Consider the following 898477-nt stretch of genomic DNA (forward strand, 5'->3'; position numbering starts at 1 on the left):
CAGCACCGCCGGCACCGTCGAGCAGATCGCGATGCCGTGGATGCCGTCGCCCAGTTCGTTGCCGAGCATCGGGTGCATGCCCATCAGGCCCTGCATCAGCACGGCCATCTCGTCGGCCGTGCGGCGCGGGTCGGTCGAGACGCGCCAGTGCTCGACGATCTCGTCACCGTCGAACAGGCCAAGGACCGTATGGGAGTTGCCCACGTCGATGGTGAGGAGCATCGGTTACACCGCCTCGCGCAGATCGAGGCCGATGTCCAGGATCGGGGAGGAGTGGGTGAGCCCGCCGACGGCGAGGTAGTCGACGCCGGTCTCGGCGTAGGCGCGGGCGTTGTGCATGGTGAGACGGCCCGAGGACTCCAGGACGGCGCGGCCGTGGACCAGCGCCACCGCTTCCTCGGTCTCGATGGGCGTGAAGTTGTCGAGCAGGATCAGGTCCGCGCCCGCGTCCAGGGCCTCGCGGACCTGCTGGAGGGTGTCCACCTCGACCTCGATGGGGAGGTCGGGGAACTGCTCGCGGACGGCCTTGAACGCCTCGCGGACGCCGCCCGCCGCGATCACGTGGTTGTCCTTCACCAGCGCCGCGTCGGACAGGGACATCCGGTGGTTGACGCCGCCGCCGCAGCGGACCGCGTACTTCTCCAGGCAGCGCAGGCCGGGGGTGGTCTTGCGGGTGTCGCGGACCTTGGCCTTGGTGCCCTCCAGCTCGTCGGCCCAGGTGCGGGTGGCCGTGGCGATGCCCGACATCAGGCAGAGCAGGTTCAGCGCGCTGCGCTCGCCGGTGAGCAGGTCCCGGGTGCGGGCCCGTACGGACAGCAGCACCTGGCCGGCCTCGACCCGCTCGCCGTCCTCGACGTGCCGCTCCACCTCGAAGGTGTCGGTGCACACGACGGAGAGCACGGCCTCGGCGACGCGCAGGCCGGCGACCGTGCCGGCCTCGCGGGCGGTGAAGTCGGCCGTGGCGACGGCATCCTCGGGGACGGTGGCGACGGTGGTGACGTCGACCCCGCCGTCGAGGTCCTCGGAGATCGCCATGTGCGCGATGTCCTCGACCTCGATGGGGTCCAGGCCCGCGTCCACCAGGAGCTGGGCGAGCGCCGGGTCCAGGCCGGTCTCCTCGCCCTCGCCGCAGGCGCAGTCGTCGCCGCAGCCGCCGGCCTCGCTCTGATCGAGGAGCGGGAGCTCCTCGTGCGGGTGGGTGTGGTCGTGCTCGTGGGAGTCCTGCTCGTGCGTGCTCACGGTTACCGCTCCAGGCTGTCGGTGCTGCGGGTGCTGTCGCTGCTGGTGGTGCTGGTGGTGCTGGTGGTGCTCTTGCTGTTGCTGCTCAAGGGGATCCGTACGGACGGGAAGTCCGCCGAGTCCGTGGTGGTGACGACCAGGGCCCGCCGCTCGGTCTCCGACAGGCGCACGACCAGGTGGCGCCGCCAGTCGGTGTCGTCCCGGTCCGGGTGGTCCTCGCGCCAGTGGCAGCCGCGGGTCTCCGCACGCCGCTGGGCGGCGGCGACCAGCACCCGGGCCACGCACAGGAGGTTGGTGGCCTCCCAGGTCTCGGTGCCGGGGACGGCCGTCTTGCCCCGGGTCTCCAGCTCCGTCAGCGCCGTCGCGTACAGGGCTTCGAGCGCGGCGGCGGCCCGGCGCAGCGACTCGGCGGAGCGGAGCACGCCCGCGCCGTCGGTCATGATGCGCTGGATCTCGTAGCGCGCCTCGGCGGGCTGGAGGGGGCCGGTGGCCGGGACGGGGATGCCGGGGCCGGTGCCCACGGGCGGGTTCCCGATGATGTCGTCGGCGATGCGCTCGGCGAAGACCAGGCCCTCCAGCAGGGAGTTGGAGGCCAGCCGGTTCGCGCCGTGCACTCCGGTGCAGGCGACCTCGCCGCAGGCGTACAGCCCGGGGACGGTGGTGCGGCCGTGCAGGTCGGTCCGTACGCCGCCGGAGGCGTAGTGCGCGGCCGGGGCGACCGGGATGGGCTCGGTGACCGGGTCGATGCCGTGCGAGCGGCAGGCGGCGAGGATGGTGGGGAAGCGCTGCTCCCACATCTCGGCGCCGAAGTGCCGGGCGTCCAGGTACATGTGCTGCGTGCCCTGCTCCTGCATGCGGCGCATGATTCCCTTGGCGACGATGTCGCGGGGGGCGAGCTCGGCGAGCTCGTGCTGGCCGGTCATGAAGCGGACCCCGTCGGCGTCGACGAGGTACGCGCCCTCGCCGCGGACGGCCTCCGACACCAGGGGCTGCTGGCCCTCGGCGTCGGCGCCGAGGAAGAGCACGGTGGGGTGGAACTGGACGAATTCGAGGTCGGAGACCTCGGCGCCGGCGCGCAGCGCGAGGGCCACCCCGTCGCCGGTGGAGACCGACGGGTTGGTGGTCGCGGAGAAGACCTGGCCCATGCCGCCGGTCGCGAGGATCACGGCGGGCGCGTGGACTGCGCCGACCCCGTCGTGCTGGCCCTCGCCCATGACGTGCAGGGTGACGCCCGCGGTACGGCCCTGCGCGTCCAGGAGCAGGTCCAGGACCAGGGCGTTCTCGACGGTCTCGATGCCGGCGGCCTGGACGGCCTCGACGAGCGCGCGGGAGATCTCGGCGCCCGTGGCGTCCCCGCCGGCGTGCGCGATGCGGCGGCGGTGGTGGCCGCCCTCGCGGGTCAGCTCGATCTCGCCGGTCTCGGCGGAGGTGTCGAAGACGGCGCCGGTCGCGATGAGGCGGCGTACGGCGTCGGGGCCCTCGGTGACCAGGAGCCGGACGGCGGCCTCGTCGCACAGGCCGGCGCCGGCGACGAGGGTGTCGTCGAGGTGCTGCTCGGGGGTGTCCCCGTCGCCCAGGGCGGCGGCGATGCCGCCCTGGGCCCAGCGGGTGGAGCCGTCGTCGAGGCGGGCCTTGGTGACCACGACGGTACGGCGGCCCGCGGCCGCGCAGCGCAGTGCGGCGGTCAGTCCGGCGACTCCGGACCCGACGACCACGACATCGGCGTCTACGGACCAGCCGGGCGCCGGGGCGTGGAGCCGTATGCCGGTGCTGGTGCCCGCGGTTGCGGGGCCTCTGCCTGGGGTGCTCACGGTTGTGCTCCGAACTCCAATGGGATGTTGTCGATCAGCCGGGTCGCGCCCACCTTCGCGGCGACGGCCAGCACGGCCTGACCGGTGAAGCCGTGGCCGGCCTCGGTGAAGTCCTGGGGGTCCACCAGCGCCAGGTAGTCCAGGACGAGCGGCGGATCGTGGCGGCCCGCCTCCTCCAGGACGTGCCGCGCTGCGGCCCGTACGGCCTCCGGCAGCCCGGCGCCCGCCGCGGCGACGGCGTGCGCGTCGGCGGAGGCGCGGATCTCGCCGAGCCGGGCCAGGCCGGTGGCCCGCTCGTCGCCGGCCGGGGGCGCCTGCGCCTCGGCGCGGGCGCGCAGCGCGGACTGCGCGGCGAGGCGGTCGCGGCCGGCGAACAGGGCGCGGGACAGCGCGAGGGCGGTGCCGCGCTCCTTGGCGGAGAGGTAGCGGTTGCGGGAGGACAGCGCGAGCCCGTCCGGCTCGCGGACGGTCGGTACGCCGACCACCTCCACGGGGAAGTTCAGGTCGGTCACCATCCGCCGGATCAGCGCCAGTTGCTGCGCGTCCTTCTGACCGAAGAAGGCCAGGTCGGGGCGGGTGAGGTGGAGCAGCTTGGCGACGACGGTCAGCATGCCGTCGAAGTGGCCCGGGCGCGTGGCGCCTTCGAGACGGCCGCCCATCGGGCCGGCGGTGATCCGGACCTGGGGGTCGCCGCCGGGGTAGACCTCGTCGACGGCCGGGGCGAACACGGCGTCGGCGCCGGCCTCTTCGGCGATGAGGAGGTCGGCGTCGAGGGTGCGGGGGTAGCGGTCGAGGTCCTCGTTCGCCCCGAACTGGAGGGGGTTGACGAAGACCGTGACCACGACCTGGCCGGTGGGGCCGACGTGCTCGCGGGCGGTGCGGACCAGGGTGGCGTGGCCCTCGTGGAGGGCGCCCATGGTCATGACGACGGCGCGGCGGCCGGCGGCCTCGGCGGTGGCGCGGGGCAGGCGGTGCAGGGCCTCTGCGGTGTCGAGGAGGATCACAGTTCGCCGCCGCCTTCGGTTCCTTCGTGGCCGGGTCCGGGGCCGGGGTCGATCCCTGGTGCCGCCCCGTCGGCGAGCACACCGAGGAGGTCTTCGGCCAGTTCGGGCTTGAGCAGACCGTGCGCGAGGGCGCGGTCGGCGGTCGTACGGGCCATCGCGAGGTACCCGGCGACGGTGCCCGGGGCGTGCTTGCGCAGCTCCGCGACGTGCGCGGCGACGGTACCGGCGTCACCGCGGGCCACCGGGCCGGTCAGGGCGGCGTCACCGGAGCGCAGGGCGTTGTCGAGGGCCGCGCCGAGGAGCGGGCCGAGCATCCGGTTCGGGTGTTCGACGCCCGCCTTGGCCAGCAGTTCCATCGACTGGGCGACCAGGGTGACCAGGTGGTTCGCGCCGAGCGCGAGGGCCGCGTGGTAGAGCGGGCGGTTCACCTCGGCGATCCACTCGGGCTCCCCGCCCATCTCGATGACCAGGGCCTCGGCGGCGAGCCGCAGCTCGTCCGGGGCGGTGACCCCGAAGGAACAGCCCGCGAGGCGCTGCACGTCGACCTCGGTGCCGGTGAAGGTCATCGCGGGGTGCAGGGCCAGCGGAAGCGCGCCCGCACGGCGCGCGGGGTCCAGCACGGAGACCCCGTACCGCCCGGAGGTGTGGACGAGGAGCTGTCCGGGACGGACCGCACCGGTCTCGGCGAGTCCCTCCACCAGGGAGGGCAGGGCGTCGTCGGGGACGGTCAGCAGCACGAGGTCGGAGACCTCCAGCACCTGCGCGGGAGACACGACGGGCACACCGGGCAGCATCCGCTCGGCCCGGCGCCGCGAGGCGTCGGAGACGCCGGACACGGCGACGGGACGGTGCCCGGTCTGCTGCAGGGCACAAGCCAGCGCGGGGCCGACCCGGCCGGCTCCGACGACACCGACGGAGAGCCGGGCGGGGCGCTCCGCCTGGGGGGCTGTGTTCACGCGGGGGAGGCCTTCCGTTCCGTTCCGGTCCGCGGGGGGTACCGGACGATACGCCGCCATGCTAGCTGCTGGCGTGTGGGCCGGTCGGCGATGATCGGGGGATGAACCAGGACACGGAGCGGACGGTGGCGGGGCCCGGCTCGGAGCCGGGCGGGTGCGGGGGGCCGGGGGCGGGCTCCGGGGCAGGGACGGCCCCGGCCCCGGGTGCGCAGCGGATCGCGGAACCGGACGCGGCAGCCGAACGTGCCGCAGGCGCGAACCAGGACCCGGAGCGGGTCCCGGACGCGGCCGGGGAGCAGGCGGCCGGTCGGGTGACGAGCACGCACGCGGAGGGCGGCCCGGACGGGACTGCGGACGACTCGGCTGCGGACGACGTGGCTGCGCGGATGGTGGTTGCCGGGCGAGGGGCGCGGCGGAAGCTTTCGGACAGTCTGCGGGAGGCCACGGTCGGCGAGCTGCTGGCGGAGTTGGGCGGGCTGGCCCCGGACTCCGACGAGCCGGGTGACATCTACGGCAACGGCGTCGTGGAGCGGCTGGAGCGGCGGGTCGCGGAGGTGCTCGGCACCGAGGACGCGGCGTTCTTCCCGACCGGGACCATGGCCCAGCAGATCGCCTTGCGCTGCTGGGCCGCCCGGACCGGGAACCCGGTGGTCGCCCTGCACCCGATGAGCCATCCGGAGCGGTGGGAGGGCGGCGCGCTGTCGGTCGTCTCGGGGCTGCGGACCGTCCACCCGACGGGTGAACCGCGCCAGCCGACCGCGTCCGAGGTCGCCGAACTGCCCGAGCCGTTCGGGACGCTGATGCTGGAGCTTCCGCTGCGGGACGCGGGCTTCCTGCTCCCGACCTGGGAGGAGCTGTCCGCCCTGGTGGACGCCGCCCGCGATCGGGACGCGGTGGTGCACTTCGACGGCGCCCGGCTCTGGGAGTCGACGGTCCACTTCGGCCGGTCCCTGCCGGAGATCGCGGCGCTGGCGGACTCGGTGTACGTCTCCTTCTACAAGTCCCTCGGCGGCCTCAGCGGGGCCGCCCTCGCCGGATCGGCGTCGCTCGTCGCCGAGTCGAAGGTCTGGCGGCACCGGTACGGGGGCCAGGTCTTCCGCCAGTTCCCGGCCGCGCTGTCCGCCCTGGCCGGGCTGGAACGGGAGCTGCCGGCGCTTCCCTCCTACGTGGCCAAGGCGCGGACGGTGGCGTCCGCCCTGTCCTCGGCGCTCGCCGCGGCTCCGGAGGTGCCCTGGTTCCGGGTCCACCCGGAGGTGCCGCACACCCATCAGTTCCAGGTGTGGCTCCCGTACGACGCGGACCGCCTCACCGAGGCGGGCCTCCGCCTGGCGGAGGAGACGGGCACGATCCTGTTCCGCCGCTGGTCCCCCGACGGACCGCCGGGCCTCGCGGTGACGGAGATCGAGGTCACCCGCCCGGGCCTGACCTGGACGGAGTCCGACGTGGCAACGGCGGTGGCGGACTTCATGTCCCGCCTGTAGCCGGGACCGCCGGGGCGGGGGCCGCCTGTAACCCGGGCGGGCAGCGCCGGGGCCCACCGGCAGCCGGGGTCGCCAGGGCTGGGAGCCCCCCGTAGCCCGGGCCGGCAGGGCCGGGGGCCACCCGTAAGCCCGGGCCGGCAAGGCCGGGAGCCGCTCGCCGGGGCGCCGGGGCCCGGAGGCCGGGCCGGGGGTCAGGTCAGGTGGCGGCGGGTCAGCCGGCGGTGGAGGGCCGAGCGCCAGGGGTGGCGGCCCGGGGCGCCGTCGAGGACGGCCCGGAATTGTTCGTAGGTGCGGGCCTCGCGCAGGACGGCCACGTCGTCGTGGCCCGGTGGCGGGGGCATCGGGGTGCCGTGCTGCGAGGCCCGGTAGGTGTCGAGGAGGTACTGCTCGATCGCGGTCATGTATCCACCCTGAACCTGCGGGGGTGCGGGGCGCGCGCTGGTTGACCGATGGCGTCAATCGGCCCCGCGGGGTCGGCTGCGCCGACTGGTTCCCCGGGCCTCCGCGCCCGCCGGGCGGCGGTGGAGCGGCCGCTGCGCGGGGCGAAGTCCCCGACCCGCCCTTCCACCGTTCCCAGGGCCGGCCCTGACCCGGTCCTCAAACGCCGGACGGCTGAACTTGCTGCGGCGGCCCGGGTCGGGGACGGGGACGGGGTGGGGTGTCGGCCTGGACGTAGAGCGTGATTTGTGGCGCGAGAACACCCTTCGCCCTGTCGGAGTAGAGCAGGGGGCGCCTAAATCATGCAGTCCAGGCCGACACCCCACCCCGGCCCCGGCCCCGGCCCACCCGACGCAGCCCGCCCGGCGCCACCACAACCCAGCCCCGCCGGCGATTGAGGCGCAGGGGTCCGGGGACTGGTCCCCGGCAACGGCGCCGCACGGCGGCCGGGGATGCGCCGGGTGGGCGAAGGGCGCGTGGCCTGGCGGTCGGGCGGGCCGCGCGACGGCAGAATGATCCGATGAGCGTCACCATCGACATCACCGGGCTCCCCGCGCAGCGGATCGGCTTCGCGCCGTCCCCCCTCGCAGAGCTCTGCATGGCGTTGCACGCGCTCTCCCAGCCCGGCCACCACCCCGGCCTCGCCTCCTGGACCTCCACCACCGCCGCCGCACTCGATCCGGACCTCGCGGACCGGCTGCTGGAGGGCGATTTCATGTGGCGCAGTTCCTTCGCCGACCTGTTCATGGCCTTCGCCGGGATTCCCGGCGGGTCCGGGCTGCCCGCCGCCACCCTGGCCGCCGAGCTCGACGTACTCGACCGGCTGGACGACGAGCGGTTCGTGACGGCCGCCCTGGAGCACTGCCGGCTGGCCCTCTACAACGAAGGCGGCGGGCCGTCCCCGCTCGCCGATCCGCTCGCCCGGGCGAAGGCCCTGGAGACGGCCTCCGCCCGCGGGCCGCAGCAGCTGGCCTTCGCCGTGCGGGTGCTCGACGACACCGCAGGTGTCCGGGTCTGGCTGCGCCGCCTGATCGAGGACTGCGACGAGGCCTTCTTCGCGGAGACCTGGCGCCGCATCGAGCCCCGCCAGAGCGCGGACGTCCGGCACAAGACGGAGTTGCTGCGCCGCAAGGGGCTGCCCAGCGCCCTCAAGGAGGTCTCCTCGGCGCTGAGCGTCGACGAGGGGCTGACCACCGTCACGGTGGACAAGATGGTCCACGGGTCCACGACCGCGACCGATCCCCGAATAGGCGACGGCCTGCTGTTCGTGCCCACGAACTTCGGCTGGCCCCACCTGCTGGTGCTGCACGCCCCCGGCTGGCGTCCGGTGATCCACTACCCGCTCGGCTCTCCCGAACTGGCCTCCTCCCCGGGGTCGGTGGAGCTGTTGCAGCGGCGCATGGAGGCACTGGCCCATCCGATGCGGATGATGCTGTGCCGCAATCTGGCGCGCGCCCCGTACACGACCGGCGAGTTGGCGGCCGCGCACGGGATCACCGCCCCGGAGGTGTCCCGTCATCTGACGGTGCTGAAGAAGGCCGGGCTGATCCAGACCCGCCGCCAAGGGCGGTACGTCCAGCACCAGCTGGACCTGGCGGCGGTCGCGCGGATCGGATCCGACTTCATCGAGGGCATCCTGCGCTAGCCCAGCGGCCCCGCGTCGGCCCCGCGCCGGCCGGCCCTGCGGCGACTCCGCGGCAGTCTTGCGGCAGTTCGGCGGGCCGCGCCCTGCCCGGACCACGGGCAAAAGCGGGCACTGGCCTGAATTCGACGGCTCAGATGCTCCGATATACGGATTTCACAAACCGGAATCAGTGAAAAGTCTGGCCATGGCCGCCACTTGATGTCTAACGTGCGTCCACCGCTCCCGCACCCCGCTCCCCCACTCGGCGCAACGCACCTGACCTGCGTCTGCATCCGCGTCCGCTTCTCCGCACCCTCGTACGCCCCATGCCATACGCCGAAACGCCATACCCATGCGCTCGCGCATCTGCCGTGGAAGGACTTTCATGCCCTCACGCCGTATAGCCGCAGCCACCGCCGCCCTGGCGGCCGCGGCCCTCGTCTCCCCGCTGCTCCTCGCCGGGCCTGCCGGAGCCACCGGCAGTCCGCAGAGCGACGCCGCCCGGGCCGACGCGCTGGCCCGAAAGCTGGTCAAGGACTCCACCGGCAAGGGTGCCAACAACCACCTGAAGGTCTTCCAGGCCATCGCCGACTACAACGAGGGCACCCGCGTGGCGGGTTCCAAGGGTCACGTCCAGTCGGCCCAGTACGTCGAGCTCGTCATGCGCGCGGCCGGATACAAGGTCACCAAGAACGAGTTCGAGTTCGTGTACGTCGAGACGGTCGCCGAGACCCTGAAGGTCAACGGCCCGGCCGGCCGCGACGTCCCGATCAAGCTGATGACGTACACCGCCAGCGGCCCGGCGAACGGCGTGACGGCACAGATCGCCGTCGCCCCCGTCGACGCCGACGGCACCAACGGCTGCGAGCCCGCCGACTTCGCCGCGGGCGCCTTCACGGGCAAGGTCGCGCTGATCAAGCGCGGCGGCTGCGCCTTCGCGGTCAAGCAGCAGAACGCGGCGGCGGCCGGTGCGGTCGGCGCGGTGATCTACAACAACGCCGAGGGCGCCCTGAACGGCACCATCGGCTCGGCCGACGCGGGCAAGATCCCGACCGGTGGCGTCACGCTGGCCGAGGGCCAGCGGCTCGCCGCCGACGCGGCCGCGGGACCGGTCGAGGTCACCCTCGACATCCGCGAGTTCCGGGAGAACCGCAAGACGTACAACGTCGTCGCGGAGACGCGCGGCGGCGACGAGAACAACACCGTCTTCCTCGGCGCGCACCTCGACTCCGTCGTGAAGGGCCCGGGCATCAACGACAACGGCTCCGGCTCGGCGGGCATCCTCCAGGTCGCGCAGAAGCTCGCGAGCAGCCAGACGAAGATCAAGAACAAGGTCAAGTTCGCCTGGTGGTCGGCGGAGGAGTTCGGCCTGCTCGGCTCCGAGGCGTACGTCGGCGGCCTGACGGAGGAGCAGAAGAAGAAGATCAAGCTCTACTTGAACTTCGACATGATCGCCTCGCCGAACGCCGCGTACTTCGTCTACGACGGCGACGACTCGGACAAGGTCGGCTCGGGCCCCGGCCCCGAGGGCTCGGCGCAGCTGGAGAAGGGGATCAACGACTTCCTCGACTCCAAGAGCATCCCGCGCGAGGGCACCGACTTCTCGGGCCGCTCGGACTACGGCCCGTTCATCGCGGTCGGCATCCCCTCGGGCGGTACGTTCACGGGTGCCGAGGGCATCAAGACGCCGGCGCAGGCGGCGAAGTTCGGCGGGCAGGCCGGGGTCGCGTACGACGTGAACTACCACGGCGCGGGCGACACTCTGGCGAACATCGACCAGAAGGCGCTCGACATCAACGTCGACGTCATCGCGGACGCGGTCGGTCACTACGCGTACGACCTGGCGCCGCTGTCGAAGCCGGTGCCGGCGCAGCCGACCGACGGCTCGGGCAGCGGTGGTGGCCTCCACGAGGGCCACGACCACGCGTCGGAGTAGCCGGTAAGAGGGGCGGGTCGGGGCCGGTGCAGCCGCTGCGCGGCATCGAGTCCCCGACCCGCCCTTCGCCCGTTCCCCGGGCTCCGCCCGGACCCGTTGCCGCGCGCGGCGCCGTTCCCAGGGGCCAGCCCCCGGACCCCCGCTCCTCAAACGCCGGCGGGGCTGGATTGTGGCCAGCCGGCCACCCCGACCGGCTGGACCAGCCAGCCGAAGTCGCCCAGACCGCCCCGCGCGGTGAGTTCCGCGGCCTCCCCCGCGCCCGACAGGGCCCGGACGTACGCCGCCGGGTCGGTGGAGGCCAGGGCCAGCGGGGGCCGGGCCCCCGAGACGCCGAGGGCCGCCAGCGCGTCCCGCTGGGTCAGCAGCACCGCGCCCGGTCCCGCGCACGCGTCGAGCGCGACGTGCGCGGTGACGTCGCAGCTCCCGTCCGGCACGGGGGCCGTCTCCCGCCCGGCGCGGAACCCGGTCAGCGTCCCGAAGGGCGGCCGGGCCTCCCGGGTGTGGGCGTAGTCCACCGCGACCGCGAGCCCGCGCTCCACGGTCGCGACGGCCGCCGCCCAGGCCTCGTCGCGCGGCCGGCCGATCTCCGCCCGGCCCGCGCCCCCACCCACCTCGGCGCCCCCGCCCGCGCCCGCCCCCGGCCACCACCGCTCCAGCCAGGCCCGGTCCGGCCCGTCCAAGGGGCCGCCCAGGCTCTCCGTACCGTCCCGCGCGACCTCCACGTAGCGCCCGTCCTCGGCGAGGTCCAGCGGTACGTTGTCGAGCCACTCGTTGGCGAAGAGCAGCCCCCGGGTCCCCCGGGGCGGCTCGCCCACCCACCGGATCCGCCCATCGAGCCCGGCGGGCCTCTCCGCGCGTTCCACCCCGTACGGACGCACCCGCGCGGCCGTCTCCGGCGGCAGCGCCGCCAGCACCCCGGCCAGCAGTTCCCCGCGCCCGGCCCCTACGTCGACCAGGTACAGCTCCTCCGGGCGGCCGAGCTCCCCGTCCACCCACAGGAGCAGCCGGGCCACGGCCTGCGCGTAGAGCGGCGAGGCATGCACGGACGTGCGGAAATGCCCTGCGGGGCCGGGGCCGCCGGGACGCACGTAGAAGCCGTCGGGGCCGTACAGCGCCCGCTCCATCGCCGTCCGCCAGCGGACCGGACCCGCCTGTACCGCGCCTTCACCCTGAGTGCTCATCGCTGAAAGGTTATGGTCGCCTCCACCTCCGGTAGTACTCGCGTCTCGCACGGATCGCCCCTCTGGTTGACTCCAGCACCTATCGGCTGTCCCTACTCTGGGTTACGTGCAGCGCCTCTACGATTTCCTCCGCAGACACCCGACGGGCGTCGACAGCTTCTGGGCTGTCCTCTTCTTCGGGTTCTCGATGGCCGTCGTCGCCTCGATGCACGAGGGCACCACCGCCGCGCTGCTCGCCACCCCCTGTGTGGTGGCGCTGAGCAGCGCCGTAGCGCTGCGCCGCAAGTGGACCGTCCCGGTCTTCTGGCTCACCGTCGCCACCGGCCTCTACCAACTGGTCATCGGCGCGGACGCGAACTTCTACGACTTCGCGATGCTCGTCGTCCTCTTCACGGTCGCCGCCTCCGACGTCCCCCGCTGGGTCTCGCGCACGGCCCTCGGCTGGGGGCTGAGCGCCTCTGCGCTGTACTTCCTGCGCAACGGCGTGGACAAGTCGAACTCCGCCACCGACAACCTGCTCTTCGTCGTGTTCATGATGATCCCGTTCGCCCTCGCCTGGGTGATGGGCGACTCCCTGCGCACCCGCCGGGCCTATTACGCCCAGCTCGTCGAACGCAACCAGCGCCTGGAGAAGGAGCGCGCGGCCCAGGCCAAGGTGGCCGTCGCCGCCGAGCGGGCCCGGATCGCCCGCGAGCTGCACGACGTCGTCGCGCACAACGTCTCGGTGATGGTGGTCCAGGCCGACGGCGCCGCCTACGTGATGGACGCGGCCCCCGAGCAGGCCAAGGAGGCCCTGCAGACCATCTCCGGCACCGGGCGCCTGGCCCTCGCCGAGATGCGCCGGCTGCTCGGCGTCCTGCGCACCGGCGAGCCGCAGGAGTCCGAGGACTACGTGCCGCAGCCCGACGTGGAGCAGATCGAGGTGCTGGTCGAGCAGGTACGGGCGGCCGGGCTCGCGGTGGACTTCGAGGTCGAGGGCGCCCCGCGCAAGCTGCCCAGCGGCGTGGAGCTGACGGCGTACCGGATCGTCCAGGAAGCGCTGACGAACACCCGCAAGCACGGCGGCCCGGCCGCGAAGGCCAGCGTCCGGCTCGTCTACTTCGACGACGGGCTCGGCCTGCTCGTCGAGGACGACGGTCGGGGCGCGGCCCACGAGTTGTACACGGACGGCGGCGTGGACGGCGCCGGACACGGGCTGATCGGCATGCGCGAACGCATCGGTATGGTCGGAGGCACCCTCGACGCGGGCCCCCGGCCCGGTGGCGGCTTCCGGATCAGCGCCCTGCTCCCCCTGAAGAAAAGGTGACCATGTCCTTCCCCACCGGCCCCTCCTCCGGCTCCTCCATCCGCGTGATGCTGGTCGACGACCAAGTTCTGCTGCGCACCGGTTTCCGGATGGTGCTCGCCGCACAGCCCGACATGGAGGTCGTCGCCGAGGCCGGCGACGGCCTGGAGGCGCTGGAGGTGCTGCGGGCCACCAAGGTGGACGTGGTGCTGATGGACGTCCGCATGCCCCGGCTCGACGGGGTCGAGGCGACGCGCCGCATCTGCGAGCCCGAGGAACACCCCAAGGTCATCATCCTGACCACCTTCGACCTCGACGAGTACGCCTTCTCGGGCCTGAAGGCGGGCGCGAGCGGGTTCATGCTCAAGGACGTCCCGCCGGGCGAGCTGCTGGCCGCGATCCGCTCGGTGCACAGCGGCGACGCGGTCGTCGCCCCGTCCACGACGCGCCGGCTGCTGGACCGGTTCGCACCGATGCTGCCGTCGACGTCGGCGGAGCCCCGGAACAAGGACGTCGAGCGGCTGACGGAGCGTGAGCGCGAGGTCATGATGCTGGTCGCCCAGGGCCTGTCGAACGGCGAGATCGCCGCCCGCCTGGTCCTGTCGGAGGCCACGGTCAAGACCCACGTGGGCCGCATCCTGACCAAGCTGAACCTGCGCGACCGCGTACAGGTCGTGGTCCTGGCGTACGAGACCGGGCTGGTCCGCGCGGGCGGCGGGGCGGGATAGTCCCACCCCCGCCGGCGGCGGAGCGGGCTCGCCCCACCGCCGCCCGGCGGGGTCCGCCGACGCGGGGCCGGCCAGGGCCAGGGTCCCCGTGCGGGTCCCGCGGACCGCATGCCCGACCGGACCGCGTCCCCCGACCGGACCTCAGGTCATCCAGCGGTCCGGGCGGGCCGTCGCGCGGGAGGTGCGGGAGCGGGCCGCCTGGGCGTGGAGCAGTTCGGCGGCCTCGGCCGCCCCGCGCAGGCGGGCCGTGACCGTGCCGTTCGCGCCGGTGTCCACGTGGACGTCGGCCACCCCGCGGGCACGCGCCCAGGGCCCCTGGGACAGCCGCACGCTCTGCACCTTGGCGTGCGGGACGATCTCCGTACGCCGGCACAGGCGGCCGCGGCGGGCCGCGAACACGTCCGGGGAGACGGCCAGGCCGTACCCCTTCCACCACACCGGCACCACCCAGCGCGATCCGCTCCGGGGCGACGGCTCGAAGACGAGCCCCCCGAGGTCGACGCCGGGCAGCACCCGCGCGACGACGGCGTGGGCGGCGGCCCGGGTGGCCACCGGGACCAGCACGTTGTTCTTCGAGCCGGCCACCGCCAGCTCCACCCGGACCCAGCCGCGCCGGCGCCACAGCAGCGGCTCGACGATCCGTACGGTCTGCACCCGTCCCGGCGGCACCGTCTCGTGGGCGCGGTCGAGCATTCCGTGGTCCAGCCGGAGCCCGTCGGGGGACTCGGCGACCCGCCAGTCGTACTCGGCGAGGAAGCGGCCGGCGCTCGCCGCCCACATCGCGCCCAGCACCGGGAGCAGGGTGGCCATGGCCACCCAGGGGCTGGAGCTGAACCACCCCACGAGCAAGGGGCCGATGATCCCGCCGGCGAGGATCGCCCAGGTGGTCAGGGTGAGCAGCAGGGATATCGCCAGATCGCGCGGCCCCACGCGGAGCAGTTCGCGCTCGGGTGCCTCGCCCAGGAGCGGGGCCTCGGCCGGGGCGAAACCGGCCGCGCGGGCCAGCAGCTCGGCGCGGAGCGAGACGGCGTCCTTCTCCGCGAGGAAGGCCAGCTCGTCCTTGGCCTCGGTGCCGATGACGTCGAGCCGCAGCTTGGCGACGCCCGCGAGGCGGGCCAGCAGCGGGCGGGTGACGTCCACCGCCTGGATCCGGTCCAGGCGGATGTGCGCGGTGCGGCGGAAGAGGAGGCCGCTGCGGATGCGCAGTTCGGTGTCGGTGACGGCGTAGTGCGTGAACCACCAGCTGAGGAAGCCGTACGCGCCGAAGACGACGACCAGCGCGGCCAGCGCGAGGACCCGCAGGGCGGTGGAGACGGCCGTCACCCACTCGGTGACGTTCTCGCCCTGCTGGGCGACGATGCCGATGGTCGCGGCGATCGGCACCCAGGCCCGGCGCAGCGGGGTGAGGAAATGCAGCCGCCGCTCCTGCCCGAGCCCCCCGGCATCCGGCTCGAAGGACACCACCCCGCCCACGGCGACGCCGCTCTCGGCAGCGGCCCCGGCTCCGGCCCCGGCTCCGATTCCGGCCTCGCCGGCGGCCCCGGCTCCGGGATCGCGCTCGGGTCCGGGATCGCGCTCGGGTCCGGACGTCGCCCCCGGCCCCGCTCCCACCACCGGCGTCACAGTCCCGCCGACCTTGCCTCGCCGAGCTCCGTCAGCCGGTCGCGCAGCCGTTCCGCCTCCTCGGGCGCGAGTCCGGGGATCCGTGCGTCGGTGGCCGCCGCGGCCGTGTGGAGCTGTACGGAGGCCAGCCCGAAGCGGCGCTCCAGCGGGCCCGAGGTGACCTCCACCAGCTGCATCCGCCCGTACGGGACCACGGTCTGCTCCCGCCACATCACGCCCCGGCTGATCAGCAGGTCGTCCGCGCGCTCCGCGTACCGCCAGGACCGCCAGTTCCGTCCGAGCATCACCCAGCCCCAGGCCAGGACCGCGAGCCACACCCCGCCGAGCGCCGCCCACCCCGGCCCGGCGGTCAGCCCCAGCACGACGGCCGTCACCACCGCGAAGAGGGACATCCACAGCGCCAGCACCAGCCTGCGCAGCGTCAGCAGCCCACCCGGCAGCCCCACCCACTCGGGCAGACCCGCCCGTCCCTCTGTCCCCGTGTCCATACCCCCACCCTAGGGGGGTGCCTTTCGGATCGGACCGGGCTTGCCGCGCCCGTCGGCCGCCACTCCCCGATCCGGAATCCGGACCGAGCGACGAGCCGCCCCCACCGGCTGAGACAATGCCGCCATGACGGAGACCACGGTCGGCATCGGCGGCGCGGCGGAGAGCACCGACATGGTGCTCAACATCGGCCCCCAGCACCCTTCCACGCACGGCGTGCTGCGCCTGCGCCTCGTCCTGGACGGCGAGCGCATCGTCAGCGCCGAGCCCGTGGTCGGCTACATGCACCGCGGCGCCGAGAAGCTCTTCGAGGCCCGCGACTACCGCCAGATCGTGATGCTCGCGAACCGCCACGACTGGCTGTCCGCGTTCTCCAACGAGCTGGGCGTGGTCATGGCCGTCGAGCGGATGCTCGGCATGGAGGTGCCCGAGCGGGCCGTGTGGATGCGGACCCTGCTCGCCGAGCTGAACCGGGTCCTGAACCACCTGATGTTCCTCGGCTCGTACCCCCTGGAGCTGGGCGGGATCACCCCGATCTTCCACGCGTTCCGCGAGCGCGAGGAGCTCCAGGCCGTCATGGAGGAGATCTCCGGCGGCCGCATGCACTACATGTTCAACCGCGTCGGCGGCCTCAAGGAGGACCTGCCCGCCGGCTGGCTGGGCCGGGCCCGCGCCGCGATCGCCGACGTCAACACGCGCATGCACGTCTACGACGACCTGGTGCGCGGCAACGAGATCTTCCGCGCCCGCACCCGCGGCGTCGGCGTCCTGTCCGCCGAGGCCGTGCACGCGTACGGGGTCTCCGGCCCGATCGCCCGCGCCTCCGGCGTCGACTTCGACCTGCGCCGCGACGAGCCGTACCTCGCCTACGGCGAGCTCCAGGACGTCCTGAAGGTCGTCACCCGCACCGAGGGCGACTGCCTGGCCCGCTTCGAGGTCCTGCTGGAGCAGACCCACAACGCGCTGGACCTCGCGGTCGCCTGCCTGGACCGGATGGCGGAGCTGGCGCCCGGACCGATCAACCAGCGGCTGCCGAAGGTGCTGAAGGCGCCCGAGGGCGAGACGTACGCGTGGACCGAGAACCCCCTCGGCATCAACGGCTACTACCTGGTCTCCAAGGGCGAGAAGACCCCGTACCGGCTCAAGCTGCGCTCGGCCTCGTACAACAACATCCAGGCGCTCGCGGTGCTGCTCCCCGGGCAGCTGGTCGCGGACATGGTCTCGATCCTCGGCTCACTGTTCTTCGTCGTCGGCGACATCGACAAGTGACCGGGCCCGGGCCCGGGACCGCTGTCCTACCCTCCGCCTAGGCTGCCCCCATGACCTCCGGCACAGCAGCAGGCCCGCACTCCGGCAAGGACGCCATATACGCCGCCTACCTGCGGCGGCTCGGCATCGAGGAGCCCGGTGCTCCCTCCGTCGAGGGGCTGTTCGCCCTCCAGCGGGCGCACCTGGAGCGCGTCCCGTACGAGAACGTCGACATCCAGCTCGGCCGCGCCCCCGGCATCGACCCCGAGCTGTCGGCACGCCGCTTCGCCGCCGGACGCGGCGGCTACTGCTTCCACCTCAACGGGGCCCTCGCCGCGCTCCTGGACCACCTCGGCTACGAGGTCACCCGCCACGTGGGCGGCGTGTACAAGGAGTCCCAGTCCGAAGACGCCCTGCGGGGCGTGAGCGGAGACCACCTGGCGCTCACCGTCCGCGTGCCGGGCACCGGGACCGCGTTCTACGTGGACGCCGGGCTCGGAGACGGCCCGTACGAGCCGCTGCCGCTGCGCGAAGGCCCGTACCGCCAGGGCTCCTTCTCCTACTCCCTGGAGCGGCTGCCCGGAACGGGCTGGCTCTACCGCCACCCGGGCAGCTCCGCCCCGCTCGTGAACTTCCGCGCGGAGCCCGCCGGGACGGCGGGAGCGGCCGGCTTCGAGGCCGAGCACGTCCGGCTGTCGACCTCCGCGGACTCCGGTTTCGTACGGACCTTCGCGGCCCTGCGGCGCGACGCCGACGGCATCGACGCCCTGCGCGGACGGGTGCTGAGCCGGATCGACCCGGTGAAGGGGAACACGGAGCGGGTGCTCGACGGCCCGGAGGAGTTCTACGCCGCGCTGGAGGGCGTCTTCGGCCGCGCGCTCGACGACCTGAGCCCGACGGACCGCACGGCCCTGTGGACCCGGGTGAGCCGGGCCCATGAGAGTTGGGCGGCCGCCCGCGAGGCCGCCCCCGAGACCGCCGGAGAGGGCTGACCCCGGGGCGGCCGGGCGGGCCGATGTCCGTGGGGCAGGGCAGACTTGGGGGATGTCCCTCTCACCCCGCCGGGCCTGCCCCTCCTGCGGCCGCGACTGCGCCGTCACCGCCGGCCGGATCGCCCGCCACGACCCGCCCGCCGGGCGGGGCCGCGGGGACCTCGTCTCCTGCCCCGGCTCCCGCGCCCGCGTGACCCTCGGCGCCTCCGCCCCCACCCTGGACGGCTTCGCCCTGTCCCCGCTCCCGGGTCAACTCCCGCTGTTCTAGCCGCCCGCGGATCCCGTCACCGATGGCGCGCGCGGGCCCGCATCCTCTCCGCGGCGAGGATCAGCCCGTCCGGCGAACCGTCCAGGGTGTCCACCAGCAATTCCGCGATCAGCCGCTCCTCGTGGTGGACGAGGACCACGTCCTGGTCGGCCGTCAGGCGCAGGGACCCCCAGGGGTGGTTCCAGAGCTGCTCGGCCTGTTCCCAGAGCTGGAGCCCCCGGGTGGTCACCCGCAGCTCGAAGCGTTCGGTGTCGTAGTGCCCGGTGGGGCGGCCCTCCCACAGGAGCGGCCGGACGGCGAAGGCACTCAGCACGGTCTCCCCGGGCTCCAGCGCCACCTCACGGACCCCGTCCACCCGTCCCAGCCGGGCACCGGCCCACGCCCCGCCCGCCCCGAACACGGCGGCGAGCAGCGCCGTGACCTCCCAGGAGAACGCGGCGGCGAACGCCGCGACCGAGATCTTCACGGCGAACAGCCCGCCCGTGGCACAGGACCCGAAGATCACGGAACGGCGGATGCGCCGCCCCCGTACGGCCGCCTCGTCCACGGCCCCGGTGTGGGCTTCTTCCACGTCGCATCCCCCCGGATGGTCGACCGCCCCGGCTTATGCACAGACTGTGGAAAGCCTGTTCGACGGGAACCGCGGGACCGAGGACATCGCGGCCACGCTCCCCGCATCACCGCGGGTCCTGCGGTTACTGCGGCGGGCTAGGAGATCGCGGTGCGCAGCTGGACCACGTCGATCGGCTCGGTCTCGTCGTGGGCGGTCAGGTCGATGACCTGGCCCACGGCGCGGGTCTCGGCGGTGGCCGGCTTGAACTCCGGCTCCGCACCGTCCTGGGCGGACTCCGCCTTGTGGACGGCGAGGGCCTCCGCGCCGACGACGTCGGCGAGGTCCTCGTTCTGCACGGACTCGATGACCGCGCGGGCCTGCGCCGCGGTCTTCGTACCGAAGAAGTCGAAGCCGCCCTCGACGCGCGAGGCCGGCCGGCGCTGAGCGGCGTACGGGGCCACCGCGGCCGCGAGACGGCGCGCGGGGACGGCTGCCGCCGGGCCCGCGGGGACCGGGCCGGTGAGCGCGGGGCGGGCGTGCGCCTCCAGCTCGGCGGGCTTCGCCGGGGAGGCGGGCACCGCCTGACCGGCGGGCGCCGCCTGACCGGCGGGCGCCGCCTGACCGGCCGGAGCGGCCTGGCCGGCGGGGAGCGCGGGAGCGGCGGGGGCCGCGGGCAGGGCGGCAGGGCCGGTCGGGGCGGACGCCGCGGCCTTGGCCTGCTCGGCGGCCCTGGCCTGCGCGGCAGTCTTGTCGGCCAGCGCCACCAGGGCGGCGTGGGCGCGGGCGAAGCCCACCGAGGTGGCCGCGCCGGCGCTGGTGCGCTCCTCGGAGACGGCGGGAAGTTCCTTGGGACCCGGGGCGGCGGGAGCGGCCGGGGCCGCGGCCTCGATGGCCAGCAGCCGGCGCCCCTCCAGGGCGCTCGCCCGCTCGGTCTCGGCGGTGGCGTACCGGCGCAGCAGCGACGCGTGCTCCCCGCGCAGGCCCGCGAGTTCGACCCGCTTGGCGCGCAGTTTGGCATCGAGCTTGGCGCGCAGCACCCGGGCCTCTTCGAGGTCGGATTCGAGCTCGGCTATCCGCTCGTCCGTGCGCCACTCGTCCTTGACCCGCTCGCGCCCGAGCTCGGTGACCCGGCGGCCGGCCGCCAGGTCCCACGAGCGCATGACGACGGCGCCGGCCAGCCCGGCGGCCGCGGTGAGCGCCACGAGCAGGCGCAGCGCCATCGGTTCCGCGAGCAGCCAGGCGGCGCCGGCGCCGGCAACGGACACACCGGCGACGGCCGTCGGCGTGAGCAGCCGGTGAAGAGGTTCGGGATTGCGGTGGCGTCCACGGGGCATGGCCAGAAATTTACAGGGCGTGGACAGGGTGTGGGGTAGCCGCCCGGGAATCTGTTTCCGAGCAGTTACCGCACGTGCCGCGCGAAAGGCGCAACTCCTACTTCTTCAGCAGCCCCTTGGACTCCAGATAGGCCTTCGCGACATCTGCCGGCTTGGCGCGCTCGGCGTCGACCTTGCGGTTCAGCTCGACCAGGTCGGCCGTGGTGAGCGCCTTGGTGATCTTGTCGAGGGCAGCCGCGATCTCGGGGGCGCCGGCGTCCTTGGAGTTGACGACCGGGAGCACGTTGTCGGCGTTCTGGAGCTTCTTGTCGTCCTCCAGCAGGACCAGCCCGAAGCTGTCGAGGGTGGCGTCCGTGGTGGTGGTGAGGACGAGCTGGTCGGCGCCGTCCTTGACCGCCTGCTTGGCCTGCGGGGTTCCGACGCCCTTGGGATCGATACCGGAAACATCGATTCCGTATGTCGTCTTCAATCCGGGTGCGCAGAAGGGCCGCACCGCGCATTCGTCACCGGCCGCGATCTTCACCTTCAGACCGGACTTGCCCAGATCGGAAAGGGTCTTGAGATTGTTCTTCGCGGCGAATTCCTTGCTCACCGCGAAGGCGTTCTGGTCGACCGCCGAGCCCGCGGGCAGCGCCTTCAGACCCAGCGGGCCCGCCAGCTTCTCCAGGGCCGCCACCGTCGCCGTCACATCGCTCGACGCGACGGGCTTCTCCGTCGGCGCCTTGGAACCGTTCACCTTGGCGTTGAGGAACTCCGCGAGGGTCGCCGCGTACTCCGGGACGACGTCGATCTCGCCCTTCTCCAGCGAGGGTTCGTACAGCTCGCGGTTGTTGACCGTGGTGATCGACGTGTCGTAGCCGGCGTCCTTGAGGACCTGCGCGTACAGCTCGGCCAGCACGTTGGACTCGGTGAAGCCGGCGGCGCCGATCACCAGCTTGCCGCCCTTGCCGCCCTCGGAGGACCCGGAGGCGGCGGCCGAGGAGCCCCCGCCGTTGGTCTTCTCCAGGCTGTCGCCGCCGCACGCGGCGAGCGAGGCGGTCAGGGCGACGGCGCCCAGGGCCGCGCCGAGGGCGCGCGTGGACTTGCTCATCTGAATCTCCTTCAAGGGGTGGGCGAAAGAAAAGAAGTGTCGGGGCCCGCTCAGCGGGTGGCCGCGCCCGGCAGCAGCCGGTCGGCCGCCACCAGCGCGCCCTCCACGAGCAGGGCCAGCGCGGCGACCAGCAGGGCGCCCGCGACGACCTGCGGGGTGTTGTACGTGTTGAAGCCGGCGGTGATGATCCGGCCGAGGCCGCCCTGGCCGACCATGGCGGCGATGGTGGCCGTGGCGATGACCTGGACGGCTCCCGAGCGCAGTCCCGTCATCACCAGGCCGCGCGCGAGCGGCAGTTCCACCCGCCAGAACAGCTGGCGGCCGGACATGCCCATGCCCCGCGCGGCCTCCACCACCGAGCGGTCGACCTCGCGCATGCCGACGTAGGCGTTGGTCAGTAGCGGAGGGATGGCGAAGAGGACCAGCGCGGCGATGGTGGGCACGTACCCGGCGTTGCGCAGCGGGGAGACCATGAACAGCGCCAGCACCGCGAAGACCGGTACGGCCCGCCCGATGTTGGAGACGTTGACGGCGAGGCCGCCGCCCTTGCCGAGGTGGCCCAGCCACAGTCCGACCGGGAGGGCCACCGCGCAGGCCAGGGCCAGGGCGATCCCGCTGACGTACACGTGCTCGCCGAGCCGGTGCCAGACCCCGCTCTCCCCGGACCAGTTGGCCCCGTCGGCCAGCCAGTCCCAGGCCTGTCCCAGCACTCCCATCAGACCGCTCCCCCGCTGACGTCGGCGGTGCGCGCGGCGCGCTCGGCCCGGGTCGGGCGGCTCCCCCGGGTCGCGCGGGTCCAGGGCGTCAGCAGCCGCTGGAGGCCGAGCAGGGCCAGGTCCGCCACGAGCGCGAGGAGCACGCACAGCACCGAGGCGGTGAGCACCTGGGCCTTGAAGGAGCTGTTCACGGCGGGTGCGATGAGATTGCCGAGGCCGCCCTTGCCCACGATGGAGCCCACGGTCGTCAGCGCCACCGTGGAGACGGTCGCGATCCGTACGCCGGCCAGCAGGGCGGGCAGCGCCAGCGGCAGCTCGACCTGCCACAGCAGCCGGCCCGGGCCGTACCCCATCCCGCGCGCGGCTTCCCGTACGTCCTCGGGCACGGCTTCGAGACCGGCCAGCACGTTGCGCACGAGGATGGTCAGCGAATACAGCACCAGCCCGGTCACCACCAGCGCCGCCGAGAGTCCGAAGACCGGCAGCAGCAGGGAGAACATGGCGAGCGAGGGGACCGTGTAGAGCAGCGTGGTGATGCCCAGGACGGGCGCCGCCCAGTGGCGGCCGCGGCGGGCCAGCAGGGCGAGCGGGACGGACACGGCGATGCCGATCAGCACCGACACGCCCGTGATCCAGACGTGTTCGAGGGTGGCGTCGGTGAGCTCCTGGGAGCGGGAGGTGACGTACTCCCAGCAGATCCAGTCGTTCGCCACCAGGCAGCTCTGCCCGGCCATCACCCTCACCCCCCGTCACCGACCGTACGTAGGAGCGACCCTAACCCCCGGCGCGGACGATGGCCGAAATCCTTCGCACGCGGGCAACACGCCCTTCACAAACGGACCCCGCGGGTAAGGAAAGATGGTCGGGTGATCCGATTCGAGCAAGTGACCAAGCGCTACCCCGACGGGACCACGGCCGTCGCCGACCTGTCCTTCGAGGTCGCCGAGGGAGAACTGGTCACCCTGGTGGGCCCGTCCGGCTGCGGAAAAACGACCACCATGAAGATGGTCAACCGGCTCATCGAGCCGACCTCCGGCCGGATCCTGCTGAACGGCGAGGACATCGCCGCCGCCGACCCGGTCGAACTGCGGCGGCGCATCGGCTACGTCATCCAGCAGGTCGGGCTGTTCCCGCACAAGACGGTGCTGGAGAACACGGCGACCGTGCCGCAGCTCATCGGCACCCCGAAGGCCAAGGCCCGCGCGCGGGCCGCGGAACTCCTCGACCTGGTCGGGCTGGACCCGGCCGTCTACGGGGGCCGCTACCCGGAGCAGCTCTCCGGCGGCCAGCGCCAGCGCGTCGGCGTGGCCCGGGCGCTCGCCGCCGACCCGCCGGTGCTGCTGATGGACGAGCCGTTCGGCGCGGTGGACCCGGTGGTGCGCGAGCGGCTGCAGAACGAGTTCCTGGCGCTCCAGCGGACCGTGCGCAAAACGATCCTGCTGGTCACCCACGACCTGGAGGAGGCCGTCCGGCTCGGGGACCGCATCGCGGTCTACGGAGCGGGCACCATCGAGCAGTTCGCCCGCCCGGCGCAGGTGCTGGGCGCCCCGGCGACCGACTACGTGGCCGGTTTCGTCGGCGCCGACCGCGGGCTGAAGCGGCTCGCGGTCACCGCCGTGGCGCAGGCCGACCTGGCCGACCTCGCCCCCGCCGACGGAAAGGCCCCCACCGCCGAAGTGGCGCTGGGGGCCAGTCTGCGCGAGGCGCTCGCGCTGCTGCTCCAGGAGGATTCGGGCCGGATCGGGGTCACGGATCCCGACTCCGGCGCGCTGGTCGGCGTACTCACCCCGGAAGGGGTGCACCGGGCGCTGCGCCGGGCCCGGCTGCAGGAGGCCTGAGCCCCCCGCTCGTCCCGCCCGGATCCCGTCCCGCTACGCCTGGATCCCGACTCGCTACGCCTGGATCCTGCCGCTCATCCACACCAGCATCGGCGGGATCTCGCGGCGCCAGGTGTTGAAGTTGTGGCCGCCGCTGTCGAGGATGATCGAGGAGACCCGGTCCGGGCCCTTGACCAGCTTGATGAACTTCTTCGTGCCGGCGAGGTTCGGCTCGCCCTTCTCGCTGCTGGTGACGAGGAAGGACGTACCGGTCGGCTGCTTCGCCTTGATGGCCTCCAGCACGTTCGCGCGCGCCTTCAGCTTCTCGTCCCCGTGGAAGAGGTCACCGGTCGTCGGGTCGTCCGCGGCCTCGTAGTACGCGGACAGCCCCGCGGCGGCGCCGAAGGTCTGCGGGTAGTGCGCGCCGATCTTCAGGGCGCAGTAACCACCGGTGGAGTTCCCGATGAAGCCCATGTTCTCGGGCTTCTTGCCGACCCGGAAGGTGTTCTGGATGGCCTGCGGGAGGTCCTGGCCGTAGAAGGTCTCGGTCTGCGGGCCACCGGGTATGTCCACGCACTCGGTGTCGCGCGAACCGGGGGTCGGACGGAGCATGACCAGGATCATCGGCTTCATCTTGCCCGTCTTGGCCTGCCTGAAGGCCGTCATCGGGTAGTCCAGCCCTTTGACCAGGTTCTCCGCCATGCCCGGGTAACCCGTCAGGACGACGGAGGCCGGAAAGTTCTGCTCCTTGTGCTGCGGCTGGAAGTACTCCGGCGGCAGCCACACGAAGCCGGTCGTCGTTATCTTCGACTTCTCGCCGGTTATGGACACTTTCAGGATCTGCCCGCCGACGGGCGGCTTGGCGCCGCCGGGCACGTCGAGGTGCTGCTTGTCGATCACCTTGATGTCGTCGCTGCTCATCGAGTGGTCGACGACCTTGCCGATCGACGTCTCCTGCCCGAAGAGGTCGGCCCAGGAGCCGTAGAAGAGGAACGACTTGTTCGCGGCGAGACCGATCGCGGCGAACAACGCCACCTGCGTCGCCAGGAGGAGGCCGATCCGGCCGAGGACCGAGCGCCAGGAGCGGCCCGAGAGCTTCGGCCAGAACCAGACCGTGGCCGCGAACAGCAGCACACCGGCGAGGATGGCCAGCGCCAGAACCGTATTACTGGTGAGACCCATGAGCAGTCAGTCGACTTTCTATGGCAGGACTAGTTTTTTTCTCGACGGAAGAGTGAACCCGCTCCCCCTCGATGTCGTCCTAGTGGACGCACCACCCAGCGAAGGGCCCCAGCGGCCTTCGGCCACATGATCTCTCGCGGAGCAACGGGAAGCGATGTCTAGCAGGATAGATGGCGATAAGTCGGGACAGGTTCCGAAGCCTGTCAGCCGAATCCTCCGAGGCCCCCGACCGGAGTCCGTCCCCGGAGTCGTGGGCACCGCCGTCACGGTCGTCGGCCTGCTGGACATCGCCGCAGGAGTCTTCCCGCGCTTCCGGCACAGCCGCATCCACGCGGTCACCGAGGTGCTGCCCGGCTCCGTCGGCCCCTTCGCCGCCGCCCTGGCCATCAGCGCCGGCGTCCTGCTCCTGCTGCTCGCCCACGGGCTCAAGCGCCGCAAGCGCCGCGCCTGGCGGGCGGCCGTGGTGCTGCTGCCGGCCGGCGCCGTCGCGCAGTTCACGTACCGCCACTCGGTCATCGGCGTGGTCATCGCGGCGGTGCTGCTGGCCCTCCTGCTGCGCCATCAGAGTGAATTCAAGGCGCTGCCCGACCCGCGCAGCCGCTGGAAGGCGCTCGCCAACTTCGTGCTGATGAGCGCGGGCTCCATCGGCCTCGGTCTGGTCATCGTCAACTCGCACCCCGGCCGCGTTGTAGGCAATCCGGGTGTTTATGAACAGATCAGCCACGTCGTCTACGGGCTCTTCGGCTTCGAGGGCCCCGTCGACTACGCCGGCCGGGTGTCCTGGACCGTCGGCTACTCGCTGGGCGCCCTCGGCATGCTGACCGCCGTCACCACCATCTACCTGGCCTTCCGCCCCGAGCACCCGGCCGCCCGGCTCACCGCCGACGACGAGGTCAAGCTCCGCGAGCTGCTCGCCCGGCACGGCGGCCGCGACTCGCTGGGGCACTTCGCGCTCCGCCGCGACAAGGCCGTCGTCTTCTCCCCCAGTGGCAAGGCCGCCGTCACCTACCGCGTCGTCTCCGGCGTGATGCTCGCCTCCGGCGACCCGGTCGGCGACGTCGAGGCCTGGCCCGGCGCCATCGAACGGTTCATGGAGGAGGCCAAGACCCACTCCTGGACCCCCGCCGTCATGGGCTGCAGCGAGACCGGCGGCGAGGTCTGGACCCGCGAGACCGGCCTCGACGCCCTGGAGCTCGGGGACGAGGCGATCGTCGACGTCAAAGACTTCTCCCTCTCCGGGCGGGCGATGCGCAACGTCCGCCAGATGGTGAAGCGCATCGAGCGCAACGGCTACACCACCAAGGTCCGCCGGGTCAGCGAGCTGACCGACACCGAGCTGGAGCAGGTGCGCGGCGCTGCCGAGGCCTGGCGCGGCACCGACACCGAACGCGGCTTCTCCATGGCGCTGGGCCGCGTCGGCGACCCCGGCGACGGCGACTGCTACATCGCCACCGCACACCGCGTCGAGGAGGGCGACACCTCCCCCTTCGGCGACCTCAAGGCCGTCCTGCACTTCGTCCCCTGGGGCAAGGACGGCATGTCGCTGGAGCTGATGCGCCGCGACCGCGCCGCCGACCCCGGCATGAACGAACTGCTGATCGTCGCCTCCCTGGAGGCCGCCCCGGCGCTCGGCATCGAGAAGGTCTCCCTGAACTTCGCGATGTTCCGCTCGGCCCTGGCCCGCGGCGAGAAGATCGGCGCCGGCCCGGTCCTGCGGATGTGGCGCAGCCTGCTGGTGTTCCTCTCGCGCTGGTTCCAGATCGAGTCGCTGTACAAGTTCAACGCGAAGTTCCGCCCCCGCTGGGAGCCCCGCTTCGTGGTCTTCCGCACCACCCGGGACCTGCCCCGCATCGGCTTCGCCGCGATGCAGGCCGAGGGCTTCGTCACGCTCGCCCTGCCCCGCCTGTTCGCCGGCCGCCGGCGTCCCAAGCCGGTCCGCACCTGCGCCCACCACCACGTGCAGACCGTCCCCGCCCAGGCGGAGCGCGAGGTCCGGGCCGCCTGAAGGGCTCGGGCCCTACCCTGGGAACCATGAACACGAACAGCGGTCCCGCCCCCAGGGGCCTGGTGACAGGCCTCCCCGACTGGGACCGCTGCGCGGTCATGGGCGTCGTCAACGTCACCCCCGACTCCTTCTCCGACGGCGGCCGCTGGTTCGACACCACCGCCGCCGTCAAGCGCGGGCTCGACCTCGTCGCCCAGGGCGCCGACCTCGTGGACGTCGGCGGCGAGTCCACCCGCCCCGGCGCCTCCCGCGTCGACGAGGAGGAAGAGCTGCGCCGGGTCGTCCCCGTCGTCCGCGGCCTCGCCTCCGAAGGCGTCGTCGTCTCCGTCGACACCATGCGCGCCTCCGTGGCCGCGCAGGCCGTCGCCGCCGGCGCCACGCTCGTCAACGACGTCAGCGGCGGCCTCGCCGACCCGGAGATGATCCCGGCCGTCGCCGCCGCCGAGGTGCCCTTCGTCGTCATGCACTGGCGCGGCTTCAGCGACGGCATGAACCGCCTCGCCGTCTACGAGGACGTCCTCGCCGAGGTCACCGCCGAACTCCGGACCCGCATCGACGCCGTCGTCACCGGCGGCATCGCCCCCGAACGGCTCCTGGTCGACCCGGGCCTGGGCTTCGCCAAGAACGCCGAGCACGACCTCGCCCTGGTCGCCCACCTCTCCGAGCTGCGCGCGCTGGGCTTCCCGCTGCTGGTGGCCGCCTCGCGGAAGCGTTTCCTCGGCCGGGTGCTGGCCGGCGCCGACGACGCCTCCCCGCCGCCCGCCCGCGAACGCGACGCCGCCACCGCCGCCGTCACCGCCATCGCCGCCGCCCGGGGCGCCTGGGCCGTACGCGTCCACGAGGTACGGGCGAGCGCCGACGCGGTTCGGGTGGCCCGTGCCGTGGAAGGGGCACTGCGTACGACCCGTAGCAACGAGGAAGGGGCACGGTGAGCCGTACCGACATCGAATCCGTCGAAGAGGTCAACACGGCCTTCTACGAGGCCATGGAGCGGGGGGACTTCGACGCGCTGTCGGCGCTCTGGCTCGAAGACGAGATCTCCTGCGTGCACCCGGGCTGGCCGGTGCTGTCCGGACGCGGCGAAGTGCTGCGCTCCTACGCCCTGATCATGTCGCACACCGAGTACATCCAGTTCTTCCTGACCGACACCAAGGTCACCGTCATGGGCGACACCGCCCTGGTGACCTGTACCGAGAACATCCTCAGCGGCGGACCCGCCGAGGACGGCGGGGAACTGGGCCCGCTCGTCGGCCAGCTCGTCGTCGCGACGAATGTGTTCCGACGCACACCGGAGGGCTGGCTCCTCTGGTCGCACCACGGTTCTCCCGTCCTCACCGACTCCGACGAGGACGACGAGGAGGAGTCCTCCTAGCCCCTTGGTCGGGGGGCTGTCGGGGTCCGAGGTATTTCGCAGGTAAATTCGAAGATGGACGACGCCGACCGCACTCGGCTCCGGCCATGGATCCGGGGAGTCCCGGACCGGAAGCACCTACGAAAAGCAGGAGTGATTCGCGTGGATCGTGTCGCGCTGCGCGGCCTCAAGGCTCGCGGGCACCATGGCGTCTTCCCCCGGGAACGCGAAGAAGGCCAGACCTTCATCGTCGACCTGGTGCTCCACCTCGACACCCGCCCCGCGGCGGCGGGCGACGACCTGGCTAAGACGGTGCACTACGGGGTAGTCGCGGAAGAAGTCGTCGACGTGGTCCAGGGCGAGCCCGTGGACCTGATCGAGACCCTCGCCGAGCGGATCGCCCAGCAGTGCCTCAAGCACGAAGCGGTCGCCCAGGTGGAGGTCGTCGTCCACAAACCGGACGCGCCGATCACCGTCCCCTTCGACGACGTGACCATCACGATCACACGGAGCCGCGCGTGAACAACGGAATGAACGCCCAGAGCGACCCCACCGTCCAGCCGGTACCCGCCTCCGTGGTCGAAGCCGTCGACGCGGCAGACGTCACCCTGTCCAACCCCAAGTGGGCCGTCGTCGCGCTGGGCGCGAACCTGGGCAACCGCCTGGAGACCCTCCAGGGCGCCATCGACGCCCTCGGGGACACCCCGGGCCTTCGGGTCAAGGCCGTCTCCCCCGTCTACGAGACGGAGCCGTGGGGGGTGGACGCGGGCTCGCAGCCCTCGTACCTCAACGCCGTCATCTCGGTGAAGACCACGCTGCCCCCCAGCTCCCTGCTGGAGCGCGGCCACGCCATCGAGGAAGCCTTCGACCGCGTCCGCGAGGAGCGCTGGGGGCCCCGCACGATCGACGTCGACATCATCACCTACGCCGACGTGGTCTCCGGCGATCCCGTCCTCACCCTCCCGCACCCGCGCGCCCACCAGCGCGCCTTCGTGCTGGCCCCCTGGAACGACATCGACCCCGAGGCGCAGATCCCGGGCCAGGGGCCCGTCGCCGCGCTCCTGGCCGCGGTCGGCCTCGCCGGGCTCACCCGGCGCGAGGACCTGGAACTGCGCCTCCCCGAGTGAGCCGCGCCCGCGGGGCGGGTCCGTCGACCACTTAGGATCACCGGGTACGCACGCACGGACAGCGGGCGCTGCGGGAATGGCGGGAGAGGCGCACGTGAAGCAACTGAGGCCGGCGGTCCTGGCGGGCATTTTCGCGATCGCCGCGGTGCTGTCCTGGGCCGGAGCCCGGCTGTGGAACGCGTACGGCACGCTCCCCGGCGTCCCGGTGGCCGCGCCCATCGTGCTCGGCGCCATCGCCGTGGTGCTGCTGGCGACGGCCCTGTCACTGCGCTCCCGCCTGAAGGCCCAGCGCGAGCGCGTACCCGGCGCCAAGGGCGTGGAGCCGCTCATGGCGGCCCGCGCGGTCGTCTTCGGCCAGGCCAGCGCCCTGGTGGCGGCCCTGGTCGCGGGCGCCTACGGCGGCGTCGGCGTCTTCCTGCTCACCACCGCGATGGACGTCCCCGCCCGCCGCGACCAGACCTGGTACGCCGGCTTCTCGGTCCTGGCGGGCGCGGCGGTCATCGCAGCGGCCCTCTTCCTGGAACACGTCCTGAAACTCCCGGACGACGAGGACCCCGGCAAGGCCACCGCCACCGCCACCTAGGCCTCCCAAGGCATCCTGACAAGATGCCCGTTCACCAGGAAGTCCGGGTGAGGGGTCAGCCGGAAGCCGTACAGCGTGGACGGCTTGGTGCTCGGCGCCCGTTGCGTGACCGCGCCGACCTCGACCCAGGCCGACTCATCGAGCTCGACGTCGTGCTCTTCCGCCCGGAACGTACCGCGCTTCGGCCAGCTGTCCGCGACCACGAGGTGCGATGACAAGCCATCGGTGCGTGGCGTGAACCGTGCACCGATGATCTCCGCAATATCGGCGAGAAACGGCACGTTCGAGCTGACGAAGACCCTCGCCGGCCATCGAGTGATCCTGTACCCGTCGCCGTCCTCGTAGCCGTCGAGGAATCCACCGAAGGTCTCCTCATCCCTGAGTACCACCCGGGGGAAGCTCTGGCGCATGTGGTGGGCGTCACCGCCCATGTACTGCCGCATGAGGTCGGCGAGGTACGAGGAGACGACACGGACCCGAAAGCCGGGTACGTCCCGCCCGAGGTAGCCGGAAGGCCTTGTCACGGCTTCCAGCTGCGCGGGAAGGCCCGTGGCGCTGGTCAATGATCGCGCGTACTTCGCGGCGAACGCCTCGTCGTTGACCACCAGGGAGACGTAGTTCTTACCTACCGTGCCGTCCGAGCACGTCGCCCCGATCAGGTAGCCGAGTCGGTATCCCGGCTGGATCGAAAGCCGTTCCCGGCGCAGCTTGCGCGCGTGAGCCCAGGCCACCACCGTCCCCGCGGCATCACGTGCGTGCGTCCAACCGTCGGGCGTCCGGAGAAGCTGGTCCGGGGTCACGGCGAAGGTCGCGTGGTCCGTGCTCACGTCGACGAGGGCACGCGTTTGCGCCACGACCACGTCGACGACCTCTGTCTGCTCGGTGCGTCCGTCCCGGAGCGTCCATAACCGGGTTCCCAGTCGAACATCACATGCTCGAAGGCGTCCGCCCACTGCATTGACCGTCTGCCTGCTTGGTAGGCCCCAATGCATCGGTCCCCCTCCACAAAGTCGTGGAGGGGGACCGTAGCGGACAGCACTGACAATCCGGCTAGCGTGCCAGGATCAGACTCATCGCCTCGGCTCGTGTGGCCGTGGCACGGAGCTGACCGCGGACCGCGGATGTGGTGGTCTTGGCTCCTGGCTTGCGGATGCCGCGGACCGACATGCACATGTGCTCGGCTTCGACCACCACGATGGCGCCGCGCGCATCGAGGATCTCCATCAGCGAGTCGGCTATCTGCGTCGTGAGACGTTCCTGCACCTGCGGGCGGCGAGCGTAGACATCCACGAGCCGGGCCAGCTTCGACAGGCCCGTGATCTTGCCGTTCTCCGCCGGAATGTAGCCGACGTGAGCGACACCGTGGAACGGCAGCAAATGGTGCTCGCACAAAGATACGATTTCGATGTCCTTTACCAGGACCAGCTCGTCGTGTCCCAGGTCGAACACCGTTGTCAGCACGTCCTCGGGCTTCTGCCACAGACCAGCCAGAATCTCCCTGTACGCCCGTGCCACGCGACCCGGGGTCTCCATGAGCCCCTCGCGGTCCGGGTCCTCGCCGACCGCGAACAGGAGCTCGCGGACCGCCGCCTCGGCGCGCTTCTCGTCGAACTCGCCGATCGTGCCCTCGCCACCGGTCAGGGTCACTGGGTCGGTCATGTTTTCCTCGTTCCTGTCTGTGCAGTCGCGGCCAAACAAGTATGACCAGATGAAAGTGCCGCGCCCCCCAGGCTAGAACCTGGGGGGCGCGGCATCCATTCCGGGAGGGTCAGGCCTCCGGGCGCTCCTCCGGGGAGGGCTCCGGGGTCTTCTCCACCGACACGGCGGTCGCGGAAGCCGCCGACGTGCCGTTCGCCGCGTTCGTCAGCTGGAGCTCCTTGGGAGAGAGCACCGGCGGACGGGTGGACGGCGTGCGGTGCGAGGAGCCGGTCCACGCCGGGCGGGCCGGGCGCTTCACGATCGTCGAGAAGACCTCGGCGATCTGCTCCTTGTTGAGCGTCTCCTTCTCCAGGAGGGCGAGGACCAGGTTGTCGAGGACGTCGCGGTTCTCGACCAGGATCTCCCAGGCCTCGTTGTGCGCGGTCTCGATGAGCTTCTTGACCTCTTCGTCGACCAGCGCGGCAACCTCCTCCGAGTAGTCCCTCGGGTGCGACATCTCGCGGCCCAGGAACGGCTCGGTGTTGTCGCCACCGAACTTGATCGCGCCGAGACGCTCGGTCATGCCGTACTGGGTGACCATCGCGCGGGCCGTTGCCGTGGCCTTCTCGATGTCGTTCGCGGCGCCCGTGGTCGGGTCGTGGAAGACCAGCTCCTCGGCCGCGCGCCCGCCCAGCATGTACGCCAGCTGGTCGAGCATCTCGTTGCGCGTGGTCGAGTACTTGTCCTCGTCGGGCAGGACCATGGTGTAGCCCAGGGCCCGGCCGCGGGACAGGATCGTGATCTTGTGGACCGGGTCGGAGTTCGGGGAAGCCGCCGCGACCAGGGCGTGTCCGCCCTCGTGGTACGCGGTGATCTTCTTTTCCCGGTCCGACATGATCCGGGTCCGCTTCTGCGGACCCGCCACGACGCGGTCGATCGCCTCGTCCAGCGCGTGGTTGTCGATCAGCTTCTGGTCCGAGCGGGCCGTGAGCAGCGCGGCCTCGTTCAGGACGTTGGCGAGATCGGCACCCGTGAAGCCGGGCGTACGGCGGGCGACGGCGCCCAGGTCCACGTCCGGGGCGACCGGCTTGCCCTTCTGGTGGACCTTGAGGATCTCCAGACGGCCCTGCATGTCCGGACGGTCGACCGCGATCTGGCGGTCGAAGCGGCCGGGGCGCAGGAGGGCCGGGTCGAGGATGTCGGGACGGTTCGTGGCGGCGATCAGGATGACCCCGCCCTTCACGTCGAAGCCGTCCATCTCGACGAGCAGCTGGTTGAGGGTCTGCTCGCGCTCGTCGTGACCGCCGCCGAGGCCCGCACCGCGGTGCCGGCCGACGGCGTCGATCTCGTCGACGAAGACGATCGCCGGGGCGTTGGCCTTGGCCTGTTCGAACAGGTCACGGACACGCGAGGCACCGACACCGACGAACATCTCGACGAAGTCGGAACCGGAGATCGAGTAGAAGGGGACACCGGCCTCGCCCGCGACGGCACGCGCGAGCAGGGTCTTTCCGGTGCCGGGCGGGCCGTAGAGCAGCACGCCCTTGGGGATCTTGGCGCCGACGGCCTGGAACTTCGCCGGCTCCTGGAGGAACTCCTTGATCTCGTGGAGTTCCTCGACGGCCTCGTCGGAGCCCGCGACATCGGCGAACGTCGTCTTCGGGGTGTCCTTGGTGATGAGCTTGGCCTTGGACTTCCCGAAGTTCATGACTCGGGAGCCGCCGCCCTGCATCTGGTTCATCAGGAACAGGAAGACCACGACGATGAGGACGAACGGCAGCAGCGAGAGCAGCACGCTCAGGAACGGGCTGGTCTTGTCCGGCGTGACGGAGTATCCGTCAGGGATCTGACCGGCTTCGTACTTGGTCTGGAGGTTCTGGGCGAGCTGTACGCCCTGGTCCCCGATGTAGTTGGCCTGGAACTTGGTGCCGTCGTTGTCGCCGAGCTTCTGGTCCTTCTTCAGCTCGATCTTGATCATCTGGCTGTCACCGGTGGTGAGCTTGGCGCTGTCCACCTGGCCACTGTTGATCGCCTTGATGACCTCGCTGGTCTCCACCGACTTGTAGCCGCCGCCGGAGCCGACGACGTTCATCAACACGACCACGGCGAGGACGGCCAGCACGATCCACATAACCGGCCCACGGAAGTATCGCTTCACGTCCATCCATACGGGGCGCTAGGCACCCCGTCCCTCCTGCCCGTAGGTAAATGCTGCTGTGAGTAAAGACTGTTCTTCGGAATGTACCCCTGCATTGTCACCCGCGGCCTCATGGGACGGCTGACAGACCCGCCTTTCCATGCTCCAACGGCGGGAAACGCTCCAGGGTTCCCCTGTCGGGCGCTGGATCAGCCGCCGTAGACGTGGGGAGCGAGGGTGCCGACGAACGGCAGGTTGCGGTACTTCTCCGCGTAGTCGAGGCCGTAGCCGACGACGAACTCGTTCGGGATGTCGAAGCCGACCCACTTCACGTCGATCGCGACCTTGGCGGCGTCGGGCTTGCGCAGCAGCGTGACGACCTCCAGGGAGGCCGGCTGGCGGGAGCCGAGGTTCGACAGCAGCCACGACAGGGTCAGGCCCGAGTCGATGATGTCCTCGACGATCAGGACGTGCTTGTCCTTGATGTCGGTGTCCAGGTCCTTGAGGATCCGCACCACGCCCGAGGACTGGGTTCCGGCGCCGTACGAGGACACCGCCATCCAGTCCATGGTGAGCGGGGTGGACAAGGCGCGCGCCAGGTCCGCCATCACCATCACCGCGCCCTTGAGGACGCCGACGATGAGCAGGTCCTTGCCCGCGTACTCCGCGTCGATCTTCGCGGCCAGCTCGGCCAGCTTCGCGTCGATCTCTTCCTTGGTGATGAGCACCGACTGGAGGTCGTTGCCCATGTCCTTCTCGTCCACCCGCATCACTTTCGTTGTCGGCTGGGGCTCCGGGGGTGACCCCGGAGGACTCAGCCGTGTTTCAGCACCAATCAGCCCTGCCGGATGACCAGTCTGCCACCCTGCCGCTGGGCCTCCACCCGGCCGGGCAGGTTGATGGCTCCCTGACCGCGCCATCCGGTGATGAGCCGGTCGACTTCCTCGATGTGGCGGGCGAAGAGGGAGCCGGCGGGGGAACCGGCGGCGACGACCGCCCGGCGCAGTACGCGGCGGCGGACCGCGGGGGGAAGCGCGTACAGCTTGGCGCACTCCAGGCGGCCGTCTTCGTCGCGTACGCCGCTCTCGGCCTCGGCGGCCCAGGCGTCCAGGGCGTCGGCGTCGTCGCGGGAGAGCTGGGCGGTGCGGGCGAGCGCCTCCACGACCCCCTTGCCGAGCGCCTTCTCCAGGGCGGGCAATCCCTCGTGGCGCAGCCGGGAGCGGGTGTAGGCGGGGTCGAGGTTGTGCGGGTCGTCCCAGACCGACAGGGACTGGACCATGCAGGCCTTGCGGGCGGTCTGCCGGTCGACCTGGAGGAAGGGCCGGCGGTAGCGGTGGTTGCGGCCCCGGGCGCCGGGGTCTCCGGGGCCTCCGGAGACTTCCGCCATGCCGGAGAGCGAGCGGATGCCGGAACCGCGGGCGAGGCCCAGCAGGACGGTTTCGGCTTGGTCGTCGCGGGTGTGGCCGAGCAGCACGGCGACGGCGCCCAGCCGGTCGGCGGCCTCGTCCAGGGCCGCGTAGCGGGCGTCGCGGGCGGCGGCTTCGGGGCCTCCGTCGCGGCCGACGCGCACGGCGACGGACTCGACGGGGTCGAGGCGCAGCGCGGTCATGCGGGAGACGACCTCGGCGGCGCGCAGGGCGGAGCCGTCCTGGAGGCCGTGGTCGACGGTGATGCCGCCGGCCCGGATTCCGAGTTTGGGGGCCTCGAAGGCGAGGGCGGAGGCGAGCGCCATGGAGTCCGCGCCGCCGGAGCAGGCGACGAGGACGAGCGGAGCGGTGTCGGGGAGGGGGTCGTGCGGGGCGGCACCGGCCGAGGAGCCGACGGTGCGGCCGGGGCGGCCGACCCGGGGTGCGGGGGCGGGAGCGGGACGGCAGCCCTGTTCGGTGAGGTCGGTGAGGACGTCGTGGAGTACGCGGCGGACCGCCAGGCGTATCGCCGCGACCGCAGGATGGGGACCCATGTCCGGTGCCCTTCGGTGGAGTTCGGATGCCTCGGAGGCGCTGGGAGGCGTTGCGGGAGGTGGTGTGCCGGTGTGCTGCCCGGCTCCCCCGCGAGTGGGGGTTGTCACTCAGAGTGCGTCGATGGTGACAGAGCCGAGCCGTTCTCCGAGCATCGCACGCCCTTCCACGCCCCACGGTCCCTCGGACGGGTGACGCTGCTTCCCCCAGAGGGACATCTTCACGCCTCTTGGGTCACACCTCTTCGCTCGCCTCGCTCTGCTCGCTCCCCTTGCGGTGGACGCGGGCAACCCAGTCCGCGGGCCTGGCGATCTCGGACTTGGTCGGCAGGGTGTTCGGGGAGGTCCAGACCCGGTTGAAGCCGTCCATGCCGACCTGGCCGACGACGGCGCGCACGAAGCGTTCCCCGTCGCGGTACTGGCGCAGCTTGGCGTCGAGGCCGAGGAGCTTGCGCAGGGCGGCGTCGAGCCGGCCGGCGCCGCTGGCCCTGCGCTGCTGGAACTTCTCGCGGATCTCGGCGACCGAGGGCACGACCTCGGGGCCGACCCCGTCCATGACGAAGTCGGCGTGGCCCTCCAGGAGGGACATGACGGCGGTGAGCCGGGCCAGCACCTCGCGCTGCTCGGGGGTCTGGACGAGCTCGACGAGGGAGCGGCCCTCGTCCCCGCGTTCCGCGTCGGGGCGGGCTCCGGCGAAGGACTGGGCGGCCTCGCGCAGGCGCTCCAGCACGGTCATCGGGTCCATTTCGGTGGCTCCGAGGAACGTCTGGATTTCGCCCTCCAGGTGTTCGCGGAGCCACGGGACGGCCGTGAACTGGGTACGGTGCGTCTCCTCGTGCAGGCAGACCCAGAGCCGGAAGTCGTGCGGGTCCACCTCCAGCTCCCGTTCCACGTGGACGATGTTCGGCGCGACGAGCAGCAGCCGGCCGCCGGTGGCGGAGCCCGGGAGGTCGAGTCCCGCGGGCGCGAAGGTCTCGTACTGGCCGAGCACGCGGGAGGCCAGGAAGCTGAGCAGCATGCCCAGCTCGACGCCGGTGACCTTGCCGCCGACCGCGCCGAGCACGGCGCCGCCGGGGGTGCCGGCGCGGCGGTCCTGCATCTTGCCGAGGAGGGGCGACAGGAGCTCGCGGAAGCCCGCCACGTTGGCCTTGACCCAGCCGGCCCGGTCCACGACGAGGACGGGCGTGTCGGCCGGGGTCATGCCTTCGGGCATCATCCGCGTGAACTCGCGCACGTGCCGTTCGGAGGTCTTGGCGTGCCTGCGCAGCTCCGCGACGACGGCCCGCGCCTCGTCCCGGCTCACCTCCGGACCGGGCCGCACGAGCCTGGTCGCGGTCGCCACCGCGAGGTTCCAGTCGACCATCTCCGCACCACCGAAGCTCGTCATGCGTCAACCGTACGTGGACCTGCGCGCGGGCGGGATCCCCAAGGGCGGGCGGGATCCTCAGGAAGCCTTGGCCACGGCTGCCGCGAGCTTGTCGAGGCCCTTCTCCGCGGGGCCGGGATCCGGGGTGTTCGCGGTCAGGAACGCGAAGGCGAGCAGTCGGCCGGTGGGGTCGACGACGGTGCCGGCGAGGGAGTTCACGCCGCTCAGGGTTCCCGTCTTGGCCCGCAGCAGGCCTGCCGCCGGGGACTCGCCGGAGTTGCGGGTGCGCAGGGTGCCGGTGAATCCGGCGACGGGCAGTCCGGTGAGGACGGGTCGCAGTTCGGGCCGCTGCGGGTCGGCGGCCTTGGCGAGGAGGGCGGTGAGCAGGCCGGCGCTGACCTTGTCGGCGCGGTTGAGGCCGCTGCCGTCGGCGAAGCGGGAGCCGGCGGTGTCGACGCCGAGGGCGGCGAGTTTCGCGCCGGTGGCCTGGGCGACGCCGTCGAAGCTCGCGGGTGCTCCGGAGGCGAGGGCGGTCTGACGGGCGAGGGCTTCGGCGATGTCGTTGTCGCTGTGGGTCAGCATCCGCTCGACGAGCCCGGCGAGCGGCGGCGAGAGGGTGGCGGCGAGCGGGACGGCCCCGGTGGCGGCCTTGGCCCTGGCGGGCTCGCCGGTGACCTTGACCCCGCGTTCCTTGAGCAGGGCGGCGAAGGCGCGGGCGGTGTCGCGGGAGGGGTCCTGGCTGCGCTTGACGGGGCCGGAGAAGGACTCGTCGGGGCGTCCTTCGTCGGCGGTCAGGGCCGTGACGGGCGCGAGGTTGGGGTTCTCGCCGATCGGATGGAGGACGGGGCCGGTGTAGAGCGAGTCGTCGTAGCCGAGGGCCACGGAGTCGGTGCCGGCGGCCTTGAGGGCCTGGGCGGTGTCCGCGGCGAGGGCGACGAGGCTGCCGCCGGAGCCGGCCGGGGCCTTCTTCTTGGCGGTGAGCGAGGGGTCGCCGCCGCCGACCAGGATGATCTGGCCGGGCCCGGCGCCGGGGGTGACGGTGGTGCGGATCCGGTGCTCGGGACCGAGGGCCGCGAGGGAGGCCGCCGCGGTGGCGATCTTGACGGTGGAGGCGGGGGTCATGGCGTCCCGGGCCCCGGCTTCGAAGAGGACCTTCCCGGTGGCGGTGTCGATCACGGAAGCGCCGCGGGCGGTTCCGAGGGCGGGGTCGGCGAGCAGCGGCCGCAGGGCGGCGGCGAGGGCCCCGGAGTCCACGGCTCCGGCCTGGTCGCCCGTGCCCGAGCCGGAACCCGAGCCGTCTCCTGCGAGGCGGACGCCGACGAGCACGCCGGGGGCGCTGGGGGCCGCCTGCGGCAGCGCGGCAGCGGTGCCGCCACCGTGATCTGCGCCACCCGTACGGCCCCAAGAGGCGGCCTTGTCCCGCTCGGCCTTACGCTGGCCGGAGTCCCAGGGACCCGCGGCGGCCACCGTCGCGGCCGACAGGGCGAGGCCGGCAACGGCCGACACCGCGATGAGCTGCCAGGTCTTGACCAATGGCACCTCGGACCAGCCCCTTTCGCGATCACACATATGCGTGAGGGACACTTAACCATTGCGTCTTGCCGCGAGCATGGCACCCCACCCGGCAGGGCCGGGTAGGCCGCGCACGCAGGTGAACGGCGCATCCCCGAAGCAATGAAGCTGATCATGGAGGAGCAGGACGTGGAGTTCGACGTCACCATCGAGATCCCCAAGGGTTCGCGGAACAAGTACGAGGTGGACCACGAGACCGGCCGGATCCGCCTGGACCGTCGCCTCTTCACCTCGACCAGCTACCCGGCCGACTACGGCTTCGTCGAGAACACCCTCGGCGAGGACGGCGACCCGCTGGACGCGCTGGTCATCCTTGACGAGCCGACCTTCCCGGGCTGCCTGATCAAGTGCCGCGCGATCGGCATGTTCAACATGACGGACGAGGCGGGCGGCGACGCCAAGCTGCTGTGCGTGCCGGCGTCCGACCCGCGTGTGGAGCACCTGCGCGACATCCACCACGTGTCCGAGTTCGACCGCCTGGAGATCCAGCACTTCTTCGAGGTCTACAAGGACCTGGAGCCGGGCAAGTCGGTCGAGGGCGCGAACTGGGTCGGCCGCACCGAGGCCGAGGCCGAGATCGAGGCCTCGTACAAGCGCCTCGAGGCCCAGGGCGGCCAGCACTGAGCTCCGGCTCGGTGAGTCGGGCGGGCGGGACGTCCCGTCGGCCCTCGTGACACCGCGGGCGGTACCCCTTCGGGGGTGCCGCCCGCCGTCATGTCCGGGGCATCGTGTCCGGGGCCGTCGTGTCCGGGGTCGGACCGGCCGATGCCGCTTTCGCCGCGGATCAAGGTGTTCCGCATACTGATACGGGCTGGGTCGGGGACTGGAGGACGCGTGGCGGAAGGCGAAGGATCCGGGACCGAGGACCGGAAGCCGAAGTCGGACGAGGCGCGCAGCGCGTTCTCCGTGCCGGACGGGGTCGGGGTGGAGCCCGAGGCGGCCGAGGAGGACCAGCCGACGTCGGAGTTCGCCGTCCCCGACGGGCTCGCGTCGGTGCCCGCGGACCCCGACGGCCCGGCGTCCGCGTTCGCCCCGCCGCACACCTACAGCGCCGCCCACTCCCCGCCGGCCTACACCGGCACTCCGGGCTTCCCCGTCACCCGGATGAAGGAGTCCCCCTGGCAGGACCGGATGCGCACGGTACTGCGCATGCCGGTCGACGTCCGGCCGGTGCCGGAGCCCTCGCAGCGGCTGGCCGTGGAGACCGGGCCCGCCGTGGGGCGCGTGCTCGACCTGACGCTGCGCATCGGCGAGCTGCTGCTCTCGGGCGGCGAGGGCGCCGAGGACGTCGAGGCCGCGATGTTCGCCGTGGCCCGCAGCTACGGCCTGGACCGCTGCGAGCCCACCGTCACCTTCACCCTGCTGTCGATCACCCACCAGCCCTCCCTGGTGGACGATCCGGTGTCGGCGAACCGCACCGTGCGCCGCCGCGGCACGGACTACACCCGGCTCTCGGCCGTGTTCAGGCTCGTCAACGACATCACCGCGCACGAGGTCGAGATCTCGCTGGAGGACGCCTACCGGCGGCTCGCCGAGATCCGCCGCAACCGGCACCCGTACCCCGGCTGGGTGCTCACCGCCGCGGCCGGCCTGCTCGCCGGCGCGGCCTCCACGCTGGTCGGCGGTGGTGTGCTGGTGTTCTTCGCAGCCGCACTCGGGGCGGTGCTCGGCGACCGGCTGGCCTGGCTGTGCGCCGGGCGCGGGCTGCCGGAGTTCTACCAGTTCGTGGTCGCGGCGATGCCGCCGGCCGCGATGGGCGTGGCCCTGAAGATGACCGACCTCGACGTGCGCTCCTCCGCCGTGATCACGGGCGGGCTGTTCGCGCTGCTGCCGGGGCGGGCCCTGGTCGCAGCCGTGCAGGACGGTCTGACCGGCTACTACATCACCGCCTCCGCCCGACTGCTGGAGGTGATGTACCTCTTCATCGGCATCATCATGGGCGTGCTGGTGGTGCTCTTCGTCGGCGTCCAGTTCGGCTCCAATCCGCAGCCGGAGGACGTCCTCCAGATCGAGCAGCGGCCGCTGCTCCAGATCGTGGCCTCGATGGTTCTGGTGTTCACGTTCGCGATCCTGCTCCAGCAGGAACGTTCCACCGTGTGGTTCGTGACGCTGAACGGCGGGATCGCCTGGGTGATCTACGGGGCCCTGCACTACGCCGCCAAGATGCCGCCGGTGCCGTCCACCGCGATCGCCGCCGGGCTCGTCGGCCTCTTCGGGCAGCTCCTCGCCCGGCACCGGTTCTCCTCGGCCCTCCCCTTCGTCACGGCCGCCATCGGCCCGCTGCTGCCCGGCTCGGCCACGTACTACGGGCTCCTGCTCATCGCCGAGGACCGGCTGAACGAGGGGCTGGGCTCGCTGACGAACGCCGCGGCCATCGCCCTCGCCATCGCGATCGGCGTCAACCTCGGCTCCGAGACCTCCCGCCTGTTCATGCGCATCCCCGGCGCGGCCAGTGCGGCCAAGCGCGGCGCGGCGAAGCGCACCCGCGGGTTCTAGCGCGGTTCACGCCCCCCGGATACGCCGATGCCCCGCCGACCGGGATCGCCGGTCGGCGGGGCATCGTACGGGGCTTCGAGCAGCCGCTAGCGCTTCGCGTGGCGGCCGCTGCGCTGCTGGCCGGGGGCCTGCGGGTCCTCGCCGGCGCCGGGCTCCGTGCCGCCGGCCTCCGCCGCCGCCTTCTTCTGCTTGCGGGACTTGAGCACCTCGAAGATCACCGGGATGACGGAGATCAGGACGATGCCGATGAAGATCGGCTCGACGTTGTTCTTGATGACCTCGAACTGGCCGAGCTGGTAGCCCAGGATCGTGACGCCCGCGCCCCACAGGACGCCGCCGATGATGTTGAACGTCAGGAAGGTGCGGTACTTCATCGCGGTCGCGCCCGCGACCATCGGCGCGAACGTGCGGATGATCGGCACGAACCGCGCGAGCACGATGGCCTTGGGGCCATGCTTCTCCATGAACTCGTGCGCCGCGTCGAGGTTCTCGCGCTTGAAGAGCTTGGAGTTCGGCTTGTTGAAGATCTTCGGGCCGAAGACCTTGCCGATCATGTATCCGACCTGGTCACCGAGGATCGCGGCGATCACGATCAGGGTGCACACCAGCCACAGCGGCTGGCTGACGGTGCCGCTCGCGACGAACAGGCCCATCGTGAAGAGCAGGGAGTCGCCGGGCAGGAAGGCGAAGAGCCCCGATTCGGCGAACACGATGACCAGGGTGCCGACCAGGCCGAATTGCCCGATCAGATACTCCGGGGAGATCCACTCGGGGCCGAGCGCAAGCGTATTCACGGGTTCCGGGCTCTCCTGGATCAGGTGGGGGGTGTCCGTCCAATTATGAACGCACACCACACCCCCCTGGTTCCAGGGAACGGCGGCTAGACCTTGCGGACGGCGTTGGCCAGGATCGCGTCGCGCACGAAGACCGCCAGTCCGGGCCGCACGGCCTCGTAGTACGCCGTGAACCGCTCGTCCGCCACGTACATCTCGCCGAGGCCGGTGTGGATCTCGTACGTGCAGAAGTAGTAGCTGCCGTTGATCCAGCCGCGGTGCTCCTCGGCCAGGTCCATGGCCTCCTCGGACTCCGCGGGCGTCCCGGAGTCCAGCAGGGCGGCGAACCGCCGGTTGATGTCCTCGGCCAGGGCCTGGATCCGCAGCCAGTCCTCCTTGGTGTACGGGGCGGTCCGGCGGGCGGACTCCCGGGACGTGTCGCCCCAGCGGCGCTCGGCCTCCTCGGCGTGCTCTTCGGGATCGAAGTCCCCGAACACCTCGAACTTCTCCTCGGGGGTGAGGTTGATGCCCATCTTCTTCGCCTCCATGGCGTGCTCGACGGCCGCGGCCATCTGCTGGAGCCGGGCGATCCGCTCGGACAGGAGGGCGTGCTGCCGGCGCAGGTGCTCCCTCGGATCCGATTCCGGGTCGTCCAGCAGGACCGCGACCTCTTCGAGCGGAAAGCCGAGCTCCCGGTAGAACAGGATCCGCTGCAGCCGGTCGAGGTCGGCGTCGTCGTACCGCCGGTGTCCCGCCCCGCTGCGGCCGCTCGGGGAGAGCAGCCCGATCTCGTCGTAGTGGTGCAGCGTGCGCACCGTCACTCCGGCGAATCCGGCGACCTGGCCCACGGAGTAGCCCATCGCTTCCGCTCCTCTTCTCGGGTACGCGTCCAGCCTGGTCCCTCACGTCGCGTGAGGTGCAAGCCCGCGAGCGGGGCAGGGCTCGGGAGGCGGATCTCAGGGTGGACGGGCTCAGGGGGACGGGGCGAGGACCCCCGCGAAGGCGTCGCCCGGGTCGTCGGCGAAGGAGTAGGCGCCGCCCTCGATGCGGGCGACCAGGCCCCGGGTCCAGTCCGCCTCGGCGTCCGCCGAGTGGATCCAGCGGTGCATGATCTCGCCGATGTGGCCCAGCGGCTCGGGGCCCTCCTCGGGGACGTAGTGGTCCGTGACGGCGGAGCGCCAGGCGGCCAGCCGGCCCAGGCGCTCGCGGAGCAGGGCCAGGGCCTCGGCGCGGGGCAGGTCGACCATGAAGCCGAGGGCCGAGGCGAGGACGTCGGCCTTCTGGTCGGCGGAGGACAGCGCCTCGCGGAGCAGCTTGAAGTACTCCGCGCGGCCCGCCTCCGTCAGCTCGTACTCGGTCCGCGGCGGGCCGCCCGCCGCGGACGGGGCCACCTCGTGGGCCAGCAGGACGCCCTGCTTCGCCATCTGCTTGAGCGCGTGGTAGATCGACCCGGGTTTGGTGTTCGACCACTCGTGGGCGCCCCAGAACTCCAGATCGGCCCGGACCTGGTAGCCGTGGGCCCGCCCGTGCTGGCGGACTGCGCCGAGGACGAGGAGGCGGATCGCTGACATGGGGCCAGGCTACTGACCCGGCCCCGGCGTGCTGTGGCTAGCCCATGGCGCGGGTGCCGTCGATGGTTTCGCGGATGATGTCCGCGTGGCCCGCGTGCCGGGCGAACTCCTCCACCAGGTGCAGGAGCACCCAGCGCATCGAGACCTTGGCGTCCTGCGGGAACCACGGGGCCGGGGGCAGCGGGAAGCTGTCGTCGAGGCTGGGGACGGCGGCGATGAACGCCTCCGTCTCCTGCCTGATCCCGTCCCAGTAGGCCAGCACCGACGGCATGGTCTCGTCCCCGACCAGCCGGAAGCCGTCGGCCCAGTCGCCCCCCGGGTACTCGGTCTCGCCCTGGGCCATCCGCAGCCAGCCCAGCTCGCAGTTGGCCGCGTGCTTGAGCAGTCCGGACAGGGAGAGCTCGCTGGCGCTGGGCTTGCTCGCCGCCTGCTCCTCGGTCAGTCCCTGCGCCGCCTCGCGCAGCGCCGTGCGCTGGGCCTCGACGAAGGCGAGGAGCGTGCCGCGCTCGTCACCGGGGACCTCCATGGAAATCTGAGCCATGACCTGACCGCCTTCTGTCTGTTCCGTGTGTCCTGCGTGCGTGTCCTGCGGGTCTCCCCTGCTGACAAGAACCACGTTACGAACCCTTGCGGTCAGGTTCCGTCCGCAATCGCGGGGATCCCGGAAATCGAGTCCCCGGAATCACTGATTCTCCTGCCGGGCCGGCGGGAGTTCCTTCTGCGGCTTGGGGAGCAGGGCCTTCTTCAGGTCCTGGGCACCCTTCTCGTCCAGGCCGTACATCGCCTCGTAGATCTTGCGGACGGCCGGTCCCGAAGCTCCGGAGCCGGTGCCGCCCTGGGAGATCGTCATCACGATCGCGTAGTCCTCGGTGTAGGACGCGAACCACGAGGTGGTCTGCTTGCCCTGGACCTCGGCCGTACCGGTCTTCGCGTGCATCGGGATCTGCTTCTGCGGCCAGCCGCCGAACCGCCAGGCCGCGCTGCCGGTGGTGGCCACGTCCGCGAGGGCCCCGTCGATGTCGTTGCGGAGCTTGGCGTTCATCGGGAGCTTGCCCTGTTCCTTCGGGGCGATCTCCTGGACCGAGGAGCCGTCGGCGCTGACCACGGCCTTGCCGATGCTGGGCTGGTGGAGGGTGCCGCCGTTGGCGATGGCGGCGTAGACGGAGGCCATCTGGATCGGGGTGACGAGGGTGTCGCCCTGCCCGATGGAGTAGTTGATCGCGTCGCCCTCGCGGAGCTGGTTGCCCTGGCGGCAGTTCTCGTAGGCGATCTTCTCGGCGTACGAGCCGTCCTTCTTGCCGTCGCGGCACCAGGCGGCCTTGTTCGCCTCGAAGAAGTCCTTCTTCCACTGGCGGTCGGGGACCCGGCCCGGGACCTCGCTGGGCAGGTCGATGCCGGTGCGCTTGCCGAGGCCGAACTCGTGGGCGGTCTTGAAGAACCAGTCGCCGGGCTGTGCCTTGGGCTTGATGCCGCCGTCCTTCTTCCACTCCTTGTCGGCGATGGCGTAGTAGACGGTGTCGCAGGAGACTTCGAGGGCCTTGCCGATGGTGATGTCGCCGTAGCCCTGGGACTCGAAGTTGGTGAAGACCTGGCTGCCGACCGAGTAGGAGCTCGGGCAGCCGTAGAGCTTGTTGAAGGGGTAGCCGGCGTTGACCGCGGCCGTCGAGGAGACCACCTTGAAGATCGAGCCGGGGGCTGCCTGGCCCTGGATGGCGCGGTTCAGCAGCGGGTAGTTCGATTCCTTGTCGGTGAGGGAGGCGTAGTCCTTCGCGGAGATCCCGCCGACCCAGGCGTTCGGGTCGTAGGTCGGGTTGGAGGCCATCGCGACGACGCGGCCGGTCTTGGCCTCCATGACCACGACGGCGCCCGAGTCGGCCTCGTAGTGGCGGCCCGTGTTGTTCTTGTCGATGCCCTTGCGGGCCTCGATCATCGCGTTGTTCAGCTCGCGCTCGGCCACGGCCTGCACGCGCGAGTCGATCGAGGTCACGATGTTCGCGCCGGCCTGCGGCTTGTCGCTCACGCCCTCGCCGATGATCCGGCCGAGGTTGTCCACCTCGTAGCGGGTGATGCCCGCCTTGCCGCGGAGCTCCTTGTCGTAGGTGCGCTCCAGGCCGCTGCGGCCCACCTGGTCGGAGCGCAGGTACGGGGAGTCGGAGCCCTTCGCCTTGGTGATCTCCTCGTCGGTGACCGGGGAGAGGTAGCCGAGCACCTGGGAGGTGTTGGCGCCGTCGGGGCCTGCGTAGCGGCGCAGGGCGGTGGGCTCGGCGGTGATGCCGGGGAACTGCTCGGCGTGCTCCCGTATCTCCAGGACCTGGTCGGTCGTCGCCTCGTCGGTGATGGGGATCGGCTGGTACGGGGAGCCGTTCCAGCAGGGCTTGGGGGTCTTGGCGTCGCACAGCCGGACGCCGTTGACCACGTCGTCGGGGTTCAGGCCCAGGACCCCGGCGAGGTGGGTCAGGACGCCCTTGCCGCGGTCCTTCATCTTGGAGAGGTCGGTGCGGCTGGCGGAGACCACCATGCGGGTCTCGTTGTCGGCGAGCGGGACCCCGCGGGCATCGAGGATCGAGCCGCGCACGGCGGGCTGGACCACCTGCTGGGTGTGGTTGTTCTTCGCCTCGTCCGTGTACTCCTGGCCGTTGCGTATCTGGAGGTACCACAGACGCCCGCCGAGGGTCAGCAGCAGCGAGAACACCACGATCTGGATCATGACGAGCCGGTTCTGGACCCGGGGTGTGCGCCCGGTCTCCGGTATGTTGCTCAACTCGGCTCTCCCCCGGACTGGTCCTCGCCTGACCCGCCCGAGTCTAGATCCCCCGCGGTACTAGAACGGGAACTGCGTCCGGCCGTGCTGGACCGAGATCCATTTCTGGGTGGTGAAGGCCTCGATGGTGGCCTCGCCGTTGAGGCGGCCCATCCCGGAGGCCTTCTCCCCGCCGAACGCCGCGAGCGGCTCGTCGCCGATGGTGGAGTCGTTGACGTGGATCATGCCGGTCTCGATGCGCCGGGCGAAGCGGACCCCGCGCTCCACGTCCCGCGTGTGGACGGCGCCGCTGAGTCCGTACGGGGTCGCGTTGGTGAGGCGGACGGCCTCGTCCTCGCCGTCGAAGACCACGAGGAGGGCGACGGGGCCGAAGATCTCCTGGCCGAGCAGCGGGGAGTCCTCGGGGAGCCCGGCGAGCACGGTGGGCTCGACCAGGTTGCCGCGCGTGGAGCCCCGTACGAGCGCCTGCGCGCCGGAGTCGACGGCGCGGTCGACGAGGGCGGTGAGGGCGTCGGCCTGGAAGGAGTTGATCAGCGGGCCGATGTGGGTGTCGGCCTCATGCGGGTCGCCGGTCTTCAGGGCGCGCACGCGGGTGGTGAACTTCTCGGTGAACTCCTCGGCGACCGAGGCGTCGACCAGGATCCGATTGGCGGCCATGCAGACCTGGCCCTGGTAGACGAAGCGGCTGAAGACGGCCGCGTCCACCGCGTAGTCGAGGTCGGCGTCGTCGAGGACGACGAGCGCGCTGTTGCCGCTGAGCTCCAGGACGGTCCGCTTGAAGTGGCGGGCGGCGACCGCGCCGACGTGCCGGCCGACCCGGTCGGAGCCGGCGAAGGAGATGACCTTGGGGACGGGGTGGGTCAGGAGCGCGTCGCCTATCTCGGCGATGTCGGTGACCAGGACGTTGAGCAGGCCGGCCGGGAGGCCCGCCTCCTCGAAGATCTTGGCGATGACCCCGCCGCCGACGACGGGCGCGTTCTGGTTCGGCTTGATGACGACGGCGTTGCCGAGGGCCAGCGCCGGGGCGACCGACTTCAGGGTGACCAGGAAGGGGAAGTTGAAGGGGCTGATCACGGCGACGACCCCGACGGGCAGGCGCTGGATCCGGTTCTCCTTGCCCTCGACCGGCGAGGGAAGGATGCGGCCCTCGGGGCGGACGGCCAGCTGCATGGCCTCGCGGATGAACTCCATGGCGAGGCAGACCTCGTACTCGGCCTTGGGACGGGTCCCGCCGAGCTCGTCGATCATCGCCTCGACGATCTCCTTCTCGCGCTCCTCGGTGATCCGCAGGGCGCGTTCCAGGACGGCACGTCTGGCGTAGGGGCTGGTCGCGGCCCAATCCTTCTGGGCCCGCTCGGCCGCCCGGTACGCCTGGTCGACCTGCTCGACGGTGGCCACGGTGATGGCCGCGAGCTTCTCCCCGTTGTACGGGTTGACGTCGATGATGTCCCACGAACCGTTTCCGGCCAGCCATGCGCCGTCGATGTACTGGTGAGCCAGGTCCTCGAATATGGACATGCCATCCCTTACGTCGAACGCGCTTCCTTGCGCTGCACCGGAGACCCAGTGGTCATCTGGGTCATCGTCATGCTCTGATCAGGCGTCATAGTACGTGCGAATCAAGACAGTTGGAGCAGACCACGCAGGAGATCGCGGGTCTGGCCGGGGTCCGGGCAGTCGCTCTGGAGGCGCAGCATCGCCCGCTCGTACTGACCCACTTCCTCGTCTTTGTCGAGGTAGAGGGCGCTGGTGAGCTGTTCCAGATAGACCACGTCCTGGAGGTCCGACTCGGGGAAGCGCAGCAGGGTGAACGCGCCGCTCTCGCCGGCGTGACCGCCGAAGGAGAAGGGCATGACCTGCAGGTGCACGTTCGGCCGCTGCGAGATCTCGATGAGGTGCTCCAGCTGACCGCGCATCACGTCCCGGTCGCCGTACGGGCGGCGCAGCGCGGCCTCGTCGAGGACGGCGTGGAAGACGGGGGCGTTCTCGGAGACCAGCACCTTCTGGCGCTCCAGGCGCAGCGCGACCCGGCGGTCGACCTCGGCGCGGCCGGCGCCGGGCATGCCGCGGCTGACGACGGCCTGGGCGTAGGCCTCGGTCTGCAACAGGCCGTGCACGAACTGCACTTCGTAGATGCGGATGAGGGAGGCGGCGCCTTCCAGGCCCACGTACGTCTGGAACCAGCCCGGCAGGACATCGCCGTAGCTGTGCCACCAGCCGGCCACGTTGGCCTCGCGGACGAGCCCCAGGAGGGACTCCCGCTCCGCGCCGTCCGTGACTCCGTAGAGCGTGAGGAGGTCCTCGACGTCCCTTGCCTTGAAGCTCACCCTTCCCAACTCCAAGCGGCTGATCTTCGATTCGGATGCGCGGATCGAGTAACCGGCCGCCTCACGGGTGATGCCGCGGGATTCTCGGAGTCGCCTGAGCTGGGAGCCCAGGAGGATGCGGCGCACCACAGAACCACTGGCTTCTGCGGTCACGAGTCCTGCCCCTCCCCATGCGGTGGATGGATACGTACGGCTGCGTCGCAGGGGCCCCCGTGCCCCTCAAGGCCCGCAGTCTGCCACCAAAACGCATCTGTCCGTACTCGTTCTGTAACGGATTTGGCCGCGCTGTAAAAGAAGTCCGTAAGTCTGCGTAGGAAGAAATGAGCAAGAACCGTCACGGGACCGGACAGGTCCGGCGCGTGCACGTGCATCTGCCCTTGCATCCGGCTCCGGCATTCGGAACCATGGTCCCGCGCACCTGCGTGCCCCGCAGTTCTTTCGAATCCCGGGAGTGCCTCGCATGGGGACGAATGGATCGACCATGCTCGAGCCGTTACGGCAGGGGCTTCCCCCGGTCGACCCCACGGCTGTCTCCGGGTCCGCGTCCTGCGCCCTCCCCGCCCGCCTCGAAGCGGTGCGCGGTGCACGCACCTTCACGCGTTCCACCCTTGCCCAATGGGGCCTCGACGACCGGTTCGACGACGTGTCGCTGGTCGTCTCCGAACTCGTCACCAACGCGCTGCGCCACGCCCTCCCGGACGACTCCCGGCCGGCCCCGGGCGAGAGCGAGCCGCCGGTGCGCCTCCACCTGATGCGGTGGAGCACCCGGCTGGTGTGCGCGGTGCGGGACCCCAGCGAGGACCGGCCCGGCGGGTGCTTCGCACCGGAGGCGACGGAGCGCAACAGCGACCTGGAGTCGGGGCGCGGGCTCTTCCTCGTCGACGCCTACAGCGACAGCTGGGGCTGGCACCCGCTCGCGGGGCGGCTGACCGGCAAGGTGGTCTGGGCGCTGTTCGCGCTCCAGGACTGAACCACCGCGCAATCAACCGCCAGACGGCACGACGACAAACGGCCGGGATTGATCATGACGATCAATCCCGGCCGCTGCACGTGCATGGCTGATCTTCGGCTGGTCTTCAGCCGATCAGGTGGTCGAACTCGCCGTCCTTGACACCCAGCAGCAGCGCTTCTATCTCGGCCGGCGTGTACACGAGTGCCGGTCCGTCCGGAAACCGCGAGTTGCGCATGGCAACGTCGCCTCCGGGCAGTTTCGCGAACTCCACACAGGAACCTTGCGAGTTGCTGTGTCTGCTCTTCTGCCAGGTCACCCCGTCAAGCTCTGCAGCTGCCATCCCGTTGTACGCGTGGTCCACAGGAAGCCCCCGATAGTGCAGATGTCAACTGCACCGGATCATAGCTCTGTTCATGAACGCCTGCATGGGCAGATGCACGTGCACGAACGGAGGGCAAGGCACCACTAAGCGTGACGCCCGTCCCCGGAGTCCGGACGGGGCGGGGTGCGCAGGGCCTCGGAGACCTCCTCCAGGGAGTCCAGCAGCTGCCGCGCCGCCCCGCGCAGCACGCCCGGGTCAGGGGTGCCCCCGTCGGCCAGCGCCGTGCGGACCCCCTCCCAGTCGGGCACCCGCCGCTCCCGCACCGCCTTCGCGCCCGCCTCCGTCGCCTCGCGCAGCGCCCGGGCCAGCTCCGCCGCGCCCGGCACCGGGGGCCGGGACCGGTCCGGGAAGTGCGCCTCCAGCAGCATCACGTGGCGGCCCATCGCGGCCAGGGCCCGGCCCGCGTCCTCGGCGGCCGCCCCGGAGATCCCGCGGTGGCGCACCGGTTCCCCGGCGGCCCGGTCCACGGCCTCCTGCCAGGCGACCCGGGCGTCGCGCACCGCCAGCAGGGCGCTGCGCACCTCGTCGCGGCGTGCTCCGGCCGGGTCCGCGTACTGCCCGAGCACGGCCGCCGCGTACCGGCCGTTGGCCGCCACCCAGTCGGCCAGCCGGGTCCGCAGTCGCGGGGTCTCCCAGGCCGGGTAGACGGCGTAGGAGATCATCGCGAGGACTCCGCCGACCAGGGTGAGCATGACGCGGTCCGGCACGGTCTGGTCCCAGCGCAGGCCGCCCATGCCGAGCAGGAAGACCACGTAGGCGGAGACGAAGACCATCGAGACGGCGTACCCGGTGCGCATGAACGTGTACATCAGGCCCGCGCTGACGACGGCGAGCAGCCCGGACACGTACATCCCCGGGTGCGCGAGCTGGACGACGGCCGTCGCGAGGGCGACCCCGACCAGGGTGCCGCCGAAGCGGGCGACGGCGCGGGTGTAGGTCTGCGTGAAATCGGGCCGCATGACCATGACGGAGGCCATCGGGGCCCAGTAGGCGTGGCCGAACGGCAGCGCGTGGCCGATGCCGTAGCCCGCGCAGGCGACGGCGGTGACCCGCACGGCGTGCCGCAGGATCGGCGACCCGGGACGCAGCTCGGCCCGTACGGCGGCCAGCACCATCGGCGCGAGCGCCGGCAGGGTGGGCCGCAGCATCGACTCCCCGGGATCGGCGGTGCGCCCCGAGCCCGGCTCGGCGGTGTCGAGTACGTCGTCCAGCAGGGCGGCGAGCCGGCGCGCGGCGCGCAGCGCGGGGCCCTGGAACAGGTCGGCGGTGTCGGGGGCCTTGAGCACCGCGAGGGCCGGCGCGGGCAGCCGCACCGCTTCCCCGTGCCGGATCGCGGACGCGGCGGCGTCCAGCACCGACCCGGCCGCGGCGAGCAGTTCCCGGACCCGGTCCCGCGCCGGGCCCTCGGCCGGGGCCCCGACCGCCGGGTCGGCCAGCAGGGCCAGCACCGGCCGGATCCGCTCCGCGAGCCCCCGCGCGCCGTGCAGCTCGGCGGGGCGGCGGCGGGCCTGGCGCACCGTCACGGCCGCGGCGTCGCGCGCCTTCATCAGAGGCTCCGGGTCGAAGGAGGCGACCGGGTCCTGGCGCAGGCGGCGCGCGTAGTCGGCCTCGGCGGCGAGGGCGTCGGCCAGGGCGTCGCGCTGGGCGCCCCACCGCCGGATCGGGAAGAGCACGATCAGCAGGGCCTGCACCACCCCGCCTGCGGCGATCATCGCGGCGTGCCCGGCGGCCTGGGGCACGGAGGTGGGCAGGGTGACGGTGACCAGCATGATCGCGACGTTGCCGGAGGCGATGATGCCCGCGGTGGGGCCGGCTGCCCACATCAGGCCCGCCGCGAAGCTCCACACGGCGAGCAGCAGCATGAAGGCCAGGGTGTGCGAGGACCCGACGAGGTAGCCGATGAAGGTGGACACGGCCAGGGTCAGCCCGGCGGAGAGCGCCAGCACGGGCCGGGGCCGCCAGCTCTTCTGGAAGGTGGCGATGGCCGCCATGTAGGCGCCGAACGCGGAACTGGCGGCGGAGCCGGGCCCGAGGAAGGCCAGGCCCGCGCCGATCACGATGGCCAGGCCGACGGCGGCGCGGAGCGCGATGAGGGGTTGGAGCCGGGTCCGCTCGACCCGCAATCCGGATCGGGCGGTGTCCTTCAGCGCCCGGACCCAGCTCATGATCCCGAGCGTAGCCCCGCCGGGGGCGGAACCCGGGAGCCCCGGCGGCACGCGGGCCCGCGCGTCGGGGGCCCCGGACCCCGCGCCCCAAACGCCGGCGAGGCTGGATTCTGCCGCGCAGCGGCAAAACCAGCCCGCCCGGCGTTTGAGGGCACGGGCGCGCAGCGCACGTACGGGTCCGGGCGCAGCCCGGGGAACGGGCGAAGGGCGGGTAGGGGACAGCCCCGCAGGGCAGCGGGGGCGCCCCCGGCTTCAGGTGTTCTTCAGGCTTGGCCTGATCTATGGCGCCACCGCCCGCCAAGCGCCGATCATCGGCCCGACGGGCCGGTTCCGGCACCGTCCCGGCAGGCTGCCGGCACCCACCGGAAGGCGGATACACCCATGCTCAGGAACGGCCTGGAACCGTGGCACGTCGCCATCGTCGTGCTCGTCTGCCTGATGCTGTTCGGCTCGAAGAAGCTTCCCGAGATGGCCCGCGGCCTGGGCAGGTCCGCCCGCATCCTGAAAGCGGAGGCCCGTGCCCTGCGCGAGGAGCACCCGGCGCCCCAGGCCCCGACTCCGGCACAGGCACAGGCCCCGACTGCGACTCCGGCCCCGACTCCGGCACCGGCACCGGCCGAGCACTGATCCGGTCCCGGGGCTACCGCCGCAGGGAGCGCCGGCTCGCGTCCGCCATGTGGGCCCGGTCGGCCGCCGCCGTGCCGTCCTCCCAGCCCGCGAGGTCCGTCGCTCCGCGCAGCCGGGTCGTCGTGGTCCGGGGGAACATCTCCTCCGCCCGCGAGGTGACCGCCACGTCCCGGGCGACCAGGGCCGGCAGGTTGCCGGGGGCCTCGGCCACGGTGTCGGCCACCGTGTGCTCGGCCGTCTCCGCGAGGCGCTGGCCGAGCCGGCTCGCGTAGGCCAGGAGGAAGGACTGCCGGAAGGTCTTGGTGCGCTTGCGCCCGCCCGCCCGCTGACCGGCCTCCGCACGGGTCATCGCGGCGGTGCCCTGGACGAGCAGGGAGGTGTACAGCAGCTCCACCGCCTCCAGGTCGCTCTCGAAGCCGACGACGGTGGAGAACTCGTAGGCGCTGTTCCACACGGACCGGCACCGGTTCGCGCTCGCCACCGCGTCGAGCAGCACCGCCTTGGCCTCCTCGTACGGGGCCTCGACGCCGATCCGACAGGCTCCGGGTATCTGCGCCGTGCCGGACTTCACCGCGAGCAGGGCCGCGTCCACGGTGTGCCGGGCCATGAGCTCCTGCGCCTTGGCGCTGAGCGCCTCCGCCTCCTCCGGGAAGGTGGTCGCCTCGGCCTTCGCGAGCAGCGCCCGGATCCGGCCGAGCATGCGGGGCTCGATGTGCGCGTGCTCGAGCAGGTCGCCCGCAGGGTCTCCCGGCACGGGCCCCACCGGCTCGATCGACGGCAGCCGGATCAGCAGCCGGAACACCTCCAGGACGGTCCCGGCCAGGCTGAAGCGGTCGGTGCGCTCCCGCTGGACCAGCCGTTCCCCGTACGCGGTGTCGTCCCCCCACCACACCTCGGCGTCGGTCCACCGCTCGGGCAGCCGCGCGTACCGCCGCGCCTCGGCGGCGATCAGGTCCTCGGCGATCCGCAGGTGCGCCTGCTCCAGGTCCCGGCGCACGAGCCGCAGCACGTCGGCCGGCCGCCATCCACGCTCCCAGGCCTGGCGCAGGTACTCCTCACCGCGCGCGAGCAGCGCCTGCCCGACCCCGGCCCACCGGTCCCCCTCGGCGACGAGCACCGACGCCCCGGCGTCCAGCCCGGCGTCGTCCTGGTTGTACAGCGCGGCCTCGCAGGCCCGGTCGACGATGTCTCTCACCCCTTCAGCTTGGCATGCCCGCCTGCTGCGCCTTCTCCTCGTCCCACTCCGCCCGGGCGGCCGCGATCTGCGGCCGGTTGGCCAGGGACCAGTCGGCGAGGCCCTTCACGAGGTGGGTCAGGCTGTGGCCGAGCGCGGTCAGCTCGTACTCGACCTGCGGCGGCACGGTCGGATACACGGTCCGCCGGACGAGTCCGTCGCGCTCCAGGCGACGGACGGTGAGGGTCAGCATCCGCTGGGAGACGCCCTCCAGGGACCGCTGCAGGGCGTTGAAGCGCAGGGCTCCGGCGGCGAGCTGGACGACGACGAGCACCGACCACCTGTCACCGAGCCGGTCGAGGACGTCGCGGATCCCGCAGTCGTCGTCGCAGCTCACCACCGGTTCGGGGGCGGTTACTTCGGTGTGCCCTGCTGACATGAATGTGCCTCCTTATGCGCCGCGCACTGATCGAACACGATAGGCGTGACGCGAAAGCGCACCCCCTGAACGATGACTCGGAGGCCCTCCCATGCTCTTGATCACCGGCGCTTCGGGCGGCCTCGGCTCCCTGGTCGCACAGCGGCTGGCGGACCGTCCGGACGTCCGCATCGGCACCCGCCGCCCCACCGGCCCCTCCGGCCCCTCCCAGGTCCGGGTCGACTTCGACGCACCGCAGACCCTGGACTTCCGGGGCGTGGACGCCCTCCTGCTGATCTCGGCGGGCTACGGGGAGGACGACGAGGTGATCAGCCGTCACGAGGCGGCGATCGCCGCGGCGGAGCGGGACGGGGTCCGCCACGTCGTCTACACGAGCCTCACGGCGGAGGGCGACCACCTCCCGTACGCACTGGCCCACCGCTGGACGGAACGCCGCCTCGCCGCCTCCCCCTCCCTCGCCTGGACCGTCCTGCGCAACGGCCTGTACGCGGAACTCCTGGCCGCCCTGGCAGCGCCGGGCCCCGACGGGCGGATCACCGCCCCGCTGGGCCGGGGCCGGCTGGCCGCGGTGGCCCGCGAGGACCTGGCGGACGTGGCGGTACGGGTCGCCCTCGACCCCGCCGCACACGCGGGCCGGGTGTACGAGCTGGTGGGCGACCGGCCCCTGTCGGGCGCCGACCTGGCCGCCGCGACGGGCTCCGTCTACGCCCCGGCCACCCTCGCCGAGGCCCGCGCGGCCCTCTCCGCCCCCGGAACGGCCCCCTTCCAGCCCCCGATGCTGGTCGGCACCTACTCCGCGATCGCCGCCGGTTTCCTCGCCACCCCGGACCAGGGCACGCTCCGCACCCTCCTGGCCGGCCCCCCGCGCCCCGCCCTGGAGACGTACAAGGCCTCCCTCCCGCAGCAACTCCAGCAAACCCAGCCGTCCGGCGCTTGAGGACCGGGGTCGGCCAAATCCAGCCCGTCCGGCGTTTGAGGACCGGGGTCTGGGGCGGAGCCCCAGGGGGGTCCGGGCGCAGCCCGGGGAACGGGCGAAGGGCGGGTCGGGGACCCACCGCCCCGCCCAGCGGCGCACACCTGTGCCAGCGCGCCGCGCACCGGCACTGTCAGACCCCGGTGGGACACTCGCACTCATGAGCGACCGCATCCCCCGGTGGGCCCTCGCCGAGGACGGCGACGGCCGGTGGCACGCCACGCCGCTGGACGACCCCACCGGCGGCCGCCGCCTCACCACCACCGACCCCGCGGAAGCGATCCGCGCAGCCCCCACCGGCACCCGCTGGGTCTGGCGCTCCACGCAAGCCGTCTACCCCCGACTCCTCGCCGCCGGCACCCGCGTCGAGCGCTGCCACGACATCGAGGACGCCGAGCTGCTCCTGCTCGCCCACGAGGGCCGCCTCGGCGAACCCCGCTCGGCGGCCGCCGCATGGGCCCGCCTGACGAACGCACCCGTACCGCCCGATCCCCCGCAGCGCGCGGCCGAGCCCGGCAGCCAGCACTCCCTGTTCGACCCCCAGCCCGCCCCCGTCCCGCTCGACGCCCTCGTCGCCGTCCACGCCGACCAGGTGAAACGGCAGGGCGCCACCGCCCACCCCGACCGGATGCGGCTGCTCGTGGCCTCCGAGTCGGCGGCCTTCCTCGTAGCCGCCGAGATGAACCGCGCGGGCCTGCCCTGGCGGGCCGACGTCCACCGGGCCCTGCTCACCGAGCTGCTCGGCGAGCGGTACGCGGGGCGCGGCCAGCCCCGCCGGCTCGCGGAGCTGGCCGACGAGGTCTCGGCGGCGTTCGGGAGGCGCGTACGGCCCGAGCTGGCCGCCGACGTCATCAAGGCCTTCGCCGAGGCCGGGATCAAGCTCAAGTCCACCCGGCGCTGGGAGATCCAGGAACTGGAACACCCGGCCGTGGAGCCCCTGATCGCGTTCAAGAAGCTGTACCGGATCTACACCGCCCACGGCTGGTCCTGGCTCGCGGACTGGGTCCACGACGGCCGTTTCCGCCCCGAGTTCATCCCCGGCGGCACCTACACCGGCCGCTGGGTCACCAACGGCGGCGGGGCCCTGCAGATCCCCAAGGTGATCCGCCGGGCCGTCGTCGCCGACCCCGGCTGGCGGCTCGTCGTGGCCGACGCCGACCAGATGGAGCCCCGGGTGCTCGCCGCGATCTCCCGCGACCCCGCCTTCATGGAGGTGGCCGGCCGCCCCGAGGACCTGTACACCTCCATCTCCCGCCAGGGCTTCTCCGGCGACCGCGACATGGCGAAGATCGCCGTGCTCGGCGCGGTGTACGGGCAGACCTCCGGGGACGGCCTGAAGAACCTGGCCGCGCTGCGCCGCCGGTTCCCCCGGGCCGTGGCCTACGTGGACGACGCCGCGAAGGCGGGCGAGGAGGGGCGGCTCGTACGGACCTGGCTGGGCCGCACCTGCCCGCCGCCGACCGATCCGGAGGACGCCGAGGAGCTCCCCGACGGCTACGTCCCGAGCTACGCCTCGACCGACGCCCGGGCCCGCGGCCGCTTCACCCGCAACTTCGTCGTGCAGGGCAGCGCCGCGGACTGGGCGCTGCTCCTGCTCGCGGCCCTGCGCCGGTCCCTCGCGGAGGCGGGGATGCGGGCCGAGCTGGTCTTCTTCCAGCACGACGAGGTCATCGTCCACTGCCCCGAGGAGGAGGCGCCCGCCGTGGTCGCGGCGATCCGCGCGGCGGGCGACCTGGCCGGCCGGATCACCTTCGGCGAGACCCCGGTCCGCTTCCCCTTCACCACGGCCGTCGTGGAGTGCTACGCGGACGCGAAGTGACGTAGGGGAAGCGGCCGGGGGTGGGGCTCCTCCTACTGCCCGTACTCCGAGGACCACTTCGGGCTCGTCACGAGCTCCTTCATCCGCTCCACGCTCAGCACCGGCTCCTTGCGGGTCACCGCCGACCCCTGGGTCGCGGCGTTGAACGAGGACAGGATCAGCCGGGTCCCGTTCGGCCGCAGCGCCTCGGCACTCCACCAGAGCATGCCGGGCACGTCCTTGTCCCCGTCCCGCTTCCGGGTGAGGACCTTCGTTCCGTCCGGCAGCGTCTCGGCGTCCTTGAACAGGTCGGCCCACGTTCCCGGGTGCTTCGGGTTGTCCGGCTGGATCTGGAGGCTGACGAGGGATTTGCCCTTGCCCTCGTCGAGCACCAGGTAGCCCAGATCGGCCCCCTCCTCGTCGCGGCTCACGACCGGGATCCCGTCCGTGCGCAGCAGCTCCTCCAGGATGACCACCGCCTTCGCCCCCGAGCGGCCGGCCGGACGCGCCTCCTCCTGACCGGCGGCCGGCAGGTCGTTCAGCGCCGGATGCCACAGCGGGGAGGTCACGAGCGCCTTCATCTGCGCGAGCGTGAGCGGCGGTGTCGGACGGCTGACGGGCGCGCCCTTCTCCTGCTCCGAGTTCTCCTCGTGGGCGTCCACCATGAACCCCTGGGGGGTCACCACGATGGCGCGCCAGGACTTCACGTCGGCCCGGTGGTCGGGGTACACGTAGCCCTTGTAGAGGAAAAGCCGCGAGCCGTCCTCGAGCGTCTCCGAGGTGCAACTGTCGTACTTCGTGGTGGTCTTGGAGGGGCACTTGAGCATGTCCTCGGCCATCTCGCCCTTCGGGTCGATCCGGTGGAGGCCGAAGCCGACCATGCTCTTGCCCTCGCCGTCATCGAAGACCGCGCTCACCGCCGGGCCCAGCTCGTGGCCCGTTCCGCGCGCCTCGACGGCGCTGAGCGTGCCCTGCGGCAGGAGCTGCTTGAGCACCCCGGTCAGCTGTTCGGCGGTGACGGCTCCGGTTCCGACGCGGCTGTTGTTGCGCTGCGTCTGCCCCTCCCGGACCAACGGCCCCAGCGCGGGCGGCTCCTGCGAGGACGCCACGTTCGCCCGGCCCCCGCCCGTCCCCCAGAGCATCCCGTTCGCGTACGCCCCGGCGGTACCGATCAGCGCCAGGGCGAGCACCGAGCCGCCGGCGATGGCGGCCCTGCGACGGGCCACCATCCGCCGCCCGCGCCGCTCCCCGGCGTCCACGAGGTCGCGGCCTTCGGAGGTGAAGCCGTCACCCGTGTGACGGAGGGCCTCGCCGAGCTCATCTTCAAAGGGCATGCGGAATCGGACCTTCCGTCCAAGGGGATCACGGGATGAGAGAAGTGGAATCGATGTGCCCGCGTACGGGCGGTGGGCTCAGCGCCCAGCGAACTCGGCGAGCGAGCCGCCCAGTTGCTCCCGCAGCCGGGTCAGCGCACGCGAGCTGCGGGTCCGTACGGCCGCCGAGCTGACGTTCATCGCGTCGGCGGTCTCCTCGACGCTGCGGTCCTCCCAGTACCGCAGCACCAGGACCGCCCGGTCCTTCGGCGCCAGCCGCCCCAGCGCCTCCAGCAGCGTCAGCCTCAGCACGGGATCGCCGCCGGCCGGCGCGCCCGCATCGGGGAACTCCCCGACCGGACGCTCCCCCGCCGACCGGCGGCGCTGGTGCGTCAGGAAGGCACGCACCAGCACGGTTTGCGCGTACGCCGCCGGATTGTCGATCCGGGCGATGCGGGACCACAGGAGGTACATCCGCCCGAGGGTCTCCTGTACGAGATCCTCCGCAAGGTGGGTGTCACCGCTGGTCAGCAGACAGGCCGACCGGTACAAATGCGCCGATCTTCCCGTCGCGAACTCACGGAACCCATCTCTGCGTCCGTACCCCATCGGCTCCCCCTCGCGTCCGTCTCACCCCAATGACGCGACGGGGAGCGGGAATGTTTCAGCCGGTCTCAGACCGATGCGGAAACAGCCCCGGGACCCGTCTCGGAGCCCGCACCGGAGCCCGTCTCGGAGCCCGCACCGGAGAGGTCGTGGAAGTACATGTGGAACTCCTCGCGGACGAACCCCTCCGCCTCGTACAGCCCCTGCGCGACGAGGTTGTCGTACGCCGTCTCCAGCTGCACGCCCGAAACCCCGGCCTCCCGCGCCCGGCGCAGCACCTCGCGCAGCAGCGCGCGGCCCGCGCCCGTACGGCGGCCGGCGGGCGCCACGTACAGGTCGCCCAGCAGCCATGCGGGCTTCATGGCCAGCGAGGAGAACATCGGGTAGACCTGCGTGAAGCCGACCGCGCCCGCACCCGGGACCTCGGCGAGCAGGATGAAGGAGTCGCCGCCCGCCAGCCGCTCCGCCAGGAAGGCGCGCGGGCGCTCCGGGTCCTCGACCTCCACCTCGTAGAACTCCAGGTAGCCGCGGAAGAGCTCGGCGGCGGTGTCCAGATCCGCCTCGCCCGCCTGGCGCAGGACCACCTTGCCCCCGCCGTCGGCGGCCTCCGGGGTGCGGGCCTCGTCGTGCGTCGTCCGACCGTTCATATCGCTCTCCCTCGTGGCGTCCCTGTCGCGCTCCCCAATTCTGCAACCGCGCGCGCCGGTCGCGACGCCCGCACCGGCCGTGGCTGCGGCGCGGGAACCGCCGAATCGCGACGAAACGGCAGACCGTCGATACTTCGTGAAACGGGCCCGGGCAGGAGACGGAATGCGGTGGAAGAGCCGGCTGGAAGGCCTGCGTTCCGGTGCGGAGCTGCGCTTCCCCTTCCTCTCCGAGCTCACGAGCAGGCTGCTGTCCGCGAACCTCCTGGATTCGGGGACCCGCCTCGCGGCCCAGGCCTTCCTGGGCTCGGTGCCCCTGCTCTTCGCCTTCGCGGCCTTCGCCCCGACGGGCGTGCGCGACCAGCTCCGCGATTCCCTGCGCGCCATGTTCGGGCTCAGCGGCGCATCCGACCAGGAGCTGCAACAGGTCCTGTACGGAACGGCCGACGACGGCCTGCGGGAGACCACCGGCATCGTCGGCGTGCTGGTCACACTGGTGTCGGCCACCAGCCTCAGCCGGGCGATGGCCCGGGTCTGCGAGCGGGCCTGGCTGCTGCCCAAGGCCGGGACCCGGATCGCGGCCTGGCGCTGGGTGGTGTGGCTCCTGGTGATGGTGCTGGTGCTCGTGCTGCAGGGCCCGATCCGCGACGGCTTCGGCGCCGGCCCCCTCGTCGGAACACCGCTCTTCTTCCTGGTGAGCACGGGCGTCTGGCTGTGGACGCAGCACCTCCTGCTCGCCAACCGCGTCACCTGGTCGGCGCTGCTGCCCGGCGCCCTGCTGGCGGGGGCCGCCACCAGCGTGCTCGGGCTGACGGCACGCGTCTACATACCGCCGGCGCTCGATCGGGCCATGGGGGAATACGGCTCCCTCGGCCTCGTGCTCGTCGTGCTCTCGTGGCTGATCGCCGTCTGCGCCTCGGTCGCCTTCGCGGTGACCATCGGCGCGGTACTGGCGGAGGAGCCGCCCCTGAACAGGTACGTGAGAACGCCCGGCAGCGGGCCGCCCCCCGCATCCCCCGGACGGCCCAACCCCGGTCGCCCGGGGGACCCCGTCGGTCGAGGCTGACGAGGACGCGCCGCGATCACCGCGGATGAGGAGGCACGGTGTCGGACGAAGGATCGGCCGCGCAGGAGCTCGCGGAACTCCGCGCCCGTGTCGCGACGCTCGAAGCGGAACGGCTGTCGCGGCCGCCCCGGCACCGCGCGAAGTCCTTCCTGGCCGCCCTGCTGATCGTCCTCGGCTGTGTGCTCGCGCCCCTAGGGATCGTCGCGGCCTGGGCGGCGGACGAGGTGGGCGACACCGACCGCTACGTGGCGACCGTCGCCCCGCTGGCTTCGGACCCGGCCGTCCAGGACGCCGTCGCCGACCGGGTCACCGACGCCCTCATGACCCGGATCGACCTGGCGTCCCTGCTGTCCGACACGGCGCCGGAGGACCGGCCGCTCCTGGAGAAGGCTCTGGGGAAGCTGGGCGACTCCCTCGAAGGGGCGGTCCGCAGCTTCGTGCACGACAAGGCGCGGGCCGTCACCGGCTCGGACGCCTTCGCCACCCTCTGGACCGAGGCCAACCGCAAGATCCACACCTCCGTGGACAAGGCGCTCACCGGGAGCGGCGGCGGCGCGGTGAGCCTGGAGGGCGACACGGTCACGCTCGACCTCGGTCCCGTCGTCGACCTCGTGAAACAGCGCCTCGTGGACGAGGGCATGCAGGCCGCCGGACGCATCCCGGAGATCCACACCGACTTCACGCTCGTCCGCTCCGACGAGATCGGCAAGGTCAAGACCTACGTCCGGCTCCTGCAGATCACCGGGAACTGGCTGCCCGTCCTCGCCGTACTCCTGGTGGCCGGCGGCGTCCTGCTCTCGCGGCGACGGCGCCGGGCCCTGGTCGCGGGGGCCCTGGGCGTGGCCGCCGCCACCGCGCTGCTCGGCATCGGGCTCCGGGTCTTCCGCGTGGTCTACCTCGACGCGCTGCCCGCGGGGGTCTCCCCGGAAGCCGCCGGAGCCGTCTACGACACCCTGACCCACCTGATCCACACCATGATCAGAATGGTCGTGGCCCTGGGACTCGTCCTCGCCCTGTCCGCCTGGCTCACCGGCCCCGGCCGCCGCGCCGGCCTGCTCAGGGGCCTGTGGACCTCGGGGATCGGCGCGGCGCGCACCACGGCCGACCGCGCCGGCCTGCGCACGGGCCCGGTGGGGCCGTTCGTCCGCCGCCACCGCTCCTGGATCGTCTGGGCCCTGACCGCGGCAGCACTCGCCGCCTACCTCCTCTGGTCCTACCCCACCGGCTGGGTGGTCGTCGGCCTGGCGCTCGCCCTGCTCTTCGCCCTGGCGGTGGTCGAGTTCCTGGGCGCGGAAGCCTCCGGCGGAACGCCGCCGACGACGAGGGCCGCCCCCAGGTCGTGGCTGTGACGCCTTCACCGCAGGGCGAGCTGTTCCCTGCGGGGCACGTGGTCAGTCCTTCCCCGTGACGGGCTGGGCCGGCAGCGTGTAGACGTGCTGCGGGGTCACGATCTTGGTGATCGCCTCGCCGAACAGCGTGCTCGGCTCCTCGCCCTCGGCGGAGATGTCGGTGTTGAGCAGCACGACCAGGGTGGCACCGGACTGCTGCGGGTTGTAGACGGTCAGCGACTGGTAGCCGGGCAGCGAGCCGTTGTGCCCGATCCACCCCTGGACGTTGAAGATCCCCAGTCCGTAGCCGGTGCCCGGCAGGGCCGGTACGACGTCGAGGCGCTCGGCCTGGGTGGCGGGGGTGAGCAGCTCACCGGTGGCCAGCACCTTGGCCCACTGCCGCAGGTCCGTGAGGTCGGAGATCATCGCTCCGGCGGCCCAGCCCCAGGAGGGGTTCCAGTCGGCCGCGTCCTCGGTCTTCCCCGAGGCCGTCTGGTCCGTGTAGCCCTGCGCGTGCGGGGTCGGGAACTCGGCGCCGGTCGGGAAGAGGGTGTGCTTCAGCCCGGCGGGCTCGACGACCTCCTCGGTGATGTAGTCGGCGAGCGTCTGCCCGCTGATCTTCTCCACGACGAGCCCGATCAGGATCAGGTTGGTGTTGCAGTAGTAGAACTTCGCGTTCGGCTCGAAGAGCACCGGGTGCTTGAAGGAGTAGGCGAGCAGCTCCTGCGGGGTGAAGGGCCTCCGGGGATCGCTGGTCAGCGCCTTGAAGAAGTCCTCGTCGGCCGAGTAGTTGAACAGTCCGCTGCGCATGCCCGCCAGCTCGCGCAGCGTGATCCGGTCGCCGTTGGGCACGCCGTCGACGTACTTGCCGATGGGGTCGTCCAGCCCGATCTTGCCCTCGTCGACCAGCTTCAGCATCGCGGTCACGGTGAAGGTCTTGGTCTCGCTGCCGATCCGCATGTTGAGGCCGTCGGTCATGGGCGCACCGGTGGCCTTGTCGGCCACGCCGAAGGCCCGTACGTACGTTCCCTTGCCCGGCGCCGACAGGGCCACTTGGACCCCGGGGATCTTGGCCTCGTCCATCACCTTCCGGATGGCGTCGTCCAACTGCCGCGCCACGGCGGGGGTGAGCTGCGGAAACTCATCGGATACGGCCGGACTGCTCGCCGCCGGTGGTGTCGGCACGTCCACGGCGTACCCGGCACCGGCCCCCACGGGCACCATCAGGAGCCCCACTGCGGCCGCTCCCACAGCCGCCCTGCGCAACCGTGTCGTGCTCACCCGTCCAACGTAGCCCCGGCCCGGGGGCCGGGCGACCGGAGCCGTTCAGCCCACCCGGTAGGCCCGGAGGAAGGCGGCGACGCCGCCCGCGATCAGGTGGTCGGTCCGGTCCTTGGGAAGGGGCACGACTCCGTAGTGCGAGAGCTGCACGATGGAGTGCGAGGTCAGCGCCATGAAGTGGGCGCCCGCCAGCATCGCGTCGCCGCGTACGTCGATCAGCCCGGCGGCGTCGAGTCCCGCCATCGCGTCCGCGAGCGCGCGGGACACCGGGCCGGGGCCGGCGTTCGACCAGGCTTCCATGACCTCCGGGGGCACGTGGTCGGCTTCGGCGTGGATGTGGCGGACCAGCGCGAAGTGGTCGGCGTAGTCGGTCATGAGCCCGATGACCCGGTGGGCGAAGGCGACGAGGTCCCGCTCCAGATCCTCCGGGCGGGGCGGGCGTTCGGGGTTCAGGACGGCCTCGATCTGCGCGATCTGGGCGTCGCGCACCTGCCCCGAGGTCCAGGTGACGACGGTGGCGAAGAGCATGGCCTTGCCGCCCGGGAAGTGGTTGTAGAGCGTGCGGGTCGAGACGCCGGCCGCGGCGGCGAGCGCGTCGACCGAGGCGCGGGCGTAGCCCTCGCGGCCGAAGACCCCGCAGGAGGCGCTCGCGATGGCGATCTGCTTCTCCAGCTTCTTGGCATTGGTGCCGGTGCCCGCGCCGGTGCCGGTGCTCATTTCGCCTCCACACAAGAAGTACAACGACCGTTGCACTTTTTACAACGGTCGTTGTAGTTTACCGGAGGAGCGGCCGCACGGGCGGCCGCACCGCCAACGAGGGGGATCCGCCATGTCCGTCGCCACTTCCGTTCCCACCGCTCCCCAGGCGGACGCGCCGCTGCGCGTCGCCGTCATCCTCGGCAGCGTCCGCGAGGGCCGCCAGGGCCCCGCCGTCGCCGACTGGTTCCTCGGCGCCGCGGGCGCCGTCGGCGGCCTGGACCTCGACCTCATCGACCTCGCCGACGTCGACCTGCCGCTGGCCATGCCCGGCTGGGGCGGTTCTCCGAGCCCGCAGGCGGCCGCCGCCCTCGCGGAGGTCAGCCCGCGGCTGGCCGCCGCCGACGCCTTCGTCATCGTCACCCCCGAGTACAACCACAGCTTCCCCGCCGTACTGAAGAACCTCATCGACTGGCACCGCGAGGAATGGCAGGCCAAGCCGGCCGGCTTCGTCTCCTACGGCGGCCTCGGCGGCGGCCTGCGCGCCGTCGAGCAGCTCCGGCTGGTCTTCGCCGAGCTGCACGCCGTGACCGTGCGCGACTCCGTCAGCCTGCACGGCTCCTGGTCCGGACTGGGCCCGGACGGCGTTCCGCGCGACACCGCCGTGACCGAGGGCGCGGTCAAGGGCATGCTCGGCCAGCTGACCTGGTGGGGACGCGCGCTGCGCGCCGCCCGCGCGAGCCACCCGTACCAGGGCTGAGGGGCGGCACGAGGATGCGTACGACACGGGAACCCGACGGGCCCGCATCGGCGGCAACGCCCGCGGACCGCGTGATCGGCGCCGACACCACGACCGACACCACCGGCTCCCCCGCCCCGGCATCCGCAGCGCTGCTGCGGCGCACCGCGGGCGTCGTCATCGTCGGCTCGGTCATGTCGGTGCTCGACATGACGATCGTCAACGTCGCCCTGCACCGCCTCTCCGAGGCCTTCCACGCCCCCCTGGCGACCATCCAGTGGGCCGCCAGCGCGTACACGCTCGCGCTCGCCGCCGTCATCCCGGCCTCGGCCTGGGCGATGGGCCGCTTCGGCGCCAAGCGCACCTACCTGGGCGCCCTCACCCTGTTCTCGCTCGGATCGCTGCTCGCCGCGTGTGCCTGGAGCGCCGGGAGCCTGATCGCCTTCCGCGCGGTACAGGGCCTCGGCGGCGGGCTGCTCATGCCCGTCGGCATGGCCATGGTGATGCGCGCGGCGGACCCCGCCCGGCTCGGGCGGGTGATGGCCCTGCTCGGGCTGCCCATCATCGTCGGGCCGGTGGCCGGTCCGGTGCTGGGCGGCTGGCTGGTCGACTCGGCGTCCTGGCAGTGGATCTTCCTGGTCAACCTGCCCGTCGGGGCGGTCGCCCTGTTCCTCGCCGCGAAGCTGCTGCGCTCCGACGCGCCGGGCTCCTCGGCCTCCCCGCCCCGGCTGGACGTACCCGGCCTGCTGATGCTCTCCCCTGGCCTCGCCCTGCTCCTCTACGGCCTGGCCCGCGGCGGGGAAGGCGGCACCTTCACCGCACCCGACGCCCTGCTCCCCACCCTGGCCGGCACCGCACTCGTGGCCGCCTTCGCCCGCCGGTCTTTGACCGCCCGCGAGCCCCTCCTCGACCTGAAACTCCTCCGCGACCGCACCTTCCGGGCGGGCATCGTCACACTCACCCTCTTCACCTGCGGCTACTTCGGATCCATGCTGCTCGGACCGATGTACTGGCAGCAGGGCCGCGGCATGACCGCGACGGCGGCCGGCCTGCTGGGCGCGCCGGCCGGACTCACCGTCGGGCTGGTCATGCAGATCGCCTCGCGCCGCGTGGACAAGGTCTCCCCGCGCCGGCTGATCCGGGCCGGGATCGCGGTGGGCGCACTGGGCATGGCCCTGACCGCGCTCCAGGCCGGATCCGCGGAGGCGGCGCCCTGGCGGTTCGTCACCGCTTCGGTCGTCATGGGCATCGGCGCCGGGATGGTCATGATGCCGACGATGACCACCGCGAGCCGGGACCTGCCAAGGGCCCGCATGACCGCCGCGAGCACCCTCCTCAGCATCAACTCCCAGATCGGCGCCTCGGTGGGCACGGCCCTCCTCTCGGTCACCCTGACCGAAGCGGGCACGACCCCGACGGGCTTCCGCACCACCTACGCAATAGCGGCCCTCCTCCTCACCCTGGCCCTGCTCCCGGCATCCCAACTCCCCACCCGCCGCCCCTGACCCACCCGCCCCGATGCCGTCCGCGAGCATCATCAGCAGGTACTCGCACACTTCCAGCCCGGACTCCTCGACTGCGACCAGGAGTCCGGGCTCTGTCGTGCCCACCCCCACCCCCACCCCGACCCCGACCCCGGCTCCGACGGAGCGCGAGCGGGCTGTCAGGGCGTGGCCAAATAGGTCCTGGCCGGTGCGTGCCAACGTCACGAAAGCGCTGGTCGGGCGCGTTCTCAGGGGCCTGCGACCGGCACCAAGCGGCCCGGGCGTTTCATGCCAGCCGCAAGTCCTTACGCGCGGGGTGCACGGAGGGAGAAGCTCTCTCCAACGCCACCGGGAAACGGTCTCCGAACAGACCGCTTGCCGGGCCGTCGACCACCCACACCCCCACGCGTCGAGGAACACCGCCACCGAGCAGCAGGAGCCCAGTACCCCATGAGAGTCCTCATATCCAGTGTCTCCTCGGATTCACACACCTGGAATCTCGTCTATCTCCAGCTCCTGCTGGAGGAACTCGGTCATCAGACCGTCAATCTCGGTGCCTGTGTGCCGGAATCACTGCTTGTGCAGGAAGCCCTCAGCGAGCGTCCCGACCTGGTCGTCATCAGCAGCGTCAACGGTCACGGCCACCAGCAGGGCGGATCGTACGTCCGCGCCGTGCACGAGCACCTTCCCGGACTTCCGGTCGTCATCGGCGGCAAGCTGGGCACTCGGGGAGACGGCAACGCCGACTACATCGCCGACCTGCTCGACCAGGGCTTCTCCGGGGTCTTCGTCGGTGAGGACGCGATCCCGGAGTTCGTCCGGCACCTCGAGCACCTCGACGCCCTGGTCGCGGCGTGATGACGTCACCGGCGCCCATCGCCTTCTCCTCCTACGTGGCCGAGCACCACGCGCAGGGCCGGCTCGTGGTCCAGCCCCGGATGGGCTTCGGCACCATCCCCCGCATGCGTGACGGCCTGCGGGCCGTCGCCGGAGCGCGGGCCGACACCGTCGGCACCCTCACCCTGGACAGCTACACCAGGGTCGGCGATCACGCGGCCGCCGACCTCGCCCTCCGCGACGGCCACGACCTGAACGGCTATCCCCTCGTACTGCACGGGGCCGCCGACACCCGCGGCATGGTCGCCGAGGCCGTCGGCACCCGCGTACCCGTCCAGGTACGGCACGGCTCCGCCCAGCCCCTGAAGATCTTCAGGACCCTGCTGGACGCGGGACTGGACGCCACCGAAGGCGGCCCCGTCTCCTACTGCCTGCCCTACAGCCGAGTTCCGCTCGCCAAGGCCGTCGAGGCCTGGGCCGAGTGCTGCGAGGTCCTCGCGCCGGGCCCCGGCGACGGCAGGCCCGGACACCTGGAGAGCTTCGCCGGCTGCATGCTGGGCCAGTTGTGCCCGCCCTCGCTGACGGTCGCGCTCAGCATCCTGGAGGGTCTCTTCTTCCGGCAGCACGGGCTGCGCAGCATCTCGCTGAGCTACGCCCAGCAGGTGCACGCCGGGCAGGACCTCGAGGCCATCCGGGCACTTCGCCGGCTCATCGGCGAGTTCCTGCCCGACCTGGACACCCACATCGTCGTCTACACGTTCATGGGGCTCTTCCCCAACACCCCCGAGGGCGCTGCGGCGATCTCCCGCGACAGCGTGGAACTGGCCATGTCGGCCGGCGCGCACCGGCTGATCGTCAAGACCGCCGTCGAATCCTCGCGCATCCCCACGGTCGCGGAGAACGTCGAGGCGCTGGAACTCGCGGCCGCGCACGCGGCCCGCTTCGCGCCGCAGGTCGCTCTCGCCCGCACGGAGCACCGCGACGAGCACGACGCGGACAGCGAGACCTACCTGGAGGCTCGCGCCCTGATCGATGCGGTGCGCGGGCTGCGTCATGACATCGGTGACTCCCTGGTCACCGCATTCCGTACCGGTGTGCTGGACCTGCCGTACTGCCTCCACCCGGACAACGCCGGGCGGACACGGACCGCCTTCACCCCCGAGGGGCGGCTCACCTGGGCCGATACCGGTCGGATGCCCCTGCCTCCGCGGAGCGCGCGCACGGCCCCCCGCGCGGGCGGCTCGGCCGAGCTGCTCCGGATGCTCGGCGAGAACCAGAGGCGCTACGACCTCCGGCCCGCACCCCCCGTCCTTCGATAGAAGAGGTTCACCATGAGCGCAGCACCGACCGGAGCGGCCCTGGAACGCAAGGGCACCCTCCAGCTGTCACTGGCGATGGTCCTCTCGGGCACGATCGGCGTCTTCGTGGTCGAGTCCGGAGCCGCTCCGTTCAACGTGGTGTTCTTCCGCTGCGTGTTCGGCGCGGTCGCACTCGGCCTGTACTGCCTGGCCCGCGGGTTCTTCCGTGACCACGGCTTCACCCGGCACAAGGTCCTCCTGACCTGCCTGGGCGGTGTGTTCATCGTCTTCAACTGGGTGCTGCTCTTCGAGTCGTACCGGTCCACGTCCATCTCCGTAGCCACGGTCGTCTACCACACGCAGCCGTTCTACGTGGTCCTGCTCGGCGCGCTCTTCTTCCGCGACAAGCTGACGGTTTCGAAGTTCGCCTGGCTGGCCGTCGCCTTCGGTGGACTCGTCCTGGTCGCGGGGGTGTCCCCCGCCGACCTCGTCGGAGGCGGCAGCTACCTGCTCGGACTGGGCGAGGCGCTGCTCGCGGCCCTCTTCTACGCGCTGTCCACCATCTTCACCAAGCGCGTGACGGGCGTGCGGCCGCATCTGGTCGCCCTGATGCAGGTCCTCGTGGGCATCCCGCTGCTGCTTCCGTTCACCCGCCTGGCGGAGACCGCGGGTCTGGGCGCCGGCTGGGCCTGGCTCGTCGGCCTCGGAGTCATCCACACCTGTGTGATGTACGCCCTCATGTACTCCTCGTACCAGAAGCTGCCCACGTCCAAGATCGCCGTACTGGCCTTCATCTATCCGGCAGTTGCGATGTTCTGCGACTGGGCCGTGTACGGCCACCGTGTGAGCCTCCTCCAGGCCCTGGGCATTCCGCTGATCGCCGCCGCGACCCTGGGCATCAACCTCGGCTGGCGCTTCGGGCCCAGCCGCCCGGCCGCCCCGGTTCCCGCGGCCACCCCCCTTGCTCCTGTCGTCACCCCCGTCGCCACCCCTGTCCTCACTCCTGTCGCCCCTGTGGCAGTCCAAGCCGCCGGTCCCGTACCGGCCCTCCCTTCCCGGAGCACCACGTGAGCCGTTCGCGTCCACCCCGCATCGCCGTCGTCGGCGGCACCGGAGCCGTAGGCCAGACCCTGCTCGGCCTGATCGAGCAGCGCGGATTCGCCCACGACTCCGTGCGGCTGATCGCTTCCGAGCGGTCCGCCGGCCGCACCGTGCCCGTCCTCGGCAAGACCGTCGTCGTCGAGGACCTGCGCACCGCGGACTTCTCCGACGTCGACATCGCGTTCTTCTCCGCGGGTACGCCCGTCAGCGCCGAATGGGCGGGGAAGGCCGCCGGGGCCGGTGCCCTGGTGATCGACAACACCAACGCCTTCCGGATGGACCCCGCATCGCAGCTCGTCGTTCCGCAGGTCAACGGCGCACTGCTGGCCGAGCGCCCGATCTCCGGAATCGTCGCCAACCCCAACTGCTCGACCATTCCGCTGGTTCGTCTGCTGCGCCCGGTACACGAGGCCTACGGGCTGCGGAGCGTCTACGTCTCCACCTACCAGGCCGCCTCCGGCGGCGGTCAGAACGGCATCGACGAGCTGTACGACGGCGCGCGCAGCATCCTGGCGGGCGACACCGCCGAGGCCCGGCGGTTCAGCCAGCCGCTGGCCTTCGACGTCCTGCCGGCCATCGACGTCCTGCAGGCCGACGGATTCACCCTCGAAGAGCGCAAGATGCGGCAGGAGTCCCGCCGCATCCTCGATCTGCCCGGACTGGACCTCGTCGCGACGTGCGTACGGGTCCCCGTGGAGAACGGGCACAGCGAGGCCGTCACCCTCGAGTGCGACCGCCCGGTGGACGCCGCCGAACTGGCCCGACTCCTGGACGCCCAGGACGAGGTCAAGGTGTGGCGCGAGGGCTGGCCCACGCCCCGCACCATCGTCGACGCACCCGATCTGGTCCACGTCGGCCGCATCCGGGTCGACCCCGAGCGCCCGAACCGCGCCCTGCTGTGGCTCGTCGCGGACAACCTGAGGATCGGCGCCGCACTCAACGCGCTGCAGATCGCCGAACGAGCCGTCCAGGAGGGCATCGCATGAGCAGCACCACCATCGACCACCGTCCCACGGGCGTCCTGAAGTTCGGCGGGTCCAGCTTCGCCTCCGCCGCCCACTACCGTGATGTCGCCGCGCACATCAGCGCCCGCGTCGAAGCCGGGGAACGGCTCGTCGTGGTCGTCAGCGGCATGCCGGGCGCGACCGAGGGCCTGCGCGAGATCGCCCGGTCCATCGACCCCGGTGTGTCCGTGGAAGCGCTCCACGGAGTGCTGCCCCTCGCGGACACCATCGGCGCGGGTCTGCTGCGGATAGCCCTGAGGAGCAAGGGCGTCGACGCGGTGATGCTGCACGGCGACCGCACCGGCCTGCGCTCCGACGGCACCCGGCACAAGGCGGCCACGCTCACCGGCTTCGACCCGGGCCCGCTGCAGGAGGCGTTCACGCGCGCTCCCGTCGTGGTGCTTCCCGGCGGCCAGGCCGACGACGGCGGCGGGACCCCGGCCTGGCTCGGAAAGAACAGTTCCGACCTCAGCGCCACGGCGCTGGCCGGTGCTCTGGGCCTGAAGACCTGTGAGATCTACTCCGACGTCAACGGGGTGTACGACGCCGACCCCCGCCTGGTCCCGGAGGCGCGGCGCATCCCCGCCCTCTCGTACGAGGACGTCGTACTGCTCGGTCGCCACGGCGCGAAGGTCCTGCACCCGGAGGCGGTGCGGACCGCCCAGCGCCACTCGGTGCAGATCGTCTGCCGGCTCAACACGGGCGAGTTCGAAGCGGGTTCGGTGATCGACGGTGTGGGCGACGGCATCGGCGTGGACGCCGTGATCATCGACGCCCGCTCGGTCGTCGCCGAGTTCGGCACCTCGTCCGAGGCGGAGCTCGCCCTCGCGGCACTCGAATCCGCCGGGGTGTCCGTGAGCGTCCCGGACTGGCCCGGCCGCCACCTGGTGGTGGTGAACGGCGGCTTCTTCGACGTACGACGCTGCCTCGACGAGAACGGGCTCACCGGCGAGATCACCGAGGAACGCATGGTGACCGAAGTCCGTTCCGGACACCCCGTGCTCCATGTGGCCCCCACCGAGGCTTCCGCCCTGGACTGGGGCCACCGCCTGCACGCCGATCTCCGCGACAGGGCATCCGTACCGGCCTGACCCCGGGAAAAGCAAAACCCCCAGGTCACGGCGAGTGAGTCCTGGGGGTTCTACAGAGCCGCCTTCGGGATTCGAACCCGAGACCTACGCATTACGAGTGCGTTGCTCTGGCCAGCTGAGCTAAGGCGGCACCGCTGGGAAGACAAGAATTTCCCTGGTGGGAGGCTCTCATCAGCAGCGGCGCCAAGTCTACAGGGTTAAACGGGGTGCCTCGAACAGGGTCCTTCGACGGCGCCGACGGCGGGGGTCAGCACTTCTTTCCGTCCTGCGGAGCGGCGCCTTCCAGGAGGTAGCGGTTGATCGCCGAGTCGATGCAGTCGCTGCCCCGGCCGTACGCCGTGTGGCCGTCGCCGTCGTAGGTCAGCAGGACGCCCGAGTCGAGCTGGCCCGCCAGGGCCCGGGCCCACTTGTACGGGGTCGCCGGGTCGCGGGTGGTGCCGACCACCACGATCGGCGGGGCACCCTTCGCATGCAGCGCCTGGGCCGTGCCGCTGGCCTTCGTCGGCCAGTACGCGCAGTTCAGCGAGGCCCAGGCCAGGCCCGGGCCGAAGACCGGAGAGGCCTTCGCGAAGGAGGGCAGCGCCTTCTCGACCGCCTCGGGCCCGGCGAAGGCCGGGGGCTGGTCGAGGCAGTTGACGGCGGCGTTCGCCGACATGAGGTTGGCGTACTTGCCGTCCTGCTCGCGCTCGTAGTAGCTGTCGGCGAGCGCCAGCAGCCCGTTGCCGTCGTCTTCGTTGATGGCGGCCCCGAGCGCCTCGCGCAGCTGCGGCCAGGCGTTCTCGTCGTACAGGGCCGCGATCACCCCGGTCGTCGCCAGCGCCTCGCCGAGCGCGCCGCGCGACCGGTCCGTCGTGGGGACCGGCTGGGCGTCGACCTTGCGGAAGAACTCCTTCAGGCGCTCCGCGATCTGCTCCGGGCTGCCCTTGCCGAGCGGGCAGTCGGTCTGCTTCGCGCAGTCCGCCGCGAAGGCCCGGAAGGCTGTTTCGAAGCCCTCCGTCTGGTCCCGGTTCAGGTCGATCGCGGGCCGGGAGGGATCCATCGCCCCGTCCAGCACCAGCCGGCCGGTCCGGCCCGGGAAGAGGTCCGCGTACGTCGCCCCGAGGAAGGTGCCGTACGAGGCTCCGACGTAGTTCAGCTTCTCGTCGCCCAGCGCCGCCCGCAGGACGTCCATGTCGCGGGCGGCGTCGACCGTGGAGACGTGCGGCAGGACCCGCTGCGAGTGCGTCTGACAGGCGGCCGCGAACTCCTTGAAGGCGGCCACCAGCAGGGCCTGCTCCGCCGGCGTGTCCGGCGTCTGGTCCACCTGGGTGTACTTGTCCATGGCCGGGCCGTTCAGGCATTCCACGGGGCTGCTGCGGTCCACGCCGCGCGGGTCGAAGGAGACCATGTCGTACGCGGCACGCACCGGGGCCGGGTAGCCGATGCCCGCGTACGCCTGGAGGTAGCCGATGCCGGATCCGCCCGGGCCGCCCGGGTTCACCACGAGCGAGCCGAGCCGCTTGGCGGGGTCCGTGGCCTTGCGGCGGGACACCGCGATGTCGATGTCCCCGGCCCCGGGGTTCTCGTAGTCCAGCGGAACCTTCATGGTGGTGCACTCGAAGCCGGGCACACCGCACTCGCGCCAGGTCAGCTTCTGGTCGTAGTACGGGCGCAGCGCGGCCGGGACGGCGGTCGGCTCGGCCGACGAAGCCTCCGAGGCCCCGCCGGACGACGCGGCGGCACGGGGTGTTCCCGAACCGCCCGAGGTGCACCCGGAGAGTAGTAGCCCCGCAGCGGCGATCACGGTCCCGGTGGTGCGCAGCAGGCGACTGGTGTCCATTCCCGGAGCCTACGGCCTGCGGGCCTGCCCGGGGCGGTCGTGCCCGCGCCGGGCGGCGGGCGGCCGCCCGGGCGCGGGGCGCCGCCCCGCACGGACCGGGGGCGTCTGCGGCCCGCCCCGCGGACCCCTCGAACGGGTGAGGCCGTCAACCGGAGTCGCGGGAGCAGCCGCAGCCGCGCGCCCGGAGGCGCGTGTCAGCCCGCGCGCAGCGACATCGTCATCGCCTCGACGGCGAGCAGCGGGGCGACGTTGCGGTCCAGCGCCTGCCGGCACGCGATGATCGCCTCGATCCGCCGCAAGGTGCGCTCCGGGCCCGACTCCCGGGCGATCCGGTCCAGGTCCGGCCGTATCTCCTCGTTCGCGATGGCCAGCGCGGAGCCGAGCTGGAGGGCCAGCACGTCCCGGTAGAAGCCGGTGAGGTCGGTCAGGGCCAGGTCGAGGCTGTCGCGCTGCGTACGCGTGCGCCGGCGCTTCTGCCGGTCCTCCAGCTCCTTCATCACGCCCGCCGTACCGCGCGGCATCCGCCCGCCCGTACCCGCTCCGGCGCCGAGCGCGGCCCGCAGCTCCTCGGTCTCCTTGGTGTCGACCTCTTCCGCGACCTGCTTGGCGTCCTCCGCGGCGGCGTCCACCAGCTCCTGCGCCGCCTTCAGGCAGTCGCCGACGTCGGCTACGCGCATCGGCAGCCGCAGGACGGTGGCGCGCCGCGAGCGGGCCGCCTCGTCGGTGGCGAGCCGGCGGGCCCGGCCGATGTGCCCCTGGGTCGCGCGGGCGGCGGCCTGCGCCACGGCCGGCTCGATGCCGTCGCGCCGCACGAGCACCTCGGCGACGGCGGACACCGGCGGGGTGCGCAGCGAAAGGTGCCGGCAGCGGGAGCGGATGGTGGGCAGCACGTCCTCCAGCGAGGGGGCGCACAGCAGCCACACGGTCCGCGGAGCGGGCTCCTCCACGGCCTTGAGCAGGACGTTGCCCGCGCCTTCCGTCAGCCGGTCGGCGTCCTCCAGGACGATGACCTGCCAGCGTCCGACGGCCGGGGAGAGCTGCGCCCGGCGCACCAGCGCCCGGGTGTCCTTCACGCCGATGGACAGCTGATCGGTACGGACGATCTCCACATCGGCGTGCGTACCGATCACGGTGGTGTGGCAGCCGTCGCAGAACCCGCAGCCCGGCTCGCCGCCGAGGGCGCGGTCCGGGCTGGTGCACTGGAGCGCGGCCGCGAAGGCGCGGGCGGCGGTGGACCGCCCCGATCCGGGCGGGCCGGTGAACAACCAGGCGTGCGTCATCTTGGAGCCGGGCGGCGGCGGGTTCCCCGACTCGATGGCGGTGACCAGGGCGTCGGCGTCGACCGCGGCGGCGGCCAGCTGGGTCTGGATCCGCTCCTGTCCCACCAGGTCGTCCCATACGGGCATCCCGCCCACCGCCTTTCCCTCGCGTACCGTCCGTGCCGTCTGCTCACCCAGTGTGGCGGCTCCCACTGACAATCCCGGTCAGCCGGTCCCCACGACGACCACAGCCGTCAACGCTTCCGCTCCCGTCACCGCCGCGGTCAGCGGCGGCGCGGCCCCCGGCCCTGGTCGTCCTCGTCGTCCCGGCGCGGTCCCAGCAGCTCGTCCGCCAGCGTCGGCAGATCGTCCAGCGGAGTCTCCTCCGCCCAGTCCGAGCGGGGCCTGCGCGGCCGGCCGTCCTCGGTGACGTCGGTGAGCAGCGGCAGTTCACGGGTCGCGTCGTTGCCCGAGTCGCGGAAGATGCCCGGCGGGACCCGGTCGGCCGGGTTCTCCTCGGGGCGCTGGGCCGTCGGCCGCGACGCGGAGTACGAGGCCCTGGGCGCTGCCGGCCGCGTCGGCGCCGCCTCGCCCGTGCCCGTTCCCGTGGGGCGTACGGGTGGCAGGACCGCCGTCTCGTCCGCCGGACCCGTCGCGCGGACGGGCGGCAGCACTGCCGTCTCGTCCGCCGGACCCGCCGCCGGATCGGCCTTCGGCACCGGGACCGTCTGGGTGACGTCGTCCGGCTGCACGACCCGCTTGACGACCGGAGTCTCGATCGTGACGGCCTCGTCGTGGTGCGGTTCCTTGCGCAGGTCGGCCTTGGGAGCAGGAGCCGCCGGGGCCGGGGCCGGGGCCGGGGCAGCAGGCGCAGCCGCCGGCACGGACGCCGAAGCAGCCGCGGCAGCGGCGGACTTCGCCGCCGCCTCCGCCGCCGAGGCCTCGGCCAGCCGCCGCGCCTCCTCGGCCTTCAGCAGGGCCTCCTCGGCCCGCCGCTGCTTCTCCAGCCGGCGCTCTTCGGCCTCGGCGTGCAGCCGGGCCTCTTCCTCCGCCTGCTTGCGCAGCCTCTCCTGCTCGACCGCGCGGGCCTTCTCCTCGGCCTCCAGCCGCAGCCGCTCGGCCTCGGCCCTCTGGCGGGCCTCCTCCTCGGCGCGCAGCCGGGCTTCCTCCGCCTTGCGGGCGGCCTCGGCCTCGGCCGCGATCCGGGCCTCCTCGGCCTCGCGGGCCTGGCGGGCCTCTTCCTCGGCGCGCAGCCGGGCTTCCTCCGCCTTGCGCGCGGCCTCTTCCTCGGCCTTGCGCTTGGCCTCCTCGATGGCGAGCCGGCGGGCCTCCGCCTGCGCGGCCACCTCGGCCTCCGACAGCGGGAGCATCCGGTCCAGGCGGTGGCGCACGACGGTGCTGACCGACTCCGGGTCCTGGCCCGCGTCGACCACCAGGTAGCGACCGGGGTCGGCCGCGGCCAGGGTCAGGAATCCGGCCCGCACCCGCTGGTGGAACTCCGCCGGCTCCGATTCCAGCCGGTCCGGCGCCTCCGTGAACCGCTCCCGGGCCGTCTCCGGCGACACGTCGAGCAGCACGGTCAGATTCGGTACGAGTCCGTCCGTGGCCCAGCGCGAGATACGGGCGATCTCGGTCGGGGACAGGTCCCGGCCGGCGCCCTGGTAGGCCACCGAGGAGTCGACGTAGCGGTCGGTGATGACCACCGCGCCGCGCTCCAGGGCGGGACGGACGACGGTGTCCACGTGCTCGGCGCGGTCGGCCGCGTACAGCAGGGCCTCGGCGCGGTTCGACAGACCGGCGGAGGACACGTCGAGCAGGATCGACCGCAGCCGCTTGCCCACCGGGGTGGCCCCGGGCTCGCGCGTGACGACGACCTCGTGGCCCTTCGCCCGTATCCAGTCGGCCATGGCCTGCACCTGGGTGGACTTGCCGGCGCCGTCGCCGCCCTCCAGGGCGATGAAGAACCCGGCGTCGGAAGCGGCCTGGACCGGCTCCCCGCCGCGCAGCGCCTCGCGCAGGTCGCGGCGCAGCGGTACGCCGCTGCGGTCGTCGGCCTTGGCCAGGACGATGACGGCGACCGGCAGCAGCAGGGCGCCGACCAGCATCAGCGTGAAGGCCGCGCCGCCGTGGGCGAAGACGACCTCGCCGGCGGCCAGCCGGTGCGGTCCGATCAGGGCGGCCAGCAGCGGGGCGGCCACGGCTCCGACGGCCACGGCGACCCGGACGACGGCCTGCAGGTGCTCGGTGACCCGGGCCCGGCGGAACTCCTCGGTCTCCTGGTCGAGCAGCGTGTGCCCGGTGTTCGCGGCGACGCCCGCGGCGGTGCCGGCGAGCAGCGAGAGGAACACCACCGTCGAGGTGTCCGGAACCAGCCCGGTCAGCAGCAGCGCCAGCCCGGCCACCCCGACGGCCAGCGCCAGCAGGCGGCGCCGGGACAGGGAGGGGAGCACCTTGCCGGCCTGGGTGGCGCGGATGCCGAGGGCGGTGCCGCCCAGCAGGGCCAGTACGAACAGCGAGAACGCGGCCGCTCCGCCCCCCAGGTCGGCGGCGTGCAGGACGGCCACGGCGGCGGCGGAGGCGACGGCTCCGGCGACGGCGGCGCAGACGAGGACGAACAGTGGGATGGACCCGGTCCGCCCCTTCTCGGGCCGGTCCCCCGCCTTGGGGGCGCGCAGGCCCTCCAGCGGGGAGCGCGGACGCGGGGTCTTCGTCGCGGGCAGCACCAGCGGGAGCAGCAGCGATACGGAGGCCGCGAAGAGCCCGGAGGCCACGTAGGAGCCGAGGGCGGCCTGGTTCTCGGTGAACCAGCCGATGCCGAGGCCGAGGGCCTTGCCGATCAGCGTCGAGGCGAGCAGTGCGGCCGCGGCGACCGGCAGGGCGGCGAAGGCGGTGCGCAGGTTCAGCCGGCGCAGTGCGTCGAGGTGGTCGGGCAGCGGCCGTACGGTCGCCCCCTCCGGCGGCGGCGCCGGCAGCAGGCCGGGCGCGGCGCTGTCCTTGGCCAGCCCCCACATCCGCTCGGCGGCGCCGGAGACGAAGACGGTGGCGAGCAGGGCGGTCAGCGCGTGCGGGCCGATCCAGTCGAGCCACAGCGGGGCGACGACGAAGAGGCCGAGCCGGAGCCCGTCGGCGCCGATCATCGTCCAGCGGCGGTCCAGCTTGCCGCCGGGGGCGGTGAGCTTGGCCAGGGGCCCGAGGAGGACCGCGCCGAAGAGGACGGTGGACACCACGCGGACGCCGAAGACGGCGGCCACGGCGAGGGCCCAGCCGGCGTAACCACCGCCGAAGGGCTCCTGGTCCACGGCCGCCTGGAAGACCAGCAGCACCAGGACCAGCAGGGCGAGGGCATCGCCGATGCCGCTCACCAACTGCGCGCTCCACAGACGGCGCAGCCCGGGGGTGCGCAGCAGGGCGCGCACCGCGCGCTCGCGGGAGTCCGCGGCGAGGGCTTCGTCGTAGGTGGGGGCGGTGTCGGCGGTGGCGGTCACGACCGTTGGCTGCTCGGCTCGCGTCATCCGCCCAGCCTATCCGCTGTGCTTGGCGGGTGCGGAGGCCTGTGGACAAGGTCAGGGTGTGACCCCGGACCCACCGCAAAAACCGGACCCACCGCAAAAAGCGGGGCCCGCGCGCAGTGCGCGGGCCCCGCTCGTGCGACTGCTCGTCCGGACTACTCGTCCGCAGGAGCGGCCGCCGCCGTCTTCTTGGCGGTCGTCTTCTTGGCGACCGTCTTCTTGGCCGTCGCCTTCTTGGCCGTCGTCGTCTTCTTGGCGGCAGCGGTCTTCGTCGCCGTCGCCTTCTTCGCCGGGGCCTTCTTCGCGGGAGCCTTCTTGGCCGTCTTCTTCACCGGACCCTTGGCGCGCTTCTCGGCGAGCAGCTCGTAGCCCCGCTCCGGCGTGATCGTCTCGACGTCGTCGTCCCGCCGCAGCGTCGCGTTCGTCTCGCCGTCCGTCACGTACGGACCGAACCGGCCGTCCTTGACGACCACCGGCTTCTCGCTGACCGGGTCCGTCCCCAGCTCCTTCAGCGGCGGCTTCGCGGCCGCGCGCCCCCGCTGCTTCGGCTGCGCGTAGATCGCGAGCGCCTGCTCCAGGGTGATGGCGAACAGCTGGTCCTCGGTCTCCAGCGACCGCGAGTCCGTGCCCTTCTTCAGGTACGGGCCGTAGCGGCCGTTCTGCGCGGTGATCTCCGCACCCTCCGCGTCCACGCCGACGACCCGGGGAAGGGACATCAGACGCAGGGCGTCCTCGAGGGTGACCGTGTCCAGGCTCATCGACTGGAACAGCGAGGCCGTCCGCGGCTTGACCGCGTTCTTGCCCGTCTTCGGCGTGCCCTCGGGCAGGATCTCCGTCACGTACGGCCCGTAGCGACCGTCCTTCGCGACGATGTCGTTCCCGCTGATCGGGTCCTTGCCGAGCTGGAACTCGCCGCTCGGCTTCGCGAAGAGCTCCTCCGCGTACTCGACCGTCAGCTCGTCGGGGGCCAGCTCCTCCGGGACGTCCGCCCGCTGGTGGCCCTCGGCGTCCTTCTCGCCGCGCTCCACGTACGGCCCGTAGCGGCCGACGCGCAGCACGATGTTCTCGCCGACGGGGAAGGAGGAGATCTCCCGGGCGTCGATCGCGCCCAGGTCGGTCACCAGCTCCTTCAGGCCGCCGAGCGCGTCGCCGTCGGCCGGCACGACCTCGGTCGCGTCCTCCGCGCCGAAGTAGAAGCGCTTGAGCCACGGCACGGACTGGGCCTCGCCCCGCGCGATGCGGTCGAGGTCGTCCTCCATCTTGGCGGTGAAGTCGTAGTCGACCAGCCGGCCGAAGTGCGTCTCCAGCAGGTTCACCACGGCGAACGACAGGAAGGACGGCACGAGCGCCGTGCCCTTCTTGAAGACGTACCCGCGGTCCAGGATCGTGCCGATGATCGACGCGTACGTCGACGGGCGGCCGATCTCCCGCTCTTCCAGCTCCTTGACCAGCGAGGCCTCGGTGTAGCGGGCCGGCGGCTTGGTCGAGTGGCCGTCGACCGTGATCTCCTCGGCCGACAGCGCGTCGCCCTCGGCGACCTGCGGGAGGCGCTTCTCACGGTCGTCGAGCTCGGCGTTCGGGTCGTCCGCGCCCTCGACGTAGGCCTTCATGAAGCCGTGGAAGGTGATCGTCTTGCCGGACGCGCTGAACTCGGCGTCACGGCCGTCCGCCGACCGGCCGCCGATCTTCACGGTGACCGAGTTGCCGACCGCGTCCTTCATCTGGGAGGCGACGGTGCGCTTCCAGATGAGCTCGTACAGGCGGAACTGGTCGCCGGTCAGACCGGTCTCGGCCGGGGTGCGGAAACGATCACCCGAAGGACGGATCGCCTCGTGCGCCTCCTGCGCGTTCTTGACCTTGCCCGCGTAGACGCGCGGCTTCTCCGGCAGGTACTCGGCGCCGTAGAGCTGCGTGACCTGTGCCCGCGCCGCCGACACCGCGGTGTCGGAGAGCGTCGTGGAGTCGGTACGCATATAGGTGATGAAGCCGTTCTCGTACAGCTTCTGCGCCACCTGCATCGTCGCCTTCGCACCGAAGCCGAGCTTGCGCGAGGCCTCCTGCTGGAGCGTCGTCGTACGGAACGGGGCGTACGGGGAGCGGCGGTACGGCTTGGACTCGACGGACCTGACGGCGAACGAGGTCTCCGCCAGCGCGGCGGCCAGCGCCCGCGCGTTCGTCTCGTCGAGGTGCAGCACCTCGCTCTTGAGCTGCCCGGTCGACCCGAAGTCGCGGCCCTGCGCGACGCGCTTGCCGTCCACCGTGTTCAGGCGGGCGACCAGCGTGGAGGGGTCGGAGGCGTCACCGGCGCGGCCGGTGGCGAAGGTGCCGGTCAGGTCCCAGTACTCGGCCGAGCGGAAGGCGATGCGCTCGCGCTCCTTCTCGACCACCATGCGGGTGGCCACCGACTGGACGCGGCCCGCCGACAGCTTCGGCATGACCTTCTTCCACAGGACCGGCGAGACCTCGTAGCCGTAGAGGCGGTCGAGGATGCGGCGGGTCTCCTGTGCGTCGACCATGCGCTGGTTGAGCTCGCGCGGGTTGGCGACGGCGTCGCGGATCGCGTCCTTGGTGATCTCGTGGAAGACCATCCGGTGGACGGGGACCTTGGGCTTGAGGACTTCCTGCAGGTGCCACGCGATGGCTTCGCCCTCGCGGTCCTCATCGGTGGCGAGGAAGAGTTCGTCGGACTCGGCCAGCAGCTCCTTGAGCTTCCTGACCTGGGCCTTCTTATCGGCGTTGACGACGTAGATCGGCGCGAAGTCGTGCTCGACGTCCACACCGAGACGGCGGACCTCACCGGTGTACTTGTCGGGAACCTCGGCCGCGCCACTCGGGAGGTCGCGGATGTGCCCGACGCTCGCCTCGACGACGTATCCCGGGCCGAGATAGCCCTTGATCGTCTTCGCCTTGGCAGGGGACTCGACGATGACGAGTCGGCGGCCGCCCTTTGCGGTCTCGCTAGTCGGGGACAACTTGGCTCTTCTCTCCGGTCGGCACTCGGTCGCAGTACGGCGACGCTGCGGAGTGTGACGGTACAACCCGCCCCCGTGTCAAACGGCAGAAGCCCGCAACGGCCACTCGAACGGTAACCCGACAAGTGCCATTTCTGCCGCCCGGATGCCGCGCCGGGCCCTGCGCACTCACCGGGCAGAGTGGCCGAAGGGCCGTCTGGCCCCGCCCCCGGACCCCTCCTCACGTCGGTGTTTCTCCGATGAGTACGGTCCTGCGCGCATTCCGGACGAGCGGACGAAACCCGGCGCGCCACCGGAACCCGGGCGACATCCGGCCGATTCGGCGCCCCGAGCCGGGCCCCCGTCTCCGCCGGACCGAAGCGGCCACCACCACCGGCGGCGCCACCGCCCCGGCATCACGGGCCCGAGTGCCGCGGGCCGAACCTCACCGAGTCGGGTGCCGCCGGCCGAACGTCACGGGGCCGGGACCGCCGGCCGCATGGCGTGGAGCCGAATGTCACACGGTCCGAGCCCCGCCCGCCCAGCCCCGCACCGCCGGCTCAGAGCCGTCCGAGGCACCAGACCCCGAGGACCAGCGAGGCCCCGCCGGCGAGCAGGGCCAGTGGAACGGCCACGACGGGGCGCACGCCCTCGGCCACCGGCGCGCCGCGCGGGGCGCGCGCCCCCGTCCAGGCCAGCAGAGCGGCCCCGAACAGCAGGAACACGGCCGCCGCGAAGATCGCCGGACCGTGTTCCATGCCGTTCACCTCATCCCCCGGACCGCTCTCGGGATCCCCCCGGATCCCGCTGACGGGAGGATTTCAGCCGGGGGGAGACTGCAGGCGAACCTGGGGTTACATCCCGGCTCCGACTGCGCGGCTTCCCGACTGCGCGGCGGCACGGCGGCACGGCCGCTCGGCCGTGCAGTCGGCCCTACTCCCCGGCGGCTTCCGCTTCCGCCGCGGTCACCGGCTCCAGGAACCCCTGCTCCACCAGCATCCGGATCGCCTCGGGCGTCCGGTCCCGCAGGACCACCGGGTCCTCCTCCACCAGCTGGGCGATGGCGTCCAGAATCCGCCCCGCGCTCAGTGATCCGTCACACACCCCGGCGAAGCCCGCCCCGACCGTGTCGACCTTGGTGGCGCGCCGCATGCCCCGGTTCTGCCGGAGCACGACGTGTTCCGGATCCTCCGCGCCGGGCGCACCGACCTGCTCCTGCACGACCTCCTCGGTCAGCCGGAAATAGCCCGCGAGCAGGGCCGCGTCATCGTGGTCGCGCAGGTAGTCCTGGCGCGCGAAGTGCGCCAGGACGGCTTCCCCGAGCGGCTGTTCCACCGAGTGCGGCCACTCCTCGACCACGATCGACGGCTCGGCCGCGTCGCTGCGCCGCAGCGTGATCCAGCCGAAGCCGACCGCCTTGGTCTTGCGGGCTTCGAACTCGTCCAGCCAGTCCTCGTACCGCTGTTCGTACTCGGCGGGGTCGGTGCGGTGATCGCCCGCGTCGCGCAGCCACAGCTCCGCGTACTGCGTCACGTCCTGCACGTCGCGCTGCACGATCCAGGCATCGCAGCCGCGCGGCACCCAGGCCCGTACCCGGTCGTGCCAGTCCTCGCCGTCCACGTGCTGCCAGTTGCCCAGGAACTGCGCGAATCCGCCCGGGTTGAGCCGGGCTCCGGCCTCCTGGACCAGGGTCCGGCACAGGTCGTCGCCGCCCATCCCGCCGTCCCGGTACGTCAGCCGGGCTCCGGGGGAGATCACGAAGGGCGGATTCGACACGATCAGGTCGTACGTGGCCCCGCCGACCGGCTCGAACAGCGACCCGGCGAGCAGCTCCGCCTCGGGGGCCCCCGACAGCGCCAGCGTCAACCGGGTGAATTCCAGGGCCCGCGGGTTGACATCGGTCGCCGTGACCCGGGTCGCGTGCTGGGCGGCGTGCAGTGCCTGGATCCCGGATCCGGTGCCGACGTCGAGCGCCGAGCCGACCGGCGTGCGGATGGTGATCCCGGCCAGGGTCGTGGAGGCACCGCCGACACCGAGCACCACGCCCTCCTCGCGGCTGCCGATCCCGCCGGCCCCGCCGACGGCGCAGCCGAGGTCCGAGACGATGAACCAGTCCTCGCCGTCCGGACCGCCGTACGGGCGCACGTCCACGGTGGCGTGCACCTCGTCGCCCTCGCGCCGCAGCCAGCCGTCGGCCAGCGCCGCGTCGACGGGCAGGGCCGTTACGGCGTGCACGTAGGGCACCGGCTGCCGCAGCAGGAACAGCCGGGTCAGGCTCGCGAGCGGCCCGTCGCCGCGGCTCCGCGTGGCGCGCAGGGCGGGGACCGTCTCGCTGCGGGCCAGCGCGGCGTACGCCGGGGCACCGAGCAGGTCGAGCAGGCCGTCGGCGGTGAAGCCCGCGGCGAGCAACGCGGCGCGGAGCTCGGCCGCGCGGGCCGACGAGGGGAGGCGGGCGGGCAGACCGGGGGGAAGGCTGGTGGTACTCACCCGCCCATTGTGGCCGCTGCCGCCGCCATTGCCCGCGCCACACGGCCTTCGGCGCGGGCACCCGTCGCCTTCGGGAGCTCCCGCCCGGGGGCCGCACCCCGCAATAGGCCCCGACCGGGCGCAGCTCCGTACGGCCCGGCCCCTCCCCGGACATGCGCCGGGGCGGCCGGGGTCCCGAAGGATCCCGGCCGCCCCGGTGGTTGCGGCGCCGCCGGCAAGGCGGCGGCCCGCGCTGGAACTTCGAGAAGCTCCAGCGATTCTCGAACTTCTCGAAATCCTCTCGAACTTCTAGGACTTCTAGGACTTCGCCGGCGACGGAGTCGTCACCTGGCAGCCCTTCTGGCTGTTCATCGCCTTGTCCAGCCCGCCCGCCTTGAGCTGGTCGAGGGCTTCCTTGCCGCCCTTGGTCGCTTCCTCCAGGCCGCCCGCGACCTCCTTGAGGCCCTCCGCGAACTTGCCCTGGTCCTTGGCGTCGAGGGCGTCCATCTTCGTCTTCAGCGCGGTGTAGCCCGCAGACGTCGACTCGAAGCCCATGACCGCCGCGGCCTGGGTCTTCTCCCCGTCCTTGACGGGCGGAACTCCCGCGTTCGTCAGGGCCGTACCCATCGCCTTGTACGACTCGGACATGGTCCCGAAGGCCGTCGAGTCGGTCGACTGGACCTCCTCGGGCTTGCTGCTCTCGGTCGCCACCCGCTTGATGTCGGCGTTCGCCTTCTCGATCTTTTCGAGCTCGGGCTGCCAGCTGTCGCAGACCTTCTTGGCCCAGGCGTCGGTCTTCTTGTCGCCGTCGTCCCCGCCGCAGCCGGACAGGACGAGCATCAGCACCGCAGCGCCCGATACCGCGGCCGCAAGCTTCTTGTTCACCGGATTGGTCCCTTCGAAGGCTCTCGGCCCGGAAGATACACGCCCACCATCCGGGAAACGCAAAGGCGGACGGACGGCGCGTCAGTCCGCGCCCCCCGTCCGCCATTCGGGCGTACGGTCGAGTCGGGCCGGGTCAGGCCCGCGAGAGCCGTGTCAGGCCCGTGCCGGCCGTCTCAGGAGGAGACCGCCGCCGCCGGGTCGCCCTGCTGGCCCACCCGTTCCGCGGTCGCGCCCTCGCCCGCCCCGTCGTCGCCCACGGCGATGCCGCGGCGCTTGGAGACGTACACCGCGCCGACGATGACGCCGATCGCGAGGACCGCGACGATCGCCCGTACGGTCGGGCTGGCGTCCGCGCCGTAGCTGAACTGCACGATCGCGGGGGCGATCAGCAGCGCCACCAGGTTCATGACCTTGAGCAGCGGGTTGATGGCGGGACCGGCGGTGTCCTTGAACGGGTCGCCGACGGTGTCGCCGATGACGACCGCCTCGTGGGCCGCACTGCCCTTGCCGCCGTGGTGCCCGTCCTCGACGAGCTTCTTCGCGTTGTCCCACGCGCCACCGGAGTTGGCGAGGAAGACCGCCATCAGGGTGCCGGTGCCGATCGCGCCGGCGAGGAAGGAACCGAGTGCTCCGACGCCGAGCGTGAACCGACGGCGATGGGGGTGAGGACGGCGAGCAGCCCCGGCGTGGCGAGTTCGCGCAGCGCGTCCTTGGTGCAGATGTCCACGACGCGCCCGTACTCGGGCTTCTCCGTGTAGTCCATGATCCCGGGGTGCTCCCGGAACTGGCGGCGCACCTCGTAGACCACCGCGCCCGCCGAACGGGACACGGCGTTGATGGCCAGGCCCGAGAACAGGAACACGACGGCCGCGCCCAGGATCAGCCCGACCAGGTTGTTGGGCTGGGCGATGTCCAGGCTGAGGTTCATCTCCCCGGCCGTCTTGGCGCCGACCTCCTTGACCGCGTTCGCGATGGCGTCGTTGTACGAGCCGAAGAGCGCGGCCGCGGCGAGCACGGCGGTGGCGATGGCGATGCCCTTGGTGATGGCCTTGGTGGTGTTGCCCACCGCGTCCAGGTCGGTCAGCACCTGCGCGCCGGCGCCCTCGACGTCCCCGGACATCTCCGCGATGCCCTGGGCGTTGTCGGAGACCGGGCCGAAGGTGTCCATGGCGACGATGACGCCGACCGTGGTGAGCAGGCCGGTGCCGGCCAGTGCCACGGCGAAGAGCGCCAGCATGATCGAGGTGCCGCCGAGCAGGAACGCCCCGTACACGCCGAGGCCGATGAGCAGCGCCGTGTAGACGGCGGACTCCAGGCCGACCGAGATGCCGGCGAGCACGACCGTGGCGGCGCCCGTCAGGGAGGACTTGCCGATGTCCCGGACGGGACGGCGGTTGGTCTCGGTGAAGTAGCCGGTGAGCTGCTGGATCAGGGCCGCGAGCACGATGCCGATGGCGACGGCGACCAGCGCCAGGATCCGCGGGTCGCCGGAGTGCCCGGAGATCGCGGCGTCGTCGACGCCGACGAGCTCCTTGTAGGTGCCCGGCAGGTACGCGTAGACGGCGATCGCGACGAGGACCAGCGAGATGGCGGCGGAGATGAAGAAGCCGCGGTTGATGGCGGTCATTCCGCTGCGGTCACTGCGGCGCGGGGAGACCGCGAAGATGCCGATCATCGCGGTGACGACCCCGATGGCGGGGACGATCAGCGGGAAGGCCAGGCCCAGGTCGCCGAAGGCGGCCTTGCCGAGGATGAGGGCCGCCACGAGGGTGACGGCGTACGACTCGAAGAGGTCGGCGGCCATTCCCGCGCAGTCTCCGACGTTGTCGCCCACATTGTCGGCGATGGTCGCGGCATTGCGCGGGTCGTCCTCCGGAATGCCCTGCTCGACCTTGCCGACCAGGTCGGCGCCGACGTCGGCGGCCTTGGTGAAGATGCCGCCTCCGACACGCATGAACATCGCGATGAGCGCGGCACCGAGGCCGAAGCCCTCCAGGACCTTGGGCGCGTCGGCGGCGTAGACGAGCACGACGCAGGACGCGCCGAGCAGGCCGAGGCCGACGGTGAACATGCCCACCACGCCGCCGGTGCGGAACGCGATCCGCATGGCCTTGTGGGATACCTCGGTCAGGTCCTTGGCGGGCTCGCCCTCTCTGGGGGTGGCCTCGCGCGCGGCGGCGGCGACGCGGACGTTGGCACGGACCGCGAGGCGCATGCCGATGTAGCCGGTGGCGGCCGAGAAGATGGCGCCGACGAGGAAGAAGGCGGAACGTCCCGCCCGCTGCGTCCAGTCGTCGGCGGGGAGCAGGAACAGCAGGAAGAACACGACGACGGCGAAGATGCCGAGCGTGCGGAGCTGCCGGCCGAGGTAGGCGTTGGCGCCTTCCTGGACGGCGGCGGCGATCTCCTTCATGGAGTCGGTTCCCTCGTCGGCGGCGAGGACCTGGCGGACCAGGATCTGCGCGACGACGAGCGCGGCGATGGCCACGGCCGCAATGATGATCACGATGAGCCGATTGTCATCCGTGAGTACTGCGGATGCCAGGTCTGTGGTGCGACCCGGCGCGATAGGGGTGAAGAGCCCCGTCATTCGTCCTCCTTGACGTGATGAGCTCAAGATGTGGACGGATTGTAGGGAGCGGGACCAGATCAAAACAGTACGCAGGAAACGGAATTGGCCCGCACTTGCTCCTCACCAATAGATCTGGTCACTCCATTACCCTCGAAAGTGGTAACGGGGCAAAAGCATTGACGCTTGATCACCGATCGGGAAATCCACCGGAGAACGATCACGGAATTGATCTACGGGCACACAAAAGGCCCTGCTCGGCAGGGCCTTGAATAAGATCAGAAGATACGTCGGCACGCGCGGCGGAACATCATCGGCGCCCACCCCAAGGCGCCTCCGACGCCTTACCGGCACCCGCCCGGTCCCCCGTCGCCAGACGACCGGACGCCGAAAACCGCCCGCGACCAAGCCCGACCGGGACACGAAACAGACGGGAAAGCACCAAACCCACGGGGCGGGACGAGAACCCGCCGAGCCCCACGAGAACCCGCCAGCCCCACGGGAACCCGCCGAGCCCCAGCAGACGCCCGCCGGGGACACGAGGGCCGGGGCAGCACGAAAACCCCCCGGTCGGCACAGGGCCACCCGGCGGGTACGTAGCGGTCGGGCAGCGCCCTGTGACCGGCGGCGGTCGAGCCGGAGCCAACCGGCCGGCCCGCCATCCGGGCAACCGCCGGCTACGGCAGTTCGGAGGTCCCCGACACGGGCCAGCTCATCCGGATGGTCCCGCCGGTTTCCCCGCTGATGACCTCGACGTCGTCGACCAGGCCGCTGATCACGGCAAGGCCCATCTCGTCCTCACCCTCGGTATCGGGGTCCAGGGCGGCGTCTATTCCGGGCACGGCGGCAGCCGGACCGCCGGCCGGTCCGGGCACTTCGTCGCTGACCTCGATGGAGAACACCTTCTCCTCCTCGGTCAGCACCACCCGGACTGGCGCGGTCAGCCCGTTGGTGCGGTGCAGTCCGACGGCACGCGAGCAGGCCTCGCCCACGGCGAGGCGGACCTCGTCGAGGACGGCTTCCTCCACACCGGCCCGCCGCGCCACGGCGGCCGCGACCAGGCGGGCCGTCCGGACGTGTTCGGGCTGGGCGCTGAAGCGCAGTTCAACGGTGGCCATGCGCGTCCCCCTCGGACTACGGGCGTGCCTTACAGGGGCCCGGACCGCTTGTGGCCCGGTACCCCCCGCTCCATCATCGGCCGTTTCGCCGCCGAGCGCCGTCAGTCGGTGGCGTTGACGGCGTCTTCCACCGAGTTGTGGATCGGAAACACCTTGGTCAGGCCGGTGATTCGGAAGATCTTCAGGATGCGCTCCTGGTTGCACACCAGACGCAGCGAGCCCTCGTGCGCGCGGACGCGCTTGAGGCCTCCCACGAGCACACCAAGTCCGGTGGAGTCGAGGAAGTCCACTCGCTCCATGTCGACAACCAGGTGGTAGCTGCCGTCGTTCACCAACTCGACCAACTGCTCGCGCAGCTTGGGCGCGGTATACACATCAATCTCGCCACCGACCTCCACGACCGTACGGTCGCCGACAGTGCGAGTCGACAGGGACAGGTCCACGGATCCTCCAGCACCTTGCTATCGAGCGGCGCCCCCCAGGGGCCTCCCCACCCGGAGGTAGGAGAGGGATTGGCTGCCGCGATGGCATTCAATCACTTACCGGCAGGCGCGCACGACGCCTTCGGACCATTGTCCCGCACGCCGGTGACACACTCGGTTCCAATGGCCAACACTCACCGTCCCGGTCCGCCCACGGCACCCGAGGACGTCAGACCCACCCCCGGCACGGTCCTGGACCGGCTGTCACGGGGGCCTTCCCGGGCTGCGCGCATCACCCATACGGAGCACTTGCCCCCTCGGGAGGGTCGTCATGCGGTCTGGCCCGATCGCATCCGAACTGATGTCGTAGCCGCAATTCAGGCCGCCGGGATCGACCATCCGTGGGAACACCAGGCCGCGGCCGCCGAGCACGCCCTCGACGGGGAGTCCGTGGTCGTCGCCACGGGCACCGCCTCGGGCAAATCGCTGGCCTACCTCGCGCCCGTGCTCTCCGCCCTCGCCGACGGGGCCGAGGCGCCCAACGGCCGGGGCGCGACCGCCCTGTACCTGGCCCCGACCAAGGCCCTGGCCGCGGACCAGCGCCGCGCCGTACGGGAACTGGCCGGCCCGCTCGGAAACGCCGTCCGGCCCGCCGTCTACGACGGAGACACCCCGTTCGAGGAACGCGAGTGGGTGCGCCAGTACGCGAACTACGTCCTCACCAACCCCGACATGCTGCACCGCGGGATCCTCCCGGCCCACCCGCGCTGGTCCTCCTTCCTGCGGGCACTGCGCTACGTGGTCATCGACGAGTGCCACACCTACCGGGGCGTCTTCGGCTCCCACGTCGCCCAGGTCCTGCGGCGGCTGCGCCGACTGTGTGCCCGATACGGCTCCGATCCCGTGTTCCTGCTGGCCTCCGCCACCGCGAGCGACCCGGCGACCGCCGCGTCCCGGCTGACGGGCCTGCCGGTGGTGGAGGTGTCCGACGACGCCTCCCCGCGCGGCGAGGTCGTCTTCGCCCTGTGGGAGCCGCCCCTGACCGACCTCAAGGGCGAGCGGGGCGCCCCCGTACGCCGTACGGCCACCGCCGAGACCGCCGATCTGCTCACCGACCTGGTCGTCCAGGGCGTGCGCACGGTCGCCTTCGTCCGCTCCCGGCGCGGCGCCGAGCTGATCGCGGTGATCGCCCAGGAGAAGCTCGCGGCCGTGGACCGCTCCCTGCCCCGGCGGGTCGCGGCCTACCGCGGCGGCTACCTGCCCGAGGAGCGCCGGGCCCTGGAGCGGGCCCTGCACTCCGGCGACCTGCTCGGCCTGGCCGCGACGACCGCCCTGGAGCTGGGCGTGGACGTCTCCGGCCTGGACGCCGTCCTGATCACCGGCTACCCGGGCACCCGCGCCTCCCTGTGGCAGCAGGCCGGCCGGGCCGGGCGCTCGGGCCAGGGCGCCCTGGCCGTCCTGGTCGCCCGCGACGACCCGCTGGACACCTACCTGGTCCACCACCCCGAGGCCCTGTTCCGGCAGCCCGTGGAGGCCACGGTCCTGGACCCCGACAACCCGTACGTCCTGGCTCCGCACCTGTGCGCGGCCGCGGCCGAGCTCCCCCTCACGGAGCCCGACCTCGACCTCTTCGGCCCGGCGGCACGCGACCTCCTCCCCCAGCTCGAAGCGGCGAAACTGCTGCGCCGCCGGGCCACGGCCTGGCACTGGACCCGCCGGGAACGGGCCTCGGACCTCACCGACATCCGGGGCGGCGGCGGACGCCCGGTCCAGATCGTCGAGGCCGCCACGGGCCGCCTCCTGGGCACGGTCGACGAAGAGGCCTCCCACACCGCCGTCCACGACGGGGCGGTCCACCTCCACCAGGGCCGCACGTACCTGGTGAAGCACCTGGACCTGGAGGACTCGGTCGCGCTGGTCGAGGAAGCGAACCCGCCGTTCTCCACGACGGCCCGCGACACGACCGCCATCTCCGTCCTGGAGACCGAAACGGAGATCGCCTGGGGCCGGGGCCGGCTCTGCTTCGGGTCCGTGGAGGTCACCAACCAGGTGGTCTCCTACCTGCGCCGCAAGCTGATCACCGGCGAGGTGCTCGGCGAAGCCAAGCTGGACCTGCCGCCCCGCACCCTGCGGACCCGGGCCGTGTGGTGGACGGTCACCGAGGACCAGCTCGACGAGGCCCGGATCAACCCGGAGATCCTCGGCGGCGCCCTGCACGCCGCCGAGCACGCCTCCATCGGCCTGCTCCCGCTCTTCGCCACCTGCGACCGCTGGGACATCGGCGGGGTCTCCGTCCCGCTGCATCCCGACACCCTCCTTCCGACGGTCTTCGTCTACGACGGCCACCCGGGCGGAGCAGGCTTCGCCGAGCGCGCCTTCCACACGGCCCGCGCCTGGCTGACGGCGACCCGTGACGCGATCGCCGCCTGCGAGTGCGAGGCCGGCTGCCCTTCCTGCATCCAGTCCCCCAAGTGCGGCAACGGCAACGACCCCCTGCACAAGCGCGGCGCCGTCCGCCTCCTCACCCACCTCCTCTCGGAATCCCCACCCCCCACCCCACCGGCAACCCCCTGAGCCCTCCGAACCCCCTGAGCCCTCCGAACCCCCGGGACCGCGCCGGCGGGGGGATGGGCCGACGGGCCGACGGGGAGGAACCAAGGCTTCCCGGGCTCACCGCCGATTGGCTGAATATCGCCCCTGACGCCACCCAAACCGGGACAGCCGCCCCGGAACCACTCCAGCACCCCCCAACCCCTCCCAGGCGGGCCTCCAGGCCGCCCTCAGCCCCTCCCGGACGGCGCGGGCACCATCGGGCCCCACCCAGACGGCGCGGACACCCTCGGGCCCCACCAAACGGCGCGGCACCATCGGGCCCCACCCAGAGGGGACGGGCCCCTCATCGGGACTCCCCGGGTAGCGGTGGGCCCGCGCGGGAGCGCAGCTCCGGTCGGAAGGGGCCCGTCGGGGTGCGGGCGGTGACCTCCGCGACCTCGCCCGTCACCACGCACCCGGTGACCTGCGCGCCCTGCGCCACCGCCACCCGTACCGCCGTGGCGCAGGCGGCCTCCGGGCCGTGGGCCCAGCTCGCGGCCGCGGCGAGAACGGCCAGGTCGGCGGCGGCCGCGGCACGGTGCCGGGAGACCACCGCCTGCCCGAGCAGGAGCACCCCGCCGAACACCGCCATCAGCACGGTCACCACCACGACCCCCCACACCGTGGCCGACCCCCGGTCCCGGTCCCGGGGCCGCAGCCGGCGCTCCCCCGGGCGGCCCCCGCGGCGGCTCACGGCGGCGGCCCGACGGTGTCCTCCGCCAGGGCGACGGCCAGGGCGGTGAGGCGGACCGACAGCGCGGCCGGGCCCGGGGCCGGAGCCGAGACGCGGACCCGCCACAGGTCACCCGTCCGCGAAAGCTCCACCCGTGCCCCGGGCGGGGCCGCCGCCTCGGCCGCCGCCACCGCCGCGCCCGCCGGCTCCGACCGGGCCGCCGCCCGGGCACCGGCCCGAGCGGCGTCCACACACCGGATCTGCGCGGCGGCCGCCATCAGGGCCCACACCAGCAGCCCCGCGAACAGCACCAGCGCCGGAATCACCAGGGCTGCCTCCGCCGTCACGAATCCGCTGTCAGAACGGCGCATCGAGTGCCTTCCCGATGGTCGACTGAAGTGCCGTCGAAACCAGTTCACTCGTCACCACCTTGTACAGAACGGCCGCGAACGCACACGCCGCGATCGTGCCCATGGCGTATTCGGACGTGGACATCCCCGCGTCGCCTCCACGGCCCTTCAGTCGCGCGCGTCCCACCAGTCCCGCCATTGCCGCCCGCATGCGAATCCAGATGATCGACATGACAACCTCCCGTTGATTCAGCTTTTTGACGTGTTCTCAGATCTCGGATGTCGGATGGTCATTCCAGGCGGCCCATTCAGGCGGCCATTTCAGACGGATCTTCAGATGCCCCGCCGGCTGCCCTCAGCTGCCGGAGAGGAGGCCGGAGGCCATTCCGATCACCACCGGTGCCACTCCCAGCACAAGGAAGGCGGGGAGGAAGCACAGGCCCACCGGTGCGGTGACGAGGACCGCCGCCCGCTGCGCCCGGGCCCCCGCCCGGCGCGCGCGGTCCGCCCGGAGCGTCGAGGCGAGCCGGGATACCGGTTCCGCGGCGGGCGCCCCCGTACGCGCGGAGCGCTCCAGGCATTCGGCCAGGGCGCGGGCTCCCGATATCTCCGCCAACCTCCCCCACGCGGCGCCCGGTTCGCCGCCGAGCCGCAGCTCCGCCCCGGCCATCGCCAGCCGTTCGCCCACCGGGCCGCCGAGCGACTCCCCCACCACCTCGGCGGCGTCCACCGGCCCGGCTCCGGCTGCCAGGCAGGCGGCCAACAGGTCGGCGGCGAACGGGAGCTGGCGCTCGGCCTCCCTGAGGTCCGCCCCCGCGGCCGGCCGTCGCCGCGCGAGCCACCCGCGGACCGCGAAGCCCGCCGCGCAGCCGGCCGCCACGCCCGCGAGCCCGCCGATCAGCACCCAGGCCGCCGCCAGCGCTCCGGCCGGCCCGGCCCAGGTCGTCAGCGCCGCCCGCAGCCGGGGCCCGGACAGCGGTCGCCTGCGCGCCGCCTCCACCGCGAGCAGGCGGGTGAGCCGGCGCCTGGCCGCCCGCGCCCTGATCCGCGCCGCCACCAGCGACGCCGCGCACAGCGCCGCCGCCGCGAGGCACAGGGCCGTCCCCAGCCTGTGGATGGCGAAGCCGTCCATCACCGCTCCCCCGCCCGTACGATCCGCCGGCACCACAGCAGCCCCAGTGCTTCCAGCACCGCGCCCGCCAGCAGGCAGCCCCATCCCACCGGCGTGTGCAGGAGCACGCGCAGCGGGTCGGCGCCCAGAGCAGTACCGATCAGCAGGCCGACCACCGGGAGCAGGGCCAGTACCGCTGTCGTCGATCTCGCTCCCGTGAGCTGGGCGCGCAGTGATTCCTCCCGGTCCCGCTCCGCCCGCAGGGCCCCTTCCAGCCGGTCCAGTCCGGCGGCCAGCCCGGCTCCGCCGTCCACCGAGACGCGCCAGCAGGCCGCCATCGCCGCCAGCCCCTCCGCGCCGGGCTCCCGTGCCGCCTGCCGCAGTGCTGCGACAACGTCCCCGCCGAAGGCCGCGGCCGCCAGGACCCCGGTCTCCGCGGCTCCCGGCCCGCCGGGGCCCGACACCGTGCGGCGCATCGCCTCGCTCAGGGCCCGGCCCGGCTGCGCCCCGGCGCGCAGTTCGCCCACCACCGCGCCGCACAGGGCCACCACTTCGGCGGCCCGCGCCGTCCTGGCCCGCGCCCGCTGCCCGGCCCGCAGCCACCGGCGCACCAGCGGTACCGCCGCGGCCCCCGCGAGCAGCGGGATCACCGACCCGCCCAGCAGCGCGAGCACCAGCCCGGCCCCGAGGCAGGCCCACTCCCGGCTCCGTGCGGCCCGGACCCGGACTCCGGCCGCCAGGCGCTCCCACGGCGCCGGCCCCGCCGCTGCCGGCCGCCCCGGCCCGGCCAGCACCGTCCTGGCCCGCCGGGACACCCCGTCGGCCCCGGCCAGCGCCCAGGCCGCCGCTCCCGCGCACAGCACTCCGGCGAGCACCGGCAGCGGCGCCACCGCCGCGGCGCTCACCGGGCACCTGCGAGCAGCGGGCGCAGCCGCTCCCAGCCCCGGTCACGTACGAACCCGCGGGCGCCCCAGCGCAGCGCCGGCACGGTGACCACGAGCCCGGCGGGGTCCCGCTCCAGGACGTGCACCTCGGCGACCCGGCGCCGGCCGGTCCGGTCCCGTACGAGGTGGACCACCAGGGTCAGGGCCGCCGCCAACTGGCTGTGCAGGGCGGCCCGGTCCAGCCCGGCGGCCGTCCCGAGGGCCTCCAGCCGGGCCGGCACATGGGCGGCGGCATTCGCGTGGACGGTGCCGCAGCCGCCTTCGTGACCCGTGTTGAGGGCGGCCAGCAGGTCCGCGACCTCGGCGCCCCGGACTTCGCCGACGACGAGCCGGTCCGGCCGCATCCGCAGCGCCTGGCGGACCAGGTCGGCGAGGGTGACCTGACGACTTTTAGGAACAGTTCGACTGTCTCAGTGGCATCTATGTCTCAGTCGAACCCGCCATACTGCCTGGCCGCCCTCTGGAACCCCGACGCTCGTGGTGTCTCACAGGCTTTACCCGGACTTGACCCGTGGTGAACGGGGGAGCCGGAGATGACAGATTCGAACTGACATGCGATGATGACCATGGTTTCAAAAAACACACCTCGAATGAGGTATGGTTTTTGAAACCACGGTTGTCTGGAGGGGATGTGCAGAACCTGGATCCCGAGCGGTGCGTGCAGCGACTCGCGCAGCTCGATTTCTCGACTGACCTGTTCCACAACGCGCTCGACCTCGCCGCTGCGGACATCCGCAGTTGCACCGACTTCGACGCGCCGGCCATGCGCGGCTTCATGTTCTGGAGCCGTACCAATCGGTACCTCGCCGAGGCTCTCGATCCGGACGGGTGGAAGCACACGTCGCGGGACAGCATCCTCCGGATGATCCACCCCAGCACGAGTCACGCGGTCACGGCGATCAGCGCCCAGGGAGGCGTTGGTGACCTGAACGCCCGCGTGAAGTCGAAGAACCCGAAGGGTCCGGCCATGGCTCGCCTGGTCGAGAGGAACGGTCAGTTCTCGTTCCTCTCGCACGACGAGGCTCTCTACGGTCGCGAGCTCGACCAGATCCCAACCTGGTGCCTGCTCTACAAGTGGGACGAAGGAGTGATCTCAGCCGAGCTGTCGCTGCCGATCAAGATGAACGGGAAGTTCGTCGATGAGTGGCTGGAGCGCATCCCGCTCGCGCTGCCCGACCTCGGCGATCCCGGTGCGGACATCGCGCTTCTGGACGATCCGGGCGACGACAGCGGCCCGGAGGTCGTCGTGGAGCTGCTGGGGGGCTGACCGAAGAGTGAGAAGTGCGGACGTGGGAGTTGAGGAAAGTGTTCACCCCTGAGCGGTTGGTGCTGGCCCGTAAGAGGCGCCGGATGACGTTGGCTGAGCTGGCCCGTAGGTCGGGGTTCTCGGCGCAGAGCATCACTGCCTTCGAGAACCACCGCAAGACGCCGTCCCCGGAGACGCTTTCCTCCCTTGCAGCCGCTCTTCACTATCCCGTCGCGTTCTTCGAGGCATCGCCGGCGTCACAGTTGCAGCTGGACGCGGTCAGCTTCCGTGCACCGTCCAAGATGACGGCCGCAGAGCGTGACAGCGCTTTGAGTTCAGGGGCTGTAGCGATCGCGCTCAACAGCTGGCTGGCGGGGCTGTTCAAACTACCGAAGCCCAACCTGCCCACCTACCCGCACCTTGCCCCGGAGGCCGCTGCCGAGCAGGTAAGGGCCGCGTGGGGTCTCGGAGAGGCGCCACTCCCGAACACGGTTCATCTGCTGGAGGCCAACGGCGTACGTGTGTTCTCTCTCCCGTCGGACTGCCTGGACATCGACGCTTTCTCGACCATCAACGCAGGCACCCCCTATGTCTTCCTGAACACCCGCAAGACCGGGGAACGAGGACGCTTCGATGCCGCCCACGAGCTTGGCCACCTCGTGCTGCACTGCGAGCACCGCATCCCGCATGGGCGGGACTCTGAGGGTGAGGCCAACGACTTCGCATCTGCGTTCCTCATGCCACGTGCCGGCATCCTCGCCCAGAGACTTCATAACGCGTCTCTCGACCGGATACTGAGCGCCAAGCGCAAGTGGGGCGTCTCAGCTATGGCGTTGACCTATCGACTGCACAAGCTTGGGTTGCTCTCGGAGTGGCGCTACACACAGACCGTCAAGGAGCTTGCACATCGTGGGTACCGCCGCGACGAGCCTGACTCCTCTGTGGTCCGCGAAAGCAGTCAGCTGCTCGCAAAAGTGTTCGAGACGTTGCGCCAGCCACTGGATATGTCCCCGGCAGATGTCGCGGCGGAGTTGAGCATCTACCCTGAGGAACTCAACGAGTACGTCTTCGGCCTGGTACCCATTGGCGTCGATGGAGGCGGCGAGCAGTCGGCACCTGTACGGCCCGACCTGCGCCTGGTCAAGGGGTAGCCGGCGCGGCTGGCCACCGCAGAGCTAAGCAACGACCCGCTCTCGACTCAGCACGCGAACATCGGCACAGGCTGAGCCTTCCCGGAAAGACGTGACACATGAAGCTCCTGGGTGTGGTTGTCTCATCAGGCGCGATCTACTACGGGGCGCTCGCTGTTCCCGATGCGGCCCAGGGCATCTCCCACATCGCTGGTACTCCTGAACGGCTACTTCCGGCAGCCGGGTTGACTGGAGCTCAACGGCTGGCTGACACGCACCAGCGGCTCGCCCAGGACATACGGGTACTACAGCCCGATGCCGTGACGGTAGTAGCTACCCGCAAGAACAACCAGTGGGTCTACCGCGACGCCTTCGAGCGCATCTCCATGATCTCGGCACTCATGCTCACCTGTGTCGAGCAGGGGATCCCGGTCGAGGAGTGGACCACCGAGCGGATCGGAAAGCTCGTCAACACTCCCGCGCTCAAGCTCGCCTCCTTCGACCACAAGGCTGTCGGGTTCGAGCGGATCCCCACCTACTGGAATGTTGGGCGTGGACCGGCATTTGCCGCGGCCATGGCATACGCCACTGAGACCCGCAGCACGAGTGGCGAGGGACAGGGTTCTTGAACGAGCAGCGCGAAAGGCCGCTCGTTCTGGACTACGAGTGCCTCCACAGCATGCCCAACGGCCTGCGCGAGGTTCGGGTGTGGCTGGACCCTGTGCTGGAAACGTGGCTGGTCGGTAAGCGCATCGACCTGTCCGAAGTCCAGGGCGCGGACTTGGTGGAGCCCCGAGTCATGGAAATGATCAGCCACCCGAACGTGGTGCCGGTGCGTTCTGTCGCCACGATCCCCAGCTACAGGCCCCCCATGCAAGTAGTGGAGGTGTTCATGCCCTACTACGAGTTGGGCAGCATCACCGACGCCCTACTGAGAGGCGAGCGCTTCACTGCGGCGGTGTCCCTGCGGATCATGCGAGCGGCCCTGCAGGGTCTGACGGAGATGCATGAGCGCCACGGAATCCTGCATCGTGACCTTAAGAGCCCGAACCTATTCCTTACCGGGGACGCCAACACGGTCAAGATCGGCGACCTTGGCCTTGCCGGCACAATGGATTCCATGGGCAAGGCGCCCTACGTGAACGCACCGCACCTGTACGCCCCGCCCGAGCTGCTGATCGGGGACGGACTCACCCGCTCCTCCGATCTGTACTCACTCGGTGTGGTCCTTCTCGAACTGCTCAGGGGCAGATTCGACTACGACGCATACACGACCACGGACGTCGTGGATGCCCTCCTTGCTGGCCGGCCGCCCCTACGCCCGGAGGACTCAGCCTTGCCTGCATGGGTGTGCAAGTCATTGCGCAAGCTGGTCCTGAAGGCCACAGACCCTGATCCGGCGCGTCGCTTTCAGACCGCCCGGGAGATGAGCGACCAGATTGCCAAGATCCGCATCGCGGACTGGCAGGAGGCCGACGGGCAGATTTGGGAGGCTCCGTTCCTCCGAAACCCAAAGAACCGTGTACGAATTACGGCGACGCCCTCCAAGGGGGGCGGGATCACCCTGAGCACACAGCGCCACAAGACAAGGTCATGGCGGCGAATCGGACAGGACGTGACGGTGCCAAGCCTGGATCACCGTGACGCGCGTGCGGTGTTCGAGAGCGCCAATAGTCTGGCCGTCAGCTGACGGACGGCGAAGTCGACGGCCTGTCCCTCCTGCCGTGACAGGCCGTTGGTGGCTGCGGTCTCCGCAAGTTCCGCAGCCTCATACTCTGCATCGCTGCCCGCGCCTACCGGCACCAAGGCGCCCAGCCGGGCGAGCTCCCACATCTCGGCCCGCACCCGCCCCGCGTCGACGCCGCCTCGCCGGATCATGGGAGCGAGTACCGCGCGCCAGCTGCCTACATCCTCGCGAACCACGCCTTCCCAGAGCTGCTCCACAAGCACTTCGGCCGCCCATGCATGCCGCGGCACGCGCCCCCTGGGCAGACGGGAAATGCAAGACACCAACAGAGCGCCCTGAGGCGAGAGCGCCTCCATAGTCGGCTCCTCCTCGGTGCGGGGTCATAACAGATTTAACAGTCTTGAGAGAAGTCGTCTTTTCAGCGTGCCGGACAGGCCGTACGCCCGCAAGACTCACACCCATGACTTATTGCACACTTGTTCTAATTGGCGAGGTTGTGACGGCAGAGGGTGTGGCTCCCTCCTGTGACTGAGCGCTAGAACTGTCCAATGAGCACTGGACTTGTCGTGCTGAGCATTTGAGTTGGCGGGCAGGGCAGCCCCCACCCGGGCTGGGCGAGGCCTGGACCTGATGGAAAATCGATCCACGGCCCTGCGTTCGAAGGGCGAGCATGCGGGGCTGCGCCACGCTGAGCGGAGGTTCCGTGGGTTCCAGAGACGCCGACATCGACTTCACGTTCACCCACCCGACCACCGCGCGGGCGATCGTGGATGCCCTCGCCGCGGTGGGCTGGTCGGTGGACGACCCTGCCGGGGGTGTCACCCACATGATCAACGACGCGGACGACATGTACGAGTGGTACGCCAGCTCCCCCGGAGACATCGACGAGGTGCTGGCACGCCTGGACGCGCCCGGCAACCTGCCGTACACCGTGGCCATCAACGTCTACCACCCGGAAGCCGGGACCGGCGGGATGTTCATGCTGATGCCCGGCCGCAAGGAAGTCCTGTTCTCGCCCAGCATCGACCGCCGGCACATCCCGGCGGCGCCTGCGTTCACCGACCTCGCCTGGTACCTGCACGCGCTCGTGCCGGCCCTCGTCACGACGGGGCTCGAAGGGTACGAAGCCAAAGAGATGAAGCACTGAGTTGGTGTTCTCTGGGCTGCGATGGTCTGCGGCATGCAGCGGTCTGACTGGCTGAGTGGCTTCGCGTCGTCTGAATCGCGCATGATCGAATCTCTTTGGATTGATCGTGGGATGGTGTGATGTGGAGGACTGGCGGACCGATCCGACGTTCGCGATGTGTCGGGCGCTGGTGGACGGGGCGGATCTGGCCTCGTTCGCGGGAGGCCCGTTCGACGTCCGGGCTGTCGTGGCGACCATCCGGCCCGGGACCTTCGAGGGAGCCGCTCTCGACGACCTTCCCTGGGGAAACTTCCCTCACGGGGAGAAGGCCCGGGAGGCCGTTCGCCTGCTGCACGCCGGGGACGAACCGGCACGTAACTTGATGGGTGTCCTGATCGGCATGTGCGCCGACGACAGCCGGGCCGCCGCCGCTCTCGCCGTCCCGTTCCTGATCCGGATCGCCACCGACCCCCACCATCGACACCGCGCCGATGCCCTCGGTGGTCTCGCCGCCCCGGCCCGCGCCCGCTACTTCGGTGTCGCCTTCCGCGACGAACTTCTCCTCCATCGCTCCGGCCCCCAGCACGATGGCTACGACGACTACGGCGTCGAGGTGACCGGCTACCCGGCGGGCTGGTCGGTGGCCGCCGCCCGAGCGGCGATCACCACCGGAGCCCCCACGCTCCTGCCTCTCCTCGATGACTCAGACCCCGCCATGCGCATCGACGCCTCCTACGCGCTCGCCACCGCGGCCGACCCCGGGCATACGGTTCGAGGCGCCTTCGCTACCCGGTTCGCCATGGAGCAGGACCCCATGGTCCGGGCTGCCTTGGTTCTCGCCACGGCAGAGAGCACACGTACCCACCCGTACGAGCCGGCCACCGCCTGGATCCGTGAGCTGTGGCAGGACCAGGCGCAGGCACCTGAAGTCCGCCTTGCCGCCGCTATCGGCTGGCTCTGCCTCACCGCCGAACCCGTCCCCGATGCCCTGCACGCCGCCGTCGAAGCCCTCGCCACCGAAGAACGCGCCCGTGCCATGGACGCCCTGCCCTGGATGGCCGCCGCTGGACGCGGCGTGCCGGGACTCCTGGACTGCGTCCGCCGCATGCTCCATCCCGAAGCGCCCGAACCCTCCGATGACCCCTGGGCCTGACTGCCCTGAGCGACGAATGCCCAGCGTGTGCCGCCGAACCTTGATGGGCGCGACTTCGTGACATCGAAGGTTGGGCGCGGCAGGGCATCTCCCCTGGAATCTTGGTCGCTGGCGTATGCCCTGAACTGCAACGATGGCTGAATGAATGCCAATGACTCGTGGGAATCGGTGCCAACTGTCAACGTCCGCCTGTGGCGCTCCGACGCCGTTGTGCTGTTCGACTGGCTGATGAGCACCGATCTGAACGCCGTGCCGATCACGCATCCGGCACAGAAGCAGGCGCTCGTAGACCTGCTGGGCCGCTTCGAGTGGGCATGCGACGTCGACATCACAGGCTCCACCTCCGAGGAGATCGCCGCTGCGCAGGAAGAAGTGGCCAAGGACATGGGCTGGTAGGACACCCCGACCAAACTGGGATGGCACACGCTCAAGGCTCGGTGTCATAGGACAGTTGTGACCGAGCGTGATACCTGGCCCGGATAAACAACTCCGATGCTCGGCTGCCAGGGCGTCGCCTAACGTCGCGGCATGACGATGATCTACGTACTGGATGGCAAGCGGATCCACACGCTGGAGGACTTCTGGCTGGTCATAGGCGAGGCGGTCGATGGCCCGGGCGGTTACTTCGGGCGGAACCTCGATGCCTTCAATGACTGCCTGACGGGTGGATACATGGACTTGGAGGACGGGGAAGACTTCGTCTTCGAGTGGCATGACCACGCTCACTCCCAGCAGGCCCTCGGATACGCGGAGACAGCCCGCCAACTGGAGATTCGTCTTGAGCGCTGCCACCACACGAACCGCCCCAGGGTGGCCAAGGAGCTCGCCGCGGCGCGTGCCGGCGAGGGGCCGACTGTGTTCGATTGGCTCGTCGAGATCTTCGACCGGCAGGTGCCCAGCGCTCTGGCGCTGCGCTGATCCCCTCGGGGTGACCCACGGCTAAGGCGCGGTCGCACTGCTCGGCAGGTGCGGGCGGCGCAGCTTGCCCGTGGGGCCGCCATCGGGCCGATTCTGAGCATCGGAGTTGTCCATCCAGGCCAGGTGCCGCGCTCGGTCACACCTCCGCCTGAGGTAGCTTCCCGTCTTTCGGCATGTTCGTGATCATCAATGCCCTCTTGCGGATCAGGCCCGCGCCGGCTTGCAGCGAGCACGGCCGCGGGCCCGCGCCAATCGGGAGAGGTTTCTCGGAAATCTGTCCCTGTCGGTCCCTTCAGGCTCGTGGCAGGGTGCGCCAAAGGTCCGTGACCAGGCAATTCACCTGATCACGGACCTGGGCGAGTTGCGGGGCTCAGGGGCGGCCCAGGGCCCGAGCGAGCCAGCCAGCTTCGCGCCACTGGTCGGTGTTGAGGGTGCCGCGGGCGTCGATGACCTTGGGGCTGGTGGTGCGGTTGGCGAGCCGCTTGGGGTCGATGTTGGAGTACTGGTGCCACTCGGTGAGGTGCAGCAGCAGGTCCGCGTCGTCGACGGCGGCGATGGGGTCTTCGACGTAGTCGAGCTCGGGGTGGAGCTTGCGGGCGTTGTCGAGGGCCTTGGGGTCGGTGATGGTGACGGTGGCGCCGAGGTCGTGGAGGGCCTGGGCGACGGCGAGGGCGGGCGAGTCGCGGATGTCGTCGGTGTCGGGCTTGAAGGCGGCGCCCCAGATGGTGATCCGCTTGCCGCTCAGGTCGCCTCCGAGTTCCTCGCGGGCGAGGTCGACGACGCGCTGGCGTCGGCGGCCGTTGACCGCGGCGGCTTCGCGGAGCATGTCGACGGCGGGGCCGGCTTCGAGTTCGTCGGCGCGGGTGATGAAGCCTGCGAGGTCCTTGGGGAGGCAGCCACCGCCGAACCCGAGGCCGGGCCGCATGCCGTGGCGGCCGATGCGGTGGTCGTGGCCGAGGATGTCGGCGAGCTCGGCGACGTTGGCACCGGACTTCTCGCAGACCTCGGCCATCGCGTTGACGAAGGAGATCTTCGTGGCGAGGAAGGAGTTCGCGGCGCCCTTGGCGAGCTCAGCGGTCGCCCAGTCCGTCACGATCGTCGGCGTCCCCGACTCGATGATCTTCGCGAACGCCTGCCGCAGCACAGTCTCGGCCCAGGAGTGGTCGCGTTTGAAGCCGAGGACGAGCCGGTCGGGGCGGAGGGTGTCGTCGACTGCAAAGGATTCGCGGAGGAACTCGGGGTTCCAGGCGACCTCGATGAGGTCCTTGGCGGGGGCGTACTCACGCAGGATCTCCGCGACCTGCGGTGCGGTGCCGACCGGGACGGTGGACTTGACCGCGATCACGGCCGGGCCGGTCAGGCCGGGGGCCAGGCGGCGGGCAGCGTCGAAGAGGTGGGTGAGGTCGTAGGCGTCGGTGCCGGGCTGGTTCGGGGTGCCGACCCCAATGAAGTGCAGGTCGGCGAAGTCGGCGGCCTCGCCGTAGGAGGCGGTGAAGCGGAGCCTGCCACTCGCAGTGTGTTTGGCGAGGAGGTCGTCCAGGTCGCGTTCGAAGAACGGGGCCTTGCCGGAGTTGAGGGTGTGGACCTTGTCGATGTCGGAGTCCATGCCGAGGACTTCGTGGCCGAGCTCGGCCATGCAGGCGGCGTGGGTGGCGCCGAGGTAGCCGCATCCGATGACGGTCATCTTCATGAGCGTGGGTGTCCCTTCGGGTGGGGCCGCCGCTGGCGGCCCCACCCTGCCCCGCCCGCAAGGGCGGGGTGATCAGGAGGGCCTGGCGGCCAGAGAGCGGTAGATCCCGTCCCGGATGAACGGCGGGATCGTGAGGATGTCGAGGTAATCGGGGGCGAAGAACTGCAGCTTGACGCCCTCGGCGAGAAGGAGGTCCGACTCGTCGCCGTCCCAGGAGGCGGCGAAGAAGGTGATGATCTGCCCGGAGCCGCGATAGTCGGTGATCTCGAACAGTTCGGTCAGGTTCTCGGGGATCAGACCCGCTTCTTCATCGAGCTCGCGAACGATCGCGTCGGCGGGGGATTCCCCGGGGTCGCAGCCGCCACCCAGGACGGACCAGTGGGCGGGCCAGGCGATCTCGGGGAGGTCGTCCCGGAGGTGGAGGAGGACTTCGCCGCGGCGGTTGGTGATGATCGCGACGGCTCCACGGGCGGCGGCCGGCTCCTCGGTGGCAGATGTCTCGGAGTGCATCCCCTCACCGTAGTAACCGAGTTGAGGATCATGCCGCCGCCCTCACCGTCTGGTCAGAAAACCAGGCGGCTGCCATGAGGGCCTGCATGCGGGTCCGGTCGAAGCGTCCGCCGGGCTGCAAACCCCCCTCGAGGAGGGGGCGGAACGCGGGCGGGGCATCGGTCAGGGCCATGCGGATCTGAGTGTCGGCCCAGGTGGAGAGGTTGCCGTTGAGCCATGAGGGGACCGGGGAGGCGAAGCCGAGCTTGTCCCGGCTGGCCCAGACCTCCTTCGGCAGCCCCAGCGCCTTCGCGGCGTCCCGCAGGATCCGCTTGCCCTGGGCCGGGTCGGTGATCTTGTAGTCGACGGGCAGTCGGTAGGAGAACTCGACCAGGTCGCGGGCGAGGTAGGGGGACCGGCGTTCGAGCGCGTAGGCGGAGGCGAGCTTGTCGCTGGTCATCACCAGCGGTCTCCAGGCCGTCGCCAGGTCCGCCAGTGTCAGGCCGCGGGCCAGGTCCCCGCCCGCGCGGGCCATCGCGTCCGCGACGAGCTCGCGGAGCCGCCCGTCAGGGTCGGGGCCGCGAAGGATCAGCCGGGTGACGGCCTCCGACGGGTCCAGGGGCTCCCCGGCGGCGTGCATGAGCTTGGCGGCCAGCGGCCGGTAAGCCTCCAGCCCGGCGCCGAGGACGGCGTCGGGGCCGAAGAGGATCAGGGCCTGGCGGACGTAGCCCATCAGGAACTCGTCCGGTCCCAGCCCGCCGATCGCGACCCGCAGGCCGAGGTCGGAGATCTCCCGGTAGGCCATGTGCTCCGAGAAGGTGGAGGCGTTGCCCATGGGGTAGTCCAGGGCCCGCATCATGTGCGGCAGCGCGGTCGTGAAGTCGACGTGGTCGGGCTCGACCACCACCAGTTCGGCCTTGATGTCCCGGGCGATGATCGCGGCGGTGGAGGACTCGTCGAGCCGGTCCTGGCCCGGGTAGCGGACGGTGACGCAGACCGGCGGCCGCATCAGGTAGGCCAGCACCGCCGAGTCCAGCCCGCCCGAGAGAAGGAGGGCGAAGTCGCAGGCCGGAGACCTGAGCGGGATCTGATCGGCCAAGATCGTCGAGAACCTGGCCAGGGCCTCTTTGTAGGTGCCGGTGAACGGGGCCCGGTCCTCCAGGTGCCACCAGGTCATCTGGTCGAGGGAGCCGGTGGTGACGTCGAAGGACAGCAGCGCGGCCGGCGCCAGCAGCTGGATCCCCTGGAACGGGGTGTCCACCCCGGTCGGGGTCTCGATCGCGGTGACCTCCGGCCGTAACACCAGCGGCGCCGCCCCATAGCCGGTCAGGGTGGTCACCTCGGAGGCGAACGCGAGCCGGCCCCCGTCGAGCCGCCAGTAGAGCGGCTTCTCCCCGAGCCGGTCCCGGGCCAGGAACAGCTTCGCGACCCGCGGGTCATAGACCGCGAGGGCGAACATGCCGTCCAGGCCGTCCAGGCAGGACGGGCCGATCTTGACCCAGGCCCGCAGCAGGAAGTGGGCATCCGACTCCCGGTCACGGACCTCGATGCCCCAGGCGGTCGCCTGGGACCGCCAGTTGTAGATCTCTCCGTTGAAGGCCAACACCAGCCCGGTGTCCCGGTCCAGGTAGGGGCCGGGCATGGCCTGCGGGTCCACGATCAGCAGCGTGTTCATGGCCAGCACCGCCCGCCCGTCGCTGCTGGCAGCGTGCATGGTGCCGTCCGGGCCGCGGTAGTGCTGCGAGGCGCCCATCGCGGCGACGGTCTTCTCGTGCCGGATGGCATCGCCTCCGGCCAGTCCTGCGATTCCGCACATCTGGTTCACCCCCGAGCGTGAAGTCGTGGTGCCTGGCGGCGGCCACCACCGGGAGCCCGTCCCGGCGGTGGCCTGAGCCCTCATCACACCGGCCAGGGGATCAGGCGGGGAGGGCTCGCAAGGGGGCTCACAACTCGCGAACCAGGTTCACCCAGGGTCCGCAGGGCAATACCCTCAGTGCCTCACGGTTCGGGAAGCCGTACGACTTTCCGTGCCCAGCCGGAATCGGTACGACTGAAAATGCTCCAGTCGCCGCCGATCCGGCCCCATAGCGTTTCCTCGTCAGCAGCCACCGTGCCGCTGACCTGGTGGAAAAGGGGACTGAAGGTGGCGTCGACCAGCCGTCGGAAGCGTCCGCCGAACGCGGAGCTCGCCCGGCTCATCGAGACCTGCGGCGCGAGCCACAAGTCCCTGGCCCTGCGGATCAACCAGCTCGCCAAGCAGGCCGGAGTCGAGACCGACTACTCGCATACCTCCATCGCGAACTGGTGCCAGCGGGGCATGATCCCCAAGTGGCCGGTCCCCACCTTCCTCACCCAGGCGATCGGGGAACGGCTGGGACGCCCGGTGGCACTTGGCGAAATCGGTATGGGCGAGGCTGAGACACCGGATACGAGTGTGGGGTTGGATTTCCCCAGGGACCGTGCAGAGGCGGTCCGTGTGGCCACCTCGTTCTGGAGCTTCGTGAACCGCCGCGACTTCCTGGCCGGATCCGGCTTCGCCGTATCCGCGTTCACCACCCCCGTGACCCGCTGGCTGGTCACCCCCGCCGACGACGGCGCCGACCACAACGGCGGCAAACAGGTCGGCCGCGCCGACCTCGACGAACTCCGCGACGCTGCCGACGAGGCCCGCCGCTGGGACTCCAAATACGGAGGCGGGAACTGGAAAGCCAACTCCGTCACCGTCTGCCTCCAGGAACGGGCCGCCCCGCTCCTGCGTGGCTCCTTCACCGACGACGTCGGCCGGTACCTGTTCTCCGTCACCTCCGAGCTGTCGCGCCTGGCCGGCTGGACCGCCTTCGACGTCGGCCAGCACGACGTTGCCCAACGCCACTTCATCCAGGCCCTCCGCCTCGCCCGGGCGGGCGGCGACGTCCAGCTCGGCTGCTATGTCCTGACGACCATGGCGATGCAGTCGCTGCTGCGGGGCTTCCCCTCCGAGGCCGTCGATATGGCCCAAGGCGCCTTCGAACGCGCCAAGGGCCAGGCTGCCCCGCGTGTCCTGGCCTTCACCAAGCTCATCGAAGCCCGTGCTCACGCCCGCGAGAACAACGCCAGGGCCGCCTCACGGGCCCTGGCAGCGTCCGAGGACCTCATCAGCCAGGCAGACCAGACCGTCGGGGACGAGCCGGCCTGGATCGACTTCTATCACCACGCCCGCCTGTCCGCGGACGCGGCTGAAGTCTTCCGCGACCTGAAGAACCCCAAGGCTTCCCTGGCCTGGAACCAGCGGGCCGCCGCCATGCCCTCAGGGGTGTTCACCCGCTCGGTCGGGATGCGGCTGGCGATCGTGGGGACGGCCCATCTCCAGGCCCGCCAGCTCGACCAGGGCCTCGAGCTGGGCCACCGCTCCGTCGACATCCTCGCCCGCGTCCAGTCCAGCCGGGCCAAGGACTACGTCCGCGAGTTCAACACCGCTCTCGCCCCCTGGCGCCGCGAGCCGGCCGTCCGCGAATTCATTCACCGCGCCCGCACCGAACTCGGCGTCGCCGCCTGAAGTCAGTGCCGCGATGGCGTGGCGTCATCAGTCCCAACCCGACTGGATTGGAAACCCCTGAACGATGTATCTACTGAACAGCGTCCACGACCACCGCAACATCGGCGAAGTCTCCAAAGAGCAACTCAACCTCCTCATCGCCTTCCTCTCAGATGAGGATGACCCGGAACCAGGCATGTATGTCGACTACGACGTACTCAAAGACCTCACCGCCATCGGAGCCGACCGAATGCTCATCGGCATGCTGGAAAATGCCCTCGGCCACCACTCCTGGATGAGGTTCACCTGGTCCACCAAGCCCCCATTCGAGCCGTTGATCCAGGTGGTGCCTGCCACTCCTGGCCGTAGGCGTGGCAGGGCCTGACGCGGATCCGCAAGTTCATCAACCGCACCCGCACCGAACTCGGCATCGCCGCCTGAGCTGCCGTTCACCTCTTGGGCGGCTTCTTGGCCAGTGAGGGATGAAGGCCCAGCAGCAGGCGCGGTCGCTCGTCCCACTTCGGCATTGGCTGGCCCACATACTCGGCGGCGGCTTCGGCCGTGACCCTGACCACCGAGGTGAAGAAGTTCCGGCAGTCGATCGCATCGGTCAGCCGGAGTGTCGGGTCGGCCTTCAGCTTGGCGGATGCCTTCGGATCACGGACCGCGGTCAGGATCGGGAGGGCGTGAACGGTCGCATGGCCATGGGCGACGTCGTGGCGGATCCGCAGCCACATCCCGATCACATCAACCACGTGCTGGGGATTCACCTGAACCGGACCGCTGCCCTGCCCACCTCGCTGTTGCCACGCCCAACTCGGTTGGGGATCGAACCCTGCCCTCTTCAGCAGTGAAATCGTCTGAGCGGCATCTGGTGTGGAGAACCTTTCCACCGCGCCATCGAAGTCGGACCTCCACTGCCTCATCGCCGCTGCCAGGAGGGGCCGTTCAGAATCCTCGCCCATGTCGGTGAAGGTCGCGTCCCGCAAGGCCGTGGCCAAGTCCTGAACGAACGCCTGCCAGGCAGCGACGGTCATGACTATGGCGCCACGGTTGATCGAGGTCTCAGCATCGCGCCGTCCGCGTCCACCGTTCCCTGCGGCCCGGTGAGCCTTTTCAAGGTTCTTGCAGTGCTTGATCGCGTTTGCGTAGTTGCCCACCGCGGTCTGAACGTCCACCTTCTGCCCCCTCTGCAACCGTTGGGGACCCATCGTCGCGGACCTCTGCGGATTGAGCCCCGCGTTCGAAGCCACCCCTTGATCCGGTTGCCGCGTGCTTCCCCCCTCCCTCCTCGAGGGGGGAAGCACGGACGAGCGTCCCCGGTGGCGGACGGACCTATGTGCTCAGCCGTCCGTTCGAACGGGATCCGGCTCCGTGGCCGGGGCAGGGAGGGAGGCCAGACGGCGGCTGCTGCCGAGCTTCTTCTTCAGCGCCAGGTTCTCGTGGTAGAGGTTGGCGGTGACCGCGGCCAGCGCATCGAGCTTGCCGAGGGCTTCGGTGACCTGGGCCTTCGCCTCTCGCAGTTGGCGGCGGAGGTCGGCGATCGTCTCGTCCCGCTGCACTTCGCCGGGGCTGCGGAGGACCGGCCGGGCGACCTTGGCGTCCCACTCGGCCAGGATCTCCTCGGCGCGGTGGACCGTCGCATGGCTGACCTGGGCCTCGCGCGCGAGGGCCTCCTTGGTCAGGGCGCCGTTGGTGTGCAGGGGCTCGCCGGCCAGCAGCCGAGCCATGGCCTCACGAAGCTTCGTTGCGGTCGCGGCGGATACCGGCATCAGCGGTCACCTTCCAGGGTGGCGAAGTGTGCGGTGACCGACTGGACCTCGGCGAGACGGATCTCGATGGATTCGCGCCGTGGCGGGGACAGCCGTTCGCGTCGCAGGGTGTCTTGCAAGTCGCCCTCTTCGGCGATCCAGTAGGGGGCGTTCTTCAAGGTCAGTACCGAGTTACGGCACTTTCCGGGCTGGCAGGCACCGAGCAACGGCTGCTTGCCCCGTTGCTCGGCCGGCAGCTGGTTTTGGCACTCGGCGGTCGATGCCTGCCACATGCAGTGGTTGATCGTGCCGAAGTGGAGCTGGGCGAACTCGTCCCGCAGCAAGCTCACCTGCATGCGTTCGTCCGCGATCTGTGCTTGGAGGTGCGGGTCGCTGTCCATGGTCTTGAGGACCTTGTCCAGGCCGGCGTGGAACTTGGCGGCGCCGGGGCCGACGGCGACCGGGCCGCCCTGCCGGCGGGCTTTGAGGAGGTCGACGAGCTTGCGGGCAGCGGCCAGCTCGAGCTGGTTGTCGAACTCCCTGCTCCAGTTCTTGTCCATCCTGCCGTAGCCGGCAGTGACCCGGTTGGCGAGGGCTCGGCGGGCGGCGTGCTTGAGCTGGATTCCGAGCGCGATCTCCCCGTCGGGCTGCTGGGCGGTGATGATCGCCATGGTCTTGCGGAACATGTGCGGCCGCACCAGCCCTTCAGGGATGGGCTCCAGTCCTGTCCGGTCCAGCGTCTTGTTGATGTTCTCGATGAAGAAGTCGATGTCGCGGAAGGCGTCGAAGCCCGCGCGGCCGCGTGTTCCCTCCGGCAGGAACCCGCTGGGTGGGGCCAGGGTGGCGAAGATGTGGCTGTCGTGCCAGGAAAGGCGTTCGGCGACTGCCACGGCCTGCGCGACCGGCTCGATGATCCACCACTTCAGGCGGGGGCGGGATGCGTCGTGCTTGGTCTTTCTCGAGGCGATCGCGGGAGATCCGTAGTGCTGGACGATGGACTTCCTCTCGATCTCCTGCAGTTCACTGTCTCGCATCAGCGAGAAAGCGGCGATGAAGACGTAGCAGGCCGCTCTGACCATCCGCAGGGCGTGCTCGAGGTCGCCTTCCTCGATGAAGTCGGTGCGGTCTTCGGTGATCGCCTCACGCACCCACTGCTGGCGCTGCCGGGTGCGGGCGGTGCCGCTCGTGAAGACGTTCGCCCTGGTCACGGTGCCGAATACGCGGCCTTCCAGGGTCAGCCAGACCGGCTCCCCGGCCGGCCCGTGGACGCTGGTCTCCCTGCGGACCGGGATGAGGTTGTCCGGGTCGGCCAGCCACTTCTTGACCTCTGCATCGAGGTCATCGGGCCGCCGGTTGCGGCCGCGGACGGGCCGGTCAACGATGCCCATCGCCCTCCGGCCGTCCTTGGCCGTGACGGGCCGGACCCGGCCCGCATCGACCATCTGCTGCACCATCCTCCGCCTCATCTGGTGGCGGTCTGATTCCCGGCCGGCCTTGAACACGCCCTGGCTGACGCCGCCCGTCAGCCACAGGCTCAGCGTTGACCACATCACCGCGCCAGCCGGGTATCCGCGGAAGGCCCTGGCGTGGACCGGCACCAGGGAGGCAGGGTCCTGCACCCAGGTGGCGAGTTTCACGTCGGTGTCCTGAGCACGATGGGTCTGGCGCCGTTTCCCCTCAAAGGCCGCCCAGGCTGCGGCCTGCTGGTCGCGGCGTTCAAGGATCTGCGGGGCCATCTCGTCGATGTAGAACCAGGCGGCCCGCAGGAGCGGCCACCAGATGGCCGGGGGAATGGAGGGCGTGGACACCTCGCCGGTAAATGTCCGGTCGGCTACCTCCGCGGCTGTCTTCCCAGGCCACGGGTCCTCCAGCAGGCCGCCTCCGGTCAGCAGCGGGGCGAAGTCCAACAGGCGGCGAATGGTCAGGACATCGTTGGCCAGGGTGGACGTTCCGGACGTCTCGGCGTGATGGTCGAGGTAGTCCTGCCAGTCCTCCGCCGCCCAGGCCGCCAGATCGTGGGGCATCTCCTGCTCGACCGCCCATTTGGCGATGAGCCGCATCTTGTTGCACGTCTCCTTGACCGAGGACAGGCCCCAGTTCTCGGCCCGGAAGAACAGACCGGCATCCCGAAGGATCTTGTGGCTGGAGTTGAGCATCCCGAAGGCGAGCTCGCGGGTCCGCAGGTTCCAGAGCGGATCGGCCGGGAACGACACCTGCCAGGCGCTCTTCACCCGGTTCGCCGGCCGTCGAAGGCAGTCACCGGGCCAGAACCCGGCCTGCCCGAAGAGCGGGACCTCCACTCCAGGTATGAGGTTGCGGCGGCCGCCGAGGACGGGGGTGTCGTCGGGGATGGTCTGCGAGGGCAGGGCCTGGAAAGCGGCGGCGGTGGTCATCGGTCGTACTCCGTTCGCATTCCGAGCGGCAGGTCGAGTCGGAACTTGCCGTCCTCGATCTGCTGGCGGGCATCGGGAAGCTGGTCCGCGCACTCGGCGAACACTTCCTTCAGCGCGGCCGCCTGAACGGCCCAGGTGGCCTGCCAGACCGGTGGGGCTAGCACGTTACGCATGTGGGCGATGTGGTCGTCGAGCATCAGGAGCCGGGGCAGCTGCGAGGTGAACACCACCGCGTTCGGGCAGATCATGCACATCGCCGGCGCGACGTGGCAGAGCCTGCCCTTGGGCGTGTGCGGGGAATCGTGGGGATCACGGCAGTTGACGACACCCATGTCGAGTTCTCCGTGCTGCAAGGCTTTCCCCTGCTCAGGCGAGATGCCCAGCTCCGCGGCCGCCTCCGGCTCCGCGAGCATGGCCTCGGCTCCCTCGGTGACCAGCACTGGCTTTCCAGGCTTGATCTTGCTGAAGACTCCCCGCTGGGCCCGGTTGACCGCTCGGCCTGCCAGGACGTGCGCCGTCGTGCCGTGCGCGTAGTGGCCTCGGAACACCTCGATGTGGTGGTCGTCCCCGGCCAGGTCGCTCAGGCTGCCGCCCAGAGCGGCGACGCGTGTGGTCTTCGACGTCTTCCGCAGCCGACGCACGTCGTGCGGCTCGGAGATCTTCACCGGGTCGCCTTCCATGTCCGGATGGGTGGCGATCCAGTCAGTGAACCGGCGCCCGGAGCGCTTGAACAGCGCCCGCCCCACGGCCATGCGCTGGCGGTAGTCGGCGGACTCGACGGCGGTGAACAGCCACGGCTCGGTCTCGAATGTCTCCCGGGTCAGGGTGTTCACCGCGATCAGGCGACGCAGCAGTCCGGGAACGTCCCAGTTGCCTGTGCCGGGGTAGGCGGACTCGCCGGGGGCCTCGTCCTCGTCCAGGGGCCGATCGCTCTCCCGCGGCCCGTCGTTGCCGTGCAGATGCGGGCGGACCCGCTGAGCCCGCAGCTTGGTCTGCAGCACTCGGACTCCCTCGTCGCTGAACTCCAGGTCGTCCAGCCGGAGATCGTGAACCTCTTCGGATGTGGCGTCACCCATAGTCAGCAGGAGCAGTATCCGAAACGGCTGCAGATCGAGTTCGCTGGGGAACAGCAGTCCACTGACGGTGGTCATCACGCCGTACTTCCCGCCGAAGCGGGCCATGTAGAGGGGGTCGGCCACTGCCTCCCTCAACGGCTCCGGCCACCATTTGAACTGTGCCGGAAGGTTCGTCAGCAGCGCGGGCATGTCGAGTACGCCGTGGCGGGCCGCCCAGACCAGATTGGGCAGAGACCGCCAGCCTCCGCTGCGCGGGTCCTGGCCCTCGGCCAGAAGCCTCCGGCCAACGGCGAGCCTCTTCTCCAGAGCCCGGACGTCAGCCTGGGCGGCATCCCGGATGAGCAGACGTTCGTGGTTGGCGAACTCGTCCAGCGGCTCGTTCGTGCCACCCCGGTATGTCGGCGGTCCTTCGGCCCGCCGCCGCAGACGCTCGGGGACCTTCGCGTCCCGGACCGCTCTGTGCTCCACCAGGGTCAGCAGTGCACCGGCCAGCGTATTCGGCTGATTCGAGGTCGGCTTGTAGCGGGTGACAAGATCTTCTTCCCACTGGCAGATGGCCTCGGCCACGTCGATGGGGCCGCCATCCAGCCGGGCTTCATCCGGGTCGACGTCGGCGGCCGCCAGATGCGTACCGGCGAACGTCAGAAAGCTGCGGATCGCGGCGACGTAGTTGCCACTTGAGGCCAGTGCTGCCTTGCGGTGATAGTCCAGCCAGGCATCAGCCAGCTGGCCCGCCAGCACCGAGCACTGGAACTCCGCCGGATCGATCCGGTGGTTCATCTGCTGGTGCCGGTAGACATAGGCGAGTTCCCGGATGCCGATCCGCCCAGGCGGCGCGGCTGGCTCGGCGGCAACGGTGGGACGCGGTCGGCTCTTGCGCTCTCCCCGGCGGGGCATCAGGCGGCCCTCCCCTGCGTCAGCCGGGCCGCGTAGTCGGCGTAGGTGGTGTCCTGGGCATTCCAGTCCGCGATCGCCCGGGCGACCAGCAGGTTCGTCTTGCGGATGTAGCGCAGGTAACGCATGGTCGACGTCGCCTGACGATGGCCGAGCAAACGCTGAACCGTCAGCTGCGGCGACTTGCTGATGTGATCGGCGAGGTAGGCGGTGTGCCCGCCCAGCCGCCGCAATTCCGACTCCTGCTCGGCCACCAGCTCAGTCAGCAGCTGAAGCATGAAGATCGCGAATGTGTGACGTAGATCGTGGATCTTGAAGGCCCGCGGCACCACCGTTTCGAGCTTGTGTTCCTTGCTGATCCGCAGGGCCCGCACGTGAGCGCCTTCGAATATCTGATGCCAACGCTGTGCGGAGAGCATGCGCCCGCCGCGGCCGACGAACAGCGCCATCGGCTCCAGACCCCGGTCGCCTTCCATGACCGCGATCCGGCGTGTGGCCACGTCCATGTCCTTGATCGTGAAGGTCCGTCGGCGGCCGTGCAGGACCCCGCTGACCTTGCCCTGTCGGGAGTTGATGTCGTCGACGACAAACAGCTCCGCCCGGCGGCGGTGCAGTGTGCGGGCGGCGGCATCCACGATCTTGGCCCGCTCAGTGCGCCGGTAGAAGTCGATCTCCCTCAACGTGGCGTGCTGGATTTCCACCGTGCGGGGCAGCTTGTACTTGGCCATCGCCCTCAGGTCCACCAGCGCGGCCGAGCCGTCCCGGCGCGGCGTCCCGACCTCGATGTCGAGGAGGGTACTGAACTCCCGCAGGCGCATCCCGGTCGTCACTGCCAGCTCCGCCGCCGCGCTGTTGCGCAACGGCGCCGCCCCGCGGAACGACCGGTCCGCCCGCTCGTCCGGCAACAAGCCACGGAGCCCGACCTGCTTCAGGAACCGCCACTGCGAATAGGTCAGATGGCGGACGTCGAGATCGTTGACGACGCTCACGGACAGCACATCCCTGCCGTTCCTGCGGCGGTGATACGGGCGTCGGTCCAGCAGCTTCGCGTCCTCGACAGCCCAGTCGTAGAAGTTGTTGATCGCAGCCCGCCGGCGCATCCACGTGGCCGCCGACACCGGTTCGTCCCGGTACTCCATGAGCTCGTCCCTGTACGCGACGAGGTCGTCCTCCGTCGCTGAGAGCAGGTCCGTCGGCGGATCCAACTGCTCGAGGAAGTCGACCAGGTCCATCAGGTCGTAGGTGTAGTCCTGGAGCGACCCCGCATCCAGGCGCTTGGCCAGATCGAAGAAGAACGAGGTCAACGGCTCCAGCGGGCGCATGTCCGCCCCCAGGAAGAACGGCGTGCCCTCTTTGAGCGCCCCCTTGCGGGTCACGTACTCGACCCCGTTCAGATCCACGCCATCCACGGCACCCGCGTACCGGCGCACCTTGGCGTGCGACACGAAGAAGTACTCCACGAAGCCTCCAACCCTGAGACATCAGCCGTCACTTGAACCTAACAGCCGCCCGTGGTGTACCGCTGAGACAGAGAGACATCCATCAACTATTGATCTAACCTGCGCCCTCCTGGTTGGCCGGCCGGGTCTCCAGCCGCACCACGTGCGGATGGTCGGGCCGCAGCTCGGCCGAGTCCTCGGCGAGCACGATCCGCTCCCCGGGGCCGACGAGCCCGAGCAGGGCGCTGAGCAGCGTGGTCTTGCCGGTGCCCGTCCCTCCCGAGACCAGGAAGGACAGCCGGGCCCGCACCATGTCCCGGAGCAGCCGCTGCCCGCCGGGCGGAAGCGTCCCCGCCGCGACCAGCTCCTCCAGCGTGAAGGCGCGCGGCCGCACCACCCGCAGGGACAGGCACGCCGATCCGACGGCCACCGGGGGCAGTACGGCGTGCAAGCGGGTGCCGTCGGGCATCCGGGCGTCCACCCAGGGCCGGGCGTCGTCGAGGCGGCGCCCGGCGACGGCGGCGAGCCGCTGGGCGAGCCTGCGCACGGCGGCCGCGTCGGTGAAGGTCACGCCGGTCAGCTCCAGCCCGCCGCCGCGGTCCACCCACACCCGGTCGGGGGCCGCCACCAGGACGTCGGTGACCTCGGGGTCGGCGAGCAGTGCTTCCAGCGGGCCCGCGCCGACCAGTTCGGACCTCAGCTCGGCGGCGACGCCGAGCACCTCGGCGTCGCCCAGCAGCCGGCCTTGGGCCCGCAGGGCCGCGGCCACCCGCGCCGGGGTGGGCTCCGCCCCGCTCTCGGCGAGCCGCTGGCGCACCGCGTCGAGGAGTACGGCGCTCATACCGCCACCCCCTGGGCGGAGCCGAGCGCACGCTGCCAGAAGCCGTCGCAGAAGCGGGCGAGGGCGCCCCGCCCGTGCGATCCCGGGGGCTCGCCCTCGGCCACCCGGCCCGGGAGTCCCACCTCGACCGGTACTTCGCCGGCCAGGGGCACCCCCAGGAGTCCGGCGACGGCTTCCGCGTCGAGTCCGCCGGGCGCGGGGCCCCGTACGACCACGCGGACATCGCGGGCCACCATCCGGACTCCCGCGGCCACCCGGCCGGCCGCGGCCACCGCCCGCAGCTCGCCCCGCACCACCATGAGCACAAGGTCCAGCTGCGCGAGCACCTCGGCGACGGCTTCGTCGACCCGGCGAGGCAGGTCGACCACGACGACCCCGCCCCGGCGCCGCGCGGCGGCCACCACCGAGCGCATTGCGGCGGGCGGCACCACCACGCGGTCCCCGCGGTCCCAGCTGAGCACCCGCAGGGCGTGCAGTTCGGGCAGGGATTCCGCCAGGGCTCCGGCGCCGACGCGGCCGCGCGAGGCGGCGAAGTCGGGCCAGCGCAGTCCTTCGGCGGCTTCGCCTCCGAGGAGGACGTCCATGCCGCCGCCGAGGGGGTCGCCGTCGATGAGGATGGTCCGCTCCCCGGCCCGGGCGGCCCGCAGGGCCAGCGCGCAGGCGAGGGTGGAGGCTCCGGCTCCGCCGCTGCCCCCGATCACCCCGACCGTGAGGGCGGGCCGTCCGGCCCCCTCCACGACGTCGGCGATCCGGTCGACGAGCCGGCTTTCGGCGTCGGGGAGGGTCAGCACCTCCTCGGCGCCGATCTCCAGGGCCCGCTGCCATACGTGGGGGTCGTCCAGATCCCGGCCGACGAGGAAGACCCCGTCCCGCCGGGGTGCGCCGCGAACCCGCCGCGCGGCATCGTCGCCGACCAGGACGAGCGGTGCCGATTCCCAGCCGACCGCCGTGCCCCCGACGACCCCGGCGGCGCCCCCGCCGCCCCCTCCGCTCCCGTCGCCCCTCTCGTCACCACCGGCTCCGCTTTGCTCCGGCATCGCGTGGTGCACATGCGGCTCGGCCCCCGCGGCGGCGCACAGCCGCAGCAGGTCGTCGAGCAGCAGGGGGTCCTCGGTGATGATCAGCGGCCGTCCGCCGGCGGCCACAGGCCCTCCGGCCCCGGGATTCGGCCCGTCCCCGCCCGCCATCGCGAGATCCCGGACTTCACACGACTTCGATCCAGCCACGATCTCCGCCTCCTTCTCACAGCAAATCCAGCGCCGCGGACTTCGCGGCCGGAATCACCGTGACGGGATCGGGGAAAAGAAGTGGATCTTGCTCTAAAACCGTGGACGGACACCCCATTGTGAATAACTCGCTCACCCCAACAGGTGAGTTCCGGAGCGCGCCGGAACGACTACGCACGGTGACGAGTTCGAGGGGGTGGGGGCCTTCACCGCGCAGGCCCCTCGAAGACGAGGAGGCCCGAGGAGTGATCACTTGGGGTCGAAGGCAGGGACGCAAACCGCGTCCGGACATGCGACGACCCCCGCCGGGGGGGAGAGCGGGGGTCGTCCCCACGGTCCGACTCGGGGGGGGAGGAGCCAGACCGGGTTAGCACGGTCGCGAACGATCCGTGACTTCCATGGTGTACCCGAGAGGCTTCTCAGGCAAACCCACGCGCCGCACTTTACGCCGAATGGTGGGCGCATATGCTCGGGTCGTGGAAAATCAGCCCTTGCCGCACTCCTTGCCTCGCACCGCAGCCTTCTTCGACCTGGACAAGACGGTCATTGCGAAGTCGAGCACTCTGACGTTCAGCAAGTCCTTCTACCAGGGCGGCCTGATCAACCGAAGGGCCGTGCTGCGCACCGCCTACACGCAGTTCATCTATCTGGCCGGCGGCGCCGACCACGATCAGATGGAGCGGATGCGGGAGTACCTGTCCGCCCTCTGCAAGGGGTGGAACGTGCAGCAGGTCCGGGAGATCGTCGCCGAGACCCTGCACGACCTCATCGACCCGCTGATCTACGACGAGGCCGCCTCCCTCATCGAGGCCCACCACACCGCGGGCCGCGACGTGGTGATCGTGTCCACCTCCGGAGCCGAGGTCGTCGAACCCATCGGCGAGATGCTGGGCGCCGACCGGGTCGTCGCCACCCGGATGGTCGTGGGCGATGACGGCTGCTTCACCGGCGAGATCGAGTACTACGCCTACGGCCCGACCAAGGCGGAGGCCGTGCGCGAACTCGCGGAGTCCGAGGGGTACGACCTCTCGCGCTGCTACGCGTACAGCGACTCGGCCACCGACATCCCGATGCTGGAGGCGGTCGGGCACCCGCACGCGGTCAACCCCGACCGGGCACTGCGACGGGAAGCCGTGGCGCGCGAGTGGCCGGTGCTGGTGTTCAACCGTCCGGTACGGCTGAAGCAGCGGCTGCCCGGACTGTCGATGCCCGCGCGGCCGGCGCTGGTCGCCGCCGCCGCGGTGGGCGCGGCCGCGGCCACCGCCGGACTGGTCTGGTACGCGAGCCGGCGGCGCGCCCTGGCCGCCGCCGCGCCCCGCTGACCTGCGCGAACACCGGGTGTCCGATACACCCTGATTCGCACCGTAAAGCAAAGAAATGCGGCGAGGGGTTTCGCTCCACTCCGAAGCGGAGTACAAAGGAGTCAAGGCCCGCGAGACCAAAGAACATCCGAGAGGATCATCTTTAAAACGCAGTATGGCCCACGGACCGAAGCAAGATCGCATGAACGCCGAGCACCCACGCGACGTCGACCCGTCGATTACGGGCCAGCCGCACCAGGTGACGGGCAAAGCTCCCGACCTGATGGGCAATCATCGAGGACGCTTGGTAACTGGGCGTAAATGCCAGCGGCGACACCAGAGCAGTACGGTGTCGCCGCAACCCATGTCCGGACCCGTCAGGCCCCACCGGTCGCCACCGGCCCCCGTCAGGCCGCGCCGCGCTGGAGCGCCTCGCAGACCGCGGTCGACTCGCGGACACCGAGCTCGATCGCGCGGCCGCAGTGCGCGATCCAGGCCGACATCCCCTCCGCGGTCCCGGAGACGTAGCCCTTGAAGGCCTCCACGTAGGCATCCCGGCCCTGTTCCGCGTGCCCGACCTCCGCCGGGCAGATCGCCTTCGGGTCCAGGCCGCTGTTGATCAGCACGATCCGCTCCGCGGTCCGCGCCACCAGGCCGTTGTACGAACCGAACGGACACAGCGCGAGCAGCTCGCCGTGCACCACCGCCGCCGTGATCAGCGCCGGAGCGGAGCCGCCCGCGATGATCAGGCCGGAGAGCCCCTCCAGCCGGCCCGCCACTTCCTGCGCGTCGGGCAGGGGCAGGTCGATCAGCGGCTCGTCCACCGGCTCACCGGCCAGGCGGGGCCGGCCGACCACGTCGCCGTCGGCCGTGGAGCCCGAGGCCACCAGGTGGAGCCGCGCCAGGACCCGTAGCGGCGACTGGCGCCAGATGCTCAGCAACTGGCCCGCCTCGGCCGTCAGACGCAGGGCGGCGCCCACCGTCCGTGCCTCCGGCTCCGAGCCGAAGTCGCTCCGGCGGCGGACCTCCTCCAGCGCCCAGTCGGCCCCCGACAGCGCCGCGCTCCCGCGCGCTCCGCGCAGCGCGGCCTCCGAGGCGACCGCCACGGCGCGGCGGCGCATGACGCGGTGTCCGTAGACCCGGTCCACGGCCTTGCGTACGGATTCCACGGACTCGGAGACGCCCGGCAGAGCGGCCAGCGGGGCGAGCGGATCGGCGGAGGCGGGGGCGGAACCGGAAGCGGCGGCCGAAGAGGCGGCGGAAGCAGAGGCGCTACTCATAAGTAAGGAGCCTACGCACTGCTCCCCCATAGCACCGACCCCTCCTTGGAGTGGTCTTCTTCACTCAGGCATACAACACAAAGCCACCGACCCACTACCCTTCGTGAACATGAAGATCGCTTTCGTGGGGAAGGGCGGCAGCGGCAAGACCACGCTGTCCTCCCTTTTCATCCGCCACCTCGCCTCCAATGAAGCCCGTGTCGTCGCGGTGGACGCCGACATCAACCAGCACCTGGGCACCGCGCTCGGACTCAGCGAGGACGACGCGGCCTCGCTGCCCGCGCTGGGCGCGCACCTGCCCCTCATCAAGGAGTACCTGCGGGGCTCCAACCCGCGCATCGCCTCCGCCGACACGATGATCAAGACCACTCCGCCCGGCACCGGCTCCCGGCTGCTGCGCGTCGACGAGGACAACCCCGTCTACGACGCATGCGCGCGCACCGTGACGCTCGACGGCGAGCCCGTACGGCTGATGGCGACGGGGCCGTTCACCGAGTCCGATCTGGGCGTGGCCTGCTACCACTCCAAGGTCGGCGCGGTCGAGCTCTGCCTCAACCACCTCGCCGACGGCCCGGACGAGTACGTCGTCGTCGACATGACGGCCGGTTCGGACTCCTTCGCCTCCGGCATGTTCACCCGCTTCGACGTGACCTTCCTGGTCGCCGAACCGACCCGCAAGGGCATCTCCGTCTACCGCCAGTACAAGGAGTACGCGCGGGACTTCGGGATCACGCTCAAGGTCGTCGGCAACAAGGTGCAGGGCCCGGAGGACATCGAGTTCCTCCAGGACGAGGCCGGCGAGGACCTGCTGGTCACCGTCGGGCAGTCGGACTGGGTACGGGCGATGGAGAAGGGCCGCCCGGCCGCCTTCGAGCTGCTGGAGGCCACCAACCGGCTGGCCCTGCAGGCGCTGCAGGACGCGGCGGACGACTCCTACGCGCACCGCGACTGGGAGCGGTACACCGAGCAGATGGTCCACTTCCACCTGCGCAACGCGGAGAGCTGGGGCAACGCGAAGACCGGGATCGACCTGGCGGACCAGATCGACCCCGGTTTCGTCCTACGGGAACTGCTCACTCCTCGTTCTGACTCGCGCCTGCCGGCTCCGCAGCCGGCTTGACCCCGGCGGGGGCGGCCGGCTTGGCCGGCGGCCCCGCCGTCAGGAACTTGTTCCAGCCCTCCTTCGGCGCCTCGCCGACGTCGAGGGTGCGCATCCACTCCAGGGCCTTCGGGTCCTGGGCGTCCAGCCAGTCCACCAGCTCGCGGAACGGCACGCAGCGGACCTCCTTCTGCGTGCACATGGTCTTGATGGAGTCCTCGACGGCACGCATGTAGGTGCCGCCGTTCCAGGACTCGAAGTGGTTGCCGATGATCAGCGGCGCGCGGTTGCCCTGATAGGTCCGCTCGAAGGCCTTGGCCAGGCCGTCGCGCATCTGCTCACCCCAGTACGCGTGCTGCGAGGGGTCGCCCTGCGTGGTCGTACCGGACTGGTTGACCAGGTAGTTGTAGTCCATGCTGAGCGTTTCGAAGGCGCGGCCGGGCATGGGGACCAGCTGGAGCGGGATGTCCCAGAGGCCGTCCGTCTTCTTCGGCCAGATCTGCTTGCTGATGCCGCTGGAGTCGTATCGGAAGCCGCCCATCTCCTTCGCGGCCAGCATGAAGTTCTTCTGGCCTTCGAGGCAGGGGGTGCGGGCCCCGATCATCTCCTTGTCGTAGTCGAACGGGAGCGCCTCCATGCCCTTGAGGGCCGGCGAGTTCGTCTTCCAGTTCTTGACGAACGACTTCGCCTGGTTGATCTCGCTCTTCCACTCGTCCACGGACCAGGTCCCGACGCCGCCCTCGGGTCCGCAGAAGTGGCCGTTGAAGTGGGTGCCGATCTCGTTGCCCTCCAGCCAGGCCTCGCGCACCTGGAGAGCGGTGTCCTTGATGCCCTGGGGGTCGCCGAAGCCGATGTCGGAGCGGCCCGGGGAGTGCTGGGGCGCGGTGTAGAGGGAACGCTTCTCCTCCGGGAGCATGTACACGCCGCTGAGGAAGTACGTCATACGGGCGTTGTACTTCTTGCCCACCTCACGGAAATGCGAGAAGAGCTTCTGGCTGTCTTCTCCCGCCCCGTCCCACGAATAGACGACGAACTGCGGCGGCTTTTCGCCGGGCTTCAGCTTCTCCGCCTTCTGTACGTTCGGCTGCAGACCCGTGTACGAGGTCGAACCGTCGCCGATGAGCCGCTTGACGCTGCCCGGAGCCGGGCCTTCCGGCGCGGGCGCGCCCTTCTTGGCCGCCTGACCTTCCGGGGCCGGACGGCCGGCGGGCTCCGAGGTGCTGCACCCGGCCACACCCAGGACCAGCGCCGTGGCGACCAGGCCGCCGGCGATCCTCTTGGTCGCGCCCTTCTTCGTGGTGGCAGTCATCCGCCGCACCTCTTCCCTCGCAGTTCCGTCGCAGGACTTCCGCGCCGCAACGTCCCATGCGGTCCGTTTTTAGGAAGGTGTGACAAGCCGGACTAAATGCCTATTCACTCGTGCGCGCTAATTTCTAGGCCATTTGCCCGTATTACCTACCACTGGCCTTTACTCTCCATTACCGTTCGTTTACCGAGTGTTGAGAATCCCGCCGCTTCACCCCTCCCCCCGAGGAGACGGGACTTATGAAAAGCACCCCCACCACCACTTCCCCTCCACCCGTCGGGAGAGCCTCCGGCGACCTCTCCGCCGACCTCTCCGCCTCCATCGCCGTCTTCCTGATCGCCCTGCCGCTCTCCCTCGGCATCGCCCTGGCCACGGGAGCCCCGCTCCAGGCGGGGCTCGTCGCCGCGGCGGTCGGCGGGATCGTGGCCGGACGTCTCGGCGGAGCACCCCTCCAGGTGAGCGGCCCCGCGGCCGGACTCACCGTCGTCACCGCCGAGTTGATCCAGCACTACGGCTGGCGCACCACCTGCGCCATCACGGTCCTCGCGGGCTGCTGCCAACTCGGCCTCGCCGCGCTGCGGACCGCCCGTTCCGCGCTGATGGTCAGCCCGGCCATCGTCCACGGCATGCTCGCGGGCATCGGCGTGACGATCGCCCTGGCGCAGCTCCACATCGTGCTCGGCGGCACCCCGCAGAGCTCTGCAGTGGCCAATGTCCTGGGGCTGCCCGACCAGTTGGCCGACCTGCACCCCGTCGCCCTCGGCATCAGCGTGCTCACACTGGTCGTGCTGCTCGGCTGGCCCCGGCTGCCCGGCCGGATCGGGCAGGCCCTGCGCAAGGTGCCGGCCGCGCTCGCCGCCGTCGCCACCGCGACGGCCTTCGCGGCCCTCGCCGGGTTGTCCCTGCCCCGCGTGGACCTGCCGTCCTGGCGCAGTCACGCACTGCCGGAGGTGCCCGAGGGGCCGGTGCTCGGCCTCATCGCCGCAGTGCTGACCATCACCCTGGTCGGCAGCGTGGAGTCGCTGCTCTCGGCGGTGGCCACCGACAAGCTGATCACCGCCGAACGGACCACGGACAAGCGCCCCGCCCGGGCCGACCTCAACCGCGAACTGCGGGGCCAGGGCGCGGCGAACATCGTCTCGGGCGCACTGGGCGGACTGCCCATCACGGGCGTGGCGGTCCGCAGCGTGGCCAACGTCAAGTCCGGTGCGATGAGCCGGCGGTCGTCCATGATGCACGGCTTCTGGGTGCTGCTCGCCGCCGGCCTGCTCGTGCCGCTCCTCGACCTGATCCCGCTCGCCGCGCTCGCCGCACTGGTGATGGCGGTCGGCGTGCAGATGGTGAACATCACACACCTGCGCACCGTCACCCGGCACCGCGAGTCCCTCGTCTACGCCACGACCATCGTGGCCGTGGTGCTCGGCGGAGTCCTGGAAGGCGTCGCCATCGGCATCGCCGTGGCCGTCGCCCTGGCCCTGCACCGTCTGGCCCGGACCCGGATCACCGTCGAGCGCCTCGACAGCGGAGTCCACCGGGTCTGGGCGCGGGGGCAGTTGACCTTCCTCGCCGTACCGCGACTGAGCCGGGTGCTCAACCAGATCCCGGGCAACGGGCACGCCGTCATCGAACTGGACGGCTCGTTCATGGACCACGCCGCCTACGAGACCCTCCAGGACTGGCGGAACTCCCATCTGGCACACGGGGGCTCGCTGGAGGTCACCGGCCGGTCGGGGGCCAGGATCGCCGAAACCGAGCAGGCGCAGCGGACCGAGCGCGCCGAGCGGGGTGCGCAGCGCGGGGACCACCAGTGCTGCCGGCCCTGGACCCCGTGGCAGAACCATTGCGACCACCGCGGCACGGTGGCCCGTACGGCCCCCGAGGCGGCCGGGAGCCCGGACGCCTCACCCGCCCCGGCCCCCGACCCGCCGGCCGGGCCCCGCGGGCGCGGCGCCGGTCAACTGGCCAACGGGATCAGCGCCTTCCAGCGCGACACGGCTCCGCACGTGCGCGAGGAGCTGGCCCGGCTGGCCCGGGAGGGGCAGCGGCCCTCGCAGCTCTTCCTCACCTGTGCGGACTCCCGTCTGGTGACGAGCATGATCACGGCGAGCGGCCCCGGGGACCTGTTCACGGTCCGCAACGTCGGCAACCTCGTCCCGCTCCCGGGGGCGGAGTCCACGGACGATTCGGTCGCGGCGGCCATCGAGTACGCCGTGGACGTCCTCCAGGTGGACAGCATCACGGTGTGCGGGCATTCGGGGTGCGGGGCCATGCAGGCCCTGCTCAACTCCGCGCCGGGGATGCCGATGACCCCGTTGCGGCGGTGGCTGCGGCACGGGCTGCCGAGCCTGGAGCGGATGGGCAGCCGCCATCACGCCTGGGCGCGGATCTCCGGAAGGCTGCCGGCGGACGCCGTGGAGCAGCTGTGCCTGACCAATGTGGTGCAGCAGCTGGAGCACCTGAAGGCCCACGAATCGGTGGCCCGGCGGCTCGCCGAGGGCACGCTGGAGCTGCACGGGATGTACTTCCACGTCGGCGAGGCGCAGGCGTACCTGCTGTCGGAGGGGCAGGACTTCTTCGACTGCCGGGTCTTCGACACCGTCGGCGCGGGGTCGCTGCGCGGCTGAACGAGCAGGGCCCGGCGGGCGGCCGGTACGGTCGCGCTCCCGGGCCTGGGGAGCTTTGAACCGATACTCTCCGTTATCCGTGCCACTGAGTGGCCCCTTCCCGCACCTGCAGCGGGAGGGGGCCACTCGCGCGTGGGCCCGGCCGGGAAATAGGTCTACACCAATTCCCGACAACCTCTTGTCACCCGGGCCATTGACTGATGAGCTATGCCCGGGGACACAACCGGGGACACAACGGACACCCCGGGAAAGGGAGATGCGTCGTGAGCAATGAAAGCCTGGCCAATCTGCTCAAGGAGGAGCGGCGGTTCGCACCGCCTGCCGATCTGGCCGCCGCCGCCAATGTGACTCAGGCTGCGTACGCACAGGCCGACGCGGACCGGCTGGGCTTCTGGGCCGAGCAGGCGCGCCGTCTGACCTGGGACACCGAGCCGACGGAGACGCTCGACTGGAGCAACCCGCCCTTCGCGAAGTGGTTCGCGGACGGCAAGCTGAACGTCGCGTACAACTGCGTGGACCGCCACGTCGAGGCCGGCAACGGCGACCGCGTCGCCATCCACTTCGAGGGCGAGCCCGGCGACAGCCGCTCGATCACCTACGCCGAGCTCAAGGACGAGGTCTCCAAGGCCGCGAACGCCTTGACCGAGCTGGGCGTACAGGCCGGCGACCGGGTCGCCGTCTACCTGCCGATGATCCCCGAGGCGGTCGTCGCGATGCTCGCGTGCGCCCGCGTCGGCGCCGCGCACTCCGTGGTCTTCGGCGGTTTCTCCGCCGACGCCGTCGCCTCCCGCATCCAGGACGCCGACGCGAAGCTGGTCATCACCTCCGACGGCGGCTACCGCCGCGGCAAGCCCACCGCCCTGAAGCCCGCCATCGACGAGGCCGTCGCCAAGTGCCCGCAGGTCGAGCACGTCCTCGTGGTGCGCCGCACCGGCCAGGACACCGCCTTCACCGAGGGCCGGGACGTCTGGTGGCACGAGGTCGTCGAGCGGCAGAGCACCGAGCACGCTCCGCAGGCCTTCGACGCCGAGCACCCGCTCTTCATCCTCTACACCTCGGGGACCACGGGTAAGCCCAAGGGCATCCTGCACACCTCCGGCGGCTACCTCACGCAGGCCTCGTACACCCACCACGCGGTGTTCGACCTGAAGCCGGAGAGCGACGTCTACTGGTGCACCGCCGACATCGGCTGGGTGACCGGGCACTCCTACATCGTCTACGGGCCGCTCGCCAACGGCGCCACCCAGGTGATGTACGAGGGCACGCCGGACACCCCGCACCAGGGCCGGTTCTGGGAGGTCGTGCAGAAGTACGGCGTCACCATCCTCTACACCGCGCCGACCGCGATCCGGACGTTCATGAAGTGGGGCGACGACATCCCCGCGAAGTTCGACCTGTCGAGCCTGCGCGTCCTGGGCTCGGTCGGCGAGCCGATCAACCCCGAGGCCTGGATCTGGTACCGCAAGCACATCGGCGGCGACCGCTGCCCGATCGTGGACACGTGGTGGCAGACCGAGACCGGCGCGATGATGATCTCCCCGCTGCCCGGCGTCACCGAGACCAAGCCCGGTTCGGCGCAGCGCGCGCTGCCCGGAATCGCCGCCACCGTCGTGGACGACGAGGCGAACGAGGTCCCGAACGGCGGAGGCGGCTACCTGGTCCTCACCGAGCCGTGGCCGTCGATGCTGCGCACCATCTGGGGCGACGACCAGCGGTACGTCGACACGTACTGGTCCCGCTTCGAGGGCAAGTACTTCGCGGGCGACGGTGCCAAGAAGGACGAGGACGGCGACATCTGGCTGCTCGGCCGGGTGGACGACGTCATGCTGGTCTCCGGCCACAACATCTCGACCACCGAGGTGGAGTCGGCGCTCGTCTCGCACCCCTCGGTCGCCGAGGCGGCGGTCGTCGGTGCGAACGACGAGACCACCGGCCAGGCCATCGTGGCCTTCGTGATCCTGCGCGGCAGCGCCTCCGAGACGGACACGCTGGTCGCCGAGCTGCGCAACCACGTGGGTGCCACGCTCGGACCGATCGCCAAGCCGAAGCGGATCCTGCCCGTGCAGGAGCTGCCGAAGACCCGCTCGGGCAAGATCATGCGCCGTCTGCTGCGCGACGTGGCCGAGAACCGCGCGGTCGGTGACGTCACCACGCTCGCGGACTCCTCGGTCATGGACCTGATCCAGAGCAAGCTGCCGGCCGCCGGCAGCGAGGACTGAGACACCGGCCGAGATCGGCCGGGACACCGGCTGACACCGGCCGGGACACCCGTACGACACGACGGAAGGGGCATTCGGCGCGCCGCGCCGGATGCCCTTTTCGCACATAAAGTGACGATCACCGGATACGCCCACGCGTACACCCTGTAAAGTATTAGATGGTTAAAGAACTACTCCACAGGGTGCGCCGGGAAGTCTGGTCGGCAACATGCTTCGCCATGCCGTCCAACCCACCCCGGAGGTGCCCCCCGTGGCCGCGCCCAGCCCCACCGACAACCCGAGCCGCAAGCTCCTCGGCCGCCTCTCGCTGCCGGAGCGCCGCTTCGTGGCCGACGCCCTGCGCGCCGAGACGGTCGGCGGCGTCCTGCTCCTCGTGGCCGCGATCGCCGCCCTCATCTGGGCGAACGTGCCCGCCATCTCGGCGAGCTACGACAGCGTCCGCTCCTTCCACATCGGCCCCGCCTCCCTCGGCCTGGACCTTTCACTCCAGCACTGGGCGGCCGACGGCCTGCTCGCCATCTTCTTCTTCGTCGCCGGCATCGAGCTCAAGCGCGAGCTCGTCGCGGGCGACCTGCGCGACGCCAAGGCGGCCGCGCTCCCGGTGATCGCCGCGCTCTGCGGCATGGCCGTGCCCGCGCTGGTCTACGTACTGACCAACGTGCTCGGCAACGGCTCGACGGACGGCTGGGCGGTCCCGACCGCCACCGACATCGCCTTCGCCCTGGCCGTCCTCGCCGTCATCGGCACCTCGCTGCCGTCCGCCCTGCGCGCGTTCCTGCTGACCCTGGCCGTCGTCGACGACCTGTTCGCCATCATGATCATCGCGGTGTTCTTCACCAGCGAGATCAACTTCCTGGCGCTCGGCGGGGCGGTCGCGGGCCTGGTCCTCTTCTGGTTCCTGCTCCGCGTGAACGTGCGCGGCTGGTACGTGTACGTCCCGCTCGCCCTGGTCATCTGGGGCCTGATGTACAACAGCGGCGTCCACGCCACCATCGCCGGTGTCGCCATGGGCCTGATGCTGCGCTGCCACCGCAAGGAGGGCGAGCACCACTCCCCCGGCGAGCACATCGAGCACATGGTCCGGCCCGTCTCGGCCGGTCTGGCCGTCCCGCTCTTCGCCCTGTTCTCGGCCGGCGTCTCCCTCTCCGACGAGTCCATCGGACAGGTCTTCACCCGGCCGGAGCCGCTCGGCGTGGTGCTCGGCCTCGTCGTCGGCAAGACGCTCGGCATCTTCGGCGGCACCTGGCTCGCCGCCCGCTTCACCAAGGCGGAGCTCAATGACGACCTCGCCTGGCCGGACGTGTTCGCCGTCGCCTCGCTCGCCGGAATCGGCTTCACCGTCTCGCTCCTGATCGGCGAGCTCGCCTTCACCGACGACCCCGTCCTCACCGACGAGATCAAGGCCTCCGTCCTGATCGGCTCGCTCATCGCCGCGGTCGTCGCCTGCGTCCTGCTGAAGATGCGCAACCGGAAGTACAAGAAGCTCATCGAGGACGAGGAGCGCGACGAGGACCTCGACGGCATCCCCGACATCTACGAGCAGGACAAGCCGGACTACCACCTGCGGATGGCGAAGATCTACGAGGCCAAGGCGGCGGAGCACCTGCGCAGGGCCGACGAGGTCGCGGCCGGCGTGCGGGAACCGGCGGCCGAGCCGGCGGCCGACGCAGGGGCCGAAGCAGCGGGCGGGTCCAGCGCCGACGGCGGCCGTCCGGCATGATCTGACCTGACGACAGGACAGCCGTCGCAGTCGGACGACAGAGGGAGAGAGCGATGAGCGCAGTGGACCAAGGGGCCCCAGGAGCCGAGCGCACACTCGGCCAGCTGGTCGCCTCGGCCACCGCCGAGATGTCCGCCCTGGTGCACGACGAGATCGCCCTCGCCAAGGTGGAGATCAAGCAGGACGTCAAGCGCGCGGGCATCGGCAGCGGCGCCGCGATCGTCGCCGGCGTGCTCCTCCTCTTCTCGCTGCCGGTGCTGAGCTTCGCGGCGGCGTACGGGATCCACAACCTCGGGCTCGGGCTGGCCTGGTCCTTCCTGATCGTCGGCGTGGCGTTCTGGCTGCTCGCGGCCGTGATCGGGCTGATCGCCATGGCGAAGTTCAAGAAGATCAAGCCGCCGGTGAAGACCATCGCCTCGGTCAAGGAGACGGCGGCCCTCGTCGGCACCGTCAAGCCCCACGCCCGGTCGGTCAGTGACAACGCCGTGGGTGTGGCACGCTCGTCCTCATGACCTCCCCCTCGTCGGATTCCGGCACGTCCGGTACGCCCCCCACCGCCGCCACGGCGGTCCGGATCGCCATCCCCGGCGGGCGAGAAGTGACGCACCGGGACGTGGCGGCCAACGGGGCGCGGTTCCACGTCGCCGAGCTGGGCGACGGACCGTTGGTGCTGCTCCTGCACGGCTTCCCGCAGTTCTGGTGGACGTGGCGGCACCAGATGACCGCGCTGGCCGACGCGGGCTACCGTGCGGTCGCGATGGACCTGCGCGGGGTGGGCGGCAGCGACCGCACCCCGCGGGGCTACGACCCGGCCAACCTCGCGCTCGACATCACCGGGGTCGTACGGTCCCTCGGCGAGCCCGACGCCGCCCTCGTCGGGCACGACCTGGGCGGTTACCTCGCCTGGACGGCGGCGGTGATGCGGCCGAAGCTGGTGCGCCGGCTGGTGGTGTCCTCGATGCCGCACCCGCGGCGCTGGCGGTCCGCGATGCTGTCCGACTTCGGGCAGACCCGCGCCAGCTCGCACATCTGGGGCTTCCAGCGGCCGTTCGTGCCCGAGCGGCAGCTCGTCGCCGACGACGGGGCGCTCGTCGGCGAACTGATCCGCGACTGGTCGGGCCCGCGGCTCCCCGAGGAGGACGACATCGCGGTGTACCAGCGCGCGATGTGCATCCCCTCCACGGCGCACTGCTCGGTCGAGCCGTACCGCTGGATGATGCGGTCCATGGCCCGTCCGGACGGCCTGCAGTTCAACCGGCGCATGAAGCGGCCGGTGCGGGTGCCGACGCTGCACCTGCACGGCTCGCTCGATCCGGTGATGCGCACGCGGAGTGCGGCGGGATCCGGGCAGTACGTCGAAGCCCCGTACCGCTGGCGGCTCTTCGACGGGCTCGGGCACTTCCCCCACGAAGAGGACCCTGCGGCGTTCTCCACCGAGCTGGTCAACTGGCTGAAGGATCCCGAGCCCGACCGCTGAGCCGCACCGCTGAGCCGCACCGCTGAGCCGGACCAGCCGGACCACTGAGTCGACAGCCGCTTATATGACAAGCATTCAATTGCCTGGCGCATAGGCCAATTGGCCGCCCTCAACGCGATTACCGACCTTGGGCCCCGGGCACAGCTCGGAGTATGGGCTGGACGCACGACTACGGTGACACCGCACACGAACGCCGCTCGACGGTCACGCCGGGCACGCACAGGGGGCAGGGCCGCGAAGGCCACGACGACCCCCGACTCGGGATTCCGCGCATCCTGCGCCGGCGGGCCCGCTGGGTCTCCGCCCGGCTCAGGCACCAGCGTACGTAGGCAGGGGCCCCGCAAGGGCTCTGGAAGCCGATGGGGCCACGGGTCCCGGCAGTGCTACGGGAGCCCCTCAAGGCTCCCGTAGGGCTCGAACACTCCCGCAGGGCTCAGAGGGCGCAGCCCTGGCTGCCGACCCGCCGGTCCGCCGTCGCTCCGGTCCGGATGTCGTCGCGGATCTCGTCCACGGTCAGGGCGTAACCGGTGTTGGGGTCGTCGAGGGACTTCGCGAAGACGACCCCGTACACCTTGCCCTCGGGCGTCAGCAGCGGGCCGCCGGAGTTGCCCTGGCGGACCGTCGCGTAGAGGGAGTAGACGTCCCGTCGCACGGTTCCGCGGTGGTAGATGTCCGGGCCCTTGGCGTTGATCCGGCCGCGGACGCGCGCCGCGCGGACGTCGTACGAGCCGTTCTCCGGGAAGCCCGCGACGATGGCGTCGGTGCCGCTCGCCGCGCCCTTGTCGGTGAACTCCAGTGCCGGCGCCTTCAGCTTGGGCACGTCCAGGACGGCGATGTCGCGCTCCCAGTCGTAGAGCACGACCTTGCCGTCGTAGAGCTTGCCCTCGCCGCCGACCTGCACGGTCGGTTCGGCGACCCCGCCGACGACGTGCGCGTTGGTCATCACCTTGCCCGGCGCGAAGACGAAGCCGGTGCCCTCCAGCACCTTGCTGCACGAGGGCGCCGTGCCGACCACCTTCACGATCGACCGCTTGGCGTCCTCGGCCACGGGGCTGCTCGCGAGCAGCGGGTCCGGCGGCTTGACCTCGGTGATCGGCTCGTTGGAGAACGGGCTGAAGACCTGCGGGAAGCCGTTGCGGGCCAAGGTGGAGCTGAAGTCCGAGAACCAGGTGTCCGCCTGCGCCGGGAGCACCCGGTCGATGCCGAGGAGCACCTTGGAGTTGCGGACTTCCTTGCCCAGCGTGGGAAGTGACGTACCGGCGAGCAACGACCCGATCATCCAGGCCACCAGCAGCATCGCCACCACGTTCACCAGGGCGCCGCCCGTGGCGTCGAGTGCGCGGGCCGGGGACCATGTGATGTAGCGCCGGAGCTTGTTGCCCAGGTGGGTGGTCAACGCCTGGCCGATCGAGGCACAGATGATGATGACGACCACGGCGATGACGACGACCGTGGTGGACACCTGGGTGCCGTTGTCGGTGACCCGGTCCCAGATCAGGGGCAGCAGGGACACGGCGACGAGACCACCGCCGAGGAAGCCGATCACCGACAGGATGCCGACGACGAACCCCTGGCGGTAGCCGACGATCGCGAACCATACGGCGGCGAGCAGCAACAGGATGTCCAGCACGTTCACAGGGCCCACCGTCTCATGCGCGCCAGTCGAGCGGGACTTCCCGGGACCGGTCCCAGGGACGCTCCCAGCCGGCGAAGTGCAGGATCCGGTCGATCACTCCGGCCGTGAAACCCCAGACCAGAGCCGATTCCACGGTGAAGGCCGGGCCGTGGAAGCCGCTGGGGTGGACGACGGTGACGCGGTGCTCGGGGTCCGTGAGATCGGCCACGGGCACCGTGAAGACGCGGGCGGTCTCGGCCGGGTCGACCACGCCGACCGGGCTGGGGGCGCGCCACCAGCCGAGCACCGGGGTCACGACGAACTTGCTGACGGGGATGTAGAGCGGCGGCAGCACCCCGAAGAGCTGGACCCCGGCCGGATCCAGACCCGTCTCCTCCTCGGCCTCGCGCAGCGCGGCGCGCAGCGGGCCGGTGGTGCCCGGGTCGCCGTCCTCGGGGTCGAGGGCGCCGCCGGGGAAGGAGGGCTGGCCGGGATGCGAGCGCAGGGTGCCGGCGCGCTCCATCAGCAGCAGCTCGGGGCCGCGGGGGCCCTCGCCGAAGAGGATCAGTACGGCCGACTGGCGGCCGCGGCCGTCCTCCGGCGGCAGGAACCGGCTGAGCTGGGTGGGCCGGACCGTCCGGGCCGCCTCGACGACGGGGTCCAGCCAGTCGGGCAGGCCGTGGGTGTGTAGGTCGATGCTTCCGCGCCGGCCGCCCTGGTCGTACGGGCCCCCGTGCGCGGTGGCTGCGCCGGGCCCGGCGGTGCCCGCCCGGCGGTTCTGCGTGGCCTCTGTCATAGGCACCCCTGTCCGTGCTTCTGCGTTCCCCACGCACCGCAAAACGCGGGGCGGGTACCGATTCGTTCCTTGCGGGTGCGGCTCCGCTGCCGGATACGGCCGGGCTCAGGCGCGGGCGGGCGCCGGGAGGCCCGGGTAGTCCGGGGGCGGGCTCAGGCGCTGGCCGGGCTGGCCGCCCTTCTCGTACTTCAGGAGCTTCGCCGCCTTCTCCGGGTCGGTCTCGCCCTCCCCGTAGGCCGGGCAGAGCGGTGCGATCGGGCAGGCCCCGCAGGCGGGCTTGCGGGAATGGCAGATCCGGCGGCCGTGGAAGACGACGCGGTGCGAGAGCATCGTCCACTCGCTCTTCGGGAAGATCGCGCAGATCTCCGCCTCGACCTTCTCCGGATCCTCCTGCTCGGTCCACTTCCAGCGCCGCACCAGCCGGCCGAAGTGGGTGTCGACGGTGATCCCGGGGACTCCGAAGGCATTGCCGAGGACCACGTTGGCCGTCTTGCGGCCGACGCCGGGCAGCGTCACCAGGTCCTCGATCCGGCCCGGCACCTCGCCGCCGAAGTTGTCGCGCAGCGCGGCGGAGAGGCCGAGCAGGGACTTGGCCTTGGCCCGGAAGAACCCGGTCGGCCGGATGATCTCCTCCAGCGCCTCCGGATCGGCTCCGGCCATGTCCTCGGGGGTCGGGTACGCGGCGAAGAGGGCCGGGGTCGTCTGGTTCACCCGCAGGTCGGTGGTCTGCGCCGACAGGACGGTGGCGACCAGCAGCTCGAAGGGGTTGCGGAAGTCGAGCTCCGGGTGCGCGTACGGGTAGACCTCCGCCAGCTCACGGTTGATCCTGCGCGCCCGCCGCACCATCGCCAGATGGCTCTCCGGCTTCGCCCCGGCCTTCTTGACCTTGCTCTCTGCCATCCCCGAAGGCTACGCCGCACAGCCCTCCGCCCGTGGCCGGACGTGACCTCCGCCCGGCCGGGGTTTCTTGGCCCAAGTTTTGCCCTGAAACGGGGGTGACTGCTCCGGGAGGGCTCCCACCGGGGCATGTTCGCCCACGGCTGAATTTGCTATGGCCGTCACTCCCCCGGACCCCTTGGCCTGTGCTCTCACCGGCCTGTTGGACACCCGGCCGGTCCGGGACACGGCGGCGACGACGGCCCCGGACCTCAGGTAACACCACCCCGATCGGCCTCTCGCCGCACAGCACACCCGTACGTCCGGCATCCTTGTGATGAACGTGATTGATCGCACTGTTTGAGCCGTCCGGCAAAATGGGGGAGCGATCCCCCGGCTGGTCGACATAGGAGAGAGACTCGTGGACGACGTACTGCGGCGTGCCCCGCTCTTCGCGGCGCTCGATGACGAGCAGGCCGCGGAGCTCCGCGCCTCCATGGGCGAGGTGACCCTCGCACGTGGTGACGCCCTGTTCCACGAGGGCGACCCCGGTGACCGGCTCTACGTCGTCACCGAGGGCAAGGTGAAGCTGCACCGCACCTCCCCCGACGGCCGCGAGAACATGCTGGCCGTCCTCGGCCCCGGAGAGCTGATCGGCGAGCTGTCGCTGTTCGACCCGGGTCCGCGCACCGCCACCGCCACCGCGCTGACCGAGGTCAAGCTGCTGGGTCTGGGTCACGGAGACCTCCAGCCCTGGCTGAACGCCCGGCCCGAGGTGGCGACCGCGCTGCTGCGCGCCGTCGCGCGGCGCCTGCGCAAGACCAACGACCAGATGTCCGACCTGGTCTTCTCCGACGTTCCGGGCCGCGTGGCCCGTGCGCTCCTCGACCTGTCGCGCCGCTTCGGCGTGCAGTCGGAGGAGGGCATCCACGTCGTGCACGACCTCACGCAGGAAGAGCTGGCCCAGCTCGTCGGTGCGTCGCGCGAGACCGTGAACAAGGCCCTGGCCGACTTCGCGGGACGCGGATGGCTCCGCCTGGAGGCGCGTGCGGTGATCCTCCTGGACGTGGAGCGCCTCGCGAAGCGGTCCCGCTGACGCTCGTAGTCTCCGTTGAGGGGTCCTGCCCGGTCGGGCGGGGCCCCTTTTCGCGTTTCAACCAGAGGCGTGCGGCCGCAGTGGAGGCACAGTGGACCCATGGAACACAGAGGCCTCGACGCGTACGGGTACTTCGAGCGCGAAGGCGCGCTCGGGCACGTGCAGGCCGAGTTCCGGGGGCTCGTCGCCGCCGCGCGGGAGCGGATCGCGGAGGCGTACGGACGACGGCTGCACAGCGCCTACCTGTACGGGTCCGTGCCGCGCGGCACGGCCCGGCCCGGGCGGTCCGACCTCGACCTGCTCATCGCCCTGCACCACGCACCCGGCGAGGAGGACCGCGACACCACCGGGGCACTGGCACACGGCCTCGACGAGGAGTTCCCGGAGATCGACGGCGTCGGGATCCTGCTGTACGGCAAGGACCGGCTGCTGAGCGAGCAGGAACGATACGACCTGGGCTGGCTCCTCGCCTGCCTGTGCACCCCGCTGCTCGGGGCGGACCTGGCCGAGCACCTGCCCCGCTACCGGCCGGACGGCCTGCTCGCCCGCGAGACCAACGGCGACCTCGCCGGGCTGCTGCCCGGGGTGCGCGAGCGGATCCGGGAGGCGACCACCCCGGAGGAGTACCGCAAGCTGTGCCGGGGCGTCTCCCGGCACCTCGTGCGGACCGGGTTCACCCTCGTCATGCCGCGGTGGGGCGGCTGGACCAGCGACCTCACCGAGTCGGCGGAGGTGTTCGCGCAGTACTACCCCGAGCGCGCCGACCAGATGCGCGCCGCGGCCGCCGCCGCGCTGGACCCGGTCGCCGACCCGGCCGTGCTGCGCGCCTACGTCGAGGACCTCGGGCCGTGGCTCGCGGACGAGTACGCGGCCCGGCACGGGACGAAGACGCCCCGTCCGGCGGGGTAGGCCGTCCCTTTCGGATGAGGCCGCGGCCCGCTCACTCGGGGTTCCCGGGGATCAGCCCGTGCTCCGTCAGGTACTCCAGCTGCGCCCGTACGGACCATTCCGCCGCCGGCCACAGGGACCGGTCCACATCCGCGTAGACGTGGGCGACGACCGCCTCGGGGGTGGTCAGGCCGTTCTCGACCGCCGTCTCGATCTGCGCGAGCCGGTGCGCCCGGTGGGCGAGGTAGAACTCCACCGCGCCCTGCGCGTCGTCCAGGACCGGGCCGTGCCCCGGGAGCACCGTGTGGACCCCGTCGTCGACCGTCAGCGAGCGCAGCCGGCGCAGGGAGTCCAGGTAGTCGCCGAGCCGCCCGTCGGGATGCGCGACCACGGTGGTGCCGCGCCCCAGGATCGTGTCGCCGGTCAGGACCGCCCGGTCGGCGGGCAGGTGGAAGCAGAGCGAGTCCGCGGTGTGCCCGGGCGTCGGAACCACCCGCAGTTCCAGACCGCCCGTGCGGATGACGTCCCCGGCGGCCAGGCCCTCGTCGCCCAGGCGCAGGGCCGGGTCCAGGGCGCGCACCTTCGTCCGGGTCAGCTCGGCGAAGCGGGCCGCGCCCTCCGCATGGTCGGGGTGTCCGTGGGTGAGGAGGGTCAGCGCGACCCGCTTGCCCTCCTTCTCGGCGGCGTCGATCACCGCGCGCAGGTGTACGTCGTCCAGCGGGCCCGGGTCGATCACCACGGCCAGGTCGGAGCCGGGCTCGGAGACCAGCCAGGTGTTGGTGCCGTCGAGGGTCATCGCGGAGGCGTTCGGCGCCAGGATGTTCACCGCGCGGGCGGTGGCGGGCCCGGAGACGACCATTCCGCGGGGCTGGCCGGGCAGGGCGGCGGCGTCGGTCATGCGGAGGCTCCTCCCGGGTGCTCGGGGCCCGGGCTCGCGGCGCCCCGGTCCGCGAGGCGGACGCGCTTGGTGAACTCGTCGTGGCCCGGCCAGCTGAGCACGAGCTCCCCGCCCTCCAGGGTGGCCCGGGCGAGCACCGGGGTCAGGTCCTGGGCCCCGGCAGCGGCGAGGGCCTCGGCGGGGCTCCCGTACGGCTCCAGGGAGCGCAGGGTGGTGATGGTGGGCGGCATCATCAGCAGCTCGCCCTTGTCGTAGCCGGCGGCGGCGTCGGCGGGGCGGATCCAGACCGTGCGGTCGGCCTCGGTGGAGGCGTTGCGGGTGCGCTGGCCTTCGGGGAGGGCCGCGACGAAGAACCAGGTGTCGTACCGGCGCGGCTCGAACTCCGGAGTGATCCAGCGGGCCCACGCGCCGAGCAGGTCGGAACGCAGGACGAGGCCCCGGCGGTCGAGGAACTCGGCGAAGGACAGCTCACGGGCGACCAGGGCCGCGCGGGCGGCCTCCCAGTCCTCGCCGGTGGTGTCGCCGACGACGGTGTCCGCGGACTCGCCCGCGAGCAGGACCCCGGCCTCCTCGAAGGTCTCCCGGACGGCTCCGCAGACGATCGCCTGGGCGGTGGCGGGGTCGGTGCCCATCCGCTCGGCCCACTCGGCACGGCTCGGGCCGGCCCAGCCGATGCGGTGGTCCTCGTCGCGGGGGTCCACGCCGCCGCCGGGGTACGCGTAGGCGCCTCCGGCGAAGGCCATCTCGACCCGGCGGCGCAGCATGTGCACGGCGGGGCCGTCGGGGGTGTCGCGCAGCAGCATCACGGTGGCGGCGCGCCTGGGTTCCGTCGGGGTGAGGGCGCCGTCCGCGAGGGCGCGGATCCGGTCGGGCCACTCCGGCGGGTACCACTGACCTCCGGCGGAGGTCTCTTGCTGACCGTACTGACCATTCGGCATGGCGGGATGCTACGGCCATCCGGGCCGATGTTCGAGGGTTGACCTTGGAGCACCGTTGTACGGGGGCTCGGTCTCGGCCGCGGATGTGCCGCTGCGCGGAGCGGAGTCCCCTACCCGCCCTTCCACCGTTCCCCGGGCTGTGCCCGGACCCCCTGGGGCTCAGCCCCAGACCCCGGTCCACAAACGCCGGACGGCTGGAAGGACGCCGGAGGGCCCGGATCCTGCCCGGCAGGGCGGATCCGGCCCCTCCGGGGCAGACACTGAGCTCAGGCTCCGGGGACCAGTTCGACCTGGATCTCGATCTCGACCGGGGCGTCCAGCGGGAGGACCGCCACGCCGACCGCGCTGCGGGCATGGACGCCCTTGTCGCCGAGGACGGCGCCCAGCAGCTCGCTCGCGCCGTTCAACACGCCCGGCTGGGCGGTGAAGTCGGGGGCGGAGGCGATGAAGCCCACCACCTTCACGACGCGCGCGATCTTGTCGAGGTCGCCGACGACGGACTTCACCGCGGCGAGCGCGTTCAGCGCGCAGGTCGCGGCCAGTTCCTTGGCCTGCTCCGCCGAGACCTCGGCGCCGACCTTGCCGGTGACCGGCAGGTTGCCCTTGACCATCGGGAGCTGGCCCGCGGTGTACACGTAGGCACCCGACCGCACGGCCGGCTGGTACGTGGCCAGCGGCGGGACGACCTCGGGCAGGGTCAGGCCGAGTTCGGCCAGCCTCGCCTCGACGACTCCGCTCATGCCGCCTTCTCCCGCTTCAGGTAGGCCACGAGCTGCTCGGGGTTGTTCGGCCCGGGGACGACCTGGACGAGCTCCCAGCCGTCCTCGCCCCAGGTGTCCAGGATCTGCTTGGTGGCGTGGACCAGCAGCGGGACGGTCGCGTATTCGAACTTCTTGGTCATGGGAGCGAGCGTAGTGCCTGCCGTGCGGGGCCCCGCCACCACCGCCGCCACCCGGGAGGAATTAGGCTCGGGCCCTGTGAGCAGGCTCCAGGTGGTCAGCGGCAAGGGCGGCACCGGCAAGACCACGGTCGCCGCGGCACTCGCGCTCGCCCTCGCACGCGAGGGCAAGCGGACTCTTCTGGTGGAGGTCGAGGGCAGGCAGGGCCTCGCCCAGGTCTTCGGGGCGGAGGCGCTCCCCTACGAGGACCGGAAGATCGCCGTCGCCTCGGGCGGCGGGGAGGTCTACGCGCTCGCCATCGACGCGGAGCGGGCGCTCCTGGACTACCTCCAGATGTTCTACAAGCTCGGCTCGGCCGGCCGCGCCCTCAAGAAGCTCGGCGCCATCGACTTCGCGACGACCATCGCGCCGGGCCTGCGGGACGTGCTCCTGACGGGCAAGGCCTGCGAGGCGGTCCGGCGCAAGGACAAGGCCGGCCGGTTCGTCTACGACCACGTGATCATGGACGCTCCGCCGACCGGGCGGATCACCCGCTTCCTGAACGTCAACGACGAGGTGGCGGGCCTGGCCCGGTTCGGGCCGATCCACAACCAGGCACAGGCCGTCATGAAGGTGCTCAAGTCCCCCGAGACGGCCGTGCACCTGGTGACCCTGCTGGAGGAGATGCCCGTCCAGGAGACCGCCGACGGGATCGCCGAACTCCGGGAGGCGGGCCTGCCGGTGGGACGGGTGATCGTGAACATGGTCCGGCCGCACCACCTCGACGAGGCCGCCCTGCGCGCCGCCTCCGGCGAGCGGCGCTCCGATGTCTCCCGGGCGCTGTCCCGGGCGGGCCTCGGCAGCGCCCGGCGCGGCGGGCTGGCCGAGCGGCTGGTGGACCCGCTGCTCGCGCAGGCCTCGGAGCACGCGAGCCGGGTGGAGCTGGAGCGCACCCAGCGCACCGTACTGGCGGGGCTGGACGTGCCGACGTACGAACTCCCCCTGCTCGGCGCGGGGATGGACCTGGCCGGGCTCTACGGGCTCGCCGCGGAGCTCCGGAAGCAGGTGGGCGAGGAATGAGCGAGGCCCGGACCATGGAGGCGACGATGGACGCTCCCCCGCGGCTGGACGTCGACCGGCTGCTGGACGACCGGCAGACCCGGATCATCGTGTGCTGCGGGGCGGGCGGGGTCGGCAAGACCACCACCGCCGCGGCCCTCGGGGTACGGGCGGCCGAGCGCGGGCGCAAGGTGGTCGTCCTGACCATCGACCCGGCACGCAGGCTGGCCCAGTCGATGGGGATCGACTCGCTCGACAACACCCCGCGCCGGGTTCACGGGGTGGAGGGCGCGAAGGGCTCCGGGGGCGGCGCGGAGGGCTCCGGGGGCGGCGAACTCCACGCCATGATGCTCGACATGAAGCGGACCTTCGACGAGATCGTCGAGGGCCACTCCGACCCCGAGCGGGCGCAGGCCATCCTCGCCAACCCCTTCTACCAGTCCCTGTCGGCCGGCTTCGCGGGCACGCAGGAGTACATGGCGATGGAGAAGCTGGGGCAGCTGCGGGCCCGGGACGACTGGGACCTGATCGTGGTGGACACCCCGCCGAGCCGGTCCGCGCTGGACTTCCTGGACGCACCGGGGCGCCTGGGGTCCTTCCTGGACGGAAAGTTCATCCGGGTGCTGATGGCTCCGGCGAAGGTGGGCGGCCGGGCGGGGATGAAGTTCCTCAATGTCGGCATGTCGATGATGACGGGCACGCTGAGCAAGCTGATGGGTGCCTCGCTGCTGAAGGACGTGCAGACCTTCGTGGCCGCCATGGACACGATGTTCGGCGGCTTCCGCACCCGCGCGGACGCGACCTTCCAGCTCCTCCAGGCTCCCGGTACGGCCTTCCTCGTGGTCTCCGCGCCCGAACCGGACGCGCTGCGCGAGGCCGCGTACTTCGTGGAACGACTGGCCGCGGAGCGGATGCCGCTGGCCGGGCTCGTACTGAACCGGGTGCACGGCAGTGACGCCGAACAGCTCTCCGCGGAGCGGGCGTTGGCCGCTGCGGAGAATCTTGAAGAAGGCCGCATTGTGGATCAGGAGTCCGGGAAAGCTGGACTTCGTGACTCCACGGAGACCGACCCGGAGACCGACCTCGACACGGAGACCGACCCCGATGCCAGGATCGAGCGAGAGACCGGCGCCGACACCGTAGACGCCGTTGGCGCGGACGCCGACGTGGACGCCGATGTGGACGTGATCACTGCAGGACTGCTGCGCCTGCACGCGGAGCGCATGCAGGTCATCGCGCGCGAACAGCGCACGCGTGACCGCTTCACCTCGCTGCACCCCGAGGTGGCGGTGGCCGAAGTGGCCGCCCTGCCCGGCGACGTACACGACCTCGCCGGGCTGCGGGCCATCGGAGAGCGACTCGCGGCCGGGGTTCCGGCCGGAGCGTAGGCGTTCCTACGACGGGTGCCCAGGTGGTCTACCCGGCTGCCGCGTACGTCTCGTACGGAACACCGATCTCCTCATCGTCATCCATGGTGAGGATGCCCGTACTGCGCTCGTACTCCGTGCGTGCGGTTTCGAGCAGTCGCCTCCACGAGGTGACGGTGGGACGCCGGCGCAGCAGCGCACGTCGTTCCCGCTCGGTCATTCCGCCCCACACTCCGAACTCGACACGATTGTCGAGCGCGTCGGCCAGGCACTCGGTCCGCACCGGACATCCGGTGCACACCGCCTTGGCCCTGTTCTGTGCCGCTCCTTGAACGAACAGTTCATCCGGATCGGTAGTGCGGCAGGCTGCCTGCGCACTCCAGTCGGTAACCCAGCCCATCCCGGCGCCGTCCTCTCCCGAATCGAGGCTCCCCCACGGCGGTAGCGGCATATTCACCGCTGCCAGTTGAGGACGTTACGGAAGGTGGGCACAGTGCAACACCCCCGACGGGCCCAATCTTGAATGGTCCGAACGGACTATGGGTAAGCGGCAGATCACCCGACGGAGTGATCCTGCGACATGCCCGACCATTCCGGCGATTTGGGTGAAATCGACGGGGCATGCTGATCACAGGAGGCGAGATTCGGACATGCGTCCACCCCATTCGGGAAGGGTGAAAAACAAGCCGAGGGGTTGATGTCCCACCGCACTGCTGTGACAGTTGGGGACAGCTTAGGCCAAGGCATTCGCGCGTGTCCGGCGAATGAGAACGTAGGCTGCCCTCTATGGGAAAGAAGCGCTCGGGCGGCGGGCTCACGGGGCCACAGCAGGCCGCCAAGTTCCTCGGTGTGTCCGTTCTCTCCGGAGTTGTGCTCGCAGGCATCGCGATCCCGGGCGCCGGCGCCCTGGGGCTCGCGGCCAAGGGCACGGTCGAGGGGTTCGATGAGATCCCGGCCAATCTCAAGACACCTCCGTTGAGCCAGCGCACCACGATTCTGGACTCAGAGGGTGGCTTGATCGCCACGGTCTATTCGCGTGACCGGCAGGTGGTCCCGATCACGGCCATCTCCCCGTACATGCAGAAGGCCATCGTCGCGATCGAGGACTCCCGTTTCTACGAGCACGGCGCGATCGACCTCAAGGGCATCCTGCGTGCGGTCAACCGCAATGCCCAGGAGGGCGGCGCGGCGCAGGGCGCCTCGACGCTGACGCAGCAGTACGTGAAGAACGTCTTCGTCGAGGAAGCCGGCGACGACGAGACGAAGGTGCGCGAGGCACAGGAGAAGAGCCTCGGGCGCAAGATCCGCGAGCTGAAGTACTCGATCCAGGTCGAGGAGGAGCTCGGGAAGCAGAAGATCCTCGAGAACTACCTCAACATCACGTACTTCGGGCAGCAGGCGTACGGCATCGAATCCGCGGCCCAGCGCTACTTCAGCAAGCCCGCCAAGGACCTGACCCTGGACGAGGCGGCGATGCTGGCGGGCGTGGTGCAGTCGCCGAGCCGGTACGACCCGGTGAACGACTCGCAGGAGGCGACGAAGCGCCGCAACATCGTCCTCCAGCGCATGGCCGACGTGAAGAACATCTCGCAGGCCGAGGCGGACGCGGCGAAGGCGAAGCCGCTCCAGCTGAAGGTGACCAAGCCGAAGAACGGCTGCATCACCGCGGTCAAGGGCGCGGGCTTCTTCTGCGACTTCGTGCGCAACACCTTCCTCGACGACACCGCCTTCGGAAAGACCCGCGAGGAGCGGGCGAAGGTCTGGAACCAGGGCGGCCTCACGGTCCGCACGACCCTGGACCCGCAGTCGCAGGACTCCGTCAACGAGTCCATCAAGGACCACGTGGACCAGGACGACAAGGTCGCGACGGCCGTCACCCTCGTCCAGCCCGGCACCGGGCGGGTCCTCGCCATGGGCCAGTCCAAGCCGTACGGCTTCGGCAAGAACGAGACCCAGATCAACTTCTCGGTGGACAAGAAGATGGGCGGCTCGAACTTCGGCTTCCCGACCGGCTCCACCTTCAAGGCGTTCGTCGCGGCCGCCGCCCTCGAAGGCGGGCTGCCGCCGACGAAGATGTACCAGTCCCCGTACGACATGGACTACCCGAGCCCGGTGAGGACCTGCGGCGACAAGCCCTGGGTCAACACCGACCGCGCCAAGGTGGAGAACGAGACCGAGTCCGAGGTCGGCCCTTACGGGATGAAGGAGGCGATGGCTAAGTCGGTCAACACCTACTTCGTGGAGATGATCTCCGAGGTGGGCCTGTGCCCCGTCACCGAGATGACCACCAAGCTCGGCGTGATCCCGGCCAACGGCGCCAAGCTCCCCGAGGTCCCGGCCATCGCCCTCGGCAGTGAGGGCATGTCCCCGCTGACCATGGCCAACGCCTACGCCACCTTCGCCAACCGCGGCGTGTACTGCACCCCGGTCACCATCGAGTCGATCACCGACGCGCACGGCAAGGCCCTGACGGTCCCGAAGTCCAAGTGCGGCCGCGCGATGACCGAGCGGACCGCCGACACCATCAACACGCTGCTGCTCGGCGTGGTCGACTCCGGTACGGGCCAGCAGTCGGGTCTGACCGACCGGCAGAGCGCGGGCAAGACGGGTACCACCGACAGCCGTTACAACGCCTGGTTCGTCGGCTACACCCCGAACATGTCCGGCGCGACCTGGGTCGGCTCCGGCGGCGCCAAGCAGGTGTCGATGGAGAACATCACCATCGGCGGCCAGTACTACGACAAGGTCTTCGGCGGTGGCCTGCCCGGCCCGATCTGGAAGCAGGCGGTCTCCGGCGCGCTCTCCGGCCGCGAGGCCCCGAGCTTCACCACGGTGAACATCCCCGACACCCCGAGCCCGACCCCCGGCGCCAAGCCCAGCGGCAAGCCCAACAAGCCCGGCAAGCCCGGCCGCGACGGCAAGCCCGGCGACGGGCGGCCCGGCGGTGGGACCGCAGCCGGCCCCACCGGCGGGAACACCGGCGGCACGGGCGGCACGGGCGGGGACGACCCGCTCGGCGGGATCACGATCCCGCCGGGGATCATCGGCGGCCGCGACTAGGCGCCGTAGGGTCCGTAGCGAAAAGCAGAAGAGGGCCCCCACCAGATCCGCATCCGGATCGGTGGGGGCCCTCCCTGCTTCCCGTGCGGGAAGCGCGTACTAGGACAGGTGCTTCTTGACGGCGGCGGCGACGCGCCCGCCCTCCGCCAGACCCGCGACCTTCGGGTTCACGATCTTCATCACGGCGCCCATGGCCCGCGGCCCCTCGGCGCCCGCCGCCCTGGCCTCCTCGACGGCCTGCGCCACGATCGCGTCGAGCTCGGCCTCGCCGAGCTGCTTCGGGAGGTAGGTGTCGAGGAACTCGCCCTCGGCGGTCTCCCGCGCGGCCTGCTCGGGACGGCCACCCTGCGCGAAGGCATCAGCGGCCTCGCGGCGCTTCTTCGCCTCCTTGGCGATCACCTTGAGGACTTCCTCGTCGGAGAGCACCCGGGCTTCCTTGCCCGCGACTTCCTGGTTGGTGATGGCGGAGAGGGTCAGGCGCAGCGTGGACGAGGCGAGCTCGTTGCGCGCGCGGATGGCGGTGGTGAGGTCTTCCTGGAGCTTGGCCTTGAGCGTGGTCATGCCCCGAGTCTGCCAGGTACGGGGCCTTTGGCGCCCGCCGGTTTCCCGGCGTGCTTGCCGGGTCTGCGAACATGAGGGCATGCGTGCGCGTTACGGAGTACCCCTGAAGGTCACCGCCGGCATCGCCGCGGCCGGGGCCGCCGGTCTGGCCTATGCCGCCGGTTTCGAAGCGCGGTCCTTCCGCCTGCGCCGGGTCACGGTCCCCGTGCTCCCGCAAGGAATGCGCCCGTTGCGCATCCTGCAGGTCTCGGACATCCACATGGTCGGCGGGCAGCGCAAGAAGCGCGCCTGGCTGCAGTCGCTCGCCGGGCTGCGCCCCGACCTCGTGGTGAACACGGGCGACAACCTCTCCGACACGGAGGGCGTGCCGGAAGTGCTCGACGCGCTCGGCCCTTTGATGGACTTCCCCGGCGTGTACGTCTTCGGCTCGAACGACTACTACGGGCCCCGGATGCGCAATCCCGGGCGCTACCTGATCGAGAAGACCCAGGGCCGGCACGGGCTGAACGGCAACGCACCGGTCGTCGGGGCCGTCCACAACCCGTGGGAGGGCATGCGCGACGCCTTCGACGCGGCCGGCTGGCTCAACCTCACCAACACCCGGGGCCGGCTCAAGCTCGACGGTCTGGAGCTGGCCTTCACCGGCCTGGACGACCCGCACATCAAGCGCGACCGGTACGCGAAGGTCGCGGGCGGGCCGGAGGCGGACGCGGACTTCTCGATGGCGGTCGTCCACGCCCCGTACCTGCGCGTCCTCGAATCCTTCACCGCCGACCGGTACCCGCTGATCCTGGCCGGCCACACGCACGGCGGGCAGCTGTGCATCCCCTTCTACGGGGCGCTCGTCACCAACTGCGACCTGGACACCAAGCGGGTGAAGGGCCTCTCGACGCACGAGGCGCAGGGGCAGCGCGCGTACCTCCACGTATCGGCGGGCTGCGGAACCAACCGCTTCACCCCGGTGCGCTTCGCGTGCCCGCCCGAGGCGACACTGCTGACACTGACCCCGAAGGCCTAATCCGGGCGGTCGCGCCGGGTACGTTGACAGGATGATCACACCCGGCGCACCTGCCGCACCCGGCGCACTCCGCCTCCCGACCGTCGCCTTCCGCGCGCTGATCGCGGCCGCGGCCGTCACCGGCCTGGTCATCGAGTGCGTGTACGGCAGCGTGCCCGTCGTCCTGAGCTTCTTCACGATCTGGACGAACATCCTGGTCGCGGTCGTCTTCGGGCTCTCCGCCTACCGGGTCCACCGCCGCGAGCCGGACGTGGCCCCCTTCTGGCGGGGCGGTGTCCTCCTCTTCATCCTGATCACCGGGCTGGTCTTCCACCTGGTCCTGGCCAACCCGTCGAGCCCCTTCAACGTGCTCGAGGACCTCGACAAGCTCTCCGGGGCGAAGGCCGTCTCCAACCAGCTCCTCCACACGGTCACCCCCGTCGGCGCGGTCCTGGACTTCCTCTTCCTGACCGCCCCCCGCACCCTGCGCCCGCGCTACGCCGCACAGTGGCTGGCGTACCCCCTGCTCTACGTGGCCTTCGCCCTCACCCGCGGCGCCCTGCTCTCCCCCGGCGTCCCGAGCCGGTACACGTACCCCTTCATCGACGCCGCCCAGTACGGCTACGCCAGGGTCGCCCTGAACGCGGCGGTCCTGGGCCTCGCCTTCTACGCCATCGGCCTGGCCCTGGTCGCGGCGGACCGCTACCGCCCGCCGCGCGAAAACCGGATTTCGTCTCCGGCCGAGGGTCCGCTAAAGTAATCGATGTCGCCAGGGCAGCAAGCGCTGCAAGGGTGGACATCGGGGTGTAGCGCAGCTTGGCAGCGCGCTTCGTTCGGGACGAAGAGGTCGTGGGTTCAAATCCCGCCACCCCGACTTCGTAAGACCAGGTCAGGCACCTACTAATCTAGTAGGTGCCTGACCTGTTTCTGTCTGCGTGTCGAACTGAGTGACTACGGGTTCTGCGCGGCCCCGAAGATGCCGTCCATGGCCGTGGCCCCCGTCTGGATCACCGGCCGGATCTGCTTCCGGTAGACCTCCTCCGTGACCGCCGTACCGGAGTGCCCGACCAGCCGCGAGATCTCTTCGAGCGGGACCCCGCTGTCGGAGAGCAGCGACACGAAGCTGTGCCGCAGCTCCCTCGGCGTCCACTCGGCCGCATCGACTCCTTCGGTGCCGGTGATGGCCTGCCTGAAGGCGCGCCGGACGTTGGTGGAGTCCAGCTCGGTGCCCACGGCCGAGGAGAAGACGAGCCCGTGTTCCTGCCACTCCTGCCCCGCTGCCAGCCGATCCCAGCCCTGATCTTCGAACTGCTGCCAGAGCGCGTCGATGCAGCGAGCCGGGAGCGCGATCGTGCGCCGGGACTTCTTCGTCTTGGTGTCCCCACCCGTCCGGACCGATCGCCACACGGCGATGTGGGGAGGTACTGGCGGGATGGCACCCGGGTCTCCCTTCAGGAAGACGTGGTCCCAGGTGAGGGCCCGCAGCTCCTCTGTCCGGGCGCCGGTGAGCAGAGCGAGCACGATGTAGGCGTGCGCGGACGTGCCCGCGGCTGACCTGAGTACGGACTCGGCCTGGGCCAGCGTGAGCGCCTTCGACGGCCGGCCGGGCTGACCGGTCGGAATGGCGCACAGCTCCACGATGTTCCGCTTCACCTTGTCCCGGACCATGGCCCGCTTCACCGCGCGGTTCAGGCAGGAGTGGACCGCCTGAAGTGTCCGCGTACTGAGCAACTGAGCCTTCTGCATCAGCCACTTGTCGATGTCCTCGCCACTCAGCTCGCGGAGCTTGCGGGCGCCGAGGGCGGGAATCACGTGATTCCGAGCGAGGGACGTGCAGGTTTCCAGGGTGTTTTGGTCCCGGCCGGCCAACCCGTACAACAGCCAGTCGTTCACGGCGTCCGCCACGGTGTAGTTGGTCGGTGCGATGGCGAGCCCATCTTCGTGATCTCGCAGCACCTCCTTGAGCTTGGCCTTCGCTTCGGTCTTCGTCCGGCCGCTGCCACGCTTCACGATGCGTTTGCCGCTCGGGTCGAATCCGAGACTCACGCTGGCGATCCAGCGCTGCCGCCGCTCATCCCAGTGGAGGCCGCCGTCCCCTCGACTTCTGCGCTTGGTCACGACTGACCTCCCGCTTCGTGCTCCAACAGCGCGACGTAGTCGGCAATCGCGGAAGCCGGGACCAGGCGCGTACGCCCTTCCTTGACCGTCCGCAGACGGCCCGTGCGGATCAGTTCGTAGATGACGGTCCGACTGATCCCCAGCACCTGGACGGCATCGACTACGCGGTACAGGACCGGCGCAGCGTCGAACCTGCGGAAGGTCATCGTGGTCATCGCTCCCCCTCGAAGTCGTCGTTCAGGTCAGCGAGCGCTTCACGGGCCGACTCGCGGTTCGTACGGATGCCGCTGGCGATCGTCGCGGCGAGCCAGGATTCACCGGGGGTGTGTCCGTGTCCGGCATAGGTCCAGTGCGCGAGGACGAGCGTGGAGCCCTCCGGGGAGTCGTCCGGGTCGGGCAGGCCGCGTTCACGGCGCTCTTGATCGGCGCGGTAGTCCGCGCGGACCTGGCGGAGGGCCCCGAGGGTGGTGGAGTAGGCGCGGGACTTGGTGGAGAAGTGACCTCGGAAGCCGAGCATGTGCGACCAGCGCGCGAGCAGCCGGTCCGGGTAAACGGCGTCGAGTGCCCAGCAGGCTTCGATCAGGCGCCGCGTGTGGCCAGGCAGGTGGAGTTTCTCAACCTCGGCGAGTTCCCCGATCCGGCGGTCGGACGTGCCGGTGGTCTCGGCGGCCTTGGTCGCGTACTTCGCGACGTACGAAGCAACCGCGGCTTCGGTCAGGTCCTCATGCCCAAGCCCGCCGATCGGCTGGACATCGATCTGCGTCCCCCATCGGAGGCTGCGGGCGGCGAAGTCTCCGGAGGCGGGGACGTTCACGGCGACTCGGCCGGCGGCGGCCCGGATCGCGTCATCGAGCAGGGCGACCGAGGCCCACGAAGGCGGGGCGGTCTCGGGTCCGTCCGGTCCGTCGAGGCGGACGACCATGTGGAAGTGGACGGCGCCGCGCTTCTGGAACTCGGCGACCTTCCCGAACGAGACACGGCAGCAGTCGGCCAGGGCCCGCTGTGACAGTCCGGAGCGAGCAGCGATCTCCCGGCGGAGGTAGATCGTGAAGCGCTGCCAGAGCTGCCCGGCGAAGTTGTTCCACAGGACCGCGCCCGCGTAGTCGTACCTCTCAGGGTTCAGCGCCGTACCGAGCATCGCGTCTGTCTCGGCGTGGGCGACGCCGCAACGGCAGCGACCGGAGGACGGGCGGTTGTGGACCGGGCCGAACGACGGGGCTGTCAGGGTGGCGAAGACCCGAGGGTGTGAACGGACGGTCACCGGGATGTCCCTACGCTCGTCACCCGTGATCCCGGCCCGGATCAGGTGGTAGGTATCTCCCGCGTACGTCCAGGCGCAGGAAGGGCAGCGGGAGGCTCGCCGGTTGCCGCATGCGATCCGCAACCGTCCACCGGGCTCAGCAGCAGTCGAGTAGGAGTACAGGACGTCCCCGGTCCGGCGATCCCGCGTCACGGTCTGCCCGGACAGGTGGATCGGGTCCGAGCAGCCACCGGTGCGGCGGATCTGATCCTGCCAGCGATCGAATCCCGGGTCGGAGGCGACGCGCAGGAGATCAGCGAGGGTCAGAGGGTCGGTGCCCACAGCCGCCGCCACATCAGCAACGGCGGCCGGGGAAACAGGCAGGTGGGTCACCGGCGCCGCCTGCCCGCGTTCCAGATCTTCAAGTCCTTGCAGGTGGCGGTGCCATCCACGATGCGACCGTGCAGAGCCTGGCTGAACTCGCCTGCCTGGCGCTTGGCTTCCTCGTACGCGTCCAGGTCGGCGTTGACGTCGTCCTCGCGGTCCTTGCGGCTGAAGATCCCCATCACGCCACCGCCCCAACGGTGTGGGAGAGCGGGGCACCGGTCGTCCAGTCGAAGGCCAGGAAGCGCGGGCACAGGGTGTCGCCGTCGTGCGTGAGGATCATGCAGTCGTCTACTCGGACGTAGTGCCACCCCCTGATGTCGGCGCCGCAGCCGATGCACGGCGACGGGATCACCTCCGCGTCATCCCTGCGGGACAGCGGCGCGGATAACGGAGCGGGACGCGAAACAACCAGCTTCACGGGCATGATGGAAGCTCCCTCTTGCAGGGACGAAGGGGAGCGGCGTATCTGCTTGGCGGTAGGGCGCCGCTCACCCGGGGACGTGACCAACTTGGCTAGCCTTGTTGCTCACATCTCTAAGTTAGGGAGCGTGGCTAGCCATGTCAACAGCCTGACCGACTTGACTAGCTATCTGGGTGGCGTAGCCAATACCCTCAAGTCATGACCTTCGTTCCCGAGCCCCTGGACCCAGACGACGACCGCCCGCCCTACGAGCAGGTCGCGAGCAGCCTGGGCGCGGCCATCCGAACCAGGAGGCTCGCGCCCGGGGAGAAGCTCCCTTCCCACAAGGAACTGACCGAGCTGTACGGCTTCGCGCGGGCGACCATCCAGCGCGCGCTTCGTGACCTCGAAGACGAAGGGCTCGTGGTGTCCCGCAAGGGCAGCGGGGTCTACGTCCGCAACCGGACCGAACGGCCGGCGGGGCTGCGCCCGTACGTCGAGCAGGCCTTCGCCAAGAGCCACGTCACCATCGACTTCGCGGGCTTCTCCAGCGAGACCCTGCACGGTGCGCTGCAAGAGCCGCTCGACAAGATCCGCGTCGGCAGGCTGACCCCGTCGAGCATCACCATGCGGATACTCGTCCCCGACATGTCGGTGCCGCAGGCCGCTCCGGTGCGCTTGGAGGACGGCGCGGACGACAAGCGGCTCCGCGACCGCATGCACGACATCATGCTCAGCTACACCCGCAGCATCAGGGACGCCTTCGCCGAGCTGGGGCACCTTGGACTGGTCCCCGACACCCGGGTCGAGGTCCGCGTCCACAGCGGAACGCAGTTCTTCAAGCTGTACGTGATCAACAACGAGGACGCGTTCTTCGGGTACTACCCGATCAAGCCGAACAAGGTCGTCGCCCAGGGCGAGACCATCGAGATCTACGACCTGGTCGGCAAGGACACCACGCTCTTCCACCACTCCATCAACGATGGTGAATCGTCGGGCGGAGCCCAGCAGGTACAGCAGGCCCGTATGTGGTTCGACAGCGTGTGGGACACCATCGGAAGGGACTTCGATCTCGATGCGCACTGACGCCCTGGCCACGACTCTGGCAGGCGCCCGCGTTCTGCTCTTCGACTTCGACGGACCCGTCTGCGACGTGTTCGCCGGACTCCCCGCTCCTCGAGTGGCAGCGGAACTGGCCCAGCTCGTAGCCTCCAAGGACGAAGCCCTCGGCGCCAAGGCGGCCGGGACGGACGACCCCATCGAGGTTCTCCGCATCTCATACGAGGCGAACTCGGCACTCGGGCAGGAAGTCGAGCAGGCACTTACCGCGGCTGAGGTGCGCGCGGTCGCGGTGGCCGGTCAGCCGACACCCGGGTCCCGGGGGGCCCTCGAAGCCGCGAAGTCGGCTGGGCGGCCCGTGGCGGTGGTGAGCAACAACTCCGCCGAGTGCGTGAGGGCGTTCCTGGAACTACATGGGCTGAGCGAGTACGTGTTGGAGATCGTGGGTCGGCCGGCCGAACAGCCACACCTGATGAAGCCGAACCCGCACCCGCTGCTCATGGCCGCCGAGTTGCTCCATGTCGACGTGACGGCCTGCGTCCTGATCGGCGATGCCGTGACGGACATCCAGGCGGCCCATGCTGCTGGAGCCACGGTCATCGGCTACGCCAACAAGTCGCACAAGCCGGAGGCGTTCGCGGACCTTGGAGCAGAAGCGATCACGGAAGACATGCAGGCCATCGCGGACGCACTGCTCGATGGCGTGAGCGACTAACGCCCAGACCGAGGAGACCTGTTACAGGTTTCTCTACTTCATCAAGGGCGCTTCCGCCGCCAAGGCGGCGTCGCGCGCCCGTCACCCCGGGCCTGCGCTCCTGTCTGCGCCCCGCTCCAGCCCGGGGCGCCGGCCGCGCGCCAATGGCTAAGGACTTGATGGGCTGGACAGCCCTGCCTGATCGGTGAGCTGTCCGTCAGGACTGATGCCTCCGGCGGGGGCGCTCTGACTCTGGGATGCGGGGGCCAGTCGTGCGGCCGCGGCTCCGTTGTGGTTCAGGGTGGGGGCTGTCATCCCGCCTGCCGTCGCCCCAGGGCAAGCCGTAGCAGACCAGCCGCCAGGGGCCCAGGTCGTTCGTCCAGCGGGGCGCTCCACCTGGGCCCCTGACGACTGCCCTGCTACCACTACGTGTGGGACGACGGCAGACGGGATGACAGCGGGGCGCGTTGCGGGAGGCGCACGACCGACTCGGTTAAGACGCCTCCCGCCTCTCTACCTTGCCGATCACGCACTTCGAGGGCATAACCAGGAAGTTCTCAAGGGTAGTTGCATGCTCCTACCGACCGAATCCCTTTACCACACCACCAGATACATCAGCCGCGGTTCATCAAAGTACAGCCGCGGGCTTGACCGAAGGAGCCCGCGGCTGCAACTCTTAAAGCCGCGGGTCGCCCTTGCCGATCCGCTCTCAACTGGAGGGGATTCATGGAGACTTACGCGACCCTGCCGCCCGGGCTCCCGGGGCAGACGCTGGCCTGCCTGGTGATCGACGAGAACCGTGTGGTGATCAAGCCGTCGCTCAATCAGATGGAGGCCTTCGTCGTCGATCCGACGCTCACCGAGGACCCGAAGCGCGTGGCAGCTGATCACCGAGTCCGCGAGGCCTTCGAGGTCCGGCAGAGGGTTCAGCGTCTGCTCTCGGGCAACAAGGCCAAGCGTGACAACGTTCCCGCCTACAGCCGCTACCTCACTCAGGGCATGGTCAAGGGAGAGACGCACGTGACGCCCCCGCAGAGCCTGGTCTTCACATCCAAGCTCCGGGTCTACCAGGCGAGCGCGGACGCTGGGGCGCAGACCTACCTGCACGTCCCGCCCGGCGTGAAGGGCGTCCACGACGACGGTGAGACGCAGTACCTCGCTCGCCTCGCCGTCCGTAACGAGCACCCGGAGACCGGCGACTCCCCCATGGCTGTCGTGGTCGATCACGGACGTTCGATCGACTGGGGTGGGCAGGCGTTCCACGATCTGAACCTGCTGGGTGTTCCGATGTCCGCCGCGGTGGCCATCGCTGCCGACGGCCGCGACCCCGCAACGAAGATCGCCAAGAAGCTTGCGGAGGAGGTACCGGCCCTGGTGGGGCTCGTCTCCTTCGACGCCCGCCAGGTGAGCGCCAAGAGCGGCTCGGTCCTGACGATCACCACGCTCCGGCGCGCTGTGGTCGGCAGCCTGGCCGGACGAAAGGTCTTCGCGCTCGGCAACAAGACCTACACCGACGACATCCCGGAGCACGACCAGAACGACATCCCGCTGGTCTGGCGCCAGGTGTTCGTCCGGCTGCAGCCCCACCTGAACCACTCGACGGCGGTAGGCCTGCCCGTCGTTCTGACCGCCATCGGCATCGGCGTCTACGAGGCCCGGAATTCCGGCACCCTCGACAGCTTCATGCGCAGCCTGGACACCATTCTCTGGGACAAGTCCACCGAGGAGGGGGCCCAGCGCTGGGCGGGCATCGCGGGCAAGCTCACCGAAACCGGCAACTTCTCCTCCGCCGGCGGCGTCAAGGATCTGGGTCACCGGACCCTGGTCGCCCTGACCGACCACACCTCCGATGACTACAAGCGCATCCGCGGGCTCATGCCCCACCCCTCCGAGGAAGCGAGTGTCTAACTGAGTGACAACCGGCGCGAATGCTGACGGACGTCCACGGACGGTAACGGGCCTCCATCGCAGGTCAGCCCGGTAGAGTCGGCAGCTCGCCCGTCGGCCCGGATTGCTTCGGGACGAAGAGGTCGTGGGTTCAAATCCCGCCACCCCGACTTCGTAAGACCAGGTCAAGGGCTTGATCCGCATCGCGGGTCAGGCCCTTTCTGTGTTTCTGGAGGGGGCTCGGAAGGGTCAGGGCGTGGGCTGGTGGGGCCAGGGGTCCGGGCCGGGGTTGGTGCCTTCGGAGCTGAGGGCCAGGCGGTCGATGTAGTGCTGCCAGGTCTCCGCGTGGGACTCGCATGCCGCCGCAGTGGGCAGGCCGCTGTGGATCAGGTGGAGCACGGTGCCCTGGTCGGTGGGGTCCAGGGTGATCTCCACCCTCGTGGAGCCGGCCTCGACGGCGCCCTGTTCCCAGCCCCAGGTGAAGACGAGGCGCTCGGGCGGGTCGACCGTCAGGAAGCGGCCGGAGGCGACGTCCTCCCCCGTGACCCGGGTGCGGTACGAGCCGCCGGGCTCGAAGGAGAACGTGCCGTCGGCGCCCATCCAGGACAGCCACTTCTCCCGGTCGGTGAAGAAGGCGAAGACGGTTTCGGGGCGGGCTTTGATGCGGCGCTCCAGCGTGACGGTGTCCATCGGCGTCGCGGGGGTCGCGGGGGTCGTCATGAGCGACATTGTCCCGTGAGGGGGTGGCTCCCGCCCGGCCGCGGGCGCGGTGTCGCCAGTTAGGCGGTCGTGAGGGGTGCCGCGCCGAAGGAGACGTCGAAGCGGTCGCACCAGATGGTGACGCTGGTGTACGCGGAGGGGTTCACGCCGGCCGGGATCGCGTAGTTCTGGTCGCCCTTGTTGCCCTTGAGCTTGCCCAGGCTGACGTACTTGCCGTCGTCGAAGACCCGCCAGCCCGCCGTGCCCTCCTTCACCGGGGCGTCCGTCAGCCAGACCCGCAGGTCCGGGCCGTTGCTGGTGTCCAGGTTCTCCAGGCGGATCGTGTGGGAGCCGTCCGGGAGCCGGATGAGCTTCGCGGTCCCCGTGGTGGTGTGCTCGTGGCTGACGAGGGTGCCCTGGGCGAGGGTCTGGGGGAGGGTCTGCGCGGTCGCCTGAGTGGTGGGCGAGAGGGTGGGCGAGGAGGAGGACGCCGTGGGGAGGGACTCGTGGACCGTTGCGTTCTGCCAGAGCTTCCACGGCTGGAACCAGTACAGGCCCAGGCCCAGGAGGAGGGCCGCGGGGAGGGCCAGCACGGTCAGGAGCCTGCGTACGTTCCGCTTCTGCGGCTGGGTCTGTGTCACTTGGCGGGCCTTCCTCGCGTTCGGCCGTTCGGCCGTCTTGGGCATTCAACGCGCGGGGGCGGGGTGGGGCCAGGGCCGGCCGGATGACGAAAGGCTTACGGCATCCGGCCGGGAGGGGCTCAGAGGGTGCGGAGCTTGGTGGTGAAGACCTGGTTCGCGACCTTGTCGCCGAGGGCGAGGCCGTCCGTGGCGTCCCACGGGTAGTGGACGCCGAGCCAGATGCGGCTGTCGGCGTCCTCCCTGCCGGCCGCGCTGAAGCTGGTGAAGTGGCGGGTCTTGACCGGGGCCTGCGGTTCGTCGGTGGTGAGGTCGAAGGAGATGTTGTCGCTGCCGAAGTAGCGCTTCATGACCCCGGCCCAGGCGCCGCCGAAGGAGGCGTGGCCGGAGACGTACGCGGGGAAGCAGGGGCTGACGTTGACGCCCGTCGGGCTCTTCAGCAGCGGCTTCCACTGGGGGTCGAGGCCGCCTTCGCGGACCGCCGAGACGGGTCGCCACAGATCGATGGGGGTGGCGAACTTGGCGTCGCGGACCGCGATCCCGGTGTCGGCCATGGCGAGGGAGACGAGGGCGAAGAGGCGGGCGTTGGCGTAGACCCCGAGGCCACGGGCCTTGGCCACCTCGCGGGTGGCCTGGAGCATGTGGCCCGGCGGCTTGTAGGTGCCGTTGTTGTCGTTGGCCCAGAACCAGGCGGCGGCGAGCTGGTCCGGGGTCCGGTTGATCACCGGGGTGGCCGCGGTGGGCTTGTCGGCGCCGGCCGTGCGGACCGCCTCGACCTGCTGCTTGTACGCGTCGCTCGCCACCAGGGCCTCGTACGAGCCGTACTGGGTCAGGGCGGTGGGGCGGAACTGGGAGCCGGAGGCCAGGGAGAAGGGCTTGACCTGGCCGTAGAACGGGCTGATCGCGTCGCTGTCCTCGTCGCAGGAGGCGTCGGGCATGTCCGGGTAGCTCGTCGGCCGCCAGGCGCCCGGCTTGTTGTCCCCCACGTAGACCTGGGGGTTGTCGGAGCCGTCGCCGGTGCGGGCGTCGGTCATCTGCTTGACCATCGGGCCGACCACGGTGAGGTCGAGGAAGTCGCCGGCGGTGGGCTCGGTGCCGAATCGCTCGCGGAAGCGCGAGTCGAGGTACTGCGTCTGGTCCGCGTAGCGGCTCTGCTTGTTGCCGTAGAGGCCGAGGAGGATGTTGTAGGCCGTCCGGCCGATGACGCGCTCCTCCTCGTCCGGGCCCTCGGCCCAGCCCAGGTAGTTCTCCGCCTTGATGTACGGCTCCGAGGTGATCTTGCCCTTCCACTTCAACTGGTACGAGGACTCCGCGTCGTAGATCGCGGCGTTCATCATCGCGGCCGAGCGGGCCATCGGGACGGGCCCGCCGCCGACCCGGCGGAAGACGTTCTGCAGCACGTCGTTCCAGTAGTGCACCGGGTCGGCTATCGACTGCGCCGGCAGCGCGGCCCGGGCCTGCTGGGGGGCGGCGGCGAGGACGGTTCCGGTCGCCGCCAGGACGACCGCGGTCGCCAGGGCGCGGCGCCGGAGGGCGACCCGGCGGGGGGAGCTGCGCAGGGCGCTGCGCAGGATTCGGCGAGGGGTTCGGCGAGAGGTGAGGGCGTTCTCGGGCATGGCTCGACTCCCTTTGATCACAACCGTGTTGATCACCACGGGAGGTGGCGGCGCGATCATGGCCCCGGAGCCGGCCCGGGCGCTTGTAGAAAGCGGAACGCCCGTACGGAATGGCCGGTCCCGCCCGGCTGGACGGCGCGAACCCCCCACCGCATCCGCCCCCTCCGCCGGCAGATCGCCGATCGCCGGAACCGCGGGGGCCTTCCGGCCGACCACCTCCATGCGGAGAGACGGCCGGTGACAGCGGAGGGGCGTGGGATGGGCGGGCTGGACGTGCGGATGGAGGGGGTGGGGTGCCGGCACGGGCGGGTCGAGGCCGTGGTCGGGGTCGATCTCGAGATCGCGGCCGGTGAGCGCGTCGCGCTGACCGGGACCAACGGGTCGGGCAAGACCACCCTGCTGCGCGCCGTCCTCGGACTGCACCCGCAGGTGAGCGGGAAGATCCTGGTCGGCGGCCGTGCGGGCGACCCGGCCTGGCGGCGACGGGCCTGCGCGTGGATCCCGCAGAAGCCCGCCGCCGGACGCTTCCCGCTCCTGGGCGGCGAACTCCTCGCCAGCAGCGGGGACTCCCGCGCGGCCGCCGAGGCCGCCGACCGGCTGGGGGTGGGACCGCTGACCGGGAGGCCGCTGCACACCCTGTCCGGCGGGCAGTTGCAGCGGATGTACCTGGCCCGGGCGATCGGCTGCGTGGCCGCCGGGGCCGGCGTACTGCTCGCCGACGAGCCGACCGCCGCCCTGGACTTCGCCGGGCAGGACGAGGCCGCCGACGTACTGGCCGCGCTGCCGGTGACGCTGGTCGTCGTCACGCACGACCGGGCGCTCGCGGAACGCTGCGACCGGGTCCTGGAGATGGCCGCCGGACGGCTGAGGGAGGTCGCGTGAGCATCACCCTCGCTGCCGCCGACCTCGGGACCCTGTTGCAACTGGCCCCCGTACAGCGGGCGGGCTTCGCCCTGCTGCTGGCCGCCGTCGGGCTGCCCGTGATCGGTGTGGTCATCGTCGGGCTGGACATCATGCCGGTGCGCTTCGCGATGATGCACGTCGCACTGCTGGGCATCGCCGTCGGACTGCTCACCGGACTGGATCCCATGCTGTGCGCGCTGGTGGCCTGCGCGCTGGCCGGAGCCGGAGTCGCGCCGCTGGCCCGGACCCCGGACGGGCTGTCCGGGGCGATGGGGCTGCTGATGAGCCTGGCGATCGCCGCCGCGCTGCTGCTCCTCGCGGTCTCGGGGGTGAACGCCTCGGGCGCGTTCGCGCTGCTGTGGGGCTCGATCCTGTCCGTCGGCGGCGCCGATCTCGTGGTGCTCGGCGTGCTGGCCGTGGTCGTGCCCGGCCTGTTCTGGTGGCGGCGGCGCGAGGTGGCGCTGCTGCTGTACGACCGTGAGCTCGCCCAGTGTTCCGGCGTGCCGGTGCGGGCGCTGACCACCGTCCTGCTGGTGCTCGTCGCGGTCGCGGTCGCCGGGGCCATCAAACTCACCGGCGCCCTGCTGGTCGACGCGCTGACCCTGCTGCCCGCCCTGGCCGCGCGCCGGCTGGGCACCTCGCTGAAATCGATCACCGGGTGGGCGGTGGGCATCGGCGTCTTCGTGAACCTGACCGGTTTCCTCATCGCCCTCCGGCTGGACTGGCCCCCCGGGCCCGTCCTCGTCCTGACCGCGGGGGCGCTCGTCCTCGCGGTGCACCTCGTACCCGAACGGAGAATCAGCTCATGGCGCCGCGAACCCGCGTCCGCAGCACTTCCCTCCTCGCACTGAGCACGGCGCTGGGCCTGGCACTGGTCCTGGTGACCGGCTGCGGCGACGGCGACGGCAGCACCGACGACAGTGGGCGCAGTGGTGACACCGTCAAGGAGGGCCCTCCGGTCGTCGTCGTGACGACCACCTGGGAGGGCGCCTTCGCCAAGGCCGCGGGCGCGCAGAAGGTCAAGGTGATCGTGCCGCAGTCCGTGCACCACGCTCCGGACTACGACCCCAAGCCCTCCGACCTCGCCGCCGTCGCCGGGGCCGACTTCGTGCTCTACGCGCCCTTCGAGCCGTACGCCGCGAAGATCAAGGAGGCCGCCGGGTCGAAGGCGAAGCTGGTGGAGGTGAACCTCGACAACGACGCCGACAAGGTCAAGGCCGAAGTAGCCCGGCTGGGCGCGCTGTTCGGCACGCCGGGCACCGCCGCGAAGTGGGCGGCGGACTTCGACGCCGAGTACGGGCGGGTCGCGAAGGACGTCCAGGCCGCCTGGCCCGGCGGCAAGAGCCCGGCGGTCGTGAGCCAGGTGTTCACCGCCTGGTCGGCGAAGCTGGCGGGCGCCACCACGGTGGGCACCTACGGCCCCGAGGCGGTGACCCCGGCGCAGCTGGCCGGGCTGTCGGCGAAGAAGCCGGCCCTGGTCCTGGACAACGCGCACATGTCGACCGGCACCGTCCTGCCCGACTCCGGCGCGCACCAGGTGGAGATCGTCAACTACCCGGGGAACGACCTGGACCTGCTGCCGGTCTACCGCAACGCGGGGGCCGAGCTGAAGAAGGCCATGGCCAAGGCGGGCGGCTCCGCCGGGTAGCCCGGAGCGGGGCGTCGGCGGACGGGGCCGGTGCCCCGGTACGCCGGGAGTGCGGGGCGGTCCCGCCGGGGGCCGCCCCGCACTCGTCTACGCGCCCACCCCGGCGGGCGCCGCACCGACCGGCTCGGGGCGGGCAGGGGTGGCCTCCGGGCCGGGCGCGCCGTTCGCGAGGCGGGCGCGCAGGGCCGCGCGGTCGGGCTTGCCGGCCGGGGTGAGCGGGAGCTCCGTCAGCAGCAGCAGGCGTTCGGGGTGCTTGCGGCGGTCGAGGCCGCGGAGCTCGAGGTGTCCGGCCAGGGAGTCGAGGGTGGGGGGCTGCGCGCCGCGGGGGACGACGCAGGCGGCGAGGCGTTCGCCCATCACCTCGTCCGGGACCCCGACGCAGACGACGTCGCGGACGAGGGGGTGGGAGGAGAGCTCCCGTTCCACCTCGGCGGGGCTGATGTTGGCGCCGCCGCGGATGACGATGTCCTTGAGGCGTCCGACGACGTGGAGGATCCCGTCCTCGTCGATGAAGCCGAGGTCGCCGGTACGGACCCAGCCCTCGGGCGTGCGGTACAGGGCGTCCAGGTCCGGGGAGGCGACGTAGCACATGGGGGTCATGGGGCCGCAGGCGATGATCTCCCCGATCGCGCCGTCGGGGAGCCGTTCGTGGGTCTCGGTGTCGGTGATCCGGATCTCGGCGACCCGGGGGTCGGGGCGGCCGGCGGCGATGCCCGTGCCCTCGGACTCCGGTGCCGTCGCGCCCAGTCCGGTGTGGCAGTTGACCCCGTCGGCCGAGCCGTAGAGGTTGACGACCGGGCAGCCGAAGGCGCGGCTCGCGCTCTCGGCCGTGGTCTCGTCGAGGGGGGCGCCGCCGAGGATCAGGGCGGTGGGTGCGGGCAGCGGCGGGGAGTCGCCCGCGGATGCCTCGGCCTCCAGGCGGTCGAGCATCATGCGGATCATCGTGGGCACCCCGAGGACGTGCGTGGGCCGGTGCTCGCGCACCGCCGCGAGGGCCGCCTCCGGCGTGAAGTGGTCGAGGACGATCAGGGTTCCGCCGTGCCGGGCGAGGGTGACCGCGGTGCCGCTGGAGCCGAAGGCGGACGCGAGCGGTACGAGGAACAGGCAGCGCGGGGGCGTCCCGTCGGGCATCAGCGAGGCGAGGAAGTTGCCGCGGCCGCCGGCGAGGGCGTTGTGGGAGTACGCGATCATCTTCGGCTCCGCCTCGGAACCGGAGGACACCAGGATGCGGGCGGCTCTGTCGGGGTCGGGCCGGGCGGGAACGAAGGCGGCCGGGTCGGAGCGCAGCAGCGCCGCGAGCCGAATCGTTCCTTCAGGCTCCGTGCCCGCCGCTCCGCCCGCCGCGATGACATGGCGCAGCGCGGGCAGTTCGGGGGCCAGGTCGCGCAGGTCGGCGGCGTGCCGGTGGCCCCGGTGCTCCACGGCGGCGATCACCGCGACGGCCTCGGCGCGGCGCAGCAGGCCGCGGGCCTCCTGGCCGCCCCGGCCCACGGGGAAGGGCAAGGCCACCGCTCCGAGGGCGGCCAGGGCCAGGTCGGCGATGACCGCGTTGCGGCCGTTGGGGAGTTGGACGCCGACCACGTCGCCGGGCCGTACGCCGAGCTCCGCGAGGCCGGTGGCCAGACATCGCACCTTGCGGTCGAGCGCGGTGTAGCAGAGCGTGCCCTTGGCGTCGACGACCGCGGTGCGGTGCAGGTCGGAGATCTGGCGGGCCCGGAAGAGGCTGTAGAGGTCGAGGTCGGGGCAGGTTCCGTCGACCGCCCAGGAGCGGCGCAGGCCCACGGGCAGCAGATCGTGCAGTGCGACGGTCATACGAAGCTCCAGGGGTCGGGAACGGCAGGGGCACCGTGCGCGTCCCGGCTGATCGAGCCGGCGAAGCGCGGGTCGTGGTGCAGGTCGGCGAGGTCGGTGGTGACGGCGGTCGCGCCGAGACCGCGCGCCCGCAGGGCTCGCAGGGCGTCCTCGGTGGACAGGTCCGCGAGCCCGTGCGTGAGGGCCGCGGCGCGGGCGTCCGCGTCGGCCGGGGCGATCCAGCCGTCGGCGGTGCGCAGGGGCGTACGGAATCCCGCGGGCCGGCGGCCGCGCTCCCCGCGCCGGGCGCGGAGCAGGGCCGGGGCGGTGAGCAGGTCGGCGGCGCCGAGCAGCGAGGAGTCCACGCGGACCCCGCGTCCGGTGCGCTCGCGCAGCAGCAGGCCCGCGAGGACGGCTTCGGCGCCGAGCAGCCCGCCCAGTACGTCGAGCAGGGTCATCAGGGAGGGCGCGGGGACCTCGCCCTCGGGTCGGGCGGCCTCGCCGACGCCGGTGCGGGCCTGGACCATGAAGTCCGTGCCCATCGGCGGGTCGGCGATCCGGCCCGTGCCCCAGCCGCCGGTGTACGCGTACACGAGCGCCGGGTTCGCCCGCGCGAGGTCGGCGGAGTCCAGGCCCAGCTCGGCGGCCTTCCCCGGGGCCCAGTTGTGCAGGAACACGTCGGCTCCGGCCGCCAGCTCGGCCAGCCGCAGCCGGTCGCCGGGCGACTTGATGTCGATCTCCACGGCACGCTTGCCCCGGTTCAGGGCCAGCCAGCGTGCGGAGATCCCCGAACAGGCGGGCGGCATGCCGCGCAGCGGGTCGCCGCCCGGCGGCTCGATCCGGACGACCTCGGCGCCGAGCAGCCCCAGCAGATGGGCGGCGAGCGGCGCCTGCACGCGACGGCCCGCCTCCAGGACGGTCATCCCGGCGAGCGGGCCCGGCGCGGAGGGCGCCGCATGCGGGCGGACCCGGCCGCCGGGGCCGTACGGGGCCAGGGTCCAGGGGGCGGCTCCGTCGTCCTCGGCGGCGCGCTCCTCCAGGCTCCGCAGCCGGCAGACCTCGGCGCCCGAAGCGGCCGCCGCCTCGCGGATCCGCTGCCAGCCGTGCGCCCGGGTGGTGGCGTGCAGGGCTCCGGGGAAGGGTGCGCACGCGGTGGCGTACCGGAACTGGAAGGGCCGCCAGCCGGCCCGTACCGCGTCGGCGGGGGCGTCCAGGGCCCGCCAGAACCCCGCCCAGGCGCCCGGATCCAGGGTCTCCAGCTCGAAGAGCGTGCCGTCAGCCGCGGTGAAGGGCGGCCCGCCGGGAGCGAGTTCGGCGGCTTCGCCCTCGTCGGCGCCGCTCGCGGCGAGGTACTGGGACACGACCAGCAGCCCGGCCCGGTCCACGTACGTGTGCGGCTGCGCGGCGGCGCCGTGGCACCCCCTGGCCCGGGCCAGCAGGGAGGCGAGCAGCCCCTGCGTGGTGAGGACGGCCGTCGCGGCGGTGGCGTAGTCGACGGCGAGCCCCCGCGGCAGGCCGTCGCGGCGGCCGTGCACGGCCATGATCCCGGTCGCGGCCTGCGCGGTCGCCTCGTCGGCGACGCCCCTCAGGGCCGCCTCCGGCGAAGCCCAGGCGACGGTGGCGGTCGCACGGGCGGGGAGGCCTGGGCCGGAGTCGGCGTCGGACTCCGCCAAGGTGACGCGGGCCGCCTCGGGGTCGCCCCCCGCGGCGGGCCCTGCGTCCTCGGCGACCGCTCCGAGCAGCCTCAGGTGCTCGGCCACCGGGCCCGCGAGCGCGGGCGGTCCCGAGGCGGTGAAGCGCAGCCCGTCGAGCGGCCGAGCGGTCTGGGTGACGGCGGGTGACGCCATGCCTCTCCTCTTCTCCCGGCCCGGCGATCGGCCGGCGCCGCAGGTGGTCCCGTACAGGCGGTCCCGTACAGGCGGTCCCGTACGCGGGAACCAAGGGGCGGGCCCGCCCGACCAGTTCCACGGGAAGGCAGTCGGACTGCCGTTCCCACGGGTTCCCGGCGCGCTGGAGGAAAGTGATGGAGAGCCAAGTGGCGGACGAAGAAGGGGCCGCGATGCGCGCACCGAACGAACAGGCATGCAAAGAGAAGGAGTTGACCGAACGGGTCTCGGCCTTCGTCCGCACGCACGTCATGCCCCACGAGCCCGTCCTCGACGCGGGCGGACCCGCCGCGGCAGCGGCCCTGCGGAAGCTCCAGGCCGGGGCGAAGGAGGCGGGCCTCTGGGCCCTCCCGCTCCCCGAGGAACTGGGCGGCCAAGGCCTCGATCTGGCGCGCTACGCACGCCTCGCCGAGGCCGAGGGGGCCAGCGACCACGGACCGGCGGCGCTGGGATCGGCGCCGCTGCTGGACGCGACGATGCTGTGGCGGCACGGCGCCGACCGGGTGCGCACCCTGTACCCGCACCGGCTGACGTCCGGCGAACTGCGCGCCTGCTACGCCATGACCGACCCGGAAACCCCGGGCACCGACCCGTACCTCACCGCCACGCGCGCGGTGGAACGGGCGGACGGCGGCTGGACCGTCAGCGGCCGCAAGTGGTTCACCTCGCACGCCGCCGAAGCCGATCTGGTCACCGTCCTGGCCCGCACCGACGGGCAGCCGGGAGACCGTACGGGGCTGTCCCTGCTCGTCGTTCCCACCTCGGCGCCGGGCTTCCGGGTGGTACGGGAGCTACCGGTGCTGGGCGGGGCCGGCCAGTGGGAGATCGAGTTCGACCGGGTGCACGTGGACGCCGACCACCTCCTCGGCGAACGCGGCCGGGCCCTCGCCATCGCCGCGGAACGGCTCCAACTGGGCCGCACCCTGCGCTGTCTGCGCTGGCTCGGCCAGGCACAGCGCGCGTTCGACCTCATGTGCGAGCGCGTGAACTCCCGTACCGGGTCGCGCGGTCCGCTCGGCAGCCACCAGCTGGTGCAGAGCCACGTCTTCGAGTCGCTCCTGGCGCTGCGCACCACCCGGCCGCTCGTCCACGAGGCGGTGGCCGCGATCGGCGCCGGGCGGGACGCGCACGTGGAGGTGGGCCTGGCCAAGGTGGCGGCCGCCCGCATGCTCCAGCAGGTGACGGACGCGGCCATCCAGATCCACGGCGCGGCCGGCCTGGGCCCCGACACCCCTCTCCCCGCCCTCTACCGCACGGGCCGCACGGCCCGCATCCTGGACGGCCCGGACGAACTGCACATCACGGGGGTGGCACGGAGGGTGTTGAGGGGATACGGGACGTAGGCGTCACATGAAGGGGGCCGCCACCATGAACACTCCCATGGCGAGGAACCCGAGCGAGAAGAGCGAGCCGAAGAAGTACATCAGCAGCACCTCGGGGAGAGGCCGTCTGGCGATGTTGTCCGTGGGCCGACGCGGGTCGTAGACGACCTGGATGGTTGCCGCCGAGCGTCCGAACATGGGTTGATGGGTGTGCTCGTTGCCGTCGACGTCGGTGAACCGGTAGGAGCTGAGCTTCACGCCGTTCACGTGGTAGGCCGCGGAGGCGAGGACGGTGATGCCACGCCGGGCGAGAACCACCCGGTCTTTCGTCTTCCACAGAACGACAACGGTGCAGGGCAGGCCCACGCCCAGGGGAACCACCGCGAAGAGCACGAGGGGCCAGCTCTCCGGATCCGGGGCGGAGTGGCCCACCCAGACGACGAAGCCGAGGTAGCCGGCCACGAACACCAGGATCCCCACCCACACCTGCCAGGCCTTGATCACGGAGGGCTCCGTCTCCGTGATGACCAGGGAACTGCCCGCCGGGTTCCGTTCCGCGGGCAGGGCTTCGTCGAGAGCGATGCGGAACGCCTCGGTGGCTGTCGCGTTGCCGCCGTCGAGCCGGTGCACGGCTCCATCGGTCAGGACCACGCGCAGGACCGTGTCGCCGCCCGCGCGGACTTCCTGAACGGCTTCGAGGGGGATCTCCGTGCGCTGCCGGCCCTGCTTGATGACCAGGCGGTCGGGGCCGAGGGTCGCGGAGGAGTTCCCCTTGCTGAGGACTTGGGAAGAGGCCATGCCCTGATCGACCCCCGGCCCGGCCGTTGGGTTGCACGCACGACGATCACGAATGCGTCTCCGTGTGCGTGTCTTGTCCTTCAGACGGCGCGGAGGTCCGCGAGCCCGGCCAGTCCGGCCAGTCCGGCCAGCCCCAGCGCCAAGAAGAAGTCGCCCCACACCAGTTGGTGTCGGACGGCGAGTGCCTTGTTCGCGTCGTAGCAACCGTTCAGCAGTCGGCCCCGGACGACATGACGGTCGACCAGGTGCTCCAGGATCTCCTCCGCGCGGCGCGCGTACGCCTCGGCACGGGGACCGGGGAGCAGGGACAGCTTCAGCAGCGCTACGGCCGTAATGGCGGCGGCCGAGGTGTCCACGGGCCCGTCCGGCCGGGCCGCGTCCGCAGCCGGTACGAAAGGCACACCCGGCCCCGTCCACGCGTCGGCGAGCCGCTCCGCCAGCACCCGCGGATCCCCCGGCAGGCACGCGGCGACGGCGGGCCGGTGCAGTACGTCGGCCAGCGCGAGCAGCAGCCAGCCCGGTCCCCGGCTCCAGCCCGGAGCCGGCTCCGCACACGCCAGCCAGCCCGCCTGCCCCTCGTGGGACCAGGCCGGTACGAGGTCACGGGCCCGGCAGGCCTCCGTCCCGGAGCCGGGGAGGCACAGGGCTAGGTGCTGCTGGAGGTGCGAGGCTGCGGCCGCCGGGCCGGCCAGGGCGAGCAGCGGGACCGTGCCCGGCAGCCCGTCCACCCGGGCCAGCAGCCGGGGCCCCCCGAACGCCGATCCCCAGGGCAGCAGCCCCAGTTCCCCGTCCACCGCGGCCGAACAGGCCTCCGCCGCCCGCGCACGCAGCTCCTGCGCCCCGGCATCCTCGACGGCCAGGGCGGTCCCGTACCAGAGGATCAGCCCGCGCGTGGAGGTGTCGGCGTCCGCCCAGCCGGCCAGCCGGGCGGTACAGGCGGAGGCGGCGGCCCGGTCGCCTGCGTCGCCCGTGCTGCGGGCCCTCAGCCACAACAACCCCGCCCAGCACCCACCGGCCCAGGAACCCCGGCCGGTCGTCGTCCACTCCCCCGTGTCCGGGTCCGCGTACAGCGGGAACCGCCCCTCACCGACGGCGTCCGCGGTGCGGGCGACCTGCTCGAGCACCTCCGCCAACGCCCGCTCCGCCCACTCGGCCACCGGAACCGTCAATGCCCCCGCCTCCGTTCCCGCACCGCCCACGTCACCCCGACCGCGCACGCCGCGCCGAACTCGGCCGCCACCAGCAGCCAGCCCGTCCCGTAACGGCCGGCGTTCGCGAGGGGGCCGAAGAGGAGGGGGCCGACGGCGAAGCCGGTGAAGAAGCCTGCGGCCACGAGGGCGGATTCCTGCCCGGCCCGGCCGGGGGCACCGCGCTGCATGACCAGGACCATCGAGACGGCGTTGGCCGCCACCGCGAACACCCCGACGGCCACCGCCGCCACCCACACCAGCGGACCCGCGCTCGGCGCCGCGACCAGCAGGACGGCCGCCCCCACGGCGCCGGCCGCGAGGCCGCCCGGCAGCCACTCGGCCCGCCCCGGACGGGCCGCCTTGGACCAGCCGACCCGCCCGGCGATGCCCGCGACGCCGAGCACCGCGACCAGCGCACCCGCCGAGGTGGGACCCATGCCGAGCCGCTGCGCGCCGAAGAGGGCCACATACGTGTTGACCGAGGCGATCCCGCAGCCCAGGAACAGGGAGAACACCGCCAACCAGGCGATGGCACCCCGCGGGACGAGCGAGGCGCGGGGCCCGGCCGGGGCCGCCTGCGGGTCGGCGGGCAGGGCGCGCAGCGCCCACACCGCCGCCAGCGCGGCCGTGGCGGCGGCCGTCCACACCGCCCCGCGCCAGCCGACCCCGCCGGCCAGTGCCGTGAGCGGCAGCCCGGCGGCGAAGGCTCCCAGCTGGACGCCCGACTGCTTCATGCCGGTCACCGGCCCCCGGCGGCCGGGAGGCACCGCGGCGAGGATCGCCTTGTTGGTGGCGGGATTGGCCAGGGCCTGGGGCAGCCCGCCCAGGCCGACGGCAGCGAGCAGGAAGCCGGGGCCGGGCGCGGCACCGATCAGCGCGAGCGCCGCTGCGGACACCGACAGCAGGAGCACGAGGGAGCGGCGCGGCCCGATCCTGTCCACGAGCCTCCCGCCGAGCGGGGACAGCACGGCCGCCGTCCCGAACCCGACCGTGGTGGTCCAGCCGAGCACGGCGGGCGATACCCCCAACTCCCCGACCAGGCGCGGACCTAGCGCACCGAGCAGGAAGAGCTGGAGCATCGAGAAGGCCATGGCACCGGTGAGCAGGGCGGTGAGCCCGCCCTTCGGCCCCTCGACCGTCCCTGCCGCTCCTGCCGCTCCGGGCGCCTTCACCGCCCCGGCCCTCTCCGCCACCGCTCACCCACCCCGTTCCCGCCGCGCGCCCCGGGCCTCGGCGCTCGGCCCTCAGCGCTCGGCCCTACGTCCGGGACAGGAGTCGGACGCGTGAACGCCCCAGTTCCCAGGGCCTGTTGTGGCGTGCACCACACCACACCGGGACTCGGTTTCCGGCCGATGAGAAAACCTGATGCCCTCTGTCGTCCCCGCCTGGCCGGTGCAACGATGGCCCCGCCATGACACCCGGTCGATGTTGCCGAGCCGTACGGGCCGCGATGTTCGCGGCCACCTGCGTGCTGCTCTCGTCTCTCGGGCACATCCTCATGTCGGGGACCTCCGTCCCCTGGTGGGGGATGACCGCGGCGTTCGCCGGAACCTCGGCGACCGGCTGGATCCTCGCCGGGCGGGAGCGCGGCCTCGCCGCCGTCGTCTCCGCGACCGTCGGCACCCAAGCGGCCCTGCACGGCGGGTTCTCGCTCGCCCAGGCCGCCGCAGCCCGACCGCAGGGACCCGGCACCTCCTCAACCTCCTTAGCCTCGCTGGGCCGGCGCTGGACCCAGTACCTGCTCTGCGACGCCCCCTCCCTGCTCCGCCCGCAGGCAACTCCGCTGCCGGGCACCGGCGCCACCGTCCGAGACGTCATGCAGAACGACGTGCACGGGATGGCCGGGACCCACGGCATGCACGGCATGGCCGACAGCTCCGCGCCCATCGCGGCGGCCCTCCCGATACCCACCTGGCACGCGATGGGCTCCATGTCACCGACGGGCATGCTCGCGGGCCACCTCCTGGCCGCCCTGATCTGCGGCCTCTGGCTCGCACACGGCGAACGCGGCGCCTTCCGCGTCCTGCGCGCCGTCGCCACCCGCTTCCTCGTACCGCTGCGCCTGATCTTCCGGCTCCCCGCGCCCGCGCACCGGCCCCGCGTCCGCCGCGCCCGGAACCACCGGGTCCGTACGCCCCGCAGGCTGCTGCTCGCCGACGCCCTCACCTCACGGGGTCCACCTCACGGGATCGCTGTCGTCTGACAGCCGGCTCCCCGACGCGCCACGGGCGGATCGCCCGTACCCGTACCGCGCCTCGGGCATCGGTCATGCCGTCCGGCAGGCCGTACCACCCGTTCCCCGGCCTCACGATGCCGCGCTCCAGGGTTTCCGGGCGCACTCGGGTCACTGCCGGCACCCCTGGCACTCCTGTCACCGCCGGCACTCCTGGCACCGAAGGCACAGCGCTGCCCGCGCTCCCGTGACCGCCGCGGCCCCCTCGCCGCGGCATCGAATCCGGCCGGATTCCCCCGAAGGAGACCAGTCGATGACCACTGCCCTGCTCACGCGCCCGGCCACCGCCCCCGCCACTCTCCCCACCCCCGCCCCCACCCGCCGCGCCGCCGGCCCCGACGAGGCCGTCACGCTCCTCGCGCTGGCCGCCCGCGACGGCGATCCCGTCGCGGTGGACCAGTTCGTACGCGCCCTGCACCGCGACGTACGCCGCTACGTCGCCTACCTCAGCGCGGACCCGCAGTCCGCCGAGGACCTGACCCAGGAGACCTTCCTGCGCGCCCTCGGCAGCCTCCACCGCTTCGAGGGCCGCTCCTCCGCCCGTACCTGGCTGCTCTCCATCGCGCGGCGCACCGTGGTGGACAGCCTGCGCCACAAGGCGGCCCGCCCCAAGATCGCCGACAGAGACGACTGGCAGACCGCGGCCGAGCAGAGCCAGCCCCGCGACGTGCCCGGCTTCGAGGACGGTGTCGCGCTCGCGGAGCTCCTGGCGGCGATCCCCGCCGAGCGCCGCGAGGTCTTCGTCCTCACCCAGCTCATGGGCCTCCCGTACGCGGAGGCGGCGCTCATGCTCGGCTGCCCGATAGGCACGGTCCGCTCCCGCGTGGCCCGGGCCCGCTCCTCCCTGATCGACCTGCTGGAGGACACGGACCCCGCCGCGGCCTGACCCGGAACGCCCGAACGGGGACCCGCCCGCGAGATCGCGGTCGGGCCCCCGTTCGGCGGGCGGGAAAGGCTAGGGAGGACAGGAGGGCGGCCCTCAGGCCAGGAGCTTCTCCTTGGCCTTGTCGAACTCCTGCTGGGTCAGGTGGCCCTGCTCCTTGAGGGAGGACAGCTTCGCGAGTTCCTCGGCCGGACTGCTGCGGGGGCCCGCGGCCTTCTGGACGTAGTCCTGGAAGGCCTTCTCGTTCGCCTGCGCCTGCTTCACGTCGCGCTGGCTCATGCTCTTGCCGCGGACGATCAGGTAGACGAGGACGCCGATGTAGGGCAGCAGGAGGACCAGGATCAGCCAGCCCGCCTTGCCCCAGCCGTGCAGCTCGTGGTCCCTGAAGATGTCAGTGATCACCTTGAACAGCAGGAAGAACCACATGACCCACAGGAAGAGCCACAGCATGGTCCAGAACAGGTTGAGCAGTGGATAGTCGTCCACGCTTCACTCCGATCACATAAGGGACAGATCAATTCATACCGCCCGCTACGGTGATCCGCACGCGGAGTAGCCGGTCCGCCCTCGTCGCGGGACCATGAGCCCATGGAGGAGCGCCCCCTCACCGGGATCGGCCCCCCTGGCCGGATCGCCGCCCCCGGAGAGGGCATCGGCCACGACGAGCTGGCGCTCGCCGCGCGCAACCACGGGCTCCCGCTGGAGGCCATGCGGTACGAGGTCACCCCGGCCGGTCTGCACTACGTACTCGTGCACTACGACATCCCGGAGACGGCCCCCGACCCCGACACCTGGCGCCTCACCCTCCGCGGCCGCCTCGGCACCCCCCTGGAGCTGGGCCTGCGCGACCTCCGAGCCCTCCCCTCCGTGACCCACCGGGTCACCATGGAGTGCGCCGGAAACGGGCGCGCCCGGCTGTCCCCGCGGCCGGTCAGCCAGCCCTGGCTGGTGGAGGCGGTCGGGACGGCCGAGTGGACGGGAGTGCCGCTGCGCGCGGTGCTCGCGGAGGCCGGGGTGGCGCCGGACGCCGTGGAGGCGGTGTTCACGGGCGCCGACCACGGCGTGGAGCGGGGCGTCGAGCAGGACTACCGGCGCAGCCTGCCGCTGCCCGTCGGCGAGGACGTCCTGCTCGCCCACACGATGAACGGCGGGCCCCTGCCGCCGCAGCACGGGCATCCGCTCCGGCTGGTCGTACCGGGCTGGTACGGCATGGCCCACGTGAAGTGGCTGCGCGACATCGAGCTCGTCGACACCGCGTTCGGCGGATACCAGCAGGCCACGGCCTACCGGTACAAGCAGAGCGCCGAGGAACCGGGCGAGCCCGTCACCCGGATCGCCCCGCGCGCCCTGCTGATCCCGCCCGGATTCCCCGATTTCATGTCCCGCACCCGGGTCGTCCGCCCCGGTCCCGTGCGGCTCGCCGGGCGCGCCTGGTCGGGCTACGGGCCGGTCGTGCGCGTGGAGTTGAGCACCGACGGCGGAAACGGATGGGCCGACGCCGAGGTGCTGCCGCAGGGCGGCCACCCGTACGCCTGGCAGGGCTGGCACGCCGACTGGACGGCGCTTCCGGGCAGCCACACCCTCCTGGTCCGCGCCACGGACGCCTCGGGACGCACCCAGCCGCTCGAACAGCCGTGGAACCGCGGGGGCTTCGGCAACAACCAGGTCCAGGCCGTCTCCGTCGTGTGCCGCTGAACCCTGTCGGCCAACCCCTTGCCACACCCCTCCCCTTCCCTCGAAACTGACACATCGTCAGATCATTGCGAGGGAACGAGGAAGGGAACCGAGGATGCAGACCATCTGGCTCGGCGGGCCCGAATGGGTCGCCGTTCTGCGGATCGGGCTCGGGCTGTGGTGGCTGGAGAGCTGGCGGCACAAGGACAAGAAGGACTGGTTCGGCGGAGGCGGCATCCGCTGGGCGGCCGGCGTCGCCGAGAAGCACCGCTGGGGGTTCGTCACGCGCGGCTTCGACCTCGTCGTGAAGCCCTACCCGCGCTTCATGGCCTACCTCGTCGCCTACGCCGAACTGGCCCTGGGCCTCGGCCTCATCGTCGGGTTCCTGACCCCGATAGCCCTGCTCGCGGGGCTGCTGCTCAACCTGGTCTACCTGATCCTGATGATCCACGACTGGGGCGAGCAGGGGCAGAACCTGATGATGGCCCTGATCTCCGGGGTCGCCTTCTTCGCCATGGGCTGGCAGGTCTGGTCCCTGGACAACGCACTCGGGCTCTTCTAGACCGAACGGATCGACCTGATCTACCGGATCGACCCGATCGACGGCCTAGCCCCGCCGGTCGAGCGGGTTCGCCGCGATGCGCTCCTTCGCGCCGCTCGCCACGTAGGCCGCCGCCGCGCACTGCGGCTTGCGCGCGGCCTGGTCGCTGACCAGCGCGAAGAAGGCGTCGCCGAAGCCGAGGCGCGGGTACTCCGTGAGCAGCGCGGCCGTGAAGACGGGGTCGGCGTCGCCGACGCCGACCCCGGAGACGTCCGCGGTCGTACCGATCTGGAGCAGGTGGCTCTCCACGTCCTCGGCGGCCGTGACGTCCTCGCGCATGTGCCGCACGATGATCTCCTCGGCCCGCGCCCGCCGGGCCACCGGCCAGCCCAGCCCCGCCGTCAGCACGCGTGCGACGTGGCCGCCCGCCTCCTCGAAGGGCAGGGTGTGGCTGTCGAAGGGCGCGGTCAGCCCGAGATCGTGCACCAGCGCGCTGACGTAGAACAGTTCGCGGTCGTACGAGAGCCCGTGCCGGTCCGCGTACTCGGCCCCGAAGGCGTACGACCGGACGGAGTGGTTCAGCAGTGCCGCGTCCGTGTATTCGGAGGCGATCTCCAGTGCCGCGCGGGCCGACGGAGTGTCAAGGGTCCATGTCACGAAGCTCATGGCAGGTCAGCGTAGGCGGGGGCGGAAGTCCACCTCCGAGGGCCCCTCCTCCCCCGGCCAGGCCAGCAGCCGGGGCGGAGCCGCCGGGGTCTCGGCGAGCACGGTGCCGCGCGAGACGACGTAGCGGGGGCGGACCTGGCGGCGGACCGCCTCGGTGGGCGATTCGGCCGGCAGCAGCACGAAGGAGGCCGGGTTGCCCTGGCGGACCCCGTACTCCGAGGGCGAGAGGCCGAGGACGCGCGCCGCGCGCTCGGTCACCATCTCGAAGGCCACCGGGATCTCGTCCGCTCCCGTGAGCTGGGCGGCGTAGATCCCGACGAGGGCGGTCTGCAGCGGGTTGCCGGTGCCGAGCGCGTTCCAGGGGTCCATCACGTCGTCGTGGCCGAAGGCCACGTTCACCCCCGCCGCCAGCATCTCCTTGACCTGGGTGAGGCCGCGGCGCTTCGGGTACGTGTCGAAGCGGCCCTGGAGGTTCAGGTTGGCGAAGGGGTTCGAGACGAGGTTGATCCCGGAGCGCGACAGCAGGCGCTGGAGTTTGAAGCTGTACGCGCCGCCGTAGGAGCCCATCGCCGTCGTGTGCGAGGCGGTCACGTGCCCGCGCAGCCCCGAGCGCAGGGCGTGCGCGGCCAGTACCTCCACGAAACGGGACTGCTCGTCGTCGATCTCGTCGCAGTGCGCGTCCACCCGCAGTCCCTGCTCCTCGGCGAGCCGGAAGGCGACGGCCAGCGAGGCCACCCCGTCCTCCCGGGTGTCCTCGAAGTGCGGGATCGCTCCGACCACGTCGGCCCCGCGCCGGACGGCCTCGCGCAGCAGCTTCTCGCCGCCGGGGAAGGACACGATGCCCTCCTGCGGGAAGGCGACGATCTGCAGGGTCATCACGTCCCGGACCCGGTCGCGCACCTCCAGCAGCGCGTCGAGCGCCGTCAGCGCCGGGTCGGTGACATCGCAGTGGGTGCGCACGTGCAGGACGCCCTGCGCCGCCTGCCAGCGGAGCACCTCGGTGGCCCGCGCGATCACGTCCTCGCGGGTCAGGGTCTTCTTGCGCTCGCTCCAGCAGGCGATGCCCTCCCAGAGGGTCCCGGAGACGTTGGGGCGCGGGTCTCCGGCCGTCAGGGCCGTGTCGAGGTGGATGTGCGGCTCGACGAAGGGCGCGCTGAGCAGCCCGCCGTGCGCCTCGATCAGCACCCCCGTCGCCGGAGGCTCCTTCTGGTCGTCGTACGGGAGCACGCGCGCGATCCGCCCGTCCTCCGCGACCTCGACGTCGTGCAGGCCTTCGCCGTGCAGCAGCCGGGCGCCCCGGACGATCATCCGCATCGCGTCAGCCTACGGCTCGACCCGGCTCAACCCCGCTTGGCCTGAGCCTTCTGCTGCATGCCCCGGGTCTTCGCGGCCACCGACTGCACATCGCGGACGGCGGCCTTCGCGCGCGCCTCGGCCGCGGTGTTCTTCGCCATCGCACGCTCGGAGTCCTGGTGGGCGTGCTGCCCCTTGTGCGCCTTCTTCGCCATGACCGCCACTCCTCCGCGCAGCCTCGTACGCGGGACCGCGTACGCACACCACCCTGCGCCCGTTCGGCCCCGTCGGCATCTCGGGGGACGGGCCGCGGCCGATCCGGTTACATGGGGTGCATGACTGACGCCAGCGCCGACACCACCGCCACCACCGACCCCGTGCCCGACTGGGAGAAGCGCTTCCGGGCCCCGCGCGTGGGACTGCCCGAATGGGCCGAGGACGCACCCGACCGCTCGCTCTTCGTCTCCAACGCCACCGGGACCTACGAGCTCTACGCCTGGGACCGCGCCACCGGCGTCCAGCGGCAGGCCACCGACCGGCCCAACGGGACCACCGACGGCACCCTCTCCCCCGACGGCGAGTGGGTCTGGTGGTTCTCCGACACCGACGGCGACGAGTTCGGCACCTGGGTCCGCCAGCCCTTCGCGGGCGGCCCCGACGAGCCGGCCACCCCCGGGCTGGAGGCCTCCTACCCCGCCGGGCTGGCCATCGGGCGGGACGGGACGGCCGTCGTGGGGCGCTCCACCGACGAGGACGGGACCACGATCCACGTGGTCCGGCCCGACGGGACGCAGCCGGCCGTCGTCTACCGGCACCGCGAGTCGGCCGGCGTCGGCGACCTGTCCCGGGACGGGACCCTGCTCGCCGTCGAGCACACCGAGCACGGCGACGCGATGCACTCGGCCCTGCGGGTGATCACCCTGGACGGCGAAACGGTCGCCGAGCTGGACGACTCCGAGGGCGGCACCGAGGAGCTGGGCCTCATGGTGCTCGGCTTCGCGCCCGTCGCGGGAGACACCCGGCTGCTGGTCGGCCACCAGCGGCGCGGCCGGTGGGAGCCGATGGTGTGGGACGTGGCAGCGGGCACCGAGGAGGGGCTGGCCGTCGACCTCCCGGGCGACGTCGGCGCCGAGTGGTACCCCGACGGGTCCGCGCTGCTGATCGAGCACGGCTACGAGGCGCGCAGCGAGCTCTTCCGCTACGACCTGGCCGCACGGGAGCTCGTACGGCTGGACACGCCGCCGGGCACGGTGTCGGGTGCGACGGCGCGGCCCGACGGGTCGGTGGAGTACCAGTGGTCCTCCGCGGCCGAGCCCTCCGTCATCCGGTCGACCGCGGGCGGGGTCGTGCTCGACCCTCCCGGTTTCCGGCCGCCCGGCTCCGTGCCGGTCGAGGACGTGTGGGTCGAGGGCCCCGGCGGGCGGATCCACGCCCTCGCCCAGCGGCCCGTCGGCCACGGCGAGGGGCCCTTCCCCACCGTCTTCGAGATCCACGGCGGCCCCACCTGGCACGACAGCGACGCCTTCGCCGCGACCCCGGCGGCCTGGCTCGACCACGGTTTCGCGGTCGTCCGGGTCAACTACCGCGGTTCGACCGGCTACGGACGCGAGTGGACCGACGCCCTCAAGCACCGGGTCGGGCTGATCGAGCTGGAGGACGTCGAAGCCGTACGGGAATGGGCGGTGGGCTCCGGCCTCGCGGACCCGGCGCGCCTGGTGCTGTCCGGCGGCTCCTGGGGCGGCTACCTGACGCTGCTGGGCCTCGGCATGCACCCGGACGCCTGGGCGGTGGGGCTGGCGGCCGTACCGGTCGCCGACTACGTGACGGCGTACCACGACGAGATGGAGGCGCTGAAGTCTCTGGACCGCACCCTCTTCGGCGGTACCCCGGAGGAGGTCCCGGAACGCTTCGAGGCCTCCTCGCCGCTGACGTACGTGGACGCGGTGAAGGCGCCCGTGCACATCGCGGCGGGGCTCAACGACCCGCGCTGCCCCATCAAGCAGATCGAGAACTACGTGGACCGGCTGGCGGCGCGCGGGGCGGAGCACGAGGTGTACCGCTACGACGCCGGGCACGGCTCGCTCGTCGTGGAGGAGCGGATCAAGCAGGTCCGGATGGAGATCGACTTCGCGCTGAAGCACCTGCCGCGCTAGCCCCGGCAACGGCGATCCCGTGCGCCCCCCGTACGGTGGTGGGGTGCACCGGTTTCTCCTGACCCCGCGCTGGTGGGGGATCAACGTCTTCGTCGCGCTCGGCGTTCCCTTCTGCCTGTTCATGGGGACCTGGCAGCTCGGCCGGTTCGAGGACCGCGTCGACACCCACAAGGAGGCGACCAGCGCACGCCCCGCCGAACAGGGGGCCGCGCCGCTGGACTCGCTGCTCCCGGTGGACAAGCGCACGTCCGGACGGCTCGCCTCGGTCTCCGGGGAGTACGCCGACCAGCTGCTCGTCCCCGAGCGGCGGCTCGACGGGAAGTCCGGCTTCTACGTCCTGACCCTGCTCAAGACCGACACCGGCAAGGCCGTGCCCGTGGTCCGGGGCTGGCTGCCCGGAGCCGCCGACGCGGGCCGGGCCCCGGCCCCGCCGACCGGGCGGGTCGAGGTGACGGGGGCGCTCCAGGCCTCGGAGAACTCCACCAGCAAGGGCGTGTACTCCGCGGGCGGGCTGCCGGCCGGGCAGCTCGGCGTGATCGGGGCCGCCTCGCTCGTCAACATCGTGCCGTACGGCCTGTACGACGCCTGGCTGACCGTGCAGACGCCCGCCGACGGGATGACTCCGGTGCCGGCGCGGGCTCCGGCCAACACCGGGCTGGATCTGAAGGCCTTCCAGAACCTCGGCTACACCGGCGAGTGGTTCGTCTTCGCCGCGTTCGTGCTCTTCATGTGGTTCCGGCTGTACCGGCGCGAGGTGGAGACCCTGCGCGACACGGAGGCGGGCCTCCTCACCGAGACCCCGGCGGAGCAGGACCCGGCGGAGCCCGCCCCTGCCGGGGCCGGCTCCGCGTAACGTCCGTCCGTCTGTCCGTCCGGGTCTACTTGAGCGGGATGACGCCCGTCCGGTAGACGGTTCCGCCGCACGCATCCGCGATGGTCAGCTGCGTCGTCGGGCCGTCGGGACCGTCCGGATTGGGCGTGTGGGCCACCAGGGCACCGAGCGGCGGGAGCGCCGCCTGCCCCTGGCCCGTGTCGGTCCCCGAGGTGTCCCCGGAGCCACCCTCGGGCGGGTTGCCCCCGCCGCCGTTCGCGCTGGGGCAGCCGCCCTCCGGCGGCACCCACGCGAACCGGACCTCGTACTGCGCGTTCGGCGCGAGCACCAGCCGCAGGGTCTCCACCGACGGGTCGGGCAGCAGCCCGGTCGCCGCATCGCCCGTGACGTGGTTGACGACCGTCACCGGGGCACCGCCCTGGTACGCCGGGCCCGCCACCAGCGACTCCGGGCCGCGGACGGTACAGCTGCTCGACGACACGTTGGTGACCTTGAAGCTGCCGGCGACCTTGCCGCCGGACGACGGGGCCCGGGTACTGCCCGCCACGGAGATCTGGCTCTGGGCGCAGTTGGGCACGACCACGGAGGCGGGCGGCAGACCGCCGCCGACGGAGCCGGTGGTGCCGGGGATGGGCGAGGGGGCGCGGGGCGGGGTGACGTTCGGCCCGCCGATGCTCGGGTAGCCGCCGTCGGGCAGGGGCGGCAGGGTACTGGCGTCCCCGTCGTCCGTCTTGTCCTTGCCGTCCTTGTCCTTGTCCTTGCCGGAGGTCTTCTTGGGCTTCGGACGGGAGCCGGAGCCGTTCTGGTGCAGGCCGGACCCGTCCTTCGAGTCCCCGCCCTTCTGGCCGTGGCCCGCCATGGTGGAACGGTCGGAGCTTCCGCCCGTCCCGGAGGCCAGGAGCAGGCTCACCGGGATCCCTCCGCCCAGCACCACGACGGCCGCAGCGGCGGCGACGAGGATCCGCCGGTTGCGGACCCGGCGCGCGGGGACCGCGTACCGCAGCCGCTCCAGCGCGTTGCCGGAGGGTTCGATCCCGCCGACGACTCCGTGCAGCAGATCGCGCAGCACGTCCTCCTCGGCCACGGGCGCGGAGGCGGCGGGCTCGACGACGGCGGGCTTGACGAGGGCGAGCTTGGGGACGGCGGGCTCGGCGACGACGGGTTCGGCAGCGGACTCCTCGGCGCCGGCCTGCTCGGAACCGGCGGCCTCCGCCGTGTCGGGGGCCTCAGCCGTGTCCTGAGCCTCAGCCGTCTCGGGAGCCTCAGCAGCGCTCGCCGTGTCCGGCGTGCTCGCCTTGCCGAGCACGAGCGCCCGCAGGGCCTCCGGGCCGCCGGAGGCGGACGCGCCGGACAGGCCGGGCAGCTCCCGGGCCTGGTCCTGGGCCTGGGCCTCGTTCTTCTTCCGGTCCTCACTCATGACTGCGCAGCCTCCATCGCCACCCGCAGCGCGGCAATGCCCCGCGATCCGTACGCCTTGACCGACCCGAGCGATATGCCGAGGGTCTCGGCGACCTGAGCTTCCGTCATGTCAGAGAAGTAGCGCAGCGACAGCACTTCGCGCTGGCGTCGCTGGAGCCCGCGCATCGCTTTGATGAGATCGTCCCGTTCCAGCAGGTCGTACGCGCCTTCCTCGGCGCTCGCCATGTCCGGCATCGGCTTCGACAGAAGCTTCAGGCCGAGGATGCGGCGGCGCAGGGTGGAGCGCGAAAGGTTGACGACGGTCTGGCGCAGGTAGGCCAGGGTCTTGTCCCGGTCCCGGACCCTGTTGCGGGCCGAGTGGACGCGGATGAAGGCCTCCTGGACGACGTCCTCGCAGGAGGCGGTGTCGTCGAGGAGCAGCGCGGCGAGGCCCAGCAGCGAGCGGTAGTGGGCCTGGTAGGTCTCCGTGAGGTAGTCGACGGTGGTACCCGCGATCACCTCGACGACCTCGGCCACCTCGTGCGTGCTTGCGGTGCCCTCCGCGCTGCTGCGCGGTCCGGGCACACGGCCGTCCTCGGCCGGTCCGGACGGACGGACGGCGGGCGCAGCGGGCACCCCTGGCAGCAGGGGGGCTCCGGACGCCGTATCGGCGGGCGGAACGGGAACGATCACCGGGAACCCACCGGGCGTGCGTGAGCGCCGGCGCGACGGGATCGGGATCGTCCCGGTGCGCGCCGGTACGACGGGGAGTTCGAGCAATGCTTCTGCCACGCCAGTTGGACTCGCATCCCCCCGTGAAGGTTGTACGCGCACGGCAGATTCATCGGCGGGATTCTCATCGTCTTCTTGCGTAGCCGCTCACCCGGACGCGCAGCGTCGTACGACGGCAGCGTCGGGCCATCCACTCGATCAAGGGATTAACGATGATCCTACAAAGTGAAGGAGCCAAAATCAGCCGCGATGAGCTCCGCAGTTTGTGTGGCATTGAGCGCAGCACCCTGACGGAGGTTGTCCGCGCAGACGAAGAACTCCAGCGACCGCGGGTCGTCGAGCGAGCGCCGCAGCCGTCCCACCCAGGCCGGATCCGTTCCCGCGGCGTCCGACGGGGTCGGGAACTCCCCCGCGGCCGGGTCGTCCACGAGGACCACCCCCGGCGCCGATTCCAGGATCTCCCGGGCGCGCACCGCCTCGACGGCGCCCTCGAACCGGGCCCGTACGGTCAGCGAGTGCCCGGTCAGCACGGGTACCTGTACGCAGGTCACGGACACCGGCAGCTCCGCCAGGTCCAGGATCCGGCGCACTTGCGCCCGTACGGCCAGCTCGTGCGAGGACCAGCCGTCCTCGCGGAGCTCACCGGACCACGGCACCACGTTGAGCGCGAGCGGACCCGCGAAGGGCCCGGTGTCCTCGCCCACGGCCCGGCGCACGTCCCCGGGATGCTCCCCGAGGGAGGTGCCGGCGACGAGGGACAGCTGGCGGCGCAGCGCCTCCGAGCCGGCCCGGCCGGCCGCGCTCGCGGCCTGGTACGTGGAGACGGCCAGCTCGGCCAGCGCGTATTCGGCGTGCAGCGCGCCCAGGGCCGCGATCATCGCCGCGGTCACGCAGTCGGGCCCGGAGACGATCCCGCGCGGCCGGAGCCGGGCCGCGTGCCCGTTCACCTCGGGCAGCACCATCGGTACGTCGGGGTCCTCGCGGAAGGCCGAGGACTGGTCCACCACGACGGCTCCGCGCGCGGTGACGACGGGAGCCCACCGGGCGGACACCTCGGCCGGGGTCAGGAAGAGCGCGATGTCGCCCACCCCGAGGCCGTCGAAGGCGTCTTCGGTGAGTGCGAGCACCTCGGCCTCCGTACCGCGCACGGTCAGCCTGCGGCCGGCCGAGCGCGAGGAGGCGATCAGGCGTACGTCGCCCCAGACGTCGGCCCGCTGGGACAACATCTGGAGCAGGACGGAGCCGACGGCTCCGGTCGCCCCGACCACGGCGAGTGCCGGAGCCGGGGCAGACCGGGCGCCGCCCGTGCTCAACGTCCCGTGCCTCCGTAGACGACGGCTTCGTCGCCGCTGTCGGAGTCGAGCCCGAAGGCCGTGTGCACGGCGCGGACGGCCTCGTTGACGTCGTCCTGGCGGGTCACGACCGAGATGCGGATCTCCGAGGTGGAGATCAGCTCGATGTTGACGCCCGCGTCGGACAGCGCCTGGAAGAACGAGGCGGTGACGCCCGGGTTGGTCTTCATGCCCGCGCCGACCAGGGAGATCTTGCCGATCTGGTCGTCGTAGCGCAGGGACTCGAAGCCGATCGTGCCCTTCGCCTTCTCCAGGGCGTCGATGGCCTTGTGGCCCTCGGCCTTGGGGAGGGTGAAGGAGATGTCCGTCAGGCCCGTGGAGGCGGCGGACACGTTCTGCACGATCATGTCGATGTTGATCTCGGCGTCCGCGATGGCGCGGAAGATGGCCGCGGCCTCACCCGGCTTGTCCGGGACGCCGACGACCGTGATCTTGGCTTCGGAGACGTCATGAGCGACTCCGGAGATGATGGCGTGCTCCACCGGCTCGTCCCCTTGCGGATTCTCGTTGCTGACCCAGGTGCCCGGCAGTCCCGAGAAGGACGAGCGGACGTGGATCGGGATGTTGTAGCGGCGCGCGTACTCGACGCAGCGGTGCAGCAGCACCTTGGAGCCGGAGGCCGCGAGCTCCAGCATGTCCTCGGAGTTGATCCAGTCGATCTTCTTGGCCTTCTTCACGACGCGGGGGTCCGCGGTGAAGACGCCGTCGACGTCGGTGTAGATCTCGCAGACCTCGGCGTCCAGCGCCGCGGCGAGCGCGACGGCGGTCGTGTCCGAGCCGCCCCGGCCGAGGGTGGTGATGTCCTTGCTGTCCGCCGACACGCCCTGGAAGCCGGCGACGATGGCGATGTTGCCCTCGTCCAGCGCGGTGCGGATTCGGCCCGGCGTGACATCGATGATGCGCGCTTTGTTGTGGACCGAGTCGGTGATGACGCCTGCCTGGCTACCGGTGAACGACTGGGCCTCGTGGCCCAGGTTTTTGATCGCCATGGCCAGCAGGGCCATGGAGATCCGCTCTCCGGCGGTCAGCAGCATGTCGAATTCGCGCCCGGCAGGCATCGGGGACACCTGCTCGGCGAGATCGATCAGCTCGTCCGTCGTGTCGCCCATCGCGGAAACCACGACGACCACTTGGTGGCCGTTCTTCTTGGCATCCACGATCCGCTTGGCAACACGCTTGATGCCTTCGGCATCGGCTACGGAGGAGCCTCCGTACTTCTGCACGACAAGGCCCACGTGCGCTCCTCGCTCAGTCCGTCTCATTGCTGGTGCAGTCTAACGAGCGGCCGCAATACGACCGCCTCGTACCACATCATGAGACGAAAGGATCAGTGGACGGGTTCCCCCGCCGGTGGGGTTTCGTGAACGTCACCGTCGGCCGAGTCCGCCGAGCTCCTCGGCCATGACCTGTCCGGCCTGCTCCGCGAGTTCGTCCTCGGCGAGGTCCTCGTCCGTGTCCAGCCCGTCCAGCGCGGCCAGCGGCTGGTCGAGGCGGACGTGCGCGATCAGCGACTGGAGGGCGCGCAGCGTGGCCGACGCCGTGGGGCCCCAGTTGGTGAAGTACGAGAACTGCCACCACCACAGCGCCTCGGTGACCCGGCCCGCCTGGTGGTGGATGAGCCCGTGCCGCAGGTCGGCGACCACGTCGGCCAGGTCGTCGGAGATCCGGTGCGGGACCGGGGCCTTGCGCGGCTCGTAGGGGTCGAAGACCTCCGAGTAGACGTCGACCGGCTCCAGCATCACGGCGAACCGCTCGCGCAGGTCGTCCACGTCCGGCTCCGGGCCCAGGTCGGGCTCGTAGCGCTCGTCGGGCAGGACGTCCTGGTACGCGCCTAGCCGGCCGCCCGCCAGCAGCAGCTGGGACACCTCCAGGAGGAGGAAGGGCACGGCGCTGTCCGGGTCCTCGCCCTTGGCCACCTCGGTGACCGCGACGATGAAGGACTCGATCTGGTCCGCGATCGAAGCCGCGAAATCGTCCGGATCCAGTCCCAGGGCGTGCAGCGTTGCGTCAGACATCGAGAAGTCGCCTTCCTTCAAAGGCCCGCCCGAGCGTGACCTCGTCCGCGTACTCCAGATCTCCCCCGACGGGGAGCCCGCTGGCCAGGCGGGTGACCTTCAGGCCCATGGGCTTCATCATGCGGGCGAGGTAGGTGGCGGTCGCCTCGCCTTCCAGATTCGGGTCGGTCGCGATGATCAGCTCGGTGACCGAGCCGTCCGCGAGCCGCGCCAGCAGCTCCCGGATGCGCAGATCGTCCGGGCCGACGCCCTCGATCGGGCTGATCGCGCCGCCGAGGACGTGGTACCGGCCCCGGAACTCGCGCGTCCGCTCGATCGCGACGACGTCCTTCGACTCCTCGACCACACAGATGACCGTCAGGTCGCGGCGCGGATCGCGGCAGATGTTGCACCGCTCCTCCTGCGCCACGTTCCCGCACACCGCGCAGAACCGGACCTTGTCCTTGACCTCGAGCAGCGCGTGCGCGAGGCGGCGGACGTCGGTGGGCTCGGCCTGCAGGATGTGGAAGGCGATCCGCTGCGCGCTCTTGGGCCCGACGCCGGGCAGCCTGCCCAGTTCGTCGATCAGGTCCTGGACCACGCCTTCGTACAACGGACTGCCTTCTTTCGGTACGGGAGGGGTACCGAGCCGGGGAGGCTCGGGAAGGGACTAGAACGGAAGGCCGGGGATACCGCTGCCGCCGCCCAGCCCCTGCGCCAGCGGGCCCAGCTTCTGCTGCTGGAGCGCCTGCGCATTCTCGTTGGCCGCCTGGACCGCCGCGACCACCAGGTCAGCGAGCGTCTCGGTGTCCTCGGGGTCCACGGCCTTCGGGTCGATCACCAGCGCACGCAGTTCACCGGAACCGGTGACGGTCGCCTTCACCAGGCCGCCGCCGGCCTGACCCTCGACCTCGGTGCGCGCCAGCTCGTCCTGCGCCACGGCGAGGTCCTGCTGCATCTTCTGGGCCTGCTGGAGCAGCTGCTGCATGTCGGGCATGCCACCACCGGGAATCACAGGTCACTCACTCCGTAGCGTCGGGCCAAGCGCCGGCGGCTTGGTCAATCCGAGCCTACGTGCTCCCCGGGCGCCGCGCCCTACGCCGTGAGGACCAACTCTTTCGAGTGAGAGACGAGGCGTGCGCGTACCTGATGACGCCCCCCTTGCGGGCGGAAATCCCGGGAATCGTTGCCCATCGCGTCTCATTCGAAGGTAGGAAGAGCATGCGCACCATTGCGCACACGCGCACCACCACACGTTCAGCGCAGGCAGAGGGAGTGCCCGGGTGAGTCAGCCGGAGATGCAGCCCGAGGGGCCACCCCGGGATCCCGCTGAGGACGGCGACCTTACCGGCCGGCCGTTCCCTCTCGGGGACTGGGGCGAGCCCGCGGAGCGGCTCGACGAGCTCTACCGACGGGTCGAGGCCGACGCGCTGCGCACCGCCGAGTGGTACCTGTCGGACCGGGCGTGGAAGCGCCGCGGGGCCCGGATCCTGCGGATCGGGGCCGCCGCCGGAGCGGTCACGGGCGCCTCGATGCCGCTGCTGGAGCTGACCGGCTCGGTGCCCGGAGCGGCCTCGTACGGCTATCTCGCACTGCTCCTGGGCGCGGCCTGCCTGGCCTGCGACCGGTTCTTCGGCCTGACCTCGGGCTGGATGCGGGACGTGGCGACGGCGCAGGCCGTGCAGCGGCGACTGCAGACCCTGCAGTTCGACTGGGCCACGGAGAACGTGCGCGAGATCCTGGGCCCGACCGAGGGCACCGCGAGCGAAGCCGCGGAGCGATGTCTGACCGTGCTGCGCCGCTTCTCGGAGGACGTGACCGAGCTCGTGCGGTCCGAGACCGCGGAGTGGATGGTCGAGTTCAGTTCCGGCCCCGCCCCGCTGGTCATGCAGTCCCTGGGCGCGGGCGGATCCCGCTCGGAGGCGTACGTCCCGCCGGCCCGCTTCCCGCTCCCCCCGGGCACCCGCCCGAACATGCCGCGCCAGAGACCGCCGGAGCAGCCGCGCTGAACGGGGTGGGGCCGGCTCCGCCGTGCGGAGCCGGCCCCACGCCATACCTGCGAACGCTCGTACGGGTACGGACCGCGTCAGCTGAAGATGATCATCGAGCCCTGGCCGAGGCTCCTGGTCGCCGCCGCGTGCAGGCCCAGCCACACGTGCCGCTCCCGCGCGAAGGGGCTGTCGTCGTACGGGATCGGCCCGGCCGGCTCCTCCAGCGACGTCGGCCGCCCCGGAGGCGCCGGGGCCAGCGGCGGGTTCCGGGGGTCTATCCCGATCGCGGGCGCCACCAGGGACAGCTCGCGCAGCAGGCCCTGCGCGGAGCCCAGCGGCCCGCCCCCGGCCAGCAGCTCCTCGTTGGCCAGCGGGTACGCGAAGTCCACGGGGACGTAGGCCCCCGCGTGGTCGTAGTGCCACACCAAGTGCGACTGCTGGGCCGTCGGCTCGAACATCTCCAGCAGTTGCTCGTAGTCCCCGCCCAGCTCGTCCACCGGGGTCACCGGCAGCCCGCAGATCTGGAGCAGGTACGCCCGCCGCAGGAAGTGCAGGGCGTCGTAGTCGAAACCGGCCACCGGGGCGACGTCCCCGGACAGCCCCGGCATGTACGCGAACACCGGCACGGACGGCAGTCCGGCCTCACCCAGCGCCTTGTCGTACGAGGCGATCTCTTCCGCGAAGGGGTTGTCGGGGCTGTGGCACAGCACGTCGACAAGGGGGACCAGCCACAGGTCACAGGCCACTCGGCCTCCGATCAGTCGTTGTCGCCGATCGGGCCAGCGTAGTGCGCCGGACACGCTCAGCGAAGGGGTGAGCAGAACCTTGCGACGCGGATCCGGGCGGGACGCGCACCGGATCGCCGCCTACGGCTCCCCCGGGCCCACCCTCCAGACCCACACGTCGCGCACCTGCTCCGGATCCCGGCCCAGCAGCCCGGTGAGCAGGTCCCGCAGCTCGGTGTCCCGGTCCTGGAAGGGCAGGACGACCGCGCCGGCCTTCCAGTACTCCAGGTCCTGGCGGGCCTGCATCCGCCAGCCGGCGTCGATCTCGGGCGGCTGCGCGCCGTAGCGGACGTCGCGCAGGAGGTTCGAGAGGTGCCGCGGGGTGGCCCCGTAGATGCCGATCCGGTCGGGGCCCCACGGGCCGTTGAAGTAGCCGCCGGCCAGCCGGAAGCCGAAGTCCGCCTCCACCTGCCAGTGCAGCGCGTCCGCCTGGCCCGGGTCCGGCAGCGGTACCGGAACGAGTGCCTCGCCGTCCTTGACGTAGCCCTTCCAGTCCCCGGAGGTGATGAACGCGGGCACCGGCGCGCGGTCCCGTACGGTCAGCGGCAGCGGCAGGACCGGGATCAGCGCGGCCGCCGCCCCCAGCAGGCCCAGGGTGCGCAGCTCGCGGGTGCGCAGCCGGAGGATCCGGTCGAGCGCGAGGGCGAGCAGGATGCCCAGGATCGGCGCGCACACCATCGCCACGCGTCCCTCGATCACCGACTCGAAGAGCGGCAGCTTGATCATCAGGCGCCAGGGTCCCGGCAGCACGATCTCCGTGCGGGGTACGGGCACCCACGGCCCGAGGGACAGCAGGAGCGCGGCGAAGCCGGTGAGCGCGAGGGCCCGTACGGCCTTGCTCCGCCACAGCCACACGCACACGGCGACGCCGAAGGCGAGCAGGGGCCAGCCGTAGAAGGCGTTCTGCTCGGTGGTGTTCAGGGAGAGCTTGCCGGCCGTCTCGGGGTCGCCGAAGAGGGAGCGGGAGGCGTACTCGATCAGGGCGCGCGGGCTGTTCCCGGCGTTGTCCCCGTGCAGGACCGAGTGGTAGCTCTGCGGGCCGAAGAACTGCCAGTACAGCGGTACGGCCACCAGCGGCAGGCACACGGCGAGCGCGACGAGCAGACCGGAGCCCAGCGGCCGCGCGGCCGCGAGGGCGCGGCGGTGGTCGACGAGGAGGTAGGCCACGCAGAAGACCAGCATGCCGAGCGCGGCGATGAGCAGCGGCTCTTCGCCGATGAAGATCTGGTACGTCGCGAAGAGCCCGAGCAGTACCCCGTCACGCGTCACACTGCGACCTTCGCGGTGGCCCTCGCACAGGCGCAGGGCCCGGTCGACGATCAGCGGGATCATGAAGAGGACGACGAAGTTCGGATGGCCGTTGGCGTGCGAGACCATCGGCGGCGCGAAGGCCGCGAGCGCCCCGCCCGCGGCGGCCGCCCAGCGGCTGCGCACGAACCGGCGGCGGATCAGCCAGTACCAGGTCCAGGCGCTCGCGGCCATGCCGAGCGTGAGGACCAGCGCGAAGGTGACGGTCTCGCCGAAGAGCAGCGTGACCGGGATCAGCGGGACGTTCAGGCCGAGCATCGTGGCGTTGGCCATCAGGTTCACGCCGTCGGGCATGCCCTGGGAGAGGGTGAAGAGCGGGTTGCGGAGGTGGGTGATGTTGTCGGTGGTGACACCGACGAACCACTCCCACTGGTTCTGGTCCTGGAGCGCGTCCGCGAGGTAGGCGCCGTCGAGGTCCGTCCACAGGCCCTGGAAGACGTAGAGGGAGAGCAGGAGGAAGACGCCCGCCACGGCGAGGCCGCCGGCGTTGAGGCGGAACAGGTCGCCGAGGGCCTGGCGGCGGTCGGGGCGCGGGGCCGGGGCCGGAGTGTGCGGGGCGTCGGCTCGGCCGACCGGGAGCTCGACTTCTGCCACGTGCCAGCCCTGGCGGCGTACCCAGCGCAGGACCTCGGCGTCGATGGCCGGTCCGTCGAGGGTGGAGGCACCGAAGGCGGCGCGGGCGCGGTCGCCGTCGAAGAGGGCGAAGGCGCAGGTGTCCGCGCGGAATCCCGGTATGCCGGGGATGCCGAGGGTGCGGACCAGGCGGCTCCGGGAGCGGCCGAGGACCACGGCGGGGGGTGCGTCGTCCGCCTGCGGCGTGCCCGGGTCCAGGAGTTCTTCGAGGCGGGCCAGCTCGTCGAGCGGGGTGCTGAGGGCGGCGTCGGTGAGCAGCACCCGGTCGCCGGCGGAGGCGAGCACTCCGGCGCGGAGGGCGGCGCCCTTGCCGCTGCCGTCCCGGCTGTCGGCGTCGCCGTCGGCGTCGGCGTCGGCGAGGCGGATCAGCCGGATCCGGGGTTCCTCGGCGGCGGCCGTCGTCGAGGCGGTCGAGGCGTTGGCGTTGGCGTTGGCGTTGGCGTTGGCGTTGGCGTTGGCGTTGGCGTTGGCGTTGGCGACCAGGATGAGTTCCCAGGCGCCGGGACCCGTGCCGCAGTGCGCGTCGAGGTGCTCGCGCAGGACGGTGAGGGTGTGCTCCGGGACCGGAGCGGGGATGACGACGGACAGGCCGACGGCGCCGAGCCAGCGCGTACCGGCGGGGGCCCGCTTTCCTTGGTCGGCGCCCACGGCGCTCTCGCCGGTCACGCGCCGGCCGCCTTCAGGCCCGCGGCCCAGTCGAGACCGTGCTGGTTGTACGCGTGCACGAGGCGTCGTACCTCCTCTGCGTCCGCGCGGGTCACCGCGTCCATCAGTTCGTTGTGGCCGGCCCACAGGCCGGCGCGCAGGTCCGGCTCCGACTTCAGGTAGGGCACGGCGAACACCCAGCACTGCACCCGGATCCGGTGCAGGAACTCGGAGATGTAGATGTTGCCGACCAGCCCGCTCAGCTCCCTCCAGAAGCGCAGGTCGTAGCCGATCAGCACTTCGAGCGAGCCGTTCAGCGCTGCCCGCCGCGCCTCTTCCGCCCGGCGGCGCACCGAGACCAGCCGTTCCCCGGAGCCGGGGGCGGTGCCGCGTTCCACGAGCCTGCGGAAGATGCCTTCCACGATCAACGTACGAGCCTCGATCATGCCCCGGAAATCATCCACGGAAAAGACTCGGACGCGGAAGCCGCGGTGCTGGATCGAGTCGAGCAGGCCCTGCGCGGAGAGATCGACGAGGGCCTCGCGGACGGGGGTCGCTGAGACTTCGTACTTCTCGGCGATCTGTTTGACGGTGAACTCGCTCCCGGCCGCCAGGCGCCCCGCGAGCACCTCGTCACGCAGCGCGTCCGCGATCTGCTGGCGAAGTGTGTTGCGGGTGACAGCGCCGCTGCCTGGCATAGGGGTCCGTCTCCATCTGTGGGCTTCGGACACCTTAGGCCAGGCAGCACGGCCGAAACCGATCGCTTGGTGGCCGCTATATGGATTTAGCGCCCGTTATCCGGACGGTCCACGCTTCTCTTCTTGATCGTTCGACCCTGCGCGGGGCCCTCTCGGGGCACCCGCGCAGGGTCGTCCTTACTGCTCGAAGCCTGGTCGGAGCCGGTTCGGAGGCCGTTCGCGGCCCGTCCGGGACTCCCCTCCTGCCTCGGTCCCGGGGGTGCGCGCCAGACTCGCCCACGCCTCGTCAGGCGTCGACGCGCCCTCGGTCAGGCCGAAACGTGACGGTCGGCGACGGTCAGCGCGTCGTCCAGCAGGGCCAGGCCCTCCTTCGCGTCCGCTTCCGTGATGTTGCACGGCGGGACGACGTGGGTGCGGTTCATGTTGACGAACGGCCACAGCCCGGACGCCTTGCAGGCCGCGGCGAACTCGGCCATCGGCGCGTTGTCGGCGCCCGCGGCGTTGTAGGGAACGAGCGGCTCGCGCGTCTCCTTGTCCCGTACGAGTTCCAGGGCCCAGAAGGTTCCCAGACCGCGCACCTCCCCGACCGAGGGGTGGCGCTCCGCGAGCTCGGCGAGGGCCGGGCCGATCACGTTCTCGCCGAGGTGGGCGGAGTGCTCGACGATGCCCTCCTCCTCCATCGCGTTCATCGTCGCGACGGCGGCGGCACAGGCGAGGGGGTGACCGGAGTAGGTCAGCCCGCCCGGGTAGGGGCGCGTGGCGAAGGTCTCGGCGATCGCGCCGGAGATCGCGACGCCGCCGAGCGGGACGTAGCCGCTGTTGACGCCCTTGGCGAAGGTGATCAGGTCGGGGGTGACGTCGAAGTGCTCGGCGGCGAACCACTTGCCGGTCCGGCCGAAGCCCGACATGACCTCGTCGAGGATGAAGACGATGCCGTAGCGGTCGCAGAGCTCGCGCACGCCGGCCAGGTAGCCGGGGGGCGGGGTCATGATCCCGGCCGTGCCGGGGACCGACTCCAGGATGATCGCGGCGATCGTCGCCGGGCCCTCGAAGGCGATGGTGTCGGCGAGGTGGGTGAGGGCGCGCGCGCACTCCTCGGCCTCGGTGGTCGCATGGAAGGGCGAGCGGTAGAGGAACGGTCCCCAGAAGTGCACGACGCCGGCGGCGGCCGTGTCGGAGGGCCAGCGGCGCGGGTCGCCGGTCAGGTTGATCGCGGCGGCGGTGGCGCCGTGGTACGAGCGGTAGGTGGACATCACCTTCTGCCGGCCGGTGTGGAGCCGGGCCATGCGGACGGCGTTCTCCACGGCCTCGGCGCCGCCGTTGGTGAAGAAGATCTTGTCGAGGTCGCCGGGGGTCCGCTGCGCGATGAGGCGTGCGGCCTCGGAGCGGACGTCCACGGCGAAACCGGGGGCCAGGGTGCAGAGCCTGGCCGCCTGCTCCTGAATGGCGGCGACGACCTTGGGGTGCTGGTGACCGATGTTGGTGTTGACCAGCTGGGAGGCGAAGTCGAGGTAGCGCTTGCCGTCGTAGTCCCAGAAGTGCGACCCCTCGGCTTTGGCCACGGCGAGCGGGTCGATCAGGGCCTGGGCGGACCAGGAGTGGAAGACGTGGGCGCGGTCGGCGGCCTTGACGGAGGCGCCCGAGGTGACGTGAGGGGTCATGGCCGCAACCGTAGAAGTGTGCAGGTGGGGAGGGATATCGGCGGTCTGTATGCGGGTGGGGGGCGGGTCTCGGCAGTCTGTCTGGGGAACGATTGACAGCACGCTGTCATGATGGCAGCATACTGTCGTAGAAGGCAGCGGCCGACGGCGACACTGGAGGCGAGCACGATGAGCGAGACCCAGACGAAGACGCAGGCGGAGACCGAGGCGGAGATGCAGGGCCGGACCGGGACGGAGACCGGCGCGGAGGCGCAGTCCGCGGGCGCCGCGGTGCGCACGGTCCACGTGGCGGTCTACGACACCTACGCCGACTGGGAGACGGGCCACACCACCGCGCACCTGACCCAGCACGGCTACGAGGTCCGCACGGTCGGCGTCGCCGCCGGCCGGTCCGTCACCACGATGGGCGGCCTCCGCATCCAGCCCGACCTGGCCCTGGGCGACCTGCGCCCCGAGGAATCCGCGCTCCTCATCCTGACCGGCGCCGGACTGTGGGACGCGGGCGACGAGCTGGCGCCCTTCGCGGCGAAGGCCGAGGAGTTCCTCGCGGCGGGCGTCCCGGTCGCGGCGATCTGCGGAGCCACGGCCGGCCTGGCCCGCGCCGGAGTCCTGGACGGACGTACGCACACCAGCGCGGCCCCCTTCTACCTCGGCGGCCAGCCGGGCTACGCGGGCACGGACCGCTACGTCGAGGCCGACGCGGTCACCGACGGGGACCTGATCACGGCCGGCCCCACGGAACCGGTGGCCTTCGCGCGCGAGGTCTTCGCCCGCCTCGGGGTGTACGAGCCGCACGTGCTCGACGCCTGGTACCGCCTGTTCCACGACTCCGACGCGAGTGCGTACCCGGTCCTGATGGCGGCGGCGCAGCCCGAGACGGAGCAGGAGCGGGAGCCCAGCGATGCGTAACCAGCCCGCGCCGCGGCCCATCGGGCAGCCCTCCCCGATGGACCCGGCGGCCGCGGCGGCCGTGGCGGCCCCGGCACCGTCCGGAGCCGCTGCCTCCGCGCCGCCGGAACCGCCCGCGGCCGCCACGGCCGCCGCGGCCCCCGTGCCCTCGCGCGCCAAGGGTCCGCGGGAGGACGCCCTCCGCGCCCGGCAGGACCTGCTGAGCCGCACGGCCCTCGGGGTGTTCCGGCTCAACGGCCAGTTCCTCTCCGTATCGGAGGAGCTGGCCCGCCCGGCGGGGCTGACCGCAGCCTGGTGGCAGGTGATCGGGGCCGTACTCCGCGAGCCGCTGCCCGTCGCCGGGATCGCCCGGGCCATGGGCATCACCCGTCAGAGCGTGCAGCGCATCGCCGACCTGCTGGCCGCCAAGGGCCTCGCCGAGTACGTCCCGAACCCGGCCCACCGCCGAGCGAAGCTGCTGCGCCCCACGGAGGCGGGCCGCGCCGCCGTCGCCAGGATCGGCCCGGGCCACGCGGCCCTGGCCACCCGGCTCGCGGAGGCCCTCGGCGAGGACGGCTTCGCCGAAACGGTCCGCGTCCTGGAACGCCTGTCGGCCGCCCTGGACACCCTGCCGCCCCCACCCGACGCCCCGGCTTAGGCCGTCCCTTTCGGATCTTGCGGGCCCGGCAAGATCCGAAAGGGACGGCCCAGTCCGGCCCCGCCGGGAGCGGCCAACACGCCCCGCCCGTATGCCCGGTGGAACCTCCGCACCGGCTGTGTCCCGGCCCCCGGCAGCCCCGCCCAGGCGGCCCACCTGCGGCAACCCCACCCCCGCAACCCGCAGCGCGCCCGGCCGCACTATTGTCGGGCTCCGGCGAGTCCCAGGGGGAGGACCACCTGTCATGGAACAACTGCACCCGCGCGACGCAGAGCACATCGGCCCGTACCGCCTGCTCGCCCGCCTCGGAACCGGCGGCATGGGCCAGGTCTATCTCGGCCGCGCCGAGCACCCCGACCCCGCCACGGGCACCGGAAGCGGAACGGGAACCGGCGCCCCCACCGGCACCCGGATCCGTACGGGCACCCGCACCGCCGCCGTGAAGCTGATCCACCCCCACCTCGCCGCCCACCCCGACTTCCGCACCCGCTTCCGCCGCGAGGCCGACGCCGCCCGCCTCGTCGGCGGGGACTGGACCGTCGCCGTCCTCGACGCCGACCCCGACGCGGAGATGCCCTGGCTGGCCACCGCCTACATCGCCGGGCCGAGCCTGCGCCAAGCCGTCGGCCGCGACTTCGGCCCGCTGCCGGCCGCCTCCGTACGGATCCTGGGCGAAGGGCTCTCGTACGCCCTCCAGGACATCCACCGTGCCGGCCTCGTCCACCGGGACCTGAAGCCCGGCAACATCCTGCTCACCGCCGACGGCCCCCGCGTCATCGACTTCGGCATCGCCCGGGCCCTGGGCGCCACCGCCGACCCCGCCCTCACGCAGACCGGCGAACTCCTCGGTTCCCCCGGCTTCCTCGCCCCCGAGCAGATCAACGGCACTCCCGTGACCCCGGCCTGCGACGTGTTCGGCCTCGGCGCGGTACTCGCCTACGCCGCCACCGGCCGGCTGCCCTTCGGGGACCCGGACCAGCCCGGAGGCATCGCCGCACTCCTGATGCGCGTCACGGAAGCGGAACCCGACCTGGCCGGCGTACCGGCCGAACTGCGTGACGTCGTACGCGACTGCCTGCGCAAGGACCCGGCCGCCCGGCCCACCCCCGCCGAGCTCCTCGAACGGCTCGCCGCGAACCGGGAGGACGCCGCCCCGGAGCCCTGGCTGCCCGCGCCCCTCGTCGCGCGGCTCGGGCAGCACGCCATAGCCCTGCTGGACCGCGTGGACGCGGGCCCGGACCGGCCCGAACCGGTGACCGTGCCCGCCCAGCGCACATCGGCACAGCCGGACGCGAACCCGCCCGCCCCTGCCCCTGCCCCTGCCCCTGCCCCTGCCCCTGCGCCCACGCTCACCGCCGTGCCCGGGGCGGACGACGGCTCCGGCTCCCTCTCCGGGCCCGGGTCGGGCCACGGCCCCGCCGCCGGCCCCTGGTCCGACTCCCGGCGCGGCTCCCGCTCCCGGTCCGTCTCCACGGCCCTGCTCGTCGCCATCGCCGTGGTCGTCGCCGTGGCGGCGGGCGGCAGCGTGTACACCGTCATGAGCGGGGCCGGCGACGGTGCGCCCCGCGCCGGTTCCGGCGCCTCCCCGTCCGCCGCCTCCTCCGGCACCTCGTCCGGCGCGCAGACCACCGGGGACGCGACGGCATCCGGCACTGTCGCCACTCCCTCCCCTTCCGCCCCTCCCGCCACGCTCCCCGAGGCCTACGCCGGCACCTGGCGCACCGTCTACGGCGGGCAGAGCTGGCAGCTCACCCTCACCCCCGGCACGACCGGTGCCAACGTCATGTCCCTGACCCTCCAGGCCCCCGGACTCAGCTGCGCCTGGACCGCGCCGCTGCGCTCCGCCACCGCCGACAGCGTCGGGCTCGACCCCTCCACGGTGATCTCCGGTACGCCGCCCTCGTGTTCGCCCGGCGGCCGGAGCACGCTGCGGCTGCTCTCCAACGGGTCCCTGGTGCGGGAGCTCGACGGCAGCACCGCAGCTCCGCTCACGTACCGACGCCGCTGATTATTTCGAAGTCAATAAGCCTGCAAGCAAAGCTTGTTGCCATCACGGGCGCCCCCGCACACTGCGGCACATGGAGCCGTTGAAGGTAGTGGCACGACTGTGGGAGCGGATCGAGGCACGCGACTGGGACGGAGTGGCCCTGCTGATCGCCGAGGACGCGGTGATCGAGTGGCCCGTGAGCAGCGAACGCATCGTCGGTCGCGACAACTTCATCGCCGTCATCAGCGATGACGACTACGCGGACGAGAGATCCGTCGAGGTGCTCCGGATCCTCGCGGACGGCGATCTCGTCGTGACCGAGGTGGAGATACCCCAGGACCACGTCGTCTACCGTGCCGTCTCCCTGTGGACCGTACGGGACGGGCAGATCGCCGGGGCGCGGGAGTACTGGACCAGCCCGGGCCAGGACCCGGCCCCGCGCTGGCGCGCCGGGTTCGTCGAACCGCTCGCGGAGACGTTCCCCGAATCGATGACGGCCGACTGAGCGGGGCCGGCCGCGCGGGCCCCGTGGGGGTCAACTCGCCCGGCCTGACCCCTGAGTAGCCCCTGTCATACCTGAGAGCTACCTGGGAAGTGGGCTCTCCAGTGGGACGCCGACGAGGGCTCCCGATTCCTAACTTCGTGACCAGAGAACAACGCAGCACCGCCCCTCTGGCACGAACGAAGGAACGGACCCATGAGCCGCCGACCCACCGCACGTCCCGACGGCCGCCGCAGCGGCCGTCTGCGCCGCACGCTGCTGGCCGGGCTCGTGGCCGCGGCCGTGGTCCTGCCCGTTTCCGCCGCCGCCTCGCCGAACGTCCCGGCGCCGGCTCCGGCCGTCCTCCCCGAGGGCGCCGCCCTCCCCGACCGGTTCGCCGCCAACCTCGCCAACCTCTCCGAGGCGGCCCGTGTGGCCGAGAACGCCGGCCGCACGGGCCGTGCGGCGAAGCTCCGGGCGATGGAGGCGGGCGGCGGTGCGCGGTTCCTCGTCTTCGACGGGCGCGGCAAGGGCCGGGCGATAGAGGTGTTCGGCGATCTGGAGAGCGCCGACCGGGTCGCGGTCCTGGTCCCCGGGTCGGACACGACGCTGGACACCTACCAGCGGTTCCGCGCCGGAGCCGTCGCCCTCGAGCAGCGGCTCCGGGCCGAGCATCCCCGCTCCGCCGTGGTCGCCTGGCTCGGGTACGACACCCCCGGCACGGTCAGCCCGGCCGTCCTGACCACGGGCCGCGCCGACGAGGCCGCCGCCGAACTGGGCTCCTTCTTGCCCCGGTTGGCCCGGATGGCCGCCCCGCAGGCCCGCCTCTCGCTGCTCTGCCACTCCTACGGGTCCGTCGCCTGCGCCCGCACCGGGACCGGCCCCGAGGTCACCGACATGGCGCTGTTCGGCAGCCCGGGCACGGGGGCCGGTTCCGTCGCGCACCTGCCGACCCGGGCCCGGGTCTGGGCCGGCCGGGGCGGCGCCGACTGGATCTCCGGCGTCCCGCACGTCAGCGTCGGCGGGATCGGGTTCGGCACCGATCCCGTGGACCCCGCCTTCGGAGCCCTGCCCTTCGCGGCCGGCTCCGGCGGCCACAGCGACTACCTCAAGCCGGGCACCGAGTCCCTGAACAGCCTGGCCGGGATCGTGCTCGGCGCCTCCCCGACGGCGCGGACCGGCTCGTCTCCCACCGCACTCCCCGCCCCGTCCGCCCTCGCCGTCCCGGAGGTCTCCCATGCGCGTGCGTGAACCGCTTGCCCGCTGGTCCGTTCTCGCGGACCGCATCGACGCCGGAACCCCCGCCCACCGCGACCGGGCCGTGGACGCGCTCCGCGCCTTCGCCATCCTCGGCGTGGTGCTGGGCCACTGGCTGGTCACCGCGCTCACCAGTACCGACGGCGGCCTCAGCACCACCAGCCCGCTGGCCCACATGAGCGGACTGGCCCCGGTCTCCTGGGTGTTCCAGACCCTGGCGGTCTTCTTCCTGGTCGGCGGCCACGTCGCGGCCCAGGGGTACGAGTCGGCGCGCGGCCGCGGAGTTCCGTACGGGCAGTGGGTCGGGCAGCGGCTCGGCAGGCTGTTCCGGCCGGTCGCCGCGGTCCTGGCCCTCTGGAGCGTGGCGTCCGTCGCCATGCTGCTCGGCGGCGCCGGGACGGACACGGTCCGGACCCTGCTCAAGCTCGTCCTCTCCCCCTTGTGGTTCCTCCTCGTCTTCGCCGCGCTCACCGCCGCGACCCCGCTCGTCGCCCGGCTGAGTCCGCTGTGGCCACTGGCCGTGGTGGCCTCGGTCGATGTCTGGCGCTTCGGGTTCGGCGGGCCCGCATGGATCGGCTGGGTCAATGTGGCCGCCGGCTGGCTGGTGCCCTACACCCTGGGCGCCGCCTGGTCCCGGGGCGCCTTCGCCCGGCGCACCCCGGCCGCCCTGTTGCTGGGCGGCGGGATCGCCGCCACGGCCGCACTGATCCTCTGGGGCGGGTACCCCGCTTCCATGGTCGGCGTTCCCGGAGCCGCGGTCTCGAATCTGAACCCGCCGACGCTGGCGGCCGTCGCGTTCGGCCTGGCCCAGTGCGGGCTGGCGCTGCTGCTGCGGGAGCCGCTGGCCCGGGCGATGAGCCGGCCGCGGGCCTGGGCGAAGGTGGCGCTGGTCAATCTGTCCGCCATGACGATCTTCCTGTGGCACCAGACCGCGATGATGGCCGTCACCGCTGTGGGACTGCTGTTCTCCACCGATCTGCCCGGCCTGCACACCGTGCCCGCCTCCGCGGAGTGGATAGTCGTCCGGCTGCTCTGGCTGCCCGTGTTCGCGGCCGCGCTGGCGGTCTGCTGGGCCGCCTTCCACACCTACGAGCAGGCCGGCGGCCGCCCCCGGGGCCGGGCCCGGCGCGGATCCTCCGCGATGCCGGTCACCCCCTCCCGGATCGTCGCCTCCTCCGCCCCGACCGGGGGAAACCCCTCCCTCGCTGCCCGCACTGCCCCAACTCCGGTCGGCGAAAGCGCAGTCACCGGCCCGGCGGCCCGCTCCAAGGAGACCCTCCGTGCCTAGGCTGGACGACGTGAACGAGCAGAGCGAGCCCCCGAGTCCGGCCACGGTCCCCGCCCCGGCACAGCACGCAACCGTGGCTGCGACTGCGGTCGGCGGGCAGCCGGAAGGCTCTCCCGGCAGGGCTTCGGCCGTGCTGCGGAGCGTGACCCTGGGGCTCCTGGACCTGAAGGCCGATCCCCTCCCGAGGATGTCGAGGCCGCGCTGGCTGGCCTGGCTCCCGCACGTGGTGCTGCTGTATCTGGCGGTGGCCTTCTTCGCCGTCACCACGGAGCAGCTCAGCAACCACTACCAGGTCCACGGTTCCATCCGGCCGTTGCTGGCGACCCTGGTCGGCGGGTCCATCGTGATCGCGATGCGGTGGCCCATGGCCGGGTATTGGCTCGGCCTGATCGGGGCCGGCCTGATCGCCGGAGAGATCCACGGCCACGTCGGCCAAGGCCAGAGCTGGCCGTGGCTGCCCGCCGGGATATTCGCCTTCGCCCCGGTGCTGCTGCTGGTGGCCCTGCGGGTGCCGCCCCGTGTGACCGTCGGGGCGGTCACCGTCGCCGTCGCGTGCACCGGGCTGGCGGAGGCGCTGTTCAGGCCCGAGAACAGCGGTACCGGCACCCCCGGGGCCATCCTCCTGTTCGCCTTCACCGGTCTCCTCGGCCACGCCCTGCGCACGACCCGGCTGACCCGGACCCAGCTCGTCGAGCAGGAGACCCTCACCGAGGAGGAGCGCGCCCGTCGCACCCTGCTGGAGGAACGCAGCCGGATCGCCCGCGAACTGCACGACGTCGTCGCGCACCACATGTCGGTGATCTCCATCCAGGCGCAGGTTGCCCCATACCTCGTGGAGAACCCGTCGGAGGAGCTCAAGGAGAACCTGGCCGGGATCCGTGCGAATGCCGTGGAGGCCCTGACGGAGCTGCGCCGCGTCCTGGGGGTGCTGCGTTCCGAGCACCCGGACGAGGAGGCGGAACTGCACCATCCGCAGCCCACGCTGGCCGAGTTGGGCGGCCTCGTGGACAACGTGCGGGCCGCCGGGCTGGAGGTCACCACCGAGATCGCGGGCATCCGCCGGCCGCTGTCCCCGGGGGTGGAGCTCACCGCGTACCGGATCGTGCAGGAAGCGCTGAGCAACTGCCTGCGGCACGCGCCCGGCTCCCGCGTGGAGGTCGGAATCGCCTACGGGCCCCGCGATGTGCACCTGTGCGTCGCCAACACGGCGCCCACCCGGCCGGCCCCGCCGACCATGGGAGCGGGGCACGGGCTGCTGGGGATGCGGGAGCGAGCGGGCATGCTGGGGGGCGAGCTGGCCGCCGGCCACCGCCCCGACGGGGGGTACGAGGTGAGCGCCGTGCTCCCGATGGATCCCGCGCCCCCGGGCGGCGTGACCTCCGCCGGACCCGAGAGGAACGAGAAGGACTCATGACTGCTGCCCCGATCAAGGTGATGATCGCCGACGACCAGATGATGGTCCGCCAGGGCTTCACCGTGCTCCTCGACGCCCAGCCCGACATCGAGGTCGTCGGTCAGGCCGTCGACGGCGCCGAGGCCGTGGCCAAGGTCGCGGAACTGGCGCCGGACGTGGTGCTGATGGACATCCGGATGCCCGGGATGGGCGGCATCGAGGCCACCTCCCTCATCACCGGCGTCCCGGGCTCCGCGGTGAAGGTGCTGGTGCTGACCACCTTCGACCTCGACGAGTACGTGTACGAGGCGCTGCGCGCCGGCGCCTCGGGCTTCCTCCTCAAGGACGCCTCCGCCGATCAGCTGGCGGAGGCGGTCCGCGTGATCGCGGCCGGGGAAGCGCTCCTCGCTCCGAACATCACGAAGCGGCTGATCACCGAGTTCTCCCGGCTGGGGGCTCCTCGGGCGCCGTCGAAGGCGCGGATCGACGAGCTGACGGAGCGGGAGACGGAGGTCCTGTCGCTGGTCGCCCAGGGCATGTCGAACGCGGAGATCGCAGAGCACCTGATCCTCGCCGAGCAGACGGTCAAAACGCACGTGGGCCGGATCCTGGTGAAGCTGGGTCTGCGGGACCGGACCCAGGCCGCGGTGTTCGCCTACGAAACGGGCCTGATCCGTCCGGCGGGCTACTGAAGCAGCCCCGGTAGTACTTGAGGGGGACCCCGGGAAATCCCCTTCAGCGGCGACGCGGACCAGGCCGGGGCCCGCCTACCGTGGGGAACATGACCGAGACGACCCCCGGGGCTACCCCCCGGACCCCAGAGATCCGGCTGGCTTCGGGCTTCATCCAGAGCCTGCGCGAGGCTCTGATCACCGACGCCTTCGCCTACCGTCCCCTGCTCCCGATGCGCACGGACGGGCCGCTGACCCGGCGGCTCCCGAAGCGGATACGGACCGAGGCCGCGCACCTGCCGCACGCGGCCGTCTGCGTGGTGGCGTTCCTCGTGGTGGTCTTCACCTCGATCACCACCGGCCTGCCCCAGGCCGCTTCCCTGGTGATGGGGCTGCTGGCCGCCACTCCGATCGTGATGACGCTGGTGCGTCCGCTGGGGGCGTTCTGGGCCGCGGTGGCGGTCACTCTTGTCTTCTCGGTCGTCAGCGGCTCCGATCCCAACTGGCCCTGGATCCCCGCCACCTTCTTTTCGTACCTCGCGACGGTGACCCTGGTGGGGATGCGGACCACTCCCCGGACGGCCGGCTGGATGTGGGTGATCACCCTGGCGATCGGCATCGGGACGTCCGTCGTGCTCGGTCACGGTCAGACCATCAACGTCGGCCCGATGGCCTTTGCCTCGGCGCTCGCCCTGCTGGCGGTGAGCATCCGCAACATCCGCAAGCAGGCGGAGCAGGAGGTCACCGCGCAACAGGAGGTCACCGCCGTCGAGCGGGACCGGCGCACCCTCCTGGAGGAGCGGACCACGATCGCGCGGGAACTCCACGACGTGGTCGCCCACCACATGTCGGTGGTGGCCATCCAGGCGGAGGCCGCGCCCTACCGGGTGAAGAATCCGCCGCCGGAGCTGGAGGCCGCGTTCGTCACCATCCGGGAGAACGCGGTGGCGGCCCTGACCGAGCTGCGCCGGGTGCTGGGCGTCGTCCGCTCCGCGGACTACGAGGCTCCGGACGCCCCGCAGCCGACGCTGGCCTCGCTGGACGGGCTGTTGGCCAATGTGCGGGAGGCCGGGCTGAGCGTGGAAAAGACCGTGACGGGCGCGGTGCGCGAACTGCCTCCGGGCGTGGAGCTGTCGGCCTACCGGATCATCCAGGAGGCCCTGAGCAACACCCTGCGGCACGCGCCGGGCGCCGGCGCAGCGGTCGAGGTCTCGTACGTGCTGGGCGGGCTGGGCCTGCGCATCGTCAACGAGGCGGGCACCGGGGACGTGCGGCCCTCTCCGGGGGCGGGGCAGGGGGTGACCGGGATGCGCGAGCGGGTGGCCATGCTGGAAGGCGAGATGACCGCCGGGGAGCTGGCCTCCGGCGGGTTCGAGGTGGCGGTGTTCATACCCGTGGCCGGCAGCCGTCCGGATCTGGCGAAGGATCCGGTGTGACGATCAGAGTGCTCATCGTCGACGACCAGATGATGGTTCGTGAGGGATTCTCCGTCCTGCTGAACGCGATGGACGGCATCGAAGTCGTCGGGGAGGCGGTGAACGGGCGGGAGGCCATCGCCCAGGTGGCGGCGCTGAAGCCGGATGTGGTGCTGATGGACATCCGGATGCCGGAGATGAACGGCCTGGAGGCGACGCGGGAGATCGTGGCCGCCGACACGGACGCGAAGGTGCTGGTCCTGACGACCTTCGACCTCGACGAGTACGTGTACCAGGCGCTGCGGGCCGGTGCGTCCGGGTTCCTCCTCAAGGACGCCTCCGCCCGCCAACTGGCCGACGGGGTTCGGGTGGTGGCCGCCGGGGAGGCGCTGCTGGCGCCTTCCGTGACCAAGCGGCTGATCACGGAGTTCTCGAAGTTGTCGGAGACCCGGTCGCAGGTGGGCTCGGCGGCGGTGACGGAGCTGACGGAGCGGGAGACCGAGGTGCTGGTGCTGATCGCCCAGGGGTTGTCCAACGCGGAGATAGCGGACCGGCTGATCATCGCCGAGTCCACCATCAAGACGCATGTGAGCCGGATCCTGGTCAAGCTGGGATTGCGGGACCGCACGCAGGCGGCGGTGTTCGCGTACGAGACCCGGCTGGTGACCCCCGCTTAGGCCGCTCCGAAAAGTTGTCCACAGCTGTGGACAACTTTTCGGACGGGCGTGGATCAAGGAGTGCCGGGGCTCAGGCCACCAGGTCCCGGCGGCGCAGGGCGGTCAGGGCGGCGGTCAGGAGAGCCGCCGCCAGCGCGGTCAGCGTCAGGAGAGGTGCCCAGGTCAGGGCCTCGGAGCCGGGGATCCGGGGCAGGTGGGCGAAGGGGGACAGGTCGAGGACCGCCCCGGGGAGATTCAGCGCGGGGCCGATCCAGCCGAGGGCGAGCGCAGCCCCGGCCACCGCCCAGCCGGCCGACGCGAAGCCGGGGACCGCGCCGTACAGGAGGGCCGCGACGGCCCCGATCACCCACACTGCGGGGAGCTGCGCGAGAGCGCCCCCGACGGTCTGCGCGAGATCCGCGCCATGGCCGAGGCCCAGGCCGAGCCCACCCAGCAGCAGGATCAGCGCCGAGCCGCCGAAGGCGACGGCCAGATGACCGGCGGCCCAGCGCAGGCGGCCGACGGCGTGCGCGAGTACGGGCTCCGCGCGCTGCCCCGACTCCTCGGCGCCCAGGCGCAGTACCGCCGACACGATGAAGAGGGCGGCCACCAGCCCCAGCATCCCGGCCATCGTCGCCAGGAAGGCGTCGGTGAGGCCCGCCGCACCGCCCGCGCCTCCGCCCGCACCGCCCATCCGCTCGATGATCTCCCGGGTCTTGGCGTTGTCGCCGACCAGCTCCGTGGCCCCGTCCGCCATGCCCCCGAACACCACACCGGCCACCAGGAATCCGAGGCTCCAGCCGAGCAGCCCGCCCCGCTGCAGCCGCCATGCCAGCGCCCCGGCACTGCCGAGCCGCCCCTCGGCCGGGCCCGGGCGGACCGCCAGGAAGCTCATGCCGAGGTCGCGGCGACCGGCGAGCAGGTAGGCCGCGGCCGTCTGGACGGCGAAGGCCGCCGCGAACAGGGCGAGCACCCACCAGCGTTCGGCCGCGAAGGCCCGTACGTGCTCCAGCCAGCCCAGGGGTGAGATCCAGGTCAGCGCCGACGAACCGTCCGCGGAGCCCGCGTCGCCCGCGGCGCGCAGGACGAAGGCCGCGCCGAGCAAGGACCCGGCGAGCCCCTTGGCGAGCCGCGCGCTCTCGGTGAGCTGCGCCGTGACGGCGGCCGCCGCAGCGAACAGCATGCCGGTGGCGCCGATCCCGAGCCCGAGGGCGAACGCTCCGCCCGCGCCCCGCCCGGCAAGGCCGATCGTGACCAGGAGGGCGACCAGAGCGTTGGCGGCGAGGGCCGCCAGCAGGGCCGCCGTCAGCGGGGCCCGGCGCCCCACCATCGCCGCCGACAACAGCTCCTGACGGCCCGCCTCCTCTTCCTCGCGGGTGTGCCGGATCACGATGATCAGACTCATGAACCCGGCGAGCAGCCCGGCGAAGACCCCGCCCCGCCAGGCGGTCAGTGCGCCGATCGAGTCGCCGAACGCGGGGCCGTAGAGGGCGCGGAGCGAGCCGTTCGCGCTCATGGTGGAGAGCAGGCGGGCCCGTTCGGCCGGCGTTTCGTACACCGATGCGAGGGAGGCGGGCAGGCTGAGCACCAGGCCGGCCACGGCCAGGATCCAGACCGGCATCATGACGCGGTCGCGGCGCAGGGCGAGGCGCAGCAGCACGCCGGTCCCGGCCAGTTGACGGTGCTTCATCGCAGCGCCTCCGTCTCCTCGGCCCGGGCGTAGTGCCGCAGGAAGAGCTCTTCGAGGGTCGGCGGGGTCGCCGTCAGGGACCGCACGCCCGAGGCGGCCAGCGACCGCAGTACGGCGTCCAGCTTGTCCGTGTCGGCCTGGAGCCGGATCTTCTGCCCCTGCACCTGTACGTCGTGGACGCCCGGCAGGTGCGCGAGCCCGTTGGGCGGGGCGGCGAGCTCGGCGCTGATCGACGTACGGGTCAGGTGGCGCAGTTCGGCGAGGCTGCCGGTCTCGACCGTACGGCCCTTGCGGATGATGCTGACCCGGTCGCAGAGGGCCTCGACCTCGCTGAGGACGTGCGAGCTGAGCAGGATGGTGCGGCCGGCGGCCCGGGCCTCGCAGACGCAGCTGCGGAAGACCTCCTCCATCAGCGGGTCGAGGCCGGAGGTGGGCTCGTCGAGGATGAGCAGCTCCACGTCGGCGGCGAAGGCGGCGACGAGGGCGACCTTCTGCCGGTTGCCCTTGGAGTACGTACGGCCCTTCTTGGTCGGGTCGAGTTCGAACCGCTCGATCAGCTCGGCGCGGCGCGCCCGGTCGAGGCCGCCTCCGCCTGCGCGGCCGCCACGGCCGCCGCGCAGGCGCCCGTAGAGGTCGATGACCTCGCCGCCCGAGAGGTTGCGCCAGAGGGTGACGTCGCCGGGCACATAGGCGATGCGGCGGTGCAGCTCGACGGCATCGGCCCACGGATCGCCGCCGAGCAGTTCGACGCCGCCGGAGTCGGCGCGCAGCAGGCCGAGCAGGACCCGGATCGTGGTGGACTTTCCGGCGCCGTTGGGGCCGAGGAATCCGTGCACCTCGCCGGTGGCGACCGCGAGGTCGAGGCCGTCCAGTGCGCGGGTACGACCGAACGCCTTGTGGAGTCCGGCGGCGTTGATTGCCTTCGTCATGCTTCCGAACGTACGCTTCTTTCACAATTTTGTGGAGGTAGGGAATCACGTAAAGTCGGAGGGTGGCGAACGACGTGAACGACGTGAACGACGACGTGATGGACGATGCGGACTCCCGGGACCGGCGGGACCCCCGGGACGCCGAAGCGGTCTCACGCTTCGTCGAGCGGTTCGCCGCGCAGCTGACCGAGGCGGGGATGCAGCGGATGGCGGCGCGCGTCTTCGCCCAGCTGCTCGCGAGCGACGGCGGCGCGATGACCTCGGCGGAACTGGGCGAGGCCCTTCGGATCAGCCCCGCGGCGGTATCGGGAGCCGTCTCCTACCTGTCCCAGGTCAACATGGTCAGCCGGGAGCGCGAGCCGGGTTCGCGGCGCGATCGCTACGTGCTGCACAACGAGCTCTGGTACGAGACCTTCACCCGCCGGGACCAGATCCTGACCCACTGGGAGAAGACCCTGCGCGACGGCGCGGCCAGTCTCGGCCCCGACTCCCCCGCGGGCACCCGGATCGCCGAGACGGCGGCGTTCTTCGAGTTCATGCAGGCGGAACTCCTGGGCCTGATGGACCGCTGGCGCACCCACCGCGCCACCCTGAACCTGCCGTAGCCCCGTCCGGCACCGACAGCGCCACCGGCCGTGGCTCCATGGCGGCCGGCGGAGCGTCCGCCTAGACGACGCGGAGCGGACCCGCAAGATGGTCCGGCAGATCGACGGGCCGGTGCTGCTCGTCGGTCACTCGTACGGCGGAGCCGTCATCACCGAGGCGGGCGACCTGCCCAACGTCACCGGACCCCCGAGGAAGCCCTGGTCATGGCCGTGACCCAGAAGGCTCCCCTCGCCTCCGCCTTCGGCGACGCCGTCACCGCGCCCGTCTGGCGCGCGAAGCCGTCCTGGTACCAGGTCTCCACCGCCGACCGCATGATCCACCCCGACAACGAGCGGCGCACGGCCGCCCGCATGAACCCCCGCAAGACCGTCGAGCTCGACGCGAGCCACGCCTCCCTCGCCTCCCTCCCCGGCCCGGTCTGCGACCTCATCGAGGCGGCCGCGTCCGCCTGATCGCGCCCCGCCGCCACAGCCCGCGGGCCCGGCCCAGCTCCCGGGCGCGCGGGGCCCACACCACCGCCCCGGGCCCCGGGTCCCCGGCCAGCCACACGAACGGTTCCGGCGGCGGATCCGGGGCCTCGGACTCCGACGGTGACGGCGGCAGGGCCGACTGCGTGAGGGCCGACGGCGGCAGGGCCGGATCGGTACGCGGCCACGCGCGCGGCGGCAGCACCCGCCGCCCCAGCGGCCCCAGGGTCAGCACCCACGGCCCGCGGCGGCCTCGGCCTCCGGAGCCACCGCTCAGCACCAGCAGCGGTGGCAGCCCGCGCCCCGGCAGCACCCGGACGTCGTACGGGGTCCAGCGCAGCTCAGGGTCCCGCAGGGCAAGGCGCACGCGCCGGGCGACGCAGAGCTCCCGGACGGCGACGAACACGGGCACGCACAGCAGCCCCAGCAGGACCGCTTGCAAGGGCGCCGGGCGGGTGACCAGCGCCCCGATCAGCGCGGGCCAGCACAGCAGCGGCAGCAGCAGGATCAGCAGCGCGTCCTGCCGCCAGTCGCTCAGCGCGTCGCGGACGGCCGCTTCATCGGGCGGTCCCGGCGCCCGGTGCGCCTCCGGCCCCGGATCCCCGGTCACCGCAGGACGTTCCGGAAGAGGCGGCCCCGCCAGGGCCGGTACGTCACCGCTTTCGCTTCCTCGGCCGGAACACCCATCCACCAGGGAACGCCCACGATCCCGGCCATCCACCCCGCCCCCGCCCCCTCGTCAGCGTTGCAGCGGCAGTGTCAGCCCCCAGGCGCCCGGGTGCAAGGTCCACGTGCGGCGCCGGACCGGGCCGGTGATGCCGACGTCCGACCGGTAGCGGAAATCCTCCCCGGACACGGTCACGGCCGAGGCCCGCACCCGCACCACCCGGCCAGAGCCGGAGCCGGAACCCGAGCCGGAACCCGAGCCGGAGCCGGAGCCCGGGCGCGCCCCGGAAGCCGCTCCCGATCCGGAGCCGGAGCCCGAGCCGGAGCCCGCCCCGGAAGCCGACCCCGAGCCCGATGCCGCGACCGCCCCCGCCATCCGGACCAGCACGTCCGCCAGCCCGTCGCCCTCCCGGGCCGACACGGCGACGTCCTCGACCAATCCGTCCACGTCCGCCAGCACCACCCCGTCGGCCTCCACCCGCAGCCGGTGGCCGCCACCGGATCCGGTGGCGGCGGACGCCCCGGCCGGCGGGCGGCCGAACGTACGGACCAGGGAGCGGTACGCGTTCCACACCGACGGCCCGGCCGGCCGCGGCACGCCCCCGGACCCGGCCCGGGACCCCGACCGGGGCCCGGATCCGGCCCCCACGGGCGGCGGCGGGATGCCGATCCCGCCCAGCACCACCCCGTCGCTGTCGTCGACCAGCAGGTCCCGCATGCCGACGGCCCCGTCCAGGACCGCCCGCGCGGCCGACACGGCCGACAGCGGCACGCCGAGCTGCAGCGCCAGGACGAGCGACCCCGCCGGCCCCACCGGAATCAGCGAAACGGCCCCCGCGGACAGCGCCCGCTCACGGTGCAGCAGCCCGACGGCCCGTACGAGTGCGCGATCGTCGCCCACGATCACCGGCTGCCGATGACCCCGGCGGGCAAGGGCCCGCGCAAACTCCTCCTGTGAGTCCGGGAGGCAAATTTTCGCCGCCGCTCCCGCTGACAACACATCTTTCGCGATTCGCACGGACTCGCCGTCAAGACGGCGGGCGACCGGGTCGACGAGCACGAGCAGGCCGCCTACCGGCGCGCCCGCATGGCTCATGGTGGGCTCTGGAGCCGACACCTCGGTCCTTCCTCGGGTAGCATCTTTGTGCAAGAGGCCCTTGCGCTATTGCGCCAGGGCCTTCGTCTATTCCGGGGTACCGGTCCGACGGCTCAGCCTGCGGTGTACATCGTCGTACGCCCCCTGACCTTGGACATGCCCCATCCGGAAGAGGTGTACGCCTGTGCCCGCTCTTGTGCTGCTCGGAGCTCAGTGGGGTGACGAGGGCAAGGGAAAGGCCACCGACCTGCTCGGTGGATCCGTTGACTATGTAGTGCGCTACCAGGGTGGCAACAACGCCGGCCACACGGTCGTCGTAGGCGACCAGAAGTACGCGCTGCACCTTCTCCCTTCCGGCATCCTCTCCCCCGGATGCACCCCGGTCATCGGCAACGGTGTCGTCGTCGACCCGGCCGTCCTGCTCTCCGAGCTGCGCGGCCTGAACGAGCGCGGCATCGACACCTCAAAGCTGCTGCTCAGCGGCAACGCGCACCTGATCACGCCGTACAACGTCACCCTCGACAAGGTCGGCGAGCGCTTCCTCGGCAAGCGCAAGATCGGTACGACCGGCCGCGGCATCGGACCGACCTACGCGGACAAGATCAACCGCATCGGCATCCGCGTCCAGGACCTCTACGACGAGTCGATCCTCACCCAGAAGGTCGAAGCGGCGCTGGAGGGCAAGAACCAGCTCCTCGCGAAGCTGTACAACCGCCGCGCGATCGACCCGGCCCAGATCGTCGAAGAGATGCTCCAGTACGCGGAGCAGATCAAGCCGTACGTCGCCGACACCACCCTGATCATCAACAACGCGCTCGACGAGGACAAGGTCGTGCTCTTCGAGGGCGGCCAGGGCACGCTGCTCGACGTCGACCACGGCACGTACCCCTTCGTCACCTCCTCGAACCCGACCGCCGGTGGCGCCTGCACCGGTGCGGGCGTCGGCCCGACGAAGATCAGCCGCGTCATCGGCATCCTGAAGGCCTACACGACCCGTGTCGGCTCCGGCCCGTTCCCGACCGAGCTGTTCGACGCGGACGGCGAGGCCCTGCGCCGCATCGGCGGCGAGCGCGGCGTGACCACCGGCCGTGACCGTCGCTGCGGCTGGTTCGACGCCCCGATCGCCCGCTACGCGACCCGCGTCAACGGCCTGACGGACTTCTTCCTCACCAAGCTGGACGTGCTGACCGGCTGGGAAGAGATCCCGGTCTGCGTCGCGTACGAGATCGACGGCAAGCGCGTCGAGGAGCTCCCGTACTCGCAGTCGGACTTCCACCACGCGAAGCCGATCTACGAAAACCTCCCCGGCTGGTCCGAGGACATCACCAAGGCCAAGACCTTCGCGGACCTCCCGAAGAACGCCCAGGCGTACGTCAAGGCCCTCGAGGAGATGTCGGGCGCCCCGATCTCCGCGATCGGCGTCGGCCCCGGCCGCACCGAGACGATCGAGATCAACTCGTTCCTCTAGGACGCACGCAGGAACGCACGCAGGAACGCACGGAGGGGCGGGGTGCCGGTATGGCGCCCCGCCCCTCGCGCTGTGCTCAGGCTCCGGGAGTTTCGTAGAAGCCGGTCAGGTCGACGACCAGGTCGACGGACGACCAGCCCTGGTTCCAGAAGTCCACGATGCCGCCCTTGCCGCCGGGCGTCTGCACCAGATTCGGCACGGTCGCGCCCGCCGTCCAGTTCAGGGCCGAGGACACCGGCCGCTGCGGCTTCACGTTCTTGCCGCGCACGTAGTCGGACCAGAAGTTCGGGTCCGGGGCCACCGACAGGAAGCCGTCACCGCGGGTGTTGGTGACCGTGGTGTTCAGGGCCCACGCGTCGACCTCGGCGGCCGACGTGTCGCCTTCGAGGCCCAGCCACTCGTAGCTGCGGGGGGCCAGCGGGAACGCCGGGCGGTCGTTCCAGCTGCCGTTCTCGCGCGTGTCCAGGATCCGGAAGGGCACCGGGGGAACCACGAGGGCGGACCGGCTCTGCGGGGAGTAGTAGCCGACGACGTCCACGACCACGTCGGCCGGGTTCCAGCCGCCGTTGCGGACGGTGATCTTCCCGTCGGCGCCGACCGGCACGATCACCGCGTTGGCGACGGTCTGGCCCGCCGCGAAGTTCACGTTCGACGTGGTCGGCACCGCCTTCCCCGCGGGGTAGGCCGTCAGGTGTCCGGCCGACCGCGGGTTGGTGACGGTCAGGTTCAGCGCAACCGCGGTGGCGCCGGCCGGCACGCCCGCGCGCCCGGCGATCCCGATGTCGAAGGACCCGTACCCGGGCACCTGGCCCTTCGCCGTGCCCTGGCCCTCCCGGGTGTCCACGATCCGGGTCGGGGCCAGCGCGCCGTAGCCGGCAGCCTTCGACGCGGTGAAGTAGCCGGTGACGTCGGCCAGCAGATCGACCGGCGCCCAGCCCGCGTTGAACAGGTGCACGTACCCGTCCTCGCCGACCGGCACGATCACCAGGTTCGGCACGGACTGGCCCGCGACGTAGTTCAGGACCGAGGTCTGGGCGTTCTCCGCCAGCCCCTTCTCCTGGGCCGCCGAGACGTGGCCCGGCGCCGTGGTGTTGGTGACGGTGAGGTTGAGAACCACCGAGCGGACCCCGGCGGGCACCTTCCCCGCGCCCGCCACCTTCAGCGCGACCGAACTGCGCGCGCCGACCTTGGCCCGCGCGGCGCCGATGCCCTCACGGGTGTCCAGCAGCCGCTTCGGCTCGTGTGCGGTGAACTCGGTGCCCTCGGTGGCGACGGTCAGGCTGTTCTCCGCCACCCCGCCCGTCGCGGAGTCCTTCACCGTGACCTTGATCTCGTACGAGCCGATCGCGGCGTACTGGTGCGTGGTGCGGTGCAGATCGAAGTCGCGCGGCATGACACTGGCGTCGTACGTATCCGTCGTGCCGTCGCCCCAGGCGATGACGACGTCGACAAGGGCGTACTCCTGGCTGGAGACGATGGTCTCCAGGGTGAACGTGTCCACGCCCTCGGCGTACGCGTTCAGAGCGACCCCGAGCCGCTGGTCGGCCGCGGTGGCCGCGTCCGGCGCCTGCTGCGCCCGGGCGCTCCCCTTGGCGGCAGGGCCCGAAGGCACCGTCGTGACCGTGCGTTCGGCCGGGCTGCTGAAGGTCCTCCCCTTGGCCTTCCGCACCGCGTCCCGGTCGGCCCCGGACGCCTTCGCACCGGACGTGGTGGCTCCGGACGTGATGGCTCCGGACACGGACACCGCCGAGGCGGTCCCCGGTACGAGCCCCACGGCAGCCGCCACGAGGGCAGCGGAAATTACGAGTCGGCGATTACGCACCGGCCCCCCACTTCTGTTTGAACGTGATCAGATCTGATCACGCGAGCAGCGTACATAACCGCTTTCCAGCCGGGTCCGGCAAGGGGATATGCTCCGCCTGCCCGCGAACCCCGTGCTGATCACGGAAGCGGGCCTGCTTGAACTGGGGGGTTCATGAGCTTGCTGCCACGGGGCAGAGGTACGTCCGCGCTGCCCGCGACCAGGGGGAGGGGCCGTACGGCCCTCGCCTCCGGCGCCCTTCTGCTCGCCGTGCTGACGGCGTTCACCGGCCAGAGCGGGTCCGCCCTCGCGGCCCCGTCACCCGGCACCACCGCGTCCGATCCGGCCACGGCCGCCGGTCCGGCCGCCGCGAGCCCGCGGGCTTCCGGCCCGCAGGCCGCGCCGAAGCCGGACCCGAAGGCGGACCGCGAGGCCGCCGTACGGTCGCTCGAAGAGGCGGACCCGTCCGGCCCTTGCCCGACGACGCTGAAACCGCACGAGATCGTCGACTGCACCGTCCCGTCGGGCACGACGGCCCGGATCGCGCTGACCCTGCCGCAGCAGAAGGACCTGGTCCTCATCCAGGCCGTCGCCGCCCAGGGATCGCTCTATCCGCGCCTCCTCGCACCCGACGGCTCGCCCGTCACCTGCGAGTTGGTCCGCCCGTCCACCGAAGGCGCCCTGCGCTGCCCCACCACCACCGCGGGCACGTACACGCTGACGGTGATGAACAACAGCGGCAACGAGACCGGCGTCTCCGTCGCGTACACCCCGCTGCTCTCCAGCACCGCCTGCATTCCGATCGGCGCCGCCGACTCCAAGCTCGGCGCCCCGACCGTGTTCCAGCGCTCCCTGCCCGCCGGCTCCGCCGGTGACTGCTACACGCTGGGCCTCGCCGCGAACGACGTGGTGCGCAGCCACGCCACCTCCTACCGGGTGCTGGAGAGCGTCTTCGACGCCTCCGGCAAGGAGATCTGCACCTCCCTCAACCGCGAGGGCGACGCGCTCGACTGCACGCTCACCGGCCCCACCCCGTACCGGGTTTCGGTCCTGCAGTCCTACGGCGCGGCCGAGCCCTACGCCTTCACCGCCGCCCGGTTCTCGAAGCCCGAGGGCTGCCCGGTCGTCGAGCCCCAGGCCTACGGAGTCTCCCCGGACCTGGCCTCCGCCGTGCGCTGCCGCGTGCTGCGCGTGCCGTCGGCGGGCCCGTACACCTACGCCCCGGTCTCCACCGGCTCCGCGCCCTACGGCCTGCTCTACACGGCCGCGGGCACCCAGGTCAGCGGCTGCGCCACGGGCTGCACCCTGGCCGCCGGCGACTACACCTGGGCGGTCGACCCCCGCACCGCCGACACCGGCGCCTTCGGGATGGCCTTCCACTCCGCGAAGGAGACCCGGGGCTGCACCGCGACCCGGGACGACGGCCTGGTGTCCGGCCCGGCGACCGGCACCTTCGGCGGTCCCGGGGAGCAGCGCTGCCTGACCCTGCCGACCGCCGGCGGCAAGGGCGTCTACCTGCTCGGCCGACCCCCGGCCGACGGCGATCACGCCCGCACGGCCGTCTACGACGCCTCCGGCGCCCAGCAGTGCGAAGGTAGCGCGGAGGTCGTCTGCAAGCTGACCGGTACCGCCCCGTTCCGCGTGGTGCTGAGCGGCGAGGCCGCCAAGGCGTACGGCCTGGTGGTCCACCGCACCGGTGACGCCACCGGCTGCGCCCTGTGGCCGCAGACCGTCTTCGGCGCCTCCACCGGCGCGCGGGTCGACCTGCCCGCCGAGGTCCGCCAGGCCTGCCTGAGCCTGCCCGCCGACAAGCACGCGGCCGCCGAGCTGCTCGACTACACCAACAACCAGAACAAGCTGAACGCCACGGTCCGGATCGTCGATCCCCAGGGCAACGTGGCGTGCGAGACGACCTACGCCAGCACCACCACCAGCTGCCTCCTCACCCCCGGCACCGCCTACACGGCCCTGCTGGTCGGCTGGGGCGGAGCGGACACGTACACGCTGGTGCGCCGTGACGTCTCGCCGACGGCGAACTGCGCCGCGCCCGGCTCGACGAAGGTGGGCGGTCCCTCCACCCCCTTCGACCTGACCTCGGCCCTGGACGCCCGCTGCCTGCGCGTTCCCGCTGCCGCCACGGACAAGATGTGGCTCAGCGCGCGGACGCTCGGGGGCCGGTACGACCCCACCACCACGGCGATCGTCCTCGACCCCACCGGCAAGATCGTCTGCTGGCAGCACGGGGTGTCCTGCCAGGTGACCGGCTCGACCTCGTACCTCGTGGTCATGACCGCCACCGGCTACGCGGACAAGCCGATCCACACCAACGTGGACACCTGGAAGGTGGGCACGGCGGCCGGATGGGCTCCGGAGTGCACGGCGAACCGGGTCTCCCCCGAGGGCTTCCCCGCCCGCAGCGGGGTGCTCACGGAATCCTCCACGGCCTACTGCGCCGTGCTCGACATGAAGGGCGGCCAGGCCTTCAACGTCGTCGGGACCAGCAGTGCCACCAACGGTGAGCACCCCTGGACGGACGTGCTCGCCGCCTCCGAGTGGAACAACGAGATCCACAAGTTCGACTGCATGGGCTCCGTGGGCCAGTTCAACGTGCGTTGCTCGGCCGGTTACGGCACCCCGGCCAGCCCGGCCGTCCTGCTGGTGAGCCCCCGCAAGGCGTCCACCCCCGTCGAGTTCACGATGGCGGGCGTCTGCGACAGCGGCTGCACTCCCGCCTCGGCCCAGCTCCCGACCGGCATCAGCCCCGCCGCCAGCCCCACCGGCACGCGGTCCCAGGCCGTCGTCAGCGGTACGGGCCTCACCCTGGGCACGAAGCTCAAGCTGATGGGCGGCGGCCACGAGCGGCCGCTGATCCCGGTCTCCGTCAACGCCGAGGGCACCGCCCTGAGCGTCCAGGTGGACACCGCCGATCTGCCGTCGGCCGTCTACGACCTGCTCCGCGAGGGCGCCGCCTACACCAGTGGCGTGCCCTCCCCGGGCTACCTCCCGAAGGCGTACACGGTCACGACCGCCTCGACCCCGGGCAAGTCCCGCTACGTGCCGCTGACCCCGTCCCGGTTCCTGGACACCCGTGACGGCACCGGCGCGAAGAAGCAGCGCGTCGGCGCGGGCGGCGTGGTCACCCTCCAGGTCGCGGGCGTCAAGGGCGTCCCGGCCACCGGAGTCACCGCCGTCGTCATGAACGTCACCGCCGTCCAGCCGACCCAGCCGGGCCACGTCACCGTCTACCCCAACAGCCGCCCGCTGCCCGGGGTATCGAACATCAACTACGCGGCCGGGCAGATCGTGCCCAACCTCGTGACGGTGCCGGTGGTCAACGGGAAGGTGGACCTGCGCAACAGCGCCGGCACCGTCGACCTGATCGCCGACGTCACCGGCTACTACACCGACAAGGCCGGGACGGGCTCCTCGTTCGCCCCGATCACCCCGTCCCGGTTCCTGGACACCCGTGACGGCACCGGCGCGAAGAAGCAGCGCGTCGGAACGGGCGGCGTGGTCACCCTCCAGGTCGCGGGCGTCAAGGGCGTCCCGGCCACCGGAGTCACCGCCGTCGTCATGAACGTCACCGCCGTCCAGCCCACCGAGGCGGGCCACGTCACGGTCTACCCGAACGGTCAGCCCGTGCCCGGGGTCTCGAACCTCAACTTCACGCCCGGGCAGATCGTGCCCAACCTCGTGGTCGTCCCGGTGGTCAACGGAAAAGTGGACCTGCGCAACAACTCCGGCTCGGTCGACCTGATCGCCGACGTCACCGGGTACTACTCGGCGACCGGTTCGACGTTCTCCTCGGGTACCCCGGTCCGCCTCCTGGACACCCGCGACGGCACCGGCGCCCGCCCCGGCCCCGTCGGCTCCGGCGGGCTGGTCAGCCTGCAGGTGGCCGGGGTGGAAGGCATACCGGCGCAGGGGGTGACCGCGGTCGTCCTGAACGTCACGGTCACCAACCCCACGTCCGACAGCCACCTCATCGTCCACCCGCACGGGGCGGCCCGCCCCAACGTGTCGAACCTCAACTTCACGTCCGGGAAGACCGTCTCCAACCTGGTGGTGGTCCCGGTGGTGGACGGCCGGGTGACGTTCTTCAACAACTCCGGCTCGGTGGACGTGATCGCCGACTTGAACGGCTACTTCACCTCGTAAGGCTGAGCGTGCCGCAACGCAGAAGGTCCCGTCCGGTCTCACGACCGGGCGGGACCTTCTGCTTCGGAGGAGACCGGGCGCGGCGCGAAGGCCTTCGGGCGGGACGAGCTGGACGCCATGCTGCGCGACGCGCGCAGGCCCAAGGTGCACGACTGGCTCGTGAACTACGTGGTGAAGAAGAGCCCGCACGCGGAAGAGCTGCGTCTCGCCTGGATCACCGAAATGGTGCGCCGGAAGAACGACGAGACGGTGGCCTGACGGGCGGGCGATAAAGCGGTGGACAGCCCCCGCCCGCTGGGTGAGCATCTCCGCGATGAGTACTGAACTTCTCCCCAAGCGCGTCCGCTTCGTCAAGCTCAACGCGAAGGCCCTGCGGGCGCTTGCCGACGGTGACCTCGCAGGTGGCAGCGCCGAGGCCGGGGTGGCCCTCGACGAATACTTCGTATCCGACCGTGCCCGCTGGATCTTCGGCTACCGTGCCGACCAGCTCGCCAAGGACCCCTCCGCCGCCCCCTGGACCACCCGGGCCGCGGTGTCGGAGCCGGACGGGGTGGTCATCGGCGACGCCGGGTTCCACGGCCCGCCGAGCGAGGACGGCGTGGTCGAGGTCGGCTACAGCGTCGTGTCCGCCTACCGCCGCCAGGGCTACGCCCGCGCCATGCTGACCGCACTCCTGGCCAGGGCCGCCGAAGAACCCGACGTCAGAACCGTCCGTGCCACGATCCGGTCCGACAACACCGCTTCCCTCGCCACCATCGCGGGCTTCGGCTTCACCCGCGTCGCCGAGCGGGGAAACGAGACCGACGGAATCGAGCTCGTCTTCGAACTCCCGGCCAACCCGCCCCAGCCCCAGCCCCAGCCCCCCTCAGGATCCGGGAGCTGATCGTCCGGCCTTGCAGACGGGCCACGGACGGTGGTTGGTGTCCGCCCCCCGACCGTTCCCCGGGGGGATCCCGGAACCCCCCGGAGCCAAAGGCCGAAAGAAAGTCCCCGAACCCGTCACAACCACACCCCCGCATCCGTCAGTGCTGTGAGACGCCGACACCGGCCCCGCCCTGAAGGAGCACAGCACCCATGGACACGACCCCCACCACCCACATCTCCCGGATGCCCAACCCCACCGACTTCGTCCCCGAGCTGGCCGACGTCAGCGCGGCCCTCTTCCGGGCCACCGGGAACCGTTCCGTCCCCCGCACCACGATGAGCCTCGTCCACCTCCGGGCCGGGCAGATCGTCGGGAACACCTACCTGACCGTCCTGAACACCGCCTTCCTCCGCAAGGCCGGGGAGACCGAGGAGCGGATCACCGCCGTCTCCTCCTGGCAGGACGCCCCCTACTTCACCCCCGCCGAGCGCGCCGCCCTCGCACTGGTCGAGGCGACCCTCCAGCCGGCCCCGTACGGCCGGGAGCGCGTCACCGACGACCTGTACGCGGAAGTGGCCGGGCACTACGACGAGAAGGCGCTCGCCACCCTCACCATCGCGATCGGCCAGATCAACTTCTTCATCGCCCTGGCCGTCATCGGCAAGCCCGCCCCGGTGAGCTCCCTGGCGGACGAGCAGTGGGACTAGCAGGGGGACCAGCCGGGCCGAACGCCGAAGGGGCGGCACGCCGTCGCGTGCCGCCCCCGCGGGCTCAGTTCGTCTGGTAGACGCCGAAGACGTCGACGATCAGGTCGGCGTCCTTCCAGCCCTGGTTCCAGAAGTGGATGATGCCGTGCTCGCCGTCACTGGCCTGCGCCATGTTCGCGACGGTCTTGCCCGCCGTCCAGTTCAGGTTCGAGGAGATGGGACGCGGCGGCACGGGAGCACCGGGCTGGTCGTTGACCAGCCACGGGAACGGGCTCGGGGCCACCGACAGGAAACCGGTGTCCGTGGTGTTGGTGACGGTCGTGTTCAGGACGTACGCCTCGAAGCCCTCCGGGCCGTCGACGACCGAGAGGCCTTGCGCGATGTACCCGCGGGCCGGGAACTTCCCGCCGCCGTACCAGCTGTCGGGCACCCGGGTGTCGAGGTACCGGTGCGCCCCGAAGGCCACGTACGCGGCCTTGCTGTCCTTGCTGTAGTAGCCGACCACGTCCACCACCACGTCGGCCGGGGCCCACCCGCCGTTGAAGACGTTGATCGTGCCGTCCGGGCCGACCGGCACGATCACCGAGTTCGCCACCGTCTCACCGGCCGCGAAGTTCAGGCTGGACGCCGTGGGGACCTTGCCGCCGCCCGGGTACACGGACAGGTGGCCGGCGTCCTTCGGGTTGGTCACCGTCACGTTCAGCGCCACCGCCGTGATGCCGGCGGGCACGCCGTTCAGGCCGCCGATCCGGGTGCCGAACGAGGTCCGCCCGGCGACCTGGCCCTTGGTCGTGCCGAGGCCCTCTCGGGTGTCCACGAAGCGGGTCGGCTTCAGCCCGGTGTAGCCGCTGGCCGGCCTGTGGCTGAAGTAGCCCGTGATGTCGACGACCAGGTCCGCGGGGCTCCAGCCGCCGTTGAAGAGCTCCACGTAGCCGTCGGAGCCGACGCGCGCGATGACCGTGTTCGAGACGGACTGGCCGGTCGCGTAGTTCAGGTTCGACGTTTCGGGTGCCGCGGTGTCTCCGTCCCACACCGTCACGTGCCCCGGGGCGACCGTGTTGGTGACCGTGACGTTGAGCGCCACCGCCTCGACGAAACCGTCGGCGGGAATGCTGCCGGTGCCGGTCACCTTCACCCGGGTCGTGCCGCGCCCGGCGACCTTGCCCGCCTTCGTGCCCGTGCCGTTGCGGGTGTCCAGCAGCCGGGTCGGGGCGTACGGGGTGAACTCCGTGCCCTGGGTGACGTGCGCGACCTCGTTGACGGCCCGGTTGACGCCGTCGGTCACCGTCACCTTCGTCACGTAGCTGCCGACCTCGGCATACGTGTGCGGGTGCGACTGCTCGCCGGCGCCCTTGGTGGTGAACTTCTCCGTCGTGCCGTCGCCCCAGTCGACGGTGACCTCGAGCGCGACGTCCTCGCTCGTGATCGCCGTCTCGAGGTCGACTCCCAGCGCGCTGCGGTACGAGACACCGATGCCGACGGCGAGGTTCTTGTTCCCGTACGCGACCGCGCCCGCGGGCGGCGCCGTGCGCACCGAGCGCTCGGCCGGGCTGTCGTACGTCTGCTGCGCGGCGGGCACGCTCGCCGCGGCCGGCGGCGCGGTGGTGGCCGAGGCCATGCCCGGGATGAGTCCGAGTCCGGCCGCCATCAGGGCAGCGGATATTACGAGTCGGCGATTGCGCACCGGCCCCCCCATTTTTGTGTTTTTGAACGCGATCAGAGCCAAACAGTCAAACTCGATCAGCGTATACAGCAGGGCTACCAGGCTAGTTGTGAGATTTCTTCGGCGACGACGGCACAACCATCCGCCGCCGGGTCGATCAGCGGGAAGTGGCCGACCCCGTCCAGCAGGGTCAGTCCGACCATCTCCCCCGCCAGTGCGGCCGCCGCGACGTACGCCTCCGACACCGACTCCGGGACCACGATGTCGCTCCGCCCCTGGACCACCGCCGTCGCGATGCCGGTCGGGAGCAGCGCCGCCGGGTCGGCGTACGGGCGCCGTGCGGCGAAGGCCGCCTTCCCGCCCAGGAGTTGCGCCGAAGCGCCCCCGCACACCCCGAGCTCCTCCGCGACCGTGAAGTCCGCGATCGGGGCCAGCGCCACCACTCCGCGCAGCAGCGGCGGCGAGGGCAGCCTCCAGCCGGCCGGGGCGTCCTGCGGGAGGACGTGCCGGGCCGCGGCCCACAACGCGAGGTGGCCTCCGGCCGAGTGGCCGGTCAGCACCGTGCGGCGGGGGTCGGCCTCCGGCAGGCAGCCGGCGGCGAGCTCCGGGAGGGCGTCCATGGCGGCGGCCACATCGTCGAAGGTCTCGGGCCAGCGGCCGGCCACCGGGCCCTCGGTGTCCTGGTGGGGCAGGGGCAGCGATGCCCGGGACTGGCCCCGCCGGTACTCGATGTTGGCGACGGCGAAGCCCTGCCGGGCCAGGAAGTCCGCGAAGGGGGTGATGTGTTGCCGGTCGTACGGGGCGCGCCACGCCCCGCCGTGCAGGACGACGACCAGTGGTGCGGAACGCGCGACGCCCGGCTGCGCCCGTTCTCCGCGGGGTGCGTGGAAGTCGACGATCTGGTCGGGGTGTTCACCGTAGGCGGCCGTCGCGTCGGGGGCTACGGGCGGATGGGAGAAGGCCGAGGCGGCCTCGGCGGCGTCCCGTTCGACTGCGGGGTCCGTCATCGGCTCAACCTCCGGTAACGCGAGGGACAAGGGGGACTGGTGTTCCGGTGTTCCGGCAGAGCGGGACCGTATCAGGCCGGAACGGTCCCCTCCGTGGCGGGCCGGGGAGATACCGGCGCGGGCGGGGCCGTAGCCCCGCCCGCGCGGTGATGTGACGTTTCGCTACCGGTTCACCCGAAAATGTGACCCAGTGCGCGCGCCGCACGCTCCGCGTCCGCGAAGCCGACGTACAGCGGGGTGAATCCGAACCGCAGGACGTCGGGGGCGCGGAAGTCCCCGATCACCCCCCGGGAGATGAGCTCGCGCATGACCTCGTCCGCGTTCTCCGTGCGCAGCGACACCTGGCTGGCGCGCTGGTCGTGCCCGGTCGGGGTGACCAGCTCGACCTTGCCCGCCGGGACGTACGCCGCCACGCAGTCGAGGAAGAAGTCGGTCAGCGCGAGGGACTTCGCGCGGACGTCATCGACCGCGACCCCGTCCCAGGCGTCCAGGGCGGCCTCCAGCGCGAGCATGGACAGGATGTCCGGGGTGCCGACGCGGGCCCGCGCCACGCCCTGCGCGGCCTCGTAGGAGGGGGTCATCGCGAACGGGTCCGCATGGCCGTTCCAGCCCGGCAGCGGGGAGTCGAAGGCGGCCTGGTGGCGGGCGGCGACGTACAGGTACGCGGGGGCGCCGGGGCCGCCGTTGAGGTACTTGTAGGTGCAGCCGACCGCGAGGTCCACCGCGTGCGCGTCGAGGCCGACGGGGAGCGCCCCGGCGGTGTGGCACAGGTCCCAGACGACCAGCGCCCCGGCGGCGTGCGCGGCCGCGGTGAGGGCGGGGAGGTCGTGCAGCCGGCCGGTGCGGTAGTCGGCGTGGTTGAGGAGGACCACGGCGGTGTCCGGGCCCATCGCCCCCGCGGCGGCGGCCGGGTCGACCGGGACGACGCGCAGGCCCGTCATCCGGGCCGCCGACTCGGCGATGTAGCCGTCGGTGGGGAAGGTGGCGGCGTCCACGAGCAGCTCGGTCCGGCCGGGCGCGGCCAGCCGGGCGGCGCCGACCAGGGCCTTGAAGAGGTTGACGCTGGTGGAGTCGCCGACGACCACCTGGCCGGCTGCGGCGCCGACCAGCGGGGCTATCCGGTCGCCGATGCGTTCGGGGGCGTTCCACCAGTTGGCTTCGCCCTCGGTCCAGGAGCGGATCAGGCGGGTGCCCCACTGCTCCGTGACGACCTCGGCGAGGCGGGCGGCCACCCCTGCGGGGAGCGCGCCGAGGCTGTTGCCGTCGAGGTAGACCACGCCCTCGGGGAGGGTGAAGCGATCGCGGAGCTTGCCGAGGGGGTCGGCCGCGTCGAGGGCTTCGGCGCGGGCCGCGAGCTCGGAGCCCGGGTTCGTGTCAGACATGGCTGCGCGCCGTCCACAGTTCCGGGAAGACGTTCTTCTGCGCCCGCTTCTCCAGCCAGGTCACGCCGGCCGAGCCGCCGGTGCCCGTCTTCGCGCCCATCGCGCGCCGGGTGGCGACCAGGTGGTCGTTGCGCCAGCGCCAGACCAGCTCGGCGACGTCGGTGAGGACCTCGCCGAGGCGGTGCAGGTCCAGGTGGGCGTCCGGGGTCGCGTACAGGGCCGTCCAGACGGCTTCGACCTCGGGCGAGGGCTCGTAGCGCTGCGAGAGGTCCCGGTCGAGGACGGAGGCCGGGACGGGGAGGCCGCGGCGGGCGAGGAGGCGCAGCACCTCGTCGTAGAGGCTGGGCTCCTGGAGGGCCTTCTCCAGCTCCGCGTGGACGCGCGGGGCGCCGCGGTGCGGGACCAGCATGGAGGCGGCCTTGTCGCCGAGCAGGAACTCCATCCGGCGGTACATCGCCGACTGGAAGCCGGAGCCCTCGCCGAGGGCGGCGCGGTACGCGTTGAACTGGCCCGGGGTCAGCTGGGCGAGGGGGCGCCAGGAGGCGTTGAGGGCCTCCAGCTCGCGGAGGGATCGTTTCAGCGCGTCCATCGCGACGGGGAGCTCGTCCTCGCGGAGCGCCTTCGCGGCGGTCTCCCACTCGTGGACGATGACCGTGAACCACAGCTCCATGACCTGGGTGGTGACCAGGAAGACCATCTCGCCCGGGTCGTCCGAGCGCAGGTGCTGGAGGTGGGTGAGGACGTCCGCCTGGACGTAGTCCTCGTAGGGGGTCGTGCCGGCGAAGTCGAGGTTCGGGGTGTCCGAACCGCCGTCTCCGGAGGCATCAAGGGCGTGCGACATCGCTGTCTCCTCGATACGTGCTTCCGGGTAGCGGTCCGCTCCTTCCGGTGAGGTGAGTGGAGCTCCGGTCCCCTGTCCGCATCATAAGACCGTCGTGCCGCAGGGCTTCAATAGTCAGTGGCGCACGTCACTTCCCGCGACCGGGCGGACCCGCGAGGGGCCCACCCGGTGCGGGAGCGTTCGCGTCAGGCGCCGAGGACGTCCGCGGCCGTCTCGGAGGAGTCGCGCAGGAAGGTCGAGCAGCGCTCGTACTCCTCCTTCTCGTCGATCGCGCCGGCCGCGCGGGCCAGGGCGTTCAGGGCGCGCAGGAAGCCGCGGTTCGGCTCGTGCTCCCACGGCACCGGGCCGTGGCCCTTCCAGCCCGCGCGGCGCAGCGCGTCCAGGCCGCGGTGGTAGCCCGTACGGGCGTACGCGTACGACTCGACCGTGCGGCCGGCCGCGAAGGCCTCGTCGGCGAGGAGGGCCCAGGCGAGGGAGGAGGTCGGGTGCGCGGCGGCCACCTCGACGGCCGGGGTGCCCGCGGCGATGGCCGCGATGCCCGGCTCGTCCGGGAGGTGGGTGGGGGCGGGGCCCCCGAGGAGGTTCTGGTGAAGAGACATGCGCCCCAGTCTGGCGGATGGGGGGCACCGGCATGCGCGAAGGGCCCGGCCCCGCCGTCCGTGGACGGTGGAACCGGGCCCTTCCCAGCCGGGAGGTGCTCTCGGCTACTTGAGCTTCGTGCCCGTGGAACGCAGGTTCGCGCAGGCCTCGGTGACGCGCGCGGCCATGCCGGCCTCGGCGGCCTTGCCCCACGTGCGGGGGTCGTACTTCGACTTGGTGCCGACCTCGCCGTCGACCTTCAGGACCGCGTCGTAGTTGCGGAACATGTGGTCCACGACCGGGCGGGTGAAGGCGTACTGGGTGTCGGTGTCGAGGTTCATCTTCACGACGCCGTTCTCCAGCGCGGTGGCGATCTCCTCGGCCGTGGAGCCCGAGCCGCCGTGGAAGACGAAGTCGAACGGGGAGGACTTGCCGTACTTCTCGCCGACGCCGGCCTGGAGGTCCTTGAGGAGCTCGGGGCGCAGGACGACGTTGCCCGGCTTGTAGACGCCGTGCACGTTGCCGAAGGAGGCGGCCAGCAGGTAGCGGCCCTTCTCGCCCAGGCCCAGGGCCTCGGCGGTGCGCAGCGCGTCGTCGACGGTGGTGTACAGCTCGTCGTTGATCTCGTGGCTGACGCCGTCTTCCTCGCCACCGGTCGGGGTGATCTCGACCTCGAGGATGATCTTCGCGGCGGCGGCCTTGGCGAGCAGCTCCTGGCCGATGGCCAGGTTGTCGGACAGGGTCTCGGCGGAGCCGTCCCACATGTGCGACTGGAAGAGCGGGTTGAGGCCGCGGGCCACGCGCTCGGCGGAGATCTCGAGCAGCGGGCGGACGTAGCCGTCCAGCTTGTCCTTGGGGCAGTGGTCCGTGTGCAGCGCGACGGTGATGTCGTACTTGGCGGCCACGATGTGCGCGAACTCGGCCAGGGCGGCGGCGCCGGTGACCATGTCCTTGTTGTACTGGCCACCCAGGAACTCCGCACCACCGGTGGAGATCTGGATGATGCCGTCGCTCTCGGCCTCCGCGAAGCCGCGCAGTGCAGCGTGCAGGGTCTGGGTCGAGGTCACGTTGATCGCCGGGTAGGCAAACTTGCCTGCCTTCGCCCGGTCGAGCATCTCGTTGTAGACCTCGGGGGTTGCGATGGGCATCTGTCCGCTCCTTGGATGTGCGGGGAGTGTGCTTATGGCGGGCCCTGACCTGGGGGCGACGTTGCCGTCGTCCCCATCTTTCCAGACTCGCGCCCCCACTCCACCTCCGCGACGGCGCCGTGCTGCCCGATCCGGGGGGAGCGTTTCACGTGAAACACACCCCCCGACCGAAAAGACGCAGGTCAGGGCCTACATCCGGACTTTCGGGGACCTAAGTCACCAGTTGTGCGGAAGCACGACCCACCGTCCAAGGGTTAGGACAAACCGAGGTCCTCGAGCTGGTAGCCCGTGAGGTAAGGCAGACCGGCGGCCGCGATGGCGTCGGCCGCGCCGCGGTCGACGATCGTCGCGACGGCGACGACCTCGCCGCCGGCCTCGCGGACCGCCTCGACGGCGGTCAGCGGGGAACCGCCGGTGGTCGAGGTGTCCTCGACCACCAGGCAGCGCTTGCCCTTCACGTCGGTGCCCTCGATGCGGCGCTGCATGCCGTGCGCCTTCTGCGCCTTGCGGACGACGAAGGCGTCCAGGCGCGCGCCGCGCGCGGCGGAGGCGTGCAGCATCGAGGTGGCGACCGGGTCGGCGCCCAGCGTCAGGCCGCCGACGCAGTCGAACTCCAGGTCGGCGGTGAGGTCGAGCATGACCTGACCGACCAGCGGGGCGGCTTCGCCGTCCAGGGTGATCCGGCGGAGGTCGATGTAGTAGTCGGCCTCGCGGCCGGAGGAGAGGATCACCTTGCCGTGCACGACGGCCTTGTCCTTGATCTGCTGCAGAAGCGCATCGCGTGTGGCTGTCGCCATTACTTCGTTGACGTCACTCATGGCCCCGAGCTTAATTGGGCACTACCCGAGCCGCCGCCACGTCCACGTCGTGGAGATCTCCAGCGGGTCCACGGGGGTGACCAGCTGGGGGAGGCTGTTCAGCCCGTTCGGCGGGCCCGACTGCGGTTCCACGCAGACGGCCTCGGGCTCCTCGTCGTAGACGACCACCCATTCGGAGCGGCTGGTGACCTTCAGCTCCAGGGCGTCGGGCCACGTGAGGGTGACGTCGACCCCGTACGGCATGCCGAAGCAGTCGTCCCAGGGGCCGGGCTTGGGGTCTACGCGGTTGCCGGTGGGCAGGTGGTCGGCTCCGCGCTCCTCCTGCCATGCGGCCTCGAAGTCGATGCGCACGTCGGACCCGCCGTCGGTGAGGTTGCGCCGGAACCAGGGGTGCCAGCCGGCCTGCGCCGGGAAGGAGTCCCCGTAGGTCTCGATGCCCATCGTCAGGGTCAGGGCGTTCTCGCCGAGCTCGAAGATCTGGGTGACCAGGCCCTCGTAGGGCCACGGATCGGCGAGCGGGTACGTGAAGGCGGCCTCGGTGGCGGTGGCCCGGGCGCGGCGCCAGGCGGCGTCGCGGCCGAAGCCGTGGATGGCGTGCGGCGGGTGGTTGAGCGGGAGCTGGTGCAGGGTCGCACCGTCCTGGAACTGCCCGTCCCTGGTCCGGCCGCACCACGGCACCATGGGGAAGGACCCGTAGTGGTCCCCTTGCCTCAGCAGCTCCGTCCCGTCGATGCGCAGACTGCTGATCCGGCAGCCGTTCTCCTGGTCGATGGTCACCTCGGCGCCGCCGGCGCGCAGTTGCGTACTCATGCCATGACCTTAGTCAGCCCGACGGGGTGATCAGGGCCGTGCGGACGAGCGGGCGGGTTCCCCGGGTCAGCGGCGGCGGCGCAGGGCGCGGCCCAGGAGGACCGCCGAGGCCACGGCCACGGCGGCGGCCGGGGCGATCCAGCGGAGGCCGGCGCCGGCCGAGGCGGAGGTGGGGGCCGGGACCGGGGCGTAGCGGCCGCGCGGGGGCGCGTGGTCGACCTCCTCCGCGCTGCGGCCGATCATCGTGCGGCGGGCGTGCGCGGCCTCGGCCGGCGGGCGCGGGGGGCCGCCGAGGTCCCCGAGGTCGGCCATGCCCTCGAAGGTGCCCTCCAGGAACGGGTCCAGGGACGGGGGCGGGACCTCGGTGTCGAACACGGACGCGGTGACCTCGGTGAACCCCGGGCCGGGGTCCTCCCGGTCCGAGTCGGAGTCGGAGTCCAGGTCAGAGCCCAGGTCCGAGTCCGCCTCTGCGGCCGAGTCGGCGTCCACGTCGGCGTCCACGCCCAGGTCCGCCACCGCGTCCGCGGGCCCGGTGGCGCCGTCGGACCCGTCGGACCCGAGGGCCGCGAGGTGCCCGGCGGCCCGGTCCAGGAGGCGGTGCGCGGCCGTGGCGGCCGCGTCGGGGGCGAAGGCGGCGGCGCGGCCGTCGGCGGCGGACTCGGCGGTGAACTCCAGCAAGGTGCCGCCGTCCGCCCCGGTCAGGAGCAGCGTGAGGGAGAGCTTCACGGTCCCGCTCCCCCGCACCTCGGCGCCCTCCCCGGCGAGGGTGAAGCGGTCCGGGTCCTGCTCGGTGACGGAGAGGGTGCCGCGGTAGGTGACGGTGTGTCCGCCGACCCGCACCTTCAGCCGGCCGGACAGCGGCCCGGCCTCCGTATCGGCGTCCTGCTGGAGCCCCGGCACGCATCGCGCCAGCCGGGCGGGGTCGCGCAGCACGGCGCGGACGTCGGCGGAGGGGACCGGTACGAACACCTGATGCTCCATGCGAACGAGCCTACCGACGCGGCAGCCCGGCCACGAGTACCCCGGCCACCTCGGCCACGAGGAGCCCGGCCGCCTCGGCCACGCCTCCCGGGGCCGCGACCGCCCCGGGCTACGAGTACCTCGGGTGCGGCAGCGTCGACGGCGGGAGCCCCGCGACCCGGGTGCGCTCCGTGTCCCGGGCCGCGTCGGCCAGGGACTGCGTGGACAGGGAGCGCAGGGCGGGCGTCTCGCGGTCCACCCGCAGCGGGGGCGCGCCCTCGCGGGCCGCCAGGACGAAGCCCCAGTCCTGCGGGAGCTTCGCCGCGGGGACGGTGGCCGCGCCGAGCACCCGGTCGGGGCCGGCGGCGAAGCCCGAGAGGCGGCCGCCCGCGCTGTAGGGGGCGGTGCGCAGGCCGGCCGCGCGCAGGGTGGCCTCGACGGTCCAGTAGGTACGGGGCCTGGTGCCCGGCGGCCCCGCGTGGACGGCGAGCCGCCCGCCGGGGCGCAGGGCCCGCGCGGCCAGCCCGTAGAACTCCTGCGAGTACAGCTTCGTGCTGGGGGTGATCCCGGGGTCGGGCAGGTCGGAGACGATGACGTCGAAGCGGGCCCGGGCGGCGGGTGCGCGCAGCCAGCGGAAGGCGTCCGCGGTGACGACGCCGAGGCGCGGGTCCTCGTACGCCCGCCCGTTCAGCTCGGAGAGCTTCGGGTCGGTCCGGGCGAGCCGCACGACTCCGGGGTCGAGCTCGACGACGGTGACGGAGGCGACGTCGCGGTAGCGCAGCACCTCGCGGGCGGCGAGGCCGTCGCCGCCGCCGAGGACGAGGACGCTGGTGTGCGCGCCGGTCATCGCGGGGTGCACGAGGGCCTCGTGGTAGCGGTACTCGTCGTAGCCGCTGACCCGCAGGCGGCCGTCGAGGAAAAGGTCGAGGGAGCGCGGTGAGCCGTTCGGGGGACCGGTGAGGACGAGTTCCTGCACTCCGGTCTGGACGGCGACGCGCACCTCGCCGCCGTAGACGGCGCGGCGGGCGACGCGTTCGAAGTCGTCGGCGAGGACGGTGGCGCAGCCCAGGACGGTGAGGACGGTGATGTTGACGGCGACGAGCAGCCAGCGGGCGCGGCGGCTCAGGTCCCGGCGGAACAGCCACAGGACGAGGCCGCCGCCGGCGACGACGTTGACGGTTCCGGTGAGCATGGCACCCGTGAGCTGGCCGAGGACGGGCAGCAGCAGGAAGGGGAAGGCGAGGCCGCCGACGAGGGCGCCGACGTAGTCGGCGGCGAACAGGTCGGCGACGGCGCCGCCCGCGTCCTGTCTGCGGATGCGCTGGATGAGGACCATCAGGAGCGGGATCTCGGCGCCGATGAGGACGCCGATGGCGAAGGAGAAGGCGACCAGTGCGGGCCGGGACTCCCCCAGCCAGGCGAAGCTGGCGTAGAGCGCTATGGCGGAGAGCCCGCCGAGCAGGGCGAGGCCGGCTTCCACGAGGGCGAAGCCGAAGGCGGGGCGGGCGCGCAGGGCCTTGGCCAGCAGGGATCCGACGCCCATGGCGAAGACCATGACGGACAGCACGACCGACGCCTGGGTGACGGAGTCGCCGATGAGGTACGAGCCGAGGGCGAGCAGTTCCAGTTCGTATACGAGCCCGCAGGCGGCGCAGACGAACACGGTGGCCAGGACGAGGAGTCGGCCGGTCCTGGGCCGTACGGGCAGGGCGGCCGGGACGCGCGCCACACCGCGCGGCTCCGGAGCCGGGGGGCGGCGCCACCGGGTGCGGAGCACCCCGCGCGGGGCGGAACGGTCGATCATGAAGCGAACCGTACGTCACCGCCTGCTCGCATCCGGTCACCCACATGGGTGTAAGTGGCGCACTGGTTGGGGCAGTTGGCGTAACCGCCCGGCAACTCCGCGACCCCGCGACCTCCGGATCCGCGCCGGCGCCCGGGACGCTAGATCAGCACGGGCGACTCCACGGCCGCCTCCGCGGCGGGCGCGGCGGCTGCAGCACCGGCGCCCCCGCCCGGCGCTGCCGCCGGACCGGCCGTCCGTACGCCGACCCGGGTGCGCGTCGCCACCAACTGCCCTTCCTGCGGGTACGCGTGCCAGGTCCGCCACCGCACCTGACCCTCGTAACGCTGCGCGAGCATGGCGGTGAAGGCGTGCGGGCTGCCGGGGAAGGTGCCGGCGAGCCCGTTCGGGTGGTCCGCGACCAGCGCGAGCAGTTCCTGCGCCCGCCCGGCGAAGGAGCCGCGCGAGAGGTTCTCGACCCGCGCGGCGAACTCGTACTCCCAGTCGCCGACGCGCTTGGCCACGCCGAGCGGAAGCGGGGTGCTGCTGCCGGGCATGCAGGCGACGGTCTCGGAGCAGAGCACGTCGCCCTCCTCCAGGAGCACCTGGTGGGAGGCCCCGAGCAGGCGCAACTCCACTTTCGCGCCACCCAGTTCGAGGTTCAGTACGGCCAAGGCGGGCAGCCGCTCCCGACCCAGGGCCCAGGCGAGATCGGCGGCACGCGTGTCGGTATAGGTGGTCTGGAGGGTCGTGAGCATGAGTCGGCTCCGCAAACGCGCGAGGGAGATGGGCCGGGGCCCGCCAGCGGTAGTCAACGGGTGGGGGGACACCGGCACGGGTCCACAGGAAGTCCAGGGAGGTCCGAGGACTGGTCTACTCAACCGAGGGAATCATGAAAGGCACGGCACTCACAGCGTTTTTACCCAAGTTGCAGGGGTTTACATCCCCTCGGGGGCTACCCAGTTCACGTGTTCAACAACATGCCGCCCGTACGCCGTAATGCGCGGCCGTGACGTCCGAACAAGAAGACGCCCGACGGAAGTTGTGCCCGGCGGGCGCCTTACATATGCGGGACACGGTACGAAGGTGGTCCGACGTCGGAAGCCATGGATCCATGCTGCCCCGTGTCAGCTGGAACCGCATCCTCCGCCGCCGCCGCAGGACGACGAGGAGCCACAGCTGGACGAGGAGGAACCGCAGCTGGACGAGGACCCGGAGTCGCCCCCGACCCACCAGGCCCCGCCGCCACTGCTGCCACTGCTGCTGCCGCCCCCGCCGCCACGGCCGGCCTTGACCGCCACCACGACGATCGCCACGACCACCGCCACGAAGATCACGATTCCGAGGATCATCCCCCGACCCCTCTCTGCCCCCCGGTTCCCCGGGGTGCGGGATCCCCTTCGTCCCGCGTGCTGGGGGGATGCCCGCGCCCTACGCGGCCCAAAGCACACTTGAGCAAGTCCAGAGCTTCCCCGCAGGATTGCGCCCATGAGCGATCCCGAGCACCCCGCCCTCCCCGCCCGCCCCTTCCTCAACCGCAAGCTGGCGGCCTTCGGCACCACGATCTTCGCGGAGATGTCCGCCCTGGCCACCGCCACGGGAGCGATCAACCTCGGCCAGGGCTTCCCCGACACCGACGGCCCCGCCGAGATCGCCGAGGCGGCGGCGCGCGCGATCCGCGACGGCCGGGGCAACCAGTACCCGCCGGGCCCCGGCGTTCCGGAGCTGCGTACGGCGATCGCCTCCCACCAGCAGCGCTTCTACGGCCTGGCCTACGACCCGGACACCGAGGTGCTCGTCACCGCCGGGGCCACCGAGGCCATCGCGGCCTCGCTCCTCGCCCTCCTCGAACCGGGCGACGAGGTCATCGCCCTGGAGCCCTTCTACGACTCCTACGCCGCCTGCATCGCGATGGCCGGAGCCGTCCGGGTGCCGCTGACGCTGCGCGCCCCCGACTTCCGCCTCGACGTGGACGCCCTGCGCGCGGCGGTCACCCCGCGCACCCGCCTCCTGCTCCTGAACACCCCGCACAACCCCACCGGCACGGTCCTGACCCCCGCCGAGCTGGCCGCGGTCGCCGAGCTGGCCGTCTCCCGGGACCTCCTCGTCATCACGGACGAGGTCTACGAGCACCTGGTCTTCGAGGGCGCCCACACCCCGCTGGCGAGCCTGCCGGGCATGCGCGAGCGCACCGTCACGATCTCCTCCGCCGGCAAGACCTTCTCCTTCACCGGCTGGAAGGTCGGCTGGGTGACGGGGACGCCCGAGCTGGTCACGGCGGTCCGCTCGGCGAAGCAGTTCCTGACGTACGTGTCCTCGGGCCCCTTCCAGTACGCGATCGCCGAGGCCCTCGCCCTGCCCGACGCGTACTACGACTCCTTCCGCGCGGACCTGGCCGCCAAGCGCGACCTCCTCTCCGACGGCCTCGCGGCGGCCGGCTTCGAGGTGTTCCGCCCGCAGGGCACCTACTTCGTCACCACCGACATCACCCCCCTCGGCGAGCGCGACGGCCTCGCCTTCTGCCGGGCCCTGCCGGAACGCTGCGGGGTGGTGGCCATCCCGAACCAGGTCTTCTACGACGACAAGGCCGCCGGAGCCGCCCACGTCCGCTGGGCCTTCTGCAAGCGGACGGTTGTATTGCAGGAGGCGGTTGAGCGCCTCGGTCGGCTGGCCCGCTGAGAGCGGGCCAGATGGACGTGCGGGCGTGGGGCAGGCCTTTCCAGCCGGCCCCGTGCCGCACGGGAGAGACGAGCTATTCAGTGTCCTTCGGGTGCCGAGTAGATGCGTAGACCAGAACGACGGTCGATGTCTCAGGGCTGACCAGATAGCGCACGCGGCCGCCGCTTGTGACCTCGAACTCCCACTGGTCCAGAAGCGATCCCTTCCACTCCTTCGTGGCGAGTCTTCCACGGAGCTGATGCTGCCGGTTCCAGCTGTCACGCGACAACGGATCAGTGCGCAGCGCCTCAAGGCAGCGGTGGGCACTGGGCAGCGCCACGCGGCACAACTCCTCCCACCCCGTCACCGCATCGGTTGTCCCGAAGACGACGTTCCATCCGCTCAGCGGCGGAACGCTGACACGATCGCCCTTCTTCGGGCTCACCCGCCCACCTCGACCGGACCCAGGTCCTCCCCGTCGAGCGGGCGCAGCGCTTCCTTGAGCTGCTCCGGATCGGCGTTGATCCGAGCCGTCGCCCTCCAGGAGACGAGCGCCCGGTGCACAGCATCCCTGGCACCCAGTTCTGCCGCATCGGAAAGCGCTTCCAGGAGTTCCACCGTGAAAGCGCGCATCTCCTCGCCGTCCAGGTGTCGCACCCACGGAAAGACTTCCGGCAATACCAGCAGGAGTGAGCGGGCTCCGTCGTCGTGCTTCATGAGCGCGAGGAAGAGGCGGGATGCCGTCGTGAGGTTCTCCTCGGTGCGCTCCGCGTGCACGGCAGTCGTCAGCACCATGTCGGGCGCGTCCCGATGGGTGACGCGCAGAGCACCAAGGGCTGCAGCCCGGGCGGCCACAGCCTTCGGGTTTCTTGACAGGTCAGTGAACGACACCGACTCGGGCTCGGCTCCCAGGTAAGCAAGGCTCATACTCAGACTGTACTCAGATTATGCTCTGAGCGCCAAGGGTGTGTGCTGCATTCCGATGCTCACGCCTTGCCCTTCTGCAAGCGGACCGACGTCCTGGCGGAGGCGGTGCAACGACTGCGCCGCCTCTGAGCCGGTGCGGGCCCGCCGGAACCGGGCTCGCCCTCGTTAGGGTTCCTCTCGTGGCGGCTCCGACCGGGAGCGCCCCAGGAAGTCGGGACGCGGGACGCATGGCGACGGAAACGCTGACGAACGGCGCACGGCCCGGTCGGCTCACCGGCCGGGGCGGCCGGGTCCCCGGCGCCCTCCTCGCGCTCGGGGTGTACGCCGCCGTGCGCGGGGCCGGGGTGGTGGCGGTTGCCGTGGCGGCCTGGTGGAGCGGGCGCAGCCCCCTGCGGGTGCTCGGGGAGTCCTGGGACTCCGTCTGGTACCTGCGGATCGCCGAGCACGGCTACGGGCGGACCCAGATCTATCCCGGCATCGGGTCCGTGCAGAGCGACTCCGCGTTCTTCCCGCTCTACCCCGTCCTGATCCGCTGCGCCTCCGCCGTGCTGCCCGGCTCGCTGACCGTCGCCGCGCTGGCCGTCGCCTGGATCGCGGCGGGCGCGGCCGCCGTGGGGGTGTACCGGGTCGGGGAGCACCTGCTCGGGGCCCGCGCCGGGCTGCTGCTCGTCGCGCTGTGGGCGGCGCTGCCGCACGCCCTCATGCTGACCCTCGCCTACACCGAGCCCCTGCTGGCCGCCTTCGCCGCCTGGGCCCTGTACGCCCTGCTGCGGGGCCGCTGGGGGTGGGCGGCGGGGCTCGCCGTGCTCGCGGGGCTGACCCGGCCCACCGGGATCGCGGTCGCCGCAGCCGTGACGGCGGCGGCCGCGTACGAGATCTGGCGGCGGCGGGGCCGTGCGCCCGCGGCGGTGTGGGCCGCCGGGCTGACGGCTCCCGCGGGCTGGGGCTCGTACGTCCTGCTCGTCGGCGTGCGCCGGGGGGATCCGCTCGGCGGCTACTTCGCCGTCCAGAGCGGCTGGGGCTCGCGCTTCGACTTCGGCGCGGGGGCGCTGCGCTCCGCGCGGCACGCGCTGGGCTCGCCCGGGAGCGTGGAGCTCGCCACGATCGTGACGGTGGTCCTGCTGGCGGCCGCACTGGTGCTCGCCGGGCTGCTGGCGGCCGACCGCAGGATCCCGCTGCCGCTGCTCGTGTACACGGGCGTGCTGCTGGTGATGACCTACGGCGGTGCGGGCTTCTTCGAATCGAAGCCGCGCTTCCTGCTGCCCGCGTTCCCGCTGCTGCTGCCGGCGGCGGCCCTCATGGCGAAAGCCCGGCCGCGCACCGCGGTCGTGGTGACCGGGGTGCTGGCCGGGCTCTCGTACGCATACGGGCCGTACCTGCTGCTCGCATCCGGGGTGGCGCCGTAAGGCGGGCACCACGAGGGGTCGGACGCGGATCGCCGGACCCGGACCGCGAAGACCTAGTTGGTCTCGCTGTCGCCGCCCTCTTCGTCGTCCTTCTTGTCGGCGGAGTCGACTTCCTTCTCCAGTCCGAACTGCTCGACGAGCCACTTGTCGAACTCGATCGACGCGCGGACCCAGCTGACCGTGGAGGACACGAAGTGCTCCAGGTTCACGCCGGTGCCGATCAGCATCTGCGCCTCGCCGATCAGACGGACGGAGCCGTCGTCGTGCGTGTGGCTGTAGACCTTGGGCCACAGGGTGCGGCGGTTCCAGTCGTCGATGGACTCGAGGAGCTGAGCCTTCTCTTCGATCTTGTGCGGGCGGTCGTAGAACGTCCGCACGGAGAAGACCTGCTGCTCGTCCTCGCCGCGGAACATGAAGTACGTGCGGAAGTCCTCCCACGGCGCCGCGAGGTCACCCTCGTCGTCGACGACGTACTTGAGCTCCATCTGCTCCAGGAGCTGCTTGACCAGATCCTGGTCGGGGACGACGGGGCCCGCCGGTCCAGTGGCCTGCGGGTCGGGCTGCTGCCCTCCGAAGTTCGGAATCGAGGCCGGGTCGATGCTCACCGTGTGACTTCCCTTCGTGCGGATGCGGCCATCCTCCCCCATCGCGCCCACCCCGTGTCCACCCCGGAAGGGCCCGATCCGCGCAGGGCGGACAGGAGTATGGCCCGGGTAAGCCGGGCCCCGGGGATTCCGGGGCCCGGCTGAGGCGGTATTCCGCCGGATTGCGGCCATACGGGGCCGTACGGCCCGGGCACGGAGCCCGGGCCCTACAACCCGGGCTACAGCGCCTTGCCCACCAGCAGGTCGTCGCCCGCCACGGACACCCGGACGGTGTCGCCGTCGCGGACCTCGCCCGCGAGGATCTCCTTGGCCAGGCGGTCGCCGATGGCCGTCTGGATCAGGCGGCGCAGGGGGCGGGCGCCGTACGCCGGGTCGTTGCCCTTGTCCGCCAGCCAGGCCAGGGCCTCGGGCGTGACGTCCAGGGTCAGGCGGCGTTCGGCGAGCCGCTTGGCGAGCCGGCCGATCTGGAGCTCGGCGATGTGGGCGAGCTCGGCCCCGCTCAGGGCGGAGAAGACCACCAGGTCGTCGAGGCGGTTGAGGAACTCCGGCTTGAAGGTGGCCCGCACCACGTCCAGGACCCGGGCCTTCTTCTCGTCCACAGGTGTGGACGGATCCATCAGGAACTGGGACCCCAGGTTCGAGGTCAGGATCAGGATGGTGTTGCGGAAGTCCACGGTGCGGCCCTGGCCGTCCGTGAGGCGGCCGTCGTCGAGGACCTGGAGCAGGACGTCGAAGACCTCGGGGTGGGCCTTCTCCACCTCGTCCAGGAGCACGACGCTGTACGGGCGGCGGCGGACGGCCTCCGTCAGCTGGCCGCCCTCCTCGTAGCCCACGTAGCCGGGCGGGGCGCCGACGAGCCGGGCCACGCTGTGCTTCTCGCCGTACTCCGACATGTCGATGCGGATCATGGCCCGCTCGTCGTCGAAGAGGAAGTCCGCGAGGGCCTTGGCCAGCTCCGTCTTGCCCACGCCCGTCGGCCCGAGGAAGAGGAACGAGCCGGTCGGCCGGTCCGGGTCCGCGATGCCCGCACGGGTGCGGCGCACGGCGTCGGAGACGGCGCGCACGGCCTCGCCCTGGCCGATCAGGCGGCGGCCCAGCTCCTCCTCCATGCGGAGCAGCTTCTGGGTCTCGCCCTCCAGGAGGCGGCCGGCCGGGATGCCCGTCCAGGCGCCGACCACGTCGGCGATGTCGTCGGGGCCGACCTCGTCCTTGACCATCGTGTCCCGGGAGACTTCGGCCTCGGCCTCGGTGGCCTCCGCGAGCTCGTGCTCCAGGGCCGGGATCTCCCCGTAGAGCAGCTTGGAGGCGGTGTCGAAGTCCCCGTCGCGCTGGGCGCGCTCGGCCTGGCCGCGCAGGTCGTCCAGGCGCTCCTTGAGCTCGCCGACCCGGTTGAGGGACTGCTTCTCCTTCTCCCAGCGGGCGGTGAGGCCCCGCAGGTCCTCCTCCTTGTCCGCGAGGTCCTTGCGGATCTTGTCGAGGCGTTCGCGGGAGGCCGGGTCGGACTCGTTGTTCAGGGCCAGCTCCTCCATGCGCAGGCGGTCGACCGAGCGCTGGAGCTCGTCGATCTCCAGCGGGGAGGAGTCGATCTCCATGCGGAGCCGGGACATGGACTCGTCGACGAGGTCGATGGCCTTGTCGGGGAGGAAGCGGGAGGTGATGTAGCGGTCGGAGAGGGTGGCCGCGGCGACGAGCGCGCTGTCGTTGATGACGACCTTGTGGTGGGCCTCGTAGCGGCCCTTGAGCCCGCGCAGGATCGCGATGGTGTCCTCGACGCTCGGTTCCGCCACCAGCACCTGCTGGAAGCGCCGCTCCAGCGCCGGGTCCTTCTCGATCCGCTCGCGGTACTCGTCGAGGGTGGTCGCGCCGACCATGCGCAGCTCGCCGCGGGCCAGCATGGGCTTGAGCATGTTGCCCGCGTCCATGGAGGAGTCCCCGCCGGCGCCCGCGCCGACGACGGTGTGCAGCTCGTCGATGAAGGTGATGATCTGGCCGTCGCTGGACTTGATCTCCGCGAGGACCGTCTTGAGGCGCTCCTCGAACTCGCCGCGGTACTTGGCTCCGGCCACCATCGCACCGAGGTCCAGGGAGACCAGCCGCTTGTTCTTCAGGGACTCGGGGACGTCGCCCTTGACGATGCGCTGGGCCAGGCCCTCGACGACGGCGGTCTTGCCGACGCCGGGCTCGCCGATGAGCACCGGGTTGTTCTTCGTACGGCGCGAGAGCACCTGGACGACGCGGCGGATCTCGTGGTCGCGGCCGATGACCGGGTCGAGCTTGCCCTCGCGGGCGGCCGCCGTGAAATCGGTGCCGAACTTCTCCAGGGCCTTGTACTGGCCCTCGGGGTCGGGGGTGGTCACCCGCCGCCCTCCTCTTGCGTTCTCGAAGGCCTCGCGCAGCTTCTTCGCGGTCGCGCCCTGTCCGGAAAGGAGCTCACCGGCCGCGCCGCCCTTGGCGGCGATGGCGATGAGCAGGTGTTCGGTGGAGAGGTACTCGTCGCCGAGCTTCCCGGCCTGCGCGTCGGCCTCGGCCAGTACGGCGAGCAGCTCGCGGCTGGGCTGCGGGGGCGCGACCGTGGAGCCCGTGACGCTGGGCAGGGCGGCGAGCAGCCGTTCCGCCCCGGCGCGCACGGCGGCCTGGTCGGCGTCGGTCGCGGCGAGCAGGTCGGTGATGTTCTCGTTGTCCTCGCCGGCGAGCAGCGCCAGCAGCAGGTGCGCGGGCGTCAGGTCCGCGTGCCCGTCCTTGACGGCCCTGGTCGTGGCCGCGTTCAGCGCGTCCCGGCTCCTGTTGGTCAGCTCCGCATCCACGGGCGGCTCTCCCTTCCTGCTTCGATTCCCCACGGCATGGGCACTGCATGTGCTTTACATGAGTAACCTGCACAAAGTTGAGTCTATTCCACTCAAGGTGGAGGGACGTACCCTTCGCGCATGTCGACTCCCAGCCCGGCCGGCACGGCCCGCCCCGCCCAAGACGTACTCAACCCGACGCCGGAGTACCTCGCCTTCTGGCGGGAGCGGCACATCTGCACGCTGACCACCCACCGCCCCGACGGCAGCCCGCACGTGGTCCCGGTGGGCGTGACCTACGACCCGGAGGCCGGGCTGGCGCGGGTGATCAGCAACAAGAACAGCAAGAAGGTCCGCAACGTGCTGGCGTCGCAGGGCGGCCCGGAGGGCGGGGCCCGGGTGGCGGTGTGCCAGCTGGAGGGACGGCGCTGGGCGACCCTGGAGGGCCGCGCGGTGGTCCGTGACGACGAGGCCTCGGTCGCGGAGGCGGTCCGGCGCTACGCGGAGCGGTACGGGCGGATGCCCTCGCCGAATCCGGACCGGGTGGTCGTGGAGATCAGCCTGGACCGGGCCATGGGGCGCGCGTAGCCGGCCGTACCCGGTTCAACGATGTCCGGTTCAACCACTGGACACGGACATCACAGCGACGCCATCGTGGTCAGGTCCACGATGGCGTCGCTGTGTGGGGGTAGTGCCTGAGCGATCTGCGACGACAGGGGAATCGCTTCAGGCACTGCGGGGGGTGGCGGCGGATTCGGGCTCGAAAAGTTGGTGATCACGCTGGTCCAGATTGACGAAGACCATGCCGTACCGGATCTCGCAGCGGACGGGCTGCGGTGCGCCTCGGGGGCGGCGCAGACAGCGGTAGGCGCGGACGTCCTCGTCCTCTTCCCGCACCACGATGATCGGCTGGCCGAACAAGGTGACCTTCAGCGAGTCACCGACGTAAGGAATGGCGCTGGTGAGATCGATGAACTGCCAGCCGGAGCGGTATGCCGATGCCATTTCACGGCGGAAGCCGTGATCGTCGGGCGTCATCAGTCCCAGCCGAGGTCGTCGGTCGACGCGGTGGTCGAGTCCCAGCCCAAGTCGTTGGGTGCCGAGTCCCAGCCCAGATCGGGCTTGCCTATCGACACGGCGGGCGCGTCGGTACCCCCCACGTCCCCACCGAAGGCGTTGACTGCCCCAATGACCGCAGCGGCGGAGAACCCAATGGCAAGTACCGAGCGAAGCATTCTCTTGTACATGGTCGGCTTCGTCCTCACTTGATGGAAATCTTCTCCCCCGCGTGTCAGACGATGGCTTATTCGGGCACGTCGCTGCCACAGGGACGATGCATCATGTTCTTGCATGTTCAGGACCCTGGGGGGTGGAGATTTGCCCAGAAACAACACAAAGCCGACACATCCCCACCCCGTCACGTCCATGTGCGCCGAGGGGACGCGTCTCTACACGGCGGCGCTGAGCACCGGCCGGGTGACCCGCAGCGAGGTCGAGAACGCCCCCTGCCTGCTCGAATTCGCTCTCCTGAGGCCCGACCCCGATGACGCGAACCAGCTCCGCGCGGTTCCCCCGTCCGTCGCGCTCGCCCAGCGGCTCCATCCGCTCGAACGGGAGATTCAGGACCGGCGCCGGGACACCATAGATCTCACCGACGCATTCGAGCCGTTTCTGACCATCAGCGCCCAGAGCCCCGCGAACACCCACGCCATCACCGTGCTGGAGGGCTTCGACCAGATCCACACCGCCCTCGACCAGGCCACCGCGGAGTGCCGGACCGAGGTGCTGACCGTACAGCCGGGCGGCGCACGGTCCACATCGGTCCTCACCGAGGCGCTGGAGCGCGCCGCTCCCCTCGTCAACCGCGGGGTGCGCATAAGGACGCTCTACCAGCACACCGTGCGGCACAGTCAGGGCACGCTCGCCTACGTGGACCGGATCTCCGCGGGGAAGGTCGAGATCCGCACGCTCGAAGAGCTCATGGAGCGTCTCATGATCTTCGACCGCACGGTGGCCTTCATCCCCACGAGCGACGACCGCAGGACAGCCCTGGAACTGCGCCACCCCGGGCTGGTCGACTACCTCATCAAGGTCTTCGAGCAGCTGTGGCACCGCGCCGTGCCGCTGTCGGCGGAGGTGACGTACCAGCACACCCCCGGCGGCATCTCCGGCGTGCAGCGCTCCATCGCCCAGCTCCTCATCGAGGGACACGTGGACGAGGCCATCGCGCGCCGGCTGGGGATGAACGTACGGACCTGCCGCGCCCACATCGCCAAGCTGGCGGCCTCCCTGGGCAGCGGCAGCCGGGCGCAGCTCGGCTTCCTCATCGCCCGGTCGGGGATCCTGGAGGACCCCGAGCGACGGCTCTGAGGGCCGCGCAGGGGCCCTCAGAGCGCCGGTGACAGATGCGGAAGGCCCCGCCCGGTAAACCGGGCGGGGCCTTCGCTTCGCGTCCGTACGGGCGCGCTCAGTCCATCGGGCGCTTGGGCGCCGGCCGCCAGACGACCAGGGCACTGCCCGGCTGCGGAGCCTGGTACGGGACCAGGTCGCGCCGGTACGAGGCGTGCACCTGGGCCTCGCGCTGCTGGAGCACCGCTGCGGCGCCGTCGACGGCGCTCGAGAGCTCGGCCACGCGCTGCTGGAGCGCGGCGACCTGGTTCTCCAGCTCGATGATCCGCTTGATGCCGGCCAGGTTGATGCCCTCTTCCTGGGACAGCGCCTGCACCGTGCGGAGCAGTTCGATGTCACGGGCCGAGTAGCGCCGGCCACGCCCGGCCGTACGGCCCGGGGAGACCAGGCCGAGACGGTCGTACTGGCGCAGGGTCTGCGGATGCAGGCCCGAGAGCTGGGCGGCCACCGAGATCACGTAGACCGGGGTCTCATCGGTGAGCTGGTAGTGGCTCCTACGGCGGCCGTCCATGTCATGCTCCCTTCGCGGACTCGAACAGCGCGGAGCGCGGGTCCTCGGACTCCGTCGCCTCGCGGTACAGCTCCATGGCCTCGCGGGCCTTGTCGTTCAGCTCGGTCGGGACGGCGACCTCCACCGTCACGAGCAGGTCGCCGCGGGTGCCGTCCTTGCGGACCGCCCCCTTGCCGCGGGCCCGCATCGTGCGGCCGCCCGGGGTGCCCGGGGGCAGCTTCAGCGTCACCGAGGGGCCGTTCAAGGTCGGGACCTTGATGTCGGCTCCGAGCGCCGCCTCCGCGAAGGTCACCGGAACGGTCACCGTGAGGTTGTCGTCCTTGCGGCCGAAGACCGGGTGCGCGTCCACGTGCACGACCACGTACAGGTCGCCGGCCGGGCCGCCGCGCTCGCCCGGAGCCCCCTTGCCGCGCAGCCGGATCCGCTGGGAGTCGGAGACTCCCGCCGGGATCCGGACCTGCATGGTCCGGGAACTGCGGGCCCGCCCGCTGCCCTTGCAGATGTCGCAGGGGGTCTCGGCGATGAGGCCGCGGCCCTTGCAGTCCGCGCAGGGGTCGGTCAGCGAGAAGCCGCCGCCGCTGCCGCGGGACACCTGGCCGGTGCCGACGCAGGTCGGGCACACGCGGGGCGTCCCGTTCTTGTCGCCGGTGCCCGAACAGGCCTTGCAGGGCGCCTGCGAGGACATCCGGAGCGGGACCGTGGCCCCGTCCACCGCCTCCGTGAAGGAGAGGGTGACCTCCGACTCGATGTCCTGGCCGCGGCGCGGCTGGGTACGGGTCCCCGCACCCGCGCCGGCGCCGCCGCGGTTGAACAGGCCGCCGAAGACGTCGCCCAGACCGCCGCCGCCGAAACCGCCGCCCGCGCCGCCCTGCTGCTGGCCTCCGAAGAGGTCGCCGAGGTCGAAGTTGAACGAGCCGCCGCCCCCGCCGGGACCGGGGCGGAAGCCGCCGTTCCCGAACAGGGCGCGGGCCTCGTCGTACTCCTTGCGCTTCTTGGCGTCACCGAGGATGTCGTTCGCCTCGGAGATCTCCTTGAAGCGCTCCTCGGCCGAGGCGTCGCCCTTGTTGGCGTCCGGGTGGAACTCGCGGGCGAGCTTCCGGTACGCCTTCTTGATCTCGGCCTCGGTGGCGTCCTTCGGGACACCGAGGACCTTGTAGTAGTCCTTCTCGACGAAGTCCTTCGTGCTCATCCCCGGTGTCCCTCCTCTCGTGCCTCTACGTGGTCAACCTCAGCCGTTGTCGGCTGCATCCGCGTCCTTGTCGGACGGGTCCGACGAAGATTCGGCCTCCGCCGCCTCGGACTTCGGCGCCGCGCCCGGCTGGGGCTCGGCCACCGCGACCCGCGCGGGACGGATCGTACGCTCGCCGATCCGGTAGCCCGGCTGCAAGATCGCCACGCAGGTGTCCTCGGTGACGTCCGGCGCGTACGAGTGCATCAGGGCCTCGTGGATCGTCGGGTCGAAGGGCTCGCCCTCCTTGCCGAACTGCTGCAGGCCCATCTTGGCCGCGGCGGTCTCGAGCGATTCGGCCACCGACTTGAAGCCGCCGACCAGCTCGCCATGTTCCCGCGCCCGGCCGATGTCGTCCAGGGTCGGGAGCAGCTCCGTCAGGAGGGACGCGACCGCGATCTCCTTGACGGCGATCCGGTCCCGCTCCACCCGGCGGCGGTAGTTCTGGTACTCCGCCTGGAGCCGCTGGAGGTCCGCGGTGCGCTCGCCGAGCGCGGTGCGGGTCTGGTCCAGCTGGGCCAGGAGGGCGGTCTCCTGGCCGGACTGTGCTGCTGCGGAGTCCCCGGCCGGGGCCGCGGCCTCCTCCTTGGAGGAAGCTGCGGCCTTCGGCTCGGCGGCGTCGTCAGGCGTGCCGTCGGCGGGGACTTCGGGCTTCTCGTCGAAGCCCGGGGTCTCCTCCGACATCAGGCAGCGCCACCCTTCGGCTTCTCGTCGTCGACGATCTCGGCGTCGACGACGTCGTCGTTGGCGTCGGCGGCCTGGTGCGCACCCTCGGCGCCGGCGGCACCCTGGGCGGCCTGGGCGTCGGCGTAGATCGCCTGGCCCAGCTTCTGGCTGACGGCACCGAGCTTCTCGGTCGCGGTGCGGATCTCGGCGGCGTCCTCGCCCTTGAGCTTTTCCTTCAGCTCGGCGATGGAGGCCTCGACCTCGTCCTTGACGTCGGCCGGAACCTTGTCCTCGTTGTCCTTGACGAACTTCTCCGTCTGGTACACGAGGCTCTCGCCCTGGTTGCGGGACTCGGCTGCTTCCTTGCGGCGCAGGTCCTCGTCCGCGTACTGCTCCGCCTCCTGGCGCATGCGGTCGACCTCGTCCTTGCCGAGCGAAGAGCCGCCGGTGACGGTCATCTTCTGCTCCTTGCCAGTGCCCAGGTCCTTGGCAGTGACGTGCATGATGCCGTTCGCGTCGATGTCGAAGGAGACCTCGATCTGCGGGACGCCACGCGGGGCCGGCGGCAGGCCGGTCAGCTCGAACATGCCGAGCTTCTTGTTGTACGCCGCGATCTCGCGCTCGCCCTGGTAGACCTGGATCTGCACGGACGGCTGGTTGTCCTCGGCCGTCGTGAAGATCTCGGACCGCTTGGTCGGGATCGTGGTGTTGCGCTCGATGAGCTTGGTCATGATGCCGCCCTTGGTTTCGATACCCAGGGACAGCGGGGTCACGTCGAGGAGCAGGACGTCCTTGACCTCACCCTTGAGAACGCCCGCCTGGAGGGTCGCGCCGATGGCGACGACCTCGTCCGGGTTGACGCCCTTGTTGGCGTCCTGACCGCCGGTGAGCTCCTTGACGAGCTCGGCGACGGCCGGCATGCGGGTGGAGCCGCCGACCAGGACCACGTGGTCGATCTCGGACAGGTTGATGCCCGCGTCCTTGATGACGTTGTGGAACGGGGTCTTGCAGCGGTCGAGCAGGTCCGCGGTCAGCTGCTGGAACTGGGAGCGCGTGAGCTTCTCGTCCAGGTGCAGCGGGCCCTCGGCGGAAGCCGTGATGTAGGGCAGGTTGATCGAGGTCTCCGTGGAGGAGGACAGCTCGATCTTCGCCTTCTCGGCGGCCTCGCGCAGGCGCTGGAGCGCCATCTTGTCCTTGGCCAGGTCGACGCCGTGACCGTTCTGGAACTGCTTCACCAGGTAGTCGACGACGCGCTGGTCCCAGTCGTCGCCACCGAGGTGGTTGTCACCGTTGGTGGCCTTCACCTCGACGACGCCGTCGCCGATCTCCAGGAGGGACACGTCGAAGGTGCCGCCACCGAGGTCGAAGACGAGAATGGTCTGGTCGTCCTTGTCGAGACCGTAGGCCAGGGCGGCGGCCGTCGGCTCGTTCACGATGCGCAGGACGTTCAGGCCCGCGATCTCGCCGGCCTCCTTCGTCGCCTGACGCTCGGAGTCGTTGAAGTAGGCCGGGACGGTGATGACCGCGTCCGTGACCTTCTCACCCAGGTAGGCCTCGGCGTCGCGCTTCAGCTTCTGCAGGATGAAGGCGCTCATCTGCTGCGGGTTGAAGTCCTTGCCATCCAGGTTGATCTTCCAGTCAGTGCCCATGTGGCGCTTGACGGAGCGGATGGTCCGGTCCACGTTCGTGACCGCCTGGCGCTTGGCCACCTCGCCGACGAGGACCTCGCCGTTCTTGGCGAAGGCGACGACGGACGGCGTGGTCCTGGCGCCCTCGGCGTTGGTGATGACGGTGGGCTCGCCGCCTTCCAGAACGCTGACGACGGAGTTAGTGGTGCCCAGGTCGATGCCGACCGCACGTGCCATTTTGATTCCTCCAGCTGACTTGAGTGGAACAGACTCAAGAGTGCATCACGAGCTCCGCCGGTGTCAACAGAGGTGAGTCGAGGCGACTCAACCTTTAGGCCACCCTTACGCTCAGGACGCCATTCGGGGCACCACGGCCGCGCGGCACCGCACCACCGCCGGAGGCGTACGGCACGGTGCAGACATGCCTCTGCTGCTACGCCTCCCCGCCCTGCCGGGGCCCCGGCCCCGGCCCCGGCCGGCCCGGCCGTCGGCCAAGCGGGTGCTCGACCTCGCCGGAGCGGCGCTCCTGCTCGGGGTGCTCCTCGTCCCGCTGCTGCTGGCCGCAGGACTGCTGTACGCGACCCAGGGCGCGGGCGTCCTCGTGCGCGAGCCGGCGGCGGGCCTGGCCGGGCGGCCCTACCGGGCATGGCGCTTCCGCGTCGGCAAGGGCCGGGCCGGGGCGGCGCTGGAGCGGTGCGCGCTGGACGGACTGCCGCAGCTGCTCAACGTGGTGCGGGGCGAGATGTCGCTGGTCGGGCCGCGCCCGGGGAACGGCCTGTCGGACCGGCCCGAGCGGCTCCTCGTACGGCCCGGGATGACCGGGCTGTGGCAGGTGAGCGCACGTTCGGACCTGCCGTGGGAGGAGATGGACCTGCTGGACCGGCACTATGTGGAGAACCACTGGCTGGGGATGGACCTGGCGATCCTCGCGCAGACCCCGCGGGCCGCCTGGCGGCACGGACGGCCCTGAGGCGGAGCCCGGGCGGGGCGAGGCGGGGGCGAGGCGGGGGCGACGCAGGGGCGGCGCAGGGGCGAGCGACGCAGATCACCGCGCGCTCGGCTACATTGCGGCGTCGGGACTGGGTAACCTCAAGCCTTGACTGGATAAGTTACCGCTTAGTAAGTGCCGCCCGAGGAGCCCTCCCATGCAACTCGCCGCGATCATCGTGTCGCTGGTCCTGACCGTGGTCGGCGTCGCGCTGCTCGCCCGAGCCGTGGCGCAGATCTACCGCTTCGTGAAGCTCGGACAGCCCGTACCGGCGGGCAGCCGTACGGACGACCCGAAGTCCCGAACGCTCACCCTTGCCCGGGAGTTCCTCGGCCACAGCCGGATGAACCGCTGGGGCCTCGTCGGCTTCGCGCACTGGTTCGTCGCGATCGGCTTCCTGACGCTGCCGCCCACACTGGTGCAGGCGTACGGGCAGCTCTTCCAGGCCGACTGGGTGCTGCCGATCATCGGCGGCTTCCTGCCGTTCGAGCTCTACATCGAGTTCATCGGCCTGATGACCGTGCTCGGCATCCTCGTCCTGATGGGGATCCGCCTCGCGTCGCTGCCCTCGCGGGCCGGCCGCAAGTCGCGCTTCGCCGGCTCGAAGGCCTGGCAGGCGTACTTCGTCGAGTACATCATCCTGACGATCGGCCTCGCGATCCTGTGCCTGCGCGGCCTCGAAGGCGCGATCCACCACGTGGACTCGTACGAGCCGGCGTACTTCGTCTCGTACCCGCTGGTGCTGGCGTTCAAGGGCATGTCGCTCGGCGCGCTGCAGAACGCCATCTACTTCACCGCGATGATCAAGATCGGCACCTCGCTGATCTGGATGATCGTGGTCTCGCTCAACACCAACATGGGTGTCGCCTGGCACCGGTTCCTCGGCTTCCCGAACATCTGGTTCAAGCGGAACGCCGATGGTGCGACGGCGCTCGGCGCGCTCCAGCCCATGACCTCGGGCGGCAAGGTCATCGACTTCGAAGACCCGGGCGAGGACGACGTCTTCGGCGTCTCGCAGGTCGAGCAGTTCTCGTGGAAGGGCATCCTCGACTTCTCCACGTGCACGGAGTGCGGTCGCTGCCAGTCGCAGTGCCCGGCCTGGAACACGGGCAAGCCCCTCTCCCCCAAGCTCCTGATCATGTCGCTGCGCGACCACGCGCACGCCAAGGCCCCGTACCTGCTGGCCGGTGGCGGCAAGGACATGGAGGGCAACGAGAAGGCGACGCCGGAGCAGCTCGCGAACGTCCCCGCCGCGGCCCTGGCCGAGGCCGAGCGCCCGCTGATCGGCACCGCCGAGGAGAACGGGGTCATCGACCCCAACGTCCTGTGGTCCTGCACCAGCTGCGGCGCGTGCGTCGAGCAGTGCCCGGTGGACATCGAGCACATCGACCACATCGTCGACATGCGGCGCTACCAGGTGATGATCGAGAGCGCGTTCCCGTCGGAGGCGGGCACGATGCTCAAGAACCTGGAGAAGAAGGGCAACCCCTGGGGCCTCGCGAAGAAGCAGCGCGTCGAGTGGACCAAGGAGGTGGACTTCGAGGTCCCGATCATCGGCAAGGACGCGGAGGACCTCTCCGAGTTCGACTACCTGTACTGGGTCGGCTGCGCGGGCGCGCTCGAGGACCGGGCGAAGAAGACCACGAAGGCCTTCGCCGAGCTGCTGAACATCGCGGGCGTCAAGTTCGCGATCATGGGCGGCGACGAGAAGTGCACCGGTGACTCCCCGCGCCGCCTGGGCAACGAGCCGCTCTTCCAGCAGCTCGCGCAGGAGAACGTCGCGATGCTGAACATGGCGTTCGGCGAGGATGACGAGGACCCGGAGACGAAGAAGCCGAAGTCGGCGAAGCGCATCGTCTCCACCTGCCCGCACTGCTTCAACACCATCGCGAACGAGTACCCGCAGCTGGGCGGCGAGTACGAGGTCATCCACCACACGCAGCTGCTCCAGCACCTGATCGACGAGGGCCGCCTCACGCCGGTGACCCCGGTCGACGGGCTGATCACGTACCACGACCCCTGCTACCTGGGCCGGCACAACAAGGTCTACACGCCGCCGCGCGAGATCATGTCGGCCGTGCCGGGCCTGCGCCAGCAGGAGATGCACCGCCACAAGGAGCGGGGCTTCTGCTGTGGCGCCGGTGGCGCGCGCATGTGGATGGAGGAGCGGATCGGCAAGCGCATCAACAACGAGCGCGTCGACGAGGCCCTGTCCCTGAACCCGGACATCGTCTCCACCGCCTGCCCCTTCTGCCTCGTCATGCTCACCGACTCGGTGAACGGCAAGAAGAACGAAGGCCAGGCGAAGGAACACGTCACGGTGGTCGACGTGGCGCAGCTGCTGCTGGAGTCGGTGAAGACGCCGGAGCCGGTGGTCGAGCCGGAGCCCGAGCCGGAGCCTGCGGCGGAGGTCGTGGCGCACGTCGCGGAGCCCGTCGCGGAGCCGAAGGCGGAGGCGCCTGCGGAGGCCAAGGCGGAGGCTCCGGCCGAAGCCAAGGCCGGGGCGGAGGCTCCGGCCAAGGCCGAGGAGCCCGCGCCGAAGGTGGCGGAAGCCCCGGCCGAGCCGGAGACCGACGCCGAGGCGAAGTAGCCCGCGCAGCACCGAACGCCGGAACGGCCCGTCCCCAGTGGGGGCGGGCCGTTCCGCTGTTCCGGGGTCCGGTCAGGCCCGGTCGGACCGGCTGCGGCGGAGCATCGCGAAGCCGAGGCCCGCGGCGCCCACCGCCGCCATGCCCCCGCCGGCGGCCAGCATCAGCGTGCCGTCGCCTCCCTCGGCGGACACCGGCGCGACACCCTCCGCACCGGCCTTCACGCCGCCCTTCGGCACGACCCGCTCGACGGCCTTCTTCTCGACCGGCTTGGCGAGGGGCTTCGCGTTCTTCGCCGAGCCCTTGTCCACCTCGTACTTGTCGATCAGCTTGCCGCTGGTGAAGTCGTAGACCCAGCTGTTCCCGCCGTTCCTGCCGTCGATGACGACGAACTTCACGCGCTTCCCGTCCTGGACGAGCTTGTACGTCCAGCCGTCGTTGGTCGTGGTCGGGTGCTTCAGGTCGATCGTCCCGAGGAGGTTCCCGTTCGGCATGGAGATCTCGACGCGCTTGCCGTTCGGGCCGTCGATCAGCTTCGCGTTGCGCCCGTCGGGCATGGCGACCTGGACGACGTTCTCCTTCTTCTCCACCGGCTTCGGCTTCTCCACCGGCTTCGGCTTCTCGACCGGCTTGGTCGCGCCCTCGATCCACGAGGTGACGGTGCCGTTCGGCTGGAGGACCACGTGCAGGCCGTTGTTCTGGCCGCTGGCGGGCTTGCCGCCCTTGCTGACCAGGGTGTCCAGCTTGACGTCGCCAGCGAAGATCTCGGCCTCGAAGTGCCCCTCACCGATCTTGTAGACCTTGGCGACCGATCCGTCGGCCAGCTTCACGGTCGTGACGTAGGCACGGACCGAAGGCTTCACGGGCGGGGTGGTCGGAGGCGTGGTGGGCGGGGTCGTCGGCGGCGTGGTGGGGGGCGTGGTCGGCGGGACGCTCGGGTCCACCTGCGGCTGCTGCGGGTCGACGGACGGCTGCTCGACGCCGGGCAGGACCTGCGGGTCCGGTACCGCCGGGGAATCCGCGAAGGCGGAGCCCACCGGAAGGGCGAGGACGGCGGCCGCACCGGCCACGACGGCGGCGGTACGGAGGGTGGTGCGACGGTGCGGGCTACGCATGACGGGGCTCTTCTCGTGCTCGTTCGGCTTCGTGGCGGTGGCTACGTCTACGAAGCTACGGAGCCGGTATGTCCGTATTCCATCGGAGATGTAACGGACATCGGCAGACTGCCGCGCAGCCACGTAACCCACCCCGAACCGACCTCGAACCCACCCCTCCCCCACCCTGAGAAGGCCCCCCAGGTACCCCCTAGGGGATGTCACAGCTCAGCCGCAAAGGGGGCTTCTTCCCCCGGCCCGGCCACTCGCCCGCCCGGGAGCGGGTACTTTCGATCACGTGGCTGGATTCAGGATCGGACGCGGCCGGGACAACAACCGCACCCCGCAACAACCCCCGCGGCAGCAGCCGTACGGCTCGCAGCAGGCGCCCCAGGCGCCCGCGCCGTACGGCCAGCAGCCCTACGCACCCCAGCAGTGGCCGCAGCAGGCCGCTCCCGGGGGCCACGGCGAGCCCGAATACTTCGACCCGCACGGCGGTCACGCCGGTCAGGGCCAAGGTCAGGGCCAGGGATACGGCTACGGCCATCCCCCCGTCCAGGGAGCCGGCGGCCCGAGCGACTCACCCGGGTACACCCAGGCCTTCGCCATCGGAGAGGACCCGTACCCGTACAACCAGGGCGCGACCTACCAGGCGGGCGCGGCCCAGGCCGCCGCCCCCACCGGTCCGCGGCTGCCGTGGAAGGAGCTGATCCGGGGCATCGTGACCCGCCCGGGCCCGACCTTCCTGCAGATGCGCGACTACGCCGTCTGGGGGCCGGCGCTGATCGTGACCTTCCTCTACGGACTGCTCGCGGTCTTCGGCCTCGACGACACCCGCAAGGACGTCATCAACGCCACCCTCTCCAAGGCCGTCCCGATCGTGCTCTCGGCGGGCGTGGCCTTCGTGATCTGCGGCCTGGTCCTCGGCGCCGTCACCCACACGCTGGCCCGCCAGCTGGGCGGCGACGGGTCGTGGCAGCCCACGGTGGGCCTGTCGATGCTGGTCATGAGCCTGACCGACGTCCCGCGCCTGCTGTTCGCCATGTTCCTGGGCGGCGACAACATGCTCGTCCAGATCCTCGGCTGGGCCACATGGGTGGCGGCCGGCGCGCTCTTCACCTCCCTGATCAGCAAATCGCACGACCTGCCGTGGCCGAAGGCCCTCGGCGCGTCGGCGATCCAGCTGATCGCCCTGCTGTCGATCATCAAGCTGGGCACGATCTGACACCCACGCACACACGGAGGGGCCCGCCGCGCACCGCGCGCCGGGCCCCTCCGCACACTCACTCGTTCTCCCCGCCTCAGGCGTCGAGAACCTGTCCCTCACGCTTCACGACGGGCGGTTCGACCGACCAGGGGAAGTTGACCCACTCGTCGGTCTTCTTCCACACGTACTCGCACTTCACGAGCGAGTGGGACTTCTCGTAGATCACGGCGGACCGGACCTCGGCGACGTGCCCGAGGCAGAAGTCGTGCACCAGCTTGAGCGTCTTGCCGGTATCGGCGACGTCGTCGGCGATCAGCACCTTCTTGTCGGTGAAGTCGATCGCCTCGGGCACGGGTGCCAGCATGACCGGCATCTCCAAGGTGGTCCCCACCCCGGTGTAGAACTCCACGTTCACCAGGTGGATGTTCTTGCAGTCGAGGGCGTACGCCAGACCACCGGCGACGAAGACGCCGCCGCGGGCGATGCTCAGGATGATGTCGGGCTCGTAGCCGTCGTCGGCGATCGTCTGCGCCAGCTCCCGCACGGCCCGCCCGAACCCCTCGTAGTCGAGGTTCTCGCGCACTCCGCCGCTCACTCCGTCACTCGCTCCGTCACTCATGCCTCGTGCCTCACCTGGGTCCGGTGGAAGTTCTGGAAGGACCGCGAGGCCGTCGGGCCGCGCTGGCCCTGGTACCGCGATCCGTACCGCTCGCTCCCGTACGGGAACTCCGCGGGCGAGCTGAGCCGGAACAGGCACAGCTGCCCGATCTTCATACCCGGCCAGAGCTTGATCGGCAGCGTGGCGAGGTTCGACAGCTCCAGCGTCACGTGCCCGGAGAACCCCGGGTCGATGAACCCGGCGGTCGAATGGGTCACCAGCCCCAGCCGGCCGAGACTGGACTTCCCCTCCAGTCTGGAGGCGATGTCGTCGGGCAGCGAGATGACCTCGTAGGTCGACGCGAGGACGAACTCACCCGGGTGGAGGATGAACGCCTCGTCCCCCTCGGGCTCGACCATCCGGGTCAGGTCGCTCTGCTCGACAGCGGGGTCGATGTGGGCGTAGCGGTGATTCTCGAAGACCCGGAAGAACCGGTCGAGACGTACATCGATGCTGGAGGGCTGCACCATCGACTCGTCGAAGGGGTCGATGCGAACCCGTCCGCTGTCGATCTCGGCCCGGATGTCTTTATCAGAGAGAAGCACGTCCCGAGGATACGCAGAGCGCGCGGGCCGCCCCAATCGAGGCGGGTCCCCGCGCGCCGGTGTCTACCGCTTCGGCGCCGCTCCCACGGGCACGGCGTGCCGCAGCCGCGCACAGCGCGGGCACCGCAACAGCCGCCCCGGCCCGATCCGGCCGGCACCGAGGTGCTGCAGCGGGAACGAAGCGGTGCTGAACACGTGCCCTTCGGCACAACGGACGACGGTGTGCTCCATCGAGTCCCTTTCCCCAACCAGCCGTACTGCGATGAATCGCCACATTAGGGGATGAACAAGACCCACTCCAGCCGCCGCTCCGCACGCACACGGTACGCCCCAACTCCCGCCCCCACGACCCTCCGTACACCCCGTACGCGACACCACCCCCGGGACGAATTCACCAGGGGAAGATCATGGGGTAGGGTGAGAAACGATAGCGCTCCAGGCAACTGGGCCACTATGCGGATGTAGTTTAATGGTAGAACATGAGCTTCCCAAGCTTATAGCGCGGGTTCGATTCCCGTCATCCGCTCTTGCAAGAAGGCCCAGGTCACCGACCTGAGCCTTCTTCGTTGTCTAGACCTCTCACCCCTCGCCGTGCCCTCCGCGTGCCCCAACTCGCAGGAACGCCCTGCTCGGAGGGCTTTCCACGCACCGCCTGCACCACTCGGACGCGGAACCGTCTCGGATCGCGAGACGCATTTAATGTGACCTGCACCACATGGGCGCTCGGATTCGCCCGTTCGCAACCCTGAAGGCAGCCCTCAACAAGCACACTTCCGCCGCCAAGGCGGCGTCGCGCGCCCGTCGCCCCGGGCCTGCGCTCCTGTCTGAGCCCCGCTCCAGCCCGGGGCGCCGGCCGCGCGCCAACGTGGCTAAGGGCTTGATGGGGGGCAGCTGGGCCAGGCAGTCATCCGCAGGCAAGAACAGATGCCTCCGGCGGGGGCGCTCAGGCTCCGGGATGGCGGGGGCTCAGTGGGCGAGTGCCGGCCGGTGGGGTGTAACCGGTGGGGACTCCCATCCCCGTCTACCGTCGACACAAGCAGAGCCGAGCAGACACGGCACCGGGCGTCCAGGTCGTTCGTACAGTGGCGCGCTCCACCCGGACGCCGAGCACCGCGCCGGCTCCACGGTGAGTGGGTCGACGGCAGACGGGATGGGAGTTGAGGTGATCCTGTGCGTCAGACGAGGGGGCCAACCCTCATGGCTTCTAGTCGAATCGGAAACCGAAGAGTCCTCCCTCATCGCCTTCGTCGGTCAGCCGAGTATCCAAGATATACGGATCGGCATCGAAGGCCCCATCGCTTTGCGTTTCCACAGTTGCAAGGAAGTCTGAGTTGAGCGTCACAATATACTGAAATCCATGCTGTTCAGCCAGCCTCGCGCCGATATTGAGGCATGAGGCGACCTGCCGCCCATCGATAGCATCGAATAGGTGACTGTCATGAACCAGCACCCGCGGCGCCCTCTCAGCATTAATCGCTGCAATTTCACAGACAACGTCAAGCATGAAAGTCTCAACACTCCGGACGCCGACACTTGCATCGCCTGAAATCCTTGTCTCAATACCGAGAAGGCCTTTCGGGGTAAGCGAAACCAAAAGCGATGCTTCACGATCTGTATAGATCTCTGCACCAAGCTCGCTGAAGAGCAAGATAGATTCGTCGAGCTTCTCTTCGCGTTCGTTCATTTCGATTCGAACGGAAGTAATAAGCTCGGCTGTCCGAAGTTTGACAGTGTCATTAATCGTGCTGATCGAATTAGCGTCCTCGAGTCGCCTCTCCAAATCGGCAATAGCCGCTTCCTGCTTAGCGAGATCGCGCTGCACGCTCATAAAGGTATCGAGCGCCACGGTCTCTTCGAGTATCTGCATAACCTGCGACCTCGAATTGTCGAGCGATCGACGTTCAGTGTCAATATTGCTCAGGCGGGTTTTAACCGCTTGAAGTTCTTGCTCCAAGAATGAGCGGCGATTTCTCACCACAGACTCATGGAAAGCCGCGACTTCGTCGTACCTCCTACTTACCGTGTCTGGCAATACGAGACCGATCTCGGAATAAACGCGAGCGAGTTTTGCTACCAGATCGCTGCTTTCAGACGCCCCTATTTCGTCACGCAAGGTGTCGTCAATCTCGCGCGACCTACGCTGGAGAGCCAGGGCTTCATCGTTGAGCCTCTGAATTGAAGCGCTCAGATGGTCAGCTTCTTGTTGATGGCTGGCATACTGCTCGTCAACTTTGAACGATCGAATGCTAGATTGCATCCGATCCCTCTGGCGGCGTGCTGTCGCGAGCTGAGCACGGAGGGCTGGCTCATCAAGCGAGAGATGTGCAATTGCGCCATCCTTAACTGCCTTACGGATGGCTTTGCCCTGTTTGGTGAGGCGGTCTAGGTCGCCAGCCTTCCCCAAAATCTCCGGAGATAGCCCCAACATAAATCCGATCCTAACACCGGATTCCCAGTCAGCTTCGGCCTGGTGGCCTTTAATTGGATTTCCGAAATAGGTGCGAATAAGCTGGCCCCAAAGCTGACCAGCGGTCGGGCGATTCACATCCGCAGGAATATGGAAGACGTGGCGAGCCAGCAGGCGCCGCCATTCGTCAACGTGAAGATCGTGAGACCCATCAGTCGCCGACCAGCCGGACACGGCTACTCGCGTGGTCGGAGAAATGGAGCGAGTGACAGTCACTGTTTCGCACGGTCCGCCGCCTCTCGGGGGGAGGCTGAGATTGGCCGTGAATTTGTGACTAGACAATTCGGGCGCCTTGAAATCAGATGGCAAATCGCCACCCAAGACGTACCGCAAAATCTTGACGAAGCTCGTCTTTCCGATACTGTTGCGGCTGTCGCCCTGCTCCGATGCTTCTGTTCGATCCGCAACGAGGATATTCAACCCATTGCGAAATGTGAGGGTTCTGAACCGGGCGTCAGATGAAGTGAGACTGCTAATAAACACGGGCGGTCCTGATGTATCCGTCATCCGACACGTCCACAACCTTCATGGCGTAAAGGGCTGCAAGTGCGAGAGAGAACCAGTCGAATGTGATTCGATGGGCTCGATTTTCGGCGGCCTGGCGCGTATTATATCTCTCCCACAAGGCCGATACTGACATTGGGTCGCGGAGGTCCTCAAGAATCTCCGAACCGATCGTCATTAGGGCGCGTCCGGAGGACACCCCCTTAGTTGGCAAGAGCATCAGAGGTTTCCCCTCCGGGCGCAGTGCCTCCCGGCGGAGGCATTTCGAAAATGTGGCACGAATCAAAGAAGTATGAAACCACCGCGAAAGCGGCGTTGGCACGCTTTCCGTCCATTCGGAAATTGGCGCCTGCCACGGACACGTAGAGCCGCTCAAGAATCTCCGCAGGCTCTCCCGTAACGGCCCTTGCATCCCTGTACAGGGAACGGAACCTCTCGCCCTGCGCATCGTAGAGACCGGGATCCGAAGAATCTGCGTACCAGCGATCTATACGCGGGGCCAATAGGCGCCCTGAATTAAACTCCAGGCGGCTCGCTTCGGGGAGCTCGTTGAATTCCATTTTGGTGGGAGGAACCGGCAAGACGCTGCCGCCGATCTCGGTGGTCGAATCGGCGGTTCCGAGAGATTCGAGGAGCGGAAGAAGATCCGCTAGTTCCACGTTCTCGATCCCGGGTGCACCAGGGAAGAGGGAGTCGAGTACCTCGACATCGAGTGTGCCGACTACGTCGGTCCAAAGCCTTTCCGAGTTAACGGCTCGGATGGTCAGTGGCCTCTCGCTACTGGGACCATGTGCCTGCTGAAGCTTGGTAATGCACCTCAGCGCCTCCGGGCCCATCGGTGCATTTGTGATGAATTTCCACGTGTGGAAAGTATCCCACTGGTCTGTTCCACGCTCGAAATCCGAGTCAATCTTGTTAGCTAGTTCGCGCTCGGCATTGCGCTTTGGCCTCTGTCCATAGCAGGCGTAGAAGATCGTCCCAGACTCGGCAAGGCCATCGCAGCCACCATCTCCGAGGGATCCCGACGGGGCCGGGTTCAAGAAGTCGTCATGGAATCGAGCCAAGACTGAGGAAACATATGTTTCGAAGGCAGTTCCAGATTGAAAACATGCCTGCTGATGACGGAAGTGATACCAGTCGCGCCAGTTCGGCGTAAGTAGCACCATCGCCTCCGTCGTTGTCATAGCGCCCCATCGCGGGTCGCGTCCATCCAGGCTACCGCCGCACGCCTCGGGTTCGACCTGCTATTTGGTGAACCCTGCAGTCCGCACCCACCATGTAGCTCGTCTGAGCGTGCAGGCGAAGTAAGGGCCGACAGCTAGCCAAGTATCGGCTCCTCCGGCGGTTCGATACCAGGTCTGCGGCTGGTGAAGCTGAGCGGTCGGGAGGCCCCATGTGCAGGAAGCCGTAGCGCCGCGGGGCCTTGTCGGACAGTGCGGCCTATATGTGGACGCAAGCGACTGCGCAGCGCGCCATCAACGCTCTGATCTGTGAAAACACCCCAAGATCACGGGGCCTCCGGAACCGTGTGTTGAACCCGTCGTAGGTCGCGGCCGGGACAGGTCTGGGCCGTCTATGGGCCGTCGGAGGGCGGCCGAGGGCGACTCGCAATGACCAATGACGGTTCCTCAGATGCTGGCTGGGGCAGGAGCTGTAGAAGGTCTCCCTGGCAGGCTGAGGCGGGCATGACTTCCACACTGCTCGCGGGGCCAAGTTGGCAACGGCGCGGCACTCCCCCCTACGAGCTCGTAACACGATCATGAATCGTGTTTCTTGAGGCGTCTCCAGCAGATGAGACTGCAGGCGAGGGAGACGAACGCGTCGTGGAGTTCGGTGCGGCGTTCCCAGCGGACGGCGAGGCGTTTGAACTGATGGAGCAGGGCGAAGGTCTGCTCCACGACGTAGCGGAGCTTGCCCATGCCCTTGATGTTCGGTGCTCCCTTGCGGGAGATGACCGGCAGGATCCGGCGTTTACGCAGCTCTTCCCGGTTGGGGTTGGAGTCGTAGCCCTTGTCGCCGAGCAGAGCGTCCGGGCGCCTTCGGGGACGGCCGGGGCGGCCCGCCACTGGCGGGATGCCGTCGACCAGGGCGAGGGTCTGGGTGACGTCGTTGACGTTCGCCGCGGTCGTGATGACCTTGAGCGGGGTGCCGCGTCCGTCGCAGATCAGATGGTGCTTGCTGCCCGTCTTCCGCCGGTCGACCGGCGACGGACCGGTGTCGGCTCCCCCTTTTTCGCGCGAATGTGAGAGCCGTCCACGCAAGCCCTGGACCAGTCGAGCCGGCCGGCCCCGTTCAGCTCGGCGAGCAGGATCCGGTGCAGCTGGTCGAAGACCCCGGCCTGCTGCCACCGCTCCAGGCGCCGCCAGCAGGTCTGTCCCGAGCCGAACCCCAGCTCAGATGGCAGGAGTTGCCAGGCAATGTCGTTGGAGAGGACGTACAGGATGCCCTGCAGACACAACCGGTCTGCCACCGGCCGCGGCCCTGGCGACCTCGTCGGCCAGGGCGGCAGCAGCGGCTCGATCAGTGCCCACAAGTCGTCGTCCACGATCCACGGCCGAGTACTCACACACTCACGAACGGCCGAATCATCACACCGGTTACGCCCGACCAGGGCATCTCACCAAGATCCTGTTACGAGCTCTACGCCCCTGAATGCCACCGAAGCCACTCCCCGCCGAAGTGCAGGCGAACCTACCCCGACTCAGCAGATGATCACGAGTGGTGACAAGTAGGTGACGCGTTGTCAGTGGCGGGTGCTTTCATGGATCCGGTGCGCAGGGAGGCGCATCACGACTGGTGGGGGGATGCAGCTGTGCCCTGGATCAATGAGTACTTCCGGGCAGACGGCACTCGGGTCAAAGGCCATGGCCGGCTCCCTGCCGGGGCACGGCGGGAGACCGCGCTGCTCGGCCTGATCGTCGCCGGAGTGATTGTCTTCGGGAACGGAACAACATCTGCGGGGGCCGGTGCAGGCTCGGGTCAGGAGTTACCCAGGCCGCAGTCGACGGTGGTCTATCCGATCAAGTGGCCGGCCTGGCGGAACCAGCAGGCACCGCTGCCGCAGCCGACAGTCTCGTATCCGATTATCTTCCCCAGCGCAGGGAGCGGCCGGTGACCCGCCGCCCCGCTCGACGCCGGCCGAACCGAGGCAGTCGGCCGCGTAAGCAGAAGGGCTCCGACTTCCAGTTCTTCTTGATGATCGGCCTGGTCGGCGTTTGGGCATCCGGCTTCCTCATGTCGGTGCAGTCCTGGTTGGCCGACCACCTTTGGGTCCTCGCTCTCCCGGTCGCAGCTCTAGCGGGCGCGATCGCCGTGGGGATGCACCTGCAAAAGGAGCGAGCCCGCCAGGAGGCCACCCGAGCCCAGGGACTCCGGTACCTGGTGGAGCACCTGGACGGCCTGCACTACACCCAGTTCGAATACGCCGTGCGAGACCTACTCCGTCGAGACGGCTGCCAGGACGCAGAGCAAGTCGGTAGAGGTGGCGACCAGGGAGCCGACGTAAAGGCCACGGACCCCTTCGGTCGACGTTGGGTGATCCAATGCAAGCACCGCAAGGACGGCTGGTCCGGGTCCGCGGTCGGCACCCCCGACCTCCAGCGCCTCAACGGCACCGGCCGCCAGATCCACAACGGCGACGTGATCGTCATGCTCACCAACGGCCGCTTCTCCAAGAAGGCCCCCGGCTTCGCCAAGTCCCAGCGCCTCCACCTGGTCGACCGCCACCTCCTCGCCCAGTGGGCCAGCGGGTCCCGCCCTCTCTGGGAACTCCTCCGCGCCGTCCCGCCGCCCCGAAGGCCAACCTCGCCCCCTTGATGCTCCTGTCGAGCTTTAGGAACACGTTGGAGCTGGCCTCGTTCTGTCGGTTCGGCGCAGCGTGAGCGGGGCGAGATGGCACCAATGCTGCATCCCGAGGGTGAAGGGCCAGGTCCGTGAGCCAGACAGGTGCGTCGCCGCCGGGGCGTGAACTGGCTCTCGCTGTCAGTGCGATAAGCAAGACTTCCCACGTGAAAGGAATAGCTGTCCTTGCCGTGCTGGGTGCCGTCTGGTTTTGCTGGGTCAATCCCAGGGTCCGCACGTGGCTCCGTAGCCGAGTCGTCGCGCCCACCTACGGTCGAATACTCGCCGATGTACGCAGGCGACGCCGCGCGCTTGCGCGTGAAGAGGCCGTGCCGCTGCTGGCTGATGCGCGCACGTTGCTGCCAGCCGCCGTCGGGGACCGCGTCCCTGAGCACCGGGGGCTGACACCGTCATGGATCGTCAGATGGTGGTACGCCCAGCAGGTCGCCGTACCGGCCACCATTGCCGCAGCTCTCGTGCTGATCTTGCTTGCCTGGAACACAGACCGAGCCTCTGCCGTTTCTTCTACCTCCGAGTTCTACGTTGGCCTGGCCCATCGGGTGATCAACCTGCGTGAACAGGTTCCGGAAATGGTCCGGTCGTGGCGTACCCCCGGTGACGTGGTCGCCGATCTCCGCTGGCCTGCAGTGATAGTGCTCCTGCTGCCCGTTATCCCGGTGATCCTGCGATCCACTCACTCGCTCTCCGAAGGTAGGGAACAGCGCGAGGCTCGCGAGAAGAAGGCAAGGAGCCGTCCAGGTGGGGCAGCTGACTACATCGCGTGCTGGCCGGTCGTAGCCCTCACGGTGATGGCCGTACGGTGCGCTAGGGCCCACCAGCGATGGCTGGAGGGCACTGGTGGTGATGCCAATGCCCGGGTCTCCTTGCGGTCGATCGAGCGGGTGATCTGGCAGGCGCACCGGGTTCGCCACGGCAAGATCCGTAACCATCACAAGCGAGCGGTCCAGAATCACGCGGCTCGCGTCGTAGGTGCGCTACGCCGAGTTGAAGCCGAGCAGGATGTTGATCCCGTAAGGGCACTGTCGGAACTCACTGTCATGCTGGTCACGATCGCTGAGCGCTATGCCGAGGGACGCGTGGGCTGTCTCCTGGATGAATCGCAGATCGGCGAGGTCGAGCACGTCATGCCACGCGAGCGTCTCCGGATGCTCGTGATCGGCCCTGTGCTCGTTGCCGCAATGACGGCCGGGGCGCTGGCGGGCATCCCCGACGGCGCCCTCGTTGCACTCCTGCCGGTCGTGATGGTCACCCTGGTAGTCGGCATCTACAGGGGCAAGGCCCCCGGACCGTCAGACTTGGCCGACCTCTACATCCCCCGGTAGGCATCGGGCTGCGGTCAGAGTCTTTGGACATGGCGTTGATGGCCCAGTCGGGGCCGTGGCGGCATTGTGCCCCCACGGCCCCTAATCGTCAGGCCCCTCGAGCCTGCCTTGATTGGACTTTCGGCTTCTCACGGGCCGCTCGGACCCGTGCGTCGATGCCGCCGGCGACCTCCTGCTGACGTTCGTCGTCGGAGTGCTGATAGATCATCGCGGCCTTCTCCGAGGACTGGCCGGCGCGGACCATCGTGTCCTTCAGCGTGGCGCCGGACTGCGTGGAGAGGGTGTGGCCCGTGTGGCGCAGGTCGTAAAAGCGGAAGTCCTTCGGCAGGCCGACCTTGGCGCGAGCCTTGGCCCACTTGCGGCCGAATGACGTGCGCCGGAACGGCGCTCCCTTCTCCCCTACGAACAGCAGCCCGTCAGGCTCCTTCTCCGCGAACCAGTCCAGGTGCCGCTTGACCTCCATATAGAGGAAGGCCGGCAGGTGGATGGTGCGGACGCCCGCCGCCGACTTGGTGTCGCCCTCGACGCGGCGGCCGGTGTTCAGCTCCGGGGCCGCCTCCGTGATCCGTACGGCGAGGGGATCCAGGCTGACCGAGGTCCGGCGCAGGGCCGCCTGTTCCTCCGGCCGCATCGGCCCGTAGGCGCAGAAGTAGACCATCAGCCGCCAGCGCGGGCCCATGGCCTCGGCCAGCGCGTCGACCTGGGCGACGGTCGCGGTCGAGCGCTCCTTCGCCTGCTCGCTGCCCGCGCCCCTGATGCGGCACGGGTTGCGGCGGATCAGCTCATCGTCGGTCGCCGTCTCCATGATGGCCTTCAGCAGCCGGTAGGACTTGGCGACCGTCGTGGCGCCGGTGGCGGAAAGCCGCTCGGCCCGCCAGGTCCGCACGGCCGGCGGGGTGATCTCGTCCAAGTCGAGGTCGCCGAAGCCGGGGAGGACGTGCAGGCGAAGGAGGCGGCGATACAGCTCGTCCGTGGTGGCGGCCAGGCCCCGCTCGTCGACCCACTTATGCGCGTATGCCTCGAAGTTGACCTTGCCCACGTCGGGGTCGGTCCAGTGGTTGCGCTGGATGTCCGCCTTGGTGAGGGTGAGCCAGTCCTGCGCGTCGGTCTTCGTCGCGAAGGTCTCCGGGGCAGTACGACGGCTGCCGTCGGGCGCCCAGTAGCCTGCCAACGACCGGACGGGAGCTGGCGGGTGCTGCCGAATTCACGCCGTCGCTGCGGCTTGCGGGGCGCCATCAGGCCGCCTTCCCGAAGCGGGAGCGCGCTTCGCGGAGGGTCGGGACGGTGCTCGCGTCGATGTACGCGGCCAGGACGCTGTCGGCGATGCGGACGTGCTTGCCGAACTTGGCGTAGCCGATGCGGCGTTCCTGGATGAGGCGCCGGATGAAGCGGACGCCGGTACCGAGGCGCTCGGCGGCTTGCTCCACGGTGAGGAAGGTGTCGGGGGTGGTCACCTCCTTCGCGGTGCGGGGCCGCTGGGCGGAGGCGTGGGGTATCGCCGTGTGGCGCAAGCAGTGCTCCGTATCTGGCCGCGGCTGAAAGAACTTGGGTGCGGGGGCGGCAACCCCCTGAGAGCCGGACCGGTTCGTCGTTCAGGGATGGGATGGGCCATACGGGCCGATGGCCTGGGGGTTTGCGGGCCCAGGCCGGGCCGGTGGAGCGGTCGGCGGCTACGAGGCCGGCGGCTGACGCGTTCGCGGCCGAGTTCCTGACACCTCAGTCCAGCATCCTGCCCCTGTTGCCCAGGCGGATGGATATCGCTCGGCTGGCGGAGCTGCGAGGGGTCTGGGGGGTCTCCCTCCAGTCGCTCGTCTACCGATGCCGTGAGCTGGGACTGATTTCCGACGCCACCGCCAGCAGGACATACCAGCGTCTGCGCGCGCTCGATGGCCAGCCCGGCTTCACGCCGGAATCGGTCTCGAACTTCTCCGGTGAGCAGCCCTCGCTGCTCGGTCAGGCCTTCGACTTGGCGGCCAAGGAAACGAATCTCTCGGTGTCCGAGCTGGCACATGAACTGGCCTGGGCCAACAGGCGCGTTCGAGATCTGCTCGGCGTCCAGGAGCAACGGCCCGTACTCCACCTCGTTCAGTAGCCCGAAACCTCAGAGCATCGGCACGGTGTTCTCCGACTGCGCCGCGCCTCAAGGACGTTCGGCCTCGGTACGGATGTCTGGGGCCAGGAGTTCGACCGCCTCCAGCCAGGGGAAGCGGTCGGCGCCTCCGCCGGACTTGGGAGGGTGGGGCTGGTAGCTGCTGACCAGGACTCCCATCTCGCGGAGCTCGGCCAGGCTTCTCTGGTACGCCCGGTGAGCGGCGAGGGCGCTGTTCACGTACGGAAGGACCACGGTCGGGACTCCCATGCCGGTGGCCTCGCACAGGATGCCGAGGGCGAGGTTGTCCGCGAACCCGGCCGCCCACTTGTTGACCGTGTTGAAGGTGGCCGGTGCGACGGCGATGGCGTCGGCCGGCGGGAACGGCCTTGCCTCGCCGGGTGAACGCCACGCCGAGCGGATCGGGTACCCGGTCTGGGCCTCGACAGCCGCGGCGTCCAGGAAGCCGAGCCCCTGAGGTGTGGCGACCACACCCACGTCCCAGCCCCGCTCCTGTGCGGCGCTGATCAGTCTGCCGACATCGTCAGCCACCCCGGCCGCGCAAACGACGACGTACAGGAAGGGCTTGCGCTGCGGCTCGGTCACGCGGGTACTCCCAGTCGGCGGCTGAAGTGGTGGAGCTCTGGCAGCGTACGACGGCGGTCCCGGGCGGCCATGTCGGCGACCAGTTCGCGGACGGCAGGACGGCGTACGTCCTGGGCGGCGCAGGTCTCGGCGATCCGCAGGGCCTGATAGCCGTCGGCGAGACGACCCTGCTGGGCGTAGGCCCGGGCGGTCTCGATCCAGAGGGCGGCTCGGCGCTCGGGTACCGGGATGTGGCGGCGCATAAGCGGGCGGGCCGCGTCGAGGGCGATGCCGGCGTCACCGAAGGACACGGCGGCGCTGATTTGGTGCAGCGTGACGTTGGTCGGGCTGAAGTTGGCCCAGACGTCCGGCTGGTCCAGAGTGATGTACTGCGCGACCTCTTTCGCTTCGGCGACGAACTCGCTGGTCGCGGCTCGGTCGCCGGCGCGGCTCGCGGCCGTGACTCCGCGAAGCAGGAGCAGGCCGAGGACGGCGAGATGGTGCGGAGAGCGGCGGTCGTACGAGCCGGTGAGCTGGGAAGCGGTGTGCTGGATCAGCGTGACCGCCTGGCGAGCGTGCTGCTCACGCACCAGGACGTGCGCCTGGAGCCGAACGCTGGCGGCGAGGACGAGCGGGTCACCGAAGCGCTCCGCCTCGGCCATGGCCCGGCCGACGGCGAGCCACGCCGTACCCGCGTCTCCCCGCTTGAGGAAGAGGCTGGCCGAGGTCTGGTAGGCAGTGGCCAGGAAGCGGGACACCTCCTCCGGCTGCCCTGAACTGCGGGCCGCTTGGCGCAGATCCGTGATCAGGCCGGGAAGCGTTCGCTCCAGCTCCGCGTAGTCGCATGTGGTCAGAAGCCGCCGCACGTTCATGGCTCGCTGCCGAAGCTGTTCCGCGGAGGGTGACTCGGTCGTCGAAGCCGGCGGTGCGCCGGGAAGCAGAGCCTGGACCAGGGCCGGATGCGCCGCCGCCACGGGTACGGGGGTAGCGAGCATGGTGACACTGGCGGCAAGCAGGGTACGGCGGCGCAGCATGTCCTCGGTCTCCGGATCGTCGGGCTCGGCTTCCAGGGCGGTCTCCGCCAGCCCGAGGTGGGCCGGCGGGATCCGCAGGACGCGGGCTACTTCTCGGAGGACTCGGATGTCCTCGGTTCCGCGCCCGCCCTCCAGGCGGCTGATCTTCGACTGGTGGTAGCCCAGATCGGCGGCCACGTCCGCTTGTGAGCGGCCCCGTAAGACCCGCGCTTGGCGGAGCAGCTCACCGATGCGGTGTGCCTCGCCCTGTGTGTCGGCCATCTGCGCCACGGCCCCTTCTGCCGAGACCGATCCTGCCTGCTCAACCGAGCCTAGCGGCAGGGAACTTGCCCGCCATGCACAACCTGCATAAGCAATGCAGCGCCCGCACAGGACATCGCGGAGCCCGTCCACGAACCGGTTGCCTGGTGGAACCGCACCCCTCCAGGAGGAGTTGATCGTGGCACTCACCCAAGCCTCTGCATCGAACCCTGAGGTGATCGCCGTACGCCCTGGGAGCCCGCTGTCCGGCTCCGTCAGCGTCGACGGTTCCAAGAACGCCGCCCTGCCGATGCTGGCCGCAGCGGCGGCCGTGCGACGGACGGTTCAGCTGGACAACGTCCCGGCCAGCGCCGACGTCCAGTCCATGCTGGCACTGCTCCAGGGAGCCGGCTGGCATGTCGCTCAGGCCGTCGGGCAGCAGGGCTGCCTGCTGGTCATGGCACCGGAGACCCCACCCACTGCTCCCGATCTGGGCCGTGCCGCGGGTATCCGGGCCTCCTACTACCTGGTGCCCGCCCTTCTCGCCCTACAGGGCAGCGCCCGGCTGCCCTGGCCCGGTGGCTGCCGGATCGGGGAGCGCGGGATGGACCTGCACTTCAAGGTCTACGAGGCGTTCGGCGACCGCGTGACCGTCCAGGACGCCGGTTACATGGTCGAGGCCGGTGAACGGCGCACCGGCGTGGTCTCCCTCGCACTGCCCTTCCGGTCGCGCGGCGCGACGATCGCCGCCGTGCTCCGTGCGGTCGTCTCCGGCCGGGCCTTGCGCCTGGGTCTGCCGAACCTGTCGCCGGAAGTCCTCGCTGTGCTGGACGCCCTCAGCTCGGCGGGTTGGGAGGCCCGGGTCAGTGAGCAGGTCCTCGACCTCACGACCGCGGTGGTCCCCGCCGAGATCCCCGCCTGGCGAGTACCGGGCGACAAGATCGAGGCGGGGACCCTGGCCTGTGCCGTGGCCGCCACCGGGGGCAACGCTCGGATCGAGGGCATCCGCGGGCGCGACCTCGTGCCGTTGCAGGCCGCGCTCCAGCGTCTGGGCATCCCTACCTCAGTCCGAGACGAGGCCCTCCTCGTTGACGGCGGAAACGCCCGGCCGACAGGTCAACCCTTGCGGGCCATCGCTACCCTGTCGCCGGGCGGCCTGGACGCGGACTTCGAGCCCCCGCTGATGGCCCTCGCCCTGAGCCAGCCCGGCACGCACCTGTTCGCCGATTCGATCAACCCGGGCCGCCACGGCAACCTGCTTCCTCAGCTGGCCAGGCTCGGCGCCAAGATCGAGGAGATCTCGCCCACCGAGTGCCGGCTGACCGGGCCGCAGCGCCTGACCGGCGCCGGTGTCGAGGCCACGGACATCCGCACCGGATCCGCCCTGATGGTCGCCGCTCTGACCGCCCGCGGGGTCACCACCCTCGGCGGTGTCGACCAGCTCCGGCGAGGCCACGCCGACCTGCCCGGCAAGCTCCTCCACCTCGGCGCCGACATCTGCGAGGTCACCCCATGACCACGAGCCGTTCGGTGCGCCAGATCATGGCCACCACCGACGTCCACTCCGCCCTCGGCGCGGGCGACCTGCTGCTCGGCCACCTTCACCAGTCGCGAGCGGACAATCTCCTGGTCGACTGCGGTGACTTCTTCGAGGGCACCGGCTACTACCGGCTTGGCCAGGGCGCCCTGGAACGGGAGATCCTGCTCGGCCTGTACGACGTCATCGCACCGGGGAACCACGGCTGGCCGCATTACTTCGAGCCGGTGCTCCGCCGAAGGACCGTGTGCGCGAACACGGTCGACGCCGCGAGCGGCAGCGCCCTCTTCCAGCGCCTGCGCATCGTGGAGGTCGCAGGTCGGCGTACGGCCGTCACCGGGGTGATCGGTCTCCAGGCGTTCGACTCGATCCCCGTCGGCCAGCGGTCCGGACACCGGGCAACCGACCCGGTGCAAGCGCTGCGCGAACTGATGCTCGCGCACCACCACGAGGTCGACTCCTGGGTGCTCCTCAGCCACTCCGGATTCGAGGAAGACCTCAAGCTCGCCGAAGCCTGTCCCTTCCTGGACGTCATCTTCGCGGGCCACTGCCACAGCCGGCACACGGGCCCTGCCCGCGTCGGCAACACCGTCGTCCTCAAGGGCCGCGAACTCGCCGTCGGCTACGCCATCGCGGCGCCCGGTTCCGTCGGCTGGGTCGGACGTACGGCCCTGTTCCCAGACTCCGCCGAGGCCGTAGCACCGGACCTGCCGCTCGAGCTGGCCTCCTTGCGGGACCGCATGGCCACGGTCGAGGCCCAGCTGGCAGAACCCCTCGGACGGATCGCGAAGCCCTACCGGAATCACCAGCTCGACCGCCGGGCCCTCCTCCAGGCCGTCGCCGACCGGCTCCACAGCGGACTGGGCAGGGAGGCGGTCGTTCTGAACGAGACCACCGTTCGCACGACCCTGCTCGGCGAGGTCCTGACCACGGGTGACCTGCTCACCATCGAGCCATTCGCGAACACCCTGGTCGAGGCCCGCGTCGCGCCGGCCCACCGCCACGATCCCGAGGCCCTCATCGCGCACCTCGCCGAACGGGTCGGCCCACTCGTCACCTCCCCCGACCCCCTTCCGGCCGGGCTGACGAGCGTGCTGACCACCGACTACTTGGCCGACAGCTGCCTCGACGGCCGCACCCACCCCGCCGGCCTCGTCCTCGGCTCGGCGATCCGGAGCATGCTGACGAACGGAGACGACCAGTGATCCTGACCGGCCCCGAGATCACGTCCGCGTCGCAGGACGGGCGGTTGCGCATCAGTCCGTTCCTGCCCACCCAGGTCAACCCGAACAGCTACAACGTCCGCCTCGGACCGGTCCTTCTCACCTACACGGAGGAGGTCCTGGACTCCCATCGCCCCAATCCCACGCGCCGCATCCAGATCGGTGACGACGGGTACACGCTGCAGCCCGGCGAGCTCTACCTGGGGCACACCCAGGAGGAGGTGGGCTCCGACTGCTTCGTCCCGCTGCTGTTCGGCCGTTCCTCCGTGGGCCGCCTCGGCCTCTTCGTCGAGATCACCGCACCGATCGGGGACATCGGGTTCCACGGCCAGTGGACGCTGATGCTCACCCCAACCCGTCCCGTCCGTGTCTACGCCGGGATGAGGATCGGGCAGATCATGTTCTTCGTCTCCGAAGGCGCGGTAGACCTGTACGCGGGCAAGTACCAGGCGGCCTCCGGTCCCCAGTCCTCCGCCTACTGGCGCGACCTCGACGCGTCGGAGGCGGCGTCGTGATCCTGACCGGACGTGCCATCGCCGCCGCCCACGCCGCGGGCCACCTCGCCATCGACCCGTACGACCCGAGGCGCCTCTCCCCTAACGCGTACGACTGGCGACTGGGAAGCAACCTCCGGGTCTGCGAGGGGGACCTCGACGCCGCCGCTCCCACCGCCTTCCGCGAGCTCGCCCTCCCCGACGACGGATACGTCCTGGAGCCCGGCCACCTCTACCTCGGCCACACCCTGGAGCGCACAGGCTCCGAGACCTACGCCCAGCTCCTCAACGGCGACCGGACCACCGGATCCCTCGGCATCTGGGTCCACGTATCGGCGCCGCTCGGGCACCAGGGCCACGCGATCCGCTGGACCCTGGAGATCCGAGCCACCCGCCCCGTACGCGTCCGGCCCGGCATGACCTTCGGCAAGCTCGTCTTCCTCCGCACCCACGGCTCCCCCGCCAGCTACCAGCAACACGGCCTCAAGTACCGCACCAGCGAGGGCATCGAGACGTCACGCCTCTACGAGGAGAACCCCGGAGGCCGTCGATGAACGCCCTCGTCGCCACCGCCCTCGACCTGCCGTACCCCAGCCCCGGCGGCAGCGTCGAACTCTTCCTCGACCTCTACACCGGCGCACAACCCGCCATCCCCGCCCGTGCCTTCATGCTCGCTCCCGACGGTCCCCGACCCCGCACGCCCGCCGGCCTCAACCTCCTCCACGCTTCGGGCAAGTCCATCAGCGGACCCGCCTTCAGCCGGTACATCACGAACCTGCGCCACGCCATGGCGACCGCCATCGACCCGCGTCAGATCGGCATCCTGCACCTGCACCACCTCGCCTTCGGCGCCACCCCCGCTCTCCTGCGGGCGCTGCCCGCCCACCCGCGGATCGCGTTCGTCCACGGAACCGACCTGCTGTATGCCGAGAACCACAGCACCCAGCTCCGCGTCCTGCGCGAGGCCGCCTCCGAAGCCGACGCGATCGTCGTCCCCACCGGTGCCATGGCCGACCGCCTCCTCAAGCTCACTCCCAAGACGGACAGGCGCAAGATCGAGAAGATCCCCTGGGGCGTCCCCGACCACCTCCTCACCAGCCCACCACCCCGGCCCGCCCGGCGCCCCGCCAGCCATCTGCGAGTGCTCTTCGCCGGGCGCCTGAGCTCCGAGAAGGGGCTCGAACCCCTCCTGCAAGCCATCTCGGCCACCCCCTCGGTCGAGCTGAGCATCGCCGTCCCGCGCGCCCAGTTCCACGACCTCACACCGGTCATCCGCCAGCATGGCGTCCACGTCCGTTACCTCGGCTGGTTCCGCCGGCAACAGCTCTGGAAGGTCTTCGCCGACCACGACGTCCTTGCCGTGCCCTCCACCACCCTGGAGGCCATGGGGCTCGTCGCGCTCGAAGCCCAGGCCTGCGGACTCCCTGTCCTCTACCAACCGGTCCCCGGACTCAGCGAAGCCCTCTCCGGCAGTGGCCTGGCAACCGACTTCACCAACGCGACCACCGCAGCCCACGATCTCCACCGCCTGCGCACGACCCCCGGCCTGCTGGAGATGCTCCGGGCATCCGGCCGCACCAACGCCGCCCGCTTCCCTCTCAGCACCACCGTCGCAGCCATCTCCGAGCTCGGCCGACGGCTCGCCTGACCCCGCCTGTGGCGCAGCGGGCACTGCCCTGGCCGCGTCACTAACCTGGCCAGTGGACCACCCGCGACCCACGACGATCGGGAGACCATGACCCACACCAGCGACCGGATCGAAGCCCTCCTGCAGACCGGAGTGCGCGACGAGGTCTACCCCGGCGCGGTGTGGGCGGTCGGGGACGCCGACGGCATCGAGGCCAGCGGAGCCGTCGGCCTCCTCGACCCCACCCAACCGGACGAGCCGATGCGGCTGGACACCGTCTTCGACGTGGCCAGCCTCACCAAGATTCTTGCCGTCTGGTCAACGATCGGCACCCTCGTGGAAGAGGGGAAACTCCAGCTCCACGCTCCCCTGGGCGCCTTCTGGGACGAAGTCGCGGGTCATCCCTTGGACGAGGCCACGACCCATCACCTACTCACCCACACCGCCGGGCTGCCCCTGCGTGCCAACCTCAAGAACCTCTACGGCACCGACCCCCAGGACATCCGCGACGGGGTCCTTCACGAGGCCCTCCACCGCCCGCCCGGCGAAGCCGTCGAATACACCGATCGAGCCGCCCTCATCCTCGGCTACCTCGCCGAGCACCTCGCGGGCCAGCCCCTGGACCAGCTCGCCACCGACCGCATCTGGCGCCCACTAGGCATGACCGGGACCCGCTTCGGCCCCCTCCCCGATGCTGAGGCGGCCCGCTGCGCCCCCACCGAGTACGACGACACCACCGGCACCCACCTCAAGGGCACCGCCCACGACTTCTCCGCCCGTCTCCTCGGCGGCGTCTGCGGCATCGCCGGCACCTTCTCCGTTCTCGACGACCTCGCGCTCTTCCTCCGCCACATGCTCGCCCCCGCCCAGGCCACCTTCGGCCCCACCTGGATCAAGGACTCCCTCCGCCTCCACACCGGCGACCTCACCCCCGCCCGCGGCCTCTTCTGGCACCCCGCCCCCGGCACCGACCCCGCCGAGGACATCTGGGTCCACTACGGCTTCACCGGCACCGGCATGTGGATCAGCCCCAGCCAAGACCGGTGGGCCATCCTCCTCACCAACAAGCTCCGATACAACCGCGACCGCGAACCCCTCGCCGAGATCCGCAACGCCTTCCGGGCTGCTGTGATGCCTACGCATTAACCCAGCGTCCTCCCGGAAGTTGATGCGACCTCGCTGCTGCTGGTGAGGTCACCGGAGGACTTGTACTCGTCTACGCAGTGGTCGGCGCAGCGGGCAAACGAGCATCTTCCCGCTGGCTGTCGTCTCGGTGCGGTTGCCGGAGAGCATCGGGCCGCGCGATCACCAGGGCTCGGCGTTTGGTAATCACGACCCCGCGGTCGCGTAGGTCCTTCAGGACGCGCATCACCGTCTCGCGCGACGCGCCGACAGACCCGGCCAGCTCTGTTTGGGTCAGCGGTACGGCGAGTTCGATTCCCTCCTCGGTTCGGTGACCTACGGTGCGAGCCAGTTCAAGAAGCAGCGAGGCCAATCGCTCACGCACCGTCAGGGAGACGAACTCCTCGCGGCGGCGGTCTGCCGCCCGTACACGGTCGGCGAGGACTTGGAGCAACGGCAACGTCGCCTGAGGAGAACGAGCTAGAAAGTCCCGGAAGGCATCTCCTGACACGGCAACGGCTCGCACGGGTTCCAGGGCGATGACGTTGGCATCACGCGAGCGGCCCGCGAGCACGGCAGCCTCGCCGACGATGTCGCCAGGGCCGTAGAAGTCAAGCAGGGCCTGGTAGCCGTTCGCCGACGAGGCAACAGCCTTCGTCCAGCCATGGGTGATCAGCAAGGTATGGGTGGAAGGATCGGACTGGTGGATCAGCAGGCTACGGGGGGCGACGCGCAGCTCCCTGCCAAGCGCAAGCAGCGCGCTCCGGTCGGCCGACTCGAGCAGACCCAAGTAGGTCGTTCGGTGCACAGCTTGTGCGCTCTCCTCTGCGTCACCGGCTTGAGCGGGCTCCATGGCCCTCGGTGAACGTAGAGAGCTGTAAGAGCGGCTCGATGCGCTCGCGCCGTCGGACGGCGTGTCGAGGCTGTCGGGCTGGCTGCTGCCGCGCATTGCATCCTGTGCTTGGCTGAGAGAGGTCCGGCCTCTCAGCTGACGGGCCCCGGCGGTGCCGAGAGACGACTCCTCCAGCAAACCGTCGAAGTCCTGCTCCATGTCACTCATGGCCGCCGCCTCCTCGCTCGCGCTTGGCCTTGGTCCTCCAGCGATGAAGCAGACCTTCTATGGCCCGCACCGAGGATGCATCCAGCATCTGGCGGATCTCGTCCTGGGTGTAGCCGTCGATGGTCAGGGCCACGGCCGCTCGTGCTGTGGGGTTGTTGATGCTGTTGAGAGCATCCAGGACGCCCAGGTTGCCCAGGACCTGGTCGGCGATGCTCAGACCGCCGGCTATGGGCTCGTAGAGATCTTGTTGCCGCTCGAGGGCCCGGCGGTGACGTTCGCGGGCGGCGCGGTGCCGGCGGAACTCGTTGGGGAAGTCGTACACACATGCCCCCATGAAGTAGGTGGCAATACTGGCGCCTCCCTCGAAGGTCCAGCTTCCTTCGACGAGGGCTCGCTGGCGAAAGCGCGGCAAGGCGGTAGCCACGGTCATATTCGCCAATTCCTCCCTCACGTCGCTGTCCCTGGCCAGTTCATCCAGATCGCGTTCCTGGGGGCTGAGGCTGAACCCTCGATCGGCAACCAGTTGAAAGATGAACCCTGAGTGCATCCAGCCGCGCAGGACTGAAATCCCGTACCGCACGAGTTCCTCGACGAACCGGACGTATTGGGGACCTTCGAACCCCTCCGCGGCAAGGACCTCGACGATCTGCCTGTCGGCCATCCTGCGGTCGATGCTCGCTCTCAGGTCTCGGGATTCCTGGCGGTGCCTGGCGCTCATCTGCCCCAGGTCCGTCCCACACACTAGTGAGCCCAGGTCACGTCGGTCCGACTCGTCTAAAGGTTGTAGGTCCCGACGGGCGCGCGCGGCCGCGGACTGCCCGCCCGCGTCGTCGCCCTGCATCCTGTGTCCCTTTCTTCTTGGCGGCGACCGAGCTGCCCCGGTCGATGACCCCTTGTATGTGCGCCCCACGCAGGCACCCCACGGACTCTCTCAAGGGTCTTTTAAGAGACCGTTCGGTGAAGAGAGTTCGTGGGGGCGCAGGCTTCACTGCACGTAGGAGAGGGCGTCTGACAACCCGAAAATCTAGGAGCCATCGTGAGTTTGCCCGCACCGCCCTCGCCCGAGCCTGGCCCGTTTCTGACGGTCCACACCGCACTCGTCCTGATGATGGCGACGTTCATCGGCCTAGTCGTCGGCGGGCTGACCTTCCTCAGCGGTGGGCCGATCGCCGGCGCGATCCTCGCTGGGCTGACCGCCAGCGGAGCTAGCATCCTGGCGCTGCGCACCCTCATCCGCTGACCTAAGGGTTTGGTCGTCGCTTCCGATCCGGCCTGATGCCGGATCGGACGAATCCCGCGGTGCCACCTCCGGATGAAGGCTCCGCGGCGTAGGTGGGCAAGTGCGTCAGGTTGGGCCCAGGTCAGCACGCGGCGGCCTCATGTTCGGCGGTGCGGGTGTCGGTCCCCGGCGCAGTGAGGTGCCGCCGCAGACCACCCCAGCTTGAAGACGATCAGGGCGCGACGAGGCCGGGGAGTCAATAGCCCAGGAGACAGGGATGCCGGACCGGCTGAGTTCCGGGCAGACGCCCCATGCGTCACCTCCGACGAGCAGCTCCGCTTCGGGACCGCTTGCGAGAGCAATTCCAGGCGCCAGCAGCCCTACCGGCGGCGGCAACTCGCGGTCGATTCGTGCGCCTCACCCCCAGTGAGGTGCCTCCATGAGGGGCGTGCCCCAATCGTGCCCTTAGGGACGGTCAACAGCGGTCGCAACCGGAGCGGAGAGAGGCCCCGGGAGGCGCTTCGGAGGGTCGATTCCCGCAGGTCAGGAGCCATACGACCACGTTCCGCACCATAGATTCCCAAGCTTATAGCGCGGGTTCGATTCCCGTCATCCGCTCAGATACGAAGCCCCAGGTCAGCGACCTGGGGCTTCGTCGTTGTCTAGACCTATTCAGGAGTCGCGCACCACTAGCGCACCAGTGTCCCGCCCGGTGTCGGACCGTGGTCCGACACCGGGCTGGGGAGAAGGGCATCGTCGGACCTGGGGCCGATGCCGGGAAGCGGACCGTGCTCCGACGCGGCGGGGCCCTTGCGGGCGGGATCGTTCACGGCATGACGACCATACGGAGCACACCCCTCGTAGACGACACCGCCGTCCCGGCGAAGGCCCGGCTGCTGCCGATGGAGTGGTCGGGCTTTCCCGGGCGTTGGGCGGGCGGAGTCTCGCTGGTCGCCGGGCCGCTACTCCTGGGCACTGGAGTCCTGTTGAGACTTCCGTTCCACTTCTTCTACCCCGAGCAGCTCGCCGCCCGCGTCGAGCACCCCGGCCTGATCGCGGCCTCCTACGGCGCCTTCGCCGCCGGAACCGTCCTGCTCTGGCCCGCCCTGGCCGCACTCGCCTCCCGCATCGGCCACCGCAGTCCCGGACTGGCCCTGTGGGGCGGGATCTTCGCCGTCCTCGGGCTCTTCGCCCGGACTTTCCACGCCGGTGTGGACCACCTCGCCTACCAGCTCGCCGACCGGCAAGGCACCGAAGCCGCAGCCCGGTTCGTCGGCGAGACGTACGGCGCCTTCCACATCTTCAGCGCCCTCAACGTCGCGATCATGGGTGGCTGGCTGCTCCTCGCCATCGGCGCCTGGCGGGCCCGGATACTCGGCTCGGTACGCGCCCTCGCCCTCGCGGCGGCCGCCGCGCTGCCGCTCGGCGTGCTCAAGGGCACCACTCCGCTGTCGGTCGTGGCTGTCGCCGGACTCTGCGTCGCCCTCGTCCCGCTGGGTGTCACCGTCCTTCGCGACGGCCCGGCACCGCGCCGGGCCGCCGTGCTGTGCTGGACCGCCGCGGTGATCACGGCCCTCGCGGTCATGACCGTTGCCGGTCAGGTTGGTTGACGATGTACGGCCGGTTGACGATGTACGGTCGGGCCATGCGTCTCCTCCGGCGACCGCACGACAGCCGTCTCCTCGCACTCGACGCGATAGCCGCGATCCTGATCGCCGCCACGTACGCCGGCTTCGCCCGGATGTCCGGCAGCGTCACCCAGCCCGCCTACACCGGACCGGTGTGGGCGGGCCTGCTCGTGGCCGCAGCGGTCGGCCTCCCGGTCGGGGGCCGCCGGCGGTGGCCCGTGCCGGCCGCGCTGACGGCCGTTGCCGGAGCCGTCGCCGCCACCCTCCTGGACATCACGCGCGAGCCGTACCTCGCGGTCGGCCTCACCCTCTACGCGGTCGCCCTCACCCGGGCCCCGCGCCACTCCGTACCGGTGCTGGCCGCCACACTCGCCGCTTCGGCGGCTGCCGTGCTCACCGGGGAGGCCGTGGTCACCCCGGCCGAGAGCTGGAGCGGGGCGGCCGGTGTCGCCGCCATCGTCTGGCTGGTCCTGGGCGGCGGCTGGGCGGCGGGCTTCGCGGTGCGCGCCCGCCGGGCCCGGGAAGCGGACCACGCCGCCCGCCACACCGAACGTGCCATCGTCGAGGAGCGTCTGAGGATCGCACGCGAGTTGCACGACATCGTGTCGCACAGCCTCAGCCTGATCGCCGTGAAAGCGGGCGTCGCCGGTCACGTCGCCCAGCACCGCCCGGAGGAGGCTGTGGACGCCCTGCGTGTCATCGAGCAGACCAGCCGCGCCGCCATGACCGACATGCGACGCGCCCTTGGCGTGCTGCGCGCCGACGCCGGCGCCGTCGACGTACCGCTGGGCCCGACGCCCGGCATCGACGCCCTCCCCCTGCTGGCCGATCAGGCCCGACGGGCCGGCGTGGCGGTGGAGCTCGCGGTCCGGGTCCCGGACGAAGGTCTGCCCGCCGGAATCTCGTTGGCCGTTCACCGGATCGTCCAGGAGTCCCTCACCAACGCGGTGAAGCACGCGGCCCCCGCACGCTGCCGGGTGACGGTCGAGGCGGACCCCCGCGAGGTGCGCATCGATGTCACGGACGACGGCGTGCGCGGCCCCGACCGCGCGCCGCCGGGCGGGCACGGCCTGGTGGGCATGCGGGAGCGAGCGATGACGTACGGCGGGACATTCAGCGCGGGCCCTCGTACCGAGGGTGGCTTCATGGTCTCCGCCCGCCTGCCCCGGGACGGCGCGGGGAGGACCGAATGACCGACGCGACCCGGGTACTCGTCGTCGACGACCAGGTGTTGCTGCGGGGCTCCTTCCGGATCCTCGTCGACAACGAGCCCGGTCTCACCGCCGTCGGAGAGGCGGGTGACGGGACCGAAGCCATCGAACTGGCCCGCCTGCACCGACCGGACGTGGTCCTGATGGACGTTCGGATGCCCGTCATGGACGGCATCGAGGCAACCCGGCAGATCTGCGGCTCCCCGGAGACCGCCGGGGTACGGGTGCTGATCCTGACCACGTTCGACCTCGACGAGTACGTCTACGCGGCCCTACGGGCCGGTGCCTCCGGCTTCCTCCTCAAGGACGCCCCTCCGGCGGAGGTTCTGGCCGCCATCCGGGTCGTCGCCGCGGGCGACTCCCTGCTGGCTCCGTCCGTCACGCGCCGCTTGATCGAGGACTTCACCAGCAGGCGCGACCCGGCCCCGAGCCGGGGTCCCGCCCCGCTGACGGGAGTGACGGAGCGGGAGCGCGAGGTCCTCGAGCTGATCGCGCGGGGCCTGTCGAACGACGAGGTCGCGGCGCGTCTGCACCTGAGCATGGGCACGGTGAAGACCCACATCGGCCGCCTCCTGGCCAAGCTGGGCGCCCGCGACCGCGCCCAGCTGGTGATAGCGGCGTACGAGTCCGGAGTCGTGTCGGCCTCCGACGGTGGCCTGGGAGCGCGCTGAGAGACGGCCCCGACCCACACCGGGTACCAGAACGCTGCCGCCTGAGCATCCACTCGGCGAGCAGGACCAGAACACTGCGGCTCTCCGTGCGGCCGGCCCGTGCCCCATCCGTGCCCTTCCGAGCGGTGAACAGCGGTCGATACGGGTACGGGCAGCCCCTCACGAAGCCCCAGGTCAGCGACCTGGGGCTTCGTCGTTGTCTAGGCCTCTCGCCCTTTCAAGGCCTGGCCCGCCTGAACTCTCGCAAGTCTCCTTCCCTAAACGGCGGTTACCCCTCCGTGGCGATGCCTCGGGCGATGAGCGCCTCGCGCAGGCGCGCGGCGGTCTCGGCCGCCTGGTCCGGCGACGGCGACAGGACACCGTTCTCCGTCATCAGAGCGTGGAACTGCTGCTTCGAGTACGGGACCCCGGCCGGCAGGGGGGCCACGTGCCAGTGCAGATGCGCATTGCCCTGCTGGCTGCCGAGCGAGTAGAGGTACGTCCGCTCCGGCTCGCAGACAGCCTCGACGGCAAGGGCGATCTCCCGGACGAAAAGCATGAGCCGGCTGTAAGCCTCCTTGCCCAGGTCGCGCACGGCATGCTCGACATGCGCCTTCGGTGCAACGAGAACCTTGCCCGGCACAGTGGGCCACCTGTCCAGGAACGCTACGTGATCGGCATCCTCGAATACCGTCTCGTGCGAGTAGTCCGGGTTCCCGGCGAGGAAGGCGCAGACGAAGCACGGACCGCTCCGCGTGCGCTCCACGTATGCCGCAAGATCCATCGGCCATCGGTCCATCGACACCGCTGCCCCTCTCCGTAGGGTGCGCCAGTCTCCCGCGGCCCGCCGACTTCAGGTGGCGCTGAGGCTGTGATCACGAATAGCGAGCCCGACAGGGATGCATTCCCGCCGACCCGGCCTCGTACAGGGAAGTCCGATGGGTTTCCGGGCAGGCACCTTCGGTACGGGTTCAAGGCCGCCTCGCGCCCAAGGGGCGGCAGAGCATCCCCAGTTGGCGTTCACGGAGCACCTTCCGGTGAATCTTCGGGCGCATGGTCGAGGCGATGGATTCGCATATGCGTACGAGATAATTCCGGCATCCTGACGTTCCGTCGCCCATGTAGACCCATTTTTACGATATACGGGGTATTGCCCTGCAATATGCGTGGGAAATGGCAGGTAACGGCGTATTACTACCTCTGGCAGGGAGTCGCTCGCCCCGCCCAGGGTGAACCTCCACGAGGGATCGCAGGTGGGGGGCCTCCGCCCTGTCCAGTGACCGTCACGGGCGCCCGAGGTTCTCCTTCGGGAGGACTGAGGCTCGAAGCAACAGAAAGGTCCTGCTATGGCCTTGGATGCCATTCGGTCGGATCCACCCGACAGAAGGCCTCAACAAAGACTGCTCAAACAGGGAGCCATCTTCCTGCTTCCCACCGCGCTCTTTGCGGCGGCCACTCTGGTCCCGCAATACGCTCACGCCGCGGAAGCCCCCGTGGGGCTGGGGACCGCCACCAACTACGCGGTTCTGGCCGGTTCGACGGTCACCAACACGAACACCCCCACCATCATCAACGGCGACCTGGGACTCTATCCGGGCACATCGGTGACCGGCTTTCCGCCCGGCATCGTCAACGGAGTGCAGCGCATCGCACCCAACGCCGCCGCCCTTCAGGCGAAGAACGACCTCGTCACCGCATACAACGACGCGGCAGGCCGGGGACCGGGGAACGTGCTCGCTTCGGCCGAGATCGGCGGACTCACGCTGGCGCCCGGCGTCTACACCGCCCCGTCGACCGTGGGCATCACCGGGACGGTCACTCTCGACGGCCAGAACGACCCCGCCTCCGTCTTCATCTTCCGGATCCCCTCGACCCTGATCACGGCTCCGGCGAGTGTCGTGGCCTTCATCAACGGCGCAAACGCCTGCAACGTGTTCTGGCAGGTGGGCAGCTCCGCCACCATCGACACGACCTCCCAGTTCAAGGGCAACATCCTGGCCCTGGAGTCCATCTCGGTGAACACCGGCGCCGTGATCGAAGGCCGGGCCCTCGCGCGCAACGGCGCGGTCACGCTGGACAACAACACGATTACGAGGGCGGCTTGCGCCGTTGGCCCGCCCGGACCTCCGGGACCGACCGGCCCGACCGGACCGACCGGCTCTCCCGGCCCGACGGGTTCTCCCGGCCCGACCGGCAGCCCTGGCCCGACCGGCTCACCCGGACCTGACGGCTCACCCGGCCCCGTAGGCAGCCCCGGACCGACCGGATCACCCGGCGCACCCGGCCCGACCGGCTCGCCCGGCCCCGTAGGCAGCCCCGGACCGGTCGGCGCACCCGGCCCGACCGGCTCGCCCGGCGCACCCGGCGCACCCGGCCCTGACGGCTCGCCCGGTGCCCCTGGATCCCCCGGCGCACCCGGCCCGACCGGCTCACCCGGTGCCCCAGGCGCCCCAGGCCCGACCGGCTCGCCCGGCGCACCCGGCCCTGACGGCTCGCCCGGTGCCCCCGGGTCCCCCGGCGCACCTGGCCCGACCGGCTCACCCGGACCCGTAGGCAGCCCCGGACCGGTCGGCGCACCCGGACCCGCAGGACCCGCAGGACCTGCCGGACCTGCCGGACCCGCAGGACCCGCAGGGCCCAAGGGGCCGCGCGGGGACAAGGGCGAGAAGGGTGACCACGGCGAGCACGGCCACGGGCACCACGACCACGACGAGGGCGGACCCGGCCACGGTCATGACGACGAGGACGACGGCGGACCCGGCCACGGCCACGACGGGCCCGACGACGGCGGACCCGGCCACGGCCGCGACGACCACGGCAAGCCTCCATGGGCCAACTCCCTGCCGGGCAACGTCAAGGATGTCCTGGGCCCCCTGGGCGCCGGCCACGCGGCCAAGAGCGTCAACTTCGCCCCAGTGAGCGTCGCCACCCGCCAGCAGCCGGAGGGAGCGTCGCCCGCACTCGCCGCGAACCACGCAAGCAGCGGGCCCGGCATCCTGGCCGCCTCCGCAGCCGCGCTCGCATTCATCGGAGGCTCGGTCCTCTTCACCATGAAGCGAGTCCGACGTACGGCGACTCGACAGGACTAGCCCATCGCGGACGTGACCACCTCCCGCCCCTGAGCCATCGGGGGCCGGGGCAGGAGGCCGGTCAAGTACATGGGACGCCCCTGTCAGCCGTTCGGCGGCCGAGCCCCTGGATTCGTCGTCCAGGGGCTCGGTGGACTCGAGGGACCCAGAGCCGGCGGCCCGGATCCGCTGACGGACTCGCCGTCAGGACATCGAAGGACAGGGCTCCTGCACGCGCTGAACCCCATGCCCTGACCGGTAGAGGTCAGGGCAGAATTCCGTACCGCCGTACGTCTTGACGACATCGTCGAGGAAATGGCGCGTACGGTCCGGACCCAGCGCCTGGGTCTGCAAGTGCGCGTACATATCGCTGTAGCGCCGCACGTCGGATCGTTTCTCCAGATAGAGGTCGCTGGTGAACCTCTCGAGATACACCACGCTCACATCGGTGGCGTCGGCAAATTCGAGCAGCGCGAACTGTCCCGAGACACCCGGGTGCGCACCCACGTCGTGAGGGAGAACCTGCAGGGTGATGTGCGGCCGGGCGCTGAGGTGAATCAGATGGTCCAGCTGTTCCCGCATCACCTCACAGCCGCCCACGACGCGCCGCAGCGCCGATTCGTCCAGTACGACCCATAAGCGCAGCGGGTTGCGCGGGGCACCCAACCGGCTCTGGCGCCGCAGCCGCACCTGGAGGCGTGTGGCGGCCTGTTCGGCAGTGGCGTGAGGGATCGTTCCTGCGATGACCGCCTGGGCGTAGGCGGGAGTCTGCAGCAGGCCGGGGATCACCATGGGCTCGTAGGAACGAATGGCGGCCGCCGCGGCCTCCAGGCCGATGTAGGCGCCGTACGAGATGTCGCCGTAGGAATTCCACCAGCCCTGCTGACCCGATTCTCTGGCCAGTTGCATCAGGTGGTCAACACGCCGCTGGTCCTGGACTCCGTACAGCGCGCAGAGATCGCGCACGTCGCGCGGCTTGATGAGGCGGTGACCGTTCTCCAGCAGGCTGATCTTGGGCTGGGAGATCAGCAGGCGTTCCGCCACCTGCTGCGTCGTCATTCCGCTGACCTCCCGAAGCCTGCGCAGCTCCGACCCCAGCCGGCGCCTGCTCACGGTGGGATTCACAGTGACGCCCACAAGACACGTACCTCCGCTCCAAATGGACCTTGCACTAGCGAACAGACTGCCATGGTCGGGGCCGCCGGATCCGCCTTGACTCCGTGTCGTGCACGGTGATTGCGCCGGGCGAAGAAGCAGCCTGAACTCGCATTCACGCCAAGCTGGTTGACCATATTTTCCGGTTCAAATTAAGAGGAATCAGATGCAGGTTTCTGTGCAATATGCCAGCGCTTCGACTGACTCCGACCTGACGCTCTCCGCCTTCCGGAGGGCCGGCAAGCGGCCCCCTCGCACCGCCGGGCACCCGTGCGAACACACCCACCACGTCCGACGCAGTCATCGCGCACCGGGCGCCCGAGTGCGGCGGCCCGGAAGGGCGGCCCCGGCGTGTGAATGCGCCGGGGCCGTTGTGTCACCGTCGCCGCGCCACAGGGCCCGCGCGCCCTGCGCATGCCACAAGTCCTCTTGCAGGGCGTCAGATTGATCCCCGGCCTCGGCTGCGCCGGCAGGCTAGCGCCGCTTGGCGCACAGGGCCGCGTCCACCGCCCCTTGGAGGTGGCGCAGGCTTTCGCCTTCGGCCGCCCAGGTCGTGGTGTAGACGGTCACGGTGCCGCGGCCTGCCGTGGCGCGGCCTCCGCCCACGGAGTCGCCGGGCAGGTCGCCGCCGTGGCCCCAGTAGACGCCGCCGCAGCTGAGGGGGATCGAGGCGACGCCGTAGCCGTAGCGGCTGCCCGCCGGGTAGACGTCGCGCCCACCGACCGCGGTGGTGTCGTGGGTCATCTGGCGCACCGCCCAGCCGGGCAGGAGGCGGCCGCCGAACAGTCCGTCCCAGAAGGCGTTGAGGTCCTTGGGAGTGGAGACGAGGCCACCGGATGCGCCGAACTCGTACCCGGGAAGCTCGGTCAGATCCATCCGGCCGGCCTCCGGGGCGGCCGGATGGATGCCGTAGTTGCGGGCGTGCGGCCCGCGCAGGGACAGCTCGCCCGGCGTAGGCCAGTAGGTGTCGTCCAGGTGCAGCGGGCGCAGGATCGTGCGCTCGATGTAGGTGCGGAAGCCGACCCCCGATGCCTTGTCGATCACCATGCCGAGCGCGAGGTAGTTGGTGTTGGAGTAGCCCCAGGCGGTGCCGGGCTCGAAGCCGGGCTTCTCCTTGAGCGCGAGGGCCAGATAGTCCTCGGGCGTACCGGGCCGGGTCCAGTCGACCAGCACGGTGTACTCCGGCAGCCCGCTGGTCTGCTTGAGCAACTGCCTGATCGTGATCGTGTGCTCGGAGAGCTGTGGCACGTATCGGCCGGCGCGGTCGTCCAGCCGTATCCGCCCGTCCGCCACCAGGCGCATCACCGCTGCCGCGGTGAACGCCTTGGTGTTGCTGGCCACCCGGATCCGCCCCCGCTCATCGACCATGGGCCGGCCCGACTCCAGGTCCGCGACACCGGCGGTACGCGTCGTCCTGCCGTCGTACGCCAGGGCGCCCGGGACCTTGTCCGCGGCGACGAGCAGGTCCAACTGCCGCTGGACCGGGTCGATTGGCCGGGCCGCCGCTGCGGGAACGAACGCCCCGATGGTTGTTGCGGCGAGCAGGACTGCGGTGGCGATGCGCTTGCGGTACACGTGTTTTCCCCCTGGTCGTGGCCCGGCCCGTATGGGCCGCTCAGCGGCTTGACGACGACTCTGCCAGGACACCGGCACGAGATCATTGCGCCCGACCCCCGAACGGGCGGGCGGCCACCCCCCTTGACACATCGCGGCTTGCCAGGGGCCCCATGGCCACGAAGTGCCCCGACAGCGGGGGCCTGGGACAATGGGGCAGAGGCTCAGGTCCGAACGGGAGCCTTCCGCGCCCACGCCAGCACCACTGCGGCGATCATCGTGGCAGCTTTGCCGGCAGCACTCTTCGGCGCACTGATTCTCGACACCGCGTGCAGGACATCGCGCGGCTGATCACGGCCGCAGGAAGCGACCGTCATGCCGGTCGAGACCATCACAGATCCGTGAGAGGGGAAGCCATGTCGCTCACCCGTTCCCGCCGCATTCGCATCCGTGCGCGGGGAGCAGCGGTCGCCGCCGCCTGCGCCGTTCTCTCCATCGCCGGCGTCGCAAGTACCAGTGCGGCGCCCGCATCCCCGCCCGCCAGCACGTCGACCGTGACGGTCGAGGGTGTGGAAGTTCGCATCAAGGACTTCAAGTTCATCCCTGCGGACGTCAAGGTACCCGCCGGCGCTACAGTCACCGTGATCAACGAGGACACGGCTCCGCACACCTTGACCGCCACCGAGGGCTACGCCTTCGACACCGGCACGATCGAAGGCGGCGCGTCCGGGACTTTCACCGCACCGTCCAAGCCCGGCAGCTACTCCTTCTTCTGCTCCGTCCACCCGGAGATGAAGGGGACGCTCGTCGTCAGCTGACACTGCGCGTCCCCCGTTCGAGCTGCCGGACTTGAGCGCTCACCCCGGCTGCGCCAGGTGAACGCCCGCCCGGGCGGCGAAGTACAGCAACAGCCGTCGACTCCGTTCCTGGACGTCGGCCGCCGTTCCGCCGCCGCACGACGTTTTGTACAGGAAAAGAAAGTTCTGCAGGTGGAGATCACCATCTTCCGGGATACGCCTGCCACGGACGGGATTTGGATAAGTTGATCAAGCCTCAAGAGGGCGGTACGCAGTCGACGGGAGCCACTCGGCCAGGAATTTGGGCACGACCCTTCTCCACAGCGCTCCGAGTCGACGATCAACGCCAAGGTCCTGCACCGGGAATCCCGGTGCAGGACGCCTCCAAATCTCAGAGGATCACCTGCCCCATGAAAGCGATTTACACCTTCTCGGAAACCGACCGCAGCAGCCTTTCGGATTCTCTGACATTCCTCGGGGCGAACCCGTACACGGATTACGAGAAGTTCCGCGACGCGATCGGAAGCCTCATCGCCGAGGAGCGCGTACCGGCCGGCTTCGTCGACGCCTGCCGCCTGATCAAGCGTCAGCGCGAGGACAAGCTGACCTACGCGCACGTAGTGTCCAACTGCCCGCTGGACGTGGACAGGCCGGTCTTCGACCAGACGAACCCGGTGGACGACAAGTACCTGCAGAAGCAGACCTTCGTCGGGGAGGGAGTGCTCGAGCTCCTCGCTCAGCTCACCGCGACCCCGCTTCTCTCCTACGCCACGCGCAACAACGGCGACTTCTTCCACGACGTGTACGCCGACAACCGTTACAGCGGCACCCAGACGCAGAAGACGGACTGGGAGCTCTACTGGCACAACGACCGTACGGCGCACCCGGTCCGGGCCGACTACCTGGCCCTGCTCGGCATGCGCTGCCCCACGGACGACCTCGTCTTCACGAAGTACGTGGACGGTCGTGAACTCCTGAAGTTCATCTCTCCCGAGAACCAGGAGCTGCTGCGGGAGAAGGCGTTCGTCACTCCCTACGACGAGCTGTCCCGCGCCTCCAACCGGAAGCAGCAGGTCTCCGACCTGCACACGCTCCTGGAGAACGAGCACAGCTTCCGCTACTACGACACCCGCACCATGCCCGCGGATCCCTCCTCGGCAGCGCACTACGAGGCAGTGCGGCAGTTCCGTGACGCGCTGGCCAAGAGCCGCGAGCAGTACCACCGCATCCAGGAGGGTGACCTCCTCGTGATCGCCAACCAGGACGGCCTGCACAGCCGCCAGATGGTGGACATCCAGCACTTCGAGACCACGCGGCTGCGCTGGCTCCTGAAGACGTACGCCTTCCGCGACGACGCCGCCGCCGACGTCCACAGCGACGTATGGCTCGACGGGGTGCGCGGACGCGTACTGGACTGAGCCCTCCCCCGGACGCACGCGCGCATCCCGCGCGGAGGCCACGGACATGGCGGCGGCGACGCCCGGCGACAGGAACGCCAGGCGTCGCCGCCGCCATGTCCGCACGGCGTCCGCTAACGCCTCTCGCCGACGCGCGACAGCGGCTCCCACGGGACGGACGGCCCCGGCTCCCAGGGCGCCGATCCGTAGGAGCGCCCGCCGGCGTGCACGGCCAGGAAGCCCGCCGCGAGCTGGGCGAGCGTGATGTGCCGGTACCAGCCGTGCCAGGAGCGCACGCGGTACGCCCCCAGGCCACAGCGCTCGGTGGCCCCGGCGAGTGCGTCGCGGCCGTGCCGCCAGGCCGCGACCGCCCGCGCCAGGTCGTAGAGGGAGACGTCCACCGGGCCGCGGGCGATGAAGTAGCGCCGCGGCTGCGGGTCCCCCGCCCGGCGGCAGGCGAGGAGCCAGCGCGCCATGCCGCCCGGCCTCGCGGCCGCCTGTCCGGCCGTCTGTACCGGCTCCGACGGTATGCGCCGCACCCACCACTCCCAGGGGCCGGCGTCCACCGTGTCGGAGCCGACGGCCAGCCTGTCCCATTCGCGCTCCTCGGCGTACCGCTGCACCAGCCGGGACACCCTGCGCCAGCCCGGATGGGGCAGCACGGGATGATCCGGAGGCACTCCCACCACGTGGGGTATGCCCTGGTCCTCCAGGTAGGCGCAGAAGGCCCGGTCGCAGCCCAGCTGGGTATCGGCCACGACCCACATCCCCGCCGCGGCGCCGGCCGGGGCCCGAGTCCGGAAACGGTGGACGATGCGCCGCGCGAGCTCGGCCCTGGAGACGTGGCGGGCCCTGTCGGGAACGTGCGCGTTGCGGCGCCGGACCGGTTCCGTGTCCCAGTCGGGCGGCAGGTACAGCTCCCGGTCGACCAGGGCGGTGCCGGTCCGGGTGGACCAGGACGCCATCACCCCTATCTGGCAGGAGACGGCGCCGCCGAGCGCCTCCGCATACTGCCGGGCGACCCCGGCCGAGGCGTTGCCCTTCTTCTTGAAAGCGGTCTCGTCGAGGACGAGGACTCCGGGTCCGCTACTGTCGGCCAGCCCTTCCACGACATAGCGCATGGTGAAGTCGCGCAGGCTGTCGGCATCCCATACCGACCGGCCGAGCAGATGCTGCTGCAGCCAGAATGCTCCGCTCTCCGCCGCGGCCGGCAGAATGCTTTCGGCCATCGTGGTTCCCACGAGCAGGGAACGGACGTATTCCTGGGCGTGATTCCTGAGGTCGGACCGTGAGAAGAACTGCAGTCCCACCTGTTCCAGGAGGTCGTCACATCGCTCCCCCCATTCTTCCGCGGCCCTCTGCGCCGGTGTGGCATACGACGGTGCGAGCCATGCTGCCTGTGTATTCATTGCGGATTTCAACTCCCCCCTAGAGTCGATCTCAGCTCTGGCTGATGAACTTCGCACGACAGGGCCGAGGCGGCTCCGGCGGTCGGACCCGGACAGCCCCCCTGCCGTGTGGTGCCTTCCGTCCCCGGGGCCCGGCCATGGGCGGGCCGGGCCCCGGGGACGGGTTCCCTCAGTAGTACTCGCCGTGGCGGTAGTCCCAGGAGGGGTAGATCTCCGACAGGTTCTCCATGATCACCGGGTAGTCGAGACCACGACGAATGAGCACCGGTGCCGGGGAAACGGACCGCTCCCCCTTCTGCACGGGCACGAGCGCCCCCTCACCGTCCACCATGGACACCATGACGCCCTGTTCGTGGCGGGTGTCCTCGTCCTTGTCGGGCTGGACGGAGGCCACGTAGTCGTCGGCGCAGACGATGAAGTCCGCTTCCTCCTCGATGCGCGTGCCGATGTTCTCGACCCGCCCCCTGTTGCCGACCCCCGAGGGGTTGGCGGAACTGGCGAAGACGAGCCGGCGCTCGGACCACATCCGCTCGACCAGCTGCTCGGCGGGCCGGCCGAAACGGATCACGAAGCAGCTGGTGCCGCGGGTGTCCGTGGCCAGCTCGCGGGTGGTCTCGTCGGGGAGCAGCGCCAGGGCCTCCTGGCGCCACGGCAGGATGCAGCCGAGCAGCACGTCCTGCTCCCAGTGCCGCTCGTAGAAGGCCAGGACCTCCTCGTTCAGCTCGGCCAGCTCCTTGAGCTGTTCCAGATCGGCGCACAGCACGACACCGGGCTTGTTCCGGTTGCGCCGCTTGGCGTCGAACTTTCGCTCCAGACCACCGCCGTCCGTGGTCATCAGGATGTATCCGACCTTGGTCGCACAGACGACCAGGCCGCCCGGCGCGGACAGGGCCCCCAGGGCCTCGGGTACGGGCTCCCCCTGCCAGGGGCCACGCGGGGTGTTGCTCGGCATCGGAATTTCGCTCCGCTCTTGTGGAATCCGTACGGACGCACGGGGATGTGGGTGTCGCAGGGGCCGCCGGGAGGCGGCCGGGGGCTACTCGGACTGCTCGGCGGTCCGGGCGAGGCCGGTGATCGTGCCCCGGGCCAGGGAGTTCACCGTCAGGTGGAAGCCGACGAGGGCGGCCGGGGTCCGTTCGTCGACCGGCAGCTCGGCCACGCCCAGGGCGTGGACCGCGAAGATGTACCGGTGCTCGCGGTCTCCCGGCGGCGGGGCGGCTCCCGCGAAGCCGAGGGAGCCGAGGTCGTTGAGCAGCTCCCGTCCGGCTCCGGGCTCCCCGCCGGCCGGCAGGCCGTGTACGTGCGGGGGGATGTCGGCCAGGACCCAGTGCCAGACGCCACCCGGTGTGGGAGCGTCCGGGTCGAAACAGGTCACCGCGTAGGAGGCGGTTCCCTCCGGGCCCGGCTCCCAGGTGAGGGCGGGGCTGACGTTCGCGCCCGAGGCCAGCTGAGCCTCGGACATGCGGTCGCCGTGCCGGACATCGTCGGAGACGACCTTCAGCTCGGGCAGCGCCGGGAGGAAGTCATAGGGGTGGGGCGGGATCGGACGGGTCAGCACGGGTGTGCTCCTTCGTCGTCGGTGCGCCGGCCGCGCCGAGCGGGCGGGGGGCCGGCGGACATGGATAACGGGGGACAGGGTTGGGCTGGGGACCGGTGAGACGCGGTCGGGCGCGGAGCCGGGCGGCGCCGTTCTCGGAGTGGGTCCTGACGCGGTGTCGTCTCCGGAGTCATGCCGATGACACGGGCGGGGCGCCGGACCGGGCGGGCGTCCGGTCTTCCGGCCCGCCGTCCGGCTTCGTCCCGGACTGCCCGCGCGCCACCAGCCGGGCCGCGACCGCCTGGCCGGCCACCACCAGCACGGCGCACCCCACCACAGCCTCCGTGGCGGTGCCGCCGGAGCCGAGCCACAGGCCCGCGCCGATCAGCAGGGCTGCCTGGACGATGCCTTGGCGCCGCTCCAGGCCGCGGGTCACCCGCTGGCGCTCCGCATCGGACAGGCCGGCCATGGCCGGTCCGAGGAAGCCCATCGTGGTGGGCCGGACGGTGCCGCCCGCCAGGCCCAGCAGCGCGGTGCCGCCGGCGATGGCGAGCAGGCCGCCGGGGGCGAGGAGGAGCAGGCCGAGCACCATGGCACCGCTGCTGAGCCAGAAGAGAGTGGTCGCCGAGTACCGGCGTTGCCAGGCCAGGGACAGCCGTACGGACATCAGTCCGCACAGGGTGTAGAGGCCCAGCACCGCGCCGAACATGGTCACGGAGAGCCGTTCCCCGAAGAACAGCAGCAGCGGCAGCAGGAAGGTGTAGGCGGTCAGCAGCACGGCACGGGACACGGAGTAGTACGAGGCCCAGAGCCGTACCTGCCAGGGCAGCACCCGGCCCGGCCCCGGCGCCGCCGTACCGCCGGCGCCCGGCTCCGCCGTCTGCGGGCGCAGCCCGCCCCGGCCGCCCGGCAGGACGACGAGCGCGGCGACGGCGCAGCCCAACGCCGACAGTACGAAGGGGGCCCGGTCGTACTGGGCGTAGGCCACCGCGCCGAGGACGCCCGCGGCGAAGGAGATGAGGAACATACCCGCCTGGGTCCGTGCCTCCCTGGTGCGGAAGCGCTCGCCGGAGAGCAGGGTCGAGGCGAGGGCCGCGTCCGTCCCGGCCGTCAGACAGAACCCCAGACCGGCGAGCAGCTGGGAGGCGACCGCGACCCCGGTGGAGACCGGCGCCAGCAGGATCAGCAGGCCCGCGAGTTTCACGGCCTCTCCCGCCACCAGACAGCCTGCCAGCGACAGCCGCCGCCGGAGGGGGGCCACCACGTGGTCCCCCAGGGCCGCGGTGACTCCGTAGAGGGCGAGCAGGGCCGCCGTGGCCAGCGGGCCGAAACCCTGCTGGGTGAGGAAGACGACGACGACCGGCAGGTGGAAGTAGGCGCGGGAGACGATGCGGTAGGCCTGTACCCGTGCGGCGTAGCCGGCCTGTTCCTTCACGTCGTTCATCGCTCCAGACCCGGCAGGTACGGGGCGAGCTCCGCGGCCGCCAGATCCCCCTGGCGCACGATGGCGGGCGTGTCCAGCAGGCTGAGGATGGTGCTGCTGCGGGTGAACTTCGAGGGGGCGCCCGCGCGGACGATGATGTCGCAGTGCTTGCCGATGTGCTCGTAGGCGATGTCGAACGTGACGAGGCCCTCGTCCATGGTGCCGCTGATGTTCGCCGAGGTGGCGGCGATCGCCAGCCCGCTGTAGAGCGACAGCTGGTTCAGCGTGCGGCTGACGTTGTGGACGACGGACACGGTGTCCTTGCCGGAAGTGACCCAGTCCGGTACGAGTTCCCGCTTGCGCATGATGAGGTTCAGCGGCCCCGGCCAGAAGCGCTCCACCAGCGCCTCGACGTCCACCCCCGCCGGCCGGCGGGCCCAGCGCACCCAGTCCGAGGGACTGGAGACGAACAGGGTCAGCGGCTTGCTGCCGTCGCGGCGCTTCATGTCGTACAGGCGCTCGCAGGACTGCTCCAGGAACGGGTTGCAGAAGATGCCGTAGTTGGTGTCGGTCTGGGCGGCGACCACTGCCCCCGCCCGCAGCGCGTCACCGGCCCGGCGGATTCCGTCGCCGTCGGCCTCGTCGATGATCTCCGCGCTCATGCGACCTCCACCCCCGAGTCCTCGAAGACGTCCTCGACCTGTCCGTTGGTACGCGGCATCCAGAAGGGCCGGGATGCCTCGTGGAGGCCGATGGCCTCCTCGGCCTCGGCGGCGAGGTCGATGAGGTCCAGTCCGTGCGTGAGCCGGTAGCGGGCCCCCTCGTCGAGGTAGAAGGGCTCCCCCACCACGCCCGCGGCCTCGCAGGTGACCGTGGCCCGCAGCAGGTCGACGGTCACCTCGGCCGTGGCGTCCGCCGTGACCGCGTCCATGATCTTCCCGGTGGCGGCCGCGTCGAGTGTGACGGGTACCAGGCCCACGTTGGGCAGGTTGTTGCGGAAGATGTCGGCGAAGCTCGGCGCGATCACCACCTTGAAGCCGTAGTCCCGCAGGGCCCAGGGCGCGTGCTCCCGCGAGGAACCGCAGCCGAAGTTGGGGCCGGAGACCAGGATGGTGGCCCCCGCGCGCTCGGGGCGGTTCAGGACGAACTCCGGGTCACGGCGCCACTTCTGGAACAGACCGTCCTGGAAGCCGGTCCTTTCGACCCGCTTCATCCACACGGCCGGAATGATCTGGTCCGTATCCACGTCGGAGGCGTCCAGCGGGACGCCTCGCCCACGTATTACTTCTATTTTTTCCATTTTTGATCCTTAGTCAGAAATATATCCCCGGCAAGGCGGTCCCGGGACCTTCAGGAGATCTCCGCGCTGCCGGCCAGGCGCCCGAGCAGCGCAGTCGCCGCAGCCGTCTCGGGGGACACCAGGTGGGTACGGGCTCCGGGCCCTTGCCGTCCCTCGAAGTTCCGGTTCGAGGTGGAGGCGGAGTGGGTGCCGGTGGGCACCCGGTCACCGTTGACGGCGATGCACATCGAGCAGCCCGGATTGCGCCACTCGAAGCCGGCTTCCGTGAAGACGCGGTCCAGGCCCTCGGCCTCCGCCTGGCGCTTGATCTGTTCCGAGCCGGGCACGACGAGGGCGGTCACCTCGGCGGCAACCTTGCGTCCCTCCACGACCGCGGCCGCCGCCCGCAGGTCCTCCATGCGCCCGTTGGTGCAGGAGCCGATGAAGACGGTGCGGATGGGGATGTCGGCCAGGCGCTGCCCCGCCTCGAGCCCCATGTAGTCGAGGGCACGGCGGCCGGCCTCGCGGGAGACGGGATCGGCCATGGCCTCGGGGTCCGGGACCCGCCCGTCGACCGCGACCGCCTGACCGGGGTTGATCCCCCAGGTGACCATCGCGCGCAGCCCGTCCACATCGACCACGACTTCCCGGTCGAACTCGGCGTCCGGGGCGCTGCGGTACGCGGCCCAGGCCTTCTTGGCCCTCTCCCAGTCCTCACCCCGGGGGGCTCGGTCACGACCCTCCAGGTAGGCGAAGGTCGTCTCGTCAGGGGCGATCATTCCACTGCGGGCACCGGCCTCGATGGCCATGTTGCACAGCGTCATCCGGCCTTCCATGCTCATGCGCTCGATGACGTCGCCCTGGAACTCGATGAGGTGACCGGTGCCGCCGTCGGTGCCGATGGCCCGGATCACCGCCAGGGCGATGTCCTTGGCGGTGGCTTCGGCCGCGGGTGTCCCCTTGACGAGGACGCGCATGCTCTTCGGCTTGGCTATGCGCAGCGTCTGGGTGGCCAGCACGTGCTCGACCTGGCTGGTGCCGATGCCGAAGGCCACCGCGCCGAACGCGCCGTGGGTGGCGGTGTGGCTGTCGCCGCAGACGATCAGCATGCCGGGCAAGGTGAGGCCCATCTGCGGGCCGATGACGTGCACGATGCCCTGGCCGAGGCTGTTCATGGGGTGGAGCTCCACCCCGAACTCCCTGCTGTTGCGGATCTGGAGCGCCAGCTGGCGGCGACCGATGGAGTCGCTGAGCGGTACCCGCCGGCTCCGCGTCGGGACGTCGTGGTCCGCGGTGGCCACGGTCAGGTCCGGGCGACGCACCTTCCGGCCTGCCTCCCGGAGCCCTTCGAAGGCCTGAGGGGAGGTCAGTTCGTGCAGCAGGTGCATGTCGACGTAGACGAGCTCACCGCCGGTCCCGTCGATGGTGTGCTCCGCCCAGACACGCTCCAACAGGGTGTTCCTGGCCACGGCAACTCATTTCATATTGTGGACTGCGTGATTACATTTTGAGACAGTAGCAAGGGACACATACGCAACTCGGCTGCCTTTCAAAGGCTGAGACATGTAACAACAGGCGAATTCCCAAGCTGTAGATAGCCGTTGAAACTCCCCGCCGTCCGTCACGCGAGGCGACACCGTCGAGTGCGGCCGTGAGGCCCGCTGACGACAACTCTGGCCCGGGTGGAAGAGCACCGGCAACCAAAACCAATGGCATCAGCCTGCGTTGGCAACCCCATGCCACTGCGGAACGTCCGAATGCTGCCGGGGCAGGACGCTGCCGCCCCGCTCCTCTGGTTTCCACAGACCCTCCGCAGCAGACTCGACAGCGGCCGGGCCGACATCACGGCGAATGCCGAGGGCTAGGCCGAAACGTCTTCTCCATCTGTCGGTTTTACGCCTGGAAAGACACAGGAGGATTTACGCATGAAAGTATTCAGCAACACGTTCGACGACCAGGGTCGGCTTCCCGGGCGTGTGGCCCACCGCCGTGTCGACCGGGCCGACCACGACGCCCGAGCGGCGAACCGCAACCCGCACGTGGCCTGGTCGGACGTACCCGAGGGGACCCGCTCGCTCGTACTGGCCGCCGTCGACGTGGGCATCCCGGCCGAGTTGGACGACCTGAACCGGACAGGACGGGCCGTCCCGGCCGACATGCCCCGCCAGGAGTTCAACCACTGGGTGCTCGTCGACATCGATCCCGGACTCGGCGAGATCGCCGAGGGTGCGCTGGGCGAGGACGGCTTTCCCGGTGGAAAGCCCGGCCCGGAGGCCGCCTTCGGGGCCCGCCAGGGCGCCAACGGCTACCGGGGCTTCTTCGCCGGAGCCCCGGCGAAGGCCGGCGGCCGCTCCGGGCCGGACGGCCCGTGCCCGCCGCGGAACGACGGGCTTGTGCACCGCTACGTGTTCCTCCTCTACGCGACGGACCTGGAGCGCGTTCCCCTGGACGGCACCTTTACCGCCGCCGACGTCCTGGAGGCGATCGACGGCCACGTCCTGGACGAGACGTCGTTCACCGGCCACTACTCCCTCGACCCGTCGCTCGCCTGAAGCCGTCCGGCCCACGGCAGCGGCGCCCCCGCGGCCACGGGCCGACCGGCTACGGGAAACCGCTCCCGGCACGCCCGGGACCCGACCAGACAGGGCAGCGGATGTACCTGGTGAACACCCGGCTCGTCGCCGGGGTGGACCCGCTCTCCCGCACCAGACTGCGGGAGCTGCTGCTGGAGGCGGCCGATACGGCCGACGGCCTCGAGCACGTGTATGTGCAGACGGACCCGGCGGGGGCGGACGTCACGCTCTTCCTGCTCGGCACGAGCCTCGCCGCGGCGGAGAGGTCCGCCCTGCGCATCCACACCGCGCTACTGACCAGCCGCCCAGAACTACGCGGCTGGCTGCTGACCCGCTGCGGCGCCGACCTGGTCGCCGCGCTCGCAGGGCCCGCCCTGCTGGGCGACGCCGGCTCGGGTGGCAAGGCCTTGCCAGGGCAGGACCCTGACAGCTCAGAGCGCTGACACGCGCACTCCCCGTGACAGATGCTTGGTGTCACGGGGGAAGACCGGCACGGTGCCGGACTTCCAGAAGTCATTTGCGAGAACGTCAAAGAAGTCACGTCATCACACAGGGGGAATTGCTCTCATGAACACCATTCGCCGTACGGCCGGTCTCCTCTTCGTCGCCCTCGGCCTCACTCTCGGCTCCGCCGCCTGGGCCGACAGCGGTTCCACGTCCGTGAATTCCACGGCGGCCGCGCCGCCCGTCGCGACCGCCGATGACGCGACCTGGGGCTGATTCGCCCGCTCTCCCCTCTTACCGCACGAACAATTCAGGAGCGGCTTGTCAGCCAGCCTTCCTGAGCCGCACGGAGTCCGGCCTGAAATCGGCTGACGGCGCCTAGGCGGGTGGACAGTTCGGCGGTGATCCGCCGACAGGTGCGAACCGAAACACCCAGTTTGCGGGCCACCACTTCGTCCGTGTGCCCTTCTCCCATCAGACGCAGGACCTCGCGCTCCTGGCCGGTCAGACCGTCATCCGATTTCTCCGGCCTCTCCCCCCAGGGGGTGGCGATGCCCCAGATGTATTCGAAGAGTGCGTACAGGGCGGCGGTCGCTCCACTGCCCCGCAGAAGCATCGCGCCGCTGTTGACCTCGTCGGGATCCAGCGGCACGAGCGCCAGCTCGCGGTCGACGATCATCATGCGGATCGGCAACGCCGGGCGGGTACGAACTTCGCAGCCGAGGTCCGCGAGCCACCGGATATGGGCGGAGGTCGCGGTGTTGTTCTGCATGCTGGCCAAGTAGACGGTGCGCATCCGGACGCCGCGCCCCAGGAGTTCCTTGTTGACCGGTCGGCTGGCCTTGATCCCTTCCGCGCTGATGGAACCGCTGGGGACGAGACTGACGAGCTCGTGCTGGGCCGACCGGGTGAGGGACTCGATCTTGGCCCGGACCTCGTCGAGCCCGATCAGCTGCTCTGTTCCGCCACTTCGCTGCGAGGAGCGCAGCTCTCCGTAGTCCTGGACCATGCGCGCCACGGCGGTGCGGCTGGCCTGCAGTTCCCGCTGACGTTCGAAGATCTCCGCCTCGCGGGCTTCTATCATCGCCGCGAAGGCGACCTCCGGATTGACCGCGCGGGCCGCTCCCCGCACGTCGGAGGACGGTCTCAGCAGCGAGAGTTGGGCCAAGGCGTCCATGGCGGTGCGGACCCGCTCCTCCGGCCAGCCCAGCCGCTCGGTGAGCTGCTTCACTTCGGCTTGCGGGTACTCGAACATCGCCCGATACACGGCAAGTGCGTCCATGTCCAGGCCAAGAGACTCCAGCATCGACTCCCCCATCTCCTGACACCCCCGCCCTTTGCCGGGGGTAGTCGGCGTGATCGTGATCCAGTCGGAGGCCGTCCCTGCCGTCGGGTCCTGTTCCTGTTCTGCGCGATGCGCGGCGGGATGGCCGCCAGGCTGAAGCGCAGGGCCGTGGGGTTCTACGGCATCGCCGGTGAAGGCGACCGCTGCAGGTGGGCCGCGGGATACCGGCGGCTCTCAGGAAAACGGACGGCGGCGAACGCGCGGCCCCGACCGAGGTGATCGCGGGACCGGCGCGTGGAAGACAGGCGGCGGGCCGACGATTGGCCGGCCGGGCCACCCGTGTGGGGCACTGCCCCGATAGCGGCGTTAGAAGATGATGTCCGCCGTGTGGTGATCCCCGTCGCAGGCACTCACACGTTCATCTCCCCGTACCGATCCTGCTGAACGTCCCTGGCCCAGGGCAGCGCACCATGCACGCCGACCCCAGCCGCACCTCAGCCCCCGCCGATTCAACAGATTGTCAATCTACACGAGCTGGCTCAACACCGCTGGCACGGCCGCGATTCGATACGCCCGGCCCGTTCGACCACCAGGGCCGTCCACACAGCTCGGAGACTTCGCTGTCCGGATCGACCCTCACCGCGCCGGGGTCAGCGCGCGATCTCGGCCAGGGCCCGGACGCCTTCGAGCACCTCGGCGGCGGTGGGAGCGCTGGAGGGGTCACTGAGGCACTGGAACATCACGCCCGACACGAGCGCCAGTTGCACGGTCCCGAGGGTGCGGACGGAGGTCTCCGGCACTTCGTCTTCGCTGACGCCGTCCAGGATGGCCGCCATGCCGCGTCGGCCCTGGGCGGTGCCGCCGGCCAGGGCGGCGCGCAGCTCCGGCTGGCGCTGGGCCTGCATGAACAGCTCCACCGTGGCCAGCCAGAGGTCGGGGTGCGCGCCGAACTGCTCGATCAAGCTCTCCCAGATGCGCTCGAAGTGCGCCCGGGACGAGCCGTCGGCGTCCGGCACCAGCGCCCGGCCCATCGCGTCGCCCCACTCGTCGAGGATCTCGAACAGGGCCTGATTGAGCAGCGCCTCCCGTGAGCCGTAGTGGTAGCCGATGGCGGCGGTGCTCACGCCGGCGGCCGTGGCGATGTCGCGCACGGCGGTGCGGTCGTAACCCTTTTCCCGCAGGCACGCCTTGGCGCCGATGAGCAGCGCTTCCCGGTTTCCCATGTCCGGAGCCTAGCGCCCGCATGGCACGAACGTCTCATGCGATCGAGTTAGACAAGCGTATTGCACGATCGTGCAAGCTTGCGTAGCGTTCGGGCCATGAGACACACCAGGAACGTTTCGAAGGGGTTCACCGCCGCCGCGCTGTCGCTGGCCACGCTGGGCATGGGCCTGGGCATGGGTCTGGGCCTCGCACCGGCCGGCCCGGCGCACGCGGCAGCAGGCGGCAGCGCCCGACCGGTCGTCGACACCACCGGCGGCGCGGTCCGCGGCACCTCGGTCGACGGTCTGCGCAGCTTCCAGGGCATCCCGTACGCCGCCCCGCCGGTCGGGGACCTGCGCTGGGCCTCGCCGCGGCCCGCCGCCGCCTGGACCGGGGCGCGGGAGGCGACCGCGCCGGGATCCCCGTGTTCGCAGCCGGCCGGGCTCCCCATCGGAGTCCCCAGCGAGGCCGAGGACTGCCTCTACGTCAACGTCACCACCCCCGCGAAGCCGGCCGGCAAGCGGCCGGTGATCGTGTGGATCCACGGCGGCAGCCTGATGTTCGGCAGCGGCGACCTCTACGGCCCCGAGCGGCTGGCCGCCGAGGGCGCCGTCGTCGTGTCGGTCAACTACCGGCTCGGTGTCATGGGCTTCCTGTCCGACCCGGCGCTCAAGACCTCCGGCGGCCTCGGCCTGGAGGACCAGCAGGCCGCGCTGCGCTGGGTCCGCGCCAACGCGGGCGCCTTCGGGGGCGATCCCCACAACGTGACGATCATGGGTGAGTCCGGCGGCGGGTACAGCGTCTGCGGCCATCTCGCCTCGCCGAAGTCGGCCGGACTGTTCGACCGCGCCATCGTGCAGAGCGCGCCCTGCGCCACGGGTGGCTCCCGCACCCGGGAGGAAGCCGAGATCGAGGCCAAGGCCACGCTCGCCAAGCTCAAGGAGCTGAAGTCCGAGGAGGGCAAGGACTGCAACGACGCGGAGTCCTGCCTGCGCGGCACTGACGCGGCCACGCTGATGAAGGCGTACGGGACCTGGAACGAGCCCCGCCCGATCGCCGGTACGGACCTCATGCCACTGGCCCCCGCCGAGGCGCTGCGCACGGGCAAGTTCAACCGTGTCCCGGTCCTCATCGGGGTCAACCACGACGAGGAGCGCGGCCGGATCCTCGGCCAGGAGCTGACGGGCGATCCCATGCCGCCCGAGGCGTACGAGCCCGAGATCCGCAAGGAGTTCGGCGCCCGGGCCGGCGCGGTACTGGCCCGCTACCCGCTGAGCCGCTTCGGCTCGGCCGGCGAGGCCCTGGCCACGGTACGGACCGACCGCACCTGGTCGGTTCCGACGCTGGACACCGCCCGGCTGCTGTCGCGCTGGACGCCGACCCGGATGTTCGAGTTCAGCGAGCGCGAGACGCCCTCGTGGGCAGGCGACCCGAAGCTCAGTTTCGAGCTCCGCGCCTCGCACATGTCGGAGCTGTCCTACCTCTTCGACTTCAAGCTGCCCCTGTTCGAGAAGCTGACGGAGGAGCAGCAGCGCCTTGGCAAGCGGATGACGGACACCTGGGTGGAGTTCGCCGAGTCCGGAAAGACGGATTGGCCGAGCTTCCGCGGCGGCGGCTACGTGCAGTCGCTGACCTCGGGGCCGTGGAAGCGCACGGAGTTCGCCGAGGACCACAACCATGCGTTCTGGAAGAACCTCCGCTGACGCCGAGCAAACAGCGCTCAGTACCGGGGTTCGCTCCGCCTGGACCCCCGTGGGACGGACCGGGGACCGGGGGCCGGGGGCCGTGGCCCCCGGACTCCGGACTCCGGACTCCGGTCAGAAGGCGGTCAGTGCGTCGCGGGTGGTGGTGCGGTACAGGCCGACCTTCGGGTTGGCGACGGTGCCCGGCTTGGCCAGCCGGAGGCTGACGCCGTCCGCGTTCGGCATGTGCTCCTTGTCCGCAAGGACGTTGACCTCGTCGGCCACCGGGCCGTTGCCACCCGACGGGTTGAGGTCCACGGCGGCGTACGCGGTGGCGCCGGGGCGCACCGGGTACGCCGGGGCGCCGCCCAGTCCACCGGGGGCAGTGGCCTGGAGACCGAGCGCGCTGCCCTTGGCGCTGAAGCCGACGGTGGGGAAGTAGTCCAGGCCGCAGGAGGTGGAGCCGTTGTTGGTCACCGTGATGATGCGGACGGTGGCCGGAGTGCCCGCCGGGGACGTGACCTTGACGGTCAGGTTGCGCGCCGAGCAGGGGTGGGAGTAGGCGTAGGAGTCACCGGTGGTGTCCCCCGTGTTCTTGCCGCCCGAACCGGCCTTCGCCGGGGTGACGGTGGCCGTGCCGGATCCGGTGGCCTTGCCGTCGTTTGGGGCGGCGGAGGAGCCCTCCCCGGACGGCGTGACGGTGCCGGTCGAGGCCGGCTGGTCCGCGCTCTTGGTCGCGGCGGGGTTCCCGGTCGGACCGCCGGCGCTGTCCGAGCCGCCGCAGGCGGTCAGGGCCAGAGCGAGGCCGGTGGTGACGGCGACCAGGGCAGTGGTGCGGAGTCGGTAGGTACGCATGGGGAACTCTCCGTGTGGGTGTGGGTGTGGGTGTGGATGTGGATGTGGTCGTCAGGCGGAGGCTTCCGCTTTCCGCCTGACGAGACGTTGCGTGGGGTGTTGTTCCGGTCGGCTGCTGTCGCAGGCGGCCGAGGGCGGTCGGTGGGGCGGGTGGGGGCCCTCCCGTTGCGACCGCTGAATCCGCTCGTCGATCCGATCGGCGGACCGACGGGCTGATGACGCAACTGTGGGGCGGGTTTTGTCCCAGTGGCGGCTGGGACGGGATAGTAGAAACCCTGGAACGCTCCCGACCCCTCTCACCTGGGCGATCGGGTGAGCCTGGAACGTGCTTCCGGGATGAGGGGGAGGGTGGAATGGCCACGGAGACGGAACGGTTCGCGGAGCTGATGCGCGGATTCAAGGAGCGCTCGGGGCGCAGCTACGGCACGCTCGCGAAGCGTCTGCACTCCAGCAACTCGACGCTGCACCGCTATTGCAGCGGCGCGGCGGTGCCCACGGACTACGCCCCGGTGGAGCGGTTCGCCCGAGTCTGCGGTGCCTCGGCCGACGAACTGCTCGCGCTGCACCGGCAGTGGCTGCTGGCGCTGGTGGAGCGGCGGCGGGGGGCGACGGAGGGGCAGGCCTCGGGGTCGGGGGCGGCGAACTCCGCGGCGCCGCTGGGCGGTGACGCCGCGCCGGAGGTGCCGCCTGCATCGGCGGCGGCGGAGGTGGTGGTGGCCGGGGAGGCTTCGGAGGTCCTGCCTCAGGCGGAGACCGACGACCCCGCACCGGCCCCGGCGTCCGCGGCCGGCTCCGCCCCGGCGCCCGGACCTGCCGCTGCGGAGGCACCCGACCCGGCGCCCATCCGCGCGCCGGCACCTGCACCGGCACCTGCACCGGCGGAGGACCCCGACGTCCTTGTCCAGCCGGGCCGCGCCCGGGCTTCCGTACCGGGGGCCCGGCGTCCTCGGCTGCTGCTCGCCGTCGCGGCCGCCGTGGCCACCGCCGCGGTGGCGGGGACCGCCGCCGCCGTCTCCGCCATGGGAGATGCGGGTCAGGGGGACAAGCGCCACGGCGCCGTCCAGTCGTCCTCGCGCGATCGGGCGGCGGCGGGCCCGGCCTTGCCGTCCGGCGGGTCGTCGTCACCCACGCCCACGGCCGATTCCGCACCCCCGTCCAGCCCCGGACCGTCCTCCCCCTCGGCAACGTCCGCCTCGGCAGCGTCCGCGTCCACCTCGCCGGACACCGCCGAGGAGGGGGCCTCCGCCACCGCCCCGTTCACGGTCAACGTCCTGCCCGACAACTGGGACAGCCCCTGCGACCAGTGGTTCGCCCTGGACAAGGCACCCGGCACGGTCCCCCCGCCCCCCGCCGGGCAGGCGACCGAAGGGTGGGCCAGGGCCCTGGACGCCGTCCCGGCCGGGCACCTGCGCATGCAGCTGACCGTCCAGGGCACCGAGGGCAAGGCCGCGGTCCTGCACGCGCTGTACGTCCATGTCGTGAGCGGCCGCAAGGCTCCCGGCTGGAACGCGTACACCATGGGATCCGGTTGCGGCGGCGCACTGGTGCCGGCGTCCTTCGCGGTGGACCTGGACGACGCCTCCCCGAGGGCCAGGCCCGTACCCGGCAAGGAGGGCGAGCGGACGACGGCCTCGACCGACTTCCCGTACAAGGTCTCCGCCACCGACCCCCAGGTGCTGAACGTCGACGCCGCCACACTCGGTCGGGACGTCAGCTGGTACCTGGAGCTGGCGTGGAGCAGTGGCGACCGCAAGGGCACCACCCGCATCGACGACCACGGCCGCCCGTTCCGCACGGTCGCCCTGAACACCGGCCACAGCTACTGGTACAACGAGAACAAGAACGGCTGGCTGCCGTACACGGACTGAAACGCGCCTCCTGGCACCCCTCCTTGTCGGTCGGGCTGACGGACCCGTGAGGACGGACCCAGTGGACGATCGCACCGGGTCCCTGGGGCGGATCTGCGATCCGTCCCAGGCCCTGACCTCGTACTTCACCGCCCGTACGAGCCTTGCGGGGAGCTGCGCGGGGCCACCAGGCCGGATTCGTAGGCGAAGATCACGAGCTGGGCGCGGTCGCGGGCGCGGAGTTTGGTCATGGCCCGGTTGACGTGGGTCTTCGCGGTCAGTGGGCTGATCACCATGCGGGCCGCGATCTCGTCGTTGGACAGGCCGTGTGCGACCAGGACGACTGCTTCACGTTCGCGGCCGGTCAAACCGTCCAGCACCGTGGCCGTGTCGGTGGGGAGTGGTTGCGTGACGTACCGGTTGATCAGCTTGCGGGTGATCGAGGGTGCGAGGAGGGCGTCGCCGCGCGCGGCCACGCGTACGGCGTGCAGGAAGTCCTCCGGCACGATGTCCTTGACGAGGAATCCGGCGGCGCCTGCGGACAGGGCGTCGAAGACGTACTCGTCGAAGCCGTAGTTGGTGAGCATGACGACGTGGACGCCGGTCAGCGCCGGATCGGCCGCAATGCGCCGGGTCGTCTCGATTCCGTCGAGTACCGGCATCTGGATGTCGATGAGGGCTACGTCGGGCAGGTGCGCTCTGGCGAGCTCCAGGCCCTCCTGCCCGTTGGCGGCTTCGGCCACGACCTCGATGTCGTCCTCGAGGTCGAGGAACGCGCGGAATCCGCTGCGGATGAGCGCCTGGTCGTCGACCAGCAGGACACGGATCACGAGACTCGTTCCACGGGGAGTTCGGCACGGACGGTGAAGCCGCCTTCGCGGCGCGGTGCGGCCAGGAGCCGCCCGCCGAGGGCGGTGACGCGTTCGCGCATCCCGAGCAGTCCGATGCCGGGCAGCGGGACGGCGTCCGGCGTGGCCGTGCCGTCGTCGTCGACCTGGAGGGCGACGGCGTCCGGGCGGTAGTCGATGCGGACCGATGCCGTGGTGGCGTCCGCGTGGCGGGCGATGTTGGTGAGGGACTCCTGGACGATCCGGTAGACGGTACGGCCCACCGCGGCCGGTACCTCGTGCCGTTGCCCCTCGATCATCAGGGTCGCCTGCAGACCGGTCTTGCCGGCCCTCGCCACCAGGTCGGGGATGTGGTCGAGGCCGTGCGGCGGGGTGGTGTCGTCGTCGCGCAGGGCCTCCAGGGTGGCGCGGAGCTCGCGGGACGCCTCGCGGCCGGCCTCCCGGATGGCCAGGAGGGTTTCCGGTACCTCCTCGCCGCGCTTGCGGGCCACGTGGACGGCGGCTTCGGACTGCACCTTGATCACCGAGATCTGATGGGTGAGCGAATCGTGCAGCTCCCGCGCGATGTGCAGCCGCTCCTCGTCGGCACGGCGCCGCGCGGTCTCCTCCCGGGTGCGCTCGGCTTCGTCGGCCCGCTGCTCGGCTTGGCGGAGGGCTTCGCCGGCGGCGCCGGCGGCGATGAGCCAGGCGATCTGGAGGGCGCCCCGGGCCTGTGCGAACGCCTCGCCCGTGTCGTGCAGGCCCGAGGCGAGGGCCGCGAGGGGGAGCGCCGCGAGCACGGCCACGCTCATCGCCACTGTGACCGTGCGGTGTCCCGCCCGCACGGCCGCGTACACCGCGAAGAGGAACGCGACGGCGGCCACGTCGAAGCCGGCCGCCTGGTAGCCCACCGAGCAGAGCCCGGTGACGGCGAGGACCGCGACCGGGGCCCGGCGGCCCGCGGCCAGCGCCAGGCCGCCGACGGCCAACAGTACGTAGCCGAGCAGGCCGGGGCCCGTGGCGGAGTGCTGCCCCGACAGACCGGTGACCAGCAGCGCCGCCGCCACGCCCACGGCGATCAGCCAGTCCCTGACTCCGGCCCGTACGCGGAACCGTCCTTTGTCCATGCGCGCACCGTAGCCCGGGGCCGACGCGGGCGAATCCCGCGCGCGGCCGAGGGGCGGCTACCACGTGCGCAGTAGCCCGGCGACACCTGCCGCGTCGGTGGTAGCGCGAAGTGCCTGCGGCTGCAGGACGACCCGACGTGGGCTCGGCCGACATGCTCGGACCACATCCAGTCGTCGGAAGAGAAGGAGCACCCTGATGTCCGCTCGCCGCCTGTCCGCTGCCTCCGCGACCGCCCTGCTCGCCGGGCTCGGTCTTGCCGCACCCGCGGCAGCGCACGCCCCGGTCCAGCCGGTTTCGATCGCCGCCGGTGTCACCGACTTCGGCCTCGGCAGGCTCGGAGCCACCACCGGCGGGCTGCTGGGGCTGGCCGCCGTGGTCGTCGTCGTGCTGGCGCTGAGACGACCCGGCGGCCGTCTCGGCGTTGCCAACGGGTCGCTCGGGGCCAAGGCGGCCGTGGTCGCGGGGCTGATCGCCATGGCCCTCGGCGGGCTGGTCGCGGCCACCGCCGACGGTGGACTCGGCACCGGCAACGGGCTGGGCGGAGCCTACGTGGCCCTGCTGCTCGGGCTGGCCGGGACGGCCCTGGGCGGGCGGGCTCTGACCCGCTCCCGCCGCAGCCGGTGACCGGGGCGTGCCGCTGGTCGGACGACACCCCCTACCCGGCCGCTACGACTGCGGCTTCCAGAGGGTCACTTCGGTGAGGTAGGTCGGGACGTCGTACTGCTTGCTGGTCGAGGCCTCGACGCCGACGATCTTCACCATCGCGAGGTTGCCCTTCGACGTCACCGTGCAGAGCAGATCGCCCCGGACGATGGCGCTGTCCGCTCCGGTGAGGGCGTCGCTGTTCAGCTTGTCCGGGATCGGGTTCGTGGCGGCTCCCGTCGCGCACTGCTCCGGGGCGGGGCCCGCGCTCTTGCCGAACGCCGTTCCGCTTTCGACGGCTGCGTACCCCATCTGCAGCTCCCGGTTGCTGTAGGAGATCTCTCCGAAAGGCGCCACCTTCGGGAAGTCGAGGTCCACGTCGTTGAACTTGCCGAACTCCCTGGGAGCCAGGAGCTTCAACGCCTTGTCCTTGAACACCACCGTGTAAGCGGGAGCGGCGGGAGTCTGCGGCTGCGCGGACGCCGATGCCCGGGGCTGGTCCTGCGGCTGGGACGCAGCGGGATTCGGCTGGTCCGCCGCCTTGTCCCCGCCCTTGCCCTCCTTCCCGTTCTTGTCGTCATCGCCCGATACGTACCAGGCGCCGCCCGCGGCCAGGACGACGGCCAGGATCCCCGCGCCGACGACCAGGGGCACCCGGCTGCGGCCACGGCTCGGGGCAGCGGGGAACGGAGCGGGAGTGGGGAAGGGGGAGGGAGAAGGGAAGGCGGAGGGAGAAGGGTAGGGGGAGGGAGCGGGAGCAGTGGTTGTGGCGGCGGCGTAGAGCGCCGCCTGGGGGTTTGGTGTCCCCTGCGTCGGATGGCCCGGCGCGGACGCCTGCGTCGGGACGTACGTCGGCTGGTACGAGGGCGGCGGCGGGGTCTGCGGGGTCGTCTGCGGGGTCGACTGCGGGGCCGTCTGCGAGAGCTGCTCCCGGCGCGCGATCTCCGCCGTGAGCCCGGCGGGCAGCCAGTCCTTGAAGTCGCGCAGGGGGCGGCCCGCCGCACCCCGGCACCACTCGGCCAGCTCGGCGGGGCCGGGCCGCCGGGAAGCATCGGCCGCCAGGCAGCGTTCCAGCAACGGCCGTAGCGGATCCGGGTAGCCGCTCAGGTCCGGTGCCTGCTGCGGGGTGTTGGCGATCGAGGCGGCGATGGAGATTCCCGCGCCTTCGCCGTACGGATGGCGCCCCGTGGCCACGACCGCGGCGATCAGCCCCAGCGCGAAGATGTCGGTTGCGGGAGTGACCTGCCGGCCCAGCGCATGCTCGGGCGACATGTACTGCGGTGTCCCGATGAACCCACCGCTGCGCGTGAGTTGGGTGGCGTCGGTGGCGCGCGCTATGCCGAAGTCGATCACCCAGGGGCCGTTCGAGCTCAGCAGGATGTTGCTGGGCTTCAGGTCGCGGTGAATCACCGACGCGGCGTGTACGGAATGCAGGGCCTGTGCGGTGCAGCCGATCAGCTGGAACACGGCGGGCATCGGCAGCGGCCCGTGGGCGGCGAGCGCATCGTCGAGCGCCAGACCCGGTACGTAGGCGCTGGCGAGCCAGGGCTGCTCACCGCTGGTGTCGTGATCCACGACCGGCACGATGTGGTAGCCCTGCACCCGGCGCGCGGCCTGGACCTCGTGCTCGAAACGGGCACGGAAGTCCTGCTCCTGGGCGAACTCACGCCGGATGACCTTCAGTGCGACCGGCTGGTTGCCCCGGGTTCGGGAGAGGTAGACCGACCCCATTCCGCCTTCGCCGATCCGCGCGAGCAGCCGGTATCCGGCGATCTCCTGCGGATCGTTCGGCCCCAGTGGACTCAGCACGGCTTGGTCGGCGGTCGCCATTCAATTCCCCCTTGATGATCACGGAGTTGAGATCGTATCCGGGGCCGGTTCGCGCCCTGCGGGGGAATGTCTTCCGGGTGCGGCGACCTGGATGAACGGGCCAGAATGGAAGCATCCCGTAGTCGCGGATACCGAGTGCCTACGGGGCTCCGTACCTCACACGACATGAGGAGTTGCCGTCATGGGCGGTAGACAGGACAAGCGCAAGGAACCGGACCAGGCCCGCGAGCCGCAGGAGCACCATCGCCCCGGAGACCCCGCACACTCCCAGCCGGGCAAGGCGTCCCGCGAGCAGGGACGGAAGCAGGGGCAGAAGCAGGGACGGGAGGACGCCTCGCGCCGCCACGAGAACGATCTGCTGCGCGAGGAAGACCTGCACGACGAGACGTTCTGACCCGGAGTACCGTGGAGGGACCGGGAGCATTTCGCACACCCGCTCCGCTGCGGACGTCGTTTCCGGCGATCACTGCACCGGACCGTTCGCGAACGGTCCGGGGACGGGTCCGCGACATGGCCATGACCCTGACCACGACCGATTACCGCGCCGAGCCCCAGGTCCGTGCGCCCCTCGGCCCGGCACGCCTGTTCCTCACCCCGCAGACCGCTCTCGCGGGCCGCCTGGACGGTGCCTGGTGGCCCCGTTCCCGTGATCTCGCGACCGAGCTCCCCGCGCTGGCCGCCGCCCTGGCAGAGCCCTGGGGGCGCGTCACCCGCGTCACGGTCAACCCCACCCGCTGGCCGGTCATCCCGCGCACGATTCCCGTGACCGGACAGCAGACGCTGCACGTGGGCTGGTTCACCGAACAGGACCCCGACACCCTGATCCTGCTCTCCTACACCGTCGGCCGGTGGGACCTCCTCGTCGTCCCGCCCGAGGCCGAGCCCGCCGCCGCGGCCCGGCTGATGGCCGCCGCCGCGATCCCCGGCAGCGTCCTCGGCCCGCGCGTGCTGATGGCCAACGAGGCCGCCATCGGGCGCGGCATCAGCGACGCCCAGCGCCAGGAAGCCGGCTGGGAGAGCGAAGGCGGAGCCTGCATGTCCCCCGTCGGGATCCCGCTCGACCGGCGCACCCTGCCGTTGCCCGGCAACGGCAGGAGGTGAGCTCCACCCGTCGTCGAGCCCACCCGGCGGATCCTCCGCCCCCTACGAAGGAACAGACCCGCGTGAAGTACATCGAGCCCCAGACACCGCCCTCGCCGCCCTCGCCCACCAGCGCCGAGGTCCGGATCATCGCGCACACGCCCGAAGCCGCCCGCGCGGTCGCAGAAGCCCTCCGCGGCTGCTTCGCCGGCGCCGAACAGCGCAGTTATCCCGGGCGCGACGGCGGCACCCGGCTCCACCTCACCGTGGACACGGCAACACCCGCCGGCCCCACCCGCACCTGGATGGCCGCCAGCAGAACCCCGGTCGGCACCGGCGCCCACTCCGACGAGACGTGAGAGGCCCGGCGGCACTGACCGGATGAGAACGGCTGCCGGAGTCAGCGGCTTCTTGCAAAATGGGGCGGATCAGGGGATCCGGGATCGCGGGTGAGTTCCGCGCGCCGAGGACGGGGGGACAGCTCAGTGGGCATAGCGATCTTCGACGCCATGGGGCTCGCGAAGAAGAACGGCAAGCGGCGCACGAAGCTGATCGAGCGTCAAGAGCGGCTCAACGAGGGGCTCCTGGCCGAGGCGCAGGCGCAGGAGCGGGCGCGGCGCAGGGCCTACGGCAAGGCGCTCGTACCGTTCGCCGAGGTGTTCTCCCGGCTGAAGAACGTGGATCTGCCCGAGCTGGCGGCCCTCGCCGAGCCCGCGGCGGCGGAGCTGGTGGACGTGGAAGTGCGCGGCATCCAACTGGACGCGGTGACCGGGGTCCTCACCGTGGTCGGCGGTGTCGCCGTGGGCGCCGGTGCGGCCGCGGGGACGTTCGCCGCGGTGGGGGCGTTCGCCGCCGCGTCCACGGGAACGGCCATCTCCACCCTGTCCGGAGCGGCCGCGACGAGCGCCACGCTCGCCTGGCTGGGCGGCGGCTCGCTGGCGGCGGGCGGCGGCGGGGTGGCGGCGGGTACGGCGGTGCTCACGGGCATCGTGGCCCTGCCGGTCCTGCTGGCGGCGGGCGGCTTCTTCGAGTGGAAGGGCCGCAAGGACCTGCGCGCGGCGCGGGCCGAGGCCGCCGAACTCAAGAAGGCCGCCGCTGAACTCCGTATCCGGGAAGCGCGCGGCGCGGCCTCGGGCAAGCGCAGCCGCCAGGTGCGGCAGCTGCTGAACGGGCTCCGCAAGGAGATCAGGCGCCGGCTGCCCTCCTTCCGGGCCCTGGTGGAGGGGCAGGAGGACTACGACGCCTACACGCCCGAGCAGCGGGCCGAGGTGGCCGTTCTCGTCGGGCTGGCCGGTGTCGTGGCCGCCGTCATGGCAACTCCGCTCACCGACGAGAACGGCGATGTGACCGACCTGTCGGACCGCGTGGTGAAGGACAGCCGTGCCCGGTTCGGAGCCTTCGTGGACGCCCCGTGAGCGAGCGGGAGGTGCACGACACGCAGGCGCAGCCGGTGCCGGGGCGGGCGCTGCCCGGTGGGATCGATGCCGCCGCCTGGGCGCTGGCCGATCTGGCGACCCGGCGGCTGGCCCTGGCCACCCTGGAGACGCTGCGGACCAGGAAGACGGCGGAAGCCCTGGCCACCCGCTACGTGAACATCGGCAACGAGCAGCGCGCGGGGCACCTCTTCGAGGTGATGCACGCGCTGTCCTTCAACCTGTCCGCCGTGGACAAGGGCTCTTCGCTGCGAGCCGTCGTCACCGAGTGGGCCCCGAGCGGTTCGCAGACCGACCCGGCCGACCTGAACCTCCTCGACGCGGGCCGCCTCGTGGGGCAGGCGCAGGCGAAGCTCTACCGACGACCGTCCACCACGGCCGAGCAGTTGGCCCGGCCGCACTACGACGGCATGCAGCGCCTGGTGGCCTCCGACCGGCTGGCGGACGTGGAGAACCTGCTGGACAAGCGGCTCACCATGCCCCGGGAGGGGCTCCGGTACGAGAACTACCAGGACGCCCGCGCCCATGTGACCGACCACCTCGAACGGGGCGGTGTGCGCAGCGAGGGCATCACGCTCGACGAAGCGCACCGGGCGGCGCGCGACCCCCGCGGGTGGGCGGACCGGCAGTCCGCGCGCGCCGGGGCGCAGCAGATGGCGGGTGCCGCCAAGTCCGCGGCCGTGCTGGGCGGAATCGCCGCCGGGGTGAGTGCGGCGGTGCGCGAGACGGCGCGCGTGCGGGCCGGTGAGACCTCGGCCTCCGTCGCCGCCTTCACGGCGGTCGGTTCGGCCGTCGGTGGGGCCGCCCGCTCCGGCGGGCTGGCCGCCCTCGGCGAAGCCGTCCGGATCTCCGCCGCCGCGGGTGTCCTGCCGGCCGCGCTGGGGGGCGGGTCGCTCCCCGGGGCCACCGCGCAGGCCGCGTTCGCCGTGGCAGAGGCCGGGCTGGAGCTCGCGCGGGGAAAGATCAACCCGCGGCAGTTCGCCGCGAGCGCGTCGACCGCGGCCGTTTCCACCGGCCTCGCCTGGGGCTGCGGTGTCGTCGGCCAGACGCTCCTGCCCGTGCCCGTCGTGGGTGCGCTGGTGGGAGGGGTGGTGGGTCAGGTGGCCGCCGGGATCCTCGTCCAGGGTCTGCAGATCGCCGTCGTCGCGGCCCGCGCGGATGCCGCGGCGGAAGCCAGGGTCCGGCTCCTGGAACAGGAGGCCGCCACGGCGGTCCTCGTGGCCGACGCCTTGCGCCGTGCGACGGAGCGGCTGGCCGGGGAGCGCAACGCCTCCGTGGCCCGGGAGGTGCTCCCCCGGTTCGGCCGCGTGCAGTCCGCGCTGGCCGGCGACCGTCCCGCCCTGGCTCTCACGGAACTCGCCGTACTGACCCGGCAGTTCGGCGGACAGCCGGTCTACGGGACGCAGGAGGAGTTCGACGCGTGGATGCTCGACGGGTCGACCTCGCTGACCCTGGATCCCAACCGCGCCTGAACTCCGACCAGCCCCGACGGCCGCCCGGATGACCGTCGGTGCTCGTCACCAGTCGGTGACGAGCGCCGCGTACGGTTCGTGCCGCCGCCAGGCTCCGGCGAGCCGGAGGAGGCGGGCCGGGGCGGCGATGCCGCGTACGGCTGCGATCTTGCCCTCGGCGACCTCGAACACCGTGGCGCCCAGGACCTGGTCGCCGAGGACGAAGAGGACGGCGGGGGCGCCGTTGACGACCGCGTAGTGGAGGGCGAGCGCACCGCCGGCGAGCCGCTGCTTCGCGGGGGTGGAGGTGAAACCGCCCCGCAGGACGGTGGCGACCCGCCGCGGGGTGTCGTACCGCAGCAGCTTCCTGGCCAGGCCGTTGCCGTCGGAGAGGGCGATCACGTCGTCGGTGAGCAGGGCCACGAGCCGTTCGGTGCGGCCCGAGGTGGCGGCGGTCAGGAACTCTTCCACGATCCTGCGCGCCGCGGCGGGGTCGACTTCACCGGCGCCGCGGCGGCGCGTGGCGCCGATGCGGGTCCGGGCGCGGTGCAGGTGCTGCTGGCTCGCGGACTCGGTGATGGCGAGGATCTCGGCGATCTCGGCGTGGCCGTAGGAGAACGCTTCGCGCAGGATGTAGACGGCCCGCTCGACGGGTGTCAGGCGCTCCATGACGGTCAGCACGGCCAGGGAGACCGATTCGCGCTGCTCGAAGGTGTCGGCCGGGCCGAGCATCGGGTCGCCGTCGAGGAGAAGTTCGGGGAACCAGGCACCGGCGGTGCGTTCGCGGCGGGCCTGCGCCGAGCGGAGTCGGTCGAGGCACAGGTGGGTGACGACCTTGGTCAGCCAGGCCTCCGGCACCCTGATCTGCTGCCGGTCGGCGGCCTGCCAGTGCAAGAAGGCGTCCTGCACGGCGTCTTGGGCGTCGGCGGCGGAGCCCAGCAGGCGGTAGGCCAGCGAGGCCAGCCGGTTCCGGGAGGCCTCGAACCGGTCGGTGTCGAACGGGTCGGCGCCGATCCGGTCGGCGCCGAAGCGGTCGGGTGCGGTGCTGTCCACGGGGTCACCCTAGGCGCGGCTACGCGACTGCCGTGCCGGCGGGGGCGTCCGGCGCGTACGGGACCGCGTGCCCGGCGGACCGGTCCGGCGCGGGGACCAGGCGGCGACGGCGCACGGGCAGGCCGAAGGTCGGGTGCGAGGTGGTCCACAGCGACATCCCGAGGATGCCCGCCTTGATCCGGGCGGCTTTCCGGCCGCCCGCGTACGTCGGCTTCGCCTGCGCCGCGCGGTCGACCAGCTGCAGGATCCCGTCCCGGCGCCCGAGGCTGATGTGGTTGCCCGGGTAGGCCAGCTTGACGTGTCCGGTCCCGCTGCCGGTCAGGGTCCCCATGATGGCCTTCACGGCCTGCATCGCGGTGAAACCGGCCGAGGCGCAGGACATCGGGAGCGGCAGGCCGTTCTCGCCGAGGGTGTGGACGCTGTCACCGGCGGCGTAGACGTTCGGGTGCGAGAGCGAGCGCATGGTGCGGTCGACGAGGATCCGGCCGTCGGCGGTGACCTCCAGCCCGGCGGCGGCGGCGAGGGGAGCGACCGCGAACCCGGCCGTCCACACCGTCGCGTCGGACGGCAGGGCGGTGCCGTCGGCGCACAGGACCCGGGTCGCTTCGACGGCTTCGACGCCGGCGTGTTCCACGACGGTGATGGCCAGCCGGTCGCAGGCCCGGCGCAGGTGGCTGCGGGCTCCGGCGGAGAGCCGTTCGCCCAGCTCGCCGCGGGCGACCAGCGTCACCGACAGGCCGGGCCGGGATTCGGCGATCTCGGTGGCGGTCTCGATGCCGGTCAGCCCGTCGCCGACGACCACGACGGTGCCGCCTTCCGGCAGGCCGTCCAGGCGCGCGCGCAGGCGCAGGCCGAGGGCCGGGCGGAGACGTCGAAGGCGTGGTCGGCCACGCCGGGGACACCGCGGTCGTCGCCGTGGCTGCCGAGCGCGTAGAGCAGGGTGTCGTAGCCGAGCTCGTGGCCGAGCTCATCGGCGCCGTCAGCAGCGGTCACGGTGACGACCTGGCGCTCGGGGTCGACGGCGGTGACGCGGGCCAGGTGCAGCCGTATGCCCGTGCCCGCGAACACGTCGGCGAGCTTCCGGCTTCCGATCTCCCGGCCTGCCGCGAGCTCGTGCAGCCGCAGCCGCTCGACGAAGTCCGGCTCGGCGTTGACCACGGTGATCTCGGTGTCCGCCGGGGACAGCCGACGGGCCAGGTTCCCGGCCGCGTAGGCACCGGCGTAGCCGGCACCGAGGACGACGATGCGGTGCTTCATGTGACGCTCCTGTCGGTTCGCTGGGCTCTCGGTGACTTGAGCGGAGCAGCGGCGCGATTCCTGACAGGAACGTCACGTGACGTGGGTCACAGGCGGGCGGGGACTCCGGGGATCCGGGCCGCCAGGCCGTCCAGCAGCACCTGGAGGCCGAAGTCGAAGGTGTCGTCCGGGGCCTCGGCGCAGTCGGGGCCGGTCCTGGACCCGGGTCCTGCAGAACGTCCGCCACACCGCGGCCTTCACCGGCTCCGCGCTGGCCCTGACCGTCGCCGCCCTCGCCTGACCACCGATTGCACACGGGGTGGCGCCACTAATGCCTAGCAGTGGTGCCACGCATGTGCCATCATGGCACCACTACGGCACACCTCGCTGGCGCGCGGCCGGCGGCCGTAGCCCACACGTTCACGGAGTCACCATCGGAGGGGTCGGATCATGGAGACAGTGCAGAGCGGGAAGCGGACCGCGACCGGCGCCCTGACCGCCTTCACCCGCTTCGTGGTCTGCGGCGGAGGGGTGGGGGTGGCCTCCAGCTTCGCCGTCGCGGGCCTCGCCTCCTGGATCCCCTGGGTCCTGGCCAACGCCCTGATCACCGCGGCCTCCACGCTCCTCGCCACCGAACTGCACGCCCGCTTCACCTTCGGCGCCGGCGGACGGGCGACCTGGCGCCAGCACGCGCAGTCGGCCGGATCCGCGGCCGCCGCGTACGGGGTGACCTGCGCGGCGGTGCTCGTCCTGCGGCAGCTCGAGGCTTCGCCCAGTGCCGTGCGCGAACAGATCGTCTACCTGTCCGCCTCCGCGCTCGCCGGAGTCGTGCGGTTCGCGGTGCTGCGCCTCGTCGTCTTCGCGCAGCACCGCTCGAAGACGGCGCCCGCCGCGCCCGCCACGCCCGCCGCGCCCGCCACGCCCGCCGCGCCCGCCACGCCCGCCACGCCCGCCACGTCCGCCGTGCACACCGTCCGTACCCACCGCACGGTGCCCACGGCCGCGGACCTGTGCCGAGCGGCCTGACGACCCCGGCACGTGTGCACCCGGACGGTGCGTCAGCCGGGCTGCGTGAACTGCTCCGTGCCGACGACCCGCAGGAGGCTCAGCCGGTCGGCCGAGTCCGTGCCGGGCGGGGGCGTCAGGAGCAGGAGGCGCTGGTCGCCCTCCGGGGCGAGGAGCACCTGGCAGTCGAGGTCCACGGGGCCGACGACCGGGTGGATCACCCGCATGCGGCTGTGGCGGCGGACGGCGACCTCGTGCAGCTCCCACAGGGCGGTGAACTCTGCGCTGGCCCCGTGCAGGCGCTCCACCAGACGGGTGGCGGCCGGGTCCGAGGAGCGCCGGCCGACGGCCGCCCGCAGGTCCGCCACGTGCAGGCGGCTGTACTGCTCGTGCTCCTCCGCCGGGTACGCGTCCCGCGCGGCCGGGTCGGCGAACCAGCGCCAGACGACGTTGCGGCCGTGCTCGGACACCGTGCACACGCCGCCCAGGAGGGTGCGGGCCATCTCGTTCTGGGCCAGTACGTCGCCCAGGTCGCTGAGGACCTGCGCCGGAATGCCGGGCAACTGGTCCAGCAGGTGCAGCAGTCCCGCGCCGACCTGGTCTCCGGCGACCCGCGCCGCGGGCGGGCGGTGCCCGGCGAGCAGGTGGAGGTGGTCGCGCGCGTCGTCGTCGAGGCGCAGGGCGCGGGCGAGGGCGGACAGCATCTGCGGTGAGGGCTGCGGGCCCCGGGCCTGCTCCAGCCGGATGTAGTAGTCGGCCGACATGCCCGCGAGCTGGGCCACTTCCTCGCGCCGCAGCCCCGGTGTGCGCCGTCGGGGCCCGGCGGTGAGGCCCGCGTCCTGCGGGCGCACCCGCTCGCGCGAACGGCGGAGGAAATCGGCGAGCTCACGGCGGTCGATCGTCATGTCGATCATCCTGCCGGACGCCTCCGGCGCGGCCTACGCGGTGATCACGTCGTGGACGGGGCCGCCGCCCATCCAGGGATCGCCGGTCCCAGGTTCACGGGGTCTCTCCCGCCCCCCGGGGCCCGACGGCACTGTTGGTCGAGCCGGAGGGGAAACGCCCCCGGCGGCCACCATCACCAAGAGGAGCAACAGCCATGTCCACGACCCTCATCGCCCCCGCCGACGCCATCGTGAGCGCCACCGTGCGGGTCGCCGACGCCGAGGTCTCCTACGAGCGCACCGGCACGGGCCCCGCACTCGTCCTCGTGCACGGCACCGGCTCGAGCGGCTCCGCCGTCAACTGGGGGCAGACCCGGCCCCGTTTCACCGCCGACCACACGGTGATCACCCCCGACCTCTCCGGCACCGACCGCACCCGGGACGACGGGGGCCCGCTGACCGTGGAGGGGCTGGCCGCGCAGGTCATCGCCGTCATCGAGGACGCGGGCACCGGGCCGGTGGACCTGCTCGGCTTCTCCATGGGCGCGCCGGTGTCCGCCGCCGTCGCCGCGCTGCGCCCCGACCTCGTGCGGCGGCTGATCCTGGTCTCCGGCTGGGCCCACACCGAGGGGGACGAGTACCTGCGCAACCTCTTCACCCTGTGGCAGCAGCTCGGCGCCTCCGACCCGGCCGCCTTCGGGCGGGCCGTGACCATGACCGGCTTCAGCCGGGGCTTCCTCAACACGATCGGCCGCGAACAGGTCGAGCTCCTGATCCCGAACCTGCCCCCCACCCCCGGCACCCTGCGCCACGTCGACCTCGACACCCGCATCGACATCCGCGCGCTGCTGCCGCTCATCGAGGCGGAGACCCTCGTCATCGGCGCCACCCTGGACATCACCGTCCCGGTGGAGAACAGCCGCGCGCTGCACGCCGCGATCGCGCACAGCTCGTACGCCGAGATCGAGGCCGGGCACGTCGCCTTCTTCGAGAAGGAGGACGAGTTCGTCGAGCTGGTCGACGGCTTCACCCGCGGGGGGCGCGCGTAGCGCCGCTCAGCCCTGTACGGCGAGCACGATCCGGAGCACGCAGGCCGCGAGCACGGCGCCGGACACGATGCTGGTGATGCCCAGCCCGCGGGTGCCGCGGGGCAGGCGCTCCGGCAGGGTCACCGTCTGCGGGCGCTTGGGGTCGTAGATCACGTCCATCCGGCCCCCGACCTGCACCGGCGGGAAGACGAACGGGCCCACGGTGTACTGGCGTGCGGGAGCGCCCACCGGGGTGTACTCCAGCAGGATCATCGAACCCGCCGCGATCTGGCCCACGTTGACGCAGACGGCGGAGTGCCGGATGCCCCGCTTCAGCAGCGGGCTCGCGTGGAGGTAGATCCCGAGCGAGACGCAGAACACCACCAGCGCGGCCAACGCGACCAGAAAGACCCAACCACTCACCGACAACGCCCCCGCCCGACGGAAAGACCAGATCATCGCCGACCGTCGGCAGGGCCACAAGGCCCTATGCCGGCGCCGCTCCGGTGAGGGTCTCGACCAGGGCCTGGGCGAGGACGGTCGCGGCGCCGATCCTGGTGTCCTCCCGCTCGTCGCCGGTGACCTTTCCGATCACCGCGTCACGGACCGATACCGAGATGTCCGGGCCCCCGTACAGCTCGGGGAAGGACAGGGCCATCAGGCAGACGCCCACGTTCGCCGAGAGGATCGACTGGCCGGCCAGCGCCGGGGTCGTCCGCAGCCGGCCGGCGTCGCGGCACCGTCCGACGGCCGTCAGGAGCAGGGCCTGCGCCTCCGCGATCGCCTGCGGCTCGGCCGTCCCGGACGGCGTGAACATCAGCCGGTAGAGGTGGGGGTTGCCGAGGGCGAACGCGACGTGGCTGTCCCAGGCCGCGCGCAGGTCCGCCACCGGGTCGTCGGTCTGCGGATTGCGCCTCTTGTTGGCGAGGAAGCGCTCGAAGCCGATGTCGGCCACCGCGGTGAGCAGCCCCTCCTTGTCGCCGAACTGGCGGTAGATCTCGGGCATGCCGACCTTGGCCCGGTCGCAGATGGCCCGGGTGGAGATCGCCGCCGCGTCCTTGGTGGCGAGCAGCTCCGCGGTGGCTTCCAGAATGCGCTCTCGGGCCGTTGACATGACGTCGATGGTAGCAGCGCTAACATCATGCGTAAGCATCGCTTACGATCGGTGTTAGCGTTGCACACACCCGCTCGTGAGCGCCTGCCGAGAAGCACCCACGGAGACGTCATGGAGACCCATGGACACCGGATGGACCTCGATTCCGCGGATCGCGCGCCCCTGGGGCCCGTCGCCCGGCTGATCGTGATCGTGCTCTTCGAGGGCGTCGACCTGCTGGACGTCACCGGACCGCCGGAGGTGTTCTCCCTGGTGCCGCGGGAGACGCAGGACGCGGCCGGCTACCGGGTCGCCCTGGCCGCGCGGACGCTCGAGCCCGTCACCACCTCGGCCGGGGTGCGGATCCTGCCCGACCTGACCTTCGACGAGGCCGCCGGACGGAGCATCGACACGCTCCTGGTGCCCGGCGCGGTCGAGCTGGACGCCGAGCGCCGGGTCCGCGCCCTCACCGACCCGGAGGTCGTCGACCGGGTGCGGACCCTCGCCGCGCGCTCGCGCCGCGTCGCGTCCGTCTGCGTGGGGGCCCATCTGCTGGCCGCGGCCGGGCTGCTCGACGGCAAGCGGGCCACCACCCACTGGTCCACCGCGCAGCAGCTCGCCACCGACCACCCGGAGGTCGAGGTGGACGCCGACCCGATCTTCATCCGGGAGGGCGAGGTGTGGACCGGCGCCGGGATCAGCGCCTGCCTGGACCTCTCGCTCGCCCTGGTGGCCGAGGACTTCGGCGAGGTCGTCGCCCTGCGCGTGGCCCGGCAGCTCGTGATGTACCTGAAGCGGCCGAGCGGACAGAGCCAGTTCAGCGTCCCCCTGGAGCCCGTCTCGGCGACACGGCGCGGCGAGGACCTGCGGCACTTCATCGGGCGGCACCTCGGCGACCGGCTCAGCCTGGCCGACATCGCCGCGTACGCGCACGTCAGCGAGCGGCAGTTGGCCCGGATCTTCAAGTCCGAGCTGGGCATGACCCCGGCCGCCTACGTCGAGTCGGCCCGTGTGGAGCTGGCGCGGAGCCAGCTGGAAGCCACCGACGCCACGCTCGAACGGATCGCCTCCGCCTGCGGGTTCGGCACCGCCGACACCCTCGTACGGGCGTTCCGCCGCACACTCGACACCACGCCGACGGAGTACCGGCTCCGCTTCCGCACCGGCTGAGCGGGCCTGCCCGGACCCTGCTACGCGGCCCTGTGCGCGGCCGGGTCGAGGGAGTCGACGTCCTCCATGAAGCTGAGCATCCGGGCGTTGACCACGTCCGGGTGATCGATCTGCGGGCCGTGCCCGGTCGCAGAGATGATCTCGGCGCGGGCGCCCTGCACCAACCTCGGTACGCGCTCCAGCTGCCGCTTGGGGTGCAGGAGCAGGCTGTGCTTGCCCAGGATCACGTAGAGCGGGGTCCGGATGGACCGCAGCGCGTCCTCGGCCAGCGGCAGGGGTGCGGGGCGGCGGATCCGGTACGCGCGGGCGCCGAGCTGGATCCACTTGCGCATCTCGGGGATGGCGAGGACCGGCTGGTCCAGCCACTTGGCGAGCCGGGGGCGCAGGGCCTTGGGCGCGAAGGTGGCGAACAGGCTGATGAAGATCCAGACGAAGAAGCGCAGGCCCACCTTCTCCAGGCCGCCGGGGTCGAGGGCGGTGACCGAGGCCAGCCGCTCGGGGCGCCGGTGGGCCTGGTTGAGGACGAGCCAGCCGCCGTAGGAGGAGCCGACGACGTGGACCTTGTCGAGGCCGAGCGCGTCGAGGGCCTCGTCCATCCACTGGGCGGCCCGCTCGGGCTGCCACATGGGCTCGCGGTGGATGCTGCGGCCCGCGTCGCCGGGGGTGTCGAGGGCGTAGACCGGGCGGTCGAGGCTGAGCCCGGGGGTGTTGGGGAACCACATGGCGGAGGAGTAGGCCGCGCCGTGGATCAGGACGATCGGCGTACGGGACTCGGCTGCGGGGTCCGCGGGCCCGTACCGGTAGACGTGCGTGGTGCCGAAGCTGGTCTCGACGTCCGTCTCGGAGCGGAGCGGCGCCCCCATCGCGAAGAGCACGTCGGCGGCGGCGAAGTAGCGGTCGCGCAGGGTGTCGTTGACGTAGCGGCCGACATCGCGGCGCACGCGGGGCACGCTCTCAGGCGTAGGGGTCTCGGGCACGGGGGCACCTCCTGGAGGACCGGGGATCCATTCTTCGTGATACGACCGTACCATGATGTTGATACGGCGGTACCATGAAAACGAGCCGCGGGATCGTCACCCACGGGCACCGACGGGCGGAGACACCAGAACATGCCGAAACGCGTGGACCACGAGGAACGGCGCACCCAGATCGCCGAGGCGCTCATCCGCGTCGCCGGACGCCGCGGGCTGCACGCGGTCGGCATGCGCGACGTGGCGGCCGAGGCCGGGGTCTCCCTGCGCCTGGTCCAGTACTACTTCCAGACCAAGGAGAAGCTGCTCTTCTACGGGCTCCAGCACCTGACCGACCGCTTCACCGCCCGGGTCGGCGCCCGACTCGCCGCCGCCGGCCCCGCCCCCGGCCCGCGCGCGACGATCGAGGCACTGCTGCTGGCCTCCCTGCCGACCGACGAGGAGGGCCGCACCTTCCACCTCCTCTACAGCTCCTACTCGATCCTGTCCGTGACCGACGAGGCCCTCGCCGCCCAGCCCTTCATCGACAACCCCGACGCCGCAGAGAACGCGGTGGCCGGGCTGATCGCCCGGGCCCAGGAATCCGGCGTGGCCGACCCGGACGTCGACGCGCGCACGGAGGCGATCAGCCTGCTCGCCATGGCGGCGACCATGGGCACCAGCATCCTGGTCGGCCAGCGGGGCCCCGAGTCGGCCGTCGCGGTGCTGCGCCACCACCTGGACCGGATCTTCAGGACGGGCACACCGAGTCCTGCGCGGGACGCTCCCCCGTCGTGAGGTACGCGGTGACCGTGCGGTCGGAGCAGGCGTTGCCGTTGCCGAGGTAGACCCCGTGGCCGCCGTGGTCGACGGTGAGCAGCCGGGCGCGCGAGCCGAGGGCTTCGCGCATCTTCAGGGAGGCGGCGTACGGGGTCGCCGGGTCGCGGAGGTTCTGGACCATCAGGATGTTCGAGGGACCCCGGTCGGTGATCCGGGTGGGGCGTTCGGCGGGGGCGTCCTTCCAGAAGGCGCACGGGGTGACGTTCGCCGGCATCCCGGCCGTCAGGGGGTGCGCCGCGCGGTCCGCGGCCACCGCCCGCTCGTACCCGGAGACGTCCTTGGGCCAGGCCACGTCGTTGCAAATGACCCCCACCATCAGCGACGCGTCCGAGTCGGGGAGCACCGCGGCGAGCTCCTTGGGCAGCTCGGGGACCGCCTTGGGGTCCCGGGCCTCGCGGACGAGGCGGGCGAAGGCGGGGAACTGGGCGTCGCCGTAGAGGGCGGTCTGCAGGGCCTGGCGCAGCATCGTGCCCGTCAGCGGCAGGCCGGGTACGTTCGAGGGCTTGGGGGACCGGTCCAGCTCCGCAGCGAGGTCCAGGAACAACGGCCTTACCTCGTCCGGGTGTTCCGCGAGCCGCAGCCCCTCCCCCGCCCGCGCCGGGTCCGCCGCCCAGGCCGCGAAGTCGGGGAAGCGGTCGTCGGCGCCCTGCGCCATGTTCGCGAGCCAGCCGCGCGCGACCCGCGTCGGGTCGGGGTCCCCGCTGCTGTCCAGCACCAGGCGGTCGGTGCGGTGCGGGAACTTCTGCGCGTACACCGCCGTCACGTAGGTCCCGTAGGAGACGGCCCAGACCGAGAGCTTCCGCTCGCCGAGGGCCTCCCGGAAGCGGTCCATGTCGCGCGCCTGGTTGGCGGTGGTGAAACTGCGCAGCTCCGCGCCGCCGTTCGCGGCGCAGGCCTCGGCCACCCGGCGGGAGCGGTCGACGTTCTCCGCGATCCCCCCGTCGGCGCCGGGCCAGGAGCGCAGGGTCGTCAGGCGCCGGTCGGCCGCGTCCAGGCCGCATGCGGCGGTGACGCTGCCGCCGACTCCGCGCGGTCGAGCGCGACGAGGTCGTACGTGCCGTCCAGCTGCCCCGCCAGCGCGGCCCCCTTCTGCGAGAGCCGCTGCACGCCCGAGCCGCCCGGCCCGCCGGGGACCACGGCCAGCGTCCCGCGCCGGGCGGCGGGACGGGTGCTGGGCAGCCGGGACACGGCGAGGTCGACGTGCGGGCCGGCCGGGTCGGCGTAGTCGAGGGGGACGGACAGCTTCGCGCACTGCTGGCCGTCGAGGTGGCCCGTGTGGGTGCACGCCGTCCAGGCCAGGGTGGGCGCGGTGCCCCGGGTGGCGGCGGTGGCAACGCTGGCGCCGGCGGTTGCGGAGCCGGCGGCCGCGGCGCCGGCGGTACCGGTCAGCGTGGCCGCCACGGCCGTGGCGCAGAGGGCGACGATTGCGGTCTTGCTGCGGTAAGTGGTCATGGAACGAGGATGGTTGAGCATCCTCGGCCGCCACATCCGGTAGCCGGGAAGGTCGTTCGGGGGGCTAGCCCCCCGGTCAGCCCCTCGTCACCGGCCGGCCCCTCCTCAGACCACCACGACCGTCACCGCCGCCGCGCCCATCAGCACGGCGGCGGAGTGGATGGCCGCATGGCCGTAGTCACCCGACCAGAGGTGGCGGGCCAGGCCGCCGATGGCGGTCAGGCCCGCGATGATGCCGATCTGCGCGAGCAGGGTGACGGCGGTGAAGTGGGTCAGCAGCAGGATCACCGCGTTGAGCCAGAACGGGGCGGCGCCCGTCCAGCCCCGCCACTCCCGCACGTCCCGCCACTGCTGCCGGTTCGGCAGGTGCGGAAGGTACGGGCGGCGCGGCCCCTCCCGGCGGCCTTTGGGTCTTCGGTGGTCCCCGAGCTCTCGGATCGCCGTCGTCACCGCGCCGTCACCAGCCTTTCAGTCACTTGCACGCAAGACGTCAACTCGCAGGCTGTACAGCCTCCTTGGGAGTTCCGGCGGGGACAAGGGCCCGTTCGGCAAGAAATCCGAAAGCCAGGCCGAAAGTGCCCCACATCGCGGCCTGGATGGCGAGCGAGGCGAGTCGGAACTGCCAGACGAGCGCCGCCGGGAAGTCCGCCGGCACCTCGTTGACGCCGGGCAGGAACGCGTAGGCGATGCCGACGGCCACCACGAAGGCGAGCGAGGCGGCGACCGAGGCGTTCCAGTTGCCCAGGCTCGGCGCGAGGCGCCGGCCCAGGATCAGCGCGGCCGCCGCGAGCAGCAGGCCGAGCGCGAGCATCAGGACGTAGAGGGTGGTCCGCTGCACCGTGGTCTCGGGGTCTCCGACGGCCGGCGGGTTGGCGGGGTACTTGAAGAACGGCACCAGGGTGACGGTGACGAACAGACCGCCGGAGACCAGCAGCGCCGTGGCCCGGGGGCCGAAGCGGCCGATCCGGCCCAGGGCGTAGCAGTAGACGAGCGCGGCGATGCCGCCGAGCGCGATCCCGTAGAGGAGGGTTCCGGTGCCCAGTCCGGCCGTGGCCTGGAGGGCCCGGCTGACCGGGGCGACCTCGCCGCCGTGGTGGTCGTGGGCTCCGGCTTCCTCGATGGCGATCGCCGCGTCGACCTGGGATTCACCGAGGAAGTACGCGACGAGGAAGGCTGCGACTCCGGCGAGCATGCCGGCGAGCATGCCCCTGATGAGGAGCACGCGGGGGGAAATGGGGTTCATGGAGTTTTCGGTCCCTTGCGGATCGGTGGATCAGTGGCAGGGGAAGCCGAGGAGGTGGCGGCCGTCGTGCATCCACTCGTGCACGGTGTCGCCTTCGAAGATCGCGGTGGCGCCCTGCTCGGCGCCGACGAGGTAGAGCAGGACCAGCATCAGGACGCCGGCGAACAGCGCCCAAGGGGCCAGAGCGGTGAGGGAGATGGGTGCGACGGCCAGGGGGGCGGCAGTCGTGGGCACGGCGGAGTTGGCCATGGCAGGAGCCTCCAGAGGGAACACGCGTCCCGGTCAGTGGTGCTTTCGACGACGGTGGCGGGTCTGACTTTCCTCCCCCTCCGGGAGGATTCACAGTGGCGCGACCGTGCCGGATTCTCAACCGGACTTCCGTCATACCGTCGTCTTGTCGTCCGCTACGGTACCGCTCTTTATCGCGGCCTTACAGCGTCCTTGCAGGAGGGCTCCGTCTCACCCGTCGTCCCGCCGACCGATGGCATCAGTCGATGGCGTCGAGCACCTGACCCAGGTCGACGAACTTGAAGCCGGTCGCCTCGCGGTCGCCGTCGCCGGGGGTTTCCCGGCCGTCCTGGACGACGAGCAGGCCGCGGGGGTAGCGCGTGCCGAGGGGGGCGTTGAGGGCGGCGGCGCCGTCGCAGACCTCGGAGCCGTCGAGGGCGGCGGAGGCCGCGGTGATGCGGAAGGCGCCCTCGAACTCGTTGCGGTCCTCGCGCTCGCGGTCGTAGGCGACGAAGGTGTCGTCACCCTGGCTGGAGGCGAGCAGGTAGCCGTCGCCGTCGGCTTCGGTGACCAGGGTCAGGCCCTCCACGTCGGCCTTCAGGCGCTTGCCGCCGTAGCCGGGGTCGGCGCCGGGCGTGCACTCCTCGGTCTCCTCGTCGTAGGTGCCGGGCACTCCGTACTCGCGCACCTTGTCGATCAGCTTCGGCGTGCCGGTGAGGCCCGCGTCGATGCGCCAGATCCCGACGTCCTCCTGCCCCGCGTACAGGGTGCCGTCCGCGGGATCGACGACCATGCCCTCGACCTGCGGCAGCTCGCCCGGCTCGGCGCAGGGCGTCCAGGCGGCGCCGTTCGGCAGGCGGAAGGAGGACGGCAGGTCGAGCGTGCGGACCTGGCGGTAGTCGACCGTGCCGGCGGGGGTGGCGACCAGCTCCAGCAGGGCGATCCGGGTGCGGTTGCGCTGGCTGACCACCGCGTAGGACCGGCCGGTCTTGCGGTCCGTCCAGGTGGCCAGGCCGTACGCGGTCTTCTGCTCGTTGATCTCGGCCTGGTCGGCGGAGAAGACCGGGCGCGCCGCCGGGTCGGTGACGTCGGTGAGCGGGCCGCCGGGCCGGTTCCGGTCGATCCGGTAGATCCGCAGGCGGTCGTTGCCCCGGTCGCTGACCACCGCGACGTCGGCGCGCCCGCCGCCCAGGCGCAGGCCGTTGACCAGGTCGACGTTGTTGAAGCGGCCGGGTGCGTCGTCGGCACCCGGTCCGGCCGGGGCGGGCAGCGACTGCACCTGCCGGGCCTCCAGGTCGTAGACCCGCAGGCCGCCCTGCTTGGCGGTCGCGATCACCAGGCTGCGGCCCGGGTCGGCGGCGTTGCGCCAGATCGACGGGTCATCCGCGTTGGCGTCGCCGCCGGCCTCGTCGTCGTACAGCGGCGCGGTCTCGGCCTGGGGCCGGATGCTGCCGATCGAGGAGGCTTGTGCCGGGAGCGCGACGGATGCCGCAAGTGCCGTGCAGAGCACGAGTACGGAGGCGCGGGCGGCCGAACGTATGGTCAATGTTCTTCCTTTGCAAGGGTTTTGCCCTGAGGGGAAGACGCTCGCCGGGGTGATTGTCATGTCCGCACCCGGCAGGTGGCCGATGGTTGAACGCGGTGCGAAACCCCGGCACCATCGGACGGTGCACCCCACCACCGTACGAGTCCGTCTCGTGGTTCCGCCTCTGGACGAGGCCGGGCGCCTCCACCGCTTCCCGTCCGCGGACCCGTGCCCCGGCCACGAAGGGCTGCGCGGGCAGGATCACGGCGCCTGGGCCGGGCGGGCCATGGACGACGTGGCCGCGGAGGACCCCGAGGGGCTGCGGCGGTGGATGACCGACACCGCGTACGCGCCCCCGGGCGGCGGAGAGTCGGTGGAGGCGCTGATCGCGCGGGTCGGCGCGCACCTGGGCGCGCTGGAGCCGGGGACGCACCGGGCGGTGGTGGCCGGGCAGGGCGTCGTACGGGCGGCCGTGGTGTGGGCCCTGGAGCTGCCGGCGGCGGCCTTCTGGCGGCTCGACGTACGGCCGGGGTCGGCGACGACGCTGACGGGCCGCTCCGGGCGCTGGAACCTGCTCGTGGGGCAGTCCGAGCCACCGCGATGAGGACGCGGAACGGCCCGGACCCCGCGACGCGGTCCGGGCCGAACTACCGTGGGTGCGGAGCGGGCGTTACGCCACGATCCAGTCGCTCGTCGCGATCACCGGCTGCACGCCGTCGCGGTGCACGGTGCCCTCGATGAGGCCGTACATGCGGTCGGCCGCGAAGTAGACCTCGTTGTCGTTCTTGAGGCCGAAGGGCTCCAGGTCGACGAGGAAGTGGTGCTTGTTGGGGAGGTTGAGGCGCACCTCGTTGACCTTGGGGCAGTTGTCGAGCACGCGCTCGGCCATCTGGTTCAGGGTCTGCTGCAGGGAGTACGAGTAGGTCTCCGCGAAGGCTTCCAGCATGTTCTTGCGGACCTTCTTGTACGACTGGTCCCAGTCGTACTCGGCGTCGTCGGCGGCGAGCGCCGAGTGCGCCCAGCGCGCGGTGACCTTGGTCGCCAGGATGCGGTCGTACGCCTCCTGCAGCGTCGTGTACTTGTCCTTGATGAAGCCGTGGAACTCGGAGTTGGTCGAGTTCATCACGGTCAGGTCCTTCAGACCCGAGATCACCTGGAGACCGGTGGTCTCGCTGTACGTGATCTGCGCGGTGCGCACCTCGGTGCCCTTGAGGGCGAAGGAGTGCTGCTCCTTGCGCGTCGGGACCGGGATCCGCTCCCAGGCGTACTCCTCGACGCGGATCTGCGCCTCGCGGATCGGGGCCTGGGAGGAGACGAAGTGCTTGGCGAGCAGGATGCCGAAGGCCTCGGGGGAGGCGACGCCGTGCTCCTTGGAGAAGGCGTACACCGTGTTCTTGGTGGTGTCCGTGGGAAGGCAGTTGGCGTTGTCACCGGTGAGGTGGACGTCGCGGAACTCACCGCGGAGCGCGACGGAGACGTTGAGGTCGCGGATCTCGTGCCAGGAACCGTCGCTGCCCTTGCGGGTGACCTTGACGATGCGGTTCTCGGCCTTGCCGTACTGGTTCTGGGCGAGGATGTGCTTGCTCATGCGCTGTCTTCCTTCGGGTACTCGGGAACACGGAGTCCGGTTGTCTGGATCCCGTACGCCCGGCGTCCGGCGGACGCGCAGCCCGCCCCCCGCCGTTCGGTCATGCATCTCAGAAATCACGGATCTCAGAAAGACGTGGACCGCCCCGGGACTGACGTGCATCCCGGTCCGTAGGTGCCTGTTGATTCCAGCACGTTCACATGCCGTTCGTAAGAGAGCGGATCCTCCGAGAACAGGCACCAACGGTTTGGGCGACCTTATGAGCGGCGCAGGTCAGACGGTGTGCGCATCGGCCACCGTCAGGGCCTCGTCGATGATCCGCAGCCCCTTGGCCACGTCCTCGGCCGACACGTTGCAGGGCGGCGCGACGTGGATGCGGTTCCCGGCGAGCAGCGGCCACAGGCCGGCCTTCTTCAGGGCCGCCCCGAACTCGGCCATCGGCGCGTTGTCGGCCCCGGCGGCGTTGTACGGGACCAGGGGCTCGCGCGTCTCCTCGTTCCGTACGAGCTCCAGGGCCCAGAACGTGCCGAGCCCGCGGACCTCCCCGACGGACGGGTGGCGTTCGGCGAGGGCGGCGAGGCCCGGCCCGAGCAGCTCCGCGCCGGTGCGGGCGGACTGCTCGACGATGCCCTCCTCCTCCATGACGTTGATCGTCGCGACGGCGGCGGCGCAGGCCAGCACGTGCCCGGAGTACGTCAGCCCGCCCGGGTAGGGCCGGCGGGCGAAGGTCTCGGCGATGGCGGCCGAGATGGCGACCCCGCCGAGGGGGATGTATCCGCTGGTCACGCCCTTGGCGAAGCAGATGAGGTCGGGGGTGACGTCCCAGTGCTCGGAAGCGAACCACTTACCCGTGCGGCCGAAGCCGACCATGATCTCGTCGAGGATGAAGACGATGCCGAAGCGGTCGCAGAGCGCGCGGACCCCGGCCAGGTAGCCGTCAGGGTGCACGAGCACGCCGGGGGCGCCGCCGACGGTCTCCAGGATGATCGCGGCGATGGACTGCGGGCCCTCGAAGACGATGGTGTCTTCCAGGTGGCGCAGCGCGCGCTCGCACTCCTCGGCGGGGGTGGCCGCGTAGAAGGGCGAGCGGTAGGCGAAGGGGCCCCAGAAGTGCACGACGCCCGCGGTGGCGGTGTCGTTGCCGAAGCGGCGAGCGTCCCCGGTGAGGTTGATCGCGGTGGAGGTGGCCCCGTGGTACGAGCGGTACGCGGAGAGCACCTTGGGGCGGCCGGTGTGCACCCGGGCCATGCGGACGGCGTTCTCCACGGCCTCGGCGCCCGCGTTGGTGAAGAAGATCTTGTCGAGGTCGCCCGGGGTGCGCTCGGCGATCAGCCGGGCGGCCTCGGAGCGCACGTCGACGGCGAAGCCGGGCGCGACGGTGCAGAGCTTGCCGGCCTGCTCGGCGATGGCCGCGGCCACCTTCGGGTGCTGGTAGCCGATGTTCGTGTAGACGAGGGCGCTGGAGAAGTCGAGGAAGCGGTTGCCGTCGTAGTCCCAGAAGTAGGAACCCTCGGCACCGGCCACGGCGAGCGGGTCGATGAGCTCTTGGGCCGACCAGGAGTGGAAGACGTGACTGCGGTCGTTGTCCTTCACCGTGGCCTTGGTGGAGGCGGCCAGTGCGGCGGCGTCGCGTGCGTCGGCTTCTGCGTTCATATTCCGAGGGTAGTTGTCCACGATGTGGAATCCGGTGGGGATGGCCGGGAGCGGGCTAGGGGGTGTCAGACGACGTGCCGGCCGCCGTCGACGGTGAGCACGTCGCCGGTCGTGTAGGCGGCGTCGACCAGGTAGAGGGCGGCCTCGGCCACGTCCTCGGGGGTGCCCACGCGGCGCAGCGGGGTGTTCTGCGTGATCCACTCCCGCGAGCTCTCCCAGACCTGGTCCTCGCCCTCGTACCAGGGGGTGTCGATCAGGCCGGGTGCGATCGCGTTCACCCGGACGGCGGGTCCGAGCTGGGAGGCCAGCAGCCGGGTCATGTGGTTGACCGCGGCCTTGCTGACGGCGTAGGGGATCGAGCTGCCGAGCGCGCGGGTCGCGGAGACCGAGGAGATGTTGACGATCGAGCCCGGGGTGCCATTCGCACCGGATTCCCGCAGGTGGGGGGCGGCGGCGGTGATCATCTGCCAGGTGCCGACGACGTTGACCTCGAAGATCTCGCGCCAGGCCGCGGCGTCGGCCGCTTCCAGGTCGTCCAGGGGGACGAACCGGGTGGTGCCCGCGTTGTTGACCAGGATGTCGAGCCGTCCGTACGTGTCGATCGCCGTCCGGACGATCCGCCGCGCGTCGTCGGCGTCCGCGACGTCGCCCCGTACGTAGACCGCGTCGGGCAGTTCGGCGGCGAGCGCCTTGCCCGCGTCCTCGCTGCGCGCCGAGTTCAGGACCACGCGGATGCCGGCCGCGGCCAGCCTGCGGGCGATGCCGGCGCCGATGCCCGAGGAGGAACCGGTGATCAGGGCGACACGACTCTCGGACATGGCATTCCTCCTGGCAGGGGTTGGCTTTCCGCGTGCGGACGGCCGGAGCATAACGCTAATACCGGATGACGGAAAAGGATTTCCAGGATACGGAATTTGACCTACCGGCGTTAGGGACCCGTCAAGGCCGCGCCAGCGGGCGTATGGGCCCCGTCAAGGAGGCCTGTGAGCGGCCGAAAAGGCGTTCCACTCAGAGGTGTCCGAAAAAAAGCCCTCCAACCCGGGAGCTCACGATGGCCGATCTGGCCTTCGTCGTCACCACGATCGCGGTCTTCGCGCTGGTGGTCCTCGTCGCCAAGGGGGTGGCCAAGCTGTGAACGCCGAAAACGTTGTCGGCCTGCTGGTCGCCGTCGCCCTGCTGGGTTACCTCGTCGTCGCCCTCGTCTTCCCGGAGAGGTTCTAGCGCCGATGAGTCCCGTCCTCGCCGGGGTGCTCCAGCTGCTCGCGCTCGTCGCGGCCCTGGCCCTCGCCTATCGCCCCCTGGGCGACCACATGGCCCGCGTCTACTCCTCGAAGAAGCACTACGCCCCCGAGAAGTGGATCTACAAGGCGGTCGGCGCCAATCCGAACGCCGAGATGCGCTGGCCGGCGTACCTGCGCTCGGTCCTCGCCTTCTCGGCGGTGAGCGTCCTCTTCCTCTACCTGCTCCAGCGCCTGCAGGGCCACCTGCCCGGCTCCCTCGGCTTCGTCTCCATCAAGCCGGACCAGGCCTTCAACACGGCCGCCTCCTTCGTGTCGAACACGAACTGGCAGTCGTACGCCGGTGAGCAGGCCATGGGCCCGCTCGTGCAGACCGGCGGCCTGGCCGTGCAGAACTTCCTCTCCGCCGCCGTGGGCATGGCCGTCGCGGTGGCCCTCGTACGGGGCTTCGCGCGCTCCCGCACCGGCGAGCTCGGCAACTTCTGGTCGGACCTGGTGCGCGGCACCGTCCGCATCCTGCTCCCGCTGGCGGCGATCGCCGCGGTCGTGCTGGTGGCCTGCGGGGTCATCCAGAACTTCTCCGGCATCCACGAGGTCGGGCAGTTCGTAAACGGGCACAGCCTCGGCGTGAAGCAGCAGTGGAACGGCGGGGCCGTCGCCTCGCAGGAGGCCATCAAGGAGCTGGGCACCAACGGCGGCGGTTACTTCAACGCCAACTCCGCCCACCCCTTCGAGAACCCCACCCCCTTCTCGAACCTCTTCGAGATCTTCCTGATCCTGCTCATCCCCTTCGCACTGACCCGCACCTTCGGCCGGATGATCGGCTCGGTCCGCCAGGGCTACGCGATCCTCGCCACGATGGTCACCATCTGGCTCGGTTTCACCGCCCTGATGATGTGGACGGAATTCAGCCACCACGGCCCGGCGCTCCAGGCCGCGGGCGGTGCGATGGAGGGCAAGGAGGCCCGCTTCGGCATCGGCGCCTCGGCGATCTTCTCGGTCGCCACGACGCTGACCTCCACGGGTGCGGTCAACTCCTTCCACTCCTCCTACACCGGCCTCGGCGGCGGGATCCAGCTGCTGGGCATGCAGCTCGGCGAGATCGCACCCGGCGGCGTCGGCTCCGGCCTCTACGGCATGCTGATCATGGCGATCATCGCGGTGTTCATCGCCGGCCTGATGGTCGGCCGCACCCCCGAGTACCTGGGCAAGAAGATCGGCACCCGCCAGATCAAGTTCGCCGCCTGCTACATCCTCATCACCCCGGCCGTGGTGCTCGGCTTCACGGCCCTCGCGATGGCCCTGCCCACCCCCGGACACTCGATGTCCAACGGCGGCGCGCACGGCTTCTCCGAGGTCCTCTACGCCTACACCTCCGCCGGCAACAACAACGGCTCCGCCTTCGCCGGGCTGAACGCCAACACCCAGTGGTTCAACACGACCACCGGTCTGGCCATGCTGCTCGGCCGCTTCCTGCCGATGGTCTTCGTCCTGGCCCTGGCCGGCTCGCTCGCCCAACAGCAGCCGGTCCCGGCCACCGCGGGCACCCTGCGCACCGAAAAGCCGCTGTTCACCTTCCTGCTCGTCGGCACGATCGTCATCGTCACGGGCCTCACCTACTTCCCGGCCCTGGCGCTGGGCCCGCTCGCCGAAGGGCTCGCCTCATGAGCACCGTCACCCCCACCGCCACCCCCACCCGAGCCCCGCACGGGGACCTGCCCACCGGCCACAAGCCCGAAAGGGCCAAGATCGGCGGCGGCATCTTCGACCCGAAGCAGCTGCTGAAGTCCTTCCCGGACGCGGTGCGCAAGCTCGACCCCCGGGTGATGGTCAAGTCGCCGGTCATGTTCGTGGTGCTGATCGGCTCCGTACTGACCACCGCGCTGGCGATCTCCGACCCGGGCAACCTCTTCGGCTGGGCGATCACCGCCTGGCTGTGGCTGACCACGATCTTCGCCAACCTCGCCGAAGCGGTGGCCGAGGGCCGCGGCAAGGCCCAGGCCGACACCCTGCGCAAGGCCAAGACCGACACCGTCGCCCGCCGCCTGAACGGCGCCGTCGAGGAACAGGTCCCCGGCACGGAGCTCCGTATCGGCGACCTCGTGGTCTGCGAGGCCGGCGACATCATCCCCGGCGACGGCGACGTCGTCGAGGGTGTGGCCTCCGTCGACGAATCCGCCATCACCGGCGAATCGGCGCCTGTCATCCGCGAGTCCGGCGGCGACCGCTCCGCCGTCACCGGCGGCACCAAGGTCCTCTCCGACCGGATCGTCATCAAGATCACGACGAAGCCCGGCGAGACCTTCATCGACCGCATGATCAACCTGGTCGAAGGTGCGGCCCGGCAGAAGACCCCGAACGAGATCGCGCTCAACATCCTGCTCGCCTCGCTGACCATCGTCTTCCTGCTGGCCGTCGTCACCCTCCAGCCGTTCGCGATGTACGCGCACGCCAAACAGTCGATGATCGTGCTGACCGCGCTGCTGGTCTGCCTCATCCCGACCACCATCGGCGCCCTGCTCTCCGCCATCGGCATCGCCGGCATGGACCGGCTCGTGCAGCGCAACGTCCTCGCGATGAGCGGCCGTGCGGTGGAGGCCGCCGGTGACGTCTCCACGCTGCTGCTCGACAAGACCGGCACCATCACCCTCGGCAACCGCCAGGCCTCCGAGTTCGTCCCCGTCACCGGCGCCGTCGCCGCCGAGCTGGCCGATGCCGCCCAGCTGTCCTCGCTGGCCGACGAGACCCCCGAGGGCCGCTCCATCGTGGTCCTCGCGAAGGAGAAGTACGGCCTGCGCGAACGCCACCAGGGCGAACTGGTGGGCGCCGAATGGATCCCCTTCACCGCCCAGACCCGCATGTCGGGCGTCGACGTGGACGGCCGCAAGGTCCGCAAGGGGGCGGCCGGCTCGATCATCGCCTGGGTCGGCGAACAGGGCGGTACGGTCGCCCCGGACGCGCGGGCGAAGGTGGACGAGATCTCCGGCGCCGGGGGCACCCCGCTGCTCGTCGCGCTGGAGGACGAGAAGGGCGCCCGGGTCCTGGGTGTCATCCACCTCAAGGACGTGGTCAAGGAGGGCATGCGGGAGCGGTTCGACGAGCTGCGCCGCATGGGCATCAAGACCATCATGATCACGGGTGACAACCCGCTGACCGCGAAGGCCATCGCGGAGGAAGCCGGGGTCGACGACTTCCTCGCGGAAGCCACCCCCGAGGACAAGATGGCCCTCATCAAGCGGGAGCAGGCCGGCGGAAAGCTCGTCGCCATGACCGGCGACGGTACGAACGACGCCCCGGCTCTGGCTCAGGCCGACGTCGGCGTCGCGATGAACACCGGCACCTCGGCCGCCAAGGAGGCCGGGAACATGGTGGACCTCGACTCCAACCCCACCAAACTCATCGAAATCGTCGAGATCGGCAAGCAGTTGCTGATCACCCGCGGCGCACTGACCACCTTCTCCATCGCCAACGACGTCGCCAAATACTTCGCGATCATCCCGGCCATGTTCGCGGCGGTCTACCCGGGCCTGGACAAGCTCAACATCATGGGCCTGCACTCACCCGACTCCGCGATCCTCTCCGCCGTCATCTTCAACGCGCTGGTCATCATCGCCCTCGTCCCGCTCGCCCTGAAGGGCGTCCAGTACCGGCCCACCAGCGCCGACAAGATGCTCCGGCGCAACCTCACCCTCTACGGACTCGGCGGCCTGGTCGCCCCGTTCATCGGCATCAAGCTCATCGACATGGTCGTCTCCCTCATCCCCGGCCTGCGCTGAACCAGGGCTCTGCTGAACTTAGGAACGTTGATCCCCATGAACAACTCCGTAGGCAACACCGCCCGCCTGCTCGGCGCCGGGCTGCGCGCCCTCCTCGTCCTCACCGTGCTGTGCGGGGTCCTCTACCCGCTCGCCGTCACCGGCATCGCCCAGGCCGCCTTCAACAACAAGGCCAACGGCTCCGAGGTCGAGGACGCGAGCGGCAAGGTCGTCGGCTCCTCCCTGATCGGCCAGTCGTACGGGGACGACCTGCGCTGGTTCCAGGGCCGCCCGGCGGCGGGACTCGCCGAGAACACCGTCAACACCCGGTACGAACTGCAGGTCTCCGGCGCCACCAACAAGGCGGCCGACAGCCCGGAGCTGCTGAAGTCCGTGCAGGAGGCCAAGGCCAAGGTCCTGCTCGACAACACCGTCCCGGGCTACGCCCCGCGGCTCGACCGGATCCCGGCGGACGCGGTGACCTCCTCGGGCTCCGGCCTGGACCCGGACATCTCCCCGGCCTACGCGGAGCTCCAGACGGCCCGCGTCGCACAGCGCAACGGCCTGTCGGTCGAGGAGGTGGCGAAGCTGGTGAAGGCCCACACCGAGGGCCGCGCCCTCGGCTTCATGGGCGAGCCGCGCGTCAACGTCCTGGAACTGAACACGGCCCTGCGGGACCTCAAGCGGTGACGGTGACCGGCTGGCTGTAGGCGTCGAGCCCGCCCGAGGCGGACGTGACCAGGACGAGGTAGCGGCCCGGGGCCAGGTCGGGGACCGTCACGGTGGCGCCGGTGTGGTGGGTCTGGATGCCGGTCGCGAGGACGGCCTCCGTCCGGGCCTGGATGCCGTTCATCGTGACGAGCTCGATGTCCACCACGTCGCCGGCCGGGCCCACCACGTACCAGGCGACGGCCTGCCTGCTGCCCCGCGGCCAGACCGCGCCCGGCCCGGGGGTGTGCACCAGGAGGTTCTCCGACTCCAGGAGCACGGCGGCGGCGGGGCGGTTCAGGCCCCGCAGGACGCGCCGGACGAGGGACTTGAGGGAGGACGGGGAGGAGGGGGAGGCTGACATGGTGCTCCTTCGCTGGGTGCGTCCGGTCCGGGGTCTTTGCTCCCCTTTGAAGAATGGCCGCCGCGCCCCCCGCTCCGCCTCGTACTTTCGGCCGGTACCGACGCACCCCGACGGGGAGGCGACCCCTGTGATCCATACCTCTTCCTTCGGAATGATGTTGTGGAAGCCATATGGAGTATTGCAGCGTGACCTCTTAGCCGAAGGAGATTCGGTTCTTGTGGTTCGTGCAGGATGAGGGGGAATCTCATGTACGAGATGTTCGACGACCGGTTCCGGACCGGACGGTGCATGAACGGGGACGACGCGCTCGAGGTCCTCCACACCGGCTGCCGCTGGGCCGAGGGGCCCGTCTACGTACCCGCATGGCGGCAGGTGGTCTGGAGCGACATCCCCAACGACCGGATGCTCCGCTGGGACGAGGAGACCGGAGCCGTCTCCGTCTTCCGGCGGGGCGCCGGGCACACCAACGGCAACACCCTCGACGGGCAGGGCCGGCTGGTCACCTGCGAGCAGGGCAACCGCCGGGTGACGCGGACCGAGCACGACGGCACGGTCACGGTGCTGGCCGACCGCTGGCAGGGCAAGCGCCTGAACAGCCCGAACGACGCCGCGGTCAGGTCCGACGGCTCGATCTGGTTCTCGGACCCGGACTTCGGCATCACCAGCGACTACGAGGGCTACGTCGCCGAGAGCGAGATCGGCTCCAACAACGTCTACCGCATCGACCCCGGCACCGGTGAAGTCCGCCTCGTCGCCGACTGTTTCGAGGCCCCGAACGGCCTCGTCTTCTCCCCCGACGAACGGCAGCTCTTCGTCTCCGACACCCGCGGCGGCCGCATCCGGGTCTTCGACGTGCGCGAGGACGGCACCCTCTCGGACGGCACGGTCTTCGCCGACGCGGCGGCCCGTCCGGGAGCCCGCTTCGACAACCTCCGCTTCGACGCCGGCGGCCGGCTCTGGGCGGCCGCCATGAGCGACGGCGTGCACTGCTACGACCCCGACGGTACCCTGATCGGTCGGCTCGCCGTCCCCGAGACGGTGTCCAACATCGCCTGGGGCGGGGCCAAGCGCAACCGGCTCTTCATCACCGCCGAGACCAGCCTCTACTCGGTGGTCATGGCCGTCACCGGCACCCACCCGACCGGACCGGGACGCAGGCCCTGGCTCGACGGCTCCGGCAGGCCCTGAAATCCCGGTGCCGGGCGGCGCCCGCGCTGGCACACTCCCCTGATGAACGCCACCGCCGCAGATGAACCCCGCCCTCGCGTACGCGAGATGACCGAGCCCGACATCGACGCCGTCGCCGCCGTGCGCGTGAGCGGGTGGCGGTACGCCTACGCCGGGCTGATGCCGCAGTCGTACCTGGACGGGCTCGGCGTCGCCGAGTACGCGGAACAGCGGCGCGCCGCCTTCGCCGATCCGGCCGGCGCCGTGACCAACCTCGTGGCCGAGGGCCCCGACGGCGCGGTCGTCGGGTGGGCCGCCTTCGGGCCCGCCAAGGGCACGGATCCCGAGGGCACGGCGCCGGACGAGGGCGAGCTGTACGCCCTGTACGCGCGGCCCGACGTCATCGGCACCGGCGTCGGCCGCGCCCTGCTGACCGAGGTGCTGCGCCGGGCGCCCTACCCCGCGGTACGGCTGTGGGTGCTCGAAGGCAACGCCCGGGCGCGCCGGTTCTACGAGCGCGCCGGCTTCCGCCCCGACGGCGGTGTCCTCGTCGACGAGTCGGACGGCTTCCCGGTACCCGAGGTCCGCTACCGCCGGGCTGCCGACCCGCGCTGAGCGGGCGCGGGCGCTGAGCGGGCGCGGGCGCTGAGCGGGCGCGGACCTGAGCGGGCGCCGCCGCCGAGTGGGCGCCGCTGCCGAGTGGGCCGCCGCGCTCACGGCAGCCGGTCCGCCAGGGCCCGGGCCATCGCGACGGTCGGGACCGCCTCCCGCATCCGTCGGTACGGGGTCAGGTCGCGCAGCAGCCGGCCGAGTGCCTCGCGTACCGCACGCGACTGCACCGCCGGGGCGGCCGTGAGGAACGCCCGCCAGTGCTCGCACGCCCGGGTGAGGTGCCCGAGGCGCAGCAGCGTCTCGGCGAGCGCGGCGTGCGTGAGCGCGGTGGCCCGGTGCTGGCCGGCCGCGCGGCCGCGCAGGGACCGTTCCAGTGCGTCGGCCGCGGCCGGGAACTCGCCGAGGGCGAGGTGGGTGCGGGCCCGGGCGAAGTCGAGGTCGGCCCGGGCGTACGAGTCGAAGGGCCCCTCGGACGGCTTCAGCGCGTGCCGCCCGTGCAACCGGTCGGCGGCGGCCAAGTCCGCGGTGGCGGCCGACCGTTGTCCGGCATGGGCGTGCGCGGCCGCACGCTGGACCAGGAGGAACGCCAGCGTCCCGGGCTCCCCGTCGGCGGGCGCGGTCTCGACCGCCGTCCGGGCGAGCCGTACCGCGTGCGCGGACTGCCCGAGCCGGCCGGCGTGCGCGCTCATCGCGCGCAGGGTGATGGCGTACATCCGCCGGTCCCCGGCCTGCCGGGCCAACCCGAGGGCGATGCCGTGGTACTCCTGCGCGAGCCCGTGGTACCCGGCGTCCGCCGTCATCTCCCCGAGCAAGTGCGCGAGTTGAGCGTAGCCGCGCCACACCTCCGGCACCCCGCACCCCTGCCCTGCCATCCCCCGGCCGCGTGCGGCGGACCCCGGGCCGTCCGTGTGGCGGGCGGCGAAGGCGCCCGCGTCCTGCGCCAGCCAGGCCGCCAGGGCCGCACGGGTGTGGACGCCGCCGTGGGTGAGGTAGAGGCCCGAGAAGCTGACCGCGAGGGCCCTCAACTGCTCGGCGTGCGCCGCGAGATGGCGCCGGGCGGCGAGCTCCGGGAGCCCGGTGCCCGTACGCGTACGCATACCCCCGCCGGGGCCGCCGGCCGCTGGATCGGGTTCCGCTTCCGGTTCCGCTTCCCGGTCCCACGCGGCCGCGGGCACCGGCACCGGCTGGTACGGGCTGCGCAGCAGCGGCGGCCTGCTGTGCGGGTCCACGTCCGCCCTGGCCTGCAGCGCGAGCCGTAGCAGCCCCTCACCCCCGTCTTCGGTCGCAGCCGCGCCGGGATCGGTCCGTACGCCGGGTCCCGTCGGGCTCGCACCGAGGCCCGCCTCGGCGACGGTGACGAGGCGACCGCACCGCTCCGTCAGCGCCGCCGCTATCAGCTCGGGCACGGGCCGGCGCGGCCGGGTGCCCGACAGCCAGTGCGCGACGGCGGTCCGGTCGTAGCGCAGGGCCAGCCCGTGCAGGGTCCCGAGGGCGTTGACGGCCCGCGCCAGCTCCGCCCCGCTCCAGCCCGCCTCGGCCAGCAGGTCCCCGAGCCAGGCGTTGGCGACCCGCCGCCCGCTCACGACGCCCTCCCCGGGAGGGACCGGCATCGGGAGCGGGACCCCCTATTCAACGCTTTCACCACTGCACCCCCCGCATTCCCTTCTCCCCGCCCTCTTGCTGGTGTTCGCTGGAGCCGTCCCCATCGGATTCGACGGACCGGAGAAGCATGTCTGCCTCGGAAACGGCCAATTCCCCCGCCCCCGCCGCGTACGCGTACCCGTTCCCCTATCGGATTTCCGGTGTCGGCGCCCAGATCGGCGAGGTCATCTCCGTCGAGGAATGGGCCCGGCTCGCGCACATCCCGCACCGCAAGCGGGCCGGCAAGGAAATCAGCGGCACCGATATCGAGCGCATACTCGGGGTCACCTCCAAGAGCTGGGACCGGGAGCGTTTCGCCTCGCTCGACACCGTCGCCGACGTCGCCCGCGCCGCACTGCGGTCCGCCCTCACCGAGCCCGAGGACATCGACGCCGTCTTCGTGGCCACGTGCACCCCGTACGAGATCATGCTCGACCAGGACGCCTTCAACCTGCTGCGGCGCCTGCGCATCCCGGACAGCGTGCCCCCCTTCCAGCTCGGCGCCGGCTGCGGCGGCCTCTCCCGCGTCGCCGCGCATCTGGCCCGGACGGGGGCCCGGCGCGCGCTGGTGATCTCGTACAACGCCGCGAGCCCCATCGGAATCGACGAGAACGGCATCATTTCCCAGTACAGCGGCGCGGACGGGGAGCATCCCTTCGCGCACACCCTGTGGTGCTCCGGGGCGCTGTTCTCCGATGCCGCGACCGCCCTGGTATTCGAGCGGGACGACAGCTTCGAGGCCGGCCTCGGTTTCTATTCGCGCGATTCCCTCGATTTCGGGGGCGAGCCCGGATTCAGCGATCCGCTCATCCATTACCCCGGAGGCGGCGCCGCCCACCCGCCGGGCTTTCCCGGCTCCGCCGAGCTGTCCGCATTCGGACTCAACGGACCGGAACTGGCCCGCTATTACTCGCGCGGCATGATGATGAACCAGGAGACCATGGACGCCCACCGCCCCGGTTTCGTGGACGAGGTCCGGCGGATCTACACGCACCAGGCCGGCCCGGCCCTGGTCGAGGACTACCACCAGCTCGCCGGCCTGGACACCCTCAAGGCCCCCGCGCACGCCCGCGAGCTCGGCAACCTCGTCACATCGGCGACCCCCGTGCTCTTCTACACCGACGTGATCAACGGCCTGGTCGGGGCGGGCGACTCCGTCTGCTTCTCCGTCATCGGCGCCGGTCCGGAGCGCGGAGCCTTCCTCGTACGGGTGGCAATCCCCGGCGAGGTCACCGTCACCACACCCCTGCCCCCGGTCCCGGCCGCAGCCGCGGCCAAGACCGCCACACCCACCGAACCCACCCGAGCCACCGCGTAGACGCACGCGCCCCACCTCCTTCGAAACGAGTACCGCCGTGCACATCGCCCTCGCCGGGGCGGCCAGCCCCACCGGCATCCGGCTCGCCGCCGAGCTGCTCGGCCGCGGCCACCACCTGACCCTGCTCACCGCCGGCGACGTACGGCAGAGCAGGCTCCTGCTGGCCCGTCAGCTCGCGCTGATCGGGCTGTATCCCGAGTACGTGGACCTCCTCGCGGCCCGGCTCCACGCGCGCCGGGGCGCCGAGGTCCTGGCCGGCGCCGCACCCGTCGGCCGCTTCGACGCCGTCTGGTGCGTGGAACAGCCCGCCGCCACCGCGGCCGCGCTGCTGCCCCTCGCCTCCGGAGGGGAGAGGCGTACGGCGTTCCACCTGGTCACCGTCGGGGACGCGGGTCCGGCCGGGCGTGCGGTCGCCGCCGCGGCCGTACGGGACGGGTTCCCGGCCGGGGTGCACTGCCTGGCCCCGACCGTCAGCGACCTGGCCGACCACACGGAGCTGCCCCGGCCGGCCTTCACCCGGCTCGCGGTCGCCGAGTCCGTCCGGCCGGCTCCGGCGGGGGACCCTGAGCCGGGGGCACCGGCCACGGTCAGGCTGCTGCCCCTGGCCCCCGCCGCCCGCGCCCTGGCGGAGGCCGCCGAGGAACCGGGCTGGTCGGGGCTGCGCCACATCGGCTGGGTGCACGCGCAGCCCACCGAGGCCTCGGTACTGGCCCGGGCGGTCGGCCCGGAGCTGGCGCCCGGACTGCTGCGGCGCCTCTCGGGGCTCCAGCCCGCGGCCGCCCCGACCGCGCTGGACGGCCCGCCGCTCGGTGCCGGGTACCTCACCCGGGCTGCGGCGCCCGTCCTGCCTCCCGCCCGGCGCCCCGCCCGGACCCCGGAGCGGGTGTGAGCGCGGCGGAGCGCCCCTGGCGGGAGCGGCGCGTGGTGGACGGCCTGGCGGACGCCCTGCGGGAGGCGGCCTCGGAGCGCTTCCTGGGCAACGGCCGGACGCCGACGGCGAAGGCGGCGTCCGCACCCGCGGGGGATTCCGGGGCGGGCCGGGTCGGGAGGGCCGGAAAGTAATGGGGCCCCATGGCGAGGGCATATGCGTATGGATCATTCATGATCCAAGGACAAGCCGCCCGCACCCGCCCCGCAACTCCGGTCGACGGATCGTCATATCGTCCTGTTTGACAGGTTTTCGCATGTGGCAGAACGTGCCGCCGATCCGACACGCCCGAGGTTCACCCTTGACGTTCTCACCCGTTCGGGCGCACGCCCTCCACACCCGGTCCGGCCCCGGCCCACCGGCCTCCATCTGCGAAGACGTGCTCGCGAGAGGGCGCCACGGCGATGACGCGACGTCAGTTCTTCGTGTTTCGCGCGCAGCCGGGGGGCGGGGAAGGGTCCACTGCTCTCGGGACCGGCCGTCCGAGCCGGACCAGGAGGGATTCCCATGCCCCGCGCCAAGTGGGTGGTCGGCGTACTGACGGTGGCTCTGCTGTGCACCGGCCTAGGGGTGTTGCGCACCACCGAAGGCGGCCGGCCGACCGCCCCGACCGCGGGCGACGCCCTGCCCTCGCGGGTCCTGGGACTGTCCGGCCCTCGCCGGCTGGCCCGGCAGATGGAGCACTCCGGCGGACACACCACCGGCAAGGGCGCCCGGCGGCCCGGGCGGTCGGGGGTCACCGCCCTGCCGGCCTCGCCGCCGCTGCGCCTGGTCATCCCGGCGCTCGGAACGGACGTACCGCTGAAGGCCGGTACCCCGGCCGGCGGGACGGACGCCGGGCCGGACGCAGGTCCGGGCGCGGATCCGGGCGGGCCGGGCCATCCGTACGCCGAGGACCTCGAAGCCGGCGCCGCCGACGCCAAGCCCCACGTCCAGGACAGCGCCGTGTGGGACTCCGCGGGCCCGGCCCCGGGCTCGGCCGGCACCGCCGTGGTCTCCGGAGACCTGCCGCGGCTCGGCGAACTGCGGCGCGGCCAGTCGATCGAGGTGACGCGCGCCGACCGGCGTACGGCCGTGTTCACCGTGACCCGGGTCTCCCCCGGGATCTCCGGACGGGGCGGGCCCTCCAGCCGGGCCCAACTCCGCCTGATCAGCGGCGAAACGGCCGTCCTGGCCCGCCTCACCGGCCACCGCCGCACCCTGCGCTGACCCGCGCACGGCCCCCGAAGGACGGACACCCCTTGCGGCCACCTGACAGCCGTGGGGGGTGTCTTCGTCCCCCGGTCGGGGGATGCTGCGGTCCCGGGGGAGAGTTGACCCGCGTGTCGGGGCACACCCTCCGCATGAGCAGGACGCCGCATATGCCGCATGCGCGGCACACGCGAACGGCACCGAACAGGACCCTGATGACGGTCCTGACGGTGCTCTGCGCCGTGCTGCTGTGCCTCTTCGGCGTCGGCGGAGCCGGCCCGTCCACCGCGACGGCCGAAGGCTCCCGCTCCGCCCCCACCGCCCCGGCCGAGCCCACGGAGGCACCGGCCGATCCGGCGGGCGATCCCGAAGTACGGGTGGCCGTACGGGTTCCCGCGCGCGGTGTCCCCGGCGTACGGGGCCTGCAGCGGCCGGTGTTTCACGTGAAACCTCCCCGGTCCGGCCCCCAAGAGGCGGCCGCACACCCGGCGGGCCCCGCCGCACCGGCGGCATCCCTGCGGGCGGTACGGAGTGTGGTCCTGCGCTGCTGACCGGACCGGGCGTCCGAGCAGCAGCACCGCGCACCCGACACCGGGCACACCCGGCAGCTCCCCCTGCCCCCGAGTGCCTGGGCGCGCGTCCCCCCACACCCCCGAAACACCGTGAGGTTCCGCCATGCCCTTCGACCCCTACCTCGCCCTGAACGCCATGCTCCGCGCCGAAGCCTCCCGCTTCTCCCCGCCGGCTCCGTCGGCCCCGCCGGTCCGCCGCCAGGAACCCGAGCCCGCCAAGACCGCCCAGACCGGCACCCAGACCACCGCCGAGGACCCGGCCGGAGACGACACGGCCGCGTAGGGCATCAGGACATGAGGAGGCACCGGTTCCCGCGCCCTCGGCAACGGAGAGTGGTCACGTGAGGTTCGACCACGGAGCACGGGAACCGGCGCCTCATTCAGTCTCAGCCACCGACCCACCCCACCACCTCGGCCTTTTGTCCGGATATGCCCGGCCGAAAGTACCGACCCTCGGAAGCATCCCGGCTCCGTACAACCTTCCGACGGCACGAGCGGTCCCAGCACTGACCGATGTACTCGTCTCGTCGAAGGAAGTCACCCGTTGCGTCCCAGTCGTGCGCTGGTCCTGCTCACCGCAGGCCTGGTCACCTTCATCGGCATGCCGGCCGCCACGGCCGCCGATCTCCCGACCGACCTGTACGTGGCGAGCACCATGCCCTGCGAGAACAGCGGGAGCGGCACGAAGGCCCTCCCGTTCTGCACGCTCGGCCCGGCGGTCAAGGCGGCGAAGCCCGGGCAGACGGTGCACGTCGACAACCTTCCCTACCAGCAAGAGGAGGAGCTCACGATCGACCGCTCGGGCGCGCCGGGCAAGCCGATCACCTATGTCTTCACGTACATGGATCTGGGGCCCGAGAGCCAGGCCGACACGCTGAGCATCAGCGGAGCCTCTCACCTCGTGGTCAAGGGGCTGCTGGTGGGCGAGCGCGTGGACGTCGTCGACTCCCACGACATCGCGCTGGAGGGCTTCCCGAAGCCGAAATGGGACGGTGCTTCCCTCGACATCGGCAAGGGAAGCACGGACGTGCGCGTCAGCCGCAGCTCGTTCGCCAAGGCCGTGATCGGGGGCGGCGCCCAGCGCACCGTCTTCAGCCGCAACACCCTGCGGGGCTCGGGACCGCTCTCCGTGGTGGACGCGCCCGGAACCACCGTCACCAACAACCACATCGACAATTTCACCGACGAGGACCAGGGCATCGGGGGCTGCGAGGAGACCGTCTCGGTCAGTGGCGCCTCGACCGGTACCTCGGTGTTCAACAACGTGCTCACGGCCTCCGGCAACACCACCTGCACGACCCCCCAGCTCTCCGTGGCGAAGAGCGCGACGTCGGGCACCCGCGCCGACTACAACCTGATCGCGGGCTCGGAGGGTTTCGCAACGGTCGCCTATCAGTGGGCCGGCACCACCTACCCGACCGCGGCGGCCTTCCTGGCCGCCAGCGGCCAGGGCGCGCGCGACATCCTGGTCCCCACGACTGCAAGTCTCTCCGGGCCCGAGTCGCCGGCCATCGACTCCGCCGACGCGACGGCGCCGGGCGTCCTGCCCGTCGACAAGAACGGGATCCCCGCCACGGACGACCCGCGCGTGCCCAACACCGGCAAGGACGGCGGCTACCTGGACCGCGGCCCCACCGAGACCGACGACGGACTCACCGCCGCCACGTTGGACATCGACCATCCCTGGGCACCGACCGGCACCAAGGTGACGTTCAAGCCCGGTTCGGACAGCAAGTGGCCCACCACGATGACCCACACGGTGGACTTCGGCGACGGGACGGCGCCCGCCGTCGTCCGCCCGGGCGCCGCGGCCGACGCCACCGTCACGCACGTCTACGCCTCACCGTGCGCGTGCGTGGTCAAGACGACGGCTACCGCCGGCAACGGCAGGAAGGTCACCAAGGAACAGAAGATCCGGGTGACCGTCCCTGGTGAGCTGGACGCCGCCTTCACCATCGCGCCGGTCCTGCCGGCTCCGGACCACGGTGGGTACCATCTCCTCCGGCCGCTGACCTACCGGGTCGACCCCTCCAGGACCGTCGCCCCGTGGGGGGTCAAGTGGGTGGACGTGGACTACGGTGACGGCAGGTCTGCCGGGAGTGACGGGTGGAGCGGCGGGAACGGCCTCAGGACCGCCAGACACACCTACAAGCAGCCCGGCACGTACGAGGTGAAGGTCACCGTGACGGACGTCCGGGGCGTGGAGTCCACTGCGACCCGGTCCGTAAAGGTCGACTACGCCCCGTCGGGGTACGTGGCCGCCGAGCCGTGGCGACTGCTGGACACCCGTACGGACCGCTCCTCAGTCGGTCACGAGTACCCCAGTACCGTGCCGGTGTTCGATGGTGTCCACCTGGCGTCGCGGATACCGGCCGGAGCCGCGGCTACCGTCGTCCTGAACGTGACCGTCACCGATGCCACCCAGGACACCCACCTCTCGGTGTGGCCCTCGGAACAGGCGCGTCCGGCCACCTCGAACGTGAACGTCCGCGCGGGCGGCACCTCGTCCAACATGGTCACCGTGCCGGTCGGCGCCGACGGCCAAGTCAAGGCGCAGCTGAACGCCGGCAAGGCCGCGCTCATCGTGGACTTCGTCGGCTACTACCAGCCCAATGCCGGAAACCGCTTCTCCCCGATCACCCCGACCCGGGTCCTGGACACCCGCACGTCGGGTGGCGCGCTCGGCGGCAACAAGCGCCGCAGCGTGAAGGTCGCGGGCGTGAACGGGATCCCGGCGGACGCCAAGGCGGTCGCGGTGAACCTGACCGGTACGGGTGCGACGCAGGAGGCGTTCGTCAGCGTGTTCCAGGACCCGTTGAGGCGGCCGCACAAGGGGTCGAACCTGAACGTGGAGCCGGGCAAGGACAAGTCGAACCAGGCCATCGTCCCGGTCGGCCCGAACGGCACCGTCACCCTGTTCACGAACACCGGCTCGACCCATCTGGTCCTCGACGTGGTGGGCTACTACAGCAAGGACGGCAAGGCGCTGTTCACCCCGGTCGTCCCCAAGCGCCTGGCCGACACCCGCACCACCGGCAAGGTCGCCCCCGGCGCCGCCACCACGGTGTCCGGCCTCCCGGCCAACTCCGTGGGCGCGGTCCTGAACGTCACCGCGACCGACACCACCGCCCCGGGCTTCCTGACGGCCTACGCCTTCGGCGGCAGGGTCCCGGCCGCGAGCAGCCTCAACACCCTCCCGGGCCGCACGGTCCCGAACCACGTGACGACCCCCGTCGGCCCCGGCGGCAGGGTCAGCATCTTCAACAGCCACGGCGGCCCCAACCACGTGATCACCGACCTCCTCGGCTACTTCACGACCGGCTGACGCCCTCACGGCACCTACGCCGAAGCCCCGGCCCCCGCAACGAGCGGGAGCCGGGGCTTCGGGCTTCCTAGGTCGTGCTGCGGCTGTGGTAGCGGTAGAAGGCCGCCGCGCCGACGCCCGCGCCGACGAGCAGGCCCAGGCCCGAGCTCTTCAGGATGGACTCGCCGGCCAGGCTGTACAGGTAGCCGAAGGAGATGCCCGCGAAGATCCCGTACGCCGCCGCGTGCGGCTCCTGCGCCAGCCGCGGGCCGATCCGGGCCAGGGCCATCAGGCAGGCGGCGAAGATCGCGCCGCACAGGATCCCGTAGAAGACGTTGCCCGCGTCGACGGGCCCCATCTGACGTTTCATGAAGGCGGCGTAGACGCCGTAGACCAGTCCCATGAGCAGCGGTCGCGCGAGGGCCGCCCTGCTCGTGTGGGCCGCCGTACCGGACGCCTGCTGCCGGTGCCCCCGGGGGGCGGTGGGTGCCGCATGTGCCATGACGGGCTCCTCTCTCCCATCCTCCAGGGCACACCCGCAACCCGGGACCGGCAACCGGAGCAGTCCGCGGCCAGGCCCCCTAGGCCGCCCGTACCGCCACCGCGTCGATCTCGAAGAGCATGTCCGGCAGGGCGAGCGCGGCCACGCCGATCAGCGTCTGGGCGGGCAGTTCGGTGCCCCAGGCGGCGTGCAGGTGCTTGAGGAGCACTTCCAGCTTCTCCTGGTCGTGCCCGACGACGTACGTCCCGATGCGGACCACGTCGCCGAGACCGAGGCCAACGGCCTCCAGGGCCGTGCGGAGGTTCGCGAAGGCCTGCCCGACCTGGGCGTCGAACCCGTCGGAGACCACGTGGCCGGTCGGGTCGGATCCGTACTGGCCGGCTATGAAGACCTGCTCCCCGGGCGCGGAGACGACGTGGCTGTAGCCGTAGCCGGTGGGGTCGTGGAGTTCTGCCGGGTTGGTGATGCTGCGCGTCATTCCAAGCTCCTGGGTCAGTTGTCCGATGTCCGAAGTCCGATGAGTGGTACGGGGCTAGCGGGCGGCGGCGAGCCAGGCGCGGAGCCGCTCGGGGGCCTCGGGGGCCTGCCGTTCGGCCTGCTGCCGGATCTCGTCGAGGGTCTGCGCGGCCAGTGCGCGGCGCCAGGCCAGCTCGGCCCGGCCCATCGCGTGCGCGATGGCGCAGTCGGCCGCGGGCGGCTCCTCGCCGCCGCCGGGGCCCTGCTGCCGGATCTCCGCGCACCGGAAGGCCTCGTCCGGCCCTTCGACGGCGGCGACCACGTCCATGAGCGTGATCGAGTCCAGCGGGCGGGCCAGGCGGAAGCCGCCCCGCGGGCCGGGTGTGGAGCTGACGATGCCCGCCCGCGCCAGTGCCTGGAGCTGCTTGTTGAGGTACGCGGCGGGCAGCTCGTGCCAGGCCGCCAGCCGGGCCGCCGAAACCGCCCGGCCGTCACCGCTCCAGGCCAGGTTGAGGCAGCTGTGCAGGGCCCATTCGACGCCCTCACTCATCTTCATAATCTGGATATTAGATGTCCAGATTACTGTCGGCAAGAGGAACACGCCCGCACCGCACCCCGTGCCCGGCTTCCCGCCCGCACCACCCGCCCGCAGCAACCCGGCTCGCGCCGCGCGCCCGGCCCCCATTCCCTGGTGACGTGCGGACCTTCCTCTCGGCGGTACTCATCGCGCTCGTGGCTCTGCTGGTGCCCGCGAGCGCCGTCGCGTACTGGGCCGACCACGAACTCGGCAGCGCCGACCGCTACACCGCGGCGATGTCCCCGCTCGCCTCGGATCCCGCCGTGCAGAACGTCGTCGTCACCCAGGCCGGCCGGGCGCTCTCCGGGCAGATCGACGCCGGCCCCTTCCAGGGCGGGGTCGACGCCCTGCTCGGCGAGGCCCTGCGCTCCTTCGTCGGCACCCCGGCCTACCAAACCGCCTGGGACGCGGCGAACCGCGCCGCCCACGGAGCCTTCTTCCACGCACTCACCACCGGTGACGGCAACGCCGTGACCATCGATCTCGCGCCCGTGATCGCCAGCGTCAAGGGCGATCTCGTCGACAACGGGGTGCCCTTCGCCGACCGCATCCCCGAAACCCACCTCTCGGTGAAGGTCATGGAGTACGACAACCTCGGCGCGCTCCGGAAGGGGTTCCGCATGCTGCAGATCGCCGGGGTCTGGCTCCCCGTGCTCACCGTGGTGCTGGCCGCGGTCGCGATCGCCGTCGCCGTCCGGCGCCGCCGGGCCGTCCTGGCCACCGGCCTGGGGCTGGCCGTCGGGGCCCTCCTGTTGTGGGCGGCCGTGGTCCTGTGCCGCCGCCTCACCCTGGACGACCTGCCGGCCGACATCGACCGGGCGGCCGCCGAAGCGGTGTACGACGCGCTCACCGCGTTCCTGCGCACCACCGTCTGGGTGGTGCTGGCCGTCGGACTGGCCGCCGCGCTGGCCGCCTGGCTGACCGGCCGACTGCGCCGCACCCCATAAGCTCGGAACGGGCGGATTGGCACGCAAATCCGTAGAAGAATCCTTAGAGCAGCACAGAAGAACCGATTCACGAGCGGCGGCACGGAAGCGGGAATGAGCACCGAACGCACCGAAGACATACCGCCCGGGCGGGCCGGACGGCGCGGGCCGACCGGACAGCGCGGGCCGACCGGACGGTCCGGGGCGACGGCAGCCGGACGGTTCGGACCGCTGGCACCGCCCGCCTGGCTGCTGAAGGGGCTACGGCCCAGCTCCGCGCCGATCCCCTGGGCCGCGGCGCTGCGCGCAGCCGTCGCCCTGGCCCTGCCGCTGGCCGTCGGCTTCGCCGTCGACGAGCCCGAGTACGGCGCACTCGTCTCGATGGGCGCCCTGTCCGGGGTCATCGGCGACACCGCGGACGCCTACCGGATGCGGATCCTGAACATCGCCGTGCCCCAGTTCTTCGGCGCCGTGGGCGTCGCACTGGGCACCCTGGTCTTCGGGCACGGCTGGGTCGCGGTCGGCGTCCTCACCCTGATCGCCCTGGTCTCCGGGATGATCTCCTCCATCGGCACGGTCGCCTCCGTCTCCGGGCTGCTGCTCCTGCTGAACGCCGTGGTCGGCGCCGGCCTGCCGATGCCCAGTCCCTGGTGGACGGCTCCGCTGCTGCTGAGCGCCGGCGGCCTGTTCGTCCTCCTGCTGACCCTGCTCGGCTGGCCCCTGCGCGGACGGCAACCGGAGCGGGCCGCCGTCGCCGCCGCCTACCGGGCCCTGGCCGACAGCCTGGAGGCCGCGGGCGGACCGGGACCCGCGTACGAGGAACGCCGCCAGCAGGTCACCCAGGCCCTGAACCACGCCTACGACCTGGTGCTGGGCCGCCGGGCCCGGGTGCACGGCCACAGCCCCTCGCTCGTGCGGATGCTGGCCCAGCTGAACGTGCTGATCCCGCTCGTCGAGGCCGCGCCCGCCGCGCACCTGCGCCGCAGACCCCTCTCCCCCGCGATCCCGGCGGCCGTACGGGAACTGGCGACGGCCGTCGAGGAGGGCCGCACGGACATCCCCGTACTGGACCTGCCCGCGCCCGACGGCCAGTCCGAGCGGGCCATCGACGCGGCCCTGCGGCACGCCGCGACGATCGTTCCGCTGGCCGAGCCGGACATGCACAACGTCGACGACCGGCTCGGCCGGCCCGCCGCGCTGCGGGTCCGGGCCCGCCGGGTGGTGCGCGACATGATGTTCTCCGGGGCCTCCTGGCGGTACGGGCTGCGGCTCGCGCTGTGCATCGGGCTGGCGCAGTCGCTCGTATCGGTGGTGGAGATCGAGCGCTCCTACTGGGTCGCCCTCACGGTCACCTTCGTCCTCAAGCCCGACTTCGGCTCGGTGTTCTCCCGGGCCGTGCTGCGCGCGCTGGGCACCGCGGGCGGGCTCGTCGTCGCGGCCGCCGTGCTCTCGGAAGTGCCGCGGGGATGGTGGGACGTCCCCGTCATGGTGGTCCTGGCGGCCCTCATCCCGGTCTTCTCGGTCAAGGGCTACGCCTTCCAGACCGCGGCCATCACCCCGGTCATCCTGCTCCTCTCCGACCTGCTCAACCACCAGGGCTTCGACCTCGTCCGGCCCCGGCTGCTCGACAGCCTGATCGGCTGCGCCATCACCCTGATCGCCGGGTACCTGCTCTGGCCCGAGAGCTGGCACACCCGGCTCGGCGACAGGCTCGCCGACGCGGTGGACGACGCCGCCCGGTACGTGGAGCGCGCCTTCGGCTCCGCCCCCGACACCGACGCGGGCCAACGGGCGGCCCGCACCGCCCGGCTCCAGGCCCGCCGCCGCATCTACCGGGAGCTGTCCGGGGTGCGCAGCGAGTTCCAGCGGGCGCTGACCGAGCCGCCGCCGACCGGGGAACGGGCCGCCGTGTGGTGGCCGCTGGTGGTCGCCGTCGAGCGGATCGTCGACGCGACGACGGCCGCACGGGTCCGGGTCAACCACGGCGCGCAGCCCCCGGCCCCCGGGGAGGCCGAGGCGATCGCCGAAGACCTCCGAGCCCTGGCCCAGGGCGTCCGCCGCACCGACACCCCCACCCAGCTCCGCCCCACCCCACCCCCCGACGTCGATGAAGCCTCCGTCCTCTCCCCGGTCCGCCAGGAACTCACAGCAGCCAGAGCCATCGCCAACCCCACCGACTCCCCCTAGGGGGTGTCCACACCCACCAGGCCCGGCCAAAACCAGCCCCCGCCGGCATTCGAGGCGCGGGGGCCCGGGGTCGGAGCCCCTGGCAACGGCGCCGCGCGGCACCCATGGACCCCGGCCAAATCCAGCCCCGCCGGCGTTCGAGGCGCGGGGGTCCGGGGGCGGAGCCCCTGGCAGCGGCGCCGCGCGGCACCCATGGACCCCGGCCAAATCCAGCCCCGCCGGCGTTCGAGGCGCGGGGGTCCGGGGGCGGAGCCCCTGGCAGCGGCGCCGCGCCGTCCCTCCAATGGCCCCGCCCCCGGGCCGCCCCGTTCCCGACGGGGGAGCATCAGCACATGAGGCCCTTCCTCCGGCGCAGCCGGGTCCTCCTCCTGGCGGCCGCCCTGTCGGCGACCGCCGGCTGCGCCGACGTGGAGGGCCTCCGGAACGACGGCGACCTCGGCACCGCCCACGCCCCCCGCACCCTGTGGAAGGACATCCGTCCCGACGCCCCGGCCCCCGGCCAGCAGTCCGGTACGGCCACCGCCGTCCCCGGCCTCGCCAAGGTCCCCTCGCTGTCCATGCAGGGCGTGAACGCCGTGGACGTCGTACGGGCCGACATCACCGCCGCCAACGCCGCGGACGCCGGCACCGGCCGGCTCGTCGACCCCCGCGCGATCCAGCGCATCGCGCTCTGCACACAGGCTGTGGACGGCGGCCCCGACTGTCCCGTGCGGCCCGCGGTCGTGGCCGATGTGACGGGCAACGGCCGGCCGGAGCTGATCACCGCCCTGGACATCGACGGCCGGCTCAGCGAACTGCGCGTCTACACCGTCCAGGACGACGGGACCATCGCCCGGATCCTGTCCCGGCGCGGGGTCCTGGAGGGCGTGGAGGTGGCCGCCGAGCACCTGGCCGTGCGCGAGCCGACCTCGAACCCGAAGAAGGTCTCCATCTCCGACTACGTGTGGGACCCGGAGGCCGGGATCATGAACCTCTCCCAGCTCACCCTCGACGAGTGCCCGAACCAGGGCGACGCCTCCCCCTGCCCGGCCGCGGGCCCCGGCGCCGGAAACGGCTGAGGGGGGCCGGGTCCCGATGCATCGGACGAGCAGCCTGCGCTGGAAGATCGCCATGACCACCACGGCGGTGTGCTGCGCCGTCGCGGCCGCGCTCGGGATCCTCGTGCACAACGTGGTCGCCCGCCAGCTCGTCGGCGAGGTCCGCAAGGACGTGGACCGGGAGCTGGACTACGCCCTGGGCCAGTACGAGTACGGCACCGCGCGCGGCGACGGGAACAGCGCCCTCGACCCGCCCGGCCTCCCGGCCCCGCTGCGCGACCTGGTCGCCCGCGGACTGACCGGCAGCATGACCGGCACCCACGACGGCAAACCGGTCATGTGGGCGGCCGGACCCGCCGACGGCAAGCCCCTCGCCGTCTGGGTCCCCTACGACAGCACCCGCACCCGGCTCCGGGAGATCGACACCGCCATCCTGGTCTCCGCCGTCCTCGCCGCCGGGGTGGTCGCCCTCGCCGGCATCTTCCTCGCGGGCCGCATCAGCCGCCGGCTCGCCACCACGGCCGCCGTGGCCCGCCGGATCAGCGCCGGGGACCTCGACGCACGCGTCGGCTTCCCGGCCGACGGGGAGGGGCCGCGCCCGCGCTCCCGCGACGAGGTACGGGACGTGGCCCAGGCCCTCGACTCGATGGCGGCCTCGCTCCAGGCCCAGCTGGAGGCGGAGAAGCGGTTCACGGCGGACGTCGCGCACGAGCTGCGCACCCCGCTCACGGGATCCCTGGCCGCGGCCGCGCTGCTGCCCGAGGGCCGGCCCAAAGAGATGATCAACGACCGGCTGGGCGCCCTGCACCTGCTCACCGAGGACCTGCTGGAGATCTCCCGGCTGGACTCGGGCGTCGAACGGGCCGACCTGGCCCGGGTGGAGCTCGGCCGCGCGGTGGAGCGGGCGGCCGCGAGCACCCGGCTGCCCGTCGCGGTACGGATCGAGCGGGACGCGGTGGTGCTCACCGACCGGCGCCGACTGGACCGGATCCTGGCCAACCTGCTGGTCAACGCCCACAAGCACGGGCGACCGCCGGTCGAAGTGACCGTCACCGGCCCGCTGGTGACCGTACGCGACCACGGGCCCGGCTATCCGGCCGAGCTGATCGAGCAGGGGCCGCGGCGGTTCCGCACCGGGGATCCGGGACGCGGACGGGGCCACGGGCTCGGCCTGACCATCGCGGCCGGGCAGGCGGAGGTGCTGGAGATCGATCTGCGCTTCTCCAACGCCCCCGACGGGGGCGCGGTGACCACGCTCCTGCTGCCGGTCGGGCGCCTGACGGACGGCAGTTGAGGGGCGCCGGTGGATGTTTCACGTGAAACACCCACGTACGTCCACCGGCGCCCCTCGGGTCAACTCACCTCAGGTCGAACCGCCTCGGCTCAGACTCCGATGTTCTTGCCGTCCTTGCGCCAGACCGACACGACCGACGGGCGGACGATCTTGCCGGGACCGTCGGGCCACACCGACTGCGGCTTCTCGACGGACGCGCCGTCGATCTCGCCCGGGTGCTGCACGGCGACCAGGACGCGCTTGTCCTGGATGATCGGACCACAGGTCTCGGCACCGCGCGGAACGGTCAGGAACTGCTTCAGCTCACCGCGGCGCTCACCGGCGGTCGCGACGCCGAACAGGCCGTCGTGCGAGCCGAGCTGGTTGCCGTCCGTGGAGATCCACAGGTTGCCGTGCGGGTCGAACGCCACGTTGTCCGGGCAGGAGATCGGGCTGACCTTGTCCTTCGGGAAGCCCGCGAAGTAGGTCGCCGGGTCGTTCGGGTCACCCGCGACCAGGAACAGGCGCCAGGCGAACCCGTCGCCGGCCGGGTCGTCGAAGTTCTCGGCGAGCTCCAGGATCTGGCCGTGCTTGTTCAGGTTGCGCGGGTTGGCCTCGGTGGCGCCTTCCTTGCCGGGCTTGCCGCGGTCCGTGTTGTTCGTCAGCGCGATGTAGACGCGGCCGGTGCGCGGGGAGGGCTCCACGTCCTCGGGACGGTCCATCTTGGTCGCGCCGACCTTGTCACCAGCAAGGCGCGTGAAGACGGACACCTCCTCGGCGGTCATGCCCTCGACGTGCGAGACGTTCCCGGACGGGGAGGAGGTGAGGAGCTTGATCCAGACGCCGGAGCCGTCGAACTCGCCGTCGGTGGGGCGCTTGCCGGTGCCGTCGATCTCGGCGGCCGGGGTGTCACCGGTGAGCTTGGCGACGTAGAGGGTGCCCTCGTCGAGCAGCGTGAGGTTGTGCTCCTTCGCCGCGCGCGAGTCGCCCTTCTTCATCTGCTTCGACGAGACGAACTTGTAGAAGTAGTCGAAGCGCTCGTCGTCGCCCATGTACACGACGGGGCGGCCGTCCTCGGTCAGGCGGGGCTGCGCGGCCTCGTGCTTGAAGCGGCCGAGCGCGGTGCGCTTGCGCGGGACGGAGTTCACGTCGTACGGGTCCAGCTCGACGACCCAGCCGTGGCGGTGGGACTCGTTGGGCTCCTGCGCGACGTCGAAGCGCTTGTCGAACCGCTCCCACTTGCGCTCGGTGGCGCCGGCGGTCACGCCGTAACGCTTCAGGCGGGCGGCCTGGGTCGGGTCGGTGACCTGGCCGGCGTTGCCGAAGTACTGGTTGAAGTTCTCCTCGCCGTGGAGGGTGGTGCCCCACGGGGTGGTGCCGCCGGCGCAGTTGTTGAGGGTGCCGAGCACCTTGGTGCCGGCGGCGTCGACCGAGGTCTTCACCAGGTCGGTGCCGGCGGCCGGACCGGTCAGCCGGAACTCGCTGGTGGCGGTCAGACGGCGGTTGAGGCGGTGGCGGCTGATGGCCGTCAGCTTGCCGCTGCGGTGGTCCTCCTGGACCGCGACCACGGACAGGCCGTGCGCGGCCCAGGCGATCTCGACCTGCTCGCGGGTCGGGTTGGCCGGGTCGTACGCCTTGAACATGAGCTGCTCGTCCGTGTACTCGTGGTTGGCCACGAGCAGCTGCTGGCGCTCGTAGTCACCGCCGAGCGGGAGCAGGCTCAGGAAGTCGTTGTTGTAGCCGAACTGGCCGGCCTGTGCGGCGGCGGTCTGGTTGTCCGGGTTGAAGCCCGGCGCGCCCTTGACGATCGGGTCGCCCCAGCGGATGACCACGTTCTGCTCGTGGCCCTCGGGGATCGTGACCTGGTCGGCGGTGTTCGGCGCGACCGGCTTGAAGCGCAGACCGCGGGCGCCCTGGGCGTTGACCCCGGCGGCGCCGGCGCGCTGCGCCTCGACCGTCGGGTCCGCGGAAGCGGAGGAGCCGTTGCCGCTCAGCGTGAGGGCGGTACCGGCGGCCGAGGCGACCGTGACGACCGCGGCGGAGCGGAGCATCGCGCGACGCGAGTAGGCGCGGGCTATGACGTCGCCCACGTACTCGTTGTCGCTGGTGTTCGGCACCTCGTGGAAGCAGGCGTCGCCGCACCGGTAGCGGCAGGTGAGAGCGGAACGGCCGCCCCCGTGAGAAGAGCCGATGAGCGGCAGGAGCTTGCGCACGAGTGTCCTCCGTTGATGCACGGTCCCCGACAACGTGTCGGAACAATCCGTCGGTGACGCTATGGGCGGGTTGCGCCGAAGCGGCGGCCGATGGATGAACGCCCGGTGAATCCGGCACGTCGGGGCGGCAGTTCGAGGGCGGATCGGGTGTGTTTGGGCCCTGGGCGCCACGAAAGGTGCCCCTCCCGAAGTTCCAGCCAAGGGGCCGATAACCTTACGTGTCCACTCTGGGCAGGGATCTACCGCGCAGCACGGACAAATGATGCACGCACTCATGCGAAAGGCCTGGCCCATGGGTATTCGGAGCTTGTTGCGCAAGGTGTTCGGACGGACCTCTGAATCGGTTCCGGAGACGACCGGCACCACTTCGGCGGCCCTCCCGAGCCAGACCGAACGCACCCCCCTGGACGCCGCGGCCGAGTTGGTCGCCGCCTCCTTCGACAACCCCACCGTTCCCCCGCAGTCCAGCCCGCGGGACCTCGAACCGGGCACGGTCCTCACCGCCCCGGCCCCGGCCCCCACCCCGGACCCCACGGTCCCGGAGGCCCGCCGCTCCCCCACCGGGGTCTCGTCGGCAACCCCGGCGACGCCGTCCACCCCGACGGCCCCGGCCGCCGCCGAAGCGGAGCCCGTGGCCGCCGAAGCGGAGCCCGTGGAACCGGTCGCGGAGACCGTGGCCGAAGAGGCCACCGAAGCAGCACCGGAGCCCGCCACCGAGCCGGAGCCGCTCGCGGCCGAGGCAGAGGTGACGGAGGCCGAGCCCGAGGCCGCAGCCGAGGTGCCGGAAGCCGACGCAGCCACCCCCGAGGCGGAGGCCGAGCCGGCCGCCGCGGAGCCGGAGCCGGTCGCCGCCGAGGCGGAGGCCGAACCGGCCCTGGCCGCGGCGCCCGAGGAGGAGCCCGCCGCCGAGGCGGACACCGAGCCGCAGGCCGACGTAGCCGCCCCGGCCGAGCCCGTGGCCGCCGAGGCCGAGGCGCAGCCCGAGGCGGAGCCTGCCGCGGCCGAGGCCGAGGTCATCACCGAGGCGGAGCCCGTGGCGGCCGACGCCGACACGGAGCCCGTCCCGGCCGAGGCCGAGGTCGAGCCCGAGGTCGAGCCCGAGCTCCTCACCGCCGATGCCGCCGCAGGCGGCCCCGCGCACGCGCTCGCCGCGGTCAAGCGCCAAGCGCCCCCGCTCGCAGCCGCGTACAAGGCCGCCGGACAGGTCCTGCGCACCAAGGGGAAGGCCGGCGCCCGCGCCACCGTGTTTCTCGTGCTCGACCGGTCGGGGTCGATGCGCCCGTTCTACAAGGACGGCAGCGTCCAGCACCTCGCGGACCACGCCCTGGCCCTCGCCGCGCACCTCGACGAGGAGGCCACCGTCCGTACGGTGTTCTTCTCCACCGAGCTGGACGGCACGGCCGACCTGTCCCTCGACGCGTACGACGAGGCCTGGGTCGAGGCCCGCCACGCGGAGCTCGGCCGGATGGGCCGCACCAGCTACCACGTCGCCGTCGAGGCCGTCGTGGAGCGCTACCAGAAGGACGGCGGCGAGGGCCCGGCCCTGGTCGTGTTCCAGACGGACGGTGCGCCCGACAGCGTCCGCCCCGCCCGCGAAGCGCTCGCCGAGGCGGCCACCACCGCCCCCGGCATCCACTGGCAGTTCGTCGCCTTCGGCGAGCACGACGCCAAGGCGTTCGACTTCCTGCGCAAGCTGTCCGCCGACAACGCCGGCTTCTTCCACGCCGGCCCCGCGCCGGCCGAACTGACCTCGGCAGCCCTCCTCAAGGGCCTGCTGGAGAAGTTCTAGAAGTTCCAGTAGCAACAGAGGAAGGGCCCGGGATCCGTACGGATCCCGGGCCCTTCCTTCGTTCTACGGCTTACTGGTGCGGCTTGACGGCCTTCTCGACCGGCTCCGAGCTCTTCGTCTCCACCGGCTTGCGCAGCGCGATGTTCAGCTCGCGCAGGCGGGACTCCTCCAGGATGGTGGGCGCGCCCATCATCAGGTCCTGCGCGTTGCCGTTGAGCGGGAAGGCGATGGTCTCGCGGATGTTCGGCTCGTCGGCGAGCAGCATCACGATGCGGTCCACGCCCGGGGCGATGCCACCGTGCGGCGGGGCGCCGAGGCGGAAGGCGCGCAGCATGCCCGCGAACTCGCGCTCGACGGTCTCGGCCTCGTAACCGGCGATCTCGAAGGCCTTCAGCATGACCTCGGGCTCGTGGTTGCGGATGGCGCCGGAGGACAGCTCGATGCCGTTGCAGACGATGTCGTACTGCCACGCCAGGATGTCGAGCGGGTCCTTCTCCTCCAGGTCCTTCATGCCGCCCTGCGGCATGGAGAACGGGTTGTGGGAGAAGTCGATCTTGCCGGTCTCCTCGTCCGCCTCAAACATCGGGAAGTCGACGATCCAGCAGAAGCGGAAGACGTCCTCCTCGAACTGTCCGGCGCGCTTGGAGGCCTCGACGCGGACGCCCGCCATGATCTTGGAGACCTCGTCGAACTCGCCCGCACCGAAGAACACGGCGTGACCGGCGGCCAGACCGAGGCGCTCGGTGAGGACCTTGACGTTCTCCTCGGTGAGGAACTTGGCGATCGGGCCGGTCAGCGCACCGTCCTCGCCCACGCGGACCCAGGCCAGGCCCTTGGCGCCCAGCGAGATCGCGTACTCGCCGAGGCCGTCGAAGAACTTGCGCGGCTGGGCGGCGGTGTCCGGGACGGCCAGGGCGCGCACGTGCTTGCCGGCGAACGCCTTGAACTCCGAGCCCTCGAACACGTCGGTGATGTCGACGAGCTCCAGCTTGGACCGCAGGTCGGGCTTGTCGTTGCCGTACTTCATCATCGACTCGCGGAAGGGGATCCGCGGGAACGGCGAGGTGACCGGGCGGCCCTTGCCGAACTCGGTGAAGATCTCCGTCATCAGCCGCTCGATCGGCTGGAAGACGTCCTCCTGCTCGACGAAGGACATCTCGACGTCGAGCTGGTAGAACTCGCCCGGCGAACGGTCGGCGCGGGCGTCCTCGTCGCGGAAGCAGGGCGCGATCTGGAAGTACCGGTCGAAGCCGGAGATCATCAGCAGCTGCTTGAACTGCTGCGGCGCCTGCGGGAGCGCGTAGAACTTGCCCGGGTTCAGGCGGGACGGGACGACGAAGTCACGGGCGCCCTCGGGGGAGGTCGCGGTGAGGATCGGGGTCGCCATCTCGTTGAAGCCGAGGGCCACCATCTTGGAGCGGATGGAGGCGATGACGGCCGAGCGCAGCATGATGTTGCGGTGCATGCGCTCGCGGCGCAGGTCGAGGAAGCGGTACTCCAGACGGCGCTCCTCGTTCACCCCGTCGTCCGTGTTGATGGTGAAGGGCAGCGGGGCGGCGGCGCCGAGCACCTCGACCGCGGTGACCTCGACCTCGATGTCGCCGGTGGCGAGCTCGGGGTTGACGTTGTCCGCGCCGCGGGAGACGACCTTGCCGTCGATGCGGACGACGGTCTCCTTGGTGACGCTGCTGAGCGCCTCGTTCGCGGCCGTGCCGGGACGGGCGACGAGCTGCGTGATGCCGTAGTGGTCACGCAGATCGATGAAGAGGATGCCGCCCAGGTCTCGACGATTGTGCAGCCAGCCGCTCAGCCGGACGTCGGAGGCGACGTCGGAGGCACGAAGCTCGCCGCACGTGTGGGACCTGTACCGATGCATCAGTCATCCAGTTCTACGTGATACCAGGGTGGATTCAACCGTCCCAAGGTTACCGTCCGGGGCGGGAGCCCGTGCGGGCCCGCTCGCCGGGGTCGCGCCGGGCGTCGCGCCAGGGGTCTCGCCGGGCGTCGCGCCGGGCGTCCCGCCGGGGTGGTGAACAGGCACGTCAGGCGGATGACCTGTAAAGATGACCGGGTGCGCACAGAGGACGTCCTGGCCGCCATCGCGACCGGTTTGTGGCGATGGGACAACGCCTCCGGGACGGTCACCCTCGACAGCGAGGCCGCCCGGCTGCTCGGGCTGCCCGCCGAGCCCGTCGCACTGCCCGAGGTCGCCGTGCGCTCGCGCTTCCACCCGGTGGACTGGAACGAGATCAACGGCATCGTGAACCTCGCGGTCGCCGAGGGCACCCTCGCCGAGGCCCGGCTGCGGATCATGGACGAGGACGGGCGCGTGCTGCGCACCGTACGGAGCCGCTCGAAGCCGCTGGAGAACCGCACCGCGGACGGCCGCCTCGACTACGAGCTGATCGGCACCATCCAGGAGATAGCCGAGGCCCAGCCCGGCACCACGGCCGCGCACACCCCCATCACCGGCGACTGGCGCCGCTCGCGCGAGGCCTTCCTGCTCGACGCCGGGCGGGCGCTGGCCGAGGCCCGCTCCACCGCCGAGGTGCTGCGGGTGGCGGCCTCCCTGTCCATGCCCGGGTTCATCCCCGACGGGCTGGCCGTCTTCGGGGTGTCCGGCGACCGGCTGTCGATCATCGGGCACCACGGGCACGATCCCGGGGACGAGGGCCCCTTCGCGGACATGCCGGTGCAGACCGACTACCCGGCCGCGGAGGTCGTCCGTACCGGCCGGGCGATCTACCTCCCGAGCCCGGAGGACTACAAGCGGCGTTTTCCGGCCACCTGGCCCCTCGCCCAGCGCTTCGGCCGGATCTCCTGGGCCTTCCTGCCGCTGATCGTCGCGGGACGCACCATGGGCGCCTGGATGGCCGCGTTCAAGCACCCGGTGTCCTTCTCCCCCGACGAGCGCTCCGTCCTGACGACGGTGGCCCGGATGCTCGCGCAGGCGCTCCAGCGGGCCGGCGTGGCCGAATCCGAGCGGGAGCTCACCACGGGCCTCCAGCGGTCGATGATGCCGCAGCTCGGCCCCGAGATCCCCGGGATGACCCTCGCCGCACGCTACGTGCCGACCGGCGGCGGGCTCCAGGTCGGCGGCGACTGGTACGACATGATCCCGCTGCCGTCGGGACGGTTCGCGCTGGTCATCGGCGATGTCCAGGGCCACGACGTCCGGGCGGCCGGGCTCATGGGCCAGCTCCGGATCGCGGTGCGCGCGTACGCCTCCGAGGGCCACCGGCCCGACGCGGTGCTCTCGCGCGCCTCCCGGTTCCTGGCGGGACTGTGCTCGGAGCAGGACACCGCCTCGGACCCGGGCAAGGGCGGGGGCCCCGGCGACGGGGATCCCGACTTCCAGAGCCCGCGCTTCGCGACCTGCCTGTACGTGGAGTGCGATCCGGCGACCGGCCTGCTGGAGGTGGCCCGCGCCGGGCACCCCGACCCGGCGGTGCGGATGGCCGACGGCACGGTCCTGATGCGGCCCACGGCGGGCGGGCTGCCGCTCGGCATCGTGCCGGACACCGACTACCCGACGACGCGGTTCACCCTGGAACCCGGCGAGACGATGATGCTCTGCACCGACGGGCTGATCGAGACGGGCGGGCACGACCTCGACACGGGCTGGGCCCGGCTGCGGGCCATCCTGGAGTCGCAGACCCCCTACGACGCGCAGGACGCGGACCCCGAGCCGCGCCACCTGGAACGGCTGGCCGACCTGCTGGTCCAGGCGGTGCACGGCCCGTCCTCCCACCACACCACCGGACCGCTGGCCGACCGGCGCGAGGACGACATCGCCGTCGTCCTGCTCTGCCGCGAGGGCGAGGGCTGCGGCTGCGAGACCCCGCTGCTGCACCCGGCACGGCCGGCCCGGCGCACGATGACGACCGTCGCCCAGGCGGAGCCGGAGCGGGTCGCGGGGGTCCGCCAGCAGATCCGCGAGCTGCTGCACGACTGGGCGGACCCGGAGCAGGTCGACGCGGCGGTGCTGATGGTCTCCGAGATGGTGACGAACGTACTGGTCCACACGGACGGGGACGCGCTGCTGATCGCCGAGGCGGTGGGCGAGCTCGGCTCGCGCCGGCTGCGGGTGGAAGTCGCGGACGGCTCCGACGAGCTGCCGCACAAGCGCCACCCGGGAGAGATGGCGTCGAGCGGCCGGGGCGTCCTGCTGCTGGAGATGCTCGCGGACGACTGGGGCGTCGACCCGCGCGGCGAGGGCAAGTCCACGTGGTTCGTGCTGAACGAGCGTTCCAAACCCGAACCCGACCCGCTGGACTGACCGCCGGGCGGCGGGCCCTGCCCGTGTTTGTATGAGCCGTGCCGACTCCCCTGCTGCCCGAGCCCGTACGCCGACTCGCCGCCTGGTGCGTCGTCGTCCTTCTCGTCACCGCCGTGCTCGCCCTCGTGGTGTGGCTGTGCACCGTCTTCCGCACGGTGGTCACGCCCGTTCTGCTCGCCGTGCTCGGTACGGCCCTGCTCGGCCCGATGCACCGGCGGCTGGTCGCCATGAAGGTCAACCGCTCGCTCGCCGCGGCCCTCACCTGCCTCACCGTGGCCGCCGTGGTCGGCGGGGCCGGCTACATCGTGGTCCTCGCGCTCATCGAGACCGGCGACCAGATCATCGACTCCCTGCGGAAGGCCGGCGAGGACCTCGCGAAGCACTTCGGGGCGCTCGGCACCTCCGTGGAGGACGTGGCCAAGAACTCCAAGGACCTGCTCGCCAAATTCGGCGGAACGGCCGCCTCGGGCGTGGTCACCGGGCTCAGCGTGGTCGCGACGATGCTCGCGACGGCCCTGCTGGCCATGGTGCTGATCTTCTTCTTCCTCCGCGACTCCGACCGGGCCGTGGGCACCCTGCGCTCGATGGTGCCGAGCCGCTCGGGCGACCTGATGGAGGCGATGGGGCGGCGCGCGTACGAGGCCGTCGAGGGCTTCATGCGCGGGACCACCTTCGTGGCCCTGGTCGACGCCGTCCTCATCGGCGCAGGTCTGCTGATCCTGCGGGTCCCGGGCGCCGTGGGGCTGGCCGCGCTGGTGTTCGTGACCGCCTACATCCCCTACCTCGGCGCCTTCCTCTCCGGCGCCGTGGCCGTCCTCGTCGCCCTCGCCGACCGCGGCTGGGTGATCGGCCTGTGGGCGCTGGGCGTGGTGCTCGCGGTCCAGATGATCGAGGGGTACATCCTCCAGCCCATGGTGCAGAGCCGCACCGTACAGATGCACCCGGCGGTGGTGATGCTCTCGATCACGGCCGGGGCGAGCGTCGCCGGCATCCTCGGGATGCTGCTGGCCGTACCGCTGACGGCGGCGTTCTTCGGCGTGGTCTCGGAGCTGCGCTCCCGGTACGCGGCGGAGGCCTGATCCCCGCTTCGGCGGACCCCTCCACGGCGGTCCCGCCGAAGGCCCTGATGATCAGTCCGATCGTCGCGGCGCGGTTGCGGGGGCGTACGAGGAGACCAGGCGTGACAGGTGGCGGCCCGCGAGGAGGAGCGGGGTCCGGCTCCGGGTGACCTGGGAGGTCATCTCGGCGCCCTCCAGGGTGTTGATCACGGTGACCGCCAGGTCGCGCGCCTCCGCCTCCGGGTGGCCGCAGGCCAGGAGCTTCGCGGCGACGAGCTCCTGCCAGTTCGCGAAGGCCTGGGCGCAGGCCGCCTGGAGCTCCGGCAGGCGGCCGACCGATTCCAGCGCCGTGGTCGTCACGGGGCAGCCGTCGCGCCAGTCGGACGCTTCGAGCGCCTCGGCGAGCAGCTCCGCGACGGCTTCCAGGGCGCGCGCCGGGTCCGCGTGGGCGGACAGCCCGAAGCGGAGGGCCTCGGCGAACTCCTCGTCGCCGAAGTGGATCGCGGCGACCGCGAGCTCCTGCTTGCCTCCGGGGAAGAAGTGGTACAGCGAGCCGAGGGTCGCCTCCGCCTCGCGGACGAGCTGTTTGACCGGCGTGTTCTCGTACCCGCCGTGCTGGAGGAGGCGCGAGGCGGTGCGGACCAGCCGCTCCCGCGTCCCGAGTCCGTCCGCCGACGCCGCCGTCTTCGTCTCTGTTGCTGCTGCCATGAGAGCCACCCTATCCCGTATCTAGATAGAGCGTTCGTTCTAGTGCGTGCTACGTTCACTCCGAGCGCTGGATAGAGCGTTCGTTTTAGAGCCGCAAGCATCGACCCGAGGAGAGCTCTGCCATGAACCAGGACACGCACCGGGACACGACCCCGGCCACGAACCAGGCCCCGCAGCAGGTCACCGTCATCGGGCTCGGCCCCATGGGCCGGGCCATGGCCGCCGCCTACCTGGACGCCGGGTACGAGGTCACCGTCTGGAACCGCAGCCCCGGCAAGGACACCGAGCTCGTGGCGCGCGGCGCGCGGCGGGCCGGCAGCGCCGCCGACGCGGTCGCCGCGAGCGAGCTGACCGTGCTCAGCCTCATCGACGTGGACGCCATGTACACGGCCCTCGGCGGCGCCGACCTCGGCGGCCGGGTCCTGGCCAACCTGTCCTCCGACGTACCCGACAAGGCCAGGGCCGCCGCCCGCTGGGCGCAGGAGCGCGGGGCCTCGTACCTCACGGGCGGGGTCAACGTCCCGCCGACCGGCATCGGCCAGGAGGGCTCGTCCGTCTTCATCAGCGGCCCGGAGGAGGTCTACGCCGCCCACCGCGCGGCGCTCGACGTGCTCGCCGCCTCCGACTACCGGGGCGCCGACGCCGGGTACGCGCAGCTCTACTACCAGCTCAACATGATCATGTTCTGGACCGCGTACACCGGCTGGTACCAGGCCCTCGCCGTGGCGCAGGCCAACGGCCTGACGGCCGCGGACATCGTGCCGTACGCCGGCTACACGGCCGACACCATGCGCGGCTTCTACGAGGGCGGCGCCCCGCTGATCGACGCCGACGCGCACGAGGGTACGTACGAGCGCCTCGCCATGTGCGCGGCGAGCGTGGAGCACGTCCTGCACACCGCCGCCGACTCCGGGGTGGACACCGGGATCCTGACGGCGCACGCCGACCTCTACCGGCGCGGAGTCGCCGCGGGCTTCGGCGCCGACAGCAGCTCGCGGCTGGTCAGTCTGCTGAGGGGGGCGGCCCCGGCAGCCTGAGAGCGGCGGGGACTTCCCGCTCCGCGAGGGGGTGCCAGGTGTTGCCGGCCTGGGCCGTGAGCACGATCCAGGTGGGCGCGGACGGCGGCCTGGAATCCCGGATCGCCGCCGTCGCCACCGTGCAGCACGCCGTCCTCACGCATCAGGCGGAGGGCCACGTCGGACGCCCGGTAGGAGTTGCGCGCCAGCCTGTCGGGCTGGTGGTCCCTCACGCACAACGGCTCGGCGGCGCCCAGCAGTTCCGCGTGGTAGGCGTCGAGCCCCGGCCGGGCCCGCACCTGCCGCACCATCCGCGCCTCCACCGACCGCCGCCACAGCCGGAGCAGTCCGAACGCGAGGTTCACCCCCACCAGCGAGACCAGACAGGTCGTCACCATCCCCATGGAGACGACGATCGACGAGGCGCTCGCGGCCCGCAAGAGCCCGCGGCGGCCGTCAGCGGCGAAGTGCCTCCGCCGGCTGGATGCGCGCCGCGCGCCATGCGGGGTAGAGGCCGGCGACGAGGCCCGTCGCCAGTCCGATGACCGGCGCCGCTGCCGCCGTCACCGGGTGCACCACCGGCGTCCAGTCGCGGACCACGGCGACCGCCACCACGGTCAGGACGCCCAGGGAGGTCCCGACGAGGCCGCCCAGCGCGCCGAGCGCTCCGGACTCCGCGAGGAACTGCACGGTGATGTGGCGGCCGCGTGCGCCCAGGGCCCGGCGCAGACCGATCTCTCCCGTGCGCTCCAGGACGGCGACCAGGGTGGTGTTGGCGATGCCGACGGCGCCGATCACCAGGCAGATGGCCGCCAGCAGCAGGAACAGCCGGTTCAGGTCGTCGCCGACCTGGCCCCGGAGCATCTTGGGGTTGGGCGGCGGAACGACCTTGAAGTACTCCGGATGGTCGGGACGCAGCGCCGTCGGCGCCTCGTGCCCGATCTGCTGGGCCGCGCCGAGCCTGGTCGTGACCAGCATCCTCGCCCCGCCGGAGGTGGGCTCGCCCCAGATCCGCTCCGCCGTGGTGCGGGGTACGACGACCGACATGAGCAGGTCGGCCTTGCGTTCCGTGTCGGCGACGATGCCGATGACGGTGAACGGCCGGCCGCCGATGAAGACCGCCGGGTTGGTCTCCAGCGTGGTGATGCCGAGCCGGTCGGCAACTCCCGTACCGATGACGGCCACCGGCGCCTCCCGGTCCGAGGCGAAGGAGTCGTAGAGCCTGCCTTCGGCCAGCCGGGCGCCCGCCGCGGCGAGCACCCCGGGCGAGGCGGCCACGACGTCGGCGGTGCCCTGGTTACGGCGGTCCCCGGCCACGGCGGAGGTGCTGACGGCTTCCTCCGCGGACAGCCTCACGGGCCAGAACACCCCGGCGTGCTCGACCCCGTTGAGGCGCTCGATCCGTGCGTCGGCGTCCTTCGGGAAGGCCGGTCCGGCGAACTCGTTCCGTTCCCGCGCGACGTCCTCGACGGTCACCTCGGTCGCGCTCAGCGCGTTGAACCGGGTGTCGATCTGTGACGAGGTGGTGGCGGTCAGCCCGAGGATCGCCACGAACGTGCCCACGCCGAGCACCGTCCCGAGGGCGGTCAGCGCCGAGCGGCCGGGCCGCTGGAGCATTCCGGCGAGGGACTCGGAGAGCACGTCGCGCCAGCCGAACACGGAGGGCCGGACACGGCTGTCACGCCGCCCGCGCCTCACGTGGACGCCTCGGACGCAGACGCAGGCGCAGGCGCGGACGCGGACGCTGCCGGGTCCGAGACGCTCAGCACTCCGTCCCGGATCGTCACCGTGCGCTTGGCGCGGGCGGCGACGAGCGGATCGTGGGTGATCACCAGGACCGTCATGCCGTCGGCGTGCAGCCGCTCCAGCAGGGCCAGTACCGAATCGGCGTTCGCCGTGTCGAGGTTTCCGGTCGGTTCGTCGCACAGCAGCAGCGAGGGCCGGGTCACCAGCGCGCGGGCGATGGCCACCCGCTGGCGTTCCCCGCCGGACAGCCGCGTGGGCAGCGAGTCGATGCGATGGCCGAGGCCGACCTGCTCCAGCGCATGGCGGGCCCGGTCGCGCCGCTCCCGGCGCGGGGTGCCGTCGTAGACCAGGGCGAGCGTGACGTTCTCCAACGCACTGCGCTGGGGCAGCAGATGGAAGGACTGGAACACGAAGCCGATGCGCAGCCCGCGCAGGGCGGTGCGGTCGGCGTCCCGGAGCGTGCCGGTGTCGATGCCGTCCAGGAGGTACGTTCCGCCGGTGGGCGCGTCCAGCAGTCCGACGATGTTGAGGAACGTGGACTTCCCCGAACCCGACGGACCGACGACGGCGACGAACTCGCCCCGCCCGACGGTCAGATCGCAGGCCCTGAGGGCGGCCACGGGAGGGGGCCCGGGGTAGGTCAGCCCGATCCCCCGGAACTCGATGACCGGCTCGGACGCGTCCGCACCCACGCTCACGGGGACGCCTTCTCGCGCGCGACCCCGGTGATCACCCGGTCGCCCCCCGCCAGCGAGCCGTCCGCCACGGGTGTGACGGCCACGAAACCGTCCCCCGCCGTACCCGCCCGTATCTCCACCCGGCGCCGTTCCCCGCCCTCGTCGAGCACGGTCACGGTGGTCCGGCCGTCCGCCCCGGAGCTGATCGCCGTGATCGGCACGACGAGCGCCTTGCCGTCCGTCGACGCCGCGGTGACGGTGACCCGTACGTCCTGGCCGGTCAGTTCCGCCTTCAGGGGCTCACCCGGGGTGATCTCCACGAGCCACCCGGTCGCCCCCTGGCCACCCGGCGCGGGCGCAGGAGCGTCCGCGCCGGGCTTCGCCTGTCCGGACGAGGAGCCGGCCTCGGAGCGCTTGTCGGAGACGAGCGTGACCTCGCCCTTCGCGGACAGGCCGGTCACCTCGGAGTAGATCTCGGCCGCACGTCCCGGCTGTATGAGGTCCTTCTGGTACTCGGGGAGGTGGGCCTGCACCACCAGCTTGCCCGCGGACAGCGTCATCGCGGTACCGGTCGCCTCGCCGCCGACCTTCGCCGCCACCGAGTCCACCCGGGCGGGGAAGCTCTGCAGGAACACCACCTCGGCCGCGGGCAGTTTCGGCCCGGCGGCCGCTTCCGCGGCCGCGAGCTTCTTCTTCGCCTCGGCCAGGTCCTCCTGCGCCCGGCGCACGGCCCTGCCGCCGTCGCCACCGGCCGGGCGTACGGCGCCCTCCGCCTCGGAGCCCGGCTCGGCACCCGGCTTCTCCCCCGGCTTGGACGCCTGCGCCTGCGCGCTCCGAACGTCCTCCAGCGCCCGCTGGGCGGCGGTGACCTGGCTCCGGGCCTCCCCGACCGGGTCGCCCTCGGCGCCGGTCGCGGACACCGGGCCGTAGCCCACGGCCTTGTAGAAGGAGGTGAGCGCGGCCTTCGTACCGGCACCGAAGCTGCCCCCGGCGTCGGGCGCCGAGGAATGACCCAACGCCTTCAGCGCCTTCTGCAGCTGAGCGATGTCGTCGCCCGTGGCCCCCGGGCTCAGGTCGCGGTAGACGGGCAGGTTGCCCTCCAGCACGAACACGGGCCGCCCGGAGACCTCCATCAGGACCTGTCCCGGCTGCACCGTGTCCCCCGGCCGGACCCGGATCTTGGTGATCACCGGACGTGCGGCACCCACCCCGGCGCTCACCTGGGGAATCACCTCGACCGTCTGGCCCGCGACGACCTGGCCGCGGGTGATGACGGACGACGTGAGCACCCGGTGCTCCACCGTCGCGGTCAGCACGTCGGGCCGGGGCGCGGCGGCGTCCGCGGCGACCTGCGCCGGGGACTTCACCAGCAGCGCAGCACCCAGCCCCCCGAGCGTGGCGATCACGGCCCCCACGGCCACGGCCGCCACCCATCGGCGACGGCCGGACGCGCCGCTCGCCGACTCGGCTGCCGTTTCGGATATGTCGGACCCCGGGAGGCTCAGCCGAGCCACGTCGGTCGTCGTGCCCACGTCCTGCGCCATCCGTGTCCTTCTTCGCCTCGCGGGTTTGCGCGGATCAGCCACCGAGCTGAGCACGAGGGGGGCGAGTCGGCACGAGCGGGTGCTCCGGCCTCCCCCGGCGGATCCGCCGGGGCGGACCGGGCACGGGTCTGCCGGCGTCTTCCGGGCCGAGCGCCCAAAGAATAGGACGTAGTTGCGGCTTGGTCCACCGCCCCATCGGCCCGGAACGATCAAGTTCCGGCCATGATCCGGTGCGCTGCTTCGCGCTGACGCACCGCGGCACCGCGGCACCGGAACGCGGCACGGCGAAGCCCCGGGCCGAAGGGCCAGGGGCTTCGCCGTACGGGGCCCGGACAACCGGGCCGGGGTCAGTCCTCCGACGCCTCGCCCGTGCCGCGGTGGCCGAGGCCGGTGCGGGCCGTGGTGGGGATGCGGCCCAGGCGGCCCGCCTGGAAGTCGTCGAACGCCTGCTGCAGCTCGTGCTTGCTGTTCATCACGAACGGCCCGTAGTGCGCCATCGGCTCCCGGATCGGGCGCCCGCCGAGCAGGACGATCTCCAGCGCGGGCGCGTTGGAGTCCTGGCCCTCGTCCGCCCGCAGCGTCAGCGAGCCGCCCTCGCCGAAGACCGCGGTCTGCCCGGTGTGGATGGGCCGACGGTCCTCGCCGACCGAGCCGCGCCCGGCCAGTACGTACGCCAGGGCGTTGAAGTCCTCGCGCCACGGGAGGGTGATCTGCGCGCCGGGTGCGACCGTCGCGTGGATCATCGTGATCGGGGTGTGGGTGATGCCGGGGCCCTGGTGGCCGTCGAGCTCACCGGCGATCACGCGGAGCAGGGCGCCGCCGTCCGGGGTGGAGAGCAGCTGGACCTGGCCGCCGCCGATGTCCTGGTAGCGCGGGGGCATCATCTTGTCGGAGGCGGGGAGGTTCACCCAGAGCTGGAGGCCGTGGAAGAGCCCGCCGGACACCACGAGCGACTCCGGCGGAGCCTCGATGTGCAGGAGGCCGCTGCCCGCGGTCATCCACTGGGTGTCGCCGCCGTTGATGACGCCGCCGCCGCCGTTGCTGTCCTGGTGGACGAAGGTTCCGTCGATCAAGTACGTGACGGTCTCGAAGCCGCGGTGGGGGTGCCACGGGGTGCCCTTGGGCTCGCCCGGGGCGTACTCCACCTCGCCCATCTGGTCCATCATGATGAACGGGTCGAGGTACTGGTAGTTGATCCCGGCGAACGCACGGCGCACCGGGAATCCCTCGCCCTCGAAGCCACCCGGGGCGGTCGTGACGGCCAGCACCTTGCGGGCGGTCGTCTCCTGGGCCGGCTCCCCGACGCGCGGGAGCGTCAACGGGTTCTCCACAGTCACTGCAGGCATGGTCGGAACCTCCTTCTGGCGTCGAGTTTAGTTGAAACCCGAACTTTCTGCCACCCGACAGAACAGAGAAGACCCCGGGGGAATTCCCCCGGGGTCTCAGGATCCGACGGGGCACCAGAGCCCGCCACCAGCACCGCCCCCCGAACGGCCCGGGGACGGGCCCCGACCGGCCGGGAGCTAGGTGCGACTGAGCTTGATCGAGTTCATCGGCGACAGGTTGAGCTGCCAGGTGGTGCCGGCCGGCTGCACGTACGGGTCACAGCTCGTGCCCGCCGAGTTGTAACAGAGCCGGACCTTCCACCCCTGGGTCTGGTTGTTGACGACGAAGTGCGTCCCCTCCTGGCCCCAGAGGGCGTTGACCCCGTCCCAGTAGATGTTGGACGGATGGCCGTTGTTCCACCCGGCGTCCCGCGGGTAGATGCACGCGGCGCCGCTCGGGCAGCCGTGCGGCCACGAGGAGGCCTCGGCCGGCGATGCCGCCAGGACCCCCGTACCCAGCGCCATCACCCCCGTGGCCGCCACTGCCGCGAGCTTCGTGCGTAAGGACGTACGTGACATCACAGTCCCCCTGTCAGTAGGAGCGGGGCCCTGCGACCTCCCCGCAGCACTGATGTTCCGGGGCCGCGGCTCGCGCCGCGATCCTTTCGGGTACCGCCGAAACCTGCGCTCCGCGGTCATGCCCGGGACAACCAGAAGCCCCGGACGGGCGTCCTCGTGATCGACATGATCGATACGCACGGACCGACGCCCGCCGCACGACAGGAGCCCGATCAGTGACCACCCCGACGCACGAGGCCGACGGCGCGCAGCCCAGCGCGGAGGGGGGCACCGCGCACGGGACCTTGCGGGCCGCGCTCGCCGCACTGGGCTGGTCCGCCGCCGTCACGGCCGCGGTCGTGGCCCTCGGGTACGCCTCCTACCGGTGGGCGGCCACCGTCAACCCGCTGCAACCGCTCCCCGGCTCGCCCTGGCCCTACCTCGCCACCTGGGGCGTCCTCTGCCTGGCCTGCTGCCTGCTGCTGCGCTGGTCGACGGGGTTCAAGGGCGTGGACGGCGCCGCCCAGGCGGTCGGCGCCCTGGCCTTCGCGGGCATCCGCATCTCCCTGGCCCACCGCCCCGACCTCGCCCTCCTGTGGACGTACGGCGCCCTCGCCCTCGCGCCGGCCGCGGTGGCGGCGGTCTTCTGGCGGCTCCGCCACCGCTCCTGAAGGTCAGCCGCCGCTGTGGAGGAGGTCCACGCCCAGCGCCGTCGCGGAGTGCAGGACCGCCTTCCCGTCCCGGGCCGTGGTGATCAGGCCCGCCGCACGCAGGGTGCGGGTGTGCTCCGAGACCGACGGAAGGCTGATGTCGAGGTCGCGGGCCAGCTCGGAGGTGGTCCGCCGCTCGATCAGCAACTGGAGCACCGCCGCCCGGGTCCGCCCCAGCAGCGCGTCCAGCGCGCCTTCCGCCCGGTCCGGGGAGACCAGCGGCAGAGGGGTCAGCGCCGGGTAGAGGAGTACGTACGTCCCGTCCGGGTGGTCGTCCAGCAGCGGGCGGCCCGTCCAGAACGGCGAGGGCATCAGCACCAGCCCGCGCCCGCCGAGCCGGACCTCGTAGTCCGGCGGCCGGTCCACCTCGAAGACCAGGCCCGACCAGTCGGCGGCCTGGTGGGTGCTGGCCAGGCAGGCCTTGATCCCGTGCGCGGCCAGCAGCCGGGTCCGCCAGGCCACGTCCGCCTGGAAGGACTGCCGGATCCGCGGCCACTGCGGGGCGATGAGCACGTCGTACGCGGACCGGATCGCGGAGTCGAGCTGATCCCAGGCCTCCCGGTCCTGCCCCCACAGGGCGCGCAGCCAGGACGGGGACCCGGGCGCACGGGTGGCGGCGCGGGCCAGCCCCTCCGGGGTCAGGAAGGGCACCCGGTCCCGGATGACGGTGAGGCCCTCCTCGAGGCTCCGTGCGTACGGCTCCACGAAGTGGGGGTTGTCGCCGTCGGGGCGCAGAAGGTCGAAAAGCGGCCGCACCCGCCCCGGCAGCTCCCGCGCGGCAAGGCTCCGCCAACGGCCGAAAACCGCCTGCTCGTCCGTGCGCTGGGCGGCTACGAGCGCGAGGGCCAGCTCCACCAGGGGCAGCGGCTCGCTCGCGAAGGTGACGTTGAGCAGGTCCTCGGCCTCGAAGTGCACGCGCAGCATGGCAGCTCCCCCCGGCCCGGCTCTCGGTGTTTAGCCGTACATGCGGCGCATGGCGAAGTCGACCATCTGCTCGACCGCCTTCGCGTCGAAGACCATCCGGTGGTCGCCCTCCATGTCGAGCACGAAGCCGTAGCCGGTGGGCAGCAGGTCGATCACCTCGGCGCCGGTGATCACGAAGTACTTGGACTCCTTGCCGGCGTACCGGCGCAGCTCCTTGAGCGTGGTGAACATGGGGATGACCGGCTGCTGCGTGTTGTGCAGCGCGAGGAAGCCCGGGGTGTCGCCGCGCGGGCAGTAGACCTTCGAGGAGGCGAAGATCTGCTGGAAGTCCTCGGCGGACAGCGACCCGGTCGTGAAGGCGCGTACCGCGTCCGCGAGGGAGGGCGGCGAGGGCTCGGGGTACAGCGGCTGCTGAGGCTGCTGCGCGTAGCCCTGCTGGGGCTGGGCGTAGCCCTGCTGCCCCGCGCTCACGTTCTGGTCATAGCCGTACATGGCCCGAAGCCTACCGAGGGCGTGGCCCGCCGGGACGACGAGTTCCGGTCAGTGGGACTTCAGCCCCGTGACGAACCCCGTCCACGCGGTGGCCCCGATCACGAGGACGGGTCCGCCCTCGACCTTGGAGTCCCGCACGGGGACGAGGCCGGTCAGCCCGTCGGCCACCTCGACGCAGTTGCCGCCGTCACCGCTGCTATAGCTGCTCTTGCGCCAGATCGCGGCACCGAACTCAGTCCCGTTGCTTGCCATTTCTGTACTCCTCAGCAGCTTGCTCGATCATGGCCAGAGAGGCCTCCGGCGGCAATGCGGCGGCCCTGAGGCGATCGTATGACGTGCGATACCGCTTCACGAGGGCCGGATCTTCCACGATCTCGCCGTGGAACGAGCCCTCCGTATAGGCGAGCGGCGGCTCGTCATCGAACTCCATGAACATGAGCGGAAGCCCCAGGAAGGGCTGGACGGCGGAGTTCCACAGCAGGACCTGTGGAACGATGCGGCGACGGCGCGCCAAGGCGGCGATACGGTCGAGCTGATCAGCCATCTCGCCTGGGGGCAGCAGAGGCTGCCGCACCAGGCATTCGTGCAGGATCGTCCAGTACTCCGGCCTCTTCGGATCCTCGAACAGGGCGGCCCTCTGCATCCGGGCGTGGATCTTCGCCTCCACCTCTTCCGGCAGGTCCAGGGGATGCGTGGAATGGATGACCGCCCGCGCATACTGCTCCGTCTGGAGCAGGCCGGGGATGAGCGCGTTGCTCCACTCCGCGATCGCCCGCGCACGCTTCTCTGCCTCCGCGACCGGGGCGAAGTACTCGGCGTGTGCGCCTCGCTTGGCCCTCCGTACATCCTCGCAGCGTCGCTCGAAGAAGCCGTCGGCCTTCAGTACCTGGTCAACGTGCCGCGCGAGATCCTCGGGCATCCGCCGCTGCGCCCGCTCGATCTCGCTCAAGTAACTGGCCCCGTAGAAGCTGCCGTCGACGGTCTGCTGAAGCGTGAGCCCCGCAGCCTCCCGGCGCCAGCGCAACTCCTTGCCGTAGAAGGCCGGCACGCTCGCCGAGCCGTCAATGTCCTTGCTCGTACCCACCGTCAGAGCCTGCTTTCCACACTTCGCGCTGTGGACGGAAATCCCTTCCCACGCTACGCCGGGCCACGCCAGCCTGTGAGCAGTTCGTCACTCCCTGCTTCGAAGGATTCGGCCATGAGCGACCACCCCCACGACCACGAGGCGACCCAGGCCCTGGAGAACCTCCGCTCCGCACTCTCCGTGCACGGGATCACGCTCCCCTCCCTCGACCTGCACCTCCTCTCCTACGCCGGGCGGTACGCCAGCCCACCCCTCATCGCCCTCGGCAACTGCAACCCCGCCACCGCGCAGCGCCTCGCCGACGCCCTGGGCACGCGGTGACCCTCGTACTGCGGCTGCTCACCACCCCCGGGGCCGTCCCCTTGGCCCGGCACGCCGTGCGCGAGCACACCCGCAGCCACGACGCCGAGCTCTGCGCCAGCGAGCTGCTCACCAACGCCCTCACCCACCTCGGCGAAGGCACGCCGGTCACGCTCAGGGTCACCGGAAGGGCAACCCGTACCCGGGTCGAGCTCACCGACCCCGACCCGCACGCATGGCCCGTACTGCGGGAAGTCACGGAAGACCGGGAGTCCGGGCGGGGTCTAGCCCTGCTCGACGCGCTGGCGCTGCAATGGGGCGTCATCCGGGGACCCGGGAGCAAAACCGTCTGGGCCGAGATCCCGCAGCCGTAGGCGGCCCCGCGTCAGCGGGCCTCGTACCGGTCCTGCGCGTCGAGCACGTCGTCCGCGTACTGCGCGGCCCAGGTCCCCATCGCCCGCATCGGCGTGAGCAGGGCCGTACCGGCCGCGGTCAGGGCGTAGTCCACCCGCGGCGGGGCCTCGGCGTACGCCCGGCGCTCCACGAGGCCGTTGCGCTCCAGCCGCCGCAGCGCCTCGTTCAGCGCCTTCGGGCTGATCCCGCCGATCCGCGCGACCAGCGCCCTCGGCCGCATCGGCCGGCCCGCCGCGCCGAGCGTGAAGACCACGACGCTGTCCCAGCGGTTCGCCAGCACCTCGAAGGCGACGCGCGCCCGGCAGTCCGCCGTGTACGTGAGGTCCGGCAGCCCCGCGGCCGGTTCGGGCAGCTTCTCCATGCGCCCCATCCTGCCTCCGCCGATGGACACCGGTCGGTGTGCATCGCCCTCCGTAGCTTCGGCCACCGGAGAACCACAGCAACGACGGAGAGAGGTGGCGGCCATGCGGATCGGCGTACTGGGAACGGGAGCCATGGCGGAGGCCCTGGGCGGGGCCTGGGTGCGGGCCGGGCACGAGGTGTTCGTCGGCGGGCGCGACGGGGCGGCCGCCACGGCGCTCGCCGGGCGGATCGGCGCAGCCGGGCACGGGAGCCCGGCGCGGGCGGCGGAGTACGGGGAGCTGGTGCTCCTCGCCGTACCGGCCGGGGCGGCTCCGGCGCTGGCGGCGGAGCACGCGGCGGCGCTGGCCGGGCGGACGGTCGTGGACTGCACGAACCCGCTGGCCCCCGGGCCGGGCGGAGTGATGCTGACGACCGGTGCCGGGCGGAGCGTGGCCGCCCTCATCCAGGCGGCGGCGCCCGGGGCTCACGTGGTGAAGGCCTTCAACCTGCTCCACGTGAGCACGTGGGACCTGCCGGTCGGGGCGCTCGGCGCCACCCCGCCCGCGGTGCCGTACTGCACCGACGACGCCGGGGCGGCCGAGCGCGTCGCGTCGCTGGTCACCGGGATGGGCTGCAGCCCGATGCCGGCGGGCGGGCTGGACCGGGCGACGTATCTGGAGGCCACGGCCGCGTTCGCGATCGGCGTGTGGTGGGCGGGCGGCTCACCGCGGCTGGCCTTCCCGGAGCCGGAGCCGAGCCGGAGCCGCAGCCGGAGCCGGAGTCGGAGCCGGTGGTCCCGATCGGCGCGCACGCCCCGTAGGGCGGTCACCCCCGGACGGCGGCGGGTCCGTACGGCGGGGGCGAATCCGGGCGGGGTCCAGCCCCGCTCGACGAGGTGGCGCTGCAATGGGGCCCTGGTCACAGTCGCCACGGAAGGGTTGCTCTTATTACCGGTGGGTAGCATCATTACGTTACCGATTGGTATGCACGAGGAACCACTCTCACCGAGCCTTAACGGAGCCGTCGCCATGGGGCACTACAAGTCGAATCTCCGCGACATCGAGTTCAACCTCTTCGAGGTACTCGGCCGCGACAACGTGTACGGCACTGGCCCGTTCGGTGAGATGGACACCGAGACCGCCAAGACGATCATCAGCGAGATAGCCAAGCTCGCCGAGAACGAGCTGGCCGCCTCCTTCGAGGACGCCGACCGCAACCCGCCGGTCTTCGACCCGACGACGAACACCGCGCCCGTCCCGGCGTCCTTCAAGAAGAGCTACAAGGCCTTCATGGACTCCGAGTACTGGCGCCTGGGCCTGCCCGAGGAGATCGGTGGCACCACCTCGCCCCGCTCCCTGATCTGGGCCTTCGCCGAGACGATCCTGGGCGCGAACCCGGCCGTGTGGATGTACTCCTCCGGCCCGGCGTTCGCCGGCGTCCTCTTCGAAGAGGGCAACGAGGTCCAGAAGAAGATCGCCGCGCTCGCGGTCGAGAAGCGCTGGGGCTCCACCATGGTCCTCACCGAGCCGGACGCCGGTTCGGACGTCGGCGCCGGCCGCACCAAGGCGGTCCAGCAGGACGACGGCTCCTGGCACATCGAGGGCGTGAAGCGCTTCATCACCTCGGGCGAGCACGACATGGAGGAGAACATCCTCCACTACGTCCTCGCGCGCCCCGAGGGCCACGGCGCGGGCACGAAGGGCCTCTCGCTCTTCCTGGTCCCGAAGTTCCACTTCGACTGGGAGACCGGCGAGCTGGGCGAGCGCAACGGCGTCTACGCGACGAACGTCGAGCACAAGATGGGCCTCAAGGCCTCCAACACGTGCGAGATGACCTTCGGCGACCAGCACCCCGCCAAGGGCTGGCTGATCGGTGACAAGCACGACGGCATCCGCCAGATGTTCATGATCATCGAGTTCGCCCGCATGATGGTCGGCACGAAGGCCATCGCGACCCTGTCGACCGGTTACCTGAACGCCCTGGAGTACGCCAAGGAGCGCGTGCAGGGTCCGGACCTGGCCAACTTCATGGACAAGACGGCCCCCAAGGTCACCATCACGCACCACCCCGACGTGCGCCGCTCGCTCATGACGCAGAAGGCGTACGCCGAGGGCATGCGCGCCCTGGTCCTGTACACCGCCTCCGTCCAGGACGAGATCCAGGTCAAGCAGGCCGCCGGCGAGGACACCGCGTCCCTCGTGGGCCTCAACGACCTGCTCCTGCCGATCGTGAAGGGCTACGGCTCCGAGAAGTCCTACGAGCAGCTCGCGCAGTCGCTCCAGACCTTCGGCGGCTCGGGCTACCTGCAGGAATACCCGATCGAGCAGTACATCCGCGACGCCAAGATCGACACCCTCTACGAGGGCACCACGGCGATCCAGGGCCAGGACTTCTTCTTCCGGAAGATCGTCCGCGACCAGGGTGCCGCGCTGAACGTCCTCACCGAGACGATCAAGAAGTTCCTGGCCGAGGGCGAGGGCGGCGAGGAGCTGGCCCCGGCCCGCGACGCGCTCGCCAAGGCGGCCGTCGACCTGGAGGCCATCGTCGGCCAGATGGTCGTCGACCTCACCGCCACCGGCGAGGACGTCAAGAACATCTACAAGGTCGGCCAGAACACCACCCGGCTGCTGATGGCCTCCGGTGACGTGGTCGTCGGCTACCTGCTCCTCAAGGGCGCGGCCGTCGCCGCCGAGAAGCTGCCGGCCGCCTCCGCCAAGGACGTGCCGTTCTACACCGGCAAGATCGCGGCGGCGAAGTTCTTCGCCGGCGAGGTCCTCCCGGGCGTCGCGGTGGCCCGCGCGCTCGCCGAGTCCGTCGACAACACCCTGATGGAGCTCGACGAGGCCGCCTTCTAGGCCCCGTCCGCTCCTCACCCCAGCTGTACGCGGTGTACGTACGCGCAGTCGGCCGGGTCCTCCGCACGGGGGCCCGGCCGTCGGCGTGCCTGCGGTTCCGGCTCCCCCGCGCAGCCCCGTACCGCCTGTGGGCTGCGGGGTTCCCGGGATGTCGGTCGTTCGTGGGACGCTCGTGGGTATGAGTCCACAGGAGCAGCAGCGCGGCAGCAGGGGGTACTCGGTCCCGACCGGGCGGCCCTATGCCCTCAAGGAGCTGCAGTCCGCCGTGGGCAGCCTCGGAGACCACCTCAAGGAGCTCTACGAGGGCGCCCACCCCACCGAGTACGAATCGGTGGCCGACGCCCTCTACACCGCCTTCCAGACCGCCGCCGGGCTCGCCCCCGCCAAGAGCTACACCGGCTGCCCGGAGCACCCCAACGGCGCCCTCGACCCCGAGGCGCCCGACGGCTGGGGACGCTGCCTGATCTGCAACGACCGGCGCCGCCTCGGACTGCGCGGGCGGGGCGTCCGCGCCGCGTCCGCCGCCGCCCCGCCCGCCGGGGAGCAGCGACGGCTCGGCTATCCCGTGCCCGATCCTCCGTACACGCTCCAGGCCCTCCAGGCCCGCCTGCGCACGGTCGAGGAGCGGCGCTTCCACCTGAGCCTGTCCTCGCCCCCCGACGACTTCGTGGCGATGGCCGACGACCTGCACCGGGCCTTCATCGTGGCCCGCGAGCTGTCCCGGCCGCGCAACGCCTCCGGCTGCTCCGAACACCCCGGCGCACCCATCGATCCCGACGCCCCTCCCGGTGAGGCCTGTATCTTCTGCGCCGGACGCAAGAGGCGCGCGCAGCGCTCCGCGCAGACCCCGGAAATGCTCCCGCGCATCCGCCGGGGCGAGCGCAGGCAGTTGCAGCGCCGCTTCGACCGTCCGCCGGGCTGACACAGCCCGGGGCCCGGACCACACCCCCGCGGCCCCTTCCTCCGGCTATCCGCCGCAGTCCGGCCATGACGAACACGACCGTCGTTAAGGTGACCCACATGAGCTCTCCCGCCGCCGCCCGCTTCGACCGCGGCCACACCGACGACCTGATGACCTTCCTGGCGGCGAGTCCGTCGCAGTACCACGCCGTGGCCAACGCGGCCGAGCGGCTGGAGAAGGCCGGATTCAGGCAGTTGGCCGAGACCGACGCGTGGGACGCGAGCACGGGAGGCAAGTTCGTACTCCGCGGGGGCGCGATCATCGCCTGGTACGTGCCCGAAGGCGCGGCCGCGCACACCCCGTTCCGGATCATCGGCGCGCACACCGACTCCCCCAACCTCCGGGTCAAGCCGCTGCCCGACACCGGCGCCCAGGGCTGGCGGCAGATCGCCGTGGAGATCTACGGCGGCACCCTGCTCAACACCTGGCTCGACCGCGACCTGGGCCTGGCCGGACGCCTCACCCTCCTCGACGGCACCGAACGGCTCGTCAACGTCGACCGTGCGCTGATGCGCGTACCCCAACTCGCCGTGCACCTCGACCGGTCGGTGAACACCGACGGGCTCAAGCTGGACAAGCAGCGGCACATGCAGCCGATCTGGGGCCTCGGTGACGTCCACGAGGGCGACCTGATCGCCTTCCTGGAGGACGAGGAGGAGCTGGAGCGCGGCTCCGTCGCCGGATGGGACCTGATGGTCCATTCGATCGAGCCCCCGGCCTACCTGGGCCGCGACCGCGAGCTCCTCGCGGGCCCGCGCATGGACAACCTGCTCTCCGTCCACGCGGGCGTCGCGGCGCTGGTGGCGGCCTCCACGACCGGCACCCTCGACCACATCCCCGTCCTGGCCGCCTTCGACCACGAGGAGAACGGCTCGCAGTCGGACACCGGCGCGGACGGCCCGCTCCTGGGCAACGTGCTGGAACGTTCAGTCTTCTCCCGCGGCGGCACCTACGAGGACCGCGCGCGGGCCTTCGCCGGCGCGATCTGCCTCTCCTCGGACACCGGCCACGCCGTGCACCCCAACTACGCGGAACGGCACGACCCCTCGCACCACCCGCGCGCCAACGGCGGCCCGATCCTGAAGGTCAACGTCAACCAGCGCTACGCGACCGACGGAAGCGGCCGCGCGGTGTTCGTGGCCGCCTGCGAGCGCGCCGGCGTCCCGTGGCAGACCTTCGTCTCCAACAACTCGATGCCGTGCGGCACGACGATCGGCCCGATCACCGCGGCCCGCCACGGCATCCAGACGGTCGACATCGGCGTGGCCATCCTCTCGATGCACAGCGCCCGCGAACTGTGCGGCGCGGACGACCCGTACCTCCTGGCCAACGTCATGCTGGCGTTCCTGGAGAACTGAGGCCGTACGGCCGCGCCGCGCGCCGCCCGCCGGTCCTGCGGGTTCCGGCGGGCGGCGCGGGCTCCGGCCGGGCGGGCCGGAATGCCATCACGGTGAGCAATAGGCAATGGCGTTCGCGGTGAAGTCATTGGCTACGTTGACGTTCTGGAACCCGACGTACCAGCTGTCACCCGGGGCATTGGTGCTGGTCTGGAAAGAGGCGATCGGGTAGAGGAAGGTGGCGCCGCGGAATCCGCCGGAGATCGCCTTTTGGCCGGGTGGACAGACTGCGATGTCAAAAGCAGGTGGCCCGTTTGCGACGACTGTGGTTCCCGGTCCTTCCACCGGTGTGATGGTGACGGTCCCGGTTGCGCCGGTCGCCCCGGTAGCGCCCGTTGCACCCGTCGCCCCTGTTGCACCCGTTGCGCCCGTCGCCCCCGTTGCGCCCGTTGCGCCCGTTGCGCCCGTTGCGCCCGTCGCGCCCGTCGCGCCCGTCGCGCCCGTCGCCCCAGTAGCGCCGGTCGCCCCAGTAGCGCCGATGGCGCCGTCCGTTCCCATGGGCCCGGTCGGTCCCGTGGCGCCTGTAGGTCCCGTCGTCCCGGTCGCCCCGGTCGCGCCGGTCGCGCCGGGAGGACCCGTCGGCCCCGTCGGGCCGATCGCGGCGTTCCCGTCACCCTCGTGGCATGTGTAGTCCCACGGCTTGCAGTCACCGGGCTCAGGGTTGGCCCGGCTCACCGCGACCGTCGGCTGGTACTGGGCAGTCGCGAGCGCGGGGCTGCCGAATCCCAGCAATACGAGGACGAGCGACGACATCGCGCCGCCCGTCACCCATGTGTTCCTTCCGGGAAGTGGACCCAGCGTCGTCGACCGATGCCCGTGCTCAGGGCTCATGTGCAGCTCCTTGAGAACCCGGAACGCGTGACGTTCCGGAAGGGAATTCCATTCCCTCGGCAGCATCGGCCTCCAGATCCACCACCTTGAGCACCTCGCTATGTGATCAACCTATTGGCGCATCGTCTACGCGTCGAGGCCGGCCAGGACCAGCGGCAGGCGGGTCGCGCCGTCGGCGGTGACCAGGACCGGAACTCCCCAGTCCTGCTGGTGGACGTGGCAGGCCGGGTACTCGTTCTCCGGGTCGTCGTCGCAGGACGCGGCCATCGCGGAGACGTGCAGGACGCCCCCGGTCAGGTCCGGGTTCAGCGCGAGCTCCCGGAAGAGGTCCGTGCCGGGGCCGTCGCCCGCGGTCAGGAGCTCGGGCGGGGTCGAGGAAACCAGGAGGCGGGTCGAGGGGCCGTAGCGGGTGTCGAGCTTCTGGCCGCTCGGGGCCTGGAAGACGATGTCGAGGCGGAGCGTGCCGGGGGCCACCTCGGTGGCGGCCCGCTGGGTGCGGTGGGCGACCGCGTCGACCCGTACGGCCTCCTCCGGGAGGCGCAGCCGGGTCAGCCGGTGCCGGGCCGACTCCACCACCACGATGTCGTCGCCGACGAGCACGGCGTCGCTGGGCTCGCGCAGATCGGTGGCCAGGGTGGTGACCTGCCCGGTCGCCGGGTCGTAGCGGCGCAGGGCGTGGTTGTACGTGTCGCACACCGCGACCGAGCCGTCGGGCAGCGCGGTGACGCCGAGCGGGTGCTGGAGCAGCGCCTGCGCGGCGTCGCCGTCCCGGTGGCCGAAGTCGAAGAGGCCGGAGCCGACGGCGGTACGGATCGCGTAGCCGTCACCCTCCCGCTCGACGTACCTCAGCGCGCTCGTCTCGGAGTCGGCGATCCACAGCCGCTCCTCCGTGGCCGCGAGCCCGGACGGCTGGGCGAACCAGGCCTCGGCGGCCGGCCCGTCGTGCAGGCCCTCGTTGGTCGTTCCGGCGGCCACGGCGACGGTGCCGCCCTCCGGGTCCCAGGTCCACAGCTGGTGGACGCCCGCCATGGCGATCCACACCCGGCCCTGCCACCAGGCCACGTCCCACGGCGAGGACAGGTCGACGTCGAGGGCCGGCCCGGAGGTCGGGGACCCCTGCCACCACTGCCGCCCGGTCCCGGCGACGGTCTCCACGGCCCCGGTCGCGGGGTCGAAGCGCCGCAGCGCGTGATTGACGGTGTCGGCGATGACCACGGACCCGTCGGGGAGGAGGGCGAGCCCCTGCGGCTCGCTGAAGGCGTCCGGCCCGAAGCCGCGCTCCCCGCCGCCGATGCGCCGTACGACGCTCTCCCCGTCGGGGGCCAGCTCCACCAGCTGGTGCCGGGTCGTGTCGGAGACGAGCAGGTTCCCGGAGGGCAGCACGAGCGCCTTCCCGGGGAACCGCAGGTCACCCGCCACCGGCTCGGGCGCCACGTACGGCCCGTCCCCGCGCCGCAGCGTCCCCTTGGCCTCGTGCTCGGCCTCCAGCTCCTCCACGAGCTTCGCGATGGCGTGCGCGTGCCCCTCCCCGGCGTGCTGCGCGACGACGTACCCCTCGGGGTCGATCACCACGAGCGTGGGCCAGGCGCGGACGGCGTACTGCTTCCAGGTCGCGAGCTCCGGATCGTCGAGCACGGGGTGGTGCACCCCGTACCGCTCGACGGCGTCGACGACGGCCGCGTGCTCGGCCTCGTGCACGAACTTCGGCGAGTGCACGCCGACGATCACGACGGTGTCGCGGTGCTTCTCCTCCAGCTCGCGCAGCTCGTCGAGCACGTGCAGACAGTTCACGCAGCAGAAGGTCCAGAAATCTACAACAACGCACTTACCTCGCAGGTCGGCGAGGGCGAGCTCTTTCCCACCGGTGTTCAGCCAGCCACCCTTGCCGATCAGCTCTGGGGCACGGACACGGGCACGCTTGCGGGGTGCGGGCGCGGGGGTGGGCGCCTGGGCAGCATCGTTCATCCTTCAAGCTTGCCATCCTGGTATGAACGTCGGATCACACGCGTACGGCAGGACCTACGACAGGGGAACCGAAGGTTGGCTACGGACGAGGACGAGACGACTGCCAGCGAGACGGCGCGGACGGTGCAGGGGTTTCTGGCGCTGCCGGGGCCGGTGGAGGACCGTAGGGAGGTGTTCGCCGGATGCGTGGCGGCGGTCGTCCGGGTCCTCGGGCTCGATGTCGCTCAGGAGCCGCAGCCCGGCGATCCACGAACCTGGGTGAACCATGCTCGGACGGCGCTGTACAAGGCCTGCCGCCGGGACCTGATCCTTTCCGAGGAGTCCTTCCAGACGCTGATCAAGGCAGCCATCTACGACCCCGACCCGAGCTTCAACCGCCATTTCCTCGAGCCGGCGCTGAACGCGTTCGGGCACAGGCGGGTGCAGGCCTCGCTGCTCGGATACCTGCGGGCCGGCACGGACCTCGAGCGGGCGGGCGCGGCGAATGCCTGGTACTGGTCGGCTCTACCCCTGCGCATGCCCACCGTACGGGCGGAGCACCCCGCAGCCACCGGTCCGGCGGAACCCGACGACGCCGCAACCGTGGGGGCCGAGTGGTACGAAACCGCGCTACCCGAGTTCGTGAGCAACGAGCACCTGGACGTCCGGCGCTGCATCCTGCCGGGCCTGCCGCTCCGGAAGTCGGCTTATCCATCGGAGCTGCACGACCTGGTGGACGCGGCCGTGGCGATAGCCCGGTCCCATCCGGACGAGTACATCCGCCACCGCGTGGAGCACCAGGTCGGTGACTGACGCCCTCACTGGGCGCGCTCGACCACGGCGACTTCCGAGAACTCCCGGAGGAAGGTCATATGACCGGTCCGGCCCGTGTGCTCGATGCACATATCCGTACACACGTCGGCGTTCCCGGTCGGCGCGGCAGTCCAGCGGCAGTCCGGGTTCAGGCACCGCGCTGTGGCCGTCGTCTCCGCCGAGGGGTGGCGGTGCATGACGTAGCTGACGTAGCGGAGCACGGCCCTCACGGTCATGCCGCTTCCCCGGGGTGAGGGTGGTTCCGAAGCTCTACGTTGCAATCACTGGCCATGGAGTGGTCGCCCCGGTGACGGGCTTCCCGACGCTGGACGGCCAGAGCGGCGCAGACTCCGCAGCCGGCCGCCGGTGCAGGGTCCGGGTCTGTGCGCAACGGCAGCTCTACCGGGGGTTGCTCATACGCGATCGTCTTCACGGCCCCGCTCCTCGTGTCGTCCGTGTAGCGACCACGCTAGGAACGGTGGAGCTGCAACTCCCAGGAGATTGCATGAGGTTGCACGGTCATCACCCGAGGGTCTGAATGGCGCTGGTGATCAGCGCGCGGGCCTTCGCCCCATGGACGGCCATCTCGGCCAGCTCAGTGAATGTGTCCGCGTACGCGGCAACCTCGCTCGGCTGGGTCACCGTGAGGTAGCCGGAGACCAGCTCGACGTTGACCTGTGCCCTGTCGAAGATCCAGAACCCTTCCACCGGCATCCGAGACCGATCGGTCCGCGTGGGCACCACGCCCAGGCTGACGCTGGGCAGGGAGCCGACCGTGAGCAGGTGGCTGAGCTGTTCCTCTTGGACGTCCGGCCCACCGAGACCGTTACGCAAGACCGACTCCTCAACCAGGAACGCGAACCGGCGGTCGCCCTCGTAGAGGACGCGCTGACGCTCCATGCGCACGGCGACGGCATCGGCCACGTCATCGGCCTCGACCCGTCTCCGCTGAACGGCACGCAAGACGGCTTCCGTGTAGCCGTAAGTCTGGATCAGGCCCGGAACGAACCACGAGGAGTAGGAGCGGAACCGGCGGGTTCGCTCGAAGAGCGGCAGACGGGCTTCCTGTGCTTGCCTGAGCCCGGCGCGCTCCATGCGTCGCCAGCCGGTCCACATGTCTTCGACGGTCCGCAGCGAGGCGATCAGGTCGTCCGTCTGCCCTTCGGCCCCGCACGCGTGGCACCAAGCCCGGATGTCGTCGACGGACGGAGGCGTACGAGCGTTCATGATCCGGGATGACTTGGACGGGTGCCATCCGCAGAGCCGGGCGAGATCGCGCCCGTTCAGGCCGGAGTCCCGGCATAGCTCAGCGAGTCGGTTCGCCAGGGCCTGCCGGGCCTGCTGGGCACTCGAAGAGGGAGAGACAGCCATGGTGGTGACCGGTCAGCGCGGCTTGTACTCCTCGTGCGGGATGGCGCGTTGCCAGACGGCCTCGAACGCCATGGTGCACAGGTGGACCCGCGCAGGATCGTCGGTGTACTCCCGCCCGTCTTCGTCCAACTGGCCCTCTCCGGTGAAGTGGTGGAAGAGGGCTTGGCTGCCGTCGAAGACCCAGAAGTCCGTACCTGGCAACGCCAAGTCCGTCGTCTGCCGGCGGGGCAGCCACCGGACCATCTCACCCGCAGCGAGATTGGTGAAGGTGCAGTCGTACTCATAGCGCACGTAGTCACTGATCGGCTCGGACACGATGCGGACCCGGCGGACCACCACTCCGCGCGCCGTGGCAGCACTCACCGCGTCATGCCAGCCGCCCCACCACGACGACCGATCAGCCGGGTCCAACCGTTTGCCCTGCTGCCAGGCAAGGAACTCCGGGTCATCGAGCATGTAGCTGTCACGCAACTCAAGATGCACGGCCGAGTGCTGCGCGCGGGCCAGTGCGTTACGCGCGGGCGGCTGCACTTCCGGCTTCTCCGTTCTCGTCCGGGCGCGGGATGTACTTCAGCATCACCGCAGGGAGCCTGATGATCGTCTCGTGGTCCGGCACGTCCGTGGAGTGCCCGGGGATCGAGCCAATCTCCTGGCAGGCCTTCACCTCTTCCGACGTCGCTTTGTACGACTGGATCAGCAGGTCACCGGTCTCCTCATCAAGCCAGATGGTCGGGGACTCGTCGGTCGGCGTGTTCGGGATGATGCCGAGGAACCTTAGGTTCACGATCACTCCAGGTGTCGAGTCGGTTGCACGAACGCGCACGAGCCTCACTCCTGTGGCTGATCGGCGCAAGAGGGCGTCAGGACAAGCTTGTTGGTTCACGGCGCGGGTACGACGAAGCCCCCGACAGCCACCCAGCACGGGCAGCCACCGGGGCTCCAGCAACCCTTCGCACAGCCTATCGACCCCTTAAACGGGGGCGTTCCCAAGGTCTCAAAGAGGCCCTTATCCCAGTGGCCGCAAGCGTCGGCAGTCTAAAAACGGAGCCGCACCCAGGGCGCATTTTCCGAGCTGGGGCCGGGGTCGCGGTGAGGGCTGCGCCTGAACTTTGGACATCCCGGGTGACGAAGCGACGGAATGACGATTAGTTCTGATCCACTCATGGAACCAACAACACTTCTATAAGAGGTAACCGGGGGAGAGCGTCATTTCGTCACTTCGTCACGCGTGTCCGCTGCCGGCAGCTGGAGGGGTTACGCCGGTGTTCAGGTGGCGCTGTCGGTACCCAGCTTCGCCCAATGGATCTGGATGCGTTGCTCAGGGATGATCCGCTGTCCGCGCACGCCCTTGGTCACTTCAACCCGGTCTATCGCGAGTGACAACCGGCCGCGCCGGTCTTCGTTCGTCGCCTCGGCCCACGCCTCACGCAGGATGAGGCCGTCAAGCATCGGTGACACGTCCACGGACGGCATGGGGAGCTTGCGGAGATCGGTGCCAAGCCCTTCGATGCGCCCCCTCAGGCGCTCTGCAAGCCGGTTGTAGCGCTCCACGGCTGCGGGGCCGCTGAACTCACCGCGGACGTATCGCGCGTCCTCCAGATCGGCGAGGCGGGCTTCCTCATCCTGAATCTCAGCAGTAAGCGCATCACGTTTCGCGAAGGTCTCCGGGTCCACGCGGTGCACCCAGCGGTCTGCGATCGCGACAAGCAACGGGTCGTCCGGTTCGAGCGCTGGGAGCTTCGTGAGGAACTGTTCCGTCACGTACTGGTCCACCGCTTCAGCCAGCGCCGACGCTCCGATGCACTGGTTGCCCGCGCGGCGAGCCATGCACTGGTAGCTGCCTCCCACGCGGTGCATCCGGCGACCGCAGCCGGGTACCGCGCAGTAGACGAGTCCCGTGAGCAGCGCCGTCCCCTCGGGCTTCGGCCGCCGCTTTCCTGCGTGTACGAACGTCCTGGATTCCAGGGTGCGGATGATCTGTTCACGCTCTCCGACCGTGATGATCCCCTCGCCGATCTCGACGGTGTCCAGAGTCTCGGGATCGCGGTACGGGAAGACCCTGCCCGTGTACTTCCGCTCGCCGTCGTCCGTCTCGACGGTTTCGGTCTCCGGCATCAGGCCGGCGAACGCTGGGGAGCGCAGGAGCTGCATGATGCTCGCCGCGTTCCACTGCCCGCCCCTGGGCGAGAGGATCTCGTACTCGTTGAGAAGTCGGGCGATCTTGACCAGCGACGTTCCGGCGAGCGCTTCATCCGCGATGAGACGGGCGTAGACGGCGTGCTCCGGGTCATGGACGAGCTTCTTGGTCTGCGGGTCGATGAGCAGCCCGTACGGAGGCTGACCGCCGATCCACTGCCCCTTGCTGCGGAGGTAGCGCTTCGCGTGCCCGACACGCGTGCCGAGATTCCTCGACTCGGACCGGGCAAGCTCAGCCAGCATCGCCACGACCATGCGCGCCGAGTCGTTCGAGGTGTCGAGACCGTCCACGACCGAGACGAGACGGCCGCCGGCCTTCTCGATGTCGTCCAGCACCTTGCCGACCTGGCCGATGCCCTTGCGGGACAGGCGGTCCAGTTTCCAGACGATCAGCGTGCCCACGACGCCCGCCGTGACGGCCGCCAGCGCGGCGTCGAAGCCCTTGCGCTCAACGGTCTTGTAGCCGGAGCGCCCTCTGTCTATGTGGACCTTGCGGACGGCCAGTCCGTTGCGTTCGGCCCAGGCACGGCAGTCGGCTTCCTGCCGTTCGATTGCGGTCTTGCCGTCCCGGTCAAGAGACAGGCGGAGGTACAGGTCACAGATCGTGTCTTGGTGCACACACTCAGTGTGACGAAGAGTTCGGTGGTCCGTTGTCGATTTTCAGAAATCGAGGATCGTAATGCGTCCTCGCAGGTCGGCGAGGGTCAGGTCCTTGCCGCCGGTGTTGAGCCAGCCACCCTTGCCGATCAGCTCGGGGGCACGGACACGGGCACGTCGGCGGGGCGCGGGCGCAGGGGTGGGCGCCGGGGCGGCATCGTTCATGCTTCAAGCTTGCCATCCGCCCGTGAACGCGGGATCACGCCCGTACGAAGCCCCTGCTCAGGCCGTACGCGCCACCAGCGCCTCGGCCGCGGTCGACGCGGCGCGCTCTATGAGGGCCGTGCCGGCCTCTCGGGTGGGCTGGGCGTCGGTGAGGACGGCGATCAGGAGCGTGTGGCCCGCGCGCTCGACGAGGCCGATGCTGTTGACGGCCCACAGCGGGGGCGTCCCGGCCGGGAGCCAGCCGTTCTTGAGTGCGGGCGAGGCGCCGGGGGCTGCCGCTGCGCCGACGCCCCAGTTCTGGTCGGCGGCGATGTCGCCCATGAGGGCGCGCACGTACGACCTGGATGCCGCGGTCAAGGGGGAGTTCTGTGTGAACACGGCCTTCAGCAGCGCCATTTGGTCACCGACCGTGGTCCGGGTGAGTCCCCAGGGGCCCCGCTGGCCGGCGTGTGCCGGGGTGAGGCCGAGGCGTGCGTTGGCCGCGTCCAGACCCTGGCGTCGGCCGATGGCGGTCCAGAGTTCCTGCGCCGCGTCGTTGTCGCTGAAGCGGATCATGTCCGAGGCCAGCCGGCGCTGGGCGGGGGTGAGCGGGACCCCGCGGTCCTGGGCCTGCAGCAGCAGGGCGGCCAGGATGTCGACCTTGATGATGCTCGCCGAGGTGAAGGTCTCGGTGGACGGGCCGTACGTTGCCGCGCGGCCCGAGGTGAGGTCCAGGGCGGCGAGCGCGTACCGGCCGTGGTGCGCCCCGAGCCCGTCGAGCGCGCGGCGCACGGCCTGCGCCGGGTCCGCGGGGGCGGGGGCCGCCTGGGGCGGCGGCGTGGGGGCCGCCTCCGTCGGGGCCGGCGCGCTGGGGACCGGCGCCGCCGAGGTCGCCGCCATCGGCAGGGGGCGGGGAGGCCGGGACTCGGCGAGGCCCGGGGCCGGGACCAGGAGGTGGGCCGCCAGGGCGCCGCCCATGAGCAGGGGGAGGAGCAAGGCCGTCCGGTGCTTCATGCGGGGACTCGCTTTCGGATGTCCGGGCACGCGGACATCGCCCCGCGGCGCGCGTCAGGGCGCGTCAGGGCATGCCGGAGCGAGCCGTGGCGTGTGCGGGTGGAGGCGCGTGCGGGTGGAGGCGCGTGCGGGTGGAGGCGCGTGCGGGAACGCGGCCGGGCCTGCCGGGATGCGGCAGCGCGCCGTCAGGGTGCGGCCGGCGGCCGGCTCAGCGGCAGCCGGCGCCGGCGGTGCGGGTCATCCGCCGCAGGATCGGGCGATCTTCTCGTTCTCGTCGATCTCGATGGGGAAGGCGGAGGTGCCGCCGAGGTCCACGGTCCATCCGTGGGTGACGGTTCCGGACGAGGGGTTGTCGGCGAGCCAGAAGGGGGGCGTGTTGGAGGAGCAGGTGCCGGCGTCCGGGCCCTGGGTGGATCGAAGCTGCGCGCTCACGAACTGCTTCCCGAGCGTCTCCCGTGCCGTGGCGTCACCGGACTTGGCGGCCTTCACCAGTCCGCCGTAGAAGCCGGACACCGTCGGGTCACCGCCCTTGCCGCCTCCGGAGCCCGTCGCGCAGGTCAGGTCGACCACCAGACCCGTGGTCCCGTCGAAGGTGAGGGAGGGGTATCGGCCGAGCGGCTCGGTCCCCTGGTACAGCAGGACCTGACCCGGCACCAGCACGCCGTCGACCGCGGAGCCGCAGGTCACACCGAGCGAGTCGGAGCCCCAGATCCGCCGGTAGGTGGGCTCGTTGGCGAACAGCGCCGCCACCTCGGCCGGATCCACCTGGGAGCGGGTGGCCGGGTTCTGGTAGCGCAGGGCGGAGAGGAACAGGGTGTGCGTCGACCGGGCCGGGTCGACCGGGGGCCGTTTGACGGGCTGGGAAGGGGCGGGAGGCAGGCTGGGGCCCGGTGCGGTCGCCGCCGGTTCGGGCGTCGAGGTGCGGTCCCGGCCCTCCTGGACGGCGAAGCCGGCGCCCAGGGCCACGATCGCCGCGGCCGCCGCCGCACCCGTCTGCAGGCGGCGCCTGCGCTGCCGTACCCGCCCGATGAGGCCGTCCACGTCGTAGCCGCGCGGCGGTTCCTGTGCCGCCCGGTCGAGCATGGCCGCGGCCAGCTCCTCCTCCAGGTCGAAGTCCTTCATGCCGCCCCTTCCGAACCCGCGCGCAGTGCCTGTGTACCGACGGTCGACCGGAGCTTCGACAGGCCCCGGGCCACCTGGGACCGGACCGAGCCGGCCGAGATGTTCATCAAGCGGCCGATCTCCGCGTCGTCGAGATCCTCGAAGTACCGCAGCACCAGCACGGTGCGCATGCCGACCGGCAGGGACTGCAGTTCGCGCATCAACTCGTCGCGGACCACGAGACCTTTGTACGGATCGACGTGCCCGCCCCCGATGCCCTCGTCCAGGGGTACCTCCGGACGTCCGCGCAGCCTGCGCCAGCGGTCGTTCGCGAGGTTCACCAGGATCCGGCGCGCATAGGCCTCCGGTGCGTCGGCGGAGCGGACCTTGCGCCAGTGCCGGCACACCTGCTCCAGCGTGGACTGCACCAGGTCGTCGGCCACGTGCCGCTCGCCGGTGATCAGCAGGGCGGTCCTGAACAGTGCCGAGGACCGTGCCTGCACGAAGGCCGTGAAGGCGGGAACGTCAGCGGTTCGCATGGCCACCCGGCCCGTGCCTCTTGCGCATCTGCACCCCTCCCGAAGCCCCGTTGGCTCCCCCGACGTACCTGACGGAGCCGGCTCCCCGACTGCTGCACACCCTCCCCGACCGTGACCCAAGCGTTATCTTCCGCACCTCCTCCGGCGCCCCCTGCACGGTTCTGACCAGGTACGCAGGGCGGCACAGGATGAGTAGGCGTACTCATGTGGCGGGTCGCGGCAGCTTCGACACTGACTGCACAACGAAGCAGGCACAGCAGGCACGCACGCAGAACACAGAACGGGAAACGAGGAACGTGATGGGACGGCGCTGGTCGAAGCCCGAGATGTGGGTGCCCGGTGGATACCTGGCGGTGGTGCTCTCGATGCTGGTCTACCTCGCGATCGGCAGCCGGACCGGGGACGTCGGGATGTTCGCCGCTCTGCCGATCCTGGCCACCGCGCCGGTCAGCCTCCTCCTGCTGAGCGCCTTCATCCCCGACCCGGACGAGTCGGCCTGGGTCGAGCCGCCCGTGGAGTCCGTGCCGGACTCCGCCCCGCTCCCCTCGGACTGGGTGGCCCCGGACACGTCCCTCGACGACTCCAAGCTCGGCGTGTTCGGCGAGTTCGGCCTCTACGGCGCGGTCCTGGTCGGCGCCCTCGTCAACGCCGGGGCGATCTGGGCCCTGCTCCGCTACGTGGCCCGGCGGGCCGCCGCCGGTGCGCGGGGCTGAGCGGGGCCCAGCCGGGGCCTAAGAGGCTCCGAAGCTCTGGAGGGAGCGGACCAGGGAAGTGATGAAGGTGTTCTGGACCTCGGGCGGGAGGAGGTCCAGGGAGAGGTACGGGTTGAGGTCCTCCAGCTCCACCAGGAGGAGGTCGCCCGAGGGGGCGCGGCAGGCGTCCACGCGCTGGATGCCGTGGGTGAGGGTGTTCCAGTCGATGAAGGTGCGGGCGAAGGCCAGGTCCGCGGGGGTCGGGTCGTAGGGGACCAGCTCCCAGCGGCGGGCCGGGTCGGGGGCGTAGAGGGCGTATTGGAAGGTGTCGTCCACGAAGTAGAAGGACACCTCGTACGCGAAGTCGATGCGCGGCTGGATCAGGAACTCCCCCGGGGCGCAGTCCGGGTGCGGGGTGAAGGTGAGGCCTATCGAGTCCGCTCCCTGTTTCGGCTTCACCGCGTAGGCGGGGGACGCGGGGAGGAGCGACAGGTGCGCCGGGTCGTCGATCGTGGGGATGACCGGGTGGCCGGAGGCGGTCAGGTCCACCAGGTACTGCTTGCCCGCCATGTCGCCCCGGCCCGTCAGGGGGTTGTAGACGCGGGTGCCGGCGGCGAGGGCGGCCGCGCGGAAGGAGTCGTAGGCCTCCTGGTGGTGGAGGACCGGGCCGCTGTTGCGGACGACCACGGTGTCGAAGGCCGGGAGGAGCGCCTCCGCGTCCAGGGGGTGGCACAGGGCGAGGGGAAAGTGCTCGCGCAGGCGTGCGGTGAGGAAGACGTCCTCGTCGCCGTAGCGGCGGCCGCGCGCCGGATAGGCCAGGTCGGTCACATAGAGGAGTGGCATGACCGGAACCTATCGCGGGCAGCGATGAGGGCGTGAAATACCTGGTACGGGACAAAATGCTGGCCATCGGGGACGACTACTGGATCGAGGACGAGGACGGCCGGCACGCCTTCCTCGTGGACGGGAAGGCCCTGCGGTTCCGGGACACCCTGGAGCTGAAGGACCCCGACGGGCGGATCCTCATCACGCTGCGGGAGAAGCTCTTCGCCCTGCGCGACGCGATGACGCTGGAGCGCGACGAGCGGCGGCTCGCGGTGATCCGCAAGAAGCGGTTCTCGCTGCTGCGCAACCACTACCTGGTGACGCTCAGCGAGGGCACCGAGCTCGATGTCAGCGGGCGGATCCTGGACCGGGAGTTCAAGGTCGAGTACGACGGGGAGCTGCTCGCGCTGATCTCCCGCCAGTGGTACCGGGTCCGCGAGACGTACGCCGTCGACGTGGTCCGCGAGGACGCCGACGCCTCGCTGCTGATCGCCGTCGCGGTGTGCGTGATCCGGATGGCGGAGAAGGAGCGGGAGGGGCCGGGCGACGAGTAGCCCCGGTCAGTCGCAGTCGCCGGTGCCGCAGTCCTTGAGCGGGCCTGCGCCGGGGATGGCCTTCAGCACCTCGCGCAGGGCCTCGCGCAGGGCGGCGCGCTCGGGCCCGGTGAGGCTCTTGTCGTACGTCACCTGCACGCGGGTCACGGGATCGAGGAACGCCTCGTGGACGCCTGTCACTCCGTCCAGCCGGAAGTCCACCTTGGGGAGGCCGTCCTCGCTGTACAGGGAGCTGGGGATGTCCACGGAGTAGGCGTACGAGGGCCTCAGATAGGCGTTGTACGCCAGCCAGCCCGCGGCGGTCAGCGCCAGCGCGGCCACCATCGCGGCGAGTGCGGCGAACGCCCAGGCGACGGCCGGGCTGCGGCGCGGATCGGCCCAGGCGGCCAGCAGCAGGACGATCGTCGACGGAACCACCACGAAGAGTCCGAAGGAGAACAGCAGCATCCCGACGATGAACCCGAAGCCACCGACGACGATGCACAGCGTCCGGAACGCATCGCGTTCCCGGACGAAGAGGGACCAGGTGATGGCGACGAGCGGAAGGATCAGGACCATGCCGCCCAGCGGGGACATCACGCAGAGAGCCGTCATGGCGACCAGGAGGAGGGTGGCGAGGCCGGCCAGCGACCGTTGGAGCCAGTGGGCCCGTTCCGCCGACTTCGATTCCACCGGTTCCGATTCCACCGGTTCCGATTCCCTCGGAACCGACCGCTCGGCCCACGCTCGCGCCGGTCTCTCGTCCGCCTTCACGTCCGTCATGGCCCGCACCCCGTCCGTGCTCTCGTCGTTCCCGTCCTCGTCCCCCAGGGGCTCCGGGCGAGTAAAGCACGCACGTGGCGCGGGCCCTCCGACGGGCTCAGAGGCCGAGACGGCGGTCCTTCAGGGCCGGGAACTGCTCGCGGGTCTCGGCGACCTTCTTGGGGTCGAGGTCCACCGTCAGGACCTCCTCCCCCGGGCCCGCCTCCGCGAGGACCTCGCCCCACGGGTCCACGACCAAGCTGTGCCCGGCCTGTTCCACGCCCCCGTTGCTGCCGGCCGACCCGCACGCGAGGACGTACGACTGGTCCTCGACGGCACGGGCCCGGTTCAGCAGCGTCCAGTGCTCCCGGCGGCGGGCCGGCCAGCCCGCGGAGACGACCAGCGTCGTCGCCCCGGCGTCGACCAGCCCGCGGAACAGCTCCGGGAAGCGCAGGTCGTAGCAGGTGGCCAGGCCGAGGGTCTGCTCCGGCAGGGCGACCGTGGTCAGAGAATCGCCCGCGGACATCATGACGGCCTCGCCCTGGTCGAAGCCGAAGCGGTGGATCTTGCGGTACGTGGCGGCGAGCTCGCCCGTCGGGGAGAGGACGAGCGCGGTGTTGTAGAGAGAGCCGTCGCCCGCGCGCTCCACGAAGGAGCCGGCGTGCAGCCAGACCCCGGCGTCGCGGGCCGCCGCGGCCATGGCCCCGTAGGTCGGTCCGTCCAGCGGCTCGGCCTCTGTCTCGAACTGCTCGTAGGCGAAGGCGCCCACGGTCCACAGCTCGGGCAGGACGACGAGGTCCGACCCGGACTGCTCGCGTACGAGGTCGGCGACCCGGGCGCGGCGGGAAACCACCGACTCGCCCTCATTCACCGCGATTTGGATCAGGGAAGCGCGCACAGTACCACCGTCCTGGCTTTCAAGCCGTCAACTCGGGCCTACGATCGTCACACGAAAGCACTGCCGGGGTGCTCACCGGCAGCGTAGTTTTGAAGCCATTGCACAAGCTTCCAGAACGCGCCACTGCACCTAACGCGCCAACAGGCCGATGAACAGCACGCGAGGGGTCCCGTTGACCGTCCATCCGCATCCCAGCCTTCAGCCCTATGCCGACGCGTGGACCCACTCCATCGAGGCGATATCCGAGCTGGTCCTTCCGTTGACGGAAGGCGAGTGGAACCGGGCGACGCCCTGCCCGAACTGGTCCGTGCGCGATGTCGTGTCCCACGTCATCGGGATCGAGTGCGAGCAGCTGGGCGACCCGCGCCCGATCCACACCCTGCCGCGGGACCTGCTCCACGTGGTCGACGAGTTCTCCCGGTACATGGAAGTGCAGGTCGACGTGCGGCGGCACCACACCGCGCCCGAGATGACCTCCGAGCTGGAGTACACGATCATCCGCCGCTCCCGTCAGCTGCGGAACGAGAAGCGGGATCCGGACACCATGATCCGCGGCCCGCTGGGCGAGCCGGCCACCCTGGAGCACTCGCTGCGGCTGCGCGCGTTCGACGTGTGGATCCACGAGCAGGACCTGCGGGCGGCCCTGGGGCAACCGGGGAACTGGGACTCGCCGGGCGCCTACGTGGCCAGGGACCTCCTGCTCGCCGGGCTGCCGAAGGTGGTCGCGAAGAAGGCGGGCGCACCCGCGAACTCGGCCGTCGTCATCGACGTGCACGGAGCGCTGGAGTTCATGCGGACCGTACGGGTCGACGCGGAGGGCCGCGGCACCATCGACAAGGCCCCGTCGCTGGGGCCCGCGGTGACGCTGACCCTGGACTGGGAGACGTACGTGCGCCTCGCAGCCGGCCGGGTGCGTGCGCACACCGTCGCCGACCGGGTGAAGGTGGAGGGTGACCCGGCGCTGGCCGAGGCCATCCTGGCCAACTTCTCCGTGACTCCGTGACCCCGTAGGCCGGCGAAACCCTTGGTGCGGTCGGACCGCGTGGACCAGATGGACCGGGTGGACAGGGTGCTCGCCGAGCGGATCCCCGCCGACCGGGGCATGGGGGCGATCCTCGCGCAGTACATGCGCTCCCTGGCCGCTCACGGGGAGGAGTGCGGTCCGGCCGAGCTGGAGCAGCTGGGCGCCATCGCCCTCGACCTGGCCGATGCCTGCCTCGCCGGGCGGCCCGGCGCCGCGGACGAGTTGTCCGAGGAGGACCGGGCCCGGGCGCTGGCGGCTCGGATCGACACCTTCATCGGGCACAACCTCGGCGATCCCGAGCTGAGCCCCTCCGTGGTCGCCGCCCGGCACGGCATGTCGCTGCGCCGGCTCCAGCTCCTCTTCCGGGAGCGCGGGGAGAGCGTGGCGGCCACGATCCGCCGGCGCCGCCTGGAGCGCTGCCGCGAGGATCTCGCCGACCCCGGTCAGCTCACCGTCCCCGTCCACACGGTGGCCCTGCGCTGGGGATTCACCAACGCCTCCGTGTTCAGCCGCCTGTTCCGCGAGACCTACGGGGCCAGCCCGAGCGAGTTCCGCCGCGCGGCCGCGCTTCGGGCGACGACGGGAGTTTGACGACAGGCCCTAGCCCCCTAAACCACAGCCGGGGCCGTTGCGCGGATTGTCAACGGTCCCTGCGCTCAGTGCACACGCGGCCGCGCGGAGCCCTCATAGGCTCGGTGCGCGTTGGCCGGAACCCGACTCCGCGGAGTCGACGGGCGGACAGGTGGGAAAGGACGGGGGTCTGTCCCACCTAGGCCGTCTCTTTCGGTGCGGGGGCCTGCGCGCATGCCGGGCCGGCACCGGACGTCACCGGGCCGGCCGCGGGTCGGCAGGGGTGCCGACGGGGGTGCCGGCCCCGGCGGCCGCCACGGCGGTGGCGACCGGAACCGGGGCCGGCGGAGGCACCGACTGCGAGGGAAGTGCCACCGGAGGGACCGGGGTTCCTCCGCCCGAGCCCGAGCCCGCGCCACCCGAGCCCGTACCCGTGCCCGCACCCATCCGCTCGCGTTCGCGGGCCAGGGCGCGGCCGCGCAGGCGCAGGATCTGGGCGATGCCCAGGAGTTCCAGGACGAAGACCGACGAGAACGCGATGCGGTAGTCGTCTCCGGTGGCGTCGAGCAGCAGGCCCACCACCAGCAGGGTCGTCATCGAGGCGATGAAACCGCCCATGTTGGTGATTCCGGAGGCGGTGCCCTGACGTTCCGCCGGGTTGGCGGGGCGGGCGAAGTCGAAGCCGATCATCGACGCGGGCCCGCACGTGCCCAGCACCAGGCAGAGCGCGATCAGCAGCCACATCGGCGCGTGGTCCCCGGGGTAGGCCAGGACCGAGCCCCACAGCAGCGCGGTCAGGGCGACCGTGCCCAGGGCGAGCGGGATCCGGGAGGACTGCCGGCGGCCGACGATCTGGCCGTAGACCAGGCCGAGCGCCATGTTCGAGGCGACCACCAGCGTGAGCAGCCCGCCCGCGGTGGTCCGCGAGAGCCCCTGGGCCTCGACCAGGAAGGGCATGCCCCACAGCAGCAGGAACACCATGGCCGGGAACTGCGTCGTGAAGTGCACCCACAGACCGAGCTTGGTGCCGGGCTCCTTCCAGGAGTCGGCGATCTGGCGCCGTACGAAGCCCCCTGCCCCGGTGGCCGCTTGCGGCGCGGGCTCGTGCCCCTCCGGATGGTCGCGCAGGAACAGCACGAGCGGGACCAGCACGACCAGGCCCGCCACCGCGCTGCCCGCGAACGCCGGCACCCAGCCGACCCCGTGCAGCACGGGAGCCAGCACCAGCGTGGAGATCAGGTTGCCGGCCATCCCGACCAGGCCGGCCAGCTGCGCCATCAGCGGGCCCCGGCGGGCCGGGAACCAGCGGGTGCCGAGCCGCAGGACGGAGATGAAGGTCATGGCGTCCCCGCAGCCCAGCAGGGCGCGGGCGGCCAGGGCCATCCCGTAGGAGGGGGAGAGCGCGAAGCCGATCTGGCCGGCGGTGAAGAGCACGGCGCCGAGGGTGAGCACCTTCTTGGTGCCGAGCCGGTCCACCATCAGGCCGACGGGTATCTGCATGCCCGCGTAGACCAGCAGTTGGAGGAGGGAGAAGGTGGACAGCGCCGAGGCGTTCACGTGGAAGCGGTCGGCGGCCTCCAGCCCGGCCACACCGAGGCTGGTGCGGAAGATGACCGCCACGAAGTAGACGGCGACGCCGATGGACCAGACGAGCACCGCCTTGCGGCCGCCCGGCGGGTCCTTGAAGACGGAGGCCGCGGGAACGGCCGGGGCGGCGGAGGCGGAGGCGTCGGCGGAGGCGTCGGCGGAGGCGGAGCTCATCGGGCGGACCCCCGCACCAGTTCCCCGACCCGGCTCACGTGGGCCCGTACCGCCGCGGCGGCCGTGTCCGCGTCGCCCGCGCGCAGGGCGGCGAGGATCTCCCGGTGCTCGGCCAGCGTCCGCTCCACCCGCTCGGGGTGTGCGTGCAGCAGGGCCACGCCCATGCGGAGCTGGCGGTCGCGCAGTTGGTCGTAGAGGCGGCAGAGGATCTGGTTGCCGGCGCTGCGCACGATCTCCGCGTGGAAGGCCCGGTCGGCGGCCATCATCGCCGCGAGTTCGCCGGCGTCACCGAGCCGGCGCTGCTCCTCGACCAGTTCCGCGAGCCGTTCCAGCAGCCCGGCCGGGGCGGGCACGGCCCGGCGGACGGTGAACTCCTCCACCAGCAGGCGGGTTTCGATCACGTCGGCGATCTCCTGTGCGGAGACGGCGAGGACGAGGGCGCCCTTCTTCGGGTACAGCTTCAGCAGTCCCTCGGTCTCCAGCCGCAGCAGCGCCTCGCGGACCGGTGTGCGCGAGACCCCGACGGCGACCGCGAGCTCGCCCTCGGTCAGCAGCACCCCGCCCTCGTAGCGACGGTCGAGCACGGCCTGCTTCACGTGTCGGTAGACGCGTTCGGCAGCGGTCACGGTGGTACCGGCGGTACTGGCGGGTGGCATGCGCACAGCATAGATACAACAGAGGTGCAAGCCGGGGGGCGTCCAGGATGTGGACCCTCGACACGGTCACCACGTGGACCTCAGCGCACCACGACGTCCAGCACGAACTCGTCGTACGCGGCCTCCTCCGGATACGGCGGCCGGACCTGCGCGAAGCGGATCCGGGCCCGGCCCGCCACCCGCCCCCGTACGACGTACAACCGCTCCACCGTCGCCCCGGGCAGCGGTGGCTCCGCGGCGGGCGGCTCCGGCGCACCCTCCGCCACCGCGACGGCGTCCGCGTCGCCCGTCACCCGCCAGGTCCAGACGTACCCGCGCGCACCGCGCCCGGTGAGCCGCAGCTCGTACGGCTCACCGGGCGCGAGCACCACCTCGCGCACCTCCACGCGGACTGCTCCTCTCCCGCGGCGGCCTAAGCCGGGCCGATCACCGTCCCCTCGTGCCAGCCGGAGCCGTCGCGCCAGTAGTGCTGGAGCAGGCGGTCGGTGCGCAGGACGATCACCTCCAGGTTGAACCCGAAACTGCCCTGGAGCATCCCGGTGACCGCCAGCACGTCGTGGCCGAAGACGGCGGAGCGCTGCCAGGCGGCGCCGCCCGCGTTGCCGCGCCACCAGTGCTCGACGCGGCCGCCCGGGCCCGTCACGCACAGCTCGTAGTTCCCTGCGGTGTCCTCGTCGGCCGCCCCGTACTGCGCCTCGATCAGGCAGGGCGCGGAGGTGACGCCGGAGCCGAAGATCTCGCCGGGGCGCCACACGAACCCGTTCGGGTCGTCGCGCCACCACAGCTGCATCCGGCCGTCCGCGCGGGCGGCGACCAGGTCGAGGTGGCGGGAGCGGGTCTGGACCAGGGCCGGGCCGAAGTGGGCGATGCCGGAGGCGAAGCGGCCGCCGTCGTTCCAGGTCCAGGGGGCGCCGTTGATCCGCCACCAGTGGTTGAGGCGGCCGTCGGCGGTGCGGACGACCACCTCGAAGTTGCCGGGCGCCCCGTAGTCGCTCTGGATGAAGGCCGGGGTCGACCCGACCGCCGCGTCCCCGGGCCCGAAGGCGCCGCCGTCGCGCCAGGCCCCGCCGAAGTGCTCGTAGTACCAGTGGCGCAGCCGGCCGCCCGTGGTGACGTGCAGCGACTCCATGTTCCGGTTGTACGTGGTCCCCGTGAAGGCGGGCTGGCCCGAGGCGTCGGCGGCGAAGCTCTGGGCGCGGTTCCAGGCGTACGGGGCGTCGCCCTCGCGCCACCAGTGCCGCAGCGGGCCGCCCGCGGAGTCGGCGAGGGCCGCCAGCTCGAAGTTGCGGTGGGCACGGCCGTTGCCGCTCTCGTAAACGTTGCCGGTGTGCAGGCGGCGCTTGCTCCACGGATCGATGTTGGTGTCCTGGAGCCCGCACTTCGCCCAGTCGTCGATGCGCGCCTCGCCGTACCCGATCCGGCCGTAGCCGCCCACGTGGTACCCGGTCCCCCAGGAGTTCTTGAACAGCCAGCAGCCGGCCGCGTCGTCGTAGCCGGTGATCAGGACGCAGTGACCGCCCGCCAGCCGGTCGCTCGTGCGGTGGTAGACGCCGGAGCCCAGGCCGAAGAAGTCCTCGTACACGTCGAAGCAGGCGGTCAGCGGGCCCACCGTGTCCAGCCAGACCTTCTGCTGCTCCACGTCGCCGAGCCGGACGTACCCGGCGATGCGGACGGTCCGCCCGGAACGGTCCCAGCTCGGGGTGTACTCCGCCCGCCAGGCCTCCCGGCGGTCCACGGGGGTTCCGGGCGGCGGCGGCGAGTACGGCCAGCAGCCCGGGTCCGCGAGTCCGCCGTTGGTCCGGATCCAGTCGAGCGCGGCCTCGGGGCTGCCCGTCTGTCCGCAGCGGGCCTTCAGCCCGTCGTGCACGTCCCCCTCGGACCGCTCGGCCCATACGTGGTGCTCGATGCGGGCCATCGACTCCACCAGGCCGGCCGCGCCGAACGCCCAGCAGGAGCTGCACGGGTTCTGGTCCTTCACCTTGGTGAGCCAGGCGTGACCCCACCGGCTCCGCCAGTCCACGGCGGACGGCCGGGCGGTGGCGGGGGCCCCGGTTCCCGTGGCCGTGGGCTCGGCCGTGGCTGCTCTCGCGCCCGTGGCCGGGTCCGCGCCCGTATCCGTGTCCGCGACCGGGAGCAGGCCGTGCGCCCTCCTGCGCCGGGTGAGGTGCGGATTGCCGCTGGCCCGGCCCGCGAGGCTCCGCAGGTCCACCGGCGGCGCGGCCCCGGCGGGCGTCAGGTCCAGTGCCGCCGCCGTGCTCGCACCCAGGCCCAGGGCGGGCCTCGGTACGGGATCCCCGTCGGCAAGGTGCTCGCTCACGGACCACCGCGCCCCGCGCGCCGCGAGCAGGGCCCGCAGTTCCCCCGCCGTCTGGACGCGCTCCTCCGACTGCTCCGGCATTCCGGCCCCCCAATGCACCGTACGGATCCGAGCCCCGGGAGCGTCCACCGGCGCGGAGGGCCCGTCAAGGGGGTCCGTACGGTCGCGCGGCGGCACACCGGTCGCACGGCCACGCGGGCCGTTTCGGGAACGGGGGCCCGGCGTGCCGCAGCCCGGGAGCCCGGGCGGCCCGGCCCCCGGACCCCGGCCCGGCCCGGGCGCATGCTCGGGCTCGGGTGTGCCGGGGCCCGGGGACCGGATCCCTGACGGAGGCCGGTTCCCGGAGGTACCGGGGCGCTACTGGACGGGGAGCGGGACCGGGAGTTGCGGGGCCGGGACCGGGAGCGGGGGGAGGCCCGGGAGGCCGAGGCCGGTCAGGAGGGCGACGAGGGCGGCGACCAGGTCGGTCACCACGTCGGTGGCCTTGGCCTTGGCGTCGGTGGAGCAGCCGCAGGGACCGGCGGCCTTGGTGAGCCCGTCGACGGAGCCCTTGAGCTTGTCGATGGCGCCGGTGGCCAGGTCGAGCGGGCCGAAGGCGCGCTTGGCCTGGTGGGCGGCGACGGGGAGCGCGGGGGCGGCGACCGGCAGCTTCGGGGCTTCGACGGGCAGCGCCGGGGCCGCGACCGGAAGCTTCGGCGCCTCGACGGGGAGCTTCGGCGCGTCCACCGGGAGCGCCGGGGCGTCGACCGGGAGCTTCGGGGCGTCAACGGGCAGCTTCGGGGCCTCCACCGGCAGCGCAGGAGCCTCCACCGGCAGTTTGGGGGCCTCGACGGGCAGCTTCGGCGCCTCCACCGGCAGCTTCGGCGGGTCGACCGGGAGGTTGGGGGCGTCCACCGGCGGGAGGGGTACGGGCAGGGCCGGGGCGGCGGGGAGGCTCTTCTTCAGCTCCGCGATCGCCGCGTCGATCTTCTCCTTGAAGGCGGCCAGGTCCGCCTCCGGGAGCTTGCCGTCGGGGGACTTCAGGACCGCCGCGAGGAGGTCGGTCACCGGCTTCAGCAGCCCCCCGACGCCGCCGAGCGACTGCACTTGGGCGAGCAGCGCCTCGGTTCCGGGGATGGCCTGACGGGTCGAGGCCGCCGGGGCCTTCGCGGGGGCGTGGGCGGACTGCGCGAGGCCGGGGGACGCGGCCAGCAGGGTCACGCAGAGGGCGGCGGGGACGGTGTAGCGGGTGAGGCGGCGCAACGGACTCTCCTGTCGGCGGGACACCGATGGGGGACAGCGGTGTCGGGAATGCCAGGGGTGTGCCGGGGACGGGACGTGACCCGGCACGTGACATGGGACGTGTCACGGTCCACTCACGGACAGCCCGTCACCTCCCGCAACCGGAGACCCTGTTCGCCCCGCGCCGACACGCCGCGCAACCGGCCTACGGACGCCCGTGACCTGCGTGTACACCGTCACCCCCGGCCGATGCCCCGTCAGGCGGGCCCGTCGCCCAGAGGCACCGCCTCGAAGCCACCGCCCCGGCCCCGGCTACCGGGTCATCGACTGCCCGCCGATCCCCGGCACCCCCGCGAGCTGCCCCTGCCACCACGCCTCCACCTCGTCGCGGCTCATGTCCGCCCAGGCCGGAGTCCGCTCGACCTGGGCACGACCGAGCCGGCGCGCCAGGGCGACCAGCTCCCGCCCGGCCCCGCCGCGCACCCCCTCGTAGCCGCGCAGCAGCTCCTCGACGGAGTCCGCCCGCCGCCAGCCGTCGGCGAAGGCGGTGGCGTCCTGGAGGGCCTTGGCGGCGCCGCTCGTGTTGTGCGGGCGTACGACACTGGCCGCGTCCCCGGCCAGCAGCAGGCGACCGGCCGTGGTCCGCGCGGTCTCCAGGTCGTAGATCGGCTGGACGAAGGTGTCCCGCGGGTCCGTCGTCGCGAGCGCCCGGCCCCAGTACGGCGGGAACTCCCGCTCCAGCAGCGCCCCGAGGTGCTCCGTGAGTTCCGGGGTCAGCCCGCCGGGCGGGAAGCTCGTCGGGTCGTCGTAGCGCAGCCCGCCGTCCCGCGGCGGCGGGGCGTAGAGGACCCAGTTCACCCGGGGCCCGTCCGGCCCCGGGATGCGGTAGATGACGCAGGTGCCTCCGGGGAAGCAGACGGTGGTCACCGCCTCCGGATGCGGGTCCACGGCGCCGGTCGGCAGCAGTCCCGCGTCGAGGTTGCCGCGCCAGCACACGTACCCGGCGTAGTGCGGCAGGGACTCGGGACAGACCGCCGCGCGCACCACGGACCGGTACCCGTCCGCGCCGACGACCAGGTCGTACCGCTCGGCCCCACCGCCCTCGAGCCGCACCTCGCCGTCCCCGGCCACGCCCGTCACCGTCTCGCCCTGCCGGTAGACCACCGCGTCCGGGACCGCCTCCCGCAGCCCGCGCCAGAGCTGTCCCCAGTGGTACGAGTGGAACGGGAACGGCTGCTCCCAGATCAGCCGGCCCGCCGCCCCCGCCTCCGGGTCGCGCACCACCCACCGGCGGCGCTCCAGCCGGTGCGCGGCGATCCCCTCGGGCAGCGCCCCGCTCGCCCGCAGTTCGACGGCCCGGTCGTCGTGGACGCACAGCCCGACCCCCCGGTCCGCGAGCCGCCCGCGCGTACGCTCCAGCACCACCACCTCGGCCGCCCCGGCCCGCGCGGCCGCCGTGGCGAACGCACAGCCCGCGATGGAACCTCCGACCACCGCGACCGAACCCGTACCGCTCCGCATGGCCGCTCCTCTGCCGCGACGAGTCCCCCCGGGGCCCGACACCCTACTGGCGTTCCGGATCCGGGCGAACCATGCGATTCCGGCCAGGCAGCCGGACGAGTCGGATCAGCCGGTCGTCGCCGACTCCCACCTGACCTCGCCGTCGTGCCACTGGTCGGTGGGGGCGAGGCCGCTCGCGCGGGCGACGGCCGCGGATGCGGTGTGGTCGGGGTGCACGTGCGCGATGACGGCGTGCACCGCCGCCTGTGTACGGAGCCACCCGATCAGCCCCGCTGCGGCCTCGGTGGCGATGCCGCGCCGCTGCCAGGGCGTGCCGACCACCCAGGCGACCTCGGCGACGCCGCCGCTCACGGTCGCCTGCACGGTGCCGACCAGGCAGTCCGCCTCGTCGAGCCGCACCACCCAGTTCCACCAGGCGACGTCGGGGTCCGGCGACCCGGCGGCGAGCCGCTCGTAGCGCGCGTGCAGCTCCGACACGGTGAGGGGGGCTCCCCCGATGAAGCCGTGCAGCTCCGGATCGCCGAGCACGGTGGCCATCTCCTGGGCGTGCGCGGCTTCCAGCGGCAGCAGCGTGAGCCGCCCGGTCCGGATGATCACGCGGACGCCGCGAAGGCCGCCCAGGCGGCGGGGGCCAGCCGAATCACCGGCCCGTCGGCGTCCTTGCTGTCCCGGACGGCGACGGTCCCGACGATGTTGGTGGCGATCTCGACGCAATCCGTGTCGTTCGTAACGCTGCTGTAGCTGGACTTCACGAACTCGAACTCGGTCATAGCTGAATACCCTTGCTGATGGCACTGATCAGGTTTGCGGAGTCACGTGGCGCGAGACTCATGCGTGCCACGCGGTCGAAGGACCGGACGTACGCCTGGTTCGCCTCCGCCCCTTCCACCCACACAGTAGAGGCGACCCCTTCCGAATAGCCGACGTCCACTGCTCCTTGCTCGGCGAAGGAGATGATGTTGAACGCCCCGGCTACCCCGTGGTGCGCGCCCGCCCGGAACGGCAGTACCTGAACGTGGACATGTGGCAACTCGGCCATGTGCAGAAGATGTTCGAGCTGCCCGCGCATCACCTCACGTCCGCCGATCTCCTGCCGTAGAGCCGCTTCCCAGATCACCGCGTGGAACTCCAGCGGCCGGTCGCCCCACAGCCGGGCCTGCCGCTTGGTGCGGGTCGTCACCATCTCCTCGATCTCGTCGGGATGCGTCCACGAGTCGGAGCCGACTCCAAGGGCCCGAATGTAGTCCGGAGTCTGGAGCAGCCCCGGAACGAGCGCGAGCTGCCAGGTACGGATCCGGGTGGCGACGTCCTCCATGGCCACGTACTCGGCCAAACTGCCCACCGTGGGGATCTTCTGCCACCACCCCTTGGCCTTGCGGCGCTCGCGGTCCAGCTTGGCCAGGTCGAGCAGGCCGTTCACGAACTCGGCGTCCGTCACTCCGTAGAACTCGCACAGCACGCGGATGTCCGGGTCCCGCATGGGAACCCAGCCGCTCTCCATCTTCTGGACCTTCGTCGGCGTCGCGGTGATCTCCAAGGCCGCCTGGGCCTGGGTTCGGCCCGCCGCTGCGCGCAGCTTGGACAGTTCGCCACCCAACCTGCGGCCCAACACCGTTGACACCCGGTTGCCCTCGGGTTCACGCATTCCACGGTTCACCGCGTCAGTCTCCCGCCAACGTCCGACGGAAGTCGACCCCGTCACCCATTCAGGGAAGATAATCCCCGAACGACTTGTGTCCCAGAGGTGTCATCCCTAGCGTCGTCGACGAACGAACTACTCACCCCCCAGCATCAGTTGGCGGAAGCGCACCGGGCTGTCCACGAGACGGCACCGGCATGCCACCGCCCGTACCGGAGGTGCACAGCCATGGACGTACTCACGCGTCAGGACGTACGGAACTACCCGCCCCGCCAGGACTCCGTACCGAGGGCCCGTCGGCACTCCGCCTGGCTGGCGGTCGCCTGGGGACAGCCCGAGCTCGCTTCGGACGTGGCCCTGCTGACGAGCGAGCTGCTCACCAACGCGCTGCTGCACGGCTCGCTGTGGGACCGGTACCTCCGGGTCGCGGTCCAGCTCACCGGAGCGGTGCTCCGCATCGAGGTCACCGATCCAAAAGGCGAGCGCCGGCCCGAACCGCGAGCGGTGTCCGACGACGACCAGTTCGGACGCGGCCTGCACATCGTGAGCGCGCTGTCGGAGCGCTGGGGCTCCTGCGACCGGGTCGTCGGCAAGACCGTATGGGCCGAGCTGGCCCACGGAGGGCACAGGGGCCCCCGTTAGTCTGATCCACATGGATGGGTGGACGGCGCCGAGTTCCATCGAGCGCGAGCTGTACGGGGCCAAGGCGCGCGGGGATTGGCCGGGGTACCTCGACGTCCTCGCCCGGAACGAGCTGTTCCTCGCGCAGTCCCGGGCCCAGGTCGACGCCGAGCCCACGACGGCACGCTTCCACCCCACCCCCGACCGACGCTGCCTCGTCGTCCACACCCGCGGGATGCTGCCCGTCCCCGACCCGCACACCGTGTACCTGCCCCGATCCCTCGCCTGGTTCGCGAACGCCTGGGACTCCGCCGACCCGCCGCACCTCGCCGTGAACCCCGGCTCCCCCGCCGAGGCCTACCTCACCACCACCCCCGCCGACCTCGCCCGCTGGCGCGCCCACTGGGACGCCGCCGCCCCGGTCTGGGGGCTCGCCCGCGGAGCGGTGCACTCCCTGCACGTCGGCGGACCGCTGCACGGGCCCGTCGCGCACGGGCTCGCCGTCGGAGCCCATCTCTCCGTGACCAACGGGGAGTTCTGGAACGCCCTCGCCTATCACGGCAACGGCTACGCCCGGGAGCGCGAACGCCTGCTCCAGAGCTGGGAGATCACCGACTCCGCGAGCTGGCACCGGGTCCTGCGCGGCCTGCTCTCCGCCGATATGGTCAGCCCCGTCTGGGAGTTCGCGCTGCGCGTGCGCCGCATCCTCTCCTCCGACTTCGCCGGGCCCGTCGACCTGGAGCACTGGCGGCACGCCGCGGCCACCGCCCTGCGCCGCAACGCCGAGCGGGCCGCCGAACCGCAGCTCACCCCCGAGGGGGTCACCCTCGCCGCGCCCCGGCCCAGCGCCGAGGTGGAGGGCGAGGTGGCCGGCGTACAGCGGCTGATCGGCCGGATCGCCCGCTACGAGCAGCGCTTCCGCGCCGACGGACTGCTCCCCGAGGAGGGCTGGGTCCGCTCCGTCGAGGGCTGGGACCACGGCCGCGCCTCGCAGATGGCCCGCTGGGGAGTCGGCGCCCGCTACGGCACCCTCGCCGAGGCCGAACGCGGCGTACTGGCGGCCGGGGCCGCGGCCCGCGCGACGTACCGCTCGTGGGAGGAGTTCTCCGCCGGGTACGTACTGGCGCGGTGCCTGCACTTCGACGAGGAGGAGTTCGGCGAGTGGTACGCGACCGCGCTGGCCGCCCACCTCACCCTGACCACCGATCCGGCGAGCCCCTGGCGCAACATCCCCTGGCGGGCACTCGAAGGAACCACATGACACACCAAGAAGACTTCGTGACGGAGCTCCTGGACGGACGGGCCGCTGCGCGGGCCGCGGACGCGTTCGGGCTGGTCTACGCCGAGGCGTTCGCGGAGGCTCCGTACGACGAGACCGAGGAGGACGTCGCCGCCGTCTTCCGCCACTTCCCCGACCTGACGCGCAGGCCCGCCTTCCGCGCGGCCCTGGCCCGTACCCCCGGGGGCGAGCCGGCCGGCATGGCGTACGGCTGGACGCTCGCGCCCGACGCGGTGTGGTGGGACGAGCTGACCGAGCCCGTGCCCGCCGCGATGCGGCGCGAGGACGGGCGGCGCACCTTCGGGCTGGTGGAGCTCGCCGTGCGCGCGCCGTGGCGCGGGCGGGGTGTCGCGCGGCGTCTGCACGCGACGCTGCTCGACGGGGTCGGCACCGAAAGGGTGCTGCTGAACGTGCACCCGGAGGGCCTGGCGGCCTCCGCCGCCTACCGGTCGTGGGGCTACCGCAAGATCGGCGAGGCGCGGCCCCGGGGCGTGGACGCGGACCTCCACGACGTGATGCTGCTCGACCTGCGCTGAAGGCCCCGCGGACCACCGCTCAGGAGGCCACCGGGTCGCGACGGTCGCCGCGCTCGCCGCCGTCGCCGCGGTCCAGCGGGAGGCGAGCGAGGGTGACCGTGCGGAGCAGCCATTCCACCGGGCCGTACCGGTGCCGGGCCATCAGGTGCTTGCTGAGGGCGAGTTGGGCTCCGTAGAGGGCGAGCGCGCCGGCTACGACGACGGCCGCGCCGAGGCGGTCGTACAGGGCGAGGCCGTAGGCGGTGAAGACGAGGGCCATGACGAGGGACTGGCTCAGGTAGTTCGTCAGGGCCATCCGGCCGGCCGGGGCGAGGAGGCGCGCGGCGCGCCCGCCCCGGGCCGTCTTCATGAAGAGGAGCAGGCCGCAGACGTAGGCGGCGGTCAGCGCGGGAGCCGTGACCATGCCCACGACCGGGCCGAGGAGCGCCCACCGGGAGCCGAGCGCGCCGCCCGAGGCCACGGCCATGAAGAGGCTGCCGGGCAGGCCCACGGCGGTGCCGAGCACGCAGATGCGGCGCATCCGCGCCACGTGCCGTCCGGTGTCGGCGAGCAGCCGCCGCTTGCCGCAGTACAGGCCGGTCAGGAAGGCCGCGAGCACGAAGCCGCCCATGAGCGGTACGGCGAGCAGCGCGTCGGGCAGCTGCCCGAGGTTGGCCTGCACGACGGACGCGGCGTCGCCGCGGTAGTCGGCGACCATCGCGGCGAAGCCCGAGGTGAGCTCCTCGTCCGCCCGGGCCGTCTCGGCGTCCGACACGAACAGGGAGCCGAGCCCCAGGAGGAGCAGGAAGGCGCTCGCGCATCCGTAGACGATCCGGGCCGCGCGCAGGGCCGTCCCGGGCGCGCAGTTCCGTGCGGCGATCAGGATCAGACCGAGCAGTGCGTAGGTCATGAGGATGTCGCCGGTGTACAGCAGCACGGCGTGCAGGAGGCCCAGGACGAGCAGGCCGAGCGTACGGCGGAGCATCCGCGGGGCGGGGCTCGCGCCGTCGTGTGCGGCGGAGGCCTGCTGGAGGGTGAAGCTGTAGCCGAAGAGGAACGAGAACATCAGGTAGAACTTGCCGACGGCCAAGGCCTGTACGACCCCGTCGACGCCCCGGTCGAGGGGGGAGGCGTCCGGATCGACGGCTCCCCCGGTGCCGTACGGACCGGCCATCATCAGCGCGTTGACCAGCAGGATGCCCAGGAGGGCGAAGCCGCGCAGGGCGTCGACCTCGGGTATTCGGGCGGGCCGGCCGGCTCGTACGTGATCCTGCCTCTCGGCGTGCTCCTGCCTCTCGGCGTGCTCCGGCTTGTCGGCGTGCTCTGCCGTCGCGTCCACGGCTTCCCCCCAGGTGGTCGTCCTGGGGTGACGTTAGCCCGGCGGGACTCAGGCGGCCGAGCCGAGGCGTGCCGCGAGGGCCTTGCCCTTCGACTCCGCGTCCGCGAGGGCCTGCGCGTACGAGGCCTCCGCGAGGGGGATGAGTCCGGCCATCGCCGGGACGGACGTGGCCAGGGTCAGCTCGGGGACGATGAAGTCGACCTCGGCGCCGAACATCTCGGTCAGCACGCCGGCCAGGTAGTTCTGCACGTACTCCATGCCCTCGCGCGGGGTGCCCGGCGCGTAGGAGCCGCCGCGGCTGGCGACGACGGTGACCGGCAGGCCCTTGAGGGGCGAGTCGGGGCCCGCGGTGCGGCCCATCACGATGACCTGGTCCAGCCAGGCCTTCAGGGTGGAGGGGATCGAGAAGTTGTACATCGGGGCGCCGATCAGCACGGCGTCCGCCTGCTCCAGCTCCGCCACCGGACAAGGGGAAGCACCAGGACACCGGGGCCTGCAGCCGGGTGAGCGACGGAATCACCCAGGTCTTCGGGCTGCTCGGAAAGCGCTGGACGGGCGTGATCCTGGCCTCGCTGATGGAGGGCCCCGTGCACTTCGCGGACCTGCGCCGGTCCATCTCCGGCATCAGCGAGCGCATGCTGTCCGACCGCCTGGTCGAGCTCGCGGCGGCCGGCCTCGTCCTGCGCGAGGTCGACGAGGGTCCGCCGCTGCGGGTCGCCTACCGGCTGACGGAGCGGGGCGCCGCACTGAAGCCCGCGCTCACGGAGCTGGGCGAGTGGGCGGAGAAGTGCCTGCTCAAGGGCGAGGACTCCTGCTGACCGGGCGCTGCGCACCGGGCGACCTGCCCTAGTCGCCCCGCATCCACGGGAAATCGACGGCGCGCCCCCGCCCGCCCCGATTACCGTTCCCCGCATGACTCTTGTGCTGAACGACACCGTACGAAAGCTGCTCGACGCCCCGCATCCGGCGGTGCTCGCCACGCTCAACCCCGACGGCAGCCCGCAGAGTTCGGTCGTGTGGGTGACCCGGGACGGGGACGAGATCCTGATCTCCACCGAGCGCGGCCGCCGCAAGGAGCGCAACATCGCGCGGGACGCCAGGATCGGCCTCACCGTCTTCGACCTGGCCAACCCCTTCCTCTACGCCGAGATCCGCGGCACCGCCACCGTCACCGAGGACACCGGCCGGGCCGTCGCCGTCCGCATCGCGGAGGAGTACGAGGGCCCGGGCGCGGGCGCGGACTACTTGAACGCCCCGGCCGAGGACGTCCGGGTCGTCGTACGCCTCACCCCGGCCAAGGTGCTCGGCAACGCGGCCCGCTGACCCCCCGGCCGGAGCCCCCCGCCGGACCCCCTACGGAAGCCCCGGCCGCACCGCCCTCCAGGCGTCCACGGCCACCGCCAGGGGGTCGGTCGGCGCGAGGTACGGCCGGGCCGCTTCCGTGCAGCGGATCAGGTTCTTGATGCGGCGCAGCCGGAGGATGTCGGGGCGCGGCAGCTCCCGCCAGACCCGGGCCTGCGCCGCCGCCTGGGCCGGGGTCAGCTCGAAGCGGGCCAGTACGTCCCGGCACAGTGCGGCGGGGTCCCGGTCGGGATCCCCGTCCTCGCCGGGACCGAAGCACCGGATCAAGTAGCTGCGCACGTACGGCCGTTCCTCCGGCCGCTCCGACCGCTCGATGGCGGCCAGCGCGACCCGGCCCCAGCGCAGCCGCACCCGGTCGGGCAGCTCCTCGCCCTGCATCCGGCTCGTCGCCAGGGACCGCAGCTGCTCCGGATGCGGCTCCTCCAGCAGCGGGGGCCCGGTGGCCAGCCACTCCTCCAGGTCGGCCAGCGCGTGCCCGTCCGGCGGTACGTACGTCAGCACCTGCCCGCGCGCGAGCAGCGCGACCACGGGCCCCGTGAGGTGCACCTTCGCCACGTGCCCCGCGTCGAAGGAGCCGACCGTGCGCCCGTACCGCTCGATCCCCCGCAGCCTGGTCCGCAGCTCGCCGGCCGCGTACGCCTGCCCGGCCCGCGCCACTCCCCCGATGCACCGCACCACGCACACCCCGCCCGTGACGTCGGCGGCTTCGACGGCACACACCTGCAACTCCGCGATGGACACCCCGTCCCACCCCTCTCCCGGCGGGGAGGCTACCCCCGGGAAACGCCGAACGCGGCCACTTCCGGTTTCGGCGGTCTGCCGAATCCCGGAAGTGACCGCGGCCGCGCGCGGCGGTCGCCTGCCGGCGGCTACCAGCCGGTGCCGATCTGGGTGCGGTTTCCGAGACCGCCCGCGCCGTTGCCGGGGTAGAAGTACAGCGCGCCGGCCACGTCGTCGGGGGCCTGGACGGCGTCCAGGTCGCCCTTGCCGTCGCCGTTGAAGTCGGCGCCCACCAGCTGGCGCATGCTGTTCCAGTTCGTACCGAGCTGGGCGCGGGAGCCGAGGGTGCTCATCCCGTTCAGGGTGCCCGTGGAGGGGTACTTCCACAGCACGCCGGCCGCGTCGACGGTCACGAGGTCGGACTTGCCGTCCGCGTCGAGGTCACCGGGGACCGTCAGCTCGCTCATCCCGGACCAGCCCGAACCGATCTGCGTGCGCGCGCCCAGCGTGCTGGTGCCGTTCAGGGAACCGGTGCCCGGGTAGACCCACAGCGCACCGGCCCCGTCGAGGGCCACCAGATCCGTCTTGCCGTTCTTGTTCGCGTCCAGCGCGGTCAGCTCCCGCATCGAGCCCCATCCGGAACCGATCTGGGTGCGGGCGCCCAGCGTGCTCATGCCGGCCGCGCTCCCCGAGCCCGGGTACAGGTACAGGACTCCCGAGGCGTCCACCGTCAGCAGGTCCGGCTTCCCGTCCCCCGTGTAGTCCGCGGCCGTGAGCTCGTTCATCGCGCCCCAGCCCGCACCGATCTGGATCCGGTCACCGAGGCCGCCGGCACCGTTGCCGGGGTACAGCCAGAGCATGCCCGTGGCGCTCTCCACACCGGTCAGGTCCTGCTTCCCGTCACCCGTGAAGTCCGCTGCGACCAGCCGGGTCATCCCCGCCGGGGGCTTGGGCCAGGGAATGCTGATGACGGTGCGGTCGCCGGGAGCTTCGTTGACCAGCCAGAGCTGATCGCTCCCCGGCCAGTAGGAGAAGTTCTCCGGATTCACCTGGGTCCGCGTGACGAGCCGTACGGGGTCGCCCGGGGCCGTCTCGTAGAGGCAGCCGGCGTACTGGCGGATGTTGTTCTGGTCCGGCTGGTTCGCCGCGGGGACGAACTCCGGGCAGGCGCCGGCGAGGACGATCCGACCGTTGTTCATGGCGACGCCCTGGGTGCCGCCCATCGGCGACGCGAAGGCCGCCGCGGCCTGCACGCGGCCCGCCGTGTCGGCCTTGAGCACTCCGGTGGCGGGGTCGATGGGCCAGCGGACGACGGGGGCGGACGCCTTCCCGAAGTTGCCTTCGACCGCGGCGGGATCGCCCTCGGCGGTGACCAGGGCGGGCTGGGCGCCGGAGAGGTCCAGCGACGCGGCGGTGATGCAGGGCCGCTGGGGGACGCCGGCGTAGCTTCCGCAGCCGGTGCCCTGACCGGTGTACGCGTAGCTGCCCTGGCGCGGCAGTACGTAGGCGTGGCCCCCGCCCCGGGCCTTGCCGTCGGCGTCGAGGCCGAAGGCCGTGCCGGTGGTGACGTCCATCTTCCAGATGTCGTTGAGGTCGAAGACGTCGAAGCCGCTGCCGATGGAGGCGACGTAGAGCTTGCTGCCGGCCCAGACGACGCCGTTGGCGTGGCCCCCGAGGATGGGGACGTAGTTGTCGCCGGCGCTGTTGAGGGCGGCGAGCTGGACGTGCCGGTAGGTGACGCGGGCGGGGTCCGTGACATCGGCCAGGGTGATGCGTTCGCTGCCGGAGGCTCCGTACCAGCCGGTGATGAGCACCTTGCGGCCCCCCACCAGGGCCGCCGACTGCGCGGATTCTCCGGAGCCGGTGAGGCCCTGGGGGACCCAGGAGCCGGCGTCGTCGGCGGTGTTCCAGCAGAAGCCCTGGGCGCCGGCGATGTTGGTCGGGTGGCACAGGCCGCGACCGGTGCTGAGGCCCGAGGTGTCGGCGAGCACGTCGGCGGCCTTGACCCGCTTGAGCGCCGGGTGTGCGGCTTCGAAGGCCGCGATCCGGTCCGCCTCGCGGCCGTTGTCCGACTGGAGGCCCATGCCGGTGGTGCTGAGGGGGGTGACCTTGTTGGGGGTGGCGATCGCTCCGTCGGGGACGGTGGCGGCGGTCGCCGGGGTGGTGCTCAGGCAGGCGAGCGCCAGGGCGGCCGCGACCACGGCGCCTAGCGCGGAGGTGCGGGTGCGGGGTCGGAGGGCCATGGTGGCGCTCGTCCTTTCGGGAGTGCGGGCGGGCTTACGGAGGGGACTGGCGGGCTGGCTTACGGGGGGAAGGGGGCCGGGCCGCCACCGCACGCGGGGTGCGGTGGCGGCCCGGAGGCTCGAAGGCCGTGCTGCGGGGGCGGGTTACCAGCCGGAGCCGATCTGGACGCGGGCGCCGAGGGTGTTCAGGCCGTTGAGCGCACCGGTGCCGGGGTAGCTGTAGAACTTGCCGGTGTTGCCCTCGTTGGCCTCGACGGCGTCCACGTCGCCGATGCCGTCGTTGTTGAAGTCACCGCTGACCAGGTTGGTCATGGCGTTCCAGCCGGAGCCGATCTGGACGCGCCCGCCGAGGGTGCTCATGCCGTTGATCGCACCGGTGCCCGGGTAGGCGTAGAGGTTGCCGGTGGCGACCTCGCGGGCCACGATGTCGTCCTTGCCGTCCTTGTTCAGGTCGCCGGGGCTGACGATCTCGTCCATGGCGTTCCAGCCGGAGCCGATCTGGACGCGGTCGTTGAAGCCCCCGGTGCCGTTGCTCGGGTAGGCGAACAGCTTGCCGTCGCCGGCCACCGCGAGCAGGTCGGTCTTGCCGTCCTTGTTGACGTCGGCGCCCGCCAGGTCGTGCATGGAGTCCCAGCCGGTGCCGGCCTGGATCCGGGTGCCGAAGGTGCCGTCGCCGTTGCCCGGGTAGATCCACAGCTTGCCGTCGGCGTCGACCGCCGCGATGTCGCGGTGGGCGTCGGAGGTGAACTTGCCGGAGGACAGCTCGCTCATCGAGCCCCAGTTGGTGCCGACCTGGACCCGGGCACCGAGCTGCCCGCCGCTGGTGCCGGGGTAGTAGAAGAGCTTGCCGCTCGCGGACTCGACGGCGATGACGTCTGCGGTGGCGCTGCCGCCGAAGTTGCCGCCGGTCAGGTCGGTCATGCCGGCGTCGGGAGCCGTCGGAGTGCCCTCGACGATCTTGTTGTAGCGGTAGCCCTTGAAGCCCGCGGTGATGATGTAGTCACGGGAGTAGGTGTTCTTCCGGGCGGTGTAGCCCGGCTTGGGCTGCTCCATGATGTTGGCCACGGTGTGGCTCGAATCGGTCCAGCCGGTGAAGAGCACGACGTGGGCGTCGATGTTGTTGAGCGCGTCACCGGGCTGGAGGTCGTCCAGGTCGGCGAGCTTGGTGGAGACCTGCGGGAGCGTCCAGGTGGTGAGGCTGCTGCCGAGGTGCCAGGCCAGGGAGACCAGGCCCGAGCAGTCCGTGCGGTAGAGCTTGCCGAGCGAGTCCGGAACCCAGGCGGTCTGGCTGTACGGGACCTTCTGGTCGACCCAGTACTGGGCCCGGGACAGGACCTCGGCGCGGGTGATGCTGCCGTTGACGGTGGAGCTGGTCGTGGCCACCGGCGAGGCGGAGAGCGAGGTGGAGGCCGTGGCGCCGGGGGCGGCGTTGACCGCCGTGACGGCTGCTGCGGCGACGAGCGTGGCGATGGCGGAGGTCTTCAGGGCGCGGCGGATGACAGACACGAGGTCTCCTCGGGGTGGCGGTGCGGGGCACCGCGGCGAACGTGCGGGTGAGTGGTGCGGGTGGTGCGGGTGGTGCGAAGTTCTGTGGGCGGTGCGGCGGAGCCGTGCCGCTGCTACCAGCCGGAGCCGATCTGGGCGCGGGCGCCGAAGCCGCCGCTGCCGTTGCCGGGGTAGAAGAAGAAGTCGCCGGTCGAGCCGGTGGGGGCCTCGACCGCATCGAGGTCGCCCTTGCCGTCGCCGTTGAAGTCGGCGCCGACCAGCTGGCGCATGCTGTCCCAGTTGGAGCCGACCTGGTTGCGGGCGCCGAGGGTGTTCATGCCGGCCAGCGAGCCGGTGGTGGGGTACTTCCAGAGGGCGCCGGCCGCATCGACGGCGAGGAGGTCGGGCTTGCCGTCCGCGTTCAGGTCGCCGGGCACGGCCAGTTCGGTCATGCCGCCCCAGCCGGAGCCGATCTGGGTACGGGCGCCCAGGGTGTTCGTGCCGGCCAGGGAACCGGTGCCCTGGTAGGACCAGAGCGCGCCGTTGCCGTCGATGGCCAGCAGGTCGGGCTTGGCGTCCTTGTTGACGTCGACGGCCGTGAGGTCGCGCATCGAGCCCCAGCCGCTGCCGATCTGGGTCCGGGCACCGAGGGTGCTCGTCCCGTTGGCGGCGCCGGTGCCGGGGTAGGCGTAGAAGGCTCCGGTGGAGTTCTCCACGGCCAGCAGGTCGGCCTTGCCGTCACCCGTGAAATCGGCGGCCGACAGCTTGCTCATGGCGCCCCAGCCCGATCCGATCTGGATGCGGGTACCGAAGGTGCCGGATCCCGTTCCGGGGTACAGCCACAGCTTGCCGGTGGCGGATTCGACACCGACCAGGTCCGCTTTGCCGTTGCCGGTGAAGTCGGCCGCGGTGAGGTGGACCATGCCCACGGGGGCGGGCGGCTCGGTCGGGTAGGGATCGGCGTGGTCGGTCGCCAGACCGGCGTTGCAGTTGGGCCAGGCACCCGGGCCCTGACCGGCGAGGATCTTCTCCCCTATGAGGATCTGCTGCTTCTTGGTGGCCTGGTGCGGATAGGAGGCGTACTGCTTGCCGCCGTAGCCGTTCCACGTGGACAACTGGATCTGCAGGCCGCCGTAGAAGCCGTTGCCCGTGTTGATGGACCAGTTCCCGCCGGCCTCGCACTCCGCGACCTTGTCCCAGGTGGCCACCGAGGCGGCCTGCGCGGAGCCGCCGACGAGGAGCGGCGAGAGGATCAGGGACAGGGATGCGGTGGCGACGGCGGCCTTCAGGGTGCGATTGCGCACGGAGAACTCTCCTGGGGGTGTGAAGTGCGGGAGGGGGCCCGCCCCGGGTGGGGGCGGGCGGGCCGGCCCGGCGGGAGCGCTGCCCCGGGTGAGCGGGGTGCGCGGTCAACCGCCGGGCGGGCGTTGTCAGTTGTCGAAGTTCCAGCCGCCGCCGTTGTCGATGCGGGTGCCGAGCTTCCCGGCGCCGATGCCCGGGTAGACGAAGAGCTTTCCGTCGTTCTGGCGGGCCACGATGTCGTCCTTGCCGTCGCCCGTGTAGTCGCCGGCTCCGCTGATGCTGGACATGGTGTCCCAGTTGGTGCCCGACTCGATGCGGGCTCCGAGGCTGCCGTTGCCCAGGCCCGGGTAGACGAAGAGCTTGCCGGTGGCCTCCTCGACGGCGATCACGTCGTTCTTGCCGTCGCCGGTCAGGTCGCCGGCTCCTGCGGCCACGCTCATCGCGCCCCAGCCGGTGCCGATCTGGACGCGGCTGCCGAAGTGGCCGTTGGACTGGCCCGGGTAGAGGAAGAACTTGCCGGTCTCGGTCTCCATCGCCAGCAGGTCGCCCTTGCCGTCGCCGTTCAGGTCCTCCGTACCGGCGATGCGCATGTCGTTCCAGCCGGCCCCGTTGTCGACGCGGGCACCCAGGTGGCCGTTGGCCTGCCCGGGGTAGACCCACAGCTTGCCGGTGGACTTCTCCACGGCCAGGACGTCCGCCCGGGAGTCCCCGGTGATGTCGCCGACGCCGGAGATCTGGTTGATGGAGCCCCATCCGCCGTTGTCGATCCGGGTGCCGAACCTTCCGTTGCCCAGTCCCGGGTACAGCCACAGGGTCTTCCCGTCGGTGCCCTCCCGGGCCAGCAGGTCGGGCTTGCCGTCTCCGGTCAGGTCGCCGACCGCGGTGACGGGGGCCGGTGAAGCCGGTTCGGGCGAACCGCAGTTGGCGCTGGTTATGTTGCGTGTGGTGTACGAGTAGGACGCTCCGTTGAAGACGGCGGGCTGTCCGACGCCGTTCAGCGTCTGCTCGAAGTGCAGGTGCGCCCCGCTGGAGTTCCCGGTGTTGCCGACCCGGCCGATCATCTGGCCCGCGGCGACCGTGGCGCCGGCGCTCACCGACGTGGCCGACAGGTGGGCGTAGTGGGTGGTCCAGCCACCGCCGTGGTCGATCCGGACATGGGTGCCCGCCCAGCCTCCGGAGGCACCGGAGACGCTCACGGTGCCGGCCGCGCTGGCCACCACGGGGCGGCCGGTGTCCTCCGGGTAGTAGTTCAGGTCCACCGAGTAGGAGGGCTGGTGATCCGTGTAGGTGGTGGCCTGCCAGTTCTCTCCGCACGGGGCGGGAAGCTGGAAGTCGGGCTTTCCGGCGGCCTGTGCGGTCGGGAGGCACACCATCGTGGCGACGACGGCGGCGGCTGCCGCGACAACGGTGAGGGCACGCTTGGACATGGCTGGGCTCCTTGGGGTGCTGCACGGAAGACGATTCAGGGGTGGCCGCGCCCCGCCGGTACTGGTGCGGCGTGGGCGTGCGGCGGGCCGGCTCGGCCCCGGACAGCTGTCCTGCAGGAACAGCGGTCGGACGGGCGGGTCGGTGGGTGCGGCGGTGGGTGCGGCGGCGGTGTACTCACGCCGCCCGGCATCGCGGACTCGGCAGAGCCGGGTGGAAGCGCCCGGTCGGGCGGACCATCACGGGCTGTCGTGCCGTGTCTGGAGGGGAAGGGGCCCGTTGGCGGGCCGGACTGGGGCCGGTGGGGTCAGGACCAGCCCATGGTGTCCTTGCCGGCGGAGGGAGCGATCCCGGCGGGAACCGCCTGGGCGGCGGACACGGACACCGAGGCCTGCGGGGCCGTTGCGGCGGAGGCCAGGATGGCGTCGGCGAGGAGGAAGGAAGAGGTGAGGGCGGTGACCGCGGCGGCCTGGGCGAGACGGGTACGAAGCATGGTCTTGGTCCTTTTCTGACGTCTGGTCGGGTGTCCTGAACCGGTCTGCGTCCCGCGGTGACGCTGTCTGGTTCTTTGTCCGCCGGGCGGTGTTCCCTGCTGACAAGAACTACTCTCGCCGCTGGTCAGGTGGGGTGGAAGGGGATCCGGCTGGACGCAAATGGCCTTGGCCCGTTCCGTCCAGCCACCCCGCCTGAGGGGCGGAAGCGGACAGCAGCGACTCGTAGAACGGCGCGACCATGGGTGCTTGCGCGAGAACCAGGGACCAGCCGGTGAACTCCGCGCACTCCAGGACCCGCCGGCACAGGACGGCCGCGTTCGACTCGGCCTCCATGAGGCTCTCGGCCCGGAGGAAGAGGCCGACGACGGGGTGCGGAAGGGCTCGGGGGTGTGCAGCCACGTGCTCCAGGCCGTCGCCCTCGCGGGCGAGCGCGCGCACGAGGGACCTCGCCTGCGGAGGAAGGGCGACACCGGGAGGACCCTGCAATCGGGCATGCACGAGATACATGCACCCGACGATTCCAAAGGCCGAACGCCCGGTCCACGGAACAGAGATGGACACTTCGGGCCGTGGACGCAAACGTCCACGGATCGGGCGCCGGGAGAAAGGCCCTACACGCCTGTCAGTGGGGCGTGGCATGATCGCGGGTGACCCCGGGGGGGGTCCTGTTTCAAGGGGGCTGCATCGTGCTGACCGCACTAGGACTCGATTCCGTCGCGGAATCCGTATACCGCGCCATGCTCGCCGACCCTCGGGGCGGGGTCGCCGAACTCGTCGCGCGGGTGGGTGTGCCCCGGCAGGAGGTGCTGGACGCCCTCGACGTGCTCAGCGAGCTGGCGCTGGTGCGGCCCTCGGCCGAGCACGAGGGCAGGATGCGGGCGGTCTCCCCGGACATCGGCATGGAAATCCTGATGGCCCGCCAGCAGCAGGAGCTCATCGCGCAGCAGCAGCGTCTGGAGGCCTCGCGGGCCGTCGCCGCCCAGCTCATCGCCGAATACGCCGACCTGCGCCCGGCCACCTCCAGCCCCGGGGTCGAACAGCTCATCGGCATCGACGAGATCCGCGACTGCCTCACCCGCCTGACCCGGGACGTCACCACCGAGGTCATGTCGTTCGCGCCGGGCGGCGCACAGCCCGCGGCACAGATGGACGCCTCACGGCCGCTGGACGAGCAGTTGCTGGGCCGTGGGGTGCGGATGCGGACCGTCTACCTGGACAGCGTCCGCAACGACCAGGCCACCGTCGAGTACGCGAACTGGATGGCCGGGATGGGCGGACAGATACGCACCGTGCCCGTCCTGCCCACCCGGATGATCATCACCGACCGTGCCACCGCGGTCATCCCCGTCAGTAGCGACGACACCGCCGCCGGAGCGGTCCTGCTCACCGGACAGGGGACCCTGACCGCACTGTGCGCCCTCTTCGAGAGCATCTGGGCCGGTGCCCAGCCGCTCGGCGGGGCCGCACCGACGAGCAGCGACGGGCTGAACCCCCAGGAATCCACCATCATCGCCCTCCTGGCCCAGGGCCACACCGACGAGTCCATCGCCAAGCGCCTCGGCGTCTCCCAGCGCACCGCACGCCGCATCGCGGCCGACCTGATGGAACGCCTCGGGGCGCGCAGCAGGTTCGAGGCCGGCGTACGGTGCGTGCAGCGCGGCTGGCTGACGGAGTAGCGGCCTTACGGCCACCGGCACCGGCACCGGGCGAACGGTCAGGCTCCGGGCGATCGGTCAGGCTCCCTGGGCGGCCTCGAGGACCAGGCGGATCTCGGTGACCTCGTAGCCGGCGCGGGTGAAGGCGGCGGCCATCGGGGCGTTCACGGTGTCCGTGGTGGCGGTGATGCGGTCGGCGGCCTCGCCCGCGTGGAAGCGGGTGATCTCGGCGAGGATCTCGTCGATCAGGCCCTTGCCGCGCTGCTCGGGAACGACGCCGAGGTAGCCGACGTTGCGGTGGTACGGGGTCGCGGAGGGGATCGCCATGCCGGCGAGGGTGCCGTCCGGGAGGTGGGCCAGGCGCCACCAGGAGCGCTCGCCCGGGCAGTCGGTGTAGAACTCGATGTCGTCGCGCGCCAGCGCCTCCGCGTCCATCGTGCGGAGCTCGCTCTGCGTGTGCACGTCCAGGCTGCCCTGCGAGAGGCGGACGAAGGCGTCGAGGAACTCCTCGTCGGTGCCTTCGCGGAAGACCAGCCGGCCGGTGGGTTCCGCGGTGCCGGCGGCCGGGGTCCACTCGAAGCGGAGCCGCTCGATCTCGCGGACCAGGCCGGCTTCGGCAGCCGCCTTCTGCCGCCAGGCGACCGCGTCGGCCAGACCGTCGGGGGAGGTGCGCCAGTCGCGCGGCAGGGAGATGTTGTAGTCGGGGAGCTTGCCGAAGGCCTCGTGCCCGGCGGCGAGCAGTCCGGCGGCGACGGCGGCCGGGTCGGCCACGTCGGCACGGACCTGGAGGCAGTCCAGGACGACCGGGCGCTCGCCGTCGGCGCGGCCCCACCACAGGGCGCGGGCCAGGACCTCGCCGTTCTCGTCCTCGGCGAACCAGGTCCACTCGGGACGCATCCGGCCCGCGGCGAGCTCCTCGCGGATCTTCTCGGGGGTGAGGGCGGGGACGGGGCCGTCGGCCGGATAGGCGAGGGCGCGGTCCAGGTCGGTGGGGTCTGCTGTGGCAGCGCGGAAGTGCATGGGCCGATGATCACAGTCGGCGGAGGCGTTCCCCAAGGGATTTCTGCACGTCAGAGGCAGTCCCGGGGCGGTTGCATGCGAAATTCCGGCCTCCGGGTGGGATACCCGGAGGCCGGAACGCCGTGCCGTCAGGACCAGGTGATCAGACGGCGGGGGTGCTCCAGGACGGCGGCGATGTCCGCGAGGAAGCGGGAGCCCAGTTCGCCGTCGATGAGGCGGTGGTCGAAGGACAGCGCCAGGGTGGTGACGTGGCGCGCCTTGACCTTGCCCTTGTGGACCCACGGCTGGAGCTTGATCGCGCCGACCGCGAGGATCGCGGACTCGCCGGGGTTCAGGATGGGCGTACCGGTGTCGACGCCGAAGACGCCGACGTTGGTGATGGTGATGGTGCCCTGCTGCATGTCGGCCGGGGAGGTCTTGCCCTCGCGGGCCGTGGCGACCAGCCCGGACAGGGCCTGCGACAGCTCGCCGAGCGTCTTGGCGTGCGCGTCCTTGATGTTCGGGACGATCAGCCCGCGGGGGGTGGCCGCCGCGATGCCCAGGTTGACGTAGTGCTTGAGCACGATCTCCTGGGCCGCTTCGTCCCAGGAGGCGTTGACGTCGGGATTGCGGCGGATGGCCACGAGGACGGCCTTGGCGATCAGCAGCAGCGGGTTGATCCGCAGACCGGCGAGGTCCGGGTCGTCCTTGAGCTCCTGGACCAGCTTCATCGTGCGGGTCACGTCGAAGGTGATGAACTCGGTGACGTGCGGCGCGGTGAAGGCGGAGCCGACCATGGCCTGGGCGGTGACCTTGCGGACGCCCTTGACCGGGATCCGGGTCTCGCGGGCGGACCCGGACACCTCGGCCGGGGCCTGTACGGGGGCCGCCTGGGCCGCCGCCGGGACCTCCGGGACCTCCGGGGCCACCGGGACGGCCGGAGCCACGGTCTGCGGGGTGATGGCCGCCGCGGCCGCCGCGTGGACGTCCTCGCGGGTCACGACCCCGCCGTCGCCGGTGGGGACCACCGCGGCCAGGTCGATGCCGAGGTCCTTGGCGAGCTTGCGCACCGGCGGCTTCGCCAGTGCCTTGCCCGCGCCGCCCTGGGCGGGGACCACCGCGGGGGCGGCCGGGGCCGCCGGAGCCGCGGGGGCCGCCGGAGCGGCCGCGGCGTGGGCCACGCCCGTGCCGTTCTGCGCGGCGACGGCGTGCTGCGGAGCCTTGCGCGGGCGGCGCTTCGTAGAGGCGGTGGAAACGCCGTAGCCGACCAGGACGGGCTGCCGGGCCGCGGGGGCCTCGGGCTCCGCGGCGGCGGCCGGTGCGGCGGCAACAGGGGCCGCGGCTGCGGCCTCGGCCGGAGCCTCGTCCGCCGGACCCGTCTGCACGGAGATGATCACCTGGCCGACGTCGACCGTGACGCCCTCCTCGAAGAGGAGCGCGTGCACGACCCCGTCGAAGGGGATCGGCAGCTCGACGGCCGCCTTCGCCGTCTCCACCTCGCAGACGACCTGGCCGTCGGTGACGGTGTCACCCGGCTGGACGTACCACTTGAGGATCTCGGCCTCGGTGAGGCCCTCGCCCACATCGGGCATCTTGAATTCGCGGATCGTCATCGCAGGGCTCTCCTCAGTACGCCAGCGAGCGGTCGACTGCGTCGAGCACCCTGTCCAGGCCCGGCAGGTACTCGTCCTCCAGGCGGGCCGGCGGGTACGGGGCGTGGTAGCCGCCCACGCGCAGCACGGGCGCCTCCAGGTGGTAGAAGCACCGCTCCGTGATGCGAGCGGCGATCTCCGAACCCACACCGAGGAACACCGGCGCCTCGTGGACCACCACGAGCCGGCGGGTCTTCTCCACCGACGCCTGGATCCCGTCGAAGTCGACCGGGGACATCGACCGCAGGTCGACGACCTCCACCGACTTGCCCTCCTCCGCGGCGGCCTCGGCCGCCTGCAGGCAGACCTTCACCATGGGCCCGTAGGCCGCCAGGGTGACGTCGGTGCCCGTACGGGCCACGCGCGAGCCGTGCAGCGCGTCGGGGATGGCCTCGACGTCGACCTCGCCCTTGTCCCAGTAGCGGCGCTTCGGCTCGAAGAAGATGACCGGGTCGTCGCTGAGGATGGCCTGCTGGAGCATCCAGTAGGCGTCGCTCGCGTTGGACGGCGAGACCACCTTCAGACCCGGGACGTGCGCGAACAGCGTCTCCGGGGACTCCGAGTGGTGCTCGACCGCGCCGATGCCGCCCGCGTAGGGGATGCGGATGACGACCGGCATCTTGATGGTGCCGAGCGAGCGCGCGTGCATCTTGGCGAGCTGCGTGACGATCTGGTCGTACGCGGGGAAGACGAACCCGTCGAACTGGATCTCCACGACCGGCCGGTACCCGCGCAGGGCCAGGCCGATGGCGGTGCCGACGATGCCCGACTCGGCGAGCGGGGTGTCGATGACCCGCTCCTCGCCGAAGTCCTTCTGGAGTCCGTCGGTGATGCGGAAGACGCCGCCGAGCTTGCCGACGTCCTCGCCCATGATCAGGACCTTGGGGTCCTCTTCCATGGCCTTGCGCAAGGAGTCGTTGAGCGCCTTGGCGATGGTGAGCTTCTGTACGGCCATGACGGTCACTCCCCGCCTTCGAAGGACGCGAGGTAGGCGGCGAACTGCGCGCGCTCCTCGTCGACGAGCGCGTGCCCGTCCGCGTAGACGTTCTCGAAGATCGCCATCGTGTCGGGGTCGGGCATCGTGCGCACGACCTCGCGCACCCGCTTGCCCAGCGCCTCGCTCTCGACCTCCAGCTGCTCGAAGTACGCCTCGTCGGCGCCTCCGGTGGCCAGCAGGTGGGCCTTCAGGCGCAGGATCGGGTCCTTGGCCTCCCAGGCCGCCGTCTCCTCGTCGCGCCGGTACTTCGTCGGGTCGTCGGAGGTGGTGTGCGCACCCATCCGGTACGTGAAGGCCTCCACCAGGGTGGGTCCCTCTCCCCGGCGGGCCCGCTCCAGTGCCCAGCGGGTCACCGCGAGGCAGGCCAGTACGTCGTTGCCGTCCACCCGGACGCCCGGGAAGCCGAAGCCCTGCGCGCGCTGGTAGAGCGGCACGCGCATCTGGCGCTCGGTGGGCTCGGAGATCGCCCACTGGTTGTTCTGGCAGAAGAACACCACGGGCGAGTTGTAGACGGCGGAGAAGTTGAAGGCCTCCATGACGTCGCCCTGGCTGGACGCGCCGTCGCCGAAGTAGGCGATGACGGCCGAGTCGGCCCCGTCCTTGGCCACGCCCATCGCGTACCCGGTCGCGTGCAGCGTCTGGGAGCCGATGACGATCGTGTACAGGTGGAAGTTGTTGGTGGTCGGGTCCCAGCCACCGTGGTTCACACCGCGGAACATGCCGAGCAGGTTGGTCGGGTCGACCCCGCGGCACCAGGCCACGCCGTGCTCGCGGTACGTCGGGAAGACGTAGTCGTCGTCGCGCAGGGCCCGGCCGGAGCCGATCTGGGCGGCCTCCTGGCCGAGCAGCGAGGCCCACAGGCCCAGCTCGCCCTGGCGCTGGAGGGCGGTCGCCTCGCCGTCGAAGCGGCGGGTCATGACCATGTCGCGGTAGAAACCGCGCAGGTCATCGGTGGTGATGTCGGCGACGAAGGGCGCGAATTCCGCGACGTCGGGATTCTCCGCGACGTCGACGCGCACCCCCTCGGGCGTCAGCAGTTGTACGAGCTGAGGCTCCGCGTCATGCGTCTTCGCGGTGGCAGCGGCGGGCTTGGCGGCGTTTGCCGCGGCCGGCCGCTTGGTGCCGCTGCGGCGCGGCTTGCGCGCGGCAGTGCTCTCCACGGTCACGATTGCTCCTCCGTCGGTCCGGCACCCGGGTTCTCCGGGGTCCAGTGCGGCTCACCTGTATCTCTGCCCGCGCACGGGGTGGGTGCGCTTCGGGTCTGGGATTCAGGCGTGACAGGTGCCCCGGCGAGTGCCCTGCGCAATGCACGTTACCCAGTGCGTCGCATAACTGCGAAACCCCGTTTGACCTGCGATTTTGCTTGGATTTCCAAGTAAATCGGCGGAACCGGGAACAACCACTGGTCACAGCCTTGCAGGGGGCCGGAACAACGGCACGTTATCCCGCTCGTCACCGGCAGGGAAGGGGTGAGTGTGTGAAACTGAGTTCGTGCGCGAAAACGGAAAAATCAAGGTATTCCTCCTGGACGACCACGAAGTGGTACGTCGGGGTGTTCACGAGCTGCTGTCGATGGAATCGGACATCGAGGTCGTGGGTGAGGCCGGCACGGCCGCCGACGCACTGGTCCGGATCCCCGCCACCCGCCCCGACGTGGCCGTTCTCGACGTCCGCCTCCCGGACGGCAGCGGTGTGGAGGTGTGCCGCGAGGTGCGCTCCCAGAACGAGGACATCAAGTGCCTGATGCTGACCTCGTTCGCCGACGACGAGGCGCTGTTCGACGCGATCATGGCCGGCGCCTCGGGCTACGTGCTCAAGGCGATCCGCGGAAACGAGCTGCTCAACGCGGTGCGTGACGTGGCGGCCGGCAAGTCCCTGCTGGACCCCGTCGCCACGGCCCGGGTGCTGGAGCGGCTGCGCGACGGCAAGAACGGCAAGGGTGACGACCGGCTCTCCAACCTCACCGAGCAGGAGCGCAAGATCCTCGACCTGATCGGCGAGGGCCTGACGAACCGCGTGATCGGCGAGCGGCTGCACCTGGCCGAGAAGACGATCAAGAACTACGTCTCCAGCCTGCTGTCGAAGCTCGGCATGGAGCGCCGGTCCCAGGCCGCCGCGTACGTGGCCCGCCTGCAGGCCGAGAAGCGGCACTAGCTTCGCCGCCTCTCCGGAGGACCGGGGAGACCTGGAATTCCGTTACTCAGTGTCACGCCCCGTGGTTGCACGATTCCACGGGGCGCACTGTTTAATTCGGGACCAACGTCCCTGATGTGCGGGGCGGGCTCCTCTTTTCCCACACGGTGTCGGTACCCGACAGTGGATGACATGTCCCCAGAGGAACTCCACGCCATCGAACTGCTGCGCCGCGTGCCGTACGGCCGAGCCGCCACCAGCATGCGCGCGCTGCCCTTCCTCGCCGTCGCGCGCCACATCGTGGTGAACGGCAAGGTCGTCCTGAGAATGCATTCCGGTTTCGGCTACCACCAGGCCTGCAACGGCAGCGTGGTCGCATACGGAGCCGACAACTTCAATTCCGGCGAGTCACACCTGTGGTCGGTGCAGTTCACCGGCACCGCGAACCTCGTCGAACCCACCACCGCCGAACTGGAACTGTTCGGACCCGGTCCGCACTTCGTGGACGGCGCGGTCTTCGACCCCGTCTACATGCGGATCGAGCCGCACCTCGTCACCGTCCACACCCTCGCGGGCAACCTCGACCGGCAGTACCAGCACGCGCTCTGAACCCTCCGCTCCGGGACTTCGGTCCCGCACGGAAACGGCCCGGCGGCCCGTCTCGATGAGACGGGCCGCCGGGCCGTTCGGCATGGTGCGGGGCTACTCTCCGTCGTCCCCGATGCCGTTGCCCTCGGGCGTCTTCGACGGGCTCGGCGACGTCGACTTCGACGGGCTCGGCGAGGGCGTCGGGGTCGGAGTGGGCGTCGGAGTGGGCGTGGGCGTCGGAGTGGGCGACGGCGTGTACGTGTAGCTCGGCGTCGGCGACTTGCTGCGGGTCGTGGGCGGCGTGTAGGAGTACGAGCTCTCCGGCGCCGACTTGGACGCCGAGGTCTCCGGCGCCGGGCTCTCGGGCGACGCACCGCCCGAGGAGGACACGGAACTCGCCGGCGGGGTCGGGCCCGTACCGGGGTCCTTCTTGCCGCCGAAGTTGTCGACCGCGTACGCCACTCCGCCCGCGACCGCCAGGACGGCGAGGATCGCGAACAGCCACAGCTTCCACTTGCCGCCGCCGGAGTGGTCGTCGTACCCGTCGTAGCCGCCGTTCCCGCCCTGGCCGTGGCCGTTGCCGCCCCCGCCGGCGTAGGCGGAGCCGTCGTCCGGGTTCAGCGGCGGCACCATCGGCTGCTGGAACTGCGAGGTCGAGGAGTGCGAGCCGTACTGCGGCTGCCCGTGGCCGGGCGTCGCCATCGCGGTGGTCTGCGCCGGGCCGCGCCCGTGCGGCAGCGCCATGGTGACCGGGCCGGTGTTCCAGGTGCCGGTGTTGGCCCCCTGGTCGTGCAGCATCTGCAGGGCGTACTGGACCAGCCCGCGCATCTCCTCGGCGCTCTGGAACCGGTCGTCCGGGTCCTTCGCGAGGGAGCGCATGACGAGCCCGTCGAGCTCCTGCGGGATCTGGCCGCCCTCCGGCAGCTGCGAGGGCGGGATCGGCGCGTCCTGCACGTGCTGGTAGACCACCGACAGCGGGGTCTCCCCGGTGAACGGGGGACGCAGCGAGAGGAGTTCGTAGAGCAGGCAGCCCGTCGCGTACAGGTCGGAGCGGTGGTCCACGGCCTTGCCGAGGGCCTGTTCGGGCGAGAGGTACTGCGGCGTGCCCATGACCATGCCGGTCTGGGTCATCGTCGACTGCGCGCCGTGCAGGGCGCGCGCGATGCCGAAGTCCATCACCTTGACCGCGCCGGTGTCCGTGATGATCACGTTGGCGGGCTTGATGTCACGGTGCACGATGCCGTGCTGGTGCGAGTACGCGAGCGCTTCGAGCACGCCGGAGGTGATGATCAGCGCCTGGTCGGGGCCCGGGGCCTCGGCGCTGATCAGCAGGTCGCGGATGGTGCGGCCCTCGACCAGTTCCATGACGATGTAGGGGACGACGTTCGGGCCGACCCGGTCCTCGCCCGAGTCGTACACGGCGACCACGGCATGGTGGTTGAGACCGGCGACCGACTGCGCCTCGCGCGTGAAGCGGGCCTTGGACACCGGGTCCTCGGCCAGGTCGGGGCGCAGCAGCTTGACGGCGACGGTCCGGCCGAGCCGGACGTCCTCGGCGGCGAAGACCTCGGCCATGCCGCCCCGGCCCAGACGGTGGGTCAGCCGGTAACGGCCGTCACCCACCAGGCCGCCCGCGCCCCAGTGCTCAGGACCCTCTGCCATCCCGGCGCCGCTTCCCTCGGGTTCGGGTGCCATCAGTCCTCACCGTCGTCTGTCTCGGCCGCCGCTCAGCGGTAGGTCCTCATCGTGTGCTCCGACGAACGCTACAGCCTCAGAACCGGTCACCGTTCGGACAAGGACCCCTCGTGCGCCGCCTGTGGACCCCCTGTGGCCTTGTGGTCACGGAACGGGAACCTGGCTTGACGTGTGCTTGCCCTCCGGCAGACTGAGGCCGACATGCGCTCAGCCAGAGGCGTAGGGACAATCCCGAGGGGAAGCAACAGTCATGAGCCAGGACGGCACTCAGGGCCAGTACGCGGGCGGCTCTTTGGCCGGTGGCCGTTACCAGCTGAGGGACTTGCTCGGCGAGGGAGGCATGGCCTCCGTGTACCTCGCCTACGACTCCGCGCTCGACCGCCAGGTCGCCATCAAGACCCTGCACAGCGAGCTCGGACGCGAACAGTCCTTCCGCGAACGCTTCCGCCGCGAGGCCCAGGCTGTAGCAAAACTGTCGCACACCAATATCGTCTCGGTCTTCGACACCGGTGAGGGCGTCGTCTCCTTCGCGGACCCCTCGGTCGCCGACGGCGCGGTCATGCCGTACATCGTCATGGAGTACGTCGAGGGGCAGCCGCTCGGCTCCGTCCTGGACGGCGACATCAGGCAGTACGGGGCCATGCCGGCCGACAAGGCGCTGAAGGTGACGGCCGATGTGCTGGCGGCTCTGGAGAGCAGCCACGAAATGGGGCTGGTCCACCGGGACATCAAGCCGGGCAACGTCATGATGACGCGGCGCGGAGTGGTCAAGGTCATGGACTTCGGCATCGCGCGCGCCATGCAGTCGGGGGTCACCTCGATGACGCAGACCGGCATGGTCGTCGGCACCCCGCAGTACCTCTCCCCCGAGCAGGCGCTCGGGCGGGCCGTGGACGCCCGCTCCGACCTGTACTCGGTGGGCATCATGCTCTTCGAGCTGCTGACCGGTCGCGTCCCCTTCGTCGCGGACTCGGCCCTGGGCATGGCGTACGCGCACGTGCAGGAGGAGCCGGTCGCGCCCTCCTCCATCAACCGCTCGGTCACCCCGGCGATGGACGCGCTCGTGGCGCGGGCCCTGAAGAAGAACCCGAACGAGCGTTTCCCCACGGCCGCCGCCATGCTCGACGAGGTCGCGCGGGTGGCCGGCGCCGGGCACACCGGAGCCCCGGTCATCGTCCCGGGCGCGCACCCGACGAACAGCGGTGCGGGCCTCGGCTCGGCCGTGTTCCCCCCGGTGGACTCCGCCCTGCAGGCGCCGCCGCACTCCGTGCAGCAGCCGTACCAGGCGCCGCACACCCCGGTGCCGTCCGCGTACGCGCCGACGCCGCCCCCGGCGCCGCAGTCCGGGGCGTACGGGTACCCGCAGCAGCACCAGCCGCTCCACCAGCCGCAGCAGCACCAGCAGCACCAGCAGGCCCCGACCCCGGCGCCGTACTCGACCTCGACCCCGCCGCCGTACACGATCTCGCCGCAGGGCGGGCAGAGCGGTCACGGCCCGGCCGCGGGCGGGGCCGGCAAGAAGAAGAACCCGGTCGTGATCGGAGCCATCGTGGTGGCGCTGGTGGCCATCGGCGGGCTGATCGGCGTGCTGAACATGGGCGGTGACGGCGACAAGGACAAGGCCGGGCCGGACACCCCGGGCTCCTCCACTTCGGCGTCCGCCCCTGCGAAGACCGGGCACAAGGGGCCGGACCTCACGCGGACGATCGAGGAGTCCAAGTGCAAGGAGCCCCGGAAGGGCACCGACGCCACCAAGGTGGTGGCACCGGACTTCCGGTACATGAACGAGGTCTCGGTGAAGGCCTGCATCCGGGCCGGCGGTTGGAAGTACACCCCCAAGCCGAAGGACGAGGCGGTCTACGGCGAGGGCACCATCGTGGAACAGCAGCCCGCGGGCGGCGACGAGATCGACCCGAAGAACACCACCTTCACCCTGTGGATCTCGACCGGCGACCCGGAGTAGGGGACTCCCCGCAAGGGTGAAGCGAGTTGGCCCGCCGGGCGCTGGTTCTGATACATACGCGCAGGTCACACCCGCCGCACCTCGGGAGTCCTGTTGCACCACCCCGCACGCGACCGCGCACGCACCCTCGTACGTCTCCTCACCGTCGCCGCCGCGACGCTGGCGGTCGGCGCTCTCGCCGTCTCGCCCGCGTCGGCCGCGGGGGCCTCGTCCAGCTGCGAGACCACCGGCGCCTACGGCAGCGCCGACTGGACGTGGCTGAACGGCTCCACGCTGCTCCACATCAAGCTGACGTCCGTGGACACCTCGGACGACGCCCGCGTCGCGGGGATCCGGCTCTACACGCTGGACCACCACGGCGGCTCGCACGACTGGCCCTGGCGCTTCAACAAGCGCGGGGCCGGAAAGAGCCAGACCTGGGAGACCACCCTCCAGGACAAGCGCGGGATCGACCGGGTCGGCGTGGAGGCCGCGGCGTTCAACGACGCCGGCTACCGGCGCCTGTGCGGTTCCGGTTCCGTGAAGAACCCGACCTTCTGAAAGGACCGGCATCCCGAACGGCCTGTACGGGATGCCGGTTTTGTCCGGTTATGTAAATCTGAGTCCGTGACCTACGCCCGCGCGCTGCGCTGGACCGCCGGGGCAGCGATGGCAACCGCCGCGCTGCTGGTCACGGCGCCTGCGCAGGCCGCGGTCCTCACCCCCCTCGCCGCTTCCGCGTTCACCCCCTTCGGCGCCCCCGCCGCCACCCCCGCCACCCCCGTCGCCGTGTCGTCCGACGACCCCGCGCCCGCGGCCGACGTGGCGGACCGGGCCTTCGAGGACCTCGCCGGGAGCTCCGCCGGGTCCGGGCGGGAACGGCCCGGGCGGCCGGTGGGCGAGCCCGCCAATCCCGAGACCGTGCTCGCCGCGCGCCCCGTCCCGGCCCACCCGCGCACCGAGCCGGTCCTGCCGGTTCCCGCGATCCCCGCCGCCCCTCCGGCGAACCAGATGATCGGCTCGTTCGGCACCGAGCCGAACGAGCGGGCCGCCGATCTGGCCGCGCACATACTGCCGCTCGGAACGGGATTCGCCCTGATGGGACTGGGTCTCGGGTTCATGGGAATGCGGCTGCGCCGGGGCATGTAGCCCCCGTCCCGACCCCCGGGTCCCCCTTGGGACGTAGGCCCCAGGATGGTTGCGGTGAGGTACATACTCGGTATACATACTGAGTATGTCGATCCGCCACGGCCTTCTCGCCCTGCTGGAACGGGGCCCGCGGTACGGGTCTCAGCTCCGCACCGAATTCGAGTCCCGCACCGGTTCCACCTGGCCGCTCAACGTCGGGCAGGTGTACACCACGCTCGCCCGTCTGGAGCGCGACGGCCTCGTCGAGCCCGGCGGAGCGGACACCGCCGGACACACCCTGTACGCCATCACCGAGACCGGCCGCCACGAACTGCACGCCTGGTACGAGCGTCCCGTCGACCGGGCCAACCCGCCCCGGGACGAGCTCGCGATCAAGCTCGCCATGGCCGTCGGCGCACCCGGCGTGGACATCCGCGCGGTCATCCAGGCCCAGCGGCACGCCACCGTCCAGGCCATGCAGGACTACACCCGGCTCAAGGCCCAGGCGCTCGCCGCCATCGAGAGCGGGCGCTCCGGCGAGCGCGACGACATCGCCTGGCTGCTGGTCCTGGAACAGCTGATCTTCCAGACCGAGGCCGAGGCCCGCTGGCTCGACCACTGCGAGTCCCGGCTCGTACGGCTGTCCGCGCGCGGGGAGCGCGCACCGGCCGAGGCCGAACCGCCCGAGGGCCACGGCGCGGGCCACCGCCCCGCCGAACCCTCCGGGACCGCCCGGGCCACCACCGTCCCGACCACGCCCACGACCACCGACCGGTCTCTTTCCCGTACCGCCCGCACGCGGCGGGTCTGAACCACCGCTCCACGTCCCAGGGGGGAACCCTTCATGCCCGACCAGCCCGTATTGCAACTGGACCAGCTCGTCCGCACCCACGGCAGCGGCGCCACCGAGGTGCACGCCCTGCGCGGGATCAACCTCTCCGTGTACCCCGGCGAACTCGTCGCCGTCATGGGCCCCTCCGGCTCCGGCAAGTCCACCCTGCTGACCCTCGCCGGCGGACTCGACACCCCGAGCAGCGGCCGGGTGATCGTCGAGGGCACCGACATCACCACCGCGAGCCGCAAGCAGCTGGCCGCCCTGCGCCGCCGCAGCATCGGATACGTCTTCCAGGACTACAACCTGATCCCGGCGCTCACCGCCGCCGAGAACGTCTCCCTGCCGCTCGAACTCGACGGCGTCTCCGCCCGCAAGGCCCGGGTCTCCGCGCTCGCGGCCCTGGAGGAGATGAACCTCGTACAGCTCGCCGACCGCTTCCCCGACGAGATGTCCGGCGGCCAGCAGCAGCGCGTGGCCATCGCCCGCGCGCTGGTCGGCGACCGCCGCCTGGTGCTCGCCGACGAGCCGACCGGCGCCCTGGACTCCGAGACCGGGGAGTCCGTACTCGCCCTGCTGCGCTCGCGCTGCGACGCCGGAGCGGCCGGCATCCTGGTCACCCACGAGCCGCGCTTCGCCGCATGGGCCGACCGCGTGGTCTTCCTGCGCGACGGGAGCGTCGTCGACGAGACCCTGCGCAGCCAGGCCGACTCCCTGCTCTCCGGGCAGGCGGCCGCTCAGTGATCTCCTCGTACCACTCCTGGATCGCGGCGATCCGGATAGCCCGCCGCGACGCCTGGCGCTCCAAGGGCCGCAGTGCCCTCGTCCTGGCCATGATCGCCCTGCCGATCGTCGGCGTGAGCGCCGTCGACCTCACCATCCGCAGCTCGGAGCTCTCCCCCGAGCAGCGCGCCGTACGGGTGCTCGGCGCCGCCGACGCCAAGGTGCGCGACCCCCACATGGGCACGCCCATCTACCAGTCCCCCGACGCGCAGAGCTACGCCCCCGTCGGCGGATACGACGACTACCAGCCGAGCGCCGGCGGCCCCGACCGGGCCGCCGCCGCGCCGCAGCTCCCGGCCGGATCCCAGTCCGTCAAGGACAGCATCTCCTACGCCAAGGTCCGCACCCGGTACGGGATCCTGGACACCGAACTGCGCGAGGTGGACCCGGCGAGCCCGCTGGTCAAGGGCCTGTGGACGCTGGAGCGCGGCCGGCTGCCGCAGGGGTCGGGCGAGATCCTCGCCACCGGCGCCTTCCTGGAGGAGTCCGGGTACTTCCTCGGCTCCAGCGTGACCCCGCGCGAGTCGAAGACCTCGTACAAGATCGTCGGCGTCTACGAGCTGCCCAACGCCCTGAAGTCGGCGCAGCTCCTCGCCCCGCCCGGCACCCTGCTGGCCCCGCTCGACCGGGACCTGAAGGCCGCCGGCGGCACGGGAGTGCACCCCCAGGACGAGTACCTGGTGAAGGTCGGCGGCGAAGGTTTCACGTGGAACATGGTCAAGGAGACCAACGCCAAGCAGCGCCTCCTCGTCGAGTCCCGCGCCGTGCTGCTGAACCCGCCGGCCGACTCCGAGGTGCCGCTCTACACGGAGCAGCCCCGGGACGCCTGGCGGCCCGGCGCCATGATCGGGACCACCGAACTCGCGATCGTCTCCACCATCGTCGGCCTCGCCATGCTGGAGATCTGCCTGCTGGCCGGACCCGCCTTCGCGGTCGGCGCCCGGCGCTCGCGCCGCCAGCTCGGCCTGGTCGGCGCCAACGGCGGTGACCGGCGGCACATCCGGGCCATCGTGCTCTCCGGCGGCCTCGTCATCGGCGCCGCGGCGGCCGTCACCGGCACCGCCCTCGGCATCGCCCTCACCGTCGGGCTCCGCCCGGTGCTGGAGGGGACGATCGGCGAGCGGTTCGGCCACTTCGACGTCCGCCCGCTGGAACTCCTCGCCATCGGCCTGCTCGCCGTCCTCACCGGACTACTGGCCGCGATCGTCCCGGCCGTCAACGCCTCCCGGCAGACCGTGCTGGCCTCCCTCACTGGCCGCCGCGGCGTGCGCCGGGCCAACCGGGTGCTGCCCGTCCTCGGCCTGATCGCCATCGCGGGCGGAGCCGCCATCGCCCTGTTCGGCTCCGTCTCCAAGATGGGCGCCACCGTCGTCGCCGGCGGCAGCGCCATCGCCGAGCTCGGCGTCGTCGCCCTCACCCCCACCCTGGTCGGCCTGTTCGGCCGGGCCGGCCGGTGGCTGCCGCTGTCGCCCCGCCTCGCGCTGCGCGACGCCGTCCGCAACCGGGGGCGTACGGCACCGGCCGTGGCCGCCGTGCTGGCCGCCGTCGCCGGCACCGTCGCCGTGGCCACGTACCAGCACAGCAAGGAGATCCAGGCCCGGCACGAGTACGTCGCCAGCCTGCCCTTCGGCGCCGGGCTGATCGAGACCAACGAGTTCACGGCGTACCGGGACGTGCCCGCGATGCGCGAGACCCTGTCGAAGGAACTCCCGGTGGCCGTACGGGCCGACGTGGATCGTCCCGTCGTCGGCAAGCCGGGCTGCGCCCCGTGGGGCGACAGCCCCGACTGCGGACGGGCCGAGATCATCATCCCGAAGGCGCAGCGCTGCCCGCTCTACGGGGCCGAGAACGGCCCGAGTTCGTTCACGCTGGCCCAGCGCAAGGAGCTGCGCAACGACTGGCGCTGTCAGGAGGGCCGCTTCGGGGTCCAGAACTCCCTGGTCGTCGCCGACGAGAAGCTGCTGTCCGTCCTGGCCGTCGAGGACCCGGGCGCGGTGGCCGCGCTGAAGGCGGGCAAGGCCGTCTCCTTCAAGAAGCAGAACGTGCTCGCGGACAAGGTCACCGTCCGGCTGATCATGGGACGGGCCGAGCCCGCCCCCGGGTCCGCCCCCGATGAGCCGGCACCCGGCCAGGACAAGGTCTTCGCCGCGTACCAGGTACCGGAGTCGGTGAAGGGCTACGGCGTGGAGCTGGTGCTGCCGCCCGCCGCCGCGAAGAGCGCCGGGATCGCATCCGTCCCCTTCGGCTCGTACTTCACCCTCGACGGGGGCGCGAGCTCCGAGCAGCGCCAGCGGCTCGCAGGGGCCCTCGACAAGCTGGGCATGGACACGAACGTGCGGATCGAGAAGGGCTACGAGGGCGGCGACAGCCTCGTCATGCTCGTCCTGACCGTCTTCGCGGGTCTGGTCACCATCGGCGCGGCCGGCATCGCCACCGGCCTGGCCCAGGCGGACGCCGAGGGCGACCTGAAGACCCTGGCCGCCGTCGGTGCCCCGCCGCGGGTGCGGCGCACGCTCAGCGGCTTCCAGTGCGGGGTGGTCGCCCTGATGGGCGTGGTCCTCGGCTCGGCGGCCGGGATCCTGCCGGCGGTCGGGCTCCGGCTCACCGAACGGCGGGCCGCGGCCGACCTGGTCCGGAACGGCATCGAGAACGGCTTCTCGGCCGCCTCCGAGGCCGTTCCGTACGTCCCGATCTCGGTGCCGTGGACCACGCTGGGCGGTCTGCTCATCGTCGTCCCGGTGGGCGCGGCCCTGCTGGCGGCCCTGGTCACCCGTTCGAGCGGAGCACTGGCCCGCCGCGAGGTCTGACGATTCCGGTACCGGTTGGTGCCCCCGCACAGGGTGGATCACGCCCGTGCGGGGGCACACCGAGTGAATACGAAGGTGTGCGAGAGAATGACGGCATGGAGATGCCGAGGAGTGAACGGTCGCAGGACAGCCCCCCGCACGGCCTGATCGTGGGGCAGGACGGGATGCCGGTCGGCGGCGCCGATGACGAGTCGCGCGAGGTCCCGGTGACGGAGATGGTCGAACAGCCCGCCAAGGTCATGCGGATCGGCAGCATGATCAAGCAACTCCTGGAAGAGGTACGCGCCGCACCTCTGGACGAGGCCAGCCGGGTCCGTCTCAAGGACATTCATGCAGCGTCGGTGAAGGAGCTGGAAGACGGCCTGGCTCCCGAACTGGTGGAGGAACTGGAGCGGCTCTCCCTTCCCTTCACGGAGGAGGCGATCCCGTCCGAGGCGGAACTGCGGATCGCCCAGGCCCAGTTGGTGGGCTGGCTGGAAGGCCTGTTCCACGGCATCCAGACGGCCCTGTTCGCGCAGCAGATGGCGGCGCGGGCCCAGCTGGAACAGATGCGCCGCGCCCTCCCGCCCGGCTCCTCCCACGAGGACGACGAGGACGGCCCCCACGGCGCCGTCCGCTCGGGCCCGTACCTCTAACCCACCCCGCCCCACCCCTCCGGGGCCGCCTCCCAGCGGCCCCGGAGCCATGTCCGGGGCTCGAAGCCCGGGCACAGCCAATCCAGCCGTCGGGCGCTAGAGGCCCGGGGCCCGGGCCAATTCAGCCGTCCGGCGTTTGAGGACCGGGGTCTGGGGCGGAGCCCCAGGGGGTCCGGGCGCAGCCCGGTACCCCCTCAGCCCGTCCGGCGTTTGAGGACCGGGTCAGGGCCGGCCCTGGGAACGGTGGAAGGGCGGGTAGGGGACTTCGCCCCGCGCAGCGGCACCCCCGCAGCCGCCCCCGCGGGCCACCGGGTAAGAACCCGGTAAACGCCACAACCCATCCGGCCCCGACCCCCCGCATACTCGGGGAATGACCTACGACGCCATCGTCCTGGCGGGCGGCGCCGCAAGGCGACTGGGCGGAGCCGACAAACCGGGCCTCCTGGTCGGCGGCCGCCCCCTCCTCGACCGCGTCCTGGACGCCTGCGCAGACGCCCGCACCACCGTCGTCGTGGCCGGCCGCAGGCCCACCGCCCGGCCCGTGCAGTGGGCCCGGGAGGACCCCCCCGGCGGCGGCCCCCTCGCCGCGCTGGACGCCGGGCTGCGGCACACCACCGCCCCGCTGGTCCTCGTACTCTCCGCCGATCTGCCGTTCCTGGACCAGGACACCGTCGGCTCCCTGCTCCGAACCCTCGACGCGCCCGAACACCACGCCCGGGACGGAGCCCTGCTCAGGGACCCGGGCGGCCGCGACCAGCCCCTGGTCGCCGCCTACCGCGCCGAGCCCCTGCGCAGGGAAATCGCCCTGCTGGCCACCGAACACGGCTCCGTGAACGGCCTCCCCCTGCGCGCCCTCACCGCCGAACTCGACCTCACCCCGGTCACCGCGGCTGCGCCACTCGCCTCCTTCGACTGCGACACCTGGGACGATCTCGCCGCCGCCCGCGCCCGAATCAGAGAGCATGGAACCGTGCTGGAGCAATGGATCACCGCCGTCAAGAACGAGCTGGGCATCGACGTCGCCGTCGACACCAAGACCCTGCTCGACCTCGCCCGTGACGCCGCGCACGGCGTCGCCCGGCCCGCCGCCCCGCTGACGACCTTCCTCGTCGGCTACGCGGCGGCCCACGCCGAAGCCACCGGGGCCGACCCCGCGCAGGCCGTGGCCGAGGCCTCCCGCAAGGCCTCCGAACTGGCCCTGCGCTGGGCCGCGGAAGGCGAGGCCGCCGAAGCCCCGGGAGCCACCGGCCCCGAAGCGACCGACTCCTGATGACCGCCGACCCCGGCACCGACGCCGACCGCGACCTCGACCAGGCCCTCGCCCTGGTCAGCCGCGCCCCCCGTTCCGACGCCGCAGGCGGCATTGGTGGCACCGGCGGAACCGGCGGCGGTCACCGCGCCGCGCCCTGGCACCGGGCCCGGGAGACCTCCACCCGTGCCGGTTCGGCCGTCCGCGGCCGCACCCACCGGGTCCCCCTGGCGGCCGCCCTCGGCGAGGTGCTGGACGCGCCGCTCGACGCCCTGGGCGACCTGCCGTCCTTCGACACCTCCGCGATGGACGGCTGGGCCGTCGCCGGGCCCGGCCCCTGGAGCATCCGCCCCGGCGAGAGCGCACTGGCCGGGAGCGAGCGCCCCGCGCCCCTCGCGGACGGCGAGGCCGTACGGATCGCCACCGGCGCCCGGATCCCCGCGGACACCACCGCCGTGATCCGCAGCGAGCACTCCCGCGAGGCCGGCACCCTGCTGTACGCCGAACGTCCCGTCGCCACCGGCCAGGACATCCGCCCGCGCGGCCAGGAATGCCGCTCCGGCGACCTGTTGCTGCCGGCGGGCTCCCTGGTGACCCCGGCCGTCCTCGGCCTCGCCGCGGCCGCCGGGTACGACGAGCTCACCACCCGCCCCCGGCCGCGCGTGGAGATCCTGGTCCTCGGCGACGAACTGCTCACCGAGGGGCCCCCGCACGACGGACTCATCCGCGACGCCCTGAGCCCCATGCTGGGCCCCTGGCTGACCCGGCTCGGCGCCGAGGTCATCTCCGTCCGGCGGCTCGGCGACGACCCGGCGGGCGCCGAAGCACTGCTGGCGGCCGTCACCGGCTCCGCCGCCGACGTGGTCATCACCACCGGCGGCACCGCCTCCGGCCCCGTCGACCACGTCCACCCCGTGCTCGCCAAGGCCGGCGCCGAACTGCTCGTCGACGGCGTGGCCGTTCGCCCCGGGCATCCGATGCTGCTGGCCCGCATCGGCGGCGGGGCCGCCGGACAGGACCCGGTCCGCCACCTGGTGGGGCTGCCCGGCAACCCGCTGGCCGCCGTCTCCGGGCTGCTCACCCTCGCCGAACCCCTGCTGCGGGCCCTCGCCGGACGGCGCCCGCGCCCCCGGTACGTGGTGCCCGTGGAAGGCGACGTACCGGGTCACCCGCACGACACCCGGCTCGTACCGGTCCTGCTGACCGAGGACCACGCCGTACCGCTGCGCTACAACGGGCCGGCGATGCTGCGCGGGGTGGCCGCCGCCGACGCGCTGGCCGTCGTACCGCCGAACGGGGCGCGGTCCGGACAGGAGTTGGAGATCCTCGATCTCCCGTGGGCCTCAGGGGGATGTTTCACGTGAAACTTCACGGCTCCGACGCGATGGCACGCGGCGCCGACGAGAAGCTCGTCTCGCGCCGCATCAAACTGCCCAAGCGCATCGTCGAAAAACCGCTCCGTCAGGTCACGCGCCGCCTGCTGATGGCGCTGTTCGTCATGGCCCTGACGGTCCTGATCGTGTGGATCGACCGCGCGGGCTACCACGACAACGCCAACAACAAGGTCGACTTCCTCGACTGCGTCTACTACGCGACCGTCACGCTGTCGACCACCGGCTACGGCGACATCGTCCCGTACAGCGACAGCGCGCGGCTGGTCAACGTCCTGCTGATCACCCCGCTGCGCGTGCTGTTCCTGATCATCCTGGTCGGCACCACCCTGGAAGTCCTCACCGAACGCACCAGGGAAGAGTGGCGGCTCAGCCGCTGGAGGAAGAACTTGCGTGACCACACGGTCGTCGTCGGCTTCGGCACCAAGGGCCGCTCCGCCCTGCAGACCCTGCTGGCCACCGGCCTCAGCAAGGAGCAGGTCGTCATCGTCGATCCCAGTGCCAAGGTGATCGACATCGCCAACGCGGAGGGGTTCACGGGGGTCGTCGGCGATGCCACGCGCTCCGACGTCCTGCTGCGCGCCGAGATCCAGAAGGCCCGTCAGATCGTCATCGCGACACAGCGCGACGACACCGCGGTCCTGGTCACCCTGACGGCCCGCCAGCTCAACCGCGGCGCGAAGATCGTGGCGGCCGTCCGGGAAGAGGAGAACGCACCGCTGCTGAAGCAGTCGGGCGCCGACGCGGTCATCACGAGCGCGAGCGCGGCGGGCCGGCTGCTCGGCCTCTCGGTGCTCAGCCCGAGCGCGGGCACGGTGATGGAGGACCTCATCCAGCAGGGCAGCGGGCTCGACCTGATCGAGCGTCCGGTGAACCGCGCGGAGGTCGGCAAATCGGTCCGGGACACCGACGACCTGGTCGTCAGCGTCCTGCGCGGCCACCGCCTGCTCCCGTACGACGATCCGCACGCGAGCCCCTTGCAACTGACGGACCGCGTCATCACCATCGTCCGCGCGGCCCCGTCGGCCACGCCGCCGGTGGTCCTGGGTTCGGCGGACTAGTGATCTGGTTTTGAGGTCTGGGCTCGCCCCATGAGTCGTGTTCTGTTTCAGATCTTGGGTTCTGCCTGACGGGGCGGGTTTCGGTCCGGTGTCCTGACGGGATGGGCGATAACAGGCTGCCGCCAATGGTGCTGTCGGAAGCTGAGCGACTGACGTTGGAGAGCTGGGCCAGGCGCCGTTCAACTGCGCAGGGCCTGGCCCAGCGAGCGCAGATCGTGCTCGCGTGCGCACGAGGGTGGAATAACACCGTGGTCGCCGCGCGGTTGAACACAGAGCGCAAGACGGTGGCCAGATGGCGGACGCGGTTCCTGCGGGACCGCTTGAACGGCCTGTCGGACGAGCCGCGGCCGGGGGTGCCGCGGACCATCACCGACGCCCAGGTCGAAGAGGTGGTGGTCCGCACCCTCGAACAGACACCGGCGGGCGGGACACACTGGTCGAAGCGGGAGCTCGCCAAGGTCGTGGGGATCTCCCCGGCGAGCGTGCTGAGGATCTGGCATGCCTTCGGCCTGCAGCCCTGGCGGACGGAGACCTTCAAGATCTCCCCGGACCCGTTCCTGATCGACAAGATCCGCGATGTCGTCGGCCTCTACCTCGCCCCGCCGGCGAACGCGGCCGTGTTCGCGGTGGACGAGAAACCGCAGATCCAGGCCCTGGAGCGGACCACACCGGTCCTGCCGATGCTGCCCGGAGTTCCCGAGCGGCGGAGCTTCGACTACGTCCGGCATGGCACCGTCGACCTGTTCGCCGAGCTGGAACGACGCTGCCTCGAACGCGGAGTGTTCTGCTCACTCGATGACCTCAAGGCCGCACTCGAAGGCTGGATCGAGGTCTGGAACGACCAGGCCAGGCCGTTCAAGTGGACCAAGACCGCCGACCAGATCCTCGACCGCATCTGCCGCTACTGCGACAGGATCTCCAAACCAGGTCACTAGGTATATCGCCTCGTTGGTTCTCGTCCGCGTGGATCTCGCTCTAGGCGAGGCGGGCTGGACTGCGTCCCGGGAATCGGATCGCCGTCAACGGGGTTGGTGGCGATGAGCCGTCAATCGCCATCAACGGGGTTGGTGGGGGATGCCGTTATTGGAGAGTCATGCGAGCGATTCAGGTGTACGAAGTGGGCGGTCCCGAGGTGCTGCAGGAGGCCGAGGTGGACCAGCCGCGGCCGGGTCCGGGCGAGGCGGTCGTGGAGGTCGCCGCATCCGGGGTCAACTTCCTCGACGTCTACCACCGCGAAGGCCGGTACAGCCTCCCGCTGCCCTTCACCCCGGGCTCCGAGGGCGCCGGCACGGTCGTCGAAGTCGGACCCGGCGTCGCTGACGTCGCAGTCGGGGACCGGGTCGGTTGGGTGGAGATTCCCGGCACGTATGCCGAGCGGGCCGTCGTGGACTCCTCCCGGCTGGTGCCGCTGCCCGACGACATCGGCTTCGAGACAGCCGCCGCCGTGCTCCTCCAAGGCATGACCGCGCACTATCTCGTCAAGGACGCCTACCCGGTTCAGGGGGGCGACACGGTGCTCGTGCATGCGGCCGCCGGTGGCATGGGGCTGCTTTTGACCCAGCTCATCACCCATCTCGGCGGCAGGGTGATCGGCACGACGTCGACCCCGGCGAAGGCCGAGCTGGCGAAGCGTGCCGGGGCCGCCGAGGTGATCCTTTCCTCCGCAGTCGACGATCTCGCAGCCGAGGTGAGGCGGCTCAACGGCGGTCAGGGACTGCCGGTTGTCTTCGACGGCGTCGGCGCGCACACCTTCGATGCGAGCCTCGCCAGCCTGCGAACCCGCGGCCATCTCGTGCTCTTCGGCGCGGCAAGTGGTGCCGTGCCGCCGTTCGATCCGATTCGGCTCGCCCACGGCGGTTCGCTGACCCTGATCCGGCCCAGCCTCGGGGACTTCATCGCCGATCGGTCCGAACTGCTCCGACGGGCCGCCGATGTGTTCGAGTGGGTGCGCTCCAAGGCGCTTGAGGTCACCGTGACGGGCCGCTACGCATTGTCCGAGGCCGCCCGGGCCCACAGCGATCTGGAGGCTCGGCGTACCACCGGCAAGCTGCTCGTCGTACCCGATGCGGCCGCTATCGGACGCCGCGAGGAGACGCAGAGCTGATCGCGGGTGACGAGGTCGGGGATCTTGGATACCGAGATGTCGAGGGCAGGGCCGACCGCCATCGCCAAGATCCCGACCTGGCTCACCCGTCCACGACCTCCCGGGACAGAACAACTGGGACGCCCCTAACGCGCCCCCAGCAACGTGACCTTGAGGACCACGAAGCCGGCGTCTCCGTGTCCAGGGTTCCTCCGGGCTCCTGGGGTTCGAGGGCGACGATCCGCCCGCCGTTGTCCGCCCACACCGTGCTGGAGTCGCGGTAGAAGTCCAGTGCATCGGAACGGCGTTCGGCGCGGTCGGGGCCACGGTGACGTACACGGTCTCGGTCGGGGCAGTCCGCGCGGTAGCCTCCGGCCATGCATGCGATCACCATCGAACAGCCCGGCGGCCCCGAGGCCCTGGTGTGGGCCGACGCACCCGACCCGGTGGCCGGCGACGGAGAGGTCCTCGTCGAGGTGGCGGCAAGTGCCGTGAACCGCGCCGACGTCCTGCAGCGGCAGGGCTTCTACAACCCTCCGCCCGGCGCCTCGCCCCATCCCGGCCTGGAGTGCTCCGGGCGGATCACCGCGATCGGGGCCGGGGTGTCCGGCTGGTCCGTCGGCGACGAGGTGTGCGCGCTGCTCTCCGGCGGCGGGTACGCGCAGCGGGTGGCCGTCCCGGCGGGCCAACTGCTTCCGGTACCGGCCGGCGTGGACCTGGTCACGGCGGCGGCCCTGCCGGAGGTCGTCTCCACGGTCTGGTCGAACGTGTTCATGGTGGCCGGGCTGCGCCCGGGCGAAACCCTGCTGGTGCACGGCGGATCGAGCGGCATCGGGACGATGGCGATCCAGCTGGCGAAGGCCGTGGGTGCGCGGGTCGCGGTCACGGCGGGCGGCAAGGAGAAGCTGGCCCGCTGCGCCGAGCTCGGCGCCGACATCCTGATCGACTACCGCGAACAGGACTTCGTGGAGGAGATCCGTGCGGCCACGGACGGCGCCGGGGCGGACGTGATCCTGGACATCATGGGCGCGAAGTACCTGACCCGGAACGTGGACGCACTGGCCGTGAACGGCCGCCTCGCGATCATCGGACTCCAGGGCGGGGTCAAGGCGGAGCTCAACCTGGCCGCCCTGCTGGCGAAGCGTGCGGCGATCACCGCGACCACGCTCCGGGCGCGGCCCCTGGAGGAGAAGGCCGCGATCGTCGCGGCCGTACGGGAGCACGTGTGGCCCCTGATCACGGCGGGCCGCGTCCACCCGGTGGTGCACGCGACGTACCCGATGAGCGAGGCGCCGGAGGCCCACCGCGTCCTGGAGACGAGCGCCCACGTAGGCAAACTCCTCCTGACCACCTGACCCAACCGGGGGCACCGGTGTCGCCGCTGCGCGGGGCTGGGTCCCCTACCCGCCCTTCGCCCGTTCCCCGGGGGCCAGCCCCCGGACCCCCGCTCCTCAGCCTCGCCGGCGTTTGAGGCGCGGGGTCCGGGGCGGAGCCCCGGGGAACGGGCGAAGGGCGGGTAGGGGACCCGGCCCCGCAGGGCCCAGCCACCCGCACCCGCCCCACCCCCACAGAGCTACAGGCTGCGCAGCAGTACCGAGGGCGACTCGACGCAGTCGGCGACGTACCGCAGGAAGCCGCCCGCGGTCCCGCCGTCACACACCCGGTGATCGAACGTCAGGGACAACTGCACGACCTGCCGGACCGCCAACTCCCCCTGATGCACCCACGGCTTCGGAATGATCCGCCCCACACCGAGCATCGCCGCCTCGGGGTGGTTGATGATCGGCGTGGAGCCGTCCACCCCGAACACCCCGTAGTTGTTCAGGGTGAAGGTGCCTCCGGTGAGATCGGCCGGCGCCAGCTTCCCCGCCCGGGCCAGCTCGGTGAGCCGTGCGAACTCCGCCGACAGCGACTCCGCACTGCGCGCCTGCGCGTCCCGGACCACCGGAACCATCAGGCCCCGCTCCGTCTGCGCGGCGAAGCCCAGGTGCACGGCGGGCAGCCGGACGATCTCGTTCGCCGCGAGGTCCACCGTGGAGTTGAGCTCCGGGTGGCGGGCCAGCGCCGCCGTGCAGATCCGGGCGAGCAGCGCGAGCACGGAGATCTTGGGGCCGCCCGCGGCGTTCATCGCCGCGCGGGCCGCCATCAGCTCGGTGGCGTCCGCGTCGACCCAGCAGGTGGCGTCCGGGATCTCGCGCCGGCTGCGCGACAGCTTGTCCGCGACCGCCCCGCGCACCCCCTTGAGGGGGATCCGCGTGGCGCCCACCGGCGCGGCGGGGACTGGGACGGCGGCAGGGGCCACGGCCACCGGAGCCTGCGCCGGTGCGCGCAGCGCCTCCTCGACGTCCGCGCGCAGGATCAGGCCCTCGGGCCCCGATCCGCGCAGGGCGCGCAGATCCACCCCGTGGTCCCGGGCCAGCTTGCGCACCAGCGGCGAGATGACGGGTACCGGCCCGGCGACGACGGCCGGTGCGGTGGCCGCCGGTGCCGTGACGGCAGATGCCGTGACCACCGCGACCGCGGCCGGAGCCGGAGCCGCGGGAGCCCCCGGCGCGGCGGAGCCGGGTCGCACCCGCCTCCGACGCGCCGGACGTGAATCGTCCGAGCCGTAACCGATCAAGGGCCGGGGCGCGTTCGCGGAGTCCTGGGCCCCCTCGGGGGCGACGGCACCGGCCGGGGCGCACTCAACGCCCACGGCCACGGTGATCAGCGGGGCTCCGACGGGCAGTTCCGTCCCCTCCTCGCCGAAGCGGGCGGTGACCACGCCCCCGTACGGGCAGGGCACCTCGACCATCGCCTTGGCCGTCTCGACCTCGACGACGGGCTGGTCGATGGCGACGACGTCGCCGACGGCCACCAGCCAGCGGACGATCTCCGCCTCGGTCAGCCCCTCCCCCAGGTCCGGCAGCTTGAACTCCATGACCTGCGGCATCAGTTCTCCCACTGCAGACGGGCCACGGTGTCCAGGATCCGGTCCACGCCGGGCAGGTGGTGCTTCTCCAGCATCGGCGGCGGATACGGGATGTCGAAGCCGGTGACGCGCAGCACGGGGGCCTCCAGGTGGTGGAAGCACCGCTCCGTGATCCGGGCGGCGATCTCCGCGCCCGGTCCGCCGAAGCCGCCGGACTCGTGGACCACCACCGCGCGCCCGGTCCGGCGTACGGAGGCCACGACGGTCTCCTCGTCGAAGGGGACCAGCGAGCGGAGGTCCACGACCTCCAGGTCCCAGCCCTCCTCGCGGGCCGCCTCGGCCGCCTCCAGGCACACCGGCAGCGAGGGCCCGTAGGTGATCAGGGTCGCGCTCGTGCCGGTCCGCCGGACGAGCGCCTTGCCGATCCCGGGAACCGCCGCGGGCGCCTCGGGCGACCAGTCGGCCTTGGACCAGTACAGCCGCTTCGGCTCCAGGAAGATCACCGGGTCGTCGCTGGCGATCGAGGCGCGCAGCAGTCCGTACGCGTCCTCGACGGTCGCCGGGGTCACGACGGTGAGCCCGGGTGTGGCCACGTAGTAGGCCTCGGAGGAGTCGCAGTGGTGCTCCACCCCGCCGATCCCGCCGCCGTACGGCACCCGGATGGTGATCGGCAGCGGCATCGCGCCCCGCGTGCGGTTGCGCATCTTGGCCACGTGCGAGATCAGCTGCTCGAAGGCCGGGTACGCGAAGGCGTCGAACTGCATCTCCACGACCGGCCGCAGCCCGTACATGGCCATGCCGACGGCCGCGCCGAGTATGCCGGCCTCGGCGAGCGGGGTGTCGGTACAGCGGTCCTCGCCGAACTCCTTCGCGAGGCCGTCCGTGATGCGGAAGACCCCGCCGAGCGCCCCGACGTCCTCGCCCATGACGTGGACGGCCGGGTCCTCGGCCATCGCGTCGCGCATCGCCCGGTTCAGGGCCTGGGCCATGGTCGCCGGCTTGGTGATCGCCGGCTTCACCGCCACCGTGGTCATGATCCGTCCCCCTCTTCGTGCTCGGCCGCGTCCAGCTCGGCACGGAGCATGGCCGCCTGTTCGCGCAGCCGGCCGGTCTGCTCCGCGTAGACGTGGGCGAAGAGGTCCATCGGGTCGAGCACGGGCTCCGCGTTCATCCCGTCCCTCAGTGCCGCCGCCATCGCCTCGGCCGCGTCCTTGGCGTCCTGGATGCCCGCCTCGTCCAGCAGACCGCGCGCGGTCAGCTCGCGCTCCAGGAGCTCGATCGGGTCGTGCGCCTTCCACGCCTCGACCTCGGCGTCGCCCCGGTAGCGGGTGGCGTCGTCGGCGTTGGTGTGGGCCTCGATGCGGTACGTGACCGCTTCGATCATGGTCGGTCCGCCGCCGGACCGGGCGCGCCGGACCGCTTCGGACAGCACCTCGTGCATGGCGGCGATGTCGTTGCCGTCGACGAGGCGGCCGGGCATCCCGTACCCCACGGCCTTGTGGGCCAGGGTCGGGGCGGCCGTCTGCTTGGCGAGCGGGACGGAGATCGCGAAGCCGTTGTTCTGCACGAGGAAGACGACCGGCGCCTGCCAGACGGCGGCGAAGTTCATGGCCTCGTGGAAGTCGCCCTCACTGGTGCCGCCGTCGCCGACCATGGCGAGGGCGACCACGTCGTCACCGCGCAGCCGGGCGGCGTGCGCCAGGCCGACCGCGTGCGGCAGCTGGGTGGCGAGGGGCGTCGAAAGGGGGGCTATCCGGCGCTCGCGCGGGTCGTACCCGGTGTGCCAGTCGCCGCGCAGCAGCGTCAGCGCCTCTACGGGATCCAGTCCGCGCGCCACGGCCGCGAGGGTGTCGCGGTAGCTCGGGAAGAGCCAGTCCTGCTCCTCCAGGACCATGGCTGCGGCGATCTCGCACGCTTCCTGGCCGACGGTGGAGGGATATACGGCCAGACGGCCCTGCCGGGTGAGGGCGGTGGCCTGGGCGTTGTAGCGGCGGCCGCGCACCAGCTCCGCGTAGCACCGGCGCATCAGCTCGGGGTCGAGCCGGTCGGCGGCCGGGGTGCCCAGCACCCGGTACGGCTCGGGGTCCGGGAGCAGCGGGGCGGCATCCGTACGGGGCCTCCAGGCGGGCGGCGGGGTGGAGCGGTGGGACGCACCGGCACCGGGCAGCTCTTGGACCGTCATGGCGGCGTACACCTCCTCGTGGGAAGCGGGCAGGGAGGGCCCCGGGTGTGAGGCGCCTCACCTACCGATTGTTCGGTTGTCCGGGCAATTTGGCTACAGGCGGCGCCAGGCTGTGGACAAAGTGGCGTCGACGCCCTGGTATGGGTGCAGGACGTCCAGGAGAGGCAGGCATCGGGCGATGACGGATGAACAAATGGTCGGGGCGGGTTCCGCACCGGGCTCGGCGACGCCTTCGGGGCCGGGGGGCGCACTCGGGGGCGCACCCGTACCGCCGGTAGCTCCGGGGCCGACGGCACCGCCGCGCCCGCTGGACCCGATCGACCGGTCGATCGTGCGCCTGCTCCAGGCGGACGGCCGCGCCTCGATACGCTCCGTCGCCGAGCAGGTCCACGTGTCCCGGGCCAATGCCTACGCCCGGATCAACCGGCTCATCGACGACGGGGTGATCCGCGGGTTCACCGCCCGCGTCAACCACGAACGCGCAGGTCAGGGCGCCTCCGCCTATATCACCCTGAAGATCGTCCAGAACTCCTGGCGCACGGTCCGCGAACAGCTCCGCGAGCTCCCCGGCGCGGCCCACATCGCCCTGGTCAGCGGCGATTTCGACGTCCTGCTCCTGGTCCACACCCCGGACAACCGCACCCTGCGCGAACTGGTCCTGACCCGCCTCCAGTCCATACCGGAGGTCCTCTCCACGCGCACCCTGCTGGTCTTCGAGGAAACGGACCTCCTGGCCCGCGACCCGGCCGCCGGCCCGACGATCACCGAGGACTAGCCGCATGGCCCGGACCCCCGGCCCGCACCCGGATCTGCTCGCGGCGAAGGAGCTCGTCTACGACCCCTGCGGGTTCACCTGCTCGGCGCCGGTCCCCGAGGCCGAGAGCGCCGACTACGCCGCCCACGCCTTCACCCTCGACGGGCTCGCCGTCCGGTTCCGCGCCGCCAGAACGACCCCCACCAAGGCCGGCCAGTTCGTCACGCTGTGGCAGCGGTCCCCGGGCGGGCCCATCCGGCCCTTCGACACGGCCGACCCGGTCGACCTCTTCGTCGTCGCCGCCCGCGACGGCGACCGCACCGGCCAGTTCGTCTTTCCCATGGACGCGCTGCACCGCAACGGTGTCGTATCGGCACACGGATCCGGCGGGAAGAGGGCCTTCCGCGTCTACCCGCCCTGGGTGATCGCCCCCAACCGGCAGGCCGCCGCGGCCCAGGCGTGGCAGCTCGACCACTTCCTGCCGCTGCCCTTGGCCGGGCCCGGCGCCCTGGCCCGCGCCCGCGCGCTCTACCGCCCCCGAGCCACCCCGTAGCGGTTCAGCGCTGCGTGCGCAGGCCGTCCAGGGCCATGCTGACCACCGCGTCCGCGAGCTGGTCGGGGGTGGTGCCCGGGTGCGGGCGGTACCACTCGACCAGGGAGTTGACCATGCCGAAGAGGAGGCGGGTGGCGAGGCGGATGTCCACGTCCGCCCGCAGGTCGCCCTCGGCGGCGGCGGCCTTCAGCAGCTCCGCGACCTGGTGGTCGAACTCGCGGCGGCGCTCCAGGGCCCAGCGCTCGGTGCGGGTGTTGCCCCGGACCCGCAGCAGCAGGGTGACGTAGGGGAGCTCCGCGACGAGGACCTCGACCGTGCGGCGCGTGACGTACTCGACGCGTTCGACCGCGCGGCCGCGTATCGCCCCCGGCTCCGCCAGGACCGCGAAGAGCTCGTCCAGGGCCCGGCTGACGGCGCGGTGGAGCAGCTCCTCCTTGCCGGCGACGTGGTGGTAGATCGAGGACTTCGAGATGCCGGCCGCCTTGGAGAGGTGCTCCATCGACGTGCCGTCGTAGCCGCGCTCGTTGAAGATCTGGACGGCGACGGACAGGAGCGTCTCGGGCGTGTAGGTGTCCCGCTTGGCCGTGGTCATTCCGTCTCCCCCGCCTCGTCGTCCGCGTCCGCCGCCTCGGCCTCGTCCGCGGCCTCGTCTTCGTCGCCCGCCGCGTAGCCGAGCTTGTACAGCGCCAGCGAGGGCGCGTACCGGCCGCCGGGACAGCGCTCGTCGAGGTGGTGCAGCAGGTCGTACGCCCAGTCGCGGCCGAGCCGGTCGTGCCATTCGGCGGGGCCCGCCGGGTAGTTGACCCCGAGCCGCATCGCCGTGTCGATGTCCTCGGCGCCCGCCACCCCGCGCGCGACGGCGTCTGCGGTGAGGTCGATCAGCATCGCGACCGTCCGGGCGACGATCATGCCCGGGACGTCGCCGATGACGGAGACCTTCTTGCCGAGCTTCTGGAACAGCCCGACGGCCTCCGCGAGCGTCCGCTCGCTCGTGTCCTCGCTGACGGAGAGCGCGATCCGGGTGGCGTCGCGGTAGTCGAAGGCGAGGTCGAAGTAGACGACGTCGGCGAACTCGATCGCCGTCTTGCCGTCGGCGAGCACGAGCTGGCCCTCGCCGGGCAGCTGGATGTACGGGCCCCCGTGCTCGACGTCCACGACCTCGATCCCCGCCTCCTCCAGGAGGTCGAGGAGACCGGCCGCCGGTCCGAGGTCACCGACGACGGTCACCTTCGCCGGCGCGTCCTCGGGGCCCGCGGTGTGCGGCGCCGGGGCCTTCGCGTCCGGGCCGTACGGGTACCAGCCGTGGCCCGACTTGCGCCCGAGGCGGCCCGACTGGACCAGCCGCCGCTGCGCGAGGGAGGGGGTGAACTTGGGGCTGCGGAAGAAGGACTCCCACACCGAGCGGGTGACGGCCTCGTTGACGTCCTGGCCGATCAGGTCGGTCAGCGCGAAGGGGCCCATCTTGAACCCGCCGCTCTCGCGGAGCACGGCGTCGATGGTCGCCGGGTCGGCGCCCTGCTCCTCGTACACCGCGAAGGCCTCGGCGTAGAAGGGCCGGGCGATCCGGTTGACGATGAAGCCCGGGGTGTCGGCGCAGCGCACCGGCGTCTTCCCCCAGCCCAGGACGGTGGCGTACGCGCGGTCGGCGGCGGCCGGGTCCGTCGCGGACCCGGAGACCACCTCGACCAGCGGGAGCAGCGGGGCCGGGTTGAAGAAGTGCAGGCCCAGGAAGCGGCCGGGGTGCGCGAGCCCGGCGGCGAGCTCGGTGACGGAGAGGGAGGAGGTGTTGGTGGCGAGCAGCGCCTCCGGTGAAACCACCTCTTCGAGCGCTGCGAAGAGCGCCCGCTTGACGGTGACGTCCTCGACGACCGCCTCCACCACGAGGGCCGCGCCGGCCAGCTCCGCCAGCTCGGCGGCCGATGCGATCCGGTCGATCGCGTCCTCGGCCTCGGCGCGGTCCAGCCGGCCCTTGGCGGCCATCCGCTCGACCCGGTCCTGGACGAATCCGACCGCGTCGGCGGCGAGCAGGGCGTTGATGTCGTAGATCAGCACGCGGTGACCTGCGAGAAGGGCGACTTGGGCGATGCCCTGCCCCATGGTGCCGGCGCCGACGACCGCCACTGTGCGGGACCGCTCGATTGCTGTCATGCCCAGATCCTCCCGCACCGACTTGTCCACAGGCCTGCCGGGCCCTCTTGTCCCGACCGATCGTTCGGTTACTCTAACTCCAGTCTGCTCTTGTTCATCCCTTCTTGCCTGCCCCGATCGCCTGATCCCGCCCGGCTCAAAGAGGAGTTGGTCCCTGATGGCCGCCGAGCTCACCGTCCCCCAGCTGTCCGCCAAGCACCGGCCCACCCTGGACCAGGCGCTGGCCACCATCCGCAGCCGCGCCTACTGGTCCCCGCACCCCGAGCACCCCAAGGCGTACGGCGAGACCGCGCCGGCCGACGGCCTCGCGGCCTTCGAGGCGCTGCGCGGCACCCGGCTCGACCTCGGGCAGCCCGGGACCGACGGCTGGACGGGCGCGGAGACCTCCCCGTACGGAGTGGAGCTCGGCGTCGAGTACCCGCACGTGGACCCGGAGGTGCTGCTGCCCGCGATGCGGGCCGGCATGGGCGCCTGGCGGGACGCCGGGCCCGAGGTGCGCGCCCTGGTCTGCATCGAGATCCTGGCCCGGATCTCGGCGCGGACGCACGAGTTCGCGCACGCCGTCATGCACACCAGCGGCCAGGCCTTCATGATGGCGTTCCAGGCGGGCGGCCCGCACGCACAGGACCGCGGCCTGGAGGCGGTGGCCTACGCCTACGAGGAGCAGACCCGCGTCCCGGGGCAGGCCGACTGGTCGAAGCCGCAGGGCAAGAAGGACCCCCTCGAACTCGGCAAGACCTTCACGGCCGTCCCGCGGGGCATCTCCCTGATGATCGGCTGCAACACGTTCCCCACCTGGAACGGGTACCCGGGCATCTTCGCCTCCCTCGCCACGGGCAACCCGGTGCTGGTCAAGCCGCACCCGCGCGCCGTCCTCCCGCTGGCGCTGACCGTCCAGGTGGCCCGCGAGGTCCTCGGCGACGCCGGCTTCGACCCGAACCTGGTCGCGCTGGCCGTGGAGCGCCCGGGCGAGGGCATCGCCAAGGAGCTCGCCGTCCGGCCCGAGATCAAGGTCATCGACTACACCGGGTCCACCGAGTTCGGTGACTGGCTGGAGGTCAACGCCCGCCAGGCGCAGGTCTACACGGAGAAGGCCGGCGTCAACACCGTCGTCCTGGACTCCACCGACAACTACAAGGGGATGCTGTCCAACCTGGCGTTCTCCCTCTCCCTCTACAGCGGCCAGATGTGCACCACCCCGCAGAACCTGCTGATCCCGCGCGACGGCATCGAGACGGACGCCGGGCACAAGTCCTACGACGAGGTCGTCTCGGACCTCGCGGGCGCGGTCGGCGGCCTGCTCGGCGACGACGCGCGGGCCAACGCCCTGCTGGGCGCGCTGGTCAACCCGGACGTGAAGGCCCGCCTGGAGGCCGCGGCCGGGCTCGGCGAGGTCGCGCTCGCCTCGCGCGAGGTGACGCACCCCGACTTCCCGGGCGCGGTCGTGCGCACTCCGGTGATGGTGAAGCTGGACTCGGCCAAGCCGGACGACTCCGCCCCCTACCTCTCGGAGTGCTTCGGCCCGGTCTCCTTCGCGGTGGCGGTCGACTCCACGGCGGGCGCCCTGGAACTGCTGCGGCGCACCGTCCGCGAGAAGGGCGCCATGACGGTCGGGGCGTACACCACGTCCGCGGACACCGAGCGGGCCATCGAGGAGGTCTGCCTGGAGGAGTCGGCGCAGCTCTCGCTGAACCTGACGGGCGGGGTCTATGTGAACCAGACCGCGGCCTTCTCCGACTTCCACGGCTCCGGCGGCAACCCGGCGGCGAACGCCGCGCTGTGCGACGGCGCCTTCGTGTCGAACCGCTTCCGCGTGGTGGAGGTCCGCCGCCAGGGCTAGAAGGCCTCCTTCGGCCCGCCCCAGTGGAAGAGGGCCATGGCCACGCTGGTGGCCAGGTTGTAGCTGGAGACCTGCGGCCGCATCGGCAGGGACACCAGGTGATCGGCACGGGCGCGCAGCTCGGGCGAGATGCCGTGGCGTTCTGAGCCGAAGGCGAGCAGGGCCTCGTCAGGGAGGGTGAGGGCGCGGATGTCCTCGCCCTCCGGGTCGAGGGCGTACAGCGGGCCGGGCGGCAGCGTGCCGAGCTCCACCCGGTCCACGGTCGTGGCGTAGTGCAGCCCCGCGCCCGCCCGGACCACATTGGGGTGCCAGGGGTCCAGGTCCCCCCGGGTGACCACGCCGGTGGCGCCGAAGCCGGCGGCGAGCCGGACGACGGCGCCGACGTTGCCCAGGTTGCGGGGGTTGTCGAGGAGCACGATCGGGGCCGTCCTGGGCCGTGCGTCGAGCCGGGCCCGCCCCTCGGACCGGCCGGGCCGGACCGCGAGCGCCGCCACCCCGGTGGGGTGCACCCGCGCCAGCAGCGCCTTGAGCGGGGCCCGCCGCACCAGCCGGGCCACGTCCGCCTCCACGTCCTCGGCCAGCTCGTGCGCGAGGCCCCGTACGGCTTCCGGTTCGTCGGCGACGACCAGCCTGACGTCCGCCCCGAACCGCAGGGCGTGCTTCAGCGCATGAAACCCGTCGAGGAGGACCAGGTCCTGCCTTTCGGCAGCCTCCTGCCACTGCCGTGCGATCTCCTCGGGACTCCCGTACTCACTCATACGCCGAGCGTACGGGCCCCTCAGCCGTCAGCCCGCCCGGCGTTCGAGGGCACGGGCGCGCAGCGCACGTACGGGTCCGGGCGAAGCCCGGGGAACGGTGGAAGGGCGGGTAGGGGACGGCCCCCGCAGGGCCGCCGGGCCTCAGCGCGGGACGGGGCTGGGGAGCGCGGGCTCCGGATCCGCGTAGGGCTCCCGGTCCGGCACGGACCGCCGCGCGGCGACCCGCGCACCGAGCCAGACGAGAAAGCCGGTCGGCAAGAACACCGCATCGGCGGCGATCATCGCCATCGAGAAGAACGGCAACCCCAGCAACACGGCGATCCCGGCGTGCTCCAGCATCATCAGCGCCAGCAGCACGTTCTTGATGCGCCGGTTGAACAGGGTGAACGGGAAGGCCACCTGGACCGCGACCGTCCCGTAGGACAGCAGCATGACCAGCGTGCCGCTGCTCCCGAGGAAGGCCGAGACCCCGGGCCACGGGGTGAAGTAATCCAGGTTCAGCGGGTAGTACAGCGCCGTGCCGTCCTGCCACCGCGAACCCTGGATCTTGTACCACCCGGCCGTCGCGTAGATCAGGCAGACCTCCGCCATGATCACCAGCATTCCGGCGTTGTGCAGCAGGTTGGCCAGGACGTCGAGGACGGCCCGCCCCTCCCCCTCCGGCTCGTAGCGGTCGACCATCCACCACAGCGCGGCGAGCACCCATAGGGCCGCGAAGACCACCAGCCAGCCGGTACTGAACCGCCCGGTCGCGGCCCCGTACGCGAAGACCGCGCCGAGCACGCCCCACAGCACCGGCCCCGCCCGCCCGGCCGAGGCCGCGCCGAGCCGGCGGGCGCGGCGGGCGTCCAGCGACCACACCTGCGCGCACCGGGTCAGGACGAGGTAGATCGCCATCAGGTGGATGACGTTGTCCCCGCCGTCGCCCATGAAGACGCTGCGGTTCTGCAGGGACAGCACACCGACCGCGAACACCACGGAGGTCGCACGGGTGCGCCAGCCCAGCATCAGCAGGGCGGACGAGAGCACGGCCGCGGCGTAGACGATCTCGAACCAGAGCGCCGAGTCCGACCACATCAGCACCGTGAAGGCGCGGTTCGAGTCGATCAGCTGCCGCGCCAGCTCCCAGCTCCACGGCCCGTCCGGCCCGTACATTTCGTGGCGGTGGGGGAACTCCCGCAGCAGGAAGAACAGCCAGGTGCCGGCGAAGCCGATGCGGACCACGGCGCTCTGGTACGGCCCCAGCGCCTGTCCGCTGACCCGGGCCAGCGCCCGTCCGGCGGAGGCCTTGAGCCCCGCCACACCGGGCCCCTCCACCCCGGGCCCCCTCAGGGCGTCCACCACGGCAGCTCCCGGTAGTACGTCTGGGTGTCGGCCTTCTCGTCGGACCACTTGGGTGCGGCGACCTCCGTCGTCGCCCCGCGCAGCTGGATCCGTACGATCCGGGCCCCTCCCTGCCGGTCCAGCCGGTCCAGGGCGATCCGGCGCAGGTACTCCTCGGCGAGGGCGCCGCGATCGCCGGTGGGCTTGTTGTCGTCGTCGTGGGAGGAGGTGAAGAAGTCCCAGGCGCGGCGGAGCTCGTTCTGCTCGGTGTGGCTGGGCAGCAGGCTGTGGCGGATGGCCGCGCCGTCCTCGGCGGACAGCCCGCGCCAGTCGCCCGTCACCAGCTGTCCGTCGTCCGTCCGCACTTCCGCGCGCACCTCCACCGCGATGTTCTGCTGGAGCGGGTTCGGGGCGAAGAGCTTCCAGTTCTGTTCGAACTCGGGGTAGATCCAGCCGTCGATCGTGCGGGCGTGCCGCTTGCTGACCGTGTTGGACGGGGCCACGTGCAGGAAGACGAGGGCCAGGTGACCGCAGGCGGCCACCGCCACCGCGCCGAGGGCGAGGGCCGTGACGACCCGGTACGGCGTGGACAGGCCGGCGATTCCGGGGGCTCTGGGCGGGGGTGGAGCCGCCTCCTCGAGGGGCTCGCGCTCGTTCGAATCCATCCCGCCCCGATCATCCGGTGTCCACAGGGTTGACCACAGAGGTTGACACCCTACGGGCCCTCGTCCCACCATTGAAGTGCATGAACCGAACGATCGGTCGGTCGGGCGGGACGAGGCGGGAACAGACCTCTGACAGGGGGCCGTGATGGTGGCAGTGACCCCGGCAGTGACATCGGGGACCGGGGGGCGGGACGCGAAGCAGGACGCCGTGCAGGACGCGGGGATCGGCGTGACCGCCGACCTCGGCGCGCAGCTCGCGGCGGCCTTCGACGCGGCCGTGGCGGCCGACGAGCGGTGGAGCCGCGCGACTGGATGCCCGACGAGTACCGCGCCACCCTGGTCCGTCAGATGGCCCAGCACGCCCACTCCGAGATCATCGGCATGCAGCCCGAGGCGAACTGGATCACCCGCGCGCCCTCGCTGCGCCGCAAGGCGATCCTGATGGCGAAGGTCCAGGACGAGGCCGGCCACGGCCTGTACCTGTACAGCGCCGCCGAGACCCTGGGCACGAGCCGCGACGAGCTCCTCGACAAGCTCCACGCCGGGAAGCAGAAGTACTCCTCGATCTTCAACTACCCCACGCTGACCTGGGCCGACGTCGGCGCGATCGGCTGGCTCGTGGACGGCGCGGCGATCACCAACCAGGTCCCGATCTGCCGCTGCTCCTACGGGCCGTACGCGCGGGCCATGGTCCGGATCTGCAAGGAGGAGTCCTTCCACCAGCGCCAGGGGTACGAGCTGCTCCTCGCCCTCTCCCGGGGCACCGAGGCCCAGCACGCGATGGCGCAGGACGCCGTGAACCGCTGGTGGTGGCCCTCGCTGATGATGTTCGGCCCGCCGGACGCCGAGTCGGGGCACTCCGCGCAGTCGATGGCCTGGCGGATCAAGCGCCACACCAATGACGACCTGCGCCAGCGCTTCGTGGACATCGCCGTTCCGCAGGCCGAGTCGCTGGGGCTGACCCTGCCCGACCCGGACCTGAAGTGGAACGAGGAGCGCGGGCACCACGACTTCGGAGCCATCGACTGGGCGGAGTTCTGGGAGGTCCTCAAGGGCAACGGCCCGTGCAACGAGGAACGGATCGGCCAGCGCCGCACGGCGCACGAGGAAGGCGCCTGGGTGCGCGACGCGGCCGCGGCGTATGCGGAGAAGCAGGCGGCGGCCACGGCCGCCGCGGCAGAAATCGGAAGCGAGGCACGGGTATGACGCAGAACTGGCCCCTGTGGGAGGTGTTCGTCCGCTCGCGGCGCGGCCTCTCGCACACGCACGCGGGCAGCCTGCACGCCCCCGACGCGGAGATGGCCCTGCGCAACGCCCGCGATCTCTACACCCGGCGCGGCGAGGGCATCTCCATCTGGGTGGTGCCCTCCACGGAGATCACCGCCTCCTCCCCGGACGAGCGGGACCCGTTCTTCGCCCCGTCCGCCGACAAGCCGTACCGGCACCCCACCTTCTACGAGATCCCCGAGGGGGTGCAGCACCTGTGACGAGCACCGAGACGAGCACCGGAGCGGGTACGGCCACCGGAGCGGGTACGCCCGCCGAGGCGGCGGCGCTGGCCCTCGGCGACGACGCGCTGATCCTTTCGCACCGCCTCGCCGAATGGGCGGGCCACGCGCCCGTCCTCGAGGAGGAGGTCGCCCTGGCGAACATCGCCCTCGACCTGCTCGGCCAGGCCCGCGTCCTGCTGTCGACGGCCGGCGACGAGGACGAGCTGGCCTACCTCCGCGAGGAGCGGTCCTTCCGCAACCTCCAGCTGGTCGAGCAGCCGAACGGCGACTTCGCCCACACCATCGCGCGCCAGCTCTACTTCTCGCTCTACCAGCACGAGCTCTACGGCGAACTCGCGCGCGGCGACGGCCCGTTCGCGCCGCTCGCCGCCAAGGCGGTCAAGGAGACCGCCTACCACCGCGACCACGCCGAGCAGTGGACGCTGCGGCTCGGCGACGGCACCGAGGAGAGCCGGCGCCGGATGCGCGCCGGTCTGGACGGGCTGTGGAAGTACACCGGGGAGATGTTCCGGCCGGTGGACGGGCTCGACGAGATCGACTGGGCCGCCCTGGAAGGCCGTTGGCTGGCCGCGCTGGGCGGCGTGCTGGAGCGGGCCGGACTGGAGCTGCCCCAGGGGCCGCGGCACGGCGCCTGGGCGGCCGGAGCCGGCCGGCAGGGGCTGCACACCGAGTCGTTCGGGCGGCTGCTCGCGGAGATGCAGCACCTGCACCGCAGCCACCCGGGGGCATCGTGGTGACCGGCGCCGGTGCGGGCGCCGCCGTCGGCGCCCGCACCGAGCAGACCCGGCTGGAGGTGGAGCTGGCCGAGCTGGCCGGCTCCGTCCCCGACCCCGAACTGCCCGTGCTCACCCTCGCCGAGCTCGGCGTGATGCGCGGGGTGCGGATGCACGAGGACGGCCACGTGGAGGTCACCCTGACCCCCACCTACACCGGCTGCCCGGCCATCGAGGCCATGTCCGCCGACATCGAGCGGGTCCTGACCGACCACGGCATACCGGAGGTCCGGGTACGGACCGTGCTGGCCCCCGCCTGGTCCACCGACGACATCAGCGCCGAAGGCCGCCGCAAACTGGCGGAGTTCGGCATCGCCCCGCCGCGGCCGCACGCCGCCGGCGGACCGGTGCCGCTCACCCTGTCCGTCCGCTGCCCGAACTGCGGATCGACGGACACCGAGCTGCTCAGCCGGTTCTCCTCCACCGCGTGCAAGGCGTTGCGCCGCTGCATCGCCTGCCGTGAACCGTTCGACCACTTCAAGGAGCTGTAAATGGCCGTGTCACCGCCGTCGCCCACGCCGGTGGCGCCCGTCGGCCCGGAGGCCTCCGCGTCGGCGCGCCCCGCGCGCCACGGCGCGTTCCACACCTTGACGGTGACGGCGGTCGACCGGCTCACCGAGGACTCCGTGGCCCTGACCCTGGCCGTCCCGCCGGAGCTGCGCGCCGAGTACCGGCACGCGCCCGGCCAGCACCTCACCCTGCGCCGCGGCGGCTCCGGCACGGCGGGCACCGCGGAGGTCCGGCGCACCTACTCGATCTGCTCCCCCGCCCCGGCCGCGGACGGGCCCGGCCCCGCCGCGCTGCGGGTCGGGGTGCGGCTGGTGGAGGGCGGGGAGTTCTCCTCCTTCGCCCACAAGAAGATCGCCGCCGGGGACGTCCTGGACGTGATGGTCCCGGCCGGCCGCTTCGTCCTGGACCCCGCGGCGGCGCCGCCCGCCGCGCACTACGCCGCGATCGTCGGCGGCAGCGGCATCACCCCGGTGCTGTCGATCGCCGCCACCCTCCTCGCCGCCCGCCCCGACGCCCGGTTCTGCCTCGTGCGCAGCGACCGCAGCGCGGCTTCGACGATGTTCCTGGAGGAGGTCGCCGACCTCAAGGACCGCTATCCCGACCGGTTCCAGCTCGTCACCGTGCTGTCCCGGGAGGAGCAGGAGGCCGGGCTGCCCTCGGGGCGCCTCGGCGAGGAGCGGCTGACGGAGCTGCTGCCCGCGCTGCTGCCGGTCGCGGAGGTGACGGGCTGGTTCCTCTGCGGGCCGTACGGTCTGGTGACGGGAGCGGAGCGGGCGCTGGCCGCGCTCGGCGTCCTGCGGACCCGGGTCCACGAGGAGGTCTTCCACGTGGAGGACACGGCCCCGCCCGCGCGCACCGCTTCGACCGACGCCACCCGCGGCCGGGTCACGGCGCGGCTCGACGGCCGCTCGGGCACCTGGCCGGTGCGCGACGGCGAATCCCTGCTCGACGCGGTGCTCCGGGCCCGCGCGGACGCCCCGTACGCCTGCAAGGGCGGGGTGTGCGGCACCTGCCGGGCGTTCGTCGTATCGGGCGAGGTGCGGATGGACCGCAACTTCGCGCTGGAGGAGACGGAGACGGAGGCCGGGTTCGTGCTGGCCTGCCAGTCGCACCCGGTGTCGGAGGAAGTGGAGATCGACTTCGACCGCTGAGCCTGCGTACCCTCCCGCTGCCGCCCCCCTGTCACATTTCCAGGCTGTGCTTTTTCAGGAACGTGTTCTATCTTGACGCACCGTCAGGAAAGCACGATTCGGGTACGCGGGAGGACAGGCAGTGGACTTCACCTTCACCGAGGAGCAGCAGGCCGCCGTCGAGGCGGCCAAGGCCGTGTTCGCGGACGTGGCCCCCGACGGCGTGCCCAGCCCCGCACTCACCCCGAGGGCGGTGGCCGAGGAGTTCGACCGCGAGCTGTGGGCGAAGCTCGCCGACTCCGACCTGCTGAGCCTGGTCCTCTCCGAGGAGCACGGCGGCTCCGGACTCGACGCCATCGCCCTGTGCCTGGTCCTGCGCGAGTCGGCGCGGGTACTGGCCCGGGTGCCGCTCCTGGAGCACTGCGCCACCGCCATGGCCGTCCAGGCCCACGGCAGCCCCGAACTGGCCGGCGCCCTGCTGCCCGGCGCCGGGCGGGGCAGCCTCGTCCTCACCGTCGCCGCGCACGGCCGGAGCGGCCACGACCCGGCCGAGCTGTCCGTCACCGCACGGCGGGAACGACAAGAACGACAAGAAGGGGACACCTGGGTCCTGGAGGGCCTCCAGACGGCCGTCGCCTGGGCGCACAGCGCCGACTGGATCGCCGTACCGGCCCACACCGGGGAGGGCGAGGCGGTCCTCGCGTTCGTCCCCCGGGTCGCCGAGGGCCTGTCCCTCGCGGAGCAGTACTCCACCAGCGGGGAGCGGCTCGCCGAGCTCACCCTCGACGGCGTACGGGTCCCGGCCTCGCACCTGATCGAAGCGCCCGGCGCCTGGGACCACCTGCGCCAGCTCCTGGCCACGGGGACCTGTGCGCTCGCGCTGGGACTCGGCGAGAACGTGCTCACCATGACCAGCCAGTACACGAGCAAGCGCGAGCAGTTCGGCTTCCCGGTGGCCACTTTCCAGGCCGTCGCCGTCCAGGCCGCCGACCGCTACATCGACCTGCGCGCCATGGAGGTCACCCTCTGGCAGGCCGCCTGGCGGCTCGACGCCTCCACGGGCGGAGCGGGCGGACCGCTGCCGAGCGCCGGTGACGTGGCCGTGGCCAAGATCTGGGCCTCCGAGGGCGTACGCCGCGTCGTGCAGACCGCACAGCACCTGCACGGCGGCTTCGGCGCCGACACCGACTACCCGCTGCACCGCTACCACGCCTGGGCCAAGCAGCTGGAACTCCAGCTCGGCCCGGCCGCGGCCCACGAGGAGGCACTGGGCGACCTGCTGGCCGCCCACCCCCTCGCCTAGGGCGTCTCTTTCGGATCTTGTCGGCCGAGCCCGCGGCGTCTGGTGCCGTGCCTGGCCGTGCTGTCGGGGCACGCGCGTACTGGACGTACTCGGTTGCCCTGGCAGTGCGGCCAGGCGCGGTGCCAGGCGTCGCGGGCCCGGCAAGATCCGAAAGAGACGGCCTAGGACCGCCCGGCCCCTCACGGGGCCGCCGTCTCAGACGACGAAGCCCGGGGTGCCCGCGTCGGTGACGACCGGGCGGCCCGCGGCCTCCCAGTCCTGCATGCCGCCGGCCACGTTCACGGCGTCGATGTCCTGGCCCCGCAGGTACTGGGCCACCTGGGCGGAGCGTCCGCCGACCCGGCACATCACGTAGACCGGGCGCTCGTCCTCGATCTTCTCGGTCAGCTCACCGATGCGCGCGACGAACTCGCTCATCGGGATGTGCAGCGCGCCCTCGGCATGGCCGGCCGCCCATTCGTCGTTCTCGCGAACGTCGAGGACAAAGGCTTCGGAAGGCAGCGCGGAGGCGGCCACCGAGGGAAGCGGTCCGGAGTTCATGTCTGTCGCCTTCTCTCGTCACGGATAGCTGAGCCAACCTATCCGACCCGGCCCCAGCCTCGGCCGACCGAGGCCGGGCCGAGGCCGGGCCGCGGCCCGGCGGCTCACTCGGCGGTGAGGGCCGCCAGCTCCGCCTCGCGCTTCTCCACGTCGCCGAGCAGCTGCTCGGCGATCTCCTCCAGCAGCCGGTCCGGGTCCTCCGGGGCCATCCGCAGCATCGAGCCGATCGCGCTCTCCTCAAGGTCCCGGGCCACCACCGACAGCAGCTCCTTGCGGCGCGAGAGCCACTCCAGGCGCTCGTACAGCTCCTCGCTCTCGCTCAGCCGCTGCTCGGCCGGCGCCGGGCCCTGCGCCCACTCCTGTGCCAGCTCGCGCAGCACCTGCTCCTCGCCGCGCCCGTAGGCCGCGTTGACCCGCGCGATGAACTCGTCGCGCCGCTCGCGCTCGACCTCGTCCTGGGCCAGGTCGGGATGCGCCTGACGGACCAGCTCGCGGTAGAGGCGGCGTACCTCCTCCGAGGGGCGCACCCGCTCCGGCGGCCGCACCGCGCGGTCCGTGAGCATGGCGGAGGCGTCGTCGGACATCCCGTCCGAGTCCAGCCAGTCGTGGAAGAGCTCGTCCACCCCGGGCATCGGCATCACCAGAGAGCGGGCCTCGCGCGCACGGCGCAGGTCCTCCGGGTCCCCGGTGCGCTGCGCCTTCGCCTCGGCGATCAGCGCGTCCAGCTCGTCGAGCCGCGAGTACATGGGGCCGAGCTTCTGGTGGTGCAGGCGGGAGAAGTTCTCGACCTCCACCCGGAAGGTCTCCACCGCGATCTCGAACTCGATCAGTGCCTGCTCGGCGGCCCGCACCGCGCGCTCCAAGCGCGCCTCGGGCCGTTCGTCGGCAGCGGGGCCAGGGCCACGGCCAGGACCGGAGCCGGGCTCGGACGCTTCGGGAACAGTCTGCTCGCTCACCCGGCCAGCCTAAGGCCCTGGGACCCGGGTGTTTCACGTGAAACATCCACCGGTTTCACGTGAAACATCCCGACTGCTCGCCCCTGACTCAGACCCCGGTCTCAGACCCCGGTCTCAGACCCCGGACTCCGCCGCGATCCGGCCGGACCGCACCGCCGCCACCAGCACCGCGTGGTCGGCCTCGCTCCGGTCGGCGTAGGCCACGGCGAAGCCGGCCACGGCCTCGTCCAGCTCGTCGCTCTTGCCGCAGTACCCGGCCAGCAGCCGCGGATCCGCGCTGTGCGCGTGCGCCCGCGCCAGCAGGGCTCCGGTCATCCGCCCGTAGTCGTCGAACTGTTCGGCGGCCAGCGCCGCCGGGTCCACGCTGCCCTTGCGGTTGCGGAACTGGCGGACCTGGAAGGGCCGCCCCTCCACCGTCGTCCAGCCCAGCAGGATGTCGGAGACCACCTGCATCCGCTTCTGCCCGGCCACCACCCGGCGGCCCTCGTGCTCCTCCGGCGGAGAGACGAAGCCCAGCCCGGGCAGGTGCGGCAGCAGCGCGGAGGGCCTGGCCTCCTTCACCTGGAGGACCAGCGCCTCACCCCGGTGGTCCAGCAGCAGCACCACGTACGAGCGTGTGCCGACGCTGCCCGTGCCCACCACCCGGAAGGCCACGTCGTGGATCGCGTACCGGGCCAGCAGCGGCAGCCGGTCTCCCTGCAGGGTCTCCAGGTACGGGCCCAGCGCGGCCGCCACGGCCGCCGCCTCCCCGTCCCCGACCCGGCGCAGCACGGGCAGCGCGTCCACGAAGGCGCGGCCCCCGTCGGGGGTGCGCTCGGTGGACTTGGCGGCGAACCGGGCGGAGGTGTTGTTGCGGGCCTTCTCCGAGACGCGTTCCAGGGTGCCCAGCAGGTCACGGGCATCGGTGTGCGAGACCAGTTCCTCGTCCGCGATGGCGTTCCACGCGTCGAGGGCCGGCAGTTTGGCCAGCAGGCGCATCGTGCGCCGGTAGGCGCCCGCCGCGTCGTGCGCGGCCGCCCGGCAGGTCTCCTCGTCCGCGCCGGCCACCCGGCCCGCCAGGACCAGCGAGGTGGCCAGCCGCTTGAGGTCCCACTCCCACGGACCGAAGACGGTCTCGTCGAAGTCGTTGAGGTCGATGACCAGCCGGCCGCGCGCGTCCCCGTACAGGCCGAAGTTGGCCGCGTGGGCGTCCCCGCATATCTGCGCGCCTATCCCGGTGACGGGACCGCCGGAGAGGTCGTGGGCCATCAGCCCGGCCGCCCCGCGCAGGAACGCGAAGGGGTTGGCGGCCATCCGGCCGACCCGTATCGGCGCGAGTTCGGCGACCCGCCCGACGTTGGACTCCTCCACCGCGCGCACCGCGTCCGGGCGGTCGCCCGGAGCCTCGAACCGCGCGTGCGCCGACCGGGGCACCTTCGTGCGCAGCGCCTTGCCCGCCTCCCGGGGCGAGACGGCGGGCGAACCGGCGGGCGAACCGGCGGCGGAACCGGCCCACGCACCCGCGTCGCGCGCCGCCGACCCGGCGGAGTACCGCTGAGCGAACCCCTCGACCATCGGGATCCGTACCGTCGACACCGTCGACACCGTCGACTCCGGTCCCACGCCGTGCTGCTGCGCTACCGCCGTCATGCGCCCCGCCCCCTGATCGCCATCGGATTTCGGCCCGACCGTACCTACAGCCCGGCGTCCCTGGCCAGCAGGGCCGCCTGCACCCGGTTCTCGCATTCCAGTTTCGCCAGGATCCGGCTCACGTACGTCTTCACCGTGGCCTCGCTCATGTGCAGCCGCCGCCCCGCGTCCGCGTTCGACAGCCCCTCCCCCAGCAGCGCCAGCACCCCGCGCTCGCGCTCGCTCAGTTCGGCCACCCGGCGCCGCGCCTGCTCGTCACGGCCTGCCGTCCGGCCCGACGCGATCTGGTCCACCACGTGCCGGGTCGCCGCCGGGGACAGGTACGCGTCCCCCGCCGCGGCCGCCCGTACGGCGCCGATGAGTTCGCCGGGCGCCGAGTCCTTCAGCAGGAACCCCGCTCCGCCTCCGCTCAGCGCCCGCAGCACGTTCTCCTTCTCCCCGAAGGTGGTCAGGATCAGCGCCCGCACCTCGGGTGCCGCCCGCCCGAGCTCGCCCAGTGCCGTCAGCCCGTCCATCACCGGCATCTGGATGTCGAGCAGCACCACGTCCGGGCCGTGCGCCCGGGCCAGTTCCACCGCCTCCCGGCCGTTCGCCGCCTCGGCGACGACCTCGATGTCCGCCGCCGAGGTCAGGATCATCCTGATCCCGGCCCGGATCAGCGGTTCGTCATCAGCGATCACCACGCGGATCACCTTGGCTGTCACCCCTGCTCCTACTGCTTGGCCTCGTACGCCTGCTTCTCGACGAGCTTGCCGTCCTTGAAGCAGAACCGGAAAACGCTGTCGCTGTCCCAGTCGCCGCCGCCCTCCGCGAGCAGGGCCAGACAGCTGGCACCCCGCGGAATCGGCGGCCCCTTCCGGTCGAGTCCGTCGGTCAGGATGGTGTCGCCGCTGGGCAGCCGCGACCGTACCGCGCTCTCCGGCTCGCCCACCTGGATCTCGTCGTACTCGGCCCGGCCGATCGTCGCGTCGCTCACCGAGCCCACCAGCAGCGCCACCGCGGCCCCGATCACGATCAGCAGCACCACCACGGCCGCGACCGCGATCCCGCAGCCCAGCGTCACGCCCCCGACGCGACTTCCGTTCAGCAGCTTCCGGTCGACCGCGTCCCAGTCCACCGGCCCGGCGTTTCCGCTCAGTGTCCTGGCCTGCACCTGCTGTCCGAAGTCGTCGGCGACCGCGCCCGGTCCCGCCTCCTCGGCCCCGGCCGGCTCGGTCCCGTACGGGAGCACCCCGGCCACCCGGAACCCGCCGCCCTCCGCGGTCCCCGCGTAGACCATGCCGCCGACCAGCCGGGCCCGTTCGCGCAGTCCGGTCAGCCCCTGCCCGCCGGACACCACCTCACCGGCGCCCGGGCCGGCCGCCGGTCCGTTGGCGATCTCCACCACCAGGGAGTCGTCCTCGTACCGCAGTTCCACCGTGATGGGCGCGCCCGGCGCGTGCTTGTAGGCGTTGGTCAGCGCCTCCTGCGCGATCCGGTACGCCGCGTGGTCGCACGCCGCGACCAACGGCCTGGGCTGCCCCGCGGTGGTGAGCCGTACGTCCGTCCCCGCGCTCCGTGCCGACTCCACGATCCCGGCGATGCCCGCCACCCCGCGTGCGGCGGGCTGCGCCTCTTCGACCGGCAGCGGCGCCTCCACCCCGTCCCGCAGGATGCCGACGACCTCGCGCAGCTCGTGCATGGCCGCGACCGAGGCCTGGCGCAGGACGCCCACCGCCTCGCGCTGCCGGTCGGTGAGGACCGGATCGACCTCCAGGGCGCCGGTGTGCACCGAGATCAGCGCGAGCTGGTGGCCGAGGCTGTCGTGCATGTCCTGGGCGATGCGCTGGCGTTCGCGCAGCCGGGCCTGGCCCGCGACCATCGCCCTCTCGCGCAGCAGCTGGGCGTTGCGCTCCTGGAGGGCGCGCAGCAGCGTATGGCGCTGGGACCAGTAGCGGCTGGCCAGGCCGGGCATGACCACCATGGCCAGGAACATCAGTGCGCTGAAGACGACGATCAGCACCGCGCGGCCCTGCGACCACTCCTTGACCACGCTGAGGACGACGGCCAGGGCGAAGGCCCCGGTGAAGGCGCCGAGCGCCCGTCCGACGCCGACGATGCGCCGTCCCGCCGACCAGCCGAGGGGGATCGCCACGAGGAAGGCCCCGGGCAGGTAGACGCCCACCACCGAGCCGGCCACCAGCGTGGACACCGGCAGCCGCCGCCGGAGCAGGGTCAGCACCACCACGGCCACGGCACTGGCCAGCATCCGCGCGGCGGAGCCGTTGTCGATGTCCTCGACCCCCAGCCCGATCAGCACGAGCACCCCGGCCAGCGCCAGATCCCCCGCCAGCATCCGCCGGGTCCAGGGCTCGGGCCCCTTCACCCAGTCCCATCCCGCACGCACCCTCGCCGTCACATCCACCCGCCCGACCCTAGACACCGCGCCACCACCGGGCTGCCCTCTTTCGTCGCGCCCCCCGCAACGAAAGTCTCCCGGCGCAGTCCCGCTGCTTCTCCGCTACAGGCGGCCTGCCTCCGAAGGGGAGCACCCCCCTACATCTTTCGAGGCAGCACCGTCGCCGTCGGGCCGCTCCGCCTTGTGAGCCCCGTCTCTCCTACCTAAGGTCCTGCCATGACCGAACGGAATGGATCACGCGGGGAAACCGGCGGCAGTGAAGATCGGCGGGTGGAAGAGGCGTGCAGCTACGGGAACTGAGCGCCGAGATCCGCATCCCCCTCCACGTCCTTCAGCTGTACGTACGCATGGGACTGCTCCCCGCTCTTCCCGCGTACGACGAGTCCCATGTCCGTAGGGCCGTATTGGTAAGAACGCTGCTGGACGTCGGCGGTCTTTCGTATTCCTCCGCCCGCCGCGTCGTGCAGAAGATAGACATGTCGCCGCCGCCGATCGGCGAACTGTGCGGCACCATCCAGTACGCCCTGCCCTCGGCCGGTTCGGAGGCGCAGGACCAGAATTGGGACCGGGCCCGGGAGCGTGTTCAGGCACTGGCCCTGGCACGGAACTGGCGGGTGAGTCCGGAGAATCCGGCGTGGCACACCTTGACGCAGACTCTCGTCGCGGTGGAGTGGCTCGGACACGACGACCTGCTGCGCCTCCTGGACACTTATGCGGACGCCTTGGAACCGGTGGTGGCCGCCGAGGTCCGTCTCCTGCACGAACAGCCCGATCCGGAGAGCGCGGCCGCGCACATGGTGACGGGAACCGTTCTCGGGGACGTCGCATTCTCCGCACTACGCCGCCTTATCCACGAGCACGCTTCCTCCCAAGAACCGTCCGAATGTCCGTAACCGCAACTACCGTCCAGTAAGTACCTTAAGGTTGACGCCCCTACGGTTGACGTGCATGCTGTTTGGTGATCAACGGAGCCCACTCCTTCCGAACAGAACGACCGCAAGGGGATAGGCGACTTCGGGCTACAGCAAGGGCGGGGGATCTTGCGGTACAACCCAGACGGACACGGGATCGATACACCAAACAACACAAAAGAAGAGGTGGGATTAGCAAAGTTATTCCGGCACCAGCAGCCAGAACTTCTCGAAGAATACCGAAACACCCTGATCGAGCATCACAATCCATTAGGCTCGAATCCGGAAGCATGGGCCACCTGCAGAGAACAAGCCCAGCACATTCTCGCCGAATGCCTCCGCGCGATGGAAGACGGAGCCGAGGAACCACTCGACACCCATCTCATCGCGAAAACCCGAAGGCTCAGCGGCGCCCGCATCTCGCAGGGAATCGCACCCATCCATTCGGTGCGCGCCGGGGCCCTGCTCTTCCAGGTCGCCACGAGCCACCTCATCCGGATCGCCTCGCCCCACCCCGAGGACCAGCGCTGTCTGATGAAGATGCTGCCGGTACTGCAGTCATCGATCACCCAACGGCTCGAAGCCGGCTCCACCGGGCACGACCTCTTCCTGCTCGACGTCGTACGCGATGCCACCCGGCACGGCCGTGACGGCATGGCCCGCGAGATCCACGACCGCATCGGCAGCTCCGCCAGCCTCGCCCTGCGCCAGCTGGAGCTCTACGAGCTCACCCGGCACCCGTCGGGAACGGACCCCAGGCTCGAAGCCCTGAAGCAGGCCATCCTGGAGACGCTCTACACCACGCGGGACATCGTGACGGACCTGCGGACCCGGGCGGAAGCCACCCAGTCCCTCTACGTCTCGCTCTCGGCCTTCGTCTCCGCCATGGCCATGGACGACGTACAGGTCGACATCCACGTGACCGATCCGGGCGACCTGCTGCCGGACGAACTCACCGAAGACCTCTACCTGATGCTCCGCGAATGCCTGCGCAACGCCTTCACCCACGCCCGTTCGGCGCGGATCGACATGGAGGTCCGCGTCGAGGCGGGCCGGGTCGACGCATCGGTACGGGACGACGGCACGGGCTTCGACCCACACGCCCACCGGCGGGGAAACGGGCTGTCGTCCCTGACCGAACGCACCAAACTGCTGGGCGGCCGACTCACCATCGACAGCGCTCCGGGGCAAGGGACGGCGATCGCCCTGGCCATCCCCTTCGACACGGAGAGCCATGCACACGCCAACTGAGCCGCGCCCGGCCGCCGAACCGCTCCGCATCATCGCCGTCGACGATCACTCACTGCTGCGCCGGGCCCTGTGCGAGCTGATCGAATCGGAGGACGACCTCACCGTCGTCGCCGATACGGACACCTCCGAGGGACTGGCCGACCTCGTGGAACGCACCAGACCCCACGTGGTCCTCCTCGACGTGGAAATGCCGGGTCACCACGCGCCCACCGTCGTGCGCGCCCTGACCACCCGCTTTCCCCAATTGCACGTACTGATCCTGACCATGCACAGCGACGCGCAGCTGGTACAGGAACTGCTCGCCCACGGAGCCCGCGGCTATCTGCACAAGAGCGTCCCGCGCGAATCGCTGCTCGCGGCGCTGCGGAACACCGCCTCCCGCGACCCGCACGTCACGATCGCCCTGCCGAGCAGCGGCGTTCCCACCGTCGGATTCAGCACCTCGCACCAGACCCTCTCGCCTCGGGAGCGGGAGGTGCTCACGTACGTCGCCGCCGCCCTGAGCAACCGGCAGATCGCCGTCCGGTTGCGCATCACCGAGGGCACCGTGAAGCGGCACCTGCGCAACGTATTCGAGAAACTCGGCGCGATATCACGCATCGACGCGGCGAACAAGGCAATTGATGCGCGGCTGATCAGAAGGCCCGGGCCGGAAGACCGCCCGGGTGCCGGAAGGGGATAGGACCAAAAGACTGCACAACAGGCCCGTCCGTATGCCTCTTTGAGAGTATCGGGGTTACCCCCAGCGGGTCTGACCCGGGTTGGGGCATTCGAATATATTCGAGCCATGTCGACAAAGACGCCCATAATTTCCGATGGAATTGAGCGTTCCACAAGACCGTTATCACCGTCGGCCTCACCCCTCAAATGGGTCCGGATCCTGTTGCTCTGCTTCCAGGAATCCCGGGCAGCGGTGCAGGCCATTTTCCTGATGCGCTTCCTGCTGGCCGCCACGGCCGGTGCCACGTCCTATCTGGCGCTGCCCCCCGCCCTGTTCGGCGGGGCCGGCGTCTGGCTGATGGCCGCGACGTCCGTCTACCTCTTCAACGGGGTGACGGACGTCGACGAGGACCGGGCCAACGGCTCCACCCGCCCCATCGGCCGCGGCGCGCTGTCACCCGCCGACGCCCGTCGGACCGCGCACGTGATGGCCGCCGTGGCGCTGGCCGGCGGTGCGTGGATCGGCCCCGCGATGCTCACGGCGACCGCGTGCATGCTGCTCCTCGGCTTCGTCTACTCCGCTCCCGGCATCGCCCTCAAGACCAGCACCCCCGGCACCATGGCCACCGTGATCGGCAGCGGCGCCCTCACCTACACCGCCGGCATCGTGTGTTCCGGGAGCCCCGTCTCGCCGTCGCTGATCGCGTTCTGCACCGCGATGTGCCTGTGGATGGGGCTGGTCGGGGCCGTCACGAAGGACTTCTCCGACGCCGCGGGCGACGCCCGGCACGGCCGGCGCAACTGGACGGTCCTGTGGGGGTACGCGAGGACGGCCGCCGTCGTCTCGGTGAGCGCCGTGACGGTCGCGGCGGGACTGCTGGTCTGCGCCCTCGTCCTGGACGCACCGCAGCTGCTGGTCCCCGCCTTCGTCCTGCTGGGCGGGGCGCTGGCGCTGGCGGCCGCGGCGCTCACCGGGCGGTCGGACGACTCGCGCTCCCGGCGCAGGCTGCCCTACCGGATGTTCATGGTCACGCAGTACGCGGCGCATCTCGCCGCTTTCGCCCAGCCCATCGGCTGAACGACACCCACCGGCTGAACCACAACGGGGGAATCACAGTGAGGCACAGTCAGATCCATCCCTGGGCATCCGGCCGCCCGGGCGCGCGACCCGGTGCCGCTTCCGGCACCGACACCGATGCCGCGATGCGCCACGACGGGTTCGGCATCCGCATCCTCGGCCCGCTGGAGGCGGTCAACGGCGCCTCGGCGCACCGCCCGCGCGGCCCCAAGGTCCGCAAGCTGCTCGCCCTGCTGGCCGTCCGCGCGGGGGACATCGTCGAGGTGGACACGCTCGTGGAGGAGCTGTGGGACGGATCGCCCCCGCCCACCGCGGTCAGCACGGTCCGTACGCACGTCTACCACCTGCGCCAGGAGCTGGGACGGGAACTGGGCGACACCGACGTCCGCCGCGTCATCACCACCGAGGGCACGGGGTACTCGCTGTGCCTGGCCCCCGGCCGGCTGGACCTGGAGCAGTTCACCCAGCTCTACGGACAGGCCCGCACCGACCTGCGCGCCGGCAACGCCGAAGCCGCGCTGGAGCGACTGGACACCGCGCTCGGCCTCTGGCGGGGCCGCGCACTGGCCGATGTGAGCCGGGGCCGCGTGCTGACGGGGCACGGCGCCCGCATCGAGGAACTGCGCTCGCGGGCCCAGCAGTTGTGGATCGAGGTCATCATGATCCTGGGGCGCCACGGCGAAGTCGTGCCGGAACTGCTCCGGCTGGTCGCGGTGGATCCGCTGAACGAATGGCTGCACGCCCGCCTCATAGACGCCCTGTACCGGAGCGGGCGGCGGGGCGACGCCCTGCGCGCCTTCCACCACGTACGGAACGTACTGGCCGAGGAGTTGGGCCTGGAGCCCTCCGACGACCTGCGCCGGCTCCAGCACCACATCCTGGCCGGTGGAGCGGCCGCGTGAGCATCCGGATCTGGACCGTCCCGACCGCTGACGCGGCGGCCTGGGCGCCGTACGAGGAGGCGTACGCGGTGATGGACTCCCGGGAGCGGCAGCGACTGGACCGCTTCGGCCGCGCGACCGACCGGCTGCGCTACCTGGCCGTCCACCACGTCTACCGGAGCCTGCTCGGCCGGGAACTGGGCATCCACCCGGCCGAGGTGGCCTTCCGCCGGTCCTGCGCCCGCTGCGAGAGCCCGGAGCACGGCCGGCCCGTGCCCTACGGACCGGACGGGACCACCCTGTCGGTCAGCCTGTCCCATTCGGCGGCGTACGCGGTCGTCGCGATCGGCGACAGCCCGGACGTCCCGGTCGGAGTGGACATCGAGCGGGTGCGGCCGCACATGGACTGGAGCCGCATCCCGTGCGTCCAGGGCGTGCGCACCACCCACGGCTTCGAGCAGTGGACGCGGGCCGAGGCGCTGGTGAAGGCCGCGGGCACCGGCCTGGAGGCCGACCCGCCCCGCTACACCGGCCACGCCTTCGGGCCGTGGCGCGCCGCGCTCGTACCGGGCTCGGCCCGGGACTGGTACGTCCGCAGCATCCGCTCCCCCGAGGGGTACGCCGCTTCGGTGGCGTCCGCGAGCGCGGACGCGACGGTCACCGTCGCGCAGTGGCGGCCCTGACGACCCCGACGGCTGCCGGCGCCGGCGCCGGCAAACAGAAGTAGGAGGGCGGCCCCCGGGAAGTTCCGGGGGCCGCCCTCCTGTCTCTGCCCGGCCGCGCCGCTACCGCAGCAGGACGCAGCTGGGGCTGGGTACGGAAAGCGGCGGCGCGGCCGGGGTGAGCCGGCCGGTGGCCGGGTCGAGGCGGAAGGCACTGACCGACTGCCCGGCCTGGTTGGCCGTGTACACGTACCGGTCGGAGGCGTCGAGGGCCACGTCCCGCGGCCAGCAGGTGCCCGGCGCCTTGGCGCTGACGGGCTGGGACTCGATGAGCGCGAGGCTGCGGCCCGCGTTGCCCACCCGGAAGGACTCGACGGTGTCGAGCCCCCGGTCGGCCGTGATCAGGAGCCCGCCGTCGCGCGTGAGGTGCACGGCGGAGGGGGCGTTGCGGGGGTTGATGCCGGGCGGCGCGACGGACGCGTGGGAGACCGGGCGGAGCTCTCCGGTGCCGGCGTCGTAGGACAGCACGGTGACGGTGTGCCCGAGTTCGTTGGTCACGTAGGCCAGGTCCCCCCGCGGGTGGAAGACCAGGTGCCGCGGGCCGATGCCGCTGCCGAGCCGGACCCTGCCGGCCGGGCGCAGCCCGCCGGTGGCGGAGTCGAAGTCGTAGACGTGGACGTGGTCGTCGCCCTTGTCGGGCACCAGCACCCGGCGGCCCGCGGGATCGAAGGCGATCATGTGCGGGTGCGGGCCCCGCTGCTCCTCGGGGTGCGGGCCGCGGCCGTCGTGGCGTACGACGGTCACGGCCTCGCCCAGCGATCCGTCGGCCGCCACGGGCAGGACGGCGATGTGCCCCGAGTCGTAGTTGGCCGTGAGCAGGAAGCGGCCTTCGGGATGGACCGCGAGGTGCACCGGCGCCGCACCCGCGCTGGAGCGGGGGCTCCCGAGGGGGTGGAGCCGGTCCCCGTCGATCCGGTAGGCGTGGACGGCTCCGGTGGCTCCGTCCGGGAGCTGGCTGACGGCGTAGAGCCGGGCCCCGTCGGGCGAGAGCGTGAGGAAGGAGGGGTTCTCGATCCCCCGCTGCCACCTCCTGACGTCGAGCCGGCCGTCGGCGCGCACGGCGGCGATCCCGATGCCGGGAAGGCCGGGCAGTCCGTACTCGCCGATCGTGAAGCCGCCGATGTAGGCGTGGCGGGCGTCCGGACGGGGCGCTTCGCCCGCGGCGGTGGACATGCCGGTCCAGCCGATCCCCGCGAGGGCGCCCGCCCCGGCGAGCGCGAGGAATCCACGGCGGTCGTAGGAGGAAGGGGCCGGGGCCCCTTCGCCAAGTCTGCTGGGGCGGTTCACAGTTCGGCTCCGAAGATCAGCCCGGGTGCGAGGAGTACGGCGAGCCCTCCGCCGGCCAGGGCCAGCAGGACCTGCCACCCGGTGCGCAGGTTCCTGATCCGGGCACGCCGGCGGGCCAGGGCGAGCACCGCGACCGACGCCGCCCAGGCGGGAAGCGCGATGCGCAGGCTGACCTCGCCGGTGAAGAGGAGTCCGGCGCGGGCCGTGATGCATTCGGCCGCCGAGCACCCGTCGGGCGGGTCGGACGAGGCCCCCAGGACCCCGAGCCCCAGGAAGAGCAGCGGGGCCAGGGCGGCGAGTCCGGTGGTCCACACGTAGGGCGCCAGTCCGGTGCTCCGGCGGGCACGCCGCCGGGTGACGGCGAGGGCGGCCAGGGCGGGAACCCACCCCGCCAGCACGCCGAAGAGCCCCGCGTGCGCGGCCTCCGAGAGCGCGGCCCAGCCGGCGTCCGGCCCCCAGCCGCCCCGCAGCAGTGCCAGGAGGCCGGTGGCGGCGGCGAGTCCGGCCGCGGTGTGCGCCCAGGTCCGGGCGAAGGAGGGGGCGCCGGCCCAGCCGACGAAGACGCCGGCCAGCGAAACCAGGAGCACGGGCGGGCCCGCGGTCACCCCCCAGGGCAGCGGAAACCCGGGCAGGCCGTCCCCCAGGGGCGCCGACCAGCTCCCCCAGTCGCCGAACAGGGCCGCCAGGACGGCGGTGACACAGGCGGCGACGGCCCCGGCGTGCTGCACACGGTCGGTCTCGGCCCGGGCCCGCTCGGCCCGCTCGGCCTCCGCCCGGGCCCGCTCCCGCTCGTCCTCGCCCCAGTCGTCCTCGGCCCGCTCGTGCTCGGCCGGGTCGTACTCCGCCCGATCCGCCCGCTCGGCCCCCTCGCCCCCGGTCAGGACGAGCGCCACGCCCCGGGCCCGGAACGGGGGAGGTCCGGAGACGGGGCGCGGCGCTGCCTGCGGGATCGCCGGGCCGGTGGAAGCCGGCCCGGTCGCGGCCCCGTGGGCAGCCTCGGAGGGAAGTCGGGGGACCGTCCCCTCCGAGGCGGTTCGTGGCGTCGGGCCGAGGGCGCCGGCGGCTATGGCCGCCTCCGGCTCCTCGGAACCCTTCGCAGTCGCGGGGCGCCCGGATGCGGACGCTCCGGCGGGCCGGGCCCTGGTCATCGCCCGGCCTCGGCGGCGTGGGCGGTGTCGCCGGCGCGGGCCGCGCCGACCTCCGGCGCAGGGCCCGTACGCTCCTCGGCGGCGGACTCCCGGAAGCCGTGGCGGGACCACCAGCGGGCCAGCGGCGCCGGTGCCCACCACGCCCACTTGCCCATCAGGGCCATGGTGGCGGGCACGAGCAGGCCCCGGACCACGGTCGCGTCGATGACCACCGCGATCACCAGACCGACCCCGATCATCTTCATGAACAGGATGGACGAGGTCATGAACCCGCCGACCACGACGACGAGCAGCAGCGCGGCACTGGTGATGATCTTCGCGGTGCGCTGGAGCCCGATGGCCATCGACTCGACCGGGTCGCCACTGGTCTCCCATTCCTCGCGGACCCGGGAGAGCAGGAAGACCTCGTAGTCCATGGCCAGACCGAAGGCGATCGCCACGACGAGCACGGGGAAGTTGGCGTCCACGGCGCCGATGGGTTCGAAGCCGAGCAGCCCGGAGAGGTGCCCGTCCTGGAAGATCCACTTGATGGCGCCGAAGGTGGCCAGGAGCGACAGCAGGTTCAGGATCACGGACTTCAGCGGGAGCAGCAGCGAGCCGAAGGCCAGGAAGAGCACCAGGAAGGACACGACGGCCACGAACAGGGCCATCCACGGAAGCCGTCCGCCGATCATGTCGACGATGTCCACGCGGGAGGCCGGCATTCCGGTCACCAGTGTCTTGGCGCCCTGCGGCGCCGCGGTGTCCCGGACCCCGTGCACCAGGTCCACGGCCGCGCGGGACATCGGGTCGGGCGCGTACCGCAGCGTCACCCGGGCGTCGTTGCCCGCGAAGGCCGTGGGCGTCGCGGACGTCACGCCCGCCACCCCCTCCAGCCGGTCCGCGTACGCCTCCACGGCGCTGCGGTCGGCCGGGCCGTCGAAGCGGACGACCGAGGTCATGGTCCGGCCGGGGTTGGTGTCGAAGTCGGCGGCCAGCGTCTTGCTGACGACCTTCGCGTCCCCGTTCGACGGCAGCACCCACTCGCCCGGCCGGGCCCAGTTGACGCCGAGCAGCGGTGCACCGAGGCCGACCAGGACGGCGACGATCGCCAGCGAGGACAGCAGCGGCTTGCGCATGACCGCGTGCGCGGTGCGGTACCAGCGGCCCTGCGTCAGCGGCTTCGCCGCGCCGCCCCGGCTGCCCGGCAGCGGGATCCGCCACTTGTCGATGCGGTGTCCCGTGTAGCGCAGCAGGGCCGGGAGCAGCGTCAGCGAGCCGACGACCGCGAAGGAGACCACGGCGACGGCCGCGTAGCCCATGGAGGACAGGAACCGCGAGGGGAAGAGGGCCAGGCCCGCGAAGGAGATGGCCACGGCGAGCCCGGAGAAGGCGACCGTGCGCCCGGCCGTGGCCGTCGCACGCCGGACCGCGGTGTCCACGTCGGCGCCGGCGTGCAGTTCCTCGCGGAACCGGTTGACCAGGAAGAGGGCGTAGTCGATGGCCAGGCCGAGGCCCAGGATCGTGATGACGTTGATGACGGTGCTGGAGATCTCGGTGAACATCGTCAGCACGCGCAGCACCACGAAGGATCCGAGTGCCACGAAGGTGCCGACGGCCAGCGGCAGCAGCGCGGCGACCGCGCTGCGGAAGATCAGCACCAGCAGGACGAGCAGGATCGGGATCGAGAGCATCTCGGCCCGGGCGATGTCCGAGCCGGTCAGGGCGTTGACCTGCTCCGTCATCGCGGCCACGCCGCCGAAGCGGGCGGTGACCCCGTCGGCCTCGAACTCCGACTTGATCTTCGTCAGCGCCTCGACCTGTTCCTGGTCGTTGTCGCCGGCGAACTGCACGGTCGCGTACATGCGGGTGCCGTCCCGCGACACGTAGGCGTCGGCGCCCTGGGCGCCGGGCTCCCAGAAGGAGCTCAGGCGGGCGATGCCCTCGCGCGGGACGCCGTCGAGCGCCGACCGGACGGCGCCGCCGAACTCGGCGGCGCTCTGGCCGGCGACCTTGGACTCGTAGAGGACGATCACGTCGTTGGACTCGCGCCCCAGCGGGCCTTCGAGAACCTTGTCGGCCTCGACCGACTCACTGGCCGGGTCGTCGAATCCGGCACCGCCGGTGAACGAGCCGAAGACGCCGGTACCCCACACGCCGGCGAACAGCGTGAAGACGACCGCCGCGATCACGACCCATTTGCGACGCCGCGCGGTGAATGCTCCGATGGCGGCAAACAATTTTCTCTCCCTGGCTGGTATCGCATTTGCTGAGGCTTGCTTGATACGTCCGACCCCGCGCAGGTTCGGTTCACGACTCTTTCAGAGCCGGTAATTACGCGGAATGCACATTCGGATTGTTCGCTATACCTCTTTCGACACATTCCCGGCCGCGCCCGGCACGGAAAGGGCGAGCCGGGTGGTGCGCCGACCGGTACGCCGACCGGTGCGGCGCTGCGCGAGCGAGGCGACGACTCCCACCACCAGCGACAGCCCGAGCCCCAGGGCGACCGAGTGGACCGGGTCGTCGCTGATCGCGCCGCCGAAGTAGCCCACCCCCACGGAGTACGCGGTCCATATCAGCTCCGCGAGCGCGGCCCCGGAGGCGAACCTGCCGAGGGGGTACCCGGCGGCACCCGCCGAGAGCCCGCCCAGCAACCGCCCGCTCGGCAGGAAGCGCACACCGACGACGAAGGGAATGCCGCGCCGGCGCACCTGCCCGGACATCCACTCGAAGAGCTCGCCGCGCCGCCCGCGCGCCAGGGCGCCCAGCCGGGCCCGGTCCCCGAGGAACCGGCCGCAGCGGTGTATCAGCAGGTCGCCGAGGAGCGCGCTGCCGGCCACCGACAGCACCACGAGGACGATCGACATCTCCCCGCGCGCCGCCAGCACACCGCTGGTGACCAGCAGCACGTTGTTCGGCAGCAGCGGCGGCAGCGTCGTGAGCGCCAGGATCGCGTACCCCCAGCAGGCGGCGCCCGACAGGTTCCCCGCCAGGCCGGAGGTGACGTCGACCCAGGTCACGATCGCGTTGATGTCCACGGCCTTCCCTCCATCCGTTCGACCCCGGCCTCGAAGGGTTCCGGGGCGGCCGGCACTACCTCTTTCGAGGCATGCGCCGGGTCATTGGTGAGTGATGACCCCAGGTCGGCGGGTCATTAGCGTCGGTTCGGCAGCGGACGAACGCGCCTCCACAAGAACTGTAACCTAAGGTATCGATAGATTCACTATCACCTATCACCAGCCTAGGCGGGCGCACATGACCGACGTGATGCTGTTCCTCAAGGAGTTCGCCCGGACCCGGCGGGACACGGGAGCCATCGCTCCCAGCAGTCCCTTACTGGCCCGGGCCCTCACCCGCTACGTGATCCCCAGCCCGGGCAGGCCGCGCGCCGTGCTCGAAGTCGGCCCCGGCACGGGCGCCGTGACCCGGTACATCCAGCCGGCACTGGGACCCCTCGACACCCTCGAACTGATCGAGCCCAACCCGCGGTTCACCGACCTGCTGCGGCACACCTACCGGGACGACTCGCGCATAGGCCTGCTGCCGGGCCTGGTCCAGGACCACGAACTCGGCTCGTACGACACGATCGTGTGCGGCCTGCCCTTCGCGAACTTCGAGGCCCCGGTCGTGGAGGAGATCCTCGGGCAGCTACTGGCCTCGCTGAACCCGGGCGGCACGCTGTCCTTCTTCGCGTACGCCGGAGTGCCACCCCTGCGCCGGGCCCTCACCTCGGGCGAGACGCGCGAACGCACGCTGGGAACCCAGGCGGTACTGGAACGCACGCTGCGGCGCCACCGGTTCCGCACCGAGACCGTGCTGTGGAACGTACCGCCCGCCCACGTGCACCACCTGGCCCTGGTGGCACCCGCCCCCGCACCCGCGCTCGCCTACAGCGCCTGATCCTCCACCGGGGCGGACACACGTCCGGACGCGTCCTCCTGCGCGATGCGGCGCAGGGCCGACATGGCCGCGTCGCCGAGGAGGGTGCCGAGGACGACGCCCTCCACCTTGCCGTCCACGCTGGGCACCCGGGCGAGGGCGGCCAGCTCGGCGCCGGCCAGGCGTCCGGCCACGGCCGCGTACTCGTCGAGCAGGGACAGCAGGTCGCCCCGGCCCAGGTCGCTGTAGGTCACGACGATCTGGACCAGCGCCTTCCAGCCGGGATTCTCGGGCTTGACCACCCACCCCTGGCGCCGCACCAGCTCCTCGACGGCGCGTTCGGCACCCGCCCAGTCGCCCTCCGGATTCGGCTCGGCCACGGCGCGGGTGACCGCGGACTGGGCGACGCCGAGCATGCCGTGGACCGTGCGGTCGGGCGAGTCGACCTCGGCGAGCACCTCGCGGACGGCGGCGATCGACAGACCGCCGACCTCGAGCATCGCCCGGATCAGCCTGAGCCGGTGCGCGTGCGCGTCGGAGTAGCTCACCTGGTTGGGGCTCGTCCGCTCGCCGGACGGCAACAGCCCTTCACGGGCGTAGTACTTGACCGTCGCTACCGAAACTCCGGTACTCCGCGCCAGCTCTCCGATACGCATTCGACCAGGATACTGCGTTTCCCCTCCACGTTTACCCCCCGGCCACAACAACCCGGCCGGAGACCGCCGCGTCCGCGAATTGCCCAGCTTTTATCGGTCTTGAATTTGCGCACGATCGCGCTTCCATGCCGGACTGCCAGGCTCAATCCGTACCCAAACTCCCCTCTTGGCAGCCGGCAGCCAAAGAACCGAGCCGAAGGAATCAGGTATGACCACAGAAGTGGTTCCGGAGCTTCCCTCGGAGCCCGGCGATCTCACCTACGGGCGCACCGTGGACCGCTCCCTGGTCCACCGGGCCGCCGTCTCCGAGGTCTTCGTGACCGACATCAGGCCCCTGACCGCCATGCGCGTCCGCACCGCGGTCCAACTGCCCCTGACCCACGGCTACTACAGCGACCACGTGCAGCAGCCGGCCCTCTACGACGCCCTGCTGCTCCTGGAGTCGGGCCGGCAGGCCGCGATCGCCGGATCCCACGCCCACATGGGCATGTCCCAGGGCACCACGATGATCGTCGACAGCTTCCGCATGGACCTGTACGGCCTCGCGGCGCTGAAGATCGGCTCGCAGCCGGGACGGCTGCGCATCGACACCGAGTACTCCGGCAAGGCGAACCGGCGCGGCCGGGTCCGCAAGGGCATGGTCGCCCAGCGGTACTTCATGGACGGCGTCGAGGTCGGCGACCACGAGATGGACGTGCTCTTCCTCAACCCGCACGAGAACGAAGTGCTGCGGCACGCCCAGCGCGGTACCCCGGCGCCCCTGACCTCGGACTACGGCCGCCACGCACCCGGTGACGACGGCCTCGGACAGCTGCGGCCCGAGCAGGTCGGCCGCGGCAACCCCCTCAACGTGGTGCTGTCCCGCGCCGAGCACGCGCCGGAGGCCGTCACGGCCCGGGTGACGCCCCGCTACGACAACCGCGCGCTCTTCGACCACGTCTACGACCACCTCCCGGCCATGACCCTCGTCGAGGCCGCCCGCCAGCTCGCCCTGCTCGCCACCGGCGAACCCCTGGCCACGTACGCCGTCGGCTTCGAGGCCCGGTTCGACCGGTTCGCCGAACTGGACGACACCGTCTTGGCCGAAGCGGCCCGCCCCGACGGGGGCGCACCCGGCACGGTTCCGGTGCGCTTCCTCCAGGCCGGCGCGCAGATCGCCCACGTCACCGTCACCACCGCATCCGGGAGCCAACTGTGAGTACGCGGCGCCTTGCCGTCTGGACCGACTTCGGCGGTGTGCTGACACCTCCGATCTCCCACACGATGGCCGCCTTCTGCGCGGCACAGAACCTCGACCAGCAGGTCCTCGGACAGGCCCTCGCCAAGGTCAGCGCCCGCTACGGGGCGGTCGACCCGATGGAGCCCATCGACACCCCCCTCATCACCGAAGAGGCGTGGCTCGACGAGATCTCCGCCGTACTGGAGGCCGATCACGGGATCACCGGGCGCAAGCTGACGACCCTCGCCGACACCTGGTTCGACGGCCGCGAGACCAACCACGCGTGGGTGGCCGAGCTGCGCAAGGCGCGCGAGGGCGGCGCCTTCGTCGGGATGATCTCCAACATGGTCCCGACCTGGGACGCCCACTGGCGCCGCATGGTCGACGTGGACGAGCTCTTCGAGGACGTCCTCCTCTCCTTCGAGGTCGGCCACCGCAAGCCCTCGCCCGCCATGTTCGCGCTCGCCGCGGAACGCGCCGGGGTCCCCGCCTCCGACTGCGTCCTGATCGACGACCTCGCGCACAACGTCGCGGGAGCCGAGGCCGCCGGCTGGACGGCGATCCACTTCACCGACACGAGCACGGCGGCGGAGCGGCTGAGCTCCCTGCTGTCGCCCGACCTTCGATAAGGAGCCCCATACCGTGAGCCGTTCCGTGCTCGTCACCGGCGGGAACAGAGGCATCGGCCTCGCCACTGCCCGCGCCTTCGCCGAACAGGGCGACAAGGTCACCGTCACCTACCGCACCGGCGAGCCGCCCGAAGGGCTCTTCGGTGTGCGCTGCGACGTGACGGACCCCGAGTCCGTGCGCCGCGCCGTGGAGGAGGCCCGCATCCAGCACGGGCCGATCCAGGTACTGGTCTCCAACGCCGGCATCACCCGCGACGAGCTGTTCGTCGGCATGGACGCCGAGGACTTCCGCGCCGTCATCGAGACGAACCTGCTCGCGGCGGTGGCCGTCACCAAGGAGGTCCTGCCGGACATGCTCAAGGCCCGCTGGGGCCGCATCGTCCTCGTCGCCTCGGTGAGCGCCATGTCCGGCGCCCCGGGCCAGACCAACTACGCCGCCTCCAAGGCCGGCCTGATCGGGTTCGGCCGCTCCCTCTCACGGGAGGTCGGGCGCCGCAAGGTCACCGTCAACGTGGTGACCCCGGGCCTGATCGAGACCGACATGGTCAAGGACGTCACCGGCCCGCGCCGCGAGCACCTGCTCGGCCAGACCTCCCTGTTCCGCGCGGGCGAGCCCGAAGAGGTGGCCGGCGTCGTGAAGTTCCTGGCGAGCGACGACGCCTCGTACGTCACCTCGGCCGTGGTCCCCGTCACCGGCGGCCTCGGCGTCGGCCACTGACCAACCCACATCCACCCGTCACATCCATCCGCAGGAAAGGAAACCCATGGCGAACGACAAGGTCCTCGAGATCGCCCACCAGATGGGCCGGATCTTCAACGATCTGGACGCGGAGGCCGCCCACTCGCTGGTCGCCCCCGACTTCGTCGACTACGAGGCCCCGCCCGGCACCCCCGGCGGCCCCGACGGCTACCTCGGCACCGCCCGCTGGATGAACTCCGTGTTCTCCGAGGCCGGCTGGGACCACCTCGACTCCTTCGCCGACGGCGACCGGGCCGTGATCCGGGTGCGGTTCACCGGAATCCACACCGGCAACTTCCTCGGCTTCGAGGGCACCGGCAACAAGGTCGACGTCGAGCACATCCACATCTACCGCGTCGGTGACGACGGCCTCGTCCACGAGCACTGGGCCTGCCGCCAGGACCTGTTCCTGCTGGCCCAGATCGGCGCGGTCGAACTGAAGCTGCCGCCCACGGGGACGCAGGCGTAACCCCTTCCCCGCCCCACCACTCAGGTCGCCGAACACCCCACGGGTTCGGCGGCCTGAGCGCATTTCCAGCAGCACCCGACAGACACGACAGAGAGGAACGAAGCCGTGACGAGAGCCGACCGGCCGGCGTGGGCCCTGGTGGCGACCTCGCTGCCCATGTTCATGGTCGCCGTGGACAACCTGGTGGTCACCAACGCCCTCGCCGTGATCGCGGAGGACCTGAACACCAGCCAGACCGGCCTGCAGTGGGTGGTCAACGGCTACATCCTGCCCTTCGCCGGACTCCTGCTCGCCGGCGCCGCACTCGGCGACCGGATCGGCCGGCGCCGCGTCTTCGTCTGGGGCATCGGCGTGTTCACCGCGGCCTCGGCGGCCTGCGCGCTGGCGACCTCGGCGGGGGCCCTGATGGCCGCCCGCGTCCTGCAGGGCGCCGGAGCGGCCGCGATCCTGCCGGTCTCCCTGACCCTCGCGGTCGCCGCGGTCGGCCCGGCCAAACGCGCCCTGGCGGTCGGCGTGTGGGGCGGGGTCAACGGCCTGGGCATCGCCATCGGCCCGATGGCGGGCGGCATGGTGACCCAGGGCCTGGACTGGCACTGGATCTTCTGGCTCAACGTGCCGGTGGGCCTGCTGGCGCTGCCGCTCGCCCTGTGGGCCGTACGCGAATCGACCGGTGCGGCCCGCCCCCTCGACGTGTGGGGGACCCTGCTCTCGTGCGGCACCGTCGTGGCCGCGGTCTGGTCGATCATCCAGTCCGCCGGAGAGGAGGCGTCACCGCTCCGCACGCTCTTGGGCGTCGCACTGACCGCCGTACTCGCCGCCGCCTTCACCCACCGCCAGCGCACCGCCGCGCACCCGCTCATCCCGCTCCACCTCTACCGGGTGCGGCCGTTCATGCTGAGCAACGTGCTGGCGATGGCCATGTACTTCGGCGTGTTCGGATCCATCTTCTTCCTGGCCCAGTTCCTCCAGGGCCCGATGGGCTACTCCCCGCTCGAAGCGGGCCTGCGCACCCTGCCCTGGACCGTGGCCCCGATGGTGGCCGTACCCGTGGCCAGCGCCCTGCTGGACCGGGTGGGCGGCTGGCGGCTCCAGGCGGCCGGCTGTCTGGCCCAGGCCCTCGCGCTGGCCTGGCTGGGGCTGATCGCCCGGCCGGGCGTGTCCTACGGGCCGATGGTCGTCGCCATGGTGCTCGCCGGCGTCGGCATGGGACTGGTCTTCGCGGCCAACCCCGCGACGGTGATCGGCTCCGTGAAGGAGCACGAGCACAACCTGGCGTCCGGGGTGAACAACACCATCCGCGAGTTCGGCGGCGCCCTCGGCATCGCCGTGCTCACCCTCGTGTACGTACAAGGCGGCCTCCGCAGCGCTGTGCTGACGGGGGCCGCCGTGGTGTTCGCGGGCGCCTTCGCGGGAGTTGCTATCGGGCGTACGTCAGCACGGCCCGGGTCCGTGCCAGCACCTTCTGCGTCCCCTGGCGCACGGTCAGATCGACCCGAACCGAGCCGTCTTCCCTGACCTCGGCCACCGCACCGTCGACGGTGATCTCCACACCGTCGGCGGTGTCGGGGACCACGACGGGGCGGGTGAACCGGGTTCCGTACTCCGCGAAGACGGCCTCCTCGCCCGCCCACCCGCGCAGGGCCGTCGCGGCGAGGCCCATGCTGAGCATCCCGTGGGCGATGACCCCCGGAAGCCCCACCAGGGCGGCCGTGGAGTCGGACCAGTGGATCGGGTTGTGGTCGCCGGACGCCGCCGCGTACCGGACGAGATCGGCCCGGGTCAGGCGGAAGGTGCGGGTGGGGAACGTGTCTCCTGCGGCGGTCACTTGCCGTCCTCCTCGGGCTCCGGGTCGTGCCGTGAAACGAGCGTGGACGTCGTCGTGCACACCAGCGCGTCGCCGGCCGCCTCCCGCACCTGCCCGCGCAGGGTGAGCACGTCGTTGCCGTCGACGACGGCGGCCGCGACCACCTCGACCACGACGACGAGGCGGTCCCCCGACCGGATCGGCCGCACCGCCTCGAACCGCTGGTCGCGGTGGAGGACGCGGGAGAAGTCGAAGCCGAGGCCGGGATCGTCGATCACCTGCCGCTCGGCGTGCATGGACAGCACGATGGGGAACGTGGGCGGCGCCGTCAGGCCGTCCCCGGCCTCGGCGCCCACCGCGCGCGAGAACTCCCGGATGGTCTCGCGGCCGACTTCGTAGGGCTCGCTCGGCGGGTACGTACGCCCCGCGAAGGACGTGTCGAAGGCAGATGGCATGGGGCCTCTCCTCGGAAAGCGCAGACAGATGAACGGACGGACGGGCAACACCAACGGCCGGACAGCACAGCGGCGCCCGCGCGAGGGTTCGCGGGCGCCGCTGTGAGCCGGCCGGACATCAGCGGGGTGAACGCACCACCAGGGCGGCCGCGTTGCCGTCCCACCCGACGGACGTGATGAGCGCGGTCACCGGCGTGACGGGCGGCTGCGCCTTCCACAGCGCGAGGAGACCGGCGAGCTGCATCGAGCCGCTCGCGCTGTACGTCTCTCCGAGCGCGTCGGCGATCCGCAGGGTCGCCGACGGCGCACCGCCCAGCGCGACCCGCACGCCGCGCCGTTCGACCGCTTCCAGACCGCGCTGGTGCACGGCCCCGAGGGAGACCACGTCGATCTCGCCCGGTTCGACCCCGCTGCGCTCCAGCGCACGCGAGACGGCCACGGCCAGCCCGTCGGCGTAGTCGCGCGGGTCGGGGGTGAACCGCGACTCGCACGCGAGCAGCTCGGCCAGCTCACCACCGGCCGGCCGGTCGGGCTGGACCGTGAACACCGCGGCGCCCTCGCCGAGCGCGGCGCCCTCCCGCAGCACCCCGGTACGGTGCCAGGCCCAGGCCGCCGGAGCGCTCAGCTCCTCCACGCCGCCGACCAGCAGCCGGTCCGCGCGCCCGAGCGAGAGCGCCAGCCGGGCGTGCCGGAAGGCGAGCAGGGAGGCCGTCTGGCCGCCCGCCACCGTGGCGTTGAGGCCGCGCAGTCCGTTGCGGATGGCGATCTGGCCGGTGGTGCTGTTCATCACGGTGTTCGGGAAGCGGCCCGGATTGACCAGGTACGGCTTCTCCAGGGTCAGCGTGTCGTGGAGCAGGGTGCTGTGCGTGGACACCGATCCGGTGTTCGTGGCGAGCACCACGCCCGTGCGCGCCCCGTCGACCTCGATCCCCTCGAGCACCGCCTTGCAGGAGATCAGCCCGAACGAGGTCAGGCGGTCCAGGTACTTCGTGCCCTTGCGTCCGAGGTGCTCCTTGACGTCCAGGCCCCGTACCGCGCGGACCGGCCGCGGCGGGTACTCCGCCGCGTCCTCGCCGACCGGCTCGTCGTGGGCCTCGCCACCGCCGAGCAGCCGCTCGGCCAGCGCGTCCAGCCCCAGACCGGCCGCGGAGACGACGCCCGCCGAAGCCACGTAGAGCGGTTCGACGACGGCCACCTTCCGCTCCTCGGCGGCGCCTGCCGCTGCGGCCTTGCCGGGCCCGGCGGTCGTCGCGGTCACGAAACCCTCCCCAGGATGGTGATGACGTTGTTCCCGCCGAAGGCGAAACCGTGGTTCTGCACGATGTTCAGGCGGGCCTCACGGCCGACGCCCGGCACGCAGTCGACGCCCTCGCCGAGCTCGGGGTCCGGTTCGGTGACGTGCGCGGTGGGCGGCAGGAAGTCCTGCTCCAGCGCCTTGCAGCAGGCGATCGCGCCGAAACCGGAGGCCGCGCCCATGGTGTGGCCCAGCATCGACTTGATCGAGCTGATCGGCGGTATGCGGTCGCCGAACACCTCGCGCGCCGCCGCCACTTCGGTGGCGTCGTTGGTCGGGGTGCCCGTTCCGTGCGCGCAGATGTAGTCGATCTGCTCCGGGTCCACCCCCGCCGCCTCGTGCGCGGCCCGGATGCCGGACGCGATGCTGGCCGCGTCGGGGTGCACCATGTGGGAGGCGTCGCAGTTCGCCGCGTACCCGAGCACCTCGGCGTACATGCGGGCCCCGCGCCGCTGCGCATGTTCGTACGACTCCAGCACCAGCACCGCGCCGCCCTCGCCGGTCACGATGCCCGAGCGGTCCGCGGCGAAGGGCCGCGGAACGTCCTCGGCCATGGCGCCCAGCGCGTAGAACCCGGCGTGCGTCAGCCGGTTGACGGCATCGGCGCCGCCCGCCAGCATCACGTCGGCCTCACCGCTGCGGACCAGGTCGAAGGCGTACCCGAGCGCGTAGTTGGAGGCGGAACAGGCCGTCGGGATCGTCTGCGTGTCGCCGCTCAGCAGGAGCTCGGAGCTGACCGCGTTGGCGATCCGCGCGGCCGGGGTCTGACCGGCCAGCCCGCCGTCGATCGACTCCAGTCCGCCCTGGATCCACTGCTCGGCCAGCTCCTGGACGACGGCGGACTCGCCGCTGGTCGTGCCCATGATCGCGCCGGCCCCGGCGGCTTCCAGCTGGCCCTCGTCCATCCCGGCGTCGACGATGGCCAGCCGGGCGGCCGCGGCGGCCAACAGACCGCTGCGGCCCCAGCGGGCCGGGTCGAGCCGCTTGAGGTGGTCCGCGGGATCGAAATCGAGGACCTCGCCGGCATTGCGCCGCGGAAAAGCACTCGCGTCGAAACTCTCGATCGGCCCGGTACCGCTCTCGCCCGCACGGATCGCCGCGGCGAATACATCGGCACCAATACCGACCGGAGACACCGCGCCGAGCCCGGTGATGACCACCCGGCGGTACGTTCCCGCCGCCTTGCCGGCAGTACGCGCGGGTCCCGTCTCAGCCATTCGGGTTCTCCTTGGCGTACCGCTCGACACCGTCCACCAGGAGACGCAGGTTGACGAGTTCGGTGAGGTCGGTCTTCGGAATGACCACACCCAATTCCTTCTCGATCCTGGCAACGACGGTGATGAGGGAGAGCGAGTCGCTGTCGTAGTCGTCGATGAAGTGGCCACCGTCGGTGAGCTCGCCCTCCTCCAGCTCGAGCTCTTCGTTCACGATCGCACTGACAGCCGCGTAGTAGTCGCTCACGGATGCCACGGTCTGCTGAGTCATGCGCTTGCCTCTCGTCGCCTTCGAACCGTTTCGATGAGGACCGTATGCGGGCAGGAATTGACCGAGCAAGGCCCACTCAACGAAAGAGGCAGCACATTCCCCGAAAGTGACAACGACGCGCTTCCGACCCCTTCGCCCGGGATTTGCCCGGGGTTCCATCGACGGTTTATTGGCGATTTATCAAGGGTTTATCAATATTCCAAACCCCCCTGCCAGAATCACCGGGACGGTGATATCGGGACGGCGGAAGAGGTCGAGATGAGCGGACTGCGCGGCCCACGATTGGCTTTGATTTTCCCGGGCCAGGACGCGCGGCGTCCCGGAATGGGGCGGCCCTGGGCCGACTCCCCCAGCTGGTACCTGGCCGAGCGCGCGAGCGAGGTCTCCGGACACGACGTGGCCGCCCTGCTGCTGGACCCCGTCCATGGCGCGGACCACCCGCCGCGGACGGACGGCGCCCAAATGGCCACCTTCGTACTGGAGATGGTGATCCTCGCCGATCTGAGGCGGGCCCTGCCCGCGGCCGCCCGGCCCCTCGTCTGCGCCGGCCACGACCTCGGCGAATACTCCGCCCTCGTCGCCGCCGGGATCATCGGCTTCGACGAGGGCGTGCGCCTGGTCGCCGCCCGCGGCAAGGCGATGCAGGAGGCCTCCGCCGCGGACCCCGGCACCATGGCGGCCGTGCACGGCCTCTCCCCCGAAGCCCTGGAGCGCGCCGCGGAGTCGGTGCGCGAGGCCGGCGGCCGGGTCTGGGCGGCGCACCTCGACTCGGTCCAGCAGACCGTGCTGTCGGGCGACCCGGCCTCCGTGGCCCGCTGCCGCACCCTGGCACGGGAGCTGGGGGCCGCCCGGATCCTGCCGGTCCCCCTCGGCGGCGCCTTCCACACCCCGCTGATGGCCGACGCCGCGGCGGCCTTCTCCACCACCCTCGCCGCCACCGATTTCCACCGCGGATCCGCGCCCGTCGTGGCCAACGCGGACGCGCAGCCGCACCACGGCACGGACGGCTGGCCGGGCCTGCTGGAGCGCCAGCTGACCGGCCCGGTGCGCTGGGCGGACTCGGTGCGCACGATGGCCGACGGCCTGTACTGCGACATGTTCGTGGAGGTCGGCCCCGGCCGCTCCCTCACCGCACTGGCCCGCCAGACCGCGCCTCGAGTCTCCCGGCTGACCATCGCGGAGCCGGGTCAACTGCCCGCCGTCCCGCAGACCCTCGTACGGAGCGCCGCATGAACACGACCACCAACACGCACACGCCCGCGGCCAGGACCACGGACCCGGCCGCCCACTGGGACGCGATCGTCATCGGCTCGGGCATCGGCGGCCTGGTCTGCGCGGCCTACCTCGCGGTCGGCGGCAAGCGGGTCCTGGTCGCCGAGCAGGGAGCGGTCGCGGGCGGCAACAGCCACGTGTTCCGCAGACGCCGCGCCTACGAGTTCGACGTCGGCGTGCACTACCTCGGCGACTGCGGCCCCGACGGCATCCTGCCCGCCATCCTGGACGGTCTGGGGCTCGGCGGCAGGGTCCCGTACGAGGAGATGGACCCCGACGGCTTCGACCGCATCGTGGCCGGGGGCACCACCCTCGACATGCCGGCGGACTGGAAGCGGTACCGCGAGCGGCTCCGGGAGGCCTGCCCCGAGGACGCCGCCGGGATCGACACCTTCCTGGACGTCGTGGCGGGGCTCGGCACCGAGCGCCGCGACGCCATCGTCTCCGCCGCGGACCTGCCCATGGCGGAGCTGGAGCGCCTCGCCCCGCACTCGGTGGCCTGGGGCCGGCGGACGCTGACCGAGCTCTTCGACCACTGCGCGCTCTCCACCCGCGCCCGCACCCTGCTCGCCGCACAGTCGCCCAATTACGGGATGTCGCCGGACGAGGCGACCGTCGCCACGCACGCCACCCTCATCGACCACTACGTCCGAGGTGCCTACTACCCGCAAGGGGGCGGGCAGATGCTCGCCTCGGGGCTGCTCGAAGTGATCCGCGCGCACGGCGGGGCCCTGCGGACCCGCGCCCGGGTGACCCGCATCGCGATCGAGGAGGGCCGCGTCCGCGGCGTGGAGTTCGCCGACGGCAGCGCCGCCACCGCTCCGGTGGTCGTCTCGAACGCCGACTACCGCCGCACCATGCTGGAGCTGGTCGGCGAGGACCGGCTGCCCCGGCGCCTGGCCGCCAAGACCAGGGACGCCCGGATGGCACTGCCCTGGGCCACCGTCTACGTGGCCCTGGACCGGGACATCGAGCGCCACGCCAACGTGTGGTGGTACCGCGGCGAGGACATCGGCCGCTACTACGAGGACCTCCGCTCCGGCGCCCCGTCCTCCACCACCGACTTCCTCTTCATGTCCTTCGCCTCCGGCAAGGACCACGTCGGCCGCCGCATCTGCCCGCCCGGCCACTCCAACTTCCAGCTGATGACGCTCTGCCCGCCCGGCCTCGCACGCTGGGCGTCGCCGACGGCCCGGCGGACGGCGGGACGTACCGCGACGACCCGGTGTACCGCAAGGAGAAGGAGTGGCTGACCGAGTCCGTCCTGGACGCCGCGGAGGAGGTCCTCGGCCCGTTCCGCGGCCACATCACCCACCTGGAGACGGCCACCCCGCTCACCCAGGAGCGGTACACGCTCTCCACCGGCGGCACCCCCTTCGGCATGGCGCAGTGGGGCGCCACCGGCGCCCGCCCGGACACGGCCACCCTCATCGAGGGCCTGCACATCGCCGGGGCGAACACCCGGTACGGGAACGGCATCACGGGCTCGGCCGTCAGCGGCATCGCCTGCGCCGGCCAGATCCTGGGCCGCCGCCTCATGCACGAGGTCCACTCCGGCTCGGTGCTCGGCGATCCCGCGCTGCTCCCGGAGCGCGGCCCCGACTGGGACCCCCTGACCGTGTCCCGCGGGCTGTCGCCCCGCGGGCTCGCATGAGGCTGAGCGCGGACGAACGCCGGGAGACCGTGCTGCGGGCCGCGATCGCCGAGTTCGCCACCGGCGGCTACCACGGCACCTCGACGGAGGCGATCGCACGCCGGGTCGGGGTCTCCCAGCCGTACCTGTTCCGGCTGTTCCCGACCAAGCGCGCCCTGTTCCAGGCCGCGGCGGTCCGCTCCTTCGAGCGGACCGCCGCGGTGTACGAGCTGGCCGCGGCGGAACTGCGCGGCACCGAGGCGCTGGACGCCATGGCCCGCGCCCGCGACCGCCTCCTCGCCGAGGAACCCCTCCCCCTGATGCGGCTCCAGGCCGCCGTCGCGGCGGCGGCCCTGGACGACCGCCCCTTCGCCGCCGTCCTGCGCCGCTCCTGGTGCGAGCTGTGGGACCTGGTCCGCACCTGCTCCGGCGCCGCCCCGGCCGAGGTCACCGCCTTCTTCGCCCACGAAGCCCTGGCCACCACGAGAGCGGCCATCACGGCCCCGCCCCCGGCGTAGCCGAGACCCTCGTCACCCCCGCACCCGGCGCCCGGGGCACGTCACCGGGGGCACAACGAAAGAGCCCCCGCTCCGGATCTCTCCGGAGCGAGGGCTCTTTCACATGTGCGCGAGGGGGGATTTGAACCCCCACGTCCCGAAGGACACTGGCACCTGAAGCCAGCGCGTCTGCCGTTCCGCCACTCGCGCAAAGTGACTACCAGCGGTTCTTCCCTTGCGGGCCGTTCCCCTGGCGACATCGGAACATTAGCACGTCGGAGGGGCTGGATTCACATCGCTTTTCGTGCTCTCCCGACGCCCGCCGACGACCGCCCCTCCCGCACTCGGCCGCCGGTGCGGGACACTGTCCTCGGGGCGCCCCTACGATCGCTTGTGAGGACCAACACTCATGCGCACGTGACCGATGGGGAACCACCCGAATCCGCCACGCGTGGATACGATCAGTAAGCAGTACAGGGCGACAACGACGGAGGAGGTGCCCCATGGGAGTCCTGAAGCGGTTCGAGCAGCGACTCGAAGGTCTGGTGAACGGCACCTTCGCCAAGGTCTTCAAGTCCGAGGTCCAGCCGGTGGAGATCGCGGGCGCCCTCCAGCGCGAGTGCGACAACAACGCCACCATCTGGAACCGCGAGCGGACCGTCGTCCCCAACGACTTCATCGTGGAGCTGAGCACGGGCGACTACGAGCGCCTGAGCCCCTACTCGGGCCAGCTCGGCGACGAGCTCGCGGGCCTCGTCCGCGACTACGCCAAGCAGCAGCGCTACAGCTTCATGGGCCCCATCAAGGTCCAGCTGGAGAAGGCCGACGACCTGGACACCGGGCTCTACCGGGTCCGCAGCCGCACGCTCGCCGCCAGCACCTCCCAGTCCCCCGGCCAGCCCGGTCCGGGCCAGGGACAGGGCCACCAGGCCCCCCCGGCCCAGCCCGGCGGCTACGGGTACCCCCCGGCCTCCGCGCCGCCCATGCCCGCAGGACCGCCCCCGGGCGGACCCGGCGCACGCAGGGCGGGCCCCGGCGGACCGGCTCCCGTACCTTCCGGCGGCGCCGTCCGGCGCCACTGGATCGAGATCAACGGCACCCGCCACCAGATCTCGCGCCCTACGCTCGTACTCGGCCGGAGCACCGAGGCCGACGTGCGGATCGACGACCCCGGCGTATCGCGCCGGCACTGTGAGATCCGGACCGGAACGCCCTCGACGATCCAGGATCTAGGGTCCACCAACGGCATCGTGGTGGACGGGCAGCACACCACCCGCGCTACGCTCCGCGACGGTTCACGGATCGTCGTGGGCAGCACCACCATCATTTACCGGCAAGCCGAAGGGTGAAGCGGGGGCAATGTCAGAGCTGACCCTGACGGTCATGCGGTTGGGTTTCCTGGCCGTTCTGTGGCTGTTCGTCATCGTGGCCGTTCAGGTCATCCGCAGCGATCTCTTCGGTACGAGAGTCACGCAGCGCGGTTCCCGACGCGGCGGGGGCGCTTCCGGCGCCCCGGCGGCGCAGCAGGGCCGCCAGGCCTCTGCGCCACCGCAGCAGCGCCAGCGCCGCGGTGCGCCGACCAAACTCGTCGTCTCCGAGGGCACCCTCACGGGCACCACGGTGGCCCTCGCCGGCCAGACGATCACCTTGGGCCGCGCCCACGACTCCACGATCGTGCTGGACGACGACTACGCCTCCAGCAGGCATGCCAGGATCTACCCGGACCGTGACGGTCAGTGGATCGTCGAGGATCTCGGGTCCACCAACGGCACGTATCTCGACCGGACCCGGCTGACCACCCCGACGCCCATTCCGCCGGGCGCCCCGATCCGCATCGGCAAGACCGTCATCGAGCTGCGGAAGTAGTACGAGAATGAGCGAGCGGAGCGAGCGAGCCGCAGCGGTCCGTCCCACCGGGGACACGGACCCGAGCGCGCTCCAGGCCGGAGGGTGGGCAGTGTGGCTCGAGACCGGTTGTCTTCCGAGGCAGCATGGACGTCGACAGGGCAGGTGCGCATGAGTCTGTCCCTGCGGTTCGCCGCCGGATCGCACAAGGGCATGATCCGGGAGGGCAACGAGGACTCCGGCTACGCCGGTCCCCGCCTCCTCGCGATCGCCGACGGCATGGGCGGCCAGGCCGCCGGCGAAGTCGCCAGCTCCGAGGTGATCTCCGCCCTCGTGCAGCTCGACGACGACGTCCCGGGCTCCGACATGCTCACCGCGCTCAGCACCGCGGTGCAGCGCGCCAACGACCAGTTGCGGGTCATGGTCGAGGAGGACCCCCAGCTCGAGGGCATGGGCACCACGCTCACCGCCCTGCTCTGGACGGGCCAGCGCCTCGGCCTGGTCCACGTCGGCGACTCCCGCGCCTACCTGCTCCGCGACGGCGTCCTCACGCAGATCACCCAGGACCACACCTGGGTGCAGCGCCTCGTCGACGAGGGCCGGATCACCGAAGAGGAAGCAACCACCCACCCGCAGCGCTCCCTGCTGATGAGGGCCCTGGGCAGCGGCGACATCGTCGAGCCCGACCTCTCCATCCGCGAGGTCCGGGTCGGCGACCGCTACCTGATCTGCTCCGACGGACTCTCCGGCGTGGTCTCCCACCAGACCCTGGAAGAGACCCTCGCCGACTACCACGGCCCCCGCGAGACCGTGGCCTCCCTCATCCAGCTCGCGCTGCGCGGCGGCGGCCCCGACAACATCACCTGCATCGTGGCCGACGTCCTCGACACCGACAGCGGCGACACCCTGGCCGCGCAGGTCAACGACACCCCGGTCGTCGTCGGCGCGGTCGCCGAGAACCAGCACCACCAGCTCTTCGACGGCGGCAACGCCATGCAGACGCCGGCCGGCCGCGCCTCCGGGCTCGGCCGCCAGAGCCCCCCGCCCGCCGGCGCCTTCGGCCCCCCCGGCAGCGGCGAGGCCCCGGGTTACGGCGGCTACGGCGCCCAGGGACAGGGCGGCGGAGCCGACGCGTACGGCAGCTTCGGCGACCCCGACCCGTACGACGGCGACTCCGGGTACGAGGACACGTACGACCACCCTCGCCGGCGGCGCGGCAAGGGCCGCAAGTGGACCACGCGCACGCTGACGCTGCTCGTGGTCCTCGGTGTCATCGGCGGCGGCCTGTACGCGGGCTACCGCTGGACGCAGACGCAGTTCTACGTCGGGGTCAAGGACGAGCACGTCGCGCTCTTCCGCGGGATCAGCCAGAAGCTGGGGCCGCTGGAGCTCTCCAAGGTGGAGACCGACCGCCCCGACATCGAACTGAAGTACCTGCCGCCCTTCAAGCGCAAGCAGGTCGTGGACACGATCGGCGAAAGCAGCCTCGACTCCGCCCGTACGAAGATCGACGAGCTCGGCACCCAGACCTCCGCGTGCAAGAAGGACGAGGAGCGGCGTGCCGCCGAGGCGCAGGGCAACCAAACACCCGGCCCCGTCCTGACTGCCGCCGAGCAGCAGGTCGTCGGCCTGTGCGAGAAGCAGTAGACATACGCGGGCACAGGGGGCCCGCCACACCATGAGCGTTGTCACCAACACGACCACCATCGGCGCCATCGAGGCGCCGAGCCGGCGGAACACCGAGCTCCTGCTGCTCGCCTTCGCCGTGGTCATCCCGATCTTCGCCTACGCCAACGCGGGCCTGTCGATCCACGGGAAGCTGCCCCCGGGCATGCTCACCTACGGGCTCGGCCTCGGCGTCCTGGCCGGCATCGCCCACCTCGTGGTCCGGCGCTACGCCAAGTACGCCGACCCGTTGCTGCTGCCGATCGCCACGCTCCTCAACGGGCTGGGCCTCGTCCTGATCTGGCGCCTCGACCAGTCCGAGCGCCTGCAGAACCTGGCGAAGCGGTCCTTCGGAGCCTTCTCCGAGTCCGCGCCCCGGCAGATGATGTACACCGCCCTCGCGATCGCGCTGTTCGCCGGCGTGCTGCTGGTCCTCAAGGACCACCGCGTGCTCCAGCGGTTCACGTACATCTCCATGGCCGCCTCGCTCGTGCTGCTGATCCTGCCCGTGATCCCGGGTCTGGGGGCCGACGTCTTCGGCGCCAAGATCTGGATCAGCGTCGGCGGGTTCTCCATCCAGCCCGGTGAGTTCGCGAAGATCGTCATCGCCGTCTTCTTCGCCGGCTACCTCATGGTCAAGCGCGACGCCCTGGCGCTCGCCAGCCGCCGCTTCATGGGCCTCTACCTGCCGCGCGGCCGCGACCTCGGCCCGATCCTGATGATCTGGGCGATGAGCCTGCTCGTCCTGGTCTTCGAGAACGACCTCGGCACCTCGCTGCTCTTCTTCGGCATGTTCGTGATCATGCTGTACGTGGCCACCGAGCGGACGAGCTGGATCGTCATCGGCCTCCTCATGAGCGTGGGCGGAGCCACCGTGGTCGGCGCCACCGCCAGCCACGTCAAGGCCCGCGTCACCGCCTGGCTCGACCCCTTCGCCTGCTACCAGAAGTCCGGCGCCTGCGAGCAGGTCGGCCAGTCGATCATGAGCTTCGGCTCCGGCGGGGTCCTCGGCACCGGCTGGGGTCAGGGCAACTCCGACCTCATCGGCTTCGCCGCCAACTCCGACTTCATCTTCTCCACCGTCGGCGAAGAGCTCGGGCTCGCCGGGGTCATGGCCTTCCTCCTGCTCTACGGCCTGATCATCGAGCGGGGCGTGCGCACCGCCCTCGCCGCCCGCGACCCCTTCGGCAAGCTCTTCGCGATCGGCCTCTCCGGCGCCTTCGCGCTCCAGATCTTCGTGGTCGCCGGCGGAGTCATGGGCCTCATCCCCCTGACCGGCATGACCATGCCCTTCCTCGCGTCCGGCGGCTCGTCCGTCCTCGCGAACTGGATCCTCATCGCCATCCTGATCCGGATCAGCGACACCGCACGCCGCCCTGCCCCGGCCCCGGCACCGTCCCCCGACTCCGAGATGACCCAGGTGGTCCGCCCGTCATGAACAAGCCCCTGCGCCGCATCTCGATCTTCTGCGGGCTGCTCGTCCTGGCACTGCTCGTGCGGACCAACTGGCTCCAGTACGTCAAGGCCGAGGAGCTGAGCACCCGCAAGGAGAACCGCCGGGTCCAGATCGCCCAGTACGCCACCGAGCGCGGCAACATCATCGTCGAGGGCAAGCCGATCACCCGCTCCGACGTCACCGACGGCAGCGATTACAAGTACAAGCGCGGCTACCTCAACGGCCCCCTCTGGGCACCCGTCACCGGGTACGCCTCGCAGGCCTTCGGCTCCACGCAGCTCGAATCCCTCGAGGACGGCATCCTCACCGGCAACGACGACCGGCTCTTCTTCGACCGCACCATCGGCATGTTCACCGGCGAGAAGAAGCAGGGCGGCAACGTCGTCACGACGCTCAACGCCGCCGCGCAGAAGGCCGCCTTCGACAAGCTCGGCGACAAGAAGGGCGCCGTCGCCGCAATCGACCCGCGCACCGGCGCCATCCTCGCCCTGGTCAGCACCCCCTCGTACGACCCCACGTCCTTCGCCGGCAACTCCAAGGCCGACGAGAAGGCCTGGGTCGAGCTCAAGGACAGCGAGGACAAGAAGCTGGTCAACCGCGCCCTGCGCGAGACCTACCCGCCCGGCTCCACCTTCAAGGTGGTCACCGCCGCCGCGGCCCTGGAGCACGGCGTCGTCACGGACATCAACGCGCCGACCGACACCGAGGACCCGTACATCCTGCCGGGCACCAAGACCGAGATGGTCAACCACGCCTCCGGGTGCGGGAAGGCCAGCCTCAACAAGGCACTGGAAGTGTCCTGCAACTCCGTCTTCGCCAACCTGGGCGACAAGGTGACGCGGGACAACATGGTCAAGACCGCCGAGAAGTTCGGCTTCAACAACGACAAGATCGACACCCCGGTCCGCGCCTTCGCCAGCGTCTACGACAAGACCATGAGCAGGGACGGCAACGCCCAGAGCTCGATCGGCCAGTTCAACACCGCGGCCACCCCTCTGCAGATGGCCATGGTCACCGCCGCCATCGCCAACAACGGCAAGCTGATGAAGCCGTACATGGTCGACCAGCTGCAGTCGCCCAACGTCGACGTCATCGAGAAGCACGAGCCGCAGGAAATGAGCCGGCCCCTCTCCGTGGAGAACGCGAAGAAGGTCCGGGACATGATGGTCAACGTGGTCCAGAACGGCACCGGCGGCAAGGCCAAGATCAAGGACACCGTCGTCGGCGGCAAGACCGGCACCGCGCAGCACGGCGAGGGCAACAAGAAGCGCCCGTACGCCTGGTTCATCTCCTACGCCGAGAACTCCGACGGCAGCTCGCCGGTCGCCGTGGCCGTCGTGATCGAGGACAGCGACGCGGACCGCGAGGACATCAGCGGCGGCGGCCTCGCCGCCCCGGTCGCCAAGGCCGTCATGGAAGCCGTGCTCAAGAGCAACAAGGGGTGACGGGCGGGGCCGAGCGCCACGCGAGAGCCGCAAGGGACACACAGATGTGATCCGGGTCACCGTTCCCGCCCGGATCGGAGCGTACGGTACCGGTCCGGTATCAGCCTGTGGTCGCGAACCGATCACCGACGATCGGCCGGTAGCCTTTGCGCGAACAGCACACCGCCGGACCACACACGGGTGCGGTCGGGACTGACGGAGAGGGCTGCACGTTATGGAAGAGCCGCGTCGCCTCGGCGGCCGGTACGAGCTGAGCCACGTGCTCGGCCGTGGTGGCATGGCCGAGGTCTACCTCGCCCACGACACCCGGCTCGGCCGTACCGTCGCCGTCAAGACCCTGCGCGCCGATCTCGCCCGGGACCCGTCCTTCCAGGCCAGGTTCCGCCGCGAGGCCCAGTCGGCCGCATCGCTCAACCACCCGGCGATCGTCGCCGTGTACGACACCGGCGAGGACTACGTCGACAACATCTCCATCCCGTACATCGTGATGGAGTACGTCGACGGCTCGACCCTGCGCGAGCTCCTGCACTCCGGCCGCAAGCTGCTGCCCGAGCGCACCCTGGAAATGTGCATCGGCATCCTCCAGGCGCTGGAGTACTCGCACCGCGCCGGCATCGTGCACCGCGACATCAAGCCCGCCAACGTCATGCTGACCCGCTCCGGCCAGGTCAAGGTCATGGACTTCGGCATCGCCCGCGCCATGGGCGACTCCGGCATGACCATGACGCAGACGGCCGCCGTCATCGGCACCGCCCAGTACCTCTCCCCGGAGCAGGCCAGGGGCGAGCAGGTCGACGCGCGCTCCGACCTCTACTCGGCCGGCTGCCTGCTGTACGAGCTCCTCGCCGTCCGGCCGCCGTTCATCGGGGACTCCCCGGTCGCGGTCGCCTACCAGCACGTACGGGAAGAGCCCCAGCCCCCGTCGAACTTCGACAGCGAGATCACGCCCGAGATGGACGCGATCGTGCTGAAGGCGCTGGTCAAGGACGCCGACTACCGCTACCAGTCCGCCGACGAGATGCGCGCCGACATCGAGGCCTGCCTCGACGGCCAGCCCGTCGCGGCCACCGCCTCCATGGGCGCCGCCGGCTACGGCTACCCCGACCAGGGCAACGGCTACGGACACCAGGGCTACGACCAGCCCACCACCGCCCTGCGCACCGCCGACCCGAACCAGACCTCCATGCTCCCGCCGATGCCCCCGGGCGACGGCGGGTACGGGGCCCCCGGATACACGGACCAGGGCGGCTACGACCAGAACGGCCGCGGCCGGCGTCCGCAGAAGAAGAGCAAGGCCTCCACGATCCTGCTGGTCACCGCCGGCATCCTCGTGCTGGTCGGCGCGATCCTGATCGGGCGCTCCCTCTTCAGCACCAACGCCGACAACCGGCCCGCGGTCCCCAAGCTCATCGGCGAAACCCTCGAAGCGGCGAAGGCGAACGGCACCAACGTCGGCGTCGTCGTGCAGCAGGACGGGGAGATGGCCTGCGACGTCGCCCCCAAGGGCACGGTCTGCCAGCAGGACCCGGCCGAGGGCACCAAGGTCGCCAAGAACTTCGTCGTCAAGGTGAAGATGTCCACGGGCGCGCCCAAGGTCGCCGTCCCGAATGTCATCAACCTGGCGGTCGCCGACGCGGAGAAGGCGCTCACGGAGAAGAACTTCCAGATCGAGAAGTCGCTGGTCGAGTCGGAACGGCCCGCTGGCACCGTCATCGATCAGAACCCGAAGAGCGGCGAGGCCGAAAAGGGTTCGACCATCAAGCTGACGGTGGCCAAGGAAATCTCCAAGGTGACCGTCCCGGACCTGACCGGCAAGAGCCAGGCCGACGCCTCGAAGGCCCTGCAGGCCGTCAAGCTGAAGCTCGGCAGCGTCACCGAGGTCGACGCGGCCCCCGGCACGGCCCCCAGGTCGGTCGTCAGCCAGGACCCCGGCATCGGCAGCCAGGTCGACGTCAACTCGACGGTCAACATCTCGGTCGCCAAGCCGGTCCAGCAGCTCACGGTCCCGAACCTGGTCGGCAAGACCATCAACCAGGCCAGGATGGAGCTCGCCTCCAAGGGCCTGATCTTCGGATCCGTCCTGTCGGGCTCCTCCGACGGCAAGGCACGCATCCTGAGCACGGACCCGGTGGTCGGCAGCCCGGTGGCCCCCAACTCGGTGATCAACGTGAACACGGTCCCCGACAACCAGCAGAACGGCGGCAACGACGGCGGCGGCGGCTTCATCGGAGGCCTCGGCAACTAGCCCGAGCAACACAGAGCACGCAACAGGTCCGGCCCCTCTCCACGAGAGGGGCCGGACCTGTTTTTCGTAGTACGTGTCTTCATATGTACGAAATTCGTTAGCCCGGACGGGGGTGGGGTATCGGGCTCCGCCCAGGAGGGACTGATCATGATCAACGACTCGGTGCTGCTGGAGTCCCGGACCCTGCGCACGAGCGTGCTGGAACGGACGCACGTCCTGGACAAGGTGAAGGCGCTGTCCTTGCTGCCGGACGGGATGCATGTGACGACGGCAATGGTGGCGGCCTACTACGAGGTCGGCATCAAGGCCATCCGGTCACTTGTCCTCGACCACCGCGGGGAGTTGAACGACAGCGGCTACCGGGTCTTGTCAGGTGCAGAACTGAGCTCCTTCAAGGAGCTCAGTTACATTCAGTCGCAGGCCTCGTCACTCGCGGTATTCCCCCGCCGGGCCGTCCTGAACGTCGGAATGCTCCTCAGGGACAGCGAAGTCGCACGTCAGGTGCGTACGTACCTCCTCGACGCCGAGGCCGAGGTTCGCACACGCCCTGTGGATAACCTTGTCCACAGGGCCAGTTGGGGCGAGCTCGACGAGCGGATCGACAGTCGCATCACCGACGTGCTCGGCAAGACCGTCGTGCCGATGCTGAACGTCCTGATCGAGACGTCCGGCGAACAGCGCCGCGAGTTGATCTCCCTCCGGGAGGACGTCCAGCAGATCCAGATGAAGCTCGTCGAGCACGACCTCCAGATCAGCCGGCTCCAGCGCGGCCAGGACGTGAGGGCCCTCACCGGGGTCATCGGGACCATCGACGCGATGAACTGGAAGGAGTTCGAGCTGCACGTCGCAGAGCTGCTGCGCCGCGACGGGTGCACCGACGTCGAGGTGTACGGCGGGCACGGCGGCGACCGCGGGGTCGACATCACTGCCAAGACGGCCGACGGGCGGACGGTCGCCGTGCAGTGCAAGAACTTCGCGCCCTTCCGGCACGTGCTCAGCGGCGAGATGCAGAAGTTCCTCGGGGCCTCGAAGGTCCTGCATCGGGCCGACGTGGCCCTCTACGTGGCCACCTGTGCCTTCACCCGCGAATCCCTGGCCATCGCCACCCAGGGAGGCGTCACGGCCGTCCACAGGGGCCTTCTCGAGGCCTGGAGCGCCGGAGTCCGGCTCCAGGTGCTGCGGTGACTCCGCACGGTCAGCGCAGCTCCGCCGGCGGCGTCCGCTTCGCGTCGACCTTTTCCGTGCGGACCAGCTCGCCCCACACGATGTAGCGGAACTTCGAGGTGTACACGGGCGTGCAGGTCGTCAGGGTGATGTAGCGGCCCGGTGCCGTCCGGCCCGACTCCTTGGGGACCGGGCTGATCGAGTCCACGTTGTACTTCGAGGTCTGGGTGAGGTCGGCGAAGACCTTGTACACGTACCAGGTGTCGCGGGTCTCGAAGACGACCGCGTCGCCGTTCTTCAGCTTGTCGATGTTGTGGAACTTGGCCCCGTGCCCGTCCCGGTGCGCCGCCAGTGCGAAATTGCCCGCCGGGTCCCACGGCAGCGCCGATTTCACCGGCTCCGTGTAGTACCCGGCGACCCCGTCGTTCAGGACTTCCGAGTCGGTGCCCTTCTTGACCAGCACCTCGCCGTTCTTCATCGCCGGCACGTGCAGGAAGCCGATCCCGCCCTGAGTGTCCAGCGCCCCCGGCGCCGCGGCCGCCTCCTGCGAGGGCGCCGCCCGTTCCCACTGCTCGCGCACCGCGTCCCCGCGCGCGGAGGCGTCCCGGTCGGCCAGGACGTTCGTCCACCACAGCGAGTACGCCACGAACAGTCCGAGCACCAGGCCCACCGTGATCAGGACCTCGCCCAGCAGGCTCAGGAACCCCGCGAGGGCGCTGCGGCGCGGGGGCGGTGCGACACGTGACACTGCGGATCCTCTACGGGCTTACGGGCTGGTCAGCTCGGGCGGAGCGCCCTGACTGCGGGGGCGTTCAGCGGTCATCCTGCCCCATACGATCATCCGGTAGGTGCTGGTGAACTCCGGGGTGCACGTGGTCAGCGTGATGTACCGGCCCGGGGAAGTGAAGCCCGATCCGACGGGCACCGGCTTGATGACCGAGACGTTCGACGGCGGGGTCTGAGCGAGCTGCGAACTCATCTCGTACGTGTAGTACGCGTCCCGGGTCTCCACCACGATCTTGTCCCCCGGCACCAGCCGGTTGATGTAGCGGAACGGTTCGCCGTGCGTGTTCCGGTGGCCCGCCAGCGCGAAGTTGCCCTGCGCGTCGGCCGGCATCCCGGTCGCGAGCGGCCCGTCGGCGTAGTGGCCGACCATGCCCTTGTCGAGGACCTTCGCCTTGTTCGTCCCCTCCGCGACCGGCACCTTCACGTCCAGCTTCGGGATGTACAGGATCGCGAAACCCTGCCCCGGCTCGAACGCCGCCACCGGCGGGGCGGCCGCCCCGCCCGGATCGCGGTCCCAGTTCTGGAGCAGGGAGCCGGCGGCGTCATCGGCCGTCCGGCCCGCCAGGAAGTTCGTGTACCAGAGCTGGTAGCCGACGAAGAGGAGCATCACCAGACCCAGCGTGATGAACAGCTCCCCGGCGAGCCTGCTGACGACCACGACCGGCCCGCCCGAGGCCGGCCGCCTGCGCCGCCGACCCCGGCCCCGCGTGCGCGCACGCTTCTCGGCCTCCTGTGCTGCCCTGCGTCGCGCTGCCCGGCCCTCGGTGGGCGCGGACGGCGCGAGCGACGTCACGCGACGGCCTTGCCCACCACCGGGGCGAGCCCCACCGAGCGCTCCACCGCGCCCGCGTCACCGCAGCGCACCAGCCAGTTCGCGAGCATCCGGTGGCCCCACTCGGTCAGCACGGACTCCGGGTGGAACTGCACGCCCTCGACGTCGTGCTCGCGGTGGCGCAGGCCCATGATGATCCCGTCCTCGGTCCGCGCCGTGACCTCCAGCGTGTCCGGGAGGGTCGGGGGCTCGGCCGCGAGGGAGTGGTACCGGGTCGCGGTGAAGGGCGAGGGCAGTCCCTCGAAGACGCCGAGGCCCTCGTGGACCACCGGCGAGGTCTTGCCGTGCAGCAGTTCCGGAGCCCGGCCGACGACCCCTCCGTAGGCGACGGCCATCGACTGCATGCCGAGGCAGACGCCGAAGACCGGTACGCCCGTATCCGCGCAGTGGCGGACCATGTCCACGCAGATGCCGGCCTCTTCCGGCGTCCCCGGGCCCGGGGACAGCAGGACGCCGTCGAAGCCGTCCTGGGCGTGGGCGAGCTCGACCTCGTCGTTGCGCAGCACCTCGCACTCGGCGCCGAGCTGATAGAGGTACTGGACCAGGTTGAAGACAAAGCTGTCGTAGTTGTCGACAACCAGAATGCGCGCGCTCACGGAGTCGCTCCCGATCCCTCGTCCACCGTCACATCGTTGAACGGAAGCAGCGGCTCGGCCCACGGGAAGACGTACTGGAACAGCACGAACACCACCGCGAGCACCAGCACGAGGGAGATCGCAACGCGTACCCACGCGTTGCCCGGCAAATGCCGCCAGATCCAGCCGTACATGCCGCCTGTGTCCTTTTCGTCCACGATCGTTCAACGCACCGCAGGGGCGGTACGTCCACAGCCTAAAGCCACCCGCCCGGCGCGGAGGGTCACCTTGCCAAACCCTCCGGTGAGCCCTGTGCGAGGGTCCGGATACCGGTCAGTTCGGCCCAGACCACCAGCCGGTGGCTGTGGCCCCATTCCGGGTCGCAGGTGGTCAGCGTCAGGTACTTGCCCAGCGCCGTGAAGGGCGAGCGGCTCGGTACCGGATCGACCACGCCGACCTCCGTGGGGAGCGTGCGCAGCGGCTCCGCGCGGACGGTGTACGTGTACCAGCCGGTGGCGTCCTTGAGGATCACGAGGTCGCCGGGGCGCAGCTTGGGGATGTCCTTGAAGGGGTCCCCGTACGTGCGCCGGTGGCCGGCCACCGCGAAGTTCCCGGTGCCGCCGAGCCTGGCCGTGCCGGCGTAGTGGCCCAGGCCCTTCTTCAGCAGCTCGGTGCCCGTGCCCTCCAGGACGGGCTTGTTCCAGTCGGGGCCGAAGCGCGGGACGTACATCTCGGCGAAGGCCCGGCCCGGCGGGTACGTGCCGGGCTCCGGGGCGGCCGGGGGCGACGCGGCCGCCGACGGCGCGGGGGCGGGCTGCGGGGCGGCCGCCGGCGCCGCGGACCAGCGGTCGCGCATGCGGGCCATCTCCCCGTCCATGGCCTGGTCGGCCTTGACCCCGGTCCACAGCAGGACGTAGGCCACGAAGAGCACGATGAGCGAGCCCGCGGTCAGGCACACCTCGCTGAACGTCCGTACCAGCAGGCGCAGTACGACGTCACGGGGTGGCGGACTCCAGCGGCTTCGCATAGTGGAGGTCCACTGTGCCGGAGTAGCCCGGCAGTGTCAGCGCCTTGTGCTCGTCCACTTTCCAGCCGAGCCCGTACGCGTTCACGTACAGCTGGTAGTTCTGCAGCGCCGGGGAGGCCGCGAGGGCCTTCTTCAGCGCGCCGGGGTCGCCGACGGCCGTCACCTTGTACGGGGGCGAGTACACGCGGCCCTGGAGGATCAAGGTGTTGCCCACGCAGCGCACGGCGCTGGTGGAGATCAGGCGCTGGTCCATGACCTGGATGCCCTCGGCTCCGCCCTGCCAGAGGGCGTTGACCACGGCCTGGAGGTCCTGCTGGTGGATCACCAGGTCGTTGGGCTGCGGTTCGGGCACGTTGGGGATGCGGGCCGTGGCGTTCGGGGGCGCGTCGTTCAGGGTGACCGTCACGGCCTTGCCGGTGAGTTCCTCGGTGCCGGAGGCGGCGCGCAGGGCGGCCAGTTTGGCGTCCTCGGCCTTGGTGCTCCCGTTGTCGCGTTCGGCGAGGGCGTCGACCTGGCCGCGTGCGGTGGCGGTGCTCTTCTCCAGCTCCAGATTGCTCTGGCTGCGCTCCTGGATCAGGTCGGACAGCTTGAGGAGCGAGGCGTCCGTCCGGATGTTCGTACCCTTGGAAGTGTTGAAGCTGGTGACGAAGATCAAGCCGGCCAGGGCGAAAACGGCGGCCGTGAGCAGCCGGACCGGTCTGGCACGGCGACGGGGACCCGCGGAGGAGTCGTCGGAATTGCTCAACGTACCCTTCTCCTTCAACGCCACAGGTCCACTACGCTAACGGACGCCCGGGGCAGGCCAGGTCCCCAGCCCATCGACAGGAGAGCCCCTCGTGCCGAAGTCACGTATCCGCAAGAAGGACGACTACACGCCGCCCCCCACGCGGACGCCGCAGTCGATCAAGCTGACGAACCGCAACTGGGTCGCCCCGGTCATGCTGGCGTTCTTCTTGGTCGGTCTGGCATGGATCGTCGTTTTCTATCTGTCCGAGACCCAGCTTCCGATCGAAGCTCTCGGAAATTGGAACATTGTGGTCGGATTCGGCTTCATTGCGGCAGGATTCGGCGTCTCCACGCAGTGGAAGTAGCCCGGCTCCGCAAGCTCTCCCCATGAGTTATCCACAGCGTCATCCACACCTGAGGAAAAGACAGAAGATCTGTGGATAACTCTGTGGAGAGTTGACGCCGGTGTGATCAGGTGAGTACGGAAAGTTCGGCCGTACGGATCGCGATCAGGGCTGTGGCCAGCAAGAACACCGCCACACAGGTGCCCCACTGGACGAATTTGCGATTCCGCGCGCCGTGACCCGTGGCGGGCCACAACACACCCAGACCCAGCAGCGAACCGGTGACCAGACCACCGATATGGCCCTGCCACGACAGGTTCATCCACGGTGTGAAAGTCAGCACCAGCATGAGCACCGCCACGGCGATCAGCGGGCCCACTTCGTCCCGGGTCCGGCGTGCCAGCACGATGGCGGCGCCCAGTAGGCCGAAGATGGCCCCCGAAGCTCCGTACGTCGGAGTGTTCTCGGGGGTCAGCAGATAGATCAGCGCGCTGGCGCCCCATGCCGACAGCAGGTACACGGTGAGGTAGCGGGCCCGGCCGAGCGCCGGCTCCAGCATTCCGCCGAGGAACCACAGGCCGAGCATGTTGCCGAGGACGTGCCACCAGTCGACGTGCAGGAACGCCGAGGTCAGCAGCCGGTAGTACTCGCCCGTGGCGACGCCTTCGGGCGGTCCGCCCAGCTGCTCGCTGTACGAGCCGATCAACACCAGATGGATCGCCAGCGCGGGAAAGACGAGGGTGGCGAAGTACACCGCCACGTTGATCCCGATCAGGATCTTGGTGACCAGGTACGGATCGGCCGCCACCACCCCGCCCGCGATCGTGCGCGGGGCGTTGGCGGCGCGGCCGTGGCCCGTTCCCGAGCCCCCGCGGACGCACTCGGGGCACTGGAAGCCGACCGAGGCGCTGATCATGCAGTCGGGGCAGATCGGCCGCTCACAGCGCGTACAGCTGATCCCGGTCTCGCGGTCCGGGTGCCGGTAGCAGCCCGGAAGACGGTCGGTGTCCATCGGTCCCCTCGGTCGGCGGCGGGGCGGGCGGATCCGCCCGCGCCCGTCCGGTACGTATCGAGGACGGACGGGCGGGACTGAAAGGTTCCCTGCGGTCAGCCGCGCTTCTCGATGACGACGGACTGGATGATCACGTCGTCGAGGGGGCGCTCGGTGCGCGGGTTGGTGGGACCCGCGGCAATGGCGTCGACGATCTTCTGGCTGGCCTTGTCGCCGATCTCGCCGAAGATGGTGTGCTTGCGCGTCAGCCAGGCGGTGGGGGCGACGGTGATGAAGAACTGCGAGCCGTTGGTGCCCGGGCCGGCGTTCGCCATGGCGACCAGGTAGGGCTTGGTGAAGGCCAGGTCGGGGTGGAACTCGTCGGCGAACTGGTAGCCGGGGCCGCCGGTGCCGTTGCCCAGCGGGTCGCCGCCCTGGATCATGAACCCGCTGATGACCCGGTGGAAGACGGTGCCGTCGTAGAGCGGGTCCGTGGTCTTCTGGCCGTCCGTGGGACGCGTCCACTCACGCTCACCGGTGGCGAGTTCGACGAAGTTCCGCACGGTCTTCGGAGCGAAGTTCGGCAGAAGCTCGATCTCGATGTCGCCGTGGTTGGTCTTCAGGGTGGCGTAGAGCTTCTCGGCCACGGATCTGCCTTCCTCTCGTCGTCACTGTCGGTTTCAGATCCTCGCACGGAGGGCTGCACAGGACGGAAATCCTCCACCCGTATGCCCTGTCGCGCATGCCGGTCGGCGGTATGGGAGGCATGATCCGACAAAGGGTGGAAAGGTGAACTGTGTCCGCCACCGAGGAGGAGGATCCCGTGACCCGCAAGGAAAGCGTGCGTCTGGCAGCATCAAGTGCCAGGGATACGGCGCGGCACGCAGCGGAAGTGGTGGCGCCGTACGCGGAATCCGCCAAGCACGCTGCGGTGCATTACGCCCACGAAGCAAATGAACGGCTTGCGCCGAAGGTGTCGTACGCGGCCGGCGAGGCTGCCAAACAAGCCCGCCAGACGTACGACTGCCACGTACAGCCCCGGATCAAATCGGCGCGCTCCCATGTGCCGCCGAACGTCGACCGGGCGGCGTCCAACGCCATGAAGCAGACCCGCCTGGCGGCCCGGAGCGCGGTGGACTACACGCAGCCGCGGCTGGAGAGTGCCCTCGCGGCGGCCCAGCCGATGGCCGAGGAGGCCGCATCCCGGTCGACGGCGGCGCTGGCGGCGCTGCGCGGCCAGGTGTCGGCCAAGGAGGTCCAGAAGCTCGTACGGCGCCACGAGCGGCGTGCGCGCTGCGGCCGCCTGTTCAAGGGCGTGGCGGTGGTCGGCGTCCTGGCCGGCGGGGCCTTCGCCGCGTGGAAGTGGTGGGACCAGCAGTCGAACCCGGACTGGCTCGTCGAGCCGCCGGCCGCGACCGAGCTGTCGGCGCGGGAGGCGGAGGCTCCGGCCCCCTACGACGAGGAGCTGGCCGAGAAGGAGCGCGAGGCGAGGAATTCCGTGTCCAGTCTGGAAGCGGAAGCCGAGGCCGCGCAGGAGCGGATCGACGCGGAAGACGCGAAGCGCAAGCACCGCTGAGGAACGCGGAACGAGAGCGGGGCCCGGATCCTTTTCCAGGATCCGGGCCCCGCTCTCGTTGCGCTCCGCTCAGTTGGGGAGGGTGAGCTTCATCCCCGGGTGGATCATGTCGGGGTTCGAGCCGATGACTCCCTTGTTCATGGCGTAGAGCTCGCGCCAGCGGCCCTCGTTGCCGAGCTCGCGGCGGGCGATCGCGGAGAGCGAGTCGCCCGAGCGGACGGTGTACGTGCGCTGCGCCTTGGGCGCCGGCTTCGGCATCGGCGCCGCGGGCACCGCCTTGTGCGCGGCGGAGGCCGGCGTGGGCGTGTGCGGGGCGGGCCGTGCGACCGGGGGCGCCGGTGCGGCCTTGGGCGGCGCCGCGGCCGCCATGCGTTCGGCGGCCGCCTTGGTCGCCGATGCCGCGTCGGTGTACTTGGTCCCGGTGTCGCCGGGCATCGCCGACGGCGGCGCCGGGGCGTCCGCGGCCTGCTGTTGCACCTGCTCAGCCGCCTTTTGGGCGGCCTTCTCGGCTTGTTCCTTCTTCTTGTCGGACCTCATGAAGTCGAACAGTCCCATGTGCGTACGCCTCCGGCATGGTGGTGCCCCCCTGGGCTGAGTGCCTTGTTCCACTCTCTGCCAGAAGGTCCGGGACGGCCCTGTGACTGGGCCATCCGGGGGATACCGTCGGCTACTGGCGAGCCCTCCGGGCCGGCCGCGGGCTCTCCGACGGGGTCTCCAGATCGCCCTTGACCAGCAGGTTCAGTACGCGGAGCACGGCCTCGCGGTCCGCGTCGGCGAGGGAGCCGAGGGCGTCGGCGTGCACCTGGTCGACGATGCGGCTGCTCTCCTGCGCCAGGGCCGCGCCCTTCTCCGTGACGACGATGACGCGGGCCCGGCGGTCCGTGCTGGACTGCCGCCGCTCGGCCAGTCCGGCCTTCTCCAGGGCGTCGACGGTGACGACCATCGTCGTCTTGTCCATGCCCCCGATCTCGGCGAGCTGGATCTGCGTCCGCTCCTCCCCCAGCGCGTGCACCAGCACGCAGTGCATCCGTGCCGTGAGCCCGATCCGGTCGAGTGCCACCGCCATCCGGGTGCGCAGGACGTGGCTGGTGTGGTCCAGGAGGAAGGAGAGGTCCGGCTCGTTCTGCGCGGGTGCCATGGCTGTCATGTCCGCCAGTCTAGCAATTCAGTCTCCAACAGACCGTCCGCAACAGAACTATCTGATACGGTCTTATCAAGTCAGCCCGCCGATCACCGACTGGGGACACAGATGCCTGCCACCGCTCCCGCCACCTCCGCTCCCGTCACCTCCGCTCCCGCCTCCCCCGCCTCCCCCGCCTCCCCGGCCGCACCGCGCGGGCTGCGTTCCCGCTGGACCGCCCTCGGGGTGCTGTCCACCGGCGTCCTGATGACCGTCCTCGACGGCAGCATCGTCACCGTCGCGATGCCGGCCATCCAGAAGGACCTGGGCTTCACACCCGCCGGACTCAGCTGGGTCGTCAACGCCTACCTGATCGCCTTCGGCAGCCTGCTGCTCCTCGCCGGCCGGCTCGGCGACCTCATCGGCCGCAAGCGGATGTTCCTGGCCGGGACCGGCGTCTTCACCGGAGCCTCCCTGCTCGCCGGATTCGCCGGCTCGCCCGAGGTGCTGATCGCCGCCCGGTTCCTGCAGGGGCTGGGCAGCGCCGTGGCCGCCGCCGTCAGCCTGGGCATCCTCATCACGCTGTTCACCGAACCGCGCGAGCGGGCCAAGGCCATCGCCGTCTTCTCCTTCACCGGCGCGGCAGGAGCCTCCCTGGGCCAGGTGCTCGGCGGGGTCCTGACCGATGCCCTGGACTGGCACTGGATCTTCTTCATCAACCTGCCCATAGGGCTCGCCGCCCTCGCACTGGCCCTGCCCGCGCTCCCCGCCGATCGGGGCCTGGGGCTGCGCGCCGGGGCCGACGTCCTCGGCGCCCTCCTGGTCACCGCGGGCCTGATGCTCGGCATCTTCACCGTCGTCGAGGTGGAGCGCTACGGCTGGGTCTCCGCCCACACCCTCGGCCTCGGCACGCTCTCGGTCGCCCTGCTCGCCGGCTTCACCGCACGCCAGGCCAGGACCCGCACCCCGCTGGTACCGCTGCGGATCTTCCGCTCGCGGACCGTGGTCGGCGCGAACCTGGTCCAGATGCTGATGGTGGCCGCGCTGTTCTCCTTCCAGGTCCTGGTCGCCCTGTACCTCCAGAACGTGCTCGGCTACGGAGCCGCCGAGACCGGCCTGGCCATGCTCCCGGCGGCCGTGGTCATCGGCGGGGTCTCCCTCTTCGCCTCGGCCCCGCTGAACGCCCGCTTCGGCGAACGGGCCGTCCTGCTCGCCGGACTCGCCCTGCTCGTGGCAGCCCTGGGCCTGCTGACCCGGCTCCCGGTCCGCGCCGACTACGTCACCGACCTGCTCCCCGTGATGCTGCTGGCCGCCGGCTTCGGCCTGGCCCTGCCCGCCCTCACCGCACTCGGGATGTCCGGCGCCGACGAGCAGGACGCGGGCCTCGCCTCGGGCCTGTTCAACACCACCCAGCAGATCGGCATGGCCCTCGGCGTCGCCGTCCTCTCCACCTTGGCCGCCGCCCGCACCGACTCGGCGCTCGCCACCGGCCTCGACCGCGCCGCGGCCCTGACCTCCGGCTACCACCTGGCCTTCGGCATCGGAGCCGGGCTGATGCTCACGGCGCTCGTGGTGGCGGCGACCCTGCTGCGGACCGGCCCGCGCCGGTGACTGCTGCCCGATGACTCCTGCCCGATGTTTCACGTGAAACATCGGGCAGGAGCAGGTCGGGCCGAGGCCTACTTCACGAAGAGGCCGTTGAGCGTCCCGTAGTCGACCGCCCCTTCGAGGGCCCCGTACGTCCCCTGCTCCAGCACCTCCACCGCCGCGGCGCGGGCCGCCGTGTACGCCGCCTGCGCCACGCCGGTCCCGACACTGACCCGGCGCACCCCGGCCTTCGCCAGCTCGGCGACGGACGGACCGCCCGGCCCTGCCATGGCGTTGACCGGCAGCGGGCCCCGCGCGATCTCGCCCAGGGCGTCCAGGTCCAGCAGCCCCGGCACGAAGATCCCGTCGGCCCCGGCAGCCGCGTACGCCTCCACCCGCGCCAGTACGTCGGCAAGGCGGCCGGACTCCTCACCGATCCCGAACAGGAAGACGTCGGTACGGGCGTTGATCACCAGCTCCGGCAGCCCGGCCGCGGTGGCCGCCGCACGGGCGGCGCGGATCCGTTCGGCCTGCTCCGCGGCGGTGTGGAGCGTACCGTCGGCCGCTTTCGAGTCCTCCAGGTTGATCCCGACGGCGCCCACCGCCACCACCTCGCGCACGGTGGCCGCGACGTCCTCGTAGCCGCCCTCGATGTCCACGGTGACCGGGACGTCCACCGCCGCCACGATCCGCGCGGCCGCCGCCAGCATCTCCGCCTTCGTGGCGTGCTGCCCGTCCCCTCGGCCGATCGACCAGGCCACGCCCCCGCTGGTGGTGGCGATGGCCGCCGCTCCGGCCGACTCGATCACCGCCGCGCTGCCCGCGTCCCAGGCATTGGGCAGGACGAGCAGCGTCTCGCCCAGTTCCCGCAGCCGCAGGGCCTTCTCGGTGCTCTTCGCTTCCACGGTCATGCGAACTCTCCTCAGCGGTACGGCTTCTAAAGACATGTCACATCAATCTCCGGACAGGGGACTCTAACCGGGGAGTGCGCTGGTCATCCGGCGGTTTTACGACCGGTGCCTGTTACCCGGCCATGACAGGAATCCCGCCTTCCGGCCGATCAAGATCCGTAGATTCCTCATCAGCAGCCCCGCAGACCTGACCGGACGAAACCCCGACAGCGACACCGCGGCATGCGACTCTCCGCCTTCCCCGACCATGCTCCAAGGAGTCGTAATGCAGCTCGGCAAGGGCAAGATCGCGGTGCTGCGCAACAAGTCCGAGGGCCCCGAGGTCTGGATCCGCGCCGGCGTCGACGCGTCGCAGGGCGCCGCCCACTGGGCCGGCCGCGTCCTGGCCAAGCTCGACCTCACCCACCCCCTCGCCGTGCTCGACGGCGTCCAGTACAAGCTCACGAACAACGGCGAGGGATTCGACATCCGCGTGCTGGGCGAGGGCGCCTCGACCTTCCAGCTGATGCCGAAGGCGGAGCCCGCCACCAAGCCGTCCGCCAAGCCCTCCGCGAAGCCCGCCACCAAGCCGGCCGCCAAGCCCGCCACGGACGCGAAGCCGCAGACGGTCGTCGTCCCCAAGGGCCCGGTCGCCGCGGGCGCCGAGCTCGCCCCTCAGGACGACGTCGACACCGCGGCCGTCGGCGCCGGCCTCGTCGCGCTGTTCGCCGGCCTCGCCACCGCCCTGACGTTCCGCGCCCGAAAGGCCCGTACCCGCGCCTGACCCTCAGACCTCTGACCCTCAGACCCCTGATCCTCAGACCCCCGACCCGAGCTCTGAGACCCGAGAGCCCCCTCGATCCCGCACTCCCGCGGGGCCGAGGGGGCTCTCCTCATGCCGTCGCCGCTCGGGCCGGAGCAGCGTCCGGGACCGGCCATGGCCGGGCGCGGAAGGCCGGAATCCATTGTCCGGAAGTCCGCCGCAGGGAAATCTCCTCTCTTGTGAACCGCGCCAAGGTTGGAGAGACCATGCAGTCCCCGCTCATACGTTCCTTCTCGCAGCTCGACACCCTGGACCCGAACCGTCCGGTCGTCACCCTGTTCAGCGGTGGCCTCGACAGTTCCTACCTGCTGCTGCGCCTGCGCCGCATGGGCGTCCGCGACGTGCACGCCGTCAGCGTCGACATCGGCGAGGACGAGTCGAGCCAGTACAAGCGTCAGGTGGCGGAGGCGCTCGGCGCGACCATCCACATCCTCGACCGGCGCGAGGAGTTCGCCGGCCAGTACGTCGCCCCCGCGATCGCCGCCCAGGCCGTGTACCTCGGCATCCACCCGGTCAGCTCCACCCTCAGCCGCCCGCTCATCGCCCGCAGCGCGGTGGACCTGGCCCGCGCCCTCGGCGCCCAGACCGTCCTGCACACCGCGAACCGCTCGCAGAACACCCTGCGCCGGCTCAACGGTGCGCTGACCCTGCTCGGCTGGGAGGGCAGCTTCGGCAGCCCGTACGACCTGGACCCGGTCACCCGTGAGGAGAAGCTGGTCGAGCTGCGCTCCGCGGGGATCGACCTGCTCGCCGGCCGGATCGTCAGCGGCGACTCCAACCTGTGGTGCCGCGAGTTCGAGTCCGGGATCCTCGACGACCCGGAGCGCCACGCGGTCCCGGAGGACATGTACACCTGGAGCCGCCCCACCGCCCTGCCCGGCGACTCCGAGACCCTGACCGTCTCCATCGAGCGCGGGCTCCCGGTCGCCGTCGACGGGGTGCCGATGCCGCTCACCGACCTGATCGACCAGCTCAACCACCGCGTGGGCGCCTACGGTCTAGGCCGCTACTCCGGCCTGGAGCACCTGGACCACGGCGAGAAGGTGCTGGAGATCCGCGAGATGCCCGGCGCCTACCTGCTGCTGAGCAGCTACCGGCACGTCGAGAGCGCCTGCCTGGACGCCGAACTCATCCGGGAGAAGCGCCACTTGGAGCAGGTCTGGGTGCGCGAGGCGCTGGAAGGCCGCTGGTTCGGCGACCTCCGCCTCACCGTCCAGGCGTTCATGGACACCTGCGCCGCCCGCACCACCGGCTCGGTGACCTGGCGACTGCGGACCGGCGGGGCGGACACCCGGGCCATCAACGCCCTCAAGCCGCTGTACCTGCGGGACCGCGAGGCCTGGGAGGAGCGGGCGATCGAAGCCGAGTCCGCGCCGTTCGCCCGCGCCGACTCCCTGCTCACGGCCGTCTGAGCCCCTTCCCCCGGACCGATCCCCGTACGGATCCCCGAACCGATCCCCGTACGGATCCCCGTACCGACCGTTCTTCCTCGTTTCCACGGAGCACTTCCATGACCACTGCCGCTTCCACCACGCACCCCGTCGCGCTCGACGCCACCGCCGCCCTCGCCGGACCCGGCGGGCACCTGATGCCCTCCCGGGCCCTCTCCGACCTGGTCGACGCCGACGCCTCCGACTGGGCCCGCTTCGCCGCCCACTGGGACGAGCTGACGCTCGACACCCACATGGCCGACGGCGGCACCTACCGCTTCCGCCGCTACGGCCAGTTCGAGCTCGACGCGGACTCCGGCGAGCTCAGCCTGCTCCCCCACGAGCCCTACCGCCAGGAAACCGACGTCAACCCCCTCAACGGCGGTGTGGAGCGCGTCTTCGACCCGCTGACCGGCGCCTTCGTGGGCGACCAGCTCCTGCGGTCGGTGCTGGTCGAACTGGGCCGGATCTTCACGGCGGTCGACGGTACGAAGACCTGGAACATCAAGCTCCACCCGTACCGGATCATCGCCTCCGCCGACCAGGAGGGGCAGCCGGCCCCCGAGGGCCGCCACCGGGACGGCGTCACCTTCATCACCTCGCTGATGATCGGCCGGACCAACGTCACCGGCGGCGAGAGCGGCGTCTACACCGACGCCGGCGAGCACCTGCTCACCACCACCCTGACCGAGCCCGGCGACCTCCTGCTCGGCGACGACCGCCGGACCCTGCACTCGGTGACCGGGCTCCAGCCCGTCGACCCCGAGACCGCGGCCCACCGCGACGTCCTGGTGATCGCCTACACCGCCCGCTGAGCCCGCCCCCCGCGCTCCGCCCTCCCCCACACCCCGTAGGAGTAGTCCCGATGACCGCCACCGCCACCGCCCGGGCCCGCCGCGCCTGGCTGACCGATCTGCCCGTACTGCTGGTCGCAGTGGTGTGGGGATCGAGCTACCTGGCCGCCAAGGGCGTCACCACCACCCAGACCGTGCTGGCCGTGCTGGTGCTGCGGTTCGCGGTGGCGCTGCCCGTGCTCGTCATCGCCGGGTGGCGCAAGCTCCGCGCCCTCAGCGGGACGCAGGTGCGCGGCGCGGGCGTCCTCGGGCTGATCCTCGCCGGGATCTTCCTGCTGGAGACCTACGGGGTGGTGCACACCTCGGCGACCAACGCCGGGCTCATCATCAGCCTCACGATGATCTTCACCCCGATCGCGGAGAGCCGGATCCGCGGGACCGCGCTGCCGCGGCCGTTCATGGCGGCGGCCGGGCTGTCGGTGGCGGGCGTCCTGCTGCTGACCCAGGGGGCCGGCTTCACCGCGCCCTCCCTCGGCGACCTGCTGATGCTGGGCGCGGCCCTGGCCCGTACCGTCCACGTCCTCGCGATGTCGCGGATGAAGTCGGTCCGGGGCGCGGACTCGATGTCGATGACCACGCTCCAACTCGGCAGCGCGGTCACGGTGTTCGCCCTGCTGTCCTTCGCTCCGGGCACCGGCGGCACCCCGTGGGCGGCCGCCGCAGCATTCGACGTCTCCGACTGGCTCTGGCTGGTCTACCTGTCCGTGTTCTGCACGCTCTTCGCCTTCTTCACGCAGATGTGGGCCGTCCGCAAGACCTCGCCCTCGCGGGTCAGCCTCCTGCTGGGCACCGAGCCCGTGTGGGCCGCCGTGTTCGGCATCGCACTGGCCGGGGACCGGCCCGGACTGCTCGGCCTGGCGGGCGCGCTGCTGGTCCTCGCGGGCACCGCCTGGGGCCGCACGGCCGCCGCCGGCCCGGCCGGCGAGGCCACGACCGAGGCCACTGCCGAGGCCGTGACCGAGACCGAGGCCACCGCCTCAGTCGTCGAGCCAGCCCAGCCGGACCGCGCACACCCCGGCCTGGAACCGGCTGGCCGCGCCTAGCCGTTCGGTCAGCTCGGAGACGAGACGGCGGACCGTGCGCTCGGACACCCCGAGCTTGCGGGCCATCGTCTCGTCCGTCAGTCCGCCCTCCAGCATCCGCAGCAACTCGCGGTGGCGGCCGGTGGGCTGCCAGCCGCCCTCGCCCTCCGGGGCCGCCGTGCTCGCCGCGGTACCGGCCTCGCCCAGCACGCTGGCGGCCGCCCAGCAGTGCTCGAAGATCCCGCGCAGCACGCCGACCAGCGTCTCCCCGCGCAGCACGACGGCGGCGATGTCCCCGTCCACCGGTTCGGGGGCCGGGACGATGGCCAGGGAGCGGTCCACCACGATCAGCCGCAGGGGCAGCGTGTGCGCGGTGCGCACCTGGGCCCCGGCGGTGTTCAGCCTGCGCAGGTACGCGGTCATGTGCGGCACGGCGGCCGCCGAACCCAGGTGGATGGTACGGATCTGCACCCCGCGGCCGAGCGCCAGCCGGTCCCGCTCCAGGCCCGCTTCGACCATCTCGGCGGGCAGCGCCCGGCCCGGGTGCAGCGAGAGCACCTCGCGCTCGACCCGCTGCGAGGCGTCCTCCAGGGCGGCCGAGACGTTGGCCGCTCCGGTGACTACCTCCATCTGTACGGAGGACAGTTCCCGGGCGTGCACCGGCTGGAAGTCCGTGACGACCTGGGCGAGTGCGGCCCGGGTCTGCTGCACGGCCGAGAGCAGGGCCCCCGTGTGCTGCTCCTCTTCCAGCAGGAGGTTGCGCAGCGCCGTGTCCGGGGCCAGCGCCGTCCAGCCGTTGCGCGTCTCCGGCGAAGGGACGAACAGTCCGAGCCGGTTGAGCAGACGCAGGACGTCCGCGAACTCCGGGTCGGTCCACCCGCGTTCCACGGTGACGAGCTCCGGTCGCCACGACGCGTCGTCCAATGCGATCCGGTACAGCTCCTGGGCCTTGGCCCGTACGTCGTCCACACCGCCCCCTCGGCTTGACGAACCATCCCCCGCGGTTCGCACCCGCGATCCTAAGAAGGGGTCCGCATCACGGCCAGCGGGGTCCGGCATACGGACATCCGCAGAGGTGGGAACGGCTGCCGCAGCGCCCGCCGTGTCCGCCCCTGGCCATGGCCGGTCCCGGAACTTCGCATCCGTAGCCACCGCCGAAGCACCCGCAGCATGCTGGTCCCACACCACAGCACACATCTTCCGGGGGTTCTCCATGTCTCGTGTCCGCACCGTTCTGCTCGCCGTGATCGCCGCCGCCTTCGTCCTCGGCGGGGCCCCCGCGGCCCTCGCCGCGCCGCAGCCGACGGCTGCCGCGACCGACTCCTTCATCTGGGGCTGACCATGACGAGGCGACCGGAAGTAGCGGTCGTCGCCCCGCTGACCGGCCCCCGGGCCGCCTGGGGGGCGGCGCTCCTCGGAGGGATCGAGCGGGCGAGGACCGAGCACCCCGCGGCGGCCGACTGGCGCGTGCACGACGAGACCGCGGGGGTCGAGGACGACGTCGTGGCCGGGGGTTACGCGGCGGTGGTCGGACACAGCGACCCGGCCCGCGGCAAGGCCGTGGCGGCGGCCTACGGGGCGGCGGGGCTGACCTGCCTGCTGCCCTTCCTGCAGCCCGAGGCCACCGCGCTCAGCTGGGCCCCCGACGAGGACTCCCTGCCTCGCTTGATCGTGGAGGGGGCGGCCGCACTGGGGGCGGTCTCCCTCTCGACGCTGCACGACGGCAGTGCGCAGTGGACGGAACTGGCCCGCCGGGTCGGCGAGGAGGCCGCCGCGGCCGGACTGGCCACGGCCCCGTCCGCGGCGGCCGGCGCGAAGGACGTCCTGGCGGTGCTGGCCCCGCAGGAACTCTGCCTGCGCCTCGCCCGCGCGGTGGCGCCCAGGGGGCCGGTGCTGATCCCCGCCGACTGCGGGCTCGGTACCTTCGGCTCCCTCGACTCGTACGCGGCGGGCCTCGAAGTCTGGGCCGTCCACGCGCACTCCTGCGCGGTGCGCCGGGCCGACAGCGCGGTCACGGCCCTCGCCCGGACCCTCACCGCCTCCCCGGACCTGCGCGGCCCGGCACTGACCGAAGCGGTACGGGCGAACTCGGGCGTCCTGCTGACTCCCCGGGGCGCACCCCTGGGCGAAGGCTGGCGCATCTCCCGCCTGCACGAACTGTGCCGCCGGCCCGGCCCCCGCTGACCACGCGGAGCCGGGCACGAAAAAACCCTGCCTGACCGGCGTTTCCGCTGGTCAGGCAGGGTTTTCTCATTGTGGAGCCTAGGAGATTCGAACTCCTGACATCTGCCTTGCAAAGGCAGCGCTCTACCAACTGAGCTAAGGCCCCGTACGCGGGCACGGCCGTCCTCCGGGAGGGATTGACCGTTCCGTAGGACAGAGTACCGGGTGTACCCCCTCATCCCGCAAAATGATAGGGACTCCCGCCCCGCGACCACTCTCCGTAAGATGCTCGCGAGGTTCGCACCAGCGAAGGGGAGTAGTAAGAGTGGACGCAGTACAGCAAGAGGCGACCGCCAGAGCCAGGGAACTCCAGCGGAGTTGGTACGGGGAGCCGCTCGGCGCGCTCTTCCGCCGGCTCATAGATGACCTCGGTTTGAACCAGGCCCGCCTCGCTGCCGTCCTCGGGCTGTCGGCTCCGATGCTGTCCCAGCTGATGAGCGGTCAGCGGGCCAAGATCGGAAACCCCGCCGTGGTTCAGCGGGTTCAGGCTCTCCAGGACCTCGCCGGCCAGGTGGCCGACGGGAGCGTCAGCGCGGGAGAGGCGACCGACCGCATGGACGAGATCAAGAAGACCCAGGGAGGTTCCGTCCTCAGCAACAGCACCAGCCAGGCCGCCACCGGTTCCGGCGCACCCACCGTCAAGCGCGTCGTGCGCGAGATCCAGTCGCTGCTGCGCTCGGTCTCGGCGGCGGGCGACATCATCGACGCGGCGGACACCCTCGCCCCGACCCACCCGGAACTGGCAGAGTTTCTCAGGGTGTACGGAGCGGGCCGCACGTCCGACGCCGTCGCGCACTACGAGGCGCACCAGAACTGACACGCCACGCAGGCAACGGACACAGCTGACGACGGGGGACGGGCGCAGCAATGGGTGAGATCTTCGCCGGCCGGTACGAACTGATCGACCCGATCGGACGTGGCGGCGCCGGCGCCGTATGGCGTGCCTGGGACCACCGGCGCCGCCGGTACGTCGCAGCGAAGGTCCTCCTGCAGAGCGATGCCCACACCCTGCTGCGGTTCGTCCGCGAACAGGCGCTGCGGATCGATCACCCGCACGTACTGGCCCCGGCCAGTTGGGCGGCGGACGACGACAAGGTCCTCTTCACCATGGACCTCGTCGCCGGCGGCTCCCTCGCCCATGTGATCGGGGACTACGGGGCCCTGCCGCCCCGGTTCGTGTGCACGCTGCTCGACCAGCTCCTGTCGGGGCTGGCGGCGGTGCATGCGGAGGGTGTCGTGCACCGCGACATCAAACCGGCCAACATCCTGATGGAGGCCACTGGAACCGGGCGGCCGCACCTGCGGCTGTCCGACTTCGGCATCGCCATGCGCAAGGGCGAGCCCCGGCTGACCGAGACCGCCTACGTGGTCGGCACGCCGGGCTATCTCGCCCCCGAACAACTCCTCGGCTCCGAACCCGACTTCACCGCCGACCTGTTCGCCGTCGGACTGGTCGGCCTCTACCTGCTCCAGGGCGCCAAGCCCGACTCCCAGGCCCTCGTGGAGCAGTTCTTCACCCACGGCACCCCCGATGCCCCGGAGGGCGTTCCCGCGCCGCTGTGGGACGTCCTGGCCGCGCTGCTCCAGCCGGACCCCCGGAGCAGGTTCCAGACGGCCACCGGGGCGCGCAGGGCCCTCGCCGAGGCCGTGGAACTGCTGCCGCCGCCCGGCCCGGACGGCGATCCGGTCGAGGTGTTCGACCAACTGGGCCCGGTGCCGCCCGATTTCACGCCCCGGTCCCTCCAGGAAGCCGCGTACGAGACTCCCCCGACGGCTCCGTCCTCCGCGCCCTCCGCACCCGCGCAGCCCTCCGGTGCCCCCACTCCCGTCACCGCTCCCCTCGGGGTCTTCGGCCCTTCGGAGACGGGCAGCTTCCACCTCCCGCCACCGCTGGCCGCCGCCGCCCCGACGCCGCGTCCCCAGCAGCCCCAGCAGACCACGCCGACGGCCCCGCATCCGTACCGGCAGCCCACGCCTCCCGACGCGCCCGCCGTACCCCGTACGACCGCGCTCGCGCCCCCGCCCGCGAAGGTCACCGCCGGGATCCTGCTCGCCGCCGTGCTGTGCTTCGCCGTCGGGATCTGGGCCCTGACCCAGGTCTAGGGAGCGGGGGACCCCCTACGGGGTGCGCCGCCGGGCCAGCAGGATCCAGCCGCCCAGCACGAGCAGCAGCAGCGTCCCCGTGCCGAAGCCGGAGCCCGCGACCACCCGCATCACCGACCGGTTCGCGGCGGCGGCGTCGGCCTCCACGGCCGTGCTGCCCTCCTTGGCCGCGGTACGGTCCTGGGCCGCCACCCCGAACCCGGCGGCCGCGAGGTCCTCCGCGTAGGCCGGAGCCTTGCCCGGCGTGCCGATGACCTCCATGCGCAGGGTCAGCGGGACGGGCACCGCGTCCTGGGTGAACTCCGCGACCTTCCCGGCCATGGTGACCGCGACGTAGTACCAGCCCGCCACCCGGACCGCCCCGACCTTCCGGTCGGAGGAGAAGCGGTTCTCGTACGCCACCGGCGGTGTCCGCGGCAGGGTGAGCCCCGCCTGCTTCCCGTCGTACGTGGCGTCCTTGTCGTCGACCAGGGACCGGTACGGGCTGTACAGCGAGACGGTGAGCCCCGACGGGGCGTACCCGGAGTCCTTCGTCAGCTTGCCGGCGGAGAGTTCGGCCGCGAGCCCGAGCTGCTGCCCCCAGTCGAGCGGCACCCGGTAGAAGCGGGTCTGGCCGGGCCGCAGCTCGTCGCTCCAGACCCCGGTGTCGAGCGCCCGCGCGTCGTTGAAGCCCGTCCCGCCGGGGCGCTGCGCCGGATCGCTGCCCGGCAGGGTCGGCGAGGCCGAGGGCCAGACGCTGGGGGCCGCGGTGGGCGCGTTCCCGCCGCCGAGCTCCGGCTCGCGCTGGACCCTCAGCTCCAGGGGCCACTGCGCCTGCTCCCCGTCCTTGCCCGCCTCGCGCGTGACCTTGACGTAGTAGGTGGCGGCCCCCTGGCAGTCGGCGTCCTCCTGCCGCACCCGGGCTCCCACGGCGCTGAGGGGGACGGGGTCGTAGCCGAAGGCCGCCCGCCCCGGGCTGCCCGGGCAGGAGCGGTTCTCGGCGTTCAGGACCTCCACCTCGAGGCCGTCGGTGTAGCTCACCTTGGCGCTTCCGGGGGGCTGGAGCACGGCGGAGACGTACACGCTCGAACTGTCGTCGAGGCTGATCCGGTAGTAGCGCTCCCCCGGCGCGATCGCGTCCTTGTAGACCGACCCCGCCTTCAGCTGCGGGGCGCCGGCCGTGGAGGGCTTGCCCACCACCGCCTCCGCGCCGTCCGCGCCCCGGTAGGACGGCACCGGCTGCGGGGTCCCCGCCGCGCCCGCGGCCCCCGGCAGGGCCGCGACCAGCCCGAGGGCGGCCAGCGTCGTCACCGTGGCCGTCCGTACCCGACGTACCCCACCCATCACGCGCACCCACCCCGAGTTTGCCAACGCAAGCAGCTTCTTTGCATACCGCAACAATTCGTCACAGAGCAGCACAAAGCCCCGACCGCAGCGGCAGTCGGGGCTCTGGGATCAACCTCGGGTCTCACACACCGGAACCAGAAGGCACGGAGTCGGTTGCCTCCGTCCACAGGTCCTGCTCTGCGCGGTCCGCCTGGATCTGGCGGTACACGAGGAGCCCGCCGATGGCGGCCAGTGCGACCAGGAGCAGCTTCTTCACCGCGCGACCTCGTCTTTCGTTGACGTAGGGGACTTCTGGCGCCCAACAATACACACCGACCGATATCCGATCGGCGGCCTTTCGGCTGACGCAGCCCCACCAACTGGCCCAACGACAAAGACCCCCAGGCCATGGGCCTGGGGGTCTTCGACACTGTGGGGCTAACAGGATTTGAACCTGTGGCCTCATCCTTATCAGGGATGCGCTCTAACCAACTGAGCTATAGCCCCATCCGCGCTGCGCGCTGACTTCTGAAGGTTAGCGCACAGACCCGGTGACTCCAAAATCGGTTCCCGTGACCCGTCTGCGCAGGTCACCAGCCCCGTCTTCGGAAGCTCTACTCGTCCTCGGCGAGCGTCAGCTCCACACCGCCGACGAAGCCCGCCGACAGGTTGTAGATGAACGCGCCCAGGGTCGCCAGCGCCGTCATGAGCACCACGTCGATGACCGAGATCACCGTCGTGAAGATCAGAACGCGCGGCAGCGACAGGAAGGTCTGGAGGTCGAAGCCGTTGCTCTCGTTCGAGCCGGTCGCCTCACTGATCGTGCCGCCGACGCTGGAGAAGATGCCCATGGCGTCCATGACCATCCACAGCACCACCGCGGCGACGATCGTGCACACGCCCAGCGCGATCGACAGCAGGAAGCTGACCTTCATCACCGACCACGGGTCGGCCTTGGCCACCCGCAGCCGCGCCTTGCGCGTCCTGGGTGCCATACGGGCCCCCGTGCGCGGCTTGCGCTGCGCACCGGGGTCGCCCGCCCCCCGTGGCGCCGCGGGGCTCTGGGGCACCGCGTACGCCTGCGGCGGGTGGTAGGGCTGCTGAGGGGCGGCCCCCGCCTGAGTCTGATGCGACTGAGGCGATTGAGGCGGCTGCGGTCCTCGGGTGTCCGTCACGGTTCCCCCCTGCGAGTCCGCGGCGGGGCCACGGGCACCGTTCGCTCCAGTGTGGGCCGGTCCGGCGCCCGTGGCTCCGCTCACGCTTACTCCTCGTGCTCCCCAGCCGAGGGCTCCGTGCCCCCGGCAGCCTCGGCGGCCTGTCCTTCGACGGCCGCCTCGGTCCCGATCTCGTTCTCGCTGTCGTCGACCTCGTCAGTTTCCTGACCGGCCTCCGCGTTGCGGGCGATGCCGACGACGGCATCCCGCTTGCCCAGGTTGATCAGCTGGACGCCCATGGTGTCACGGCCGGTCTCCCGTACTTCGTTGACGCGCGTACGAATCACACCACCGCTGAGCGTGATGGCGAGGATTTCGTCCGTTTCGTCCACCACCAGCGCCCCGACGAGCGACCCGCGGTCCTCCACGATCTTCGCCGCCTTGATGCCCAGACCGCCACGGCCCTGGACGCGGTACTCGTCCACCGGCGTCCGCTTGGCGTAGCCGCCGTCGGTCGCGGTGAAGACGAACGTACCGGGCCGGACCACGCTCATGGAAAGCAGTTCGTCCCCTCCGCGGAAACTCATGCCCTTCACGCCCGAGGTGGCGCGGCCCATCGGGCGCAGCGCGTCGTCGGTCGCCGTGAAGCGGATCGACTGCGCCTTCTTGCTGATGAGCAGCAGGTCGTCCTCGGCGGACACCAGCTCGGCGCCGATCAGCTCGTCGTCGCTGCCGTCCTCGGTCTCCCGGAGGTTGATGGCGATGACGCCACCCGAACGGGGCGAGTCGTAGTCCTTGAGCGCCGTCTTCTTCACCAGGCCGCCCTTGGTGGCCAGGATCAGGTACGGGGCGGCCTCGTAGTCGCGGATCGCGAGGATCTGGGCGATCTTCTCGTCCGGCTGGAAGGCCAGCAGGTTCGCCACGTGCTGCCCGCGGGCGTCACGGCCGGCGTCCGGGAGCTCGTACGCCTTGGAGCGGTAGACCCGGCCCTTGTTCGTGAAGAACAGCAGCCAGTGGTGCGTGGTGGACACGAAGAAGTGGTCGACGAGGTCGTCCTGCTTCAGCTTCGTGCCGCGCACGCCCTTGCCGCCGCGCTTCTGCGAGCGGTAGTCCTCGGTCTTGGTGCGCTTGACGTACCCGCCGTGGGTGATCGTGACGACGATGTCCTCTTCGGCGATCAGGTCCTCCATGGACATGTCGCCGTCGAAAGGCACGAGCTTGGAACGCCGGTCGTCGCCGAACTTCTCGACGATCGCGGCCAGTTCCTCGCTGACGATCTGACGCTGGCGCTCCTCGGAGGCCAGGATCGCGTTGTACTCGTTGATCTTGGCCTGGAGCTCGTCGTGCTCGGCGACGATCTTCTGCCGCTCCAGGGCCGCCAGGCGGCGGAGCTGCATCTCCAGGATCGCGTTCGCCTGGATCTCGTCGATCGACAGCAGGCCCATCAGGCCCTCGCGGGCGATCTCGACCGTGTTGCTGCGCCGGATCAGCGCGATGACCTCGTCGATCGCGTCCAGCGCCTTGAGCAGACCGCGCAGGATGTGGGCGCGCTCCTCCGCCTTGCGCAGGCGGAACCTCGTGCGCCGGACGATGACCTCGATCTGGTGCGTCACCCAGTGGCGGATGAAGGCGTCGATCGACAGCGTGCGCGGCACGCCGTCCACCAGCGCCAGCATGTTCGCGCCGAAGTTCGTCTGCAGGTCGGTGTGCTTGTAGAGGTTGTTCAGCACGACCTTGGCGACGGCGTCGCGCTTGAGGACGATCACCAGGCGCTGGCCGGTCCGGGACGAGGTCTCGTCGCGGACGTCGGCGATGCCGCCGACCTTGCCGTCCTTCACCAGGTCGGCGATCTTCTGCGCCAGGTTGTCGGGGTTGGTCTGGTACGGAAGCTCCGTGACCACCAGGCACTGGCGGTTCTGGATCTCCTCGACCTCGACCACCGCGCGCATCGTGATGGAGCCGCGACCGGTCCGGTACGCCTCCTCGATGCCCTTGCGGCCCACGACCAGGGCGCCCGAGGGGAAGTCCGGGCCCTTGATCCGCTCGATGAGCGCGTCCTGGAGCTCCTCGTGCGAGGCCTCCGGGTGCTCCAGCGCCCACTGGGCGCCGGCCGCGACCTCGCGCAGGTTGTGCGGCGGGATGTTGGTGGCCATGCCGACCGCGATGCCCGCGGAGCCGTTGATCAGCAGGTTCGGGAACCGCGCCGGCAGGACGGTGGGCTCCTGGTTGCGGCCGTCGTAGTTGTCCGTGAAGTCGACGGTCTCCTCGTCGATGTCCCGGAGCATCTCCATGGCCAGCGGCATGAGCTTGCACTCGGTGTAACGCATGGCGGCCGCCGGGTCGTTGCCCGGGGAGCCGAAGTTGCCGTTGGAGTCCACGAGCGGCATGCGCAGCGACCACGGCTGGGCCAGGCGGACCAGGGCGTCGTAGATCGAGGAGTCGCCGTGCGGGTGGTACGTGCCCATGACGTCGCCGACGACGCGGGCGCACTTGTAGAAGCCCTTCTCGGGCCGGTAGCCGCCGTCGTACATCGCGTACAGCACGCGCCGGTGGACCGGCTTGAGGCCGTCCCGTACGTCGGGCAGCGCGCGGGAGACGATGACGGACATCGCGTAGTCGAGGTAGGAGCGCTGCATCTCCGTCTCGAGCCCGACGGGCTCGATGCGTACGACGGGCTGCTCCTCCGCGGATTCCGCGGCGGTGGGGGTGGTTTCGTCGGCCATTGCTGGTCAGAAGTCCTTTCGAGCGGTCAGCTGAGCCGACTCAGATGTCGAGGAAGCGAACGTCCTTGGCGTTGCGCTGGATGAAGGAGCGCCGGGCTTCGACGTCCTCACCCATCAGCACCGAGAACAGGTCGTCGGCCTGCGCGGCGTCGTCCAGGGTGACCTGGCCGAGCACGCGGTGGTCCACGTCCATCGTGGTGATGCGCAGTTCCTCGGCGTTCATCTCGCCCAGACCCTTGAAGCGCTGGATCGAGTCTTCCTTGATCCGCTTGCCGTTCTGCTTGCCGAGCTCGACCAGGGCGTCGCGCTCGCGGTCCGAGTACGCGTACTCGAAGTCGTCGCGGCCCCACTTGATCTTGTACAGCGGCGGACGCGACAGGTACACGTGCCCGGCCTCGACCAGCGGCCGCATGAAGCGGAACAGGAAGGTCAGCAGCAGGGTGTTGATGTGCTGGCCGTCGACGTCGGCGTCGGCCATCAGGATGATCTTGTGATAGCGGAGCTTCTCGATGTCGAAGTCCTCGTGCACACCCGTGCCGAAGGCGCTGATCAGCGCCTGGACCTCGGTGTTCTGGAGGATCTTGTCGATACGGGCCTTCTCGACGTTCAGGATCTTGCCGCGGATCGGCAGGATGGCCTGGTACATCGGGTTGCGGCCGGACTTGGCGGAGCCGCCGGCCGAGTCGCCCTCGACGATGAAGATCTCGCACTTGGTCGGGTCGTTGGACTGGCAGTCCGAGAGCTTGCCCGGCAGCGAGGCGCTCTCCAGCAGACCCTTGCGACGCGTCAGGTCACGGGCCTTGCGGGCCGCGACGCGCGCCGTGGCCGCCTGGATCGACTTGCGGATGATGTCCGCGGCCTCGTTCGGGTTCCGGTCGAACCAGTCGTTGAGGTGCTCGTGCACGACCTTCTGCACGAAGGTCTTGGCCTCCGTGTTGCCCAGCTTGGTCTTCGTCTGGCCCTCGAACTGCGGCTCGCCCAGCTTCACCGAGATGATCGCCGTCAGACCCTCGCGGATGTCCTCGCCGGCGAGGTTGTCGTCCTTCTCGCGGAGGAACTTCTTCTCGCGCGCGTAGCGGTTGACCAGGCCGGTCATCGCCGCGCGGAAGCCCTCTTCGTGGGTTCCGCCCTCGTGCGTGTGGATCGTGTTCGCGAAGGAGTAGACGCCCTCGGTGTACTGCGAGTTCCACTGCATCGCGATCTCGACCGAGAGCATGCGCTCCTTGTCCTCGGCCTCGACGTCGATGACGGTCGGGTGGATCAGCTCGCCCTTGCGCGCGTTCAGGTACTTCACGAAGTCGACGATGCCGCCCTCGTAGTGGTACTTGACCGTGCGCGCCTGCTGGTCGTCGGTCTCCTCGGCGGTGTCCGCGCCCATCGTGGCCTTCGCCGACTCGCGCTCGTCCGTCAGCGAGAGGGTCAGGCCCTTGTTGAGGAAGGCCATCTCCTGGAAGCGGCGCGAGAGCGTCTCGAAGGAGTACTCGGTGGTCTCGAAGATGTCGCCGTCGGCCCAGAAGGTGACCGAGGTGCCCGTCTCGGACGTCTCCTCGTTCTTCAGCAGGGCCGCCGTCGGGACACCGAGCTTGTAGTCCTGGGTCCAGCGGTGTCCGTCGGTCTTGACCTCGACCGCGACCTTGGTCGACAGGGCGTTCACGACGGAGACGCCGACGCCGTGCAGACCGCCGGAGACGGCGTAGCCGCCACCGCCGAACTTGCCGCCCGCGTGCAGGACCGTCAGCACGACCTCGACGGCCGGCTTCCCCTCGGACGGCACGATGCCGACCGGGATACCGCGGCCGTTGTCGACCACGCGCACGCCGCCGTCGGCGAGGATCGTCACGTCGATGGTGTCCGCGTGCCCGGCCAGGGCCTCGTCGACCGAGTTGTCGACCACCTCGTAGACGAGGTGGTGGAGCCCGCGCTCACCGGTCGAGCCGATGTACATGCCGGGCCGCTTGCGGACCGCGTCCAAGCCCTCGAGGACCTGGATGGCACTGGCGTCGTACGAGGAAGTGACCTCGCCGTTCTGGCCGACTGTGGACTGGTTGTCGTTGGGGTTGCCGGAATCGGCCACGAAGCGCCCTTTCTGGCACAGCACAGGCCGTACTCCGGGCCGGCATGCATGCAAGCGGGAGCGGCTGCGTCGATCTGCGTTGTCAGCGGTGGTCAGCTTTACTCGACTGGATCCCGCGCATGCGCGGGATTCTCGTTCAGTCTACCGGTATCACCCCCATGAATGGGCGTTTGCCGGTACCTGAGTCCGCATGTGCCGCCCGGAAACTCCTCTCTCCGACTCCCCATATCCAGGGAGGGGCTCAAAGAGGCTCACACGGGCATTGAGCGCTTCGGGCTGTCAACCTCCGGCTACCGTGAGGGACACCACCCGCACAGCCGTCCGTACGGGTGACCGCCCGATCCCTACTCACCCGTACGGGTGCCCGCGCCGGCGGGCATGCGAAGCCGCCCGCACGCGGTCGGACCGCGCCGGGTCGGCTCCCTTGCTCACCCGTAGGTGTCCCCCGGGCCGGTGCTCCCCGGCGCCCGCCAGGGCCCGTACCGCTTCGGCCCGCCGCCCGGCCCGTGGACCTTGATCAGCCGGACGGTGCCCTGCCCCAGGTCCGCGTTGAGCCGCGCCACCAGCTGCGGGGCCAGCAGCTTCAGCTGCGCCGCCCACGCCGAGGAATCGCAGCGCACCACCAGCTCGCGGTCCTCGTACCGGTCCGGCACGCAGTGCGTGGCGATGTCCTGCCCGACGATCTCCGGCCAGCGCTCCATCACGCCCGCCACCGCCATCGGCATCTCCCAGCCGCGCTCCGTGCGCAGCCGGTCCAGCGCCGCCATCAGCGGCATCGGGTCCCGGCCGTCCGCCCGGGCACCCGAGCGCAGGCCCGGCTGGTAGCGGCCCTTCTTGTTCTGCGCCGCGTTGCCGCGGGCCCGCGCCTGCTCGCGCGCCGCCGCCAGCGCCTGGCGCGCCAGGTCCACGCCGGAGGGTTCGGCCGCCTTGCGCGGCGGGTCCTGCCGGGGGGTCTGCGGGGGCTCCTGTTCCTTGCCGCTCACAGCCGGGTCACCTCCCCGCCGGACACCGCGAACCGGGTCCCGACCAGCACCCCGGGCACGTCGTCGTCCACCGCCGCCGTCACCAGCACCTGCTCTCCGGGCGCCACCAGCTCCGCCAGCCGCTCCCGGCGCCGTGCGTCCAGCTCCGCGAACACGTCGTCGAGGATCAGCACCGGCTCGCTGCCCTCCGAGCGCAGCAGCTCGTAGGAGGCCAGCCGCAGGGCCAGCGCGTAGGACCAGGACTCGCCGTGGCTCGCGTACCCCTTGGCCGGCAGCTCGCCGAGGCGCAGCACCACGTCGTCGCGGTGCGGGCCCACCAGGGTCACCCCGCGCTCGATCTCCTGCTTGCGCACCTCGGCCAGCGAGCCGAGGAGCACCTCGTACAGGGCCTCGCGGGTGCGCGCCTCGCCGCTGTCCACCTGCTCGCCCGCGGAGGACTTGTAGGCCACGGCGAGCGGGCCGCCGCCGGGCGCGAGCTGCTCGTACGCCTTGTCCGCCAGCGGCAGCAGGGTCGCGATCAGGTCGAGCCGGTGGGCCAGCAGTTCCGCGCCCGTGCGCGCCAGGTGCTGGTCCCACACGTCGAGCGTGGACAGGTCCAGGGAGCGGCCGCCGTGCCGGCGGGCCATCGCCGCCGACTTCAGCAGGGTGTTGCGCTGCTTGAGCACCCGCTCGTAGTCCGAGCGGACGGCCGCCATGCGCGGCGAGCGGGCCGTGACGAGCTCGTCGAGGAACCGGCGCCGCTCCCCGGGGTCGCCCTTGACCAGCGCCAGGTCCTCGGGGGCGAACAGCACCGTGCGCACGATGCCCAGCACGTCCCGCGGCCTGACCTGCGAGGACCTGTTGATCCGGGCCCGGTTGGCGCGGCCCGGGTTCAGCTCCAGCTCCACGAGCTGCTGCCGCTCGCCCTGGGTGACCGCGGCCCGGATGACGGCGCGCTCGGCGCCCATCCGTACGAGCGGGGCGTCCGCGGAGACGCGGTGGCTGCCGAGGGTCGCGAGGTATCCGATCGCCTCGACGAGGTTGGTCTTGCCCTGCCCGTTGGGGCCGACGAAAGCGGTGACGCCCGGGTCGAGGGGAACCTCGGCCCGGGCGTACGAGCGGAAGTCGGCCAACGAGAGATGCGAAACGTGCATGTGGCGCCGACCTCCCCCGGCTTCCTGCTGCTCTGCCGTGCTCCGCTCCACAGGCTGTGCACATCCGGAGTGCGGCCTGTGGACTTGTGGACCTGTGGAGCGGTTGTGGATTACTTCTTCTCGACCGCGTGGCCGCCGAACTGGTTGCGCAGCGCGGCGATCATCTTCATCTGCGGGGAGTCGTCCTGGCGGGACGCGAAGCGCGCGAAGAGCGAGGCCGTGATCGCGGGCAGCGGCACGGCATTGTCGATCGCGGCCTCGACCGTCCAGCGGCCCTCGCCGGAGTCCTGCGCGAAGCCGCGCAGCTGCTGCAGGTGCTCGTCCTCGTCCAGCGCGTTCACGGCCAGGTCCAGCAGCCAGGAACGGATGACCGTGCCCTCCTGCCAGGACCGGAACACCTCGCGGACGTCGGTGACCGAGTCGACCTTCTCCAGGAGCTCCCAGCCCTCGGCGTAGGCCTGCATCATGGCGTACTCGATGCCGTTGTGGACCATCTTCGCGAAGTGGCCGGCACCGATCTTGCCCGCGTGCACGGAGCCGAACTCGCCCTCGGGCTTGAGGGCGTCGAAGATCGGCTGGACGGCCGCGACGTGCTCCTTGTCGCCGCCGTACATCAGCGCGTAGCCGTTCTCCAGGCCCCAGACGCCGCCCGAGACTCCGCAGTCGACGAAGCCGATGCCCTTGGCGGCCAGTTCGGCGCCGTGCTTCTCGTCGTCGGTCCAGCGGGAGTTGCCGCCGTCGACGACGATGTCGCCGGGCGAGAGCAGGCCGGCGAGCTCGTCCACGGTGGACTGGGTCGCCGCGCCGGCCGGGACCATCACCCACACCACGCGGGGGGCCTGCAGGCTGTCCACAAGTTCCGACAGGCTGTGGACATCGGCGAGGTCCGGGTTGCGGTCGTATCCGATGACGGTGTGGCCGGCGCGGCGGATGCGCTCGCGCATGTTGCCGCCCATCTTGCCGAGACCGACGAGACCAAGCTCCATCAGGTGGTTCCTTAAGCGTTGTGGCCGTCTGTGCCGGGGTGCTCCCCTGCCCGGGGACATCCCCCCGTGCCGAGCCTACGCCGGGCCGCGGCGCCCGGCCCCACGGGCACTCCGGGTGTCGGCGCCGAGGCACCGCGCGGGCCGCGCCCGAGGCTCCGTACGGGCTCCTGCAGGACCGCCCCGGGGCCCCTGTGGGGCTTCTACGGGGCTTCGCCGGCGGGAGGCGGAACGCCCTCGGGCCCGGTCCCGCGGGAAGCGGGGCCGGGCCCGAGGGGCTTGCCGCGTCGTTTCCCGGTCTCAGCCGGAGAGGCGGACCGGCATGATCAGGTACTTGTACGCCTCGTCGGCCTCGGCGTCGACCGCCGGGCGGCCGCTGAGCAGCGCCGGCTTGGTGGACGTGGTGAAGCTCAGCTGCGCGGCCGGCGAGTCGATCGCGCTCAGGCCGTCCAGCAGGAAGGTCGGGTTGAAGGCGATCGAGATGTCGTCGCCCTCCAGCTTCGCGTCGACGCGCTCCACAGCCTGTGCGTCGTCGGAGGAGCCGGCCTCAAGGATCAGCACGCCCTGCTCGAAGCTGAGGCGGACCGGGGTGTTGCGCTCGGCGACGAGGGCCACGCGCTTGACGGCCTCGACGAACGGGGCGGTCTCGATCACGGCGACCGAGTTGAACTCCGTCGGGAACAGCGTGCGGTACTTCGGCAGGTCGCCCTCGAGGAGGCGGGTGGTGGTGCGGCGGCCGGCGCCCTCGAAGCCGATGAGGCCCTCGCCCTGGCCGGAGCCCGACAGCGCGATGGTGACCGTGTCGCCGCTGGTGAGCGACTTGGCGGTGTCCAGGAGGGTCTTGGCGGGCACCAGGGCCACGGCCGAGGCCTCGGGGTCCTCGGGCTTCCACAGGAACTCGCGGACCGCGAAGCGGTAGCGGTCGGTGGAGGCCAGGGTGACCTTGTCGCCCTCGATCTCGATGCGGACACCGGTCAGCACGGGCAGCGTGTCGTCGCGGCCCGCGGCGATGGCGACCTGGGCGGCGGCGGAGGCGAAGACCTCGCCGGGCACGGTGCCGGTCGCGGTGGGCATCGTCGGCAGGGCCGGGTATTCCTCCACAGGCAGGGTGTGGAGTGTGAATCGCGAGGAGCCGCAGACCACGGTCGCCCGTACACCGTCTGTGGAAATCTCCACCGGGCGGTTGGGGAGGGCGCGGCAGATGTCGGCGAGCAGTCGGCCGGAGACCAGGACGGTGCCGTCCTCCTCGACGTCCGCCTCGACGGAGACGCGGGCCGAGACCTCGTAGTCGAAGCCGGAGAGGGACAGCTTGCCCTCCTCGGCCTTCAGCAGCAGGCCCGCGAGAACGGGCACCGGCGGCCGGGCCGGGAGGCTACGAGCAGCCCAGGCCACCGCCTCCGCGAGTACGTCGCGCTCCACCCGGATCTTCACCGGAAACCGCCTCCTGCTGTTGCTCGCTCGTCTGCCGGCCTTCGTCGTCGGCTCGTCGATGCCTCGACCGATGCCGGGGACCAGTCTGACGTACGGCGCCGACAGTCGTCGCTGCCGGCGGTCAAGTCGGGAGCGAGGTGTCGGGGAGGGCGATCCACGGAGTTGTGCACAGGACCCGCTTGAAAACCGAAACCGGGCTAACTCTCTATGGGGGTAGTAGTAGGGCCTGTGGAAACGGTGGATAACAGTGTTTTTGCAGGTCAGCCCGCGTTTTTTATGCACACACCCTGTGGGCGACACCGGTGGACAACCAGGCGCCTCTGTGGAGAACGAAAACTTCTGCACAGGCCATCCCCAGATGACCCCGACTACTCCACAGGTGTGTCCCCAGGTTTTCCCGAGTACTCCACAACCCAAACGTCGACTTCGGTGTGACCGCTTTCACTCGGGGCGGTGACGGGGGCCTCCTGGTTGCCGAACAGTGGACAACGGTGTGGGGAAGTCGTCTGATCCTGTGCACAGGACCCGGGAAGCTGTGGACCACCGGTGGACAACCCGGTGGACGGACCTGTGGATGAATATTTCGTCCACAGCCTGTGGATAGTCGTTGCGCACAAATCCACAGGGGCCTGACCAGCCCTGATGGTGCCTCACACCTGGGCCCTGTGGACAGTTTTGTGGGCGGCGCGGCCCGTCCCCAGGGTGTGGACGGAAGAAAGTCGCCCAATCTGTGGATGAGTTGCCTCCGAGGGGGCGTATTCGAACAGGTTGGAGGCGCACGCACGAAGAAGGGCGCCCCCGAAGTGACCCGGGAGCGCCCTCTCACAGCGTTTGAAGGGGCCTCGCAGGCACCCGTACGGCACGTACACAGAGCCGGCGTCAGCCGTTCTTGATGCGGTTGGTGAGCTCGGTTACCTGGTTGTAGATGGAGCGGCGTTCCGCCATCAGGGCGCGGATCTTGCGGTCCGCGTGCATGACGGTGGTGTGGTCGCGGCCGCCGAACTGTGCCCCGATCTTGGGCAGCGAGAGGTCCGTGAGCTCCCGGCACAGGTACATGGCGATCTGCCGGGCGGTGACCAGTACGCGGCTGCGCGAGGAGCCGCACAGGTCGTCCACGGTCAGCCCGAAGTAGTCGGCGGTGGCGGCCATGATGTCCGTCGCCGTGATCTCGGGCGCGCTGTCCTCGCCGCCGGGGATCAGGTTCTTCAGTACGTCCTCGGTCAGGCCCAGGTCCACCGGCTGCCGGTTCAGGCTCGCGAAGGCCGTGACCCGGATCAGCGCCCCCTCCAGCTCGCGGATGTTGCGCGAGATGCGGGAGGCGATGAACTCCAGCACCTCCGGCGGGGCATTGAGCTGCTCCTGAACGGCCTTCTTGCGCAGGATCGCGATGCGGGTCTCCAGCTCGGGCGGCTGGACGTCGGTGATCAGACCCCACTCGAAGCGGTTGCGGAGCCGGTCCTCCAGGGTGACGAGCTGCTTGGGCGGCCGGTCGGAGGAGAGCACGATCTGCTTGTTGGCGTTGTGGAGCGTGTTGAAGGTGTGGAAGAACTCCTCCTGCGTCGACTCCTTGCTCGCGAGGAACTGGATGTCGTCGACGAGCAGGATGTCCATCTCGCGGTAGCGCTTGCGGAACGCGTCGCCCTTGCCGTCGCGGATCGAGTTGATGAACTCGTTGGTGAACTCCTCGGAGCTCACGTACCGCACCCGGGTGCCGGGGTAGAGGCTCCGCGCGTAGTGCCCGATGGCGTGCAGCAGGTGCGTCTTGCCGAGGCCCGACTCTCCATAGATGAAGAGCGGGTTGTACGCCTTCGCCGGCGCCTCGGCGACGGCCACCGCGGCGGCGTGCGCGAAGCGGTTGGAGGCGCCGATGACGAAGGTGTCGAAGAGGTACTTGGGGTTCAGCCGGGCGGTCGGCTCCAGCGGTCCCGAGGTGGAACCGCCGGACGGCGCCGAGGGCGCGGGCCGGCTGGGCGCCGGGCGCGGGGCGGACTGCTCGTACTGCTGCTGCTCGTACTGACGGGAGGACCGCTGCTGCTGACCGTCGTACTGCTGCTGCTCGTACTTCTGCTGTTCGTAGGAGCCCTGGTCGTAGGAGGAGGGCTCGGACTGCTGCATGTAGCCCGGCTGCGGGGAGGCGTACGGGTCGCGCTCGGGGAAGCCGCCGAGGCGGGGCTGCTGCCAGCCGTAGTCGTCCTGCTGGCCGCCGCGGGGCCAGGCACCGGGCTCGGAGCGCTGCTGCTGGTAGTCCGGGTAGGCGGGGCGGGCGTTGGGGAGCTGGTCGTCGGCGGGGCCGGTGTGGCCGCCGGGGCCCGTGTGACCCATGGGACCGGTGTGCCCGCCGGGGCGCTGGCCGCCGTACGGTTCGTAGCCGTCGCGGGAGGAAGAAGCGGACGGGGCCGGGGGCGAGGGTTCGCCGGCGGAGTCGTCGACCGTGATGGCGATCCGGATGGGGCGGCCGCACTCGCGGCTGAGGGCGTCGCTGATGAGCGGAGCGAGCCGGCCCTCGAGGATCCGCTTGCCGTATTCATTGGGGACGGCGAGCAGCGCGGTGTCCGCCACCAGGGCCAGGGGCTGACAGCGCTCGACCCACTGCTTGTCCTTGGGCTCGATGCTGTTCTGTCCCTCCCCGAGGAGCCCTTCGAGCACCCTTGGCCACACTGCGGCAAGATCGGCAGGTACGTCAGCCACAGAGCACGCTCTCTCAGAGGGGGGTCCCACGAATGTGTGGTTCTTTGGGACGGTCGGGACAAAAAAACCAGGGTCAGGCAACGGTAGTCAGGCCAGCGGGTACGGTTCAAGTCGTTGTCCACAGCCTGTGCACAGTGTGGGGCACCGTCGGCTCGGTTTGACCGGATGGCGTAGCCGCGCGTACCGTAACGAGGTCGAGTTGTCGATGGCTGCTGCCGCCTGCCTACCGATGGGCGAAGATCACTGGTTGTGATCGTTTTGCGGTGCCACTCGGGCGAACACGCGAGTTTTCTCCTCGTGGGCGCACGGTGACAGCCAGGCGATGTCCCGCCTAAACGATTTATTCTCTGGAGCCCCCGAGTGAGCAAGCGCACCTTCCAGCCGAACAACCGCCGTCGTGCCAAGACCCACGGCTTCCGCCTGCGGATGCGTACCCGTGCCGGTCGCGCGATTCTCGCGAACCGTCGTGGCAAGGGCCGCGCCGCCCTCTCCGCGTAACTGACGGGCGGATCGTGACGTCGTGCTGTCTCCCGAAAATCGGCTGAGGCGGCGCGAGGACTTCGCGAGCGCGGTACGTCGAGGTCGTCGGGCTGGTCGCCCGCTCCTCGTCGTCCACCTACGTACAAGCGGTGCAACGGACCCGCACGAGCCGGGGGAGATCGATCCCTCGACGCGTGCGGGTTTCGTCGTCAGCAAGGCTGTCGGCATCGCCGTCGTACGCAACCGGGTCAAGCGCCGTTTGCGCCATCTCGTCCGCGAGCGGCTGTCCCAGCTGCCCGAAGGTAGCCTGATGGTGGTACGGGCTCTGCCCGGAGCGGGTGATGCCGGTCTCGACGAGCTGGCCCGGGACCTCGATGCCGCACTGCTGCGGCTCTTGGGAGGCGTGGCTCGATGAAGTACCCGCTGCTCGCATTGATCAAGCTGTACCAGTGGACGATCAGTCCGCTGCTCGGGCCGGTGTGCCGCTACTACCCCTCGTGTTCGCACTACGGGTACACGGCCATCGACCGGCATGGTGCGGTGAAGGGGACGGCTCTGACCGCCTGGCGGATCCTGCGGTGCAATCCGTGGTCCCCGGGTGGCGTGGATCACGTCCCACCCCGGAAACGCCCGCGTTGGCACGAGCAGCTGCGCAGTGCGTTGCGTAGATCTCGCAATGCTCAAGGAGCTTGATTAGTGGACACGATTGCCAGTTGGTTCACCTTTATCACCACGCCCGTCTCGTGGATCATCGTTCAGTTCCACAAGCTGTACGGTGCGATGTTCGGCGCGGACAGTGGCTGGGCCTGGGGCCTGTCCATCGTCTCCTTGGTGGTCTTGATCCGTATCTGCCTGATCCCGCTCTTCGTGAAGCAGATCAAGGCGACGCGCGGCATGCAGGCGATCCAGCCGAAGATGAAGGCGATCCAGGAGCGCTACAAGAACGACAAGCAGCGCCAGTCCGAAGAGATGATGAAGCTGTACAAGGAGACGGGTACCAACCCGCTCTCCTCGTGCCTTCCCATCCTGGCGCAGTCCCCGTTCTTCTTCGCGCTCTACCACGTGCTCGCCTCCATCGCCAACGGCACGCCGATCGGCAAGATCGACGGCCCGCTGCTGGAGAGCGCGCGTAACGCGCACATCTTCGGTGCCCCGCTGGCGTCCAAGTTCACGGACAGCGCGGACAAGGTCGCCGCTCTGGGTGCCGACATCACCGACGTGCGGATCGTCACCGCGGTCATGATCGTGATGATGTCGCTGTCGCAGTTCTACACGCAGCGCCAGCTGATGCAGAAGAACGTCGACCTCTCGGTCAAGACGCCGTTCATGCAGCAGCAGAAGATGCTGATGTACGTCTTCCCCGTGATCTTCGCGGTCATGGGCATCAACTTCCCCGTCGGTGTCCTCGTCTACTGGCTGACCACGAACCTGTGGACCATGGGTCAGCAGATGTTCGTGATCAACCGGAACCCCACCCCGGGCAGCCTGGCCCAGGACCAGTACCTGACGCGCCTGCTGAAGCAGATCACCTCGCATGGCGAGCTCAAGAGCCGGGGCAAGAAGAAGATCGTCGCGGCGATCGTGGCCAAGGGCCCGGACCGCAACGACAACGAGCGCAAGTTCATCACCGGTCTGACCAAGCAGGGCCTGGCCGCGCAGGCGGACGGCTCCGTGGCGAAGAGCGTCGAGGCGACGGTCGACTCCGATGCGGCCGGCGGTGGTACCCCGAAGCGGCAGCAGCCCAAGCGGCAGTCGAAGTCGCAGCGCCAGACGCCCCCCAGCAAGCCCTCTCCCAAGAAGTAAGAAGGAGTCCCTCCCGTGACGGAAGGCACCACCACCGCCGCCGCTGAGAGTGGCGACACCCTGACCCGCCTCGAGCAGGAGGGTGAGATCGCGGCCGACTACCTTGAGGGTCTGCTGGACATCGCCGACCTGGACGGCGACATCGACATGGACGTCGAGGCCGACCGCGCCTCTGTCTCCATCGTCAGCGACTCCGCGCGCGACCTGCAGAAGCTCGTGGGCCGCGACGGCGAGGTGCTGGAGGCTCTGCAGGAGCTGACCCGCCTCGCCGTGCACCGCGAGACCGGGGACCGCAGCCGGCTGATGCTGGACATCGGTGGCTTCCGGGCGAAGAAGCGCGAGGAGCTGTCGGCGCTCGGCGCCAAGGCCGCGGAGGACGTGAAGACGTCCGGCGAGCCCTTGAAGCTGGACCCGATGACCCCCTTCGAGCGGAAGGTCGTCCACGACGCCGTGGCCGCCGCCGGTCTGCGGAGCGAGTCCGAGGGCGAGGAGCCGCAGCGCTTCGTCGTCGTACTTCCGGCCTGACCGGAAGCTTGAGTGTCCGGCCCCGTCTGTCTCGCAGGCGGGGCCGATCTTTGTCAGCCTGGCAGTGACGGCAGTGATGCCGTGGGTTCACAACCATGCGGTACGGAAGGACGGTCCCCGTGACGGAGGCAGCTGAGCTTCCCCCGATGCCCGAAGAAGCGCCCCAGGCACCTGAAGAGGCGCGTGCGGTGTTCGGCGAGCATTTCCCGGAAGCTGTGCGGTACGCGGAGCTGCTGGCGGACGCGGGTGTCAAGCGGGGCCTGATCGGGCCGCGCGAGGTGCCGCGGCTCTGGGAGAGGCACCTGCTGAACTGTGCCGTGCTCTCGGAAGTGGTGCCCGAGGGCGTCACCGTGTGCGACGTGGGTTCGGGCGCCGGCCTCCCCGGCATTCCGCTGGCCCTGGTCCGCAGGGACCTGAAGATCACGTTGCTGGAGCCGCTGCTGCGCCGCACGAACTTCCTCCAGGAGGTCGTGGAGCTGCTGGGGCTCGACCACGTGACGGTGGTGCGCGGGCGGGCCGAGGAAGTCCTCGGCAAGCTCCAGCCGGTGCACGTGGTGACGGCGCGCGCGGTGGCTCCGCTGGACCGGCTCGCCGGATGGGGCGTACCCCTGCTGCGCCCGTACGGCGAGATGCTGGCGCTGAAGGGCGACACCGCCGACGAGGAACTGGTGGCGGCGAAGGCCGCGCTGACCAAGCTCGGTGTGGTGAAGACCTCGGTGCTGCACGTGGGCGAGGGGATCGTGGACCCGCTCTCCACCGTGGTGCGGGTCGAGGTCGGGGAAAGCCCCGGCGGGGTGCGGTTCGCGGCGAAGCGGGCCAAGGCCGCCCGGACCAGCCGGACGCGACGGCGGCGCTGAGCCGCGTTGTGGGGCGTGTTGCGCCCTATAGGTATGGATTTCGGAGTGTCGTAGCGGCCGGATGACTCCGTCCGGGCATCGTGTTTCACGTGAAACGTCGCTCTCTGCTGCACGGAATCATCAGCCGCGGTCGTGCGGCTACGTCCCCCCGTCTCCGCAAGGGCGAAGGGGGGACGGAGTTGTCCACATCGGTGGATTCATCCACAGGAGTACGGGCCCCGCTGGTTCGCGACCCCGGTGACATGGCAGGCTCTGTTCATCGCGAGCCAGATGCCGAGGAGAGTGACACCGTGCGGTCAGACGCCAACCTTGCGGGGCCGATGGCCGATCCGGTCCCCGGTCCCCGCTCTGAATCCCCGGGCGACGATGTTTCACGTGAAACATCGGCCCCGCCCCTAGTGGACAACGAAGACACGCCCATCGGCCGAGCCGCCCAGATCGCGGTCGAGGCCCTGGGACGTGCGGGTGAGGGCCTGCCCAGGCCCCCGAAGACCCGGATCATGGTGGTGGCCAACCAGAAGGGCGGCGTGGGCAAGACCACGTCGACCGTGAACCTGGCCGCATCCCTGGCCCTGCACGGCGCACGGGTCCTCGTGGTCGACCTCGATCCGCAGGGCAACGCCTCGACGGCGCTGGGCATCGACCACCACGCGGACGTGCCGTCCATCTACGACGTGCTCGTGGACAGCCGCCCGCTGATGGAGGTCGTCCAGCCGGTGGCCGACGTGGAGGGCCTCTTCTGCGCGCCGGCCACGATCGATCTCGCGGGTGCGGAGATCGAGCTGGTGTCCCTCGTGGCACGGGAGAGCCGTCTCCAGCGGGCCATCCAGGCGTACGAGCAGCCGCTCGACTACATCCTGATCGACTGCCCGCCCTCGCTGGGCCTGCTGACGGTGAACGCCCTGGTCGCGGGCGCGGAGGTGCTGATCCCGATCCAGTGCGAGTACTACGCGCTGGAGGGTCTCGGTCAGCTGCTGCGCAATGTGGACCTGGTGCGGGCCCATCTGAACCCGACCCTGCACGTGTCGACGATCCTGCTGACGATGTACGACGGCAGGACCCGGCTGGCCTCGCAGGTGGCGGAGGAGGTGCGCACGCACTTCGGCAAGGAGGTGCTGCGCACGAGCATCCCGCGGTCGGTCCGCATCTCCGAGGCTCCGAGCTACGGGCAGACGGTGCTGACCTACGACCCGGGTTCCAGCGGTTCCCTCTCCTATCTGGAGGCTGCGCGGGAGATCGCGCTGCGCGGGGCCGGATTCCAGTACGACCCCCAGCACCCCCATCAGGGTGCGGGCATGAACAACACGCAGAGCATGGCGGAGGGGATCCAGTGAGTGAGCGACGTAGGGGTCTGGGGCGGGGGCTCGGCGCGCTGATTCCCGCGGCTCCCCAGGAGAAGGTGCCGCCGGTGATCGGTGCCGGGTCGACGTCTCCGTCGGCGATGCCGGTGCTGCCCTCTGAGCGGGGCATCGCGGCGGCGAAGCTGGCTTCGCTGGCGCAGGCCGATGTTTCACGTGAAACATCGGCGGTGGCCGCGTCCGTGAGCGCGCCTGAGCCGGTCGCCGCTCCGGAGGCCGGAGAGGTGGCGGGGGCCACGTTCGCGGAGCTCCCGATGGACTCCATCACGCCGAACCCGCGGCAGCCGCGCGAGGTGTTCGACGAGGACGCGCTGGCCGAGCTGGTGACCTCCATTCAGGAGGTGGGTCTGCTCCAGCCGGTGGTGGTGCGCCAGTCCGGCCCGGGCCGCTATGAGCTGATCATGGGCGAGCGGCGCTGGCGGGCGTGCCGGGAGGCCGGCCTGAACCGTATTCCGGCGATCATCCGGGCCACGGACGACGAGAAGCTGCTGCTGGACGCGCTCCTGGAGAACCTGCACCGGGCGCAGCTGAACCCCTTGGAGGAGGCGGCCGCGTACGACCAGCTGCTCCAGGACTTCAACTGCACGCACGATCAGCTGGCGGACCGGATCGGGCGTTCCCGTCCGCAGGTCTCGAACACGCTGCGTCTGCTGAAGCTCTCTCCGCCCGTGCAGCGGCGGGTGGCGGCGGGTGTGCTGTCGGCGGGCCACGCGCGGGCCCTGCTGTCGGTGGACAACTCCGAGGAGCAGGACCGGCTGGCGCACCGGATCGTGGCCGAGGGGCTCTCGGTGCGTGCGGTCGAGGAGATCGTGGCGCTGATGGGTTCGGAGTCGCCGAGTGCGGTGAAGTCGAAGGGCCCGCGGGCGGGTGCCCGGGTCGCTCCCGCGCTGAGTGAGCTGGCGACGCGGTTGTCGGACCGGTTTGAGACGCGGGTGAAGGTGGATCTGGGCCAGAAGAAGGGCAAGATCACCGTCGAGTTCGCGTCGATGGAGGACCTGGAGCGCATTCTGGGGACCCTGGCGCCGGGCGAGGGCCGGGTGCTGGACCAGGGCGCTGCCGGGGAGTAACGCACAGCCAGGGGGCGGGTCGTGCCGGTGTGAGCCGGTGCGGCCCGCCCCTTTGCCTTGTTGCGGTTTCGGGTGATTCGAGCTGTGGATACGATGCGGTCATGGGTCGTCGGCTGGTACCGCTCACGCTGGACAACCTTCAAGACCTGCCCCGGCGTTGCCGGTCCTGTGTCTTCTGGGAGCTGGACCCCGTCAGCGGCGAGGCGGCCGTGAAGGCGGGGAACTCTGCCGAGGAGAAGGAGGCGTGGATCTCCGCCGTCCTCCTGGAGTGGGGCTCGTGCGGCCGGGTGGTCTACGTGGACGAGGTTCCCGTGGGCTTCGTTCTGTACGCGCCGCCGGCGTACGTGCCGCGTGCGACCGCGTTCCCGACCAGCCCGGTGTCCCCGGACGCCGTACAGCTCATCACCTCGTGGATCATGCCGGGGTATCAGGGGCAGGGGCTGGGGCGGGTGATGGTCCAGACGGTGGCGAAGGATCTGCTGCGCAGGGGGTTCCGGGCGATCGAGGCCTTCGGAGACGCCCGGTGGGACGGTCCGGCCTGTCTGCTGCCGGCCGACCACCTGCTGGCCGTGGGGTTCAAGACGGTGCGCCCGCATCCGGCGCGTCCCCGGCTGCGGTTGGAGCTGCGGTCCACGCTGTCGTGGAAGGAAGACGTGGAGCTGGCCCTGGACCGGTTGCTGGGCGCGGCCCGGAAGGAACCGGCGCTGCGTCCGCTGTGAGGCGGGAGCCCCCCGGTCCCGGAGCGGCCCGACATGCGGACGGGGCCGCCCCTGGCAGGGGGCGGCCCCGTTTCACGCGATCGCGTCCGGACTCGGACGCGGGTGCGTCAGGCCTTGCTGGTGACGAAGCCGTCGAGGTCGCGAAGGATGGCGGCCTTCGGCTTGGCGCCGACGATGGTCTTGACGACCTCGCCGCCCTGGTAGACGTTCAGGGTCGGGATGGACATGACGCCGTACTTGGCCGCCGTCTCCGGGTTCTCGTCGATGTTGAGCTTGACGATCTCGATCTCGTCACCGTATTCGGCGGCGATGGCCTCGAGGGACGGGGCGATCTGGCGGCACGGACCGCACCAGGCGGCCCAGAAGTCCACCAGGACGGGCTTGTCGCTCTTGAGGACGTCGTCATCGAAGCTTGCGTCGGTGACGGTCTTGAGGGTGCCGGCCACAGCGGCCTCCTTCTTTTCCTGCGGGGAGTGGGGTGTGGTGCTGCTTGAGGGTGTCAGACCGCCGCGTGCGCCTTCTCGGCGTCCGCGAGGGCGGCGAGGAAGCGCTCGGCGTCGAGGGCCGCGGAGCAACCCGTGCCCGCGGCGGTGATGGCCTGACGGTAGGTGTGGTCGACCACGTCGCCCGCGCCGAACACACCGGTGAGGCTGGTGCGGGTGGAGGGGGCGTCGACCTTGAGGTAGCCCTCCGCGTCGAGGTCGAGCTGGTCCTTGAACAGCTCGGTGCGCGGGTCGTGGCCGACGGCGATGAAGAGGCCGGTCACGGGCAGGGCGGAGGTCTCACCGGTCTTGGTGTTGCGCAGGGTCAGGCCGGTGAGCTTCTGCTCGCCGTGGATCTCTGCGACCTCGCTGTCCCAGGCGAACTTGATCTTCGGGTCAGCGAAGGCGCGGTCCTGCATGGCCTTGGAGGCGCGCAGGGAGTCGCGGCGGTGGACGATCGTGACGGACTTGGCGAACCGGGAGAGGAAGGTGGCTTCCTCGATCGCGGTGTCGCCGCCGCCGATCACGGCGATGTCGTGTTCCTTGAAGAAGAACCCGTCGCAGGTCGCGCACCAGGAGACGCCGCGGCCGGAGAGGGCGTCCTCGTTGGGCAGGCCGAGCTTGCGGTGCTGGGAACCGGTGGTCACGATCACGGCCTTGGCGCGGTGCACGGTGCCGGCGGTGTCGGTGACGGTCTTGATCTCACCGGTGAGGTCCACGGCCACGACGTCGTCCGGGATCAGCTCGGCGCCGAAGCGCTCAGCCTGGCCGCGCATGTTGTCCATGAGGTCCGGACCCATGATGCCGTCCTGGAAGCCGGGGAAGTTCTCGACCTCGGTGGTGTTCATCAGCGCGCCACCGGCGGTGACGGCACCTTCGAAGACCAGCGGCTTGAGCGAAGCGCGTGCGGTGTACAGGGCGGCCGTGTAACCGGCCGGCCCGGAGCCGATGATGATCACGTTTCGTACGTCGCTCACGGGTTGATTCCTCGTCTCTGCGGACTGACTGCTGCCTACCGGGGGGCCGGTGTGGACTCTCACCCCACCCAACGGATCCTACGGCGCCCGCATTCCCGAGTTGTTCCCCCGGGCTTTCCGGTCTCTCAGCTCCTGGGATAGGTACGGGTGAGCAGCGGCTTTCCGGGCCCGGCTGAGGGGTCGGTGACGCAGGCGGAGCCGACGAGATAGGCGTCCACGGAGGTGGGGTCGCCGGGGTGGGGCAGGACGAGGAGGAAGACGTCCTTGCCCTCGTAGGTGCCGGACTCGAAGCCGAGCGGGGTCTCGGTCCGGCCGGTGGCCTCCTGGACGCAGGCGGGTGCCGTGGGCGCCTCGCCGTCGGCCGGGGCGAGGCTCGGTTCGGACGGCGGGCTGTTCTCCACTCCGAAGGTGTTGTTCCGCTCCCCCGCCGCCTTGTCTCCGTGGGCGGCGGACGCGAGGAGCTGGCGCACCGTGCCGGGGAGCCCCTGGGCGGTGTACTCGGGTGTGCCGGACCCGGACTGCGCGGTGGTTGCGTCTCCCCGCGCGGACATGTCCTGGGCGGGGCGGTCGCCGGACATCAGGCCGAACACCAGGACGCCGGCGGCGCAGGCCGCGAGCAGCCCGCCCGCGAGGGCGATCCGGCGGCGTGCGCGACGCCGGCCGGGGCCGGTTGCGCCGGTCGGGTGACCGGAGGGCCGCAGGCCGATCCTTTCGCCGAGCGGGGAGGCGGGTGTTTCACGTGAAACATCGGGACCGGAGGGCTCGTCCGCCTCTCGGGCGGGGCTGACGGGCGCGGGCTCCCGGTGCGGCGCGGTGGCGTCGAGGAGTGCTTCGGCGGCGAGGGCCGCGTCGATCCGGCCGGAGACGTCGGCGGGCATCCGGGCGGGGCCGGGCAGGGTGCCGAGCAGGGCCCGGATCTCCTCCAGGGAGGCACGGACGTCCGCGCACAGGGGGCAGCCGCCGAGATGGCTGCGTACCTCCGCCGTGCGGGACGGGGAGAGGAGGCCTTCCGCCAGCTCGGAGATCTCCGAGACGTCGGGGTGCCCGATCGTGCCGGTCGCGCCGGTTGTGGGGTTCACGCTCGTCCACCTCCGCCCTTCACTGCGTTGGGATCCGGGGTCGGGTCCCCGCGGTCTGCCGCCGGTGGGACGGTTGTCCCCGGTGTCCGGTTCCTTCCCCGCTCGGTATCGGTGTTATCCCCGGTATGCGTGCGCAGATGAGTGAGGAGCGGGACGAGTTTGGCCCTGCCGCGGGCGCAGCGGCTCTTCACGGTGCCGACGGGGACGTCGAGGATGTGGGCGGCCTCGGCGACGGGGTAGCCCTGCATGTCGACGAGGACCAGGGCAGCCCGCTGATCGGCCGGGAGGGTGCTCAGGGCGGCCAGTAGCTGCCGGTGGAGGTCCTGGCGCTCCGCGGGAGCCTCGGCGGACTCGTGGGGCTCCAGGAGGCGCTCCAGGCGGTCCGTGTCGTCGAGGGGGGACGTCCTGCGGGAGGCGGCCTTGCGGGCCCGGTCCAGGCAGGCGTTCACGGTGATGCGGTGCAGCCAGGTCGTGACGGCTGATTCGCCGCGGAAGGTGTGCGCGGCCCGGTAGGCGGAGACGAGGGCGTCCTGCACGGCGTCGGCGGCCTCCTCCCGGTCGCCGAGGGTGCGCAGGGCGACGGCCCAGAGCCGGTCGCGGTGCCTGCGTACGAGCTCACCGAAGGCGTCCGGGTCTCCGGCGGCGTGCAGCGCCAGGAGTTCCTGGTCGCTGCGGCCGCCGATGGGTGTTGCCTCGTCCAACGCCGCCCCCTTCGCTGCTGCCGGTCAGCCTGTGAACTTCACGTCGGTGATGGCCTGCTTGTACCCGGCACCGCTGCCGCCCTCGGCGGGAGCCCACGGCATGGCGGTCATCCACAGCAGGACGTACCGGGTCTTGACCGGCTTGTCGACGGTCAGGGTGAAGCTGCTGTCGGAGGTTTTGGCCGTGGCCAGCTTCGGCATGGAGGAGACCGTGCCGGAAGGGTCGAGGGAGTTGGCCGCGTAGAGCGTGGTGGTGGTGTGGTCGCCCGCGAACCGCAGCGCTATGAAGGCACTGGTGACCTCTTGCTCGGATCCGAGGTCGTAGACGATGCCGACGCCGGTCTTGATGGACGGCTTCAGATCGGGACCGTCGAGGTAGTACTTGGTGCGCCAGTACGTGGAGGAATCCCCGTCGTAGGTGTTCTTGACGGATCCCGCGTCCTGGGGCTTGTCGTCGGGTGCGTACTCGCGTGCACCGGTGATGGTCAGGGTTACCGGTACCTTCTTCTGCTCGATGTCCTCGGGCTTCTGCTGGGAGTTCTGGCTCCCGCTGTTGCTGCCCTGGTTGTTCCGGTTGAGCAGGGTGTCGGCCAGCTGCCAGCTGCCCAGTCCGAGGGCGGCGATCAGCAGGGCCGCGACGCCCCACTTGAGGACGCGGCCGGTACGGCTCTGCAGGGGCGGCGGCGGAGGGACGACGGTGAGGACCTGGGCAGTGGGCATGCCGGGGCCCTGGGGCCTGCCGTAGCTGCCCTGCTGGTACGTGGTGTGCTGGTACTCCGGAGGGGCCGTGAAGGTGGGCTCCGGCGGGCGGATGCGGGGCATCGCGGCCACCGCCTTGGAGAGCTCCTCCGGGGTGGTGCAGGCGGGCTCCTGCCGCGAGGCGGTGGCTCCGTCGTTGGCGAGGGCGCGCATGGCCAGCTCGCCCAGCCCCCGGTGCACGCCCGCGCGGACCTGGTCGGGGGCGATGAGACCGACGCCCTTGGGCAGGCCGGTGAGGCCGTAGGCATCGTTCTCGTACGGCCAGCGCTGGGTCAGCGCGGCGTACAGGAGGGCGCCGATGGCCTCGGTGTCCGCGCGTTGCGGGGTCTCGCTGGTGATGCCGCGCAGGGCGGCGTTCACGGCGAGGCCGCGGATGCGGTACTGGCCCGTGGAGGTGCGCAGTATGGCGCTGGGGGTCAGGCGCAGGTGTGCCAGGCCCTCGCGGTGCGCGGCGGCCATGGCCTGGGAGACCTGGCTGACGAGCTGGTAGGCCTCGTGCGGTTCCATGGGGCCGGCGGCGAGGACCGCGGTGAGCTCCGTGGCGTCGGGCAGCCACTCGTGGACGACGTAGACGAGGTCGTTCTCCTCCACGGCGTCGAGGACCTGGACGAACCGGGGGTCGCCGAGCAGGGCCGAGGAGCGGGCGGCGGCCAGGACGGCGCGGGCCCGCGCGTGGTCGGCGGGCAGCAGGTGGACGCCCACGGCCCGGCGCAGCTTCTCGTCCATCGCGCGCCAGCTGCTGAATCCGTCCAGACGGGTGACGCATTCTTCGAGCCGGTAGCGTCTGGCCAGCTTGTGGCCGCTGTGCAGCTCGGGCGCGGCAGCAGGTGCCGGGGTCCTGCGTTCGCCGTCCTTCTCGGGCATGGTTCCGTCCGCGGCTTGTCCGTTCTGGGTGTCCACCCCGTCGGCCGTGGCCTGGGCCGTCTCCGCGGCCAGCGGCTCGTCGCCGCTGTTGTCGGCCACGTCGACGGCAGCCGTGCTACGTTCCGCCACCGTCGTCCCCGCCTCCCCATCCGTTGCGCGCTGTCGGCCAGTCTGCGAAGCCATGCCAATTGTGCCCACAGTCCACCGATCTGCACGACACGCCAGAGGACAGGATGGTTGTACGCATCAGCGCCCCAGGCGCCCGCGGACCATCCCGACCATGGCGTTGAGTTCTTCGATGCGCATCCGCTTGGCGGCGACGAGGAACACCGCTGCCAGGGAGATGCCGCCGGCCACCAGGGCGGTGAGGGAACCGAGGGCTCCGCTGCCGATGTAGTGCAGGACGGCGAAGGCGACGGCGCCGGCCACGGCGGCGGCGGGGACGCAGGCGCCGATGAGCCGGGTGTAGGTGCGCATCACGTGCGCCCCGTCGAGATCGCCGCCGAGGCGGGTGCGCAGGCGGCGCCAGGCGACACCGACGCCCACGGCGTAGCCGAGGCCGTAGGCGGCGGCCATGCCGACGACGGCCCAGCGGGCGGGGAGCACGAAGAAGGCGACGGCGGACATGCCCGCGTTGACGGCGGCCACGATGACCGTGTTGTAGAAGGGCGTCCGGGTGTCCTCGTAGGCGTAGAAGCCGCGCAGGACCACGTACTGGACGGAGTAGGGGATCAGTCCGAGGCCGAAGGCCATCAGGATGAAGCCGATGTTCTGGGCGCTCTGGGTGCCGGAACCGGCGTAGAGCAGGCCTGCCATGGGGACGCCGAGGGCGAGGAACGCGAAGGCGCAGGGCACGATCGCGACGGCCGAGGTGCGCAGTCCGTAGGAGATGTCGTCGCGGACGGCGGCGGCGTCGCCGTCGTGGGCGGACCGGGAAATGCGCGGCAGGACGGCGGTCATGACGGAGACGGTGATGATGGCCTGCGGCATCTGCCAGAGCAGCAGGGCGTAGTTGTAGCCGGTGATGCCGGTACCGCCGTGGCCCTGCTTGTCGGCCACCTCGCCCGCCCAGGTGGCGAGCTGGGTGACGACGATGAGGCCGAGCTGGTTGGCGAGGACGAAGAAGAACGTCCACTTGGCCAGGCCGGCGGCCTTGCCGAGGCCGTGGCCCTTCCAGTCGAACCGCAGGCGCGGCTTGAAGCCGGCGTCGCGCAGGTAGGGAAGCATCGCCAGGGACTGGACGACGAGGCCGAGGAGGGTGCCGAGGCCCAGGAGCCGGACGCCTTCGGGGGTGATGCCGGCCTCGGTGACGCCCGTGGTGGTGAAGCCGCCGAAGGCCCAGATGAAGGCGCCGAAGGTGGCGATGACGACGATGTTGTTGAGGACCGGGGTCCACATCATCGCGCCGAACCGGCCGCGGGCGTTGAGGATCTGACCGAGGACCACGTGCATGCCCATGAAGAACATGGTGGGCAGGCAGTAGTGGGCGAAGGCTACGGCGACGTCCAGGCGGGCCGGGTCGTCGGCGATCTTCTGCGACATCATGCCGATGAACAGCGGGGCCGCGAGCACGCAGACCACGGTGACGGCGCCCAGCAGGACCATGACGAGGGTCAGCAGCCGGTTGGCGTACGCCTCTCCCCCGTCCTCGTCGTTCTTCATCGCGCGCACGAGCTGCGGGATGAAGACGGCGTTGAGGGCGCCGCCGCCGACCAGGACGTAGATCATCGTCGGCAGGGTGTTGGCGACCTGGTAGCTGTCGTTGAGGGTGGCGACGCCGATCGCCCCGGCGATCACCAGGGTCCGCAGGAAGCCGGTGATGCGGGAGACGATCGTGCCGGCGGCCATCAGGGCGCTGGACTTGAGCAGGCTGGAGGCGCGTCCGGCGGGCTTGCTCGGTGCCGGGGCGGCCACGGGCGCGTCCTCGGCGGGCGTGCGGGGCGCCGCGTCCTGGTCCCGGTAGAGGTGCGCGAAGGCGTCGGGGCGGGGGTCCTGGTCGGCGGCCTTGGTCACGAGGGAGTCCACGCCGACGAACTGCGTGGTCGTGGCGTGGTCGCCGTAGGGAAGGTGCCGGGAGGGGCCGTCCGGCTCGGGCGGCGGGGTCTGGGCCCACACCCGCGGGTCCGGGGCGTAGGAGGGGGCCGCCGGGGCGGCGTAGAGCGGGCCGGGCTCCTGGAAGGTGCCCGGCGGTGGCGGCGGGTGCGAGGCCCGGTCGTAGAGGACCTCCGCCACCGGATCCTGGGCGGAGAGGTCCTGCGCCCGGTACGGGTCGTAGGCGTAGGCGTCCTGGACATAGGGGTCGTGGTCCGGCGCGGGCGCGGGCGCGGGAACCTGCCCCGGCACCGGGGCGCCGGGGGCAGTGCCCTGGGAGGGCGCGGGCCCGCCAGTGCCCTGCGCGCGGTCACCTTCGTACGGCGCGTTCATCGAAACCCCACCTCATCGTCCCCAGGCCGACCGGCCACGGCATCGCTCAACGGTCCACTGTCTCACCCGTGCCGGACGGGTCCGCGCTTTGCGGTCCGGTGTCCGGGGACTCGTCACTCTGCTGCGTGCTCTCCTCTGCGGCGGTGCGTGCCGCGACACGCTTGCGGCTGGCGTACATCTTGATGCCGGCCAGCACGAGGAGGAGGACACCGCCCGCGATGACGAGCATGACGGTCGGGGTCACCTCGGTGGCTTCGACGGTGAACTTGCGGGCCTTTCCGTAGGGCACGCCGTCGGTGGTGAAGAGCTGGGCCGTCACCGAGACCGGGCCGCTCGCGGTGGCGTTGGCGGGGAACTTCACGGTCTGGCTGTGCCCGCCCTGGATCGCGACTTCCTGCTGGGCCTCGCCGCTGTCGCCGAACATCAACCGGGTCGGGTTGGCGGACTGCAGTCGCAGGACCAGGTTGTGGGTGTCCTGGACGAGGCTGTTCTGGACGGTGACCGGGATGGTCGCGCTGTGTCCGGAGAGCGTCGCGTCGGACTTCGGGATGATCTTGACCTTCTCGGTGAGCCGGACCAGGTACTGCTGCACCTGGTCCCGGTAGGCGCGGGCCGCGTCGGGGCGGCCGCGCCACGAGGAGGACATCTCCCGGTTGGTGGTGTTGCCGAAGGGGATCTCGACGCGGTCGGGCGCGGTCAGGATCACCTTGAAGTGGCCGAGCGTGTTCTCGGTGGTGCGGATCTTCTCGAAGGCGGAGACCGGCAGTTCCTGCTTGCTCAGCGCCTCGGGGTACTGGCCGGCGCCCGGGACCTGGGTGGCGGCGCGGGGGTCGGGAGTCGCCGCGGCGGCCGCCTCCAGGTCCACGCCCTGGCTCCAGCGGCCCGACTGCAGACCCCGGATGGCGGCGGCCATCGTCTGTGCCTGGCTGGCGCTGGGCATCCGCTGCGGAGCGACGACGAAGCTGCGCTGGTTGTCGGTCTTCTGCAGGTTCAGGGCGAGGGTCTGGGCGAGGAACTGCTGCACCGCGAGGGTGGAGTTCCCGGCGCGGAGCATGTCGCCCTGGAACGCGGTGGAGAGGTCGGCGTCGGCGACGACGGCCGTGGTGCCCGCGCCGATGGGCCGCGCGGCCGACGGGGTGTAGCCGAGGGCGCCGGTCTCCTGGAGGCTGTCGCTGCGGGTGAGGACGTTGTGGGCACCGGCCGAGGTCGCGACGTTGACGATCGACGGGTCGATGGCGCCGTCCACGGGCCAGGAGAAGTCGGTGCTCGCGGGGACGTGCAGGACGGTCTCGACGGCCTGCTTCGCCTTGTCCGTGGCCGGCCGCAGTTGTCCCAGGGTGCCGGAGACGTCCTTGCCGCGGTGGGCGAGCGAGGCGATGTCCGGGTCCGCGAAGGGCAGTGCGACGACCTTCTTGCCCTGGACGGCGCTTTCCAGCGAGCTCAGCCACTGCTCGGCGATGGCCTTGTTCTTACCCGGGACTGTCCGGCCCTCGGGGGTGCGGACCCGGTACCCCTTGGTCATGGCGTCGACGGTGTAGAGCAGGTCCGGATCGATGACCCAGGTGATGGGAAGGTCCTTGCCGAGCGTGACCATCTGCTCCAGGCGGCCGCCGGTCCGCAGCTCGTCGGCGAGGCTGTCGTCGAGGAAGACGGGGGTCTGCAGCTCGTCCGAGCCGGTCTCCGAGGTCAGGTGCGTGGTGGAGATCAACGGCCAGGCGTACGCGAGCTGGGAGCGCTTGGCGGCCGGCTCCGGCTGCCAGGGCAGGAAGGTCCGCTTGATGCCGAGGACCTGCTCGTACTGGCGGCTCTCGGTCTCCCCGGACACGGAGACGCCGAGCTGGTAGACGCCGTCCTCGTCCAGGTCCAGCTTGTTCACCGGAACCTTGAGGGTGAAGGGCTGGCTGACCTTCGAAGGCAGCGAATCGATCTTCACGGCGAACTCGGGGCCGACTTCCGCCGGGTCGGTGCCCGCCCGGAACGCGCCTCGCTCGGCGGCCTCGTCGATGGAGCTGCGGTCCCCGAGCGCCGGCCCGACCCGCAGACCCACGTGTGCGTCGGTGATCTTCTCGGAGCCGTTGTTCTTCACGGTGCCCGAGATGGTGAGGGTGTCGCCCTTGACCGGCGCGCTCGGTGCCAGGGCGTCGAGCTGGACGTCGACGGCGGTGGCCGCGGTGCCGGCGGCCTGGGCCTCGGGCACGTGCGAGTAGACCAGGCCGGCGAGCACCGGCGTCCCGGCGAGCAGGACGACCGCGCGTCGCAGCCAGCGCCGCCGGGCAGGAGCGAGGGACGCCCCCTGGATGTCTGCCGCCTCGGCCAACGCGCTCGCCCGTCCCTCGGAGTGTCAGTGGTCGTCGTTTGTGCGTCCACGCATGGTAACGAGGCCCGCTGTGCGCGAGTGCCGCGCCTTGCTCCACATGATCGGGCCCGCCCCGGAGCGGCCGCGGGCCGGGGTGGCCGCAAAACACGGGAGCTCGCGGCGGGCCGGGCACGTACCCTTTTCTGTTGTGCCGAACGCCAACGAAGACAACCCCAGTGTCCTGAATCACGGGCAGGCCCGCGCGGTGAGTGAACTGCTGCGGATCGCCCCTGTCGCCGACGAGCTCGGCCGCCGTTTCCAGGAGGCGGGTTTCCGCCTCGCCCTGGTCGGCGGGTCCGTCCGCGACGCGCTGCTCGGGCGCCTCGGCAACGACCTCGACTTCACCACCGACGCCCGGCCCGAGGATGTTCTCAAGATCATCAGGCCGTGGGCCGACTCGGTCTGGGACGTCGGCATCGCCTTCGGCACGGTCGGTGCGCAGAAGGACGGCTTCCAGATCGAGGTGACCACCTACCGGTCGGAGTCCTACGACCGGACCTCGCGCAAGCCCGAGGTCTCCTACGGCGACTCCATCGAGGAGGATCTCGTCCGCCGCGACTTCACGGTGAACGCGATGGCCGTCGCGCTGCCCGAGAAGGAGTTCGTGGACCCTCACGGCGGTCTGGAGGACCTCCGGGCGGGTGTGCTGCGCACCCCGGGCACTGCCGAGGACTCCTTCTCCGACGACCCGCTGCGGATGCTGCGGGCGGCGCGGTTCGCCGCGCAGCTCGACTTCGAGGTCGCCCCGGACGTGGTGGCGGCGATGACGGAGATGTCCGGCCGCATCGAGATCGTCTCGGCCGAGCGGGTCCAGGGCGAGCTGAACAAGCTCCTGCTGTCCGCGCACCCGCGCAAGGGCCTGGGCCTCCTCGTGGACACGGGGCTGGCCGAGCACGTGCTGCCGGAGCTGCCGGCGCTGCGGCTGGAGAGCGACGAGCACCACCGGCACAAGGACGTCTACGACCACTCGCTGATCGTGCTGGAGCAGGCGATCGCGCTGGAGGAGGACGGCCCGGACCTGGTGCTGCGGCTCGCGGCCCTGCTGCACGACATCGGCAAGCCCCGGACCCGTCGGTTCGAGAGCGACGGGCGGGTCTCCTTCCACCACCACGAGATGGTGGGCGCGAAGATGACCAAGAAGCGCATGACCGCGCTCAAGTACTCCAACGACATGGTCAAGGACGTGGCCCGGCTGGTGGAGCTGCACCTGCGCTTCCACGGGTACGGGGACGGGGAGTGGACCGACTCGGCCGTGCGGCGCTACGTCCGTGACGCCGGTCCGCTGCTGGACCGCCTGCACAAGCTGACCCGTTCCGACTGCACCACGCGCAACAAGCGCAAGGCGAACGCGCTCTCCCGCACCTACGACGGGCTGGAGGAGCGCATCGCCCAGCTGCAGGAGAGGGAGGAGCTGGACGCGATCCGGCCCGACCTCGACGGCAACGCGATCATGCGGGTCCTCGATGTGGGCCCCGGCCCGGTGATCGGCAAGGCGTACGCGTTCCTGCTGGAGCTGAGGCTGGAGAACGGTCCCATGGAGCACGAGGCTGCGGTGGCTGCCCTCAAGGAGTGGTGGGCCGCTCAGGCCTGAGAGCCCGGGCCCCGATGTTTCACGTGAAACATCGGGGCGGAGCGCCGGTCGTGGTGCGGTCAGGGCGATGTTTCACGTGAAACATCGCCCTGACGCATGAGGAGTGCGGCGGTCGCGGCGTAGAGCAGGGCCACCCCGATGATCAGGGGGACGGAGTGCCCGTCGAGGGGGAGCACGAGTGCGGCCACCCCGGCGGCGCCGACGAAGGCGGCGTTGAAGAGCACGTCGTAGACGGAGAAGACGCGGCCGCGGAAGGCGTCGTCCACCTGGGACTGCACCACGGTGTCGGTGGAGATCTTGGCCCCCTGGGTGGCCAGGCCCAGCACGAAGGCGGCCGCCAGCATCGGCCCGGGTGCGAAGAACAGGCCGAGCGCCGGCACGAGCACCGCGGCGCCCGCGGCGCACAGGGTGATGGAGCCGAGGGCGCCCAGTCGGCCCACCAGCCAGGGAGTGACGACGGCGGCCGCGAAGAACCCGGCCCCGGAAACACCGACCGTGACGCCCAGCAGGGCCAGCCCGTCGGCCTCGTTGTCCGACCAGGCGTAGCGGCAGAGCATGAGCAGCGTGACGAACAGGGCCCCGTAGCAGAACCGCATGACGGTCATGGCGGTGAGCGCCCGGGCCGCCTCGCGCCGGGAGGCCAGGTGGCGCAGGCCTTCGGCCAGGCCCCGCACGGTGAGGGCGACCCCTTGGACGACCGTCGGGTTGATCCGCCCGGGAGGGTGGTCGGGCCCGAGGAGGTCCAGTGCCAGGCGCAGGGAGACCAGGGCCGCGCACAGGTAGAGGCCGGCTCCGAGGAGGACGACGAGGGCGTCGGAGTCGTCGGCGAGTACGCGGACGAGGAAGGCCAGTCCCCCGCCGGCGACGGCGGCGAGCGTTCCCGCGGTGGGTGAGAGGGCGTTCGCGGTGACCAGCTGACCGGGCCCGACGACCCGCGGCAGGGAGGCCGCGAGCCCGGCCAGGACGAAGCGGTTGACCGCGGTCACGGACAGGGCCGAGGCGTAGAAGAGCCAGTCGGGGACGTGCGCGACGATCAGCATGCCCGTGACGCAGGCGAGGAAGGCCCGCAGCAGGTTGCCGTAGAGGAAGACCTGGCGGCGGCGCCAGCGGTCCAGCAGGACTCCCGCGAAGGGGCCGATCACCGAATAGGGCAGCAGGAGTACGGCCATGGCCGAGGCGATGGCCGCGGGCGAGGCCTGCTTCTCCGGGGAGAAGACGACATAGGCGGCCAGTGCGACCTGGTAGACCCCGTCGGCGGCCTGGGAGAGCAGCCGTACGGCGAGCAGGTTGCGGAAGTCCCGCAGACGCAGGAGTACGCGCAGATCACGTACGACAGCCATGAGGGAAAGGGTCACACACGCGGAGGGTCCCCGGGCACATTGCCCGGGGACCCTTCACGGAAGAGCTCTCGCAGTCCAGGTGTCCTTGCGGACGCCGGGGTTCGACTAGCGCTCGACCTCGCCCTTGATGAACTTCTCGACGTTCGCGTACGCCTCGTCGTCGAAGTACTGCACCGGCGGGGACTTCATGAAGTAGCTCGAGGCCGACAGGATCGGGCCACCGATGCCGCGGTCCTTGGCGATCTTCGCGGCGCGCAGCGCGTCGATGATGACACCGGCGGAGTTCGGGGAGTCCCACACCTCGAGCTTGTACTCGAGGTTCAGCGGGACGTCGCCGAAGGCACGGCCTTCGAGGCGGACGTAGGCCCACTTGCGGTCGTCGAGCCACGCCACGTAGTCGGACGGGCCGATGTGGACGTTCTTCTCGCCGAGCTCGCGGTCGGGGATCTGCGAGGTGACGGCCTGAGTCTTGGAGATCTTCTTCGACTCGAGGCGGTCGCGCTCCAGCATGTTCTTGAAGTCCATGTTGCCGCCGACGTTGAGCTGCATGGTGCGCTCAAGACGGACACCGCGGTCTTCGAACAGCTTCGCCATCACGCGGTGCGTGATGGTGGCGCCGACCTGCGACTTGATGTCGTCGCCGACGATCGGGACACCGGCCTCGGTGAACTTGTCAGCCCACTCCTTGGTGCCGGCGATGAAGACCGGGAGGGCGTTGACGAAGGCGACCTTGGCGTCGATGGCGCACTGGGCGTAGAACTTCGCCGCAGCCTCGGAACCGACCGGCAGGTAGCAGATCAGGACGTCGACCTGACGGTCCTTGAGGGTCTGGACGATGTCGACCGGGGTCTCGGCCGACTCCTCGATCGTCTCGCGGTAGTACTTGCCCAGACCGTCCAGGGTGTGGCCGCGCTGAACGGTCACACCCGCGCTCGGGACGTCGCAGATCTTGATGGTGTTGTTCTCGCTGGCGCCGATGGCGTCCGAAAGGTCGAGGCCGACCTTCTTCGCGTCGACGTCGAACGCGGCGACGAACTCGATGTCGCTCACGTGGTAGTCGCCGAACTGGACGTGCATCAGACCGGGGACCTTGGCCGCCGGGTCGGCGTCCTTGTAGTACTCGACGCCCTGCACCAGCGAGGCGGCGCAGTTGCCTACGCCGACGATGGCTACGCGAACCGAACCCATTCCGGTTGCTCCCTGTTTGTTCTCGGACGAGGCCTGCGAGATGCAGACCTCACTTTGCAGTTTCGTCGGACGGACCGGGTCGTCTCTGATCCCGTCCCGCCCGCTCACTCTCGATGAGCTCGTTCAGCCAGCGCACTTCGCGCTCCACGGATTCCATGCCGTGGCGTTGCAGCTCGAGCGTGTAGTCGTCGAGCCGCTCGCGTGTGCGAGCCAGCGAGGCGCTCATCTTCTCCAGGCGCTCCTCAAGGCGGCTGCGACGGCCTTCCAGCACCCGCATGCGTACGTCTCGTTCGGTCTGACCGAAAAAGGCGAAGCGGGCGGCGAAGGACTCGTCCTCCCAGGCATCGGGGCCCGTGTGGGAGAGGAGCTCCTCGAAGTGCTCCTTACCTGCTGCCGTCAACCGGTAGACGATCTTGGCGCGGCGCCCTGCGAGTGAAGCGGCGAGAGCGTCCTCCGGGGCGTTGCCCGGCTCTTCGATCAACCATCCGTTGGTGACGAGCGTCTTGAGGCAGGGGTAGAGCGTCCCGTAACTGAACGCCCTGAACACCCCCAGCGAGGTGTTGAGCCGCTTGCGCAGCTCGTAACCGTGCATCGGGGATTCGCGGAGCAGGCCGAGAACAGCGAACTCGAGGATGCCTGAGCGCCTGCTCATCCGCCTGCCCTTTCCCCCGCCTCGGAGTCTTTATGTCGAGCTGATGTATCGGCTCGATACATCCAGACGATAGAACGGGTAGCCGTCAGCTACAAGTGGTGACACGGTGACCGGCGTCACATCACTGATTTGCCTGAGGCAAGTTGCCTGATTTGGGGTGAACTTCGGCACTGATTGGCTTTTGGGCGTGCGTAGTCTGTGCGCCATGACACCGGGGGGACCGGAACTCACCTGCCGCTTCCAGGCCACTCGCCTGCCCGAGGAGTAGTCGTTCGATGAGCGAGCACCGCCGCAAACCGCAACAGCCCCAAGGCGGCGGCCGCGCCGCCGCCCGCAAGGCTGCCCAGCAGCGCCCCTCCAGGGGCGCCGGTTCAGGGCGTGACGTCCCCACCGCGTCACCCAGTGGGCCGTACGGACAGCAGCCGGGTCACGGCAGCCGGTCGGACGCCCGGAGATCCGCCGGCCGCGCCCCGGCGGGACGGGGCAGGGGCGCCGCGGGCGCCGGCCGCCCCAAGCGGTTCATCAACTATCCGCGCGGCGAGAAGGTCGGCTGGAAGCGCTTCGTCCCCTCCTGGAAGTTCGTCTGCGGCACGGCCCTGGGCTTCTTCGCGATCATCACGGCGGGCGCCGGCATCGGCATCGCCATGGTGAACAAGCCCGACGCGAACAAGACGGCCGATGCGCAGAACAACGTCTTCTACTGGTCCGACGACACCCAGATGGTCGCGACCGGCGGCTCTGTGAACCGCCAGATCGTCCCCATCGAGAAGATCCCCCGCTCGATGCAGAACGCCGTGATCGCGGCGGAGAACGAGTCCTTCGAGTCGGACAAGGGCGTCGACCCGATGGGCATCGCCCGCGCCGTGTGGAACATGGCCAAGGGCGGATCCACCCAGGGCGGCTCGACGATCACCCAGCAGTACGTGAAGAACACGTACCTGGACTCGGACCAGACGCTCAAGCGAAAGGTCACCGAGCTCTTCATCTCGATAAAGCTGGGTGTGAGCGAGGAGAAGAACACGATCCTCGCCGGCTATCTGAACACGGCCTACTACGGTCGTGACGCCTACGGGATCCAGGCTGCCGCGCGCGCCTACTTCGGCAAGGACAGCCAAGACCTGACCCCCTCCGAGAGCGCCTTCCTCGCCGCCGTGCTCAAGGGCCCGAACCTCTACAACCCCGACGGCGGCATCGGCTCCGCGGCCACGCCCGAGGCGAACAAGGACCGGGCCGTGAAGCGCTGGGCCTGGGTGCTGGACCGCGAGGTCGAGGTGGGCCGCATGCAGAAGGCGGAGCGGGACCAGTTCAAGGAATTCCCCGCCCTGATCGAGGCTCCCGAGGCCGCCGGCATGTCCGGCCAGATCGGTTACCTGGTCGAGACGGCCAAGCTGTACATGCTCAAGACCAACGGCATCAAGGTCGAGGACCTGGCCAAGGGCGGCTACCGGATCTACACCACCTTCGACAAGACGAAGGTGGACGCGATGGTCAAGGCCGTCGAGGGCACCCGTGACGGGATGCTCGACGAGAAGTTGCGGCCCGATACGGACACCTTCGTGCAGTTCGGCGCGGCCTCGGTGGACGTGAAGACCGGAGCCCTCGTCGCCCTCTACGGCGGACCCGGCATGGACAAGAAGCACTTCAACAACAACGCCAACACCTCCGGTGTCCAGGTCGGCTCGACCTGGAAGCCGTTCGTGCTCGCGGCGGCCATGCAGTACGGCACCCAGAACTCCAAGGGCAAGGGGATCTCGGCCGACAGCAAGTACATGGCCAGCGACCTCACGGTGATCAACAACCGTGCGGGCCAGCCGCTGCGCGACGGCTCCGGCAAGCCGTTCAAGCAGAAGAACGAGAGCCCGACCGACTACGGCTACGTGACCCTGAACAAGGCGATGGAGGACTCCATCAACGTCCCCTTCGCCCAGCTCGTCTTCGACGTCGGCCACGACAAGGTGAAGAAGGTCGCCGAGTCGACCGGCATCCTGAAGGAGTCCTTCGACCCGAACGACAACGCCTCCTTCGCGCTGGGCACCTCGACCCCCAGCGCCATCCGGATGGCCGACTCGTACGCCACCTTCGCCGCCTCCGGCACCCACCACGACCCGTACTCGGTGCGCAGCGTCAAGAAGGACGGCAAGGACGTCCCCGGGTTCGAGGCGCCCAAGGCGGAGCGGGCCATGGACAACTCCATCGCGGACAACATCACCAAGGTCCTGCGCAACGTCGTCGAGAACGGCACCGGTACGAAGGCCAAGAAGCTCGGCCGGCCCGCCGCGGGCAAGACCGGTACCACTGACAAGAACATGTCGGCCTGGTTCGTCGGCTACACCCCCGAGCTGTCCACCTCCGTGGCGCTGTTCCGCTCGGACCCCAGCGCGGAGAAGAAGGAACTCATCTCGATGAGGGGCGTGGCGGGCATCCCCTCCCTCCACGGTGGTGACATCCCGGCCGAGATCTGGACCAAGTACATGAAGGAGGCGCTGAACGGCGTCCCGGAGTCGGACTTCCCGGAGCCCGACGACATCGGCGTCGTCGCGGACGCCTCCGGTGCTCCCTCGCCCTCCCCCTCGCCGTCCCCCTCGCCCTCGCCCTCGCCGTCTCCGTCGAACTCCCCGTCCCCGTCCCCCAGCCCCAGCCCTTCGCGCAGCGCCGGCAAGCCGACCTGCAAGCCGTGGGCCATCTGCGACCCGGACCCCAGCGCCAGCTCCTCCCGGTCCCCCTCGCCCTCGCCCAGCAAGACGGGCGGCGGCAGGCCGGGCGGCGCGACGAACGGCGGCAGCGGAGGCTTCCCGATAGGGGGCTCCACGGGCGGCTGACCGAGCGCCCACGACACGGCAGGAGAGGGCCGTCGCACCGAGTGCGGCGGCCCTCTCCCATGTGCGGCGCCGTACGGCAGGATGTGCGCATGACGAAGGTGCACGAGGACAGCCCCGTACTGCCCACCCAGCAGGACGAGGTGGCCGCCGCGGGGAGCGAGCTCATCGGCGGCCCGCTGGGCCGCTACGCCCGGCTGGGCGGCCACTGGCTCACCCCGGTGCGGGTCGTCGTGCTCGTCGCCCTGGGGATGTTCGCGCTCGGCATGGTGCAGAAGCTGCCCTGCTACGACTGGGCGTGGTTCCGCGGGGCCGGGTCCCAGTACACCCACGCCTGCTACTCGGACATCCCGCACCTCTACGTGGTGCGCGGCTTCGCCGACGGCCTCACCCCGTACTTCGACCGGATCCCGGGCGACATGCAGTTCCTGGAGTACCCCGTGCTCACCGGGCTCTTCATGGAGATCGCCTCCTGGATGACCCCCGGCAGCGGCTCCATGCAGCACCGGGAGCAGATGTACTGGATGGTCAACGCGGGCATGCTGATGGTCTGCGCCGCCGTGATCGCGGTGTGCGTGGCCCGTACCCACCGCCGGCGGCCCTGGGACGCGCTGCTCTTCGCCCTCGCACCGGCCTTCGCACTCACCGCGACCATCAACTGGGACCTGCTGGCCATCGCCCTGACCGCCGCCGCGATGCTCATGTGGTCGCGGAGCCGGCCGGTGTCCTTCGGCGTCCTGATCGGTCTGGCCACCGCGGCCAAGCTCTATCCCGTGCTGCTGCTCGGGGCCGTGTTCGTGCTCTGCTGGCGGGCGGGGAAGTGGCGTGCGTTCGGAGAGGCGGTCGGCGGCGCCGTGGTCGCCTGGCTCGTGGTGAACCTGCCCGTGATGTTCTTCGCCTGGGAGGGCTGGCAGAAGTTCTACACCTTCAGCCAGGAGCGGCCCATCGACTTCGGATCCGTGTGGCTGCTGATCTCCCAGCGCTCCGGGAACCCCCTCGAAGGCGCCAACACCTATGCGACGGGCCTGACGCTGCTGCTGTGCGCGGGCGTCGGCCTGCTCACGCTCACCGCGCCCCGCCGCCCCCGCTTCGCCCAGCTGGCCTTCCTGCTGGTGGCCGCCTTCATCCTCGTCAACAAGGTCTACTCGCCCCAGTACGTGCTCTGGCTCATCCCGCTCGCCGCGCTGGCCCGGCCCCGCTGGCGGGACTTCCTGATCTGGCAGGCCGGCGAGGTCGTCTACTTCCTGGGCATCTGGTTCTACCTCGCCTACACGACCAGCGGGGACAAGCACCAGGGCCTGCCGCTGGAGGGCTACCAGCTGGCGATCACGGCCCACCTGCTGTGCACGCTCTACCTGTGCGCGGTGGTCGTACGCGACATCCTGCTGCCCGAGCGGGACGTGGTGCGGCGCGACGGCTCGGACGACCCCTCCGGGGGTGTCCTGGACGGCGCCGAGGACGTCTTCACGTTTCCGCGTACGCCGAAGGCGCCGCAGGACGCGGCGCCTTCGGAGGGTCAGCGAGTGGAATGGGGCGCGCGCCCCGGGGAGTGACTCAGGCGTCGAGCACCCGGTCGAACTGCGTGGTGGTGTGGCGCAGGTGCGCCACCAGCTCGTCGCCGACCTTCGGCTCGGGAGAGTCCGACGGCACGAACAGGATGGACACCTGCATGTGCGGCGGCTCGGCGAACCAGCGCTGCTTGCCCGCCCACACGAACGGCGACAGGTTCCGGTTGACGGTGGCGAGTCCGGCCCGGGCGACACCCTTGGCGCGCGGCATCACCCCGTGCAGGGCCTTGGGGGCCTCCAGTCCGACTCCGTGGGAGGTGCCGCCGGCGACGACGACCAGCCAGCCGTCGGAGGCGGCCTTCTGCTGCCGGTAGCCGAACCGGTCGCCCTTGGCGACGCGGGTGACGTCGAGCACCGCGCCGCGGTACTCGGTCGCCTCGTGGTCGCCCAGCCACAGCCGGGTGCCGATGCGGGCCCGGAAGCGCGTCTGCGGGAACTGCTGCTGCAGCCGCGCCAGCTCCGAGGCCTTCAAGTGGCTGACGAACATGGTGTGCAGCGGCAGCCGGGCCGCGCGCAGCCGGTCCATCCAGCCGATGACCTCCTCGACGGCGTCCGAGCCGTCCGGGCGGTCCAGCGGCAGGTGCAGGGCGAAGCCCTCCAGCCGGACGTCCTCGATCGCCGAGTGCAGCTGGCCGAGCTCCTGCTCGGAGATCCCGTGCCGGCGCATCGAGCTCATGCACTCGATGACCACACGGGCGCCGACCAGGCCGCGCACCCCGTCCAGCGAGGACACCGAGCGGATGACCCGGTCCGGCAGCGGCACCGGCTCCTCGCCGCGCCGGAACGGGGTGAGCACGAGCAGGTCACCGCCGAACCAGTCCTTGATGCTGGCGGCCTCGTAGGTCGTGCCGACGGCGAGGACGTCGGCACCCATCCGGGTCGCCTCCTCGCACAGCCGCTCGTGACCGAAGCCGTAGCCGTTGCCCTTGCAGACGGGGATCATCCCCGGGAACTGGTCCTGGATCTGCTTCTGGTGCGCACGCCAGCGCGCGGTGTCGACGTAGAGCGTGAGCGCCATGCCCGTCCGGAGCCTCTCTCGAAAAGCTGCGTGGTGCAGCGGTGCGGTGTGTGTGGATGGGGCGGGGTCAGCGACGCGACATGTAGATGTCGAGCGCCTTGTGCAGCAGCTTGTTGAGCGGGAAGTCCCACTCGCCGACGTACTCGACGGCCTCGCCGCCCGTGCCGACCTTGAACTGGATGAGGCCGAACAGGTGGTCGTTCTCGTCCAGGGTGTCACTGATGCCGCGCAGGTCGTAGACGCTTGCACCGAGTGCGTAGGAGTCGCGCAGCATGCGCCACTGCATCGCGTTCGAGGGACGGACCTCGCGCTTGTGGTTGGCGGAGGCGCCGTACGAGTACCAGACGTGCTGGCCGACGGTGAGCATCGTGGCGGCGGCCAGCGGCTCCCCCTCGTGCGTGGCGATGTACAGCCGCATCCGGTTGGGGTCCTCGGAGTTGAGGGCCGTCCACTGGCGCTGGAAGTAGCTGAGCGGGCGCGGGCGGAACTTGTCGCGCTCGGCCGTGACCTCGTACAGCTTCTGCCAGGTCGGCAGGTCCTCGTAGCCGCCCTGGACGACCTCGACACCGGCCTTCTCGGCCTTCTTGATGTTGCGGCGCCACAGCTGGTTGAAGCCCTTGAGGACGTCGTCCAACGAGCGGTTGGCCAGCGGTACCTGGAAGACGTACCGGGGCTGGACGTCGCCGAAGCCGGCTCCGCCGTCCTCGGCCTGCTGCCAGCCCATCCGGCGCAGCTTGTCGGAGACCTCGAAGGCGCGGGGCTCGATGACGGAGGCCTCCACGTCGCGCAGGCGCTTGACCTCCGGGTCCTGGATCCCGGCCTTGATGGCGGTCGAGTTCCAGCGGCGGATGACGACGGGCGGGCCCATCTTCACGGTGAAGGCGCCCTGCTGCTTGAGGTGCGCCAGCATCGGCTGGAGCCACTCTTCGAGGTTGGGGGCGTACCAGTTGATGACCGGGCCCTCGGGGAGGTACGCGAGGTACCGCTTCACCTTGGGCAGCTGTCGGTACAACACGAGTGCGGCGCCGACGAGTTCGCCGGACTGGTCGAACCATCCGAGGTTCTCGGAACGCCATTCGTTCTTCACGTCGGCCCACGCCGGGACCTGGCAGTGGCTAGCCGAGGGCAGGCTCTGGAGGTAGCCCAGGTGCTGCTCTCGGCTGATGGTCCTCAGGGACAGGCTCATGCGGGGCGTCTCCTCGGCGGCTTCGCTGGCTATGGCGCGAAGCCTACTGCGACGGGGGCGCCACCCATCTGGGGGACAGGCCGTGCCCGGGCCGGTGGGAGGCCGGCGCCCCGTCGCGGAGGCACCCGGTCAGCCCAGCCAGCCGCCGAAGAGACCGCCGTGCGCCATGCCGAGGAAGAAGCCGATGGCAGAGGCTCCGAGGCCGATGATCAGCGCTGTGCGCTCGCGTGTCGTGACGGAGATGAACTGGCCGTAGAGGCCCGTGACGATCCCGATCAGCCCGGTCCAGGAGCTGAGCAGGTGCAGGTGGTGGAAGAAGCCCGTGACGAACGCCACGGCGCCGAGGACCAGGGTGACGGCCACCAGGGTGTCCTGGAGCGGATGGGGCTTGCCGTCGGTGGCGAAGAGCGAGATGGAGGACTGAGGACGCATTGCCTGTGCCATCGGAAGGCACCTCCTGGCTGCAGCAGAGCGGTGCTGCGGGCTTCCTCCGGCAGACGCCGAAGGCATAGCACCGAGCACACCCGATGCATACAGATTGTGGCCTCCTGCCGCCGGATTTCAACCGGAAGGAGTGGAGGAGGTAGTCTGTACAGCTGCGCGGTGTCTGCTCTGCAGATGCCGTGCGCACGCATCACGACCCTCCTGCCACGGAACGACCGTGGCCGCTGAGTCCAAAGGAGGTGGGTTCCACATGCGTCACTACGAAGTGATGGTCATCCTCGACCCCGATCTCGAGGAGCGCGCTGTCTCCCCGCTGATCGAGAACTTCCTTTCTGTCGTCCGTGAGGGCAACGGAAAGGTCGAGAAGGTCGACACCTGGGGCCGTCGTCGTCTCGCTTACGAGATCAAGAAGAAGCCCGAGGGCATCTACTCGGTCATCGACCTTCAGGCCGAGCCTGCGGTCGTCAAGGAGCTTGACCGACAGCTGAACCTGAACGAGTCGGTTCTCCGGACCAAGGTCCTTCGCCCCGAGACCCACTGAACTTCGGTTCAGCGGTAATCGGGACCGAGTAGCACAGCAGCCCAGCAGCAATCCCCGCCGAGAGGTTCATCCATGGCAGGCGAGACCGTCATCACGGTCGTCGGCAATCTCGTCGACGACCCCGAGCTGCGCTTCACCCCCTCGGGTGCGGCGGTCGCGAAGTTCCGTGTCGCGTCCACTCCCCGCACCTTCGACAAGCAGACCAATGAGTGGAAGGACGGCGAAAGCCTGTTCCTCACCTGCTCGGTCTGGCGCCAGGCGGCCGAGAACGTCGCCGAGTCCCTTCAGCGGGGCATGCGCGTCATCGTGCAGGGCCGGCTGAAGCAGCGGTCGTACGAGGACCGTGAGGGTGTCAAGCGCACGGTCTACGAGCTGGACGTCGAGGAAGTCGGCCCCAGCCTGAAGAACGCCACGTCCAAGGTCACCAAGACCACTGGTCGCGGTGGCCAGGGTGGATACGGCGGCGGTGGCGGCGGTCAGCAGCAGGGCGGCGGCGGTGGCAACTGGGGCGGAGCCCCCAGTGGCGGCGGCCCCCAGGGCGGCGGAGCTCCCTCCGACGACCCCTGGGCGTCCAGTGCGCCGGCCGGCGGCCAGCAGCAGGGCGGCGGCGGTGGCGGTTGGGGCGGAAGCTCCGGCGGCGCCGGCGGTGGCTACTCGGACGAGCCGCCCTTCTAGGGCAGCTCGCACCCCCACTTCTTGATTTCACAGGAGAGACACAATGGCGAAGCCGCCTGTGCGCAAGCCTAAGAAGAAGGTCTGCGCGTTCTGCAAGGACAAGACCGCGTACGTGGACTACAAGGACACGAACATGCTGCGGAAGTTCATTTCCGACCGTGGCAAGATCCGTGCCCGCCGCGTCACCGGCAACTGCACGCAGCACCAGCGTGACGTCGCCACGGCTGTGAAGAACAGCCGTGAGATGGCACTGCTGCCCTACACGTCCACCGCGCGATAAGGAAAGGGTGACCGAATAATGAAGATCATCCTGACCCACGAGGTCTCTGGCCTCGGCACCGCCGGCGACGTCGTCGACGTCAAGGACGGCTACGCCCGCAACTACCTGGTCCCGCGTGGTTTCGCGATCCGCTGGACCAAGGGTGGCGAGAAGGACGTGGCGCAGATCCGCCGCGCCCGCAAGATCCACGAGATCGCGACGATCGAGCAGGCCAACGAGTTCAAGGCCAAGCTCGAGAACGTCAAGGTCCGTCTGGCCACCCGCGCGGGTGACGCCGGTCGTCTCTTCGGTTCCGTCACGCCCTCCGACATCGCCACGGCGATCGAGGCGTCCGGTGGCCCGAAGGTCGACAAGCGCCGCGTGGAGCTGGGCTCCCCGATCAAGACCCTCGGCTCGTACCAGGTCTCCGTGCGTCTGCACGCTGACGTGGCCGCGACCGTCGGCATCGAGGTCGTCGCCGCCTAAGGGCTGCGCATGAAGGGCCGCACCCCTGTGGGGGTGCGGCCCTTCTTCGTTGTTTCACGTGAAACAGAGGTCGCGCACGGGCGTTGTTTCACGTGAAACATCGCCCCCGGGCTGCCTCACGGCTCCCCCCAGGGGTGCCGAGGTCTAGCGCGTGGCTCCGGCGACCAGCCAGCGGCCCGAGCGGGCCCGCAGCTGGAGGGTGACCATCCGGACCAGCATCATCACGGTCATGGCGCACCAGAGGGCCGTCAGCCCGCCGCCCAGGGCCGGTACGAGCAGGGCGGCCGGGGTGAAGACGGCCAGGGTCAGCAGCATGGCCCAGGCCAGGTACCGGCCGTCGCCCGCACCCATCAGGACGCCGTCGAGGACGAAGACGATGCCGGAGACGGGCTGCGAGAGGGCCACCACGAGCAGGGCCGGCAGGAGGGCGTCCTCGACGGCGGGGTCGCTCGTGAAGAGCGGGATGAACACCGGGCGGGCCGCGATCACGAGGAGGCCCAGGACGATGCCGGAGGCGATCCCCCACTGCACCATGCGGCGGCAGACGGCCTTGGCCCCGTCCGTGTCGCCCGCGCCGAGGTAGCGGCCGATGATGGCCTGCCCGGCGATCGCGATCGCGTCGAGGGCGAAGGCGAGCAGGCTCCACAGGGAGAGCAGGATCTGGTGGGCGGCGATGTCGGCGTCCCCGAGGCGTGCGGCCACGGCGGTCGCGATCAGCAGGACGGCCCGCAGGGACAGGGTGCGGACCAGCAGGGGCGCTCCGGCCTGCGCGCAGGCCCGGATGCCCTCGGCGTCGGGCCTCAGGGAGGCGCCGTGCCTGCGGGCGCCCCGGACGACCACGACCAGGTAGGCGGCGGCCATGGCGCACTGGGCGATCACTGTGCCCCAGGCGGAGCCGGCGATGCCGAGGCCGGCCCCGTAGACGAGGGCGACGTTCAGGGCTCCGTTGAGCGCGAAGCCGCCGATCGCGACGTAGAGCGGGGTTCGGGTGTCCTGGAGGCCGCGGATGACACCGGTGGCGGCGAGCACCACGAGCATCGCGGGGATGCCGAGGGCCGAGATCCGCAGGTAGGTGATCGCGTACGGGGCGACGGTGTCGGAGGCCCCGAAGAAGGAGATCAGGGTGGGCGCAGTCGGCAGCACGACGGCGACGACGGCCGCGCCGAGGAGCAGGGCGAGCCAGATTCCGTCCATGCCCTGCCGGATGGCGGCCTGGAGGTCGCCCGCTCCGACGCGGCGGGCCACGGCGGCGGTGGTGGCGTAGGCGAGGAAGACGAAGATGCTCACGGCCGTGGTGAGGAGTGCGGCCGCGATGCCGAGACCGGCCAGCTGGGGTGTGCCGAGGTGGCCCACGATGGCGCTGTCGGCCATCACGAAGAGGGGTTCGGCGACGAGGGCGCCGAAGGCGGGGACGGCGAGTGCGAGGATCTCGCGGTCGTGCCGTCTCGGGGCAGCCTTCGGTGCGGTGGGGGCCTGTCTCATGTGCTCAATCTAATCTTCCACAGGTAATAGACGCAAGGCCTCTGGACTCCTTACCGATACGCCGATTCGAGCGTTCGTCCCACCTCGTTGGAGGCGATCTTGAGACAGTGGCGAAGAATTTTCTTCCCCACAGCCGGTGGAGGAAGAAATGCCAGGTCAGGTGGGGTAAGTGGGTAGGGCAGGTGATTTTGTCCACAGCGCCGTCCCCCGGTCCGTGCACAGCTTCCGGGGAGTTACCCACAGCATTGGCGCCGTCATCCACACCTCATCCACACAGCCTGTGGATAACAAGATTGGCTGACGTCGCTCGCGGCCCTACCGTGGTGCGTTGTCCGACTCGCCGAGAGCCGATTCGGGTGCCCCAAATGTCAGAGCCGTGTCGTAGAAAGAGTGACACGGCAAGGTCCGCGTTGCGGACGGGAGGAGGCGGCCCGGTGAGCATGTCCGAGCCCATGGACGACCCCTGGGCCGACAGCGGTCCAGGTGACCGTCTGCCCGCCCGTCCGCGCCGCAACGGCGAAGGCCGTGGCCGCGGGGACGAACAGAGCGATCGGGGCCGCGAGGGCGGCTCCTGGGACGGCGGGGGCGGCGGCTTCGAGCGGGTCCCGCCCCAGGACCTCGACGCCGAGCAGTCCGTCCTGGGCGGCATGCTGCTGTCCAAGGACGCCATCGCCGACGTGGTCGAGGTGCTGAAGGGCCACGACTTCTACCGCCCGTCGCACGAGACGATCTACCAGGCGATCCTCGACCTGTACGCCAAGGGAGAGCCGGCCGACCCGATCACCGTCAGCGCCGAGCTGACCCGGCGCGGTGAGATCAGCAAGATCGGCGGGGCCCCCTACCTGCACACCCTCGTCCAGTCGGTCCCCACGGCGGCGAACGCCGAGTACTACGCGGAGATCGTCCACGAGCGGGCGGTCCTGCGCCGTCTGGTCGCGGCCGGTACGAAGATCACGCAGATGGGCTACGCCGCCGACGGGGACGTCGACGAGATCGTCAACAGCGCCCAGGCCGAGATCTACGCCGTCACCGAGCAACGGACCTCCGAGGACTACCTGCCGCTCGGCGACATCATGGAGGGCGCCCTCGACGAGATCGAGGCGATCGGATCGCGCAGCGGCCAGATGTCGGGCGTCCCGACCGGCTTCACGGACCTGGACTCGCTGACCAACGGTCTGCACCCGGGCCAGATGATCGTCATCGCGGCCCGCCCCGCCATGGGTAAGTCCACCCTCGCGCTGGACTTCGCCCGCGCCTGTTCCATCAAGGCCAATCTGCCCAGCGTCATCTTCTCCCTCGAAATGGGGCGCAACGAGATCGCGATGCGCCTGCTCTCGGCGGAGGCCCGGGTGGCCCTGCACCACATGCGTTCCGGCACGATGACGGACGACGACTGGACCCGGCTGGCCCGCCGGATGCCGGACGTCTCCGCCGCCCCGCTCTACATCGACGACTCCCCGAACCTGTCGATGATGGAGATCCGGGCCAAGTGCCGCCGCCTCAAGCAGCGCAGCGACCTCTCGCTCGTCGTCATCGACTACCTCCAGCTGATGCAGTCGGGCGGCTCGCGCCGGCCCGAGAGCCGCCAGCAGGAGGTCTCGGACATGTCCCGAAACCTCAAGCTCCTGGCGAAGGAGCTGGAGGTCCCGGTGATCGCGCTGTCCCAGCTGAACCGTGGTCCCGAGCAGCGCACCGACAAGAAGCCGATGGTCTCCGACCTGCGTGAGTCCGGCTCGATCGAGCAGGACGCCGACATGGTGATCCTGCTGCACCGCGAGGACGCCTACGAGAAGGAGTCCCCCCGAGCGGGTGAGGCGGACCTGATCGTGGCGAAGCACCGTAACGGTCCGACGGCCACCATCACCGTGGCCTTCCAGGGCCATTATTCGCGGTTCGTGGACATGGCCAACACGTAGCATCCGCCCCATGGATGCCGTTTCTGAAGATCTTGTCCTGCTGCCCGCGACCCGGCGTGCACTGAGCCACCGAATCGCGGTCGCGCAGCGCGAAGGCCGGGCTCCGTCCCTGGTGGCGACCGTGGTGCGGGGTGGAGAGGTGGTCTGGGAGGGGTCCCGGACCATGGTCGAGGGGCACGGTCCGGACGGAAACGTGCAGTACCGGATCGGGTCGATCACCAAGACGTTCACCGCCGTGCTGGTGATGCGGCTGCGGGACGAGGGCCTGCTGGAACTGGGCGACCCGGTCGAGAAGTTCCTTCCGGGAACCGGAGTCGGCGAGGTGACGGTGGGGCAACTGCTGTCCCATACGGCCGGGCTGGCGGCGGAGACGCCCGGCGAGTGGTGGGAGCGCACGGCGGGCACGCTGCGGCCGGAGCTCTCGGACGTCCTGGGAGAACACCCCTTCCGCTTCGAGCCCGGACGGCGCCACCACTACTCCAACCCCGGCTACACCCTGCTCGGTTCGCTCGTGGAAGCCGTCCGCGCGAAGCCGTGGGAGGACGTGCTCCGCGCCGAGGTGCTGGAGCCGCTGGGGCTGGAGCGCACGACGGCGCAGCCGGTGGCTCCGCACGCCGGCGGCTGGGCGGTGCACCCCTGGGCGGACGTGATGATGCCGGAGCCCCTGGAGGACCTCGGGCTCATGGCCCCGGCCGGCCAACTGTGGTCCACCACCGGCGATCTGGCGAAGTTCGCCGCCTTCCTCGTACGGGGCGACGCGCGCGTGCTGAGCGCGGAGTCCGTACGGGAGATGCGGACGTCGGCCACTCCCCCGGAGCCGGGCCTCGCCGACCTCGGATACGGGCTCGGGATGCAGCTGACGCTGAGCGGCGGGCGCCGGCTCGCGGGCCACAGCGGCTCGCTGCCCGGCTTCGTCGCCGGGCTGTGGCTGAGCGAAGCGGACGACGTGGCCGCGGTGGTGCTGGCCAACTGCACCTCGGGGCTGCCCGCTTCGACGCTGGCGGCCGATCTGGTGGGCATCGTCGCCGAGGCGGAGCCGCGGATCCCCGAGCCGTGGCGGCCGCTGCGGGAGGCCGATCCCGTCGCGCTGGACCTCTGCGGCCCCTGGTACTGGGGCACGTCGGCCCAGGCCGTACGGCTGGGCTACGACGGATCCCTGGAACTGGGCCCGGTGGGTGGCAGCGGCCGGGCCGCGCGTTTCCGGCCCGAGCCGGACGGTAGCTGGACCGGACTGGGCGGCTACTACGCGGGCGAGTCACTGCGGGCCGTACGGCGGCCGGACGGATCGGTGAGCCACCTCGACCTCGGCTCGTTCGTGTTCACCCGCGAGCCCTACGACCCGCAGGCGCCCGTGCCCGGCGGGGTCGATCCGCAGGGCTGGCGGGGCATCGGCTAGCGGACCGCCCTCACCCCACTGCGAGTTCACGCTCCAGCGGGGTGCGCATGCGCGGGGTGATGCGGGCCTCCCCCACCCAGGCGGCGAGTCGGTCGGCTTCGGCGGCGATGGCCCGCTCGGCTTCGCCGCCGGGGTCGCCCAGCAGCCGGTGGACGAACTCTCCGTCGGCGCGCTGGGCCCAGCCGCCGACGATCCGGCCGTTCCACCACACGGTGGGGCCGATGTTGCCGGCGTAGTCGAAGAGGGCCGGGCGGTGGGCGGGGTCGAGGTGGAAGCCCCGGTCCGCCCAGCCCATCGCGCTCGGGTCGAGGGCGGGCAGCAGGGCGGCCCAGGGCTCCTGCTCCGGTTCGGGCCCGGTGTCACCGGGGCTGACGAGCGCGGTGGTGCCGTCGTCGAGCCGGACCGTGTCGGGGCCGACCGCGGCAAGGGCCTTGCGCACGTCGGTGAGGGTCCAGCCCGTCCACCACTTGAGGTCGGCCTCGGTGGCCGGACCGTACGACCGGAGCCAGCGGCGGGCCAGCTCGGCGCGGGCCTCGGCCGGCGGGACGGCGGGCCAGGGCTCGGTGTGAACCCAGCGGTACTGGCTGGAAGTCCACGATCCCCGGGGCCGGTCCCGGCGGATGCGGCCGTCGGCGGCGAGCAGCCGGATGACGTGGGTGGCGACGCCCACCTGCGCCTCGTACTTCCCGCCCCGCTCGACGGTGACCTTCCGGCGCAGTACGGGTACGGCAGCCGAGAGCTGGCTGCCGGTGGACGGACCGTGGCTGTCGAGCGCGTCGAGCGTGGCGCTCTCCGCCCCGGCGAGCCAGTCGGCATCGAGGCCGTGACCGTCCTCGGCGAGCCGTTTGAGGAAGTTCCGCCGCTCTTTCGCGGCGATGGCCCGCGCGGTGGAGGAGTCGACGTACGGGGCGAGCTCGGTGGAAACGGCGAAGAGCGTACGGCGCATGCTGAGCAGCCGTACGAGGCTCACGTCCTCGTACAAGGCCCGTTCGACCGTCCCCGGCCCGCCTTCGCTCAGCCGGGCCCGGGCCGAGAGGAAGACCGTCGACGCGTCGGTGGCGTGCAGCCCGATCACGGCGTCCGCGACCTCGGGCACGCTCGCGGCGCGGGCCGACGGCGCGAGGCGGTGCCGGCGGCCGAGGCGACGTCGGCGCTCCGCGGTGCTGATGAGGGGGAGGCTGCTCATCTTCCCGATCGTAGGCCGGGCCGCCGACGGCGACCCGGCCCACACGGGGCTCAGAGCTGGAGCTTGAACCCGACGTGGGAAGCGGTGAAGCCGAGCCGCTCGTAGAAGCGGTGGGCGTCGGTGCGGGTCACGTCCGAGGTGAGCTGGACGAGTGAGCAGTTCTCCGCACGGGACTGCTCGATCGCCCATTCGATGAACCGGGTGCCCAGTCCGCTGCCGCGTTCGTCGGCGTGGACGCGCACGCCCTCGATGATCGAACGGGTGCTCCCCTTGCGGGAGAGCCCGGGGACGATCGTCAGCTGGAGGGTGCCGACGACGCGGCCCGCACGGACGGCGACGACCACGTGCTGGTGGGGATCGTCCGTCAGCCGCTTGAGCGCCGCCACGTACGGGGTGAGGTCGTCAGGGGACTCCCGGGTGGCGCCGAGCGGGTCGTCCACGAGCATCGCGACGATCGCGGGCAGGTCCTCCTCGGTGGCCGTCCGGATGAGCAGGTCGGAACTGGTGTCGGTCATGGTCTGATCCTCCTGGCTCAGCCGGCCGCCACGGTGAGCGGAGCCCAGCGGCGGGTCCAGTCACCGGGCAGGTCGGGGATGCCCCGGGTCATCACGGCGTTGAAGGCCACGGAGCCGAGACCACGGTCCTTCAGCCAGCCGAGCAGCTCTTCGTGGCGTACGTCGACATCGGTGCGCAGGGGCCGGTCGGTGGCCGCCGCGAGGGCGGTGACCAGGGCGCGGGCCGCATCGGTGTCTCGGGCCACCAGCGGTCCGATGACATGGGTCTCCATGTTCGGCCAGATGGCTCCGTAGCCGATCAGCTCGCCGGACGGGTCCTCGGCGACGAGCAGCCGGTCCGTGAAGGCCGGCAGCCGGGTGACCATGTGGGTCCGGTCGGCGCCGAAGACCTCGGCGTCCAGCAGCAGGATCCGCGGGACGTCCTCGCCACCGGCGGGCCGGACGCGGATTCCGTCCTGTGCGGGAGCGGCGGCATCCGGGCTGAAGGACCCCCGGAGCATCTCGGCACGGCCGGTGGTGTCGAAGCCGAGCTCCTCGTAGAGGGGGCGGCCGTACGGGGTGGCGTGCAGGGTGAGCGGAACGCCCTTGAGGAGGTCGTCGCAGATGTACGTCATCAGGTGCCGGCCCAGACCCTGGCGGGCGTAGCGCTCGGCGACCAGGACCATGCCGATGGCGGCGAGTTCGGGATCGGCCAGCGGAGGACCGTAGTGGGTGACCACGCAGACCGTGGCGAGTCCCAGGCCGTCGGGGGCGTCGATGCCGTAGCCGTGTCCGGCGGCGAGCAGCAGCCCCCACTTGTGGTCCTCGCGGGGCCAGCCGCGGTCTTCTGAGAGATCGGCGCAGTGGCGGAGGTCGTCCACGGTCAGTGCGCGGATGGGAAGGGCGGTGAGATGGGGTGGTGTCACGGCCTCAGAGTGGTTCATGGACCGGGACCCGGTACAGGGGATTTGGGGTGGATCTTTTGGGGTCGATGTTTCACGTGAAACATCGACCCGCCGCCGTGTGCGCCGTCCGGGGCGGGGCACTGTTTCACGTGAAACATAGGGACTAGCCTCGATGGCTATGACCCGCCTTCATCTGTTCGACCTCGACGGAACGCTGATGTACGGCACGTCGTCGCCCGTCGAGATGTCCCGGCAACTCGGGCTGAGCGAAGAGATCGCCGCGCTGGAGCGGTCCTTCGCCGCGCTGGAGCTCGAGCCGTACCAGTTCGCGACGGCCATCCAGCGGCTCTGGGCGGATCTGACCCCGGCGCACGTCCGGGCGGCGTTCGACGCGGCTCCGTGGCTGCTGGGGATCCAGGAGGTCTGGAGTGAGATCCGGGACCGCGGGGACTACTGCGCGGTGATCTCGCTGTCGCCGTCGTTCTTCGTGGAGCTCTTGCTGGAGTGGGGGGCGCACGCCGCGCACGGCTCGATCTTCCCGGAAGTGCCCTTCACCCGGCCGGTGGACGTGGCCGGGATCCTGACGCCGGAGGGGAAGGTCACGGTCGCCGACCAGCTGTGCGCGCGGTTCGGCGTGACCCGGGCCGACTGTGTGGCGTACGGGGACTCCAGTACCGACGTGGCGCTCTTCGACGTGGTCCCGGTTTCGATCGCGGTGAATGCCCGGCCCTACCTGGTGGAGCGGGCGACGCACGTCTACGAGGGCCGGGACCTGCGTGAGGCATACCAGCTGACAGGGGTGGCGCGCATGGGAGTTGAGGCATCTTAAGGGGAAAGTGGGTTCGAAACGCGGATTTCCCGCATTTCCCCGCAGGCTCTGGGGCGGACTGGCACGCTGTGAAACCCGGAACCACGGATTCGAAGGCCGTGGCGCGTGCAGACCTACCGAGATGCTCGAAGCGAGGCACCGCATGGACGCTCCGCCCACCAGATCGGCAAGACGGGGGCCGTCCCGGATACCGTCCGGGGACAGTGCGCCCGAGCCCTCACCCGATGCCGTTCTCATCCGCCGGACCCTCGCGGAGATCGCACCCGTCGCCGACAAGGTGACCTCCTACTTCTACGCCGTCGTGTTCACGGGATACCCCGATCTCCGGGGGCTGTTCCCCGCCGCGATGGACGTACAGCGCGACCGGCTGCTGAAGGCGCTGCTGACGGCCGCCGAGCACATCGACAACCCCGAGGTGCTCACCGCCTACCTGCGCCGGCTGGGCACCGGGCACCGCAAGTACGGAACCCGGCCGGAGCACTATCCGCCGGTCGGAGAGGCCCTGATCGGGGCGCTGGCCAGGTACGCGGAGTCCACCTGGGGGCCGGAGACCGAGGCCGCCTGGGTCCGGGCGTACACCGCGATCTCGCAGATCATGATCGACGCGGCGGCCGAGGACGAGCCCAAGGCGCCGCCGTGGTGGCACGCGGAGGTGGTCTCCCACGATCTGCGCACCTCCGACATCGCGGTGATCACCGTCCGTCCCGACCAGCCCTACTCCTTCCTCGCGGGCCAGTACACGAGCCTGGAGACCCCGTGGTGGCCGCGGATCTGGCGGCACTATTCCTTCGCCTCGGCGCCGCGCGGGGACGGACTGCTGTCCTTCCACGTCAAGGCCGTTCCGGCGGGATGGGTCTCCAACGCGCTCGTCCGGCACGCCCGGCCCGGCGACGTGCTGCGGCTCGGGCCCCCGGCGGGATCGATGGTGGTCGACCACAGCACCGACAACGGAATGCTGTGTCTGGGCGGCGGCACGGGAATCGCCCCGATCAAGGCGCTGATCGAGGACGTGGCCGAGCACGGAGAGCGGCGTCCGGTGGAGGTGTTCTTCGGAGCGCGCAGCGACGACGACCTGTACGACAAGGACACGCTGCTGGGGCTCCAGCGCTCGCACCCCTGGCTGTCGGTGCGCCCGGTGGTGTGTGACGAGGGGCTCGCCAGACAACTGCCGCAGGCCGTCGGTACCCACGGGCCCTGGAGCTCGTACGACGCGTTCGTCTCGGGGCCGGCCGCGATGATCCGCAGCGGGGTGGACGCGCTGAAGAGGATCGGGATCCCCGGTGACCGGATCCGGCACGACGAGGTGGAGGAACTGGCGGGCGTCGCCGGCTGATTGCGGCGGCGCCCGCGGTGAGGTGGGTCAGCCCAGGTCGGGGGCGTGCATGGCGCGCACGCCCTCGATGTTGCCGTCGAGGTAGTGGCGCAGGGACAGCGGGACGAGGTGCACCGCGGCGATGCCGACGCGGCTGAAGGGCACGCGGACGATCTCGTACTCGCCCTCCGGCTCGTCGATCTCGGGGCCGTGCCGCTGGCTGGGGTCCATGGATTCGAGGTGGCAGACGAAGAAGTGCTGCACCTTGACGCCGGTCACTCCCCCGTCGGCGATGTGCTCGATGGTGTCGACGAAGCAGGGCACGACATCGGTGATCTTCGCGCCGAGTTCCTCGTGGAGTTCTCGGTGGAGGGCGTCGACGACGGTCAGGTCCGAGGATTCGACGCCCCCGCCGGGAGTGAGCCAGTACGGGTCGACGCCGGGTTTGGTCCGCTTGATGAGGATCAGGTCGTCACCGTCGAGCAGGATCGCGCGGGCGGTGCGTTTGACCACTGGACGTTCGGTCATGGGAGAAGAGTGGCCCAGACTTCCGCTTCTGAAACGCGTCCGGGTGAAACCCGCCGGTCGGGGATCCGGGCGGTCCGAGCCGCCGGACGGCGTGCTCGGACCGCCTTCGGGCGGCCGGTCAGCTCTTCGCGGCCGCCAGGTCGAGTGCCCGCAGCACGTCCGCGACCAGGTCCTCGGTGTCCTCGGCCCCTGCGGAGAAGCGGATGAAGCCCTCCGGAACGGCGTCGCCGCCCCACCGCCGGCGGCGCTCCGCGGTGGACCGCACGCCTCCGAAACTGGTGGCGTCCTCGACGAGCCGCAGGGCGGCCATGAACCGTTCCGCGTGTGCGCGATCGGCCAGGGTGAAGGAGACCACGGAGCCGAAGCCCCGCATCTGACGCGCGGCCGTCTTGTGGGACGGGTCCGACGGCAGGCCCGGGTAACGCAGCCCGGTGACGTCACCGCGGTCGGCTAGGGCCTCGGCGACGGCGAGCGCGTTGGCCCACTGGCGCTGCGCGCGCAGCTGGATGGTGGACAGGGAACGGTGGGCGAGCCAGGCCTCCATGGGGCCGGGGATCGCGCCGACCACCTTGCGCCAGCGGCGGATGCCCGCGGCGAGCTCGGCGTTGCGGCAGACGACGTAACCGAGCAGCAGGTCGCCGTGGCCGGTCAGCCCCTTGGTGCCGCTGGCCACCGAGAAGTCGGCACCCAGTTCGAGGGGGCGCTGGCCGAGCGGGGTCGCGAGGGTGTTGTCGACGGCGACGAGGGTTCCGCCGGCGTGCGCCGCGTCCACGAGGCGCCGTACGTCGCAGACGTCGAGCCCCGGGTTGGACGGGGTTTCCAGCCACAGCAGCCGGGCTCCGTCGAGCACCGAGAGCTGGGCGTCCTCGCCGGTGGGGGCGGTGCGCACGTGGACCCCGTACGCCTCCAGCTGCTCCCGTACGAGGGGCAGGGCCTGGTAGCCGTCGTCCGGCAGGACGACGGTCTCGCCGGCGCGCGCCTGGGAGAGCAGGACGGCGGAGACCGCGGCCATGCCGGAGGCGAAGACGACCGTGTCGGCCCCGTTCAGGCCGGGGGCCTCCAGCTCCCCGATGGCCCGCTCCAGCAGGGTCCAGGTGGGGTTGGTGTCGCGGCCGTAGGCGTAGGGGCCCTCGACGTCGCCGGGAAGGTGGAAGTGGGCGGCGAAGACGGGGCCGGGCAGCGGAGGCTCGTTCTTGACGGGCTCCGGCAGGCCGGCGCGGACGGCGACGGTGCCGTCGCCGAGCCGCTCCGCCTTCGGCGGCACGGGGTCGGGGGCGCTCATGGGGTGTGCTCCTTCTCCTTCACGGCTTCGCTCACGGCGGCCAGCAGGCCGGGGCTCGCGGCCTCGACCAGTTGCAGGCAGTCCTCGAATCCGTCGAGGGGGCCGTAGTAGGGGTCCGGTACGTCGGTCTGGGCGGCGGAGGCCGCCGGGTCGTAGGACCGCAGCAGCCGGACCTTGGCGGCGTCCTCAGGGGTGGAGGCGAGCGCCCTCAGGTCACGCAGGTGCCCGGCGTCGAGGGCGATGACGAGGTCGAGGCCGGCGAACCAGGAGGCCCGGAACTGCCGGGCCCGGTGGCCCGGCTCGTACCCGGCGGCCTCCAGGACGGCTACGGTGCGCGGGTCGGCCCCGTCACCCTCGTGCCAGCCGCCGGTGCCGGCGCTGTCCACCTCGACCAGGCCCGAGAGCCCGGCGTCGGCCACGTGGGAGCGGAAGACCGACTCGGCCATGGGCGAGCGGCAGATGTTGCCGGTGCAGACGAAGCACACGCGGTACATGGGCGCCCGGCTTCAGTTCTTGTCGGGCAGGACCATGTTGGCGGCCCAGGAGACGATGGAGATGATCAGGGCGCCGACGATCGCCGACCAGAAGAAGTCGTCGACGTGGAAGCTGAGGTCGAACTGCTTCGCCAGCCACGAGGTCAGCAGCAGCATCGCCGCGTTCACCACGATGGTGAAGAGGCCGAGGGTGAGGACGAAGAGGGGCAGCGAGAGCAGCTTCACCACCGGCTTGACGGCGAAGTTGACCAGGCCGAAGATCAGCGCGACCAGGATCAGGGACAGAGCCCTCCGTCCCGTGCTGCTGCCTTCGTCCAGCGTGATGCCGGGGACGAGCCAGATGGCGACGGCCAGGGCTGCCGCGTTGGCGAGGGTCTTGACTACGAAATTCGTCATGTGTCTGATCGTTGCAGAGATGGTCCCGGTGGAACATCAGCTGATCTGCGGATGCTTGCCGGACGAGAGAGCACAAGGGGTACAAAGAAGATGAAGGCCTTCCGGCTGGATGAGCTCGAGGCCGAGCGGGCCGCGAACAAGGGTGCCTACCTGCAGTTCCTGCGCGAGCGGAACATGTCGGTCGGGCTGTACGCGCTGGACGCCGGGCAGAGCGATCCCCAACAGCCCCACGGCCAGGACGAGGTGTACTTCGTCGTGAGCGGCCGGGCCTCGATCACCGTCGGGGAGGAGACGACGATGGTCGCCAACGGGAGCGTGGTCTACGTGCCGGCCGGGGTGCCGCACAAGTTCCACCACATCACCGAGAACCTGAAGGTGATGGTCGTCTTCTCTCCGCCGGAAGGGTGAACGACCCCCTGGGGCACTGAGGGTCCGGAGCCCCGTCCCCCTAGGGGTTGGATCAGGGGACTACGAGGGCTCGCGGGCCCCCGCCGAGGGCCCTGGCCTCCTAGCATCGAGAGCAGGAGTTCACCGGCTAGACGTACTAGGAAGAAGAGGTCGAGGACATGGAAGGCATCCGAGCGATATTCGAGGGCATGCCCTGGTGGGTCAAGTGGGTCGCCGTTCCGCTGCTGGTGCTGTTCGTCTTCGGTGGCGTGATCACCAGCATCATCGGTGCGCTGATCGGCTTCCTCTTCAAGGCGCTGCTCCTCGTGGCCCTCGTCGGCGGCCTGATCTTCGTCGTCAGGAAGTTCAAGGGCACCGAGTCGAAGTCCTCCGCCGGAGAGTGGTAGAACTGGCGCAACCAGGGTCACAGCGGGATTAACCCAGCTGAGGGAACGTGAAGCGCTAAACCGCTCACAGCCCCGGAATCGGCGGATAGAGTGGCAATCTGTGCCGTTCCCTGGGCACCGAACGCCGGTACTGCCGCGCTGACCTGCGGTTCTTTGTTACAGCCACCGAGCACGACCCCCAGGAGTCACGGCACACGCGGGGGCGGCCCCCGCAGGGCGGGCCCCCCCAAGGCTCGCCGCCACGCCTGGGGGTGAGCTTTGTCTTCGGTTCACAATGCCGGTGTGCCGACTCTGATCGGTTCGGTGCAGCGGGCACTGAGGCTGCTCGAAGCGGTGGGTTCCCATAGTGAGGGAGCCCCGGCGAAACAACTGGCGCGCGAGGCCGGGCTCCCGCTTCCCACCGCGTACCACCTGCTGCGCACCCTGACGCACGAGGGCTATCTGCGCCGGGAGAGCGGAGTCTTCGTCCTGGGGGACGCCGCTGGCCGACTGGCCGGTGGCGGGCTTCAGCAGAAACGTCGCAGCATGATCCTCGACTCCCTCGCGCACTTCCGCGACGCGGTCGGGGCCCCCGTCTACTTCGCCGTCTACCGCGAGGGTGAAATCGAGGTCGTGGGCGTCTCGGACACCCCGGCGAACCCGGCCTGCGAAGAGTGGGCAGATTTCCGCGAGACCGGCCACGCGCACGCCATCGGGCAGTGCCTGCTCGGCCAGCTCGACGAGAAGGCGCGCAAGGACTACTACGACCGTCATCCGGTCGAGGCCATCACCGCCTACACCGTGCGGGACGTACGGGCTCTGGAGCAGCGGATCAGCTCCATGGAGCGGATGCAGCCGGTGACCGAGCGGCAGGAATACGCCCTGGGCACGGTGTGCGCGGCCATCCCCATCACGGCCGGCGACACCGCCGCGACGATGGCGATTTCTCTTCCTCTGCACCAAGAAAGTCGATTGCTGTATGCGGTCGATCGGCTACGGAGTGAAGTAGGCGCGCTGTTGAGCACCCTCTCGTTCTCTATCAGTATCTGAAAACTCACTCCTTGTGATCTGCAAGCGCTTCCACCACTCTTGTCAAGAGGGCCTTGGGGGATCATTCCTGGCCACTTCCACTACAGCGGGGTAGGCAATGCGCGAGTCGGTACAGGCAGAGGTCATGATGAGTTTCCTCGTTTCCGAGGAGCTCTCGTTCCGGATCCCGGTGGAACTCCGGTACGACGCTCGTGACCCCTACGCAGTCCGCCTGACCTTCCACCTTCCCGGAGATGCGCCCGTGACCTGGGCGTTCGGCCGGGAGCTCCTTCTCGACGGCATCAACAAGCCGTGCGGTGACGGCGATGTCCACATCGCCCCGACCGATCCGGAGGAACTGTCCGACGTCCACATCCGGCTGCAAGTAGGTGCAGACCGGGCTCTCTTCCGCGCCAGCGCGGCGCCACTCGTGGCGTTCCTCGACCGTACCGACCGGATCGTTCCGCTCGGCCAGGAGCGCAACCTCGGGGACTTCGAGGAGAACCTCGACGAGGCGCTCGACAAGATCCTCGCGGAGTCGCAGCAGAACGAGCAGAACGCGGGCTGACGCGAGCCCGGCCGGACACCTCGTGACCAGGGTGCGCCGGCAAGCATCACCGCACCACCGCATCACCGCACCACGGCTCAGCGTGCCGACACGCTGAGTGCTCCGCCTTGCCGTTCCTCACGACCGGCCGCCTGCGCGAAACTGACCCGTCGCGCGCGCCGGTCCGCCTTTCAGCGCTTGCGTCGCCGGCCCCGGCCGCCGCGGAGCGGCCCCGAGGCCGCTGTGGCCGCCGGGGATTCCGCGCGGTCCGCGGACACCACCAGTGCGGCCAGAGCCGTCGTCACGGGTACCGAGGCGACCAGTCCGATCGAGCCCACGAGGGTTCGTACGATCTCCTCCGCGACCAGCTCGCTGTTGGCCACCGACCCCATGCTGCTGTTCGCGATCGAGAACAGCAGGAGCAGGGGCAACGCCGCGCCCGCGTACGCCAGTACCAGCGTGTTGACCACCGAGGCGATGTGGTCCCGCCCGATGCGGATGCCCGCCCGGTAGAGCCCGCGCGGGCCCATCGACGGGTCGGCCTGGTGGAGTTCCCAGACCGCCGAGGTCTGAGTGACGGTCACGTCGTCGAGTACGCCGAGCGATCCGATGATGACACCCGCAAGCAGCAAACCGCTCATGTCGATGTTCGGGTAAAGCCCGTGGATCAGCCCGGTGTTGTCGTCCGTGTTGCCGCTGAGGAACGCCCAGTCGATGAACAGCGAGCCCAGCAGGCCGATCAGCAGCAGCGAGATGATGGTGCCGAGGACCGCCACCGAGGTGCGGGCCGTCAGCCCGTGGCACATGTAGAGCGCGATCAGCATGATCGCGCTGGCTCCGACCACCGCCACGACCAGCGGATTCGACCCCTGCAGGATCGCCGGGAGGATGAAGAGGGTCAGCACGGCGAAGCTGACGACGAGGGCGATGAGCGCGAACAGCCCGCGCATCCGCCCGACGATGACCACCGAGAGGGCGAAGATGCCGGCGAGCAGGGCCATCGGCAGCTTGCGGTTCACGTCGATCACGGAGTACTGGAGATCCCGGGGCGCGTCCGGGGCGTAGGCGACCACCACGCCCTGGCCGTCCGTCAACTGTCGTGGTGCGCCCGGCTGGACGATCTCGACGAACTCGCGGCCCTTGTCGGGCCCGCTGCCGACCTTGATCGTGGCCTTCTTGCACTCGCCGTTCTGCGCGGCCAGGGCCTCGCGCCCCTCCGGGGTGGAGGTGTCGCCGGTGGGCGGCACCTGCGAGGCGTTCACGGATTTGCAGTCGACGTTCTGCAGCGCGACGACCGAGCCCTGCTGGGTCTGCCGGTCGAAGCCGACCCCGGTGCGCTCGTGGCCCGGCGCACCACCGGGCCAGAGCACCACCATGCCGATCACGACGGCGGTGGCGAAGGGGATCAGCACGGCCGCGATCACCTTGCGCAGGTGCTTCGAGACGGGGGCCGCCGGGCCATGGCTGTGCGCATGGCCGTGGGAGTGTCCGGCAGAGGGGGCGGGCGAGTGACCGGGTTCCGCGTGCGCGTGGCCTGCGTGGCCGGCGTGACCAGCGGGATCCGTGGGTTCGGTGGGGGGCTGCGGCGAGGACGTCACTGACTGATCATCGCAACAGATGAGGGGGCCCACTGTTCAGCACGCCACACATGACGCTAGCGTGGGGGCTACTTTGCACAACGCGGGAGCTCGGAGCACCGGGCTGAGAGGGCGCTGATCACCGTTCGCATTCGAATATGCGTACGGGAGGAGGCTGCGTCGACCGCCGAACCTGTTACCGGGTAATGCCGGCGTAGGGAGATTAGGTCTCATGACCATTCAGGACGCACGCACGCCTGCCGTCAGCCAGGACGCCGACGGCCAGACCGAGCGCCAGCCGGGCTGGCACAAGGGGTACGTGGCGGGCTCCCGCCCCGACATCCGGGTGCCGGTCCGCCAGGTCCACCTCACCAACGGCAAGGACGTGACGCTCTACGACACGTCCGGCCCGTACACCGACCCGCAGATCGAGACCGACGTTCGCCGGGGCCTGCCGCCGCTGCGCGAGAACTGGATCATCAGCCGCGGCGACACCGAGGAGTACGCGGGCCGCCCCGTGCGCCCCGAGGACGACGGCATCAAGCACACCTCGCCCCGCGGTGGCCTCAAGAACCTCGACGCGGTCTTCCCGGGCCGTCCGCGCCAGCCCCGCCGCGGCCGTGGCGGCGCCGCGGTCACGCAGCTCGCGTACGCCCGCCGGGGCGAGATCACCCCGGAGATGGAGTACGTCGCGATCCGCGAGAACGTCTCCCCCGAGGTCGTCCGCGAGGAGATCGCCGCAGGTCGCGCGGTCATGCCGGTCAACGTGAACCACCCCGAGATCGAGCCGATGATCATCGGCAAGCGGTTCCTGGTGAAGGTCAACGCCAACATCGGCAACTCCGCGGTCACCTCCTCGATCGAGGAGGAGGTGGACAAGATGACCTGGGCGACCAAGTGGGGCGCCGACACGGTCATGGACCTCTCGACCGGCCGCAACATCCACACCACCCGCGAGTGGGTGCTGCGCAACTCTCCCGTGCCGATCGGCACCGTGCCGCTGTACCAGGCGCTGGAGAAGGTCGACGGCCGCGCCGAGGACCTGACCTGGGAGATCTACAAGGACACGGTCATCGAGCAGGCCGAGCAGGGCGTCGACTACATGACGGTCCACGCCGGCGTGCTGCTGTCGTACGTGCCGCTGACCGCGCGCCGCAAGACCGGCATCGTCTCGCGCGGCGGCTCGATCATGGCCGCCTGGTGCCTGGCGCACCACAAGGAGAACTTCCTCTACACGAACTTCGAGGAGCTCTGCGAGATCCTCGCGGCGTACGACGTCACGTACTCCCTGGGTGACGGCCTGCGCCCCGGCTCCATCGCGGACGCCAACGACGCGGCGCAGTTCGCGGAGCTGAAGACGCTGGGCGAGCTGAACACGATCGCCAAGCGCCACAATGTGCAGACGATGATCGAGGGCCCCGGGCACGTCCCGATGCACAAGATCAAGGAGAACATCGACCTTCAGCAGGAGATCTGCGAGGAGGCGCCGTTCTACACGCTCGGCCCGCTGACCACCGACGTCGCGCCCGCGTACGACCACATCACCTCGGGCATCGGCGCCGCGATGATCGCCTGGTGGGGCACTGCGATGCTCTGCTACGTCACGCCCAAGGAGCACCTGGGCCTGCCGAACCGCGACGACGTGAAGACCGGTGTCATCACGTACAAGATCGCGGCCCACGCGGCGGACCTGGCCAAGGGCCACCCGGGCGCCCAGGAATGGGACGACGCCCTGTCGGACGCGCGGTTCGAGTTCCGCTGGGAGGACCAGTTCAACTTGGCCCTCGACCCGGACACGGCCCGTGAGTTCCACGACGAGACCCTCCCGGCCGAGCCGGCCAAGACCGCGCACTTCTGCTCCATGTGCGGTCCGAAGTTCTGCTCGATGAAGATCTCCCAGGACATCCGCCGCCAGCACGGTGGCGACCTGGGCGCCGAGGAGATCGAGGCGGGCATGGCGGAGAAGTCCGCCGAGTTCGCTGCCGCGGGCAACCGCGTGTACCTGCCGCTGGCGGACTGACCTCCCGCCACCGGCACATACGGACGGCCCGCGACACCGAGGGGGGAGTCGCGGGCCGCCGTTGGGACCTGACGTGGGCGGACGGTCAGGCGAAGGCCCGGGAGCCCACGCCCAGCTTGCGCCGTGCGAACTCGAGGTTCGCGAGGACCCGGTCCTGCTGGTCGTCGGGAAGTTTGCCGCCCTGGAGCAGGAGTTCGCAGCAGTCCAAGGACTCCTGGTACTCCCCGGTCCAGTACGCGGCCACCGCGAGTTCGTCGAGTGCGCGCCAGTCGTGCCAGGAGAACTCGACGAAGAGGATGTCGTCCGGGGGCGGCATCCGTACTGCCTGCCGGGCGAACAAGTAGGCGAGGGGCCAGCGGCTTTCGAGGCGACAGAGCCGGGCGAGGTCGCCGAGGGCCTCGGCGCGTGAGGGTCGGCTCTCGTGTGCCCGCAGGTAGCGGTCCATCACCTCGGCCGACGGCCTTTCGAGGGTGACCGCGAGCCGTGCGGCGTAGAGCTGTGCGCAGTAGGTCTCCTCGGCCCAGCCGCCCATGGCCACCCGGTGGTCGTAGGCGTCGAGGGACTTCTCCGGCTCCCCCGCGTCGCGCCAGCTCTGGGCCAGGTAGAACGCGTAACGCGTGTTGCCGGGTTCCTTCGCGAGGCCTTCGGTGAGGACTTCCGCATCGCGCAGATACTTCGCCCGCTGGCCCTCTTCCCGGAGGCGGGCCCCACCGCCGACGGAGAGGATGTTGAACCCCTCGATCACGTCGCGGCCGTACTCGGTGCCGCAGTCGATGTACTCGTGGAGTACGCCCACGTAGCGCCAGGGCAGCCGGGTGGAGACCAGCGCCGGCCGCCAGTGGACGATGGGACCGTCGTGCAGTGCCACCTGGTACGCGTCGAGGGTCAGGTCCGGCATGCGGAACCCGGGCTGGATCTGCATCTCGTCGTCGCCGTCGATGAACAGCAGGTAGTCCGCGCTGGAGCGCGCGAGTTCGATCGCCTCGGTGCGGCTGCCGTCGAAACCCTTCCACGGTCGGTCGTGGAGCGTGCCGGGCAGGTCGGCGAAGCAGTCCCGGATGACGTCCTGGGTGCCGTCGGTGGAGCCCGTGTCCACGATCACCCAGGTGTCGATCAGTGGGCGCACCGACTCCAGGCACTTCCGGATCGTCGGCGCCTCGTTCTTGACGATCATGTTCAGACAGATGGTCGACCTCACCGCAGCACCCTCTCGTCGGACGGATCGCGGGCGACGTTAGGGAGTACGGGTGCCGATGGGGCGGCGGCACGCCGGTGGCGCTACCAGCCGGTGGGCGGCGGCGCATCCGTTCGGGGGCGTCTGATAAGCCGTTCTGCTGATAGACATCCCGGCCGTCTCAAGATCCCGGCGGCTCCGTCCGTAAGCCCCAAGGACGTTTGAACTCGCAGCCGGGGCGCTCTCCGTTCCGGCTCGCATTCCGTTCCGAAGGAGCGCTGCAGATGAGTCGTGAGCACCAGACCAAGCTCCGTCTTGGTCCTGTCCCCCGCAATCGTGCCTGGATCGCGGGAGGTGCCCTGGCCTCGCTTTCCCTCGTACTCGTGGGCATGGCCAACCCCGTTGTCGCGGCGGTCAAGCCGACGGTCACGGCCGTGAGAGCCACGACCCCGTCGGGCGGCGGCGGAGGAGGCGAGGACTGCGAGCCGCACGACGGACCGCCACAGGACTGGAGCCGGGACGGCGGGGACGACGACGGGCACGGCGGCTGGGGCGACGACGAAGGGCGCGACCACGACCACGGCTGCCCGTCGGCCGGCCCGACGGGGCCAACGGGGCCGGCAGGTCCCAGCGGAGCGACGGGTGCGACGGGCGCGACGGGAGCCAGCGGCGCGACGGGCGCCACCGGTGCCGACGGGGCCACGGGCGCGACCGGCACGGCAGGTGCCGATGGCGCGACGGGCCCGACCGGTCCGACTGGCCCGACCGGTGCCGATGGTGCGACGGGTGCCGATGGTGCGACCGGTGCCACGGGCGCTGACGGTGCGACGGGTGCGACTGGCCTGACGGGTCCGACGGGTGCAGACGGTGCGACGGGTGCTGACGGTGCGACCGGTGCGACGGGTGCGACTGGCCTGACGGGCCCGACCGGCCCGACGGGTGCTGATGGTGCGACCGGTGCGACGGGTGCGACTGGCCTGACGGGCCCGACCGGCCCGACGGGTGCTGATGGTGCGACCGGTGCCACGGGAGCGACCGGCCTGACAGGTCCGACCGGCCCGACGGGTGCCACAGGTGCGACCGGTGCCACGGGCGCTACGGGTGCGACCGGTACCACGGGTGCGACCGGTCCTGCCTCGGCATGCAACGCCATCGCCAACTACAAGCCCACCGCCTCCCGAGAGATCAAGGCGGTGATGATCAATGGGGTCGCGTACGTCGGAATCCGTGGTCTCGGGAACCCCAACACGAACTTCGACTGGCACAACCTGACCAACCCCGCGCGCAACCCGAACTACCCGTCCGGGGTCGCGTGCGGAATCGCCGTGGACGAGCACGCCAACGGGGCGAACATCGAGATCTCGACCATCACCGGGCAGGTCTGGGAGACCTTCTGCGACGTCGACAACCCCACGCCGTCCCTGGATTGCGGGACGGCGGCGGTGGGTGATCAGCACCCCTGGGTTCAGATCATCCCCGGCCCCCTGACCGCTCCCGCACTGAGGGCGCCCGCCAGGGACATGTTCCTCCAGAAGCCGCAGGCCACGAAGCCCGGCTTCAAGAACCGGTCCGGCAAGGTGCCGACGGGCAAGATGCCGGGAGCCCAGCACACGGTGCCGAAGGACAACAAGCACCGTGGGTAGTCCCCGAGTCCGGGAGCCGGTGAGCCTGGTGCGAGGAGCACCGTGACCCGACGGTGAAACCCAAGCGGCCCGGAGTGCCGCCGGATTTCGGTCCGGCCGGCGCTCCGGGCCGCCGCACGTCCGGTAGTCGCACGGGGCTTCGCCGGAGGGCTTGTGCTGGAGTGCGCTCCAGCTCCTACTGTGCGGCCCATGAGCATGCGATACCGAATTCTGGGTGGGACCGGCATCGAGGTCAGCACGCACTGCCTCGGCACGATGATGTTCGGCGCGGTCGGCAATCCGGATCACGAGGAGTGCGCACGGATCATCCACGCCGCGCTCGATCACGGGATCAACTTCGTGGACACCGCGGACATGTACTCCGCCGGGGAGTCCGAGCAGATCGTGGGCAAGGCCCTGAAGGGCCGGCGCGACGACGTCGTGCTCGCGACCAAGGTGCACTTCCAGATGGGCGAGGGCCGCAACCGCAGCGGGAATTCCCGGCGCTGGATCGTGCGGGCCGTCGAGGACAGCCTGCGCCGACTGGACACGGACTGGATCGACCTCTACCAGGTGCACCGCCCGGATCAGGGCACGGACGTCGAGGAGACCCTGTCCGTCCTCGGCGATCTGGTCCGGGCCGGCAAGATACGAGCCTTCGGCTGCTCCACCTTCCCGGCCGAGGAGATCGTCGAGGCGCACCACGTCGCCGAACGGCGGGCCCTGCCGCGGTTCAGGACCGAGCAGCCGCCGTACTCGATCCTCGCGCGCGGGATCGAGACCAGTGTGCTGCCGGTGGCCCGGCGGTACGGGATGGGCGTCCTGACCTGGAGCCCGCTCGCGTCGGGATTCCTGAGCGGGAAGTACCGGCTCGGGAGCGCCGTCGACATGACCTCGGGGCGTCCGGCGCTGACTCCGGCCCGCTTCGACCCCGCGGTTCCGGGCAACATCGCGAAGCTGGAGGCCGTGGAGCAGCTGGTGGAGCTCGCCGACTCCATCGGCTGCACGCTGCCCGAGCTGGCGGTGGCCTTCCCGTTGGCGCATCCCGCCGTCACCTCGGTGATCACCGGTCCGCGGACGATGGAGCAGCTGGAAGCCCTGCTGAAGGGTGCCGGACTGGTCCTCGACGATGCGACCCTCGACCGAATCGACGAGATCGTGGAGCCGGGCCGGAACCTGTACCACCCGGATGGGGCTTGGCGCTCGCCGGCACGGGCGGATGTTGCTCAGCGGAGGCGGGTGCTGGGAGACCGGTCCGCCGGCTAGGGGCGGGTTCTCCGATGTTTCACGTGAAACAGCCACGGCTGTTTCACGTGAAACACGGACCACCGCGAAGCCGCGGGTGCTCGAACTTCCGGTCGGACCCGAGTGGCCCCGCAGCAGGCCGCCAAGTGGCGGTGTGGGCTCCACCGTTCCGCTGACCGATGGGCGCGCCGGTCGGGTTCACGGCACCGGGGTCCTCAGGATGGCCCGCGGAGCCCGGTCGCATCTCCGGACTTCGCAGTTCCATTCGATCCGGTGTGTGCGAGGAGCGGTACATGAGTTCTGAGAACAAGACCCGTACCTACCTGGGGCCGTTGCCCCGACGGGCCGGCTGGCTGACGGGAGGCACGCTCGCCACGGCGGCGCTGGTACTGGGGGGCCTGGCGTCCCCGGCGGTCGCGCTGGCCGAGGCGCCGGGGGGTCCGGACCACTGCAAGTCGCAGCGCCACACAGCGACCGCGCCGATGGCGGCTCACGGTGACAACTGCAAGGTGGGCCCGCGCGGCCCCAAGGGACCCAAGGGAGACAAGGGCGCGACGGGTCCCACCGGCCCCCGAGGTGCGACGGGCCCGACCGGACCGCGCGGCTACCCGGGTGCCACGGGTGCCACCGGCGCCACGGGTGCCACCGGTGCGACCGGACCCACGGGTCCGCGGGGCGCCAGCGGCGTGTGTTACGACGTCGACGCCCACCGGCCTGCGGCCTCCCGTGAGGTGAAGGCGGTGCTCTCGGATGGCGTCACCTACGCCGGCATCCGCGACCTGCAGCCCACGGTGACCCCCTGGCGCTGGTACGACCTGACCACCACGGGGGACACCTACCCCGAGGACGCCTGTTCGGTGTCGATCTCGGAGCAGGCCAACATCGTCAACGTCGAGGTGCTGACGACGGGCGGCCTCGTCTACGAGACCTCCTGTGACGTCGTCCCTGCCACCCCGGACGCACTCGACTGCACAGGAGTGTGGGCGGCCGCCAGCCCTCAGCCCACCCCGGGTGCGAACGGCCTGGCCCAGTTCGCGCACAAGGCGCTGAGCAGGGAAGACAGCAACATCAACCCCATGGTGATCAAGTAGCGGGTGGTCTACTTCGGTTCGGTCTCCGGGCCGCCGAAGTCCGGACTGGTGAAGTCCGGAGACGAGTAACCGGGACGGGGCCCCTCAGCCGGGGCCCCGGGACTGGTGAAATCGGGCCGGGTGTATCCCAGGTTGGGGATGCGCCCGGCTCCCGGCTTCCGGGGGGCCGGGAAGCCGGCCCCCGCGCTGGGATCGGCCAGCGCGTCCCGGAGGAACGGCACGATGCCCCGCTCCAGCAGGGCGTTGCGCCAGGCCTCCCGGGCCCGTGACACCTCGTCGGGCACCGCCTCGGTCTCGTCCGCCGCAACCTCGGTGGAGCTGTTGCGGACGGCCGTCACGAGCAGCCCGATCACGGCGAAGAGCAGGGCGGCCGCGGTGAGCCCGCCGAAGAGCCAACCCGCCGTCAGCATCGTGTCGGCGAAGGCCGGTTCGGGTTCGATCATCTTCAGGATGTAGCCCACCAGCAGGAAGATCAGCATGGCGGTGCCGGCCAGGACCGGCGCGAGGACCGCGACCACGGCGCTGACGCCCGCGCCACCGCCCTGCCCGTCGCCCTCCTCCCCCGTGTTCCCGGGGGTGGACAGGATCTCGTCCTGCCGCTCTTTGCGGACCTTCACGTAATGGTCGTACTCGGCCGCGGCCGCGGCCGTCAGCAGCCCGGTGGCCCCCATGGCCATGGTGCGCAGCTGTTCGGCGTTCAGCCGTTCGCCGAGGGCGGCGAGCTCGGGCCGGGCGTTCGCCGTGCGCAGCGCCTCGTCGAGGAGCCGATCGAACTCCGGTCGGTCTTCGGTGAGCAGGTGCGGAGCGCTGGTCATGTGCATCCCCCGATGCTCCGTGGGGACCGGTATGTCCGTGTTGAACGGGGCGCCGGCACAAACGGAGGAGAGCCTGCTACGGATAGAGCGATGGTAGAGCGCCCACGCCGTACGTCGACAGGGGCTTTCCGGAAATACCCAGCTCCGGGAAGCCTCAGTCGTTCAGCGGGAGTTGCACGACGAGCAGTTTGCCCGCCATCGTCACGCCACCGTCCATCGCGATGGCCAGGCCTTCCGCATAGACGTGCGGGCCGACGACGGCCTCGGGACCGTGTGCACCGTCACCGTCCTCGGTGCCCACCTCGCCCAGCAGGTAGGGGATGGGGCTGTGGCCGTGTACGACCCGGCTGCCGCCGTAGGTGCCGATGAGCTCGCGTACGGCCTGGGGGCCGGTGTCCTCGTCGCGGAAGGCGAAGCGCTTGGTGAACTTGCGGAACAAGTCCCAGGTGATGTCGGCGTCGTTGCGGTTGAGCAGCTCGTGGATGGTGTCGTTGACGTCCTCGACCGAGTCGCCGTAGTCGAGGTAGGCGGTGGTGTCCGAGTGCAGGAGCAGGTGGTCGTCGACCAGGACCGCCGCGTCCAGCCGGGACATCCACTGGAGGTGGACGTCCTGCAGACGGTCCATGTCGGTGCGCTGACCGCCGTTGAGGAGCCAGGCGGCCTGGAAGGTGGCGGTGCCCGCGCCGGAGACGACGGGGGTGTCCCCGAACCGCTTGGCGCCGATGAGCAGCAGCTCGTGGTTGCCCATGAGGGCCTTGCAGTAGCCGCCCGCGGCGGCGGCTTCGGCGGAGAGCCGCATGACCAGGTCGATGACCCCGATGCCGTCGGGTCCGCGGTCGGTGAAGTCGCCGAGGAACCAGAGCCGGGCGTTGCCGGCGGACCAGTTGTGGTCGGCGTCGATGAGCCCCTGGAACTGCAGTTCGGCGACGAGTTCGTCGATGTAGCCGTGGACGTCGCCGACGACGTAGAGCGGGCCGGGGCCCTCGCCGGGGGTCTCCTGGGGGACGTACTGGACCTGAACGGTGTCTCCGGGACCGCCGAGGGCGCCGCGCCCGATGACGGGGAGATCGCGCTGCGTCGGGGTGTACCCGTCGGGGTCGCTCTCCTCGGAGGCGTGGCCCATCGGGCGGCCGGCGGGCTCTCCGAAGGCGCCGGGGGCGCCGTACGGGGCTTCGTGGCCGTACCCGTGCTGCGCGGGGACGGGAGCCGGGCCCGCGTCGTAGTACGCGGGGTACTCGCCGTAGACGGGTGCGTCCGCCCCGAACCCCGTGGAGCCGACCGATCCGGCTGCTGCGGCTCCCGGGTGAACGGGATGCGAGGCGGGTTCGGCGACCGGCAACCGGAAGTCCCGCTCGGTGTCCGTCCGCACCGCGGGTCCCTGACCGGCCCCCTGAGTCATCGACCCCTCCACCACCGTCGCGCTGCCGTACACCTGCGGATCCCTCCGCCTCGGGGGCGGAGGGTCCGTGATGTCGTGCGCCCATCATAGGAATGCAGCTCGCGCTCTGTGACGCACCAGGGGTGGTGAATCCTGGTCGGAGCTGGTCCTTCCTACCGGTTTCTCCCGATATGAGTGTTGCTGAAATCCCGGGCGGGGCCGACGGCCCCGCCGTTGGGTCGGCGTGGTGGTCAGTCCTGCGCCGGGGAACGGGGCGGGCTGACGGTCGTACGGGGCTGCCGGCGCTGGGACGAGGTACGGATGATCAGCTCGGTCGGGATGACCTGTTCGACGGGTCCGCCCGTGTCGACGCCCTCGATGGCGTCGATGAGCAGCTGGACGACGGCGGTGCCGATGCGGCGCGGTTTGAGGGACAGGGTGGTGATGGGCGGCTCGGTGTTGGCGTACACGGTGGATTCGCTGCAGCACACGAGCAGCAGATCCTCGGGAACGCGCAGGCCGTAGCGCCGGGCGGCGGCGAGCAGGTCGGTGCCGTTGGGGTCGAACAGGCCGTAGACGGCGTCGGGCCGGTCGGGCCGGGCGAGCAGCCGGTCGGCGGCGACGGCGCCGGCGCACGGATCGTGGGCGGGGTAGGACTCGTAGACGGGATCTTGGCCCACGCGCTCGCACCAGCGCAGGTAGGCCGTGGTGGAGAGCCGGGTGTAGGTGTCGGTGGTGGTGCCGGTCAGGAGCCCGATGCGGCGGGCTCCGGCGGCGGCGAGGTGGTCGAGGAGGCCCAGGACGGCGGCCTCGTGGTCGTTGTCGACCCAGGCGGTGACGGGGAGTGAGCCGGCCGGGCGTCCGTCGGATACGACGGGCAGACCCTGGCGGACCAGTTCGGTGACGACGGGATCGTGGTCGGAGGGGTCGATGACGACGGTGCCGTCGAGGGCCACGTTGGACCAGACGTCGTGTCGGGAGGTGGCGGGGAGGATGACGAGGGCGTAGCCGCGAGCGAGCGCGGCGGAGGTGGCGGCCCTGGCCATCTCGGCGAAGTACGCGAATTCGGTGAAGGTGAAAGGTTCATCCCCGTACGTCGTCACGGTCAGGCCGATGAGGCCCGACTTGCCGGTACGGAGGGTGCGGGCCGCCGCGGAAGGGCGGTAGCCCAGCCGGTCTGCGACCTCGCGAACGTGGCGGCGGGTGGCGTCCGGCAGCCGTCCCTTCCCGTTGAGGGCGTCGGAGACGGTCGTGATCGAGACGCCCGCCGCGGCGGCCACGTCCCTGATGCCGGCCCGGCTTTGTCGGCCGGCGGCCCGCCGGGTGGTCTCGGTCCGGCTCACCTGATGCTTCCCTGCTGCTGTCATGGCGAGCCGATAGTAGGGCTCGTGGGCAGCGCGGTCCGGATGCATATGCACGCGTTGACAGGCACGATTCTGCACGGTTCGCCACCCCCAATGACCTTGGAAATGAAGGCGTTTGGTCACTGGGGGTGTCTGGTGTCCTTGCCGACGGGACCGTGCATGCCAAAACGGTGCGCTCTCGGGCTCTGCTCAACTCACCTGTACGAGGGACGCGCGCCACGGCGCAGGCCACCGGCGCACGCATATATGCGTGCGCTCTCCCGCATTCCAGGCGCCTGCCGTTCTCGGATCGACGGAATCCTCATAAGGTGAGGAGTATTGAGTCGACGGCGACGTCGTACGGGATGGTCGAGGAGGACCTGCGGTGAGCGAGAAGAGCCCGAAGCTGCGCGCCGAGCTGGACGGCATTCCCACCTACAAGCCCGGGAAGCCCGCTGCTGCGGGCGGTCCGGTCGCGTTCAAGCTGTCCTCGAACGAGAACCCGTACCCGCCCCTGCCTGGGGTCCTGGAGAGCGCGGTCGCGGCGGCCGGCCACTTCAACCGGTACCCGGACATGATGTGCACCGGCCTGGTGAACGAGCTCGCCGAGCGCTTCGGGGTCCCGGCCGAGCACATCGCCACCGGCACCGGCTCGGTCGGTGTCGCCCAGTCGCTGATCCAGTCGACGGCGGGTCCGGGCGACGAGGTCATCTACGCCTGGCGGTCTTTCGAGGCTTATCCGATCATCGTTCAGATCTCGGGTGCGACGTCGGTTCAGGTCCCGCTGGCCGAGGGAGATGTGCACGACCTGGACGCGATGTTCGAGGCGATCACCGAGCGGACCCGCCTGATCTTCGTCTGCAACCCCAACAACCCCACCGGCACCGCCGTGCGCCGTGCCGAGCTGGAGCGCTTCCTGGACCGGGTGCCCTCCGACATCCTCATCGTCATCGACGAGGCGTACAAGGAGTTCGTCCGCGACGTCGAGGTCCCGGACGGCATCGAGCTCTACCGCAGCCGCCCCAACGTCGCCGTGCTGCGTACGTTCTCCAAGGCGTACGGGCTCGCCGGCCTGCGCGTCGGCTTCGCGGTCGCACACGAGCCGGTGGCCGCGGCGCTGCGCAAGACCGCGGTGCCCTTCGGTGTCAGCCAGCTCGCCCAGGACGCGGCGGTCGCCTCGCTGCGGGCCGAGGACGAGCTGATGGGCCGGGTCGGGGCGCTGGTGGGCGAGCGCGCCCGGGTCTACGGGGCGCTGCTGGCCCAGGGCTGGACCGTGGTGCCCGAGACGCAGGCCAACTTCGTGTGGATGCGGCTCGGGGAGCGCACCTCCGACTTCGCGGCGGCCTGCGAGAAGGCCGGCGTGGTGGTCCGGCCCTTCGCGGGCGAGGGCCTGCGGGTCACGATCGGCGAGCCCGAGGCGAACGACCTCTTCCTGCACACGGCAGAGTCGTTCTTCAAGGAGATGTAAGTGCTCCCGTAGGGGATGCAGTGCTCCCGGGACCGGTGTCAGGCCAGTTCCACGCGGATGGGGTCGCCGTCGCGGACGGTGGCCAGCAGGCGGGGGTCGCCGTCGAACGAGCCGAGGACGTTGCACGGGCTCGCCAGGCGGCTCTCGCCCCCGCGGGAGATCGGGGTGGGGCCGTAGGGCAGCGCGAGCGCGTCGCCCTCGGTCCAGAACGCGACCGTGCCGGGCTCGACGACCTGCTGGGCGTCGTGCTCCAGTGCCACGGAGACGCCGGTGTCGAAGTAGACCTCCTCGCCCCAGGTGTTGGCGGAGGCGGAAATGGGGAGCGCGTCGGCGAGCGCCTTGGCGGTCGGGGTCTCGTCAAGCGTTGCGGTGAGCTGGCCGGCGGGCCAGAGGAATCGAATCTTCATGGGTCGCATTCAACAATCTGTTGAATTGATTCGCTAGGGGGGACCCCCCTGAAAGATGCCGACAGCGGTACGACATAATGCTTGTGAATGTGAACGCGTTCACAAGCGTGTCCTGCTTCCTCCCGGATTGAGTGGGATACGAGAGGCAAACTGCGGCTGTGACCACGGCGAAACGAAGGAGACGACGACGTGGACCTAGCTTTGGCGCCAGAGACCCTGGCGCGATGGCAGTTCGGTATTACCACCGTCTATCACTTCCTCTTCGTTCCCTTGACGATCTCGCTGGCCGCGCTCGTCGCGATCTTGCAGACCGCCTGGGTGCGTTCGGAAAAGGAGAAGTACCTCAAGGCCACCAAGTTCTGGGGCAAGCTCTTCCTGATCAACATCGCGATGGGTGTCGTCACCGGCATCGTCCAGGAGTTCCAGTTCGGCATGAACTGGTCCGACTACTCGCGGTTCGTCGGTGACATCTTCGGAGCCCCGCTGGCCTTCGAGGCGCTCATCGCCTTCTTCTTCGAGTCCACCTTCATCGGCCTGTGGATCTTCGGCTGGGACAAGCTGCCGAAGAAGATCCACCTGGCCTGCATCTGGATGGTCTCGATCGGCACCATCCTGTCGGCGTACTTCATCCTCGCGGCCAACTCCTGGATGCAGCACCCCGTCGGCTACCGGATGAACCCCGAGCGCGGCCGGGCCGAGCTCACGGACTTCTGGCTGGTGCTCACGCAGAACACCGCGCTGACCCAGTTCTTCCACACCATGACGGCGGCCTTCCTGGTCGGCGGCGCGTTCATGGTCGGCATCGCGGCCTTCCACCTGGCCCGCAAGAAGCACATCCCCGTCATGCGGACCTCGCTGCGACTCGGCCTGGTCGTCATGATCATCGCCGGTCTGGGGACCGCGATCAGCGGAGACCTGCTCGGCAAGGTGATGTTCAAGCAGCAGCCGATGAAGATGGCCGCCGCCGAGGCGCTCTGGGACGGCGAGGCGCCGGCTCCCTTCTCCGTCTTCGCCTACGGAGACGTCGAAAAGGGCCACAACACGGTCGCCATAGAGATCCCCGGCCTGCTGTCCTTCCTGGCCAACGACGACTTCACCTCGTTCGTCCCGGGCATCAACGACGTCAACAAGGCCGAGCAGGAGAAGTTCGGGCCCGGTGACTACCGGCCCAACATCCCCGTCGCCTACTGGGGCTTCCGGTGGATGATCGGCTTCGGAATGGCCTCGCTCGGCGTCGGCATCCTGGGGCTCTGGCTGACCCGCAAGAAGTTCATGCTGCCGCCGGGGCTGCGCACCGGTGAGGAAGAGGTCCCGCACCTGGTCCTCTTCAAGAAGGCACTGAGCCCCAAGTTCACCAACTGGTACTGGATCATCGCGCTCTGGACCATGGGCTTCCCGCTGATCGCCAACTCCTGGGGCTGGATCTTCACCGAGATGGGCCGCCAGCCCTGGGTGGTCTACGGGGTCCTGCGCACCAGGGACGCGGTCTCGCCGAACGTCTCCCAGGGTGAGGTGCTCACCTCGATGATCGGCTTCACGACGCTCTACGCCGTCCTCGCCGTGATCGAGGTCAAGCTCCTCCTGAAGTACGTCAAGGCCGGCCCGCCCGAGCTCACCGAGGCCGACCTCAACCCGCCGACCAAGATCGGCGGGGACGACAAGAACCCCGACCGGCCGATGGCCTTCTCGTACTGAGGCTGAGGAGACCACACCATGCAACTCCACGACGTCTGGTTCGTGCTCATCGCCGTTCTGTGGACCGGCTACTTCTTCCTGGAGGGCTTCGACTTCGGTGTCGGCGTCCTGACCAAGCTGCTGGCCCGCAACCGCACGGAGAAGCGGGTGCTGATCAACACGATCGGGCCCGTGTGGGACGGCAACGAGGTCTGGCTGCTCACGGCCGGCGGCGCGACCTTCGCCGCCTTCCCCGAGTGGTACGCCACCCTCTTCTCCGGCTTCTACCTGCCGCTCCTGCTCATCCTGATCTGCCTCATCATCCGAGGGGTCGCCTTCGAGTACCGGCACAAGCGGCCCGAGGACAGGTGGCAGACCAACTGGGAACACGCGATCTTCTGGACCTCGCTGATCCCCGCGTTCCTGTGGGGCGTGGCCTTCGCCAACATCGTGCGCGGAGTGAAGATCGACCAGGACATGGAGTACGTCGGAAACTTCTTCGACCTGCTCAACGTGTACTCGATCCTCGGCGGCCTGGTCACCCTGACCCTGTTCACCTTCCACGGCGCGGTGTTCACCTCGCTCAAGACGGTCGGTGACATCCGGGACCGCTCGCGCAAGCTGGCCACCCAGCTCGGGGTGGTGACCGCCGTGCTGGCGCTCACCTTCCTGATCTGGACCCAGGTCTCGCGCGGTGACGGCTGGAGCCTGATCGCCATGATCGTGGCGGTACTGGCCCTGGTCGGCGCCCTCGGCTTCAACCTCGCGGGCCGCGAGGGCTGGTCCTTCGGCCTGTCGGGGGTCACCATCGCGGCCGCCGTCGCGATGCTCTTCCTGACGCTCTTCCCGAACGTCATGCCGTCCTCGCTGAACGACGCCTGGAACCTCACGGTCACCAACGCCTCGTCCAGCGCGTACACCCTGAAGATCATGACCTGGTGCGCGGCGGTGGCGACCCCGGTCGTCCTGCTCTACCAGGCGTGGACGTACTGGGTGTTCCGCAAGCGCATCGGCACGCAGCACATCGTCGACGTGCACTGAGCCGCTCCGCCGGCTCGTCAGCTCCGCTCCGCCCGATCCTGCCTGGGGGATGTTTCACGTGAAACCGATCGACCCGCGCCTGCTTCGGTACGCCCGGTCCACCCGCCTCTTCCTGGGGGCGGTGGTGGCCCTCGGGCTCGCCGGGGCGGGGCTGGTCGTCGGCCAGGCGATGCTGATCGCCGAGATCGTGGTCGGCGCCTTCGAGGACGGACTGGACGGCGCGGCCCTGCGGACGCCCCTGCTGCTGCTCGCGGCGGTGGCGCTCGGCCGTGGCCTGGTCGCCTGGCTGACCGAACTGGCCGCGCACCGGGCGAGCGCGGCGGTCAAGTCGGAACTGAGGGGCCGGCTGCTGGAGCGGGCCGCGGACCTCGGGCCCGGCTGGCTCAGCGGACAGAGGACGGGCTCCCTGGTGGCGCTGGCCACCCGGGGAGTGGACGCCCTCGACGACTATTTCTCGCGGTACCTGCCGCAGCTCGGACTGGCGATCGTCGTCCCCGTGGCGGTGCTCGCGCGGATCGTCACCGAGGACTGGGTGTCGGCGGCCATCATCGTGGTCACGCTGCCGCTGATCCCCCTGTTCATGATCCTGATCGGCATGGCCACCCAGTCCCGGATGGACCGCCAGTGGCGGCTGCTGTCCCGGCTCTCGGGCCACTTCCTGGACGTGGTGGCCGGTCTGCCGACCCTCAAGGTCTTCGGCCGGGCGAAGGCGCAGGCGGAGTCCATCCGCAAGATCACCGATGACTACCGGCAGGCGACGATGCGCACGCTGCGCATCGCGTTCCTGTCCTCGTTCGCACTCGAACTGCTGGCGACCCTGTCGGTGGCACTGGTCGCCGTGACCATCGGCATGCGGCTCGTCCACGGGGAGCTCGACCTCTACACCGGGCTGGTCATCCTGGTGCTGGCGCCCGAGGCGTATCTGCCCCTGCGTCAGGTAGGGGCGCAGTACCACGCGGCGGCGGAAGGACTGGCCGCCGCGGAAGAGATCTTCGAGGTGCTGGAGACCCCGGTCGCCGCCTCGCCGGGGACGGCCTCGGTCCCGGTCACGGACCTGCGGATCGAGCTCGACGGAGTGGCCGTCCGGTACGAGGGCCGGGGCGAGGACTCCCCCGGACCCGTCTCGCTGACGGTGGGACCGGGCGAATGCGTGGCCCTCACCGGCCCGAGCGGCGCCGGCAAGTCCACGCTGCTGCAGGTGCTGCTGGGCTTCGTGACGCCGAGTGCGGGACGGGTCCTGGTCGGGGGCGCGGACCTGGCCGGGCTGGCGCCCGAGCAGTGGCGGGAGCAGATCGCGTGGGTCCCGCAGCGGCCGCACCTGTTCGCGGGGACGATCGCGGAGAACGTACGGCTGGCGCGGCCCGGCGCCGCCGATGCCGAGGTGACCGCCGCCCTGGTGGACGCCGGGGCCTGGGAGTTCGTACGGGCCCTGCCGCGGGGGGCGGACACCCTCCTCGGCGAGGGCGGGGTCGGCCTGTCCGCCGGCCAGCGCCAGCGCCTCGCGCTGGCCCGGGCGTTCCTGGCGGACCGGCCGGTGCTCCTGCTCGACGAGCCGACGGCGGCCCTGGACGGCGAGACCGAGGCGGCCGTGGTGGAGGCCGTACGACGCCTCGCGGTCGGCCGGACCGTTCTGCTGGTGGTCCACCGGCCGGCGCTGCTGGCGCTGGCCGACCGGGTCGTGCGGGTGGGGTCCGGCCCCGCCGGGTCCTCCCCCGCCGCGCCGCTTCCCGCCGTTTCGCTTCCCGCCGTCCGGGCGGGGCAGCCCGTACCCGGACCGGCGCAGCGCGATCCCGGCGAGTGGATCCTCGGGGACGCTCCGGAACGGGCCGCGTCCACCGGCGGCAGCGATGCCGGCGGGGGCGATCCGCTCCGGCGGGTACGGGGCGTGGCCAAGGCCTGGCAGGGACGGTTCAGGCTCGGGCTGTTCCTCGGGGCGCTGGCCGTCGGGTGCAGCGTCGGGCTGATGGCCGTCTCCGGATGGCTCATCTCGCGCGCCTCCGAACAGCCGCCCGTGCTGTACCTGATGGTGGCCGTCACCGCGACGCGTGCCTTCGGCATGGGACGGGCCGTCTTCCGCTACGCGGAGCGGCTCGTGTCCCACGACGCGGTCCTGCGGATGCTCGCCGACCTGCGCGTCTCGGTGTTCCAGCGGCTGGAGCGCATCGCGCCCGCCGGACTGCGCACCCAACGGCGCGGGGACCTGCTGACCCGGCTGGTGGCCGACGCCGACGCCCTGCAGGACTACTGGCTGCGCTGGCTGCTGCCCGTCGGCACCGCGCTGCTCGTGGGCACCGGCTCGGTGGCGTTCACCGCCTGGCTGCTGCCCGCGGCCGGGGTGGTGCTCGCCGTCGGGCTGCTGGCCGCCGGGGTCGGCGTACCGCTCGTCAGCGCGGTCTGCGCACGCCGGACGGAGCGCCGGCTGGCCCCCGCCCGGGGAGAGCTCGCCACCCGTGTGGCGGATCTGCTCACCGGAACCGCGGAGCTCACGGTCGCCGGAGCACTCGGAGGGCGCAAGGCCGCCGCGAAGGAGAGCGACCGCACCCTGACCGGGATCGCGGCCCGAGCGGCCGCCGTCACCGGGCTCGGGAGCGGGCTGTCCGCCCTCCTGACCGGACTGACGGTGGTGTGCGCGGCCGCCGTCGGGGCGAACGCCGTCGCCGGGGGCCGGCTGTCCGGGGTGGCCATGGCCGTGGTCGTCCTGACTCCGCTGGCCGCCTTCGAGGCCGTCAGCGGGCTTCCGCAGGCCGTCCAGTACCGCCAGCGGGTCCGGCGCAGCGCCGAGCGGGTCTACGAGGTCATCGACACGCCCGCCCCGGTCACCGAGCCGGAGCGGCCCGAAGCCCTGCCCGCCTCGCCCTTCCCGCTCCGGTTGAGGGGGCTCGCCGCCCGGCACCCCGGGCAGGAGAACGACGCCCTGAGCGGGCTCGACCTGACCCTCGAAGCGGGCCGCCGGATCGCGGTCGTCGGGCCCTCGGGAGCCGGCAAGACCACGCTGGCACAGGTCCTGCTGCGCTTCCTGGACCAGCACGAAGGCTCGTACACCCTGGGCGGGACCGACGCGCGCGCCCTCGACGGGGACGACGTGCGCCGGGTCGTGGGCCTGTGTGCCCAGGACGCCCACATCTTCGACAGCTCCGTACGGGAGAACCTGCGGCTGGCCGCCCCGGGGGCGAGCGAGGCGCGGCTGCGGGAGGCCCTCGCCGCGGCCCGGCTGCTGGAGTGGGCCGAGGGGCTCCCGGACGGGCTGGACACGCTGGTCGGTGAGCACGGCGAACGGATCTCCGGTGGTCAGCGCCAGCGCCTCGCCCTGGCGCGGGCGTTGCTCGCGGACTTCCCCGTCCTCGTGCTGGACGAGCCTGCCGAGCACCTGGACCTGGCCACCGCCGACGCGCTGACCGCGGACCTGCTGGCCGCGACCGAGGGCCGAGCCACCGTGTTGATCACGCACCGGCTGGCCGGTCTGGAAGAGGTCGACGAGGTCCTCGTCCTGGATGGCGGCGCGGTCGTCCAGCGCGGTGCGTACGCGGAGCTGGCGGCGACCCCCGGTCCGTTGCGCGGGCTGCTGGAGCGGGAGCGGGAAGCGGACGGGACGGGCGTCACTGCACAGGCTCGACTTTCCTCGCTAAAGGGGACTAACTAGGCTCAAGGGCATGTCAGCGCAGGAGTCCCAGGAATCGCCCGAGTACCCGCCGGAGTCCTCACCGGAATCGCCCGACCCGCTGGAGGCCGCGACCGCCGCCACCCGGAGTCTCCAGGGACTGTCCACCGAGCTCACGGCCCGGGTGCCGCAGTTGCTGGAAGCCATGCGATCGGTCGGTACCGGCCTCGAACTGCACTCCACGCTGGACCGGATCTGCGAGACGGCCGCCGAGCTCGCGGACGCCCGCTACGCGGCCATCGGCGTGGTCGACACCGAGGGCCGGGGTCTCTCGGACTTCGTCACCTTCGGGATCAGCGACGCGCTGGCGAAGAAGATCGGGCACCGCCCGGACGGGAAGCGCGGCCTGCTCGGCGCGCTGATCTCGAACCCCGACCCGGTCCACCTCGCCGACCTGACCAAGGACCCGCGCTCGGAGGGCTTCCCCGCCCATCACCCGCCGATGAAGACCTTCCTCGGCGTTCCGATCCGGGTCCAGGGAGAGATCTTCGGGAACCTCTACCTGGCGGAGAAGAACGGCGGCGGCGAGTTCAACGACTACGACGTCCACATGGTCCGGGTGCTGGCCACCGAGGCGGGCATCGCCATCGGCAACGCCCGGCTCTACGAGGCCGCCACCCAGCGCGAGCGCTGGATCGACGGCTCGGTCGCCGTCACCACGGCCCTGCTCTCGGGCGGGGACGCGGACGACGCGCTCGCGGTCGTCGCCGAACAGGCCCGCCGGCTCGCCGATTCGGCCGCCGGGATCGTGATGCTCCCGGCCGAAGAGGGCGGGATGGAGATCGTCGCCGTCTCCGCGGAGAACCCGGCGACCTCGCTCGGCGTCGTCATCCCGGCCGAGAGCCCGGTGGTGGCCAGGCTGTTGGACGGCGAGCCGGTCTTCGTGGACGACGCCGCCTCGGACCCGCGCATGATCAGCCGCCTGACCAGCCAGTACGGGGCCTGCATGATGCTGCCGCTGCAGAGCGGCGGCCGGGTACTGGGGGCTCTCGTCACGCCGCGGGCCCGCGGAAAGCGGCCGTTCACCGAGGCGGAGCGGACCCTGGCCACGCAGTTCGCCTCGCAGGCGGCCCTGGCACTGATGATGGCGGAGGCGCAGCGGGACCGGGAGCGCCTCGCGGTGTTCGAGGACCGCGATCGGATCGCCCGCGACCTGCACGACCTGGTCATCCAGCGGCTCTTCGCCACCGGGATGATGCTGGAGGGCGCTCAGCGCCGCTCCGTCGTCCCGGAGGTCCGCGACGGAGTCGGCAAGGCCGTGGACGAGCTCGACGTGACGATCCAGGAGATCCGCACCGCGATCTTCGCGCTCCAGCAGGGACCGGCCGAGGCCCCCTCGGGGCTGCGCACCCGGGTGCTGCGGGAGATCAACATGGCTGCCGTGCCGCTGGGCTTCAAGCCCGCGCACCGGTTCCTCGGACCGATCGACGCGGTCGTCGGCGAGCTCGTCGGCAAGAACCTGATCGCCGCCCTGCGCGAGGCGCTGTCGAACGCGTTCCGGCACTCCGAGGCGTCCCGGATCGAGGTGGTGCTCGACTCCACCATCAGCCTGCCCGACGGGCGCCCCGGGGTCCGGCTGGAGGTGGCCGACGACGGGGTCGGCATCCCGGAGGGTGGACGGCGCAGCGGTCTGCGGAACCTGCGCCGGCGGGCCGAATCGCTCGGCGGCTCCAGCTCGTACGGCCCCGGCCTCGGTGAGGAGGGCGGCGGGACCACCCTGGTGTGGGAGGCCCCGCTGTAGCCACGCCCCTCGACCACGGCTTGGCGGCTAGGCCTCGGTACGGGCGGTCCGTTCGGCCAGGATGCGCTCGATGACCAGGGCGACGCCGTCCTCGTTGTTGGCGACCGTACGGCCCGACGCGGCCGCGATCACATCCGGATGGGCATTGCCCATCGCGTACGAGGTACCGGCCCATCCGAGCATCTCCACGTCGTTCGGCATGTCGCCGAAGGCGACCACCTCGGCCGGTGAGATGCCGCGCTCCTCACAGCACAGCGCCAGGGTGCTCGCCTTGGAGACCCCCGGGCCGCTGATCTCCAGAAGGGAGGTCGGGCTGGAGCGGGTGATCGAGGCGTACGCACCGGCGACGGAGCGGGCCAGGGCCAGGAACTCGTCCGGAGCCAGCTCGGAGTGGTGCGCGAGCACCTTGAGCACGGGCGCCGAATCGTCGTCCGTGGCCTCGTGGAGCAGGGTCTCCGCGGTGGCGACGTTGGCACCCGGGTCCTGGAAGAACGGCGGGTACTGCGGTTCGTAGTTGATGCCGGTGGTCAGCTCGACGGCGAAGGAAGTGCCGGGGGCGGCGGCCCGCAGGGCCTCCACCACCTTGAGCGCGGTGATCCGGGGCAGTGGCCTGACCTGGACGAACTCCCGGCCCGAGGGCTGCCGGTCGGCGGCCTGTCCCTCGGTGGCGTGCCGGTCGATGGCGTGCAGGTCGACGACGGCGGCGCCGTTCGCGCAGATGGCCAGGCCGTGGCCCTGGACGTGGTCGCTGACCACTCCCATCCAGCGGGCCGGGCGCCCGGTCACGAAGAACACCGCGATACCGGCCTCCTCGGCGGCGGCGAGTGCGGCGACGGTGCGTTCCGAGACGGATTTGTCGTCGCGCAGCAGGGTGCCGTCGAGGTCGGTGGCGATGAGCCGGGTCGCGGGGGTGGGCCCGTCCGGGCGCTGGGGAGCCGAGGTCACGGCTCCATCTTCGCCCATGCCGGCGGTCGGCGATGTTTCACGTGAAACATCGCCACATGGTTGTCAGTGGGGGGTGGAAGGATCTTCTCGCCGGCTCCGCTGCCGTTCGGGCCGCCGGCACGGTGCCGGTTCCGACGACATCACACGGGGGCGACGTGCTCATCCCTTCAGCCCGCACAACGGACTGCGCCGCCTGCGGCGGCCCGCACGCCACCTGGGCCGTGAGCCTGGCGTCGGTCCTGTGCACGGCGTGCGAACGAGCGAGCACCCACCACCCGGAGCGAGAACCGGTGCTGGTGGGCCAGGTCCTGGCCGACGCGGCCGATGCGGCCGACGCCCTGGCCCACACCGGCCGCGCCACGACTCCGGCCCACCCCTACTCCGCCGTCCTGCTCGCCCTGTGGCGGGCCCGGGCCCAGCGCGGGACATGACGGCGCCCGGGGCGGCGGTCGTAGGCTCTGGTCATGACTCTTCGCCTGAGCACCGTGATCCTTCCCGTCCACCGGTGGAACGACGGGGGACGTGAACGCTGGCAGAGGGCCGAGGAACTGGGGTTCCACACGGCCTACACCTACGACCACCTGTCCTGGCGGACCTTCCGGAACGGGCCGTGGTTCGGTGCTCTGCCGACGCTCACGGCCGCCGCGACGGCGACCGAGAGGCTGCGGCTCGGCACGCTCGTCACCTCGCCGAACTTCCGGCACCCGGTGACGCTCGCCAAGGAACTGATCTCCCTCGACGACATCTCGGGCGGACGGATCACGCTCGGGATCGGCGCCGGCGGCAACGGGTTCGACGCCACCGTGCTCGGACAGGAGCAGCCGTGGACCCCCAAGGAGCGCGCCGACCGCTTCGGGGAGTTCCTGCCGCTGCTCGACCGGCTGCTCACCGAGGACTCCGTCTCGCAGCGGGGCACGTTCTACTCGGCCGAGGAGGCCTTCAACATCCCCGGGTGCGTCCAGCGGCCCCGGCTGCCCTTCGCCGTCGCCGCGACCGGGCCCCGCGGTCTGAAGCTCGCTGCGCGGTACGGGCAGGCGTGGGTGACGACCGGCGATCCGAAGATCTTCGAAGAGGGCACCCCGGAGCAGTCGGTGCAGGCCCTGCGCGGCCAGATCGAGAAGCTCGGCAAGGCGTGCGCGGAGACCGGCCGGGACGTGGCCGAGCTGGACAAGGTCCTGCTCACGGGCTTCACCCCGGACCGGGGGCAGCCGCTGGAGTCCGTGGCGGCCTTCGTCGACTTCGCGGGCCGCCACCAGGAGCTCGGCTTCACCGAGCTCGTGATCCACTGGCCGATCCCCGACTCCGACTTCGCCGCCGACCAGGGCGTATTCGAGCAGATCGCCACCGAGGCGCTCGCCCAGCTGGGCTGAGGGACGGACTCGGCCGCATCGCGCCGCTGCCGTCGCCCCGGGGTCCGGAGCGACGGCGGCGTGCGGCCTCAGGCCGAGGTGCGCAGCAGGTGCTCCGTCGTGCGTTCGGCGCTTTCCAGGAGCCACTCCGGGGCCACGCCCTCGGGCAGCGCGCGCACCTCGGCCGCCAGTGCCGAGACCCGGGCGGCGCCGGCCTCGGGCCGGCCCAGCTCGTGTTCGGTCCAGGCGGCGTTGTTCACGCACTGGAACCGGGCCTGCAGATGGTCCGGGCCGAGCTCCGCGTGGAGGGCTGCGGCCCGTTCCCAGAGGAGGATCTCCTCCAGCCGCAGGGCCTCCAGCTCCGCCGCGGCCAGCGGTTCGGCGGGTCCTGAACCCCGGTCCTCTCCTTCCTGACCGCCTTCCTCGTACGCCTCTTCCTTCGCGTCCTCGTCGGCGCGGACCCGGCGGTCGAGGACCTGGGCGAGCTGGTTCCAGGTCTCTGCCAGCTCGGCCCGTGCTTCGCGGTCCTCGGGGGCGTCCGCCAGCGTGGTGGTCAGGACCTCGGCCGCCTCGCCCATCCGGGCCCGGGCCCCCGCCACCGCCGCGTCGGTGACCACGTCGCGCAGCCCCAGCCAGGCCAGGGACCGCAGGATCCGTACCTCGGCGACCGGCGCGTCCTTCGACCGCCTGCGCAGTTCGAGGGCCCGCTCGTAGGCGGCGACCGCCTCCGGCACCAGCCGGGCCTCGGAGAGCTGATCGGCGGCGGCCTGCGCGAAGTTCGCCTGCGGACGCGGGTCCTCCCAGTCCTCGGAGAGCTCCGCCGCCAGCAGGTACTGCTCGGCCGCGCCCCGGGGGTCGTGCAGATCGCGCAGCAGGTCGCCCAGGAACTCCCGTGCGGAGACGGCCTGGCCCGCACCGTGCTCCAGCAGGTCGGGAAGCGTCGACTGCAGCACTTCGGCCGCCTCGGCGGTGTGGCCCTCGCGGGCGTGGCACCGGGCGAGCAGCAGCCGGGCCTGTGCTCCGCCGTCGGCGGTGAGCCCGGCCTGGTCGAACCAGTGCGCCGCCTCCAGAGCGTGCCGCGCGGCCTCCGCGTCGGCATCGCCCCGCCCCAGCAGGATGTCGGCGAGGGTGAGCCGTACGACGCCCTGCGCCTCGGTGTCGGTCACCTCGGCGGCATGCGCCAGCCCGGCTCGGGCCGACTCCTCGGCCTCGGCCGGGAGGTCCAGCGACATCAGGACTCCGGCCCGCAGCACGAGCGGGTCCACGGCGAGCCACGGCCGGCCCGCGGCCACCGAGCGGTCGGCGGATCCGGCGAGCAGCGTCACGGCACGTTCCGGGTCGCCCTGCGAGAGGGCGAGCCGGCCCAGCATCTCCTCGGCCTCCGCCACCACGTCGGGCAGGTCCGCAGCGTAGGCATCGGCGAAGGCGGCGAGCTCGGTGGCCAGCTCGCCGTGCCCGTGCTCCTGCCCGGCGGCGTGCCCGTGTCCGGCAGCGTGCCCGTGTCCGGCGTCCTCGGTGGCCTCGACCGAGCGCAGGTAGGACTCCACCCGGATCCCGGTCAGTTCCGCGAGGGCGATCCGCCGGGTGCGCAGCGGCTCGTCCGCGTCCAGCGCCTCGGCGGCGCGCAGGGCGACGGCCAGCAGTTCGCGCAGCTGCCCCGGCTCGGTGCCCGACTGCGCGGCCACGGTCGCCAGCCGCAGCTCGGCCAGGGCGGCGCGCTCCGCGATCCCCAGCTCCCGGTAGCGCTCCCGTACGTCGGCCAGCAGCTCCGGGGCGTCCGCGGCGCCGGCCCGCGCGGCCGTCAGGGCCCGGTGGTCCGCCACATCGGCGGCGGTCAGCGGATCGGACCCGGCCGTCGCCTCGGGGCGCAGGGCCACCTCCTCCCAGAGGGCGTCCGCGCCGGGATGCCCGAGGTCGCGTGCGGCCCGGGCCCGCTCCACGAGTTCCGCGAAGCCCTCGGCCGGTGCCGCCGGCCTCCGCACCGGGGCGGGGCCCGGCTGCGGGAGCGCCGCGAGTGCGGAGCTTCGTACGCCCAGCGGCAGGACCGCGGTCAGCGGGGCCCCGCCGATCCGTGCGAGGAACCGCTCCGAGACGCGGGTGGAGCCGTTGCGGGCGTCGAACCGCCGGGCGATCTCGAGGGAGCCGGCGCGCAGGGCCTCGTACAGCTCGGACACGGTGCGCGGGCTGCCTTCGTAGGGGACGGCGGGGCTCTGTCCGTGGCCCAGCTCCGTCAGTCGGCGCAGCAGGACGAGGATGCCGCCGTGGAAGGCGAGCTGGTCGGAGAGGTTGGCGAGCGGGGCCACGTGCGCGGCGTGCTCGGCCAGGATCTCCAGGCCCCGGGACTCGTTCCCGGTGAGCGCGCAGAACTCGATGTGCCGTCCCACCGAGGGCAGCAGGCTCTCCTTGTCACGGGCCAGCCGGTATCCGCGCAGATGGGCCGAGCGAGCCTCGTCGAACCGGCCGAGCCGCACCAGCGGCAGCAGCGAGGTGGCCAGGATCCGGTGGGGTTCCTCGGCGCAGGTCTGCTCGCCGGAGAGCACCGGCTGCCAGACCTCCAGGGCCTCGGCGTCGTCACCGCGCAGCATGGCGTAGTGGCCCTGGCTGTTGAGTTCGCAGGCGTGGCAGTCGCTCATGTCGTCGCGGTCGGCGGCCTGCCAGCGGGCGTACGCGCGTCCTGCCCGCTCGTCGTCGGCGGTCGCGTCGGCGAGCCACAGCTCGGCCTCGCGCACGGGGCGCTCGCTGTAGCCGGCGATCCGGTAGCGGCGCTCCATCTCGTCCAGCCAGCCGGTGGCCGACTCCAGCGGGATCTCGGGCGAGTGGCCGATGGCGCTGGCGATCCACTTGAACTGCCAGAACAGCGAGTGGGCGTCCCACTCGTCGAAGGCTGCGGGGTCCTTGTCGTACTCCTGGAGCAGCCGGGCGAAGGGCACGAGCATCTTCGGCGACTCGGAGCTGTACAGGTAGGCGTTGATCAGGTTGTCCAGTGCCGCACGGAACAGCGGCCGGTCGCCGGTCGCTTCGGCGGCTGCGGACAGGGCCTCGGCGTGGGCGTTGCGTGCGGCTCCGCCCGGAACCTGGCGGTTCTCGGCCAGTCCGCGCTCGATCTCCTCGCCCGTCATCGTGCTCACTTCTGCTCCCCCTGGGTGTCGGTGCCGTCCGTGCTGTCCGTGCCGGTGGCGGAGTGGGTCGCCCATTCCAGGAGCCCGAGGAAGGCCCGGTTGAGCAGGGTGGTGTCGGCTGCGCGCAGGGGCCGCTGGGACCTCAGCAGGGCCTGGCCGTAGAGCGATTCGACGGCCGTGGCGGTCAGTGCCTCGTCGGGGAGGGCGGAGATCCGCCGGATGAGCGGGTTGTTGTGGTTGAGCACGAGGCGGGCGCGCGGGGCGGAGCCGCGCAGCGAACCGAGGATGCCGCTCCACAGCGAGTCGGCGGTCTCCAGGGCGGCGGTGCGGTCGCGCTCCTGCCGGGCCTGGCGGTCGTCGAGGTAGAGCGCGGGGACGTTGGCGGGCTGGAAGGCACGCAGGACGACGTCGCAGCTCTGGGGTTCCAGGCGGGTGCGGGCGGTGGCCAGGAAGGGGGCCAGGGCCAGTTCGGCGGAGGTCGGCACCGGATCGAGGCGTTCGGTGACGGCTCCCGCATCCAGCTCGGTGACCTTGAGCTCCGGCCGTACGGCGGGCAGCAGGGCCAGCAGGTCGGCGTCGTAGGTGTAGCCGGCGTTGATGACCCCGAGGCCGTGGGCCGCCGCGATCGGGGCGATCTGGCGGAACTCCTCCACGGTCCGGGTGAAGTGGATCTCGGTGTGCGCGGCGGCGAACTGCTCCAGGTTCATCGAACCGTCGCTGGTCTCGAACGGCAGCCAGGGCAGCATCAGGCCGAGCAGCTCGGCGTCGTGCCGGGCCAGCGACTTCACCCCGAGGTGGTGGACGCTCAGGAAGGCGGCCAGCCGCTCGGGTTCGCTCGTGGCGAGCTCGGCGAGCCAGGCGCGGACGCGGGCGCCGAGGGCCTCGCGCACGGCGGCGAGCGTCTCGTCGTCGTACAGGTTCTCGCGGGAGGCGGTGGGCCGCAGGGTGTCGGTGTCCAGGACGGCGCGGACGAAGAACGCCCAGTCGGGCAGCAGGTTGTCGGCCTTGTCGGTCAGCAGCATGCCCTTGAGGTGGACGCGGTGTCCGGACCGGTGGGCGGGGCTGGTCGGCTCGGGCAGGACGTACGCGACTCCGCGCACTCCGGCCACGGGAAGGTCGAGGTCGATGCTGTCGAGCGGGGTGAAACCGAAGAGCTGCGCGCAGTGCCCGGCGAGCGCGACACGGCGGGCCGCGGGGGTGGGGAAGGGCCGGTCCCAGACGGCGGGCCGGTCGGTGACGGGGCGGGGTCCGGCGGCGGAGCCGTCGTCGAAGGTGATGTCGTAGGGCAGCAGCGAGCCGTAGTCGCGGGCCAGCTGCTCGACCTTGGCCGGGACGGTCCACTCCTCGGCGCCCGGGCGGGCCTCCAGGACGACGGTGGTGCCGGGCTCCGGGCGGGCGTCGGAGGGCAGTTCGCGCACGGTGTACGAGCCGTCGTCCGTGGCCAGCCATTCGACGGGCGCGGCCAGCGGATCGCGGGCGGAGCGGGTGACCACGCGGATCTCGCGGGCGACGACGAAGCAGGCGAGCAGACCGATGCCGAACTGGCCGAGGAACTCCTGACGGGTGGTCTCCAGGCCGTGCGGGCCCCCGCGCTTGGAGCTGCGGCCGATGGTGGCGAGGAGGGAGTGGGCCTCGTCGGCGGTCAGGCCGATGCCGCTGTCCTCGATGGTCACCCGGTTCCCGGCGGCCGACAGGCGGATGCCGATCTCGGCTTCGGGATCGAGGGCGTGGCGGGCGGTGACCGCGTCGACGGCGTTCTGGAGGAGCTCGCGGACGTACACGCGGGGGCTGGAGTAGAGGTGGTGGGAGAGCAGGTCGACGAGGCCGCGCAGGTCGACCTGGAAGGTGTTCGGATGAGGTTCTTCGGAGATCATGGAGCGTCACCTCGCGTGCTGGTACGGGTTGTTCGGTGACCGCGAGGTACCCCCCTCACAGATCCCGGAGTGAGGAACAGAGTAGGGGGATGATCTGACAATCCATCCGTGAATTCTGGGGCTGCCGGGGCTTCGGCGGTTTATTGGAACCGCAGGAATTGCGGCGGTACGGAGTCCACCAGCCACACCCCATTGGCGCTGATCCGAAAGACGTGCCCCGCGGCGCGCATCGCGCCCGCGTCCACGGCGAGGACGATCGGCCGGCCGCGCCGTGCGCCGACGCGGGTCGCGGTCTCCCGGTCCGGGGAGAGGTGGACGTGGTGGCGGGCCATCGGGCGCAGTCCCTCGGCGCGGATCGCCTCCAGGGCGGCCGCGACGGTGCCGTGGTACAGGTACGCGGGCGGTTCGGCCTCCGGCAGGTCCAGGTCCACGGGGACGGTGTGGCCCTGGCTGGCGCGGATCCGGCTGCCGTCGACGGCGAACCGCTGCTTGTCGTTGGCGGCGACCACGTGGTCGAGCTCGGCCCGGCTGATCGGGAAGTTGTGGGCGGCCGCGGCCCTCAGAAGATCGTCGATCTCCACCCAGCCGTGTGGGTCGAGCACCAGTCCGATGCGTTCCGGCTGATGCCGGAGGTGTTTCGAGACGTATTTGGACACCTTGACGGTGCGCTTGTCATTCATTCGCCCAGCGTGACGGCTCGGCCGGGTCCGGCGCAGCGATTTTTCGCCGTTCTCCCGAACCTGGACTCCCCCTATCGCGTTTCCAAGATACGGAATACATTTTCCGCTGAACTGCCACTCAAGGGGAAGAAAAGTATGACAAACAGTGCGTCTCTGTCGCGGCGTGCGACCGCCGAGCTCGTCGGCACCGCCGCCCTCCTCGTGGTCGTCATCGGATCGGGAATCCAGGCCGCGGCGCTCACCTCCGATACGGGGGTGGCCCTGGTCGCCAACTCGCTCGCCTCGGCCATCGGTCTCGGGCTGATCATCACGCTCTTCGGGCCGCTCTCGGGCGCCCACCTCAACCCGGTGGTCACCCTCACGGCCTGGTGGGGCCGGCGCACCGGTGACGAAGGGCTCGAAGGCCGGGAGGCCCTGGTCTACGTGGCGGCCCAGACCGCCGGGGCGATAGGCGGCGCCGTCCTCGCGGAAGCGATGTTCGGCCGCGTCCCCGGAGCCTTCGCCACCCAGGTCCGTGACGGCGGGCACCTGCTCGTCGGTGAGGTCGTGGCCACCGCCGGACTGGTCCTGGTGATCCAGGGCCTCGGCCGCATCGGCCGGCCGAAGCTGATCCCGGCCGCGGTCGCCGCCTACATCGCCGCCGCGATCTGGTTCACCTCCTCCGGGTCCTTCGCGAACCCGGCCGGCACCATCGGGCGCAGCTTCAGCGACTCCTTCACCGGCATCGCCCCGCAGTCGCTGCCGGGCTTCGTCGCCGCCCAGCTCGTCGGCGGGATCCTCGGCCTGGTCCTCGCGACCGTGCTCTACGGGAGCACCCGCCGGGTGGTCGCCGACACGACCGACGCCGTTGCGACGGCCGGCCCGGCCGCCGCGGCCGGCACCGTTGCGACGGCCGACACTGCCGACACCGCAGGCCCGGCCGGAGCCACCGGCACCGTCAACCCGGTGGCCGAAACCAGCACGCCCGGACCGGCCTACCAGGCCGTCGGCTGACCCTCCGGGACGGGTTCCCCACAGGTCGGCCGGACTTGTCCACAGCCCTTTGCGCCGGTTTCGGCGACAAAAGCGTGATCCGGCCTGTGGACTACTGAGCGAGCACTACCGGCCGCCGCGGCTGGCCAGATCGTTCATCGTCCGGGCCTGCAACTCCCGTTCCGTGGCGGCCCGGACGAACTCCGCCACATGATCGGGCCCCACCAGCTCCTGCACCGCCCGCACGGTCTCCGCGGGCAGCGCCACCGGGGCCGGCCCGGACGGCTGAGGGGTCCCGACGGCCCCGAGGTGCCGCTGCAGGTGCCGGGTCGCGAAGAGGCGCATCGCCCGCGCCAGCTCCGCGTCCACCGTCTGCTGGGCCAGGGGCCGCAACCTCCGTACCATCGTCGCCGCCTCGGCCGCGTCGGAGTCCGTCGGGGGGACGGCCCCCAGGTACCGGGCGAAGACGTGCTCCGTGGTGAACTCCAGGAAGCGCGAGGCGATCAGCTCCACCTGGCCGCGCAACTCCCGCAGGTGACCGGTGATCGCGGGCAGCGGGACCCCGGCGGCGTACAGTTCGGCGGCCACGGACAGCTCCTGCGGGGACGGTACGAGGAACTGGTCCGGGCGCCCCGGGATCCGCTCCAGCACGCCCAGTTCGCACGCCTCGCCGACTGCTTCCTCGTCCGGCTTGCCGCCGAACCGTTCGTTCAGCTCGTCCCGGCTTATCCGGGCCGCTTCCTCGTCCGTCCACGGCCCGTGCACCTCGGCCACCAGCCCGAGCACACCGCCGAGCCCGCGGCCCGCGTCCCAGGCCTCCAGCAGTTCCTTGATGGAGGCCAGGGTGTAGCCGCGGTCCAGCAGGTCGGCGATCTGGCGCAGCCGCGCCAGATGCGTGTCCCGGTAGACGTTGGAACGGCCTCGTCGCTCCGGCTTCGGCAGCAGACCGCGGTCCTGGTACGCCCGGATCGTGCGGACGGTCGCACCGCTGTGGTGCGCCAGATCCTCGATCCGGTACTCGGCTACTGCCTGATCGGACAATCCCGGCTCCCTACGACATGGCGGCTCGGCCGACCGCGCCCACAGCTGACCGGGCGGCAGGTGAAGCCGCGAGGTACTCGACCGCCCTGCGCAGCGAGCCCTCCTGCGAGGGATGGTACGACCGCCGCAGGTAGCGGGGTATGGCCGTGCCGAGCTCTCTCCAAGTGGGCAGCAGGCCCTTGGCCACGGCCCGGTTGTGCTCGCGCAGCGAATAGCGGGTCCGTCCGCGCAGTTCGGGGTCGTTGCGCAGGAGGTACGAGGCCCCCGCGATCCACAGCCAGGCCAGGACGGGCGCGACCACGGCCATGCCCTCGATGCGCCGGAGGTAGCGGGGCAGGCCCGCGCCGCCGCAGTGCTGGTACATGTCGAAGGCGACGGACCGGTGCTCCACCTCCTCGGCGCCGTGCCAGCGCAGCAGGTCGAGCATGATCTCGTCCGCTCCCGCCGCGTCCAGTCCGTCGGCGCCGAGCACCCAGTCCCCGAGGACCGCCGTGAACTGCTCGATCGCGGCGACCAGCGAGAGCCGGAAGCGCAGCCACTCCTGCGCCGTGATCGGGGCACCGAACGGCGGGGTCTCCCCCAGCAGCTTTTCGAAGAGGAAGTCCACGTACTTCGTGTACGCCTCGGTGGGCAGCCGCTGTTCGGCGAGGTGGTCCAGTACGGCGGAGTGCTGCACGCTGTGCGTGGCCTCCTGGCCCATGAACCCCTTCACGTCACTGCGCAGCTTCGGATCCGTGACCAGGGGCAGGCCCTCCTTGAAGACCTTCACGAACCACCGCTCGCCGGCCGGCAGCAGCAGGTGCAGCACGTTGATGACGTGGGTGGCGATGGGCTCGTCCGGTATCCAGTGCAGCGGGGTGGTCTTCCAGTCGAAGGCCACCCGGCGCGGTGCGATCGCGTGCCGGGCAACCCTGCCCGCGCCAGCCCCGCCCCCGACCGTCCCGCCCGCGCCCGCCGCCCCGCTCACAGCTTGGGCTCCAGTTTCGCGAGCCTCCGCAGGGTCCCCGGCGCGAACCGGGACATCCACAGGGCGCCCTTGGACTCGGGGGTCACCGGGACCACGGCCTGGTTCTTCACGACCGCGAGCAGGATCGCGTCCGCGACCTTCTCCGGCGGGAAGTTGCGCAGCCCGTAGAGGCGCGAGGACTTCTGCTGGCGCCGCTTCTCCTCGGCCTCGTCCACTCCGGCGAAGCGGGAGGTGGCGGTGATGTTGGTGTTGACGATGCCGGGGCAGATGGCCGACACCCCGATCGACTTCGACGCCAGCTCGGCCCGCAGGCACTCGCTGAGCATCAGCACCGCCGCCTTGGAGGTGCTGTACGCGGGCAGCGTCTTGGACGGCAGGTAGGCGGCGGCGGAAGCGGTGTTGACGATGTGCCCGCCCTGGCCGCGCTCGGCCATCTGCTTGCCGAAGAGCCGGCAGCCGTGGATGACGCCCCACAGGTTGACGTCGAGGACCTTCTTCCAGTCCTCGGAGGTCGTGTCCAGGAAGGGGCCCGACAGGCCGACGCCGGCGTTGTTGACCAGGACGTCCACGATCCCGTACTCGGAGGCGACCTTCTCGGCGAGCTTCTCCATGGCCTGCTCGTCGCTGACGTCGACGCACTCGCCCCAGGCCTCGGGCGAGCCGACCAGCCGCGCCATGTCGGCGGTGCGGGCAGCACCCTCGGCGTCCCGGTCCACGCACACGACACGGGCGCCGGCCTCGGCGAACGCGAAGGCCGTGGCCCGGCCGATGCCGCTGGCGGCTCCGGTGACCAGGACCAACTGGCCGCCGAAGCGGTCCGCGTACCGGCCCGGAGCCTTCTGCTCCGGCGCCCGCGTGGCGGGCTCCTCCCGCGAGGTGACGAACTCGGTGATCCACGCGGCCAGCTGGTCGGGCCGGGTCCGCGGCACCCAGTGCTTGGCCGGCAGGGTGCGCCGCACCAGGTCCGGGGCCCACAGCTCCAGCTCGTCGTAGAGCCGCTCGGAGAGGAAGGCGTCCCCGGTGGGGGTGATCAGCTGCACCGGTACGTGGGCGTACGCGTCGGCGCGCGGCCGGCGCATCCGGGGCCGGACGTTGTCCCGGTAGAGCCAGGCGCCGTGCGCGGCGTCGGAGGGCAGGGAGGCCGTGGGATAGTCCCCGGCCGGGACCTGCTCGATCCGCTCCAGCATCTTCGGCCAGCGCTTGCCGAGCGGTCCGCGCCAGGCGAGCTCCGGCAGCACGGGCGTGTGCAGCATGTACACGTACCAGGACTTGGCGCCCTGGTTCAGCAGCTGGGCCACCCGCCGCGGGGTGGGCCGGGCCATCCTCTTCTTTATCCAGTGCCCGAAGTGGTCCAGGGAGGGACCCGACATCGAGGTGAAGGAGGCGATCCGGCCCTCGGTCCGGGCGACCGTCGCGAACTCCCAGCCCTGTACGGAGCCCCAGTCGTGGCCGACCAGGTGCACCGGGCGGTCCGGGCTGACCGCGTCCACGACCGCGAGGAAGTCGTCGGTCAGCTTCTCCAGGGTGAACCCGCCGCGCAGCGGCTGCGGGGCGGTGGAGCGCCCGTGTCCCCGTACGTCGTAGAGCACGACGTGAAACCGGGAGGCCAGCTGCTCGGCAACCTGCGACCAGACCTCCTTGCTGTCCGGGTACCCGTGCACCAGGACGACCGTCGGCCGCTGCGCGTCGCCGAGTTCGACGACGCACAACTCGACCCCGCCGGTGCTCACCCAGCGCTCGCGCCCGCCCGTCAGGCCCGCGTCCGTCATTGCGCTCATGCCGCCTTCTCCTCAGCCCAGCGCCGCACGTGCGGCAGATCGTCGTCCAGCCAGTACGCGCTCTCCTCGGGGTCCCGGGAGTCGGTGACGACCAGGATCTCCTCGAACTTCGCGCCGGTGCCCCGGAAGCCCAGGTGCGGTTCCACCGCCCACAGGCCGGGCTGGGGCGGGTGGTCGGAGAAGCGGTACGGGCTCCACAGCGGGGACCAGCCCTCGCGGTGGCCGCGCAGGGCATCGGAGGCCAGCCCCTTCAGGGCCTGGGTGCCGAAACCGAACGCGGTCGGTGCCCAGCTCCGCTCCTTGACCCGGTCTATCTTGTGCGCGATGACGCCGAAGGGGTAGGCCCGGTGCCGGTTGGTGTACCCCTGGCCGATCATCAGCCGCTCCACCTCCTCGTAGATGTCGCGCAGGGAGCGGCGCTCGCGGACCTGGTCGAGGATCAGCGCGCGGTGCGCCTGCAGATCGGACATGAGCCGGTCCTGCACCGGGTTGAGGCCGAGGCTGCCCGAGTACCCGATGTCCGCGGTGTGGCCCTTGTAGACCGGGGCCATGTCGAGGATGAACGGCATCCCCGGCTCCAGGGCCCGGTTCGTCGGGAAGAACTGCAGGGGGATCTTGAAGCCGGTGAAGGCGGTCCGGTCTCCGAACCACGCGAACGGCATGTGGAACCAGTCCCGCACCCCGCGCTCGCGCAGCCAGTCGCGCTGCATCCGCGCGGCCTCGCGCTCGGTCACGCCGGGGCGCAGCTGCGCCGCGACGGCCTCCGCGCACTCGTAGGAGAGGCGCTGCACTTCCTTGAACCCGCGCAGCTCGGCGGAGAGCTCGGTGGTGCGTCGCTTCGTGCGTTGCCTGGTGTCCCCAGCCATGCCAGCCGTCCGTCCATGTAGCCGTACGCGCCCGTAACTTGACACTGATGAATGTGACAATGACCGGAGATCACGTCAAGGCCCGTGCACGGACCTGTGGACAAACTTGTCCGGTACGCATCAGCCCTACGTCAGCCTTATGTCGGGGTCCGTAGTCCTGAAGGCGGAGAAAGGATCGAGCTCCAGGTCTGACGATCCGGGCCCGGCGCGCCACTAACGTCGTTCACGTGACTGTCATCGCGACCGAAAGCCTGAGCAAGCGGTACCCCCGAGTGACCGCCCTCGACCGGCTCTCCTTGGACATCGGCCCCGGAGTTACCGGGCTCGTGGGCGCCAACGGAGCCGGCAAGTCCACGCTGATCAAGATTCTGCTGGGACTGTCCCCCGCCACCGAGGGCACCGCCGCCGTGCTCGGACTCGACGTAGCCACCCATGGCAGCGCGATCCGCGAGCGCGTCGGCTACATGCCCGAACACGACTGCCTGCCCCCCGACGTCTCGGCCACCGAGTTCGTCGTGCACATGGCGCGCATGTCCGGCCTCCCGCCGACCGCCGCCCGTGAGCGCACCGCGGACACCCTGCGCCACGTGGGGCTGTACGAGGAGCGCTACCGCCCCATCGGCGGCTACTCCACGGGCATGAAGCAGCGCGTCAAGCTCGCCCAGGCGCTGGTCCACGACCCGCAGCTGGTGCTCCTCGACGAGCCCACCAACGGCCTCGACCCGGTCGGCCGCGACGAGATGCTGGGCCTGATCCGCCGCGTCTACACCGACTTCGGCATCTCGGTCCTGGTCACCTCGCACCTGCTCGGCGAGCTGGAGCGGACCTGCGACCACGTCGTGGTCGTCGACGGCGGCAAACTGCTGCGCTCCAGCTCCACCAGCGACTTCACCCAGACCACCACGACCCTCGCGGTCGAGGTCACCGACTCCGACGCCCACCCGGACGGCACCGCCGCCCTGCGCAAGGCGCTCACCGAGGCGGGACTGACGCTGCACGCGGGCGAGGAGGAGGGCCTGCCCGGAGCCGGCCACATCCTCCTCGTCGAGGCCACCGGCGAGGCCACGTACGACGTCGTCCGCGACACGGTCGCCGATCTCGGCATCGGCCTGGTCCGCATGGAACAGCGCCGCCACCACATCGCGGAGGTCTTCCGCGACAGCGACGCGGCGGCCGCCCGTGCCGAGCAGTTCGCAGCCCAGTCCGCCCAGGCCGCCGCCTGGGCCGCCACCCAGCAGAAGGGAGCCGGTTCCGATGGCGCCTGACACCTCGACCCAGATCCACAACATCGGCTACCGGTCCTACGACGGCCCCCGGCTCGGCCGCTCCTACGCCCGCAAGTCGCTCTTCGCGCAGTCCCTGCGCGGCGCCTACGGACTCGGCCGTTCGGCCAAGTCCAAGGTGCTGCCGATGCTGCTCTTCGCGGTGATGTGCGTTCCCGCGCTGATCCTCGTCGCGGTCGCCATCACCGTGCCCGGCTCCACGGCGCTGCCGATCAAGTACACGACGTACGCGATGACCACCCAGGTGATCGTCTACCTCTACCTCGCGTCGCAGGCACCGCAGTCCGTCTCGCGGGACCTGCGCTTCAAGACGGTGCCGCTCTACTTCTCGCGGCCCATCGAGCGCGTCGACTACGTCCTGGCCAAGTTCGCGGCCATGGCCTCGGCCCTGTTCATCCTCACGGCCACCCCGCTGCTGATCATGTGGATCGGCTCGCTCCTGGCGAAGTTCGACTTCGCCGACCAGACCAAGGGATTCGGGCAGGCACTGGTGTCGGTACTGCTGCTGTCGTTGCTCTTCTCCGGCCTCGGCCTGGTCATGGCCGCGCTCACCCCGCGCCGCGGCTTCGGCGTCGCCGCCATCATCGCCGTGCTCCTGATCCCCTACGGCGCCGTGTCCGCCGTCCAGGCCATCGCCTACGAGACCGGCTCGACCGGCGGGATCGAGTGGCTGGGCCTGTTCTCCCCGATGAGCCTCATCGACGGCCTGCAGACCGCCTTCCTCGGCGCCGACTCCGGCTTCCCCGGCAGCGAGGGCCCCTCCAGCGCCGTCGGCTTCGTCTACCTGCTCGTCATCCTCGGCCTCATCGCCGGCTCCTACGCCGCCCTGATGGCCCGCTACCGGAAGGCCGGGCTGTGAGCATCATCGACATCGACCACACCTCCCGCTGGTTCGGGAACGTCGTCGCCGTCAACGACGTGACCATGCGCATCGGTCCCGGAGTCACCGGCCTGCTCGGCCCCAACGGAGCCGGCAAGTCCACCCTCATCAACATGATGGGCGGCTTCCTCGCCCCCTCCACGGGCACCGTCACCCTCGACGGCACCCCGATCTGGCAGAACGAGCAGGTCTACAAGCAGATCGGCGTCGTGCCCGAGCGCGAGGCCATGTACGACTTCCTCACCGGCAAGGAGTTCGTGGTCGCCAACGCCGAACTCCACGGTCTCGACGAGGCGGCCGCCCAGCGGGCCCTGGCCACGGTCGAGATGGAGTACGCGCAGGACCGCAAGATCTCCACGTACTCCAAGGGCATGCGCCAGCGCGTGAAGATGGCCTCCGCCCTGGTCCACGACCCGTCGGTGCTGCTGCTCGACGAGCCCTTCAACGGCATGGACCCGCGCCAGCGCATGCAGCTCATGGAGCTGCTGCGGCGGATGGGCGACGACGGTCGCACCGTGCTGTTCTCCTCGCACATCCTGGAGGAGGTCGAACAGCTCGCCTCGCACATCGAGGTGGTCGTGGCCGGCCGGCACGCAGCCTCCGGCGACTTCCGCAAGATCCGCCGCCTGATGACGGACCGCCCGCACCGCTACCTCGTCCGCTCCTCCGACGACCGGGCCCTCGCCGCGGCCCTGATCGCCGACCCGTCCACCGCCGGGATCGAGGTGGACCTCAAGGAAGGCGCCCTGCGCATCCAGGCCGTCGACTTCGGGCGCTTCACCCAGCTGCTGCCGCGGGTCGCCCGCGAGCACGGCATCCGGCTGCTGACGGTCTCGCCTTCCGACGAGTCCCTCGAGTCGGTCTTCTCCTACCTCGTCGCGGCCTGAAGGAGCTGGCACCCATGTACAACCCCACCGTTGCCCGGCTCACCTACCGGGCCCTGCTCGGCCGCCGCCGCGCGCTGATCCTCTGCGCGCTGCCCGTCCTGCTGATCGCCATCTCCATTGCCGTGCGCGCCTTCACGGGCCTCGACGACAAGGTCGCCGCCGACCTCCTCGGCGGTTTCGCCCTGGCGACGATGGTCCCGCTGATCGGCGTCATCGCCGGCACCGGCGCCATCGGCCCGGAGATCGACGACGGCTCGATCGTCTACCTGCTCTCGAAGCCGGTGAAGCGCCCGACGATCATCCTGACGAAGCTGACCGTCGCGATCGCCGTCACCATGGTCTTCTCCGCGATCCCCACCCTGATCGCCGGCTTCATCCTCAACGGCAACGGCCAGCAGATCGCCGTCGCCTACACCGTCGCCGCCCTCGTCGCCTCGGTCGCCTACAGCGCCCTGTTCCTGCTGCTGGGCACCGTCAGCCGGCACGCGGTCGTCTTCGGCCTGGTCTACGCCCTGATCTGGGAGTCGCTCTTCGGCAGCCTCGTCGACGGCGCCAAGACCCTCAGCGTCCAGCAGTGGTCGCTGGCCCTCGCGCAGAAGGTCGCGGGCGAGGGGTACGTGGACGCCACCGTCGGGCTGCCCACCGCGGTGATCCTGCTCGTCGCGGTCACCGTCGGCGCCACCTTCTACGCCGGACAGAAGCTCCGCCGCCTGACCCTGGCGGGCGAGGAGTAGGACGTCCGCACCGGCGTCCACGGGGGCGCCGGCAGCGGATGTTTCACGTGAAACAGTGCCCCGCCCGGCCCACCGGCCAGGCGGGGCACAGGTTTGCGCGAGATCATCGGTGAATGATCGAGTACACCGAGCCCGAGCCGTCCAGGCCAGTGCGGTCCTGGATACGTTCCGCGCCCGGCACCCACATCTGGCTGCTGATCATCGTGGTCACCAGCATCGTGGTCGTGATCGTGCCCGACCATCTCGAACACGTCCTGCTCCACCGCAACAGCAGCAACATCCACGAGCTCGCCCGGCACCCCATACGGGCGCTGCTCAGCAGCGCGTTCTGGATCGAGGATCCCGCCTCGCTCCCGCTCTACTTCGTCCTCTTCGAGGTCTTCCAGGCCAATGTCGAGCGCTGGCTCGGCACCCTGCGCTGGCTCTTCATCATCGCGACCGGACACATCACGGCCACGCTGATCAGCCAGAAGCTGGTCCTGATGGCCATCCAGGACCACCGCGCCCCGCGCAGCATGGTCCACGTCGTCGACATCGGCGTCAGCTACGGACTCGCGACCGCTGTCGGGGTGCTGACGTACCGCCTGCCCGGCCCCTGGCGCTGGTTCTACCTGGCCGGGTCCGTGGCCTTCTTCGGACTCCCGCTCGTCAGCGACGGCACCTTCACCGACTTCGGCCACGCCATCGCACTCGCCGTCGGCCTCCTCGCCTGGCCGCTGACCCGGCACCCGAACCCGCGCCGGAATCCGGGCTAACGGACGGAAATTCACTGGTACGAGGCGTGCGGCGGGGGCAGAGTGAGCCGTGCGGGGAGAAACAAGAAGGTCCGGAACGGCCACTTCGAGCGCGCCTCGCGGCGCGGGCCGTTCCGGACCTTCCTTCCGTCTTCCGCTCGGTTACGCGGCGCCCAGCAGACGCTCCAGGACCACGGCGATGCCGTCCTCCTCGTTGGAGGTCGTGACCTCGTCCGCCACGGCCTTGAGCTCCGGGTGCGCGTTGGCCATCGCCACTCCGTGCGCGGCCCAGCCGAACATCGGGATGTCGTTGGGCATGTCGCCGAAGGCGATCGTGTCGGCCGCCTTCACCCCCAGCCGGCGCGCGGCCAGCGAGAGGCCGGTGGCCTTCGTCAGCCCGAGCGGCAGGATCTCCACGATGCCCGGACCGGCCATGACGACGCCGACCAGGCTGCCCACGGTCGCCCGGGCCACCTGGACGAGGGCGTCCTCGTCCAGCTCGGGGTGCTGGATGTACAGCTTGTTCAGCGGAGCCGACCAGACCTCGGCGGTGTCCTCCAGGTAGAGCGCGGGAAGGCCCTCCTGGACCTGGTAGCCGGGGCCGAAGAGCACCTCGCCCTCGACTCCGTCCCGGCTGGCGGCGAGCGCCAGCGGACCGACCTCGGCCTCGATCTTCTCGAGCGCCAGCGCGGCGAGCTTCCGGTCGAGCGTCACCGATGTCAGCAGCCGGTGCGCCCCCGCGTCGTAGACCTGCGCGCCCTGTCCGCAGACGGCGATGCCCTTGTAGCCGAGGTCATCGAGGACGTGACGGGTCCACGGCACGGCGCGGCCGGTGACGATGATGTGCGCTGCGCCCGCCGAGGTGGCCGCGAGGAGCGCCTCACGGGTGCGCTCCGAGACGGTGTCGTCGCCGCGGAGCAGCGTCCCGTCGAGGTCCGTCGCGACGAGCTTGTAGGGGAACGGGGCCGGGCTCACTTGGTGATCGGCTCCAGGATTTCCCGACCGCCCAGGTAGGGACGGAGCACCGGGGGGACCCGGACCGTGCCGTCGGCCTGCTGGTGGTTCTCCAGGATCGCGACGATCGTGCGCGGCACCGCGCACAGCGTTCCGTTCAGGGTGGACAGCGGAGCGGTCTTCTTGCCGTCGCGGTAGCGGACCGACAGGCGGCGGGCCTGGAAGCCGTCACAGTTCGAGGCGGAAGTCAGCTCGCGGTACTTGCCCTGGGTGGGGATCCACGCCTCGCAGTCGAACTTGCGGGAGGCGGAGGCGCCCAGGTCGCCGGTGGCGACGTCGATCACCTGGAAGGGCAGCTCCAGGCTGGTCAGCCACTGCTTCTCCCAGTCCAGGAGCCGCTGGTGCTCGGCCTCGGCCTCCTCCGGCGCGACGTACGAGAACATCTCGACCTTGTCGAACTGGTGGACGCGGAAGATGCCGCGGGTGTCCTTGCCGTACGTCCCGGCCTCGCGGCGGAAGCACGGGGAGAAGCCGGCGTAGCGCAGCGGCAGCTTGTCCGCGTCGATGATCTCGTCCATGTGGTACGCGGCGAGCGGGACCTCGGAGGTGCCGACCAGATAGAGGTCGTCGCCCTCCAGGTGGTACACGTTCTCCGCGGCCTGGCCGAGGAAGCCGGTGCCCTCCATGGCGCGCGGGCGGACCAGCGCGGGGGTGAGCATCGGGGTGAAGCCGGCCTCGGTGGCCTGTGCGATGGCCGCGTTGACGAGGGCGAGCTCCAGCAGGGCGCCGACACCGGTGAGGTAGTAGAAGCGCGAGCCGGAGACCTTGGCGCCGCGCTCGACGTCGATGGCGCCCAGGGACTCGCCGAGCTCCAGGTGGTCCTTGGGCTCGAAGCCCTCGGCGCCGAAGTCGCGGATGGTGCCATGCGTCTCGAGGACGACGAAGTCCTCCTCGCCGCCGACGGGCACGTCGGTGTGGACGATGTTGCCGAGCCGCAGGAGCAGCTGCTTGGCGGCTTCGTCCGCCTCGTTCTGCTCGGCCTCGGCGGCCTTCACGTCCTGCTTGAGCTGATCGGCCTTCTTCAGCAGCTCGGCCCGCTCCTCCGGAGAGGCCTTGGGGATGAGCTTGCCGAGCGACTTCTGCTCGTTGCGGAGTTCGTCGAATCGCATGCCGGAGGACCTGCGGCGCTCGTCGGCGGAGAGCAGCGCGTCGACGAGGGCGACGTCCTCTCCACGGGCGCGCTGCGAGGCGCGGACACGGTCAGGGTCTTCACGGAGCAGCCGGAGGTCAATCACCCCTCCAGGCTACCGGGCCGGGCTTCCGGGGGGCGCACCGATATCACGCTGCGTGTCGCTTTGTCCTAATTGCCGCGAATGGAAAACTTCCGGCGGGAGGCTGGAAGCGACCCTTCTGCGGGGGCCGATAAAACCGGCCCCATTCCCCGAAAAGGGGCAGAGTGGCAGTGATCGGGCAGCCCCTGAGCAGGAGGGAAGGGGCTTCCTTGTCCACAGGAATTCCCCAGGCGACCGGCTTATCCACAGGCTGTGTGCCGGATCTGTGGACACAGGAATAGATCAATCTCGACTGTGGAGCGAGCGGGACCAATCAGGGTTCAAACCACCCTCACACACTCATTCGGGTGGGAATGACTCGCCCCAAAGAGTTGATCGGTGATACAGGGGTGACGCCGTTCACCTCCCGCTCGTCAGCGCGAAACCTGCGCCCCCCGACCGATTTGTCGACCTTGTCGTGCCACTCTGTCGACTTGTCCCCAGGTTCACATCGATCCCTGTGGATAACTCTGTGGACAGTGGACGGAGCGTTAGGGGCGCCCGTCGAGGCAACGCGTCAGCCAGTCCGAGGCCGCGGTGAAGTCGCCGTCGGAGGTGCCGGCCCGGGCGGCCTGGACGTCACCCTGTGCGACACCGGCGCGCGGGTAGGAGCCGAGGAACCGGATCTGGGGGCAGGTGCGCTTGAGACCCATGAGGGCCTCTCCGACCCGGCGGTCGGAGATGTGGCCCTCGGCGTCGACGGCGAAGCAGTAGTTGCCGATTCCCGCACCCGTCGGCCGGGACTGGATCAGCATCAGGTTCACCCCGCGGACGGCGAACTCCTGGAGCAGCTCCAGCAGCGCACCGGGGCGGTCGTCGCCCATCCACAGCACGACGGAGGTCTTGTCGGCGCCGGTCGGCGCGGCCGGGCGGGCGGGACGCCCGACGAGCACGAAGCGGGTCTCCGCGTTCTGCGCGTCGTGGATCTCGGTGACCAGCGGGACCAGCCCGTAGGTGGCGGCCGCGAACTCGCCCGCGAAGGCGGCGTCGAAGCGGCCCTCCTGGACCAGCCGGGCACCGTCGGCATTGGACGCCGCCGACTCCCACAGGGCGTCGGGCAGGTTCGACCGCAGCCAGTTGCGCACCTGCGGCTGGGCGACCGGGTGCCCGGTGACGGTCTTGACGTCCGACAGCTTGGTCCCGGGCCGTACCAGCAGCGCGAACGCGATCGGGAGCAGCACCTCGCGGTAGATCATCAGCGGAACGCCGCCGGCCAGCTCGTCCAGGGTCGAGGTGACCCCGCCCTCCACCGAGTTCTCGATCGGGACCAGGGCCGCCGCGGCCTCACCGTTGCGCACGGCGTCCAGGGCTGCCGGGACCGAAACCATCGGGACGAGTTCCCGGGTCGCGGCTTCGGGGAGGGTGCGAAGGGCGGCTTCGGTGAACGTGCCTTCGGGACCGAGATAGGTGAAGCGGGTGGCCGACATGCGATCAGCCTAATGCCGGGGCCCGGACGCGACCTGGGCTGTTCACCCTTCGAGCAGCCGTTGCCCCACGTACTCCCCGGCGCGTGCCCCGGGCGGCACCGCGTACAGGCCGCTCGACTCGTGCCGGATGAATTCCGACAGGGCGTCGCCGCGGTCGAGCTTGCGCTGGACGGGGACGAAACCGCGGGACGGGTCGGCCTGCCAGCAGATGAAGAGGAGCCCGGCGTCGGGGGCTCCGTCCGCGTCGATCCCGTCGTGGAAGGAGAAGGGCCGCCGGAGCATGGCGGCTCCGCCGTTCTGCGCGGGTGCGGAGATCCGGGCGTGCGCATTGGAGGGGATGACCGGCTTTCCGTCGGCGCCGATCTTGTCGAGGGCCGGGGCGGTGGTCTCGTCGCCTCCGGTCAGCGGGGCGCCGGTGGCCTTCGTACGCCCGATGACCTGCTCCTGCTGGGCCAGTGACTGCTGGTCCCAGTGGTCGAGGAGCATGCGGATGCGACGTACGACGGCGTACGAACCCCCAACCATCCAGGCGTGCTCCGGGGGCACGGTGCCCTGGACGAAGATCCGCCGGTCGAAGTCGGCTTCGGTGGGCTTCGGGTTGTTGGTGCCGTCGACCTGGCCCATGAGGTTGCGGGCCGTCATGGGGGAGGCGGTGGCCCCCGGAGAGCGGTTGAAGCCGTTCATCTGCCAGCGCGGCCGGGCCGCCTCTCCGGCGTCCTTCTGCAGCGCGCGCAGGGCGTGGAAGGCGACCAGCGCGTCGTCCGAGCCGATCTGGACCCACAGGTCGCCGTTGCTGCGCCGGGCGTCGAGGCGGTCGGCGGAGAAGTCCGGAAGCGGGTCGAGGGCGGCGGGGCGGCGCGCGGTGAGTCCGGTGCGCTCGAAGAAGGAGTGGCCGAAGCCGAAGGTCACCGTGAGGGAGGAGGGGCCGGAGCCGAGGGCGATGCCGGTGTCGGCGACCGGTGCGGTCTCGCCCGCCGTCAGCCGCCGCGCGGTATCGGACCAGCGCCGCATGAGGGCGGCCGCCTCGGTACGTCCGGCACCGGGCGCCAGGTCGAAGGCGAGCACGTGCCCCTTGGCCTGGAGGGGCGTGGTGATGCCGGCCTGGTGATCCCCTTGGAAGTCGACCCGGGTGGCACCGAGGCTTCCGGGAGCGCCGCCGGAGCCCGCCGTCCCGGACCCGGACACCTCGGAGTGCACGAGGGCCCCGCCGGCGGCGCCGAGCGCGAGCCCGGCCGCGCCCGCGGCGCCGACCGTGCCCAGCAGGCGGCGCCGGGAGATCTCGATGCCGGGGAGCCCGGTGCTGCTCTCGCTGCTCGCAGCGCTTTCGGTGGGGTCGCTGTTCTGGGTCACGCTGGTCAGCCGATCTTCACGTTCTTCTGGACGGTCGTCTGGTCGATGTCGGAGGTGCGGATGGTCACGTCGATCCGCCAGTCGCCGGTCAGCGGAAGCTGGACGCCCGACGCGGTCCAGTGCCCGGGTGCGGCGCGCTCGGGCAGGACCGGAAGGGGACCGATCTCCTTGGCTTCCAAGGTGAACGACACCTTGAGCTCGGGCAGGTCGAGCGGCTTGCCGTCAGGGGTCTCGGCCCACACGTGGAGCGTGTTCGCACCGACCCGGCCCGGGTCAAGCTGGAGCCGGACCGAGCCCTTGCCGTTCTGGCCGCCGGTGTCGAAGGGCAGCGTGACCTTGACCGCGCGGTCGGGAACGGCCGTGGCGGTGGACCCGCGGCCGGCCTCCAGCTCCGCGGCACGGCCGGGCTCGGTGCTGGTGAGGATGGTGGTGACGGCCAGCAGGACCACGGCGACACCGGCCTCGGCGAGGACGGACCGTCGCAGGCCGGCGCGGTCCGGGTCGGCGTCACGCGCCTGCTTCTCCCGCGCGGTGCGCCGGGCGGCGCTCTGGCGCGCGAGCTGCGCGGCACGCTGGGGGTCGGAGGCACCGGTGGAGGTGGCGGTGGCGGTTGAGGTGGAGGCCGGGGTGACCGTCACGGGCGATGTTTCACGTGAAACATCGGAGGTGGCTTCCCCCTCCCCCTCCCCCTCGGTCTCGTCCCGGCCCCCGGCCAGCCGAGAGGTCCACTTCCGGGAGGTGTAGGCGATGGCCACGACGACGGCGACGAGGCCGATCTTGACGAGTAGCAGCCGGCCGTAGTCTGTCCCGGTCAGCGCGGACCAGCTGCCCACCTGGCGCCAGGCCTGGTAGGTGCCGGTGCAGGCCAGGACGACGATGCTGGTGAAGGCGACGGCGGAGAAGCGCCGGATGGCCGTGCGCTCGATCCCGGGGACCTTGTGGAGCGCGACGAGCAGCGCGGTGAGTCCGCCCAGCCACACGGCGACGGCCAGCAGGTGGAGGATGTCGACGGGCATGGCGAGGGCGGGCTGGATGCCGGTGGAGGCGTGCTCGGACAGCGCCCAGGTGGCGGCGATACCGCCCGCGACGACGGTCCCGCCGATGCCGAGCCCGAAGACGAGGTCGCTCTCCCCCTTGGCATCCTCTTCGGAGGCATCGGAGGCATCGGAGGCCTCGGAGCCATTGGAGGCTTCGGAGGTGTCCGAACCGCCCGAGCCGTCCGACGTGTGGCGCCGGGCGTAGGAGCCGAACAGCACGGTGATGAACAGTGCGGCGGCGCCGAGGAGGAGCAGCCGCGAGACGAGCGAGGCACCGGACTTGGTCTCCAAGACGGCCTTCAGCCCGGCCAGGTCGAAGGCGTCGGCGAAGTTCCCCGACCCGGTGTACGGGTTGCGGAGCAGCAGCATCACCAGGGTGGCCACGGTGAGCGCGACCCAGGCCCGTACGACCAGCTTCTGCATCGGCCGCTGCGCGGCGCCCCGGCGCCAGCACAGGAGGATGAAGGCGGCGGCGCCGACGAGCACGGCGAACCCGGCGTAGGCCACGTAGCGCGCGATGCCGTAGGCGACGGCGACGGGCCCATCCCCCGCCGTCTGCGAGGGCAGGGAGACGGCCGTCTCGGAGGGGGCTCCGATGGAGAAGGTGAAGGCGCCGGAGATCGGATGGCTGTCCGCGGATATGGCCTGCCAGGCGACGGTGTAGGTGCCGTCCGGCTGGCCCGGGCGCAGTGCGGTGCCGTAGCGGATGATGCTCCCGCTGCAGAGGTCGCGCAGTTCACCGGTGTCGACGCGCTTGCCCCGGGGGTCCAGGACGCGGATGGAGTCGCCGTTCATGGCGACCCCCTCCGAGAAGGAGAGCGTGATCTGGGCGGGCGCCGTGGCGACCACCGACCCGTCCGCGGGGTCGCTCGCGGTCAGCGCGGCGTGTGCCGAGGCCGGCGCGGCAGCGGTGAAGAAGGCTGCCAGCAGTGCGGCGAGGACCAGCGTGAGCCGCGGCAGGAGTGCCGTAGCGCGGACGCGGGCCGTGGATGGGGTCGGGGCGGTGGCCGTCATGGCGTGTCAGTCCCTCGGTCCGTCAGTGGGCGGTGCCGTCAGTGGATGTCGGAGCCTTGTACGTCCGCTCCTTGACGTCCAGCTCGACCTTGACCGGGCCGGACTTCTCGAAGCGCAGTTCGACGGTGACCTTGTCGCCGACCTTGGGGGTGTTCTTGAGCCCCATGAACATGACGTGGCTGCCGCCGCGCTCCAGCTTCAGTTCGCCGTTCGCGGGCACATCCATGGACTGCACCTGCTGCATCTTCTGATCCTTGGTCTCGTGGATCTGCAGGTCGTCGGAGAGCGTGCTCGTGGCGCCGGTCAGCTTGTCGGCCGTCTTGGAGTCGTTCTTGATGACCATGAACGCGCCGGCCATCTGGTTGTTCACGGGCTCCGGCATGTAGCCGCCGCTGACCGTCAGCTTCGGTGCGTCACCGGAAGCGGATGCGGACTCGGAATCCGAAGAGCAGCCGGATATGGCGAGCGCGGCCGTCAGGGAGAGGGCGGCTGCGAGGGTGCGGGTGGTGCGGGCGTTCACGGGTTCTCTCCCTTGACGATCTTCGGCAGGTCCTTGGTGTAGTCATCGACGGTGGTGCTCTCGCCGTAGAGGAGGTATCCCTCGTCGGTCTTGGGCGAGAAGGCGATGACCTGGGCACCGTGCATGGAGACGACGTTGCCGTTGGCGTCCTTCGTGGGGGCCTCGATACCGATGCCGAGCGTGCGGGCGGCGGCCTGGATGGTGGCGAAGTCACCGGTCAGCCCGGTGAAGGCCGGATCCAGGCCCTTGAGCCACGCGCCGAGGGACTCGGGAGTGTCCCGTTCCGGGTCGGTGGTGATGAAGACGATCTGGAGCTTGTCCTGGTCGGCCTGGGGAAGTGCCTTCTTGGCGACGGCGATGTTGCTCATCGTCAGGGGGCACACGTCGGGGCAGTGGGTGTAGCCGAAGTAGATGAGCGTCGGCTTGCCCTTGGTCTGCTCGCGCAGGTTCCACGGCTTGCCGGTGGTGTCCGTGAGGACGACGTCCGGCTTGTCGAAGGGGCGGTCGAGCACGGTGGCGGACCCGGCTTTCGCCTGGTTCTCGCTGATCTGGGTGACCTGGCCGTTCTTGGCCGGTTCACCACCGCAGGCGGTGAGGGTGAGGGCGGCCGCCGCCACGAGGGCGGCGAGCGTCACACGTGTGGTGCGCATGGGGAAGTCCCTGAGATCGGGGGTGGTACGGGTGGATCCGTGAGCCCGGCCGGCCCGGATGACCGGCCGGCTGCGCAGGATCGTCAGGTCGGGAGTCGGGAGTCGGGAGTCGGGAGTCGGAAGGTCGGGCGGTCAGGAGGTGCGGCGGCGCGAGGCGACGCCGAAGGCCACGCCACCGAGTCCGATCACGATGCCGGCGACGCCGAGGGCCCGCGCGGTCGTGTCGGATCCGCTCTTGGCGGCGGCAGTTTCGTGGCTGTCCTGGCCGTCCTTGTGGGAGTCGGAGTTCTTCGCCCCGTCCGCCGGCTTCTTGGCAGCGGTGTCGTGGTGGTCGGCGCCGGCGGCGGTCAGCTTCAGGACGGGCGCCGGAGTCTGCGGCTCGGCGGCACCTTCCTTGGGCTCTTCGATCCAGCGGACGACCTCGCCGTTGTCGTAGGTCTGGATCGCCTTGAAGACCATCTGGTCGGCGTTGTCGGGGAGCTTGCCGACGGAGACGGGGAACTGCTGGAACTTGCCGGCCTCGATCTTGCCGCCGGTCCAGGTCACCTTGGTGACGACCTCGTTGACCTGCTTGCCGTGCACGGTGAGCGGCTTGTCGAGCTTGGTCTTCTCGACGTTGGACGTCCAGCCGGGGATGTCCTGCGGCATGACGGACGTGAGCGGCTGGTCCACGGGGAAGTTGACCTCGAGCTGCGTGGTCGCCGCGTTGTCGCGCTCGTTGGGCACCTTGAAGTTGAGCGTCGCGTAGCCGCCCTTGGCGGCCTCCCCGACGGGCTGCACGCTGACGTGGGCGAAGGCGGTGCCGGAGAGGAGGAGGACGGAACCGGCGGCGAGGGCGGCGGCGAAGGAGACGCGAGAGGTCTTCATGGCAGAAACACTCCACGGAAGCTGTGGTGACGGTTGCTCCGCGCGCGGCGCGCACGGAGTTCGCGGCACCGGTGCTCCCGTCGTGAGTCCCGGGGAGGAGAGGTGCCGCTTCAGGCTGCGAGGGCGAACGCCGTGGGCGGCCCGCGCCTGATCACCGTGTGCTGGAGTGCGTCCCGGCCCGTGGAGAGTGCGGGGCCGGTCCCGTCGCCCGCTGCCCGCGGGGTACGCGCGGGCAGGCCCGGAAGGTCTGCGCCGAGGGCTCGTACGTAGGCCAGAGCGGCACGCAGCGGGCGCACCGGTCCGGCTCCGGCGGAGAGCCTGGACAGTTCGAGGAGGCGGAACAGCGCGGCGTCGCCGCGCCCGAGCAGCCAGCCTGCGGCGAGTGCGGCCAGCAGGTGCCCGATCAGCATGGCCGGGCTGAGCAGCCCCACCAGTTCGCCCGACGGTTCCATCAGGCCCTGCCCGATGTGGGCGTGGGCCAGGTGCCCCTGCGCCTCGGCCTGAGCGGCCACGGCGTCCGGGTCCAGCCCGGCGCTCTCCACGATCCGCCGGGCGTCCGCCGGGTGGATCGGGACGGAGTTGCCCCCGCAGACCAGTTGGGCGGCCAGCGCCGCGAGCGAGGTCTCCGAGGAGGTGCTGCCGCCCGCCGAGGCGGTGGTGTGCTGGCCGAGGCCGAACACGGTGTGCAGCGCGAGCTGTCCGCCCGCCAGTGCGGCGGCGATGCCGGGCAGCGAGCGGCGGCGTCCCGCGAGCGGGGCCGCCACCGCGAAGACGGCGAGGAAGCCGGCGCAGAGGGACCACCAGGGCACCGTCGCGCAGGAGGCCAGTGCGTGCCCGACCGCGGACAGCACGACACAGACCGCGGTGAACACCGCGGCCCGGATCAGCCTGAGGCCGGGTCCGGCCTGCGTCGCGTGGGGGGCAGTCATGGCCGGGCCATCATCGCACTGGCCTTAGGCGCCGCATACGGCAGGTGCGACAGCCGGTTTGCATTCCCGCGCACGGATGCCCGGCCGCACCCCGCATACACCGCTGCCCGGGAGCGCCGCATCGGCCGAACGAGGGCTCTGTCGGCCCTCAGGGGCTTAGCCCCGGCCCCGGGCGGCAATAGGTAACCGTATGAGCATCTGGTGGTCTCTCCACTTGAGGCGCGAAGCAGCGAGTGTGCCCCTCGCGAGGCGACTGCTGTTGGGGACGATGGAGACCGCGGGGGTGGACCCTGACATCTCCTTCGACCTGTCGGTGGCGCTGAGCGAGGCGTGCGCGAACGCGGTGGAGCACGGCGGCCGCGAAGCCGCCCCGCGCTCCGGCTGCACGGACGATGCGTCCTCGGGCGGCGGCTCCCCGGACGGGACCGGGGCGTACCACGTCACGGCCTATCTGGACGGGGACCGCTGTCGCATCGAAGTGAGCGACTCGGGTCCGGGGTTCCCGCCCGCGACGGTGGCCCGCCGCAGACCGTCCCTGGCCGAGCACGGCCGGGGCCTGCACCTGATCGAGGAACTCGCCGACCACGTCCGCTTCCGCAACAGGCCCGGCCGGGGTGCCGTGGTCAGCTTCGACAAGATGCTGAAGTGGCGGGACGACTCCCTGCTGAAGGTGTCGTAGACGCACCGATGGGCGGAACCCGTGGAGGGTCCCGCCCATCGGCGCGTACGAGCGGTGGCGTCAGCCCTTGAGCCGCGCCATCCAGGCCTCGACGTCGTCCGAGGTGCGGGGCAGCCCGGCCGACAGGTTCCGGTTGCCGTCCTCGGTGACGAGGATGTCGTCCTCGATCCGGACGCCGATGCCGCGGTACTCCTCGGGAACGGTCAGGTCGTCGGCCTGGAAGTACAGACCGGGCTCGACCGTCAGGCACATCCCGGGCTCCAGCGTGCCGTCGACGTACGCCTCGGTGCGCGCGGCGGCGCAGTCGTGGACGTCCATGCCGAGCATGTGACCGGTGCCGTGCAGGGTCCAGCGGCGCTGCAGACCCAGCTCCAGGACACGCTCGACCGGTCCCTCCAGCAGACCCCACTCGACGAGCTTCTCGGCGAGCACGTGCTGCGAGGCGTCGTGGAAGTCGCGGAACTTCGCGCCCGGCTTGACGGCGGTGATGCCGGCTTCCTGGGACTCGTACACCGCGTCGTAGATCTTGCGCTGGATGTCGGTGTACGTGCCGCTGATCGGCAGCGTGCGCGTGACGTCGGCCGTGTAGAGGGAGTGGGTCTCCACACCGGCGTCGAGCAGCAGCAGGTCGCCCGAGCGGACGTCGCCGTCGTTGCGGACCCAGTGCAGGGTGCAGGCGTGCGGGCCGGCGGCGCAGATGGAGCCGTAGCCGACGTCGTTGCCCTCGACGCGGGCGCGCAGGAAGAACGTGCCCTCGATGTAGCGCTCGGACGTGGCCTCGGCCTTGTCGAGCACCTTCACGACGTCCTCGAAACCGCGGACGGTGGAGTCGACGGCCTTCTGCAGTTCGCCGATCTCGAAGGCGTCCTTCACGGCGCGGGCCTCGGAGAGGTAGACGCGCAGCTCTTCGTCGCGCTCCTTGGTGACCTTGTCGGTCAGGGCCGTCTCGATGACGGAGTCGTGACCGCGCACGGCGCGGACCGGGCCCTCGGCCTCGGCCAGCTCCTCGGGAAGCTTGCGCACGTCCCTGGCCGGGATGCCCAGCAGCTGCTCGGCCTCCGTGAGGGAGTGGCGGCGGCCGACCCACAGCTCGCCGCTGCCGGAGAGCCAGAACTCGCCGTTCTCGCGGTCGGAGCGGGGCAGCAGGTAGACGGTGGCGTGGTGGCCGGTCTCCCCCGCGGGCTCCAGGACCAGGACGCCGTTCTCGGTCTGGTCACCGGTGAGGTACGCGTACTCGGTCGAGGCGCGGAAGGGGTACTCGGTGTCGTTCGAGCGCGTCTTCAGCCGGCCGGCGGGGACGACGAGGCGCTCACCGGGGAAGCGCCGGGACAGCGCGGAGCGGCGGGCGGCGGTGTGCGCGGCCTGAGCGATCGGCTCCAGTCCGCGCAGCTCGGTGTCTGCCCAGCCCGTGCGCATGCTCGCGGCGAGCTCCTCGCTGACACCCGGGTACAGCCCGTTCTTGCGCTGCTTGATCTTCTTCTTGGGCTGCTCTTCTTCCGGGGTCTCCGGGGTGAGCTCGTCAGCCACGTCTTCTCCTCAGTACGGCGGACACGGACCGGGTATGGACCTCATCCATCGTATGGGTGAGCGGACGCCCCCCGGCGGGTCGTGTGACAAATCCGCTAAACCCGGTCACACAGTCACACGCCCCGCCGTCACCCGAACCGCGTCACTCGAACCGCGTCACTCGAACCGCGTCACTCGAACCGCGTCACTCGAACCGGGCCGCGAGCAGCACGATGTCCTCCGAGGCGTCCGCCGGGGCCACGGGGCCGTCCCCGTCGCCGTCCGGCAACACCGTGCGCAGGATGTGGTCGCAGATGGCGGCCGGGTCCTCGCGGGCGCTACGGGGGATCCCCGCGGCGGCGGCGTGCAGCCGCGCGTACGCCCGGTCCATCGGGTCCCCGGTGCGCCGGAGCAGCCCGTCCGTGTACAGCAGCACCGTTTCTCCGGGCGCGGGCTCGATCTCCACGCTCGGGGCCTCCCAGCAGGAGAGCATTCCGAGCGGTGCGGAGAGGGTGGTCTCCACGTACTCGGTGCGCCGCTCGCCGATCAGCAGCGGCGGGGTGTGCCCGGCCCCGGCCAGGATGAGCTTCCTCCCCCGGCCGTTCGAGTTCGGTCCCCCGGCGGGCTCGCAGTAGGCGAAGAGCGCGGTCGCCGAGCGCGCGGGCTCGGTCAGGCGCAGCAGCAGCTCCAGGTCGGAGAGGACGGCGACGGGGTCCTCTCCCTCCATGACGGCGTACGCGCGCAGCGAAGCGCGCAGCCGGCCCATCGCGGCGACGGCGCTCGGTCCCGAGCCGGTGACGGAGCCCACGGCCAGGCCGAGGGCGCCCTCCGGCAGCGGCAGTGCGTCGTACCAGTCGCCTCCGCCGTGCGGGCCGGTGTGGTGCCGGGCGGCGAGCTGGACCCCGGAGATCCGGGGGAGCCGGCTGGGTAGCAGCTCCTCGGCGACGGTGGCCAGGCTGGTGCGGGCGCGCTCCACCTCCAGCATCCGGGCCAGGTGTTCGGAGGCGTGCCGGACGTACAGCCCGGCCAGGTCGCGCTGGCGGTCGTTGGGCTCGGCCTGTTCGTCGTAGAGCCAGACGGCCGCGCCGAGCCGGCCCGTGGCTTCGGCGGTCAGCGGCAGCGCGTAGCTGGCGGCGTAGCCGAGTCGGGCGGCGACCTCGCGGTGGCGGGGGTCGACGGGGGTGGCGTACCCGCCGGCGCCGGTACCGGGGGCCGTGCCGGGCTCGGGCAGGACCTCCGAGCCGCCGTGGGCGTCGGGCAGGCCGTCGAGGATGCGGCCGTAGGAGGTGGCGCTGCGCGGCACCGTCTCGATGTGGCCGAGGTCGGCGTGGCCGAGCCCGAGGCCGATCGTGCTGGTGGGGCCGAGCCCGTCGGAGGGCTCCAGGACGATCAGGCCGCGCCGGGCGCCGACGAGGGCCGCGCCCGCCCGCAGGAACTCCTGGAGGGAGGAGGTGAGGTCACTGGCGCGGGCGAGCCGCTCGGTGAGCTCGTGGAGGGTGGTGAGGTCGGAGACCATGCCTGCGAGACGGTCCTGAATGACCGAGCTCGCAGCGGGTCCCTGCGCCGGGGCGTGGGCCGTTCGCGGGCTCGTCGGTGTGGACGCGGCCGTGGGCACCGCTGTGGGCGCCACAGTGTGCGGGGACGCTGTGACGGCTGGATCGATTCCAGCCACTTTCGGCAGATGCGGGGCGCTCATGGCGTCCGCCTTTCCAGCTGGTGCGATTCGCCATATAGCATCGCAAACCCCCAGATCATGCTGCGCCGCTATCAATGAATCCACATCTACACGCACACGAGGAGCGATGTCCAGCATTGCCCAGGTGGGAATCCTGGTGTCCGTGGGACGGCAACTCACTGTCCGGTCAGGGCTAGAACTTGGCCGGAAAAAGCAGGAAGCGGACGGTTTTTGCGGTCGACTGGGCGAGTCAGTCGGCCGGTCCGGGTACGTAATCCGTTGCACCCGGGGAGAGTTGGCGCAGCCCGGTGCCCGCCGGGAACCGTCGGGCACGGCCCGTCGTCCCCATCGACGACAGCCGTCCCCCGCGCGGTCCCGGGTCGCGTACCGCCCCCGACGGACGTTTCATGGACCCGCAAGAAAACTGCACGAACCGTGTGAACCTGCTTCAAGCGGACAGTGACGCGAAACGTGTACGTGTGGTGAACCACCGCTTACATGGTGTGATGTGGCCCTCGGCGTTCAACGGAAAGGAACGAGCGCTCATGCGCGAGATCCTCGGAAGGCGTCTCCAGCGGCTCCGCAATCGCTTGCAATCCCTGCGCCCCGCCCCGCCGCAGGGTGAAGCGCCGGCCCTCCTCGACGCGGCGCTGACCTGCGCCACCACCTGGAACTGGCCCGTGCTGCCGGGCGTCGGACGCTCCGGCGTCGACAGCGCGCGGTGTGCCTGCCCCGACCCCGACTGCGCCGTACCCGGCGCACACCCCTTCGATCCCGGGCTGCTCGCGGCCACCACCGACCCCCGAATGGTGTCCTGGTGGTGGGCCAACCGGGCGGGCGCCCCGATCCTGCTGGCGACCGGCGGGAGCGCGCCCTGCGCGGTGAGCCTGCCCGCCGCAGCGGCCGCGCGTGCCGTCGCACGACTGGACGCCGAGGGGATGCGGCTCGGGCCGATCGTGGCCACGCCCACGCGGTGGTCGCTGCTCGTGGAGCCGTACTCGCTGGAGCGGCTCGGCGAGATCCTCTACGCCAAGGACCACGTGCCCTCCTCGCTGCGTTTCCACGGCGAGGGCGGCTACTTGCTGCTGCCGCCCTCACTCGCGATCGGCGGCGGGCAGGTGCGGTGGGAGCGCGAACCGGCGGGGGCCGGAGGGATCTGGCTGCCGGAGGTGGAGGCGGTCGTGGACGCGCTGGTGGAGGCGAGCAGCGGGGCGTCGGGCGGCGGGAGCCGACTCGCGTACTGAGCCCGTGCGCGGACGGATCACTCGTACGGGTGTCAGCGAGACGAGTTTCCAAGGGAATTGGGCGCGGGGATCTGCGTGCCCCATTCCCGGATCGCTATCTTCGGCGAATGAATCTCCGCCTGATCGGTATCGGCGCCGGTGTGTTGATCATCTTGTCGCTCCCGCTGGCGGGAGCGATCGCCGGGCCGGATTTCGCCGGTCAGAGCGATGGAAAGGGCGGAGGGCTGCTCTCCACCTTCGGCCTCGGGCACCCCTCCAAGGGCGCCCCGGGGGAATCGGGCCGCGCGGACTCCGAGAACCCCGACAGCGCTGATAACTCTCCCGGCTCGGCCGATTCGGGCGGCTCGGGAGCGAATTCGGCCTCCGGTCGGTCCCGTATGCAGACCCCGGCCGCGGCGCCGGCCCGCCCGGGCCCGGCTGAGCAGCCGCGTACGGACGCCCGCTGCGGACCTGAACTGTCCTCCCCGCAGGGGGTGGAGGCGCAGACGTGCGTCCTGTCGGGCGAGGGCCGGACGTGGGGGCGCAGCTACTACCGGAACACCAGCGGCCGCGCGCTCGACGCGGTGCTCACGGTGATGGGTCCGGCGGGGCGCACGGTGCAGATCCGCTGTGCGGTTGGTGCGGGCGACGAACCGGGGCTGTGCGAAACGCCGAAGGAGGAGTCGGCCGGGGTTCCGGGGGACTACTCGGCCGTAGCGGAATTTGCAGTTCCGGATGATGAAGGAGCCCTGCTCCTGCGGTCCGGGAGCAACTCACCGGTACCGGGTGACGGTTGAGCGTCACGGAAAATCAAGGGCCCGGTCGCTGGCGACGGGGGATGCACCAGCGACCGGGCTACAAGAACGGTAACAAGAGATCGCCTGTTCGCAAATTCGATCTCTGATATTCGGACAGCGATTTGCAGGCGATTAGCGGGAGTTGTGACACCGATCACCGGTGACGGGTGACCGGTGACGCTCCCGCAGCCCCTCCCCGGGGCCCTCCGGCGACCCTCGTGGCCGGCCCGCGAACGGGCCGGCCACCAGGTCAGCTGAGCGTGACCTGGCGGTTGGTGAGGCCGCCGCGGGCGCGGCGCTCCTCCGTGGTCAGCGGCGCGTCCGTTGCGAGAGCAGCGGCGAGCCGCTCCGCGAGCTCGGCCGCGGGCTTCTCCACGTCCTCGGCCGAGACCCCGGTCGGCAGGTCCCAGACGGGGACCATCAGGCCGTGGGCGCGGAAGGAGCCGACCAGCTTGGTGCCCTCGCCGAGCGAGGACGTGCCCGCGGCGTGCAGCCGCGCGAGCGCGTCGAGCAGCTTCTCCTCGGGGTGCGGCATGACCCAGCGCAGGTGGTTCTTGTCCGGGGTCTCGCACCAGTAGGCGGCATCCACGCCGGTCAGCTTGACGGTCGGGATGGCGGCCGCGTTGGCGCGCTCCAGCGAGGCGGCGATCTCCGGGGAGGCGCTCTGGGCGCTCTCCGCTTCCGGAATCCAGAATTCGAACCCGGTGTGGACAACCGGCTCGAAACCGCCGTCCGCGGACAGGAGATCCTGAAGTCGCGGACCCTCGGCCGGAACCCGGCGGGCCGCGACGACGGTGCCGGGCTCGGCCGCGAGCGCGCGCTCCAGGGTGTCGGCCATGTCCCGGGCGAGGTCGCCGGTGGTCGAGTCGTTCTGCAGGCCGAGCAGCACGGAGCCGTCCTCGCGGCGCAGTGCCGGCGAGGCCAGCGGGAGTACGGTCACCAGCGTGACGGAGGGGACGCCCTCGGGCAGTCCGCCCTTGAGGGTGAGCGGCACGGTGGCGGCGGGGACGAGCTCGCGCAGCGCGACCCAGTCGCACTCGCCGGGCAGGCCCTCGAACGGGCGGGCCACGTGCTCGGTCACGGCGTGCGCGGCGGCCGCGCCGTGGCAGGCCTTGTAACGGCGCCCGGATCCGCAGGGGCAGGGCTCGCGAGCGCCCACCACCGGGATCTCCCCGTTGTTGAGCTGCGGCTTTGCGGACTTCGCGGCGGGGCGCTTCTTGGCCATCGTGGGTGTCTCCCGGTTGCGGCGGTACGGCGTCGGTCTGGGCGCGAGCCTAGCCGTTCGTACCGCCACAACCGGTGGGGTGCGGCCGGGAGCACGGTCGGCGTGCACTCCCGGACGGCCGCCATCCGTCCACCCGCGGTCGGGGACCGGTCAGATCAGGGATCCAGATCGTCGAAGGCCGTACTGAAATCGATCGCAGGGGGCGCAACGCGCGTAGCGAAATCCTCGTGCCGGGGCCCACAGGCAACGGTCGCCCAGACGGTGACCTCACCCGCCGCTCCGTCCCGGACACCCCAGTCCTGGGCCAGGGCGCTGATGATGTTCAGCCCCCGCCCGCCCCGCGCGGTGACCGAGGGCTTGGCCGGGAGGGGACGGGTGGGCCCGCCGCCGTCCGTGACCTCGACCGTCAGCCGCCCCGCCTTGTCGACGCGCCACGACGCGTGTATCCCGCCGTCGCCGATCTCCCGTGCGCCCAGCGGTCTGCCGTGCCGGCAGGCGTTGCTGAGTAGTTCGGAAAGGATCAGAACGGCGTCATCCACGATCGATTCGGACACCCCGCTGATGCGCAGCTGCTCGCGCATCCGGTGCCTCGCCTCGCCCACGCCCGCAGGACCATGGGACACGTCCATGCACGACGACGTGGGCACTTCTTGTGCCACCATCAACGCCACCCCCGGAACCTCCTTAGCCCCACGCATGGTCTGGATGCCCCAATGGCCTGGACCGGAAACCGCCGGACCGGCGCCCTCTGACGCATTCGGGGCGACCGAATGCGGAGCGGATGCGCCGGTGCACACCCCGTAACGGGTGTTGCGCGTGGGACGGATGCGCAAAACGGGATGTCAGCGTCCCAGCTGTGACAAAACTTGTCGCGGCCGGTTCGTGATGATCGCTTCCACGCCCAGATCAGCGCAGAGCTGAACATCTTCCGGATCGTTCACGGTCCACACGTGAACGGAGTGCCCGGCGGCCTGAAGTTTGCGGACGTAGGCCGGGTGGTTGCGCACGATCCGCATGCCCGGTCCGGCGATCCGTACTCCCGCCGGGAGCCGCCCGTCCCGCATCCGGGGCGAGATGAACTGCATCAGGTAGACGGTCGGGACCGTCGGCGCGGCCGCCCGCATCCGGTGCAGGGAGCGTGCGGAGAAGCTCATCACCCGGACCGGGTGCGGCCCCTCCGCGGGCGGGGCGTCCAGCGCGAAGCGCTTGAGGAGGAAGAGCAGGCGCTCCTCCACCTGTCCGGCCCAGCGGGTCGGGTGCTTCGTCTCGATGGCCAGCTGTACCGGCCGCCCGGCGTCCGCGACCAGCTCCAGCAGCCGCTCCAGGGTGAGCACGGAGGTCCGCTCGGGGTCCGCGTCCCAGTCGGGGGACTCCTCGCGGTCCTTCCATGAGCCGAAGTCGAGGGCGGCCAGGTCGGCCAGCTCCAGTGCGGAGACGGCGCCGCGGCCGTTGGAGGTGCGGTTCACCCGCCGGTCGTGGACCAGGACCAGATGGCCGTCGGCCGTGAGCCGGACATCGCATTCGAGGGCGTCGGCCCCGTCGTCGATGGCCTTGCGGTAGGCGGCCAGCGTGTGTTCGGGGGCATCCTCCGAGGCGCCGCGGTGGGCGACGACCTGGATGGGGCGCGGCGTTGCGTGGGTCACCGGCTCATGGTGCCACCGAGAGGGGGCCGGATGTCGGGGGGAGCCCTGCGGGTGCTTCTGCGGATGCGCCCGAAATGTCGGAGATAAAGGATGGGGGAGACTCACAGGTCCGGCTTACAGTGCTCTGACGGGTCATGGGAAAGGCTTTGCCCAGGAACTTGTACGGCACGTCGAACGTTCAGTCGGACCGATATCGCCCGTATTTCTGAAGCCGTGTGTGACGAGGAGAGAGCGCTGTGAGCACCGAGAACGAGGGCACCGCGGCCCCGACACCCCCCGCGGCCCCGCCCGCACCCCCGGTGGCCGCGCCCGTCGACGCCGCGCCGTCCGCGCCCGCCGCGTCGGCGCCCGTGGAGCCGGTGACGCAGCAGTTGCCGCCGCCGCCCGCGCCCGGCGCCGAGCCGACCCAGCAGCTCCCCCAGACCCCGGCGGCGCAGCCTCCGGCAGTGCAGCCCCCGGCCGCGGCCCAGCCCGCCGCGCCCGCCGCGCCCGTCCAGCCTCAGGCTCCCGCTTACGCCGAGAGCCCGGTCCCGCCGGTCACCCCGGCGTACGCCGAGGCCCCGGCCCCGGCCCCGCAGGCGCTGGGCGCCGAGGGCTGGCCTCCTCCTCCGCCCGCGGCCCCCGCGTACGGGGCCGGCGGCGGCCACGGCGGCGGCGCCTGGGGCGTGCCCCTGGCCACCGACGGTGCCCCGCAGCCCAAGCGGAAGGGCAAGGGCGGCCTGATCGCCGGCGTGCTCGCTGCGGCGCTCCTCGCGGGCGGCGTCGGCGGTGGCGTCGGCTACTGGGCGGCCAACCGGAGCGGCAACGTCTCCGGCTCGACCACGGTCAGCGCCGGCAACACGCCCAAGGACCTCAAGCGCGATGCCGGCTCCGTCGCGGGCCTCGCCGCCGGCGCGCTGCCCAGCGTCGTCACCATCGAGGCCTCGGCCGGCGACGGCGAGGGCGGCACCGGCACCGGCTTCGTCTACGACCAGCAGGGCCACATCCTCACGAACAACCACGTGGTCGCCTCCGCGGCCAACGGCGGCAAGCTCAGCGCGACCTTCTCCGACGGCAAGAAGTACGAGGCCGAGGTCGTCGGTCGCGCCCAGGGGTACGACGTGGCCGTCCTCAAGCTGAAGAACCCGCCGTCCGGGCTCAAGCCGCTGCCCCTCGGCGACTCGGACAAGGTCGCCGTCGGGGACTCGACCATCGCGATCGGCGCGCCCTTCGGCCTGTCCAACACGGTCACCACCGGCATCGTCAGCGCCAAGAACCGCCCGGTCGCCTCGGGTGACGGCTCCAGCGGCAAGAACTCGTACATGAGCGCCCTCCAGACGGACGCCTCGATCAACCCGGGCAACTCCGGCGGTCCGCTGCTCGACAGCCGCGGCGCGGTCATCGGCATCAACTCCGCGATCCAGTCAGCCGGCAACGGCGGCTTCGGCGGCGGCCAGGCCGGCTCCATCGGCCTCGGTTTCGCCATCCCGGTCAACCAGGCGAAGAACGTCGCCGAATCGCTGATCAAGACCGGCAAGCCGGTCTACCCGGTGATCTCGGTCTCCGTGGACCTCGCGGCCAAGACCGACGGCGCGAAGATCTCCGAGACGGGCGCCTCGGCCAACGAGCTGGTCGACCCGAACGGCCCTGCGGGCAAGGCGGGGCTGAAGCCCGGCGACATCATCACCGAGCTCGGCGGCAAGCCGATCGACAGCGGCCCGACCCTGATCAGCGAGATCTGGACGTACAAGCCGGGTGACACGGTGAAGCTGACCTACCTGCGCGGCGGCAAGCCGACCACGGTGGACATCACCCTCGGTTCGCGGGTCGGCGACAAGTAGCGGCCGGCCGCGACGCACAGGCCGGCCGCGACGCACAGGCCGGCCGCGACGCACAGGCCGGCCGCCGCGCGCGGGCCGGACCGGCGGGCGGCAGGACCAACTGGCTTGATGGTGAGGGGCCGTAGGCGCGATTGTGCCTGCGGCCCCTCCCAACGTCCGCTTATGCTTCGACCGTGTTCGATTCGCGGCACATACGGACGTTCCATGAGGTGGTCGCCTCGGGGTCCTACTCGGCCGCCGCCCGGGTCCTCGGGTACACGCAGCCCGCGATCACCCAGCAGATGAAGGCGCTCGAACGCGCCGTCGGCACCCCGCTGTTCACCCGCGTCGGACGCCGCATGCAGCTCACCGAGGCCGGGGAGTCCATGGCCCGGCACGCCGAGGCCATCCTCGGCAGCCTCTCCGCCGCCGAGGCCCAGCTGAAGGCCTACGCCCGGCTGCTGACCGGCCGCGTCCGGCTGTGCGGCTTCCCCAGCGCCAACGTCACCCTGGTCCCGGAAGCCCTGAGCAGCCTGGCCAAGGAGCACCCGGGCATTCAGGTCGAGCTGCTGGAGGGGGAGCCCCCGGACTCGCTGCGCAGGCTGGAGCGCGGCGAGTGCGACATCACCCTCGCCTTCACCTATCCCGGCCTGCACGAGGAGGTCCCGGAGGAGGTCGCCGAGGTCAGGCTCATGGAGGACCAGCTGACGGTGCTGCTGCCGACCGGGCACGCACTGGCCCGGCGGCGGGCCGTGCACCTCGCGGACCTCTCCGAAGAGCGGTGGATCGCCGGCTGCCCGCGCTGCCGGGCGAACCTGCTGCACGAATGCGCGGGGCTCGGCTTCGTCCCCGACATCCGGTTCGCCACCGACGACAACCTGGTGGTCCAGAGCCTGGTCGCACAGGGCCTGGGCGTGGCCATGATGCCCGCGCTGGTGCTGCCTTCGCTCTCGCTGAGCAAGGTGTGCGGGCGGGCCCTGCTGCCGGCCGCCCGCCGTCACATCGCCGCACACGTGTACCGCGACCATCTACGGGTCCCGGCGACGGCGGTGGTGCTGGAGGCCCTGAAGCAGGCGGCCTCCAACCGCGTCGGCTGCTGAACCGCCGCAGACGGATCAGGCTCAGACCCCAACCCATAAGCTGGTCTTGGGATTTCAGCTCATAACTGTCGTTGGACGTGATGGGTGGGCTCCTCGACGCTCCCCCTATGACCACCACCACGCCGGCCCGCACGACCGCGAGGATGGCCGCCCTCGTCAGTGAGATCCGTACGGTCGTCGACCGGGGGCTGGCCCCCGATCTGACCGCCTACCTGGTCGGCGAACGCCTCGCCCCGCACCTGGGGACGCCCGGTCTGCTCACCCCCGAGCAGTGCGAAGGGCACGCCGACCGCTACCGGCAGCACGTCCTGCACGCGGAGCCGGACGGCAGCTTCTCCGTGGTGGCCCTGGTGTGGCTCCCGGGCCAGGAGACCGCCGTCCACGACCACGTCTCGTGGTGCGTGGCCGGGGTGCACGAGGGCGAGGAGAGCGAGCTCCGCTACCGCCTCGTCCCCGCCACGGCCACCACCGGAGCCCGGCTGGTGGCGACCGAACACGTGGTCAACGGCCCCGGTGACGTCTGCGGGTTCGCCCCGCCCGGCGACATCCACAAGGTCCGCAACTCCTGTCGTACGAAGGCGATATCCCTGCACGTCTACGGCGCCGACGTCGTACGCCTGGGCAGCAGTGTCCGCCGCGTCTACACGCTCCCGACCGACTGATGGCCCTGCTGAACCGCCCGGTGCGCGGGGCGGGATCACCGGTTCCGGTCGATGTTTCACGTGAAACATCGTCATCGTGGCCCGGGTTGGGCCTCGCGGCGGCCGGAGTCATGGTGGCCTGGTCGGTGCACCGGCTGGTGCCCTGGGCTCCGATGCTGACGGTGTCGGTGGTGCTCGGCATCGCCGCGGCGCACCTCCCCGGCCTACGGGGCGTCGTACGGGGACCCGCGCGGCCGGGCCTCTCGCTGGCCGGGCGTCGCCTGATGCGGATCGGCATCGTCCTGCTGGGCCTGGCGCTGGGGCTGGACGAGGTGCTCCGGCTGGGCTGGGCCACCGTGGCGATGGTGGCCGGGGTGGTGGCGGCGACCTTCCTCGGCACCCTCTGGCTCGGCCGGCGGCTCGGACTCCCCGGGGACCAGCCGTTGCTGATCGCCACCGGATATTCGATCTGCGGGGCCTCGGCCATCGGGGCCGTCAGTCAGGTGTCGGGCAGTGACGAGGAGGACGTGGCCTCCTCGGTGGCCCTGGTCACCCTGTGCGGGACCCTCGCCATCGCGGTGCTCCCGCTCCTCCAGTCTCCCCTCGGCCTCTCCGACCCGGACTTCGGCCGCTGGGTGGGTGCGAGCGTCCACGACGTCGGCCAGGTCGTGGCGACCGCCCAGACGGCGGGCCCCGGCGCCCTCGGCGAAGCGGTGCTGGTCAAGCTGATGCGCGTGGCACTGCTGGCCCCGCTGGTCGCGGCGGTGGCCTTCTCGGTACGGGCCCGCCGGCGCGGAGTGCGCACGTCCTCGGGCCGCCGCCCGGCTCCGGTGCCGCTGTTCGTCGCCGGGTTCCTCGCCGCGGCCGCGCTGCGCGCCACCGGGGTACTGCCCGACGTAGCGTTGGAAGGGGCGCACACCGCGCAGGAACTGCTGCTGGCCGCCGCCTTGTTCGGCCTGGGCAGCGCGGTTCACCTGCCCACCCTGTCCCGTACCGGCGGCCGGGCCGCCCTCCTGGGTCTCGCGGCCTGGGTGGTGGTGGCCGGAGCCTCGTATGCGGGCGTTCTCCTCACCACCTAACCGGAGTTGGCCATTTCCTGGCCGGAACCGACCGAACGTTCCGACTGCTGCCTGACATCTCGTTCCCGGCGTGCCACTCTGCCCCCGATCCGCACCGACAACTCTTCATCCGGGCACGGCAGAAGGAGTCATGCGTGAATCGCCATCGGACAGCCATATCGGTTCTGCTCGCGACGGGCACCCTGCTCGCGGGTGCGTTGACGGCGGCCTCCCCCTCGGCCGCCGTACCGCGCCCCGCCTCCCAGGGCTCCTGGTCGGCCGAGCGGATGCGGGCCGCCACCCCGCTGGACATCACGGCCGCCCCGGGCGCGACCGCCCGTACGGCGCCCACCACCTCGGAGCACCCCACGACGATCGCCCCGACCCCCGCGAGTTCCTCCCCCACGGGCTTCCTCAAGGATTCCCTCAAGGCCTCCCCCGCGGCCTTCCCCCAGCCGGGCGGCGCGTGGACATCCGGCGGCGCGGTGGTCAAAACCTCGGGCCGGGTCTTCTTCACCTTCAACGGGAAGAGCGCCTCCTGCTCGGGCGACTCGATCACCAGCGCCAACGGCAGCACGGTGATCACCGCCGGCCATTGCGTGAAGTACCAGGGCGCCTGGCACACCGACTGGATCTTCGTCCCGGGCTACGACAACGGGAACGCGCCCTACGGGCAGTGGAGGGCCACCAAGACCTTCGCGACCGACCAGTGGGTGGCGAGCGAGGACATGAACATGGACGTCGGCCTGGCGGTCGTCGCCCCACTGGACGGCCGGACGCTCAGCCAGACCGTCGGAGCCCAGGGCATCGTGTTCAACGGCGGCTACAACAAGAAGATGTACGCCTTCGGCTTCCCGGCGGCGGCCCCGTACGACGGCACCAAGCTCGTCTACTGCAGTGGCAACAGCGGCAAGGACTTCCTGCTGACCAAGGACCACAGCCTGCCGTGCAACATGACCGGCGGCTCCAGCGGCGGCCCCTGGTTCCAGGACTTCAACGAGGCGACCGGTCTGGGCACCCAGGTCTCGGTGAACAGCTTCGGCTACACGTTCCTCCCGAACCGGATGTACGGCCCGTACTTCGGCAACGAGGCGAAGGCGGCCTACGACAAGGCCCAGACCGCCTGACCTCCAGAAAATCCCCAGCGCCGCCCACCCCAGCCGCCCGGTACTCTGTACCCGCCAGGTGGGTTGCCCGAGCGGCCTAAGGGAACGGTCTTGAAAACCGTCGTGGCGCGAGTCACCGTGGGTTCAAATCCCACACCCACCGCACCAGGCAGGGCCGAGGCCCAGCCAGGAAGGGGTGCCCCGTTCCGGGGCACCCCTTCTGCGTTCTCCGCTGCTCGTGCAGGCCACGTGCCCGACCGGTGGAGTCAGGCGAACCAGACGACCAGGCGGACGCCCTCGTCCCCGTGCAGGCCGGCCAAGGTGCGCATGACGGCCCAGACGGCACCCCAATCGCTCTCGGGCACCGTGTCCCTGCGCCGGAGCGGGCCGACGCGGAACAGGCGGTCGCCGTCGGGCCACTCCGTGCCCTCCGGGTTGGCGCGCACCGCGTCGCGGAGGACTTGGGCTTCGGCGATGCCGGAGAGCTCGGTGAAGCGGGTGAGGCCGGTGTTCCTGCCGTACAGCTCCCAGGTTCCGTCGGCGCCGCGGCGGTACTCGTGCACGCAGTCGTCGACCTCCGTCGCGAGCTCATCCCAGTTCACGGCTGCCAGCTCCGCCCAGGTGATCCAGGACGAGCCCCTCGAATCCCTGCCCCACGCCTCGAAGGCGGTGCGGCTCTCCTGGGATGCGTCCTCGGGGAGGCCGCGGCAGTCGGCGAGCGGAGGGAACGTAGTGGGCTCGCGCACGCCGAACAGCGACCCGAAGGCGGCGTAGGAGCGACCGTTGTAGAGGTCCGCGATGTCAGCGGCCTTGTTCCAGCTGCGGTCGTCCTCGTCCAGCCAGCGATCCCAGCGGCACTCGATGAAGCCGTAGATGTCTGTCCCCATGCCGGGAATTCTGCTCGGTGGGGCGGCATCGGGCGAGGGATTTGAGGTGTGCCCGCCGGAGCGGTGGTGGTGGGTGCCCGGGGTGCACACCGACCTCCCGCCGGATCAGTAGTCCTTGAGGGTGATGGAGTTCGCGGCCTTCTGGATCGGCTCCATGACCTTGGCCATCATGCGCTGCTTGCCCGGCAGGCGGCCCAGGAGGGAGAGCACGGTCAGCTGGATCGAGATCTGGCGCTTGGTCCGCATGACCATGTGCTTGATGTTCGAGGGGCCGAGCTTCTGGTTCTCCTCCGCGAAGCGGCGCATGTCGATCTTGTAGCCGCCCTCCCGGAGGGCGGAGGCGCGCTCTACCACGGTCGGCCGGAATCCGTGGTGGCGCAGCCAGTGGGCCAAGGCGGTGCCCGCGATGCCTGCACCCGATATCAGTACGTTTCGGTTCTGCATGGAACGTGGTCCCCCGACCATGAGAAGAAGATCCGCCGTGCTGTGGTGGAGCGTGGAGCGCGAGCTCTGCCGATATCAACAGCCGTCTGTGAAAGGGGAGATGGCGATCTTGCGGTGAAAGTCCCGCCCGGGTTCGCGCGAGGGTTCAAGGGATCGAAATTGTGCTATTAGCCCCTTTGAGTGGTGTTTGTCGGAAGATCGGCGCGGGGCGTGGAGGCGCTCCGCTTGCGCCCGCATCATGACGAATGTATTCAGATCCACCCGTCGGAACATCGCGAAATGAGGGACCCGTCATGGCTCACCGCAGCACCATCACGTCGATCTGGACCACCGTCCTCGCGGCCCTCGTGGCCCTCCTCGCCTCCCTCGGCCTCGGCGGCAAGGCCGCCCAGGCCGCCGCCACCCCGCTCTCCTCCTCCCCCGCCGCCGCCCCCGCGGCCGTCGCGGTGAACCGGCCGGCCTTCATGGCCCGACGGACCTGGAGGGCGATGATGCGCGGTGGTTCGCTCCCGCCCACCATCAAGCAGCGCATCCGCGCCGAGGCCCACGGCAAGACCCCGTCCGTCCGCCGCTCCACCACCGCCCTGTCCGCCGGTTCCGGAATCGGGTCCGGGTCCGAGTTCGGAGTGGACGACAGTGTCCGTAGTGCCGCGATCGCCGCAGCGGTCCGCGTCGGAGCCGCTCGCCGGGACATGGCCCTCGCCGCGTAGTGCGCGGCACGGAGCACTCGTTCCGTACGCAGACGCGGCACCCGTCGACCGCAGGACCCGTCGACCGTAGGGCCCGTTGATCGCAGAACCGGTTGATCGCAGGACCCGTTGACCGCAGGACGCAGTGCGCGCAGGTGCAAGGTGTAGGGCCCAGTGCGCGGCGCCCGGACGCAGGACACGGCAGGGCACGGCAGGACACAGCAGGACGCGGCAGGACCCAGTACCCAGCACCAGGAGTACCCGCCACCCAGTACGCAGGAGCACGCAGGAGCAAGGCAGCAGAACGCGAGAGCAACGCAGCGCAGCGCAGGTGCTTGAGCCCGGTCGGTCGGTGTGAGCAGGCCGCGACCGCGGATCGTGCCGTGAAGGTGCCCCGGAGCGGGGCACAGTGGGAAGGCCCCGGCGAGCGCCGGGGGCGTGCAGGGGGCGTGAAGCTTGGCAGCGCAGGGCCGCAGGCCCGGGAGGCGGTGGGGTTCCCGGACGGCGCGGCCCTTTTCGGCATGTCCGGGGCCGGCTGTTTTGGCGGAACGGTTCGCCCCTTGCCCGGCGGGGGTTTCGGCGGGTCTCGACGCGCTGACCTGGGGCGCCGGGGGCGCGAATGGGGTTTATCCGATGTTGGTCATGCTTGCGGGGGAATCGGGGACTCCGGGGTGGTTCGCCGGGGATTCGGTGGGCAACTCTGGTCTCGCGACGTCGTCACCACACGGAACGACCGAGGCGGTCGGCCAACTGCCTTGGAGTAAACCCCACTTCGGTTTTCTGGAGGATACAGACATGGCAAGCATCCGTACCGCCCGCGTCATCGCCGCCGTCGCCGCTCTCCCCCTCGCCGTCGCCCTCTTCGGCGGGGTGGCATCGGCCGACAACGGCTCCTTCGCGAACGACGGATCGAATGCGAGCGTCGCCAGCATCATCGGCAGCGGCGTGGGTGGCAACAACCACGGCAACTCCTCCACCTCGCAGCAGGTGGCCACCGGATCCGGCGCGTCCAACCAGAACAACACCGCGCAGGTCAACGGCTCGGCCTTCACCGCGATCGAACAGCACAACTCCACCGTGGCCGTGAACTTCTACCCCTGGTGGTAGCCGCGGCCTGAGCCGCACCGACTGACGAGGGCGCCTGTGCGACCGGACCGGCTGGGGTCCGGTAGTGCGGGCGCCCTCGGGCGTTTTACGTGCTCCGTCACAGTGCCCCGGCCTTGACATCCACCTGGAATCTGACGGACAGTCAGCTCCACTTGATGATGTGATGCCGGGAGGCCAGCGCCGTGCACCTCGCCCCGACCGAAGGCCAGTTGCGGCTCCGCTCCGAGCTGCGGGAGTACTTCGGAAACCTGCTGCCGGACGGGGTGCCCGAGGACCCCGCCGAGCAGCGCGCACTACTGCGCCGCATAGGCGCCGACGGACTCCTCGGCCTCGGCTGGCCCGTCGAGTACGGAGGTCAGGGCCGCGGCCCGGACGAGCAGTTCGTGTTCTTCGACGAGGCCTACCGGGCCGGCGCCCCCGTCTCCATGGTCACCCTCAACACCGTCGGCCCGACCCTGATGAAGTACGGGACGCAGGAGCAGAAGGACTACTTTCTGCCCCGGATCCTCAAGGGCGAACTCGTCTTCGCCATCGGCTACTCCGAGCCCGAGGCGGGCACCGACCTCGCCTCGCTGCGCACCCGGGCGGTCCGGGACGACGAAGGCTGGCTGATCGACGGCCAGAAGATCTTCACCTCCAACGCCCAGAACGCCGACTGGATCTGGCTCGCCTGCCGCACCGACCCGGAGGCCCCCAAGCACAAGGGCATCTCCATCATCCTGGTGCCCACGGACGACCCCGGCTTCTCCTGGACCCCGATCGACACCGTCGGCGGCCTGACCACGACCGCCACGTACTACGACTCGATCCGCGTGCCCGCCGGCAACCTCGTCGGCCCCGAGCACGGCGGCTGGGGCCTGATCACCAACCAGCTCAACCACGAACGCGTGGCCCTCGCCGCCATCGGCATGCAGGCCGAAGACTTCTACCGCGGCGCGCTCGACCACGCCCGCACCCCCGACCCGGTCACCGGCGACCGTCCCGCCGACCGCCCCTGGGTGCAGTCGCGGCTCGCCGAGGCCCACGCGCGGCTCGCCGCCGTACGCCTCCTCAACTGGCGCCTCGTCCAGGACGTCGGCGCCGGCACCCTGGCCCCGGGCGACGCGAGCGGCGTGAAGTTCCTGGGCACCGAGTCCACCGTCGAGGTGTACCGGATCTGCCAGGAGGTGGTGGGGGAGGAGGCGCTCGTCCGGGGATCCGGCCCCGAGGTCTTCGCGGGCGGGGAGCTGGAGCGGATGAACAGGGCCGCCCAGATCAACACCTTCGGGGGCGGCGTCAGCGAGGTCCAACGGGAGATCGTCGCCATGATGCGGCTCGGTATGAAGGGAAGGAAGCGATGACCGCCAAGCCCGCCACGGACACCTCCGCCACCGAACCGGCGGAAGCGGAAGGGGAAGCCGCACGCTTCCACACCCTGCTCGCGTCCTTCGAAGGGCAGCCCGCCGCCACCGCCGGCCAGGGCAAGGACGCGGTCAACGAGCCGATGATCCGCCACTGGTGCGAGGCGATGGGCGATGCCAACCCCGCCTACACCGGGCCGGACGCCATCGCCCCGCCCACCATGCTCCAGGCGTGGACGATGGGCGGGCTCTCCGGCCACGGCGACCGTTCCTCGGCCTACGACGAGCTCTTCGCGCTGCTCGACGGCGCGGGCTGCACCTCCGTCGTCGCCACCGACTGCGAGCAGGAGTACCTGCGGCCGCTGCGCCCCGGCGACGCGATCACCTTCGACGCCGTCATCGAGTCGGTGTCGCCGCGCAAGACCACCAAACTCGGCACGGGCCACTTCGTGACCACCCGCATGGACGTCCACGCCAACGGCGAACCGGCCGGGACCCACCGCTTCCGGATCCTCAAGTACGCCCCGGCGGCGAAGAAGCCCACCGAGCCGGGAGGATCCACCGAGCCGGGCAGGAAGAAGCCCGCCGCCCAGCGCCCCCGCCCCGTGATCAACCGCGACAACCAGGGCTTCTGGGACGGCGTCCGCGCGCACAAGCTCCTGATCCAGCGCTGCACCGCCTGCGCGACGCTCCGTTTCCCCTGGCTCCCCGGCTGCAACACCTGCGGGAGCCCGGACTGGGACACGGTCGAGGCCTCCGGGGCCGGCACGGTGTTCAGTTACGTGGTCATGCACCATCCACCCTTCCCCGCCTTCGACCCGCCCTACGCGGTGGCGCTCGTCGAGCTCGCCGAAGGCGTCCGGATGGTCAGCAACATCACCGGCGTCCCGTACGACAAGGTCCGCATCGGGCTGCCCGTGCACCTGGAGTTCCTGCGCGTGGACGAGGAACTGGAACTGCCCGTCTTCCGGGGGAGCGAGGCCTGATGGACTTCCACCCCACCGAGGAACAGGCCGCCGCGGCCGGACTCGCCGCCCAGATCTTCGGCGACCTCGCCACCCACGACCGCCTCGGCGCCGCCGGCACCGGCAGTGACGCCGAGCTGTGGAAGGCCCTCACCACCGCCGGGCTGACCGCCGCCGTCGAGGACGTCGGCCTGCTCGGCCTGGTGCTCCTGCTGGAGGAACAGGGCCGCACGACCGCGCAGGTCCCGTACGCCGCCACGTGCGTGTACGGGATCCTCGCCCTGACCCGGCACGGCACCGACGAACAGCGTGCACGACTGCTCCCCGCGCTGAGTTCCGGAGACGCGGTCGCCACCGGGGCCTTCCCGGACCGCGGCCGGATCACCACTTCGCCGGACGGCCGGCTCACCGGCGGCGCCCCCGCCGTGCCCTGGCTGCGCGAGGCCACGCACGTGCTGGTCCCGGACGGGACGGGAGCCCTGTGGCTCGTACGGACGGACGCGTCCGGGGTGCGTACGGAGCCGGTAGAGACCACCGCTCCCTGGTCGGCGGGCCGCCTGACCCTGACCGGCGCCGAGGCGGAACGGGTCGGGGGAGAAGGCGCCTACGCGGACGTACTGGCCGTCGCCCGGACCGCCTTCGCCGGCCTCCAGGCGGGGGTCTGCGCGGGCTCGCTGGCCCGCGCCGTGGAGTACACCTCCACCCGCGAACAGTTCGGCCGGCCGCTCTCCACCAACCAGGGGGTCATGCTGCGCGCGGCCGACGCCTACATGGACACCGAGGCGATACGGGTCACCGCGTACGAGGCGGCCTGGCGCATGGACGAGGACCTCCCGGCGGGCGAGCACGCGCTGACGGCGGCCTGGTGGGCCTCGGAAGCGGGCAAACGGGTCGTCCACGCGGGCCAGCACCTGCACGGCGGCATGGGCGCCGACCTCGACCACCCGGTCCACCGGCACTTCCTGTGGGGACGCCAGCTCGACGCGTACCTGGGCTGCGGCAGCGAACTGCTGGCCGAGCTGGGCGCGGTCCTGTCCGACGACGCACCCGAAGGAGACGCCGCATGAACATCGGCGACACACTGCCGCCGCTGGAGATACCGGTCACCCGCACCCTGATCGTCGCGGGCGCGATCGCCTCCCGCGACTACCAGGACGTGCACCACGACGCGGTGCTCGCGCGGGAGAAGGGCTCCCCGGACATCTTCATGAACATCCTGACGACCAACGGCCTGGTCGGTCGCTACATCACCGACCACCTGGGCCCGGCCACCGTGCTGCGCAAGGTGGCGATCCGCCTCGGCGCCCCGAACTACCCCGGCGACACCATGACGCTGACGGGGACCGTCACCGCCGTCGACGGGGACACCGCCGAGATCCGCGTGGTCGGCGCCAACGGCATCGGCCACCACGTCACGGGCACCGTCACCGTCACGCTGGACACCATGCAGGACGGCCTCGGCACCCCGGAGGGCACGGCATGAGCGTCCGCACCCGCGACCAGCTCGGCGGCCGCGCCGCCATCGCCGGCATCGGCGCGACCGAGTTCTCCAAGGACTCCGGCCGCAGTGAGCTCAAGCTGGCCGTCGAAGCCGTGCACGCGGCCCTCGACGACGCCGGGCTCACCCCCGCCGACGTGGACGGCATGGTCACCTTCACGATGGACACGAGCCCCGAGATCACCGTCGCCCAGGCGGCCGGCATCGGGGACCTCTCCTTCTTCTCCCGCATCCACTACGGCGGCGGCGCCGCCTGCGCCACCGTCCAGCAGGCCGCCCTCGCCGTCGCCACCGGAGTCGCCGAGGTCGTGGTCTGCTACCGCGCCTTCAACGAGCGCTCCGGCCGCCGCTTCGGCTCCGGCGTCCAGCAGCGAGAACCCTCGGCGGAGGGCGCGGCGCTCGGCTGGTCGCTGCCCTGGGGGCTGCTCACCCCGGCCTCCTGGGTGGCCATGACGGCCCAGCGCTACCTGCACGCCTACAACCTGACCCCGGAGGCCTTCGGCCACGTCGCGGTCACCGACCGCCGGCACGCGGCGAACAATCCGGCCGCCTACTTCTACGGCAAGCCCATCACCCTCGCCGACCACGCGGCCTCGCGCTGGATCGTCGAGCCGCTGCGGCTGCTCGACTGTTGCCAGGAGACGGACGGCGGCCAGGCCATCGTCGTCACCACCGCCGAGCGGGCCCGCGACCTGCGGCAGAAGCCCGCCGTGATCACGGCGGCCGCACAGGGCGCGGGCCGTCGCCAGGAGGCCATGTCCTCCTTCTACCGGGACGGCCTCACCGGGCTCCCGGAGATGGACGTGGTCGCCCGCCAGCTGTGGCGGACCAGCGGACTGCGGCCCTCGGACATCGACGTCGGCATCCTCTACGACCACTTCACGCCGTTCGTGCTGATGCAGCTGGAGGAGTTCGGCTTCTGCGCGCCGGGCGAGGCGGCCGATTTCGTGGCCGCGGACGCGCTGCCGCTCAACACCCACGGAGGCCAGCTCGGGGAGGCGTACCTGCACGGCATGAACGGCATCGCCGAGGCGGTCCGCCAGCTGCGCGGCACCTCCGTGAACCAGGTCTCCGGGGCCGCCCACGCCCTGGTCACAGCCGGTACCGGGGTCCCGACCTCCGGCCTGATCCTGGGCGCGGACGGCTGATCAGCCCCTTCGTGGACGGCTGAGCAGCGCCTTGCGGACGACCGATCAGCCCCTTGCGGACGGCCGAGCAGCCCCTTGCGGACGGCTGATCAACCCCCTGTGGAAGCCCCGCCTCCTCCACCTTCAGGAGGTGGGGCGGGCCTCAGCCCTACAACCTGAGACGGATCCCGCTTCGGCACTTGCGGCCGATCCCATCGGGCCGCGCCGCTCCTAGCGTGGAGGCATGACCACGCCTGTGTGCACGCTCGCCTCGAATCCGACGCCGTACCCGTCGTTCTCGGCGTACGTCCGGACCCGCGGCACGGTCCTGATGCGCACCGCGCGCTCGCTCACCGCCAACCCCTGCGACGCCGAGGACCTCCTCCAGACGGCGCTGACCAAGACCTACGTCGCGTGGGACCGCATCGAGGACCACCGCGCCCTGGACGGGTACGTCCGCCGGGCCCTGGTCAACACCCGCACCAGCCAGTGGCGCAAGCGCAAGGTCGACGAGTTCGTCTGCGACGAGCTGCCCGAGGCCGACGAACCGCCGGCCGCCGACCCCGCCGAGGCGCAGGCGCTGCGCGACGCGATGTGGCGCGCGGTGACCCGGCTGCCCGACCGGCAGCGGGCGATGGTGGTCCTCCGCTACTACGAGGACCTGAGCGAGGCCCAGACCGCCGAGCTGCTCGGAGTCTCCGTGGGCACCGTCAAGAGCGCCGTCTCCCGGGCGCTGGTCAAGCTCCGCGAGGACCCGGAACTGACCCCCGTCCGCTGAGTGCCACCCCCACCCGGCCGATGTTTCACGTGAAACAACGCCGCGTTTCTACTCTTGGGTAGTGACATGCCGACCGGTACGTGCGCAGAATCGCAGCATCCGTAGCCGCCGCAGCGCCGCAGCGCTCACCGGGAGGACGCTTTGCTGAGCACCATGCAGGACGTACCACTCCTCGTCACCCGCATACTGCAGCACGGGATGACGATCCACGGGAAGTCCCAGGTCACGACCTGGACCGGGGAGGCCGAGCCGCACCGTCGCAGCTTCGCCGAGATCGGGACCCGTGCCACGCGCCTGGCCAACGCCCTGCGCGACGAGCTGGGCGTCCGGCAGGACGACCGCGTCGCGACCCTGATGTGGAACAACGCCGAGCACGTCGAGGCGTACTTCGCGATCCCCTCCATGGGCGCCGTCCTGCACACGCTGAACCTGCGGCTCCCTCCCGAGCAGCTGGTCTTCATCGTCAACCACGCGGCCGACAAGGTCGTGCTGGTCAACGGGACCCTGCTGCCGCTGCTCGTCCCGCTCCTGCCGCACCTGCCGACCATCGAGCACGTCGTGGTCGCGGGCATCGGCGACCGCTCCGCGCTGGAGGGCCTCGGCGTGCGCGTGCACGAGTACGAGGAGCTCCTGGCGGGCCGCCAGGACACCTACGACTGGCCCGAGCTGGACGAGCGCCAGGCCGCGGCCATGTGCTACACCTCCGGCACCACCGGGGACCCGAAGGGCGTCAGCTACTCCCACCGCTCGATCTACCTGCACTCGATGCAGGTGAACATGACCGAGTCGATGGGCCTGACCAGCAAGGACACCAGTCTCGTCGTCGTCCCGCAGTTCCACGTCAATGCCTGGGGCCTGCCGCACGCCACCTTCATGACCGGCATCAACATGCTGATGCCGGACCGCTTCCTGCAGCCCGCCCCGCTCGCCGACATGATCGAGCGGGAGAAGCCGACCCACGCCGCGGCCGTCCCGACCCTCTGGCAGGGGCTGCTCGCCGAGGTCACCGCCAACCCGCGCGACCTCACCTCGATGAAGCAGGTCACCATCGGCGGCGCGGCCTGTCCGCCCGCCCTGATGGAGGCCTACGACCGGCTCGGCGTACGCCTCTGCCACGCCTGGGGGATGACCGAGACCTCCCCGCTGGGCACCATGGCCCACCCGCCGGCCGGTCTGACGGCCGAGGAGGAGTGGCCGTACCGCATCACCCAGGGCCGCTTCCCGGCGGGCGTCGAGGCCCGCCTGGTGGGCCCCGGCGGCGACATCCTGCCCTGGGACGGCGAGTCCGCGGGTGAGCTGGAGGTCCGCGGCAACTGGATCGCGAGCTCCTACTACGGCGGCGCGACCGGCGAACCGACCCGGCCCGAGGACAAGTTCAGCGCGGACGGCTGGCTCAAGACCGGCGACGTCGGCGTGATCAGCACCGACGGCTACCTGACCCTCACCGACCGGGCCAAGGACGTCATCAAGTCCGGCGGCGAGTGGATCTCCAGCGTGGAGCTGGAGAACGCGCTGATGGCCCACCCCGAGGTCGCCGAGGCGGCGGTCGTGGCCGTCCCCGACGAGAAGTGGGACGAGCGCCCGCTGGCCACCGTCGTCCTGAAGGAGGGGGCCACCGTGGACTACGTGGGGCTGCGCGCCTTCCTCGGCCAGACGATCGCCAAGTGGCAGCTGCCGGAGCGCTGGGCGATCGTCGAAGCGGTGCCGAAGACGAGCGTCGGCAAGTTCGACAAGAAGGTGATCCGCAAGCAGTACGCGGACGGTGTCCTCGACGTCACCAAGATCGACTGAGTCACCGGCTCCGCGGGGCTACTGGCCGCGCGTGAGCCAGGGCCGCAGCAGCTTGCTGATCGCGGGCATGGCCACGTAGGTCATCAGGGTGCTGAAGACGACGGCGAACGCGGCCGTCCGCAGCACGAAGTGCAGGTTCACCAGGTACGGCCCGAGCAGCGCGTTGCCCGCGAGCGAGATCGGGAAGATGGCCAGCCCCGAGCTGATCGCCATCTTCCACCGCGGCGGCGCGGGCCGGGCCGTACCCGGCTTCGCGAACCAGGTCTCCATGCCGTGCAGTTCGCGCCGGGCTATCTCGGTGTGGTGGTGCCCGAGGCAGTTGGAGAACCAGGCGGCGCGCTCGGCGGAGTCCTGCCACCGCTGGAAGGCCGCCTGGTTGCGGAACCGGTGGACCAGGAACCAGGGCCCGCCCTCGACGGCCGGGCGGAACAGGCCGTACCCCAGGTGATCCGGAAAGGCCGCGGCCGTCTCCAGGATCCCGTGGGCCCAGGCCTCGAAGTTCTCCTCGTGGCCCGGATCCACCTGTCGCGCGATGAGCAGGCTGACCTCCCCGTTGTCGGCGGGGACGGTCTGCTCGCTCGTGTCGATGATGGCCATGCGGCCAGAATGACTAGTTGGTGCCGATCTTGGCCAGCAGGTCCACGATGCGGCCCTGCACGTCCGCCGTCGTGGACCGCTCGGCGAGGAACAGCACGCTCTCGCCCGAGGCCAGCCGCGGCAGTTCGGACGGCTCGATCCCGGTGGCCGTGTAGACGACCAGCGGGGTGTGGTTCAACTGCCCGTTGGCGCGCAGCCAGTCCACGATCCCGGCCCGCCGACGGCGCACCTGCATCAGGTCCATCACCACCAGGTTCGGCCGCATCCGGGTCGCCAGCTCCACGGCGTCCGTATCCGCGTCGGCCCGCGCGACCTGCATGCCGCGCCGCTCCAGGGCGGCGGTCAGGGCGGTCGCGATCTCGTCGTGCTCCTCGATCAGCAGCACCCGGGAGGGGTGCTGCTCGCTGTCGCGCGGCGCGAGCGCCTTGAGCAGCACGGCCGGATCGGCGCCGTACGCGGCTTCGCGCGTGGCGTGCCCCAGCCCGGCCGTGACCAGCACGGGCACCTCGGCGGCCACCGCGGCCTGGCGCAGCGACTGCAGGGCGGTCCGGGTGATCGGCCCGGTCAGCGGGTCCACGAACAGCGCGGCGGGGAACGCGGCGATCTGCGCGTCGACCTCCTCGCGGGAGTGCACGATCACCGGGCGGTAGCCGCGGTCGCTGAGTGCGGCCTGCGTCTGTGCGTCCGGAGCCGGCCACACCAGGAGCCGGCGCGGGTTGTCCAGCGGCTCGGGCGGCAGCTCGTCGTCCACGGGACGCGGCACGGTCCGGTTGACCACCTCGACGGCGCCACCGGGCCCGTCCAGCGGCTCGGGGCCCTCGGCGGAGCCCTCTTCGGGTGCTCCTATGGCGAAGGCGCGGCCCTCGGGCGCGGGCTCCGCGAGGCGGCGCCGCCGGCCGGAGCCGTTGGTGTCGCCGGCCCCGCCGCCCTGGCCGAGGCTGCCCAGCGCGCGGACGCTGATCGGGGCCCCGGCGGCCTCCGCGGGGGTGTCCTGCGGCTGCCGGGCTCCGGGTACGGCGATCTGCCCGACGCCGTCCGAGTCCTCGGGGGCGGTACGGGCCGCCGGAACCGGCCAGGCCGGGGTGGCGGGCAGCGCACGCCGCCGCCCGGTGGGATGCGTCTCGGGGGCTACGGGGCCCTGAGCGCCCGCGTCCGGCCGCCCGGCGGCGGCTTCGGCGCCTTCGGGGCCGGTGCCGGGGGCTCCCAGCACCCGGCGCCCGCGCCGCCCGCCCGGGGCTTCCGCGTCGGCCTCGGCACCAGCGGCGGAGCCGGCCACGGCGGGGGCCTGCGGCGGCTGCGGAGCCGGCGTCGGGCCGGCGGGCAGCGCGAAGCCGCCCTCGGGGGCGATGGGCCGTACGGGAGCGGGGGAGGCCGGGGGCGGGGGCATCGGCACGGGCGTCGGCCCGAGCCCGGTCGCCGGCACGGGGCCGCCCGGCTGCGCCGGTCCCGCCGAGCCCAGGGCACGCCGCCGCCCGGCGGGGTGCTCCGTCAGCGGAACGGGGAGCCCCGGGAACGGGGGCACCGGCACGGGAGGCACCGGAACGGGCGGGAGCGCGGGCATGGCGGTGCCCTGCGGGGGCACGGGCCGCCCGGGGCCGCCCGGACGGTCGTTGCCGCCGGCGGCCGCGTCGCCGCCGCTGCCGTCGCCGTTCTGGCCGCGGCGCCGCCCGGTGCCGCTTCCGCCCAGGCCCGCCGGGTTCACGGGGGACTGGGCGAGCTCCGCGGGGGCGCCGTCGCCGGGCCGGGCCACGGCCGCGGCCTCGCCGCCCCTGCGCCGCCCGGACGGCAGCGCCAGAGCGCTCCCGCCGTCGGCGCCGTCAGTGCCGTCGGCGCGGTCCTGGCCCGCTTTCGCCATGCCCGTGCCGGGGCCGTTGCCGGCTCCCTTCCCGGTGGCGGCGTCGGCGCCCGCGTCGGCAGCGGAGTCGTCGTCGAGGAAGGCGTCCACGCCGCGCCGGGCCCGTCGGCCGCCGGAGACCTGCCCCGGGCCGCCCTCGGTCCCGGGCTCGGCCGGGGGAGCCTCCTCGGGCTCGGGCAGGGTGACCGTCCCGGCTCCCGCACCCAGCGGCAGTTCCAATACGTACGCGCCGCCGGGCGCGCCCGGCACCTCCACCGTCTGCAGCACACCGCCGTGCGCCTCCACGATGCCCCGCACGATCGGCTCGTGCACCGGGCTGCCGCCCTCGTACGGGCCGCGCACCTCGATCCGTACGACCTCGCCGCGCTGCGCGGCGGCCACCACGATCGTCGAGTCCATGTACCCGCTGCCCTGGCGGGTCTTGCCGGTGGCGTCCACCCCGGCGACGTCCGCGACCAGGTGCGCGAGGGCGGTCGAGATCCGCTCCGCGTCCACCTCGGCCTCGATCGTCGGGGCGTGCACGGCGAACTGCGCCCGCCCGGGGCCGATCAGCTCGACCGCGCCGTCGACACCGGCCGCGACGACCCCGTCGATCAGCACCTTCTTCTTGTCGAGCTTCTCGCCGCCCGCATCGAGCCGCTGGAAGGAGAGCACGTTGTCGACCAGCGTGGTCATCCGGGAGTAGCCGGCGGCCAGGTGGTGCAGGAGCTGGTTGGCCTCGGGCCACAGCTGGCCCGCGTCGTCGGCGGCCAGCGTGGCCAGCTCGCCGCGCAGTTCCTCCAGCGGTCCGCGCAGGGAGTCGCCGAGGACGGACAGCAGCTGGGCGTGGCGGGCGGCCAGCGCGTCGTAGGAACGCCGGTCGGTGAAGGTCATGACGGCGCCGACGAGCTGCTCCCCGTCCCGTACGGGAGAGGTGGTCAGGTCCACGGCGACGGGCTGCCCGGCCTTGTTCCACAGCACCTGGCCGCGGACCCGGTGCTTGCGTCCGCTGCGCAGGGTGTCGGCGAGCGGGGACTCCTCGAAGGGGAACGGCGAACCGTCGGCGCGCGAGTGCTGGACCAGCCCGTGCAGTTCGCGGTTGCCGAGGTCGGTGGCGCGGTAGCCGAGGATCTGGGCGGCGGCCGGATTGACCAGCACGACCCTGCCGTCGGTGTCCGTGCCGACGACGCCCTCGGCGGCAGCGCGCAGGATCATCTCGGTCTGCCGCTGGGAGCGGGCCAGCTCGGCCTCGGTGTCCACCGTCTGCGAGAGGTCCCGTACGACGAGCATCAGCAGCTCGTCGCCGGTGTACGAGGGCTGCGGCTCACGGTAGGCGTCACGGCCGTCGAGATGGGCGGCGGTGACCTCGACGGGGAACTCGCTGCCGTCGGTGCGGCGGGCGACCATCCGTTTCGGACGGGCGCGGCCGCCCTCGTCCTCGCCGGGCCGGCGCATGGAGCCGGGGATCAGCTTGGAGTCGAAATCGGGCAGGAGATCGAGCACGCCCCGGCCGACGAGCCCGGTACCGGGGCTCTCCATGACCTCGAGGGCGATCGAATTCGCGTTGACGACCGTGCCGTTGGCGTTGACGAGCAACAGCGCGTCCGGAAGAGCGTCGAGTATTGCTGCGAGGCGAGCAGCGCCTCGGGATGGCCTGCTGCTCACGACGAGCTTCCTCCCTGACCACAACTACCGGCATGTCACGGGAGGAGTCTAAGGGCACGGGCTCCCGGCGAGGGGGCGGATGGCCGGTGCATTCCGCCCGTCCGGCGCATCCTCCCAGGTCAGGAACGCCCTCGTGGAAGGACAGGTTCCAAGTCGTTCCACCGGCGGATCTCGCATCCGTTCGTCCGGCGGAACCGGGAGTCCACCCTCTGGCCGTCCCACGTTCCGGTGATCCGGGCGGTGGCGCGGCCGCCGTCCTGCATGGTGCACAGCTGATTCTTGGGCTCGGGAGCGAAGGGGTCCTTCCCCTCGCGCGCGAGGGCTTCGAGCCGGGCGCAGGCGTCCTGGGCCTGCGGGTGGTTACCGCCGGGCGGGTCGCACTCCAGCCGGTACTCGCCGTCCGCCCGCGGGTTGCCGGTGTCGGCCACGACGATGGTGAGCCGGTCGGGGGCGGCCAGCAGCCTGCTCAGGGGTGGCAGCGGGGGCAGGGGGCCCGCCGCCGCTGCGGCCAGAGCGGAGGTGACGGCGAAAGCGGCGAGACGCAGCATGGGGAACTCCAGGTCGTCCGTACGTCGTACGGACAGACCAACGACGGGGCGGCGCCGACGTTCCGCAGACGGGGGTGCTTAAGGCTTTGCTCTGCGGGCCGCCCTCCTTGTACCGTGGGAGCGGATTGGTGACCGGCCCCTGGCCTGTGTCATCATCTGCACGCACCCTCGTACGCGGGGGTGTGCTGGAGGCGTCGCCTAGTCCGGTCTATGGCGCCGCACTGCTAATGCGGTTTGGGGCTTACCCCCCATCGAGGGTTCAAATCCCTCCGCCTCCGCACTTCACGAAGCCCCGGTCCTTGCGGACCGGGGCTTCGGTGCGTTCGGGGTCAGTGCGGTGGCGGGACGCGGTGGCGGGATCTGCCCGCGCGGACACCCGGCAAGGACGCCCCGGCACCCAACCGGATGATCTTCTTTCAAGCCGTTTCCGCAGGTCAGAGTGGGTGGGGCTAATGGATTTCGCGTCCCGGCGAGGTCCATGTATTGTTGTTCTCGCAAGGCCAACGGGGCGCAAAACCCCGGCCAGCCAAGCACTCGTAGCTTAACGGATAGAGCATCTGACTACGGATCAGAAGGTTGCAGGTTCGAATCCTGCCGAGTGCACAGCCCAAGAGGCCCCCCGGTTCACCGGGGGGTCTCTTGCGTTGTCCTCTTTCTTTCATCCTTCTCATCGTTCTCCTCCTCAGTGATGACGCCTGGCTCCGGGGCGTTAGGGGATGAGATGGCTCTGCCGGGGGACGCGGGGTGAGGACGGGCGCCGCTACGGTTTCTTGGAGATCGACTCATCGGAGATCGGTTCACCGGGAAAGCAGGGGGAGCTCACATGGGACTGTTCGGGAACGCGCACGCCGTGGATCCTGCGTCGGCGCACCGCGAGTACGCGCGGCTGCTGGGGCAGGGGGAGCAGGTGCACGCCGCCTATCTGCTGATCCGCGACACGATCCTGTTCACCGACCGGCGGCTCGTGCTCATCGACAAGCAGGGGCTCACGGGCAAGAAGGTGGAGTACCACTCGATCCCCTACCGGAGCATCACGCACTTCTCCGTGGAGACCGCCGGCCACTTCGACCTGGACGCGGAGCTGAAGATATGGCTCTCGGGGAGCTCGACGCCGATAGCGAAGACCTTCACCAAGGGCGTCGACATCTATGAGGTCCAGGCGATCCTGACGCAGTTCGTCGCCCGCTAGCCGGTCCGGACGTCAGAGGAAGACGGGGAGGGGCCGAATGCTGTTCGGCCCCGGGGGGTGATTTCAGGATCAGGTAGCGTCTCCGCGAGGGCGTGCAGGGACGTGGGAGGAAGTTCGGTGGACGACATCGACCGGGCGCTGATCCAGCGCCTTCAGGAGGACGCGGGCCAGCCGTACGCGGCGCTGGCGGCCTCCGTCGGGCTCTCCGCGGGAGCCACCCACGAGCGCGTGCGCAAACTGCGCGAGCGGGGGGTCATCCGGCGGACCACGGTCGAGGTGGATCCGGCGGCCGTGGGCAGCGGGGTGCTGGCCTACGTGATGGTCGATTCCACGGCCTGGATGGGTGACTCGCGCGCCGCCTTCGAGGGCATCGCGGAGATCCAGGAGGCGCACATCATCGCCGGCAGCGCCTCGGTCATGGTCAAGGTCCGCACGGCCACCACCGAGCAGCTGCAGGACGTCCTGCGCCGCCTCTACGCCATCGACGGTGTCAGCGGCACGCAGGCCACCGTCGTCCTGGAGACCTTCTTCGAGCGACCGCTTCCCCTGTGACCTGGTGGTGCACCGGCCTCCGGTGGAGTGATGGCCGGCCCGCCATGGGCTGGTACGGGCGGGGGCCGGGACGGGGAGAGCGCACCAGCCTCCTCGCGTACGGACAGCCGCTCGCCTTCGCGGCCCGGGGCGAGCGCCACTGCCTCGGCATCCGGCGGGCCGGACGGCGGACGCCGTGCCCGACGGAGCGGACCGTGCCCGGCCGGACCGGGAACGCCCAGTGCCCCGAGTGCGCGGGCCTGGACCGTTCCTTCTCGGTGGCGGCCGACACCAACGCCGGTGATCCGCGTACCTACCGGGTGTACCTCGCATTGTTCGGGGCCGGGCTGGTCAAGGTCGGGATCACCGCCGAGGAGCGCGGGTCCGTCCGGCTGCTGGAGCAAGGGGCGGTCGCCTGGGCCTGGCTGGGGCGCGGGCCGCTGATGGCCACCCGACGGACCGAGGAACTGCTGCGGGCGGCTCTCGGGGTGCCCGACCGGATCGCCTATGCCCGTAAGCGGTCCGTGCGGGGAGACGTGCCGCCGGGGCCCGAGCGGGCGGCGGAGGTGGCGGCACTGCACGCACGGGCGGTCACGCTGGAGGGGTGGCCGGAGTCGCTGGAGAGGCTGGAGTGCGAGGTGACCGACCACGCCGGGGTGTTCGGGCTCGACGCACTGCCCGTCCCTGCCCGGGTGATCACCGAGATGGTGCCCGGCGGGACCGTCACCGGCCGGCTCGTCGGCGCGGCCGGGCCCGATCTGCACTTCGCCGACGGGCTGGTGGTGGACACCCGGCTGCTCGCGGGGTGGGAGCTGGTGGCGCCCGGGGAGGGCGGCGTCACCGATGTGCCCGTCGCAGGGATCCCGGCCGACGGCCGGGACACCGGGGCCGCGCAGGACGGGCTGTTCTGACCGGGAGGGGAGCCCGGCCTGATCCGAAGGACACCCCCTAGGTCAAAACTTGGATCCCTTTGGCCGTCCGGGCCGTTTTCCGGTGGACATGCCACGTACCGGCCGCAGAGGGTGGTGGGCATGACCATTCAGCCCGTACAGGCCTTCGAACCGCCTTATGTCATCAGTGTGTTCACCAGCGTCCGGACCGCCGAGGACGGCGGCTACCCCGAGACGCTCGAGCGGATGACCGAGCTCGTCAGCGGCAATCCGGGGTTCCTCGGCTACGAGTCCGCTCGGACGCCCGGCGGGCTCGGCATCACCGTCGCCTACTTCCGCGACCACGAGTCCCTCGCCCTCTGGCGCAAGGACATGGAGCACCAGGCGGCGATGAAGCAGGGCCGCGCCGACTGGTACGAGAGCTACACGCTGCACATCGCGACGGTCGAGCGGAGCCACGGTTTTGTCCGCGAAGACGGCTGAGGCCGTCCGGGCGTTCCGGGAACGGCTCGGGGTGCCCGGGCTGGTCGACGTACACACGCACTTCATGCCGGAGCGGGTCCTGGACAAGGTGTGGGACTACTTCGACGCCGTGGGACCGCTGACCGGCGTCGAGTGGCCCATCACCTACCGGCACGAGGAAGAGCAGCGGGTCGCGCTGCTGCGGGAGTTCGGGGTCCGGGCGTTCACCGCCATGCTCTACCCGCACAAGCCGGCCATGGCCGCCTGGCTCAATTCCTGGTCCGCCGACTTCGCCGCGCGCACCCCCGACTGCCTGCACACCGCGACCTTCTTCCCGGAGGACGGGGTGCGGGAATACGTCGGCCAGGCCGTCGCGGCGGGGGCCCGGGTCTTCAAGGCCCACCTCCAGGTGGGCGGCTACGACCCCACCGACGACCGGCTCGACCCGGTCTGGGGGCTCCTCGCCGAGGCCGGGATCCCGACGGTCGTGCACTGCGGCTCGGGGCCCGTCCCGGGGAAGCACACCGGGCCCGAGCCGATCGCCCGGCTGCTGGCCCGCCACCCGCGGCTGCCGCTGATCGTCGCGCACATGGGGATGCCGGAGTACGCCGACTTCCTCGACCTCGCCGACCGGTACTCCGAGGTCCGCCTCGACACCACCATGGCCTTCACCGACTTCTCGGAGCAGTTCAGCGGCTTCCCGCCGCAGGACCGAGGCCGCCTCGCCGACCTCGGCGACCGGATCCTGCTGGGCACCGACTTCCCGAACATCCCCTACCCCTACGAGCACCAGCTCGAGGCCCTGGAGCGCCTGGGCCTCGGCGACCCCTGGCTGCGCGCCGTCTGCCACGACAACGCAGCCCGGCTCTTCCGCCTGACCTGAGGGGCGGAGGGGTTTCTCAGGGAATTCACAGCTTCAGGCAAGAGCGCTCTCACGGGCGGCGGCCAGCGTGTACGCATGACTGCGACGACCACTTCCCACGCGTCCACGTCCACCGGCAACCACACGGCCCTCGTCCGGCCCGACGGGACCCCGTGCCGGGTCCTCGTCGTGGACGACGAGGCCGCCCTCTCCGAGCTGCTCTCCATGGCCCTGCGCTACGAGGGCTGCGAGGTCCGCAGCGCGGGCGACGGTGCGGCTGCGGTGCGCGCGGCACGGGAGTTCCGGCCCGACGTCGTCCTGCTCGACATCATGCTCCCCGACATGGACGGACTGGCCGTCCTGGGCCGTCTGCGCAGGGAGCTCCCGCAGGTCCCGGTGCTGTTCCTGACCGCGAAGGACTCGGTCGAGGACCGCATCGCGGGTCTGACGGCCGGCGGCGACGACTACGTCACCAAGCCCTTCAGCCTGGAGGAGGTCGTCGCCCGGCTGCGCGGCCTGGTCCGGCGCTCCGGTGCGGCGCAGGCCGCGCGCGGCGGGTCGGTGCTGGAGGTCGGCGACCTGCGGCTCGACGAGGACAGCCACGAGGTGACCCGGGGCGGTCAGGACGTCCACCTGACCGCGACCGAGTTCGAGCTGCTGCGCTACCTGATGCGCAACCCGCGCCGGGTGCTGAGCAAGGCGCAGATCCTGGACCGCGTGTGGTCGTACGACTTCGGCGGTCAGGCCAACGTCGTCGAGCTGTACATCTCCTACCTGCGGCGCAAGCTGGAGGGTGGTACCGGCCTTCCGCCGATGATCCACACCCGTCGTGGCGCCGGCTACCTGATCAAGCCGGCCGACTAGTGGCCGCCGGAGAGCCCCGGCGCACCCGCCGTCCCCGCCGTCCCCGCCGGCCGGGCCGCCCCGGGCGCCCCTCCGGCCCCCGCCGCCCCCGGTGGAGCCGGCGGCCCTGGTCGCTGCGGACCCGGCTCGTCGTCTCGGCGGTGGCCCTCATCGCCGTCGTCGGCGCGGCCATCAGCACCGTCACCACCGTCGCGCTGCGCTCGTACCTGGTCGACAAGGTCGACGAACAGCTGCGCGTCTCCGTCGAGATGGCGAGCCGCCCCGGCGCGGGCAAGTTCCCCCGGGAGAACAACAACCTCGGCGTCGTCATGGGACCCGGATCCCCGCTGGGGGCCGTCGGGGTCCGCTTCGACGCCGCGGGCAAGGCGGTCGAGAGCGTCCGCAGCCAGCGCAGCGCCGCCGTCGGCGGGTCCGGGTCCGGATCCGGACCCGGCGCCCACCCGCCCCTCACCCCGGACCAGACCTCCGTCCTCGCCGGGGCCGCGCAGAAGGCAGCCGACCGCAGTCCGGGCGACCCGGTCGAACTGCAGCTGCCCGGACTCGGCCGCTACCGGGTGCTGGCTTCGCCCGTCGGCAACGTCGGCAACGTCGGCAGTGCCGGCGGCAGCGTCGGCAGCGTCGTGCTCGGGTTCCCGCTCGCCGAGGCCGACTCCACCGTGCACACCCTGATCGCGGTCGAGGTCTTCGTCACCCTCGCCGGGCTGATCGCCGCCTCCCTCGCCGGACAGGTCCTGGTCGGTGTCGCCCTGCGCCCGCTGCGCCGGGTCGCCGCCACCGCCACCCGGGTCTCCGAACTCACCCTGCACAGCGGCGAGCCCGCCCTCCACGAGCGGGTTCCCGACGCCGAGGCCGACCCCCGTACCGAGGTCGGACAGGTGGGCGCGGCCCTCAACCGGATGCTGGGCCACGTCTCCTCGGCGCTGACCGCGCGCCAGCAGAGCGAGACCCGGGTACGGCAGTTCGTCGCCGACGCCAGCCACGAACTGCGCACCCCACTGGCCTCGATCCGCGGGTACGCCGAACTGACCCGCCGGGGCCGCGAGGAGCCGGGCCCCGACACCCGGCACGCCCTCGGGCGGATCGAGTCCGAAGCCACCCGGATGACGGGTCTGGTGGAGGACCTGCTGCTGCTGGCCCGGCTCGACGCGGGCCGCCCGCTGTCCACGTGCGACACCGATCTGGCCCCGCTGGTCGTGGACGCCGTCAGTGATGCCCGGGCCGCCGGTCACGACCACCACTGGCGCCTGGAACTCCCCGAGGATCCGGCGCCCGTCCACGCCGACCCGGCGCGGATCCAGCAGGTGCTGGTGAACCTGTTGGCCAACGCCCGGACGCACACCCCGCCCGGCACCACCGTCACGGCGCATGTTTCACGTGAAACATCCGCCGTCCGCCTCCGGATCGAGGACGACGGCCCCGGCATCCCGCCCGAGCTGCTGCCCCACGTCTTCGAGCGCTTCGCCCGAGGCGACGCCTCCCGCTCCCGTTCGGCGGGCTCCACCGGCCTCGGCCTGGCCATCGTGGCCGCCGTGGTCTCGGCCCACGGCGGCCACGTCGACGTCCGCAGCGCCCCCGGTCACACCTCCTTCGAGGTCCTGCTGCCGCTGGCCGAACCGGCGCCCCGCCACGCCTCCTCCGACGCGTCCGCCGCCGCGCAGCCGCACTCACAGACGGGCCACAGGGTCAGCACACAGCGGTGACAGCCCGGCCGGGGAGGGTCGGGTCATGCCTACCGACACCTCTCCCGGAGCGCTCCCGGTACGGGCGCCCCTCGCGCCCGTACCGGGTGAGCCCGTCCTCGACGTGGTGATCCCGGTCTTCAACGAGGAGACGGACCTCGGCCCCTGCGTGCGCAGGCTCCACGAGCACCTCACCCGGACCTTCCCGTACCCCTTCCGCATCACCATCGCCGACAACGCGAGCACCGACCGCACCCCCGAGGTCGCGGCCGCCCTCGCCGCCTCCGTGGCCGGAGTGCGCAGCACCCGGCTGGAGCAGAAGGGCCGCGGCCGGGCCCTGCGCACCGTGTGGGGGGAGTCGGACGCGCCCGTCCTGGCGTACATGGACGTGGACCTCTCCACCGACCTCAACGCCCTGCTGCCGCTGGTCGCCCCGCTGATCTCCGGCCACTCCGACCTCGCCATCGGCACCCGCCTGGCCCGTTCCTCGCGGGTGGTCAGGGGAGCGAAGCGGGAGTTCATCTCCCGCGCCTACAACCTGCTCCTGCGCTCCTCGCTCTCCGCCCGCTTCAGCGACGCCCAGTGCGGCTTCAAGGCGATCCGCGGCGAGGTCGCGACCCGGCTGCTGCCGCTCGTGGAGGACTCCGGCTGGTTCTTCGACACCGAGCTGCTCGTCCTCGCCGAGCGGGCCGGGCTCCGGATCCACGAGGTCCCGGTGGACTGGGTCGACGACCCCGATTCCACCGTGCACATCGCCCGCACCGCCGCCGAGGACCTCAAGGGCGTCTGGCGCGTGGGCCGGGCGCTGGCCGTCGGCGCGCTCCCGCTGGACCGGCTCGCCCGCCCCTTCGGGGACGACCCGCGCGACCGCACCGCCCTGCCCGGTGTGCCGCGCGGGCTGGCCCGCCAGCTCCTGGGCTTCTGCGCGGTCGGAGCCCTGTCCACCCTCCTCTACCTGCTCCTCTACTCCGCGGCCCGGACCGGCGCGGGCCCCCAGCTCGCCAACGCCGCCGCGCTGCTGCTCTCCGCCGTCGCCAACACCGCCGCCAACCGCCGGCTCACCTTCGGCGTCCGGGGCCGGGCCCGCGCCGTGCGCCACCAGGCGCAGGGGCTCGTGGTGTTCGCCATCGGACTGGCCCTGACCAGCGGATCGCTCGCCGCCCTCGGGGCCGCCAACGCCACACCGGGGCACGGCACCGAGCTGGCCGTCCTGATCACCGCCAACCTCGCCGCCACCGTGCTGCGGTTCCTGCTCTTCCGTGCCTGGGTCTTCCCCGAACGGCGCGCCACTCCCGCGAAGGACCACTCCTGATGACCACGGCAGCGCTACCGCTCCACCCGCCCTCCCCGGCCGCCCCGTCCCACAGGGCGGCCCGGGCACACGCCGCGCGGCCCGGCTGGGAACGCCCGGCCTTCCTCGGGCTGCTCCTCGCCACCGCCGTCCTGCTGCTGTGGGACCTCGGGGCCTCGGGCTACGCCAACTCCTTCTACTCCGCCGCGGTCCAGGCGGGCGGCGAGAGCTGGAAGGCCTTCTTCTTCGGCTCCTCCGACGCCGGGAACTCCATCACCGTCGACAAACCACCGGCCGCGCTGTGGCCCATGATGCTGTCCGTCCGGCTCTTCGGGCTCGGCGCCTGGCAGATCCTCGTCCCGCAGGCCCTCATGGGCGTCGGAACGACCGCCGTGCTGTACGCCGCAGTACGCCGTCAGTTCGGCCCGGTGGCGGCCCTGATCAGCGGAGCCGTCTTCGCGCTCACGCCCGTGGCCGCGCTGATGTTCCGCTTCAACAACCCCGACGCGCTGCTGACCCTGCTGATGACCGTCACCGTGTACTGCGTGCTCCGGGCCCTCGACGGGGCGCACACCAAGTGGCTCGTCTGGGCCGGGGTCGCGGTCGGCTTCGCCTTCCTGACCAAGACCCTGCAGGCCTTCGTCATCCTGCCGCCCCTCGCCCTGCTGTACGCGGTCTGCGCGCCGACCGCGCTGCGCAGGCGCCTCGGACAACTGCTGCTCTCCACCCTCGCGATGGTGGTGGCCGGCGGCTGGTGGGTGGCGGTCGTCGAACTGTGGCCCGCCTCCTCCCGCCCGTACATCGGGGGCTCGCAGAACAACTCCTTCCTGGAACTGACCCTCGGCTACAACGGCCTCGGCCGGATCAACGGCGAGGAGACCGGCAGCGTCGGAGGCGGCGGCCGCACGGCTGCCGAGGGCATGGCCGGCGGCCCCGGTGGCGGCGGCGGAGGCGGCATGAGCTGGGGAGAGACCGGCATCGACCGGATGTTCTCCTCCAACATCGGCGGTCAGATCGGCTGGCTGCTGCCCGCCGCGCTGATCCTGCTCGTCGCGGGCCTCGTGGTCACCTGGCGGGCCCGCCGGGCCACCGACTCGTTGGAGGGCATGGCCCGCGCGGCCTTCCTGGCCTGGGGCGGGGCGCTGCTGATCACCGCGGTGGTCTTCAGCTTCATGCAGGGCATCTTCCACGAGTACTACACCGTCGCGCTGGCCCCCTACATCGCCGCCCTGGTCGGCATGGGAATCGCCGTCCTCTGGGAGGAGCGGGGCAGCCGGGCCGCCTCCCTCACGCTCTCGGGGACCCTCGCACTCACGTCGTACTGGGCCTTCGTGTTGCTCGGTCGCTCCGCGGAGTACGTGCCGTGGTTGCGCTGGCTGGTCCTCGCCGTCGGACTCGGCACGGCCCTGCTGCTGCCGTTCACCGCGCGGCTGGGCCGCCGCACCGCACTCGGCGTGGCGGCAGTCGGCCTGGGCGTGGCCCTGGCCGGACCCCTCGCGTACTGCCTGAGCACGGTGAGCACCCCGCACACGGGCTCGATCGTCACGGCGGGCCCCGCGGTCGCGGGCGGCCGGGGCGGCCCCGGCGGCGCGATGCGCGGCTTCGAGATGCCGGGCGGGGGCGGGACGCCCGGCGGCGGAGCCGCACCGCAGGGCATGCCCCCGGGCGCCACCGCCCAGGGCGGCCAGGCCCCGGGCGGCGGCCAGGCTCCGGGCGGCCAGGCCCCGGGCGGCGGCCAGGCTCCCGGCGGCAGCCGGCCCGCCGACGACGGCCGGAGCACCCGGACAGGTGGCGGCCCCGGCGGAGGCGCCATGGGCGGCCTGCTCGGCGGGACGAAGACCAGCGCCGAGGCCACGGCCGCGCTGCGCGCCGACGCGGACCGGTACACCTGGGCGGCGGCCGCCATCGGCTCGCAGAACGCGGCGAGTTACCAGCTGGCTTCGGAGCAGCCGGTGATGGCCCTCGGCGGCTTCAACGGCAGCGACCCCTCGCCGACCCTGGAGCAGTTCAAGGAGTACGTCAGCGCCGGGAAGATCCACTACTTCATCGGCCAGAGCGACGCGGGAGCCGATGGGGCCGCAGACGGCGGCGAAACGGGCGGCGGCGCGGAGACCCGCACCCTGGTCCGCGTCGGGGGCGGCCCCGGCGGGGGCGTGAGCAGTTCCATCGAGACCTGGGTCAAGGCCAACTTCAAGGCCTCCACCATCGGCGGAGCCACCTTCTACGACCTCACCGCACCGACCTCACAGGCGTCTTGAGTGCCACCGGATCCGGCCCGATCGGCACGACACCCCCTAGCATCAAGGGGGCGGACCGGGCATTCCGGGCCGGTCCCGTGCGTGTGAGGAGGATGCCTCCATGGTCACCCCGGCCGATCCCGGCACGGCCCGGACCAGCGTCTGGCTGGCCGTACGGCCGGCCGCACCCGCCCGGCGGCGCACCGAAGGCCCCGACGGACTCGACCGGGAGCGGATCACGACCGCGGCCGTACGGCTGCTGGACGCCGAGGGGCTGGCCCGGTTCTCCATGAGGCGGCTCGCCGCCGCGCTCGGGGTCACCGCGATGTCCCTGTACTGGTACGTCGACACCAAGCACGATCTGCTCGAACTCGCCCTGGACAGCGCCCTGGGCGAGCTCGGCGAACAGCAGGAGCCGGCCGGGCCGCCCGCGGAGGGCTGGCCCGGCCGGCTCCGTTCGCTGGCCCGGGGCTACCGGAGGCTGCTCGTGGACCACCCGTGGGTGGCTCCGCTCACCGCCGCGTATCCGAACATCGGCCCGCACGCACGGGCCTTCGACTCCGCCCTGCACCGGCTGCTGGACGCCACGGGCCTGCCGGACGCCACTCGCGCCGGGGCCCGGCTGGCCGTCTCCCAGTTCCTGCACGGCTGTGCGGGCACGGTCCGGCGGCCGCCCGACGGGGAGTTCTGCCTCGCGCTCGACGTCCTGATCGCCGGGATCCAGGCCCACACCGCGCCCGAGGCGGGCGCCGCGGCCGCCGCGCCCGCAGCCCCGTAGAGGGTCCGGCTACTCCGCCGAGGCGGCCGTCGGCTCGTGGCCCGCAGGCTTCGACTTCAGGGCGACCTCCTTGATGAACACCACCAGCACCAGCGCGAGCAGCGCGGTGGGGGCGGCGTAGAGGAAGACGTCGCCGACGCCGTGCCCGTACGCGGACTCGACGACCGTGCGGAAGGGCTCGGGCAGCTTGGCGAGGTCGGGGATCGCGCCCCCGCCGGTTCCGCCGTGGCCCAGGGCCGCCGCCTTCGGGCCGAGTGCGGCGAGGCCGTCCTGGACGTAGTGGGTGACCCGGTTGGCCATGACCGCGCCGAGCGCGGAGACGCCCATCGCGCCGCCGAGCGAGCGGAAGAAGGTGACGACCGAGCTGGCGGCGCCGAGGTCCTCGGCGGCCACTTGGTTCTGGGAGGCGAGGACCAGGTTCTGCATCATCATGCCGAGGCCGAGGCCGGTCAGCGCCATGAAGATCGCGATGTGCCAGTACGGGGTGTCGTACCGCAGGGTGCCCAGCAGGCCGAGTCCGGCCGTCAGGAGCACACCGCCGGAGACGAGCCAGGCCTTCCACTTGCCGGTCTTGGTGATCACCTGACCGGAAACGGTGGAGGAGACGAAGAGTCCGCCGATCATCGGAATCGTGAGGATTCCGGACATCGTCGGGGACTCGCCGCGGGCCAACTGGAAGAACTGGCTGAAAAACACGGTGCCCGAGAACATCGCGATGCCGACGAACAGCGAGGCCGCCGAGGCGAGGCTGATGGTCTTGTTGCGGAAGAGGCGCAGCGGAATGATCGGGTCGCTCGCCCTGGACTCGACGAGGACGAAGAGCAGGCCGAGGGCGAGCGCGCCGCCGGTCATCGCCCAGGTCTGCCAGGAGATCCAGTCGTACGAGCTGCCGGCCTGGGTCACCCAGATCAGCAGGAGCGAGACGGCGCCGCTGATCAGGAAGGCGCCGAGCCAGTCGACCTTGACGTCGCGGCGGACGACGGGCAGGTGCAGGGTGCGCTGGAGCACGATCAGGGCGATGACGGCGAAGGGGATGCCGACGTAGAAGCACCAGCGCCAGCCGAGCCAGCTCGTGTCGGTGATGACCCCGCCGAGCAGCGGGCCGCCGACGGTGGCGACGGCGAAGACCGCGCCGAGGTAGCCGCTGTACCGGCCGCGCTCGCGCGGGGAGATCATCGCGGCCATCACGATCTGCGCGAGGGCGGAGAGCCCGCCGACGCCGATGCCCTGGACCACGCGGCAGGCGATGAGCATGCCGGTGTTCTGGGACATGCCCGCGACCATCGAGCCGAGGACGTAGATCACCAGGGATATCTGGACCAGCAGCTTCTTGCTGAAGAGGTCGGACAGCTTGCCCCACAGCGGGGTCGCCGCCGTCATCGAGAGCAGGGCGGCCGTGACCACCCAGGTGTACGAGGACTGGGTGCCGCCGAGGTCGCCGATGATCTGGGGCAGGGCGTTGGAGACGATCGTGGAGGACAGGATCGCCACGAACATGCCGAGCATCAGCCCGGAGAGCGCCTTCATGATCTGCGGGTGGGTCATGGGCGCGCTGTCGGACGTGGTCTCCGGCCGGCCGCCTCCCCGCACACCGGTGGGTGTGGTCGTAGCCATGTGTTTCCTTCGGTCTAGCTGTCTGGAAGCGTGAAGCCCGAGCGGAGTCGGGCCAGCAGGATGTTGAGGTGGTCGACGTCCGCGTCGGACCAGTCGGCCAGGGCCTTCTCCAGCGCCGTGGTGTGGCGGGTGCCGAGCTCGGCGAGGAGGGCGCGGCCGGCCGGGGTCAGGCGCAGGATCCGGCAGCGGGCATCGCCGGGGTCGGTGTCGCGGGTGATCCAGCCGCGGTCGGCGGTGTGCGCCACGTGCCGGCTGGTCACGGAGATGTCGATGGCCAGGTACTCGGACAGGCGGCCGAGCCGCATCTCGCCGTGCCGGTCGAGCACGGTGAGCACGGCCGCCGAACCGGGCGGGCACTCGGGGGGCAGGAGGCGGGCGAGGTCGCGCTTGACGGCGCCGATGCCGGTGAGCTGACGGGCCAGTTCGGCGTAACGGGTGGCCGGCGTGGGTGCTACGGGTGTCACGGCTGCCGCGGCTGTGGCTGCTGCTGCGGTCACCGGGACCCCCCTCCGAATGTCGTTGCTTCGGGCAACCATAGAAGCAGATGGTTGTTACAGGCAAATGAATCGGAGGGCTGGGCGGTAAAGGAATCGGAAAACCGGCTAGGGTCCTGCGCATGGCTGCGAATCACGACTCGAACCACAACTCACAGGCTCCCGAGGGTGACTACGACCCCGCGGGCAGCACCCAGATGTTCCGGGCGTTCGTCGACGAGCCGGTACCGGCCCCCGCCGTCCCGGGTTCGCGCATGCAGAACCGTGCCGCGCGCAAGTCGGGAACGGGCGCCGGTCTGTGGATCGGGGTCGGCCTCGCCGCTCTGGTCCTGATCGCCGTGGTGGCCTGGCTGGCGCTCTGAGGTCCGCCCGCCTGCTCAGTTCCAGGCGGCCGTGACCTTCTGGGTCTCCACGCGCATGCCCAGGGGGACGCGCCAGGATTCGACGCAGATCCGGTAGGTCTGCGTCCTCGTCGTGCCGCCCGCGATCGGCGCGGGCAGCGGCTGGGTCGAGTGGATGGTGGCCCAGTCGACGCCCAGCGCGCCGATGATGTGCGTCGCGAAGCCGACCGTGCCCGAACGGGCGGCGGTCCCGCCGGTGTTGGTGAACGCCACCGTGACCTGCTCGCACCAGCGCTCCGCCGTCGCGGTACGGATCGGCGCGCCGATGCTCAGCTTCGCCGGCGTGGCCGGGGGCGGCGCCGGGGTGGACGGCCCCGGCTTCGGGGGCGGGCTCGACGGGGTCCCGGGCTTGCCCGGGGCGGTGGGAGGCGTCGTGCCGGGCGGGGTGCCGGGCGGGTTCCCGGAGCCGCCGGGAGTGGTGGGCGCGCCTCCGCCCGGGGCGAAGCCGCCGGGGGGCTGGGGCGACCCCGGGGCGCCGGGCGGCGTACCGCCGGGAGTACCGCCAGGGGCGTTGCCCGGGATTTCCGCCGAGGTGCTGCCCGATGTGCCGCCGGGGGACGCGGAGGATCCCGGGGAAGCCTGCGGGAGCGCCTGGAACTCGACCCGGTCCTTGGGTGCGACGTTCTCCCCGGCGCCCCGCTCCGGGCCAGGAGCGGCCGCGCCCAGGGCCACGTAGCCCTCGCGCGCCGGGCCGCCGCAACCGGTCAGAGCGGCGGCGGCAGCCGTGGCGCCGAGGACGAGGGCGGCGGCCTGCCGGGATACCTTTCGCATCCCGGCAGTTTTCCTGACGTGCCGTCAATTGTGAAGCGGGTGCGGCGGATTCCCCGAGCGCACCCGCGAGGGGCTACTCGCCGATCAGGCCGACGCGGAGCTGCGCGAGCGTGCGCGTGAGCAGCCGGGAGACGTGCATCTGGGAGATGCCGACCTCCTCGCCGATCTGCGACTGGGTCATGTTCGCGAAGAACCGCAGCATGATGATCTGCCGCTCCCGGGGCGGGAGCTTGGCCAGCAGGGGCTTGAGCGACTCGCGGTACTCGACGCCCTCCAGCGCGGTGTCCTCGTACCCGAGCCGGTCCGCGAGCGAGCCCTCGCCGCCCTCGTCCTCGGGGGAGGGCGAGTCGAGCGAGGAGGCGGTGTACGCGTTGCCGACGGCGAGGCCGTCGACGACGTCCTCCTCCGAGACCCCGAGCACGGCCGCGAGCTCCGGCACGGTCGGCGAGCGGTCGAGCTTCTGAGCGAGCTCGTCGCTGGCCTTGGTGAGGGCGAGGCGCAGCTCCTGGAGCCGGCGCGGGACGCGCACGGACCAGGACGTGTCCCGGAAGAACCGTTTGATCTCGCCGACGACCGTCGGCATGGCGAAGGTCGGGAACTCCACGCCGCGTTCGCAGTCGAACCGGTCGATGGCCTTGATCAGCCCGATCGTGCCGACCTGGACGATGTCCTCCATGGGCTCGTTGCGGCTCCGGAAGCGGGCCGCGGCGTAGCGCACGAGGGGGAGGTTCAGCTCGATCAGGGTGTCGCGTACGTACGTCCGCTCGGGACTGTCCGCGTCGAGGCCGGCGAGCCGCTTGAAGAGGGAGCGGGAGAGGGTGCGGGTGTCGATCCGGGTGTCGATGGCTTCCGAGCGGTGGGACACTGCCGGCACTTCACGCTGCTTGACGAGCGTGAGCACCTGTGAGCTGCCCTGGTCTACGGACATGCCACCCCCTTGAGGTCGCGGACGGTTCGCGCTTCATCTGCGCGCCCGTCGGAGGAACGCAGCCTCCACCTGAATACCGGAGGCGGGGCTGCGGCAAACGCGGTTCCAGCAGAATGTCACATGTCGGCAACACGCTGTAGCGCCATGTCGACAAGTATCTCCAGCGACAGAACGCGATAGGCCTGCTCTAGGGCGGGAATCTGCCGCTCTGTCAGGAAACGCGGAGAATGATCTCCACTCGATCCGGTTAGGCCTCGATCCTGTTTGCGGATCTCAGCCGGGCGAAGCTCCGGGCGAGGAGGCGGGAGACGTGCATCTGGGAGACGCCGAGCTCGGCGCTGATCTGCGACTGGGTCAGATTGTTGTAGTACCGCAGGAGGAGGATCCGCTGCTCGCGCTCGGGCAGTTGTACGAGGAGGTGGCGGACCAGGTCGCGGTGTTCCACGCCGGCCAGCTCGGGGTCCTCGTAGCCGAGGCGGTCGAGCAGGCCGGGGAGCCCGTCGCCCTCCTGGGCGGCCTCCAGGGAGGTCGCGTGGTAGCTGCGGCCGGCCTCGATGCAGGAGAGCACCTCGTCCTCGCTGATGCGCAGCCGCTCGGCGATCTCGGGGGTGGTCGGGGTGCGGCCGTGCAGGGTGGTGAGGTCCTCCGTTGCGGCGTTCACCTGGACCCACAGCTCGTGGAGGCGGCGAGGGACGTGGACGGTGCGGACGTTGTCGCGGAAGTACCGCTTGATCTCGCCCACGACGGTCGGCATCGCGAAGGTCGGGAACTGCACCCCGCGCTCGGGGTCGAACCGGTCGATCGCGTTGATCAGCCCGATCGTGCCGACCTGGATCACGTCCTCCATCGGCTCGTTGCGGCTGCGGAAGCGGGCCGCCGCGTACCGGACGAGCGGGATGTTGGCCTCGATGAGCGCCCCGCGGACCCGGGAGTGCTCGCTGGTGCCCGGCTGCAGGTCCTTCAGCTGCCCGAACAGGACCTGGGTGAGGGCCCGGGTGTCGGCGCCCCGGCTCTGCGGCCTGGGGGCGACGGGGGGCTCCTCGGGGGCCTCCTGCTGGGGCGGTACGTGGGACTCGGGCGGCTGGGGCCCCGGCTGGGGCCCGGGCAGAGGCCCGGGCAGAGGCCCGGGCTGGGACCCTTGCTGCTGCGGGTCCTGCTGGGGCGGCACCTCGGGCGCAGTACTGGCCGGCACGGTCACGCCACCCCTTCACTTCACGTCATCAACTCATCCGTCAAAAGCGGTCATAGCATCACAAGACATGTGCACTGTGTGCAAGCACCGTATAACGCCGTGTTGAGGGCAAGTTGGGCATAACAGGGCATCTTGCCCCGTGTGTGGGAACGCAAAAAGCCCCCCACCCGTCGGAGTGGGGGGCCGGGAAGTCCGGAAACCGCTTCAGCGTACGGGTTCAGCGCACCAGTTCGGTCATGAACTCGCCGATCGCCGTTGCGGCATCCGAGATTCCTTGGAAGCCTATTTGCACCATATCGGCGGCTTTTACGGGCTGAGTGATGATGACGAAGAGGACGAAGATGGTGAGGGCGCCCGAGATCAGCTTCTTGGTTTCCACGTGCGCTGTCGGCCTCCCCAACCGGTCCTGCAAGGTCGGCAGAGTCTAGCCGGTCGTGTTCGAACACTCACCTGGCCTTTAAGGACCAATGGCCCCGTGGCACAGGCCCTTTGCCGGTGTGCCGACGGCCTCGGAAGGCGCAGGATTGAACACGAGCCCACCGGTTCTGGCAGGAAATCGGTGAGCGAGGGACAGGACCTCACTGCGGGGTCCGAGCCGCAAGCTTCCCCCCTGACTGCGGCTTGGACTGGCAGGTTCCGTCCTCATCGGGGGAAGTGGCTTGTCCCCCCGATGCCACTTCCCCCGTCCCAACCGTTGAAGGTCCCGACTCAGGTCGGGGCCTTCTTCGCGTTGTCCTGCGAACGGTGCTGCCGAAGGGGGCCTACTCCAGGCCGCCGGCCAGGTCGGCGATCGGCTGTACCGGGGCGATCACGGGCGCGAGGTGGTTCGGGAGCTCCATCAGCTGGTTGAGCTGGTTCAGGCCGCCGCTGACCTGTCCGCCGATCTCCTGCACCGAGGACGGGCTCGCCCCCTCCGGCATGCCCTGCGGCGCCGGCAGGTCCGGGAGGGTGAGCGGGGAGATCGGTGCGGCGGAGGCGGCGGGCGCCGCGAGGCCCGCGGCGGCCCCCGCGAGGGCGATGGCGGCGAGGATGCGCTGGGTCTTGGTCATGCCGTGACAACGGCCGAGGGCGCGGGCGGTCACGCGGATGTCCCTCGGACGCCGGACGCCGGACGCCGGACGCAGTGCGCGCGGCGCGCGGCGCCCGGCGTACGGTGCCCGCTGCCGTGGCGCGCGGAAACGACGAGAGCCCCGACCCTTGCGGGGCGGGGCTCTCGATCAGAGCGGTAGCGGTGGGATTTGAACCCACGGATAGCTTGCACCATCACACGCTTTCGAGGCGTGCTCCTTCGGCCGCTCGGACACGCTACCGAGAGAGAGCTTAGCCCAAGGAAGCCCGTGCTCTGAAATCCATAGGGGGCGGGACGCCCACCGCGCCCCTCAGAGGTCGCGGAAGAAGTCGGTGAGCTGCTGCGCGCACTCCCCCGCGAGCACGCCCGCGATCACCTCGGGCCGGTGGTTGAGCCGGCGGTCCCGTACGAGGTCCCACAGCGACCCGGCGGCGCCCGCCTTCTCGTCGGACGCCCCGTAGACCACCCGGGCCACCCGTGACTGCACGAGGGCGCCCGCACACATCACGCACGGCTCCAGGGTCACCACGAGGGTGCACCCGGGGAGCCGCCATTCCCCGAGGGCGGTGGCGGCCCGGCGCAGCGCCAGTACCTCGGCGTGTGCCGTCGGGTCTCCGGTCGCCTCCCGCTCGTTGTGCCCGGTGGACAGGAGCTTCCCGTCCGGGCCGAGCACCACGGCGCCGACCGGCACGTCGCCGGCCGGCACCGCCCGGGCGGCCTCCCGGAGCGCCAGGCGCATGGAGTCCTGCCACGGGTCCCGTACGGGATCGGGCGTGTACGGGGTGGGCCGCGGGGTGTGGTGGTGCGCGGGAATCACTAGCGGACGGCCTCCAGGACCTCGGTGGCGCCGAGCGATTCGGCGATCTCCGAGAGCGCGTCCCCGTCCAGGGTCATCAGTTGTTTGTGGCTGACCCCGAGGTCGTCGAGCAGCCTGGGGTCGCCGAGCGGCCCGGCGGGTGCCGGTTCGGATCCGGCACGTACGTCGTGGCTGTCGTCCGCGTCATCGTCCTCCTCGTCTCTGTCGGCGGAAGCGCCGTCCGGGTAGGAGGCGATGACCTCGTCCTCGCCGTCCTCGGTTCCGTCGAGGTCCAGCTCGTCGAGTTCGTCGTCCTCTTCGTCCTTGCCGAGCAGCTCGTCGGTCAGCATCGAGCCGTAGGAGCTGCGGGAGGCGGCGGAGGCGTTGGACACGTAGTAGCGCGGGTCCTCTTCGCCGTCCACCCGGACGACCCCGAACCAGGTGTCCTCCTGTTCGATGAGGGCTACCACCGTGTCGTCGTCGACAGAGGCGGAGCGGGCGAGATCGATCAGATCACTCAGAGACTCGACATCGTCGAGTTCCATGTCGCTCGCTTCCCACCCGTCTTCGGTGCGCGCGAGCAGTGCGGCGAAATACACCGTGACTCTCCCACTGGTCATAGGCGTGCCGGTTGGAGTTCCCCCCGGCCGGAGGTGGGTGGGGGTGGAACGGTCGTCGTGCTCACCGTTTCGTACCCCGCCCAGTCGGCATCGTGGCAGAAACGGAGCCATTGCGAGAGGTCTTCCGCGCCGTGGCGCTGGCCGCGCGTGTTGTACGGGGCCTCGTGCCGGGGGCGGGACGGCAGCCGGGCGGGGCCTCGGCAGGGCTTGGGCGCGGGCCTCGGCAGGGCCTGGACGGGCGCCGCGGCAGGGCCTTGGCAGGCGCCTCGGCAGGGCCGGGGCGGGCGCCTCGGCAGGGGCCCCGGAGGGGCTCACCAGCGGAAGGTGCGCATGCGCATCTGCTGGCGCATGCGGGCGGCGCGGGCGCGTCTGGGCTGCACCCGGTCGCGCAGTTCCCGGGCCTCGTGCAAGTCACGGAGGAACTGCGCGCGCCGCGCCCTGCGCTGTGCCGTCGTCTCCAGTGGCTCGTGATCTTCATCGGGCATGGGTCACCGCCCCTGGCTGGTCCGGTCCGTCCCCCCGAACCCCCACCTTCCCTCGGACCGGCCGTTTGATGCCACCTTCTGCCACGACTCGAGAGGAATTCAGTCGGATTCCGACAATCCCGGCTACGCGGACTCCCCCGCCGACTCCGCTGACCCCACCGACTCCGACAACGTCGGGACGATCGCCACCGGCCCGTGCGCGTGCTGCAGCACGGCATTCGCGACCGAGCCGATCATCAGGGACCGGATGTGCCGGCGCGGGTGGTGCCGGCCCACGACGACCAGCGCCGCCGACTTCGAGGTGTCGACCAGCCGCCCGGCCGCGTCCCCGGGCACCGCGGCCTGCTCGACGGGCACCGTCGGGTACTTCGCCCGGAACGGTGCGAGCCGCTCCGTCTGGGAGCGGAGCATCTCCCGCTCGGCCGGCACCGCGTTCTCGTCCTCCCCCACCAGCGCCTCCGGCGGGATCACCGCGAACGGGCTGTCGATCACCATCGTCGGCGACGGCGGGATGCTGTACGCCGAGACCACCTGGAGGGTGGTGTCCCGCGCGGCGGCCTCCGTGAACGCGAAGTCCAGGACGTTGTCGGGCGTCTCCGCGGCGTGCAGTCCCACCACCACGCGCCCGGCCGAGGCCCGGGCGGCCTCGTCGGCCCCCTCCGCTCCGCGCGCCTCGTGCGCGACGACGACCACCGGGCAGGCGGCGCTGGTGGCCACGGCGCGGCTGTTCGAACCGAGCAGCAGCGCGGCGAAGCCGCCGCGGCCCCGGGATCCCATCACCAGCATCCGGGCGCCCTCCCCGATGTCCCGCAGGGCCTCCGGGACGGAGCCCTCCAGGGACTCGTAGCGGACTTCGGAGGGGAGCGGGCCCCTCTCGGCCAGGTGGGCCCGTATCCGCACGCTGACGGGGTCCTCGGCCTCTTCGGGCTCGGTGCGGTCGTAGAGGGAGGAGCGGCGTGCCGCGTACAGCTGGACGCTGTCGGACAGCACGTGGGCGACGACGAGCCCGCTGCCGTGGCGTACTGCCGCAGCCCTTGCCCACTCCAGGGCCTTGAGGCTGTGTTCGGATCCGTCTACGGCGGCGATCACCATTGCGTCGGTCTCGTGGGTCATCCGTCCAGCGTGCTGGGGGTCCGGGCGGGTCGCATCTCCAGGGGTTTCCGGGCGTGGCCCCCGCTTCGGGCGCGAAGGGGTGGGCGCAGCGCGTAGCCTTTTGGGTGTGGGTCGCTCAGTTGCGGCCGTTTTCGCAGGTGGCGGCGGTGCAGGTCGCAGCTTTCGCTGCGACAGCCGAGTTTTGGAGGATGTTGTGCGTTTGCAGGTCGTGGATCACCCGTTGGTGGCGCACAAACTCACCACCCTGCGCGACAAGCGCACCGACTCCCCCACCTTCCGGCGCCTCGCCGACGAGCTGGTGACCCTGCTCGCGTACGAGGCCACCCGGGACGTGCGCACCGAACAGGCCGACATCGTCACCCCGGTCGGTCCGACCACCGGCGTGAAGCTCTCCTACCCGCGGCCGCTGGTCGTACCGATCCTGCGCGCCGGTCTCGGCATGCTCGACGGCATGGTGCGGCTGCTCCCGACGGCCGAGGTCGGCTTCCTCGGCATGGTCCGCAACGAGGAGACCCTGGAGGCCTCCACGTACGCGACGCGCATGCCGGAGGACCTCTCGGGCCGCCAGGTCTACGTGGTGGACCCGATGCTCGCCACCGGCGGCACGCTGGTCGCGGCGATCAAGGAACTCATCAAGCGCGGTGCGGACGACGTGACCGCGGTGGTGCTGCTGGCCGCGCCCGAGGGCGTCGAGATCATGGAGCGCGAGCTCGCGGGCACGCCGGTGACGGTGGTGACGGCCGCGGTGGACGAGCGGCTCAACGAGCACGGCTACATCGTGCCGGGCCTGGGCGACGCGGGCGACCGCATGTACGGCTCGGCGGAGTAACACCGACCCGGCGCGGATCGGCGCAGAGGTCCCGAAGCCCGGCCCCCCTTGGGGAGGCCGGGCTTTCTCGTGTGGTCGGCGTCAGCCGGTCAGCACTTCTTGGCGGGCGCGGGCTGGGGGTTGGCCAGGGCGGCCAGGGCCTTGTCCGCGTCGGCCTTGGGCGTGAGTTCCTTGAAGGCGTCGCCCAGGATCAGGTCGATGTCCGCGGTCTCGCGGGCGTCGGTCTGCTGGGTGGCGCCGGCGAGGTTGGTGCCGAGGACGGAGAAGGCGGCCTTGTCCGTCTGCGGCGAGCCGACCAGTATCCCGGCGCCCGGGACCTTCTTGTCGAAGTCGGCGGGGGCGTTGCCGACCTTGCCGATGGCGAAGCCGCGGTTCTTGAGCTCATCGCCCACGGCCTTGGCGAGGCCGGCGCGCGGGGTCGCGTTGTAGACGTTGACCGTGATCCCGCCGGGCGGCGGGAGGACGACCTGCGGCGCCGCGGAGGCCGGCGCGGCGGAGGCCGCGGAGCCTGCCTTGGGGGCGGGGGTCGCGCAGTCCTTGGCCGCGGCGGCGGTCTTGCGTTTGTCCGCGTCACCGCCGAACACATCGATGAGCTGCACGGCCCCGTAAGCGATCAGGGCGAGCCCGATGATCGATCCGAGCACCACGAGGACGATCCGGCGGCGGCGTCGAGGGCGGGTCATGCGGGGGTAAGCCGCTCCCGTGACCTTGTACTTTCCGCCCATGCCAGGGGGAGTGAGCATGCTCATGTGCGCAGCGTAATGCCGACCGCTGCCGATGCCCACTGAATCATCTGTTCATAGGGCAAGCCTGACCCGAAAGGCGCAACCGGGATCTATCAGACAGCCGGAAGGCGCCTGGAAGGGGCTCGTCAGCCCAGTTCGAGGACGCGCGCGTGCAGGACCTGGCGCTGCTGGAGCGCGGCGCGCACGGCGCGGTGCAGACCGTCCTCGAGGTACAGGTCGCCCTGCCACTTCACGACGTGGGCGAAGAGGTCCCCGTAGAAGGTCGAATCCTCGGCGAGCAGCGTTTCGAGGTCGAGCTGGCCCTTGGTGGTCACAAGCTGGTCGAGCCGGACCGGGCGCGGGGCGACATCCGCCCACTGCCGGGTGGTTTCCCTGCCGTGGTCGGGGTACGGCCGCCTATTTCCGATGCGCTTGAAGATCACACGGAAAGCCTACCGGTCAAGGGCCCAGGGGCGCAGCCTTGCAATGACGGTGCAAAGGTGGCACATAGTGCTATTTCGGGAGTGATATATGAGCCAGAGCACCGACTCCGCGGCCCCTGCCGCGTCCCCTGCCGGCCAGATCGCCGCGGGGTACGCCTTCACCGGACCCGCGCTCGATCTGGGGGCCCTGCTCTGGGACGGGGCCTGCCTGCCGGAGCACCAGATCCGCATCCCGCTGTCGATGCTCAACCGGCACGGACTGGTCGCGGGCGCCACCGGAACAGGCAAGACCAAGACGCTGCAGCTCATCGCCGAGCAGCTGTCGGCCAACGGCGTCCCGGTCTTCCTCGCGGACATCAAGGGCGACGTCTCGGGGATCTCGGCGCCCGGCGCGACCAACGACAAGATCGAGGAACGGGCCAAGGACGTGGCCCAGGAATGGGAGGGCGCCGGATTCCCGAGCGAGTTCTACTCGCTCGGCGGGATCGGCCCCGGAATCCCGCTCCGGTCCACCGTGACGAGCTTCGGCCCGGTCCTGATGTCCAAGGTGCTCCAGCTCAACCAGACGCAGGAGCAGTCGCTGGGGCTGATCTTCCACTACGCCGATACCAAGGGCCTGGAGCTGATCGACCTCAAGGACCTGCGGGCGGTCGTCGCCTTCCTCGTGTCGGACAAGGGAAAGCCCGAGCTCAAGGGCATCGGCGGACTCTCCACGGTGACCGCCGGGGTGATTCTGCGGGCGCTCACCGCCTTCGAACAGCAGGGGGCCGCGGAATTCTTCGGCGAGCCCGAATTCGACACCAGCGAATTCCTCCGGACGGCGGCGGACGGGCGCGGACTGGTCTCCGTCCTGGAGCTCCCGGCGGTCCAGGACAAACCGCAGCTCTTCTCCACCTTCCTCATGTGGCTGCTGGCGGATCTGTACACCGACCTTCCGGAAGTCGGCGATCTGGAGAAGCCCAAACTGGTCTTCTTCTTCGACGAGGCGCACCTGTTGTTCAACGGGGCCTCGAAAGCCTTCCTCGAAGCCATCACGCAGACGGTCCGGCTGATCCGCTCCAAGGGCATCGGCGTCTTCTTCGTCACCCAGACCCCCAAGGACGTGCCGGCCGACGTGCTGGCGCAGCTCGGCAACCGGGTGCAGCACGCACTGCGCGCCTTCACCCCGGACGACGCGAAGGCGCTGAAGGCGACGGTGAAGACCTTCCCGAACTCCGCCTACGACCTGGAGGAGCTGCTGACCCAGCTGGGGACGGGCGAGGCGGTGATCACGGTGCTCAGCGAGAACGGCGCGCCGACCCCGGTGGCGGCCACCCGGTTGCGGGCCCCGCAGTCGCTGATGGGGCCGATCGACGCGGCCGCGCTGGACCAGGCGGTGAAGTCCTCGCTGCTCTACTCGCGGTACGCGGAGCCCGTCGACCGGGAATCGGCGTACGAGAAGATCACCGCCGAGCAGGCGGCGGCAGAGGCGGAAGCCGAGGCGGCGGCCGCCGCGGCGGAGGCGGAGAAGCAGGCGAAGGCGGCCGCGAAGGCCGCGCCGAAGCCCGACCCCTCGCTGGCGGAACAGGTGGTGGGCAGCGGGCTCTTCCGCTCCCTGGCCAGGTCGATCGGTACGCAGCTGGGCCGCGAGATCTCCCGGTCCATCTTCGGCACGGCCAGGCGGCGCCGCTGACACCGCGCACGGGAATCCGTACCGGCGGCCCCGTCCGGCCTGCGAGACTCGAAGCATGCGGACCGAACTCACCGATACGACCTCCAGCAAGGTCAACCGGGCCCTGCTCGACGCGCGACGGGCCGTCGGGAGCCCCACGATGGGGCTCGTGCTCAACCTCCTCGTCGCCACGGACGAGGAGAACGCCTACGACGCCGTCCGCGCGGCCTCCGAGGCCTCGCGCGAGCACCCCTGCCGGATCATCGCGGTGATCAAGCGCACCGCGCGCGGCTCGCACCGGCTGCGCCAGAACCGGCTCGACGCCGAGCTGCGGGTCGGGACCGACGCCGGATCCGGGGAGATCGTGCTGCTCCGGCTGCACGGGACGCTCACCGAGCACGCGGGCTCCGTCGTGCTCCCGCTGCTGGTGCCGGACGCGCCCGTGGTGGCCTGGTGGCCGGCCGACGCCCCGGACGCGCCCGCCCGGGATCCGCTCGGCGCCCTCGCACAGCGCCGGATCACCGATGCCGAGGCGGCCGTCGACCCGGTCGCCGCGCTCGACGCCCGGGCCGGCGCCTACGAGCCCGGGGACACCGATCTGGCCTGGACCCGGCTCACCCCGTGGCGCTCGCTGCTGGCCGCCGCCCTGGACCAGAAGCCGCTCCCGGTGACGGGCGCGGCGGTGGAGAGCGAGCCCGGCAACGCGAGCTCCGAGCTGCTGGCCCGCTGGCTGGAGGACCGGCTCGGCGTGCCCGTGGAGCGGGTGGCGACCGGGGGCCCGGTCATCACCCGGGTCCGGCTGACGACCTCGGCCGGGGAGATCCGCGTGGACCGCCCGGACGGGGTCCTGGCCACCCTGCTCCTGCCGGGCAGCCCGGACCGCAAGGTGGCGCTGAAGATCCGCAGCAGCGCCGAGCTGATAGCGGAGGAACTGCGACGGCTCGACGCCGACGAGATCTACGCCTCGGCGCTGCGCTTCAGGCGGCCGGCCCAGGCGTCGCTCTCCGCGTAGTGGTTGTCGTAGACGGGCTGGCTGTCGATGATGTCCTGCACCGTGGCCTCGCCGGCCCGGACCCGGCCGAGCAGCCGGTAGTAGTCGAAGCGGCCCATGCCGGGGGTGAAGCCGACGAAGACCTCGGCGGTGCTGTCGGCGGCCGGGGCGAAGGCGTGCTTCACGCCGGGGGGCACGGCGAGGAAGTCGCCCTTGGTCAGGGTGTGTATCTCGTCGCCGAGCAGGACGTCGAGCGTGCCGTCCGTGACGTGGAAGAACTCGGTCGCCTTGGTGTGGAAGTGCACCGGGGCACCCGCCGCGCCGACCTCGAAGGTTGCCGTGTTGCAGGTGAGCTCGGCGGTGTCCGTGAGCAGCGTGATCAGGCTGCCGGGGCCGTCGGAGATGATCTCGGCAGTGGCGGCGCGGGTCAGGTTCTCAGTCATGATCACGAGCTTAGGGGCAGGGTCTGACAACGGGCGCGATACCCGCCCGAACCGTCAATTCCATTTACTGGAACCGCTGGTGGCCGCTTTCTCCGCCTTCGCGGCGGCCTTCGCCTCCTGCTTGTGCGCCCGTACCTTGGCCAGCGATTCAGGCCCGGTGATGTCGGCCGCGGACCGGTAGACGTTCGCCGGCCCGTACCCGCCGGCGGCCTCGCGCCAGCCGCGCGGCCGCACCCCGAACCGCTTGCCGAGCAGCGCCAGGAAGATCTGCGCCTTCTGCTCCCCGAATCCGGGCAGCGCCCGCAGCCGCGCCAGCAGCTCGGCGCCGGTCTCCGCGTCGGCCCACACCGCCGCCGCGTCCCCTCCGTAGTGCTCCACCAGGTACGCGCACAGCTGCTGCACCCGCTTCGCCATCGACCCCGGGTAGCGGTGCACGGCCGGCTTCTCGGAGAGCAGCGCGGCGAAGGCCTCCGGGTCGTAGGCGGCGATCGCGTGCGCGTCCAGGTCGTCGGAGCCGAGGCGCCGGGCGATCGTGTAGGGCCCCGAGAACGCCCATTCCATGGGTACCTGCTGGTCCAGCAGCATCCCGACCAGCGCGGCGAGCGGGCTGCGCCCGAGCAGCTCGTCGGCCTCCGGCTGCTGGGCGAGCCGGATGGTGACGCTCTTGTTCTTCTCGTCCATGCACCCAGGGTCCCGCGCGGCGGTGCTCCCCGCGCGATTGTCGGACCCCGCGCCTAGCGTGAGTACGGAAGACGGGTCACGTCGTACACGACACAGGAGTCGATCGATCATGACTGAGTTCACGGAAGGCGCGCCCTGCTGGGTGGACGCGATGTTCTCCGATCTGGAGGGCGCGAAGACCTTCTACGCCGATGTGCTCGGCTGGACCTTCGGAGAGTCCAGCAGCGAGTACGGGAACTACACGCAGGCCTACTCCGACGGCAAGGCCGTCGCGGCCGTGGTGCCGCCCATGCCGGGGGCGGAGGGCCATTCGCAATGGTGTCTCTACCTCGCCTCGCCCGACGCCGCGGCCACGGCCACGAAGATCAAGGCGGCCGGCGGCGAGCTCCTGATGGAGCCGATGCAGGTCGGCTCCTTCGGCACGATGGCCATCGCGAAGGAGCCGAGCGGCGCCGTCTTCGGGGTCTGGCAGCCGGGCGACCACAAGGGCTTCGAGAAGATGGGCGAGGCGGGCGCGTACTGCTGGGCCGAGTTCTTCTCGCGCGACGTGGCCAAGGCGGACGCGTTCCTCCCGCAGGTCTTCCCGTACGGGGCCCAGCAGATGGACGCCGGCGACGACCCCGAGATGGCCGGGATGGACTTCAAGGTCTTCAGCCTGGGAGGCCCGGAGAACCCGGTGCTGGGCCGGATGAACATGGGCACCGACTTCCCGCCGGAGATCCCCTCGTACGTCCAGGTGTACTTCGCCGTCCCGGACTGCGACGAGGCGGTCGCGAAGACCCAGGCGCACGGCGGCAAGCTGCACTTCGGCCCGATGGACAGCCCCTTCGGCCGCTTCGCGGCGGTGACGGACCCGCAGGGCGCGGCCTTCGCCGTGATCGACGTGGCGAAGACGGTCGGCGAGATGCCGAAGTTCGCCTGACCGACCGGCTGACGGGCTGCCCTACGCGGCGAAGCCGAGGGCGAAGGCGGCGACGACCGGGGCCATGTAGATCACCGGGAAGGGGACGTGGGCGTACGCCCGGGCCCGGAGCACGGTGATCACGGCGCCGGTGTAGTAGAGGACGAGGCCGATGCCGGCGGCGATGCCGACGGCCGGGACGAGGAAGCCGGCCAGCAAGCCCAGCGCTCCGGCGGCCTTGGCCGCGCCGAGCGGGGTCCACCAGGCCCGGGGGACCTCGTACTGCTCCATGGCCTCCACCACCCAGGGGGCGCGGCGCAGGAGCGAGTAGCCCGAGAAGCCCGACATGGCGGCGGCGAGGACGGCGACGACGGTGGCGGCGATCTGCATGAGGGGCTCCTCGGTAGGCGGTGGGGACGGTGTTCTTCCGTCCTCACCGCACTGACCCGCGCCACCGCACGGGTGTGACAGGAACCCCGGAGATTTTTTCATCGGCGCACGGGCCAGCCGCTCGGGTGGTTCCGGGTGGCGGATGCGAAGGGTCGAAAGCCAGCCGGGGCAAAGCCGCCTAGCGTCGATCTTGTGCGGCCCCCCGGGCCGTACGCGCCGCATTGTCTACCCAAGAGGTCGAACCACTCATGAGCCTGAGCATCCGCAACCAGATCGCCGGCACCGTCACCTCCCTCACCTCGGGCGAGGCCATGACGACGGTCAAGGTCCGTTTGGAAGGTGGCCAGGACATCACCGCCGCGATCACCACCGACGCCGTCAAGGACCTCGGCCTCGCCGCGGGTTCCTCCGTCAAGGCGCTGGTCAAGGCCACCGAGGTCGCCCTGGCCACCGGAGCCGTCGACGGCATCTCCATCCGCAACCAGATCGCCGGCACCGTGGTCGACGTCGCCGCCGGCGGCGCCATGGCGTCCGTCAAGGTGGACGTGAACGGCGGCGGGCTGACCGCCGCCATCACCAAGGACGCCGTCGAGGCGCTCGGCCTGGCCGCCGGATCCTCCGTCGTCGCGCTGATCAAGTCGACCGAGATCTCCCTCGCGACGGTCTGAAGGGCCTGAGCGTCCGAGGGCCCTGCCCTACAGGCCCAGGTTCGGCGGCGACAGCGCGCCGAACCACACGTGCGTGACGGCGCTGACGTAGCGCCGGTCACGGCGAGCAGGAACCGCGAACGGTCCTTGCGGTGGCGGGCGTCGAAGGCCGGGCCGGCGTCCGAGATGACCTCCCGGAGCAACGGGCCCTCGAACACGTGGTGCCTTTCCCGGCGGCGCGCCCTGTGGAACCTCATCTGCAAGGTTAGTGCCTTGATATGAGCCGCAAGTGTGCACGACCTCGTCGCATCTGCCTGGCAGATGGTGAGATCTCGGGATCGCCGGATCGAATGACCGCGCCGGAACGTGCGGGTCCCCGTACAACCATCGCGCGGGCCGGGCCGTCCTAGCGGTGACGGTCGAACGATCTGACGGGGGATGGATGAACAAGAGCATCAGCGCTGTGCTCCGCACGCGTGCCACGGTCCTGCTGACGGCAGGTGGCGTCACCCTCCTCGGCCTACCGGCCGTCGCCGCTGCCGAGAGCCCGGCCAAGCTCTACGTGAACAACCGCCAGGACGCGCACTGCACCGACACGGGAGCCGGTACGCCGGCCGCCCCGTTCTGCACGATCCAGGCGGCGGTGAAGGCCGTCGCGCCGGGTCAGACCGTACTGATCAACCCGGAGACGAACTACGACGAGCCCGTCACCATCGACCGCTCCGGCGAGCCGGGCAAGCCGATCACCTTCGCCGTGGACGCGACGGGCGCCGCCCGGGCGCTCCTGCGCTCCGACGAGGGCCTGACCATCAACGGCGCCTCCCACGTGGTGGTCCGGGGGATGGTCCTCTTCGGCGGCATGAAGATCAATCGTTCCAGCGACGTGGTGGTGGAGCAGTCGGAGATCCACGGCTCCACCAAGGGTTTGCGGGTGGGCGACGGCAGTACGGACGTGCGCATCAGCCGGAGCAGGGTCACCAGCCCCCGGATCGAAGGCGGCAGCCGCGGCACCGTCCTCAGCCGCAACCTGATCGTCGGCGGAACGGACGAGCCGGCCGTCGTCGCGGACGCACCCGGTACGGCGTTCACCAACAACCACTTCAGCGGCGGTTGTGAAACGAGCCTCTCGGTCAGCGGCAGCTCGACCGGCTCGTCCGTGCTCAACAACGTGTTCCTCACCGCGGAGCCCGACTCCTCCGCGTGCGCGGCGGACAAGACCCGTACCCCCCTCGTGGTAGCGCAGAGCGCGACGTCCGGCACCCGGGCCGACTACAACCTGCTCGCGGGCAGCCCCAAGATCGCGACGGTCCCGTACACCTGGGCCGGTACGGCCTACAAGGACGCGGCGGCGTTCGCGGCCGCCACGGGCCAGGGCGGCCACGACATCATCACCCCGAACCGCGACCGCGTCGGCGTGATGGACGGCTCCCTCACCATCGACTCCGGCGACCCGACGGCGCCGGGCGCCCTCCTGACCGGCGACATGGACGGGAACCCGGTCGCGGACGATCCGCGCGTCCCCAACACCGGCAAGAACGGCGGGTACGTCGACCGCGGCGCCTACGAGACCGCCGAGCACCTGACCGACGCCTTCCTGTCGATCGACCAGGCATGGGCGCCGACCGGTACGAAGGTGACGGCGCGCCCCGGCTCGGACAGCCGCTGGCCCAGCGGGCTGACCTACACCACTGACTTCGGCGACGGGACGCCCCCGGTCGTCACCCGCCCGGGAGACGCCACCGACGGAGCCGCGACACACGTCTACAGCTCGCCCTGTTCGTGCGCCGTCACCGTGATCGTGGCCAATGCCCTGGGGACGAAGCTCTCCGCGTCGTGGCCGGTCAAGGTGACCCCGGCCGGTCCGCTGAACACCGTCTTCACCGCGCAGCCCGTCGTGCCGGTTCCCGACGACGAGATGTGGCCCGTCGCCCCGCTGACCTTCGAGCTCGACACGAAGGCCACCGCGGCGCCGTGGCCGATCCAGAACGTCGATGTCGACTACGGCGACAACACCTCCGACTCCTTCCAGGCGCTGGATACGTTCAGGCACACCTACAAGACGCCCGGCGACTACAAGGTGACCGTCACCATCCTCGACATCAAGGGCGGCACGTCCACGTCCACCCGCACCGTGAAGGCCCGCTACGCGCCCTCCGGCTACGTGGCCACCGAGCCGTTCCGCCTCATGGACACCCGCACCACGAGCAGCGCCGTCTCGGGTCCGGTGACCGTGACCCTGCCGGTCGGCCGTGCCGTGCCGGGCCACCCCCTCTCGAGCAGCATGGCCGCGGCGGTCGTCAACGTGACGGTGACCGGAGCCACGGAGGACACCCACCTGACCGTGTGGCCCCAGGGCCAGGCCCGTCCGGCGACCTCGAACGTCAACGTCCTCGCCGGCGGCACCTCCTCCAACACGGTGACCGTCCCGGTCGGTTCGAACGGCAAGCTCTACGCCCAGCTCAACTCGGGCCGGGCCTCGCTGATCGTCGACTTCGTCGGCTACTACCAGCCGGAGACGGGCCAGCGCTTCAGCCCGCTGGCCCCGACCCGGGTCCTGGACACCCGCACGACGGGTGTCCCCCTGTCCGGCGCCAAGACCCGCACGGTGAAGGTCGCGGGCGTGAACGGCGTCCCGGCGGACGCCACGGCGGTCGCCCTGAACCTGACCGGTACGGGTGCCAAGGAGCAGGCGCACGTCATCGCCTACCCGGACCCGGCGAAGCGTCCGGCGACGTCGAACCTGAACGTGGAGCCGGGCAAGGACAAGTCCAACCAGGCCATCGTCCCGGTCGGCCCGAACGGCACGATCACCCTCTTCACCAACACCGGCTCGACGCACGTGATCCTGGACGCCGTGGGCTACTACGGCAAGGACGGCAAGGCCCTGTTCACCCCGGTCGCCCCCAAGCGCCTCGCCGACACCCGCACCACCGGCAAGATCGCCCCGGGCGCCACGACCACGGTCTCAGGCCTCCCGGCCCACGCCGTGGGCGCGGTCCTCAACATCACCGCCACCGACACCACCGGCCCGGGCTTCCTGACCGCGTACGCCTCCGGCGGCACGCTGCCGGGGGCCAGCAGCCTGAACGCGCTTCCCGGCCGCACGGTCCCGAACCACGTGACGACCCCCGTCGCGAACGGCAAGGTCAGCATCTTCAACAGCTACGGCGGCCCCAACCACGTGATCACCGACCTCCTCGGCTACTTCACCGCGAACTGAGACCGAAATACCGAGACTTCTCACCCCCTCGTACAACCATGCGAGGGGGTGAGCTGTCTCCTGGGTGAACGCCGAGCGGATCTCCGGGGGGAGAGATGAGCGAGCAGGCCACTCATCGACACCGTCGTCCGACCCGCAACGGCATCGGCCAGTGGCAGCTCCAACTCCCGAAGGAAGTCTTCCTGTTGTCTCCCACTCGTACGACGACGGTCCTGCTCACCGCAGGCCTCGTCACCCTTCTCGGTGTCCCGGGCGCCGCGGCCGCCGAGGCGGCCCCGTCCACCCTCTACGTGAACCGTGCCGCCGCGAACTGCTCCGACGGCGGACCAGGTTCGTCGGCGGTGCCCTTCTGTTCGATCACGAAGGCGGCGAAGGTCGTCGAGCCGGGCCAGACCGTGTGGGTCGACACGGCCATCGGCCACTACAAGGAGTCCGTCACCATCGACCGCTCCGGTGAGCCGGGCAAGCCCATCACCTTCGACATCATCCCGGCCGAGCCCGACCCGGAGACGGGGGAGGTGACGGAGAACTACTGGACAGACGGCCTGACCATCAGTGGCGCCTCCCACGTAGTGGTCCGCGGGCTGGCCACCGACGACGGCATCCGGGTCCACGGTTCCACCGATGTCGCACTGGACGGGATCGGGAACGGCTGGGGCACGTCCCACGGCTTGGTGGTCGGCGGGGGAAGCGAGGACGTGCGCGTCACACGGAGCCGGCTGCACAGTGCCCGGGTCGAGGGGGGCTCCCGGAACACGATGTTCGGCCGCAATACCTTCTTCGCCCAGGAGGGTCTGCAGTCGGCCGAAGTGGTGGACGCGCCCGGCACCGTCCTGACCAACAACACGGTCTACGGCGGCTGTGGGGAGGCCATCGGGGTCAGTGGTGGCTCGTCAGGCTCCAAGCTGTTCAACAACCTGATCTACCCGCACACTTATTGCGGGAACTCCGAACTCTTCCGAGCCATCGGCGTGACGGAGAGCGCGGCGGCCGGCACCGCCGCCGACTACAACCTGATCACCGGCCGCCACGGAACCACCAGCCCCGTGGCGACGCCCTATCAGTGGGCCGGTACCGGGTACAAGACGCAGGCGGCGTTCACGGCCGCCACCGGCCAGGGCGTGCACGACATCGTCCTGCCGTCGCGCGACGGAGTCGGTGCGAGCGAGAACGGGTCCCCCACCGTCGACTCCGGCGATCCGACGGCGCCGGGCGTGCTGCCGACCGACATCTACGGGCGTCCGACCGCGGACGACCCGCGGGTCCCCAACACCGGTAGGGACGGCGGGTGGATCGACCGCGGTGCGGAGGAGACACAGGACCGCCTGAGCATGGTCTGGTCGTACGTCTCGCAGAACAACTGGGCTCCGGTCGGCACCGAGGTCGGGGTGAACATCACCACGGACAGCAACTGGGAGTCCGCCCTCACGTACCACGTCGACTTCGGTGACGGGACGGCCCCGGTCGTCGGCAAGAAGAACTTCGTCGAGCACGTATACAGCTCCCCGGGCGTGTACGACGTCAAAACGAAGGTGGTCACGGCAGTGGGGCGGGAGGTAGAGGGGTCCACGCGGACGACGAAGGTGACCGCACCCGGCGTGCTGACCGCGGACTTCACCGCCACACCGGTCCTGCCGACCACCATCGACACGGGAAACCGGCTCGCTCCGATGACCGTCCGCATCGACACCCCCGGTGCCACGGTGGCGCCGTGGCGGGTGGGTTCGCAGAAGGTGGACTTCGGCGACGGCACCTCCTCGAGCCGCAAGGGTCTGGAGAAGGTGGAGCACGCCTACAAGACGCCCGGCACGTACAAGGTGACGGTCAGCCTCACGGACGTCCAGGGAGCGCAGTCGACGGTCAGCAAGACCGTGCAGGTCGACTACGCGCCCTCCGGGTACGTGGCCACGGAGCCGCTCCGCCTGCTGGACACCCGGACCACGAACACCCCGATCAAGGGCGGCTCCGCCCGTCCGGTGGCCCTGGTCGGCTGGGGAGTTCCGGACTACGGGCTCAGCCGGAGCGTGAGCGCGGTGGTCCTGAACGTGACGGTCACCGATGCCACGGAGGACACCCACCTCACGGTGTGGCCGTCGGGCCAGTCGCGTCCGGCGACGTCGAACGTGAACATCGCCCGGGGCGCCACCTCGTCCAACACGGTGACCGTGCCCGTGGGCGCCGACGGCAAGATCCAGGCCCAGCTGAACGCGGGCAAGGCCTCCCTGATCGTCGACGTCGTCGGCTACTACCAGCCCAACGTCGGCGAGCGCTTCTCCCCCCTCACCCCGACCCGGGTCACGGACACCCGTACGTCCGGTGGCGCGCTGGGCGGCGGCAAGACCCGCACGGTGAAGGTGGCCGGCGTCAACGGCATCCCGGCGGATGCCGAGGCCGTCGCCCTGAACCTCACCGGTACGGGTGCCACCCAGCCGGCGCACGTGATCGCGTACCCGGATCCGGCGAAGCGTCCGGCGACGTCGAACCTGAACGTGGAGCCGGGCAAGGACAAGTCCAACCAGGCCATCGTCCCGGTCGGCCCGAACGGCACGATCACGCTGTTCACGAACTCAGGCTCGACGCACCTGGTCCTGGACGCGGTGGGTTACTACGGCAAGGACGGCAAGGCGCTCTTCACCCCGGTCGTGCCGAAGCGCCTCGCCGACACCCGCGCCACCGGCAAGGTCGCCCCGGGCGCGACCACCACGGTCTCCGGCCTCCCGGCGAACGCCCTCGGCGCGGTACTGAACGTCACTGCGACCGACTCCACGGGCCCGGGCTTCCTGACCGTGTACGGCTTCGGCGGCAAGCTCCCCGGGGCCAGCAGCCTCAACACGCTGCCCGGTGTCACCGTCCCGAACCACGTCACCACCCCGGTCGGGACCGGCGGCAAGGTCAGCATCTTCAACAGCCACGGCGGCCCCAACCACGTGATCACCGACCTCCTCGGCTACTTCACGCAGGGCTAGCCCCGGCGCAGGCGCAATCCCGTGGGGCAGCTCCGGTGGAGCTGCCCCACGGGCGTTCTTCAGGGCCGGCCGCCCGCCTCGTGGATCTTCTGAAGGGGCTCTCGGACATCGACTCGGCGCCGAGCGGGCCGATGGCGTCGGAGGTCTCCATGAAGTGGACCTCCGTGCACGGGACGTCCGCGTACTGCGGGAGGCGGTAGCGGCGGAAGGCGGCCGTGGTGACCTCCCCGCGCTCGTCCACCCGTACGGTCTCGAAGAGGGTGGCGCCCAGGGCCCGGGCCACGCCCGTGTGGCGGGCGGCGAAGGCCGCTGCTCCAGGCCTGCGCCGAGGCGGGGGCCGACCTGCGGCTCGGCGTGGGCGCGCGGACGGATTCGGCCGAGGGGCTACGCGCGTCACTGTGCCAGGCCCGCTTCGCCCTGACGGCGGCGGACGGGGCGGTCGCGGTCCGCGGCGTCGAGCAGCTGGACACGCTGGCCGAACTGCTGTCGGGGGTCCCGCCGGAGGTGCGCGGGGCGTTCGGGACGCGGACGCTCGGCTCGCTCGGGGACGGGATGCTCCGGGAGACCCTGGAGGTGTTCCTCGCGAACAACTGCTCGTGGACGCGTACGGCGGCGGCGCTGACGGCACGCCCGCAACCTAGTGGCGCGCCGGGCCCGGCAGGCGGGGTCCGGCAGGCCGGGTCCAGGAAGGAACAAAAAGTTCCTCACAGGACAAACAGGTCAAGGGGCGTAGCGTCGTAGGAGCGACCGGAAAACGAAGGGTGCCGCCGATGTCCGTCCCGTCCGTTCCGCCCACCCCGCCGCCCGTCCTCCCCGCCCTCCCCGTCATCGTCGGGTTCGACGGGTCGCCCCGGAGCCTCGCCGCCGCCCGGTGGGCCGCCCGTGAGGCCCTGGCGGCCGGGGCGCCGCTCCGACTGCTCCACGTGGGCCAGGCCTGGCCGAGGATCCAGCCGATCTCCCCGGAGTTCCAGCCCGTGCTCGGCGCGAACGAGTCCGCGGCGAGGGCCGTACTGTCCTCCGTCGTCGCGGAACTCCGCGCCGCCCACCCGGGCCTGGACGTCGAGGCGACCACGGCGGAGGGCGGACCCGGCAACGAGATCCCGCGGGCGGCCGCCGGGTCGAACGCCGGGCTGATCGTGCTCGGCGCGAGCGGCGAGGAACGCCACGTGGTTCCGCTCCTCGGCTCCACCGCGCTGCACGTCGCGGGGCGCGCCGAGGTCCCGGTCGTCCTGGTACGGGAGCCCGCCGAGCGCGCCCCGCACGGACGCGGGGTCGTCGTCGGGGTGGACCCGGATGGCGACTACACCGCGGTCCTCGACTTCGCGTACGCCTGGGCGGCGCGGCACGCCCTCCCGCTGCGCGCGGTGCACGCGGCGCAGACGGGCCCGGCCGCCCCGGAGCCGCTCGAAGCGGCGGTGGCCGCGGCCGGTGCGGCCCACCCGTCGGTGCCGACGCAGTGCGTGACCCGCTCGGGCGACCCGGCGAAGCTCCTGCTGGAGGAGTCCGCCGAGGCCGACCTCCTGGTCGTGGGCCGCCGCCAGCACCGCCCCCTCCACGGCATGGGCCCCACGGACCACGCGGTGGCCCACCACGCCCACAGCCCGGTGGCCCTGATCCCCCACGGCTAGGCCGTCTCCGGGACTTCAGCCGCGCACGAACCGGAGGTCGGCCTCGGGGACCCGCTCCCGGGGGCCGGCCGCGCGGAGCACCACGTCGAGGACGCGCTCCGGATCGGCGGCGTAACAGTTCGAGAACCAGGCCATGTTGGCCTCCACGACCACCACGGCCCCGTCGGCGAAGCCGACGTCGACGGTCACGGCCGTCGGCAGGCCGGCACCCGCCACCGCGAGCAGCCGGGCCGCGAAGGCGCGTACTTCCGCGGCCCGGGGATCCTCGTCCAGCGGGGCGGGGTCCAGCCGTCCGTGGACGGCGTAACGGCTCCCGGCGGCGATCTCCCCGTCCAGCAGGAACAGCCGGTACTCGGCGGCGAAGTCCACCACCCCGGAAACCAGCACCGGGGTGTCGGGCGGCAGTTCGGGCAGCGCGGCGCCGTCCGCGTACACGGCGGCCGGGAAGGACTTCTCGCGCGGCGGTTTCACGAAGGCCGGCTCCCGCAGCACCTCGCGCGCCTCGCCCAGGCTGGTCAGCCGGATGCCGCGCCCGGTGGCCCACTCCGGCAGCCCGGCCAGCCACTCGTCCGGCGGCTCCAGCAGCCCGATCCCGAGCGCCCCGGCCACCCGCGCCCCGGCCGCGGGCCCGCCGCACCAGTACACGCCCCGCCCGGCCAGCCCCCCGACACCGGCGTCGAGCCCCCGCACCTCCATCCCCCGCCGCGCGGCCGCCTCGCCGAGCAGCCCGGCCGTAGTGGTCCGCTGCCCGGGCACCAGGAACACCGCGTCGTCCATACGGCCGCTCACCGCCGGTGGGTTCCTTCGTCCGCGAAGAGGCCGAGGTCGAAGGCGCCGTTGGCGGCGGCCGCGCGGAGCCGCGTCAGGGCCGAGGCCCGCCGGTTTTCCAGGACCGCGCGCAGGGCGGTGTCGACGGTGTCCTGTGTGGTGCTCGTGCCGAGTGCTCGAGCGACGTCGGCGAGCAGCTCGTCGTCGAGTTCGATGACGGTCCGGCTCATGAGCCAACCTCCCTTCGCTGTCGACGCGGATGCTGTCGACACCTCCGAGTGTGTCTCCCGGGGGCCGTGGCGGAAACCCTCACCGCCGCAGCAGCACGATCACCGACCCCCACATCGTCAGCAGGACGTTGCCCAGGGCGTACGGGACCGTCGTCCCCAGGGCCGGGATCTGGCTGCGCGCGCGTTCCGTCAGGGCGCCCAGCGCGGCCGTCGTGGTCTGGGCTCCGGCCAGGGCGCCGAGCAGGATCGGGAGGGGGAGGCGCTGCACGAAGTGCCCGTAGGCGAATCCGGCCAGCAGCGGCACGGTCGTCACCACCGCCCCCCAGAGCAGCAGCGGCCAGCCGGCCTCGCGCAGGCCGGGGACGAAGCTCGGGCCGGCGTTGAGGCCGACGACCGTGACGAACACGCACAGCCCGAGCGTGCCCATCAGCCACTGCGCCGCCGACGGCAGGTTCCCGTACGTCGGGTACTTGCTCCGGATCCAGCCGAAGACCAGCCCCATCAGCAGCGCCCCGGTGGAGGTGGACAGCGACAGCGGGGCACCCGCCGCGTGCAGTGCCGGGATGCCGAGGCAGCCGCCGAGGAAGAGCCCGAGCGCGATCCACACCATGTCCGTCGCGAAGCTGGTCGGCACCGGCTTGCCCAGCTCCGCCGCGGCCGCCTCCACCCGGCTGCGCGGCCCCGTGAGGACCAGGGTGTCGCCCCGTTCCACGGTGCTGTCGAGGCGGACCCGCAGATCGGCACCGGCCCGCCAGTGCTCGTCGACGAAGACGCCCGGCATGAACTCCTCGTGGCGCAGGGTGCGGATGGTGCGCCCGCTGAGGTTCCGGTCGGTGATGACCACGTGCAGGGACTCGGTGCGGTAGGCGAGCAGCTCGAAGTCGTCGGTCTCCATCCCGATGTGCGTGCGCGCGTCGTACGCGACGAGGTCGCCGCGGACCGCGCTGACGGCCAGGACGTCCCCGAGCTCGACCCGGGTGTCCGGGGTGTGCTCCAGGATCTCCCCGGCGCGGCGCAGCCGGGTGATGTAGAGCCGCCGCCCGGCGGCCTTCTGCTCCGCCTCGAAGTCCCCGATCGTGCGCCCCGCGAAGGCCGCCACGTCGACGGCGTACGCGCGCAGCACGTGCTTGTAGTAGCCCTCCCCGGCGTCGGGGTCGTCCTCGGCGGCCTCCAGGTCGGCGGCGAGCACGGCGCTCTCCTCCGCGAGGTCCCGGCGCAGCAGGCGGGGCAGGATCCCGGCGAGGAGCAGCGCGGGCAGGACCGTACCGAGGGGGTACGTGACCGCGTAGGCGACGGCGATCAGATGGGACTGGTCCCGGGCCTCGGCCGCACTGACGCCGGGCAGGTGGGCGATGGCGTCGGAGCCGACGCCGATGACGGCGGACTGGGTGAGGCCGCCGCCGAGCAGCCCTGCCGAGAGGCCGGTGCCGTAGCCGGCGAGCGCGGCGCAGGCCCAGGCGGCGGCGAGTCCGGTGACGCAGACGACGAGGGCGAGGACGACCTGGGGGAGGCCGTCCTTGCGCAGGGCGCGGAAGAACTGCGGGCCGACGTCGTAGCCGAGGGCGAAGAGGAACATGAGGAAGAAGACCGACTTGATCGGACCGTCGATCTCCACCTTGGCCTGGGAGCCGATGACCAGGCCGGCGACCAGGCATCCGGTGACGGCGCCGAGGGCGATGGACTTGTACCGGAGGCGGCCGAGCAGGAAGCCGACGGCGACGGTCAGGAAGATCAGCAGCTCGGGGTAGGGCTGGAAGATCTCCTTCCGGAGCCAGTCCATCCGCGCCTCCTCCCGTGCTCCTCCCGGGCCTCATCGGCCGTCTCGGGAAACGGTATGTGCGGGTATGTCCACCCGCACGTCCAGCACGTCCAGCACGTCGGCTCAGCGGGCGACCCGCTCGGCGAGGTACTCCTCCCAGGTGCGGCGGCCGAGCGCCCGGGCGGGGGCGGCCAGATGGCCGGCGCGCCAGGCGGCCCCGACCTTGCCGGGGATCCGGACGGGCAGGACGGCGCGGCGCTTGCCGGCGGCGTGCAGCCAGTCCTCGGCGAGGCGCGCGGCCGGGTACACGGTCGGGCCGGCGAAGTCGGGCACCCGGCCGGCCGGGGCGCCGAGGGCGAGCTCGACCAGCCGGTCCGCCACTTCGCCCGCATCCACCGGCTGGCAGTCGGTGCCGGACGGCACGAGGACCACCGGGAGCTTGGACAGGGCCCCGAAGGCGAGGTCGAGCAGTCCGGGGAACTGGGTGGCCCGCAGGTTGGTCCAGCCGATCCCCGAGCCGGCGAGCAGCTGCTCGCCCTCCAGCTTGACCTTGTAGTACGGGTACGGGATCCGGTCCACGCCGACGATCGAGATGTTGACGACGTGCTCGACGCCGGCCCGCTTCGCGGCCTCCAGCAGGTGGCGCAAGCCCGGGAGGTCGTTCTTGAAGTGCCGGATGTCGCTCGCGCAGTGGACAACCGTACCGACGCCCGCGAGCGCCGCGTCGAGTGCGGCGCCGGTGGTCAGGTCGCCGGTGCACCAGTCCACCCCGGCGTCGTCCGGCAGCGCGGTCCGGCGGGTGAGCGCGCGGACCGGGCGGCCGGTGCGGCGGACCCGCTCCAGCACCTCGCGGCCGAGCATGCCCGTCGCCCCGGTCACCATGATCGTGTCGTTCTTCATCAGTCCCAGCCTTCCGAAGCCGCTTCCGCTGCCGCCGGCGCCGTCACTGCCGCGGTCGCCGTCACTGATGAAGAACCGACGGGTCAGGCGTTCTGTGACGGCTCTCGGAGCTGAGTTGCGAGGAAGGCGAGTTTGTCCGGGTTCAGAACGAGCCGGACGCCGGTGATCCCGCCCTCGCCGAGCTCCAGCGCCCCGAACGCGGTCAGCTCGCCGTCCGCCCAGCCGGTCACGGCCGGAACGCCGTTCACCTCGGCGAAACCGATCTGCGCGGCGTTGACCCACCGGGAGAAGAGGCCGATCAGGAAACGGGCCGCGTTGTCCCGCCCGGCCACCGGCCGGCTCGCCGCACTCGCCTTGCCGCCGCCGTCCGACCAGACGACCACCTGGTCGGCGAGCAGCTGTTCCAACTGGGCCATCGCACCCTCGGACGCGGCGGCCAGGAACCGGGCCAGCAGCTCGTCGTCCTGCTCCCGCGAGCTGGTGAACCGCGGCCGGCCGTCGGCGAGGTGCTGCTTGGCCCGGCGGTAGAGCTGGCGCGCGTTGGCCTCCGAGCAGTCCAGCACGCCCGCGACGTCCCGGTGGCTGTAGTCGAACGCGTCGCGCAGCACCACGGCGGCCCGCTCGGGCGGCGACAGCTGCTCCATCATCGTCAGCACGGCGAAGGACACCGAGTCGCGCTGCTCGGCCGTCTCCATGGGCCCCAGCACCCCGGCACCGGTCCCCACCGGCTCCGGGATCCAGGGCCCGAAGTACTCCTCGCGCTGCACCCGGGCGGAGGTGAGCCGGTTCAGGCACAGGTTGGTGAGCACCTTGGCCAGCCACGCGCCCGGCGCGGCCACCTGGCCGGGCTCGACCCCGTGCCAGCGCAGGTACGCGTCCTGTACGGCGTCCTCGGCCTCGGCCGCCGAGCCGAGCATCCGGTACGCGAGTGAGAACAGCCGTGATCGATGGGTCTCGAACTCCTCTGCCGTGTCCATGGCCCCACGCTAAGTCAGCGGTCGCTCCGCTCCGCGAGCAGGTCGAGCACCTGTCGCGGTGTCCAGTTGCCGGTCGCGCCCGGGCAGGCGGACAGGTACTCGGCGATCTCCTGCTCCCGCCACGGCCCCGACTCCAGCAGTCCGCCCGCCAGGTGCCGCAGGTACGCCGCGGAGGGCATGAGCGGCTCGACGTCCCGGAGGGACCAGGGGGCGGTGAAGGTCAGCACGGGGATGCCGTCGACCGTCCCCGGGCAGATCAGGGTCTCGTACCGCCCGCTGCCCGACGCGTCGCGGCCGTCGCGCAGCACGGTGCCGAGGTCGAGGTCCGTTCCCGGTTCCCGGTACATCTCCTGCGCGGCGATGTCCGACACCTGGCCCACGGTCAGGAGGTGGGCGCGCCCCAGCACGCGACCGGGCGCCGAAGGATCGTAGAAGCCCCTGCCCCCGGTCCACACCGGGGACTCGGTGGCGAAGTAGAGGCATCCGTCGAGCTGGACGGCGATCGACCGCTCCGGCGCCCGTCGGTCCCGGCAGCCGGGATACGAGCGCATCGCGCCGGGCGGCGTCCCGCCGGCGATGTAGGCGTCCAGCCGGTCCCTGCGCATGTTGGAGCCGTACGCGGCGTACCAGACCCGTCCGTCGCCGCTCGTGGTCTCGGCGCCGAGCGGGACGGCGGTGTGGACGACCATGCGGTTCCTCGTCTGCGGACGGACGGGAGGAGAAAGTCGAAGAGCCCCGCTGCAAGCAGCGGGGCTCTTCGACTTATTGCCCGGTGAGAGCAATGGCGGAGGATACGAGATTCGAACTCGTGAGGGGTTGCCCCCAACACGCTTTCCAAATGTTCGTACGCCCGTCCGGCGGGGGCCGTATCCGTTCTGACCTGGGCAGGGACCTGACCCAGAGGGTTCGCCGGATGGCCCTGGACGGGTACGAACGAGACCGGAACTGAGACCGGTCTCGGGCCCGGGGCCAGCTCAGGGGCTGGTGCCGTGGCGGACCACGACGTCAGCCGAGAAGCCGGCGTGCCTCAGCGGCGCGGCGGCCTCGATCATGCCGCCAAGTGCGGTGTTCGCCACCCTGAGCTGTGGGAGAAGGCTCGGGCTGCAGGCTCCGGGTGAGGTGCACAGTGTGGGGGCATTTCGTCCGGCTGATTCTCGGGCTGCAGCGCTGACCTGGGGCTCCTGGCCGGCCTACTGGGGCATGACGCCGTGGATGCGGGAGAGCGTGAAGATGCGTTCGGCTTCGCGCAGGTGGCACCAGGCTTCCAGGTAGGGCGGGTCGAGTTCCAGGCTGCTCAGGGTGCGGACGGTGCGACTGCCCGAGGTCGCGACGTACTCGACGGTGATGGCGGTGCCGGCGTCGATGGCTCGGGCGAGCTGGCGGACATCGCTGTACGAAAGGTGCTTCGCGTATCCGGCGACGATTTCCTCGGTGTCCGTCCCGAAGGGGACTCCGCTGCCGAAGGGGTCGGGTTCCGGCACGGTCGGTGGTGCGGCCAGCAGCCGGACAGCCAGCTCATCGAGGTCGGCGCCGCCCGGGACCTTCGACGTACGAATGGCCGCGCTTCGGGTGCCACGCTTGTCGTTGGTCTGCCGAGGGGCCGGAACAGGAGCGGCCGCCCGCTGGGGCCGGAGCTTCTCGACGCGTACGGTTCCCCCGGCCGTTTCGGCGACGGGGGCGTAGCCCTCGGCGCGGAGCGCTGCGAGGGTTGTGTCGAGCGAGCTACGACTGACCAGAACAGTTGGCGCGAGCTGGCGCAGGCCGAGCTTGGAGAGCCCCCGGTGGGCGGCGAGTTCGGCCAGGAGCGCCGGCTCCTCGCCGTGGAGGACGCAGGCGGCCGGGGCGATGCGCACGCGTCCGTGGCCCCGCGCGGTGTCGGCGATGAGATAGGACAGCGGCTGGGGCAGGGGCCCGGCTGCGATGGCGGCCAGATCGGCTGCGATGTCCCTCGGGGCGCGGCCGGCGTCCAGGGCCCGTCGGATGCTGCCGGAGCTGAACCGCCACACCGAGGCCGTGCCACTGGTTTCCCGGTCAGCGGTGGCATCGAGGACCACGGCGACCCGCGCGGCCGGTGTGCCGGCGACGACGGCGGTGAGGTCGCCGCCGATCCGGGCGGTTTCGGCGGCCGGGGGCAGCAGTCGTCGGCAGGTGGCGGTCAGTCCTTCCGCGTCGTAGGCGAGCAGATGGACGCCCAGAGCCGACAGGGCGCCTCGGGCGATCACTCCGAACATTTCGGCCTCGCGGATCACCGTGGCGAACGGGGTGATGTCCGTAGGTGAGGTGTCGGCGAGCGGGCGGTGCCAGGCCACCGTCGGTCCGAGATCGGAAACGTCCTTCACACCCTGACCGGCCGGGAGCTGTGCCGCTGCGGCAAACAGCCCGTCGCGGGCCTGACGGCAGCCGTTACAGGGCGGCGCTCCCGCGAGGGCTGGTAGCGCCTTGTTGTCCTCGTCGCGTGCCCGGGTGGGGGTGAGCGGCAGTTCGCGCCATGCCTGGAGCAGCGTGGCAAGCCGCTCCGCGGGCTCCTGTTCCGCCCAGACGTCATAGGCCTCGGTCGGTGCCACGCGGTCGCCGACCCGGGCCAGCAGCCCGGCCGCGTACGCGACCTCCAGGGTGATGCGGACCACGGCATCGTCGGCATGGGCGGCCTTGCCGATTCGGGCCAGTTCACGCGCGCCGATCCCACCGGACTTGAGTCTGGCGGGCGGAGCCGCGGAACAGGCCGAGAGGACCGAGGCGGCCTGGGCCAACAACGCCGCAGCCGAGGCTGCGGCCTCCCGCTCTACTTCGGCGGGGGTGATGGACACCAGCTGAGGGGACGGTGGAAGCGGGGTGAAGGGGGCGCGCCAAGTGGGCCCGCGCAACGCCAGCGCGACTTCGACGGGCATGCGCGCGGCACCGTATCGGCGGCGGTCCTGGATCAGCAGGCCCCGGTCGAGTGCCCACCGCGCCCCCGGTTCGAGGACGGGGCCAGGGGTCCCGAACACGATGGCCTGCGGCTGCCTCGGCGCAGACCCTGCCCGGTGGGCCAGCAGCTTCTGTGTGACCGCGGGCGCTCGTGCCACCACTTCGGCAATGACTTCGGGGTCGCTGTGGTGCGCGACGAGCGCCGCCATACGCTGCTGCTTGGTGCCGGGCGGCTTGATGCCCAGCGCCGCCAACATGCCGCGCAGCTCGTCGGAGGTCATGTCCGCCAGCAGCTCCGCAATTGGTGCGTCCAGGCCGAGCGGCGCGTCCCATGCCGCCCGCAACGGTGCCGCCGTGTGGAGCCTTCCGTTGTGGTCCGGCCAAACCAGCGCGTGCTCGGCCAGAGTCTCCAGGACCGCTCCCAGTGCGAGACCGGCCTCGCCTGCCGTCGCTCCCAGCAGCTTCGCCAGGGCCTTGCGCGACGCGGTCGTCCCGAGCGCCGCCACGGCCTCGGCCACCTGCAAGTCGGGCAGGGTGAGCAGGGGCAGCGCTAGTGCCACCGACCCCGGCCGCTGAAGTCGGTCCGCCAGCTCCCCTACCGAGCGGGGCTCCGGAGGGGACGCGGTGTCGTTCCGTGTCGCGAGCACACGTGCCAGGCGCGGGCCGTCGAGACCGCTCAGCCAGGCTGTCAGCGCTGATCCGGACGTCATCGAAACCTCTCCTCCGGCCAGGAAACGGGCCGTGGCCGGACCTCGGCCAGTCCGGCACCGGGCTCAAGGATGGCCCATCCGGTGGGTGTGGACGTCTCGCGGGGTGAAAGATCCCCGCCCACGGGTGACATCGAGCCGCGGACGTCCTGCCCACCCTGACGCCGGGCGGGTTCGTCAGGGTGACAGGTCCTCCAACGAGCGCGGTCCGCGGACTGCGACTGCCGGTCTTCAGGCATGGACCCGTGGACCACAGCGTGGAGGAGCCGATTATGAGCACTGCCCCGAATCTGCCGCTCCCGCCGCGCAGACCTGAGGAGCCTCATCCGCTCCGGACGATCCGGGAGATCCGGGAGTCTCTGCCCGAGCGGCAGCTCGGGCACTTCGATGCCGAGCTCGCCGACACCGACATCGATGCTCTGCCCGACATGCTTCACCGCTGGGCGACGCTGGGCAGCGACGGGTTTCTCGATCGGCTCACGGCGGCTCCGTTCGAGGGGTTGGAGTTCGGGCAGCGGTCCTACGACGACGAGGCGGACGGCGGGTGATCTATCTACTCGACACCAACGTGGTCGCAGAGGTCACCACCCGGCCGAAGCCTGCCCCGGCTGTTGTCGCCTGGGCCCGGTCGGTTCCGGCTCCTGCCTTCTACCTGAGCGTCATCACGGTCGCGGAGATCGAAGCGGGCATTGAGGGAACACCTGATCCGGTGCGGCGTACCGTTTTCGAGCTGGCGCTCATGGACATCCGTGATCAGTACCGCGACCGGATCGCCGCCGTTGGAGAGCCATCGAGGCCGGGATCTGGCGGATCGCCCGGTTATGCGGCAAATAAATGAGACTGGAACTGAGACCATGGAACGCAAAGAGCCCCACCGCAAGCGGTGGGGCTCTTCAACGTATTGCCCGGTGAGAGCAATGGCGGAGGATACGAGATTCGAACTCGTGAGGGGTTGCCCCCAACACGCTTTCCAAGCGTGCGCCCTAGGCCACTAGGCGAATCCTCCGCGGCAAACAATACAAGACGTTGAGGGGTGCTCGCGAACGTGATCGTCGGGCGGGCCCGGACGGGGGTCCGGGTCCGGGTCCGGGTCGGGGTCCGGTCGGGGTGCGGGTCGATTTCGGGGCCCTCCATCCGCTAGGGTGGGGCCCAGCCCCTCACGTGGCGCTATCTCACCCAACTCCCCCAGGGCCGGAAGGCAGCAAGGGTAAGTGGGCTCTGGTGGGTGCGTGGGGGGCGCTTTGCGTTCCGGGACGGGTCGGGCCGGCCGGGCCGCCGGGCGGAGCCACGCGCGGACCGCGGCAGGCCGGGTGGGTCTGCGGGCCACCGTTGTCGGTGGGCCCGGATAACCTCGTAGACGTGTCGTCCCTTGCGCTGTACCGCCGCTACCGCCCCGAGTCGTTCGCCGAGGTCATCGGGCAGGAGCATGTCACTGACCCGCTGATGCAGGCCCTGCGCAACAACCGGGTCAATCACGCGTACCTGTTCAGCGGGCCGCGAGGCTGTGGCAAGACCACCAGCGCGCGCATCCTCGCCCGCTGCCTGAACTGTGAGCAAGGCCCCACGCCCACCCCCTGCGGGGAGTGCCAGTCCTGCAAGGACCTCGCGCGCAACGGGCCGGGATCCATCGACGTCATCGAGATCGACGCGGCCTCGCACGGTGGTGTGGACGACGCCCGTGACCTGCGCGAGAAGGCCTTCTTCGGGCCCGCCTCCAGCCGGTACAAGATCTACATCATCGACGAGGCGCACATGGTCACCCCGGCGGGCTTCAACGCCCTGCTGAAGGTGGTCGAGGAGCCGCCGGAGCACCTCAAGTTCATCTTCGCCACGACCGAGCCCGAGAAGGTCATCGGCACCATCCGGTCCCGGACGCACCACTACCCCTTCCGGCTCGTGCCCCCCGGCACCCTGCGGGACTACCTCGGCGAGGTCTGCGGCCGCGAGGGCGCCCACGTCGAGGAGGGCGTGCTGCCGCTCGTCGTGCGCGCCGGAGCCGGATCCGTCCGTGACTCCATGTCCGTCATGGACCAGCTCCTGGCCGGCGCCACCGAGCAGGGTGTGACGTACGCCATGGCCACCTCGCTCCTCGGGTACACCGACGGGACCCTCCTCGACGCCGTCGTGGACGCCTTCGCCGCCGGGGACGGGGCCGCGGCCTTCGAGATCGTGGACCGGGTGGTGGAGGGCGGCAACGACCCGCGCCGCTTCGTCGCCGACCTGCTGGAGCGGCTGCGCGACCTGGTGATCCTCGCCGCCGTGCCCGACGCCCGGGAGAAGGGGCTGATCGACGCTCCCAACGACGTGGTCGAGCGGATGCAGGCCCAGGCCTCCGTCTTCGGGGCCGCCGAGCTGTCCCGGGCCGCCGATCTGGTCAACACGGGGCTCACGGAGATGCGCGGAGCCACCTCGCCCCGGCTGCAGCTGGAGCTGATCTGCGCCCGCGTGCTGTTGCCCGCCGCCTTCGACGACGAGCGTTCCGTGCAGGCGCGGCTCGACCGGCTGGAGCGCGGCGGCGCTGCCTCCGCCGCTGCCGCCGCGGCCTTCGCCCCGGCCCCCGCCATGGGCTACGTGCCCGGGCCGGAGGCCCACGCGATGGCCCCCGCGTCGGTACGGCCCCCCGCGCCGCAGGCTCCGGCGCAGCAGGCCCCCGTGCACCAGGCCCCGGCCCCCGTGCACCAGGCCCCCGCTCCGGCCCCCGTGGCTCCGCCCGAGCCGGTGGCCCCGGCCGCCGCTCCTCCGGCCGCAGCCCCCGCGCCCGGTGCCTGGCCCGGTGCGGCCACCCCCGGCGCCCCCGCGGCACCGGCACCGGCTCCGGCTCCGGCTCCGGCCGCCGGTGCCTGGCCCGGCGCCGCGCAGCCCGGCGGCGGCGCCCCCGGTGCCTGGCCCGGCGCGGCCACGCCCGGTGCCCCGGCGGCTCCCGCAGCCGCCCCGACGGCACCTGCCCAGGCCCCCGCGGCCCCGCCCGCCACCGCGCCCGCAGCGCCGGCCGCCGGCGCCGGGCAGATCCAGGCCATGTGGCCGGCCGTCCTGGACGCCGTGAAGAACCGCCGTCGCTTCACCTGGATCCTGCTCAGCCAGAACGCCCAGGTGGCCGGCTTCGACGGCACCACCCTCCAGCTCGGCTTCCCCAACGCCGGAGCCCGCGACAACTTCGCGAGCAGCGGCAGCGAGGACGTGCTCAAGGCGGTGCTCGCCGAGCAGTTCCAGGTCACCTGGAAGATCGAGGCCGTGGTCGGCGGGGGAGCCCAGCCCTTGGCCCCTGTGTCGGGGTCCTCGTACGGCGCTCCGGCCGCGCCCGCCTACAACCAGCCGCCGGCCCAGCAGGCACCGCAGCAGAACCAGCAGGCGTACCAGCAGCCCCAGCAGGCACAGCAGCCCCAGCAGGGGTACCAACAGCAGCCGCAGCAGTCCCAGCCGCCGCAGCAGCAGTCGTACCAGCAGCAGCAGTCCCAGCAATCCCAGCAGTCCCAGCAGCACCAGCCGACCCACCACGCGCCCCCGCCGGTCGCCCCCGAGGACGACGTCGCGGAGGCCGACGACCCGGACCTCGTCGACACCGCACTGAGCGGACACGACCTGATCGTGCGCGAGCTCGGAGCCACCGTTGTAGAGGAATATACGAACGAATAGGGGGTCCGGCTTGGGTGCCCGCACGAAGGGCACCCGTGAACGCGGGCTAGTCTTCATGGCGTGAAGGTCCTCGTCATCGGCGGCGGCGCCCGCGAACATGCCCTGTGCCGCTCTCTGTCCCTCGATTCCGACGTCAACGCGCTGTACTGCGCTCCCGGCAACGCCGGCATCGCCGAGGTGGCCGAGCTCCGCCCCGTCGACCCGCTCGACGGCGAAGCCGTCGCCCGCCTCGCCACCGAGCTCCGCGCCGACCTGGTCGTCGTCGGCCCGGAGGCCCCGCTCGTCGCCGGAGTCGCCGACGCCGTGCGCGCGGTGGGCATCCCCGTCTTCGGCCCGTCCGGCGAAGCCGCGCAGCTGGAGGGTTCCAAGGCCTTCGCCAAGGACGTGATGGCCGCCGCGGGAGTCCCGACGGCCCGCAGCTACGTGTGTACCACCCCCGAAGAGGTGGACGAGGCCCTCGACGCCTTCGGCGCCCCGTACGTGGTCAAGGACGACGGCCTCGCCGCCGGCAAGGGCGTCGTGGTCACCGACGACCGGGCCGCCGCCCGCGCCCACGCGCTGGGCTGCGACCGCGTGGTCATCGAGGAGTTCCTCGACGGTCCCGAGGTCTCCCTCTTCGCCATCACCGACGGCGTCACCGTGCTGCCGCTCCAGCCCGCGCAGGACTTCAAGCGCGCGCTCGACGGCGACGCCGGCCCCAACACCGGCGGCATGGGCGCGTACTCGCCCCTCCCCTGGGCCGACCCGAAGCTCGTCGACGAGGTCATGGCCTCCGTCCTGCAGCCCACCGTGGACGAACTGCGCCACCGCGGCACGCCCTTCTCCGGGCTGCTCTACGCCGGCCTCGCGATCACCTCGCGCGGGACGCGGGTCATCGAGTTCAACGCCCGCTTCGGCGACCCCGAGACCCAGGTGGTCCTGGCCCGGCTGCGCACCCCGCTCGCGAGCGTGCTGCTGGGCTCCGCCAACGGCACCCTGGACACCCTGCCCCCGCTCAGCTGGCGCGAGGACGCGGCCGTCACCGTGGTCATCGCCTCGCACAACTACCCGGAGACCCCGCGCACCGGGGACCCCATCACGGGCCTGGCCGAGGTGGCCGAGCTGGACGCCCCGTACGCGTACGTCCTGCACGCCGGGACCCGGACCGAGGGCGACGCCGTCGTCAGCGCGGGTGGACGCGTGCTGTCGGTGACCGCGACCGGTTCCGATCTGGCGGAGGCCCGGGACAGGGCGTATAAGGCGGTCGCGCGGATCGGGCTCGACGGTTCGCAGTACCGCACGGACATCGCGGCGAAGGCCGCAGACCAGCGCTGAACGCCGCTGATCAGCGGGATTTCACGGAAGCGGGCCCGGTGCGCACTCGGTGCGGCCGGGCCCGCGTGCGTGCTCGCGTGCGAGTGCATCCGGCCGCGTTCGAACGCACCCAGCTTTACCCAAAGCCATTCCATCGGGTGATCGTCGCCCGGTCTGCCTGACGGCCGCCCGCGTCCCAACTATGGTGCGGCGCAAGCATTCCGGCTCTCATTCCGGCACATGGCCCACCGGCATTGCGATGTCAGTGGCTGGTGTCACAGTGGGGGAGTGAGCAACGCCGTCGCATGGCAGAGGGGGTGAGGTCCGGCCGTGTCCGGAACCGGTTCGATCGCTGAAGTGGGTACGCCGTCCGCGCGTTCCCGTGCCTTGGCCGTGCTGCGTGTGCGCAGCAGGGCGCTGGCCGTCGGGCTGCTGCCCGCCGCCGTGGCCGTGGTGCTGGTGAGCGCCCGTACGACGGGCCGGCTCGCCAGTGACCCCTGGCCCGCCGTGACCCTCGCCGTGTGCGCCGTCGCCGCCTTCGTCCTGCTCGTCGGCGGGATCTTCGCCGCCGTCGTGCTGCGGGCGAGCCCCGCCATGACCCCGACCGTGCCGCTGTCGGAGTCCGCCGCCCCCGATCTCTACCGGCTCGTGCGGGACCTGGCGGACCGGATGGACGTTCCGGCGCCCTCCGCGATAGCCCTGACCCCCGACTGCGACAGCTGGCTGGAGGACCGCACGCACGCGGCGCACCGCCGTGCCCGCGGCCGCACGGCCATATCCGGTGGGGCCGCCGGAGCAGGCGGTCCGGAGTCCGAGCCCGGCGCCGCCCCGGTGCTGGTGATCGGCTCGCCGTTCCTGTGGTGGATGAGGGTCGCCGAGCTCCGGGCCGTCCTTGCGCCCGTCGTCGCCGGTACCGGCCCCTCCGCGCACCCGGACATAGCCGACGCGCGTGGATTCGTACGGGGCCTGGACGCCGCGGTGGACGTGGGCGGCCGGCGCTTCCTCGGCTGGATCGCCGCCCCCGCCCGGCTGCTGCTGCGGCTGTGCCGGGTGGACGCCGCCGAGATGGAGCGCGGGGTCGCCGCCGCCGCGTCGGACCGTGCACAGGGTGTGGACTACGCGCTGCGCATCGTCGCCCAGGAGCAGGTCGGGCTGGCGTACGCCGGCTGGGACCGGCTGCTGACCCGCGTCGCCCTGCCCGCCTGGAGGATGGGCCGCTGGCCGGCGCACCTGGACGCGGGCGTCGTCTCCGCACTGACCGAGCTGTCCCGGCGCGACCGGCTGGCCGACGGGTTCACCTCGCGCCTGGGCGAGCGCCCGGCGTGCGATCTGCTGGACCAGCCGGGTGCGGTGGACGAGGCCGCCTCGCTGCTGGCGGCGCGGCTGTTCCACGGCGGACCGGCCGACGCCGGTCCGGACTGGTCGCCGGTGGACTGGGCGGCCTATCCGGAGGAGGTCGTCGACCGCAAGTGGCGCACGGAGGCGGCCCGCCTGCTGGCCGCCCTGGACGCGCTGTCGGCTCCGTCGGTGCCCGCCGCCTCCACGGTGGAGCGGGTGCTGACCTACCTCGCGGCCGCCGATGCCGACGCCCTGGCGGGCCGGCTGAGCGGTGATCTGGCGCGGGAGGCCGTCCCCGCCGTGGCGGCCGCCGCCGCGGGCCGTGGGGCCGACGCGCTGCCGCTGTTCCCGCTGGAGGCTCCGCGCAGCGGGCGGGACCTGCTGGCGGACCACGTCGTGGCGCTGGTGTGCTGCGCCGCGGTCGACTCCGCGGGAGGCGAGCCCGGGCTGGACTGGCTGGACGGGCCGGTCCTGCTGGTGGCCGGGGTGCGGCGGGCCGATCTCGCCGGACCGGTGCTGTCGCTCGTGGAGGACCGGGACCCCGGCCCGCTCCGGGACTGGCTCGCGGAGGTCGGCGTACGTCCGGAGAAGCCGGTCCGCCTGGTCTAGCCCCTCGGGCCTCCCTGACCCCTCGGGCCTCCCTGACCCCTCGGGCCTCCCTGGCCCCTCCGGTCCCCCGGCCGGGCTCCGTCGGGATCCCCGTTGAAGTTTTCGCGACGAACGGTGACGGAGTGCGTGCGTTATGTGATGTGCTGGGGATCGGTCGCGGCGTTCGGGGGAGCGAGGGAGGGGAGCAGCGGTATGGGTGCGGAGCAGATCAGGCGTTGGGAGTCGGGTGCGCTCGCGCACGCGGTGACCGATCCCTTCGGCCAGGGCCCCCTGCCGTGGTTCCGGGGGAGCGAGCTCTACTACGACGACAACGGACAGGTCGTGCCCTGGTACGTGGATCCGGCCGTAGCCGCCGGTCCGGGGCAGCAGATCCCCCGCGCCCGCGGCGCGGGCGGCCCCCGCACCGCCGACGACGTGCACCGGCAGATCAAGGGGTTCGCCTCCACCGGAGCCGTCACGCCCGGTGAGGCCATCGACTTCCACATCACGGTGGATCCGCCCCAGCAGTTCTCCGTGGACGTCTACCGCATCGGGCACTACGGCGGCGACGGCGCCTCCAAGATCACCACCAGTCCCCGGCTCTCCGGCATCGTCCAGCCCGCACCCCTGACCGCCGACCGCACCGTCTCCTGCCACCACTGGTGGCTGTCCTGGCGGCTCCAGGTCCCCTCGTACTGGAGCATCGGCGCCTACGTGGCGGTCCTGACGACCGCCGACGGATACCGCTCGCACATCCCCTTCACGGTGCGCGACGACCACCCGGCCGATCTGCTGCTCCTGCTGCCCGACATCACCTGGCAGGCCTACAACCTCTACCCGGAGGACGGCAGAACGGGCGCGAGCCTCTACCACGCCTGGGACGAGGAGGGCCGGCTGCTCGGCGAGCGCGACGCCGCCATCACCGTCTCCTTCGACCGCCCCTACGCCGGCGCGGGCCTGCCCCTGCACGTGGGCCACGCCTACGACTTCATCCGCTGGGCCGAGCGCTACGGCTACGACCTCGCCTACGCCGACGCCCGCGACCTGCACGCCGGCCGCGTGGACCCCACCCGCTACCGGGGCCTGGTCTTCCCCGGCCACGACGAGTACTGGTCCGGCCCGATGCGCCGCACCGTCGAGCGCGCCCGCGACCACGGGACCTCGCTCGTCTTCCTCTCCGCCAACACCATGTACTGGCAGGTCGAGCTCTCCCCCTCGCCCTCCGGAGTCGACGACCGGCTCCTCACCTGCCGAAAACGCCGCGGCCCGGGCCGCCCCAGCCTCTGGCGCGAGGTGGACCGCCCGGAGCAGCAGCTGCTCGGCATCCAGTACGCGGGACGGGTCCCCGAGCCCGCTCCGCTCATCGTGCGCAATGCCACGCACTGGCTCTGGGACTCCACCGGAGCCGCCGAGAACGACGAACTGCCCGGCCTGGTCGCGGGCGAGGCCGACCGGTACTTCCCGCGCACGCAGCTCCCCGAGCACCGGAGCCGGATCCTGCTCGCGCACTCCCCGTACGAGGACGGCGACGGCCACCGCCGCCACCAGGAGACCTCCCTCTACCGATCCCCCAGCGGCGCGCTGGTCTTCGCGTCCGGCACCTTCGCCTGGTCCCCGGCCCTCGACCGCCCCGGGCACGTGGACGAGCGGGTCCAGCGGGCCACCGCCAATCTCCTCGACCGCATCTGCAAGAGGGACTGACCGCGGGACCTGCGGACCCGTTGTCCGCGGTCGTGGTCAGGTGCGGGAGAATGGGCCGCGCGCTCGTACAGAACCACAGGGAGACTCCGTGCCCGGATTCGTCGAAAAGCCCGAGCCGGTCCAGGTGCCCGGCCTCGTCCACCTCCACACCGGCAAGGTCCGCGACCTCTACCGGGACGAGGACGGCAACCTCGTCATGGTCGCCAGCGACCGCATCTCCGCCGCCGACTGGGTGCTGCCCACCGAGATCCCGGACAAGGGCCGGATCCTGACCCAGCTCTCCCTGTGGTGGTTCGACCAGCTCGCGGACCTCGTCCCGAACCACGTCATCAGCACCGAGCTGCCCGCCGGCGCCCCCGCCGACTGGGCCGGCCGCGCCCTGGTCTGCCGGAACCTCGACATGGTCCCCGTCGAGTGCGTGGCCCGCGGCTACCTGACCGGCTCGGGCCTCGCCGAGTACGTGAAGACCCGTACGGTCTGCGGACTGGCCCTGCCCGAGGGCCTGGTCGACGGTTCCGAGCTGCCCGCCCCGATCTTCACCCCGGCCGCCAAGGCCGAGGTCGGCGAGCACGACGAGAACGTCTCCTACGAGGAGGTGGCGCGCACCCAGGGCGCCGAGACGGCCGCCCTGCTGCGCCAGACCACCCTCGCCGTGTACGGCCGGGCCCGGGACATCGCCCGTGACCGCGGGATCATCCTGGCGGACACCAAGTTCGAGTTCGGCTTCGACAAGGACGGCAACCTGGTCGCCGCCGACGAGGTGCTGACCCCGGACTCCTCGCGCTTCTGGCCGGCCGACCTGTGGGAGCCGGGCCACGGCCAGCCGTCCTTCGACAAGCAGTACGTCCGCGACTGGCTGTCCTCCCCGGCCTCCGGCTGGGACTCCAAGGGCGAACTCCCGCCGCCCGCCCTCCCGCAGGAGGTCGTGGAGCAGACCCGCTCCCGCTACGTCGAGGCCTACGAGCGCCTCACCGGCCAGACCTGGGCCTGAGGCGAGAACGGCGAAGGGGCCCCGGAAACGGGGCCCCTTCGCCGTTCGGCCCGGGTCCGGAAACGAAAGAAGCCCCGGTCCGAGGACCGGGGCTTCTTCACTGCTGAGCGGACAACGCGACTCGAACGCGCGACATCCACCTTGGCAAGGTGGTGCTCTACCAACTGAGCTATGTCCGCAGGTGCGCCGTAGCGCGAGAACTACTATACCCAACCCCGGGCCCGTGCGAGACGCACCGCCGTGTGCCGGTTCTCGGCGCCCAGCTTGGTGGCCGCCGAGGACAGGTAGTTCCGCACCGTCCCCGGGGACAGCGAGGCCCGCTCCGCGATCTCCGCGATCGGCGCCCCGTCCCCCGCCAGTTCCAGCACCTCGGCCTCGCGGGCGGTCAGCGGGGAGTCGCCCGCGCTGATCGCGTCGGCCGCCAACTCCGGGTCCACGTAACGGCCTCCGGCGTGCACGGTACGGATCAGCTCGGCCAGCCGCTGCGCCGAAACGGTCTTCGGCGCGAAGGCCCGTACGCCCGCGGCGAGGGCCCGCTTCAGGTGTCCGGGCCGCCCGTGACTGGTCACGATCATGGTCTTGCAGTCGGGGAGTTCGGCCCGCAGGGATGTGGCCACGCTCACACCGTCGGCCCCCGGCATCTGCAGGTCCAGCACCGCCACGTCCGGCCGGTGGGCCCGCGCCATCGCGAGGGCCTCCGGCCCCGAGGCGGCCTCGGCGACGACCAGCAGATCGTCCTCCAGCCCCAGCAGCGCGGCCAGCGCGCCCCGGATCAGGTGCTCGTCGTCGGCCAGCAGTACGCGTACGGGGCTCATGCCTGCGCCTCCAGTTCTCGGATCGGACCGGCCGCCGGGCCGGGAATCTGCGCCCGCAGCCGGAACCGGCCGCCGTCCACCGGGCCGGCCTCCAGCGTGCCGTCCAGCACCGCGAGCCGTTCGCGCAGACCCGCGAGCCCCGAGCCCGGCGGCCCGGCCGGGGCCTTGGGGGCCCCGTCGTTCTCCACGACCAGCGTGAGCGCGCCCGAGGGACCGGCCGTCAGCCGGATCACGCAGCTGCGGGCGTCGCCGTGCCGCAGCACGTTCGTCGTCGCCTCGCGCACCACCCAGCCGAGCGCCGACTGGGCCTCGGCGGGCAGCTCGCGGCCCTGCTCGTACTCGACGAGGCAGTCCATCCCGGCCGCGTGCAGGACCCCGCGCGCGCCTTCCAGCTCCACCGCGAGATTGGCCTCGCGATAGCCGCGGACCACGTCGCGGACCTCCTTCTGGGACTCCCGGGCGATCCGCTGCACCTCGACCATCTGGTCGACGGCCTCGGGGCGTTCGCGCCGCGCGAGCTGCACGGCCAGCTCGCTCTTGAGGGCGATCACCGCCAGGTTGCGTCCCATCACGTCGTGCAGGTCCCGGCCGAACCGCAGCCGCTCCTCGGCCACCGCGAGCTGCGCCTGGACCTCGCGGGCCCGGTCCAGCTCGTACACGGTGTCGAGCAGCCAGCCGGAGAACCCGCAGGCCGAGCAGATCAGGGCGCAGGTCAGCAGCACCCCGACGGCCAGCCCCGCGGACTCGGCGGCCGGGAGGCCGAAGGCGAGGTACGCGAGGCCGGCGAAGGCGGCCGCGGCCGGGGCCACGTAGCGCATCTGCCGGACCTTGCGCAGGCACAGGACGAGCGTGCCGCCGGCGAAGCAGGTCATGCCGGCGACGAGGGCCGGGGCCGCCGCCGGGTCGCCGGTGAGGCCGGCCGCGCGCATGCCGAGCACTCCCAGGGCGGTGGCGGCGGTCAGGACGGTGACGAAGACCGCGAGCCGCACCGGGCGCTCGCGCCGGCCCAGGATCCAGTCGAGCGACCGGGAGGAGAGGAAGCCGACGAGCACGGAGTGCGCGACGACCGTCAGGAAGAGGACGGCCGGCACCCACGCCGAGCCCTTTCCGGTCCCCGACCCGAGCGCGGCCAGTCCGATCGACATGATCTCGAGGACCACGAAGAAGTGGAACGACCAGCGCGTGTACAGCTCGACCTTCCCCGCGCTGCTGCGGTTCTTCCACCAGCCGCTGAGTTTCATGGCCCCAGTCTCGCGGGCTCCGGGCCGGGGAGGCCATGACACCTGTCATGGATCTCGGAGCCGTGCTCTCGAAGCCGTGCTCTCGAAGCCGTGACATCGAATAGCTGGGCATACGACAAAGGCCCCGGTCATTGACCGGGGCCTTCATACGCTGAGCGGACGACGCGACTCGAACGCGCGACATCCACCTTGGCAAGGTGGTGCTCTACCAACTGAGCTACGTCCGCATGCCTCTCACGACAAACTGCCGTGCGATGCGTGCATCACTCTACCTGATCCACAACCGTGGTCGGTAAAGCGAGCAGAGCGGGTGACAGGGATCGCACACTGCGCCTTCCTCCTGGAAGGAGGATGTTCTGCTACTGAACTACACCCGCACGACTTCGGGGTCCGGCCTGTCGGCCGCGCCCCTTGGCGTGATCCACACACTAGCGGACCGGTGGGGGTGGATGGCAAATCGGCTCTCAGTGAGCGGCGTTGTACTCCTCGTAGACCTTCTTGGGGATCCGCCCGCGCGGCGGGACGTCGAGCTGGTTGGAGCGGGCCCAGGCCCGGACGACCGCCGGGTCGGGGGCGATGGAGGTGTGCTTGAAGGCCTTCCCGGAGCGGGCCTGCCGGCGGCCGGCGGCCACGAAGGGGGCCAGGCTCTTCCGCAGTTTCTTTGCGTTGGCCACATTGAGGTCGATCTCGTACGACTTACCGTCCAGCCCGAAGACGACCGTTTCCGATGCATCTCCGCCATCGATGTCGTCGGAGATCGTGACTACTACGCGCTGCGCCACGGATATCGGTCCCTTCGCGCGACGCCGCTCCCGCTGACGTGCGCGGACGGAGCGGTGATGTCGCCTGTGTGGATGTTTCGGAGGAATGCATCTTTCTGGCGTCGCCGTGCACCGAAAAATGCCGGTGCAACGGAGGAATCCTTTGTACCCCGATTCTCATTGCATTGCGAAGCCCAGTTAATTATCTCCGCGTGTCCCGCCGCAATGCCGGGCGCGTGGTTTTCCGGGGGATTTTGCGAAGCGTTGGTGAAGCCGAAACGGCGTGGAGGATCGTACAAGAGAGATATCTACCCGCGTAGAAATTTCCTCCAGGTACGCTGAGGGAACCGCCTTCGCACCAACCACCTCATCGGGAGTGCCAGTGGCACGCGTCGTAGTCGACGTCATGCTCAAGCCGGAGATCCTCGACCCCCAGGGCCAGGCGGTGCAGCGTGCACTGCCGCGCCTGGGCTTCGAAGGGATCGCCGACGTCCGCCAGGGGAAGCGCTTCGAACTGGAGGTGGAGGGACCGGTCGACCAGGCCGCCCTCGACCGCATCCACAAGATGGCCGAAACCTTCCTCGCCAACACCGTCATCGAAGACTTCACCGTGAAGGTCGAGGCCTGACGGTGACCACTCGCATCGGAGTCGTCACGTTCCCCGGAACGCTCGACGACCGTGACTCGCTGCGCGCCGTGCGCCTCGCGGGAGCCGAGCCCGTATCGCTCTGGCACCGCGACAAGGACCTCCACCAGGTCGACGCGGTCGTCCTCGCGGGCGGCTTCTCCTACGGGGACTACCTGCGCGCCGGAGCCATCTCCCGCTTCTCGCCGGTGATGGAGAGCATCATCGAGCAGGCCAAGGGCGGCATGCCCGTCCTCGGCATCTGCAACGGCTTCCAGATCCTCACGGAGGCCCACCTGCTGCCGGGGGCGATGCTCCGCAACAACCACCTGCACTTCATCTGCCGCGACCAGAAGCTGCGGGTGGAGAACGCGGAGACCGCCTGGACCGGTGACTACACCGCCGGCGAGGAGATCTCCGTACCGCTCAAGAACATGGACGGCCGCTACGTGGCCGACGAGCGGGTGCTGGACGAACTGGAGGCCGAAGGCCGAGTGGCCTTCCGGTACCTCGACGTCAACCCGAACGGCTCGCTGCGCGACATCGCAGGCATCACCAACGCCGCGGGCAACGTCGTCGGCCTCATGCCGCACCCCGAGCACGCGGTCGAGCCGCTGATCGGGACGGGCCGCACCGACGGCCTCCCGTTCTTCACCTCGGTCCTGAAGAAGCTGGTCAGCGCATGAGCCTCGACACCGTCAAGAACGCCACCGAGACCCCGGACGCCTCCCAGCCCTGGAAGGAACTCGGCCTCAAGGAGGACGAGTACGCCCGGATCCGCGAGATCCTCGACCGCCGTCCCACCGGCGCCGAGCTCGCCATGTACTCCGTCATGTGGTCCGAGCACTGCTCGTACAAGAGCAGCAAGGTCCACCTGAAGCAGTTCGGCGAGAAGGTCCCGCAGAACGACGCCATGCTCGTCGGCATCGGCGAGAACGCCGGAGTCGTCGACGTCGGCCAGGGTTACGCGGTCACCTTCAAGGTCGAGTCGCACAACCACCCCAGCTACATCGAGCCCTACCAGGGCGCGGCCACCGGCATCGGCGGCATCGTCCGCGACATCCTCGCCATGGGCGCCCGCCCGATCGCGGTCGTCGACCCGCTCCGCTTCGGCGCGGCCGACCACCCTGACACCAAGCGCGTCCTGCCGGGCGTCGTCGCGGGCATCGGCGGCTACGGCAACTGCCTCGGCCTGCCGAACATCGGCGGCGAGGTCGTCTTCGACGCCTGCTACCAGGGCAACCCCCTCGTCAACGCCGGCTGCATCGGCGTCATGAAGCACGAGGACATCCACCTCGCCAAGGCCTCCGGCCCGGGCAACAAGGTCATCCTCTACGGCGCCCGCACGGGCGGCGACGGCATCGGCGGCGTGTCCGTCCTCGCCTCGGAGACCTTCGACGACACGAAGCCGACCAAGCGTCCGGCGGTCCAGGTCGGCGACCCCTTCCAGGAGAAGCTCCTCATCGAGTGCACCCTGGAGATCTTCAAGGAGAAGCTGGTCGCGGGCATCCAGGACCTCGGCGGCGCCGGGCTCTCCTGCGCCACGAGCGAGCTGGCCTCCGCCGGTACCGGCGGCATGCGCGTCGACCTCGACACCGTTCCGCTGCGCGACGCGACGCTCTCGCCCGAGGAAATCCTCATGAGCGAGTCGCAGGAGCGCATGTGCGCGATCGTCGAACCGCAGTACGTGGACCGCTTCATGGAGATCTGCGAGAAGTGGGACGTCATCGCCACCGTCATCGGTGAGGTGACCGAGGGCGACCACCTGGAGATCTACTGGCACGGCGAGCTCATCGTGGACGTGCCCCCGGGCACCGTCGCCCACGAGGGCCCGACCTACCACCGCCCGTACGCGCGCCCCTCCTGGCAGGACGCGCTGCAGGCCGACGACGCGGGCAAGCTGCCCCGCCCGCAGACCTCCGAGGAGCTCCGCGCGCAGGTCCTGGCCCTGGTCTCGTCGCCGAACCAGGCCTCGAAGTCCTGGATCACCGACCAGTACGACCGCTTCGTCCAGGGCAACACGGTGCTCTCGCAGCCCGAGGACGCCGGCATGGTCCGCATCGACGAGGAGACCAACCTCGGCGTGGCCATGTCCACGGACGGCAACGGCCGGTTCGCCAAGCTCGACCCCTACACGGGTGCGCAGCTCGCGCTGGCCGAGTCCTACCGCAACGTGGCCGCGACCGGCGCCAAGCCGCTGGCGATCTCCGACTGCCTGAACTTCGGCTCCCCCGAGGACCCGGACGTCATGTGGCAGTTCGCCGAAGCCTGCCGCGGTCTCGCGGACGGCTGCCTGGAGCTGGGCACCCCGGTGACCGGCGGCAACGTCTCCCTCTACAACCAGACGGGCGACATCGCGATCCACCCGACCCCGGTCGTGGCGGTCCTCGGCGTGATCGACGACGTCAACCGCCGTACGCCGATGGCGTTCGCGGAGGCCGGCCAGCTGCTGTACCTGCTCGGCGACACCGCCGAGGAGTTCGGCGGCTCGGCCTGGTCCGAGGTGGTCCACCAGCACCTCGGCGGCATGCCGCCCAAGGTGGACCTGGGCCGCGAGAAGCTCCTCGCCGAGATCCTGATCTCGGCCTCGCGCGACGGCATGATCGACGCCGCGCACGACCTGTCCGACGGCGGCGTGATCCAGGCGCTCACCGAGTCCTGCCTGCGCGGCGGCAACGGTGCGCGGATCGTGGTGCCCGAGGCGCTGGACGCCTTCACCTTCCTGTTCTCCGAGTCCGCGGGCCGGGCCATCGTGGCCGTCCCGCGCAGCGAGGAGCTCCGCTTCACCGACATGTGCGGTGCGCGGGGCCTGCCGGCGACCCGGATCGGTGTCGTCGACGGCGAGGAGATCGAGGTCCAGGGCGAGTTCACCCTCCCCCTGGCCGAGCTCCGCACCGCCCACGAGGGCACGATCCCGGCACTGCTCGCCTGAGCCGCCGTTCCTCAGGAACCGACTAGCCCCCGTCCGGAACCATCTCCGGGCGGGGGCTCGTCCGTTCCGGCAGGACGTCCGCACGGGGGGCGGCCACCGGGGAAGACGGGGAAACGGGGAGACGGATGTCCTGGATCAGGGGCCGAAGGCTCGGTACGGGCGGGGTGTTGCTGGTAGTGGCCGCCGTGTGCGCGGGCGGTTGGTTCACGTACGACTGGAACCGGACCCGTCAGGACCGTGCGCAGAGCCGGGCGGCGATCACGAAGGCCTGCGAGGGCCTGGTGGACCCGGGGAGGGTGATGCGGCTCGGCACCCCCTCGGACAAGGTGGACGCCGGTGAGCGCGGGGACCGCCTGTGCGTCCTGCGCCGGGCCGGGATGTTCGAGGGCCAGGAGGACATGTACGAGTTCTTCTCGCTCGGCGTGGCGAACTCCACCGGCCCCATCGTCGACGCGGGCCGGTACGCCTACGACGGCGGCCGCACCGTGGCGGTGACGGCGGCGTGCGCGGAGGCCGTCGCGGGCACCGGGGTGACCTCCGTCCGGGTCACGGCCACCTCCCTCTACGAGAACGCGGACTTCGCCGATCCCCGGGAGCTGGCCGCGCTGGCCCGGGAGGCCGCACTGCGCGCGGCCGCGAAGCAGGGCTGCGCGACGCAGCTGCCGGCGGTGCCGCAGGACCTGAGGCACGGCTGACCCCTTAGGGTCGGCCCCATGCCTCCCGCGAAGAAGAAGCCGCGCACCTACGACCACGCCAGGACCCGTACGGCCGTCCTCGCGCAGTTCGGGCATGTGCGGGACGCCGTACGGGAGTTGGACGCGGAGCAGCTCGCCCGCCCCAGCGGGGTCGGGGACTGGTCCGTCGCCGAGCTCGCCGCGCACATCGCGTGGATCGCCGACTCGCTGGCCGGCGGCCTCGCCCGGCCGCCCGCGGCCGTCGCCGAACTGTCCGCCGCCGAGTGGCCGTTCGCGACGGCCTCGCTCGCCGGGAAGATCGCGGAAGCCGCCAAGGAGACCCTGGAGGGGGCCCCGCTCGCCGAGCTCTACGACCGGGCCGGAGCCCGCCTGGCCGAGGCGCTCGACGAGAACCGGGGCAGCCGCGTGCTGGACCTGTGGATCGGGGCGATGACCCTGGCCGACTTCCTGGTCACCCGCACCGTCGAGCTCGTCGTCCACACCGACGACCTGCGCCGCGCCACCGGACTGGACATCCCCGTGGACCGCCAGGCCCTGGCCGCGTGCACCCGGCTGCTCGCCGACGCCCTCGCGCTCAAGGCTCCCGGCGGGGCGGTGGAGTTCCGGGTCCCGCCGTTCGCGGTGGTGCAGTGCGTGGAGGGGCCCCGGCACACCCGGGGCACCCCGCCGAACGTGGTGGAGACCGATCCGCTGACCTGGATCCGGCTCGCCACCGGCCGTACGAGCTGGGCCGAAGCGCTGGACGGGGCCCAGGTCCGGGCCAGCGGCGAGCGCGCCGACCTCTCGGCGCTGCTCCCCCTGATGGGCTGATCCGGGAACCGGTTCGCGGCCGGCCGCGTCCCATCGGCATGCGTACGCTGCCGCTCCTTCCCGCCGCCCTGGTCGCCGTACTCGCGCTGTCCGCCACCGCCACCGCCTGCGGTGACGGCGGGGGCACGCCGGGGACGCGCCCCGGCCGCGGTTTCTCCGGATCCTGGTCGGTCGAGAGCCTCACCGTCGACGGCAAGGTGCTGCCGGCCCCTGCCGCGGCCCGGCTGTCGGTGGAACCCGGCAAGGGCCACGAGGCCGAGGCCACCGGAAACTACGGCTGCAACGGCTTCACCGCAGCGGTGGTCTTCGACTCGGCAGCCACCATGACGGTCTCGCCCGGCGCCCACACCGACATGGCCTGCCCCGACCTGCCGTTCGAGACGGCCTTCGCCAAGCTCTTCCGGGGCTCGCTGACCGTGGAACGGAGCCTGGAGAAGATCACGTTGAAGGCCCCGGACGGGAACGTGATCGCCCTGAGCTCGAAGCCCCCGGCGCCCGCCGCCCCGCTCCTCGCCACGCAGTGGACCGTCGACTCCCTGATCAAGGGCGAGACCGCCTCCTCGGTCCCGGCCGACGCCGAGGGCCGGGCCCGCTTCACCCTGGCCGCGGACGGCACGGTGAGCGGCAGCCTCGGCTGCAACCGCTTCAACGCACCGGCCGCGGTCGAGGGGAACCGGCTCACCGTCGGCCCCCTCACCACCACCCGGATGGCCTGCGAGGGCGGCCCCGGCGAGCTCGAACGGACCCTCACCGCCCTCTTCGGCTCCGGCCCGCTCGACTGGAAGGTCCAGGGCGACACCCTCACCCTCACCGCGACCGCTTCGGGCACCGCGATCACCGCGAAGGCGGCCTCGGCCGTCGAGTGAGCCGGACCCCCCGCCGTCCACAGGCTGTGGACCACGTCACCGGGCCGGGGACGGGTGATCAGCCCGGGTACGGCAGCAGGCCCGCGTCCGTCTTCTCCCAGGCCGAGCGGAGTTCGGCCAGGCGGGCCGGCTCCAGGGCCGCCTTGTCGGCCTGCTCGCGGATGTCGCCGGCCAGGTTGAAGAGCTGGTCGCGGCCCGTCTTGCCGCGGTAGTACTTCCAGTCGCCGCGGCGCAGCGCCCGCTCCCCGCGGACCCGCCAGAAGAGGTTGCGCTCGGCGGGCTTCTCGCCGCGCAGCAGGTACCCGGCCAGGCTGACCCCGTCCAGCGGGTACGCCGGGTTCGCGCGGGTGCCCGCCAGTTCCAGCAGGGTGGCCGTCCAGTCGGGCGTGAAGACCGGCACGTGGCTGACCTGGCCGCCGTCGAGGCGGGCGGGCCAGCGGACGATGTTCGGGACCCGGATGCCGCCCTCCTGGAGGGAGGCCTTGTTGCCGGAGAGCGGCCAGTTGTGGGAGAAGCGCTCGCCACCGTTGTCGCTGGAGAAGAAGACCAGCGTGTCCTCCTCCTGGCCGGAGCGCTTGAGCGCCTTCAGCACCTCGCCGACCGAGCGGTCGAGGTCCTCCACCATCTGCTTGTACTTCTCGATCGAGCCGCCGTCCTGGTGCCACAGGGCCCGTCCGTCGCCGGCCTTGATCCGGCGCGTGACCTCGGCGCTCGCCTCGGTGTCCCCGTCGGCGATCCACGGCCAGTGCGGGGTGGTGAAGTTGAGGTTCAGCAGCCACGGCTTGTCTCCGTGGTCGCGAGAGACGTACGCAGCTGCGCGCTCGGTCACGATCCGCGTGTAGTAGCGCAGGTCCTTGTACTCGGCGTCGCCCTCGTAGAGGTCGTACTCCCCGCCCAGGCCCAGCTTGGAGTAGTACTCCAGGGCTCCGCCGAAGTTGCCGAAGAACTCGTCCCAGCCGGACTTGGTCGGGCTGTAGTCGGGCAGGTAGCCGCAGTGCCACTTGCCTATCAGCGCCGTCGAGTAGCCGGAGTCGCGCAGCAGCGAGGCGAGCGTCGGGTGGGTCGGCTCCAGGCCCACCGTCTTGTCCGCGATGGGCTCGGCGAGCCCGCCCTTGGCACGGCCCGGGTAGCGGCCGGTGTACAGGCTGAAGCGGGTCGGGGAGCAGGTCGCGGAGCCCGAGTAGGCGTCGGTGAAGCGGACGCCCTGGCGGGCGAGCCGGTCCAGGTTCGGGGTCTTGATGTTCGGGGAGCCGTAGGAGGACAGGTCGGCCCAGCCGAGGTCGTCCCCGAGGATGAACAGGATGTTCGGGCGGCGGGAGCGGCTTCCCCGGTCGGCCCGGAACTCCCGTTCCTGCGGGCCCGCGTCCCGGTCTTCCGCGGCGGGCGCCGCGTGGGCCGGGGCGGCGGCGCCCAGCCCCACTGCGGCGGCGGCCGCGGTCGCGCCGACCGCGCCGCCGAAGGCGCGCCGGGACAGGTTGGGTTCGTACGAGGTCACGGGTACTCCAGAGCAGGGCCCGCCGGCCGTCGGCGCGGTCCGGCTCCGGGCGGCGCGGGACGGCGCGGGGCACGGCGGAGCGGATGCGGACGGAAAGCGGCGGGGAAAGGCGAAAAAGAAAAGGAAAAGCGGCGTGTGACTACGCAGAACAGCGACAGATGGCGCTGGCGACACGGACGAGGTCCACGTGTCGGCGCGCGACGAGGGTGACGGTGCGGTCACCGAGAGGCTGCATGGGCCGGAGCTTGTACGAAACGACAGGCGGCTGTCAACCAGGGCAATCCGGATATTGAGACGACCGGCTTGCGAACAGGTTTCGTCACCCTGCGTGCTGTGACATTTCCCGGGCATCCCCAATTCGGACCAGTGGTCGATCTCGCCTACACTCGGGGGCGTGCCTCGTGGTGATGGACGACTCAACCACGACCTGCTCCCCGGCGAAAAGGGCCCCCAGGACGCTTGCGGCGTCTTCGGTGTCTGGGCTCCGGGTGAAGAGGTCGCCAAGCTCACCTACTTCGGACTGTATGCACTGCAGCACCGTGGACAAGAGTCCGCGGGTATCGCTGTGAGCAACGGTTCCCAGATCCTCGTCTTCAAGGACATGGGCCTCGTTTCCCAAGTCTTCGACGAAACCTCTCTCGGCTCGCTCCAGGGTCATATCGCGGTCGGTCACGCCCGCTACTCGACCACTGGTGCCTCCGTCTGGGAGAACGCTCAGCCGACCTTCCGTGCGACCGCCCACGGCTCCATTGCCCTGGGTCACAACGGCAACCTGGTGAACACCGCCGAGTTGGCCGAGATGGTCGCCGACCTCCCCCGTCAGGACGGCCGTGCCACCCAGGTGGCGGCCACCAACGACACCGACCTGGTCACCGCCCTGCTGGCCGGCCAGACGGACGACGACGGCAAGCCCCTGACCATCGAGGAGTCGGCCACCAAGGTCCTCCCGAAGGTGAAGGGCGCCTTCTCGCTCGTCTTCATGGACGAGGGCACGCTCTACACCGCCCGTGACCCGCAGGGCATCCGCCCGCTGGTCCTCGGCCGCCTGGAGCGCGGCTGGGTGGTGGCGAGCGAGACCGCCGCCCTCGACATCTGCGGCGCCAGCTTCGTCCGCGAGGTCGAGCCGGGCGAGCTGATCGCGATCGACGAGAACGGCCTTCGGACTTCTCGCTTCGCGGAAGCAAAGCCCAAGGGCTGTGTCTTCGAGTACGTCTACCTGGCGCGCCCGGACACCGACATCGCCGGCCGGAACGTCTACCTCTCGCGTGTCGAGATGGGACGGCGCCTGGCCAAGGAAGCCCCGGCCGAGGCCGACCTGGTGATATCGACGCCGGAGTCGGGTACGCCCGCCGCCGTCGGCTACGCCGAGGCCAGCGGGATCCCGTACGGCGTCGGCCTGGTCAAGAACGCCTACGTGGGCCGGACCTTCATCCAGCCCTCGCAGACGATCCGCCAGCTCGGCATCCGCCTCAAGCTCAACCCCCTCAAGGAAGTCATCCGGGGCAAGCGCCTGGTGGTCGTCGACGACTCGATCGTCCGCGGCAACACCCAGCGCGCCCTGGTCAAGATGCTCCGCGAGGCCGGCGCGGCGGAGGTCCACATCCGGATCTCCTCGCCGCCGGTGAAGTGGCCGTGCTTCTTCGGCATCGACTTCGCCACCCGGGCCGAGCTGATCGCCAACGGCATGACGGTCGACGAGATCGCCACGTCGCTGGGCGCGGACTCGCTCTCGTACATCTCGCTCGACTCGATGATCGAGGCGACGACCATCCAGAAGCCCAACCTCTGCCGTGCCTGCTTCGACGGCGTGTACCCCATGGAACTGCCCGACCCGCAGCTCCTGGGCAAGCAGCTCCTGGAAACGGAGCTGGCCGGCGGCACCGACGCCGCCGACGCCCTCCGGCGCCCGTAGGGCCCGAGGCAACGCCGCGGTACGCGGGCTCGCACGAGCCCGCGCACCGCGGCCCCTCCCCTCCCCCCTCATCCTGCTCAACCTGCGCGGGGCCTTCTCTTTCAGGCTTTTCCAGGGCCTCGCACCACACGCAGCAACGACACGAAAGCTCTCTCCTGTCATGACAGAGAAGACCACCGGTGCCAGCTACGCAGCCGCGGGCGTGGACATCGACGCGGGAGACCGCGCCGTCGAGCTGATGAAGGAGTGGGTGAAGAAGACGCAGCGCCCCGAGGTCCTCGGCGGCCTCGGCGGCTTCGCCGGCCTCTTCGACGCCTCCGCCCTCAAGCGCTACGAGCGCCCCCTGCTCGCCTCCGCCACCGACGGCGTCGGCACCAAGGTGGACATCGCCCGCCGCATGGGCGTGTACGACACCATCGGCCACGACCTCGTCGCGATGGTCATGGACGACATCGTCGTGTGCGGCGCCGAGCCGCTCTTCATGACCGACTACATCTGCGTCGGCAAGGTCCATCCCGAGCGCGTCGCGGCCATCGTCAAGGGCATCGCCGAGGGCTGCGTCCTGGCCGGCTGCGCCCTGGTCGGTGGCGAGACCGCCGAGCACCCCGGCCTGCTGGGCCCGGACGACTTCGACGTGGCGGGCGCCGGCACCGGCGTCGTCGAATACGACCGCCTGCTGGGCGCGGACCGCATCCGTACGGGCGACGCCGTCATCGCGATGGCGTCCTCCGGTCTTCACTCGAACGGGTACTCGCTGGTCCGCCACGTCCTCTTCGACCGGGCCGGAATGTCCCTCGAGGGCCACGTCGAGGAGCTCGGCCGGACCCTCGGCGAGGAGCTGCTGGAGCCCACCAAGATCTACTCGCTGGACTGCATGGCCCTCACCCGGACGGCCGACGTGCACGCCTACTCCCACATCACGGGCGGCGGCCTCGCGGCCAACCTCGCCCGGGTGATCCCGGACCACCTGCACGCCACGGTCGACCGTTCGACCTGGACCCCGGGCGCGATCTTCGACCTGGTCGGCAAGGCCGGTCAGGTGGAGCGCCTGGAGCTGGAGAAGACCCTGAACATGGGCGTCGGCATGATGGCCGTGGTCCCGCAGGAGTCGGTGGACGTGGCCCTGACCGCCCTGGCCGACCGGGGCGTCGACGCCTGGGTCGCGGGCGAGATCCTGGACCGCGGCGACCACGCCGAGGGCGCGACGATGACCGGCGACTACGCGAGCTGACCGGATCGGGGGAGCCGGCCACCACCGGCTCCCACCACCGGCTCCCACCTGCGCGAACAGCATGTGTGCGAACAGCACGGAAACCCGGCCCGGGGCGATGCCCTGGACCGGGTTTCCGTGCATGTGAAGCTGTGTGCCGCTGCTGAGGATCAGCGCACCGCGAGTTCGACGCCGATGGGCGCGTCAAGCACCGCGACGGTAGACGGACGGACCGGACTCTTCGTCCTCGTCCTCGTCATCGCTGTTGTAGCGCTCCGCGTACTTGGCGTACGGGTCGTCCTCGTCATCATCAAGCTCGTCATCGACGACCGGCTCGCTGACAGGCAGCGGTTCCGTGTGCGATGCGCCCAGCTCATTGGCCAGACGCGACAAGTCAGTCCCGCCGCTGCTGTACTTCAGCTGGCGGGCGACCTTCGTCTGCTTGGCCTTTGCCCGGCCGCGCCCCATGGCTCGACCCCCTCGGTGACGGGGCTCGACGGCCCCAGAGTCTGACACGCGTTCATGGTTCGGAGCGGGCTCTCCGTGGAGAGACCGTCCGTAGGGGTTTAACGGTACCTGCTTCCGCGGCCATACGGTACGCCGCCCGCATGACGCGCCCCGGTGCAGTACCAGCAAGGCGCCCCGTCCTCGCTGGTCAGCTGCGATTTTAGCCGTTTCCTGACGGGCGACCCGCCGAAGCGCAGTGAGTTCCGTCTCGCTGCGCCCCTGCGGGCCGCCCAGAAGCCCCGATCAGGGCCCCGTGAGGGTCGTGCGGGTCGTTCGGGTCAGACGGTGCGCGCCGCGCTGCGGGCGTCCGCCATCCGCTGCTCGGCGATGCGGTCGGCGGCCGCGGCCGGCGGAATCCCGTCCGCCTTCGCACGTGCGAAGATCTCCAGCGTGGTGTCGAAGATCTTCGCGGCCTTGGCCTTGCACCGGTCGAAGTCGAAGCCGCGCAGCTCGTCGGCGACCTGGATGACGCCGCCCGCGTTGACCACGTAGTCCGGGGCGTAGAGGATCCCGCGGTCGGCGAGGTCCTTCTCGATGCCCGGGTGGGCGAGCTGGTTGTTCGCCGCACCGCAGACGATCTTGGCGGTGAGGGCGGGCACGGAGTCGTCGTTCAGGGCCCCGCCGAGCGCGCAGGGGGCGTAGATGTCCAGGCCCTCCACGCGGATCAGCGCCTCGGTGTCGGCGACGGCGGTCACCTTGCCCGGGTGCTTGTCGAGGATCTTCTGCACGGACTCGGTGCGGACGTCCGTGATGACGACCTCGGCGCCGTCCTCCAGCAGGTGCTCGACCAGGTGGTGGCCGACCTTGCCGACGCCCGCGATGCCGACCTTGCGGCCGCGCAGGGTCGGGTCGCCCCACAGGTGCTGGGCGCTGGCGCGCATGCCCTGGAAGACGCCGAAGGCGGTGAGGACGGAGGAGTCGCCGGCGCCGCCGTTCTCGGGGGAGCGGCCGGTCGCCCAGCGGGTCTCGCGGGCCACGACGTCCATGTCGGCCACGTAGGTGCCGACGTCGCAGGCGGTCACGTAGCGGCCGCCGAGGGACTCCACGAACCGGCCGTAGGCCAGCAGCAGTTCCTCGGACTTCAAGACGTCCGGGTCGCCGATGATGACGGCCTTGCCGCCGCCCAGGTCGAGCCCGGCGAGCGCGTTCTTGTACGACATGCCGCGCGAGAGGTTCAGCGCGTCGAGGACGGCCTCCTCGTCCGAGGCGTACGCGTGGAACCGCGTACCGCCGAGGGCCGGGCCCAGGGCGGTGGAGTGGATCGCGATGACGGCCTTCAGGCCGGAGGCTCGGTCCTGGCACAGCACGACTTGCTCGTGGCCGCCCTGTTCGCTGCGGAACAGGGTGTGCAGGACGCCGTCGGTCATTTCGGTCACGGTGGTGACTCCCATGGAAGAGATGCGGCGGGTAAGACGCCCGCCCTGCGGGTGGGGGAGGGCGTGCTGGGAGCAGCGTAAGACCTCCGGGGCCCCGTGCTCCTCCCTGTCCGAAGATCGGGACACTGAAGGGTTGAGGGGATGCGGGGGAGCGTCCGCCGGAGTAGCGCCCGGCGGGGCGGGGGAGTACGAGAGCGTGAGCGAATCCCCCGATCCCCGGCTGCCGTCCGCCCGCTCGGCCCCCACCGTCCCGTACGCCTCCTACCTGCGCGTCTACGAGCCGCTGGCGGCCTTCCCGGAGCCCGAGCGCACCCACTGGGCCGACTACGCCCGGCGCGGGGCCACCCCGACCGCCCAGGACGAACTGCGACGGTCGCTGGTGGACTTGGTACGGGTGCCCGTGGTCGGTGTCCCGGTGCACGAGAGCGCGGACGCCTTCACCGCCGAGGTCGACGGGGTCCTGCTGGTCTGCCCCTGGCGGACGAGGCTGCGGGGCTGGCTCGCGCTCCAGGAACTGCAGGCCGAGTTCCCGCTGCCGGTGCTCGACGCCGCCCTGCCCGCGGCCGCCCGCCGCCGCGCCACCGAGGAGTACGAGCTCTGGCGCGGGCGCAATCCCGATGCGCGGCCGTGGATCCGCACGGGGGTCTGGCAGGTGCCGCTGCGCTGGTTCGTGCTGGTGGCCGACGAGGAGCGGGAGTACGTGCCGGGCGAGGGGCTGCGCTACCGGACGCCGATGGTGCAGGCCCGGCGCCGGCTCGCGCGGGGGCTGCGGACCCTGCGGGAGGCCGAGGGGTACGGGATGCTCGCCGAGGGGCTGGTGGAGGTCGGGAGCTGGCTGGAGGAGTTCCACCCCCGCTCGATGGTGGAGCTGGACTACGGCGGGCTGCTGCACGCCCTGCCGGCGGAGCGGCTCGACGCCGACCACTCGGCGGCGGACCTGGCGGCGGGGCTCGCGGCCCTGCGGACCGGGGACCGGGACGGGGCGGCGCGCACGTACGGGGCCCTGGCGGAGCGGTGGCGGGCGGTCCGGGAGAGACTCTTCGCCAATTGAGTGGTTCGGTTCCGGTTTCGGCCCGAGTGACCTGTGCGACCCGGGTAGCGACTCCGGACCCGCTTGTCCATCCGCCGACCGGCCGAGCACGGAAGAGAACGGCCAGCTCAAGGCCGTGATGCCCTCTTTTGGGTCTTTGTTCCGGGACCTTCGTCCCGATACGGGCCATTGGCCCAAGCGTGACGGACCGCACTTTCTACACCCTTGCGCCCTTCCCCTACCCTCATGCCAAAATAGGACAAGGAGTCCGGGGAGGGTTCCTTCCGTCCAACTAAGGGCGGAATGCTCGGTATTGCACTCTACGGGGGGTCTGACGACTCCTGATCGCTCTGTGACTGATCGTCACAGTGGGGTGACTGTCCGTTATGGGACGGTCCATCGGCTTCCGCCGCTGATGAACACCTCGGAGGGCAATTCCATCGGTTTGGCCGTCGAGGCTGGACGGATGGTGTAGTTGTAGTGCCGAGGACAAGCCGTTCGTCCTATAACCGACTCGGCCCGCGTATGTCCATTTCGGGCAGCGTGGGCCTAGGTGCAGAATTTAGAGGAAAGAACCGAGATGGTTCGGTTCTCCCGAGGAGGCCGCTCATGACCGCTCGCACCCCTGATGCCGAGCCGCTGCTGACCCCGGCTGAGGTTGCCACGATGTTCCGCGTGGACCCGAAGACGGTCACCCGTTGGGCCAAGGCTGGCAAGCTCACGTCCATCCGCACCCTGGGTGGACACCGCCGCTACCGCGAGGCTGAGGTCCGCGCACTGCTTGCGGGAATTCCGCAGCAGCGCAGCGAGGCCTGAGGTTCCGCAGCACGACTTATTGCCGGGCGTTTATCGGGTCCCCCAATCCGATGAGCCCCACAGAGCTTCAAACGGCCGGACCTGCCCCAACAGGTTCATCGGTCGTTCGATCGCGCTGGACTCCGCCGGGTCCAGCGCGATCTTTTTTATGCCCTGGTCAGGGCGTTATCGAGCTGATGTGCGGAGCCGGCCGGGGTGGGTGCAATGGCACATATAAAATCGAGCGGGCGTATGAGTCTCATAAAAGGGTGCGTCTCAAAAACACATGGGGTGACTCCCGTCACAGATGATCACTCTTGTGGATCAGGCAATGCACCCCGTAAAGGGACCTGTCGCGCAGAGCGCATCATCCGAACGGGCGATTTCGCGGGCGCGACGGGATGGTCGGGGATGCACTGGTCCGGTCCGGTGCGGTCCGGGTTCCCCGTCGGCCCCGCACGGGGCTCCAGGCGGCCCTCAGCGGGCCGTGGAGGGGCTGGTGGGGGTTCTGGGGGCAGCTGGGCCCAATCGGGCCCGTGAGGCGGCCTGGTGGGCCGTCCGGCCCAACGGGCCCGTGCGGCGGTCGGTGCGCCGGCCGCCGCCTCGGGCCGTACGTCGCCCCGCACTTCGGTGCCGTCGTGCCCCTTGGGTGCCGTCCCGCCCCTTCGGCGGCCACCACCGCCCCCGGAAACGCGTCAAGGCCCGCATCCAGAGGATGCGGGCCTTGACGATCTTGCGAACCTGACGGGACTTGAACCCGCGACCTCCACCTTGACAGGGTGGCGAGCTAACCAACTGCTCCACAGGTCCTTGATTTGCGGCCGCTCGGCGGCTGCGAATCAGACTGTACCGCAGCTCAGGGGGTGCAGTCGAACCCGATCACCGAGCAGGTCCCGGGGCGGCCGCGTCCACCGCCTTCACGATGCGCTTGTCGGAGATCGGATAGGCCGTTCCGAGGGCGTGCGCGAAGTAGCTGACCCGCAGTTCCTCGATCATCCAGCGGATCTCGGTGACCTCCGCCGGGACCGGCCTGCCCTTGGGCAACTGCTCCAGCAGCCACAGGTACTCGTCCCGCATCTCGTGGACCTTCTCCATGCGCGTGGTGTCGCGCTGGACGCCCGTGGGCATCTGCTGGAGCCGCCGGTCGACGGCCACCAGGTAGCGCATCAGGTCCGGCAGCCGGCGCAGTCCGGTCAGCGTGACGAAGCCGGCCGGCATGAGGGCCGCGAGCTGCGTCTTGGCGTCCTGGACGTTGGCCACCAGGGCGAGGCTGGCCGTGGTCTTCAGACGGCGTTCACAGGCCTGCCAGGCGGCCAGCACCTGCTGCACCTGCGTGATCGTCCGCACGGTCGTGTCCACCAGGTCGGCCCGCACGGCCTCGTAGAGCTTGCGGAAGCCCGCCTCGTCCCACGCCGGTCCGCCGTGCCGCGCGATCAGGTGGTCGGCCGCCGCGGTCGCGCAGTCGTCGAACAGCGCCTGGATGGAGCCGTGCGGATTGCGCGACAGCGCCAGCTTCTGCTGGTTGCTCAGGTGGTCCGAGGCGAACTTCGCCGGGTTCACCGTGATGTTGAGCAGGATCAGCCGCCGGGTGCCGAGCCGCATCGCCTGCTGCTGCTCGGCCTCGGTGTCGAAGAGGCGTACGGAGACGCTCGTACCGGCGTCCACGAGCGCCGGGTACGCCTTCACCGGCTGGCCGGCCCGGCGGGTCTCGAAGACCTTGGTCAGCGTCCCGATGGTCCAGTCCGTCAGCCCGGTCTTCTCGACCGACTCCCCGCCCTCCCGCTCGGCGCTGGCCGCGGCGGCCTGCGAGAGCGCCTGGCGGGCCTTGGGCTTGAGCCGGAGCCGCAGGGCCTCCAGGTCCTTGGCCTCGGCGAGGTTCTTGCGGCGCTCGTCGACGATCCGGAAGGTGATCTTCAGGTGGTCGGGGATACGGGTCAGGTCGAAGTCCTCGGCGCTGACCGGCACCCCGACCATCCGCTGGAGCTCCCGGGCCAGCGTCACGTGCAGGGGCTCCTGCAGCGGGTGCGCGGTGGCCAGGAAGCGGGTCGCGTAGTTCGGCGCGGGCACGTAGTGCCGGCGGATCGGCTTCGGGAGGGACCGGATCAGCTCCGTGACCACCTCCTCGCGCAGACCCGGGATCTGCCAGTCGAAGCCCTCGTCCGTGACCTGGTTCAGCACCTGGAGCGGGATGTGGACGGTCACGCCGTCCGCGTCCGCGCCCGGCTCGAACTGGTAGGTCACCCGGAACTTCAGCCGGCCCTGCATCCAGGAGTCCGGATAGTCGGCCTTGGTGACCCCGGCCGCCTTCTCCGTCAGGAGCATCTCGCGCTCGAAGTCGAGCAGCTCGGGCTCGTCGCGCTTCTTGTGCTTCCACCAGGAGTCGAAGTGCGCCCCCGAGACCACGTGTTCGGGGATCCGCTGGTCGTAGAAGTCGAAGAGCGTCTCGTCGTCGACCACGATGTCGCGGCGCCGGGCGCGGTTCTCCAGCTCCTCCACCTCGGTGAGGAGCTTGCGGTTGTCGGCGTAGAACTTGTGGTGGGTCCGCCAGTCGCCCTCGACCAGGGCGTTGCGAATGAACAGATCGCGCGAGACCTCGGCGTCGATCCGGCCGTAGTTGATCTTCCGCTGCGCGACGATCGGCACGCCGTACAGCGTGACCTTCTCGAAGGCCATCACGGCCGCCTGGTCCTTCTCCCAGTGCGGCTCGCTGTACGTGCGCTTGATCAGGTGCTGGGCGAGCGGCTCCACCCACTCCGGCTCGACCTTGGCGTTCACCCGGGCCCACAGCCGCGAGGTCTCCACCAGCTCGGCCGACATCAGGAACTTGGGCTGCTTCTTGAACAGCGAGGAACCCGGGAAGATCGCGAACTTGGCGGACCGGGCCCCCAGGTACTCGTTCTTGTCGGTGTCCTTCAGCCCGATGTGCGACAGCAGGCCGGCCAGCAGCGAGATGTGCACGCTCGTCTCGGGGGCGTCGGCCTCGTTGACGTGGATGCCCATGGACTTGGCGACCGTACGCAGCTGCGAATAGATGTCCTGCCATTCGCGGATCCGCAGGAAGTTCAGGTACTCCTGCTTGCACATCCGGCGGAAGGAGGACGAGCCGCGCTCCTTCTGCTGCTCGCGGATGTAGCGCCACATGTTCAGGAACGAGAGGAAGTCGCTCGTCTCGTCCTTGAACCGGGCGTGGTTCTGGTCCGCCTGCGTCTGCTTGTCGGAGGGCCGCTCGCGCGGGTCCTGGATGGACAGGGCCGCCGCGATGACCATGACCTCGCGGACGCAGTTGTTCTTGTCCGCTTCCACCACCATGCGGGCCAGGCGCGGGTCCACGGGGAGCTGGGAGAGCTGGCGGCCCATCGGGGTGAGCCGCTTCTTGTGATCCTTCTCGTTCGGATCGAGCGCCCCGAGCTCCTGGAGCAGCTGCACGCCGTCGCGGATGTTGCGGTGGTCCGGCGGATCGATGAAGGGGAACTTCTCGATCTCGCCGAGGCCGGCCGCGGTCATCTGGAGGATGACGGAGGCGAGGTTGGTGCGCAGGATCTCGGCGTCCGTGAACTCCGGGCGGGTGAGGAAGTCGTCCTCGGAGTAGAGGCGGATGCAGATGCCGTCGCTGGTACGGCCGCAGCGGCCCTTGCGCTGGTTGGCGCTGGCCTGCGAGATCCGCTCGATGGGCAGCCGCTGGACCTTGGTGCGGTGGCTGTACCGGGAGATGCGGGCGGTGCCCGGGTCGATCACGTACTTGATGCCGGGGACCGTCAGCGAGGTCTCGGCGACGTTGGTGGCCAGGACGATCCGGCGGCCGGTGTGCTGCTGGAACACGCGGTGCTGCTCGGCGTGCGACAGCCGTGCGTAGAGGGGGAGGACCTCGGTCAGGCGGAGCTTGCGCTTCTCCAGCGCGTCCGCCGTGTCGCGGATCTCGCGCTCGCCGGAGAGGAAAACCAGGACGTCGCCCGGACCCTCCGCCTGGAGCTCCTCGACGGCTTCGCAGATCGCGGTGATCTGGTCGCGGTCGCTGTCCTCGGAATCGTCTTCGAGGAGCGGGCGGTAACGGACCTCCACCGGGTACGTCCGGCCGCTGACCTCGACGATGGGGGCGTCGCCGAAGTGCCGGGAGAAGCGCTGCGGGTCGATCGTCGCCGAGGTGATGATCACCTTGAGGTCGGGGCGCTTGGGCAGCAGCGTGGCCAGGTAGCCGAGCAGGAAGTCGATGTTCAGCGACCGCTCGTGGGCCTCGTCGATGATGATCGTGTCGTACGCGCGCAGCTCGCGGTCCGTCTGGATCTCGGCGAGCAGGATGCCGTCCGTCATCAGCTTCACGAAGGTCGCGTCCTGGTCCACCTGGTCGGTGAACCGGACCTTCCAGCCGACGGTCTGGCCGATCTCGGACTTCAGCTCCTCCGCGATGCGCTCCGCGACCGTGCGGGCCGCGATCCGGCGGGGCTGGGTGTGCCCGATCATGCCGCGGACCCCGCGCCCCAGCTCCATGCAGATCTTGGGGATCTGCGTGGTCTTGCCGGAGCCGGTCTCGCCCGCGACGATCACGACCTGGTGGTCGCGTATCGCCTCGGCGATCTCGTCCTTCTTCTGGCTGACGGGCAGGTTCTCGGGATACGTGACCTCGGGCTTCCGCGAGGCGCGGCCGGCCAGTCGCGCGGCGGCCTGTTCGGCCTCCGCGGCGATCTCGTCGAGCACGGCCTGCTTGGCCTCGGGCTTGCGGATACGGCGGGCGCCTTCGAGGCGGCGGCCGAGGCGGTGCGCGTCACGGAGGGAGATCTCACCGAGAAGCGTCTGCAGGGCGGCGAAGGAAGTAGACATACCTGGTCGAGGATCTCACCCGTAGGTGCCGGGTGGCGAACGCATTTGTGGGGCTGACCCGTACCATTTCGGGACGAGTCCCCCGAGCGTTACCCCGACGTGTCCCCAGCGACGCCCCGACGAAGTCCCAGCGAGAGGCCGCCCACGATGTCCCGCAGCCACCGCCTCCGGTGCGTGTTCGCGGTACTGCTGGGCTGGGCCTTACTGGCCGGAACCTTCCAGGCGGCGACCCCGACGACGGCCCGGGTAGCCGCGGCGCCGACGCCGGCGGTCCTGGGGGTCCCGGCCGTCCCGTCCGTCCCGGTGGCCGCTGCGGCTCCTGCGGCTCCTACGGACCCTGCTGCCCCGGCCGTCTCGGTTGCCGGGGATCCCGCAGCCACCGGGACGGGGGCCGTGAGGGCCTCGGCCGCCGCGGAGCCGGGCTCCCCTCCCGTCGCGGCCTTCGCCTCCGACTCCGCCGGTCCGGCCGGGCCCGCCTGCGCCCCGGGGATCCCCGGCCGGGACGGCGTACCCGCCCTGCCGGGGCGGGCCGGGTCCGACCAGGCGCAGGCTCAGGCCCCGCCCGCGGGGCCCGGGCCCGAGGTGGCGGTCCCGGCGCGGGTGATACCCGTACGGGTCCTCGTACGCGGGCCCGGACCGTCGGCGCCGTCCCTGCTGGAGCTGTCCGTGATGCGGGTCTAGGAGGACCGGCCGCATCGGCCGCCCGGTCCATCCCCTCCCGTCCGCACAGCTCTGGAGCACCCGCATGCCCGCGTCCCCTTCCCCCTCCTCTTCCTCCTCTTCCTCCTCTTCCTCCCGCAAGCCCCTGCTGATCTCCGCCGGGGTCGCCCTCGCCGCCGTCACCCTCGGGCTCGTCTCCTGGCAGGCCACCAAACCCGATCACGGCACCGACACCCCCGCCCCGTCATCCGCTGCTTCCGCTCCGGAGACCCGATCCGCCGAGGATCCCGCCGCGCAGCTCAAGGCCCTGGCCCGCCGGGAGTCCGGCGACAAGCTCGCCGCGGGCCGGGCCGACGCCCCCGTCGTGCTGATCGAGTACTCCGACTTCAAGTGCGGCTACTGCGGAAAGTTCGCCCGCGACACCGAGCCCGGGCTCGTGAAGAAGTACGTGGAGGACGGCACCCTGCGCATCGAGTGGCGGAACTTCCCGATCTTCGGCGCCGACTCCGAGGCCGCCGCCAAGGCCGCCTGGGCGGCGGGGCAGCAGGACCGCTTCGCGCAGTTCCACGCGGCCGCGTACGCCGAGGGCGCCAAGGAGAAGGGCTTCGGCGCGGAGCGGCTGACCGAACTGGCCCGGGAGGCCGGGGTCCCGGACCTGGAGCGCTTCGAGAAGGACAGGGCGGGGGAGCAGGCCGCCGCCGCTCTGGCGAAGGACCAGGAGGAGGGCTACCGCATCGGCGTGACCTCCACCCCGTCCTTCTTGATCAACGGGCAGCCCATCGCGGGAGCCCAGCCCGCGGCGGCCTTCGACGCCGCCATCGCGAAGGCCAAGGCACAGGCGCAGGCGGCCGCGAAGTGACCGACGCCGGATACCTGGCCGCCCTGCTCGGCGGCCTCCTCGCGCTGCTCAGCCCGTGCAGCGCGCTGCTCCTGCCCGCCTTCTTCGCGTACTCCATCGACTCCACCTCCCGGCTGCTGGCGCGCACCGGGATCTTCTACGCGGGCCTCGCGAGCACCCTCGTACCGCTGGGGGCGGCGGGTTCGTACGCCGGTCGGTTCTTCCACGGCAACCGCGAGGCCCTCGTGCTGGCCGGCGGCTGGCTGATCATCGGGCTCGGCCTCGCCCAGATCCTGGGCCTGGGCTTCGCCTCGAAGCGGATCTCGGAGCTGTCGGGGAAGATCCGGCCGACCACCGCCCTGTCGGTGTACGCGCTGGGCGCCGTCTACGGGCTGGCCGGCTTCTGCGCCGGGCCCATCCTCGGCAGCATCCTGACGGTGGCGGCGGTCAGCGGCAGCCCGGTCTACGGAGGCCTGCTGCTGGCGGTGTACGCCCTGGGCATGGCCGTGCCGCTGTTCGTACTGGCCCTGCTCTGGGAGCGCTTCGACCTGGGCCGCCGGCGCTGGCTGCGCGGCCGCGCCTTCTCGGTCGGCCGCTTCGAACTGCACACGACCTCGCTCGCCTCGGGCCTGTTCTTCGTGCTGCTCGGCACGCTGTTCCTGGCCTACGACGGGGCGAGCGCCCTGCCGGGGCTGCTGGACGTGGACGATTCCTTCGCGGTGGAGCAGCGGGTGCAGGCGGTGGCGGACGCGGTCCCGGACTGGGCGCTGCTCGGGCTGGTGGCCGTGGCGGCGGCGGGCGCGGGCCTGGTGCAGTGGCGCCGGCGGGCCCGGGCGGCGGATGCGGGCACGGGCGCGGGCGCGGAAGGGGAATGACGAAGAAGGCCCCGTCCGATGGACGGGGCCTTCTCGATTCTCTGGTGGCTGGGGCCGGGGTCGAACCGGCGACCTATCGCTTTTCAGGCGATCGCTCGTACCAACTGAGCTACCCAGCCACGAAACCGTTTCCGGCTTCAGCGAACCTGACGGGACTTGAACCCGCGACCTCCACCTTGACAGGGTGGCGAGCTAACCAACTGCTCCACAGGTCCTTGCAATGTGCGAGCACAAGTCTCGCACACGGTAATGCGTACCCCCAACGGGATTCGAACCCGTGCTACCGCCTTGAAAGGGCGGCGTCCTGGGCCACTAGACGATGAGGGCTAAAGGCCCGCCGGGCACTTTCCAGCGCGTCGGGGACGTGAGAAGCATATGGGATCCCGGCGGCGATCGCCAAAACGGTTTCCGCGGGCGGGTCAGCGGCGGGTCGTAGGCGAGCCGGCAGCGGCCCGGGGGCGGCTCGGAGAAGACCCGGGAGGTCAGCCCCAGCCGAGCTCGTGGAGCCGCTCGTCGTCGATGCCGAAGTGGTGGGCGATCTCGTGGACCACCGTCACGGCGACCTCGTGCACCACCTCGTCCGTGCTCTCGCACATCCGCAGGGTCGGCCCCATGTAGATCGAGATCCGGTCGGGCAGCACCCCGGCGTACCACTCCCCGCGCTCCGTGAGCGGGGTCCCCTCGTAGAGGCCGAGGAGTTCGGGGTCGTCGGAGGCGGGCTCGTCCTCCACGAAGACGGCCACGTTGTCCATGACCCGGGTCAGCTCCTCGGGGATCGAGTCCAGCGCTTCGGCCACCAGCTCTTCGAACGCGTCACGCGTCATCTCCAGCACGGGGCCATTCTCCCGTGCCGCGCCCCGATTGCGGCGGCTCGTTTCCGGCGGGCCGGGACCCGGCGCGCGAGAATGGCCCGGTGGCGACCTGTGACCCCGTAACAACCTGTGAAGCGGAGTGCGGATGACCCGGCCGGCGGAGGGGGCCGAGGCCATCGACCCGGACGTCGACCTGCACGTGCCCGCGCAGCGCACCGAACCCCAGCACCGGGTGCTCGCGGCCGTGGCGGCGGGCGGTGCCGTGGGCGCCGCGGCACGGTACGCGGTCGGGCTGCTGTGGCCGGCCGCGCCCGGGGCCTTCCCGTGGGGCACCTTCTGGATCAACGTGGCGGGCTGCGCGCTCATCGGCGTCCTCATGGTGCTGATCAGCGAGGGCGGCCGGTCGGCGCATCCCCTCGTACGGCCCTTCCTCGGGGTGGGGGTCCTCGGCGGGTTCACCACCTTCTCCACCTACGCCGCGGACTTCGCGCGGCTCCTCGACGCCGGTGAGGCCGGTACCGCGCTGGCGTACGCCGGGCTCACGGTGGCCGCGGCGCTGGCCGCGGTGTGGGCGGCGGCCGTGATCACCCGGCGCGCGGTCGGCGACGGCCATGGGCGAGGCGAAGGCCGTGGGCGGGGAACAGGGCGGGCGGCGGGGCGGGGATGAACTGGCTGATCGTCATGGTGGGCGCGGCCGTCGGGGCGCCCCTGCGTTACCTGACCGACCGTGCGGTGCAGGCGCGGCACGACTCGGTGTTTCCCTGGGGCACCTTCGTGGTGAACGCGGCCGCCTCCCTGGTGCTGGGGGCGCTGACCGGGGCGGTGCTGGACGGGGCCGCCTCCTCGCGGCTGAACCTGCTGCTCGGTACCGGGCTGTGCGGGGCGCTGAGCACCTACTCGACGTTCTCCTACGAGACGCTGCGCCTGGCCGAGCGGGGCTGGAAGTTCCTGGCGGCGGCGAACGTGACGGCCTCGGTGCTGGTCGGGCTGGGCGGGGTCACGCTCGGCCACCAGGTGGCCGGACAGCTGTTCGCCTGACGGCGCGGCGCCCGCCCCCCTCAAGGCGTGCTGGGGCGTGTCCCTGACGGGGCAGAGGGAGTTGGGCACATTGACCCGCTCATCGCGGACCCTTGCCAGCGTTCCGGAGGTGCCCCGTGCGCCAGTTGTCCGCTTCCCTCGGTTCCCCCCGACCCTCCCGCTCCTCCCGGTCCTCCCGTTCGCTCCGCCTCGCCGTCGCCGCGCTCGCGGTGGCGGCGACGGCGGGATGCATGAGTGTCGGGGAGGACGCCGCGAAGCCGGGGCCCTCCGCGTCGACGGGTGTCCAGGGCGGCAAGTCCGGTGGCGGCTCCTCGTCCGGGAAGGGCGCCGGAACCCAGGGCGGCGGCCACGGCTCGAAGGGCGGTACGGGGAGCCAGGACGGCAAGGCCGGGGGCCCCGGGACCACCTCCGGCGCGGCCGGGGCCTCCCCCAGCCCGGGCGCGCCGGCCGGCCCGCCCGGGGCCCCCTCGCCGTCGGCCGGTCCGGGCGGCGGAGCGGGCGGCCAGGGCCCCCAGCAGCCCCCGGCGGGCGGTTCCGGCTCCGGGTCGGGGTCCGGCGGAGGCGGCGCCTCCGGGGGCGGCCAGCCCGCCTCCCCGAGCCCGGAACCGCCGAGCCCCGCACCGCCGGTCTCCCCGCCGCCCGTGACGGAACCCACACCGAGTGCGGAGCCCCCGAAGCCGGATCCGACGGGCGAGCCGGGCGGGCAGCCGTAGGCCCGACACCGGCGCGGCCGCGGTGCGATCCGCCCGCCAGGGTCTGGTGGGCGGTTGCTATTTCCGCAGGTCAGCGGCTTCTTCGGGGGAGTGACTTGCCAGACCCCGGGGAGGGTGCGTATGGTTATAGATCGTTTGATCCCATTGCCCGGCGCCGACTCCGAAGAGCGCCGCGTGGCGCGTACTCTCCCCAGCCGTGGCTGACCGCATTGAGGCGGTCGATTTGCGAATTCACGGAGTTTGGGCGCGTGCCGAGACTCCGGAAGGTTTCGCATTTCGCATGTCCATTTCCAGTTCTGACCGTTCCGTCATGCCCGAGAACGACTCCAACGAGATCGTCGACGCCGAGACCCTCGCGGTCACCGAGGCCATCGAGGCCGTAGTCGCCGACGAGATCATCGAGGCCCTCGAGGCCGACGTGGCGAACCACGAGTCCGACGACTCCTTCGAGGACTCCACCGACGCGTTCGACGACGAGGCTGCGGCCGACGACGCCGACGCCGAGCCCACCCTGACCTTCGGCGACCTCGGTCTGCCGGACGGCATCGTGCGCAAGCTCGCGCAGAACGGCGTCACCGCCCCCTTCCCGATCCAGGCCGCGACCATCCCGGACGCCCTGGCCGGCAAGGACATCCTCGGCCGTGGCCGCACCGGCTCCGGCAAGACCCTCTCCTTCGGTCTGCCGACCCTGGCCTCCCTGGCCGGCGGGCACACCGAGAAGAAGAAGCCCCGCGCGATCATCCTGACGCCGACGCGTGAGCTCGCGATGCAGGTCGCGGACGCTCTCCAGCCCTACGGCGACGTGCTCGGCCTCAAGATGAAGGTCGTCTGCGGCGGTACCTCCATGAGCAACCAGATCTTCGCTCTGGAGCGCGGTGTCGACGTCCTCGTCGCCACCCCGGGCCGTCTGCGCGACATCATCAACCGCGGCGCCTGCTCCCTGGCGAACGTCCAGGTCGCGGTCCTCGACGAGGCCGACCAGATGGCGGACCTGGGCTTCCTGCCCGAGGTCACCGAGCTGCTCGACCAGATCCCCGGCGGCGGCCAGCGCATGCTCTTCTCCGCCACCATGGAGAACGAGATCGGCACCCTGGTCAAGCGCTACCTGACCAACCCCGTCACGCACGAGGTCGACAGCGCGCAGGGCAACGTCACGACCATGACGCACCACGTCCTCGTCGTGAAGCCGAAGGACAAGGCGCCGGTCACGGCCGCCATCGCCGCCCGCAAGGGCCGCACCATCATCTTCGTCCGCACCCAGCTGGGCGCCGACCGCATCGCCGAGCAGCTCATCGAGTCCGGCGTGAAGGCCGACGCGCTGCACGGCGGCATGACGCAGGGTGCCCGTACCCGCGTCCTCGCCGACTTCAAAGACGGCTACGTCAACGCGCTCGTCGCCACCGACGTCGCCGCCCGCGGCATCCACGTCGACGGCATCGACCTGGTCCTGAACGTGGACCCGGCCGGCGACCACAAGGACTACCTGCACCGCTCGGGCCGTACCGCCCGCGCCGGCAAGTCGGGCGTGGTCGTCTCCCTCGCCCTGCCGCACCAGCGCCGCCAGATCTTCCGCCTGATGGAGGACGCGGGCGTCGACGCCTCGCGCCACATCGTCCAGGGCGTCGGCGCCTTCGACCCGGAGGTCGCCGAGATCACCGGTGCCCGTTCGCTGACCCAGGTCCAGGCCGACTCCGCGAACAACGCCGCGAAGCAGGCCGAGCGCGAGGTCGCCGACCTGACCAAGCAGCTGGAGCGCCTGTCGCGCCGTGCCGTCGAGCTCCGCGAGGAGGCCGACCGCCTGGTCGCCCGCTCCGCGCGTGAGCGCGGCGAGGACCCGGAGGCCGCTGTCGCCGAGGTGGTCGAGGCCGCCGAGGCCGAGGTCGCGGCCGCCGTGGCCGAGCCGGTCGCGGAGGAGCGCCCCGCGTTCCAGAGCCGTGACGACCGTGGCAACTACGAGCGCCGTGACAACCGTCGCGACGACCGTGGCGGCGACCGTGGCGGCTTCCGCCGTGACGACCGCGGTGACCGCGGTGGCGACCGTGGCGGCTTCCGCTCCGGTGGCGACCGTCCCACCGGTGGTGGCTTCCGTCGTGACGACCGTCCCTCGGGTGGTTTCAACCGTGACGACCGCGGTGGCGACCGTGGCGGCTTCCGCCGCGACGACCGTCCCTCCGGTGGCTTCCGCTCCGGTGGCGACCGTCCCACCGGTGGTGGCTTCCGCTCGGGCGGCGACCGTCCGGCCGGTGGTGGCTTCCGTCGTGACGACCGTCCCTCGGGTGGTTTCAACCGTGACGACCGCGGTGGCGACCGTGGCGGCTTCCGCTCCGGCGGCGACCGTCCGGCCGGTGGCGGCTTCCGTCGCGACGACCGCCCGTCCGGTGGCTTCCGCTCCGGTGGCGACCGTCCCACCGGTGGTGGCTTCCGCTCGGGCGGCGACCGTCCGGCCGGTGGTGGCTTCCGTCGTGACGACCGTCCCTCGGGTGGTTTCAACCGTGACGACCGCGGTGGCGACCGTGGCGGCTTCCGCCGCGACGACCGTCCCTCCGGTGGCTTCCGCTCCGGCGGCGACCGTCCGGCCGGCGGCGGCTTCCGCTCCGGCGGCGACCGCCCCACCGGCTCGACCGGCGGCTCCTCCTTCGGCGGCCGTCGCGACGACAAGCCCCGCTGGAAGCGCAACGACTAATCGCAGTCAGTGAACTGACTGCTTGACACAGGGCCCCGACGACACCGGTCGTCGGGGCCCTGTGGCGTTGTTGCACGGTCCTCTACCCGTCCGGCACCACCGGCTGGGGCCCTAGGGCCTGTCGTCAAAATCCCGTCGTCGCCCGAAGGGCGGCCGCGCGGCGTCTGGTGCGTGCTCTCGGCGTGCCGGGCGGAAGCCCGCGTACTGGACGTACTCGGGATTTCGCCCGGTGCGGCGAGAGCACGTGCCAGGCGTCGCGTGGCAGACGGGAGTTTGACGACAGGACCTAGGCGCCACCGGAGAGAATCAGTCGCCAGAACCTGCCACAAGGCGCCGCGCAGAAGGTCCTCACGGCAAGGCGGTGGCGGTCCCGGCCGATCCCGCGCTCCTGAACGGAGACGGCCGCGGCGACATGCTCAACACCCTTGTCGGCGTCGGGGACATCACCGGTGACGGCAGGTCCGACGCGAGTCCGAGTTGATGACACGGCCCGGACGGCCGATACCCCATCGGCTGTCCGGCGCTCTGCGGCTATGCTCTGGGGTGAGCACACCGAGGGCCATTAGCTCAATTGGCAGAGCAGCGGACTTTTAATCCGTTGGTTGTCGGTTCGAGTCCGACATGGCCTACAGCTCACAGCGCCCCACCCGGTCCGCCGGGTGGGGCGTTTTTGTGTCCTGAGGGAGAGTCAGAGGGGCTCGGAGGCGGACTCGGGGAGTGCGCAGCGGGCCGGATCCGATGGGGCGGAGCGTCGCCCGGTGGCCGGTTTTACGGCTCTGACCTGCGGTGATGTCCCATAGCTGGGTGGTGCGGGCGTTAATTGGCGGGGGTCTCCCCCCGGATGGCGTAGAGTTGTGTTTACCGACGCGGGGTGGAGCAGCTCGGTAGCTCGCTGGGCTCATAACCCAGAGGTCGTAGGTTCAAATCCTGCCCCCGCTACTCAGTACGAAGGCCCGGTCCCCTTTGGGGGGCCGGGCCTTCGTCGTATCCGTGTGTCCGTGTATCCGCTTGGCGTGCGGCCCGTCACTCGAACGGTCGCGCCCGGGTCGCCGTACGGGCCCTCCTGCCCCCAGCCTTGGGGGGCGAGGCGGACCGGGCGGCAGGAGAGCAGCGTGGTGGGGCTGGGCCGGCAGGGCATGGGCGAGCGCGTCTTCGGCGCGGTCGCCGGCAGCGCCGTGGTCCGCCGGATCGTCAAGATGCTCCCGGGCACCCTGATCGTCCTCGGCTTCCTCTTCGACGTGCTGACCCCGCCCAGCTTCACCGGCTCCCCCTTCTTCTCCGCCGCCCCGCTCATCGCGGCCCCGCTGTTCACGCTCCGGGCCACCGTCCTCACGGGGATCCTGGCCACCTTCGCCGTGGTCGTGCTGCACATCTACAACGGCACCAGCTTCAAGGTGGAGGCCATGACCGAGCTGGTCACCGTCGTGACCGTCTCCGGGCTGGCCACGCTGATCAACATCGTCGTCCGGCGCGGTACCGAGCAGCTCGCCTCCGCGCGCGGGATCGCCGAGGCCGCTCAGCGCGCCGTACTGCCGACTCCCGCCGAGCGGATCGCGGGCCTCCAGGTCGCCGCCTCGTACGAGGCCGCGCAGGCGGACGCGTTCATCGGCGGCGACCTCTACGCCGTCCAGGACACCCCGTACGGCGTGCGCCTCGCGGTGGGCGACGTACGGGGGAAGGGGCTCGGGGCGGTCGAGGCGGTGGCCGTGGTCCTCGGGGCGTTCCGGGAGGCGGCCGAGGACGAGCCCACCCTGGAGGGAGTGGCGCGGCGGCTGGAGCGGGCGCTCGCCCGGGAGGGGAACCGGCGCGACAGCCTGGACGCGGTGGAGGGGTTCACCACGTGCGTGCTCGGCGAGATCCCGTCGGGCGCGGGACTGCTGCGGCTCGTCAACCGCGGCCACCCCGAACCGCTGCTGCTGTACGCGAACGGCGGCCTCGCGGAGCTGCCCCCCTTCGAGCCGGCGCTGCCGCTGGGCATGGGGGAGCTGGGCGGCTGGCCGGACCGGGTGCAGGAGTGGCCCTTCCCGGAGGGCGCGACGCTGCTCCTGTACACGGACGGGCTGACCGAGGCCCGCGACGGAGCGGGGGCCTTCTACGATCCGGCGGCCCGGCTGCGCGGGCGGGTCTTCCCCGGGCCCGAGGAGTTGCTGAGCGCGCTCGCCACCGATGTGCGCCGGCACACGGGCGGCGCGGCCACGGACGACATGGCCCTGCTGGCGGTGGCCAGACCGGGGGCGGGGCAGCCGAACCGGCGGCGGACGGTGCGGGTGGTCCCGAAGCGGGTGGTCCCGAAAGGGGACGGAGCGTGACCGAAGAGGCGCGCTCGGCAAGCAAGCTGACGGACCGTCAATGTGAAGATGTGGCGTGAGAGGTGGGAGGGAGGGGTGATTTTTGCCCGAGTTGGTCCATGAGTGTGGCGAGAAGTCCTGGCCAGAGCTGTGCGGGTAGTGGCTGATTGTCATTAACGATCAATCGCAACTGCTTGGAATCACTCCCCTTTCTCTATTACCGTTCGATAACGCAGAGCGGTCGTCCCAGCCGTCGCAAGAGACGGCACCGTGCGCGTGCTCGCCCATGAGGAGTGTGCCCCGGTGGCCTCCAACTCGCCTGCCCCTGAAGGCATCGACGTCCAGGAGCAGCCCACCGCCGGTGCCTGGGGCGAATGGAACCCCACCGAGGACTCGGCCCGGCCGCCCCGTGGCAAGCACCGCGTGCTCAAGCAGCGCGGGGGACTGGCCCGTTCCTCCACCGTCCTCGGCGTCGGCGTGATCGCCGCGGTCGGCGCGGGAGGCATCGCCACCGCGCAGGACCGCCCGCAGGTCGCCATATCCCTGCCCTCGCTCCCGGCCCTGCCCGACCTCCCGGAGGCCCTCGGCGGCGCGGACCAGTCCGCCGAGTCCGCCGGGGATTCAGACGCCGGCTCCGCGCGGACCGCCGGGCCGGCCCGGTCGGGGATCATCCCGCAGCAGGCCGACCGCCGCTCCGACGCGGGCGAGCTGCTGCGCAGCCGCATCCTCCAGCAGGCCGAGTCCCAGCAGGATGCCGCCGCGGCCCAGGAGCGGGCCGAAGCCGAGCGGGTGGCGCAGGAGGCCGCGGCCCAGCAGGCCCGCGATGCGCAGGCGGCCAAGGAAGCGGCCGAGAAGGCGGCGGTGGAGGCGGCCGAGAAGGACGCCGCCGAGGAAGCGCGCCGGGCTCAGGAGGCCAAGGAGGCCGCAGAGGCCAAGGAGAAGGCGGAGCGCGCGGCCCGCTCGGCCGGAGCCTTCTTCCTGCCCACCTCGGCCTACACCCTCACCTCGCACTACGGCGACTCCGGTTCGATGTGGTCCTCCGGCCACCACACCGGCCTCGACTTCGCCGCTCCGACCGGCACCCCCGTCAAGGCGGTCGGCGCCGGGAAGATCATTTCGGCCGGCTGGTCCGGGGCGTACGGCTACCGCATCGTGCTGGAACTCCCCGACGGCACCGAGATCTGGTACTGCCACCTGTCCTCGATGTCGGTGACCGGCGGCTCCGTCGCCGGGGGCGACACCATCGGCCGGGTCGGCGCGACCGGCAACGTCACCGGCCCCCACCTCCACCTCGAAGTCCGCCAGGGCGGCGTCACGGTGGACCCGCTGTCATGGCTGACGGCACGGGGTCTGAACGTCTAGGACCCGGTACGAGGCCCGGCGCGGGCCCGTTGAACGGCCGGTCCGGCCCGTCGAGCGAGCCGAGCGGCCCGATCGGGCCCAGGGGGTCGAAGCAGGGCGGGAGGAGCTCCTCCAGCACCGCGGCCCGGGACAGTGCCGGTCCCGCCGTCGCGCGGCGCAGCCACAGCCGGCGCAGCAGCTCGCGCTCCCGCCCCGCGAAGTCCGGCTCCCGGTCCGGGCCGCCGCTGCGCGCCCGGTGACGTAGCAGAGCCAGCGCCGCGGCATCGGCCTCGTACAGGGCGACCGCCCGTCCCGCCGGCCGGCCCCCGGTGCTCCGGGCCAGTGCGCGGGCCAGGGAGCGCGCGGGCATCGACACCAGCGCGGGCACCTCGGCCGGGCCCAGCCAGCCGGCGGCCGCGTACACGGCGAGCTCCCCGGCGACGGCCCGCAGTCGGCGGCGCCGTATCCACACGGCCAGCCAGACCAGCAGCCCGAACACCGGGACCATCACGCAGCCGTAGACCACGTAGAACCCGGACTCGCCCAGGTCCGAGGAGCTGTTCCACAGCGCGTGCAGCCCCATGGCCGAGGCGAGGCCGAGCAGCGGCAGGCCGATCCTGCGCGTCCGGCGCACGGCGAGCGCGGCGGCGCCGAAACCGAGGCCGGTGGCCACGGTGAACAGCGGATGGGCGAAGGGGGACATGACGCCCCGGACGAAGAACGTCGCGGCCGTCACGGAGTTCAGCACCCCGGTGCCGTTCTCGACGTCCTCGTCGAAGGCGTTGCCGAGGTAGAGGATGTTCTCGGTGAAGGCGAAGCCGGTGGCGGTGAAACCGGCCATCACGAAACCGTCGGAGGGGCCGCTGAACCGGCGTCTCCTGAACAGGAACACCAGCAGCAGGGCGGCCGCCTTGGCGCTCTCCTCGACCACCGGGGCGATCGCCACCGAGCCGAGCTGGTCGCCGTAGGAGGGATCGGCGGTGGCCGCGGCTATCCACTGGGTCGCGAAACTGTTGGCCAGTATGGCGATCAGCGCCGCGGCGCACGCCCCCCAGCCGAAGCAGAACGCCACCTGCGCCCACGGGTGGGGCGCGGCCCGCCCCACCCAGCGGAACGCCGCCACGAGCGGTGCCACCGGCAGCAGGGCCAGGCCCAGGCCGACGAAGAACCCGGGCGTACCGGTCTGTTCGCGTACGAGTTCCAGGATCGCGATGCCGCAGACGCCGAGCAGCACGACGAGTGCGTACGTGCGCACGGCGCCGGCGGTACGCGGCACGCGGTGCAGCAGCCTGGGCGGCCGGGTCGCTCGGGGCACGTGATGACTCTACCGAGCTGACCCGACACGCGGAGTGATGTACTCAGTTCTGGGCGTTACCCGTGCGCCGGAACAGCAGATCGTGTACGACGTGTCCCTTGTCGAGGCCCTGCCCCTCGAAGCGGGTGAGCGGCCGGAAGTCGGGGCGCGGCGCGTAACCGCCGTCGGCCTGCGTGTTCTCGAACTCCGGCTGGGCCGTCAGCACTTCGAGCATCTGCTCGGCGTACGGCTCCCAGTCGGTCGCGCAGTGCAGGATCGCCCCGGGCGCCATGCGGGTGGCGGCCAGCGCGAGGAACTCGGGCTGGATCAGGCGCCGCTTGTGGTGGCGGGCCTTGGGCCAGGGGTCCGGGAAGTACACGCGGAGTCCGGCGAGGGAGTCCGGGGGCAGCATCTCGCGGAGCAGGATGATGGCGTCGCCGTTCGCGACGCGGATGTTGGTCATCCCGCCGCGCTCGGCGAGCGCGAGGAGGTTGCCCTGCCCGGGGGTGTGCACGTCGGCGGCCAGGATCCCGGTGCCCGGGTCGGCGGCGGCCATCTGCGCGGTGGCCTCGCCCATGCCGAAGCCGATCTCCAGGACGACGGGAAGCCCGTCGAACATCTTCTTGAGATCGATCACGTCGTGCCCGTCGATGTCGAGCCCCCAGGTCCCCCAGAGCCGCTTCAGGGCCTCGCCCTGCCCGGTGGTCACCCGGCTGCGACGGGGCTGGAAGCTCCGGATCCGCCGCTCGTGGTGCGAACCCGCCGGATCGGGCGCGGGCCCGTCGGGGAACCGCGGCTCGGTGCGCCACTTCGGGGGCACGTAGGTGGAGGTCGCCTCCGGCACGGGCTCGGCGGCGGGATTCTGGGGACTCAGAGACTCAGACACAATCCCCGGATTCTACGTCTTTCCAGCCGTCCGGCGTTTGAGGACCGGGGTCCGGGGCGGAGCCCCGGTAGGGGTCCGGGCGCAGCCCGGGGAACGGGCGAAGGGCGGGTAGGGGACTCTGTCCCGCGCAGCGGCACACCCGCAGCCGCGCCACGGCGCAGGGGACGGCCCCGCGCAGCGGCGATCCGGGCGCGGGCCGCCACGACCCGGAGCCGAGCCCCGCAGGGCTACGCGCTGCGCAGGGACTTGAGCGCCCGCCCGGCAATCTCCCGCCCGATCGGCAGCGAAGCGGTGGCCGCGGGCGAAGGCGCATTCAGCACGTGCACCGTCCGCTCCCCCTCCCGGATCAGGAAGTCGTCCACCAGCGCCCCGTCCCGCAGCACGGCCTGCGCCCGCACCCCCGCTGCCGCGGGCACCAGATCCTCCGCGCGCACCGCCGGCAGCAGCCGCCGCACCGCCTCGACGAACGCCGCCTTCGACAGCGACCGCCGCACCTCACCCGCTCCGTACCGCCAGTGCCGCGCGGCCATCCGCCAGGATCCCGGCCAGGCCAGCTCGTCCGCGAGGTCCCGCGGCCGGACCACGCCCCAGCCGTACCCCTCGCGCGCCAGCGCCGGCACCGCGTTCGGCCCGACGTGGACCCCGCCGCCGATGCCGCGGGTCAGGTGGACGCCGAGGAAGGGGAACGCCGGGTCCGGCACCGGATAGACCAGCCCGCGCACCAGATCGGGCCGGGCCAGGTCGTAGTACTCGCCCCGGAAGGGCAGGATCCGCATCTGCGGGTCGTCCCCGGCCAGCCGCGCGATCCGGTCGCACTGCAGCCCGGCGCAGTTCACCAGCACCCGCGCGCGCACCACCACACCGCTGCTCGTGCGCACCGCCACCCCGGACGCGCGCCGCGAGATCAGCTCGACGGCCCCGCCGTAGACGATCTCCGCCCCCGAGGACTCCGCGAGCTGCTGAGCGACCCGCCCGTAGTCCACGATCCCGGTGGTTCCCACGTGGATCGCCGCGAGCCCGCGCACTTCGGGCTCGTACTCCGAGATCTGCGTCGGCCCCAGCTCCCGCACCGGGATGCCGTTCTCCCGGCCCCGCTGCACGAGTGCGTGCAGCCGCGGCAGCTCGTCCCGCTCGGTGGCGACGATGAGCTTGCCCGTCACCTCGTGCGGGATGCCGTGCTCCGTGCAGAACTTGACCATCTCGGCCGCGCCGCGCACCGCGAAGCGCGCCTTGAGGGAGCCCGGCTTGTAGTAGATCCCGCTGTGGATCACGCCGCTGTTGCGGCCCGTCTGGTGCCGGGCGGGGCCGTCCTCCTTCTCCAGGACGACCACCCGGGTCCCCGGAGCGAGCCCCGCGAGCGCATGCGCCGTCGACAGGCCGACGATCCCGCCGCCGATCACCAGCACATCGCAGTCCAGTCTGCCCATGCCGCCCACGCCGCCGCCCACACTGACACCTCCCACCCCTGCATAGTGCACCCCGCCACTGACAACGGGGCCACGCGGGTCCTATGCCGGGGTTACCAGCAGAGGCCTGGCCCGCTCGCGCAGTTCGGCGACGCGCGGTTCGTCCCCGTACGGTTCCAGCCGGTGCAGGAGGTCCCGTACGTACTCCGTCGTCCGGGCCGACGAGATCCGCCCCGCGACCTCCACCGCCCGGGTCCCCGCCGCGCACGCCGCGTCGAGGTTCCCGGACTCCAGCTCGGCCACCGCGCTCACGACGAGCCGCAGCCCGTGTGATCGTACGTACTCCTCCGTCGGCCGGGACAGTGCCTGTTCCGTGAAACGCCTTACCTGGCGCGGGAGTTTGAGATCGCGGTAGCACTCGGCCGCATCCGCCGCGAAGCGGTCGTACGAGTAGAAGCCCAGCCAGGTCGGATCGGCGTCGCCGTCCCGGGCTCGTTCCAGCCAGCCCTCGGAGGCCCGCAGCGCGGCCCCCGCGGCGGCCGAATCGCCCGCCTTCGCGTGCGCCCGGGCCTCGACGAGGCGGAAGAAGCTCATCGTCCGCGCGGTGGCCAGGCCCCGGTTGCGCTCGACGGCGGCCTGCGCGAGGTCCACGCCCTCGTCCGGGAAGTCCCGGTAGGTGGCCTGCAGGGACATCGACGCCAGCACGTACCCGCCGAGCGGTACGTCGGCGGCGGCGCGGGCCAGCCGCAGCGCCTGGATGTAGTAGCGCTGGGCCGCTTCCTGCTGCCCGGTGTCGAAGGCCATCCAGCCGGCCAGCCGGGTCAGTTCGGCGGTGGCGCCGAAGAGCGCGCGGCCCACCTCGTCGGTGTAGGAGCCGAGCAGCAGCGGCGCCGCGTCCACCCGCAGGCATTCGGGGACCATCGAGGAACGCCAGTCGCCGCCCCCGTACTTGGAGTCCCAGCGGCGGGCGTCTTCGGCGGCCTCGCGCAGTTTGGTCACATCGCTGTGGCCCACGCGCTGCGGGCTCCCGGCGTCGGGTGCGGCCGGAGCGGGCGGCGGTGGCGTTTCGCGCGGAGGCTGGGCGGGCACACCCCCGACGTGGGCGCCGGGCGGCGCCGGAAGGCCTTCCGGCGGGGCCGCGCCCGGTACCGCTTCGCGTGCCACCGGCTCGCGTGCCACCGAGCTGTCTGCGGGAGATATCAGCCACCGCGAGGCCGGCGTCGCGTACGCCGACACGGAGAAGGAGCCGGCGAGCGACTGCCAGATCCCGCCTCCGCCGCGCCGGCCGGCCAGGTCGAGACGGTAGAGGTCGGTGGCCGAGCGCACGGCCGCGCCGACGTCGCGCGGGAAGGCCAGCCCCACCTCGGGTGCCGGATCCGCGTCCGCGAGGCCGATCTCGTGCAGGGGCACGGGCCGGCCGAGCTTCGCGCCGATGGCGGCCGCGATCAGGTGCGGGGCGGCGCCCTGCGGCACCATCCCCTTCGACACCCACCGGGCCACCGAGGTCTTGTCGTAGCGGAGGGTCAGACCGCGCTGAGCGCCGAGGTCGTTGACCCTCCGGGCCAGCCCGGCGTTGCTGATGCCCGCGAGGGCGAGGACGGCGCCGAGCTTCTCATTGGGCTCGCGGAGCTCCCTGGACATGCGCCACCCCTCGTCACACGCGGAACGCATACAAAGCCAACGCAGCCGGGGCATAGGCGCCCGGCATTTCGTAAACCCAGCGTAGTTCCCCGCCTCCCAAGCGTTAAGGCCCCCTGTTCCGTATGGCGGGATTGTTGTCCGTATGCACAGTCGGGCCGGGGTCCGGGGGCGGGGCGCACGTGTCGGCGCGTGCTCCACCCGTGTGGCCGTGCGCCCGGCCGTGCGCTCTGGCCGCTGCGGGGGCCCGGCGATTCGATGTGCGGTGCGTGGGTCGGCCCGCCGCGTGGACCGGGCGGACCGGGGGATGCCGCTGCCTCAATCCCCGCGGGTGGCGGAACGGTCCGGGGGGTGGATCCCGCCCCCCGGGCCGCGCTCCGCCGCTCCGCGCGAGGCTCCGCGCAGGGCTCTCAGTACGGCCGAAGAATGGCCGAAAGCGACCTATGGGGCGGTCGGAACGGAACGCCAAATACCGCATGGCCGGGGCGTGTTCGTTTATACGTGCGCCCCCCTTACCCACTCCCGCACGCCTGTCTCGTGGCAGCATGGACCCCGAGCCACCCGGGGTCCCTCCGGCCGCGCGCTGAGCGCCGGCCGCGCGGTTCGCACCCCGGTCAGGTGCCCACGGGCTGGGGAGGCGGCGGTGCGCTGGTTGGTGGGTTGGAGCAGTATCGCCGCGAGCTTCGGCACGGCCGGACGGGTCGCGGGGCACGGCGCTGCACACGCCTCCGACCAGGGCGCATACGGCTCGGGATCCGGCTACGGATCGTCCTCGGGCTACGGATCGGCCCCGGGCCACGGGAACGGCTACGGCCCGGGCCCCGACGCATGGGGCGACGGCCCGGTCCGCGGCGGTCTCGCCGACGCCGGCCACCCCGACGAACCGGGCGCCGCCGACGCCGACCGCACCGTCGTCCCCGTCGGAGCCCAGCTCCTCTGGGGCGACCCCGACCCCCTCTGGGCCGTCGGGGACTGGCGCCCGGACGAGATCCGCACCCTCACCGCCGATCCCGCGGACCCCTTCACCCGCCTCGCCGTCCTCGGCTGCTGCGGCGCCACCGACGAGGAACTGCGCCGCGCGCTCTACGCCGCCCGCGGCGGCGCGCTGCGCCACCTCACCCAGTGGCCCGGCAGCTACACCGCCGTCGTGCAGGCCGGCCGCCGCATCACGGTCGTCGGCGACCTGGCCGGCGCCCGACCCGTCTTCTACACGCCCTGGGCGAGCGGGACCGCGTACGCCACCGCCGCCCTCCCGCTCGCCGACCTGATCGAGGCGCAGCTCGACATCGGCCATCTCGCCGCCCTGCTGGCCTGCCCCGACAGCCCGGAGGCGCTGGGCGACGGCACACCGTACGTCGGCGTACGCCGGATCCCGCCCGGGCACGCGCTGATCCTGCGCGAGGGCTCGCGGGAGATCACCGGCTACGAGCCGGTGGCCTCCCTCGCGGTGGCCGCCCCCGCGGCCGATCCCGCGCTCGCGGTGGAGGGCGTACGGGAAGCTTTGGTCGACGCGGTGCGCGCCCGGCTCACGGCTCCGCGGCATGCTCCCGAGACGCTGCCCTACGACCCGGGGCCCGTCCCCGGAATGGGCCCGGCCGACCGCCGGGCCGCACGCGGCGCCCCCGCGCCCGTCCCCGGAGTCGGCGCCGACCTCTCCGGAGGCAGCGCCTCCGCGACCCTCGCCCTGCTGGCCGCCGGCCTCCCCGGGGCACCGGGCGCCCTCCGCGGCCGCACCGGGGAACGCCTCCTCGCCGTCACCTTCAACGACCTGGCCACGCCCCAGGGCCGCGAACCCGAACTGGAACGCGCCCACGCCATCGCCTCCGACCCGCGTCTGCACCACGTGGTCGTGGCCGCCGCCGAGGAAGCCCTCCCGTACGCCGACCTCGACGGGCCGCTGACCGACGAACCGGGCCCCTCCCTCGTCTTCGCCGCCCGCGAGCGGCGCCGCCTCGCGGCCGGCTCGGCGGACCACTTCACCGGCCACGGAGCCCGCCAGGTCCTCGACGCCCACCCCGCCCGGCTCGCCGACCTCCTGCTCGACCGGCGCCGGCGCCACCTGCTGCGCCCCACCCTGGCCCTCGCCCGCTCCTCCCCGTCGGAGGGCGACTCCCTGCTCGTGCCCCTCCTCGTCCCCCTCACCGTGTACGCGGCGGCCCGCCGCCTGGCCCGTACGCCGTACCGCGCCGGCATGGAGGCGGCGGCGGCCCGCCTGCGCGACGGGGTCCCGGCCGCGGGTCCCGGCTCCCCGGTGGACGCCTCCCTCGCGGCCCTGACCTGGTCCCGGCCGGGCCCGGCGGCGGCCTGGCTGACGGGCGAGGCACTGGCCGAGGTATCGATCCGCCTCACCGCCGCCGCTGGCCGGCCTCCCCTCTCGCTGCGCCCCGGGGAGGCCCGGGCCCGCGCCGTCCTGGCCCGGCACGCCGCCGACCACCGGGTCTTCGAGCAGGCCGTGGAGGTCCGCAGCCAGCGCCTGCACGCCCCGTTCCTGGACAACCAGGTCGTACGGGCCGCCCGGGCCCTGCCCGAATCCCTGCGCGTCCAACCCGGCGCCCGGGCGGCGGTCCTGCGCGGGGTCCTGTCCTCGGCCGGCGTCCGGGACCTTCCCCCGGGGTGGGGCGCGACGGCCCACGCCCCGAACGAATCGGCGACCCGCCTGGGACTGCGCGCGGCCCTTCCGCACCTCCTGACCCTCTTCACGTCGCCGCTGCTGGCGGACGCGGGCCTGATCGAAGCCCGGGTCGTCCGTCAGGCCCTGCTGGACGCGGCGGACGGCCGCCCGGTCCCACTCGACGGCATCGCCGAACTCGTCTCGATGGAACTGTGGCTGGGCCGCCTCCTGGCCCGCCGGGGCACCTGCTGGACCGGCACCTCCACCCCGCGCCGCAGGGCCGTCCCCACCGGAGTCCCCCTCCGCCGCCCGGCGCTGTCCTGAGGCCCGAGGTCTGAGGCCCGAGGTCTGAGGCCCGAGGCCTGAGGGTCGAGGCCTGAGGGTCGAGGCCATACGGGCCTTCGCGGCCGCCGCGCTCAGCGGCAGCTGATGACGGAGTCGGCCCAGGTCGCCAGCGTCGGCAGCCGGCCGCCCTCGGCGCGCTCCACGACCAGGCGCAGCGTCTTGTGCCCGGAGAGGGAGACGGACACGCTCGCCGCCGGGTCCTCGTACCCCAGGGCCCGGGACTGCCACAGCCGCTGCCCGTCCGCGTACACGGAGAAGCGGACCCTGCCGTCCGTGAGCAGCGACATGCCGTCCACACCGGCCCGCGCGGAGAAGCTGACGCAGCTCCGGTTGAGGGTGATCTCCACGGAGGAACGGGAATTGACGGTGATCCCGTGCGAGAAGCGCTGTCCGCCGATCATCGGCCCCCAGCGCTGCCACACCCAGCTGCTCCGCCATGTTTCGATCTCGGGGTTGTCGTGGTCCCCGTAGGCGGAATGGCCCAGGGAGGAGAGCCGGAACCCCTGCGGTGCCTGCGGCGGCTTGGGAGGCGTCGGCCTGGGGGGCGGTACCGGACTGGGCGTGGGGCTCGGCTTCGGACTCGGGACCCGGCTCGGACTCGGCGCGGGCGAGGACCGCTCCGGGCTCCGCGAAGGCGCCGGCACGGCCGGTGCGGGGGCCGGCGGCGGCGCGGGCGTCTGCTTCTTCGGGGGCGGTACGGATCCCCGTGCCGCCGGCGGCTGCGCCTGCGACGGGCCGGGCTCCGGCGCGGCGGGTGCCGGACTCCGCGGCACGGGCACGGCCACTCCGGGAGCGGGGTTCGCGCGCACCGTCGGAGCGGAGTCGTCGCCGGCCAGCGCGAACACCACGCCGGCGGCCGCGGCCACCACGACCCCGGCGGCGATGGCCGCCTTGGCCGGCAACCCCAGCCCCTCCGAAGCCACGGCTCCGCCGACCCCGCCGGCCCCGCTTCCACCAGCGGCCCCACCCGCAGCCCCGGCCCCGGCAGCCCCGGCCCCGGCAGCCCCGGCCCCGGCAGCCCCGGCCCCGGCAGCCCCGGCTCCGGCGCCCGCCCCGGCCGTCGACCCGCCCACGGCTGCGGCAGCGGCCCCGGCACCACCCGCGGCGACGGCACCGCCGGCCACCACTCCGGCCGCCTTGGCCGCGTACCCGGCGGCGAACCACCCGATGACGGCGACCGGCAGCAGCGCGGGAATGCCCGCGTTGACGTCCTTGAGCTCGCCCGCGGCGAGCCGGCACCGGGCGCACTCCTCGAGGTGCTTGCGCAGCCCCCGCTCGGCCCGCATCCGCAAGCCCCCGCGGGCATAGGCCCCCAGCCGGTCGGCGTACCGGGCACAGTCCCCGCCGGAACTCAGCGCGGTGCTCACGTGGGCCTGGAGGTAGGCCTGCTTGAGTCCCTCGCGGGCCCGGCTGGCCAGCACCGCGGTGGCGTTCGCGCTCAGCCCGAAGAGCGGGGCGATCGCGCTCGGCGACGCCTCCTCGACGGTGGTGTGCCACAGCACGGCCTGCCACCGCTCGGGCAGGCTCCGGAAGGCCTGCATGGCGAGGGTCTGCTCGGCCTCGTGCATGGCCCGCACATCGGCGCCGAGTTCGAGGGTGTCGTCCCCGCCTCGAACGGCCAGCCCGACCGAGCCGTCGCCGGACCCGGCGGCCTGCTCCGCGAACAGCGCGAAGTCCTCGACCAGATGCTCCCGCTTCGCCGTTTTCGCCCAGGCGGCGGCGACCCGGCGCACGGTGGTCAGCAGGTAGGCGCGCACCGACTGGTCCGGACCCGCCCCGCCCCGTACGGCCTGGAGCGTCCGCGCGAACACCTCGGCGGTCAGATCGTCGGCGGTGTGCCCGTCGCGGCAGCAGGTACGGGCATATCGGCGCACGGCATCGGAGTGGCGCCGGAACAGTTCCTCGTAGGCCCCGTCGTCGCCTCCGCGCATCCGCGCGATCAGGTCCCCGTCGGAGGGCGGAAGTTCACCGCTCGCCCCGGCGGCGTGCCGGCCACCCGGTTCGCGCTGCGCCGGGACCTGTCGTGCGGGCAGGCTGCCCGCCTCGACCTCGCCGCCGGCGCCACCGTGTGGCTCTTCCCGCCCGTCAACGCTCATCGCGGAGACCCTCGCACGACACACTCAACCGGTACACCGATCCAGCGTGTCACACGGCGGCCACGCGCCGAACCCGTCTCCACACCTTCCACTCATCCGGGCAAGCCCTGACGAATCGCCGTACGGATCCTCACCCGTTCGAGCGAGAGCCCCCGGAAAGGAACCGGTTGACGCTCACCAGAGCAGGCCCTCCCACCGGCCGAGCCACCCGGTCCGCGAACCTCACGTCCCGGGCGCCCCGGCCGAACGAACCGAACCGCACCGTCCCCCGGAGTTACGCCGTCCGGGACCGCAGCCCTTCGAGCAGGATGTCGAGCAGTCGGGCGGAAGCCGCCGCCTGCTGCGCCGCGTCGGGCAGCGCGGGCGCGGCCGTCGCTATCACCAGCAGCACATCGGCCACCGTGACATCGGCGCGCAGCGCACCGGCCTCCCGGGCCCGGTCGACGAGGCGGCCGACGACCTCGAGCAGCTCGCCCGCGCCCGCGTCCTCGGAGGGCTCGTCCTCCAGGCCGGTCCGCGCAGCGCCGACGACCCGCAGGTCGGGCGCCCCGCCGACCGCGACGGCCTGACGCTGGTGCGGAACCCGCGCGGCCTCCTCGTCCACCCCGTCGGCCCCGTCCTCGCCGGGTCCGCCGACCCGCAGCACCTGCGGAGGCAGCAGCCGCCCGGCGCCCGAGGCCACGGAGGTGCGCAGGAAGCACGACAGGGCCTGCCAGGGCTCCTCCTCCTGGCCGAGAGCCGTGCGGGCCTGCTCGGTCAGTCGCGAGGTCTCCTCCTCGGCTATCCGCCGGACCAGGACGTCCTTGCTGGGGAACCGTCGGTAGACGGTGCCGACACCGACCCGTGCGCGCCGTGCGACGTCCTCCATCGGAGCCCCGTAGCCGAGCTCGCCGAAGACCTCGCGGGCCGCGCGAAGTACGTGTTCGAGATTGCGCTGTGCGTCGACGCGCAGCGGCGTGGAGCGACCCACGCCGTGTGTGGTGGCGCCGCCGGCCATCAGCCGCCCGTGGCTGTCGGTCGCCGAAGCGGCCGACGACAGAGCGGTGGCAGAAGCATGGAAATCGGAAATGTGCATATGTATCCCCCGGTAATCATTTGTCTCCCCCCGGAGACACTCCCCGCCTTCATGTCGAGGGGGGCCACGGTCATGAGGGCCCTGGTCCTACTCCTCGACGAGTTACGAACATAGTTGAGCCAGAGTCAATTCAGAAGAGGCAGCCCCGGACGGACCACCGCCCGATCGGAGCATTCACCCTCAATTTTCCGTTCGAAGCCCCCGGAATCACTCATTCCGTACCGCCTGACCTGCGCACCTTCCACTCCACCCGCACCCCCTGACAACCTCGCCCCGCCGTCCCCTCCGGTCACACAATTTGTCGGGCCTGTGGACAAACTCCCGGCCACGTTGCGTCATGGGACGGTGAAGGCTGCTAACTCCCGGGGCACGGCCCCCGGTACCCCGCCCCGTACGCGGATCCTCATCGTCGGCGGCGGCTACGTAGGCATGTACACGGCACTCCGACTCCAGCGAAAGCTGAGAGCCGACGAGGCCGAGGTCACGGTGGTCACTCCCGAGCCCTACATGACGTACCAGCCCTTCCTCCCCGAAGCGGCCGCCGGCTCCATTTCCCCGCGCCACGTCGTGGTCCCGCTGCGCCGCGTCCTGCCGAAATGTCGCATCGTCATCGGCGAGGCCCGGCACATCGACCACGCGGCCCGGACCGCGACCGTCACCACCCTCGCCACCGACGAGGAGGGCGAAGGCCCCGTGGAGATCGAGTACGACGAACTGGTCCTCGCCCCCGGCTCCGTCTCCCGCACGCTCCCCATTCCGGGACTCGCCGAGTACGCCATCGGATTCAAGACCGTGGAAGAGGCCATCGGCCTGCGCAACCACGTCATCGAGCAGATGGACATCGCCTCCTCCACCCGCGATCCCGCCCTGCGCGACGCCGCCCTCACCTTCGTCTTCGTCGGCGGCGGCTACGCCGGCGTAGAGGCACTCGGCGAGCTGGAGGACATGGCCCGCTACGCCGCCCGCTACTACCACAACGTCAAGCCCGAGGACATGAAGTGGGTGCTGGTCGAGGCCAGCGACCGGATCCTCCCCGAGGTCGGCCCCGAAATGGGCACGTACACGATCCGCGAACTGCGCCGCCGCGGCATCGACCTGCGCCTGGAGACCCGGCTCGAGTCCTGCGAGAACCGGATCGCCGTCCTCAGCGACGGCGCCCGCTTCCCCACCCGCACCGTCGTATGGACCGCCGGCGTCAAACCGCACCCGATCCTCGCCGCCAGCGACCTGCCCAAGACCGACCGCGGCCGCCTCGCCTGCACCTCCTTCCTCACCGTCGAAGGCGTCGAGCACGCCTGGGCCGCCGGGGACGCCGCATCCGTCCCCGACATCACCGCCCCGGAGAAGGGCGTCGCCTGCGCCCCCAACGCCCAGCACGCCGTCCGCCAGGCCAAGCTCCTCGCCGACAACCTCGTCTCGTCCCTGCGCGGCGGACTCCTCACCGAGTACGCCCACAAGTACGCGGGTTCCGTGGCCTCCCTCGGACTCCACAAGGGCGTCGCCCACATCTACGGCCGCAAGCTCAAGGGCTACCCGGCCTGGCTCATGCACCGCGCCTACCACCTCAGCCGCGTCCCGACCCTGAACCGCAAGACGCGCGTGCTCGCCGAGTGGACGCTCTCCGGCCTCTTCAAACGCGAGATCGTCTCGCTGGGATCCCTCGAACACCCCAGAGCAGAATTCGAACTCGCGGCGGGCGGAGGCCCCAAGGACCCTCCGAAGAAGACCGACCGCTGATGCTGTCAGTCCCGTCGGCCACACTGGACGTGTGACCATAGGTGGGCTCACACCTGCACAGAGTGACATCAGCGTGACATCCGAGTGCCACCCGATTGCCACCGAGTGACACAGCGACCACGAGCGACACCACGAGGCTTGAAAGCAGTGAACTTCACGCGCTGGAGCGCCCGGTTTCCCGGAACGCAGCGCCGCGCCGCGGCCCGGTCCGAACACGCAGCCGCCCAGGCCAAACGGGGCGAGGGCTCGGTCCCGGCCGCCCGCGGCGCGGCCGGCCATTCCACGGCCGGCCCGGACGGCTGCCCCGCGGACCCCACGGTCCGCGGCACCGGTTCCACCCCCGGTACCGGGTCCGCCCCGGCCGCCGCGGACGGTACGGGGACCCCCGCACCCTCCCTCGACGAGCTCTCCGTACGCGACGTCCTCGACCGCCTCCCGGCCCTCGTCGCCCTCGTGCACGGCCCCGAGCACCGCGTCGCCTACGTCAACGACGCCTACACCGCCGGCTTCGGCGCCCGCGCCCCCGGCGCCCCCGCGCACCTGGCCCTCCCCGAGCTCGGCGATCTCGGCCTGCTCCCGCTCCTCGACCAGGTCCAGCGCAGCGGCAAGCCCCGTACCGCCAAGAACCGCACCGCGCCCGGCGGCACCAGCTCGTACACGGTCACCTGCACCCCGATCGAGTTCCCCAAGACCAAGGCCGACGCCGTCGGGTCCACCGCCCACGCGCACGCCAACGCCGGCAGCGGCACGGGCTCGGCCACGGGCTCCGGAACCGGCTCCGGCATCGAGAACGAACCGGAAGCCCACACCGGCACCGGCGTCCTGATCCACCTCGCCGACGTGACCGACCACGCCGAGGCCGTCGAGCGGCTGCGCGCCAGCGAGCGCCGCCAGCGCGAAGCCGCCGTCACCCTCCAGCGCTCCCTCCTCCCCCAGGAGCTCGAACAGCCCGACGACCTGCGCGTCGCCGCCACCTACCAGCCCGGCGGCACCGAGGCCGCCGTCGGCGGGGACTGGTACGACGTCATCACCCTCGGCGCCGGCCGCACGGCCCTCGTCATCGGGGACGTCATGGGCCGGGGCGTCCGCGCCGCCGCCGTCATGGGCCAGCTCCGCACCGCCGTCCGCGCGTACGCCCGCCTGGACCTCCCGCCCCACGAGGTCCTCCAGCTCCTCGACGGCCTGGCGGCCGAGATCGACGCCAGCCAGATCGCCACCTGCGTCTACGCCGTCCACGACCCCAACGAGGGCCTCCTCGCGTACGCCTCCGCCGGCCACCTCCCGATCCTCGTCCGCGACGAGGACGGCACGGTCCGCCGCGCCGCCGACCCCACCGGCCCGCCGCTCGGCACCGGCGGCTGGCTGCACACCTCGGGCACCATCGCGCTGGGCCCCGGCTCCACCGCCGTCCTCTACACCGACGGCCTGGTCGAACGCCGCGGGGAGGACATCGACGAAGGCGTCGCCGCCCTGGAACGCGCCCTCTCCGGCGCCCAGGGCCCCCCCGCCGTCATCTGCGACCGCCTGATGCGCGCCCTCGGGGTCGACGCCGATCACGACGACGACGTGGCCGTGATGGTCCTCCAGCAGCCCGCCCGCACCGGCGCCGACGCCGAGCTCTTCCACAACGCGGCCCTGGAACTCCTCGGCGGCATCGAGGCCGCTCCGCGCGCCCGCGCCTTCGCCCAGGGAGTCCTGGCCTCGTGGCGCTTCCCGGTGGAGCTCTGCGACCTGGGCGTCCTCGCGGCCAGCGAACTCGTCGCGAACTCCCTCCAGCACGGCACCCCGCCCATGCGCCTGCGCCTGCGCCGCACCGACCGCCGGCTGATCATCGAGGTCACCGACGGGGACGACCACCTCCCGCGCCGCCGCCGCGCCGAACCGGCCGACGAGACCGGCCGCGGCATCTCCATCGTGGCCACCATCGCCTCGGCCTGGGGTTCCCGCCGCACCCCGGGCGGCGGCAAGGCCGTCTGGTGCGAGTTCGCCCTCCCCGACAAGGCCCCGTAGCCGAACACGCAGAAGGCCCCGGTCGACCGACCGGGGCCTTCTCTGCACACTTCTTCCTACGCGGCCACGGGCGCGGCTTCCTTCACCCGCTTCACCACGATGGTGCTCCCGGCCAGCGACGGGTTGTCCTGCACCGGCGTCAGCTGCTTGCCGAGCCGCAGCGCCAGCCCGGCGATGCCCAGCGAGACCAGGACGAAGATCCCGATGTAGAGCATCGGCACGCCGGCGGCCAGCGGCACACCGAGCGGCCCGAGCGCCAGAGCCAGCTGCTTGACCAGCGCGAAGGCCGAGTTGTACTGGCCCACGGAGCCCTCGGGCGCCAGGTCGGCCACCAGCGGCGCGAGCGTCGGCGACAGCATGGCCTCCCCGATGCCGAAGAGGGCGTACGTGGTCACGAACGCGGCGGCGGCCACGACCGCGCTGCCGTGCCCCAGCCCCGAGAAGGCGGCGATGATCCACGCCACGGTCCAGAGCAGACCGACGAGCGCGATCACCCGGGACCGGCGGTGGTTCTCCACCAGCCGCAGCACGACGAACTGGGCGAGCACGATCGCACCGGTGTTGGCAGCGAGCGCGAACCCGAGCGTGGAGGGGGAGATCCCGGCGGCCTCGGTACCGAAGGCGGCGAGACCCGACTCGAACTGTCCGTAGCAGGCGAAGAACAGAACAAAGCCGAGGACGCAGAACTGCACCATCGCCTTGTGCTCCATCAGCCGCTTCCAGCCGCCGCCCGCCTGGGCCGCGTCCTTGGCCAGCGCGGTGCTGATGGCCGGCACCTGAGGCATCCGCACGGTGGCGATGACCCCGGCGAGCACCAGGAACATCACGGCCTCGATACCGAAGAGCAGCGTGAAGCTGCCCGGACGGCTCTCGTCGACGATGAGCCCGCCGATCAGACCGCCGATGCCGAGACCCAGGTTCTGCATGAAGAACTGGAGGGCGAAGGCACGGGTCCGGGTGGAGGGGGTGGAGCAGCGCACGATCATCGTGGCCAGCGCGGGCTGCATGACGGCCTGGCCGGCACCCAGCGCGAGCGCGGACAGCAGGATCGCGACCACGCCGGTGGAGAGCCCGAGCGACAGCGCGCCGAACGAGGCGACGACGGCCGCACCGATGACGACGGGGACCGGACCGCGCCGGTCGATCACCCGCCCGGTGAAGGGGAGCGCGAGAAGCGCACCGAGGGCGAACGCCATGAACGTCCCCGTCGCCCACATGGGGTCCAGTTCTCGCACCTTCGCCGCGTAGACGTAGAGGAACGGAACCGTGAAGCCGATACCGAACGCGGTCAACGCGTTCCCGGCCTGGATCCTCCGCATCGCAGCGCCCATCACCTTGGTCACTTCTCACCACCTTGATTGCTGAAGCTTGAAGACTTCATACCTAAAGTTCGATCCTTAACACTACACACCGAAGGAGTTAGATGCCAACGACCCCCGTGCCATACTTCGGACCATGGGTGACACCCCCGACGGCACTGCGCCCGTCCACGAGCCGAGCCTCGACGAACAGATCGCCGTCTATCAGCGCGAGTTCCAGGACCTCGACCCCCAGGTCGAGAAGGTCGTCTCGGCCCTCAGCCGCCTGAACCGCCGCATGAACGTCGCGTACGGCCGCCAGACCGCGGCCCTGGGCATCAGCAACGCGGAGTGGGAGGTCCTCAAGGCCCTCGTGCTCTCCGGAGCCCCGTACCGGATGGGACCGAGCGAGCTCGCGAAGCAGCTGGGCCTCACGCCGGCGGCGATGACCCACCGGATCGACCGCATGACGGCGGAAGGACTGGTCACGCGCGAGCGGGACGAGAACAACCGCGTCCGCGTGATCGTGGAGCTCACCGCTGAAGGCCGCAGCAAGTGGCTGGACGCGATGAGGGCGGCGACGGTCTTCGAGGAGGACTTGCTGCAGGACCTCTCCACGGCGGAGCGGGGCGTACTGGGCGACATGCTCACCCGGCTCCTGACCCGCGTAGAGGACCTCCAGTCCCCGCACTGACCGCCCAGTGACCCGGCCCAGCTGCCCGGGTTGACACGGACTCTGCGGATCCGTAAGGTTCTTCGAGTTGTCCCTGAGCCGAAAGGTTTCTGAGACAACGAATCCCGCCGCCTCGTTGCGGCACCCAACTCAGCAAGATCTCCCACTGGGAACGCATTCGGCATGCCCGAATTCATTCCTGAAGGTCGATTATGAATCGCCCGGGAAATCCACTAGAGTTCGGGAGTCGGAAGGGCCCAACAGCCCGAAAGACAAAACCCGCTGACTGGGAGTCAGGCCCGAAAGAGTCTGATAGAGTCGGAGACACAAGAACGAACGAAGCGCCCGGAGGAAAGCCCGAGAGGGTGAGTACAAAGGAAGCGTCCGTTCCTTGAGAACTCAACAGCGTGCCAAAAATCAACGCCAAAAAGTTGATACCCCGTCCATTTCGGTGGATGAGGTTCCTTTGAAAAAGACCTGTGAGGTCGCAGCTTCGGCTGTGGTGCTTGCAGGCAATTACACAGCGAGGACGCAGTGGACGGTCGGTCTTATTCCGACATGACTGTCCCGCTCTAAGTGTGTGTGCACCCGATTACGGGTAAACATTCATGGAGAGTTTGATCCTGGCTCAGGACGAACGCTGGCGGCGTGCTTAACACATGCAAGTCGAACGATGAAGCCCTTCGGGGTGGATTAGTGGCGAACGGGTGAGTAACACGTGGGCAATCTGCCCTTCACTCTGGGACAAGCCCTGGAAACGGGGTCTAATACCGGATAACACTCCTGCCTGCATGGGCGGGGGTTAAAAGCTCCGGCGGTGAAGGATGAGCCCGCGGCCTATCAGCTTGTTGGTGGGGTAATGGCCCACCAAGGCGACGACGGGTAGCCGGCCTGAGAGGGCGACCGGCCACACTGGGACTGAGACACGGCCCAGACTCCTACGGGAGGCAGCAGTGGGGAATATTGCACAATGGGCGAAAGCCTGATGCAGCGACGCCGCGTGAGGGATGACGGCCTTCGGGTTGTAAACCTCTTTCAGCAGGGAAGAAGCGAAAGTGACGGTACCTGCAGAAGAAGCGCCGGCTAACTACGTGCCAGCAGCCGCGGTAATACGTAGGGCGCAAGCGTTGTCCGGAATTATTGGGCGTAAAGAGCTCGTAGGCGGCTTGTCACGTCGGATGTGAAAGCCCGAGGCTTAACCTCGGGTCTGCATTCGATACGGGCTAGCTAGAGTGTGGTAGGGGAGATCGGAATTCCTGGTGTAGCGGTGAAATGCGCAGATATCAGGAGGAACACCGGTGGCGAAGGCGGATCTCTGGGCCATTACTGACGCTGAGGAGCGAAAGCGTGGGGAGCGAACAGGATTAGATACCCTGGTAGTCCACGCCGTAAACGTTGGGAACTAGGTGTTGGCGACATTCCACGTCGTCGGTGCCGCAGCTAACGCATTAAGTTCCCCGCCTGGGGAGTACGGCCGCAAGGCTAAAACTCAAAGGAATTGACGGGGGCCCGCACAAGCAGCGGAGCATGTGGCTTAATTCGACGCAACGCGAAGAACCTTACCAAGGCTTGACATATACCGGAAAGCATTAGAGATAGTGCCCCCCTTGTGGTCGGTATACAGGTGGTGCATGGCTGTCGTCAGCTCGTGTCGTGAGATGTTGGGTTAAGTCCCGCAACGAGCGCAACCCTTGTCCTGTGTTGCCAGCATGCCCTTCGGGGTGATGGGGACTCACAGGAGACCGCCGGGGTCAACTCGGAGGAAGGTGGGGACGACGTCAAGTCATCATGCCCCTTATGTCTTGGGCTGCACACGTGCTACAATGGCCGGTACAATGAGCTGCGATACCGTGAGGTGGAGCGAATCTCAAAAAGCCGGTCTCAGTTCGGATTGGGGTCTGCAACTCGACCCCATGAAGTCGGAGTTGCTAGTAATCGCAGATCAGCATTGCTGCGGTGAATACGTTCCCGGGCCTTGTACACACCGCCCGTCACGTCACGAAAGTCGGTAACACCCGAAGCCGGTGGCCCAACCCGTAAGGGAGGGAGCTGTCGAAGGTGGGACTGGCGATTGGGACGAAGTCGTAACAAGGTAGCCGTACCGGAAGGTGCGGCTGGATCACCTCCTTTCTAAGGAGCACAGTACCGATTGCAGACAAACGTTCTGCACGGTCAGCTCAGGGTGGAACGTTGATTAGTTGGCACCAGATGATCTGATGATTCTCGAGTACTGCTTCGGCGTGGAAAGAGGATTCGGAAGAGGTCTGGTGCTTGGCACGTTGTTGGGTATCTGAGGGTACGGCCGTAAGGCTTTATCTTCGCGATGCCGGCCCCAGTGAACTTCGTCTTCGGATGAGGGTGATGGGTGGCTGGTCGTTGCTTGAGAACTACACAGTGGACGCGAGCATCTGTAGGCCAAGTTTTTAAGGGCGCACGGTGGATGCCTTGGCACCAGGAACCGATGAAGGACGTGAGAGGCCGCGATAGGCCCCGGGGAGCTGCCAACTGAGCTTTGATCCGGGGGTGTCCGAATGGGGAAACCCGGCAGTCGTCATGGGCTGTCACCCACTGCTGAACACATAGGCAGTGTGGAGGGAACGCGGGGAAGTGAAACATCTCAGTACCCGCAGGAAGAGAAAACAACCGTGATTCCGGGAGTAGTGGCGAGCGAAACCGGATGAGGCCAAACCGTATGCGTGTGATACCCGGCAGGGGTTGCGCATGCGGGGTTGTGGGAATTCTTTTGATCGGTCTGCCGGCCGGTCGGCGAGTCAGAAACCGTTGATGTAGTCGAAGGACATGCGAAAGGTCCGGCGTAGAGGGTAAGACCCCCGTAGACGAAACATCAGCGGCTTGCTTAAGAATCTCCCAAGTAGCACGGGGCCCGAGAAATCCCGTGTGAATCTGGCGGGACCACCCGCTAAGCCTAAATATTCCCTGGTGACCGATAGCGGATAGTACCGTGAGGGAATGGTGAAAAGTACCGCGGGAGCGGAGTGAAATAGTACCTGAAACCGTGTGCCTACAAGCCGTGGGAGCGTCGCCGTTATTCTTCGGAATAACGGTCGTGACTGCGTGCCTTTTGAAGAATGAGCCTGCGAGTTAGCGGTGTGTAGCGAGGTTAACCCGTGTGGGGAAGCCGTAGCGAAAGCGAGTCCGAATAGGGCGATTGAGTTGCACGCTCTAGACCCGAAGCGGAGTGATCTAGCCATGGGCAGGTTGAAGCGGAGGTAAGACTTCGTGGAGGACCGAACCCACCAGGGTTGAAAACCTGGGGGATGACCTGTGGTTAGGGGTGAAAGGCCAATCAAACTCCGTGATAGCTGGTTCTCCCCGAAATGCATTTAGGTGCAGCGTCACGTGTTTCTTGCCGGAGGTAGAGCACTGGATAGGCGATGGGCCCTACCGGGTTACTGACCTTAGCCAAACTCCGAATGCCGGTAAGTGAGAGCGTGGCAGTGAGACTGTGGGGGATAAGCTCCATGGTCGAGAGGGAAACAGCCCAGAGCATCGACTAAGGCCCCTAAGCGTACGCTAAGTGGGAAAGGATGTGGAGTCGCAGAGACAACCAGGAGGTTGGCTTAGAAGCAGCCACCCTTGAAAGAGTGCGTAATAGCTCACTGGTCAAGTGATTCCGCGCCGACAATGTAGCGGGGCTCAAGCGTACCGCCGAAGTCGTGTCATTGCAGCAATAGGGCCAACGCCTGCTGTGATGGGTAGGGGAGCGTCGTGTGCCGGGTGAAGCAGCAGCGGAAGCTAGTTGTGGACGGTTCACGAGTGAGAATGCAGGCATGAGTAGCGATACACACGTGAGAAACGTGTGCGCCGATTGACTAAGGGTTCCTGGGTCAAGCTGATCTGCCCAGGGTAAGTCGGGACCTAAGGCGAGGCCGACAGGCGTAGTCGATGGACAACCGGTTGATATTCCGGTACCCGCTTTGAAACGCCCAATATCGAATCAGGCGATGCTAAGCCCGTGAAGCCGTTCCGGACCCTTCGGGGAAAGGAAAGTGGTGGAGCCGGCGAACCAGACTTGTAGTAGGTAAGCGATGGGGTGACGCAGGAAGGTAGTCCAGCCCGGGCGGTGGTAGTCCCGGGGTAAGGGTGTAGGCCGAGGGGTAGGCAAATCCGTCCCTCATATAAGGCTGAGACCTGATGCCGAGCCGATTGTGGTGAAGTGGATGATCCTATGCTGTCGAGAAAAGCCTCTAGCGAGTTTCATGGCGGCCCGTACCCTAAACCGACTCAGGTGGTCAGGTAGAGAATACCGAGGCGTTCGGGTGAACTATGGTTAAGGAACTCGGCAAAATGCCCCCGTAACTTCGGGAGAAGGGGGGCCAGTCCTGGTGATCGGATTTACTCCGTGAGCTGGGGGTGGCCGCAGAGACCAGCGAGAAGCGACTGTTTACTAAAAACACAGGTCCGTGCGAAGCCGTAAGGCGATGTATACGGACTGACGCCTGCCCGGTGCTGGAACGTTAAGGGGACCGGTTAGTCACATTTCGGTGTGGCGAAGCTGAGAACTTAAGCGCCAGTAAACGGCGGTGGTAACTATAACCATCCTAAGGTAGCGAAATTCCTTGTCGGGTAAGTTCCGACCTGCACGAATGGCGTAACGACTTCTCGACTGTCTCAACCATAGGCCCGGTGAAATTGCACTACGAGTAAAGATGCTCGTTTCGCGCAGCAGGACGGAAAGACCCCGGGACCTTTACTATAGTTTGATATTGGTGTTCGGTTCGGCTTGTGTAGGATAGGTGGGAGACTTTGAAGCGGCCACGCCAGTGGTTGTGGAGTCGTCGTTGAAATACCACTCTGGTCGTGCTGGATGTCTAACCTCGGTCCGTGATCCGGATCAGGGACAGTGTCTGATGGGTAGTTTAACTGGGGCGGTTGCCTCCCAAAAAGTAACGGAGGCGCCCAAAGGTTCCCTCAGCCTGGTTGGCAATCAGGTGTTGAGTGTAAGTGCACAAGGGAGCTTGACTGTGAGACCGACGGGTCGAGCAGGGACGAAAGTCGGGACTAGTGATCCGGCGGTGGCTTGTGGAAGCGCCGTCGCTCAACGGATAAAAGGTACCCCGGGGATAACAGGCTGATCTTCCCCAAGAGTCCATATCGACGGGATGGTTTGGCACCTCGATGTCGGCTCGTCGCATCCTGGGGCTGGAGTCGGTCCCAAGGGTTGGGCTGTTCGCCCATTAAAGCGGTACGCGAGCTGGGTTTAGAACGTCGTGAGACAGTTCGGTCCCTATCCGCTGTGCGCGTAGGAATATTGAGAAGGGCTGTCCCTAGTACGAGAGGACCGGGACGGACGAACCTCTGGTGTGCCAGTTGTCCTGCCAAGGGCATGGCTGGTTGGCTACGTTCGGGAGGGATAACCGCTGAAAGCATCTAAGCGGGAAGCCTGCTTCAAGATGAGTATTCCCACCTCCTTGAGAGGGTAAGGCTCCCAGTAGACGACTGGGTTGATAGGCCAGATGTGGAAGCCCGGTAACGGGTGGAGCTGACTGGTACTAATAGGCCGAGGGCTTGTCCTCAGTTGCTCGCGTCCACTGTGTTAGTTCTGAAGTAACGAACTGTGTTCATATCCGGTTGGTTAACTTCATAGTGTTTCGGTGGTCATAGCGTTAGGGAAACGCCCGGTTTACATTCCGAACCCGGAAGCTAAGCCTTTCAGCGCCGATGGTACTGCAGGGGGGACCCTGTGGGAGAGTAGGACGCCGCCGAACAATCATTGTGGGAAAGCCCCGCACCAGCCCTTACGGGTTCGGTGCGGGGCTTTTCTGCGTTTACGGGGCTTTCTCGCGGCCGACCCGCCCCGTGCGGCTACGTCCTCTGGGGCTGCCATACGTAGCGGACGTCCGGCTCGCGCTCCTCATTGCGGAGTCCGTCGGTACGTTCGGCCGCGATGAAGCCGTGCCGCTCGTAGAACCGTTGTGCCGGCCGGTTGACTTGGAACGTCCACAGGCTGAGTCCGTCCGGCCGCTTCTCCTTGGCCAGGGCCATGAACCGGTCGCCGAGGCCCGTTCCCCGCCACGACGGATCCAGGTAGAGCTGTTCCAGTTCCTCGCCGTCAAGGACGAGGAGCCCCGCCACGGAGCCGTCGGCCTCGGCTATCCAGGTCTCGTACTGCGGCACGACCACGGAAGCGAACCAGTCCCGCACCTCGTCGTCGCTGTGCGCAAGACGCACGGTCGGCAGCGCGGTTCTGAAGGAACGCAGCCAGGTCTCGGCCATGCCGGACGCATCGGAGTCGACCGCACGTCGCAACACAGGCTCAACACTGTTCACAGCGCGGGACTCTCGCAGAACAGTGCCCCGCCCGCATCCGAATTCGAGCACGGGCAGTTCACCGTCGTGGTCGAGCCAGGAGGCCGCCCCCACGTCCGGCGAACCCCCGGGTGAGCGACCCAGCTCGAGACACTGATTCCTAATGCCGTCTGTCAAGCCGCGAGGGCGGCCGGTGGGACGAGCTCGTAGCACCGTCCGTCGCGGAGGAGGGCCCAGAGGACATTGACCCGGCGGCGGGCGAGGGCGAGGACGGCTTGGGTGTGGCGCTTGCCCTCGGCTCGTTTGCGGTCGTAGAAGCGGCGGGACTCGTCGCACCTTCGGATGCTGAACAGCGCGGAGGTATAGAAGACGCGTTGAAGCCTTCGGTTATATCGCTGAGGGCGTCGCAGGTTGCCGCTGATCTTGCCGGAGTCTCGCGGGACCGGGGCGACTCCGCCGAAGCCGGCCAGGCGGTCGGGGGTGCCGAATGCGGTCATGTCGCCGCCGGTGGCTGCCAGGAACTCAGCGCCGAGGATGATGCCCAGTCCGGGCATGCTGGTGATCACCTCGAAGTGCCGGTGGTCGCGAAACCGGGCCTCGATGAGCTTGGCGAGCTCGGCGACCTGCCGGTTGACCGCCATCACCTCGTTCGCCAGTGTGTGCACCATCTGGGCGGTCAGCTTCTCGCCGGGCAGGCTGGTGTGCTGGCGTTCGGCTGCCTGGACTGCAGTTTCGGCGAGCTGGTCGGCGCGGAGAACCTTGCGGTTCCGGAGCCAGGTCTCCAGGCGCTTGGTGCCGAGCCGGCGAATAGCGGCTGGGGTCTGGTAACCGGTCAGCAGCGTCAGCGGGCCCGTGTTGGTGAGATCCAAGGCCCGTTCCAAGCCCGGGAAGATCCCGGAGAGCTGGGCTCGGAGCCGGTTGACGGTGCGGGTGCGGTCGGCGACCAGGTCCATGCGGCGACCGGTAAGGATCTTGAGGTCGAGGGCGGTTTCGTCACCGGTGCGTAACGGGTTCAGGTCGCGCCGGATGCGAACCTGGTCGGCGATGACCGCGGCGTCCTTGGCATCGGTCTTGCCTTCGCCGCGGTAGGTCTCGGAGGCGCGGTGGATGGCCCGGCCGGAGATGTAGTTCACCGGCTGGTCGTGGTTGAGGAGGATCGTGATGACCAGGGCGGCTCCGCCGTCGGCCAGGTCGATGCCCAATGTAGGGAGCCTTTTCCAACCTCATGTTGAGACGTGGTGAAGGACGAGGACGGCCTTCACGATGTCGGTGATCCGGTTGGTGCTGCAGCGGAGCTTCCGCAGTAGACGCCAGCCTTTCAGGGCGGCCATGGCCTGCTCGCCGACGCAGCGAATCTTGGCGTGGCTGCCGTTGTGTCGTCGCTTCCATTGCTTGAGCCGGCGGCCCCGGAACGGGACTCGGATGTGCCGGCCAGTGCCTTGGTACGCCTTGTCCGCCCAGCACTTCAATCCCGCGGCGGCGAGCGCATCGACGATCCCGTGGCTTCGGGCAGCGGTCAGGTCGTGGGTGCCTCCGGGCAGGGCCGGGGACGCCCAGAGCAGTCGGCCGAACGGGTCGGTGAGGACCTGTACGTTCATGCCGTGACGATTGTGCTTGCCCGAGTAGTACGGGGCATCGGCGGCAAGCCGGTCGATCGGCAGCGGCGTGCCGTCCAGGATCACGAACGCTTTCGCCCGGGCCGTCTCCATCACCTCCACCAGGGTCGGTGCGCGAGAGGCCAAGACTTCGATGGCCTCGTGTATGTACCGGTAGACGGTCGCGATGCCGATTCCGAAGCCAGCGGCAAGCTGGGCATAGGTGTCGCCGCACCGGAGGTGGGCCAGGGCGAGCAGGGCCTGACGGCCGGCGGGCAGTCGTCGCCACCGCGTACCGATCTCCCGGCGCCGAACAGCGAGCCGCTCCGCCAGGTGCTGCAGGCTGCGGCTGGACAGATCGATCGAGGACGGACAGACAAGCACGCGAAGCTCCTGGCGGACACGGGTGATCTTGGTCGAGAACCCGTCGGGTGTACGAGGTGCATGCTCGCGATCTGACAGATGAGGCCGGTGTGCTTGACGCCTTTGCCCGGGTGGTTGGGTCCCCGGCTATTTCGGCTGGAATTGGGATGCTCTGGTCGACTGCCTCGATGACCTCCACGAGGCCGTCACGGGCGGGGTGGGGATCGTCATGGTCGTCCACGGGGCCGATGTGCTACTTGGGGCGGATCACCTCAAGGTGTTCATGATGGTGCTCTGCCTCGCAGCAGACCGCGCGAACACCGCGGTGGATCCGGACGGCGACCTCAGGAATCAGCCCGTGGTGATCGAGCACTTCGTCTTCCTGCTCGACGACGTCCGCGCCGAGGAGTTCGCCGCAGGGATCAAGGACCCCGACGTCGTCGTCCGTGTGGAGGGTGACTTCCTCATGGTGGCTCTGGACCTCGATGTCTGGCGACCCGAGGCGGCCGGGCGCCCGTAGGTCTCCTGATTCCGGGCCGTACGGTACCCGCTTTGACTCCTCGGACCAGCCCAGCACCTGGGCCGCCGGCATGTCTGCGTGCACGCCGCCCACTGACCCGACCAGGAGGTTGGAAAAGGCTCACTGTTCGAGGTCGGACGACACGGAGCAAGCTAAGGCTGGGCCAGCTTCTGGAAGAGCGCGCCGATCTCCACCCGGTCGGCGACCAGGGGGAGGGTGTCGAAGTACAACTCCCACTCGCCGCCCGGGCCGAAGCGCTCCACGATCCCGAACGGGATGTCCTGGCCCTTCGGTCCGGAGACCGTGCCGTGCCACTCCACGTAGGTCGTGGTCCTGCCGAAGGCGACTTGGCCGGCCTTGAAGCGGACGTCCGCCGTGCCGAAGAACCGCTGGAGGTAGGCCCGCTTGCCGGCTTCCGTCGTCAGCGGAGCGTCCAGCCCCGGCCCCGACAGCCGTGCGTTTCCCATCCGGGTGAGTAGGGCGTCGACGTCCTCCCCGTTCCATGCCGCCAGGCGGTCCGGGATCTCCGCAGCCCGCAAACGCTCAGGCGCCGGGCCCCGGGAGGTAGCCGGGCCTGGGTCCGCGATCCCGTCGAACAGGCCCTCGGGCGCCAGCTCCGGGACAGTGTCCCGGAACAGGGCGTAGCGGTCGTAGTAGCGGCGGGCCTGGAGGGTCTTGCCGTCGTCCCCCAGGACATTGCGCGCGATCTGCGGGTAGGCCACCTTGTGACCCTTCAGCGTGATCTCGTTCCACTGGCCGAACATCATGACACCGCCGTCGGCCACCACGTCCGTGCCCCGGTAGCGCAGGCCGGGTGCCAGCCGCAGGGATCCGGTGATGGAGGTGCCGATCACGGTGTGGCCGCGCTGGGGGGTGCTGCCCGCCTCCCAGAGGGTGGCCTCCTCGTCGAAGATGTCGAGGTAGGCCTTCACCCGGGGGTGGCTCAGGTCGCCGATGGCCGGCGGGGCGCCGGTCGGCAGCTCGCCGAAGGCGATCTGGCGCCGCATGAACGCGCAGGCGTTCGGGGTGATCCGGCCCTCCAGTCGCTCGACCTTGGCGCGCACCTCCGGGCAGTCGCCCCGGGCGGCGGCCTCCCCACCGCCCGGCAGCGCCGCCGCTGAGGTCGCCACCCCCACGACGACCGCCGCCACCGCGACTCCCACCACACCACGCCGACCCGCGAACATTCCGTACCCCGTCTCGTTCCTGCCCGATGCGGCCCGTTACCGCTCGTGTGGGGCCAACATGCCCGTCCGCCGGGGCAGGGGTCGATTACTCCTGAGGTAATGGCCCAGGTCAGAGGGGGGCAAGCCTTCTCCGCAGGCGGGTCACGGTCGCGTGGGTCGGGGAAGGCCCACTCACCGGGCGGTTGCCCGCCGGTGGGTGGCGCGGATCAGGACGGAGACGAGGGCGGCCAAGTCGAGAGCGCCCTCGGGGTCGTCCGCGTAGCGGGTGGTCTGGAGCGGTCCCACTTCGTCGAGGCGTACTCCCTCCCTCTCCAGGACGTGGGCGAGGACCAGCAGGGCCAGGCGGGCGTTGCCGTCCGGGTAGGGGTGGAAGAAGGCGATGTCGAGGTACGCCCTGGCCGCGCGGGCGGTCAGGGGAACCGACGGGTCGGCGCTCTGGTGCAGGCAGGCGGCGAAGTCCTGCCAGATGTGGGGCGTGAGCCCGTATCGTTCCCGGCCGCCCTTGGCGAAGGCGTCGCTCCGGCGCAGACCCACCTGGTCCACACCGAGGACCAGCTTCTGCCAGCCGGCGAGCAGGGTCGGGGTGAGCGGCTCTCCCCGTGAGGCTGCGACGCGGGACAGGGCCATCGCCGCGAGCAGCCGGTTGGCGCGATCCGGGTCGCGAAGGCGGACCGGACCGTCGAACCACAGGGCGAGTCCGTCGACGGCCGGGCGCACCGGAGCCGGGCCCACGCTCGCCGCCGAACGCCAGTCGACCTGCTCCCTGACCTTGCACCATGCGGCCAGCGCGTCAACGCTCACGGTAGAACCCGCGGCCGGCCAGGCGAATCGCCAGGTCCTCGCCCACCGTGTCGACCAGGGTCGGGGCGGGCGCGACGTGGCTCTTGAACCGGCCGCCGATAGCAGCTTCCACCGCCTCCTGTGCCTCGTCCGATCCCAGGCCGGTGGAGTTCAGGTCACGACGCGTTCCGCGGTCTCCTGGGCCTCTCCGACGGAGTCCGAGGCACAGCACCAGGACTCGACGGGACCCCCGTAGTGGACCGAGTGGTCCCAATCCCAGGCCCAGCGGCCGTAACGGGACACCAGGAGCGCGGTGACCTGGTCGGTGAAGCGAAAGCCCGCCATCTGGTCGGGGCAAGCACCCCGGTCGGCCTCGGAAGGCACCATCGGAACGATGAGTGCCGTCAGCTGTGCCGCCGAGTCGTCGGCCCAGTCGAAGGCGTTCCGGCCGGGATCGGCGTCGGTCCAGGGCTTGTTGGGCCTGCTGAGGGGCCGGCTCGGGGGGGATGGATGGAGCGGTTCGCGGGTGAGGCCTTGGTCGAGGTGCCCTGGATGGCGCTTACGGGTACGGAAGCGTTCGGCGACGAGGGAGGAGTGGGAGACCGAGGGGTCGGCGCCCTCGCACCCGTACCGGGCGGGGGCCTACACGACGATGGGGTGTCGTGTCGCGCCGATTTGGACCGTGCAGGGGGTGTCATGTAGAGTCAAACGGTTGCCTGGAACTGGACAAGTTCGGCAGCCGGCCCCCAAAGAAGCAATTCAGAGTGGGCACCCTCGACTCCTCATCCAGGAATCTGAAGCCGGGAAATCCGGTGGAAAACTTCTGATAGAGTCGGTCTCGCCGGAAAGGGAAACGCGAAAGCGAAGAACTGGAAAGCGAATCCCGCTGACTGGGAATCGGACACGAAAGAGTCTGATAGAGTCGGAGACACAAGAACGAACGAAGCGCCCGGAGGAAAGCCCGAGAGGGTGAGTACAAAGGAAGCGTCCGTTCCTTGAGAACTCAACAGCGTGCCAAAAATCAACGCCAAAAAGTTGATACCCCGTCCATTTCGGTGGATGAGGTTCCTTTGAAAAAGACCTGTGAGGTCGCAGCTTCGGCTGTGGTGCTTGCAGGCAATTACACAGCGAGGACGCAGTGGACGGTCGGTCTTATTCCGACATGACTGTCCCGCTCTAAGTGCGTGTGCACCCGATTACGGGTAAACATTCATGGAGAGTTTGATCCTGGCTCAGGACGAACGCTGGCGGCGTGCTTAACACATGCAAGTCGAACGATGAAGCCCTTCGGGGTGGATTAGTGGCGAACGGGTGAGTAACACGTGGGCAATCTGCCCTTCACTCTGGGACAAGCCCTGGAAACGGGGTCTAATACCGGATAACACTCCTGCCTGCATGGGCGGGGGTTAAAAGCTCCGGCGGTGAAGGATGAGCCCGCGGCCTATCAGCTTGTTGGTGGGGTAATGGCCCACCAAGGCGACGACGGGTAGCCGGCCTGAGAGGGCGACCGGCCACACTGGGACTGAGACACGGCCCAGACTCCTACGGGAGGCAGCAGTGGGGAATATTGCACAATGGGCGAAAGCCTGATGCAGCGACGCCGCGTGAGGGATGACGGCCTTCGGGTTGTAAACCTCTTTCAGCAGGGAAGAAGCGAAAGTGACGGTACCTGCAGAAGAAGCGCCGGCTAACTACGTGCCAGCAGCCGCGGTAATACGTAGGGCGCAAGCGTTGTCCGGAATTATTGGGCGTAAAGAGCTCGTAGGCGGCTTGTCACGTCGGATGTGAAAGCCCGAGGCTTAACCTCGGGTCTGCATTCGATACGGGCTAGCTAGAGTGTGGTAGGGGAGATCGGAATTCCTGGTGTAGCGGTGAAATGCGCAGATATCAGGAGGAACACCGGTGGCGAAGGCGGATCTCTGGGCCATTACTGACGCTGAGGAGCGAAAGCGTGGGGAGCGAACAGGATTAGATACCCTGGTAGTCCACGCCGTAAACGTTGGGAACTAGGTGTTGGCGACATTCCACGTCGTCGGTGCCGCAGCTAACGCATTAAGTTCCCCGCCTGGGGAGTACGGCCGCAAGGCTAAAACTCAAAGGAATTGACGGGGGCCCGCACAAGCAGCGGAGCATGTGGCTTAATTCGACGCAACGCGAAGAACCTTACCAAGGCTTGACATATACCGGAAAGCATTAGAGATAGTGCCCCCCTTGTGGTCGGTATACAGGTGGTGCATGGCTGTCGTCAGCTCGTGTCGTGAGATGTTGGGTTAAGTCCCGCAACGAGCGCAACCCTTGTCCTGTGTTGCCAGCATGCCCTTCGGGGTGATGGGGACTCACAGGAGACCGCCGGGGTCAACTCGGAGGAAGGTGGGGACGACGTCAAGTCATCATGCCCCTTATGTCTTGGGCTGCACACGTGCTACAATGGCCGGTACAATGAGCTGCGATACCGTGAGGTGGAGCGAATCTCAAAAAGCCGGTCTCAGTTCGGATTGGGGTCTGCAACTCGACCCCATGAAGTCGGAGTTGCTAGTAATCGCAGATCAGCATTGCTGCGGTGAATACGTTCCCGGGCCTTGTACACACCGCCCGTCACGTCACGAAAGTCGGTAACACCCGAAGCCGGTGGCCCAACCCGTAAGGGAGGGAGCTGTCGAAGGTGGGACTGGCGATTGGGACGAAGTCGTAACAAGGTAGCCGTACCGGAAGGTGCGGCTGGATCACCTCCTTTCTAAGGAGCACAGTACCGATTGCAGACAAACGTTCTGCACGGTCAGCTCAGGGTGGAACGTTGATTAGTTGGCACCAGATGATCTGATGATTCTCGAGTACTGCTTCGGCGTGGAAAGAGGATTCGGAAGAGGTCTGGTGCTTGGCACGTTGTTGGGTATCTGAGGGTACGGCCGTAAGGCTTTATCTTCGCGATGCCGGCCCCAGTGAACTTCGTCTTCGGATGAGGGTGATGGGTGGCTGGTCGTTGCTTGAGAACTACACAGTGGACGCGAGCATCTGTAGGCCAAGTTTTTAAGGGCGCACGGTGGATGCCTTGGCACCAGGAACCGATGAAGGACGTGAGAGGCCGCGATAGGCCCCGGGGAGCTGCCAACTGAGCTTTGATCCGGGGGTGTCCGAATGGGGAAACCCGGCAGTCGTCATGGGCTGTCACCCACTGCTGAACACATAGGCAGTGTGGAGGGAACGCGGGGAAGTGAAACATCTCAGTACCCGCAGGAAGAGAAAACAACCGTGATTCCGGGAGTAGTGGCGAGCGAAACCGGATGAGGCCAAACCGTATGCGTGTGATACCCGGCAGGGGTTGCGCATGCGGGGTTGTGGGAATTCTTTTGATCGGTCTGCCGGCCGGTCGGCGAGTCAGAAACCGTTGATGTAGTCGAAGGACATGCGAAAGGTCCGGCGTAGAGGGTAAGACCCCCGTAGACGAAACATCAGCGGCTTGCTTAAGAATCTCCCAAGTAGCACGGGGCCCGAGAAATCCCGTGTGAATCTGGCGGGACCACCCGCTAAGCCTAAATATTCCCTGGTGACCGATAGCGGATAGTACCGTGAGGGAATGGTGAAAAGTACCGCGGGAGCGGAGTGAAATAGTACCTGAAACCGTGTGCCTACAAGCCGTGGGAGCGTCGCCGTTATTCTTCGGAATAACGGTCGTGACTGCGTGCCTTTTGAAGAATGAGCCTGCGAGTTAGCGGTGTGTAGCGAGGTTAACCCGTGTGGGGAAGCCGTAGCGAAAGCGAGTCCGAATAGGGCGATTGAGTTGCACGCTCTAGACCCGAAGCGGAGTGATCTAGCCATGGGCAGGTTGAAGCGGAGGTAAGACTTCGTGGAGGACCGAACCCACCAGGGTTGAAAACCTGGGGGATGACCTGTGGTTAGGGGTGAAAGGCCAATCAAACTCCGTGATAGCTGGTTCTCCCCGAAATGCATTTAGGTGCAGCGTCACGTGTTTCTTGCCGGAGGTAGAGCACTGGATAGGCGATGGGCCCTACCGGGTTACTGACCTTAGCCAAACTCCGAATGCCGGTAAGTGAGAGCGTGGCAGTGAGACTGTGGGGGATAAGCTCCATGGTCGAGAGGGAAACAGCCCAGAGCATCGACTAAGGCCCCTAAGCGTACGCTAAGTGGGAAAGGATGTGGAGTCGCAGAGACAACCAGGAGGTTGGCTTAGAAGCAGCCACCCTTGAAAGAGTGCGTAATAGCTCACTGGTCAAGTGATTCCGCGCCGACAATGTAGCGGGGCTCAAGCGTACCGCCGAAGTCGTGTCATTGCAGCAATAGGGCCAACGCCTGCTGTGATGGGTAGGGGAGCGTCGTGTGCCGGGTGAAGCAGCAGCGGAAGCTAGTTGTGGACGGTTCACGAGTGAGAATGCAGGCATGAGTAGCGATACACACGTGAGAAACGTGTGCGCCGATTGACTAAGGGTTCCTGGGTCAAGCTGATCTGCCCAGGGTAAGTCGGGACCTAAGGCGAGGCCGACAGGCGTAGTCGATGGACAACCGGTTGATATTCCGGTACCCGCTTTGAAACGCCCAATATCGAATCAGGCGATGCTAAGCCCGTGAAGCCGTTCCGGACCCTTCGGGGAAAGGAAAGTGGTGGAGCCGGCGAACCAGACTTGTAGTAGGTAAGCGATGGGGTGACGCAGGAAGGTAGTCCAGCCCGGGCGGTGGTAGTCCCGGGGTAAGGGTGTAGGCCGAGGGGTAGGCAAATCCGTCCCTCATATAAGGCTGAGACCTGATGCCGAGCCGATTGTGGTGAAGTGGATGATCCTATGCTGTCGAGAAAAGCCTCTAGCGAGTTTCATGGCGGCCCGTACCCTAAACCGACTCAGGTGGTCAGGTAGAGAATACCGAGGCGTTCGGGTGAACTATGGTTAAGGAACTCGGCAAAATGCCCCCGTAACTTCGGGAGAAGGGGGGCCAGTCCTGGTGATCGGATTTACTCCGTGAGCTGGGGGTGGCCGCAGAGACCAGCGAGAAGCGACTGTTTACTAAAAACACAGGTCCGTGCGAAGCCGTAAGGCGATGTATACGGACTGACGCCTGCCCGGTGCTGGAACGTTAAGGGGACCGGTTAGTCACATTTCGGTGTGGCGAAGCTGAGAACTTAAGCGCCAGTAAACGGCGGTGGTAACTATAACCATCCTAAGGTAGCGAAATTCCTTGTCGGGTAAGTTCCGACCTGCACGAATGGCGTAACGACTTCTCGACTGTCTCAACCATAGGCCCGGTGAAATTGCACTACGAGTAAAGATGCTCGTTTCGCGCAGCAGGACGGAAAGACCCCGGGACCTTTACTATAGTTTGATATTGGTGTTCGGTTCGGCTTGTGTAGGATAGGTGGGAGACTTTGAAGCGGCCACGCCAGTGGTTGTGGAGTCGTCGTTGAAATACCACTCTGGTCGTGCTGGATGTCTAACCTCGGTCCGTGATCCGGATCAGGGACAGTGTCTGATGGGTAGTTTAACTGGGGCGGTTGCCTCCCAAAAAGTAACGGAGGCGCCCAAAGGTTCCCTCAGCCTGGTTGGCAATCAGGTGTTGAGTGTAAGTGCACAAGGGAGCTTGACTGTGAGACCGACGGGTCGAGCAGGGACGAAAGTCGGGACTAGTGATCCGGCGGTGGCTTGTGGAAGCGCCGTCGCTCAACGGATAAAAGGTACCCCGGGGATAACAGGCTGATCTTCCCCAAGAGTCCATATCGACGGATGGTTTGGCACCTCGATGTCGGCTCGTCGCATCCTGGGGCTGGAGTCGGTCCCAAGGGTTGGGCTGTTCGCCCATTAAAGCGGTACGCGAGCTGGGTTTAGAACGTCGTGAGACAGTTCGGTCCCTATCCGCTGTGCGCGTAGGAATATTGAGAAGGGCTGTCCCTAGTACGAGAGGACCGGGACGGACGAACCTCTGGTGTGCCAGTTGTCCTGCCAAGGGCATGGCTGGTTGGCTACGTTCGGGAGGGATAACCGCTGAAAGCATCTAAGCGGGAAGCCTGCTTCAAGATGAGTATTCCCACCTCCTTGAGAGGGTAAGGCTCCCAGTAGACGACTGGGTTGATAGGCCAGATGTGGAAGCCCGGTAACGGGTGGAGCTGACTGGTACTAATAGGCCGAGGGCTTGTCCTCAGTTGCTCGCGTCCACTGTGTTAGTTCTGAAGTAACGAACTGTGTTCATATCCGGTTGGTTAACTTCATAGTGTTTCGGTGGTCATAGCGTTAGGGAAACGCCCGGTTTACATTCCGAACCCGGAAGCTAAGCCTTTCAGCGCCGATGGTACTGCAGGGGGGACCCTGTGGGAGAGTAGGACGCCGCCGAACAATCATTGTGGGAAAGCCCCGCACCAGCCCTTACGGGTTCGGTGCGGGGCTTTTCTGCGTTTACGGGGTCTTCTGGGCTTGTGTGGTCGGCGCGTGGAAACTCGTCGGCGCGTGGAAACTCGGGTGAGGTCGGGTGGCCGGCTCGTTAGGATCCCGAGCTATGAACGAGTACGTGATACGTCCTGTACGGGCCGACGAGTGGGCCGAGGTGAAGGAGCTGCGGCTCGCGGCTCTGCGGGATCCGGCCGCGCCGGTGGCTTTCCTGGAGACCCTCGAGCAGGGAGAGGCGAAGCCTGACGAGTTCTGGCAGGAGAGGGCTGCCGGGGCTGCGACGGGGCCGGGCATCCGGCAGTTCGTTGCCGAGGGGCCCGATGGGGAATGGGTCGGGACGGTGAGCGTCCTCGTCGAGGCGGCCGGCACGACCGACATCTTCGACGGGGAGATCGAGCAGGCCCAGGCGCACTTCGTGGGCGTGTTCGTCCGGCCGGCGCAGCGGGGCATCGGGCTGACCGAGGCGCTGTTCGCGGCCGCGCTGGAGTGGGCCTGGGGGTTGGAGGAGCCGGTGCTGGCGCGCGTACGGCTCTTCGTGCACGAGGACAACGCGCGGGCAGGGGCGTTCTACCGGCGCTTCGGGTTCGTGCCCAGCGGGAAGGTCGTGCCGATGCCGACCGATCCGTCGGCGAAGGAGCTGGAGTACGTGTTCCCGCGTCCCGCTTAGCGGGCGGATACGGGGAGGTCCGCTTCCGGCCAGCGGGAGCGGGCCTGCTCGCGGCTGCGGCACAGGGCGAGGAGCGGGAGCGTCGTGTCCTGGAGGAGCTGCGGCAGTTGGGGGATCGGGGCCACGGCGGCGACGTCCTCGAAAACCAGGCTCAGTGGTGGGTCGAGCCGACCGTCGGATGACCGTGCGGCCATGCGGCGGCCGTGCTCGACCACGCTGGAGGCGAGTGCGGTCAGCAGCGGCATCGCACCCGGGTGGGCCCGGGGGTCTTCCAGGGGTTCGCCCACCACGTAGAGGGTGCCCCCTTCGGAGACGAACGATGCGAGGGCGAGGGAATCGGTTCGGTTCGGGGTGCAGGATTCCCGGATGTGGATCGAGGAGAGGGCCGTCAGGGCCCGGGCCGTGAGGTGTTGGGCGAGTTCGCGGCGGTCGGGGTGGGCGGTGAGGGCGCTCTCCAGCTCGCCGGCCGCGCCGGGGGCGGCGGTTGCCGCCTGGGGGTGGGTGCGGAGGATGCGGACCGGTTCCTGGGCGTTGGTGCCCTGGGCCCAGCGGTGCAGTTGCTTGAACGGGCGGTTGTCCAGGGCGGCGGCCTGGAGCCAGCTGCGGAGGAGCGTTTCCGCGGTGTCCGCGAGGGCGGAGTCCATACGGGCCTGGGGGCGGACCGGGGCCAGGAGCGCGATGGCGCGGGCGGCGGCGGTGGCGCGGTCCGCGCAGCCTTCGGTGGGGCTCCAGTGGATGCGGGCCGGGGTGTCGCAGAGGTGGGAGGGGTCGTAGAGGAGGACGGGGCCCAGTTTGGAGCGGGCGTCCTTCGTGTCCGACCAGAGCGCGGGGGAGGACGTGATCACGAGGACCGCGCCGGTTGCTGCCGCGATGGCCGCTGTGGCGGCCGTGGTTCGGGCCTGGGGTGGGGCGTAGGCGAGACCGTAGCCCTGGCCGGGCGTGGGGCTGGGGCTGGGGCTGGGCGGGCTGGGGGCGTAGCCGAAGCCGTAGCGGTATGCCTCGTCCGTGGGTGCGGCGCCGTTGCCGGGGGCTCTGCCCCCGGTCCCCCGCTCCTCAAACGCCGGAGGGGCTGAATACGGCTGCGACGTCGGCGGGGTGGTGGGGGTGGGGACCGTGGGTGGGTGCGGTGCCGTTGCCGGGGGCCAGCCCCCGGACCCCCGCTCCTCAAACGCCGGAGGGGCTGAGATTGGCTGCGACGCCGGAGGGGCTGAGTACGGCTGCGATGCCGGCGGGACCGAGTAGCGCTGCGATGCCGGCTGGGCTGCGTGTGGCTGTGAGGTTGCGGGCGCTGCGGGGGGCGGGCCTTGGCGGGCCTGTTCGGCTTTCAGGCGGTGGCGGGATTTCGTGCGGGCCACGACGCCCAGGGTGAAGATGGTCAGGACCAGGAGGACCAGGAGCTGGCTGATGAACAGGCCCCAGAAGAGGCCCCAGTTGGAGAGGGCCTCGGGGGGTGTGTCCGGCCAGGCGGCCGGGATGTCGTGGGGTTGAGCTATCAGCGAGCGGACCGCGGTCGGGGTGCGGGTGAAGGTGACCTTGCTCGGCCAGGCGCCCTTCGTGAAGAGGGCCGCCAGGCCGGTGGCCGTCCACGTGAGGACGGCCAGGCCCAGGAGGAAGGCCAGGAGGCCCACGAGGAGGCCGTCCGGGATGCCGCCCTGGGGGCGGGGGTCCGGGTGGTCCGTGCGCTGGGGCATGTCAGGCCACCGTGGTGGCCGAGCCGCCGGAGTTGCGGTGGCGTTCCATCAGGAGGGCTCGTTCTTCTGTTTCCAGTTCGGCGGCCAGGAGGTCGTCGGGGAGGCGGTGCTGGACCGAGGACTCGGTCATGGCGCGGTCCGTGAAGACCAAGGGGCGTTCGGCCTCGGTGATCAGGTGTTTGACGACCTGGACGTTGCCGTTCACGTCCCAGACCGCGATGCCGGGGGTGAGGGTCGGGATGATTTCCACCGCCCAGCGGGGGAGGCCCAGGACGCGGCCCGTGGCGCGGGCTTCGTCCGCCTTCTGGGCGTAGATCGTGCGGGTCGAGGCCATCTTGAGGATCGCTGCGGCCTCGCGTGCCGCCGCGCCGTCGACCACGTCCGAGAGGTGGTGGACCACCGCCACGAAGGACAGGCCGAGGCGCCGGCCGAACTTGAGGAGGCGCTGGAAGAGCTGGGCCACGAAGGGGCTGTTGATGATGTGCCAGGCCTCTTCGACCAGGAAGATGCGCTTCTTGCGGTCCGGGCGGATCCAGGTGTGCTCCAGCCACACGCCGACGATCGCCATCAGGATCGGCATGGCGATGGAGTTGCGGTCGATGTGGGACAGGTCGAAGACGATGAGGGGCGCGTCGAGGTCGATGCCCACGGTGGTCGGGCCGTCGAACATTCCGCGCAGGTCGCCGTCGACCAGGCGGTCGATGACGAGCGCGACGTCCAGGCCCCAGGCGCGGACGTCGTCTATGGCCACGTTCATGGAGAGGGCCGATTCCGGCTCCGGGTGGCGCAGTTGTTCCACGATGTCCATCAGGACCGGCTGGCGGTCCGTGATGGTTTCCACGACGTAGGCGTGGGCGACCTTCAGGGCGAAGCCGGAGCGTTCGTCGAGGCCGTGGCCCATGGCGACTTCGATGATGGTGCGGAGCAGCGCGAGCTGGCCCGTCGCGGTGATCGCCGGGTCGAGGGGGTTGAGGCGGATCCCGTCGTCGTTCGCGGCGATGGGGTCCAGGCGGATGGGGGTTATTCCCAGCTGCTGGGCGATGAGGTTCCACTCGCCGACGCCGTCCTCGCCCTGGGCGTCCAGGACGACGACCTGGCGGTCCCTGAAGCGGAGTTGGCGTAGGACATAGGTCTTTTCGAGGGCGGACTTGCCGTTGCCCGATTCGCCCAGGACCAGCCAGTGGGGGGCCGGGAGCTGCTGGCCGTACAGCTGGAAGGGGTCGTAGATGTAGCCCTTGCCGCTGTAGACCTCACGGCCGATGATGACGCCGGAGTCGCCCAGACCGGGGGCGGCCGTGGGCAGGTAGACGGCTTGGGCCTGGCCCGTGGACGTGCGGACGGGGAGGCGGGTGGTTTCCACCTTGCCGAACAGGAAGCTGGTGAAGGCGTCCGTCAGGGCGGACATGGGATCTCGCATGGGCGGCCATTCCCTCCAGCTAGCGTCGGATGCCGGTGGCGAACGGCAGGGTGTTGACGAAGGCGCGGTGGTGCTCGCGGTCGCACCATTCGAGCTTCAGGTAGGACTTGCCCGCCGAGGCACGGATGGTGCGCTTGTCGCGGGCGAGGGCTTCGGGGGAGCGGGAGGAGACGGTGATGTAGCCGACCAGGTTGACTCCGGCGGCGCCGCTCGCGAGGTCTTCGCCCCGCTGGTCGAGCCGGCCGTGCGCGGCGATGTCGCGGGGGTCGACGGTGCGGTTCATCTTGGCGGCGCGGCTGGCGTCGGCCTCGTCGTTCGTCTTCTCCGTGAGCATGCGCTCGATGGCGATCTCGGTGGGCTCCAGGTCCATGGTGACGGCGACCGTGCGGATGACGTCGGGGGTGTGGACCAGGAGCGGGGCGAGGAAGTTCACGCCGACCGGGGTCATCGGCCATTCCTTCACCCAGGCGGTGGCGTGGCACCAGGGGGCGCGGGTGGAGGACTCGCGGGTCTTGGCCTGGAGGTAGGTCGGTTCGACGGCGTCCAGTTCCGCGGGCCAGGCGTTGCGCTTGGTCATGGCCTGGATGTGGTCGATGGGGTGGTCCGGGTCGTACATGGAGTGCACGAGGGAGGCGAGGCGGCCCTGGCCCAGCGGCTGGCGGACGCGGATGTCGGCCTCGGCGAGGCGGGCGCAGATGTCGGTGAGCTCGCGGGCCATGACGATGGCGAGGCCGGCGTCGCGGTCGACCCTGCGGCCCTTGTGGGGGATCGCGGCGCGGGCGATGGTGTGGGCCTCGGCGGCGAGTTCGCGGGTGAAGTGGATGCAGGCGACGAGGTACGCGCGGTGCTGCTCGGAGGAGGTCGACACCATCGACTGGAGCTGGTCGTACGAATCGCGCAGCCAGACGGGGGCGTTGGTGTCGCCGCGGGCGGCCACGTCCTTGTCGTGGGCCTCCGGGTCGGCGGGCAGGGTGCGTACGAGCATCTGGAGGCGGGTGACGAAGCCGTCGCCGTTGGCCACGTGCTTGAGGAGGGTGCCGAAGCGGTCGACGAGGGCTTCCTGGTCCTCGCTGTCGCGCAGGCCGACGCCGGGGCCCTCGATCTCGATGGCGGCGGTGACGGTTCTGCGGTCCGCGTGGAGCAGGACGGCGATCTCGTCGGGGCCGAAGGGGGCGGCGAGCCAGTTGATGCGGCCGATGCCGGGGGGCGGGCCGACCTCGACCTCGCGGCCGTCGACGGCGCGGATGCCGGCTTCCATGGCGCCGGAGCGGAACGTGGTGCCGCGGCGCAGGGTGCGCTTGTAGCTGCGGTTGATCTCGAACCAGCGGTAGAAGGTGCGGCCGCGGTAGGGGACGTAGACGGCGGCGAGGGCGACCATGGGGAAGCCGGCGAGGGAGACGATGCGCAGGGTGAGGGAGGGTACGAGCAGTCCGCTCATCATGCCGAGGAACGCGCCGGCGATGATCAGGGCGATCTCGCCGGTCTCGCGGTTCTTGCCGACGATCGCGTTCGGCCGGGCCCGGCCGATGAGATACGTGCGGCGGGGCGTGACCGGGTGGAGCTGGTGGGACTGGGTCGTCACCGCCCGTCACCTCCTGTGTTCCTCGTGCTGGAGCCCGTACGGGGCGGGGGTGCGGCGGCGGGGCCGGCCCCGCCTCCTCCTCCGCCGGAGCCGCGGCTGCTGTGTGCGGCCATGCCTCCGGAGATCTGGTTGTCGCCGCCGGCGCGGTGGGCGCCGCCGCCGCTGTTTCCGCCTCCGCGGCTGCTGTGGGTCTTGATGCCCTGGGAGACGAGGGAGGCCGGGGAGCTGATGACGGCGGCCGCCTGGGCGCCATCGGTGGCCTTGCTGCGGTTGGTGCGGGCGGAGGCGATCTCGTCGCCGAAGCCGGGGACGAAGCGGTAGATCATCGCGGAGGCGAAGATCGCCAGGAGGATGATGGCGAGGCCGGAGACGACCGCGGAGAAGGCGTTCGGGCCCTTCTCTCCGGCGAGGGCTCCGGCGAGGCCCAGGACGATGACGATGACCGGCTTCACGAGGATGACGGCGATCATGATGCCCGCCCAGCGGCGGACGTGGCCCCAGAGGTTGCGGTCGACGAGGCCGGCGTAGACGACGGTGCCGAGCAGGGCGCCGACGTAGAGGAGCGCGGCGCGGATCACGAGCTCGAGGCAGAGGATGCCGGCGGCGAGGACGGTGACGAGGGCGACGACGATCAGCATGATCGGGCCGCCGCCGATGTCGTCGCCCTTTTTGAGGGCCTCGGCGAAGGAGCCGAAGAAGACGTCCGTCTGGCCGCCGGTGGCGGAGGCGATGACCTCGGTGACGCCGTCGGTGGCGGAGACGACGGTGTAGAGGATGAGGGGGGTGAAGGCGGAGGCGAGGACGGTGAGCCAGAGGAAGCCGATGGCTTCGGACATGGCGGTGGTGAAGGGGACGCCGCGGATGGCTCGTTTGGCGACGGCGAAGAGCCAGAGGATGAGCGTGAGGATGGTGGAGGCGGCGAAGACGATGGCGTACTGCTTGAGGAAGGTGCCGTTGGTGAAGTCGACGTTGGCGGTGCCGTTGACCGCTTTGCTGAGTTCGCCGACGATCCAGGCTGCGGCGTCGGCGCAGCCCTTTGCGAGGGAGGAGAGGGGGTTGAGGGCGTCTGTGGGGTCGCTGGGGGCGAGGCCCGTGCCGGCGGGCAGGGTGGAGTTGCCGCGTTCGCAGTAGTCCCGGGCCGGGCCGGCGATCAGCCCGCAGGAGTTGCTCGGGCTTGGCAGCGGGGCCGGCGGCGGTGACGGCGCGGCCGTCGCGCGGGCGGCGAAAAGGATGACGGCGGCCTGAACGGCTGCCGCCGTGGCACCGATGCCGCGGAGCGGCAGCTTGCGGCTACCGGGCATAGGTGAAGCCTCCGAATTCGGTTACGGCGCGGCCGATCTCGTCGGAGTTGGACACCGGGTCGTCCCCGGTGACGGGAGTGGGGCCGTCCTTCTGTGCGGTCTCGAGGACCTTCCAGTCGGACCCGTTCCACGTCAGCTTCAGGGAGATGGTGAACCAGCCGCTGGTCACGGGACGGGTGGACTTTTCGCCGGTCAATCCGAACATGCCGATGCACCAGACCTCGACCGAGGCGGTCCCGTTGGCGAAGGCCGTGACCTTGGTGCCAGCCGGTACGGTTCGGCTGACGAACGTGGACCCCGTGGGTGCGAGGCCGTCCTTGGTCAGCCCGATCTGGGCGAGCAGGCCTGGGGAATAGTCTGCGTCGAAGCCGCTCTGGAGCGTGGTTCTGGTGCCGGCGTCTGCGACGGCGTTGACGATGGCGCGCCTGCGCGCAGGGTTGAACATGCCGTCGGAGCCGAGTGCGACGGCGTAGTTCGACGCTGCGGACTGGGCTCCCTGTTGATCCTGCGGGAACCCGGAAGGCACGCCGGATGACTTGCCGTCGACCGGGGCGATGCCCGTGGCTGCCGTTGGGTTGGTGGTCGTGGGGGCCTTGTCCGCGGTGGGGGGGTCTTCCGGGGTGCGGGACTGGTTGGCGAAGGCGATGGCTGCGATGAGGAGGACCACCACGCCGACGACGGTGACGAGGCCTCGGGAGGTGCGCCGGGGTGGGGCGTACGGGTCCGAGGGCTCCGGGAAGCGGGTACGGGTCTGGCCGGTGCCGCCGACCTCGCCGCCACCGTATTGGTCGTCGGTGCTCATTCGGTGTTCGCCCCCTCCGCGTCGTACGACGGTAGCGCTGGTATCCGCGCAGGCGCGGTGTGGTGAGTCCTCATCAGGGCTCGGGCTAGACGGCCATTCCGTAGACGATCGTGAAGAGGGTGCCCAGTGACCCGATGATGAAGACGCCCGTCAGGCCGGCCACGATGAGGCCCTTGCCCTGTTCCGCGCTGAAGGTGTCGCGCAGTGCGGTGGCGCCGATGCGCTGCTTGGCCGCGCCCCAGATGGCGATTCCCAGGCAGAGCAGGATCGCGACGGCCATGACCACCTCGATCATGATCTTCGCTTCGTTGCCGAGACTGCCGAACGGCCCCCAGTTCGGGGCGATTCCGCCGATGATGGTGGTGATGTCGCCCTTTTCGGCTGCCAGGATCATGTAACTCACCGCCCCAGTATGGGTAGTTCCGGTAGCCCGTGCCCGGACGGCAGGGGTCACGCCCTATCTTCCCTGATGAAACCGCCGTCGGATGTCGACTTGACTGCTCTCTTTACCCGATCCGTCGCTCCGGGTGCCGTCCGTATGTCCTGACCTGGGGTCGGGCGGCGTGTGGGGGAAAGAACGTATCGTCACTCTGTGTATCACGCGCGGTGACCGCGGGCAATGATTGTCGTCCCGGTGCGGTGGTGGCTCGGATCGGGCCGCGCCGTTTGGCGCAACGGGGCGTGGTTCGGGGGCGTGGTCGGGCGTCGTGTGCGGGTGTCTCCGGCCCACCGTAGGGGGTTGATTGCGGAGGGTGACCTTCACGGAGGGGCGTGTGGAGGCGTCGGGGGCGCATCGGTGTGCGGTGTGCGCCGTCAGCGGCCCGGGCGGTCCTCCAGCCAGTGCGCGGGGCGCGTGAGGGAGGGCGGGATGCGGGTCGCGGTGTTGCCCCGGGCCGCGTTCAGCTGGGGCTGGGTGAGGAAGAGGGCGTCCGTGAGGTCCGCTTCGCGCAGGTCGGTGTCGCGGAAGTCCGCGCCGATGAGGTCGGCCGTGCGCAGGTCTGCGCCGCTGAGGTCGGCGGCGATCAGGTAGGCGCCGCGGAGGTTGGCGCCGCGCAGGTCCGCGCCGGGGAGGCGGGCGCCCATCAGGTCGGCGCCGCGGTGGTTCTTCTTGCGGCCCGCCACCTTGGCCCGTACGAGCTCGCTGGTTTCGAGGAGGAGGGTGTTCACCTCCTGGCGCAGCGGGGTGATGTCGAACTCCGCGAGGGCCTCCGGGGTCGCCGCGGTCCACCGGGTGGTGTCGGCCAGGGCGGTGCGCAGCTGCGCGTGGAGGGGGCGGGCGGCGGGGAGGGTGAGGGCTTCGGCGAGGTAGAAGAGCAGCTCGTGCAGGCTCCGCATCACGGGGAAGACGGTGAACATCGTGCCGGCGGTGGCGGGGTGGGAGCGCCAGTCGCGGCCGCCGAAGGTGATCTGGGAGACCTGCTGGCCGGCGCCGAAGCAGTCGAAGACGGTGCAGCCCTGGAAGCCCTTGTCGCGCAGGCGGGTGTGGATGCCGCAGCGGAAGTCCTGGCCGAGGTTCTTGCAGGGGGTGCCGGCGGGCTTGTTCGCGGCGAAGTCGGTGGACTTGGCGAAGGGCAGGGCGACGCAGCAGAGCGCGAAGCAGTTGGCGCAGTCCGCTTGCAGGAGGGGCAGCGGGGCGGGGGCGTCGGGGCCGGTGGAGGGGCCGGCGGCGGGGTCGGTGGAGGGAGGCTTGGGCACGTACCCATTGTCTCCTCGTGGGGGAGTTGTGCGGGCGGCGGGTGGCCGGGATGCGGAAAGCTCTTGATCGTCATGGGAGGGTCCGGCGAGCATCGTCGTATGACCGAAGTGATCGCAGTAGCCGTCATCACCTTCCTCGCCGTCATCAGTCCGGGCGCGGATTTCGCCATGGTCGTCCGCAACAGCTACCTCTACGGGCGGCCCACCGGCCTGTTCGCGGCCGCCGGGGTCGCGGCCGGGGTGCTGGTCCACGTCTCCTACACGATGCTCGGGGTCGGTCTGCTGATCGCCTCCTCCGCCGAACTGTTCACGGTGATCAAGCTCGCGGGCGCCGCGTACCTGGTGTGGATCGGGATACGGACCTTCCGGGCGCGGACCGAGGTGGCCGTGGACCTGGAGGAGAAGGGCGGGCTGACGCCGTTCGGGGCGCTCAGGAGCGGCTTCCTGACCAACGTGCTCAACCCGAAGACCACGCTGTTCGTCGTGTCCACCTTCACGCAGGTGGTCGGGCCGGGGACCCCGGTGTGGCAGCAGGCCGGGTACGGGCTGTTCATGTCGGCGGCGCACCTGGGCTGGTTCGGGGCGGTCGCGCTGTTCTTCTCCAACTCCCGGCTGCGCGACCGGATGTTGAAGGCCCAGAAGGCGCTGAACCGGGCCATCGGCTCGGTCCTGGTGGGGCTCGGGGTGGGGCTGGGCTTCGCCCGCTGAGCTTTCGGGTTCCGCGGGACGGTGGGGCTGGCGGTCGCGGATTACCAGTCGGTAGCGTGGCGGCCATGGGTGCCGAGAGCGGTGTGAGTGGCGTCAGTGATGTGGACGGGTTCTACGAGCGGATCGACGCGGGGCGGTTCCTGTCGAGCGGTTACACGCGCGGCCCGTGGGATCCCGGCTCGCAGCACGCCGGCCCGCCGGCCGCGCTGCTCGGGCGGGCGATCGAGGAACGGCCGGGCGGACGGGACGACATGCGGATCGCCCGGATCACCTACGAGATCCTGCGCCCGGTGCCGATCGGTCCGCTGGAGCTGACGACCAGTGTGCTGCGGTCCGGCCGCGGGACCGAGGTGGTCGAGGCCGCGCTCGCTCCCGCCGGGGCCGCGCCCGTGATGCTGGCGCGGGCGCTGCGGATCCGGGTGGCGGGGGAGTCCGTGCCGTCGGTCGTGCCCGGGCCGGAGCTGCCGCCGCCGGGGGAGGTGGGGCCGACGCCGTTCTTCCCGGTGCCGTGGGAGCAGGGGTACCACTCGGCGATGGAGACCCGCTTCACGCGGGGTGCGTTCGTCGAGCTCGGTCCCGGGACCTGCTGGATGCGGATGAGGGTGCCGCTCGTCGCCGGTGAGGAGCCCCGGCCCCTGGACCGGGTCCTGGTCGCGGCGGACTCGGGCAACGGGATCAGCTCGGTCGTGGACTTCGGGCGGTACCTCTTCGTCAACGGGGACCTCACCGTGCACCTGCACCGCCATCCGGCCGGTGAATGGGTGTGCGTGGAGGCCCGTACGAGCGTGGACGCGGCGGGCATCGGGCTGGCGGACGCGCGGCTGCACGACGAGAAGGGGCCGATCGGGCGGAGCGCACAGAGTCTGTTCGTCGCCCCGAGGGGGTAGGGGACAGGGGTTCAAATACTTCGTATCGTCCTATGAGTTCACCCGTCCGCCGCGGTCTGTGCTCCAAGTGCCGGGGGTGCGACGGTTCCTGTGCCGCTTCCCCGGCGGGATGATTCGACACGGGGTGGCGGGAGCCCCGGGAAAAGCCGTTCGATGGGGGAAGGTTGGCGGGTGCGCAGACTCTGGGTGGTCGGTGGAATCAGCTTCGGGGCGTGCCTGTGCTTTCTCGCCCTGCTCGTGGTCGGTACGTACTCGGCGGCCGCGGGCATCGCCGGCGCCGGTGGGCGGGCCGGTGGGCTCGCGAAGGGTGCCGTGCCGGGGAAGTACCAGTCCCTCGTGCAGAAGTGGGGCAACCTCTGCCCGACGCTCACCCCTGCGGTGCTGGCGGCCCAGCTCTACTCGGAGAGCGGCTGGAACCCGGGCGCGGTGAGCCCGGCGGACGCGAAGGGCATCGCGCAGTTCATCCCGGGGACGTGGGCGACGCAGGGCATCGACGGGGACGGCGACGGGGACCGTGACATCTGGGATCCGAACGACGCGATCCCGTCGGCGGCTTCGTACGACTGCGTGCTGGCGCGGCAGGTGGGCAAGGTGCCCGGGGACGCCGTCTCGAACATGCTGGCCGCTTACAACGCGGGTCCGGGTGCGGTGCAGAAGTACGGGGGCGTCCCGCCCTACCGGGAGACCCAGGGGTACGTGAAGAAGATCACGACCCTCGCCAAGAGCTTCGAGGCCCCCATCGGGCGGGTCGCGCCCTCGCAGCAGGCCGCCGGGGCGATCTACTTCGCGCAGAAGCAACTGGGCACCCCCTACTTGTGGGGCGGCAACGGGACGCCCGAGCAGGGCGGGCGGTTCGACTGCTCGGGGCTGACCAAGGCCGCGTACGAGTCGGTGGGGGTGGATCTGCCGCGCGTGGCGAACGACCAGTACAACGCCGGTCCGCATCCCTCGCGCGCCGAACTGCTGCCGGGGGACCTGGTGTTCTTCTCCGACGATCTGACGAACTCCCGGGAGATCCGGCACGTCGGGCTCTACGTGGGCGGCGGTTACATGATCAACGCCCCGTTCACCGGAGCCGTGATCCGCTTCGACAAGATCGACACGCCCGACTACTTCGGCGCGACGCGCGTGACGAAGGACGGCGCGGAGGCCCTGCCCCGGCGCGAGGGCGTCGGCAACACAGCGTGAACCGAAGGCCCTGAGCTGCAACGATGAGTCACTCTTCGATAACGTTGGGGTGATCATTCGGTGGAGAGTGGAACGTAGCCGCCAGAACGGGCGTTCCATGGTCACTGGGGGCAGGACGAGCGGAAGCGCCGGATTGATCACCGGGGGCGAAGGGCCGCACATCGGCGTGCGGCCGTACGGGTACCAAGGCAAGGGCAAGGGGCCGCATCACCATGGCTGGACTCACAACAGGTGGGCCGAACGTGGATGTAAGCCTGCTGTACGAGATCAACGGACTGGCGCGGCAGGCCCCGGGCTGGCTGGACCGGACGGTCGCGCTCCTCGGCGAGTACGGGATCCTGCTGGCCCTCGTCCTCCTGGTGCTGTGGTGCTGGCGCGGAGCGCGCCGGCAGGAAGAGGCCGCCGCCGTCGAGTCCTTCGCGGCGCTCGTGTGGGCCCCGCTCGCCGCCGGGGCCGCGCTGCTCCTGAACGTCCCGCTGCGGGAGTTCGTGGGCCGGCCGCGGCCGGCCGCGCAGCACGGCGGGGTCGAGGTGCTGGAGCCCGGCGCCGGGATCGGCCACAGTGCCTTCTCCTTCGTCAGCGACCACGCCACGCTCGCGATGGCGCTCGGCGTCGGCCTGTTCGTCGCCCGCCGCAAGCTCGGCTTCATCGGGATCGGGCTGGCCCTGGCGGAGGGGTTCACGCGGGTCTACATGGGCCTGCACTATCCGACCGACGTCATCGGCGGGCTCGCCCTGGGCACCGCGGTGGTGCTGCTGCTCGCACCGCTCGCGATGGCGCTGCTGACCCCGGTGGTGCGGGCGGTGGCCCGGTCCCCGAGGCTGGGCGTCCTGGTCCGGGCGCGCGACCGCGTGGTGGCCCGGCCGGTGGACCTCGCGGCGACGGAGCCGGCGGGGCGCGGGCACGAGAACGACCTCGCCGCCTGAGGCGGTGCTCCGGGCGGAGCCCGGAGCGTCAGCCGATGCCGTACGCGTCCCAGACGCTCAGCGCCACGGCCACCAGCAGGCACAGCGCCGCGGCCCCGAAGCAGACGCGGACGGCGGCCGGCCGGGGGCGCGGAGGCGGGGTCACGCTTCGCCGCCGTGGTCCGTGCCGTCCGCCTCCGCCTCGGAGCGCCGGTAGCGGGAGCGCAGCCACAGGCCGGTCGCGGTGGCCGCGGCGGTGGTGACGCCGATGGCCAGGGCGACGTCGCCGGGGCCGTCCGCCGTACCCACGGGGCTGGCCCGGGCCGGGGTGACGGGGACGAACGCGATCAGCAGGGCCCAGGTGAGGGCGGCGAGTCGTGGCGCGGGTCCGGGCATGAGACAAGGGCAACCGCTCCCGGGCGCGTCGGCCAGCCGGGCCGTCCGATCGGGCTACTCCGGGGCGTGGCCGGCGGCGTCCTTGCGGGCCAGGTCACGGGAGCGGCGGGCCGGGCCGCGCCAGCCGCACGTACAGGCGGCCAGGCTGAAGGAGCCCCGTTCCGAGGTGCTCGTGGCGTGATCGGTGGAGGGGGTCGGCGTCGGGACGGTGCCGGGACCGGGGTCGCGGGGCAGCGGCACTGCGGCAAGCGGAGGGACGAGAGTCGCTTCGGTGTGCGGTTCCACTCCACCAAGGTACCGGGCCGGGGGCGGGCGGGGCACTGGCCCGGCGCGAGGAGGGCGTGGCCGTGACGGGAGGCCCGGGACCTCGTTAAGCGGAGCGGGTGGGGGCCTCGGGCAAACAGCGGTCACGCGTTGGGGGTTGGCAGGCGATGGTGGTGCACCAGCACAGGCGGAGGCGGGGTCGCGCGGGTCGGGCTGCGGTCGCGGTCGGCCTGGCCCTGACGGTGGCGGCGTTGAGCGGGTGCGGTGGCGACGCCGTCGCGGGCGACGACGCCCGGCCCGCGGACGACCCGGCGGCGACGGTCCGCGGAGCCGCCGACGTGCTCTTCAGGACCGGGAGCGCGCAGGCCCGTACGGCCATGGAGATGGCGACGGGCGGCACCCGGGTCACGATCCGGGGCGAGGGCGGGGTCGACTTCGAGAACCGGATGGGGCAGCTGCTGGTCATGCTCCCCGAAGACGCCAAGGGCAAGGCCGAGCACCGGCCCATCACCGAGCTGCTCGTGCCCGGCGCGCTGTACATGAAGAACCGGGGTGCGGGCGTCCCCGACGACAAGTGGGTCCGCGTCGACACGACGGCCCTCGCCGACGGGAACCTCGTCACCGGCGGGGCCACCGATCCGATGGCCGCCGCCGAACTGCTGCGCGGGGCGCAGGAGGTGACGTACGTGGGCGAGACCGAGGTGGCCGGGACCAAGGTGCGCCACTACCGGGGGACGACCGACATCGCGCGGGCCGCGGCGCAGGCCTCACCGGCGGTGAAGGGGGCGCTGGAGGCGGCGGCGAAAGGGTTCAGCAAGGACGCGGTGCCGTTCGATGCCTACCTGGACTCCGAGGGCCTCCTGCGGAAGGTCCGCCACCGCTTCAGCTACGTCAACAACGGCGTGATCGATGTGTCGTCCACCACGCTGCTCTACGGCTTCGGGACCCCGGTCACCGTCGTACTGCCGGCCGAGGGGGACATTTACGCCGGGAAGATCGCCGATTAGCCGGCCGGAGCCCCCGGGGGCGGCGCGATCGGGCCACGGCCGGCCGTCCGTCCACGGTGGGGGGGGGCCGGAAATGGTCCATCGGTGTCATGCGCGCCGCGCCGTGCGCTCCCTACGCTGAGAAGCCGAGCGCCGGCGACCGGACGACGGCAGATTGAGGTGACGCGCGTGACTCCCGCAGGCGGTTCGACGGTGCAGGACCTCGTGGCGCTCGCCGAGATCGAGCTGTGCGGAGAGTTGATCATCGCGGCGTCGGCCGTGGCCGAGGAGAGGCTCAGTCAGGACCGGATCGACGAGGTGCTCATGGGCGTCTGGTCCGGCTGACACCCGCTCCCCGGGCCCGCCCCTCGTGCGCTCGCCGGCGCGGGCGCTCGTGCGGTCGGTCAGGTGCGCAGCAGCCGGGCGATCGCCTTCGTCGCTTCCTCGACCTTGGCGTCGATCTCTCCCCCGCCCTTGAGGGCCGCGTCGGCGACGCAGTGCCGCAGGTGCTCCTCCAGTAGCTGGAGCGCGAAGGACTGGAGCGCCTTCGTGCTGGCCGAGACCTGGGTGAGTATGTCGATGCAGTAGACGTCCTCGTCGACGAGGCGCTGGAGGCCCCGGATCTGGCCTTCGATCCGGCGCAGGCGCTTGAGGTGCTCGTCCTTCTGGTGGTGGTAGCCGTGCACCGCGCCGGCGCCGGCGCTCGTGTCCGTCACCGCGTCCGTGCCCGCGGTCGCGTCCGTAGCCGTGGCCGCGTCCGTGGTGGCTCCGGAGCCCTCCGCCTGGATGGCAGTCATGCGTCCTCCCGTGGTCCGGAATGGGGGCCTATACCCCTCATGGGTATAGGGTACCGGCCCCCGGCCGCAGGGGCAGGGGCCCGTCGTCCTCACTCTGCCTGATGGAGGACACTGGGGAACTGCCGGTTAGCCGTGGCCGGGGGATGCGCCTAGCATCAGCCTGACCGAATCCAATGCACCCCGAGGACCTCACGTGCGATTTCGTCTGACCCCCAGGGAGACGAGCTTCTACGACATGTTCGCCGCATCCGCGGACAACATCGTCACGGGCTCCAAGCTCCTCATGGAACTGCTCGGAGCGGACTCCTCCGCCCGAGCCGAGATCGCGGAGCGGATGCGGGCAGCGGAGCACGCGGGAGACGACGCGACCCACGCGATCTTCCACCAGCTCAACTCCTCCTTCATTACGCCGTTCGACCGCGAGGACATCTACAACCTGGCGTCCTGCCTCGACGACATCATGGACTTCATGGAGGAGGCGGTCGACCTGGTCGTCCTCTACAACGTGGAGGAACTGCCCAAGGGCGTCGAGCAGCAGATCGAGGTACTGGCGCGCGCGGCCGAGCTGACCGCCGAAGCCATGCCCCACCTGCGCACCATGGAGAACCTGACCGAGTACTGGATCGAGGTCAACCGCCTCGAGAACCAGGCCGACCAGATCCACCGCAAGCTGCTCGCCCAGCTCTTCAACGGCAAGTACGACGCCATCGAGGTGCTGAAGCTCAAGCAGATCGTCGACGTGCTCGAAGAGGCGGCCGACGCGTTCGAGCACGTCGCGAACACGGTGGAGACCATCGCGGTCAAGGAGTCCTGAACCTCGTGGACACCTTCGCTCTGATCGTGACCATCGGTGTCGCGCTCGGCTTTACGTATACGAATGGTTTTCACGACTCCGCGAACGCGATCGCGACCTCGGTCTCGACCCGTGCGCTGACCCCGCGTGCCGCGCTCGCGATGGCCGCGGTCATGAACCTCGCCGGTGCCTTCCTCGGCAGCGGGGTCGCCAAGACGGTGAGCGAGGGCCTGATCGAGACGCCCCACGGCAACCGGGGCATGTGGATCCTCTTCGCGGCGCTCGTCGGCGCGATCGTGTGGAACCTGATCACCTGGTACTTCGGCCTGCCCTCGTCCTCCTCGCACGCGCTGTTCGGCGGCATGGTGGGCGCGGCGCTGGCGGGCGGCACCGAGGTGCTCTGGTCGGGCGTGGTCGACAAGGTCGTCATCCCGATGTTCATCTCGCCGGTGGTCGGCCTCGTGGTCGGTTACCTGGTGATGGTCGCCATCATGTGGATGTTCCGCCGTGCCAACCCGCACAAGGCCAAGCGCGGATTCCGCATCGCGCAGACGGTCTCGGCGGCCGGCATGGCGCTCGGCCACGGTCTGCAGGACGCGCAGAAGACGATGGGCATCGTGATGATGGCCCTGGTCATCGCCGACGTGCAGAACGCGGGCGACTCGATCCCGGTCTGGGTCAAGATCGCGTGCGCCGTGATGCTCTCGCTGGGTACGTACGCGGGCGGCTGGCGCATCATGCGCACCCTCGGCCGCAAGATCATCGAGCTGGACCCGCCGCAGGGCTTCGCGGCGGAGACCACCGGCGCCTCGATCATGTTCGGCTCGGCGTTCCTCTTCCACGCGCCGATCTCCACCACGCACGTGATCACCTCGGCGATCATGGGTGTGGGCGCGACCAAGCGGGTGAACGCGGTCCGCTGGGGCGTCGCCAAGAACATCATCCTGGGCTGGTTCATCACCATGCCGGCCGCGGCGCTGGTCGCGGCCCTCAGCTTCTGGGTGGTCAACCTCGCCTTCGTGTGACCGCACGAGTCGTAGGAAAAGAAGCGGGAAAAGAAGCGGGCCGGTTCCCCCCACCCAGGGGGAACCGGCCCTTTCGCCTTGCGGTGGCACCGCCATGCAGCACCGCAGGACGCTCCATCACATCCCGGGTCTAGCCGAAGCGGCCCGAGATGTAGTCCTCGGTCGCCTGGACGGACGGGTTCGAGAAGATCCGGTCCGTGTCGTCGATCTCGATGAGCTTTCCGGGCTGGCCGACCGCGGACAGGTTGAAGAAGGCCGTGCGGTCGGAGACGCGCGCCGCCTGCTGCATGTTGTGCGTCACGATGACGATCGTGAAGCGCTCCTTGAGCTCGCCGATCAGGTCCTCGATGGCGAGGGTGGAGATCGGGTCGAGGGCCGAGCAGGGCTCGTCCATCAGGAGGACCTGGGGCTCGACCGCGATGGCGCGGGCGATGCACAGGCGCTGCTGCTGGCCGCCGGAGAGGCCGGAGCCGGGCTTGTTCAGCCGGTCCTTGACCTCGTTCCAGAGGTTGGCGCCCTGGAGGGACTTCTCGACGATGTCCGTGAGCTCGGACTTCTTGAAGGAGCCGTTCAGCCGCAGGCCCGCCGCCACGTTGTCGAAGATCGACATGGTGGGGAAGGGGTTCGGGCGCTGGAAGACCATGCCGACCGTGCGGCGGACCGCGACCGGGTCCACGCCGGGGCCGTACAGGTTCTCGTCGTCCAGCAGCACCTTGCCCTCGACGCGGCCGCCGGGGGTGACCTCGTGCATGCGGTTCAGGGTGCGCAGGAAGGTGGACTTGCCGCAGCCGGAGGGGCCGATGAAGGCCGTCACGGAGCGGGGTTCCACGGTCATCGAGATGTCGTCGATGGCCTTGTGGGTGCCGTAGAAGGCGGACAGTCCGCTGACGTCGATTCGCTTAGCCATGAGGGGTCACTTCGCTTTCGGGTGGTCGCGTCAGCGACCGGTCTTGGGAGCCTTCCAGCGGGCGATGCCGCGGGCCACCAGATTGAGGATCATGACGAAGGCGATCAGGACGAGCGCTGCGGCCCATGCCCGGTCGTAGGAGGCTTCACTGCCGACCTTGTACTGCTCCCAGATGTACAGGGGGAGCGAGGACTGGGCGCCTTCGAAGGGGTTGTTGTTGATCAGCTGGGTACCGAAGACCAGCAGCATGATCGGCGCGGTCTCACCGGCGATGCGGGCCACGGCCAGCATCACACCGGTGGCGATGCCGCCAATGGCCGTGGGCAGCACGACCTTGAGGATCACGCGCCACTTCGGCACACCGAGGGCCAGGGCGGCCTCGCGCAGCTCGTTCGGGACGAGCTTGAGCATCTCCTCGGTGGAGCGGACCACGACGGGCATCATCAGGATCGACAGGGCCATCGCGCCGGCGAAGCCGGAGGGGCCGAAGCCGAGCATCAGGTTCCACGTCGTCAGGATGAACAGACCCGCGACGATGGAGGGGATGCCGGTCATGACGTCGACGAAGAAGGTGACGGCCTTGGCGAGCGAGCCCTTGCCGTACTCGACCAGGTAGACGGCGGTCAGCAGGCCGATCGGGGCCGAGATCGCGGTGGCGAGGGCGACCTGCTCGATGGTGCCGAGGAGGGCGTGGTAGACGCCGCCGCCGGCCTCGAAGCTGGTCACGCCGTTCATCGAGTGGCCGAGGAAGTCCCCGTCGAGGACCTTCATGCCGCGGCTGATCGTCGTCCACAGCAGCGAGAGCAGCGGGACGAGGGCGAGGACGAAGCAGACCCAGACGACGGAGGTCGCGACCCGGTCCTTGGCCTGGCGGCGGTTCTCGACGATCGAGCTGGCCGTGTACGTGATGACCACGAAGAGGACGGCTGCGAGCAGACCCCACTGGATCTTGCTGTCGAGGCCGAAGACGGCGCCGATGCCGGAGCCGAGGGCGGCCGAGGCGACGGCGATGCCGGCCGGGGCCCAGCGGGGCAGGTGGCCCTGCGTCAGGCTGCCGGGGGCGACGGACCGGGTGGCCCGGGAGGGGCGCTGGTCCTGGAGTGCGTGGCTCATCAGGCGTTCGCCCCCGAGAAGTCCTTGCGACGGGCGATGATCAGCCGGGCGGCGCCGTTGACCAGCAGGGTGAGCAGGAAGAGCACGAGACCGGAGGCGATCAGGGCGTCGCGGCCGAACTCGTTGGCCTCGTCGAACTTTGCGGCGATGTTCTGCGCGAACGTGCCGCCGCCCGGGTCCAGGATGTGGCCGGAGATCAGGAAGCTCGGGGAGAGGACGGTCGCGACGGCCATGGTCTCGCCGAGCGCGCGGCCGAGGCCGAGCATCGAGGCGGAGATGACTCCGGAGCGGCCGAAGGGCAGGACCGACATCCGGATGACTTCCCAGCGGGTCGCGCCGAGGGCCAGTGCGGCCTCCTCGTTCATGCGCGGGACCTGGAGGAAGACCTCGCGGCTGACGCTGGTCACGATCGGCAGGATCATGATCGCGAGCAGGATGCCGACGGTGAAGAGCGAGCGGGCGACGCCGACCTGGGTCTTGTCGAAGACGTAGGTCCAGCCCATGTACTCGTCGAGCCACATGTTCAGGCCGCCGAGGTACGGGACGAGGAAGAGGGCGCCCCAGATGCCGTAGATGATCGACGGCACGGCGGCCAGCAGGTCGACCACGTAGGCGAGGGGCGCGGCCAGCTTGCGCGGCGCGTAGTGCGAGATGAAGAGGGCGATGCCGACGGCGATCGGAACCGCGATGAGCATCGCGATGATCGAGCTGACGACGGTGCCGAAGAGCAGCACGGCGATGCCGAAGACGGGGGGCTTGGCCGACGCGTTCCAGTCGAACGTGGTGAGGAAGTTGCCCTCGTTGTCGGCCAGAGCGATCGAAGCGCGGTAGGTGAGGAAGATGGCGATCGACGCCATGATCACCAGGAGCAGGATGCCGGAGCCCTTGGAGAGGCCCGCGAAGATCTTGTCACCGGCGCGGCCGGTGGACCTTCCGCTCTTGGAGACAGGCGGAGCCGTGTCTATCTGGGTGGGTGTGATGGAAGCCATGATCTTTCCGGTCTGGACGGGGGCAGGCCCCCTGGCGGCGGTGCACCGGATCCCCTGGGTGGAGGGGAGGGTCCCCGGGGCCGGTCCGCCCCCCGGACGGGGGGAGCGGACCGGTGGTCCCGGGGGTCTGGATTAGGCGAGCTTCGCGATGACTTCGCGGACCTTGGCGTTGATCTCGGCCGGGATCGGCGCGTAGCCGTTGTCGAGGAGGATCTTCTGGCCCGCGTCGGACGCGGTGTAGTTCAGGAAGGACTTCACGGCCGGGAGCGTCTCGGCCTTGTTGCCCTTGTCGCAGACGACCTCGTAGGTCACCAGGACGATCGGGTACGCACCCTCGGCCTTGGTGGCGTAGTCGAGCTTCAGTGCCAGGTCGTCGCCGGTGCCGGAGATCTTGGCGGCGGCGATGGCCTTGGAGGCGTTCTCGCCGGTGGCCTTGACCGGGGTGGCGGCGCCGGTGGCGACGTCCACGGTCTTGATGCTCTGCGAGGAGGCGTAGGAGAGCTCGAAGTAGCCGATCGCGCCGTCGACGGCCTTGACCTGCGAGGCGACACCGGCGGAGCCGGAGGCGGCCTGGCCACCCGGGGCCGGCCACTTCTTCGCGGCTTCGTAGGTCCACGCCTCGGGGGCGGCGGCCTTGAGGTACTTGCCGAGGTTCTCGGTGGTGCCCGAGTCCTCGGAGCGGTGGAAGGCCTGGATCGCGGTGGAGGGAAGCGTGACGCCCGGGTTCAGCTTCTTGATCGCCTCGTCGTCCCACTTCTTGATCTTGTCGTTGAAGATCGCGGCGAGGGTGGGGGCGTCCAGGACCAGCTTGTCCACGCCGGCGACGTTGAAGCCGATGGCGATGGGGCCGCCGACCATCGGCAGGTCGATGCCCTGACCGCCGGTGCAGATCTTCTTCGACTCCTCGACGGCGTCGGGCTTCAGCGCGGAGTCCGAACCGGCGAAGCCGACGGTGCCCTGGTTGAAGGCGACGATGCCCTCACCGGAGGAGGAGGACTTGTAGTTGACCTCGATGCCGGGGCAGGCGGCCATGTACGCCTTCACCCACAGGTCGACCGCGTTCTTCTGCGCGGAGGAGCCCGAGGCGAGGAGCTTGCCCTTGGCGTCGTCGCACTTGATGTCGCCCACGGCGGCGGAAGGCTTGCCCGAGGCGCCGGCGTCGTTCTTGGTGTTGTCGTCCGAGCCGCACGCCGTGAGGACCAGGGCGCCGGACACGACGAGCGCCCCGAGGGCGGAGGCACGAAGCATGTTCTTGCGCTGAAGCTTCACTTTCGGGTGTTTCCTTCCAGAAGCCGCCGGCCGCTTTCTGTATCGGGGCGGCGTGCGAAGAGGACTACGTCGGTTGCCCGGAGGAATCGTCCGCCTCCGCGGCGACTCGCTCCCTGCATCTACGAAGTTAGGCAGATCAGGTGAAGCGGCCGACCGGGGTAAGTGAACGGATGGTGAACCGTGGCGGACGGGGTGGTGTGTCCGGGCGGGTTCGACATCCGGCGCCATCTCCCGTTATCCCGCCGTTACCATTGCGTGACCCGTCGGGAGTGCGCGCGATGCCGCCGGGGCCGGTGCGGTCAGACCCCGGCGTGGCTGGAATCGGCCGGTTCCCACAGGTGCTGGAAGGCGGCGCGGGAGGCTTCCACCTCGTGGCGCTGGTCCGCGTGCAGGACGCCCAGGGCGTAGGCCGTTGCCGGGGCGATGCGGGGGGTGCGGGCCGCCGTGGCCGAGGCGGCGGCGGCTTCCGCGGCGTCCCGGTGGCGGGTCAGGGCCTCGCCCGCGACCGTCAGGCGGGCCACGTCGCCGCCCAGGGCCTCCTGGGCGTAGCGGTGGACGCGCAGCAGGCGGCGCACGTCGTTCCACGCGCTGTCGTGGTCCGCGTCGTACGGGTGCGAGGGCGAGGGGGCCGGCAGGGCGTGCACCGCCGCGGACAGGCGGGAATGAGCCACCTCGGCGAGGGGGACCAGGACGTCGTCCACCCGGCCCCGGGCCGCCACGGGGTCCAGCGGGACCTCGGAGGCCAGCACCGCGACCGCGTCCGCGACGGCGTGGAAGCGGGACGAGCCCAGCGCGTGCAGGGTCGCCGAGTGGGCCCGGGTGCGGGCCAGGGTGAGCTGGCGCTCCAGCAGGGCGCCCGCGCGGGCGGAGCCCACGGTCAGCGAGCCCGCCGTGCCCCTGGGGGCCGGTACCTCGGGGCTCCCCGACAGCCGCTGCAGGGCGTCCATCAGCCGCAGCAGCCGGGCCGCGTACGCGTGTTCGTCGGCCAGGGTCGCCGACAGCCAGACCAGCTCGGTGCGCAGCGAATCCGCCCAGGAGGAATCGGCCACCGCCCTGAACGTGGACAGGGAACAGGAGATCCGGCGCGCAGCCCCCCGCAGGCTGCGCGCCGCCTCGCTGCCCTCGGCGCTGCCGTTCGCGGCACCCTCCTCGTGCAGGCGCAGGCCCCGCAGGAATGCGGTGGCCTGCGCACGCAGGTACGTACCGAGCACGGTGCCTGCCGTCGTCGCGGTCAGGTCATGGTTTGGCTGAGCCACGCCGGCGCCTCCGGGCGTCAATGAGCATCTCCTGAACGTGCCGCAGCGGCTGGCCTTCGCTGTCCGTGCTGTGCCGGGTCCATTCGCCGTCCGGGCCCAGGTGCCAGGAGCTGGTCTCGTCGGACATACCGGTTTCCAGCAGCCGGTCCAGTGCCGCGCGGTGGGCCGGGTCGGCGACCCTGACCAGTGCCTCGATACGGCGGTCGAGGTTGCGGTGCATCATGTCGGCGCTGCCTATGTACACCTCGGGTTCGCCACCGTTGCCGAAGGCGAAGACCCGGGAGTGCTCCAGGAAGCGGCCGAGGATCGAGCGGACCCGGATGTTGTCCGAGAGCCCGGGGACACCGGGGCGGATCGCGCAGATGCCGCGGACCCAGATGTCGATGGGCACGCCCGCCTGCGAGGCCCGGTAGAGGGAGTCGATGAGTGCCTCGTCGACGATGGAGTTCATCTTGAGACGGACGTACGCGGGGCGGCCCGCCTTGTGGTGGGCGGCCTCCTTGTCGATCCGGGAGACCAGGCCGTCGCGCAGCGAGCGCGGGGCCACCAGCAGCCGGCGGTAGGTCTCGCGGCGCGAGTAGCCGGACAGCCGGTTGAAGAGGTCGGAGAGGTCCGCGCCGACCTGCGGGTCGGCGGTGAGCAGGCCGAGGTCCTCGTAGAGGCGTGCCGTCTTGGGGTGGTAGTTGCCGGTGCCGACGTGGGAGTAGCGGCGCAGCGTGTCGCCCTCCTGGCGGACGACGAGCGACAGCTTGCAGTGGGTCTTGAGGCCGACGAGGCCGTAGACGACGTGGCAGCCGGACTCTTCGAGCTTGCGGGCCCATTTGATGTTGGCCTGCTCGTCGAAGCGGGCCTTGATCTCGACGAGTACGAGGACCTGCTTGCCGGATTCGGCGGCGTCGATCAGGGCGTCCACGATCGGGGAGTCGCCGGAGGTCCGGTACAGCGTCTGCTTGATCGCCAGGACGTCCGGGTCGGCGGCGGCCTGCTCCAGGAAGGCCTGCACCGAGGTGGAGAAGGAGTCGTACGGGTGGTGCAGCAGCACGTCGCGTTCGCGCAGCGCGGCGAAGATGTCGGGCGCGGACGCGGACTCGACCTCGGCGAGGTCGCGGTGCGTGCCGGCGACGAACTTCGGGAACTTCAGCTCGGGGCGGTCCAGGGAGGCGATCCCGAAGAGGGCCGTCAGGTCGAGGGGGCCGGGGAGCGGGTAGACCTCGGACGGGTTGACCTTCAGCTCCTGCACGAGCAGGTCCAGGACGCCGGGGTCGATGGACTCCTCGACCTCCAGGCGCACCGGCGGGCCGAAGCGGCGCCGCATCAGTTCCTTCTCCAGGGCCTGGAGGAGGTTCTCCGCATCGTCCTCTTCGACTTCGAGGTCCTCGTTGCGGGTCACGCGGAACATGTGGTGCGCGAGCACCTCCATGCCCGGGAACAGCTCCTCCAGGTGCGCGGCGATGACGTCCTCCAGCGGGACGTAGCGCTGCGGGGAGGCCTCCAGGAAGCGGGAGAGGAGCGGGGGGACCTTGACGCGGGCGAAGTGGCGGTGGCCGCTGACGGGATTGCGTACGACCACGGCCAGGTTCAGGGAGAGCCCGGAGATGTACGGGAACGGGTGCGCGGGGTCCACGGCCAGCGGGGTGAGCACCGGGAAGATCTGGTTGCGGAACAGGGTGAAGAGGCGCGCCTGCTCCTTCTCGGTGAGGTCGGGCCACCGGATGAGGTGGACGCCTTCCTCGGCGAGCTGGGGGGAGATGTCCTGCTGGAAGCAGGCGGCGTGGCGGGCCATGAGCTCGCGGGAGCGGGTCCAGATGAGGTCGAGGACCTCACGGGGCTGCAGCCCTGAGGCCGAACGGGTGGCGACGCCGGTCGCGATGCGGCGCTTGAGGCCGGCGACGCGGACCATGAAGAACTCGTCGAGGTTGCTCGCGAAGATCGCCAGGAAGTTCGCGCGCTCCAGGAGGGGCGTGGCGGGGTCCTCGGCGAGCTCCAGGACGCGCTCGTTGAAGGCGAGCCAGCTGCGCTCCCGGTCGAGGAAGCGGCCCGGGGGCAGCTCACCGGTGTCCTTCTCGTCGTAGGCGTCCAGATCCGCGTCGAGATCCGGTTCCAGATCGACGTGCGGTCGGTGGGCGGCTATGGACCCCAGGCGGGCGTGGGCGCCGGTGGCCGCGCGTGCGGCGACCGCCTCGGGCGTACCGGCGCGTGCGGCGGCGGCGGCGGAGATGTCCGCGGCCGATGGTGCCGACGGGGAGGCGAACTTCTGCGGCGGCTGCTGGGCGGGGACCTCGGTGGGGGCTGCGCTGGGCTTGTGGCTCATGACTCCATTCTTCCGCGCACGCGGGAGGACAGGCGCGTCGGACGGGTCGGCCGTCAGTCGGAGTCGGGGCTGCATTCGGTCAGCTTCGCGAGCGTGCATTAATGCCCGGTTAATGGCGTATGGCTTCCAGGGTCCGGGCGGTGGTCGTCTGGTGCGGGGGTCGTCTGGTGCCGACCGGGAGCGGGGGAGCCGCGGCTGCGCCGGCGAGGCGTGGGCTGCCGCGGCCCGGGCCGGCCCAGGTGGGGTCGCCGGCGGGTCCGGCCCGCCCGGGGCCGCATCCGCGAAGCCCGCGCTGCGGGCCTGAGGGTGCGTGGCCGGCGTTCACGCCGGCGGGAGAGGTGTCAGCGGGTGCGTGGGGGCAAGGGGTGTTCTAGCGTCGGAAGGAGGGAGGGATGTCCTGCCGAGTCGGTCCGGTACGGGGGCCGGGCCCCGGCCGTACGACGGTCGCGTGTGCTCGGCGCCGTTCCCGTGTGGTCCGGTACGTCGAGGCCGGGTGCGCCTCGCCATGTGTGGGCACGTCCGGGTGTGGGCCGCGCGGTGGTTTCGGAGAGCAGGTGCGTGCCATGCGTACGTCGAGCCGTGTCGCCGGTGTTCTCGGTGTCCTTACCGGGCTGAGCCTTGCTCTCGGGGGCGTGTCACTGGCGGCCCCGGCCGTCCACGCGGCCCCCGCGGACGTCTCGGCCTGCATCAACCAGGTCGAGCGGGAGCTGAAGGGTGGCGAAGCTCCGGCGTCCGTCCGCGCGTCCTGCTTCATCGCGGTGACCGGCGCCCAGGACGAGTGCGTGAGCGGTCTGACCGAGGGCGCCGGGGTGACCAAGGGGACCGCGGAGGCCGCCTGCAAGCTGGGCGCGGAGTAGGCCGAGTAGGCCGAGTAGGGACCAGGACGACCCCCGGCCCCCGGCGGGCCGGGGGCCGGGCCGGGTGCGGGTCAGCTCTCCGTGCGGTACATCAGGTCCACCTCGTGGGTGGAGAAGCCGAGGCCCTCGTACACGGCCAGGGCCGCCGGGTTGTCGGCGTCCACGTAGAGCATCGCCGTGGGCAGGCCCGCCGCGGCCAGGTGGCGCAGGCCGATCGCGGTGAGGGCCTTGCCGAGGCCGCCGCCCTGGGCGCCGGGGCGCACTCCGAGGACGTAGACCTCGCCCAGCTGCTGCTCGGCGTGCACCTTCGTCCAGTGGAAGCCGATCAGTTCGCCGTCGCGTTCCGCGAGGAAGAAGCCCTTGGCGTCGAACCAGGGCTGCGCGATGCGGTCGTTCAGGTCCCGCTGGGTGAGGGAGCCCTGCTCGGGGTGGTGGGCGAAGGCCGCCGCGTTGACGGCCAGCCAGGCGGCGTCGTCGGAGCCGGGCACGAAGGTGCGTACGGTCACGCCCGCCGGGAGGACGGCCTCCGGCAGGGGGTCCGCATCCGCGCCGAGCGGGCGGCGGAGCTGGCGCAGTTCGCGGAACAGGGTCAGGCCGAGCACCTGCGCGAGGTGGCGGGCCGCCGACTTGCCGCCGTGCGCCCACACCCGGATCCGCTTGCCTGAGGCGGCCAGCAGGGCGGTGCCCAGCGCCCGCCCGTGCCCGCGCCCGCGCAGCGCGGGGTGGACGACGAGTTCGGCGGCGGGGGCCTCCACCGGGTCGGTGTCCTCCAGTTGCCCGTACGCGGTGAGCCGCCCGTCGGCGGTCAGGAGGAAGTGACGGATCCCCTCCCGTGCTCCGCCGCGCAGCTGGAGCCGGCCCTGCTCGGACACGGCGGTGGTGCCGTCGGTGCGGGCCGCGTCCTCGAGCAGGGCGAGAACGGCGTCGGCCTGTTCGTCCGTCAGTTCGTCGAGGGTCTGGATCTGCCGTCCCGGCTCCAGGACCACTGCTGCGTCGTCAGTCATGGAACCGAGCCTACGACCACGGTGGGGGCCCGGCGGGGTTGCGGCCCGGCGGGGCCCGCGGACGGCCGTCCTTCTCCTGTGTGTAACCAGCTCGATACCCGGTACCCCCTGTCGCGCTACGCGCGTTGACTCTAGGCTTCGGCAGACCTCCCAAGATGTATCGCTGTCCACAAAGGGGAACAAATGTCAGCGACGCCACAACGGCACCGCCGAACCCGCCGGTTGGCCCTCACCGCTCTCGCCGTGGCCACGGCCGGCGGTGCGATGATCGCCGCCGCCCTTCCGGCCGGAGCCGCGAGTGGTGACGGGTACGGCCACGACCACGGCCGCACCGTCGACGTGCAGATGCTGTCGTTCAACGACCTCCACGGCACCCTGGAGCCCCCGCAGGGTTCCTCGGGCACCGTGACCGAGCGTCAGGCCGACGGCACCACCAAGGCCATACCCGCGGGCGGTGTCGAGTACCTCGCCACCGGCCTGCGCGAGGCCCGCAAGGGCCACCGGTACTCCGTCACGGCCGCGGCCGGCGACATGATCGGCGCCAGCCCGATGGTGTCGGGCCTCTTCCACGACGAGCCGACCATCGAGGCGCTCAACGACCTCGACCTGGACGTGAGCAGCGTCGGGAACCACGAGTTCGACGAGGGCAAGACCGAGCTGCGCCGCATGCAGTACGGCGGCTGCCACCCGGTCGAGGGCTGCTTCGAGTACGGCGAGGAGTTCGGCGGCGCCGACTTCAAGTACCTCGCCGCGAACGTGGTGGACGAGAAGACCAAGCGTCCGATGATGAACCCCACCTTCGTCTGGAAGAAGGGGGACGTGAAGATCGGCTTCATCGGCGTCACCCTGGAGGGCACGCCGGACGTCGTGACCGCCGACGGGGTCAAGGGCCTCAAGTTCGGCGACGAGGTCGAGACGATCAACAAGTACGCCAACGAGCTGAACAAGCAGGGCGTGAAGTCGATCGTGGCGCTGATCCACGAGGGCGGCCTGCCCGCGAGCGGCGCGTACAACTACGACTGCGACGTGCCGGGCGCCGGCGCCGGGATCTCCGGGGCCATCGTCGACATCGCGAAGAACGTTTCGCCGAAGGTCGACGCCCTGGTCACCGGTCACACGCACCAGGCGTACGCGTGCAACATCCCCGACCCGGCGGGCAACCCGCGCACGGTCACCTCGGCCGCCTCGTACGGCCGGCTGTTCACGGACACCACGCTGAAGTACGACCGCGCGACCAAGGACATCGTCCGTACGCCGATCGCCTCGCCGCTGGTGGTGCAGAAGGTCGTCAACCGGGACCAGCCCAAGGCCCCGGACCTGACCGAGCTGATCCAGCGCTGGAACGCGCTGGCCGCGCCGATCGCGAACCGTCCGATGGGCTACATCTCGGCGGACATCCCGGGCCGCGGCTCGGCGGAGTACGAGAAGCCGCTCGGTGACCTGATCGCCGACGCGCAGCTGGAGGCCCTGGCCCCGGCGGCCAAGGGCGGCGCCCAGCTCGCCATCATGAACCCGGGCGGCATCCGTGCGGACCTGGCCTACAAGGCCGCCGGCGCCGAGGGCGACGGGGTGGTGACGTACGGGGAGTCGTACACGGTCCAGCCGTTCACCAACATGATGACGGTCGTCGACCTGACCGGCGCCCAGCTGATCACCACGCTCCAGCAGCAGGTCAGCGGCCCGGTCAACGGGCCGAACCCGAAGATCCTGCAGATCTCCAAGGGCTTCTCCTACACCCTGGACACCACCAAGGCGGGTGCGGACCGCATCGTCGTGGACTCGGTGAAGCTGAACGGTGCGCCGATCGACCCCGCCGCGACCTACCGGGTCGCGATGAACGAGTTCCTCGCGGGCGGCGGTGACGGCTTCACCGTCCTGAAGGAGCACAAGAACAAGCTGGTCGGCGCGTCCGACCTGGACATCTTCAACGCCTACCTGACGGGGCACTCCTCGGCGTCCGCGCCGCTGGCCCCGCCGGCGGCGGACCGGATCACGGTCGTCAAGTAACACCTGAGCGAAGAAGGGGCGGTGGGCCACTGGCCTGCCGCCCCTTCGGCGTTCCCGGGGCCCTGCGGTGTCCTACAGCCCGGCCAGGAAGCCGCGTACAGCCTCCGCAAGGCCCTTCGGGTCCTGGAAGGGCACGAAGTGCTCGGTGTCCAGGCCGGCGTACGAGGTCCCGGGACGCCGGGCGACCATCGCGTCGGCCAGCTCCCGGGACAGCACGTCGCTGCGCAGCCCGTGGACGAGCAGTGCCGGGCAGGTGCTCGCGAGCCAGACGTCCCAGCGCGAGCCGTCGTCCCCGGCGAGGGTGGCCAGGGTGGCCGCGGGGTCGAACGGCAGCCGCCAGCCGGCGTCGTCCGCAAGCGGGCGCAGGAAGGGCCCGGTCCCCTCGGCCAGCGGGCCGAGGGCGGCGAGGAGTTCCTCGCGGGTGGGTGCGGCGTACGGGAGCTCGTGCAGGAAGTCCCAGAAGGACAGGGCGTCCTGGCGCGGGCTCTCCACCGGGGCGTCGACGTTGATCAGGGCGGCGATCAGGTCGGGCCGGGCGGCGGCCAGGTGGTAGGCGTTGACCCCGCCGAGGGAGAAGCCGAGGACGGGCACCGGGCCGCCGGGGGCGAGGTGTTCCAGCAGGGCGGCGGCGTCGGCGGCGTAGCCCGCGCGGCTGTACTCGGAGGCGAGGTCGGAGTCGCCGTGCCCGCGCTGGTCGGGGGCGATGACCCGCCACTGGTCGCCGAGGTCGGCGGCGAGGGCGGTGAAGTGGGCGGCCTCGGAGAGCCCGCCGTGCAGGGCGAGCAGCGGGCGGCCGGGCCCGCCGAAGTCCACGTAGGACAGGGTGCGGTCGTCGATCTTCAGCTCGTGGCGCATGGCGTTGCTCTCCCCGTGTGTGCTGGTCGGTGGGCGTGAGTTCAGCCTGCCAGGGGTTGGGCAAGCGCGCAATACGACTGTGTAGCGCGCTTGCCCAAATTTCTGGCGCGGCTACGATCCCGGCATGGGAAATCGCGAGGACCTGCTGGCCGGAGCCCGGCGCTGCCTGGAGGAGAAGGGGTACCTCCGCACGACCGTGCGCGACATCGCCTCGGCCGCGCAGGTGAGCATGGCCGCGATCGGCTACCACTTCGGCACCCGCGAGGTGCTGCTCAACCAGGCGCTGTTCGCGGCCATGGACGAATGGGCCGCGGGGTCGGGCAGGCTCGCCGGGCAGGGCGAAACCGCGCGGGAGCGCTACGCCGACACCTGGGACCGCAAGATCCGGGACTTCGGCGAGATGCGCTGGCTCTGGACCGCCTCCGTCGAGGCCTTCGTGCACGCGCAGTCCTCGCCCGAGCTGCTCGCCGTCCTGGCCGAGGGCCAGCGCCACAACCGGCGCATGGTGGCCGCGCAGCTGCGCGGGGTCCCGGTCGAGGAGGTCGAGGAGGAGGACGTACGGAGCCTCGGCTCGGTGCACATCGCGCTGCTGACCGGGGTCATGGTGCAGTGCCTGACCGACCCGGAGCACGCGCCGGACGGCCGGTCCCTGGCCCAAGGGCTGCGTGCGATGGCGGAGTTGCTCGAAAGCTGATGCCTACCCGTGGGTAGTAATGCATGGCTCCGCGCGCCATAATCCGGGCCACCACTGGGTCGGCAAAGGGGCGGGCATGGGCGTGGGCACGGGCACGGGCACGGGCATCGGCGTGGGTGCGGATGTGGATGCGGGCGCGGGTACGGGCGGGGTCACGGGCGCGAGCTCGGGTACGGGCGCGGGTACGGGGCTGCGGCGGCGCGGCTTCCTGGCGGGGGCGGCGGCCCTCGGCGGCGCGACCCTGCTCGGCGCGGGCGCCGGGACGGCCTCGGCCGCCACCGGGGCCGCATCCACCGCCGCACTAGGCACCCAGGACTGGATGAGCGGGCTCGGCGACTCCACCGCCCTCCAGCGGATGACCATCCCCGGCACCCACGACTCGGGCGCCACCCGGGGCGGGCTCTACGTCGCCTGCCAGAACACCTCCATCGCCGACCAGCTCGGCTCCGGGATCCGCTTCCTCGACGTCCGCTGCCGGGTGACCGGCGGATCGTTCGCGATCCACCACGGCGCGTACTACCAGAACCTGATGTTCGGCGACGTCCTCGCCGCCTGCTGGAACTTCCTCGCCGCGCACCCCTCCGAGACCGTGCTGATGCGGCTCAAGCAGGAGTACTCCGAGGAGAGCGACGCCACCTTCCGCGCCGTCTTCGACGACTACCTGAACAACCGGGGCTGGAGCCCGCTCTTCAAGATCGCGGACTCGCTCCCCACCCTCGGCCAGGTCCGCGGAAAGGTGCTGCTGCTCCCCGACAACGGCGGCCTGCCCGGCGGCCTGCGCTACGGCGACGGCAACGTCTTCGACATCCAGGACGACTACATGGCCGAGCCCTTCGCCAAGCGGGGCAAGATCGAGAACCACTTCCGCAAGGCCGTCCAGCAGCCCGGCCGGTTCTTCATGAACTACACCAGCACGGCCGCGGCCCTGCCGCCCCGCTGGAACTCCGACCGCCTCAACCCGCAGGTGCACGCCTTCGTCGACGGCTCCGAGCTGGCCGGCCGGACCGGGCTCGGGATCGTCCCGATGGACTTCCCCAACACCCGCTCCGGCCTGGTCGCCTCACTGATCCGGCACAACTGACGCCTGCGCGGGCGGCGGAGCCGGGGCGCCCGGGATGCCGATGACCGCCTCGGTGCCCGGGCCGCCGTCCGCCGGGGCGCGCAGGGCGGCCGTGCCGCCCGCGCGCTGCACCGTACGGGCCACGATGGACAGGCCGAGGCCGCTGCCGGGCAGGGCCCGGGCGGACGGGGAGCGCCAGAACCGCTCGAAGACGTGCGGGAGGTCGTCGGCCGGGATGCCGGGACCGCGGTCCCGTACGGTCAGCTCGCCCGCGCGCAGGGACACGGTGACCGTGCTGCCCGGCGGGCTGAACTTCACCGCGTTGTCCAGGACGTTGACCACGGCCCGCTCCAGGGCCGCCGCCTCGCCGCGTACGTACCAGGGCGCCAGGTCCGAGTCGAACTCCAGCTCCGGACCGCGCAGCCGGGCCCGGGACAGCGCCGCACTCGCGATCTCGTGCAGGGCCACCACTCCGAGGGGGCCGGGGGCGGCCGCGTCGGGGCGGGACAGCTCCTGCAAGTCGCCGATCAGCGAGGCCAGTTCCGTCATCTGTGCCTTGACCGAGGCCAGCAGCTCCTTGCGGTCCTCCGGCGGGATGGCCCGGCCGGTCTCCTCGCTGCGCGCCAGCAGTTCGATGTTGGTGCGGAGCGAGGTGAGCGGGGTGCGCAGCTCGTGCCCGGCGTCCGCGATCAGCTGGGCCTGGCGCTCCTGGGAGGAGGCGAGCGCGGCCGTCATGGAGTTGAAGGAGCGCGAGAGGCGGGCGATCTCGTCGTCGCCCTCGTCGGGGATGCGTACGGTCAGGTCCTCGGTGCGGGCGATGTGCTCGACGGCGCCGGTCAGTTCGTCGACCGGGCGCAGCCCCGTACGGGCCACCCAGAGGCCGGCGACGCCGGCGCCGAGGATGCCGACGCCGGAGACGAAGACGAGCACCCAGGCCAGGGTGGACAGGGGCTTGTCGATGTCGGCGAGCGGCTTGGCGATGGAGATGGCGAAGAGCGGAGAGGTCGCGGAGACCCGCGCGGGCTGGGTGTAGACACGCATGTCCATGCCTTCGGCGGTGGTCACGTCGTGCAGGGTGCCGTTCCGCAGGCCCGCGGCGATCTGCTTGTCGAGCTCGGTGACCGGCAGGTTCTGCGGACCGCTGACCCAGCAGTGCCTGCCGTCGGCCGTCACGATCTGCACGGACGCGTTGAGGCTGCCGGCGATCTCCTGGCCGGGCTGCGCGTTCTGGTTGGCGGGAGCCTTCTCCGGGCACGGCCGGTTGTCGAAGATGAGCCGGCCCACCTGGTCGGACGCGTTCGTCGACATCAGGGACTGGTCCAGCTGGTCGCGCAGCTGCGTGCGCACCATCACCCAGGACACCGCGGCGACCGCCGCGACGGCGAGCGCCACCGCGACGGTGACCAGCAGGGCGAGGCGGGAGCGGAGGGGCAGTGCGCGGAATCTGGCGGTGGGGCTCACTCCGGACCGCCGGTGTCGCCGGCCCCGGCCGCGCGCAGGACGTAGCCCACCCCTCGTACGGTGTGGACCAGGCGGGGCTCGCCCCCGGCCTCGGTCTTGCGGCGCAGGTACATCACGTACACGTCCAGGGAGTTGGAGCTGGGCTCGAAGTCGAAGCCCCATACGGTCTTGAGGATCTGCTCGCGGGTCAGGACCTGGCGCGGGTGCGCGAGGAACATCTCCAGCAGGGTGAACTCGGTACGGGTCAGCTCCACCGGGCGACCGCCGCGGGTGACCTCGCGGGTGGCGAGGTCCATGCGCAGGTCGCCGAAGGTCAGCGCGTCCTCGGCCCCGGCGTCCCCGGGTGCGGGGGCGGCGTAGGAGCTGCGGCGCAGCAGGGCGCGGACCCGGGCGAAGAGCTCGTCCAGCTCGAACGGCTTGACCAGGTAGTCGTCGGCGCCCGCGTCGAGGCCGGTGACCCGGTCGCCGACCGTGTCGCGGGCGGTCAGCATCAGGACCGGCGTGGTGCTGCCGGCGGCGCGCAGTCGGCGGGCGGCGGTCAGGCCGTCCATCCGGGGCATCTGGATGTCCAGGATGATCAGGTCGGGGCGGTACGAGTCCGCCCGGTCGAGGGCGTCGAGTCCGTCGACGGCGGTCTGCGTGCCGTACCCCTCGAAGGCCAGGCTGCGGCGCAGGGCCTCGCGTACGGCCGGTTCGTCGTCGACGACGAGGATGCGCTGCTGGTCGCCTTCGGCGCTCATACGGGGTCCCCCCAGGTGGTGGTCGGTCTCCTACCAGGCTCGCACGGGCGGGCTAGAAGGAGGTCCCGAAACCGTTTGCGGTGTTGCCGGTGCCGCTGTCGGCGTTGTTGCCCGCGCCGCCGGGGCCGCCCTTGCGCAGGGAGGGGAGGTCGGCCTTGATGGTGTTGACGGGGATGGCGAAGCCGAGGCCGACGCTGCCGGCGGAGCCGCTGCCGCTGGAGGGGGAGTAGATCGCGGAGGGCATGCCCACGATCTCGCCGTTCATGTTGACCAGGGCGCCGCCGGAGTTGCCCGGGTTGAGGGAGGCGTCGGTCTGGATGGCCTTGTACGAGGTGGTGTCCGTGCCGGTGTTCCCGTTGAACTGCTTGCCTCCGTAGGAGAACGGGAAGCCGTCCTGCGGGGACTGCTGCTTCTCGGACTTCGGGACGTTCACCTCGCGGTTGAGCGCGGAGACGATGCCGCTGGTGACCGTGCCGGTGAGGCGGTCGGGGGAGCCGATGGCGACGACCTCGTCGCCGACCTTGATGTTGTCGGAGTTGCCGAGGACGGCGGGCTTGAGGCCGCTCGCGCCTTCCAGCTTGATGAGGGCGAGGTCCTTGTCCGGGTCCGTGCCGACGATCTTCGCGCTGTACTTCTTGCCGTCGCTCATCGTCACCTGGATCTTGGCGGCGCCGTCGATCACGTGGTTGTTGGTGACGATCTCGCCGTCGGCGGTGATCACGATGCCGGAGCCGGTGCCCTGGCCGGAGGAGGTGCTGGTGTCGATGCGGACGACGGAGGGGCTGACGTTCTCGGCGACGCCGGAGACGGTGCCGTTGCTCGACTGGGAGATGGTGCTGCCGTTGACGCCGTTGCCGGTGCCGTTGGTCTTGTTCAGCATCTGCTGGACGGCGGCTGCCGTTCCGCCGCCGACGACGGCGGCCGCGAGGGCCACGGCGGCGAGGAGGGCGACCGGGCGCTTGGCTCGGGCGTGGCCGTGGCCCTGCGGGGCGGGGGCCGCGGGGGCGGCGTCGCCCCAGGTGGCCCAGCCGCCGTTGCCGATGCCGCCGCTCCCGCTGGTCTGGGGGACGGTCTCGCCCTGGATGACGGGGGGCGTGTGGGCCTCGTGCCAGCCGGGGGCCGGGGCGGCCGGGGGGTAGGCGGGCGGCGGCGGGTACGCGGCGTCCTGTGCGAGCCGGTCACGACCGCGCTGCCAGTCCTCGCCCCAGGGGGCGGCGGGCTGCTGGGGGCGGTTCTCCTGGGGGTACTCGCCTTCGCGGCGGAGGTTCTCGGTCATGACTACGACTGTGTCCGCCGATGATGAGAGCTTCCTGAGTCCCCGCTGAGAAGCCCGACAGAACCGTGTATGCCCGATATAAGCCCGGGCTGGGGCGGGCGCGGGCGGGTGCGGGTGGGTGGGCCCTGCGGGGCTGTCCCCTACCCGCCCTTCGCCCGTTCCCCGGGCTTCGCCCGGACCCGTTGCCGGGGGCCAGCCCCCGACCCCCGCTCCTCAAACGCCGGAGGGGCTGGATAGATCCAGCCTCGCCGGCGTTTGAGGCGCGGGGTCTGGGGCGGAGCCCCAGGGGGGTCCGGGGCACCGCCCCGGGGAACGGGCGAAGGGCGGGTAGGGGACCTTGCCCCGCAGGGCCGACCCAGCCGCACGCGCCCACCGGCCTCCGCCCCGGACAGCAGTGGCGGAGGCCCCGCCCAGCCACCGCCGGACGGAGTCCGGCGCAGCGGCGCGATGCCCGCGCAGCGGTGCGAGCTCCGCGTCAAGAAGGGGCAGGGGCTAGCGGCAGCCGCAGCTGCGGCGGATGACCAGGGCCGACGGGAACTGCTTCAGGCGTTCGCGGCGGGAGCCCGCCACGCGCAGGCCGTCGTCCAGGACGAGGTCCACCGCCGCGCGGGCCATCGCCGGGCGGTCCGAGGCGACCGTGGTCAGCGGCGGGTCCGTGAGGGCCGCCTCCTTCACGTCGTCGAAGCCGGCGACCGCGAGCTGCTCGGGGACGTCGATGCGGAGCTCGCGCGCGGCCCGCAGCACGCCGATCGCCTGGTCGTCCGTGGCGCAGAAGATCGCCGTCGGCCGGTCGGGCCGGTCCAGGACCTCCAGGGCGACCTTGTACGCGTCGTAGCGGTTGTACGGGGCCTCGATGATCCGGCCCTCGGTCGAGCGGCCGGACTCCTGCATGGCCCGGCGCCAGCCCTCGACGTGGTCGGCCACCGGGTCGCCCACGGACGGGGTGTTCTCGATGCCGCCGATGCAGGCGACGTACTCGTGCCCGTGCTCCAGGAGGTGCCGGGTGGCGAGCTGCGCGCCGCCGATGTCGTCCGTGACGACGGCGACGTCGTCGATGGCCTCGGGGCGCTCGTGGAGGAGGACCACGCGGGCGTCCCAGGCCTCGATCTCGGACGCGGCCTGCTCGCTCATGCCCTGGCTGACCAGGATCAGGCCGGAGACCCGCATCCCGAGGAAGGCCCGCAGATAGTGGACCTCGCGCTCGGTGCGGTAGTCGGAGTTGCCGACCAGCACCATCTTTCCGCGCTCGGCGGCGGCCTGCTCGACCGCGTGCGCCATCTCCGCGAAGAACGGCTGGCGGGCATCGGGGACGATCATGCCTATGAGGTCGGTGCGCCGCGAGGCCATCGCCTGCGCGACCCGGTCCGGGCGGTAGCCCAGTTCCTTGATCGCGGCGAGGACACGCTCGCGCGTGGCCGGGGCAACCGGCCTGGGTCCGTTGTTGATGACGTAGCTCACGACGGCGGTAGAAGTACCCGCAAGTCGTGCCACGTCATCCCGCGTCACCTTGGCCACGCGCGGAAGTCTACGCGGGGTGACCTACCTCTGGGCAGGGCGTCCGGAGGAGGTCATTCCCGCGGGCTCCCTAGTCCATCCGGGTGAGTGCCGCGGCAGCCCGCGCGGAGGCCTCGGCCGCCGCCTTCGTCGCCGCCTGCGCGGCCGCTTCCGCCGCCGCCCGTTCCACCTTCTCCGGAGTGACGAAGCGGTACCCGACGTTGCGGACGGTACCGATCAGCGACTCGTGCTCGGGGCCGAGTTTCGCGCGCAGGCGCCGTACGTGCACGTCGACGGTGCGGGTGCCGCCGAAGTAGTCGTAGCCCCACACCTCCTGGAGGAGCTGCGCGCGGGTGAAGACCCGGCCCGGGTGCTGGGCGAGGTACTTCAGGAGCTCGAACTCCTTGAAGGTCAGGTCCAGGACCCGGCCCTTCAGCTTCGCCGAGTACGTCGCCTCGTCGACCGACAGGTCGCCGTTGCGGATCTCCATGGGGGAGTCGTCCGAGCCGAGCTGCTGGCGGCCCGTGGCCAGGCGCAGCCGCGCTTCGACCTCGGCCGGTCCCGCGGTGTCGAGGAGGACGTCGTCGATGCCCCAGTCGGCGGTGACGGCCGCGAGGCCGCCCTCGGTGACGACGAGGATCAGCGGGCAGCCGGGCCCCGTGGAGCGCAGCAGCTGGCACAGCGACCGCACCTGGGGCAGGTCGCGGCGGCCGTCGACGAGGATCACGTCGGCGCCCGGGGTGTCCACGAGGGCGGGGCCCTCGGCCGGAGCCACCCGGACGCTGTGGAGCAGCAGGCCGAGGGCCGGCAGGACCTCGGTCGAGGGCTGCAGGGCGTTGGTCAGGAGCAGGAGTGAGCTCATGCCCGACCACCCGCCCGGGTCGAGCGGTGGTGCTGTTGGTGTGCGTGCGCAGGTGCGTGCGCCTGTACCTCTGCCTGCACCTGCACTTGCACGACGGTTCGCTGGTCCATCACGTCGGTTCCTCCTCGGTCCCGTCGAGGACTTTCGCGGCACTGCTTCGTACGACTTGCCTGGTGTCCGTCCGGTCCCCGCGCCCTGAGGTCCGGATGGATACCACTGTTCTCGGTCCGTTCAACGTGCTGAAAGCACAAAAGGACCCGGGGGCTACGTTGCCCGGATCCTCTCGCCAGCAGAATAGCCCACCCGCCCCGGCCGGGCCGAGGCTTCGGAGCCTTCCACTTCTGTGGTTCCCACCACCCCGGGACCTGCATATGCGCCGGTATCACCGGATCGGTGGACCCGGTACGGGCCGCTCGGGCGCACGCGGGGCGCGCGGAGGCACGCCGGGATCGGGCGCGCGAGGGGTCATGATGGAGGCCGACGGCAGAGCGCCGACGAGAGGAGCGTGCAGTGGCAACCGGAACCATCCGCTACTGGGCGGCGGCGAAGGCCGCGGCCAAGACGGCGGAGGAGCCGTACTCGGCGCGGACACTGGCCGAGGCGCTCGACGCCGTGCGGGAACGCCACCCCGGGGAGCTGACCCGGGTCCTGCTGCGCTGCTCCTTCCTCGTGAACGAAGAGCCCGTGGGCAAGCGCCCGCACGATTCCGTCGAGCTGACCGAGGGGGGCACCGTCGAGGTGCTCCCGCCGTTCGCGGGCGGGTGAGCGGACCCCGATGACTACACCGAGCACGCCTGAGGAACAGCAGCGGCAACTGCAGCAAGAGCAGCAGCAACTGCAGCAGCAGCAAGAGCAGCCCGATCCCTACGGGACCCAGACCTGGCAGTCTCCGACGTGGGACACCTCGTACCAGCCGGTCCAGGCCCCGCTGGAGGGCGTACCGGCGCAGTACCCGGTCGCCCCCGAGGGCTGGTTCCGCGAGGAGCCGCAGGCGCAGGCCCAGCAGCAGGCGCAGGCTCAGCCCCAGGGGCCCGTCTCCGGTCAGGAGTGGGGGCAGCAGCAGGCGTACGCCGACCCGTACGCGGATCCCTACGCGGCGCCGGCCGCCTATCCGCAGACCCCGGCCCCGGTCGCGGCGCCGGACCACTGGTTCCGCGACGAGGCACAGGCCGGGCGGGCCCCGCAGGCCGAGCCGCAGCAGCAGTGGGGGGAGACGGCGTACCCGCCGCCCGCCCACCCCGGCCCGGTTGACCCGTTCCAGGCCCAGGCCCAGGCCCAGGCCCAGGCTCCGGCTCCGGCCCAGGCTCCGGCCCCCGGCCAGGAGTGGGTCGCGGAGCAGGCCCCGTACCTCCCGCAGCAGGCGGCCGAGTTCCCGGGCGGGGCTCCCGCCGCGGACGCGGTGGCCGGCGGGACGGCCGAAGAGGAGCCCGCCTGGTCGCCGCCCACCCTCGCCGGCAACACGCTGCGCGCCGTGGACCCGGCCCAGGCCCGCGCCGAAGGCCGCTCGCCGATCATCGATCCCGGTCCGCAGGCGGCCATACTGACGGCCGCCCTCGGGCTGGTCATCGCGGCCGCCGCCGCTCTGGGCGAGCTCGCGCTGCTCGCGCCGCTGATCGCCCTCCAGGGCCTCACCGCGGCGGGCTGGTTCCGGCTCAACGGCATGTGGCCGGCCCGTCAGGGCATCGCCCTGGCCTTCGCCGGGGCGGTCGTCGCCGACGGGGCGGTGCTCGCGGTGGACGAGCCGTACGGCCCCGGCGCGATCGTCGGCACCCTCGGCGCCTGGGTGCTGCTGACGCTGGTGCTCCAGCTGCGCAGCCACGCCGATCCGGACGAGCGGATGTACGGGCTGATGGCCTCGGTGGCTTCGGCCGCGCTGGCCATCGTCTGCGCCGGCTACCTCGCGGCCGACTCCGCCGCCGCGAGCGTGGGGGCCGCCGCCGTGGCGGTGGCCGTCTTCGCCCGCGCGCTCCCGCTGCCCACCGCGCCCTCGGTCGGCGTCTCGCTGGCCGCCGCGGCCGGTGCGGGCATCGCCGTGGGCGGGCTGACGTCCGTCGGTGCGGGCGGTGCGCTGATCGGCCTGGCGGCCGGTGTGTGCGCGCTGATCGGGCTGCGCGTGGCGGCGTACGACTACCCGTCGAAGTTCGTCCACATGACGGCCGGTGTCGCGCTGCCGCTGGCCGCGGCGGCCCCGGCGGTCTATCTGATCGGCCGGGTGGTGGGCTGAGGCCCCGGCCTCCCCCCAGGACTCCCTCCGGCTGCCCTTCCTGACCGCCCGTCCCGCTTGCCCGGGGCGGGCGTTGTCGCATCAGCTCACAGCGCCCTCACGGCCGGACATGGTCCACTGGGCCGACGTACCAATCGTCTGGGGGGTGGGCACGTGCGTGTCCTGCGTGTCGTGGTGATCATCGGAGTGGTCCTCGGTGGCCTGTTCGTCGGGGTGGACCGCTGGGCGGCCGGCTATGCCGAGGACCGGATGGCGGAGCGGATCCAGGCCCGGCAGGGGCTGTCGGGCGTGGAGGTGGGCATCCAGGGGTTCCCCTTCCTGACCCAGGCGCTCTCCCGCGACCTCGACCAGGTGGACCTGAAGGTGGCCGGCGTCGACGTGGCGACGGCGGACGGCCGTACGACGCACCTGTCCCGGCTGCGCGTCGCCTTCCGGGGAGTGGAGCTGAACGGTGACTACGACGGCGGCACCGCCCGGTCCGCCAAGGGCTCGGCCCTCGTCTCGTACGCCGACCTGACCGCGGCCGCCCAGCCCGGGGTGACGGTCGCCTACGGCGGTGCGCCGGGCAAGCTGAAGGTCACCGCGAGCGTGGAGTTCCTCGGCCGGACGCTCAGCCGCAGCGTGATCTCGACGGTCTCGCTGGTCGACGCCGGCGACGGAAAGGGCGGGAAGACGGTCCGGGTCCGCGCCGACGAGGTGCCGGGTGAGGGCCTGCCCGGGATCGAGGCCGTGGTGCGCAAGAAGACCGACTTCGACCGGCGGATCGACGGCGAGGGCGGTCTGCCGTCGGGGGTCCGGCTGACGACGCTGACCTCGGACGAGGCGGGTCTGGAGCTCACCCTCGGCGGTACGAATCTGGCGCTGGCCGGATAGTGAGACGAGAGGGTCCGATCCGCAGATGGGAGGGCCCTTCGGGGCCCCGGGCGCCCCGCGCCGGAAGATCGGCAAGGGCTCCGATCCCACTATACGGACGATCCTGTCTCGAAATATGACACGGCGGTGACAGGGCGGCCGATTCGTCCCTACGATCCATGGCTATGAAGCATCAGCAGGCGGACCTCACGAAGCGACGGGCAGTAGACCTGTGTCGCGTCGCCGCCATGCTCTGTCGATCCATGTGACGTGTGAGCGCATCCCGCTCCATTGCCGGACGACGGCCTTCCGCTTTCCCGTGTGACCACCTGTGCCTCCCGCCCTCCTGAAGCCTCCCCGCAACAGGATCTGCGAGCGCACCCGGACGCACGCACCCCGCACCACCAGCACCACCCCGCCGCACACTGCCCCGGAGGAGAACATCATGAGCCGCAGCGACGTCCTCGTAGACGCCGACTGGGTCGAGGCCCACCTGAACGACGCCAACGTCGTCATCGTCGAGGTGGACGAGGACACGTCCGCGTACGACAAGAACCACATCACCAACGCCGTCCGGATCGACTGGAAGAGCGACCTCCAGGACCCGGTCCGCCGCGACTTCGTGGACCAGGAGGGCTTCGAGAAGCTCCTCTCCGCCAAGGGCATCTCCAACGACGACACCGTCGTCCTCTACGGCGGCAACAACAACTGGTTCGCGTCCTACGCCTACTGGTACTTCAAGCTCTACGGCCACCAGGACGTCCGCCTGCTCGACGGCGGCCGCAAGAAGTGGGAGCTCGACTCCCGCGACCTGGTCGACGGCACCGAGGTCCCGAACCGCCCGGCCACCGAGTACAAGGCCAAGGCCCAGGACACCTCGATCCGCGCCTTCCGTGACGACGCGGTCGCCGCGATCGGCACCAAGAACCTGGTCGACGTCCGCTCGCCCGACGAGTTCTCCGGCAAGCTGCTCGCGCCGGCTCACCTCCCGCAGGAGCAGTCGCAGCGTCCGGGTCACATCCCGAGCGCCCGCAACATCCCGTGGTCGAAGAACGCCAACGACGACGGCACCTTCAAGTCCGACGAGGAGCTCACCGCCCTCTACCAGGCCGAGCAGGTCGACCTGGCGAAGGACACCATCGCCTACTGCCGCATCGGTGAGCGCTCCGCGCTCACCTGGTTCGTGCTGCACGAGCTCCTGGGCCAGGAGAACGTCAAGAACTACGACGGCTCGTGGACCGAGTACGGCTCGCTGGTCGGCGTGCCGATCGAGCTCGGCCCGAACAAGTAGTTCTCGGCACCCAGCATTCCGGGCATGCGACGCCCGTAGTCATACCTCTCTAGGACAGGACAGAGAACATGTGTGGAGCAAAGATCGGCGGGCCCGACCTCTCGACGCTGAAGCCCGGTGAGACGGCCATTCAGGGCCAGGTCACCAAGGACGGCGAGCCCATCAGCGGCTACGTCCGTCTGCTCGACTCGACCGGCGAGTTCACCGCCGAGGTCCCGACCTCGGCCACCGGCCAGTTCCGCTTCTACGCGGCCGAGGGCTCCTGGACGCTGCGCGCGCTCGTGCCCGGCGCCCAGGCGGACCGTGCCGTGGTCGTCGTCGAGTCCGGCGGCGTCACGGATGTGGCGATCGCGGTCTGAGCACCGCACCTGTGTGACCGTATGACCGTATGAAAGACCGGCCGAAGGGCCGCACCCCCGGGGGTTGGACGCCATCGGATCGGGGTGCGGCCCTTCGTGCCGTTCCGGGCCGTTCCGGGCCTCCCCGGGAGCGCGGGGCCGCCCTACCCTGGAGGCATGTACGCCCGGCGCCGGCGCGCCTACTTCCTGCTCATGGGCGGATGCCTGTTCCTCTTCGTCTCCGCCTGGTCCTTCGTGCGCCTGTGGTCCGTCGAGGCCGCCGTGGCGATGTGCGTGGTCGCCATGGTCATCCCCCCGGTCGCCGCGATCGTCGCGAACCGGCGCGGCCCCGATGACCGCTGGTGGGACGACCCCTCGGGCGACGCGAAGTCCGACGAGTGGTGGGACGAACTGGATGGAAAGCGACGTCACGAGGACTGAAACCGGTTGAGATAAAAATGTAATAAGGATGACCACAACATCTCCCCACGGCAGGGTGTCTTGTGTGTACGCGGGCAAATGGATCCGCGACTCCAGTCCTGTGGGGGGACTTCCCTTGGAACACGATCAGACCATCCCTGAGCAGCGGAAAGAGGAGGACAGCACCCCGGAGCAGGGCATTGCGGACGCAACGCGAACTGCTCCCGCAGCCCCTCCCGAGGCCGCCCTCGACGCAGTTCCGGAAGCCGCTCCGGCCGCTCCGGCCGCTCCCCGCCGCCGCGGCCGCACGGTCCTCCTGATCGCCGGCGCCGCCGTGCTGGGCGTCCTGGCGGGCACGGTCACCGGTTACGCGATCCAGTACGACCGCGAACCGACCCCGCTGGCCCCGCTGGCGCAGCAGGTGATCGAGGTCCCGGATCCGCTCGCGCCCATCGACTCGACCACCCTGCGCTCCATCAACGCCAACCGCTGGGTCAAGACCGACGACGACCTGACCAAACTGCTGCTCGACGCCCCCGGGAACGCCAAGGCCGGGATGTCCGGCACGGAGTCCCCGGACGCCTTCGCCGCGGACTGGTACGAGGAGCCCGGTCGCGGTCTCACCTTCCAGACCGGCCGTGGCGTGCGCCGCATCGCCGCCCGGAGCTGGTCCGAGAACGATCGCGATTTCTTTACGGTCCGCCTGTTCCAGTACCGGGACCGGTCGGGAGCGTCCGGGTACCAGAGCGACCACTCCTATATGAGCGGCAAGGAGTACGCGGGCAACGGGGGCAAGGACTTCCCCGGCGTCCCCGCGCAGTTCGGGCACATGTGGATCGACTCGAAGAGCACCCAGGAGCCCGGCTACCACCCGGTGCGCTCCGCGCGTGTCATCGCCCGGCGCGGCGACATCGTCATGGAGATCAAGTACGAGAACAACCGTGGTGACGTCGATGAGGACCGCCTTGTCGACGTCGCCAAGCGTCAGTGGGAGCGGCTGTGAGCGAGGAGCGGAACACAGAACAGCAGATGATCGGCGGGCAGCAGCCAGACCCGGGCACGGCCCCTGCGCAGGCGCCGGTCGCCGGGCCCCCGCGCAAGGCCGGCCGCAAGATGGTCGCGCTGATCGCCGGCGGGCTGGGCGTCGCCCTCCTCGCGGGTGCCGGCTTCGCGGCATCGGAGCGCATGGACCAGGCGGACCGGAGCGCGCCGACGCGCTACTGGGTCCCGGACGGACCGCAGCCCACCGGGTCGAGCTGGCGGCCCCCGGTCGTACCGACGAACGACCTGACGGCCAGGATCCTCCCGCTGCCTGCCGAGTACGCGTTGGGCCCCGACATCGGCCCGGAGGGCAACGACTTCTACGTCTCCGGCGAGCAGGCGTTGCAGACGTTCAAGGAGGCGCGGACCGGCCTCTCCGGCGCAGCGCGCGCCGAGCGGGACAAGGCGCTGGCGGACCTGAAGCTCAAGGGGGTGGCCGGGCGCAGCTATCTCGAGTCCCGGAAGGGCTGGGTCGCCGAGGTCCACCTCACGCAGGCCGACCCGAAGGCCATCGCCTCGCTCTCGAACATCGGCAAGGAGTTCCTGGAGCTGGCCTCGGGCGACGGCGAGGCGCCCAAGGTGGACGGGTTCCCGGACGCCAAGTGCGTCCAGAACGTCCTCGGCCGGGAGAAGGTCGAGGACAAGGACAAGATCGGCACAGTCGACTGCCTGGCCGTCGAGGGCGACCTGCTCGTCAGCTTCCGGATGTACGGAGCCAGACCGTTCTCCGCGAAGGACGCCACCGACCTGTTCAAGATCCAGCTGAAGCACCTGAAGTCCCCCGGGGAGTCCGCGTGAGCGAGCAGAGCAGCACCGAGGTCGCGGCGGCGACCCCCGAGGATGCCGCGGCGCAGCCGACCGTGGCGACGGACGCCGTTCTCGACGCGATCCCCCACACCGTCCCCGACGCGAATCCCGCACAGGTTCCCGCCGCGCCCAAGGACCGCCGCAAGCTGTTCGCCGCGCTCCGCTGGACCGCCGCCGTGCTCGTCTTCGCCGCCGTCGGCTCCGGAGTCGCGTACGGGATCACCCAGCCCGAGCGCACGGACATTCCGGGGTTGTCCACCAAGTCCGACGGCCGCTGGGTCTACCCGAAGCTGTCCAAGCCGCAGCTGCCGGCGGGCGCCGCCCTGCCCTTCGCCGAGGACAACCCGGAGGGCATCCATTACGCCGGCCTGACCCAGCTACTGCTGCCGCCGCCCGTCGGTTCCACCCCCGACTCCACGCTGAAGCTGGAGAAGGACGAGGTGGTCACCGTCGACACCTTCGTGTCGGAGTACCAGGACAGCCTGCGCGAGAAGCTGAGGACGGACCTGGGCCACGAGGGGCTGCGCCAGATCGTCGCCCGCGGCTGGACGACCCCGGACGGCACGCGCACCCGTATCTACCTGCTCCGCTTCCACGCGTCCGGCTTCGTCGACGCCTTCACCGGATGCCGCGTCTCCATGGGCCTGAGCGGCGCCCTCGTGCTGCAGGCCGACAGCGTGTGGGCCAAGGCCAAGGCCACGCAGCGCACCGATCTGGGGCACGGGACCTCCGGGTACGCCACCCAGGGCAACACCAGCGACCTGTCCCTGTACCAGGAGGCCGAGCCGACGGGGGACGAGCGGTTCAGGGTCGGGTGCATCCAGTCCGGCGACATCCAGGCCGTCGTCCTGCAGAGCGGCAAGGGCGAGGTGGCGGCCGTCCCCTTCCATCAGACGGCCGTCCTGCAGCACCAGCTGCTGCGCTGAGCCGGGGCGACGCCCCGCGGTCCGCGCGGCCCGCGTACGGCCTACCTCACACGGTGCCCCGGTCCCCAGGCCAGTAGGCTTGGGGACCGGCCCCGTAACGCCACCCTTAACACTCCGAGGAGCACCCCGTGCTTGAGGCAGTCTTCACCTCCCTGCTGGTCCTGGTCTGCGTCGGCGTCCTCGCCTTCTCCGGACTGGCCGTGAAGAAGCTGTACCAGGGCCAGCGCTGATCCCCCGGGATCTGCCGCCGACCGCCCCGGATACCGGAACCCCTCCCACAGATCGCCTGAGCTGAGCAGCCATTCATGATCCAGATCCCGTCCGACCTGAACCCGGGTCTCGTCCCCCTCGCCTTCCTCCTCGGCAACTGGGAGGGCGCAGGCGTCTTCGACTTCCCCGGTGAGGAGAAGTGCAACTTCGGCCAGGAAGTCGTCTTCAGCCACGACGGCCGGGACTTCCTGGAGTACACCTCCCACACCTGGGTGCTCGACGCCGAGGGCAACAAGGTGCGGCCGCTGGAGTCCGAGTCGGGCTACTGGCGCATCGACAAGGACCGCAAGGTCGAGATCGTCATGGTCCGCGACCAGGGCGTCGTCGAGGTCTGGTACGGCGAGCTCGCCGACAAGAAGCCGCAGATCGACGTGGTCACCGACGCGGTCGCCCGCACCGCGGCCTCCGGCCCGTACAGCGGTGGCAAGCGGCTCTACGGCTACGTGAAGAGCGACCTGATGTGGGTCGGCGAGAAGGCCACCCCCGAGGTCGAACTGCGCCCGTACATGTCGGCCCAGCTGAAGAAGGTCGTCACCCCCGAGGAGGTCGCGGAGATGGCGCGCAACCTCCCGGACATGCCGGACGACGGCATCGCCTTCTTCCGCTGAGCCGCTGAGTCGCTGAGTCGCTGAGCCGCACGAGTCGTACCCGCAGCAAGCGTGCGCAGGAGCCCCCGGCCGCCCCGGCCGCCGGGGGCTCCCGCATGCGCCCCGCCTCCCCGCTCCCCCCGCGGCGGCCCGAGGCCTACACTGGCCGGGTGGTGACCACCGACAGCACCGAGAACCTCGCCGCCGCCGACGGCGGCGACTGGAAGAGCGACCTGCGCCAGCGCGGATACCGCCTGACCCCGCAGCGCCAGCTCGTGCTGGAAGCCGTGGACGCCCTGGAGCACGCGACCCCGGACGAGATCCTCGTCGAGGTGCGCAAGACGGCCTCCGGGGTCAACATCTCCACGGTCTACCGCACGCTGGAGCTCCTGGAGGAGCTGAAGCTGGTCTCGCACGCCCACCTCGGGCACGGGGCCCCCACGTACCACCTCGCCGACCGGCACCACCACATCCACCTGGTCTGCCGGGACTGCACCGAGGTCATCGAGGCGGACGTGGACATCGCCGCCGAGTTCACCTCCAAGCTCCGCGACACCTTCGGCTTCGAGACCGACATGAAGCACTTCGCGATCTTCGGCCGCTGCAAGAACTGCGCCGCCAAGCAGCGCTAGGCAGCGGGCACCACCGGGCGTGCCCTAGGTGTGCCCGGGGCAGGGTCGTAGGCTGGTGGCATGACCAGCAGCCCCTTGCTCCATCTCCCCGGCGCCGTGCAGGCCGAAGGCCGCGACGAGGGCGTCGCCGCCCACTACGGAGAGCTGTACGGAGAACAGCGCGCACTCGCCGACGGCCGAGGCTTCGTGGACCTCTCCCACCGCGGGGTCGTCACCGTCACCGGCTCGGACCGGCTGAGCTGGCTGCACCTGCTGATCACTCAGCACGTCACCGCGCTCCCGGCCGGCGAGGCCACCGAGGCGCTGATCCTCACCGCGAACGGCCACATCGAGCACGCGCTCTACCTCGTGGACGACGGCGAGACGACGTGGATGCACGTCGAGCCCGGCACCCGGGAAGCACTGATCGCCTACCTGGAGTCGATGAAGTTCTTCTACCGGGTGGAAGTCGCCGACCGGACCGCCGAGTTCGCCGTCGTGCACCTGCCGGCCGGCTCCATCGCCGAGGTCGCCAAGGAACTCGCCGTACGGGAGACCCCGTACGGCCGCGACGTGTTCCTGCCGCGCGACGGCCTGGAGGCCTTCGCCGCCTCCCACGGCCCGGCCGCCGGGCTCCTCGCGTACGAGGCCCTGCGCGTCGAGGCGCACCGGCCGAGGCTCGGCCTGGAGACCGACCACCGCACCATCCCGCACGAGCTCGGCTGGATCGGCACCGCCGTGCACCTGCAGAAGGGCTGCTACCGCGGCCAGGAGACGGTGGCCCGCGTCCACAACCTGGGCAAGCCCCCGCGCCGCCTGGTCTTCCTGCACCTGGACGGCTCCGACGTGCTCCTCCCGGCCCACGGCACGCCCGTACGGCTGGCCGCGGACGGCGAGGAGGGCCGCCAGCTGGGCTTCGTGACCACCTCGGTCCGCCACCACGAGCTGGGCCCGATCGCGCTCGCGCTGGTCAAGCGAAACGTCCCGGTGGACGCCCCGCTGCTGGTGGGCAAGACTGCCGCCGCGCAGGAGGTCGTCGTAGCGCCGTGACCGCGGCGCCGCCGCGCTCTAGATGTCGATGACGATGGTGAACGGGCCGTGGTTGGTCAGCGAGACCCGCATGTCCGCGCCGAACCGGCCCGTCTCCACCGTCGCGCCCAACGCCCGAAGCTGCGCCACGACCTCGTCCACGAGCGGCTCGGCGAAGGCGCCGCCGGCGGCCGCGTTCCACGTGGGGCGGCGGCCCTTGCGGGCGTCTCCGTAGAGGGTGAACTGCGAGATCACCAGCAGCGGCGCGTTCACGTCGCTGCAGGACTTCTCGGCCTCCAGGATCCGCACCGACCAGAGCTTGCGCGCCAGCAGCTCCGCCTTCTCCGGGGTGTCGTCGTGGGTCACCCCCACCAGGACGCACAGCCCCTCCCCGACGATCTCCCCGACGGTCTCGCCGGCCACCACGACGCTCGCGCCGTCCACCCTCTGCACCACTGCTCGCATACCACCTGTGTACCAGGCGTGCACCCGTCCGGGGCCGATCGGGTGGAGTGGGACTGCGTCGGCACCGTGCGGAGTGGCACGATGCACGCAGGCGGTGCCCCCAGCACCGGTCGAGGGGACGGACACGAACGCATGAATACTTCTGGTACTTCCGCACCTGCTTCTGCGCCCATCGGACCCGTCGGACCCATGGGAACCGGGGCGGCCGTCGGCCCCGTGGGCTCCGTGGCGTCCGCCGAGGCCTCGGCGCCGCGTCCGCCCGCGCAGCGGACCGGGGCCGCGGACGCCCCGGCGACGGCGACCACCGCGCTCGGCCTGCCGGAGCTGCGCGGGCTGCGCCGCGACGCGCAGCGCGACGAGGCCGACCTGAGCTACGTACGGCGCCTGCTCCAGGGCCGCATCGACATCCTGCGCGCCGAGCTCGCCCGGCGTACGGATCCCGAGACGCCGGTGGTGGACCGGCTTTCGGAGATCCTCGCGGACGCCCCCTCCAGCCGCAGCGCCTCCGCCCGGCACGTCACGCTCGGCACCCCGCACGGGGAGGAGTACCGGCTGCTGGCGGCCGAGATGCTCTCCGACGTCGAGCTGTCGGACCTGGGAGCGCGCACGGACGAGGAACTCCACGAGGGCATGGGCAAGTTGGTGCGCTACGAGCAGCAGGTCTCGCGGCGCCGCCAGCAGCTCCAGCGCACGGCCGACGACTGCAGCGCGGAGATCACCCGGCGCTACCGGGAGGGCGAAGCCCAGGTGGACGACCTGCTGGCCTGAGCGGGCGGGGGCGCGGGGCCCGCGGAAAATGCGGGCGACGGGGGCGGGCCGGTCCGATTAGCGTGGGTCGCTATGAGCGCTGACGTCAGGCAGATCGCCGCATCCGAACTTCCCGAGTGGCTGCGTGCCCAGCAGACCGGCTTCCTGAACGCGAAGCACCCCACGGCCGAGGACCACGCCCAGGTGGCCGGGCACGTCGACTGCGCCCGGACCCAGGGCGGTTTCGACGCGGACACCGGCCGGTGCGTGGCGACCTTCCGCTCCTTCCCGCAGGAACTGACCGTGCCCGGCGGGGCGTTCGTCCCGTCGAGCGCCGTCACGAGCGTGACCGTGGCACCCACGCACCGCAGGCAGGGTCTGCTGACCCGGATGATGGCGGCCGAGCTGGCCGCCGCCCACGCGCGCGGCGACGTGGTGTCGACGCTGATCGCCGCCGAGTACCCGATCTACGGGCGGTACGGGTACGGGCCGGCCACCTCCGTCTCGGAATGGGAGATCGACGTACCGCGCACCGGACTCGATCCGCACGCCGTCGTCCCCGGTGACGGCGGGAGGATCGACCTCGTGGACGAGGCCGAGGTACGGGAGCTGGGCCCGGCCCTGCACGAGCGGCTGCGGGCGGCGACGCCCGGCGCGGTGAACCGCGACGCCCGCTGGTGGCGGACGACCACGGGTGTGGAAACGCTGTCCCACAACACGTACACGCCGTCCTTCCACGCGGTGTACCGCACCGCGCAGGGCGAGGTGGCCGGCCTGGTCCGGTACACCGCCGACGACCACTGGACCGATGCCAAGGTTCCGCAGAACACCGTGCAGGTCCGGCAGTTGCTCGCCGTCACCCCGGAGGCGGAGCGGGCGCTGTGGCGGTTCCTGTGCTCCATCGACTGGGTGGTGAAGGTCCGCACCGGCTACCGCGCCCCCGACGACCTCGTCGCCCGGCTGCTGCCCGACCCGCGCGCCGCCCGGACGGTGACCTCGGCGGACTGGCTGTGGGTGCGGCTGCTGGACGTCGTACGGGCCCTCGGTGCGCGGACCTACGCCGTGCCCGGGGTGCTCGTCCTGGAGGTCGTCGACAAGACCGGTCCCGCGGGCGGCCGTTACCGGCTGGACGCGGGCGCGGGGGACTGCGTACGCACGGAGGAGCCGGCCGATCTGCGCCTGGACGCGGGCACGCTCGGGTCGCTGTACCTGGGCGACGAGTCGGCGGTGCGGCTCGCGGCGCTCGGCGCGATCACGGAGGAGCGCCCCGGGGCGCTCGCGCTCGCGGACGCGGTGTTCCGCACGGCGCGCCGGCCGTGGTGCCCGGACATCTTCTGAGCGGCCGACCCGGCACCCGGAACCCGGAACTGGAAACTCGAGGACTGAGGTAGGTAGTGGCGACACTGGTGGAGGCCCTGCGCGCGGCCGGCTGCGTCTTCGCGGAGGAGGAGGCGGAGCTGCTGACCGCCGCCGCAGAGGACGCGGGGCACCTGGAGGGTCTGGTGGCCCGGCGGGTGGCGGGCGAACCGCTGGAACACGTCGTCGGCTGGGCGGAGTTCTGCGGGCTGCGCATGGCCGTCGGCGAGGGGGCCTTCGTGCCGCGCCGGCGCAGTGAGTTCCTCGCGCGGGAGGCGGTGGCGGCGGCCCGGCCCGGCGCGGTGGTCGTGGACCTGTGCTGCGGGGTGGGCGCGCTGGGCGCGGCCGTGGCCGCGCAGGTGCCGGGGGCCGAACTGCACGCGGCGGACATCGACCCGGTCGCGCTCGCCTACGCCCGGCGCAACCTGGCCCCGTACGGCGGCCGGGTCTGGGAGGGCGACCTCTACGCCCCCCTGCCCGCCGGGCTGCGGGGCCGGGTGGACGTCCTCGTGGTCAACGCCCCGTACGTCCCGACCGGGGAGATCGGCCTGCTGCCGCCGGAGGCCCGCGACCACGAGCCGCCCGTCTCCCTGGACGGCGGAGCGGACGGCCTGGACGTCCACCGCCGGGTCGCCGCGGGCGCCCCGCCCTGGCTCGCACCGGGCGGCACCCTGCTGATCGAAACGAGCGCCCGCCAGTCCCCGGTCACGGCCTCGGCCCTGACGGCGGCGGGCCTGTCGGTCCGCGCGGTGGCCTCGGAGGAGTACTACGCGACGGTGATCATCGCGACGGCGCCGTAGCCGGGGTTCTGGTTCCGCCACTTCACGCCGAGGGGTCATGTCGATCACGGAGTACCAGCAGAAGCTGCGCGAGCGCTATCTCGCCGCCCCCGTCATGCGGGCCCCGGAGCCGTGGCAGCCGGTGCTGGACCGCCGGATTCCCATCGGAGGTCTGCTCGGCATCGGCTTCGCCGTCCATCCCGACAGCGGGCACGATCTCGTCATGGTCGTGTCGAACGACGGCCACGGACTGTTCGACGCGGTCACCGGCGAGAAGATCGCCCGCGACCGGGATCCCGACCCCGATACCGGCACCCCCGATGCGTCGCCGGACCTCACCTGCCCCGGGTTCGGCCCGATCGCGGGCGCCCGGGTCCACATCGCCGGGCTCTTCGGCGGCACGTCTTCCACTCCCGGTACTCGCAATTCCGCGCCGCCGGCTTCTCCCCCTCCGGCCTGACCCTGGCGGTCGCCACCAGCAGCGACCTCACCCTCTGGGCGCGGCCCGGGCTCCACGTCGGAGACTGAGGTCGGGAGTTATTGCAAGCAAGCTGCTTGCAATAGTTAGCAAGGTGCGGCAGGATCGGGGCATGGCATCGCTCAACGTCGGGAATCTCGGCGAGTACCTGCGCGAGCAACGGCGGCAGGCGCAGCTTTCGCTGCGGCAGCTGGCCGATGCGGCGGGGGTGTCGAATCCGTACCTCAGTCAGATCGAACGCGGGCTGCGCAAGCCGAGCGCGGACATCCTGCAGCAGCTCGCCAAGGCGCTGCGGATCTCCGCCGAGACGCTGTACGTGCAGGCCGGAATCCTGGACGAGCGGGACCGGGACGCCGTGGAGACGAGGGCCGTGATCCTCGCCGATCCGACCATCAGCGAGCAGCAGAAGCAGGTGCTGCTCCAGATCTACGCCTCCTTCCGCAAGGAGAACGCCGCCGAGGCAGAGGCCAAGGCGGAGGCCACGGCCGAGGCCGAGGCGGGAGCGGAAGCCGCCGACGGCGGTGGTGGCGATGCCGGGACGAGTACGCACTGAGCACGAACTGAGACTGTGATCCGGGAGGACCACCACATGGCCATCGCCGATGACCTGAAGAAGACCCTCACCGACCCGACCCCCCTCTACTTCGCCGCCGGCACCGCCGACCTCGCCGTGCAGCAGGCCAAGAAGGTGCCCGGGCTGATCGAGCAGCTGCGCGCCGAGGCCCCCGCGCGCATCGAGGCCGTGAAGAACACCGACCCGAAGGCCGTGCAGGAGAAGGCCAAGGGGAAGGCCAAGGAGGCGCAGGAGGCGGTCACCGCCACGGTCGCCGAGGTGCTCGGCGCGATCGACGCGAAGAAGATCGGCGAGACCGCCCAGGACCTGGCGCTGCGCGGGGTCGGCGTGGCCGCCGAGTACGCGGTCAAGGCCAAGGAGGCCTACGACAAGGTCGCCGAGCACGGTGAGCAGACCGTACGGGCGTGGCGCGGCGAGGTCTCCGAGGAGATCGTCGACATCGCCGTGGTCGTGGAGCCGGAGGCTGCCGAGCCGGTGGCGGAGCCCGCCGCCGAGCCCGCGCCGAAGAAGGCTCCCGCACGCAAGGCCGCGGCCAAGAAGGCCGCCGCCGAGCCGGCCGACGAGAGCTGATTTCCGCGTGACGGACCGGGCACCCGCGGGGCGTCCGGTCCGTTGTGGTTTGGGAAAGGGGCTCTGCCGGTAGCGTGGAGGCAGGCGGCATCCGGCGAGCGAGGCGTGAAAAGGCGGTCAGGCGATGTTGATGAACGGGTTCGACCAGGGAGTGCTCCCGTTGCTCGGGTACGCCATGCTCGCGCTCGCCGTGGTGGCCTTCGTGCTGGCGGTGACCGCGCGCGAGGACGCGTACCGGGCGGCGGGCAAGCAGACCAAGACCTTCTGGCTGGTCATCCTCGGCATCACCGTGGTCGTGGACTTCTTCCTCGGGATGCTCTTCCTGCAGATCGCCGGGCTGGTCGCGAGCATCGTGTTCTTCGTCGACGTGCGCCCCGCGCTCAAGCAGGTCTCGGGCGGCGGCGGTGGCCGGCGCGGTGGCGGCAGCAGCAGCGACGGGCCGTACGGGCCCTACAACGGCGGACGGTAGGGCGCAGGCCGTCGCAGGCGGTCCGTAGTCGGGCCGGGGCCGGCCCCGTCAGCCTTCGGCGCGGGAGAGCAGGACGACGGCGACGTCGTCCGTCAGCTCCCCGCCGTTGAGGCGGCGGGCTTCGGTCACGGAGGCTTCGAGCAGGCCTTCGCCGCTCAGCCCGTCGGCCAGGTGGCGGTTGATCATCTCGACCATGCCGTCCTGCCCCAGCCGCTCCTTGCCCTGCCCGATCTTGCCCTCGATCAGGCCGTCGGTGTAGAGCATCAGGCTCCACGTGCCGCCCAGCTCCACCTGGCGGCGCGGCCAGCGGGCCCGGGGCAGCAGGCCGAGCGCCGGGCCGCTGTTCTCGTACGGGAGCAGCCGCGCGGGGCGGCCCGGCCTGGAGATCAGCGGTGCCGGATGGCCCGCCAGGCACAGGCCCGCGCGCCGGCCGTCCGGGGCGATGTCCACCGTGCACAGCGTCGCGAAGATCTCCTCGCAGGGGCGCTCGACTTCGAGGACCTCCTGGAGGGTGGCGAGCAGGTCGTCGCCGCACAGGCCGGCCAGGGTCAGCGCCCGCCAGGCGATGCGCAGCTCGACGCCGAGGGCGGCCTCGTCGGGGCCGTGGCCGCAGACGTCGCCGATCATCGCGTGGACGGTGCCGTCGGGGGTGCGGACGGTGTCGTAGAAGTCCCCGCCGAGGAGCGCGCGGCTGCGGCCGGGGCGGTAGCGGGCGGCGAAGCGGAGGTCGGAACCCTCCAGGAGCGGGTGCGGGAGCAGTCCGCGTTCCAGTCGGGCGTTCTCCTGGGCCCGCAGTTTCGATTCTGCAAGCTTGTACTGGGCGATGTCCGCCCGTTTTCTCTCCACCGCGTAGCGGATGGCGCGGCTCAGCAGCCGCCCGTCGAGCTCGTCGCGGAACAGGAAGTCCTGGGCCCCCACGCGTACGGCCTCCGCGGCGCGCTCCGCGTCGTCCTCGGCGGTGAGCACGAGCACGGCGTGCCGCGGGGCGATGCGGAGCACCTGGCGCAGCGCGCCGAACGGATCGGCGGCGGCATCCCCGGAGCCGGAGCCGGAGCCGGAGCCGGAGCCGGAGCCGGCACCGGAGCCGTGCGGGAGTGCGAGGTCGAGCAGGACGCAGTTCACGTCCGGGGTGAGCAGCCGGGCCGCCTCCGTGAGGTTGCGGGCGCTGCGCAGCCGGATGCGGTGGCCGTCGGCGTCGAGGATCTCGGGGACGGTGAGGCCGCCGGCGGGGTCGTCCTCGATCACCAGCAGGGTGAGCGACGACGTGGCGCCCGGGCCGCTCTCGGTGCCCGGGATGTCCCTCTGCCGCGGTACGGGTACGGGCATCGTCTCCGGTTCCTTCCCGCCCCCTCGGGGGTTCGCTCGTCCGGCGACCCTAGCCGCGGGACGAGGGAAGCGGAATGGCGGGTCCGGCGCGGGGCTCCGGCATATGCCGTTATCGGGTGGGAAAGTCCGCGTCGACGAATGACCAACGTCACGGCGCAGGGGTACGGCGTCCCGCCCACCGAGACGTACCGCCGTCGAGGGCGGGCCGTCCCGGAGGACGGGTGGTCACGGTGAGCGAGCCGCCGCTACGCATCCGGCCGCTACGCGTCCGGCCGGACCACGGCCTTGATCGGCATGGAGCCCGCGCCCGCCATGGTGACGTTGCGGCCGGGGCGGGGAGCGTGGATCATCGCGCCGTCCCCGACGTACATCCCGACGTGGCTCGCGTCGTCGAAGTAGATGATCAGGTCGCCCGGCCGCATGTCCTTGACCGCGACCTTCGGCAGCCGCAGCTGCTCCTGCGAGGTGCGCGGGATCCGCTTGCCCGCCGCGAGCCAGGCCTGGGAGGTCAGCCCGGAGCAGTCGAACGAACCGGGTCCCTCCGCGCCCCACACGTACGGCTTGCCCATCTGGGCGGTCGCGAACTGCACGGCCCGCTTGCCCGCGTCGGTGGCCGCGGCGCCCGTGGAGCCGGTCATCCCGCCAGTGGACAGCCAGTCGTTCTGCGCCTTGCGCTGCGCTTCCGCCTCGAGCTCCAGCAGCCGGGCCTTCTGCTCGGCCTCCAGCTTGCTCTCGAGCTCCTCCGCGGCCTTGATCTTGTCCTCGACCTGCTTCTTCGCGGCCTCCTGCTTGACCCGGTTTGCCTCCAGGGTCTCCCAGTGCGCGCTCGCGTCCCGCGCGTACTGCTGCAAGTCGGTCTGGGTGCGGTTCAGTTCGGAGAGTAGGTCCGAGGTGGCCTTCTCGCCCTGGCGCAGCCGGTCGTTGCCGTCCAGGAACTGCGTCGGGTCGTTGCTCAGGGCCAGTTGCGCGCCGGGCGGCAGCCCGCCCGAGCGGTACTGGGCGCGGGCGGCGGCGCCCGCGCGGCCCTTCAGGGCGGTGATGCGGTCCTGGCCCGCGAGGACCAGGTTGGCGATCTCCACGATCTTGTCGGACTGCGTCTTGGTCTCGCTCTCGGCGAGGTTGAAGGCGTCCGTGGCCGTGCCGGCTTCGCGGTAGAGGCCCTCTATTTCCTTGCGGACCTGCTCCAGGGACTTGCCCTGCTGGGGCTCCGGCGCCGCGAACGCGGTGCCGGCCAGTGCGCCGGGCGCGGACAGCAGCGCCATCGCGCAGAGCAGAGTGAGGGCGATCGAACCCCGTCGTCGTTTCCTCATGGTCCCCCCAGACACCGGATTGATTAATCGTCAGTAACTTGTGATTGCCTTCGGGATGGTGCCACGAGTCGGTGAATTCCAACACCCTTGTGGATATCCATCCGATGCGTCCCGATCGCCCCCGCGGCCCCCCTGGCCCCGGCAGCCCCCTGGCCACGGCGGCCACCGTCACCCCGAAGGCCTCAACGCTTCCCATCGCACCGTGAGTTCCCCCTGACGCCACCGCACCGGCCCGTCCGCCAGCGGCCAGTCGCCCGACAGCGCCCGCGCCGTCCGGATCCAGCGCTGCCGTGCACCGTAGGAGGCGTACGGAGCCGCCGCCGCCCACGCCCGGTCGAAGTCGCGCAGGAACGCGTGCACCGGCTCGCCCGGCACGTTGCGGTGGATCAGCGCCTTCGGCAGCCGCTCCGCCAGGTCGGAGGGGCGCTCCAGGGAGCCCAGCCGGGTCGCGAAGGTCACCGTGCGCGCCCCTTCGGGCCCGAGCGCGACCCACACGTGCCGCCGCCCGATCTCGTCGCAGGTCCCCTCCACCAGCAGCCCGTCGGGAGCCAGCCGGGAACACAGTCGTTCCCACACCGCCTCGACCTGCTCCTCGTCGTACTGGCGCAGCACGTTCGCCGCCCGGATCAGCGCCGGCCGCACCCCGCCGTCCAGCGGCACCTCGAAGCCGCCGTGCCTGAAGCTCAGGCCCTCCCGCTCGTACGGTTTGGCGCCCGCCACCCGGGCCGGTTCGATCTCGATGCCGACCACCCGCACCCGCGGGGCCGCCTCCCGCAGCCGTGCCAGCAGCTCCACCGCGGTCCAGGGCGCGGCCCCGTAGCCGAGGTCCACCGCGACCGGCTCGTCCGCGCGCCGCAGCGCCGCCCCGTGCGTCGCCGCGATCCAGCGGTCCATGCGGCGCAGGCGGTTCGGGTTCGTCGTCCCGCGGGTCACCGTGCCGACGGGGCGACGAGGGGGAGGGGTGGAGCGGGAGGCCATGTGCAGAGAGTAAGCGGAGCACTCCCGCGCGATAAAAATCCGGCACGGGGGCAGGAAAACCGCCCGCCCCGGAATGCGCGGGACGGCCGTCCGGGTTGCACTCCTAGAAGAGCGCGGCAGCGCTCTCCGTGTCATGCCGTCCGAGCGAGAGGAACTGCTCCCTTGAGCCAGTACGTGTCCCGCATCGGCGGCAGCATCGGCGGCCGGTTCGCCGCGGCCCGCTCCGGCACCCGGCACGAGCCGCCCCGCCTGCGCCTGCCCGCGGCCGTCGGCGGTCACCGCAAGCCGCGCCGGGTCGCCATGCTCAGCGTGCACACCTCACCGCTGCACCAGCCCGGCACCGGCGACGCCGGCGGGATGAACGTCTACATCGTCGAGCTGGCCCGGCGCCTCGCCGCGATCAACATCGAGGTCGAGATCTTCACCCGGGCCACCGCCGGCGGCCTGCCGCCCGTGGTCGAGCTCGCGCCCGGAGTCCTCGTACGGCACGTGGACGCGGGCCCGTACGAGGGCCTCGCCAAGGAGGAGCTGCCGGCCCAGCTGTGCGCCTTCACCCACGGCGTCATGCAGGCCTGGGCCCGCCACCGCCCCGGCTACTACGACCTGGTCCACTCCCACTACTGGCTCTCCGGCCACGTCGGCTGGCTCGCCGCCGAGCGCTGGGGCGTCCCGCTCGTGCACGCGATGCACACCATGGCCAAGGTCAAGAACGCGGCGCTCGCCGAGGGCGACACCCCCGAGCCCGCCGCCCGCGTCATCGGCGAGACGCAGATCGTCGACGCCGCCGACCGGCTCATCGCGAACACCGCCGAGGAAGCCGACGAGCTCGTCCGCCACTACGCGGCCGACCCCGGCAAGGTGGCCGTCGTCCACCCCGGCGTGAACCTCGAACGCTTCACCGTCGCCGACGGCCGCGCCGCCGCCCGCGCCCGCCTCGGGCTGCCGCAGGACGCCGTCATCCCGCTCTTCGCGGGCCGCATCCAGCCGCTCAAGGCCCCCGACATCCTGCTGCGGGCGGTGGCGGAGCTGGTGGACCGCGAACCGCAGCTGCGCGCCCGGCTGTTCGTGCCCGTCGTCGGCGGGCCGAGCGGCAGCGGGCTCGCGAAGCCGGAGGGTCTGCAGAAGCTCGCGGCCAAGCTCGGCATCGCCGACCTCGTGCACTTCCACCCGCCGGTGGCGCAGGACGCGCTCGCGGACTGGTTCCGGGCGGCGTCCGTGCTGGTCATGCCCTCGTACAACGAGTCCTTCGGGCTGGTCGCCATAGAGGCGCAGGCCACCGGCACTCCGGTGCTGGCCGCGGCCGTCGGCGGGCTGCCCGTGGCCGTCAACGACGGGGTGACGGGCATCCTCGTACCCGGCCACGATCCGGTGGACTACGCCCGTCAGCTACGGCGCTTCGTGGACGAGCCCGGGCTGTCGGACCGGATGGGCGCGGCGGCCGCGCGGCACGCGCAGTTCTTCGGCTGGGACACCGCCGCGAGCGGCACGGCCGACGTGTACACGGGGGCGATGCACGATCACCGCCGTCACGTACGCTCCCACCATGGCTGACGCTGACATCCGCGGGATCATCGAGGCGACGCTGACCGGCGCGGAACTGAGCTGGGAGAGCCCGTCACCGGGCTCGTACGTGGTCCAGCTCCCCGGTACCCGCAAGCTGAGCACCACCTGCTCGCTCAAGGCCGGAAAGCACTCCCTGTCGGTCAACGCCTTCGTGATCCGCCACCCGGACGAGAACGAGGCCGGCGTCCACCGGTGGCTGCTGGAGCGCAACCTCAAGCTCTACGGCATGGCCTACGCGGTCGACGCGCTCGGCGACGTCTACCTGACGGCCCGCCTCCCCCTGTCGGTGATCACCCCCGACGACCTCGACCGGCTGCTCGGCACGGTCCTGGAGGCGGCCGACGGGGCCTTCAACACCCTGCTGGAGCTGGGTTTCGCGAGCGCGATCCGGCGGGAGTACGAGTGGCGGGTCGCGCGGGGCGAGTCCACGCGCAACCTGGACGCCTTCAAGAACCTGACGCAGCCGTCGGGGGCGGCGGCGCGGCCGGAGTAGGCGGGTCAGGCGGCCGGAGCCACCGGATCCGTCGCCTTCGCCGGAGCGGCGACTTCCACGATCTCCTCCACGACCGGCTCCGCGACCGGCTCCGCGACCGGCTCCACCGGGCTCGATTCGCCCTGGGGGAGCCCCCTCATCAGCAGCCAGTAGCCCGCCGCGGCCACGGTCCCCAGGACCGCCGTCGCGCCCCACAGCCAGCCCGCGCCGAAGTGCTCGATCGCGAAGCCCGCCATCAGCGGCGCGATCAGCGAGGCCACCGCCCACGACATCGTGTACATGCCCTGGTAGCGGCCGCGTCCGTGCAGCGGGGAGAGCTGCGCGACCAGGCCCATCTGGGTCGGCGAGTTGACGATCTCGGCGAGCGTCCACACGCAGACGGTCAGCGCCAGGCTCCACACCGAGCCGCCGAAGGCCGTCAGCCCGAACCCGTACCCGGCCAGCAGCGCCGAGATGACCAGCAGCTTCTGCGGATCGCGGTGCTCGATGAAGCGGGTGACCGGGATCTGCAGCAGCACGATCAGCACGCCGTTCACGGCGGCGACCAGCCCGTAGTCCGTCGTGGAGAACCCGGCCGCGCCCATCGCGAGCGGCAGCCCGAACGAGCCCTGCATGAAGATCAGCGAGATCAGGAACGACAGCCCGACCACGCCCATGAACCGCCCGTCCCGCAGCACCGTCCCGAGGCCGACCTCCGGCTCGGCGGCCGCCTTCTCCGCCGCCGTCTTCTCCGGCCGGGACTCCGGCAGCTTGAGGTAGACGAGCACCGCGCAGACCAGCGTCAGGGCCGCCTCGCCGAGGAACCCGGCCAGGTAGCTGTACTCCGCGACGAAGCCCGCCACGACCGAGCTGATGGCGAAGCCGAGGTTGATGGCCCAGTAGTTCAGCGCGAAGGCCCGTACCCGGTCCTCCGGGCGGACGATGTCGGCCATCATCGCCTGCACCGCCGGCCGCGAGGCGTTGGAGGTCATGCCGACCAGCAGCGCCACCGCCGCGATCGCCGCCGGATGCTCCATGAACCCGAGCAGCGCCACCGAGAACGCGGTCGACGCCTGCGCCGCCATCAGCGTGGGCCGCCGGCCCAGCCGGTCCGTGAGCACGCCGGCCACCAGCGAGGACACCACACCGCCGAGCCCGTGGAGAGCCACCACAAGTCCCACGAAGGAGGCCGAATAGCCCCGCTCCAGGGTCAGGTACAAGGTCATGAAGGTAGCCATTCACTACGCCGTACGCAACGCGTTCCCCCTGTGGTGCCTCGGATCGGGTCGCGGCCCGTTCGCCGCATCGGCGGGTTGCGCCGAACATGACGCCGCCCGCCAGTACCCCCGGTGGGGGCTGCTGGCGGGCGGCGTGTGGGGCTGCTGGGGTCCTACGCCCATCCGTGCTGGGTCAGTGCCTCGGCGCCCTTGAGGTAGCCGTACAGGCCCGCGGCGGGGTACTCGATGATGTCCTCGGGCAGGGCGTCGACGGGGAACCACGTCAGTGCGAGGCACTTCTCGGGCTCGCGGTTCTCGGGCTTGCCCTCCCACTCGGTCGCCAGGAAGAACAGGCCGATGCGCTCGACCTGCTCGCTCTGCTTGTGGTGCACCGTATGCACGAGCCGCAGGTGCTCTGGGTCTACCTTGACCCCGGTTTCCTCGCGCAGCTCGCGGGCGGCGCCGGCGGTGAGCGGCTCGCCCTGGTCGAGCTTGCCGGAGGGGGCGTGCCACCGGCCGTGGCCGTACGGTCCGCCGCGCTGCGAGAGCAGGATCATGTCGCCGTCGCGCAGGATCACGTGCGTGTCGATGACGGGGGCTGCGGGTGTGGGGCTCATGGGGTCACCGTGGGGTCGTCGTCGTGTGGGACGGGTGCGACGGTACCGCCGGGCGGGGGCAGCGCGTCGGCGATTCGGCGCGCTACATCCTTTGGGGCGGTCCCGGTGGAATCGATCACGAGGACTGGCACGCCCATGGTCGTGAGGGTCTGTGCTGCCTCGGCGTAGAGGTCGAGTTCGCGGCTCGGGGCGTCGGGGTCGTGGTGGAAGCGGTGGCGTACGCCGCGGGCGGTGAGGCGGGCTGAGATCACGGCCGGCTCGGCGGTGAGGATCACGGCGAGGTCGGGCAGCATGATCTCGCGGTTCAGGTCGAGCAGGTACCGCTCGGCGACGCCGTCGAGCCGTTGCAGCACGAGCGACGAGGCGAGGTACCGGTCGGATATGACCGTGAAACCGGCGTCGCGCATCGGGCGCAGCTCGACCTCGACGTGTTCGTACCGGTTGGCGGCGACGAGGCAGGCGAGGGCGTGTCCGCGGAGGAATGCGGCGCTCGCGCGGGTGAACTGTCCGAGGGCGCTCTGCGACGGCTCGCACGTGCGGTAGACGAGGCGGCCCTCGTTGCGCAGCAGGCGGTCGAGTTCTTCGAGGGTGGTGGATTTGCCGACGGCGCCGGGGCCATCGAGGGTGATGAACGTTCCGGCGGTCATGCGGCGACCCCCATGCGGTTTCGGGCGTGCTGCTCGCGGGTGAGCGTGGCGAGGGTCGCGCGCAGTTTGGGCAGGGGGACGGTTCCGAACTGGATGCCGACGGAGAAATTGAACTCGTCGCGTTGGCGCATGGACTCGTTGGCGCCGTCCGCGGTGAGGTCGACGTCGGAGTACGCGAGCAGCTTGTCGGGGTCGTGTCCGGCCGCGGTGAGGGTGCTCCACACGGGGGTGCCGGGGTAGGGGCGGAACTCGAAAACGGACGCCCGGAACCGGGCGTTTGCGTGCCGGTCGGCGATGGTCCACAGGTTGTGGATATGGCGCACGGTCGCGTCGAGGTCGGTCTGTTCTTCCCCGGGGTAGCCGAGGATGAAATACCCCTTCACGCCGATGCCGCGTTCGAGCAGGCGGCCGGTGACTCGCTCTGTCATCTCGGCCGTAATCCGCTTGTCCATGCCGGCGAGCACGCGGTCGCTGCCGGATTCGATGCCGAGGGCGACCTCGCGGAGACCGTTGGTTTTGAGGGTGTCGAGCATGGTGTCGTCGAGGCGGTCGAGGACGTTGATCCGGCCGGTGGCGTCCCACACGTACCGGTCGCCGATCTTGTGACGGGTGAATGCTTCCATCTGCGGGACGATCACCCGTTTGGCTCCGAGGAACAGGTCGTCGACGAACCGGTATGCCGTGGTCCCGTAGAGGTCGTGCAGGTGGTCGAGTTCGGTGATGATGCCCTCGGGCGAGCGGGTACGGATCTTGACGTCGGGGTTCGCGGAAACTGCGGCGCCGCAGAACGAGCAGTCGTAGGGGCACCCGCGCGCGCCGACGATGTTCGCCTCGATCCGGCCGTCGTCCGCGACGTACGGATCTTGGGGCAGGAACTCGCGGTTCACGAGCGGCAGAGCGTCGATGTTCGGGCTCAACCACTCTGCGGTACCCCCGCGGGCGATGCCGGCGGCGGTCGTTCCGAGGATGCGGTCGCGCCACATCACCCCGGGCAGCTCGGCGCGGCGGCGCTCGTCGGCGAGCAGCGCGGCGACGCGGGTCTCGCCCTCGCCGATTACGAGGGCGCGCAGGTTGCGCATACGGGGGTCGGCGAGGATGCGGTCGGGCATGGCCTTGGCGTGGTGTCCGCCGACCATGAGGGCGATTCCGTCGTCGACCTGCTCGGCGATCCGGGCCGACATCTCGTACGTGGGGGCGAGCAGGTTCATGCCGACCCATCGGGGCCGGTGGTGGTTGATGAGGCGGGCGGTTTCCTCGACGCCGAGGCCGTGTGCTTCGGCGTCCAGTACGCCGACGTTGAAACCGGCCTGCTGTGCATAGGTGGCGATGTAGGCCATGCCGAGGACGGGCAGGGTGTAGTCGTTCGTCCGGGGGCGCAGGCCGTAGTCGCGTAGCGGGGCGTTGACGAACAGGGCGTCGAGGACGCGGTTCGGGTCGGCGCCGGCGATCAGATCAGGGGTGGTGCGGTGTTCCTCCTGTGCGGGTAATACGGGCATGGCTCCCCCAAGTGAGAGTGAACAGGGTCAGGGCGTGCAGGGTGGTGCGGGCGGGCGCCCAACGGCGCCACATGACTTCGAACTCGCGCTCGGCGCTCGGCAGGGCGAGGCCGGGCGCGGCGCGGCCAGCCCATGTGCGCACGGCGAGGTCGCCGTGCGGGTAGATGGCGTGGTCGCCGGTGAAGTCGGCCGCGGCGGCTGCTGCGGTCCACGGGCCGATGTACGGGACCTCGACGAGTTCCTTGATGAGGCTGTCGGGGTCGAGGGTGGTCCAGTGGTCGCCGCGGTCGAGATAGGCCGTTGCGGCGGCGCGCAGGCCCTTGGCGTTGAACTTGCAGCCGATCGCGGCGAACCCCTCGTCGCTCAGTTCGAGCACGACCTCGGGGGCGGGGGCGAGAGGGAGCGGGCCGGCGGGGGTGTCGAACGTGCGCCCGTAGGCGGCGTAGTAGGCGCGGTGCTTCTTGCGTGCCTGCGGTGCGCCGACTACCTGCCGGAGGAGTGCGGTCGTGATCGCGTCCCACAGTGAAGGGTTGGTGAGGCGTGCCACCGTGCCGAGGGACACCAACTCGTCGAGGAGCAGGGTCCCCTCGGCGGCCGTGGGCAGGTCGACGGCGGACGTGTAGGCGACAGGGGGCTGCTCGGCGGCGTCGGCGTCGAGGGGGCGCAGCAGCAGGTGCTCGCGCTCGCTCTCCCAGTGGGCGAGCCATGCGGCGCCCTGGTGCTCGACGACGCGTACCGGCTCGCCGGCCGTGGTCTCGTGCCAGCCGGGGTGTTCCGTGATGATTGTGGTGCTCATGCGTTCAAGTCCTGTCGCGCTAGCTGTGGTTGAACTGCCTAGTCTGCGGACGGCCCCCGAGGCTTGCGGGGACTCGGGGCGGAGCAGCGTCGCGGAACTCGGCCCACACGGCCTTTCCGGGGTGATCTCGCAGCACGCCCCACTCGTCCGACAGCGCGGCGACGATGGGGAGGCCGCGGCCGGCGGTCGCGTCGGCCGGTGTGGTGTCGGTCGGCGATCCGCGCCACGTCGGCTCGGTGTCGTGTACTTCGATCCGCACCGTGTCATCGAACGCCAGCAGCCGGACCAAGAAGAATCGCCCGGCGCAGGGCGTGCCGTGCAGAACTGCGTTGGTCGCCAGCTCGCTCACGCACAGCACCAAGTCGTCGACGCGCGCCGGCCGCACGCCCCATATGGCTGCGGTCTCGCGTACGAAGGAACGCGCCGCACGGCTCGACCGATACGACCTCGGCAATGCTCGGTCGCGTACGACACCCGGAACCGGGTCACCATGACGATTCGGCCTGATCATGCGAATTCTTCCTGTCGCCGATTCTGTGGGTGAGGCGCGCACTCGGTGGAAGACGAGGGAGTGAGCGAGAGGAAGCGGACGGGGCGGGCACGCCATTCCGCGCAGGTCCCATCTCGCAAAATCATCGTGAACGTGGTCTCTTCGCCCCGGTCGAGCGCGGCCACGGCTTGCAGCCAACCGCTTCCGTCGACCCACTCAAGGGCGCGGGCAATCTCGTGATGCGACAGGGTGAAGACGTGCGCGCCTCGGATGTCCACCCGCAGGGCGCGCACGGCGGCGCGGGAGTTCACGACCACCTGTACGGGCGCCCGCACCTCAACCGCACCGCCGGCGGGGTTGCAGCGCACGCGCTCGATCTCCACGCCCGAGCAAACGTTGTGCTCATAGTCGACCGAAACGTGCAACCTTGGACCGCAAGGCGCCGTCGGGCGGCGTAATACCTGCACTGAGACCTCCCTGCCGCGGCTTCTTGGCTACGCCCCTCCGGACCAGTGTTGGAACGGTGGAGGGAGCGCAGCCCCGGGGGGACAATGCTCAACGGGAACAGTGTTGGGCAGAGTTAGGCGACGTCAGGCGCAGTATGGAGGGTGATCCGGCCTGCCGTGGTGACTCAGTGAGACCGTAGCGCCACGCGCAATCCGCCTGCAAGTGTGGACCGGTACAAACATGCAGACTGGCATATGCAAACGACCCCCCGCCCAGCTCAGGCGGGGGGTCGCTGGCGCGTCGAGCGCCGCAGAACCGAGGGGGCTAGTTGACGAAGTGGTCGAACTCGCCTGCCTTGACTCCTGCGATGAAGGCGGCGAGCTTCTCGGGCGACGTGCTGATGATGCGCTCCGGATCGTCGCTCTCAACCAGGAAGATCGCGCCTGCGCTCTCGGCAACGTACAGGCACTGTTCGCCCCCGCCGCCCGAGAAGCTCGACTTCTGCCAGTTCAATTCGCTGTTCATCCCTGTATTTCTCACAGTTCTCTTGCGATGTGGTGAATGAAACTCCGCGACTCGTCTGGGGCGAGCGAGGTCTGCTCGGCGAATGTGAGCAGCGCCCGATACCGGTCGAGGTCTGCGGCTGTGTCCAGGAAGCGACCGCCGAAAGGTGTGTCGATGTGAACAGTGTCAAGCTGCGGCACCGTGCCGGTTGCGTACATCACGGTTTGTGTGACCTCAATGAAGTCATCGGCCGCGAAGGGGATCACGCGGAGCGCGATCCAATCCTGCTCGGATGCTTGCAGTAGGTATTCGAGCTGATCGCGGGCAACCTTCCGGCCGCCCACCCGCATCCGCAGTGCAGCCTCGTGCACGATCGCCTCGAACTGCGGCGGTGCCTCGCGGTCGAAGATCGCGCGGCGCTTCATGCGGTGCTCGACTCGGGCGTCGACTTCCTCGCCCGGAACCTGTGGGATGACGCCGGCGAAGAGTGCGCGTGCATACTCCTCGGTCTGCAAGACGCCGGGAAACGTCATGGGCTGGAGGCATCGCAGGCCGGTTGCGTGGTGTTCGAGTTCGGCGATGTCCAGGAAGCCGGGGGCGAGGATGCCGCGGTATTCGTCCCACCAGTGCGTACCCCTGCGCTCTGTGGCGATGGCGCACAGAGCGGCGAGCAGGGGCTCGTCGTCGGATTGGTAGAACGTGAACAGTCGGCGAATGCGTTCGTCGCTGATTCCGAGCCGACCCGCTTCGATGTTGCTGATCCTGGCGGCGTCGGTGGAAAGCAAGCCGCCAGCATCTCGCGCGGTCATGCCGGCGCGCTCGCGCAGCTTCCGCAGCTCAGAGCCCAAGCGGATCTGTCGGGCGGTCGGATTGTCCCTCGGCGGCATGTGTCCCTTCCCCTTGTCCTACCTGAGTTTGCCGGTTGCGGCGTCATGGGTCCACCCGCGCAGCTTCCTAGGGGTACAGGGTTGTACCGGTCCAACCTTTTACCCTATGGTCCTGGCAGCACCGCGACGCGAGCAGTAGCAGCGCGAAGTGCAGCCGCTGACAGGCGCCTTGACGTGCCGTCACCCCGGGGAGCGGCCATTGCCACGCGCAGCGAGCACGCGAGTCCTACCGCGTTGGGAGACGACGACATGACGACAACCGCCTTACCGCAGGAACCGCCCGAGCCGGGCGTGAGCTACCGCATGACGGCGCCCCGCGCCGCGACCACACCGAAGATCGTTCGCGAGTGGCTTGCGCTGCTGCTGGTCACTTTGGGGCACGAGGAGATCGCCGAGCAGGCGAAGCTCTGCGTATCCGATGCGGTCACCCGTGCCTACCTGCTGACCCGTGCCGACCGAATCACGGTCGAGGTGGCGCTCGGCTCGACCGCCCTCGTCGTGACCATCGACGAGGACCGGCCCGGGTGGCTACCCACCCCGCGGCCCCTGCTCCCGTGGCGCGAGCGTCAAAGGGTCGGCCTGGCCCTGATCCAGGCCCACACCAGCACGGTGCGCATCCTGCCCGGGGCACGGGACGCTCGGATGCAGTTCACCCTCGCGTACGGGGAGGCAGCGTGATGACGGGATTCGAGAACCCCCTGCTCCTGCTCGCAATCATCATCGGGGGCACGGTCGGCCTGCTGGGGCTCACCGCCGTATGGGCATCTATGCCGAGCGCCCGCCGGTACTTCGTGGACCCTCCGAGCACGCCGGGCGATGGCTACCGCTGCTACTGCTGGCAGCACGTGATCGTCGTCCGCGTGGCCGAACCCGCCGGCGGGAAGCGGCGCCAAGGCAAGCGCCGCCGGACCCGCTACGTCACAGACCCCGCCGCCCGCCCGGAAAGTGCCTCCCACGCGGGGGCGGGCGGCGGTGGACTGGGGGCACCTCCCGTGCACGCGGTCGTGTAGATCGCCCGCACGGTGACCCCGAGCAGGGGGCCCTCGACGGTGCACTCGTCGAGGGCCTCTCGCCGTGCCTGAAACACGAAAAGGCGCCCCCGCCACCGGCGCGAGGCCGGGGCGGGGGCGCAGCGTTCATCGGGCGGCGGTCTGCCAGAGGGTGAGGGCGAGGCCGATCACAGCCACCAGGGCGAGGACGCTCGGGAGCGGCCATCGGGACTTTTCGAGAGCGTCGAGTCGGGCCTCGTGGTCGGCGAGCTGTCGGTCGACTTGGTCGGATCGCTGCACGAGTAGCGCGAGGCTACCGTCGATGCGGGCGAACCCTGCCTCGACGGTAGCCCGGAGCCTTTCGAGTTCGAGGGCGACGTCGGACGGAGAGGGGTCGGTCACGGGCGACCGTCCGGCCGGCGGGCGAGGTCGAGCAGCTCGGCGTCGCGGTCCGGGCCGGTCCGCAGCCACGCGGGCAGCAGGCGGTCGACGACGGGCAGGGCCATCACGCGCGTGATCGCGCCGGCAATGGCGAGGGCGATACCGACGCCGGCCGCGGTCTGCGGGATGCCCGAGGCGTCGATGATGAGCGGCAGGCCGGCCGCGAGGGCGAGCACGGTCTGCACGATGGTGCGGGCGGTCCGGCGCTGTGCGTCGGTCATGGGCGTACCTCTTTCGGGAGAAGGGGACGGGGCCGCCGGCGGTGAAGGCGGCGGCGGCCCCGGGGCTTGGGCGGCGGTCAGACCTTGGGGACCTTGAGGGCATCCCAAGAGGTGCGGCCCGGGATGCCGTCGGCGTCGCGGCCGGAGTAGCCGAGGCGGCGCTGCCACTTCGCGTACGAGGCGATGTCGGCGGCGGTCCACTGTGGTCCGGGGCCGGACGCGTAGGCCGAGCACCCGACCTCGACGAGGCGCCGACCAACCGCGGTCACGATCGGGCTGCGCGGGTAGCTGCGGAAGAAGTCGACCCCGGGGAACGGCTCGAACTGCGGGGCCGGGACCTCGTTGCCCGGCTTGGTGCCGAGGCGGCGGTCGATGCGCTCGCGCATCGTGGTCATGGAGAACCCGCGGGGGTCGCTCTTCCAATCCGACCACTCCTTGTGGCCGATCACGGATGCGGCCGACCACCCGTACGCGCGGCAGATCGCGGCCGAGGCGCGCTCGATCGCGTCGAGCTGTGCCTCGGGCCACGGGTCGGCGCCGTTGCCGAGGTTCACGCACTCGAACCCGTAGAACCGTGCGTTTCCGTCGACGGCGCCGGGCGAGCCCTCGTGCTTGGCGGTCGCGGGCAGGTCGCTCTCGGCGATCACGGCGTCGAGCACGCGTGCATCGCCCCCGCCAGCGTGGTTCGCGCGGCCGGCCGAGATCAGGTAGACGGTGCCGTCCTTGGCGATCACGCCGTGACAGAGCGGCCCGGGGAGCTCGGCGTATCCGTCCGCGCAGAGGCGTACCGAGGCGTCGGTGCCGCTGGAAACGGTGTGGTGAACGATCACGCCGTTGATCGGCCCGAACGGGCCGCGGTGGTTGCGGTTGTGGGTGCGCCACGAGCCGTACTCGACGACGCGCACGCCCTCGGCGCGCAGAGCTGCGACGAGACGATCGGGGGACAGGGGCTGTGCCATGTGGGGTGTCTCCAGACATGAAAAAAGCCCCGGCCAGAGGCACGGGGCTTATGAGGAAGGGGAGTTAGGCGAGGGCGCACCAGAAGCGGTTGGCGCCGTTCTCCATCGAGGCGACGGTGATCGTTGCGGGCGCGGTGGCGGCGCCGGCGGTGTAGACGCCGAAGCGGCGCACAGGGGTCTGCCCGAATACGTTGGGTGGGGCGCCCGCGCCGCTCTCGGCGGCGAGGAGCATCGGCCCGTCACCGGTGCCGGTGTTGTACTGCCAGCGCGAGGCGACGTAGTAGACGCCGGCGGGCGCCGCGTAGGACGCGGTCAGGGGCGAGCTGATCGTCGCCCCGCCCGCGTTGTGGACCTCGGCGGGTTCGTAGGTGGCGGTGGACATGTCGCCGGTTGAGGCCACGCGGGTACCGGCCGAGTCGTAGAGCGCGGCCCACGACCCCGTGGTGAGTCCGCCCGCGTATCCGGTGGCGAACCACACGATGCGGGCCACGGTCACCGGGACGCGCAGGATGACGGCGGTTACTCGGATGGGGCCGCTTCCGGGGTAGAGGGCGGTGGACTGGCCGAGGGCGGGGTCGAATGCCCACGTGAGCAGACCGTGATCACTCGGGAGCCACGTACCGCCCCCGAGCGCATCGACGTAGCTCTTTCTCGTGAGGTGGTTGGCGCTGGTCGGCGCCGCGCTGCTCGACGGAACGACGCTGAACGTTTTGCTACCGCTGATCGTTTGGGTGCCGGCGAGCAGGGCGGCGGCGGTTGTGAGCGGGTACCGGGCGTCGGCCGCGGCCTGGTCGAGGGCGCCTACGTCGGTGGCCGTAAGCGCAACGACGCCGGTCTTGCCGTTGACGGATGCGACGGCGCCCGTTCCTCCGGCGCCCACGGTGACGATCGTGCCGTCGGTCTGGCGCACCTTGAGTACGCCACCCTCGGCGTACGCGACGATGCCGTTTGCCGGGTTGCTGGTGGGCGGGGTGCCGTTCTTGATGGCAAGGACGTACGTACCGCCGGCGAAGTCCGTGCCGGTGTCCCCTACGCCAAGCGAGTAGAGCGTGTTCGCCGCGGCGTTGCTGTAAATGGACCCGCTCTTGAGGACGGCGAGGCGGGAGTCGGCCACGCCGTCGCCGTAGATGGTCAGAGGATGATTGGTGCCGTTGCCGCGCGCAGTGTGGCGGCCACAGTGCCCGTGGTCCCGGTCGTTGAAATGGCGGCTACATCGGCCGCGGCGAGCGTGACGGCTGGGCCTGCTTTGCCGTTGACGGTGTCGACGCTGCCCGGGTCCCCCTTCGGGCCCGGCGGGCCCTGGGCGCCCTGGATGCCCTGCGGGCCTCGAATATTGCCGACCGACGTTCCCCAACCGCTGGCGCCTCGCTGCCACAGGTCGCCGGTGTCGGCTCTGAGCAGCATGTCGCCCGGCTTGGTCCCGGCCGAGGGGGTACTCGAAGTGTTGACGTACCAAGCTGCGCCCCGGACGTCGGGGGACTGCTGCGCCCATGCGCCGGCGGCCTTCGCCCACGTGGTGATGGTGGTCGAGGACACGCCGAGCACAGTGCTCGTCTCGTACCTGATGTAGTAGTCGCCGTCGGCGCCGAGGGCGGCGGCGGGGGCGGTTGTGCCGCTGTAGATCCGGCCGGTATCCCCCTTGGGCCCCGGCACGCCGACGTAGTTCGGTTTCGAGGGGTCGGTCGGGGCGATGTCGGCGAGGTCGACCTCGGGCTGCGCGCGCGGTAGCAGGACGTTGTACGAGCGGCCGACGGGGATACCCGAGAGCTGCTCGGTCACGACATACGCCCACCCGCCGGGGTCCATGTCGGGTGAGTCCGTGGCGGGCAGGGTGACCTCGACCCCGCCCTGCGCATCGAGAGGCACGCTTACCGGTCCGCCGAGGATCACGTCGGCCTGCGGGAACGTCAGGGTTGCAGGGGCCCGGAAAACGAGTGCCCCCGACAGCGGCGTGCCGTCGGGGGCGAGGTAGCGACCGCGTACGGTCACGGTGGGTATGGACGGGGGCAGCAGTGCGGGGCCTCCTAGTCTTCGATCGTGCGCAGCCCCGAGGGGGTGCGCACGGGGTCCGGCCGCCGCTTGGGTTCGGACGGCGCCTCGGATACCGCAGGCCCGGTTCCCCGCTGCGCGGTGGCGGTGGCCGTCGGGGGGCGGGTCGGTACGCGCGGGGCCTCGGCGGGGGTGTAGGTATGGCGGTAGAGAGCGGAGTAGACGCGGGTCTCTACATCGCGGCCCGCTTGCACGTTGCGGTGCTCGACCATCCACTCGACCCACTGCAAGAACTCGATGTCGTGCATGGGCTGCGTGATGAACTTGTTGGTCCACGTGCCGGCCGGACAGTCATACTCGGCGACCGTGATCGCGGTCCCGCCCTCGGGCCGCATGGTGACCTTGACCTGCCCGCCCCCGGCGTTGGCGTACGTGTACAGCTCGATCTCGGCGACCGCGTGCGATACCGGACCTGCCCCCCACCACGCGGGCTGATAGGCGGTCTCGCTGGTGTTCTGCCTTTGGGTGGGGTGGAGTTGAAGGGGGAGCATGGGGCGGCCGAGGAATCGATCGCTGAACGCGTCATCCATGAGGATCGGGGTCGGCCGTTCCTTGTCGCGGCTCCAGATGCGGATCATCTGATCGTCTTCGAGGACGTCGTCGCCGACGGTCAGGGCTCGCGTTCCGTTGGCCCGACGGAGAAAAAGGCCCCAGTCACCTTGGGGCGTCTGGCCGACCTTGAACGTCGCGACGCCCTCGGGTGTCTGGGCGATGAGCTGTCCGCCCTCGCCGATGGTGATGTCGCCGTGCAGGATCTGATCGAGGGCGGGGCGGATTTGGGCGCGGCCGGCGAGCTCGCGCACGCGCCGTTCGAGCTCGCGGACGCGGTCGAGCAGGTCGAGCGGGATTGCTGCCACTAGGCGGCCTCCAGGAGAAGTTTTGCGGTCTCGGGTCGGCCGCGCAGGGGTGGACTGATCGCGAGGCCGACCACGCGGTATCGGCGGTCGAGCCCTTCGGCCCACCACAGATCCCGAATCCGCACGCGGACCGTGGCGCCGAGCAGTGCGGGCGAGAGCGCCACGCGGTCGAGCGCGACGGTCAGTTCGGGAATCGGCCGCGGGGTGAGCGCGGCGGCGAGGTCGGCGCGGGCGTGCGCGGCGAGGGTGTCCGGATCGGTAACGGTGGTGTAGTCCGAGGTCCCGTCGAGGCGCGGCCATCCGGCGGCGAGCTGCTGGCTGTCGACGAGTAGCTCGGTCATCAGTGGCAGTGACTCGGCGGCCTGGTTCTTGTTGTCGCTGGCTCCCCTGCTCTGCCAGACGTTCGCGCGCACGGTCGCGTCGATGGGCCAGTCGTAGGAGAGGATCGGCCCGGGGTGGTCGAGGACGATCTCGGACTCGCCCGTACGGATCACGGGAGTGCCGAGCTGCAAGCCCTTGATGCGCCGGCCGCTGCCTGTGTCGCGGTAGCTCGCGATCCGCCACTCGAACCCGCCCTCGACGCTAGCGAGTTGGTCGATGACCTCGCGGATTCGTGGCTGGTCATAGCGCCGGTACGTCCGGTCGCGCGGTGTGCCCGAGAGCTGCTCGGTGTCGTACTCGATGCCGATGTCGCCTCCGGCGAGGCTGGCGCTGTAGTCGATCAGCCCTCGCACGATGTCGAACTGGTCGACCGCGACGGCCTGCTGCGTGTGGAGGATCGCGCGATGGTCGAGGTAGCTCGCCCACCCGCCCGCCTGTATCCGCAGACCGAGGTCACCTCGTGCGCCGCTCGTCAGGTTGGCGGTCCAAGGGATGCCGCCCCACCAGATGTCAGGGCCGCGCTCGATCCACATCGCGGTACGGCCGAGGTCGAGCGCGGCGCGGACGCGTGCGGCGAGCTGTGAGTTCGGCAGGGGCACGGTCACGGCGGCCGACCCGATCTTGCCGAGGTAGTCGTCGAGCGACACGTCGCTCACGGGAAGGATGTCGAGGACTTGATCGGTGCGCAGGTCGCACAGAACAACGCGGTACGCGGGGGCGGTCAGACGATCACCCCCTTACGCGTCGAGGGGGTACGTCACCCCGGAGAGTGCGGCCCACGTGGTCAGTCCGGTGGTGGAGATGAGCCGTAGCTGCCCGTTGGTCCACGCGTCGAGCTTGATCGCGGCGCCGCCCGCGGCGATCGGTACGGAGGTGAGGGCGGCCGGCCGGCAGTTCGCGGGGAGGACGGTTGCGAGCAGGTTTCCGGTGTTGGGCGGCGAGCCCGAGGTCGCCCAGGACACGCCGCCTCTCAGCTGTAGGTGGGGGACGCCGGCGACGACGATCCGCCGGTACTTGACGTCGCCCTGGGCGTTGCCGTTGTTGGTGAAGCCCGAGGCGAGGGCGAGCGGCGTCCACCCGACGCTAGGTTCGAGGGACTGCCACGCCGAGCCGTCCCACCGGTCAAGGCCCGTCCCGTTGTCGCGGTACTGACCCGCGTACGCGCCGGAGAATCCCAAGCCCCACCCTCGGGGGATGATCCCGCCGTACGCCGCGGTGTAGCGGCGGCGGTCGGCGAGGGCCGACGCCCACGTGATGCCGCCCGTTCCGGCGGAAGTACCGGCCGGAACCGTGATGTCCCACAGCCGCAGCGCGGCGGCGGGCAGGGTCGGCGCGGCGGGGGTCGCGGTGGCGGCGCCCTGCACGATCTCGGCGCGGGCGAGGGTCTGTCCGGTGCTGTCGTACGCCGTGTCGTAGACGCGCAGCACCACGGAGTCGATCCGCCCGTACTGGGCGTGTCCGTCGCCGACGGTGAGGGTCTCGGGCGCCGTGACGGCGACGGGGTAAGCGCCTTGGGCGTCGGCCCCTTGGACGAGGGCGCGGCCGACGGCGAGCTGTACCTGCATGGCGGCGGCGCCGGTTGCGGCGAGGGCGGTTCCGCCGGCGATCACGCCGTCGCGGGAGCCCATCGCGGTTTCGGGCGACATCACGCCGAGCGGTACGAGGCGGGTGTCTTCGCGTGTCTGCCCGTTGGGGAGCAGCCATCCGGCACGGACGGTCAAGGGGGTGCCTCCTTACCAGTGGGCGGAGCGCCATCGGATCGAGCACGAGGCGCGGGGGTCGGTGGTGCCGGGCGCCGCGCGGAACAGAAGCGAGGTCGTGCCCGGGGCGAGGACGAACGAGCCCTCGGGGATGCTGCGGGCGGTCGCGGTGTAGAGCCGCGCGGCGGTCCCGTTCAGCGTCACGGTGCCGTCGCGGGTGTCGACGAGTAGCTCGTCGTCGAGGGCGAGGTCGATGTCGTACTCGATCGCCGCTCCCGTGGCGAGGTTCGTCACGGAGGGCAGGGAGACCGGGCCCCGGATCGCGAGCACGGGGTGCGCGGGGGCGTCGCCGTCGTTGACAGTGAGGAGCGAGCCCGTGCTGCCGGGGGAGCCGAAATTGAGCGGGTAGAGCAGCCGTTCCGGGCCCGGGGGTACCTGCCAGTCGAGGCCAGGCTCGGCGGCCGGCAGGCCCGTCTCGACCTGCTGCTCGACGAGGCTGTACCGGCGCGGGTCCGTGGCCTCGAACTGGAGCGCCGCCCCCTGCACGACGCCGATCGCGTACCCGCCTACTCCGACGGGGATCGAGCGGCGTAGGCAGCGGGCGAAGGAGAGCAGGGGCGGCTCGTCGTCGAGCTGCACGACGAGCGGCTGCTCGTCATCGCGTAGGGCGGTCGCCGCGCGCAGGGTGCGCACGGCGGCGCCCATCCGGCGCGGCTCGGTACGGAGCACCATGTCGTCGAGGGTGATCGTCCGAGGCTGCGCAAGCAGCCGGCCGAGGTAGGCGCCGTGGGCGTCGGATCGGGCGACGGTGCCCGAGTCGACGCCGGGGGAGTCCTCCCACCCGGTGAGCGTCCGCCACCGGTAGGGGGTGCCGGGGCCGAGCAGCAGCTCGTCGCCGAACTGCACATGCCCGGGGACGGTGACGCGATCACCTGCTGCCATCGCTCACCCCCTGCCCTTGGCGTGCCAGGCAAGCGCCGCCGCGGTCTGTTCCGCGGTCGCCGCTCCCGAGTGCCAGTTCTCGATGTGGACAGCAGGACCGCCCCAACCCCCGCCCGCGGTAGCGCCGTTGGCGGGCGCGCCCGCGGTGGCGAACTGCGGGGCGGGTACGGTGACGAGCCGTCGCATGGTGCGGTCGATTGCCGGGGCGCCTGCTTTGATGCCCTCGACAATTCCCGCGGGAATGAACTTTCCGATCTTGTCGCGCATAAGGCGACTCGGAGAGTGAATTCCGAGCGCCTTAGCGATCGGCCCCGGAATGAGATTCTTGGCCCAAGACATCAAGGTTGACTTGAGCCAGGGCCCCATTCCCTTGATGCCATTCCACAGGCCGGTAATCAGATCGCGGCCGCGATCGTAGAGCATCGAGCCGAAATTGCCGAAGTAGCCCGCAATCGTTCCGGGCAAGCCACGGACCCAATCCAGCATTTCGCCGCCCTTTCGGACGGTACCTGACTTGATGGAATCCCAGTGCTTGATGATCAGGCCGACGAGCGTCCAGTTAAGGAAGAAATCGAGGATGCGGCCCGGGATGCCTCGAACCCATTCGACTGTGGCATTCCAGGCGGATACGGTGCCGCTCTTGATGGCGTCCCAGTGCTTGATAATCAGCCCGACTAGCGTCCAGTTCAGGAAGAAATCGAGGATCATCTGACCGACCCACTTGAGCTTTCCCCACACCCAATCCCAGGCGGCCGACGTCGCCGACACGATCGTGTCCCAGTTGGCGACGACAAGCGCAACGATGCCGACTACCGCCGCGATAATCAGCCCTACCGGGCCCATCGCGAGCAGCCAGGCAGCAGCCATCCGGGCGCCCTGAATCAGGCTTTGCGTGCCCATCAGCACCCATGCGCCGACGACCCTTAGAGCCGCAGCAGCGGCGCCCGCACCCTGCGAGAGCCAACCGGCGAGCATCATCACGTTGAGCGCGACGAACCGCGCCGCCGCGACCGCTCCGGCCGCGGTCTGTGTGGCCCATCCGGTGACAACGGCCGTGGTCGTTGTCCATGCGGTGATCCCGAGCGCGACAAGCGTCGGGATCATCAGGAGCGTGATCACGCCGGCGGCGATCGAGAGCGCCGTCGAGTGCTCGGAGATCCATCCGACGGACGTCCGCAGAGCGCCGCCGAGGCCACCCTCGCCGATGAAATCCGCGGCCTTTTCGAGGGCAGGTACAACGTAGTTTCCGAGGACGGTAACGACTTTGTCGATTGCCGCACGCTTGAATACCTCGAACTTGGTCGCGGCATTGTCGCGCATGGCATCGCCCGCCGCGTCCGTCGCGCCCTTGACATTGCCGAGGGCGGCGACCGCGGTTTTCGGGTCGAGCTTGAAAAGCGCGGATTGTAGATCCTCGGCCTTGGTTCCGAAAAGGGCGACCGCGGTTGCATTCCGTTCGGCAGGGTCCTTAATCGCTTTGATGCGGGTAAGGACTTCCCCCAGGGCTTTCGAGGCTTCCGGTCCACCCTTGGTGAACGTCTTTGCCATTACGTCCGCGTTGAGCCCGATGGACTTGAAAGCGTCTACGCTTCCCTTACTCATGTCCTTCGAGCGGATCGCGAATTCTTTTAGAGCGTCGCCGACGGTGTCGGCATCGCGGGCGCCCCCTTGCAGACCCTGCTGCATGAGGCCCATCGCGGTCTGAGCGTCAAGCCCCAAATCCTTGAACTGAATCGGGTACTCAGAGAACGTGTCGAGCAAATCCTCGGCCGCATTTGTGCCCGACTGAGAACCCTTTACCAGGACGTCCATTGCCTCTTCGGCGTTCTTCGCGATGCCGGATTTCAGCATCACACCGACCGCGCGACTGACCTTGCCGACGTCCTCGCCCATGACCGAGGCCGTGTCCGAGACACGCGTCGCCATGTCCTTGATCTGGCTCTGCGTCGCCTCGGGCGGCAGCAGACCCTGCTGCGCGATGCCGCGCAGGATGTCGGCGCCGTCGGCGACCGACTCGACGATCGCCCCGGAGTACAGAGCGCCCGCGGCCTTGCCGTACTCCTTCGCGACGGGGCCCGAGCTGCCCATCTGCGCCTGCAACTTGCCGGCGACCTTGCCACGGTCCATGGCTTCGGCGATGCCGCCCATGAGCGCGCTGCCGATCGCCCCGCCGACCGCCGCGGCGGCGAAGCCTTTCAGCGCGGCGCCCATGCCGGAGGACGCGCGCTCGCCGCCGTCGGCCGCGCCCTCGGCGAGACCGTCGCCGAGGCGGTCGCCCGCCTCCTGTCCGGCCTGATCGGCGGCGGCGGCGATCTGGTCGCCGCCCGCCTGTACAGCCGCGCGGGCGCGCGCCATTCCGGCATCTGCGCCCGAGTCGTCGATCGTGATCGTTGCGGCGAGTTCGCCCACCATGAGGGCCACGGGTGGTCACCTCCTGGCGGTCGTCCCTCCCGTGGGGGAGGAGTCAGGCGGAGGGGTGAGCACCCGGGCGAGGCGAGACTCGGCCGAGAGAAGAGCGAGGATGCGCACGCGCAGCCATCGCCAGGAACGGGCTTGCAGCAGCCCGGGAGTGCTGAGGTCGATCCCGTAGACCTCGTGCAGATCAGCCTCGACGAGCGGCCACTCGGCGAGGATCGCCGCCCACGTCAGTGACGCTTGCGGGCCTTCTTGCCCGCGCCGCGGGCGGGCGCCGGGCGGGTACTCGTACCACTCGAAGAGCCCCGACTCGGCGTCGAACTCGCCGCACCCGACTGGCTGCGGCGGGCCGCCCGGTTCGGGGCCAGACGAGAAGGGTCGCCGGCCGCGGTCCAGTACCGCTCTGCGGCGGTCTTGTCCTGCGCGATCCACACCATGGCGGTGATCGCGGCATGTTTGAGCGTCGGCCACTTCACGCCGTCGGCGATCATCTCGTCGTGCGCCGGCCCGAGGACGTCTCGATACAGGTCGCGCTCGGCGGCGTCGCCGAGCACCTGCTCGTCGGCGCGCCCGCCGTCCGCGGCGACCGCCGCGGCATGGATGAGCGCCTGTGTCCGCAGGCCGATCTCGGCCGACGGCGCGGGCACGGTGTAGAGGCGACCGCCGACCGGTAGCTCGATCGACTCGTCGAGCAGCTCGCCGAGTTCCTCGAATGCCACTAGCTGTCACCCCCCTTGGCGGCGAACGTTCCGCCACCGGCCGCGGGGTTGGTGATCTCGGCGAGCGGACCGGACCCGGTAAGCGTCACCTTGATCGTGTCGACCTCGTCGGGGCCCCCGCCGTCCGGCTCCCACGTCACCAGGGCGAGGCCCTGCTGCGCGTCGTCGGCGCCGTTGCGGTCGTAGTAGCGGACGCTCACGTACGACTTGGCGCCGAAGCTGCGGGATGCCTTGCGCAGGGCCTCTTGGGCGCTGTTGAACTTGCCGGTCACGGGGTGGGCGCGGTGGGCGATCGTTGTCTCGATGGACCACGCGAGCATGGTCACGGCCTGCTCGCTCCAGCCCTCGGCGTCGTAGGTCGTCACCTCCTGCTGAGTCGGTTCGATCTTCGGCGTGAACTCGGTGACCCCCGGGACGAGGGTCCAAATCGGGGTGCCGGGCGTGGTGCCCATGTCCAGCTCAAGGCGGTAGCGGCGCGCGAGGGCAGTTACGGTCTCGGCCGGGGGCGTCGGGGTACTCAAGTGGGCGCCTCCTTATTCGAGGTGGGGGTGCGCCCGGTGGGCGCGAACGTGGAAGTTGGCGGAGCGCTCCCAGCGGCCGGCCGAGTCGGCGCCGATCGGGGCGGCCGAGACGCGAAGGACGAGCTGAACGGGGACGGCGCCGAAGCGGTGCGGGCCGCTGCCGTGCAGCACCTCGTGCACCTGGTCGTCGAGGGCGTCGACCTCGCGGGGGTCAGCCCCCGCGCGGGTGCGCGCCTGAATCCCGGTGGTCGTGTCGGTGAGCACGGGGGAGTCGGTGACCGGGTAGGCGGCGAGGCAGATCACGCGGTCGGGGACCGGGGGAAGCGCGGCGATGGTGATCGCGGTCTCGCCCGCGGCGTACACACCGTCGGGGCGGTAGATGCCGACACCCTGCTCGTGCAGCAGGCGGGCGAGACCGTCGAGCAGGTCGACGGTGTAGGTCATCGCAGCGCGCGCCGGATCTGCGCAGCGATCAGTTCCTGCACGGTGCCGGCGGTCTCGGGCAGAACCGACTCGACAAACTTCGCGGAGCGGCCGGGGGAATGCCGGGCGGTCAAGTCCTCGTGGACCCTGCGCGCGTATGGGGTGTCGTAGGAGACGGCGGCGGTCATGGTGGCCTCGTCGACCGAGGTCGCGCCCGAGCGTTCGAGGGTGCCCTCGGCGATCGGCACGCGCTGCCTGCTCGCGCCGAGCACGTGCTCGGCACTGAGCAGCAGCCCGCGCACGGCGGCCTGCTTGATCGCATCGGTGGCGGTATCGCCGCTCCAGCGCAGGCGGGCACGGCTCATTCGCACATCACCTCCGCGCAGCTCGGTACGGGCAGGCCCGGGGCGGTGTGGCGGGTGATCGAGAGCGCGGTCGCCGTCCGACCGTCAGGCAGGGTGACCCGCGATCCGGGCGGACAGTCGAGATCGGGCGCGGCGATGACCTGCGCGCTACTGGTGACCTCGCGCCCGTCGGGCGCGCGCACCATGCGGACGGCCGGCGAGACGAGGGCAGGCACGGCGGGGACGGGAGCGCCGTAGCGCGGCCCGTAAGCGCCGTCGCCGAGGTACGGCTCGATCATGATCCGGTGGCGCAGCAGCACCTCGGGGATACGGCTCACCATCCGATCACCCGCCCCGGGGTCAGACCCGCGCGGCGCAGCGCCCGGTCGGCGCGCGGAGCGAGTTCGACGCCGGCCGCCGCGGTGCGCGAGCTGCGCCCCGACAGGCTCACGGGGCCGATGCTGACCGAGTCCCACTGTCCGCCGGCGCCGGTCCCGTCGTCGCCGCCGGCGAGCTGGAACTCGACCTGCGCGCACGTGGCGTTGGCGAGGGCGGCACGTATCTCGGGGTCGAGGGGGTCGCCGTCCTCGTCAACGGGATAGACCGCTGTGAGCAGCGCCGAGTCGACGTCCTCGCCGGCCCGTGCGAGGAGTCGCTCGGCGTCCGCGGGCGCCGGTTGCCCGGTCCATGCGGCGAGCTGCTCGGGGGTCGCGTAAGGCTGCCGAATGGCTACCCCTCCTTACCGGGCTTGCGGCGCGACGGCGAACGCCCCGCGGCCGGTGGCTGCGGGGCGTCCTGGTCAGGCTCGGTCTCGGGTGCGGGGTCCTCGTCGGGGTGTTCGTGATAGCGGCGCAGCAGCACGTCGGCGCCCTCCTTTGCTGATCAGGTGGCGGCGAGGGTGCCGACGCACACGCCCCGGTCGTCGAGGCGCTTCACGGCGTAGTGAACGTTCGTCGTGATGACGGTCGTGCGCTTGAGAATGTCGCGGTCGGTCTCGACGAGCGGGCGCCGCTTGTAGAGGGCGCCGAGACTGTTGTTCTTGAGGATCATGAACTTGCCGGCGGTGATCCGGTTCGTGATGAACACCGGCAGTCCAGCGATGGCGCCGATCTGTCCGGTGCGCACGGGCGTGTCGCCGCCGAGCTTCGACGCGTCGATGAACTGCGGGTCGGCAAATGCCTCGGCCTGCTGGGCGGAGTTAAGGAACAGACCCGCGAACTCGGCCGGCTCCCACTCGTCGCCGAACTGCGCGAGCGCGGGCACTACGGCGTCGCCCCACGTGAACCGGGTTTTTCCCGCGGCGGTGGTGAACTGGAAGGGCTTGCCCCCGCCCTGCGCGGTCTCGTCGGCCTGCGCCTGCGTGATGAGGGCGGCGTCGACCTTGCGGGCGGCGAGGATGCCGAACTGTCGCTGCGCCTCGCCTCGCGCGTCGCCGAGGCCGGTAAGCAGGGCCTTGTCGGTGATTTCGACCGCCTTACCGGCTTCCAAGATCACGGCCTCGCTGTGCGACTGCTTCATGACGCTGGTGGTCATGGCGGTGCCCTCGGCGAGGTCGTCGAGTTCGCCGAGCGCGGCCCACTTCGGGAAGTTGATTCGGTCGCCGGGCTGGCCGGTGAGGGTGTCGTCGGTGACGACGGCGCCGCTTGCCATGACGCGAACGGTGCCGGTGAATCGGGCCTGTGCCATGTCGGCCCAGACCTCGGGAATGATGAGATCGGCGGCGGTGGTGTTGGGCACGCGGGCCCTCCTTGGTTACTGGGTTCCGGCGAGGCGCCGGTAGGTGTCGGGGTCGGTCTGGAACAGGTCGGCGCGGGCGCCGTAGTCCATGGCTGCGAACTGATGCGCGGTGACGCCGCCGCTGGGGGCGCCGGAGAATTCGGCGCCGCCGCGGGGCGGTCCGGTCGGGCCTGCGCGGTAGAGGTCGGGGTCGGCCGTGACTGCTGCGGTGATCGCCGCGCCGAGCTTGGTGTCGAACGTCGCGTCGGCCGGGTCGAGGTCGGAGACCGAGGCGAGGAAGCTGCGGGAGTTCAGCAGCCGGTCGCCGCGGGCGCCCTGGTCGGCGGCAGCGCGGGCGACGGCGAGTTCGACGCGGGCCGATCGCAGTTCGGCGGCGTGGTCGGCGAGCAGGCGGTCGCGCTCGGCGACCGCGGCGGCGAGCGCGGCCGGGTCCTGCTCGGCCTCGCCCCCGTTCGGGTTGAGCGCACGGGTCACGGCGTCGAGGGCGGCGCGCAGCTCGTCGCGCTCGGCCGCGGCCTGGTCGGCGCGGGTGGTCACCTCGGCGAGCTGCTGTTCGGCGAGCGCGGCCGGCGCCGGAGGAGCGCCCGGGGCGGGGCTCGGCGGGGTGGCCGGGTCGCCCGCGGGCGGTGTGGCGGTGCCGGGGTCGGCGGTGTTCTCGGACATGACGGGATAGCCCTCCGGGGCTCGTTCGGGCATGAAAAAGGGCCGCCGGATCGGCGGCCCCATATAGGGGAGAGAGGGGCTAGGGCTCGGCCGGTGCGAGCTGCTGCTCGGCGGCGACGTAGCCGCGCACCCATGCGGCGCGCAGCAGTGGCTCGTCGCCGCGGTGCGGGCAGTCGGTTGCCGGTCGGCCAGCGACCGCGGCGGCGGCGCCGGCCTCGCGGGCGCGCACGGCGTTCTCGCGGAACCCCACGATCACCCCCTAGAACTTGTTGCGTTGGTCCTCACGGGCGGCGCGGGCGGTGTCTCCTGCGGCGGTCCGGGCGCCGGATACTTGCTCGGTGAACTCGGTCAGCGTGACGCGCGGTGAGACCTCCTCCCAGAAGCGGATCAGGTCCTCACTCGCCCTCGCGTAGGCGACGTGTGCGGGGCCGCTGAACAGGGAGATGGGATCGACGCCGGCGGCACGTGCCTTTCGGTTCAGCATGAATCCGCGGGTGTGGTCCTCGGCGGCGAGCATTTGCAGATAGACGTGCTCGCGGTACATCTCGCGGATCTCCTCGCGGCTGTACGCCTCGCGCGCCGCCCGCTGTTCGAGTTCCCGCTCGTACGCCCATCGTTCGGTGGCGGACATGTGCTCGGTCCCGTCGGGGCCCTTTTCGAGGTCGCGTCCGTAGGCGCCCCACTCGTCGGGGTCGGCCGGCGGCGGGTCGTCGAGGCGTACGGGCTGCATGGCCTCGGCGAGCGCGTTCCGAGTGGCGAGGGTGTCGGCGACGCTTGCGCCTGCGGGGGCGGGCGGCGGCGCGGCCGGGTACCGGCGATCGATCTCGGCGGCGATCCGGGCGGAGTCCTCGGGGGAGGCGTAGCGCACCCCCCAGACGAGCAGGTCGTCGCCGAGGGCGGAGAGATCGCCGGCGAGGCGCCCGCCGGGGAACAGCTCGCCGAGCATCCGGCGCCGGTGGATCTCGGCGCCGATCGCCGCCCGGTCGCCCTCGACGTTGCGGGCGCGGGCGGCGAGATCCCGCTCGGACATGCCGACGAGGTCGCGACGGATACCGGGCATGGCGGCGTCGATGTCGCGCCGGTCCATCTCGCCCATGATCCGCAGCATGTCGTCGTCGCCCAGGTGGACGGCGACGACGGCGAGCTCGTCGTCGCTGAACTCGGCGAGGTTGTCGACGAGACGGCCCTGCGGGCGGATGCGGTCGAGCAGCACCTGCTCGTCACGCCGGCCGGCCTCGCCGCGGATGCGGTCGAGGTCGCGCTGATCAAGCACGCCGGGCCGGATCGCGGCGCCGAGCTGCTCGTCGGTCATCTCCGGCAGGGTGCGCTCGTCGCCGGAGCGGACGCGCGCAGCCTCGACCGCATCCCGCGGCGGACGCGGCGCCGTGCTCGGCAGGTTGCCGGCGCCGGGCTGCTCGCGCTCGCGGCGCCGGATGAGTTCGGGGTGCTCGGCGAGGTGCGCACGCTGCTTGGCCTGCCACTGCCGCACCTTGGCCTCGGCCGCCCGACGAGCCTCGGGGCTCGTCGCCGCGGCCGAACGGTTCTTGTACTTCCTGATCCCGCGCTCGATCGCCCGCTGCTTCTGTGTCGCCTCGTATCCGTCGGGGTCCTCGGACGCCTCGGCCGCCGGCCGGGTCACCCCGGGCAGGTAGGCGGCGACAGAGTGCCTGCAATTCGGATGTTGGAAACCGCGCTGCCGGGCCTCGTCCAAGCTGCCCGCGACGTGCACCTGCACGGTGCGGCCGTCCTCGACGGCGTGCTCGACCTCGACCGTGCGGGCGCCGCCCGGTCCGTCGAGTGACAGCACCTTGCCCTCGAACGGCTTGCAGAGCGGGCACTCGTGCGGGGCGTTGCTGACGATCACGAGGTCGACGCCGGCCGCGCGCAGCTTGTCGCCGTGCGCCTCGACCGCGGCCCTGCCGGTCGCTGTCCGCACGGCCATCTCGGCATAGCTCGTCATCTGCCACGCGCGCCCGCCGCGATCGACGAACGTCCTCAATCCACGGTCGGCAAACCGGTCCATGGCGGATTGGGTGGCCTGCCTGCGGGTGTCGATGCCGAGCAGGGGAGTCGCCGACACCTCGGCGATCACCTGCCGGTATCCGTCCTCGACGCCGCGGAGAATCCCGCGGTGCGTGGCCGTGACGAGATCGAGGGTCTCGGCGGCGAGGCGGTCGACCGCCCTCGTGTTGGGCGTGGTGTCGGCGATCCGGCGCAGGTCGTTGTCGTGCAGCGCGCCGAGTTCGGCGAGCCCGGATCGGGCGCCGATGCTGTACGCCTCGGCCACCGAGTCGAACACCTCCAACCGGGTTGCCTCGGCGAGGGCGTCGACGACTCCCTGCGCACCACGGCGCAGCGCCTGCACGTCGCGCAGTTTGTTGGTCGCCCACCCTGGGGCCTCGAACCCGTCGGCCAACTGCCGGGCCACGATGCCGAGCAGCCGCTGCTCGGCGTCCGCGTAGAGATCGCGGACGCCGGCCGAGAGATCCTCGACCATGCCGGGGTGGATGGGCATCGCACCCCCTCACACGGTCAGACGAGGGCGCCGGCCTGCATGGGGTCGGGCACGGCCTGCCCGGTCTCGGTGAGGATGCGGCCGACCTCGGCCTGCACCGCGGCCTCGTCCCACTCCGGGTGGATCATCCTCACTTTGGTGTCGACGCTCACGGCCTGCGCCTGCTGGAACAGTGAGAGCGTCTGTGCGAGGGCGGCCGGGTCCTCGCGGACCGTGCTCCCGAAGTCGATCCGGGGGCGCGCGGGCACGATGGCACGGCCGAACATGCGGCGGTCGAGCAGCAGCATCACGTGCAGCATTTCGCCGAGCGGCGGGGAGTAATAGCGGACCTTCTTGCCCCGGGTCGTCATGCTCCGGCGCTGCTGCGCCTTGACCTCGGTCGCCGTGATCGCGGCGCCCTGGTCGTCGATGCCGAAGGTCTGCGCGCTGTATCCGGCGGACCGTACGGCCTGCCGGGTGGCTGCCTCGGACGTCCGCTCGTGCTCGTCGACCCTGATCGCGAACTGCGACAGGGTGATCCCCCCGCCCTGCTCGGTGGGCGGGATGTTCAAGAGCTGCCAGATTTCCCGATCGTCGTCGAACGAGGCGCCTCGGCCGGGGCCGTGGTCGCGCAGGTAGGCGTCGGGGATGATCAAGCGGGCGCGGGCGAGGCGGATGTCGCGAATCCAACTCGTCCATGTCGTATCGAGGGCGTCGAGGACGTCGTACAGCGGGGCGGCGTAGTCAGAGCGGCCGAAGTCCGAGCCGCGGTGCTTGCGGTTGGGTCCGATGTTGCGGACGTAGGCGGCGGTCAACCGGTCGATGCCAGTCTCGATCGACTCGCCGTCGGGGCCGAGGGCCTCGGCGAGCGGTGCGACGGCAAAGTGCTCGGTCAGCGGGACGCGTCGGCCGAGGTTGTCGGTCGTGCCCTGGTAGAGGGCGTGCAGGATGCGACCGCGTTCGTGCCGTTCGAGGTGGCGGAGCACGGTCGCGCCGTCCGAGGCAAGCTCGTGCCAGAAGGTAACTGCCCGCAGGATGCCGAACGAGAACTCGGGTACCGCACTGTCGGGGTGCACGGTGGTGAGCAGCGGCCGGTCGACGAGCGAGTGATCCCACGTGATCCGCAGGTACACACCGCCGAGGGCGGCGGCGACCTCGGCGGATTCGAGCAAGGTGTTCGCGATGCCGTCGGCGTCGGTCAGCTCGTCGAGCCGATCCTGCGTCGGGCGGTCCGGCACGGTGAACGTGGGCGGCTCACTGAACAGCAGGTCGGCGGACGCGGTGGCGATGTCGCCGGCGAGGGGGATGTGCAGGCGAGCGTCGCGCTTGCCGGGCGTCGGTGTCCGGCGGCGCCCCCACAGGCGCGAGGTGCCGTCCTTGCGCGTCGGGCTGTTGCCGTAGACGGCGGTCAGCTTCGCGGGGTCACCCGAGTACCAAGCGTCATCGACGCGGATCTCGGCGAGGGTGGCGGCGAGGTGCGGCGGGGGCCACGGAACGTTGGCGTCAGGCAGCGGCACAGTCCACCCCCGTCCTGCTCCGAGCGCGCGTGCGAGCGCGGGTACGCGCGGCCGTCCGGCACGTGCGGCATTTGCGGGTGCCGTTGCCGGCCCGGTAGGTGTTGGCCTCGTTGAACGGGTGGCCGTGGATGCAGGCGGTCTGTCGGGCGCGGGCGGCGACGTGCGACTCGCCCCGAAGAACGTTGACTCGCTGCGTGACCGGTTCCAGGTGGGTGGGGTTGACGCACCCGCGGTTGCGGCACAGGTGGTCGATCACGAGGCCGGCGGGTATCGGCGCGACGAGGGCCTCGTACGAGGCGCGGTGCGCGTACTGCCGTTCGCCGTCGATGGTGAAGCGGGCGTATCCGTTGGGCATGAGGTAGCCGGTCCACTGCCAGCAGCCGGCCGGGGTGTCGGTGATGCGGGCGAGGAATCGGTCGGTCCAGTCGGCGCGCACGGGCGGCCCCCCTTGGGCATGGCAAAGCCCCCGCGCCGACTCGGCGGCGGGGGCCGTGGTCGGGTTGGGTTATGCGGCGTGTGCGAGCAGGGGGCGCCACTCGTGCGCCGTCGAATGGATCACATAGCGCAGGGCGTCGACGCTGTGATCGTCCTTCTTCACCGGCTTGTCTTCACCGCGGGCGGCGGCCTCTTCTGACCACACGTAGTTGGGCAGTTCGCCGAGCAGCCCCTCGCACGAGCGATGGATGCGCAGCAGGCCGGCGTCGAGGGCGTTCGAGACGCTGCGGATTCCGTCGAGCACGTCGTTCACCGCGCGGGTGACGCCGGGGTGCCCGTCGGCCCACAGTTGATTCGAGTAGCTCGCGGCGCTCGGGTCGATGAACGTCCATTCCGGGATCACGTCCAGCTCGCCGAGCCAGTCGCGGACAGCGCGGCTGTACTGCGCGTCGGTCATCTGGCGGTGTGCGGCTCGGGAGTCGTGGCGCCACTCGCTCACCACGTACAGGCGGCCGTCGTCGCCGAGCCCGAGCAGCAGCGCGGCGAAAGGATTCGCCGTGCCGTAGTCGATGCCGAGCCAGTAGCGGCGCATCGAGGGCAGCTCGTCGACGACGTGCAGCGCCTCGTCGTAGGCATCGAAGATCGAGCCCTCGGCGACGACCCACTCGCCGAGGATCATTCGCCGGCGCCAAAGGCCGGTGAACTCGGCGGCGAGCGCGGCGACGTACGCCTCGCTCAACGAGGGGTTGTCGGCGAGGCGGAAGTGAAACGCGGCGAGGTCGAGGTCGCCGGCGCGGTCGAGGTAGTCGGTCCGCAGCCAATGCCGGGGCGAGTCGGGGTTCGTGGTCCCGATCAGCTTCGCCCCGGGCACAGACAGGCGGGCGAGCAACTGGCGGAAGAACGCGGCGGGCAGCAGCGTGACCTCGTCGCAGTAGGCGAGCGAGGCGGTCATGCCGCGCAGGCGCCCCTCGGCGCGCGCGTCCGAGGCGCCGACGAGGTGAACGACCCTGCCGAGGATCACGGCCGTGGTGGCGCCGCGGGTGTGGTGGACCTCGGCCGCAACATCGCCGAACAGAGCGCGATCGGCGAGGACGTCGAGACAGTTCCGCTCGATCGTCTGGAGCGACCGACCGCAGATGACGATCAGCCCGGACGCGGGGGCGCGCCGGATCATGAGCAGGAAGCAGACAAGACTCGCGATCGTCTTTCCCGACCTGACGCTGCCGTGCCACAGGTTGATACGGGCGGTGGCGCCGCGGATCGAGTCGACCTGTTTCGGAGAGAGCGGGGCGAGGGCGGTCACTACACCCCCTCGCGGTCACCTCCGGCCGGCGGCCCGAGCAGGGCGTCGGCGAGACGGTCGAGCATCGAGCCGCCGCTGCTCCCGTTGCTGCTGTGGCGGGCGAGTTCAGCGACGCGGGCGTGTACCTCGGTGAGGGCGCGGGCGGCGGTGGCGTGGTCGCGGGCATCGCGCGCGGTCTCGGCGCCGACCGTGCGGGCGACTTGTCCGAGGGCGCCGTCGAGGGCCTCGTCGGCGAGCTGCTCGCGGCGTGCGGCGGCGTCTGCTCGTCGGGCCTCGGTCGCGGCGGCAACGCGGGCGCCCCCGGAGAAGGTGAGTCCCTCGGCCTTGGCGATCTTGCTTACGGTCGCGGCGCTGCGCCCGGTGAGTCGGGCGATCTCGTTACGGCTCCGGCCCTCGGAGTGGAGGCGGCGCACCTGCTCGCGGTCGCGTTCGCGGATCGGCTCGGGCACTGGCTCACCTCCCGGAGGACATGAGTACGCCCCGCCGCAGGGGGGTGTGCGGCGGGGCGTACGGGATCGGGGGGTTTCCGGGCACGCCGGAGACGCCTCGAACAATAGGTCACGAACCGATAACGGCGCAAGCCTGTTCGTCGTGGGTCTCTCCCGACTCCATGGCGGCGGCGAACAGAGCGAGCAGCGGGCCCATGTCGGACCGCTCCCACACCCGGTGTCCGTCGAGGTCGAGGGGGACCGGCGCCGAGCAGGACGGACCGCCCGAGCAGGTGATGCGCTGCACGTCCCCCGACGCCGAGTACGAGGTGAGGGGGGACGCGCACCACGGGCACGGGTAGCGGCTGCTCGCCGACCGCTCGTCGTGGCGCAGGGTGCGCAGTACGCGGTCGGCGCACTGCCTCGCGACGCGGTGCGCCTCGTGCAGCGCCCATCCGGGCAGGGGAGCGAACAGCGGGTCGGGCCCGTCGGTCTGCTCGCCGAGCACGCGTCCCTCGACGTACACGCTTGCCCAGTGAGCACCGGCCGTGCGGGAGCCGTGCCCTTGGTGCGTGCGGTAGTTCCAGCGGTGCAGCTCGTCGAGGGGGGTGTGCTGCTGTGTCACGGCGGCGCAGGTGTCGGCGAGGTCGAACAACATGTTCTCGACGGCGACCACGGCATCGTGGGCGGTGAGGTTCAGCGGGGCGGGGTGCGCGCGCAGGGCGTACGGCTCCCGGTCCTCGACGAGCAGCGGCCCCTCGGCGACCTTGTCGAGGAATCCGGTCGTCTCCCTCGGTGGCCAGTCGGCCGCGGTGGGCGGCGCCTCGACGGCGGCGAGCAGCGCGCCCCACTTGTCGCGCACGAGGCGCAGGGCGGCGACGGTCTGATCTATGGCGCGGGTCTGGTTCATCGGTCCCCCTCGGTGACGACGTGCTGCTCGACGAGCTGCTCGCGCAGGGCCTCGGCCTCGGCGAGCGCGAGGTCGCGGTCGGTCTCGGTCTCGACGAGGGCCTGCTCGGCGGCCTCGATGCGCTTGTGCAGGCGCATGGCCGCGGCCTGCTGTCCGCCGGCGCTGCGGCGGTGGGTGTCGCTCTCGGCGACCTCGGCCTCGACGTCGGCGCGCAGGGCGGCGCAGTCCTCGGGGGTGAGCACGCCGCGGTCGGCGCGGGCGAGGAGCAGCAGGAAGCGCTCGCGCCGGGCCTCGCGGGTGAGTTCGCGGACGAGGACTCGGCCGCGACGGGAGTCGGTACGGGTACGGGCGTGCAGTGTCATGCGGGCGTGTCTCCGTTCGAGGCTCGGCGGGCGGCCGACGAGCAGGCGGTGCAGTGGATCGGGCAGGGACGGCGGACGAGGGCGCGCGCCTCGCGGTCGAGGCGGCCGTCGAGCCGCACGGCGCCGACAAGGGCGGCGACCACGGCGAGGGCGAGCGCGGCGACGAGGGCGAGCAGGACGTCGGTCATGTGGTTCGGTCCCCGTCCGTACGGGCACGGCGGAACCAACGGGAGAGGGAGCGCCGAGCGCGCGGTTCCCGCGCGCGAGGCGCGACCGGTCGCGCGCAGTGGTTGCTGTTGATCTCCCATCCGTCGATGGCGAGGCGGTCGAGCAGGGATGCGGCGGTGAGCGTGGCGAGGTGGGGGTGCACGTCGAGCGTGTCGGTCAGGTGGGCGGCGATCGAGGCGCGGGCGGCGGGCGGGGTCATCGGTGCTGTCCTCCTGAGGTGTGGCGGGCTCGGACTGTGCGGGGCGAGGGCGGGGTGCACATGAGGCGCACGAGGCGGTCGTGCTCGTCCTCGGCGTGGTCGGCGAGGATGCGGTCGCAGAACGCGGCGGTCAGCTCGGCGAGGTGGGCCTCGGCGCGGGCGCGGCGGTCGGCGTCCTGCTCGACGAGGCGTCGAAGGTGATCACTCACGCGGCGGCCTCCTGTGCGGCTCGGATGCGGGCGGGGTGCGGTTCGGGGGCGGTGCAGTGCTGGCTGGGGGCGGCGCCGCAGTCGGGGCAGGTGGTGACCTCGACGGCGTAGGCGTCGCGGCGGCGGCCGTGGACGTTGTTGCGCAGCTCGATCCCTGCGCCCCGCTTGCACAGCCGGCGGCGGCCGGCGCGGCAGGTCTCTACCGGGCACGGCACGGCGAGCGCGGGCAGTGAGGCCCGTTGGTTGGGCAGGGGTGCGCGCAGGGCGGACCGCTGCTCGGGCGTGATGTACGGGCGCGGCTCGTCGTCGACGGGGCGGCCGACTCCGGCGACCAGGGCGAGAACGGCGGCCGGAGGGGCGGCGTCGAGTGCCTGCGTGATCGACCGCGGGGGCAGGTGTCCCTCGGCCGCGGCGGCGAGCTGCTCGCGGCGGCGTGCGGTGAACTGCTTACCGGTCTCGGTCGGGTTGCCGTCGTAGATCGGGTGGGCGGCGCCGATCCGGGCCTCGCGGATACGGGCGCGAATCCTGCGCACGTCCGCGGGGGTGGCTCGCTTCTCGGTCACGCCGTAGTGGTCGGCGACCGCTTGCCGGGTGTCATCGTCGAGGGGGATGTCGCGCAGGGCGTAGGCCCATGCTCGGGCGTCCGCCTCGCCGATGGTGCGCAGGTCGAACGCGGCACACAGGGCGAGGACTTCGGCGGCGTCTGCCGGGGTCATTGGGCGTTCTCCTGTTCTCGGAGTTGGGCGGCGAGGTCGAGGCCGGCGCGCACCCGCTGATCGGTGGTGGAGGGGCGGGCGGCGCCGGGGTTGAGCGGGACGACGTTCGGGCCGGCCCCGGGTGCGCGCGGGGGCGGGGTGGGCAGGGAGCGCCAACCCGAGACGAAGTAGCGGGCGGAGCGGGGGCGGGTGCGTGCGGCCTGCCAGGCACCGCCGGCGTGATCGACGAGGACTTGTACGCCGCACCGCTCGATCAGGGCGTGCAGCAGCAGCCACTCGGCGGAGGACAGTTCCCAGGAGACGACCATTCCGGCGGCGCTCATGGCGTCGACGAGGGGCCGTACAGGCTCGGCGATCCGGGGTCCGTCGGGGCTAGCTTGTTCACCTCTACTTCCGAAGGAAGTAGAGGGGTAAGGCTTGGTGCTGGCTTGGGGGCCTGTGACGCTATCGACGGCGTCACGGTGTGACACCCCCTCGCGACCTGCGGATTCCTCCTGAAACGAGGGTGCGTTTCGGTTCTGATTCGGAGCCGATCCGCGCTCGTTTCGCGCACGATCCGCGGCCGATTCGTCGCCGATCCGAGCCTCGTTTCGCGTGCGGCTCTTGGCCTTGCGCTCCGCGGCGGCGGTCCGGTTGGCCTCGACCTGCGCCCTCGTCGAGTTCCGCCCGCCCTCGAAAAAGTCGTGCACCATGAAATCGCCGACGGGGGGCTGAGGGCAGCGCGGGCAGGCGTGCCCGTGCTCGTGCCACAGACCGACCGTGACGAGCTTCCGGGCCTGCGGGGCGGTCCCGTACTGGCGGGCGACCACGGCGGGCACGGTGCCCTCGGTGAGGTGCTGCGCGGAGTAGGCGCCCGCCCTCACCCACAGACCGAGGGCGGCGTTACCGGCCTTGACGATCTTCGGGTGCATGTGCGAGCTGTCGTCGATCTTGAACCACGCCACGGTGGGTGACTCCTTCCTGATCTGCGGGGGGTGGGGTACCCGGTTCGGGGCGGCCGGCGAGGGCGGCGGGGGTGTGCAGCGGGCAGCGGTAGCCGGGCAGATAGCGGCGGGCGCCCGGGGCGCCGCAGTAGCGACGCCCCGCCCCGCTCCAGTGCCGGCACCGGTAGTCGATGGCCGGCCCCGGGGTCACTGCGCGGCCGGCTCGGCGGCCTCGGGCCAACCGGCGAACTGCGAGGGCACGTCCTCGACCGCGGACTGCTCGCCGCCCTGTACGGACGGCTGCTCGACGATCTCGCCCTCGATGTACTCCCCGGGCACGTCGAGACCCTCCGGGGAGGCATCGCGCCGCACGGTCCCGTCGTGGGCCACGGCGCGGGCGAGTTCAGCGGACTTGGGCAGCAGCTTGAACAACTGCCGTACGCACGTCTTGCAAGCCATCGCGTCGTAGTCCGTGGACCACGGCCCGAAGTCCTTCGCCTTGCTCCGCTTGCGGATCGCCTCGACGTCGTCGACGTCGAGCACCACGAACGCGCTGCCCCCGTTGGCCAGTCGGGCAACGGCGTAGTAGTGCGTTGCCGGCCCCTTGGCCGAGCCGCGCGCCGGAACGTGGCGCAGCTTGGGGTCGAGTCCGTACTCGTACTCGAACTCGTCGCCGTCGTGCACGGTGCCGGTGTCGAGGCCGGCGGCGAGGGAGTGCTGCCAGAACAGTTTGATCATGCCCTGGTAGCCGATGACGAGCTGTACCTCGTACCCGCGGATCTTCTTGTTCCAGAAGGGCAACAGGTACGCCTCGCCGGACACGCCGCCCGGCTCCAGCCCGAGGGCCGAGCAGGTCATCAGGGCGCCGGCGAACGACTCGCGGCTGCACTCGGCGAGGTGCTCGATCCTGCGCAGCTCGGTAAGAGCGATCCGGGCGATACGGTCGGCGCCGCCCATGTGCGCGGGCAGCGCGCGCTCGATCTCGGGGCGCATCTGCTGCACGAACTGCACGAGCGTGGTCGCCGGTTGCGCGGCGCGGGTGGCGGGGACGGCGGGTGTACGGGTCTGCGTCGTGCGGGCGGCGACGCGGTCGGCGAGATTGCTGGTCATGCTGCGTTGCTCTCTTTCGGGACGACGAGGCGTCGGGCGCGGTGCGCCCGGAACTCGTCGGGGCGCTCGGCGGCGAGGCGCGCGGTATCGAGCGCGTCGACGCGGTGCGTGTACTGCTGCGCGAGGTCGGGGTGAGCGGCGGTGAATCGTTTCTGCGAGAGCGGCCCGTTCTGCTTCCACGTGAACGCGACGGCGCCCTGCGTCTTGACGATCTCGGCCTCGCCCGCGGTCGCCTTGAGGCGGTTGTCGACCTCGCGCAGCTCGTCGGCGGTCCGCTGCTCGCGTGCCTTGAGTTCGCGGCGGCGCTCCAGCAGCGGCAGCACCTCGGCCGGGTCCGCAACGGTCACCCCGCCAGCCGTGACCGAGTAGAGGTGATCGAGCAGGGCCTCGGTCGCCTCGGAACCGTCGAGCGGCGGCGGAGTGCGGTCGAGCACGCCCTGCCAGAATCGGCCGACGATCTCGACGAGGTGCTCGACGAGGGCCTCGTCGCGCTCCACGCGGTGAATCAGCAGCCGGTTGCCGCCGAGCAGCGCCGCGACGTGCGCGTGCCCGTACCCGGTGACAGCGAGGTACCAATGCGTCTGGAGCGCCGGCCCGTCCGGCACGCCGAGCAGCCACTCGTCGAGCTGGAACGCGCTACGGGTCTTGATCTCCAGCAGGCTCGACGGCGACGAGGCGCCCTCGTCGAGCACGTACCGGTCGACGTTGGCGAGCATCCAACGACGCTCGACGTGCGCGAGCGTCCCCGGACCCTCGACGAGGCCGAGACCGGTCCGCGCCGAGAACACCCGCGCGACGGTCGGCTCGTGCTCGTGCCCCCAGAACGCGGCCTCGGCGAGGACCGGATCGAGCGGGCGGTCGAGCGGCAGCTCGCCGACCTTGTCGAGGTAGACCTCGGTCGGCGACGTGTACTTGCTCATGCCCAGCACGGCGGCAACGTCCGAGCCGCCGATGCCCGCCCGACGCACGGCGAGCCACTCCTCGCGGCCGAGGGCCGGCGGAGCAACGACGACACCGGTCGGCGTCACCAGCGGCAGCGCCGGAGCGCTGTTCACTGCTCGCCCCCGACGAACCGGGCGTAGACCCGGTGCTCGGTAGAGCCGCCCGAGGTGATCGTGCGGGCGACCGCCTCAAACGATCCCGCCGGCGAGTACGCCGGAAGTCGGGCGTTACGGATGGCCTGCGCGGCAGACGCCGCGCGGGTGATGCTGGCAGGCTTCCCGACGACTCCCCACACGTTGGGGTGCGCCCGAAGATCGGAAGCGATGCGGGTGTGCTTGGTGTTCCGCTGCTTGGGCGGCGGACCGATGAACTCGACGAGGCTGGAAGGCTGTTCGTTCCTCATGCCGCGACCCCCTGCTCGCCGCGGACCTCTCGGACACGCGGGGCGAGGATGCGCCGGATCATGGCGAGCTGCTCGTCGGTCGGTTCGGGCCACTCCGTCTGATCGTGCGGTGTGGCAGGTGTCTCCTTGGTGTGCACGGCTCCCCCTCCGTTGTTGCACATGTCGAACAACCAAGGGCGCAAAGTGCTGTATAGCGCCCCGCTGGTTGTTGCAGATGTCGAACAAGGGCAACCGTAGGTGGCTCGAAAGTGCACGTCAACGCCATAGATCGGCGTGCAGTTCGGGGTAATGGCTGATTAGATGAGAGTGTTCGAGTTGTGCAACAAGAACAGGAGTAAGAGAGTGTCGGAGATCGACACCCCCTTCCGAGCCCCGTACGGAACCCCCTTCGGGGACCTCGTTCGGAGCGCGAAGGATGAGACGGGGCTCTCGTACCGCGACCTCGCCAAGAGAGCCATAGACCCGATAACCGGGGTCGAGGTGAAGTACGCGACCCTGTTCCGCATCGCGAAAGACAAGCCGATCATGCTCGAACCAGGTGTCATCGGCGCTGTGGCCGCTGCGATCGGACGGCCCGAGCGCGACGTGCGGATCGCTGCCTCACAGCAGTACTGCGGACTCGTCGCCGACGATCCGTTCGAGATGAGCAACGACGAGACGACCGTCGTGGTCGTCCACGCTCCCGGCATGGGGCGCAAGGACATGCCCAAGGTCGAGGCGCTCCTGCGGCGCTATGCGGCGGGCGACCTTCCGGCGGAACTTTCCAACACCGACCACTCGTCTAGTAGTTGATCACTAGGCGTCGTAAGCGCGTGACCTGCGGTGTTGGGATGAGTAAGGTGGTTCGGGCGCCTTGACTCGTGCACATGTTCGAGTCGAGGTCAGTCATGCCACGAGGGGGGCACCACCTTGATCCGCGTCATCCGCACCCAACTCGATACCGGAGCCATCGCCGTAGTCCGAGCCACCGAATCGGGACTCACCATCGACATGGACGGCCGCCACATCACCCCCACAGGTGCGGCAAGCCTCCAGCAAGCCCTAAACGGACTGGCCCCCCACGCGGAGCGCGAGGGCGCCGCCGAAGGCGCCCAGCGGGCGCCCGCCGGCGAACGAGCCTGAGCAACGCGAAGGGCCGCGCAGGATGCCCTGCGCGGCCCTCGCCGGTTACTACGCCGCCGCGACGAGACTCCGCCGCCTCACGAGCTGCCTAGGCACCACGGACACGAACTGTTCAACGGGAACGTTCCTGCGCCCCGGACCCTGCGGCTTCAACCGGACCTCGACCAAGGCCTCGAAGATCGCCCGCCGCTGCGAAAGATCCAACCCTCGCCACGCCGCCTCGATCTCCTGCATGGTCGCCCCCGCCAACTCGCGGACCACCGGAGGGACCGCCATCGAACGGGCCTGCTTCCTTGCCGCCTCGATCTTCGGCAGCATCTCGCCCTCGACGGCGACGAGCCCCCGTGCCGAGAGCCTGCCCGCTGCTGCCTCGGCGTAGAACGCATCCAACTCGGACTGGAGGAGTACGGCCTTGGCCTCGGCCGCTTCCAGCTCCTTCAGCATCTCGGCGTCATCCTTCGCGTACGCCCGAGCGAACGACGGCGACGACAACCACTCGAACGTTTTCCGCTCCACGAACGGATCAACGATGCTGACCTGCGCGCTCGCGTGGTACCCCGTCTCGCCTTCCGGCGCCGGCGTCGTGCACGAGTACCGGGGCAGGCCGTGCTGCCTGTCGGAGTTCACGCCGAACTCGCAGACATCGCAGATCATCACGCTAGACAGTTGATGGATGGCCTTCCCCGGCCGCTGGTTGAACTTCCGCTTCTCCTTGCGCGCCTTGACTGCGCTGGTTGCGCGAAGGTGGTCGACCTCCTCGACGAGCGCCGGCCACGCGTCCCGGTTGGTTACCTTCCCGTGGTGCTTGCGGTAGCCGAGGTATCGGTCGTCGGTCGCAAACAGGGTGATCGTCGCGGAGATCCATCGAGCCATGATCATGGGCTCGCCGCGGTCGATCAGGTCCCGCGCGATGTCCTTCGCGTCCTCGCCCTCGTCCAGTCGATCGCGGCATTCCTGGCGCAGCTCGACCGCAGCCTCGATCCGAGCTACCCAATCCGGGTGGAGATCCTCGTTCTCCTTCAATCCGGGGTGCCACGCTGCGGCGCGCCGGACCATGGATTTGGTCCAGTGGAACGACGGAGGCGTGACGCCGCGCCTGTTGAAGCGTGCGGCGATCTTGGTCGACTCCTCGAAGTTGCCGACGCCCTTGGTCAGCTCGACAATGATCGGCTTCTCGATCGGGTCGGCCTCGGTGCGCAGGAACGCGCCCGTACGCTCGTCGTAGATCCGCCGGTACCCGTAGGCGACCGGGGCGTGAGGGCGGCCGGCCGCGGCGTTCGCGGTCAGCGTCCGCATGACGTTGCGCCGCAGCTCGCCGACTTCCCGCTCGCCAATGAGGGCGTCGAGGCCGGTCCGGAATCGGTCGTCTTCGTTGGTGAGGTCGTAGACCTTGCCGCCGTAGCACCACAGGACGCCGTGCTTGGCACATGCGTCTCGCAGTCGCGCGTACACCGCGACGTCACGCTGCAACCGCGTCGAGCCGAACGCGATCACGATGTCGAGCTTTCCGCCCTCGATCCACTCGATCATGCGCTCGAACTCTTCGCGCTCGATCTTGCCGCGGTAGGTCGATGCTGATCGGTCGTCGTCGACGAACTCGCCAGCAACGACGGTGCCGAGGTCGTCGGACGTAGCGCGCCCGACGTCAAGCTGTTCCTTGACTGAGTACCCCTGCCGCTTCTTCTTGCCTCGGTACGCGCTCTTACGTGCGTAGAGGCCGGCCCGCAGGCCGGCGAGGCTCTCGCGCAGGGACTTAATGCCTGAAAGGTTCATACGGTGGCCCCCTATCGAACAACCGTACGTCCTTCTCGGTTAGAGGCGTACGGCTTTACCGAAGGGCACCAATGTGGCGACGAAGGCCCCGAGCCTGTTGACGAGCGTGCTCGTCCAGAGCCACCAGAACTCCCGGGGCAGGCCCGCGACGCTCTCGCGCGCGGCCCGTCTCATACCGGCAACGGACATACGGAATCCCCCCGAGATGTAAGCGTCCCTCTACTCGATCGGACCCTACGGACCGAGGCCCCGCAGAGCCACTGGATTGACGGCCGGCGTCAATCGGGGACCGTCCCGCATGCCGTACACACCGCGCGCGGGCGGGCGGGTGCGTCCATTAGGCTCGTACGCATGGCCGACGCACCGTACAAGCTGATCCTCCTCCGCCACGGCGAGAGCGAATGGAACGCGAAGAACCTGTTCACCGGCTGGGTGGACGTCAATCTCAACGAGAAGGGCGAGAAGGAGGCAGTCCGCGGTGGCGAACTCCTGAAGGACGCCGGACTTCTCCCCGACGTGGTTCACACCTCCCTCCAGAAGCGTGCGATCCGCACCTCCCAGCTCGCGCTGGAGGCCGCCGACCGCCACTGGATCCCGGTCCACCGCTCCTGGCGCCTCAACGAGCGCCACTACGGCGCCCTCCAGGGCAAGGACAAGGCCCAGACCCTCGCCGAGTTCGGCGAGGAGCAGTTCATGCTGTGGCGCCGCTCGTACGACACCCCGCCGCCGGCGCTCGAAGACGGTACGGAGTTCTCGCAGTCCGGGGACCCGCGCTACGCCTCCATCCCGCCGGAGCTGCGCCCGCGCACGGAGTGCCTGAAGGACGTCGTCGTCCGCATGCTCCCGTACTGGTACGACTCGATCGTCCCGGACCTGCTGGACGGCCACACCGTCCTGGTCGCCGCGCACGGCAACTCCCTGCGCGCGCTGGTCAAGCACCTCGACGGCATCTCCGACGAGGACATCGCGGGCCTGAACATCCCGACCGGCATCCCGCTCTCCTACGAGCTGGACGCCGACTTCAAGCCCCTCAACCCGGGCGGCACCTACCTCGACCCGGACGCCGCCGCGGCCGCCATCGAGGCCGTCAAGAACCAGGGCAAGAAGAAGTAGCAAAAGCGATCATGCCCCTGACCTGCGCACACGGCGCAGATCGGGGGCATTCGTTTGCCCTGGGCCCACTGTGGGCCCTCAGCGTGGGGGACCGTCCGGCCGCAGAGCCCTGCCGAGAGCCTCGCGAGCACGGTCTCGGCTGCTCGGCATCAGGTGGGCGTAGACCTTCAGGGTGAGCCCCGGATCCGAGTGCCCCAGGTACTCGCTCACGGCCTTGATGCTCTCTCCCACATCCAGCAGCACGGACGCGTAGAAGTGCCTCAGCGCGTGCATGCCGTGCTCCCGCGCGGCGGCGTGCTCACGGCTCTTCGCCGCCGGGATGACGCCGACCTTGGCGAGCGCGGGCTTCCAGTGGTCCTCGTTCACCGATGTGCGCCACAGGTGCCCGCCTTGCGGGCCGGTGAAGATCAGGCGCTTCGTGACGGGCGGGCCGCCGGCGCGCATCCAGGGCAGCGTGATCTCCACGGGCGGGAAGAGCTTCATGTGCGACTTGAGCGCGTCCACCACGGGCTCGGGAAGCGGCACGTCGCGCAGCTTGCCGCCCTTCGGCGGGGCGAACACGGGCACGCTCAGGCTCTGCTTGAGCTGGTGGACGACGTGAAGCGTGCCGTTGGCGAAGTCGAGTTCCTCCACGGACAGCCCCAGGATCTCGCCCTGCCGCAACCCGCATCCGGCGCCCACGTCCACCATGGGCTGGAACCGCTCGACGAGGGCGCCCCGCACGGCGAAGACCCGTTCCGGCTGCCAGGGGACCACACGGCGCGCGCCCATCTCCGGGAGCGCCACCGTGCGCGAGTTGCAGGGGTTCCGGGGCAGGCAGCCGTCCTCGACGGCCGCGCTGAGGACGGCACGGACATTGGAGAAGATGACGCGGGCGTACGAGCCGGACATCCCGGAGGCTTCGAGCTGCGTCACGAACTCGCGGATGTGGCTCGGCTGGAAGGAGCCCAGCGGCCGGTCCCCGATGCGCGGGAAGGCGTGGAGCTTGAGCTGGGACGTCATCGACGCTCGGGTGTTCGGGTCGCCGCTCTGGCTCGCCAGCCACTTCTCCGCGAACTCCTTGAACGACGTCCGGGCCGCGTTCGGGTCGATGTACTGGCCGCGCGCGACGTCCGCGCTGATGGTGCTGAGCCACTGCTCGGCGAGACGCTTCTGTCCGTCCTCGAAGGACTTGGACTTCCGCTTGCCGTCGGGTGCGAAGTAGCGCGCCCGGTAGCGCATGCCGGTGCCGTGGCGGTCGGTCTTCACTCGGGTGGTCTTGCCGTTGTCGTCGGTCTCGGTCTTGAACCAACGGTCTTGGATGCTGCCGGCCATGTTGAGAGGTTCCTTCGCGTAGGTGGCTTCGGTTGTGGCTGGTGCTCAGGGAGCCCGGACGGGGGTGTCCGGATGGCTCTCTGCGGGGGTTCTGGGGCTGGTTGGCGGGGCGCCTCCCTGCCTCCCTGAGGGGCTGTCTGCGCAGCTCAGGTAGAGGGATGAGGTCCAGGGAGGCGGCCAGGGAGTTCTCCCTGCCTCCCTGGTGCGTCCCTGGGTTTTCGAGGGGTGGAGCGGGACCCCTTTACCGGCGCTACCGGGCTGCTCAGGGGCCGCTACCGCCCCCGCTACCGGGGTAAAGGGGTGGTTCTACCTGTGGCGTCCTCTCGGACGCTGTGACGGGGAGCTACTGCCTACTGCCCACCGGCTAGTGCCTACTGCCTACTGCCTACGGGCCTGTTCAGGGGCGGTGGGGTGGCTACTGAAGGGGTTCTACTGCCTAGTGCCCGGTGGGCAGTAGGCAGTAGGCAGTAGCTCTGCGTGGAGGACGTTGGGGTCGTCAGGCGGCGTCGCGGGTGGCCTGTTCGTGGATCCAGGTGTGGACGGCGGTGGGGTCGTAGCGGATGTGGCGGCCGACGCGGAATCCGGGCGGGCCGGTGCGCTTCTTGCGCCAGCCGTAGATGGTCTCGATGGGGACGACGAGCATGGAGGCGAGGTCTTCGGGGGTCAGGTACCGGTCGGGGAGTCCGGCGCGGAGGATCGCGCGGGGGTCGTTGTCCGGGCTGTTGGCGGGCATGGGCGGGGTGACTCCTCGTGTCCGTGGCGGGGGTGCTGAGGGTCGGTGCGGTCGCGGTCCTAGAGAGTTGCTGTATCGCAGCGTCCATAGCGCCCTAGCGTCCGCAGGCTCTCTATCCGTGCAGGTCGGGCGCGGTTTGCTGTGTGGACGCTGGTGTGGACGCTGCGGATGCCGGCGGGGGCTAGCGTCCGCAGGGGCTGACGTTCCCGGGCCGCTGGTTCGCGGCCCGGTCCGGGGAGATCCGGCGGTGTCAGTGCTGTTCAGGGATGGTGCGGCCTTGCCCGAGTGATGCCACTTCGGGCCAGAGCGGGTCTTGCGGGGATGTGGACGCTGTGGGCGGGGCGGGATCGATGCGGGATAGGACGAGTAGGCGGTGGCGGTGCCGGTCCTGGCTACGCTGCGTGTCGTCCACGGCCACTCCGATGGACCGCAGGAGCGGGGCGAGCCGTTTGATGCGCCCGCTGGCCCGGGTGGCGTCCTTGGGCCAGCCCTGCGGCCGGAACCCTCCGGGGAGCGGGAGTTGCTCCAGGAGTTGGGCGGCGGTGCCACTCCAGGTCCCGCACTCCTCCACGAGGGTGGCCACGGCCGTGCCGAAGGGGTCCCCTTCGAGCGCGTCACCGGCGACGTTGGCTGAGGTGGCGAGGTAGGAGTCGAGGGTGTGCCACTCCTGGACCTGGTCGACGGCCGCGAGGACCCTGGCGAAGTCGGCCATGCGCGGCATGGACTCCAACTTGATGCCGGGCAGGACCGCGAGGACGGCCGCCAGGAGGTCGAACAGGGCGCCGAGGACGGCGGGTCGGACTGCATCGAAGGCGGTGTCGAGTTCTTCCTCGGTGCGGCGCTGGTCCTCTTCGATGAGCTGGAGGTCGAGCATGAGGAGTCGCTCTGCGAGGTCGCCGGCCAAGGCTCCGGCGTCGATGGTGGTCATGGCGAGGACCCGCCGGAAGGAGAGCACCACCACGTCGTCGTCGGTGTAGAGGGCGCGGTCCACGATCCCGTCGCCGGTCACGGCCTTGCACAGGGTGTCGGACAGCCACGGCGGGATCGTGCTGATGTTGTCCAGACACAGGGCCCAGGAGTTGAAGGCTTGAGCCGACCAGGCCTTGACGTCCCGGGGCTGGCTTCGCTTGCTCGCGGGAGAGGGGTCGATGAGGTTGACGACCATCTGCGCCGTCTTCGACTTCCCCGTGCCCTGCTCGCCCTTGAAGGTGATCACCGGGTGCGGGATGTAGGGGATCCATGCCGCGATGAGCCAGCCGACGAGCTGGTGGAACGTGGGCGCGTCCATGTTCAGCAGGGCGTGGAGCTTGGCCAGGCCGTCGCCGTCCAGGACCGGGGCGGGCATGGGCGCCATGGCGCCCGATCGGCGGAACAGGATCGGGGAGCGGTCCACGACGTGCCAGCCGCCGGCCGACACGGTCACCGCCCGGCCGTCCGCGCTGCCCAGGTCCACGACGATGCCGTTCGGGCCGCCTCCCACCCGCAGGTCCACCGGCGCGGGGTCGTCCTTCTCGGCGACTCCCTCCAGGACCATCATGGCGTCCGCCAGCGCGGACTGTGAGGCCACGTCGCCGTCGTAGGTGTCGGCGTACTTGCGGGCGAGACGCTGGCGCAGTCCGGCCCGGCCGCGCAGGGGGAGGGCGATGTTCGGCCCGTCGATCGCCACCGCGTACGGGCGGCCGTCGGTCGAGGTGACGAACGTATACCCCTCACGGGCCAGAGCGACGAGCCGGGACGCTGCCGAAGGCTTCTTCCCCTCCCCGGTCGCAGCATCGGCCGGGGTCGATCGACTGGCCTTCTGCGGGCCGGTCGGGGGCTGCGGATCGGTGGTCTTGGCGTGGCCGTTCACTGTGTTCACGGCAGTTTTCACGCCGACTCCCTTCGCGGTGTGCGGGCAGGTCCGTGCGGGGCGGTACACAGTCGGGTGCGGGCGGGTCGATCGGCGGTCCGTCCGCCGTGTGAGCTGCGGTGGACGGCCGTACGGGGATGACCGTGAACGGGGTGAACGCCCTGGTGAACACCCGACCGTCCACCCGACTCGACGGCCGAGCGGTCGGCCGACTCCTGGGCCTGAGCCAGGCGCGCCAGCAGCCGCAAAACATCCGGCGTGAACATCTCGGGGGACCGGTGAACATCCACCCGATCCACCGGGCTTCCACCCGACTCGACCGGCCTCGATCCCGCAGCCGGGATGGTCGACTGGTCGAGGGGGGAAGTCGGGTGGACGCGGGGGTGGACGGGCGGGGTGTCCACCCCGTCCACCGCCCCGATCAGCAGCAGCGCGATCAGGAGCGGGAAGCGATCGGCCTTACCCCGGTTGCAGGGCAAGCAGGCCAGTACGAGCGCGCTCGCCGACCAGGTCCGGTAGAGCGAGACCGGGACGACATGGTCCATCGTTGCTTCGTCCAGGCTGCGGAACCGGTGTGAGCAGTAGGCGCACCGCCAGCCGTCGCGGGCCGCAAGCTGGGCCTTACGGGCGCGACGGCGGGCGGAGTTGAGGTGCGGCCGGGCGTGCAGACTCACGCGGCCACCGCCAGGCGGGAGACGTCCAGCGTGACGCGGTAGCCCTGGACACCGTTGGACTCGATCAGCCCCTCGCGCCGCAGGATCGCCCAGGCGTCGTCCACGGTCGACGTGGATACCCCGTAGCGGGCCTTCAGGTCGACTCGCCGGGGCAGACGCTCCCCGGGCTGCATCTGCGTGAGGTCGTAGCGCAGGGACTTGGCAAGCTGCGACGCCTTCGACTCCTTGCGCCGTATGCCGGTCTTGCGGGTGGTGGAGGGCTTCTTGCCCGTGGGCGGGCGCAGGACGCTCACGCAGCGGGCGGCGCCCGCAGCCTTGTCCCACCCCACGCCCAGACGTTTGGCGATCTCGTGCACCGTCAGGCCCTGGGCCTTCAGCAGCAGGATCTGACGGGACTCGGTACTCAGCCGCAGCAGAGCCGCGCGCTTGACGTCGCTCAGCTCAGCCAGGGCTTTGCGCTCCCACTCCTCCAGGTCCCCTTCCAGGGCGGCCGGGCCGCACAGGCTGGGGTTGTCGAGCTTGAGCAGGAGCACCGCGGCTTCGACCAGGCGGGCGGCGGTCGCGTCGCTGCACTCCAGGTGCTCCGCCATCAGCGAGGGGTGCAGCCCGTCCAGCTTCAGCAGCAGTGCCTGCCGCTCCGCCTCAGGCAGCCCCGCCACCATGTCCGCCAGGTAGCCGGGCAGCTCCATCAGCGCGCACTGACTCGGCACGAGCGGGCAGTAGATGTTGCAGGTGACCGGGTCGGTCCAGTCGATGATCCGCTCGTTGTGGCGGGAGACGTGGAAGTAGCTGGAGATCTCCTGCTTCACCCGGAAGAACAGCATCCTCCGGGTGGCGTCCGTGTCGAATGCTCCCTCGCGCAGCAGGTCCCGTGCGCCGGTCCGGGCCACCCCGAGCCAGACGTTCTGCACGATGTCCTCGGCCAGCATCCAGGCGCCGCCCATGGCCCGGCTGTCCGTCCGCAGGCGGGAGTAGGCGAAGCGCACCAGATTCGGGGAGAACGCTTCGTACAGCTCAGCCAGCCGAGCGGACTGCGCCGGCGTCAGCGGGATGTCCTCCCCCTGCTGCAGCCGCCTCCCACACGGGCTGTTCTCATCCCGTACTGCTGTCTTCGCCTCGTTTCCAGGCATCATGGAAGTACCCCTTCAAGGGTCGGGGAGCGGCTGACTGCTTGGCGGTAGGTGGCCGCTCCCTGTTGAAGCCCTGGCGTTGACCAGGGCTTTCTTGCGTTCTTGGCGCTGCCTCAGCCGCCCTTCCGTGAACTAGCGTGCACTAGTGCGTGCTAGTCGTCAAGGGTCGTCGAGTGGTGTGCACTAGTTCGCTCTGGTGGGTACGCTCAGGGCATGACAGCTACGGGAGGACCCAAGTCGAAAGCCGCCCAAGTCGCCGACGCGCTGCGGGCGGAGGTCACGTCGATGCGTCCCGGCGAGCGGCTCCCCACGCAGAGGGAGCTGGTCGAGCGCTTCGGGTACGCCGGCCAGACCATCCAGAACGGCCTTGCCATCCTGCGGGCTGAAGGGGTGATCGTGTCTTCTGGCAATCTCGGAAACTTTGCTGCGGGCGGTGTGGGGCAGGGCGATAAGTCGGACGAGATCAAGGAAATTCGCTCCCAGATTCAGGCGTTGACTGAACGCGTCGCAGAGCTGGAATCGCGATGCGGCGCTAGTGGTGCTTGATCTGTAACCAGCTTGCTGCGCCGTGGTGTTGATCCGTAAGTGACAGCAAAGTGACAGCTCGTCAGGCAGGGGGGACACCCCCGAAGTCCCCTGGCTGTCCCCTTGCGTGTCCCCAGGGGTGACAGGCAAGACTCGCGTTAGGCACTCGGGAGAGAGGGCACATGGGCGACGACAGGCCTGCATGGGCACGACGGATGGCAGCAGAGCGCGCGGCGCGGGACTGGTCGCAACGGGACGCGGTAAGGGCTCTTCGAGCCCATGCCCCAGGCGAGCTTCCCTCCGACGACAGCCTGATCCGTCAGTGGAAGCGCTGGGAGTCAGGCGCCACCCCGAACGACTTCTACCGCCCCGTCATCGCGGCCCTCTTCGGCACCGTGACGCATGCGCTCTTCCCGGCGCCCGCGCGGAGGGATGGGGAGCGGGAGATCATGGAGGCGAGCGGCATGGAGACCTTGGAGATCGTAAGTCGGCTCAATCGCTCCGACGTCGACAACGCGACGCTGGACGCGCTCCGGATCACGACCGACCGGCTGTGCTCCGAGTACCCGTTCATGCCCAGTGCGCAGCTCCTCATTGAGGGCCGTGCTTGGTTGCGGCGCGTGGTCGACCTTCACTCGAAGAGCCTCACGCTGGCCCAGCACCGCGAGGTACTCGCGCTCTCGGGCTGGCTCGCCCTCCTCGTGGGCTGTGTCGAGTACGACTCTGGCGAACGCCACGCGGCCGAGTCGACCCGCCGGGCCGCGCTCTCCATCGCCACCGAGTCCGACCATGGTGAGGTCGCGGGGTGGGCCCATGAAATGCGTGCCTGGTTCGCTCTCACGACCGGCGATTACCGCGGCGTCATCGCGGCGGCTCAGGCTGGGGCCGAGGTCGCGGAACACCACGGCGTTGCCGTCCAGCTCGCGGCGCAGGAAGCGAAGGCGTGGGCGCGGCTCGGAGACCGGCGGCAGGTCGAGGTAGCTCTCGACCGTGGCCGGCGCATGCTCGAAGGGATGCCGCACCCGCAGAACCTCGACAACCACTTCGTAGTGGACCCGGCCAAGTTCGATTTCTACGCGATGGACTGCTATCGACTGGTGGGCGAGGACAAGATCGCGAGCACCCTCGCTGAAGAGGTGCTCCGCGCGGGGACGGACTTCGACGGGACGGAACGGGCACCCATGAGGAACGCGGAGGCTCGCGTCACGCTCGGGGTGACGGCCGCCCGAGCGGGTGACCTTGAGGGAGCCCTCATCATGGGTGAACGCGCGCTCCAGGGCGACCGGCAATCGGTGCCGTCGCTCATCATGACCAGTCGCGAACTCGCGGCGGAGATGAAGCGCCGGTACAGCGCCGAACCGGCGGCTCAGGACTACCTCGCCAACCTGCGGACGCTGGGACAGGAAAACCCTGGGTTCCTGCCCGGCTAGCGCGCTGTGCTGAGCCCCGAAGCCCCGGTTTCCAGTCGGATGCCGGGGTTTCGTGTGTCCCTTGCTAGTCGCTAGTTCCCAGGTCAGGGGCCCTTCAAGTTGCTAGGACTGGTGCTAGACCTAGCGACCCCTGTTGCTAGACCTAGCACCTGTTTCCGGGGCTCTGCGAGCCGGAGAAGGAGCTAGAAGGAGCGGCCTTCGGCCGCCGACCCCAGGCAGCTCGCTGCGCTCGCGCTCGCCGCTCGGTGGGGGCATGGCCGTGTGGGCGACTGGCGGGGCGTCATGGGTGTGACGTCCCGGCGTCACGCCTCGTTGCGCGTGACGGCCTGGCTGGCATCGGTGCCCTGGACCTGCGTGACTCTGGCGTCACGGCTGCCGTGACGCCCGTGACGCCGAGCCTCCTTCCGAGGAGCCGTGGGGCAGTTACCGGTTACCGGTTACAGGCCCCGTGGACGCCGGTTCGCGCTGTTCAGGGTGGGGAAGGGTGGTGTCTTCGGGCTGTAACCGGTAACCGGTAACCGGTAACCGCGTCCGACGTCTCTGACCGCTTGGTCTTCCTGCCGTCGCCCGCCGGCCGCCGTATGGAAGAGGCCACCCAGGCGCGCTTCGGTGGCCTCTTCGTCTCCCCGCCGCGCCGAGTGGGGGCATAGCGTCCGCAGGGCCTTTGGCTAGAGACAGCTTTGACCTGCGCTGATGCTCTTAGCCGGGGGCGGGTGCTGCGGACGCTGCGGACACTGTTGGACGCTAGCCAATTCTCGTAGCGTCCGCACGATTCGTGCAGGTCAGAGCAGAGCGAGAGTGTCCAGCGGACGCTGCGGACACTGTCGTTCCTCAACTCTCTAGGACGGCAGGTGGCCCCCCGGCTAAGAGCTGCATGTCGCCCGTGGCGCAGACGGCTCTTCAGGTGGCTGCGACCGTCTTCTGTGAAGAGCCGTCGTTGCCTGCGACTGGAGCGGCCTTCCAAGGATGCGGACGCCCCCACCCGCCCTCTTGGAAGGCTCCCATCCCACGTGGCTCTTCTACTGGGTAGTGGGGTGCCCGCCCCACTACCCAGTAGGACACCCCACTAGAGCCCGTGGAGGCCTTCAACAGCCCGTTTCTACTGGGGACCCCACTACCCACTACCCACTACCCAGTAGGCGCCCAGGTTCGGCGGCAACTTCCCGCAGGCACAGGCAAGAGGAGCACCCCAGCCAACGCCGGGGGTGCTCCTCTTGCCTGTGTGTCACCCCTCCTGCCGAGCCTCGTAGAGCTCCCACGCACGTTCCAGGGTCTCCACCGCAGCCGGGATCGCGCCTCGCTCCTCCAGATACTCCCGTTGGCCGCTGAGCTGCCGCCGACTTGGCCAGTCGGGATCGGCAGCGACATCACGTGCCAAGTCGCCGATCGCGCTCTGATCCTTCGCGTGCGTCTTCAACCACGATGTGAAGCCTTGGGTTCGACTCATTCCGGCATCGTTCCACCGCCGCAACGGCGCGGTGGGGGAAACGGCCATCCCCATCCTTGTCTTGTCGCTTGTCGCCTCAAGGGGAAAGACGCCCGAGGGACCGGCATGCAAGCAGCTGAGCAGCGAATACAAGGACGACAAGCGACAAGCGACAAGACAAGCGACAAGACAAGCGACAAGCCGCTACGTGGGAGTTGAGAAGGCAGGCCAGCATCGGCCGGGGCCCAATTCCTGGGCCCTCTCTGGGCCCTGCGAGGGGGACCGGGGGCGACGGACAACGACCAACGATGACCGCTCGGCAGCAGGTCAGGCGGGGTGCCCAGGCCTCTGACCAGGGCAGGAAAACGGGCCCGCCAGACCCAGGGCAAGAAGAAGTAGCACCAGCGACCATGCCCCTGGCCTGCGCACACGGCGCCGGCCAGGGGCATTCGTCTGCCCCGGACCCGGGCCCCTGCAACCGGGTGCCGAGCCGCCGCGTCCTGAGGGCATGACCACAAACTCTCCCGGACGGACCGGCATGAAGCCGGAGGCCGAGCGCCGGGCCGGGTACTTCTTCGCCGGCCTCGGTGCCGTGACCGGGCTGGTCGTCTGGGCGCCGCGCGCCGCGTTCAGCATCGACGGCGGATTCGAGTCCCACGCCCGCGACCTGAGCGTGCTCTACGCCGACCTGCCGCTCATCCTGCTCGGCGGCGCGCTGGTGCCGCTCGTCGCCTGGACCCTGACCATCAGGCGGCTGCCGCCCTGGGCCGCCGCGGTCGCCGCTTTGGCCGCGCTCGCGCTCGGGGTGTGGGGCCTCACCGAGTGGTGGACCCCGCGTCAGCACCCGGACCCCGGCTACGACATCCCCGGGATGTGACGGCGAAGACGCGCCTTCGTCCGCCCTTCGGCGAAATCTCGGTCGTGCAGGAGACGGCCGACCGGGAAGAATTCCGGGTGCGCCGGGGACCGCACCGGCGGGGGACACCAGGGGGAGACATGGGAGTACGGGCGTGAGCCGGCGGCGCTACGTGGCCAGGGGGGTGCCTGGCGGCTACCGGATCTGGGACAACAAGGGGCGCCACTGGTGGGGCGACCACTACGAGCTGTGCCCGGACGACCTGCTCACCGAGCTCAACGGCGCGGCCGACCACGCGAAGATCACCGCACTGCTCAGGCGGTACCGGGCTCTGAAGCGGTGACGCCTGCGCCCGGCGCCCCGCGTGCGGCGATCCCGCGGTTCATCTCCGCACGCCTCCCTCTCCGTTTCGAGTTCCTTCTCTACGGACCGCTGCGAAGGGCCCCGGCCGACGGGTGTCGGACGGGGCCCTTCGCGTACGGGTGACCAGGCGGGTGGCCTCAGCCGCCGCACTGGCAGGGGGCGCCGGACTGGCAGCCGCAGCCGCAGCCCGAGCCGCAGCCGCAGGCCGCGAGCAGGGGCAAGCGCAGGCGCAGGCCCTCCGGGGGCTGCACTTCCTGCTCCGGGGTGATGGGGACGGGGGAATCGGACATGGATCCTCCTCGTAGGCGTTGTGCCTTCGCCCTCATTCATGCCCAGCCGGGCTCCCGCGTCAACGGCGCATTGGGGGCTCGTTGTTGATCCAGCCCCCGGCGTCGGTCCAGCCCCCGGCGGCCCTCCGGCTCAGACGCCCTCGACCTGCGTGGGTGCCTGGAGCTCGTCCGCGTGCTCGCCCGTCACCAGGTAGACCACGCGCTTGGCGACCGACACCGCGTGGTCCGCGAAGCGCTCGTAGTAGCGGCCCAGCAGGGTCACGTCGACCGCCGTCTCGATGCCGTGCTTCCAGCGGTCGTCCATCAGGTGCTGGAACAGCGTGCGGTGCAGCTGGTCCATCTCGTCGTCGTCCTGCTCCAGCTGGAGCGCCAGGTCGACGTCCTTCGTGATGATGACCTCGGCGGCCTTCGCCATCAGCCGCTGCGCGAGCTGCCCCATCTCCAGGATGGTCGCGTGCAGGTCGCGCGGGACCGCCGTGTCCGGGAAGCGCAGCCGAGCGAGCTTGGCCACGTGCTGCGCCAGGTCGCCGGAGCGCTCCAGGTCGGCGCTCATGCGCAGCGAGGTGACGACGATGCGCAGGTCGGTGGCGACCGGCTGCTGGCGCGCGAGCAGCGCGATGGCACGGGCCTCCAGGTCGTGCTGGAGGTCGTCCACCTTCTGGTCGGCGGCGATGACGCTCTCGGCGAGCTTCAGGTCGGCGTCGAGCATGGAGGTCGTGGCCCGCCCGATGGCGGAGCCGACCAGCCGGGCCATTTCGACCAGGCCTTCACCGATCGAGTCCAGTTCCTCGTGGTACGCGTCACGCATGTCTCGTGTCCCTCTCTCGACCTACTACGACCTACTACTGCCTACTGCAAGTACTGCCCGGGGCGCGGGCCGGTGCGGCCCCTCGGCCCCACGTTGCCACGGTGAACCCCGAACGCGACCGACTCCGGCATCCCAAGTGAATCAGCACGGTCGCCAGGGTGAACTCTGGGCGACGACTGTTCGAGGTGCCACCCGAACGGCTGTGGAAGTGTCCTCCCGCCTGCTTAACCTGGAGTCATGGACGTGAACGCGGCGGTCGCCGCAGCTGCAGCGATCGCCGGTCTTTGCACCGGTGTGATCGCGATGCTGGCGTTCCGCTGGAGCGAGCGCGACCAAGCCCGCCCCACCCGGAGCTCCATGCGCCCCGACATCAACGCGGTGCTCCCACCGGGAGTGGACACCGTCCTCTCCGTGCTCCGTTCCTCCGCCGTCGTGCTCGACGAGGGGGACGCGGTCGTCAAGGCCAGCTCGGCGGCATATGCCCTCGGCCTGGTCCGCGGCGGCAAGCTCGCCGTGGAGCCCATGCTCCACATGGCCCGCGACACCCGGCGCGACGGGGAGATACGCCAGGTCGAGCTCGACCTGCCCCGGCGCGGCACCGGCCGCGGCGAGGCCCTCGCCGTCTCGGCGCGCGTCGCCCCGCTCGGCTCCCGCCTGGTGCTCCTCCTGGTGGAGGACCTCACCGAGGCACGCCGCATCGAGGCCGTGCGCCGCGACTTCGTCGCGAACGTGTCGCACGAGCTCAAGACCCCGGTCGGCGCGATCTCCCTGCTCTCCGAGGCCGTCATGGACGCCTCGGACGACCCCGAGGCCGTGCACCGGTTCGCCGGCCGCATGCAGATCGAGGCGACCCGCCTCATCAACCTCGTACAAGAACTCATCGACCTCTCCCGGGTACAGAACGACGACCCCCTGGAGGACGCGGAACCCGTCCGTGTGGACACGCTCGTGGCCGAGGCCATAGACCGCTGCCGCCACACGGCCTCCGCGAAACAGATCACCATGGCCGCCGGCGGCACCGCCGACCTGCGGGTATGGGGCAACCGGGGGCAGCTCGCGGCCGCCCTCGGAAACCTGGTCGAGAACGCCGTCAACTACAGCCCTGCCCGCACCCGCGTCGGCATCGCCGCGCGCCGGGTCACCGCGCCGGGTGGAGACTTGATCGAGATAGCCGTGACCGACCAGGGCATCGGCATCCCGGAAAAGGACCGCGAGCGCATCTTCGAACGCTTCTACCGAGTGGACCCGGCCCGCTCCCGCGCCACGGGAGGAACCGGTCTGGGCCTTGCGATCGTGAAGCACGTAGCGGCTTCGCACGGCGGGGAGGTGTCGGTCTGGAGCTCGGAGGGCCAGGGTTCCACGTTCACCCTGCGACTCCCCGAAGCGGCCGCGCCGGCCCCGGCGACGGCCTCCGCACCCGCCCACCCCAGCTAGAACCTCACACCGCACCAGCCATCCCTGCCCCGGAGGTCCTTCCGTGACCCGAGTGCTCGTCGTCGAGGATGAGGAATCCTTCAGCGACGCCCTGTCCTACATGCTCCGCAAGGAGGGCTTCGAGGTCGCGATCGCCGCGACCGGGCCCGACGGGCTCGACGAGTTCGAGCGCAACGGCGCCGACCTCGTCCTTCTCGACCTGATGCTCCCCGGCCTGCCCGGTACGGAGGTCTGCCGGCAGCTGCGCGGCCGCTCCAACGTCCCCGTGATCATGGTGACCGCCAAGGACAGCGAGATCGACAAGGTCGTCGGGCTGGAGATAGGAGCCGATGACTACGTCACGAAGCCCTTCTCCTCGCGGGAGCTGGTCGCCCGCATCCGCGCGGTCCTGCGCCGCCGCGGCGAGCCGGAAGAGGTCACCCCGGCGGCCCTGGAAGCGGGCCCCGTCCGGATGGACGTCGACCGCCACGTGGTCACCGTCTCGGGAGCCAAGGTGGACCTCCCGCTGAAGGAGTTCGACCTGCTGGAGATGCTGCTGCGCAACGCGGGCCGCGTACTGACCCGCATGCAGCTCATCGACCGGGTCTGGGGCGCCGACTACGTCGGCGACACCAAGACCCTGGACGTCCACGTGAAGCGCCTGCGCGCCAAGATCGAGCCCGATCCCGGTGCCCCCCGCTACCTGGTCACGGTCCGCGGTCTCGGCTACAAGTTCGAGCCGTAAACCGCCTCGGAAAACACGGGAACGGCCCCCGTCCGCATCGAGCGGACGGGGGCCGTTCCCGTTGAGTACGGTGCTGCGCGCCTCAGTGACCGGTGCCGGTGGACGGCGATCCGGACGCGCCGGCCCCGTGCGAGGCCGAGGCGGCCGGGGAACCGGACGGCGTGGCCGAGGTGGAACCGGAGGGGGAAGCCGAGGGGCTGCCCGACGGCGTGGCGCCGGCGACCGGGGCGGCGGTCGGGCCGTAGGCCTCGTACATGCCCGTGGCCGGGACGACGAAGCCCTCGAGCTCGACGTCGCCCGCGGTGCTCAGCTGGAAGACGATCTTCTGGACGTTGCCGTCCACGACGGATTCCCCGCCCGCGATCACGGCGGAGGCGTTGCCCTTGCCGCCCAGGAGGACGGAGCCTCCGGCCGGGATGACCACCTTGGAGCCGCTGCCCGCGGGCTTCAGCGTCACGACGGCCTTGCTGCCCGGAAGGGTGATGGCGTCGAGCGTCTGCTCCTTGGTGCCGTTGTTGAACACCGTCGCGGAGACCGCGGCCGGGCCCTTCTTGTCCTTCTCCTGGGTGATCACCAGAGCGTTCTGGACCTTGATGTCGCCCTTGGTCACGGCGGCGTTGTCCGGCTTGACCTGGAGAGTCGGCGCGTCGTGGCCCGCGGCGCAGGCGCCCAGCGAGACGAGCGAGAAGGCGGCGGCGGTGGCGGCGAGGGCGCCGCGTCGAAGGCTGCGGCTCACGGGGGAGGCAACTCCTTGGACGTACGGAAGGGAAGGGTGGACGCCTCGGAACGGCGAAGTAAAGCCGCTCTAAGGATGTGTCAGCGCGCTTAGGTTACCGAGCCGCCGCCCTGCCCCCGCACCCGACCCTCCGCAGTGTGGGGCCGGGCCCCGGCCGGGCCCTCGAAGGGGAACCCGCCTCGTACCGGCGGGTTCCGTCACCGCCCCGCCGGGGCCGGGTGATCTTTCATTCGCAAAAGGCCCGCTCGCAAAGGCAGGCGCGGCTCCGGTGATCAATTTCCGGATTTCATCGAACACCGCCCGGTGATCAATTCCGGATTGGGCCGGAACGGGCCCCGTGCGGGTGGCCGCCAGTCGAACGGAGTAGTTCGGTTTCCCGCGCCGGAAACCGTCAAAACGGGACGTACGCCACATCGTCGGGGGTCCCGGGCGGGTGTAACGTAGCCGTTTCGGCTGGTCCGCACAGCGCCTCCGACCTGCGAATACCCCCTTCCAGAAGCCTCTCGCAGCACGTTCCTGTCGCTGTTGTCAAGCCCTGAGATGGGCCCTGACCTGCGAAAACGCCATTCATAACGGTCGATTCTCGTGTTACCCTGGATAGCCACGGAAGGGGTACCTGTCACATGACGTTCAAGGTTGGCGACACCGTGGTCTATCCCCATCACGGGGCCGCGCTGATCGAGGCCATCGAAACTCGCCAGATCAAAGGCGTGGACAAGACCTACTTGGTGCTCAAGGTCGCCCAGGGTGACCTGACCGTTCGCGTCCCTGCGGACAATGCGGAGTTCGTAGGCGTTCGCGACGTAGTCGGCCAGGACGGGCTGGACCGGGTCTTCGAGGTGCTTCGTGCACCGTACGCAGAAGAGCCGACGAACTGGTCCCGGCGCTACAAGGCAAATCTGGAAAAGCTCGCTTCTGGCGATGTCATCAAGGTCGCCGAAGTTGTGCGTGACCTGTGGCGTCGTGAGCGTGAGCGTGGGCTCTCCGCAGGTGAGAAGCGCATGCTCGCGAAGGCGCGTCAGATCCTGGTGAGCGAGCTCGCGCTCGCCGAGAACACCAACGAGGACAAGGCCGAGGCCCTCCTCGACGAAGTGCTCGCGTCCTGACGCGATCATTCGTACGCCTCGTCGTACACAGTTGTGCCGCGGTGCCCGATGACAAGGAGACTTGTTGCCGGGCGCTGCGGCATGTCTGCACCCATGCCCGTACACCACGGCCCGTCACACACCGGGCCGTGCATTACTCGCGGCATCACTGGCGTGCCGGGTCCGGGCAGCCGACTCGACCGGTCGTCACGGAAGGGGCGAGGGCGTCGCACCCGGCACCCTTCAGGCCATACCCATGTCGGCCGAAGTCACAAACCTGGCTCGGAGCTACTGATGTCTGACGAATCGCGCCCCCACCGCACCGCCGCGGTGATCCCGGCCGCCGGCCGCGGGGTCCGTCTCGGTCCCGGCGCCCCCAAGGCCCTGCGGACCCTGGGCGGCACGCCCATGCTCATCCACGCCGTACGCGCCATGGCGCGCTCCCGCGCGGTCACCCTCGTCGTCGTCGTGGCCCCGGCCGACGGCACCGTCGAGGTGCGCCGGATGCTCGACGAGCACGCGCTGCCCGAGCGCACCCAGATCCTGGTCGTCCCCGGCGGGGAGACCCGGCAGGAATCCGTACGCGCCGGCCTGGACGCGCTCCCGGCCGACATCACGGCCGTCCTCATCCACGACGCGGCCCGCCCCCTGGTCCCCGTCGACACCGTCGACTCCGTCGTCGAGGCCGTCCGCGACGGCGCACTCGCCGTCGTCCCCGCGCTGCCGCTGTCCGACACCGTCAAGGAGGTCGAGCCCGGGCGGCCCGGCGAGCCCGAGCCGGTCGTCTCCACCCCCGTACGGGCCCGGCTGCGCGCCGTACAGACCCCGCAGGGCTTCGACCTCGCCACGCTCCGCCTCGCGCACGAGAAGCTGGCCCGACTCAGTGGCGACGGCGAGGGCGCCACGGACGACGCCGGCATGGTGGAACAGCTCGGCGTCACCGTCGTGGCGGTCCCCGGCCACGAAGAGGCCTTCAAGGTCACCCGCCCGCTCGACCTGGTCCTCGCCGAGGCCGTACTCGCCCGCCGGAGGGCCACCGATGCCTACTAGCCCCGCCCCGCTGATCCCGCTCGTCGGCATCGGCACCGACGTGCACGCCTTCGAGACCGGCCGCGAACTGTGGTGCGCCGGCCTGCTCTGGGAGGGCGAGGACGGCCTCGCCGGGCACTCCGACGGGGACGTCGCCGCGCACGCCGCCTGCGACGCCCTGTTCTCCGCCGCCGGCGTCGGCGACCTCGGCGCGCACTTCGGCACCTCCCGCCCCGAGTGGTCCGGCGCCGCCGGTGTCACCCTTCTGGCGGAAGCCGCCCGGATCGTCCGCGCCGAGGGCTTCGAGATCGGCAACATCGCCATCCAGGTGATCGGCGTACGCCCGAAGATCGGCAAGCGGCGCGAAGAGGCACAGAAGGCGCTCGCCGCAGCGGCGGGCGCCCCCGTCTCCGTGTCGGGCACCACCACCGACGGACTGGGCCTCACCGGCCGCGCCGAAGGCCTCGCCGCCATCGCCACGGCCCTCGTGTACCGGACGAACCGGGCCTAGTACCCCGTACGCCCACACCGCTCCCGCGGCTCTTCGACAACAAAGCGGGCCCCGCGTGCCGAAAGGGTCGCGGGGCACTGCTACAGGCGCACTACCCTGGATGCCGTGACTATTCGCCTGTACGACACCAGCGCCCGGCAGATCCGTGACTTCACCCCGCTCGTTCCGGGCTGCGTCTCGATCTACCTCTGTGGCGCCACCGTGCAGGCGGCTCCGCACATCGGGCACGTCCGCTCGTACCTGAACTTCGACATCGCGCGCCGCTGGTTCACCTACCGCGGTCTCGACGTCACCTTCATCCGCAACGTCACCGACATCGACGACAAGATCATCGGGAAGTCCGGCGAGCAGGGCCGCCCCTGGTGGTCCATCGGCTACGAGAACGAGCGCGCCTTCAACGACGGCTACAACGCGCTGGGCTGCCTCCCGCCCACGTACGAGCCGCGCGCCACCGGCCACGTCCCCGAGATGATCGAGATGATGCGCGGGCTCATCGAGCGCGGCCACGCGTACGAGGCCGACGGCAGCGTCTACTTCGACGTGCGCTCCTTCCCGGGCTACCTGGAGCTGTCGAACCAGAACATCGACGACCTGCGCCAGCCCGACGAGGGCGTCTCCGGCAAGCGCGACCCGCGCGACTTCGCCATGTGGAAGGCATCCAAGCCGGGCGAGCCCGACTGGGAGACCCCGTGGGGCCGCGGCCGTCCCGGCTGGCACCTGGAGTGCTCCGCGATGGCGCACAAGTACCTCGGCAGCGCCTTCGACATCCACGGCGGCGGGCTCGACCTGATCTTCCCGCACCACGAGAACGAGATCGCCCAGGCCAAGGCCTACGGCGACGAGTTCGCCAAGTACTGGATGCACAACGCCTGGGTCACCCTCTCGGGCGAGAAGATGTCCAAGTCGCTCGGCAACTCCGTCCTCGTCTCGGAGATGCTCAAGGTCTGGCGCCCGATCGTGCTGCGCTACTACCTCGGCACCCCGCACTACCGCTCGATGATCGAGTACAGCGTGGAGTCCCTGCGCGAGGCCGAGTCCGGCTTCGCGCGGATCGAGGGCTTCATCCAGCGCGTCATCGAGAAGGCCGGCGGCTCCGTCGAGCCGGCCGCCGAGGTGCCGCCCGCCTTCGCCGAGGCCATGGACGACGACCTGGGCGTCCCGCAGGCGCTCGCGATCATCCACACGACCGTCCGCCAGGGCAACAGCGCGCTCGCCGCCGACGACAAGGACGCGGCCATCGCCCGCCTGTCGGAGGTACGGGCCATGCTGGGCGTCCTCGGACTCGACCCCCTCGACCCGCACTGGGCCGGCGAGACGGACCGCGGGGAGGACCTCCACGGAGCCGTGGACACCCTCGTACGCCTGGTCCTGGAGCAGCGCGAGTCCGCTCGCGCCCGCAAGGACTGGGCCACCGCCGACGCCATCCGCGACCAGCTCCAGCAGTCGGGCCTGGTCATCGAGGACAGCCCCACCGGACCCCGATGGACGCTCGGCCCCCGCTGAGCCCACCGGCGCAGTCCCACTGGCGCACTCAGATTGGGCCGCCCGGCATCCCGGGCGGCACACTCTTCATACGTACATATCGCAGAACCAACGAAATCAGGTAGAGGTCATGGCCGGGAACAGCCAGCGCAGGAACCGCCGCACGTCCAACAAGAAGGGCGCGACGGTCGGCAGCGGTGGCCAGCGGCGCAAGGGCCTCGAAGGCAAGGGCCCCACGCCCAAGGCCGAGGACCGCAAGAAGCACAAGGCCAACCGCATCAGCAACGCCATGGCCCGCCAGGCCGCCAAGCGCCGCCCCGCGCCGCGCCGCGGCGGCCCCAAGGGCACCAGCGAGATGGTCGTCGGCCGCAACCCGGTCTTCGAGGCGCTGCGCGACGGCGTGCCGGCCGTCACCCTGTACGTCCAGCAGTTCATCGACAACGACGAGCGCGTCCGCGAGGCCCTCCAGCTCGCGGCCGAGCGCGGCAACATCAACCTGATGGAAGCCCCGCGCCCCGAGCTGGACCGCCTCACCAACGGGCTCAACCACCAGGGCCTGGTCCTCCAGGTCCCGCCGTACGAGTACGCGCACCCGGAGGACCTCACCGCCGCCGCGTACGAGAACCACGAGGACCCCCTCATCGTGGCCCTCGACGGCGTCACCGACCCGCGCAACCTCGGCGCGATCGTCCGCTCCGTCTCCGCCTTCGGCGGTCACGGCGTGGTCATCCCCGAGCGCCGCGCCGCCGGCATGACCGCCGGTGCCTGGAAGTCCTCGGCCGGCACCGCCGCCCGTACGCCGGTCTCGCGCGTCACCAACCTGACCCGCGCCATCCAGGAGTACAAGAAGGCCGGCATCACCGTCGTCGGCCTCGCCGCCGAGGGCACCCACGAGGTCCACGAGCTCGAAGCGCTCGGCGGTCCCGTGGTCATCGTCGTCGGCTCCGAGGGCAAGGGCCTCGGCCGCCTCGTCGGCGAGAACTGCGACTACCTCGTGCGCATCCCGATGCCGGGCGGCGCCGAGTCGCTCAACGCCGGTGTCGCCGCGGGCGTCGTCCTCTACGAGGCCTCCCGCCGCCGCGCCACCCGCGGCCGCGCCTGAGCACCACGGCGACCGCCGCTTGATCCACTTGGCTCATCGGACGTGACCCGTGAGCGTGCCACCCCGCCCCCTACGGGCGGGGTGGCTTGATTTGACGGGTCTCGGACACATCCCTGATGTCAAGGCAGTGTCCTAAACACTCATCACTCGGTTAGATGAGTGTGGACACCAGAACGCCAGGGTTCGACGACCAGCCCGCGCTGAGCATGGTCAAGGTGCCGTGCGACCCCGCACAGGTCATCGTCAACCACGCCAGCTTCCGCGTGCGGCTCGCACCGAGCCCCAGCGCGCGTCCCAGGCCCTTGGGCTCCCCGGGGCTCGCCCCGGCACTCGGCGGGGCCCTCGCGGCCGCCGGAGCCGGAGCCGCCCGCCGCCGACCCGTCGTCTGGAGCGGCAAGTCCGCCCCCGGCGACGCCGCCGCCAGCGCCGCCATGGGCGGCCTGCTCCAGGCCGTACGCGATCACGGGCGCGCCCACGACGGCCGCGACGAGTACGACGGCGGGGCCACCCAGACGATCCCGCGCGTCGACCTCGCCCACGACCTCGCGGACGACACCCTCGCCACCCCGACCGTCGTCGGCCAGCGCAGCTACGGCTCCCCCGAGGACACCGACACCCGGCTGCAGCCCGTGCTGGGAGGCCTCTCCCACTCCCACGAGGCCTACGACGCCGCCTACTCCGAGGGCAGCGGATCCGCGGACTCCCGCCGGGCCCAGGGCGAGGCCCGCGCGCAGAACGACGCCCGCGCGCAGGCCTCGTACTACCCCGGCCGCCGCATGAACCTCGGCGTCGTGCTGCTCCCGCTGCGCGTCTTCCTCGGCTTCATCTCCATCTACGCCGGCATGGGCAAGCTGTGCGACCCCGTCTACTTCGACGGCGGCGAACGCGGCTCCATGGTCACCTGGCTGCAGACCCTGCAGCCCTGGGCGCTCGCCGAACCGCTGCGCGACTTCGCGCTGGCCCACCCCGTCGGCGCCGGCCTCAGTGTGGCCTTCCTCCAGGTCATCGTGGGCGTGCTGACGGTCTTCGGCCTCTGGCAGCGGTTCGCCGCCTGCTTCGGCGCCCTGCTCTCCGCCGCGCTGCTGATGACGGTGAGCTGGAAGACCGTCCCCGCCTACGACGCGCCCGACATCATCTACCTCGCCGCCTGGAGCCCGCTGATCATCGCGGGCGCCCCCGTCTACTCCCTGGACGGCCGCCTCGCGAGCGAGGCCTGGCGCACCCTGGGCCCGCGTTCCGAGGTCTGGCGGCTGCGCCGCCGGGTCCTGCGCCGCGGAGCCGTCATGGCCAGCGTCATCTGCGGACTCACCCTGCTCATCGGCTCGCTCCTCGGCGGCGCGGTCCGCTCCACCACCGTGGTCACCGTGCCCGGACCGGGCGAGGCCCCGAGCAACTACCTGCCCGGGCGGCCGCTGCCGAGCACCCCCAAGCAGCAGCCCGTGAGCCCCAGCCCCTCGAAGCGGGTCGCACAGCCCTCGGCCGGAGCCTCCTCGCCGGCCGCCAAGACCGGGCGCGGCGCCACCGGTTCGAGCTCCCCGACGGCCGGCTCCGGCTCGCCCACCGCGACCCGCGGCACCAGCAGCGGCAGCCAGACCCCGCGCAGCACCCCCCGCCAGTCCACCCCGCAGAAGCCCCCGGCCAGCTCCGCGGGTACGCGCAGCGGCGGCTCCACGGGAGGATCGGGCAGCACCGCACCGGAGCAGCCCGACCTGCTGGGGGGACTCCTCGGCGGCTGACGGCGCACGGCGAACGACGAAGGGCCCGGCACGCGAGAGCGTGCCGGGCCCTTCGTCATGCGCGCCGAGGCGCTACAGGGCGTTCTGCGCGGCCAACTCCCGTGCCGCCTCGGTCAGGTCCTTCGCGGTGTCGATGGCCCGCCAGTAGGCCCCCTGGGGCAGCGGGAAGCCCGCGAGGCGCCGCTCGCGGGCCAGGCGCGGGAAGGTCGTACGCTCGTGGTCGCCCAAATCCGGCAGCAGGGCGGCGAATTCGGGTCCGAAGACGTACACGCCGGCATTGACCGGGTACGGGGACTGCGGCGCCTCGATGAAGTCCAGTACGTGACCGTACTCGTTGATCTCCACCACCCCCCACGGAATGCGCGGCCGGGCGAGCGCCAGGGTGGCCGTGGCGCCGCGTTCGGCGTGGAAAGCGGCCATCTCGCGCAGCGAGAAGCGGGTCCACACGTCGCCGTTGGTCGCGTACCAGGACCGGTCGGGGTGCGGGAGGTGCCGGGCGGCGTACTTCAGGCCGCCGCCCCGGCCCAGCGGTTCGTTCTCCACGACGGTGGTCACCCGTAGCGGCAACGGGGCCTCGGCCAGCCACTTCTGGAGCACCTCGGCGAGGTGTCCGCAGGAGACCACGGCGTCCGTCACCCCCTCGGAGGCCAGCCACGCGAGCTGGTGCCCGATGATCGGCATCCCCGTTCCGGGGATCTCCACCATCGGCTTGGGGCGGTCGTCCGTATACGGCCGCAGCCGCGAACCCTGGCCCCCCGCCAGGACAACCGCCTGGGTCGGGGAAGCCGGGAACGCGGCCGCGTGGGGTCGGTCGGAACGCTCGGAATCGGTCATGTTCGTTGTGTCCGGGTGCGGAAGGGCGTGCGGCGGCGGCCGTCAGCCCATGGACGCGACGCCGGACGCGTACGCGGTGTCGCACACCGGCCGCGCGAACGACTGGGCCTTCGTGGGCCCGTAGGCGTCCACCGCGGCCCGCCCGAGGGCGCGTGCGATCCCCACGCAGTGCTCGGCGAGGGACGGCCGCCGGTCGACCTCCTGCTGGAGGTGGGTGAGGACGTCACCCGGCTGCTCACCCTGCTGGATCTCGCTCAACAGCTTGTCGCGCAGCACGTCCTGGGCGGCGCGCGGCTTCGCGGGGACGGAGACGTCCTCGGCGGACGCGGTCAGGATCTGGGAGGGGGTGTTGTCCGCCCAGGGGACCATGGTGACCGCGAGGGTCCCGGACAGGACCAGGACGACGGGCAGGACCAGGGCGAGGGATCGGCCGATACGGCGGGCAGTGTGGGTCACGAGGGCGAGAGTAGCGCTCGGTGAAGATATGGCGACATTTAGTCACCCGGTCGGGGGATGGTTCGACGTGGCTTTTCGAATTAAGGGTTGACGCTTGGGGCCGAATGGCCCGATCTGCCGGACCTCACGCCGGAACTCGCGCCGAAGGGGCGCCCCTTGACGGGACGCCCCTTCGGCGCGTGCGGTGCGCGTGCGCTACGCGCGGACGGGTCAGCCGGAGAGGCGGGCACCCGAGGAGGTCGAGAACACGTGGATCTCGTCGGCGCGCGGGATCACGTGCAGCGTGGAGCCCTTCTCGGGCACCTGGCGGCCGTTGACGCGCACCACGATGTCCTGCGAGCCCTCGGAGTGCGAGGTCGAGCCGTACACGTATCCGTCGGCGCCCAGCTCCTCGACGACGTTGACGGTGATGGTCAGACCGCCCGTGTCGCCGACGTCGAAGTGCTCCGGGCGCACGCCCACGGTGACCGTGCGGTCGCCCGCGTCGGCGGCGGCGGACAGCGCCTCGCGCGACACCGGGACGACGCTGTCGCCGAACTTCACGCCGCCGTCGGTGATCGGGACCTCGACGAGGTTCATGGCCGGCGAGCCGATGAAGCCGGCGACGAAGAGGTTCGCCGGGCGGTCGTACATGTTGCGCGGGGTGTCGACCTGCTGCAGCAGACCGTCCTTCAGCACGGCCACGCGGTCGCCCATCGTCATGGCCTCGACCTGGTCGTGGGTGACGTAGACGGTGGTGATGCCCAGGTCGCGCTGGAGGGCGGCGATCTGGGTGCGGGTGGACACGCGGAGCTTGGCGTCGAGGTTCGACAGCGGCTCGTCCATGAGGAACACCTGCGGCTTGCGCACGATCGCGCGGCCCATCGCGACGCGCTGGCGCTGACCGCCGGAGAGCGCCTTCGGCTTGCGGTCGAGGTACTGGGTCAGGTCCAGCATCTTCGCCGCGTCCTCCACCTTCTTGCGGATGGTGGCCTTGTCCTCGCCGGCGATCTTGAGCGCGAAGCCCATGTTGTCGGCGACGGACATGTGCGGGTAGAGCGCGTAGTTCTGGAACACCATCGCGATGTCCCGGTCCTTGGGCGGCAGGTGCGTGACGTCGCGGTCACCGATGCGGATGGCACCGCCGTTGACGTCCTCCAGGCCGGCCAGCATGCGCAGCGAGGTGGACTTGCCGCAGCCGGAGGGGCCGACGAGGACGAGGAACTCGCCGTCCGCGATCTCCAGCTCGAGCTGGTCGACGGCGGGCTTGTCGCCGCCGGGGTACAGACGGGTCGCCTTGTCGAAAGTGACAGAAGCCATGGTGATGAATCCCTTCTACCGGCAGGAACGTGCCGGACGATCCGAGTGGAAGGTCTAGTCCAGTGGACTGGACTCCGACCGACGCTACCCGCCCGATCCGCTCCTGTCAGCACCTGGACGGGAGTGACTTCCCCGACGTCCGCCCCGCCCCCGTCCGGCTGTCAGAGGCGGCTGCTTTGATCACGACCATGACCATCTACGACGTGACCCGCGCGCTGCCCGACATCGAGACGCTGCGCGACCGCTGCCGGGCGATGGCGGCGCTGGAACTGGTGATCAGCGGCGAAGAGGACGACGCCTACTTCTCCTACGACCCGGAGTGGGGCCCGGGCGAGGAAGCGGCACTGATGGACAACGGCTCGGGCGACGACTACGCGATCGTCTTCACGGCCGACGGGGTCTTCGGGCACGGCTTCGACCACGAATCGGTGATGAGCCCGTGGGCGGACACCGATCACGAGGACGGGTGGCCGGGTCTGACCGAGGGCATACCGGAGGCCTTCGAGCCGTACCTGACGGAGCCGGCGTTCTGCGTGGACGGCGTACTCAACGCCACCGCCGTCTTCTGGCGCGGGACCGGCGACGCGCAATGGCGCGCGGGCAAGGTGGAGTTCCCCGAGGGCAAGTCCGACCCGGACGGCGCGGACTACCTCTTCGAGCTCCTCGTGGCGGGCACCCCGGAGGCCTACCGGGACTTCGCGGAGGACTACTACGAGACGGACCTGCCGTTGGAGGCGATCCGCCACATCTGGTCGCTGCTCCCCCTCACACAGGAGGTGGTTGACGCCCTCAACCCGGGCCTGCCCCTGGAGGCGGTGGCCCCGAGGGTGGTGAGGGCGGGGTATCCGGGGGTGTGAGGGGGGCCGCCGACGGGGGCCCCGGACACCGGAAAGTTCTTCGCTGAGGGGTGGGGGCGATGTGTAGAGTGAAGGCGATTCCGTGCCTTGCACAGAGTCACCACGCCTCCTTAGCTCAGTCCGGCCAGAGCAACGCACTTGTAATGCGTAGGTCGTCGGTTCGAATCCGACAGGGGGCTCCATCCCAGGTCAGGGGCTTTGTGACCAAGGGGATTCGTATGAAAGCGGAAGGCCCCGGGCGGTTGCCCGGGGCCTTTTGCGTGTCCGTCAGTGGCGGCCCGAGATGCGGTCCGCCAGGCGGGCAAGCGGGGTTGTCGTCGGGGTGTGGGTGGTGGATTCCCGGCGGTCCGCCTCGCGGTAGGCGGCGTAGAGGGCCTGGACGCCCAGCCAGCGGAAGGGTTCCGGTTCCCAGCGGCGGACGCGGTGGTTGACCCAGGGGAGGGTCGTCAGGTCCGTCTTGTCGCCCAGGACCAGGTCGCGGAGGGTGCGGGCCGCGAGGTTGGCCGTGGCCACGCCGGAGCCCACGTAGCCGCCGGCCCAGCCGAGGCCCGTCGTGGCGTCGAGGGTGACCGTGGCGCACCAGTCGCGGGGGACGCCCAGGACGCCCGACCAGGCGTGGGTGATCTCCACGCCGGTGAGGGCCGGGAAGAAGGATTCGAGGAGGTGGGTGAGGGACGCGATCGTCGCGGGCTGGGTGCGGCCGTCGTTGTCGGTGCGGGAGCCGTAGCGGTAGGGGACGCCGCGGCCGCCGATGGCGATGCGGTCGTCGGCCGTGCGCTGGGCGTACATGTAGGCGTGGGCCATGTCGCCGAGGGTGGAGGCGTCGGACCAGCCGAGCTGGGACCACGTCTCCGGGGGGAGCGGGGCCGTGGCGATCATCGAGGAGTTCATCGGGAGCCAGGAGCGCTTCTGGCCCTTGAGGGCGGCGGTGAAGCCCTCGGTGCAGCGCAGGACGTACGGGGCGCGGACGGTGCCGTACGGGGTGAGGGCGCGGCGCGGGGCGATCTCCGTGACGGGGGTGGACTCGTGGATGACGACGCCGAGGCGTTCGCAGGCGGCGGCCAGGCCCTTGACCAGCTTCAGGGGGTGGATGCGGGCTCCGTGCGGGGTCCAGCTGGAGCCGACGGCGTCGGCGACGTTGATGCGGGCGCGGGTGTCGGTGGCGTCGTAGAGCTCGCGGTCCGTCTCGCCGAAGGCGAGTTCGGCGGCGTGGAAGGCCTTGAGGCGGGAGAGCTGGGCGGGGGTGCGGGCCACTTCGAGGACTCCGCCGCGGTGGATGTCGGCGTCGATGCCTTCCTTGGCGGCGGTGTCGATGACCTCGGTGACGGTCTCGTTCATGGCCTGCTGGAGGCGCTGGGCGGCCGGGCGGCCGTGGAGGGCGGCGTAGCGGTCGCGGCCGGCGATGCCGTTGTAGAGCCAGCCGCCGTTGCGGCCGGAGGCCCCGTAGCCGCAGAACTTCTGCTCCAGGACGGTGACGCGCAGGTCGGGGGCGGCGGTCTTGAGGTAGTACGCGGTCCACAGGCCGGTGTAGCCGCCGCCGACGATGACGACGTCGGCCGTGGTGTTGCCGGTGAGCGGGGCGCGGGGTGGGTGGGCGGGGGCGGTTTCGTCCGTCGCGTACCAGAAGGAAATTCCGCCGTTGATCGTCATGGGGGAGTTGGTACACGGGGTTGTGGAGGGGTGTCCAGGGGCGTGACGTCGGGTTTTGGGGGCCGAGAGGTGGCCGAATGGCTGATGTGGGCGGTCTGGTCTCCTTCTTAGGGTGGGGCGGGGATTTTGTCAGGTTTTTATGCGAGAGGTACTGGTTCGTATGGTGCGGGTTGTGGTGGCGGGGCGGCTGGTCGCGGCCGTCGCGTCCGTGGCCCTGTTGGGCGGGGCGGTCGTCGGATGCGGTTCCGGTTCCGGGGCGGGTGGGGGGAAGGCCGTGGCCGCCTCCGAGGTTCCGGTGCGGACCAGTCCGATCGCCGGGCAGCTCGCGGGGCTGCCCGCGGCGGTGGACGGGGCGAAGATCGTCGTGGGGAAGCCGGACGCGCCGCGAACCGCGCAGGTGCTGGTGGACCCCAAGTGCGGTCACTGCGCGCGGTTCGAGGAGGCCGGCGGGGAGGCGCTGCTGAAGCTGGCGGCGGCCGGGCAGGTGAAGATCGAGTACCTGCTGGCGTCCTTCCTGGACAAGGGCGGGGCGAGCGGTTCGGTCAAGGCGGTGAACGCGCTGCGCGCGTCGGCGGACGCGGGGAAGTTCGCGGAGTTCCACGCGGCGGTCTTCGCCAGCCAGCCGAAGGGGAGGTTCACCGACGAGCTGCTCCTGAGGATCGCGGACCGGGTGCCGGGGCTGCGCGGGGCGGAGTTCGATGCGGCGGTGAAGGACCGGAAGTACGAGGGGTGGGTCGCCGAGGCCGAGAAGGGCTTCGAGGCGACGGGTGCGCAGGGGACGCCGATGGTGCTGGTGGAGGGGGCGCCGGTCGGGTCGAGGGACGGGTCGCTGTTCGACGCGGGGGCGTTCGCGCGGGCGTTGAAGGGTGTCGGGATCGGGGCGTCGGTCTAGGGGGCCCGGGCTGGGCCCGTCGGTCCGGGTCCCGTGGCCCTAGGGTCGGGCCATGGACGGTGGGACGGCGGGTGTGGCGGGCGGCGCGGGTGCCGGTGGTCCGGGCGGTGTGCGGGGCTCGGGTGGTGGGGGGTTCGGCGGGGTTCCCGCGCGGTTCGTGCGGGCGCAGGTGCGGGACAACGGCGCCGCCGGGCGGGAGTTCGTCGACGCGCTGCCCGCGCGGGTGGCCTCGTTCCTGGAGCGGTGGGAGCTACGGGTGACCGGGCCCGGGATGTACGGGGTGACGGCCCTGGTGCTGCCGGTGGTGCGGGCCGACGGGACGGCGGCGGCGCTGAAACTGCCGGCGCTGGACGAGGAGAACGCGGGGGAGGCGCTCGCGCTGCGCGCGTGGGCCGGGGAGGGCTGCGTACGGCTGCTGGCGGACGATGCGCAGACCGGCACGCTGCTGCTGGAGCGCCTCGACGAGGGCCGGCACCTGTCGTGGGTGGCCGTACGGGACTCCGGGCGGGCGGTGGAGGTCGTCGGCGGGTTGCTGGCCCGGCTGTCGGCGGTTCCCGCACCGGCCGGGCTGCGGCGGCTCGGGGACGTGGCGGCGGCGATGCTGGAGGCGGTGCCGGGTGCGCTGGCGCAGCTGGCGGACGGCCGGGAGCGGGGGCTCGTCGCGGACTGCGCGGCGGCGCTCGCGGAGGTGGCGGGGGAGCCGGGTGACCGGCTACTGCACTGGGACCTGCACTACGACAACGTGCTGGCGGGCGGGCGCGAGCCCTGGCTGGCCATCGATCCGAAGCCGCTCGCCGGTGATCCGGGGTTCGAGCTGCTGCCGGCGCTGGTCAACAACTTCCGTGCGCGGGAGGTGCGGTGGCGGTTCGAGGCGCTCGCGGAGGCGGTGGGTGCGGACCGGGAACGGGCGCGGGCGTGGACGTTGGGGCGGGTGCTGCAGAACTGCCTGTGGGACGTGGAGGACGGGGACCGGCCGACGGGGCGGCAGTTGCGGATCGCGGAGGTGCTGCTGGGGCGGGACGGGCGGAGTGGGAGGGGCCGGCGCGGTGGCTCGTAGGGTGCAGGCATGATCCGTAGCGCCGTCGTCAGCGACGTACCCGTCATCCACGCCATGATCCGCGAGCTCGCGGAGTACGAGAAGGTGCCGCACGAGGCGCGCGCCACCGAGGAGCAGTTGCGGGAGGCGCTCTTCGGCGAGCGGCCGGCGGCGTTCGCGCACCTCGCGGTGACGGAGGAGGGCGAGGCCGTCGGGTTCTCGCTGTGGTTCCTCAGCTTCTCGACGTGGCGCGGGGTGCACGGGATCTACCTGGAGGACCTGTACGTCCGTCCGGGCGTCCGCGGCGGCGGCCACGGGAAGGCGCTGCTGCGGGAGTTGGCGCGGATCTGCGTGGAGCGCGGGTACGAGCGGCTGGAGTGGTCGGTCCTGAAGTGGAACGAGCCGACGATCTCCTTCTACGAGGCCCTGGGCGCGCGGCCGCAGGACGAGTGGTCGGTGTACCGGCTGACCGACGGGGCGCTGGCGGAGCTCGGGGGCGCGTAGCCGCTCAGGGTTCCAGGACGACCTTGCCGGTGGTGGCGCGGGTTTCCAGGTCGTGGTGGGCGGCGGCGGCTTCGGCGAGGGGGTAGCGCTGGAGGGCCGGGCGCAGGCGGCCGGTGGCGGCTTCGGCGAGGGCGCGGGTTTCGAGGAGGCGCAGGGGGTCTTCGCCGCCGGCCCGCTGGAGCATGGCGGGGCCGAGGACGAACTGCGTGGTGATGCCGCGGGCGTCGAGGCCCGCCTGTTCGGCGTCGGTGAGGTCGAGCGGGCCGCCGGACCAGCCGAAGACGAGGTGCCGGGCGCCGTCGCGGAGCAGGCCGAGGGCGGTGCGGGCGACGGAGCCGCCGACGGAGTCGAAGAGGACGGTGGCGCCGTCGGGGTGGTGGGCGCGGAGGGTGTCGGCCCAGTCCGGGGCGGTGTAGTCGAGGGCGAGGTCGGCGCCGTTGGCGGTGGCCCGGGCGGTTTTGGCGGGGCCACCGGCGAGGGCGACGACGGTGGCTCCGGCGTGCTTGGCGTACTGGACCAGCAGGGTGCCGATGCCGCCCGCGGCGGCGGGGATCAGGGCGACGGAGCCGGGGCCGAGCTCGGCGAACTGGAGGATGCCGAGGGTGGTGCGGCCCGTGCCGATCATGGCGACGGCGGTGGCGGGGTCGAGGCCGTCCGGGACGGGGTGCAGCCGGGCGGCGTCGGCGACGGCGTACTCGGCGTAGCCGCCGGGGGCGAATCCGAGGTGGGTGACGACGGTCTGCCCGAGCCATCCGGTGTCCGTGTCGGGGCCGACCGCGTCGACGGTGCCGGCGACCTCGCGGCCGGGGACGGTCGGCAGCTCGGGCAGGGGCGCGGGCGGGCCCTGGACGCCGCGGCGCAGAGCGGTGTCGAGGAGGTGGACGCCGGCGGCGGCGACGGCGATGCGGACCTGGCCGGGGGCGGGGACGGGGCGGGGGACGGACTCGTAGGAGAGGTTCTCGGCGGGGCCGAAGGCGTGGAGGCGGACGGCGTGCATGGCGCCGGGGGCGGTCGGGGTGTGGGCCGGGGTGGCGGCCGTGGCCGTGGTCTTGGTGGTGGTCATGGGGACAGCCTCCGACCTCAAGCGGGGTTGAGGTCAAGGGATGGTCGGTGGGGTTGTCGGTGGGGTCGGCCAGGATGGGGCGATGGTGCGAAACGGACAGAAGCAGACGGTGAAGGCGGCGCGGCGGCCGGAGGTGCGGCTGCCGGGGCTGAGCGCGTGGGAGGACGCGGAACTGGAGCCGGACGGGGACTACGACGGGCTGGAGTTCCTGGACGCGGGGCTGGCGGGCCAGGACGGGAGGGGGTCCCTGTTCGTGGACTGTGCGCTACGGCGCTGCGCGCTGGACGAGACCGTGCTGGCCAAGGCCCGGTTCCTGGACTCGGTGCTGGACGGCGTCCGGGGCGTCGGGACCGACCTGGCGGGGGCTTCGCTGCGGGACGTGGAGCTGCTGGACGCCCGGCTGGGCGGGGTGCAGCTGCACGGGTCGGTGCTGGAGCGGGTGCTCGTGCGCGGGGGGAAGATCGACTACCTGAACCTGCGCACGGCCCGGCTGAAGGACGTGGTCTTCGAGGGGTGCGTGCTGGTCGAGCCGGACTTCGGGGGTGCGGTGCTGGAGCGGGTGGAGTTCCGGGACTGCGTGGTGCGAGGGGCGGACTTCTCGGGGGCGCGGATGACGGAGGTGGACCTGCGGGAGGCGACGGAGCTGGGGATCGCGCGGGGGGTGGACGCCTTGGCGGGGGCGGTGATCAGCCCGGCGCAGCTGTTCGACCTGGCGCCGGCGCTGGCCGCGCAGGTGGGGCTGAGGGTGGTTCCGTAGCGGGCGCGGTCAGGCGAGTCCCGGCAGGCGGGTCCCGTCAGGTGCGTACGGCCAGTGCGGGTCGTTCCAGCGGTCGGCATCCTCGAGGCCGAGCAGCCGCACGGTGTGGTGGACCTCTTCGGGGGCGCCGTGGGCGCGGAGGCGTGCGGGCGCCCGGCTCGCGAGCCAGGCGGTCAGTTCCGTCCGTACGGCTTCCACCTCCTCGTCCGATTCCGAGGTGAAGACCCACGTCGTCCAGGGGAGTGCGTAACACAGGAGCTCCCATTCCCAGTGGTCGACCGTGTCGGCGAGGTGCTGGTCGGCGACCGGGTGGCGGAGGGATTCCCAGTCCGCGAGCCAGGGGCCGATGGTGCCGGAGGCTTCGGTGCACATCTGGAGGACCTCGCGTGCGGGGAGGGCGGGGTCCGGGGTGAGGAGGGTGTGGGCCCACCAGGCGTGCAGGAACTCCCGTACGGCCGCGCTCTGCGGCGCGGGCCACTGCTGCCACTCGGCGCAGTGGAACGAGTTGCCGACACGGTCGATGTCCCACGCGTAGGCGCCGAGGCCGCCGGTCAGCTCGCGGGCGAACTGCGGCAGGACGCGGCGCAGCACGGCGCCGTGGTCCCTCCAGTCGGTGGTGCTCCAGGTGCGGTGCACGAGGTCGGGGTCGAGGTCAGTGCCGGGGAGCTTCAGCAGGGCGAGCTCCTCCGGGCTGCCCCAGTGGCAGTCGCACTGGCCCTCGTCGGCCGGGGCGGTCATCCCGCGGAAGGTGACGGCCAGCCGGGCCAGCGCCCGGTCGAGTCGTACGCGGGCTGCGGCCTCGGCCGTGGAGGCGGCCGCGGGGGCAGGGGGTTGGTCGGTCATGGTCGGGGGTGCCTCACGGGGACTCCGGGCGTGCGGACCCGAAGGGGGGCGACCCTACCGGCCGGTCGTCCCCGGCAGCCCGGCGGGTCAGGCCGCGACGCGGGGGAAGCGGGACTGGAGGGTCCAGATGACCGGGTTGTCGGCGAGGCCGTCGTGCATGTCGATGAGGTCCGCGATCACGTCGTGAAGGAAGTCCCGGGCTTCGCGGCGCAGCAGGCGGTGGCTGAAGGTGAGGGGGGCTTCCTCCGACGGCATCCAGTCGGCCTCGACGTCCACCCACCCGAAGCGGCGCTCGAAGAGCATGCGGTCCGAGGACTCGGTGAAGTCGATCTCGGCGTACTGCCGGTTGGCCGCGCGGCTGCCGCGCGGGTCCTGGTCGAGCTGCTCGACGATGTCGCACAGCGCCCAGGCGAAGTCCAGTACGGGCACCCATCCCCAGGCTGTGGACACTTCCCGGTCCGCGTTGGTGTCGGCGAGGTAGACGTCCCCGCAGAACAGGTCGTGGCGCAGCGAGTGGACGTCCGCAGAGCGGTAGTCGGTCTGCGGGGGGTCGGGGAAGCGCCGGGAGAGGGAGTAGCCGATGTCGAGCACGTACCGATGGTGTCATGCGTGCGGCGGGAGGTGCCCCGCGCGGCCTGGGACTCATCGGGCTGGGGTGAACCGGGGGACGGTGAACCCGGGGACGGTGAACGCGGCGCAGGGGCCGTCGCGTCAGTTCGGGTAGTTGATCTGGACCGCGGTGCCGTTGTACTGCCAGAGCGGGGAGAAGACGCGCTTGCGGATCTTCCAGACGCCCGCGGACCTCACGTACTCGTCGCGGTAGCGGATGCCGCGCACGACGACGGTCTCCGGGGCGGTGGCGGTGGCCGGGTAGACGAGCTGGGCGGTGGCGTGGCTGTCGCCGGTCGCGGTGTACCGGCCGGTGACGCGGATGTAGGCGTTGGCCGTGACGTGGGTGGAGTAGCCCCAGGCCGCCGCGCCGTCGAGGTTGGCGACGACCGCCTCGATGCCGGACTTGACGATGCCGGCGGTGCCGTCGGGGTGGGCCATCACGGTGAGCGTGGCGTCATCGGTGAAGAGGGTCCGGAAGACCGTCTTGTCCTTGGTGTCGACGGCGAAGAGGTAGGTCTCCAGCAGGCGGTTGATCGCCAGCTCGTCCTCCACCGAACCGGCCGGGCCGTACGCGGCGGCCGACAGGTCCTCGGGCGCGGCGGCGGCGGGGGTCGCGGTAGCGAGGGCGCCGAGCCCGGCTACGGCGGCGCCGGTGCCCAGCATGGGGAGCATGCGGCGGCGTTCCGGGGCGAAATCGGTGGTCGGCATGGCGGGTTCCTCTCGACACGGCTGGTGGTGCCCGGGCCTGCTCGGGGCGGTCCGGGCACTGACGAGCCTGTCGTGTCGCCGCCCGCGGCGGATCGGCGCGGCGTACGAGCGCGATCTCGTACGGATGGACGATGTGATCCGTGCCGGGGGCGAGGGGGGGGGCGAGGGGGGGCGAGGGGGGGCGAGGGGGGGGCGACGACGCCGTCAGGGGAGGAGGCGCTGCTCCTTGGCCACCGAGACCGCGCCCGCGCGGGTGTCGACGCCGAGCTTGTCGTAGATGCGGCCCAGGTGGGTCTTGACCGTGGCCTCGCTGATGAACAGCGCGCGGGCGATGTCGCGGTTGCCGAGGCCGCGGGCGAGCTGGCCGAGGATGTCGAGCTCACGGTCGGTCAGGGTGGGCCGGGTGCCCCGCATGTGGGCCATCACGCGG

The 898477-nt window shown here is 71.2% G+C and carries 838 protein-coding genes, 21 tRNA genes, 6 rRNA genes, 1 other RNA gene, 15 pseudogenes and 1 riboswitch (2 of these 882 cut by a window edge); of the genes and pseudogenes, 404 read left to right on the forward strand and 477 right to left on the reverse strand.

Translation table 11 applies throughout. From position 1 onward, the window contains the following. The 5 genes in view from ACE1OC_RS18120 to ACE1OC_RS18140 are tightly spaced (at most 3 nt apart) and all read right to left on the reverse strand, a layout consistent with a single transcriptional unit that may run on beyond the window. On the reverse strand, nt 1–222 hold the 5' end (the start) of the coding sequence (locus ACE1OC_RS18120; protein ID WP_250752787.1) for a type III pantothenate kinase. Its footprint begins 588 nt before the window's first position; only the first 222 of its 810 coding nucleotides appear in the window; it begins with the start codon at nt 220–222; its stop codon lies off the left edge, out of view. A 3-nt stretch (nt 223–225) separates the two neighbouring features. Further along, nucleotides 226–1239 (reverse strand): carboxylating nicotinate-nucleotide diphosphorylase, encoded by a 1014-nt coding sequence (gene nadC / locus ACE1OC_RS18125; RefSeq protein WP_407837868.1) that lies wholly within the window; start codon nt 1237–1239, stop codon nt 226–228. A gap of 2 nt (nt 1240–1241) precedes the next feature. Further along, nucleotides 1242–3050, reverse strand: a complete 1809-nt coding sequence (locus ACE1OC_RS18130; RefSeq protein ID WP_407837869.1) for an L-aspartate oxidase — start codon at nt 3048–3050, stop codon at nt 1242–1244. After that, nucleotides 3047–4054 (reverse strand): pantoate--beta-alanine ligase, encoded by a 1008-nt coding sequence (gene panC / locus ACE1OC_RS18135; protein ID WP_407837870.1) that lies wholly within the window; start codon nt 4052–4054, stop codon nt 3047–3049. Before panC ends, ACE1OC_RS18130 begins: the two co-directional genes overlap by 4 nt. Next, nucleotides 4051–5070: a Rossmann-like and DUF2520 domain-containing protein gene (locus tag ACE1OC_RS18140; RefSeq protein WP_407837871.1), complete on the reverse strand. Its 1020-nt coding sequence runs from the start codon at nt 5068–5070 to the stop codon at nt 4051–4053. Before ACE1OC_RS18140 ends, panC begins: the two co-directional genes overlap by 4 nt. A 326-nt stretch (nt 5071–5396) precedes the next feature. Between ACE1OC_RS18140 and ACE1OC_RS18145 the strand changes: the two genes are divergently transcribed. Continuing rightward, complete coding sequence (locus ACE1OC_RS18145) at nt 5397–6491, forward strand: threonine aldolase family protein (protein ID WP_407841597.1); 1095 nt, start codon at nt 5397–5399, stop codon at nt 6489–6491. Nucleotides 6492–6682: 191 nt separating this feature from the next. Here the strand turns inward: ACE1OC_RS18145 and ACE1OC_RS18150 are convergent, their stop codons facing one another. Continuing rightward, nucleotides 6683–6892 carry a hypothetical protein gene (locus ACE1OC_RS18150; RefSeq protein WP_407837872.1) on the reverse strand — a complete coding sequence of 70 codons (210 nt, stop codon included), beginning with the start codon at nt 6890–6892 and terminating at the stop codon, nt 6683–6685. Between the two features lie 557 nt (nt 6893–7449). Here ACE1OC_RS18150 and ACE1OC_RS18155 point away from each other — a divergent pair. Both ACE1OC_RS18155 and ACE1OC_RS18160 read left to right on the forward strand, forming a co-directional pair. Continuing rightward, complete coding sequence (locus ACE1OC_RS18155) at nt 7450–8574, forward strand: DUF5937 family protein (RefSeq protein WP_407837873.1); 1125 nt, start codon at nt 7450–7452, stop codon at nt 8572–8574. A 364-nt stretch (nt 8575–8938) separates the two neighbouring features. Next, complete coding sequence (locus ACE1OC_RS18160; protein WP_407837874.1) at nt 8939–10489, forward strand: M28 family metallopeptidase; 1551 nt, start codon at nt 8939–8941, stop codon at nt 10487–10489. A 146-nt stretch (nt 10490–10635) separates the two neighbouring features. On the opposite strand, the gene ACE1OC_RS18165 is transcribed toward ACE1OC_RS18160, so the two are convergent. Continuing rightward, nucleotides 10636–11670: an SAM-dependent methyltransferase gene (locus ACE1OC_RS18165; RefSeq protein ID WP_407837875.1), complete on the reverse strand. Its 1035-nt coding sequence runs from the start codon at nt 11668–11670 to the stop codon at nt 10636–10638. A 106-nt stretch (nt 11671–11776) separates the two neighbouring features. Between ACE1OC_RS18165 and ACE1OC_RS18170 the strand changes: the two genes are divergently transcribed. Together ACE1OC_RS18170 and ACE1OC_RS18175 are read left to right on the forward strand one after the other, a co-directional pair. After that, nucleotides 11777–12976: a sensor histidine kinase gene (locus ACE1OC_RS18170; RefSeq protein WP_407837876.1), complete on the forward strand. Its 1200-nt coding sequence runs from the start codon at nt 11777–11779 to the stop codon at nt 12974–12976. A gap of 2 nt (nt 12977–12978) precedes the next feature. Beyond that, nucleotides 12979–13683, forward strand: a complete 705-nt coding sequence (locus tag ACE1OC_RS18175) for a response regulator (RefSeq protein ID WP_250754469.1) — start codon at nt 12979–12981, stop codon at nt 13681–13683. Between the two features lie 141 nt (nt 13684–13824). Here ACE1OC_RS18175 and ACE1OC_RS18180 read toward each other — a convergent pair whose 3' ends face one another. Together ACE1OC_RS18180 and ACE1OC_RS18185 are read right to left on the reverse strand one after the other, a co-directional pair. Further along, on the reverse strand, nt 13825–15306 hold the full coding sequence (locus ACE1OC_RS18180; RefSeq protein ID WP_407837877.1) for a PH domain-containing protein: 1482 nt from the start codon (nt 15304–15306) through the stop codon (nt 13825–13827). After that, nucleotides 15303–15794 carry a PH domain-containing protein gene (locus ACE1OC_RS18185; RefSeq protein ID WP_407837878.1) on the reverse strand — a complete coding sequence of 164 codons (492 nt, stop codon included), beginning with the start codon at nt 15792–15794 and terminating at the stop codon, nt 15303–15305. The genes ACE1OC_RS18180 and ACE1OC_RS18185 overlap by 4 nt, the downstream gene beginning before the upstream one ends. Nucleotides 15795–15918: 124 nt before the next feature. Between ACE1OC_RS18185 and ACE1OC_RS18190 the strand changes: the two genes are divergently transcribed. Genes ACE1OC_RS18190 through ACE1OC_RS18200 form a run of 3 tightly spaced genes read left to right on the forward strand, consistent with a single transcriptional unit; the run spans nt 15919 to nt 18300 of the window. Next, complete coding sequence (locus ACE1OC_RS18190) at nt 15919–17061, forward strand: NADH-quinone oxidoreductase subunit D (RefSeq protein WP_254385636.1); 1143 nt, start codon at nt 15919–15921, stop codon at nt 17059–17061. Between the two features lie 50 nt (nt 17062–17111). After that, a complete protein-coding gene (locus ACE1OC_RS18195; protein WP_407837879.1) occupies nt 17112–18032 on the forward strand; it encodes an arylamine N-acetyltransferase family protein in 921 nt (306 codons plus the stop codon). Nucleotides 18033–18084: 52 nt separating this feature from the next. After that, nucleotides 18085–18300: a hypothetical protein gene (locus tag ACE1OC_RS18200; protein WP_399384229.1), complete on the forward strand. Its 216-nt coding sequence runs from the start codon at nt 18085–18087 to the stop codon at nt 18298–18300. Between the two features lie 16 nt (nt 18301–18316). On the opposite strand, the gene ACE1OC_RS18205 is transcribed toward ACE1OC_RS18200, so the two are convergent. The 5 genes from ACE1OC_RS18205 to ACE1OC_RS18225 all read right to left on the reverse strand — a co-directional run bounded on the left by ACE1OC_RS18205 (nt 18317) and on the right by ACE1OC_RS18225 (nt 22727). After that, nucleotides 18317–18871: a hypothetical protein gene (locus tag ACE1OC_RS18205; protein WP_407837880.1), complete on the reverse strand. Its 555-nt coding sequence runs from the start codon at nt 18869–18871 to the stop codon at nt 18317–18319. Between the two features lie 137 nt (nt 18872–19008). Beyond that, a complete protein-coding gene (locus ACE1OC_RS18210; RefSeq protein WP_407837881.1) occupies nt 19009–20187 on the reverse strand; it encodes a hypothetical protein in 1179 nt (392 codons plus the stop codon). 97 nt (nt 20188–20284) lie between these two features. Then, a complete protein-coding gene (locus ACE1OC_RS18215; protein WP_407837882.1) occupies nt 20285–21277 on the reverse strand; it encodes an ABC transporter substrate-binding protein in 993 nt (330 codons plus the stop codon). A gap of 50 nt (nt 21278–21327) precedes the next feature. Continuing rightward, on the reverse strand, nt 21328–21993 hold the full coding sequence (locus ACE1OC_RS18220) for an ABC transporter permease (protein WP_407837883.1): 666 nt from the start codon (nt 21991–21993) through the stop codon (nt 21328–21330). Further along, a complete protein-coding gene (locus ACE1OC_RS18225; protein ID WP_407837884.1) occupies nt 21993–22727 on the reverse strand; it encodes an ABC transporter permease in 735 nt (244 codons plus the stop codon). The genes ACE1OC_RS18220 and ACE1OC_RS18225 overlap by 1 nt, the downstream gene beginning before the upstream one ends. 132 nt (nt 22728–22859) lie before the next feature. Here ACE1OC_RS18225 and ACE1OC_RS18230 point away from each other — a divergent pair, with 132 nt between their 5' ends. After that, nucleotides 22860–23831 carry an ABC transporter ATP-binding protein gene (locus ACE1OC_RS18230; RefSeq protein ID WP_407837885.1) on the forward strand — a complete coding sequence of 324 codons (972 nt, stop codon included), beginning with the start codon at nt 22860–22862 and terminating at the stop codon, nt 23829–23831. A gap of 54 nt (nt 23832–23885) precedes the next feature. Here the strand turns inward: ACE1OC_RS18230 and ACE1OC_RS18235 are convergent, their stop codons facing one another. After that, the gene (locus ACE1OC_RS18235; RefSeq protein ID WP_407837886.1) at nt 23886–24992 is read right to left on the reverse strand and encodes an alpha/beta hydrolase; all 1107 of its coding nucleotides are present in this window, start codon (nt 24990–24992) and stop codon (nt 23886–23888) included. Between the two features lie 154 nt (nt 24993–25146). On the opposite strand from ACE1OC_RS18235, the gene ACE1OC_RS18240 reads away from it, so the two are divergent. The 6 genes from ACE1OC_RS18240 to ACE1OC_RS18265 all read left to right on the forward strand — a co-directional run bounded on the left by ACE1OC_RS18240 (nt 25147) and on the right by ACE1OC_RS18265 (nt 30058). After that, the gene (locus tag ACE1OC_RS18240; protein ID WP_407837887.1) at nt 25147–26997 is read left to right on the forward strand and encodes a phosphatidylglycerol lysyltransferase domain-containing protein; all 1851 of its coding nucleotides are present in this window, start codon (nt 25147–25149) and stop codon (nt 26995–26997) included. Between the two features lie 26 nt (nt 26998–27023). Beyond that, nucleotides 27024–27929: a dihydropteroate synthase gene (gene folP, locus ACE1OC_RS18245; RefSeq protein WP_407837888.1), complete on the forward strand. Its 906-nt coding sequence runs from the start codon at nt 27024–27026 to the stop codon at nt 27927–27929. Beyond that, complete coding sequence (locus ACE1OC_RS18250; protein WP_407837889.1) at nt 27926–28369, forward strand: nuclear transport factor 2 family protein; 444 nt, start codon at nt 27926–27928, stop codon at nt 28367–28369. Before folP ends, ACE1OC_RS18250 begins: the two co-directional genes overlap by 4 nt. Nucleotides 28370–28510: 141 nt before the next feature. Continuing rightward, nucleotides 28511–28870: a dihydroneopterin aldolase gene (gene folB / locus ACE1OC_RS18255; protein WP_030010912.1), complete on the forward strand. Its 360-nt coding sequence runs from the start codon at nt 28511–28513 to the stop codon at nt 28868–28870. Nucleotides 28871–28878: 8 nt separating this feature from the next. Next, nucleotides 28879–29475 carry a 2-amino-4-hydroxy-6-hydroxymethyldihydropteridine diphosphokinase gene (folK, locus tag ACE1OC_RS18260; RefSeq protein WP_407841598.1) on the forward strand — a complete coding sequence of 199 codons (597 nt, stop codon included), beginning with the start codon at nt 28879–28881 and terminating at the stop codon, nt 29473–29475. A 94-nt stretch (nt 29476–29569) separates the two neighbouring features. After that, a complete protein-coding gene (locus ACE1OC_RS18265; protein ID WP_407837890.1) occupies nt 29570–30058 on the forward strand; it encodes a DUF3180 domain-containing protein in 489 nt (162 codons plus the stop codon). Here ACE1OC_RS18265 and ACE1OC_RS18270 read toward each other — a convergent pair. The 7 genes from ACE1OC_RS18270 to dacB all read right to left on the reverse strand — a co-directional run bounded on the left by ACE1OC_RS18270 (nt 30055) and on the right by dacB (nt 38725). Beyond that, nucleotides 30055–30885 (reverse strand): hypothetical protein, encoded by an 831-nt coding sequence (locus ACE1OC_RS18270; protein WP_407837891.1) that lies wholly within the window; start codon nt 30883–30885, stop codon nt 30055–30057. The two genes, ACE1OC_RS18265 and ACE1OC_RS18270, sit on opposite strands and share 4 nt — an antisense overlap. A gap of 223 nt (nt 30886–31108) precedes the next feature. Then, a complete protein-coding gene (gene folE, locus ACE1OC_RS18275) occupies nt 31109–31717 on the reverse strand; it encodes a GTP cyclohydrolase I FolE (RefSeq protein ID WP_407837892.1) in 609 nt (202 codons plus the stop codon). A 109-nt stretch (nt 31718–31826) separates the two neighbouring features. Continuing rightward, the gene (gene ftsH / locus ACE1OC_RS18280) at nt 31827–33860 is read right to left on the reverse strand and encodes an ATP-dependent zinc metalloprotease FtsH (protein ID WP_266956206.1); all 2034 of its coding nucleotides are present in this window, start codon (nt 33858–33860) and stop codon (nt 31827–31829) included. Nucleotides 33861–34042: 182 nt separating this feature from the next. Continuing rightward, the gene (gene hpt, locus ACE1OC_RS18285) at nt 34043–34603 is read right to left on the reverse strand and encodes a hypoxanthine phosphoribosyltransferase (RefSeq protein ID WP_243339812.1); all 561 of its coding nucleotides are present in this window, start codon (nt 34601–34603) and stop codon (nt 34043–34045) included. A gap of 65 nt (nt 34604–34668) precedes the next feature. Then, nucleotides 34669–35793: a tRNA lysidine(34) synthetase TilS gene (gene tilS, locus ACE1OC_RS18290; RefSeq protein WP_407837893.1), complete on the reverse strand. Its 1125-nt coding sequence runs from the start codon at nt 35791–35793 to the stop codon at nt 34669–34671. A gap of 232 nt (nt 35794–36025) precedes the next feature. Continuing rightward, nucleotides 36026–37177, reverse strand: a complete 1152-nt coding sequence (locus ACE1OC_RS18295; RefSeq protein ID WP_274548878.1) for a zinc-dependent metalloprotease — start codon at nt 37175–37177, stop codon at nt 36026–36028. Between the two features lie 57 nt (nt 37178–37234). Further along, nucleotides 37235–38725 carry a D-alanyl-D-alanine carboxypeptidase/D-alanyl-D-alanine-endopeptidase gene (gene dacB / locus ACE1OC_RS18300; protein WP_407837894.1) on the reverse strand — a complete coding sequence of 497 codons (1491 nt, stop codon included), beginning with the start codon at nt 38723–38725 and terminating at the stop codon, nt 37235–37237. 132 nt (nt 38726–38857) lie between these two features. Here dacB and ACE1OC_RS18305 point away from each other — a divergent pair, with 132 nt between their 5' ends. Continuing rightward, complete coding sequence (locus ACE1OC_RS18305; protein WP_266960167.1) at nt 38858–39352, forward strand: inorganic diphosphatase; 495 nt, start codon at nt 38858–38860, stop codon at nt 39350–39352. A 141-nt stretch (nt 39353–39493) separates the two neighbouring features. Next, nucleotides 39494–41224 (forward strand): threonine/serine ThrE exporter family protein, encoded by a 1731-nt coding sequence (locus ACE1OC_RS18310; protein ID WP_407837895.1) that lies wholly within the window; start codon nt 39494–39496, stop codon nt 41222–41224. A gap of 86 nt (nt 41225–41310) precedes the next feature. Here the strand turns inward: ACE1OC_RS18310 and ACE1OC_RS18315 are convergent, their stop codons facing one another. From ACE1OC_RS18315 to ACE1OC_RS18345, 7 genes are all read right to left on the reverse strand, one after another. Continuing rightward, on the reverse strand, nt 41311–42018 hold the full coding sequence (locus ACE1OC_RS18315) for a DedA family protein (protein ID WP_407837896.1): 708 nt from the start codon (nt 42016–42018) through the stop codon (nt 41311–41313). Nucleotides 42019–42104: 86 nt separating this feature from the next. Next, nucleotides 42105–42857, reverse strand: a complete 753-nt coding sequence (locus ACE1OC_RS18320; protein ID WP_407837897.1) for a MerR family transcriptional regulator — start codon at nt 42855–42857, stop codon at nt 42105–42107. A gap of 111 nt (nt 42858–42968) precedes the next feature. Further along, complete coding sequence (locus tag ACE1OC_RS18325; RefSeq protein ID WP_382974811.1) at nt 42969–43568, reverse strand: PadR family transcriptional regulator; 600 nt, start codon at nt 43566–43568, stop codon at nt 42969–42971. 37 nt (nt 43569–43605) lie between these two features. Continuing rightward, complete coding sequence (locus ACE1OC_RS18330) at nt 43606–44109, reverse strand: DinB family protein (RefSeq protein ID WP_266956218.1); 504 nt, start codon at nt 44107–44109, stop codon at nt 43606–43608. Between the two features lie 141 nt (nt 44110–44250). After that, nucleotides 44251–46329, reverse strand: coding sequence for a penicillin-binding protein 2 (gene mrdA / locus ACE1OC_RS18335; protein ID WP_407837898.1), 2079 nt, complete (start codon nt 46327–46329; stop codon nt 44251–44253). Nucleotides 46330–46389: 60 nt separating this feature from the next. Continuing rightward, nucleotides 46390–47847, reverse strand: coding sequence for an aldehyde dehydrogenase family protein (locus ACE1OC_RS18340; RefSeq protein ID WP_407837899.1), 1458 nt, complete (start codon nt 47845–47847; stop codon nt 46390–46392). A gap of 101 nt (nt 47848–47948) precedes the next feature. Next, on the reverse strand, nt 47949–48809 hold the full coding sequence (locus ACE1OC_RS18345) for a helix-turn-helix domain-containing protein (protein ID WP_407837900.1): 861 nt from the start codon (nt 48807–48809) through the stop codon (nt 47949–47951). A gap of 328 nt (nt 48810–49137) precedes the next feature. Here ACE1OC_RS18345 and ACE1OC_RS18350 point away from each other — a divergent pair, with 328 nt between their 5' ends. After that, nucleotides 49138–49626, forward strand: a complete 489-nt coding sequence (locus ACE1OC_RS18350) for an ATP-binding protein (protein WP_407837901.1) — start codon at nt 49138–49140, stop codon at nt 49624–49626. Nucleotides 49627–49732: 106 nt separating this feature from the next. Here the strand turns inward: ACE1OC_RS18350 and ACE1OC_RS18355 are convergent, their stop codons facing one another. Together ACE1OC_RS18355 and ACE1OC_RS18360 are read right to left on the reverse strand one after the other, a co-directional pair. After that, a complete protein-coding gene (locus ACE1OC_RS18355; protein ID WP_215011402.1) occupies nt 49733–49969 on the reverse strand; it encodes a DUF397 domain-containing protein in 237 nt (78 codons plus the stop codon). 104 nt (nt 49970–50073) lie between these two features. Further along, on the reverse strand, nt 50074–52155 hold the full coding sequence (locus tag ACE1OC_RS18360) for an FUSC family protein (RefSeq protein ID WP_407837902.1): 2082 nt from the start codon (nt 52153–52155) through the stop codon (nt 50074–50076). A gap of 381 nt (nt 52156–52536) precedes the next feature. Between ACE1OC_RS18360 and tatA the strand changes: the two genes are divergently transcribed. Further along, a complete protein-coding gene (gene tatA, locus ACE1OC_RS18365) occupies nt 52537–52782 on the forward strand; it encodes a Sec-independent protein translocase subunit TatA (RefSeq protein ID WP_407837903.1) in 246 nt (81 codons plus the stop codon). Nucleotides 52783–52795: 13 nt separating this feature from the next. Here the strand turns inward: tatA and ACE1OC_RS18370 are convergent, their stop codons facing one another. Both ACE1OC_RS18370 and ACE1OC_RS18375 read right to left on the reverse strand, forming a co-directional pair. Further along, complete coding sequence (locus ACE1OC_RS18370; protein WP_407837904.1) at nt 52796–53977, reverse strand: DUF2786 domain-containing protein; 1182 nt, start codon at nt 53975–53977, stop codon at nt 52796–52798. A 4-nt stretch (nt 53978–53981) separates the two neighbouring features. Further along, nucleotides 53982–54395: a winged helix-turn-helix transcriptional regulator gene (locus ACE1OC_RS18375; protein WP_407837905.1), complete on the reverse strand. Its 414-nt coding sequence runs from the start codon at nt 54393–54395 to the stop codon at nt 53982–53984. A 91-nt stretch (nt 54396–54486) separates the two neighbouring features. Here ACE1OC_RS18375 and ACE1OC_RS18380 point away from each other — a divergent pair, with 91 nt between their 5' ends. Continuing rightward, entirely contained in the window at nt 54487–55332 is an 846-nt protein-coding gene (locus ACE1OC_RS18380; protein WP_407837906.1) for an NAD(P)H-binding protein, read from the forward strand. Between the two features lie 196 nt (nt 55333–55528). Next, a complete protein-coding gene (locus tag ACE1OC_RS18385; RefSeq protein WP_407837907.1) occupies nt 55529–57187 on the forward strand; it encodes a bifunctional 3'-5' exonuclease/DNA polymerase in 1659 nt (552 codons plus the stop codon). A 32-nt stretch (nt 57188–57219) separates the two neighbouring features. On the opposite strand, the gene ACE1OC_RS18390 is transcribed toward ACE1OC_RS18385, so the two are convergent. From ACE1OC_RS18390 to ACE1OC_RS18400, 3 genes are all read right to left on the reverse strand, one after another. Further along, entirely contained in the window at nt 57220–58500 is a 1281-nt protein-coding gene (locus ACE1OC_RS18390) for a hypothetical protein (protein WP_407837908.1), read from the reverse strand. A gap of 78 nt (nt 58501–58578) precedes the next feature. After that, complete coding sequence (locus ACE1OC_RS18395; protein WP_407837909.1) at nt 58579–59088, reverse strand: SigE family RNA polymerase sigma factor; 510 nt, start codon at nt 59086–59088, stop codon at nt 58579–58581. Between the two features lie 65 nt (nt 59089–59153). Further along, entirely contained in the window at nt 59154–59732 is a 579-nt protein-coding gene (locus ACE1OC_RS18400; protein WP_407837910.1) for a GNAT family N-acetyltransferase, read from the reverse strand. 163 nt (nt 59733–59895) lie between these two features. Between ACE1OC_RS18400 and ACE1OC_RS18405 the strand changes: the two genes are divergently transcribed. Next, nucleotides 59896–60795: a YhjD/YihY/BrkB family envelope integrity protein gene (locus ACE1OC_RS18405; RefSeq protein WP_407837911.1), complete on the forward strand. Its 900-nt coding sequence runs from the start codon at nt 59896–59898 to the stop codon at nt 60793–60795. A 38-nt stretch (nt 60796–60833) separates the two neighbouring features. Beyond that, complete coding sequence (locus ACE1OC_RS18410) at nt 60834–62144, forward strand: LPXTG cell wall anchor domain-containing protein (RefSeq protein WP_407837912.1); 1311 nt, start codon at nt 60834–60836, stop codon at nt 62142–62144. A 42-nt stretch (nt 62145–62186) separates the two neighbouring features. On the opposite strand, the gene ACE1OC_RS18415 is transcribed toward ACE1OC_RS18410, so the two are convergent. Continuing rightward, nucleotides 62187–63347 carry a serine hydrolase domain-containing protein gene (locus tag ACE1OC_RS18415; protein WP_407841599.1) on the reverse strand — a complete coding sequence of 387 codons (1161 nt, stop codon included), beginning with the start codon at nt 63345–63347 and terminating at the stop codon, nt 62187–62189. Between the two features lie 102 nt (nt 63348–63449). After that, the gene (locus tag ACE1OC_RS18420) at nt 63450–64121 is read right to left on the reverse strand and encodes a TetR/AcrR family transcriptional regulator (protein ID WP_407837913.1); all 672 of its coding nucleotides are present in this window, start codon (nt 64119–64121) and stop codon (nt 63450–63452) included. A 112-nt stretch (nt 64122–64233) separates the two neighbouring features. Here ACE1OC_RS18420 and ACE1OC_RS18425 point away from each other — a divergent pair, with 112 nt between their 5' ends. From ACE1OC_RS18425 to ACE1OC_RS18455, 7 genes are all read left to right on the forward strand, one after another. Continuing rightward, the gene (locus ACE1OC_RS18425) at nt 64234–64860 is read left to right on the forward strand and encodes an NADPH-dependent FMN reductase (protein ID WP_407837914.1); all 627 of its coding nucleotides are present in this window, start codon (nt 64234–64236) and stop codon (nt 64858–64860) included. A 14-nt stretch (nt 64861–64874) separates the two neighbouring features. Then, entirely contained in the window at nt 64875–66344 is a 1470-nt protein-coding gene (locus ACE1OC_RS18430; protein WP_407837915.1) for a DHA2 family efflux MFS transporter permease subunit, read from the forward strand. A gap of 429 nt (nt 66345–66773) precedes the next feature. After that, the gene (locus tag ACE1OC_RS18435) at nt 66774–67181 is read left to right on the forward strand and encodes a cobalamin B12-binding domain-containing protein (protein WP_407837916.1); all 408 of its coding nucleotides are present in this window, start codon (nt 66774–66776) and stop codon (nt 67179–67181) included. Beyond that, a complete protein-coding gene (locus tag ACE1OC_RS18440; protein WP_407841600.1) occupies nt 67181–68479 on the forward strand; it encodes a methylaspartate mutase in 1299 nt (432 codons plus the stop codon). Before ACE1OC_RS18435 ends, ACE1OC_RS18440 begins: the two co-directional genes overlap by 1 nt. A gap of 12 nt (nt 68480–68491) precedes the next feature. Then, nucleotides 68492–69529 (forward strand): DMT family transporter, encoded by a 1038-nt coding sequence (locus ACE1OC_RS18445; protein WP_407837917.1) that lies wholly within the window; start codon nt 68492–68494, stop codon nt 69527–69529. Next, complete coding sequence (locus tag ACE1OC_RS18450; RefSeq protein WP_407837918.1) at nt 69526–70545, forward strand: aspartate-semialdehyde dehydrogenase; 1020 nt, start codon at nt 69526–69528, stop codon at nt 70543–70545. The genes ACE1OC_RS18445 and ACE1OC_RS18450 overlap by 4 nt, the downstream gene beginning before the upstream one ends. Next, the gene (locus ACE1OC_RS18455; protein ID WP_407837919.1) at nt 70542–71654 is read left to right on the forward strand and encodes an aspartate kinase; all 1113 of its coding nucleotides are present in this window, start codon (nt 70542–70544) and stop codon (nt 71652–71654) included. Before ACE1OC_RS18450 ends, ACE1OC_RS18455 begins: the two co-directional genes overlap by 4 nt. Before the next feature lie 56 nt (nt 71655–71710). Here the strand turns inward: ACE1OC_RS18455 and ACE1OC_RS18460 are convergent. From ACE1OC_RS18460 to bldG, 11 genes and pseudogenes are all read right to left on the reverse strand, one after another. After that, a tRNA-Thr gene (locus tag ACE1OC_RS18460) sits at nt 71711–71784 on the reverse strand. 117 nt (nt 71785–71901) lie between these two features. After that, nucleotides 71902–73473, reverse strand: a complete 1572-nt coding sequence (locus tag ACE1OC_RS18465; protein ID WP_407837920.1) for an alpha/beta hydrolase — start codon at nt 73471–73473, stop codon at nt 71902–71904. Between the two features lie 194 nt (nt 73474–73667). Continuing rightward, nucleotides 73668–74879: a DNA polymerase III subunit delta' gene (locus tag ACE1OC_RS18470; RefSeq protein WP_407837921.1), complete on the reverse strand. Its 1212-nt coding sequence runs from the start codon at nt 74877–74879 to the stop codon at nt 73668–73670. Between the two features lie 137 nt (nt 74880–75016). After that, nucleotides 75017–78244, reverse strand: coding sequence for a dTMP kinase (tmk, locus tag ACE1OC_RS18475; protein WP_407837922.1), 3228 nt, complete (start codon nt 78242–78244; stop codon nt 75017–75019). A 152-nt stretch (nt 78245–78396) separates the two neighbouring features. Further along, nucleotides 78397–81213 (reverse strand): type I DNA topoisomerase, encoded by a 2817-nt coding sequence (gene topA / locus ACE1OC_RS18480; RefSeq protein ID WP_407837923.1) that lies wholly within the window; start codon nt 81211–81213, stop codon nt 78397–78399. Nucleotides 81214–81752: 539 nt separating this feature from the next. Further along, nucleotides 81753–81950, reverse strand: a complete 198-nt coding sequence (locus ACE1OC_RS18485) for a hypothetical protein (RefSeq protein ID WP_407837924.1) — start codon at nt 81948–81950, stop codon at nt 81753–81755. A 175-nt stretch (nt 81951–82125) separates the two neighbouring features. Next, the gene (locus ACE1OC_RS18490) at nt 82126–83679 is read right to left on the reverse strand and encodes a DUF7059 domain-containing protein (protein WP_407837925.1); all 1554 of its coding nucleotides are present in this window, start codon (nt 83677–83679) and stop codon (nt 82126–82128) included. Nucleotides 83680–83976: 297 nt separating this feature from the next. Further along, nucleotides 83977–84543 (reverse strand): small secreted protein, encoded by a 567-nt coding sequence (locus tag ACE1OC_RS18495; protein ID WP_407837926.1) that lies wholly within the window; start codon nt 84541–84543, stop codon nt 83977–83979. A gap of 173 nt (nt 84544–84716) precedes the next feature. Beyond that, nucleotides 84717–87133: pseudogene (locus tag ACE1OC_RS18500) on the reverse strand (sodium-translocating pyrophosphatase). A 656-nt stretch (nt 87134–87789) separates the two neighbouring features. After that, the gene (locus ACE1OC_RS18505; protein ID WP_407837927.1) at nt 87790–88230 is read right to left on the reverse strand and encodes an ATP-binding protein; all 441 of its coding nucleotides are present in this window, start codon (nt 88228–88230) and stop codon (nt 87790–87792) included. 101 nt (nt 88231–88331) lie between these two features. After that, nucleotides 88332–88673, reverse strand: coding sequence for an anti-sigma factor antagonist BldG (gene bldG, locus ACE1OC_RS18510; protein WP_243339893.1), 342 nt, complete (start codon nt 88671–88673; stop codon nt 88332–88334). A gap of 81 nt (nt 88674–88754) precedes the next feature. Between bldG and ACE1OC_RS18515 the strand changes: the two genes are divergently transcribed. Continuing rightward, nucleotides 88755–91226 carry a DEAD/DEAH box helicase gene (locus tag ACE1OC_RS18515; protein ID WP_407837928.1) on the forward strand — a complete coding sequence of 824 codons (2472 nt, stop codon included), beginning with the start codon at nt 88755–88757 and terminating at the stop codon, nt 91224–91226. 322 nt (nt 91227–91548) lie between these two features. Here ACE1OC_RS18515 and ACE1OC_RS18520 read toward each other — a convergent pair whose 3' ends face one another. The 6 genes and pseudogenes from ACE1OC_RS18520 to ACE1OC_RS18545 all read right to left on the reverse strand — a co-directional run. Next, nucleotides 91549–91938 (reverse strand): Rv3654c family TadE-like protein, encoded by a 390-nt coding sequence (locus ACE1OC_RS18520; RefSeq protein ID WP_407837929.1) that lies wholly within the window; start codon nt 91936–91938, stop codon nt 91549–91551. Next, nucleotides 91935–92288: a TadE family type IV pilus minor pilin gene (locus tag ACE1OC_RS18525; RefSeq protein ID WP_407837930.1), complete on the reverse strand. Its 354-nt coding sequence runs from the start codon at nt 92286–92288 to the stop codon at nt 91935–91937. Before ACE1OC_RS18525 ends, ACE1OC_RS18520 begins: the two co-directional genes overlap by 4 nt. Next, nucleotides 92275–92478: a DUF4244 domain-containing protein gene (locus ACE1OC_RS18530; protein WP_407841601.1), complete on the reverse strand. Its 204-nt coding sequence runs from the start codon at nt 92476–92478 to the stop codon at nt 92275–92277. Before ACE1OC_RS18530 ends, ACE1OC_RS18525 begins: the two co-directional genes overlap by 14 nt. A gap of 144 nt (nt 92479–92622) precedes the next feature. Further along, a complete protein-coding gene (locus ACE1OC_RS18535) occupies nt 92623–93399 on the reverse strand; it encodes a type II secretion system F family protein (RefSeq protein WP_407837931.1) in 777 nt (258 codons plus the stop codon). Then, a complete protein-coding gene (locus ACE1OC_RS18540) occupies nt 93399–94283 on the reverse strand; it encodes a type II secretion system F family protein (RefSeq protein ID WP_407837932.1) in 885 nt (294 codons plus the stop codon). Before ACE1OC_RS18540 ends, ACE1OC_RS18535 begins: the two co-directional genes overlap by 1 nt. Beyond that, a pseudogene (locus ACE1OC_RS18545) lies at nt 94280–94702 on the reverse strand (ATPase, T2SS/T4P/T4SS family); the annotation flags it as partial. The pseudogene ACE1OC_RS18545 and the gene ACE1OC_RS18540, both read right to left, overlap by 4 nt. Before the next feature lie 251 nt (nt 94703–94953). Between ACE1OC_RS18545 and ACE1OC_RS18550 the strand changes: the two are divergent. From ACE1OC_RS18550 to ACE1OC_RS18585, 8 genes are all read left to right on the forward strand, one after another. After that, complete coding sequence (locus ACE1OC_RS18550) at nt 94954–95589, forward strand: hypothetical protein (RefSeq protein ID WP_407837933.1); 636 nt, start codon at nt 94954–94956, stop codon at nt 95587–95589. A 59-nt stretch (nt 95590–95648) separates the two neighbouring features. Then, on the forward strand, nt 95649–96719 hold the full coding sequence (locus ACE1OC_RS18555; RefSeq protein WP_407841602.1) for a helix-turn-helix domain-containing protein: 1071 nt from the start codon (nt 95649–95651) through the stop codon (nt 96717–96719). A gap of 98 nt (nt 96720–96817) precedes the next feature. After that, complete coding sequence (locus ACE1OC_RS18560; RefSeq protein WP_407837934.1) at nt 96818–97327, forward strand: hypothetical protein; 510 nt, start codon at nt 96818–96820, stop codon at nt 97325–97327. Then, the gene (locus ACE1OC_RS18565; protein WP_407837935.1) at nt 97324–98388 is read left to right on the forward strand and encodes a serine/threonine-protein kinase; all 1065 of its coding nucleotides are present in this window, start codon (nt 97324–97326) and stop codon (nt 98386–98388) included. The genes ACE1OC_RS18560 and ACE1OC_RS18565 overlap by 4 nt, the downstream gene beginning before the upstream one ends. Before the next feature lie 700 nt (nt 98389–99088). Further along, nucleotides 99089–99532: a hypothetical protein gene (locus ACE1OC_RS18570; RefSeq protein ID WP_407837936.1), complete on the forward strand. Its 444-nt coding sequence runs from the start codon at nt 99089–99091 to the stop codon at nt 99530–99532. A 106-nt stretch (nt 99533–99638) separates the two neighbouring features. Then, on the forward strand, nt 99639–100664 hold the full coding sequence (locus tag ACE1OC_RS18575; RefSeq protein WP_407837937.1) for a hypothetical protein: 1026 nt from the start codon (nt 99639–99641) through the stop codon (nt 100662–100664). A gap of 141 nt (nt 100665–100805) precedes the next feature. Then, nucleotides 100806–101060 carry a hypothetical protein gene (locus ACE1OC_RS18580; protein WP_407837938.1) on the forward strand — a complete coding sequence of 85 codons (255 nt, stop codon included), beginning with the start codon at nt 100806–100808 and terminating at the stop codon, nt 101058–101060. 132 nt (nt 101061–101192) lie between these two features. Then, the gene (locus tag ACE1OC_RS18585) at nt 101193–101582 is read left to right on the forward strand and encodes a barstar family protein (RefSeq protein WP_407837939.1); all 390 of its coding nucleotides are present in this window, start codon (nt 101193–101195) and stop codon (nt 101580–101582) included. Nucleotides 101583–101952: 370 nt separating this feature from the next. On the opposite strand, the gene ACE1OC_RS18590 is transcribed toward ACE1OC_RS18585, so the two are convergent. From ACE1OC_RS18590 to ACE1OC_RS18600, 3 genes are all read right to left on the reverse strand, one after another. Next, nucleotides 101953–103272: a UDP-glucose dehydrogenase family protein gene (locus tag ACE1OC_RS18590; RefSeq protein ID WP_407837940.1), complete on the reverse strand. Its 1320-nt coding sequence runs from the start codon at nt 103270–103272 to the stop codon at nt 101953–101955. A gap of 72 nt (nt 103273–103344) precedes the next feature. Continuing rightward, the gene (locus ACE1OC_RS18595) at nt 103345–103782 is read right to left on the reverse strand and encodes an NUDIX domain-containing protein (RefSeq protein WP_407837941.1); all 438 of its coding nucleotides are present in this window, start codon (nt 103780–103782) and stop codon (nt 103345–103347) included. A 28-nt stretch (nt 103783–103810) separates the two neighbouring features. Beyond that, nucleotides 103811–105577, reverse strand: coding sequence for an asparagine synthetase B family protein (locus tag ACE1OC_RS18600; RefSeq protein WP_407837942.1), 1767 nt, complete (start codon nt 105575–105577; stop codon nt 103811–103813). 327 nt (nt 105578–105904) lie between these two features. Between ACE1OC_RS18600 and ACE1OC_RS18605 the strand changes: the two genes are divergently transcribed. Continuing rightward, nucleotides 105905–107296, forward strand: coding sequence for a sporulation protein (locus tag ACE1OC_RS18605; RefSeq protein WP_407837943.1), 1392 nt, complete (start codon nt 105905–105907; stop codon nt 107294–107296). A gap of 64 nt (nt 107297–107360) precedes the next feature. Continuing rightward, entirely contained in the window at nt 107361–107660 is a 300-nt protein-coding gene (locus tag ACE1OC_RS18610) for a hypothetical protein (RefSeq protein WP_407837944.1), read from the forward strand. A 64-nt stretch (nt 107661–107724) separates the two neighbouring features. On the opposite strand, the gene ACE1OC_RS18615 is transcribed toward ACE1OC_RS18610, so the two are convergent. From ACE1OC_RS18615 to ssd, 7 genes and pseudogenes are all read right to left on the reverse strand, one after another. After that, nucleotides 107725–108453 carry a hypothetical protein gene (locus ACE1OC_RS18615; protein WP_407837945.1) on the reverse strand — a complete coding sequence of 243 codons (729 nt, stop codon included), beginning with the start codon at nt 108451–108453 and terminating at the stop codon, nt 107725–107727. Nucleotides 108454–108618: 165 nt separating this feature from the next. Next, complete coding sequence (locus tag ACE1OC_RS18620) at nt 108619–109047, reverse strand: hypothetical protein (protein ID WP_407837946.1); 429 nt, start codon at nt 109045–109047, stop codon at nt 108619–108621. Beyond that, nucleotides 109047–111419, reverse strand: a complete 2373-nt coding sequence (locus ACE1OC_RS18625) for a hypothetical protein (protein WP_407837947.1) — start codon at nt 111417–111419, stop codon at nt 109047–109049. Before ACE1OC_RS18625 ends, ACE1OC_RS18620 begins: the two co-directional genes overlap by 1 nt. Next, nucleotides 111416–113392 (reverse strand): hypothetical protein, encoded by a 1977-nt coding sequence (locus ACE1OC_RS18630; RefSeq protein ID WP_407837948.1) that lies wholly within the window; start codon nt 113390–113392, stop codon nt 111416–111418. The genes ACE1OC_RS18625 and ACE1OC_RS18630 overlap by 4 nt, the downstream gene beginning before the upstream one ends. Then, the gene (locus ACE1OC_RS18635) at nt 113392–114849 is read right to left on the reverse strand and encodes a site-specific integrase (RefSeq protein WP_407837949.1); all 1458 of its coding nucleotides are present in this window, start codon (nt 114847–114849) and stop codon (nt 113392–113394) included. Before ACE1OC_RS18635 ends, ACE1OC_RS18630 begins: the two co-directional genes overlap by 1 nt. Nucleotides 114850–114946: 97 nt before the next feature. Further along, nucleotides 114947–115669 (reverse strand): annotated as a pseudogene (locus ACE1OC_RS18640) (CpaF family protein); the annotation flags it as partial. After that, nucleotides 115666–116856 carry a septum site-determining protein Ssd gene (gene ssd / locus ACE1OC_RS18645; RefSeq protein ID WP_407841603.1) on the reverse strand — a complete coding sequence of 397 codons (1191 nt, stop codon included), beginning with the start codon at nt 116854–116856 and terminating at the stop codon, nt 115666–115668. The gene ssd and the pseudogene ACE1OC_RS18640, both read right to left, overlap by 4 nt. Before the next feature lie 491 nt (nt 116857–117347). Here ssd and ACE1OC_RS18650 point away from each other — a divergent pair, with 491 nt between their 5' ends. Then, nucleotides 117348–118217 carry an HAD family hydrolase gene (locus ACE1OC_RS18650; protein ID WP_407837950.1) on the forward strand — a complete coding sequence of 290 codons (870 nt, stop codon included), beginning with the start codon at nt 117348–117350 and terminating at the stop codon, nt 118215–118217. Between the two features lie 386 nt (nt 118218–118603). Here ACE1OC_RS18650 and ACE1OC_RS18655 read toward each other — a convergent pair whose 3' ends face one another. Then, nucleotides 118604–119476: an oxidoreductase gene (locus ACE1OC_RS18655; RefSeq protein ID WP_407837951.1), complete on the reverse strand. Its 873-nt coding sequence runs from the start codon at nt 119474–119476 to the stop codon at nt 118604–118606. 109 nt (nt 119477–119585) lie between these two features. On the opposite strand from ACE1OC_RS18655, the gene ACE1OC_RS18660 reads away from it, so the two are divergent. Next, nucleotides 119586–120596 carry an ATP-binding protein gene (locus tag ACE1OC_RS18660; RefSeq protein ID WP_266956304.1) on the forward strand — a complete coding sequence of 337 codons (1011 nt, stop codon included), beginning with the start codon at nt 119586–119588 and terminating at the stop codon, nt 120594–120596. On the opposite strand, the gene ACE1OC_RS18665 is transcribed toward ACE1OC_RS18660, so the two are convergent. Further along, on the reverse strand, nt 120550–121884 hold the full coding sequence (locus ACE1OC_RS18665) for a hypothetical protein (protein WP_407837952.1): 1335 nt from the start codon (nt 121882–121884) through the stop codon (nt 120550–120552). The genes ACE1OC_RS18660 and ACE1OC_RS18665 overlap by 47 nt on opposite strands. Nucleotides 121885–122120: 236 nt before the next feature. On the opposite strand from ACE1OC_RS18665, the gene ACE1OC_RS18670 reads away from it, so the two are divergent. From ACE1OC_RS18670 to ACE1OC_RS18690, 5 genes are all read left to right on the forward strand, one after another. After that, nucleotides 122121–124505, forward strand: coding sequence for a SulP family inorganic anion transporter (locus tag ACE1OC_RS18670; protein ID WP_407837953.1), 2385 nt, complete (start codon nt 122121–122123; stop codon nt 124503–124505). Between the two features lie 263 nt (nt 124506–124768). Further along, nucleotides 124769–126724, forward strand: a complete 1956-nt coding sequence (gene acs / locus ACE1OC_RS18675) for an acetate--CoA ligase (protein ID WP_407837954.1) — start codon at nt 124769–124771, stop codon at nt 126722–126724. Nucleotides 126725–126932: 208 nt separating this feature from the next. Further along, nucleotides 126933–128444: a Na+/H+ antiporter NhaA gene (gene nhaA / locus ACE1OC_RS18680; RefSeq protein WP_407837955.1), complete on the forward strand. Its 1512-nt coding sequence runs from the start codon at nt 126933–126935 to the stop codon at nt 128442–128444. Between the two features lie 53 nt (nt 128445–128497). Then, complete coding sequence (locus ACE1OC_RS18685; RefSeq protein WP_250745370.1) at nt 128498–128956, forward strand: phage holin family protein; 459 nt, start codon at nt 128498–128500, stop codon at nt 128954–128956. Further along, nucleotides 128953–129921: an alpha/beta fold hydrolase gene (locus ACE1OC_RS18690; protein ID WP_407837956.1), complete on the forward strand. Its 969-nt coding sequence runs from the start codon at nt 128953–128955 to the stop codon at nt 129919–129921. Before ACE1OC_RS18685 ends, ACE1OC_RS18690 begins: the two co-directional genes overlap by 4 nt. Before the next feature lie 433 nt (nt 129922–130354). Here the strand turns inward: ACE1OC_RS18690 and ACE1OC_RS18695 are convergent, their stop codons facing one another. The 3 genes from ACE1OC_RS18695 to nth form a co-directional block, all read right to left on the reverse strand. Beyond that, nucleotides 130355–131557 (reverse strand): MarP family serine protease, encoded by a 1203-nt coding sequence (locus tag ACE1OC_RS18695; protein ID WP_407837957.1) that lies wholly within the window; start codon nt 131555–131557, stop codon nt 130355–130357. A gap of 13 nt (nt 131558–131570) precedes the next feature. Beyond that, nucleotides 131571–132332, reverse strand: coding sequence for an NUDIX hydrolase (locus tag ACE1OC_RS18700; RefSeq protein ID WP_407837958.1), 762 nt, complete (start codon nt 132330–132332; stop codon nt 131571–131573). Nucleotides 132333–132437: 105 nt separating this feature from the next. Beyond that, nucleotides 132438–133232, reverse strand: coding sequence for an endonuclease III (gene nth, locus ACE1OC_RS18705; RefSeq protein ID WP_407837959.1), 795 nt, complete (start codon nt 133230–133232; stop codon nt 132438–132440). Between the two features lie 397 nt (nt 133233–133629). Between nth and ACE1OC_RS18710 the strand changes: the two genes are divergently transcribed. Continuing rightward, complete coding sequence (locus ACE1OC_RS18710) at nt 133630–134304, forward strand: Crp/Fnr family transcriptional regulator (RefSeq protein WP_003981529.1); 675 nt, start codon at nt 133630–133632, stop codon at nt 134302–134304. A 99-nt stretch (nt 134305–134403) separates the two neighbouring features. Continuing rightward, a complete protein-coding gene (locus tag ACE1OC_RS18715; protein WP_407837960.1) occupies nt 134404–135213 on the forward strand; it encodes a nucleotidyltransferase domain-containing protein in 810 nt (269 codons plus the stop codon). A gap of 31 nt (nt 135214–135244) precedes the next feature. Here ACE1OC_RS18715 and ACE1OC_RS18720 read toward each other — a convergent pair whose 3' ends face one another. From ACE1OC_RS18720 to ACE1OC_RS18735, 4 genes are all read right to left on the reverse strand, one after another. After that, nucleotides 135245–136090, reverse strand: coding sequence for an MBL fold metallo-hydrolase (locus ACE1OC_RS18720; protein ID WP_351372700.1), 846 nt, complete (start codon nt 136088–136090; stop codon nt 135245–135247). Further along, entirely contained in the window at nt 136087–137028 is a 942-nt protein-coding gene (locus tag ACE1OC_RS18725) for an NUDIX hydrolase (protein WP_407837961.1), read from the reverse strand. The genes ACE1OC_RS18720 and ACE1OC_RS18725 overlap by 4 nt, the downstream gene beginning before the upstream one ends. Nucleotides 137029–137294: 266 nt before the next feature. Then, the gene (locus tag ACE1OC_RS18730) at nt 137295–137768 is read right to left on the reverse strand and encodes a RidA family protein (protein ID WP_250745361.1); all 474 of its coding nucleotides are present in this window, start codon (nt 137766–137768) and stop codon (nt 137295–137297) included. After that, nucleotides 137765–137929, reverse strand: a complete 165-nt coding sequence (locus tag ACE1OC_RS18735) for a DUF4177 domain-containing protein (RefSeq protein WP_112447450.1) — start codon at nt 137927–137929, stop codon at nt 137765–137767. Before ACE1OC_RS18735 ends, ACE1OC_RS18730 begins: the two co-directional genes overlap by 4 nt. 76 nt (nt 137930–138005) lie before the next feature. Between ACE1OC_RS18735 and ACE1OC_RS18740 the strand changes: the two genes are divergently transcribed. Continuing rightward, nucleotides 138006–138986: an ArsA family ATPase gene (locus ACE1OC_RS18740; RefSeq protein WP_407837962.1), complete on the forward strand. Its 981-nt coding sequence runs from the start codon at nt 138006–138008 to the stop codon at nt 138984–138986. Beyond that, entirely contained in the window at nt 138983–140353 is a 1371-nt protein-coding gene (locus tag ACE1OC_RS18745; protein ID WP_407837963.1) for an ArsA family ATPase, read from the forward strand. The genes ACE1OC_RS18740 and ACE1OC_RS18745 overlap by 4 nt, the downstream gene beginning before the upstream one ends. 28 nt (nt 140354–140381) lie before the next feature. Here ACE1OC_RS18745 and ACE1OC_RS18750 read toward each other — a convergent pair whose 3' ends face one another. Beyond that, complete coding sequence (locus ACE1OC_RS18750; protein WP_250745358.1) at nt 140382–140732, reverse strand: WhiB family transcriptional regulator; 351 nt, start codon at nt 140730–140732, stop codon at nt 140382–140384. Nucleotides 140733–141118: 386 nt separating this feature from the next. Between ACE1OC_RS18750 and ACE1OC_RS18755 the strand changes: the two genes are divergently transcribed. Next, on the forward strand, nt 141119–143392 hold the full coding sequence (locus tag ACE1OC_RS18755) for a transglycosylase domain-containing protein (RefSeq protein WP_407837964.1): 2274 nt from the start codon (nt 141119–141121) through the stop codon (nt 143390–143392). Nucleotides 143393–143491: 99 nt separating this feature from the next. On the opposite strand, the gene ACE1OC_RS18760 is transcribed toward ACE1OC_RS18755, so the two are convergent. Beyond that, complete coding sequence (locus ACE1OC_RS18760; protein ID WP_399381154.1) at nt 143492–143953, reverse strand: GatB/YqeY domain-containing protein; 462 nt, start codon at nt 143951–143953, stop codon at nt 143492–143494. A gap of 79 nt (nt 143954–144032) precedes the next feature. On the opposite strand from ACE1OC_RS18760, the gene ACE1OC_RS18765 reads away from it, so the two are divergent. From ACE1OC_RS18765 to ACE1OC_RS18775, 3 genes are all read left to right on the forward strand, one after another. Further along, nucleotides 144033–144971 (forward strand): metallophosphoesterase, encoded by a 939-nt coding sequence (locus ACE1OC_RS18765; RefSeq protein WP_407837965.1) that lies wholly within the window; start codon nt 144033–144035, stop codon nt 144969–144971. Nucleotides 144972–145002: 31 nt separating this feature from the next. Beyond that, a complete protein-coding gene (locus ACE1OC_RS18770) occupies nt 145003–145710 on the forward strand; it encodes a Pr6Pr family membrane protein (RefSeq protein WP_407837966.1) in 708 nt (235 codons plus the stop codon). Between the two features lie 40 nt (nt 145711–145750). Further along, nucleotides 145751–145824, forward strand: a tRNA-Pro gene (locus tag ACE1OC_RS18775). Between the two features lie 77 nt (nt 145825–145901). Here the strand turns inward: ACE1OC_RS18775 and ACE1OC_RS18780 are convergent. Genes ACE1OC_RS18780 through ACE1OC_RS18795 form a run of 4 tightly spaced genes read right to left on the reverse strand, consistent with a single transcriptional unit; the run spans nt 145902 to nt 148874 of the window. Beyond that, on the reverse strand, nt 145902–147068 hold the full coding sequence (locus ACE1OC_RS18780) for a tyrosine-type recombinase/integrase (protein WP_407837967.1): 1167 nt from the start codon (nt 147066–147068) through the stop codon (nt 145902–145904). Further along, nucleotides 147065–147283, reverse strand: a complete 219-nt coding sequence (locus ACE1OC_RS18785) for a helix-turn-helix domain-containing protein (RefSeq protein ID WP_407837968.1) — start codon at nt 147281–147283, stop codon at nt 147065–147067. The genes ACE1OC_RS18780 and ACE1OC_RS18785 overlap by 4 nt, the downstream gene beginning before the upstream one ends. Next, nucleotides 147280–148701: a replication initiator protein RepSA gene (repSA, locus tag ACE1OC_RS18790; RefSeq protein WP_407837969.1), complete on the reverse strand. Its 1422-nt coding sequence runs from the start codon at nt 148699–148701 to the stop codon at nt 147280–147282. The genes ACE1OC_RS18785 and repSA overlap by 4 nt, the downstream gene beginning before the upstream one ends. Continuing rightward, nucleotides 148698–148874 (reverse strand): hypothetical protein, encoded by a 177-nt coding sequence (locus ACE1OC_RS18795; RefSeq protein WP_407837970.1) that lies wholly within the window; start codon nt 148872–148874, stop codon nt 148698–148700. Before ACE1OC_RS18795 ends, repSA begins: the two co-directional genes overlap by 4 nt. Before the next feature lie 440 nt (nt 148875–149314). Here ACE1OC_RS18795 and ACE1OC_RS18800 point away from each other — a divergent pair, with 440 nt between their 5' ends. From ACE1OC_RS18800 to ACE1OC_RS18810, 3 genes are all read left to right on the forward strand, one after another. Then, nucleotides 149315–150181, forward strand: coding sequence for a GntR family transcriptional regulator (locus tag ACE1OC_RS18800; RefSeq protein ID WP_407837971.1), 867 nt, complete (start codon nt 149315–149317; stop codon nt 150179–150181). Next, nucleotides 150171–150869 (forward strand): HAD family hydrolase, encoded by a 699-nt coding sequence (locus tag ACE1OC_RS18805; RefSeq protein ID WP_407837972.1) that lies wholly within the window; start codon nt 150171–150173, stop codon nt 150867–150869. The genes ACE1OC_RS18800 and ACE1OC_RS18805 overlap by 11 nt, the downstream gene beginning before the upstream one ends. Before the next feature lie 705 nt (nt 150870–151574). Then, entirely contained in the window at nt 151575–152756 is a 1182-nt protein-coding gene (locus ACE1OC_RS18810) for a DNA sulfur modification protein DndB (protein WP_407837973.1), read from the forward strand. Nucleotides 152757–152984: 228 nt separating this feature from the next. Here the strand turns inward: ACE1OC_RS18810 and ACE1OC_RS18815 are convergent, their stop codons facing one another. The 3 genes from ACE1OC_RS18815 to ACE1OC_RS18825 form a co-directional block, all read right to left on the reverse strand. Next, complete coding sequence (locus tag ACE1OC_RS18815) at nt 152985–153455, reverse strand: SRPBCC family protein (protein WP_407837974.1); 471 nt, start codon at nt 153453–153455, stop codon at nt 152985–152987. A gap of 59 nt (nt 153456–153514) precedes the next feature. After that, entirely contained in the window at nt 153515–154075 is a 561-nt protein-coding gene (locus tag ACE1OC_RS18820; RefSeq protein ID WP_407837975.1) for a DM13 domain-containing protein, read from the reverse strand. Between the two features lie 119 nt (nt 154076–154194). Continuing rightward, nucleotides 154195–155688, reverse strand: a complete 1494-nt coding sequence (locus ACE1OC_RS18825) for a vanadium-dependent haloperoxidase (RefSeq protein WP_407837976.1) — start codon at nt 155686–155688, stop codon at nt 154195–154197. Between the two features lie 258 nt (nt 155689–155946). Between ACE1OC_RS18825 and ACE1OC_RS18830 the strand changes: the two genes are divergently transcribed. Genes ACE1OC_RS18830 through ACE1OC_RS18840 form a run of 3 tightly spaced genes read left to right on the forward strand, consistent with a single transcriptional unit; the run spans nt 155947 to nt 158239 of the window. After that, on the forward strand, nt 155947–156570 hold the full coding sequence (locus ACE1OC_RS18830; RefSeq protein WP_407837977.1) for a metal ABC transporter ATP-binding protein: 624 nt from the start codon (nt 155947–155949) through the stop codon (nt 156568–156570). Between the two features lie 2 nt (nt 156571–156572). Further along, nucleotides 156573–157442 carry a metal ABC transporter permease gene (locus ACE1OC_RS18835; protein WP_407841604.1) on the forward strand — a complete coding sequence of 290 codons (870 nt, stop codon included), beginning with the start codon at nt 156573–156575 and terminating at the stop codon, nt 157440–157442. After that, a complete protein-coding gene (locus tag ACE1OC_RS18840; protein WP_407837978.1) occupies nt 157397–158239 on the forward strand; it encodes an ABC transporter substrate-binding protein in 843 nt (280 codons plus the stop codon). The genes ACE1OC_RS18835 and ACE1OC_RS18840 overlap by 46 nt, the downstream gene beginning before the upstream one ends. Before the next feature lie 87 nt (nt 158240–158326). On the opposite strand, the gene ACE1OC_RS18845 is transcribed toward ACE1OC_RS18840, so the two are convergent. Together ACE1OC_RS18845 and ACE1OC_RS18850 are read right to left on the reverse strand one after the other, a co-directional pair. After that, a complete protein-coding gene (locus ACE1OC_RS18845; protein ID WP_407837979.1) occupies nt 158327–160051 on the reverse strand; it encodes a class I adenylate-forming enzyme family protein in 1725 nt (574 codons plus the stop codon). Continuing rightward, nucleotides 160048–161877: a CoA transferase gene (locus tag ACE1OC_RS18850; protein WP_407837980.1), complete on the reverse strand. Its 1830-nt coding sequence runs from the start codon at nt 161875–161877 to the stop codon at nt 160048–160050. The genes ACE1OC_RS18845 and ACE1OC_RS18850 overlap by 4 nt, the downstream gene beginning before the upstream one ends. 212 nt (nt 161878–162089) lie before the next feature. Here ACE1OC_RS18850 and ACE1OC_RS18855 point away from each other — a divergent pair, with 212 nt between their 5' ends. Then, the gene (locus tag ACE1OC_RS18855) at nt 162090–163259 is read left to right on the forward strand and encodes an acyl-CoA dehydrogenase family protein (RefSeq protein ID WP_407841605.1); all 1170 of its coding nucleotides are present in this window, start codon (nt 162090–162092) and stop codon (nt 163257–163259) included. Between the two features lie 3 nt (nt 163260–163262). Here the strand turns inward: ACE1OC_RS18855 and ACE1OC_RS18860 are convergent, their stop codons facing one another. The 3 genes from ACE1OC_RS18860 to ACE1OC_RS18870 all read right to left on the reverse strand — a co-directional run bounded on the left by ACE1OC_RS18860 (nt 163263) and on the right by ACE1OC_RS18870 (nt 166317). Next, complete coding sequence (locus ACE1OC_RS18860; RefSeq protein ID WP_407837981.1) at nt 163263–164036, reverse strand: hypothetical protein; 774 nt, start codon at nt 164034–164036, stop codon at nt 163263–163265. 80 nt (nt 164037–164116) lie between these two features. Then, nucleotides 164117–165205: a sugar ABC transporter permease gene (locus tag ACE1OC_RS18865; protein WP_407837982.1), complete on the reverse strand. Its 1089-nt coding sequence runs from the start codon at nt 165203–165205 to the stop codon at nt 164117–164119. Continuing rightward, the gene (locus ACE1OC_RS18870; RefSeq protein ID WP_407841606.1) at nt 165202–166317 is read right to left on the reverse strand and encodes an MFS transporter; all 1116 of its coding nucleotides are present in this window, start codon (nt 166315–166317) and stop codon (nt 165202–165204) included. The genes ACE1OC_RS18865 and ACE1OC_RS18870 overlap by 4 nt, the downstream gene beginning before the upstream one ends. Nucleotides 166318–166637: 320 nt before the next feature. On the opposite strand from ACE1OC_RS18870, the gene ACE1OC_RS18875 reads away from it, so the two are divergent. Next, nucleotides 166638–167429, forward strand: coding sequence for a hypothetical protein (locus ACE1OC_RS18875; protein WP_407837983.1), 792 nt, complete (start codon nt 166638–166640; stop codon nt 167427–167429). A 283-nt stretch (nt 167430–167712) separates the two neighbouring features. Next, nucleotides 167713–168345 carry a sigma-70 family RNA polymerase sigma factor gene (locus ACE1OC_RS18880; RefSeq protein WP_407837984.1) on the forward strand — a complete coding sequence of 211 codons (633 nt, stop codon included), beginning with the start codon at nt 167713–167715 and terminating at the stop codon, nt 168343–168345. A gap of 93 nt (nt 168346–168438) precedes the next feature. On the opposite strand, the gene ACE1OC_RS18885 is transcribed toward ACE1OC_RS18880, so the two are convergent. Continuing rightward, on the reverse strand, nt 168439–168828 hold the full coding sequence (locus tag ACE1OC_RS18885) for an SHOCT domain-containing protein (protein WP_266956366.1): 390 nt from the start codon (nt 168826–168828) through the stop codon (nt 168439–168441). 102 nt (nt 168829–168930) lie between these two features. Here ACE1OC_RS18885 and ACE1OC_RS18890 point away from each other — a divergent pair, with 102 nt between their 5' ends. Both ACE1OC_RS18890 and ACE1OC_RS18895 read left to right on the forward strand, forming a co-directional pair. After that, nucleotides 168931–170037 carry a sulfite oxidase gene (locus ACE1OC_RS18890; protein WP_407837985.1) on the forward strand — a complete coding sequence of 369 codons (1107 nt, stop codon included), beginning with the start codon at nt 168931–168933 and terminating at the stop codon, nt 170035–170037. Nucleotides 170038–170131: 94 nt separating this feature from the next. Further along, nucleotides 170132–170578: a DoxX family membrane protein gene (locus ACE1OC_RS18895; RefSeq protein ID WP_274548779.1), complete on the forward strand. Its 447-nt coding sequence runs from the start codon at nt 170132–170134 to the stop codon at nt 170576–170578. A gap of 45 nt (nt 170579–170623) precedes the next feature. Here ACE1OC_RS18895 and ACE1OC_RS18900 read toward each other — a convergent pair whose 3' ends face one another. From ACE1OC_RS18900 to ACE1OC_RS18910, 3 genes are read right to left on the reverse strand one after another with little or no spacing between them, the layout of a single operon-like run. Continuing rightward, nucleotides 170624–171223: an HD domain-containing protein gene (locus ACE1OC_RS18900; RefSeq protein WP_407837986.1), complete on the reverse strand. Its 600-nt coding sequence runs from the start codon at nt 171221–171223 to the stop codon at nt 170624–170626. Nucleotides 171224–171229: 6 nt separating this feature from the next. Further along, nucleotides 171230–172537: a cytosine deaminase gene (gene codA / locus ACE1OC_RS18905; RefSeq protein ID WP_407837987.1), complete on the reverse strand. Its 1308-nt coding sequence runs from the start codon at nt 172535–172537 to the stop codon at nt 171230–171232. A gap of 26 nt (nt 172538–172563) precedes the next feature. Beyond that, on the reverse strand, nt 172564–172731 hold the full coding sequence (locus ACE1OC_RS18910; RefSeq protein WP_250744890.1) for a hypothetical protein: 168 nt from the start codon (nt 172729–172731) through the stop codon (nt 172564–172566). 120 nt (nt 172732–172851) lie between these two features. On the opposite strand from ACE1OC_RS18910, the gene ACE1OC_RS18915 reads away from it, so the two are divergent. Both ACE1OC_RS18915 and ACE1OC_RS18920 read left to right on the forward strand, forming a co-directional pair. Continuing rightward, nucleotides 172852–174669, forward strand: a complete 1818-nt coding sequence (locus ACE1OC_RS18915) for a prolyl oligopeptidase family serine peptidase (RefSeq protein ID WP_407837988.1) — start codon at nt 172852–172854, stop codon at nt 174667–174669. A 43-nt stretch (nt 174670–174712) separates the two neighbouring features. Beyond that, nucleotides 174713–175522 (forward strand): SURF1 family protein, encoded by an 810-nt coding sequence (locus ACE1OC_RS18920; protein WP_407837989.1) that lies wholly within the window; start codon nt 174713–174715, stop codon nt 175520–175522. A 25-nt stretch (nt 175523–175547) separates the two neighbouring features. On the opposite strand, the gene ACE1OC_RS18925 is transcribed toward ACE1OC_RS18920, so the two are convergent. The 7 genes from ACE1OC_RS18925 to ACE1OC_RS18955 all read right to left on the reverse strand — a co-directional run bounded on the left by ACE1OC_RS18925 (nt 175548) and on the right by ACE1OC_RS18955 (nt 181992). Then, nucleotides 175548–176918 carry a hypothetical protein gene (locus ACE1OC_RS18925; protein WP_407837990.1) on the reverse strand — a complete coding sequence of 457 codons (1371 nt, stop codon included), beginning with the start codon at nt 176916–176918 and terminating at the stop codon, nt 175548–175550. After that, nucleotides 176915–177484, reverse strand: coding sequence for a SigE family RNA polymerase sigma factor (locus ACE1OC_RS18930; RefSeq protein ID WP_407837991.1), 570 nt, complete (start codon nt 177482–177484; stop codon nt 176915–176917). The genes ACE1OC_RS18925 and ACE1OC_RS18930 overlap by 4 nt, the downstream gene beginning before the upstream one ends. 365 nt (nt 177485–177849) lie before the next feature. Further along, nucleotides 177850–178944 carry an aspartate-semialdehyde dehydrogenase gene (locus ACE1OC_RS18935; protein WP_407837992.1) on the reverse strand — a complete coding sequence of 365 codons (1095 nt, stop codon included), beginning with the start codon at nt 178942–178944 and terminating at the stop codon, nt 177850–177852. Further along, complete coding sequence (locus ACE1OC_RS18940) at nt 178941–180218, reverse strand: aspartate kinase (protein ID WP_389687430.1); 1278 nt, start codon at nt 180216–180218, stop codon at nt 178941–178943. Before ACE1OC_RS18940 ends, ACE1OC_RS18935 begins: the two co-directional genes overlap by 4 nt. Nucleotides 180219–180350: 132 nt before the next feature. Next, nucleotides 180351–180998, reverse strand: coding sequence for a DUF5063 domain-containing protein (locus tag ACE1OC_RS18945; RefSeq protein ID WP_250744896.1), 648 nt, complete (start codon nt 180996–180998; stop codon nt 180351–180353). After that, the gene (recR, locus tag ACE1OC_RS18950; RefSeq protein ID WP_243330636.1) at nt 180991–181590 is read right to left on the reverse strand and encodes a recombination mediator RecR; all 600 of its coding nucleotides are present in this window, start codon (nt 181588–181590) and stop codon (nt 180991–180993) included. Before recR ends, ACE1OC_RS18945 begins: the two co-directional genes overlap by 8 nt. A 57-nt stretch (nt 181591–181647) precedes the next feature. Then, nucleotides 181648–181992, reverse strand: a complete 345-nt coding sequence (locus ACE1OC_RS18955; RefSeq protein WP_250744897.1) for a YbaB/EbfC family nucleoid-associated protein — start codon at nt 181990–181992, stop codon at nt 181648–181650. 268 nt (nt 181993–182260) lie between these two features. Between ACE1OC_RS18955 and ACE1OC_RS18960 the strand changes: the two genes are divergently transcribed. Next, nucleotides 182261–182986 carry an SLATT domain-containing protein gene (locus ACE1OC_RS18960; RefSeq protein ID WP_250744898.1) on the forward strand — a complete coding sequence of 242 codons (726 nt, stop codon included), beginning with the start codon at nt 182261–182263 and terminating at the stop codon, nt 182984–182986. 77 nt (nt 182987–183063) lie between these two features. Here ACE1OC_RS18960 and ACE1OC_RS18965 read toward each other — a convergent pair whose 3' ends face one another. The 4 genes from ACE1OC_RS18965 to ACE1OC_RS18980 form a co-directional block, all read right to left on the reverse strand. Next, nucleotides 183064–183714 (reverse strand): hypothetical protein, encoded by a 651-nt coding sequence (locus ACE1OC_RS18965; protein ID WP_389687434.1) that lies wholly within the window; start codon nt 183712–183714, stop codon nt 183064–183066. Between the two features lie 120 nt (nt 183715–183834). Beyond that, on the reverse strand, nt 183835–186360 hold the full coding sequence (locus ACE1OC_RS18970; protein ID WP_407837993.1) for a glycosyltransferase family 2 protein: 2526 nt from the start codon (nt 186358–186360) through the stop codon (nt 183835–183837). Then, a complete protein-coding gene (locus tag ACE1OC_RS18975; RefSeq protein ID WP_407837994.1) occupies nt 186357–187037 on the reverse strand; it encodes a GntR family transcriptional regulator in 681 nt (226 codons plus the stop codon). Before ACE1OC_RS18975 ends, ACE1OC_RS18970 begins: the two co-directional genes overlap by 4 nt. Before the next feature lie 308 nt (nt 187038–187345). Continuing rightward, complete coding sequence (locus ACE1OC_RS18980; RefSeq protein WP_250744902.1) at nt 187346–188698, reverse strand: aspartate aminotransferase family protein; 1353 nt, start codon at nt 188696–188698, stop codon at nt 187346–187348. 213 nt (nt 188699–188911) lie between these two features. On the opposite strand from ACE1OC_RS18980, the gene ACE1OC_RS18985 reads away from it, so the two are divergent. The 10 genes from ACE1OC_RS18985 (at nt 188912) to ACE1OC_RS19030 (ending at nt 199413) form a co-directional block, all read left to right on the forward strand. Further along, nucleotides 188912–189607 (forward strand): DJ-1/PfpI family protein, encoded by a 696-nt coding sequence (locus ACE1OC_RS18985; RefSeq protein WP_407841607.1) that lies wholly within the window; start codon nt 188912–188914, stop codon nt 189605–189607. Nucleotides 189608–189644: 37 nt separating this feature from the next. Next, nucleotides 189645–190244 (forward strand): MarR family winged helix-turn-helix transcriptional regulator, encoded by a 600-nt coding sequence (locus tag ACE1OC_RS18990; RefSeq protein WP_407841608.1) that lies wholly within the window; start codon nt 189645–189647, stop codon nt 190242–190244. Between the two features lie 244 nt (nt 190245–190488). Then, a complete protein-coding gene (locus ACE1OC_RS18995) occupies nt 190489–192252 on the forward strand; it encodes a serine/threonine-protein kinase (protein WP_407837995.1) in 1764 nt (587 codons plus the stop codon). A 70-nt stretch (nt 192253–192322) separates the two neighbouring features. Beyond that, nucleotides 192323–192736 (forward strand): nuclear transport factor 2 family protein, encoded by a 414-nt coding sequence (locus ACE1OC_RS19000; protein ID WP_407837996.1) that lies wholly within the window; start codon nt 192323–192325, stop codon nt 192734–192736. A gap of 192 nt (nt 192737–192928) precedes the next feature. Beyond that, entirely contained in the window at nt 192929–193963 is a 1035-nt protein-coding gene (locus tag ACE1OC_RS19005) for an alpha/beta hydrolase (RefSeq protein ID WP_407837997.1), read from the forward strand. After that, nucleotides 193950–195257, forward strand: a complete 1308-nt coding sequence (locus ACE1OC_RS19010; protein WP_407837998.1) for an acyltransferase family protein — start codon at nt 193950–193952, stop codon at nt 195255–195257. The genes ACE1OC_RS19005 and ACE1OC_RS19010 overlap by 14 nt, the downstream gene beginning before the upstream one ends. Further along, on the forward strand, nt 195250–196671 hold the full coding sequence (locus ACE1OC_RS19015) for a sensor histidine kinase (protein ID WP_407837999.1): 1422 nt from the start codon (nt 195250–195252) through the stop codon (nt 196669–196671). Before ACE1OC_RS19010 ends, ACE1OC_RS19015 begins: the two co-directional genes overlap by 8 nt. Continuing rightward, nucleotides 196668–197342 (forward strand): response regulator, encoded by a 675-nt coding sequence (locus ACE1OC_RS19020; protein ID WP_407838000.1) that lies wholly within the window; start codon nt 196668–196670, stop codon nt 197340–197342. Before ACE1OC_RS19015 ends, ACE1OC_RS19020 begins: the two co-directional genes overlap by 4 nt. Before the next feature lie 89 nt (nt 197343–197431). Then, entirely contained in the window at nt 197432–198757 is a 1326-nt protein-coding gene (locus tag ACE1OC_RS19025; protein ID WP_407838001.1) for a sensor histidine kinase, read from the forward strand. Then, nucleotides 198754–199413 carry a response regulator gene (locus tag ACE1OC_RS19030; RefSeq protein ID WP_407838002.1) on the forward strand — a complete coding sequence of 220 codons (660 nt, stop codon included), beginning with the start codon at nt 198754–198756 and terminating at the stop codon, nt 199411–199413. The genes ACE1OC_RS19025 and ACE1OC_RS19030 overlap by 4 nt, the downstream gene beginning before the upstream one ends. Nucleotides 199414–199483: 70 nt before the next feature. Here the strand turns inward: ACE1OC_RS19030 and ACE1OC_RS19035 are convergent, their stop codons facing one another. Together ACE1OC_RS19035 and ACE1OC_RS19040 are read right to left on the reverse strand one after the other, a co-directional pair. Next, entirely contained in the window at nt 199484–201082 is a 1599-nt protein-coding gene (locus ACE1OC_RS19035) for an ABC transporter permease (protein ID WP_407838003.1), read from the reverse strand. After that, complete coding sequence (locus ACE1OC_RS19040; RefSeq protein ID WP_407838004.1) at nt 201079–202011, reverse strand: ATP-binding cassette domain-containing protein; 933 nt, start codon at nt 202009–202011, stop codon at nt 201079–201081. The genes ACE1OC_RS19035 and ACE1OC_RS19040 overlap by 4 nt, the downstream gene beginning before the upstream one ends. Before the next feature lie 98 nt (nt 202012–202109). Between ACE1OC_RS19040 and ACE1OC_RS19045 the strand changes: the two genes are divergently transcribed. The 3 genes from ACE1OC_RS19045 to ACE1OC_RS19055 all read left to right on the forward strand — a co-directional run bounded on the left by ACE1OC_RS19045 (nt 202110) and on the right by ACE1OC_RS19055 (nt 203069). Then, nucleotides 202110–202616, forward strand: coding sequence for a GbsR/MarR family transcriptional regulator (locus ACE1OC_RS19045; RefSeq protein ID WP_407841609.1), 507 nt, complete (start codon nt 202110–202112; stop codon nt 202614–202616). Between the two features lie 88 nt (nt 202617–202704). Continuing rightward, a complete protein-coding gene (locus tag ACE1OC_RS19050) occupies nt 202705–202830 on the forward strand; it encodes an alpha/beta hydrolase (protein ID WP_407838005.1) in 126 nt (41 codons plus the stop codon). Then, nucleotides 202821–203069 (forward strand): hypothetical protein, encoded by a 249-nt coding sequence (locus ACE1OC_RS19055; RefSeq protein WP_407838006.1) that lies wholly within the window; start codon nt 202821–202823, stop codon nt 203067–203069. Before ACE1OC_RS19050 ends, ACE1OC_RS19055 begins: the two co-directional genes overlap by 10 nt. Here ACE1OC_RS19055 and ACE1OC_RS19060 read toward each other — a convergent pair. Together ACE1OC_RS19060 and ACE1OC_RS19065 are read right to left on the reverse strand one after the other, a co-directional pair. Then, nucleotides 203044–203694, reverse strand: a complete 651-nt coding sequence (locus tag ACE1OC_RS19060; protein WP_407838007.1) for a hypothetical protein — start codon at nt 203692–203694, stop codon at nt 203044–203046. The genes ACE1OC_RS19055 and ACE1OC_RS19060 overlap by 26 nt on opposite strands. Before the next feature lie 129 nt (nt 203695–203823). Continuing rightward, nucleotides 203824–204846: a diacylglycerol kinase gene (locus tag ACE1OC_RS19065; RefSeq protein ID WP_407841610.1), complete on the reverse strand. Its 1023-nt coding sequence runs from the start codon at nt 204844–204846 to the stop codon at nt 203824–203826. Nucleotides 204847–205030: 184 nt separating this feature from the next. Here ACE1OC_RS19065 and ACE1OC_RS19070 point away from each other — a divergent pair, with 184 nt between their 5' ends. Continuing rightward, nucleotides 205031–206314: an adenylosuccinate synthase gene (locus ACE1OC_RS19070; protein WP_327254123.1), complete on the forward strand. Its 1284-nt coding sequence runs from the start codon at nt 205031–205033 to the stop codon at nt 206312–206314. A gap of 76 nt (nt 206315–206390) precedes the next feature. Here the strand turns inward: ACE1OC_RS19070 and ACE1OC_RS19075 are convergent, their stop codons facing one another. After that, entirely contained in the window at nt 206391–208100 is a 1710-nt protein-coding gene (locus ACE1OC_RS19075) for a hypothetical protein (RefSeq protein ID WP_407838008.1), read from the reverse strand. Nucleotides 208101–208289: 189 nt separating this feature from the next. Between ACE1OC_RS19075 and ACE1OC_RS19080 the strand changes: the two genes are divergently transcribed. The 4 genes and pseudogenes from ACE1OC_RS19080 (at nt 208290) to ACE1OC_RS19095 (ending at nt 213845) form a co-directional block, all read left to right on the forward strand. Next, the gene (locus ACE1OC_RS19080) at nt 208290–212273 is read left to right on the forward strand and encodes a hypothetical protein (protein ID WP_407838009.1); all 3984 of its coding nucleotides are present in this window, start codon (nt 208290–208292) and stop codon (nt 212271–212273) included. 87 nt (nt 212274–212360) lie between these two features. After that, nucleotides 212361–212486 (forward strand): annotated as a pseudogene (locus ACE1OC_RS19085) (DNA alkylation repair protein); the annotation flags it as partial. A 100-nt stretch (nt 212487–212586) separates the two neighbouring features. Next, complete coding sequence (locus ACE1OC_RS19090; RefSeq protein ID WP_407838010.1) at nt 212587–213156, forward strand: GNAT family N-acetyltransferase; 570 nt, start codon at nt 212587–212589, stop codon at nt 213154–213156. A gap of 191 nt (nt 213157–213347) precedes the next feature. Further along, a complete protein-coding gene (locus tag ACE1OC_RS19095; RefSeq protein WP_407838011.1) occupies nt 213348–213845 on the forward strand; it encodes a carboxymuconolactone decarboxylase family protein in 498 nt (165 codons plus the stop codon). A gap of 64 nt (nt 213846–213909) precedes the next feature. Here the strand turns inward: ACE1OC_RS19095 and ACE1OC_RS19100 are convergent, their stop codons facing one another. The 12 genes from ACE1OC_RS19100 to ACE1OC_RS19155 all read right to left on the reverse strand — a co-directional run bounded on the left by ACE1OC_RS19100 (nt 213910) and on the right by ACE1OC_RS19155 (nt 226188). Next, on the reverse strand, nt 213910–215493 hold the full coding sequence (locus ACE1OC_RS19100) for a hypothetical protein (RefSeq protein WP_407838012.1): 1584 nt from the start codon (nt 215491–215493) through the stop codon (nt 213910–213912). A 110-nt stretch (nt 215494–215603) separates the two neighbouring features. After that, on the reverse strand, nt 215604–216515 hold the full coding sequence (locus tag ACE1OC_RS19105; RefSeq protein WP_407838013.1) for an alpha/beta hydrolase: 912 nt from the start codon (nt 216513–216515) through the stop codon (nt 215604–215606). Between the two features lie 170 nt (nt 216516–216685). After that, on the reverse strand, nt 216686–217897 hold the full coding sequence (kynU, locus tag ACE1OC_RS19110) for a kynureninase (RefSeq protein ID WP_407838014.1): 1212 nt from the start codon (nt 217895–217897) through the stop codon (nt 216686–216688). Beyond that, the gene (locus ACE1OC_RS19115; protein WP_250748759.1) at nt 217890–218738 is read right to left on the reverse strand and encodes a tryptophan 2,3-dioxygenase family protein; all 849 of its coding nucleotides are present in this window, start codon (nt 218736–218738) and stop codon (nt 217890–217892) included. The genes kynU and ACE1OC_RS19115 overlap by 8 nt, the downstream gene beginning before the upstream one ends. A 185-nt stretch (nt 218739–218923) precedes the next feature. Beyond that, on the reverse strand, nt 218924–219337 hold the full coding sequence (locus ACE1OC_RS19120; protein ID WP_382975152.1) for a DUF3151 domain-containing protein: 414 nt from the start codon (nt 219335–219337) through the stop codon (nt 218924–218926). 105 nt (nt 219338–219442) lie between these two features. After that, nucleotides 219443–220465 carry a class II fructose-bisphosphate aldolase gene (gene fbaA / locus ACE1OC_RS19125; protein ID WP_250748755.1) on the reverse strand — a complete coding sequence of 341 codons (1023 nt, stop codon included), beginning with the start codon at nt 220463–220465 and terminating at the stop codon, nt 219443–219445. Nucleotides 220466–220719: 254 nt separating this feature from the next. Next, on the reverse strand, nt 220720–221283 hold the full coding sequence (pyrE, locus tag ACE1OC_RS19130; RefSeq protein WP_407838015.1) for an orotate phosphoribosyltransferase: 564 nt from the start codon (nt 221281–221283) through the stop codon (nt 220720–220722). A 21-nt stretch (nt 221284–221304) separates the two neighbouring features. Beyond that, nucleotides 221305–222093, reverse strand: coding sequence for an aldose 1-epimerase (locus tag ACE1OC_RS19135; RefSeq protein WP_407838016.1), 789 nt, complete (start codon nt 222091–222093; stop codon nt 221305–221307). Between the two features lie 66 nt (nt 222094–222159). Next, a complete protein-coding gene (locus tag ACE1OC_RS19140) occupies nt 222160–223074 on the reverse strand; it encodes a CoxG family protein (RefSeq protein WP_407838017.1) in 915 nt (304 codons plus the stop codon). Between the two features lie 109 nt (nt 223075–223183). Further along, nucleotides 223184–224857 (reverse strand): polyamine aminopropyltransferase, encoded by a 1674-nt coding sequence (locus tag ACE1OC_RS19145; RefSeq protein ID WP_407838018.1) that lies wholly within the window; start codon nt 224855–224857, stop codon nt 223184–223186. Between the two features lie 140 nt (nt 224858–224997). Further along, nucleotides 224998–225594, reverse strand: coding sequence for a DUF2617 family protein (locus ACE1OC_RS19150; RefSeq protein ID WP_407838019.1), 597 nt, complete (start codon nt 225592–225594; stop codon nt 224998–225000). A 369-nt stretch (nt 225595–225963) separates the two neighbouring features. After that, complete coding sequence (locus ACE1OC_RS19155) at nt 225964–226188, reverse strand: hypothetical protein (RefSeq protein WP_407838020.1); 225 nt, start codon at nt 226186–226188, stop codon at nt 225964–225966. A gap of 136 nt (nt 226189–226324) precedes the next feature. On the opposite strand from ACE1OC_RS19155, the gene ACE1OC_RS19160 reads away from it, so the two are divergent. Beyond that, on the forward strand, nt 226325–227515 hold the full coding sequence (locus ACE1OC_RS19160) for a pyridoxal phosphate-dependent aminotransferase (protein ID WP_407838021.1): 1191 nt from the start codon (nt 226325–226327) through the stop codon (nt 227513–227515). A 73-nt stretch (nt 227516–227588) separates the two neighbouring features. Here ACE1OC_RS19160 and ACE1OC_RS19165 read toward each other — a convergent pair whose 3' ends face one another. Next, entirely contained in the window at nt 227589–227939 is a 351-nt protein-coding gene (locus ACE1OC_RS19165) for a hypothetical protein (RefSeq protein ID WP_407838022.1), read from the reverse strand. After that, nucleotides 227936–228421, reverse strand: coding sequence for a prevent-host-death family protein (locus ACE1OC_RS19170; RefSeq protein WP_407838023.1), 486 nt, complete (start codon nt 228419–228421; stop codon nt 227936–227938). The genes ACE1OC_RS19165 and ACE1OC_RS19170 overlap by 4 nt, the downstream gene beginning before the upstream one ends. A 227-nt stretch (nt 228422–228648) precedes the next feature. Between ACE1OC_RS19170 and ACE1OC_RS19175 the strand changes: the two genes are divergently transcribed. Next, nucleotides 228649–229827 (forward strand): mannosyltransferase family protein, encoded by a 1179-nt coding sequence (locus ACE1OC_RS19175; protein ID WP_407838024.1) that lies wholly within the window; start codon nt 228649–228651, stop codon nt 229825–229827. A 53-nt stretch (nt 229828–229880) separates the two neighbouring features. Here the strand turns inward: ACE1OC_RS19175 and ACE1OC_RS19180 are convergent, their stop codons facing one another. Next, nucleotides 229881–230432 carry a YbjN domain-containing protein gene (locus ACE1OC_RS19180; protein ID WP_407838025.1) on the reverse strand — a complete coding sequence of 184 codons (552 nt, stop codon included), beginning with the start codon at nt 230430–230432 and terminating at the stop codon, nt 229881–229883. Nucleotides 230433–230650: 218 nt separating this feature from the next. Beyond that, a complete protein-coding gene (gene clpB, locus ACE1OC_RS19185; protein WP_407838026.1) occupies nt 230651–233236 on the reverse strand; it encodes an ATP-dependent chaperone ClpB in 2586 nt (861 codons plus the stop codon). Nucleotides 233237–233356: 120 nt separating this feature from the next. Between clpB and ACE1OC_RS19190 the strand changes: the two genes are divergently transcribed. Further along, complete coding sequence (locus ACE1OC_RS19190) at nt 233357–233803, forward strand: pyridoxamine 5'-phosphate oxidase family protein (RefSeq protein WP_407838027.1); 447 nt, start codon at nt 233357–233359, stop codon at nt 233801–233803. A 138-nt stretch (nt 233804–233941) separates the two neighbouring features. Here ACE1OC_RS19190 and ACE1OC_RS19195 read toward each other — a convergent pair whose 3' ends face one another. Further along, nucleotides 233942–234253 carry a (2Fe-2S)-binding protein gene (locus ACE1OC_RS19195; RefSeq protein ID WP_250748726.1) on the reverse strand — a complete coding sequence of 104 codons (312 nt, stop codon included), beginning with the start codon at nt 234251–234253 and terminating at the stop codon, nt 233942–233944. Further along, nucleotides 234253–234375 carry a hypothetical protein gene (locus ACE1OC_RS19200; protein ID WP_407838028.1) on the reverse strand — a complete coding sequence of 41 codons (123 nt, stop codon included), beginning with the start codon at nt 234373–234375 and terminating at the stop codon, nt 234253–234255. The genes ACE1OC_RS19195 and ACE1OC_RS19200 overlap by 1 nt, the downstream gene beginning before the upstream one ends. Before the next feature lie 190 nt (nt 234376–234565). Between ACE1OC_RS19200 and ACE1OC_RS19205 the strand changes: the two genes are divergently transcribed. Continuing rightward, nucleotides 234566–235585 (forward strand): helix-turn-helix transcriptional regulator, encoded by a 1020-nt coding sequence (locus ACE1OC_RS19205; RefSeq protein ID WP_250748724.1) that lies wholly within the window; start codon nt 234566–234568, stop codon nt 235583–235585. Between the two features lie 97 nt (nt 235586–235682). Here ACE1OC_RS19205 and ACE1OC_RS19210 read toward each other — a convergent pair whose 3' ends face one another. The 4 genes from ACE1OC_RS19210 to dnaK are packed head-to-tail and all read right to left on the reverse strand — an operon-like array spanning nt 235683 to nt 239894. Next, nucleotides 235683–236135, reverse strand: coding sequence for a heat shock protein transcriptional repressor HspR (locus ACE1OC_RS19210; protein ID WP_266906373.1), 453 nt, complete (start codon nt 236133–236135; stop codon nt 235683–235685). A 1-nt stretch (nt 236136) separates the two neighbouring features. Continuing rightward, on the reverse strand, nt 236137–237324 hold the full coding sequence (gene dnaJ / locus ACE1OC_RS19215) for a molecular chaperone DnaJ (protein ID WP_250748719.1): 1188 nt from the start codon (nt 237322–237324) through the stop codon (nt 236137–236139). A 39-nt stretch (nt 237325–237363) separates the two neighbouring features. Next, nucleotides 237364–238047, reverse strand: coding sequence for a nucleotide exchange factor GrpE (gene grpE / locus ACE1OC_RS19220; RefSeq protein WP_407838029.1), 684 nt, complete (start codon nt 238045–238047; stop codon nt 237364–237366). After that, nucleotides 238047–239894: a molecular chaperone DnaK gene (gene dnaK / locus ACE1OC_RS19225; RefSeq protein WP_407838030.1), complete on the reverse strand. Its 1848-nt coding sequence runs from the start codon at nt 239892–239894 to the stop codon at nt 238047–238049. The genes grpE and dnaK overlap by 1 nt, the downstream gene beginning before the upstream one ends. Nucleotides 239895–240078: 184 nt before the next feature. Between dnaK and ACE1OC_RS19230 the strand changes: the two genes are divergently transcribed. Together ACE1OC_RS19230 and ACE1OC_RS19235 are read left to right on the forward strand one after the other, a co-directional pair. Continuing rightward, nucleotides 240079–240627, forward strand: a complete 549-nt coding sequence (locus ACE1OC_RS19230; RefSeq protein WP_407838031.1) for a sugar transferase — start codon at nt 240079–240081, stop codon at nt 240625–240627. A gap of 175 nt (nt 240628–240802) precedes the next feature. Next, nucleotides 240803–243235: a (Fe-S)-binding protein gene (locus ACE1OC_RS19235; RefSeq protein ID WP_407838032.1), complete on the forward strand. Its 2433-nt coding sequence runs from the start codon at nt 240803–240805 to the stop codon at nt 243233–243235. A 72-nt stretch (nt 243236–243307) separates the two neighbouring features. Here ACE1OC_RS19235 and ACE1OC_RS19240 read toward each other — a convergent pair whose 3' ends face one another. Then, nucleotides 243308–244348, reverse strand: coding sequence for a hypothetical protein (locus ACE1OC_RS19240; RefSeq protein ID WP_407838033.1), 1041 nt, complete (start codon nt 244346–244348; stop codon nt 243308–243310). Nucleotides 244349–244625: 277 nt separating this feature from the next. Here ACE1OC_RS19240 and ACE1OC_RS19245 point away from each other — a divergent pair, with 277 nt between their 5' ends. Next, nucleotides 244626–245552: a Yip1 family protein gene (locus ACE1OC_RS19245; protein ID WP_407838034.1), complete on the forward strand. Its 927-nt coding sequence runs from the start codon at nt 244626–244628 to the stop codon at nt 245550–245552. Between the two features lie 76 nt (nt 245553–245628). Here the strand turns inward: ACE1OC_RS19245 and ACE1OC_RS19250 are convergent, their stop codons facing one another. Together ACE1OC_RS19250 and dcd (ACE1OC_RS19255) are read right to left on the reverse strand one after the other, a co-directional pair. Continuing rightward, nucleotides 245629–246153, reverse strand: a complete 525-nt coding sequence (locus tag ACE1OC_RS19250) for a phosphoribosyltransferase (protein ID WP_382980351.1) — start codon at nt 246151–246153, stop codon at nt 245629–245631. Then, nucleotides 246150–246737, reverse strand: coding sequence for a dCTP deaminase (gene dcd / locus ACE1OC_RS19255; protein ID WP_243330723.1), 588 nt, complete (start codon nt 246735–246737; stop codon nt 246150–246152). Before dcd (ACE1OC_RS19255) ends, ACE1OC_RS19250 begins: the two co-directional genes overlap by 4 nt. Before the next feature lie 455 nt (nt 246738–247192). Between dcd (ACE1OC_RS19255) and ACE1OC_RS19260 the strand changes: the two genes are divergently transcribed. Then, nucleotides 247193–247263: transfer RNA gene (locus ACE1OC_RS19260), tRNA-Gly, on the forward strand. Between the two features lie 678 nt (nt 247264–247941). On the opposite strand, the gene ACE1OC_RS19265 is transcribed toward ACE1OC_RS19260, so the two are convergent. The 4 genes from ACE1OC_RS19265 to ACE1OC_RS19280 all read right to left on the reverse strand — a co-directional run bounded on the left by ACE1OC_RS19265 (nt 247942) and on the right by ACE1OC_RS19280 (nt 252274). Next, a complete protein-coding gene (locus ACE1OC_RS19265) occupies nt 247942–249711 on the reverse strand; it encodes an ABC-three component system protein (protein ID WP_407838035.1) in 1770 nt (589 codons plus the stop codon). Next, on the reverse strand, nt 249677–249928 hold the full coding sequence (locus ACE1OC_RS19270; protein ID WP_407838036.1) for an ABC-three component system middle component 6: 252 nt from the start codon (nt 249926–249928) through the stop codon (nt 249677–249679). Before ACE1OC_RS19270 ends, ACE1OC_RS19265 begins: the two co-directional genes overlap by 35 nt. Next, a complete protein-coding gene (locus ACE1OC_RS19275; RefSeq protein ID WP_407838037.1) occupies nt 249912–250892 on the reverse strand; it encodes an ABC-three component system protein in 981 nt (326 codons plus the stop codon). Before ACE1OC_RS19275 ends, ACE1OC_RS19270 begins: the two co-directional genes overlap by 17 nt. Before the next feature lie 573 nt (nt 250893–251465). Next, a protein-coding gene (locus tag ACE1OC_RS19280; protein ID WP_407838038.1) for an IS5 family transposase occupies nt 251466–252274 on the reverse strand; the annotation gives its coding sequence in 2 pieces (ribosomal slippage) (nt 251466–251939 and nt 251942–252274; 807 coding nt in all). 629 nt (nt 252275–252903) lie between these two features. Here ACE1OC_RS19280 and ACE1OC_RS19285 point away from each other — a divergent pair. After that, complete coding sequence (locus tag ACE1OC_RS19285; protein WP_407841611.1) at nt 252904–253524, forward strand: restriction endonuclease; 621 nt, start codon at nt 252904–252906, stop codon at nt 253522–253524. Between the two features lie 116 nt (nt 253525–253640). Continuing rightward, nucleotides 253641–254891, forward strand: coding sequence for a hypothetical protein (locus tag ACE1OC_RS19290; RefSeq protein ID WP_407838039.1), 1251 nt, complete (start codon nt 253641–253643; stop codon nt 254889–254891). An 88-nt stretch (nt 254892–254979) separates the two neighbouring features. Here ACE1OC_RS19290 and ACE1OC_RS19295 read toward each other — a convergent pair. Continuing rightward, a pseudogene (locus ACE1OC_RS19295) lies at nt 254980–256127 on the reverse strand (tyrosine-type recombinase/integrase). Further along, complete coding sequence (locus ACE1OC_RS19300; RefSeq protein WP_407838040.1) at nt 256127–256402, reverse strand: helix-turn-helix domain-containing protein; 276 nt, start codon at nt 256400–256402, stop codon at nt 256127–256129. The pseudogene ACE1OC_RS19295 and the gene ACE1OC_RS19300 overlap by 1 nt, the downstream one beginning before the upstream one ends. 122 nt (nt 256403–256524) lie before the next feature. On the opposite strand from ACE1OC_RS19300, the gene ACE1OC_RS19305 reads away from it, so the two are divergent. Next, a complete protein-coding gene (locus tag ACE1OC_RS19305; RefSeq protein ID WP_407838041.1) occupies nt 256525–256983 on the forward strand; it encodes an ImmA/IrrE family metallo-endopeptidase in 459 nt (152 codons plus the stop codon). 48 nt (nt 256984–257031) lie between these two features. Here ACE1OC_RS19305 and ACE1OC_RS19310 read toward each other — a convergent pair whose 3' ends face one another. Beyond that, on the reverse strand, nt 257032–257586 hold the full coding sequence (locus tag ACE1OC_RS19310) for a flavoprotein (protein WP_407838042.1): 555 nt from the start codon (nt 257584–257586) through the stop codon (nt 257032–257034). Then, nucleotides 257583–258860, reverse strand: coding sequence for a helix-turn-helix domain-containing protein (locus tag ACE1OC_RS19315; protein ID WP_407838043.1), 1278 nt, complete (start codon nt 258858–258860; stop codon nt 257583–257585). The genes ACE1OC_RS19310 and ACE1OC_RS19315 overlap by 4 nt, the downstream gene beginning before the upstream one ends. 214 nt (nt 258861–259074) lie before the next feature. Between ACE1OC_RS19315 and ACE1OC_RS19320 the strand changes: the two genes are divergently transcribed. The 6 genes from ACE1OC_RS19320 to ACE1OC_RS19345 all read left to right on the forward strand — a co-directional run bounded on the left by ACE1OC_RS19320 (nt 259075) and on the right by ACE1OC_RS19345 (nt 264866). After that, nucleotides 259075–260355, forward strand: coding sequence for a UDP-N-acetylglucosamine 1-carboxyvinyltransferase (locus ACE1OC_RS19320; RefSeq protein ID WP_407841612.1), 1281 nt, complete (start codon nt 259075–259077; stop codon nt 260353–260355). After that, on the forward strand, nt 260352–261581 hold the full coding sequence (locus tag ACE1OC_RS19325) for a metallophosphoesterase (RefSeq protein WP_407838044.1): 1230 nt from the start codon (nt 260352–260354) through the stop codon (nt 261579–261581). The genes ACE1OC_RS19320 and ACE1OC_RS19325 overlap by 4 nt, the downstream gene beginning before the upstream one ends. Continuing rightward, nucleotides 261578–262114 carry a dCTP deaminase gene (gene dcd, locus ACE1OC_RS19330; RefSeq protein WP_037793181.1) on the forward strand — a complete coding sequence of 179 codons (537 nt, stop codon included), beginning with the start codon at nt 261578–261580 and terminating at the stop codon, nt 262112–262114. Before ACE1OC_RS19325 ends, dcd (ACE1OC_RS19330) begins: the two co-directional genes overlap by 4 nt. After that, complete coding sequence (locus ACE1OC_RS19335; protein ID WP_407838045.1) at nt 262111–262647, forward strand: dCTP deaminase; 537 nt, start codon at nt 262111–262113, stop codon at nt 262645–262647. Before dcd (ACE1OC_RS19330) ends, ACE1OC_RS19335 begins: the two co-directional genes overlap by 4 nt. Beyond that, on the forward strand, nt 262644–263741 hold the full coding sequence (locus ACE1OC_RS19340) for a glycosyltransferase family 4 protein (protein ID WP_407838046.1): 1098 nt from the start codon (nt 262644–262646) through the stop codon (nt 263739–263741). The genes ACE1OC_RS19335 and ACE1OC_RS19340 overlap by 4 nt, the downstream gene beginning before the upstream one ends. An 87-nt stretch (nt 263742–263828) precedes the next feature. Beyond that, a complete protein-coding gene (locus ACE1OC_RS19345) occupies nt 263829–264866 on the forward strand; it encodes a serine hydrolase domain-containing protein (protein WP_407838047.1) in 1038 nt (345 codons plus the stop codon). A 70-nt stretch (nt 264867–264936) separates the two neighbouring features. Here the strand turns inward: ACE1OC_RS19345 and ACE1OC_RS19350 are convergent, their stop codons facing one another. Together ACE1OC_RS19350 and ACE1OC_RS19355 are read right to left on the reverse strand one after the other, a co-directional pair. Then, a complete protein-coding gene (locus ACE1OC_RS19350) occupies nt 264937–265695 on the reverse strand; it encodes a Crp/Fnr family transcriptional regulator (RefSeq protein WP_407841613.1) in 759 nt (252 codons plus the stop codon). A 199-nt stretch (nt 265696–265894) separates the two neighbouring features. Beyond that, on the reverse strand, nt 265895–266563 hold the full coding sequence (locus tag ACE1OC_RS19355; protein ID WP_407838048.1) for a hypothetical protein: 669 nt from the start codon (nt 266561–266563) through the stop codon (nt 265895–265897). 375 nt (nt 266564–266938) lie between these two features. Between ACE1OC_RS19355 and ACE1OC_RS19360 the strand changes: the two genes are divergently transcribed. The 4 genes from ACE1OC_RS19360 (at nt 266939) to ACE1OC_RS19375 (ending at nt 270631) form a co-directional block, all read left to right on the forward strand. Continuing rightward, the gene (locus ACE1OC_RS19360) at nt 266939–267142 is read left to right on the forward strand and encodes a hypothetical protein (protein WP_407838049.1); all 204 of its coding nucleotides are present in this window, start codon (nt 266939–266941) and stop codon (nt 267140–267142) included. A gap of 812 nt (nt 267143–267954) precedes the next feature. Beyond that, nucleotides 267955–268731: a hypothetical protein gene (locus tag ACE1OC_RS19365; RefSeq protein WP_407838050.1), complete on the forward strand. Its 777-nt coding sequence runs from the start codon at nt 267955–267957 to the stop codon at nt 268729–268731. A gap of 35 nt (nt 268732–268766) precedes the next feature. Next, complete coding sequence (locus tag ACE1OC_RS19370) at nt 268767–269942, forward strand: sensor histidine kinase (RefSeq protein WP_407838051.1); 1176 nt, start codon at nt 268767–268769, stop codon at nt 269940–269942. Beyond that, nucleotides 269939–270631, forward strand: coding sequence for a response regulator (locus tag ACE1OC_RS19375; protein WP_407838052.1), 693 nt, complete (start codon nt 269939–269941; stop codon nt 270629–270631). The genes ACE1OC_RS19370 and ACE1OC_RS19375 overlap by 4 nt, the downstream gene beginning before the upstream one ends. Before the next feature lie 268 nt (nt 270632–270899). Here ACE1OC_RS19375 and ACE1OC_RS19380 read toward each other — a convergent pair whose 3' ends face one another. Continuing rightward, nucleotides 270900–271409 carry an HIT family protein gene (locus tag ACE1OC_RS19380; RefSeq protein WP_407841614.1) on the reverse strand — a complete coding sequence of 170 codons (510 nt, stop codon included), beginning with the start codon at nt 271407–271409 and terminating at the stop codon, nt 270900–270902. A 694-nt stretch (nt 271410–272103) separates the two neighbouring features. Here ACE1OC_RS19380 and ACE1OC_RS19385 point away from each other — a divergent pair. Beyond that, on the forward strand, nt 272104–273699 hold the full coding sequence (locus ACE1OC_RS19385) for an ice-binding family protein (protein WP_407838053.1): 1596 nt from the start codon (nt 272104–272106) through the stop codon (nt 273697–273699). 183 nt (nt 273700–273882) lie between these two features. On the opposite strand, the gene ACE1OC_RS19390 is transcribed toward ACE1OC_RS19385, so the two are convergent. After that, the gene (locus ACE1OC_RS19390; protein WP_407838054.1) at nt 273883–274815 is read right to left on the reverse strand and encodes a helix-turn-helix domain-containing protein; all 933 of its coding nucleotides are present in this window, start codon (nt 274813–274815) and stop codon (nt 273883–273885) included. Between the two features lie 492 nt (nt 274816–275307). Continuing rightward, on the reverse strand, nt 275308–276408 hold the full coding sequence (locus ACE1OC_RS19395; RefSeq protein WP_407838055.1) for a serine hydrolase domain-containing protein: 1101 nt from the start codon (nt 276406–276408) through the stop codon (nt 275308–275310). A 308-nt stretch (nt 276409–276716) separates the two neighbouring features. Between ACE1OC_RS19395 and ACE1OC_RS19400 the strand changes: the two genes are divergently transcribed. Both ACE1OC_RS19400 and ACE1OC_RS19405 read left to right on the forward strand, forming a co-directional pair. Further along, nucleotides 276717–277205 carry a cupredoxin domain-containing protein gene (locus ACE1OC_RS19400; protein ID WP_407838056.1) on the forward strand — a complete coding sequence of 163 codons (489 nt, stop codon included), beginning with the start codon at nt 276717–276719 and terminating at the stop codon, nt 277203–277205. Nucleotides 277206–277594: 389 nt separating this feature from the next. Then, nucleotides 277595–278602, forward strand: a complete 1008-nt coding sequence (locus ACE1OC_RS19405; protein WP_407838057.1) for a TauD/TfdA family dioxygenase — start codon at nt 277595–277597, stop codon at nt 278600–278602. Nucleotides 278603–278796: 194 nt separating this feature from the next. On the opposite strand, the pseudogene ACE1OC_RS19410 reads toward ACE1OC_RS19405, so the two are convergent. From ACE1OC_RS19410 to leuC, 7 genes and pseudogenes are all read right to left on the reverse strand, one after another. Continuing rightward, nucleotides 278797–279990, reverse strand: a pseudogene (locus ACE1OC_RS19410) (IS701 family transposase); the annotation flags it as partial. Nucleotides 279991–280159: 169 nt separating this feature from the next. Next, nucleotides 280160–280942: an L-threonylcarbamoyladenylate synthase gene (locus ACE1OC_RS19415; RefSeq protein WP_407838059.1), complete on the reverse strand. Its 783-nt coding sequence runs from the start codon at nt 280940–280942 to the stop codon at nt 280160–280162. Between the two features lie 84 nt (nt 280943–281026). Continuing rightward, nucleotides 281027–281545, reverse strand: coding sequence for a YbhB/YbcL family Raf kinase inhibitor-like protein (locus tag ACE1OC_RS19420; RefSeq protein ID WP_407841615.1), 519 nt, complete (start codon nt 281543–281545; stop codon nt 281027–281029). A gap of 172 nt (nt 281546–281717) precedes the next feature. Further along, complete coding sequence (locus ACE1OC_RS19425) at nt 281718–282971, reverse strand: hypothetical protein (RefSeq protein ID WP_407838060.1); 1254 nt, start codon at nt 282969–282971, stop codon at nt 281718–281720. Beyond that, nucleotides 282968–283612, reverse strand: coding sequence for an L-threonylcarbamoyladenylate synthase (locus ACE1OC_RS19430; protein WP_407838061.1), 645 nt, complete (start codon nt 283610–283612; stop codon nt 282968–282970). The genes ACE1OC_RS19425 and ACE1OC_RS19430 overlap by 4 nt, the downstream gene beginning before the upstream one ends. Then, nucleotides 283609–284250 (reverse strand): 3-isopropylmalate dehydratase small subunit, encoded by a 642-nt coding sequence (gene leuD / locus ACE1OC_RS19435; RefSeq protein WP_407838062.1) that lies wholly within the window; start codon nt 284248–284250, stop codon nt 283609–283611. Before leuD ends, ACE1OC_RS19430 begins: the two co-directional genes overlap by 4 nt. Before the next feature lie 50 nt (nt 284251–284300). Continuing rightward, complete coding sequence (gene leuC, locus ACE1OC_RS19440) at nt 284301–285698, reverse strand: 3-isopropylmalate dehydratase large subunit (RefSeq protein ID WP_407838063.1); 1398 nt, start codon at nt 285696–285698, stop codon at nt 284301–284303. A gap of 456 nt (nt 285699–286154) precedes the next feature. Here leuC and ACE1OC_RS19445 point away from each other — a divergent pair, with 456 nt between their 5' ends. From ACE1OC_RS19445 to ACE1OC_RS19455, 3 genes are all read left to right on the forward strand, one after another. Further along, entirely contained in the window at nt 286155–286781 is a 627-nt protein-coding gene (locus ACE1OC_RS19445) for a YbhB/YbcL family Raf kinase inhibitor-like protein (RefSeq protein ID WP_407838064.1), read from the forward strand. Between the two features lie 101 nt (nt 286782–286882). Beyond that, nucleotides 286883–287245, forward strand: a complete 363-nt coding sequence (locus tag ACE1OC_RS19450; RefSeq protein ID WP_407838065.1) for a hypothetical protein — start codon at nt 286883–286885, stop codon at nt 287243–287245. Between the two features lie 124 nt (nt 287246–287369). Continuing rightward, nucleotides 287370–287522, forward strand: coding sequence for a hypothetical protein (locus ACE1OC_RS19455; protein ID WP_407838066.1), 153 nt, complete (start codon nt 287370–287372; stop codon nt 287520–287522). A 34-nt stretch (nt 287523–287556) separates the two neighbouring features. Here the strand turns inward: ACE1OC_RS19455 and ACE1OC_RS19460 are convergent, their stop codons facing one another. Both ACE1OC_RS19460 and ACE1OC_RS19465 read right to left on the reverse strand, forming a co-directional pair. Then, entirely contained in the window at nt 287557–288564 is a 1008-nt protein-coding gene (locus tag ACE1OC_RS19460) for a helix-turn-helix transcriptional regulator (protein WP_407838067.1), read from the reverse strand. Between the two features lie 617 nt (nt 288565–289181). Next, nucleotides 289182–289754, reverse strand: coding sequence for a TetR/AcrR family transcriptional regulator (locus tag ACE1OC_RS19465; RefSeq protein ID WP_407838068.1), 573 nt, complete (start codon nt 289752–289754; stop codon nt 289182–289184). A 96-nt stretch (nt 289755–289850) separates the two neighbouring features. On the opposite strand from ACE1OC_RS19465, the gene ACE1OC_RS19470 reads away from it, so the two are divergent. Further along, nucleotides 289851–291437, forward strand: a complete 1587-nt coding sequence (locus tag ACE1OC_RS19470) for a carboxylesterase/lipase family protein (RefSeq protein ID WP_407838069.1) — start codon at nt 289851–289853, stop codon at nt 291435–291437. A 114-nt stretch (nt 291438–291551) separates the two neighbouring features. On the opposite strand, the gene ACE1OC_RS19475 is transcribed toward ACE1OC_RS19470, so the two are convergent. Continuing rightward, nucleotides 291552–292271 (reverse strand): DUF4232 domain-containing protein, encoded by a 720-nt coding sequence (locus ACE1OC_RS19475; RefSeq protein WP_407838070.1) that lies wholly within the window; start codon nt 292269–292271, stop codon nt 291552–291554. Between the two features lie 353 nt (nt 292272–292624). Here ACE1OC_RS19475 and ACE1OC_RS19480 point away from each other — a divergent pair, with 353 nt between their 5' ends. Then, nucleotides 292625–294139: a helix-turn-helix domain-containing protein gene (locus ACE1OC_RS19480; protein ID WP_407838071.1), complete on the forward strand. Its 1515-nt coding sequence runs from the start codon at nt 292625–292627 to the stop codon at nt 294137–294139. A gap of 125 nt (nt 294140–294264) precedes the next feature. Here the strand turns inward: ACE1OC_RS19480 and ACE1OC_RS19485 are convergent, their stop codons facing one another. Next, nucleotides 294265–294948: a response regulator gene (locus tag ACE1OC_RS19485; protein WP_407838072.1), complete on the reverse strand. Its 684-nt coding sequence runs from the start codon at nt 294946–294948 to the stop codon at nt 294265–294267. Then, nucleotides 294945–296072, reverse strand: a complete 1128-nt coding sequence (locus ACE1OC_RS19490; protein ID WP_407838073.1) for a sensor histidine kinase — start codon at nt 296070–296072, stop codon at nt 294945–294947. Before ACE1OC_RS19490 ends, ACE1OC_RS19485 begins: the two co-directional genes overlap by 4 nt. A gap of 196 nt (nt 296073–296268) precedes the next feature. On the opposite strand from ACE1OC_RS19490, the gene ACE1OC_RS19495 reads away from it, so the two are divergent. Continuing rightward, nucleotides 296269–296697 carry a DUF6223 family protein gene (locus ACE1OC_RS19495; protein WP_407838074.1) on the forward strand — a complete coding sequence of 143 codons (429 nt, stop codon included), beginning with the start codon at nt 296269–296271 and terminating at the stop codon, nt 296695–296697. Between the two features lie 42 nt (nt 296698–296739). Here the strand turns inward: ACE1OC_RS19495 and ACE1OC_RS19500 are convergent, their stop codons facing one another. Continuing rightward, nucleotides 296740–298545: a serine/threonine-protein kinase gene (locus tag ACE1OC_RS19500; RefSeq protein ID WP_407838075.1), complete on the reverse strand. Its 1806-nt coding sequence runs from the start codon at nt 298543–298545 to the stop codon at nt 296740–296742. Nucleotides 298546–298726: 181 nt separating this feature from the next. Here ACE1OC_RS19500 and ACE1OC_RS19505 point away from each other — a divergent pair, with 181 nt between their 5' ends. The 5 genes from ACE1OC_RS19505 to ACE1OC_RS19525 all read left to right on the forward strand — a co-directional run bounded on the left by ACE1OC_RS19505 (nt 298727) and on the right by ACE1OC_RS19525 (nt 302530). Further along, nucleotides 298727–298939: a hypothetical protein gene (locus ACE1OC_RS19505; RefSeq protein WP_407838076.1), complete on the forward strand. Its 213-nt coding sequence runs from the start codon at nt 298727–298729 to the stop codon at nt 298937–298939. 128 nt (nt 298940–299067) lie between these two features. Continuing rightward, nucleotides 299068–299646, forward strand: a complete 579-nt coding sequence (locus ACE1OC_RS19510; protein WP_407841616.1) for a DUF5994 family protein — start codon at nt 299068–299070, stop codon at nt 299644–299646. Between the two features lie 62 nt (nt 299647–299708). Beyond that, on the forward strand, nt 299709–299984 hold the full coding sequence (locus ACE1OC_RS19515) for a hypothetical protein (protein ID WP_407838077.1): 276 nt from the start codon (nt 299709–299711) through the stop codon (nt 299982–299984). 126 nt (nt 299985–300110) lie between these two features. After that, nucleotides 300111–301040, forward strand: coding sequence for a hypothetical protein (locus ACE1OC_RS19520; protein WP_407838078.1), 930 nt, complete (start codon nt 300111–300113; stop codon nt 301038–301040). Next, nucleotides 301037–302530, forward strand: coding sequence for a hypothetical protein (locus ACE1OC_RS19525; RefSeq protein WP_407838079.1), 1494 nt, complete (start codon nt 301037–301039; stop codon nt 302528–302530). Before ACE1OC_RS19520 ends, ACE1OC_RS19525 begins: the two co-directional genes overlap by 4 nt. 45 nt (nt 302531–302575) lie before the next feature. On the opposite strand, the gene ACE1OC_RS19530 is transcribed toward ACE1OC_RS19525, so the two are convergent. Together ACE1OC_RS19530 and ACE1OC_RS19535 are read right to left on the reverse strand one after the other, a co-directional pair. Further along, entirely contained in the window at nt 302576–303523 is a 948-nt protein-coding gene (locus ACE1OC_RS19530) for a sigma-70 family RNA polymerase sigma factor (RefSeq protein ID WP_407841617.1), read from the reverse strand. 58 nt (nt 303524–303581) lie between these two features. After that, nucleotides 303582–304819: pseudogene (locus ACE1OC_RS19535) on the reverse strand (NAD(P)/FAD-dependent oxidoreductase). A gap of 429 nt (nt 304820–305248) precedes the next feature. Between ACE1OC_RS19535 and ACE1OC_RS19540 the strand changes: the two are divergent. Next, on the forward strand, nt 305249–305824 hold the full coding sequence (locus ACE1OC_RS19540) for a hypothetical protein (protein WP_407838080.1): 576 nt from the start codon (nt 305249–305251) through the stop codon (nt 305822–305824). Nucleotides 305825–305856: 32 nt separating this feature from the next. Here ACE1OC_RS19540 and ACE1OC_RS19545 read toward each other — a convergent pair whose 3' ends face one another. Further along, a complete protein-coding gene (locus ACE1OC_RS19545) occupies nt 305857–306717 on the reverse strand; it encodes a helix-turn-helix transcriptional regulator (protein ID WP_407838081.1) in 861 nt (286 codons plus the stop codon). A gap of 185 nt (nt 306718–306902) precedes the next feature. On the opposite strand from ACE1OC_RS19545, the gene ACE1OC_RS19550 reads away from it, so the two are divergent. Next, entirely contained in the window at nt 306903–307736 is an 834-nt protein-coding gene (locus ACE1OC_RS19550; RefSeq protein ID WP_407838082.1) for an alpha/beta fold hydrolase, read from the forward strand. 6 nt (nt 307737–307742) lie between these two features. Here the strand turns inward: ACE1OC_RS19550 and ACE1OC_RS19555 are convergent, their stop codons facing one another. Further along, the gene (locus ACE1OC_RS19555; RefSeq protein ID WP_407838083.1) at nt 307743–308138 is read right to left on the reverse strand and encodes a hypothetical protein; all 396 of its coding nucleotides are present in this window, start codon (nt 308136–308138) and stop codon (nt 307743–307745) included. Nucleotides 308139–308202: 64 nt separating this feature from the next. After that, nucleotides 308203–308829 carry a TetR/AcrR family transcriptional regulator gene (locus ACE1OC_RS19560; protein ID WP_407838084.1) on the reverse strand — a complete coding sequence of 209 codons (627 nt, stop codon included), beginning with the start codon at nt 308827–308829 and terminating at the stop codon, nt 308203–308205. Between the two features lie 162 nt (nt 308830–308991). Here ACE1OC_RS19560 and ACE1OC_RS19565 point away from each other — a divergent pair, with 162 nt between their 5' ends. Continuing rightward, the gene (locus tag ACE1OC_RS19565) at nt 308992–309978 is read left to right on the forward strand and encodes a GlxA family transcriptional regulator (RefSeq protein WP_407841618.1); all 987 of its coding nucleotides are present in this window, start codon (nt 308992–308994) and stop codon (nt 309976–309978) included. Nucleotides 309979–309998: 20 nt separating this feature from the next. Here the strand turns inward: ACE1OC_RS19565 and ACE1OC_RS19570 are convergent, their stop codons facing one another. Further along, nucleotides 309999–310955: an alpha/beta fold hydrolase gene (locus tag ACE1OC_RS19570; protein ID WP_407838085.1), complete on the reverse strand. Its 957-nt coding sequence runs from the start codon at nt 310953–310955 to the stop codon at nt 309999–310001. A 132-nt stretch (nt 310956–311087) separates the two neighbouring features. On the opposite strand from ACE1OC_RS19570, the gene ACE1OC_RS19575 reads away from it, so the two are divergent. Beyond that, nucleotides 311088–311726, forward strand: coding sequence for a TetR/AcrR family transcriptional regulator (locus ACE1OC_RS19575; protein WP_407838086.1), 639 nt, complete (start codon nt 311088–311090; stop codon nt 311724–311726). Here the strand turns inward: ACE1OC_RS19575 and ACE1OC_RS19580 are convergent. From ACE1OC_RS19580 to ACE1OC_RS19600, 5 genes and pseudogenes are all read right to left on the reverse strand, one after another. Then, nucleotides 311680–313220, reverse strand: a pseudogene (locus tag ACE1OC_RS19580) (alpha/beta hydrolase). The gene ACE1OC_RS19575 and the pseudogene ACE1OC_RS19580 sit on opposite strands and share 47 nt — an antisense overlap. 105 nt (nt 313221–313325) lie before the next feature. Continuing rightward, a complete protein-coding gene (locus ACE1OC_RS19585) occupies nt 313326–313670 on the reverse strand; it encodes a hypothetical protein (RefSeq protein WP_407838087.1) in 345 nt (114 codons plus the stop codon). Nucleotides 313671–313710: 40 nt separating this feature from the next. Further along, complete coding sequence (locus ACE1OC_RS19590; protein ID WP_407838088.1) at nt 313711–314463, reverse strand: CbtA family protein; 753 nt, start codon at nt 314461–314463, stop codon at nt 313711–313713. A 30-nt stretch (nt 314464–314493) separates the two neighbouring features. Continuing rightward, on the reverse strand, nt 314494–314712 hold the full coding sequence (locus ACE1OC_RS19595; RefSeq protein ID WP_250750126.1) for a CbtB domain-containing protein: 219 nt from the start codon (nt 314710–314712) through the stop codon (nt 314494–314496). Between the two features lie 238 nt (nt 314713–314950). Then, on the reverse strand, nt 314951–316237 hold the full coding sequence (locus ACE1OC_RS19600; RefSeq protein ID WP_407838089.1) for a phytase: 1287 nt from the start codon (nt 316235–316237) through the stop codon (nt 314951–314953). Nucleotides 316238–316358: 121 nt separating this feature from the next. Between ACE1OC_RS19600 and ACE1OC_RS19605 the strand changes: the two genes are divergently transcribed. Then, nucleotides 316359–316820: a histidine phosphatase family protein gene (locus ACE1OC_RS19605; protein WP_407838090.1), complete on the forward strand. Its 462-nt coding sequence runs from the start codon at nt 316359–316361 to the stop codon at nt 316818–316820. Between the two features lie 66 nt (nt 316821–316886). Here ACE1OC_RS19605 and pucL read toward each other — a convergent pair whose 3' ends face one another. The 3 genes from pucL to ACE1OC_RS19620 all read right to left on the reverse strand — a co-directional run bounded on the left by pucL (nt 316887) and on the right by ACE1OC_RS19620 (nt 320275). Then, nucleotides 316887–317804, reverse strand: coding sequence for a factor-independent urate hydroxylase (gene pucL, locus ACE1OC_RS19610; RefSeq protein WP_243330865.1), 918 nt, complete (start codon nt 317802–317804; stop codon nt 316887–316889). A 273-nt stretch (nt 317805–318077) separates the two neighbouring features. Further along, on the reverse strand, nt 318078–319457 hold the full coding sequence (locus ACE1OC_RS19615; RefSeq protein ID WP_407838091.1) for an aspartate aminotransferase family protein: 1380 nt from the start codon (nt 319455–319457) through the stop codon (nt 318078–318080). A 65-nt stretch (nt 319458–319522) separates the two neighbouring features. Next, a complete protein-coding gene (locus tag ACE1OC_RS19620; RefSeq protein WP_250750131.1) occupies nt 319523–320275 on the reverse strand; it encodes an SDR family NAD(P)-dependent oxidoreductase in 753 nt (250 codons plus the stop codon). 65 nt (nt 320276–320340) lie between these two features. Here ACE1OC_RS19620 and ACE1OC_RS19625 point away from each other — a divergent pair, with 65 nt between their 5' ends. Genes ACE1OC_RS19625 through kdpC form a run of 5 tightly spaced genes read left to right on the forward strand, consistent with a single transcriptional unit; the run spans nt 320341 to nt 325140 of the window. Further along, nucleotides 320341–320592, forward strand: a complete 252-nt coding sequence (locus ACE1OC_RS19625; RefSeq protein ID WP_407838092.1) for a hypothetical protein — start codon at nt 320341–320343, stop codon at nt 320590–320592. Further along, a complete protein-coding gene (gene kdpF / locus ACE1OC_RS19630) occupies nt 320589–320678 on the forward strand; it encodes a K(+)-transporting ATPase subunit F (protein ID WP_215024204.1) in 90 nt (29 codons plus the stop codon). The genes ACE1OC_RS19625 and kdpF overlap by 4 nt, the downstream gene beginning before the upstream one ends. A gap of 5 nt (nt 320679–320683) precedes the next feature. Next, the gene (gene kdpA / locus ACE1OC_RS19635; protein WP_407838093.1) at nt 320684–322363 is read left to right on the forward strand and encodes a potassium-transporting ATPase subunit KdpA; all 1680 of its coding nucleotides are present in this window, start codon (nt 320684–320686) and stop codon (nt 322361–322363) included. Beyond that, complete coding sequence (gene kdpB, locus ACE1OC_RS19640; protein ID WP_407838094.1) at nt 322360–324471, forward strand: potassium-transporting ATPase subunit KdpB; 2112 nt, start codon at nt 322360–322362, stop codon at nt 324469–324471. Before kdpA ends, kdpB begins: the two co-directional genes overlap by 4 nt. A 36-nt stretch (nt 324472–324507) precedes the next feature. Further along, the gene (kdpC, locus tag ACE1OC_RS19645; RefSeq protein ID WP_407838095.1) at nt 324508–325140 is read left to right on the forward strand and encodes a potassium-transporting ATPase subunit KdpC; all 633 of its coding nucleotides are present in this window, start codon (nt 324508–324510) and stop codon (nt 325138–325140) included. On the opposite strand, the gene ACE1OC_RS19650 is transcribed toward kdpC, so the two are convergent. Beyond that, nucleotides 325130–325522, reverse strand: a complete 393-nt coding sequence (locus tag ACE1OC_RS19650) for a GPI anchored serine-threonine rich family protein (protein WP_407838096.1) — start codon at nt 325520–325522, stop codon at nt 325130–325132. The genes kdpC and ACE1OC_RS19650 overlap by 11 nt on opposite strands. A gap of 246 nt (nt 325523–325768) precedes the next feature. Here ACE1OC_RS19650 and ACE1OC_RS19655 point away from each other — a divergent pair, with 246 nt between their 5' ends. After that, nucleotides 325769–326710 (forward strand): SMP-30/gluconolactonase/LRE family protein, encoded by a 942-nt coding sequence (locus tag ACE1OC_RS19655; protein WP_407838097.1) that lies wholly within the window; start codon nt 325769–325771, stop codon nt 326708–326710. A 42-nt stretch (nt 326711–326752) separates the two neighbouring features. Then, nucleotides 326753–327304, forward strand: a complete 552-nt coding sequence (locus ACE1OC_RS19660) for a GNAT family N-acetyltransferase (protein ID WP_407838098.1) — start codon at nt 326753–326755, stop codon at nt 327302–327304. 98 nt (nt 327305–327402) lie between these two features. On the opposite strand, the gene ACE1OC_RS19665 is transcribed toward ACE1OC_RS19660, so the two are convergent. Then, complete coding sequence (locus tag ACE1OC_RS19665; protein WP_407838099.1) at nt 327403–328884, reverse strand: hypothetical protein; 1482 nt, start codon at nt 328882–328884, stop codon at nt 327403–327405. Between the two features lie 146 nt (nt 328885–329030). Here ACE1OC_RS19665 and ACE1OC_RS19670 point away from each other — a divergent pair, with 146 nt between their 5' ends. The 7 genes from ACE1OC_RS19670 (at nt 329031) to ACE1OC_RS19700 (ending at nt 336276) form a co-directional block, all read left to right on the forward strand. Beyond that, nucleotides 329031–330260: a 3-oxoacyl-[acyl-carrier-protein] synthase III C-terminal domain-containing protein gene (locus ACE1OC_RS19670; protein ID WP_407838100.1), complete on the forward strand. Its 1230-nt coding sequence runs from the start codon at nt 329031–329033 to the stop codon at nt 330258–330260. Between the two features lie 37 nt (nt 330261–330297). Continuing rightward, the gene (locus ACE1OC_RS19675) at nt 330298–331149 is read left to right on the forward strand and encodes a hypothetical protein (protein ID WP_407838101.1); all 852 of its coding nucleotides are present in this window, start codon (nt 330298–330300) and stop codon (nt 331147–331149) included. Next, nucleotides 331146–331322 (forward strand): hypothetical protein, encoded by a 177-nt coding sequence (locus ACE1OC_RS19680; RefSeq protein WP_407838102.1) that lies wholly within the window; start codon nt 331146–331148, stop codon nt 331320–331322. Before ACE1OC_RS19675 ends, ACE1OC_RS19680 begins: the two co-directional genes overlap by 4 nt. Nucleotides 331323–331695: 373 nt before the next feature. Beyond that, nucleotides 331696–332397: a hypothetical protein gene (locus ACE1OC_RS19685; RefSeq protein ID WP_407838103.1), complete on the forward strand. Its 702-nt coding sequence runs from the start codon at nt 331696–331698 to the stop codon at nt 332395–332397. Between the two features lie 197 nt (nt 332398–332594). Then, entirely contained in the window at nt 332595–332930 is a 336-nt protein-coding gene (locus ACE1OC_RS19690; protein ID WP_351384803.1) for a hypothetical protein, read from the forward strand. 124 nt (nt 332931–333054) lie between these two features. Further along, nucleotides 333055–333234, forward strand: coding sequence for a hypothetical protein (locus ACE1OC_RS19695; RefSeq protein WP_407838104.1), 180 nt, complete (start codon nt 333055–333057; stop codon nt 333232–333234). Nucleotides 333235–333495: 261 nt separating this feature from the next. Beyond that, the gene (locus ACE1OC_RS19700) at nt 333496–336276 is read left to right on the forward strand and encodes a PKD domain-containing protein (RefSeq protein ID WP_407838105.1); all 2781 of its coding nucleotides are present in this window, start codon (nt 333496–333498) and stop codon (nt 336274–336276) included. 67 nt (nt 336277–336343) lie between these two features. Here the strand turns inward: ACE1OC_RS19700 and ACE1OC_RS19705 are convergent, their stop codons facing one another. The 3 genes from ACE1OC_RS19705 to ACE1OC_RS19715 form a co-directional block, all read right to left on the reverse strand. Next, nucleotides 336344–336757 carry a hypothetical protein gene (locus ACE1OC_RS19705; protein ID WP_407838106.1) on the reverse strand — a complete coding sequence of 138 codons (414 nt, stop codon included), beginning with the start codon at nt 336755–336757 and terminating at the stop codon, nt 336344–336346. 79 nt (nt 336758–336836) lie between these two features. Beyond that, nucleotides 336837–337235 carry a RidA family protein gene (locus tag ACE1OC_RS19710; protein ID WP_407838107.1) on the reverse strand — a complete coding sequence of 133 codons (399 nt, stop codon included), beginning with the start codon at nt 337233–337235 and terminating at the stop codon, nt 336837–336839. A gap of 54 nt (nt 337236–337289) precedes the next feature. Further along, nucleotides 337290–337763, reverse strand: coding sequence for an RrF2 family transcriptional regulator (locus tag ACE1OC_RS19715; RefSeq protein ID WP_351437482.1), 474 nt, complete (start codon nt 337761–337763; stop codon nt 337290–337292). Nucleotides 337764–337909: 146 nt separating this feature from the next. Between ACE1OC_RS19715 and ACE1OC_RS19720 the strand changes: the two genes are divergently transcribed. From ACE1OC_RS19720 to ACE1OC_RS19735, 4 genes are all read left to right on the forward strand, one after another. Next, entirely contained in the window at nt 337910–338737 is an 828-nt protein-coding gene (locus ACE1OC_RS19720) for a hypothetical protein (protein WP_407838108.1), read from the forward strand. A 93-nt stretch (nt 338738–338830) separates the two neighbouring features. After that, the gene (locus tag ACE1OC_RS19725) at nt 338831–340903 is read left to right on the forward strand and encodes an FUSC family protein (protein ID WP_407838109.1); all 2073 of its coding nucleotides are present in this window, start codon (nt 338831–338833) and stop codon (nt 340901–340903) included. Between the two features lie 332 nt (nt 340904–341235). Next, a complete protein-coding gene (locus ACE1OC_RS19730; RefSeq protein ID WP_407838110.1) occupies nt 341236–341961 on the forward strand; it encodes a hypothetical protein in 726 nt (241 codons plus the stop codon). Nucleotides 341962–341977: 16 nt separating this feature from the next. Further along, the gene (locus tag ACE1OC_RS19735; protein ID WP_407838111.1) at nt 341978–343234 is read left to right on the forward strand and encodes a sensor histidine kinase; all 1257 of its coding nucleotides are present in this window, start codon (nt 341978–341980) and stop codon (nt 343232–343234) included. Between the two features lie 89 nt (nt 343235–343323). Here ACE1OC_RS19735 and ACE1OC_RS19740 read toward each other — a convergent pair whose 3' ends face one another. Then, complete coding sequence (locus ACE1OC_RS19740; protein ID WP_407838112.1) at nt 343324–345426, reverse strand: PhoX family protein; 2103 nt, start codon at nt 345424–345426, stop codon at nt 343324–343326. A 292-nt stretch (nt 345427–345718) separates the two neighbouring features. Between ACE1OC_RS19740 and ACE1OC_RS19745 the strand changes: the two genes are divergently transcribed. After that, complete coding sequence (locus ACE1OC_RS19745) at nt 345719–347215, forward strand: VWA domain-containing protein (RefSeq protein WP_407838113.1); 1497 nt, start codon at nt 345719–345721, stop codon at nt 347213–347215. A gap of 70 nt (nt 347216–347285) precedes the next feature. Here the strand turns inward: ACE1OC_RS19745 and aspS are convergent, their stop codons facing one another. Next, nucleotides 347286–349091 carry an aspartate--tRNA ligase gene (gene aspS / locus ACE1OC_RS19750; RefSeq protein ID WP_407838114.1) on the reverse strand — a complete coding sequence of 602 codons (1806 nt, stop codon included), beginning with the start codon at nt 349089–349091 and terminating at the stop codon, nt 347286–347288. A 195-nt stretch (nt 349092–349286) separates the two neighbouring features. Here aspS and ACE1OC_RS19755 point away from each other — a divergent pair, with 195 nt between their 5' ends. Together ACE1OC_RS19755 and ACE1OC_RS19760 are read left to right on the forward strand one after the other, a co-directional pair. Then, nucleotides 349287–351494 (forward strand): SpoIIE family protein phosphatase, encoded by a 2208-nt coding sequence (locus ACE1OC_RS19755; protein ID WP_407838115.1) that lies wholly within the window; start codon nt 349287–349289, stop codon nt 351492–351494. Nucleotides 351495–351532: 38 nt separating this feature from the next. Further along, entirely contained in the window at nt 351533–352573 is a 1041-nt protein-coding gene (locus ACE1OC_RS19760) for an AI-2E family transporter (protein ID WP_407838116.1), read from the forward strand. Nucleotides 352574–352624: 51 nt separating this feature from the next. Here ACE1OC_RS19760 and ACE1OC_RS19765 read toward each other — a convergent pair whose 3' ends face one another. Further along, on the reverse strand, nt 352625–353260 hold the full coding sequence (locus ACE1OC_RS19765) for a TetR/AcrR family transcriptional regulator (protein WP_407838117.1): 636 nt from the start codon (nt 353258–353260) through the stop codon (nt 352625–352627). A gap of 122 nt (nt 353261–353382) precedes the next feature. Here ACE1OC_RS19765 and ACE1OC_RS19770 point away from each other — a divergent pair, with 122 nt between their 5' ends. Then, entirely contained in the window at nt 353383–354297 is a 915-nt protein-coding gene (locus tag ACE1OC_RS19770; protein WP_407838118.1) for an NAD(P)-dependent oxidoreductase, read from the forward strand. Here ACE1OC_RS19770 and ACE1OC_RS19775 read toward each other — a convergent pair. The 6 genes from ACE1OC_RS19775 to ACE1OC_RS19800 all read right to left on the reverse strand — a co-directional run bounded on the left by ACE1OC_RS19775 (nt 354210) and on the right by ACE1OC_RS19800 (nt 360147). After that, nucleotides 354210–354680 (reverse strand): hypothetical protein, encoded by a 471-nt coding sequence (locus ACE1OC_RS19775; protein ID WP_407838119.1) that lies wholly within the window; start codon nt 354678–354680, stop codon nt 354210–354212. The two genes, ACE1OC_RS19770 and ACE1OC_RS19775, sit on opposite strands and share 88 nt — an antisense overlap. Nucleotides 354681–354732: 52 nt before the next feature. Beyond that, the gene (locus ACE1OC_RS19780) at nt 354733–355974 is read right to left on the reverse strand and encodes an ABC transporter permease (protein WP_407838120.1); all 1242 of its coding nucleotides are present in this window, start codon (nt 355972–355974) and stop codon (nt 354733–354735) included. Beyond that, entirely contained in the window at nt 355971–356720 is a 750-nt protein-coding gene (locus ACE1OC_RS19785) for an ABC transporter ATP-binding protein (RefSeq protein WP_407838121.1), read from the reverse strand. Before ACE1OC_RS19785 ends, ACE1OC_RS19780 begins: the two co-directional genes overlap by 4 nt. Further along, a complete protein-coding gene (locus ACE1OC_RS19790; RefSeq protein WP_407838122.1) occupies nt 356717–358243 on the reverse strand; it encodes a peptidoglycan-binding protein in 1527 nt (508 codons plus the stop codon). The genes ACE1OC_RS19785 and ACE1OC_RS19790 overlap by 4 nt, the downstream gene beginning before the upstream one ends. A 347-nt stretch (nt 358244–358590) precedes the next feature. After that, the gene (locus ACE1OC_RS19795; RefSeq protein WP_250738819.1) at nt 358591–359589 is read right to left on the reverse strand and encodes a pirin family protein; all 999 of its coding nucleotides are present in this window, start codon (nt 359587–359589) and stop codon (nt 358591–358593) included. Nucleotides 359590–359766: 177 nt separating this feature from the next. Then, on the reverse strand, nt 359767–360147 hold the full coding sequence (locus tag ACE1OC_RS19800; RefSeq protein ID WP_407838123.1) for a hypothetical protein: 381 nt from the start codon (nt 360145–360147) through the stop codon (nt 359767–359769). Between the two features lie 215 nt (nt 360148–360362). On the opposite strand from ACE1OC_RS19800, the gene ACE1OC_RS19805 reads away from it, so the two are divergent. Then, complete coding sequence (locus tag ACE1OC_RS19805) at nt 360363–360797, forward strand: hypothetical protein (RefSeq protein WP_407838124.1); 435 nt, start codon at nt 360363–360365, stop codon at nt 360795–360797. Nucleotides 360798–360800: 3 nt separating this feature from the next. On the opposite strand, the gene ACE1OC_RS19810 is transcribed toward ACE1OC_RS19805, so the two are convergent. Genes ACE1OC_RS19810 through ACE1OC_RS19825 form a run of 4 tightly spaced genes read right to left on the reverse strand, consistent with a single transcriptional unit; the run spans nt 360801 to nt 363336 of the window. Further along, nucleotides 360801–361760 carry an ArsR/SmtB family transcription factor gene (locus tag ACE1OC_RS19810; RefSeq protein WP_407838125.1) on the reverse strand — a complete coding sequence of 320 codons (960 nt, stop codon included), beginning with the start codon at nt 361758–361760 and terminating at the stop codon, nt 360801–360803. Between the two features lie 30 nt (nt 361761–361790). Beyond that, a complete protein-coding gene (locus tag ACE1OC_RS19815) occupies nt 361791–362252 on the reverse strand; it encodes an SseB family protein (RefSeq protein ID WP_250738814.1) in 462 nt (153 codons plus the stop codon). 48 nt (nt 362253–362300) lie between these two features. After that, complete coding sequence (locus ACE1OC_RS19820) at nt 362301–362504, reverse strand: DUF397 domain-containing protein (protein WP_407838126.1); 204 nt, start codon at nt 362502–362504, stop codon at nt 362301–362303. Next, complete coding sequence (locus ACE1OC_RS19825; protein WP_407838127.1) at nt 362485–363336, reverse strand: helix-turn-helix domain-containing protein; 852 nt, start codon at nt 363334–363336, stop codon at nt 362485–362487. The genes ACE1OC_RS19820 and ACE1OC_RS19825 overlap by 20 nt, the downstream gene beginning before the upstream one ends. Nucleotides 363337–363450: 114 nt before the next feature. On the opposite strand from ACE1OC_RS19825, the gene ACE1OC_RS19830 reads away from it, so the two are divergent. Together ACE1OC_RS19830 and ACE1OC_RS19835 are read left to right on the forward strand one after the other, a co-directional pair. Further along, nucleotides 363451–363657 carry a hypothetical protein gene (locus tag ACE1OC_RS19830; protein ID WP_407838128.1) on the forward strand — a complete coding sequence of 69 codons (207 nt, stop codon included), beginning with the start codon at nt 363451–363453 and terminating at the stop codon, nt 363655–363657. Next, entirely contained in the window at nt 363654–364010 is a 357-nt protein-coding gene (locus ACE1OC_RS19835; RefSeq protein WP_407838129.1) for an ATP-binding protein, read from the forward strand. The genes ACE1OC_RS19830 and ACE1OC_RS19835 overlap by 4 nt, the downstream gene beginning before the upstream one ends. Before the next feature lie 11 nt (nt 364011–364021). On the opposite strand, the gene ACE1OC_RS19840 is transcribed toward ACE1OC_RS19835, so the two are convergent. Then, nucleotides 364022–364411 carry a winged helix-turn-helix transcriptional regulator gene (locus tag ACE1OC_RS19840; RefSeq protein WP_407838130.1) on the reverse strand — a complete coding sequence of 130 codons (390 nt, stop codon included), beginning with the start codon at nt 364409–364411 and terminating at the stop codon, nt 364022–364024. Nucleotides 364412–364514: 103 nt separating this feature from the next. Between ACE1OC_RS19840 and ACE1OC_RS19845 the strand changes: the two are divergent. The 4 genes and pseudogenes from ACE1OC_RS19845 to ACE1OC_RS19860 all read left to right on the forward strand — a co-directional run. Further along, nucleotides 364515–364778: pseudogene (locus ACE1OC_RS19845) on the forward strand (NAD(P)-binding domain-containing protein); the annotation flags it as partial. Nucleotides 364779–365420: 642 nt separating this feature from the next. Further along, nucleotides 365421–367247 (forward strand): acyl-CoA dehydrogenase, encoded by a 1827-nt coding sequence (locus ACE1OC_RS19850; protein ID WP_407841619.1) that lies wholly within the window; start codon nt 365421–365423, stop codon nt 367245–367247. 178 nt (nt 367248–367425) lie between these two features. Next, the gene (locus tag ACE1OC_RS19855) at nt 367426–368169 is read left to right on the forward strand and encodes a hypothetical protein (protein ID WP_407838131.1); all 744 of its coding nucleotides are present in this window, start codon (nt 367426–367428) and stop codon (nt 368167–368169) included. A gap of 98 nt (nt 368170–368267) precedes the next feature. Beyond that, nucleotides 368268–369566: a M18 family aminopeptidase gene (locus ACE1OC_RS19860; RefSeq protein WP_407838132.1), complete on the forward strand. Its 1299-nt coding sequence runs from the start codon at nt 368268–368270 to the stop codon at nt 369564–369566. Nucleotides 369567–369653: 87 nt separating this feature from the next. On the opposite strand, the gene ACE1OC_RS19865 is transcribed toward ACE1OC_RS19860, so the two are convergent. Together ACE1OC_RS19865 and ACE1OC_RS19870 are read right to left on the reverse strand one after the other, a co-directional pair. Then, nucleotides 369654–370436 (reverse strand): hypothetical protein, encoded by a 783-nt coding sequence (locus ACE1OC_RS19865; RefSeq protein ID WP_407838133.1) that lies wholly within the window; start codon nt 370434–370436, stop codon nt 369654–369656. Between the two features lie 126 nt (nt 370437–370562). After that, on the reverse strand, nt 370563–372401 hold the full coding sequence (locus ACE1OC_RS19870; protein ID WP_407838134.1) for an NHL domain-containing thioredoxin family protein: 1839 nt from the start codon (nt 372399–372401) through the stop codon (nt 370563–370565). A gap of 75 nt (nt 372402–372476) precedes the next feature. Between ACE1OC_RS19870 and ACE1OC_RS19875 the strand changes: the two genes are divergently transcribed. Continuing rightward, a complete protein-coding gene (locus ACE1OC_RS19875) occupies nt 372477–373193 on the forward strand; it encodes a hypothetical protein (protein WP_407838135.1) in 717 nt (238 codons plus the stop codon). A gap of 5 nt (nt 373194–373198) precedes the next feature. Here ACE1OC_RS19875 and ACE1OC_RS19880 read toward each other — a convergent pair whose 3' ends face one another. From ACE1OC_RS19880 to ACE1OC_RS19920, 9 genes are all read right to left on the reverse strand, one after another. Continuing rightward, nucleotides 373199–373429, reverse strand: a complete 231-nt coding sequence (locus tag ACE1OC_RS19880; protein ID WP_327362148.1) for a hypothetical protein — start codon at nt 373427–373429, stop codon at nt 373199–373201. Between the two features lie 286 nt (nt 373430–373715). Further along, nucleotides 373716–374564 (reverse strand): helix-turn-helix domain-containing protein, encoded by an 849-nt coding sequence (locus tag ACE1OC_RS19885; RefSeq protein ID WP_407838136.1) that lies wholly within the window; start codon nt 374562–374564, stop codon nt 373716–373718. Between the two features lie 12 nt (nt 374565–374576). Beyond that, entirely contained in the window at nt 374577–375095 is a 519-nt protein-coding gene (locus ACE1OC_RS19890) for a DUF6879 family protein (protein WP_407838137.1), read from the reverse strand. After that, complete coding sequence (locus ACE1OC_RS19895; RefSeq protein ID WP_407841620.1) at nt 375076–375348, reverse strand: hypothetical protein; 273 nt, start codon at nt 375346–375348, stop codon at nt 375076–375078. The genes ACE1OC_RS19890 and ACE1OC_RS19895 overlap by 20 nt, the downstream gene beginning before the upstream one ends. Nucleotides 375349–375830: 482 nt before the next feature. After that, on the reverse strand, nt 375831–377378 hold the full coding sequence (locus ACE1OC_RS19900) for a recombinase family protein (protein ID WP_407838138.1): 1548 nt from the start codon (nt 377376–377378) through the stop codon (nt 375831–375833). A gap of 42 nt (nt 377379–377420) precedes the next feature. Then, entirely contained in the window at nt 377421–377582 is a 162-nt protein-coding gene (locus tag ACE1OC_RS19905; RefSeq protein ID WP_407841854.1) for a hypothetical protein, read from the reverse strand. Between the two features lie 57 nt (nt 377583–377639). Further along, complete coding sequence (locus ACE1OC_RS19910; protein ID WP_407838139.1) at nt 377640–378575, reverse strand: serine hydrolase; 936 nt, start codon at nt 378573–378575, stop codon at nt 377640–377642. A 237-nt stretch (nt 378576–378812) separates the two neighbouring features. Further along, entirely contained in the window at nt 378813–379697 is an 885-nt protein-coding gene (locus ACE1OC_RS19915; protein ID WP_407838140.1) for a hypothetical protein, read from the reverse strand. Beyond that, on the reverse strand, nt 379694–380215 hold the full coding sequence (locus ACE1OC_RS19920) for a SigE family RNA polymerase sigma factor (RefSeq protein WP_407838141.1): 522 nt from the start codon (nt 380213–380215) through the stop codon (nt 379694–379696). Before ACE1OC_RS19920 ends, ACE1OC_RS19915 begins: the two co-directional genes overlap by 4 nt. 299 nt (nt 380216–380514) lie before the next feature. Here ACE1OC_RS19920 and ACE1OC_RS19925 point away from each other — a divergent pair, with 299 nt between their 5' ends. Further along, complete coding sequence (locus tag ACE1OC_RS19925) at nt 380515–380928, forward strand: hypothetical protein (protein WP_407838142.1); 414 nt, start codon at nt 380515–380517, stop codon at nt 380926–380928. Between the two features lie 18 nt (nt 380929–380946). Here ACE1OC_RS19925 and ACE1OC_RS19930 read toward each other — a convergent pair whose 3' ends face one another. Next, complete coding sequence (locus tag ACE1OC_RS19930; protein WP_407838143.1) at nt 380947–381750, reverse strand: hypothetical protein; 804 nt, start codon at nt 381748–381750, stop codon at nt 380947–380949. A gap of 32 nt (nt 381751–381782) precedes the next feature. Here ACE1OC_RS19930 and ACE1OC_RS19935 point away from each other — a divergent pair, with 32 nt between their 5' ends. Then, on the forward strand, nt 381783–382286 hold the full coding sequence (locus ACE1OC_RS19935) for an LURP-one-related/scramblase family protein (protein ID WP_407838144.1): 504 nt from the start codon (nt 381783–381785) through the stop codon (nt 382284–382286). A gap of 6 nt (nt 382287–382292) precedes the next feature. On the opposite strand, the gene ACE1OC_RS19940 is transcribed toward ACE1OC_RS19935, so the two are convergent. Together ACE1OC_RS19940 and ACE1OC_RS19945 are read right to left on the reverse strand one after the other, a co-directional pair. After that, entirely contained in the window at nt 382293–382973 is a 681-nt protein-coding gene (locus ACE1OC_RS19940; protein ID WP_407838145.1) for a hypothetical protein, read from the reverse strand. A 172-nt stretch (nt 382974–383145) separates the two neighbouring features. Then, nucleotides 383146–383925: a carbon-nitrogen family hydrolase gene (locus ACE1OC_RS19945; protein ID WP_407838146.1), complete on the reverse strand. Its 780-nt coding sequence runs from the start codon at nt 383923–383925 to the stop codon at nt 383146–383148. 172 nt (nt 383926–384097) lie between these two features. Here ACE1OC_RS19945 and ACE1OC_RS19950 point away from each other — a divergent pair, with 172 nt between their 5' ends. Then, nucleotides 384098–384928 carry a maleylpyruvate isomerase family mycothiol-dependent enzyme gene (locus ACE1OC_RS19950; RefSeq protein ID WP_407838147.1) on the forward strand — a complete coding sequence of 277 codons (831 nt, stop codon included), beginning with the start codon at nt 384098–384100 and terminating at the stop codon, nt 384926–384928. A 48-nt stretch (nt 384929–384976) separates the two neighbouring features. After that, complete coding sequence (locus ACE1OC_RS19955) at nt 384977–385540, forward strand: helix-turn-helix domain-containing protein (protein ID WP_407841621.1); 564 nt, start codon at nt 384977–384979, stop codon at nt 385538–385540. 234 nt (nt 385541–385774) lie between these two features. Here ACE1OC_RS19955 and ACE1OC_RS19960 read toward each other — a convergent pair whose 3' ends face one another. From ACE1OC_RS19960 to ACE1OC_RS20000, 9 genes are all read right to left on the reverse strand, one after another. Further along, complete coding sequence (locus tag ACE1OC_RS19960) at nt 385775–387280, reverse strand: MFS transporter (protein ID WP_407838148.1); 1506 nt, start codon at nt 387278–387280, stop codon at nt 385775–385777. Beyond that, the gene (locus tag ACE1OC_RS19965; RefSeq protein ID WP_274548622.1) at nt 387277–387936 is read right to left on the reverse strand and encodes a GntR family transcriptional regulator; all 660 of its coding nucleotides are present in this window, start codon (nt 387934–387936) and stop codon (nt 387277–387279) included. The genes ACE1OC_RS19960 and ACE1OC_RS19965 overlap by 4 nt, the downstream gene beginning before the upstream one ends. Before the next feature lie 80 nt (nt 387937–388016). Continuing rightward, nucleotides 388017–388322, reverse strand: a complete 306-nt coding sequence (locus tag ACE1OC_RS19970) for a protease inhibitor I42 family protein (RefSeq protein WP_407838149.1) — start codon at nt 388320–388322, stop codon at nt 388017–388019. Between the two features lie 26 nt (nt 388323–388348). Further along, nucleotides 388349–390334, reverse strand: coding sequence for a C1 family peptidase (locus ACE1OC_RS19975; RefSeq protein ID WP_407838150.1), 1986 nt, complete (start codon nt 390332–390334; stop codon nt 388349–388351). Between the two features lie 276 nt (nt 390335–390610). Then, the gene (locus ACE1OC_RS19980) at nt 390611–391495 is read right to left on the reverse strand and encodes a hypothetical protein (protein ID WP_407838151.1); all 885 of its coding nucleotides are present in this window, start codon (nt 391493–391495) and stop codon (nt 390611–390613) included. Between the two features lie 291 nt (nt 391496–391786). Beyond that, nucleotides 391787–392995 (reverse strand): FAD-dependent monooxygenase, encoded by a 1209-nt coding sequence (locus tag ACE1OC_RS19985; RefSeq protein WP_407838152.1) that lies wholly within the window; start codon nt 392993–392995, stop codon nt 391787–391789. A 105-nt stretch (nt 392996–393100) separates the two neighbouring features. Continuing rightward, nucleotides 393101–393532 carry a GNAT family N-acetyltransferase gene (locus ACE1OC_RS19990; protein WP_407841622.1) on the reverse strand — a complete coding sequence of 144 codons (432 nt, stop codon included), beginning with the start codon at nt 393530–393532 and terminating at the stop codon, nt 393101–393103. A gap of 56 nt (nt 393533–393588) precedes the next feature. Next, nucleotides 393589–393765, reverse strand: coding sequence for a DUF397 domain-containing protein (locus tag ACE1OC_RS19995; RefSeq protein WP_407838153.1), 177 nt, complete (start codon nt 393763–393765; stop codon nt 393589–393591). Then, nucleotides 393762–394640 (reverse strand): helix-turn-helix domain-containing protein, encoded by an 879-nt coding sequence (locus ACE1OC_RS20000; protein WP_407838154.1) that lies wholly within the window; start codon nt 394638–394640, stop codon nt 393762–393764. Before ACE1OC_RS20000 ends, ACE1OC_RS19995 begins: the two co-directional genes overlap by 4 nt. Before the next feature lie 222 nt (nt 394641–394862). Here ACE1OC_RS20000 and ACE1OC_RS20005 point away from each other — a divergent pair, with 222 nt between their 5' ends. Genes ACE1OC_RS20005 through ACE1OC_RS20015 form a run of 3 tightly spaced genes read left to right on the forward strand, consistent with a single transcriptional unit; the run spans nt 394863 to nt 397070 of the window. Further along, nucleotides 394863–395276: an ATP-binding protein gene (locus tag ACE1OC_RS20005; protein WP_407838155.1), complete on the forward strand. Its 414-nt coding sequence runs from the start codon at nt 394863–394865 to the stop codon at nt 395274–395276. Between the two features lie 10 nt (nt 395277–395286). Further along, nucleotides 395287–396516 (forward strand): DUF1266 domain-containing protein, encoded by a 1230-nt coding sequence (locus ACE1OC_RS20010; RefSeq protein ID WP_407838156.1) that lies wholly within the window; start codon nt 395287–395289, stop codon nt 396514–396516. Further along, complete coding sequence (locus ACE1OC_RS20015; protein WP_407838157.1) at nt 396513–397070, forward strand: GNAT family N-acetyltransferase; 558 nt, start codon at nt 396513–396515, stop codon at nt 397068–397070. The genes ACE1OC_RS20010 and ACE1OC_RS20015 overlap by 4 nt, the downstream gene beginning before the upstream one ends. Before the next feature lie 19 nt (nt 397071–397089). Here the strand turns inward: ACE1OC_RS20015 and ACE1OC_RS20020 are convergent, their stop codons facing one another. Further along, nucleotides 397090–398388 (reverse strand): DUF418 domain-containing protein, encoded by a 1299-nt coding sequence (locus tag ACE1OC_RS20020; protein WP_407838158.1) that lies wholly within the window; start codon nt 398386–398388, stop codon nt 397090–397092. Nucleotides 398389–398436: 48 nt separating this feature from the next. Then, nucleotides 398437–398847: pseudogene (locus tag ACE1OC_RS20025) on the reverse strand (NAD(P)H-dependent oxidoreductase); the annotation flags it as partial. Nucleotides 398848–398891: 44 nt separating this feature from the next. Between ACE1OC_RS20025 and ACE1OC_RS20030 the strand changes: the two are divergent. Continuing rightward, nucleotides 398892–399206, forward strand: coding sequence for a winged helix-turn-helix transcriptional regulator (locus ACE1OC_RS20030; RefSeq protein WP_266956624.1), 315 nt, complete (start codon nt 398892–398894; stop codon nt 399204–399206). Nucleotides 399207–399300: 94 nt separating this feature from the next. Next, complete coding sequence (locus ACE1OC_RS20035; RefSeq protein WP_407838159.1) at nt 399301–399711, forward strand: PPOX class F420-dependent oxidoreductase; 411 nt, start codon at nt 399301–399303, stop codon at nt 399709–399711. Nucleotides 399712–399741: 30 nt separating this feature from the next. Here the strand turns inward: ACE1OC_RS20035 and ACE1OC_RS20040 are convergent, their stop codons facing one another. The 7 genes from ACE1OC_RS20040 to ACE1OC_RS20070 all read right to left on the reverse strand — a co-directional run bounded on the left by ACE1OC_RS20040 (nt 399742) and on the right by ACE1OC_RS20070 (nt 407857). Further along, on the reverse strand, nt 399742–400491 hold the full coding sequence (locus ACE1OC_RS20040; RefSeq protein ID WP_407838160.1) for a hypothetical protein: 750 nt from the start codon (nt 400489–400491) through the stop codon (nt 399742–399744). 128 nt (nt 400492–400619) lie between these two features. Further along, nucleotides 400620–402713 carry an FG-GAP repeat domain-containing protein gene (locus ACE1OC_RS20045; protein WP_407838161.1) on the reverse strand — a complete coding sequence of 698 codons (2094 nt, stop codon included), beginning with the start codon at nt 402711–402713 and terminating at the stop codon, nt 400620–400622. Nucleotides 402714–402857: 144 nt separating this feature from the next. Beyond that, complete coding sequence (locus ACE1OC_RS20050; RefSeq protein WP_407838162.1) at nt 402858–404219, reverse strand: FG-GAP repeat domain-containing protein; 1362 nt, start codon at nt 404217–404219, stop codon at nt 402858–402860. A gap of 113 nt (nt 404220–404332) precedes the next feature. Continuing rightward, entirely contained in the window at nt 404333–405502 is a 1170-nt protein-coding gene (locus tag ACE1OC_RS20055) for an FG-GAP-like repeat-containing protein (RefSeq protein ID WP_407838163.1), read from the reverse strand. Nucleotides 405503–405628: 126 nt separating this feature from the next. Beyond that, nucleotides 405629–406927, reverse strand: coding sequence for an FG-GAP-like repeat-containing protein (locus ACE1OC_RS20060; RefSeq protein ID WP_407838164.1), 1299 nt, complete (start codon nt 406925–406927; stop codon nt 405629–405631). Nucleotides 406928–407232: 305 nt separating this feature from the next. Then, the gene (locus ACE1OC_RS20065) at nt 407233–407418 is read right to left on the reverse strand and encodes a hypothetical protein (RefSeq protein ID WP_407838165.1); all 186 of its coding nucleotides are present in this window, start codon (nt 407416–407418) and stop codon (nt 407233–407235) included. A gap of 109 nt (nt 407419–407527) precedes the next feature. Further along, the gene (locus tag ACE1OC_RS20070; protein WP_407838166.1) at nt 407528–407857 is read right to left on the reverse strand and encodes a hypothetical protein; all 330 of its coding nucleotides are present in this window, start codon (nt 407855–407857) and stop codon (nt 407528–407530) included. 248 nt (nt 407858–408105) lie between these two features. Between ACE1OC_RS20070 and ACE1OC_RS20075 the strand changes: the two genes are divergently transcribed. Next, entirely contained in the window at nt 408106–409095 is a 990-nt protein-coding gene (locus ACE1OC_RS20075) for a LuxR C-terminal-related transcriptional regulator (RefSeq protein ID WP_407838167.1), read from the forward strand. 57 nt (nt 409096–409152) lie between these two features. Here ACE1OC_RS20075 and ACE1OC_RS20080 read toward each other — a convergent pair whose 3' ends face one another. The 4 genes from ACE1OC_RS20080 to pdhA (ACE1OC_RS20095) form a co-directional block, all read right to left on the reverse strand. Further along, entirely contained in the window at nt 409153–410094 is a 942-nt protein-coding gene (locus tag ACE1OC_RS20080) for a GNAT family N-acetyltransferase (RefSeq protein WP_407838168.1), read from the reverse strand. Nucleotides 410095–410222: 128 nt separating this feature from the next. Beyond that, nucleotides 410223–411686, reverse strand: a complete 1464-nt coding sequence (locus ACE1OC_RS20085; protein ID WP_407838169.1) for a dihydrolipoamide acetyltransferase family protein — start codon at nt 411684–411686, stop codon at nt 410223–410225. Between the two features lie 13 nt (nt 411687–411699). Then, nucleotides 411700–412680 (reverse strand): alpha-ketoacid dehydrogenase subunit beta, encoded by a 981-nt coding sequence (locus tag ACE1OC_RS20090; RefSeq protein WP_351371472.1) that lies wholly within the window; start codon nt 412678–412680, stop codon nt 411700–411702. A 5-nt stretch (nt 412681–412685) separates the two neighbouring features. Next, nucleotides 412686–413888: a pyruvate dehydrogenase (acetyl-transferring) E1 component subunit alpha gene (pdhA, locus tag ACE1OC_RS20095; RefSeq protein WP_250738767.1), complete on the reverse strand. Its 1203-nt coding sequence runs from the start codon at nt 413886–413888 to the stop codon at nt 412686–412688. 325 nt (nt 413889–414213) lie between these two features. Between pdhA (ACE1OC_RS20095) and ACE1OC_RS20100 the strand changes: the two genes are divergently transcribed. After that, nucleotides 414214–414876 (forward strand): response regulator, encoded by a 663-nt coding sequence (locus ACE1OC_RS20100; protein WP_407838170.1) that lies wholly within the window; start codon nt 414214–414216, stop codon nt 414874–414876. Between the two features lie 171 nt (nt 414877–415047). Next, nucleotides 415048–415464, forward strand: coding sequence for a pyridoxamine 5'-phosphate oxidase family protein (locus tag ACE1OC_RS20105; protein ID WP_407838171.1), 417 nt, complete (start codon nt 415048–415050; stop codon nt 415462–415464). Between the two features lie 93 nt (nt 415465–415557). On the opposite strand, the gene ACE1OC_RS20110 is transcribed toward ACE1OC_RS20105, so the two are convergent. Then, nucleotides 415558–417138: a protein kinase domain-containing protein gene (locus ACE1OC_RS20110; RefSeq protein WP_407838172.1), complete on the reverse strand. Its 1581-nt coding sequence runs from the start codon at nt 417136–417138 to the stop codon at nt 415558–415560. A 250-nt stretch (nt 417139–417388) separates the two neighbouring features. On the opposite strand from ACE1OC_RS20110, the gene ACE1OC_RS20115 reads away from it, so the two are divergent. From ACE1OC_RS20115 to ACE1OC_RS20175, 13 genes are all read left to right on the forward strand, one after another. Beyond that, nucleotides 417389–419101, forward strand: a complete 1713-nt coding sequence (locus ACE1OC_RS20115; RefSeq protein ID WP_407838173.1) for a protein kinase domain-containing protein — start codon at nt 417389–417391, stop codon at nt 419099–419101. 93 nt (nt 419102–419194) lie between these two features. After that, nucleotides 419195–419641 (forward strand): hypothetical protein, encoded by a 447-nt coding sequence (locus tag ACE1OC_RS20120; RefSeq protein ID WP_407838174.1) that lies wholly within the window; start codon nt 419195–419197, stop codon nt 419639–419641. Nucleotides 419642–419707: 66 nt separating this feature from the next. Further along, entirely contained in the window at nt 419708–420229 is a 522-nt protein-coding gene (locus ACE1OC_RS20125) for a hypothetical protein (RefSeq protein ID WP_407838175.1), read from the forward strand. Nucleotides 420230–420314: 85 nt separating this feature from the next. Beyond that, nucleotides 420315–421019 (forward strand): PadR family transcriptional regulator, encoded by a 705-nt coding sequence (locus ACE1OC_RS20130; RefSeq protein WP_407838176.1) that lies wholly within the window; start codon nt 420315–420317, stop codon nt 421017–421019. Between the two features lie 33 nt (nt 421020–421052). After that, nucleotides 421053–421784, forward strand: coding sequence for an ABC transporter ATP-binding protein (locus ACE1OC_RS20135; protein WP_407838177.1), 732 nt, complete (start codon nt 421053–421055; stop codon nt 421782–421784). After that, nucleotides 421781–424630: an FtsX-like permease family protein gene (locus ACE1OC_RS20140; protein ID WP_407838178.1), complete on the forward strand. Its 2850-nt coding sequence runs from the start codon at nt 421781–421783 to the stop codon at nt 424628–424630. The genes ACE1OC_RS20135 and ACE1OC_RS20140 overlap by 4 nt, the downstream gene beginning before the upstream one ends. Before the next feature lie 95 nt (nt 424631–424725). Continuing rightward, complete coding sequence (locus ACE1OC_RS20145) at nt 424726–425265, forward strand: bacterial proteasome activator family protein (protein WP_112446705.1); 540 nt, start codon at nt 424726–424728, stop codon at nt 425263–425265. Nucleotides 425266–425635: 370 nt separating this feature from the next. Next, on the forward strand, nt 425636–426535 hold the full coding sequence (locus ACE1OC_RS20150) for an NTP transferase domain-containing protein (protein ID WP_407838179.1): 900 nt from the start codon (nt 425636–425638) through the stop codon (nt 426533–426535). Next, the gene (locus ACE1OC_RS20155) at nt 426535–427878 is read left to right on the forward strand and encodes a molybdopterin molybdotransferase MoeA (protein ID WP_407838180.1); all 1344 of its coding nucleotides are present in this window, start codon (nt 426535–426537) and stop codon (nt 427876–427878) included. The genes ACE1OC_RS20150 and ACE1OC_RS20155 overlap by 1 nt, the downstream gene beginning before the upstream one ends. Beyond that, a complete protein-coding gene (locus ACE1OC_RS20160; RefSeq protein ID WP_407838181.1) occupies nt 427866–428966 on the forward strand; it encodes a potassium channel family protein in 1101 nt (366 codons plus the stop codon). The genes ACE1OC_RS20155 and ACE1OC_RS20160 overlap by 13 nt, the downstream gene beginning before the upstream one ends. Nucleotides 428967–429067: 101 nt before the next feature. Beyond that, the gene (locus ACE1OC_RS20165) at nt 429068–429901 is read left to right on the forward strand and encodes an IS630 family transposase (protein WP_407838182.1); all 834 of its coding nucleotides are present in this window, start codon (nt 429068–429070) and stop codon (nt 429899–429901) included. A 158-nt stretch (nt 429902–430059) separates the two neighbouring features. Further along, complete coding sequence (locus tag ACE1OC_RS20170; RefSeq protein ID WP_407838183.1) at nt 430060–431070, forward strand: quinone oxidoreductase family protein; 1011 nt, start codon at nt 430060–430062, stop codon at nt 431068–431070. A gap of 356 nt (nt 431071–431426) precedes the next feature. Further along, nucleotides 431427–432404 carry an NAD(P)H-quinone oxidoreductase gene (locus ACE1OC_RS20175; RefSeq protein WP_407838184.1) on the forward strand — a complete coding sequence of 326 codons (978 nt, stop codon included), beginning with the start codon at nt 431427–431429 and terminating at the stop codon, nt 432402–432404. 218 nt (nt 432405–432622) lie between these two features. Here the strand turns inward: ACE1OC_RS20175 and ACE1OC_RS20180 are convergent, their stop codons facing one another. Genes ACE1OC_RS20180 through pdhA (ACE1OC_RS20190) form a run of 3 tightly spaced genes read right to left on the reverse strand, consistent with a single transcriptional unit; the run spans nt 432623 to nt 436142 of the window. Continuing rightward, nucleotides 432623–433981: a dihydrolipoamide acetyltransferase family protein gene (locus ACE1OC_RS20180; RefSeq protein WP_407838185.1), complete on the reverse strand. Its 1359-nt coding sequence runs from the start codon at nt 433979–433981 to the stop codon at nt 432623–432625. After that, nucleotides 433981–434994: an alpha-ketoacid dehydrogenase subunit beta gene (locus tag ACE1OC_RS20185; protein WP_250738752.1), complete on the reverse strand. Its 1014-nt coding sequence runs from the start codon at nt 434992–434994 to the stop codon at nt 433981–433983. The genes ACE1OC_RS20180 and ACE1OC_RS20185 overlap by 1 nt, the downstream gene beginning before the upstream one ends. After that, nucleotides 434991–436142, reverse strand: a complete 1152-nt coding sequence (gene pdhA, locus ACE1OC_RS20190; protein ID WP_407838186.1) for a pyruvate dehydrogenase (acetyl-transferring) E1 component subunit alpha — start codon at nt 436140–436142, stop codon at nt 434991–434993. Before pdhA (ACE1OC_RS20190) ends, ACE1OC_RS20185 begins: the two co-directional genes overlap by 4 nt. A gap of 178 nt (nt 436143–436320) precedes the next feature. Between pdhA (ACE1OC_RS20190) and ACE1OC_RS20195 the strand changes: the two genes are divergently transcribed. Together ACE1OC_RS20195 and ACE1OC_RS20200 are read left to right on the forward strand one after the other, a co-directional pair. After that, nucleotides 436321–436917, forward strand: a complete 597-nt coding sequence (locus ACE1OC_RS20195; protein ID WP_407838187.1) for an Lrp/AsnC family transcriptional regulator — start codon at nt 436321–436323, stop codon at nt 436915–436917. 4 nt (nt 436918–436921) lie between these two features. After that, nucleotides 436922–437449, forward strand: coding sequence for a MepB family protein (locus tag ACE1OC_RS20200; protein WP_407838188.1), 528 nt, complete (start codon nt 436922–436924; stop codon nt 437447–437449). A gap of 4 nt (nt 437450–437453) precedes the next feature. Here the strand turns inward: ACE1OC_RS20200 and ACE1OC_RS20205 are convergent, their stop codons facing one another. Together ACE1OC_RS20205 and ACE1OC_RS20210 are read right to left on the reverse strand one after the other, a co-directional pair. Continuing rightward, on the reverse strand, nt 437454–438041 hold the full coding sequence (locus ACE1OC_RS20205) for a TetR/AcrR family transcriptional regulator (RefSeq protein WP_351371510.1): 588 nt from the start codon (nt 438039–438041) through the stop codon (nt 437454–437456). Then, a complete protein-coding gene (locus tag ACE1OC_RS20210; protein ID WP_407838189.1) occupies nt 438038–439597 on the reverse strand; it encodes a 3-hydroxyacyl-CoA dehydrogenase in 1560 nt (519 codons plus the stop codon). The genes ACE1OC_RS20205 and ACE1OC_RS20210 overlap by 4 nt, the downstream gene beginning before the upstream one ends. Before the next feature lie 157 nt (nt 439598–439754). Between ACE1OC_RS20210 and paaN the strand changes: the two genes are divergently transcribed. Next, a complete protein-coding gene (gene paaN, locus ACE1OC_RS20215; RefSeq protein ID WP_407838190.1) occupies nt 439755–441437 on the forward strand; it encodes a phenylacetic acid degradation protein PaaN in 1683 nt (560 codons plus the stop codon). Here paaN and ACE1OC_RS20220 read toward each other — a convergent pair. From ACE1OC_RS20220 to ACE1OC_RS20230, 3 genes are all read right to left on the reverse strand, one after another. Then, a complete protein-coding gene (locus tag ACE1OC_RS20220) occupies nt 441434–442195 on the reverse strand; it encodes a TrmH family RNA methyltransferase (RefSeq protein ID WP_407838191.1) in 762 nt (253 codons plus the stop codon). The two genes, paaN and ACE1OC_RS20220, sit on opposite strands and share 4 nt — an antisense overlap. Nucleotides 442196–442336: 141 nt before the next feature. Further along, nucleotides 442337–443539, reverse strand: a complete 1203-nt coding sequence (locus tag ACE1OC_RS20225) for an HTTM domain-containing protein (protein ID WP_407838192.1) — start codon at nt 443537–443539, stop codon at nt 442337–442339. Further along, nucleotides 443524–444183, reverse strand: a complete 660-nt coding sequence (locus ACE1OC_RS20230) for a DUF5819 family protein (protein ID WP_407838193.1) — start codon at nt 444181–444183, stop codon at nt 443524–443526. The genes ACE1OC_RS20225 and ACE1OC_RS20230 overlap by 16 nt, the downstream gene beginning before the upstream one ends. Before the next feature lie 145 nt (nt 444184–444328). Between ACE1OC_RS20230 and paaA the strand changes: the two are divergent. From paaA to ACE1OC_RS20260, 6 genes and pseudogenes are all read left to right on the forward strand, one after another. Continuing rightward, a pseudogene (gene paaA, locus ACE1OC_RS20235) lies at nt 444329–445389 on the forward strand (1,2-phenylacetyl-CoA epoxidase subunit PaaA). Beyond that, the gene (gene paaB / locus ACE1OC_RS20240; protein ID WP_243331024.1) at nt 445386–445670 is read left to right on the forward strand and encodes a 1,2-phenylacetyl-CoA epoxidase subunit PaaB; all 285 of its coding nucleotides are present in this window, start codon (nt 445386–445388) and stop codon (nt 445668–445670) included. Before paaA ends, paaB begins: the two are co-directional and overlap by 4 nt. Further along, nucleotides 445667–446431 (forward strand): 1,2-phenylacetyl-CoA epoxidase subunit PaaC, encoded by a 765-nt coding sequence (gene paaC / locus ACE1OC_RS20245; protein ID WP_407838194.1) that lies wholly within the window; start codon nt 445667–445669, stop codon nt 446429–446431. Before paaB ends, paaC begins: the two co-directional genes overlap by 4 nt. After that, on the forward strand, nt 446428–446958 hold the full coding sequence (paaD, locus tag ACE1OC_RS20250) for a 1,2-phenylacetyl-CoA epoxidase subunit PaaD (RefSeq protein WP_407841623.1): 531 nt from the start codon (nt 446428–446430) through the stop codon (nt 446956–446958). Before paaC ends, paaD begins: the two co-directional genes overlap by 4 nt. Next, nucleotides 446959–448128: a 2Fe-2S iron-sulfur cluster-binding protein gene (locus tag ACE1OC_RS20255; RefSeq protein ID WP_407838195.1), complete on the forward strand. Its 1170-nt coding sequence runs from the start codon at nt 446959–446961 to the stop codon at nt 448126–448128. A 121-nt stretch (nt 448129–448249) separates the two neighbouring features. Beyond that, nucleotides 448250–449410, forward strand: a complete 1161-nt coding sequence (locus ACE1OC_RS20260; protein WP_407838196.1) for an acyl-CoA dehydrogenase family protein — start codon at nt 448250–448252, stop codon at nt 449408–449410. A gap of 195 nt (nt 449411–449605) precedes the next feature. Here ACE1OC_RS20260 and ACE1OC_RS20265 read toward each other — a convergent pair whose 3' ends face one another. From ACE1OC_RS20265 to ACE1OC_RS20285, 5 genes are all read right to left on the reverse strand, one after another. Next, complete coding sequence (locus tag ACE1OC_RS20265) at nt 449606–449950, reverse strand: rhodanese-like domain-containing protein (protein ID WP_250738739.1); 345 nt, start codon at nt 449948–449950, stop codon at nt 449606–449608. Nucleotides 449951–450054: 104 nt separating this feature from the next. After that, complete coding sequence (locus ACE1OC_RS20270; protein WP_407838197.1) at nt 450055–450906, reverse strand: J domain-containing protein; 852 nt, start codon at nt 450904–450906, stop codon at nt 450055–450057. 114 nt (nt 450907–451020) lie between these two features. Then, complete coding sequence (locus tag ACE1OC_RS20275) at nt 451021–452460, reverse strand: DUF2252 domain-containing protein (protein ID WP_407841624.1); 1440 nt, start codon at nt 452458–452460, stop codon at nt 451021–451023. A gap of 119 nt (nt 452461–452579) precedes the next feature. Further along, a complete protein-coding gene (locus ACE1OC_RS20280; RefSeq protein WP_382977861.1) occupies nt 452580–453227 on the reverse strand; it encodes a response regulator in 648 nt (215 codons plus the stop codon). A gap of 20 nt (nt 453228–453247) precedes the next feature. Beyond that, nucleotides 453248–454870, reverse strand: coding sequence for a sensor histidine kinase (locus ACE1OC_RS20285; protein WP_407841625.1), 1623 nt, complete (start codon nt 454868–454870; stop codon nt 453248–453250). A gap of 344 nt (nt 454871–455214) precedes the next feature. Between ACE1OC_RS20285 and ACE1OC_RS20290 the strand changes: the two genes are divergently transcribed. The 6 genes from ACE1OC_RS20290 to ACE1OC_RS20315 all read left to right on the forward strand — a co-directional run bounded on the left by ACE1OC_RS20290 (nt 455215) and on the right by ACE1OC_RS20315 (nt 460397). Then, nucleotides 455215–455826 (forward strand): MerR family transcriptional regulator, encoded by a 612-nt coding sequence (locus ACE1OC_RS20290; RefSeq protein WP_407838198.1) that lies wholly within the window; start codon nt 455215–455217, stop codon nt 455824–455826. Between the two features lie 363 nt (nt 455827–456189). Then, complete coding sequence (locus ACE1OC_RS20295) at nt 456190–457095, forward strand: sensor histidine kinase (RefSeq protein WP_407838199.1); 906 nt, start codon at nt 456190–456192, stop codon at nt 457093–457095. Further along, a complete protein-coding gene (locus ACE1OC_RS20300; protein ID WP_389694412.1) occupies nt 457079–457777 on the forward strand; it encodes a response regulator in 699 nt (232 codons plus the stop codon). Before ACE1OC_RS20295 ends, ACE1OC_RS20300 begins: the two co-directional genes overlap by 17 nt. Before the next feature lie 231 nt (nt 457778–458008). Then, the gene (locus ACE1OC_RS20305) at nt 458009–458833 is read left to right on the forward strand and encodes a UbiA family prenyltransferase (protein ID WP_407838200.1); all 825 of its coding nucleotides are present in this window, start codon (nt 458009–458011) and stop codon (nt 458831–458833) included. 125 nt (nt 458834–458958) lie between these two features. Then, entirely contained in the window at nt 458959–459735 is a 777-nt protein-coding gene (locus ACE1OC_RS20310) for an AfsR/SARP family transcriptional regulator (protein ID WP_274548560.1), read from the forward strand. Beyond that, nucleotides 459732–460397 carry a 4'-phosphopantetheinyl transferase family protein gene (locus tag ACE1OC_RS20315; RefSeq protein WP_407838201.1) on the forward strand — a complete coding sequence of 222 codons (666 nt, stop codon included), beginning with the start codon at nt 459732–459734 and terminating at the stop codon, nt 460395–460397. The genes ACE1OC_RS20310 and ACE1OC_RS20315 overlap by 4 nt, the downstream gene beginning before the upstream one ends. 102 nt (nt 460398–460499) lie before the next feature. On the opposite strand, the gene ACE1OC_RS20320 is transcribed toward ACE1OC_RS20315, so the two are convergent. From ACE1OC_RS20320 to ACE1OC_RS20335, 4 genes are all read right to left on the reverse strand, one after another. After that, the gene (locus ACE1OC_RS20320; RefSeq protein ID WP_407838202.1) at nt 460500–461723 is read right to left on the reverse strand and encodes a lactonase family protein; all 1224 of its coding nucleotides are present in this window, start codon (nt 461721–461723) and stop codon (nt 460500–460502) included. Continuing rightward, entirely contained in the window at nt 461720–462871 is a 1152-nt protein-coding gene (locus ACE1OC_RS20325; protein WP_407838203.1) for a hypothetical protein, read from the reverse strand. The genes ACE1OC_RS20320 and ACE1OC_RS20325 overlap by 4 nt, the downstream gene beginning before the upstream one ends. Beyond that, nucleotides 462868–465090: an MMPL family transporter gene (locus tag ACE1OC_RS20330; RefSeq protein ID WP_407838204.1), complete on the reverse strand. Its 2223-nt coding sequence runs from the start codon at nt 465088–465090 to the stop codon at nt 462868–462870. Before ACE1OC_RS20330 ends, ACE1OC_RS20325 begins: the two co-directional genes overlap by 4 nt. Before the next feature lie 123 nt (nt 465091–465213). After that, complete coding sequence (locus ACE1OC_RS20335; RefSeq protein ID WP_407838205.1) at nt 465214–465891, reverse strand: DedA family protein; 678 nt, start codon at nt 465889–465891, stop codon at nt 465214–465216. Nucleotides 465892–466108: 217 nt separating this feature from the next. On the opposite strand from ACE1OC_RS20335, the gene ACE1OC_RS20340 reads away from it, so the two are divergent. After that, nucleotides 466109–466753 carry a class I SAM-dependent methyltransferase gene (locus ACE1OC_RS20340; protein ID WP_407838206.1) on the forward strand — a complete coding sequence of 215 codons (645 nt, stop codon included), beginning with the start codon at nt 466109–466111 and terminating at the stop codon, nt 466751–466753. Here the strand turns inward: ACE1OC_RS20340 and ACE1OC_RS20345 are convergent. After that, the gene (locus tag ACE1OC_RS20345) at nt 466741–467388 is read right to left on the reverse strand and encodes a MerR family transcriptional regulator (RefSeq protein ID WP_407838207.1); all 648 of its coding nucleotides are present in this window, start codon (nt 467386–467388) and stop codon (nt 466741–466743) included. The genes ACE1OC_RS20340 and ACE1OC_RS20345 overlap by 13 nt on opposite strands. A 208-nt stretch (nt 467389–467596) precedes the next feature. Between ACE1OC_RS20345 and ACE1OC_RS20350 the strand changes: the two genes are divergently transcribed. From ACE1OC_RS20350 to ACE1OC_RS20370, 5 genes are all read left to right on the forward strand, one after another. After that, the gene (locus tag ACE1OC_RS20350) at nt 467597–468586 is read left to right on the forward strand and encodes an AfsA-related hotdog domain-containing protein (protein WP_407838208.1); all 990 of its coding nucleotides are present in this window, start codon (nt 467597–467599) and stop codon (nt 468584–468586) included. Then, nucleotides 468583–469236 (forward strand): HAD family hydrolase, encoded by a 654-nt coding sequence (locus tag ACE1OC_RS20355; protein WP_407838209.1) that lies wholly within the window; start codon nt 468583–468585, stop codon nt 469234–469236. Before ACE1OC_RS20350 ends, ACE1OC_RS20355 begins: the two co-directional genes overlap by 4 nt. 13 nt (nt 469237–469249) lie before the next feature. After that, on the forward strand, nt 469250–469954 hold the full coding sequence (gene fabG, locus ACE1OC_RS20360) for a 3-oxoacyl-ACP reductase FabG (protein WP_407838210.1): 705 nt from the start codon (nt 469250–469252) through the stop codon (nt 469952–469954). 46 nt (nt 469955–470000) lie between these two features. After that, entirely contained in the window at nt 470001–470444 is a 444-nt protein-coding gene (locus ACE1OC_RS20365) for an ester cyclase (protein ID WP_250738707.1), read from the forward strand. A 105-nt stretch (nt 470445–470549) separates the two neighbouring features. After that, on the forward strand, nt 470550–471959 hold the full coding sequence (locus ACE1OC_RS20370) for an MFS transporter (RefSeq protein WP_407838211.1): 1410 nt from the start codon (nt 470550–470552) through the stop codon (nt 471957–471959). On the opposite strand, the gene ACE1OC_RS20375 is transcribed toward ACE1OC_RS20370, so the two are convergent. From ACE1OC_RS20375 to ACE1OC_RS20395, 5 genes are all read right to left on the reverse strand, one after another. Further along, nucleotides 471862–472269, reverse strand: a complete 408-nt coding sequence (locus tag ACE1OC_RS20375; RefSeq protein WP_407838212.1) for a MaoC/PaaZ C-terminal domain-containing protein — start codon at nt 472267–472269, stop codon at nt 471862–471864. The genes ACE1OC_RS20370 and ACE1OC_RS20375 overlap by 98 nt on opposite strands. Then, entirely contained in the window at nt 472266–472703 is a 438-nt protein-coding gene (locus ACE1OC_RS20380; protein WP_407838213.1) for an FAS1-like dehydratase domain-containing protein, read from the reverse strand. The genes ACE1OC_RS20375 and ACE1OC_RS20380 overlap by 4 nt, the downstream gene beginning before the upstream one ends. A 118-nt stretch (nt 472704–472821) precedes the next feature. Beyond that, nucleotides 472822–473961 (reverse strand): beta-ketoacyl synthase N-terminal-like domain-containing protein, encoded by a 1140-nt coding sequence (locus ACE1OC_RS20385; protein WP_407838214.1) that lies wholly within the window; start codon nt 473959–473961, stop codon nt 472822–472824. Beyond that, on the reverse strand, nt 473958–475214 hold the full coding sequence (locus ACE1OC_RS20390) for a beta-ketoacyl-[acyl-carrier-protein] synthase family protein (protein ID WP_407838215.1): 1257 nt from the start codon (nt 475212–475214) through the stop codon (nt 473958–473960). The genes ACE1OC_RS20385 and ACE1OC_RS20390 overlap by 4 nt, the downstream gene beginning before the upstream one ends. After that, nucleotides 475207–475482, reverse strand: coding sequence for an acyl carrier protein (locus ACE1OC_RS20395; protein WP_250738697.1), 276 nt, complete (start codon nt 475480–475482; stop codon nt 475207–475209). Before ACE1OC_RS20395 ends, ACE1OC_RS20390 begins: the two co-directional genes overlap by 8 nt. A 258-nt stretch (nt 475483–475740) precedes the next feature. Between ACE1OC_RS20395 and ACE1OC_RS20400 the strand changes: the two genes are divergently transcribed. Genes ACE1OC_RS20400 through ACE1OC_RS20415 form a run of 4 tightly spaced genes read left to right on the forward strand, consistent with a single transcriptional unit; the run spans nt 475741 to nt 478905 of the window. Further along, entirely contained in the window at nt 475741–476715 is a 975-nt protein-coding gene (locus ACE1OC_RS20400; RefSeq protein WP_407838216.1) for an ACP S-malonyltransferase, read from the forward strand. Further along, a complete protein-coding gene (locus ACE1OC_RS20405) occupies nt 476712–478007 on the forward strand; it encodes a phytoene desaturase family protein (protein ID WP_407838217.1) in 1296 nt (431 codons plus the stop codon). The genes ACE1OC_RS20400 and ACE1OC_RS20405 overlap by 4 nt, the downstream gene beginning before the upstream one ends. Beyond that, a complete protein-coding gene (locus ACE1OC_RS20410; protein ID WP_407838218.1) occupies nt 477980–478408 on the forward strand; it encodes a hypothetical protein in 429 nt (142 codons plus the stop codon). The genes ACE1OC_RS20405 and ACE1OC_RS20410 overlap by 28 nt, the downstream gene beginning before the upstream one ends. Next, entirely contained in the window at nt 478405–478905 is a 501-nt protein-coding gene (locus ACE1OC_RS20415) for a TetR/AcrR family transcriptional regulator (protein WP_407838219.1), read from the forward strand. Before ACE1OC_RS20410 ends, ACE1OC_RS20415 begins: the two co-directional genes overlap by 4 nt. Nucleotides 478906–479011: 106 nt before the next feature. On the opposite strand, the gene ACE1OC_RS20420 is transcribed toward ACE1OC_RS20415, so the two are convergent. After that, nucleotides 479012–479094: transfer RNA gene (locus ACE1OC_RS20420), tRNA-Leu, on the reverse strand. Nucleotides 479095–479387: 293 nt separating this feature from the next. Between ACE1OC_RS20420 and ACE1OC_RS20425 the strand changes: the two genes are divergently transcribed. The 7 genes from ACE1OC_RS20425 to ACE1OC_RS20455 all read left to right on the forward strand — a co-directional run bounded on the left by ACE1OC_RS20425 (nt 479388) and on the right by ACE1OC_RS20455 (nt 488725). Further along, complete coding sequence (locus tag ACE1OC_RS20425; protein WP_407838220.1) at nt 479388–480233, forward strand: FhaA domain-containing protein; 846 nt, start codon at nt 479388–479390, stop codon at nt 480231–480233. Nucleotides 480234–480243: 10 nt separating this feature from the next. Continuing rightward, a complete protein-coding gene (locus ACE1OC_RS20430) occupies nt 480244–480750 on the forward strand; it encodes an FHA domain-containing protein FhaB/FipA (protein WP_407838221.1) in 507 nt (168 codons plus the stop codon). Nucleotides 480751–480900: 150 nt separating this feature from the next. After that, complete coding sequence (locus ACE1OC_RS20435; protein ID WP_274548541.1) at nt 480901–482376, forward strand: PP2C family protein-serine/threonine phosphatase; 1476 nt, start codon at nt 480901–480903, stop codon at nt 482374–482376. A gap of 31 nt (nt 482377–482407) precedes the next feature. Further along, nucleotides 482408–483832: an FtsW/RodA/SpoVE family cell cycle protein gene (locus ACE1OC_RS20440; RefSeq protein ID WP_407838222.1), complete on the forward strand. Its 1425-nt coding sequence runs from the start codon at nt 482408–482410 to the stop codon at nt 483830–483832. After that, nucleotides 483829–485295 carry a peptidoglycan D,D-transpeptidase FtsI family protein gene (locus ACE1OC_RS20445; protein ID WP_407838223.1) on the forward strand — a complete coding sequence of 489 codons (1467 nt, stop codon included), beginning with the start codon at nt 483829–483831 and terminating at the stop codon, nt 485293–485295. Before ACE1OC_RS20440 ends, ACE1OC_RS20445 begins: the two co-directional genes overlap by 4 nt. 214 nt (nt 485296–485509) lie before the next feature. After that, a complete protein-coding gene (gene pknB / locus ACE1OC_RS20450) occupies nt 485510–487540 on the forward strand; it encodes a Stk1 family PASTA domain-containing Ser/Thr kinase (protein ID WP_407838224.1) in 2031 nt (676 codons plus the stop codon). A gap of 147 nt (nt 487541–487687) precedes the next feature. After that, on the forward strand, nt 487688–488725 hold the full coding sequence (locus ACE1OC_RS20455) for a restriction endonuclease (RefSeq protein WP_407838225.1): 1038 nt from the start codon (nt 487688–487690) through the stop codon (nt 488723–488725). Nucleotides 488726–488735: 10 nt separating this feature from the next. Here ACE1OC_RS20455 and ACE1OC_RS20460 read toward each other — a convergent pair whose 3' ends face one another. From ACE1OC_RS20460 to ACE1OC_RS20485, 6 genes and pseudogenes are all read right to left on the reverse strand, one after another. Beyond that, nucleotides 488736–489452: a class E sortase gene (locus ACE1OC_RS20460; protein WP_407838226.1), complete on the reverse strand. Its 717-nt coding sequence runs from the start codon at nt 489450–489452 to the stop codon at nt 488736–488738. Nucleotides 489453–489470: 18 nt separating this feature from the next. Then, a pseudogene (locus tag ACE1OC_RS20465) lies at nt 489471–490148 on the reverse strand (class E sortase); the annotation flags it as partial. 131 nt (nt 490149–490279) lie between these two features. Beyond that, complete coding sequence (locus ACE1OC_RS20470; protein ID WP_243331047.1) at nt 490280–490918, reverse strand: aminodeoxychorismate/anthranilate synthase component II; 639 nt, start codon at nt 490916–490918, stop codon at nt 490280–490282. After that, nucleotides 490915–491115: a hypothetical protein gene (locus ACE1OC_RS20475; RefSeq protein ID WP_266960486.1), complete on the reverse strand. Its 201-nt coding sequence runs from the start codon at nt 491113–491115 to the stop codon at nt 490915–490917. The genes ACE1OC_RS20470 and ACE1OC_RS20475 overlap by 4 nt, the downstream gene beginning before the upstream one ends. Nucleotides 491116–491180: 65 nt before the next feature. After that, a complete protein-coding gene (locus ACE1OC_RS20480; RefSeq protein WP_407838227.1) occupies nt 491181–491924 on the reverse strand; it encodes a class E sortase in 744 nt (247 codons plus the stop codon). Next, nucleotides 491893–492669 (reverse strand): DUF881 domain-containing protein, encoded by a 777-nt coding sequence (locus ACE1OC_RS20485; RefSeq protein WP_250738678.1) that lies wholly within the window; start codon nt 492667–492669, stop codon nt 491893–491895. The genes ACE1OC_RS20480 and ACE1OC_RS20485 overlap by 32 nt, the downstream gene beginning before the upstream one ends. A gap of 91 nt (nt 492670–492760) precedes the next feature. Between ACE1OC_RS20485 and crgA the strand changes: the two genes are divergently transcribed. Next, nucleotides 492761–493015, forward strand: a complete 255-nt coding sequence (crgA, locus tag ACE1OC_RS20490) for a cell division protein CrgA (RefSeq protein ID WP_250738676.1) — start codon at nt 492761–492763, stop codon at nt 493013–493015. Nucleotides 493016–493121: 106 nt separating this feature from the next. On the opposite strand, the gene ACE1OC_RS20495 is transcribed toward crgA, so the two are convergent. Both ACE1OC_RS20495 and ACE1OC_RS20500 read right to left on the reverse strand, forming a co-directional pair. Beyond that, nucleotides 493122–494006, reverse strand: a complete 885-nt coding sequence (locus ACE1OC_RS20495; protein ID WP_407838228.1) for a rhomboid family intramembrane serine protease — start codon at nt 494004–494006, stop codon at nt 493122–493124. Nucleotides 494007–494101: 95 nt separating this feature from the next. Next, nucleotides 494102–494632 (reverse strand): peptidylprolyl isomerase, encoded by a 531-nt coding sequence (locus ACE1OC_RS20500; protein ID WP_407838229.1) that lies wholly within the window; start codon nt 494630–494632, stop codon nt 494102–494104. A gap of 176 nt (nt 494633–494808) precedes the next feature. Here ACE1OC_RS20500 and ACE1OC_RS20505 point away from each other — a divergent pair, with 176 nt between their 5' ends. Continuing rightward, nucleotides 494809–495561 (forward strand): DUF5324 family protein, encoded by a 753-nt coding sequence (locus tag ACE1OC_RS20505; protein ID WP_407838230.1) that lies wholly within the window; start codon nt 494809–494811, stop codon nt 495559–495561. 69 nt (nt 495562–495630) lie between these two features. Here the strand turns inward: ACE1OC_RS20505 and ACE1OC_RS20510 are convergent, their stop codons facing one another. Beyond that, a complete protein-coding gene (locus ACE1OC_RS20510) occupies nt 495631–496116 on the reverse strand; it encodes a LysM peptidoglycan-binding domain-containing protein (RefSeq protein WP_407838231.1) in 486 nt (161 codons plus the stop codon). 112 nt (nt 496117–496228) lie between these two features. Continuing rightward, nucleotides 496229–496708 (reverse strand): MarR family winged helix-turn-helix transcriptional regulator, encoded by a 480-nt coding sequence (locus ACE1OC_RS20515; RefSeq protein WP_407838232.1) that lies wholly within the window; start codon nt 496706–496708, stop codon nt 496229–496231. A gap of 102 nt (nt 496709–496810) precedes the next feature. Between ACE1OC_RS20515 and ACE1OC_RS20520 the strand changes: the two genes are divergently transcribed. Then, nucleotides 496811–498292 carry an MFS transporter gene (locus ACE1OC_RS20520; protein ID WP_407838233.1) on the forward strand — a complete coding sequence of 494 codons (1482 nt, stop codon included), beginning with the start codon at nt 496811–496813 and terminating at the stop codon, nt 498290–498292. A gap of 68 nt (nt 498293–498360) precedes the next feature. Here ACE1OC_RS20520 and ACE1OC_RS20525 read toward each other — a convergent pair whose 3' ends face one another. Beyond that, the gene (locus ACE1OC_RS20525) at nt 498361–499179 is read right to left on the reverse strand and encodes an isocitrate lyase/PEP mutase family protein (protein WP_407838234.1); all 819 of its coding nucleotides are present in this window, start codon (nt 499177–499179) and stop codon (nt 498361–498363) included. Nucleotides 499180–499444: 265 nt separating this feature from the next. Between ACE1OC_RS20525 and ACE1OC_RS20530 the strand changes: the two genes are divergently transcribed. From ACE1OC_RS20530 to ACE1OC_RS20545, 4 genes are all read left to right on the forward strand, one after another. Further along, nucleotides 499445–499942: a hypothetical protein gene (locus ACE1OC_RS20530; RefSeq protein WP_407838235.1), complete on the forward strand. Its 498-nt coding sequence runs from the start codon at nt 499445–499447 to the stop codon at nt 499940–499942. Nucleotides 499943–500187: 245 nt separating this feature from the next. Further along, complete coding sequence (locus tag ACE1OC_RS20535; RefSeq protein WP_382977733.1) at nt 500188–501393, forward strand: argininosuccinate synthase-related protein; 1206 nt, start codon at nt 500188–500190, stop codon at nt 501391–501393. Between the two features lie 98 nt (nt 501394–501491). Next, complete coding sequence (locus tag ACE1OC_RS20540) at nt 501492–502226, forward strand: 2OG-Fe dioxygenase family protein (RefSeq protein WP_250738658.1); 735 nt, start codon at nt 501492–501494, stop codon at nt 502224–502226. A 50-nt stretch (nt 502227–502276) separates the two neighbouring features. Then, nucleotides 502277–503308 carry a DMT family transporter gene (locus ACE1OC_RS20545; RefSeq protein WP_407838236.1) on the forward strand — a complete coding sequence of 344 codons (1032 nt, stop codon included), beginning with the start codon at nt 502277–502279 and terminating at the stop codon, nt 503306–503308. On the opposite strand, the gene ACE1OC_RS20550 is transcribed toward ACE1OC_RS20545, so the two are convergent. Beyond that, nucleotides 503243–504256 carry a LuxR C-terminal-related transcriptional regulator gene (locus tag ACE1OC_RS20550; protein WP_407838237.1) on the reverse strand — a complete coding sequence of 338 codons (1014 nt, stop codon included), beginning with the start codon at nt 504254–504256 and terminating at the stop codon, nt 503243–503245. The genes ACE1OC_RS20545 and ACE1OC_RS20550 overlap by 66 nt on opposite strands. 244 nt (nt 504257–504500) lie before the next feature. Here ACE1OC_RS20550 and ACE1OC_RS20555 point away from each other — a divergent pair, with 244 nt between their 5' ends. Further along, nucleotides 504501–504626 carry a hypothetical protein gene (locus ACE1OC_RS20555; protein WP_407838238.1) on the forward strand — a complete coding sequence of 42 codons (126 nt, stop codon included), beginning with the start codon at nt 504501–504503 and terminating at the stop codon, nt 504624–504626. A 2-nt stretch (nt 504627–504628) separates the two neighbouring features. Beyond that, a complete protein-coding gene (locus ACE1OC_RS20560; RefSeq protein ID WP_407838239.1) occupies nt 504629–505471 on the forward strand; it encodes a hypothetical protein in 843 nt (280 codons plus the stop codon). 72 nt (nt 505472–505543) lie between these two features. Here the strand turns inward: ACE1OC_RS20560 and ACE1OC_RS20565 are convergent. Then, nucleotides 505544–505616: transfer RNA gene (locus ACE1OC_RS20565), tRNA-Ala, on the reverse strand. 159 nt (nt 505617–505775) lie between these two features. Between ACE1OC_RS20565 and ACE1OC_RS20570 the strand changes: the two genes are divergently transcribed. Both ACE1OC_RS20570 and ACE1OC_RS20575 read left to right on the forward strand, forming a co-directional pair. Beyond that, on the forward strand, nt 505776–506327 hold the full coding sequence (locus ACE1OC_RS20570) for a helix-turn-helix domain-containing protein (protein WP_243331094.1): 552 nt from the start codon (nt 505776–505778) through the stop codon (nt 506325–506327). A gap of 50 nt (nt 506328–506377) precedes the next feature. Continuing rightward, complete coding sequence (locus ACE1OC_RS20575; protein ID WP_407838240.1) at nt 506378–507613, forward strand: serine/threonine-protein kinase; 1236 nt, start codon at nt 506378–506380, stop codon at nt 507611–507613. Between the two features lie 15 nt (nt 507614–507628). Here the strand turns inward: ACE1OC_RS20575 and ACE1OC_RS20580 are convergent, their stop codons facing one another. The 11 genes from ACE1OC_RS20580 to dnaA form a co-directional block, all read right to left on the reverse strand. Beyond that, entirely contained in the window at nt 507629–508936 is a 1308-nt protein-coding gene (locus tag ACE1OC_RS20580) for a hypothetical protein (protein ID WP_407838241.1), read from the reverse strand. 124 nt (nt 508937–509060) lie between these two features. Continuing rightward, nucleotides 509061–509195, reverse strand: a complete 135-nt coding sequence (locus ACE1OC_RS20585; protein ID WP_208809277.1) for a DLW-39 family protein — start codon at nt 509193–509195, stop codon at nt 509061–509063. A gap of 156 nt (nt 509196–509351) precedes the next feature. After that, nucleotides 509352–509425: transfer RNA gene (locus tag ACE1OC_RS20590), tRNA-Ile, on the reverse strand. Between the two features lie 107 nt (nt 509426–509532). Next, the gene (locus tag ACE1OC_RS20595) at nt 509533–510177 is read right to left on the reverse strand and encodes a DUF3566 domain-containing protein (protein WP_407838242.1); all 645 of its coding nucleotides are present in this window, start codon (nt 510175–510177) and stop codon (nt 509533–509535) included. Between the two features lie 2 nt (nt 510178–510179). Beyond that, on the reverse strand, nt 510180–512795 hold the full coding sequence (gyrA, locus tag ACE1OC_RS20600; protein WP_407838243.1) for a DNA gyrase subunit A: 2616 nt from the start codon (nt 512793–512795) through the stop codon (nt 510180–510182). A 40-nt stretch (nt 512796–512835) separates the two neighbouring features. After that, nucleotides 512836–514893: a DNA topoisomerase (ATP-hydrolyzing) subunit B gene (gyrB, locus tag ACE1OC_RS20605; RefSeq protein ID WP_382977705.1), complete on the reverse strand. Its 2058-nt coding sequence runs from the start codon at nt 514891–514893 to the stop codon at nt 512836–512838. A 404-nt stretch (nt 514894–515297) separates the two neighbouring features. After that, a complete protein-coding gene (locus tag ACE1OC_RS20610) occupies nt 515298–515852 on the reverse strand; it encodes a DUF721 domain-containing protein (protein WP_407838244.1) in 555 nt (184 codons plus the stop codon). Then, the gene (gene recF, locus ACE1OC_RS20615) at nt 515849–516985 is read right to left on the reverse strand and encodes a DNA replication/repair protein RecF (protein WP_407838245.1); all 1137 of its coding nucleotides are present in this window, start codon (nt 516983–516985) and stop codon (nt 515849–515851) included. The genes ACE1OC_RS20610 and recF overlap by 4 nt, the downstream gene beginning before the upstream one ends. 110 nt (nt 516986–517095) lie before the next feature. Then, the gene (gene gnd / locus ACE1OC_RS20620; protein WP_407838246.1) at nt 517096–517971 is read right to left on the reverse strand and encodes a phosphogluconate dehydrogenase (NAD(+)-dependent, decarboxylating); all 876 of its coding nucleotides are present in this window, start codon (nt 517969–517971) and stop codon (nt 517096–517098) included. A 297-nt stretch (nt 517972–518268) separates the two neighbouring features. Next, entirely contained in the window at nt 518269–519399 is a 1131-nt protein-coding gene (dnaN, locus tag ACE1OC_RS20625; RefSeq protein WP_243331110.1) for a DNA polymerase III subunit beta, read from the reverse strand. Nucleotides 519400–520278: 879 nt separating this feature from the next. After that, a complete protein-coding gene (dnaA, locus tag ACE1OC_RS20630; protein WP_407838247.1) occupies nt 520279–522087 on the reverse strand; it encodes a chromosomal replication initiator protein DnaA in 1809 nt (602 codons plus the stop codon). Between the two features lie 360 nt (nt 522088–522447). On the opposite strand from dnaA, the gene rpmH reads away from it, so the two are divergent. The 9 genes from rpmH (at nt 522448) to ACE1OC_RS20675 (ending at nt 528896) form a co-directional block, all read left to right on the forward strand. Then, a complete protein-coding gene (gene rpmH, locus ACE1OC_RS20635) occupies nt 522448–522585 on the forward strand; it encodes a 50S ribosomal protein L34 (RefSeq protein WP_008741645.1) in 138 nt (45 codons plus the stop codon). A 22-nt stretch (nt 522586–522607) separates the two neighbouring features. Next, complete coding sequence (rnpA, locus tag ACE1OC_RS20640) at nt 522608–522982, forward strand: ribonuclease P protein component (RefSeq protein WP_250738642.1); 375 nt, start codon at nt 522608–522610, stop codon at nt 522980–522982. Continuing rightward, on the forward strand, nt 522979–523260 hold the full coding sequence (gene yidD, locus ACE1OC_RS20645) for a membrane protein insertion efficiency factor YidD (RefSeq protein WP_076043740.1): 282 nt from the start codon (nt 522979–522981) through the stop codon (nt 523258–523260). Before rnpA ends, yidD begins: the two co-directional genes overlap by 4 nt. A 3-nt stretch (nt 523261–523263) precedes the next feature. Next, the gene (yidC, locus tag ACE1OC_RS20650; protein WP_407838248.1) at nt 523264–524370 is read left to right on the forward strand and encodes a membrane protein insertase YidC; all 1107 of its coding nucleotides are present in this window, start codon (nt 523264–523266) and stop codon (nt 524368–524370) included. Between the two features lie 15 nt (nt 524371–524385). Next, nucleotides 524386–524895: a protein jag gene (locus tag ACE1OC_RS20655; protein WP_407838249.1), complete on the forward strand. Its 510-nt coding sequence runs from the start codon at nt 524386–524388 to the stop codon at nt 524893–524895. 146 nt (nt 524896–525041) lie between these two features. Then, complete coding sequence (rsmG, locus tag ACE1OC_RS20660) at nt 525042–525752, forward strand: 16S rRNA (guanine(527)-N(7))-methyltransferase RsmG (protein ID WP_407838250.1); 711 nt, start codon at nt 525042–525044, stop codon at nt 525750–525752. A 242-nt stretch (nt 525753–525994) separates the two neighbouring features. After that, on the forward strand, nt 525995–527086 hold the full coding sequence (locus ACE1OC_RS20665) for a ParA family protein (RefSeq protein ID WP_266956733.1): 1092 nt from the start codon (nt 525995–525997) through the stop codon (nt 527084–527086). Then, the gene (locus ACE1OC_RS20670; protein WP_407838251.1) at nt 527083–528177 is read left to right on the forward strand and encodes a ParB/RepB/Spo0J family partition protein; all 1095 of its coding nucleotides are present in this window, start codon (nt 527083–527085) and stop codon (nt 528175–528177) included. The genes ACE1OC_RS20665 and ACE1OC_RS20670 overlap by 4 nt, the downstream gene beginning before the upstream one ends. 101 nt (nt 528178–528278) lie before the next feature. Then, a complete protein-coding gene (locus tag ACE1OC_RS20675) occupies nt 528279–528896 on the forward strand; it encodes a GNAT family N-acetyltransferase (RefSeq protein ID WP_407838252.1) in 618 nt (205 codons plus the stop codon). A gap of 107 nt (nt 528897–529003) precedes the next feature. Here ACE1OC_RS20675 and trxA read toward each other — a convergent pair whose 3' ends face one another. The 7 genes from trxA to ACE1OC_RS20710 all read right to left on the reverse strand — a co-directional run bounded on the left by trxA (nt 529004) and on the right by ACE1OC_RS20710 (nt 538499). Then, on the reverse strand, nt 529004–529342 hold the full coding sequence (gene trxA, locus ACE1OC_RS20680) for a thioredoxin (RefSeq protein ID WP_250738630.1): 339 nt from the start codon (nt 529340–529342) through the stop codon (nt 529004–529006). 53 nt (nt 529343–529395) lie between these two features. Continuing rightward, nucleotides 529396–530355 (reverse strand): thioredoxin-disulfide reductase, encoded by a 960-nt coding sequence (gene trxB, locus ACE1OC_RS20685; RefSeq protein WP_407838253.1) that lies wholly within the window; start codon nt 530353–530355, stop codon nt 529396–529398. A 125-nt stretch (nt 530356–530480) separates the two neighbouring features. After that, the gene (locus ACE1OC_RS20690) at nt 530481–531434 is read right to left on the reverse strand and encodes an anti-sigma factor family protein (RefSeq protein ID WP_407838254.1); all 954 of its coding nucleotides are present in this window, start codon (nt 531432–531434) and stop codon (nt 530481–530483) included. Then, nucleotides 531431–532135, reverse strand: a complete 705-nt coding sequence (gene sigM / locus ACE1OC_RS20695) for an RNA polymerase sigma factor SigM (protein WP_407838255.1) — start codon at nt 532133–532135, stop codon at nt 531431–531433. The genes ACE1OC_RS20690 and sigM overlap by 4 nt, the downstream gene beginning before the upstream one ends. A gap of 24 nt (nt 532136–532159) precedes the next feature. Then, on the reverse strand, nt 532160–533887 hold the full coding sequence (locus tag ACE1OC_RS20700; RefSeq protein WP_407838256.1) for a protein kinase family protein: 1728 nt from the start codon (nt 533885–533887) through the stop codon (nt 532160–532162). A gap of 117 nt (nt 533888–534004) precedes the next feature. Beyond that, a complete protein-coding gene (murJ, locus tag ACE1OC_RS20705; RefSeq protein ID WP_407838257.1) occupies nt 534005–536182 on the reverse strand; it encodes a murein biosynthesis integral membrane protein MurJ in 2178 nt (725 codons plus the stop codon). Between the two features lie 46 nt (nt 536183–536228). Beyond that, nucleotides 536229–538499, reverse strand: coding sequence for a DUF6049 family protein (locus ACE1OC_RS20710; RefSeq protein ID WP_407838258.1), 2271 nt, complete (start codon nt 538497–538499; stop codon nt 536229–536231). A gap of 187 nt (nt 538500–538686) precedes the next feature. Here ACE1OC_RS20710 and ACE1OC_RS20715 point away from each other — a divergent pair, with 187 nt between their 5' ends. Continuing rightward, nucleotides 538687–540129, forward strand: a complete 1443-nt coding sequence (locus ACE1OC_RS20715; protein ID WP_407838259.1) for a CCA tRNA nucleotidyltransferase — start codon at nt 538687–538689, stop codon at nt 540127–540129. A gap of 59 nt (nt 540130–540188) precedes the next feature. Here ACE1OC_RS20715 and ACE1OC_RS20720 read toward each other — a convergent pair whose 3' ends face one another. The 3 genes from ACE1OC_RS20720 to ACE1OC_RS20730 all read right to left on the reverse strand — a co-directional run bounded on the left by ACE1OC_RS20720 (nt 540189) and on the right by ACE1OC_RS20730 (nt 543309). Continuing rightward, complete coding sequence (locus ACE1OC_RS20720; protein ID WP_407838260.1) at nt 540189–541469, reverse strand: MFS transporter; 1281 nt, start codon at nt 541467–541469, stop codon at nt 540189–540191. 105 nt (nt 541470–541574) lie between these two features. Beyond that, entirely contained in the window at nt 541575–542657 is a 1083-nt protein-coding gene (locus ACE1OC_RS20725) for an inositol-3-phosphate synthase (RefSeq protein ID WP_274548499.1), read from the reverse strand. Between the two features lie 49 nt (nt 542658–542706). After that, nucleotides 542707–543309, reverse strand: a complete 603-nt coding sequence (locus ACE1OC_RS20730; RefSeq protein WP_250738617.1) for a PadR family transcriptional regulator — start codon at nt 543307–543309, stop codon at nt 542707–542709. Between the two features lie 275 nt (nt 543310–543584). On the opposite strand from ACE1OC_RS20730, the gene ACE1OC_RS20735 reads away from it, so the two are divergent. Beyond that, nucleotides 543585–546128 (forward strand): transglycosylase domain-containing protein, encoded by a 2544-nt coding sequence (locus ACE1OC_RS20735; RefSeq protein WP_407838261.1) that lies wholly within the window; start codon nt 543585–543587, stop codon nt 546126–546128. 89 nt (nt 546129–546217) lie between these two features. After that, nucleotides 546218–547678 (forward strand): glycosyltransferase family 87 protein, encoded by a 1461-nt coding sequence (locus ACE1OC_RS20740; RefSeq protein WP_407838262.1) that lies wholly within the window; start codon nt 546218–546220, stop codon nt 547676–547678. Nucleotide 547679: 1 nt separating this feature from the next. Here ACE1OC_RS20740 and ACE1OC_RS20745 read toward each other — a convergent pair whose 3' ends face one another. The 3 genes from ACE1OC_RS20745 to ACE1OC_RS20755 form a co-directional block, all read right to left on the reverse strand. Beyond that, complete coding sequence (locus ACE1OC_RS20745) at nt 547680–548711, reverse strand: alanine racemase (protein ID WP_250738614.1); 1032 nt, start codon at nt 548709–548711, stop codon at nt 547680–547682. A 67-nt stretch (nt 548712–548778) separates the two neighbouring features. Continuing rightward, entirely contained in the window at nt 548779–549897 is a 1119-nt protein-coding gene (locus tag ACE1OC_RS20750; RefSeq protein ID WP_243331146.1) for a lipid II:glycine glycyltransferase FemX, read from the reverse strand. 129 nt (nt 549898–550026) lie between these two features. After that, a complete protein-coding gene (locus ACE1OC_RS20755) occupies nt 550027–550341 on the reverse strand; it encodes a hypothetical protein (protein WP_383939955.1) in 315 nt (104 codons plus the stop codon). Nucleotides 550342–550591: 250 nt separating this feature from the next. Between ACE1OC_RS20755 and rpsF the strand changes: the two genes are divergently transcribed. The 4 genes from rpsF (at nt 550592) to rplI (ending at nt 552302) form a co-directional block, all read left to right on the forward strand. After that, entirely contained in the window at nt 550592–550882 is a 291-nt protein-coding gene (gene rpsF, locus ACE1OC_RS20760) for a 30S ribosomal protein S6 (protein WP_015034882.1), read from the forward strand. Nucleotides 550883–550954: 72 nt separating this feature from the next. Then, entirely contained in the window at nt 550955–551557 is a 603-nt protein-coding gene (locus tag ACE1OC_RS20765; RefSeq protein WP_407838263.1) for a single-stranded DNA-binding protein, read from the forward strand. Between the two features lie 43 nt (nt 551558–551600). Beyond that, nucleotides 551601–551837: a 30S ribosomal protein S18 gene (gene rpsR, locus ACE1OC_RS20770; protein ID WP_005315025.1), complete on the forward strand. Its 237-nt coding sequence runs from the start codon at nt 551601–551603 to the stop codon at nt 551835–551837. Nucleotides 551838–551855: 18 nt separating this feature from the next. After that, nucleotides 551856–552302: a 50S ribosomal protein L9 gene (gene rplI, locus ACE1OC_RS20775; protein ID WP_243331152.1), complete on the forward strand. Its 447-nt coding sequence runs from the start codon at nt 551856–551858 to the stop codon at nt 552300–552302. Between the two features lie 144 nt (nt 552303–552446). Here rplI and ACE1OC_RS20780 read toward each other — a convergent pair whose 3' ends face one another. Continuing rightward, complete coding sequence (locus tag ACE1OC_RS20780) at nt 552447–553784, reverse strand: MATE family efflux transporter (protein WP_407838264.1); 1338 nt, start codon at nt 553782–553784, stop codon at nt 552447–552449. A 452-nt stretch (nt 553785–554236) separates the two neighbouring features. Between ACE1OC_RS20780 and dnaB the strand changes: the two genes are divergently transcribed. After that, nucleotides 554237–555700: a replicative DNA helicase gene (dnaB, locus tag ACE1OC_RS20785; RefSeq protein ID WP_382977853.1), complete on the forward strand. Its 1464-nt coding sequence runs from the start codon at nt 554237–554239 to the stop codon at nt 555698–555700. Between the two features lie 10 nt (nt 555701–555710). Next, a complete protein-coding gene (locus ACE1OC_RS20790) occupies nt 555711–557096 on the forward strand; it encodes a serine hydrolase domain-containing protein (protein WP_407838265.1) in 1386 nt (461 codons plus the stop codon). A gap of 10 nt (nt 557097–557106) precedes the next feature. On the opposite strand, the gene ACE1OC_RS20795 is transcribed toward ACE1OC_RS20790, so the two are convergent. Genes ACE1OC_RS20795 through ACE1OC_RS20805 form a run of 3 tightly spaced genes read right to left on the reverse strand, consistent with a single transcriptional unit; the run spans nt 557107 to nt 559702 of the window. Then, the gene (locus ACE1OC_RS20795; RefSeq protein ID WP_407838266.1) at nt 557107–558282 is read right to left on the reverse strand and encodes a winged helix DNA-binding domain-containing protein; all 1176 of its coding nucleotides are present in this window, start codon (nt 558280–558282) and stop codon (nt 557107–557109) included. A 50-nt stretch (nt 558283–558332) separates the two neighbouring features. Then, complete coding sequence (locus ACE1OC_RS20800) at nt 558333–558797, reverse strand: GNAT family N-acetyltransferase (protein WP_407838267.1); 465 nt, start codon at nt 558795–558797, stop codon at nt 558333–558335. Nucleotides 558798–558814: 17 nt separating this feature from the next. Next, nucleotides 558815–559702, reverse strand: a complete 888-nt coding sequence (locus tag ACE1OC_RS20805; RefSeq protein ID WP_407838268.1) for a GNAT family N-acetyltransferase — start codon at nt 559700–559702, stop codon at nt 558815–558817. Nucleotides 559703–559859: 157 nt separating this feature from the next. Between ACE1OC_RS20805 and ACE1OC_RS20810 the strand changes: the two genes are divergently transcribed. Further along, nucleotides 559860–560510 carry an HAD family hydrolase gene (locus ACE1OC_RS20810; RefSeq protein ID WP_407838269.1) on the forward strand — a complete coding sequence of 217 codons (651 nt, stop codon included), beginning with the start codon at nt 559860–559862 and terminating at the stop codon, nt 560508–560510. A gap of 121 nt (nt 560511–560631) precedes the next feature. Beyond that, nucleotides 560632–561843 (forward strand): globin domain-containing protein, encoded by a 1212-nt coding sequence (locus tag ACE1OC_RS20815; RefSeq protein ID WP_407838270.1) that lies wholly within the window; start codon nt 560632–560634, stop codon nt 561841–561843. 27 nt (nt 561844–561870) lie between these two features. On the opposite strand, the gene ACE1OC_RS20820 is transcribed toward ACE1OC_RS20815, so the two are convergent. From ACE1OC_RS20820 to ACE1OC_RS20835, 4 genes are all read right to left on the reverse strand, one after another. After that, nucleotides 561871–562350: an NUDIX domain-containing protein gene (locus ACE1OC_RS20820; protein WP_250738602.1), complete on the reverse strand. Its 480-nt coding sequence runs from the start codon at nt 562348–562350 to the stop codon at nt 561871–561873. A gap of 118 nt (nt 562351–562468) precedes the next feature. Next, entirely contained in the window at nt 562469–563632 is a 1164-nt protein-coding gene (locus ACE1OC_RS20825) for a cystathionine gamma-lyase (protein ID WP_407838271.1), read from the reverse strand. Next, entirely contained in the window at nt 563629–564126 is a 498-nt protein-coding gene (locus tag ACE1OC_RS20830) for a low molecular weight protein-tyrosine-phosphatase (RefSeq protein WP_407838272.1), read from the reverse strand. The genes ACE1OC_RS20825 and ACE1OC_RS20830 overlap by 4 nt, the downstream gene beginning before the upstream one ends. Before the next feature lie 12 nt (nt 564127–564138). Continuing rightward, nucleotides 564139–564522, reverse strand: a complete 384-nt coding sequence (locus ACE1OC_RS20835; protein WP_407838273.1) for a phage holin family protein — start codon at nt 564520–564522, stop codon at nt 564139–564141. A 90-nt stretch (nt 564523–564612) separates the two neighbouring features. Here ACE1OC_RS20835 and ACE1OC_RS20840 point away from each other — a divergent pair, with 90 nt between their 5' ends. From ACE1OC_RS20840 to ACE1OC_RS20855, 4 genes are all read left to right on the forward strand, one after another. Further along, a complete protein-coding gene (locus ACE1OC_RS20840) occupies nt 564613–564930 on the forward strand; it encodes a cupin domain-containing protein (protein ID WP_250738593.1) in 318 nt (105 codons plus the stop codon). Nucleotides 564931–565097: 167 nt separating this feature from the next. Beyond that, the gene (locus ACE1OC_RS20845) at nt 565098–565316 is read left to right on the forward strand and encodes a DUF5326 family protein (RefSeq protein WP_266960205.1); all 219 of its coding nucleotides are present in this window, start codon (nt 565098–565100) and stop codon (nt 565314–565316) included. Nucleotides 565317–565607: 291 nt separating this feature from the next. Further along, nucleotides 565608–566345, forward strand: a complete 738-nt coding sequence (locus ACE1OC_RS20850) for an IclR family transcriptional regulator (RefSeq protein WP_407841626.1) — start codon at nt 565608–565610, stop codon at nt 566343–566345. 97 nt (nt 566346–566442) lie between these two features. Further along, nucleotides 566443–566892 (forward strand): SsgA family sporulation/cell division regulator, encoded by a 450-nt coding sequence (locus tag ACE1OC_RS20855; RefSeq protein ID WP_243331178.1) that lies wholly within the window; start codon nt 566443–566445, stop codon nt 566890–566892. 170 nt (nt 566893–567062) lie between these two features. Here ACE1OC_RS20855 and ACE1OC_RS20860 read toward each other — a convergent pair whose 3' ends face one another. Beyond that, the gene (locus ACE1OC_RS20860; RefSeq protein ID WP_407838274.1) at nt 567063–568469 is read right to left on the reverse strand and encodes a YibE/F family protein; all 1407 of its coding nucleotides are present in this window, start codon (nt 568467–568469) and stop codon (nt 567063–567065) included. Nucleotides 568470–568541: 72 nt separating this feature from the next. Next, nucleotides 568542–568686: riboswitch (TPP riboswitch) on the forward strand. Here ACE1OC_RS20860 and thiC point away from each other — a divergent pair. Then, nucleotides 568681–570468 carry a phosphomethylpyrimidine synthase ThiC gene (gene thiC / locus ACE1OC_RS20865; protein ID WP_389689740.1) on the forward strand — a complete coding sequence of 596 codons (1788 nt, stop codon included), beginning with the start codon at nt 568681–568683 and terminating at the stop codon, nt 570466–570468. Its footprint overlaps the riboswitch before it by 6 nt. Nucleotides 570469–570553: 85 nt before the next feature. Here thiC and ACE1OC_RS20870 read toward each other — a convergent pair whose 3' ends face one another. Next, nucleotides 570554–571666, reverse strand: coding sequence for a tetratricopeptide repeat-containing glycosyltransferase (locus ACE1OC_RS20870; RefSeq protein WP_407838275.1), 1113 nt, complete (start codon nt 571664–571666; stop codon nt 570554–570556). Between the two features lie 1172 nt (nt 571667–572838). On the opposite strand from ACE1OC_RS20870, the gene ACE1OC_RS20875 reads away from it, so the two are divergent. From ACE1OC_RS20875 to ACE1OC_RS20885, 3 genes are all read left to right on the forward strand, one after another. Next, complete coding sequence (locus ACE1OC_RS20875; RefSeq protein ID WP_407838276.1) at nt 572839–573285, forward strand: hypothetical protein; 447 nt, start codon at nt 572839–572841, stop codon at nt 573283–573285. A 195-nt stretch (nt 573286–573480) separates the two neighbouring features. After that, the gene (locus ACE1OC_RS20880) at nt 573481–574530 is read left to right on the forward strand and encodes an aldo/keto reductase (RefSeq protein ID WP_407841627.1); all 1050 of its coding nucleotides are present in this window, start codon (nt 573481–573483) and stop codon (nt 574528–574530) included. 272 nt (nt 574531–574802) lie between these two features. Then, the gene (locus ACE1OC_RS20885; protein ID WP_407838277.1) at nt 574803–575600 is read left to right on the forward strand and encodes a hypothetical protein; all 798 of its coding nucleotides are present in this window, start codon (nt 574803–574805) and stop codon (nt 575598–575600) included. 8 nt (nt 575601–575608) lie between these two features. Here ACE1OC_RS20885 and ACE1OC_RS20890 read toward each other — a convergent pair whose 3' ends face one another. From ACE1OC_RS20890 to ACE1OC_RS20900, 3 genes are all read right to left on the reverse strand, one after another. After that, the gene (locus ACE1OC_RS20890; protein WP_407838278.1) at nt 575609–576421 is read right to left on the reverse strand and encodes a hypothetical protein; all 813 of its coding nucleotides are present in this window, start codon (nt 576419–576421) and stop codon (nt 575609–575611) included. Between the two features lie 148 nt (nt 576422–576569). Next, nucleotides 576570–577829, reverse strand: coding sequence for a metallophosphoesterase (locus tag ACE1OC_RS20895; protein WP_407841628.1), 1260 nt, complete (start codon nt 577827–577829; stop codon nt 576570–576572). Nucleotides 577830–578044: 215 nt separating this feature from the next. After that, nucleotides 578045–579160, reverse strand: coding sequence for a LacI family DNA-binding transcriptional regulator (locus tag ACE1OC_RS20900; protein WP_243331194.1), 1116 nt, complete (start codon nt 579158–579160; stop codon nt 578045–578047). Between the two features lie 361 nt (nt 579161–579521). Here ACE1OC_RS20900 and hisC point away from each other — a divergent pair, with 361 nt between their 5' ends. Continuing rightward, complete coding sequence (gene hisC / locus ACE1OC_RS20905; RefSeq protein ID WP_407838279.1) at nt 579522–580604, forward strand: histidinol-phosphate transaminase; 1083 nt, start codon at nt 579522–579524, stop codon at nt 580602–580604. A gap of 38 nt (nt 580605–580642) precedes the next feature. Here the strand turns inward: hisC and ACE1OC_RS20910 are convergent, their stop codons facing one another. Further along, a complete protein-coding gene (locus tag ACE1OC_RS20910) occupies nt 580643–581011 on the reverse strand; it encodes a cyclophilin-like fold protein (RefSeq protein WP_243331197.1) in 369 nt (122 codons plus the stop codon). 189 nt (nt 581012–581200) lie between these two features. Here ACE1OC_RS20910 and ACE1OC_RS20915 point away from each other — a divergent pair, with 189 nt between their 5' ends. From ACE1OC_RS20915 to ACE1OC_RS20930, 4 genes are read left to right on the forward strand one after another with little or no spacing between them, the layout of a single operon-like run. After that, a complete protein-coding gene (locus tag ACE1OC_RS20915) occupies nt 581201–582706 on the forward strand; it encodes a cytochrome ubiquinol oxidase subunit I (RefSeq protein ID WP_250738587.1) in 1506 nt (501 codons plus the stop codon). 18 nt (nt 582707–582724) lie between these two features. Then, the gene (cydB, locus tag ACE1OC_RS20920; protein WP_407838280.1) at nt 582725–583726 is read left to right on the forward strand and encodes a cytochrome d ubiquinol oxidase subunit II; all 1002 of its coding nucleotides are present in this window, start codon (nt 582725–582727) and stop codon (nt 583724–583726) included. A gap of 58 nt (nt 583727–583784) precedes the next feature. Then, a complete protein-coding gene (cydD, locus tag ACE1OC_RS20925) occupies nt 583785–587366 on the forward strand; it encodes a thiol reductant ABC exporter subunit CydD (protein WP_407838281.1) in 3582 nt (1193 codons plus the stop codon). A gap of 10 nt (nt 587367–587376) precedes the next feature. Next, a complete protein-coding gene (locus ACE1OC_RS20930) occupies nt 587377–589125 on the forward strand; it encodes a GAF domain-containing sensor histidine kinase (RefSeq protein WP_407838282.1) in 1749 nt (582 codons plus the stop codon). Between the two features lie 27 nt (nt 589126–589152). Here ACE1OC_RS20930 and ACE1OC_RS20935 read toward each other — a convergent pair whose 3' ends face one another. Beyond that, nucleotides 589153–590088, reverse strand: coding sequence for an HAD hydrolase family protein (locus tag ACE1OC_RS20935; RefSeq protein WP_407838283.1), 936 nt, complete (start codon nt 590086–590088; stop codon nt 589153–589155). Between the two features lie 137 nt (nt 590089–590225). Here ACE1OC_RS20935 and ACE1OC_RS20940 point away from each other — a divergent pair, with 137 nt between their 5' ends. Both ACE1OC_RS20940 and ACE1OC_RS20945 read left to right on the forward strand, forming a co-directional pair. Beyond that, the gene (locus ACE1OC_RS20940; RefSeq protein ID WP_407838284.1) at nt 590226–590501 is read left to right on the forward strand and encodes a hypothetical protein; all 276 of its coding nucleotides are present in this window, start codon (nt 590226–590228) and stop codon (nt 590499–590501) included. Between the two features lie 33 nt (nt 590502–590534). Beyond that, on the forward strand, nt 590535–591440 hold the full coding sequence (locus ACE1OC_RS20945) for an LLM class flavin-dependent oxidoreductase (RefSeq protein WP_407838285.1): 906 nt from the start codon (nt 590535–590537) through the stop codon (nt 591438–591440). Nucleotides 591441–591508: 68 nt separating this feature from the next. On the opposite strand, the gene ACE1OC_RS20950 is transcribed toward ACE1OC_RS20945, so the two are convergent. The 3 genes from ACE1OC_RS20950 to ACE1OC_RS20960 form a co-directional block, all read right to left on the reverse strand. Then, nucleotides 591509–594547: a tetratricopeptide repeat protein gene (locus ACE1OC_RS20950; protein ID WP_407838286.1), complete on the reverse strand. Its 3039-nt coding sequence runs from the start codon at nt 594545–594547 to the stop codon at nt 591509–591511. Continuing rightward, nucleotides 594544–596412, reverse strand: a complete 1869-nt coding sequence (locus tag ACE1OC_RS20955) for an HSP90 family protein (RefSeq protein ID WP_407838287.1) — start codon at nt 596410–596412, stop codon at nt 594544–594546. The genes ACE1OC_RS20950 and ACE1OC_RS20955 overlap by 4 nt, the downstream gene beginning before the upstream one ends. A 140-nt stretch (nt 596413–596552) precedes the next feature. Continuing rightward, complete coding sequence (locus tag ACE1OC_RS20960; protein WP_407838288.1) at nt 596553–597092, reverse strand: RNA 2'-phosphotransferase; 540 nt, start codon at nt 597090–597092, stop codon at nt 596553–596555. A 135-nt stretch (nt 597093–597227) separates the two neighbouring features. Between ACE1OC_RS20960 and ACE1OC_RS20965 the strand changes: the two genes are divergently transcribed. Next, nucleotides 597228–598085: an aquaporin gene (locus ACE1OC_RS20965; RefSeq protein WP_407838289.1), complete on the forward strand. Its 858-nt coding sequence runs from the start codon at nt 597228–597230 to the stop codon at nt 598083–598085. 105 nt (nt 598086–598190) lie between these two features. Here ACE1OC_RS20965 and ACE1OC_RS20970 read toward each other — a convergent pair whose 3' ends face one another. The 4 genes from ACE1OC_RS20970 to ACE1OC_RS20985 all read right to left on the reverse strand — a co-directional run bounded on the left by ACE1OC_RS20970 (nt 598191) and on the right by ACE1OC_RS20985 (nt 602716). Then, nucleotides 598191–599105: a MerR family transcriptional regulator gene (locus tag ACE1OC_RS20970; protein ID WP_407838290.1), complete on the reverse strand. Its 915-nt coding sequence runs from the start codon at nt 599103–599105 to the stop codon at nt 598191–598193. Between the two features lie 10 nt (nt 599106–599115). Then, nucleotides 599116–600000, reverse strand: a complete 885-nt coding sequence (locus ACE1OC_RS20975) for a metal-dependent hydrolase (protein ID WP_407841629.1) — start codon at nt 599998–600000, stop codon at nt 599116–599118. A 68-nt stretch (nt 600001–600068) separates the two neighbouring features. Further along, a complete protein-coding gene (locus tag ACE1OC_RS20980; protein ID WP_407841630.1) occupies nt 600069–601841 on the reverse strand; it encodes an SDR family oxidoreductase in 1773 nt (590 codons plus the stop codon). 5 nt (nt 601842–601846) lie between these two features. After that, nucleotides 601847–602716: a M24 family metallopeptidase gene (locus ACE1OC_RS20985; RefSeq protein WP_375949808.1), complete on the reverse strand. Its 870-nt coding sequence runs from the start codon at nt 602714–602716 to the stop codon at nt 601847–601849. Between the two features lie 227 nt (nt 602717–602943). Between ACE1OC_RS20985 and ACE1OC_RS20990 the strand changes: the two genes are divergently transcribed. The 5 genes from ACE1OC_RS20990 (at nt 602944) to ACE1OC_RS21010 (ending at nt 607255) form a co-directional block, all read left to right on the forward strand. Then, complete coding sequence (locus ACE1OC_RS20990; protein WP_385368650.1) at nt 602944–603981, forward strand: ABC transporter ATP-binding protein; 1038 nt, start codon at nt 602944–602946, stop codon at nt 603979–603981. Continuing rightward, nucleotides 603971–604858 carry an ABC transporter permease gene (locus tag ACE1OC_RS20995; RefSeq protein WP_407838291.1) on the forward strand — a complete coding sequence of 296 codons (888 nt, stop codon included), beginning with the start codon at nt 603971–603973 and terminating at the stop codon, nt 604856–604858. Before ACE1OC_RS20990 ends, ACE1OC_RS20995 begins: the two co-directional genes overlap by 11 nt. Then, a complete protein-coding gene (locus tag ACE1OC_RS21000) occupies nt 604855–605766 on the forward strand; it encodes an ABC transporter ATP-binding protein (RefSeq protein ID WP_250738573.1) in 912 nt (303 codons plus the stop codon). The genes ACE1OC_RS20995 and ACE1OC_RS21000 overlap by 4 nt, the downstream gene beginning before the upstream one ends. A gap of 14 nt (nt 605767–605780) precedes the next feature. Continuing rightward, the gene (locus ACE1OC_RS21005) at nt 605781–606500 is read left to right on the forward strand and encodes an ABC transporter permease (protein ID WP_250738572.1); all 720 of its coding nucleotides are present in this window, start codon (nt 605781–605783) and stop codon (nt 606498–606500) included. A gap of 113 nt (nt 606501–606613) precedes the next feature. After that, a complete protein-coding gene (locus ACE1OC_RS21010; RefSeq protein ID WP_351371747.1) occupies nt 606614–607255 on the forward strand; it encodes a rhomboid-like protein in 642 nt (213 codons plus the stop codon). A gap of 141 nt (nt 607256–607396) precedes the next feature. Here the strand turns inward: ACE1OC_RS21010 and ACE1OC_RS21015 are convergent, their stop codons facing one another. The 9 genes from ACE1OC_RS21015 to ACE1OC_RS21055 form a co-directional block, all read right to left on the reverse strand. Then, complete coding sequence (locus ACE1OC_RS21015) at nt 607397–608209, reverse strand: HAD family hydrolase (protein ID WP_407838292.1); 813 nt, start codon at nt 608207–608209, stop codon at nt 607397–607399. Further along, nucleotides 608206–609483, reverse strand: coding sequence for a serine--tRNA ligase (serS, locus tag ACE1OC_RS21020; protein WP_250738569.1), 1278 nt, complete (start codon nt 609481–609483; stop codon nt 608206–608208). The genes ACE1OC_RS21015 and serS overlap by 4 nt, the downstream gene beginning before the upstream one ends. A gap of 527 nt (nt 609484–610010) precedes the next feature. After that, a complete protein-coding gene (pheA, locus tag ACE1OC_RS21025; RefSeq protein ID WP_250738568.1) occupies nt 610011–610946 on the reverse strand; it encodes a prephenate dehydratase in 936 nt (311 codons plus the stop codon). Nucleotides 610947–610988: 42 nt separating this feature from the next. Further along, complete coding sequence (gene efeB / locus ACE1OC_RS21030; protein ID WP_407841631.1) at nt 610989–612230, reverse strand: iron uptake transporter deferrochelatase/peroxidase subunit; 1242 nt, start codon at nt 612228–612230, stop codon at nt 610989–610991. Nucleotides 612231–612301: 71 nt separating this feature from the next. After that, nucleotides 612302–614347 (reverse strand): copper resistance CopC/CopD family protein, encoded by a 2046-nt coding sequence (locus ACE1OC_RS21035; protein WP_407838293.1) that lies wholly within the window; start codon nt 614345–614347, stop codon nt 612302–612304. Between the two features lie 22 nt (nt 614348–614369). Continuing rightward, entirely contained in the window at nt 614370–614867 is a 498-nt protein-coding gene (locus ACE1OC_RS21040) for a copper chaperone PCu(A)C (protein ID WP_407838294.1), read from the reverse strand. Beyond that, nucleotides 614864–615517: an SCO family protein gene (locus ACE1OC_RS21045; RefSeq protein ID WP_274548457.1), complete on the reverse strand. Its 654-nt coding sequence runs from the start codon at nt 615515–615517 to the stop codon at nt 614864–614866. Before ACE1OC_RS21045 ends, ACE1OC_RS21040 begins: the two co-directional genes overlap by 4 nt. 132 nt (nt 615518–615649) lie before the next feature. Then, entirely contained in the window at nt 615650–616384 is a 735-nt protein-coding gene (locus tag ACE1OC_RS21050) for a YcnI family protein (protein ID WP_407838295.1), read from the reverse strand. A gap of 110 nt (nt 616385–616494) precedes the next feature. Next, the gene (locus ACE1OC_RS21055; RefSeq protein ID WP_407838296.1) at nt 616495–617313 is read right to left on the reverse strand and encodes a hypothetical protein; all 819 of its coding nucleotides are present in this window, start codon (nt 617311–617313) and stop codon (nt 616495–616497) included. A gap of 190 nt (nt 617314–617503) precedes the next feature. On the opposite strand from ACE1OC_RS21055, the gene ACE1OC_RS21060 reads away from it, so the two are divergent. Next, entirely contained in the window at nt 617504–617992 is a 489-nt protein-coding gene (locus ACE1OC_RS21060) for an ATP-binding protein (RefSeq protein ID WP_267038774.1), read from the forward strand. Nucleotides 617993–618052: 60 nt separating this feature from the next. On the opposite strand, the gene ACE1OC_RS21065 is transcribed toward ACE1OC_RS21060, so the two are convergent. Further along, nucleotides 618053–619519, reverse strand: a complete 1467-nt coding sequence (locus ACE1OC_RS21065) for an aminopeptidase P family protein (protein ID WP_407838297.1) — start codon at nt 619517–619519, stop codon at nt 618053–618055. 184 nt (nt 619520–619703) lie between these two features. Further along, on the reverse strand, nt 619704–621311 hold the full coding sequence (locus tag ACE1OC_RS21070) for a PP2C family protein-serine/threonine phosphatase (protein ID WP_407838298.1): 1608 nt from the start codon (nt 621309–621311) through the stop codon (nt 619704–619706). A gap of 407 nt (nt 621312–621718) precedes the next feature. On the opposite strand from ACE1OC_RS21070, the gene ACE1OC_RS21075 reads away from it, so the two are divergent. Beyond that, on the forward strand, nt 621719–622417 hold the full coding sequence (locus tag ACE1OC_RS21075; protein ID WP_407838299.1) for a bifunctional DNA primase/polymerase: 699 nt from the start codon (nt 621719–621721) through the stop codon (nt 622415–622417). Between the two features lie 107 nt (nt 622418–622524). After that, on the forward strand, nt 622525–623193 hold the full coding sequence (locus ACE1OC_RS21080; RefSeq protein ID WP_407838300.1) for a hypothetical protein: 669 nt from the start codon (nt 622525–622527) through the stop codon (nt 623191–623193). Between the two features lie 250 nt (nt 623194–623443). On the opposite strand, the gene ACE1OC_RS21085 is transcribed toward ACE1OC_RS21080, so the two are convergent. From ACE1OC_RS21085 to ACE1OC_RS21095, 3 genes are all read right to left on the reverse strand, one after another. Continuing rightward, a complete protein-coding gene (locus ACE1OC_RS21085; protein ID WP_407838301.1) occupies nt 623444–624418 on the reverse strand; it encodes a DUF5926 family protein in 975 nt (324 codons plus the stop codon). Nucleotides 624419–624573: 155 nt separating this feature from the next. Beyond that, nucleotides 624574–625080, reverse strand: coding sequence for an ATP-binding protein (locus tag ACE1OC_RS21090; RefSeq protein WP_382977834.1), 507 nt, complete (start codon nt 625078–625080; stop codon nt 624574–624576). A 180-nt stretch (nt 625081–625260) separates the two neighbouring features. Further along, entirely contained in the window at nt 625261–626061 is an 801-nt protein-coding gene (locus ACE1OC_RS21095) for a glycerophosphodiester phosphodiesterase (RefSeq protein ID WP_407838302.1), read from the reverse strand. A 236-nt stretch (nt 626062–626297) separates the two neighbouring features. Here ACE1OC_RS21095 and ACE1OC_RS21100 point away from each other — a divergent pair, with 236 nt between their 5' ends. The 6 genes from ACE1OC_RS21100 to ACE1OC_RS21125 all read left to right on the forward strand — a co-directional run bounded on the left by ACE1OC_RS21100 (nt 626298) and on the right by ACE1OC_RS21125 (nt 631928). After that, on the forward strand, nt 626298–627881 hold the full coding sequence (locus ACE1OC_RS21100) for a S1C family serine protease (protein WP_407838303.1): 1584 nt from the start codon (nt 626298–626300) through the stop codon (nt 627879–627881). Nucleotides 627882–628054: 173 nt separating this feature from the next. Next, on the forward strand, nt 628055–628960 hold the full coding sequence (locus ACE1OC_RS21105) for a LysR substrate-binding domain-containing protein (protein ID WP_407838304.1): 906 nt from the start codon (nt 628055–628057) through the stop codon (nt 628958–628960). A gap of 107 nt (nt 628961–629067) precedes the next feature. After that, nucleotides 629068–629622 carry a cysteine dioxygenase gene (locus ACE1OC_RS21110; protein ID WP_407838305.1) on the forward strand — a complete coding sequence of 185 codons (555 nt, stop codon included), beginning with the start codon at nt 629068–629070 and terminating at the stop codon, nt 629620–629622. Continuing rightward, the gene (locus ACE1OC_RS21115) at nt 629622–630680 is read left to right on the forward strand and encodes a YeiH family protein (protein WP_407838306.1); all 1059 of its coding nucleotides are present in this window, start codon (nt 629622–629624) and stop codon (nt 630678–630680) included. Before ACE1OC_RS21110 ends, ACE1OC_RS21115 begins: the two co-directional genes overlap by 1 nt. A 134-nt stretch (nt 630681–630814) precedes the next feature. Beyond that, complete coding sequence (locus tag ACE1OC_RS21120; protein ID WP_407838307.1) at nt 630815–631786, forward strand: trypsin-like serine peptidase; 972 nt, start codon at nt 630815–630817, stop codon at nt 631784–631786. Between the two features lie 57 nt (nt 631787–631843). Beyond that, nucleotides 631844–631928, forward strand: a tRNA-Ser gene (locus ACE1OC_RS21125). A gap of 103 nt (nt 631929–632031) precedes the next feature. Here ACE1OC_RS21125 and ACE1OC_RS21130 read toward each other — a convergent pair. Further along, complete coding sequence (locus ACE1OC_RS21130) at nt 632032–632652, reverse strand: hypothetical protein (RefSeq protein WP_407838308.1); 621 nt, start codon at nt 632650–632652, stop codon at nt 632032–632034. Nucleotides 632653–632757: 105 nt separating this feature from the next. Next, complete coding sequence (locus ACE1OC_RS21135; protein ID WP_407838309.1) at nt 632758–633096, reverse strand: hypothetical protein; 339 nt, start codon at nt 633094–633096, stop codon at nt 632758–632760. A gap of 293 nt (nt 633097–633389) precedes the next feature. Here ACE1OC_RS21135 and ACE1OC_RS21140 point away from each other — a divergent pair, with 293 nt between their 5' ends. From ACE1OC_RS21140 to ACE1OC_RS21180, 9 genes are all read left to right on the forward strand, one after another. Beyond that, complete coding sequence (locus tag ACE1OC_RS21140; protein ID WP_407838310.1) at nt 633390–633806, forward strand: DUF6344 domain-containing protein; 417 nt, start codon at nt 633390–633392, stop codon at nt 633804–633806. Between the two features lie 774 nt (nt 633807–634580). After that, nucleotides 634581–634892: a hypothetical protein gene (locus ACE1OC_RS21145; RefSeq protein ID WP_250738547.1), complete on the forward strand. Its 312-nt coding sequence runs from the start codon at nt 634581–634583 to the stop codon at nt 634890–634892. Between the two features lie 182 nt (nt 634893–635074). Then, nucleotides 635075–636232 carry an acyl-CoA dehydrogenase family protein gene (locus tag ACE1OC_RS21150; protein ID WP_407838311.1) on the forward strand — a complete coding sequence of 386 codons (1158 nt, stop codon included), beginning with the start codon at nt 635075–635077 and terminating at the stop codon, nt 636230–636232. After that, complete coding sequence (locus ACE1OC_RS21155) at nt 636229–637218, forward strand: bifunctional MaoC family dehydratase N-terminal/OB-fold nucleic acid binding domain-containing protein (RefSeq protein ID WP_407838312.1); 990 nt, start codon at nt 636229–636231, stop codon at nt 637216–637218. Before ACE1OC_RS21150 ends, ACE1OC_RS21155 begins: the two co-directional genes overlap by 4 nt. After that, complete coding sequence (locus ACE1OC_RS21160) at nt 637218–638264, forward strand: acyl-CoA dehydrogenase family protein (protein ID WP_407838313.1); 1047 nt, start codon at nt 637218–637220, stop codon at nt 638262–638264. The genes ACE1OC_RS21155 and ACE1OC_RS21160 overlap by 1 nt, the downstream gene beginning before the upstream one ends. Next, a complete protein-coding gene (locus ACE1OC_RS21165; protein WP_407838314.1) occupies nt 638261–638680 on the forward strand; it encodes a MaoC family dehydratase in 420 nt (139 codons plus the stop codon). The genes ACE1OC_RS21160 and ACE1OC_RS21165 overlap by 4 nt, the downstream gene beginning before the upstream one ends. Continuing rightward, entirely contained in the window at nt 638677–639843 is a 1167-nt protein-coding gene (locus ACE1OC_RS21170; RefSeq protein WP_250738542.1) for a lipid-transfer protein, read from the forward strand. Before ACE1OC_RS21165 ends, ACE1OC_RS21170 begins: the two co-directional genes overlap by 4 nt. 223 nt (nt 639844–640066) lie before the next feature. Next, nucleotides 640067–640600, forward strand: coding sequence for a SigE family RNA polymerase sigma factor (locus ACE1OC_RS21175; protein WP_407838315.1), 534 nt, complete (start codon nt 640067–640069; stop codon nt 640598–640600). Nucleotides 640601–640741: 141 nt separating this feature from the next. Next, complete coding sequence (locus ACE1OC_RS21180) at nt 640742–642391, forward strand: long-chain fatty acid--CoA ligase (RefSeq protein WP_407838316.1); 1650 nt, start codon at nt 640742–640744, stop codon at nt 642389–642391. An 18-nt stretch (nt 642392–642409) separates the two neighbouring features. Here the strand turns inward: ACE1OC_RS21180 and ACE1OC_RS21185 are convergent, their stop codons facing one another. The 3 genes from ACE1OC_RS21185 to ACE1OC_RS21195 form a co-directional block, all read right to left on the reverse strand. Then, nucleotides 642410–642988, reverse strand: a complete 579-nt coding sequence (locus ACE1OC_RS21185; protein WP_266956816.1) for an antibiotic biosynthesis monooxygenase — start codon at nt 642986–642988, stop codon at nt 642410–642412. Nucleotides 642989–643001: 13 nt separating this feature from the next. Beyond that, nucleotides 643002–646487 carry a PAS domain-containing protein gene (locus tag ACE1OC_RS21190; protein WP_407838317.1) on the reverse strand — a complete coding sequence of 1162 codons (3486 nt, stop codon included), beginning with the start codon at nt 646485–646487 and terminating at the stop codon, nt 643002–643004. 119 nt (nt 646488–646606) lie between these two features. After that, nucleotides 646607–647035: an SSI family serine proteinase inhibitor gene (locus ACE1OC_RS21195; protein ID WP_407838318.1), complete on the reverse strand. Its 429-nt coding sequence runs from the start codon at nt 647033–647035 to the stop codon at nt 646607–646609. A 187-nt stretch (nt 647036–647222) separates the two neighbouring features. On the opposite strand from ACE1OC_RS21195, the gene ACE1OC_RS21200 reads away from it, so the two are divergent. The 12 genes from ACE1OC_RS21200 (at nt 647223) to ACE1OC_RS21255 (ending at nt 657818) form a co-directional block, all read left to right on the forward strand. Continuing rightward, nucleotides 647223–647313, forward strand: a tRNA-Ser gene (locus ACE1OC_RS21200). Nucleotides 647314–647565: 252 nt separating this feature from the next. Continuing rightward, nucleotides 647566–647638, forward strand: a tRNA-Arg gene (locus tag ACE1OC_RS21205). Between the two features lie 220 nt (nt 647639–647858). Continuing rightward, nucleotides 647859–648224, forward strand: a complete 366-nt coding sequence (locus ACE1OC_RS21210) for a PH domain-containing protein (RefSeq protein WP_250738536.1) — start codon at nt 647859–647861, stop codon at nt 648222–648224. A gap of 117 nt (nt 648225–648341) precedes the next feature. Then, nucleotides 648342–648776 (forward strand): Lrp/AsnC family transcriptional regulator, encoded by a 435-nt coding sequence (locus ACE1OC_RS21215; RefSeq protein WP_250738535.1) that lies wholly within the window; start codon nt 648342–648344, stop codon nt 648774–648776. Nucleotides 648777–648820: 44 nt separating this feature from the next. Further along, nucleotides 648821–649666 (forward strand): DUF2797 domain-containing protein, encoded by an 846-nt coding sequence (locus tag ACE1OC_RS21220; RefSeq protein ID WP_407838319.1) that lies wholly within the window; start codon nt 648821–648823, stop codon nt 649664–649666. Between the two features lie 120 nt (nt 649667–649786). Beyond that, nucleotides 649787–650128, forward strand: coding sequence for an antibiotic biosynthesis monooxygenase family protein (locus ACE1OC_RS21225; protein ID WP_407838320.1), 342 nt, complete (start codon nt 649787–649789; stop codon nt 650126–650128). Beyond that, nucleotides 650109–650990 carry an amidohydrolase family protein gene (locus ACE1OC_RS21230; RefSeq protein WP_407838321.1) on the forward strand — a complete coding sequence of 294 codons (882 nt, stop codon included), beginning with the start codon at nt 650109–650111 and terminating at the stop codon, nt 650988–650990. Before ACE1OC_RS21225 ends, ACE1OC_RS21230 begins: the two co-directional genes overlap by 20 nt. A gap of 75 nt (nt 650991–651065) precedes the next feature. Continuing rightward, the gene (locus tag ACE1OC_RS21235; protein WP_407838322.1) at nt 651066–651833 is read left to right on the forward strand and encodes a response regulator transcription factor; all 768 of its coding nucleotides are present in this window, start codon (nt 651066–651068) and stop codon (nt 651831–651833) included. A gap of 140 nt (nt 651834–651973) precedes the next feature. Then, nucleotides 651974–653533, forward strand: coding sequence for a sensor histidine kinase (locus tag ACE1OC_RS21240; protein WP_407838323.1), 1560 nt, complete (start codon nt 651974–651976; stop codon nt 653531–653533). Between the two features lie 25 nt (nt 653534–653558). After that, a complete protein-coding gene (locus ACE1OC_RS21245; RefSeq protein WP_407838324.1) occupies nt 653559–654824 on the forward strand; it encodes a glycosyltransferase in 1266 nt (421 codons plus the stop codon). Further along, entirely contained in the window at nt 654824–657061 is a 2238-nt protein-coding gene (locus ACE1OC_RS21250; protein WP_407838325.1) for an ArnT family glycosyltransferase, read from the forward strand. The genes ACE1OC_RS21245 and ACE1OC_RS21250 overlap by 1 nt, the downstream gene beginning before the upstream one ends. Nucleotides 657062–657161: 100 nt before the next feature. Then, nucleotides 657162–657818: a TetR/AcrR family transcriptional regulator gene (locus ACE1OC_RS21255; protein WP_407838326.1), complete on the forward strand. Its 657-nt coding sequence runs from the start codon at nt 657162–657164 to the stop codon at nt 657816–657818. Between the two features lie 9 nt (nt 657819–657827). Here ACE1OC_RS21255 and ACE1OC_RS21260 read toward each other — a convergent pair whose 3' ends face one another. Further along, on the reverse strand, nt 657828–659432 hold the full coding sequence (locus ACE1OC_RS21260; RefSeq protein ID WP_407838327.1) for an MDR family MFS transporter: 1605 nt from the start codon (nt 659430–659432) through the stop codon (nt 657828–657830). 14 nt (nt 659433–659446) lie between these two features. Next, on the reverse strand, nt 659447–659896 hold the full coding sequence (locus ACE1OC_RS21265; RefSeq protein WP_407841632.1) for a MarR family winged helix-turn-helix transcriptional regulator: 450 nt from the start codon (nt 659894–659896) through the stop codon (nt 659447–659449). A 152-nt stretch (nt 659897–660048) separates the two neighbouring features. Here ACE1OC_RS21265 and ACE1OC_RS21270 point away from each other — a divergent pair, with 152 nt between their 5' ends. Then, nucleotides 660049–660288 carry a hypothetical protein gene (locus ACE1OC_RS21270; protein ID WP_407838328.1) on the forward strand — a complete coding sequence of 80 codons (240 nt, stop codon included), beginning with the start codon at nt 660049–660051 and terminating at the stop codon, nt 660286–660288. Between the two features lie 15 nt (nt 660289–660303). Here the strand turns inward: ACE1OC_RS21270 and ACE1OC_RS21275 are convergent, their stop codons facing one another. From ACE1OC_RS21275 to ACE1OC_RS21320, 10 genes are all read right to left on the reverse strand, one after another. After that, nucleotides 660304–661098, reverse strand: coding sequence for a hypothetical protein (locus tag ACE1OC_RS21275; RefSeq protein ID WP_407838329.1), 795 nt, complete (start codon nt 661096–661098; stop codon nt 660304–660306). A gap of 73 nt (nt 661099–661171) precedes the next feature. Beyond that, nucleotides 661172–662026, reverse strand: coding sequence for an RNA polymerase sigma factor SigF (locus tag ACE1OC_RS21280; protein ID WP_243341827.1), 855 nt, complete (start codon nt 662024–662026; stop codon nt 661172–661174). A gap of 247 nt (nt 662027–662273) precedes the next feature. Beyond that, nucleotides 662274–663224: an RNA polymerase sigma factor SigF gene (locus tag ACE1OC_RS21285; protein ID WP_407838330.1), complete on the reverse strand. Its 951-nt coding sequence runs from the start codon at nt 663222–663224 to the stop codon at nt 662274–662276. 211 nt (nt 663225–663435) lie between these two features. Beyond that, entirely contained in the window at nt 663436–663597 is a 162-nt protein-coding gene (locus tag ACE1OC_RS21290; protein ID WP_250738523.1) for a hypothetical protein, read from the reverse strand. A 382-nt stretch (nt 663598–663979) separates the two neighbouring features. Next, nucleotides 663980–664300: a hypothetical protein gene (locus ACE1OC_RS21295; RefSeq protein WP_382977392.1), complete on the reverse strand. Its 321-nt coding sequence runs from the start codon at nt 664298–664300 to the stop codon at nt 663980–663982. A 141-nt stretch (nt 664301–664441) separates the two neighbouring features. Continuing rightward, nucleotides 664442–664528, reverse strand: a tRNA-Ser gene (locus ACE1OC_RS21300). Between the two features lie 69 nt (nt 664529–664597). Next, entirely contained in the window at nt 664598–665026 is a 429-nt protein-coding gene (gene tadA, locus ACE1OC_RS21305) for a tRNA adenosine(34) deaminase TadA (protein WP_407841633.1), read from the reverse strand. Nucleotides 665027–665103: 77 nt separating this feature from the next. Then, entirely contained in the window at nt 665104–665682 is a 579-nt protein-coding gene (locus ACE1OC_RS21310; RefSeq protein WP_407838331.1) for a hypothetical protein, read from the reverse strand. A 332-nt stretch (nt 665683–666014) separates the two neighbouring features. Beyond that, entirely contained in the window at nt 666015–666188 is a 174-nt protein-coding gene (locus ACE1OC_RS21315; protein WP_250738520.1) for a hypothetical protein, read from the reverse strand. A 123-nt stretch (nt 666189–666311) separates the two neighbouring features. Beyond that, complete coding sequence (locus tag ACE1OC_RS21320; RefSeq protein ID WP_407838332.1) at nt 666312–667301, reverse strand: universal stress protein; 990 nt, start codon at nt 667299–667301, stop codon at nt 666312–666314. A gap of 193 nt (nt 667302–667494) precedes the next feature. On the opposite strand from ACE1OC_RS21320, the gene upp reads away from it, so the two are divergent. Further along, nucleotides 667495–668130: a uracil phosphoribosyltransferase gene (upp, locus tag ACE1OC_RS21325; protein ID WP_250738518.1), complete on the forward strand. Its 636-nt coding sequence runs from the start codon at nt 667495–667497 to the stop codon at nt 668128–668130. An 89-nt stretch (nt 668131–668219) separates the two neighbouring features. Here upp and ACE1OC_RS21330 read toward each other — a convergent pair whose 3' ends face one another. Together ACE1OC_RS21330 and ACE1OC_RS21335 are read right to left on the reverse strand one after the other, a co-directional pair. After that, complete coding sequence (locus ACE1OC_RS21330; RefSeq protein ID WP_407838333.1) at nt 668220–668879, reverse strand: LytR C-terminal domain-containing protein; 660 nt, start codon at nt 668877–668879, stop codon at nt 668220–668222. 122 nt (nt 668880–669001) lie between these two features. Further along, entirely contained in the window at nt 669002–669298 is a 297-nt protein-coding gene (locus ACE1OC_RS21335; RefSeq protein WP_112446725.1) for a type II toxin-antitoxin system VapB family antitoxin, read from the reverse strand. Nucleotides 669299–669386: 88 nt separating this feature from the next. On the opposite strand from ACE1OC_RS21335, the gene ACE1OC_RS21340 reads away from it, so the two are divergent. Continuing rightward, nucleotides 669387–670970: a helicase HerA-like domain-containing protein gene (locus ACE1OC_RS21340; protein ID WP_407838334.1), complete on the forward strand. Its 1584-nt coding sequence runs from the start codon at nt 669387–669389 to the stop codon at nt 670968–670970. Between the two features lie 55 nt (nt 670971–671025). After that, nucleotides 671026–671961 (forward strand): glucose-6-phosphate dehydrogenase assembly protein OpcA, encoded by a 936-nt coding sequence (gene opcA, locus ACE1OC_RS21345; RefSeq protein WP_407838335.1) that lies wholly within the window; start codon nt 671026–671028, stop codon nt 671959–671961. Here the strand turns inward: opcA and ACE1OC_RS21350 are convergent. Both ACE1OC_RS21350 and ACE1OC_RS21355 read right to left on the reverse strand, forming a co-directional pair. After that, complete coding sequence (locus ACE1OC_RS21350) at nt 671907–672383, reverse strand: cupin domain-containing protein (protein ID WP_327305856.1); 477 nt, start codon at nt 672381–672383, stop codon at nt 671907–671909. The two genes, opcA and ACE1OC_RS21350, sit on opposite strands and share 55 nt — an antisense overlap. Before the next feature lie 54 nt (nt 672384–672437). Beyond that, entirely contained in the window at nt 672438–673064 is a 627-nt protein-coding gene (locus ACE1OC_RS21355; protein ID WP_407838336.1) for an HhH-GPD-type base excision DNA repair protein, read from the reverse strand. Between the two features lie 109 nt (nt 673065–673173). Between ACE1OC_RS21355 and ACE1OC_RS21360 the strand changes: the two genes are divergently transcribed. Beyond that, nucleotides 673174–673986, forward strand: a complete 813-nt coding sequence (locus ACE1OC_RS21360; RefSeq protein WP_407838338.1) for a VOC family protein — start codon at nt 673174–673176, stop codon at nt 673984–673986. Nucleotides 673987–674007: 21 nt separating this feature from the next. Here the strand turns inward: ACE1OC_RS21360 and ACE1OC_RS21365 are convergent, their stop codons facing one another. Beyond that, nucleotides 674008–674355, reverse strand: coding sequence for a DoxX family protein (locus ACE1OC_RS21365; protein WP_407838339.1), 348 nt, complete (start codon nt 674353–674355; stop codon nt 674008–674010). A gap of 248 nt (nt 674356–674603) precedes the next feature. Here ACE1OC_RS21365 and ACE1OC_RS21370 point away from each other — a divergent pair, with 248 nt between their 5' ends. The 3 genes from ACE1OC_RS21370 (at nt 674604) to ACE1OC_RS21380 (ending at nt 681188) form a co-directional block, all read left to right on the forward strand. Continuing rightward, complete coding sequence (locus ACE1OC_RS21370; protein ID WP_407838340.1) at nt 674604–675023, forward strand: TOBE domain-containing protein; 420 nt, start codon at nt 674604–674606, stop codon at nt 675021–675023. Between the two features lie 421 nt (nt 675024–675444). Next, nucleotides 675445–678222, forward strand: coding sequence for a PKD domain-containing protein (locus ACE1OC_RS21375; RefSeq protein ID WP_407838341.1), 2778 nt, complete (start codon nt 675445–675447; stop codon nt 678220–678222). Between the two features lie 95 nt (nt 678223–678317). Next, nucleotides 678318–681188, forward strand: a complete 2871-nt coding sequence (locus ACE1OC_RS21380; protein WP_407838343.1) for a PKD domain-containing protein — start codon at nt 678318–678320, stop codon at nt 681186–681188. A gap of 24 nt (nt 681189–681212) precedes the next feature. Here the strand turns inward: ACE1OC_RS21380 and ACE1OC_RS21385 are convergent. Beyond that, a pseudogene (locus ACE1OC_RS21385) lies at nt 681213–681474 on the reverse strand (hypoxanthine oxidase); the annotation flags it as partial. Nucleotides 681475–681958: 484 nt separating this feature from the next. Between ACE1OC_RS21385 and ACE1OC_RS21390 the strand changes: the two are divergent. Next, on the forward strand, nt 681959–682816 hold the full coding sequence (locus tag ACE1OC_RS21390) for a universal stress protein (protein WP_407838344.1): 858 nt from the start codon (nt 681959–681961) through the stop codon (nt 682814–682816). Nucleotides 682817–682831: 15 nt separating this feature from the next. On the opposite strand, the gene ACE1OC_RS21395 is transcribed toward ACE1OC_RS21390, so the two are convergent. The 7 genes from ACE1OC_RS21395 to ACE1OC_RS21425 form a co-directional block, all read right to left on the reverse strand. Next, on the reverse strand, nt 682832–683593 hold the full coding sequence (locus ACE1OC_RS21395) for an ATP-grasp domain-containing protein (RefSeq protein ID WP_407841634.1): 762 nt from the start codon (nt 683591–683593) through the stop codon (nt 682832–682834). A gap of 8 nt (nt 683594–683601) precedes the next feature. After that, nucleotides 683602–683814 carry a type II toxin-antitoxin system VapB family antitoxin gene (locus ACE1OC_RS21400; protein WP_407838345.1) on the reverse strand — a complete coding sequence of 71 codons (213 nt, stop codon included), beginning with the start codon at nt 683812–683814 and terminating at the stop codon, nt 683602–683604. 79 nt (nt 683815–683893) lie between these two features. After that, nucleotides 683894–685594 (reverse strand): aspartate-alanine antiporter, encoded by a 1701-nt coding sequence (gene aspT, locus ACE1OC_RS21405; RefSeq protein ID WP_407838346.1) that lies wholly within the window; start codon nt 685592–685594, stop codon nt 683894–683896. A gap of 102 nt (nt 685595–685696) precedes the next feature. Next, entirely contained in the window at nt 685697–686473 is a 777-nt protein-coding gene (locus ACE1OC_RS21410; protein WP_407838347.1) for an SDR family oxidoreductase, read from the reverse strand. 83 nt (nt 686474–686556) lie between these two features. After that, entirely contained in the window at nt 686557–687450 is an 894-nt protein-coding gene (locus tag ACE1OC_RS21415) for an RNA polymerase sigma-70 factor (RefSeq protein ID WP_407838348.1), read from the reverse strand. Nucleotides 687451–687464: 14 nt separating this feature from the next. Next, a complete protein-coding gene (locus tag ACE1OC_RS21420; RefSeq protein ID WP_407838349.1) occupies nt 687465–688139 on the reverse strand; it encodes a histone deacetylase in 675 nt (224 codons plus the stop codon). A 501-nt stretch (nt 688140–688640) separates the two neighbouring features. Next, on the reverse strand, nt 688641–691067 hold the full coding sequence (locus ACE1OC_RS21425) for a helicase-associated domain-containing protein (RefSeq protein WP_407838350.1): 2427 nt from the start codon (nt 691065–691067) through the stop codon (nt 688641–688643). A gap of 269 nt (nt 691068–691336) precedes the next feature. On the opposite strand from ACE1OC_RS21425, the gene ACE1OC_RS21430 reads away from it, so the two are divergent. Together ACE1OC_RS21430 and ACE1OC_RS21435 are read left to right on the forward strand one after the other, a co-directional pair. Beyond that, the gene (locus ACE1OC_RS21430; protein WP_407838351.1) at nt 691337–691612 is read left to right on the forward strand and encodes a hypothetical protein; all 276 of its coding nucleotides are present in this window, start codon (nt 691337–691339) and stop codon (nt 691610–691612) included. Continuing rightward, nucleotides 691609–691902, forward strand: a complete 294-nt coding sequence (locus ACE1OC_RS21435; protein ID WP_407838352.1) for a hypothetical protein — start codon at nt 691609–691611, stop codon at nt 691900–691902. The genes ACE1OC_RS21430 and ACE1OC_RS21435 overlap by 4 nt, the downstream gene beginning before the upstream one ends. An 80-nt stretch (nt 691903–691982) precedes the next feature. Here ACE1OC_RS21435 and ACE1OC_RS21440 read toward each other — a convergent pair. After that, nucleotides 691983–692070: transfer RNA gene (locus tag ACE1OC_RS21440), tRNA-Ser, on the reverse strand. A gap of 142 nt (nt 692071–692212) precedes the next feature. Here ACE1OC_RS21440 and ffs point away from each other — a divergent pair. The 6 genes from ffs (at nt 692213) to ACE1OC_RS21470 (ending at nt 700608) form a co-directional block, all read left to right on the forward strand. After that, an RNA gene (ffs, locus tag ACE1OC_RS21445) (signal recognition particle sRNA small type) lies at nt 692213–692311 on the forward strand. Nucleotides 692312–692423: 112 nt separating this feature from the next. After that, nucleotides 692424–694697 carry a DNA polymerase III subunit gamma and tau gene (locus ACE1OC_RS21450; protein WP_407838353.1) on the forward strand — a complete coding sequence of 758 codons (2274 nt, stop codon included), beginning with the start codon at nt 692424–692426 and terminating at the stop codon, nt 694695–694697. A 60-nt stretch (nt 694698–694757) separates the two neighbouring features. Beyond that, a complete protein-coding gene (purD, locus tag ACE1OC_RS21455) occupies nt 694758–696011 on the forward strand; it encodes a phosphoribosylamine--glycine ligase (protein WP_407838354.1) in 1254 nt (417 codons plus the stop codon). A gap of 309 nt (nt 696012–696320) precedes the next feature. Beyond that, nucleotides 696321–697937, forward strand: coding sequence for a hypothetical protein (locus ACE1OC_RS21460; RefSeq protein ID WP_407838355.1), 1617 nt, complete (start codon nt 696321–696323; stop codon nt 697935–697937). A gap of 192 nt (nt 697938–698129) precedes the next feature. After that, nucleotides 698130–699617 carry a N,N-dimethylformamidase beta subunit family domain-containing protein gene (locus ACE1OC_RS21465; protein WP_407838356.1) on the forward strand — a complete coding sequence of 496 codons (1488 nt, stop codon included), beginning with the start codon at nt 698130–698132 and terminating at the stop codon, nt 699615–699617. 88 nt (nt 699618–699705) lie between these two features. Continuing rightward, entirely contained in the window at nt 699706–700608 is a 903-nt protein-coding gene (locus ACE1OC_RS21470) for a phosphoribosylaminoimidazolesuccinocarboxamide synthase (protein WP_407838357.1), read from the forward strand. 106 nt (nt 700609–700714) lie between these two features. On the opposite strand, the gene ACE1OC_RS21475 is transcribed toward ACE1OC_RS21470, so the two are convergent. The 6 genes from ACE1OC_RS21475 to ACE1OC_RS21500 form a co-directional block, all read right to left on the reverse strand. Further along, nucleotides 700715–700787, reverse strand: a tRNA-Gly gene (locus ACE1OC_RS21475). Between the two features lie 24 nt (nt 700788–700811). Beyond that, entirely contained in the window at nt 700812–701423 is a 612-nt protein-coding gene (locus ACE1OC_RS21480; RefSeq protein WP_266907114.1) for a response regulator transcription factor, read from the reverse strand. Next, entirely contained in the window at nt 701420–702664 is a 1245-nt protein-coding gene (locus ACE1OC_RS21485) for a sensor histidine kinase (protein ID WP_407838358.1), read from the reverse strand. The genes ACE1OC_RS21480 and ACE1OC_RS21485 overlap by 4 nt, the downstream gene beginning before the upstream one ends. Nucleotides 702665–702818: 154 nt before the next feature. Continuing rightward, nucleotides 702819–702891 (reverse strand) — tRNA-Gly (locus ACE1OC_RS21490). Between the two features lie 78 nt (nt 702892–702969). Next, nucleotides 702970–703041, reverse strand: a tRNA-Gly gene (locus ACE1OC_RS21495). An 87-nt stretch (nt 703042–703128) separates the two neighbouring features. Continuing rightward, nucleotides 703129–703446 carry a histone-like nucleoid-structuring protein Lsr2 gene (locus ACE1OC_RS21500; protein ID WP_274548396.1) on the reverse strand — a complete coding sequence of 106 codons (318 nt, stop codon included), beginning with the start codon at nt 703444–703446 and terminating at the stop codon, nt 703129–703131. A 355-nt stretch (nt 703447–703801) separates the two neighbouring features. Here ACE1OC_RS21500 and purS point away from each other — a divergent pair, with 355 nt between their 5' ends. The 6 genes from purS (at nt 703802) to ACE1OC_RS21530 (ending at nt 709353) form a co-directional block, all read left to right on the forward strand. Continuing rightward, nucleotides 703802–704053, forward strand: coding sequence for a phosphoribosylformylglycinamidine synthase subunit PurS (purS, locus tag ACE1OC_RS21505; protein ID WP_008740952.1), 252 nt, complete (start codon nt 703802–703804; stop codon nt 704051–704053). Nucleotides 704054–704055: 2 nt separating this feature from the next. Next, nucleotides 704056–704736 carry a phosphoribosylformylglycinamidine synthase subunit PurQ gene (gene purQ / locus ACE1OC_RS21510; RefSeq protein WP_266907118.1) on the forward strand — a complete coding sequence of 227 codons (681 nt, stop codon included), beginning with the start codon at nt 704056–704058 and terminating at the stop codon, nt 704734–704736. Continuing rightward, nucleotides 704733–706982: a phosphoribosylformylglycinamidine synthase subunit PurL gene (gene purL, locus ACE1OC_RS21515; protein ID WP_407838359.1), complete on the forward strand. Its 2250-nt coding sequence runs from the start codon at nt 704733–704735 to the stop codon at nt 706980–706982. Before purQ ends, purL begins: the two co-directional genes overlap by 4 nt. Before the next feature lie 125 nt (nt 706983–707107). Next, complete coding sequence (locus ACE1OC_RS21520; protein WP_407838360.1) at nt 707108–707677, forward strand: hypothetical protein; 570 nt, start codon at nt 707108–707110, stop codon at nt 707675–707677. Nucleotides 707678–707695: 18 nt separating this feature from the next. Further along, entirely contained in the window at nt 707696–708487 is a 792-nt protein-coding gene (locus ACE1OC_RS21525; protein ID WP_407838361.1) for a maleylpyruvate isomerase family mycothiol-dependent enzyme, read from the forward strand. A 38-nt stretch (nt 708488–708525) separates the two neighbouring features. Beyond that, complete coding sequence (locus ACE1OC_RS21530; RefSeq protein WP_407838362.1) at nt 708526–709353, forward strand: META domain-containing protein; 828 nt, start codon at nt 708526–708528, stop codon at nt 709351–709353. A gap of 58 nt (nt 709354–709411) precedes the next feature. Here ACE1OC_RS21530 and ACE1OC_RS21535 read toward each other — a convergent pair whose 3' ends face one another. Then, nucleotides 709412–710848, reverse strand: coding sequence for a sulfatase-like hydrolase/transferase (locus tag ACE1OC_RS21535; RefSeq protein ID WP_407838363.1), 1437 nt, complete (start codon nt 710846–710848; stop codon nt 709412–709414). A gap of 139 nt (nt 710849–710987) precedes the next feature. Continuing rightward, nucleotides 710988–711083, reverse strand: coding sequence for a putative leader peptide (locus ACE1OC_RS21540; RefSeq protein ID WP_323187867.1), 96 nt, complete (start codon nt 711081–711083; stop codon nt 710988–710990). Nucleotides 711084–711242: 159 nt separating this feature from the next. On the opposite strand from ACE1OC_RS21540, the gene purF reads away from it, so the two are divergent. After that, the gene (purF, locus tag ACE1OC_RS21545) at nt 711243–712760 is read left to right on the forward strand and encodes an amidophosphoribosyltransferase (protein ID WP_254381919.1); all 1518 of its coding nucleotides are present in this window, start codon (nt 711243–711245) and stop codon (nt 712758–712760) included. 160 nt (nt 712761–712920) lie between these two features. Further along, entirely contained in the window at nt 712921–713991 is a 1071-nt protein-coding gene (gene purM / locus ACE1OC_RS21550; protein ID WP_389689939.1) for a phosphoribosylformylglycinamidine cyclo-ligase, read from the forward strand. 183 nt (nt 713992–714174) lie between these two features. Here the strand turns inward: purM and ACE1OC_RS21555 are convergent, their stop codons facing one another. Continuing rightward, the gene (locus tag ACE1OC_RS21555; RefSeq protein WP_250751938.1) at nt 714175–714438 is read right to left on the reverse strand and encodes a DUF3073 domain-containing protein; all 264 of its coding nucleotides are present in this window, start codon (nt 714436–714438) and stop codon (nt 714175–714177) included. A gap of 317 nt (nt 714439–714755) precedes the next feature. Then, entirely contained in the window at nt 714756–715853 is a 1098-nt protein-coding gene (locus ACE1OC_RS21560) for a Leu/Phe/Val dehydrogenase (RefSeq protein WP_407838364.1), read from the reverse strand. 196 nt (nt 715854–716049) lie between these two features. Here ACE1OC_RS21560 and ACE1OC_RS21565 point away from each other — a divergent pair, with 196 nt between their 5' ends. Further along, complete coding sequence (locus tag ACE1OC_RS21565; protein ID WP_407838365.1) at nt 716050–716904, forward strand: hypothetical protein; 855 nt, start codon at nt 716050–716052, stop codon at nt 716902–716904. A gap of 588 nt (nt 716905–717492) precedes the next feature. Beyond that, nucleotides 717493–717699 (forward strand): developmental transcriptional regulator BldC, encoded by a 207-nt coding sequence (bldC, locus tag ACE1OC_RS21570; protein WP_003949541.1) that lies wholly within the window; start codon nt 717493–717495, stop codon nt 717697–717699. Nucleotides 717700–718414: 715 nt separating this feature from the next. Here bldC and ACE1OC_RS21575 read toward each other — a convergent pair. Together ACE1OC_RS21575 and hrpA are read right to left on the reverse strand one after the other, a co-directional pair. After that, nucleotides 718415–718488: transfer RNA gene (locus tag ACE1OC_RS21575), tRNA-Asp, on the reverse strand. Between the two features lie 69 nt (nt 718489–718557). Next, a complete protein-coding gene (hrpA, locus tag ACE1OC_RS21580; RefSeq protein ID WP_407838366.1) occupies nt 718558–722493 on the reverse strand; it encodes an ATP-dependent RNA helicase HrpA in 3936 nt (1311 codons plus the stop codon). A gap of 174 nt (nt 722494–722667) precedes the next feature. Between hrpA and ACE1OC_RS21585 the strand changes: the two genes are divergently transcribed. From ACE1OC_RS21585 to ACE1OC_RS21595, 3 genes are all read left to right on the forward strand, one after another. Beyond that, entirely contained in the window at nt 722668–723174 is a 507-nt protein-coding gene (locus ACE1OC_RS21585; RefSeq protein WP_407838367.1) for a hypothetical protein, read from the forward strand. A 64-nt stretch (nt 723175–723238) separates the two neighbouring features. Next, a complete protein-coding gene (locus ACE1OC_RS21590) occupies nt 723239–724012 on the forward strand; it encodes a DsbA family protein (RefSeq protein WP_407838368.1) in 774 nt (257 codons plus the stop codon). After that, entirely contained in the window at nt 724009–724866 is an 858-nt protein-coding gene (locus tag ACE1OC_RS21595; RefSeq protein ID WP_407838369.1) for a cytochrome c biogenesis CcdA family protein, read from the forward strand. Before ACE1OC_RS21590 ends, ACE1OC_RS21595 begins: the two co-directional genes overlap by 4 nt. A 42-nt stretch (nt 724867–724908) precedes the next feature. Here the strand turns inward: ACE1OC_RS21595 and ACE1OC_RS21600 are convergent. The 4 genes from ACE1OC_RS21600 to ACE1OC_RS21615 all read right to left on the reverse strand — a co-directional run bounded on the left by ACE1OC_RS21600 (nt 724909) and on the right by ACE1OC_RS21615 (nt 725699). After that, nucleotides 724909–724985: transfer RNA gene (locus tag ACE1OC_RS21600), tRNA-Phe, on the reverse strand. A gap of 22 nt (nt 724986–725007) precedes the next feature. Beyond that, nucleotides 725008–725081: transfer RNA gene (locus tag ACE1OC_RS21605), tRNA-Asp, on the reverse strand. Between the two features lie 39 nt (nt 725082–725120). After that, a tRNA-Glu gene (locus ACE1OC_RS21610) sits at nt 725121–725193 on the reverse strand. 155 nt (nt 725194–725348) lie between these two features. After that, nucleotides 725349–725699: a metallopeptidase family protein gene (locus tag ACE1OC_RS21615; RefSeq protein ID WP_250751922.1), complete on the reverse strand. Its 351-nt coding sequence runs from the start codon at nt 725697–725699 to the stop codon at nt 725349–725351. A gap of 124 nt (nt 725700–725823) precedes the next feature. Here ACE1OC_RS21615 and crcB point away from each other — a divergent pair, with 124 nt between their 5' ends. From crcB to ACE1OC_RS21655, 8 genes are all read left to right on the forward strand, one after another. After that, entirely contained in the window at nt 725824–726345 is a 522-nt protein-coding gene (crcB, locus tag ACE1OC_RS21620) for a fluoride efflux transporter CrcB (protein ID WP_407838370.1), read from the forward strand. Beyond that, a complete protein-coding gene (locus ACE1OC_RS21625) occupies nt 726342–726716 on the forward strand; it encodes a fluoride efflux transporter FluC (protein ID WP_250751918.1) in 375 nt (124 codons plus the stop codon). Before crcB ends, ACE1OC_RS21625 begins: the two co-directional genes overlap by 4 nt. Before the next feature lie 230 nt (nt 726717–726946). Next, the gene (locus tag ACE1OC_RS21630) at nt 726947–727429 is read left to right on the forward strand and encodes a hypothetical protein (RefSeq protein WP_407838371.1); all 483 of its coding nucleotides are present in this window, start codon (nt 726947–726949) and stop codon (nt 727427–727429) included. Nucleotides 727430–727739: 310 nt separating this feature from the next. Continuing rightward, nucleotides 727740–730112 (forward strand): DEAD/DEAH box helicase, encoded by a 2373-nt coding sequence (locus ACE1OC_RS21635; protein WP_407838372.1) that lies wholly within the window; start codon nt 727740–727742, stop codon nt 730110–730112. A 556-nt stretch (nt 730113–730668) separates the two neighbouring features. Further along, nucleotides 730669–730741, forward strand: a tRNA-Lys gene (locus ACE1OC_RS21640). A gap of 236 nt (nt 730742–730977) precedes the next feature. Then, nucleotides 730978–731051: transfer RNA gene (locus ACE1OC_RS21645), tRNA-Met, on the forward strand. 173 nt (nt 731052–731224) lie between these two features. After that, a complete protein-coding gene (locus ACE1OC_RS21650) occupies nt 731225–732421 on the forward strand; it encodes a PP2C family protein-serine/threonine phosphatase (RefSeq protein ID WP_407838373.1) in 1197 nt (398 codons plus the stop codon). Between the two features lie 282 nt (nt 732422–732703). Further along, nucleotides 732704–733762: a M23 family metallopeptidase gene (locus ACE1OC_RS21655; RefSeq protein WP_407838374.1), complete on the forward strand. Its 1059-nt coding sequence runs from the start codon at nt 732704–732706 to the stop codon at nt 733760–733762. Here ACE1OC_RS21655 and ACE1OC_RS21660 read toward each other — a convergent pair. The 4 genes from ACE1OC_RS21660 to ACE1OC_RS21675 form a co-directional block, all read right to left on the reverse strand. Then, nucleotides 733713–735056: a PrsW family intramembrane metalloprotease gene (locus tag ACE1OC_RS21660; RefSeq protein WP_407838375.1), complete on the reverse strand. Its 1344-nt coding sequence runs from the start codon at nt 735054–735056 to the stop codon at nt 733713–733715. The two genes, ACE1OC_RS21655 and ACE1OC_RS21660, sit on opposite strands and share 50 nt — an antisense overlap. 43 nt (nt 735057–735099) lie before the next feature. Then, the gene (gene trmB / locus ACE1OC_RS21665; protein ID WP_407841635.1) at nt 735100–735879 is read right to left on the reverse strand and encodes a tRNA (guanosine(46)-N7)-methyltransferase TrmB; all 780 of its coding nucleotides are present in this window, start codon (nt 735877–735879) and stop codon (nt 735100–735102) included. A 269-nt stretch (nt 735880–736148) separates the two neighbouring features. Then, nucleotides 736149–737348 carry an L-2-hydroxyglutarate oxidase gene (lhgO, locus tag ACE1OC_RS21670; protein WP_266960224.1) on the reverse strand — a complete coding sequence of 400 codons (1200 nt, stop codon included), beginning with the start codon at nt 737346–737348 and terminating at the stop codon, nt 736149–736151. A gap of 81 nt (nt 737349–737429) precedes the next feature. Next, the gene (locus ACE1OC_RS21675; protein ID WP_407838376.1) at nt 737430–738968 is read right to left on the reverse strand and encodes a sporulation protein; all 1539 of its coding nucleotides are present in this window, start codon (nt 738966–738968) and stop codon (nt 737430–737432) included. 640 nt (nt 738969–739608) lie between these two features. Here ACE1OC_RS21675 and ACE1OC_RS21680 point away from each other — a divergent pair. Then, nucleotides 739609–741900 (forward strand): asparagine synthase-related protein, encoded by a 2292-nt coding sequence (locus ACE1OC_RS21680; RefSeq protein ID WP_407838377.1) that lies wholly within the window; start codon nt 739609–739611, stop codon nt 741898–741900. A 92-nt stretch (nt 741901–741992) separates the two neighbouring features. On the opposite strand, the gene ACE1OC_RS21685 is transcribed toward ACE1OC_RS21680, so the two are convergent. Continuing rightward, nucleotides 741993–744017, reverse strand: coding sequence for a sigma-70 family RNA polymerase sigma factor (locus tag ACE1OC_RS21685; protein WP_407838378.1), 2025 nt, complete (start codon nt 744015–744017; stop codon nt 741993–741995). A 274-nt stretch (nt 744018–744291) separates the two neighbouring features. Next, nucleotides 744292–745092, reverse strand: coding sequence for a TetR/AcrR family transcriptional regulator (locus tag ACE1OC_RS21690; RefSeq protein WP_375952955.1), 801 nt, complete (start codon nt 745090–745092; stop codon nt 744292–744294). Nucleotides 745093–745437: 345 nt separating this feature from the next. Here ACE1OC_RS21690 and ACE1OC_RS21695 point away from each other — a divergent pair, with 345 nt between their 5' ends. Both ACE1OC_RS21695 and ACE1OC_RS21700 read left to right on the forward strand, forming a co-directional pair. Then, complete coding sequence (locus ACE1OC_RS21695; RefSeq protein WP_407838379.1) at nt 745438–746829, forward strand: NAD(P)/FAD-dependent oxidoreductase; 1392 nt, start codon at nt 745438–745440, stop codon at nt 746827–746829. A gap of 147 nt (nt 746830–746976) precedes the next feature. Continuing rightward, a complete protein-coding gene (locus tag ACE1OC_RS21700) occupies nt 746977–748839 on the forward strand; it encodes an ATP-binding SpoIIE family protein phosphatase (RefSeq protein WP_407841636.1) in 1863 nt (620 codons plus the stop codon). A gap of 56 nt (nt 748840–748895) precedes the next feature. Here ACE1OC_RS21700 and ACE1OC_RS21705 read toward each other — a convergent pair whose 3' ends face one another. Next, on the reverse strand, nt 748896–750170 hold the full coding sequence (locus ACE1OC_RS21705; protein WP_407841637.1) for an MFS transporter: 1275 nt from the start codon (nt 750168–750170) through the stop codon (nt 748896–748898). Nucleotides 750171–750294: 124 nt separating this feature from the next. Between ACE1OC_RS21705 and ACE1OC_RS21710 the strand changes: the two genes are divergently transcribed. The 4 genes from ACE1OC_RS21710 to rrf (ACE1OC_RS21725) all read left to right on the forward strand — a co-directional run bounded on the left by ACE1OC_RS21710 (nt 750295) and on the right by rrf (ACE1OC_RS21725) (nt 756539). After that, a complete protein-coding gene (locus ACE1OC_RS21710; protein ID WP_407838380.1) occupies nt 750295–750831 on the forward strand; it encodes a MarR family winged helix-turn-helix transcriptional regulator in 537 nt (178 codons plus the stop codon). 584 nt (nt 750832–751415) lie between these two features. Beyond that, nucleotides 751416–752940 (forward strand): 16S ribosomal RNA (locus tag ACE1OC_RS21715). Nucleotides 752941–753223: 283 nt separating this feature from the next. Beyond that, nucleotides 753224–756347 (forward strand): 23S ribosomal RNA (locus ACE1OC_RS21720). A 74-nt stretch (nt 756348–756421) separates the two neighbouring features. Further along, a 5S ribosomal RNA gene (gene rrf / locus ACE1OC_RS21725) occupies nt 756422–756539 on the forward strand. Together the 16S, 23S and 5S rRNA genes form the textbook arrangement of a ribosomal RNA operon. A 97-nt stretch (nt 756540–756636) precedes the next feature. Here the strand turns inward: rrf (ACE1OC_RS21725) and ACE1OC_RS21730 are convergent. From ACE1OC_RS21730 to ACE1OC_RS21740, 3 genes and pseudogenes are all read right to left on the reverse strand, one after another. Further along, a complete protein-coding gene (locus tag ACE1OC_RS21730) occupies nt 756637–757047 on the reverse strand; it encodes a GNAT family N-acetyltransferase (RefSeq protein ID WP_407841638.1) in 411 nt (136 codons plus the stop codon). A 206-nt stretch (nt 757048–757253) separates the two neighbouring features. Then, nucleotides 757254–758285: pseudogene (locus tag ACE1OC_RS21735) on the reverse strand (IS110 family transposase); the annotation flags it as partial. Nucleotides 758286–758303: 18 nt separating this feature from the next. Beyond that, the gene (locus ACE1OC_RS21740) at nt 758304–759059 is read right to left on the reverse strand and encodes a transposase family protein (RefSeq protein WP_407838381.1); all 756 of its coding nucleotides are present in this window, start codon (nt 759057–759059) and stop codon (nt 758304–758306) included. A 151-nt stretch (nt 759060–759210) separates the two neighbouring features. Here ACE1OC_RS21740 and ACE1OC_RS21750 point away from each other — a divergent pair, with 151 nt between their 5' ends. Next, nucleotides 759211–759558, forward strand: coding sequence for a hypothetical protein (locus ACE1OC_RS21750; RefSeq protein ID WP_420497900.1), 348 nt, complete (start codon nt 759211–759213; stop codon nt 759556–759558). 152 nt (nt 759559–759710) lie between these two features. Here ACE1OC_RS21750 and ACE1OC_RS21755 read toward each other — a convergent pair whose 3' ends face one another. The 4 genes from ACE1OC_RS21755 to ACE1OC_RS21770 form a co-directional block, all read right to left on the reverse strand. Continuing rightward, a complete protein-coding gene (locus ACE1OC_RS21755) occupies nt 759711–760745 on the reverse strand; it encodes a hypothetical protein (protein ID WP_407838383.1) in 1035 nt (344 codons plus the stop codon). A gap of 171 nt (nt 760746–760916) precedes the next feature. Next, nucleotides 760917–761546 (reverse strand): Fic family protein, encoded by a 630-nt coding sequence (locus ACE1OC_RS21760; RefSeq protein WP_407838384.1) that lies wholly within the window; start codon nt 761544–761546, stop codon nt 760917–760919. Then, nucleotides 761536–761658: a hypothetical protein gene (locus ACE1OC_RS21765; protein ID WP_407838385.1), complete on the reverse strand. Its 123-nt coding sequence runs from the start codon at nt 761656–761658 to the stop codon at nt 761536–761538. Before ACE1OC_RS21765 ends, ACE1OC_RS21760 begins: the two co-directional genes overlap by 11 nt. Before the next feature lie 38 nt (nt 761659–761696). After that, nucleotides 761697–761912, reverse strand: a complete 216-nt coding sequence (locus ACE1OC_RS21770) for a hypothetical protein (RefSeq protein ID WP_407838386.1) — start codon at nt 761910–761912, stop codon at nt 761697–761699. Between the two features lie 822 nt (nt 761913–762734). Here ACE1OC_RS21770 and ACE1OC_RS21775 point away from each other — a divergent pair. The 4 genes from ACE1OC_RS21775 (at nt 762735) to ACE1OC_RS21790 (ending at nt 768575) form a co-directional block, all read left to right on the forward strand. Further along, nucleotides 762735–764259, forward strand: a 16S ribosomal RNA gene (locus ACE1OC_RS21775). A gap of 283 nt (nt 764260–764542) precedes the next feature. Beyond that, nucleotides 764543–767665 (forward strand): 23S ribosomal RNA (locus tag ACE1OC_RS21780). A 74-nt stretch (nt 767666–767739) separates the two neighbouring features. Beyond that, nucleotides 767740–767857 (forward strand): 5S ribosomal RNA (gene rrf / locus ACE1OC_RS21785). 160 nt (nt 767858–768017) lie between these two features. Then, a complete protein-coding gene (locus ACE1OC_RS21790; protein WP_407838387.1) occupies nt 768018–768575 on the forward strand; it encodes a GNAT family N-acetyltransferase in 558 nt (185 codons plus the stop codon). Here ACE1OC_RS21790 and ACE1OC_RS21795 read toward each other — a convergent pair. The 7 genes from ACE1OC_RS21795 to ACE1OC_RS21825 form a co-directional block, all read right to left on the reverse strand. Then, nucleotides 768572–770266 carry a type VI secretion protein gene (locus ACE1OC_RS21795; protein ID WP_407838388.1) on the reverse strand — a complete coding sequence of 565 codons (1695 nt, stop codon included), beginning with the start codon at nt 770264–770266 and terminating at the stop codon, nt 768572–768574. The genes ACE1OC_RS21790 and ACE1OC_RS21795 overlap by 4 nt on opposite strands. Before the next feature lies 1 nt (nt 770267). Further along, entirely contained in the window at nt 770268–771683 is a 1416-nt protein-coding gene (locus tag ACE1OC_RS21800; protein WP_407838389.1) for an ATP-binding protein, read from the reverse strand. A 19-nt stretch (nt 771684–771702) separates the two neighbouring features. Next, nucleotides 771703–773265: an SCO6880 family protein gene (locus tag ACE1OC_RS21805; RefSeq protein WP_407838390.1), complete on the reverse strand. Its 1563-nt coding sequence runs from the start codon at nt 773263–773265 to the stop codon at nt 771703–771705. After that, the gene (locus ACE1OC_RS21810; protein WP_407838391.1) at nt 773262–774566 is read right to left on the reverse strand and encodes a hypothetical protein; all 1305 of its coding nucleotides are present in this window, start codon (nt 774564–774566) and stop codon (nt 773262–773264) included. The genes ACE1OC_RS21805 and ACE1OC_RS21810 overlap by 4 nt, the downstream gene beginning before the upstream one ends. Next, entirely contained in the window at nt 774556–775368 is an 813-nt protein-coding gene (locus tag ACE1OC_RS21815; protein WP_407838392.1) for a hypothetical protein, read from the reverse strand. Before ACE1OC_RS21815 ends, ACE1OC_RS21810 begins: the two co-directional genes overlap by 11 nt. Nucleotides 775369–775453: 85 nt before the next feature. Beyond that, nucleotides 775454–775762, reverse strand: a complete 309-nt coding sequence (locus tag ACE1OC_RS21820) for a hypothetical protein (RefSeq protein WP_031145169.1) — start codon at nt 775760–775762, stop codon at nt 775454–775456. Nucleotides 775763–776181: 419 nt separating this feature from the next. After that, nucleotides 776182–777063 carry a pentapeptide repeat-containing protein gene (locus ACE1OC_RS21825; RefSeq protein ID WP_407838393.1) on the reverse strand — a complete coding sequence of 294 codons (882 nt, stop codon included), beginning with the start codon at nt 777061–777063 and terminating at the stop codon, nt 776182–776184. Nucleotides 777064–777162: 99 nt separating this feature from the next. On the opposite strand from ACE1OC_RS21825, the gene ACE1OC_RS21830 reads away from it, so the two are divergent. From ACE1OC_RS21830 to ACE1OC_RS21845, 4 genes are all read left to right on the forward strand, one after another. Continuing rightward, entirely contained in the window at nt 777163–777771 is a 609-nt protein-coding gene (locus tag ACE1OC_RS21830) for a LysE family translocator (RefSeq protein WP_250744626.1), read from the forward strand. 65 nt (nt 777772–777836) lie between these two features. Further along, nucleotides 777837–778658, forward strand: a complete 822-nt coding sequence (locus tag ACE1OC_RS21835; RefSeq protein WP_407838394.1) for a thioesterase family protein — start codon at nt 777837–777839, stop codon at nt 778656–778658. Between the two features lie 171 nt (nt 778659–778829). After that, the gene (locus tag ACE1OC_RS21840; RefSeq protein WP_407838395.1) at nt 778830–779846 is read left to right on the forward strand and encodes an NlpC/P60 family protein; all 1017 of its coding nucleotides are present in this window, start codon (nt 778830–778832) and stop codon (nt 779844–779846) included. A 212-nt stretch (nt 779847–780058) separates the two neighbouring features. Beyond that, entirely contained in the window at nt 780059–780772 is a 714-nt protein-coding gene (locus ACE1OC_RS21845; RefSeq protein WP_407838396.1) for a phosphatase PAP2 family protein, read from the forward strand. A 141-nt stretch (nt 780773–780913) separates the two neighbouring features. Here ACE1OC_RS21845 and ACE1OC_RS21850 read toward each other — a convergent pair whose 3' ends face one another. After that, complete coding sequence (locus tag ACE1OC_RS21850) at nt 780914–781147, reverse strand: hypothetical protein (RefSeq protein ID WP_407838397.1); 234 nt, start codon at nt 781145–781147, stop codon at nt 780914–780916. Between the two features lie 54 nt (nt 781148–781201). Beyond that, the gene (locus ACE1OC_RS21855; protein ID WP_407838398.1) at nt 781202–781432 is read right to left on the reverse strand and encodes a hypothetical protein; all 231 of its coding nucleotides are present in this window, start codon (nt 781430–781432) and stop codon (nt 781202–781204) included. 146 nt (nt 781433–781578) lie between these two features. Between ACE1OC_RS21855 and ACE1OC_RS21860 the strand changes: the two genes are divergently transcribed. Together ACE1OC_RS21860 and ACE1OC_RS21865 are read left to right on the forward strand one after the other, a co-directional pair. Beyond that, complete coding sequence (locus tag ACE1OC_RS21860) at nt 781579–782418, forward strand: hypothetical protein (protein WP_407838399.1); 840 nt, start codon at nt 781579–781581, stop codon at nt 782416–782418. Between the two features lie 168 nt (nt 782419–782586). Then, nucleotides 782587–782742, forward strand: coding sequence for a hypothetical protein (locus tag ACE1OC_RS21865; protein WP_250744641.1), 156 nt, complete (start codon nt 782587–782589; stop codon nt 782740–782742). 59 nt (nt 782743–782801) lie between these two features. Here the strand turns inward: ACE1OC_RS21865 and ACE1OC_RS21870 are convergent, their stop codons facing one another. Then, nucleotides 782802–783194, reverse strand: a complete 393-nt coding sequence (locus tag ACE1OC_RS21870; RefSeq protein ID WP_407838400.1) for a metal-sensitive transcriptional regulator — start codon at nt 783192–783194, stop codon at nt 782802–782804. 193 nt (nt 783195–783387) lie between these two features. On the opposite strand from ACE1OC_RS21870, the gene ACE1OC_RS21875 reads away from it, so the two are divergent. Both ACE1OC_RS21875 and ACE1OC_RS21880 read left to right on the forward strand, forming a co-directional pair. Next, nucleotides 783388–784008: a DUF47 domain-containing protein gene (locus ACE1OC_RS21875; RefSeq protein ID WP_150519007.1), complete on the forward strand. Its 621-nt coding sequence runs from the start codon at nt 783388–783390 to the stop codon at nt 784006–784008. Between the two features lie 5 nt (nt 784009–784013). Further along, the gene (locus ACE1OC_RS21880) at nt 784014–785012 is read left to right on the forward strand and encodes an inorganic phosphate transporter (RefSeq protein ID WP_250744618.1); all 999 of its coding nucleotides are present in this window, start codon (nt 784014–784016) and stop codon (nt 785010–785012) included. Nucleotides 785013–785142: 130 nt separating this feature from the next. Here the strand turns inward: ACE1OC_RS21880 and pstB are convergent, their stop codons facing one another. The 6 genes from pstB to ACE1OC_RS21910 all read right to left on the reverse strand — a co-directional run bounded on the left by pstB (nt 785143) and on the right by ACE1OC_RS21910 (nt 792857). Next, nucleotides 785143–785919, reverse strand: a complete 777-nt coding sequence (gene pstB, locus ACE1OC_RS21885) for a phosphate ABC transporter ATP-binding protein PstB (protein ID WP_385181894.1) — start codon at nt 785917–785919, stop codon at nt 785143–785145. 30 nt (nt 785920–785949) lie between these two features. Beyond that, a complete protein-coding gene (gene pstA, locus ACE1OC_RS21890) occupies nt 785950–787032 on the reverse strand; it encodes a phosphate ABC transporter permease PstA (protein ID WP_407838401.1) in 1083 nt (360 codons plus the stop codon). Continuing rightward, complete coding sequence (gene pstC / locus ACE1OC_RS21895; protein ID WP_274548355.1) at nt 787032–788021, reverse strand: phosphate ABC transporter permease subunit PstC; 990 nt, start codon at nt 788019–788021, stop codon at nt 787032–787034. The genes pstA and pstC overlap by 1 nt, the downstream gene beginning before the upstream one ends. 132 nt (nt 788022–788153) lie before the next feature. Beyond that, the gene (pstS, locus tag ACE1OC_RS21900; RefSeq protein ID WP_407838402.1) at nt 788154–789290 is read right to left on the reverse strand and encodes a phosphate ABC transporter substrate-binding protein PstS; all 1137 of its coding nucleotides are present in this window, start codon (nt 789288–789290) and stop codon (nt 788154–788156) included. A 299-nt stretch (nt 789291–789589) separates the two neighbouring features. Continuing rightward, the gene (locus ACE1OC_RS21905) at nt 789590–790546 is read right to left on the reverse strand and encodes a CHAD domain-containing protein (protein WP_407838403.1); all 957 of its coding nucleotides are present in this window, start codon (nt 790544–790546) and stop codon (nt 789590–789592) included. Continuing rightward, the gene (locus ACE1OC_RS21910) at nt 790527–792857 is read right to left on the reverse strand and encodes an RNA degradosome polyphosphate kinase (protein ID WP_407838404.1); all 2331 of its coding nucleotides are present in this window, start codon (nt 792855–792857) and stop codon (nt 790527–790529) included. Before ACE1OC_RS21910 ends, ACE1OC_RS21905 begins: the two co-directional genes overlap by 20 nt. Nucleotides 792858–793420: 563 nt before the next feature. On the opposite strand from ACE1OC_RS21910, the gene ACE1OC_RS21915 reads away from it, so the two are divergent. Further along, the gene (locus ACE1OC_RS21915) at nt 793421–793714 is read left to right on the forward strand and encodes a hypothetical protein (protein ID WP_407838405.1); all 294 of its coding nucleotides are present in this window, start codon (nt 793421–793423) and stop codon (nt 793712–793714) included. 71 nt (nt 793715–793785) lie between these two features. Here ACE1OC_RS21915 and mshD read toward each other — a convergent pair whose 3' ends face one another. Beyond that, nucleotides 793786–794718 (reverse strand): mycothiol synthase, encoded by a 933-nt coding sequence (gene mshD / locus ACE1OC_RS21920; protein ID WP_407838406.1) that lies wholly within the window; start codon nt 794716–794718, stop codon nt 793786–793788. 183 nt (nt 794719–794901) lie between these two features. Here mshD and ACE1OC_RS21925 point away from each other — a divergent pair, with 183 nt between their 5' ends. Then, complete coding sequence (locus ACE1OC_RS21925) at nt 794902–796725, forward strand: bifunctional metallophosphatase/5'-nucleotidase (protein WP_407838407.1); 1824 nt, start codon at nt 794902–794904, stop codon at nt 796723–796725. Between the two features lie 72 nt (nt 796726–796797). Here the strand turns inward: ACE1OC_RS21925 and ACE1OC_RS21930 are convergent, their stop codons facing one another. After that, nucleotides 796798–797580, reverse strand: coding sequence for an alpha/beta fold hydrolase (locus ACE1OC_RS21930; RefSeq protein ID WP_407838408.1), 783 nt, complete (start codon nt 797578–797580; stop codon nt 796798–796800). A 124-nt stretch (nt 797581–797704) separates the two neighbouring features. Between ACE1OC_RS21930 and ACE1OC_RS21935 the strand changes: the two genes are divergently transcribed. Both ACE1OC_RS21935 and ACE1OC_RS21940 read left to right on the forward strand, forming a co-directional pair. Then, nucleotides 797705–798274, forward strand: a complete 570-nt coding sequence (locus tag ACE1OC_RS21935) for a TetR/AcrR family transcriptional regulator (RefSeq protein ID WP_407838409.1) — start codon at nt 797705–797707, stop codon at nt 798272–798274. Between the two features lie 76 nt (nt 798275–798350). Next, a complete protein-coding gene (locus ACE1OC_RS21940; protein ID WP_407838410.1) occupies nt 798351–799355 on the forward strand; it encodes a phosphatidylinositol-specific phospholipase C in 1005 nt (334 codons plus the stop codon). Here ACE1OC_RS21940 and ACE1OC_RS21945 read toward each other — a convergent pair. The 5 genes from ACE1OC_RS21945 to ACE1OC_RS21965 form a co-directional block, all read right to left on the reverse strand. After that, a complete protein-coding gene (locus tag ACE1OC_RS21945; RefSeq protein ID WP_407838411.1) occupies nt 799335–800795 on the reverse strand; it encodes a sensor histidine kinase in 1461 nt (486 codons plus the stop codon). The genes ACE1OC_RS21940 and ACE1OC_RS21945 overlap by 21 nt on opposite strands. Further along, nucleotides 800792–801535 carry a response regulator transcription factor gene (locus ACE1OC_RS21950; protein ID WP_407838412.1) on the reverse strand — a complete coding sequence of 248 codons (744 nt, stop codon included), beginning with the start codon at nt 801533–801535 and terminating at the stop codon, nt 800792–800794. Before ACE1OC_RS21950 ends, ACE1OC_RS21945 begins: the two co-directional genes overlap by 4 nt. Before the next feature lie 52 nt (nt 801536–801587). Beyond that, nucleotides 801588–802811 carry a S1C family serine protease gene (locus ACE1OC_RS21955; protein WP_407838413.1) on the reverse strand — a complete coding sequence of 408 codons (1224 nt, stop codon included), beginning with the start codon at nt 802809–802811 and terminating at the stop codon, nt 801588–801590. Nucleotides 802812–803303: 492 nt separating this feature from the next. Further along, nucleotides 803304–804326, reverse strand: a complete 1023-nt coding sequence (locus ACE1OC_RS21960) for a LacI family DNA-binding transcriptional regulator (protein WP_407838414.1) — start codon at nt 804324–804326, stop codon at nt 803304–803306. Between the two features lie 70 nt (nt 804327–804396). Continuing rightward, nucleotides 804397–805167, reverse strand: coding sequence for a response regulator transcription factor (locus ACE1OC_RS21965; RefSeq protein ID WP_243339450.1), 771 nt, complete (start codon nt 805165–805167; stop codon nt 804397–804399). Nucleotides 805168–805677: 510 nt separating this feature from the next. Here ACE1OC_RS21965 and ACE1OC_RS21970 point away from each other — a divergent pair. The 13 genes from ACE1OC_RS21970 (at nt 805678) to ACE1OC_RS22030 (ending at nt 815584) form a co-directional block, all read left to right on the forward strand. After that, entirely contained in the window at nt 805678–805932 is a 255-nt protein-coding gene (locus tag ACE1OC_RS21970; RefSeq protein ID WP_112449116.1) for a MoaD/ThiS family protein, read from the forward strand. Between the two features lie 10 nt (nt 805933–805942). Then, nucleotides 805943–807391, forward strand: a complete 1449-nt coding sequence (locus tag ACE1OC_RS21975; protein ID WP_407838416.1) for a hypothetical protein — start codon at nt 805943–805945, stop codon at nt 807389–807391. 153 nt (nt 807392–807544) lie between these two features. After that, nucleotides 807545–808264 carry a DUF2993 domain-containing protein gene (locus tag ACE1OC_RS21980; protein WP_407838417.1) on the forward strand — a complete coding sequence of 240 codons (720 nt, stop codon included), beginning with the start codon at nt 807545–807547 and terminating at the stop codon, nt 808262–808264. Between the two features lie 164 nt (nt 808265–808428). Next, entirely contained in the window at nt 808429–808512 is an 84-nt protein-coding gene (locus tag ACE1OC_RS21985) for a putative leader peptide (protein WP_350206375.1), read from the forward strand. Nucleotides 808513–808688: 176 nt separating this feature from the next. Next, nucleotides 808689–809534 (forward strand): sulfurtransferase, encoded by an 846-nt coding sequence (locus ACE1OC_RS21990; RefSeq protein ID WP_254386601.1) that lies wholly within the window; start codon nt 808689–808691, stop codon nt 809532–809534. A gap of 68 nt (nt 809535–809602) precedes the next feature. After that, nucleotides 809603–809893 carry a DUF1416 domain-containing protein gene (locus tag ACE1OC_RS21995; protein WP_243339454.1) on the forward strand — a complete coding sequence of 97 codons (291 nt, stop codon included), beginning with the start codon at nt 809603–809605 and terminating at the stop codon, nt 809891–809893. A 156-nt stretch (nt 809894–810049) separates the two neighbouring features. Continuing rightward, the gene (locus tag ACE1OC_RS22000; RefSeq protein ID WP_407838418.1) at nt 810050–810313 is read left to right on the forward strand and encodes a DUF3099 domain-containing protein; all 264 of its coding nucleotides are present in this window, start codon (nt 810050–810052) and stop codon (nt 810311–810313) included. Nucleotides 810314–810428: 115 nt separating this feature from the next. Then, a complete protein-coding gene (locus ACE1OC_RS22005) occupies nt 810429–811295 on the forward strand; it encodes a hypothetical protein (RefSeq protein ID WP_407838419.1) in 867 nt (288 codons plus the stop codon). Next, complete coding sequence (locus ACE1OC_RS22010) at nt 811292–812131, forward strand: hypothetical protein (RefSeq protein WP_407838420.1); 840 nt, start codon at nt 811292–811294, stop codon at nt 812129–812131. The genes ACE1OC_RS22005 and ACE1OC_RS22010 overlap by 4 nt, the downstream gene beginning before the upstream one ends. Then, the gene (locus ACE1OC_RS22015) at nt 812128–813066 is read left to right on the forward strand and encodes a hypothetical protein (protein ID WP_407838421.1); all 939 of its coding nucleotides are present in this window, start codon (nt 812128–812130) and stop codon (nt 813064–813066) included. Before ACE1OC_RS22010 ends, ACE1OC_RS22015 begins: the two co-directional genes overlap by 4 nt. 305 nt (nt 813067–813371) lie before the next feature. Continuing rightward, nucleotides 813372–813944, forward strand: a complete 573-nt coding sequence (locus ACE1OC_RS22020; RefSeq protein WP_250744595.1) for an FABP family protein — start codon at nt 813372–813374, stop codon at nt 813942–813944. Nucleotides 813945–814039: 95 nt separating this feature from the next. Further along, entirely contained in the window at nt 814040–814555 is a 516-nt protein-coding gene (locus ACE1OC_RS22025; RefSeq protein WP_407838422.1) for a Fur family transcriptional regulator, read from the forward strand. Nucleotides 814556–814615: 60 nt separating this feature from the next. Beyond that, nucleotides 814616–815584, forward strand: a complete 969-nt coding sequence (locus ACE1OC_RS22030; RefSeq protein WP_407838423.1) for a YgfZ/GcvT domain-containing protein — start codon at nt 814616–814618, stop codon at nt 815582–815584. Between the two features lie 18 nt (nt 815585–815602). On the opposite strand, the gene dtd is transcribed toward ACE1OC_RS22030, so the two are convergent. Next, nucleotides 815603–816028 carry a D-aminoacyl-tRNA deacylase gene (gene dtd, locus ACE1OC_RS22035; RefSeq protein WP_250744592.1) on the reverse strand — a complete coding sequence of 142 codons (426 nt, stop codon included), beginning with the start codon at nt 816026–816028 and terminating at the stop codon, nt 815603–815605. Between the two features lie 132 nt (nt 816029–816160). Here dtd and ACE1OC_RS22040 point away from each other — a divergent pair, with 132 nt between their 5' ends. The 7 genes and pseudogenes from ACE1OC_RS22040 (at nt 816161) to ACE1OC_RS22070 (ending at nt 821001) form a co-directional block, all read left to right on the forward strand. Next, the gene (locus ACE1OC_RS22040) at nt 816161–816796 is read left to right on the forward strand and encodes an AmfC protein (RefSeq protein WP_407838424.1); all 636 of its coding nucleotides are present in this window, start codon (nt 816161–816163) and stop codon (nt 816794–816796) included. Nucleotides 816797–816868: 72 nt separating this feature from the next. Continuing rightward, nucleotides 816869–818113 (forward strand): GNAT family N-acetyltransferase, encoded by a 1245-nt coding sequence (locus ACE1OC_RS22045; RefSeq protein WP_407838425.1) that lies wholly within the window; start codon nt 816869–816871, stop codon nt 818111–818113. Between the two features lie 56 nt (nt 818114–818169). Then, on the forward strand, nt 818170–818931 hold the full coding sequence (locus tag ACE1OC_RS22050) for a putative protein N(5)-glutamine methyltransferase (RefSeq protein WP_407838426.1): 762 nt from the start codon (nt 818170–818172) through the stop codon (nt 818929–818931). Nucleotides 818932–818968: 37 nt separating this feature from the next. Beyond that, a pseudogene (locus ACE1OC_RS22055) lies at nt 818969–819438 on the forward strand (hypothetical protein). Nucleotides 819439–819500: 62 nt separating this feature from the next. Further along, nucleotides 819501–819941: a helix-turn-helix domain-containing protein gene (locus ACE1OC_RS22060; RefSeq protein WP_407838427.1), complete on the forward strand. Its 441-nt coding sequence runs from the start codon at nt 819501–819503 to the stop codon at nt 819939–819941. A 36-nt stretch (nt 819942–819977) separates the two neighbouring features. Further along, nucleotides 819978–820532, forward strand: coding sequence for a hypothetical protein (locus ACE1OC_RS22065; RefSeq protein ID WP_274548329.1), 555 nt, complete (start codon nt 819978–819980; stop codon nt 820530–820532). A gap of 124 nt (nt 820533–820656) precedes the next feature. After that, nucleotides 820657–821001 (forward strand): DUF2516 family protein, encoded by a 345-nt coding sequence (locus tag ACE1OC_RS22070; protein WP_407838428.1) that lies wholly within the window; start codon nt 820657–820659, stop codon nt 820999–821001. Nucleotides 821002–821049: 48 nt separating this feature from the next. On the opposite strand, the gene ACE1OC_RS22075 is transcribed toward ACE1OC_RS22070, so the two are convergent. The 3 genes from ACE1OC_RS22075 to ACE1OC_RS22085 all read right to left on the reverse strand — a co-directional run bounded on the left by ACE1OC_RS22075 (nt 821050) and on the right by ACE1OC_RS22085 (nt 824615). Beyond that, a complete protein-coding gene (locus ACE1OC_RS22075; RefSeq protein ID WP_407838429.1) occupies nt 821050–822327 on the reverse strand; it encodes a PP2C family protein-serine/threonine phosphatase in 1278 nt (425 codons plus the stop codon). Between the two features lie 260 nt (nt 822328–822587). Then, nucleotides 822588–823637: a C40 family peptidase gene (locus tag ACE1OC_RS22080; protein WP_407838430.1), complete on the reverse strand. Its 1050-nt coding sequence runs from the start codon at nt 823635–823637 to the stop codon at nt 822588–822590. A gap of 168 nt (nt 823638–823805) precedes the next feature. Then, nucleotides 823806–824615 carry a class I SAM-dependent methyltransferase gene (locus ACE1OC_RS22085; RefSeq protein WP_407838431.1) on the reverse strand — a complete coding sequence of 270 codons (810 nt, stop codon included), beginning with the start codon at nt 824613–824615 and terminating at the stop codon, nt 823806–823808. Between the two features lie 162 nt (nt 824616–824777). On the opposite strand from ACE1OC_RS22085, the gene mshA reads away from it, so the two are divergent. Together mshA and ACE1OC_RS22095 are read left to right on the forward strand one after the other, a co-directional pair. Continuing rightward, nucleotides 824778–826166 carry a D-inositol-3-phosphate glycosyltransferase gene (gene mshA, locus ACE1OC_RS22090; RefSeq protein ID WP_407838432.1) on the forward strand — a complete coding sequence of 463 codons (1389 nt, stop codon included), beginning with the start codon at nt 824778–824780 and terminating at the stop codon, nt 826164–826166. Continuing rightward, entirely contained in the window at nt 826159–826671 is a 513-nt protein-coding gene (locus ACE1OC_RS22095) for a YbjN domain-containing protein (protein WP_407838433.1), read from the forward strand. Before mshA ends, ACE1OC_RS22095 begins: the two co-directional genes overlap by 8 nt. Before the next feature lie 5 nt (nt 826672–826676). Here the strand turns inward: ACE1OC_RS22095 and ACE1OC_RS22100 are convergent, their stop codons facing one another. The 9 genes from ACE1OC_RS22100 to ACE1OC_RS22140 all read right to left on the reverse strand — a co-directional run bounded on the left by ACE1OC_RS22100 (nt 826677) and on the right by ACE1OC_RS22140 (nt 833751). Continuing rightward, complete coding sequence (locus ACE1OC_RS22100) at nt 826677–827888, reverse strand: MDR family MFS transporter (protein ID WP_407838434.1); 1212 nt, start codon at nt 827886–827888, stop codon at nt 826677–826679. A 152-nt stretch (nt 827889–828040) separates the two neighbouring features. Further along, nucleotides 828041–828484: an NUDIX hydrolase gene (locus ACE1OC_RS22105; protein WP_407838436.1), complete on the reverse strand. Its 444-nt coding sequence runs from the start codon at nt 828482–828484 to the stop codon at nt 828041–828043. Next, entirely contained in the window at nt 828481–829131 is a 651-nt protein-coding gene (locus tag ACE1OC_RS22110) for a dTMP kinase (protein ID WP_407838437.1), read from the reverse strand. The genes ACE1OC_RS22105 and ACE1OC_RS22110 overlap by 4 nt, the downstream gene beginning before the upstream one ends. Further along, a complete protein-coding gene (locus ACE1OC_RS22115; RefSeq protein WP_407838438.1) occupies nt 829128–830627 on the reverse strand; it encodes a B12-binding domain-containing radical SAM protein in 1500 nt (499 codons plus the stop codon). The genes ACE1OC_RS22110 and ACE1OC_RS22115 overlap by 4 nt, the downstream gene beginning before the upstream one ends. After that, nucleotides 830584–831423, reverse strand: coding sequence for a hypothetical protein (locus ACE1OC_RS22120; RefSeq protein ID WP_407838440.1), 840 nt, complete (start codon nt 831421–831423; stop codon nt 830584–830586). The genes ACE1OC_RS22115 and ACE1OC_RS22120 overlap by 44 nt, the downstream gene beginning before the upstream one ends. Nucleotides 831424–831442: 19 nt before the next feature. Further along, nucleotides 831443–832030: an ATP-binding protein gene (locus ACE1OC_RS22125; RefSeq protein WP_407838441.1), complete on the reverse strand. Its 588-nt coding sequence runs from the start codon at nt 832028–832030 to the stop codon at nt 831443–831445. Beyond that, the gene (locus ACE1OC_RS22130) at nt 831931–832296 is read right to left on the reverse strand and encodes a hypothetical protein (RefSeq protein ID WP_407838442.1); all 366 of its coding nucleotides are present in this window, start codon (nt 832294–832296) and stop codon (nt 831931–831933) included. Before ACE1OC_RS22130 ends, ACE1OC_RS22125 begins: the two co-directional genes overlap by 100 nt. A gap of 388 nt (nt 832297–832684) precedes the next feature. Next, a complete protein-coding gene (locus ACE1OC_RS22135) occupies nt 832685–832885 on the reverse strand; it encodes a DUF397 domain-containing protein (protein ID WP_407838443.1) in 201 nt (66 codons plus the stop codon). An 11-nt stretch (nt 832886–832896) separates the two neighbouring features. After that, entirely contained in the window at nt 832897–833751 is an 855-nt protein-coding gene (locus ACE1OC_RS22140; protein ID WP_407838445.1) for a helix-turn-helix domain-containing protein, read from the reverse strand. 249 nt (nt 833752–834000) lie between these two features. On the opposite strand from ACE1OC_RS22140, the gene ACE1OC_RS22145 reads away from it, so the two are divergent. Next, nucleotides 834001–834429: a hypothetical protein gene (locus tag ACE1OC_RS22145; protein WP_407838446.1), complete on the forward strand. Its 429-nt coding sequence runs from the start codon at nt 834001–834003 to the stop codon at nt 834427–834429. Beyond that, on the forward strand, nt 834429–834761 hold the full coding sequence (locus tag ACE1OC_RS22150; protein WP_407838447.1) for a hypothetical protein: 333 nt from the start codon (nt 834429–834431) through the stop codon (nt 834759–834761). The genes ACE1OC_RS22145 and ACE1OC_RS22150 overlap by 1 nt, the downstream gene beginning before the upstream one ends. Nucleotides 834762–834887: 126 nt before the next feature. Here the strand turns inward: ACE1OC_RS22150 and ACE1OC_RS22155 are convergent, their stop codons facing one another. The 34 genes from ACE1OC_RS22155 to ACE1OC_RS22320 form a co-directional block, all read right to left on the reverse strand. Then, nucleotides 834888–835142, reverse strand: a complete 255-nt coding sequence (locus tag ACE1OC_RS22155) for a hypothetical protein (protein ID WP_385375228.1) — start codon at nt 835140–835142, stop codon at nt 834888–834890. After that, complete coding sequence (locus ACE1OC_RS22160; RefSeq protein WP_407838448.1) at nt 835139–835402, reverse strand: hypothetical protein; 264 nt, start codon at nt 835400–835402, stop codon at nt 835139–835141. Before ACE1OC_RS22160 ends, ACE1OC_RS22155 begins: the two co-directional genes overlap by 4 nt. 77 nt (nt 835403–835479) lie before the next feature. After that, nucleotides 835480–836361, reverse strand: coding sequence for a peptidoglycan-binding protein (locus tag ACE1OC_RS22165; RefSeq protein ID WP_407838450.1), 882 nt, complete (start codon nt 836359–836361; stop codon nt 835480–835482). Nucleotides 836362–836425: 64 nt separating this feature from the next. Beyond that, nucleotides 836426–837475, reverse strand: a complete 1050-nt coding sequence (locus ACE1OC_RS22170; protein ID WP_407838451.1) for a hypothetical protein — start codon at nt 837473–837475, stop codon at nt 836426–836428. 17 nt (nt 837476–837492) lie between these two features. Beyond that, nucleotides 837493–838350 (reverse strand): hypothetical protein, encoded by an 858-nt coding sequence (locus ACE1OC_RS22175; protein ID WP_407838453.1) that lies wholly within the window; start codon nt 838348–838350, stop codon nt 837493–837495. 35 nt (nt 838351–838385) lie between these two features. Continuing rightward, nucleotides 838386–839267: a hypothetical protein gene (locus ACE1OC_RS22180; RefSeq protein ID WP_407838454.1), complete on the reverse strand. Its 882-nt coding sequence runs from the start codon at nt 839265–839267 to the stop codon at nt 838386–838388. Further along, the gene (locus ACE1OC_RS22185) at nt 839267–840304 is read right to left on the reverse strand and encodes a hypothetical protein (protein ID WP_407838455.1); all 1038 of its coding nucleotides are present in this window, start codon (nt 840302–840304) and stop codon (nt 839267–839269) included. The genes ACE1OC_RS22180 and ACE1OC_RS22185 overlap by 1 nt, the downstream gene beginning before the upstream one ends. A gap of 81 nt (nt 840305–840385) precedes the next feature. Beyond that, a complete protein-coding gene (locus ACE1OC_RS22190) occupies nt 840386–841369 on the reverse strand; it encodes a hypothetical protein (RefSeq protein ID WP_407838456.1) in 984 nt (327 codons plus the stop codon). 12 nt (nt 841370–841381) lie between these two features. Continuing rightward, nucleotides 841382–842290: a phage distal tail protein gene (locus tag ACE1OC_RS22195; RefSeq protein ID WP_407838457.1), complete on the reverse strand. Its 909-nt coding sequence runs from the start codon at nt 842288–842290 to the stop codon at nt 841382–841384. A 3-nt stretch (nt 842291–842293) separates the two neighbouring features. After that, a complete protein-coding gene (locus tag ACE1OC_RS22200; protein ID WP_407841639.1) occupies nt 842294–844702 on the reverse strand; it encodes a phage tail tape measure protein in 2409 nt (802 codons plus the stop codon). 233 nt (nt 844703–844935) lie between these two features. Continuing rightward, on the reverse strand, nt 844936–845424 hold the full coding sequence (locus ACE1OC_RS22205; protein ID WP_407838458.1) for a DUF7426 family protein: 489 nt from the start codon (nt 845422–845424) through the stop codon (nt 844936–844938). Next, the gene (locus ACE1OC_RS22210) at nt 845424–845945 is read right to left on the reverse strand and encodes a phage tail tube protein (RefSeq protein ID WP_407838459.1); all 522 of its coding nucleotides are present in this window, start codon (nt 845943–845945) and stop codon (nt 845424–845426) included. Before ACE1OC_RS22210 ends, ACE1OC_RS22205 begins: the two co-directional genes overlap by 1 nt. Nucleotides 845946–845957: 12 nt before the next feature. Then, nucleotides 845958–846389 (reverse strand): minor capsid protein, encoded by a 432-nt coding sequence (locus ACE1OC_RS22215; protein ID WP_407838460.1) that lies wholly within the window; start codon nt 846387–846389, stop codon nt 845958–845960. Further along, nucleotides 846386–846733 (reverse strand): hypothetical protein, encoded by a 348-nt coding sequence (locus ACE1OC_RS22220; protein WP_407838461.1) that lies wholly within the window; start codon nt 846731–846733, stop codon nt 846386–846388. The genes ACE1OC_RS22215 and ACE1OC_RS22220 overlap by 4 nt, the downstream gene beginning before the upstream one ends. Next, the gene (locus tag ACE1OC_RS22225; RefSeq protein ID WP_407838462.1) at nt 846730–847053 is read right to left on the reverse strand and encodes a hypothetical protein; all 324 of its coding nucleotides are present in this window, start codon (nt 847051–847053) and stop codon (nt 846730–846732) included. The genes ACE1OC_RS22220 and ACE1OC_RS22225 overlap by 4 nt, the downstream gene beginning before the upstream one ends. Before the next feature lie 541 nt (nt 847054–847594). Beyond that, nucleotides 847595–848449 (reverse strand): phage head protein, encoded by an 855-nt coding sequence (locus ACE1OC_RS22230; protein ID WP_407838463.1) that lies wholly within the window; start codon nt 848447–848449, stop codon nt 847595–847597. A gap of 15 nt (nt 848450–848464) precedes the next feature. Next, nucleotides 848465–849112, reverse strand: coding sequence for a hypothetical protein (locus tag ACE1OC_RS22235; protein WP_407838464.1), 648 nt, complete (start codon nt 849110–849112; stop codon nt 848465–848467). Nucleotides 849113–849191: 79 nt separating this feature from the next. Next, nucleotides 849192–849362: an Rmf/CrpP fold protein gene (locus ACE1OC_RS22240; RefSeq protein WP_407838465.1), complete on the reverse strand. Its 171-nt coding sequence runs from the start codon at nt 849360–849362 to the stop codon at nt 849192–849194. Nucleotides 849363–849371: 9 nt separating this feature from the next. Beyond that, nucleotides 849372–851627: a phage minor capsid protein gene (locus ACE1OC_RS22245; RefSeq protein WP_407838466.1), complete on the reverse strand. Its 2256-nt coding sequence runs from the start codon at nt 851625–851627 to the stop codon at nt 849372–849374. A gap of 17 nt (nt 851628–851644) precedes the next feature. After that, nucleotides 851645–853123, reverse strand: coding sequence for a phage portal protein (locus tag ACE1OC_RS22250; RefSeq protein WP_407838468.1), 1479 nt, complete (start codon nt 853121–853123; stop codon nt 851645–851647). Further along, complete coding sequence (locus tag ACE1OC_RS22255) at nt 853110–853559, reverse strand: HNH endonuclease signature motif containing protein (RefSeq protein WP_407838470.1); 450 nt, start codon at nt 853557–853559, stop codon at nt 853110–853112. Before ACE1OC_RS22255 ends, ACE1OC_RS22250 begins: the two co-directional genes overlap by 14 nt. Before the next feature lie 69 nt (nt 853560–853628). Then, the gene (locus ACE1OC_RS22260) at nt 853629–854861 is read right to left on the reverse strand and encodes a PBSX family phage terminase large subunit (RefSeq protein ID WP_407838471.1); all 1233 of its coding nucleotides are present in this window, start codon (nt 854859–854861) and stop codon (nt 853629–853631) included. Further along, a complete protein-coding gene (locus ACE1OC_RS22265; RefSeq protein ID WP_407838472.1) occupies nt 854861–855310 on the reverse strand; it encodes a helix-turn-helix domain-containing protein in 450 nt (149 codons plus the stop codon). Before ACE1OC_RS22265 ends, ACE1OC_RS22260 begins: the two co-directional genes overlap by 1 nt. A 109-nt stretch (nt 855311–855419) precedes the next feature. Beyond that, entirely contained in the window at nt 855420–856199 is a 780-nt protein-coding gene (locus ACE1OC_RS22270; protein WP_407838474.1) for a hypothetical protein, read from the reverse strand. Then, nucleotides 856196–856561, reverse strand: a complete 366-nt coding sequence (locus ACE1OC_RS22275; protein ID WP_407838475.1) for a hypothetical protein — start codon at nt 856559–856561, stop codon at nt 856196–856198. Before ACE1OC_RS22275 ends, ACE1OC_RS22270 begins: the two co-directional genes overlap by 4 nt. Beyond that, entirely contained in the window at nt 856558–856749 is a 192-nt protein-coding gene (locus tag ACE1OC_RS22280) for a hypothetical protein (protein WP_190088015.1), read from the reverse strand. The genes ACE1OC_RS22275 and ACE1OC_RS22280 overlap by 4 nt, the downstream gene beginning before the upstream one ends. Continuing rightward, nucleotides 856746–856988, reverse strand: coding sequence for a hypothetical protein (locus tag ACE1OC_RS22285; protein ID WP_407838477.1), 243 nt, complete (start codon nt 856986–856988; stop codon nt 856746–856748). Before ACE1OC_RS22285 ends, ACE1OC_RS22280 begins: the two co-directional genes overlap by 4 nt. After that, the gene (locus ACE1OC_RS22290) at nt 856985–857197 is read right to left on the reverse strand and encodes a hypothetical protein (RefSeq protein ID WP_407838479.1); all 213 of its coding nucleotides are present in this window, start codon (nt 857195–857197) and stop codon (nt 856985–856987) included. Before ACE1OC_RS22290 ends, ACE1OC_RS22285 begins: the two co-directional genes overlap by 4 nt. Further along, nucleotides 857194–857913: a hypothetical protein gene (locus ACE1OC_RS22295; protein WP_407838481.1), complete on the reverse strand. Its 720-nt coding sequence runs from the start codon at nt 857911–857913 to the stop codon at nt 857194–857196. The genes ACE1OC_RS22290 and ACE1OC_RS22295 overlap by 4 nt, the downstream gene beginning before the upstream one ends. Continuing rightward, complete coding sequence (locus ACE1OC_RS22300; protein ID WP_407838482.1) at nt 857910–858857, reverse strand: mucin-2; 948 nt, start codon at nt 858855–858857, stop codon at nt 857910–857912. Before ACE1OC_RS22300 ends, ACE1OC_RS22295 begins: the two co-directional genes overlap by 4 nt. A gap of 186 nt (nt 858858–859043) precedes the next feature. Next, the gene (locus ACE1OC_RS22305) at nt 859044–859946 is read right to left on the reverse strand and encodes a recombinase RecT (protein ID WP_407838483.1); all 903 of its coding nucleotides are present in this window, start codon (nt 859944–859946) and stop codon (nt 859044–859046) included. After that, the gene (locus ACE1OC_RS22310) at nt 859943–861001 is read right to left on the reverse strand and encodes a YqaJ viral recombinase family protein (RefSeq protein WP_407838484.1); all 1059 of its coding nucleotides are present in this window, start codon (nt 860999–861001) and stop codon (nt 859943–859945) included. The genes ACE1OC_RS22305 and ACE1OC_RS22310 overlap by 4 nt, the downstream gene beginning before the upstream one ends. Beyond that, nucleotides 860998–861291: a hypothetical protein gene (locus ACE1OC_RS22315; RefSeq protein WP_407838485.1), complete on the reverse strand. Its 294-nt coding sequence runs from the start codon at nt 861289–861291 to the stop codon at nt 860998–861000. Before ACE1OC_RS22315 ends, ACE1OC_RS22310 begins: the two co-directional genes overlap by 4 nt. Further along, nucleotides 861288–861428, reverse strand: a complete 141-nt coding sequence (locus ACE1OC_RS22320; RefSeq protein ID WP_190088023.1) for a hypothetical protein — start codon at nt 861426–861428, stop codon at nt 861288–861290. The genes ACE1OC_RS22315 and ACE1OC_RS22320 overlap by 4 nt, the downstream gene beginning before the upstream one ends. A gap of 205 nt (nt 861429–861633) precedes the next feature. Here ACE1OC_RS22320 and ACE1OC_RS22325 point away from each other — a divergent pair, with 205 nt between their 5' ends. Both ACE1OC_RS22325 and ACE1OC_RS22330 read left to right on the forward strand, forming a co-directional pair. Continuing rightward, nucleotides 861634–862083, forward strand: coding sequence for a hypothetical protein (locus tag ACE1OC_RS22325; RefSeq protein ID WP_407838486.1), 450 nt, complete (start codon nt 861634–861636; stop codon nt 862081–862083). Between the two features lie 117 nt (nt 862084–862200). After that, a complete protein-coding gene (locus ACE1OC_RS22330; protein ID WP_407838487.1) occupies nt 862201–862413 on the forward strand; it encodes a hypothetical protein in 213 nt (70 codons plus the stop codon). Nucleotides 862414–862461: 48 nt separating this feature from the next. Here the strand turns inward: ACE1OC_RS22330 and ACE1OC_RS22335 are convergent, their stop codons facing one another. Both ACE1OC_RS22335 and ACE1OC_RS22340 read right to left on the reverse strand, forming a co-directional pair. Beyond that, on the reverse strand, nt 862462–864186 hold the full coding sequence (locus tag ACE1OC_RS22335; protein WP_407838488.1) for a recombinase family protein: 1725 nt from the start codon (nt 864184–864186) through the stop codon (nt 862462–862464). Nucleotides 864187–864225: 39 nt separating this feature from the next. Then, nucleotides 864226–864360: a hypothetical protein gene (locus ACE1OC_RS22340; RefSeq protein ID WP_407841855.1), complete on the reverse strand. Its 135-nt coding sequence runs from the start codon at nt 864358–864360 to the stop codon at nt 864226–864228. A gap of 177 nt (nt 864361–864537) precedes the next feature. On the opposite strand from ACE1OC_RS22340, the gene ACE1OC_RS22345 reads away from it, so the two are divergent. Further along, nucleotides 864538–865299, forward strand: a complete 762-nt coding sequence (locus tag ACE1OC_RS22345) for a phosphoglyceromutase (protein ID WP_250744579.1) — start codon at nt 864538–864540, stop codon at nt 865297–865299. Nucleotides 865300–865377: 78 nt separating this feature from the next. Here ACE1OC_RS22345 and ACE1OC_RS22350 read toward each other — a convergent pair whose 3' ends face one another. From ACE1OC_RS22350 to ACE1OC_RS22370, 5 genes are all read right to left on the reverse strand, one after another. After that, the gene (locus ACE1OC_RS22350) at nt 865378–866613 is read right to left on the reverse strand and encodes a tyrosine-type recombinase/integrase (RefSeq protein ID WP_407838489.1); all 1236 of its coding nucleotides are present in this window, start codon (nt 866611–866613) and stop codon (nt 865378–865380) included. A 496-nt stretch (nt 866614–867109) separates the two neighbouring features. Continuing rightward, nucleotides 867110–867346, reverse strand: a complete 237-nt coding sequence (locus ACE1OC_RS22355) for a helix-turn-helix domain-containing protein (protein ID WP_407838490.1) — start codon at nt 867344–867346, stop codon at nt 867110–867112. 250 nt (nt 867347–867596) lie between these two features. After that, nucleotides 867597–869204, reverse strand: a complete 1608-nt coding sequence (locus ACE1OC_RS22360; RefSeq protein ID WP_407838491.1) for an ATP-binding protein — start codon at nt 869202–869204, stop codon at nt 867597–867599. An 8-nt stretch (nt 869205–869212) separates the two neighbouring features. Beyond that, nucleotides 869213–869869 (reverse strand): HNH endonuclease, encoded by a 657-nt coding sequence (locus tag ACE1OC_RS22365; protein WP_407838492.1) that lies wholly within the window; start codon nt 869867–869869, stop codon nt 869213–869215. Further along, nucleotides 869866–871002 carry a GntR family transcriptional regulator gene (locus ACE1OC_RS22370; RefSeq protein ID WP_407838493.1) on the reverse strand — a complete coding sequence of 379 codons (1137 nt, stop codon included), beginning with the start codon at nt 871000–871002 and terminating at the stop codon, nt 869866–869868. Before ACE1OC_RS22370 ends, ACE1OC_RS22365 begins: the two co-directional genes overlap by 4 nt. Before the next feature lie 210 nt (nt 871003–871212). Here ACE1OC_RS22370 and ACE1OC_RS22375 point away from each other — a divergent pair, with 210 nt between their 5' ends. Both ACE1OC_RS22375 and ACE1OC_RS22380 read left to right on the forward strand, forming a co-directional pair. Further along, nucleotides 871213–871545, forward strand: a complete 333-nt coding sequence (locus ACE1OC_RS22375; protein ID WP_364859956.1) for a GntR family transcriptional regulator — start codon at nt 871213–871215, stop codon at nt 871543–871545. A gap of 194 nt (nt 871546–871739) precedes the next feature. After that, on the forward strand, nt 871740–872954 hold the full coding sequence (locus ACE1OC_RS22380) for an XRE family transcriptional regulator (RefSeq protein ID WP_407838494.1): 1215 nt from the start codon (nt 871740–871742) through the stop codon (nt 872952–872954). Nucleotides 872955–874179: 1225 nt separating this feature from the next. Here the strand turns inward: ACE1OC_RS22380 and ACE1OC_RS22385 are convergent. Next, a complete protein-coding gene (locus ACE1OC_RS22385; RefSeq protein WP_407838495.1) occupies nt 874180–874449 on the reverse strand; it encodes a YozE family protein in 270 nt (89 codons plus the stop codon). Nucleotides 874450–874888: 439 nt separating this feature from the next. Here ACE1OC_RS22385 and ACE1OC_RS22390 point away from each other — a divergent pair, with 439 nt between their 5' ends. After that, nucleotides 874889–875257, forward strand: coding sequence for a hypothetical protein (locus ACE1OC_RS22390; protein ID WP_407838496.1), 369 nt, complete (start codon nt 874889–874891; stop codon nt 875255–875257). Nucleotides 875258–875390: 133 nt separating this feature from the next. After that, nucleotides 875391–875579: a hypothetical protein gene (locus ACE1OC_RS22395; protein WP_250744577.1), complete on the forward strand. Its 189-nt coding sequence runs from the start codon at nt 875391–875393 to the stop codon at nt 875577–875579. Nucleotides 875580–875736: 157 nt separating this feature from the next. Here the strand turns inward: ACE1OC_RS22395 and ACE1OC_RS22400 are convergent, their stop codons facing one another. Together ACE1OC_RS22400 and phoU are read right to left on the reverse strand one after the other, a co-directional pair. After that, the gene (locus ACE1OC_RS22400) at nt 875737–875889 is read right to left on the reverse strand and encodes a hypothetical protein (protein ID WP_250744575.1); all 153 of its coding nucleotides are present in this window, start codon (nt 875887–875889) and stop codon (nt 875737–875739) included. A gap of 130 nt (nt 875890–876019) precedes the next feature. Next, complete coding sequence (phoU, locus tag ACE1OC_RS22405) at nt 876020–876697, reverse strand: phosphate signaling complex protein PhoU (protein WP_030858619.1); 678 nt, start codon at nt 876695–876697, stop codon at nt 876020–876022. Nucleotides 876698–876934: 237 nt separating this feature from the next. Here phoU and ACE1OC_RS22410 point away from each other — a divergent pair, with 237 nt between their 5' ends. Both ACE1OC_RS22410 and ACE1OC_RS22415 read left to right on the forward strand, forming a co-directional pair. Continuing rightward, entirely contained in the window at nt 876935–878131 is a 1197-nt protein-coding gene (locus tag ACE1OC_RS22410) for a sensor histidine kinase (protein ID WP_407838497.1), read from the forward strand. Nucleotides 878132–878174: 43 nt separating this feature from the next. After that, the gene (locus ACE1OC_RS22415) at nt 878175–878855 is read left to right on the forward strand and encodes a response regulator transcription factor (RefSeq protein WP_086575133.1); all 681 of its coding nucleotides are present in this window, start codon (nt 878175–878177) and stop codon (nt 878853–878855) included. 82 nt (nt 878856–878937) lie between these two features. Here ACE1OC_RS22415 and ACE1OC_RS22420 read toward each other — a convergent pair whose 3' ends face one another. Then, nucleotides 878938–879591, reverse strand: a complete 654-nt coding sequence (locus tag ACE1OC_RS22420) for a DUF461 domain-containing protein (protein ID WP_407838498.1) — start codon at nt 879589–879591, stop codon at nt 878938–878940. A 623-nt stretch (nt 879592–880214) separates the two neighbouring features. Between ACE1OC_RS22420 and ACE1OC_RS22425 the strand changes: the two genes are divergently transcribed. From ACE1OC_RS22425 to ACE1OC_RS22450, 6 genes are all read left to right on the forward strand, one after another. Further along, on the forward strand, nt 880215–880697 hold the full coding sequence (locus ACE1OC_RS22425; RefSeq protein ID WP_003953493.1) for a CarD family transcriptional regulator: 483 nt from the start codon (nt 880215–880217) through the stop codon (nt 880695–880697). Nucleotides 880698–880970: 273 nt separating this feature from the next. Beyond that, the gene (gene ispD / locus ACE1OC_RS22430; protein ID WP_407838499.1) at nt 880971–881726 is read left to right on the forward strand and encodes a 2-C-methyl-D-erythritol 4-phosphate cytidylyltransferase; all 756 of its coding nucleotides are present in this window, start codon (nt 880971–880973) and stop codon (nt 881724–881726) included. Beyond that, a complete protein-coding gene (ispF, locus tag ACE1OC_RS22435) occupies nt 881716–882216 on the forward strand; it encodes a 2-C-methyl-D-erythritol 2,4-cyclodiphosphate synthase (protein WP_250744571.1) in 501 nt (166 codons plus the stop codon). Before ispD ends, ispF begins: the two co-directional genes overlap by 11 nt. A 105-nt stretch (nt 882217–882321) precedes the next feature. Beyond that, nucleotides 882322–883719 (forward strand): cysteine--tRNA ligase, encoded by a 1398-nt coding sequence (gene cysS / locus ACE1OC_RS22440; RefSeq protein WP_382980057.1) that lies wholly within the window; start codon nt 882322–882324, stop codon nt 883717–883719. 109 nt (nt 883720–883828) lie between these two features. Then, entirely contained in the window at nt 883829–884800 is a 972-nt protein-coding gene (gene rlmB / locus ACE1OC_RS22445) for a 23S rRNA (guanosine(2251)-2'-O)-methyltransferase RlmB (RefSeq protein WP_388507618.1), read from the forward strand. 155 nt (nt 884801–884955) lie between these two features. After that, the gene (locus tag ACE1OC_RS22450) at nt 884956–886536 is read left to right on the forward strand and encodes a DoxX family protein (protein WP_407838500.1); all 1581 of its coding nucleotides are present in this window, start codon (nt 884956–884958) and stop codon (nt 886534–886536) included. Nucleotides 886537–886608: 72 nt separating this feature from the next. On the opposite strand, the gene ACE1OC_RS22455 is transcribed toward ACE1OC_RS22450, so the two are convergent. The 3 genes from ACE1OC_RS22455 to ACE1OC_RS22465 form a co-directional block, all read right to left on the reverse strand. Continuing rightward, a complete protein-coding gene (locus ACE1OC_RS22455) occupies nt 886609–887370 on the reverse strand; it encodes a nucleotidyltransferase family protein (RefSeq protein WP_407838501.1) in 762 nt (253 codons plus the stop codon). Nucleotides 887371–887412: 42 nt separating this feature from the next. Then, complete coding sequence (locus ACE1OC_RS22460; protein WP_274548314.1) at nt 887413–887826, reverse strand: hypothetical protein; 414 nt, start codon at nt 887824–887826, stop codon at nt 887413–887415. A 210-nt stretch (nt 887827–888036) separates the two neighbouring features. Continuing rightward, nucleotides 888037–889125, reverse strand: a complete 1089-nt coding sequence (locus ACE1OC_RS22465) for an ABC transporter ATP-binding protein (RefSeq protein WP_250744565.1) — start codon at nt 889123–889125, stop codon at nt 888037–888039. Between the two features lie 188 nt (nt 889126–889313). On the opposite strand from ACE1OC_RS22465, the gene ACE1OC_RS22470 reads away from it, so the two are divergent. Then, complete coding sequence (locus ACE1OC_RS22470) at nt 889314–889982, forward strand: hypothetical protein (protein WP_407838502.1); 669 nt, start codon at nt 889314–889316, stop codon at nt 889980–889982. A gap of 104 nt (nt 889983–890086) precedes the next feature. Further along, nucleotides 890087–890164, forward strand: a tRNA-Thr gene (locus ACE1OC_RS22475). 85 nt (nt 890165–890249) lie between these two features. Here ACE1OC_RS22475 and ACE1OC_RS22480 read toward each other — a convergent pair. Next, nucleotides 890250–891632, reverse strand: coding sequence for an NAD(P)/FAD-dependent oxidoreductase (locus ACE1OC_RS22480; protein WP_407838503.1), 1383 nt, complete (start codon nt 891630–891632; stop codon nt 890250–890252). 160 nt (nt 891633–891792) lie between these two features. Between ACE1OC_RS22480 and ACE1OC_RS22485 the strand changes: the two genes are divergently transcribed. The 3 genes from ACE1OC_RS22485 to ACE1OC_RS22495 are packed head-to-tail and all read left to right on the forward strand — an operon-like array spanning nt 891793 to nt 894064. Next, entirely contained in the window at nt 891793–892524 is a 732-nt protein-coding gene (locus ACE1OC_RS22485) for a DsbA family protein (RefSeq protein WP_407838504.1), read from the forward strand. Nucleotides 892525–892576: 52 nt separating this feature from the next. Next, a complete protein-coding gene (locus ACE1OC_RS22490; protein WP_407838505.1) occupies nt 892577–893581 on the forward strand; it encodes an aminoglycoside phosphotransferase family protein in 1005 nt (334 codons plus the stop codon). Nucleotides 893582–893590: 9 nt separating this feature from the next. Then, a complete protein-coding gene (locus ACE1OC_RS22495; RefSeq protein ID WP_407838506.1) occupies nt 893591–894064 on the forward strand; it encodes a GNAT family N-acetyltransferase in 474 nt (157 codons plus the stop codon). A gap of 4 nt (nt 894065–894068) precedes the next feature. On the opposite strand, the gene ACE1OC_RS22500 is transcribed toward ACE1OC_RS22495, so the two are convergent. Then, nucleotides 894069–895061: a zinc-binding dehydrogenase gene (locus ACE1OC_RS22500; protein WP_407841640.1), complete on the reverse strand. Its 993-nt coding sequence runs from the start codon at nt 895059–895061 to the stop codon at nt 894069–894071. Between the two features lie 148 nt (nt 895062–895209). Between ACE1OC_RS22500 and ACE1OC_RS22505 the strand changes: the two genes are divergently transcribed. Further along, nucleotides 895210–895884 carry a pentapeptide repeat-containing protein gene (locus ACE1OC_RS22505; RefSeq protein WP_407838507.1) on the forward strand — a complete coding sequence of 225 codons (675 nt, stop codon included), beginning with the start codon at nt 895210–895212 and terminating at the stop codon, nt 895882–895884. Nucleotides 895885–895893: 9 nt separating this feature from the next. Here the strand turns inward: ACE1OC_RS22505 and ACE1OC_RS22510 are convergent, their stop codons facing one another. The 4 genes from ACE1OC_RS22510 to ACE1OC_RS22525 form a co-directional block, all read right to left on the reverse strand. Next, nucleotides 895894–896727 carry a hypothetical protein gene (locus ACE1OC_RS22510; RefSeq protein WP_407838508.1) on the reverse strand — a complete coding sequence of 278 codons (834 nt, stop codon included), beginning with the start codon at nt 896725–896727 and terminating at the stop codon, nt 895894–895896. Nucleotides 896728–896814: 87 nt separating this feature from the next. Continuing rightward, nucleotides 896815–897318, reverse strand: a complete 504-nt coding sequence (locus ACE1OC_RS22515) for a hypothetical protein (protein ID WP_407838509.1) — start codon at nt 897316–897318, stop codon at nt 896815–896817. A 120-nt stretch (nt 897319–897438) separates the two neighbouring features. Then, entirely contained in the window at nt 897439–898047 is a 609-nt protein-coding gene (locus ACE1OC_RS22520) for a nuclear transport factor 2 family protein (RefSeq protein WP_407838510.1), read from the reverse strand. A gap of 204 nt (nt 898048–898251) precedes the next feature. Continuing rightward, on the reverse strand, nt 898252–898477 hold the final stretch of the coding sequence (locus tag ACE1OC_RS22525) for a response regulator (RefSeq protein WP_274548300.1). The gene runs 398 nt beyond the window's last position; only the last 226 of its 624 coding nucleotides appear in the window; its start codon lies off the right edge, out of view — the gene reads right to left on this strand; its stop codon occupies nt 898252–898254.

Origin of the sequence: Streptomyces stoeckheimensis, assembly GCF_045822005.1 — a bacterium.
GTDB lineage: Bacteria > Actinomycetota > Actinomycetes > Streptomycetales > Streptomycetaceae > Streptomyces > Streptomyces stoeckheimensis.

Coding starts and splice junctions, on each gene's coding strand:
- ACE1OC_RS18140 (WP_407837871.1), bottom strand. CDS start 5,070: ATGGCGGCGTATCGTCCGGTACCCCCCGCGGACCGGAACGGAACGGAA.
- ACE1OC_RS18145 (WP_407841597.1), top strand. CDS start 5,397: ATGGTGGTTGCCGGGCGAGGGGCGCGGCGGAAGCTTTCGGACAGTCTG.
- ACE1OC_RS18150 (WP_407837872.1), bottom strand. CDS start 6,892: ATGACCGCGATCGAGCAGTACCTCCTCGACACCTACCGGGCCTCGCAG.
- ACE1OC_RS18155 (WP_407837873.1), top strand. CDS start 7,450: ATGAGCGTCACCATCGACATCACCGGGCTCCCCGCGCAGCGGATCGGC.
- ACE1OC_RS18160 (WP_407837874.1), top strand. CDS start 8,939: ATGCCCTCACGCCGTATAGCCGCAGCCACCGCCGCCCTGGCGGCCGCG.
- ACE1OC_RS18165 (WP_407837875.1), bottom strand. CDS start 11,670: ATGAGCACTCAGGGTGAAGGCGCGGTACAGGCGGGTCCGGTCCGCTGG.
- ACE1OC_RS18175 (WP_250754469.1), top strand. CDS start 12,979: ATGTCCTTCCCCACCGGCCCCTCCTCCGGCTCCTCCATCCGCGTGATG.
- ACE1OC_RS18185 (WP_407837878.1), bottom strand. CDS start 15,794: ATGGACACGGGGACAGAGGGACGGGCGGGTCTGCCCGAGTGGGTGGGG.
- ACE1OC_RS18190 (WP_254385636.1), top strand. CDS start 15,919: ATGACGGAGACCACGGTCGGCATCGGCGGCGCGGCGGAGAGCACCGAC.
- ACE1OC_RS18195 (WP_407837879.1), top strand. CDS start 17,112: ATGACCTCCGGCACAGCAGCAGGCCCGCACTCCGGCAAGGACGCCATA.
- ACE1OC_RS18200 (WP_399384229.1), top strand. CDS start 18,085: ATGTCCCTCTCACCCCGCCGGGCCTGCCCCTCCTGCGGCCGCGACTGC.
- ACE1OC_RS18210 (WP_407837881.1), bottom strand. CDS start 20,187: ATGCCCCGTGGACGCCACCGCAATCCCGAACCTCTTCACCGGCTGCTC.
- ACE1OC_RS18215 (WP_407837882.1), bottom strand. CDS start 21,277: ATGAGCAAGTCCACGCGCGCCCTCGGCGCGGCCCTGGGCGCCGTCGCC.
- ACE1OC_RS18220 (WP_407837883.1), bottom strand. CDS start 21,993: ATGGGAGTGCTGGGACAGGCCTGGGACTGGCTGGCCGACGGGGCCAAC.
- ACE1OC_RS18225 (WP_407837884.1), bottom strand. CDS start 22,727: ATGGCCGGGCAGAGCTGCCTGGTGGCGAACGACTGGATCTGCTGGGAG.
- ACE1OC_RS18235 (WP_407837886.1), bottom strand. CDS start 24,992: ATGGGTCTCACCAGTAATACGGTTCTGGCGCTGGCCATCCTCGCCGGT.
- ACE1OC_RS18240 (WP_407837887.1), top strand. CDS start 25,147: ATGTCTAGCAGGATAGATGGCGATAAGTCGGGACAGGTTCCGAAGCCT.
- folP (WP_407837888.1), top strand. CDS start 27,024: ATGAACACGAACAGCGGTCCCGCCCCCAGGGGCCTGGTGACAGGCCTC.
- folK (WP_407841598.1), top strand. CDS start 28,879: ATGAACGCCCAGAGCGACCCCACCGTCCAGCCGGTACCCGCCTCCGTG.
- folE (WP_407837892.1), bottom strand. CDS start 31,717: ATGACCGACCCAGTGACCCTGACCGGTGGCGAGGGCACGATCGGCGAG.
- ftsH (WP_266956206.1), bottom strand. CDS start 33,860: ATGGACGTGAAGCGATACTTCCGTGGGCCGGTTATGTGGATCGTGCTG.
- hpt (WP_243339812.1), bottom strand. CDS start 34,603: ATGCGGGTGGACGAGAAGGACATGGGCAACGACCTCCAGTCGGTGCTC.
- tilS (WP_407837893.1), bottom strand. CDS start 35,793: ATGGGTCCCCATCCTGCGGTCGCGGCGATACGCCTGGCGGTCCGCCGC.
- ACE1OC_RS18295 (WP_274548878.1), bottom strand. CDS start 37,177: ATGACGAGCTTCGGTGGTGCGGAGATGGTCGACTGGAACCTCGCGGTG.
- dacB (WP_407837894.1), bottom strand. CDS start 38,725: ATGTGTGATCGCGAAAGGGGCTGGTCCGAGGTGCCATTGGTCAAGACC.
- ACE1OC_RS18310 (WP_407837895.1), top strand. CDS start 39,494: ATGCCGCTTTCGCCGCGGATCAAGGTGTTCCGCATACTGATACGGGCT.
- ACE1OC_RS18320 (WP_407837897.1), bottom strand. CDS start 42,857: ATGGGCTACTCCGTGGGCCAGGTCGCCGGATTCGCCGGAGTGACGGTG.
- ACE1OC_RS18325 (WP_382974811.1), bottom strand. CDS start 43,568: ATGTCAGCGATCCGCCTCCTCGTCCTCGGCGCAGTCCGCCAGCACGGG.
- ACE1OC_RS18330 (WP_266956218.1), bottom strand. CDS start 44,109: ATGGCTCAGATTTCCATGGAGGTCCCCGGTGACGAGCGCGGCACGCTC.
- ACE1OC_RS18340 (WP_407837899.1), bottom strand. CDS start 47,847: ATGTCCATATTCGAGGACCTGGCTCACCAGTACATCGACGGCGCATGG.
- ACE1OC_RS18350 (WP_407837901.1), top strand. CDS start 49,138: ATGCTCGAGCCGTTACGGCAGGGGCTTCCCCCGGTCGACCCCACGGCT.
- ACE1OC_RS18360 (WP_407837902.1), bottom strand. CDS start 52,155: ATGAGCTGGGTCCGGGCGCTGAAGGACACCGCCCGATCCGGATTGCGG.
- tatA (WP_407837903.1), top strand. CDS start 52,537: ATGCTCAGGAACGGCCTGGAACCGTGGCACGTCGCCATCGTCGTGCTC.
- ACE1OC_RS18375 (WP_407837905.1), bottom strand. CDS start 54,395: ATGTCAGCAGGGCACACCGAAGTAACCGCCCCCGAACCGGTGGTGAGC.
- ACE1OC_RS18380 (WP_407837906.1), top strand. CDS start 54,487: ATGCTCTTGATCACCGGCGCTTCGGGCGGCCTCGGCTCCCTGGTCGCA.
- ACE1OC_RS18385 (WP_407837907.1), top strand. CDS start 55,529: ATGAGCGACCGCATCCCCCGGTGGGCCCTCGCCGAGGACGGCGACGGC.
- ACE1OC_RS18390 (WP_407837908.1), bottom strand. CDS start 58,500: ATGCCCTTTGAAGATGAGCTCGGCGAGGCCCTCCGTCACACGGGTGAC.
- ACE1OC_RS18395 (WP_407837909.1), bottom strand. CDS start 59,088: ATGGGGTACGGACGCAGAGATGGGTTCCGTGAGTTCGCGACGGGAAGA.
- ACE1OC_RS18400 (WP_407837910.1), bottom strand. CDS start 59,732: ATGAACGGTCGGACGACGCACGACGAGGCCCGCACCCCGGAGGCCGCC.
- ACE1OC_RS18405 (WP_407837911.1), top strand. CDS start 59,896: ATGCGGTGGAAGAGCCGGCTGGAAGGCCTGCGTTCCGGTGCGGAGCTG.
- ACE1OC_RS18415 (WP_407841599.1), bottom strand. CDS start 63,347: ATGGTGCCCGTGGGGGCCGGTGCCGGGTACGCCGTGGACGTGCCGACA.
- ACE1OC_RS18420 (WP_407837913.1), bottom strand. CDS start 64,121: ATGAGCACCGGCACCGGCGCGGGCACCGGCACCAATGCCAAGAAGCTG.
- ACE1OC_RS18425 (WP_407837914.1), top strand. CDS start 64,234: ATGTCCGTCGCCACTTCCGTTCCCACCGCTCCCCAGGCGGACGCGCCG.
- ACE1OC_RS18430 (WP_407837915.1), top strand. CDS start 64,875: ATGCGTACGACACGGGAACCCGACGGGCCCGCATCGGCGGCAACGCCC.
- ACE1OC_RS18435 (WP_407837916.1), top strand. CDS start 66,774: ATGAGAGTCCTCATATCCAGTGTCTCCTCGGATTCACACACCTGGAAT.
- ACE1OC_RS18440 (WP_407841600.1), top strand. CDS start 67,181: ATGACGTCACCGGCGCCCATCGCCTTCTCCTCCTACGTGGCCGAGCAC.
- ACE1OC_RS18445 (WP_407837917.1), top strand. CDS start 68,492: ATGAGCGCAGCACCGACCGGAGCGGCCCTGGAACGCAAGGGCACCCTC.
- ACE1OC_RS18455 (WP_407837919.1), top strand. CDS start 70,542: ATGAGCAGCACCACCATCGACCACCGTCCCACGGGCGTCCTGAAGTTC.
- ACE1OC_RS18465 (WP_407837920.1), bottom strand. CDS start 73,473: ATGGACACCAGTCGCCTGCTGCGCACCACCGGGACCGTGATCGCCGCT.
- ACE1OC_RS18470 (WP_407837921.1), bottom strand. CDS start 74,879: ATGCCCGTATGGGACGACCTGGTGGGACAGGAGCGGATCCAGACCCAG.
- tmk (WP_407837922.1), bottom strand. CDS start 78,244: ATGACGCGAGCCGAGCAGCCAACGGTCGTGACCGCCACCGCCGACACC.
- ACE1OC_RS18485 (WP_407837924.1), bottom strand. CDS start 81,950: ATGGAACACGGTCCGGCGATCTTCGCGGCGGCCGTGTTCCTGCTGTTC.
- ACE1OC_RS18505 (WP_407837927.1), bottom strand. CDS start 88,230: ATGGCCACCGTTGAACTGCGCTTCAGCGCCCAGCCCGAACACGTCCGG.
- ACE1OC_RS18515 (WP_407837928.1), top strand. CDS start 88,755: ATGGCATTCAATCACTTACCGGCAGGCGCGCACGACGCCTTCGGACCA.
- ACE1OC_RS18525 (WP_407837930.1), bottom strand. CDS start 92,288: ATGCGCCGTTCTGACAGCGGATTCGTGACGGCGGAGGCAGCCCTGGTG.
- ACE1OC_RS18530 (WP_407841601.1), bottom strand. CDS start 92,478: ATGCGGGCGGCAATGGCGGGACTGGTGGGACGCGCGCGACTGAAGGGC.
- ACE1OC_RS18535 (WP_407837931.1), bottom strand. CDS start 93,399: ATGGACGGCTTCGCCATCCACAGGCTGGGGACGGCCCTGTGCCTCGCG.
- ACE1OC_RS18560 (WP_407837934.1), top strand. CDS start 96,818: ATGAAGCTCCTGGGTGTGGTTGTCTCATCAGGCGCGATCTACTACGGG.
- ACE1OC_RS18580 (WP_407837938.1), top strand. CDS start 100,806: ATGAATGCCAATGACTCGTGGGAATCGGTGCCAACTGTCAACGTCCGC.
- ACE1OC_RS18585 (WP_407837939.1), top strand. CDS start 101,193: ATGACGATGATCTACGTACTGGATGGCAAGCGGATCCACACGCTGGAG.
- ACE1OC_RS18590 (WP_407837940.1), bottom strand. CDS start 103,272: ATGAAGATGACCGTCATCGGATGCGGCTACCTCGGCGCCACCCACGCC.
- ACE1OC_RS18595 (WP_407837941.1), bottom strand. CDS start 103,782: ATGCACTCCGAGACATCTGCCACCGAGGAGCCGGCCGCCGCCCGTGGA.
- ACE1OC_RS18600 (WP_407837942.1), bottom strand. CDS start 105,577: ATGTGCGGAATCGCAGGACTGGCCGGAGGCGATGCCATCCGGCACGAG.
- ACE1OC_RS18610 (WP_407837944.1), top strand. CDS start 107,361: ATGTATCTACTGAACAGCGTCCACGACCACCGCAACATCGGCGAAGTC.
- ACE1OC_RS18620 (WP_407837946.1), bottom strand. CDS start 109,047: ATGCCGGTATCCGCCGCGACCGCAACGAAGCTTCGTGAGGCCATGGCT.
- ACE1OC_RS18625 (WP_407837947.1), bottom strand. CDS start 111,419: ATGACCACCGCCGCCGCTTTCCAGGCCCTGCCCTCGCAGACCATCCCC.
- ACE1OC_RS18630 (WP_407837948.1), bottom strand. CDS start 113,392: ATGCCCCGCCGGGGAGAGCGCAAGAGCCGACCGCGTCCCACCGTTGCC.
- ssd (WP_407841603.1), bottom strand. CDS start 116,856: ATGGCGGGCGGGGACGGGCCGAATCCCGGGGCCGGAGGGCCTGTGGCC.
- ACE1OC_RS18650 (WP_407837950.1), top strand. CDS start 117,348: ATGGTGGGCGCATATGCTCGGGTCGTGGAAAATCAGCCCTTGCCGCAC.
- ACE1OC_RS18655 (WP_407837951.1), bottom strand. CDS start 119,476: ATGAGTAGCGCCTCTGCTTCCGCCGCCTCTTCGGCCGCCGCTTCCGGT.
- ACE1OC_RS18660 (WP_266956304.1), top strand. CDS start 119,586: ATGAAGATCGCTTTCGTGGGGAAGGGCGGCAGCGGCAAGACCACGCTG.
- ACE1OC_RS18665 (WP_407837952.1), bottom strand. CDS start 121,884: ATGACTGCCACCACGAAGAAGGGCGCGACCAAGAGGATCGCCGGCGGC.
- ACE1OC_RS18670 (WP_407837953.1), top strand. CDS start 122,121: ATGAAAAGCACCCCCACCACCACTTCCCCTCCACCCGTCGGGAGAGCC.
- nhaA (WP_407837955.1), top strand. CDS start 126,933: ATGCTTCGCCATGCCGTCCAACCCACCCCGGAGGTGCCCCCCGTGGCC.
- ACE1OC_RS18685 (WP_250745370.1), top strand. CDS start 128,498: ATGAGCGCAGTGGACCAAGGGGCCCCAGGAGCCGAGCGCACACTCGGC.
- ACE1OC_RS18690 (WP_407837956.1), top strand. CDS start 128,953: ATGACCTCCCCCTCGTCGGATTCCGGCACGTCCGGTACGCCCCCCACC.
- ACE1OC_RS18700 (WP_407837958.1), bottom strand. CDS start 132,332: ATGACAGAGGCCACGCAGAACCGCCGGGCGGGCACCGCCGGGCCCGGC.
- nth (WP_407837959.1), bottom strand. CDS start 133,232: ATGGCAGAGAGCAAGGTCAAGAAGGCCGGGGCGAAGCCGGAGAGCCAT.
- ACE1OC_RS18715 (WP_407837960.1), top strand. CDS start 134,404: ATGGAACACAGAGGCCTCGACGCGTACGGGTACTTCGAGCGCGAAGGC.
- ACE1OC_RS18720 (WP_351372700.1), bottom strand. CDS start 136,090: ATGACCGACGCCGCCGCCCTGCCCGGCCAGCCCCGCGGAATGGTCGTC.
- ACE1OC_RS18725 (WP_407837961.1), bottom strand. CDS start 137,028: ATGCCGAATGGTCAGTACGGTCAGCAAGAGACCTCCGCCGGAGGTCAG.
- ACE1OC_RS18730 (WP_250745361.1), bottom strand. CDS start 137,768: ATGAGCGGAGTCGTCGAGGCGAGGCTGGCCGAACTCGGCCTGACCCTG.
- ACE1OC_RS18735 (WP_112447450.1), bottom strand. CDS start 137,929: ATGACCAAGAAGTTCGAATACGCGACCGTCCCGCTGCTGGTCCACGCC.
- ACE1OC_RS18745 (WP_407837963.1), top strand. CDS start 138,983: ATGAGCGAGGCCCGGACCATGGAGGCGACGATGGACGCTCCCCCGCGG.
- ACE1OC_RS18750 (WP_250745358.1), bottom strand. CDS start 140,732: ATGGGCTGGGTTACCGACTGGAGTGCGCAGGCAGCCTGCCGCACTACC.
- ACE1OC_RS18755 (WP_407837964.1), top strand. CDS start 141,119: ATGGGAAAGAAGCGCTCGGGCGGCGGGCTCACGGGGCCACAGCAGGCC.
- ACE1OC_RS18760 (WP_399381154.1), bottom strand. CDS start 143,953: ATGACCACGCTCAAGGCCAAGCTCCAGGAAGACCTCACCACCGCCATC.
- ACE1OC_RS18765 (WP_407837965.1), top strand. CDS start 144,033: ATGCGTGCGCGTTACGGAGTACCCCTGAAGGTCACCGCCGGCATCGCC.
- ACE1OC_RS18770 (WP_407837966.1), top strand. CDS start 145,003: ATGATCACACCCGGCGCACCTGCCGCACCCGGCGCACTCCGCCTCCCG.
- ACE1OC_RS18785 (WP_407837968.1), bottom strand. CDS start 147,283: ATGACCACGATGACCTTCCGCAGGTTCGACGCTGCGCCGGTCCTGTAC.
- ACE1OC_RS18795 (WP_407837970.1), bottom strand. CDS start 148,874: ATGGGGATCTTCAGCCGCAAGGACCGCGAGGACGACGTCAACGCCGAC.
- ACE1OC_RS18800 (WP_407837971.1), top strand. CDS start 149,315: ATGACCTTCGTTCCCGAGCCCCTGGACCCAGACGACGACCGCCCGCCC.
- ACE1OC_RS18805 (WP_407837972.1), top strand. CDS start 150,171: ATGCGCACTGACGCCCTGGCCACGACTCTGGCAGGCGCCCGCGTTCTG.
- ACE1OC_RS18810 (WP_407837973.1), top strand. CDS start 151,575: ATGGAGACTTACGCGACCCTGCCGCCCGGGCTCCCGGGGCAGACGCTG.
- ACE1OC_RS18815 (WP_407837974.1), bottom strand. CDS start 153,455: ATGACGACCCCCGCGACCCCCGCGACGCCGATGGACACCGTCACGCTG.
- ACE1OC_RS18825 (WP_407837976.1), bottom strand. CDS start 155,688: ATGCCCGAGAACGCCCTCACCTCTCGCCGAACCCCTCGCCGAATCCTG.
- ACE1OC_RS18830 (WP_407837977.1), top strand. CDS start 155,947: ATGGGCGGGCTGGACGTGCGGATGGAGGGGGTGGGGTGCCGGCACGGG.
- ACE1OC_RS18840 (WP_407837978.1), top strand. CDS start 157,397: ATGGCGCCGCGAACCCGCGTCCGCAGCACTTCCCTCCTCGCACTGAGC.
- ACE1OC_RS18845 (WP_407837979.1), bottom strand. CDS start 160,051: ATGACCGTCGCACTGCACGATCTGCTGCCCGTGGGCCTGCGCCGCTCC.
- ACE1OC_RS18850 (WP_407837980.1), bottom strand. CDS start 161,877: ATGGCGTCACCCGCCGTCACCCAGACCGCTCGGCCGCTCGACGGGCTG.
- ACE1OC_RS18855 (WP_407841605.1), top strand. CDS start 162,090: ATGCGCGCACCGAACGAACAGGCATGCAAAGAGAAGGAGTTGACCGAA.
- ACE1OC_RS18860 (WP_407837981.1), bottom strand. CDS start 164,036: ATGGCCTCTTCCCAAGTCCTCAGCAAGGGGAACTCCTCCGCGACCCTC.
- ACE1OC_RS18870 (WP_407841606.1), bottom strand. CDS start 166,317: ATGGCCTTCTCGATGCTCCAGCTCTTCCTGCTCGGTGCGCTAGGTCCG.
- ACE1OC_RS18875 (WP_407837983.1), top strand. CDS start 166,638: ATGACACCCGGTCGATGTTGCCGAGCCGTACGGGCCGCGATGTTCGCG.
- ACE1OC_RS18880 (WP_407837984.1), top strand. CDS start 167,713: ATGACCACTGCCCTGCTCACGCGCCCGGCCACCGCCCCCGCCACTCTC.
- ACE1OC_RS18890 (WP_407837985.1), top strand. CDS start 168,931: ATGGAGGAGCGCCCCCTCACCGGGATCGGCCCCCCTGGCCGGATCGCC.
- ACE1OC_RS18895 (WP_274548779.1), top strand. CDS start 170,132: ATGCAGACCATCTGGCTCGGCGGGCCCGAATGGGTCGCCGTTCTGCGG.
- ACE1OC_RS18900 (WP_407837986.1), bottom strand. CDS start 171,223: ATGAGCTTCGTGACATGGACCCTTGACACTCCGTCGGCCCGCGCGGCA.
- codA (WP_407837987.1), bottom strand. CDS start 172,537: ATGCGGATGATCGTCCGGGGCGCCCGGCTGCTGCACGGCGAAGGCCTG.
- ACE1OC_RS18910 (WP_250744890.1), bottom strand. CDS start 172,731: ATGGCGAAGAAGGCGCACAAGGGGCAGCACGCCCACCAGGACTCCGAG.
- ACE1OC_RS18915 (WP_407837988.1), top strand. CDS start 172,852: ATGACTGACGCCAGCGCCGACACCACCGCCACCACCGACCCCGTGCCC.
- ACE1OC_RS18925 (WP_407837990.1), bottom strand. CDS start 176,918: ATGAGTGAGGACCGGAAGAAGAACGAGGCCCAGGCCCAGGACCAGGCC.
- ACE1OC_RS18945 (WP_250744896.1), bottom strand. CDS start 180,998: ATGTCTGACGCAACGCTGCACGCCCTGGGACTGGATCCGGACGATTTC.
- ACE1OC_RS18975 (WP_407837994.1), bottom strand. CDS start 187,037: ATGCCAGGCAGCGGCGCTGTCACCCGCAACACACTTCGCCAGCAGATC.
- ACE1OC_RS18980 (WP_250744902.1), bottom strand. CDS start 188,698: ATGACCCCTCACGTCACCTCGGGCGCCTCCGTCAAGGCCGCCGACCGC.
- ACE1OC_RS18985 (WP_407841607.1), top strand. CDS start 188,912: ATGCAGGGCCGGACCGGGACGGAGACCGGCGCGGAGGCGCAGTCCGCG.
- ACE1OC_RS18990 (WP_407841608.1), top strand. CDS start 189,645: ATGGACCCGGCGGCCGCGGCGGCCGTGGCGGCCCCGGCACCGTCCGGA.
- ACE1OC_RS18995 (WP_407837995.1), top strand. CDS start 190,489: ATGGAACAACTGCACCCGCGCGACGCAGAGCACATCGGCCCGTACCGC.
- ACE1OC_RS19000 (WP_407837996.1), top strand. CDS start 192,323: ATGGAGCCGTTGAAGGTAGTGGCACGACTGTGGGAGCGGATCGAGGCA.
- ACE1OC_RS19005 (WP_407837997.1), top strand. CDS start 192,929: ATGAGCCGCCGACCCACCGCACGTCCCGACGGCCGCCGCAGCGGCCGT.
- ACE1OC_RS19010 (WP_407837998.1), top strand. CDS start 193,950: ATGCGCGTGCGTGAACCGCTTGCCCGCTGGTCCGTTCTCGCGGACCGC.
- ACE1OC_RS19020 (WP_407838000.1), top strand. CDS start 196,668: ATGACTGCTGCCCCGATCAAGGTGATGATCGCCGACGACCAGATGATG.
- ACE1OC_RS19025 (WP_407838001.1), top strand. CDS start 197,432: ATGACCGAGACGACCCCCGGGGCTACCCCCCGGACCCCAGAGATCCGG.
- ACE1OC_RS19035 (WP_407838003.1), bottom strand. CDS start 201,082: ATGAAGCACCGTCAACTGGCCGGGACCGGCGTGCTGCTGCGCCTCGCC.
- ACE1OC_RS19040 (WP_407838004.1), bottom strand. CDS start 202,011: ATGACGAAGGCAATCAACGCCGCCGGACTCCACAAGGCGTTCGGTCGT.
- ACE1OC_RS19045 (WP_407841609.1), top strand. CDS start 202,110: ATGGACGATGCGGACTCCCGGGACCGGCGGGACCCCCGGGACGCCGAA.
- ACE1OC_RS19050 (WP_407838005.1), top strand. CDS start 202,705: ATGGTCCGGCAGATCGACGGGCCGGTGCTGCTCGTCGGTCACTCGTAC.
- ACE1OC_RS19055 (WP_407838006.1), top strand. CDS start 202,821: ATGGCCGTGACCCAGAAGGCTCCCCTCGCCTCCGCCTTCGGCGACGCC.
- ACE1OC_RS19065 (WP_407841610.1), bottom strand. CDS start 204,846: ATGAGCCATGCGGGCGCGCCGGTAGGCGGCCTGCTCGTGCTCGTCGAC.
- ACE1OC_RS19080 (WP_407838009.1), top strand. CDS start 208,290: ATGAGCTTGCTGCCACGGGGCAGAGGTACGTCCGCGCTGCCCGCGACC.
- ACE1OC_RS19090 (WP_407838010.1), top strand. CDS start 212,587: ATGAGTACTGAACTTCTCCCCAAGCGCGTCCGCTTCGTCAAGCTCAAC.
- ACE1OC_RS19095 (WP_407838011.1), top strand. CDS start 213,348: ATGGACACGACCCCCACCACCCACATCTCCCGGATGCCCAACCCCACC.
- ACE1OC_RS19100 (WP_407838012.1), bottom strand. CDS start 215,493: ATGGCGGCCGGACTCGGACTCATCCCGGGCATGGCCTCGGCCACCACC.
- ACE1OC_RS19105 (WP_407838013.1), bottom strand. CDS start 216,515: ATGACGGACCCCGCAGTCGAACGGGACGCCGCCGAGGCCGCCTCGGCC.
- kynU (WP_407838014.1), bottom strand. CDS start 217,897: ATGTCTGACACGAACCCGGGCTCCGAGCTCGCGGCCCGCGCCGAAGCC.
- ACE1OC_RS19115 (WP_250748759.1), bottom strand. CDS start 218,738: ATGTCGCACGCCCTTGATGCCTCCGGAGACGGCGGTTCGGACACCCCG.
- ACE1OC_RS19120 (WP_382975152.1), bottom strand. CDS start 219,337: ATGTCTCTTCACCAGAACCTCCTCGGGGGCCCCGCCCCCACCCACCTC.
- fbaA (WP_250748755.1), bottom strand. CDS start 220,465: ATGCCCATCGCAACCCCCGAGGTCTACAACGAGATGCTCGACCGGGCG.
- pyrE (WP_407838015.1), bottom strand. CDS start 221,283: ATGAGTGACGTCAACGAAGTAATGGCGACAGCCACACGCGATGCGCTT.
- ACE1OC_RS19135 (WP_407838016.1), bottom strand. CDS start 222,093: ATGAGTACGCAACTGCGCGCCGGCGGCGCCGAGGTGACCATCGACCAG.
- ACE1OC_RS19140 (WP_407838017.1), bottom strand. CDS start 223,074: ATGGAGCATCAGGTGTTCGTACCGGTCCCCTCCGCCGACGTCCGCGCC.
- ACE1OC_RS19145 (WP_407838018.1), bottom strand. CDS start 224,857: ATGATCGACCGTTCCGCCCCGCGCGGGGTGCTCCGCACCCGGTGGCGC.
- ACE1OC_RS19150 (WP_407838019.1), bottom strand. CDS start 225,594: ATGCTCACGACCCTCCAGACCACCTATACCGACACGCGTGCCGCCGAT.
- ACE1OC_RS19155 (WP_407838020.1), bottom strand. CDS start 226,188: ATGATCCTCGGAATCGTGATCTTCGTGGCGGTGGTCGTGGCGATCGTC.
- ACE1OC_RS19160 (WP_407838021.1), top strand. CDS start 226,325: ATGAGCGATCCCGAGCACCCCGCCCTCCCCGCCCGCCCCTTCCTCAAC.
- ACE1OC_RS19170 (WP_407838023.1), bottom strand. CDS start 228,421: ATGAGCCTTGCTTACCTGGGAGCCGAGCCCGAGTCGGTGTCGTTCACT.
- ACE1OC_RS19175 (WP_407838024.1), top strand. CDS start 228,649: ATGGCGACGGAAACGCTGACGAACGGCGCACGGCCCGGTCGGCTCACC.
- ACE1OC_RS19190 (WP_407838027.1), top strand. CDS start 233,357: ATGTCGACTCCCAGCCCGGCCGGCACGGCCCGCCCCGCCCAAGACGTA.
- ACE1OC_RS19195 (WP_250748726.1), bottom strand. CDS start 234,253: ATGACGCCCGACGATCACGGCTTCCGCCGTGAAATGGCATCGGCATAC.
- ACE1OC_RS19205 (WP_250748724.1), top strand. CDS start 234,566: ATGTTCAGGACCCTGGGGGGTGGAGATTTGCCCAGAAACAACACAAAG.
- ACE1OC_RS19210 (WP_266906373.1), bottom strand. CDS start 236,135: ATGGACGGCCGCCGTAGGAGCCACTACCAGCTCACCGATGAGACCCCG.
- dnaJ (WP_250748719.1), bottom strand. CDS start 237,324: ATGAGCACGAAGGACTTCGTCGAGAAGGACTACTACAAGGTCCTCGGT.
- grpE (WP_407838029.1), bottom strand. CDS start 238,047: ATGTCGGAGGAGACCCCGGGCTTCGACGAGAAGCCCGAAGTCCCCGCC.
- dnaK (WP_407838030.1), bottom strand. CDS start 239,894: ATGGCACGTGCGGTCGGCATCGACCTGGGCACCACTAACTCCGTCGTC.
- ACE1OC_RS19230 (WP_407838031.1), top strand. CDS start 240,079: ATGCCTCTGCTGCTACGCCTCCCCGCCCTGCCGGGGCCCCGGCCCCGG.
- ACE1OC_RS19235 (WP_407838032.1), top strand. CDS start 240,803: ATGCAACTCGCCGCGATCATCGTGTCGCTGGTCCTGACCGTGGTCGGC.
- ACE1OC_RS19240 (WP_407838033.1), bottom strand. CDS start 244,348: ATGCGTAGCCCGCACCGTCGCACCACCCTCCGTACCGCCGCCGTCGTG.
- ACE1OC_RS19250 (WP_382980351.1), bottom strand. CDS start 246,153: ATGAGTGACGGAGCGAGTGACGGAGTGAGCGGCGGAGTGCGCGAGAAC.
- ACE1OC_RS19265 (WP_407838035.1), bottom strand. CDS start 249,711: ATGACGGATACATCAGGACCGCCCGTGTTTATTAGCAGTCTCACTTCA.
- ACE1OC_RS19270 (WP_407838036.1), bottom strand. CDS start 249,928: ATGCTCTTGCCAACTAAGGGGGTGTCCTCCGGACGCGCCCTAATGACG.
- ACE1OC_RS19275 (WP_407838037.1), bottom strand. CDS start 250,892: ATGACAACGACGGAGGCGATGGTGCTACTTACGCCGAACTGGCGCGAC.
- ACE1OC_RS19285 (WP_407841611.1), top strand. CDS start 252,904: ATGATCGGCCTGGTCGGCGTTTGGGCATCCGGCTTCCTCATGTCGGTG.
- ACE1OC_RS19315 (WP_407838043.1), bottom strand. CDS start 258,860: ATGGCCGACACACAGGGCGAGGCACACCGCATCGGTGAGCTGCTCCGC.
- ACE1OC_RS19325 (WP_407838044.1), top strand. CDS start 260,352: ATGACCACGAGCCGTTCGGTGCGCCAGATCATGGCCACCACCGACGTC.
- ACE1OC_RS19340 (WP_407838046.1), top strand. CDS start 262,644: ATGAACGCCCTCGTCGCCACCGCCCTCGACCTGCCGTACCCCAGCCCC.
- ACE1OC_RS19345 (WP_407838047.1), top strand. CDS start 263,829: ATGACCCACACCAGCGACCGGATCGAAGCCCTCCTGCAGACCGGAGTG.
- ACE1OC_RS19350 (WP_407841613.1), bottom strand. CDS start 265,695: ATGGAGCCCGCTCAAGCCGGTGACGCAGAGGAGAGCGCACAAGCTGTG.
- ACE1OC_RS19355 (WP_407838048.1), bottom strand. CDS start 266,563: ATGGCCGACAGGCAGATCGTCGAGGTCCTTGCCGCGGAGGGGTTCGAA.
- ACE1OC_RS19365 (WP_407838050.1), top strand. CDS start 267,955: ATGACGACCATACGGAGCACACCCCTCGTAGACGACACCGCCGTCCCG.
- ACE1OC_RS19370 (WP_407838051.1), top strand. CDS start 268,767: ATGCGTCTCCTCCGGCGACCGCACGACAGCCGTCTCCTCGCACTCGAC.
- ACE1OC_RS19375 (WP_407838052.1), top strand. CDS start 269,939: ATGACCGACGCGACCCGGGTACTCGTCGTCGACGACCAGGTGTTGCTG.
- ACE1OC_RS19380 (WP_407841614.1), bottom strand. CDS start 271,409: ATGGACCGATGGCCGATGGATCTTGCGGCATACGTGGAGCGCACGCGG.
- ACE1OC_RS19405 (WP_407838057.1), top strand. CDS start 277,595: ATGAAAGCGATTTACACCTTCTCGGAAACCGACCGCAGCAGCCTTTCG.
- ACE1OC_RS19415 (WP_407838059.1), bottom strand. CDS start 280,942: ATGCCGAGCAACACCCCGCGTGGCCCCTGGCAGGGGGAGCCCGTACCC.
- ACE1OC_RS19425 (WP_407838060.1), bottom strand. CDS start 282,971: ATGAACGACGTGAAGGAACAGGCCGGCTACGCCGCACGGGTACAGGCC.
- ACE1OC_RS19430 (WP_407838061.1), bottom strand. CDS start 283,612: ATGAGCGCGGAGATCATCGACGAGGCCGACGGCGACGGAATCCGCCGG.
- leuD (WP_407838062.1), bottom strand. CDS start 284,250: ATGGAAAAAATAGAAGTAATACGTGGGCGAGGCGTCCCGCTGGACGCC.
- ACE1OC_RS19445 (WP_407838064.1), top strand. CDS start 286,155: ATGAAAGTATTCAGCAACACGTTCGACGACCAGGGTCGGCTTCCCGGG.
- ACE1OC_RS19450 (WP_407838065.1), top strand. CDS start 286,883: ATGTACCTGGTGAACACCCGGCTCGTCGCCGGGGTGGACCCGCTCTCC.
- ACE1OC_RS19455 (WP_407838066.1), top strand. CDS start 287,370: ATGAACACCATTCGCCGTACGGCCGGTCTCCTCTTCGTCGCCCTCGGC.
- ACE1OC_RS19460 (WP_407838067.1), bottom strand. CDS start 288,564: ATGGGGGAGTCGATGCTGGAGTCTCTTGGCCTGGACATGGACGCACTT.
- ACE1OC_RS19465 (WP_407838068.1), bottom strand. CDS start 289,754: ATGGGAAACCGGGAAGCGCTGCTCATCGGCGCCAAGGCGTGCCTGCGG.
- ACE1OC_RS19470 (WP_407838069.1), top strand. CDS start 289,851: ATGAGACACACCAGGAACGTTTCGAAGGGGTTCACCGCCGCCGCGCTG.
- ACE1OC_RS19475 (WP_407838070.1), bottom strand. CDS start 292,271: ATGCGTACCTACCGACTCCGCACCACTGCCCTGGTCGCCGTCACCACC.
- ACE1OC_RS19480 (WP_407838071.1), top strand. CDS start 292,625: ATGGCCACGGAGACGGAACGGTTCGCGGAGCTGATGCGCGGATTCAAG.
- ACE1OC_RS19490 (WP_407838073.1), bottom strand. CDS start 296,072: ATGGACAAAGGACGGTTCCGCGTACGGGCCGGAGTCAGGGACTGGCTG.
- ACE1OC_RS19495 (WP_407838074.1), top strand. CDS start 296,269: ATGTCCGCTCGCCGCCTGTCCGCTGCCTCCGCGACCGCCCTGCTCGCC.
- ACE1OC_RS19500 (WP_407838075.1), bottom strand. CDS start 298,545: ATGGCGACCGCCGACCAAGCCGTGCTGAGTCCACTGGGGCCGAACGAT.
- ACE1OC_RS19505 (WP_407838076.1), top strand. CDS start 298,727: ATGGGCGGTAGACAGGACAAGCGCAAGGAACCGGACCAGGCCCGCGAG.
- ACE1OC_RS19540 (WP_407838080.1), top strand. CDS start 305,249: ATGGAGACAGTGCAGAGCGGGAAGCGGACCGCGACCGGCGCCCTGACC.
- ACE1OC_RS19545 (WP_407838081.1), bottom strand. CDS start 306,717: ATGATCGACATGACGATCGACCGCCGTGAGCTCGCCGATTTCCTCCGC.
- ACE1OC_RS19550 (WP_407838082.1), top strand. CDS start 306,903: ATGTCCACGACCCTCATCGCCCCCGCCGACGCCATCGTGAGCGCCACC.
- ACE1OC_RS19560 (WP_407838084.1), bottom strand. CDS start 308,829: ATGTCAACGGCCCGAGAGCGCATTCTGGAAGCCACCGCGGAGCTGCTC.
- ACE1OC_RS19575 (WP_407838086.1), top strand. CDS start 311,088: ATGCCGAAACGCGTGGACCACGAGGAACGGCGCACCCAGATCGCCGAG.
- ACE1OC_RS19590 (WP_407838088.1), bottom strand. CDS start 314,463: ATGAACCCCATTTCCCCCCGCGTGCTCCTCATCAGGGGCATGCTCGCC.
- ACE1OC_RS19595 (WP_250750126.1), bottom strand. CDS start 314,712: ATGGCCAACTCCGCCGTGCCCACGACTGCCGCCCCCCTGGCCGTCGCA.
- pucL (WP_243330865.1), bottom strand. CDS start 317,804: ATGAGCAAGCACATCCTCGCCCAGAACCAGTACGGCAAGGCCGAGAAC.
- ACE1OC_RS19615 (WP_407838091.1), bottom strand. CDS start 319,457: ATGAACGCAGAAGCCGACGCACGCGACGCCGCCGCACTGGCCGCCTCC.
- ACE1OC_RS19620 (WP_250750131.1), bottom strand. CDS start 320,275: ATGTCCGAGAGTCGTGTCGCCCTGATCACCGGTTCCTCCTCGGGCATC.
- ACE1OC_RS19625 (WP_407838092.1), top strand. CDS start 320,341: ATGACGGAAAAGGATTTCCAGGATACGGAATTTGACCTACCGGCGTTA.
- kdpA (WP_407838093.1), top strand. CDS start 320,684: ATGAGTCCCGTCCTCGCCGGGGTGCTCCAGCTGCTCGCGCTCGTCGCG.
- kdpB (WP_407838094.1), top strand. CDS start 322,360: ATGAGCACCGTCACCCCCACCGCCACCCCCACCCGAGCCCCGCACGGG.
- kdpC (WP_407838095.1), top strand. CDS start 324,508: ATGAACAACTCCGTAGGCAACACCGCCCGCCTGCTCGGCGCCGGGCTG.
- ACE1OC_RS19650 (WP_407838096.1), bottom strand. CDS start 325,522: ATGTCAGCCTCCCCCTCCTCCCCGTCCTCCCTCAAGTCCCTCGTCCGG.
- ACE1OC_RS19655 (WP_407838097.1), top strand. CDS start 325,769: ATGTACGAGATGTTCGACGACCGGTTCCGGACCGGACGGTGCATGAAC.
- ACE1OC_RS19660 (WP_407838098.1), top strand. CDS start 326,753: ATGAACGCCACCGCCGCAGATGAACCCCGCCCTCGCGTACGCGAGATG.
- ACE1OC_RS19670 (WP_407838100.1), top strand. CDS start 329,031: ATGTCTGCCTCGGAAACGGCCAATTCCCCCGCCCCCGCCGCGTACGCG.
- ACE1OC_RS19685 (WP_407838103.1), top strand. CDS start 331,696: ATGCCCCGCGCCAAGTGGGTGGTCGGCGTACTGACGGTGGCTCTGCTG.
- ACE1OC_RS19690 (WP_351384803.1), top strand. CDS start 332,595: ATGACGGTCCTGACGGTGCTCTGCGCCGTGCTGCTGTGCCTCTTCGGC.
- ACE1OC_RS19695 (WP_407838104.1), top strand. CDS start 333,055: ATGCCCTTCGACCCCTACCTCGCCCTGAACGCCATGCTCCGCGCCGAA.
- ACE1OC_RS19705 (WP_407838106.1), bottom strand. CDS start 336,757: ATGGCACATGCGGCACCCACCGCCCCCCGGGGGCACCGGCAGCAGGCG.
- ACE1OC_RS19710 (WP_407838107.1), bottom strand. CDS start 337,235: ATGACGCGCAGCATCACCAACCCGGCAGAACTCCACGACCCCACCGGC.
- ACE1OC_RS19715 (WP_351437482.1), bottom strand. CDS start 337,763: ATGAGTGAGGGCGTCGAATGGGCCCTGCACAGCTGCCTCAACCTGGCC.
- ACE1OC_RS19725 (WP_407838109.1), top strand. CDS start 338,831: ATGAGCACCGAACGCACCGAAGACATACCGCCCGGGCGGGCCGGACGG.
- ACE1OC_RS19730 (WP_407838110.1), top strand. CDS start 341,236: ATGAGGCCCTTCCTCCGGCGCAGCCGGGTCCTCCTCCTGGCGGCCGCC.
- ACE1OC_RS19735 (WP_407838111.1), top strand. CDS start 341,978: ATGCATCGGACGAGCAGCCTGCGCTGGAAGATCGCCATGACCACCACG.
- ACE1OC_RS19745 (WP_407838113.1), top strand. CDS start 345,719: ATGGGTATTCGGAGCTTGTTGCGCAAGGTGTTCGGACGGACCTCTGAA.
- aspS (WP_407838114.1), bottom strand. CDS start 349,091: ATGCATCGGTACAGGTCCCACACGTGCGGCGAGCTTCGTGCCTCCGAC.
- ACE1OC_RS19765 (WP_407838117.1), bottom strand. CDS start 353,260: ATGGCAGCAGCAACAGAGACGAAGACGGCGGCGTCGGCGGACGGACTC.
- ACE1OC_RS19770 (WP_407838118.1), top strand. CDS start 353,383: ATGAACCAGGACACGCACCGGGACACGACCCCGGCCACGAACCAGGCC.
- ACE1OC_RS19775 (WP_407838119.1), bottom strand. CDS start 354,680: ATGGGGATGGTGACGACCTGTCTGGTCTCGCTGGTGGGGGTGAACCTC.
- ACE1OC_RS19790 (WP_407838122.1), bottom strand. CDS start 358,243: ATGGCGCAGGACGTGGGCACGACGACCGACGTGGCTCGGCTGAGCCTC.
- ACE1OC_RS19795 (WP_250738819.1), bottom strand. CDS start 359,589: ATGCCTGCAGTGACTGTGGAGAACCCGTTGACGCTCCCGCGCGTCGGG.
- ACE1OC_RS19800 (WP_407838123.1), bottom strand. CDS start 360,147: ATGTCACGTACGTCCTTACGCACGAAGCTCGCGGCAGTGGCGGCCACG.
- ACE1OC_RS19810 (WP_407838125.1), bottom strand. CDS start 361,760: ATGCTGCGCGTGCACTTCGAGGCCGAGGACCTGCTCAACGTCACCTTC.
- ACE1OC_RS19815 (WP_250738814.1), bottom strand. CDS start 362,252: ATGTACGGCTATGACCAGAACGTGAGCGCGGGGCAGCAGGGCTACGCC.
- ACE1OC_RS19820 (WP_407838126.1), bottom strand. CDS start 362,504: ATGGCAAGCAACGGGACTGAGTTCGGTGCCGCGATCTGGCGCAAGAGC.
- ACE1OC_RS19830 (WP_407838128.1), top strand. CDS start 363,451: ATGAGCGACCACCCCCACGACCACGAGGCGACCCAGGCCCTGGAGAAC.
- ACE1OC_RS19840 (WP_407838130.1), bottom strand. CDS start 364,411: ATGGAGAAGCTGCCCGAACCGGCCGCGGGGCTGCCGGACCTCACGTAC.
- ACE1OC_RS19850 (WP_407841619.1), top strand. CDS start 365,421: ATGGGGCACTACAAGTCGAATCTCCGCGACATCGAGTTCAACCTCTTC.
- ACE1OC_RS19855 (WP_407838131.1), top strand. CDS start 367,426: ATGAGTCCACAGGAGCAGCAGCGCGGCAGCAGGGGGTACTCGGTCCCG.
- ACE1OC_RS19860 (WP_407838132.1), top strand. CDS start 368,268: ATGAGCTCTCCCGCCGCCGCCCGCTTCGACCGCGGCCACACCGACGAC.
- ACE1OC_RS19865 (WP_407838133.1), bottom strand. CDS start 370,436: ATGAGCCCTGAGCACGGGCATCGGTCGACGACGCTGGGTCCACTTCCC.
- ACE1OC_RS19870 (WP_407838134.1), bottom strand. CDS start 372,401: ATGAACGATGCTGCCCAGGCGCCCACCCCCGCGCCCGCACCCCGCAAG.
- ACE1OC_RS19880 (WP_327362148.1), bottom strand. CDS start 373,429: ATGACCGTGAGGGCCGTGCTCCGCTACGTCAGCTACGTCATGCACCGC.
- ACE1OC_RS19885 (WP_407838136.1), bottom strand. CDS start 374,564: ATGGCTGTCTCTCCCTCTTCGAGTGCCCAGCAGGCCCGGCAGGCCCTG.
- ACE1OC_RS19905 (WP_407841854.1), bottom strand. CDS start 377,582: ATGAACGATGCCGCCCCGGCGCCCACCCCTGCGCCCGCGCCCCGCCGA.
- ACE1OC_RS19910 (WP_407838139.1), bottom strand. CDS start 378,575: ATGAAGCACCGGACGGCCTTGCTCCTCCCCCTGCTCATGGGCGGCGCC.
- ACE1OC_RS19915 (WP_407838140.1), bottom strand. CDS start 379,697: ATGAAGGACTTCGACCTGGAGGAGGAGCTGGCCGCGGCCATGCTCGAC.
- ACE1OC_RS19920 (WP_407838141.1), bottom strand. CDS start 380,215: ATGCGAACCGCTGACGTTCCCGCCTTCACGGCCTTCGTGCAGGCACGG.
- ACE1OC_RS19925 (WP_407838142.1), top strand. CDS start 380,515: ATGGGACGGCGCTGGTCGAAGCCCGAGATGTGGGTGCCCGGTGGATAC.
- ACE1OC_RS19930 (WP_407838143.1), bottom strand. CDS start 381,750: ATGCCACTCCTCTATGTGACCGACCTGGCCTATCCGGCGCGCGGCCGC.
- ACE1OC_RS19955 (WP_407841621.1), top strand. CDS start 384,977: ATGGACCGGGTGGACAGGGTGCTCGCCGAGCGGATCCCCGCCGACCGG.
- ACE1OC_RS19960 (WP_407838148.1), bottom strand. CDS start 387,280: ATGAGCTCCGCCTCCGCCGACGCCTCCGCCGACGCCTCCGCCTCCGCC.
- ACE1OC_RS19965 (WP_274548622.1), bottom strand. CDS start 387,936: ATGCCACCCGCCAGTACCGCCGGTACCACCGTGACCGCTGCCGAACGC.
- ACE1OC_RS19975 (WP_407838150.1), bottom strand. CDS start 390,334: ATGCCGGAGCAGTCGGAGGAGCGCGTCCAGACGGCGGGGGAACTGCGG.
- ACE1OC_RS19985 (WP_407838152.1), bottom strand. CDS start 392,995: ATGCGGAGCGGTACGGGTTCGGTCGCGGTGGTCGGAGGTTCCATCGCG.
- ACE1OC_RS19990 (WP_407841622.1), bottom strand. CDS start 393,532: ATGGCCACCGTGCTCGGCGATCCGGAGCTGCACGGCTTCATCGGGGGA.
- ACE1OC_RS19995 (WP_407838153.1), bottom strand. CDS start 393,765: ATGACCGAGTTCGAGTTCGTGAAGTCCAGCTACAGCAGCGTTACGAAC.
- ACE1OC_RS20000 (WP_407838154.1), bottom strand. CDS start 394,640: ATGCGTGAACCCGAGGGCAACCGGGTGTCAACGGTGTTGGGCCGCAGG.
- ACE1OC_RS20005 (WP_407838155.1), top strand. CDS start 394,863: ATGGACGTACTCACGCGTCAGGACGTACGGAACTACCCGCCCCGCCAG.
- ACE1OC_RS20010 (WP_407838156.1), top strand. CDS start 395,287: ATGGATGGGTGGACGGCGCCGAGTTCCATCGAGCGCGAGCTGTACGGG.
- ACE1OC_RS20015 (WP_407838157.1), top strand. CDS start 396,513: ATGACACACCAAGAAGACTTCGTGACGGAGCTCCTGGACGGACGGGCC.
- ACE1OC_RS20035 (WP_407838159.1), top strand. CDS start 399,301: ATGACTCTTGTGCTGAACGACACCGTACGAAAGCTGCTCGACGCCCCG.
- ACE1OC_RS20045 (WP_407838161.1), bottom strand. CDS start 402,713: ATGGCCCTCCGACCCCGCACCCGCACCTCCGCGCTAGGCGCCGTGGTC.
- ACE1OC_RS20060 (WP_407838164.1), bottom strand. CDS start 406,927: ATGTCCAAGCGTGCCCTCACCGTTGTCGCGGCAGCCGCCGCCGTCGTC.
- ACE1OC_RS20065 (WP_407838165.1), bottom strand. CDS start 407,418: ATGCTTCGTACCCGTCTCGCCCAGGCCGCCGCGGTCACCGCCCTCACC.
- ACE1OC_RS20080 (WP_407838168.1), bottom strand. CDS start 410,094: ATGCACTTCCGCGCTGCCACAGCAGACCCCACCGACCTGGACCGCGCC.
- ACE1OC_RS20085 (WP_407838169.1), bottom strand. CDS start 411,686: ATGACGATCCGCGAATTCAAGATGCCCGATGTGGGCGAGGGCCTCACC.
- ACE1OC_RS20090 (WP_351371472.1), bottom strand. CDS start 412,680: ATGGCCGTACAGAAGCTCACCATCGCCAAGGCGCTCAACGACTCCTTG.
- ACE1OC_RS20105 (WP_407838171.1), top strand. CDS start 415,048: ATGTCCCCAGAGGAACTCCACGCCATCGAACTGCTGCGCCGCGTGCCG.
- ACE1OC_RS20110 (WP_407838172.1), bottom strand. CDS start 417,138: ATGGCACCCGAACCCGAGGGAAGCGGCGCCGGGATGGCAGAGGGTCCT.
- ACE1OC_RS20115 (WP_407838173.1), top strand. CDS start 417,389: ATGAGCCAGGACGGCACTCAGGGCCAGTACGCGGGCGGCTCTTTGGCC.
- ACE1OC_RS20130 (WP_407838176.1), top strand. CDS start 420,315: ATGTCGATCCGCCACGGCCTTCTCGCCCTGCTGGAACGGGGCCCGCGG.
- ACE1OC_RS20135 (WP_407838177.1), top strand. CDS start 421,053: ATGCCCGACCAGCCCGTATTGCAACTGGACCAGCTCGTCCGCACCCAC.
- ACE1OC_RS20145 (WP_112446705.1), top strand. CDS start 424,726: ATGGAGATGCCGAGGAGTGAACGGTCGCAGGACAGCCCCCCGCACGGC.
- ACE1OC_RS20150 (WP_407838179.1), top strand. CDS start 425,636: ATGACCTACGACGCCATCGTCCTGGCGGGCGGCGCCGCAAGGCGACTG.
- ACE1OC_RS20155 (WP_407838180.1), top strand. CDS start 426,535: ATGACCGCCGACCCCGGCACCGACGCCGACCGCGACCTCGACCAGGCC.
- ACE1OC_RS20160 (WP_407838181.1), top strand. CDS start 427,866: ATGTTTCACGTGAAACTTCACGGCTCCGACGCGATGGCACGCGGCGCC.
- ACE1OC_RS20165 (WP_407838182.1), top strand. CDS start 429,068: ATGGGCGATAACAGGCTGCCGCCAATGGTGCTGTCGGAAGCTGAGCGA.
- ACE1OC_RS20170 (WP_407838183.1), top strand. CDS start 430,060: ATGCGAGCGATTCAGGTGTACGAAGTGGGCGGTCCCGAGGTGCTGCAG.
- ACE1OC_RS20175 (WP_407838184.1), top strand. CDS start 431,427: ATGCATGCGATCACCATCGAACAGCCCGGCGGCCCCGAGGCCCTGGTG.
- ACE1OC_RS20180 (WP_407838185.1), bottom strand. CDS start 433,981: ATGCCGCAGGTCATGGAGTTCAAGCTGCCGGACCTGGGGGAGGGGCTG.
- ACE1OC_RS20185 (WP_250738752.1), bottom strand. CDS start 434,994: ATGACCACGGTGGCGGTGAAGCCGGCGATCACCAAGCCGGCGACCATG.
- pdhA (WP_407838186.1), bottom strand. CDS start 436,142: ATGACGGTCCAAGAGCTGCCCGGTGCCGGTGCGTCCCACCGCTCCACC.
- ACE1OC_RS20195 (WP_407838187.1), top strand. CDS start 436,321: ATGACGGATGAACAAATGGTCGGGGCGGGTTCCGCACCGGGCTCGGCG.
- ACE1OC_RS20200 (WP_407838188.1), top strand. CDS start 436,922: ATGGCCCGGACCCCCGGCCCGCACCCGGATCTGCTCGCGGCGAAGGAG.
- ACE1OC_RS20205 (WP_351371510.1), bottom strand. CDS start 438,041: ATGACCACGGCCAAGCGGGACACCTACACGCCCGAGACGCTCCTGTCC.
- ACE1OC_RS20210 (WP_407838189.1), bottom strand. CDS start 439,597: ATGACAGCAATCGAGCGGTCCCGCACAGTGGCGGTCGTCGGCGCCGGC.
- paaN (WP_407838190.1), top strand. CDS start 439,755: ATGGCCGCCGAGCTCACCGTCCCCCAGCTGTCCGCCAAGCACCGGCCC.
- ACE1OC_RS20220 (WP_407838191.1), bottom strand. CDS start 442,195: ATGAGTGAGTACGGGAGTCCCGAGGAGATCGCACGGCAGTGGCAGGAG.
- ACE1OC_RS20230 (WP_407838193.1), bottom strand. CDS start 444,183: ATGGATTCGAACGAGCGCGAGCCCCTCGAGGAGGCGGCTCCACCCCCG.
- paaB (WP_243331024.1), top strand. CDS start 445,386: ATGACGCAGAACTGGCCCCTGTGGGAGGTGTTCGTCCGCTCGCGGCGC.
- ACE1OC_RS20255 (WP_407838195.1), top strand. CDS start 446,959: ATGGCCGTGTCACCGCCGTCGCCCACGCCGGTGGCGCCCGTCGGCCCG.
- ACE1OC_RS20265 (WP_250738739.1), bottom strand. CDS start 449,950: ATGAACTCCGGACCGCTTCCCTCGGTGGCCGCCTCCGCGCTGCCTTCC.
- ACE1OC_RS20275 (WP_407841624.1), bottom strand. CDS start 452,460: ATGGTCGAGGGGTTCGCTCAGCGGTACTCCGCCGGGTCGGCGGCGCGC.
- ACE1OC_RS20285 (WP_407841625.1), bottom strand. CDS start 454,870: ATGCTGGCGGGGGATCTGGCGCTGGCCGGGGTGCTCGTGCTGATCGGG.
- ACE1OC_RS20295 (WP_407838199.1), top strand. CDS start 456,190: ATGGAAGACGGAGCCGAGGAACCACTCGACACCCATCTCATCGCGAAA.
- ACE1OC_RS20300 (WP_389694412.1), top strand. CDS start 457,079: ATGCACACGCCAACTGAGCCGCGCCCGGCCGCCGAACCGCTCCGCATC.
- ACE1OC_RS20310 (WP_274548560.1), top strand. CDS start 458,959: ATGCGCCACGACGGGTTCGGCATCCGCATCCTCGGCCCGCTGGAGGCG.
- ACE1OC_RS20325 (WP_407838203.1), bottom strand. CDS start 462,871: ATGACCAGGGCCCGGCCCGCCGGAGCGTCCGCATCCGGGCGCCCCGCG.
- ACE1OC_RS20340 (WP_407838206.1), top strand. CDS start 466,109: ATGACCGACGTGATGCTGTTCCTCAAGGAGTTCGCCCGGACCCGGCGG.
- ACE1OC_RS20345 (WP_407838207.1), bottom strand. CDS start 467,388: ATGCGTATCGGAGAGCTGGCGCGGAGTACCGGAGTTTCGGTAGCGACG.
- ACE1OC_RS20350 (WP_407838208.1), top strand. CDS start 467,597: ATGACCACAGAAGTGGTTCCGGAGCTTCCCTCGGAGCCCGGCGATCTC.
- ACE1OC_RS20365 (WP_250738707.1), top strand. CDS start 470,001: ATGGCGAACGACAAGGTCCTCGAGATCGCCCACCAGATGGGCCGGATC.
- ACE1OC_RS20380 (WP_407838213.1), bottom strand. CDS start 472,703: ATGCCATCTGCCTTCGACACGTCCTTCGCGGGGCGTACGTACCCGCCG.
- ACE1OC_RS20390 (WP_407838215.1), bottom strand. CDS start 475,214: ATGGCTGAGACGGGACCCGCGCGTACTGCCGGCAAGGCGGCGGGAACG.
- ACE1OC_RS20395 (WP_250738697.1), bottom strand. CDS start 475,482: ATGACTCAGCAGACCGTGGCATCCGTGAGCGACTACTACGCGGCTGTC.
- ACE1OC_RS20400 (WP_407838216.1), top strand. CDS start 475,741: ATGAGCGGACTGCGCGGCCCACGATTGGCTTTGATTTTCCCGGGCCAG.
- ACE1OC_RS20405 (WP_407838217.1), top strand. CDS start 476,712: ATGAACACGACCACCAACACGCACACGCCCGCGGCCAGGACCACGGAC.
- ACE1OC_RS20415 (WP_407838219.1), top strand. CDS start 478,405: ATGAGGCTGAGCGCGGACGAACGCCGGGAGACCGTGCTGCGGGCCGCG.
- ACE1OC_RS20425 (WP_407838220.1), top strand. CDS start 479,388: ATGGGAGTCCTGAAGCGGTTCGAGCAGCGACTCGAAGGTCTGGTGAAC.
- ACE1OC_RS20430 (WP_407838221.1), top strand. CDS start 480,244: ATGTCAGAGCTGACCCTGACGGTCATGCGGTTGGGTTTCCTGGCCGTT.
- ACE1OC_RS20435 (WP_274548541.1), top strand. CDS start 480,901: ATGAGTCTGTCCCTGCGGTTCGCCGCCGGATCGCACAAGGGCATGATC.
- ACE1OC_RS20440 (WP_407838222.1), top strand. CDS start 482,408: ATGAGCGTTGTCACCAACACGACCACCATCGGCGCCATCGAGGCGCCG.
- ACE1OC_RS20445 (WP_407838223.1), top strand. CDS start 483,829: ATGAACAAGCCCCTGCGCCGCATCTCGATCTTCTGCGGGCTGCTCGTC.
- pknB (WP_407838224.1), top strand. CDS start 485,510: ATGGAAGAGCCGCGTCGCCTCGGCGGCCGGTACGAGCTGAGCCACGTG.
- ACE1OC_RS20455 (WP_407838225.1), top strand. CDS start 487,688: ATGATCAACGACTCGGTGCTGCTGGAGTCCCGGACCCTGCGCACGAGC.
- ACE1OC_RS20480 (WP_407838227.1), bottom strand. CDS start 491,924: ATGCGAAGCCGCTGGAGTCCGCCACCCCGTGACGTCGTACTGCGCCTG.
- ACE1OC_RS20495 (WP_407838228.1), bottom strand. CDS start 494,006: ATGGACACCGACCGTCTTCCGGGCTGCTACCGGCACCCGGACCGCGAG.
- ACE1OC_RS20510 (WP_407838231.1), bottom strand. CDS start 496,116: ATGGGACTGTTCGACTTCATGAGGTCCGACAAGAAGAAGGAACAAGCC.
- ACE1OC_RS20515 (WP_407838232.1), bottom strand. CDS start 496,708: ATGACAGCCATGGCACCCGCGCAGAACGAGCCGGACCTCTCCTTCCTC.
- ACE1OC_RS20520 (WP_407838233.1), top strand. CDS start 496,811: ATGCCTGCCACCGCTCCCGCCACCTCCGCTCCCGTCACCTCCGCTCCC.
- ACE1OC_RS20525 (WP_407838234.1), bottom strand. CDS start 499,179: ATGACCGTGGAAGCGAAGAGCACCGAGAAGGCCCTGCGGCTGCGGGAA.
- ACE1OC_RS20530 (WP_407838235.1), top strand. CDS start 499,445: ATGCAGCTCGGCAAGGGCAAGATCGCGGTGCTGCGCAACAAGTCCGAG.
- ACE1OC_RS20535 (WP_382977733.1), top strand. CDS start 500,188: ATGCAGTCCCCGCTCATACGTTCCTTCTCGCAGCTCGACACCCTGGAC.
- ACE1OC_RS20540 (WP_250738658.1), top strand. CDS start 501,492: ATGACCACTGCCGCTTCCACCACGCACCCCGTCGCGCTCGACGCCACC.
- ACE1OC_RS20545 (WP_407838236.1), top strand. CDS start 502,277: ATGACCGCCACCGCCACCGCCCGGGCCCGCCGCGCCTGGCTGACCGAT.
- ACE1OC_RS20555 (WP_407838238.1), top strand. CDS start 504,501: ATGTCTCGTGTCCGCACCGTTCTGCTCGCCGTGATCGCCGCCGCCTTC.
- ACE1OC_RS20560 (WP_407838239.1), top strand. CDS start 504,629: ATGACGAGGCGACCGGAAGTAGCGGTCGTCGCCCCGCTGACCGGCCCC.
- ACE1OC_RS20575 (WP_407838240.1), top strand. CDS start 506,378: ATGGGTGAGATCTTCGCCGGCCGGTACGAACTGATCGACCCGATCGGA.
- ACE1OC_RS20580 (WP_407838241.1), bottom strand. CDS start 508,936: ATGGGTGGGGTACGTCGGGTACGGACGGCCACGGTGACGACGCTGGCC.
- gyrA (WP_407838243.1), bottom strand. CDS start 512,795: ATGGCCGACGAAACCACCCCCACCGCCGCGGAATCCGCGGAGGAGCAG.
- recF (WP_407838245.1), bottom strand. CDS start 516,985: ATGCACGTTTCGCATCTCTCGTTGGCCGACTTCCGCTCGTACGCCCGG.
- gnd (WP_407838246.1), bottom strand. CDS start 517,971: ATGGAGCTTGGTCTCGTCGGTCTCGGCAAGATGGGCGGCAACATGCGC.
- yidD (WP_076043740.1), top strand. CDS start 522,979: ATGAAGTACCCGCTGCTCGCATTGATCAAGCTGTACCAGTGGACGATC.
- rsmG (WP_407838250.1), top strand. CDS start 525,042: ATGCCCGAAGAAGCGCCCCAGGCACCTGAAGAGGCGCGTGCGGTGTTC.
- ACE1OC_RS20665 (WP_266956733.1), top strand. CDS start 525,995: ATGGCAGGCTCTGTTCATCGCGAGCCAGATGCCGAGGAGAGTGACACC.
- ACE1OC_RS20675 (WP_407838252.1), top strand. CDS start 528,279: ATGGGTCGTCGGCTGGTACCGCTCACGCTGGACAACCTTCAAGACCTG.
- murJ (WP_407838257.1), bottom strand. CDS start 536,182: ATGAACGCGCCGTACGAAGGTGACCGCGCGCAGGGCACTGGCGGGCCC.
- ACE1OC_RS20720 (WP_407838260.1), bottom strand. CDS start 541,469: ATGGCTGTCGTACGTGATCTGCGCGTACTCCTGCGTCTGCGGGACTTC.
- ACE1OC_RS20725 (WP_274548499.1), bottom strand. CDS start 542,657: ATGGGTTCGGTTCGCGTAGCCATCGTCGGCGTAGGCAACTGCGCCGCC.
- ACE1OC_RS20730 (WP_250738617.1), bottom strand. CDS start 543,309: ATGAGCAGGCGCTCAGGCATCCTCGAGTTCGCTGTTCTCGGCCTGCTC.
- ACE1OC_RS20735 (WP_407838261.1), top strand. CDS start 543,585: ATGAGCGAGCACCGCCGCAAACCGCAACAGCCCCAAGGCGGCGGCCGC.
- ACE1OC_RS20740 (WP_407838262.1), top strand. CDS start 546,218: ATGACGAAGGTGCACGAGGACAGCCCCGTACTGCCCACCCAGCAGGAC.
- ACE1OC_RS20745 (WP_250738614.1), bottom strand. CDS start 548,711: ATGGCGCTCACGCTCTACGTCGACACCGCGCGCTGGCGTGCGCACCAG.
- ACE1OC_RS20750 (WP_243331146.1), bottom strand. CDS start 549,897: ATGAGCCTGTCCCTGAGGACCATCAGCCGAGAGCAGCACCTGGGCTAC.
- ACE1OC_RS20755 (WP_383939955.1), bottom strand. CDS start 550,341: ATGGCACAGGCAATGCGTCCTCAGTCCTCCATCTCGCTCTTCGCCACC.
- rpsF (WP_015034882.1), top strand. CDS start 550,592: ATGCGTCACTACGAAGTGATGGTCATCCTCGACCCCGATCTCGAGGAG.
- ACE1OC_RS20765 (WP_407838263.1), top strand. CDS start 550,955: ATGGCAGGCGAGACCGTCATCACGGTCGTCGGCAATCTCGTCGACGAC.
- rpsR (WP_005315025.1), top strand. CDS start 551,601: ATGGCGAAGCCGCCTGTGCGCAAGCCTAAGAAGAAGGTCTGCGCGTTC.
- rplI (WP_243331152.1), top strand. CDS start 551,856: ATGAAGATCATCCTGACCCACGAGGTCTCTGGCCTCGGCACCGCCGGC.
- ACE1OC_RS20780 (WP_407838264.1), bottom strand. CDS start 553,784: ATGAGACAGGCCCCCACCGCACCGAAGGCTGCCCCGAGACGGCACGAC.
- dnaB (WP_382977853.1), top strand. CDS start 554,237: ATGGACGACCCCTGGGCCGACAGCGGTCCAGGTGACCGTCTGCCCGCC.
- ACE1OC_RS20790 (WP_407838265.1), top strand. CDS start 555,711: ATGGATGCCGTTTCTGAAGATCTTGTCCTGCTGCCCGCGACCCGGCGT.
- ACE1OC_RS20795 (WP_407838266.1), bottom strand. CDS start 558,282: ATGAGCAGCCTCCCCCTCATCAGCACCGCGGAGCGCCGACGTCGCCTC.
- ACE1OC_RS20800 (WP_407838267.1), bottom strand. CDS start 558,797: ATGACCGACACCAGTTCCGACCTGCTCATCCGGACGGCCACCGAGGAG.
- ACE1OC_RS20810 (WP_407838269.1), top strand. CDS start 559,860: ATGACCCGCCTTCATCTGTTCGACCTCGACGGAACGCTGATGTACGGC.
- ACE1OC_RS20815 (WP_407838270.1), top strand. CDS start 560,632: ATGCTCGAAGCGAGGCACCGCATGGACGCTCCGCCCACCAGATCGGCA.
- ACE1OC_RS20820 (WP_250738602.1), bottom strand. CDS start 562,350: ATGACCGAACGTCCAGTGGTCAAACGCACCGCCCGCGCGATCCTGCTC.
- ACE1OC_RS20825 (WP_407838271.1), bottom strand. CDS start 563,632: ATGAGCGCCCCCGACCCCGTGCCGCCGAAGGCGGAGCGGCTCGGCGAC.
- ACE1OC_RS20830 (WP_407838272.1), bottom strand. CDS start 564,126: ATGTACCGCGTGTGCTTCGTCTGCACCGGCAACATCTGCCGCTCGCCC.
- ACE1OC_RS20835 (WP_407838273.1), bottom strand. CDS start 564,522: ATGACGAATTTCGTAGTCAAGACCCTCGCCAACGCGGCAGCCCTGGCC.
- ACE1OC_RS20840 (WP_250738593.1), top strand. CDS start 564,613: ATGAAGGCCTTCCGGCTGGATGAGCTCGAGGCCGAGCGGGCCGCGAAC.
- ACE1OC_RS20855 (WP_243331178.1), top strand. CDS start 566,443: ATGCGCGAGTCGGTACAGGCAGAGGTCATGATGAGTTTCCTCGTTTCC.
- thiC (WP_389689740.1), top strand. CDS start 568,681: ATGACCATTCAGGACGCACGCACGCCTGCCGTCAGCCAGGACGCCGAC.
- ACE1OC_RS20875 (WP_407838276.1), top strand. CDS start 572,839: ATGATCAATGGGGTCGCGTACGTCGGAATCCGTGGTCTCGGGAACCCC.
- ACE1OC_RS20880 (WP_407841627.1), top strand. CDS start 573,481: ATGCGATACCGAATTCTGGGTGGGACCGGCATCGAGGTCAGCACGCAC.
- ACE1OC_RS20885 (WP_407838277.1), top strand. CDS start 574,803: ATGAGTTCTGAGAACAAGACCCGTACCTACCTGGGGCCGTTGCCCCGA.
- ACE1OC_RS20890 (WP_407838278.1), bottom strand. CDS start 576,421: ATGCACATGACCAGCGCTCCGCACCTGCTCACCGAAGACCGACCGGAG.
- ACE1OC_RS20900 (WP_243331194.1), bottom strand. CDS start 579,160: ATGACAGCAGCAGGGAAGCATCAGGTGAGCCGGACCGAGACCACCCGG.
- ACE1OC_RS20910 (WP_243331197.1), bottom strand. CDS start 581,011: ATGAAGATTCGATTCCTCTGGCCCGCCGGCCAGCTCACCGCAACGCTT.
- cydB (WP_407838280.1), top strand. CDS start 582,725: ATGCAACTCCACGACGTCTGGTTCGTGCTCATCGCCGTTCTGTGGACC.
- ACE1OC_RS20930 (WP_407838282.1), top strand. CDS start 587,377: ATGTCAGCGCAGGAGTCCCAGGAATCGCCCGAGTACCCGCCGGAGTCC.
- ACE1OC_RS20935 (WP_407838283.1), bottom strand. CDS start 590,088: ATGGGCGAAGATGGAGCCGTGACCTCGGCTCCCCAGCGCCCGGACGGG.
- ACE1OC_RS20945 (WP_407838285.1), top strand. CDS start 590,535: ATGACTCTTCGCCTGAGCACCGTGATCCTTCCCGTCCACCGGTGGAAC.
- ACE1OC_RS20955 (WP_407838287.1), bottom strand. CDS start 596,412: ATGATCTCCGAAGAACCTCATCCGAACACCTTCCAGGTCGACCTGCGC.
- ACE1OC_RS20960 (WP_407838288.1), bottom strand. CDS start 597,092: ATGAATGACAAGCGCACCGTCAAGGTGTCCAAATACGTCTCGAAACAC.
- ACE1OC_RS20965 (WP_407838289.1), top strand. CDS start 597,228: ATGACAAACAGTGCGTCTCTGTCGCGGCGTGCGACCGCCGAGCTCGTC.
- ACE1OC_RS20980 (WP_407841630.1), bottom strand. CDS start 601,841: ATGACGGACGCGGGCCTGACGGGCGGGCGCGAGCGCTGGGTGAGCACC.
- ACE1OC_RS20985 (WP_375949808.1), bottom strand. CDS start 602,716: ATGGCTGGGGACACCAGGCAACGCACGAAGCGACGCACCACCGAGCTC.
- ACE1OC_RS20995 (WP_407838291.1), top strand. CDS start 603,971: ATGGCGCCTGACACCTCGACCCAGATCCACAACATCGGCTACCGGTCC.
- ACE1OC_RS21005 (WP_250738572.1), top strand. CDS start 605,781: ATGTACAACCCCACCGTTGCCCGGCTCACCTACCGGGCCCTGCTCGGC.
- ACE1OC_RS21010 (WP_351371747.1), top strand. CDS start 606,614: ATGATCGAGTACACCGAGCCCGAGCCGTCCAGGCCAGTGCGGTCCTGG.
- pheA (WP_250738568.1), bottom strand. CDS start 610,946: ATGTCGGCCACCCGCTTCACCTATCTCGGTCCCGAAGGCACGTTCACC.
- ACE1OC_RS21035 (WP_407838293.1), bottom strand. CDS start 614,347: ATGACGGCCACCGCCCCGACCCCATCCACGGCCCGCGTCCGCGCTACG.
- ACE1OC_RS21045 (WP_274548457.1), bottom strand. CDS start 615,517: ATGCGCACCACACGTGTGACGCTCGCCGCCCTCGTGGCGGCGGCCGCC.
- ACE1OC_RS21050 (WP_407838295.1), bottom strand. CDS start 616,384: ATGAAGACCTCTCGCGTCTCCTTCGCCGCCGCCCTCGCCGCCGGTTCC.
- ACE1OC_RS21055 (WP_407838296.1), bottom strand. CDS start 617,313: ATGACTGCCCCCCACGCGACGCAGGCCGGACCCGGCCTCAGGCTGATC.
- ACE1OC_RS21060 (WP_267038774.1), top strand. CDS start 617,504: ATGAGCATCTGGTGGTCTCTCCACTTGAGGCGCGAAGCAGCGAGTGTG.
- ACE1OC_RS21070 (WP_407838298.1), bottom strand. CDS start 621,311: ATGCTGGACATCGCTCCTCGTGTGCGTGTAGATGTGGATTCATTGATA.
- ACE1OC_RS21075 (WP_407838299.1), top strand. CDS start 621,719: ATGCGCGAGATCCTCGGAAGGCGTCTCCAGCGGCTCCGCAATCGCTTG.
- ACE1OC_RS21080 (WP_407838300.1), top strand. CDS start 622,525: ATGAATCTCCGCCTGATCGGTATCGGCGCCGGTGTGTTGATCATCTTG.
- ACE1OC_RS21085 (WP_407838301.1), bottom strand. CDS start 624,418: ATGGCCAAGAAGCGCCCCGCCGCGAAGTCCGCAAAGCCGCAGCTCAAC.
- ACE1OC_RS21090 (WP_382977834.1), bottom strand. CDS start 625,080: ATGGTGGCACAAGAAGTGCCCACGTCGTCGTGCATGGACGTGTCCCAT.
- ACE1OC_RS21110 (WP_407838305.1), top strand. CDS start 629,068: ATGACCACCACCACGCCGGCCCGCACGACCGCGAGGATGGCCGCCCTC.
- ACE1OC_RS21115 (WP_407838306.1), top strand. CDS start 629,622: ATGGCCCTGCTGAACCGCCCGGTGCGCGGGGCGGGATCACCGGTTCCG.
- ACE1OC_RS21130 (WP_407838308.1), bottom strand. CDS start 632,652: ATGGGGACAGACATCTACGGCTTCATCGAGTGCCGCTGGGATCGCTGG.
- ACE1OC_RS21135 (WP_407838309.1), bottom strand. CDS start 633,096: ATGCAGAACCGAAACGTACTGATATCGGGTGCAGGCATCGCGGGCACC.
- ACE1OC_RS21140 (WP_407838310.1), top strand. CDS start 633,390: ATGGCTCACCGCAGCACCATCACGTCGATCTGGACCACCGTCCTCGCG.
- ACE1OC_RS21145 (WP_250738547.1), top strand. CDS start 634,581: ATGGCAAGCATCCGTACCGCCCGCGTCATCGCCGCCGTCGCCGCTCTC.
- ACE1OC_RS21155 (WP_407838312.1), top strand. CDS start 636,229: ATGACCGCCAAGCCCGCCACGGACACCTCCGCCACCGAACCGGCGGAA.
- ACE1OC_RS21160 (WP_407838313.1), top strand. CDS start 637,218: ATGGACTTCCACCCCACCGAGGAACAGGCCGCCGCGGCCGGACTCGCC.
- ACE1OC_RS21165 (WP_407838314.1), top strand. CDS start 638,261: ATGAACATCGGCGACACACTGCCGCCGCTGGAGATACCGGTCACCCGC.
- ACE1OC_RS21170 (WP_250738542.1), top strand. CDS start 638,677: ATGAGCGTCCGCACCCGCGACCAGCTCGGCGGCCGCGCCGCCATCGCC.
- ACE1OC_RS21175 (WP_407838315.1), top strand. CDS start 640,067: ATGACCACGCCTGTGTGCACGCTCGCCTCGAATCCGACGCCGTACCCG.
- ACE1OC_RS21185 (WP_266956816.1), bottom strand. CDS start 642,988: ATGGCCATCATCGACACGAGCGAGCAGACCGTCCCCGCCGACAACGGG.
- ACE1OC_RS21195 (WP_407838318.1), bottom strand. CDS start 647,035: ATGCTGCGTCTCGCCGCTTTCGCCGTCACCTCCGCTCTGGCCGCAGCG.
- ACE1OC_RS21210 (WP_250738536.1), top strand. CDS start 647,859: ATGGGACTGTTCGGGAACGCGCACGCCGTGGATCCTGCGTCGGCGCAC.
- ACE1OC_RS21220 (WP_407838319.1), top strand. CDS start 648,821: ATGGGCTGGTACGGGCGGGGGCCGGGACGGGGAGAGCGCACCAGCCTC.
- ACE1OC_RS21225 (WP_407838320.1), top strand. CDS start 649,787: ATGACCATTCAGCCCGTACAGGCCTTCGAACCGCCTTATGTCATCAGT.
- ACE1OC_RS21235 (WP_407838322.1), top strand. CDS start 651,066: ATGACTGCGACGACCACTTCCCACGCGTCCACGTCCACCGGCAACCAC.
- ACE1OC_RS21245 (WP_407838324.1), top strand. CDS start 653,559: ATGCCTACCGACACCTCTCCCGGAGCGCTCCCGGTACGGGCGCCCCTC.
- ACE1OC_RS21250 (WP_407838325.1), top strand. CDS start 654,824: ATGACCACGGCAGCGCTACCGCTCCACCCGCCCTCCCCGGCCGCCCCG.
- ACE1OC_RS21255 (WP_407838326.1), top strand. CDS start 657,162: ATGGTCACCCCGGCCGATCCCGGCACGGCCCGGACCAGCGTCTGGCTG.
- ACE1OC_RS21260 (WP_407838327.1), bottom strand. CDS start 659,432: ATGGCTACGACCACACCCACCGGTGTGCGGGGAGGCGGCCGGCCGGAG.
- ACE1OC_RS21270 (WP_407838328.1), top strand. CDS start 660,049: ATGGCTGCGAATCACGACTCGAACCACAACTCACAGGCTCCCGAGGGT.
- ACE1OC_RS21275 (WP_407838329.1), bottom strand. CDS start 661,098: ATGCGAAAGGTATCCCGGCAGGCCGCCGCCCTCGTCCTCGGCGCCACG.
- ACE1OC_RS21280 (WP_243341827.1), bottom strand. CDS start 662,026: ATGTCCGTAGACCAGGGCAGCTCACAGGTGCTCACGCTCGTCAAGCAG.
- tadA (WP_407841633.1), bottom strand. CDS start 665,026: ATGCGCCTGGCGCTCCGGGAGGCCGCCCGGGCGGTGCCGGCCGGCGAC.
- ACE1OC_RS21315 (WP_250738520.1), bottom strand. CDS start 666,188: ATGCCCGATGAAGATCACGAGCCACTGGAGACGACGGCACAGCGCAGG.
- ACE1OC_RS21320 (WP_407838332.1), bottom strand. CDS start 667,301: ATGACCCACGAGACCGACGCAATGGTGATCGCCGCCGTAGACGGATCC.
- ACE1OC_RS21330 (WP_407838333.1), bottom strand. CDS start 668,879: ATGAGCATGCTCACTCCCCCTGGCATGGGCGGAAAGTACAAGGTCACG.
- ACE1OC_RS21340 (WP_407838334.1), top strand. CDS start 669,387: ATGAGCCAGAGCACCGACTCCGCGGCCCCTGCCGCGTCCCCTGCCGGC.
- opcA (WP_407838335.1), top strand. CDS start 671,026: ATGCGGACCGAACTCACCGATACGACCTCCAGCAAGGTCAACCGGGCC.
- ACE1OC_RS21350 (WP_327305856.1), bottom strand. CDS start 672,383: ATGACTGAGAACCTGACCCGCGCCGCCACTGCCGAGATCATCTCCGAC.
- ACE1OC_RS21355 (WP_407838336.1), bottom strand. CDS start 673,064: ATGGACGAGAAGAACAAGAGCGTCACCATCCGGCTCGCCCAGCAGCCG.
- ACE1OC_RS21360 (WP_407838338.1), top strand. CDS start 673,174: ATGACTGAGTTCACGGAAGGCGCGCCCTGCTGGGTGGACGCGATGTTC.
- ACE1OC_RS21365 (WP_407838339.1), bottom strand. CDS start 674,355: ATGCAGATCGCCGCCACCGTCGTCGCCGTCCTCGCCGCCGCCATGTCG.
- ACE1OC_RS21370 (WP_407838340.1), top strand. CDS start 674,604: ATGAGCCTGAGCATCCGCAACCAGATCGCCGGCACCGTCACCTCCCTC.
- ACE1OC_RS21375 (WP_407838341.1), top strand. CDS start 675,445: ATGAACAAGAGCATCAGCGCTGTGCTCCGCACGCGTGCCACGGTCCTG.
- ACE1OC_RS21380 (WP_407838343.1), top strand. CDS start 678,318: ATGAGCGAGCAGGCCACTCATCGACACCGTCGTCCGACCCGCAACGGC.
- ACE1OC_RS21390 (WP_407838344.1), top strand. CDS start 681,959: ATGTCCGTCCCGTCCGTTCCGCCCACCCCGCCGCCCGTCCTCCCCGCC.
- ACE1OC_RS21395 (WP_407841634.1), bottom strand. CDS start 683,593: ATGGACGACGCGGTGTTCCTGGTGCCCGGGCAGCGGACCACTACGGCC.
- ACE1OC_RS21400 (WP_407838345.1), bottom strand. CDS start 683,814: ATGAGCCGGACCGTCATCGAACTCGACGACGAGCTGCTCGCCGACGTC.
- aspT (WP_407838346.1), bottom strand. CDS start 685,594: ATGGACTGGCTCCGGAAGGAGATCTTCCAGCCCTACCCCGAGCTGCTG.
- ACE1OC_RS21410 (WP_407838347.1), bottom strand. CDS start 686,473: ATGAAGAACGACACGATCATGGTGACCGGGGCGACGGGCATGCTCGGC.
- ACE1OC_RS21415 (WP_407838348.1), bottom strand. CDS start 687,450: ATGGACACGGCAGAGGAGTTCGAGACCCATCGATCACGGCTGTTCTCA.
- ACE1OC_RS21420 (WP_407838349.1), bottom strand. CDS start 688,139: ATGGTCGTCCACACCGCCGTCCCGCTCGGCGCCGAGACCACGAGCGGC.
- ACE1OC_RS21425 (WP_407838350.1), bottom strand. CDS start 691,067: ATGACGTCCGGATCAGCGCTGACAGCCTGGCTGAGCGGTCTCGACGGC.
- ACE1OC_RS21430 (WP_407838351.1), top strand. CDS start 691,337: ATGAGCACTGCCCCGAATCTGCCGCTCCCGCCGCGCAGACCTGAGGAG.
- ACE1OC_RS21465 (WP_407838356.1), top strand. CDS start 698,130: ATGGGTGCGGAGCAGATCAGGCGTTGGGAGTCGGGTGCGCTCGCGCAC.
- ACE1OC_RS21480 (WP_266907114.1), bottom strand. CDS start 701,423: ATGAGCCCCGTACGCGTACTGCTGGCCGACGACGAGCACCTGATCCGG.
- ACE1OC_RS21485 (WP_407838358.1), bottom strand. CDS start 702,664: ATGAAACTCAGCGGCTGGTGGAAGAACCGCAGCAGCGCGGGGAAGGTC.
- purL (WP_407838359.1), top strand. CDS start 704,733: ATGAGCCTCGACACCGTCAAGAACGCCACCGAGACCCCGGACGCCTCC.
- ACE1OC_RS21520 (WP_407838360.1), top strand. CDS start 707,108: ATGTCCTGGATCAGGGGCCGAAGGCTCGGTACGGGCGGGGTGTTGCTG.
- ACE1OC_RS21525 (WP_407838361.1), top strand. CDS start 707,696: ATGCCTCCCGCGAAGAAGAAGCCGCGCACCTACGACCACGCCAGGACC.
- ACE1OC_RS21530 (WP_407838362.1), top strand. CDS start 708,526: ATGCGTACGCTGCCGCTCCTTCCCGCCGCCCTGGTCGCCGTACTCGCG.
- ACE1OC_RS21540 (WP_323187867.1), bottom strand. CDS start 711,083: ATGCAGCCTCTCGGTGACCGCACCGTCACCCTCGTCGCGCGCCGACAC.
- purM (WP_389689939.1), top strand. CDS start 712,921: ATGACAGAGAAGACCACCGGTGCCAGCTACGCAGCCGCGGGCGTGGAC.
- ACE1OC_RS21555 (WP_250751938.1), bottom strand. CDS start 714,438: ATGGGGCGCGGCCGGGCAAAGGCCAAGCAGACGAAGGTCGCCCGCCAG.
- bldC (WP_003949541.1), top strand. CDS start 717,493: ATGACCGCTCGCACCCCTGATGCCGAGCCGCTGCTGACCCCGGCTGAG.
- hrpA (WP_407838366.1), bottom strand. CDS start 722,493: ATGTCTACTTCCTTCGCCGCCCTGCAGACGCTTCTCGGTGAGATCTCC.
- ACE1OC_RS21590 (WP_407838368.1), top strand. CDS start 723,239: ATGCCCGCGTCCCCTTCCCCCTCCTCTTCCTCCTCTTCCTCCTCTTCC.
- crcB (WP_407838370.1), top strand. CDS start 725,824: ATGACCCGGCCGGCGGAGGGGGCCGAGGCCATCGACCCGGACGTCGAC.
- ACE1OC_RS21625 (WP_250751918.1), top strand. CDS start 726,342: ATGAACTGGCTGATCGTCATGGTGGGCGCGGCCGTCGGGGCGCCCCTG.
- ACE1OC_RS21630 (WP_407838371.1), top strand. CDS start 726,947: ATGAGTGTCGGGGAGGACGCCGCGAAGCCGGGGCCCTCCGCGTCGACG.
- ACE1OC_RS21635 (WP_407838372.1), top strand. CDS start 727,740: ATGCCCGAGAACGACTCCAACGAGATCGTCGACGCCGAGACCCTCGCG.
- lhgO (WP_266960224.1), bottom strand. CDS start 737,348: ATGGGCAGACTGGACTGCGATGTGCTGGTGATCGGCGGCGGGATCGTC.
- ACE1OC_RS21675 (WP_407838376.1), bottom strand. CDS start 738,968: ATGTCCAGGGAGCTCCGCGAGCCCAATGAGAAGCTCGGCGCCGTCCTC.
- ACE1OC_RS21685 (WP_407838378.1), bottom strand. CDS start 744,017: ATGAGCGTTGACGGGCGGGAAGAGCCACACGGTGGCGCCGGCGGCGAG.
- ACE1OC_RS21690 (WP_375952955.1), bottom strand. CDS start 745,092: ATGCACATTTCCGATTTCCATGCTTCTGCCACCGCTCTGTCGTCGGCC.
- ACE1OC_RS21705 (WP_407841637.1), bottom strand. CDS start 750,170: ATGGGCGCTGCGATGCGGAGGATCCAGGCCGGGAACGCGTTGACCGCG.
- ACE1OC_RS21710 (WP_407838380.1), top strand. CDS start 750,295: ATGGGTGACACCCCCGACGGCACTGCGCCCGTCCACGAGCCGAGCCTC.
- ACE1OC_RS21730 (WP_407841638.1), bottom strand. CDS start 757,047: ATGGCCGAGACCTGGCTGCGTTCCTTCAGAACCGCGCTGCCGACCGTG.
- ACE1OC_RS21755 (WP_407838383.1), bottom strand. CDS start 760,745: ATGTTCGCGGGTCGGCGTGGTGTGGTGGGAGTCGCGGTGGCGGCGGTC.
- ACE1OC_RS21770 (WP_407838386.1), bottom strand. CDS start 761,912: ATGGTGCCTTCCGAGGCCGACCGGGGTGCTTGCCCCGACCAGATGGCG.
- ACE1OC_RS21790 (WP_407838387.1), top strand. CDS start 768,018: ATGAACGAGTACGTGATACGTCCTGTACGGGCCGACGAGTGGGCCGAG.
- ACE1OC_RS21795 (WP_407838388.1), bottom strand. CDS start 770,266: ATGCCCCAGCGCACGGACCACCCGGACCCCCGCCCCCAGGGCGGCATC.
- ACE1OC_RS21800 (WP_407838389.1), bottom strand. CDS start 771,683: ATGCGAGATCCCATGTCCGCCCTGACGGACGCCTTCACCAGCTTCCTG.
- ACE1OC_RS21810 (WP_407838391.1), bottom strand. CDS start 774,566: ATGCCCGGTAGCCGCAAGCTGCCGCTCCGCGGCATCGGTGCCACGGCG.
- ACE1OC_RS21815 (WP_407838392.1), bottom strand. CDS start 775,368: ATGAGCACCGACGACCAATACGGTGGCGGCGAGGTCGGCGGCACCGGC.
- ACE1OC_RS21820 (WP_031145169.1), bottom strand. CDS start 775,762: ATGATCCTGGCAGCCGAAAAGGGCGACATCACCACCATCATCGGCGGA.
- ACE1OC_RS21830 (WP_250744626.1), top strand. CDS start 777,163: ATGACCGAAGTGATCGCAGTAGCCGTCATCACCTTCCTCGCCGTCATC.
- ACE1OC_RS21835 (WP_407838394.1), top strand. CDS start 777,837: ATGGGTGCCGAGAGCGGTGTGAGTGGCGTCAGTGATGTGGACGGGTTC.
- ACE1OC_RS21845 (WP_407838396.1), top strand. CDS start 780,059: ATGGCTGGACTCACAACAGGTGGGCCGAACGTGGATGTAAGCCTGCTG.
- ACE1OC_RS21850 (WP_407838397.1), bottom strand. CDS start 781,147: ATGCCCGGACCCGCGCCACGACTCGCCGCCCTCACCTGGGCCCTGCTG.
- ACE1OC_RS21860 (WP_407838399.1), top strand. CDS start 781,579: ATGGTGGTGCACCAGCACAGGCGGAGGCGGGGTCGCGCGGGTCGGGCT.
- ACE1OC_RS21870 (WP_407838400.1), bottom strand. CDS start 783,194: ATGACTGCCATCCAGGCGGAGGGCTCCGGAGCCACCACGGACGCGGCC.
- pstB (WP_385181894.1), bottom strand. CDS start 785,919: ATGGCTAAGCGAATCGACGTCAGCGGACTGTCCGCCTTCTACGGCACC.
- pstA (WP_407838401.1), bottom strand. CDS start 787,032: ATGAGCCACGCACTCCAGGACCAGCGCCCCTCCCGGGCCACCCGGTCC.
- pstC (WP_274548355.1), bottom strand. CDS start 788,021: ATGGCTTCCATCACACCCACCCAGATAGACACGGCTCCGCCTGTCTCC.
- ACE1OC_RS21910 (WP_407838404.1), bottom strand. CDS start 792,857: ATGAGCCACAAGCCCAGCGCAGCCCCCACCGAGGTCCCCGCCCAGCAG.
- ACE1OC_RS21915 (WP_407838405.1), top strand. CDS start 793,421: ATGCGTACGTCGAGCCGTGTCGCCGGTGTTCTCGGTGTCCTTACCGGG.
- mshD (WP_407838406.1), bottom strand. CDS start 794,718: ATGACTGACGACGCAGCAGTGGTCCTGGAGCCGGGACGGCAGATCCAG.
- ACE1OC_RS21925 (WP_407838407.1), top strand. CDS start 794,902: ATGTCAGCGACGCCACAACGGCACCGCCGAACCCGCCGGTTGGCCCTC.
- ACE1OC_RS21930 (WP_407838408.1), bottom strand. CDS start 797,580: ATGCGCCACGAGCTGAAGATCGACGACCGCACCCTGTCCTACGTGGAC.
- ACE1OC_RS21935 (WP_407838409.1), top strand. CDS start 797,705: ATGGGAAATCGCGAGGACCTGCTGGCCGGAGCCCGGCGCTGCCTGGAG.
- ACE1OC_RS21940 (WP_407838410.1), top strand. CDS start 798,351: ATGGGCGTGGGCACGGGCACGGGCACGGGCATCGGCGTGGGTGCGGAT.
- ACE1OC_RS21950 (WP_407838412.1), bottom strand. CDS start 801,535: ATGAGCGCCGAAGGCGACCAGCAGCGCATCCTCGTCGTCGACGACGAA.
- ACE1OC_RS21955 (WP_407838413.1), bottom strand. CDS start 802,811: ATGACCGAGAACCTCCGCCGCGAAGGCGAGTACCCCCAGGAGAACCGC.
- ACE1OC_RS21965 (WP_243339450.1), bottom strand. CDS start 805,167: ATGAGCTCACTCCTGCTCCTGACCAACGCCCTGCAGCCCTCGACCGAG.
- ACE1OC_RS21975 (WP_407838416.1), top strand. CDS start 805,943: ATGACTACACCGAGCACGCCTGAGGAACAGCAGCGGCAACTGCAGCAA.
- ACE1OC_RS21985 (WP_350206375.1), top strand. CDS start 808,429: ATGAAGCATCAGCAGGCGGACCTCACGAAGCGACGGGCAGTAGACCTG.
- ACE1OC_RS21990 (WP_254386601.1), top strand. CDS start 808,689: ATGAGCCGCAGCGACGTCCTCGTAGACGCCGACTGGGTCGAGGCCCAC.
- ACE1OC_RS21995 (WP_243339454.1), top strand. CDS start 809,603: ATGTGTGGAGCAAAGATCGGCGGGCCCGACCTCTCGACGCTGAAGCCC.
- ACE1OC_RS22000 (WP_407838418.1), top strand. CDS start 810,050: ATGTACGCCCGGCGCCGGCGCGCCTACTTCCTGCTCATGGGCGGATGC.
- ACE1OC_RS22020 (WP_250744595.1), top strand. CDS start 813,372: ATGATCCAGATCCCGTCCGACCTGAACCCGGGTCTCGTCCCCCTCGCC.
- ACE1OC_RS22025 (WP_407838422.1), top strand. CDS start 814,040: ATGCGCCCCGCCTCCCCGCTCCCCCCGCGGCGGCCCGAGGCCTACACT.
- ACE1OC_RS22030 (WP_407838423.1), top strand. CDS start 814,616: ATGACCAGCAGCCCCTTGCTCCATCTCCCCGGCGCCGTGCAGGCCGAA.
- dtd (WP_250744592.1), bottom strand. CDS start 816,028: ATGCGAGCAGTGGTGCAGAGGGTGGACGGCGCGAGCGTCGTGGTGGCC.
- ACE1OC_RS22040 (WP_407838424.1), top strand. CDS start 816,161: ATGAATACTTCTGGTACTTCCGCACCTGCTTCTGCGCCCATCGGACCC.
- ACE1OC_RS22045 (WP_407838425.1), top strand. CDS start 816,869: ATGAGCGCTGACGTCAGGCAGATCGCCGCATCCGAACTTCCCGAGTGG.
- ACE1OC_RS22060 (WP_407838427.1), top strand. CDS start 819,501: ATGGCATCGCTCAACGTCGGGAATCTCGGCGAGTACCTGCGCGAGCAA.
- ACE1OC_RS22065 (WP_274548329.1), top strand. CDS start 819,978: ATGGCCATCGCCGATGACCTGAAGAAGACCCTCACCGACCCGACCCCC.
- ACE1OC_RS22070 (WP_407838428.1), top strand. CDS start 820,657: ATGTTGATGAACGGGTTCGACCAGGGAGTGCTCCCGTTGCTCGGGTAC.
- ACE1OC_RS22075 (WP_407838429.1), bottom strand. CDS start 822,327: ATGCCCGTACCCGTACCGCGGCAGAGGGACATCCCGGGCACCGAGAGC.
- ACE1OC_RS22080 (WP_407838430.1), bottom strand. CDS start 823,637: ATGAGGAAACGACGACGGGGTTCGATCGCCCTCACTCTGCTCTGCGCG.
- ACE1OC_RS22085 (WP_407838431.1), bottom strand. CDS start 824,615: ATGGCCTCCCGCTCCACCCCTCCCCCTCGTCGCCCCGTCGGCACGGTG.
- ACE1OC_RS22095 (WP_407838433.1), top strand. CDS start 826,159: ATGGCTGACGCTGACATCCGCGGGATCATCGAGGCGACGCTGACCGGC.
- ACE1OC_RS22100 (WP_407838434.1), bottom strand. CDS start 827,888: ATGGCTACCTTCATGACCTTGTACCTGACCCTGGAGCGGGGCTATTCG.
- ACE1OC_RS22105 (WP_407838436.1), bottom strand. CDS start 828,484: ATGAGCCCCACACCCGCAGCCCCCGTCATCGACACGCACGTGATCCTG.
- ACE1OC_RS22110 (WP_407838437.1), bottom strand. CDS start 829,131: ATGACCGCCGGAACGTTCATCACCCTCGATGGCCCCGGCGCCGTCGGC.
- ACE1OC_RS22115 (WP_407838438.1), bottom strand. CDS start 830,627: ATGCCCGTATTACCCGCACAGGAGGAACACCGCACCACCCCTGATCTG.
- ACE1OC_RS22120 (WP_407838440.1), bottom strand. CDS start 831,423: ATGAGCACCACAATCATCACGGAACACCCCGGCTGGCACGAGACCACG.
- ACE1OC_RS22125 (WP_407838441.1), bottom strand. CDS start 832,030: ATGGCGTGCCCGCCCCGTCCGCTTCCTCTCGCTCACTCCCTCGTCTTC.
- ACE1OC_RS22135 (WP_407838443.1), bottom strand. CDS start 832,885: ATGAACAGCGAATTGAACTGGCAGAAGTCGAGCTTCTCGGGCGGCGGG.
- ACE1OC_RS22140 (WP_407838445.1), bottom strand. CDS start 833,751: ATGCCGCCGAGGGACAATCCGACCGCCCGACAGATCCGCTTGGGCTCT.
- ACE1OC_RS22145 (WP_407838446.1), top strand. CDS start 834,001: ATGACGACAACCGCCTTACCGCAGGAACCGCCCGAGCCGGGCGTGAGC.
- ACE1OC_RS22150 (WP_407838447.1), top strand. CDS start 834,429: ATGACGGGATTCGAGAACCCCCTGCTCCTGCTCGCAATCATCATCGGG.
- ACE1OC_RS22160 (WP_407838448.1), bottom strand. CDS start 835,402: ATGACCGACGCACAGCGCCGGACCGCCCGCACCATCGTGCAGACCGTG.
- ACE1OC_RS22165 (WP_407838450.1), bottom strand. CDS start 836,361: ATGGCACAGCCCCTGTCCCCCGATCGTCTCGTCGCAGCTCTGCGCGCC.
- ACE1OC_RS22195 (WP_407838457.1), bottom strand. CDS start 842,290: ATGGCAGCAGGTGATCGCGTCACCGTCCCCGGGCATGTGCAGTTCGGC.
- ACE1OC_RS22200 (WP_407841639.1), bottom strand. CDS start 844,702: ATGGTGGGCGAACTCGCCGCAACGATCACGATCGACGACTCGGGCGCA.
- ACE1OC_RS22215 (WP_407838460.1), bottom strand. CDS start 846,389: ATGACCTACACCGTCGACCTGCTCGACGGTCTCGCCCGCCTGCTGCAC.
- ACE1OC_RS22220 (WP_407838461.1), bottom strand. CDS start 846,733: ATGAGCCGTGCCCGCCTGCGCTGGAGCGGCGATACCGCCACCGATGCG.
- ACE1OC_RS22225 (WP_407838462.1), bottom strand. CDS start 847,053: ATGGTGAGCCGTATCCCCGAGGTGCTGCTGCGCCACCGGATCATGATC.
- ACE1OC_RS22235 (WP_407838464.1), bottom strand. CDS start 849,112: ATGTCCGAGAACACCGCCGACCCCGGCACCGCCACACCGCCCGCGGGC.
- ACE1OC_RS22245 (WP_407838466.1), bottom strand. CDS start 851,627: ATGCCCATCCACCCCGGCATGGTCGAGGATCTCTCGGCCGGCGTCCGC.
- ACE1OC_RS22270 (WP_407838474.1), bottom strand. CDS start 856,199: ATGAACCAGACCCGCGCCATAGATCAGACCGTCGCCGCCCTGCGCCTC.
- ACE1OC_RS22275 (WP_407838475.1), bottom strand. CDS start 856,561: ATGACACTGCACGCCCGTACCCGTACCGACTCCCGTCGCGGCCGAGTC.
- ACE1OC_RS22280 (WP_190088015.1), bottom strand. CDS start 856,749: ATGACCGACGTCCTGCTCGCCCTCGTCGCCGCGCTCGCCCTCGCCGTG.
- ACE1OC_RS22285 (WP_407838477.1), bottom strand. CDS start 856,988: ATGACCCCGCCCGCCGCCCGCGCCTCGATCGCCGCCCACCTGACCGAC.
- ACE1OC_RS22295 (WP_407838481.1), bottom strand. CDS start 857,913: ATGACCCCGGCAGACGCCGCCGAAGTCCTCGCCCTGTGTGCCGCGTTC.
- ACE1OC_RS22305 (WP_407838483.1), bottom strand. CDS start 859,946: ATGACCAGCAATCTCGCCGACCGCGTCGCCGCCCGCACGACGCAGACC.
- ACE1OC_RS22315 (WP_407838485.1), bottom strand. CDS start 861,291: ATGAGGAACGAACAGCCTTCCAGCCTCGTCGAGTTCATCGGTCCGCCG.
- ACE1OC_RS22335 (WP_407838488.1), bottom strand. CDS start 864,186: ATGAACCTTTCAGGCATTAAGTCCCTGCGCGAGAGCCTCGCCGGCCTG.
- ACE1OC_RS22340 (WP_407841855.1), bottom strand. CDS start 864,360: ATGAGACGGGCCGCGCGCGAGAGCGTCGCGGGCCTGCCCCGGGAGTTC.
- ACE1OC_RS22345 (WP_250744579.1), top strand. CDS start 864,538: ATGGCCGACGCACCGTACAAGCTGATCCTCCTCCGCCACGGCGAGAGC.
- ACE1OC_RS22350 (WP_407838489.1), bottom strand. CDS start 866,613: ATGGCCGGCAGCATCCAAGACCGTTGGTTCAAGACCGAGACCGACGAC.
- ACE1OC_RS22355 (WP_407838490.1), bottom strand. CDS start 867,346: ATGCCCGCCAACAGCCCGGACAACGACCCCCGCGCGATCCTCCGCGCC.
- ACE1OC_RS22370 (WP_407838493.1), bottom strand. CDS start 871,002: ATGATGCCTGGAAACGAGGCGAAGACAGCAGTACGGGATGAGAACAGC.
- ACE1OC_RS22375 (WP_364859956.1), top strand. CDS start 871,213: ATGACAGCTACGGGAGGACCCAAGTCGAAAGCCGCCCAAGTCGCCGAC.
- ACE1OC_RS22380 (WP_407838494.1), top strand. CDS start 871,740: ATGGCAGCAGAGCGCGCGGCGCGGGACTGGTCGCAACGGGACGCGGTA.
- ACE1OC_RS22385 (WP_407838495.1), bottom strand. CDS start 874,449: ATGGCCGTTTCCCCCACCGCGCCGTTGCGGCGGTGGAACGATGCCGGA.
- ACE1OC_RS22390 (WP_407838496.1), top strand. CDS start 874,889: ATGACCACAAACTCTCCCGGACGGACCGGCATGAAGCCGGAGGCCGAG.
- ACE1OC_RS22400 (WP_250744575.1), bottom strand. CDS start 875,889: ATGTCCGATTCCCCCGTCCCCATCACCCCGGAGCAGGAAGTGCAGCCC.
- phoU (WP_030858619.1), bottom strand. CDS start 876,697: ATGCGTGACGCGTACCACGAGGAACTGGACTCGATCGGTGAAGGCCTG.
- ACE1OC_RS22410 (WP_407838497.1), top strand. CDS start 876,935: ATGGACGTGAACGCGGCGGTCGCCGCAGCTGCAGCGATCGCCGGTCTT.
- ACE1OC_RS22425 (WP_003953493.1), top strand. CDS start 880,215: ATGACGTTCAAGGTTGGCGACACCGTGGTCTATCCCCATCACGGGGCC.
- ispD (WP_407838499.1), top strand. CDS start 880,971: ATGTCTGACGAATCGCGCCCCCACCGCACCGCCGCGGTGATCCCGGCC.
- ispF (WP_250744571.1), top strand. CDS start 881,716: ATGCCTACTAGCCCCGCCCCGCTGATCCCGCTCGTCGGCATCGGCACC.
- rlmB (WP_388507618.1), top strand. CDS start 883,829: ATGGCCGGGAACAGCCAGCGCAGGAACCGCCGCACGTCCAACAAGAAG.
- ACE1OC_RS22450 (WP_407838500.1), top strand. CDS start 884,956: ATGAGTGTGGACACCAGAACGCCAGGGTTCGACGACCAGCCCGCGCTG.
- ACE1OC_RS22455 (WP_407838501.1), bottom strand. CDS start 887,370: ATGACCGATTCCGAGCGTTCCGACCGACCCCACGCGGCCGCGTTCCCG.
- ACE1OC_RS22465 (WP_250744565.1), bottom strand. CDS start 889,125: ATGGCTTCTGTCACTTTCGACAAGGCGACCCGTCTGTACCCCGGCGGC.
- ACE1OC_RS22470 (WP_407838502.1), top strand. CDS start 889,314: ATGACCATCTACGACGTGACCCGCGCGCTGCCCGACATCGAGACGCTG.
- ACE1OC_RS22480 (WP_407838503.1), bottom strand. CDS start 891,632: ATGACGATCAACGGCGGAATTTCCTTCTGGTACGCGACGGACGAAACC.
- ACE1OC_RS22485 (WP_407838504.1), top strand. CDS start 891,793: ATGGTGCGGGTTGTGGTGGCGGGGCGGCTGGTCGCGGCCGTCGCGTCC.
- ACE1OC_RS22490 (WP_407838505.1), top strand. CDS start 892,577: ATGGACGGTGGGACGGCGGGTGTGGCGGGCGGCGCGGGTGCCGGTGGT.
- ACE1OC_RS22495 (WP_407838506.1), top strand. CDS start 893,591: ATGATCCGTAGCGCCGTCGTCAGCGACGTACCCGTCATCCACGCCATG.
- ACE1OC_RS22500 (WP_407841640.1), bottom strand. CDS start 895,061: ATGCACGCCGTCCGCCTCCACGCCTTCGGCCCCGCCGAGAACCTCTCC.
- ACE1OC_RS22505 (WP_407838507.1), top strand. CDS start 895,210: ATGGTGCGAAACGGACAGAAGCAGACGGTGAAGGCGGCGCGGCGGCCG.
- ACE1OC_RS22510 (WP_407838508.1), bottom strand. CDS start 896,727: ATGACCGACCAACCCCCTGCCCCCGCGGCCGCCTCCACGGCCGAGGCC.
- ACE1OC_RS22520 (WP_407838510.1), bottom strand. CDS start 898,047: ATGCCGACCACCGATTTCGCCCCGGAACGCCGCCGCATGCTCCCCATG.